Source organism: Flavobacterium paronense, from assembly GCF_030409795.1.
GTDB lineage: Bacteria > Bacteroidota > Bacteroidia > Flavobacteriales > Flavobacteriaceae > Flavobacterium > Flavobacterium paronense.
Genome location: NZ_JAUFQN010000019.1, coordinates 2,191,513 through 3,114,258 on the forward strand (window position 1 = coordinate 2,191,513; position 922,746 = coordinate 3,114,258).

The window sequence follows — 922,746 nt, forward strand, 5'->3', positions numbered from 1 at the left end:
GTTAAAAAAAGTGCTGATAACACCAAACAAATTACGGATGAACTTATCAAATTCAGCAATAAAATGAATGATAAAAATGGGCTTTTAGCCAAGATAATGACCGATAAGAATTTTGCTGTCAGAATAGACAATACCATAGCCAATCTTCAAATCAGCGCCTCAGAAATTGCCCAATTCGCTCCTACATTAAACAACAAAAACGGAGCTATGTCTAAAATATTTACTGATAAAGAATGGACCAAAAGCATAGAAAACAGCCTTAATAACTTGCAAAACAGCTCCAATGACATTGCTGCTTTTACCTCCAAATTAAACGACAAAAACAATATACTCTCTCAAATACTCACTAACGACACTATAGCTCAAGCCTTTGAAAAAACCCTTCGCAATCTGGAAAGCAGTTCATCAGATTTGGTAAAATTCACTTCAAAAATAAATAGCGATGATAATGTCTTATCCAAACTTATCAACAATCCTAAACTAGCAAAATCTGTCGACTCTACCCTAACGAATCTTGAAAAAAGAGTCAAAGATTTCAAAGAACTTGAGGAAGCCGCTAAAAATAATTTTTTATTGAAAGGCTATTTTAAGAAGAAAAAGAAATGAAATGAAAATAAACTAAAGCCATTAAAATTATGAACGGAACGAAAAAAGTTGGTGTTTGGATGGATTATGCTTCAGCACATATAATGGAATTTTCGGAAACCCCTTTTGAAGTAAAAACCATCAAATCAAAATTCTCTTCCAACGAAAAAGCAAATGGATTAGCCAAAGGCGAAAATCACTTACATTCTAAGGAAAGACAATTCAAAGCAGATTACTTCAAAGAAATAGCAAAGTTTTTACTAGCTTATAATAAAGTTATTCTCTTTGGTCCTACGAATGCCAAAACAGAGCTTTTTAATCTGTTAAGCGAAGACAATAGTTTCTTTAATACCAGAATTCATCTGGAAGAAACAAGTAAAATGACATTGAATCAAAGAAAAAAATTTGTTCATGACCATTTCGTGAACCCTCTATATAAATAATTTGATTTTAAATTAATATAAACCAATTCTAATAATATAACCCAATAACTAATTATGAATACTTCAAACCCAATAGGCATATTTATGGATTACTCCATTGCGCATATCATGGAGCTTTCAGAAATACCAAACGAGATCCAAACCATAGAATCTAAATTTGCTTCAAAATTAATAGAAGAAAAAAATAAAGGTGAGAAACACCTGTGCAAATTGGCAAAAGAATGCAATGCCAAATATTTCAAAAAAATCGGTGAAACCATTTTACTTTATAGCACAGTGCTGCTTTTTGGGCCTACTGATGCTAAAGCTGACCTTTACAATATGCTGAGTGAAGATCCTCGTTTTTTTAGAATTAAAGCTTATTTGAAAGAAACAGGTATTATGACCCTAAACCAAAGAAACAAATTTATGAATGACTTTTTTGCCATTCCGGTATATGAATCGGCTGAGTTACCATGAATCTTCAGAAAGATATCTGGGAAAAGAAAGGGTAAATACCGTTCCTTTACCTTCTTTACTGGTAAAACTTATAGAGCCTTCCAATAGAGCAATATAATTCTTAACGATGGTTAGCCCCAAACCAGTACCCTGAATATTTTTGGCATTACTGGCGCGATAGAACTCGGTAAATAATTTTTTCTGGTCTTTAAACGGAATACCTATTCCGTGATCCAGAATACTTATGGTTACTAAAGTATCGATTACCTGAGATTCAATTTGAATTTCCTTTCCGTGTTCAGAATATTTACTGGCATTTGATAAGAGGTTTAGCAGTACGTTTTTAAGTATTTTTGAGGATTGGTTAATATAGGATTCTCCGGTATGTGAATAGTGAATACTTTGCTCATTAATTTTGACTAAAGCATCTACTTCACTTATGGTTTCAGATATGAAATCGGGTAAACTAAATTGATTCACTTCAAAATCGACAAAACCTTTTCGTAGTTTTTCCAGTGTAAAAAAATCATTCAATATAGCATTTAGATGATTAACCGAACCGGTAATCCTGTCAATGTGTTTTGTAATAAGTTCTTGCTGCCCTTTCTCTGCATAATTTTTCATTAATGAAATACTAGAAAGAATTGTGCTTAAAGGAGTCCGAAATTCATGAGAAGCCATACCTACAAAATTAGATTTCGCCTCATTCAGTTCTTTTTCTCTTTTTAATGATTCTGAAAGTTCCAACGTCCGCTCTGCTACTTTGGCTTCCAATTCTTCTTGAAAGGCTATTTGTGAAGTTATGTCTAATAGGATTGTTTGAGAAATCGTTTTTTCTTCATTGAGTTTGACAAAAACACTGCACCAAAATAAACTACCGTCTTTTCTTTTCATATGCTGGATGTTTCTCAACTCTCCATGCTCCATGATGATAATCATATTCTTTTCCCGTTCATTTGGATGTAAATAATGATCCTTTGGGTCAAAGTTTTTTATTAAATCTTCTTTGGATTCATAGCCAAACAATTTTACACCTGGAGTATTCACTTCAGTTATTTTAGAGGTAGCGACATCCATAGTGAAGATAGGTACCAAAGCATTGGAAAAGATAGCTCTGTAGCGTTCTTCACTTTTTTTAAGAGCTTCAATACTTTGTTTTCGTTCTGTAATATCCGAACGAATAGCCAAGTATTTATAAGGTTTTCCTTTTTCATTAAGGAAAGGAAAAATCGTAGTATCTACCCAATATATGGTTCCGTCTTTAGCCTTGTTTTTGATTTCTCCTTTCCATATTTTTCCATTACTTATAGTCTTCCATAGTTGCTTGAAAAAATCTTTAGAATGGAAACCCGAATTAATAATATGGTGGTTCTGTCCAATTAATTCTTCTTCACTATATTTTGAAATTTTACAGAAATTATCGTTGGCATATTGTATTATTCCTTTTTCATCAGTTATAGCCACAATATCGGCAGCATCCATAGCTGTTTTATAATCAAAAACGTCTTTAGTTAAGGCTTTGAAATCTATTTTCTCTTGAGAGTTCATCTTCTTTGGACAAATTACTATTAAAAGTAGTTCAAATTATTTTATCTTGACTTTAAAATAGATAGTTTATTTTTCTTTTTTGCGGTTCATACCACTCGTGTTTATGGTAAATCATTCGCCACTTGTATAGATAACTGTGCTGATTTATTATATAAATCCTTTAGCAAAATATAAACTATAGTACTAATTATTGCTGCAAAAAAAATACCACATTGAAATGAGATAGTTATCATAATATATATTAGTAAGCAAATAAAATACTAAAATGGCCAAACCCCATGCTACCATTCTTTTAAAAGGAGATATGAAAGAAGGAATAATAGTTACAACTGCATATAAATAGCCTCCAACCCAATTAAAAAATATCAGGGTAATTTTGCAGACATGAAATATGATAACCGTCTATTTTCAGCTTTTACTTCAAAATTCATGAAAAAACCAAGTCATGCATAAAGAAACTACCAACCCAAGCCCTATAAAATAGAGAGTAGTAGTCTTGCAAAAAGATTATTTTAAGCTATTGTATTGACAAAGATACCCAGACGGGCCAAACAATTTGAGCAATAATAATAAAAACTGAAGCGGCAATTTTTTTGAGCTTTATAATGCTTTCATTTGGCAGGACAATCCACAATATGCCTTCTGCAAATTGCTGAACAGCAAACAATAATGGGATAGCCGCAAAAAGATATTGCGAAGGCTGGTGTACTTTTTTTATTGAAGCATATCCTATAGCGGAAAGACTGTTCCAGCAGTAAAACTCGCAGTTACTGAAAAACACATAAGCAGTATGTTTAAGTAAATTACTATTCAAGAATATTTACACTATTCCGTGCAGAAAGTAATAGACATATATTTTCTTTTTAGAGTATAACGTAAATAAAAAAGACGGGAGCAATACTCCCCGCCTTTTTTATTAAACAGCGTAGTCGTATTTGTAATCAATAACCAAATTGTTATCTACGAACAACACTCCTGGTGTTTTCCATGCTATTTTTTCGGCTTCCTCTTTTTGATTGAGTGATGTAACGGTTCCATTTAATATAACTTTATTATTATTGACTGAAACCCTAATATCATCAGCATTGATAGACCAATGACGTCGCAAAGCATTTTCGATAACCTTTTTCTCAAGCTCGCTTTTATGCAACGATTTAATCTGAATGTGATTGAATACCCCTTTGACTCCTGGTACATTTTCAATAGCATGTTTAGCGGCTTCTTTCTGATAATTCCATGTTACGTCCCCATTAAGTGTTACCCAGGCATCATCTACCTCAATTTTAATTTTTTCATCTGGAACATTCCAGTTGTTTCGCAAAGCTTTTAACACCTCTGCTGCAATTTCATCGTCAGTTTTGGTTTCGGTGAATGAGTATTTAACATCAATCTTTTCAACTAGTGCTTTCACTCCCGCAACTTCCTTAGCAGCTGTTTCAGCAGCTATCTTTTTACTGTAATTATCTACTGTTCCTGTTAAGGTTACAATTCCGTCATGCACTATAACACCAATTTCGGCGGCATGAAGTTGTGGTTCCCATTTAAGGGCATCCATTACATCTTTTTGTAGTTGTTCATTACTTTTCATTGTAAAAAAATTTAATTGTTATTTTAAAAAACTATCAGAATACTGAAAGCTCTGATACAAAATCTTAACAAATTTAAGCTAGGTCATCACAAGTAATACTGATAGAAATCATTCAAAAAAATGATTTTAAACAAGTTCGTTTTTTAGTTAACTCTTACCAATCATATTATACTAACTTAGAGTTCTAATTTATATTTACATATTAACATTTGTTAAATAGGAATAAATAATAAATGATTGTTTTTTATTGATTTACATTGATTTTTTCTGTAAATTCGATATGGCATCTTAATCAGAATAATAATCTTGCCTCGCCCCTTATAGTTATAACTAATCTACAGTATTTAATTCTTTATTATATGAAAAAAGTACTTGTTATTGAGGACAATTTTGAAATGCGGGATAATATTACTGAAATCCTTCAATTGTCAGATTATGAAGTTTTTACTGCCGTTAACGGAAAGCTAGGTGTAGAAATGGCACTAAAGCTCCTGCCTGACGTAATTTTATGTGATATCATGATGGATGAACTGGATGGCTATGGGGTTCTCTTCACATTAAACAAGCATCCTGAAACCAGTATCATTCCTTTTATTTTTATTACAGCCAAAACACAAAAACAGGATTTACGTAAAGGTATGGAAATGGGTGCCGATGATTATCTTACCAAGCCATTTGATGCCATTGAACTCTTAAATGCTATTGAGACACTTCTAAAGAAAAGAACACTTCAAAAAGACTTCTACAGCAAATCCATACAACAAATGCAACAGTTGTCCACTGATGTAAAAGGGCTTACTGAGTTAAATAAAATCATTGAAGAGAGAAAACATAGAATAGTAAGAAAAAAACAAGCGTTGTATTATGAAGGCGATAAAGTAACCGGCATTTATTTAATCCTCAAAGGAAAAATTAAAACTACTAAAATTGCTGATGACGGACGGGAACTTACTACTGCTATCTATGATGCGGATCAATTCTTGGGCACCAACGTCTTGTTTTCAAGTGATAGTTATATTGATAATGCCATTGCCATGGAAGAATGTTCTCTTAGTTTTTTTCCGATACAAGAAGTTGAAAAATTAATTAGTCAATATCCTGATGTGGCCAGTAAATTTATTAAAATACTTTCCAATGAGGTGTGTGATAAGGAGGAACAATTGATTAAGATAGCATACTCTTCTGTTCGTAAAAAAATAGCGGATTCTTTATTGAATTATCATAAACAACATTGCCATAATGGTGAAAAAATCAATCTCACCCGTTACGAAATAGCCAATTTATCTGGTACTGCTCCGGAAACCGTTAGTCGTACGCTAACTGACTTTGAAAACGAAGGACTCATTGATAAAAGTCGTAATGAATTAATATTACTCAATCCACAGAAACTCAGTAACCTAAGAAATTAAGTCCTATATTCCATTAATTTTATCTGTTTAGTAATGATGCAAATCAAGATATAGTGTGATTGCCGTCATTCCTTATACTAGTATAGTATCCTAAATTTGTTCTAATAAATTATTGTTTAATTATAAATCAAATTATCATGACACTAGTAGCAACAAAAAAAAGAAACGGAAGATTGTTTCCTAAACTTATGGATGATTTCTTCAACAATGATCGATTTTTAATGGATATAAATGGTACTTTTCCAGATATGAGTTTCCAGAACGTATTGCCTGAAGCCAATATCGTCGAAAACAAAAAAGAGTATCAAATTGAGTTAGCAGCACCTGGTCTCGACAAAAAAGATTTCAATATCGAAATGAAAAACGGTATGCTAACCATCAGCGCCGAAAAAGAAGCCGAAACCAAAAGTGAGGACAAAAACTATCTCACAAGAGAGTTTTCATATAGTTCGCTTTACCGTTCATTTGTTTTGCCTGACAATTTAGTTGCCGACAAAATCGACGCTAAGTATGAGAATGGAGTGTTGAAATTGAAACTTCCAAAAAGTGAAGTCAGCATTAAGGAACCTGTTAAACATATTAAAGTGACTTAATCTAAGGTTTACTAATTAAAAATCCCCGCTTTTGCGAGGATTTTTTTTAATAACATAATAATAATTAGTGATATTACAAACTTTTTGATTCATTTTTAAAATTTTCAAACTGCCCTCATTCTGTTATTTAATAGTGTTTCAAAATATAATCTCGGTAATTTGTATATGGCATTGCTATAATAGCAAACACATTCGACATCATAATTTAGGTAACTATTTTTACAAAATGTAAAACGTATTGTTAAGCATTTGATGGGGCTATAGAAAATCAATAGTAAAAAAGAGTTTTTCATTTTCAAAGGAGTTATGGTTACTAACAAAACTAATCCAATTAAAACGTTGAAAATGTGATACATATCAAGCGGAACTTTGATTAGCATCAGTTATATTGCTAATACAAATAACGATATTTGCTATACTATAGATTGGTATTATCAGACTATTCACAAATTACCCAAGGATTATTATTAATTCTAAAAAATTACCACAATGAAACCTATTACTAAGAACAGCTCATTTATCTTGATTCTTTTTTTATTAATGCTTACCTGTGCTAAAGAAACAGAAGAAACCAATACAAACATAAATGAGAAAATTTTTAAAAATGAAAAAGTAGATGCCAAAACAGCAATGGCAGACTGGCTTAAATTTAATTCTACCGCAGATAATTTATTAGCTATAACAACAACCAATTTAAAATCATTGCAAGCAAAAAGCGAAAAAGCCTTAGATAAAATGGAAAAAGAGGCTTTAACTGATAGCTATAAACAGACTAAAAATCAGTTTATCGAATTAAAGAACCGTCTAGAAAAAGAAAATATTGTCTTTAAAAAAGATCTAACTACATACAACAAGCAAACAGAAATAAAATATCATACTTTCAAAAACCTATTCTTGCATGACATTCTAGAATTAAACAACAATCTGGAAGATATCTTGGATGAAATCAATAGTAATTAATTTTTTCATTTTCAAGTAAAATAAATTGAATCTAAACACAGCTATTTTTTCTTGTGATATGAAATAAATGACAACTCCTTGCAAAACAATAATTCTTATACTTTGCAACTTCGCAAGATTTTTATTTTAAACAAAATATACTTTATTTTACTTCAGTCATCTCAAATGAAACCTAATTAACCTCAATCAAAAATTACTCTACTACGATTTTTTTGAATACTGTTTTGCTGTTAGCCGTTATTTTTGCTAAATAAATCCCTGGTGCTAAGTTTAGATTTATGCTTGTTTCACCTGAAAAATTTTGCTCATAAACTTTTTGTCCAAGAGTAGAAAACATTTCGACTTTTGCATCAGTTGTAATTCCAAAAATGGTTACATTCCCTTTAGTTGGATTTGGATACAGTACAACTCTGGCAGCATCAAAAGTAGTATTTGACAAAGGTGCAAACCATGTCTGTCCAAAGTTGGCTCCAAAAACATAATCTGCTAAATCCGGATAATCAATAAACGGATTTCTATTTACTTGCCAAGTATAAATGTAGTTGTTTCTATTCATTTCGAAATCGTCTTTTGGGTCAGCATGATTCCATTGTAACAACAATGCTAAATCTCCAAGTTGTCCCACAGTAGAATTTGCCGGATTTCCATTGACAACACTTAAACCATTATATCTACAAGCCATATAAAACAGTGCTCGAGCTACATCACCATGCCAACTTCCTTGTGTTCCTGTTGGCCCAAGATATTCGCCATAATCTTTGTTATTTCTGATACTATTTTCCGGACCGTCTTCGGCTCTTATATGATGTGCATCACCATGACCTGCCATAATATCATTGGCATTGGTTGGCAACCAAACATTTATTCCGTCAGGTATTGATGATGTTCCATCACTGTAACCGCCACGAGATTGTGGATAAATATGCTCTCTATTCCACTTTCCTGTGTTGATTCCGGTTTCTTGAATATCTAATTTAGAGCGTGGTTGTTCTACATACATCAACCAAACCTGATTACTATTCAAAGGATTTTGATCGGCTTTCTTTAAAATAGTTTCAACATCACCATAATTATGAGCATGAACCACACTTGGATTAGCAATAATGTCCTGAATAGCTTGCTTTAAAGTTGCGCCTGATTTTCCTTCCAAAGAGTCATAATACCCAATTGGAATTGTTGGTGTTACTATTCCATAAGTTGGATTTAATGGTGTTCCCCATGGTGAAACAACAAAATCATTATCAATAACCCTTATCTCTATGAAATCATTTATGCGACAGTAAACAGAAGGGAGTGTTCCAAATTTAATTATTGCCGTTTCATCTCCTTCATCTAAAACATCATCTACAAAGTTAATTGTTGCCGTATAACTTGATGTTCCTGCGACCATGGCTACTGAAGTACTTCCGGTGTAATCTGCATTGTTGATAGTTCCGGTATTGATCGAAAAAGTGAAATTTAAAGCTGATGTTATAGGTGTTTGCGTAGTGAAAATTATGTTCATAGAACTTCCCTCTGTAACTTGTCCTGCAACGGCGGTTGAAGTTGAAATTGTAATTCCATTAAAAACAAAACCACTTCCATCGTTATTTGCGCCCGGAGTTGGTGCTTTGGTTTCATATGTTCCATCGTTTTTTCTTTGAATGGATTGAGTAGTTTGTGCTCCATTCGCATTTTCATCAATTTGCGAAATTACGCCCAGTGCAGTCATCAAAGCTGTCGCATCAACATCGCTTGTATCATATACTAAAGCATCTATCAAATTGGTTGTTGTTGCAATCGTATTATTTGGAAAATCTGTTGCATTTCCTAAATAAATAGCAACTCCATCAGGTCCATTCTGAAAAGTACTATCTGTTAAAAGTTTGGTTGGAACTGGAGAAACTAGTTGGTTTCCAAGCACTATAATTCCATTGACATCTGTAGTCAATCCATCTAAATCAATAACATAATAACTCTTAGTGGCTAAAGTCCCTGTTCCGTTAAAAAATACAAGTACGTAACCATTTAGCGATAAATTGGCTACTGTAGATTTTAATTCGATAAACTGTTTATCGTTTGTACTTGGCGTATCCGAATCTAATTCGTTTATAACAATTTGTGCATTACTTACCGAAAAAGCAAGAAATGCCAATAGCAACATTATTTTTTTAAACATTATTCTTAAATTGTGGTACACAAATATATTTATAAGAAAAAGTTAAATCATAATTCCACTACTGAATTAACTATAAAAAAGTATTAATATCCATTTAATAAGGAAAAAACTTTAAAAAAAAACATTTATAATCTAATTGCAAAATACTAAACCATTCTTTTTTGATACAATTACACTATTTTTACACCATCAATCTTTAGCAATGTTAGAAATTTTAGGATATATCGGAGCTTTATTTATTGGTATAGTATTAGGAATTACTGGTGGCGGCGGTTCGATACTAACGGTTCCTATATTGGTTTACCTTCTACATTATAATCCAATAACTGCCACTGCATATTCCTTATTTATTGTTGGAACTACTTCTGGTTTTGGAACGATACAAAATTTAAAAAAAGGGCTTGTTGTACCAAAAACGGGTTTGCAATTTGCCATTCCCTCGGTGATTGGGGTTTATATAACTCGGAAATTTATTGTCCCAAAAATACCAGAAACTATATTATACTTTGGTTCCGTCCAATTATCAAAAGCTACTTTTTTAATGTTGATTTTTGCCATTATCATGTTTATGGCTGCCTATTCAATGTTAAAAAACAAAAGAGAAGATGTCGCTGTGAATGCTAAGTCTAAATCATTGGCTGTAGTTATTTTACAACTATTCTTAGTAGGTATTTTAATTGGATTGATTGGTGCCGGTGGTGGTTTTTTAATTATTCCTGCCTTATTGAAATTTGCCAAATTACCAATGAAAAAAGCCATCGGGACTTCATTACTGATTATTACTATTAATTCACTATTAGGATTTATTGGTGATGTCCAAAACATGGAGATTGATTGGGCTTTTCTAATTTCATTTACTACTTTTTCTGTAGTTGGAATTTTTATTGGCCTTTATATTCAACATTATATCAATGAAAAGCATTTGAAAAAAATATTTGGTTTTTTTGTTTTGATAATGTCATTCTTTATTCTTTATAAAGAACTTTTATCATAAAGTATTCTAAATTCGTTGCTTATTTTTGTTACTATACATTAATTTTGCCACTCAATCTGCTACGGCGGAAAACAGTACGTTGTAAAACCTTTTTTATGAAAATCGAACAAATATATACCGGATGCATTGCTCAAGCAGCTTACTATCTTGAAAGCAATGGTGAAGCCGCTATTTTTGATCCATTGCGTGAAGTTCAGCCTTACTTGGATAGAGCCAATAAAGATAATGCGAAGATTAAATACATTTTTGAAACTCATTTTCATGCTGATTTTGTCTCCGGACATTTAGATTTGGCACAAAAAAGTGGTGGAGAAATTGTGTATGGTCCAACAGCAAATCCGGAATTTAAAGCTATAATTGCTAAAGATAACCAAGAGTTTAAAGTTGGTCATTACACTGTCAAAGCGATTTATACTCCGGGACACACTATAGAGAGTACTTGCTATCTTCTTATTGATGAAAATGGAAAACAACACGGAATTATTACCGGAGACACTTTATTTATAGGAGATGTTGGCCGCCCAGATTTGGCTCAGGCTTTAGTAGAAGATTTGACTCAAGAGAAATTGGCTGGTTATCTTTTTGATTCACTTCGAAATAAAATCATGCCGCTTTCTGATGATTTGATTGTATATCCTAGTCATGGTGCCGGAAGTGCTTGTGGTAAAAACATGAGTAAAGAAACTACAGATACTTTAGGCAATCAAAAACGAACCAATTATGCTTTGAGAGCTGATATGACTAAAGAAGAATTTACCAAAGAATTATTAGAGGATTTAGGCACACCACCAGCCTATTTTCCTCAAAACGTGATGCTAAATATCAAAGGATACGAGAGTTTAGACAGTGTAATTGAAAAGAGTAATATTGGCCTTTCGCCAAGAGAATTTGAAGCAGTTGCCAATCAAGGTGATGTTGTGGTTTTGGATGTCAGACACGAAGATGACTTTGTAAAAGCGCATATTCCTAATTCAATTTTTATTGGAATTCAAGGAAATTTTGCTCCTTGGGTTGGTTCAATGATACGTGATGTCAACCAAAAACTTTTGCTGATTGTTCCTGAAGGAAAAGAGGAAGAAACTATCACCAGATTATCTCGCGTTGGTTTTGATCATGTTTTAGGCTATTTGAAAGATGGCATAGAAGCATGGAAAAAAGCGGGTTTCGAAACAGATAGCCTACGTTCTATTTCACCTAATGAATTTGCTAGAGAATTAAATTCGAACAGCATAATTGTTGACGCCAGAAAACCAAGCGAATACCAAGCCGAACATGTTGAAAGCGCTTTAAATATTCCTTTAGATACCATTAATGAAAACTTTCAAATGGTTCCAAAAGGTGACAATTTTTATATACATTGTGCCGGCGGTTACCGTTCAGTTATTATGGCATCCATTTTAAAATCGAGAGGAATTCATAACCTTATTAATGTTGAAAAAGGAATGAACGGAATTAAACAAACAAATGTTAGCTGTACAAAATTTATATGCCCATCGACAAAAAAATAAATCAAAAAAAAGTTTAAATATGTAATTATTCAATAAGCAAATTAAATACATTTGCATTCTTTAAAAATTTAAAATAAAAAAATGAAAAAAATACTTCTTTTAGTAGCTGTTGCTGTAGTTCTGTTTTCATGCAAGAACTTAGCTGAAGGTGAATATGAAATTACAGGAACTGTAAAAGGAATGAAGACTGGTTTAGTTTACCTGGAAAAACAAAGTCCAATGGGCATGGGACCACAAGCTATCGATACTGTAAAAATTGTTGATGGAAAGTTTGAGATCAAAGGAAAAACGACAGAACCGGAAATTAGCTTTATTCAAATTGATAAAGTAAACGGCAAAGTTCCTTTTATCCTTGAAGGTGGTGAAATTGAAATTACAGTTGATAAAGACAGTATATTCAAATCTAAAACAGCAGGTACTTACAGTAATGACGAGTTTGCTACATTCAATGATGAATCTACTAAAATTCAAAAGAAACTGCAAAAAACCGTTATGGCTTTTCAAATGAAAAACATGACTTTAATGAATGAAGCACAGAAAAACAATGATACTGTGACAATGAACCGATTAAGAAAAGAGTATGATGTAATTCAAAAAGACATTACTGATTACACTTTTGGTTATCCAAAAACACATCCTAAATCATTTATCAGTGTTTTAATCATCCAAATGATGTCAAACAATCCGAAATACACAAAAGATATTGAAGGACTTTACAACGCATTGGATCCAACATTGCAAAAAACAAAACCAGGGAAATCAATTAAACAAAACATTGATAGTTTAAAAAAAAAGCCAGCCTTAAAGTAGTTAGCGTTGGTCAGTTAGCTCCTAATTTTAAAGCGCCAACTCCAAATGGAAAAATGGTTTCTTTAAAAGAAAGTTTAGGGAAAGTTACTTTGATTGATTTTTGGGCTTCTTGGTGCCCTCCTTGCAGACAAGAAAATCCTACTGTTGTTGCTCTTTACAATGAATTTCATAGTAAAGGATTAAATATAATTAGTGTTTCTCTCGATGAAAATAAAGGAAGTTGGACAAAGGCAATTGAACAGGATAAATTAAGCTGGGCACAAATTTCCAATCTAAAAGAAATGAAAGATCCTATTGCAGTGCAATATGGAGTTACTCAAATACCGACAACCTTTTTGTTGGATGCTACAGGAAAAATTGTTGCTGTAGACACAAGAGGTGATGATTTGAAATCAAGAATCAAACAACTTTTAAGCTTAAAATAATAAAGAATAGAAAAAGTATCCTTAAGGAGATTTTTTATTTCACTTATAACCAAAACATTAAGAAAAGGGTTGCGAATTAGTCATTTTTTTATTTGTGAAGCTGAAAAGTGTTTTTATATTTGCAATCGCAATATGCAAATGGGGAGATACTCAAGCGGCCAACGAGGGCAGACTGTAAATCTGCTGTGTGAACTTCGCAGGTTCGAATCCTGCTCTCCCCACGAATAAATGGATTTAAAAAAGAAAACGCCAAGCTTGCTTGAGCGTTTTTTATTTGATTTCATTTTCAGAGCGTAGCTCTGAAGGATGATTCGAAGCAAAATCCTGCTCTCCCCAAAATGTTTTTTAAAAAAAAACAAGCAATAGTAAAGGTATTTTGTTTTAAAATGACACTATGCTTAAGTTAACGAAGTAATCCTGTCAATTCAATCTAAAAAAACTCCTCAGTTTCCTGAGGAGTTTTTCCAATTTTATAATCATGCGAACTTATTATTCTAATGCAAAAGTCACGCTTACATTCGTATTTATTTCAATTTCACCAACCGCTAATGTTTCTCTTGGTGCGGCGCCATCTGCAGCCATTGCCATCACATTTCCTTTATACATAGGTTGCGGATAATAGCTTTGGGAGTTATCGGTAATCAACAATGCTTTACCTATTTTTTGTCCAAGAACTGAAACATAATCCTGTGCTTTTTGTTTGGCATCTACCATTGCTTTTTTTCTGGCATCTCTTTCATAATCTTCCATTTTAGATGATTTAAATTCTACACCTTGAATGTTATTCACACCTGCATCATTCAATCCCATCATGATCTCATCATACTTTGTCAAATCTTTTAGGGTAATACTCAACGTTTGATTGGCTTGAAAATTATATTTCTTTTTTTCGTAATCATAACTTTTATTCAAGCTCACATTGTTTGTTTTGTAATCTGTTACCGGAACACCACTTTTCTTTAAAAACTTAATCACTTTATCAACCACTTCATCATTCAAAGATTTTACTTCTTTGGCATCTTTCCCTGAATTTTGAAAGCCAACCGTAACTATAGCTTGGTCTGGAACTATTTTAACTTTTCCTTCTCCTGTAACTGTAATTTGAGGTATAGAATTTTTTTGCTCTTGTGCTTGTAATGTTACAGCAAAAATCGTTGCTATAATTAAAAATGTTTTTTTCATGATATTTGTTTTTATTTGATTGTTGTTTCGGCTTTTCAAAAGTTGTGCCAATTATAATTTCCCCATTTTTGCCATCACAAAAAGAATGATAATGGGTACTGCTAAAAGAATAACCATAAAAGTGCTTTCTTGGAGCAATGCTGGCTCTTTTAACAACGTAATAGCATAACCTCCAATAGCACCGCCAAAATGCGCAGTGTGTCCAATATTGTCTCTTCTTGATTTCATTCCGTAGATCGAATATAGCAAATAACCAATTCCGAAAATATAAGCCGGCATTGGTATAATTCCGAATATTCCAATAGTCATATCAGGATATAATAAAATCGCAGAATATATAATTCCGGTTACAGCTCCAGAAGCACCTACAGCACGATAACTATATTCATTACCATGAAAAACCATAGTGAGTAAACTGCCAAAAATCAGACTTCCTGCATAGATTAAAAGAAAAGTCAGATTCCCTAAAGTCTGAGTAATTACTGGGGCAAAAGAATATAAAGCTATCATATTAAATGCTAAATGAACTATATCAGCATGAAGAAAAGCGGAGGAAATCATTCTTATTTGCTCACCTGCACGAATACTTCCGACATGAAATTGATACTTTCTAAAAAAAGATTCGTCGTTGAATCCTTTGATACTAAATAAAACATTGGCTCCAATTATTGCCAATACAAAAATGTTGTCCATCATTTGAAATATTTCAGTAAAAATAATAATACTTATTTAGCAATTGTTAAATAGAACACGTTAAAATAACATTAAACTTTATATTTGCATAAAATATATAGTTCATGCAGTTGATTCTTTTTCTTATTGTCTACCCAATGATTTGGATTATTTCGATACTCCCTTTTAGGTTACTGTATATATTTTCAGATGGTGTTTGTTTTTTGGTTTATAACATTATTGGCTACCGCAAAAAAGTAGTTCGTGATAATATAGCTATGGCATTACCCCATTTGTCAGAAAAAGAACGATTAGATATTGAGAAAAAATTCTATCATCACTTGTGTGATATGTTTCTGGAAATGATTAAAACAATGACGATTTCTCAAAAAGAAATGGAAAAACGATATGTTTTTACCAACTTAGATTTGTATCTAGACATGGAAAAAAAAGGTAAAAGTATCGCTTTGCTTTGTGCTCATTATGCTTCTTATGAATGGGCCATTTCTATGAATTATCATATTACGTTTGAAGGTTATGGTATTTATAAAAAAATCAATAATAACTATTTTGACAAATTAGTAAAAGACATTCGTTCTAGGTTCAAAGCCACTCTGCTTAGTACGAGAGAAACTATCCCAACTATTGAAAGAAATGCAAAAACAAACCATATGGGAGTTTATGGTTTTGCCAGCGATCAATCGCCGATAGTTTCAAAAGCTAATCATTGGACAGAATTCATGGGAATAAAAGTTCCTGTTCATACTGGTGCTGAAATGTTAGCCAAACGATTTGACATGAATGTTATTTTTATGAAAAATAAAAAGATAAAACGTGGGTACTATGAGGCTACTTTTGAACTTATGGTTGACAATCCAAAAGAAGTGCCTGACTTTCAGATTTCGGACGAGTTTTTGAGAAGAGTTGAGAAACAAATCTACGAAGCACCTGAATTTTATTTATGGACGCACAAACGTTGGAAACACAGAAAGAAGTAAGTGTTCAGTGGTCTCTAGATAGCTATCGGGATTCGTGTTAAGTTTTAAAGCTTAAACCAACCTTTTACCATTTTTTGCTCCTCTTTCAATGCTTTTTCATGTACAAATTCATTTGTTTTAAAATTGTATTCGTAATCGTTAGCCCATTCTTTATGGCTTTTAGCCAATGCCTTAACACTCTCACAAACCATTTTAATTTCATCTGAAGTAGTTGTTGGATGAATAGACATTCTAATCCATCCTGGTTTTTTAATTAAATCTCCTGAAGTAATTTGGCAAACTAAATCATGTGAAGTTTCTTGGTCAACGTGTAATAGATAGTGTCCATAAGTTCCGGCACAACTGCAACCACCACGTGTTTGAATTCCAAATTTATCGTTCAATAATTTTACACCCAAATTAAAATGCAAGTCATCAATATAAAAGGAAATAACTCCTAACCTTTGCTGATGCTGATTGGCTAAAATATGAATATTGTCAATGTTATTTAATTCTAAAAAAACATAATCAACGATTTCATGTTCTCTATCCAAAATTTTTTTTACGCCCATTTGCTCTTTCAACTGAATTGCCAACGCTGTTTTTATTACTTGCAGAAAACCCGGAGTTCCGCCATCTTCTCTATCTTCTATATTATCGATATATTTATGTTCACCCCAAGGATTCGTCCAACTTACAGTTCCACCACCTGGACAATCAGGAACACTATTTTTATATAAATTTTTATTAAAAACCAAAACTCCAGAAGTTCCTGGACCACCTAAAAACTTATGTGGCGAGAAGAAAATAGCATCTAAATAACTTTCACTATCAGGATGCATATCAATGTCGACATAAGGTCCGGAACAGGCAAAATCCACAAAACAAACACCGTTATGCTGATGCATTATTTTTGCTACTTCATGATACGGAGTTCTAATGCCAGTAACATTTGAACATGAAGTGATTGAAGCAATTTTATAACTTCTATCACTATATTTTTTGAGTAGATTTTTGAATTCTTCTAGACAAAATAAACCATCTTCATTAGCTGGAATAACGACAACATCTGCACGTGTTTCCAACCATGAAGTTTGATTAGAATGGTGTTCCATGTGGGAAATAAAAACTATAGGTTTCAATTCGTTTGGAACGTTAGTAAACTCTCTAAGATTTTCAGGAATCTTAAGACCAAGAATACGCTGAAACTTATTGACAACACCTGTCATTCCCGTACCAGTATTAATCAGAACATCATCATCATTGGCATTTACATGTCGTTTAATAATGCGTTTAGCTTCACGATAAGCCATAGTCATAACGGTTCCTGAAACAGTAGTTTCAGTATGTGTGTTGGCCACAAAAGGACCAAAATCATTCATCAGTTTTTCTTCTATTGGTCGGTATAATCTTCCACTAGCAGTCCAATCTGTGTAGACTATTTTCTTCTTCCCATAAGGCGTTTCAAACTCTTGGTCAATACCAATAATGTTTTGACGAAATTGATAAAAATAATGTTCTAATTGGGTTTCGGTTGCTGAGGTAATCATAAGGTAACAATTTGATTTCAAAGATACACTATTTTTAATTTTAGCTAAAAACAAATACCTTTCATTGTGAAATTCACAAATTATCATAACGATTTAAACCTTAACTTTGTTAGAAGGTCTTACTCCAAAATTTTTACTTATGAAGAAACATATTGTGCTGCTTTTAGTTATTCTAGGAATAACTTCAGCTTTCGGTCAAGAAGACAATCGCCCAGAAAATACTGGAGATAATTTTAGTTTAGAAGGTGCTTTAGAACTTTTCAAAAACGCTAATTCATTAGAAGAATTTGAAAAAGCACTTAATCAGGAAAACAATCAGGTCAACAACCTTGACTTAGACGGTGATGGTCAAACTGACTATGTAAATGTGGAAGATATAAAAGAAAATGATTCTCACATGATCGTTATGAGCACCTATCTTAATGAAACCGAAAAACAAGATATTGCATTAATTGCAATTGAAAAAACCAACGAGGGGAATGCCGTTTTACAGATTGAAGGAGATGAAGACTTATTTCCGAAAAACACTATAGTAGAACCTTCTTCTGAAGAAAAAGGCGCTGTTCAAAAATTGAAAGCTGATTCTAATGTTGCGGTTGTTGATAATTCAGCACCAACTGTTAATGTCTGGGTTTGGCCAAGTGTCCGTTATTTATATGCACCTTCATATGTGGTTTGGGTTTCTCCTTATCGTTGGAGAGCTTATCCAAGATGGTGGCGTCCATGGCGACCAATAGCGCATTCTGTTTTTTATGGTTATAGACTTCGTTATCATCCACACTACCATTATGTTTCTGTTAGACGTGTTACTGCAGTTCGTAACGTTTATTATCCTAGAAGACATTCCTCAACATTAGTAGTGCACAACAGAAGAGGTACAACCGTAATTCACAAAAACAGAAGAGGCGGCGTAAAAGCTGTGAAAGTAAGAAACACAAGAGTTAAAGCAGGAAGAAGACGATAAAATCACACTATGAATAAGAACACACTTTGGTCACTTCGATTAGGGTTTTCTGGAAAACAGAGTAAAGCTATTATGGAAATGGGTTTGTCAAATTTTCTGGAAAAATCTTTTTCCTCTTCCTTTGACAAAATGGTTCCTTCATTCCTTGACAATAGCCCAAAATCGCTAAAAGAATTGCGAGCAAAACGTCAAGAAATAAAGAGTTCAAATTCGGCGAATGTCAAAGAATTACTGAAAGCAGAAATTAAAGTTTCGCAAGAAATGAAAGCTTGGTGGCTACAAAAAATGATTGCTGAAAATTTTCCTTTACGAGAAAAAATGACTTGCTTTTGGCATAATCATTTTGTGTGCACGTTTCAAAAAGTAAAAGTCAATCATTGGATTTTTCAGCACAATCAAATCCTTCGCGAAAATGCTTTTGGAAACTTCAAAACCCTAACAAAAAAGGTTATTCAATCTAATGCAATGGTCCGTTATTTAGATAATGTTGATAACAGAAGAGATGATATCAATGAAAATTTAAGTAGGGAATTGCTCGAACTTTTTACACTTGGCATTGGAAATTATACAGAAGATGATATTAAAAATGGCGCTAAAGGTTTGGCCGGACTAAACCTCGGAGAAGACCACGCAGTATACAGACCATTTCTGGAAAACGATGACACCATTACTTATTTTGGTAAAACCGGAAAGTTCAAAGCAGACGAAATGATTGATATCATTTTCGAGCAAAAAGCGGTTCCGTATTTGATTACTCGAAAAATTCTAAAATGGTTTGTTTATGATAATCCGAAAGAAGAATTGGTTACTTATTATGGTGATTATTTCAGAAAAGTTGATTTTGAAATCAAGCCATTGTTAACCAAAATCTTTACAGAAGAATTTTCAAAAGACAACACCGGAAGCAAAATAAAAGATCCGTTGGTTTATATTTTACAACTGATGAATGAGTTGAATGTAGAACAATTAAATCCAAAATTATTGGCTTTTTATTTGAAACAACAAGGCATGGATTTATTTAATCAGCCCAATGTTAAAGGTTGGAATGGCGGAAAAGAATGGCTGAGTTCACAAGTATATTTACAGCGAAACAACGTAGCCGACTTATTATGCAACGGAAGAAATATTAGCCGAAGAGCTCAATTTACTGACAATGACATGATAAATGAAAACATCGACCAATTGATAAAAGTGTCACTAAATTGGAATAAAACCGGAAATAATAAAACTATTATAACCGAGCTGCAAGACCGATTACTGTTTCAAGCCGATGAAAGTTTACAGAAAGATTGGGAAACGATTTTAAAATATGATTTCAATCCAAAAGCAAAAGGCTCCGATAATGCTGTGATGCGTTTGTTTAACAACATGATAAAAACACCTGAATTTCAAATAATATAATCATGAACAGAAGAAACTTTCTCACGCTTACAGGAACATTCACAGGCGGAACCTTACTTCTGCCGAATTTTCTTCATGCTTTTGGTTCGCAATCCAATTTGATTGTTGGTGAACAATGTTTGGTCTTTATTCAGTTGAATGGCGGCAATGACGGTTTGAATACGTTTATTCCTTATGAAGACCCTTTATATTATGAATATCGCACTAAAATTGCATTGGATAAAAACAATATTATCGGCAGAAACAAAGGCATGGCATTTCATCCCGCGCTGAAAGATTTTGCAACCATGCAACAAAACGGCGATTTGACCATCATTCAGAATGTGGGTTATCCTGAACCGAATCGTTCGCATTTTAGAAGCCAGGAAATATGGCAAACGGCTTCGGCTTCTAATGAATATTTAAGTAGTGGTTGGCTTGGGCGTTATTTGGATTTGCAATGCAACGGACACGAACCAACAGCCGGAATAAACTTTGACAGTATTAATAATTTATCGCTCAAAAGCAATGAACCGAATTCGATAACGGTAAAAGATCCAAATCGCTTTAAGATGCGAACTGAGAATGACGATGTGGCAAAACTTTCAGATAATCCTCAATTGGATTTTGTGCGTAAAATTGCCAATTCGGTTTCTGAAGGCTCGGATGAAATTCAAAAAGCATTAGCAAAATCAACTTCGGAAAATACTTATCCAAAAACAGGTTTGGGCAAAAATTTAGAGTGGATTGCCCGATTAATTAAAGGAAATCTGAACTCAAAAGTATATTATACTTCTCAAAACGGTTATGACACTCACGATAATCAAGTTACTATTCAGCAACGCAATTTAACCGAATTGAATGATGCCATTTATAGTTTTTATTCCGAGTTGAAAAAAGCACAACTGCTTCAAAATGTTACTTTAATAGTGTTTTCAGAATTCGGAAGACGTGTAAAAGACAACGGCAACGGAACTGACCACGGAACGGCCGCTCCAATTTTTATTATTGGCGGAAACAACAAAGGAAAAATCATGGGCAACAATCCAAATCTGGCTGATTTAGACAATGGCGATTTGAAATATGAAGTCGATTTTAGAAGTGTTTATGCTACATTGTTGCAAAACAAAATGAATTTTGATTCTACTAAAATTGGGATTACCAATAAAACTTTGAATGGTTTGTTTTGATTTAACTCCATACTATTTATCATTCCGTCTTGCCTTTTTGGATGAGAAAAGAATCTGTTTTATCTAAAATCATTTTACACCTGATTAGGTTTCAAAAACCTGTCAGGTGTTTTTATGACACCTATATTATTATCTTTACAAAAAATATAATCAAATGCAACATATTATTGACCGCTTTGTAAGTTACGTAACTATCGATACCGAGTCAGATCCAAATTCTGACACAACCCCAAGTACCAAAAAACAGTTTGACCTGGCCAATAAACTGGTAGAAGAACTAAAAACCATCGGTCTGAAAGAAGTCACTATTGATAAACACGGTTATATCATGGCAACCTTGCCGTCAAATGTTGACCATCAAGTTCCAACAATTGGTTTCATTTCTCACTTTGACACAACTCCGGATTTTACGGGAAAAGATGTAAAACCACAAATAGTTTCTAACTATGATGGTGGCGATATTGTTTTAAACGCAGCACAAAACATCGTTTTATCTCCTAATTATTTTAAAGATTTATTGCTATACAAAGGACAAACGTTAATTACAACCAATGGTTTGACACTTCTTGGTGCCGATGACAAAGCCGGTATCACCGAGATTATAACTGCTATGGAATATTTGATAAATAATCCTCAAATTAAACACGGAAAAATTCGAGTAGGCTTTACACCCGATGAAGAAATTGGTCGCGGTGCCGATTTTTTTGATGTAAAAAAGTTTGGTGCAGATTGGGCTTATACTATGGACGGTAGTCAGATTGGCGAATTAGAATATGAAAACTTTAATGCTGCCGGTGTCAAAATCATCTTCAAAGGGAAAAGCGTTCATCCAGGTTATGCTAAAGGAAAAATGATAAACTCTATGCTTATTGCAAATGATTTTATCAATGAATTGCCTAAAGGAGAAACACCTCAAGAAACTAAAGGTTACGAGGGTTTCTTCCATGTAACCGGAATTTCGGGAAGTATCGAAGAAAGCAAACTGGATTTAATCATTCGTGACCACGATTTGAAAAAATTCAAAAAACGTAAAGAACTAGTTCACAAAATCACCAAAAAATTCAATAAAAAATTCGCAAAACAGTTTGGTGAAGATATTGTAATTACGACTATTAAAGATCAATATTACAATATGAAAGAAAAAGTTGAACCGGTTATGTTTATTGTTGATTTGGCTGAAAAAGCTATGAAATCATTAAACATAAAACCATTAATAAAACCTATTCGAGGCGGAACTGACGGTTGCCGTTTATCTTACATGGGGTTACCATGTCCAAATATTTTTGCCGGTGGACATAACTTTCATGGAAAATATGAATATGTGCCGGTAGAAAGCATGCAAAAAGCAATTGATGTCATCATCAAAATTGTAGAACTTACTGCTACTACTGATTTTTCTGTAAAAAAAGAGAAAAAAGGGAAGAAGAAAAAGTAGTAATCACCAACTAGTGATTAGTCATGTCAGAAAAAAAAACTTGGGATAAAATTAATCAATGGGGCGAAGAACTTGCTTTGTTGCGCGGAATTATTCAAAAAACCGAGTTGGTTGAAACCAATAAATGGGGCGGCGAAGTTTATACCCTTAATAACAAAAACGTATTGGGTATAGCTGGTTTCAAGAACTATTTTACTCTTTGGTTTTGGAATGGTGTTTTTCTAAAAGACGAAGCTAAGGTGTTGGTAAATGCAAATGAAGGTGTGACAAAAGGTTTGCGACAATGGCGCTTTACTTTGGCGAAAGATGTTAATGAGAAACTGGTTATACATTATATCAAAGAAGCAATCATCAACGAAAAAGCAGGACTTTCGATTAAACCCGAAAAGAAAGAAGCAATGCAATGCGACTTCTTTAAAAATGAATTGAAAAAAGACCGTAAACTGAATGAAGCCTTTGAGCAATTTAGCTCTTATAAACAAAAAGAATTTTGGGAATTTATTGCAACCGCCAAACAAGAAAAAACTAAAATCACACGATTTGAAAAAATAAAACCTATGCTTTTGGATGGTAAAGGTTTGAATGATAAATACAGAAAACAATAACCTCAGTTTATGAAAAATAGTTTTTTTAATGTGCGTAAGAACAAGCTGAAAACTATTTTTTTATCGCTATCAATCTGCTATTTGATTTTTTGTCAATCGTGCATGAAGATGCGAATGACAAGTAAGGAGACCAAAACCTTTTTTGCTGCTACCAAAACAAACTACATTGATTCATCTAAGGAGATAGATGGCTTCACTATTCATTATATAGAAACAGGAAATAAAAATGCCAGTATACTCTTCTTTGTGCATGGCTCACCAGGAAGTTGGGATGCTTATAAAGATTATCTAAAAGACAGTTTGCTACTAAATAAATTTAGAATGATTTCCATAGACCGAATTGGATTTGGTTACAGTAATTTTGGCCAAGCCGAAAACTTAAAAACTCAGACTCATATCATTGAAAAATTCACAAAACAAATTGCCAATGGGAAACCTATTTATTTAATCGGACATTCTTTAGGTGGACCAACAATTGTACAAATGGCAGCCGAAAAACCTAACGATTATGAAACTTTAGTTATTCTGGCTGGCTCAGTCGATCCTAAAGCTGAAACGCCCGAAAATTGGCGTGCTGTAATTAAAATAAAACCCATTCGATATATAATTCCAGGTGCGCTTCGCCCTTCCAATGATGAGTTATGGTGGCTGAAAAGTGACTTGTATGATTTGAAGCCAAAATTGCAGAATATCACTTCGAAAGTAATCATCATGCATGGTACTAAGGACCCTTTGGTTCCTTACAGTAACGTAACATATATGAGAAAGGAATTTGTAAATGCTAAATCACTTGAAATCATCCCCATAAAAGATGCCGATCATTTTATTCCTTGGGAACATTTTAAAGAAATACGAGATGTGCTTTATAAATTGGAATAAAAAACGAAACCGCAAATTAGCAAATTAAAATCACAGCATCTGTAATAAATAATTTGCGAATTTGCGGTAAATATTTTAGAAGCTAAACTTAAGCTTTCTTATTCAACGCTGCTGTTAATTCTAACGAAATAGCAGAACGCTCAATTTTAAGTTTTCCTGACATGGTTTCAATCACGGCTGTAGTTTCTGTTAGCTCAGCTATTTTTCCATGAAAACCACTTTTAGTAATGATTTTATCGCCTACTTTTAAAGCTGCTTCGAATTCTTTTTCTTGTTTGATTTTCTTTTGTTGTGGCCTGATCATAAAGAAATAGATAACCACAAACATTAGTAAAAACGGCAAAAACTGACTTATTTGTCCCATAATAATAAATTTAATTTTGAATTAATCCTCTTCCTGTTTTTTGAATTTTATTTTCGTTTTGAAATTCTTTGACCAAATTGTCTAATATTCCATTAATAAAGATGCTGCTTTTTGGAGTTGAATATTCTTTGGCTAATTCCAAATATTCGTTGATTGTCACTTTTACCGGAATTGACGGGAATTTTAAAAACTCACAGATAGCCATTTTCAAAATGATGGTATCTATTTCCGCAATCCTTTCAGCATCCCAATTTGGAGTCTTGTCGATGTATTCTTTGGCCAGTTCAATTTCATTTAGCACTGTTTTTCTAAAAAGCAAGCTCACAAATTCCTGATCTTCCTGGTCTTTGTATAACTTGGTTACTCTAAATTCGGCTGATTCTGAAATTTGCTTTAACTGTTTCTGAATTTGGGTATTCACTAAAGGAATATCATCAACCCATGTTAGCTTGTTGTCTTCCAAATATTCGTATAATTTTTCATTTGGCGCAATTAACTCAGTAAACATATCGACCACAAACTCTTTATCTTCTTCAAAAGAACTTTTTTTGGTACTCATGTATTTCTGATACAATTCACTTTGTTTGATTTCGTTAAGTAAAATCAAAATATAATCATCGTTCATCGACCAATTGTTAATCTTTCTTTTTTCTAAAGCAATACTTAATGAGCTGTTGTCTTCTAATAATTGAAGAACCGCATTGTTAACAAATTTTTTATTGGGATTTTTTTCTTCGGGTGTTGCTAAATGTTTTTTGCTCGAAGCTTCAAGAAAGACAACTTCTTTTTTTCTGATTTCAATCAGTGAAGACATCATGATTAGATACAAATCCTGAATACTATCGATACTGTGAAGTAAAAACTTCTCTTCTTTTTCAATATCATCAGAACTTTTTTGATGCAATGCATAAATGGATTGCATTACTTTAACTCGGATATGTCTTCTATTTAACACCTGTAAGAACTTTTAAAAATTAACAAAGCGAAAGAAAATCTTTCGCTCTGCAAAAATAGTAATTATTTTATTTTGAAACGGCTTTATTTAGAAGCGTTTTCTTTTTTTCTTTCATCAATTCTGTTTTGAGCTATTTGCATAGCTGCTTGTTGTGTGGTCAAATTATTGTTGTCCGCAAAACTAAATATCTCAAGTGTAGTGTTATAAATGTTTTCCGTTTTTCTGATTGCTTCCCCGTCACTATATTTATATAATTCGCCATAAACATTTATGATTCCACCTGCATTAATCAAGAAATCAGGTGCATAAGCAATACCTCTTTCTCTTAAAATTGGTCCATGAATAGCCTCAACCGCTAATTGATTATTAGCTGCACCTGCAATTACTTTAGCTCTAATTTTATAAATAGTATCGTCATTGATTGTGGCACCTAAAGCACAAGGCGAATAAATATCAACATCTGCGCTGTAAATATCTGCTCCTGTGAAAATTTTAGCTCCATATTTCGCAACCATATTTTCCATTTTGTCCTGGTAAATATCCGTTACAAAAACAAGAGCTCCTTCTTTAGTCAAATGACTAATTAAAGTCTCTCCAACATGACCGTTTCCTTGAACCAGAACTTTCTTTCCGGCTAAACTATCAGAACCAAACTGATATTTTGTCGCCGCTTTCATTCCCATGTAAACACCATAAGCAGTTACTGGAGAAGGATTACCCGAACCTCCTTTTTCAATAGAGATTCCGGTAACATATTTAGTTACTTCATGAATCCTGTTCATATCTTCGGTGGTAGTTCCAACATCTTCTGCTGTAATGTACTTTCCACTAAGAGAATTTACAAATTGACCAAAACGTGTAATCATTTCCGGAGTTTTATCTGCTTTAGCATCACCAATAATTACGGCTTTCCCTCCACCCAGATTTAAACCTGTTATGGCAGATTTATAGGTCATTCCGCGTGAAAGACGCAAAACATCATTCAAAGCTTCCCATTCGTTCTCATAATTCCACATTCTTGTTCCACCCAATGCTGGTCCCAAAACTGAATTATGAATTCCAATAATTGCTTTTAATCCTGTATCTTTGTCATTACAAAAAACAATTTGTTCATGATTATCAAAAGATAGTTGACCAAAAACGGGATTCATTTTTTTAAGTTCTGTTGGTGTAGTGATTTCTGATGTCATTTGTATTAATTTAAATTTAGAATTTTCTAGAAAATCAAGACAAAATTATAATTTTATTCAATAAAATTCATTTAAATCAAAATAAATTGATAATTTATTAATATAATCCGTTTATTTAAAGAATATAACAATTTGATTGTTTTTAGTTTTTTAACAAAAAAAAGTTTTTAAAATCCGAATTTGCCAATTTTCAATGAAAGAACTTCAGTATTTAAACAAATATTTTGTCAAATATAAATTCCATTTTTTATTGGGAATTATCATTACTATTGTTGCACAAATTTTTTCTCTCTTCACACCAAAACTCATTAGCAAATCATTTAAAGCTATTGAAGAATTCCATAAAAATAATATAAGTTCTGAAGTGATTAAAACCGAATTAATTCATAATATCTTATGGATTGTGGGTACAACATTAATTGCCGGAGTTTTAACTTTCTTGATGAGACAAACCTTAATAGTTATGTCGCGTCACGTCGAATTTGATTTGAAAAATGAAGTCTTTAAACATTATGAAGTTTTAGATCAGAATTTTTATAAACGCAATCGTACAGGTGATTTAATGAATCGTATCAGCGAAGACGTAGCCAAAGTCCGTATGTATGTTGGGCCAGCCGTAATGTATACCATCAACACCTTTATTCGATTTACAGTTGTTATAATATATATGTATAACGTCTCTCCATTATTGACTTTTTATACTATTTTCCCGTTGCCAATTCTTTCCTTTATTATTTTCAGATTGAGTAAGGAAATCAATAAACGCAGCACTATATTCCAACAATATTTATCTAAAGTTTCCAGTTTTACTCAAGAAATATTTTCAGGAATACGTGTGTTAAAAGCCTATTCTCTTGAAAAACAATACCAAAATAATTTAGAAGATTTAGCAAAAGAAAGCAAAACAAAAAGCATGAGTTTAGCAATTGTGCAATCGCTTTTTGGTCCGTTAATGATTGCGCTTATTGGTGTTAGTAATCTGATAGTAATTTATTTTGGTGGAATGATGTACATCAACGGAACAATTAAAAGTATTGGAACCATTGCCGAATTCATTCTCTATGTCAATATGTTGACATGGCCTGTAGCTTCTATTGGTTGGGTTTCGTCTTTGGTTCAAGAAGCGGAAGCTTCACAGAAAAGAATTAATGAATTCCTGAAAATTGAACCTGAAATTAAAAACAAAACCACTGAGAAATCTAACATTCAAGGCGAGATTGCATTTAACAATGTAACTTTCACCTACGAGGATACCGAAATAACTGCTTTACAAAACATATCATTTAAAGTTAAAAAAGGAGAAACTTTAGCGATTTTGGGTAAGACCGGTTCAGGAAAATCAAGTATTTTATCATTGATTACCCGAATGTATGATATCAAAGAAGGTACAATAACTATCGACGGCAAAAAGATTGACCAAGTTAATTTATATGATTTGAGAGACAGTATTGGTATTGTACCTCAAGATGCATTTCTATTTTCGGACTCCATTAAAAACAACATAAAATTTGGTAAAGAAAACGCTACTGATGATGAGGTTATAAATGCAGCAAAAAAAGCAGTTGTCCATGACAATATAGTAAATTTCAAAAAGCAATACGAAACCATTTTGGGCGAAAGAGGTATCACACTGTCCGGTGGTCAAAAGCAACGTGTTTCTATTGCGCGAGCAATTATCAAAAATCCTGAAATATTGTTGTTTGACGATTGTCTTTCGGCTGTTGATACTGAAACAGAAGAGCAAATTTTGAATAATCTTCTTGAAATCTCAAAAGACAAAACTACTATTATTGTGAGTCACCGTGTTTCTTCAGCAAAAAATGCAGACAAAATTATTATCATCGACGAAGGTCAAATTATTCAAGAAGGCACTCATAATCAATTAGTAAACCAAGAGGGTTATTATGCCGAATTGTATGCGAAACAACTTTCAGAAAAAGAATTAAACTAAATGTTGTTTCGTAACAAAAAATTTACCATTTTTGAACTGTATTGAAACACTACTAATTGACCGAAAGTATATGAGAGAAAATGATATGTTAGAAAAAGATGAGATTTTTTCTAAAGTTTTAAGAGCCGGAAGAAGAACATATTTCTTCGATGTGAGAGCTACAAAAGCCGATGATTACTACATTACCATTACAGAAAGTAAAAAATTTACAGAAGAAGATGGTTCTTTTCACTTCAAAAAACACAAAATTTATTTATACAAAGAAGACTTCGCAGCTTTCTCAGAAATTTTAGAAGAAATGACCGCTTATGTTTTAAACCACAAAGGCGAAGAAGTGATATCTGAAAGACATCAAAGAGATTTTAAAAGAGAATACCAACAAGAAACTGTTGAAGAGAAACCTGCTTCAGAAAAAAGTTTCACAGATATTGATTTTGACGATATTTAAGTTTAAGTAATTAGGCATTAACCATATTTAAAAGTCCGAAGCTATATAGTTTTGGACTTTTTTTTATCCTATCCTCAACCCATTTTCTACTTTTAAATCAGAAGAAAGTAATACAATATCTTTCTCCAAACCAACAGAACCAAGAACTAAACATTCACTCATAAAAGTACCTATTTGTTTCTTCGGAAAATTAACAACAGCTACAATTTGTTTGCCAATTAATGCTTCTTTACTATACCGTTTTGTAATTTGGGCTGATGATTTTTTAATTCCAATTGCGGAACCAAAATCAATCTTCAATTGGTATGCCGGATTTCTAGCTTGAGGAAATTCATTAACTTCTATGATGGTTCCTATACGCATAGTTACTTTTTCGAAATCTTCCCAAGAAAGTAAATGTTCCATAAAAATTTCGTTTGTATAGTTTTTATATAGTTATAAATGTAGTAAAAACATTTTATTTTATTAATTTTAAAGAATTAATATACATTCAAAAAAAATACATTTTCTAAATGAAAATAGCCCTTTTCACTAATGAATTTCCGCCGAATATTTATGGTGGCGCCGGTGTTCATATCGATTTTTTAAGTAAGGAATTAGCTAAATTAGGTGACGTTGAAGTACGCTGCTTTGGCAATCAAAACGAGCATACATCAACTATGAACGTTTTGGGAATTCAATCTTCTTTGACTAAAATGGAAGATGCAACAAATCCGCATATTAAAATGTTTCAGAATTTGAGTAAAAATGTTGAGATGTCACAGCATACGATACAAGCTGACGTTATTCATTGTCATACTTGGTACACACACTTGGCCGGAATATTCTCGCGCGAATTGCTTCAAGTTCCTTTAATTCTCACCACACATAGTTTAGAAACACATCGTCCTTGGAAAGTAGAACAATTAGGGAATGGCTATTTTCTCTCGCGTTGGATAGAACATAAAGCGTATAATACTGCCGATGGCGTTATTGCTGTTAGTGAACAAATGAAAACGGATGTAGTAGAAGCCTACGGAATCAAACCTGAAAAAGTAACCGTTATTCACAACGGCATTGATCCAGAATTTTACAAACCTACTTTTGACAACCAATTATTAGAAGAATACGGCATTAATCCAAACATTCCTTTTGTACTTTTTGTTGGGCGAATTACGCGTCAAAAAGGAATCTCACAATTAATTTCGGCGGCAAAGTATTTTTCGAAAAATTGTCAAATTGTATTGTGTGCCGGTGCACCAGACACTCCAGAAATAGCAAAAGAAACCGAAGAACTTATTGCCGATTTAAAATCGCAACGTGATGGTGTTATTTTAATTTCAGAAATGTTGCCACGCGAAAAAGTCAAAGTATTATATAGCCATGCTCGAGTTTTTGCTTGCCCTTCGCTTTATGAACCTTTTGGAATTATTAATTTGGAAGCGTTATCGTGCGAAACTCCAGTTGTAGGAAGTGCTGTTGGTGGTATTCCTGAAATAATTCAAGAAGGAAAAACAGGTTACTTAATTCCACTTGAAAGTATTTCTCGAACCGATTTTAATCCGAAAAATCCAGAAGCATTTCAAAAGAACTTTGCAGAAAAAATCAATCAATTAATAGCCGATGAAAATTTAGCCAAAACAATGGGAAAGGCAGGAAGAGAAAGAGTTTTAGAAATATTCAGTTGGGAATCTATTGCCAAAAAAACATTTAACTATTACCAAGAAGTCATAACCCGATTCGAAAAAGAAAAAGCATAAAATAACAAAGAGGATCAGATTGTTTTGCTTAATAGCTAGCAACTCCTCGCAATGACATAAAAAATGATAAACAAAAGCACATTAGCCATTATTTTGGGTGGCGGACAAGGCTCAAGATTAGCACCGTTAACTGAGAGCCGTTCTAAACCAGCTGTTCCAATAGCTGGAAAATATCGTTTGGTTGATATACCAATTTCAAATTGTATTAATTCAGACATTAAAAGAATGTTTGTTTTGACGCAATTTAATTCGGCTTCACTAAATCAGCATATCAAAAACACCTATCATTTTAGCCATTTTAGCACGGCTTTTGTTGATATTTTGGCGGCAGAACAAACTCCGGATAACCCAACATGGTTTCAAGGAACAGCGGACGCAGTTAGACAATGCATGCAGCATTTTATGAACCATGATTTTGATTATGCTTTGATTTTATCCGGTGATCAATTGTATCAAATGGATTTTAACGAAATGATTAAAGCACATGAAAAAAGTGGTGCTTCAATTTCAATAGCGACCTTACCTGTAGATGATAAAGATGCCCCTGATTTTGGAATTTTAAAAACCGATTCAGAGAATTTTATAACCTCATTTATCGAAAAACCGAGTGCCGAATTGTTGCCTAATTGGACTTCTGATGTAAGTGAAGAATCGAAAGCTGAAGGTAAACTTTACTTAGCCTCTATGGGGATTTATATCTTCAATCGTGATTTGTTGGTGGAATTAATGAAAAATCCAGACACTAAAGATTTTGGAAAAGAAATTATTCCACAAGCCATTGGAAAACATAAAATACTGAGCTATCAATATGAAGGATATTGGACAGATATTGGTAATATAGATTCATTTTTTGAAGCTAATTTAGGTTTAACAGATGATATTCCAAAATTCAATCTTTTTGATAATTCAAGTAAAATCTACACACGTGCAAGGGTTTTACCACCATCAAAAATCACAGGTGCATCAACAGTAGATAAATCAGTTGTTGCTGAAGGTTGTATAATCAACGGGACAACAATAGAACATTCTGTAATTGGAATTAGAAGCAGAATTGATTTTGGCACTACTGTTATAAATTCTTATTTAATGGGTAATGATTACTATCAAAATTTAGAAGAAATCAGAAATAATAATTTGCATAATATTGCTAACATCGGAATTGGTGAACGTTGCTTTATCAATAACACCATTGTTGATAAAAATTGTAGAATTGGAAACGATGTCCGACTCAATGGCGGTAAACATTTAGAGGATATAAATACAGATTTATATACAATTAAGGATGGCATTATAGTAGTTAAGAAAGGTGCAGTTTTACCAGACGGATTTACTGTTTAAATAAAAATCCCGACCTGTATTTTCAGGTCGGGATTTTTTTTAGTTCATGGTTACATAGTTGTAAATTTTTTGTCCAGCTAAATCATCTAAATGTGCTTTCTTTTGCATACTTGCTACTATTGGTTTCCATTCTTCGGATGAAAATTCTTTGGTATCATAAAGCTTATGACATTTTGCACAATTGTTTTCGTAAAGCGATTTACCTTCTGCTAATTCAGCAGACATTACTGTCTGTGCTGGTTTAGCAGAAACAGTTGTTTCCGGTTTTTTAACTTCTGTGGTTGGCACACTCGATTTAGAAGCACACGAATAAATGATTACGGATAAAACGGCGAGAGCAAGTACTTTATATTTCATGTTTTTATTTTAATTGTATTTAGTAAATATAAAAAAAATCCCAATAGATTTTCATTGGGATTTTAATTTTAACTAAAATATTAAATAAAACTGCTCACTAATTACTGAGCAATAAACTCTTATTTCACATCCATTAATTCAACATCAAAAATTAGAGTTGCATCTGGTGGAATTACACCTCCTGCTCCGCTTGAACCATATCCTAAATAAGGTGGAATAACAAAACGCGCTTTGTCTCCTACTTTCAAAAGAGCTATTCCTTCGTCCCAACCTTCAATAACTTGACCTTGACCTAATCTGAATTCAATTGGTTTTTTTCTTGGATAAGAAGAATCAAATACTTTTCCACTTTCTAAAGAACCTTCATAATGAACTGAAACCGTTTTACCACTTTCAGCTTGTTTTCCTGAACCTTTTTGAATCATTTTATAACGTAGACCGCTTTCCGTTTTATCGAAACCTGCTGCTAATTTTTCCATAGATTCTTCCGCTTGCTTTTTTGCTTCTTCAATTCTTTTGGCACGAGAACCTTCAAATGTTCTGAATGCTTCGATTGCATTCCATTTTTTAGCTTCGTCTCCTACTCTAACTATTTCTATATTGTCAATCAAATCGCCTTGAGCTATAGCATCAACAACATCTTGTCCTTCTACAACGTTACCAAAAACTGTATGTTTTCCGTCTAACCAATTGGTTGGAACATGAGTGATAAAAAACTGTGAACCATTACTTCCAGGACCTGAATTTGCCATTGATAAAACACCTGGTTTATCATGTTTTAAAGTTGGATGAAACTCATCATCAAAATTATAACCTGGACCACCAGTCCCAACTCCTTGTGGACAACCACCTTGAACCATAAAATCAGGAATTACTCGGTGAAATTTTAATCCATCGTAATATGGTTTTCCCATTGGTTTTGCTGAATTTTCTAATTGTCCTTCAGCTAATCCAACAAAATTACCAACTGTTCCTGGAGTTAAATCGTGTGTTAGCTTTACTAAAATCGAACCTTTTGAAGTATTGAATTTAGCGTATATTCCATTTTCCATTGTGTGAATTTTTATTTTGTGGGGCAAAGATAATACTTAAAATTGTAATTTTGGTTACCAATAAAAACTGAAAACATGAGTTCTATTTACAACAAAGCTGATAACGATTTAATCATTGCTAGAATCCATAAACTAACTCCAGAAACAAAAGCACTATGGGGAAAAATGACTGTTGACCAAATGTTACAACATTGTACCATAACAAGTGATGTGGCTTTTGGTAAAAAAGATATAAAGATTAATTTTCTATTGAAACTATTGGGGCGAATGCTTAAGAAAAAGGTCTTTTATGGTGGTGATATGGGCAAAAACTCACCAACTGCCAAAGAGTTTATTGTAACAAATCATATTGAATTTGAAAAAGCAAAATCCGATTTTATTGCCAACTTTAGTCGATTTGCATCAGAGGGAAAATCTTCAATTATATTAATGAATCATCCTTTTTGGGGAAAAATGACCTATGACGATTGGGATGCATTAATGTGGAAACACACCAATCATCATTTAGAGCAGTTTGGGGTTTAACTTTGTATCTTTGCACAATGCGTATAGATATCATAACTATTTTACCCGAATTAATGAAAAGTCCTTTCGAAGCTTCGATAATGAAACGCGCTATTGAAAAGGGATTAGTGGAAGTTCATTTTCACAATTTACGAGATTACACCAATAACAAACAAAAAAGTGTTGACGATTATCAATTTGGTGGTGGAGCTGGAATGGTAATGATGGTTCAGCCAATAGATGATTGTATAACGCATTTAAAAAGCGAAAGAAGCTACGACGAAATTATTTATATGTCGCCTGATGGTGAAACCTTAAACCAGAAAATGGCCAATACTGCTTCGATGTATGAAAACATAATTATTCTTTGCGGACATTACAAAGGTGTTGACCAACGGGTGCGCGATCATTTTATTACCAAAGAAATTTCGATTGGTGATTATGTACTTTCTGGTGGTGAAATTGGTGCTATCGTATTTTGCGATGCCATTATACGTTTGATTCCAGGTGTTTTATCAGATGAAACCTCAGCACTGACTGATAGTTTTCAAGATAATTTATTATCCGGACCAATTTATACACGACCAGCAGACTACAAAGGTTGGAAAGTTCCGGAAGTTTTAACCAGCGGACATTTTGCTAAAATTGACAAATGGCGTGAGGACATGGCGTTTGAACATACCAAAAATCGTCGTCCAGATTTGCTGGACAATGAATAATGGATAATTAACAATTGATAATGAGCCATTTGCATCATAAAAAAATTATCAATTATTAATTGTTAATTATCAATTCTTTCCTATCTTTGCCCCCACATTTGACCAACCTCTGGCGAAAACCGTGAATGTTGCTCAGATTTAAAACCATAATAAGTATAAAAATGGCAAATTTAGTAGATTTCGTTAATAACGAATTATCAACCAAAAAAGATTTCCCTACTTTCGGTGCTGGTGATACAATCACAGTTTACTACGAAATTAAAGAGGGTGAAAAAACAAGAACTCAGTTTTTCAAAGGAGTTGTAATCCAAAGAAAAGGTGCAGGAATAACTGAAACTTTTACAATCCGTAAAATGTCTGGTGCCGTTGGTGTAGAGCGTATCTTCCCAGTTAACATGCCAGCTTTACAAAAAGTAGAAGTGAACCAAAGAGGTAAAGTTAGAAGAGCTCGTATCTACTACTTTAGAGAACTTACTGGTAAAAAAGCAAAAATCAAAGAAAGAAGAAGATAATTCGAATCTTTCTATTCATAAAAAAAGTCCCGATTGTACCGGGACTTTTTTTATTCTGTCATTTTAAATCTAATATTTTATCAAATCAATATTTTTTCAAAGGTAAAATGACAATTTGATAATTCAATCGATTTCGCAATAGTTGTCAACCGAATTTCTATCATATTAATTATATTTGCTATCGCGAAAATTTTTAAACAACACCCGAGGCGCTGCCGAATTGTATGGAGCGTAGCGGAGTAAAACCTCAACAAAATGGCAAAAATTAAAGTAGCCAATCCAGTAGTAGAATTGGATGGCGATGAAATGACACGAATTATTTGGAACTTTATAAAAGAACAATTAATTCTGCCTTACCTAGACTTAGATATTAAATATTACGACTTAGGTATAGAGCATAGAGACGCTACTAAAGACCAAGTCACTATCGACTCAGCAGAAGCCATCAAAAAATATAACGTAGGTATCAAATGTGCTACCATTACTCCAGATGAAGAAAGAGTAAAAGAATTCAATCTTTCTGAAATGTGGAAATCTCCTAACGGAACTATCCGTAATATCGTTGGCGGAACTGTTTTTCGTGAACCAATTATCATGAAAAATGTTCCTCGTTATGTTCAAGGTTGGACAAAACCTATCGTTATTGGTCGTCATGCTTTTGGCGATCAATACAAAGCAACCGATAAAGTTATTAAAGGAAAAGGAACGTTAACCATGTCATTTACGAATGAAGCCGGAGAAACTACAACTTGGAATGTTTACGACTTTAAAGGTGACGGTGTGGCAATGTCTATGTATAATACAGATGAAAGCATCTACGGATTTGCACATTCGTCTTTTCAAATGGCGTTGACCAAAAAATGGCCATTATACCTTTCAACTAAAAATACCATCTTAAAAGCGTATGACGGAAGGTTTAAAGATATCTTCGAAGAAGTTTTCCAACAACATTACAAATCACAATTTGATGCCATTGGAATCACATACGAACACAGATTAATTGACGACATGGTTGCTTCTTGCATGAAATGGAACGGCGGATTTGTTTGGGCCTGTAAAAACTATGATGGCGATGTTCAATCGGATACAGTAGCACAAGGATTTGGTTCATTAGGATTAATGACCTCTGTTTTGGTTACTCCAGATGGAAAAACGGTTGAAGCAGAAGCGGCACATGGAACCGTAACGCGTCACTTCAGAGAACACCAAAAAGGACGCGCAACTTCTACTAATCCAATTGCATCAATCTTTGCTTGGACAAGAGGATTAGAGCACAGAGGAAAATTAGACAACAATCAAGAATTAATTGATTTTTGCTTAAAACTAGAACAAGTTTGTATAGAAACAGTTGAAAGCGGGAAAATGACAAAAGACTTAGCCATGTTGGTGAAACCTGAGGGGCTAACGGCTGCTGATTATTTAACTACAGAAGGTTTCTTGGCAGCTATTAAAGAAAACCTAGATGTGAAATTGGGATAAAATACAATCTTAAAACATATTTAAAAGCGGTCTTGTTTGAATAATAAGGCCGCTTTTTTATTTCTTTACTTCAAGTTCAATACCATTGATTCTAAAAATTTTTACAACTGCTTTATAGCCTGTATTTAAACCCCATTGTTGGGCAGTGATTAACTTTTCATTCCCATCAAAAAAGGTAAAGGCACCTGTGTTTGGAAAAAACTCACCAGTGTTTAAGGCCTCTATTTGTATTGTATTTAATCCTAATTTTAAATTAAAAGTATATTTATTAAAACCTGATTCTAATTCATATAATGGAATAACTTTTTCCCCATTTAAATAAATAGCAATCAAGTCACCATCTACGTTACCATAATCTCTACAACCAATATATATAGTTTCGGTATAAACTTTAAATTCTCCGAAAAAGAAATCGCTGTTTTCAACTACACTAGCATAGCCTTCTGTTTTCAGCATTTTATTAGCTTTTTCAGTATAGCCTTTAGCCGGACTAGCAAATTGTTCTTTTTCGAATATACTTTTCTCTTCTTCTGGCTTTTTCTTTAGTAATGAAAAACTTTCTCCTAGTTTGTCTTTTTTATCAAAAATACTTGGATAGGTTATCGCTTTTGAAGATGTGGGAGAAACACTTCCTTTAGGGTTTGAAATTGGGGCAATATTCAATGTTTTCTTAGGCAACTCAAATTGAGAGAAACCCTTGAAGGAGATAAGAATTAAAAATAAAAAAGCGAAAATTGCTTTCATCAAATAATTTATTTAAGCCGTAAAAGTATTCAAATTCTTTTCAAAAGTTGTTCTGAATTAACCATTGATTAACATAATCATTTGTAACAATACCTACCTTTGTCCGCCAAACGGGGAATCAAAATAAAATCATCAATTATATGCAAAAAAAAATCATATTTATGTTACTAATTTTAGTAACTACTATCTCATTTTCCCAAGAAAAATTTACTCTTAGCGGAACTATTGCAGACATAAGAACCAACGAGACCCTAATTGGAGTTAACCTATTCATCCCAGAAATAAAAGCAGGAGTTATTACCAATGAATACGGTTTTTATTCTATTACGATTCCAAAAGGAACCTATAAAATCCAAATCAGTTATTTAGGTTATGAAACTATCGAAGAAACTATTTCATTAGATAAAGACATCAAGAAGAATTTTAATCTAAATGAAACCGGACAAGCTTTAGAAGAAGTAGTTATCAATACCGAAAAAACCGCGACTAACATTCGCAAACCTGAAATGAGCGTTAACAAACTCTCTATCGGAACTATAAAAAAGATTCCTGTTGTTTTGGGCGAAGTTGATATTTTAAAAGCACTTTTAACTTTACCAGGTGTCACTAATGCCGGTGAAGGTCAATCGGGATTCAATGTTCGTGGTGGAGGTGCTGATCAGAATTTAATTTTATTAGACGAAGCTACCATATTTAACTCATCTCACGTTTTTGGATTCTTTTCAGTTTTCAATCCAGATGCTATTAAGGATTTAAAATTATATAAAGGCGGAATTCCTGCCCGATTTGGAGGAAGGGTTTCGTCAGTTTTAGACATTTACCAAAAAGATGGCAATAGTAATAAATTCAGCATGAACGGCGGTATCGGATTAATTTCGAGCCGACTGCTTGCAGAAGGACCAATAGTAAAAGACAAAGGTTCATTTCTATTTGCCGGAAGAGCTTCCTACGCACATTTATTTTTAAAGTTAACCGACAATAAAAACTCGGCCTATTTTTATGATTTAAATACCAAAATTAATTATAAACTGAATCCTAACAACAATTTATTCCTTTCCGGATATTTTGGTCGTGACGTTTTTAGTTTAAACAATAGTTTTATAAATACTTATGGTAATTCGACCTTAAACCTGCGTTGGAATCACCTGTTTTCGGATAAATTATTTACGAATCTTTCGGCGATTTACAGTGATTACTATTATGGTTTGGATTTGAATTTATTAGGGTTTTTATGGAATTCTGGTATCAAAAACTACAATATCAAGTATGATTTCAAGCATTATGTTACCGATAAGGTAAAATTAAATTACGGTGTTAACAGCAGTTATTATGATTTTAATCCCGGAACCATAGAACCATCAGGCTCTGATTCAGGAATAAATTACAAACAACTTGAAAAGAAATATGCTTTTGAGCCTTCTATTTATATCGATGCTGAACAAAAAGTAACCAAAGACTTTTCTCTTTCTTATGGTCTGCGCTACAGTTTGTTTTATCGATTGGGAAGCTCTACAGTAAATCTTTATCAAAATAATCAAGCGGTAATCTTTAATTCTGATTTACAGATTTATGAAAAAGGAACACCAACCGGAACAAAATTTTATGGTAGCAATAAAGTGATTGAAAGCTTCAACAATCTCGAACCTCGCTTTGCAGCTTCTTATCAGTTAAACGAAAACGAATCGATAAAAGCCAGTTACAATAGAATATCGCAATACCTTCAATTAATTTCTAACACAGCATCTCCAACACCTTTGGATGTTTGGACTCCGAGTGACAACTACATAAAACCGCAGATTTTAGACCAAGTGGCTTTGGGTTACTTTAGAAACTTTAAAGAAGATAAGTATTCGTTAGAAGTAGAAACCTTCTATAAAAAAATCAAAAACCGTATCGACTACATTGATGGTGCCGACTTAATTGCAAACGAAGCCATTGAACAAGTAATCTTAAATGGCGAAATGAGAGCTTATGGTTTAGAAGTTTTATTCCGAAAAAATACCGGAAAGTTAAACGGTTGGATATCCTATACCCTATCGAAATCTCAGCAAAGAACACCTGGAAGAAATGCTTCAGAAACAGGAATAAACAACGGAAACTGGTACCGTTCTGCCTATGATAAATTACATAACTTATCGATCACAAGTTCTTATAATTTTAATCCAAAATGGGTTTTTGGAGCTAATTTTGTCTTGCAGTCAGGGCAACCCGTAACCTATCCAAATGGTCAATACGAATATGAAGGCATCACTGTTCCGACTTATGGATTGCGAAATGAAAATAGTCTCCCGGTTTATCATCACTTAGATATTTCAGCTACTTATACTCCGAAACCCAACAAGAAAAAAGGATGGCAAAGCGAATGGGTTTTTAGTATTTACAATCTATACGGACGTAAAAATGCAGCATCAATTTCTTTCAGACAAAATGTAGACAGTGGTGCAAATGAAGCAATTCGCTTGTCCATATTCGGAATTGTTCCAGGTGTTAGTTATAACTTTAAATTTTAATCTTATGAAACTCTATAAAATCACATTATTTTTCCTATTCACTATTTTTATAACAAGTTGTGAAGATGTTGTTCAAGTTGATTTAGATACTGCAGCACCAAAGCTTGTCGTTAATGGTTCAATTCAATGGCAAAAAGGGACTTTGGGTAATGAACAACAAATCAAATTATCGACCACAACAGGTTTTTACAGCACCACTATTCCAACAGTTTCAGGAGCATTGCTATTTGTAACCAATAGTGATAATATTACTTTCAATTTTTCTGAAGAAATTCCTAACTCCGGAATCTACCTTTGTCATAATTTTGTGCCCGAAATTGACAAAACGTATGTCCTGACAATTATTCTAAATGGAGAAACTTATACTGCAACCGAAAGTCTAAAAAGCGTCTCGCCTATTACTAATATTACTCAAAACAACGAAGGAGGTTTTAATGGAAGTGATATAGAAATCAAAACCTTTTACAATGATCCTGCTGTTGTGAATAATTACTATTTGTTTAAATATAAAGCTAATGTGAATGCTATTCCAAGTTATGATGTTAGCGATGATGAGTTTTATCAAGGCAATGAATTTTTTGGCTATTATACCGATGAAAATATTAAAAGCGGCGATAACTTAGACATCACTATTTATGGAGTTTCCAAACGCTATTTCGATTACATGAGCAAACTTATTTTAATTTCAGGAGGTAGTAATGGTCCTTTTTCTACACCACCGGCAACAGTTCGTGGAAACATCATCAATCAAACAAATCCAAACAACTATGCTTTAGGGTATTTTAATATTTCGGAAACTGATTTTAGGAATTATGTTGTACAATAAAAAGTCAGAGCTACAAGGTTAGAAGTACGAAGTTTTTTTAATTACTTTTACAATTCGTACTTCCAACTTCTAATTTTATCCTTATAATGTCATCACACCATATTGTTCGCGACGACCAAGAACCTGCATTAATTATTGCCAATGGTGAAGCATGTAGTCAAGAACTATTAGGCCAATTATTAGAATGGTCACCATTAGTTATTGTTTTAGATTCGGCTATCGAACGTGTATTAGAATTGGGAATCAAAGTCGATGTTTTATTAGGTGATTTTGACCGTGGATTTGATGCCGATTATTATAAAGAAAAACAATATCCAATAGAAATAGTGTACAAACCAAATCAAGACAAAACTGACTTGGAAAAAGCCTTTGATTACTTAATCCAAAAAGGACACAAAGCTGCCAATGTAATCTGGGCAACCGGACGACGTGCTGATCATACGATTACTAATTTAACGAATATTGTTGCCTATCGAAATCTATTGAAAATCGTTATTCTTGACGACCATTCGAAAGTGTATTTGCTTCCAAATACTTTTGAGAAATGGTATACTGCCAACACATTTCTTTCTTTAATTCCAATTGGAAAAGTTAGCGGAATCTCTACTCATAATCTTTTCTATTCTTTAAGTAATGAAGACTTAACTATTGGTTACCGAACCGGAAGTAGCAATCATGTTTCTGAAGATGGTATCGTTTCAATAACCCATAAAGAGGGTGATTTATTATTAATGGAATGTTGGGATTAAACTGAAATGAAAAAAAATCAAAATACCACAGAAAAAACAAGTTTGCATCCCAGAAATCCTCATCGGTTTCGGTATAATTTTGATACCTTAATAAAAGCTTGTCCTGAATTAAAAAACTTTGTTTCTGTTAATGAACATCAAACAGAATCTATTGATTTCAGTAATCCCGAAGCTGTAAAAATTCTTAATAAAGCCATACTGATATTGAATTACGATATTCAGAATTGGGATATTCCTGCTGGTTATCTTTGTCCGCCAATTCCGGGAAGAGCCGATTACATTCATTACATCGCCGATTTGTTGGCAACGACCAACAACGGAATTATACCTGAAGGCGAAAAAATAGTTGGTTTAGACATAGGCATTGGTGCCAATTGCATTTATCCAATAATTGGAAACTCGGTTTATGGCTGGAGTTTTGTTGGGACAGATATCGATGAAAAAGCACTTCAGAATTGCAAAAAAATCATAACTAATAATCCAAAATTGATTGACGCAATTAGTTTGCAGTCACAAATAGAACCTAGATTTATCTTCAAAAATATTATTCTACCCGAAGATAAATTTGCTTTTACCATTTGTAATCCACCGTTTCATGCTTCTGCAGAAGAAGCTGCGAAAAGTGCGTTACGCAAAGTAAACACTTTAGAAAATAAAAAATCAGAAAAGCCAATTTTAAACTTTGGCGGTCAAAGCGCCGAGTTATGGTGTAAAGGTGGCGAATTAGGTTTCATTACCCAAATGATATACGAAAGTGTAAAATATCCTATGCAATGTTTGTGGTTTACGACATTGGTATCCAAAAAAGAGAATCTGAAAAATATTTACAATCTACTGAACAAAGTCGGTGCGGCAGAAATCAAAACTATAGATATGGCTCAAGGTCAAAAGATAAGCCGTATTGTCGCGTGGACTTTCCAATCTCCAAAACAACAACAAGATTTTATTAATTCCCTAAACTCATGAGCAACCCAAAAATAGAAATTCTAACTACCGAACTGCTTTCGAATAATTGGTATACCTTAAGAAAAATAACCTATAACTATCAAAAAAAAGATGGCAATTGGGAAACCCAATCTCGAGAAGCTTATGATAGAGGAAATGGAGCTACTATTTTACTTTATAATAAGAATTCTAAAACCGTAATCCTAACGCGTCAATTCCGTATGCCGACTTATTTAAACGGGAATGAAACTGGAATGTTAATTGAAGCCTGCGCCGGATTATTGGACAAAGACAATGCTGAAGAATGTATTCGAAGAGAAACAGAAGAAGAAACAGGTTATAAAATTTCAGCAGTTCAAAAACTTTTTGAAGTATATATGTCTCCAGGTTCAGTAACTGAAATTGTACATTTTTTCGCCGCTGAATATACCAAAGACATGAAAGTCAATGATGGTGGTGGTGTTGCAGATGAACAAGAAAACATCGAAGTTTTAGAATTTGATTTTGATATTGCTTATAACATGATTGCATCCGGAGAAATCAAAGATGCTAAGACAATAATGCTGTTGCAATATGCTAAAATTCATAGTTTGATTTAGAATCTTCCTATCTTTACAATTCTGAATATTTGCTATGAAATTCCAAGTCGTATCCGATTATAAACCTACCGGCGATCAACCGCAAGCAATTGAGAAACTTACTGCTGGAATTCTCAACGGTGATAAATACCAAACGCTACTTGGTGTAACTGGTTCTGGCAAAACATTTACCGTTGCCAATGTGGTACAACAAGTCGATAAACCAACTTTGGTTTTAGCACACAATAAAACCTTGGCAGCGCAATTGTATTCTGAATTTAAGCAGTTTTTTCCAAATAATTCGGTGCAATATTTTGTATCCTATTACGATTATTATCAGCCCGAAGCTTTTATACCAGTTACAGGTACTTACATTGAAAAAGATCTTTCTATTAACGAAGAATTAGAAAAACTACGTTTGAGCACCACTTCTGCCCTGCTTTCAGGACGTCGTGATATCATTGTGGTTTCTTCGGTTTCGTGTTTGTATGGAATTGGAAATCCGGTGGAATTTCAGAAAAATGTAGTTTCAATTGCAAAAAATGAAATGATTTCTCGAACCAAATTATTACACCGTTTGGTTCAGAGTTTATATTCTAGAACAGAAGCTGAGTTTTTACCAGGAACTTTCCGAATCAAAGGCGATACCGTTGATATTTTTCCGAGTTATGCCGATGAACCATATCGGGTGCATTTTTTTGGTGATGAAATTGAAGAAATAGAAGCTTTTGATGCAAAAAGTACCAAAGTAATAGAACGTTATGAAAAGTTAAATATATATCCAGCGAATATGTTTGTCACTTCGCCAGATGTGTTGCAAGCAGCGATTTGGGATATCCAGCAAGACTTAGTAAAACAAGTCGATTATTTCAAAGAAATTGGCAAACATCTTGAAGCAAAACGCTTGGAAGAACGCACCAATTTTGATTTAGAAATGATACGCGAATTAGGCTATTGCTCCGGAATTGAAAATTATTCACGCTATTTAGACCGACGTCTTCCCGGCACCAGACCTTTCTGTTTACTTGATTATTTTCCAGATGATTATTTAATGGTTGTAGATGAAAGTCACGTTACGATTTCACAGGTTCATGCCATGTATGGTGGCGATAGAAGTCGGAAAGAGAATTTAGTTGAATATGGTTTTAGATTACCAGCTGCAATGGACAATCGGCCTTTAAAATTTGAGGAATTTGAAAGCATGCAAAACCAAGTTATTTATGTATCGGCAACACCTGCCGATTATGAATTGCAAAAATCAGAAGGGATTTATGTAGAGCAAGTTATCCGTCCAACCGGATTATTGGATCCAATTATAGAAGTGCGTCCGAGTTTGAATCAGATAGATGATTTGATTGAAGAAATTCAGCTAAGATGTGAAGCCGATGAAAGAGTTTTAGTGACAACTTTAACCAAAAGAATGGCGGAAGAATTAACCAAATATTTGACAAAAGTTTCCATTCGTTGTCGTTACATTCATTCCGATGTGGATACTTTGGAACGTGTTGAAATCATGCAGGATTTGCGAAAAGGTTTGTTTGATGTTTTGATTGGTGTAAACTTATTGCGGGAAGGATTAGATTTACCGGAAGTCTCTTTAGTCGCAATTTTAGATGCCGATAAAGAAGGTTTCTTACGAAGTCATCGTTCATTAACTCAAACCGTTGGTCGTGCTGCGCGAAACGTAAACGGAAAAGCAATTATGTATGCTGACAAAATCACTAACAGTATGCAAAAAACTATAGACGACACCAATTACCGTCGCGAAAAACAAATAGCTTACAATACGTTACACGGATTGGAACCAATGGCGCTGAACAAAAGTCTGGGTAGTGCTTTGGGCAGTAACTCAGTTTCTACTCAATATTTTGAAGATAAAATCGCGAAAGCTGCCGAACCGGAAAGTTTATATTTATCCAAACCAGAAATAGAAAAGAAAATCCGAGACGCCAGAAAAGCCATGGAAAAAGCGGCTAAAGATCTCGACTTTATGCAGGCGGCGAAGTTTAGAGATGAGATTAAGAGTTTACAAGATAGGATTTAATAGTTTAGAATGAATTACGATTTCAGAAAAGCAACTACATCAGACATCCCTAAAATATGGAAAATCATTCAGCAAGCCATTGCACGCAGAAAGAATGATGGAAGTCAGCAATGGCAGGATGGTTACCCAAACGAAGATGTAATCCGGACAGATATCACAAAAGGCATTGGTTATGTCTTAACTGATAATGAAACTATTACGAGTTACGCTGCCATACTTTTTAACGATGAACCTGCTTATGAACAGCTGAAAGGAACTTGGCTGACCAACGGAGATTTTGCCGTAGTACATAGAGTTGCCATTTCAGACAATTATACAGGAAAAGGTTTGGCTCAGAAAATTTTCCTTTTTACAGAAGATTTAGTAATTAAAAAAAATATCTTTAGCATCAAAGTTGACACTAATTTTGACAACATTCCGATGCTGAAAATTTTAGAAAAGTTAGGCTATACCTATTGTGGAGAAGTGAATTTTAGAGGAAGTGACAGAAAAGCTTTTGAGAAAAAATTGCCCGTTTTCTAATTCAACTGTTCCTGAAAAACTTTTAATCCATATTTCAGGTAGGCTTTTTTTAGTTACAAATGTTAAATAGTCAAAACTATTTAATTCTTAGGACTTCATGAAAAAAATTACTATTCTCCTACTACTATTTATATCAAGTATCAAATCCTATTCGCAAAGTATTTTTGAAGAAAATTTCGAAACAACAACAGATTTATTAGCTTCTGGATGGGTAATTTATAATGATGACCATACTTTAAACAATGGATACGATTCAATTTTTACAAATGCATGGGAAATTGTTGAATGGGCTGAAGAAACCCCAAATAAAGCTGCATCAACATCCTCCGCATTTATTGAAGCCGGGCCAGCAGATAGATGGTTAGTAAGTCCGGCAATAGCAATTCCAAGTAATGCTACCAATACTTTGCTAACATTTAAAGCACGTTGTTTTGATATTTTTCCGCGTCAAGATGGTTTTAAACTAAAAATCGCTACAACAAACAATTTAAAAAACAGTTTTACCACCAACCTATTAAGTGTTCCAAATACTCCAAATACTTTATTAATAAATACAGCAAAAACCTCTGTTAATTTATCTACTTATGCTGGACAAACAATTTATTTGGCTTGGGTAGATGATTTTGAAAATGGAAATATTTTAGCTATTGATGATATAGATATATCTGCAAATTCACTATCAGTAATAGGTATAAATGCAAATAAGTTCTCAATTTATCCTAATCCAAGTAATGGGACTTTTAAAATTGATACTATAAATCAAATAAGCAAAATTGAAATTTTTGATGTTTTGGGAAAATTGGTCTACACCGGAGACTATTCAACAAATGTAATTAATGCCACTACCTCTATTTCAAAAGGAATTTATATTTTGAAAGCTACATTTGAAAATAATACTTCCGATAATCAAAAAATTATAATTGAATAAATCAGTTTAACTGCTCCTGAAAAACTTCAAGCAAAAACTCTGGGGAAATCATTTTGTTTGGCGAACATTTCATAGCTTTCAAAACACGCTTAATAGCATGTGGATTTAAACCCATATTGATACCGATTTCGTGAATTTTAATTTGTTCGCGTTCGTGTAAAATACCGTCACAATGCATCAGTAAAGCCAAGCGATAAAATTGTTGGATGCGTTCGAATTCTGACTTTATAACAACCGGATATTCTTCCTGATGAAACAAGTTCTTAAAATCTCCTTTATCTACCTGAAGTTGTTCTGCAATCATAGTCAAGAAAAGATATTCTCTTTCATGCAATCTTCCGTCAATGACAGAAAACGCAATCATTTCAGATAAAAGTGCCAATCTTTCGTTGTAATCGTTCATGCCTTTTTATAAATTTTTAGCTAAAATATAATTTTTATATATATAAAATCATTTATTTTTTATAATTGATACTATCCAATTTTTATATAATTTTATCGCTATAATTTTATTTATCATGAAAACTTTAAAAACATTACTTTTTACTTTGCTTATCTTGTCTTCTGGTGTATTTGCACAAAACTATAATCAACACAGCTATGGCGTTAATCAAGATTTAGGTAGAAGTTCTGAACCATCAAAACCTTCTCAACAAGAAATCGATGAAAATAGATCAAAACAACTTGATAAATTTATGGAACAGTTAAAAAAGGAGTTGTCACTCGACGAACTTCAAACTATTGCTATTAAAAATGAGGTTACTAGTAATAGAAAAAATGTTGAAATTCTGATGAAAAAGGAAAGTTCTGATGAAGAAAAATCAAAAGAAATAAAAGCAATGATGGATCGTACTGAAGTTATTATAAACTCTTATTTGAATAAAGATCAAAAAGAAAAATATAAAATCTTAGCCGAGAAAATGAAGTCTGGCAAAAAAAGTAAAAAAGGTAAAAAAGAAGAGGTAAAAGAAGACCAATCAATTGAAGAGAAACCATAAATCATTGTCATTTTGAAACACTTTTTTTGGTTACTCCTTTTAACTGTTTTTACTAGAACTATTGCTCAACAAAGCACGGCAAGTCCTCGGGTTTCTACCTTCACAATTGATGCTCCACAACTCAAAACCTCTAAAAATATTTGGGTCTATTTGCCAAAAAACTACAGCATTTCCACCAAAAAATATCCTGTAATTTACATGCATGACGCTCAAAATTTGTTTGATGCAAGTACTGCTCCTTATGGCGAATGGAATATTGATGAAACATTAGACAGTATTAATGCTCAGGTTATTGTCGTCGGGATTGAACATGGCGGAGACAAACGTATTGATGAACTAACACCCTATAAAAATCCAAAATATGGTGGTGGTAAAGCGGATGATTATTTAAATTTTATTGTAAAAACACTGAAACCAAAAGTTGATGCTACTTATCGGACCAAAACCAATGCAAGAAACACAGCCATTTTTGGCAGTTCACTTGGCGGATTAGTTTCGTTTTATGCTGCAATAAAATATCCTGAGGTATTCGGGAAAGTGGGTTGCTTCTCACCGTCATTTTGGTATGGCAGAAATGAAATGAACGATTTGTTGGCACAAACCAAAGAGTTTCATGCTAAAGTTTATTTCCTATGTGGAGATAACGAAGGCGATGGCGATGTTATAAGTGATCTGAAAAACATAGAACATTGGGTAAATACCAAGCGTTGCGAATGCAAAAAATTAAACAAAGAAGTGATTGTCAAAGGAGGACAGCACAACGAAAAATTGTGGCGCGAAAGTTTTAAAAAGGCGTACCTTTGGTTGTTCTAAGTACGATATACGAAGTTTAAAGTACAAAGTGAAAAATCTAAAAATAAAAAAATGAATAACAACGATATATTTAAAAAACTGCGTGTAGCCTTGCAACTGCGTGATGACCAAATTGTAGAAATTTTAGAATTGGTAGATTTCAGAATGTCAAAAGGCGAAATAGGAAATATTTTCCGAAACCAAGATCATGCAGATTTTATGGAATGCGGGGATCAAGTATTACGTAATTTTTTAAACGGATTGGTTATTCATCTTCGGGGCACCAAAGAGAATCCGAAAAATGCTATGGATGTTATTAGACAGAATCAGGAAGTTGTAAAGAAAAACATTTCTGAAAAAGCTAAAACTGAATTCAAACCAAACACCGAGTTCAAACCTAAACCAAAAACAGATTTTAAAAAAAAACCTTTCAATCCAAAAGACAAAAAACCAGCAACAAAAATTCAAGTGGTTGAAAAAGTGCAGTATAAAAACGGAAAAAACAAGAAATAGTTTTTTTCATTAGGGTAAAGTATATATTTACTTGTTCTTAAACCATTAACCAAACCAAAACCAAATGAATATATTTAGTAAAATTGTAATTGCAAGTTTCGCAATTATAACCTTTTCTTGTGATAATGAAAATAGTGCCGATACTTCTAACAAAGCTACTTCAACTGCTGCCATTACCACAGCTACTCCAAAGAAATTTTTATTTGATGCTACTAAAGCAGAAACAGCAGGAAATGCAGACTGGGTTTTAGATGCCGATTCATCACCGCAACGTTTTCCTACTCCAGCACAAGCAAATGTTACTGCTACGACTACCGAAAGTTTTTGGCGTGGCGGATTGTCATCCTGGGGAATTGCTTTAGCCAAATTAGGACATACAGTAGAAACATTACCATCGGGAACCACTATTACTTATGGTGGAACTAATGCTCAAGATTTAAAAAACTACGATGTTTTTGTTGTAGATGAACCTAATACAAGATTTACGGCTGCAGAGAAAACAGCAATTTTAACCTTTGTAAAAAACGGTGGCGGGTTATTTATGATTTCAGACCACACGGTTTCCGACAGAAATAATGACGGTTGGGATTCTCCTGCAATTTGGAATGACCTGATGTCAACTAACACTGTTCAAACGAATCCTTTTGGAATTACCATTACGTTGAATAATTTTTCAGAAACTACTTCAAATAGATTAAGCGCAACAACTAATCCGATTTTGAATGGTTCACAAGGAACAGTAACCCAACTGAAATATTCTGCCGGAGCTTCCATGTCAATAAATACTACGGCAAATACTACGGTACAAGGATTAATTTGGAGAGGAAGTTCTTCTCAAGGAACTACTAATATCATGTGTGCTACAGCAACTTTCGGAACAGGAAGAGTTGTTGTAATTGGTGATAGTTCACCCGCCGATGACGGAACCGGAGCAACAGGAGATACACTTTATCCGGGTTGGACAGAATTGGCTTCGCACTCACGCTTGCACATGAATGCTTCACTTTGGTTGGCTAAATTGTAAAACTTAATTATATAAATAAAGGCCCTGAGTTTTCACTTGGGGTTTTTTGTGTCATTTTTTTTAAATGAAAATTTTGACACAAATCTTTTATAAAAAAATCCTGAGGGTTCACTCAGGATTTTTTTATTCAATTCGTTGTCTTTTCTGTTCTCTTGCCAATAAGGTATTTTTCAAAAGCATGGCTATTGTCATCGGACCAACGCCGCCTGGAACTGGGGTAATATAAGATGCTTTTTTCGAAACCGCATCAAAATCTACGTCGCCCGTAATTCTGTAACCTCTTGAGTCATTTTCGTCAGCAACACGCGTAATACCAACATCAATTACTACTGCTCCGTCTTTAACCATTTCGGCTTTTAGATAATTAGGAACGCCGAGTGCTGTGATTATAATATCAGCTTGGGTTGTTATTTGGGCAATATTTTTAGTGTAACTGTGCGTAAGTGTTACGGTTGAATTTCCCGGAAAACCTTTTCTTCCCATCAGGATGCTCATTGGGCGTCCAACAATGTGACTTCTTCCGATTACTACAGTATGTTTTCCTTTGGTTTCAACATTGTATCGCTCTAATAATTCCAAAATTCCAAAAGGTGTTGCCGGAATAAAAGTGGTCATATCTAACGCCATTTTTCCAAAATTTTCGGGATGAAAACCGTCTACGTCCTTACTTGGATCAATTGCCATCAATATTTTTTGGGTGTCAATTTGTTCTGGTAAGGGTAGCTGGACAATGAATCCGTCAATGTCATCATTTGCATTAAGTTCTTCAATTTTTTTGAGCAACTCGGTTTCTGATGTGGTACTTGGCATTTTGACTAAAGTCGATTCAAATCCGACTAATTCACATGCTTTTACTTTACTTCCAACGTAAGTTAAACTTGCTCCATCATTACCAACAATTAATGCTGCGAGATGAGGGACTTTCTCCTTATTGGCTTTCATTTTGTTAACCTCAGCTGTGATTTCGGCTTTAATATCACTGGATATTTTTTTTCCATCTAATAATTCCATTTTTTGTAGTGTTGTTATTATTTATAAAAAAAACGCGATAAATCGCGTCTCTACTTATTTCATTCCACCCATCATCTTCATCAAATTCTTTCCGCCTCCACCTTGCATCATTTTCATCATTTTGCTCATTTGGTCGAATTGCTTCATCAGTTGGTTTACTTCTTCTATTTTTCTACCGGAACCTTTGGCTATTCTGGTTTTTCTTTTCATATCAATAAGCGAAGGTTTGCTTCTTTCTTTTGGCGTCATCGAGTGAATAATCGCTTCAATATGTTTGAAAGCGTCGTCTTCAATTTCAACATCTTTAAGTGCTTTTCCGGCACCCGGAATCATTCCGACTAAGTCTTTCATATTACCCATTTTTTTGACTTGCTGGATTTGTGCTAAGAAATCATCGAAACCAAATTCATTTTTGGCGATTTTCTTTTGTATTTTTCTGGCTTCTTCTTCGTCATATTGCTCTTGAGCTCTTTCTACCAAAGAAACAACGTCACCCATACCAAGAATCCTTTCAGCCATACGAGATGGATAGAACACATCTATAGCTTCCATTTTTTCTCCAGTACCAATAAACTTGATTGGCTTATCAACAACCGATTTAATTGAAATGGCAGCACCACCACGCGTATCACCGTCCAATTTGGTTAAAATAACGCCGTCAAAATTTAATCTGTCATTGAATGCTTTCGCCGTATTCACAGCATCTTGACCAGTCATCGCATCAACAACAAATAAGGTTTCCTGTGGTTTGATGGCAGCATGAACATTCGCGATTTCGTTCATCATTTGTTCATCAATAGCCAAACGACCGGCAGTATCTACAATTACTACATTGAATCCATTCGCTTTTGCGTAAGCTATGGCTTTCAATGAAATATCAACTGGGTTTTTATTTTCGGGTTCCGAATAAACTTCAACACCAACTTGGTCTCCAACAATATGCAACTGATTAATTGCCGCAGGGCGATAAATATCGCAAGCTACTAAAAGCGGTTTTTTATTCTTTTTAGTTTTAAGATAATTGGCTAGTTTTCCGGAGAAAGTTGTTTTACCCGAACCTTGTAGACCTGACATTAAAATCACCGTTGGATTTCCGGAAAGGTTAATACCAGTAGCATCGCCACCCATTAATTCAGTTAATTCGTCTTTTACAATTTTAACCAAAAGTTGTCCAGGTTGCAATGTTGTTAGTACATTTTCACCAATTGCTTTTTCCTTAACTTTTGTGGTAAAATCTTTGGCAATTTTAAAATTAACATCGGCATCAAGCAACGCACGACGGACTTCTTTCAAAGTTTCGGCTACATTGACTTCGGTAATTTTTCCGTGTCCTTTTAGAATATGAAATGCTTTATCTAGTTTATCACTTAAATTATTGAACATATGCTGTATTTGCTATAATGAAGTGCAAATTTAAGGATTTGATTTAGAAGTTTTGTAGTAAACTAATAAAAAAACTTGCAAAAATCGTTGCTAAATAATTATCATGATTTAATTAAAATTTATTAGTTTTCAATAGTTATGACAAGCTTTATTTCATTATTTTTATGTCAAGAATTCAGATGCTAACTATGAATAAAATATTTACTTTTTTTCTGCTTATGATTTGTACAATAAGCAGTTACAGCCAATCTTTAAAAAAACAATATCAGGAACAAGCTTCCCAACATTTCTATAAAGAGGAATTTAAGCAAAGTTTAGATTGTTATACTAAAATTATCCAATTATATCCAAATGATTCTAGTGCTTACAACTTGAGAGGACAGCTTTATGAGTTGCTTCATGATTATAAAAATGCAATTTTAGACTACAGTAAGGAAATAGCAATTGACACTACATTTGCCGATAGTTATTTTTTCAGGGCTATGGTTAAAGAAAAAATAAAGGATCATAAAGGCGCTATTTTAGACTACACAAAAACCATTAAATATGAACCTAACAATTCCGATGCGTACTATTTCCGTGGATTGAATAAAGTGGCTTTGAAAAACTATGTTGGCGTTATGGATGATTATGCAAATGCTATAAAAATAAGGCCTGATCACGCTGAAGTATATGCAGACAGAGCTTTGCTAAAAATAAAGTTAAAAAAATATAAAGAAGCGATGAACGATTTTGACAAAGCTATTGAGTTGAGTGACACTAATGCTGAATTCTATTTAAGAAGAGGAAAATTAAAACTAAAAATTGGTCAACAGCAAAGTGCCTGTGAGGATTTTAAAAAATGTTGTAAAATAGATTCCAATTTCAAATCAAAATTGCCAAATATAAATTGTAATTAAATGAAAAAAATACTGCTATTAAGTGCGTTACTGGTTCCTTTTTTAGGATATAACCAAAGTGAACCTATTAAAATTGAAGGAAGTGCACAGGGAACTACCTATCACATCACCTATTTTGACAAAAAGAATAGGGATTTACAACCCGAGATTGAGCAATTATTGCACGATTTTGACAAATCGGTTTCTACTTATATTACCAATTCTATTATTTCCAGAATAAACTCCAATCAAAAAAATGTCAAAGTTGACAAATACTTTAAAACTTGTTTCAAAAAAGCGAAAGAAGTATGGAAAAACACCAATGGTGCATTTGACCCAACGGTTTATCCATTAGTAAATGCTTGGGGATTTGGACCAGGAAAAAAACAAAAAATTGAAAAAGAAAAAATTGACAGCATCCTTAAGTTTGTAGGTTTTGATTTGATTGAATTAAAAGGAAACACAATTGTTAAAAAAGACCCTCGTGTAGCTCTTGATTTTAATGCCTTTGCTCAAGGATATTCTGTGGATGTTGTTTCTGGATTTTTAAATGCAAAAGGAATTCACAATTACATCGTTGAAATTGGAGGCGAAGTATATGCCAACGGTAAAAAACCAAATGGCGACAATTGGAGTATTGGAATTGAAAAACCTATTGATAATAAAACCGAATTAAATCCTTTAAAAGCAATTGTGAAATTAGAAAATTTAGCTGTCGCTACTTCGGGAAATTACAGAAGATTTATTATTGAAGAAGGCGTTAAATACGCCCATCATATAGACCCAAAGACAGGTTATCCTACTAAAAATAATTTACTAAGTGCCTCAGTGTTTTCCAAACAATGCATTGCTTCAGATGCTAATGCAACAGGCATTTTAGTAATGGGATTAGAAAAGGCTAAAACTTTTTTAGAGCATCATACTGAACTTGAAGCTTATCTAATTTATTCTGATGAAAAAGGAAATTATCAAATTTATGAAACACCCGGAATAAAATTAATACTCTCAGAAGTAACTGATAACGAATAAAAAAAGCATCCATAAATGAATGCTTTTTTAAAATTTAATCTCAAAAAAATTATTTATCTAAAAGAACTTTATATGTTGACGTTCCTTTATCATTTGTTAAATTAAAAATATAAATTCCATTAGCAAAAGAAGAAAGGTCTATCTTTTTTGAAGTGTCTGACAAAGAAAAATCTACATCTTCACTGTAAACAACTTCTCCTAAAATATTTACAACCTTAATAGTATTAACTTGATTTTTGTAATCAATATTAAAAATACCTTTTGATGGATTTGGATAAACTACAAAATCTGGTGTAGTATTAAAATCTTCAACACCTAATGTTGCTGCCCAACTTAAAGCAATTGCAGTAAAATTAGTATCTGCTGTTGGTGTTTGTGAATCAGTATTTACACCTTTAGTAAAAGGAAAATATCTTGTTACAGTAGCACTACCATGTCCCCAAGTTTCCTGAACAGCTACTCTATAAGACCCATCAGCGACAACGGTACCAGCTACGTTTGTACCATTCCAAGTATAGGTATGAGTTAAAAAAGCATTGGCTAAAGAATTTGGAGTTCCAGTTGCGCCTCTACCCATTGTTGCTCCAGTAGCTGCATCTACAACACTACTTCCTGATTTTGAAACCCATGTTGGTAAATGGTCAGAAGTGTTACTTCCCCAATAACGAGCTTTGGTTTTTACAAAAGTTGAAGTCCCAGCAGTAGTTCCGCATGGAGTGCAACTTTCTATCCAAATGGCAACTGCATATCTACCATCTGTTTCATAATTTCCAGATGTATGCTTTGGACAAGTTAATGTAAATGTTAAATTACCTGGTGTATTTTGTGCAGACATATTAAGCGATAAGCCGAACATAAGGTAAATTCCAAGAATGCTAAGAATAATTTTTTTCATGATTCAAATGTTTTTAGTTATTAAATGAAAAATCATTTAATCTGTTTTTATTATTTATTTATTTTCTAATGTTAGTTTTATACTAATTTTGGAAGTTTCGGCCAAAGTCTTTTTAGCTAAAGCAGGAACGTCAATTTTATAGTCTGAAAGTTTAACTGAAAAGCTACCGGAAATTGAAACTTTATCACCCTCAGTGTTAACAGCCATTTTGGATTTAACTTTATTGGTTACACCGTGCATTGTCAAATCTCCTTCCACTTCATAATTACCAGATTTAGCATCATAGTTGATTACTTTTCCTTTGAAACTGGCTTTTGGAAGTTTATCACTTTCCATGTAGTTTTCATTGAAATGTTCTTCCATCAAGGGCGATTTGAATTTAAAAGATTTGACCATGGCCTGAACAACAACTTCTCCTGTAGCTTTATCAAAAATACTGGACACTGTTTTGTTTGTTCCAATAACTTCATCCATGGCTCCAGGTACTGTGGCATCGAACTTAATTTCTCCAGAACGAGTAATCATTTTTTGTGAAAATGTTGCACTTCCTATCAAAAGCGCTACTACTACAATTGCAATTTTTTTCATAATTATTTTATTTATTATTGTTCGATTAGCCCTTGAGCAATCCATGCGTTAAACATATCTATTTGAACTTGCGGTAATCTACCTGATTGTGGCATTAATCCACATGATGCACCATCTAATCTGCATGCAATATTATCGGCATTATCTACCACTTGTTGATAGGTTTCTAACGGTGAATCTGGTCGTGTACCATTAACACTATGACAAGATGTACATTGAGCTGTCATTATCTGTTTTATTTTACCTTCATACGTTGGATTGGCAACAAAACCTGATATTTCCGAATAAGTATTCGATTCACATGAAACAATTAATGTTCCAATGGCTACTAAAAAAAGAATTTTTACTGTTTTCATAATATTAAAAAGCTCTATACATGTTAAACCCAAAATAAATACTTCCTCCTGCATCCCATCTTCCGGTAGTGTTGGTAAAATAAGCAACATCATTCATTGGCTGAGAGCTAGAGAAAACTAACTGAAATACGTGACCACCAGTTTCTATATCAAAACCAGCTGTTAAAGGATTGTGATAATATTCATGCTCTACTGGAGTTAATCTAGCCGCATATTCTAAGTTAAAACTAATCCGTTTTGAAATTTTGCATCTTCCTCCAACACCAATTGCCATTTGGTCTTTTCTGTCAGTATCTGGCTGAATATCATATAAGTTTTTATGAATAAAAACCGGATTAACTTCAAGTGAAATGGCATCAGAGAATTTTCTTGAAATAAGCAACTGACTAGTAAAAGCAAATCGGTTTGATTCTTTAAAGTCAGGGTATAAATTTGGATCAAATTTAGAAGAATTAATATCCATAGTATTATAACCAACTATAGTGAATGGGAATCCATTTTCCATTTGGTTAGCTAATCTATATTTTATAGACAATTCAAATGTTTTTTGATAGGTATGTCTGGATAATCCTAAAGACAACCAATCGGTTGCTCCATAAATTCCGCCAATTTTTGTCAATGCATTATCTAAACCAAAGAAATTATTAATTCCTTCTTTTAAATCACCAAAGCGGTGAGCTACTAAAAAGTACCATTCATTTTTGGCTGCTAATTTTGTTGACTGCATATTACAAACCTGCAGTCCTTTGAATGCAGACGAAGCAGCTTGTTTTGTTTTTGGAACAGAATCAAGTTCTTTCATTAAATCATCTTGCGCATTTGCTGCATTAAAAGCAAATAGCAAAAAAGCTGATAGTATTAATTTGTTTAACTTCATTTTTTATTAATTAAGGTGGTTAGATACTTTAAAATAGTCACTAATTAGCGCATAAATTGCATTGGTCAAGTTTCACTTCACCCAAAAGGTCATCATAACCGATAACTCTTCCTTTTACAGTCACTTTCTGACCATTTTTAAATGAATTATTAGCTTTAGTTAGATTACAATTAACAGAATTATCAATTATAACTTCTTTATCATTAACTGAAGTAACAATTCCAGAGACTGCTACTGGTTTTTCAAGATATTTTTTGTTTGAAGCAGTTGCATTAGAAGTAAATTCAGCCACTATTTGACTAGACGGAACTTTGTATGCGATATCTTCTGATGCAATATCTCTTTTACCTCCATTATTGATGTAATAACGTACTGAGAAAAATGAAGCAAGTAATACTATGATTACTATTCCTGAGATGGTAAACACTTTCTTTAACATAATTTTTAGATTTGGAATTACTATTTTTTTTATCAAACTAAAATCTGAAAATAAATATTAGATTTTGATTTATAGTAATGAAACAAATTGAAGTAACAAAACCCTACTCAATTATTGAAAAAATTATTGAATTGTTTAAAAAAATTGTAATAAAAAAATCAGCACAATAGCTGATTTATAATTTTAGTATCAAGAAGATTCTTAAGTTAAACAAACTCGAAAATGAAAAATTTAAAGACGAAGAAAATAATTAAAAGTATAATACCCCAAATCAAAAACTGATTCAAAACATAACTCATTCTAGTTTTAGTTTGAGTTGATATATCTTCTGAATTATTTTTAATTTCTTCTTGTTGATTTAAAAATTTTTTGTGAAATATTTTCATTTTAGTTTTTAGTGAAATTCAAATAATGATTATCGCTTCCACCACCACTTTCGTGTTTTAATCTTATTCTTGTTGCAGTTAACTCAAGTAATTTCCATCCTTCATGTAGTTCTTCTAATGCTGTGCCGTTAAAATTTAGGTCTAATCGCTGAGTATTCCCATCGTTGTGAATATCCCAACTACCATTGATTGTTGCGCTATTCTTTACAGCTATTGATGTACCATTTGTATTGAAAGTAAAATTGTAGCCATTGTAATAATACGTTTCATCATTATCACCATAAAAATAAGAAATATTCCAAGTTCCAGAAGTTAAGACTTCCGATAAAACAAGTGGACTTGGTCCAGAAGTATTACACTCATCAACCGCAGTATTTATTGCAGTTTCAAGTTGCGTGTTATTATTGACAATAACATTACCACCGACCGTTTTTGTTAAGGTTACAGGAAATACAATCCCAACAATTTCTCCAGTTGCTAAGTTTTCTACAAAACTGTAAAGCGCATTATCATTATGAATAACAACTGAACTTGCGACTTGATTATTTGAATTGTAGATGTTAATTGAAATTGGATAATCAAAATCGATACAATTAATGTCGTGATAAGGACTGTCATCACCATATCCATCCAAAATATCATCAAATTGTTCTTCACTTGTTACACTATATTCGCTGTAATTTGGATATATAATGGTTATAGGATAGCCAAAGTGAACTTTATCATCATCTGAACTGCTTTGGTTTTTGATATTCTGAACTGCTTGAAAATCAGTTTCGGAGGACACATAAACATATTGTCCGTCAATTGTTATGTGCGCAGGTAACTTAATGCTACAATTACTCGTTCCGTCTAAAACATTATCTGCAGTAGTTTCATATTGTGAAACTCTAGCTATGAGTGAGGATATTGGTGACGTTTTAGTAAAACTATTTTCTGAGTTGATTTTAATTGTTTCTGTTTCGTCTTGACACGAAAAGAACATCAACGCAAATAAAGAATACAATAATAAGTAGCTTTTTTTCATTTTATTTTGTGTCTTCTGACTTTATTTAAACAAAGTTGCAATAAAAAACCCTACTTACGAAAAAAAAATTAATTTTAAACTCTCGAATAATTCAAATAAATAAATGGAAGAAACCGATTCTAATGGCATTTGTGAAGAATTAATTTTTTCAAAATTTTTTAAAGCTAATGTTAAATCATTACGAAATTACTTGTATTTCAAATTTGGAAACGAGGAAAAAGCCAATGATGCAACTCAAGATGCTTTTATTAAGTTATGGGAAAATTGTAAAAAAGTTCCATTGAAAAAAGCCAAGTCCTACTTATATACTATTGCAAATAATACTTCTTTAAATGAAATAGCACATCAAAAAGTAGTTTTGAAATATGTACAAAACAATGCTGGCAACGATAAAACTAATTTGAATCCAGAATATTTGTTGGAAGAAGACCAATTTAAACAAAAACTGGAAAAAGCAATTGAAAAATTAACTGAAGGGCAAAGGACTGCTTTTCTTTTACATCGAATTGAAGGAAAAAAATACCACGAAATTGCAATAATGCTAGATATCAGCGTTAAAGCCGTCGAAAAAAGAATTCATGGTGCATTAGTTTCTTTAAGAATTGATATAGAAGAGTTCAAGTAGGGTTTTTTAAAATTAAAATGTTCTTAATCAAATGAAAGCAATAGAAGAAAAATACGAATTAGCAAAATGGCTTGCTGGAGAAATGACTGAAAAGGAATTACAAACTTTTCAAAACACTGCAGAATATGCCACTTACGTTAAAATTGCGGAGTATTCAAGTCAATTGAAAGCGCCTGATTTTGACACAGATTTGTTGTATCAAAGTACCATCAAGCATAAAAAATCGGCACCAAAAGTTATTCCGTTTTATCAATCTAAATGGATGCGAGTTGCTGCTATTTTTGTTGTATTGCTTGGTTTGACCTTGTTTTTCAGAACCACGATTACTTCAACAGAAATTGCAGAAAACGGTAAAAAAACTAGCTTTTCTTTACCTGATAATTCTCAAATTGTACTAAATAGCGGTTCCGAAATTGAATATAAACAATGGAATTGGGATAACAATCGTAAGCTAAATTTACAAGGAGAAGCCTATTTTAAAGTAGCGCACGGTAAAAAATTTCAAGTTAATACAAACCTTGGAACTGTAACGGTTCTTGGAACACAATTCAATGTTAAAGCCCGAAAAAATCGCTTTGATGTTACTTGTTATGAAGGAAGAGTTAAAGTAAACTACAACAATAAAGAAGTCATTATAACTAAAGGAACTTCTGTGACTTTTGATAATGAATACTTCGACAGAAAAAATATTACTGCACAAAAACCAGAGTGGACAGTCAATGAAATCGTTTTCAAAAAAGAAAAACTTCAAAGTATCGTTGATGAATTACAAAGACAGTACAGTTGTGAAATTACCTTAAATTGCAAAGAAAATACACAGCTTTTCAGCGGAACATTGCCAACTGATGATATTAATACAGCTTTAGGTGTTGTGTGCTCAATATTTCATTTAAAAATTTCTAAATTTGAAAGCAAGAAAATTATTCTAGTGGATTTTTAATGCTCGTCAAAAAAAAACTATTTTCATTATTGTTTTTATTTCTTTTTTTGTTGGCTCATGCGCAACAAGAAAAGGAACTTTATCCATTAAAAGTAATTTTGGATGAAATTAGTCTTACCCATAATATTAAATTTAACTACATAGACGAAGAATTAATCGTTTATCAAATTGCTCCTCCAAAATCAGACTTGTCGCTTTCGGCTAAGATTACTTACATCGAATCCAAAACAGGATTAAAAATCAAAAAAATAAGTGCCAATTATTATTCTGTATACAATAATCAAAAGTTAGACAAACCGCTTTGTGGTTATTTATTTGATAATGAATTGGGACTTCCTGTTGAAAATGCCACAATTAAAGTACTAAACAATAATGTAGTTGTTTTTTCAGATGAAAAAGGTTATTTTGAATTACAGCTAGTTTCTCCAAACGGGATTGAAATATCTCATTTAAACTTTGAAAAAAGAATAATTACACCAAATGAATTGTATGTTTCAGGTTGCCCAAAAATAAAACTCGTTCCAATAATTCAAAAACTAGAAGAAGTTGTCACCCAACGTTATTTAACTACCGGAATTTATAAAAAAAATGATGGGACACTCGAAATAAAACCTCGGAAATTTGGAATCTTACCAGGATTAATTGAACCCGATGTGCTGATGACTTTGCAACAAATTCCGGGGATTAATTCAGTAAGTGAAACGGCCTCCAATATCAATGTTCGTGGCGGAACTCATGATCAAAATCTTTTCCTTTGGAATGGCATCAGGATGTTTCAAACGGGACATTTTTTTGGTCTAATATCAGCTTTCAATCCTTCATTAGCACAAACTATTTCGGTTACAAAAAATGGGAGTTCGGCTTTTTACGATGAAGGTGTTTCTAGTGTAATTGCTATTTCTTCACATTCCAAATCGATTGAAAAAACAAACTCAAGCATCAGCAGCAACTTGATTAGTGCCGAATTTTATACCAAAATTAAAACTTCTGACAAAGCTAATTTCACACTATCTGGAAGACGTTCTTTAACTGACTTTTTTAGTTCGCCAACCTACAGAAACTACAGAAATAAAGTTTTTCAAAATACGGTTGTAACCAATCTAAACAACAATCAAACTATTGATGTTAAGACAAAAGAGAAATTTTATTTCTATGATTTAACCGCACAATACCAACAAAAAATTGGACAAAAAAATGAGCTTTCTATTGATGCTATCGTTATTAAAAACTCGCTGTTTCTTAATCAATATACAATTGACGCAAGCAAAAACAGTGATTTAGGTCAGGAAAATTTAGGCGGTACAATTAATTGGAAAACGAATTGGAATACAAATAATACCTCACAATTATATTTCTATAGTTCAAAATATTCGCTTGTTTCTCAAAATGAATCCATTCAAACCAACCAAATTTTGAAACAGGAAAACAAAGTGTTGGATTTGGGTTTTCAGTTAAAAAATTCACATCAAATTTCTAAAACATTACAGTTCAATAATGGTTATCAGTTTGATGAAATTGGCGTAACCAATTTTGACGAAATCAATTCGCCTTTCTTCTCCAGAAATAGTATTAAGGTTTTGAGAACGCATTCGGTTATTGCAGAAGGTGTTTTTGAAACAGAAAGCAAAAATACTTTTTTAAAAGTTGGACTTAGAGGAAATTATTTTGACACGTTTAAACTATTCTTAATTGAACCTAGAATTCAGTTTAATCAATCTTTAAGCGAAACTGTTCGTTTAGAAATTCAAGGCGAACAAAAAAGTCAAACACTTTCACAAGTAATCGATTTACAACAAGATTTTTTAGGAATCGAAAAACGCAGATGGACATTGGCAAATGAAACTACAAATCCAATTCAAAAAAGCAATCAAGTTTCGGTTGGATTTAGCTATAAAAAGAATAATTGGCTTATTACTTTAGACAATTTTTACAAAAAAGTAACCGGAATTACAACGAGTAGTCAATTCTTTCAAAACCAATTTGAATTTGTAAAAACGACTGGTGATTATCATATTTTTGGTTCAGAGTTTTTAGTACAAAAGAATTTTGGAAAATTTTATTCTTGGTTAAGTTATAGTTACAACGACAATAAATACTTCTTCAAATCACTTCAGCCCAATGAATTTATTAATAATTTTGAATTAAAACACAGTATTTCTTGGGCAGGAATTTATGAATGGAAAACAATAAAATTCGCTTTGGGTTTTAAATGGCATACAGGAAAACCAATTACTACACCAACATTGACTGTGATTGATGCTTCAAATCCGGAAATAATTTATAATTCACCCAACAACGATAAACTCAATGATTTCTTTCAGTTGAATTTTTCAGCTTCAAAAAATTGGAAAATTAATAACAAAATTTCATTAGAGACCAATGCTTCTATACTAAATCTTTTGAATAAAAAGAACGATGTAAATCGTTTTTACAGAATAAATTCGACCAACAATAACGTGGAAAGTGTTGATACATATGCGCTTGAATTGACACCAAACATAAATATAAAATTGAGTTTCTAAAAACTACATTCTTTCCGGAACTTCGATTCCGAGTAGTTTGAAAGCCGATTTTATGGTATCAGCTACTTTTTGTGAAAGCTGTACTCTGAAAATTTTCTTCTTCTTATTTTCTTCCCCCAAAATAGAAACTGATTGATAGAACGAATTGTATTCTTTGACCAACTCATAAGTATAATTAGCAACCAAAGCTGGCGAATGATTATTGGCTGCGTTTTGAATTACTTCAGGATAGAGCTCTATTTGTTTTAATAGCTCTTTTTCTTTTGGATGCAATTCTGTTGGGCTATTTGCAATATTCAAATCGAAATCTGCTTTTCGCAAAATTGATTGAATTCGAGCATAAGTATATTGAATAAACGGTCCTGTATTTCCGGCAAAATCAACTGATTCCTCAGGATTGAAAAGGATTTGCTTTTTAGGATCCACTTTTAGAATGTAATATTTTAAAGCACCAAGACCAATCATCTTGAATAACTTGGCTTTTTCTTCAACAGTGTAATCATCTAATTTCCCTAAATCAGTAGCGATTTTTCCGGCTGTTGTAGTCATTTCTTCCATCAAATCATCGGCATCAACTACAGTTCCTTCACGAGATTTCATTTTACCAGAAGGCAATTCTACCATTCCGTATGATAAATGAAACAAACTTTTCGCCCAATCAAAACCTAACTTTTTTAAAATTAGAAACAACACTTTAAAATGATAATCCTGTTCGTTTCCAACAGTATAAACCATTCCACCAACATCTGGAAAATCTTTCACACGCTGAATTGCTGTTCCAATGTCTTGCGTCATATAAACCGCTGTTCCGTCTGAACGCAACACAATTTTTCGGTCTAAACCATCAGGAGTTAAATCAATCCAAACTGAACCGTCAGTGTCTTTTTCGAAAATGCCTTTTTCCAATCCTAATTGCACCACTTCTTTTCCTAACAAATAGGTATTACTTTCATAATAATAAGAATCGAAATCAACACCAAGATTTTTATAGGTTTGAGTAAAACCGTCGTAAACCCATTGATTCATTTTTTTCCAAAGTTGAATGACTTCAGGTTTTCCAGCTTCCCAATCGAGCAGCATTTGTTGCGCTTCAATGATAATCGGTGCTTGCTTTTTTGCTTCTTCTTCTGATTTTCCTTGAGCTATTAATTCTGCAATTTGTGTTTTATATTCCTGGTCAAATTTCACATAGAAATATCCAACCAATTTATCTCCTTTTAAACAAGAACTTTCAGGTGTTTGACCATTTCCAAATTTTTGCCAAGCCAACATCGATTTACAAATATGAATTCCACGGTCGTTTATGATTTGGGTTTTATAGACTTTTTTGCCAGAAGCTTTGATGATTTCGGCAACGGAATATCCTAAAAGATTGTTTCGAACATGACCAAGATGCAAAGGCTTGTTTGTGTTTGGAGAAGAATATTCGACCATAATAGCCTTTTCATTTGTAGGAACTTCAGCAAAACCAAAGTTTGCATTATCTTTTATTTCGTTGAAAAAATTGAAATAATAATCATCCGAAACTACGATGTTTAAAAATCCAGAAACCACATTAAAGCGGATAACTTCTCCCACATTTTCGACTAAATAGTTTCCAATTTTAGTTCCGATTTCAGTTGGATTGCCTTTGATAATTTTCAATAATGGAAAAATTACCATAGTGATATCGCCTTCAAATTCCTTACGTGTAATTTGAAATTCAACTCTATCAATTGAAACATCAAATAGTTGTTGTACTGCCTTTTGTATCGGTAAAGTAAGAATTTGTGAAAGCTTCATAGTAATTTCTTTTTAAGTTGGCAAAGATAAACATTACGATATAATATTAATCGCAAGTATAATTTATAAAAAAGTTGTGTAAATTTTGTTAAAATTTTAATTTTTGTAAGTTTATTATTTATTTATTTATAATTATTATGCATTTTATCGATTTTATTTGCTTTTAAACGATTATATTTACAATATTTGGTCTGTCAAAATCCCCAGATTATGAAAAAATTATTACTCTTAACCTCAATTATGTTGACCACGTTTGGTTTTTCACAACCACTATCAGTGAGTACAACAAGCTACACAGTACCTCAATTGGTAAACAATGTGTTAATTAATTCACCATGTGTCAATGCTAATAACATAACATGGAGTACAGGAACAAACTTTGGTTCTTCAAACGGAATTGGGTTTTTCCAAAATACAAATCCAAATTTTCCGATGCAAAGTGGCGTTGTATTAAGTACAGGAAATGTTCTTAATGCTTCAGGACCAAACACATCATTACTAAATGATGGATCAACAGCTTGGACTGGTGATACTAGTTTAGAGGCAACGTTGGCAGCTGCAGGAATTACAATGGTATCTAAGAATGCTTCTGTTTTAGAATTTGACTTTACGCCAATTTCTCCAAACTTCAGTTTTGATTTTATCTTTGCTTCTGAAGAATACGGAAATTTTCAATGTTTATATTCTGATGCCTTTGCCTTTTTGTTGACTAATATGACAACCGGTGTAACTACAAATTTAGCTGTTCTTCCTAATACATCTACACCCATATCGGTTGTAACTATTAGGGATTTTCAGTATAATTCATCCTGTCCATCTGTAAACGCACAATATTTTGGGAGTTTTAATGGTGGTTCTGGAGCAGCTAATTCTGCTACTAATTTTAATGGGCAGACCAAAGTTTTAACCGCAGCTTCTTCATTAACTCCAGGTGTTCCATATCATATTAAATTAGTAATTGCTGACAGATCAGATCCGCAGTCAGATTCTGCTATTTTCTTGTCTTCAGATAGTTTTAATATTGGGCAAGACGTGCTGGGATTAGACCTAACTACTTCTAGTGGCAATGCATTGTGTTATGGTACAAATCACACAATTGATACTGGATTGAGCAGTTCCAATCACACATTTGTTTGGAAAAAAAATGGTGTTGTTTTACCAAGTGAAACTGGCTCTACTTTAAATGTTAATCAAGCTGGTACTTATGAAGTTACTTATACAAATATTTTCAGTACATGCTTACCGGTAACCGATACAGTTACTATTGAGTATTATCCACAAATAACATCTCCAAATCCAAATAACATTTACAAATGTGATTCTGGTTCACTTACTCGTGATTTTAATTTAGATTTAAACACTTCTGTGGTTAAAAATGGATTGGATCCATTAACCGTTGTTTCTTATCATATATCTCAAAATGATGCTGATAATAATATTAACCCACTCCCATTAATTTATAATAGCCCAAGTGGGCAAACTATTTATGTTAGGATACAATTACCTAATAGCCCTTGTTATATTGTAAAATCATTTCAATTATTATTTGCTCCTGCTCCAATTGCAAATCAAGCTCCAAACTTAATTTATTGTGAAAGAACTAATGGAAGTAATAATGCAGGCTTTAATTTAAATCAACAAACTTCAATAATCTTAAACGGTCAATCATCAACAATAAATGTAGTAACATATTATTCATCATTAAATAATGCTAACAATAATATAAATCCTATTAACAACCCAAGTCCATATATAAATTTAAATCCTATATATTATGTGTCTAGTAATACAACAATATATGCAAGAGTTGAAAATATTAGCGATTCATCCTGTTTTAGTATTACTAGCTTTAATTTAATTGTAAATCCTTTACCAGTTGTTGACACTTTAGAAAATGTAATTGTATGCGCAAGCTATACTTTACAACCTTTAACTAACGGAAATTATTTTACAGCTATAAATGGTGGTGGAACGCCATTACATGCTGGCGATGTAATTACAGCCACACAAACTATTTATATATTTAACCAACCAGGTGGGCCTAACACATGTGGAGCCAATAGTTCTTTCAAAATTACCATTGTAGATGAAAACAATTTAACGCCATCAGATGTAACAAGTTGCGGAAGCTATAGTTTACCTGCGTTAGCATACGGAAAATATTATACTGCTCCAGGAGCTGGTGGAACAGAAATTCTTCCAGGAACCATAATATCTGCCTCACAAATTATTTATTATTATTTTACAACAACAATTCCACCTATCTGTACAGTAAACTCTAGTTTCAATGTTACAATTATTCCTAATATTGAAGTTGGGAATAGACCTGATGTCTTTGAATGTAGTTCTTACACATTACCTGCTCTTACTGCAGGGAACTATTTTACTGGAGTTGGTGGAACAGGGACTCAGTTAGTCGCTGGAACTTCAATAACAGTTAGCCAAACTATTTATGTTTATGCAGTAACAAGCGGAACGACACCTTGCTCTGATGAAGATTCTTTTGATGTTGTTATTGGCATGCCTCAACCTGCAGATATTTCACAATGTAATGGATATACTTTACCTCCGCTTCCTATTGGGAACTATTATAGCGGACCAAATGGCACAGGGGTTCTATTTCCTTATGGAAGTTGGATAAATAATAATATAACTATCTATATATACGCTCAATCTGCTAGTGGCGGTAGTAACTGTACTGATAATATGCACTTTACTTTAACTTTTGCTCAGCCAGAAATTGATGTATTGCCAGATGTTTCAGTTTGTGAAACTTATACACTACCTGCATTAACAAATGGTGAATATTTTACTAATGTTGAAGGAACAGGAACACAACTATATCCTGGTGATGTTATTCTTTCTACTCAAACTATTTATATTTTTAAAAGATTAAATTCAATTTGCTATAATCAAAATACCTTTACAGTTACCATTAATAAACTTCCTGCTATTGATTCGCGTTCTGATATTGATATTTGCGACCAATATGTTTTGACACCTTTAACTGTTGGTGAATATTATACAGGTCCGAATGCAACAGGAACATTACTTGCACCAAACACGGTTATAACTTCATCCCAACTGATTTATATTTATGCCGAATCAAATACAACTCCGGCTTGTAGTATTCAGAATACTTTTCAAATAAATATTTTTTCAACTACAGCGGATTCATTGCCAAATGTAACTGCTTGTGATAGTTATACTTTACCTAATTTAACTGCTAATAATCACTATTTCACAGCTTCTGGCGGATCAACGGGTAGCGGAACTGAAATTTTACCTGGGACTGTAATTAATGCAAGTCAGACAATATATATATTTAAAGAATCTTTAATAAGAACCTCTTTTTCTTGTATGGATGAAACTTCATTTACAATAACTATTAATAATACACCCGTAATTGCACCTATAGCTAATGTGTTTTCATGTAACGCCTATACTTTACCTGTTCTGACAGTTGGTAATTATTATACTGGCCCAAATGCATCTGGAAATTTATTAAATGCTGGAGATATAGTAACAAATAATCAAACAATATATGTGTTTGCGCATACTGCTACCTCACCTGATTGTTCAAGTGAAAGGAGTTTTACAGTTACAGTATTTAATGTAGATAATTTACCAAATGTTACTATTTGTGAAAACTTTACTTTACCAACATTATCAGTAGGAAGGTTTTACACTGGTCCAAATGGAACCGGAACAATCTTAGCTTCAGGTTCAGTTATTAATACATCTATGACCGTTTATATTTATGCTGTTTCGCCATTTATTCCGAGATGTAGTGATGAAAGTTCTTTTACAGTAACTATCATTAATGTACCTGTTGCCAATTCAATTCCTATGACTATAAGAACTACTTGTGATTTAGATGGAACTAATGACGGAATAGTTAATTTTAATTTATCAACTTTATCATCTGCAATTCTTGGAAGTCAAACGGGTGGTGAATTTAATGTCACTTATTACGAAAGTTTAGCAAACGCGACAACGGCTTCAAACCCAATAACTTCTTCTACCCAAACAGTTGTTTATGTCCGAGTTAGTAATACATTGGCTCCTAACTGTTATGATGTAAAACCAATAACTATTGTAGTTAATAAATTACCAGAACCTACACCTATTGATGGAATAATATGTATTGATAGTGAAACTGGAACACTTCTCAATGCCTATACTATGTATAGCGGCTTGCAATCATCAACCCATCATTTTGTTTGGACTAATGAAGCCGGAGATACTGTAGGAACAGCAACCAACTATCAAGCAATTACGCCAGGTGTGTTTACTTTAGTTGCCACAAGTAATGCAACGGGTTGTGCTTCAGCACCTGTAAATGTTACGGTAAGTCCATCTGAACCTGCTATTGTAGCTTATGAAGTGAGTGAAGATTTTGCAGATAACCAATCTATTACGGTGACTGCAACAGGTCAAGGAAATAATTTCGAATACCAATTAGACAATGGCCCATTCCAAGACAGTAATGTTTTTGAACATGTTCCTTCAGGAATTCATACTATAACTGTTCGCGACAAATATGGTTGTGGAAGTACTACTATTCAAGCTTTAGTTGTAAATTACCCTAAATACTTTACACCAAACGGAGACGGTTATAACGACTCTTGGAATATCAAAGATTTATCAAGTCAACCAAGTGCTAATATTGTAATCTATGATCGTTTTGGAAAAGTCCTTACCAAAATTAAACCAAGTAACAGCGGTTGGGACGGAACCTATAATGGCCATTTAATGCCTTCCGACGATTATTGGTTTAGTGTTTCTTATACCGATGAAAATCAAGTTAATCAAGAATTTAGAGCCCATTTCGCTATGAAGCGATAACCTACATAATTACTATGTTGCAAAAACTCCTGATAATCTCAGGAGTTTTTTATGTTAAAGTTTGTAACAAGTAGCAGCTTTTAAAGTCTACTTGTACAATAAATAAACAATCATCAATACATCATGAAGCTTAACATCTTTTTAATCACCTTATTAACTACCTTTTCTTTTTTACAAGCTCAAAATTCTACTCAAACGCCATTCGTATTGGGTAGCATCTCAGGAAAAGTAATCGATAAGAATTCAAAACAACCCATACCATATGTTAATGTTAGCGTTAAACTGGAAGGGAAGCTTATCACAGGCGGAATTACTCAAGAGAATGGAAGTTTCACAATAAAAAACTTGGAACTAAAAGAGTATACCGTTGAATTTCAATTTATGGGTTACAAAAAACAAATAGTCGCTGCAGATTTGTCTACCAATAAGAATGTCAATCTAAATACCATTTCACTCGAAGAAGATGCAATTCAATTAGAAGGTGTTGAAATTGTAAAAGAAAAATCGACCTACGAACAAAAAATTGACAGAAAAATTATAAACGTTGGTAAAGATTTAATCTCTGCCGGAGCAACAGCCGGAGAGATTTTAAACAACATTCCTTCTGTTAGTGTTGATGCACAAACAAATGCCATCAGTTTAAGAGGGAATGAAAATGTTAGGGTTTTGATTGATGGAAAACCTACAAACATTGATCCAGCACAATTACTAAAACAAATTCCATCAGCATCCATTAAACAAATAGAATTAATTACAAATCCTTCGGCTAAGTACAACCCGGAAGGAATGAGTGGAATTATTAATATTGTTTTACACAAAAATGCAAATAAAGGATTTAATGCGAGTATCAATAACGGAGTAACATTTGCTAAAACGCCAAAAGTAAATTCGTCATTTGATATGAATTACAAGGTTGGAAAATTTAATTTTTATGGCAATTACGGATTCAATCACGGTTTGCAAAAAAATCGTGGATTTGTAAATAGTCATCAACCCAATGCTGATAAAACTGTAGATTTTAATTTCGGAAATAAAAACACTTCTCATTTATATAAAATAGGTGTCGATTATTATTTGAATGACTTTAATACTTTATCTGTTTATACCAATCAAAACCTATTTTTATCAAGCGGAAACAGCACAACAACCGTAGATTATCAATCGATTGCCCTTTCAGATATTATTCAAACGAATAAAAGTCATAACAAAAATCCGTCCGGAACTTATAATTTAGATTTCAAACATAAGTTCAAAAAACAAGGAGAAAATATTGAATTAGAAGCCAATTACAACCAAAACAAAGGAACTGAAAATGCAAGATTTGAGACCTTCACAAATACCAGTGATCTTGTTAATTTGAATGATATTAACAACATCAATAACAATACTAAAATCAATTTAGATTACACCAATCCTTTACCCAAAGATGCTAAATTAGAAACTGGTTTAGAAACCCGAATTGAAGATGCCAACAATAATTTCGATAAAAATCAAAGCTTTAATTCTGATTTCAATTACAAAAGAACAATTCATTCTGCCTATGTAACTTATGGTAAACAATGGACAAAATGGGGTTACCAAGTTGGTGCCCGTTTTGAAAATTATACAGCTGATGCCAAGTTTGATGCAGTTGACACGGAAGATACCAACGGAAACGGAAACACTATAGAAATTATTGCTGGCAATTTTAATGACAAAATAAATACCGTTTATCCAAGTGGATATTTGTCTTATAAATTTTCAGATAAAAATACTTTTAATTTTAACTACTCACGAAGAGTTGACAGACCAAGTATCGGGCAAGTAAATCCAATTAGAGAATGGAGTACACCAACCGTAACTTCCGTTGGAAATCCGTATCTGAAACCACAGTTCACAAATTCATTTGAATTGAATTATACTCGAAAAACCAAAATTGGTTCTATTTCAAGTGTGATTTTTTACCGAATAATTAATGACGAAATCACACGTTTGGTAGAAGTTGACCCAAATGACAGTAACAGAAACATATTGTCGTTTGCTAATTTCAAGGATAACAATTCCTATGGCGCTGAAGTTTCGGCAAATTTAGATTTCACCAAATGGTGGAGCGCCAATATTGGTACCGATATTTATTTCAAAAAAATAAGGGGAACTGTTACTTCTCAATTCGTTGAAAAAGATATTTCAATCTTCAACGGAAGAATTAACAATACATTTAAAGCGACTAAAAACCTGCGTTTTCAACTTTTCGAATTGTATCGCGGACCAGAACAAGGATTACAGTTTTTGAGAAAAAGCATGTACAAAACAGATTTAGGAGCCAGTTATAATATATTAAAAGGAAAAGGAACAATCAGCGCAAGAGCAAGTGATATTTTTAACACTATGAATTTCAGCTTTGACGGAACATTGCCTTACAAACAAGAAGGTGCATTTTACTGGGAAAGCAGAAGTGTTTATTTAGGATTTAATTATCGTTTTGGTGGCGGTAAAAATGCTGCGCTACAAAGAAAACAACGCGATAAAAATGAAACCCAAGGAAGCGGCGGAATGATGTAAAAAATATTGAATTTGATTTAATTGTAATGAAAAAGCCATTCGCTGCAGTGAATGGCTTTTTCTATTTTTAAGTTTAGGAGCACAGCAATTTTCCTTATCTAAGGAAAAATCCTCCCGCTATCCGCGCTACATGGTAGCTCGCTCCTATCGGGGCTAAAGACAACCTACCATTTTATAATAGCACTTGCCCAAGTAAATCCGCTACCGAAAGCGGCTAAAACAACGGTGTCTCCTTTTTTTATTTTTCCCTGTTCCCATGCTTCGGTTAACGCAATCGGAATAGAAGCAGCCGTTGTGTTTCCGTATTTTTGAATGTTATTAAAAACCTGATCATCTTTCAAACCAAATTTCTTCTGAATAAACTGTGAAATCCTCAAATTCGCCTGATGTGGAATCAACATATCAATATCAGAAACCAGCAAATTGTTAGCTTGTAATCCTTCATTAATAACTTCACTAAATCGTACTACTGCATGTTTGAAAACAAATTGTCCATTCATATATGGAAAATAACTCTCATCGTCCGGATTCTTATCTGCCAAAATATCAGTAACCCATCTTCCTCCCATACCCGGAGCTAAAACAGCTAACTCTTTCGCATGTTCTCCCTCTGAATGCAAATGTGTTGAAAGAATAGCACTGTCATCATCGCTTCTGCTCAACATTGCTGCTCCTGCCCCATCTCCAAAAATTACCGAAACTCCACGACCACGATCAGTCATATCTAATCCTAAAGATTGGACCTCAGAAGCAACAACCAAAATATTCTTATACATTCCGGTTTTAATGAATTGGTCAGCTACAGACAAAGCATATACAAACCCCGAACATTGATTACGAATATCTAAAGCTCCTACAGTATTCAAACCCAATTCCTTTTGCAAAGCAACACCTGGTCCAGGGAAATAATAATCAGGAGAAATAGTAGCAAAAACTATAAAATCTATAGCATCATATGAAATTCCGGAACGTTCAATAGCTATTTTTGATGCTTTTACACCCATTGTAGTAGTGGTATCTTGACCTCTAACAATGTGTCTTCTTTCCTGAATCCCTGTTCTTTCCTGAATCCATTCATCATTGGTATCCATTATTTTAGACAAATCGTCATTAGTGACAACATTATCGGGAACGTAAAATCCTAAGCCTGATATTTTCGAATGAAACATAAATTTTATTTAATTATTAAAAAACGATATGCTAAATTAAACATTTTTAAAAAGTAACAATTTTATTTTGGTATTTAATGAAATGTAACAACTGCTTCGTAAATTCGACTTATTGAAATCAAACTTATATTTATGAAAAAATATTTCTTTTTATTACTGCTTTTGGGGTTAAGTGTGACAATTGCTTCAGCCCAAGAAAACCTTACCTATCAAAAACCATCTGCTACAATTTTAGCTTTGGCAGATTATGAAAGAGCGCCGAGTGTTAGTATGGATTCTAAAAAAGAGTACATGCTTTTCTCCTATCGAAGCACGTATAAAACGCTTGATGATTTAAATCAGGAAGAAATGCGTCTTGGAGGATTGCGTATCAATCCAATTACAAATATTGCCAGTGCAGTAAATTATGTTTCAAACTTAAAAATTAGAAAAGTAACTGACAAAGCAGAAACCCAAATTAGTGGTTTGCCTGAAAGTGCTAGAATCGCTAACATCACTTGGTCGCCAAACGAAAAGAAAATTGCCTTTACCAATACCATTGCAACCGGAATTGAATTATGGGTTATTGATATAATTTCAGCTTCCGCCAAAAAAATTACAGCAGCCAATTTGAATGCCAATCTGGGAAATCCTTTGAACTGGATGAAAGACAACGAAACCTTATTGGTAAAAATGATCCCTAAAAATCGCCCAATAATAATTGACAGCAAAAAAGATTTGCCAAAAGGCCCAACAGTTTCCTCAAGCGATGGCTCTAAATCACAAAACAGAACCTATCCTGATTTGTTAAAAAACAAAACCGATGAAACTAATTTTGAAACTTTAATGACTTCAGAATTATACAAAGTTTCTCTTTCCGGAAAAATAGATTTATTTAAAGCTGTTGATTTATATGCAGGAGAAAGTTTTTCGCCTGATGGAAATTATTTAATGATTACTAGGATACAAAAACCATTTTCTTATATAGTTCCTTACAGTCGTTTTCCACTAAAAACTGTGGTATATGACAGCAGCGGAAAAGAAATTAAAACCGTAAATGATGTTCCGCTAAATGAAGTAATTCCAAAAGGATTTTCATCAGTAAGAAAAGGAAAAAGAAGCATGAGTTGGAGAGCTGACAAACCTGCAACATTGGCTTATGTTGTAGCACTTGACGAAGGTGACCAAGCCAAAAAAGCGGATTTCAGAGATGAACTTTTCTCTTGGGATGCACCATTTTCTAACGAACCAAAATCTTTATTAAAAACACAACAACGTTTTGATGGCGTTATTTGGGGTAATGAAAACACTGCAATGGTATCAGATGAATGGTATGACACCCGAAATACAAAGACTTATTTAATCAATCCATCTAATCCAACTCAGGCTCCAAAAATTATTTCAGACAGAAATTCTCAAGACATTTATGCTGATCCTGGGAATTTTGAAACGAAAAGGAATGAATACAACCGCTATGTTTTGGCTATCGAAAACAACAATGCTTATTTAATTGGTGACGGATTTACCAAAGAAGGTCAGTTTCCTTTTATTGATGAATTTAATTTGAACACATTAAAATCAAAACGCCTTTACACCTCAGCTTTCAAAGACAAAAAAGAAGATTTGTTATCGATTGAAGATTTCAAAAAAGGTGATGTTTTGGTTCAAATTCAATCTAAAAATGAGTTTCCAAACTATTATTTCAGAAACCTGAAATCGAAAAAATTAACGCAACTTACCAATTTCAAAAATCCGTTTGAAAGTATCCGAAATGTTTATAAAGAAGTAATCAAATACAAACGTAAAGATGGTGTAGATTTATCGGGAACACTTTATTTACCCGATGGTTACGACCGAACTAAGAAAACAGAAAAATTACCTTTGTTAATCTGGGCTTACCCAGAAGAATTCAAGGATAAAAACTCAGCAGGGCAAAACAAACAGAATCCAAATGAGTTTACATTTCCCTATTATGGTTCATTTGTGTATTGGGTAACCAAAGGGTATGCTGTACTTGATGATGCTTCGTTTCCAATTATTGGTGAAGGAACTACAGAACCAAATGACACCTTTATGACGCAATTAGTTGATGATGCTGAAGCTGCAATTGATGCTGTAGATAAATTAGGGTACATCAACAGAAAAAAATGCGCTATTGGCGGACATTCTTATGGTGCTTTTATGACCGCAAATTTGTTGACACATTCTAATTTATTTGCTTGTGGAATTGCAAGAAGTGGCGCATATAATAGAACTTTGACTCCATTTGGATTCCAAAGTGAACAAAGAAATTATTGGGATATTCCAGCTATTTATAATGAAATGTCACCTTTTATGAATGCTGATAAAATGAAAACCCCTTTACTCCTGGTTCATGGCGATGCGGATAATAATCCTGGGACATTTACGTTACAATCCGAGCGCTATTTCCAAGCTTTGAAGAATTTGGGTGCGCCAGTTCGATTGGTTTTATTACCAAAAGAAGCACATAGTTACGTAGCTAAAGAAAATATTCTTCACTTGCTTTGGGAACAAGACCAATTCTTGGAGAAATATTTGAAAAACTAAAGTTCGAAAATAGAGAAAGACAAGCCCTGAACTTAAAATTTCAGGGCTTCTTTTTTAAATAGCTTTGGCTTCCAACGACCAGTTCATTTTCACTTTCAAAAAATATAGTTTTATTACTATGACTGGCTTCAATCAGATAATGATTTCCTAAAAAATAAGATTTTACAACCTCAACTTTTAGCTTAGATTTTTCTACAATAATCAATTGATTTGGATAAATAAGTTCCGTTTTTCCATTGATTATAATTTCGTTTACATCGCCAAAAAGTGAAGCAATGTATTTGGTTTTTGGATTGTCGTAAATTGCTTTTGGATTACCTCTTTCTATGAGCTGTCCATCTTTTAAAACCAATACTTCATCTGCAAAAGAAAGCACATCTGAACTATCATGTGTGGCGAAAATAGTGGTGATTTTTTTTTCGTTTAGATAACTAAAGAGTTTTCTACGCAAGCTGTTTTTTCTGAAATTATCAATATGACTAAATGGTTCATCCAACAATAAAACTTCGGGTTCAAGAGCTAAAACTCTTGCTAATGCAACACGCTGCATTTGTCCGCCACTTAAATTTTTTACTTTTATATTGGCATATTCTTTCATTTCAACAATTTCCAAAAGTTCAGCAATGCGCTCTTTTTTTTGTTCCGGATAAATATTTGAAAGATATTTCCCGATATTTTCTGAAACGGTTATAAATGGCATCAAATCAAAATCTTGTGCCAAATATTTCATAAAATCCATTCCCGGAATCAGATTGTATTTTGGTCCAAATACTTCTTTAGTATTCCAAAATAATTGTCCCTCATCTAAGTCATATAAGCCATAAATAAGTTTGAGTAAAGTACTTTTACCACAACCACTTTCACCAATAACTGCCAAATTATTTCCTTTTTCTAATTCAAAAGAAATTGTGTTAATTGTTATTTTTTCTTGATAAGAAAATGAAATGTTTTTGACTTTTAGCATATTGTTGCATGATTTACAAAATTGAGCAATCTAAAATGAAATAAAAAATATAATTGGGAACACTTTTTAAAATCTTACCGTCATTTTCATACACTTTATAGATTTTAAACTTTTTTTTATACATTTTCTGAAATTAGATTTACTTTTGTATACCCATTATCTTTTAATATACAACGATTTATGAAATTGAAAATCTACATTTACTTATCCTTTCTTTTAGCTATAAATTCTATTTATGCGCAAGTTGGTATTGGAACAGCTTCTCCTGCGTCATCTTCAGCTTTAGATATTACCTCAACCAATACAGGCTTGCTAATACCAAGAGTAGCTCTATTAAGCACGAGTGATGTGGCAACAATTACTTCTCCAGCGACTTCATTATTAGTTTACAATTCAGGTTTTGCACCTAATGGCTATTATTACTGGAATGGTTCTTTATGGGTTCAATTAGCTACTGGTAACAACACAGATTGGTCACTATCCGGAAATTCAGGAACCAACCCAACCACAAACTTCTTTGGAACTACAGATGATAAAGACATTGTTTTTAAAAGAAATAATGCAAGAGCAGGTTATATTGGCGATGCGGTTTATGATTTATTTTCATTTAATTCAAATAACGGAAACACCTCATTTGGTGCTAATACAATGTTAAACCCTACTGTTAATGTCGGAACTCAAACTGGAGTAAGAAATACCGGTTTTGGTGTGAATGTAATGCCTGGATTATCAACTGGAGTTAGGAATGTTGGAATTGGTGAATTCGCTTTATTTTCAAATACAACAGGAACAGAAAATACTGCTACAGGCTCTGGCGCATTATTCTCTAACATTATAGGAAAATTAAATGTTGCCATTGGAAGAAATGCATTAACCTCTTCAGACGCCGATAATAATACGGCAGTTGGCGCAGCAGCTATGAGACTAAACACTTCGGGCACAAACAATACGGCATTAGGATTTGAAGCGCTAAGAAATAATGTTTCGGGGACTGGAAATGTTGGAATTGGCTATCAGGCAGGTAGATTAGAAACAGGTAGTAATAAATTATATATTGCAAATACAAATGCTGATGCTTCAAATGCTTTAATTTATGGTGAGTTTGACAATAAAATTCTAAGAGTTAATGGAAAAGTTGGCGTTAATGCAGCACCAACATCAACATTGGATATAGCTGCGGTTAATGCAACGGGAGCTACTACAAACGTAGATGGTATATTAATTCCAAGAGTAGATAGACAAAGAGCACAAGGCATGTTAGGTACACCAACAGGAACTTTAGTTTATGTAAATAGTATTGCTACCGGTACTGCTGCAGGAACTGCAGTTAATATAACATCCATAGGTTTCTATTTTTATGACGGTAGCGTTTGGCAAAAATTAGTAACTGGAACATTAACAAATGATTGGTCTATACTTGGTAATACCAACATTGTTGATGGAACCAATTTTATAGGAACGGGCGCCGCTACTAATGTTGATATAGCCTTTAAAAGAAATAATGCTGCTGCAGGTAAAATAGGAGCCACAAGTACATCATTTGGTGTTGGCGCATTGACTTCTGGGGCTGCAACTAATAGTACCGCTTTTGGTAATAACGCCTTATCAGTTAGCACTGGTAGTAATAATGTTGCTATTGGTCAAAATGCATTACAAAATTGTAATACAACTGCACAATGGAATACTGCAGTTGGAACAGATGCTTTAAAAGGAATAAATAGTAATGCTGCACAAGATAATGTAGCCATAGGTTATGGAACTATGAGCTTGGGAGTAGGTAATATCAGCCAATGTACTGCAGTTGGATCAAGAGCCTTACTAAGTAGCACTGGTGCAAATAGTACTGCAGTTGGGTTTTATGCTCTTGGTGGAGCTGCAGGCACACAAACTGGTGCAGATAACACCGCTGTTGGAGTAAGTTCATTAAGACAAAACACAAGTGGCGCATCAAATACTGCAGTTGGTACTAGTTCGCTTCAATTTAATGGAGGTTCAAGTAATAACGTAGGAATTGGTCATTCTGCTTTGCGGTCTGGTGGTGGAAATTCCGTAGCAGTCGGTGTTAATGCTCTAATTTCAAATACAGGCGCTAATAATACAGCTATCGGCTTTTCAGCTGGAAGTGGTATCACCACAGGAATTGGCAATGTATTTATAGGTAACTCAGCCGGTTCAACAGAAACTTTGGCATCTAGTGATAAATTATATATTACTAATTCCGCCACGACACCTATCACTTCGTTAATATATGGAGAATTTACACCTGCAGCGCGAATATTGCGAACTAACAGCACTTTTCAAATTGGCAACCCTGCAGGAACTGGTTATGTTTTTCCAAAAGACAGAGCATTATCTAACAATCAAGTGATGAAAACAGATTTAGCTGGTAACCTGACATGGGTTGATTTATCAACTTTAGAAACCGATCCTCAAGTTACTTCAACAGTAACAAGTAGCATTCCTAAATGGAACGGTACAACACTAGTTGATGGCGTTTTAGTTGATAATGGAACTAATGTTGGAGTTGGTATGACTCCGGTTGCAGGAAATAAACTAGATGTGAGTGGTAAAACTAGAACAACGAGTTTAGAAACAGCTAATTTACAAATGACTGCCGGCGCAACTGCTAATTACGTTTTACAAAGTGATGCTATAGGAAATGCTACTTGGGTTAATCCAACAACATTAACCATTTCAGAAATAGACCCACAAGTTTCATCAGCAACTTCAAGTGTTATACCAAAATGGAACGGAACTACTCTAGTTGATGGTGTAATGGTTGATAACGGAACAAATGTGGGCGTTGGAGTAACACCTTCTGCTGGAAATAAATTAGAAGTTAATGGTAAAACTAAAACTACTGATTTGCAAATGACAACCGGCGCAAATGCTAATTACGTTTTACAAAGTGATGCTACAGGAAATGCTTCTTGGGTTGATCCAACTACACTAACTATTACAGAAACTGACCCACAAGTTTCATCAGCAACTTCAAGTGTGGTACCAAAATGGAACGGAACTACTTTAGTTGATGGCGTAATGGTTGACGACGGAACTAATGTTGGTGTAGGCGCAACTCCTTCTGCTGGAAATAAATTGGAAGTTAATGGTAAAACCAAAACTACTGATTTCCAAATGACAACGGGCGCAACTGCTAATTACGTTTTACAAAGTGATGCAACAGGTAATGCTTCTTGGGCATTACCAAACAATACACTTTCTGTAGTTAGAACAAATTTAAGTGCAGGGCAATCTCTTGGGACAGGTGGTTGGCAAAAAATAAATTTTGATACCGTAGTTTTCGATTTGAACACAGAATTTAATACAGGAACAAATCGGTTTGTAGCAACCAAAGCGGGATATTATGAAGTAAATGCTGGCTATCACACCAACAATCAAGGGAACACACAATTCTACTCGATAGGTGTATATAAAAATGGCGCTTTATACCAACAAACTACAGGCAATCATTATAATGTAGGGTATGTTTCCAGAAATGTAAATTGTATTGTTTATTTAGATGCTTTAGAATACATAGAAATCTTTGCTGAAAACTTTCAATCGGGAGTTACTATTGATTCTTATCCAGGAAAAACTTTTTTTGAAGTAAAACAAATTCGATAAAAACAAGAGCGAAACTCATAAATAAAGAATCGCTCTTATCAAACTTACCAATAAAAACACCTAACTAATAATATATTTTTCGTAAGACTTTGTATCAATGCGGGCTTTCAAATCATGGAGTAAATTGTAAAGTCCAAAAAATGTTCTGTTGATATATAAAAAGTGTTTTGAACCTCTATTACCATTCATTTTTCTGAGTTGCGTATCTTTTGAAAACTCCTCTCCCATTTGTGCAATTTTTCCAAAGAAATCTTCATCAGAAAAATCAAAATAATCATCATGAAATGGTTTCGTGAATAAACTTAATAAATCATAAAATATTTTGGTGAAATATTCCAATTCTACTTTAGAATCATCAGCTCGTAAAATTTCTAACTCGTATAACTTATCATTAAATAAATCTGGATTGCCTATGATTTCAGGTTTCGCCAATTCAAAATAAGGAATATAAAATTCCTCAGGTACCTGTTTTATACAACCAAAATCAATGGCAACTAAATTATCGTTACTATCTATCAAAAAATTTCCGGGATGTGGATCAGCATGTACTTGTTTTAAATAATGCATTTGATACATATAAAAATCCCACAATGCTTGGCCTATTTTATCTCCTTTACTTCTGTCTACATTATGAGCTGTGAACTCAGACAAATGTTCCCCATCAATCCACTCCATCGTTAATATTTTCTCAGATGAGAACTCAGGATAATATTTTGGAAAACGTAAATTAGCTATCTGCTTACACCAATCAGAAACTTCTAAACTTTGTTTTAGTTCTAAAACATAATCTGTTTCCTCTAACAATTTGTTCTCAACTTCTATAAAATATTTTTCAGAATCTTTACCTTTTAAATTAAACATTCTTGTAGCAAATGGTTTGACCAAAGCCAAATCAGAACTTATACTATCCGCCACTCCGGGATATTGGATTTTCACAGCAAGCTTTTTCCCATCTTTGGTTGCTTTGTGTACCTGACCGATACTCGCAGCATTCATAGCATTCGGAGTGAAGGAATCGTATATGTCTTCAGGATATTTACCTAAATATTTTTTAAAAGTTTTTCTAACTAAAGGAGCAGATAAAGGCGGCACTGAAAATTGTGATAACGAAAATTTGTCTACATAAGCTTGCGGCATAATGCTTTTGTCCATGCTCAACATTTGTGCAACCTTTAAGGCACTACCTTTTAAGTTTTTTAATCCGTCATAAATATCTTCGGCGTTATTCTCGTTCAATTTATCACGGTTCAACGATGGATTAACCATTTTCTCACCATAATAGGCAACATAGTTTCCTCCTACTTTAATACCTGTTTTCACTAATTGACTGGCACGTTCTATTTTTCCTGTTGGAATTTTATCTAAAGTTTTCATCAATTATTGTATTTTTTCTTTCCAAAGAAATTTTCCCAAATCAAACAAACTTTCTAAAGGTTTAGTGTCTAATAAATCGACAACAGTGTTAACTGATTTCTCTATTAAAATATCAGTCTTCTCAAAGCCTATAGATGTATCATCCATCCAAAACTTTAACAAAAACAAAAACTGTAACCAAGCGCCTTCTGAAAAAACCGGTTCTGTTACTTTAGTAATTTTTTCATTTTTATTTGATGAATCGGAATGAATTATCGATGTTATAAATTCTTTAAAATGAGTTCTAAAACCTTTCAGGCTTTTCAAATTCTTCAATCCTTCTTTGTTTTCTTTCAATGTGAACAAAACATAACTTCTATTCAAAGTCAATATTTCAAACAACGTAAAATATAACGTTAGCAACTTATTTTTATCAGAATACTTATCAAAAGCTTCTTCCTTTTCAATTGAAGCTACTGCATTTTCAAAAAACTTTATCCAGATGCATTGTTTAAGTGAATCAAAAGAACCGAAAAAAGAATAAAAATCACTTTCCTGAATACTATGCTTCTTGCAAAAGGAATAAACATTTTTTGGCTCTTCATTATGTTCTAATACATCATTCATAAATAATGATATAATTTGAATATCATCTATTAACTCCTTCTTTGTCTTTACTTGTTTTGCTGTAGCCATGATATTGATTTTAAATGTACTTGACAAAGATACGTTTTGTTTAACAATTTAGAATAATAACTAAACAAAAAGTTTTGTTAAATTATAAGGGATAAAAAAAGCTGCCTTTTTTAAAGCAGCTTTTTTGTATTTAAGAATAAGGAAAAAATTATTTCCCTGCTTCTTTTTGAGCGTCTTGTACCATTTTCTCGTTCGCTGTAATCGCAAACTCAACACGACGGTTTTGACTTCTTCCTTCAGGAGAATCATTAGTTGCTACTGGATCAGCAATACCTAAACCTGTAGTAACAAATCTAGATGCTGACAAACCTTTTCCAGCTAAATATGATTTAACAGAAGCTGCTCTTTGATCAGATAATTTTAAATTATATTCTGCCGAACCTGTACTATCTGTATAACCATAAATTTGAATATTAGTATCCGGATATTGATTAAACACTGGAATTAATTTATCCAAATTATTCTTTGCAGTTGGTGTCAAAGTTGATTTATTAGTATCAAAACGAACCGAATTTTCACCTAGAACCAATTTAATCCCTTCTCCTACTCTTTCTACTTGGGCACCAGGCAAAGCAGTTTGAATTTCTCGGGCTTGTTTGTCCATTTTATTTCCAATCACACCTCCAGCTACACCTCCAATAACTCCTCCTAAAACAGCACCAAGAGCACCATTTCCGCCTTTACCTATATTATTCCCTAAAATTCCACCTAAAACTGCTCCACCAACAGCACCAATCGCTGCTCCACGTTGCGTTTTATTTGTATTCTTTACTGCCTCACAACTTGTGAAAATAGTTGATAACAATAGTAAAATCGCTACTAAAATTGTACTTGTATTTTTCATATTTTTAATTTAATCGTTCAAATTGGTATACTACATCCGTTAATTTTCCAGCTACATTAATCTTGTCAATAAGCTGAAAAGAATTTTCGGTTTGATTAGCAACTCCTAAAACATAACCTGATTTAATAGTTTTTGCTTTTGACTCATCTAATATTTTCAAAACAAACTGACCTTCTTTGTTAATAAACCAAGTAATTGGTGTACTGTAAGCTGTACATTTTGGACTTGTCAAAGCCAAATTACCTTTGTTGTTATTAGAAATAAATTTCCATGTGCTCCCAATAAAACATTTTGAGTCAGCCAAATCAAAAGATGTTACCTTGATTACATCCGAACCAGGATAATTAACTGAAACTATTTGCCAATTCCCTTTGATTGCAACTTGAGATTTTGAATCTAACTTTGTGCTTGTAGCCGAATTTGATTTACAAGATAAAATCAAAACTGATAGTAAACTTATTAAAATAATTTTTTTCATTCTTATTGTAATTTATAATTAATAGTGCAAATATACGCCGATTTTTAATTTGGAATTTACATAATACTGTAGAATTGTTTCAAAATTAAAGTAGACTTATAGTGCGTCAATTTGTCATAACAAATATAATTGGTACTAGTTTTGAGTAGCAGGATTAAAATTGTTTAACCAAAAAATAACAAAACATGACAACAGGAAAAATTAATGTATCCGTAGAAAACATCTTTCCGTTAATCAAGAAGTTTTTATACAATGACCACGAAATTTTCTTGCGTGAATTGGTCTCAAATGCAACTGATGCAACATTGAAATTAAAACATTTAACCAGTATTGGTGAAGCCAAAGTCGAATATGGCAATCCGATTATCGAAGTTAAAATTGACAAAGAAGGCAAAAAACTACACCTAATCGATCAAGGTTTGGGAATGACTGCCGAAGAAGTGGAAAAATACATCAACCAAATTGCTTTCTCCGGAGCAGAAGAGTTTCTAGAAAAATATAAAGACTCTGCTAAAGATTCAGGAATCATCGGTCACTTTGGACTCGGATTTTACTCAGCCTTTATGGTAGCTTCTAAAGTGGAAATTATCACCAAATCTTACAAAGACGAACCAGCTGCTCATTGGACATGTGACGGAAGTCCAGAATTTACTTTAGTTGCATCTGACAAAACCGAAAGAGGAACCGAAATCATACTACACATTGCAGAAGATTCTTTAGAATTTTTAGAAGAATTCAAAATACGTGAATTGTTGACTAAGTATAACAAGTTCATGCCGATTCCAATTAAATTCGGAACCAGAAAAGAAAAAATCGAACAGAAAAAAGGAGAATCGGTTGCCGAAGAAGACAAAGACACTATTTTCACTGAAGTGGAAGTTGATAACATCATCAACAATCCAAATCCGGCATGGACCAAACAACCAGTTGACTTAACTGATGAAGATTATAAAGACTTTTACCGCGAATTGTATCCTATGCAGTTTGAAGATCCGTTATTCAACATTCATTTAAATGTAGATTATCCTTTTAACCTGACAGGAATTTTATATTTCCCAAAAATGTCTGCCGATTTGCAATTGCAAAAAGACAAAATCCAAATGTATCAAAACCAAGTCTTCGTTACTGATAACGTTGAAGGAATTGTACCTGAATTTTTAGGTATGCTAAAAGGTGTGATTGACTCGCCAGATATTCCTTTGAACGTTTCTCGTTCTGGATTGCAAGCAGATAGTAATGTGAAAAAAATATCGAATTACATCACAAGAAAAGTAGCTGATAAATTGAAATCATTATTCACTGAAAACCGTGAAGATTTCGAGCAAAAATGGAACGATATCAAAATTGTATTGGAATACGGAATGCTTTCTGAGCCAAAATTCTATGAAAAATCAGGAGATTTTATTTTGTATCCAAGTGTTGATGATAAATATTACACTTTGGCAGAACTGAAAGAGGCCATTACTGAAAACCAAACTGACAAAAACGGAAAATTGGTAGTTTTATATGCTTCCAATAAAGATGCACAACACGGTTATATCGAAATCGCTAAAGAAAAAGGATATAAAGTATTGTTGTTAGATTCTCCAATCGTTTCGCATTTAATCCAAAAACTAGAAAGCGATAATGAAAACCTGACTTTTGTTCGTGTAGATTCTGACCATATTGACAAACTAATTCAAAAAGAAGACACTCAGATTTCTAAATTATCAGAAGATGAGTCGAAACAATTGAAAACGGTTTTAGAAGAAATTGTACCAAAAGCAAATTACTCGGTTCAATTAGAACCAATGGACAGCACAGCAGCACCATTCATCATAACGCAACCTGAATTCATGCGAAGAATGAAAGAAATGAGTCAATCCGGAGGCGGCGGAATGTTCGGAATGGGTAATTTCCCTGAAATGTATAATTTGGTTGTAAATACCAATTCAGATTTGGCAACAACCATCTTAAATACTTCTGACAAATCAGCTCAGGAAAGTTTGGTAAAACAAGCTTTGGATTTGGCAAAAATATCTCAAGGATTATTAAAAGGCGAAGAGTTGACAGCTTTTGTAAAGAGAAGTTTTGAACTCATAAAGTAATTAGGCAGTAGCCAAAAGTCACTAGTTAAAAAAACCTGTAAGTTCAAACTTGCAGGTTTTTTTATATTTTAGCAAAAAAATGAAAATGAAAAAAACCCTCCTTCCAATCCTATTTTTATTTATGGTAAACCAATCCTATTCGCAAAGGATTGCCTATATTGTGACAACCCAAAATGACACTATTTCAAACTTAACATTGAAAAATAGCTTCGTTTTTAAGAATAGTCTATTGATGAATCTTCAGGAAAAACTCATTGTTGAAAATCAAGAAGGAGTACAAAAAACGTATTTACCAAGTGACTTAAAATCATTCATGCTCTATTACGATGGTGAAAAAATTCAATATGAAAGTATAGACAACAAGGTATTTGGAATATTGATGTATACTGACAAAATAAAATTGGTAAAAATAAATACACGCAACTACTTTATTTACGCTTTCACAAGGCCAAATAATGGCAAAACATCTTATATGGAAGGAAAAGGCTTGAGCAGACGAATCACTTTAAATGTAATCACAAGGGAAATGGGAGATTGTCCTTCAACAATTAAAAAAGTGGAAGACGATATTCTAAAAGTACATTATGAAGAAGGTGTAATAGAACTTGTTAAGGATTATGAAGCCAATTGCCTGAAATAAATCATAAAAAAATGCGACAACAAACAATATAAACCCCGAACTTCGTGCTTCAAACTTCGTAAATCGTATTTCATTATGACACTCCACATCGAAACCCCAGCCCTACTCTTCTCAGCAACATCATTGATATTGTTAGCTTATACCAATCGTTTTTTAACTATTGCACAAATCGTTAGAAGCTTAAAGAAACATTATGATGAGAATCATACCAAAAGTATTTTACTCCAAATTAAAAACCTCAACTTACGTTTATCTCTAATTAGATACATGCAACTTTTTGGGGTGCTTTGCCTATTCCTATCCGTTTTCGCTATGTTTTGCTTGTTTCTCGAAGAACAAATAATTGGCATATATCTTTTTGGCGCCAGCTTACTAACTTTACTAATTTCATTGGGAATTTCCTTTTGGGAAATCAGTATTTCGGTAACGGCTTTGCGTTTACACTTGAGTGATTTGATGGAAGAGAAAAAAAAATAATACTAAAATAAAAAATCCCAAACACTCGCTTGGGATTTTTTATTTACTTACTCAAATACATCTTACGTCTAGAATACAATTCATAAAACTGATCATCCTTCAAATCATCAATAAACAAAATACTTTCACCTGTGGATTTCATTTCTGGTCCGAGAGCTTTGTTAACATCTTTGAATTTACTAAAAGAAAAAATAGGTTGTTTAATGGCAAAACCTTTCAGTTGTGGATTGAATTTAAAATCGGTTACCTTATTTACACCAAGCATCACTTTTGTAGCATAATTTACATACGGTTCACCATAGGCCTTGGCAATAAAAGGCACGGTTCTAGAAGCTCTCGGATTGGCTTCAATTATATAAACGATGTCGTCTTTTATGGCAAACTGAATGTTAATCAACCCTACAGTTCGCAATGCTAAAGCAATTTTTTTGGTATGATCTTTAATTTGTTGCATCACAAATTCACCCAAATTAAACGGTGGTAAAGTCGCATTAGAATCCCCTGAATGGATTCCGCAAGGCTCTATATGTTCCATGATTCCGATGATGTAGACATTTTCACCATCACAAATGGCATCCGCTTCAGCTTCAATTGCTCCGTCTAAATAATGGTCCAACAGCAATTTATTTCCCGGAATATTTTTCAGCAAATCGATAACATGTTCTTCCAATTCTTGTTTGTTGATAACAATCTTCATCCCTTGTCCACCCAAAACATAAGAAGGACGAACCAATAATGGAAAATCCAACACATCTGCTAAAGCACTTGCTTGGTCAGCATTTTCAGCAATTCCAAATTGAGGAAACGGAATCTTTAACTCGGTCAACAATTCTGAGAATCTACCTCTGTCTTCTGCTAAATCCAAAGCATCAAATGAAGTTCCAAGAATTTTTATATCGTATTTTGATAATTTCTCCGCCAATTTCAAAGCTGTTTGTCCACCAAGTTGCACGATAACACCTTCAGGTTTTTCATGACGGATTATATCATAAATATGTTCCCAAAATACGGGCTCAAAATATAACTTGTCAGCCGTATCAAAATCGGTTGAAACTGTTTCTGGATTACAGTTAATCATGATGGTTTCGTAACCGCATTCTTTTGCTGCCAAAACACCGTGAACACAAGAATAATCAAACTCAATTCCCTGACCAATTCTGTTTGGTCCTGAACCCAAAACGACTACTTTCTTTTTATCAGTTACAATACTTTCGTTATGAACGTAACGTTGTCCATTTGCCGTTTCAATTTCAGCTTCGAATGTCGAATAATAATAAGGCGTTAGTGCTTTAAATTCGGCCGCACAAGTATCAACCAATTTGTAAACACGCTTGATATTCTTCTCGTCACGCAGTTTATAAACTTGGCTTTCCAAACATTTAAGCATGTGCGCAATTTGTCTGTCTCCGTAGCCTTTTTGCTTCGCTTCCAATAATAATTCTTTTGGAAGATTAGTGATATTGTATTTTGAAATTTCTTTTTCTATCGTATATAATTCTTCGTATTGTTTCAAAAACCACATGTCAATCTTTGTAATTTCGTGGATTCTGCTCAATGGAATTCCCATTGCAATGGCATCATAAATCACAAACACTCTGTCCCAACTTGCAAAAGTTAACTTCTCGATGATTTGCTCGTAGTTCTTATACCCTTTCCCGTCTGCTCCTAATCCGTTACGTTTAATTTCTAGTGATTGTGTGGCTTTGTGCAATGCTTCTTGGAATGAACGTCCGATTCCCATAACTTCACCAACCGATTTCATTTGCAATCCCAACGTTCTGTCAGCACCTTCAAATTTGTCGAAGTTCCAACGTGGAATTTTTACAATTACGTAATCTAAAGTCGGTTCGAATAAGGCCGAAGTTGATTTGGTGATTTGATTTGGTAACTCATCTAAATGATATCCTAAAGCTAATTTTGAAGCTACTTTTGCAATCGGATAACCCGTTGCCTTTGATGCTAATGCCGATGAACGCGAAACTCTAGGATTGATTTCTATCGCAACTATATCTTCTTTCTCGTCTGGTGAAACGGCGAACTGCACATTACAACCACCAGCAAAATTCCCTATTGAACGCATCATCAAAATAGCGTAATCCCGCATTCTTTGAAAAGTGGTATCCGATAGCGTCATTGCTGGTGCAACCGTGATTGAATCTCCTGTATGGATTCCCATTGGATCCATATTTTCGATGGAACAGATAATGACTACGTTGTCGTTTTTATCGCGAAGTAATTCTAATTCGTATTCTTTCCAACCTATTAATGCTTTGTCAATCAAGACTTCGTGTATAGGTGACATTTCTAAACCGTAAGTTAGTTTTTCGTCAAATTCTTCTTTGGTGTGCACAAAAGCAGCTCCGGTTCCACCAAGCGTAAACGAAGGTCGAATTACTAGTGGAAAGCCGAATTCTTGTGCAATTTCTTTTCCTTTTAAGAATGAGGTTGCTGTTTTGGCTGGTGCTGTTGGTACGCCTATTCTTGCTAATAGTTGTTTGAATTTTTCCCTGTCTTCGGTAACGTTAATAGCATTAACATCAACGCCGATTAATCTAACATTAAAATCTTCCCAGATTCCTTTTTCGTCCGCTTCTAAACAAAGGTTTAAGGCTGTTTGTCCTCCCATAGTTGGCAAAACAGCATCAATTTGTGGATGCTCTTTTAGGATTTGGATGATTGATTTTGTGGTTAATGGTAATAAGTAAACATGATCCGCCATACTTGGATCCGTCATAATTGTTGCCGGATTGGAATTGATTAGGATAACTTCAATTCCTTCTTCGCGGATGGAGCGTGCCGATTGGGAACCGGCATAATCAAATTCGCATGCCTGCCCGATTACGATTGGACCTGAACCTATGATTAAAACCGATTTGATTGAATTGTCTTTTGGCATTGTCTGTTGTTGTGTAGTTAGTTGTTGTGTTATTTCAAAATTCATCATTCCTTGTTCATCTGTTCATCTGTTCAACATTATTTTTTTGAAGTTTGAACTTCGATTAAAGAATGTTGAATTTTGAACTTTTGGCACTAGCCCCGATAGCAGTGGAAATCCTTTTTATTTTTCTTTAAAAATAAAAAGATTGGAACGGATAGCGGGAAATAGCTCCTAAAAATTATCAATATTTATGAACATGATATAAAAAAAGCCGCTACTAATAAAAGTAACGGCTTGATATTGATTAATTACTAATCATTATTTTTTGTGTCTTGGTTCACAAGAAACAGTCAATTTATGTCTTCCTTTAGCTCTACGACGCGCTAGAACTTTTCTTCCGTTCGCAGATTCCATTCTGTCCATAAATCCGTGTTTATTTCTTCTCTTTCTTTTCGATGGTTGAAACGTTCTTTTGCTCATTGCTTTGTATCTTTAAAATCGTGTATTATTCTCTTTTGTATTGGCCCTTCCAAAACCGAGTGCAAATATACAAACCTTTTTTTTTCTGGCAAGTAGTTTTATAAAAATATTTTCAATTCATTTTATTACCTTTGCGGCACAAAAATTATAACTTATGTTTCACAGATTTATTAAATTAATTATAGCTGCCTTATTAGTGGCAACAGCTGTTTGGCAGTTTACAGAAGGAAATGTTGGTAACGGAATATTTTTAATTCTGTTAACGGCTATTCCGATTTTTCTATACTACAAAAACGAATTTATCCTTTTGGCCTTTTTAAAATTGAGAAAACAAGATTTTCCTGGAGCCAAAGTTTGGTTGGATAAAATCAAAAATCCGGAAACGGCTTTGGTTAGAAAGCAACAAGGGTATTATAATTATCTTCATGGCTTGATGATGTCGCAAACGAATTTACACCAATCGGAGAAGTTCTTTAAGAAAGCGATTGAATTGGGTTTGAGTATGGATATGGATTTGGCTGTAGCGAAATTAAATCTAGCTGGAATTGCGATGTCAAGAAGACGTAAATTGGAAGCTACCTCTTTATTAAATGAAGCTAAAAAGTTGGATAAACAAAATATGCTGGCTGATCAGATTAAGATGATGAAAGAGCAAATGAAGAAGATTTAAGATAGACTTATTAGACTGGCTAGACTTTTAGAAATAAAAAACGTCCTGAAATTCTCAGGACGTTTTTTTATGATTTAGCCAATCAGTTGAGCGTATAAATCTTCTTTTTCATTTAGATAGCGGTATTCAAATCCATGCTCTTTCATTCTTTCTTTGATAGCGTCAATATCTTCTTTATTTTTGAGTTCTAAGCCAACTAATGCGGGTGCGATTTCTCTATTATTTTTTTTGGTAAACTGGAAAAAAGTAATGTCGTCTTCTTTGTTTAATATTTTATTTACAAACTCCTTCAAAGCTCCGGGACGCTGCGGAAATTGAATCATAAAATAATGCTTCAATCCTTCGTATAAAAGGGAACGTTCTTTTATTTCTTCTGTCCTTTCGATATCATTATTGCTTCCACTGACAATGCAAACCACATTTTTTCCTTTTATTTCTTCTTTATAAAAATCTAATGCTGCTATAGAAAGTGCTCCGGCTGGTTCAACTACCATAGCTTCTTCGTTATATAATCGCAAAATGGTAGTGCACACTTTTCCTTCAGGAACCAAGACAATGTCATCAAGATTTTGTTTGCAAATTTCAAAATTTAATTGTCCAACCTGCTTTACTGCAGCGCCATCAACAAATTTATCGATAGTTTCTAAATAAGTGTTTTCACCGTTTGCAATAGAAGTTTTCATGGCAGGTGCGCCTAATGGTTCAACTCCAATAATTTTAGTTTTTGGACTTAACTCAGCAAAAACAGTTGAAAGTCCGGCAGATAATCCGCCACCGCCTATTGGAACAAAAACATAATCAATAGGTTCCTTTGCTGCTTCTAAAATTTCTAAACCTACAGTTCCTTGTCCGGCAATAACTTTTATATCATCAAAAGGGTGAATAAAAACTTTATGGTTTTCGTTAGCATTTTTTATTCCTTTAGCATAAGCATCATCAAAAGTATTTCCCGTTAAGACGATTTCTACAAATGATTTCCCGAACAATTGCACTTGTTTAATTTTTTGCTTTGGAGTAGTTTTTGGCATGTAAATAATGCCGTTTATTCGAAGTAAATTACAAGAATAAGCAACGCCTTGAGCATGATTTCCGGCACTAGCACAAACTATTCCTTGTGCTTTTTCAGCATCCGAAAGCGAACTCATTTTGTTATAAGCACCCCGAATTTTATAAGAACGAACGACTTGCAAATCTTCTCTTTTTAAAAGAATTTTAGCATCAAATTCATCTGATAAATTTAGGTTTTCAGTCAATGGGGTAACTTGAACTACGCCATTCAACTGCTTTTTTGCTTGTACTATTTCTTGAAACAAATTCATTTTACACTCATCAATTAAGATTTCTTACTCCACAATTTTTTTCATTGCTGTCATTGCACTACGAAGTTCAGCTCCACAAATTTCAATGGAATGATTTCGGATTGCCGCATTTGTTTTAACTAGTTCAAAATTATCAACACCTGCATTTACTGCGTTATTGAAATTTTTCCCAATTAAATTTGTATCTACATTTTTCATGAAATCTGCTAAAAGTGGTTTGCAAGCATGATCAAACAAGTAGCAACCATATTCAGCCGTATCAGAAATTACACGATTCATTTCGAAGAGTTTTTTTCTGGCAATTGTATTGGCGATGAGTGGCGTTTCATGTAATGATTCATAATAAGCAGATTCATCTTTAATTCCGGCAGAAGTCATCGTTTCATAGGCCAATTCAACTCCAGATTTCACAAACGCAACCATTAAAGTGGCGTTGTCAAAATACTCTTGTTCTGAGATTTCCATAGTTCCGGCGGCAGTTTTTTCAAAATCAGTTTGTCCTGTTGCTTCGCGCCAAGTCAATAAATTTTTATCGCCATTGGCCCAATCTTCCATCATAGTTTTTGAAAATTCACCTGATAAAATATCGTCCATATGTTTTTTAAACAAAGGCGTCATAATTGTTTTCAATTCTTCTGCTAATTTAAAAGCTTCGATTTTTGCGGGATTAGAAAGGCGGTCCATCATGTTTGTAATTCCACCTATTTTCAATGCTTCAGTAATTACTTCCCAACCGTATTGTACCAATTTAGAAGCATAGGAAGCATCGATTCCTTTTTCAATCATTTTGTTAAAACTAAGAATCGATCCTGTTTGTAACAAGCCACAAAGAATGGTTTGTTCGCCCATCAAATCCGATTTTACTTCAGCTACAAACGATGAAAGTAATACACCTGCTTTGTGTCCGCCAGTTCCAACGCAATACGCTTTTGCAATTTCTAAACCATCACCATTTGGATCGTTATCCGAATGTACTGCTATTAAAGTTGGCACACCAAAACCACGTAAATATTCCGCTCGAACTTCTGAAGCTGGCGATTTTGGTGCAATCATAACTACTGTTATATCTTTACGTATTTGCATGCCTTCTTCCACAATATTAAATCCATGAGAATACGACAAACAGGCACCATTCTTCATCAAAGGCACAATTTTATTTATTGCTGGCGTATGTTGCTTGTCTGGTGCTAAATTGGAAACCAAATCAGCAGTTGGGATAATTTCTTCAAAAGTTCCTACTTCAAATCCGTTTTCAGTAGCATTAACATAGGAAGCGCGTTTGTTATCAATGGCTTCTTGACGCAAGGCATAAGCGACTTTAAGTCCACTATCGCGTAGGTTTTGACCTTGAGCTAAACCTTGAGCGCCACAACCAATGATTACTATTTTTTTACCTTTAAGCTTTGAAACTCCGTTTAAAAACTCATCGCTTTGCATAAAATCACATTTTCCTAATTCCTGAACTTTTAAACGATGAGGAAGTGAGTTGAAATAATTTGACATTGTATTTTTATTTTAGTGTTTTTAATATTATTTATTTTTTGAAATGATCATTTTTATTGAAACTACATTTCGAAAATCATACTCTTATGATTTAAAAATTCGTTATTGATTTGTTTTTTCGTTGGATCATTTTTTTCCATATCCAATACTTTTTTGTGAACCCCTTCACTTGATTTAATAATGGCAATTCGAGAACTTTTTACAAATTCTATTAAATTATATTTTGATAATTCCGTCAATAAATTATTAACTTCTTCATCTTGACCTGTAGTCTCAAAAACGGTATAGTCATCTCTAATAACCACTGCTCGTGCGCCAAATTCTCTGAGCAATCGTTCTACTTTTACGTCTTTCATTATAACCGATGTGGGTACTTTGTAGAGTGCTATTTGTTGCCAGATAATTTCATCATTGGTGTTGTAAAAAACCTTAAAAACTTCCACATTTTTTTCTAATTGACGTGCAATATTTTTTACTACCGTTTCGGTTTCCTTTATAACAATAGTAAAGCGGTAGATATTTTCAATTTCACTTGGTGAAGAATTAAAGCTGTTTAAACTTATTTTTCGTCTCGAAAAAATGATGGCTATTTTATTGAGTAGTCCAACTTGATTTTCGGTATAAACGGTTAATGTATATTCTTGTGTCATTTTTGTAGCTTTAGATTTCTTCTTTGCTTAATACTATTTCTGCAACGCCTTTTCCTTGCGGAACCATAGGAAAAACATTGTCTTCATGAACTACGGCTACTTCCAAAAGATACGAACTTGGGTTGTCTAACATTTGTTTCAACCCTTCTCTTAGTTCTTCTCGTTTAGATATTTGCTTTCCATCAATACCATAAGCATTACCCACTTGAACAAAATTTGGACTTTGTATGTCAGTAAATGAATAGCGTTTTTCATGGAAAAGTTCTTGCCATTGTCTAACCATTCCTAGAAAACTATTGTTTAAAATCAAGATTTTAACATTGGGTTTAAACTGCATTATTGTTCCTAATTCTTGAAGATTCATTTGTGCTCCACCGTCACCCATGATGGCAACAACTTGTCGTTCTGGCGCACCTAATTTTGCTCCAATAGCTGCAGGAAGTGCATATCCCATTGTTCCCAATCCGCCACTAGTAATATTACTTCTAGTTTTATTTTGTTTAGAATAACGACAGGCTACCATTTGGTGCTGCCCTACATCGGTTACAATTACAGCATCTCCATTGGTTAGTTCATTTAGTACATTTATAACTTCTCCCATGGTTAAACCACCTTCAGTAGGATTAAGTTCTTTTTCAATTAGTGTTGACGTTTCCTTTTCTTTTTTGATTTCAAATTCTTTAAACCATTCTGGGCGTGGTTTATTTTCAATTAGAGTAGTTAGCAAAGGCAAGGTTTCTTTACAATCGCCCCAAATAGATACTGTTGTTTGTACATTTTTATCAATTTCGGCTGGATCAATATCTAAATGAATGACTTTTGCTTGTTTGGCATATTTATCCAATCTTCCCGTTACACGATCGTCAAATCGCATTCCGACAGCAATTAAAACATCACATTCGTTTGTTAAAAAATTTGGTCCATAATTACCGTGCATTCCTAACATTCCGACACCTAACGGGTGATCTGTTGGAATAGCGCTCATTCCCATGATTGTCCAAGCTGCCGGTAAATTTCCTTTTTCAATAAAATTTTGGAATTCTTTTTCTGCATTACCTAAAATGACACCTTGACCAAATATTACAAATGGTTTCTTAGCTTCGTTAATTAATTTGGCAGCTTCTTTAATATATTCAGGTCTAACAATTGGATTTGGTCTGTAACTCCTAACATGTATGCATGGTCTGTAGCCAATATATTCAAACAATTGAAGCTGAGCGTTTTTAGTAATGTCAATTAAAACCGGTCCTGGACGACCACTTTTTGCAATATAAAATGCTTTAGCTAAAATCTCGGGGATTTCAGTTGCATCAGTAATTTGATAATTCCATTTGGTAATTGGAGTAGTAATATTAATAATATCCGTTTCTTGAAAGGCATCGGTTCCCAATAAATGTGCAAAAACTTGTCCAGTTATACAAACAAGAGGAGTAGAATCTATTAACGCATCTGCTAAACCTGTAACCAAGTTTGTTGCGCCTGGTCCGCTAGTAGCAAAAACAACTCCTGTTTTTCCGCTGACTCTTGCATACCCTTGAGCGGCATGAATGGCTCCTTGTTCGTGTCGCACCAAAATATGATTTAGTTTGCTTTTAAAATCAAACAGCGCATCATAAATTGGCATAATGGCGCCACCAGGATAACCAAAAACGGTATCTACTTTTTCAGATAGCAAAGCATCAATTACTGCTAAGCTTCCCGTTGTAGAAATAGGTTTTTTTTCGGTTTTATTGATGGAATCGAGTTCTAATGTTTTCATAATTTTATTTTTTAATCTTCATCCGTAACACAACCTTCAGAAGCGTCTTTTACTAATTTTACATACTTATACAATACTCCTGTAGTAACTTTTAAAGGAGGAAGTATTAATTTTTTTCGTCTTTCATCTAGTTCTGAATCTGTCACTTTAAGATGTATTGTATTATTTACTGCGTCAATTTCTATAGTATCTTCATCATTTACTAATGCAATTGTACCACCATCAAAAGCTTCTGGTGCTATATGTCCAACAACAAAACCATGTGTGCCTCCACTAAATCTTCCATCGGTAATTAAGGCAACACTTTTTCCTAATCCGGCACCAATTAAGGCAGAAGTTGGTTTAAGCATTTCCGGCATTCCGGGACCACCTTTTGGCCCAACATATCGAATAACAACAACGTCACCGGCTTTAATTTTTTTGTCTTCAATACCTTGAATTAATTCTTTTTCGCCATCAAAGACTCTGGCTGGACCAGTAAATTTTTCACCTTCTTTTCCTGTAATTTTTGCTACGGAACCTTTGATTGCTAAATTTCCATATAAGATTTGAAGATGACCCGTTTCTTTAATTGGACTTTCAATAGGACGAATTATATTCTGATCTTCAAAATCGATTTCAACTACATTTTCTAGATTTTCAGCCAATGTTTTTCCAGTAACCGTGATGCAGTTTCCGTGAAGCATTCCTTTGCTCAATAAATATTTTAAGACCATTGGAACTCCGCCTTTTTCGTGAAGGTTTTGCATTAAATAATTTCCTCCAGGTTTAAAATCAGCTATTAATGGTGTTGTATTACTTATTCTTTGAAAATCGTCTTGTGTAATTTTTACACCCACACTTTTTGCCATGGCTATAATATGCAGTACTGCATTTGTACTTCCACCTAGTGCTATTAAAGTTGTAATTGCATTTTCAAAGGCTTCGAAAGTCATAATATCTTTCGGGCAAATATTTTTTTCTAATAATAGTTTTATAAATTGAGCTGCTTGTTTACACTCTTCAATTTTCTCATGACTTACAGCGGGATTTGAACTCGAATAAGGCAAACTCATTCCGAGAGCTTCTATTGCGATTGCCATAGTATTTGCAGTGTACATTCCACCACAAGCACCAGCACCAGGGCAAGAATTTTTAATAATCCCTTTAAATTCTTCTTCGGATATTTTTCCAGCAATTTTTTCACCCAAAGCCTCGAAAGCCGATACTATATTCAAGTCTTTTCCTTGATATTTTCCTGGAGCAATTGTTCCTCCATAAACCATTATCGAAGGACGATTTAACCTTCCCATTGCTATTATAGAACCTGGCATGTTTTTGTCACAACCAGGTATGGCAATTACACCATCATAATAATGACCCGCAACGACACTTTCAATACTATCTGCTATGATTTCTCGACTTACAAGAGAATAGCGCATTCCATCTGTTCCGTTTGTAATACCATCACTAATACCAATTGTGTTAAAAATTAATCCTACCATATTAGAGGCATTAACTTCAACTTTTATATAAGATGCTAAATGGTTTAAGTGCATGTTACACGTATTTCCGTCATAACCCATTGAAGCAATTCCAATAAAAGGTTGGGCTAACTGTTCGTCATTCAAACCAATACCGTACAACATAGCTTGAGCTGCAGGTTGAGTTGGATCTTGAGTTACGGTTTTACTGTGTTTGTTTAATTCCATTATTTAGATTATTTCTTGTAATTCTTTTTGCTTTGAATTCTGTAAATTTATAATTGAAAAGTATTTTTATAATATCATTATTTAATTTTTTACAGTATCAGATTAATTTTTTATTGAGTTAATTAATTGATATTATGCATTTTAAATTTATTTTTTTACGATGTCAATTACTTAATTATTAGCTTGTGTTTTCTTATTTATTTAAAAATGAAAGTCATAAACAAAAAAATACCTCCCAAATAATTTAGAAGGTATTTACTTTTTTTGCTAATAAGAAAGTCTCCTATCCAAATTTTGAAAAATAGTACTAGAGACAATGTTAAATAATATCATATCTGTAATTAATAGCCCGAAAGTGGTATTTCAATCTCGTATTTTTTTCTGGTAGAATTAATTAATTTTTTGTCTCGCAACCAAGGATTATGAATCTTTAAAATTTTATAATTGATACCTTGTGTTTTGGCAAAATCAGCTAAATCATTAATAGTACTGTCTACTTCTATTTTTTTAGAAGGGATTTGAGCATACAAATCACCTGAAAAAATACTAAATCCATATTGTGCCGGATTTTTCATAATTTCTTTTAATGCCAAAATTCTAAAGACATAACGAGAAGTTTCTTCAGTCAAAGCCAAATCGTAGTAATTGGCAACTTTTTGTTCTTCTATTTTTTTCCCAACTCCACTCATTCCACCATTATACGATGCTGCAGCTAATGTCCATGAACCAAATTTTTCTTTTGCTGACAATAAATATTTACAAGCCGCTTCAGTTGATTTTTCTAAATCATAACGTTCATCAACAATATCATTAACTTCCATTCCCTTTTCTTTAGCAGTATCTGGCATAAATTGCCAAACACCTTTTGCCCCTGAACCCGAAACAGCATTTGTTAAACCACTTTCGATTACGGCTAAATATTTGAAATCATCAGGCACACCATATTTAGCTAAAATCGGTTCAATGATTGGAAAAACTCTGTTAGCACGTTTAATAATCAAAGCGGTTGTTGCATCTAAATTGGCATTGATAAGTAACTCTCGGTCTAATCGTTCTTTTACATCATTAATCTGCAATGGTGCAGTTTCGCCTGCAAAATCAACAGTTGTTGGAAAATACATTGCTGTTCCTTCATGTAGCAATTTTTCTTTGCTATCTCCGGAAACTCCAAAAACTAGTATTCCAGAAACTAAAATTACTACGAATGTAGATAGTAGGGCTCTATTCGTTTTCATAATCATTCATTTTATAATGTAAAGCTAAAAAAAATAAGTAGTAATCACTCCTTTTCTAATATAATTTTAGGCAAATTTTCGTTTAGCCATCTGTATTTTGTTAAGATCATGATATGAGTTCCACCCTTAACTTGGATACATTTTTTTATTTGTTTTATTGGAAAAACTTCATCAGCATCGCCATGAATATGAATAATTTCATTGTCTATTTCTGTTCGATTCCAATTGATTATTTGCTCAATTGCCCAATCTAAATACACTTTATCACGAATGGAAAGAAATTTTTCATAGAGCTTTATTTTTTGCTTTAAAATAGATGAACCGAAAGTAAATTTGGCTAAAAGCTCAATGTTTTCAAACAGTTTCGTCGGAATTAGTTTGTAAGCTTTAGTAGTTTTAGCAATTTTCATGCTTCTTGATAATTCTGCATTTGATTTTACACTTGAAATAATAATTACCTTTTTTGGATTTACAAATGACTTCATTTCCTGAACTAAAATTCCGCCAAAGGAAACACCAATTAAAATAACATTTTCATGTTTTACATTTCTTGCTATTCGCATAGCGTAAGCTTTTAATGACTCATTTTTATTGGGTAAAACCCATTCTAATAAATGCTTTTCAAAAGTTTCAGCAGGTAATTGAATTCGTTCAAAAATACTTGAACTTGCTGCCATTCCTGGCATAAAATAAACATGAACTTTTGCCATTATTTAACTTAAAACTGGTTAATTATTAGTAACTTTGCATAAAAATAATCCTTTTTATTTACTTGATTTATGGAAGCGACAGTAATTTTAGAAAAAATTGAAATTAAGGACAACACCTTTGCACGTCAATTTGAGACTTTGGTTGATGGAAAATTAATTTCTGTAGAATATTCATTTCAAGAGAAGAAGATTTTCTTAACGAGAATAAATGTTTTTGATGGTTTTGACAATGATGAATTCATTAATGATTTACTTAAGAACATTATGGAAATTGCTTATGAAAGAAAACTTAAAGTTGTTCCGATTTTACCAAAAATTGCGCTTTTCTTTAGAAAAAATGTGTGTTACAGAGATTTACTTCCACCTGGAATTAAAATATAATGAAAAAAAAAAACGTCCCGAATTTGGGACGTTTTTTTTATGCTTCAACATTCAAAAATTCTAATCTGACACTTCCGTCTTCATCTATTTTCGACAAATTGATTTCGTGTAATGTATTAACCAATTCCGGATTCCAAGGTGTTTTTACTTTTATGTAATTTTCGGTAAAACCGTGAATATATCCTTCCTTATTTTCACCTTCAAAAAGTACTTTTCTATTGGTTCCAATTTGACTTTCATAAAATGCACGACGCTTTTTTACTGACAATCCTCTGAGCATTTTACTTCTTTTGTTTCTCACATTCATTGGAACAACTTCAGGCATTTCGGCTGCTTCGGTATTGTCTCTTTCAGAATATGTGAAAACGTGTAAATAAGAAATATCCATTTCGTTTAAGAAATTATAAGTTTCCAGAAAATTTTCATCCGTTTCACCCGGAAAACCAACAATTACATCAACCCCAATACAGGCATACGGCATTACTTCACGAATTTTATTTACTCTTTCCGTATATACTTCGCGTAAATAACGGCGTTTCATTTTCTTCAAAATTTCATTGCTACCTGATTGTAATGGAATATGAAAGTGAGGTACAAAGGTTCTGCTATTTGAAACAAATTCGATAGTTTCATTTTTTAACAGATTTGGTTCAATAGATGAAATTCGGAGTCTTTCAATGCCTTTAACTTTATCTAGAGCCTGAACTAAATCAAGAAAAGTATGTTCGTGTTTTTTGTTTCCGAATTCGCCTTTACCGTAATCTCCAATATTTACACCTGTCAAAACGATTTCTTTTATTCCTTGTTTCGAAATATCTGAAGCATTTTTTAGCACATTTTCCAAAGCATCACTTCGAGAAATTCCTCTTGCTAGTGGAATTGTGCAATAAGTACATTTGTAATCGCAACCGTCCTGAACTTTCAAAAATGCTCGCGTTCTGTCTCCAATGGAATAACTACCAACGTAGAAATCGGCTTCCTCAATTTCGCACGAGTGCACTTCGCCCATATCATTTTTGGACAAATCATTTATATAATCGGTGATTTTGAATTTTTCAGTAGCACCCAAAACCAAATCAACACCATCGACGGCAGCCAATTCTTCTGGTTTCAATTGAGCATAACAACCTACCGCTGCAACGAAGGCTTTATCGTTGCGCCTCATTGCTTTTTTTACAATTTGTTTGAATTGTTTATCGGCATTTTCTGTAACCGAACAGGTATTGATAACATAAATATCAGCGAGTTCTTCAAAATCGACACGGTCAAAACCTTCTTCACTAAAATTTCTCGCGATGGTAGAAGTTTCGGAGAAATTCAATTTGCATCCTAAAGTGTAGAATGCTACTTTCTTTTTTTGTATCATAAAATTACTCAATTAATGAAATCGTTGTCAAAAATTGAATGGACAAATTTAGGCAAAATTTTAAACTAAAAATAGCCACTGATTCACTAATTAAAAAAAAATATGTGAATCAGTGGCTATAGATTATAATCTATTCTTTTCTGTATTTTTTAGTGATTTCGAAAACGTGCTCTAATATTTTAGCATCCTCATCTGAAAACGCCACTTGCCGACGTGCCATTACTATTTTGGCGGTTTGAAATGCTTTAGAAGTTAGATAAGTAGTAAAACCCGAAGCTCCGCCCCAAGAAAAACTTGGTACAAAATTTCGTGGAAACCCAGAACCAAAAATATTAGCAGAAACCCCAACTACAGTTCCAGTGTTGAACATTGTATTAATACCACACTTACTGTGATCACCCATCATTAACCCACAAAATTGCAATCCTGTTTTGGCAAAACCATCTGTTTCATAACTCCACAAACGCACTTCTTCATAATTATTTTTAAGATTCGAATTGTTAGTATCTGCACCTAAATTACACCATTCGCCTAAAACAGAGTTTCCTAAAAATCCATCATGTCCTTTATTGGAATAGCCCATCAAAACTGAATTGCTTACTTCTCCGCCAATCACAGAATGAGGTCCAACTGTTGTCGCGCCATAAACTTTAGAAGCCAATTTCACTCTACCCGATTCGCATAAAGCAAAAGGTCCTCGAATTACTGAACCTTCCATGATTTCGGCATTTTTTCCTATATAAACTGGCCCTGTCGAAGCATTTAAAGTTACAAATTCGAGCTTTGCTCCTTCTTCGATAAATATATTTTCGGATGAAATTACATTCACACTTTTTGGAATTGGTTGTGAATGTCTACCTTCTGTAATTAGTTCAAAATCTTCGCGTAAGGCTGCATCGTTTTTAGCAAAAATATCCCAAGTATGTTGGACTGTTAGACATTCTTCGCTAAATTCGATTATTTCATAACTATCAAAATCGACTTCTTCCTGTGTATCATTTGTATAAAAAGCAATGACTTCATCACCTTGAAAAATGGCTTGATTTTTCTCTAAACTTTTTACCATTTCAGCAAGAATATCATTTGGCAGGAAAGAAGCATTAATCATAACGTTATCTTCCATTTCAACCATTGGAAACTTTTCGGAAAGATATTCTTCGGTCAAAGTTGTCGTTGTGTAGCCTAAATATTTTTCCCATTTTTCACGAATTGTCAAAATTCCGATGCGAATATCAGCAACTGGTCTTGTGAATGTAAATGGTAAAAGAGCATTTCGAACTGTTCCGTCAAAAAGTATGTAGTTCATTTTGGTTCCAGGTTATTAGGTTTTGAGCTCAAAGTTACAAAAGTTTATGGCATAAAAAAACCACTCTCTTTTGGAGAATGGTCTTAATAAAATTGAAGCACTAATACTATTATTTAGTATGTTTAGCGTATTTAGTTTTAAATTTATCAATACGTCCAGCAGTATCAATAAGTTTAGATTTACCTGTGTAAAAAGGATGAGAAGTTCTAGAAATTTCCATTTTGAAAACTGGATATTCAACACCTTCGTGTGTTATTGTTTCTTTTGTTTCTACTGTTGATTTAGTTATAAAAACATCTTCGTTTGACATGTCTTTAAAAGCAACTAATCTGTAATTTTCCGGGTGAATTCCTTGTTTCATGATAAATCTTTTTATTGTTATGAAGTAGTTTTGTTTTGAAGCTTTCTTTATGAAAGGTATAAACTGGCTACAACTTTTATTTTTCTTTTTTAATTAGAGTGTGCAAAAATACAACTATTTTTTAAAAATCAAACCAATATGTAACTTTTTTTAATTGTTTTGTACTTACGAAAAAGTAATTACGGAATTACTATATTTGTTAATTAATTGATAGCTGAATATTATGAATGAAATTATTAAGAAGAACGCCTTAACCTTTGGTTTTATTATTGGTCTATTTTCAGTATTAACAACCACCTTAATTTATATTATTGATTTAGAACTTTTTACAAAGTGGTGGATTGGAATCATAACTATATCCTTTTCTATTGCCATTGGATGTTATTTGGTCATAAAGACCAAGAAAGAAATGGGAACTATAAGTTTTAAGGAAACATTTTCTGTTTATTTTATTGCTGCATCAATTGGATATTTAATTTCTAATCTTTTTAATTATTTACTATTCAATTTTATTGATCCCGAAGCAAAAGAAAAAATTAAGGAAATTGTTATAAAGTATACTGTTGACATATTAGAAAAAGTGGGAAGCCCAAAATCAGCTATAAATGAAACTATTCAAAAAATGAATGAAACAGATAGTTATTCCATTGGAAATCTGCTTTTTGGATATGCTTTTTCTTTAGTTATTATTGCTATTTTCGGATTAATATTAGCTGCTATTTTCAAATCAAAACCTTCTCAAGGATTATAAATGAATTTATCCATAATAATTCCACTTCTTAACGAACAGGAATCTTTACCCGAGTTACACCAATGGATTGTTAAAGTAATGACAACCCACAATTATAGCTATGAAGTAATTTTTATAGATGATGGAAGCACGGATGAGTCGTGGGAAATTATTGAACAACTTTCAAAGGAAAATCAAAACGTAAAAGGAATTCGTTTTCTTACGAATTTTGGCAAATCGCAAGCGTTACATGCCGGTTTTGCCAAAGCCAAAGGCGATGTGATAATTACCATGGATGCAGATTTACAAGATAGTCCTGAGGAAATTCCAGATTTATATAACATGGTTGTAAACCAAAACTATGATTTGGTCTCGGGTTGGAAAAAGAAACGTTATGATTCGGTTGTTGGTAAAAATTTACCTTCTAAATTGTTTAATTGGGCTGCCCGAAAAACGTCTGGTGTTCAGTTGAATGATTTCAACTGTGGGTTAAAAGCGTATAAAAATATCGTTGTCAAAAACATAGAAGTTTCTGGTGAAATGCATCGTTATATTCCTGTTTTAGCTAAGAATGCTGGGTTCGGAAACATTGGCGAAAAAGTAGTGATCCATCAAGCTCGAAAATATGGCGAATCAAAATTTGGGATGAGCCGATTTATAAATGGTTTCCTGGATTTAATTACCATTTGGTTTTTATCCAAATATGGGAAACGCCCAATGCATCTTTTTGGCGCTGGTGGCGTGGTAATGTTTTTAATTGGATTTGTATCCACAGGCTTAATAATAACTTTAAAATTGGTTAAACTATATTCAGGTTTTCGAACTGTTTTAGTCACTGAAAATCCACTTTTTTATATTGCTTTAACAGCTATGATTATAGGTTCTCAACTATTTTTAGCAGGATTTTTGGGCGAGATAATTTTGAGAACAAAGAACAACGAAGAACGCTATAAAATTTCTAAAGAAGTGAATTTGTAATTTGACTTTAGAATCGAATAAAAATAAGATCATGCAAATAGAACAACATATATTAGACAAAGTAAACGAATGGCTTTCGCCAACATTTGATCAAAAAACGCAAGACGAAATCAAAAAAATGATGACTTCTTCTCCAAAAAACTTAGAAGAAAGTTTTTATAAAAATTTGGAGTTCGGAACTGGCGGAATGCGCGGAATAATGGGCGTTGGAACCAATCGTATCAACAAATATACGCTCGGAAAAAACACTCAGGGTTTATCTGATTATTTGAAAAAATCATTCCCAGGCGAAAAATTAAAAGTCGCTATAGCTTATGATTGCCGACATAATAGCGATACTTTGGCTAAAGTAGTTGCAGATGTTTTTTCGGCAAACGGAATTCAGGTCTATTTGTTTTCAGAAATGCGACCAACTCCAGAATTATCCTTTGCTGTTAGATATTTAAATTGTCATGCCGGAATTGTTTTAACAGCTTCTCACAATCCGCCTGAATATAACGGATACAAAGTATATTGGCAAGATGGCGGACAATTAGTTCCTCCAAACGATGCCGAAATTGTTCAAGTAATTGAAGACTTAAAATACAGCGAAATCAAATTTGATGCAAACGAAAATTTAATCGAATATATTGATGTTGCCGTTGATGAAGCTTTCGCCAAATCGACAGTTGAAAATGCAAGTTTCAACACATCGGCGGAAGCCAGAAAAAATTTAAAAATTGCTTATACATCATTACACGGAACTTCTATTAAAATGGTTCCTAAAGTGTTAGAAAAAGCAGGTTACACCGACATCAATATTGTTCCTGAACAAGCTGAACCTAATGGTGATTTTCCAACTGTCGTTTCTCCAAATCCAGAAGAACCTGAAGCATTGACCATGGCTTTGGCTTTGGCAGATAAAATAAATGCAGATATAGTTTTTGGAACGGATCCTGACAGCGACCGTCTTGGTGTGGCCGTCAGAAATAATAGAGGAGAAATGCAGTTATTAAATGGAAACCAAACGATGGTTGTCATGACACATTATCTTTTGGAACAATGGAAAAAAGCAGGAAAGATTGATGGTAAACAATTCATCGGTTCAACAATTGTTTCCACACCAATGATGTTGGAATTGGCTACTGCTTATGGTGTAGAATGCAAAGTTGGATTAACGGGATTCAAATGGATTGCCAAATTTATCAGAGATTTTCCAGAACTGAAATTTATTGGAGGTGGAGAAGAAAGCTTCGGATTTATGGTTGGTGACGCTGTTCGCGATAAAGATGCAGTGGGCGCGATTTTATTAATGTGTGAAATTGCGGCTCAGGCTAAAGAAAAAGGAAGTTCGGTTTATAAAGAATTAGAACAAATGTATGTTGACTTTGGTTTTTATAAAGAACATTTGATTTCGATTACCAAAAAAGGAATTGAAGGCGCAAATGAAATAAAGCAAATGATGGTTGACATGCGCGAGAAACCAGTTTCTGAAATTAATGGGCAACGTATAGTTATGGTGGAAGATTATCAAAACTCATCAGCAAGAAATCTATTGAGCAACGAAACAGAAACCTTGAACGTTCCAAAATCGGATGTATTGATTTATTATTTAGAAGACGGTTCAAAAATATGTGCGCGTCCAAGTGGAACGGAACCAAAAATTAAATTCTATTTTAGTGTAAATACTACCATCGAAAACGTTGATGAAATTCCGGCTGCTGAAGTATTTCTAAATACTAAAATCAAAAACATCATTTCAGAAATGCAATTGAACTAATGGATAGTAATCTAAAAAAATTAATTCCTTTTGCCCTAAAATACAAGAACAATGTAATTTTAAACATAATCTTTAATATATTTTATGCCTTTTTTTCAACATTGGGAATGATTTCTATAATTCCAACTTTGAAAGTTCTTTTTAAGGAAACGGAACAAGTAACAGTTCATCCAACATATAAAGGCATTGGCTATTTGGGTAAATATGGAGAAGAATTATTGAATTATTATATCACGAAATTATCAACAGAAAGAGGCGAAGAATATGCACTTATACTTGTAGTTTCCATTGTAATTGTGATTTTTTTACTGAAAAATATCTTTAATTATTTGGCCTCTTTTCATGTAACAAGATTAAGAACCGGCGTTTTAAAAGACTTACGAGAAAAGTTATATCAAAAAATTATTCATCTTCCTGTTTCCTATTATTCTGATGCACGAAAAGGGGACGTAATGTCGAGAATGCTTGGTGATATAAATGAAGTTCAAAACTCCTTTTTTCAGGTATTGGAATTAGTAGTTCGTGAACCTTTGACTATTATTTTTTCAATTGTTGCAATGTTGGCTATTAGTACAAAATTGACACTTTTTGTGTTTATTTTCATTCCGATTTCCGGATTAATCATTTCCAGAATTGGAAAAAATCTGAAAGCAAAATCAAAAAAAGCGCAACAGGAAACGGGCTATTTTATTTCGATTTTAGATGAAACTTTGGGCGGAATGAAAGTCGTAAAAAGCTATAATGCCGAGAATCTTTTCATTTCAAAATTCAACACTTCGGTTAAAAAATTACAACAGCTGTCCAATAGTATCGGAAACAAAAGCAATTTGGCTTCGCCGATGAGTGAATTTCTAGGAATACTAACTATTGCTGTACTTTTATATTATGGGGGATATATGGTTATAGTTGATAAATCATTGGCAAGTACTGCTTTTCTTGGTTATATAGCTCTGGCTTATACTATATTAACTCCAGCTAAAAACATTTCAAAAGCATCATATCAGGTAAAAACTGGTTTAGCTGCAGCCGAACGTGTCTTCACTTTGATGGAAGAAGAAAACGCAATTACCTCAAAAGAAAATGCCATTCATAAGGATACTTTTGAAACCGGAATTTCTATAAAAAACATCAACTTTAGATATCACGAGGACAATGTATTAAAGGATTTTTCACTTGAAGTTCCAAAAGGAAAAACTATTGCCTTGGTTGGACAATCGGGAAGCGGAAAAAGTACAATTGCTAATTTACTGACTCGTTTTTATGATGTTAATGAAGGTAAAATTACCATTGACAATGTTGATATTAAAGACATGGATTTGCAATCGTTGCGTGGTTTAATGGGATTGGTAACACAAGATTCTATTTTGTTTAACGATACCATAAAAGCAAATATTTCATTAGGAAAACTTGATGCTACAGATGATGAAGTAATCGCTGCTTTGAAGATTGCTAACGCTTATGAATTTGTTAAAGACTTACCGGAAGGTATATATACCAACATTGGCGACAGCGGAAACAAACTTTCGGGCGGACAAAAACAACGCTTGTCAATTGCACGTGCTGTATTGAAAAATCCACCAATAATGATTCTGGATGAAGCCACTTCGGCACTGGATACTGAAAGTGAAAGATTGGTCCAAATTGCTTTAGAAAACATGATGCAAAACCGAACTTCTATTGTAATTGCTCATCGCCTTTCTACCATTCAAAAAGCCGATATGATTGTGGTTATGCAAAAAGGAAAAATTGTAGAGCAGGGAAATCACGAAGAACTTTTAGCCAAAAACGGAACCTATTCTAAGTTGGTTTCGATGCAGTCATTTGATTAATATTAAGACTGAATTTATGAAAAGAGAATATTTTGGAATGTTGTTTATCATAATTTTTACCTGTTTAATTTTCATTACTGAATACTTTATTGGAGAAAAAGTATACGATTATCTCAGTAAATTTATAATTGTTTGGATTATGCTAGCGTTTCAGGTTGGGCAATATTCTATGCGTTTCCCAAAAGCATTTTAAATTAAGTAGGCTTATTTATTGTAATACAAATTACAAACTCTTTAATATAAATTGGAAATAAAATTCATAAAACCAAAGTCTAAAATCCTTCAAAAACATATTGAAGGCTATTATTTCCTTACGCAAAAAAGAAATGAACCTGAAGTTGAATACCTTACTTTTCCTAACAATTACAGCATCATTTCGGTTTATGAAAAAACAAAATGTGAATTCTCTGAAAACAAGGCGGTACTTTCAGAAAACGCAAGTAGTCCTTTTTGTTCCGATTTAATTTGTCATTACAAAAAACCAATACATCTTTCGTATAGTGGTTCTATTAATGAACTAACTTTTTATTTCAAACCATTAGGACTAAATGCTTTCTTAGACAATAATTTATGCATTTACACTTCTTCATTTTTTTCAAAATTTATTCCTTTTGATGATTATCAAACTGTAATGCAAACTATTTTGACAGAAGAAAACTTTCAGATTAAAATTGATTTGATTGAAAACTATTGGCTATCTAAACTTAAGGGATTTACTCATCCCTTTCTAAATGAAATAATCGTTGATTTATCAGATATTAACAACGATTATTCCATCAATGAATTAGCAAAAAAGCACAATATTTCTCGTCAAAATCTGGGAAAACATTTTGAAACGCATTTATGCAAATCACCATCAGATTTTAAAAAAATTCAGCGTTTCAGAGAAGCTTTAAAATTAAAAACTTCAAAAAAAAGTGCTACAAATCTAACTACACTTAGTTATGATATGCTCTTTTATGACCAGTCACATTTGATAAAAGATTTTAAATCGCTCACAGGATTATCACCAAAAAAATTCTTCGAAAATCTTACTTCTCATGATGATGGTAAAATAAACTGGTTATTCTTACAGTAAGATTCCATTTTTACAATTTTTATAAGTAATGCCTAATTACTTTTATACTCTGATTAAATCATTTTTACATTGATACTAGTCACAATAGTATCGATACTAAACTTGCGGATAAACGGTATAATAATATGGAAAATAGGAAAATGTCAAACTTTGTTTTTGGAATTATAGCAATCATATTAGGATGTTCATTGTTTAAGAAATTCGACTTTATAAATCTAACATTTGAGCAGCCAGCATTAGCTGTTGTTTATATTGTGGTCTTTATATTTTCAATTTACTTTTTAATAAAAAACTCAAAAAACAAATCTGAAAAATAAAATTGATGCTATGAATATTATTGAATTGAAAAAACTTCAAGTTATTTCTATTGATATTAAATTGAAAGAATATTATTCTCAATTTGAAGAGCTTTTAAAGGAATTGGAAAAGAAAAACTTACCTCAAAATACGCTTGCCTTAATCAATAATAACATTGAACTGATAAATTCTTCTGAACTAACTGGAATTCAATTACGAAAACTTATAAAACAACAACAAACAGCGATATTAAAATATGTGGAAAAGACACATAAAATTGTTCCCAAAAGCTACTATCAAACTCTCTGGTTGTTGCTTGGCATAACTGCTTTTGGTCTTCCAATCGGAACAATTATTGGTTTAAGCCTACACAACATGGGTTTACTGGGATTAGGATTGCCAATTGGAATGGGTATTGGGATATTAATTGGTTTTAAAATGGATAAAAAAGCATTAAACGAAGGAAGACAATTAAATCTAACACTAAAACAATGAATTTTTAAAAAGAATAATAAAACAAAACACTAAAAAGGGATATTTAATAAAAGTGAGATTGTCATCAATCAAAACACGGACAAAAGATTTTGCTTTTTGAGTTAGTTACAAAACCGCAAATTTCAATTTAAAATCCCTTTTATATTATTAAATTTCAATGAAAAAAATTTTTTTTTACTTCTTACGACCTCATTTTCAATCGCACAAACTCAAAATCAAAAAGTGAAAGTTATCCTTCTAGGAACCTTTCATTATGGAGCAACATCTGATAAGAACTCGATAAAATTTGACGATTTATTTTCTGAAAAACGTCAAAATGAATTGGATTCATTAGCCAAAAGATTAAAAAAAATTGGTGTAGATAAATTTTTTGTAGAAGACCAAACCAGTAATCAAAAAGAGATCGAAAGTCAGCTAAAACTATACAAGTCAAAGAAAATAACAGACGAAAAAATCCTGAAAGATGAAATAGTTCAAATTGCCTACAGAACAGCTTCTATAAATAACGCAAAAATAGTTGCTGTAGATTTCAAACAAGAATTGCCATACGATAAGATTAATGAATATGAAAAAATACACGACAAAGAAGTAAATCCGTATTCTTTTTTTGATGCCGAAAATCCTTTTACTGCAAAAAGAAAGAAGCTAGTAGATACGCCTTTAATGGAGTACTATATTCAAATGAATAATTCTTATACTCGCCAAGCATTATTATATGATTATCTGCATTACGCATTAGCCTATGGTACAACTGAAGATTATACAGGCGAAAATTTTACGGCATCCTACTACGATAGAAATCTAAAGATATTTACCAATATTCTTCGCAATATTGATTTGAAGACTGATAAAACTATAGTAGTTCTTTTTGGAGCAAGTCACACCTCTTTTTTAAGGCAGTTTTTTGAGAATCATCCGTATTTTGAAATTGTAGAATTAGAAACAATCTTTAACTAAAATATGCAATACCAACTTTGTCAAAACTGCGAAACTAAAACTGAAGGTAACTTTTGTTCTAATTGTGGGCAAAAAACCAACACCATTAGATTAAACTGGCACTATTTAAAAGATGAAATCAATTATACTTTTTTACATGTAAATAAAGGATTGATTTATACCGCAAAGCAGTTATTGGTTAGGCCCGGACACACCGTAAGAGAATTTATTGACGGGAAACGCATAAAGCATTACAAACCGGTTTTACTGTTGTTTGTAATTGCCGGAATAAATGGAATCTTGATGCATTACATTCCGATTGAAGAGTTTATAAACAATAAGTCGTCAAATGGTGTAATAGCTGGAAAACAAGTACAAATAACAAAATTGGTATTTGATTGGCTATCTAAACATTATTCACTTTATGAAATTATTGTATTGCCAATATATGCTTTTTGCTCATGGCTAGCCTTTAAGAAATATGGTTACAACTATATAGAAAATATAATAATCAATAGTTTTGCAGCAAGCCAACGTCTTATAATCGGAATTATTTTTTTTCCAATTGAATTAGCATTGATTAAAACACCTTATTTTAAAGCGTTCAATGTATTTTCAACGTTTGTCTCTATTGGATTTACCGTTTGGATGATTTTACAACTATATCAATCTAAAAGCAAAATAAGCGTCATCAAAAGGATGTTTTACTTTTTGTTTATAATTTCGATAGTTTTCATTTTTTTAATGATAGCCTTAGGAATAGTCTATGCGTATTGTGCTCATTTAGGATATGTAGATAAAAGTCTAATAACTAAATAGGATTGTATCTGGTTACCTTCCAATCCTTATCCAACAAATTTACAAAGTGATACTGAAGACTGTCTTTCGCATCAAATTCTCCGTTTTTATTCGTATCTTCAATCGTTCTGAAATAAAGAAGGTTTTTTGATTCAATGATTTTCCAATCAACCAATTCTTGAAAATCAGCAGAAAGTTTGGTGAATTTTTGACCTGAAATCGTACTTATATACAACGATTTTATATCGTTTGAATCTAACTTTCCATCTTTGTTCGTATCCATATCAGCCAAAGAATAGACCAATAATTGCTGTTTGCTTTTATCGGCAAACGTTTTTAAATAAGTAGCTGTTTCAATTAAAATTTGCTTATCCGTCAAAGCATAAATCGTATCCTTACCTATTTCCTGAAACTTTAAATTTTTCAAATAGCCTGTAATTTGGTATTCTCCATAATTAGAAACTGTAAAACTTTCCTCTGAATCTGATGAAGATTTGATTCCTTTTCCGTTGCCGGATATAACACCAATTGGGTGAATTAAAACGTTGGTTCCTTCCATATTTATTGGCAAATCGGCAACTTCAATCTGATTGGTATCAACTACAGCTTGCGTTTTAACTTTTGAAGTTGTTTCATATGTAACTTTGGGTTTCTCTACTTCTTCCTTTTTACAACTTGAAAAAAGTCCAACAAAAAACAGGGCTATATATAGAAAGTAAATTTTCATTTTTATAAAATTGGATTCTCAAAATTAGTGAATTATTTCTACAACTTCGCTGTCAGTTTCACATTGAAAACCCGTGTTGTCATATAGTTTGGAATTCCGTATTGATTTTTGGTATATACGTCGCGAACCCAAGTATTAGTTATAGCATTTTGATTGTTGAATAAATTGTAGATTTCAAATCCAATCGATAAATCTTTGAATTTCTTTAGCCAATGTCCGTCTGGCCGTTCGTTGTTTCTTTCGGTCAAAACATACGAAAAACCAACATCCGCACGACGATAATCACGCAAACGACTTTGGTATTGATACGAATCGGCATAAGAAGGCGAACCACCAGGCAAGCCTGTATTATAAACCAGATTCAAATACAATTTCATATTTGGAATATTGGGCATGTAATCCTGGAATAGAATTCCAACTTTCAAACGCTGATCAGTTGGTCGGGCAATGTAACCTTTGTCGCTTATATTTTCTTCGGTTTTCATATAGCCAAAACTCAACCAAGATTCTGTTCCTGGAACAAATTCGCCATTCAATCGCATATCAAAACCATAAGCATACGCCACAGCATCATTATTAGCGCGATATCGAATTCTAACATTTTCCAATGTATACGTATTGACATCGGTCATGGTTTTATAGTACGCTTCGGTAACCAATTTGAAAGGGCGATTATTCATTTTAAAATTATAATCATTACTCAACACAAAATGAATTGATTGCTGTGCTTTTACATTAGGCCTAACCGTTCCTAAGGAATCTCTCAACTCACGATAAAATGGAGGCTGATGATAATAACCAATAGACAATCTGAACAACATATCTTTTCCCCAATCTGGTTTTAATGCTAATTGTGCTCTTGGACTGACAACAGTTTGCTGTTTAGCCCCAGTAATTCCATCACCAGAAACTAACCAACTATGAAAACGGGCACCAGCTGTAACCCAGAATTGACTTTCTCCGATTTTAGTTTTGGTATTCCATTGCGCAAACCCTGAAAATCTATCGATATCAACAAAATTAGTAGCTCTAACATTTTGATATGGAACTAAAGGTCCAATATAAGGGTGATAAGGTTGGTCATTCGGAAGATGAAATTGTGGTGGATTTATTTGGAAACCAGCAGAATCAATAACTTCCCACTCTACTATTCTATCACGTATGTTTTCACGAGTATATTTAAAACCCCAATCTATTTGCTGCTTTTTGTCATTGAATTGGTGTGTCCCTTTGATTTCAGCATTAACGATTAAAGCATCTAAATCATTTCGGGCGTGATTTAATTGCGTTCCGATACCACGATTGAAAGTAACTTCACCCAATGTTTCCGAACCAATATTAGTATCTACTTCACCCAAATAATAAGCTGCTAAAATATCAAAATACTCTTGCTCTTGGGTGTGATAAATGGAACCTATCAATCTGAATGTGTTATTATCATTAACAACAAAATTCGTTTTTAAAGCACCAAAAAGTGTTTGATATTTATCCTTTTCCTGTCCTTCATAAAAAACCTGCAAAGCAATTGGTTCATCAATAGTTCCAAAGTTAGTTTGACGTGTTAAAGGCTGGTAATTGTATTTATTTTGAGAAATATTACCTAAGAAACTGAACTGCCATTTTTTATTTGGATTGAAATTCACATTGGTCTGTACATCGGCATAAGTTGGTCTGAAATTGGTTTGTGTTTCCTGACTGTTTACCAAGAGAGAATTATCTCGATAACGAACTCCGGTAATAGCTGACCATTTTTTATTTTTTGAAACACCTTCGCCTGTTATACTTCCACCTAAAAAACTGGCTTCTGCGGTAATTCCGTATTTAGTTGGCTTTCTATAAGTAATATCTAAAACAGATGATAATTTATCTCCAAACTTTGCTTGAAATCCACCAGCTGAAAAGTCCACATTTTGAACCATATCTGTATTAGTGAAACTCAATCCTTCCTGTTGCCCAGAACGAATTAAAAAAGGTCTATAGACTTCAATTTCATTTACATAAACCAAGTTCTCATCATAATTCCCACCACGAACCGAATATTGAGTACTCAATTCACTGTTAGAATTTACGCCGGCAAAAGTTTTTAAAACGCTTTCAATTCCGGCATTAGCACTCGGGTTTCTTCGAATGGTTTCTGGTTCAATAGATGTAATTCCCTGAACTCTTCTTCGGCTACTTGTAACAACAACTTCTGTCAGACTTTCTGCCTTATCATTCATCACTACATTATACTCGAAATTTTCTCCTGATTTTAATTGAATAGGAAAAGTAATACTCTTGAGTGAAGTGTGTGTAAATACCAAAATGATTTTCAGATTAGCGGGAACGGTTAATGTATAAAAACCATTTTCATCAGTTGTGGCTGACTTAGTTTGGTAACTTATATTAACACCTTCGACAGGTTTGTTGCTTTCGTCAAGAACAATTCCGGCAACTTTAGCGGTCTGATTTTGTGAAAAGGCTATTATACTTATGGTAAAAAATAGGAGCGTAAAAAGGAATCTATTTGTTTTCAAATTATAATATTAAGGTTTTTGACTTCTAAAAAATTGTGTTTCAAAGATAGTAGAATTTCCAACATTATCAGTAATGACTACTTTTAAATCGTTTTCTCCTTCGGCGACAATACCATCCGAAAACCGATGAATAAGCTTTTTGGTCTTGGGTTCATATTCAAGCAAAATCCATTTCCCATTCAAATAACCATAATAACTTTTTATTCCTGATAATTCATCTGAAATTGTGAATTTCAATTCATTTAAGTTGCTAATCCACTTTCCACCGATGTGTTTGTCTAGTTTTATTTTTGGTGGTTTACCATCTTTTATGAGCTTGTATTCGCCCAAATATTTCGTGTAGATAGTAAACGAATTTTTATAACGTTTAGTATTGTAGTAGCTTATTTTTTTTTCGTTTACCAAGCCAATAAACATTTTTTCTCTGTCTTTTTGAGGTGTAATGCTATCTTCAAAAGTGATTGAAAAGTTTGAAAATGCCGGAACAATATCTTCGTGAAGTTTTAGGGTTCCTTTTTTTACCTCAAAATTCATATAAAAATCATCGTAAAAGGTATTCGTCGGAAAATTTACAGTGACATTTTCGAGTGAAAAAATATTTTCCTTTTTTGCTTTTACATAGTATTTAGAGGTTATTGGCACTTCTTCAACTTTAGCAGGCAAAGCTGAATATTGAATTGGGATAAAAATTTTAGCAATATTTTCACTAAAATCGGCCACTTCAATACGATACGACTGAGTTATATTACTCGAAACGGAAATGACTCCATTGTTTGAACCCGGTTTTATAATGCTTAACGGATATGAATTTTTTACAAATAATTTTTGAACACGCTGCCCTAGTTTTTTATATCGTGCATAATCAATAAGAAGATTAACAAATCGAGTTTCATCAAAAGAAAACGTATCAAATTGAAATCCGAAATCACTTTTCCCATTGAGAAAAGTTTGCACTCTGAAAATTCCATTAGAATTCCAGGAAACATCATCATAATCGAACGCTGTTATTCCGAAACCTATTTTTCCTGTTGCCGAAATCTTTTCCGCTAGATAGCTACCATCATTCTGCAAAGATAAATTAACGGAAATAGGTCTTTTTGATTCATTTACAATGCTGTTTACATCTAACGGATAAACCCATAAACTATTAATTGCAGGGCGTTTCGAATCGGTAATAAGCGTGTCATATCCAAAATACATTGGGTTAATAATTTTTTCGGATTGTGTATCCCGAATTTCAAAATGCAAATGTGGTCCGTCAGAACCACCTGTATTTCCGGAAACAGCAATAATATCTCCTTTTTTTACTACCAATTCATTTGGATTTAATGGAACATCTATCTCATACGATTTAGCTTTGTATTGAGCAGTTTTAATGTACTTTTCAATTTTTCCAAAACCCGATTGTAAGTGCCCATATACAGTAGTATAACCATTTGGATGAGTTATATAAACAGCTTTTCCATAACCAACTTCACAAACATTTATTCTGGAAATATAGCCATCTGCGGCAGCGTAAACGTTTAAACCTTCTTTTTGTTGGGTTTTAAAATCAAAGCCAGAATGTATGTGATTGGGACGTAGTTCCCCAAAATTCCCTGAAAGCTGTAATGGTATATCAAGTGGCGAACGAAAATAATCCTTTGGATATTGGGTTTGTCCAATTGCAAAAATTGAAAATAAAAAAACAAAACAAAAATTTCTCATAAAAGGTTGTTTCTGCTAAAGTAATTAAAAGTACGTAAAAATTTACAACTATACTGTTTTTTATAACTCCTTAAAAAACAAATTATTATAATTTCGTCTCATAATCGTGATAAATAATTGACAAAAATATTGTGCAAACAAAATAGAATCCTAACTTTGTGAAGTAAGTAATGAATAAAATATTTCATGAGTGATATTGCAGAAATAATTAATTCTGTTGAGAATAGAATAGAAAAACTTTTTGCTAAAGTAAATAGTTTAGAACAAGGTTCTGTATCAATAAAAAAGGAATTAGATATAGCTGCGGCAGTGATTCAAAAGCAATCGGAACAGATTGCCTCTTTGAAATCGGAATGCGAATCTCTCAAAATGGCTAATTCATTATTAGGCGGTGAAGAAAATAAACGAGATACAAAGCTTAAAATAAATTCATTAATCCGAGAGATAGATTACTGTATAGCGCAGTTATCAGACTAAAATATGGATGAAAAGCTTAAAATAAAATTATCAATTGCAGATAGAGTTTATCCGTTAACGGTTGACTTGTCTCAGGAAGAAGGGCTACGAAGTGCTTCCAAAAAAATTGATGCTATGATTAAGCAATTCGAAGAAAACTATGCTGTTCGCGACAAACAAGATGTATTAGCCATGTGTGCCTTACAATTTGCTTCTCAGGTAGAACAAAAGCAAGTCGAAAGTTCCATTGACAGTAAAGATCTTGAACGATTGAAAAAAATTAATGATTTATTATTCGACTATCTCGAAAAAAAATAACGTTCTTATCACATAGGATTACAATACCGCCTACATTAGATTTTAATTGGTAAACTCAACACTAACAAATTAGAATGAGCAAATCGTCGTTACTAAAGCACGCCACTATATCGTGGATCCTTGACCAACGAGTTAGCTCAAAACTTGTCTTCTCGAGTTTATGCATTCACCTAATGTAGGCTTTTTTATATATAAACACAAACAAAAAAATGGGAACTATACTAATTATAATTGCGCTAATTGCGGGAATTGCCGGAGGTTTTGGAGTTGCAAAATTCCTTGAAAAAAGTAATATCTCCAATATGGTTAAAAATGCCAAAAAAGAAGCAGCATCAATTTTAAAAGATGCTAATCTTGAAGGCGAGAATATCAAAAAAGACAAGTTATTACAAGCAAAAGAAAAGTTTTTAGAATTAAAATCAGAGCATGAACAAGAGATTTTAAATAAAGACAAAAGAATTGCTGAAGTAGAAAAAAGAACGCGAGATAAAGAGTCGCAGGTTTCAAGTGAATTAGCAAAAGCTAAAAAAGTAAACGACGATTACGAGGCAAAAACAACAGAATACAATTCAAAAATCGAACTGTTAGACAAGAAGCAACAAGAGCTTGAAAAGCTTCATAAAAGTCAAGTGCAGCAGCTTGAAGTTATCTCCGGTCTTTCTGCCGAAGATGCAAGAGAGCAATTGGTAGAAAGTTTGAAAGCGGAAGCCAAAACTAAAGCTATGTCGCATATTCAAGACACTATTGAAGAAGCTAAATTAACGGCGCAACAAGAAGCAAAAAAAGTCATTATCAACACTATTCAACGAGTAGGAACGGAAGAAGCCGTTGAGAATTGTGTTTCTGTTTTCAATATTGAATCGGATGATGTTAAAGGAAGAATCATTGGACGTGAAGGAAGAAATATTCGTGCACTTGAGGCGGCTACAGGAGTTGAAATCATTGTGGATGACACACCAGAAGCAATCATTCTTTCTTGTTTTGATCCTGTAAGAAGAGAGATTGCTCGTTTATCATTACACAAATTAGTGACTGACGGTAGAATTCACCCAGCAAGAATTGAAGAAGTTGTTGCTAAAACAACTAAACAAATTGATGATGAAATCATTGAAGTTGGGAAGCGTACAGTTATAGATTTAGGAATTCACGGCTTACATCCTGAACTGATTAAGGTAGTAGGTAGAATGAAATACCGTTCGTCTTACGGACAAAATTTATTACAACACTCACGTGAAGTTTCTAAGCTTTGCGGAATTATGGCTGCCGAATTAGGCTTGAATGTAAAATTAGCAAAACGTGCCGGTTTACTTCACGATATCGGAAAAGTGCCTGATGCTGAAAGTGATTTACCACACGCATTATTAGGAATGCAATGGGCAGAGAAATTTGGTGAAAAAGAAGAAGTATGCAACGCAATTGGAGCGCATCACGATGAGATTGAAATGAAATATTTAATCTCTCCTATTATTCAAGTTTGTGATGCTATTTCAGGAGCAAGACCAGGTGCAAGACGTCAAGTTTTGGATTCTTATATCCAAAGATTAAAAGATTTAGAAAATATCGCCTTTGGATTTAACGGTGTTAAAAATGCTTATGCTATTCAAGCCGGGCGTGAACTTCGTGTAATTGTTGAAAGTGAAAAAGTAAGCGATGAAAATGCAGCTAGCCTTTCTTTTGAAATTTCACAAAAAATTCAAACAGAAATGACTTATCCAGGTCAGGTTAAAATTACCGTAATTCGTGAAACCAGAGCAGTAAATATTGCGAAATAGAAATTATAATTAATAAAAAAAGGCGGACTCTTTACATAACGAGACCGCCTTTTTTATATAGCAAAAATTGAATTTAAGCATTCAATTGTCATAGGCTTTAGATAATAATTTTTTATATCATCTTCAAACTCTTTTGCTTTATTTCTATCGACGACATTATCGGAAGAGCTAATAATATAAATACTGATTTCTTCTTTTAAGAATTTTTTTAATAATTTAAATTCCTCCAAAAATTGCCAACCATCCAAAACTGGCATATTAATATCTAACAAAATTAAGTCAGGTGGAGATTCACCATTATCCAATTTACTTTTAATTCCTTCGATAGCCTCAAGTCCATTCTCAAAGAAAGATGGCGAGACATTGATATTATTATTGAGAAGCAGTTTTTTTATGATGAAGTGAAATATTTTATCATCATCAACTACAAATACGTTATTAAACTTCATTTAAAACAGATTTGGGTTTATTGTTTTACTTTTTGACGAAAACAAAAGTAGAAAATTTATATCCAAACTACATTTTTCTAGGGTGAAATTTATTGATAATTTGTGTTAAATGTTTTCTGTCCAAATGCACGTAAATTTCAGTAGTAGTAATTGATTCATGCCCAAGCATCAATTGAATAGAACGCAAATCAGCTCCATTTTCAAGTAAGTGGGTTGCAAATGAATGTCTTAATGTGTGTGGACTAATTGTTTTCGATAAATTAATTTTAACGGCTAATTGTTTTATGATTGTAAAAACCATTGCTCGAGTTAACTGTTTCCCTCTTCTGTTTAAAAACAATGTGTCTTCATACCCTTTAACAATATTTAAATGAATTCTTATATTGTTCTTATAAAAGGCAATAAATTTTTGTGTAGCCTTAGCTATCGGAACAAATCGCTGTTTATTGCCTTTTCCTGTAATTTTGATAAAACCTTCGTCAAAAAACAAATCCGAGATTTTAAGAGAAATAATTTCAGAAACCCGAAGTCCACAGCCATATAAAGTTTCCAACATGGCTCTATTTCGTTCGCCTTCGGGTTTAGACAAGTCAATAGCTGCTATCAAATTATCTATATCTTCTAACGAAAGCGTATCCGGAAGTTTTCTGCCAATTCTTGGCGCTTCAATTAATTCCATTGGATTATCTGAGCGATAATCTTCAAAAATAAGGTAGGAAAAAAAACTTTTTAAACCCGAAATAATTCTGGCTTGAGAACGGGCATTCACTTCTTTGGAAACGGAATAGATAAACTGTTGAATTGTTTCTTCGCTTATTTTTTCGGGTGAAACCGAAATAGCATTTTCAAGTAAAAAAGCACATAATCGTTCTAAATCAAAAGTATAATTGGCCAAGGTATTTTTTGACAAACCCCGTTCAATTTTGAGGTAGGATTGAAAACTTTTGATATAACTGTTCCAGTTCATAGGACAAAGAAACGAAAAGTGTGGTTATAAAAAAACCACTCGTAAAATTGAGTGGTTTATTTTATAAAAGACAACTATTATAATTTAAAAACACAACCTAGGTCAAATGAACCGTAAGCATTTTTTACATTTATACTAGAATCTTTTGCTATTTTAGATAAACCAGACATTCCTTGATAATCAATTAAAATGCTGATTTGTTTTGAAACTTCAATTTTGTATCCAATTCCGTAATTAAGTCCTAATTGTGTTGTATTAAAAAGTTCTTTAACATCTGTACCATTATCAGTTGCCGAAGTTAAAAACCCAATACTCGGTCCAAAGTTTAAATTCCATTTTCTAGTACTCCCAAAATGCCAATTTGCATTTACTGGAAAGGTAATATATTTTAATTTTTCTGTACCTACTGATATTTCAGTTCCCATAGTTTGAAACAACAATCCTGATCTAAGACTCCAACGGTTATTAAAAAAATAATCTCCAGCTACTCCGAAACTCAAATCAGTTATAGGCGAATTTCCAGAACCAACTTGATTGCCAACATAATTTGAAGATGAATAACCAATTTGTGGAATCAATTCAGTGGTTCCTTTTTCTCTAAGCTGAGCATTTGCAATTGTTGCAGTTAAAACCACAGCTATGGTAAAAATAATTTTTTTCATGTTTTTTTCTTATGAGTTAACGGCAAATATATTTTAAATTAGTTTGAAAACAAATCTTACAAGCTGATTTATACAAATAAAAAAACCGCGCCAATGGCACGGTTTTCATTAAATATTTTTTCAAATATTAGAAATGTAAAGCAAATCCAATGTTGAATTGTAAAGCATTTTCGTAAAAATCACTGTTTAAGCTATAGTTGTAACGTAAACCTGGCTCGATAGAAACATTTTCTCCTAAGAACCAAGCATAACCAGCTTGAAGACCAACGTAAGATGGGTTTTCATCTAAACCTTTAACACTAACTCCGTTATAAGATAACTCAACAGGAATCATACCTTTTACATAATATTTAGCTCCTACTTTGTAAGCGATAGTTGTAGTATCAGCTCCGTCATCTCCATAACCTAAACCAGCTTTGATAGCTAAGTTATCCATTACAAAATAACCTGCCTCAGCTCCAATATTGTAAGATGTGTTACCATCTTCAGAAGTTAATGCGAAAGCAGTAGATCCAACTCCTCTTCCAAAACCTGTGTTAGCCTCAATTAACCATTTCCCTTCAGAAGTTTGGTTACCACCTTCTTTTTTGTCTTTGTCTTGTGCATTAGCAAACGTCAAAGCGAATACTGCAGCTACTGTTAAAATAATTTTTTTCATGTTTGTTTAATTTTAAAATTAATATGAACAAATTTATAAGTAATACTTTTCTATCAACATATTGAGGTATTTCAGTTATTAACAATGTTATCAACAAAAAAGAGGCTTAATCTATTATTTTTCAGCTATTTAAACCTATTTTAGGCTGTTAACAACGATATTTCATTTTTGAACTTTTCGATATTTTCATCAATACCGTGCTTTTTTCCTATTAATAATTGCTTTTTTTAAGTAAAACTAACGACTCTTTTATATTGATTATTCCTATTTTTACAGAAATATATGTTCCGATGAAAATAATCATAATTAATGGTCCAAATTTAAACTTGTTAGGAAAGCGTGAACCTGATGTATATGGAAGTACGACTTTCGAAACTTTTTATAACGAGTTGAAAACGAAATACCCAAATATTGCACTTTCATATTTTCAAAGTAATATAGAAGGCGAACTGATTGATAAAATCCAAGAAGTCGGATTTTCGTATGACGGTATCATTCTCAATGCAGCTGCCTATACACATACTTCAATTGGAATTGGTGATGCCGTAAAAGCCATTGCAACTCCCGTCATTGAAGTTCATATTTCCAATACTTTTTCCAGAGAAACTTTTCGGCACCAGTCTTTTATTTCTCCAAATACCAAAGGAATTATAATTGGTTTTGGTTTAAAAAGCTATGAATTAGCGCTTCAGTCTTTTCTATAAAAATATCTACCTAATTATATGCTACTTAAAAAATCATTATCGCTTTTATGCCTTTTGCTGACTATTAATGCTGTCGCTCAAATAAAAGGAACCGTTACCGACGACAAAGGAAATCCATTACCTTTTGTAAACATCTTTGAAGAGAATACCTATAACGGAACAACTTCAAACGACAAAGGAAAGTTTGCCTTAAATGTAAAAACCGAAAACCCAACAGTAATTTTTCAGTATTTAGGATATAAAACCGTAAAAAAAACAATTGCTAAAAATCAGTTTGCCGAAATGCTGACTATCACTTTAGTAGAAGAAAATATAACATTGCAGGAAGTAGTCATAAACCCAAAAGACAATCCGGCAAATGAGATTATTCGGAATGCGATTAAAAACAAAAAAGAGAACTCCGAAAAGACAGCTCGTTTTAAATCTGATTTTTATTCCCGTGGCATCATTAGATTGAAAGATGCTCCAAAAACCATCATGGGGCAAAAGTTTGATTTCTTTGATGAAATCCTTGACTCTACCCGAAGTGGCATAATCTATTTATCGGAAACTGTTTCTAAAATCACTTTTCAAAAACCGGATAAAATGAAAGAAGTTATTGTGGCTTCTAAAGTAAGCGGAAAAGACAATGGCTTTAGCTTCAACAACGCTGCCTCTGTGAATTTTGATTTTTATGAAAACTATCTTCCTTTTGAAGTAAATGTCGTCTCACCAATAGCCGATAATGCTTTCAATTACTATAAATACAAATTTGAAGGTTCTTTTTTTACCGAAAATCGCCAGCAGATTAATAAGATAAAAGTAATTCCACGCCGCGAAACCGAACCGGTGATGGAAGGATACATTTATATTGTAGATGACTCTTATGCTGTTTATGCCACCGATTTATCTATTAAAGGTAATCAAATGCAATCGCCGGCTATTGACAAATTAACTTTGAAACAGAGTTATAGCTATAATTCAATTAATAAAATTTGGGTGAAAAACACGCAAACACTAGACTTTATTGCCGGATTGTTAAGCATCAAACTCAATGGACGGTTTACCTATGTGTATTCTAATTTTGAATTTGAAAAGCAATTCGAAAAGAAAACCTTCACCAATGAAATTCTGTCATTTCAGGAGAATGCTAATAAGAAGGAAGACTCATTTTGGAATACCATTCGTCCGGTTCCTTTGACAGAAGAAGAATCAACTGATTACATTAAGAAAGATGTTCTGCAAACAAAAAAGAAATCAAAAGTCTATTTAGATTCGATTGATGCCAAACACAACAAATTTAAAGTGATGAATGTTTTGAGTGGTTACAGCTATAAAAATTCGTTTAAAAAATGGTCGATTGATTATGATGGACCGTTGACATCACTATCCTTCAATACTGTTCAAGGCTACCGAATCAATGCCGGCTTATCCTATACAAAACGAGATGATGATAAAAGAACGTTTACCCGAGTTAGTTCAAAATTTGACTATGGTTTTTCAGAAGAAAAAATAAGAGCTACGGCTAACTATACCCATAAATTCAACAATACAGACAATAGTTTATTGACTTTAAATGGCGGAAGTTCTGTCAATCAGTTTAACAGTAATAATCCAATTTCAAATATTGTCAATACTGTTAGCACCTTGTTTTTCAAAAACAATTTTATGAAATTGTATGAGAAAAATTTTGTTTCGGGATTTTTCGGAAGAGAGCTTCTTAATGGTATTTATCTGAATGTAAGTGCCGAATATGCCGAAAGAAAACCTTTGTACAATACGACAGATTTCAGCATTATAAAAAGTGATGATTTGTATACTTCCAACAATCCGCTTTCGCCAACAGATGAAACTTCAGCGGCAATCAGCAAACACAATTTGGTTAAAACCAATATTGCAATGCGCTTTAATTTTGGTCAAAAATACATAAGCCGTCCTGATGGTAAATACAACATTCCGAATGATGATTATCCCTCATTATCTATAGGTTATGAAAAGACATTTGCTGCCACTGATAAAAATTACGAATATGATTTTGTGGCTGCGAAAGTAAATTATGATGTTACTTTAGGTAATAAAGGAACGTTACAAATGGCATTCAAAGCTGGCAAATTCTTTAATGCCGAGAACATTTCTTTCGTAGATTACAGACATTTTAATGGTAACCAAACTCATATAGGGCAATCCGACAGTTATACTAATGTGTTTAATTTATTACCATATTATGCTGCCAGCACTAATGATAGCTACAGTGAAACTCATTTTGAACACAACGACAAAGGCTATTTTATGAATAAGATTCCGTTGTTGAAACACTTGCAATCTCAATTGGTTTTAGGATTTCATAATTTGGCTGTTCCTAACAGAAAACCTTATCAGGAATTTTCAGTTGGTTTAGATAATTTAGGATTTGGAAAATACCGTTTATTCCGAGTAGATTATGTTCGTTCCTACCAAAGTGGCTATCAAGGCGATGGTGTTATCTTTGGTCTGAAGTTTTTGAATGTATTAGAGTAAATTACAATATACTTTATTCTTACCGATGGCGCGGATTTTTAATCCGTGCCTAAAAAACCAACTTTCCAGCATTTTCAAGCTCTCCCAGCCCTCAAACGAGCTTCCGTGTCTCTCAAATGATTTTCCGTGTCATTCAAATATGCTTCCGTATCCCTATTTTAAACTTCCGTATCAAGAATAAAGTCTTCCGTAGCTATTGTATAAGTTTCCGTCTTAAGAATACTATTTTCCTTGTCTCAACTAATTGCTTCCGTGTTTGTAAAAAAGACTTCCTCAACTAAAAAGACTTATTTACAGTATCTTTGAGATGAAGTTTTTTGAATCTGTTTCAGAAACCAGAAATTAAAAAATACTAATGTTTACACATCAGGGTAAATCCAGAACATTAACACACAATTTGAGGATTGCTTCCTTACTTTCGTTTGTGGCCGGAATTGTAAATGTTGCCGGATTTTTGGCTGTTGCTAAACTAACTACTAATGTCACCGGACATTTTGCTTTTTTTGTGGACGAAATATTCAAGTTGCATTTCTGGAATGGATTTGTTTACTTCTTATACATCTTTTTCTTTTTTCTCGGATCATTCGTTTCGAGCTATCTGGTTGAGTTAATAGCACAAAAAACCGAAAGAAACATTTATGTTCTTCCAACTTCAATTGAAATCTTGATACTGTTTTCTATTGGAATCTTTGGCGGAAAATTAATACTCAATAACCCTAATATTATTGCCTGCAGCTTATTGTTTGCAATGGGTTTGCAGAATTCACTGGTAACCAAAATTTCAAATGCAACTGTAAGAACTACTCATTTAACCGGGCTTTTTACCGATTTAGGAATAGAATTATCGCAATTGTTTTTCTTTAAAAAACCCGAGATGAAAAAGAAATTGTATTCCTCTATTAAATTGCGATTAACAATCATATGTTTCTTCTTTATCGGCGGAATAATAGGTGGAATACTTTACGTGAAAATTAAACTTGTGGTGCTTCTAATTGCAGCAATAGCATTGGTATTCGGATTAATCTATGACAATATTAAACTAAAAATACTACTGTTAAACCGAAAATACAATCATTAAAAAAACACGTCATAACCAAAACGAATCAGCGTTCCGATTACTACAATTAAAAAGAAAATTCTAATAAATCCGTTTCCTTTTTTGATGGCGAGCTTGGCACCAATCCAACCACCCAAAGCGTTGCAAATAGCCATAGGAATAGCTATTGCCCAAATAATTTTCCCTTTGATAATAAACAGACATATAGAACCAAAATTGGTAGCAAGATTGACCATTTTGGCATTCGCCGAGGCATGAAGAAAATCAAAACCCAAAACAGTTACAAAAGCTAAAACCAAAAAACTTCCGGTTCCCGGACCAATAAATCCATCATAAAATCCAAGGACAATACTCATGGAAATAGCTAACAAGAATTGGCGTTTAACGGTATGCTCTTTCGCCTGGTGAATTCCGAAGTCTTTTTTAGTAAACGTGTAAATGGCAATTAAAGTCAACACAACCAAAAGCAATGGTTTCATAAAATCATTATGCACTTTGGTCAGTAAATTGGAACCCAAAAAAGCAGAAGCAAAAGCAACAACTGCCATGATAGAAAGCAGTTTCCAATTCATGTCCACTTTTTTCAAATACTGATTCGCCGCAAAACTAGTTCCGCTAAAAGCCGGAATTTTTAACGAACCAATTATAGAGGAAACGGCAAGATTCGGCAGTAAAATTAGAGCAACCGGAGTTTGTATCAATCCGCCACCGCCCACAATAGCATCTACAAATCCGGCAAAGAAAGACGCAATACAAAGAAGGATGATAATATAAGTTTCCATATTTTCAAACAAAAAGAGGTACAAATCTGCACCTCTATTTTTTATACTTTATTTTCTATACTCTTAAACTCTTACAATATTAGCACCAAGTGCACGAAGCCTTTCGTCAATGCGTTCGTACCCTCTGTCAATTTGTTCAATATTTTGAATAGTCGATGTTCCTTTGGCAGAAAGTGCAGCAATCAATAATGAAATTCCCGCACGAATATCAGGCGAACTCATTACCGTTGCTTTCAATTGTGATTTGAAATCATGTCCCATAACTACAGCTCTGTGCGGATCACACAACATGATTTTGGCACCCATATCAATCAATTTGTCTACAAAGAACAAACGGCTTTCAAACATTTTTTGGTGTATTAACACATCTCCGTTTGCTTGCGTTGCTACAACTAAAATGATACTCAACAAATCGGGCGTAAATCCTGGCCATGGTGCATCTGCAATGGTTAATATCGAACCGTCAATATCGGTTTTTACTGTGTAGCCTTTAGTATGAGCTGGAATATAAATATCGTCGCCTTTTCGTTCTAATGTAATCCCCAATTTTCTGAACACACTTGGAATTACCCCAAGATTTTCCCAAGAAACATTTTTGATTGTGATTTCACTTCTGGTCATAGCGGCAAGACCAATCCATGAACCAATTTCAATCATATCCGGTAAGATTCTGTGCTCACAACCACCTAATTTTTCAACACCTTCAATAGTTAATAAGTTAGAACCTACTCCAGTGATTTTGGCGCCCATTGAGTTCAACATTTTACACAGCTGTTGCAAATAAGGTTCGCAAGCTGCATTGTAAACTGTAGTAATCCCTTCTGCTAAAACTGCAGCCATAACTATGTTTGCCGTTCCTGTTACTGACGCTTCATCAAGTAACATATGTGCTCCTTTTAATCTTCCTTTAACTTCAACACCATAGAAATGATCTTCTCTTTCATAACGGAATTTAGCACCCAAATTAATAAATCCTTCAAAGTGAGTATCTAAACGACGACGACCAATTTTATCGCCACCCGGTTTTGGAATATATCCTCTGCCATAACGTGCTAAGAGCGGCCCGACAATCATGATAGAACCTCTTAAACTTCCGCCTTCTTTTTTGAAAGCTTCCGTTTCAAGATACCCTACATTTATATCATCTGATTGAAAGGTTATAGAACCTGGACCATTTTTTTGGATTTTTACACCTAGATTTCCAAGAAGTGTTATCAATTTATTGACATCAATAATGTCAGGAATGTTGTTGATTGTTACTTTTTCAGGAGTTAAAAGTACGGCACATAAGATTTGTAACGCTTCATTTTTGGCTCCTTGAGGTGTTACATCACCTTTTAGTTGAATGCCACCTTCAATTTTAAAAGTTCCCATATTTTTTATTGTCGGTTGTCGGTTGTTAGTTGTCGTTTACTGTATAAAACAAACAACTGTTAACAGACAACTATTTTTGATTATTATTATTTTTCTTTATAAACGGCTTCTTGATATTCTTATTAATCTTAATTTTCGGATTTGAGATTGGCATGTTTTTGTTAGAAACTTTTTTATTGGTACGCATCAAGTCCGTTGTAGTTAACAACTCTTCTGTGCTTTGCAACAAATTTAATTTTCCGGCAGATAATTCATAAAGATGTTCAAAAATCACAGCATCCGTAACCGTGTCTTTATTCCAACTCAAATAAGATTTTTTCATGTGGTTGGCAATGACTTTTACCAAAGCACTTTTCATTTCACCTTCTTCCCAACTGTTGGCAACATCAATCATATACTTGATGTTATTACCATAAAAACGATATTTCGGATTTTTTTGTGGATAGGCTAATCTTTCAGGTTTTAGATGAATTACATCTCGTGTTGGAATTGGATAAGGAGAATCAACATCCAATTTAAAATCGGACATGATAAAAATCTGATCCCATAATTTGTGCTGAAAATCGAGGACATCACGCAAATGAGGATTTAAGCTTCCCATTACCTGAATGATATATTTAGCCGCTTTATTTCGCTCTTCCTTGTTTTCGATTGCCGTTGCCTGATCAATCAATTTTTGCAAATGACGGCCATATTCTGGAATAATCAAATGGGAACGCTCTGCATTATACTCTAAATGATGAACGACTTCGTTAGCGTTTTCTTTTATATATTTTTCAATCATTATAATGATATTATGCCTTCTATGTTAGATAATTCAATATACTTTTCGACCACATGACTAGGGCTTTCCATCAACACGTTTATTGAAATACTTGTATATTTTGCATTTTTGGATTGTTTGGTATGAATTACTGCGCCTATATTATCAAAAGCATTTTCTACTTCTTCAATTTTTTTGGGGCTTGTTGGTACAATAAATTTATATAAGTATTCACTAGGCCATGCTGAAGTATTGCTCAGTTCTTCTCGTAATCTGATGTAAAACTCTTCTGTCTTCTTATCCATTTTTAAACAAAATAATAGCAAATATACAGTATTGATTTTAGAATTTAGAATTGGATTCTACGATTTCAAAAAAATAATTTTTAATCCTAAAAATAAATATCAATTCGCTTTACATATTCTAATTAGTTTCAATAAATTTGCGCTTCATTTCAAAAAACTTGAAAAAAGAACTCATAGTAATAACTGGTGGTCCAGGAACAGGAAAAACCACAATAATCGATGCATTTATCGAACAAGGCTATGCGTGTTTCCCAGAAATTTCTAGACAAATAACGCTTGAAGCAAAAAAGCAAGGCATAGAACAACTTTTCCTGGAAAGACCTTTGCTTTTCAGCGAGTTACTTTTAGAAGGAAGAAAAAAACAGCACCAACAAGCCATACAAGACCAAGCTGAAATCGTATTTTTAGATCGAGGCATTCCAGATATTTTGGCTTACATGCATTACATTGGCGATAGTTATCCTGCTTTTTTTGATCAAGCCAGCAAAGAACATTCCTACTCGAAAGTTTTTGTCCTTCCACCATGGGAAGAAATATACGAAAGTGATGAAGCCCGTTATGAAAACTTTGAACAAGCCAAACTTATTTTTGATCATTTGATTGAAACTTATGAAAGCTATGGTTATAATCTGATTGAAGTTCCAAGAGGAACAGTAGAAGAAAGAATGCAATTTATACTAAACCAAATTGCTTAATACACTTTTACTGTAGCAGCAACATAATCTTATTTTATATCTTTATCCAATTAATTGTCACCCTAAGCGGAGTCTAAGGGCATAACTCATAATTCATAACTTGAAGGCTTTAGAAATTCTACAACAATACTGGAAACATAATGCCTTCCGCGAGCCACAGGAAGAGATTATAACTTCTGTTTTAGAAGGAAAAGATACTTTTGCACTCATGCCAACTGGCGGTGGAAAATCGATTTGTTTTCAAGTTCCGGCGATGATGCAAGAAGGAATTTGCTTGGTTATTTCTCCATTAATTGCCTTGATGCGCGACCAAGTTGAAAACCTGCAAAAGAAAGGAATCAAAGCGATTGCTTTAACCGGTGGAATTTATCACGATGAGATTATTGATTTATTGGACAATTGCCAATTTGGAAATTACAAGTTTCTATATCTTTCACCCGAACGATTGCAAAACGATTGGATTTTAGAACGCATCAAAAATCTACCTGTAAACCTTATTGCCATTGATGAAGCACATTGTGTATCGCAATGGGGACATGATTTTCGTCCGGCTTATTTAAAGATTGTACAACTTAAAGAATATTTTCCGAAAGTGCCTTTTTTGGCATTGACCGCCTCTGCAACATTGAGAGTAAAAGAAGACATCATAACCCAATTAAAACTCACTTCACCTCAAGTTTTTTCAAAATCATTTTACAGAGCGAACATAGCTTATATGGTTTTTGAAACCGAAGACAAGCTTCATCTGTTGCAACAAATTTTACACAAGAATCCGCAACCATCCATTATATATGTTACCAACAGAAAAAGTTGTTTGGAAACAGTGCATCAATTAGAAAGCCACGGTTTTAAAGCAACCTATTATCATGGCGGATTATCTTCTAAAGAGAAAGAAAAACACATGAAGCTTTGGATGGAAGAAAAAGTACAGGTTATTGTTGCTACCAACGCATTTGGAATGGGAATTGACAAAGCCAATGTGAAAACGATTATCCATTTGCATTTACCTCAAAATCTAGAAAATTATTATCAAGAAGCCGGTCGAGCCGGAAGAAATGGCGAGAAAGCATTTGCTATACTACTTAATAATCCGTCGGATATTTTGCATGCAGAAATGCAGTTTATAAGTGTGCTTCCTGATAAAGCATTTCTGAATTTGGTTTTTTTAAAATTATGCAGCTTTTTTCAAATTGCCTATGGCGAAGGCATTGACGAACAATTTAGTTTTAATCTCAATCAGTTTTGTGCCAAATATAATTTTCCGATACTGAAAACCTATAATGCTCTACAGTTTTTGGACAGGCAAGGAGTTATTACTTTATCTCAAGAATTCTCTGAAAAAGTTAGCATTCAGTTTACCATTCCGTCTAAAGAAGTAATTCGGTATATGAGTTTGAATCCGGCAGATGAAGAAATTGTATTAACCATTCTTAGAACCTATCCCGGAATTTACGATATGCAAACAGCTTTTAATCCAACTTTGATTGCCAAAAAATCAAATAGTACTGAAAAAGAGGTGCTTTCGCTTTTGCAAAAATTAAACGAAAAGCAAGTCATTGATTTGATTGCCAAAAACAATGATGCTACGATTACTTTTAATGAAGTTCGGGAAGATGAACGAACCATCAATAGAGTTTCAAAACATTTGGAGGCGCAAAACAAATTAAAAACGGAACAACTGCAAGCGGTTTTGTATTATAGTAAAGAAACTAAAACCTGCAAACAGAAATTGCTAATGCAGTATTTTGGCGAAACCATAAAAGACGACTGCGGGGTTTGCTCCTATTGCATTTCCAAAAACAAGAAGAAGCAAAATCCGGAAACTATTTCTGAAAAAATTATTGCCTTACTGAAAATGCAGGACTTCAACTCAAGAGATATTCAAAAGTTGACTAAACTTCCGAAAGACGATGTTATCTTTGCGATTCAAAATCTTTTGGAAAATGGTACAATAAGTATCAAATCAAATAACTTATATTCCTTAAAATAGAAATGGAAAAGTTGCGCATTGTTTTTATGGGAACTCCTGAATTTGCTGTCGGCATTCTGGATAAAATAGTCAAAAACAATTATAACGTTGTTGGTGTCATTACTGCTGCTGATAAGCCTGCCGGTCGTGGCCAAAAGATTAAATATTCGGCGGCAAAAGAATATGCATTAGAGCACAATCTTAAATTATTGCAACCTAGCAATCTAAAAGACGAAACTTTTTTATCCGAATTAAAATCGCTTAATGCCAATCTGCAAGTTGTAGTAGCCTTTAGAATGTTGCCCGAAGTAGTTTGGAGAATGCCAGAATTGGGAACCTTTAATCTTCATGCATCGTTGTTACCAAACTATCGTGGAGCTGCGCCAATCAATTGGGCTATTATTAATGGAGAAATAAAAACCGGTGTTACCACATTTTTCATAGATGATAAGATTGATACAGGTGCAATGATTTTAAACAAGGAAATCGGAATCAGTCCGAATGAAAATGCGGGAGAACTTCACGATAGACTTATGGTTCTAGGAAGCGAAGCCGTTGTTGAAACTTTGGCTTTGATTGAAAAAGGAAATGTTCAGACTACAATTCAACAAGATACTTCCGAAATAAGAACAGCTCATAAACTCAACAAAGAAAACTGCAAAATAGATTGGGCAAAATCTGCATTTGAAATTTATAATTTGATTCGGGGATTATCTCCTTATCCCACGGCGTGGTGCTTATTTAAAGATAATGAACAAGAATGGAATGTAAAAATATATGAAGCTAAGATTCATTTTGAAAATCACTCTTATACTATAGGTAGCATTATTACGACTAAAAAAGAAATTAAGATTGCTGTAAAAGATGGTTACATTCAAATTTTGAGCATTCAATTTCCAGGGAAGAAAAAAATGGCGGCAAATGAACTACTAAATGGCATTACATTTTCAGACAAAGCACAAGCAGAATAAGGTCTCAAGCTCTTTTTTGAATAAAAAAAACGGCGAAAAGCCTCGGCTTATCAACAAATAAACCAAGTTATTAACAAATATTTGAAAAAAACACGAAAACTCTTGTGCAGTAAGGAATTCCTATTAAATTTGTTATCATTAACAAAATGTTTAACCAACAATTAATAACTAACATTATGAACAAATCAGAATTAATCGATGCGATTGCAGCTGACGCAGGAGTAACAAAAGCAGCAGCAAAATTAGCTTTAGAATCATTTTTAGGTAACGTAAGCGGTACTTTGAAAAAAGGTGGAAGAGTATCTTTAGTAGGATTCGGATCTTGGTCAGTATCTAAAAGAGCTGCAAGAGACGGAAGAAATCCTCAAACAGGAAAAACTATCAAAATTGCTGCTAAGAATGTTGTTAAATTCAAAGCAGGAGCAGATTTAGACGGAGCAGTAAACTAATAATTTAGTTCTTCTGATATACAAAGACCATTCGCAAAACGAATGGTCTTTTTGTTTTTAGCATAGAAAAATTTGGAAAATCATTTTTTTTTAAGCAACTTTATTAAAAATTAATTCAAAATGATTGCGGAAAAATTAGAAAAAGGACATTTGTTAATAGCCGAACCATCTATTATTGGTGACATGTCCTTTAATAGATCTGTAATTTTATTGGCTGACCATACTTCAGAAGGTTCAGTTGGATTCATTTTGAATAAACCCCTTAAATACTCTATCAAAGATTTACTTCCAGAGGTTAATTCCAATTTCAAAATCTATAATGGAGGCCCAGTAGAACAAGACAATTTATATTTTATTCATAACGTTCCCGATTTGATTCCGAATAGTATTGAAATATCTAAAGGAATATTTTGGGGTGGCGATTTTGATTTTACCAAAGAATTAATAAATACAGGTGTTATTAAGAAAAAAAATATCCGTTTCTTTTTGGGATACACTGGTTGGGATTCTGAGCAATTAGAAAATGAGATGCAAGCCAACTCCTGGATTTTGATAAAAAATAATTATGAAAACAAAATTCTTGGGAAAGCATCTGTTAACTTTTGGAAAGAGAAAATTTTAGAGCTTGGAGGAGATTATTTAATTTGGTCTAATGCTCCAGAAAATCCTACTTTGAATTAAGCTTCTATTGTATTATTCAATTTCTCTAACAACTGATTAGCTAAGCGAATTTCAAATTCTTTTTTACGATATTTTGTTATTGGCTGTATTCCAATGATAACATTGGTAATAAATAACTCATCTGCTTTCTGCAAATCAAAAGGAGAAATAGCTGCTTCAATAACTTCGATTGAATCAATTTGTTTTGCTAAAGTTATAATTTGTTTTCTCATTATTCCATTCAAACAACCTTCAGAAATTGGTGGTGTTATCAATTTGCTTCCCATCAACATAAACAGATTTCCATTTGCTGCTTCTATAACATTTTTGGTTTCGTTAATAAGTAAAGAGGAATCAAGTTGATTTTCTTTGGCAAAAATACTTGCTGTTACATTTGTAATCTTATTTGTCGTCTTAAGCGTTGACAGTAATTGTTTTGGAACAATAAAGTCTTTATACAAATCCACTTCAAATTGACTTTTAGGGGTTTTATACTTTATGCTATCCAGCTTATTTGCCTGAATGACATAGGAAATTGAATTATCTGTTGGCAAGTAAAATCCGCCTTCGTTTCTAAAAACAGTAAACCTTATTCTTGCAGAATCTTCGATAGCTAATACTTCGACTAGCTTCAAGATTTGCTCTTCAAGATATTCGATGGTAAAAGACATCGGAATTTCCATTCTCACAATTCTCATGGAAGCCATTAAACGAAAATAATGATCTTCAAAAAAAAGTATTTTATTGTTTACAATTTTTAAAGTTTCAAAAACACCATCGCCGTATAAGAATGATCTGTTAGAAACTGTTAACTGTAAATCAGAATCTTGAATTACCCCATTAAAATTTACCATAAAAAAATCCCGTTTAAAACGGGACAAATATAACTTTTAAAAATTTGATTTTATATAGAACCTATTACGTGTTTTAAATCAGAGATTTGATTTTCCCATAATAATTTTGATTCATCTAATTCATCTTCAACAGCAAAATCAACAACCATTAGAGAGACATCTTTAGTAATTTCGTCTTCCAAAATTCTTAATTCAAAATAGTATTCCGTATCCTTCTTATCTTCATCAACCCATTTAAATTTAACTTTCTCTCCAGTTTTTTTTGAAGCAAGACGAGCATTTTCATCAATACTATCCCAAGTAAAAGTAAAAAACTCTCCTCTTGAATTAACATTGTCAGCAAACCATTCTTGCAATCCAGAAGGTGTAGATATATATTGATACAGTAATTGGGGAGATGAATTTAATGGGAACTCAAGTTCGTAGCGTATTTTATGCTCCATGGTTTAGAATATTTTTTGGAAATATATATAATAAAATCAAAAAAAAGGACATTTTTAAAAATAATTTTTTTTGTCACTATATATTTGTAAGCTATGATATAAGTTTTATATTTGCACCCGCATTAAGAATATTAACCACTACACTAGGCGAGGTAGCTCAGTCGGTTAGAGCGCAGGATTCATAACCCTGAGGTCGGGAGTTCAAATCTCCCTCTCGCTACAAAATTGAAAAGGTTTGGAAAATTTCCAAGCCTTTTTTTATACTTCACATTCAACCATTTTTTTCCTTTTTTTAAAGAACTAACTATCAACTTACAAAATGAATTGTTTTTGATTGTAAAAATCAAAATTGTAAGTTTTTTATTTATTATAAAACATAAAAAGTGTATTTCATCGATTTTTTTATGCTTTTTATCGATTATTTTAAATAAATATCTAGTTTTGAAATGTCAAATAAAACAGAATGGAGTATTAAGCTTCATTTAATTAATAAATCATAATACCCCGAGTTATGAAAAATTTATTACTTAAAAAAGTAGAAAAGAATTGCATAATATTAATTACCTTACTAATTGGTAGTTTTGGATATGCTCAAATTGCACAAAGAGGAACTGCTACAACAGCAACTTCTTCAAACACCACTCTTACAATTAATAAGCCAACTGGTCTTGCAGTTAATGACCTAATGATTGTTAATCTAGCCCAAGGGAACAACAATACTAATGCTCCAACGGCTACAGGATGGACACTTATTGATGGTAGAAGTCTTGCTGGCGGTACAAAACGTTACGCTGCTGTTTTATACAAAATAGCTAATGCAACCGACGTTTCAGCATCTAATTTTGTATTTACAATGGGTAGTGCAACAGATAGTGCAGCTGGTGCTATTATAGCATTTTCCGGTGTAGATTCTTCAACACCATTTGATGTTAGTTCAGGGACTATTTCAGTTCAAGGAAGCCAAACCGGTGTAGTTGGAACTACTAAAACTACTGTTACCGCAAACGCTGCTGTAATTATGTTGGGGCAAACAGCAGGGAGTTTCCCTACTTGGTCAGCATGGACAACAACATCACCTGGAGCGCTTACTGAGTTATTTGATGTTCAGCATAATGCTAACACACAAACATCTGTTGGTGGAGCATGGGCAATAAAAGCATCAACTGGTGCAACTAGTGCAGGTGGAGCAACCCTTTCTTCTGCAGAACGAAATGGTGGTATCTTATTAGTTCTTAGACCTTGTATAAATACAATTACATTAAGTTCAGCAGTTGGAACTGATGCTCAAACCAAATGTATTAACTCAGCTATAACAGATATTACCTATACTACTACTGGAGCAACTGGAGCAAGTATATCAGGCCTTCCAACAGGAGTTACTGGTGCATGGGCATCAAACGTTTATACAATTAACGGAACTCCATCTGTGGCAGGAACATATAATTATACAATTACCTTAACAGGTGGGTGTGGACCAACTGTAACTAAAACAGGATCTATAACAGTTACTGCTCTGCCAACTGCTACTATTTCTTATGCTGGTAGTCCTTACTGTACTTCTTTAGCATCTGCTCAAAGTGTAACACAAACTGGTACGGGTGGCGGGACTTATTCTGCAAGTCCTGCTGGGTTAACTTTAAATGCTGCATCAGGTGCTGTGACGCCAAGTACTAGCTCGGCAGGAACTTATACTGTAACCTATACTTTATCTACTGGTGGTTGTACTATTACTCCAACGGCATCGGTTACCATTACTGCTCTACCTGTTGCAACTATTTCTTATGCAGGTAACCCTTTCTGTAAATCATTAGGAACTGCTCAAAGTGTAACACAAACAGGTACTGCTGGTGGAACGTATTCTGCTAGTCCTGCTGGGTTAACTTTAAATGCTTCAACTGGCGCTGTTACGCCAAGTACTAGCACGTCCGGAACTTTTACTGTAACCTATACTATTGCTGCGGCTAGTGGTTGTGGGATAGTTACAACAACTACTTCAGTTACAATTACTACTATACCAACAGCTGCCATTTCTTATGCAGGTAGTCCTTACTGTACTTCTTTAGCATCTACTCAAAGTGTAACACAAACTGGTACAGGTGGCGGGACTTATTCTGCTAGCCCTGCTGGGTTAACTTTAAATGCTGCATCAGGTGCTGTGACGCCAAGTACTAGCACGGCCGGAACATATACTGTAACCTATACTTTATCTACTGGTGGTTGTACTATTACTCCAACGGCATCGGTTACCATTACTGCTCTACCTGTTGCAACTATTTCTTATGCAGGTAACCCTTTCTGTAAATCATTAGGAACTGCACAAAGTGTAACTCAAACAGGTACTACTGGTGGAACGTATTCTGCTAGTCCTGCTGGGTTAACTTTAAATGCTTCAACTGGAGCTGTTACACCTAGTACTAGCACGGCCGGAACTTTTACTGTAACCTATACTATTGCTGCGGCTAGTGGTTGCGGGATAGTTACAACAACTACTTCAGTTACAATTACTACTATACCAACAGCTGCCATTTCTTATGCAGGTAGTCCTTACTGTACTTCTTTAGCATCTGCTCAAAGTGTAACACAAACTGGTACAGGTGGCGGGACTTATTCTGCTAGCCCTGCTGGGTTAACTTTAAATGCTGCATCAGGTGCTGTGACGCCAAGTACTAGCACGGCCGGAACATATACTGTAACCTATACTTTATCTACTGGTGGTTGTACTATTACTCCAACGGCATCGGTTACCATTACTGCTCTACCTACTGCAACTATTTCTTATGCAGGTAGTCCTTTCTGTAAATCATTAGGAACTGCTCAAAGTGTAACACAAACTGGGACTGCAGGTGGAACTTATTCTGCTAGTCCTGCTGGGTTAACTTTAAATGCTGCTAACGGAGATGTGACTCCAAGTACTAGCACGGCCGGAACTTATACTGTAACTTATACTATTGCTGCAGCTAGTGGTTGTGGGATTGTTACAACTACGGCGTCAGTTACAATTACTACTATACCAACGGCTGCCATTTCTTATGCTGGTAGTCCATACTGTAAATCTTTAGCATCTGCTCAAAGTGTAACACAAACTGGTACAGGTGGCGGGACTTATTCTGCTAGTCCTGCTGGGTTAACTTTAAATGCTGCATCAGGTGCTGTCACTCCAAGTACTAGCACGGCCGGAACTTATACTGTAACCTATACTTTATCTACTGGTGGTTGTACTATTACTCCAACGGCATCGGTTACCATTACTGCTCTACCTGTTGCAACTATTTCTTATGCAGGTAGCCCTTTCTGTAAATCGTTAGGAACTGCACAAAGTGTAACACAAACAGGTACTGCTGGTGGAACTTATTCTGCAAGCCCTGCTGGGTTAACTTTAAATGCTTCAACTGGCGCTGTTACACCTAGTACTAGCACGGCCGGAACTTTTACTGTAACCTATACTATTGCTGCGGCTAGTGGTTGTGGAATCGTTACAACTACGGCGTCAGTTACAATTACTACTATACCAACGGCTGCCATTTCTTATGCAGGTAGTCCTTACTGTACTTCTTTAGCATCTGCTCAAAGTGTAACACAAACTGGTACAGGTGGCGGGACTTATTCTGCTAGCCCTGCTGGGTTAACTTTAAATGCTGCATCAGGTGCTGTGACGCCAAGTACTAGCACGGCCGGAACTTATACTGTAACCTATACTTTATCTACTGGTGGTTGTACTATTACTCCAACGGCATCGGTTACCATTACTGCTCTACCTGTTGCAACTATTTCTTATGCAGGTAACCCTTTCTGTAAATCATTAGGAACTGCACAAAGTGTAACTCAAACAGGTACTACTGGTGGAACGTATTCTGCTAGTCCTGCTGGGTTAACTTTAAATGCTTCAACTGGAGCTGTTACACCTAGTACTAGCACGGCTGGAACATATACTGTAACTTACACTATTGCTGCGGCTAGTGGTTGCGGGATAGTTACAACAACTACTTCAGTTACAATTACTACTATACCAACAGCTGCCATTTCTTATGCAGGTAGTCCTTACTGTACTTCTTTAGCATCTGCTCAAAGTGTAACACAAACTGGTACAGGTGGCGGGACTTATTCTGCTAGCCCTGCTGGGTTAACTTTAAATGCTGCATCAGGTGCTGTGACGCCAAGTACTAGCACGGCCGGAACTTATACTGTAACCTATACTTTATCTACTGGTGGTTGTACTATTACTCCAACGGCATCGGTTACCATTACTGCTCTACCTACTGCAACTATTTCTTATGCAGGTAGTCCTTTCTGTAAATCATTAGGAACTGCTCAAAGTGTAACACAAACTGGGACTGCAGGTGGAACTTATTCTGCTAGTCCTGCTGGGTTAACTTTAAATGCTGCTAACGGAGATGTAACTCCAAGTACTAGCACGGCCGGAACTTATACTGTAACTTATACTATTGCTGCAGCTAGTGGTTGTGGAATCGTTACAACAACAGCATCAGTTACAATTACTACTATACCAACGGCTGCCATTTCTTATGCTGGTAGTCCATACTGTAAATCTTTAGCATCTGCTCAAAGTGTAACACAAACTGGTACAGGTGGCGGGACTTATTCTGCTAGTCCTTCTGGGTTAACTTTAAATGCTGCATCAGGTGCTGTCACTCCAAGTACTAGCACGGCCGGAACATATACTGTAACCTATACTTTATCTACTGGTGGTTGTACTATTACTCCAACGGCATCGGTTACCATTACTGCTCTACCTGTTGCAACTATTTCTTATGCAGGTAGCCCTTTCTGTAAATCGTTAGGAACTGCTCAAAGTGTAACACAAACAGGTACTGCTGGTGGAACTTATTCTGCAAGCCCTGCTGGGTTAACTTTAAATGCTGCTAACGGAGATGTGACTCCAAGTACTAGCACGGCCGGAACTTATACTGTAACTTATACTATTGCTGCGGCTAGTGGTTGTGGGATTGTTACAACTACGGCGCCAGTTACAATTACTACTATACCAACGGCTGCCATTTCTTATGCTGGTAGTCCTTACTGTAAATCTTTAGCATCTGCTCAAAGTGTAACTCGAACTGGTACTGCTGGTGGAACTTATTCTGCAAGCCCTGCTGGGTTAACTTTAAATGCTGGAACTGGTGCTGTGACTCCAAGTACTAGTACGGCCGGAACTTACACAGTAACCTATACCCTATCTACGGGTGGTTGTACTATCACACCAACGGCATCGGTAACTATTACTGCTATACCTGTTGCAACTATCTCTTATACTGGTAGTCCTTTCTGTAAATCATTAGGAACTGCTCAAAGTGTAACACAAACTGGTACTACTGGTGGAACTTATTCTGCTAGTCCTGCTGGGTTAACTTTAAATGCTGCTAACGGAGATGTAACTCCAAGTACTAGCACGGCCGGAACTTATACTGTAACCTATACTATTGCTGCAGCTAGTGGTTGTGGAATCGTTACAACAACAGCATCAGTTACAATTACTACCATACCAACAGCTGCCATTTCTTATGCTGGTAATCCTTTCTGTAAATCAATAGCTACTGCACAAAGTGTAACACAAACTGGTACTGCTGGTGGGACTTACTCTGCAAGCCCTGCTGGATTAACAATAAATGCTGCATCAGGTGCTGTCACTCCAAGTACTAGTACGGCTGGAAGCTATACAGTAACCTATACCTTATCTACTGGTGGTTGTACTATTACACCAACAACATCGGTTACTATTAATCCAATATTAACAGCTGGTGTAACTATTGCAGCTTCTCCATCTGGAACTATATGTGCTGGAACAAGTGTAACTTTCACTGCTACTCCAACTAACGGAGGGACAACTCCAACTTATCAATGGAAAATTAATGGTACAAATGTTCTCGGAGAGATTGCATCTACTTTTACAACATCCACATTATCAAATACTAATGTAGTTACAGTCGTAATGACATCAAATGCAACACCTTGTTTGGCAGGTTCTCCTGTTACATCAAGTGGTATTACAATGGCTGTTGATACAATGCCATCAATAACAAGCACAACTCCTGCATCAAGAACCGGAACCGGAACTTTAACTTTAGGTGCCACTGCTTCTATTGGTACAATATCTTGGTATGCAAATATAACTGGTGGTCCTTCATTGGGCTCTGGGACAAGTTTTACAACTCCAAGTATTTCAACAACTACAATCTATTATGTTGAAGCTGTTAATGGAGCTTGTACCTCAACTCCAAGAACTCCTGTAACTGCTACTATTAATTATGCTGAAATAGACATTCAAGGAAATGCAACTTCAATTGTAGATGGTGATACAACACCTACAACTACTGACTGGACAGATTTTGGAACATCAGCTACAACCCGAACTTTTACGATTTATAATACTGGTGCTTCTGCTTTAAATATTGGTACCGCTACTATATCTGGTTTGAATGCGAGTGAATTTACAATTACATCAGCTCCAAGCAGTGTAGTTGGTATTGGTTCTAGCACAACATTTACTATTACTTTCGATCCAACCGCCGTTGGACTTAGAACGGCTACAATATCAATTGTAAATAATGACACTAACGAAAATCCATACGATTTTGCAATTCAAGGAACTGGAGTTGAACAAGAAATAGATATTCAAGGAAATGCTGTTTCAATTGTAAACGGGGATACAACACCAACAACTACAGATTGGACAGATTTTAGTACAGTTGCAGGAACAAGAACATTTACTATTCGAAATACTGGAAATATAGTTTTAAACATTGGCGCAATAACTGTTTCAGGTTTAAATGCTTCAGATTTTACAGTTACCTCGCTACCTAGTGCAACTGTTGCTGCATTTGGAACAACTACTTTTACAGTTTCATTTTCTCCAAGTGTAATCAATAACAGAACCGCTACTATTAGTATCGCAAACGACGATGCTACTGAAAATCCGTATGCTTTTTCAATACAAGGATTTGGTATTATACCTGAAATTGATATCCAAGGAAATGCAACTTCAATTGTTGACGGAGACATAACTCCAACAACAACAGACTGGACAGACTTTAGTTCTGTTGCTTCAACCAGAACTTTTACTATTTACAACAATGGAAATTTTACATTAAATATTGGAGCAATAACTATTGGTGGTCCAAACGCCTCAGAATTTACAGTTACTACTCTTCCAAGTGCAACAGTTGCAGCATTAGCAAGTACCACTTTTGTAGTTACTTTTTCACCGACTGCTTTAGGTACAAGATCGGCTACAATAAGTATTATAAATAATGACAGTAATGAAGATCCTTATAATTTTTCAATTCAAGGAACTGGTGTTGTTCAGGAAATAGATTTACAAGGTCTTAGTATATCAATTGTTGATGGAGATACAGTACCTTCTGTTTCAGATGGAACAGATTTTGGTCCTGCAGATATTAATCTTGCAACTGTAACCCGTACTTTCTCGATTTTGAATACTGGTTCACTTCCATTGACAATTTCTAACCCAACTATATCTGGACTTAATGCGGCAGACTTTAGTATATCAACAAATCCAGGAGCACTTTCAATTGCTGCAGGCTCAAGTACTACTTTTGTAGTAACATTTAATCCAAGTGGAGTATTTACAAGAGTTGCAACAATTAACATTGTTAATAATGACAGTAGCGAAAACCCTTATGATTTTGCTATTCAAGGTACAGGTTTACTTGATAATGATGGTGATGGAATTGAAAACAATACCGATCAAGATGATGATAATGATGGAATTATAGATATAGTAGAATGTGGAACTTGTATAAGTGACCCATTCGTAAACGGAAGTTTTGAAGCTCCCGTAATTGGGGCTTCAACATACAGCATCGAACCAGCTGCAAATGTTACCGGATGGAATAATAGTGCAGAAAATTTCATTGAAATTTGGAGTACCGGATTTAATGGCGTACCGTCTGCAGCAGGTAATCAATTTGCAGAATTAAATGCAAACGTTGCCGGAAATCTATACCAAACATTTTGTCTAAATGGTGCTGGAGGAACAATAAATTGGGCTATCAAGCACAGAGGAAGATCTGGTACTGACGTTGCAGAAGTTAGATTTGGAGCAACTTTGGCAACAATTGCAACAGTTGCAACCATGACAGATGGAAATACTTCTTGGGGATCTTATTCGGGTACATACAGTATTCCGGTAGGTCAAACGAGTATCGTATTAGCCTTTACTGCAGTTTCATCTACAGGAGGTTTATCTTATGGTAACTTTATAGATGACGTACAAATTATAATCAACCAAAACTGTATTGACTCAGATGCTGATGGTGTTGCTGACTTACTTGACGTAGATGATGAAAACGATGGTATTCCAGATATTGAAGAAGCCGGATTTAAAGCTTATAGTAGTAATAAATCTGTAATGGATAGAAGCAGCGCTGCTACTTGGGTTGATGCTAACTCAAATGGTCTTAATGACTACATAGAAACTATGATAACTGCCGGAACTTATTCAACACCAGATACAGACGGTGATGGTGTGAAAGATTATTTAGATTTAGATAGTGATAACGATACAGCTTTTGACGTTGATGAAGCCGGTATATTAAATGGTGACGGAGATATAAATGGTGACGGTAAAGGTGATGGCCTGGATTCAGATGGTGACGGTTTATTAAACCTTTATGATAACTCTACTGTTTTTGGAACAACAACAAGAGCTTATGCTCAAGATACCGATACTAATGGTACTCCAGATTATAAAGATTTAGACTCTAACGATGATGGAGTTAATGATATCAAAGCTGGTTTATATGGCAGCTATGATGCTAATAATGATGGTAGAATAGATACTCCGGGAGATGCAGATCTTGACGGAATTACAGATGCTTTTGATACAAATGACGCTGTAAAAGGTTCTCCAAGAGATTTAGACAGAAAACTGTTTTTAGATTTTGATGGAAGAAACGATTATGCTGAAAACACTGCAATCTTAGGTGGATTATCAAATGCTACTTTGATGGCTTGGATAGATTTAAACAGTGCTTTTAGTACTACAGGTGTTGTAGTTGGTCAAGATAAATTCCAAATTAGAGTTTCTAGTGCAAAAACATTGCAAGTAATTGTCAACAGTACAACTTTAACTTTTGCTACACCTATGACAACTTCTAGATGGTATCATGTAGCGGCAACTTATGGTGGTGGAAATTTAAACTTGTATTTAAACGGAAAATTAGTAGCTACACAAGCTGTATCAGGAAGTATTTCAGCCGATGCTACAAAATTAACACTAGGTAAAAATCCAGCGTCAAGCACTAACTATTTTAAAGGTAAAATTGATGAAGTAAGAGTATTTAATACTACCTTAACTAATACACAAGTTGAACGCATGGTATATCAAGAAATACAAAATACAGCTTCACAAGTAAGAGGTGCTATAGTTCCTAGGGATATTGGCTCATTACCTTTTGCAAACGTATTAAGATATTACAGAATGGATACCTACAAAGATGATATTGTAGATGATTTAACAACTGCATCAATCGATACTGGCACAGGTATGAAATTATATAACCATAAAGTTATAAATGTACAACAAGCTCCAATGCCTTTTGTTACGGCAACAACAGGAACATTTTCAACAGCTGTTAATGATGCGTCAAATGACATCAGAGGTTTAGATGTTTATGATTACGATTATTCAATAATCCAAGTAAAACATAATATTACTGAAACTACAAACAGCGTAGATTTAGCAATGTTTGTTGACCCAGGAGTAACTGTTAATATGACAAATAATACCAAACTTCAAAATGACTGGTATTTAAAATTAGATGGTAAAATTGATTTAGTTGGAAAATCTCAATTAGTTCAAACTGCAAATAGTGAATTAGATGTTACAAGCGCTGGTTCATTAGAAAGAGATCAACAAGGACAAGCAATAAAATATAACTATAACTACTGGTCATCTCCTGTTAGTACAATAAACAGTACTACTATTAATCATGGATTTACAGTTGCTGGTGTTATGAAAGATGGAACCGATCCAAACAATATTCAAAACCTTCAATGGACAACAGGAACTAATGGTTCGCCAACAACTCCTATTACATTGAGTAGCTATTGGATATTTAAATTCCAAAACTCATCTAACAGTTACGCTAACTGGTCATCTGTTGGACAAAATGGAGCACTATTACCGGGTCAAGGATTCACTATGAAAGGATGTGGTTCAGCTGCTGCTGATCAAAATTACACCTTCGTTGGTAAACCAAATAATGGTACTATTACTTCAACAGTTGGTGCAAATAATTTGAACCTATGTGGTAATCCTTATCCTTCTGCAATTGATGCCAATCAATTTATAGATGACAATGCAGCAAGCATAAAAGGAACATTATATATCTGGGAGCACTATAATACAAATTCAAGTCACGCAACCGCACAGTATCAAGGTGGTTATGCAACTTACACAAAAACTGGTGGAACTGCACCTGTTGCTCCAGCTGGTGTAAGCGGAATAGGTTCAAGTAGTAAAACTCCAAAAAGATTTATCCCAGTTGGACAAGGATTTTTTGTAACAGGATCAGCTACTGGCGGAAGTATAACATTTAACAATGGTCAAAGACTATTTATAAAAGAAGACGATGCAACTTCGTACTCTATGTTTAAACAAAATAATGGTCCGATATCAGTTATTAATCCAGCATTTAATAATTCTTCCGATACTTTTGTTGACGAACAATTTATGAAACTAAGAGTGGGTTATAATTCAGCTGATAATTATCACAGACAAATATTATTAGGATTTATGAATGAACATGCAACATCAGGATTTGACAATGGTTATGATGGATTAAGCATTGAAACTCCTACTAATGATATGTATTTCATAAATGGAACTGATAAATTAAACATCAATGGTGATGGTGCTTTTAATGTAAACAACATATACCCATTAGGTGTTAAAAATGCTGTGGCCGGTAATGTTAGTTTTGTTGTAGATGGAAAAGAAAATTTTAGTGATTCTCAAGAAATATACATCTATGACAATGTAACTTCACTCTACCATAGTGTTAAAGATCAAAACTTCCAAATCAATTTACCAGTTGGAACTTATGATTCAAGATTCTCATTGCGATTTACTAATGGTTCTTCGCTCGGAACAGTTGATCAGGAAGTAAATCATGGAATTAGCGTAATACATTCGCAAGCTAACAACATGATAAATATTAAAAACGAGTTACAAGAAGTAAATGTGAAGTCAGTTTCATTGTTCAACTTATTAGGCCAAGAGGTTCAAGTTTGGAAAATTTATAACCAAAACCAAGCGGATATACAATTACGCATTACAGATTTAAGCACGGGAACTTACATCGTAAAAGTAACTACTGATAATGGTGACATATCTAAAAAAATAATACTAAAATAATATCTTGTTCTGCTCTTTATTTGACACTAATTTGCTTTTTTATACAAGAAAAAAAATCCCTGCTTCGGCGGGGATTTTTTTTTCTTATTCAACTCAGAAGATTAATGTAATATTAAGAAAGTTTCTCTATGAGAATTTCAAGATTTACTAGAAGCTGTTCTCCTGTCTGAATATCTTTTAAAGTAAAGTTCGAACCATCAATTTCTTTGACCACAAAAGGAATTCCTCTACGTTCAGCATGTTTAAACTGCTTGTCAATTTTAGCTGCATCAGGATAAATATCGGCTTTAATATTTTTATTTCGAAGTGTCGTAATGGCTTTCATCGCTTCAAAAGTTTGGTTTTCACCAAAATTTAAAAAAAGTACTTTTGTAGCATTAGTAACCGTCTCCGGAAATAAATTTAGCTCTTCAAGAACCAAATAAATTCTATCCAAACCAAACGAAATTCCAACGCCGCTCATATCCTTTAAACCAAAAATTCCGGTCAAATCATCATAACGTCCACCACCACCTATTGAACCCATGGCAACTTCTTTTGGAGCAGTAACCTCAAAAATAGCTCCCGTATAATAATTCAACCCTCGAGCTAAAGTCACATCTAAATCTAAAATAGCTTTTTGCAAACCGAGTTTAGTAACGTTGTTACAAATAAAACGCAACTCTTCGACACCCTTTTTCCCTTCATCAGAAGATGAAAGTAATTGTGTTAGCTTTTCTAATTTTTCCTGAATTGTTCCGGTAAAGTTGAACAATGGTTGTACTTTTATCAAAGCCGCTTCCGAAATTCCTTTTTCAAGCATTTCTTTTTTTACGCCGTCCTCTCCTATTTTATCGAGCTTATCCAAAGCAACTGTAAAATCAATTAATTTATCCGAAGCACCAATAACCTCCGCAATTCCCGATAATATCTTTCTGTTATTAATTTTAATAGTAACACCATTCAAACCTAATTCAGCAAAAACCGAATCGTACAATTGCACCAACTCTACTTCTTGCCACAATGATTTGGAACCAACAACATCAGCATCACATTGATAAAACTCTCTGAATCTACCTTTTTGTGGACGATCAGCACGCCAAACCGGTTGGATTTGATAGCGCTTAAACGGAAATTCAATCTCGCTTTGGTGTTGTACCACATAACGTGCAAACGGAACGGTTAAATCGTAACGCAATGCTTTTTCGGAGATTTTTGGTGTAATCGCTTTTTCCTGTTTGTATTCTAAAAAATGTAAAGGGACATCTTTTAAATATTCTCCTGAATTCAATATCTTAAAAATCAAACGGTCGCCTTCTTCTCCATATTTTCCCATTAAAGTATCTGAGTTTTCAAATGAAGGCGTTTCAATTGGTTGATAACCAAATTTCTCGAAATGATGTCTCATTATCGAAATAATATAATTACGCTTTGAAACCTCTGCTGGTGAAAAATCTCTGGTTCCTTTTGGAATACTTGGTTTTGATGCCATTGTTTAATTAAGGATTTAGGAATAAGGATTTAGGTATTGATTATTGGGAAAATCCTAAATCGAAAATCCCAAATCCTAAATCATTTTGCAAATATCTTATTTTTTAAAACTATTTAAGCAACTAAGTAAATATTCTTGTAACAAATCATTTAAATTAGTGTCAAATTTGCGTTATGATAGGACTCAAACTCTTTAGAGAAAACATAAAAATTGCATTAAGTTCAATTAGAACGCAATTACTTCGTACCATTTTGACCATTGTTATTATTGCTATTGGAATTACAGCTTTAGTTGGAATTCTGACTGTAGTTGCTGCTTTCGAAAACAATCTGAACACCGCTTTTGCCACAATGGGTTCCAATACCTTCAATATAAATCAATACAAAACACAATTAAGAGGAAGTGGCGGAATTAATAAAATTGAAAAAATAAATCCCATTATTACGTATCCCGAGGCTAAAGCGTTTAAAGAAAAATATAGTTTCCCGTTAACGCAAACCTCGCTTTCTTTTATTGCAACTTCAACGGCGGAAGTTAAATTTGAAAATCAAAAAACGGATCCCGAAATTTCAGTTTTAGGTGTTGACGAGTATTTTTTAACCAACTCAGGGTTGGAACTTACACAAGGTAGAAATTTTAATTCTTTCGACATTTCAAACAATGTTTATTCGTGTGTAGTCGGTTCTGATTTTGCCTCTAAAGGATTGCTGAAAGATGTAAATCCTATTGGAAAAATACTATCCATTCGCGGTGCCAAATTTAAAGTTATTGGCGTTCTAAAAGAAAAAGGTTCCACTTTTGGCAACAGCCGAGACTTGAGGGTTATGATTCCTATTCAAGTAGCTCGCTCTTTATTTTCGGCACCCAATATCAATTATTCGTTGAGTACAATGATTCAAAGAACAGAATTACTCGATGACGCGATTGACAATGCGATTGTCACTATGCGAAAGATTAAAAAGTTAAATCCTGTAGAAGAAGATAATTTTGGCATTTCCAGAAGTGATGATTTAGTAAACAAGATAGCAAGTATTACAGGTTTCTTAGGTGTTTCTGCTTGGCTAATTGGGATAATTACTATCCTGGGTTCATCTATTGCCTTGATGAATATTATGATTGTTTCGGTAACCGAAAGAACACGTGAAATTGGAGTTAGAAAAGCGCTTGGCGCCAAAAAAGGTGATATAGCTTTTCAGTTTTTTGTTGAGACAATAACCATAGGGCAAATTGGTGGCTTCTTTGGTATTATAGTAGGGATTTTAGTTGGTTATGGTATTTCATCACTTCTTAAGTTGGCGTTTGTAATTCCTTGGAGTGCCATTATTGCTGCATTTATAACCAGTTTTATTGTTGGTTTAGTTTCCGGATTGTACCCAGCGATAAAAGCTTCTCAACTTGACCCAATTGAGGCATTGCGTTATGAATAATAGCGTTCTGAAATTAAAGATTACAGGAAATTATTCTGTCATTTCCGTAAATGTCTTTTTTCAATTCAACATTTTTGAAGCCCAAATCTACGAGTAATTGAACCGTTTCTTTTCCTAAATATTGATTGATTTCAAAATATAATTTCCCATTCGAATTTAAATTTTTCTTTGCTAATTCAGCAATTTTTCGATAAAAAAGCAAGGCATCTTCATCTGCAACAAACAAAGCTAAATGAGGTTCATATTCTAAAACATTAGGCTTAATTTCAGCTTTCTCCAAATTCCGAACATACGGCGGATTGGAAACTATTATATCAAATAGTTGCTTAAAATCAGCTGTTTCCAAAATATTTTTAACAACAAAATTCACTTTGACTCCATTTAATTCTGCATTCCTTTTGGCTATATCTAAAGCATTCTCCGAAATATCAATCGCAGTAACTTCAGCAGTAGAAAGGTTCTTAGCCAATGAAATAGCAATACAACCGCTTCCTGTACCAATATCAAGGATTTTAAGGTTTTTCGGCAAAGCAGTTATTTGGTTATTTGAAATAATAAATTCAACCAACTCTTCGGTTTCAGGTCTCGGGATTAGCGTGTTTTCATTAACTAAAAATAGTGAGCCAAAAAACTCTGTTTCTCCTAGAATATATTGAATAGGTTTTTGCTTTTTTAAATCCGAAACGACACTTTTCCATTGTTTTAAATGATTGCCATCCATAACCATTTGTGGGTCTAGGGCCAAATCTATCCGTTTCAAACCATGCAATTTCTCCAATACAATATAGAAAAAACTATCTATTTCTTGTTCGTCGTACAAAGAGGAAAGCTCTTGAAGAAAAGTAGCTTTATAATTTTTGAGTAGCATTATCTATTATTCATTATCAGTTGTCAATTGTTTAATCATCCAAACCGGACAAGTAGTGTGACCCGTATTCCCCATTGGTGCACAAAGATATTCAAAACCAGCTTTTTTGTATAAATGTTGTGCTGTCAGCATTTCGGGTAAGGTTTCGAGGTAACATTTCTCATAACCTAGCTCGGCAGCATTTTTTAAACATTTTTGTATCATTTGAAAACCAATTCCTTTGCCTCTGGCTTCTTGCAGGAAATACATTTTTTGCAATTCACAGATATTTTCTGTAGAATTTTCCAATTGCGAAATTCCTGCGCCACCAATGATTTTGCCTTCGCTTTCGACTACAAAATAAGTTGCCCTTGGTTTATTATAAGCTTCAAACATAAAATCCAATTGGGCATCAGCAAACGCAGTTCCTGTTTTTGGGAAATTATCTGCAATAAAAACTTCCCGAATAACCGCTGCTATTTGCTGGTTATCTTCCTTTTTAATTTCTCTTATTACGATGCTATCCATTCTAAAAGTAATGTCTTATTTTTGTGAGGTGAATATACATCAAAAATATATAAACCGCTGTATCCAATTAGCCAAAAATGGCTTAGGAACTTCCTATCCAAATCCGTTAGTTGGTAGTGTAATTGTTTACAATAATGAGATAATTGGCGAGGGTTGGCACCGAAAATCAGGCGAACCTCATGCCGAAGTCAATGCGATAAATTCTGTTAAAGACAAATCAGTATTAGAAAAGGCTACCATTTATGTATCGCTTGAACCGTGCAGTCATTTCGGGAAAACACCGCCTTGTTGTGATTTAATTATCAAACATAAAATTCCAAATGTTGTAGTTGGAACTATCGACCCAAACAGTAAAGTAGCTGGAGCTGGAATTCAACGATTAATCGAAAACGGAGCAAAAGTAATCGTTGGAATTTTAGAAAAAGAATGCAATGAGTTGAACAAACGTTTTTTCACTTTTCATCAAAAAAAGCGCCCTTACATTATATTGAAATGGGCAGAAAGTCAGGACGGATTTATAGCACCATTGACCAAAGACAAAAAAGAACCTGTTTGGATTTCCAATGAATTTTCGAGACAATTGGTTCACAAATGGCGAAGCGAAGAACAGGCAATTTTGGTGGGAACTAATACGGTTTTAGACGACAATCCCAAATTAGATGTTCGGGATTCGTTTGGTGAAAATCCAATACGGATTGTTTTAGACAAAAATGGAAGAATTAGTAAAAATCATTATGTAAAAGATGAACAAATTAAGACTATCATAATAACTGAGCAAGAAAATTTAACATCTAGTGAAAATTGTATTTATGAAAATGCTATCTTTGATATCCAGCTAACCAAAAAAATTGCCGATATTTTATATAAATATGGCATTCAATCTATACTAATTGAAGGCGGAAGACAAACCCTTCAAACTTTTATAGACGATAATCTTTGGGATGAAGCTAGAGTTTTTGTGGGCAACGTTCATTTAAAAAACGGTATCAAATCACCAATTTTAAATGAAAATTTCCAAACAAAAAGTAGTAAAGACGACCAACTTAAACTTTTTTTCAACCATGATTAACGCTATAATTTTCGATTTTGGAGATGTTTTTATTAATCTAAACAAAGAAACATCAATTGAAGAGTTTAAAAAATTAGGCTTGGACGGGCCAAATGAAGATTTGATAGCGCACAATGACTTATTTGAAAAAGGAAAAATAACCGAATTGGAATTTATAAATTCTTTTTCAAAATACATTCCAGAGGCTAGTATTGAAGAACTCGTAAAAGCATGGAACTCCATAATAGGCGACTTCCCTCTTGAAAGATTGGAGTTTTTACAAATGCTTTCGTCAAAGTATCGCTTGTTCTTGTTAACTAATACTGATTCTATTCACATTAGTCGTTTTGAACATAAAGTAGGCATGTCTTTTTACAGCGATTTTTATCGTTGCTTTGAAAAAGTATACTACTCCTATGAGATGGGAATGCGAAAACCAGACGCTGAAATTTTCAACACCATATTGCGTAAACATGATTTATCGCCTAAACGAACTTTGTTTGTTGATGATAAAAAAGACAATACTGATGCCGCCGAGTCACTAGGATTACATGTATGGAATTTAAAAGTTGGTGAAGAAGATGTCGTCGATTTGTTTGACCAAAAGCACTTACCTCTGTAGTTTTGGAAATAAAAGATACTTTTAAAACCATTGCTTCACCTTTGACAGAAATTCTTTTTAAAGAAAAAAACAGCAAGTTTTTTGGCTATGCCTTTCCGGTAACCAACGAAGAAGAAATCAAATCACATTTAAACAACTTACGCAAACAGCATTTTGGTGCCGGTCATTTTTGTTATGCATTTCAACTCGGAACCGATACGGTCTATTTTCGCGCTAATGATGATGGAGAACCAAGTAATTCAGCAGGAATGCCAATATATGGACAAATCCAATCTTTTGGTGTAACCAATGTTTTAGTGGTGGTTGTTCGTTTCTTTGGTGGTATAAAATTGGGTGTTGGCGGATTAATCTCGGCTTATAAAACTGCTGCTCAAATGGCGCTAGAAGAAACTGTAATCATTGAAAAAACAATAAATGTCCATTTCGAAGTTTCTTTTGATTACAAAAACATGAACAAAGTCATGCGTGTCATTAAAGAGAAAAACTTAGAAATCATTTCCCAACAAATGGAAGAAAATTGCCTAATAAAAATTTCAACCCGAAAAAAAAATGCCGAAATGGTATTCGACATTTTTACTAATTTATTTGAAGTTAAAATACAAAAAAAATAAAATCTTTAGTCTTTTAAAACGTCTAGAATATAATCTGGCGGCGCAATAGGTTTTCCTGAATTTATAGCCACAAAAACCAATAAAAAATAGGCAGTTGTTAACAACTCATTGTTTTCATTACGGATTTCGCAATCAAATTCTATCTTCACAGAACTGTGGCTTTTAAATTTAGTAATGACTGTAAGTAAGTCATCATAACGAGCTGGTTTTTTGTAATTTATAGTCATAGAAACAATTGGTAATGCAATTCCGAATTCTTCTAGTGCTTTATATGAAAACCCTTTATTTCTAAGCCATTCCGCTCGTCCCATTTCAAAATAAGGCACGTAATTTCCATGATAAACCACACTCATTTGATCGGTTTCTGAGTAACGCACTCTAACTTGAATTTCATGTTCTTTCATCTTGTTTTTATACTTTTTATCTAAATATTAATTTATCATTACAACATTTTTTTTAAAAAATCAATGCCAATTTAATTTTTTTTAACGAATTTTATTCACATATTTGTTACCCCGAAATACATTAAAACATTCGTTGTTTTTTTAGAGTTAAAACCTAATAAATAAATACTATAATTTTAAACCAAATATGAGCAAAACTGCGCAATCGGTGTGGGAAAACTGTCTACTGTTTATAAAAGACAATATTCAAGAGCAAGCTTTTAAAACTTGGTTTGAACCGATTAAATCAGTCGAACTAACTGATAATGCTCTATACATACAAGTTCCCAGCAAATTTTTTTACGAATGGCTTGAAGAACATTATGTGAAATTATTAAAAGTTGCATTAACTAAAGAACTTGGCAAAAATGCAAAGTTACTCTATAAAATCAAAATGGAGAACACTTATGGCAATAAACAACCGTTTACAGAACAATTGCCAAGTGCACACCGCAGTCCAATAAAATCGCAAGATGTTGATGCTCCATTTAAAAACCTAAATCCAGAATTAAAAAATCCTTTTGTAATTCCGGGAATTAGAAATTTAAAAATTGAGTCGCAACTTAATCCAAATTATAGTTTTGACAATTTCCTTGAAGGTGATTCTAACAGATTAGCTCGTTCAGCTGGTATGGCTGTTGCCAATAAACCTGGCGGAACTTCATTCAATCCCTTATTAATTTTTGGCGGTGTTGGATTAGGAAAAACACATTTAGCGCACGCTATTGGCGTTGAAATTAAAGATAAATACCCAGAAAAAACCGTATTATATATTTCGGCTGAAGTATTTACACAACAATATATTGACTCCGTTAAGAAAAATAACAGAAACGATTTTATTCATTTCTATCAATTAATTGATGTGTTGATAATTGATGATGTTCAATTCCTTTCCGGAAAAACAGGAACACAAGATGTATTCTTCCATATTTTCAATTACTTACACCAAAACGGCAAACAAGTAATTCTTACTTCGGACAAAGCACCTGTTGATATGCAAGATATCGAACAACGTTTGTTGTCTCGTTTCAAATGGGGTTTATCTGCTGAATTACACCAACCGGATTACGAAACCAGAATTTCTATCTTAAAAAATATTTTATATCGTGATGGTGTTGAAATGCCTGATGAAATTATAGAATATGTAGCTCGAAACATCAAGTCAAATGTACGTGAGTTGGAAGGTGCTATTATTTCGTTGATTGCTCAATCTTCTTTCAACAAAAAAGAAGTTACTTTAGATTTGGCTAAAAATGTAGTTGAGAAATTTGTCAAAAATGTAAAACGAGAAATTTCTATTGAATATATTCAAAAAGTTGTTTCTGATTATTTCCAATTAGATTTGGATACTTTACAATCTAAAACCAGAAAGCGTCACGTTGTTCAAGCCCGACAATTAGCCATGTTCTTTGCTAAGAAATTTACTAAATCTTCTTTGGCAAATATTGGTTCACAAATTGGAGATAGAGATCACGCTACCGTTCTTCATGCATGCAAAACGGTTGACAACTTAGTTTCAACTGACAAACAGTTCAAAAAATTTGTAGAAGATATTCATAAAAAATTATCGCTATAATTCCTTTTTGAGTAAGTTTGCGCTTTAGAATCATACAATATGCCCGTTAAAATTTTAATGGTTTGTTTAGGAAATATTTGCCGATCACCATTGGCAGAAGGGCTTCTTGCTGCAAAACTTCCCAAAGATAAATTCATCGTTGACTCCGCCGGCACAGGAAATTACCATATTGGCAAACAACCTGACCAACGCTCGATTATGACGGCTCAAAAAAATGGCTTAGATATTACCAATCAAAAAGCAAGACAATTTACACCAAGAGATTTTGAAGATTTTGATTATATCTATGTAATGGATAATTCCAATTACGATGATGTTATTAACCTAGCAAAAAATGATGACCATAGACAGAAAGTGCAGCTAATTTTGGATAATTTATTTCCTGGTGACAATGTAGATGTCCCCGATCCTTATTACGGATTGCAAAATGGTTTTGATTTGATTTACGAAATGCTAGAGGAAACCTGTGCCATTCTATCTAAAAAATTGATAGAAAAACACAAATGAGACCTATCACACTCAAAGGAAAATTATATTTAATCCCAACGACATTGGGAGAAATGAATCCACATGATGTTTTACCGCAAACCGTAAAAAGAGCCATAGATTTTATTGACGACTACATTGTTGAAAATGAAAAAACAGCTCGAAAATTCATAAAATCTATTCATCCTGAGAAGGTTCAAAACAGTTTAAGAATTTCTTCTCTCAACAAACGAACTGAAGTTTCGGAATACAATGCTATGATTGCTCCATGTCTTAATGGTCTTAACGTAGGATTAATGAGTGAAGCAGGTTGTCCCGGAGTTGCTGATCCTGGTGCTGTAATTGTAAAAATTGCTCACGAAAAAGGAATTCAGGTTGTGCCTTTAGTTGGCCCATCTTCCATCCTATTGGCGATGATGGGTTCAGGAATGAATGGTCAGAGTTTTGCCTTCAATGGCTATCTTCCTATTGATAAAGGAGATAAAAAAACAGCTTTAAAAAACTTTGAAAATCTATCAAGCACAAAAAATCAGTCTCAGATTTTTATTGAAACGCCGTATAGAAATAATAAATTGTTAGAAGATTTGTTGCAGATATTACAACCGAATACACATCTTTGCATTGCAACCGACATTACATTACCAACAGAATTCATCAAAACGTTTCGCGTGGCAGATTGGAAAAAAATAAAGGTCGATTTGCACAACAGGCCTACCATTTTTATTATTCATAAGTTCTAATTGCTAGTTTTTTCCATCATATATTTCATATATTTTTTTCTAAACAAATTATTTTGTTTCAGATTTGTAACAATTTTTTTGTAACAATATAGTTTGTTACAGATTTTTTGTTACAAGTTTTTTTTGCAAAAAAAAGCCCATCATAACTGACGAGCTTATGTAATTCTCTAGGGTTGTTTATTTAACTTGAGCGTTTTTGATTGCTCTAATTCCACTGGTTTCAAATCCGCCAAAATCTTTCATATACGTTTTAACTGAAGTTCCGTAATCGTCTTTACATTTTTTCTCTCCATTAGAATTCAAAAATCGTTTTACTGATCCTGAACCTCCTAAATGAGCTGCTGCTAAAATCCCTGATTCGGTTATTTTAACACCGTCGACTATTTTACCTTCGTAATAATTTATATAGTCCTTCAACTCATACTTGTTCTTAGATAGTAAGGCTATGAATGCTTTTTCTTGAAGTCTAGGATTATTCATAAATCCTGTGCTGTCATTTATACCAATAGATTTTAAAGTTTCTATTCCAAATTGATATTTCCCCATATAACCTAAAGAATTAATTTTACCATATTTGCCTTGCGACTCTTTATGGGCGACTGCTTCTTTAAAGCCAATAAAATATTTCCCCGTAAAAGGAATTTTCAATTTAAAATAATCAATGCTGTTTTGAGAAGGAAAAACATAAGACTGTTCTTCATTTTCATCAGCAAACAATATGGTACTGATTTGGGAGTTGTAAGGTTTGAAACCTGAGCTTATGAAAGCTACAGTTAGTAGGATTGTTGTGTAAAAAATTCCTTTTTTTATCATTTAAGGTTATTTCCAAGCGCTGTCACCATCTTGATATTTCCGTGTGCAAATATACAACTAAATATTATAAATTGAATATCAAGTAGTTAAAAATACAAGATGTGGAATTTGGTTCCGCCTGAGCCCTTGATTTCAAACGTTGGAGCTGGAATTTTAATCGAATTGAAAATTGTTAAAACTGTCTTAACAAAATGTGATTTGGTTTCAATTTTTGTCAAATCAACGTCAAGCGAGAGGTAAAACTGACGGTATCTTTTACTTTCCGGAAGAAAAACAGTATTTACCAACTCATCATTACCAGTAATCATTCCTTCTGCTCCATAACCAAAGGCAATATTTAACCATTTTGGAATTTTTGAAGATTTATCAAATGAATAAATATTAGCTGACAACCAATACGTTTGTCCGTTATAATCTTTCAAAATTTGCTCTTGAATGGAACTTCCCAAAACATTTGGTCTTGCAGCTGCGTATGGCGTTGTATGGAAGGAAAATTTAGGGACAATTCGCTGTTCTTTCCAAAGCAATTCCTGCGAAACATATAAAGCCGTTCCTGAAATATTAGCTGCAATATCTCCTAAAGAAGCGCCCCAATTTGCAGAATAACCATCAAAAACCTCAACTGTTGTAAGAAACGCTAAGCCTAAAGTTGAGCCGTAAATCAATTGGTTTTTACGATTTGCGCCCGACCATTTCAATGCATTAGCACCAAAACTACCTAAATGATAGGACGAAAAAACATGCCCTACTTTATCCATTTGAAGCCACTCAGCATTGTCATTAATAAAATGAAAATTAGAATGAGGATAATCGGCATACCAAATTTGATTCAAGCCAATCAATGTTGCTGAACCAATAGCAGCTTCAGAGATAACTAATGTATTGAGTCGCTTTTTGTTTAAAGTATCCGAAGGTTTAAGAAATTTTTCAATGGAATTTTGAGCTACAGCAACTTGGCAACACCAAAACAGAAGCCCTAAAACTATTATTTTAGATACTTTCAAAATTATCTATTTGTCCCTTGTTTGTTCAGCCAATCTGCATATTTCTTTGCATTCACTTGATGTTGTTCGTAAGTAGACGCAAAAACATGATAACCAAATTTTTCAACGCTGGCGCAAAAATAAATATAATCGTGTTTTTCCGCATTCAACACTGCATCTATTGCGTCAACATCCGGCATGGCAATTGGTCCCGGAGGCAAACCAATATTTTTATAAGTGTTATATGGAGAATTGATAAACAAATCGTTATATAAAACACGTTTGATAACTTGGTTAAAATCATTGTCACGCAATTTCAAAGCATAAATCACAGTTGGATCCGCCTGTAAAGGCATACCTTGATTTAATCTATTGAGATAAACGCCGGCAATTGTTGGACGCTCGCTTTTCTTCACAGATTCTTTATGCACAATTGAAGCTACAGTTATCACTTGAACCGGAGTTAAATTTAAAGCAGTAGCTTTTGCTATTCGCTCCTTTGTCCAGAACCGATTGTATTCATCTAACATTTTACTTCTAAATTTTTCTGCCGAAATATTCCAATAGACTTCATAGGTATTTGGCAAAAACATGGCAAAAACATTGTCTTTGGTAAAGCCATTTTTTTGAAGAAAAATAGTATCTCGAAAAGTGGCCAGGAGTTTTGTAATATCCGGTTCGATTTGAGAGCTCAAACGTTCACAAAGATTTTCCAATCGCTCCTGATTGTTGAAAGCCAATTTTACAGGAACATTTCTTCGCATAGCACCAACCAATTGGAAAGCACTCATCCCTTTCTTTAGCAAAAATCGCCCGGCATTTATATTATCCGGATAGGAACGACGTTTGGCAATAAACTCAAAATCGCTCATATTTTTTACCAGTGGTGAAAGTAATTTTTCAACGTCCTGATAAGTTGAACCTGTTGGAACCTCAACATATAATTCTTCTTTGTCAAAATTTGTATCCGAAGAGAAAAACTTAATGTAAACAATCGCTACAAAAACAAGGAATACAATTCCTAAAACTTTGATAATTTTATTTCTATTCAAAACCATTTATTTTTTAATTAATTGAAAAACAGCTTCGTCATGAAAAGCATTATTAGTAAAATTCCAGTCCTTCTTAACACCTGTTTTTTCAAATCCAAATGTAGTAAAAAGTGATTCACTTGCTTTATTTTCTGTTCCGATATTTGCATACAATTGGTGTAATTGCAATTGTTCAAAAGCGTAATTAATCACCAACCCCAATGCTTCTTTTCCGAAACCATTATTTCTATCGACTTCATTTTGGATGATTATTCCAATTCCGGCTCGACGGTTTTTAGCATCAAAATCAAATAAATCAATTAATCCAACAGCTTCCGAATTTCCTTTTTTACAAATAACCAATCGCAATTGCTTGGCTTCATATATATCCTGATGTGCGTTTTCTAAATATTGTCGAATAAGGAATTTGCTGTATGGAGTAATCGTGTTGCTAACTTCCCAAATATTTTCATCGTTTTCTATAGCATAAACAAACCCTAAATCTTCAGGTTCGAGTGCTCGTAGATGAATATTTTTTCCTTTTAATGTTACCATTCTATTTCCCCTTCAAAAACAAAAGTTGCCGGGCCTTTCAGAAAAACGTTGGTGTAAATACCTCCAACTTTTTCAAATGAAACTTCCAATTTTCCTCCTTCCACATTTAAATAAATATGGCTCAAACTGGTTTCTCCAATTGCGTGCATGGCAATAGCTGCAGCAGTAGCACCTGTACCACAAGAGAAAGTTTCATCTTCCACGCCGCGCTCATACGTTCGTAACCTAAAATGATTGTCCAAGAGTTGCTGAACAAAATTCACATTACTTCCTGCTTTCCCATATAAATCGGAATATCGAATTTTGGCACCAATTCCTTTTACATCATAATTATTCAAATCATCAACCATCATCACGTGATGCGGTGAACCGGTATTCAGAAAAACATAATCGGATTCGATTTTTACTTCATCAACATCTTTCATTCCTAAAGAGATAATTCCGTCTTCAAAAACAAATGCCTTATGCAAACCATCTGTTGCTAAAAAAGTAGCTTGGTCACTAATAAGATTTAGTCTTTTGGCGAAAGCCACAATACATCTACCACCATTGCCACACATCGAACTTTGATTCCCATCAGAATTGTAATAAACCATTTTGAAATCAGTCTCATTGTCATTTTCTAATAAAATAAGACCATCTGCGCCAATTCCGAAACGTCGGTCGCACAGTTTTTCGATGCGTTTGACATCCGTTTTTGGAAAATTGTTTTGACGATTATCAATAAAGATAAAGTCATTTCCAGTTCCTTCGTATTTGTAAAAAGTGAATTTCATCGAGAGAATTATAGTCACAAATATAGCAATTATTAAGATTAACTTAAAAATTGTTAAACGAGCGTTAAACTGATATTTTGAACAAGAGAAATTTCTAATTTTACGTTCAAATAATTTAAAATGTTAATGATTATGAAACGATTATCAAGCTTATTTTTGGTTTCTTTATTGAGTGGTGCAACCACACTTGGCGCTTACAAATTATTTATTGAAGGGAAAAGCAATCGTGATTCGATTGTAACTACAGCGCCAAACAATTATGGCAGAACTGTTGGTTTATCAGCCGAAGGTGTCGATTTTACTGCAGCTGCTGAGAATACTGTTCACACTGTTGTTCACGTTAAAAATGTATCGGTAAGAACCGTTTATAATCCGATGATGCAATGGTTTTATGGAACTAATGGCGGACAACAACAAGAACAAGTTGGAACAGGTTCGGGCGTTATTATTTCTGAAGATGGTTATATTGTGACCAATAATCACGTGATAAAAGATGCAACAGAACTTGAAGTTACATTAAACAACAACAAATCATACAAGGCAAAACTTATTGGAACCGATTCAAAAATGGATATTGCTTTGTTAAAAATCAATGCAGACGAAAAATTACCATATTCTACTTTTGCCGATTCAGATCAAGTGAAAGTTGGCGAATGGGTTTTAGCAGTAGGAAATCCATATAATTTGACATCAACAGTTACAGCCGGAATTGTTTCAGCGAAAGCCAGAAATTTAGAAGACAAAGGAATTCAATCTTTTATACAAACAGATGCTGCTGTAAATCCAGGGAACTCAGGTGGCGCATTGGTTAATACTCGCGGAGAATTAATTGGTATAAATACGATGATTTCCTCTCCAACAGGAAGCTATGCTGGTTATTCATTCGCTATTCCATCAAACATTACCCGAAAAATCATTGAAGACATCATGGAGTTTGGTAATGTTCAACGTGGAATTCTTGGTGTTGAAGGCGGCGAATTGAACAGTAAAGCTTCCAAAGAATTAGGTATTAATGACACAGAAGGTTTCTATATTAATAAAGTAACTAAAAATTCTGGTGCTGAAAAAGCAGGATTGCAAAAAGGCGATATCATCAAAAAATTAGACAGTCAAAATATTGATACTTATGCTGAACTTTCTGGTTACATAAGTACCAAAAGACCAAATGACAAAGTGCAGGTAACATTCATCCGCGAAGGAGAAACTAAAACTGTTCCGGTTACTTTAATCAAAAACGATATCGTTACTACCGAATTTAAAGGATTAGAATTAGAGAATATTGAAGTTGCTGATAAAAAGAAATTCAGAATAGATTATGGTGTTCGCATTAAAGAAATTAATAATGACAATCTGAAACCTTATTATGATCAATTAAAAGGCGGCATTATTCTTTCGGTAGATAATGTAAAAGCAACCGATGTTGAAACCATTTCTAAAGTTTTAAATAAAAAAGATGAAAATCAAAATGTAAGCATTCAAATGCTTAACAAAATTGGGCAAGTAATTCAAGTAATTTTATAAGGTTAAAAGGTTAATATTCAGTAAAACCAGTTCAAATTTTGGACTGGTTTTTTTGTTTTATAAAAAAGTTACGAAATCGTTTTCGTGAAAGATTTCTATTTTATACTTTTGCGCCAAAATTATTTTTTGCACACAACTAAATACTTATTTATTTTATGGACAGTAACAAATTTTATGAGAAGGAGTTATCATTTCAGGCAGACAGACGAAAGGCTGCGGTTGAATTAATCAAGATTATCAGCGATTTGTGGTATGATAAATCAATCGAGTTGGTACTTTTCAGAAACCAACTGATTGACAGAAATGTTAGCGACATCATCAACTTTCACGAATATGCCGGTGAGTTTGTTCAAAAACCAATCAATATTTTTGATTCGGTAGAAATTGCACGCTCAATTCAAAACTTAGATTTACCGCCATCTCGTATTGATATTGGAAAATTAACTTACGAATACCATCTCGAAGATAATAAATACCATGACAGTCGCGCTTTCGTTATTGACAAATTAAGAAATGCAAAAGATTTTCATGATTTAAAACCAAAAGATGTTGTCTTGTATGGTTTTGGTAGAATTGGTCGTTTGTTGGCCCGTGAAATGATGAGTAAAATGGGTAAAGGACAGCAACTTCGTCTTCGTGCCATTGTGACTCGTGACAGAAATGATGCTACTTCTTTAGAAAAAAGAGCCTCATTGTTGCGTTATGATTCAGTTCATGGAGATTTTCAAGGTTCAGTACAAGCTGATGCCGATAACAATGCATTAATCATCAACGGAACGACAGTTCATGTTATAACGGCTAATTCTCCTGAAGAAATTGATTATACAAAATACGGAATCGATGATGCTTTGTTAATTGATAATACGGGTGCCTTTACAACTGAAGAGCAATTGAAACGTCATTTAACTTCAAAAGGAATTGAAAAAGTATTATTAACTGCGCCAGGAAAAGGTGTTCCAAATATTGTTTACGGAGTAAATCACAACGATTATAATCCTGATGATGTTGCCATTTTTTCTGCAGCATCTTGTACAACCAATGCTATTACGCCTGTTTTAAAAGTGGTTGAAGATACACTTGGCGTTGTAAAAGGTCACATTGAAACCATTCACGCATATACCAATGACCAAAACTTGGTGGACAATATGCACAAAAAATACCGTCGTGGTCGTGCTGCTGCTTTGAATATGGTAATTACCGAAACTGGTGCTGGAACTGCTGTTGCCAAAGCATTACCAAGTTTAGCCGGAAAATTAACTTCGAATGCTATTCGTGTTCCTGTGCCAAATGGCTCTTTGGTGGTTATGAATTTGGAAGTTAGCAGAGAAACTTCTATTGAAGAAGTAAATTCTATTATGAAAAAATATGCTCTTGAAGGGGAACTTGTAGAACAAATAAGATATTCGCTGAACAACGAATTAGTTTCTTCAGATATTGTTGGAACTGCTCAGCCCTCTATTTATGATAGCAATGCAACAATCGTTTCGGGTGACGGAAAAAATATTGTGTTATATGTTTGGTATGATAATGAATATGGATACAGTCATCAGGTAATTCGTTTGGCAAAATATATTGCAAAAGTTAGACGTTATACTTATTATTAACAGAATAAGATTATTAATTCATTAGGGTAAAATCCGTTTGATCTGTTTAAAGTCAAACGGATTTTTGATGTTATCAACATTTTTTTGTTAATAAATGCGTTTTATATTAAATTAATTATTACTTTTCGCCTCTAATTTGACCCCGCCAAATCTATTATTTATGAAAAAAATCTTTTTTAGTTTACTGGTTATGAGTTGTTTTGCTTTCAATGATGGAGATACAAAAATGCAAACATACAGTTATGGTCACAACGGAATGGAGTTTGTAGCCCGTGAAGGCAAGGGAATGATTATCGTTAGCACATACAATTCTAAAATGACTATTCGTCAGGATATTGCTTATAAAATTTATCAATTATATGCAAATGATAGATTAACATCTGGGCCAAAAACAACCATCTGTGGTGATGAAGCTGATGTAACCGGAAAGTGCATTATCAGAAAAAAAGATAATCTTATCTCTCTAGACTTTTATTATGAATTGGTTGAATGGAAATCAGGACTAAAAGAAATGTATAAAAAGAAAACTAAATAAAAAAAATGCTCAACAAATGTTGAGCATTTTTTTTATAAATTAATCCAATCAATTAAGCTTTCCCAGCAGCAATCAAGTTCAAAGCAGATCCAGCTACATACCAACCTATTTGGCTAGCATTGTAGGTGTGATTTGCCAAAATAACATCTCTTGAACCATCAGCATGAACAAACTCTAAGGATAACGGTTTACCTGGAGCAAATTCTGTTAAGTCTAAGAAATTGATTGTATCGTTCTCCTGAATTTTATCATAATCAGCTTCGTTAGCAAAAGTTAATGCTAACATTCCTTGTTTTTTCAAGTTGGTTTCGTGAATACGGGCAAATGATTTTACCAAAACAGCTTTAACACCTAAAAATCTTGGTTCCATGGCAGCATGCTCTCTTGAAGAACCTTCACCATAATTTTGGTCGCCAACAACTATTGAAGGAACACCAGCAGCTTTGTATGCTCTTGCCACACTAGGAACCGGACCATATTCTCCTGTTAATTGGTTTTTAACTTTGTTAGCTTCTTGATTATAAGCATTCACTGCGCCAATCAACATATTATTGGAAATATTGTCTAAATGTCCACGAAAACGCAACCATGGTCCAGCCATTGAGATGTGATCTGTCGTACATTTTCCAAAAGCTTTGATTAACAATTTGGCTCCAGTAATGTTTTTTCCATCCCAAGCATCAAATGGCGCTAACAGCTGTAATCTATCTGAAGTTTCACTCACCAAAATTTGAACATTAGAACCATCGGCTGCCGGAGCTTGAAAACCTGCATCCACTACATCAAATCCTCTTTTTGGCAACTCATCACCGTATGGTGGATTCAGTTTTACCTCTTCCCCTTTATCGTTTAATAAAGTATCCGTAATTGGATTAAAACTTAAATCACCAGCAATAGCTAAAGCAGCAACCATTTCTGGTGAAGTTACAAAAGCATGTGTATTTGGATTTCCATCGGCACGTTTAGAGAAATTTCTATTGAACGAATGTACGATGGTATTTTTTTCTTGTTTATCAGCACCAGCTCTGTCCCATTGTCCAATACATGGGCCACAGGCATTAGTAAAAACTTTAGTCCCCATTTTTTCGAAAGTGGCAATGATTCCATCTCTTTCGATAGTGTACCTGATTTGCTCTGAACCCGGATTGATTCCAAATTCTGCCTTTGGTGTAATTCCATGAGCAACCGCTTGTTCCACAATTGAAGCAGCGCGAGCCATATCTTCATATGATGAATTTGTACACGAACCAATTAATCCCCATTCAATTTTTAATGGCCAACCGTTAGCAGCAGCTTCCGCTTTCATTTTGGAAACTGGAGTTCCTCTGTCTGGTGTAAATGGCCCGTTGATATGTGGTTCTAATTCTGATAAATTGATTTCAATAACTTGGTCAAAATACTGCTCCGGATTGGCATAAACCTCATCATCTCCTGTTAAATATTTTGCCACTTTATCGGCAGCATCAACGATATCTTGTCGGTCGGTCGCAGCTAAATATCGTCTCATTGAATCGTCGTAGCCAAAAGTAGAAGTTGTTGCTCCAATCTCGGCACCCATATTACAGATGGTTCCTTTTCCGGTGCAAGACATATTTATAGCGCCTTCTCCAAAATATTCTACAATAGCTCCAGTTCCTCCTTTTACAGTAAGAATATCAGCCACTTTCAGAATTACATCTTTAGGCGCTGTCCAACCGTTAAGTTTTCCAGTCAATTTTACTCCTATTAATTTTGGAAATTTTAATTCCCATGACATACCAGACATAACGTCTACAGCATCTGCTCCACCAACACCAATAGCTAACATTCCTAATCCACCGGCATTTACTGTGTGTGAATCGGTGCCAATCATCATTCCGCCAGGAAACGCGTAATTTTCTAAAACGATTTGGTGAATAATTCCAGAGCCCGGTTTCCAAAAACCAATTCCGTATTTATTAGATACTGAAGAAAGAAAATCGAATACCTCTTTTGATTGTGAATTGGCAACGGCTAAATCGGTTGTAGCACCAACTTTGGCCTGGATTAAGTGGTCACAATGAACCGTAGTTGGAACAGCAACTGTCTTTTTTCCGGCATGCATAAATTGCAATAATGCCATTTGAGCAGTTGCATCCTGACAAGCTACTCTATCGGGAGCAAAATCAACATAATCCTTTCCACGAGTAAAAGCTTGTGTTGGATTTCCTTCCCATAAATGTGAATATAAAATCTTTTCTGAAAGTGTCAATGGTCGTCCAACTATTTGCCGAGCTTTATCAACTCTTTCAGCCATAGTAGCATACACTTTTTTAATCATTTCAATATCAAAAGCCATAGTATTTTGGGTTTATTTGTTTGCTGTGCAAATTTACGAAAACGTTGTACTTTTATAAAAGTTTTTAATAAAATATATTGGTTTGATTCGCTATTTTACGAAATGATAGTTTTTGGTATTGCTTTTTTACAAATAGTTTAAATAAAGCTTTATAAAATGACTATTCTTAATTTTTATCCCTCAAATCCATTATGGGTTTTTCATAAAAACTATAGAAAATATAACTAACTATCACTGTAGTTGTCAAATACAATGCAGTAATAAAATGAAGATGCAATAGAGTAGTATTCTTTTTGTCAAAAAACAACATAAATAACTGCAACAAAACGCTGTAATGAAGCAGATAAATAGAGTAAGATATTTTGCTAATAAAGACAACCGGGAGTTTTATGAATGCTGTTGTTATTTCTAACTGAGAAAAGAAAGGAACAAAAAAAGCTACAGAAAGTGATGTTAAAGGTAGATAAACAACATTCCACACAAATGGATGATTTCCTGGTAAAATTTGTAAAAAACCCATTCCAAAATACATGAAAAGCATAAAAAAACTTCCAACCATTGCTAATATAAATTTAAATTTTATAAAAAAATTGGCATAATTAATACTAATCCATGCGGTTAGAACACCAGTTAAAATTGCATCCAGTCTATAAATCATAACTGCTTTCAGAGAAACATTCCACTCGTCTATTGTTGTAGTTTGATGATTTGATTGATAAACAATTTTAAAAAAAATAAATACTGCAATTAGAAACAAGGTAATTATCAAAAAGAATCTATTCTTGTTTTTTGGTTTGAAAAAAAATGAAAATAACAAAAGTGAAAATGGTAAAAGAAAATAAGCCCATTCTTCAACAGACAAGCTCCATGATTCTGGAAAAAAAGTGGACATTTTGGAAAAACCGTTATGTAGAAATATAAAATACAAACCCAAATTTGGCATTGAATAACTTAAACTCATCGTAATTACAATATTGATGAGTAACACCAAATAGTAATTGGGTAATGTCCTAAACCACCTTCTTTTAAGAAATCCAAAAACACTTGAGATCGTAAAATCATCTTTCATGTAAATTTTATAAAGAATCCTCCCAATCAAAAAACCACTCAACACAAAGAAAAATTCAACGCCTAAAAATCCAAAAAGGGCAAATAACTGTCGAATTAATCCATCCTCCGGAACATAAATCCAAAGAATGTGCGAACACAAAACCATACAAATTGCCATGGCACGCATTAAATCTAATCCAAAAACTCTTTGTGCTTTATCTGCCATTCAGCTTAAACGTTTTAGTTCTGTACTCATTGATTGGTTTTTCAAAATAAGTATATAAAAGATAACTCGAGCTAACAGTAATTAGCAAATACAAGATAGTAAATAAATTTAACTGCCAAATACTAAAATTAGTCGTGTCGATTAAATATTTCAGAAGGAAAAGAATACAACTGTAATGCAGTAAATAAACCGAATACGATATTCTACATACAAATGAAATTAGATTTCCAATAGCTTCTGAAGGTCTCTCCAAATGCAATAAAAATGGGAAAAACATACATATTGCCAATGAAACTAATGGCAAACATAAAATATTCCAAAACCAGGAGGCATTTGTCAATCTAAATTTAAAGACAACTACGCAAAGTAAAAGCATCAGGAATAACAAAATCCCAACACTTAAAAACAATGTTCTTTTTGACAATACAAATTCTTTGTAATTCTGATAAAAACAACCAAATAACACGCCAATCAAAACCGAATCAATCCTGTAAATTACTACTGAGCGAACGTTAAAACTCCAAAGTCTTAAATCTAAATTAGTAGAAAATATATCGTAATTTATTTTTAGAAAAAAGAGTAAAATCATGAATCCAACTGTTACACTTAGAAACACAATTTTTTTGGAAGCTTTGATAAATAAATTTGAAAAAATAAGCAATAAAAAAACAAGAAAAATATAGCCTATTTCTTTAACAGGCAAACTCCACGATTCTGGAAAAAAAGATGAAACCGGAGAAGCAAAATTTTGAAGTAGCAGAAAATATTTCCAAATTCCGGAAATTGAAAACCCAAATGATATAAAAATAACAGTATTGATTAAAATGACCAGATAATACGTTGGTAAAAGCCGTAACAATCTTCTGTAAACAAAAATTGATGCCTCTTTCAAAGTATAGCTCCCGCTTAAAAACTGCTTATAAAGTATTCCACCAATCAAAAAACCACTTAATACGATGAATAATTCAATACCTAAAAAACCACTTATGTCTTGCAATTTACCCAGAATTCCATTTGAATTGTATATCCACGAAGTATGAGAAAACAGAATCATGCTTACAGCGAGTACTCTCAGCAAATCCAATCCAAAAAACCTTTTTGCATTTAATTGTTTTGTATTATTCATAAAAATGTAAATTTGACATCGATGAGAAAACCAAAGATATATAAAATTTTAGGAGTAATAATTTTACTAACTATTCTTGGTGGCGGAATTTGGTATTGGCAATTACCTAACCGTCACAAAGCGATTGTGAAGTCGTATTTGTTTGAAAAATTAGGTATCGTAAATCCAAATTGGAAAGTCGAAAACAAATCAGAAACCTATAAAATGATTTCGCCTGAATTTTATATCGATGGGATTTATAAGTCGATGGAAGGCCCAAAAGCGTCTAATTATGTGCAACTTTCTCAAGATTCGACTTTGCTTTGGCTAACTGGCTTTCATGTAAAAGCAATTGACAATAAATCATTACAAGCCATTTCAAAGGATTTTATTTGTCATACCAATATTGATTTTAATGACGTTAAATACTATAGTTCATTGCATTTAGAAAAGCGAATTGGCAAGCATTATCCGCGATTGACATCGCTTTCTCATGGTATGGAAAATTTCAGTTTTCCTGCTGGTTATGGTGTTCCGATGAATGGAAATGAGTTTCTGTATGTTACGACACAATCTTTAAATCACAATCTTCCTGATGCTAACTTTTGGATGCGCCATGAAGTGGACATTAACTATTCACGAGAGAAAAACATGAAACCATTGATGAGCCGAACTGCTTTTATCATGCTTCCGTTTGACAAATCTGACCCTTATAAATCACCTTTAGATCCAGGCACTAATCAATGCATCCCGGTTGAAACCAAAAACCATACTTATGATGATGGACATGGTAATAAATTTTCAGGGCATTGGGTAATTCCTATTGGAAAAAACACTTACAGAAGTGAGGTAAACAGTCAATTGGAAATTCAGGATAGTTTGCGTTTGCATGCTGCGGCTATTCATGTTCATCCGTTTGCTACTCAAATATCATTATTTGACAAAACAACAAACAAAGCTATTTTTAACAGCAAAATTGTAAATCACAAAGGAAAAATTGGCTTAACCAGCATTGACCCTTTTTCTTCTGTAGAAGGTATTTGGCTGTACAAGAATCATAAGTATGAAATTGTACTCGATGTTGACAACACCAGTAAAGTAAGCCAAGACATGATGGGAAGTATGTTTTTGTTCTTTTACGATAAGGAATTGGATGATTTACTAAAATGAATTAAAGTAATTTGTCTATAATCATCTCTTCTGTAATTCCTTCAGCATCTGCTTTGTAATTTTTGATAATTCTGTGACGAAGAATTCCGGTGGCTACAGCTTTTACGTCTTCAATATCTGGTGAAAATTTTCCGTTGAAAGCAGCGTTGGCTTTAGCAGCCAAAATTAAATTCTGTGAGGCTCTTGGACCTGCTCCCCAATCTAAATAATTTTTAATATAATCATTAGACAACGGATTGTTTGGGCGTGTTTTGCTTACCAAAGTGACCGCATATTCTATCACATTATCTGTCACTGGAATTCTTCGAATTAACTGTTGAAAATCTATAATTTCCTGTGCTTGAAACAATGGATTAATTACTGGTTTTGCATCAGATGTCGTGCTTTTTACTACATCAACTTCTTCAGAAAACGAAGGATAATCCAGCTTTATTGCAAACATAAAACGGTCTAATTGCGCTTCCGGTAAAGGATACGTTCCTTCTTGCTCAATTGGGTTTTGCGTTGCTAAAACAAAATAAGGTAAATCTAATTTATAATTCTGCCCTGCAATAGTTACCGAACGTTCCTGCATAGCTTCTAACAAAGCAGCTTGGGTTTTTGGTGGTGTTCTGTTAATCTCGTCGGCCAAAATAATATTGGCAAAAATTGGTCCTTTAATAAACTTAAAATGACGGCTTTCATCCAAAATTTCACTTCCCAAAATATCCGAAGGCATTAAATCAGGAGTAAACTGTATTCTTTTAAAATCTAATCCTAAGGCTTGCGAAATCGTATTCACCATCAAGGTTTTAGCCAAACCCGGAACACCAACTAAAAGTGCGTGTCCACCCGAAAATATGCTGAGTAAAATTTGATCAATCACATCGTCTTGACCTACAATTATCTTAGCAATCTCTTTTTTAAGTTCAATTCTTTTCTGAACTAAATTTTGAATGGCGGCAACGTCTGACATCTTTATTTAGAATTTAATGATTAAGGAATAAGGATTTCAATAAGCTAACTTTATATATTATTTTTTTAACCAATTGTTAGTGAAAGTACAATCTTTATACTCACCGTTAATTTTTATGTAAGTTTCTTTAATTTTTTCATCCGTCCATTTTGCAATGGCTTTGATTTGTTTTTCCTTTAGTGCCAAATCTTTAATTTTTACATAATCTCGGGCATAATCCGCAGTATGCTGATCAATTCTATCCGTTACTGTTATGATTTTGTATTTTTTACCACTTCTTGGATCATCATCTAAAATTGGAGCTGTGATTGCTTTGTCTTTTAAATTAGAAACTTCGCTGTACAAACTTGGATCCATTTTTGTTAATTCAAAGTGCGTATCTTGTGTTTTTGGGTTAATCAAAACACCACCATTGGCGCGAGTTTCTTTTTCATCTGACATTGTTCTTGCAGCTTCGGCAAAAGTAATTTCTCCATCTTGGATTTTCTTTTTTATTAAAAGAATTTTTTCTTTGGCATCTTTTAGTGATTGGTCAGATACTTTTGGCATCATAAGTATATGTCGTAATTCAACTTCTTGACCTTTGATTTTTTCGACCATAATAATGTGATAGCCATATTCTGTCTCAAACGGTTCCGAGATTTCGCCTTCACCTAATGAAAAAGCTACATCTTTAAATTCTTTTACGAATTGGGTTTTTCTATTGATTTTATAGAAACCACCACTAGAGGCTGAACCTCTATCATCAGAATAAATTACGGCTCTTGTCTTGAAACTTGCGCCAGCCAAAACTTCTGCTTTAAGTTCTTTTAATCTGGTGATTACTCTTTGCTTTTCTTCTTCAGATATTTTTGGAGCCACTACAATTTGTGCAACTTCCATTTCGGCTCCAAAAACAGGTAAATCACTTGCTGGAATAGCTTTAAAGAAATTACGTGTTTCTTCCGGAGTAATTTCGACACCATCAATTATTTTTCTCTGCATTTCGGCACCTAATTTATTGGTCTTAATAATATCAAATAATTCGGTTCTGAATTCGTCTTCGCTACTTTTCTTGAAATATTGAATAACTTTATCCATTGAGCCCAATTGCTCAACCATATAATTTACCTGCTCATTTAGTTTTTCTTTGATTTCTTCCTCTTTAACAATGATACTATCTTGAACCGCCTGATGTGCATACAATTTGTCTTCCAATAATTTACCCAACATCTGACAACGTGTAATATCTTTTATAGAATTTCCTTGGCTTGATAATTCCAAATAAGATTTATCAATATCCGAATCAAGTATAATATAATCACCAACTGTTGCAATAACACCATCAATTTTTTGCTTTTTGAAAGAAGTCACTACAGTCTTCGTTTTGACCGAGTCTTTAATAATTTCTTGTGCATTGGCAAAACAAACCGTGCTAAGAATTGCAATAATTGCTATAGCAAGTTTGTTATTTGTATATTTCATAATCATTGTTTTTAATGGCGTCATTAGTAATGTCTTTTTCAAATTTTTTAATCAATTCCAATTTTCTTTTGTTCAGCAGAACTTCCTTTAAAATTGGTTTACTATACTCAAATGGACTGATTTGATTTTTATCAATCACATTGGTTATTTTTACAAGATAAACATCATTTTTATCCGTTTTTTCTATTCTCTTTCCTGAAACTATAAATTCATCTCTGTTGTCTGGTGTGATAAAAGGCAGTTTAGAATATACCTGACTCATATCTACCCAAACACTATCATTCATGGCAAAACTCTTGCATTGTAAAGCATAGGTTTCCCAAAACTTTTTATCCTTTTTGGAATAATCAAAGAACTTGCTTTTTATGGTCCCAAACCGCGGATTGTTTTTTGAAAGATTGATATAACGCAATCTTACTAATGTTCCGTTGGTTTTGAAATTCTCTTTATTTTCTTCGTAATATTTTTTTAATTCTTCCTGATTTACAACGGTATCAACTGTTCTTTTTACTACTTCTTCAATGTAAGCTCTGGTGTATAAATCAATTTTATACTGTTTAATTAATGTGTTATATTCTTTTTTTTTAGCATCACTAAGATTTATCTCAGCTGCTTCAATGAGTAACTTTTGACTTGCCCAACGATCAATAAAATCTCGGACTAAAAGCAAACTGTCTTCTTTTGAAGTTCCAACCGGAACTAAAGTTGCGATATCACTTTTGAATAAATAATTTTTTCCTACTCTGGCAATTGATTGAGATTTTTGTTGCGGTTTGAAATAATTACAGGAACAAACCAATAAAAAAACCAATAAAAAACTATTTCTAATCATGTATTATTTAAGCTCTTTTTTTACACTTTCAAAAACATCCGAATTAATTTTTACTGTAAATTCTTGTTTCAAATCATCAACCCATCGTTGCTCTAAATATTGCTGATAATCATTAACTATTTTCCCTTTACATTCATCAAGCGTTTTTACAGCTTCGGGTAATATTTTATCAACTTTAGTAACAAAATAATATTCGCCCTCTTTGAAGACATCTGATACACCAAGATTGAATTTCATTGTTTTTGGCAAGGCATCATTTCCTTCTTCAAAAACACCACTATTAGTCATCACATTGATTACATTATTGACATTTAATTTGTCTTTAATAGCTTCTGGTTTTTCATTTTTCTTCAACAATGTCTGTGCTTTTTTAATCATATCTTGATTGGTAGATGAAGTTATTGTCACATCAACTCTTTTCTTCCACATATGTTCCATTTTATGTTCATCATAAAACTTTTTTAAGCCAAGAGTATCTGTTTTGGCACGATCCCAAATTTCCTTTTCCATCAAGTCAAAAAGCAATAATCCGTCACGATATTCATCCATCACATTTGCAAATTCAGGAAATTCTGTTTCTAAATTTTCATCGTAATAGGCAGTCAACTGTTCGTCCAAAAATTTATCATACAAAGTGTCAACTAATTTTGACAATGGCTTTACTTTTATACCTGCTTTTTGTTGTTTATCTATAAAATCCAAAAATGCTTTTCCATCTATTTTCTTAGCATTAATGGTTAATAAAGTGGCTGTGTACTCTTTGGCATTTTCCGGAAGCGACCACTTTGACTCATAGAAATCGTTGGTTACCAATTTTGATATCAGACCATACTGTTTAGCATCTCTTTTATAAGTGTATTTTTTTCTGAGTTTTTCGTTTAATGAAGCTGTAATTTTTTTAGATCTATCATCTTTTCCGATTTTAGTCTCTAATTCACTTTTCATTTCGTCTATAGATTTTACCGGATGTTTTTCTATCAATTTAACAATGTGCCAACCGAAATCAGATTGAAATGGTTTTGAAATATCTCCAGCTTTTTCAAGTGAAAATGCCGTATTTTCAAACTCTTCAGAACTTAATTGTCCGGACCCAAATCTGTTAAGAACTCCACCTTTAGAGGAGGAGGATTTGTCTTCAGAAAATTGCTTAGCTAAATCCTCAAACTTTTCTCCTTGCTGTACTTTTTTATAAATTTCGTTGATGGTCTTTTCAGCATTCTTTTCGGTTTCTTCAGCTTTTGGATTTAAAATCATAATATGAGCCACCGTAATTTCTCCACGATTGGCTCTTATATCATTGATTTTTAAAATATGATATCCAAAACGAGTTCTGATTATTTTGGAGACTTTCCCCTTTTGAGTAGTATATGCCGCATTTTCAAATGGGTAAACCATTCTGAAAGCGGTGAAATAACCTAAATCACCTTTGTTTTCTTTGGCTGATGGATCTTCAGAAAATTGAACCGCTAAGTTTTCAAAATCTTCTCCGGCTAAAGCTTTTTTGCTAATATCTTCTATTTTTTTATAAGCTTTTAGTGTGTCTTCCGGCGAAGCATTTTCCTCAACTAAAATAAGTATGTGAGAAGCTCTAATTTCCTTTTGAAGTCGATTATATCCTTCGGCTACAAGTTCTTCGGTGATTTTTGTATCGTTAAAATAGTTTTTGGCTAATTGGGTTCTGTATGATTTTAACTCATTTTGATATTGTGGACCATTTTGCAAACCAAGTTTGTTTGCTTTGTTTACTTTTAATTTATAGCCAACAAAAAGCTGTAAATATTGGTTCAAATCTTTTTGAGAATCATCTTTGACCAAATCTAAATTTTTCTTATAAATCCTTGAGAATTCATCCGTATAATAAGGTTTGTTGTTAATGGTAAACAAAACTTCTTTTGTATTACTTTGTGCATTACTTGCAAATGATAGTAAAAAAAACAACCCGAAAAAAAACTGCTTAAAATTCATTCTATTATAAATTTCGTTTAAATTATGTAATTATTTATGCAACAAAATCACTTTGGGAAAGTAGCGTAACAAGCAACAAAAATAACAATTCAAACACATTATACAACTATCATGACTACTATTAACAAAATTTTATTAACACGAAAAAACTATTGAAAGATTTGAAATGGTATGCATGCAGAAATAATCGGTAAATAATAGTATTTTTGCAACCAATTTATCAAAAATCATGAGTTTTTTAAAAGAGATACATCGTCGCAGAACCTTTGGAATTATTTCGCATCCCGATGCCGGAAAAACTACACTAACAGAAAAACTACTATTGTTTGGTGGTGCTATTCAAGAAGCTGGTGCAGTAAAAAACAATAAAATCAAAAAAGGAGCAACTTCCGATTTTATGGAAATTGAGCGCCAAAGGGGAATCTCGGTATCAACATCTGTTTTGGCATTTAATTATCAAGGAAAAAAAATAAACATTCTTGACACACCCGGACACAAGGATTTTGCCGAAGATACCTTTAGAACATTAACGGCTGTCGATAGCGTAATTGTAGTAATTGACGTTGCCAAAGGGGTTGAAGAACAAACCGAAAAATTAGTTGCCGTTTGTAGAATGCGTCACATTCCGATTATCGTTTTTATTAATAAATTGGACAGAGAAGGAAAAGATGCTTTTGATTTAATGGATGAAGTAGAGCAAAAATTGGGTTTAAGTGTTACACCTTTGAGTTTTCCAATCGGAATGGGGTATGATTTTCAGGGTATTTATAATATTTGGGAACAAAACATTAACCTTTTTAGTGGTGATAGTCGTAAAAACATTGAAGACACTATCGCCTTTTCAGATATAGAAAGCCCAGAATTAGAAAAAATTATTGGCGAAAAACCAGCAAACAAACTAAGAGAAGAGTTAGAATTAATTTCAGAAGTGTACCCACCTTTTGATCGAGAGCAATACCTAGCCGGAAACTTACAACCTGTATTTTTTGGTTCGGCCTTGAATAACTTTGGCGTTAGAGAATTGCTAGATTGTTTTGTTGACATAGCACCACCTCCAAAACCAAAAGAGTCGGAAACTCGTTTGGTAAAACCGGAAGAACAAAAAATGGCAGGTTTTGTATTCAAAATACATGCTAATATGGACCCAAAACACCGAGATAGATTGGCTTTCGTAAAAATAGTTTCAGGAACTTTTGAACGAAACAAACCTTACATGCACGTGAGGCTGAACAAGAATTTAAAATTCTCTAGTCCTAATGCGTTTTTTGCAGAGAAAAAAGAAATTGTCGACATCTCTTATCCCGGAGATATTGTAGGTTTACATGATACCGGTAATTTTAAAATTGGTGATACATTGACCGAAGGCGAAGTAATGAGTTTCAAGGGAATTCCGAGTTTTTCACCAGAGCATTTTAGATACATTAATAATGCTGACCCGTTAAAAGCAAAACAGTTAGATAAAGGAATTGATCAATTAATGGACGAAGGTGTTGCCCAATTATTTACTTTAGAAATGAACGGCCGTAAAATTATCGGAACCGTTGGTGCACTACAATATGAAGTAATACAATACCGTTTAGAACATGAATATGGTGCTAAATGCAGTTATGAAAATTTCCCTGTTCACAAAGCGTGTTGGGTAAAACCTAACGATCCAAAAAGTGAAGAATTTAAAGAATTCAAAAGGATTAAACAAAAATTCTTAGCTCACGATAAATACGGTCAATTAGTTTTTCTAGCCGATTCCGAATTTACTATACAAATGACACAAAGTAAATTCCCTAATGTAAAATTATTTTTTACTTCCGAATTTGAATAAAAAACATAAAATGGCAATAAAATTTTTAAAGTTTAAAAATGATTGCTATCTTTACCGCCTGAATACTTTATTGTTATGAAAAAACTTTTGAAATTTTATATACTCGCCGTTGTTTTATTTTCAGATTTTGTTGCTTTTGCTCAGCCAGGTGACGAAGATACTGGCGGTGGCCTTGAAGGAGGCGACCCTCAGCCAGCTCCAATCAACAGTAAAATGATTTTATTAGCAATTGCCGGAGTATTTTTTGTAATTTATACTTTCAGAAAAAACAGAAGAACAGTATAATAAATACTATTAAAAAATAAGTTATTTTACTTTCACAATAAAAAAAATCCATCTCAATAAAGAGATGGATTTTTTTATTATTATTATTTTATTAGATTATCTAACCACTTTCTTAGTAACAGTAATGCCATCAACAGAAGTAATCTGAACTAACAATACTTCATTAGCTAAACCTGAACCTATTGTAGTTTGATTCGCATTGATACCTTTTTTCTCTTCTAACAATCGCCCTCTAATATCAAATACTTTAACAGAAGACATTACACTAGTTCCTGATTTAACAACAAACTCGTTATTTTGATTATAAATAATCACATTGTTAGCACTAAACGTCGGAGTACCAACTCCTAATTGTGATTGATAAATAATTTCAAAACGGTTATTGAAAGTTCCGGCATTGGATGTAAATGTATACGCACCCGTATGCAAATCATGTTCGGTAGATGTCAAATTATCTTTTAAATAAATAGGCTGACCAACATCGGTAAACAAGCCATCTGTATGATCAATAGCTATAGTATAATTTCCAGAAGTAACTGCTTTATATGACAATGGAACGATATCACTTGAATCAAAAACAGGTCTTCCTTGAATTGAATATTCATTTGCTCCTATCAAACTAGTTAAATAGAACTCTTTATTAATATTCTCTCCATCAATACCTCTATCATAGCCTACTGTTCCTTCAGCACTATAACCTACAGCCATCTGACTGTAAACTCCGGTAGTATCTGTTAAATTTAACCAATACAAACCATTACCTACTGTATTTACAGATGTTGAATTTTTAAAGAACTGATCAGAATTTAAACTTCTTCTCATACTGTTGGTAAAGCTAATAGTAGAACCACTAGTTACTTTTACAATAAATCCTTGTCCAACATTAAGTACCCAATTGGCTTCTTGTCCTCCTCCTGTTGGGAAGAAACCTGTACCCGTATCGCCTCCTGCTGAACCATTAGCTACATAAGCTGTTTTAGTAAGTGTAGCATAAGAGGTTGACGTAGCTGTGGTATTCGTCTTTCTCCAGAAATATAACGGACCGGTAATATTAGTATTCCCATCTATAAAATTGTGCACGTTAAGTCTTGACGGATAAGGATTACCAACAGCATTATAACCATTTGCCGAAGTCGAAACAGTTGGAGAAATAGTTCCATTATTAGCAACTCCTGTGAAAACACCAGGGTAGACTGTCGGTGAAGTTGGATGATTGTATGGGACTCTAATCAAATAACTTTTACCATTAGTAAATGTAACACCCGCACTATCTGTTCCATCTACCCCATTTGGAGAGGTTAATGGCGAAGGATACTGTAAACCAGTTAAACTAAATCCAACTGAAGAATTATAGTTGTCAGCCGCTGTATCATAATAATAAAAACGATTAGGTAGCGTAAACTTAGAGAACGCATACAATCCTTGTCCTGTTACTGGTGAAGACCATAAAGTATAATCCAAGCGTTTCAATAACGAACTGTTTCGTTTAACTATAATGTTACCTGAATTTGTAAAGTTAGTGCCATTTTGAATTAAATTGGAGTTGTTATTAAGTGTGAAACTACCTGATGACACTGTCAAAGCTCCATTTAATGTCACATCAAATCCTGACGTAACTGACACTACTGCACTATTGTTTACAGTAAGTGAACAGGCAGTTAAATCAGCTCCTATTGTAGCATTCCCAGTAAATATAGCATCCTTTGTACCTGTTGGTGTGCCATTACTCCATGTAACTCCGTCACTAGTTGAAGTTGATGCTAAGGTAACCACAGCCGAACCGCTGTTTCCTGTTCCAAAACAACCATTCGCACTTTGTACGGAAACTAAAGTATAGGTTGTACTCGTTGTTGGTGATACCGAAATATTTGTACCAGAAACATAACTATTCACTGTAAAATTGTTTGTCCCATCTGTATAAATAACTGAATAAGGAGATGTTCCTCCTGTTATTGCTGCCTGCAAATTAGTAGTACTTCCTAAACATATAGATGTTGTTCCTGAAATTACTGCAGCTGTCGATGCTGGATTAACCGTCAAAGTAACCTGATTCCCATTGGTAGTTCCACAACCATTTGTAGCTATATATCTAATTTTCTTTCCATTATCTGCAAAAGCAACTGTGTAGGGAACCGTTAAAGTGGCAAAAACACCACCGCCAACTGTAGTCTCTAACTGCCAGCCTTGTGAACTTACCGTTGAACCATTGGCCGTAACCGTTGGTGCAGTCGGGTTTAAAGAACCCCCTGAACATAAAGCGGCTGGAGCTGAAATTGAGGCTATCGTTGGTGCATCGTTTATAGTCAAAGTAACTTGATTTCCATTAGTAGTTCCACAACCATTAGTAGCCGTATATCTAATTTTCTTCCCATTATCTGCAAAAGCAACGGTGTAAGGAACCGTTAAAGTAGCAAAAACACCACCACCAACTGTAGTCTCTAACTGCCAGCCTTGTGAACTTACCGTCGAACCATTAGCCGTAACCGTTGGTGCAGTCGGATTTAAAGACCCACCTGAACATAAGGCTGATGGGGCTGAAATAGCGGCAATAGTTGGAACGTTATTAACTGTCAAAGTAACCTGATTGCCATTGGTAGTGCCACAACCATTAGTGGCTATATATCTAATTTTCTTTCCATTATCTGCAAAAGCAACTGTATAAGGAACCGTTAATGTGGCAAAAACACCACCGCCAACTGTAGTCTCTAACTGCCATCCTTGTGAACTTACCGTCGAACCATTAGCCGTAACCGTTGGTGCAGTCGGATTTAAAGACCCACCTGAACATAACGCCGATGGGGTTGTAATAGAAGCTATCGTTGGAACGTTATTCACAGTCAAAGTAACTTGATTCCCATTAGTAGTGCCACAACCATTAGTAGCTGTATATCTAATTTTCTTTCCATTATCTGCAAAAGCAACGGTGTAAGGAACCGTTAACGTGGCAAAAACACCACCACCAACTGTAGTCTCCAACTGCCATCCTTGTGAACTTACCGTCGAACCATTAGCCGTAACCGTTGGTGCTGTAGGATTTAAGGAACCCCCTGAACATAAAGCCGATGGGGCTGTAATAGCAGCTATCGTTGGAACATCGTTTACAGTCAAAGTAACCTGATTTCCATTAGTAGTACCACAACCATTAGTAGCCGTATATCTAATTTTCTTTCCATTATCTGCAAAAGCAACGGTATAAGGAACCGTTAAGGTGGCAAAAACACCACCGCCAACTGTAGTCTCCAACTGCCAGCCTTGTGAACTTACTGTTGAACCATTAGCAGTTACCGTTGGTGCGGTCGGGTTTAAGGAACCTCCTGAACATAAGGCTGATGGAGTTGTAATAACCGCTATAGTTGGAACGTCAATTATCGTAACTGATACTGTAGCATTAACTGCACTACAACCACCCGCTGCAGTAAGCTGATAACTTACAGTATAGGTTCCCACCGTACTTGCCGATGGATTTATTGCTCCCGTTGTTGTATTAATTGAAAGACCTGCCGTTGATGAAAATGTATTAGAACAAGTTGCTCTTGCATCTGTTCCTGTTATTGTAACTGTGGCAGAACTTAGTGATTTACAAAATGGACCACCCGCATAGGCAATTGTTGCACTAGGACACGTCCAGCTTACGATTACCTGACCACCTGCTCCATTACCTGGTGCACGATTTGTACCAGTTATTCTACCGCCGCCGCCGCCGCCGCCGCCAGGAAAAGTTCCATCAATACCAGCGGCACTACTTGTAGCACCATCACCACCATCACCACCATTAAACGGAGCTGTAGCTCCTGTACCTTGAGTAGTCGTTGCATTTGTAAAATTACCCGCTACTAAAGAGCCTGCTGATGACCCGCCACCACCACCAAAACTACCATTTGTACCTGCAGCTCCTGTACCTCCATTAAATTTTATAGTTCCTGTGCTAGCACTTGCAAGACCACCAGCACCTCGTGTAGTATTATTATCATTGGCAACACTTAATCCCCCTTTAGCTATAACGGCAGAACCAAACGAAGAGTCACCTCCAGCAGCAGTAGAAGTACTTCCTGCACCAACAGTTACGGTATATGGTGAGCTAAAAGTTGTTAAAACACTTGAAGAATAGGCACCTCCACCTCCACCAGCACAAACAATATTCCCACCAGTCCTAGCACCACCTCTTCCTCCACCTCCCCAAGCTTCAACAGTTAAACTGGTAACATAACAAGGGACCGTAAAAGACCCAGAGGTCGAAAACGCGACTCCTCCTTTTGTTGCTTGAGTGCCTGATAAAGCGGTGCTTAAACATTCTCTCAATGCATAAACTTTCCAATAATAAAGCGTTCCAGGGCTAAACCCACTTACATCAGCTGCTGTAGTATTAGCAGGAAGTTGACCCAAGTAAGTAAAATTTACATTATCCGTTGAATAATAAATTACATAACCAATTTCGCCAGTTGCATTATCAGTCCAATTTAAAGTCATTGACGATGATGCAATATTTGTAAAACTTAAACCGGAAGGCGCTGATAATGCCAATGGCGTAAATGTATAAATTTGACCAGTTGCTGGTTTGGCAGAAATGGTAGTTGTTTCTGAAGTTGTACTTGATGTTGGACTTGATCCTGCACCATTCAATGAAACATAATTTCCAGAACCGGTACTTACAGCTGATAAACCAATTGATGCACCAGCGCCCGATAGAGTTGCAGTTTCAGATCTATAAACAAATTGAATTCTACCTGTATCTTCATATAATTTTACTTGAAATGACATAACAGGAGAAGTTCCTCCTGTACGTACCCAATTTAACCATTGAAAAGTAAAAATTCTTGAACCTGCCGTTCCTGAAGTTAAATAGGAAGCCACAGCTCCTGTACCTCGGCCATCCATATCATCCCAAAAAGGAGCAATTACAGGTCTAGTAACCGTAGTACCAGTAGCTAAATTGTTAGTAAAACTAGAACTTGATGCTGTATCTAAAGTAATATAACCGTCCGAGCCTGCTTGCAATTGAGTATATTTTGTACCCATATAGAAAAAATCAAATCCAATAGGAAGTGCGGAAGATATAACATCATCAGCCAATAAAGACGAAACAGCTGTAGCCCCAGAAAGAGGTGTAAAAGTACCACTGCTTGCCGAATAATTAGTTCCTGAGTAATTTGCGATACTTTGAGCAGATAAAAAATTAAAGCAAAAAAATAAGCTTACTAAAGTAATTGTAACTGTTAATTTTTTCGAATGGTGTAATAGTGTTTTCATATGCTATAATTTAATTATTGACTAGATACTATCTTGAATCCTACAAATAACTTAATTTATTTTTAATTAAAAAAATATTTTATCGACAAAATACACTTTAAATCGATAAAATACATATTTAATAATTTTTTGTAAGTTTTTTGATGAATTATGAAGTTTGTTAACTTAATGTAAGACAAAATTACTGTAAGTATAAATTAAAATAATATATACTCGACAAAATTAGTATTATACTCGTTTAACGGTATAAATCAAGCATTTAAGTAATACAGTAGTTGTCAACAATAACGATTTAGCAACAAAAATCCCCACTATCACTAGCAGGGAAATATTTATTTTTCACTCTTTTTCTTTTTTATCTACTCCTTATTTTGTATACTTTTTATCTATATCCACGCAACATTATTCCCTCTTCCAAAAAAAATTCCCCACTATCTCTAGCAGGGAATTCTATATTCTTAATTATCAATTGTTAATTATCAATTGTCAACTACCTAACCACTTTCTTAGTAACAGTCACCCCATCAACAGAAGTAATCTGAACTAACAATACTTCGTTAGCCAAACCACCACCAATAGTAGTCTGAGTAGCATTGATACCTTTTTTCTCTTCTATCAATCTACCTCTGATATCAAATACTTTGATACTAGCCATATCAATGGTTCCGGATTTAACAACAAACACATTGTTTTGGTTATAAATAACAACTTGGTTAGCAGCAAAAGTTGGATTCCCAACCCCTAATGGTAAAGCATATACTATTTCAAAACGGTTAGTAAATGTTCCAGCGGCTGTATCAAATGCGTAAGCACCAGTGTTTAAATCGTGATACGTGTCAGTCAAAATATCTCTTACATAAATAGGCTGACTAACATCAGTAAACAAGCCATCAGTATGGTCAATAGCTATACTATAATTTCCGGCAGTCACAGCTTTATAGGACAACGGAACTACATCACTTGAATCAAAATCAGGTCTTCCTTGAATAGAGTACTCATCAGCGTCAATCAAACTAGTCAAATAAAACTCTTTATTGATATTCTTTCCGTCAATTCCTCTGTCAAATCCTACTGTTCCTTCAGCACTATAACCTACAGCCATCTGACTGTAAACTCCGCTGTTGTCAATTAAATTCAACCAATACAAACCATTACTTACTGTATTCACAGCAGTAGAGTTCTTAAAGAACTGATCTGCATTCAAACTTCTTCTCATAGTGTTGCTAAAACTAATACTAGTACCACCTGTTGCTTTTACAATAAACCCTTGTCCAACGTTGATAACCCAATTGTCTGAAGCTCCCGCTGGCGAAGTAGGGAAGAATCCTGTACCGGTATCCCCACCTATAGCTCCATTAGCTGTATAGGCTGTTTTGGTAAGCGTAGCATAAGAAGTTGACATAGCTGTGGTATTCGTTTTTCTCCAGAAATATAAGGTTCCATCGATATTAGTATTACCATCAATAAAATCTTTCACATTAAGTCTTGATGGATATGGATTACCCACAGCGTTATAACCATTCAAGGTAGTGGTAACTGTAGCCGAAATAGTCCCATTATTAGCTACTCCGGTAAACACACCATTGTAAACAAATGGAGTAGTTGGGTGATTGTAAGGAACTCTGATTAAATAAGCTTTCCCATTAGCAAATGAAACATTGTTATCATCTATTCCATTTACTCCTAAAGGAGATACCAATGGCGAAGGATATTCAAAATTGGCTGGATTAAAACTAAACCCAACTAATGCATTACTATAAAAATCATTAGCCTCATCATAAACATAAAAACGATTTGACATAGTATACTTAGAAAAAGCATACAAGCCTTGTCCTGTTACTGGAGATGACCATAAGGTATAATCCAAACGTTTCAATAACGAACTGTTACGTTTTACTATTGTTGAACCCGAACCTGTATTAGCCACATTATTAGTTTGCAATAAATTACCATTGTTCTCTATAGTTAACGTTCCGTTGTTTACAATAGTATCGGTAACATTCAAATTAAATCCTGAAGCAACTGTTACCGAATCACTAGCATCAATCTTAAGTGAATTTGCAGTAGCATCCGCAACAGCAACGGTAACGATATTTTTTACAGTAACATCTGCAGTTGTAGGAGGTACAGCGTTTAATATCCACGTTGCAGCAGTATTCCAATCCCCATTAGCAACAGTATAATAAGCATCCGGACCAGCATTAGCCAAAGTAATATTGTTTTGCCCTGCTATTAATGAACCAGTTGTTCCTGTAGTTACAGTATTAGCAGTAGCGTCATTAGAAGCAGTAGCATAAACAGAACTGTATCCTGTCGTTTCATCTGTTCCTGTACCATAATAAGTAAGCAATACAGGAGACTCAGTGTTACCATTAAGTTCTCCATCACAATAAGATGAAGTTAAGGTCACATTCCCTGTAGCAGCACTTGTAGGTGTTATACTGTAAACGCGTTTAATAGTAGCGGTACCACCTGTTGTTGTAACCGATTTTTGAACAAATCGTTTGATGTTAGTACTTCCCAACGCAGTGGCTGTAGTAATAGCAACTCCTAAATAATTAGTACCCGAAACAAACGTACGTGTAGTCTGTACATATCCATTACCTTGTGTAGGCGAACCAGTATTAGTAAATTGTCTTGAACAAGTTTCACCAGTTACGGTAACTGTTGCTCCTAACGTTATATTATTACTTCCACTCAAATCTAAATCACCATTAGTGAAAGTAAGATTTCCATTTAGTGTTGGACTACCTATTAAACTAAATCCTGCAGCATTGTTTAAGGTAAGAATACCTAAAGTGGCTCCTGAAATTGTTTTACTGGCACCACTCATAGTAAGTATACCGGCACCTGATGAAGTATGCGTACCTGTACCTGTTATATTACCTGATAATGCAATAGTATTAGTACCACTAGCCAACGTTCCTGATGTTAAACCAAGATCTCCATTAACTGTAATACTTGCACCTTGAGTAGTAGTATTAGTGTTACTATTAGTCAAGTTGTTCATAGTGGTATTTGGAAAGTTTGCGGCTATAGCAGCAGTTCCATAAAACTCATAGTTAGCACCTGCATTAAAAGTACGAGTAGCAATTGAATTAGATACTGAACCCACTGTTGTAGATACAACACCATTTGGATTAGCTGTTTTTAATGTAGCGCCAGCTGCTAAGATAAATGTACCATTAGTTGCTCCACCATCAACAGCGAATGTACTAGAATCTAAAGTACCATTTACAGTAACAGTACTAACCGGAGCACTAGCAGTACTTATTGTTAAATTAGATAATAATTGAAGTGTTGATGCTGGTGTACTAGTTATTGTATAGTTTATATAATCTGAAGCAGCACCTGCATATTTAAATGTTTGTGTACCTGCTTTGTTAAATACAAAACCTGTTGCTGCACTGCCGGATGCCGTACCCATTGTGCCGACACCAGACTTATCAAAATTACCACCAATAGTAATAGTATTTCCTCCAACAGTTCCTGTACCAAAATCAACTACTCCGTTTGCTCCTGTAGAAGCTACAGTTACACCGGTTGAAGTAAAGTCACCTGTTACATTCATCACAGCTACACCAGAGGCAGAGGATGTTGATTCCAAATTTATCTTTCCAGCCAAGGATATCGCAACATTTCCAGTCACATTAACTGTTGCACCGGTTGCTGTAGAGCTGGTAATTAATCTAAATGCACCACCAGAAAGATTTAATGAACCACCAATTGACAGCGTTGGATTTGCTGAAGCATTGGAAACATTAATATTACCTGCAGACTGATTTAAATTACCACTAAGTGTAGTTGAACCTGCTAATGTAAAAGTACCGGCACCTGATATAGTAAGATTATTATAATTATTAGTAGCTGCCGGTGGTAAAGTCGGAATGGTAAATCCTGTAGCATTGCTATAGTCTACGGTACTTCCTGTTACAGTATAAACTCCCGAACCAGGTGTAAATGTAGTACCCACTATTTGAATAGACCCTGAAGAAGCCAACGTTCTCGGCCCATTACCCGTATTAGTAATATTATTATAAACAAAAGCCGGAATGGTTTGAGACGATGCACTAGAAAAATTAACTGTATTTCCAGTTGAAGCAACTGAAAGAGTTCCCGTAGCTGTTTTAGTATAAGATCCTGAAACATCAATAATACCACTAGCTAATGTAATGGTAGCTGTTCCTCGAGCACCTGAAATAGTTAAGTTGTTATAATTAACTGCGCCAATGGTTTGAGATCCTGCACCATTAAAATCAACAGTGCTTCCCGAAGTAGCTGTGTAAGCTCCTGCACCCGGTGTAAATGTTCCTGCTATACTAGTAGTTCCTGCAGTCCAAACACGCGCCCCACCAGTACCAGTTATATTTCCATAAGCAAATGCCGGTATAGTTTGAGAAGAAGCAGACAAAATAGCAAATGTACTCGTGGCATTCCATGAACCAGAACCAGATGTATAAGTAACCGTACCCGAAGTTGTAAGTGAACCTGCAGCACCAACAGTAAAGAAACTTCCTGTACCGTTAAAAGTAATATCATTAACAGTTACTGCAGTAGTTAAACTCAAGTTAGCAGCAGCTCCTGTAGAACCATTGGTTAAGGTTACCGTGTCAGTTGAACCCGGAACTCCAGAAGGACTCCAGTTCGCCGCAGTTCCCCATACACCGTCGGTAAATCCAACCCAAGTATAAGCAACTGGCGGAGTAGCTCTACCCGTCCATTCTACAGTCCCTAATGGTCCAGTAGTTTCAGAAACTCCCGTGGCATTGGAAACCAAACTTCCTGTAGTATAGGTTCCTGAAGAAACCGTCCATGAAGTACCATTCCAATAAGCCGGGGTAATCAGCGATGCGGTACCAACCTCATCTTCTCCTATTGTAGTACTAGCAACAGCTGGATTAATATAATAATTGTAAGTACCTCCAGCACCATTTTCTGAGAATGTCCAATAACGACTTAAATAATTCGTTGGTGTACCACCTGTAGTAAGGTTGCTACTGGCAGCATCTATTACTTTTGCCCCTACAATACGTATGGCAGAGTTGGCAGTAAATTGCAATGATACTGGTGAATACTGTATAGTTCCGGTAATATCTCCTATTGGAAACACATAAGTACCTGTTGTTGCAGGAATACCTCTTTTATATAAACCTGTTCCGTTGGTAACTATCATTTTTGTAGTTCCCGGAGTAGTAATAGTTTGCGTACCACCATTAGCCAATGTCAAATCATTGTTTCCTAATAATACTCTACCCGCTGTAATAGTTAAGGTACCTGTTACTGTTCCCGAACCACTCAAAGTTACCTCTGGGGTTGTAGCAAACGTATTATTAAAAATAACGTTAACCGGTCCACTCGTTGAAGGAAACTCAGCTCCTGTCGTTTGTGCTCCCACTGCAGTGGTATAGGATAGTGTTGTCGTTGTACCATAAGTAACCGTTCCCGAAGTAACAGCTGTACCGCTTGAAGCAGCAGTAAAAGTAGTCCCATTATTCATAGGTAAAGTTCCTGTAACCACAATACCTGATGGGTTAGAAACTCTAATGTTAATAACGCCAGTTACAGAACCTCCAGGAGAAACCGCTTGACTTGTTGTGCCATTAAACTCAATTAAATTAGCAGTCCCTGTTCCCGGATTATTTAAAGATATCGCAGTAAAGGAACCAGCCACTTTTAAAGTTCCTGCTCCAGTTCCTGTTCCCATAGAAAGGGTACCCGCTGTTTGGGTAAAATTCCCAGCAACACTGACAACTTGTGTAGAACCCGACGTTAAAGATAAAACCGAAGTAGCTGATGAATTAAGATTTAAGTTTCCTGTAATTGTTGTCGTATTAGCACCCGCTGCATTACCAAAGTTAATAATCGAAGCATCTGAGGCGGTAACATTTCCACCAATACTAATCGTACCAGCTCCATTAGCAAAATTAAGAGTAGCAGTATTGCTTACATTGACGTTTCCGGTTACAGTAAAGCTAGCCGCTCCATTAATAAAATCAACAACAGCAGCATTACCAATATTAACATTTCCATTAACGGTTAAAGTTCCTGTAGTAAGTAAACGTAATCTTCCTGCACCTGTACCCGTAGCCTGAACGTTTAAATTCCCTTTGATAGTTGTTGTGTTTGTTGTAAAAAAACTAAGTGTAGCAGTTATAGATGATGAATTATAGGTGAAATTACCAAAACTTTGAGCAAGGTTTGAAAAACCAGATGCTCCTGACCCTGCTAAAACAAGTGTAGAAGCGGTATCCCAAGTAGCTAAAGGAATAGTAGCCATTCCATTGGTAATGTTCAAGGTCGAACTAGCATTCATCAACAAGCTTGTTGAAGAACTAGTTACGGTAACATTGCTTGTTGATGACAAGTTAATAGTTCCGGTCACCGTAGCTATGGTATTAGTCAAATCCAAAGTAGGAGTTCCCGCTGTAGAAGAAAAAGTTAAGGTACCGGCTATACTGGTAGTAGTGCTACCCGTATAAGTTATTCCTGCTGAAGCACCACCGCTTAAATTTAAAGTAGACCCTGAAGGGATATCCAAATCAGTTCCTGTTCCACCTGCAATAGTTAAGGTTGCAGTAGTAGTTGGCTGTAAATTAAGATTGACACTATTAGTCAACAATAATTTTGAAATAGTTTCAGATGCAAAACCAGTTACAGTTGGCGTAGGCGTACTAGTACCATCAAAAATCAAAATATCATTAGCTGCTGGTGTATTTCTGTCCGGCGTCCAGTTACTTGCTGTTGACCATACACTATCTGTAGATCCATCCCAAGTGTAAGTGGTTGACCCTTTTACCCTTCCAGTAAAGTCCGCTGTACCGCCTAATGGGGCCGAAACATTAGTAACACCACTAGTAATAGTAAGCACATTTGCTGCCGCTGAACTAGCCAATTGTGACCATGGTGTAGCACCTGTCCACAAATTCATTTTCATATTGGTTTGTGTACCTACAATATCAGCTGGTAAATAGGTAGCTGTCGCAGTATACGTATAAGTACCCGCAGCACTGTTGCTTAATTGCCAGTATCTTGAGATATAATCGGTTTGTACATCTACATCATCAATAGAAGGATGAGCAGCATCTACCGGACGAACTCCAATAGTTCTGGCCAATGAATTCGCTGTAAAAGACAATGAGTAAGGAGAGTATTCTGTAGTCCCTGTATTTTCTCCAACATGATAAATAAAGGCTAAGGCACTAGCAGGAAAATCCTTTTTCATCTGCCCTGTTCCTTGTATTAATACATATCCATTAGTACGGGCTACTGTTGCAGCAACTCCAAAATTGAAACTATTATTATTTCCTATATCAATGATACCATTTGTGAAGGTTGCAGCACCAGTTAGAGTAACATCACCAATACTAAAGGTAACAGCAGAACCTGCGGTAGAGTTATTAAAAGTTAAATTGGTAAACTTAGCTGTAGGTGCTGATGTTAAATTTTGAAATGTTCCAGCTCCTGAAACGGTTTGAGCCGCTGTATTGGTTACTGGTGCACCTCCCGCAACATCATTTAAAGCAAATTGAATAGTTTGAGTACTAGTTAAAGTACCTGCATTTGCTATATTACCAGATATGGTAAAAGGAGTTGTTGTCAATGCAACAGTGTTTCTGAATTCACAACTTGCATTAATAGTTAATGTCCCATTAATATTTGTTCCATTTCCTGCTGTATATGCTGTCGAAACCCATCTATTAGCGGTAGCTCCAGAGTTAACGGTTACATTTCGAAGTGGTATTCTGTAAGTACTAACAAAAGTATCTATGACAAATCCATCTAAATTACCCCCAGTGGTACTGCTTCCATTTCCAAATTCAAATGTATGAGTACCTGAGAATTGAAAACTTGATGGTGCTACAGTACCATAACTGATATGAACTGCTTTCGTAGTTCCAGCTGTTAAACTTGAATGAGGAGGGTCAACAATTCTGATGGTACCTGCAGTACAATTTACACCTGATCCAGTTGAGCTTAAAACACTAAAAAGGTTTACACCCGATCCTGTACTAGTTCCTGCTGTACCTGAATTGCCATCAATCACCAATGTTCCTCCACTCTGCGTAAATGTTGAACCCGTTGTTTGTGCATAATTTCCATTCAAATTAATGGTACCAGAGGATAAAGTAAATGCACCTCCCGCAACTGATAATGCTTGATTACCTCCACCTGAAGCTCCAATATTAATGGTTCCTCCTGCATTGCTTAAGGTACCTCCGTTTACATTTAATGCTGTAGCAGCTGCTGTAACGGTTGTTGCTATATTTAAAGTGTTTGTATTATTAGTTAAAGTTCCTGCAGTAACCGTCACCGATGTTATAGCAGTTCTATTATCATTTATTTGTACATCTGTACCGGCTGCATTTATCTGCACTTTATCTGGCACACCAACACCACTGGCACCACTAGCCCATGTTTTATCAGTACTACCTATTCCATAAGCGGCACCTGTTCTAAAAGATAGTGTAGAACCTGTAGCATAAGTTGGCGAGTTGGTATCAACATACCCTCCGGTATTAATAGTTAAGAAAGCACCTGTTTGTATCGTAGTAGACCCACAATTAAAGCCACCCGACTGCACTTGAACTTGTCCTCCTGCAGTAGAGGAAGTAATACTCAATGAACCACTACTTGCCGAAGTAACCGTTTTTAGCGTTCCTGATGTCCCTTTTAATAATAAAACACCACTGGCAGAGGTAAAATCAATTACTCTTACACCACCCGATGTTTGAATATTTCCACCACTTCCATCAAGCGTAAGGGTAAAAGCACCTATTTTTAAAGGTCCTGCATTTAATAATTGTAATACATCACCAGCGGTAGCATAAATAGAGGCATTGGTTCCTATAGTAACACCGCCTGTTCCAGATGTATTGTTAAGAAAATAGGCAAAACAGTTGGTAGCTCCTGGAGTGTTTAATCCAGATCCCGTAATAGTTTGTGTAGTAGCTGTAGTTCCAAAAAAGTTAATAGCTCTTCCATTATGGGTCAAAGTACCATTCTGGGTAAAGTCTCCACCCATACTTAAGTTTCCTGCTGTAATATGAAGCGTAATACCAGAACCTGAGGTAACGTTAAATGCCCCCGACATACCACGATCACCATTAGGCATCGTAATAAAAGTATTATTATTAATAGTAACATTGTTAGGAATACCTGACCCTGCTGTAGCAGAAGAACCTGTCCATTCGTTACCAACACCATAAGGCGAACCAGAGGTATTAGCAGCAGCATAAATTAAGGTAGAAGCCGCCCCGTAGGTAGGTGTTGTTGAAAAGTATCCTAAGGCATTAATCTGACAGGTACCTGTAAAAGTAAGCGCACTACTTCCTGTCACTTGAGCAGTGGTTTGAAATGTACCTGCAACAGTTCGTGCTACAGATAAATTAATACCTCCCGTGTTTTGTACAGTAACATTAAAAGGCCCACTCGCTGGCCAATAAGTATGGCTACCATCTATGGCACCATAAAGACCAGAGGTGTTGAATATAAGAGTACTCGCACCTCCATAAGTCCAAGTACCTGCACCACCACCAAAGCCACTATTGTTTATTTGAAAAGTTCCATTGATAACTGTAGTACCGGTATTGGTATAGCTGGCACCAACAGCCAAGATACCACCAGTGGCTACAGTAACTGTACTTCCGCTTGGATTTGTATACACCGCACCTAACGTTAAAGTGAAACCAGTATTTACAGTAATTGTTTTTGGCTGATTAGTTGGTGTAGATGCCGCACTTACATTGGTATTTACTATAACGGTAGAGCCTGCCGTAGGAACTCCATTACCTCCTGTACTTACAGACCAAGTAGCAGCAGTATTCCAATCACCATTGGCTACTATAGAAGTGTAAGTGGGAGCAGATGGTGTAGCATTGGCTGTCAATCCAGTAGAAAAACTACAACCACTAGCACTATTTACAGACCATAATTTATAGAAATATTGTGTCCCATTGGTTAAAGCGGTATGAGTGTAAAAATTAGAACCTGCAGCTCCATTATACAAAACGGTTCCTCCTCCTGCTATACTATTCCCAAAAGCATAATTGGTTCCTTGAACAGGTGTTCCAAATGTATTTGTGGTATTCCAGGCCAAAACAACATTATTACTTGCAGCATTAGCAGTTGAACTCAATACATTTTGAGTGTTTCCTGCAGCTGCACTAAATGAACCTGGATCGGCTGGTGTGGCTGTGAAAGTTAAATTAGTCACACCACAAGTTGCTGTTGTTGCATCTGTCCAATAATGAAATACACGAACTGTCAAAGTAGAACCCGTAGCAACTGCTATTGATGTCGTTAAAGCACTAGTTGCGGTAGAACCAGCAGTCACTGTTAAACCCGTAGCTAATTGTACACTACTGGTTACAAAAGCATTTAAGGAGTAAAACCAAGCAACTCTATCATTAATTGTTGCTCCTGTCCCTCCATAATATGCGGTTAGACTTTCATTGTTAAAAGTTATGGTACTTCCTGTAGTATTGGTAAAACTAAACTGTTGATAATTAGTACGCGACAAAGCAGTAGTTGTAGTAGGCGCTGTAGAAGATACGGGAAAACTTGCTCCCGAGTATCCACTTGTTGCATTAGGAGTAGCACTTACACTTGTAACAGCGGCTCCCGAAGTTGGTGCAGTTGCTGATGTAACTCCACACACCGTAGGTGTGAAGCTGGTGGTACAAACCCATTTTGCGTTTTGTGCATTACCAACTCCAGTAGTTAGCAAAACAAACAAAAACGCTAAACTAGATACAAAACGGGTAAAAGAAAGGCTACTGAATGTAACTGTAGATTGTGTAAAAAATTTCATAAATGGAGGGTATTAAATATTCTGTTTTATTTTATGGTTGGGTCAATATGATTTTATAATCAAGCCATTACAAAACGACCTGAAGTGCTGATTTTAAAATATTAGGTTAATGCGAAAACGATTAAGGGGCTGCTAAACTACAATAAAATCCGTTTAAATTACAATTTCAAACGATAAAATCTTCTCAAACGTTTTCGCTGTACTATTTATCCCTAATTCTTTGTAAAACAGTTACGAAATTAGCTACCCTACCCAAGAAACCTATATTTTTTAGATTATTAAATGGTTAAGGTATTCAGCACAAATTAGCCCAAATTAATTTGTGAAAATTTTTTTAATTTGCGGCTAAAACAAACACATTTACACTCCAACAAAACAATCACTTTTACATAAATCTTCGCGAAAACCTTTGCGAACTTTACGAGAAAAAAACCAATCTCTAAAAATAACTCTTCCCGAACTTCGTAAAAACCTTTGCGAACTTTGCGTGAAAACCTTCGCGAACTTTGCGAGAAAAAAAACCAATCTCTAAAAATAACTCTTCCCAAACTTCGTGAAAACCTTTGCGAACTTTGAGTGAAAACCTTTGCGAACTTTGCGAGAAAAAAAACCAATCTCTACAAATAACTCTTCCCAAACTTTACGAAAACCTTCGCGAACTTTGCGAGAAAAAAAACCAAAATGGCAAAAGTAATAATACTTTAATCAATTAAAATTTTAAGCCCTAAACACCTATAGATTGGCTTAAAAAACTGACCGCATCAACATTAAATTGTTGAGATTAACATTATAAATACCAATGGCAACTTTGAAACTGCGGCTTGACATTTTCTCGACGTGGCTTCGACAACTTCTCGACGTGGCTTCGACATCTTCTCGACGCGGCTTCGACAACTTCTCCACCGTAAGGGTATAAAAAATATGCTTTTAATATGTCCCTATGTGGTTAAAAAATAAAATTAATGGAAACTTAGCGCCTTTGCGTCTTTGCGAGAAATATAAAAACCTCTCCATAACTGAAGAGGTCTCTTTATAAATGCAAATTGTAATCTAACTACGCCTGTCCCGCCGGACCAAAATTCAAAGGAATCTGTGGCTGTTCCACATCCTTAATTTCACCATTAGTTTGTTCAAATCTATGAATGTTCTCACCCAATGCCTTAAGAAATCTTTTAGCATGTTGTGGCGTTAAAACGATTCTTGATTTTACTTTTGCCTTTGGCACACCAGGCATAATTGTTACAAAATCAATAACAAACTCCGAAGCAGAATGATTAATGATAGCCAAATTGGAATAAATTCCCTCAGCCGTTTTCTCATCCAATTCTATGTTTATTTGTCCTTGTTGTTGGTTATTATCGCTCATTTGGTATTAGATTGTTAGATTATTAGATTGTTAGATTTTTAGAATCTGATATTTAAAAGTAAAAAGCCACTAATTTAGAATGTAAAATAGTGGCTTTTATTTAACTATTAACCTTCCGATTAATAAATGTACTCTTCTTTACTAGCCATAATCTCGTTATAGTCTTCTTTAGAACCTACAATAGTATGATCGTAATCTCTCATACCTGTACCGGCAGGAATTCTATGTCCAACGATTACATTTTCTTTAAGACCTTCAAGCGTATCAACTTTACCAGCAACTGCTGCTTCGTTTAATACTTTGGTAGTCTCTTGGAACGATGCCGCAGAGATGAATGATTTAGTTTGTAACGAAGCTCTTGTAATACCTTGTAAAACCGGAGTAGCAGTAGCCGTAATTACATCACGAGCCACAACCTGATTTTTATCATTACGTTTCAATAACGAATTTTCATCACGCAATTCACGTGGCGAAATAATCTGTCCTGGTTTCAACACTTCAGAATCACCGGCATCTTCTACCACTTTCATTCCGTACAATTTATCATTTTCTACCAAGAAATCAGCAGTATGAATTAATTGCTCTTCAAGGAATAAAGTATCTCCCGGATCTTCCACTCTTACTTTACGCATCATCTGACGGATAACCACTTCAAAGTGTTTGTCATTGATTTTTACCCCTTGCAAACGGTATACTTCCTGAATTTCATTAACCAAATACTGTTGAACAGCAGAAGGTCCTTGAATTCTTAAAATATCTTCCGGTGTAATAGCACCATCAGATAAAGGCACACCCGCTTTTACGAAGTCATTCTCTTGAACCAAGATTTGACTAGATAATTTCACTAAGTATTTCTTGATTTCACCAAATTTAGATTCGATGATAATCTCACGGTTACCTCTTTTGATTTTTCCAAAAGAAACAACACCATCAATCTCAGAAACTACTGCAGGGTTCGAAGGATTACGAGCTTCTAACAACTCGGTAATTCTTGGTAAACCTCCGGTAATATCACCCGCTTTTGAAGAACGACGAGGAATTTTCACAAGGATTTTACCTGCTTTAATTTTCTCTCCATCTTCTACCATAAGGTGCGCTCCAACTGGTAAGTTATAAGAACGAATTAATTCTCCGTCTTTACCATAAACCAATAAGGTTGGGATTAATTTTTTATTTCTTCCTTCCGAAATTACTTTTTCTTGGAAACCAGTTTGCTCATCAATCTCCACTTGGAACGATTGTCCTTGTTCTAAATCTTCGTAAGCAATCTTTCCAGTAAATTCAGAAACGATTACACCATTATAAGGATCCCATTTACAGATAGCAGCGCCTTTTGCAACAACATCACCATCTTTCACACTGATAACAGAACCATAAGGAATGTTATGAGTACTCAATAAAATACCTGTTTTAGTATCTACTAATTTCAATTCTGTTGAACGAGAAACTACAATATCAACTTTGTTTCCATCAGCATCTTCTCCAACAACAGTTTTTAAATCTTCAATCTCTAGTTTTCCACCAAATCTTGCTACAATAGTAGATTCTTCTGAAACTCCACCCGCAACTCCACCAACGTGGAAGGTACGTAGTGTCAACTGTGTACCTGGCTCTCCAATAGACTGTGCGGCAATTACACCAACAGCTTCTCCTCTTTGAGTCATTTTTCCAGTTGCTAAGTTTCTACCGTAACATTTAGCACAAATACCTTTTTTAGCTTCACAAGTCAAAGGCGAACGAACATCCACTCTTTCGATAGGAGATTCTTCGATAGCTTTCATGATAGCTTCGGTAATTTGCTCACCAGAATGTACTAATATTTCATTATCCAACGGATTGATTACATCTTGCAAAGCAACACGTCCAAGGATTCTTTCTCCTAAAGTTTCAACGATTTCTTCGTTTTTCTTCAAGGCAGAAACATCAATTCCTCTTAATGTACCACAATCTACAGAGTTTACGATTACGTCTTGAGAAACGTCATGTAATCTACGGGTCAAGTAACCAGCATCAGCCGTTTTCAAAGCGGTATCCGCTAATCCTTTACGAGCACCGTGAGTAGAGATAAAGTATTCTAAGATAGAAAGACCTTCCTTAAAGTTAGAAAGAATTGGATTCTCAATAATTTCACCACCACCAGCAGTTGATTTTTTAGGCTTAGCCATCAAACCACGCATACCCGTTAACTGACGAATTTGTTCTTTAGAACCCCTTGCTCCAGAGTCAAGCATCATATACACCGAGTTGAAACCTTGTTGGTCTTCTCTAATGTTTTTCATGGCTAATTCTGTCAATTGAGCATTAGCAGAAGTCCAGATATCAATAACCTGATTGTAACGTTCGTTGTTAGTGATAAGTCCCATGTTATAATTCACAGAAATACCTTCAACTTGAACACGAGCATCAGCAATCAATTGTGTTTTTTGTTCCGGAATTCTAATATCACCTAATGAGAATGACAATCCACCTTTGAAGGCGAATTTGTATCCCATGTCTTTCATTTCATCAAGGAAAGCTGCCGTTGTAGGAACATCAGTCACTGCAAGGATTTTTCCGATAATGTCACGCAAAGATTTTTTAGTCAATACTTCATTGATATATCCTGCCGCAGCCGGTACTACTTCATTAAATAATACTCTACCTGCAGTAGTTTGGATGATTTTGTATACTAATTCTCCTGCTTCATTAAAATCTTTTGCTCTGATTTTTACACGAGCATTCAATTCAACTCTTCCTTCGTTCAAAGCGATATTACACTCTTCAGCAGAATAGAAAGTTAAACCTTCACCTAAGATTTTGTGTTCTGGAACTGATAATCTTTCTTTGGTCATATAATAAAGACCCAATACCATGTCCTGAGATGGAACCGTAATCGGTGCACCATTCGCAGGGTTTAAGATATTATGAGAAGCCAACATCAATAATTGACACTCAAGGATAGCTTCTGGTCCAAGTGGTAAGTGAACCGCCATCTGGTCACCATCAAAATCCGCGTTGAAAGCCGTACATACTAATGGGTGCAATTGGATTGCTTTTCCTTCAATAAGTTTTGGCTGGAACGCTTGGATTCCTAGTCTGTGCAAAGTAGGAGCACGGTTAAGCATTACAGGATGTCCTTTGATTACATTCTCAAGAATATCCCAAACTACTGGCTCTTTCTTATCAATTATTTTCTTAGCCGATTTAACAGTTTTAACGATTCCTCTTTCGATTAACTTACGAATAACGAATGGTTTGTATAGTTCAGCAGCCATATCTTTTGGCAAACCACATTCGAACAATTTCATTTCTGGCCCAACAACAATTACCGAACGAGCAGAATAATCCACACGTTTTCCTAATAAGTTTTGACGGAAACGACCTTGTTTTCCTTTTAATGAATCTGATAAAGATTTTAATGGTCTGTTTGATTCTGTTTTTACTGCAGAAGCTTTACGTGTGTTATCAAATAATGAATCTACTGATTCCTGCAACATACGTTTTTCGTTTCTTAAGATAACTTCCGGAGCTTTAATCTCCATCAATCTTTTCAAACGATTGTTACGGATGATAACTCTTCTGTATAAATCATTCAAATCGGAAGTCGCGAAACGACCACCATCAAGTGGCACCAACGGACGCAATTCTGGTGGAATAACCGGAACTACTTTCATAATCATCCATTCAGGACGATTTTCTCTGTTGTTATTTGAATCACGGAATGACTCAACTACCTGCAATCTTTTTAAGGCTTCTGTTTTTCTTTGTTTTGATGTTTCATTATTAGCAGCGTGACGCAATTCGTATGACAAAGCATTCAAATCGGTTCTGGCTAATAAATCCATAATACATTCAGCTCCCATTTTGGCAACGAATTTATTTGGATCGAAATCATCTAAATATTGATTGTCTTGTGGCAATGCGTCTAGAATGTTTAAGTATTCTTCTTCTGTTAAGAAGTCTAATCTTTGTAACGATTCACCTTCAGCATTCACCGCAATACCAGCCTGAATTACCACATATCTTTCGTAGTAAATAATCATATCTAATTTCTTAGATGGCAAGCCTAGAATGTATCCAATTTTGTTTGGCAAAGAACGGAAGTACCAGATATGAGCTATTGGCACAACCAAATTGATGTGTCCTACTCTATCACGACGTACTTTTTTCTCTGTAACTTCAACACCACAACGGTCACAAACGATTCCTTTGTAACGGATTCTTTTGTATTTTCCACAAGCACATTCAAAATCTTTTACCGGACCGAAAATTCGTTCGCAGAAAAGACCATCACGTTCTGGTTTGTGAGTTCTGTAATTGATTGTTTCTGGTTTCAGAACCTCACCTCTTGACTCAGCCAAGATAGATTCTGGAGACGCTAAACCAATTGAAATTCTGTCAAATCTCTTGATTGTATTTTTAGGATCTCTATTATTATTTCTATTATTCATCATAGTTTAAAACTTGAATTGATAATTGATAGTTGATAATTAACAATTGACAAGCATTATGCATTATCAATTGTTAATTGTTAATTGTTTTATTCTTCTAATCTGATGTCTAATCCAAGACCTTTCAATTCATGCATTAATACATTGAATGATTCTGGCAATCCTGGTTCTGGCATAGATTCTCCCTTAACGATTGCTTCGTAAGTTTTAGCTCTACCAATAACGTCATCCGATTTAACAGTCAAAATTTCTCTAAGCGTGCTTGATGCTCCATAAGCTTCAAGTGCCCAAACCTCCATTTCTCCAAAACGCTGACCTCCAAATTGAGCTTTACCTCCAAGTGGTTGTTGTGTAATAAGAGAGTATGGTCCGATAGAACGTGCGTGCATCTTATCATCAACCATGTGTCCAAGTTTCAACATATAGATAACTCCAACAGTTGCTGCTTGGTGGAAACGTTCTCCAGTTCCGCCATCATACAAATAAGTATGACCAAAACGTGGAATTCCTGCTTCATCAGTTAATTCATTTATTTGATCTAAAGTTGCTCCGTCAAAAATTGGTGTAGCATACTTTCTACCCAAGTTCATTCCGGCCCAACCTAAAACAGTTTCATAAATCTGCCCGATGTTCATACGAGAAGGTACACCAAGTGGATTCAATACAATATCAACCGGAGTTCCGTCTTCAAGGAATGGCATATCTTCATGACGAACGATACGAGCAACAATACCTTTGTTTCCGTGACGTCCTGCCATTTTATCACCCACTTTCAATTTACGTTTCTTAGCGATGTAAACTTTAGCCAGTTTCAAAATACCAGCAGGTAATTCATCTCCAACAGTGATAGTAAATTTCTCTCTTCTTAAAGCACCTTGTAAATCGTTTAACTTGATTTTATAGTTGTGAATTAAGTCATTTACTAAATTGTTAGACTCATCATCTGCAACCCATTGTCCTTTGGTTAAGTGAGCGAAATCTTCAACAGCGTGTAACATTTTAAGAGTGTATTTTTTACCTTTTGGTAAAACTTCTTCTCCTAAATCATTCATTACACCTTGAGATGTTTTTCCGTTAACTATAGTGAAAAGTTTCTCTACTAATTTGTCTTTTAAATCAACGAATTTTGTTTCGAAGTCCATTTCCAAAGACGTCAAATCGTCTTTATCTTTGGTACGTTTCTTTTTATCTTTTACTGCTCTTGCGAATAATTTTTTATCTAAAACTACACCGTGTAATGATGGAGAAGCTTTTAACGAAGCATCTTTTACATCACCGGCTTTATCTCCAAAGATAGCTCTTAACAGTTTTTCTTCTGGAGTTGGATCTGATTCTCCTTTTGGTGTAATTTTTCCGATTAGAATGTCGCCAGGTTTTACTTCGGCACCAATTCTAATCATTCCGTTTTCATCCAAATCTTTTGTTGCTTCTTCAGAAACGTTAGGAATATCATTAGTCAACTCTTCGTTACCTAATTTAGTATCTCTAACTTCTAATGAATAATCATCAACATGGATAGAAGTGAAAATATCATCACGAACTACTTTTTCAGAAATCACAATCGCATCCTCGAAGTTATACCCTTTCCAAGGCATAAAGGCAACTTTAAGGTTTCTACCTAAAGCTAACTCTCCGTTTTGCGTGGCATATCCTTCACAAAGTACTTGTCCAAGTTTAACTCTGTCCCCTTTTCTAACGATAGGTTTCAAGTTGATAGACGTACTTTGATTCGTTTTTCTGAATTTGATTAAGTTATATGACTTCTCATCTGGGTCAAAACTTACCATTCTTTCCGCTTCCGTTCTGTCATATTTGATAGTAATCATATTAGCATCAACATATTCAACAGTTCCATCACCTTCAGCATTAATCAATACTCTTGAATCAGAAGCTACTTGTCTTTCAAGACCAGTTCCAACAATCGGTGCTTCAGGACGTAACAATGGTACCGCCTGACGCATCATGTTTGATCCCATCAACGCTCTATTCGCATCATCATGTTCCAAGAAAGGAATCAATGAAGCTGAAATAGAAGCAATCTGATTAGGAGCAACGTCAGTATAATGAACTTGTCCTGGATCAACTACAGGGAAATCGCCTTCTTCACGAGCAATAACTTTATCAGCCGTAATTTTTCCTTTTCCGTCCATTTCAATGTTTGCCTGAGCAATCATTTTTCCTTCTTCTTCTTCAGCGCTTAAGTATATAGGTTCAGAAGTTAAATCGACAACACCATTAGTTACTTTACGGTAAGGCGTTTCGATGAATCCCATTCCGTTCACTTTAGCGTAAACACCAAGTGAAGAAATCAATCCAATATTTGGTCCCTCAGGAGTTTCAATTGGGCAAAGTCTTCCGTAGTGTGTATAGTGAACGTCACGTACTTCAAATCCTGCTCTTTCTCTTGAAAGTCCACCTGGTCCTAATGCTGATAATCTTCTTTTGTGCGTAATCTCAGCTAGTGGATTCGTTTGATCCATGAATTGAGACAACTGGTTTGTACCAAAGAAAGAGTTGATTACCGATGATAATGTTTTAGCATTAATCAAATCGATTGGTGTAAACACCTCGTTATCTCTAACGTTCATTCTCTCACGGATGGTTCTTGCCATACGCGCTAAACCAACACCGAATTGTTGTGACAATTGTTCACCAACTGTTCTAACACGACGGTTTGATAAGTGATCAATATCATCAATATCTGCTTTCGCATTGATTAATTCAATCAAGTATTTTACAATGGTGATGATATCTTCTTTGGTAAGCACTTGCTTTTCCATTGGGATATCTAAACCAAGTTTTTTGTTCATTCTGTAACGACCAACTTCACCTAAGTTATAACGTTGGTCTGAGAAGAACAATTTATCTATAATACCACGAGCCGTTTCTTCATCAGGCGGTTCTGCATTACGCAATTGTCTGTAGATATGCTCAACGGCTTCTTTTTCAGAATTTGTTGGATCTTTTTGTAACGTATTATGGATGATGGCATAATCACCTTGATTAGCATCTTCTTTATGTAACAAAATAGATTTAACGTTAGAATCGATGATTTCTTCCACATTATCTTTGTCGATAATGGTATCTCTATCAAGGATAATTTCGTTACGTTCGATAGAAACTACTTCTCCTGAATCTTCATCCACGAAATCTTCGTGCCAAGTATTTAATACTCTCGCCGCTAATTTTCTACCGATATATTTTTTAAGTCCTGTTTTAGAGACTTTAATTTCCTCAGCAAGGTCGAAAATTTCAAGGATGTCCTTATCTCTTTCGAAACCAATAGCACGGAATAAAGTCGTTACAGGTAATTTTTTCTTTCTATCAATGTAAGCATACATTACGCTATTGATGTCAGTAGCAAATTCAATCCAAGATCCTTTAAAAGGAATTACTCTGGCAGAATATAACTTTGTACCATTAGCGTGGAAACTTTGACCAAAGAAAACTCCAGGTGAACGGTGTAATTGCGAAACAACCACACGCTCAGCACCATTGATTACGAAAGTACCGCTTGGAGTCATGTAAGGAATAGTTCCTAAATAAACATCCTGTACGATAGTTTCAAAATCCTCGTGTTCTGGGTCAGTACAATAAAGTTTTAGACGTGCTTTTAAAGGCACGCTATATGTTAGACCTCTTTCAATACACTCTTGAATAGTGTAACGTGGTGGGTCAACAAAATAATCTAGAAATTCTAATACAAATTGGTTTCTTGTATCAGTGATTGGAAAGTTTTCCATGAAGGTGTTGTATAACCCTTCGTTGCCTCTCTCGTCTGATTTCGTTTCCAATTGGAAGAAATCTTGAAAAGATTTTACCTGAACATCTAGAAAATCCGGATATTGAGGGATGTTTTTAGTAGAGGCAAAATTCAATCTTTCAGTCTGATTTGTTATCATCAATGAGCAAAATTTTGATTAAAAAAAAGTAATTTTTTGTGTAGAAACACTAAGTAATCCATACTTTCTTTTTATAACCGATACATCTTTAAAAATGAACCAAGTTCGCTCATTTTTTTTCTTCGTTATCGATCAAAAAATTTTCGTATTAATCATAAAACTGGATATAATTTTATTATACGAAAAATGGTTTAGGCCCTTGGACGCTTTTGTCCAAGGCCTAAACCTAGTTCTAAAACCGGTGTTGAATTATTTTAATTCAACAACAGCTCCAGCTTCTTCTAAAGATTTTTTCAAACCTTCAGCTTCTGCTTTAGTGATTCCTTCTTTGATGTTAGATGGTGCACCGTCAACAAGATCTTTAGCTTCTTTCAAACCTAAACCTGTTAATTCTTTAACTGCTTTTACAACAGCTAATTTAGAAGCACCAGCTTCTTTAAGTACTACTGTGAATTCTGATTGCTCTTCAGCAGCAGCTTCTCCACCACCACCAGCAGCAACTACTACAGCTGCAGCAGCTGGTTCGATACCATACTCATCTTTTAATATTGTAGCTAAATCGTTAACTTCTTTTACAGTTAAGTTAACTAATTGTTCTGCGAATTGTTTCAAATCTGCCATTTTTTCTATCGTTTAAAATGTTCTTTAATTATTATTTTTTTAGTCTGCTCTAATTATTCTGCTGCTTCGCCTTTTTGCTCTGCATTGTTTAACAATGCTGCAATCACACGTTTAGCAGGCGATTGAAGTAATCCGATGATTTCTCCAATAACTTCTTCTTTAGATTTCAATGAAGCCAAGCTATCGATAAGGTTATCACCGATGTAAATTTCACCGTTGATGTAAGCTCCCTTGAAAGCTGGTTTATCAGATTTTTTTCTGAAATCTTTGATGATTTTTGCTGGTGCATTAGCGATATCTGCAATAAAAATTGAAGAATTCCCTTTTAACACACTGGCTAAATCACCATAATTATTAGTTGAAGCTTCCATTGCTTTTTCAAGCAATGTGTTTTTAACTACTTCCAATTTGATACCTGCTTTATAGCAAGTTCTTCTCAAGTTAGAGGTTGTTTCAGCATTCAATCCTGAAGTATCAGCAATGTAAAGTATATTAGCATTAGCCAACTTTGCAGTTAAATCTTCTATCGCGATTGATTTTTCTTCTCTTGTCATAATAAAATTTGTTTAACTAAATTATACCGCTTTAGGATCTAAAGCAATAGCAGGACTCATAGTACTAGACAAGTGAATTGACTTGATGTAAGTACCTTTAGCTGCAGTTGGTTTTAATTTAAGTAATGTTTGAATAATTTCGTGTGCGTTATCAACAAGTTTATCAGATTCAAAAGAGATTCTTCCAATTCCTGCGTGAACGATACCAGTTTTGTCAACTTTAAAGTCGATTTTACCTGCTTTAATTTCAGTTACAGCTTTACCAATTTCCATGGTTACTGTTCCTGTTTTAGGATTTGGCATTAAACCTCTTGGCCCTAATACACGACCTAATGGACCTAATTTACCCATAATAGCTGGCATAGTAACAATTACGTCAACATCTGTCCAACCATCTTTAATTTTTTGAAGGTAATCATCCAATCCTACATAGTCAGCACCAGCAGCTTTCGCTTCTGCTTCTTTATCTGGAGTTACTAAAGCTAATACTTTGGTATCTTTTCCAGTTCCATGAGGAAGTGTAACAACACCTCTTACCATTTGATTTGCTTTTCTTGGATCAACTCCTAGTCGAACAGCAATATCTACTGATTCATCAAATTTTGCAGAAGCAACAACTTTCAATAAAGACGAAGCGTCTTTTAAAGAATATAGTTTGTTTTTCTCAATTTTTGAAGCAGCTTCTTTTTGTTTTTTTGTCAATTTTGCCATTTCTTACCTTATTTTAGAGGAGAATCTCCAGTTACAGTTATACCCATAGATCTAGCTGTTCCAGCAATCATGCTCATTGCAGATTCGATTGTGAAAGCATTTAAATCGACCATCTTGTCTTCAGCGATTCCTTTAATTTGATCCCAAGTTACGTTAGCAACTTTTTTTCTGTTAGGCTCGCCTGAACCAGATTTCAATTTAGCAGCATCCATTAATTGAATTGCAGCAGGTGGAGTTTTTACAACAAAATCGAACGATTTGTCTTTATACACGGTAATTTGTACCGGTAACACTTTGCCAGGTTGATCTTGTGTTCTAGCATTAAATTGCTTACAGAACTCCATGATATTAACACCAGCAGCTCCCAGAGCAGGTCCAACCGGTGGCGACGGGTTCGCAGCACCTCCCTTAACTTGTAGTTTAACTACTTTACTAATCTCTTTAGCCATTGTTTTTAAAAAATTTGCAGCGGTCTGTGGAAGCAGACGTTTGCCGTTTATAATAGTGTAACAAATTATACTTTTTCAACTTGCATAAAGCTCAATTCTAATGGTGTTTTTCTTCCGAAGATTTTCACCATTACTTCCAGCTTACGCTTTTCTTCATTGATTTTTTCAATAGTTCCGTTAAATCCATTGAAAGGTCCATCAATAACCTTAATTGTTTCATCAATTTTGAAAGGTATTGCCTGAGTATCTGTATTAACAGCTAATTCATCAACTTTACCTAACATTCTGTTCACTTCAGACAGTCGCAATGGCACAGGCTCACCGCCTTTTACTTCACCTAAAAAACCAATTACACTAGTAATCGATTTAATAATATGAGGTATTTCACCAATAAGATTAGCTTCAATCATTACATAACCAGGAAAATAAACTTTATCCTTTGCTATTTTTTTACCATCTCTTACTTGAACTACTTTTTCGGTAGGTACAAGAACTTGAGATACGTAATCCGACATTCCTAATCTATTGATTTCTGTTTCGATATAAGCTTTGACTTTATTTTCTTGTCCGCTTACCGCTCGAACCACATACCATTTTTTTACATTATTATCTGCCATTTCAGAGAAATTAAGATTTTATCAAATTAAAAATCCCAGCAATTGCTTTTGCGCACATTTCATCAACACCCCATGTTGCTAAAGCAAAAACTACTGAAAAAACAGCCACTATAATAGTTAGACGTTGCACTTCAGACCATTCTGGCCAAGTAACATTTGATTTTAATTCTTCAAATGCTTCTGATATATAATTAACAACTTTTGTCATTGTATTTTTATTTTTGCACGGGCGGAGGGATTCGAACCCCCATCAACGGTTTTGGAGACCGCTATTCTACCCTTGAACTACGCCCGTTGATTATTATTAAAATCCAGTGTCGTTTAAAAAAAACGACACTGGATTTATATTTATTTTATAATTACGAAACTATTTCAGTTACCTGACCAGCACCAACTGTTCTACCACCTTCACGGATAGCGAAACGTAAACCTACGTTCATTGCAATTGGACTTAATAAAGCAACATTAATAGTTAAGTTATCACCTGGCATTACCATCTCTACTCCTGTTGGTAAAGTAATAACTCCTGTTACGTCAGTTGTACGTACGTAGAACTGTGGACGGTAGTTATTGTGGAATGGTGTGTGACGACCACCTTCTTCTTTTTTCAAGATATAAACCTCAGCTTTGAAAGTAGCGTGCGGTTTCACTGAACCTGGCTTAATAATAACCATACCTCTTTTGATATCCGCTTTATCAATACCTCTTAACAATAAACCTACGTTATCTCCAGCTTCACCTCTATCAAGGATTTTACGGAACATCTCAACTCCTGTAATAGTAGAAGTTAATTTTTCAGCTCCCATACCAATGATTTCAACTGGATCTCCTGTGTTAGCAATTCCTGTTTCGATACGACCTGTAGCAACAGTTCCACGACCAGTAATTGTAAATGAATCTTCAACTGGCATCAAGAATGGTTTTGAAATATCACGAACTGGTTCTTCAATCCATGCATCAACAGCAGCCATTAATTCAATAATTTTTGGTACCCAAGCTGGATCGTTATTCAATCCACCTAAAGCAGAACCTTGAATAACTGGACTGTTATCTCCATCATATTCGTAGAAAGACAATAAGTCTCTGATTTCCATTTCAACTAATTCTAAAAGCTCAGCATCATCAACCATATCCACTTTGTTCATGAATACTACCATTCTAGGAATACCAACCTGGCGACCTAAAAGGATGTGCTCACGTGTTTGTGGCATTGGTCCATCAGTTGCAGCTACAACAAGGATAGCACCGTCCATTTGAGCAGCACCAGTAACCATGTTTTTTACGTAATCCGCGTGACCTGGACAGTCAACGTGTGCGTAGTGACGATTAGCAGTTTCGTACTCAACGTGTGAAGTGTTGATAGTAATACCTCTTTCTTTTTCTTCAGGAGCATTATCAATTTGATCAAATGATTTTGCTTGACAGTAACCTGCATCAGACAACACTTTAGTAATTGCTGCAGTTAATGTAGTTTTTCCGTGATCCACGTGACCAATTGTACCAATATTAAGGTGTGGTTTGGAACGATTAAAATTTTCTTTTGCCATTTTAATTAATTTTAAACTTAGTTATATATTTATTAGTGTTCAATTTTCAATTTAATTTTTGAGCCAACTACGGGAATTGAACCCGTGACCTCTTCCTTACCAAGGAAGCACTCTACCCCTGAGCTAAGTCGGCTTGTGCCTAGTCCAGAAGTTAGATATTAGAATTCAGAAAAAAAACCAAATTCCTATTTCTAAATTCCATTTTTGGATTACCGCCTTTCGATGATAATCCAATTGGATTACCGCCATTCTGGCGATGATCAAATTCCTACTTATCTGAACCTTTTAACTATCAACTTCCGTTTAACAATCTAGTCTCGATAAATTGAAACCTTTTGGATTACCGCCATTCTGGCGATGATCCTGTATCGTTGTCCCAACGATACTAAAAGTTTTTAAATTTGATTTTCTCGAAAGCGAGCTTTCGGAAAATGCTTTTTAAAAACTTTGTGGGGAGAGCAGGATTCGAACCTGCGAAGTTCACACAGCAGATTTACAGTCTGCCCTCGTTGGCCGCTTGAGTATCTCCCCTAACCATATTTCAATAAAAAAAAGAGCCGGCGGAGGGACTCGAACCCACGACCTGCTGATTACAAATCAGCTGCTCTAGCCAACTGAGCTACGCTGGCAATATCAATAAAAAAAGCCCGCTATTTCTAACGGACTGCAAATGTATATCTTTTTGTCTTTCAATCAAAACATTTTTAAAAAAAAATTATTTTAAATATGTGTTCTAATTTTTTCTTTTCTTTTAATCAATAATCGCTCTAAAGATTCTGCCGAAACCTCTATTGCTTCCTCAAAAGTTTTGCATTGTTTTTTTACCATAAAATCATCTCCTGGGACGTGAATTTTAACCTCAACTACTTTATTTTCTTTATCACTTGTTTTTTCAACCTTTAAAAAAACGTCAGCGGAGACAACTTTATCATAAAATTTTTCAAGTTTGCTCATTCTTTCTTGGATAAAATCCACCAGCTTTCTGTCAACAGTAAAGTTAACTGCATTAACACTTACCTTCATAATTAAATCTTTTATTAATTAAACATTTTAGAATTATTTTTTATTTCTAGGATGCGCACTATTGTAGACTTTTTGAAGCTCTGCTAAACTATTATGCGTGTATACTTGTGTCGATGCTAAACTAGAATGTCCTAATAATTCCTTTACTGAATTTATGTCTGCCCCATTGTTTAGTAGATGAGTCGCAAATGTATGCCTTAATATATGTGGACTTTTTTTCACCTTCTCTGAGACATTACTAAAGTAATAATTTATTAGCCGATAAACAAACGAATCGTTTAATTTAACGCCATTCAACAGCAGAAAAAAACAATCAACATCTTTAACGTCTTGTATACTTGCTCTTTCGGATAAATATTTTTTTATCTGTTCTTCAATTATTGTTAAAATTGGAATGATTCTTTCTTTGTTTCTTTTGCCAATTACCTTGATGGTATTATTTGTCAAATCTACATTCTGAATTTTTAAATTAATTAGCTCTGTTCTTCGGATTCCGGTAGTGTAAAATAGGTCGATAATTAATTTATCTCGTACGCCTTCAAATCCTTCTTTATAAGTTATCTGATTCAAAACCATATCTAATTCTTTTTCTGAAAACGGAATCTGAATTTTCTTTGGCGCCTTTAATGCTTTGTGTTTTAATAACGGACTTGAATCAATCTGTTTGATCTTGAGCAGAAATTTATAAAACGATTTTAAAGAGGATACTTTTCGGTTAATAGAAGTATTTGAAATGCCATCATCAGAAAGCGAAACTATCCAGGAACGTATTTGATTGTAATTTACGCAAAGCAAATCATTATCTTCAAATTCATTGGATAAAAAAGATTCAAAAAAACCTATATCATTTATATAGGCCGTAACGGTATGCTTAGAGTAATTCTTCTCTAACAAAAGATAATCATGAAATTTATTTTTAAAATTTTCCATAAAAAAACCGTTAGCATCAAAGTTATGAAACTTTGAGTACTAACGGTTAGTATATTTTTAGAAAATCAGATACTAACTTTCTAATCCGTCTTTCATGTTCTGAATGTAAGCAGCTTTTTGAACTTGTGCTCTTCTAACAACTGAAGGTTTAATGAAAGCCTGACGTGAACGCAACTGACGAACAGTTCCTGTTTTATCAAATTTTCTTTTATAGCGCTTTAATGCTCTATCGATATTTTCTCCGTCTTTAATTGGTATAATTAACATAATATAGACACCTCCTCTCGTTAAGGGTGCAAAAGTAATAATTAATTGATAATTAACAATGGATAATTGATAATTTTTTCGCCAGCATAGATTTCACTATTAATTATCCATTATCAATTGTTAACTATTTTACTGCTGGCTGATAGTTTTGTTTGTCAATAATCATTTTAGACAAAATCTCTCTAAGAATTTCTGAAGTTCCACCACCTATTGGTCCTAAACGACTGTCTCTAAATAAACGAGCTAAAGGATATTCTTCCATATAACCATAACCTCCTAGCATTTGCAAACAACTATAAATGGTTTCGTCTGCTACTTTTGTCGATTTTAATTTAGCCATAGTAGCTTCTTTGACTACATATTCTCCTTTATTTAATCGGGCAACAGCAGCATAATTAAATATTTTACAATGTTCTACTTCTGTGGCATGATCTACCATTGTGTGTCTTAACGCTTGAAATTTATTTATTGTCTTACCAAAAGCTTCGCGATGTGACATATAATCTATTGTGTAATCGATGGCATATTCTGCTCTTGCATGCGCATTGATTGCCATGATTAATCGCTCTAAGGCGAAATGTTGCATAATATAAGGAAAGCCTTTACCTTCCTCTCCCATTAAGTTTTCTTCGGGAATTTCAACATTATCAAATGCAATTTCAGCAGTATCAGAAGCTCTCCAACCCAATTTATCGAGTTTTGTAGCCGAAACTCCTTTTAGATTTGTATCCATCAAAAACATACTGATTCCTTTATTTCCACGATCTGGACTTGTTTTAGCGGCTACTACATAATAATCTGCATAAACACCATTTGTAATAAACGTTTTAGAACCGTTTATGATATATTTAGTTCCTTTTTTTATAGCCGTTGTTCGCATTCCCGCTACATCACTTCCTCCAAAAGGTTCCGTAAGGCATAATGCTCCAATTTTATCTCCGGCTATACTTGCTGTTAAATATTCTTGTTTTATTCTTTCATCACCTTCGGTATTTAAATGCGTCATTGCAAGATAAGTATGTGCCCAAATGGCTGCAGCAAAACCAGAGGATTTTATTTTTTGAAGTTCTTCTAATAGAACAACTGTATAAAACAAATCCAAATTCAATCCACCATAAGCCTCAGGATATGCTATGCCGAAAAAGCCCATATCACCGAATTTTTTCCAGATGAAGCGTTCAATTGCCCCTGTTTTTTCCCATTTCTCTATGTGAGGAACAACTTCTTTCTGCAAAAAATCTTGTAAACTCTTTCTAAATAATTCGTGTTCTTCAGTAAAGTATAATGAATTCATATAAATAAGCCGTTTTTGTCTTCTTTTTTAGAATTCCAAATATAAGGCAATTATTTTGATTTTTTCGGCTGGAAAACCTTTAATTTTTGACAAATTCTCAATGTTGATATCGCCATTCATCGTCCTGAATATAACGATATCTTTCGCTAATTGATATCTGAAAAAAGGAAATTGCGACAACTCTTTGACCGATGCATTATTGATGTTAATCTTTTTACAATTTGAAATAGATTTCACGACAAAAGAACTTTTCAATTTTTCAATAACTTCGGGCGACAGACCCCAAATATCATTCATCTGATCCATAGAAACAAAAGCACCATACTTTTCTTTCTGTTCCAAAATTCTATCCGAAATTTTATCACCAATACCATAAACTTTCATCAAATCTTCTTTAGTTGCTTGGTTGATATCGAGAACGGAAATCTTTTCCGGTTTTGAGAAATCCTTCTTGGTAAATGCTTGAAAGTTGCTCTTTTTGTTTTTTACCCAATCCGGAAATTTAAAGTAAGGAGAAATTACTCTTAGTAAAGAATCAGAAACTTTTGTCACAGCTTGAAATTCGGATGCAGAATTCACAAATTTATTTTGCTTTCTATACGCCAGTAAGCGATCTATTTCTTCCACCGACATTCCGAGTTTGTAGCCTTTAAAGTCAGTAATAAAATTTGGATTGAAAGGATAAATCGCAGGTTTATAATTTTTGTTTCCGAGCTTTAAACTATCAACCGTGCTTTGAAGCGCTAACCAATTAGATTGTTTAGCGTCAACTTTATTTACAACATTAAAATCATAGAAAAAATAAATCCCCTGAACCAGAATGATAATAACAAAAAACAATAGAATTCCGATTCGTTGACTTTTCGAATACGTTAAAAAAGATTTTACTATGGACTCAATAGTTCCCATAGGTTATAAATCAAAAACAGAAGTTCGTTTCCCTCGAATTAAATCTTTCAACCTAATCCAAAAAGCTAAAGTCAGATAGACACCAAACCACAAACCAGCAGTTACAAATGTGATGTAGATAAAAAACAAACGCACATTGGAAGCCCGCATTCCAAGCTTATCGGCTAAACGGGAAGACACGTGAAATCCGTGTTTTTCAAAAAAATATTTTAATCGGATAACTAGTGACATTGTATTTGTTTAAAATATCAAAATTACGCTTTTAATAACTCAATCCCAACAGCACATTGTAAACATTTGCTTCGATTACAGTACTCATTTTTGAGTTGCAACAACGATTGGCTTTCAAAAGCATTCTTAGCTTTAATTCCAAAATTGGAAAATTTTTCAATGATAATATTATTTTCGGCTGCAATTTCCCGAAGCAAATCTAATAAAGATTCTGATGCTTCTTTACCTAGACTTTTAGCATTGGCAAACTGAATTGGAACAATTGTATTAATGATTAACAAATCGATGAATGACTTTGAGAACTGTTTTTTCTTCTTTGGACTTTCTTTATCAAACTGATAATGCGTTTGCCAATAATCGGTTATAGTAATTTCAAAAAGCTGACGCAATTCCTTTACTGTTCTCGCAACAATCACTTTTGAAAATAAATTTTGTTGCTTATGATATAGCATTGCCAATTGGGCCAGTCTTATCGTCGGGAAATTATCAGGTCTATGTTTAAAAAACTGAACTGGATCAATAGTGCCTTTTTTTAATTGGTGTTTTTGGGAAATATACTCAAATCTGTTTTTCAAATCTTTAGTGTAGTTATCCTGAACATCAAGCGGAAATAGATCTGTTGTTCCGAAAAGTAAGCTCTCTAAATTGGCTACGTCGGCACTTTCTTTTCTGATAATTGAAAACGGAATTAATTTAGCCATTTTCATAAAAGTCTCTCCATTAGTATTCAAACCAAAGTTCTTTGCGAGCATACAAAACAAAACAGCTTCCCAATTATTTTCCGTTTCTTTCAGCAATTGTTCTATCGGATTGTATTTTCGTTCCAATCTTTCAACAAACAATCGCTCTTGCCAATTAGCCAAAACAAAACTATCGATAGTTGCCATTTGGCTTTCACAATAAATCCAAGATTTTGGTGATGCTAATGCCTGATAATTTTCTAAATCCTTTTTCGCTATATATTTTTTAAGTTCCAAAACCTGGATTTCAGTATTGTCTTTTCTAAAAACCGGTGTATCATGTTCCCAAACAACATGAAGAATAACATTGTCATAATTGGCATCTTTCTCGTGATGATGTAAATACCAATCGGAAGATTTGATATGAATTTCAATATTGCCTGCCCATTTTTGATTTCCTATACTTATTTGGGCATTAAAAAAATCCGGACCAGCTTGTTGCAAATAATTTCCACAATGGAGTATTGTGAGCAATTCTCCCGAAACAGTTGTAAGGTTAGAAAAGTCAAACTTCTTATATTGCCATATATAATGAAGAAAATCTTCTTTCACGGTTTTTAATTTTCATCTAAAGTAAGAAAATTACTTTTATATTAAAAATATTTGTAATGAAAAAAATACTTTTTAATACATTTTGATAAAAAAAAGAGCCAAGAACATATTACTGCTTCTTGACTCTTAACTATTGATTATTGCTTTATTTAATAGAACTAATAATATCGTGCTTGGTAATAATGTGGTGTTTCCCATTACCCAAATCTACTAAAACCGCCTGATTGTCTTTGTTAATTAATTTGGAAATTTCTTCAATTGGCGCATTGGCACTAACAATTGGATAAGGTTTTCCCATTATTTCTCTAATAGGTTTATCGGCAATGTTTCTGTCTTCTACATAACTTCTGAACAAATCGGTTTCGTCTAAGCTTCCCACAAAACCAGTAGTGTCAATTACAGGAATTTGAGAAATATTATATTTTTTCAAACGTTCTATTGCATGCGAAACAAGCTCTTCAGTTCTGACCACTACCAATGGTTTGTCTTTGTGGTCTTTGATAACATCTTCGGCTTTGGTGATTTCTTCATCCAAAAACCCTCTTTCGCGCATCCAATCATCGTTGAACATTTTTCCAACATAACGGCTTCCTGAATCGTGGAATAAAACCACAACAACATCGTCTTTAGTGAAATGTTCTTTCAATTGGTGTAGGCCTTTCACACAAGAACCAGCTGAATTCCCTACAAAAATTCCTTCTTCTAAAGCAATTCTTCTGGTGTAAACTGCAGCATCTTTATCGGTTACTTTTGTAAAACCATCAATCAATGAAAAGTCAACGTTTTTTGGAAGGATATCTTCTCCAATTCCTTCGGTGATATAGGAATAGATTTCGTTCTCGTCAAAAATTCCGGTTTCGTGGTATTTTTTAAATACAGAACCATAGGTATCAATTCCCCAAATTTTAATATTCGGATTTTTCTCTTTCAGGTATTTTCCAATTCCTGAAATGGTTCCACCTGTTCCTACCCCAACAACAAAATGAGTAACTTTTCCATCAGTTTGTTCCCAAATCTCAGGACCCGTTTGTTCATAATGCGCAATCGCATTGGATGGGTTATCATATTGATTTACGTACCAGGAATTTGGAATTTCAGTACCTAATCTTTTGGAAACGGAATAGTAGGAACGCGGATCAGTTGGCTCCACATCAGTAGGACAGACAATAACTTTAGCACCAACAGCTCGCAGTATATCCATTTTTTCTTTGGATTGCTTGTCGGTAATTACGAAAATACATTTGTATCCTTTTACAATGGCGGCAAGTGCTAACCCCATACCAGTATTTCCGGATGTTCCTTCGATGATGGTTCCGCCTGGTTTTAATCTACCGTCGGCTTCGGCATCTTCAACCATTTTTAGTGCCATTCGGTCTTTGGTAGAATTGCCTGGATTGAAGGTTTCTACTTTGGCTAAAACCAAAGCATCAATTCCTGCTACAACTTTGTTTAATTTTACTAAAGGTGTGTTACCTATAGTTCCTAATATGTTTTCTGCGTATGTCATTTCTTTGAGTTACTGAGCCTTTTTTATTTATAGCTACAAAGATATTGATAAAAAGAAGGTTTGCAAGTTTGGAGAACGTTAATTCGAAAACGTTTGCGTGCGTGATGGAAACGGCATCCTTTTGTCTCGTTCTTAAAACGAGACAAAAGATATAGTGGACAGCGCGTTTTCACGCCCAAGAAAAAACTATTGGAAGAATGTCCAAACCAAACCAAATCGAATCATGAAATCGCGATACGGATAATTGGGTGCTGTATAGAAATTATTGCCGGTCATTTTGGAGTTAAAATGTTCTGCTTTTAGGAAAATTCTAGTTTGGCGAATTCTTGCATTGATAAAGAAATCTACCATTGGAAAATCGCCCACCTTTTTTTCGTTTTGCACAAATGCTTCTGCGGTAACCGGATTGTAATCGTTTATATAATATTTTGTGAAATAATTAAATATAAAACCCGTTTGAAGATATAAGGCTTTTTTGAAATAATAATTAGTGAAATAAAGTGAATTTCTAGTGACTATTTGTGGCACATTAAGAATGTCCTCTTTTTGATCTACTTGCTGATACAAAACGGTATTGTCTAAAGCTAATTTCCACCATTTGAACTCACGACTCACTTTTACCGATAAATAATTTATGGCTTTGTCGTATTGTTTTGGGGAGATAATTTGCTGTTGCGGATTAGTAACATCATTACTAAAATACAAATAATCTTTGATAGAACTTATTTGCAACGAAGCAGTAAGCCATTGCGTTTTTGCGGTGGCTTCGATGTTGTTTATTTTTTCATTTTTAAAATCATTGTTCCAATTATAATCAACATAACTGCTTTGGTATAAATTGTAAATATGATCTGGAATTTTATTTACCATTTGGTATTGAAAAATAAACTCGTTTTTGTCGTTGAGTTTGTAGTTTAGCCTTGCATCTAAGTTAGACATTGGCTGATTTGAAATCGAATTGGAATAGGTAAACGTTCCGTTCCATTTGCTTTTTTGGTAATCGTATTGTCCGCCAACGGTATTGATTTTATCATTTAACGAACTCGAAATTATTCCAGAATCTAATATCAATATTTTGTTGTAATAATAATTATAGCGGAAGTCTTCTGCAAAAAACTGGAATTTTCCAAGTAGTGAATTTTCATAAATAGCACCTACTTTATTATACATTCGGTTAAAACGCGTATGATCGTTTATATTACTGGTAACGTACGAATCCCCGAATCGATTAATATTCGTATTCCCAACAGTTGATGGCACCGTAACTTGGTTGTATTCAAAAAATTTATTTTCGTAATTGAACTGGTGGGTTAGATATAAATTGTTGTCGCCTTTTGTACTGTTTATTCTGAAATTGTGATCAAAAAAAGTACGTTTCCCTTTCATAAAAGTTTTGGCATCTTTGAGATATACCTCAAGTCTGGCACGGTTTGAAAATGCGCCATCGCCGCTTTCAAAATCTTCGATGGTTGTAATTCCACCGTTCTCTCCGTTCAGAAAATCTTGTCCTGTGAAATGAAAATTTAGATAGTATCTTTTATTTAGTGTATTATAGCTAGATGTAAATCTGAAATTTCCTGTGCTCGAAAGTTGATTGACATATTTCCCCAAAGAACGCAGTCCTTTAAAAGCAACAGACATATTAAAACGTTCTGAAGTATTAACCGTTATAAAAGCATCAATAGATTGCCCTTGTTCCATAGTAGTTTTGAAATACAACTCTGTTATAGGTGTTGCAACCGAATAATATTTGATATCGTTAACGCCTATATAATTAAACTGTTTTCCAGAGAAGCCAATTTCGGGAAATGAGGTGAATTTTTTTAAACCGAAATCAAGAACTGTATACGTTTGTCCTTCATTAGCAAAGGGAAGCAATCCAAATATGTCTTTTCGCAAATAGTTGTATTCGTATTCTTTTTTGATGGTTAAAGAAGTGTCTACATAAGTTGTATCTCTTTGCAAAGTGATAATTCTATATTGGTTGTAAGCGGCTTTGGGGGCTTTCTTTTCTACATCTTTAGTGGTATCATCTTCTTTTGAGTTCTCAATTTGTGAGAAACCAATAGAAAAATTCAATAAAAAAAGGGCAATTAATACGTATTTCATCTTAAACTATTTCGAAGCAAAAATACATAAAACAATTTGGAATAAAATCATAAAAAAACCATCACAAATAATTGAGATGGTTTTACTATAATTCATTGAAAAAGTTACTCTTTAATAAATTTTTTGGTAACCGAATTATTATCTGATTTAAATGTTACAAAATAAACACCCGAGGAAAGACTTGAAACGTCAATACTGTTATTTATAGCATTTACTGATTTGTAAATTTGTTTGCCGGAGATGTCGTTAATTGTGATATCAGAAACTGTAGTATTATTTTTTACAATAAAATTCAAAACAGAAGCTGCAGGATTAGGATAAATAAAAATACTAGTATCAAAATCATAGTCTCTGGTGTTTAAACTTAATTGATTAGTTGCATTAGCAATCAATGAGAAAACTTGAGAACCACCAGTCAGTGTTCCTTTATGAGTAACCTGAATGGTATAAATTCCTGGTTGCGCATCAACAATCTCTACTTTTTCAACATTATCAACATCATTTTCTTCTGTGTTTATTGCTGGTGAAGTTGGGTCTTCAACATATAACTTCCAAGGATAATAAATGGTACCGTCTTTTAAAATCTTTAAATCAAGATTATTTTTAAGTCTTGCAGCTCTATTATCAATATCATTTGCATTATTTGAAGTTCCTTGCGGATCAGTCCAGCAAATTGTTGCTGATAATTTTTGAGTAGATGCAATTGAAATTTGTTTTGTAAAAGTCTGACCAACATTTAAGGTGTTTTCTTCTAAAACTGTTGAAACATTTCTATTTGTAATAATATTTGCAGCTAATTCAGCATTTGCTAATCCCCAGCCAAATTCATAATCCGGACCTGGATATAAACCTGCTTCTTTAGCTGAATGGCATATCAATCCACGAACAGTTGAAGCTCTCATGTAAGTTGATGGATTAAGATTGTTATAGTGCTTTTGAAGCAATAATATCATTCCTGTTATGGCTGGAGTTGCCATTGAAGTTCCTTGATAAGTATCATAAGAAGCATTGCCACTACTAACGCAAGAGCTTACGCCAACACCTTTTGCTGAAATATCGGGTTTAATTCTACCATCATCTGTTGGTCCATAATTACTAAATGAACTCATAACAACACTGCTTTCACTTGTATAATTCGAAACTTCATTAACAGCTGCAACCACCAGACTATTTTTAGAAGTAGCAAATCCAGTTAGTAAATCATAACCTCCTTTATTACCCACTTGAGCAATTGTAAAATCATCTCTGTCATTTCCTGCAGCAACACATATTTGATAATAAGGATTAGCATAGGCTGCATTATCTATTTGTATAGATGAAGCATCGTATTGTCCAAACTTGGCATCTGACAAACTTGACGCAATATAGCCATAAGAGTGATTAGAAGCTAAATAACCTGCAGCACCAAAAGCCAGAAACTCAGAATAATCAGAAGTCCAATCGTAGGTTTTTGCTTGTGCTCCATACGCAATTCCTTTTCTAAGTGGGCTAAAACCTGAAGCCATAATAGTTCCGGTAACATGAGTACTGTGCGAACTTAGGGTTGCTGCTGCATCGCTCAAGGTTACCTTACCACCCACAAACTCTTGATGTGTATCTCTTACTTTTCCGCCATCCCAAACACCAGCTGTCATACCAGTACCAGTTACACTTAATCCAAGACTTCCTCCGGGATACATTTTATTTGTCCCTAAAGTTACTGAAGAACCTTGGTTATAAATGGTATAAAAAATTGGAGTCCCATCATCCTCAATTCTTTGTAATGACATTTTTTCACTATCAACAAAAGGATGTTGTTTTTTATAATCATCAATTCTTTTTTGCTGTACTATAGAAAATTCTTCATTACTTTTCTTAAGTCTAGCAATCTCAGTTTGATTATTGGAAGCGGCAATTTTTTGTCTTTCTGCAATAGTTTGGCTGAAAACAAAAAAAGGAAAAAATAAAAGTGCAAATAGTGTTTTCATAAATTGTATTTGTTACAAAAAAACCTTTTTCTATAAAGAAAAAGGTTTTTTTTAATAGTACTTAAAATATTTTAATTGTATCCAGGATTCTGTTGTGCAGCAATACCAGGATTACCATTAATCTCATCCAATGGAATTGGCAAAGTAAATCTATAATCATTATTAGGAATAGACAACGGAGAACCAGTAATTTGATCATCTGTTGGGTCTCTATCAAGTGTTTGATTTGCTAGGGTACCTAATCTTTTCATGTCAATATATCTAAAACCTTCAAAACATAACTCTAATCTTCTTTCTGCTAAAATACCAGCCCAAGCAGCTGTTGCGTCAGCATATACAGGTAAAGGTTGAGCTCCTAAAAAGTTTCTAGCGTCTTTGATTTGTTTAATAACTGAAGCGACAGAGTTAGTAGCTCCATTAATGTTTCCTTCACTTGCATAACATTCAGCAAGGATGAAATACATTTCAGAAAGTCTAAATACTTTTATGTCATTTCTAGTAACAAATCCTGTTTTTCCTGGATACTTATCAATTACGATTACATCTGTTGCGATATAATTTGGATCAGTAGCATAGTTAACATTGTATATAGATGTTGGATCAACATTAGCATATCTTCTTACATCACCAGAAGTTGCACCAAGTTTGTTGAACAAAGCTCTACCAACTTCAAATAACGGAGAACCAGCAAGGTTAGAACTATTGGTAGTAAATTGTGTTGCAACGTTTTCCCATGTTGTTCCAGCTGCAGGTCTGTCAAGCGACCATATAATTTCGCCTTGAGCTAAATCAGCCCACATTCTTCTGTATGGATTTGTTGTTGTCGCCCCATAAAAAGAGTTATTCCAAGCTGTTGTTGCTGATGGAATTGCAAAAGGATTAGTTGGTGCACCAGCAGGCACAGGGTTAGCAAGCGTAAGAGAAACGCCAGCAGTTGCAATTGCATCCTGAGCATATTGTTTTGCTAATGTATAATTACCTCTGTATAAATACATTCTTGCTCTTAAAGCAGTAATCATAGGTTTAGAAACAAACTTGTAAGGCGTTGTAGCCGATGGCACAACATTAGCAAAAGCATAATTTAAATCGTCTTCAATTTGAGCAAATACTAAACCATTAGCAACTCTAGGAAGTTTATCACTTGCTGCAGGCACATTTGTAAATAACATCACTCCAAGTGCATTGTCATCTTTTAAATCTGTAGAGAAGTAAGTTAATAACTCAAAATAGCTAAACGCTCTTAATGCTCTGGCTTGAGCCAAAATAGAATTATAAGTAGCTAATTGAGTTGGGTCAGTTGGAACCGGTACTTGATCATTAGCCATTCTTAAAAGTCTGTTACATCTGTTAATAGTTTGATAATTATCAAACCAAATGTCACTTACAACCTGTTCTCCTGTTAAAAGGAAAAATCGGTGAAGATTTAAGTCTTGCCCACCATTACCTCTACCAACACTGCATTCGTCAGTAAACTTACCTGTAAACCCAATCTGATTAGATGTCGAAACCCCAGCATAAGTACCATTTAGGTAGCTTTGTAATCCGGAAATATCTGTTATTGCCGATTCATTTAGTTCTCCATCCTGAACAATATTATAGGCATCTTCACAGGAAGAAAACAAAAACATCGTAAAAAAACTAGAGATAAAAATTAATTTTATTCTTTTCATGATATATATTTTTTTTTAAAATTCAACATTAACACCAAACGATACCGTTCTAGGCGTAGGGAAAGATCCAACATTAGAATTTGAACCAAAATCAGGATCAAAACCTCTCCATTTAGTCCAAGTGTAAAGATTCTCAGCTTGAACAAAAAGTTTCAAAGAAGTTAAAAACGACTTCTCTAATGTTTTTTTATCGAAATTATAACCAAAACTAAGATTTTTCAATCTTACATAAGAAGCATCTTTCAACCATTTGTCTGAAAAATCAGTACCTAAATCAAAATTTGATGCATTAACAGAAGGAACATTTGTATTAGTGTTTGTTGGTGTCCATGCATTTAAGATATCAGTAGACATATTATTATCTGCTGCAAATGAAGGTGAATTTAACCATAATTGTGCATAGTCAAATCTCCATTGATCTAATGAATAAGCAAATTGTGTATCAACAAAAAATCCTTTATAATCCATACTGAATCCAAATCCTCCTTGGTAAATTGGAAGATTGCTTTTTCCGGTTTTTCTTCTGTCAACATCATCTGGAGTTTCAGTTAAACTACCATCAGCAGCAACAAATAATAATTCACCGTTTGCAGGATTAACCCCAGCATAAGGAACTAACCAATACTCATTTACCATACTACCGTTTTCGTCAATTGTGTTACCAACAGAATCTGGTGTACTAACAATATCGGTATATTTGTTTTGATTGTAGGCTCCATTTGCAAAAAGCTCAAGATTAAAATCTTTACCTCTAAAAACTTTTAATCTTAGCGCTAACTCAATACCTTTATTTTCTAATGAACCATTATTTCCTGACAACCCTGTTCCAGCACCTGCGGCAGCTGATAAGTTTATACTTGTAAATAATTTATCGGTAACTCTGTTGTAAACATCTACATTACCTGTTAATCTATCTTTCCACAAACCAAAATCCAATCCAAGATTTGTCATTGTTTGCTCTTCCCATTGTAAAGTGTTATTACCGAATTGAGACAGAACATAAGCGCCTGTGTTTCCGTAACCAGTTCCAGTTGCAATTAAATCTCTTACTAAGTTAGAAGCGGTATATAACGGGTTTCCACCAAAAGCAGGAACACCAAGATTTTGATTACCCTGAATACCATAAGAGGCTCTTAATTTTAACATATTGAAAATTGAATTCTTCATGAAATTCTCTCTGTCAATATTCCATCTTGAACCAACAGACCAGAACGTACCCCATTTGTTATCGCCAACAAAACGGTAACTAGCATCTCTTCTTACTGTTGCGTCAAGTCCGTACTTACCATCATAATCATAAGTAGCTGAAACGAAATTAGAATAAGTTCCTGCTTTATTTTTAGCAGCACTGTTAGTTGGTCTAAGAGCTGCAAAGTTTGCTCCAACGTTAGTCCATCCTGTTCCTGCTCCAAAAGCATACGTTAACAAATCAAGACCATTTTGTTGAGATGTGTTAAAAGTTCTGTATGCCTTGATATATTCCATGTAAACACCTGCATCAACGCTATGTTTCCCAAAAGTTCTTGCATATTTTAAACTGTTAACAACGTTAAATCCAAAATCTCTATCCGAAGTTCTTGATTCAAAACCTCCAAAAGGCAATGAACTATTTTCTCTAACGGCAATTGCTAAATAAGACCATGGTGCTCTTGCAAAAGTTCTGTCAGAATGAGTGTAATCAACACCAAATCTTGTAGCCGCTGTAAAATCTCTTGATAATTTGTAACTAGCATTAGCATTAGCTAAAACTTTAATTTCATTAAATTGGTTAGGTTGGTTACCATCCTGTAAAAGATCTTGTAAAACAAGCGTTGTATTACCACCATCAAAATCAGTTCCAACAATATCATAAAGACCTTGACCGGTTCCAGGATAGAAATCAGAACCATAATAAGGAACACCTGTTAACGAACCTAACAAAGGATTTTGAACAACATTATTATTAATAGCTCCATTAGTCTCTTGACCTAATTGATATCTTTTAGATAAAGCTAATGTTAAATTTGTACCATAGTTAAATTTATCATTATTGCTTTTTCCAGACAAATTTGTTCTGTAAGTAAATCTTTGGAAGTCTGTGGTATTAACGATACCACTTTGCTGAGTATAACTTAAAGAGGTGTAATTATTTAAATTTTTACCTCCAGAGGTTAAACTAAGGTTATGCGTTTGGGTTTGAGAAGTAGTAAAAAACACATCTCTCCAATCAGTATTAGGAGCTCTTAAGATTTGCTCATCCGTTAGAGGATCACCATCTGTAGCGCCTAAATATTGATTAAGCAGCACATTATTCCCCGCTCCTGCACTTATTGAATTATCTCTTTGGAATCTCAACAATTGTTGAGAACTCATAAGATTGTATTTGTCTTTTGTAAGTTCAGAAATACCATAAGTACTTGTGTACGAAATTTTAAGACCTGATTCGTATTTACCATTTTTTGTTTTAATGATTACAACACCATTAGCAGATCTACTACCATAGATAGAGGTAGAAGCAGCATCTCTTAATACCGTTGCAGACTCAATATCTTCTGGGTTGATATTTCTAAAAACAACAGAATTTGTTGGAACTCCATCTATAACATACAATGGTTCTGTAGAACTATTCACTGATCCCTGACCTCTAATAAGCAAATCAAATTTTGCTGAACCTGGAGAACCAGAAGACGTAATTACATTCAAACCAGCAACATTACCGGAAAGTGACTGTAATACCGTAATATTTGGTCTGTTTTTAATACTCTCTGCACTTACCGTTGTAGTTGCTGCAGTTGATTTTGCTTTGGTAGCTGTCTTGTCATATCCTAATATAACAACCTCTTCCAATTTAACACTTTGCTCTTTTAGAGACACATTGTAATTATTAGCTGTTCCAACAGTAATAGTTGAATTATTGTAACCAGTGAATGATATTACTAAAACTTCACCTGCTTTTGCTTTAATGGCATATTTACCATCAAAATCTGTTTGTGCGCTACGTGTTGTTCCTTTAACAACAACATTAGCACCTGGTAATGGTCCAGACTTATCTGAAACAACACCCGTTACAGTTTTCTCTTGTGCAAACGAAAACTGCATTGATAACGCCAATAATAGCGTAAAAATCCATTTGAACTTCGATCTCATATTAATTTTATTTGAGTTAGTTATTTTGCAAACTTCTTAATTATTTCTTAATTAACCAAACATTAACAGTAAATAATCAATTTGTAAACGTTAAAGTTCTATGACTTTTTTTCAACAATAATGCTGATTCAATAAACTTCGATTAGTTGCGTCATTTTAGTATTTTTGTTTAAAAAAATAAAATGTTGCTAACAAATTTTTCTGATTTCATTTTTGAATGTGGTACAGATGAGGCGGGAAGAGGATGTCTTGCAGGTCCTGTTACTGCAGCTGCTGTTATTTTGCCGGATAACTTTGTGTCTAGTTTATTGAATGATTCAAAACAACTTTCAGAAAAGACCAGAGATAAGTTAAAACCAATCATTGAAGAGGTTTCAATATCGTTTTCCGTTACCCATCTCGACCCAAAAATTATTGATGAAATTAATATTCTGAATGCTTCCATAAAAGCAATGCAAGAATGTATAACAAAGTTAAATCCTATACCTAATTATATTATTGTTGATGGAAATCGTTTTAAACCGATTAATGGCATCCCTTATTCCACTATTATAAAAGGGGACTCAAAGTATATGAGTATTGCGGCGGCTTCTGTTTTAGCAAAAACATACAGAGATGACTATATGAATCAAATTCACGAAGAATTCCCAATGTATAATTGGAAACAAAACAAAGGCTATCCAACACTAGAGCATAGAGAAGCCATCAGAAAATATGGCACAACCAAATACCACCGAATGAGTTTTCGATTACTGCCTGAACAGTTGAAATTTGATTTATAGAATTCTCAGCTAAAGTTACCCTCGAAAAGTATAGAAAAATGTTTTATTATTTTTGCTTTAACTTCTGCTTCATTGACGGTTTGCCCAAGTTCTACATGCATTGAAGTAACCGCTTTTCCTTTAATGCCACACGGAATAATATTGTCAAAATAACCTAAATTGGCATTTACATTCAAGGCAAAACCATGCATCGTTACCCAACGAGAAGCCCGAACTCCCATAGCACAAATTTTTCGGGCAAAGGGTGTTCCAACGTCAAGCCAAACGCCGGTTTCTCCTTCGCTTCTTGTTCCGGTTATAGTGTATTCTGCTAAAGTTGCTATGATGACTTCTTCCAGAAAGCGCAAATATTTATGAATGTCGGTAAAGAAATTTTCTAAATCTACTATTGGATATCCAACAATTTGTCCAGGTCCGTGATAAGTAATATCGCCACCACGATTGATTTTATAAAATGTCGCACCCTTTGCCTCCAATTGTTTTTCAGATAAAAGCAAATTACTCATATCGCCACTTTTGCCTAAAGTATACACATGCGGATGTTCAACAAACAGAAAATAATTAGGCGTTTCCAGATTGGTTTCGGCTCTCCTGTTTTGAATTTTTATATCAACAATCTGCTTGAATAATTCCTCTTGATAGTCCCAGGTTTCCTTATAATCCTTATTTCCTAAATCCTGTAGTTGAATTTCCTTATTCATTTCTTTGGTATGAGATAGCAAAATTACAATAAAAAAGTAACTCCCTGCTATATACTATGAAACCTGACAGGTTTAGCCCCAAGGAAATAAAAAATCACAATTTCCATAAGGTATCACTAAGTGTTATCGTATTGTGTAAAAAAATGCCTCTTTGAAACTTTGACACTTATCCCTATCTTTGCACGCTTAAATACAATACTATGCAACTTTCAGAACAAGAAATTATCAGGAGAGATAAATTAAAATCGCTTCGCGAACTAGGAATTAACCCCTATCCTGCCGATTTATTCCCTGTTAATAATACTTCAAAACAGGTTAAGGAAAATTTCGAAGAGGGTAAAAAGGTTATTGTTGCTGGTCGTTTAATGAGTGTTCGCGATCAAGGAAAAGCATGTTTTGCCGAATTACAAGATAGTGAAGGACGAATTCAGTTGTATTTGAATCGGGATATGTTATGTCTTGGCGAGGACAAGACGATGTATAACAATGTTTTTAAAAAATTGACTGATTTAGGTGATTTTATTGGAATTGAAGGTGAATTGTTTACTACAAAAGTCGGTGCACAATGCATTAGAGTTGATAATTTTACTTTTTTAAGTAAAACATTGCGCCCATTGCCATTGCCAAAAACAGATGAAGAAGGAAAAGTGCATGATGCTTTTAACGATGCTGAATTGCGTTATAGAATGCGTTATGTAGATTTAGTTGTAAACCCACATGTAAAAGAAGTTTTTGTTAAAAGAAACAAATTGTTTACTGCCATGAGAAACTTTTTCAACGCTGCCGGTTATATGGAAGTAGAAACTCCGGTTTTACAATCTATTCCAGGCGGAGCTGCCGCTCGTCCGTTTATAACACATCACAATAGTTTAGACATTCCGTTATATATGCGAATTGCAAACGAATTATATCTAAAAAGATTAATCGTTGGCGGTTTTGATGGCGTCTATGAGTTTTCTAAAAACTTTAGAAACGAAGGAATGGACAGAACGCACAATCCGGAATTTACCGCAATGGAAATTTATGTAGCCTACAAAGACTACAATTGGATGATGGAAATGACCGAAAATCTTTTGGAATATTGTGCCAATGAAGTGAATGGAACAACCGAGACTATTTTTGGCGAACACAAAGTAAACTTCAAAGCGCCTTATCCAAGAGTTACTATGACTGATGCTATCAAACAATTTACCGGTTTTGACATTTCAGGTAAAACGGAAGCCGAGCTATTTGAAGCGGCTAAATCGATGCATATTGAAGTGGATGAAACCATGGGGAAAGGGAAACTAATTGATGAGATTTTCGGAGCAAAATGCGAAGGCAACTTTATTCAGCCAACGTTCATTACCGATTATCCAAAAGAAATGTCCCCTTTATGTAAAGAACACAGAGATAACCCGGAATTGACAGAACGTTTTGAATTGATGGTTTGCGGAAAAGAAATTGCCAATGCGTATTCAGAACTTAATGACCCTATTGACCAAAGACAACGTTTTGAAGCACAAATGGCTTTAGCAGAAAAAGGTGATGATGAAGCAAACGGAATTATAGATGAAGACTTTTTACGTGCATTAGAATACGGGATGCCTCCAACATCGGGTTTAGGTATTGGGATGGATCGATTAATTATGTTCTTAACCAATAACCCTTCTATTCAAGAGGTTTTATTCTTTCCGCAAATGCGTCCGGAGAAAAAACAGTTGGAACTAACCGAAGATGAAAAAGTAATTATTGGATTATTAAAAACGGAAAATAATCAACCATTGTCTCAACTAAAAGATAAATCAGGGTTGAGCGGAAAAAAATGGGATGCTGCTATAAAAGGTTTGGCAAAACACGGTTTAACCAAAGTAGCTGTTGAAGGAGAAAACAAAACGGTAGTTTTAAACTAAAATAAAAAGAACTTAATTAACTTTTTTTGTATAATATTATGTTAAAGATTAAACCTTTTAAAATCATCATCGTCCTAAAGGCACAAAAATTTAAAACCCTATAAAATGAAAAAAGTATTTGCATTAGCATTATTAGTTGTTGGATTAACAACATTTGCACAAGAAAAAGGTGAAAGAAAAGCCATAAGAGAAAATTTATCTACGGAACAAAAAGTTGATTTCCAGGTAAAAAAAATGACCAAAGACTTGAACTTAAATGAAAAACAAGTCAAAGAAGTTCGCGTTTTAGTTGCTAAAGAAGTAGAAAAAAGAGAAGCAAAAAGAGCTGAAATGAAAGAGATAAAAGCTGCAAAAAAAACTGAGATGAAAGCTCAAATGGAAACAGAACAAGCTGCCGTAAGTTCAGAAATGAAAAAAATATTGACTCCAGATCAGTTTGCCAAATGGGAAAAAATTCGGGAAGAAAGAAGAGAAAAAATGAAAGAAAAGATGGCAGAAAGAAGAGAGAAAAGACAACCACAGGAACTTCCTGAAAGTAAATAAAAATAAATTTTGTGTTTAAGTCAAAATAAATTAGTTTTGGAATTATTAATTCAACTAAAAATTTCACAATGAAAAAAATAATTGCTGCTTTAACACTATTGTTAGCATTTTCAATAAATGCAAATGCACAAGATAAAAATGCTCCCTCATCAGCTCACGTAAAAGCAAAAAAAGAAGCTGCTGAAATCACAGAATTTTTAGGACTAGATAAAATTCAGAATGAAAATTTTGCAAGACTCTTTGAACAAAAAATTACAATTCTTGAAGACGTTAACACTTCTGCAGAAAGAAAAGCTGAGTTGTCGAGAGTTATTGAAGCAAAAATAAGAGCTAGTTTGGATGGAAGTCAAATGGAAAAATTAGAAAAAAATACTACTTTGTTTGAGAAATTAATCCACTAGTATTTTATATAGTAAAAAAAAGTCCTCTTGTTTTAGAATAAGAGGACTTTTTATTTATCTATAAACTTTTAGAAACTTTATCGATTGCTTTTATGGTAAAATCTAAATCTTCATAAGTTAGGGCATCAGTTATAAACCAAGTTTCATAGGCTGAAGGCGCAATATAAACTCCTTCTTTTAATAACCCATGGAAAAACTTTTTAAAGGTTTCATTATCTCCGTTTTTGGCTGTATGAAAATCAATAACAGGATTTGCATCAAAATGAACCGAAATCATAGAGCCTACTCTATTGATTGTAAAGACAATATTATTTGCTAATAATACTTTCTCAATTCCTTTATGCAAATAGGTTGTTTTCTCCTCCAATCTTTTAAAAATAGTTGCATCTTCATTCAATGTTTTAAGCATAGCAAATCCCGCAGCCATTGCTAACGGATTTCCCGAAAGTGTTCCTGCTTGATATACCGGTCCGAGTGGCGATAAGTAGTTCATTATCTCCTCTCGTGCTGCAAATGCGCCTACTGGTAATCCTCCACCTATAACTTTTCCGTAACAGACAATATCGGCTCTTACATTAAATAACTCCTGTACGCCTCCTTTGGCTAAACGAAATCCAGTCATTACTTCATCAAAAATAAGCAAGGTGTTATTTGCATCACAAAGTTCCCTTAGCGATTGTAAAAAACCAACTGTCGGAGGTACACAACCCATATTTCCCGCAACGGGTTCAACAATGATGGCAGCAATTTCATTTTGGTTGGCTTCAAAAAGCGCCTTTACATTATCTAAATCATTAAAACTTGCCAATAAAGTATCTTTTGCCGTACCTTGAGTAACTCCGGGAGAATTTGGTGTTCCAAAAGTACTTGCGCCACTTCCGGCTTGAATTAAAAAAGAATCCGAATGCCCATGATAGCAACCGGCAAACTTTATAATTTTGTCTCTTTTAGTAAAACCTCTTGCCAATCGGATAGCGCTCATACAAGCTTCTGTACCTGAATTAACAAACCGAATTTTATCAATATTTGGCACCATTGAAACTGCTAATTCTGCAATTTTGGTTTCCAATTCGGTAGGCATTCCAAAAGATGTTCCTTTTTTTGCTTTTTCAATTATGGCTTCAACAACAGGTGGAAAAGCATGACCTAAAATCATTGGTCCCCATGAATTTATATAATCAATATAGCGATTGTCATCTTCGTCATATAAATAAGCACCTTTAGCACTTTTGGCAAAAATTGGAGTTCCACCAACACCTTTGAACGCTCTAACTGGTGAATTTACTCCACCAGGAATTACTTTTTCGGCTTCAGCAAATAACTGACTGCTTCTTTGATAAATCATCTTTAAATTGTGAATTTTAATTTTGAAAATTACTTGACAATAATACTTTGCCCAAGAGATAAAGTATTGTCAACTAAATTGTTTTTCTTTTTCAATTCTTCGATTGAAATATTAAATTTTTTGGAAATAGAGTACAATGAGTCGCCTTTTATAATCGTATATTTTTGAGGATTCTCAGTGTAAGTAATTGACTTACTTATAGCTACTGGCACAAATTCTTTCCCTAAAACTTCTGCATCAAATCTATTCAATTGGTATTTTTCAATTAATCCGATTAGTTTATCAGGATACTTTGCATCAGTTGCATAACCCGCCGCTTTTAATCCGTAAGCCCAACTTTTATAATCATCTTTTCCAAATTCAAAAAGCTCTGCATATCTTGGTCTGCTAGTTAAAAAATAAGAATGGTCTCTGAAAGATTGGCTTGGATCATCATATTTCCTGAAACATTCATTTTCTTCATCATCAGTATAGCGTATACTTGGTCCTGTCCATTCTTTATGACATTTAATTCCAAAATGATTGTTTGCCTGAACACTCAGTGGTCCAGTTCCTGCTCCCGATTCTAATAGCGCTTGTCCTAAAGTTATACTAGCTGGAATTCCTGTTCTAGTCATATTTTCTTTGGCTACATTTTTATAATTTTCGATGTAGGCTAAAACCATTGCTGTAGTAACTTTTACTCTGGTCGTTGCTTCTAATACTTCTGTAGCATTGGCGTATTTCCCAACAGTTGGTGAATCTTTCTGTGTAATGGCAACCGGATTTTTTACAGTTGCAGGTCTGTATATAGGTTTTCTAACTCTTTGAACGATTAGGCTTTCTGATTTTCTTGGGTCAGGTTTTGTCGTTCGAACCACAGCATGATTGGCATTACACGACACCATAAAAATCATAAGCAAAACTAAAATGGTTTTATTAATCATAGATTTTAATTTCTAATTGTTTTTTTTGTTTTAATACTTTATTCATTCCAATTATTCCTTGCAAACCTCCAGTATGAATTACTAGTATTTTTGAATTTTCAGGAAAATAATTTTTGGTAATCAAATCCATAACACCAAACATCATTTTACCTGTATAAATTGGGTCTAACAAAACTTTATGTTCTTGATAAAATTCGTTAATAAACTGAATCAATTCTTCTGAAACTTTGGCATATCCTCCAAAATGATACTCCGTAATCAATTCCCAATTTAACTTGTTAGCAAATTTACAAATATCTTCTCTTAAAAAATCACCTTTTAACGCGGGGAAACCTAAAACTTGTTGACTATTTTTTGAACAATTTATAATTCCTGAAATAGTGCCGCCTGTTCCAACAGCACAGCAGATATAATCAAAATTTTCATCGGTTTTTGTTAGGATTTCTTCACATCCTTTTATGGCTAAATCATTTGTTCCTCCTTCGGGAATTAAATAAAAGTCTCCGAATTTTTCGGTTAATTGTTGAATGAATTTGGGATTGTTTTTTTCTCTGTAAATTTTCCGGTTCACGAATTCAAAAACCATTCCAAAATCTTGTGCTTTCTGCAAGGTTGGATTGTCTGCAATTTTGTCGTGCAGCTCCTCACCTCTTATAATTCCGATAGTTTTAAATCCTTGTTCATTTCCTGCAGCGGCAACGGCTAAGATGTGATTGGAAAAGGCGCCACCAAACGTTAGTAAGGCTTCTTTATTTTCTTTTTTGGCTTGTACCAAATTGTATTTGAGTTTTCTGAATTTATTACCCGAAATATAAAGATGAATCAAGTCTTCTCGTTTTATGTAAAGCGAGATATTCGTGTTTTCTAAATTGATTTTTTGATTACTAGTTTCCAAAAAAGATATTTCCCCAAAAGTAGTTTATGCAAATCATTTCACATAAAAAAAAGCGATTATAAATCGCTTTTTTTACTATTTTTAGTTTGAAGAAACTATTATTTTATGCGTTTTGGATTGTCCGTCAATCGACTGAATTTTGACTAAGTAAACACCATCACTAAACGAAGCAGTTGAATATTGATAACTGCTGTTGGTTCCTACCTTTTCTTTATTGAATAGTAATTTACCTGTAATATCAAATAAAGTTACTGTATTTATATCTATTAAATTTGGATTTAAAACCGTCAATAAGTCATTGGCATTATTCTGCACCACCATCACAGTAGAAACTGTATTGCCTGAAACTGATAAAGCATCGTTTTTAAACGTAATTTGAAAACGGCTATTATAAGTTCCTGTTGGAAGTGAGAATTCATACTCACTGTTTTTAATGTCATGGTATAGTCCGGTTTCTGAATCAAATAAATAAACCGCATTGGCCTGATCAAAGTTTCTGATATCGACTACTGTGATTTTAAAAACGGCATTGGTGGCACATTTAAACGACACCGGAATTCTTTTATTTTCATCAAACTGAATTACTGAAATAACGTACTCTTTGTCATTTAATAAAAAGTTCATATCCAATGACGAATCATCCGGATTTTTAGCATCCTTTGCATGATCTACACCATCGGTAGCGGCACTATCAAAAGCCAAAACCACTTGCTTAATAGCTTCGTTATTTAACATCGTATTGAATCTGATTTGAGGCACTTCATCAGTGGACACAGTGGTGTAGTCAAAACCTGAAACTGATTGTATTGGTGGTAAAAAGTTACCCGAGTTGGTGTGTGATGTTTGCCCGTTTTTCTCAAAAACAGAATTAATCGCATTTTCTTTTTGAAAAACTCTGTAGGCATTTTTCATAGTCACCGTTGTCCCCAAAGCATTTCCTTCAATCATAAAACCCTGTCCTATTGGAGCAAACGTTCTGGCGTAACTATTCATGGGAGACGATGATGTTAAAGGCAATAGCACTCCTGTGATGTCATAAGAATAAAATGTTGCTGGAACATAAATTCCGCTTCCACCTCGCAGCACAGGTGAAAAAGTTCCATAACCTCCTCTGTACGAAAGCAATAAATGGGAATTGACAGATTTGTCCTGTTCCCAAAAGTAAGCAATCCCTGTACAATTGGCGGCGTCTATTAAAAAAGCGGATAAATCGATTGCTGATGGATATGGATTTCCTGTTAAAGTCCAGTTGCCATTCGCTACTGTAATGTCTATATCCCCATCATTAGGCTTTCCTCTAAAATCATAACGTTGTTTACTTCCCGGGTTATTTAGGGCTGCTTCTCCAACATCTGTTGCATCAGTACCTGTTGTACCTTTCATTGTAAAACCCTGACCGGCTGCAATGTTGGAAGTGCTGAAGGAATGCGTCCATCCGGCATAACCAGGTTGCGCTAAAAATCTAAATATCCAAAAGTCAGCGATTGATAAAAAGCCCGCACTGGAAAAACCATTGTAGCTTCCACTGTTTATTGCTGCTGTGCTTGCTGTATTTGTTGTTGGCACATTAAGCATGGTAATTCCGAAGTTTTCATTTCCGACACCGGCAGAAGCATTTCCTGTTGGAGAACACCAATAGTTGTATGCAAAATTATTTGTTGTTCCTTCCTGAAAGACAGAAAGTTTACCAACTCCTTTATTTAAACCATTTAAAACGGTACTCCCTTGTAATAACTGTCCTTCATTTCTTAAATAGAAATTACTCGTAGCGTCTTTAATGTTTACTTCGTTAGTTACGAAAACTAAACTGCCCTTATTGTAGACAAAACTAGTCCCAGTAATATTCAGCTGTGCTAGAGCTAAGTTTACAGAGAATAAAAAACAAAAGAAATATAAAGTTGTTTTCATAACTAAATTAACATTCAAATATATGAAAATTTGATTTAACTAACTTATTTACAAGTATAAAATCAAAGACACAACCTTAAGCGACTAAAGTTCTTAATTTCTAAATTAAAAAAGTGATTATTTAGAATCTATTATAATTTTTTGAACTTTACTTTTTCCGTCAACCGTTTGGAGTTTGACTAAGTAAACACCAGTGCTGTATGAAGCTGTAGAGAATTCATAGCTAGCTTTAGCTTGCAACTTATCATTATTTAGCAATAGTTTTCCAGCGATATCGTAAATGGTTACCTTATTTATATCCATCAAATTTGGATTTAAAACGGTCAATAATTGACTAGTATTGTTTTGAACAACCATAATACTTTCTTTAATTAAACTCGGAATTCCTAATGTCGAATCTTTGAAAGTCATTTGGAAACGATTGTTGTATATACCCGTTGGAACAGTTACCTCATAATCGCCATCTTTTAAGTTGTGGTAGCTACCGTCTAAATCGTCATAAATATAAATCGGTTGCGCCTCATCAAAATTCATAAGTTGAGCCAAACTAAATTTAAAGCTTGTATTGTCCGTAGCATCAACACCCAGCGGTACACGTTTGTTTTCATCAAAACTAATACCTTCAATAACGTATCTTTCATTGTTTAAAAAGAAATAAGCATCTCTTGTCATTATGTCCGGGCTCAAACCATCAATACCTCTATCTACGTCATCAGTTGCTGTTGGAAAAAATGTCAAAGCTATTTGTCGTGTGCCGCTATTGTTTACAATGATGTTTAGTCTGATGTGTGAAATAGTATTTATACCAACATCTTGATTATGATTGCTTGAACTACCCCATTGTTTTTCAAAATCAGAATATGTTCCTGATTCTTTATAATACTCTCTGTGTGCATTTTTTATAGTTACCGATGTTGGTGAACCTGTAGCTTTTCCTTTTACCAAAAACCCCTGACCAATTGGCGCATACCTTCTTTCTAAAGTAAGCGGAGAAGTTACAGGTGGAGTAGCCAATGGATTTCCAGAATTATCATACTTTACAAAAAATGGTGGCGTATAAACTCCAAAATCTCCTGGCGCACCAGTTCCTGGAGCAAAAGTACCATAACCGCCTTGATAAGCCAGTAACAAATGTGAATTCACTGTTTTATCCTGTTCCCAATAATAAGCTGTTGCCACAATATCTGTATTCCCTGAATCTAATAAAAACTTACTTACATCAAGTGCCGATGGATAAGGATTTCCTGTTAACGTAAATTTATCTAAACCTACACCAACTGTAATATTTCCATCATTTGGTCTTCCTCTAAAATCATAACGCTGTGCACTACCTGGATTGTTAACTATTACGGCTCCTAGTGTAGTTTTTTCTCCTACATCAGTGCCATCAGAACCACTGGTTCCCTTCATAGTAAAACCTTCTCCCGCCTTTATAGTTGTATTACTGTAGGCATGCACCCATCCGGAATAGGAAGTATCTGTCGTATATTTAAATATCCAAAAAGGCGCTATAGCTAATGCTCCTGCACTTGAAAAACCATTGTAACTTGTAGAAGCAGTAGATGAATTGCTTGCTATGTTTGTTGTTGGCACTTTCAACATCGTTATTCCAAATTCCTGATTAGGAATAGTTGCTGATTGAATACCTACTGGAGAACACCAATAATTATATGAAAAATTATTTACCGTTCCTTCCTGATAAACGGAAAGTTCACCCAAGCCAGTATTAGTAGATAAACCAGTAGTTCCTTGTACAAATTGCCCCTCATTTCTTAAATAAAATTTACTGTTTACACCATTAAGGTCTATATTTCCAGTAGAATATACAACTGATCCCTTGTTGTAAACAAGTGTATTATCCTTAACGAAAATTTGTGCAATTGATGGCGTAAAATTTAAAAGTAAGCAAAGTAACAAGAAGACTATCTTTTTCATATACAGAGGATTTAACTGCGAATTTAAATATTTTTTATAAACAGAATAATAAAAAATAAAATAAAATTTCATTCCTGCGCTTTATCGTCATTAAGTGTATTTCATCTGAAAATTTAAATTTCTGCCATCCAATAATTTACTTTCGCCGTTAAAATTTTTAATTAATTGTTGTTTTTCTTACCAATTGCAATCTTTGACGCCTTAAAAATATACTCACCTATTTTTTAACTACTTTTTTACTATTTATTTACATTTTCTAATTGTTGAATAATTTCATTTTATAAAAAAATATACATTTTACTTCTATTTATTATATCTTTTAAATATTCACAAGTTGGGGTTCTAACAAAAAACTCTTTCTCCACTTTAGACATAGTAGGCACAAATGCTAATGGAATATTTACAATAGTTGATGGTCTTTTAATTCCCAAAGCTGATAGTCAAAGAGCAGAAGCCATAACTGGCATTCCAGATGCTACTATGATGTATATAAACTGCAACAGGTACTGGTAATTTAAAAGGAGAACTTACTGTTACTATTCTTAAAAACTAAATAACTACTTAAAACATATCAAGTTCAAAAACTTCAAAAGACCTTAACTATAAAACAGTTAAGGTCTTTTTGTTAATAAAAAATTGTTTTTAGGTTAAAACTATAGTGCTTTAAAATTGTATCTTTATTTCCAAAAACAAGGTATGAAAAAGATTTATTTGCTACTTCTTATCCTATCCACTTGTGGGTATGCGCAAGTAGGTATTGGGACAGCGGCACCAACAGCAACCCTCGATATCGTGGCTACCAATCCAACAGGAGCTTCCACCACGGTAGATGGCATTGTAATTCCGAGAGTAGACCGTCAAAGAGCTCAAAATATGACAGGCACTACTACATCTACCATGATTTTTGTAAATAGTATCTTAACAGGAACTGCTGCCGGTACTGCAGTAAATATTACTTCAATTGGTTTTTACTATTATGATGGTACGGTTTGGCAAAAAATAGCCACAGGCGCTAGTACCGACTGGGCACTTAGCGGAAATGCTTCCACCACACCGGGAACTAATTTTATTGGTACTACTGATGCGACCGACCTTAGAATCAAAACAGGAGGAACGGATCGATGGAATATCTCGGACACTAACAGCGGTCAATTACAATCGTATTCTTTGGGTAGCAATACCGCTCCTGCTTATTCTTTTCAGGGCGATACAAATACAGGGATTTTTAGCTCTGCAGCCGAAAATTTAGGCTTTGTTACCAATGGTACTGAAAAACTTAGAATTCCTGATGCTAATCAGGTTCATGCTATGAGTTTGGGTACAGCGGCGTTGCCATTTTATTCTTTTAGCAGTGACCCAAACACAGGAATATTCAGCTCTGCTGCCGATGCTTTAGACTTTACAACCAATGGCACAGCACGACTTAGAATTCCGAGTGCGAATCAAATTCACGCGTTGAGTTTAGGTACAGCTGCCTTGCCTTTTTATTCTTTTAGTGCACAGTCAACAACAGGAATGTTTGGTACTGCCACAGATGTATTAGGCTTCTCGACTGCTGGAACAGAAAAAGCTAGAATAGAATCTGATGGGGATGTTGGTATTGGAGTAACTCCGGATGTATCTGCAAAGCTTGATGTTTCTGATGCCAATAAAGGTTTTTTACCTCCAAGAGTAGCATTGACCTCAACCACATTGGCAGTACCAATTACGACTCCGGCTACGGGTCTTTTAGTATACAACACTGCAATTGCAGGAGTAGTACCCAACAATGTTGTTCCGGGATATTATTACAATAGCGGTACCACTGTTGCACCCGTTTGGAAAAGATTTTCTGCTGGAAATGGAGACAGTTGGCAAACATCGGGAAATTCAGGAACCATTGCAGGAACTAATTTTATTGGTACAAATGATGCTGTCGACCTCCGAATTAAAACAGGAGGAACGGACCGATGGACCATATCGGATACCAATAGCGGTCAATTACAATCGTTTGCTTTAGGAAGCTCTACGGCTCCAGTATATTCTTTTCAGGGCGATACAAATACAGGGCTGTTTAGTTCCGGTACCGATGCTTTAGACTTTACCACCAATGGAACAGCACGTTTTAGAATTCCGAGTGCGAACCAAATTCATGCCTTGAGTTTGGGTACAGCAGCCTTGCCTTTTTATTCTTTTAGCGGACAGTCAACAACGGGAATGTTTGGAGCTGCTACTGATGTATTAGGATTCTCAACAGCGGGAACAGAAAAAGCCAGAATAGAATCAGATGGTGATGTGGGTATTGGAACAACTCCGGATGCATCCGCAAAGCTTGATGTTTCAGCTACCGACAAAGGATTATTAGCTCCAAGAGTAGCACTAACCTCAACGATAGTAGCGGGTCCAATTACTACTCCCGCTACTGGACTTTTAGTATATAACACTAACACTGCGGGAACAGCACCCAACAATGTTGTTCCGGGATATTATTATAACAGCGGCACCACTATTGCACCCGTTTGGAAAAGATTTTCAGCCGGAAATGGAGACAGTTGGCAAACAATAGGAAATTCAGGAACAGTAGCCGGAACTAATTATATCGGAACGAACGACGTGCAGGATTTTGTAGTTAAAACAAGTGCCGTTGTGAATACGCCTCTTGAGCGCATGCGTATTACTACAGCGGGTAATGTTGGGATTAATGCTCCTACTCCAACCACTACTGCTTTAGTAACTATAAATCCCAACACTAATGCTATACGAAGCGGGATTGATATGACTTTAACCAATGCCACTGCTGCTGCTACCGGTTTGAATATTACATCAGGAAACGCATTAGTAAATGGAATATCCGTGAGCAACTCCTCTAACTCGTCGTCTAATAGTGTATTTGGTATTGGCTCGGTTTTGTCAGCAGGTACTATTGTTTCAGGTTATAATGGCTATAGAATAGATGCTCTTGGTATTCCTGCGAATATTAAAAGTTATGGTCTTTATGGGGTTAATGGGGTTCCAGGAACTTATGCAACCAATGCCAACACTTGGGCAGGTTTTCTGCAGGGAAGAACAGTTATATCTTCTGAAAGTTCTCCTACATCTCCAATTGGCACAGATTTAGAAGTACGAAATACAACCACAGGAGCTGGAGCACCAGCAACAGTTGCATTACGTCAAACCACTGCTCTGGCAACCTCCGGAAATGTTTTAGGAAACCTCAATTTTGGTGATAATTATGTAACCACTCCACAAGCACAAATACTAGTACAGCGCGATGCTGCGGCAAGTTCAGTTACTGATATGCCAACGGCTATGACATTTTCAACAACACCAGATGCTAGTGCTACACTTACAGAAAGAATGAGAATTGATAATGCCGGAAAAGTTGGCGTTGGGACAACTGCTCCTACTACGTTAGCAGATGTTAATGGCGCCTTATCCTTAAGAGAAGGAGCCGCTTTGACATTCAGTAATGGAGCAAACAGCAATATTATCTTAGGAACAACACCCTATTCACTATACAGAATCACCGGACCTACAGGTGTATTTTCATTAACAGGATTAGTGCCTGTTGGAACAGCTGATGGTCAAATAGTTACTTTAATAAATACAACTGCGTTTGATTTTACTATTGTTAATAATGCCACCTCAACTGCCGCCAATAGAATTTTTTGTCCCGGAGCTACAGACTTAGTTCTTTCAGGTATTAGCTCCACTGTTACATTAATGTATAATAAGAGCTCATCAAGATGGATTGTAATAGCCAATACAGATACTCCTTATGGAAGAAATATAAAATCAGTAATTGGAACAACTAATACTTCGACTAACTCCGCTACTTTTGCAGACATGGCCAATATGAGTATTACATTTACCCCAAAACACAATGTCGTATATTTGAATTTTAGCGCTGCTGGTGACATGGGACTACTTGCTGAGGGCAGCTACGTGGATTTCAGAATTGTAAATGTGACGGCAGGAACTAACTTAGGTGGCACTACCTCATTAGCAACTGATTTTGATGATTTAAGTGGTGTAGCAACTTCCTGGAACGCCCAGTTTGTAATGTTTCCCATAACAGTAACTGCCGGAACGCCAACTACTATAAAAATTCAATGGTTGCGAGACGGAAATGCATTGGATACAGCCTACAATGATGTAGTTGGTTCTCCAAATTACTCACATAGAAATCTAACTATTTTTGATTAACACATTAATACTTTAAAAACCTCCAAAAAGACCTTTGCTTTAAATAGTCAAGGTCCTTTTCGTTTGCATAAGCCTCTCGTTCAAAAGATATATTTCTATAGGCAACATTCTTGTCTTTACAAATAATCCATCTAACCAAAAATTCTAATCCGTACCAAATAAAAAAAGGCAAAACCAGCAGCTCTAGTTGCTGACGAATATGAATTTTTTCATGATTAATCATAACCGCGTTTTGCTTCAAATCACTTTCGGAAACAATAATAAAAGGAAACAAAGTGAGTCCTCTGAAACCTTTTGGAATTAAATATCTTGAAACGATTACAAACATTTTAGTATTATGCTTTAAATTTGCAGGTATGAACGAGCAAAATAATGAAAATAAAGTAATCGAAGGTGAAGATTTTTATTTTACACCTGAAGGTTATAAATGTTTCACCGAAAAATACCACTTAAACCGTGGCTATTGCTGCAAAAGTGGCTGTCGTCATTGCCCGTATGGTTTTGATAAAAAAACAGGAACAATCAAAAAGACATCATAGACTTTTAGATAGTTAGACCTTTTAGAAAAAAACAAGAAGTCTATTTATCTAACAATCTAAGCAGTCTAAAAATCTAACAATCTAAGAAGTCTAAAAATGACATTTCAAGAACAAATACAACAAGGAATTCCATCTATTCTCCCAAATCCAAAACCATACGAAGCAGAAATAAACCACGCGCCAAAGCGAAAAGAAATCCTTTCGGAGGAAGAAAAAAAACTGGCGTTGAAAAATGCATTGCGCTATTTTGAGCCACAGCATCACGCTACGCTGCTTCCTGAATTTAAAGAAGAATTAGAAAAATACGGGCGTATTTATATGTATCGTTTCCGCCCCGATTATAAAATGTATGCCCGCCCTATTTCAGAATATCCTGGGAAATGCGAGCAGGCAAAAGCCATTATGCTGATGATTCAGAACAATCTGGATTATGCTGTGGCGCAACATCCGCATGAGTTAATTACCTACGGTGGCAATGGTGCCGTTTTTCAAAACTGGGCACAATACCTGCTAACGATGCAGTATTTGGCTGAAATGACCGAAGAGCAAACCTTAACCATGTATTCGGGTCATCCGATGGGATTGTATCCATCACACAAAGACGCACCTAGAGTTGTGGTTACAAACGGAATGGTGATTCCCAATTATTCCAAACCGGACGATTGGGAAAAAATGAATACCTTAGGTGTTTCGCAATACGGACAAATGACGGCAGGCAGTTATATGTATATTGGTCCACAAGGAATCGTTCACGGAACAACCATAACCGTTCTTAACGGATTCAGAAAGATTAAGAAAGTACCTAAAGGCGGTCTGTTTGTGACTTCCGGTTTAGGCGGAATGAGTGGCGCGCAACCAAAGGCAGGAAGCATCGCGGGTTGTGTTACGGTTTGTGCCGAAGTCAATCCGAAGATAACACACATTCGCCATTCACAAGGTTGGATTAATGAAGTTATAGAAAACATAAACGATTTAGTACCCAGAGTCAAAAAAGCGCTTTACAATCAGGAAGTAGTTTCGATTGCCTACCTCGGAAATATAGTGGATGTTTGGGAACGTTTTGACCAGGAAAACCTGCATATCGATTTGGGTTCCGATCAAACATCATTACACAATCCTTGGGCAGGAGGTTATTATCCGGTTGGATATACTTTCGAAGAATCAAACGAAATGATGGCTAACAATCCGGCTAAGTTTAAAGAAGAAGTCCAAAAAACATTACGCCGTCACGCCAAAGCAATCAACAAACACACTGAAAAAGGAACCTATTTCTTTGATTATGGCAATGCCTTTTTATTAGAAGCGTCTCGTGCAGGCGCAGATGTTTTTGCCGAAAACCATATCGATTTCAAATACAATAGTTATGTACAGGATATAATGGGGCCTATGTGTTTTGATTATGGATTTGGCCCGTTCCGTTGGGTTTGCGCTTCGGGTAATCCGGACGATTTAGCCAAAACAGATGCTATAGCCTGCAGTGTTTTAGAAGAAATGATGAAAAATTCGCCTTCCGAAATCAAGCAGCAAATGGCCGATAACATCCAATGGATAAAAGGGGCACGGGAAAACAAATTAGTGGTAGGCTCACAAGCCCGAATCTTATATGCCGACGCGGAAGGAAGAATTAAAATTGCCGAAGCGTTCAACCAGGCAATTGCACTTGGCGATATCGGGTATGTGATTTTGGGTCGCGATCATCATGACGTTTCGGGCACCGATTCCCCTTACCGTGAAACTTCTAACATTTATGACGGATCCCGTTTTACTGCCGATATGGCAATACAAAATGTAATTGGCGACAGTTTCCGTGGCGCTACTTGGGTTTCTATTCACAATGGCGGCGGTGTTGGTTGGGGCGAAGTAATTAACGGTGGATTCGGCATGGTTCTGGATGGTTCAGCTGATGCATCAAGACGTTTAGCATCCATGCTTTTTTGGGATGTAAATAATGGAATTTCGAGAAGGAACTGGGCTAGAAATGAAGGTGCTATTTTTGCAATAAAAAGAGCGATGGAAACGCAACCTTTATTAAAAGTTACCATCCCCAATATAGTTGAAGAAGGATTATTGGATTTTTAGAATTATCATCAATCTAATAATCCAAAAATCAAACAATCTAATAATCTAAATTATGAAAACACTAAAATTTATCCTTGTCCTCTTACTGTTTGTTTTAGCATCATGTAGTTCCGTTACTGTTAATTCTGACTACGACAAAAAAGTAGATTTTGCTCCGTACAAAACTTATGCTTTCCACAAAGCGGGAATAGACAAAGCGGAAATTTCTGATTTAGACAAGAAAAGAATTCTTCACTCTATCGATGAAGTGATGTCTTCTAAAGGATTAACAAAAAATGATAGTCCTGATTTATTGATTGCTTTTTTCACTAAAGAAAGAGAACAAGTTAATGTAAACCAATTTAATGCGGGTTGGGGCTATGGTTGGGGTTTTGGTTGGAATCCTTATTTATGGGGCGGAAATACTACAGTTACACGATATCCGGAAGGCACTTTATATATTGACATTATCGATGCTAAGAAAAAAGAACTGATTTGGCAAGGTGAAGGTGAAGGCGCTTTGACAAAAGACACCAATAAAAAAGACGAAGTGATAAAAGAGTTTGTTACTAAAATTTTGGAGCAATATCCCCCGAAGAAGAAGTAGAAAGTTGTCAGATTTAAAAATAAAACCGCAATAGTGATGTTGCGTTTTTTTTAGCCCAGATAGTAACGGCATCCTTTTTATCTCGTTCTTAAAACGAGATAAAAAGATATAGTGGATAGCTGGAAACTGCTCCTAAAAAATCATAACGTTTTAGCTGATTTATAACAATTCTTTACACTAAGATTTGTAAATTTACCAACATAACAATTTTAGATTTTATGGAAGCACCTTATGAAAGCAACGCTTTGATTGACCGATTACCCAAACATTTAAAGCAATTTATCAAGCCACAGGATTACACGGATTACACTCCGATTAATCAGGCGGTTTGGCGTTATGTGATGCGTAAAAATGTCGATTATCTTTCAAAAGTAGCGCATAGTTCTTATTTAGAAGGCTTAAAAAAAACAGGTTTGGAAATTGATAGTATTCCGAATATGTATGGTATGAACCGCATTCTAAAAGAAATTGGTTGGGCGGCAGTTGCTGTTGATGGTTTTATTCCACCTAATGCTTTTATGGAGTTTCAGGCTTATAATGTGCTTGTAATTGCTTCCGATATTCGGCAGTTAGAACATATAGAATATACGCCGGCTCCGGATATTATTCATGAAGGCGCGGGCCATGCTCCTATTATTGCCAATCCGGAATATGCTGAATATTTGCGTCGTTTTGGTGAAATTGGTTGCAAAGCGATTTCATCATCACGTGATTATGAAATGTATGAAGCTATTCGTTTGCTTTCGATTTTAAAAGAAGCAGAAGGAACGCCACAAGCCGAAATTGATGCTGCCGAAGCGCAAGTAGATTTTCTGCAAAACAATATGGGTGAGTTGTCTGAAATGGCCCGTATTCGGAATTTACATTGGTGGACGGTAGAATACGGTTTGATTGGCACTGTTGAAAACCCTAAAATATATGGCGCGGGCTTATTGTCTTCTATTGGCGAAAGTGCGTGGTGCATGACTGACGAAGTAAAAAAAATACCTTATGATATTTCGGCTGCAGACCAAAGTTTTGATATTACAAAACCTCAACCGCAACTTTATGTAACGCCAGATTTTGCTCACCTGAGTTTGGTTTTAGAAGAGTTTGCCAATACAATGGCTTTGCGAACTGGCGGTTTATCGAGTTTGAAAAAGTTAATAAAATCAAATGCGTTAGGAACCATTGAATTGAGTACGGGAATCCAAATTTCGGGAGTTTTTACCAATGTAATTGAAGAAGAAGGAAAACCTGTTTATATCCAAACAACAGGAAAAACGGCTTTATCCTATCGTGAAAAAGAATTAGTGGGTCACGGAACGCAATATCATGCGGAAGGTTTTGGTTCGCCCATTGGGAAACTGAAAGGAATCAATTTAGCTATTGAAGATATGAGTCCGAGAGATTTACGCGCTTATGATATTTACGAGGCGGAATCGGTAACGCTTGAGTTTGAAGGCAACATTACAGTAACGGGAGAAATCATTACGGGTTCTCGAAACTTACAGGGTGAAATTATTATTATCAGTTTTAGAAACTGTACGGTTACGCATAATGACACTATTTTATTCCAACCCGATTGGGGAATTTACGATATGGCTGTTGGTAAAAAAGTGATTTCCGCATTTTCTGGTCCGGCCGATGTGAATAGTTTTGATATGATTCATCATGTGCCATCAAGCCACACTATAAAAGCAAAAAAATCTACTGAACGTGAAGAGTTAGAAAGTTTATACAAATCGGTTAGAACCATTCGAGAAGGAAATCTAAACAACGAATCGATATCCAATATTTTTACTAAGTTAAAATCAAATCATCCAAACGATTGGTTATTATCTATTGAAATAGTTGAGATTTTAAAAGATAAAAATGAACCAAAATTGTTAGAAGAAGTACTGACTCATTTAGAACTGTTAAAACAAAACCGTCCTGAAATTGCGCACTTGATTACCGGCGGAATGGGATTGATCTTTAAATCAGAACTTGTTTAGTCAATTAGGAATTAGAAATTATTAAGTATGAGTTGTCCTAAAAAAGGTTAACTGGATTATTTTTATTTTCTACAGCAACTACATTTCACATAGGTTGATTGCCCATAAGATGACCGGGTTTCATCATGGCTTATTCCCGTTCCGTTAACAGGTGTAACCGAATAGGTTTTTTCGCCCATATACATTCCTTTAACTTCTGTTAGTCCTGTACCGTGACAGCATTGACATTTAGCAGTTCTTTCGGCTTGGGCAGCTGAATTCTGGCTTTCTATTTCATTGTTTTCTCTATTAATAGCTGCAACTTTTGCATTATATTGTTGATAACTAATGTCTGAAGCTAATTTATCACTTTTTGCCAATGCTAAATAATTGAGTTGATTGTCGTGATCGTCTATAAATTTTATTTGAAATGTTTCCCAATCTATAACGTATAGCGAACTATAATAACCAAATTTATACACATCTGGAACTAAACTTTCTGGAAGCTTTGAGTTTAATTTTATACACGATTTTGTAAAATCTTCATTCCAAACTAAATCAATGTATTTCCCATTTACAGTTACTATTTTTTCGCAAAGATTGCTTATTTTGTTAATGAAATAATAAGTAGTTTTCGTGTCTTTATCCAGTCTATGCAAGTCTTTAAATATGATCTGATTTTCATTGGCAATTTCAAACTCTACATTGCCTGCGGGCGCTGTTAGTATATTCAAATCATCTATAATTTTCTTTACCGTTTCGTCAGAATAGTTAGGTTTAAATTCATTTGCTTTCGGATTATTACGCATTTTCTCTAAAAAAAACTTTCCCGCTTCTGTTTCTTCAAAATTTTGTATCGATCCGCTAAAGATTCTTTTTTGACTGCTGGTTGAAAAAGCAGTAATTTGATCGTTGTTAAAATCGTAACTACTTGGTCTAATTGCTTGTCGTATTATACAAAATAAATTGTCTTTACCATTGCTGAATAATAAATCAATATCTGATGTTCGAAAACTCATATTAGAAAAATCGGTTGGATTTGTAATAGGAATGTTGATGTTTTGTACAACTACACCTTTGTTTTTGAGTATGTATTGTTGTATTTTGGCATCATGCTCATTAACATATTGCTCATTAGTTGATGTCAATTCACCTTTCTCTTTGGCATCAAACATTTCACGTGTAATTTTTTGGTTTTCAGAGTTAAAATACTCAAATTTCTCTATTTTCCCTTCTGTATTAAATGCTCCTTCAACAAACATTCCTTTCTTATAGTATCCACTTTTTAAAGAATAAATTCCTTCACCATTTTTTTTATACCATCTATCCATTTCGCCAATATATTGGCTTCCATTTAAATAAATCATTTTCCCATATCCATTCGGATTATTATAAATACTTTTTCCTTCCCAAATATTACCATCCGCACATATTATTTTGGCCTGCCCTTCTTGTCCACCGTCTTTAAATTCAGCAGTAACTTTTGTCCCATCTGCATAAATTTCTGTTCCAATTCCTTCGAATTTTCCTTTTTTAAATTTCCCTTCATAAAATGTTCCATTTTCATAAACAAATTTTCCAAAGCCATTTTTACAATTTCCAGATACACAACTGCCTTTTAGGTTACCTTCTTGTGAAAATAAAATAGTACTAAAAATTAGAGCAGATAACAATAGTAGTTTTTTCATTGCTTTATTTATTCTACAAATTAAATCAAATTATTATTTTTAGCTTTTTGAATCGCTTCTAGCTTATTATGAACTTGCAGTTTTGTGTAGATATTCTCTATATGTTTCCGAACAGTTCCTGATGAAAGAAACAAATTATCGGCAATTACATTATAGTTCAACCCTTTACTGAGTTGCTCTAGCACTTCGATTTCTCTATTAGTAAGTTTAATATCTTCTTGGATATTGCTTTCAAAGTCATGTGGATTTCTGAGTAATTTTAATGTTTTTAACGCTATAGAAGGATTCATAGCAGCGCCTCCGTTTAAAGTTTCAATAATTCCTTGATGCAATTCTTTTGGATTAACTTCTTTTAGCAAATAGCCATCAGCTCCGGCTTTTATAGCGTTGAAAATATTCTCATCGTTATCAAAAACAGTGAGCATGATTATTTTAAGCTGTGGGTATTTAGATTTGACCAATTTTGTTGCTTCAATCCCATTGCATTCCGGCATTTCGATATCCATCAAAATCAAATCGATGTTTTTATTTTTTTCTAGTTTTGAAAGCAAATCATTTCCGTTGTTTGCTGTGAACTTTAACACTAAATCATCAAAAAAAGAAAGCTTTTCTGCAACGGCTTTTTGCAAAAAAATATTATCGTCAACTATTACTAATCTTGTAGACATCGCTCAGAATTTTATTTGTTTTGACTTTCAATCATTTAACAAATTTGGTGATTTTTTTTTGGTAAAAAAAGTCCTTTCCAAACTTGTTGATTTAGCTTGAATAAACCACAGAATGAAAAGGACAACAATAAAAACAACCTAAGTCATTTTATTTCAATACCACTTGATGTTACAAATGTGACGGAATAAAATCAAAAAAGAAATACGACAAATGCCGTATTTAATTCATTGATGATTATTCAAAAAAAAACCATCCGTCGAAACGAATGGTCCTTAAAAAATTAAAAACTACTTACTTTTTGATTACTTTGACAGTCTTAGTCATGTCATCGACAGAAACTTTTATTAAATAAGTTCCTGATGCATAACGAGCCATGTCAATTTGAACTTCATTAGTTCTACTTTCTACTGAAAATACCTGTTGTCCAATTATATTGAAAACTTCTACTCCAGAGATTGGCTCTGAATACGAAACAGTTAAAATATCAATTGTTGGATTAGGATAAACTTTCAAATTATTTATTTCAAATTCATCATTTCCTAAACAGCCACCTAAAGTCATCGTAACGGCTGTTCTACTTGTACTTTCACAACCAGAAATGGTTTGAGAAGCATAATATGTAGTTCCGGAAACTAAAGCTGTACCATTTGGCACAACGCTTCCACCACTTGCTGCCGTGTACCAAATAATGCTCGGTCCTGAAGGAATAACAGTAATCAGTCCTACCGTTTCTCCGTTACAGAATGTCTGATTTGCATTGGCAATTGGAGGCGAAGTACTTGATATGGAAGCTGTAACTGCAAGTCTATTGCTAGAACAAGTTCCGTTTGAAGCTTCAACATAATAAATTGTAGTTGCGCTTATGCTTGGAGTTGTAAAGCTATTTCCAGTTCCTAATAAAGTCCCACCTGTTGCTGCGTTATACCAATTTAGAGTTCCCGAATCTGCAACAGCATTTAATGTTACTGTTCCTGGTCCACAACGATTTCCACCTGTAGTAGAAAGAATACTTGGTATTGCTCCTGTTACGGTATAAACTACTGGGACACGATTTGAAGTACATGTTCCGTTTGTTGTTTGCACATAGTAGGTACTCGTAGAAGGAAGGTTACAGATAGTCAAGTTTGCACCGGTAAAATAAACTGCTCCACCAGAAGCAACCGTAAACCATTGAATAGTTCCTGAACTTGCTGTTGAAGCTAATGTTGCACAACCTGGCGTACAAGCACTAGCCGGTGTAGTTGTCGTAATGCTTGGCGAAGTATTTACTGTTGCCACAACTGGTACTCTTGACGAAATACAAGTTCCATTAACCGATTCGGCATAATAGGTTGTAGTTGTCAAAATATTCGGTGTTGAAAAACTAGTTCCTGTTCCCAAAGCTGAACCTCCAGAGGCATTTGCATACCAACTAATTGTTCCTGCATTAGCTGAAGCACTTATAGTTACCGAACCTGCATCGCAACGACCATTTGGTATTGGAGTTACAGTTGGTGTAGTGTTTACGGTTGCTGTTACAGCAGTTCTTACCGAAGTACAGCTTGCGGTTGAAGCTTCAACATAATAAGTCGTTGAAGTACTAATACTTGGTGTTAAATAACTAGTTCCTGTTCCTAAGCTTGTTCCACCTGATGAATTTGCATACCAATCTAGTGTTCCAGAACTTGCTGTTGCACCTAATGTTACAGCTCCTGCGTCACATCTACTTGCCGGAGTTGTTGTTAGCACCGTTGGCAAAGTATTTACCGTTGCAGTAACAGGTGTTCTAGGTGATGTACAACTTCCCGAAGTAGCTTCAACATAATATGTTGTTGTTGTACTAATACTTGGAGTAGCAAAACTATTGGTTGTTGCTAAAGCAATTCCTCCAGTTGGATTGGCATACCAAATTGTATTTCCTGCACTTGATGTTGCATTTAGTGTTACACTTCCTGAACCACAACGGGAGTTTGGAGTAGTAGCAGTAATGCTTGGAGTTGTATTTACAGTTGCAATAACAGCCGTTCTCGAAGATGAGCAGGTTGCATTTACCGTTTCTACATAATATGTTGTAGTAATTGAAATGCTTGGCGTTGTGAAACTAGTTCCGGTTCCAAGGGCAGCTCCACCTATTGAATTTGCATACCAACTTAAAGTTCCAGCACTTGCAGTAGCTCCTAATGTTACCGTTCCTGTATCGCAACGACTTGCCGGAGTTGTTGTTTGAACGGTTGGATAAGCCGTTACCGTGATATATCCCGTCTGTGTTATTGTATCTGTTCCGTTGTAATTTGCAGCTACTAATGTTACTGCATAACTTCCTGGTGTATTGTATGTAATTACTGGATTTTGAACTATGGAACTGTTTGGCGTTCCACCTGTAAATGTCCATGTCCAAGCCGATGGAATATTGGTAGACGTATCCGTAAATGTAACCGATTGGCCTACACAAATACTGGTTGAACTAGCTGTGAAGCTGGCCACTGGCGGTTGAGTTGGGCAAATTGGCGCTGTTTTATCTATAGTGAAACCATCGCCATCGCCACCAAAATAAGCATAAAACTGAGGTGGAAATCCACATACACTTTGTTCAAATGTTTCCACATTGGCGCCATCATTATTTCCTCCAAAATAAGCAAAGAATGAAGGTGGAATGCCACAGGCTGTTATGCTGGCTTCTTCTGTTGCTGCACCATCAGCTGTTCCGCCCATGTAGGCAAACTGGAATGCTGCTGTTCCGCATGCTGTATTACTTAATTCAAAGACACTTGAACCATCATTAACTCCCCCAAAATAAGCATAAAAATGCGGTGGAATAGAACAACTGGTTAAACTTAACTCATCTTTGGATGCTCCGTTGGAATTTCCACCGTTGTATTGCCCTAATGCGTTAAATTGTGTCAAAAGAAATGTTAAGCAAACAACTAAATATATTTTTGTTGTTTTCATCTAATTTGATTTTTAAATTATTATAATTCATTGTATGGCAAGCAAAAAATACTTGCAAATCAAATTGGATTACTATCTTACACCACGACCACCGTTAGTATAGCTTCTTGCTCCACTTGCTGTTCCTGCAAAAGATCTATCAGATATTCTTACATAAGGAGCGGTGCTTACATATTCTCCTCCTCTTGCTCCAGTTCCTAATCCAGTTGTTACATCTGGCCAAGTGGCTTGATTAGCATTTCCGATTGGTGTTAAAGTTCCGTCACCAAGATTACCAGTAAAAGCAACACCAGTTGCATTAGCTACTGAAATTGTTCTTTCCCAAAGATTTCCACCCATTTCCATTGCACCATAATACGCTGCACCAGCAGAAGATCTTCCTGAAGAAGCTGTTGCAAAAACACCTACTTTTAATGGTCCATATAATGTGCTAGAAGTTCCTATTGCAACTGCACATCTACCATTTACAACTGTAGTTTCGGTTTCTGTTGGTTGTAATGCATTTTCAATTGTTGAGCTATAAAACGCATTAATATTGGTATCACCCCAAGGATATTCACCAGCCACTCTAGGTAGTGTACCACGACATACTTTTTCAAATTCTAATTCGGTCATTGGTCTTAAAGCAGCCCAATCTAAATAGGCAGCTAAGTCACCCCAACTTAAATTTGACATGGCTACACTTTGACCATCATTTACATTATTAACAACACCAGCTGTAGCATCACAACCAAATACAGCTGGAATTGCAGCATTATTACCTGGTGTTTCAATCACGATTCCGTTTCTGTAAGCATAACTACCGTAAACTACATACGTACCTGCTACACTTGTTGGATCAGAAGTAATACGTGATTGTTGTTGAGCAAAGGTTAATGAATTTAAAAATTCTACATATTGCAATTGAGAAATTTCATATTTCATACAGTAAAAAGAATTATACCCAACAGGAAAAGTTGCAGGAATTGATGGACCGCCGCCGCCAATAGTTGCAGCACTAATTCCGCCTGATTGAGAAGCTGCATTAACTGAAATACTATTGAATGTTGAGGCACTTACACCATCACCTAAATCATAAGCTGCTTGTGGTACATTTACCATTTCAATACCAAAAACTTTATAGTTGTATGTTCCGGCAGGTATTGTCATTTTTAAAGTAATTGAAGTAGCTCCTATGTTACCACCGCCTAAAGCACTTCTACGAATGAATACTCCACGACCGTCAGTTACTGTATCAACTTGCAATGGCGAACCTGCAGTGTGATCTCCTGAAACCGTGCTTAATCCAGCGTGTGCCCATAGTCGCGTGTTACAATCTTGATATTTTATGAATACCCAAACAGCATCCCAATTGGCTGGTGCCACATTGGCATTCCAGCTATTTTCCCAACTGATATTAAAAGTAATATTTGAACCTGATACTGAAGTTCCTGTAATTTCAACATTATTTGCATTACTGTTTAATGCAAATAATAAAAATAGTGTCGAAGCAATTTTAGTAAAATAATTTTTTGATTTCATTGTATTGATTTTTAAAAGTTATAAGGCAAATCTAGGCTACAACAAAACACAAAAAAATACGCATAAAAGCGTATTTTTTAAATTCAATGAGTAGTATTTTTAACTTTTAGGGAGCTTAATTTGAACTGTCGTTCCGGTTTTTAGAGTTGAATTTATTTCAATTTCTCCGTTAATATCATGAATTCTTTTTTTCATATTATTAATACCGTTACCCAATTCTATTTTATCAGTTTCAAAACCTTTCCCGTTATCAACTATTGTTATGACTAAAGAATCACTTACTGATTTGATATCAATTTTAATGCTAGTAGCTTTAGCATATTTAATACTATTGTTTATGGCTTCTTGAATTGTTCTATAAATATTCATTCCCTCTATTGATGTGAATTTTATATCTTTTAAACTATCTTCTATTTGAAACAAAAATTGTATTTCTGCTTTTGCTTCTTTTGCTTTTTCAACAAAATTATGAATACGGGTTTGTAAATCTTCTAGTGTTATATCACTATTATTCATTGCCCAAATGGTGTCTCTAAGTTCAATAATTGTTGACTTGGCAAAATTGCTAATGTTGGAAAGTTTATCATCTAACTTTGAATTTTGAATTTCAAAAGCGTATTTAATATTATCAACAGATGAAATGATAAACGTTAGCTGCGAACCAATATTATCATGCAAATCTCTTGAAATTTGCAAGCGTTGTTCCTGTAATTTATTTTGGGTTTCTATTTTAGAAATTGCCGATTTAAGTTCAAATTCTTGTTCCTGTTGCTTGTTTTTAAGTTTTTGTTGGCGGTAAACCAAGAATACAATGATTATTAATGTAAATGAAATTAACGCTAAAATTAGAAACTGCGTTTCCTTTCTTTTTAATTTCAGTTCCCGAATGACTATTTCTGCCTTAGATTTTAAAAGAAGTTTTTCTTTTTTTTCAGTTTGGTATTTCGTTTCTAATTCAGCTGTTTGTTTAACCGTATTGTTGACAAGCATTTGTTCATTTAAAACAGCCAATTTATTAACGTAATAATTTACGCTATCCGGCTGATTTAGATAAGAAGAAACAATTATTAAGGAATTATAATTTACTTGCAGTTTATCATTTAGACTTCCCTTTTCGTATGCTTTTTTTGTAGACAACAACAAGGTTTTTGCATTGCTGTATTTTTTATTTGTTATGCATTCTTTTGCCAAATTAAAATCAAAATTGGCTTTGTCTAAAGTAGAGTTTAACTGCTCTCTTGCATTTTTTGATTTCTGATAAAAGGCCTGTGCATCCTTAGATTTTTTTTGTTCCGTTTTAATAGTAGCAATATTGTTATATCCTGAAGAAATTCCTTTGTTGTTGCCAACAGCTGTGCATGCTTTGACACTTTTATTGTAGTAATTCAAAGCGTTCAGCGTGTCATTCATCTGAAGATAAACATTCCCTAAATTCAGACAGGAAACACATAACTCTTCGGTAAAATTATTTTTTTCTTGGTATTTAACAACGTCGCTGATGTATTTTAAAGCTTTACGGTAATCTTTTAATTTGAGTAAAATTAATCCAATATTACCCTTAGTGATACTAGCATTTTTTTCGTCTTTTGTACTTTCAAAATAATGTAATGCTTCTAAAAAAGAGGCCATTGCCGGTTTAAATTGTTCTGTCTTTTCATAAATGTTGGCCAAATTATTATTGATTTTTGCCAATCCTTTTAAATCATTTCTTAGCTTTCTGATTTTATATGCCGTTAGATAATTTGCTTTCGAGTTTTGAAAATCACCTTTAATAAAATAAACGGCACCAACATCACTAAATATTTGAGCCATTAAAGTGGAATCGCCCAATTTCTTAGATTCCTGTATCGCTTTGCCGCCATAATACAAAGCAGAATCGGTAGCGATTTTTGAAAAATACCAAGTTAAATCAGAATAAATTGTTGCTGTTCGCTTTGCGTCAGGATTGCTTTGAAGTTCCTTTTTTAAGTTGTCAATTTGTATTTGAGCATTTTGCGTAAAGCCAACATTAAAACCCAACATACAGCATAGCAATAATAGCACTATTCGTTTCATGATTTATTTTGGTAGTGTTATATTAATTTCAGTTCCAATACCAACATTGGAATCTATGTGTATCTTTCCACCTATTTCTTCGATTCTTTTTTTCATGTTAGCAATTCCGTTTCCTAAATCAACGTGTTGACTGTCGAATCCTTTTCCGTTATCTTGAATTGTAATTGAAATATCGTTTTCAAATGGGATGATATCAATATCTATTTGATTTGAATCAGCATACTTCATACTATTATTTATTGCTTCCTGAATGGTTCTGTAAATATTCATGCCTTCAATAGAGGTGAACTTTATACTCGTTAAACTTTTGTCTATGTTGAAAGTAAATACGATTTCCTCTTTGGCTTCTTTGGCTTTATCAATAAAATTGTGGATTCTTGTCTGCAAATCTTCCAGCGTAATTTCACTGTTATTCATTGCCCAAATGGTGTCTCGAAGCTCTACAATTGTTGATTTAGCAAAATTGCTAATGCTGGAAAGCTTACTGTCTAATTTTGAATTTTGAATTTCAAAAGCGTACTTAATATTGTCAACTGATGAAATTATAAACGTTAATTGCGAACCAATATTGTCATGCAAATCTCTTGAAATTTGTAATCGTTGTTCTTGTAATTTATTTTGAGTTTCTATTTTGGAAATAGCAGATTTAAGCTCAAACTCCTGCTCTTGCTGCTGATTTTTGAGTTTTTGTTGACGGTAAATCAAGAAACCTGTGATGCACAAAAATACAGCTAGTAGTAATAATCCAATTATCAAACTATTACGCTGTTTTGCTTCGGCATCTTTTTTTAGCAGTTTTGTTTTATTCTCTGCCAGAAGCTTTTCCTTTTTAGCAGTTTGATATTTTACCTCGGCATCCATAAAAAACTTATGCTTTTCTTTTCCTAAAATACTATCGTTGTAGATAACAAATTGCGTGTGATTTTCATATGCTTTTTTGTAGTTTCCATTTTTAGAATAGGCATTTGAAAGATCGAGATAGGTTTTTGAAATATCATCCATTCGGCTATCTTCTTTTGCCTCTTTGAGCAAATCTTCATAAAGTAAAATAGCTTTGTTACTTTCATTTGTCTTGAGATAACAAAAAGCTAAGTTTGATTTTAAAGAAAAAAATTCTTGTTTATTTCTATTATACTTTTTCCCAATAACTAGAGCTTCTTGTAGAATATTTTTTGCGGCTTCATATTTTTTTAAGGAAACATTTAAACTGCCTTTTGATTTTAACAAGTCGAATCTTTGTGGATATAATGATAACGAATCAATTAATTTTTCTTCTTTATCTAAATACATTTCTGATTCTTTATATGCTTTTCTGTCCTGCAATAAATCGGCTAGTAAAATATAGGAAGTAGATAAATTTTCGACATTTGCTTTGTCGTTGAGAGCGCACTTTAATGCTTTTCTCACACTTTGCTCAGACTTTTTATAGTCATCAATTTTCCGATATAAAATAGCAATGTTATTGAACATAGCTGTTTTTATATAAAGGTATTGAGTGGTGTCAATGCTTTTTGTAGCTTCCAATAAATTTATAATGGCAAAATCATATTTTCCTTTAATTTGGTATATATCAGACATATTACTTTTGGAAATGACAACGCCTATTTTATCATCAATCTTCGCAAACAATTTACCTGCAATTTGAAAATATTTTAACGCTTGGTCTAAATCTTCCTTGTAATAACATGTTTCTGCAATTTCGCTGTAAGCACAAGCTTCTTGCAATTTAATGTTGTTATCAATAGCGTATTTCCTAGCAATATAAAATCTTTTAAAAGCACCGTCGTAATCTCGAACGGAAGTTTTTTGGGCAATTAATTTTACCAAAAAAATGGCTTTTTTATTTTTATCGTGTTTCTTTTCGGCAAGTTGTATTCCTCTTTCTAGGAACCATTTTGCTTTTTCGGGATTAGAAATGTGATTATTGTCATAATATTTAAGAATACTATCAATACTTTGTGCTGAAGAAAGTCCGGTAAAAAGATATAGTATAAGGAGAAGTTTCTTCATAAAAATGGCTTAGAATCTTATAAAAATAATTAAAATATTCTTAATTGTCATTTTCTTGGATATAATTCCTCAACCAATTTAAAGTTTAAATCATAGATGTCTTTATTAAGTGTAGCATTAATTTGAAGTAATTTATGTTTTAACTCTTCTGACAATTCCAATTGATTGTTTTGAGATTTTTGCTCATTACTTATTTGAACGATAAAATCTTCTAAAATTTTAATCCTAGAATGAAATTTTTGACGGTCAAGTTGAATTTTAATAATTAAATAAATAATTAATACTAAAAACAAAATAGTAATTAGAGCTAAAATAGTTGTCATTGGCCACTGTTAAATGTATTCGTTTTGAGTGATATTTTGATACTGTAAATTTGCTGTAAAAGCACTATTGTTACAATACGGCATTCATCGTATTTTATAAAATACAAATGAAATTAATTCTAAAAAAACCATCAAGAAGATTATCTTGATGGTTTCTTGGTTTTAAATAAGTTTAAAACTTACCTTCTTTTTTTAACTAATTTATTTAAAATTAATTACCCGCAGTAATATTAATATTAAATGAACCGTTAGTAATTGATCTAGTAGTAACCGTTTCTGGATTACCCACAGTTAGACTAAATGTTCCTTGTACATTAGAAGCTGTTTTACTAGTTATGGTGATTGAACCCGAATTTCCACCACCATCATAAGGCGCACCCCAACTTTGTGATACTGTAGGGTTGTTTATGTTAATCTCTGAATAAGCACATGATGCAAATAAAGTAGCATTACTTTCTTCAAATTGATATGTTGTACCTGCCGTAATTTCTGTAGCAAGTATTGTTAAAATTATTGATTTTCCGCTTGCGTCAACTCCAGAAATAGAGAAGTTATGATACGAACCGTTGAATGCGTCTACAGCCATTGTTCCTTGTGTTATTGAAGTAAAGTTAGTGCCTCCAATTTTTGCTTTCAATGTTCCAAGTGCAGCCGTTCCTCCTCCGCTATTACTATCGCTGCTACATGATGATAAAGTTGTTATTAAGGCTACTACTAATGCAAAACTAAAATGTTTAATTGTGTTCATGGTTTTCATGCTTTCTTTGTTTTAAAGTTATAGTACAAATTTGAGCTTTAAACCACCATGAATCAATACGACATTTATCGTATTTAGTTACTTAATTTTGTTTTGTTAATTTATTTTTAGGAATAGCAATTGACTTTAAAACATTAATACCATCAACAGAAGTAATGAAATAGAGGGTTTCATTTTTTTCATCATAATAAGGTAAGCCGTCAAATTCACTGGAATTAATCTTACTTCCAAGATTTATTGGTTCAGACCAGTTTTTCCATGTGTCATCCAATCGATAGGAAACATAGATATCAAAATTCCCATAACCACTGAATCCATTACTGCTAAATAGTAATGTCTTTTGATCAGAAAGAAGTTGCGCCATATCTTCATCTGCACCTGAATTGATTATTTTACCCATATTTTGTAAAAAACCATAGGTTCCATCTTCTTTTTGTTGCGCAAAATATAAATCAATTCCGCCTTGTGTAAAATCAGTTTCTAAACACATTATTAGGACTTTCCCATCAGCTGTCATTGTAGCATCTGATGTATCTTCATAATTATTGTAAGCGGTAACTTTTATCGGGCCAACCGCTTCATAAGTAGCATTCTTAGTTGAAAAAATCTCATAACCAGTTTCATTGGTACCTTTGTCATATTTGTTTCCTCCTTTTAATAGAAAATCAGCACTGGCATAGTCAATATAGTTATACGTTGCACCAGTATTTAAAACTGTTTCTATGGTTTTATTCCCCCAGCTACCATCTGCATTTTTTGAAAAAGAATAAATCAAGTCTTTGTCTTCATCAACTGCGGTGATATACATTTTCTTACCATCACTGGTTAGTGTAGGGTTTGTTGGCGTTATTCCATCTAAAGCAACTGTAGTTGAAGGTTGCAATTTATCAAAAGCTTCGTTTGTATTTATTTTGGCATCAAGGGGCGTTTCTGAATCTGAAATTCCAATAGCGTCAATTTGCTTTTGTCCCGGTAGCAGTGCAAAATTGAATTCAACCCTAACAGCAACAACGCCAGAAACTGCACTTTCTATAATTGCATGTTCTATACCCGGATTAAGAACATCAGGTGCTTCCTGTACTTTTCTTCTTTTCCGCTTAAAGTAATAAGCATGATCGGCCGGAATAGTAGCTTTAAAAGTTGGTGTTTTATAATTTGTTTTTCGGGACCAAACTGTTTCATATTTTCCGGAACCTGTATCAACTCCAATTTTCACGACACAACCTGCATTTAGGTTTTCGAAAACGGCAACTTGCTTAACGGTTTGTGGTTTCTCAAAACTCACTTCAACCCATTCATACCCATCAAGAGCTTTTTTAGGTGTCCAGGCATTTGGGCTATTTCCGGCTTGCGGAAAAGCATCTGGTTTTCCCAGAATTCTTTTTATTCCAAATTGTTTTCCTCCTAAATCGGAAGAATATTTTATCAATTTATTGGCCCATTGCACTTGCTGAGCATCTGCAGAGAAAAGAAAAAAGAAAAAAGAAAAAAGAGTGACTATCGTTTTCATAATACTAAGAATTAAAAAAGGACTGTAATTTTCAAGTTACAGTCCTTTTGTACTAACTAAAAATTCTAATTATTTACTTTTATTTTTTCTACTTTTTTGCCTTTGAAAGCAAAGATGTATTCTCCGTCAGAAGTAATATCGATTCCTGAACCATATTTTGGGCTTCCGCCTTTTCCTTTAGATTGAACCGAACCTTTTGTGTCGCCATTGGTCATGTCAATTCCGTATATGATATTTTTACTATTTCGTTGATCTCTCAAGAAATAATTATCACCAATATGATAGAAATAATCTACGCCTTTAATTTTATCAGATGCATAAGCACGTGAACCATCTTTCTTATTATAAGCGGCTAATCCTTTTTCAGAAAGCACTACCACTCTGTCTCCAAAATCAATAACGTCTGTTGCTTTTCCAACTTTGGCATCATTGTGTTTTACATCGAACAATTGATTACCTGAAGCTATATCATATCCATAAAATTCATCTCCATCACCAACAAAAACAGTTTTGTCGTTATCAATAATTAAATCGGTAATTCTTTTATCAAATTTTTCAGATCGCCAAGCTGTTGTTCCGGTTTTGTCATCCAATGCCAGCACACTGTTCTTTTGTGCTTTGTAATCCCAATAAATATAAGGAACCCATTGTTTTACAGTTCCGCCACCAAATCCACCTAAAGCCATTCCTGCTGATAATCCACTAGACGTTTCTTCTAATCTGTATTCTTGCACTTGCACTTTTCCTCCTACTTGCACCATTACTTTATCACCCGTTTTATAGATGTTTGGCATACAAAAAGCACCTGTTATTTTTTCGGAAGCCCAAAGCAATTTTCCTGAGGCTAAATCATGTTTTTCAACATATTTTGTTCTGTCTCTTGTACCAAGCATTACCAAGTAAACAGCATCATTTGTAAACAAAGGATCAGCAAGTGTTCGGTAATATTTTTTTCGTGCTGAATTACTGAACATTCCGCCGCCACCGCCGCCCATATCATTTTCATAAAGCGCTTCCCAAAGTTTTTGTCCTGTGTTATAATCATACACATTCAATCCGTCTAGGTACATAAATATTTTATCTCCTTTAATCCATAAATCAATAATAGCTCTGCGGGTTACCAATTCTTTTTCAATAGTTCCTCTAAAAGTGGCATCCCAAACTACATCACCGTTAACCGCATTTATTCTAACCAATTGATTTTTAAATCCAGAAAATAATGCCCCAAGAGCTGTTGGTTTGAAATTCACCATAATGATTTCGTTTCTTTTGGCATCATAAATATATTTTCCCACACCGCCTTTAAAACGATTGGTTTCCCAAACTTTTTCTCCTGTATTGGCTTTAACCAAAATCACTGAGTTTCTCTGTGAAATTAAAAATGAATCTAACTCATAGATATATTTAACCGTTTCTAACTCTCCCTGATCAGAACCTTCCTCTGTTTTTGTTCCGCCTTTTGGAATAAGATCTTGATATAATTCTGAATTCCATAATTCTTTTCCGGTTGCTAAATCTAATACCGCTACTCTGTCTGTTCCTAAACTTCTTTTATCAAACAGAAATAAGTATCCCCCATTTTCTTTCCAAATGGTATATTGGTATTCCGAATTATTGGTTTTATTGGTGGTTAATCTTTTATAATCACCACTCCAGATAACTTTTCCTTCTGAATTTAAAACTGAAGCTGAATTATCATCTGTTCCAATAATGTATTGACCATCACCATCACATAAAGCTAATCTTGATGCTTTGTTATCAAATTCCGATTCCCAAACCGTGGCAAAACTTCCCGATTTTTTTCCGGCTGATGATTTGCCCTTAACTTTGTCTAATAATTTCCCAAATTGGGCTGATGCTGGTATTGTGCACGTCAAGCTGAGTGCTAACAATACAAATGTTGCTTTTTTCATTGTTTCTATTGTTTTTATTGTTAGGTTTTAAAATGTTACGGTATACCGAATTTTATACCGTTGTTGCTTTTGAAGTTTAAATTGGAATTTGTGTTGCAAAATGTAATCCGACATGAAATTGATAAAGTCAATATTTTTTATTTCACTATCTACTTTAAAAAAGGAAGAAACTTTTCCATTTTGAACTACGCCAATATCTATAACCATAGTTCCCTTGACATCAGCATATTTTTTATTTTTCTTCTTCAGGAAATCTGAAGATTGAAAAATTTCGTCAATCTCTTTAGTTACTGTTGCCGAAACCTCTTCTTCATCAGTCAAGACAGGCCTTTGAGTAAAGACGTTTTGAGCAGAGAGCGTATTAGTACACAACATAAAAAATGCGAATACTAAAATAGTTTTACAAATTTTCATTTATTTGGTTGTTAGTTACATAACAAATTTACAATTAAATAAAAATTTAACATATACGACAAATGACGTATTTTTTAAAATCTTATATAAGGAAACTGATATTGGAGTTTATCTATTTTTTCTTTGACAGACAGTAAAAAAAGCTGATGCTCCTTAGAATCAGGATTGAAAGGACGATGTAACAATGCCTTTTGAATGCTGCAAATTTCACCCATTAAAGCATGATTTTCTTCTTCAATATAGTTTTCGAAAAAACAAATCCAAATGTAATCAATCGCTGTTTGGCTTGGATGTAACATGTCTTCGGCATAAAAACGATAATCGCGAAGTTCGTCCATCATTAGTTCATAGCTGGGAAAATAATTGATAATTGATAATTGATAATTGATAATTTCATGCATTGCAGTTATCAAATGCGCCTTGCTTCTTTGGTTTTCTACAAAACCATCTTTGACGTGGCGAACAGGAGAAATTGTGAAGATGAAAGCACAATTTGGATTGATTTTTTTGATTAAATCCATTGTGTTTTGAATTGATTTTTCAATTACTTCAACTGATAAAATCTCTTTGTCAAATTGACTTTGTGGTACTTTATGACAATTGGCTACAATTTTTTGAGAAGATTTATTTCGATAAACCCATGATGTTCCGTAAGTGATTATGACGTGTGTAGATTGGGTTATTAGATTGTTAGATTGTTGGATTATCAGATTCAGATTAGTTAAAAATGTTTCTTTATCCGGATGACTTAACTCGGAATGCACTTCATAACAATGCCACAAATCGTTGTGAAAAAAAACATCGTCTTCGGTAAATTTTTGATTATTGATAACTCTCGATACCAAGTTTTCAATAGAAACTGGATTAAAAATTATCCCAAACGGATTAACCTCATTTTGGAATTTAAAATAGCTAAACTTCTCGGCCATATTCTCTGCAAAACAGGATCCCAATGCTATAATTTTAGAATCATAGCTTATAGGATTGTTTGATTTCTCGATTGGAATTTTAGTAGTGAAGTCCATTTTAAAATTTTAAACTTCAAAAATACGAAATGATTTTTTAAGGCCAACTTCTCTATCAAATTATAAAGTAATACAATCCAAAGACAAGCTTAGTACCTATTTATTTTCTACTTTTGACATTCAAAATTTTATACTTCATGAAACTATTATATGCTTATCTCAAAAAACATAAAATGCTGTTGTTTTTTGCGCTTTTAATGGCTGCCATAAACATTTGTTTTAGCTTATCCGATTCGGTAATTACTGGTAAATTGATGCAGGATTGCGGTGTTGGCATCGCCAAGTATAAAGGCAATGAAATTGGTTTTATCAAATCGGTTTCGTTTTGGCTTGGATTGTCATTAGGCGCAGCGATGATTTCCAGAATTACAAAAAACTTTCAGGATTATTTTACGAATATTGTGATACAGCGAACCGGAGCTGAGATGTATACAGACGGAATTAAAAAATCATTGGATCTGCCTTATGAAGAGTTTGAGGACCAGCGCAGTGGTGAGACATTAAGCAAATTAACTAAGGTAAGAATTGATTCTGAAAAGTTAATTACGCTTTCAATTTCATTGATATTTCAGACCGTTATCGGATTTATTTTTGTGATTGTTTATGTGTCCAGAATAGATTATAGAATCTCAATTATCTTTTTGATTACGGCGCCAATTATTGCGCTTATTAGTTCTTATTTGGGTAAAAAAATAAAAATTGTTTCCCGAAAAATCGTCACACAAACCAATTCTTTAGCAGGTTCGACTACAGAAAGCTTAAGAAATATTGAGCTGGTAAAGAGTTTAGGTTTAACCTATCAAGAGGAAAAACGTCTGAATTTAAACACTTTGAAAATCCTGCAACTTGAACTTCAAAAAATTCGTTTTATCAGAAGTTTGAGTTTTATACAAGGAACTACGGTTCATTTTTTACGGACTTGTGTGGTGTTTACGTTATATTATTTTCTGTTTGGAGAAAAAATAATTGTTGGTGATTTGTTGACGATGGTATTTTTTACCTTCTTTATTTTTGGACCGTTACAAGAATTAGGTTCGTTTATTATTGCACTAAACGAAACTAAAGTCTCTATGGAAAACTTCAAAGAATTATTAAATGCTCCGAAAGAATATCGTCCGAAAAATGCTAAGCAAATTGGCGCTGTTGAATCGCTTCATTTCTCGAATGTTAGTTTCAAACACAAATCAGCAAAATATCCTGCGGTTGAAGATATAAATTTCGATATTAAACAAGGAGAGACTGTCGCATTTGTTGGTCCGTCCGGTGCCGGAAAAACGACATTGGTAAAACTTTTGGTTGGATTATATCCTCCGGCAAAAGGTCATGTAAAATACAATTCGATTGACTCATCTGAAATAGATTTATTGGATTTAAGAAAACAACTCGGTTTTGTAACACAAGACGCCCAATTATTTTCGGGAACAATTAGAGAAAATTTATTGTTTGTAAAACCATCTGCATCCGATAAAGAACTGCTTGAAGTATTGCATAAAGCCAGCTGCGACAAATTATTAGAACGCGCCGAGGATGGATTGAATTCAACCATTGGTGAAGGCGGAATTAAAGTTTCCGGTGGCGAAAAACAACGATTATCAATTGCTCGTGCGATTTTGAGGAATCCAAATTTATTGATATTTGACGAAGCTACCTCAGCTTTAGATTCGATTACTGAGGAAGAAATCAATGCAACAATCAGAAATATTTCGGACAAAAACAGAATCACAGTTTTAATTGCTCATCGATTATCAACCGTAATGCATGCTGATAAGATATTTGTACTCGAGCAAGGAAAAATTATCGAGCAAGGAAAACACGAAGCTTTACTGGAAGAAAAAGGGTTGTATTATGCGATGTGGCGTCAGCAAATTGGCGAGAGAAAGAAAGTTGAATAAAAAAATCCCCAAATCATTAATTGAATTTGGGGAAATAGTGTTCATTAATTGCATTTTGTATTAACGGAATTTTATTTTCTGACCAACATTCAAGCCGTTATTTTTGGCTAACATTCCACACATGTGAAATAACATACGGGCTCCAACATTGCCATCCCAATCGGTTTCGCCGGGCGCCACCTCTACTAAATCAAAACCAATTATTTCTTTACCACTTGCTGCTAATTTGTTGAACAAATAAGTGGCTTGCTCAAATGAAAAGCCTCCGGGAACTGGCGTACCTGTATTGGGTGCATACCATTGATACATGCCATCAATATCAAAACTGACACACACTTTTTGGGGCAAACTGGCAAGTATAGCATCACATTGTTCCGCCCATGTTTTCCCTTCAAAGGTTTCCGCTTTCATATCGGCATCAGTGTTTACTAAAACTCTTTCTTTAGCTTGTTGCACAACTTCAACTTCTTGTTCACAGAAATCGCGAATGCCAACCTGAACTATTTTTGAAATCTGAGGAATCTGCAAGGCATTATACATTATTGAAGCATGTGAAAACGTAAAACCTTCATAGGCAATTCGCATATCCATATGGGCATCTAAATGCAAGATTCCAAAGTTATCATGGACAGATGACAAAGCTTCATAATATCCCAATGGCGTAGAATGGTCGCCTCCAAGAAGGGCGACTTTCTTTCCTTGTTTCATCCAAAAAAGCACTTTCTCTTTTACTTCAGTATGTAAATCACGACAAGCTTTGTTGATGGTTTCCAAGTCTGAAAGCAAACTTGGATGCTTGTTCAAATCTTCACCCTTTTCAAGTGCTTGAATTATAGGTTGGGCCAATGATTTGTAACTATTTGAATTAATTTTCCAATGTTCTGGCGCTTCATCGTAAAACATTCCGAGTTTCCATAGTTCCGGAAAGTCCTGATGGTTTAAATCTACCTGAAATGATGCGTTCAAAACGGCGTCTGGTCCATCAGAAGCTCCAGCTCCATAACTTACCGTTACTTCCCATGGCACCGGAATAATAATGATTTCTGATTGTTCAGCTGAAAATGGTAATCCAAAAATAGTGGCATCCGCTAAACCGGGTTGACTTGGATCGAAAGTAGCTATGATTTGTTGCTTAGTCATGGTCTTAAAAATTGAAGTAGCAAAGTTATCCCGAAAGTTCGGGATTGCAAAGTAATTTTGACTTGGATATAAAAAAGCCATCTTGTTTTTTAGAACGAGATGGCTTTTTTACTGCTTTGATTTTATTTATTCTTTTATGAACTTATAAGTTACTTTGGCGTTGTTGAAATAAACGTTATAAATGCCTTTTGCTAAAGATGTAATATCTATACTTTCTTCATTTGAAATTACTGCTTTTGTCAAAACTGTTTGCCCTAACATATTGAAGACAGTAACACTTTCATTGCTATCAAAATTACCTTTTACGTTTAAGGTAGTTGCAGCCGGATTTGGATATAACACAAAGTTATTTTTAACTGATTCCTTAATCCCTAAAGATGATGTTATTGTAAGTTGGAATGTTCTTGTCACTGTAGTTCCACTTGTTGCGACCATGGTAATTGTATAAGTTCCAGGTACTAAAACTGTACCTATCACAGGACTTTGTGTTAAGGTTGCATCGCAATTATCAGTTATCGGATTAGCTAATGCAGCATAGCTTGGTAAAGTATACGTATTGGATGCATCAGCAACAACTGTTTGATTAGCAATGGCGGCCATTGTTAATGTTAAAGCTGGCATGACATATCCTCTGTCTGTGAATTTTTGAGTAAATACCTGAATATCTGCACAAGGGTAATTCATATTAATGGCAGCCTGTCTTACTGCCCTTGCGGCATTTTGCTGATCTGTAGAACTATTAGTTAATGCTAAACCTTGTAAAAATGCTTTGTCGGTTTTTGTTCTACCAATCTCATCCCATATTTGCATCAAAGCTGTTACCCATATTTGTCCGTCAGTGTGGGCTGCACCACCTTGTAAACCTACTAAATCACCAGGATATACTCCAAAATAATCTGTTGACCTTCCAGCCCAACAAGTGTTATGACCATCCCAACTGAACATATACTGCGAGGCTGCGTCTGAAGCAGTCCATTGGTTTAAACTTCTACTGTATGATTGCGCCCAATAGTCACTATTCCCTTCCCCTAAATACTGCGAAACGTTTCCATTAGTCATCCATTTATGAACTCCGTGACCAAACTCGTGCCAAATAACATCGGCATCTTCGGCATCATCAACACAACCTTCGCCAAAAGCTATTTGATCTGTAGTTGAAAGAAAATGTGAATTATCAGCACCACTTAATCCTGAAGGATCATATCTAAGAACACCACCATTTAATGATGGTCTGCATGCAATACCCAATGTCTCATTTATATAGCGTAAACTTTTATCTAAATGATAAAAAACATTTACTGCTTCAAAAGCGTTATTAGATCTTGTGAAATTGAAAGCACTTGTTGCTTGTGTAAACAAGCTAGTTGTTGGTGTTTCAAAATCAGTAATTTCAACATAAGAACTTTTTAACTTATAAACTCCAGCTGTTAAATCAATTTCAGGCAAAGTCACTGAAGTTCTTGCTGCAGTCAATTGTGCAGTATCAGCATCATTCCCATCAACATAACCAGTAGTACCATAAGCTACATGAGCATAGGACAATGGATCAGACATATACACCATAGCTGTTCCCGATACAAAAGCTAAAGGAGCCATTGGTAGCATTGGATTTGTTTTTTTAATAGTGTTATTTGTGTTCCCTTTTTTATGATGGTAAAGAGCCACATCTTTTGTACTTAAAATACTTCCAGTCTGAGCATCAACTAAAACTTCCCAGCTTCCATTACCGCTTTGTGGATTGGTAACCACTTTGTAAACTAATTTAGTTTGGTCGTTAACTTTAGTAACAACTAAATTATTTTCGGCAACAGTATATTCACCGGTAATGTTCAAGCTTTTTCTAGAAGCATCCAAAGCAGCTTCTTTAGAAAGATTTGGAGTTGTAGCAACATTTTCTATAGTGCTGTCATAAGAATCTGATGTGAAAACCAATTCATTACTCGGGTTAAAATTAACCACAATTTCTGAGTGATAAACTGGAACATTATTCATCATTTGTTGAAAGCGAAGTGTTTCTCCCGCCAAACCTTTTGTCACAAAAGATAATTTAAAAGTGTCTGATGATTTAATTTTAAAGTCTTTAGCATGTGATTGTATCCATTGTCTTGCGGCAACTTCGTTTTGAGAAACTTGAGCATAACCAGCAAATGAGATTACTGAAAATGCTAAAGTTGCGAAATGTAATTTTAGTTTCATTCTTTTATTAGTTAATTTAGTGGTATTGGTTAATAATGATTTGCAAATCAACGAATTGTTTTTAAGAAATCAAATTATTTTAAAGATAAAATTCCCTGTTTTAGGATTTGTCCGAATTCATACATATCTTCATAGGAACAGTAAAAAGGCACAGGCGCGAATCGGATTACATTAGGTTCTCGCCAATCCGTTATAACGCCGTTTTTCATCAAATAATCAAATAAACTTCTGCCTTGTCCGTGCAGAAAAACAGAAAGTTGACAGGCACGTTCTTGTTGATTTGCCGGAGTTATAATTTCGAATTCAGTTCCTTCAATATCTTTATCTATTTCATGCAGTATGAATTCTAAATAGCTAGTGATTTGATTTCTTTTTCTGATTAATTTTTCCATTCCAACTTCGGCAAACAGTTCTACAGAAGCTAAATAGGGTGCCAAAGACAAGATAGGCAAATTACTTATTTGCCAACCATCAGCACCTACAATTGGGTCGAAAGTAGGTTCCATCAAAAAACGTCTTTCTTTGTTTTGAGCCCACCAACCACCAAAACGCGGCAAGTCTTTATTAGCATGATGCTTTTCGTGAATAAAACAACCCGAAGCATTTCCCGGTCCGGAATTCATATATTTATAAGAACACCATGCCGCAAAATCGATATTCCAATCGTGTAATTCTAATTTTATATTTCCGGCTGCATGAGCCAAGTCAAAACCTACCATTGCTCCTGCTTTATGACCTGCTTCGGTGATGGTTTTCATGTCGAAAACTTGTCCGGTATAATAATTTACGCCTCCAAATAATACCAAAGCTAATTCATCACCAACTTCATTTATTTTAGCAATTATATCTTCTAAACGAATGTTGTGTTCGCCGTCTCTTCTTTTAATTTCTACAATAGCATCTTCCGTTTTATAACCGTGAAAATTAACTTGGCTTTGGAACATATATTGGTCGGAGGGAAACGCTTTTTCTTCACAGATGATTTTGTAACGCGTTTTTGTTGGACGATAAAATGACACCATTAACAAATGCAAATTTACCGTCAAGGTATTCATGACTGTAACTTCGGAAGGTTTTGCTCCTACTAATGTGCTTAACGGATTGGCAAATCGCTCGTGATAATCCCACCATGGTTTTTCGGCATAGAAATGTCCTTCAACTGCCAAATCAGCCCAATCTTTCATCACCTCATCAACGTATTGTTTGGTTCTTTTTGGCTGCAATCCCAATGAATTTCCTGTAAAATATATTACGTTTTTACCATTGTGTTGTGGAAATAGAAATTCGTTGCGATACTGTTTTAATTCGTCTTGGGTGTCGAGTTGTTGAGCAAATTCGCGTGTATTTTGGAAAGTCATTGGTGTAGTTTGTTTGTCGCGTAAAAGTATTGAAAAAAAAATTATTTCACAGAGATGCACAGAGAAAGAAAGAGATTCACGGAGTTTTAAATCCGAGTCTTTTTGTGCTGACGATTGTATCTAGCCCTGATGGGAGCAACTACCGTGTAGTGCGGACAGCAGGAATAGAGTTTAAAGAATTCCCGAAAGTTTGGCTAAAAAAAATCCCGCCATTGCTGACAGGATTGATTTTATTGAGAATCAGAAACAAGTTCAGATTAAATAATCAACATTGCATCTCCATAAGAATAGAAACGGTATTTTTCTTTGATTGCTTCTTCATATGCTTTTTTCATTAAATCATGACCACAGAATGCAGAAATCATCATCAGTAAAGTTGATTTTGGTGTGTGGAAGTTTGTTACCATACAATCAGCAATACTGAAATCATGTGGTGGAAAAATAAATTTATTGGTCCAGCCAGTAAATGGATTTAAGGTTCTTTGCGATGAAACGGAACTTTCAATAGCACGCATAGAAGTGGTACCGATGCAGCAAATTTTACTCTTTCTAATCTTTGCACTGTTGACAATATCACAAGCTTCTTGAGTAATAATCAACTCTTCTGAGTCCATTTTGTGTTTTGATAAATCTTCTACTTCCACTGGATTGAATGTCCCTAAACCAACGTGTAGTGTTACTTCGGCAAAGTTGACTCCTTTGATTTCTAATTTCTTTAAAAGATGTTTAGAAAAGTGTAAACCAGCAGTTGGAGCGGCTACTGCTCCTTCTTCTTTGGCATAAATCGTTTGGTAACGCTCGGCATCTTCTTCGGTTACTTCACGGTTGATGTATTTTGGAATTGGCGTTTCTCCAAGTTCGGTTAATTTTCTTCTGAATTCGTCATACGAACCATCATATAAAAAACGTAAGGTTCTTCCACGAGAAGTAGTGTTGTCGATTACCTCAGCAACTAGTGAATCATCGTCGCCAAAATAAAGTTTGTTTCCAATTCTGATTTTACGTGCCGGATCAACTAAAACATCCCAAAGGCGTTGCTCTGCATTTAATTCTCTTAATAAGAAAACCTCAATACGTGCTCCTGTTTTTTCTTTGTTTCCATACATACGAGCTGGAAAAACTTTGGTATTGTTCAAAATCATTACATCGCCATCATCAAAATAATCGATAATGTCCTTAAATGTTTTGTGTTCTATAGTTTTTGTTTTTCTGTTGACAACCATTAATCTGGATTCGTCTCTGTTTTCTGCTGGATATTCAGCTAATAATTCGGCTGGAAGATTGAACTGGAAATGAGATAATTTCATCTGTAAAAGTTATGGGTTATAAGTTATGAGTTATGAGTTCTGCTCATAATTTCAAACGCCTGCAAATATACTATCGTGAGATAGCGAATGTCAAGTGTTTTGGTGTTTATTTTTGTAAAAGGTTCTGAAGTACTGAGTTGCTTAGGTTCTGAGGCCTTACTAAAGTTCAGAAATGTTAAAACCAATACATTTTAAATCTTCCCAAAAGGTTGGATACGATTTTGAAACCACTTCAGCTTCTTCAATTATGATATTGGTATTAAGTGCTAGAGGCGCAAAAGCCATTGCCATTCGGTGGTCTTGGTAGGTTTCGATTCTTATGTTTGCATTTATTTTAGAGGAAGCCTCAAGTGTGAGACTTTCATCAGAAATAGTAACTGACGCTCCGAGTTTTTCCAATTCGGTTTTCAAAGCTAATAATCTATCTGTTTCTTTTATTTTTAGTGTATGTAAACCTGTTAAATGGCAACCTAATCCTAATCCGAAGCAAGTTACCGCTATGGTTTGAGCGATGTCGGGAGAGGAATTTAATTGACAATTGATAGTTGATAATTGATAATTATTGCCTTTTCTTAGTTGAATTTTATTGTTTTCATAAGTCGTTTCTACTCCAAAATCTTTATAGATATCAGCTAAAACCGAATCGCCTTGTAAGCTGTCTTTTTTATAACTCGACAATGTAATTTGGGTTCCGATTTCGGAAAGTGCTACTATGGAATAAAAATAAGATGCTGAAGACCAATCGCTTTCTACCGAAAGGGTTTGTGGTTTTGGTTTTTGGGGTTGTGGTTTAACTATAATTTTATTATTTTCAAAGGAAGTTTCTACTCCAATTTCATTTAGCATCGCCAATGTCATTTTAATGTAGGGAACAGAAGTGATTTCTCCTTGTAAGGTAAGTTCCAAACCATTTTCGAGTTTCGGTGCTATAAGTAAAAGTGCCGAAATATATTGACTGCTGACATTTGCCGGAAGGGAAACTTTATTCTGAGTTACTTTTTTCCCTTTGATTTTAATAGGAGGAAAACCTTCGTTTTCTTCATAATTAATTTCAGCTCCGAGTTGTCGCAAAGCATCTACTAAAATTTTAATTGGGCGTTCTTTCATTCGGGATGAACCAGTAAGCACAACTTCCCTATTTTCTTGGATGGCAAAAAAAGCTGTTAAGAAACGCATGGCTGTACCGGCATGATGAATATCTATAACCGAATCATTGCTTAATAATGCTTTTGTCATCACCTCTGAATCATCTGAATTGGATGTGTTTTCTAAAATCAGATTTGGATATAAGGACTGAAGCAACAACAATCTGTTAGTTTCTGATTTACTTCCAGTTATTTTGATGGAAGATTGTTGGTTACACGTTGCTAATTTTAAAAGTAAATTCATTTTTGTTTTTTCACAGAGAAGCACAAAGAAATACAAAGATAAATAGAGAAAATCTTACTACTTAATACTCCTATCTTAATACTACTTTAGTTTATCGTTATTGTGATGACGGTCGTGGTCACGATTCGTTTTTAAATCCATTTTTTTATCAAAAGCGGCTTGTAAATCGATTCCGGTTTGGTTCGCCAAGCACAAAACTACAAAAACCACATCAGCTAATTCTTCGCCAAGGTCTTTGTTTTTATCACTTTCTTTTTCAGATTGTTCTCCGTAACGGCGTGCAATAATTCTGGCAACTTCACCCACTTCTTCAGTGAGTTGTGCCATATTTGTTAGCTCATTGAAGTAGCGAACGCCGTGATTTTTAATCCAGTTGTCTACTTCTAATTGGGAGTTTTTTAGGTTCATATTATTCCTTATTTTTTGTGTCAATTATTATAGTAACCGGACCATCATTTAGTAGTGCTACTTTCATATCGGCACCAAATTGTCCTGTTTGTACTTTCTTGCTTAATTCGGTTTCCATTTGCTGTATAAAAGATTCGTATAACGGAATGGCTATATCAGCTTTTGAAGCTTTTAAATAAGAGGGACGGTTCCCTTTTTTGGTGGAAGCGTGCAGGGTAAACTGACTAACGATAATCATGTCGCCATCAACATCTTTAAGCGATAAATTCATCACGTCATTTTCATCTCCAAAAATTCTAAGATTAGCAATTTTAACGGTTAGCCAATTGATGTCTTCTTGATAGTCTTCATCTTCAAATCCAACTAAAACCAATACTCCTTTTTGGATATTAGCAACTTTAACGCCTTCGATAGTTACGGAAGCTTCTGAAACACGCTGAATTACTGCTTTCATATTACTGAACACTAATTACTGAATACTATTTCCTTGTTTCATCACTAGCAATTCGATCATCATTAAAAACATCTTGACGGTAATGTTCATCATCACCTTCCAAAATTTTGAGGTAGCTATTGTAACGTGACCAGGCTATTTTATTTTCTTCCAAAGCTTTTTTAACTGCGCAATTCGGTTCTTCTTTATGCAAGCAATTATTGAATTTGCATTGGTCTTTTAGTTTGAAAAACTCTGGAAAATAACCGCTAATTTCTGCTGGTTCTAAATCAACAATTCCGAAACCTTTTATTCCAGGCGTATCAATAATTTTGGCATCAAATGACAAGTCATACATTTCGGCAAAAGTCGTTGTGTGTTGTCCTTGCTTACTTTGTTCAGAAATGTTTTTGGTTTTCAGATTTAAATTGGGTTCCAATGCATTGACCAACGTTGATTTTCCAACTCCCGAATGTCCTGAAAACATGGATACTTTCCCAATCATCATTTCTTTTAATTCTTCTAACCCTTTGTTTCCTTTGGCTGAAACCTTTAAAAATTTATAGCCAATTTGAGAATAGATGTATTGCAAATACAATTGCTCATCCTGCATGGCTTCATCAAACGTATCAATTTTGTTAAAAATCAAAACGGCTTCAATGCCATAAGCTTCAGCGGTTACCAAAAACCTATCTATAAAACTAGTCGTTGTTGGCGGATTATTGATGGTAATCAAAAGAAAAACGACGTCAATATTGGAAGCAATGATATGCGTTTGCTTGGATAAATTCACCGATTTTCTGACAATATAATTTTTTCTGTCGTGAATGTTATGAATAGCACCCGTAACTGCATCTGAATTTTCATCCAACTCAAAATCTACCACATCGCCAACGGCAATTGGATTGGTGCTTTTAATGCCTTTCATTCGGAACTTTCCTTTGATACGGCATTCAAAAACTTGGTTGTCATCTGTTTTCACAGTGTACCAACTTCCGGTAGATTTATAAACTAGTCCCGTCATTTATTTATTTTAAATGATGAATTTTAAATTTTGAATGACAAAATTACGGCTTTTGTTCAACCGTTTGTAATAATTTAAAATTCAAAATTCAAAATTTATAATTAACCATTAATGATTTTCTCCTGATGGTTTATACTTTCTTGGTGAATGGCTTTAAATATTCTTAAAATAAATTCTTCACTTAGTCCTTTATCTTCTCCATCTAGGATCATTTTTCCTAAGATTTCATTCCAGCGTTTGTTTTGTAAAACGGCTACATTTTTTTCTTTTTTCAATGTACCTATTTGTTGCGCTACTTTCATTCTGTTACCAAGCAGTTCTAATAATTTGCTATCAGCGATATCAATATTGGCTCTTAGTTTTATCATTTTGGTGTTGAAATCATCATCTTCTGTAGATGTTTTTTTGACTTTCAAATCTTCGAAGATTTGTTTTAAAACGGTCGGTGTTACTTGTTGTGCTGCATCACTCCATGCATTATCCGGGTCGATATGCGTTTCAATAATTAATCCGTCATAATTTAAATCCAAGGCTTGTTGCGATACTTCCTGAATCATATCTCTTTGACCTGTAATATGCGATGGATCACAAATCAAAGGTAAATCAGGGAAACGGCTTTGCAATTCGATTGCAATTTGCCATTCTGGAATGTTTCTGTATTTTGTTTTTTCGTAAGTCGAAAATCCTCTGTGAATTACACCTAACTTTTTAATTCCTGCATTGTATAAACGCTCTACACCACCAATCCACAAAGCCAAATCTGGATTTACCGGATTTTTTACCAAAACGATTTTATCTGTTCCGGCCAAAGCATCGGCAATTTCCTGAACCGCAAACGGATTTACTGTGGTTCTGGCTCCAATCCAAAGCACATCAATATCGTGTTCTAAAGCTAATTTTACGTGCGCTGCATTGGCGACTTCGGTTGCCATTAACAACCCTGTTTCGGCTTTCGCTTTTTGCAACCATTTTAATCCGATAGCACCAACGCCTTCAAATCCGCCCGGACGCGTTCTTGGTTTCCAAATACCGGCACGAAAAATACTAACGTCTGAATTTTTTAATTCGTGTGCAATTTTTAAAACTTGATCTTCCGTTTCAGCACTACATGGTCCGGCGATTACTAGTGGGTGAGATAAATTAAAATCTTCTAACCATTTTTTGTTTTCTGTTGTAATATTCATAGCTTCTATTATTTTCCGTTTAATATTTCTTTTATTCTGTTTGTATTTTCCATCTCGTTGAAAATTTGCTCGTAATTTTCATTTTCTAATAAATCTTTGAATTGCGATAAATTGGCAATATATTCTTCCAAAGATTTTACGACTTGCTTTTTATTTTGTTTAAAAATTGGCGTCCACATGGCTGGTGAACTTTTGGCTAATCTTACTGTACTTTCAAATCCGCTGCCTGCCATGTCAAAAATATCTTTTTCGTCTTTCTCTTTTTCAATGACAGTTTTTCCTAGCATAAACGAACTGATGTGCGACAAATGAGAAACATAAGCAATATGTTTGTCATGTGATTTTGGTTCCATGTAACGGATTCTCATTCCCAAATCTCTGAACAGTTTCAGTCCTTTTTCCTGTAATTTAAATGTAGTTTTTTCTACTTCGCAAATGATGTTGGTTTTGTCCACAAATAAATTTCGAATAGCTGCGGTCGGTCCTGAAAATTCTGTTCCTGCAATAGGATGCGTTGCTAAAAAGTTTCTTCTTTTCGGATGATTTACCACCGCTTCGCAAATAGGACTTTTAGTCGAACCAACTTCAAAAACTAAAGTATCATCTGAAACCAAATCCAAAACTTTTGGCAAAAGTCCTAAAGCAATATCTACGGGAACAGCCAGAATTACAAAATCAGCATCGATAACCTCATTTAAATCCGATTTTTGATGGATGATTCCAAGTTCAATGGCTTGTTGCAGATTATTGTCATTGGTATCAACACCAATAATAACAGCATCTTTATCCAATGCCTGAATATCCAATGCCATTGAACCTCCGATTAAACCAATTCCTATTACGTATACTTTCATGTTTATTCTTTTAAAATCGTTCTATTGCCTGTTGGATTTTTTCTTCGGTAACGCAAAGCGAAAATCGTATATAACCCTCGCCGTTGCTGCCAAAAATAGTTCCAGGCGTGATGAAAATATGCTTCTCAATTAATACTTTGTCGATAAATTCTTCAGACATAATTCCAGATGGAAGCTTTGCCCAAACAAATAATCCGACGCTATTTTTATCGAAAACACAATTCAGTTTTTCAGCCAGTTTAAAAATTAGGTTTCTTCTTTTTGTATAAATTTCATTCTGTTTTTCAAACCAATCGTTTTTCAGTTTTAAAGCTTCGATAGCGCCTTTTTGAATGCCATAAAACATACCGCTGTCCATGTTGCTTTTTACTTTTAAAACAGCGTCGATTAGTGTTGGATTTCCTAAAACCATTCCAACACGCCAACCTGCCATATTATAGGTTTTGGACAATGAATTCAATTCTAATGCAATATCTTTAGAGCCTTCTACTTGCAATATTGACAACGGATTTCCATTCAGAACAAAACTGTATGGATTGTCGTTTACTATCAAAATATTATGCTTTTTTCCAAATGCTATTAGTTTTTCAAACAACTCCAAAGTGCCATTTGCGCCTGTTGGCATGTGTGGATACGAAACCCACATCAGTTTTACTTTTGATAAATCCGATTTTTCTAAAACTTCAAAATCAGGTTGCCAATTGGTTGCTGCAGATAAATCATAATTTACCGCTTTTGCCTGAACTAATTCGGTTACCGAAGCATAAGTTGGATAACCCGGATTTGGAATTAAAACTTCATCGCCTTCATTTAAAAATGCTAACGAAATATGCATAATTCCTTCTTTGGAACCCATTAACGGAAGAATTTCAGTGTTGAAATCCAAGTCTACATTAAAGTGATTTTTATAGAAATCAGCCATCCCTTTTCGCAATTCTGGCAAACCTTGATAACTTTGGTATTCATGTGCTTTGTCATCAAACATAGCTTTTTGCATGGCTTCGATAACCGTTATATCCGGAGCCAAATCAGGACTTCCAATTCCCATATTGATGACTGGTTTCCCTTCAGAAATAAGTTGGCGTACTTCTCTCAATTTTCGGGAGAAATAGTATTCTTGAACGCTTTGTAATCTTTTTGCTGTTTGTATCATGTTACTTAAATGTCAATTTCAATGGCAATGGCAAATTTCAATATTTAGTTGTTTTCTATTGCTATTGACTTTTGATATTGTTATTGTATTCCTCTTTTATATTCTCCTAACACTTTGAAATGTGTAGTCATTAATTCTAAAATCTTTTTGGCTTTTTCAAAATGTTTGTATTTTTCAAAAATAACATCCACAAAAAAAGAATATTGAAATGGCGTTTCAATAATTGGCATCGATTGGATTTTGGTCAAATTGAGTTTGCTGTTATTCATGACATTTAATATCGTTGCTAAACTTCCCGGCGTATCATCCAATTCAAATTTGATTGATGCTTTGTTTATTTCTTCCTTCGGTAATTCTTTATTTTGCGTTTTTACAATTACAAATCGGGTTTTATTGCTTTGAATCGTGTGAATTCCCGCAGAAAGAATTTCTAAATCGTACATTTTTGCAGCAATTGGTGATGCTATAGCGGCAACTCCTGCTATTTTTTGGTCATGAATTCTGCGGGCACTTTCGGCTGTATCGCCACTTTCAACTAATTTAATATTTGGATATTGAAGAAAGAAATCAGCACATTGAAGCAATGCCATCGGATGCGAATGCACTTCGGTAATATCTTCTATTTTTTGTCCTTTTAGCGCCATCAAATTCATGTGAATATCTAAATAATGTTCACCAATAATGTGCAAATTATTACGGTCAATCAAAGCGTAATTTGGAATTATCGAACCCGCAATCGAGTTTTCTAAGGCCATAATTCCTTTTTGTGATTTGTTTTCCATCAAGCTTTTTACCAAAGAAGTAAAAGACATGCATTCATCCAAATCATATTCGTGGTCAAAATATTCTTGAGCCACTTGATGATGAAACGATCCTTTGATTCCCTGAATTGCAATTTTTGTTTCCATAGTGCAAAAAAAAATCCCGATTTTCATCGGGATTTATATTTATGTTTTACTAATTTATTTTTTTATGTAACACAATACTAATCCCGTTTTCTGTCCGAAGAAGAAATAAAAGAAATAGTTATAAAAAGTTGTGTTACGTAACATATTTGTATTTTGTATTTGGCTAATGTAAAAAATAAAAGTGTCGGTTTTACAAGACTTTGCAAAAAAAATTACGATAACGTAATAGTAAATAAGCTTTTTATCTAATTTTTGGAACTCTCGTTGGTGTGTCTTCTCCTTTTATAATACTTTCTGAGCTGATGGCAATTGCTTTAATGATTTCGGTCATATTATCTAAATCTAAAGTCGAAACTTCATCGGTTAGTTGATGATAATTTTCCTCAGAATCCATTTTTGAAGTGGAGATAGTATGAGCCGGAACGCCATAAGCTGCTAAAGTAGCATTGTCTGAACGGTAAAAAAGATTTTCTTCTAAATATGGATCTTCGTAAAAGTTGAAATTGCTTCCTTTCAAATTCTTTTGAAGTATTGAGCCAAAATTAGACTTTTCAAAACCTGTAATGTAGGCGGAATTTTTACCCCATTTGCTTTCGGTTCCTATCATTTCTATGTTGAACATCGCCACTACGTCATCAGGATTGATACTTTTGGAAAAATAAGAAGACCCAAACCCGCCAACTTCTTCACCCGTAAAGGCAACAAAAATGATAGTGCGTTCATTGGTGTTTAATTCTTTAAAATATTTTGCCAGCGCAATTACTGCTGTTGTTCCCGAAGCATCGTCATTAGCTCCATTATATACTTTATCTGTCCCGTCTTCTTTTTTTCCTAAATGATCATAATGCGCCGAAAAAACCACATACTCCTTTGGTTTCGATTTACCGGGAAGTATCCCAATCACATTATTTGCCCTTTCATTTCTGGTAGTAAATTCTTGTCTGTAATTTTTTAAATCATTGTAGTAAGACAATCCTATTTTGGTAAACTCTTTTTCAATGAATACTGAAGCGGAATCAACACCAGCTGTAAAAATTTCTCTTCCTTCCATTTTATCAGAAGCCAATTCTGTTTCAATTCTTACGATTTCTTCTTTTTGGATGATTGGTTTTAGTTGCGCTTGCGTGATAAATCCAAATAATAAAAACAGCAGCGAAAATTTTTTCATGATTAATAATGTTTAAGCGTAAATATATAAATTAAATAAAAACTACAATCGTAATCCTAAAAAGTAATAAATCAATATTTTTTCTGTTTACATTTGCTCTAAATAGTTCAATTATGTCAATAGAAGTTCAAAATGTTTCCAAAAGTTATGGTTCTCAAAAAGCGTTAGACAACGTTTCTTTTTCTATCAAAAAGGGAGAAATTGTTGGTTTCCTCGGGCCAAATGGTGCCGGAAAATCTACTTTAATGAAAATTTTGACCACGTTTATCAATGCTGATGAAGGCACTGCAACTGTAAATGGAAATGATGTAACTGCTAATCAAAAAGCCGTACAACTTTCTGTTGGCTATTTGCCAGAGCACAATCCGTTGTATTTGGATTTGTACGTTCGTGAATATTTGGCATTTAATGCAAATGTTTATAAAGTGTCAAAATCTCGTATTGAAGAAGTGATTCAGTTAACGGGTTTAACTTCGGAAAGCCATAAAAAAATCGGCCAATTATCTAAAGGGTTTCGGCAACGTGTTGGCTTGGCAACGGCTTTGCTACACAATCCGGATGTTTTAATTTTGGATGAACCAACAACTGGATTGGATCCAAATCAATTAGTTGAAATTAGAAACGTAATTAAAAACGTAGGCAAAGACAAAACCGTTTTTCTTTCGACACACATCATGCAGGAAGTGGAAGCCATTTGCGACCGCGTAATTATTATTGACAACGGTAAAATAGTAACCGATAAAAAACTGGACAAATTAGTCTCAGAAGAAAAAGAACAAATCATCGAAGTCGAATTTGATAAAACTATTGATGAAGCCTTATTAGCAAGCTTACCAAACATCAAAAACTACAAAAATACAAGTGAAAATCTTTGGACATTAACATTCTCTACAGCAGAAGACATGCGTCCAAAAGTGTTTGATTTTGCTCAAGATAACGGTCTGAAAACATTGCAGATTAGTTTGAAAAGCAAGAATTTAGAACAGATTTTTAGGGAGAAAACTAAGAAATAGTACTTAGTTCCTTTTAAGGATAAACGACTCTTCCCTGATATAATTCTTCTACTTCAACAATTGGCGGCACATTCTTGAGAACAACATTTCCAGTGCTTACCATTTTTCCTGTAATACTTTGAATAGGTTTTACAACCATATCATTGAAACCACGATGGAAAACTTTAATTGTTTGTGCCGTTAAATTTTCAGCCTGAATTCTTCCGTTTCCATCATATAAATTAAACAATGCTTCATTGGTTTGTCCCGAAAGATAAAATCTGGAAACATTGTTGTTTTCAACCACAGTTTGATAATTGCTTACTTGCATATGAAAATCATTAGTTCCTGCACCTGGACCTAAATCCATAGAAATCATTCGCAAAATATTATGAGTCAGTACTCCATCTGAATCGATATCTTGCTCTGTTGTTGAAATAATGTCTAACGATTCTAGATGAGGTGTGGTAATATAAAATTTAATCTGCCCATAAGCACGTGTCCAATTGCAAGAAGAATTATCTTTTAAATGCAACTCATCGCTTCCTCTAAATTCGACCGAAATGTTATTTACTAAATTATCGCCCGTTATAACCTCAACTTTGTATTCGGTTCCTTCTTTTACGACTAATCCAACGCCTTTATATACATAAATTCTATTAAATGCATTAGTTACATCATAAGTTTTGGTAACAGAATTGCCTGTTGTTTCAATGCAATCACTTGGTTTTTCACAAGACACGAGCGTAAGCGAACTGGCAACGCAAATAAAAAGCACAAAAACCGTCAAAACAGAAATAATTTTCTTCATCTTTTTACTTTTTAAATTCGAATACCAATTACAAACTCCATCGCTTCTGCCAAAAACATATGCGTTTTAATAGACAAGCCCGTGAATACTTTTTTACTGATGTAATATTTCATCCCCAAACGGTCATAAACTGGAATGTCAAACTTATAAGGTTGGTAAACATAATACCCAATCTGCGCTTCGAGTGAAATTCTGTTGATAAACAATTCGTGCCCGACAAATACCCCAACGCGTTTGTAATCGGTATTGGGATCTAAATTTTGTTCAGGATAAGCCACCGATTGGTATTTAATAAAGTCTTTATAAAAATTGGAAAAGAAAACTTCTGTACCTAGTTGTAGAGCACTTTTTCTATTCAATCGTTTATCTGCATAAAACCCAACATGAAAAAAAGTATGTTGTCCACTACCAATAATTGGACTTTCATTTATTCCGCTTCTTATAACAAAATTATAATGAATAGGTTCTTTAAATTTCAAATCAATTTTAGTTGTATCAATGGTTCGTTTGAAGTTTTTATCCAAATTATAATTCACACCAATATTTAAATTATAGGTATTAACACCGCTATTAGGCGCTTTAATTCTGCCATTTGAGAAGTGTGTGAAAATTATTCCGGCTTGAATACCAAATCGGTCAATGATATTTTCTTTTTTGTAAGCGAAAACAAAATCAGTATTCGCCATTAATGTTGATCCAAAAGCACTATTCTTACTGTTGGTTACTTTGTCCTGAGGATTGGTAGTCATGGCAATACCTTGGGCAATTTTGAACATCAATTTTTTTCGAAGAAAATAAAAATTGTAAAATGTTCCGACAGCATAATTGTTTCCTAAAATAGGGTTTTTAAAATCCTGGTATAAAAAATACATTCCATAGTCAGGATTGCCATACAGGCGTTCCCATTCTTTTTCTCCATGAGTTTGGCGCGAAAAACAAACCATAACACCTTCGGGATGACCAGTAATCAGGTGGTCTAAATCATCCGTATGAGGCAAAATATTTCCTCTTAAATAAGTAACATCAATGGCATTGGTTTCTTTGTTTCCCTGAGAAAAAACAAATGTGGTGCACAATAAAAGTAAATAGTAAAATTTCCTCATCCTAAAATTTTAATTCGCACAAATATAACAGAATATCTTTAGGAGTGAATGGTTCGGGCATTTTTTGGTTTCCTTATTCCTGCTATACGTTGCAATATCTTTGTCAAAGTTTAAAACTTTGACAAAGATGATTTCCACTGCTATCAGGGCTAGTTGGGATTTGTCTTTTGTGAAATCAGCATTAAAAAATAGCAGAAGCTATCGCCTTAATATTCTCCGCTTTACCCATCGAATAGTAATGCAAAACCGGAATTCCGGCAGCAACCAATTCCTTACTTTGTTGTGTACACCATTCAATTCCAACTTGTTTTACAGCATCATTATCTTTAGCTTTAACAACCGCCATTATCAAATCATCAGGCAATTCTAAACTAAATCTATGTGGAATTAAATTTAATTGTTTCTTAGTCGCAATTGGTTTTAAACCCGGAATGATTGGAACTGTAATACCTGCAGCACGGCATTTGGCAACATAATCAAAGAATTTCTGATTGTCAAAAAACATTTGGGTAATGATATAATCAGCTCCGTTTTTGATTTTTTGTTTCAAAAAATGAATGTCACTATCCAAACTTGGTGCTTCCATGTGTTTTTCAGGATAACCCGCCACACCTATGCAAAAATTAGTCTGAGCCGAATTCTTCAAATCTTCATCCAAATAAATTCCATTATTCAGATTACTGACCTGCAAAACCAAATCGGTAGCATATTCATTTCCATCTTTTTCTGGATGAAAATACGTTTCCGTTTTTAAAGCATCGCCACGAAGTGCCACTACATTATCAATTCCAAGGAAATCCAAATCAATCAATAAGTTCTCTGTATCTTCTTTGTTAAAACCGCCACACAAAATATGCGGAATGGCATCCACATTATATTTATTTTGAATTCCGGCACAAATACCAACAGTTCCCGGACGTTTTTTTACAATTTTCTTTTGCAAAAGTCCACTTGGCAATTCCTTGAATTCATATTCCTCACGATGGTAGGTTACATCAATAAATGGCGGATTAAATTCCATCAACGGATCAATACTATCATAAATAGATTGGATATTCTGGCCTTTCAAAGGCGGTAAAATCTCGAAAGAAAACAATGGTTTTCCGTTAGCGTTTTCTATATGTTGGGTTACTTTCATAATCTGTTGTCTGTTATCTGTTGTTGGTTATCTGTTTCCAATTTTAACTGAAAACTGACAACCGACAACTGTTCTTAATCTGCTATATTTGGACTAAGCCATTTTGTGGCTTTTTCTGTTGAAATTCCTCTTCTTTTGGCGTAATCTATTACTTGATCTTCTTTTATTTTTCCGAGTCCAAAATACTTGCTTTCAGGATTTCCAAAATAATAACCTGAAACGGATGATGCTGGCCACATCGCCATACTTTCTGTTAGCTTCACTCCTATTTCTTGTTCTACATTTAATAGTTTCCAAATCGTTGGTTTTTCCAAATGGTCCGGACAAGCAGGATATCCTGGTGCCGGACGAATTCCTTTGTATTCTTCATCAATTAAATCCTGATTGCTCAAACTTTCTTCTGAAGCATATCCCCAAATTTCTTTACGGACTTTTAAATGCAAATATTCTGCGAAAGCTTCGGCTAATCTGTCGCCAAGTGCTTTCACCAAAATCGAATTATAGTCGTCTAATTGTTTTTCGAATTCAGCTGCTTTTTCATCAACCCCAAATCCTGTCGTAACACAAAAACAGCCTATGTAATCTTGCTTTCCGTTGTCTTTTGGCGTTACAAAATCAGCTAACGCGATGTTTGGAGCACCAGCCGTTTTTTGGGATTGTTGGCGAAGCGTTAAGAAAGTTATCGGTTGTTGGTTATCGGTTATAAGTTCTATATCATCATCGTTAACAGTATTCGCTGGAAAAATTCCCAAAATTCCTTTGGCGGTTAACCATTTTTCGGAAACAATTTGTTTTAGCATTTCCTGCGCATCTGCAAATAAGGATGTCGCTTGTTCGCCCACAACGTCATCGGTTAAAATCGCTGGATATTTTCCATATAATTCCCACGAACTGAAAAACGGTGTCCAGTCAATAAAATCAACTAATTCCGAAAGTGCTACTTCAATAGTTTTTGTCCCGATGAAATTTGGCTTTATAGGTTGGAAATTATCCCAATCTAACTTCAATTTGTTTTTACGGGCATCTTCAATTGACAAGTAATTTTTGTCCCGACTTCTATTTAAATAGCCTTCGCGTAATTTGTCATATTCAGCCCGAACGGTTTTTGCATATTCTATTTTCGTTTCAGCCTGAAGCAAATTACTCGCTACTGTTACGGCACGTGATGCATCGTTTACATGGACAACGGTTTCCTTATATTCTGGTGCAATTTTCACAGCAGTATGCGCACGAGATGTCGTTGCACCACCAATCATAATTGGGATTTTGATATTGAGTTTATCCATTTCTTTGGCGAGATATACCATTTCGTCAAGCGATGGTGTAATCAATCCGCTTAGTCCAATAATATCTACGTTGTATTCAACTGCAGCTGCTATAATTTTTTCGGGCGGAACCATGACTCCCAAATCGATGATTTCGAAATTATTGCAACCTAAAACTACAGCTACAATATTTTTCCCAATATCGTGTACATCACCTTTTACCGTTGCCATTAACACTTTCCCCGCACTTGATGATTTTCCGTCTTTTTGAGCTTCTATATAAGGTAACAAATAAGCTACTGCCTTCTTCATTACACGGGCTGATTTTACCACTTGGGGCAAGAACATTTTTCCGCTTCCGAATAAATCGCCGACAACGTTCATTCCCGCCATCAGGTTAATTTCAATAACATCAATCGCTTTTTCAGAATTAGCTCTGGCTTCTTCAACATCTATTTCAATAAACTCGTCGATTCCTTTTACTAATGAATGGGTTAATCTTTCCTGAACCGAACCGCTTCTCCATTCCTGAATTGCTTTTTCATTAGCTTTGAAATCACCTTTAAAACTTTCGGCTAAGTCTAATAATCTTTCGGTAGCATCTTCTCTTCTGTTTAGCAAAACATCTTCTACATGTTCCAATAAAATTGGATCGATTTCATCATAAATTTCAAGCATTTCTGGATTTACGATTCCCATCGTCATGCCATTTTTAATAGCGTGATATAAAAATGCTGAGTGCATTGCTTCACGCACTTTGTCATTGCCACGGAACGAAAAGGAAACGTTACTAACACCGCCTGAAACTCCGGCATACGGAAGATTTTCCCGAATCCATTTAGTGGCTCTAAAGAAATCTAAGGCGTTTAGTTTGTGTTCTTCCATTCCGGTTGCCACTGGGAAAATATTCGGGTCGAAAATGATATCTTCTGCAGGGAAATGCACTTCATTAACCAGAATATCATAGCTTCTTTTACAGATTTCAATTCTACGTTCGTAATTATCGGCTTGACCATTTTCGTCGAAAGCCATTACTATTACTGCTGCTCCGTATCTTTTTATAAGTTTAGCATGATGAATGAAGGCCTCTTTTCCTTCTTTTAGGGAAATTGAATTCACGACACCTTTTCCCTGAATTACTTTTAATCCCGCTTCAATAATTTCCCATTTGGAGCTGTCAACCATTACTGGAACTCGAGCAATATCGGGTTCAGCTGCTATCAGATTTAGGAATTTGGTCATGGCATAAACGCCATCTAACATTCCTTCATCCATATTGACATCTATGATTTGGGCACCGCCTTCAACTTGTTCTCTAGCGACAGAAAGTGCTTCTTCGTATTTTTCTTCTTTGATTAAACGCAAAAATTTACGCGAACCTGTTACGTTAGTTCGTTCTCCGACGTTTATGAAATTGGATTCGGGAGTTACGATTAAAGGTTCAAGACCTGATAATTTTAAATATTTTGTTTCTGCCATTTTTGTTTTTACCACGAATTAACAAATTATCACAAATTTAATTCGTGGAAATTTGTGCAATTTGTGGTTGCTTTTATTATGCGTTTTCTAAAATAGTTCTTGGTTTAAATTCTTTGGCTACTTCTGCAATAGCCTTTATATGCTCTGGAGTTGTGCCACAGCAACCACCAATGATATTGATTAAATTATCTTGTAAATATTCCTTAATTAATGCTTGCATTTCTTCAGGAGTTTGGTCGTATTGCCCGAAAGCATTTGGCAAACCTGCATTTGGATGTGCGGAAATATTTAATTGTGTATTCATTGCCAATCTTTTCAAATACGGTTTTAATTGATCTGCACCTAAAGCGCAATTGAATCCGATGCTTAATAAATCAATATGCGCAATTGAAATCAGGAAAGCTTCAACTGTTTGCCCTGAAAGTGTTCTTCCTGACGCATCGGTAATTGTTCCTGAAACCATTACTGGAATATCGAGATTGCGTTCTTCTTTTACTTCTTCGATGGCGAATAGTGCTGCTTTTGCATTTAGTGTGTCGAAAATTGTTTCTACTAAAAGTACGTCACAACCTCCGTCAATTAAGGCTTCCACTTGTTGTTTGTAGGCGATTCTTAAATCATCAAAAGTCACGGCACGAAAACCTGGATCGTTTACATCTGGAGACATTGAAGCTGTTCGGTTTGTTGGCCCGATGGAACCCGCTACAAAACGTGGTCTGTCTGTAAATTCGTCAGCAACTTCTCGGGCAATTTTTGCGGATTCGTAGTTTAATTCATAAACCAAATCTTCTAAATGGTAATCGGCCATTCCGATAGTAGTTCCTGAAAACGTATTCGTTTCTACGATATCAGCTCCGGCTTGAAAATACAAACGATGCACTTGTTTTACAGCTTCTGGCTGAGTTATAGAAAGCAAATCGTTGTTTCCCTTTAGCGGATGAGGGAAATCCTTGAAACGTTCTCCACGGAAATCTTCTTCGGAGAAGTTGTTGCGTTGCAACATAGTTCCCATTGCCCCGTCGAGCACCAGAATTCTTTCTTTTATGACTTGTTGTATTTTTGACATATTTTGCATTTCTCGCAAAGGCACAAAGGCGCTAAGCTTAATTTATACTATGATTTATTAATTAGCCCCGATTGGCAGTGCTATCGTGTAGCACAGAAAGCGGGAATATGGATTGCAAAAATGCGCAAGCCATTAGCTCGTAAAAAAATATAGTATGTTATCTGAAAGAGAGAAGAATTCTCGGGTTATCTTTATCTGAAAATTTCAGATTAGAATGTAGCACCTTCTTTTGGCAAAGGGTTGCTAAGCTTTCAACGGGTCTATTCCCTCCAGCTTTCGTGATAACGAACAATAAGTTTATGAACTTTGCAAAGTAATGACATAGATTTTAGAATTACAACAAAATTTATAAATAAGTTTTTAAAAAACAACTACATCGTTATCATAAAAAAGGAGCTTAAAAATAAGCTCCTTTTAAAAATATAATTAATTAAAATTTAGTTCTTTATAATTTTTGAAGTTCCAACTCCTAATCCTGTTTTTACTTTAACAAAATAAACTCCAGCATTTAAATCAGCAATGTTTATTTGAACAGCATCTATAGTAGAAACCTTAATCTCCTTTACAATTCTTCCATTAATATCTATCACTGAAACATTTTCAATTGTTGCATTATTTTTTGAAGTCACACTAAAAATATCTTTAACCGGATTTGGTTGTAATGAGAAATTGTTAGCAAAGAAATCTCTTATCCCAAGTGCTGGTCGGTCTACAGAAAAATCATCAATACCTATATAATTTGAATTTACACCTGATGGTCCTCCTTGTTGCACATGATAACGCAGTGCAATTCTGCTATCAGTTGGTCCAGTTAATCCTGTAATAGTGTAACTATATTGCGTCCATTCAGCAGGGTAATCGGTTGTGTTCAAAGCTGAATTTACTGACAATGCTAAAGTAGTGAAACTGCCAACATTGTTAGGGGCATTGGGCATAACTTCTGTTGCGTCTGTGCTAATTCTTAGCTCTAATCTATCAGGAAATGTTGCTGGATTAATAGTAGTACGGGTGTAAAAGGAAATTATATCACCATTTTGTAATCCAGTTAAAATAGGGGTAAACAACCAAGTGCTTATTCTGCCTGAACCAGTAATGCTATTGAAATTAGCTCCAATATATGACGTTGTAGCTCCGCTGTTAGCTACAAAAACAGTTTCTGTTCCTTGAAACCAAGTAGTGGCTCCAACGTTATTAGCTAAATTTGAAAAAATCCAACCACTTGGTTCTAGTGTGGTAATGTCATCAAAATTTTGAGTGATTAAATTTTGAGCATTCGAAACAATTGTGGTAAAAAATGCGATTAAGAGTAAAGTTTTTTTCATAAGTTGTTATTTTAAATTTGGACGAAGTTAATTTTATTTTAAAATTTATCTACAACTTTTCTTTCATCTGCAAAAATACTCGACCAAGGGTTGATATGAGTATGTTTTAGATAAAAATCTGTACCCTAAATAATAAAAATCAACAACAAACTACTACTTTAGTTTTAGTGTCATAAGGTTACTTAAAGATATTAAAGTGATAACCAAACAGCTTCTTTAATTTTTATTGTTTCGGCAACTTTTAAAATATCGGTCAAAACGCCTCGCGCCGTAACTTGTTTTCCGGCTCCGGCACCTTGAATTACAATTGGAAGTTCGCCATAGGATTTGGTGTAAATTTCAATCAGGTTATCAGCCCCTTTTAATTGACCAAGCGCGGAGCTTTTAGGAACGGAAATCAATTTGACTTCCAATTGTTTTGATTTTATGTCAAATTCTCCAACATAGCGCAGCACATGATTATCGGCTTGTGTGATTTTCGCAATGTGAAAAGGCTTGTCAAAAAGCTGTTTGTTTACCGAATATTCGGCTTTAGAGTTATCTTCATTCAAATTTGGGAGCAAAAGGGATGAAATAGTGATATCTGAAAATTCGACTTGTTGTTCTATCTCACGTGCCAAAATCAATAATTTTCTGGCGACATCATTTCCTGATAAATCTTCACGAGAATCGGGCTCTGTGAGACCCGTTTTTTCCGCTTCGGCCAAAATTTTTGAAAACGGAAGCTCTTCTGATGAAAATCTGTTAAAGATATAGCTTACTGAACCTGAGAATACACCACGAATTTTAGTAATCTCTTCGCCCGAAAAATGCAACTCTTTTATGGTTTGAACAACTGGTAATCCGGCTCCAACATTGGTTTCGTATAAAAATGACTTATCGAATTTTTTAAGATTTCTTCTTAACTCTTTGTAGAAATCAGTGTGTAGCGTGTTCGCTTTTTTATTGGCGGATACAATATCAAACCCATTTTGAATGAGTGGAATGTAATTTTTGACAATGTCTGAACTTGCAGTAGCATCAACTGCAATAAGGTTTTCGAGTTGTTGTTCCTGAACGTATTCGATGATGTCTTCAATTCGGAACGGAATTGCTGATTGAGCAAAGTTAGCTTCCCATTGATTTTTGATTCCGCCTTTTTCGAAAAATGCCAAAGTGGAATTAGTAATTATTGGAAATCGCAACTCAATATTTCTTTTTTCGAGAAAGAATTTTTGGCTTTCAATAACCTGATTTATCAATGTACTACCGACATTGCCGATACCAAAAAGAACTATGTTGATTCTAAGCGCTGACATAACTTTGTTGTTTTTGTTTGTTAAAAATAGGGGCTAAAATTTGGGCTAACTGGGCAAATTCTATTAAAAAAGCATCGTGACCATGAATGGATTTTATCTCGTGATAGTATACATTTTCTTTAGTAGAATTCAATAAATTATGGGTTTCCCGATTTTCATCCGGGATGAAAAAATAATCGGTGTCAACCGCCACGACGTGAATACTGGTTTTAATTTCTTTTAGAATGCTCAAAAAATCTTTTCTGCCTCGAGTAATGTCATTTGTTTTTAATAAATGATTCATCAACTTATAAGCTGATAATCTAAAGCGGTTTTTGAGTTTTAAACCATGATTTGTCAACCAATTTTCAATTTGAAAAACGGATAGGTTTCCTTTTTTACTTCTTTGAAATCTTTGATTGATAGATTGGGGTGTTCTATACAAAAGCATGGCGTGTAACCTTGCATCCGCAATTGGGTCATTAGAATTATTTAGAATTTGATCTTGAATTAAAACATTCGCAATTACCCAATCCGTAGCTTTCCAATCGGAAGCAATCGGAATTAAATTCTCGACTTTTTCTGGAAAAAGAACAGTCATCTCCCAAGCTAAAGCGCCACCAAGACTTCCTCCAATAACAGAAAAAACAGCGTCAATTTTTAAAGAAAATAAGCCTTCCCAAAAAATTCTGGCCATATCCCGAATGGTAAAATCCTGATAATTTGAAATTAAATTATACAAGTTGTCATCGTATCCATTTCCGGGTATGTTGAATGCAATCACGGTAAAATAAGTAGTGTCGATAATTTTATTTTCACCAATTAAATCGTTCCACCAGCCGTTTTCTCCTGTAATATTTGAGTTTCCTGTCAAAGCATGATTTACGACAACTACTGGCGCACTTCCGATGGCTTGTCCAAATTGCTGGAAGAACAATGGAATGTATGGTTTCTGCTTTCCGTTTTCTAAATCGAAATTAAAAATATCTATTTTCTCTAAGTTTTTCATTTTTATTTTTTTTGTGTTTTAAAGAGACCGCCTTCAACCACAAAACTGAAGACAGTCTCAACAAACAAACCTAAACTAGTTTTTCAACAGGAAGACTTACCAAAACGGCTTTTAAATCGGCTTTTAAATCTTCGATGTCTTCTAAGCCAACCGATAGGCGAATTAAGTCTTTAGTTACTCCTGTTGTTTCTTGTTCAGCATCTGATAGTTGCTGATGTGTGGTACTTGCCGGATGAATGATTAAGGATTTGGTATCACCAATATTGGCCAATAATGAGAATAATTTGGTTCCGTCAGCTACTTTTTTAGCGGCTTCAAATCCACCTTTTAGCCCGAAAGTGACAATACCGCTTTTCCCGTTCGGAAGGTATTTATCGGCAAGTTCCTTATACTTTGAAGTTGCCAATCCTGGATAATTTACCCAAGCCACTTGTTCTTGTGATTGCAACCATTGGGCTAAAGCCAAAGCGTTTTCGCTGTGTTTTTTAATTCGGATTTCTAAAGTTTCCAATCCTTGAATGGTTTGAAAAGCGTTAAACGGACTTAGTGCTGCTCCAAAATCGCGTAAGCCTTCGATTCTTACTTTGGCAATGAATGAAGCGGCGCCAAGAGCTTCGTAGTATTTTAATCCATGATAACCTGCTGATGGTTCCGTGAATTCGGGGAATTTTCCGTTGCTCCAGTCAAAATTTCCAGCATCGATGATTGCGCCACCAAGCGAAGTTCCGTTTCCGGTGATGTATTTGGTTAAAGAGTGAATTACAATGTCAGCACCATATTGAATTGGGTTCAGCAAAAAGGGTGTGGCTACCGTATTGTCAACAATAAAAGGCACTTTGAAGGCTTTCGCTTCGGTAGAAATAGCTTTTAAATCAAGTACATCTAGTTTTGGATTTCCAAGACTTTCTACAAAGAATGCTCTAGTATTTTCTTGTGCCGCTTTAGTAAAGTTTTCTGGGTTGGATGGGTCAACAAAAGTTGTTGTGATGCCTAATCTTGGTAAAGTAACTTTAAGCAAATTGTATGTTCCGCCATATAAACTATTGGAAGCGACGATGTGGTCACCGGCTTTTAACAAAACTAAAAGAGTGGTTGCAATAGCCGATGTTCCTGAAGCGGTTACGACTGCTCCGATTCCTCCTTCTAATGTGGCTAAACGTTGCTCCAAAATGTCATTTGTTGGATTGTTTAGGCGAGTGTAAATAAATCCTGCTTCAGCTAAGCCAAATAAATTAGCGGCATGGTCAGAATTATTAAATACATACGAAGTGGTTTGATAAATTGGAACGGCTCTAGTTCCTGCGTTTTTAGTAACGTCGTGTCCTGCGTGCAATGCGTTTGTTGCGAATTTTTGTGTGCTCATGATTTTTAAATTTTAGTTTTTAAATATTAAATTTTAGTTTTTTTTGAAAAAGGCCCTTCGACTGCGCTCAGGGTGACAAACTTGGATAAATAAAAAAGTCCCTTTGGATGGCTTACCAAAGGGACTTTTAGGGTGTAGATAAACTACGACTAAGTGTTCAACTTTTGGTAACAGGGTGTGCACATACGACAACACATCATGTGCATCATCATAAAGTTCATCATCATATTTTTTACTGTTACGTTCATTGTTTATTTTTTAATTTGTTTTATTTTGATTTTGCTTTAAATAAAAAACCTCTGCGGTTTGCAGAGGTTTAATTGGATATATTTTAAAATTTAAAATTATGCAATAGTTATCTCTGCGGATTCTTCCACATCACACGACACATATTGCACATCATTAAATTCATTTTGTTATTTTTCTGGAACAAACATCTGAACTATTTTTGAATTGACAAAATTAAATTTAAAATTTAACATTTGAAGTTGGATTATATATATTTAAATACTACGTATTTAGAATTTTTAAAAAATCATAAATAAAATAAAAAAAGCAAAATAGTTTTTTGTATTCTAAATAGTCTTTATACATTTGCACTCGAAAATGAGAGGAAAAATTTGAACTGATTGCAACCTCGTTAAAAAATGCTAAAGCAGCATTCCTTCTTTAGCCTTCATAACAATCTCTTTTTTTCGTTAAAATTAATATTAAACTAAAATATAGTTATGGCTTATTTATTTACATCGGAGTCAGTGAGTGAAGGACATCCGGACAAAGTTGCAGATCAAATTTCTGATGCGCTAATTGATAATTTTTTAGCATTTGACCCGGAATCAAAAGTGGCTTGTGAAACATTGGTTACTACTGGTCAAGTAATTCTTGCTGGCGAAGTAAAATCAAATACTTATCTTGATGTACAATCTATTGCACGTGAAGTTATCCGTAAGATTGGATATACTAAAAGTGAGTATATGTTTGAAGCAGATTCTTGTGGTGTTTTATCTGCTATTCATGAGCAATCTGCTGATATCAATCAAGGTGTAGACAGAGCAAGCAAAGAAGAGCAAGGTGCTGGTGACCAAGGAATGATGTTTGGTTATGCCACAAACGAAACTGAAAATTATATGCCATTAGCGTTAGATATTTCTCATGCTTTGTTAATTGAATTAGCTAATCTAAGAAGAGAAGATACCGAAATTAAGTACTTACGCCCGGATGCTAAATCGCAAGTTACTTTAGAGTATTCTGATGACAACAAACCACAAAGAATTGATGCTATCGTAATTTCTACGCAGCATGATGACTTTGCTCCGGAAGCTGAAATGTTGGCGAAAATCAAAAGCGATTTAGTGTCGATTTTGATTCCGAGAATTAAAGCGAAATACCCACAATATGCTCATTTCTTTAATGATAATATTACCTACCACATCAACCCAACCGGGAAATTTGTTATCGGTGGACCACACGGAGATACTGGTTTGACAGGAAGAAAAATTATCGTTGACACTTATGGTGGAAAAGGAGCTCACGGTGGTGGTGCTTTCTCTGGAAAAGACCCAAGTAAAGTGGACCGTTCTGCGGCCTATGCAACCCGTCATATTGCAAAAAACTTAGTGGCTGCCGGATTGTGTGACGAAGTTTTAGTTCAGGTTTCTTATGCGATTGGTGTGGCTAAACCAACTTCTATCAACGTTGTGACTTACGGAACTTCTAAAGTGAATTTGACCGACGGAGAAATCAGTAAAGTAGTGGAGAACGTTTTTGATATGCGTCCATACTTTATTGAGCAACGTTTGAAATTGAGAAACCCAATTTATAGTGAAACCGCTGCTTATGGTCATATGGGAAGAACTCCTGAAACGGTTACTAAAACTTTCCAATTGCCAAATGGCGCGCCAAAAACAGTAACTGTTGATTTATTTACCTGGGAGAAATTAGACTATGTAGATAAAGTAAAAGCTGCTTTTGGATTGTAAAATCTGAAACTCTTAAATATAAAAATCCCGTCTGGTTCTATACAAGACGGGATTTTTTTAGCCTTGATGGTAGCGGCATCCTTTTTATCTCGTTATTAAACGAGATAAAAAGATATAGCGAACAGCGGGAACAGCTACAAATTATACTTTAAACTCAAAATTACATAACGCGGTTGGACTCTGTATTGCGAGGTTCTGACAATGTTTTGATTAAAACTGTCATCATTAAGCGACGTCGTGTTTAACAAATTGGTTCCTGATAGTTTGTATTCCCATTTGCTGTCTTTGGTTTTTTGATAAATCAAACTGGCTGACAGAAAATCATACTCGTTTTCGGTTGTTCTATCGTTGTTGTAATAATGGTAAAACTCATATTCTGAAACGAATGAAAAACTCTTAAGGAAAAAATAATCCAGTTTTACAGAAGGCTTGTCGGTGTAAAACGTATTGCCCTGATATTCATTAATCAAATAATTGTAACCGATTTCAATGTTTGGCAATTTTTTAAAATTAGTAGAAAATTCTATAGCATAATTTTGGGTAAAACTTTCATTACTAATGGCTATATCTGTATTCGTTAGTGGATTAAACTGTAGGTTGTTAAATTTGGACCAATTGATGTTAGCACTTAAGGACGCTTTGTAAAACCGCGCAAAAGACCTGCCATAATTTCCCATTGCAGAGAAAGCTTCGTCTGCAAAATTAGAATTGATTGGTGATGAAGCTTGATTTACCCCATCAAAACGGAATCGCGATTTAACTGCATCAATCGTTCTTGAATAAGTTGCATAGGCAAATATATTTTCGAAATTAAACATATTGTATTTAAAATACCGCAACGAATGGGTTTGACTGGTTGAATTTTCTAACAATCTGTTTCCTTTAGACAACGTATTGTAGCTGTTGAGCACGTATCCTTCGGCTAGTTTATTAATGTCTGTAAAATTATTGGTGAAACTAAAATTATAGGTTAATGTTTCTGCTTTTTTTATTTGGTATAAAACGAATAAATCAGGCAAAAGTCGGGTGAAGTTTAATTTATAATCGGTTCCCAACTGCTGGTTATCCATCGAATAATTATGAGCACTTATTCCCGGTGTAAAAGTGAATTTTCCTGACAACATTTTGTAATGCGCTCCAAGGAAAGCATCATTAAAGCGATAATTCACATCGTTGTAATTGGCTTCGTTGGCTAAGTATGTACTATTTCCGTTATCTAAAATTTGATACATACTTGAATTGAAAGTCTGATTCGAATACGTATTTCCAAAGGTTATATTGATATTGCTTTTTGGTGTCAACATGTAATAATAATCCAATTTGGCATCCAATTTATTCGTTTTTACAAACCGATTTTGGTTCAAATCTGTTCTGATTTGTGCGGTGTCATAACCCAGAATATTACTTGTAGGCGATGTAAATGGATCACTCGCTAAATTGGCATTATAAAATGGATCTTCATCCTGATACAAATGTTGCATTTCAAGAGCGAAAACATTTTTTTCGGAAGCCGTATAATAAAAACTCAAATTCTGATTGACTGAAGTTGGTGCTTGGTTTTTGGCCGTATTGATATTCTCTGAATTTGAATTGGTGTTAATAACAGTTTCTCTCAGCAACGAATTTACTTCCTCTTGTTTGGATAATTTTCCGAGAATATCGTAATCAAACTGAAAGTTAGCATTGGGCTTATAGCTAGAACTTAGTTTAAATAATCCTAAACTATTCTTTTGATGCGCTACTTCCTGCCGATTTTCGGTTGACGCAATATCGGAAGAATTGGGCTGCAGGAAATTAGTTTTGGCTTTGGTTTCCAAATCAGTAATAGAAGAAGATAGAATTCCAAAACCACTCAATGTCCATGATTTTGTTGGATTATAGGAGAAATTTGTCGCGCCAAATTTGGTGTCAATTTCTTTAGCTCTGTTATTTCGTAGCAATGAAATTCCCAAATCATTGGAGGACACATTAAAACTGGAACCACCTTTGCCCATCATGTTTCTGAAACCACCGGTAAATTTGAAATAATCCTGAATGGTTAGTGGCAGTTCACCTATATTATTAAAGTTACTAATAACATTGATGCTGTATTTTGGACTGTAATAAAACAGCTTTGGATTGATTATGTATCGATCGGCTTTACCTTTATCATCAATGCCGCCTCCGGCAGTCATATCGCCAAACCAAAAGTTTTTCTTCCCATTTTTCAGTTTAATGTTCATGGCCACATTATCCTGATTATTTTCAACCCCTTTTAGTATCGAATTTTCATTGTAGTTTCGCAACACCTGCACTTTATCAATCGCGTCAGCGGGAATATTTTTCACGCCAAGTTTGGTATCGCCATCAAAAAAATCTTTGCCTTCCACCATTAGTTTGGTAACTTTTTTACCTTCTACTTCTACTTCACCATCGGCATTTACTTCAACTCCGGGTAACTTTTTCAATACATCTTCGAGTTTTCTTTCTGTACCTGTTTTGAAGGAATCGGCGTTGTATGAAATGGTATCACCATGGATGGAAACCGGCATTTCGCGAACGATTTCTACCTCATCAAGTTGCGTTCCTTCCTCAAGCGTGATAACTTTATTGATGTTTTCCGTAGTTGTGGCAACAGTTATATCTACCGACTGATAGCCTATATAACTAATTTTAATTGCATAAGTTGAATTAGCTTTTAAATTTAGTTGAAACTTTCCTTTATCATTAGTTATACTGTAAGCATCGACAGCTTTTGTAGCCTGATTTACCGCCATCACATTGGCCATTTCTAAAGGCACTGCTTTAGCGTCAGCGATAACTCCGTCGAACTTTATATTTTGCGAAAAGGAAATGGATGTTATAAAAAGTATAAGTATGAAATAAAGATTCCTCATCAAAGTTGTTTTTAGAAGTTTAAAAGTATAAAAGTAAGGGTTGAAATGATTTTATTTAAGAAATTTTTAGATATTATCTGTGAACTTCTATCCTAATTCCGTCTTTTCCATCACCACGTTGGCTATTCATGAGCTCCATTTGCTTCTGTACAAGACTTTCATATTCAGATTTCGTCACTTTCTTTCCAGTTTTTGGCACTTTAATAATCAGTTTGTCTTTTGGATTCAAAATTAGTTTTGAGCATAAAACCACTGTCTTATCAAAACTAGCTTCCAAAATTAATCCGGGTAATCCCCAATATTCTCCCGGACCATTACTTATTGGTATTTCCGGAGTATACCAAACCGAGATTAGTTGTTCTTTAGGCTCATCCATCATTAAAAACTGTGTTTTACTATCGGTCTGTTTGTTTTTAAAGTTGGCGTATTCCTCTTTTTCTTTTTCAGAAACAGGAATCGTATAAGTTGCTTTATAACAGGTGTATTCGCCAATCTTCTTCGACTCGCCTTCAATTTTCCATTGGTAGGTTGAAAGCGAATCGGTGATTAAAAATTCTTTTCCGAAAAATTCTTCTTCGGTAATCGAGACTTTATCCTTTATGTTTTTATAGATTTTGCCATCATTCGAATTCTCCATTTTTATCATCATTCCACCAGCTGATGGCTCCGGAGCGTCTAATTTTTGTTCTTCTTCATAAACTGATTCTGATTTATTAAAAGTGAGGATATATTCTTTTTCAAATTCTTTTTTCATGCTCTCCATAAATTTCTGTTTCATTTCTTCTGTCATGCTTGAACTTTCTATTTTTAAAGAACCATCCATATTGGTTTTGGATTTATAAAAAGCCTGACCTTGAAAATTTTGTGCTTTAGAAACACTTACGGCTAATAGCAATACAGCTAACGTTACTTTGGTTATAATCTTAATCATGATGTTATAATTTTAAATTGATGTTACAAATGAAAAAATAAATAAACTCATTTTGGGTTAACTAAAGTTAACGTTTGTTAACGGTGTTTTTTTGATTTCTTTTGTTAGTACTTTTGATTTATGAAAAGAAAAAATAATGCTTATTTAATTCTCTTTATCACATTGACTATTGTTGCCACAATAGGGCTACAAGTATATTGGAATATCAAAAACTATAAAGAAAATAAGGCGCGATTAATTAATGAAGTGCAAATAGCCTTAGACAACAGCATTGAATATTACTATGTAGAAGATGTTAAAAATGATTTTGTGGCTTATGTGAACAATAATAAATCGATCAAATCTGATGATTTTTTTAAATCACTTGAAAAAGATTCCATCTTCAAAAAGCAGTTTAACAAAACAAAGAAGAAATGTATCCAAAAGGACAGTATCAAAACCTCAACTATCATTCAGTACAAAGTAAGTTCTACTGATAAAAAAAGCTCATTTAATCAAAAAGCGAGTCTAGATTCCATCCGGAAACAAATAGCCCTTTTTAACAAAACAGATACCCTACACACCAAAAGCAAAATTCACATTGCAACTCCAAAAGTGTCTCTTTCTAAAATAAATCCCGAAAAAATAACATCGCTAACTGTTTTCACCGGAAAAAAAGCTGTCGACAGTATTTCTAAAATCAAGGATTTGGCTAATAGAATCATCATTTCGATGGTGAGAGATTCTATCGATTTTAAAAAGCTAAATGCCCATTTAAAAAAGGAATTGACTCGAAAAAACATCAACATCCTGTATGCTTTTAATCAATATAAATCGGATTCCTTATTTGATACATTTGGGTTACAGAAAAAAGCCGAATTGCCTTTGAAAACCATTTCAAAATCTACTTACCTTCCTTCCGGACAGAAATTGGAATTAGCTTTTTCAAACCCTATGTTGACTATAGTAAAAAGAAGCATGACAGAGATACTATTATCCCTTTTGTTGTCGTTATCCATAATCAGTTGTTTGTTGTACTTACTTCGAACCATTAATAGACAGAAAAAAATTGACGAAATAAAAAATGATTTAATCAGTAATATTACACACGAATTTAAAACACCAATCACAACTATTAGTACTGCTATAGAAGGAATTAAAAGCTTTAACGCTGAAAACGATGTGGAAAAAACGAACCGTTATTTAGCTATATCCGGAAATCAATTGAAAAAACTGGAAGTTATGGTGGAACGATTACTCGAGACCGCATCGCTTGAGACGGATCAGTTAATGCTTAAAAAGGAAAAAACCGATTTGCTTCCAATACTGACTAGCTGTATCGAAAAGCAACAAATCAATGTTCCTGAAAAGACCATCTTATTTGAATCTGATTACCCTGAGGTTTTTGTTGCTATTGATTCTTTTCATATCGAAAATGCCATATCCAATTTAATTGACAATGCTGTAAAATATGGCGGGAATCATATTAAAGTGAGATTAACATCTGATAAAAAAAGCATAAGTATTTTAATTGAAGACAACGGAATTGGAATTGACAAAAGTTTGCGTGAAAAGATTTTTGAAAAATTTTATCGTATCCCGAAAGGCAATATTCACGATGTAAAAGGTTTTGGAATTGGATTATATTACTCGAAAAAAATAATTGAAAAACACGGCGGTTCGATTGAATTACTATCCAATGCTGCACCAACAATATTTAAAATAACACTTCCTAATGAATACTAAGATAAAAGTTCTTTTGGCAGAAGACGAACTGGCTTTAGCACAAATCATAAAGGAAAGTCTGGAGACCCGAAACTTTGATGTATTGCATTGCAAAAATGGTCAGGAAGCTTTTGATGTATACATCAAAGAAAATCCGGATATTTTGGTTCTTGATGTGATGATGCCTATTAAAGATGGTTTTTCGGTAGCTAAAGATGTTCGAAAAGTAAACAAAAGTGTACCCATCCTTTTTCTAACGGCTAAATCACAAACCCAAGATGTTGTTGAAGGATTTTCGGTTGGCGGAAACGATTATCTTAAAAAACCCTTCAGTATGGAAGAACTAATTGTTAGAATTCATTCCCTTTTAGGAAGAATTATTTCTAAAAACATTGACGAAGCAGTTAGCGTTGGAATGTATTTATTCCATCCCATAAAGCAAACACTCGTTTTTGATGACAAAACTGAAAACCTAACACACCGGGAAGCTGCATTGCTTCATTTACTACTAGAAAATAAAAATGAAATCATTGAACGCGCGGTAATTCTGAAAAAAATATGGGGCGATACCGACTTCTTTTCCGGAAGAAGTATGGATGTTTTCATTACCAAATTACGAAAAAAATTAAGCCTTGATGCTGCTGTTCAAATTATAAACATCAGAAGTCAAGGCTATAAACTTATTTGTTAGATAAAATCAATGTCCCATTCTAATTGGCATTCTGTTTCCGTCTCCCCTTTGTCCATCATACATTTCACGCATTTCCTGCATTTTCTTCACAACAGTTTCATCATATTCTTTTTGGGAGATTACTTTTCCTTTCGTTGACGCTTTTATTTCGGCTTTATCTTTGGAGTTCAATACAATTTTCGAACACAGTATAACCGTTTTTCCATCGTTTACTTCAAGAATTAAACCCGGTAAACCCCAATAACTTTCCGGTCCCTGATTCACTGGAATTTCAGGAGTATACCATGCGGTTATGGTGATTTCTTTAGGTAAATCGAAGTCGTCCATAAAGTTGGTTTTCTTCTCTTTATTGTCTTTTTTTTCCTCTCCTTCTTTTGCTTCTTCTTGTTTTTTAGGTCTGAAATTTCTAAAATCCGATTGGCTAACTGGTCGAACTGCAGTAGCTTTAAAACAATTATAACCGCCAATCATTTTGGTTTCTGATTCCATTTTCCAACTTAATTTTGGCAATGAATCTTTTACTAAAAATTCTTTACCCATAAACTCTTTGTCAACGGTATAACTTTTGTCTTTTACATTTTTATAGTAGGTTCCGCCACCACCCATCATAGAGCTCATCATTCGCATTCCGCCTTGTTGTCCTTGTCCCGGAGCGTCAAGTTTTTCCTCCTCTTTGTAGATGGAAGCCGATTTGTCAAAATTAAGAATGAATGTTTTCTCGAACATTTTCTTCATTCGCTCTTCAATCATTTTCTGCATTTCAGGCGTAATTTCTTTATTGCCTTCAAAACGGGATTTGAAATCGGAAGTACTGGTTTTAGATTCATAAACCGCCATTCCCTGAAAATCTTTTTGAGCATTTGAGGTAATATAGGCTAAAAAGAATAATGTAGTTACTATAAACTTTCTCATTTTTTTATTTTTAAAGAACAAATATGCTAAATGATATTCATTTCTGTTACAAATGTTTTGTTAAAATATCTTTTTTGAACACGTTGAAATTAATTTGCTTTGCTGTAAATTAGCACTATTATGAAAAAGACAATTTATTTCCTTTTACTATTGAGCTTTACGTTTGGTTTTTGTCAAAATCAAAAGCTAAAAACTACCGCAATGGAGACAAAAGAACTGGAAGACAAGATCTACATTGGTTTTGATGGACTCGGCAATAACTATTACATCAAGGATAATGTATTCACTAAGCAAAACGAGAATCAAAAATGGGAGTATAAAAATGTGCCTCTAGGAAAAATAACGGCTGTTGATTATGTCAATCCACTTAAAATAGTAGTTTTCTACGAAGATTTTAATACTATCATTACCCTGGATAATCAGCTTAACGAGATTCAGAAGCTCAATCTTTTTGATATTGATAATAGCATTTTTGCTTCAAAAATTGGCATGGCTTCACAAAATCAATTTTGGATTTACAATGCGTTGACCCAACAAATTATGCTGTTTGATTATTTGAAAAACACCTTCAAAAACATTGGAAATCCCATACAGGAAAGTATAAAATATACCCAATCTGATTTCAATAATTTTTATTGGATAGATGAAATCAACAATTGGTATGCTATTGATATTTTTGGTAAAGTAACGCTGTTGGCCAATATTCCGCCTTTTGAAAAAATACAAATCATTGATAATGAAAAACTCCTGTTTTCCAGTGAAAACATTCTCTACTGTCTGAACAACAAAATAAAAACGATTTACGAAATAGAAATTGTTGAGAAATCGTTTCAAAATTATTATTACAAAGACCAAATTTTGGCTATTTTTACCAACCAGGAAATTAAGAATTATAAAATAAAATTACCATAATGCACATAGCAGTAGCAGGAAACATCGGAGCAGGAAAGACAACGTTAACTCGATTTTTAGCCAAACAATTTAAATGGGAACCTCATTTTGAAGACGTTGTTGACAATCCATATTTAGATGATTTTTATCACCAAATGGAACGCTGGAGTTTCAACTTACAGATTTACTTCTTAAATTCCCGTTTTCGTCAAGTGCTTCAAATTCGTGAAAGCGGCAAAAACATTATTCAGGACCGAACGATTTATGAAGATGCTCATATATTTGCACCCAATTTACACGCGATGGGTTTGATGACCAATCGTGATTTTGAAAATTATTCTGACCTTTTTCAACTGATGGAAGGATTGGTAGGTGCCCCGGATTTGTTGATTTATTTAAGAAGTTCTATTCCTAATTTGGTGTCCCAAATCCACAAACGTGGACGTGATTATGAAAACACGATTTCGATTGACTATCTAAGTCGCCTAAATGAGCGTTATGAAGCCTGGATTCACACGTATGATAAAGGAAAATTACTAATCATTGATGTTGATAATATTGATTTTGTGAATAATCCTGAAGATTTAGGAGATATTATCAATAGAATAAACGCTGAGATAAACGGTTTGTTTTAAATACTACTACTTAAAATATAAGCCCTGTTTCGTTCATAACGAGACAGGGTTTTTTGTTTGTTAATCGTTAATAACCTCAAAAACAACGATAAATTTAGTTAGTAATTAAAATTAATAGCTATTTTTAACGCGATGGTTTTAATCATAAGTACTAATTTTAAACATTTAAAGTCAATATAATCACCCCAAAAAATACCAAATGAAGAAAATTTACTCTATTAAGAATTGCGTTTTAGTATCGTTTTTACTACTGCTTACAATAAACGTTTCACTCCTTGCACAATCAAAAACCGGAAAAGGTGCACAAAATACTAATTTTTCCAAAAGGGTTACATCTAAAAATATAGCTAGAAACAGTAATTCAACACGAAGTGTATTAGCCACCGACGTAATAACAGCTTGTAATAGTTATACTTGGCCTGTAAATGGCTTAACATACAACATTAGTGGTATCTACACCGATGGAGGAGGAATCACTCAACTTTTTAATGATCAAACGGCATGGGATACTTCTGCTGCTACTTATGGAGCGACCGTTGCTTTCAATAGTTTGTCCGGGATTCCAGCTGCTACTACTATTACCCTAACTATAGGGTCAACAAGCGTAACTTTGTCTGCACCAAGCGGCATGTATTCCAGCGGCACTTTTGTAGGGGTAAACAATCCGGGCGAAACCATAACGATGACTTTTAGTCCATCCATATATGGTGTTGCAGGGAATTATTTTCTTACTAATATTGCTGACAATGTTGTCAATGGGAACGTTAAAGCGACCTATTCCGATGGCGCAATCGACGATAGAACTGTAACTACTGATACGGAAACTTTTGGCTATTTTTCGACGACTCCTTTAACTAGTGTCGTTTTAACAACTACGGATACTAACCGATATATTTCCTTAAAAAATATAAGTATTGCCACTAATCCTGCTTCTGCCAATACCTTAGACTTAACCATAAATCAAGCCGTTACACCAGCATTTACGGCTATTGATCCTATTTGCGACGGAGATACATTGGCTCCATTACCAACAACATCAAATAATGGTATTATAGGAGTATGGACACCAGCTTTGGATAATACCACTACAACAACGTACACTTTTACTCCGGATACCGGACAATGTGCCACTGTACTAACAAAAACAATAACCGTTAATCCGATTGTATCTAGTTCAACAAACGTGACTGCATGTAATAGCTATACTTGGCCTGTTACCGGAACAACTTATACAACAAGTGGTAGTTATTCGACTTATGTGACTATTCCAGACAGTCAGGTAATTGATGATTTGGCTTTATGGAATGAACATGCTGCGTCCTATAATGCAACAGTAATTTCAAATACTTTAAGTGGTATAAATGCAACTAACCCAACAAATATAACATACGGGCCAGTTACTGTGAGTATGTCAGCTCCAGGAGGGATGTACTCTAGTGGTGATTTTTTAGGAACTGGAAATGCAAACAATCCGTTAACCATTACTTTTAATCCACCTGTTTATGGTGTTTCCGGAAATTATTTTACAAGCGATTTTACTGATGCTGTTATCTCAGGAAATATTACAGTTAACTATTCAAATGGAACGGTACAAAGTAGAACAGTGACAACAGATACTGATAGTTTTGGCTATTTTGATTCTAATTACATCAGTAGCATCGTCATCAGTTCTACAACTACTGTCCCTAACCATTATGTATCCATAAAAAATTTAAGCATTGCTGCCAATCCGAGTACTTGCAGTACCGAAACCTTAAATTTAACTATTAACACTTTGCCTCCTCCTGGAAATACTTTGGCAACTGCGATTGATGTAACAGCAACAAATTATACAACTACAGGAAATAATTTAGCTATAAATTGCTATACAGATACCGTTGGAGATACCTCTCCTGATGTTTGGTACAAAGTGGCTTTAAGTCCATGTGCGTTAACTTTAAGCACAAATACTTGTACTAACTCCGATTTTGATACTATCCTAAGAATATTTAAAGAAGATGGAACTACAGAAATTGGATTCAGTGATGATGATTGTGGTTCTACTTTTCAATCATCAATAAGTGACGTAGATGTTTCCGCAGAAGATATTGTTTATGTTTTAGTTGAAGGCTATGTAGGCTTGAATCGTGATCAGGGAAACTATGGTTTGGAGATATTACAAACATTAGCAACTCAAGTAACTCCAACCTTTACAGCAGTAGCGGATATTTGTAATGGTGATACTTTATTAGCACTACCGACAACATCGAACAATGGAATTCCTGGTACTTGGTCACCAGCTTTAGATAATACTGATACAACAACCTATTTTTTTACACCAGATGCTAGTCAATGTGCAACAACGACTTCATTGACTATTGTTGTAAATCCTTTGACAACTAACGGAAGTGTTACTACTTCCATTTGTGATGGCGATTCCTATACTTGGCCAGCAAACGGAGTAACATATACTACGGCACAATCAGGCGTTACTGTAGTTAACGGATGTAATACCGCTACTTTGAACTTGTCGATTACGCCTTTAACAACTATCGGAAGTGTTACTACTTCCATTTGTGATGGGGATTCCTATACTTGGCCAGCAAACGGAGTTACATATACTACGGCACAATCAGGCGTTACTGTAGTTAACGGATGTAATACCGCTACTTTGAACTTGTCGATTACGCCTTTAACAACTATCGGAAGTGTTACTACTTCCATTTGTGATGGGGATTCATACACTTGGCCTGCAAACGGAGTAACATATACTACGGCACAATCAGGTGTTACTGTAATTACCGGTTGTAATACAGCTACTTTGAATTTATCGATTACGCCTTTAACAACTAACGGAAGCGTTACTACTGCTATTTGTGATGGTGATTCCTATACTTGGCCAGCAAACGGAGTTACATATACTACGGCGCAAACTGTTACGGTAGTTACCGGTTGTAATACCGCTACTTTGAATTTGTCAATTACACCTTTAACAACTAACGGAAGTGTTACTACTTCTATTTGTGATGGAGATTCATACACTTGGCCAGCAAACGGAGTTACATATACTACGGCGCAAACTGTTACGGTAGTTACCGGTTGTAATACAGCTACTTTGAATTTGTCAATTACACCTTTAACAACTAACGGAAGTGTTACTACTTCTATTTGTGATGGTGATTCCTATACTTGGCCAGCAAACGGACTTACTTATACTACGGCGCAAACTGTTACTGTAGTTACCGGTTGTAATACAGCTACTTTGAACTTGTCGATTACGCCTTTAACAACTAACGGAAGCGTTACTACTGCTATTTGTGATGGCGATTCCTATACGTGGCCTGCAAACGGAGTTACTTATATTACTGCACAATCGGGTGTTACTGTAATTACGGGTTGTAATACCGCTACTTTGAATTTGTCAATTACACCTTTAACAACTAACGGAAGCGTTACTACTGCTATTTGTGATGGCGATTCATACACTTGGCCAGCAAACGGAATTACTTACACCACAGCCCAAACAGGAGTTACAGTTGTTACCGGTTGTAATACCGCTACTTTGAATTTGTCGATTACGCCTTTAACAACTAACGGAAGCGTTACTACTGCTATTTGTGATGGCGATTCATACACTTGGCCTGCAAACGGAGTAACATATACTACGGCACAATCAGGTGTTACTGTAGTTACCGGTTGTAATACCGCTACTTTGAATTTGTCAATTACACCTTTAACAACCAACGGAAGCGTAACTACTGCTATTTGTGATGGTGATTCCTATACTTGGCCAGCAAACGGAATTACCTACACCACAGCACAATCGGGTGTTACTGTAGCTACCGGTTGTAATACAGCTACTTTGAATTTGTCAATTACACCTTTAACAACCAACGGAAGCGTAACTACTGCTATTTGTGATGGCGATTCCTATACGTGGCCTGCAAACGGAGTTACATACACCACAGCACAATCCAGTGTTACTGTAGTTACCGGTTGTAATACCGCTACTTTGAATTTGTCAATTACACCTTTAACAACTAACGGAAGTGTTACTACTTCTATTTGTGATGGTGATTCCTATACTTGGCCAGCAAACGGAGTTACATACACCACAGCACAATCCAGTGTTACTGTAGTTACCGGTTGTAATACCGCTACTTTGAATTTGTCAATTACACCTTTAACAACTAACGGAAGTGTTACTACTTCTATTTGTGATGGTGATTCCTATACTTGGCCAGCAAACGGACTTACTTATACTACGGCGCAAACTGTTACTGTAGTTACCGGTTGTAATACAGCTACTTTGAATTTGTCAATTACACCTTTAACAACTAACGGAAGTATAACTACTGCTATTTGTGATGGCGATTCATATACTTGGCCAGCAAACGGAATTACATACACCACAGCACAATCGGGTGTTACTGTAGTTACGGGTTGTAATACCGCTACTTTGAATTTAACTGTAAATTCTGCTAATACGCCAACAGGAAATGCTTTGCAATTTTTTGACGTAGCCGATTTAAATGATGCTACAATAGCTAATCTTGTCGTAAATCCTACTACTGTAATTTGGTATGGCTCTTTGGCCGATGCACAAGCAGGAACAAACGAATTACCTTCCTCTACAGTACTAGTAACTGGAGCAACATACTATGCCGTTAATGTTGTTGGGGCTTGTTCAAGTGAACCATTTGCTGTTACAGTAACTGTTACATTAGGTAATGATGAATTTGATAGTTTGCATTTTAATTACTATCCAAATCCAACTTCATCTGTAGTTAACATTTCGTACTCGAAAAACATAACTCAGGTAACTTTGATTAATTTATTAGGTCAGACTTTAATGACTGAAAAAACAAATGCAACAGAAGTACAGATTGATTTGTCAAGATTAGCTGAAGCAACTTATTTTATAAAAGTAGCAGCTGATGGTAAAGAAAAAATTATTAAGGTAATTAAACAAAAATAATTCTGAAATCAGAATAGGTAAAAAAAGGTTGTCAGGAATGGCAGCCTTTTTTTGTTTGGTAATAGTCGAAAGTCGAGTTTTCAATGAGTAGTTTTAAACGGCAGTTCATAACATTGAGACGCTAACTCTCATCATTAGAATTGCAGCTCATAAAACTGAAGCGGTAACACTTCGTCTGACTATTTGTACTAATTTCATAATAATACTAGTTGTTAAAAGTTACTATTCTTTTATTCCTTTGCATTCCATAAAAAATCACTTGAAGTGACGAACCGACAACGGAAAACCAACAACAGAAAAAGAATCTCAATGCGTCAACATTTTGTCGACGTGGCTTGGACATTTTGTCGACGTGGCTTCGACATCTTGTCGAGGCGGCTTGAACAACTTGTCGACAAGGCTTCGACAACTTCTCCACCGTAAGGGTATAAAAAAAGCCCCGCTATAGCAGGGCTTTTTTTATATTGAAATTAAAACTATTATTTCAAAGCTTCCACTTTAGCTTTTACTTCAGCTTCAGTTCCTTCAAAAGTTTCAGAGGTTGATGTACCACCAACAGTAGTAGTAACGGTTGCTTTAGCTTTACCATTAGTATTAGTGATGACCACTTTTACATTTTTAGCAGCAGTAGCTGGAGCAGTTGCTCCTTTTTTTGCACAACAATCATCTTTTTTCTCGCTCATATCTACACAAGATGTTTTCTTAACGAAGTTACCGTTGGCATCATAATGAGAAAGACAAGCTTCTTTTTGTTCTGCATTACATCCTAAAGAATCACACATTTTAGCACACTCCTCTTTAGTCATATTAGCGCATTTGCTCATATCACATTTACCAATCATGTCACCTTCGCATTTCATTTCAACTGTGCATTTCATTTCCTTAGTTCCACCTTCGTTACCTGCACCTAAGATTGGAGCAATAACTAAACCAATCAAACAAGTTAATTTGATTAAGATGTTCATTGATGGACCAGAAGTGTCTTTAAATGGATCTCCAACAGTATCTCCGGTTACGGCAGCTTTGTGAGCATCAGAACCTTTATATGTCATTTCACCATTAATCATAACTCCAGCTTCGAAAGATTTTTTAGCATTATCCCAAGCACCACCAGCATTGTTTTGGAACACAGCCCAAAGCACTCCAGATACTGTAACTCCGGCCATATAACCACCTAACATTTCAGCGATTAATTGGTTGTTATCTCCGTAAACTAATTTACCTAATAATACGATAGCAATTGGGAAACCAATAGTCAAAATACCTGGCAACATCATTTCGCGTAAAGCTGCTTTTGTTGAAATCTCAACACATTTACCATATTCCGGTTTTCCAGTTCCTTCCATGATTCCTGGAATTTCTTTGAACTGACGACGTACTTCGTACACCATGTCCATAGCCGCTTTTCCAACAGAGTTCATTGCTAAGGCAGAGAACACTACTGGTATCATTCCACCAACAAATAACATAGCCAATACTGGCGCTTTGAAAATGTTGATACCATCAATTCCTGTAAACGTTACATAAGCAGCAAATAAGGCTAGCGATGTTAAAGCAGCAGAAGCGATTGCAAATCCTTTTCCTGTTGCAGCTGTTGTGTTACCAACTGAATCTAAGATATCTGTACGTGTACGAACTTCTTTTGGTAATTCGCTCATTTCAGCAATTCCACCAGCGTTATCAGAGATTGGTCCGAAAGCATCGATTGCCAACTGCATAGCCGTTGTAGCCATCATAGCAGAAGCAGCAAGAGCTACTCCGTAGAAACCAGCTAAAGCATATGTTGACCAGATTGCTCCGGCAAACAATAATACGGTTGGGAAAGTAGAAATCATTCCGGTAGCTAAACCAGCGATTACGTTAGTTCCTGCTCCAGTAGATGATTTTTGTACAATTTTCAAAACCGGGCTTGTACCTAATCCTGTATAATATTCCGTCACAGATGAAATAGCGCCACCCACAAATAATCCGATTAAAGTAGCGTAGAAAACACGCATTGAAGAGATGTCTCTTAACCCTTCACCGAAGAATGACATTTTCATTTCAGCAGGCAACATCCATTTAACTAGGAAGAAACAAGCTACAGCCGTTAAGGCAATAGAAACCCAGTTTCCTATGTTTAATGCTTTTTGAACTTGTGCTTCTTTAGCATCGTCGCTAGTAATTTTTACTAACATAGTTCCAACGATAGAGAATAAAATTCCGAAACCGGCGATTGACATTGGCAATAAGATTGGACCAATTCCACCGAAAGCATCTGCAATATCACCGCCCATATCTTTGATAACATAGTTACCTAAAACCATAGCTGCTAAAACGGTTGCCACATACGAACCAAATAAGTCAGCTCCCATTCCGGCAACGTCACCTACGTTATCTCCAACGTTATCTGCAATGGTAGCAGGGTTTCTTGGATCATCTTCCGGGATTCCTGCTTCAACTTTACCTACTAAGTCAGCACCAACATCAGCAGCTTTGGTATAAATACCACCACCAACACGGGCAAACAATGCAATAGATTCAGCTCCAAGAGAGAAACCAGCCAATGTTTCCAATACCACGGTCATGTCTTCTGTAGAAGTCCAAACACCGCCCATGAATTTTTGAAATAATATAATAAAGAACCCTGTCAAACCTAAAACAGCTAAACCGGCAACTCCTAATCCCATTACCGTTCCACCACCAAAAGAAACTTTTAGCGCTTGTGGTAAACTGGTACGAGCTGCTTGTGTAGTTCTTACGTTAGTTTTTGTTGCGATTTTCATTCCCATATTTCCGGCTAAAGCCGAAAAGAAAGCTCCGAAAATAAAGGCAACTACAATTAACAAATGCGTTTTAACGCCATCAATTTGAGTAATACCGGCTAAAATAACACTTGCAATAACCACGAAAATGGCTAATAATCTGTATTCTGCTTTAAGGAAAGCTAATGCACCTTCATAGATGTAATCTGAAATTTCTTTCATCTTTCCGTCGCCAGCGTCTTGTTTTAAAACCCAGCTTCTTTTGATTGCCATAAAAGCCAATCCAATTAATGCCATAACTATTGGCACATAAATCATGTATGATTCCATAAATATAATTTTTGTTATAAATTTTATCGGTGGCAAAAGTAACAAAACTTTAACAAATAAAAACAATATAATTTATGAATGTTAGTTCAATTGATATACATGTATTTAAAGTAAATTATTGCTTACTAAAACAAAAAAACTATTTTTGGACCTATTTATCATTTAAATGGAAATCAAAAAACTGTCTATTATCATTCCGTGCTTCAATGAAGGTCCAACTATTTATAAAATATTGGATAAAATAAAAGCAGTTTCCCTTCTGAACACTATTGAAAAAGAAATCATCATTGTGAATGATTGCAGTACGGATAATTCAAGTGAAAGTGTGTATAATTACATTGAGAATAATGCTGACCTGAATATCGTTTTTATTCAACATAATAAAAACAAAGGAAAAGGAGCAGCACTTCATACTGGAATAAAAGTTTCTACTGGAGACGTTATTGTGATTCAGGATGCCGATTTAGAATATGACCCACAGGAATACAACATTCTTTTAAAACCAATGATTGACGGTGTTGCGGATGTTGTATACGGAAGTCGTTTTATGGGTGGAAATCCACATCGTATACTTTTCTTTTGGCACAGCATCGGAAATAAATTTTTAACCTTTTTGAGTAATATGTTTTCCAATTTGAACCTTACTGATATGGAAACGTGTTATAAAATGTTTCGTTCCGATGTATTAAAACCGATAAAACTTAAGGAAAAACGTTTCGGTTTTGAACCTGAAGTCACTCAAAAGGTAGCCCGAATTTCAAAAATCAGAATTTATGAAGTTGGGATTAGTTACTATGGCAGAACTTTTGAAGAAGGTAAAAAAATTAACTGGAAAGATGGTTTTCATGCCATTTACTGCATTTTGAGATACGGACTTTTCAAGTAATATTAAACAAAAGGCTTTCTATTTCTCTTCTCTAAATAATGATGCCACAACATAAAAGTGGCCATAGTTCTGTGAGGCTTCCAATTTTCTGAAAGCGCTATCATTTCTTCTTTGGTATGCACATCAAACAATTCTTTTATGGTATTGACAACAGCAATATCGCCTAACGGAATAATATCGGGCGATTGCAAAGCGAATATCAGGTACACATCAATAGTCCAATGTCCGATGCCTTTGATTTGGATAAGCTCATTTCTAACTTCATCAGCTGTTTTTGAGGGAAAGCTTTCTAAATCTAATTCGGCAGAAACTGCATTCGACAAAGTTTTTAAGTAAAGGATTTTTTGTCGGCTCACACCGCAACTTTTCAAATCTTCGTCAGCACAGGCAATTATAGTTTCAGGAGTAACTTCACCTAATAGATTTTCTATTTTTAAAAAGCAGGCTTTCGCCGAATCAATAGAAACCTGTTGCTCTAAGATTAATTTGCAAAGCGTGACAAATCCTGATGGCCTTGACGGAATAAAAAAAGTACTGTATTGCTGCTGTAAATTTTTAAAAATCGGTTCTTTTTTAACCAAAAATGAAATGGCTTCCTGCATTTTAGAAGTAAAATCCGAACGACCCTTTAATAGTAAAATTGTTGGTTCCCGGCAAATCTCTGTAGTTTCCTCTCCAGGCACAATCCAAGCGGAATACTTTAAAAATATTTCCGATTCCGGCACTGTATTCCCAATACGGTTTTTCAGGAGACTGATAAAGTAAACCAGAAGCATTTATGGCTCTGTTTTCATCCGAAATTGTTCCGTAAACGCTTTTTATTCCGATAATCTCTCTAAGATTTAACTTTCTTAAATAGGGAATTCTGGCAAATATTTTTCCGTTAAAATTATGTTCCCATTGAAAAGTAGCATACGTATCGGCCACAAATTCATAGAAATTTAGATTGCTAAACGTATTGTCAATTATGAAATATGTTTGATTTCCGGGCACAACACTCATTAATCCAAGTGGAATTTGGCCATAGGTTTTTCCTAATTCCATAGTAAAATTAGAACGACCAATAGCACCAATAATAATAGGTTGCTTGTAATAAAGTTGTATTTTATGATAATCAAAATCGCTGTTGATAAACCCTTTAAAACCTTGACTATAATTCACAAAAAAGCGGCTATAAGGCGAATCGATATCACGTCTTTCTACGCCATATCCAATTGTTTTTTTCTTTGGTGTAAATTCAACCTGTACATTTAGCTCGGATTGTGTTACATTGCTTTTGGTAGTTGTTAAAGTAGCATCCGTGAAATAATCTAACTTAAAAGTATCTGATGCCGATTCTAATGTTCGGTATGAAAATCCGAGTTGAAACGTTAAGTTTTTCACGGGTTCAATTTCGGCTGCAAGTGTACTTAAATTGATGTTGGTAAGTTTCCCATTTGACCCAGAAGTAAAAAGTGCAGATGACGCAAAGCTTCTGCCTAAAACGTCATTAGTTGTTGTCAAACTAGCGCCAATTTGTTCCACATCCCGCCTGTTTCCGCCTGAAATTATGATTCGGTTTTTCTTATCAATCATCCATTTACCAGAAGCGCCATATTTAAATTTGTTGTCTTTGAAACCATAGGCCGTGTATCCTTGTAATCGCCATAAATCATTTGGCCCAAAATAAGTTCTACCACCTGCTCTCAAACGCAATCCTTCCACTTCATTGTTTCCGATGGTTGAAAAAATTGGACCATAATCAAAATGCCCAAATTGTATATAACCGCTTCCTAAAATAGAAACCAAATTATAGATTTGTTTGAAACGCTTCACTGTTTTCAACGTGTCAATCATTTTATAGATTTTTTTCTCGTCTTTATTCAGATTTTCAAACCGGTTTTCTTCCCAATAATCATCGGATTTATTATAAACGGTGTTGTCTATAAAATTAACTTCGTCTTTATAAAATTTGTCCGGTTTCTTATCATCAAATTTGAAGCTTTTGTAAAGTGTGGTTCTTTTTCCGTAAACCCCTTTTGACTCTTCTTTTTTTCTAAGGGCAAAGTCAGACATCATATAATCTCGAGTTGGCAAGAAAACGGAATCGTTCAACACTTCAAATTCCTGCTCTAAATAAATGTCTTTGACCCAGTTGATATTGGCGCTTTTGGTAATAGCCATATTTATTTTTTTGATGGCAAAAGTGGTGTCATTTACCCAAAAATCACCTTTAAAAGTTAGTTCATTTTTACGTCTTGGATAAAATACAATGTTGTAACATACTTTATTATCAATAACGGCTGTGTCTGACAAAACATAATTATAAACATCTATTCCGGTTCGCGATAACGGACTTGTGAAACTCTTATCAAAAAAGTATAAGTAGTTGTCATAGATATCAAAATCGTTGTATAAATCTTTGATGAAAGTATTCACACCATCGCCATTTCCTAATCCGGAATTTTTGTTTGCTTTTAGAATTTCCTTGACTTTTTTGGCCTGATTATCACCATAAACATCAGACAACGATTCGTTGATGAATATGGGTAAATAGGTTTTTCCGGTAACTCTGGACGTATCAATATTTTTGAAAACGAACTCCATGCCTTTGAAAATTTTACTTTTCATAAAAGCACTATCTATGGTGTTCATATCAAATTCTACTTTTTCGTATTTTTCGTATTGGTATTGCTTGAACATTTTAAGTCCATTCTTTCTTCTTCGTTCCCATATTTTTCTGAGAATGTCTAAGGCAGGATTATTTTTTTTGGATGTTTTTCCGGCATAAATTTTAACTTCCTTCAAACTGTTTCCTTCTTTTAAAACTATTTTGAAATCGTAGCTAACCTGCTTTGTCAATTTAACTTCCTGTGTGGGAAATCCAACAAACGAAACCAATAATGCAGTATAATTTTCGGGAGATTCAATGTAAAACCTTCCGTCTTCATTAGAAACCACTCCGGTATTAGAACCTTTAAAAACAAGATTAGCAAAAGGAATTGGCTGATTGGTATTATCAACTACAACACCGCTCACTTTGGTTTGAGCTATAGCAACATTGGCAAAAGCCAAAAAAACAATAAATTGAATAAATAATTTTTTCATGGCAAAAAAAAACTTCATCAAAATCATTCTGATGAAGTTTCAAATATAGGTGTTTTGATAATTGGATTACTGGATTTTTTGATTAATTTCTTCTAACAATCTAAAAATCTAACTGTCTAACAATCTATTTATAAGTTACTTTTTTGACAGCTTTAACTACATCTGCTGCATTAGGCAACCATTCTTTTAAAAGCGTTGGCGAATATGGCGCAGGTGTATCAGCAGTAGTGATTCTTTGAATTGGCGCATCTAAATAATCAAAAGCGCGTTCCTGAACCATATACGTAATTTCAGAAGCCACACTGGCAAATGGCCAAGCTTCTTCTAAAACTACTAATCTGTTTGTTTTTTTAACCGAAGTGATTATCGCATCATAATCCATTGGGCGCACGGTTCTTAAATCGATGATTTCGCAAGAGATTCCTTCTTTAGCTAATTCATCTGCGGCGATGAAAGCTTCTTTGATGATTTTCCCAAAAGAAACAATCGTTACATCGGTACCTTCTCTTTTTATATCTGCAACGCCAAGCGGAATGGTATATTCTCCTTCCGGCACTTCACCTTTGTCACCATACATTTGCTCTGATTCCATGAAAATAACCGGATCGTTATCACGAATGGCAGCTTTCAATAACCCTTTAGCATCATAAACTGTTGATGGCACCACCACTTTTAAACCTGGTGTATTGGCAAACCAATTTTCAAACGCTTGTGAGTGTGTTGCTCCTAATTGTCCGGCGGAAGCTGTTGGTCCACGAAAAACCATCGGCATCGGAAACTGTCCGGCTGACATTTGACGCATTTTGGCAGCGTTGTTTATAATCTGGTCAATACCAACCAATGCAAAATTGAAAGTCATATATTCTACAATCGGGCGACAACCGTTCATGGTTGAACCCACTGCAATTCCGGCAAAACCAAGCTCGGCGATTGGAGTATCGATTACTCTTTTTGGTCCAAACTCATCAAGCATTCCTTTTGAAGCTTTGTAAGCACCATTATACTCAGCTACTTCTTCACCCATTAAATATATCGTTTCATCGCGACGCATCTCTTCACTCATTGCTTCACAAATCGCTTCTCTAAATTGTATCGTTCTCATATATGAATTTCTTATTGTCAATTTTGGATAGCAAAAGTAAAAATTAAAAATGACAAAAGTATTTTTTTAGAATAATTTGTAGTTTGTTATTAACGCAAACGATGTAAACTCCTCCTGAGTTTCTTTGTGATGGTATAAAACTTACTCATTTGATGACGATGTTGGATAAAGGAAAAGCTTTTCTATTATTTAGAAGCTTCATTTATTAAATACAACCTATCTGCATCTTCTTTGGTGCACAAAACACCTCCCGGATTCATAGTGGTCGCACTACCGGAGGCCAGACCATATTTGATGGCTTCCTGAATGGATTTCCCTTTTGAAAGTTTTAAAACTATTCCGGCAACCATACTGTCTCCGGCTCCAACGGTGCTTATTTTTTTTACTTTAGGTGCCGGAAAATGCTCGGCAAAATCTTTGGTTACAACTAATGCGCCATCTGCCCCTAAGGAAACAACCACAATCTCACATTTTTTGGATTGGACCAGTTCAATAGCTTTTTCTTTGGCAAGAGCCAAATCCATTTTTTCTATACCAAAGAGCAATCCCATTTCTTTAACATTGGGTTTGATAAGATAAACACCTTCATTCAAAGCTAATTTTAAAGGCTCTCCCGAAGTGTCGAGAATGAATTTAGCCCCCATTTTTTTAGCAATTTTAGCTAATTGCACAAAATAATCATTGGGAACTCCAAGCGGAAGGCTTCCACTGGCAACTAAATAATCAACCTCTTTTAATTTACTAATCGTTTTTAAAAAAGAGTTTGATTCAACAACGGCAACCTCCGGTCCTTTAACATCAAGTAAGTATTGATTTGAATTAGATTCATCAAAAACAATTATACATTCTCTGGTTTCCTTTTTGATTTTGAATGCCTGGAAAGCTATTTTTTTTGATTTAATCAGTTCAATAAAAAAATTGCCAAAATTACCGCCTGCAAAAAAGAAAGCTTCCGATTTTCCTCCTAAGCGCTGTAAAGCTCTTGAAATATTAATACCGCCACCGCCAGGTTCAAATGTCACCGCATTACATTTTATTTTTTGATCTGCAATTAAGTTTGGAACGGAAATGCTTTTATCAATTGATGGGTTTAAAGTTATGGTTATGATTTTTGACATCTTTTAAATTATTTGATGGTTTAAAGTTACTTATTTTCGATTGAATCTCTCGTTGTTTCGTTTCAATTTATAGATTTTTTAAAAGTAAACATTAAAAGGATAAATGATACTTAATTCATTTCAGGCAGAACCAATTTTAATTGTAAAATAGTTTTTTTCCGGTATTGGAATTCTACAAATGTTAAATTTTCTGTCCATTTCAAACAATAACAACGAAATCGATGTAATACTGAAAAAATATTATGCGCGCATAGTACATTATTCGAAATATTGTTCTAATTTTGTGCTTCAAATTTTCAACAAAAATCAAAAATTATGAAAATATTAGTTTGCATCAGTCATGTTCCTGATACTACTTCAAAAATTAATTTTGTTAATGGTGATACCGAATTTGACACCAATGGTGTTCAATATGTAATCAATCCAAACGATGAATTTGGATTAACAAGAGCCATTTGGTTTCAAGAGCAACAAGCAGCAAATGTTACTGTTGTTAACGTTGGTGGTGCTGATTCCGAAGCCACTTTGAGAAAAGCTTTAGCCATTGGTGCTAACGAAGCAATTAGAGTAAATGCAGCTCCAACTGATGGTTTTTATGTAGCTAAACAATTAGCCGAAGTAGCAAAATCAGGCGGTTATGATTTAATCATTTGTGGTAAAGAATCATTGGATTACAATGGCGGAATGGTTCCGGGAATGTTAGCTTCATTATTGGATTATAACTTTGTAAATTCATGTACAGAACTTGCTATCGAAGGAACATCAGCAAAAGCTGCCAGAGAAATTGATGGCGGTAAAGAAACTATTTCAGCTTCATTACCATTAGTTATTGGCGGACAAAAAGGTTTAGTAGAAGAAAAAGATTTACGTATTCCAAACATGAGAGGAATTATGACTGCAAGAACAAAAGTGTTAACCGTTCTTGAGCCAGTTGCCGCTAACATCAATACCAAAGCGGTAAAATTTGAAAAACCAGCTCCAAAGTCAGCCGTGAAATTATTCGCTGCCGATGATTTAGACGGTTTGATTAATGCATTACACAACGAAGCAAAAGTTATTTAATAATTAGGATTTAGGAATTGGGAATTAGGATTTAAAATCCTTACTCCTTACTCTAAAAATCCTTAATCTAAAAATCCTTAATCCTAAATAATTATGTCATTATTAATATACGCTGAATCGGCAGACGGAAAATTTAAAAAAGTAGCTTTTGAATTAGCTTCTTATGCTAAAAAAGTAGCCAATTCTCTAGGAACAACTGTTACAGCAGTAACCGTAAACGCTGGAAATGTTTCCGAATTATCAAAATATGGAGTTGACAAAGTATTGAAAGTGTCCAATGATAAATTGAACAACTTTAATGCAAAAGCTTACGCTGATATTGTTAAACAAGCAGCTAAAAAAGAAAGTGCCAAAGTAATTTTGTTGTCATCTACAACCGATAGTTTGTATATGGCGCCATCAGTTGCTGTAGGTTTAGAAGCTGGATTTGCTTCGAACGTAGTTGGATTGCCATTGAGCACATCACCATTTCAGATAAAAAGAAATGCTTTTTCTAACAAAGCCTTCAACATCACAGAAATAGCAACTGATGTAAAAGTGTTGAGCTTAGCCAAAAATTCTTATGGTGTTTTTGAAAACGCTGCTTCAGCAACTGAAGAAGATTTTTCACCAAGTTTAAATGATGCCGATTTTAATGTAAAAGTAGAATCAGTAGAAAAAAGTTCAGGAAAAGTTTCCATCGCCGATGCGGATGTTGTAGTTTCCGGAGGTCGTGGATTAAAAGGTCCTGAAAATTGGGGAATATTAGAAGATTTAGCTTCAGTACTTGGTGCTGCAACAGCTTGTTCAAAACCAGTTTCTGACTTAGGCTGGAGACCTCATAGCGAACACGTTGGGCAAACTGGAAAACCAGTAGCGTCCAATTTATATGTTGCCGTTGGAATTTCGGGTGCCATTCAACACATAGCCGGAATTAATTCTTCTAAAGTAAAAGTAGTTATCAATACAGATGCTGACGCTCCATTTTTTAAAGTTGCCGATTATGGTATCGTTGGCGATGCTTTGGAAATTCTTCCAAGACTAACACAAAAACTAGAAGTCTTTAAAGCGCAAAACACATAATTCACCATTTTATTAATTCTAATAAGAGCGGTCAGAAAATTAACTTTTTTGACGGCTCTTTTTTTATACTTTCGTTTTTAGAAGCAAAAAGTTTTTGTTACTTTGCAGTCCTAAGTTTCGGAATATTTAACTAACAATGAATATAAGTCTTGACAAATAACAATCAGGTCTTTATACTTACAAATAATGAGTTTAGTAAAACTAACTATAAAAGGAATTTCCTATAGCCAAACGCAAAACGGTGCGTATGCCTTGATTTTAAATGAAGTAGATGGCGAACGAAAATTGCCTATAGTTATTGGTGCATTCGAAGCACAATCTATTGCTATTGCTCTCGAAAAAGAAATAAAACCACCGCGTCCTTTGACTCATGATTTGTTCAAGAGTTTTGCTGACCGATTTGATATTGTGGTAAAACAAGTAATCATCCACAAATTAGTTGATGGTGTTTTCTATTCGAGTATTATTTGCGAAAGAGATAAAATCGAAGAAATTATTGATGCTCGAACTTCAGATGCTATTGCTTTAGCATTGCGCTTTAGCGCTCCAATTTTTACTTATAAAAACATTTTGGACAAAGCCGGAATTTACCTAAACAACCCAGCCGAATTAGAAAATCAGAATCCTGAGGAAGACGGTGTACTGTCTAATCCGGAAACTTTTGGATTAGACAGCGAAGGCAATGCTTCAACAGATGTATACAAAAGCATGAGTCTTTCTGAATTACATGAAGGGTTAGAAAAAGCCGTTCAAAACGAAGATTACGAAAAGGCAGCCAAGATTAGAGATGAGATTTCGAAGAGAGAAAGCTAGAATTATTTTAAATTTTGAATTATAAATTTTAAATGATTAATAATATAGAATTCAAAATCTATAATTTATAATAACACTATGAAGCAGTATCACGATTTAGTGCGACACGTTTTAGAAAACGGTAGCCAAAAAGGAGACAGAACCGGAACCGGAACCAAAAGTGTTTTTGGATACCAGATGCGTTTTGATCTGAGTGAAGGTTTCCCAATGGTAACGACAAAAAAACTGCATTTGAAATCGATTATCTATGAATTGCTCTGGTTTTTAAAAGGCGATACTAACATTAGCTATCTACGGGAAAATGGTGTTAAGATTTGGGATGATTGGGCAGATGAAAAGGGTGATTTAGGTCCGGTTTACGGCCATCAATGGCGTAACTGGAACAGCGAAGAAATTGACCAAGTCACTGAACTAATTGAAACTTTAAAGAAAAATCCAAACAGCCGACGTATGCTGGTTTCTGCCTGGAATCCTTCTGTATTACCTGATACTTCAAAATCTTTTTCTGAAAATGTAGCCAAAGGAAAAGCCGCTTTGCCTCCATGTCATGCGTTCTTTCAGTTTTATGTTGCCGACGGAAAATTGTCTTGTCAATTGTACCAACGAAGTGCTGATATTTTTCTTGGTGTTCCTTTTAACATTGCGTCTTATGCATTGTTTACGATGATGATTGCACAAGTTTGCGACTTGCAGGTTGGTGAATTCATACACACTTTTGGTGATGCACATATTTATAACAACCATTTTGAGCAACTAGAATTACAATTATCGCGCGAGCCAAAAGCATTACCCAAAATGATTTTAAATCCAGAAGTAAAAAACATCTTCGACTTTACTTTTGACGATTTCACATTAGAAGGTTACGAACCTCATCCGCATATTAAAGGAGTTGTGGCGGTTTAAAACTCATCTATGAAAGTCAAATTTATTTTACTTTTTTTTATCTTATCTTCTAATTTACTATTAGCTCAAAAACCTGCCAGTAGGATGTTTTATTTGGATTCATTATGGAATGAAACTGAAGAAGTAAATTTCAAATACTACAGAATCATAAAAGATTATTATGCAGACCAACCTTTACATGAGGTTTTAGATTATTATGAAAATGATACTTTACAGATGAGAGGCTCCACTTCATCTGTTGACAGAATAATTAAAGAAGGCTTATTTGTATTTTACTATAAAAATGGAAAGAGAAAAACGGTTGCAAACTACCAAGAAAACAAATTGACCGGCAAAGAATTCGAATGGTACGAAAACGGGAATAAAAAATCTGTTGGTGAGTACATCTTATCCAGCGATAAGTTTGAGCCCTCCATTTTAGTATTAAATCAATATTGGGATAAAGAAGGTCAACAAAAAGTCATTGATGGGAATGGAGATTATGAAGAATCCGATGATTCATTTTTTGCAGCAGGAAAAGTAAGCAACGGCCTAAAAACAGGCGAATGGAAAGGCGAAGACAAAAAAAGTAAACTGCAGTTTATTGAAAATTATAATAACGGTATTTTGGTTTCTGGGATTAGTACAGACTCCATAAATGTTCCGCATCATTACGAAAAGATTTATACAAAGCCTAGACCCAGAAAAGGAATTGAACATTTCTATAAATATATTGGAAAGAACTTTAATTTTACCAAACAAACTGAAGGCAGATACGGAAAAGTTGTATTGCTATTTTATATAGAAAAAGATGGTAAAGCATCCGATTTTAAAGTCTTAAGAACTGCAGATCCTGATTTAGATGAAGAAGCAATCAGGCTCATATCCAATTATCCAGAATGGGAAAGCGGAACCTATAGAGGTATCAAGTCACGGTTTTCATTTACAATACCAATATCCATTCAATCGCCACAATAAAAAAATCCGCTTCGAAACCGAAACGGATTTTTAACCAATAAACCTAAACCAAAGTTTATAGTGCTAACACACTATTTTCTGCACCAGCAAATTCGTTATAAGCATAACTATCTGCTTCTGGATCGTTTACATATGAACCATCAACTAAATATTTGAATTCAAAAGAATTGTCTTTTGGTAAATCAAAAGTAGCTTTGAAAGTTCCTGTTTTTAATTTTGATAATTCACCTTCTGCAGGATTCCAATTATTGAAATCACCAACTACTGAAGCTGTATTTGCCTCTTTTGCTTCGATTGAAAAGGTAACTTTAACAACCGGTTTTGTTTTTATAACTTGTTTTTTAATAGCCATAACTAATTCATTTATAGATTACTGAGACAAAGTAAAGACATTTTTTTTTATGTTTTACACGCCAAATCATTTTTAGGATATTGCTAAAATCTAAGCTAATTTTAAAGAAGATGTATAATTATAAGCGAATATAATTTTGCATCTGTGATTAAGAAAACGTTTTCTTACTGCAATATCATAAAATGAGATTTCTTCATTTTAAAAATATAATCTACCTTTAAGGCACAAATTTCATCTTATGGAAGCAGAACAACACGAATTATATGAATATGCAAGAGATAGAATCAAGCAAAAAAAAGGCTTGTTTTATCATTTTGTTGTTATTTGCCTAGGTAGTTTTTTTTTATTTATTGCCAATAAATGGCTAGGATTATATCCTGAAAAAACCTGGTGGACATGGGCCGTTACAGTTTGGGTTTTCCTCTTTATTCTCCATGTTATCAAGGTTTTTGTGATTAATAACTTTATGAATAAGCATTGGGAAAGAGAACAAATTGATAAGTTAATGCTAAGACAAGCCAACAAAATAGAAAAACTAAAAAACGATTTGGAGAATTCAAAACCATCAGCCGAATGATTACACTTATTGCTGCTGTTGCCGAAAACAATGCGCTTGGTAAAAACAACCAACTGCTATGGCATTTGCCAGATGATTTCAAACGATTTAAAAATAGAACTTCCGGGAATTATATTATAATGGGGAGAAAAACTTTTGAAAGTTTCCCGAAGCCTTTGCCCAACAGAACGCATGTTATTATTACGCGTCAAAAAAAGTACACTTCTGAAAACTGCATCGTCGTTGATTCGTTGGGAAAAGCAATTGCTATTTGTCCAAAAGATGAAGAACTATTCATTATTGGCGGTGGTGAAATTTACAACCAATCCATCGAAATTGCTGACAAACTGGACATCACCAGAGTGCATAACGCTTTTGATGCCGATACGTTTTTCCCTGAAATTGATTTGAATAAATGGGAATTAACAGCAACAGAATTTCATACAAAAGACGAAAAACACCAATTTGACTTTAGCTTTCAAACGTACATAAGAAAGTAAATTTAGAGAACTCTTCAAATTAAAATATTGGCTTATATTTGCCAAAAAATAAAGCATGTCAAAGATTATCACGCCCTATAAAGATTCGTCTTTGGGCAAAAAAGAGCAGGTTGCTCAAATGTTCGACAACATTTCTGGAAACTATGATGGCTTAAACAGAGTTATATCGCTTGGTATTGATATGAAATGGCGAAAAAAAGTAGTCGCTTTAGTGGCTGAAAAAAATCCGGAAACTATTCTTGATATTGCTACTGGCACAGGAGATTTGGTCATTATGATGTCAAATACTTCTGCCAAAAAGATTATCGGCCTTGATATTTCAGCCGGAATGCTTGAAGTTGGGAAGCAAAAAATTGAAGCAAAAAAATTATCTGATAAAATAGAAATGGTTTTGGGCGATAGCGAAAGCATGCCTTATCCTGATAATTATTTTGATGCAATTACCGTATCTTTTGGCATCAGAAATTTTGAAACTTTGGAAAAAGGCTTAGCCGAAATTTACAGGGTTTTAAAACCAAACGGTATTTTTGTGATACTAGAAACTTCGGTTCCGACTAAATTTCCATTTAAACAAGGCTATTCATTTTACACTAAATTTATTTTACCTATTATTGGAAAAATTTTCTCGAAAGACAATAATGCTTATGGTTATTTATCTGAATCGGCGGCAAATTTCCCTTTCGGAGAAACTTTAAACAATATATTACGTAAAATTTCGTTTATAGAATGTAAAGCTATGCCACAAACGTTTGGTGTTGCTACAATATACACAGCAACCAAAAAATGAAATTGACTTTTTAGTAATGATATGAAAAAAATAGTAGTTCTATTTCTTCTACTTTCTACATATGCCCATGCTCAATTGGGTAAAAGTATGTTTACAAAAGATCCTATAATTAATTTGGAGAATTTTGACAAACAACGTATTTATTGGGGTTACTTTTTGGGTTTTAGTAGTTTTGATTTTAAAACCGATTTTAAAACAAATCCATTACCCGGCAAACTTATTGATGTTAAAGGTCATTCTGGATTTAATGTTGGATTGGTTGGCGTGCTTCGCCTACACGAATATGTAGAGTTGCGATTTGAACCCGGTTTATATTATGCCAGCAGAACGCTCACCTATTCACAATTTACCAATGATAGAGACGGTGTCAGAGAAGTAAAAGCGACATACATTGATTTTCCTTTGATGTTAAAATTCTCTTCATTGAGAACCGGAAATGTTAGACCTTATCTTCTTGGCGGATTATCTTCAACGCTAAATCTTTCGAGCAATTCTAAATCTAAAGATGATAATTTAGAGCAAAGATTTAGAGTAAAACCATGGACACAAAACTACACTTTGGGCTTTGGTGTTGATTTGTATTTTGAATATTTCAAATTCTCGCCTTCTATTCGTGGCGTCTTTGGATTGAAAGATGAATTAATTCGCGATACCGATCCAAATAGTCCGTGGACAGGAAATATCCAATCGATGAAAACACGTGCGTTGTTAATCAATTTTACTTTCCATTAAGATTCTCTTCTAAACTCACTCAGGAAAATCGCGGTTGCGGTTGCTACATTTAAACTTTCCGTTTTTTGCATGTCACCAAATCTTGGAATAGCAATTCTGTTTTTTATGCATTTTTCTAAACTTGCCGAAATTCCGTTGGCTTCGTTTCCGAGAATTAAAATGGCTTCTTTAGGTAAGACTTCTTTATAAAGGTTTTTGCCATCCATAAAAGTGCCAAAAACAGGAAGTGAACTTTCTAAAACATACGCATTTAAATCAACATAATTTATCTTAACTCTAGTAATGGAACCCATTGTTGCCTGAATTACTTTTGGATTATAAACATCAACAGTTTCGTGAGAACATAACAATTGCTTCACACCAAACCAATCGCAAAGCCTGATTATTGTGCCTAAATTTCCAGGATCGCGAATATCATCCAAAGCGACAATTAATCCTTTCGTATCTGTTTTGGTCGCTTGCGGGATTTTAAAAATCGCCAAACAGGAACTTGCCGAACTCAAAGCGGTAATTCGCTTCATATCCGCTTCTTTTATTGCTGTTTTTTGAGAAATAGGTACTTCTTCAAAAATAGCTTCAGTTTCGAATAAATGTTCGAGCACAAAATTTGATGCTAACAATTCTTGAATTACCTTTACACCTTCGGCAATAAACAATTGATTCTCGATTCTATATTTTTTATGTTGAAGACTTGTAATTAATTTTATTTGGTTTTTACTAACCATAAAATAATGTATTTTTGAATTAAATATTTCGCAACACTTGAAAAATAGTATCACAAAAATATCATTATTTATTCTAATTGGGCTAATTATCTTTGGTTGCAACACCACAAAAAGAGTTCCTGAAGGTAAAAGTCTTCTAACCAAAAACAACATTTTTGTCGACGGTAAAAAAAACAACGTTGAAGATGTTTTCAATCAGTTGTACCAAAAACAAAATAGTTCTATTCTTGGCTATCGTCTGCGATTGAATATTTACAATTTAGCTAAACAAAAAACCGACTCGATTTATAGAGCCAAGTTTGCCAAAAATCCCAAAAAATATAATCGAAAAGCTAAATGGCTTTCCAAAAAACAAGTCAAAAGATTAGGCGAATCTTTTTGGTATGCCGGCATTCATAATTTCTTGAGAAAAACAGGCGAAGCGCCAGTAATTTTAGATACTATAAGCACTAAAAAATCATTGAGACGATTAAAATCTTATTTTTTTACTCGTGGTTATTTTGATGCAACTACTAATTACAAAATTGACAGTATAGGTCCAAAAAAAGTAAAACTACGATATGACATAGTAAAAGGAAATCCATATATAATTGACAGTATCAATAGTAACATCTTGAGTTTACCTTTAGATTCTATTTATCAATTGCGAAAAAGAAATTCATTTATAAAATCGGGCAAACGTCTTGAATATTCAAATTTTGATTCTGAAAAAGCGAGAATTACAGAAGATTTTAGAAACAATGGAGCCTTTCGATTTCAACAAAACTATGTAAGCTATGTCGTTGATACTTTAACCCAAAAGCATCTTGCTAATGTTGATTTAATTATTGAAAAAGAATCTATTAGAGTCGAAGATAGTTTGTACAGCGTTCCTTTTGAATTATATAAAATAAGTAAAGTTAACATCTACACTGACCATAGTCCTTCCAATCAAAATCTTCCAATAAAAGACAGTACTGTTTATAAAGACTTCACTTTATATAGTGTCAACAAATTAAAATACCGCCCAAAAGCAATTACAGATGGAATTTTTGTGACCAAAGGCAATTATTTTTCAGATAGTAAAACAACATTGACATCTAAATATTTGAGTAATCTTAAAGTTTTCAATTATCCTTTGATTCAATATATAGAGGATAAAAAACAAAAAAATGGATTGATTGCGAATATTTATTTAACACCAAGAAAAAAATATACGTTTGGGTATTCTAACGATTTTATCCATTCTAACATTCAGGATTTCGGAATATCCGGAAATACATTTTTGAGTATTCGAAACGTATTTAATGGTGCCGAAACATTTGAAATAGGTGCTAGAGGAAGTATTGGAGCTTCAAAAGATTTTGCCAATCCGAATAATAACTTTTTCAACATTTCGGAAATTGGGGCCGATGCCAAATTAAATTTTCCAAGATTATTTTTGCCTTTTAAAACAGACAAAATTATTCCAAAAACCATGATTCCTTATACTACAATTAGTGTGGGTTATTCTAAGCAAACCAACATCGGATTAGACAAACAAAATTTTACCAGTTCGCTCGTTTACAATTGGACACCGAAGAAAAACACAACCTTCCGTTTTGATTTGATAAATATTCAGTTTGTAAAAAATATAAATCCAGGCAATTATTTTAATGTTTATAAATCTTCCTTTAATGCATTAAATGCTTTAGCAGATATTTATAATCTAAATTCGAGCTATATAAATCCACTCACTGGAAAACTGGATATTGACTCTGGCACTAATGCTTTTTTAAATGATGTTTTAGGAACAAATCCTGTTGTTTTTCCAACCACAGCCGATTTAAAAACAATAAGAAGTATAGACGAACAAAAAACAAGATTGACCGAAGACAATTTGATTGTTGCATCAACTATTGCCTTTTCAAAAACTTCACAAAAAGATTTAACAGACAACACTTTTTATGCTATCAAAGCAAAGGTTGAATCAGCCGGAAACTTAATGTCTCTAATAGCCGGAGCTTCTAAACAAACCCAAGACGGTTCTAAAACAGCTTTTGGTGTAGCCTTTTCACAATATATTAAAACCGAGTTTGAGTATATTAAACACTGGGATTTACGACGCAAAAAAGTATTAGCAGCCAAAGCATTTTGTGGTGTAGCGATTCCTTATGGCAACTCGAAAAGTGTTCCTTTTTCCCGCAGTTATTTTGCTGGTGGAACTAACGATATTCGAGCTTGGCAATCCTATAGTTTAGGGCCGGGGAAAACGGTTTCGGTTAATGATTTTAACGAGGCCAATTTAAAACTGCTTTTTAGCACAGAATTTCGTTTTAATATTTTCAAACAGTTGAATAGTGCTCTTTTTATTGATGCTGGTAATATATGGAATGTCAGTGATATTGCTGTAAATCCAGATGCTGTTTTTTCGGGCTTGAAATCTCTGGAGAATATTGCTGTTGGTTCCGGATTTGGCTTTAGATATGACTTTAGTTTCTTTGTAATCCGACTTGATTTAGGATTCAAAACCTACAATCCAGCTAACATGGAAAACGAAAAATGGTTTAAAGAAATGCGATTTAACAAATCGGTTATAAATATTGGAATTAATTATCCTTTCTAAAAATAGAAATTATTATTTTTGTAAACTTAACTTTAAAACAACACATACAATGGCTCATAATATTAAACCAGGAGTAGCAACTGGAGATGAAGTTCAAGCAATTTTTGCTTATGCTAAAGAAAAAGGATTTGCACTTCCTGCAGTAAACGTAATTGGTTCAAGCACTATAAATGGCGTTATAGAAACTGCAGCTAAATTAAACGCTCCGGTTATTATTCAGTTTTCAAATGGTGGCGCACAATTTAATGCTGGAAAAGGACTTTCAAATGCTGGTGAAAAATCGGCCATTGCTGGTGGTATTGCAGGTGCAAAACACATTCATACTTTGGCTGAAGCTTATGGCGCAACTGTAATTCTTCATACTGACCATTGTGCTAAAAAACTACTACCTTGGATTGATGGTTTATTAGATGCTTCTGAAAAACATTTCGCTGAAACTGGAAAACCATTATTTTCTTCACACATGATTGATTTATCAGAAGAACCAATTCATGAGAACATTGAAATTTGTAAAACCTATTTGGCTAGAATGAGCAAAATGGGAATGACATTAGAAATCGAATTAGGAATTACAGGTGGTGAAGAAGATGGTGTTGACAATTCAGATGTGGATAGCTCAAAATTATACACACAACCTTCTGAAGTATCCTATGCTTATGAAGAGCTTTTAAAAGTGAGCCCAAGATTTACTATCGCAGCCTCTTTCGGAAACGTTCATGGCGTTTACAAACCAGGAAATGTAAAATTAACTCCAAAAATCTTGAAAAATTCTCAAGATTATGTTCAAAATAAATTCAACACAGGTCACAATCCTGTTGACTTTGTGTTTCATGGTGGTTCAGGTTCAACGCTTGAAGAAATCAGAGAAGCTATTGGATATGGTGTTGTCAAAATGAATATCGACACTGATTTACAGTTTGCCTACACTGAAGGTATCCGTGATTATATGGTGAATAATATTGAGTATTTAAGAACTCAAATTGGAAGTCCCGACGGAGCAGATTCTCCAAACAAAAAACACTATGATCCAAGAAAATGGATACGTGAAGGTGAAATGACTTTCAACAAAAGATTAGAGGAAGCATTTGCTGATTTGAACAACGTAAATACATTATAATTAACAATTGATAATTGACAATGAATAATTATTCATTGTCAATTATCCATTATCCATTAAAATTATGGCTTGGTTTAAAAGAACAGAAAAAGGTATCACCACCGCAACCGAAGACAAAAAAGACGTTCCAAAAGGACTTTGGTATAAATCGCCAACAGGAAAGATTATTGACCAAGACGAATTAGCCAGAAATCTTTGGGTAAGTCCAGAAGATGATTTTCATGTTAGAATTGGTAGTAAAGAATACTTTGAAATTTTATTTGACAACAATGAATTCAAAGAGTTAGATGCTAAAATGACTTCAAAAGACACTTTAGGTTTTGTGGATACTAAAAAATATTCTGAACGTTTGAAAGATGCTATCGAAAAAACAGGCTTGAAAGATGCTGTTCGTACTGGTGTTGGAAAATCAAAAGGCAAAGATTTAGTAGTTTGTTGTATGGATTTCGCTTTTATTGGTGGTTCAATGGGCGCCGTTGTGGGTGAAAAAATCGCCCGTGGTATTGATCATTCTATCAAACATAAAATCCCATTTGTGATGATTTCAAAATCGGGTGGCGCTCGTATGATGGAAGCTGCTTATTCGTTGATGCAGTTGGCAAAGACTTCTGCAAAATTGGCACAGTTGGCTGAAGCTAAAATTCCGTATATTTCTTTATGTACTGACCCAACAACTGGTGGAACTACAGCTTCTTATGCGATGCTTGGAGATGTTAATATTTCTGAACCTGGTGCTTTGATTGGTTTTGCTGGTCCAAGAGTTGTTCGAGATACTACAGGAAAAGATTTGCCAGAAGGTTTTCAAACCGCAGAGTTTGTATTAGAACATGGCTTCCTTGATTTTATCACGCCTAGAAAAGAACTAAAAGATAAGATTAATTTATATCTCGATTTGATTTTGAATCAGGAGATTAGATAATAAATATAACACCATAAATATTTAGAAACACAAAGCTTTTTACTTTGTGTTTTTTTATGATTACTTTTTAAAACCCGCTTCTAATCGCTTCAACAGGGTCTAATCGTGAAGCAGAAATAGCAGGTAAAATACCTGATAACAAACCTACTATCATAGACAAACCAAAACCTATAAGAACATTCGAGAAACTTAAAACAAATTCGAATTCCAATACATTTGTGAGTAGTATTGTCAAAAACCAGACTATCAGCAAACCTATAATTCCGCCAAATACACAAAGAATAATGGCTTCAAACAAAAACTGAAAAAGTATAAATTTGTTTTTGGCACCTAATGATTTTTGAATTCCGATTAAATTGGTTCTTTCTTTCACTGAAACAAACATAATATTGGCAATTCCAAAACCTCCAACTAAAAACGAAAAGAGACTGATGATAATTCCACCAATACGAACTTGGCTTATAACTCCGTCTAACAAATCAGTAAAACCGGAAAGCACACTGACAAAAAAGTTGTCTATATCACCTTGCTTTACCCCTCTGAAAGTGCGTAATTTTTGAGTGATTTCACCTTTTAATTCGTCAATATCAATACTTTCTTGAGGCTTTATTATAATCATGGCAGATACTTTCGGGTTGTTATCACCATAAATTCTTCTTAGAAAATTAGAAGGTAAAAAAGCCGAGACATCATCGCCTCCTCCGAAACCCATCGTGGAATCACCTTTCTTTTTAGTAATACCAATCACCTTAAACTGTTGTCCATATATACGAATTGATTTCCCAATCGGGTCAAGCTCTCCAAAAAGCGATTGTGCAATATCATGTCCAATAACCACCACTTGCTTTCCTGAATTGGATTCTGATTCATTAAAAAAACGCCCAGAGGAAAACTCCATTCGTTGAATATCTGTAAACTCAAAAGTTACCGGAACCATATTTACATTATCAACCGTATTTGCTTCAAATTTTAGGGTTTGGTTTAAAGTCATATACTGAAAACAGACATCTTCAACGTTGTTCAACGATGATTTTAAATATTGGTATTCTTCATAACTGACTTTTGGGAATTGGTCCCTCTTCCATCTTGGAATATCACTTGGTCCAAAGGACCTGTTGGTCAAATAAATGGTGTTTTTATCTAAAGTGCTCAAATCAGCCTTGATTTTCCTATCTAAAGAATCAACAGCAGCCAGCACCGCAATGATAGAAAATATACCAATAGTCACACCCAATAAAGACAGCATGGTTCTCAACTTGTTGTTTCGAAGCGCATTCATGGCAAAAGCAAAACTTTCTTTGAGGAGTCTTAAGTAAAGTAACATTTGGTTGATTTATAATGTTGTAAATTTCAATAAAAAATAATGAAAATCGCCTCTATTTTTTAGATTGCTTAATAGGTAGTAAAAAATAAAATATTGTTACACTACATGCTTGAATTTTGCATTCAAAAAAACTACTTTTGTGCCTTAAACACAACTACACAATGAACACTACAAAAACAATTAAATCGGCACTGATTTCAGTCTATTCAAAAGACGGATTAGAACCGATAGTTCGCAAACTACACGAACAAAACGTAACAATTTATTCTACTGGAGGAACAGAAGAATTCATTAACAATTTAGGAATTCCAGTAGTTCCGGTTGAAGAAGTTACTTCCTATCCTTCTATCCTTGGCGGAAGAGTTAAAACCTTACATCCAAAAATTTTTGGAGGTATTTTAAACCGTCAGGACAATGAAACAGATGTGGCTCAAATGGCAGCTTTTGAAATCCCACAGATTGATTTAGTGATTGTCGATTTATATCCTTTTGAAAAAACAGTTGCTTCGGGCGCTAGCGAAAATGACATTATTGAAAAAATTGATATTGGTGGAATTTCATTAATTCGTGCTGCTGCGAAGAACTTCAAAGACACCGTTATTGTAGCTTCCGTAAATGAATATTCGATTTTACTGGATTACATTTCAACTCAAAATGGCTACACTACTTTGGAACAGAGAAAAATTTTGGCAACCAAAGCTTTTCATATTTCTTCTCATTATGACACGGCAATCTTCAATTATTTCAACACGGACGAAACTGTTTTCAAAGCAAGTATTGATAACGGACAGATTTTAAGATATGGTGAAAACCCGCATCAGAAAGGCTTTTTCTTTGGTGATTTTGACAAAATGTTCAGCAAACTTCACGGAAAAGAATTGTCATATAATAATTTATTAGATGTAGATGCTGCTGTGAATTTGATTTTGGAATTCAAAAATAATGAACCAACTTTTGCCATTTTAAAACACAACAACGCTTGCGGATTGGCAACAAGAAACAATATGAAAGACGCTTATCTGACCGCTTTAGCATGTGACCCTACTTCTGCATTTGGTGGAGTTTTGATTGCTAATGGAAAAATAGATATGGCAACAGCCAAAGAAATAAATTCGCTTTTTTGTGAAGTTGTCATCGCTCCTAGTTATGATGACGAAGCAATTAGTATTTTATCCGAAAAGAAAAACCGGATTATTTTGATTCAACACGATGTAGTATTACCAAATCGTCAAGTGAGAACTTGTTTAAACGGCTTATTGGTTCAGGACAGAAATAACATTACTGACTCAAAAGAAGATTTAAAAGTGGTTACATATTCTGCTCCAAGCGAGCAAGAAATAAATGATTTATTATTTGCTTCAAAAGTTTGCAAAAATACCAAATCAAATACGATTGTATTTGCAAAAAACAGTACATTAGTGGCATCTGGAACAGGTCAAACTTCGAGAGTTGATGCATTGAAACAAGCGATTGAAAAAGCGACAACTTTTGGATTTGATTTGAAGGGAGCAGTAATGGCAAGCGATGCTTTTTTCCCTTTCCCAGATTGTGTTGAAATTGCTCATAACGCTGGAATTACTGCTGTTATTCAACCAGGCGGTTCAATAAAAGATGAGTTGAGTATTAATTTTTGCAACGAAAATAAAGTTGCTATGGTATTTACCGGAACACGTCATTTTAAACATTAATTTGTTTAACTTTGTGCGTTAAAATTTTATAAACATTAACCCTACTAAAATCTATGGGATTTTTTGATTTCATGACCGAGGATATTGCAATAGACCTTGGTACCGCAAACACTCTGATAATACACAACGACAAAGTTGTAATTGATAGTCCCTCAATTGTTGCTAGGGACCGAATATCGGGAAAAATTATTGCTGTTGGAAAAGAAGCCAACATGATGCAAGGTAAAACACATGAAAACATAAAAACCATACGTCCCTTAAAAGATGGGGTTATCGCTGATTTTGATGCGTCTGAAAAAATGATTAGCATGTTCATCAAAAGCATACCGGCGTTAAAGAAAAAAATGTTTACTCCAGCACTTAGAATGGTGGTTTGTATTCCATCTGGAATTACAGAGGTAGAAATGCGTGCTGTAAAAGAAAGTTGCGAACGCGTAAACGGAAAAGAAGTGTATCTTATTCATGAACCAATGGCTGCAGCAATTGGTATTGGTATCGATATTATGCAACCAAAAGGAAACATGATTGTAGATATTGGTGGTGGAACTACAGAAATTGCAGTTATCGCTTTGGGCGGAATTGTTTGCGACAAATCAGTTAAGATTGCGGGTGACGTTTTCACGAATGATATTGTGTATTACATGAGAACGCAACACAATTTATTTGTAGGAGAAAGCACTGCTGAGAAAATCAAAATTACAATTGGTGCGGCTACTGATGATTTAGAAACACCTCCAGATGATATGTCCGTTCAAGGAAGAGATTTATTGACTGGTAAACCTAAACAAGTTGAAGTATCGTATAGAGAAATTTCTAAAGCATTGGATAAATCAATCCAACGTATTGAAGATGCTATCATGGAGACTTTATCACAAACACCACCAGAATTAGCAGCTGATATTTACAACACAGGGATTTATCTTGCAGGTGGAGGTTCAATGTTGAGAGGGTTAGATAAACGTATTTCTCAAAAAACAGATTTGCCAGTTTACATTGCAGAAGATCCATTAAGAGCTGTTGTTCGCGGAACCGGAATGGCACTTAAAAATATTCCAAAATTCAGAAGCATACTTATAAAATAGTGCTTGTAGTGAAAATACCGAACACTGACACGAGCGAAGCGAACTGACGAAGTAATACTGAAACCGAATACTAAAAAACGATGCAGCAAATATTTAATTTTGTACTAAAAAACAGTAATCGCTTACTGTTTTTGCTGCTTTTGGTATTATCGTTTGTGTTGACAATTCAGTCGCATTCCTATCATAAGAGTAAAATCATAAGTTCTGCTAATTTCTTTACCGGCGGGATTTACGAAAAGATAAATAATATTGATGAGTATTTTGGTCTAAGAGCTCAAAATGAAGAATTGGCGCAGGAAAATGCACGTTTAAAATCAATTCTCTTCAACCAAAAAGACACTACTAAATTACCTGAAATTGACACCACTAAAGGCATTAATAAAACGGTTATCACTGTTGCCAAAGTAATTCATAACTCGTACAGTATTCAGGAAAACTTTATTACAATTAACAAAGGTTCTATGTCAGGAATAAAACCAAATATGGGTGTAATCAATAGCGCCGGAATTGTGGGCATTGTAGACAATACTTCTAAGAATTACGCAACTATAATTAGCTTATTGAACGTCAATATCAAGATTAACGCAAAAATAAAAAAGTCAAATCATTTTGGTACTTTAAGCTGGAATGGTAAAAACACTGGCTTTGCTCAGTTAACTGATGTTCCCCGATTGGCAGGAGTTCGTAAAGGTGACACCATAGTTACTGGGTCTGAATCAAGAGTTTTCCCTGAAAATATTGGTATTGGAACTATTGATCATGTATATATCGACAATGAAACCAATTACTATACATTGGATATCAAATTGTTTAATGATATGACTAATTTAGGTCATGTTTATGTCATCAAAAACAAAGATGCCGATGAGATTATCAATTTAGAAAATCAAAGCAAAAAAGATGAATAGTGCCTTATTAGGAAATATTGCCCGATTTGTCTTGTTGCTTGCTGCACAAATTTTGATATTCAATAGAATTGATCTTTTTGGGTTTATCAATCCGTTTCCTTATGTGCTTTTTATTATTCTTTATCCTGTAAACGGAAACAAAAGTGGTTTATTAGTAGCTAGTTTTTTCTTAGGATTACTTATGGATATGTTCTGGAATTCTGGTGGTGTTCACGCCGCAGCTTGTCTTGTACTTGCGTATTACAGACCCGCAATTTTTAAATTCTCCTTTGGGTTGAGTTATGAATACCAAACCGTTAAACTAAATGATGTATTAACACCTGAGCGATTTTCATTTATACTAATTGCGGTTGTAATTCATCACTTTGTTCTATTTGTCTTAGAAGTTTTTAAAGTTAGCTTCCTATGGGATATTTTAGTTCGAACGCTATTGAGCACCATTTTTACAATTATTACTTGTATTATTATTATCTATATTATTAAGCCAAGTAAGCGATGAGAAAGGTATTATTGCCAACAATTATTTTCATTTGTACTATCCTACTTGTATTGCGGCTATTTTACCTACAGGTAATTGATGATTCGCTCAAACTTGCATCAGATAACAACGCGATAAAAATAGCTTATGATTATCCAGAGCGTGGTTACATTTATGATAGAAATGGTAAACTTTTGGTTGCCAATCAACCTTCTTATGACATCATGGTAATCCCAAAGGATGTCAAAGATTTAGACACTACCGAATTCTGTTCTTTACTTAAAATTACCAAAGAAGATTTTCTTAAAAAAATTGCCAAAGCTAAAATTTATAGCCCGAGACTTCCTTCGGTATTTTTATCCCAATTGAACAAAAAAGAATACGCCGCTTTTCAAGAAATTCAAAGAAAGTTTGTTGGCTTTTATATTCAAAAACGTGCTTTAAGAGATTACCAAGTAGCTTTTGGCGCTAATGTTTTTGGATTTATCACCCAAGTAAATGACAAAATTATTGCAAAAAACAACTATTACAATAGTGGCGATTTGATTGGCAGACAAGGTGTAGAAGAGAGTTATGAAGATTTTCTACGTGGTGTAAAAGGCGTAAAATATATTCAAAAAGATAAGTATAACCGAGAAATTGGTTCTTATAAAGAAGGAAAATTTGATACTATAGCTGTTCAGGGCAGCGATATTAATTTAAGTATAGACGCCGAACTTCAAAAATATGGAGAGGAATTAATGATTAACAAACGAGGCGGAATAGTAGCTATTGAACCAAAAACTGGTGAAATTTTAGCGTTGGTAACTGCCCCATCATATGACCCAGCAATTCTAGTGGGAAGACAACGATCTAAAAACTATACAACTTTATATAAAGACTCCATTGCAAAACCATTATATGACAGAGGTTTATTAGCTGAATATACTCCTGGGTCTCCATTCAAAATTCTAACCGGATTAGTTGCCTTGCAAGAAGGTGCTATTGATGAGAACACCACTTTCTTTTGTCATCACGGATTTAGTTATGCCCCGGGTCGTTTTATGAAATGCCACTGTCATGGAGGTGCTATGCAATTTCACAGAGGCATTTACGAATCTTGCAACACATTTTTTTCGAGCTCGTATATGAGAACTATTGATAAGTATAATAATCCCCCAAAAGGTGTTGATGTGTGGAGCAATCACCTGAAAAGTTTTGGTTTAGGACAGTTTATGGGCTATGATTTACCAACAGGAAAAAGAGGCAACTTACCGACTTCAAAAACCTACAAAAAAATGTATCCAGGTTGGGGTTGGTCAAGCAAAACAATTGTTTCTAATGCAATTGGTCAAGGAGAGGTTTTGATGACACCAATTCAGTTAGCCAATATGATTGCTACTGTTGCCAATCGTGGTTATTATTATACGCCTCACATCATCAAAAAAATCAAAGGCAGTAAAATTGATAAAAAATTCACTACAAAACATGTAACTACAATTGACAGAAAATATTTCGAACCTATGATTAGCGGTTTATTTGATGTTTATAATTTGGGTACGGCACACGGTTTAAATGTTGAAGGAATTGATATTTGTGGAAAAACGGGAACCGCTGAAAATTTTGCAAAGATTAATGGTAAAAGGGTAAAGCTTCAGGATCACTCTATTTTTGTGGCATTTGCACCTAAAGATAATCCCAAAATTGCTATTGCTGTTTTTGTTGAAAACGGATATTGGGGTGCGCGCTGGGCTGGACCAATTACCAGTTTAATGATTGAAAAATATATCAAAAGAAAAATTACCCGAACCGATTTAGAAAAACGAATGTTGGAAGGAAGTCTTGAAGGCGAGTATAATAAATATTATGCAAAACCAATTGTAGATAGTTTAATTAAATCTAAAATTGATGGCCCCATAAAACCAATCGTAATAAAACCCGAAGTTAAAATTGCAAAGCCCGAAGTTAAAACCAACGAAGCTCCGGAAAATTAATTTCTAAAAAATGAAAAATCAAAGTGTAACCAATAATCTAGACTGGATGAGTATAGCCATCTTCGCCATATTAGTAATTATGGGTTGGCTTAATATTTATTCCTCATCCTTATCTTCGATAGAACAAGAAACCTCGATCTTTGATTTTACCCAAATTTATGGTAAACAGTTTATGTTTATCCTACTTACTATTCCATTAATATTTGTAGTATTGTCTGTTGACGGCAAGTTTTACGAAAAATTTTCTAGTGTAATATATGTCATCGGATTACTTTCTTTAGCAGGTTTATATGTATTTGGAAAAACAATAAAAGGTCAAGCTAACTGGTATTCTTTTGGCTCCTTTGGTATACAACCGTCCGAATTTGTAAAAGCCGCAACTGCTCTGGCTTTAGCTAAATATCTGAGTGATGTTCAAGTAAATTTAAAAGATTTAAATCGGCAGATTCAAGCCTTAGGAATACTCTTCCTACCTATATTATTAATTGTTCCTCATGATCCGGGGAGTGCCATAATTTTTTGTGTGTTTATTTTGGTTTTATATAGAGAAGGTTTGCCTTCTTGGTACGTTTGGACAGGGTTTATCGCCTTAATTTTATTTGTATTAGCTTTGATAATAAAACCATTACTATTAACTGGAATAGCTTTAGTTGTAATACTTTTTATCTATTATAGAAGTAGAATTATAAACAGAAATTGGATATTAAGCGCCTTAATATTTATAATGATTGGCGGCTTTGTTTTTTCAGTAGACTATGTCTTTGTAAATGTTTTTAAACAACATCATAGGGACAGGTTTAATATTCTTTTAGGTAAAGAAGTCGATATGAAAGGCATTGGTTATAACACTAATCAATCAGAAATCGCCATTGGTTCTGGTGGTTGGTTTGGTAAAGGCTATCTAGAAGGCACTCAAACAAAAGGTGGTTTTGTGCCAGAACAACACACTGATTATATTTTCACAACGGTTGGTGAAGAATGGGGATTTATTGGTTGTCTTTTTGTAATTGCCCTCTTCCTTTGTTTAATCATGCGAATTATTTATTTAGCAGAAAGGCAAAAAACAAAGTTTAGCCGAGTCTATGGCTATTGTGTTGCAGGTGTATTGTTTATTCACTTTTTTGTAAATATAGCCATGGTGGCAGGTATATTCCCAACCATTGGAGTTCCCCTCCCATTCTTTTCTTATGGTGGTTCCGGACTTTGGGGTTTTACTATTTTACTTTTTATATTTCTAAAAATGGATGCCAACAAAGTGAATGAGTGGTAATTTGCATTACAATTTTTATATAAAAAAAGCGTCCAGATTAAATCTGGACGCTTTTTTTATGGATTATTTATAATTATGATTTCACCAATTTATCTTTTTTAACTTTAGTTGTCAATCCTTTATTATTCTCTGATTGTAAATCATTTAGAATATGAATGGCTTCTTCGATGTAAATATCTTTAGACAAACTTTCATGCCATCTGTCGCGTTTTTCTTTTAAAACTGAGTCTTTATTCATTTCATCGACCTCATAAGGAAGTGACTTAAATTGGAATGCATTTTTATAGTCAACAATTGGTTTGTACTTTTTGTTTTTCTCATCCAATGCTTTTTGTTCTGCTTTGAATTTATCAATGTTTAGACTATAGTTGTTTTCTTTATTACGTTCGTCAAGCCATTTTGCATTGTCATCAATTAAGTTCAATTGAGCGTTGTTGCTCATTCTTTCTTTACTTTTCGCAATAGCTAAATCAAAGTTATTTTGTTTGTCCCAAACTTTATAATCAGCTGCATCAATTTTATCCCATGGCATCGCATTGTCAATATCTTTTTCACCCATTTTTAGATATGCATATCTATCCGGAATAGCAACATCACTTTTCACTCCTTCTAACTGAGTAGAGCCACCATTAATTCTGTAGAATTTTTGAGTAGTAGTTTTCAAGGCACCCAAATCGCCATAAGTACTTCCGCGAACAAACTGATTTAAATCGATTACGTTTTGTACAGTTCCTTTTCCGTAAGACTGCTTGCTTCCAATGATTACACCACGTTTGTAGTCTTGAATTGCTGCTGCTAAAATCTCGGAAGCCGAAGCTGAAAATTCATTTATCATAACTACAAGTGGTCCATCCCATTGCACTTTTGCATCTCTGTCAAACAAGACTTCTTTTTTTCCTGCCGCCGATTTAATCTGAACAATTGGTCCTTGATCTATAAATAATCCCGCAATATCAACAACCGTTTTCAAAGAACCTCCTCCATTATCTCTAACATCCATTACAATTCCTTGGACTCCCTCTTTTTTTAATCGCTCTACTTCTATCGCAACATCTTTTCCTGCATCACGACTATTTTGGTCTTCAAAATCGATGTAGAATTTAGGTAAATAAATGATTCCGTATTTAAAACCATCTTTCTCTACTACACTTGATTTTACATAGGTTTCTTCAATTTCAACTTGATCACGAATAATAGTAATTACTTTTATAGAACCATCTGTTTTCTTAACTGTTAAACGAACTTCTGTTCCTTTTGGTCCTTTTATCTTTTTAACAACATCATCTAATCTCATTCCAACAACATCAACTGGCTCAGCGTCTGCTTGAGCAACTTTTAAAACAATATCACCCGATTCTAGTTGCTTTCCTCTCCAAGCTGGACCACCAGAAATTAATTCTGTTATTTCAGTAAAATCATTTTTCTTTTGCAAACGAGCACCAATTCCTTCTAATTTTCCACTCATACTCACATCAAATTTCTCTTTTTCGCTTGCGCCAAAATAAGAAGTATGTGGGTCAAAACGAGAAGCAATAGCATTTACATAAATAGAAAACCAATCCTCTCTGTCTAAATCTTTAATAAAATTAAAATTGTCATTTAAAGAGTTAAGCGTACTTTCTCTAGTTTCTTTTTCAAGTTGCTCATAGGTTTTTGGAGCTTGATTTTTCTTTTTTTCAACGTCTGCAATAAATTTTTTTTCTGATTCTTCTGTGAGGTTTTCGCCTTGACTTTCTCTAAAAATTTTTAGCTTTTCTTCTAAAGTTTTGTTTTTGTCTTTAGCTAGATCCTCTTCTAATTTTTGTTTTTCAACCAAGGAAGACAAAGTAGAAAGTTTTACCTGCAAACGCCATCTTTCTTTTAGTTCTTGTGCATTTTTACAAAATGGCAATTTCTCATAATCAGTATTAATGGATTCCATTTTTTTGTAATCAAATGGTTTATCTAAAGCCAATTTATAATAGCTTTTACATTCTTCCATTCTTTTCATTAGTCGAGTGTAAGTCAAATCAAAAAAAGTTAAATCTTTACTATTGATTTCGTCGTCAATTTGAGTTTCATATTTGGCAAATTCATCAATATCAGATTGCAAAAAGAAACGTTTTGACGGATCTAATGCATTTAAAAAATCTTTATAAACACCTTTTGAAAAAGTGTCGTCTATTTTAGCTGGATTGTAATGCCCTTTTTCGATAACAAACGTTAATAATTCTATTAACATTTTGTCTTTCTCGGGATCGGAAGATTTCTCTTGTGGTATAAAACTTCTAATTGCTTTTTCTATTGGTACAAAACTTAAAAATGCCAAAGACAAAGCACCAATTACCATAAGTATTTTGTAGTTCCTTTTCATAAATTGAATTATTTTATTCATTAATTATTGGTCTAAAGTAAACAAAAAACAATATCATGTATTTCTTGTCTAGATAATTTTTTGTTAAAATCGATAAAGTGTGTGACACGTAATATTCAACATTTTTCAAAGTTATAAAAATGTGACTGTTTAAAACCTTAAAAATAGTTAATTTTGCCAACAAATCCGACACACAAAAACTGTGCTAATTACTTAATTTAAAAAAAATGATTTCCAAGCCAACCATTTTAATTACCAATGATGACGGTATCAATGCACCAGGAATTCGTGCTTTAATTTCAGTTATGGCAGAAATTGGCGAAGTAATCGTTGTCGCGCCAGATAGTCCGCAAAGCGCCATGGGACACGCCATTACCATTAACAGTACATTATATTTGAATAAAATTTCTGCCGAAAATGCAGCTATTACAGAATATAGTTGTTCAGGAACACCTGTTGATTGTGTAAAATTGGCAGTAAACGAAATCTTGAAAAAGAAACCAGATTTATGCGTGTCAGGCGTCAATCATGGTTCAAATTCTTCGATAAATGTTATTTATTCAGGAACTATGAGTGCTGCTGTTGAAGCCGGTATTGAAGGAATTCCTGCTATTGGTTTCTCTTTATTGGATTATGATTGGAATGCCGATTTTGAACAAATAAAACCTTTCATCAAAAAAATTGCTTTAGAAGTTTTAGCAAAAAAACTAGCGGAAGGAACCGTTTTGAATGTCAATTTTCCCAAACTTAAAACAAACGAAATTAAAGGAATTAAAATTTGCCGTCAAGCGAAAGCCATTTGGATGGAAAAATTTGACAAACGACAAACACCTTATGGTAAAAATTATTATTGGTTAACAGGCGAATTTGTAAACCAAGACAAAGGCGAAGATACTGATGAATGGGCATTAGCAAACGGGTATATTTCTATAGTTCCAGTGCAGTTTGACTTAACTGCTCATCATGCAATTGCTCAATTAAATACTTGGAATTTATAAGACTATGAAATACTATATCATTGCCGGAGAAGCTTCGGGCGATTTGCACGGTTCCAATTTAATGAAAGCGCTTTATAAAGAAGACGCTTCAGCAGATATCAGATTTTGGGGTGGCGATTTGATGCAAAATGTTGGTGGAACTCTAGTAAAACATTACCGTGAACTATCGTTTATGGGTTTTGCAGAAGTAGCGATGAACCTGAAAACCATTCTCAACAACATTAAAATTTGTAAAGCCGACATTGAAAAATTCAATCCCGATGTGATTATTTTTATTGATTATCCGGGTTTTAATATGCGTATTGCCAAATGGGCAAAACTTAGAGGCATCAAAACTCATTATTATATTGCTCCTCAAATATGGGCATGGAAAGAAAATCGTATCAAAGCTGTAAAAAGAGACTTTGACAAACTGTTTGTCATCCTTCCTTTTGAAAAAGATTTTTTTGAAATGAAGCATCATTTCCCAGTTGAGTTTGTTGGACATCCGCTAATTGATGCTATTCACAATCGAGTAAAAACGGATGAAGTTTTATTTCGGAAAGTTCATAATTTGGACGAAAGACCAATTATCGCAATTCTTCCAGGAAGTCGAAAGCAAGAAATCTCGAAAATGTTAAGTGTTATGTTGAGCATAGTAACTGATTTTCCGGATTATCAATTTGTAATTGCTGGTGCACCAAGTCAGGAATATCATTTTTACGAACAATTTTTGACTACTAAAAACGTGAAATTTATCTCGAATAAAACCTATGATTTGTTGAGTATTGCGACTGCTGCATTGGTTACATCAGGAACAGCTACTTTAGAAACTGCTTTATTTAAAGTACCCGAAGTCGTTTGCTATAAAGGAAGCTGGGCTTCGTATCAAATTGCAAAAAGGATTATTACTTTAAAGTATATTTCACTAGTGAATTTGATTATGGATGAAGAAGTGGTTACGGAACTTATTCAGGATAAATTCAACTCTAAAAATGTAAAGACAGCCCTTTCTAAATTATTGGATGAAAAACACAGAAAAGCGTTGTTGAAAAAATATGACGACTTAGAATCTAAACTTGGAGGTATTGGTGCCAGCGAAAAAACTGCTAAATTAATCCTAAATGATTTAAAGTGATTTTTTTTTCGACTTCAAATTTTTATCTTCGCAAAAATTATTTTTATTGAAACATTCACTATTTATACTATCAATTCTTATGCTGTTTACGGCTTGTAAACCTACATCAAATATCATAACTTCAAAAGATGTTGCTGTAAAAAAAGGAATTTATACCGAACCCGTTTTAGCAAAAAATAGTACTGTCAAAAAGAAAAATGTCAAACGAGATTTGGCAGCTAAAAAAGTACTTCCAACTTTAAATCAAAAACAAAATTTAAAAATAAATGACAAAAACGAATCAGATATTGTTATTTCAAAAGAAGATTCGAATTATTTGATAGAACAATTAATTAATAGCGCTTCTGATAATTTAGGTGTAAATTATCGTGCAGGCGGAACAACTCCAGCTGGTTTTGATTGTTCTGGTTTGATGTATTCCACTTTCAAAAAATTTGACATTACACTTCCCCGTTCTTCTCATGAAATGGCAGAAGTAGGAATGCAAATTGACCCGGAAAAAGCCAAAAGAGGCGACCTGATTTTCTTTATCAATCGAGGGCAAAAAAGGATAAATCATGTGGGAATGATAGTTGAAGTTAATGGTGATGAAATTAAATTTATCCATTCTTCTACCCAAGGTGGTGTTATGATTTCGTCTTTAAAAGAATCATACTACGAAAGAACTTTTAAACAAATCAACAGAGTTTTAGAATAATTTTCTTGCAGGAATTAAATTTTTATGTAATTTTATTATGTGAAAATCTTACAATTCCCTTTAGCGAGAATTTTTATCGGATTTCTATTTGGAATACTTTTGTGTCGGATAGTAAGTCCAAATTCGGTATTTGTGTTTTGTAGTTTAGCAATAAGTATACTTATTTTATTTATTTCTTCCTTATACAGTCAAAAAAATAGTTTAATCAAAATCCTTTTCGGAAGTATTGTTTTTCTAGTAGCTTTTCTTATCGGAATTTCAACTAGATTAATCCATAAAGAAAACTTAAATCCGTATCATTATACCAATCAGATTACCGATTATGAAAAGGTTCATAATCTAGATTTGCTATTGGTTGAAAAACTAAAAAGTACTACAAAAAACAATCGGTATATAAGTTTAGTCAAACAACTTGATGGTGGAAGGAGTTTTGGAAAAGTTATTTTAAACATTACTAAAAAAGATAAAATTAAGTTTCTGAAAATTGGGACTCATTTAAAGGTAATCGGAATTGTATTTAAAAATAAAAATCCATTAAATCCGAACTTGTTTGATTATGGCAAGTATCTTGAAAATCAAGAAATATACGCTCAAGTTTATTCAAAACCAAATCAAATCAAAATTAGAAATTACGAGTCGAGTTTGTGGTCAGGTTTTTCAAATTTTAGAGAAACTATTATTTCTAATTTAGAACATTCTGCTATTTCAAAAGAAGAATTAAATGTGCTAAACGCTCTGATTCTTGGGCAACAACAAGACATTTCTCACGAAGTTTTAAAAGATTATCAGTATGCAGGAGCTGTTCATGTTTTATCAGTTTCAGGATTGCACGTTGGCTTTATTTTGCTGTTTATTACTTTTTTACTAAAACCAATTGGCAACTCGAGAAAAGGTTCTCTGTTGAAATTAATTATCATTGTTTTGTCGCTTTGGTCGTTTGCCATTTTAGCTGGTTTATCGCCTTCAATTGTGCGTTCCGTAACCATGTTTTCTTTTCTTGCGATTGGAATTCATTTAAGAAGAACGGTTAACATTTACCATACTCTGCTGGTTTCAATGTTGTTGATTTTACTTTTTAAACCCTCATTTTTGTTTGATGTCGGGTTTCAATTGAGCTATCTGGCTTTGTTTTTTATCCTTTGGCTACAGCCTGTTTTGTCTGGTATTTGGCAACCAAACAATAAAATCATTAAGTATTTCTGGGACATTATCACTGTCTCTTTCGCCGCTCAAATAGGCGCAATGCCATTAAGTATTTATTATTTTCATCAATTTCCGGGATTGTTTTTTGTGACCAACTTACTCATTCTTCCTCTGCTCGGAATAATTATGGCCGTTGGGGTTCTCGTTGTATTAATTGCCACATTTCATACTGTTCCTGAATTTATTGCAAAATCAATTGAGTTTCTTATTACTTTCCTGAATCTTCTAATTCATTGGGTAGCATCTTTTGATGCTTTTGTTTTAAAAAATATTTCGTTTACTTCAGTAATGTTATGGAGTTCCTATTTGGTAATTATCTTAATCGTTATTTGGATTAAAAGACCAACTTTCAAACGCCTTTCATTAATGTTTATTTGCATTCTGTTTCTGCAAGTTACTTTTATTATTCAAAAGAAGAGCACTCAAAATAACGAAGAGTTAATCATTTTTAACTGCAAGAAGAACACTATCATAACCGAAAGAATTGGCAATAACGTGACGGTTTACAGCAACGATAGTATTCAAAAAAAACTTACTTCTAATATGATTATTCAATCCTATTTAATTGGAAATTTTTGTAAAGCTACAGCAAAAAAACCGTTGCAAAATTTACTATATTTTAACCATCAGAAAATATTAATCATTGATAGTTTATGTGTGTATAGAAAAGAAATTCATCCTGATATTTTAGTAATTATTCAATCTCCTAAACTGAATATACAACGGTTACTTAAAACATACAAGCCCAAACAAATTGTTGTTGATGGCTCAAACTACAAAAGTTACGTTAGGCTTTGGGAAGCAACTTGTATCAAAGAAAAAATCCCTTTTCACTATACTAATGAAAAGGGATTTTATAAGATTTAATCTAATTGAAATTAGGATTTCTTGTTTGCCAAGATTTGATCTGCAGCAGCTAACCAGGCATTTGGCCCACCAGCAAGATAACCTGTGCTTCCTATTTTTTCAAGATTAATTTTTCCGTCTTTTTTACTTGCCTTCACAAACCAAACTGTTGGATAACCTTGAACTGCAAAAGTTTGTTGCAATTCAGCATTTTGCTTTTGAATTTCAGGCTGTTGTGGAGTTCTTCTTGGAAAATCAAGTTCAACAAGTACCACATTATCTTTTGCCCATTTAGTAAATTCCGGAGTTTGAAATACTTCTTTTTGCAAACGCATACACCATCCGCACCAATCGCTTCCTGTGAAAAACAAAAACAAAGGTTTTTTTGATTTTTTTGAAATCTCCATGGCTTTGTTCATATCAGTTTGCCATGTTAACTCTTGCGCTTGTATGGTTAACGAACCCAAGATTAGAAATAAAGTAATTGCTATTTTTTTCATCGTTTTAAATTTTTTTTTCAAATATAACAAAAAGAATGCCAAATAAACTTCACCTATCTGACACCATGCATTAATTTTTTTATAATAGGTGCCATTAGTATTGAAAAAAGTGCCATTGCTGCAGAAATTATTGTCAAAAACCAAAAGAAATAGCTCAATCCGTGTTCGTCAGCGATCTTGTCTATGTTTTCTCCAAAAATTCCGGCTGCTTTCATTCCGATGGCCACTGCCAAATACCATACACCAAACATAAAGGCAATCATTCTCGCAGGCACTAATTTGCTAACATAAGATAAGCCAACTGGCGAAATACATAATTCGCCCATGGTATGAAAAAGATAAACTAAAATTAGCCAAATCATACTTACTGATGCAGTTTTAGCTCCTGGTTCGATTCCGCTTGCGCCAATTGCAACGCATGCCATTCCCAATCCTAAAAAAAGCATCCCTATTCCGTATTTTACATTGGCAATTGGATTGTATTTACTTTCCCACCATTTTGAAAATAAAGGCGCTAATAAGATTAGAAACAGAGAATTTAAAGTCGAAAACCAAGTAGCTGGAACTTCAGTAATTGTATTTAGAACTTTCTTAATTTTTAATAAATCAAGTGTGCTGTCTGAAAGTGATATAACTCCGGCGCTGTAATAATCTTTTAGTAGCATCCAAATAGCGATGCTCCAGATAATAACAAAACTTAAGCTTAGAATGATATTAGCGACAGCATAATTTTTGAATGTTTGCCTGAACATCTTCAACATTAACCATGTAATAATGAATAATGGTAAAATCGTAATTAAAGAATTAATAATTAAAAATATTGTACTCCAACCTCCTTCCAAAACTCTATTGGTATAATCTTTAGCGAATATGGTCAAACTATTTGGTGATTGCTCAAATATGGCCCAAAAGAATATAGCCAGAAACGCGAAAAAAGTAACCGCCATTAATTTTTCACGAGTAATTTTTGAGTACTGGGTAAGTCGATAAATTAATAAAATAATAAATAGGATTAAAGCTGTCAAAATTGCTATTGCATTTCCGTTGCTACCTAAAATTGCAAAGACATCAATTTTCCCTTCAGAAATTTTTGAAACAGGAGCGTTTATTATCCAAAGCAATCCTAAAATAACGGAAATCCCAATAAGAATAAGCTGCCAAGCTGTAAATGGATTTCTTTTATCATTATCCGAAGCTTCAAGTTTTGCTTTACTTTCTTTGTTGGGTTTTAATCCAATATCTCCGAAAATACTTTGAGACAACCAAAATTGAATCATTCCAAAAAACATAAATATTCCAGCCAAACCGAAACCATAACCCCAACCTACTTTTTCTCCAAGATAACCACACAATAATATTCCGAAAAAAGCTCCGGCATTAACACCCATGTAAAACAATGTGTAAGCACCGTCTTTTTTCTCAGGTCTATCTTTATACATTTCAGAGATTATAGAAACCATATTGGGTTTAAAAAATCCATTTCCAAAAACTAATAATACCAATCCTAAATAAATAGAAAAATGCGTTTCAACCGCCATAGCAGCGTGACCTAATGTCATTAAAAAAGCACCGAGCATTACTGCCCATCTGAAACCAATAACTTTATCGGCAAAATAACCTCCAAGCATCGTTGATAAATAAACGAGGCCAACATAAGACCCAAATAAAGCTGAAGCGTTTTCTCTGGTCCATGCCCAACCACCATCAGTTAAAGTTGATGTTAAAAAAAGTATCAATAAAGAACGCATTCCGTAGAATGAAAACCGTTCCCACATTTCTGTAAAAAACAAAACAAATAAACCTGCAGGATGTCCTAAGACGTTACTTTTAAAAAACTGATCTGTTGAATTTTTACTCATATAAATTGATTTATTTTACACCTTGCATTAGTTTTTTTACCAAAGGAGAAATCAGTAAAAGAACTAATCCTGCTACCAATGCGTAAATCGCTAATTGTTTGTATCCATCAGCATATACTGTAAGTTTATCCAGATTGGTTGCATGTTCTGATGCTTCGGCGATGTTTGCTCCTAATAAACCTGCAAAATACTGACCATAGGCACTAGCCAAAAACCACATTCCCATAATGACTGCCTGCGTTTTTTGTGGCGATAATTTTGTCATGGCGCTCATTCCTATTGGCGATAAACATAATTCACCGAAAGTGATGATGAACCAGCCAAAAGTGAATAATCCTAATGAAGTTCTTCCATTTAAATCCGCAAAAAACTTAGTGTAATAAAATACCCAAAAACCAGCGGCAAGAAATAAGAATGCCAGTCCAAATTTAATAACGGTATTAGGCTCTATCTTTCTTTTAGCCATCCACAACCAAACCAATCCAACTAAAGCAGCAAAACCTATCACAAAGAATGAATTAGCGGAATTGTTAACACCATTCGGACTTAACTGTATTCCAAGAATTTCGTTATTCAAATTATTTGCAGCAAATAAACTTAGTGAGCCACCGCTCTGTTCAAAAAAAGCCCAGAAGAAAATAGAGAAAATTATAAATACTAATGCAGCTAATAATTTTTTATTTTCTTTTGAAGAGAAATTCCTCATTTCATAAAACAAATACAGTATTGATGCCGGGCCAATTATCATCATAAAATAATCGGTATAAACCGTATTGGCAACCATTACAATAATCACCGGAATAATTAAAAGCGATCCCAAATAAGTAACTATTTCTAGTTGTTTTCTTTTAGAATCAACTATATTTTTAAGAGGCGATAATCCAATTGTGCCAAGGCTTTTTTGTGTTTGCGTAAAGGTCAAAAGACTAACTATCATTACAACGGCTGCAAATCCGAATCCAACATTCCAACGAAGATTTTCAGGTACCAATGATTGCCATAAAGAACCTTCAGCCACTGCAATACAAATATAGCCACCGATAAGGGCACCTAGATTTACACCCATATAAAAGAAAGAAAAACCAGCATCCCTTCTTGGATCATCTTCTTTGTACAATTGTCCAACCATTGATGAAATATTGGGCTTAAAAAAACCAGTTCCCACGATGGTAAATCCTATCCCAATAAAAAAGAAATTCTTTGGGTCGATAGCCAGAATTATACTTCCAATAATCATTAGTATTCCGCCCCAAAAAAGTGATTTTCTCAAGCCTAAAATTTTATCAGCAAATAATCCTCCAATGAAGGTAAAAGCGTAAACCCAAGCTTGAGTAGCACCGTATTGAAGATTAGCTGTTTTTTCGTCCATTACCAAAACGTTAACCATAAAAACGGCTAACATGCCACGCATGCCATAAAAACAAAAGCGTTCCCACATTTCGCTGAAAAATAAATACCATAGTTGCTTTGGATATTTTCCTTTAAAATTTTGAATTTGCTCTAAAGTCAGATTTTGTTCCATAAAGTGTATAAATTAAAAAACCTCCAAGAAATATTGGAGGTTTGAAAGATATAAAAATATTTTCTATTATGAGATTATCTCACACCATGCATCATCTTTTTTAATACTGGTGTTAATGCAAAAAGAATTATAGCTGCAAGTCCGGTTAAAACAACGAATACCATAAAGAATTCGAATAAATTATGAATTTCAAAACCAGCAAAAACGGGATTATGATCAGTGATTTGATTGTCTGCCAGTAATTTTAATTGCTCTGCTGTAGGAGTAATTTTTTTGTCAAGAACACCTTGTAAATCAATCCCTAATTCTTTGGCTTTGTTAAATTTGTCTCCCGTTGCCGGTAAGATAGAACCTAAAGTTCCGGCTAAAGCATAACCGGAAGCATTGGATAAAAAGAATACACCATATAATAAAGATGAAAATCTTTTTGGAGATAACTTTCCAACCAATGATAATCCGATTGGTGACAAACATAACTCTGCTGCGGTTTGAATCAAATATAAAAGGATTAACCATTTGATAGCTAAAAGTCCATTATTACCTAAATCTTTTACATTGTGTGCAATAATAAAATAACTCAGTGCAATTAATGCTAAACCAACAGCTTGTTTTACTGGTGATATTGGCTCTCTGTCTTTGCTTCTCAAATAATCCCAAAGCATACTAAACGGAACTGCAAAAGCAACAACAAATAATCCATTGAAAATTTGCACCATTGATGGAGGCATATTATAACCAAAGAAGTTTCTGTCGCACTGATTGTCTGCAATAAACGTTAATGATGAACCTGCTTGCTCAAAGGCAGCCCAAAAGAATATGATAAAGAAGGCTACAATATATATAACAAAAATTCTATCACGCTCTACTTTTGTTAAGGAAGAATCCGAAACAATTAACCCTGCCAACGTAATTCCACTTGAGTAGATTACAGTATATATCCAGTTTTGATCTACTACATAATGGAAAATAGCTCCTAAAACAAAAAACGAAACAACAGCACCAATCAATGCTTTTTGAGAGAAAACAGCTTTTTGAGATTCGCCTTCTTCATAGTCATCACTTACATTATGCTTTGGCAAACCACCTAATGGTCTTCCTTCCGGAGTAATTACATATTTGTTTTTTAGGAAATAGAAAACTGCTGTTCCAACTAACATTGCCGTTGATGCAGCTAAGAATCCCCATTTGAAAGCATGAATATCTCTGATGCCATCTGCTGTTTTTACGTCTCCAACAATTGGACAAATTAATTGTCCCAAAAAAGCACCAAGGTTTATTCCCATATAAAAAATAGTGAACGCTGTATCCAATTTGCTTTTCTCTTGTTTTGGATACAAACTTCCCACCATTGATGAAATATTTGGTTTAAAAAAACCATTTCCAAAAATGATTATTCCCAATGCTATCCACATTAAAGTATTGGCCAAACTAATGTTTGAACCAAAAATACTAGCGCTGAAAAACAGCAATAATTGTCCTAGTGCCATCATCAAACCACCTAACAGAATACAATTTCTATTACCGAAAAAACGGTCGGAAATGAATCCGCCTAACATTGGTGTTAAGTAACAAAGTCCTAGAAAACCTCCGTAGATTAAAGAAGCATCTTCTTCTTTCATCATTAGAGAATTTACAAGGAACAACGTTAAGATAGCTCGCATTCCGTAGAAGTTGAACCTTTCCCACATTTCTGTTCCAAATAATACCCAAAGTCCTTTTGGATGTCCAGTTTTTACAGCTGTTTTACTCATATTTTATTTTTTAGTTTGGTTTTGTTTAGTTTAATTTTATTTATAAAAACTGTCAATTTTAGTGAAAAAATTACAATTAACAGTACTTTTTTGTGTTAAATGCAATTTTGAAAAATTCCTTATTGGGGAAGAAGATTGGAAATTAGATTTTTACAAACAAAAAACCCATCAACTTTTCAGTGATGGGTTTTGAAGTGGTACCTCCAGGAATCGAACCAGGGACACATGGATTTTCAGTCCATTGCTCTACCAACTGAGCTAAGGTACCTTTTTAATGCGGGTGCAAATATAGGATGATTTTTAATTTATCCAAAACAAATACTAAAAAAAAACTATTCGTAACTTTGGACACCAAAAATAGTGTTATGCTTTTAACCATTGATGTTGGAAATACTCGAATCAAAGCGGCTGTCTTTGAACAAAATAGGCTTATTGAAATTTTTGTTTTTAGCAATGAAGAACTAATACAGAAGACAAATTATATTCTGAATCAGTATCAAAAAGTCAAAAATTTAGTTGTTGCATCAGTAGGAAATGTAGAAAAAGATTTGTTTTTATCTTTAAAAGACAAGGTTGAAATTCATTTTATAACTCACGAAAGTAGATTCCCTTTTACCAATTTATATAGCACTCCTACTACACTTGGTATTGACAGAATGGTTTTGGCTTCTGGAGCTGTTATTCAATTTCCAAATCAAAATAGATTAGTTATTGATTTAGGAACTTGTATAACCTATGATTTTATAGATGAAAAAGATAATTATTTGGGTGGCGCTATTTCTCCCGGAATTCGTTTGCGTTATGAATCATTGCATCAACAAACAGCTAAATTACCTTTGTTAACAAAAAACCATCCAGATAATTTTATTGGAAATTCTACACAAGAAGCTATCCATTCTGGTGTAATCAACGGAGTTGCTCTTGAAATTGACGGCTTTATTAAACTATACAAATCGCAATACGCTAAATTTATCATAATTTTAACCGGAGGCGATGCAGAATTTTTGGCTATACGATTAAAAAATACCATATTTGCCAATTCAAATTTTCTTTTAGAAAGTCTGAACCAAACATTTCAATACAATCAAAATGATTAAAAAAATTATAGTAAGCATCTGTTTACTTTTTTCACTGGCAATTTTTGCTCAAGAAGGAACCTCATCCCCTTATTCTTTTTACGGAATTGGCGATATAAAATTTAAAGGGACTATAGAAAATCGTTCTATGGGAAGCCTTTCGGTTTTTCCGGATAGTATACACCTAAATATTCAAAACCCCGCTCAATTTGCAAGTTTAAAATTGACGAGTTTTGCTCTTGGAGGCACCTATGCTAACACAAAATCTAAAACAGAAACGCAAGAAGCTAAAGCAAGACGAACTTCATTAGATTACATGGCTATTGGAATTCCAGTTGGAAAATTAGGCATTGGTTTTGGACTTATTCCTTATTCTTCTGTGGGATATAAAATTGGAAAAACTACCTATATTACCAATACCAACAATGACACTATACGAAGTATTTATTCAAAATATAACGGTATTGGAGGTGTAAATAAAGTCTTCTTAGGTTTTGGATACCGTCTTACCAAAAATATAAATATTGGAGCAGACCTTCAATATAATTTTGGAACTATTGAAACTAAAGATTTACAATATCAAACTGATTTACAATATGGTTCCAGAGAGAATAACGTTTCTGATTTACGGGGCGTTAATTTTGATTTAGGCATAACCTACCAAACAAAAGTAAACGCAAAACAATCTTTCTTTGGTAGTTTAACCTACACGCCAGAAGCCACTTTGACAGTTGGAAATACAAGGAATGTTGAAATTGTTCAACTTTTAAGTACCAGTGCAGTTACCGTTATTGAAAGACAAAATGTACCTGTAGCAGATACCAAAATAAAACTACCTTCGAAACTTAGTTTTGGTGCTGGTTTTGGCGAAGTGAAAAAATGGTTAGTTGGAGGCGAAGTGACTCTTTTAAACAACAGTGTGATGTCTAATCGTTTTAACGATATACAAGGTGCTACCTTTGAAAATGCTGTTCGCTATAGTTTAGGTGGATTTTTCATTCCAAATTATAATTCTTACGCCAAGTACTATAAGAGAATTGTTTATCGTGGTGGATTGCGTTATGAAAATACCGGATTAGTCCTTCAAAATAAATCTATTAATGATTTTGCTGCTAACATTGGTTTTGGAATGCCATTAAGCGGTACATTTACTAACATTAATATTGGACTTGAAATTGGTAAAAGAGGCACAAAATATTATAACTTAGTAGAAGAAAATTACATTAACTTGAGCATTGGTTTATCTTTAAGCGATAAGTGGTTTGTAAAACGTAAATTCGACTAAAACTAAAAATTTATGAAGGCAATTATTTTCATATTTGGCATTTTGTTTATTACAAATAGCAATGCTCAAAAGTTTGATTGCGCTTCAAAAATAATAGAATACCAAGAACTCTTTAAAGCAAAGAAAATTACAGAATCTTTCGATGCTTGGAGTGATGTTAGAAAAAATTGCCCAAAAGAAAACGAAGCTATTTATACGAATGGACTTCAAATTCTGCAATACAAAATTGACAATGCAGCTTCGCCCGAAGAAAAAGAAAAACTGGTTCGCGATGTCCTGAAATTGTATGACCAATACAACAAAAACTTTCCTTTAAACACACCAGATTTCGAAGTAAATAAAGCAATGGTATTGATTGCTAATAAAATTGACTCCAAAGACGAAATCTTCAATCTATTAGATAGCGGGTTTGCCAAAGCTTCACAAAATATCATCGATGCCAACGCTATCTTTACGTATTTTAGTATGTATTGTGAAAAATTTAATAGCGGCGACAAGAAAATAACGGCCAATGCTGTTTTAGAAAAATACTCATTAGTTAATTCCTTACTTAATCAATTACAAACATCAAAACCCGAAAACAGAGATTATAAAACGGCACAAAACGCCATTGATAACTTGATAAAAGATTTGGCAACCTGTGAAAATCTAGACGCTTTTTACTCAAAAAATTATCCCGACAATCAAGAAAATACCGATTGGATTACTTCTGCTTTAATGAGCCTTTCAGGAAAATGCAGTAACAAACCAATTTTTATGACCTTGGCTGAAAAACTATATGCACTTAAAGTTACAGCACAATCTGCAAACTTCTTGGCGTTGGGAAATCTTAAACAAAGAAAATTTACTGAAGCAATTAAGTTTTATAATGAATCGGCGGAATTACAAACAAATTCTTTAGAAAAAGCCAAAATATATTACACCCTTGCTACTGGTTTATTGGCAAACGATTTACCAAAATCAAAAGAATACCTAAACAAAGCTTTAACTTCCGATTCAAAAATGGGGAAAGCCTATTTATTCTTGGCACAACTTTACAGCAATAGCGCTAACGACTGTGGCAAAACTGATTTTGAAAAAAAAGCAGTTTATTATTTGGCAATTCAAACGGCACAAAAAGCTGGAATTGCTGAACCAAGATTAAAACCAACCGCAGATAAAATGGCAAAAGATTTCGAGGCGAAATCGGTAACAACAGCCGAAATTTCTAAAGCAAAAATGAATGGGATATCGCTAACCATTGGTTGTTGGATTAATGAAACCATTACTTTTCCAGCAAAATAATGACGTATTTAATTAGAAATAGCGCCTCATTTATTCTATCAATCCTTTTTTGTTTTATTGTAATTGGATGTGAAAGTAACTTTCGTGATGTTCAAAAAATGGGTTTTGCCGAATTTTCACCAAGTGGTGATGCTGATGATATTAATTTAAAATACACCGATTCGGGGAGAATAACAGCCAATTTGATAAGTCCAAAAATGTTAGATTATGCCACAGTAGAATTCCCGTTTACCGAATTCCCAAAAGGCATTCATTTGACGTTATTTGATAAAAACGGAAAGCAAACCTATATTGATGCCAAGTATGCGGTATCTCATAAAGACACCAATCTTATAGATTTACAGGACAATGTGAAAATCTCCAATCAAAATGGCGAATTGCTTGAAACAGAGCAATTATATTACGACCAAAAAAACGAATGGTTTTTTACCGAAAAAAAGTTTAAATTTACTTCACCAAAAGGAGTTTCTTATGGCGAAGGAATTGATTTTAGCAAAGATTTCAAAAAAGTTAACTCACAAAAAATATCTGGAGAAGTCCAGTCAGAATAACCACTATGAACTATTTAAGATTTACACAATACGCGTATTTAATTGCAGGTTTTATATTTGCCTTTGACGCCTATCAGAAATTTGAAGCCGGCGAAACAAACAAAGCCTATATCAGTATCGCATTCACCGCTGTTGGTATTTTCATGTTTTTCTTCAGAAGAAGGTTTGCCAAAAAGTTTGACGACCACAACAAAAAACTTTAATTAATGGAAATCGGAATAATCATTCTATGCTTGATACTTTCCGCTTTTTTCTCTGGAATGGAAATCGCTTTTGTTTCCTCAAACAAAATTTATCTTGAAATTGAAAAAAAACAAGATGATTTTATTTCCAAAATCTTAACCAAACTTACCCAAAAACCATCCAAGTTTATTGCCACCATGCTCGTGGGAAACAATGTTTCTATGGTTGTTTACGGGTTTTTTATGGGTGGTTTACTGATGCGTTGGTTTGAAACCATGGGATTACATTTAACCGATTTTTCCAATTTATTGTTGCAAACAACCATTTCAACACTTATTGTTTTAATGACTTCTGAGTTTTTACCAAAAGTGTTTTTTCAAATCTACGCTAATAGTTTTATCAAATTCTTTGCGCTGCCAGCCTATTTTTTCTACAAACTCTTTTATTACATTTCCTCATTTTTGATTTGGGTTTCCGATTATGTCTTGCGAAAATTTTTCAAAACCGAAGGTGATCAAATCAATTTGTCTTTTAGTAAAGTAGAATTGGGAAATTATATTTCAGAACAAATGAATGCCGTTCAAGATCATGAAACTGTTGATTCAGAAATTCAGATTTTTCAAAATGCTTTAGAGTTTTCTGGTGTTAAAGCTAGAGAAATCATGACGCCAAGGACTGAACTTGTAGCAGTTGATTTATACAGTTCTATAGTTGATTTGAGGGACCTTTTTATCGAAACAGGTTATTCAAAAATATTAGTTTACATCAATACGCTTGACGATATTGTGGGTTATGTTCATTCGTTTGAACTTTTTAAAAAACCAAGAAGCGTAAAATCAATTATGATTGCGGTAGAATTCGTTCCCGAAACCATTTTGATAAAAGACGCTATGAATTTGTTGACCAAAAAACGAAAAAGTGTTGCCGTAATTTTAGACGAATATGGCGGAACTTCAGGCATTGTAACCATTGAAGATATCGTCGAAGAATTGTTTGGAGAAATTGAAGACGAACACGATTCTGATGAAGAATTGACGGAAAACAAAGTCGATGATTCAACTTATGTTTTTTCAACGCGTTTGGATGTTGAATATTTAAATGAAACCTACAAATTCAATATTCCCGAAAGCGATTCTTATGAAACTTTAGGCGGATTTATTGTTGACTTTTCTAAAGAAATTCCGCTAAAAGGAACACAAATAACCATTGGTAATTTTCAATTTATCATTGAAGAAGCGACGAATAAGAAAATCGAATTGGTAAAAATGACGGTATTAGATTAATTTCTGAAAAAAAATCAAAAATTAGATGAAATTATAACTGTGTGAGTATTATTATTTCACATATAATTGTATTTTCGCAAACTGAATTAAAAATTAACAAAAATAGAAATGGCAGTTTTATCAAAAATTAGAAAACGTTCTGGCTTACTTTTATTAGCGATAGGTTTTGCTTTATTGTCTTTTGTTGTACAAGATTTGTTTACAAAAGGTTTTAAAAGTTTGTCAAAAGACGTAGGAAGCGTAAATGGAAAAGATATTTCTTTCGATGAGTTTAGAATAAAAGTAGCAAATACTGAAAAGAATGCTCAAGGGCAAAACATGACTTCGATGCAAGCTTCAAACCAAGTTTGGAACCAAGAAGTTCAAGTGGCGCTGCTTAACGCTGAGTTCGAAAAATTAGGAATCCGTGTTGGCGAAAAACACATTGTTGAAGCGTTCAAAGCGGATCCAAATATTGGTTCAAACCAAATGTTCTTAAACGCCGCTGGAAAATTTGACTTAAATAAGTTTAAGGATTATTTCAAACAAGTTCCAAACGGAATGGAAATGTTGAAAGATCAAGAAAAAAATGCTGAGTTAAGAGCAAAGTATGATATCTACAATTCGATGATAAAAGGTGGAATGTATACTACTCAAACTGAAGGAAAATTCAAATACGAAGCAGAAGCTAACAAAGTGAGTTTTGATTATGTAATGGTTCCTTTTTCTACGATAAAAGATAGCGATGTAAAAGTAACTGATGATGAAATCATTGCTTACATGAAAACGAAAGAGAAGAAATTCAAATCGGAAGAATCTCGTGAGTTGGATTATGTGTTGATAGCTGAGAAACCATCAGCACAAGACGAAGCTGAAATTAAGAAAAATGTTGATGCCTTATTATTGCCAAGTGTTCGTTATAATAAAGAAACAGGTAAAAATGACACCATTCAAGGCTTTAGAACAGTAACTGATAATGCTGACTTTGTAAACGCAAATTCTGATGTTCCGTTTGATTCAACTTATATTTCAAAACAAGATTTACCCGCTGAAAGCGCTGAGCAATTATTTAATTTACCAGTAGGTCAAGTTTACGGCCCATACATGAAAGGTAATTACTATTGTATTTCAAAAGGATTAGGCAGAAAATCGGGGGCAAAAGTAAAAGCAAGTCACATCCTAATCAGTTGGGAAGGAACAAAAGTTCCTAACAAAAAAGAAAAAAGAACCAAAGAACAAGCTAAAGCTAAAGCAGAAGGTTTATTAGCACAAGCCCAAGCAAATCCTGGAATGTTCATGATGTTAGCCATGTCAAATTCTGATGATTCCTCTGCTCAACAAGGTGGCGATTTAGGTTATTTTGCGCCTGGACAAATGGTAAAACCGTTCAATGATTTTGTTTTCAATAATCCTATCGGAAAAATTGGTTTGGTTGAAACAGAATTTGGTTACCACATTATCCAAGTAACTGACAAGCAAGATGCGGTTAAACTAGCAACTATTGCTCAAAAAATTCAACCTTCTGAAGCTACGAATGATAAAATCTATACACAGGCAACCAAATTTGAAATGGATGCAGCCAATAAAGATTTTGCAGCTTTGGTAAAAGAAGCCAAATTAACTGCAAGTCCAGCAACCAGAGTAAAAGCTATCGATGAGAATTTTGGCACATTAAGCAATCAAAGACAAATTGTAAAATGGGCTTTTGATGGTGACACTAAAATTGGTAGCGTAAAACGATTTGAAATCGTAAATGTTGGTCATGTTATTGCTAAATTGAAAAGCATTGCGGCAAAAGGATTAATGTCAGTTGAAGAAGCAAGACCTCAAGTGGAGAACATCTTGAAAAACAAAAAGAAAACAGCTAAAATAGAAGCTAAAATGAAAGGCGCTTCAATAGCAGCAATAGCAGCAGCAAATAAAGTTACTGTTATGAACGCAGTTGATTTAACTATTGAAAATCCTTCTATCCCTAATGCAGGTTATGAACCAAAAGTAGTAGGTTTAGCATTTTCATCTAAAGCTGGTCAAGTTTCAAAACCTATTGAAGGAAATTCAGGAGTGTATGTAATCGCTACGAAAGCCGTTACCAAAGCACCAGCAATAACCAAATATGACGATTACATTGCTAAAGTAAAACAACAAGCTGTTGGAAATTCAGGAAGATTTATGCAAGCGTTGAAAGACGATGCTGATATTGAAGACAACAGAGCTGATTTTTATTAATTAGCAATCTGAATGAAATATAAAACCCGTCTCAATACTAACGAGACGGGTTTTTTTATAATATCATTTCACTATAAGGAATCACTACATCAAACCCTTTTTCTTTGAAATACTCAGCTGGGTTTTCTTTGGAGATACTCATCACAAAATCGCCACCCCAAGCGCCTAGACTTTTTATCACGCCATCAAAATCAGGGAACAATGCTTCTTTAACGGTTGGTAATTCTAAAATAGCACTCAATTCAATTTCGTGATTTTGTAAGGCGATGCCAAATTCTTTTAAAGTTGTCGCTTCGATTACCTCTTTTGTAATTGAATTAATTACTTTCAATGCATTTTGAATATTTCCTTGTTTGCCATAATAAGATGCAATCGCCGCTTTACTGTTTTGCTTTTTATTGAGATAAATAAAAAAGATTTTAGCTGTAAAATCAGGTTTGAAATTTACTATTTCAACCACTGGTTTTTCATTGACCAACTGATATACAATTGGACTGTTAGTTTGAGCGCAGGCAATATCGTAACCGCTACCTCCAAAACTTCTTTTTAATAGCTCAAAAGCGTCGATTTGTAGCCATTGGGCAATGTTGTTGATTAAAGTAGAAGAAGTGCCTAAACCCCAAAATTTTGGAAACGTCAATTCGGTTCTAATAGTATATCCTTTTGACTTTGTAATTAAATCAGGATTCATTCTAAAAGCCTCGTGTAAAATCTCGATTAAAGTGTTCTTACTGTTTTTAGCCTCATCAAAACGCTCTTTTCTAATGATGGATACAAACGGAATAGTATCCTCAAACCAAATGCTTCCATCGCTGTCAAAACTTTTCCAATGAATAATTTGTCCTTCAGCTTCTTCAATGATTAGATTTTGACCGAACTTGGTAGGCAAGGCAAACGCTTTGGCACCATCGAGCACCAAATATTCTCCTGTGATGAGTAATTTCCCGTTACTGTAAAAGGTTTGTTTCAAAATTACTTTCTTAATTTCTCAATAAATTCTACAACTGATGCATGCGAAATTGAAGTGTTTTCAAAATGACTTTTAATTATTTTTCGTTCTTCGGCTGTAGTTTGAAACTGATTTAGAATATTATTGATGTGCATTTTCATGTGTCCTTCCTGAATTCCGGTTGTAGTTAATGACCGTAAGGCTGCAAAATTTTGTGCCAAACCTGCAACGGCAACAACTTGCATTAATTCGGGTGCCGACGGTTTTCCCAGAATTTCCAAAGCCATTTTTACTAAGGGATGCAATGAAGTCAAACCACCAACAGTTCCTAAGGCTAATGGAATTTCCATCCAAAAAGTAAATACGCCATTTTCAATTTTGGCATGAGATAAACTCGAGTATTGACCATTTCGCGAAGCATAAGCATGAACGCCAGCTTCGACAGCGCGGAAATCATTCCCTGTTGCCAAAACTACAGCATCAACGCCATTCATAATTCCTTTGTTATGAGTAACTGCGCGGAAAAGTTCAATCTCGGCGATGCGAACGGCCTGCACTAATTTTTCGGCAAACTCTTGTGGGTTTTCAATTTTCTTTTCGGCCAATTCTTCGACTTTACAGGAAACTTCGGCACGAACAATACAATTCGGAACGTAATTCGAAAGTATGCTCATTACAACCGTAATGTCTTTTTCCGAATTATTAAAACCTGCATAATTTTCAGCTTCTTCTTTTAACGTTTTGGCCAATTGTTCCAAACACGAATTGATGAAATTCGCGCCCATGCTGTCTTTGGTTTCAAAAGTCGCATGCAACTGAAAGTAATTTTCTAATTCGGTCGTTTTATTTCGGAGTTCCAAAGATGTGATTCCGCCGCCACGCTTCTGCATGTTTTTGGTAATACTTTCTGTGGAAGCTATTAGATTGGTTTTTATTGTATCGAAAAACGAAGTAAGTTTTGCTGTGTCGCCTTTGAACAGAAAATGCACCTGCCCTATTTTTTCGGTGTTTAAAACAGTAGCTTTAAATCCGCCGCGCGTGCTCCAATACTTTGCTGATTTGGCTGCTGCCGCTACAACCGAACTTTCTTCAATAACCATTGGCACCGAATAATATTTCCCGTTAATTAAGAAATTAGGCGCAATTCCCATTGGTAAATAAAAATTGGAAATGGTGTTTTCAATAAACTCATCGTGCAATTGTTGGAGTTTGGGATCACTGTTCCAATATTGTTTTATTGTAGCAACAGCATCGGCCGGATTGGCAAAATATTCATTGGCAATCCAATTGATTTTTTCTTCTTTGGTTAGTTTTGAGAATCCTGCAATTGCGTTGTTCATGGTTTAGGGTTTGTGGTTTGTGGTTGGGTATTTGCATCAGGAATCTGCCCTTCATCATATTCCGTTTCTTTCAAATCTTCAGATTGTCTTCCCAGACTAACCTTTGGATTGTCTTTAGTTCCGGTAATTTTCATCGGAATACCAATAATACCTAATGGCGGCAATCCCAATCGCATTTTGATGTTTAAATTTCCGTCAAAACTGGTTTGTCCTTCAATTCTTGGACGAAATCCTGCCACTTTGAATTTAAACCGTTCGATGTTTATGATGTTATTTTTGATTTTAGTTTTGATATCTACTTGAGATAAATCAGGATTTTTGATAGCTTCTTTTCCTGTTTTTCTGCTTACTGCACCAAACATTTTAAAGCCTTTCATTTTTACCTTTTTTACAGAAAGTGTTCCGCCACCAACAAGCGATGGGAAAACAGGCTGCATATTACCGTCTAATTTTCCAGCCACTTGGTAATCTAACGAAATAATTCCTTCAGCGTTTTCGGCTGCAGAAGCCATCTCGCGGAATAGTTTTACTTCTTTGTAAGCCCGTTTTACATCGAAATCTTTGGCCAAAATTTTGAAATCAAAAGACGCTTTGTTTGGCGATTCACTTCCGTAAACAATATCCATTTTGACATTGCTTCCAACGATATCAAAGCTACTGTTTTTCAGCATCAGTTTACCGTTATTGATGAGCATGTTTCCGTTTAGTTTCTCTAAAGTTAAATCCTGAAAATTTAATTTATCCGCGACAGCGTGAAACTGCAAATCGAAATTACTTGGAATAACGATTACTCCAGTTTCTGCCGGCGCTAAAGGTTTTGTATTCTCTTTAAGAATATCCGGAACGGCAGTTTGATTTGTTGAAGCCGACATAAATTCGTCACAATTTATATAACTCGATTGTAATGCGAAATTCCCTTTCAGAATTGCTTTATCTGTCAATACAAAGTCGATTATATTTTGCAGATATCCGTTCATTTTAAAATCGGACTGCCCATAATTGGCAACGAAATCATTGAAATTCATTTTATCCTGATTGAAAACAAATGTTCCTTCTTTGATGATGAATGGTTTTGGCAAATATTCAGAAGTGGTTTTAATGTTGCGTAGTTTCAACGTTCCGCTGTTGTGTAGGTTTTTATAATTGCCTTTCATCGCGTCGTTTTGCGAACCTTTGAAAGTAACATCCGCATTTACATAACCTTCTAAATCCAAACCTTTTCGGGAGAAGACTTTATAGATTTTTCCTAAATCCAATTCGCCTTTAGCTTTAATATCGTAGTTGATATTGTCGAAATTCTTCAATCTGGCATTTACAAAAATTGGCTTTCCTTCAAATTCAAATGAGGCTGGCGTAATGTTTATTTTTAAATCTTTGGTAGAACCTTCTGTATCTAAAATAGTCGCCAAAAGATTGATGTTCTTTATCGGATTTGGATAATAAATCGTTTTTATATAGCCGTTTTTCAAGGCTATTTTGCCATTGGTTACCGGAATTTTATTGTGCTTTTTATCGTAAACTCCGTTAGATTTGATGTCCATATTTAGAATGCCTCGCAAATCCATATTTTGCAAACCAAAGGCTTTATTCATTTTGCCTAGATTGATTTTAGATTGAATTCGAGCTGCAATTTGTGGCTTTGCTATTCCAACCGTTTTGACAATGGCTTTGAAATAATCTTTATCAACATTGAAGAAAACAGAATCAATATTTACCCTCAACTTTTCGGTGTCGAGCGATGGTAATTTGGTGTCAAAGTTTAAAAAGATATTGGAAGCCGGAAATGGCGCGTCGTTATAATTAATATAGCCGTCACGAATTTTCATATTGAAAGCCAAATCGGGTTTTTGATTTTTGGAAGCGATGTATTTGCCTTTAAGCGTCAATAGTAAATCGGTACTCCCTTTAACTTTTGATTTGTCAAGCCAGGTAACATAATGTGGTGGTAAGGCAGTGAAAAAATCGTTTAGTTTACTGTCTTGTGATTTGATATTGAAATCCATATCATAACCATTGCTCAAGAAATCGAATTTGCCTTTAAATTCTACAGGCAACTTATTTATTTTTAAATTGTTTTGCTCAAAGATAAATGCCAACGAATTGGTGTTGATTTTAGTAATCAAATCGGCATTTACTTTTTTGTTTTTTAAATACTGTTCGCCATTGTAACTGAAATCAAAATCCTCGATATCGGCTTCCGTATATAAATCGAAAATGGCTTTGTCTAAATCGCCGTTCCCAACGTAATTAAAACCATTGGCATCGATAAGCATCTTTGTGGATTTATCATCATAAATGATATGACTGTTTTCGATAGCAATTTTTTCGAGTCTCAGGGAAGAACCTGAGCTGTCTTTTTTAGTTGAAGTATCTTCTGACTTATAGACATTATAATTGGCTTCACCTTTTTTATTGACTTTTACATTAATCAATGCATTGGAAACGAAAATCTTATCAATATTGACTTTTTTATCAAATAATAACGTCCTGATATTGATTCCAAAAGACACTTCGTTGGCAGCCAATAAAGTTTCTTTTTTATAAGGAGCTGAACCTTTAAGAGAGAAATCAGTAAGTGTTAATGTTAGTGATGGAAAGTGATTGAAGAAAGAAAGGTTAGCTTCTTTAAAATTTAATTCGCCATTTAGTTTATCATTTGCAAACGATTTAACTTCTTGCGCAATCTTCCCGGGGAAAAGTATCGGAATTAAAAACAATAGAAATAGAATAATAACAACTGTAATTCCAGTGATTTTTAGAATTCTAACAAAAATTGATTTTGAAGGTTTTTTCATTAGGCAAAAATAATACTCATAAGCCATACAAAAAAACTTATAGTACAATTTTATGAAAAACAAAAAAGCCACATTTTACAACGTGGCTTTTAAACAAATTAAGCTTTACTAACTCTAACCTTATTGTTTAATTAATTTTAATGATTTTACACTATTATTGTTGTCAATAGCTTTGACTAAATAAACACCATTGCTCAAATCGTTTACATCAAATTGATATTCTTCTGAAGGAATAGTATTAAAAGATTTAACCATTTGACCGGTAATAGAATATATTTCAACTTTAGAAACTTGTCCGTTTATAGTAAATGATTGTGATGTTGGGTTTGGAAACAGATACAAATTACTTGCAAAATCAAATTGGCTTGAACCTAAAGTCACCTGTTTATTACCATAAACTCTGTAGCCTCCTGACTCAATAGCAATGTTCATATTTTGGTCGGTAACATTGATAGATGTATTGTCCATTAGATTATACCACGTCCCTGTAAAAGGAAACCCTGCACCTGTATTAAGCGTATTATCTGAGAAATTGGTTCTCACAAAAACATAGCTCAATGCTGCAGTTTGAGAAGTACTGGTCCAAACATCTAATCTTGGACTTCCCGTTGCGCTTAAATTCCAAGCAAATGAACCATTTTCAAAAACGTCTTCATTTTTCTTTAATTCAATCATTTTTGCCCAACTGTTGTAAATGTTTAATCTGTTAGCATCACCTAACCAATTGTTTGTCCATTGAAGCTGTGGTTTTGTGTCTAATTTACAATCTGGTGCGGTATAAGAAACATTCCCGTTATTACATGTCCATAAAGAAGCTGTATTTCCTAAATCTGCAAAATGCCAAATCATTTTTGGCCCAGGAACTAAAAGATGGACGGCACCCAATGCTGGAAATCTTTGTAAAATTTTAGTTAAGTTACCTTGTGTTTGACCAGCTTCATTAAAAGCTTTGTATCCTACCCTTTCTTCATCATGACTTTCTGCATAACCTACAAATCTGTTAGTTGTAGCATCTGCTACGCCTGAAAGATCTGCATAATTCCCTTTTAATAAATTAGCATAAGGATCGGTCATTTTTCTCCATAGCATAATTCCTTTAGTATCTCCAGAGCGCAAATAATTAGCCCATTCTGTTTCTTCCGTAGCTGAACCGCCTGTTCCTAGATGTTCAAAAATCACTAAAAAATTAGGGTCAAAACTCCATTGTATATCTGCATATTGTTTTAATTTTAAAACTCTATCGGCTAGATAGGAATTGGTACAAGTTTCATCTCCACTTGTACAACTGTTGGTAAATCCTTTTGTTAAATCCCAACGGAAACCGTCAATTTTATAATCTTGAATCCATGTTTTAATTGTTGCGGTAACATACGGGGTTATTACATCTCCACCTGGTCCAGAAGTTCTAAAATGATTGATATCACTTCCAACTCCGTAGGCATGAGTTGCTGTTTGATTAATATACGGATTTTCAGTAGAGGTTCTAAAACCTGTTCCATTAGCCCAACCATCGTTATCTGTATCTAACATCCACATTCTTTCGAGCGGTGAACGACCAAAAACGTGGTTTAAAGCTATATCAAGAATAACAGCAATACCGTTTTGGTGACATAAATCGATAAATTCTTTCAACTTAGCTGGTGGACCATATCTTTTATCGGCTGCCAAATGAAAAACCGAATTATAACCCCAACTTTCATTGCCTTCAAACTCCATTACTGGCATCAATTGGATTGCATTTATTTTTAGATTCTTGAAATAATCTATTCTATTAATCAAATCTTGATACGTTTTGTTAGCATCAAAATCACGAACTAAGACCTCATAAATTGTTAAGTCTTTTTTCTTTGGCTTAACAAAATTAGTTGTGGCAGCACTCCATGTATAATTCCACCATGCTGTTGGTCCGGTTTGTAAAACAGTTACTTCTCTTTGTTGTCCCGGAGCAATATCATTATAAACCGGTAAACCAGGATAGACTCCTAAAGTTATAATTTCAGGATCGTCAAAAGGAGACAAAACAAGTTTTGAATAAGGATCTGCTGTTTTAACAATTGCCGGTGAACCTGTTGGTACATTAACAACATCACAAACCCAATATTGATATGCATACATTTGACCTGGCGTTAAACCTGTTAATTCTAACCAGTATTTTGTAGAACCGGATGCCGTATCTTTTTTCATTGCGTATGCCGCACCTGGTTGCCAGTTGTTAAAACTACCCGCAACGTAAATAAAGCTTTTTGTAGGCGCATTTAATACTAATGTTGCTTTAGTGGGGTCTGTTGGATTGTAATTAATACCATCTGTTAAACCTGTTGGAATAGCAGCGGAAGTGGTTCCGGGATTTATAATAACAGAAAATTTTGGGTTGAAGGTTGTTACTCCTTGTGTAATTCTTAATTCGTAGTTTTTATTTACAGTAACGCCAGTGTCCGTATAAGAATAAGAAGCTGTAGTTGCTGTGTTGATACTAACCCCATTTGCAAAAAGAGTATAAGACGCAGCACCATTTGTATTTGTTGCTGTTACTGTTACGCTGGAATTACTTGCTATTATAGTACTACTATTCAGCAATGGAGTAGATAAAGTATATTGAAAAGCTCCAACAGGTATAAAAATATCAGGTGAAGTTTGTAAAGTAGCATCTGCTGACCTTAAAACTAAACAAATTTCTGTTATTGAATTACTGGCAGAAACCCCAAAATAAGTATATAAATCGGGAGAAATTGACAGTGTGTAATTTGAAGTAGTTCCAACTTGCGTCATTTGCGGTTGCAACGGACTATTAAAAACACTACTACCTTTGATGTTTTGAAATCTTACACCGTTGACCGTAACACCAATATATGCATATATGATTCCCGTGTAAGCAGCAAGACCAGTCCCTGTCTTATTGAATGTAATTGTTGCCGCTTGATCGGCAAGAACTGTAGTGGGAGACGTTGTTACTTGCCCGAATGACAAATGAGTTAACATCATCAAAATTAGCAATGCTAAATAATTCTTTTTCATATCAATTTTCTATTTATAGAAAAGGCTATCAAATAAAAAATGATAGCCTTTCTTTTCACTTTAATTATTATTATTGTGGCAATATAATATAACTGCCATCTAAATCATTAAACCAAACATCATAACTTCCAGTTGCTCCGTTAAATGGGAAATTATTTCCTCCAGCTGCTAATACAGAAGTTCCATACAGCTGTTGTGAACCATTGTATCTCCATACACTTGACCAAGCATCATTAGCTCTGATTAAAAACTCGGCTCCAGAAGTAAAGTTTACACCTAATGAATACCATAAATGTGGATTATTAGCATCTTGTGTAAAATTAACTTCATCAGCATCTCCCCATCCGCCAACTGCAGCTCCAATAATTCCCATTGTTGAATAGGTAGTTGCTACTGAGCCAGTGTAAGGTGTTACTGTAAAACTTCCGCCTTGACCAACAGTTGTGAAACTGTAAGTATAATATCCCGCAGTAGCAACATTAAATGTATTAGGATCACTTCCTCCACCTGGGTTTACTGCTAATGTACTTCCGTCATTTGTTCCCCATTGTGGCTGCCATTGTCCTTTTACTTCTAATAATTTGAATGCTCCAGCGTTAAAATAACCTGTATAAACATAATTATTTGGAACGTTTTGGTTTCTAAAAACTGGAGTGTTATTATTATTATTACTCCATCCTGGTGAAGTTGCACTTCCTACAAGAAATAAATTTGGAAAAGATACATTATAAGGCGTTACAGAAATTGTTCTTGTTAAAGTAGTTCTTGTTAAAACATCGCCACTTTCGTTTGTGTTTTTTGCTTTAATTCGTAAATCAACATTTCCAGCAACTCCTGGAGTTAGACCTATACCTAATGCAACTGCATTTAAAGTAGCATGAGTTACTGCTAAAGTAGTTAAATTGGTACCACTCCCCAAAGAAACTGGCGAGGCAAAATTTGAACCTCCTAAAGCTGCTTCCACTGTGTAATCTACATCGATATTTAAATCTGAAGTTAACACAACATCCGTCCAATTAACTGTCATTGCAGTATCTCCGGAGTTACTAATAGATAGTACAAAAGAAGTTCCACTCGCCGGACCGTTAATAACCGGAGGATTGGTTGGGTATGTTGTAACAAAATACAGTACTGAATTACTTAAAACACTACCAGAATTTATTCTTAAAAATATTGAAATATCTCTAAAATTTTCAACACCTGCCTCACGAATTGCTACATTTAAATCTTGTACAGAAATAGTAAATTCTTTATTACTTGTGCTGCCAAGTGTGGTAACATTGGTAAAATCTCCATCCAATGACATTTCAACAGTGTAACTTGAACTACCCGTTAAATCATCTTTCCAAACCACTGTTAATGCCGGATTTTGAGGAAGTCCAAAATTTAAATAGACCGTATTAATCTCAGGTTCGGTTAATTTAAATTCTGCATCAGGCGAAGTAACTTTTAAATTATCATCTGAACCACAGGAATTTAAGACAAACATCAATGATAGTAATAATATACTACTGATTTTTTTTATGTGTATTTTCATTATACTTTTTTTTAAAGGTTATAAATTTAATGGTATCAAAATGTAATGACCTGTTAAATCATTAAACCAAACATCATAATCATCTTCAACAATTACTGGAATGTTTGAACCATTCAATGTTGCCGTTCCTGAAAAAGAAGTTGAACCTCCCCAAACTGAACTTGTATTTGTTACAAATTTCAAATCACCAGGAGTCAAATGCAAAGTATTTGTATGCCAAATATGATTATCAAATGTTGATTGAGTCATTGCAGTAGTAGCGCTTGCACTTCCTTGAATGGTCATAGAGCTATAATTTACTGCACCTGTGGTTGACAATGGTACAAATGTAAAAGCATTGGTACTATAATTAATCGTAAAAGTATAATACCCCGCTGCTGCTATTGCAGAATTATTGTTAGGAAAAGTTCCAGGATCAGAACCTCCACCTGGGTTAACATTAATTCCTGTCCCACTATTAGTTCCCCACTGTGGCTGCCAAAGTCCTTTTACTTCTAAAACTTTAAATTCTCCAGTAGAAAAATAACCCGCATATCTATATAAATTTGGGTTTGAACCATCTCTAAATAAAGGAGGATTATTGTTATTATTATTCCATCCTGGCTCTGTTGCATTACCTACTAAATAAAAATCTTTAAATGGGTAATTAAAATAAGGATACACATTAAAAGTTATAGTATTTGATGCCACTGGCAAACTACCCGTAGTTCCAATTGTAGTTACCACTCTTGCATAGGCAGCATTCCATTGGAAAGGAGGTAAACCAGCGCTACCAACAGCAGAATTTAATTGGTTAATTGATAGTGTTGCACTATTAGTATTAACGGTTGTAACCGAAACAGGAGTTGTAAATGCTGCATCTTTACTTACTTGAACATTATAAAACACCGCCGTTTGTTGCCCATAATTAGCTGAACTCCAATTTAATGTAATAGCAGGATTATTTGGGTTTACTTGATCAAGTTCTATGTCTGTTATTTCTAAATTTGATAATACAACTGGTGTAGTATCCGCAACTTTAAAATTGGCATTATCATCAGTACATGAACTGATTACCAAAAGAGCACAGAACATTTGTATTAAAATTGATATTTTTTTCATAATTTTTCTATTTTAAATTAATATCCTGTGTTTTGAGTTAAATTAGGATTGGCTGCTAAAGACTGTGCAGGAAGTGGGAAAAGTTTAAGGTTATTAGAAATTGCTATTCCGTTTGCTCCATTTCCTTTCCAAGCCCAGTTATATGTTCCTCCAGTATATTTACCAAATCTAATTAGATCTTGTCTTCTGTGTCCTTCCCAATGTAATTCTCTCGATCTTTCATCAATGATAAAATCTAAAGTAACATCTGAAGCAGTAACATTTGCAAAATTTCCATCATTAGCTCTTTCTCTTAACGAATTGATATAGGTTAATGATTGTGAATTTGCATTCGCAGTATTACTACCATTAGTTGCTCCATCTCTTCTCATTTGCGCTTCAGCGTACATTAAATAAACATCACCAAGTCTGAACAATGGGAAATCTGTGTTAACAAATGTTGAGTTTTGTCCAGGTATACCACCTGAACTGATGTTTGAAAACTTAGCTAAAATATACCCTTGGTCTTTATTAGCAATGTCACTTATTTCTAAAGTTCTATCACCACCACCTGATAATGTTTTTCTAGCATCAAAATCATAGGCTGAACCATCAAATTTTTGAACAAATTGCTTTCTTAATCGTAAAGCACCACCCCAACCACCTGAACCAACTCCAAGAGATGCTCCATTTGCTTCTAGTGACCCAACTTCTCCATTAATCATTACGGTAGTTGCTCCATAACTTTGAGTTACTTGGCCATCTGATTGAAGTGAGAAAATCATTTCTTCAGATGTGTTGTTATCTGCTTTAAAATTATCAAGATAGTTAGGTCTCAAAGCGTATCCACCAGCAATTATTTGAGAACATTGGTCCATACAATCTGCATATCTGTTAGTACCGATATAAACTTCTGCATTCAGATACATTTTTGCTAATACCATTCTGGCAAATGCTTGGTCTAACCTACCATTTTCATTAGTTCTGGCTGGTTTTAAATTAGGCAAAACAGCATTTAATTCACTTTCGATAAAAGCAAATAATTGTGGTCTGTCATATTGTGGCCCAGCAGTATTTAAAGGAGCTGCCTCTGTAATAAAAGGTGCCTTTCCATACAAATCCATAAGATTATAATAAGCAAAAGCTCTTAAAGTTCTAGCCTCATTACGGAAGTCTTCAATATCAGCTAACAATGTGGCATCAGTAACGCCTCTACCACTTAATTTTTCTGGGGTAGTTTGACGCAAAAATTCATTAGCAAAAGCTACTTCACCCATGGTTCTACTAAACATCCCCAAAATGATAGGATTACTTGCATTCCAAATATTACGTTGCAACTCTTTTGTTCCCGGGTCATTTTCATAACTCCAGATAACCTCGTCAGTTGTCAAGTTTTGCAGATACCATAAACATCTACTAAATTGACTTGTACCGGCATCAATTCCTTCTAAGAAAGAAGAACCGGCATCACCGTAACCCGTTAATGATAAATTACCATATACTCCGGCTAAACCTTGTCTGTAAGCATCAGGTTGAGCAAAAAAGGCTTCAGATAAAAATACATCATCATCTTTAGGCACTACATCTAGGTCTCCTGTACACGAATTAAGCACGAGGAACAGACCTACTAAATAAAATGCATTAATTTTTAATTTTTTCATAGTTTTTTTTTTAGAATTTAACATTAGCACCAAATTGTATAGTGCGTTGTCTTGGGTAAATGGTATTATCTCTACCATCATTATTTATCTCTGGGTCTAAACCTGAATATTCAGTGATAGTGAAAACATTTTGAATACCGGTATACAATCTTAAAGAAGCTTTACCTTCTAACCATTTAGGAAAAGTATACCCTAAAGTAATGTTATCCATTTTTAAGTAAGAACCATTTTCAATGTATATGTCTGATAATACAACATCAGCTGTTGTATTAAAATTAGTGTCTAAAACAGAAGTAGGAACATTTTCTAAAACATTATTTAATAATGAATTATACTGAGCTCTTCCTGCGTTTACAGCATTATAAATATGGCTACCCAAGCTTGCTCTCATGTTAAATGAGAAGTCAAGATTTTTATAATTCATAGTTGATGCAAAGCCAAAACTTACTTTTGGATCTGGATTTTTATACAAATATCTATCATCACCATTGATAATACCATCGCCATTTAAATCAGCATAGGCACCTTCAATTGGTGTCCCGGCAGTATCATATAACTGTTTGTACACATAAAAAGAATTTGGAGCAAATCCTTCTTTATGAATTTGAGCCGTTCCACCTGTTCCTGCACCAGTATCTCCTAATAAGATATCCGCACCAAAGGCCAACTTATCAATTCTTCTTTTGAAAGCAGTTGCATTTAAATTAATATTCCAGTTAAAATTCTCTGTTTTTACTGCTTCCCAGTTAGCGGCTGCTTCTAGACCTTTAGTAGAAAAACTTCCGATATTTTGGTATCCTCTATTAGAGAAATTACCTCCGTCCGGCACTGCAACTTTAGCAATTAAATCATCAGATATTTTGTAAAAAGCATCAAAAGATAAATTAAGTCTGTCAAATAAACCAACATCTAAACCGGCATTGTAAGTAGTCGTTTGTTCCCATTTCAAATTTGGATTGTAAGGTTTAGAAACACCTATTGGGAACGATACGGTTCCAAAGGTATATTGACTCGTTCCACTACCTGTTGCATACTGCTGGATATAGTAGTTTCTTGCTTCTACATCGTCAATTTCTTGTTGACCTGTTATACCATAACCTAAACGTAGTTTAAAATCGGTAACTGATTTTGAATTTTTAAACATCGCTTCTTTTAATTTCCATGCAAAAGCTGCCGATGGGAAATTACCCCAACGATTGTCTACCGGAAATCTTGAAGAACCATCTCTTCTATAAGTTAAGGTTAACAAATAAGTGTCGTCATAAGAAAATTTAGCTCTTCCTATATAACCTATCAAGACGTTATCAGTATCAGTAGTTGTTTCAGGAAAGTTTGATGCCAAGGTTGGATTTAAAATATTCCCTGTTGCAAAAGATTCACTTTGACGAATTTGATAGGAATAACCTACCTGAGCCTCTAAATTTAATTTTCCAAAAGTTTTGTTGTACACTAAATAGGAATCAAATAATTTATTTCTTCTGGTACTGTCTTCATACTCATTTTTTCCATAAGGAATATTGTTATTACTTGGTGCAGAAGCAGCATCAGTACCCATTTTTTTTGTTCTCTCTCCATTAGCCTCATCAAATCCTAAACTAACAACAGCTCTAAGTGCCGGAAAAAAATGAAATTTATAATCCACTTCAAAATTTCCAAAAAATCTATTATTAATCCCTCTGTCTTGTGTTTGGTTTAATTGAGCTACAGGATTTCTGGTTCCTATTTTTAATGAACCATCCGGATTGTAATACTCGGTATATCCACCATAAGGGGAAGTTGCATCGTAAACTGGTAGCGTTGGGTTAAATCTTAACGCTGAACCTTCAACTCCATCTGCAAATCTATTTCTCTCATTAGAATAAGTAGCATTCAATCTTATTTTAAGATGGTCATCAAAGAAATTAGGATTTAATGTAGTAGAAATAGTATTTCTTGTAAAAGAGTTGGTTAATCTTAACCCTTCCTGATATGTATTCCCTATAGATAAACGTGCCGGAATCGCATTGAATAAATTCCCTTTGATAGATAGGTTGTTATCAACGAAATCAGTTCTTCTGTATATTTCTTCTTGCCAGTCAGTATTAGCTGTTCCTAATTGGTCAACATTACTTGGTCTAACAGTAGTTATCAAATCTCTATATTCAGCCGCACTAAACACGTCAATTTTATCAATTAATTTACCTGAACCATACTGAAAATTATAATCTACAGATAATTTTTTACCCCCTTTTTTGGTAGTAATTATGATAACACCATTAGAGGCTCTTGATCCATAAATTGCGGAAGCAGAAGCATCTTTTAAAACGGTAAAACTTTCGATGTCATTTGGATTTAAAGACGCTAAAAAAGAGGTTGAACCAGTTCCGGTTTTAGAATCAATTGGTAAACCATCAATCACAATTAATGGGTCATTTGATGCAAATAAAGAGGAACCTCCTCTAATTCTGATTTGAGTTCCAGAACCAGGTGCTCCACCACCAGCATTAATTGTTAAACCTGCCACTCTACCGTTAAGTAAATTTTCTGCAGTAACATTTGTTCCTTTGTTAAATTCTTTTGAAGAGAGTGTGCTCACAGATCCTGTAACATCTTTCTTCTTAACTGTACCATACCCTACTTGAACAACAACTTCTTGCAATTGATTTGCACTTTCATCTAGGCTAATTGATACAGATTTCTGTCCGGTAAATTTCAAAGTTTCATTGCCATAACCAATAAATGAAAAGACTACTACGTCTCCCTCTTTTAGTCCGGCTAACTTAAATTTTCCATCAAAATCTGTTGAAGTACCATTGCTGGCACCTTGAACGGTTACATTTACTCCTGGTAGGGGTTGATTTGATTTTTTATCAACTACAATACCACTTAAACTGGTCTGAGCAAAAATGCTAAGAGGCAGTAAAAGAAATAAAAATAACAACTTTTTGTAAATTGTTTTCATACATTTTGTTTAGGTTAAAAAATAATTTTGTGCTTATACTTTGACTTCGAATGTTAAATTTATGCAAAATTTTACACTTTAATAATAAACCGTTTTAAAATGTGTTCCGAAAACGTTTGCGTGTTGAAAACTTTTTGGTTTTTATAAATAATTAACACTAAAATTTACGGAATAAAAAATATCCTCTACCTTTATTCAGAAATTACTATTTATCAAATTCTTATCATGAAAAGAAAAGTAACGCTTAAACAAATTGCTAAAGAACTGGATGTCTCTATATCTACAGTCTCAAAATCTTTGAAAAACAGTCTGGAAATAAGCGAAGACACGAGACAAAAAGTACAAGCTTTTGCTAAATTATACAATTACAAACCAAACAATATTGCTCTGAGTTTAAAGAATAGAAAAACAAAGACAATTTGTATTATTATTCCTGAAATTATTCACCATTTTTTTGCAACGGTAATTAGCGGTGTTGAAAATGTTGCTAATGAATATGGGTATAACGTATTGGTTTGTTTGTCCGATGAATCATTTGATAAAGAAGTTATTAATATGGAAACATTGGCAAACGGTAGCATCGATGGTTTTATTATGTCACTTTCAAAAGAAACACAACAGAAAAAGGATTTTCACCATATAGTAGAAGTTATAAATCAAGGAATGCCTGTAGTCATGTTTGATAGAGTTACCAATGATATTCTATGCGACAAGGTAATTATTGACGATGGTTTAGCTGCCTTTAATGCTACACAATTTCTTATCAATAAAGGATTTAAAAAAATAGCACTAATAACAACTATCGACTATGTCAGCGTAGGGAAATTAAGAACCGATGGCTATATCAAAGCCTTAAAAAACAATGATATAAAAATTGATGAAAACCTAATCCTTAAAATTGAAGATACCGACAACTTTGAATCGGCTATCGAAAATTTATTACTTAATAATGAGATTGAAGCCATTTTTGCTGTTAATGAAATATTTGCCGTGACCGCCATTAAATTAGCCAGAAAGAATAATATTGCTGTCCCTGAAGAACTCTCAATTATTGGTTTCACAGACGGAATTATTTCTAAATATTCAACTCCAAGTATATCAACCGTTAGTCAAAACGGAATCAAAATGGGCGGAAAAGCAGCCAAGATGCTTATTGAAAGACTAGAATTAGAAGACGAAGAAGACGAACAATACAGCACCGAAGTCATCGAAACCGAATTAGTGGAACGAGAATCGACTAAATAATCTAAATTTTTACCGCATATTAAAAAAGAGCCTTTGAAGTAATTCAACAGGCTCTTTTTTGATATTTATTCATAGTGTGTGCGATGTGTGTGCGATGTGTGTCCGATGTGTGTGCAATGTTTTTGCCTTTTTTATCGGACACACACCGCACACATTACGCTAAAACACCGCACACATTTGGAAGTAAACCCAGATGGGTTAAAACACTTCCCGCAGATAAATACGTCCGGAATCCTAACAAAATGGGTGAAATCACCAGTAACCGATTATTTAACTTATTAACAAAATAACGTTTGCGTAAATAACTTTGCTAAATTTTTTACTCAAAATTAACTCAACTTAAATTCTTTATTATCTTTACGACAATTATCAAAGCTTATACTTTACTTCGAAAATAAAATAAGTTTTGATAAGCATATCGCTTATCGTTTATTAATCAATTAATTACGATAATGGAAAAGCGTAAATTAGGTTTCTGGGAAATATGGAATATGAGTTTCGGTTTCTTAGGAATACAGATGGGTTTTGCCCTTCAAAATGCTAATGCTAGCAGAATTCTTCAAACTTTTGGTGCTGATGTACATGAATTATCCTGGTTTTGGATAATCGCTCCGCTAATGGGATTAATCGTTCAGCCCATAATAGGTCATTACAGTGACAATACCTGGGGAAGATTCGGCAGAAGAAAACCTTTCTTTTTAACCGGTGCTTTATTGGCGTCTGTAGGTTTAATTTTGATGCCACAAGCTGACATTTTTATCGCATTTATGCCCGCTCTTTGGGTTGGCGCCGGAATGTTGATGGTAATGGACGCTTCTTTCAACATTGCCATGGAGCCTTTCAGAGCATTAGTAGGAGACAATTTACGTTCAGATCAAAGAACATTAGGTTTTAGTATTCAAACGGCACTTATCGGTTTCGGAGCTGTTATAGGTTCTTGGTTACCCTATGTTTTAACTAATTGGTTTGGAGTTTCTAATAGTGCTGAAGCCGGAAAAATTCCTCATCATTTAGTAGTTTCTTTTATTATAGGCGCTGTCGTTTTAGTAGCTTCAATAATGGTAACTCTGTTTTCTACCAAAGAATATTCTCCAGAAGAATTAGCTAAATTCGAAGATGAGCAGGCACATTTAAAAGCAATTGCTGATGACGGCGAAGTAAAAGAATCAAGCTTGATGGATATTTTTGAAGATTTCAGAAAAATGCCAACAACCATGAGACAATTAAGCTGGGTGCAATTCTTTTCCTGGTTTGCACTTTTCGGAATGTGGGTTTTTACAACTCCAGCTATCGCACAACACATTTACGGATTATCTGTAGAAGACCATACCAGCCCTGCATTTCAGGAAGCTGGAGATTGGGTTGGTGTAATTTTTGGGGTTTATAACTTAGTTTCAGCCATAGTAGCACTCTTCCTTTTACCAATTTTAGCTAAAAAATTCGGAAGAAAAACAACGCATTCCATCTCATTGATTGCAGGTGGTTTAGGGTTACTTTCTATGTATTTTATGCCAAACAAAGAAATGCTGATTATTTCCATGATTGGAGTTGGTGTCGCATGGGCTAGTATTTTATCTATGCCTTATGCAATACTCGCCGGTTCAATTTCTCCTAAGAAAATGGGAGTTTATATGGGGATTTTCAATTTCTTTATCGTAATACCACAAATCATCAACGCATTAATAGGTGGTCCGTTAGTGAAATATTTATACAACGACCATGCTATTTATGCCATCATTACTAGTGGCGTAAGTTTTCTTATAGCCGCAATTTTAGTAGTAAAAGTGCAAGATGTTGACGACGTAATACAAAAATAAATGACAAAAAAAGCATTCATCTTCGATCTTGATGGCGTTATTGTTGACACAGCAAAATACCATTTTTTAGCGTGGCAAAAAATAGCAAGCGATTTAGGAATCGAATTTACACCGGAACACAACGAAGAATTGAAAGGTGTTAGCCGTGTTCGTTCTTTGGAAATCATTCTGAAACTTGGAAATATTGAAGCTTCAGAAGAGAATAAAAACAAATGGTTAAAACAAAAAAATGAAGATTACCTCTCTTATATTGAGCATATGGATGAATCCGAAATTCTTCCCGGCGTTCTCAATATTTTGGAATTTATTAAAGAAAAAAAACAATTGATTGCCCTAGGTTCGGCTAGCAAAAATGCCCGACCAATTTTAGAAAAAGTAAAAATTTTACATCTGTTTGATGCCATTGTTGATGGAAATGATGTCACCAATGCCAAACCAGATCCAGAAGTTTTTGTAAGAGCTGCCAAATTATTGAATGCAACTAACGAAAATTCTATGGTTTTTGAAGATTCTGTTGCCGGAATTCAAGCCGCTAACATTGCCAATATGACTAGTATTGGTATTGGCGATGAGCGAATTTTACACGAAGCTAAATACAATTTTAAAGATTTTACTTTTATGGATACTTCTTTTATAGAAGCCTTTATAAATCAAAATTGAATGATAAAAGGAAATTAAAATGAATCAAGATTATATCAAACCAGACAACTGGTCAATCATAGAAGAAGGATTTGATTTAGAACAAGTTAAATCCTCAGAAAGTTTATTCAGCATTGGAAACGGCGCCATGGGTCAACGTGCCAATTTTGAAGAATACTATTCCGGAAAAACTTTTCAGGGAAGTTATATCGCCGGAATTTACTATCCGGACAAAACCAAAGTGGGTTGGTGGAAAAATGGTTATCCAGAATATTTTGCCAAAGTGCTAAATGCCCCAAATTGGATTGGAATCAACATCGAAATTAATGGCGAAAACTTAGATTTAGCCACTTGTAAAGCAGTAAAAAACTTCCGCCGTGAACTCAATATGAAAGAGGGAATCTACAACCGTTCTTTTGAAGCTACTTTACAAAATGGAACTGAAATTTCAGTAAACGTTCGTCGTTTTCTATCGATAGATTTAGATGAAGTTGGTGTAATAAATTATGAAATTACGCCACTAAAAGCGGATGCCAAAATAACTTTCAAACCCTATGTTGATGCTGGAGTTCATAATGAAGATGCCAACTGGGAAGAAAAATTTTGGGAACCATTAGACGTGAAAAATTCAGCAAACGAAGCTTTTGTCACGGCAAGAACTTTCAAAACGCATTTTACAGCTACAACTTTTATGCAAAATAGCATACTGTTAAATGGACAAAATCAAAATATTTCTCCATCAAATGTAGAAGCTTCAAATGAGAAAGTTCAGTTTACTTATGAGGTTAAGGTTGCAAAAGATCAAACGGCTTCTATACAAAAATTAGGTGGTTATACCGTTTCCATGAACCACGAAAATACTCAAGTTGCTGCCCAAAATGTTATTGCAAAAGCATTATCATTGGGCTACGACCAATTATTGAATAATCAAATCAATGCTTGGGCAAAAATCTGGGAAATGAGCGATATCACTATTGATGGTGACGTGAAAGCCCAACAAGGAATTCGTTTCAATATATTCCATCTTAATCAAACCTATCTAGGGAAAGATTCGCGATTGAATATTGGTCCGAAAGGATTTACGGGAGAAAAATATGGTGGCTCTACGTATTGGGATACTGAAGCGTATTGCATTCCGTTTTACATGGCTACCAAAGACCAACAAGTGGCCCGGAATCTTTTAGCCTATCGTTATAATCAATTAGATAAAGCCATCGAAAATGCGGAGAAATTAGGTTTCAAAAACGGAGCTGCTTTGTACCCGATGGTAACAATGAACGGTGAAGAATGCCACAACGAATGGGAAATCACCTTTGAAGAAATACACAGAAATGGTGCCATTGCATTTGCTATTTTTAATTATTACAGATTTACAGGCGATTATAGTTACATTCCAGAAAAAGGATTGGAAGTCTTAATCGGAATTGCCCGTTTCTGGCATCAAAGAGCTACGTTCTCAACTTATCGAAATCAGTATGTGATTCTTGGCGTTACGGGTCCAAATGAATATGAAAATAACGTTAACAATAATTTCTACACTAATTATTTAGCCAAATGGTGTATTGACTATGCCATTGAACAAATCAATAAGGTAGAAAAAGAATATAGTGCTGATTTTGATAGAATCACTAGTAAAGTAAAATTAGAAGCAACTGAAATCCAACATTGGAGAAAAGTGGCCGACCACATGTACTTCCCTTATTCGGAAACACATGATGTGTATTTACAACAAGATGGTTTTTTAGATAAAGAATTGGTTAAAGTGCACGATTTAGACAAGTCACAACGTCCGATAAATCAAAAATGGTCCTGGGACAGAATCTTGCGTTCACCTTATATCAAACAAGCGGATACTTTACAAGGATTTTATTTCTTTGAAGATCATTTCAGCAAAGAGCAATTAGAAAAACATTTCGATTTCTACGAACCATTTACTGTTCATGAAAGTTCCCTTTCGCCTTGTGTTCACTCAATACAAGCGTCAACATTAGGAAGAATGGAACAAGCCTATACTTTCTATTTAAGAACTTCGCGTTTGGATTTGGATGATTATAATAAAGAAGTCGAAGAAGGTTTGCACATCACATCAATGGCTGGAACGTGGATGAGTATTGTGGAAGGTTTTGGCGGAATGCGTGTGAAAAATGACACCTTACATTTCGAACCTAGAATTCCAAAAGACTGGAATGACTATTCGTTTAAGATTAATTTCAGAAATCAAATTTTAAAAGTTTCAGTACATCAGAAGGAAACTAAATTTAGTCTGGAAGGTGAAAAGGCGATTTCAGTTTTCGTAAATGGAAAAGAAATTTTGGTAGAGCCTAATAGTTTGGTGACTGTTTAATTTTCTCGCAAAGACACAAAGTCGCAAAGAAAAGTCTTTGCGACTTTGTTTTTTAAACATAGCATTTAGCAATAAAAATAAGAGATTTATGTTTTTGCTACTTTGCGAGAAACCATTTTTAATGACTATAAAATATAAATATGACTGAAAACGAACTTTCAAAAATCATAGTTGACTTAAGTTATAAAATACATACAAGACTCGGCCCTGGTTTATTAGAAAGTGTTTACGAAGCCATATTGTATCACGAATTAACAAAAAAAGGATTAAAAGTGGAAAGACAAAAGCCAATTCCTGTAATTTGGGATGACGTCTATTTAGATATCGGATTTCGTTCTGATTTAATAATTGAAAATAAAGTTATTTTAGAAATTAAATCCGTTGAAAAACTTTCAAACGCTCATTTAAAACAACTATTAACATATATAAAAATAACGGGATTAAAATTGGGGTTATTAATCAACTTCAATGAAGCTCTAATTAAAGACGGAATAAAACGAGTAGCATATGGACTATAAAAAAAAATTGCGCCTTAGCGCCTTCGCGAGAATTTTAACATTTTCAATAACATTACTTTTCACAGCTTTGTCTTTCGCACAAATTAATCGTGTAGAACCGCCATTTTGGTATGCCGGGATGAACTTATCCAGCGTTCAAATTATGTTTTACGGAAAAAACATTGGGCAATATGAAGTTGCGGTCTCTAATAATGTTGTTATTGAAAACATCAAAAAGACAGAAAATCCCAATTATGTTTTTGTAACCATTGACACTAAGAATATTGCGCCAACAGAACTTACTTTTTCTTTTAAAAGTAAAAACAAAGTTGTCTTTACCAAGAACTATTCGATTAAGGCACGAAGAGAAAATTCAAAATTCAGAAAAAGCTACGATAGTTCCGATATGATTTATTTGATAATGTCTGACCGATTTGCCAATGGAAATCCAAATAACGATAGTTCACCTGAAACTATTGAAAAAGTGAATCGTAATTTACCTGGCGGTAGACATGGCGGCGATATAGAAGGTATAATTAATCATTTAGATTATATCAAAAAACTAGGTGCGACTGCTGTCTGGTGCACACCTCTTTGTGAAGACAATGATCCTAACTATTCTTATCATACTTATGGTCAATCTGACGTTTATAAAATTGATCCGCGATATGGAACAAATGAAGATTATCTTCGATTAAGTCAAGAATTACATGAAAGAGGTATGAAAAATATCATGGATTATGTTACCAATCACTGGGGCTCACAACATTGGATGATAAAAGATTTACCAACACACGATTGGATAAATCAATTTGATGTATATACAGAAACATCTCATAAAAGAACCACAGTTCATGACATACATGCCTCAAATAGTGATTACAAAACTTGTTTTGACGGATGGTTTGTAAAAACAATGCCCGATTTAAATCAAAAAAATCCTTTGGTTTTAAACTACCTGATACAAAATGCCATTTGGTGGATTGAATATGCCAATTTAGATGGATTTCGAGTAGACACCTACAACTATGCTGACCCAAATGCAATAGCAAAATGGACAAAATCTATTACAGATGAATATCCTTATTTCAATATAGTTGGTGAAATTTCAATGAGAGATCAAGCCCAGCTTTCCTACTGGCAAAAAGATAGTAAAATTGGAGCAATTCAAAGTTTCAATTCTTATTTACCAACTGTAATGGATTTTATTTTATCGGATGAATTATTATCCATTTTTAATGAAGAAGACAAAACTTGGGAAAAAGGGATGATGAAAGTCTACGATAATTTTGCCAATGATTTTCTGTATCCAAATCCAAACAACATTTTAGTATTTGCCGAAAACCATGATACCAACCGTTTTAACGAAATCTATAAAAACGATTTCAAAAAATACCAAATGGCTATGACTTTGTTAGCAACAGTTCGTGGTATCCCCCAATTGTATTATGGTTCAGAAATTGGCATGGCTGGGGATAGAAACAAAGGTGGAGATCCTGATATTAGAAGAGATTTCCCAGGAGGTTGGAATGAAGATAGCAACAATGCTTTTACAAAAGAAGGCAGAACTGAAACACAAAACCAATATTTTGATTTCACTTCAAAACTATTCACATGGAGAAAAACAAATGATGCTGTCCATTTTGGAAAAATGAAACATTTTATTCCAGAGAATAATGTCTATGTTTATTTTCGTTATACCGATGATAAATCTGTAATGGTTATCATAAATAACAATTCGAAGTCACAAACTATAAAAACTAATCGCTTTGCTGAAAGCATTCAAAATTATCAAACTGGGAATGATATACTTTCCGGAAAAACAATTGATTTAAAAAATGATATTGTTATTGAAGGGAAATCTGTTTTGGTATTGGAACTAAAATAAAAAAGTCTCGCAAAGTCTCAGAGACGCAAATATAAAACGCTATAAATAAAATTGCTTTGCGCCTTTGCGCCTTTGCTAGATGAATTAAACAAAATGAGAAAGCTATTACTCCTATTATTACTTACCACAATTTCATTTGCTCAAAATGCAACTAGAAAATACATTTCCCATTCCTGGAAAAATAACATCTTGGAAATCAAAACCACGGATGGCGCCTATTTGATAAAACCGTATTCTGATAAGATTGTCGAAACCTCATTCATCCCAAACGGAGAAACTTTTAATCCAAATTCACAAGCTGTGGTGAAAACTCCAGAAAAAGGCTGGGCCAGTTTTGCCAAAACTGAAAATTCTTTGAAACTGTTGACAAAAGGAATTACAGTTGTGATTAATAAATCTCCATTCAAAATTACCTATTCAAATCTGGGAAAAGTTTTGTTATCCGAAAAATCAGGTTACACCAAAGTAAACGACTCCACACAAACCTTGTCTTTCAATTTGGACAATTCTGAGGCTCTTTATGGCGGTGGCGCCCGAGCTTTAGGCATGAACCGACGCGGCAATCGTTTGCAATTGTACAACAGAGCACATTATGGTTACGAAACCAAAGCCGAGTTAATGAATTTCTGTATTCCGTTGGTTTTGTCGTCTAAATTATATGCCGTTCATTTTGATAATTCAGCTATTGGTTATTTGGATTTGGATAGCAAAAAAGACAATACGCTGACTTACGAAACTATATCCGGAAGAAAGACTTATCAGGTAATTGTGGGTGACACTTGGACCGAATTAGTTTCCAATTATACCGATTTAACAGGGAAACAACCGCTATTACCACGTTGGGCTTTGGGCAATTTCTCTAGTCGTTTTGGCTATCATTCACAGGAAGAAGTCGAAAATACGATTCGGAAATTTGAAGACAATAAAATTCCGGTTGATGCTATTATACTAGATTTATATTGGTTCGGAAAAGGAATAAAAGGAACAATGGGTAATCTCGATTGGGACAAAGACAATTTTTCAAATCCTGATAAAATGATTGCTGATTTAAATGCTAAAGGTGTAAAAACCGTATTGATTACGGAACCTTTCATCTTAACAACCTCATCCAAATGGCAGGAAGCAGTTGACAAAAAAGTATTGGTATATGATAAAACAGGAAAACCAGCAACCTGGGATTTTTATTTTGGAAACACAAGCGTCGTCGACATTTTCAAACCAGAAGGAAAAGACTGGTTTTGGAACGTTTACAAAAGATTAATCAATCAAGGCGTTGGTGGAATGTGGGGCGATTTGGGCGAACCAGAAGTATTTCCATCAAAAGTAATAACAGCTGGCGGAAAAGCTGATGAAGTGCATAATATTTACGGACACAATTGGGCAAAATTAATTGCTGATGGGTATAAAAAAGATTTCCCTTCTCAACGTCCATTTATTTTAATGCGTGCAGGATATTCTGGTTCACAGCGTTTTGGAATGGTGCCTTGGAGCGGTGATGTAAGCAGAAGTTGGGGCGGATTGCAAAGTCAGATGGAAATTGCATTACAAATGGGAATGCAGGGTTTAGGCTATATGCACTCTGACCTTGGCGGATTTGCAGGTGATTATTTTGATAACGAACTGTATTTACGTTGGTTGCAGTATGGTGTTTTCAATCCGATATTCCGTCCGCATGCGCAGGAAGATGTGGCTTCAGAAGTAGCCAGAAAAGACGTTGCTACAATGGCAAAAGCTAAAAAGCAAGTGGAATTGCGTTACCAATTAATGCCTTATAATTATACTTTATCTTTTGATAACAATCAAAAAGGAACTCCGTTAATGCGTCCGTTGTTTTTTGAAGAACCAAATAATATAGCATTGACAACTATGACCGGAACCTATTTTTGGGGAAATGACTTTTTGATAAATCCAATTACAAAACCTGGAATAACATCTACAGAAGTTTATTTTCCAAAAAGCAACAATTGGTTTGATTTTTACACCAGTGAAAAACATGCTGCCGGAACAACAGAAAACATAAAAGTTACCGATGATTATATTCCAACGTTTGTTCGTGGCGGAAGTTTTATTCCGATGATTGAAACCATTCAGAATACATCGCAATATTCATTAGCCAATTTGAATCTGCATTATTATTTTGATGAAAGTGTTAAAAATTCTTCGGGCAAATTATATAATGATAATGGAGCTACATCCAATGCTTTTGAAAAAGGACAATACGAAATATTAAATTTCACCAGTACAACTGACGGGAAGATCTTAACAATAAAATTAATATCAACTAACGGAAAAAATTACAATCCGACCAATAAAGATGTTTCTGTTTTGATTCATAACATTAAAAATAAAGCCAAACGCATCTTTGTAAACGGACAAGAACAGATTTATAAAACCTTTCACGAACCTTTGCAAGTAAATGTTACTATGACAAAAGGCACAACTCAAGAAGTTAAAATAGAGTACTAAAATGAAAAAAATAATCCTACTGTTAGCCTTCGTGATTAGCGGAATTGCTTTCGCCCAAAAAAAGAACCCTGTAACTCCAAAAACACCTTTTGTTTGGGAAAGTGCCAATGTGTATTTCATTGTTACCGATAGATTTAACAATGGCGATAAAACCAACGACCACACCTTCAATAGAAACAAACCAACCGGAAAACTGCGCGGTTTTGAAGGTGGCGATATTCGGGGTATCATTCAAAAATTAGACGAAGGTTATTTTACCAATCTTGGAATCAATGTAATTTGGATGACACCCATTGTAGAGCAAATTCACGACGGTGTTGACGAAGGAACGGGCTTCACTTATGCCTTTCATGGTTATTGGACAAGAGATTGGAGTTCGATTGATCCTAGTGTCGGAACCCGAAAAGATTTAGCCGAATTGGTTCAGAAAGCACACGCGAAAGGCATCCGAATTATGCTTGATGCTGTAATAAATCACACCGGACCAGTGACTCCTGAAGATTCAGTTTATCCAAATGATTGGGTTCGTACTTCCCCAAAATGCACTTACAAGTCTTATGATACTTATATTAATTGCACCTTGGTAGATAACCTTCCAGATGTGAAAACAGAGAGCAATGAGAATGTAGAACTACCTTTATTTTTAGCTAACAAATGGAAAAAAGAAGGCCGTTATGATAAAGAAGTAGCTTCATTGGATGCTTTTTTCAAGAAAACAGGTTATCCGAGAGCACCAAAATATTACATCATGAAATGGCTTTCGGATTATATAACTGATTTCGGAATAGACGGTTACCGGGTTGATACCGCAAAACATACAACGGAAGATGTGTGGGCCGATTTTAAAAAAGTTTGTGACATGGCTTTCGCCGAATACAAGAAAAGCAATCCGAAAAAAGTCTTAGATAACAATTCGTTTTTCACCGTTGGCGAAGTTTATGGGTATAACATTGGTGGAAAAAAATTCTATGATTTTGGCGATAAGAAAGTGAATTATTTTGAAAATGGTTTTACCGGTTTAATCAATTTTGATTTTAGAAATGAAGCCAAATTGAATTACGAGGACTTGTTTTCTAAGTATTCTAATATCTTGCAAAACGATTTAAAAGGAAATACCGTGATGAATTATGTTTCGTCTCATGACGATGGATATCCGTTTGATAAAAAACGAGAGAAAACTTTTGAAAGCGGTACCAAATTATTATTGGCTCCGGGAATTTCCCAAGTATATTATGGCGATGAAAGTGCGCGATTGCTCGATATTGAAGGCGCTCAAGGCGATGCTACTTTGCGTTCGTTTATGAATTGGGACGACATTGCTAACAACGCTTCTACCAAAGAGGTTTTATCGCATTGGCAGAAATTAGGTAAGTTCAGAAAAAGACATCCTGCGGTTGGTGCCGGAATTCATAATCAAATTTCAGCTTCACCATATGTCTTCAGTAGAAAATTTACCAAAGGGAAATATTGCGATAAGGTTGTCGTTGGATTGGATTTAGAAAAAGGGCAAAAGACAATTTCGGTTGGAACCCTTTTCGCTAACGGAACTAAAGTTAGAGATGCTTATTCGGGAAAAACGGCAACTGTGGTAAAAGGAAAAGTAAAGCTCAATACTGATTTCGGACTTGTGCTATTAGAAAAACTATAAGATGCACAAAATTGGTCATCGCGGAGCAAAAGGATATGTTGCCGAAAATACTTTAGATTCTTTTCAAAAAGCAATTGAACTTGGCGTTGACGGAATTGAACTGGATGTTCATTTAAGTTTGGATGAAAAAGTGATGGTGATTCACGATGATACAATCGACAGAACAACTTTGGGCAAAGGTTTTGTAAAAGACATTTCTTCTTCTGAATTGGAAACATTTGGAATTCCAACTTTGGAAGCTGTTTTCGAATTGGTCAACCGAAATTGTTTCATCAATGTAGAACTCAAAACTTATGAAACCGCTGATAAAGTTGTTGAAATTATCGAAAAGTATGTTGCTGAAAAACATTGGAAATACGAACATTTCATCGTTTCCAGTTTCGATTGGAATGCCTTGCAGCAAGTCGTTTTTTTGAATGATAAAATTAGAATTGGCATTTTGACAGAATCCGATTTGGATTTAGCATTGGCTTTCGCCAAATTTATAAAAGCATATTCTGTTCATCCGTATTATCAATTGTTAACGGAAGAAAACGTGAATCAAATGCAATCTAAAAATTTTAAAGTCTATCCGTGGACCATCAATGAACAAGAAGCTATTATCTTTGTCAAATCGTTAAACGTTGACGGTATCATTTCAGATTTTCCGGATAGATTATGAACTCAAACTTCGATATTATAATTGTTGGTGGCGGCGCAGCTGGTTTTTTCACGGCAATTAATATCGTAGAAAAGAATCCGAAACTAAAAGTAGCCATCCTCGAAAGAGGCAAAACCGTTCTGGAAAAAGTCAGAATTTCAGGTGGCGGAAGATGTAATGTTACCCATGCCTGTTTTGTTCCGAATGATTTAGTGAAGTTTTATCCGCGGGGCGAAAAAGAATTACGTGGCCCGTTTCATCAGTTTTGTTCGGGCGATACGATTGAATGGTTTGAAAAACATGGTGTAGAACTAAAGATTGAAGAAGACGGACGAATGTTTCCAACTTCAGATAGTTCGCAGACTATTATTGATTGCTTTCTATTGGCTACACAAAAACTAGGGATTCAAATATTGACCGGTCAAAGTGTACAATCTATTTTCAAAGCAACTGATTATTGGAAAGTAGAAACCAATCATGAAACTTTTGCTTGTCAAAAACTGATAATGACTACCGGTAGTAATCCGAAAATTTGGGATATGCTCACTGAACTTGGCCATACAATTGTCGCACCGGTTCCTTCCTTATTTACCTTTAACATAAAAGATAACCGTATCAAAGATTTGATGGGGCTTTCAGCTTTTGCCAAAGTGAAAGTGAAAAATAGTAAACTCGAAGCTTCCGGACCATTACTAATAACCCATTGGGGAATGTCTGGCCCCGGAATTTTAAGATTATCTGCTTGGGGCGCAAGGGAATTATTTGATAAAAATTACCAATTCACACTTCAGGTAAATTGGCTCAATGAAGTTGCTTTTGAAGAAGCGATAGATACTTTAAAAGAATTAAAGCAAGAACACGCTAAGAAAGCTGTATCCAAAAAATCTCCTTTCGAATTTCCGAATCGTTTATGGGAAAGTTTGGTTTTAGCATCGGGAATTGAGAGTGAAACAAAATGGGCTGACTTATCTAAAAAGCAATTGACTGATTTAACCAACCAACTCACTAATGGTGAATTTCAGGTAAATGGTAAAAGCACTTTTAAGGAAGAATTTGTAACGGCGGGCGGCATTGATTTAAAGGAAATCAACTTCAAAACCATGGAAAGCAAACTGCATGAAAATCTATTCTTTGCTGGCGAAATCGTAAATATTGATGCTATTACTGGTGGATTTAACTTTCAAAATGCCTGGACATCTGGATATATTTTGGCAGAAACCATCACATAATTATCTATTCAACCACCAAATACTTCCGTTTAAAATAGTGGCAAAACTTACCCACGCCAAATAAGGAAGTAATAATAGTCCGGCTGTTTTATCAATCTTTTTGAACACATTATACGTTTCAAAAATCAGTAACCAAAGTAAGATGATTTCGGTTAAGGCTAAAAGCGGATTGTGCAAACCAAAGAAAAGGAATGACCATAGTGCATTCAAACCAAGTTGTATAGCAAAAAAACCAAGTGCTTTTTTAATAGTTTGTTCATCAGAACCACTAGTCCAAACCAAACCGGCGGCAATTCCCATCATGATATATAACACTGTCCAAACAGGTCCAAATATCCAGTTTGGTGGATTAAAAATTGGTTTAACCAAAGTCGGATACCATGTTGTAATACTTTCTCTTGTTTCCATTCCTGAAAAATAACCAACTGTTATACATATCACAACGACCAAAACTATTTTTAAAATCTTTTGCATAGCCAATAATTTATTTGATTTCAAATATACTAAACGAAAATCAGTTGTTTTTATATTTGATATTAAGTGGAGGACTGCCAGTGGCAGTCAGGTAAAGATACTACTAAAACTCTATGAATTTTGACAGATTGAAGTTTTAAATCAAAAAATTAATAGACTATCTTTGCTTAAATTTCAAATCTATGTTCTCCGAAAAGGATTTTATTTCAAAACCATTTTCAACTACAATCGAAAACGGAAGTTTTCAATGGAGTGCACCAAGTAATATTGCATTAGTAAAATATTGGGGCAAAAAAGAAAATCAGATTCCGGCAAATCCGTCTATTAGCTTTACTCTTAATCATTGCAAAACGATTACCAAATTGGCTTTCACCAAAAAGCAATCAGATGGAAACTTTTCATTTGATTTACTTTTTGAAGGCAAACCCAAAGAAGACTTCAAACCCAAAATTCAAAAATTCTTGGAACGAATTGAAATCTATTGCCCTTATCTTACAGCCTATAATTTTACGATTGATACCGAAAATACATTTCCACATAGTTCAGGCATTGCCTCTTCCGCATCCGGAATGGCTGCATTATCTATGAACATTATGAGTTTGGAGAAAGCATTGAATCCAAATATGACTGAGGATTACTTTTATCAAAAAGCCTCTTTCTTAGCGCGATTAGGTTCGGGAAGCGCTTGCAGAAGCGTAAAAGGAAGTGTTGTCGTTTGGGGGAAACATGCTGAAATTGAAGATAGTTCCGATTTGTTTGGCGTAGAATTTTCCTCTAATATTCACACTAATTTCAAAAACTACCAAGATACTATTTTGTTAGTTGACAAAGGTGAAAAGCAAGTTTCCTCAACGGTTGGCCATGATTTGATGCACAATCATCCATTTGCTGAACAACGTTTTGCACAAGCGCATCAGAATTTATCAATTATAAAAACAGTTTTAGAAACCGGTAATCTGGATGAATTTATCAAAATTGTCGAAAGTGAAGCACTGACTTTGCATGCCATGATGATGACATCCTTGCCCTATTTTATTTTGATGAAGCCCAACACATTGGAAATCATCAATCGTATTTGGAGCTATAGAAGCAAAACCAAAATCCCTGTTTGTTTTACTTTAGATGCAGGAGCAAACGTACATGTTTTGTATCCCGAAAACGTTAGAGAGGCTGTTTTGCAATTTATTAAGGACGAATTAGTTGGCTTTTGTCAAAATGGTAACTATATTTGTGACACTATTGGAACAGGAGCAATAAAAATTCTATGAAAGGACCACTTTTTTACTCAAAGATTCTTCTCTTCGGAGAATACGGAATTATTAAGGATTCTAAAGGTTTATCAATCCCCTACAATTTTTACAATGGCGCACTTAAAGTGGATGAAAATCCATCGCAGGAAGCTATTAAATCGAATGCAAGTTTGAGAAAATTTGTAACTTATTTAGAGCAGTTGCAAAAAGACCAGCCTGAATTAGTAACTTTTAACACCGAAGCTTTAAATAAAGATGTTGAACGCGGAATGTATTTCGATTCCAGTATCCCACAAGGTTATGGTGTTGGCAGCAGTGGCGCATTAGTTGCTGCGATTTATGACAAATATGCCAATACAAAAATCACCGTTTTAGAAAACCTGACAAGAGAAAAATTGTTGCAACTAAAGACTGTTTTTTCTCAAATGGAATCGTTTTTCCATGGAAAAAGTTCTGGTCTTGATCCATTGAATAGTTATTTGAGCATTCCAATTCTTATCAACTCTAAAGATAATATTGAAGCTACTGGAATTCCATCACAAAGCACCACTGGAAAAGGTGCTGTGTTTTTATTAGACTCCGGAATTGTGGGCGAAACGGCTCCAATGGTAACCATTTTCATGGAAAACCTAAAAGACCAAGGTTTTCGCAAAATGTTGAAATCTCAGTTTATTAAATATACTGACGCTTGTGTCGAGAATTTCCTTGGCGGTGATGTCAAATCCTTATTTGCCAATACGAAACAACTTTCTAAAATCGTTTTGAACAACTTCAAACCAATGATTCCGGAAGCGTTTCATGGAATTTGGCAACACGGCATTGACTCCAATGATTACTACTTGAAACTTTGTGGTTCTGGTGGCGGTGGTTATATTTTAGGTTTTACACAGGACTTAGAAAAAGCAAAAAAATCTCTGAAAGACTATAAATTGGAAGTGGTTTACCAGTTTTAATTGCTTCTGAAATGCTAAGCAGAAAAACCAAGCACTTAGTACTGAAATTCATTAGCATGTTTTCTGTAATTCGGGGTTATAATATTCCAATAATTGCTTTAGCACAATACCTTTCAGCCATATTTATTTTGGCTCCCGTAAACAAGCGTGCGCTAAACATTCTACTCGATTTCAATTTATTTATTATAGTGATTGCTTCTGGTCTGACCATTGCCTCAGGTTACATCATTAATAATTTTTACGACAGTAAGAAAGATTTAATCAACAGACCCAACAAATCACAACTTGACCGATTGGTTAGTCAACAAACAAAGTTGCAGTTTTATTTTACCGTTAATTTCATTGTTTTTTTATTGGCTTTTTTTGTGTCTTTTAGAGCGGTTTTGTTCTTCTCAACTTATATTTTTCTGATTTGGTTTTACTCACATAAACTCAAAAAAATAGTAATCATTGGAAATCTGACAGCTGCTTTTCTTGCGGTATTACCCTTCTTTGCCATTTTATTATATTATAAAAATTTATATCCACAAATATTTGCTCACGCCACTTTTCTATTCCTTTTACTATTAATTAGAGAAATGATAAAAGATTTAGAAAATATTAAAGGGGATATTGCCAATGGTTATCAAACGATTCCGGTACTTTTTGGAGAAATGTTTTCCAAAAGAATAATTACACTACTAACCATTTCAAGTATTGTCCCTGTCTATTTCTTGGTTGAAATATTTGAAGTAGGTTATATGGATATTTACTTTTATGTGAGTTTAATTGTTTTGATATTCTTTCTGCAAAGACTATGGAAATCCGATTCAAAACCAGACTATCTAAAACTTCATAACATTCTAAAGTTCCTTGTGGTTTCTGGTGTTTTCTGCATTGTTTTAATCAATCCGGAAGTGCTGGTTCACGGAAGAAGATTGTTGCGGTTTTAGCGTTACCCTAGCCCAGATAGGAACGGCATCCTTTTGCTTTTTTCTATAAAAAGCAAAAGATATAGTGGATAGCTGGAAATAGCTCCTAAAAAAGCATCTGAAATACGTATCTTTGCAGAAATTACAGAATTATGAATAAGAAGGAAGGCAATAATAAAGGAAGTGGCTCAAGACCAAATAGTTCTCGACCAAGTTCGAATAAGCCAAAACCTGCCATGGCCAAGCGTGCTCAAGGTCCGAAAAAAGCAAAACCTACTAGAACTGGTGCAACAAAAATTGAAGTTGCAGCTACAGACAAAGTAGCGAAAAAACCAAATCAAGTAGCGAAAAGACCAAAAGTAGCTGATGAAATTCGGTTAAATAAATACATCGCTAATTCTGGAGCGTGTTCTCGTCGTGATGCTGATATCTATATACAATCAGGGAATGTTAAAGTGAATGGAATTCCGGTTACTGAAATGGGTTATATGGTAAAACCTGGTGATGTAGTAAACTTTGATGGCGCCACTTTAACTCCGGAAAAAAAAGAATATATCTTGCTAAACAAACCTAAAAACTTCACTACAGCATTGGATGAAGGTCAGGAATACCGTAATGTTTTAGAGTTGGTAAAAGGTTCTACCGCTGCAAAAATTGGTGCTATTGGCCGAATGGATAAAAACACAACTGGTCTTTTGTTATTTACAAACGATACTGATATGATTCGGAAATTTACGTTGCCTAATCAAAAATCGACAAAAATTTACCAAGTTTCATTAGACAAAAATCTGAAGTTTGAAGACTTAGAGAAAATCAGTAAAGGACTTACGCTTGACGGACACAAAGTATTCGTTCAGGAAGTAAGCTATATTGAAAATGAACCAAAAAGCGAAATCGGTTTACAGTTAAAATCTCCGAATGTGAAAGTGGTTCGTAATATTTTTGAACATTTAGGTTATGATGTTTTAAGAATCGACAGAGTTGCTTTTGCCGGTTTAACCAAAAAGAATTTACCTCGTGGTAACTGGCGTTTCCTGACCGAACAGGAAATTATCAATTTAAAAAACTCATAAAATAAATATATTCAGCACAACAAAAAGTCCTCTTTTTTAAAAACAAGAGGCTTTTTTATTTATCAAAACTATGTCAGCAGAGAAAAACTTATCGATTGCAATGCTTTGGTTTGAAGCGTTTAATGCGCATAACCTTGAAAAACTATTATCGTTATATGATGACGAAGCGCAGCATTATAGTCCAAAATTAAAAATCCATCATCCCGAAACCAACGGTTTGGTTACAGGTAAAGAGGCTTTGAGATCATGGTGGAAAGATTCATTTGACCGTTTGCCAAGTTTGCATTATAAGGTAACTTCCTTAACATCAAATGCCGACAGGGTTTTTATGGAATACATTCGAACTGTTGAAAACGAAGACAATATACTCGTTGCCGAAGTTCTTGAAATAAAGGAAACTCGGATTATTGCATCGCGTGTATATCACGGCTGATTTTTTATTATTTTAGTAACAAATTCATAAAATACAAACTAATAGTTTTACGAACTAAACCATTAAACATGAAAAACTTAAAAAGACTATCAATAATTATCATAGTGGCATTATTGGTAGTAAACTGCAAATCTGAAAAGAAAGAACAAAATTTTAAAGCTATTACCGATGCTTACTTCGACGGTAAAAACGAATTAGATCCGCTGGGCGCGACTCAAAATGGACAAAACGAATACAACGATAAACTTGTCTTTGAAATGACTGATTCCTATCGTAAAAAACAAGCCGCTTTTTTTGATAAATTCGAAAATGAGTTGACAACTGTTGACACCACTGCTTTATCTGCCGAAGAGAAGAATAGCTATGACATCATCAAATGGGAAGTTTCTATTGGTAAGGATTTATTAAAGTACGACACCAATTTAATGCCTATTCACCAATTTTGGGGATCAAACATAACCATGGGACAGTTTGCCAGTGGCTCAAGTGCACAACCGTTTAAAACGGAGAAAGATTATAAAAACTTCTTGAAGAGAATGGATTTATTTTCAGTTTGGATGGATTCTGCAATGGTATATATGAAAAAAGGAATCGATAAAGGTATAGTTTTGCCAAAAGCTTTAACCGTTAAAGTTATACCTCAGTTTGAGAGTATGATAACACCAAATGTAGAAGACAACTTGTTCTATTCGGCAGTAAAATCGTTTCCAAAAGAGATTACACCTGAGCAACAAGACGCTTTGAAAAAAGAATATACTGCTACAATCAAAGAAAAATTAGAGCCACAATTCAAAAAAATAACAGCCTTTTTGAAAAACGAATACCTTCCTGCTTCAAGATCTACGAGTGGTATAGGCAGTTTGCCAAATGGAAAAGAGTTGTACAAAGTTTATGTAAAACAATGGACAACTACTACAAAAACTCCGGAAGAAATTCATGCACTTGGTTTAAAAGAAGTAGCAAGAATAAAAGCCGAAATGGAAAAAGTTAAAGAGCAAGTTGGTTTCAAAGGAACGATAAATGAATTTTTTGAACATGTTAAAACAAAACCAGAATTGATGTCGTTCAAAACACCGGAAGAGGTTATAGCCAACTTTGAAAGAATACATCAAACCATCAAACCTAATGTAGATAAGTTGTTTTCATTGCAACCGAAATGTCCTTTCCAAATCAAGAGAACTGAAGCTTTTAGAGAAAAAACAGCAAGTGCCGAATACAATCAAGGAACAGCTGATGGTTCAAGACCAGGTACTTTTTATGTCCCTATTCCTGATGTGAAAACTTATAATTGCTATGGTGATGAAGATTTGTTTTTACATGAAGCAATCCCGGGACATCACTTTCAAATCTCTTTGCAACAAGAAAATCAACAATTGCCAGATTTTAGAAAATACAATTGGTTTGGCGCTTATGGCGAAGGTTGGGCTTTATATACCGAAAGTTTAGGAAAAGAATTGGGTTTATACACTGATCCGTATCAATATTTTGGAATGTTAGGTAACGAAATGCACAGAGCGGTAAGACTTGTTGTTGACACCGGAATGCATAATTTAGGTTGGACACGCGAACAGGCCATTAAATATTCATTAGATAATGAAGCCGAAAGTGTAGAAGGAATAACTGCAGAAATTGAGCGTTACATGGCTATTCCGGGACAAGCATTATCTTATAAAATGGGACAAATGAAAATTCTAGAATTGCGTAAAAAAGCACAAGACAAGATGAAAGACAAATTTGACATTAAAGTTTTCCATCAAAAAGTACTAGAATCAGGTGTGTTACCTTTAGCTCTTCTGGAAAAGAAAATAAATAACTGGATAGAAACTGGTAAATAATTTAATTAAAACGTCCCGGTAAATCGGGACGTTTTTTTAGTTTTTAACATTGAGTTCAAGACCTTTATAATTTATTGGATTTCCTGAGACATCATAAAATTCATACTTATATTTGAGTACGCCTTCAATTTCTTCAATGTTTATTTTCATCTGATAAAATCCTTGATTCCATTCAACAACAACATTATAAGTATAATCTCCAACACCAAAGCTACCCGGTAAATTACTGGTGTAAATTAACTTTTTCGATTTAAGATTAAGCGTTTGCAATTCGATATTTTCATACGTTCCAATCTCATCACCATCAACAGATTGTCCCATGTAATCATATTTCCCGTTAGATTTGCTTTTTTTACTTCTCTCTTTTGGATCGTTATAGATATCTTTTATGGAAAAGATTACGTCTTTCAGCGAGTTTTTGCCGGCATTCAACAAATAAAATCGCAACTGATGATGATACATTAATTTGTGAACTCGCTTTCCATTTCCACTAGTGGTATTCCCTTCATTCAAATCATTATCAACTATTTCTATAATTGGCAAATTTTGCCCAAAAGGTTGATTAAATGAATTAGATTCCAGCGTTTTAGTTTTCTGTTCTGCTGCTTCTACAACTTTATCTTTCTCAACAATTTCAGCATGCAGCACTTCAATTTGTTTAATAGCCTCGTCTAATTCTTTCTGTTTTTGTGCAGCAATAGATGTACTTGTGTTCTTATAAAGTAAGTATACGGAAAACGCTAGTAAAATAAAACCGATAAATGCTACAACCGCGGTTATCATAAGCTTTCTGCCTTTCATTAGGATTATAAATTTAAATCAAATGATTTTTATGTTGTAAAAATAAATCAATTTACAAACATTAAAACACTCCAAAACAATAAAGTGTAAACATATTATTAACCAATTAGTAAAACAAAAAAGCCTCAACATTTGTTGAAGCTTCTGTGCGGGTAATAGGACTCGAACCTACACGCCTTGCGGCACCAGATCCTAAGTCTGGCATGTCTACCAATTTCACCATACCCGCTAAAATTGTGAGTGCAAATATAAATATAATTATGGATTATAAATTATGAATTATGAATTTTTTTAAAAGTCTTTTTTAGTAAATTTGAATCAATTAATTACTAACAACTACAATGGACAATATAAAAAATTACGTTAAGCAAAACAAAGAACGTTTTATCAATGAATTAATCGAATTATTAAAAATTCCTTCTGTAAGTGCCGATAGTGCTTATGCTCACGATGTAATTGCTACTGCCGATGCGGTAAAAGTTTCGCTTGAAAAAGCAGGTTGCCAACATGTAGAAATTTGCGAAACTCCAGGATATCCAATCGTTTTTGGTGAACATATAATCGACAAAAACCTACCAACCGTTTTGGTTTACGGACATTATGATGTGCAGCCACCAGACCCAATGGAACTATGGACTTCACCACCTTTTGAACCCGTAATTAAAGTTACAGAAATCCATCCCGAAGGCGCTATTTTTGCCCGCGGTTCTTGTGATGATAAAGGGCAAATGTATATGCATGTGAAAGCATTTGAATATATGATTGCCAACAATTGTCTTCCATGCAATGTAAAATTCATGATTGAAGGTGAAGAAGAAGTTGGGTCAAAAAGCTTAAGCTGGTTTGTAGAAAGAAATCAGGAAAAATTAAGCTGTGACGTGATTTTAATTTCGGATACCGGAATGATTTCTAACCAACAACCAAGCATTACAACCGGTTTACGTGGTTTGAGTTATGTTGAAGTTGAAGTTACCGGACCAAATCGCGATTTACATTCCGGATTATATGGCGGAGCTGTAGCTAATCCTATAAATGTATTGACCAAAATGATTGCTTCACTTCATGACGAAAACAATCACATTACAATTCCGGGATTTTATGATAAAGTAGAAGAACTGACTGCAGCCGAAAGAGCCGAAATGGCAAAAGCACCGTTCAGTTTAGAGAATTATAAAAAGGCATTAGATATAGAAGATGTTTACGGAGAAACAGGTTATGTAACCAACGAAAGAAACTCCATTCGACCAACGTTAGACGTTAACGGAATTTGGGGCGGATACACTGGCGAAGGAGCAAAAACCGTAATTGCAAGCAAAGCGTATGCAAAAATCTCAATGCGTTTGGTGCCAAATCAGGATTGGGAAGAAGTAACCGAATTGTTTTCTAAACATTTTACAAGCATAGCACCAAAATCGGTGAAAGTAAAAGTTACGCCACATCATGGTGGACAAGGTTATGTAACACCTATTGATAGCATCGGATACAAAGCAGCTAACAAAGCGTATACTGAAACATTTGGAGTTCCTGCAATTCCTGTTCGTTCGGGTGGAAGTATTCCGATTGTAGCGTTGTTTGAAAAAGAATTGAAATCAAAAACCATCTTAATGGGATTTGGATTAGACTCAGATGCAATCCACTCGCCAAACGAACATTTTGGAATATTTAATTATTTGAAAGGTATTGAAACGATTCCGTTGTTTTATAAATATTTTGTGGAGTTGAGTAACTAAATTATCCTGAACAAACTGCATTATTTAGTACTGTTTCAATTGATGCGTATGAATTGATTGATTCATGCGTATGATTTGATTGATTCATACGTATCAATTGAATGATTCATACGGACAAATCTTTTCAATGTTGCTTATGAACTATTTTGTTTGTAAATTATGTTATTTGCTGTATGCTAAAAAAAGTAAAACCCGCTCTAAACAAGCGGTTTTTTTATTAAATATCAGCACCTTACAATAAACTTCAACTTTTGGCGTTATATTTGTATAATCATCATCAATCAAAATTAATCATCATGTTAAAACGTTTTTTCCTCCTATGTTCAGGTGCCGATAGTGACATCGTGAACTCCTGCTCCAACGGCGAGCAAAACAAATATGCCGGTATTGGTGCTACCGTTTTCTTTACAGCAGTTATGGCATTTATTGCCGGTAGTTATGCACTCTACACTGTTTTTGACAATCCCTATTTAGCCATTGGTTTTGGTTTAGTCTGGGGATTTCTAATTTTCAATCTTGACCGGTTTATTGTTTCTACCATAAAGAAAAGAGATAATTTTCTGGATGAATTCATTCAGGCTTCACCGCGAATTGTATTGGCGATTATTATTGCTATTGTGATTTCAAAACCTTTAGAAATCAAAATTTTCGAAAAGGAAATCAGCACTGTTATATTAAAACAGAAAAACGAAATGGCGATTGCCAATAAAAATCAGGTTGCCAATTATTTTAAGACTGATGTCGATAAAAACAAGGCCGAAATGGATAGTTTAAAATCGGGCATTACCAAAAAAGAAAAAGAAGTTGCCAATTTGTATCAATCTTATATTACAGAAGCAGAAGGTTCAGCAGGAACGAAGAAAATGGGGAAAGGCCCAATCTATAAAGAGAAACGTTCTGCTTTTGATTTGGCTTCAAAACAGTTGGATTCCTTGAAAATAAACAACACTAAAATCATTGTCGATAAGGAAGCCAGAGCGAAAACACTGCAAACCGATTTAGATAAAAAAGTCACCGAAACGCAACCTATAATTGATGGCTTTGATGGTTTAATGGCACGAATCAATGCTTTAGGAAAATTGCCTTCGATTCCTTCGCTGTTCATTATGCTGTTATTTTTTGCTATTGAAACATCGCCAATCATTGCTAAATTATTATCGCCAAAAGGAGAATACGATTTCAAGCAGGAAGATTTAGAAATGGGAATCAAAAATGTGATTTCGCAAAACCGTTATCAAAGCGAATTGCAAAAGAAAACCGATGCTGAAATTTATGATAAAGTCTACGCCGATATTCGCGATGACAAGGAATTATACAACTACAAAAAGAAAGGCGCCACCGAATTACTAAAACTTCAGGCTGATGGTTTTGTAGAAAAGCAGAAGAAATCTATGTAAATTTAACCGCAAATTACGCAAAGTTTTTTTGCAAGGTTCGCAAAGTTTTAAAAAATAAAGCCCAATATGTATAAAGTATTGGGCTTTTCCTTGCGGTCTTAGCGGATATCATTGCGCGCTTTGCGGTTAAAAAAAACTTATACAATTTCCTAAAAAATCAATTTTCAAGAATTTCGTTTTGAAGTTTTTTAGTCAAACTTTTAAATACCAAATCATAGGATTGATTGATAAGTTCACACATCATTTTATCGGAAACATCACTGTTAAAATCAACGGTTATCCAATGTATTTTACTCATGTGATAACCTGGATTTATGGCTTCGTATTGTGCGCTAAGTTCAGCATTATTTTCTGGTTCGCCTTTTAGGTTCAAAGCCGGTGTTCCTTTTTCCCATTCTTTTAATGACGTCAGGCAAAACATTTTTCCTCCCACTTTAAATACCAATGTATCTTCATCAAACGGGAAGTGTTCCGTTACTGCTTTTTTAGATAAGCAGAATTCGTAAAGTTGTTGGATGTTCATACTCTTATTTTATTACTTTCTCCATCATTTTCTCGGGATGGGCCAATGGTTTGAATCCAAATTTCTCATATAAAAAATGGGCGTCTGAAGTTGCTAATCGCCAGATTTTAACTTGATTTAATTGTGGTTCTGTCATCATCGCATCAATCAAAATGGAAGAATAGCCTTTTCCGCGATGTTTTTCATCAATAAACACATCCATTAAATACGCAAAAACCACATAATCAGTAACTACTCTGGCAAAACCAACTTGCTCATCATTCAAATAAATTCCGAAGCAAAACGAAGCATCAATTGTTGTTTGGACCTCATCAATTGTTCGTCCGGCTGCCCAATAAATATCCTTCAAAAAGTTTTGAATGAATGGAACATCGAGTTTGCTTTTATCTGTGGAAACGGCAATCATATTTTATACAAAATCGGTTTACTTGGTGATGCATCATTTTCAAAAGAAGCTATTTGTAAATTCAAAATATAACGTCCATCTAAAATGCTATCATCTACAAAAATCATTTCGGTAATCGTGCAATCCAATCGTGCATCTGCATTGAGTTTATTGACATCTTTCACATTCCAAAAGGCTTTGTGTGCCAATAACCTTCCTTCGTCTTCTTCCCTATCTACACTTGGTAAATCAATCAGCAAATGTTTGATACCGCTTTTGCGAATAAAAGTAGCTGCTTCTTCTAGTAAATAAGGTGGATTAGTTTTGGAATAGTTTTTATGTTTTTTACTTTCTAAATTGGGTAATGTTCTGATGACAATAGCTTCGGGAGTTTTATCATTTAATGCTCCTTCGATTTGTTTCTTGGTAATTGCTAAATCACTCCCAATAGTTTCCGGTTCAATTGAAATCAATTCGGCTGTAAAGAAAAACTGTTTCAGACATTGATTGATACTGTAGAATTCGCGTGTAATGTGTCCGAGACATTCGGTGTGCGTCCCGTGTCCGTGTGGATTGAAGAAAATGTTGTTAAAATTAGTAGAACTTCCTTCCGAAACTTTTCCAATCCAATCACCAAAACGAACGGGTTCAATAACTGGTTTTTCAATATACCAAGCAATCGGATTTGCATCTGTATTGGTCAACGGAATAGATATATCAATAGGTTTTGATAAGTCGATTTCGAAGGTGTTGTTGATTAGTGCTTTCATTACTCCAAATTTAGCAAAAACAAATCACTTGCAATTCCGTCGCTCAAAAACTTACCACTTTTGGTGGTTCTCAAAATATTGTCATCAATAAAAAGCAAATGATCTTCGATATATTTAGCAGCTTGTTGGTTAAGATAATCCAAATAGTTTTTGCCAAATTCACGCTCAATTCTGTCTAAAGATATGCCCCAAATGGTTCGCAAACCCGTCATTACATATTCGTTATAACGGTCAGTTTTGGTTAAGGTTTCGGTTTCTGAAGGCAATTGGTTTTCAGCTATTGATTTGAGATAAAGTGAGTTATTAGAAACATTCCAACTTCGGAAAATTCCATTATAACTATGCGCTGACGGACCAATGCCGATGTATTTTTTACCTAGCCAATAACTCGAATTGTTTTTGGAGAAATAATTCTCTTTACCGAAATTGGATAGTTCGTAATGAATGAATCCGTTTTCTTCGAGCTTGTCAACCAATAAATGAAAATGATCCTGAGCCACTTCATCATCAGGCTGCGAAATGATTCCTTTTTGGATAAAAGTATGCAAAGCTGTTTTGGGCTCGACTGTTAACGCGTAACTCGAAATATGCGGCATCTTAAAGGATAACGCGGTTTCTATATTCTTAAGCCATTTCTCATTGCTCATCCCGGGAACTCCGTATATCAAATCGATGGAAATATTATCAAAATATTGCGTTGCTGTTTCAAGACATTTTTTGGCTTCCTCCGAATTGTGTGCTCGGTTCATCAGCTTCAAATCATCTTCAAAAAAAGATTGAATTCCAATGCTTATGCGGTTAATGCGGTTATGCGATAATTCGGTTATTCGGGTTTCCGTTAAATCATCCGGATTGGCTTCAACGGTAATTTCAGGATTTTCAATGACTTTATAATTTTGATAAACAGAGTCAATCAACATTCGGATATCTGCAATCTCCAATATTGAAGGCGTTCCACCACCAAAGTAAATCGTTTCGATAACTTCATCTTTAAACTCGTCTTTACGCAATGTTATTTCATTGGCTAGAGCCAAAACCATTTCGTCTTTTTTCTTCAAGGAAGTCGAAAAATGAAAGTCGCAATAATGACAGGCTTGTTTGCAGAAAGGAATATGGATGTAGATGCCCGACATTATTTTTTTACGCGTTCCTCATTCTGTTTTACAAAAGCATCCCAACCGCTATAACTTTTTGCACCAGTTACTTTTCCGGAATTGAAAAAGTGACAAACTGCCGCAGCTAAACCATCCGTAGAATCTAGGTTTTTGGGTAATTCTTTTAAACCTAAAAGCTGTTGCAGCATTTTGGCAACTTGTTCTTTACTGGCGTTTCCGTTTCCGGTAATGGCCATTTTTATTTTCTTGGGCTCGTATTCGGTAATGGGAATTTGGCGAGACAAACCCGCTGCCATTGCCACACCTTGCGCTCTTCCGAGTTTAAGCATTGATTGCACATTCTTTCCAAAGAACGGTGCTTCAATTGCAATTTCGTCAGGATGATGCGTTTCTATAAGTTCGATAGTGCGTTCGAAAATAACTTTTAGTTTGGTGTAATGATCATCATATTTGCTCAAAATCAATTCGTTCAACTGAATGAATTCCATCTTTTTGTTTACGACTTTTATCAACCCAAAGCCCATAATGGTAGTTCCGGGGTCAATTCCTAATATGATGCGTTCGTTTGCCAACTTTAATTTTCGTTATTTTGCAACAATGATTACAATTCCACACAAAGCTAAGCAATTCATCGTTTTTCTAATCAAACTTTTGGTTGTAACTGCTGCTTTTTATTTTATCTACGACCAATTAGCCCATAACGACAAACTCGACTGGAAGAAATTCACAAGCTTGGTTAAAGAAAAAGCAAGCATTTGGGGAGTTCTGTTTTTACTTGCCTTCAGTTTTGCCAATCGTTTTCTTGAAATTCTGAAATGGCAGAATCTGGTTTCTTTTTTAAAACCCATTTCTCTTGGCGAATCGACTAAGCAAGTTCTCGGAGCATTAACTGCTGGGATATTTACGCCAAATGGTCTCGGAGAATATGCTGGAAAAGCATTGTATTTTGAGCAAAAGAAAACTAAGAAAATCATTTTTCTAAATCTAATCTGTAACGGAATTCAGATGATTTTAACGGTTATTTTTGGAACTATTGGACTTTTATTTCTCGGTTATTGGAAATGGGCACTGGGAATAACCGCTTTATCTTGCCTCTTGCTTCTTGCTTCTTTTCTCTCCAAGAGCATTAAGATTAAAGGCTATTCCATAGAAAAACTCATTGACAAAATCAATGAAATCCCAAAACGAATTCATCAAAAGAACAACCTTCTCGCACTTTGCCGTTACTTGGTTTTTTCGCACCAATACTATTTTTTATTTCTCGCTTTTGATGTAGATTTACCTTATCTAACGATGATGGCAACCATTGCAACCGTTTATTTTTTGGCTTCGTCCTTACCTAGTTTTCAGTTTTTAGATTTTGCTGTTAAAGGAAGCGTGGCCGTTTTTTTCTTGGGGAAATTGGGTATAAACGAATGGATAGTTATTTTTATTTCGACCTTGATGTGGTTTTTAAATGTGGTTCTACCTGTCGTTATCGGAAGTTATTATGTACTTAAATTCAAACCAAAATGGGAATAGTTTCAATTGTTTTTCTAGTTATTTTATTGGTGTATGTCTTTTTAATCATCCAATTGATTTTTGGATTTAATAAAGTAAAATCTTTTGAAGTAACCGATTTGAATCCGAAAACTGCTTTTACAATTGTTGTTCCTTTTCGGAATGAAGCCAAAAATTTACCTAAGCTTTTAGAATCGATTTCTAATTTGAATTATCCTCCTAAATTGATTGAAATTATTCTTGTTGATGATTTTTCGACAGACAATTCGGAACGCGTTTGCATTCAGTGGCGAATGAAACACGAGCATTTAGACACGACACTTCTGGAAAACCTTATTCTTTCCGGTTCCCCAAAAAAAGACGCTATCGGAAGAGCGATGCCTATTGCAAAACACGATTGGGTTATTACTACTGACGCTGATTGTGTTGTGAATAAAAATTGGTTACTAACCTTAGGCAATTATATCCAAACAAACAATCCAGAACTGATTGTTGGCGCTGTAATGTATAAAGCCAAAAACAACTGGTTTCATCATTTTCAGCAGTTGGATTTGATGAGTTTGCAAGGCGTAACTATTGGAAGTTTTGGCATTGGAAAACCCTTTATGTGCAACGGAGCTAACTTTGCTTACACAAAGAAATTTTTTGCTGAAATTGGTGGCTTTGGAGGCATCAGTGATACTGCCAGTGGCGATGATGTATTCTTGCTACAAAAAGCGGTCAATGCAAATCTGGAGAAAGTTCATTATTTAAAAAACCGTGACTCAATAGTAAAGACAAAACCGGAAAACGATTTGTTCAAGCTCTTTATGCAACGTGTTCGTTGGGCAGGAAAATCTACAGGTTATAAAAGCAGTTATGGGAAGTTTTTGGCGGTTATTGTTTTGCTGATGAACCTTAGTTTGGTTGTTGGTTGTTGGTTGTTGGTTGTTGGTAAAATTGACTGGAGAGTAATTCTTTGTGTATTTACTGTGAAATATTTGGTTGATTATATTATGCTTTACAAATCGAATGCCTATCTCAGAAACGGAAAGTTTTTTGTGCCGATAGCTAGTAGCATTATTTATCCTTTTTTCTCTAGTTTGGTTGGAATTTATTCGTTGTTTGGAAGCTTTACCTGGAAAGGAAGAAAATTTTCCAACTAGCCCGGATTGAAACGGCATCCTTTTTCTTTTTTTAAGAAAAAGATATAGTGGAAAGCCGGAAACAGCTCCTAATTATTTTACTCTGATTTAATAATCACTGGAAGAACAAATTGTGTTTTTACCGGAATGCCTCTTTTAATTGCGGGATTAACTTTTGGGAAATCAACTAACCGAACATGAAGAATGCTATCGATTTTAATAGTGTCGTAGGCTACTGAATCTTTTGGAAATTGCGGCTCGAATTCCATAGTTGAATTTGGAAGAACCGTCACTTTTACTTCAATCGTATCCAGTTTTGGAAACATCATTGAAAGTGTGTCAACATCTAATTTTTGTTGAATAGTGTTGGTTAAAAATTCGAAAAAACATTGTTTGCGTTGGTTTGCATCTGTGAGTTTTTCACAATCGGTCACTGATGGATATTCATCCACTTCATTCCAATTGATTTCCTTGATTTGTTTGTCTAACAACTCTTTTTCATTCGGCACTTTGTTTTCAAAGTATTGGCACGATTGAAGCAGTATCAGCGCAACTATTGGCAAAAGTTTTTTCAAGATTTTACTTTTTGGAATTTAAATAATCAGCATAACTTTTATCAAACCATTCTTGTTTGGTTCGCATTGCTTCTTCTTTTTGATCTTTATATAATAGTCCGAGCTTTTCTGAATATATGGCAATTTTGATGGTATAGGTATAAAATTCTTCTTGTGTTAGTTGCAACGATGCGTCTTTTTGTTTTTTAAAGAAATCGAAAAATAAAGCGTCAAAATCGTTCTTGTCGTAAGAACGAACTTCTTTTTTATACTTTGTATAGAGTGTTTCTTTTAGTTGAGCATCTGGATCGTTAGTGCCATTTTGCTTTGTCTGTTCGCTTATGTTAGAGTCCTGTGCAAAAACATTGTTTGTTGCAACAAAAAAAAAGAAAGCAAAAACGGTTGTTTGTATTATTCTGTTCATAATAGTTCAAAAGTAATAAAAAAAATGAAAGTATCTAAAAGCAAAAAAGCCATCCACAATAAAGTGGAAAGCTTTTCATTGGTCTAACTACTAAACCGCGCTACGAGTTACAAAGTCGTAGCAAACAACACAACTAATTTTGAATGACTCACATAATTTTGTGAATGCATTTCATTTACTTTTTTGGGCAAAAAAGCACTTTGTTTCCAAAGTGCTCTTCCCAATTTCGCGGTCTGGACGGGACTCGAACCCGCGACCCCATGCGTGACAGGCATGTATTCTAACCAACTGAACTACCAAACCTCTGCGTTATTGCGGTTGCAAATATACAATCGTTTTTCAAATCTGCAACTATTTTTTTGAAAAATAAACGAGTAAAAAACAATTCTATCCAAACAGTTGCTTTTCAACTAAATAAGTAGTTAAAATCTTCTCAAAATTTTCTTCTACAGCGACAGGAACGTACTTAATTTTGTTTTGAGCACAAGTCATGGCTAATGTTTTGAAGTAATTATTAACCTTTTCTTCGTAGGCATCTTTGACAGTATCGGCAAAAACATTTATGGTTTCTCCCGTTTCTAAATCGATGAACTTTCGAGGTGTATTATCAAAATTGAAATTAATTTCTGTTTTTTTATCAATAACATGAAAAACGACCACTTTGTGTTTGTTGTGTTTTAAATGTTGCAAAGCGTTGAAAAGTGCGTCATTTTTACCTATTTGAAACATATCAGTAAACAAAACAATCATAGAACGGCGATGGATTTTTTCGGCAATTTGATGCAAAAATGTAACTGTATCTGTGCTTTTTGAAACTTTAGGTTTTTCTAAAAGTTCCTCCAGTTTATTCAAAATCATTCGGTGATGACGATCGCTTCCTTTTTCTGGAGCATAATATTCATAAGTGTCCGAATAAATGCTTAAGCCAACAGCATCACGTTGTTTTTTTAATAAATTCATCAAAACTGCCGAAGCTAAAACCGAAAAACCAATTTTATTATGATAAAAAGGTTCGTCATTTTTTAGCTTTGGATAATACATCGAAGAAGAATTGTCGATAATTAAATGACAACGAAGATTGGTTTCTTCTTCATATTTTTTGGTATATAACCTATCAGTTTTGGCAAATAATTTCCAGTCGATATGTTTAGTGCTTTCACCAGAATTGTAGACTTTATGCTCTGCAAATTCGGCAGAAAAACCATGAAACGGACTTTTGTGCATTCCCGAAATAAAGCCTTCGACAACTTGATTGGCAAGCAATTCAAGATGCTTAAAACCGGAAACAAGTTCTTTTTGTTCTTCAATCTTCATAAGTCAAATATAAAGGGAAATTTCTAAACTAAATCATAAAAAAAGGCTCAACTTTCGCTGAACCTTTTAAAATTATTTTAGACTATTGATTACAAAAGTGCATCAATAGCATCAGTATACGTTTTCTTTGGAGCAACACCAACCTGACGACCAACTACTTCTCCGTTTTGGAAAACCAAAACCGTTGGAATGTTACGAACACCGTATTTCGCAGCAAACTCTTGATTAGCATCTACATCAACTTTACCTACTGTTGCTTTTCCTTCATATTCTGTTGCGATTTCGTCTATAACAGGTCCAACCATTCTGCATGGTCCACACCAAGCTGCCCAAAAATCAACCACTACAGGTTTACTTGATTTTAATACTACTTCATCAAAAGTAGCATCTGTTATTGCTAAAGCCATATTTTATTTTATTTTAAAATTAGAGTATATATTGAAGGCAAAATTAGACATTTAATTTCAGTTTAATGAGTAAAAAAATCAGTTTTGGCTATAAAATCATTGTCAGAACTGATACTTAATTCAGGCTGAATTTGACACCCATTTTTTCCAACTCGACTAACAATTCATTTGAGATTTTAATTTTCAATTTTCTACTTGGTAATGAAACTTTGGTCAAAACTTGAATTTCTTCTTCAACAACGGGAATTTCCATCTCGATTTCTTCGAGGTTTTCTGTCTCAAAATTTTCTTCCTCTACAGCTAAAATTTTAGTAACTATTTCGGGAATTATTTTAGTTTTATCAAATTCAACAATTTCAAAAGTTACCGTATTATCACCCTTGTTTGATTGAAAAATAGCATTTAATTGTTCAATAGCATTTTTATGCAACTCATTAATATCCAATTGAATACTTAGCTTTTTGGCAAACTGAGGCAACACATCCTGCAATTGTTTTACATCTACGAATTGTATTCTTGGGTCAGATTTTTTTCCGGTTTCTCGGTTTACCCAACCGTCTTTTACAGTTACTTTAAAATATATAAATTGGTTGTTAACCAAAAAATGTCGGTACTTTAGATACTCTTCGTCAAATATTCTGAACTCATGACTTTCGTCATAACCTTCTAAAGTGAACATTGCCCAATCTTTTCCATTTTTGGCAGTTCTATATTGAACATTAGTCACAATACCGGCAAATGTTAGTGATTTGCCAATGTAATTACCAAGGTTCTTTAAATTTTCCAGTTTGCTGTTACAAAAATATCTCATTTCAAAACGGTAATCGTCTAATGGATGACCCGAAATATAAATTCCGACTACTTCTTTTTCTTTGGCTAATTTTTCCATAGTGCTCCATTCTTCACAGGGCGGTACAATTGGCTCGGCAATTTGAACATCACTGCTTTCGCCGAACAAACTTACCTGTGATGAATTTTCATTCTCCTGAAATTTAGAACCATAGCGAATTGCTTTTTCCAAAAACGTAATTCCTTCTCCTTCGATGTGGAAATATTGTGCGCGATGGGTGTTTTGAAAACAATCAAATCCGCCGGCTAGTGCCAGACTTTCAAATGCTTTTTTATTCGCAGCACGCAAATCTATTTTTTTGGCTAAATCAAATATCGATTTATAATTTTCGCCCTTTCTATTTTGTACGATTGTATCGACTGCATTGGCTCCAACACCTTTAACAGCGCCCATTCCAAAACGAACAGCATAGTTATCGTTTACCGTAAATTTATAAAACGACTCGTTGACATCTGGACCAAGAACTTCTAATCCCATTCGCTTACATTCTTCCATAAAGAAAGAAATTTGTTTGATATCACTCATGTTATTGGATAAAACTGCCGCCATATATTCAGCAGGATAATTAGCTTTTAAATAGGCTGTTTGATAGGCAATCCAGGCATAACACGTTGAGTGGGATTTATTGAAAGCATATTCAGCAAAAGCTTCCCAGTCTTTCCAGATTTTTTCTAATTTATCGGCGGAATGGCCTTTAGCTTCAGCTTGCGAAATGAATTTTGGTTTCATTTTATCCAAAACATCTTTCTGCTTTTTTCCCATTGCTTTACGCAAAACGTCGGCATCACCTTTTGAGAAATCGGCTAATTTTTGCGACAAAAGCATTACCTGCTCCTGATAAACAGTAATTCCGTAGGTTTCTTTTAGCAATTCTTCACAAGCTTCAATATCGTATGTGATTTCTTCTTCACCATTTTTACGTTTGATAAAACTAGGAATGTAGGCAATTGGTCCTGGACGATACAAGGCATTCATGGCAATCAAATCGCCAAAAACGGTGGGCTTTAATTCCTTCATGTATTTCTGCATTCCGGCGCTTTCATACTGGAAAATCCCAACTGTCTCTCCGCGTTGAAAAAGCTCATACGTCTTAAGGTCATCAATTGGAAATTCATCCGGATTTAAATCTTTTCCTGTTCTGTATTTTACCAGTTTTACAGTATCTTTTATTAATGTTAGGGTTTTTAATCCCAAGAAATCCATCTTTAATAATCCGGCGCTTTCTACGACTGAGTTATCAAATTGGGTAACATACAAATCCGAATCTTTTGCTGTTGCAACTGGGACAAAATTGGTAATGTCGCTCGGCGTAATGATTACACCACAAGCGTGAATACCAGTGTTTCTTAGGTTTCCTTCTAAAAATTTTGCCTGATTTATAGTGTCAGAACACAAATTTCCTACTTTAGAAAGTGAAATTAATTCCCTCACTCTGTCAAATTCTTCTGGGCGCAAAGCTTTTTTTATTGTGGCTTCATCTTCAGATAAAAGTCGGGCTAAATTCCATTTAGATGGCATTAATCCCGGAATTAATTTAGCTACTTTATCGGCTTCAAAAAGGGGTAAATCCATAACCCTTGCGGTGTCACGAATACTCGATTTGGTTGCCATTGTCCCGTAAGTAATAATTTGTGCTACTTGTTTGGAACCGTATTTCTGGATTACATAATCCATTACTTTGCTTCTCCCTTCATCATCAAAATCAATATCGATATCGGGAAGCGAAACCCTATCCGGATTAAGGAAACGCTCAAAAAGTAAATTATAAAGTAATGGGTCTATATTGGTAATTCCGAGGCAGTAGGCCACTACAGAACCTGCAGCAGATCCACGACCTGGTCCAACGGAAACATCCATTCTTCTTGCTTCGGCGATGAAATCCTGAACGATTAGGAAATAACCCGGATAACCTGAATTTTGAATCGTTAACAACTCAAAATCGATACGTTCTTTTATTTCGGGAGTGATTTCGGCATAACGCTTTTCGGCACCTTGATAGGTTAAATGGTGAAGAAATTTATTCTCGCCACGTTTACCTCCATCTATTTCATCTTCTGGAACTAAAAATTCGGTTGGAATATCAAATTTTGGTAATAAAACTTCACGCGACAAATCGTAGATTTCAATTTTATTGACGATTTCTTCTGTGTTAGTAATAGCTTCTGGTAAGTCATGAAATAGTTTTTTCATTTCTTCAGCCGACTTGAAATAATACTCCTGATTATTCATTCCATAGCGATAACCACGTCCACGACCAATTGGCGTAGATTGTTTTTCACCGTCTCTAACACACAATAAAATATCGTGAGCATTGGCATCTTCTTTATTGATGTAGAAAACGTTATTGGTAGCAACCGTTTTTACATGATGTTTTTTTGCTAATGAAATCAATGAAGCATTTACCCTATTTTCATCTTCCTGATTGTGGCGCATTAATTCGAGATAGAAATCATCACCGAACTCTTGTTTCCACCAAATTAAGGCTTCTTCCGCTTGGTTTTCACCAATATTTAAAACTTTACTTGGAATTTCTCCATATAAATTTCCGGATAGTACTATGAGATCTTCTTTGTATTCCTGAATTGCTTTTCTATCAATTCTTGGCACATAATAAAATCCTTCTGTGTAAGCGATAGAAGATAATTTGGCCAGATTGTGATAGCCTTTTTTTGTTTTTGCTAAGAAGACAATTTGATAACCATTGTCTTTTCGTGACTTATCTTTTAAATCATCACAAACGTAAAACTCACACCCTACAATAGGTTTAACAATAGTTTCTGTTGGAGTTTCTCCGTTTTCTTCTGCTGCTTTATTTTTGCCTTGAGCTGATTTATTATAGTATAAAATATCACGAACAAAATGAAAGGCACCCATCAAATTGGCATGATCCGTCATAGCAACGGCCGGCATTTTATTGGCAACGGCCGCTTTCACCAAATCGGCAACGCTTATGGTGGATTGTAATACTGAAAATTGTGTGTGATTGTGCAAATGAACAAAATCGACTTCGGTTAAATTGTGATGAATTTGCTTATTTGAATCATCCGGAATAACAACTTCTTCTTTCTTTTGAAATTGTTTCCGAATTTCTTCAGAGGCTTGTTTTAGGTTAATATGTTTTAACCCTATAAGTTGGATTTCCTTAGGATTATTTTTGCTGAATCTTTCAAAATAATCGGCTGGAATATCTAATTCTTCTTTGGTAAAAACCTGTCTGTTGATTAATTCAAAGAAACACCGTGTTGTAGCTTCAACGTCAGCAGTCGCATTATGTGCTTCAGAAAATGGTACTCCAAAAAGGTATTTGTGCAGCTCGGTTAGTGTTGGCAATTTGAACTTTCCGCCACGACCACCAGGCAATTTTAAAAGTGAGGCTGTGACTTCGGTACATGTGTCCAAAACCTGCATTGAACTCATCGGAGACTGCATTCCAATTCGGTGAAATTCGCAGCCCATGATGTTGACATCAAAGCCAACATTTTGTCCGACAATAAATTTTGATTTTGATAAAGCGATGTTAAATTTTTCTAAAACTTCACTTAATTTTATTCCTTGTGCTTCCGCTAATTCGGTCGAAATTCCGTGAATTCTTTCTGCATCAAAAGGAATATTGAATCCTTCTGGTTTTACTAAATAATCCTGATGCTCAATAAGATTTCCCAACTCATCGTGCAATTGCCAGGCAATCTGAATACATCTTGGCCAATTGTCAGTATCGGTAATAGGTGCTGACCAATTTCTTGGCAAACCAGTTGTTTCAGTATCGAAAATTAAATACATATTGCCATTGGGATTTTAAAAAAAGTAAGATTTCAAAAATACATTTTAACCGCTAAGAAATCAATTTTAGTTATCAACAAAAACAAAAAAACCACCTCTGTTGAGATGGTTTTAAATTATTATGCAGAATGTGTAGACTAGTATCTTCCTCTGTCTCCACCACCGCTATTTCTATCGTTGTAGCTTCCACCACCGCGAGAATTTCCACCACCATTATAACCACCACCACCTGAACGGTTGTTGTTAAAAGTTCTTCTTTCTCCTTCTGGTTTTGGCTCTGATTTGTTAACCACAATAGTACGACCGTCAACAGTAGCACCATTTAATTCTTGAATAGCTTTTTCAGCTTCTGTGTCATTTTCCATTTCCACAAAACCAAATCCTTTACTTCTTCCAGTAAATTTATCGGTAATAATTTTTACGGAACTAACCGCACCATAAGCCTCAAAAGACTCTCTTAAATCTGCTTCGTCAATACTGAACGGAAGACTCCCAACAAAAATATTCATATTATTTATTTAAAATTCGAATACAAATGTAGTTTAAATAAAATGTAAACTGCTATTAATTTGGACTTTATTATTACATTAACAAAAAAAAACCATCCTAAGATGGTTTTAGTTAATTACTATTTTAAATTAAATTGATGGGTAAATCGGAATTTTGTAAAATTCTCCATATTGAAAATTCAAGATTGGTCCACCAAAAGGACTCCCATTTGAATTGGCAGCATTAAATTTAAATTTCCCTGAAACTGTAAAATTGACATTGTCATATTCCGTGATTTTTATTTCTCCATTACTGTTTTGAACATTTGTAACTCTAAATTTACAATTAACATTTCCTCCCGCAACTGTAATTAAATCTCCAGCTAAATAAGCATTCCCTCTTGATGAAATGGTTAAACTTGTAACAACTCCAGAGGCATTTGCTACAATATTTACTGTTAGTCCACTTCCTGCTCCTCCAGTGGTTGCAAGAGAAGTTCCGCTACTATAACCTGTTCCTCCATTAACCAAACTTATGCTTGAAGCCGGACCCGGAACAGCAATGGTAGCATATTCCAATGCTGTATCATTAAAATTTGAAGAATAAGTTGCGGTATTATTAATGTTTGTAGTACCTAGAACATAAGTGCCTACGTTAGCACTACTAGTATTTAAAGTAATTGTCTCATATTCTGTTAATGCTTCAATGCTTAACTTTCCTGTTGATGATACATAGGCTCTTGCATCATTGGCTCTCCAAAAAACATCATCTTTTAATCCTTGAAAACCAGGATTATTAAATTTCACATCTTCTTGACAAGAAGAAAAAACCGCAGCAATTATAAATAGGGGCAAAAATCTTTTCATTTTTCAAAGTATTTATCCACAAAAATAACTTTTTAATATAAAAATGCTAACTAAATTTTAAAAAAATAATGTTAAAGTGAGAGGTCGCAGTTACTTACTATTTAAAAAGATGCTGTTTGATTAGTTTCTTTTCAAAAAAAAGTTATCTTTGCACCCTTAAAAATAACGAGGTCGAGTACCTCAAATTAATCAAAAAGATTATGTCAGTAAAAATTAGATTACAAAGACACGGTAAAAAGCAAAAACCTTTTTACTGGATTGTAGCAGCCGATGCTAGATCAAAAAGAGATGGTAGATACCTTGAAAAATTAGGGACTTACAATCCAAACACCAATCCTGCAACTATTGATTTAAACCTTGACCAAGCGGTTCAATGGTTACACAATGGAGCACAACCAACTGATACTGCTAGAGCTATCCTTTCTTACAAAGGTGCTTTGATGAAACATCACCTTGATGGTGGAGTTCGCAAAGGAGCTTTAACGCAAGAGCAAGCTGATGCAAAATTGGCTAAATGGTTGGAAGAAAAAGCTGGAAAAGTTGACACTAAAAAAGAAGGTTTATCAAAAGCTCAGGAAGCTGCTAAAGCAAAAGCTTTAAAAGCTGAAAAAGTTGCTAATGATAAACGTGCTGCTGCCGCTGTTGAAGCTGCAAAAGTAGTAGAAGAAGAAGTTGCTGAAGAAACTGCTGTTGAAGCTGTTGCTGATGAAGCTCCAGAAGCTGTAACTGAAGTTGCCGTTGAGGAAACTCCAGAAGTTGTAGCTGAAGAAGCTCCTGCTGCTGAAGAAACTGTTGCTGAAGTTACTGTAGAAGAGACTCCAGAAGTTGTTGCTGAAGTTGCAACTGAAGAAGCTCCTGCTGCTGAAGAAGCTAGCGAAGAAACTGAAGCTTAATACTTCAAGCAATTATGCGTAAAGAAGATTGTTTCTATTTAGGTAAAATTGCTAAAAAATTTAGTTTCAAAGGGGAAGTTCTACTCTATTTAGATACAGACGAACCCGAATTATATGAAAATATGGAATCAGTATTTGTTGAGTTCAACAAAAATCTGGTTCCATTTTTTATTGAAAACAGTTCACTGCACAAAAATGATTTTCTTCGTGTACAATTTGAAGATGTTGACTCTGAAGAAGAAGCCGATAGTATTCTTAATTGTGATGTTTATCTTCCGCTTTCTATCTTACCTAAACTTTCAGGCAACAAATTTTACTTTCATGAAGTCATTGGATTTGAAATTGAAGACAAACGTTTAGGTGTTTTTGGAAAAATTGTTTCTATAAATGATACCACTGCCCAACCCTTATTTGAGGTTTTAAATGGCAATGTCGAACTACTTATTCCTATGATTGACCATTTTTTAGTCGAAATAGACCGCAAGAACAAAAAAGTCGTCATGGATTTACCTGAAGGTTTAATCGAAATGTATCTTTAGATTATTATACAAGATGCGCTTCTTTAATGATAAAAATGCCTGCGGCTTTTAGAAAGAATCTAAGTTGCATAACAATCTAAAAATCTAAGTTGTCTAAATTCCAGTTCAAACAATTCACCGTTAATCAAGATCGTTGTGCCATGAAAATCGGTACCGATGGAGTTTTGCTTGGCGCTTGGTGCCCAATTGACAATCATCCTTTTTCTGTTTTGGACATTGGTGCCGGGACTGGTATTTTATCTTTAATGTTGGCACAGAGAAGCAATGCCGAACAAATTGACGCCATCGAAATTGATGAAAACGCTTTCGAACAAACTGTAGAAAATTTTGAAAGTTCACTTTGGAGCGACAGATTATTTTGTTTTCATGCCGGTTTAGACGAGTTTATAGATGAACCCGAAGACGAGTACGATATTATCATTTCCAATCCTCCTTTTTATACTGAAGATTATAAAACCGAAAACGAACAAAGAGATTTAGCAAGATTTGCAGACGCTTTGCCTTTTGAAGATTTGATTGAAGCTGCTCATTTATTGCTTTCAGAAAACGGAATTTTTGCCGTAATTATCCCTTTTAAAGAAGAAGAAAAATTCATTGCTTTAGCCAACCATTTTGAATTATATCCTTTTAAAATCAGCCGTGTAAAAGGAACACCAACCGCAGAAATTAAAAGAAGTTTATTAGCTTTCTCAAGAGTTTCAAAAGAAACTTCAATTGACGAATTGATTATTGAAACTACACGTCATCAATACACTGAAGACTACATAACATTGACGAAGAATTTTTATCTAAAGATGTAAGTTTACTTACTGCATTGAAACTTTAACAAACTCTTCAGATTTAACAGCGGGGATTTGATTAACTTTAGTTACTGAAGTAAAACAAATTCAAATACCCATGGCAAAAATTATTTCTATCTTATTTTTATTGCTCTCTTGTAACTGTTTTTCGCAAAATCAAAAACTCATTCATGGAAAGGTATCCTATCAGGATAGTTATCAAATAAATGTCGATGTTATCAATTTTGATACTAAAAAAATCACCCAAACCAATTCTTTGGGCGAATTTGATATAGAGGCCAAAATCAATGATGTCATTGTTTTTATGTCTGAAAACTTTGCCGATCAGAAATATACCCTAACAGCCGAAGACTTTGAAAAAAGCTACTTTCTCATCAAATTAATTGAGAAACCGATTCCGCTTGAAGAAGTTGAGATACGACAAATAAAAGCCATAAAAATGGAAGCTACTTCCTATAATGGCATAAAGATGGCACAACTGGAAAAACAACAATCAAACCCCGTAAATAAAGACATTTATACCGGAGAAATACCATTAGGAATGGATTTAATCCAGATTGGAAAAATGATAGGAAAATTATTTAAACACAAAAGTGTACAAATAGCAGATAAAGAAGGTCCATTATCGTTTAAAGAGTACGCTAAAGCTAATTTTGAAGAAACCTTTTTTTCTAAAACACTAGAATTAAAAAATGAAGAAATTCCAAGGTTTCTCGATTATTGCCAATCAGATCCGCAATCAAAAACTGTAATTGAAAAAGATGAATTGACTATTTTGGAATTTCTACTTACCAAAAAAGCCGAATTTAAAAAAATAAAATAGTAGTTGCTTCAATCTAGCAAAAGCTTCTAAAAATTATAACAATTGTTCATGGGAATTTTGGTTAAGATTCTTTAGCTTTGCAAACGTTTTCGTAAAAGATATAAAAGATGAAACCAGATTTATTTCAAGCTCCAGATTATTACAATTTAGATGATTTATTAACGGAAGAACACAAATTAGTTCGTGATTCGGCTCGTGCGTGGGTCAAACGCGAAGTTTCTCCTATTATAGAAGATTATGCTCAACGTGCTGAATTTCCGAAACAAATCATTAAAGGATTGGGTGAAATTGGAGGCTTTGGTCCTTACATTCCCGAAGAATATGGCGGTGCTGGTTTAGACCAAATCTCGTATGGCTTAATTATGCAAGAAATTGAAAGAGGTGACTCGGGTGTGCGTTCAACTTCGTCTGTACAATCTTCTTTGGTGATGTATCCTATTTGGAAATTTGGAACCGAAGAACAGCGTCAAAAATACTTGCCAAAATTAGCTACCGGAGAATTTATGGGCTGTTTTGGTTTGACCGAACCGGATCATGGTTCAAATCCGAGTGGCATGACCACCAACTTCAAAGACATGGGCGACCATTATTTGTTGAATGGTGCCAAAATGTGGATTTCAAACTCACCATTTGCAGATATTGCTGTGGTTTGGGCAAAAAATGAAGAAGGAAGAATTCACGGTTTGATTGTTGAGCGTGGCATGGAAGGATTTACAACTCCTGAAACGCATAATAAATGGTCACTTCGTGCTTCGGCAACAGGAGAATTGATTTTTGATAATGTAAAAGTGCCAAAAGAAAATCTAATGCCCGGAAAATCCGGATTAGGTGCACCAATGCAATGTTTGGATTCGGCTCGTTATGGAATTGCTTGGGGCGCAATCGGTGCTGCAATGGACTGTTACGATACCGCTTTGCGTTATGCTAAAGAAAGAATTCAGTTTGGCAAACCAATTGCTTCATTTCAATTGCAACAAAAGAAATTAGCGGAAATGATTACGGAAATTACCAAAGCACAATTATTAACTTGGCGTTTAGGTGTTTTAAGAAATGAAGGGAAAGCGACTACAGCGCAAATATCAATGGCAAAAAGAAACAACGTTGACATGGCGATTCATATCGCTCGTGAGGCACGTCAAATGTTAGGTGGAATGGGAATTACCGGGGAATATTCAATCATGCGTCACAGTATGAATTTAGAATCGGTAATTACTTATGAAGGAACACATGATATTCACTTGTTGATTACAGGTGCTGATATTACAGGAATTCCAGCGTTTAAATAAGATTAAACAATAGATAAAATTGATATAAAATGCTTCTCATTTACGGGAAGCATTTTTACTTTTATACGATTTTAAATGATTTCGGTTGTTGTAAACGTATATATTTTAAAAATTTGCTATGAACATTTCTATAATCAACGAAAAAATTCAATCACAAAAAGACATTTTGCTTCAACATCCGCTTTACGAGAAAGTGAAAACTATGGATGATTTGCATCACTTTTTGGAAAATCATGTGTATGCCGTTTGGGATTTTATGTCTTTATTAAAGGCATTGCAAAGCAAATTAACATGCACAACTACACCATGGATTGCTACTCAAAATCCGGAAACACGTTATCTAATTAACGAAATCGTTCTAGCAGAAGAAAGTGACTTAACTCTAGACGGAAAAAGATTAAGCCATTTTGAAATGTACGTTGAAGCCATGCAAAGTTGTGGCGCAAAAACTGACGAGTTATATACTTTTCTACAAAATGTAGTTGAAACTAAAAACGTTTTTATTTCTATAAAAAAAAGTAATTTACATCCTAAAATAAAAGCATTTTTAGATTTTAGTTTCCGTGTTATTGAAGAAGGTAAAGCGCATAAAATTGCTGCAGCATTCACTTTTGGCAGAGAAGATTTGATTCCGAATATGTTTACCGAAATTTTAAAAAACTTTCAAAATAACTTCCCTAAAACTGACTTATCAAAACTGATTTATTACTTCGAAAGACATATCGAATTAGATGCAGATGAACACGGACCAATGGCAATGGAAATGATTACGGAACTTTGTAAAGACGATGTTCAAAAATGGAACGATGTTGAAGAAATTTCAATTTTAGCACTCGAAAAAAGAATTGGTCTTTGGAATGCCATTGAAGAAAAAATTGAAGCAAATTTAGAATTAGCTTAATTCATGAAAATCATTTACAAAATAGTATTTCTTGCCATTATTGGGCTATCGTTTTCAAGTTGCAGTACTGATAGCGCTGTTGTATTAGCTCCAAAAAATTATAAATATTTGGCTCTTGGCGATAGTTATACCATTGGTCAAAGCGTTTGTGAAACCTGTCGTTTTCCAGTTCAACTGAAAGACAGCATTGGGAAATATTTAAATACAAATGATACTTTTCAGGTTCAAATTATTGCAACAACAGGTTGGACAACGACCAATTTAAAATCTGCAATTGCAACTGAAAATCCAACTAATGATTATGATTTAGTAACGTTGTTAATTGGCGTAAACAATCAATATCAAAATAAACCTTTTAGTTTATATGAACAAGAATTTCCGGAGTTGGTTACGACAGCAATTCAAAAAGCAAAAGGCGACAAAAATAATGTAATTGTAGTTTCAATTCCTGATTATGCGTATACTCCTTTTGGGAATGGAAACACTACAATTTCTACACAGATTGATAATTATAATACATTTGCAGAAAACTATTGCATTGCAAACAATATAACTTTCATAAACATTACTGACATTACTAGATTAGGATTAGCCCAAACTAATTTGGTCGCTAGCGATGGTTTACATCCATCAACTATAGCTTATACAAAGTTCGTAGAACGTATTTTGCCAAAAGCGCTGTTAAAAATTAACAATTAAGACCTAAAGAATTGAATTTTAACCTTTACAATAGTGTCCTTTTTGCTGGAATCCTTCAAGGATTTATTTTTGCATTTATTGTATTAGTAAATAAAAAATATAAAAACAAAACCAATTTATTTTTAGTTGGTTTGTTAGCTTGTTTTTCATTAAATAACTTGCAATACTACATTCTTGACACTAAAATAATTTCAGACCTCCCATTTTATAATTACATTTATACGCCTTGGTGCCTTATTATTCCTGTTTTTACTTTTTTATACATCTGTAAATCGTTACATCCTGAAAAAAAAATCAGCGCTAAACAAAAATTACTTTTCATTCCTTTCATAATAGGCTTTTTAACAAGTTTTTCCTATAAAATTTTAATCGCAATTGATTACAAAAATGATGCGTTATACAATGTGTTTAGTTACTTCCCAACGCTAATTGAACTTTTTGCCATTGCATTAAATCTATTTATTTATGTATATCTTTTTATAAAAATTAGACGTTTCGAAAAAGAAAACCGTGAATTTAAATTCGATAAAATTCAGATTAAATTAAATTGGTTAAAAAAAATCCTAGTTTACTTGTTTGTTTTAACGTTCATTTGGATGTATTTAATGTATTTAGTCATAATTAATACTAAAATTTCATTTTATCCCTTGTGGATTGGAATATCATTAGTTACGTATTGGTTAGGTTATATAGGAATTTATAAGTTTGGCATTCTCGAAGAGCGAAAAAATTTAAAAAAATATTCTAAAGAAACCAAAGCGACTTATTCTATTGTTGAAAAACAAAAAAACAATCATATAATTATATTAGAAAATTTAATTATTGACCAAAAACGTTTTTTAGATAGTGATTTAACACTTGATAAAATTGCCGAAGAACTTAATTTAAGTAAAAGTTATTTATCACGTGTGATTAATGCCGAATTAGGTATTGGATTTATTGATTATGTCAACTCTCTTCGAGTAGAAGAGGCCAAAAATTACTTATTAAACCCTGAGTTTTCGAATTATACATTAGTATCTATTGGAATTGAAGCAGGATTCAATTCAAAGTCGGCTTTTTATTCTTCTTTCAAAAAAATTACAGGACAAACTCCAACCGAGTTTAAAAAAGACACAACAAATTTGTCCTAATTATTGTCATTTATCATTTTTTGATACAGTCAAAAATAGCACATAACTACTTTTGATTAACCCAACTACGCATTTACTGTTTTCAAATTTCCTGCTTTTGTTATAAAATTGATTTTTAACAAAACCTTTATTTAGTATGAAAACATTATCAAAAACAATCGTATTTATTGCTTTATTCTCTTTATTCTCGTGCAGTAAAGACGATGACAATTCAACAGATGTCAAAAACCTTTTTATAGGAAATTGGTCAGGACAACAGCAAATTGTTGGCGCTTCTAATCCTTATGCCTTCGATTTGATTATATATTCTGACAACACGCTTAAGAATATTGATTTAGCCTTTAGCAGTCAAGAATTTCCTGGAAGTTACACCTACACCAATGATTCGTTAAAAATCAATTACAATAACGGCACTAAGTGGAAATTAAAATTTTCAAACAATTATACTAGTTGTTCAGGCAGCGTTTTGGGTGCTCAAGGTGCTACTGGCACAGTTACTATGTCTAAAAATTAAATATCTCAAAAATGAAAAAATTATCTATTTTATTTGTTGCATTAATCATTTCATCTTGCAGCAGCAGTGATTCTTCAGAAAATCCATCAACAACTCAAACTGACATCGCTTCAGTTGATTCGAAAGTTACCGCATTTATGAATTTGTATAATATTCCCGGAGCTTCATTAGCCATAAGCAAAAATGGAAAATTGGTCTATGTGAAAGGATATGGAAAATCTAATGTTGAAACTAACGAAAACGTAACTGTAAACTCTAGATTTCGTTTGGCAAGTCTTTCAAAAACCTATACTGGCATTGCTATTATGAAGCTAATACAAGATGGGCAATTCACTTTAGAGAGTCCCGTTTTTGGGACAGGAGGCATTTTGGGGAATGACTACGGAACATCCCCGTATAATTCAAATTTATTAAACATTAAGGTGAAACATCTATTGCAGCATACTTCTGGCTCATGGGGTTCAGCAACTGGTGGTGATGTTATAGATCAAAACCCGAGTTATACTTATCAACAGTTATTTGATTGGATTTTAAACACACGCCCTAATCCAAATGTTCCAGGCAATACCTACGATTATACCAATGTTGGCTATAATTTACTAGGGAGAATTATTGAAAAGAAATCAGGCAAGACTTATATCAACTATATTAAAGAAGATATTTTAGCTCCAATTGGAGTTACAATGACAGACATTGCCGGAAAAACCGAAGCCGAACGAAAAGCGAATGAAGTTAAATATTACGGTCAAGGTAATGACGCTTCTTTTGTATACACTATAGCTTTTCCAAGAAGAGACGCTGACGGCGGGTTAATGAGTACTGCAACCGATGTGCTAAAATTGATTACAGCTGCCGATGGTTTTACAACCCGACCAGATATTCTTAATCAAGCCAGCATAACAGCATTTACTACACCTTCATCAGCATATTCGGGTTATGCTAACGGAATTGGTATTTGGAGTGCTGAAAACGTATGGTTTAACTACGGCAGTTTGCCTGGAACACGAACCGCTTTTATGCGCCACAATAACGGAATGTGTGTGGCGTTATTATTAAATTCAAGAGCCGATCCATCAGCAAATGAAAATCCTTTTGTGTATGCTATGCAGGATTTAGTCTTAGATTTTGTAAAAAACTCAAGCTACAATTGGCAAAACATAGATCAGTTTTAAATCAAAAATCTATAAAATGTAACATAAATATTATTATTCATTTTTATTATAATTATTTGGCTAAGGTCTGCTTTAACAGAACTTCTACCGTGTTACACTCTGCAACCAAATCGAGGGTAAAATCAATTTATGAGGTAAACTAAATTAGGTTTTGTTAGTTTAAAAACTTGATGAAATCGTTTGATTTTGTCAAGTTTTTTTTATTGCTCCGGAGCAATTTCTATTTCCAATCCGTCTATGGCTTGAGTTATTGGAATTTGACAGCCGAGTCTACTGTTCTCTTTTACATGATAAGCTTCACTAAGCATCGCTTCTTCATCGGGATTTCTTTCTAATGAAATGACATCGTTCAAAACATAGCACTGACAAGAAGCGCACATGGCCATGCCACCACAAATTCCAATAGTTCCTTCTTCAGCAAGTTCATACATCCGAATAAGTTCCATGATGTTTAAGTTCATGTCGGTAGGTGCTTGCACTTCGTGGGTAATACCTTTACGGTCGATGATTTTTATAGTGATGTCTTGTGGCATTTAGTCTATTGATTTTACTACTGCTTTTTCTGCTTCTTTCCGAGTGCCATCAAAACCATCAACTCCGGAAACGGTGGTGTATTTAAGTACATATTTCTTTCCCGGATTGATTCTTTGATAGACACTTTGACACATTAAAGTTGCTTCATGAAAACCACACAAAATTAGTTTTAGTTTGCCTGGATAAATATTCACATCTCCAATAGCATAAATACCTGGTATATTGGTTTGATAATCTAAAGCGTTATTAACTTTGATAGCATTTTTTTCAATTTCTAATCCCCAATTAGCAATCGCGCCGAGTTTTGGTGTAAGTCCAAAAAGCGGAATGAAATAATCGCATTCAATAGTTTCTTGATTGCCATCTTTATCGATGGTAATTGCATTCAATTTATCTTCACCATGAAGCGCAATAACTTCGGCGGGTGTAATTAAATTTACTAAGCCTAGTTTTTTGTATTCTTGTAGTTTTTCAACCGAATCTAACGCGCCTCTAAATTCATTTCTTCTGTGAATTAAAGTAACTTTTGAAGCAACATCTGCAAGGAAAATGCTCCAATCTAAAGCTGAATCACCTCCTCCGGCAATGACTATTTTTTTATCTCTAAAAAGTTCCGGGTCTTTTACAAAATACTCTACTCCTTTTTCTTCATAGAAACTAATCCTGTCTATTTCGGGTTTTCTAGGTTCAAATGTTCCTAAACCTCCGGCAATAGCAACGGCCTTGGCGTGGTGTTTTGTTCCTTTATTTGTAGTAACAATAAATGTTCCGTCGTCTAACTTATCTATAGTTTCCGCAGTTTCGGCCAAGGTGAATCCTGGTTGGAATTGTTTGATTTGTTCCATTAAATTGGAAACTAAATCGCCCGCTAAAACTTCTGGGTAACCCGGAATATCATAGATGGGTTTCTTAGGATATAATTCGGAAAGCTGACCGCCTATTTGTGGCAGCGCATCAATAAGGTGGCATTTTAGTTTTAATAATCCTGCTTCAAAAACAGCAAAAAGTCCGGTTGGTCCGGCACCGATTATTAGTATATCAGTTTCAATCATTTTTTTAAGTTTACTTCGTCCGTTCGCCTTTGGCTCGGGTCAGAGTTGCAAAGTTGCAAAGTTGCAAAGTCTTAACTCATGATTTTTATCATAAAAACTAGGCGATATTTACAACCGTTTCTATTTGTGGCGCATATTTCTTAATCGTAGTTTCTACACCAGCTTTCATCGTACTAATACTCAAACTGCAGGAAGTACAAGCACCTTGTAGACGAACTTTGACATGTTTATCGTCCTCTACGGAAACCAAACTGATGTCTCCACCATCTGAATTTAGAAACGGTCTTATCTCGTCAAGTGCTTTTTCGATATTTAATATCAATTCTTCGTTGGTCATGATTATTTACCTTTAACAGCTGAACATCCAGCCATGGTTGTTATTTTGATTGCTTCGGTTGGTGGCAAACTTTCATTTCTATTTACGGTTTCCTGTACCACATTTCGTGTAATTTCCTCAAAGACTTTTTCGATTACCGATGCTGTTTGCAAGGCAGCAGGTCGACCGTAATCTCCGGCTTCGCGAATGCTTTGCACTAATGGAACTTCACCTAAAAATGGTACTTGTAAATCTTCTGCAAGGCTTTTAGCACCTTCTTTTCCGAAGATGTAATATTTGTTGTTTGGCAATTCTTCAGGAGTGAAGTAGGCCATGTTTTCGATAATTCCTAAAACCGGAACGTTGATGCTATCTGATAAAAACATTGAAACTCCTTTTTTGGCATCAGCTAAAGCTACGGCTTGTGGCGTACTCACGACAACTGCGCCCGTAATTGGAAGCGATTGCATGATTGACAAATGAATATCGCCTGTTCCTGGTGGTAAATCGATTAGCATGAAATCTAATTGTCCCCAATCGGCGTCGAAAATCATTTGGTTTAATGCTTTTGAAGCCATTGGTCCACGCCAGATAACTGCCTGACTTGGCGCTGTGAAGAATCCGATAGAAAGAATTTTTATCTCGTAACTTTCAACCGGTTTCATTTTAGATTTACCATCAACTTCAACCGAGATTGGTTTTTCGTTTTCGACATCAAACATGATTGGCATACTTGGCCCGTAGATATCGGCATCGAGAATTCCAACTTTGAAACCCATTTTAGCTAAAGTCACTGCTAAATTTGCAGTTACCGTTGATTTTCCAACGCCACCTTTTCCTGATGCTACAGCAATAATATTACTGATTCCTGGAATTGCTTTTCCTTTGATTTCGTTTGGATTTGCTTGTGCTTCGACTTTGATATTCACTTTCACCACAGCATCGGGAGAAAACTTTTCGTGGATTAGTTTTTTGATATCATCTTCTGCACGTTTTTTTATGTGCATAGCTGGTGTTGCAATTAGTAAATCTACGGTTACTTCGTTGCCAAAAATCAGTACGTTTTTAACTGCACCACTTTCAACCATATTTTTTCCTTCTCCTGCAATGGTAATTGTTTCCAATGCTGAAAGGATTTCTTTTCTATCTAATTTCATTTTGTTGACTAACTATTAACTATTTACAATCTTTTATTAAGACTGAATACAGATTGCAAAGATAATAGGATTTACAGAGAAATAACCGATAACAGATTGAAAATATTGATAGCCATATAAAGTAGTTAGTTCCTATTCAAAAGCCTTTCATACTGATGTAAAATTGAAGCAATGCTGACTGATAAATAAATTGATAAGGAAGAATTTTTTAAAAGATGTACATGTTTCATTAAAAAGATGTACATGTTTCATTAAAAAGATGTACATCTTTTTATAAATTCGTCAGTATAAAATAAAAAAGAGATAGTGTTGATTTGAAAAAGTTATAACGAATAATTTACGGCTTACTAACTTCAGGCTGCCAAAAGTGTTTGTCAAAATCGACAATTTGGTTATCGATAACAATGATTCCTTCGTTTTCTAATAATTGCTGCATTAAGTTCGTGCCATCAAAATGGTGTTTACCCGTAAGCAATCCTTTTCTGTTGACGACTCTGTGTGCTGGAACATCTTCCATATTGTGGCAGGCATTCATTGCCCAGCCTACCATTCGGGCGGAACGCGCTGTACCTAATGCTTTAGCAATAGCTCCATAAGACGTGACTTTCCCTTCAGGAATTTTTCTTGCGATGGCATAAACTCTTTCAAAAAAATTAGCTTCCATTATTTGTAGAGTAATTTGAATAAAGTTAAAACAGCCATAAAAGTGGTTACCGAACCAATAATAGTATTGATGTTTCGCATTAGGAATTCGGTTTTCTTTTCAATTTTTTTAAAGGCTACGATGTAGATGTAAAAAACCGTAAACGAACCGCAGACAACGCCAACGACAAAAGAAGAAACAGGAATTTTATCAAAACTAAAATAGCCCGAAGCCGCCAAACTCATACTTGCAAAAACATAGAATGGAATAGGTAATAAATTGAGAGTTGATAACAATATTCCTAAGAAGAAACGATTCGATTTCCCTTTGACTTTGCTGTCGGTTTTGATTTTTTTGGGCTTTTTGGCAATCCAGAAGAAATAGATGCTTAGTAACGAAAAAACAAAAATACCAATTTCCTGAAGTGTGGAAACAATTTCCTGATGATTGCTTATAAATCGGGCAAATAAAACGGCAATAAACGTTTGAAAAAATATGATTACCGAAGCGCCAACTGCAAAACTAATGGCTACATTTTTACCTTCTTGCGTACTAATTTTCGCTGCTGTCATATTGATTAAACCCGGAAGAATAACCGCCAAAAAAGCAATACAAAAACCTAAAACAAGTGGTAAAAAAAACAGCATTTATTTGATTTTGAAACGAATATACGTAATTGCCTTGTTGATTTCCAAATATTGATTTTCGTAAAAAGTCTGAATAGCCGTTACCACTTCGGGGGCGCCTTCATTTTTATATACATTATGGTTGGCGTATAAGACTTCGTGACCTTCGCCATGCAACAATCCTAAGGTGTAACCATGCATGAATTCGCTATCGGTTTTGAGATTTACAATGCCGTTTGGTTTCAGGATTTTTTTGTACAACTGCAAGAATTCTGAGTTGGTCATTCTATGCTTTGTCCGTTTGTATTTGATTTGAGGATCGGGAAAAGTGATCCAGATTTCGTCTACTTCATTTTCAGCAAAAATAAAATTGATTAACTCAATCTGCGTCCGAACAAAAGCCACATTGAACATTCCGGCATCAACAGCTGTTTTTGCACCGCGCCAAAATCGGGCACCTTTTATGTCTATTCCGACGAAATTTTTATCCGGATAACGTTCGGCTAAACCAACTGAATATTCCCCTTTGCCACAACCTAATTCGATAATAATTGGATTGTCATTTTTAAAAAAGTCTAAATTCCATTTGCCTTTTAACGGAAATTCTTCCCCTACAACTTCTTCTCTTGTTGGTTGGAAAACGTTTTCAAAAGTTTCGTTTTCCTTAAACCGCTTTAATTTATTCTTACTTCCCACAAATTTAATTTTTTGGTAAAATTAAGGAAATATAAACTATTCAAAATCTTTTTTACTTTGCAATGTTAAAACCGTAATTTCACTACTTGGAAAATTCAAAAAAAAATATTCTTGTTGCGCCTTTAAATTGGGGATTGGGTCACGCTACACGGTGTATTCCTATTATTCGTGAATTAGAAAAAAATGGTTTTATACCTGTTTTGGCTTCCGATGGTGTGGCTTTACAGCTGCTTCAAAAGGAATTCCCGCACTTACAATCGTTGGAATTGCCTTCGTATGAAATTGAATATGCAAAAAACGGTTCAGATTTTAAATGGAAACTGATTAAGAACAGCCCGAAAATGATTGAAGCTATTTTCGCAGAAAAGAGAATCGTCAAAAAATGGATTGCAGAATTCAGTTTACAAGGTATTATTTCGGATAATCGTTTGGGCATTTACAGCAAAAAGATTCCAAGTGTTTTCATTACGCATCAACTCAATGTTTTATCGGGAAAAACTACTTGGATTTCAAGCAAATTACACCAACATTTTATCAAAAAATTTACGGAATGTTGGATTCCGGATATACAGGAAAATCCGAACTTAACCGGAAAACTTGGTCATTTGAAAAATAGTTCTCCAAATCTAAAATATATTGGTCCGTTAAGCCGATTAGAAAAAAAAGACTTGCCGATTAAATATGATTTGATGGTTATACTTTCTGGGCCAGAACCGCAGCGGACTTTTTTGGAGAAAAAACTCATATCTGAAGTTAGGCGATTTTCGGGACAAGTAATTTTCATTAAAGGACTAATTGAATCAGAACAAAAAATAGTACAACAGGAAAATGTAATCTATTATAATTTCATGACTTCTTCAGAAATTGAAACTGCTTTTAACGAAAGTGAAATAGTGCTGTGCCGTTCAGGATATACAACAGTTATGGATTTGGCAAAACTGCAAAAGAAAGCTTTTTTTATACCAACGCCGGGACAATTTGAGCAAGAATATTTGGCAAAAAGATTAAAACGAAATGGCTTTGTCCCTTATGCTAAACAAGATGATTTTAAGATTGAAAACTTACTACAAGTTCAATTATACCAAGGATTGCCACAACTTAAAAAAGAAATTTCTTGGAAACAATTATTGATGCTTTTCGAGCGTGAATGAGAACTCAGAACCTTTGCCAAATTCGCTGTCCACATAAATTTTTTCGCCGTGTGCTTCGATAATATGTTTTACAATTGAGAGGCCAAGACCCGAACCGCCTTCGCTTCTTGCACCACTTTTATCAACTCTGAAGAAGCGTTCAAAAAGTCTGGGTATATTTTGTTTTTCAATTCCTTCTCCGTTATCTCTAATTCTGACAATCATTTTATCATCAACTAAATCTTCGATTGTGACTTCGGTTGTGCCATTTTCTTTGCCGTATTTTATAGAATTCATAATGAGATTTGAAAGCACTTGCTGTATTTTTTCCTTATCGGCAAAAACATTTACAGCTCTGTTGTATTTTCTATCAAACATCAATATAATATTCTTCTTATCGGCAGTCATTTCAAGTAAATCGAAAGTACTTTGCACCAAATCGACAATATCAAATTTGGATAATTCGAGGTTTACATCGCCCATTTCAAGTTTAGAAATCATGTCTAAATCTTCTACAATATAGACTAATCTTTCTACTCCTTTTTCGGCTCTTTCTAGGTATTTTTTGCGCACTTTTTTGTCATCAATTGCACCATCAATCAAGGTAGACAAGTAACCTTGGACTGTAAACAACGGGGTTTTGAGTTCATGAGAAATATTGCCAAGAAATTCTCTTCTATATTCTTCACGCACTTTTAAGGTTTCGATTTCGAGTTTTTTATCGGTGGCGAATTTTTTAACCTGCTTGGTCAAGGTTTCCATATCAGTTGTAATAGGTTGACTTCGGAAGGATGTTGATTCTAAAAGCGAAACATCATCGTAGATTTTTTTAACTCTTCGATAAATAAATCTTTCAACACGATATTGAATAACAAAAAAAGAAAAAGTAGCAATCGAAATTGCAAAGACGAGTATGATTGGCAAAGAAAATTCATGAAAAAACCATAATAAAATCGAAAGAAAACCAGTAGAAAAAGAGGTGATATAAGACGTTGAAATTAAGGCAAACGTATAGGTTTTCTTGAAATTTATTTTCATTTACACTTCTAATTTATAGCCAACTCCTTTGATGGTTTTGAATAGTTCTTCACCAATTTTTTCGCGAAGTTTTCTAATGTGAACATCGATAGTTCTTCCGCCAACAATGACTTCATTGCCCCAAACTTTATCCAGAATTTCTTCGCGCTTGAATACTTTTCCTGGTTTGGAAGCCAAAAGATAGAACAATTCAAATTCTTTTCGGGGAAGTACAATTTCTTTTCCTTCTTTGATGATTTTATATTCTTCTCTGTTGATTTCGATGCCACCAACATTGAGTGTTTCTGAAGCGTGTTCGTCACTTTTTAAACGACGAAGTAAGGCTTTGACTTTGCTTACTAATAATTTTGGTTTGATTGGTTTAGTAATATAATCATCTGCACCGGCGTCAAACCCGGCAACTTGAGAATAATCTTCGCTTCTTGCTGTTAAAAAAGTAATGATAACATTGCTTAATTCAGGTAGCTTTCGAATGTTTTCGCAGGCTTCCATTCCGTCCATTTCGGGCATCATCACATCCATAATGATGAGTTGTGGTAATTCCTTTTTGGCTTTGGTTATGGCCTCTTTCCCGTTGGTTGCAGTTACAATTTGATATCCTTCCTGAGAAAGATTATATCCTACAATTTCTAGGATATCTTGCTCGTCATCTACTAATAAAATCTTAATGTCTTTTTTTTTCATAATGGACACAATTGTTTTGTGGATGTAAATGTAAAGATAATACAAAATGAATTGATAAACGAAACCTGACTTAACCGTAATTTAATCTGTTAACAATTTGGTAATGGTTAACGAACAAAATGGTAATACTGGAGTAACATGACCTTTACATTGCGGTAGTTTCTTTGCACCAAAATTAAATAAGACAAAATGAAACTTAGATTAATTATTACTTTTTTACTAATCACAGTATTGGGATTTGCTCAAAACAAAGGAACAATTACAGGAATTTTAACGGATAAAGAGTTAAATAATGAAACCTTGCCTTTTGCCAATGTTGCAATAAAAGGAACAAGCATCACTGTAACAACAGATGAAGCTGGTAAATACACCATTAGTTTAGAACCCGGAACTTACATCCTGCAATTCAGTTTTTTAGGTTATGAAACGGCTGAAGAAAAAGTGGAAGTAAAGGCTGGTGAATCCGTCATAATCAATAAAGCGTTAGGTTCGGGAAGCTATCAGTTAAAAGATGTTGTTATTCAAAATACAACTAGTAGAGAAAAAGAAACCGCTTTGTTGTTGGAACAGAAAAAAGCAGTTGAAATCAAACAAAGTATTGGTGCTCAGGAATTGTCAAGAAAAGGAGTAAGTGACGTCGAAGAAGGTTTAACAAAGATTACCGGTATTACCAAAGTTGGCTCAAGAGGTTTATTTGTTCGGGGATTAGAAGATCGCTACAATAATTTATTGATAAATGATTTAGCAGCGCCGACGAACAATCCGTTTAAAAAAATTATCCCTTTGGATTTATTCCCAACAGATATTGTAAGTGTAATAGATGTATACAAAACCTTCAATCCTAATATTTATGGTGATTTTGCCGGTGGAACTTTTAATATTGCAACTTCCAAAGGAACTAAAAGCATAACCAAAATAAGCATCGGGACAAGTTATACGGCTAATAATAATCTGAATGATTTTATAATTTCTAAAGATGCTGATGGAAGCAAAGGTTTCTTTGGTTTAACAGGAAACGATAGAGCTTTGCCGGGATTATTGGGAGGTAAGCCAGCCAGTTACACTTTTACACCTGATCAATCTTTGCAATCTTTCAAAAGTGGTTTTGATGTTACTAAGACTAAAGCGCCATTGAATATGAGTTTTGGGGTTTTGCATTCGGAGAAATTTAAATTACAAAAAGACCGAAGTTTTTCCTATTTGTTCTCGATGAATTTTGATAACGAGTACACTTTCCGTCAAGGAAAAGAAAGTAGTTATTTACCATCTGGGTCGTATAATAATGATTTTATTACATCTAGATATAATTATAAAACATCAACGTCCTCATTACTTGGATTAAATTATTCTACGGATAGGTTAAAATTAGCATGGAATAATTTTTATTTAAGAACTACTGAAAATTTGATACAAGATCAATATGGTGTCCGTGATTTTTTGAGTGGTACTAACAAAGTATTAATCAGAACAAACCAATTAGATCAATCGGATTATTTTAATTCACAATTGTTAGGGGAATATGCTTTGACAAAAGATAAGAATCAAAACATTAAGGCTGGAGGATCTTTTGCTAAAACATCCTATCAGCAACCAGATAGAAAGTTTTTTTCTGGAACTTTGGATGGAGACAATATTATTACATCTATTTCTGGAAACAATTTTATCAAACAATATTTAGATATTAAAAGTGATATATATTTGTCAGGAATGTTAGAATACAGCCTGAAATTTGGTGGTGCTGACAAGAAAAATAAATTGGCTGTTGGTTACAACGGAAGTGCTTCCTTGATGCAGTCATCTTACCGTTTTATAATCCCAACTATTCCTGTAACTGGTGCATTTCTTCCTAATAGTTTTAGTGTTCCTGTTAATGCTTTAGATTCCCAATTAAATCAGTATTTAGGTGACAATGCATTTGCTTTCAGAGAAAGTTCCAATTCAACTTACAAAGCAAAACTAATGGAATTAGCAAATTGTGGTTATGCCAATGTGTTATTCAAATTTGCTGAAAAATGGGAAGTAAATGGTGGTTTAAGAGCTGAAAATACACAAAGAGAAACCAAATACAGACAGCAAGGTTCTTTTGATCAGCCATTTACAAAAATCAACAAAGAAAAATTATACATTTTACCTTCCGTGAATGTAAAATATGAAGTTACCGAAAAAGCAAATGTTCGTTTTGCAGCAAGTCAAACGTATACAAGACCAGTTGTTATGGAAGCTTATCCAATTGAATACATCAATGCTGATGGAACTTCAACAAAAGGAAACCCGTTTCTAGTTAACAGTGACAACCTTAACGTTGATCTGAAATATGAATTATTTCCAACAGCAAAAGAAATGCTTGCCATAGGGATTTTTGGAAAATCAATTAAAAATCCAATTGAAAGAACATTTATTTCAAATGCTGCAACAAGTACTATCACAACTTATATGAATTCTGACAATGCCAAACTTTACGGTGCAGAATTGGAGTTTTTATTTGACTTTGCCCGAATTAATAAAAGCTTGTCAGATTTCTCTTTTGGCTTCAATACTTCACTAATGCAAACCAAAGTAGAAGTTCCAAAAACAACTGTTAATGCAGATGGAAGTGAAACACAATCTATAGAAACTCATAGATCAAGACAATTACAAGGTGCATCAAATTGGTTAGTCAATTCAGATTTGAAATATCAGTTTAATTTCAATGAAAAATGGAGTAATACTCTTTCTTTAGTTTATTCAGTGTTTGGAAAAAGGATTTATGCTGTAGGAACAGTAGGTTTGGATCACGTATATGAATTACCGGTTAATCAATTAGATTTGGTTTGGAACAGTAAATTATCAGATCATTTTGATTTGAAGTTCTCAGCAGATAACCTTCTTAATCCTGAAATAAGATTACAACAAGGTAACAAAGGAACTGTTCAACTACAAGAAACAGGTCCTGATGCAGATATCCTTGCCAATTATAAAAAAGGTGTTGGTTTTTCTTTAAATTTAACTTACACATTTTAAAATTAGCCTATTCAAATATTCAAAAGCCGTCTATTACTGACGGCTTTTGTGTTATCATAACATCACGTTCTTAACAATAAATTTACTTTTTAGTAGGCGAAGCGTAACGCTATTATAATATTTAGATAACCTCGTTTTTGCAATTCAAATTTACTTTTGTAACAGAAAATTAAACAACAAAACTCATGAAAAAAATCATTTTAAGTTTAGCTATTTTAGCTTCATTAACTACAACTTTCACTGCATGTACAAGTAGTGATGACAATTCAAGTGCACAACCAGTTACAGGAGAAATTACAGGTCCAATAGCTGCTGATAAAGTTTATCCTTTAGGAACTTACACCTTAAAAGGTATTGTAAAAATCAACGCTGGTGTAACAGTTACTTTTGATGCAGGATCTACAATTACTTGTGACAAAATAACCGGAGACAATGCGTTAGTAGTTTTGAATGGTGGAAAACTTATCGTTAACGGAACTTCAGCTTTACCAGTTGTATTTACTGAAAAATCTGGAATTCCTGGATCTTGGGGAGGAATTATAATATACGGTGATGCTCCAATTAAAGCTATTGGTGGTGTAACAACATCAACTTCTGAAGATGGAAACGCTTTACCATATGGTGGTACAAATGCAGCTCACAACGGTGGTTCTTTAAACTATGTAAGAGTTGAGTACGCTGGCGCAAAATTAGCTGACGGAACAAAAGAAAATAATGGATTTACTTTCTATTCTTGTGGTTCTGGAACAACATTAGATCACTTGGTATCTTATAAAGGTGCGGATGATGGTTACGAATTTTTTGGTGGAACAGTAAGCATGACAAATGCCATTTCTTACGGAAATTATGATGATGCTTTCGACTGGCAAGATGGATGGCAAGGTCAAAACAATTCAAATTGGTATGCTTTACAAGTTACTAAAGGAAACTATGGTATGGAAATAGAATGTTCTAATAACAATAATGCCTTTTGGCCAAAAGTTACTAATATTACTTTGAAAAGAGCTACTGGATGTACTCCTGAAGTTGCAGGTGATATTCAAATTGATGCAATACAATTCAAGAAAGAAGCAAATGGTGACTACAGTAATATTGTTATTGATGGTTATGGTCCATATACTGAAGGAGCAACAACATATCAAGGTGCTGCAATTAAGATTCAAGATGTTAATACAAACACAAATCAAGTAAACGGTTCAAAAATTAAGCTTACAAATGTTAAAATTACAAATACGGCACTTGAAATTTTAGGAGCAAATGTTGGAACTCCTCCAACGCCTATTTCAGTAATTTTCCCTAGTGGTCAATACAGCACAAGCACAACTGCTACTGGAGCTTCTTTAACCACAGGTGCATGGTCAACTGTTGGCGGAGTTAACCTTATACAATAAAAAATAGTCTTTATAAATGTTAAAACATCCTGAAAAACTCAGGATGTTTTTTTTTGGTACGCTATTTGAAATAAAAAATTTATATATTTGTAACAACCAAATTGAAGTCATGGCTAAAAATTACTTTATAATAACCGTATTCCTTATGTTTTCTGTCTTATGCTTTGCACAAGAAGGAAAACAGACAAGTGATGGTTTGGGATTCTACCCAAATCCTGTGAGTAATGGTAAAATATACATTACTTCAAAAACTTCTCTAGATAAAGAAATTTCAATATTTGATGTGCTAGGAAAAAAAGTTTTACAAACTACCATTTCTTCACGCGAATTAAACATTGCAAATATTCCTCCTGGAGTTTACATTATTAAAATTACGGAAGGCGATACAACTGCCACTAGAAAACTAATTGTCAGATAGTTTAACTTTCTGAAAATTAATCTTTAATTAATCATTTTTTTACATTCTTTTTTTTCTACAATACAATTTTGTTGTTATATTTGTAGGCTAATTAAATTTAAAAAAATGAAAAAAATTTACTCTTTATTATTTTTGGTAGTAGCTTCTGTATCATTTGCACAGACTATTTACACTGAAAACTTTGGAACACCAACAGGAACAACATTAATTCCGGCATACATTACTGGAACTGCACCCGCAACTTTCCAAAACTCAACTCCAATTGTTTATTCTGGAACTGGAGATGTAAGAATCACAGGTATATCTAGTGGATACAGTGGCGCTTCTGGTGGTGGAAATGTATTTTTAACAAATACAGCGGGAAAATATTTTCAAATAGATGGTATCAATACTTCTGCTTTTCCTGCAACTAATTTAAGATTGTCTTTTGGATTAAATGCTACTGCAACGGTTCAGCCTATAGTTGAATTTAGTACAGATGGTACAATTTGGACACCAATAACCTATACTAATGTTGCTGGATGGCAATTAATCACTACTGCTAGTGCTGCAATTCCATCAACTACTACATTGTCTTTACGTTTTACACAACCTGCTGTTGCAGCTCAGTTGAGAATTGATGATGTAAAAGTTTTTAATTTTAATCCTGCATGTACCTTAACTTTAGGAAATCCAACAACTTTGTGTGATGCAGTTACCTTTGGAACTGACACTTACACTGTCACAATCCCTTATACAGGTGGGACTGCTGGTGCTTATACTTTCACACCATCATCAGGAACTGTTGGAGGAGACAATCCAGCTACAGTAGCGGCAGGAAACATTACTGTTAGCGGAATTACTGAAGCAACAAATTTTACTTTAAATATAACAAAAGGCGGTTGTTCATACGATGCTAATCCTGTAACTGGTATAGATTGCAAACCTGTTAATGCATTGCCTTATGAAGAAAAATTCCCATATACCGTTGGAACAGCTTTAGGAGCAAATCAAACTTGGTCAAATTCTAATGCTGGAGATAATATCCTTGCAGTTGCAGGAAACTTAAGTTATACAGGTATTACTTCAACAGGAAATTCAGTTTCTTTCTCTGGAATTGGTGCTGAGTGTCATACTCCAGTAACTGCTACAACTGCAACAGAAGGTGGTTTTTATGCAAGATTTTTGATGAATATTACTGATTATGCAAACGTAACTACTGATGGAACTCAAACTTATTTTGTAGCATTAACTGATGGTGTAGCTTCTACTTTTAAAGCTAGATTATTTCTTAAAAAATCGGGAACTCAATACCAACTTGGGTTAACTTCTGGAACTACAACAACAAATTACGCAGCAACCCTATTTAATGTTGGAGATGTAGTTTGTGTGGTTTTAGGATACGATTTTGCTGGAAATACTTTGAAAGCTTGGTTAAATCCAACTCTTGCTACTTTAACAGATGCAACACCAGCGGATTTAACAGACACGCCAACAGCGGCAATTACTACATTAGGAGGATTTTTATTAAGACAAGATAGTGCTACTGCAACTCCAACAATTACAGTTGATGAGTTAAAAATTACAACAACAGTTGCTGGTTTGTTAGGTGTTAGTCAAAATAACATCGCTGGTTTAAAAATATATCCTAACCCGGTTTCTAACGGAACTTTATTCATCGAAACCGCGGCTAATGCTGAAAAAACAGTAACTGTTTTTGATGTTTTAGGAAAACAAGTTTTAAACACTACAACTTCTAACAATGCAATAAATGTAGCTAGTTTACATACTGGTGTTTACATCGTAAACATAACTGAAGAAGGAAAAACAGCTTCAAGAAAATTGGTTATTAGATAATTATTTTTTCAATATATTAAAAAGGCTCTAACGAAAGTTAGGGCTTTTTTATTTTCATTACTTTTGCCAAAAATTACTCTTTGATAAACCCACAAGACATATTCGCCATTTCCTCTCAAAAGCAATTTGAAAAAATAGCGTTAAAAATTTTTCGTTTTCAATATGAAAACAACTCAGTTTATAAAGAGTTTTGTGATTTTCTTAAAGTGGATAAACAATCCGTAAAATCATTACAGCAAATACCGTTTCTACCAATTCAGTTATTTAAAAGCCACGATGTAGTTTCGAATTCAAATGTCGTTCAGGAAACATTTACAAGCAGCGGTACAACGGGAATGATCACAAGCAAACATTTGGTTACAGATGTTTCGCTATACGAACAAAGTTATCGAAACGCATTTTCAGAATTTTATGGCAACATTGAAAATTATGTTGTTTTAGCTTTGCTTCCATCCTATTTAGAGCGTAATGGTTCTTCTTTAATTTATATGGTGAAAGATTTGATTCAGCTTTCAAACAATGAGCATAGCGGCTTTTATTTGCACAATTATAATGAGTTAATTACTAAACTTATTGAATTAGATAACTCGGGGCAAAATGTGATTCTGATTGGTGTAACCTACGCTTTACTGGACTTAGTGGAGAAACAAAAGTTCCAACTAAAAAACACCATCATCATGGAAACCGGCGGCATGAAAGGGAAACGTAAAGAAATGATCCGCGAAGAATTACATGAAATTCTTTGCAATGGTTTTGGCGTTTCAAGCATTCATTCTGAATACGGAATGACTGAACTTTTGTCCCAAGCTTACTCATTGGGCAACGGAATCTTCGAATGTCCATCCTGGATGCAGATTCTAACCCGCGACACCGAAGATGCTCTGACTTATGTCGATTACGGAAAAACTGGTGGAATAAACGTTGTTGATTTGGCCAATATTAATTCATGCTCCTTTATAGCCACACAGGATTTGGGCAAAAAATATTCCAACAACTCTTTCGAAGTATTGGGACGTTTTGACAATTCTGATATTCGCGGTTGTAATTTGATGGTGATATAATAAAGCTTTCTTTTCTTCGTTATACTTTAAATCTGAGCCATGAAACATCTTTTATTTTTACTGATTTCATTTACTGCCTTTGCTCAAAATAAGGCTATAAAAATAGAAATAGATTCGGTAACATCATTCGATTCAATTCCAACAGAAAGGATTTACACCATCAAATATCACATTGAAAACCTAACAGACAAACCGATTTCATTTATTGCCAACACTCAAAACCTAATCCCCATAAATACTGGCTCACAGAGGCATAACGGCTATTATAAATTATTTGAAGAACAAAAGCCAATTGACATGAATACTATTTTTACCAATAAACTTTTTAAAAGTAAAAAAGAGTATAAATTTTATGATGACAAAACTGCAGAAGAAGTTGAAAAAATAGCAATGGAAGAATTTGTAAAAAATCATTGGGATGAAACTAATAAGGATTTGATGAAAAGCATCATCATGATGCAACCTAAAGAGACTAAAAACTTCACAGTAAAACTTTATTGGAACAAGGAAAGATATAGAAAAGAAGATGAATTTGAATTTTACATTGAGGAAAAAGCAACTCACTATATTGAATTTGCTGTGAATTTACTGCTCGAAGAATTTAAAGAAAAGCTAACAGAGGAAGAATACTCCGCAATTATAAATGACAAAACTTTTATCAAAGGCTGGTATACTTCAAACAAAGTTCCAATCGATTTTAGCGAATAAAAAAAGGAACCAAAACGGCTCCTTCTTATTATTTGATTCTGATTACAAAATAATTTTTCTTTCCTCGCTGCAATAACACAAACTGGTTGTTAATCAAATCTTTGGTTGCCAGCTGAAACTCTTCCGTAACTTTTTCCTTGTTTACCGAAATAGAATTCTCTGTCAAAGCACGTCTGGCTTCACCATTCGATTTTAAAAATCCTGATTTTTCATTTAAAACATCCACAATGCTAATTCCTGCTTCAATATCATTTCTTGAAATTTCTGCTTGTGGAACGCCATCAAAAACCTCTAAAAAAGTAGCTTCATCTAAAGTTTTCAGATCATCAGCCGTAGCATTGCCAAACAAAATATTAGAAGCCTGAATCGCTTTTTCCAATTCCGCTTTCCCGTGAACTAATATCGTAACTTCTTCGGCCAATCTTCTTTGTAAAACTCGCAAATGCGCCGCTTCCTTATGCTCAGCAATCAAAGCATCAATAATATCTTTAGCTAAAAACGTAAAAATCTTAATATACTTTTCAGAATCTTCATCCGAAGTATTCAGCCAAAACTGATAAAATTTATAAACCGAAGTCTTATCAGCATCCAACCAAATGTTTCCGCCTTCTGATTTTCCAAATTTCGAACCATCCGCTTTTGTAATTAGTGGAGTAGTCAAAGCAAAAGCCTTAGCTTCGGTATTCGGATTCATTCTTCGAACCAATTCGGTTCCGGTTGTAATATTTCCCCATTGGTCAGAACCACCCATCTGCAGCACACAATTGTAATGTTTATGCAAATGGTAAAAATCATAACCCTGAATCAATTGGTAGGTGAATTCCGTAAAACTCATTCCTTCACCATCGCCTGTCAAACGCTTCTTAACCGAATCTTTCGCCATCATATAATTTACGGTGATTCTTTTTCCAACTTCCCGCGCAAAATCGATAAACGAAAACGACTTCATCCAATCATAATTATTCACCATAATTGGAGCATTGGTTGCGGCCGAATTAAAATCCAAAAATCTAGATAAAACACTTTTAATTCCGGCAACATTCTTCGCCAATTGCTCTTCGTTAAGCAAATTACGCTCATCCGATTTTCCCGAAGGATCGCCAATCATTCCAGTCGCACCACCAACCAAAGCAATCGGTTTGTGTCCAAAGTTTTTCAAATGCAAAAGCAAGATTATCTGCACCATACTTCCAATATGCAACGAATCCGCGGTAGGATCAAAACCAATATAAGCGGTCGTGGCTTCCTTAAGCAGTTGCTCTTCGGTTCCTGGCATGCTGTCGTGGTAAAGTCCACGCCATTTTAATTCTTCTACAAGATTTTTCATCTCACTGAGTTAATAGTTGATATAGGTGTTCGATGCAGTCGCCTTAAAGGCTCGTGTCATTCTAAAATAATTTGCGCAAATATAAGCAGAATTGGGAATTTTAGAAGCGAATGGCTCTGGATTTATCAGCAATCCCTATTCCTGCTTTCCACGCTACAAGGTAGCCGCTCCAATCAGGGCTAGAAGAAAGACTTTTGACATACTTTTTATCAAATCTAATTATCTAAAAATCTAACAATCTAATTATCTTTACCAAATGATAGTAGTAACTGGAGGAACAGGTTTAGTCGGAGCACATTTGCTTCTTCATTTAGTTGAAAATGAAGAATCCATTCGAGCAATCTATAGAGAACCAAAATCAATTGAAAAAACGAAATCGCTGTTCCAACTTTATCACAAAGAAACTTTATTTTCAAGGATTGATTGGATTCAGGCAGATATTATTGACGTTACTTCGCTGGCAATTGCATTCAAAAATGTCGATTATGTTTACCATTGCGCTGGTTTAATTTCCTATGATCCAAATGATGAAGATTTACTCCGAAAAGTAAATATCGAAGGCACAGCGAACGTCGTCAATTTTTGCATCGATTACAAAATAAAAAAACTTTGCCATGTTAGTTCTATTGCCGCTTTAGGAAGTTCAGGGCCAAACCAAAATGATATTACTGAAGAAACCGAATGGAATCCAGAAATTCAACATAGCGATTATGCCATCTCAAAATATGGTGCCGAAATGGAAATTTGGCGCGGACAGCAAGAAGGCTTGAATGTAATAATTGTAAATCCGGGAGTGATTTTTGGCCCAGGTTTTTGGAATCAAGGAAGCGGCTTATTTTTTAGCGCAATTAAAAAAGGATTCCCATTTTACACCAACGGCTCTACTGCATTTGTTGGCGTTACCGATGTGTTAAAAATCATGATTCAATTAATGAAAAGCGATATCGTTGGCGAACGATTTACAATTGTTGCTGAAAACCTAACTTTCAAAAATGTCATCTTTTCAATTGCTGAAAACCTAAAGGTAAAAAAACCTAAATTTGAAGCAAAACCTTGGATGACTGCTTTAGGTTGGCGAATAGATTTGTTTTTTTCGACCATCTTCAAAACCAAAAGAAAACTGTCAAAATACAGTGCAAATTCGCTGCATTCTCATGATTTTATTTCGAATGAAAAAATAAAAAATGCTCTGAATTATGAATTCCAAAGCATTAATGATGTTATTAAAGAAGTAGTTTCTTTACAGAAGTAACTATTGTACCTGAGGTGTATCCGAGTTTATAGTGCTATTTGGATTTGGCGGAACAACTTGACCATTTTTCTTTAGCTGATTATCAATTTTTAACGTTTCGGCATTCAGTTTTTCTTTAACTTTTTCAAACATTTTTTTATATTCTTCAATATCAGAAGCATAATATTTATTGCTGTTTGCAAATTGAGTGCTGTCTATTTTATATTTTTTATAAATATAGTCGTTCCCCGTTTTTGCTGTTATGCCACCATTGATGTTTTGTGATTTGATGGCTTCCAATAAGGATATGTCATATAAAATAGCAACCATTTTGTCTTTTTCAATAAGGTTTTTGGGCTTATCAACTGAATTACTATTACAACTGAAAAACAAAAAAATAAAACCTAAAAGTATACTTCTCTTCATATTAAAATTTTTATCTGTAAAAAAGCAAACGCTTCCCTAAAGGAATATCTTTTACTTTAAAATTTTGATAAACCAATTCCCCATTTACAAAAGTATGGGTAATTCTTGATTTAAAATTATAGCCTTCAAATGGTGACCATCCGCATTTAGCTAATATATTTTCTTTCTTCACATTCCATGGCAAACTTGGATTTACAATTGCCAAATCGGCATAAAATCCTTCTTTGATAAAGCCTCGTTTTTCAATTTTAAAAATCTTTGCCGGATTGTGACACATCTTTTCTACAATCTTTTCTACAGAAATCTTTCCTTGATGATTAGCTTCAAACATAGCAACTACTGCATGTTGCACTAATGGCCCACCAGATGGCGCTTTTAAATACGTTTGCTTTTTTTCTTCCAATGTATGAGGCGCATGATCTGTCGCAATTACGTCAATTCTATCATCTAATAAGGCTTCCCACAAAGCTGTTCTGTCTTCAGCGGTTTTTATTGCAGGATTCCATTTGATGAGATTGCCTTTAGTTTTATAGTCTTCATCCGAAAACCAAAGATGATGAATACAAACTTCGGCAGTGATTTGCTTTTCTTCTAATGGAATTTTATTGGTAAATAGTTCCATTTCTTTAGCTGTCGAAAGATGAAAAACATGCAATCTTGCACCCGTTTTTTTGGCTAAGGCAATCGCTTTTGAAGAAGAAAGATAACAGGCTTCAGCACTTCTGATTAAAGGATGACATTCAACTGGAATATCTTCCCCAAATTGAAGTTTATATCTTTCTAGGTTTGCTTTAATGGTTCCTTCATCTTCACAATGCACCGCAATTAACAATTTTGTACTGGAAAATATTTTTTCTAAAGCTTCATCATTATCAACCAACATGTTTCCCGTTGACGAACCAAGAAACAGCTTTAAACCTGCAACATTTTTGGGATTAGTTTTTAGAATTTCTTCTAAATTATCGTTGGTTCCACCCATCATAAACGAATAATTAGCATAAGAAGTTTTGGAAGCAATTTGGTATTTTTCTTCTAAAATCTCTTGAGTAATAGCATTGGGTACAGTGTTGGGTTGTTCAATAAAAGAAGTAATTCCACCAGCAACAGCGGCGCGACTTTCAGAGGCAATATCGCCTTTGTGCGTCAAGCCTGGTTCGCGAAAATGTACCTGATCATCAATAGCTCCGGGAATAAGGTAACTTCCTTCGGCATCAATGATTTTACAGCTGGATGATTTTGGGCTGATGCTTTCGGCAATCTCAACAATAAATTCGTTTTCAATCAAAACATCGCCTTCAAAAATGGTTCCTTCGTTTACAATTTTAGCATTTTTAATTAAAACTGTGTTCATTTTATAATTGATTTAAAAACTTCTTAAGCCTTAAGGAAATAACTCCAAAAATTGCTTCCTTAATTATAGAACCGCTCATTTTGGATTGTCCTTTGGTTCTGTCTGTAAATATCACCGGTATTTCTTGTATGTTGAAATTTTTGGCGAAAGCCCTGTATTTCATTTCGATTTGAAAAGCGTAACCAATAAATTTTATTTTATCTAAATTTATTTTTTCCAAAACTTCTCGATGGTAACAAATAAATCCGGCTGTGGCATCCATGATTTTCATTCCGGTAATCATTCGCACATAAACCGAAGCAAAATAAGATAGTAACACTCTGCTCAAAGGCCAATTCACAACATTTACACCAGTTACATAACGTGAGCCAATTGCTAAATCAGCACCGTTAAAATGACAAGCAGCATACAATTTTTCTAAATCATTTGGATTATGTGAAAAATCGGCATCCATTTCAAAAACATATTCATACTGATTTTGGAGTGCCCATTTAAAACCGTGAACATAAGCTGTTCCTAAACCTGATTTTTTCTTTCTGACAGACAAAAACAATTTGTCTTGAAATTCATTTTGCAATTCGATTACTTTTTCTGCTGTTTTATCTGGTGAATTATCATCAACAATAAGAACATGAAAGGATTTGTGCAACGAAAACACAGCTCGAATAATACTTTCGATGTTTTCAATTTCATTATAGGTTGGGATAATTACAATACCGTCGCTCATAGTAAGTGCCGTCAAACTTGATTGCAAAAATAAACTTTTTATTAGAGCTTAATCTTAATAATTATATAATAATTTTAAGAAATAAAAAATTAGTAATTTTGGCGTGATTATGATAGAAACTGTTTTACAACCTAGAATTTTGGAACCTAAAGATTGGGCAACGTGTCTGTTTGTTTTTTCTTTTGTTTTAATCGCAATAACGAAAACTGCTTTTGAAACAAGGTTTAGTGAATTCCTAAGAATTTTAGTTTCTGATAAATACATCAAAGTTTACAAAGACACTTCTCATCTTATGAGTGGTTTTACGATTTTATTATTTATTGTTCAAATAATTTCGTTTTCTTTTTTTATTCAAATTCTGTTAAATTATTTTGGCTATGTTGCTAAAACAGATTGGATAATTTTTATTCGAATTTTTACCTTTTTTGGAATATTTGTGCTTTCAAAATTTTTGATTGAAAAGATTGTGGCAACTATTTTTAACATTGAAGAATTTGCAGAACAATTCAATTTACAAAAAGTTAGTTACCGAACTTTTATCGGATTGATTTTACTGCCGATAAACATTTACTTATTTTATAATAATACTCCATCAAATGTTGTTGTTTATTGCGTTATTGGTGTGATTTTAATAATTAATTTGCTTTCTTATTTAGTTTCGTTGAAGATTTATCAAAACTTACTCATTGGCAAGTTGTTTTATTTTATTTTGTATCTTTGCGCACTTGAAATAGCGCCCTACTATTTTATATATTATATGATTACAAAAAAATTAGCACATTAGAATGTCAAATTTGAAAGTGAAAACAATTTTGGTGTCACAGCCAGAGCCAAAAGTAGAGAATTCTCCTTATTTTGAATTACAACAAAAACATAAGGTAAAAATTGATTTCCGCCCATTTATACATGTAGAAGGTGTAAGTGCAAAGGATATCAGAGCTCAAAAAATTGACCTAAATAATTTTACGGCAATCATTTTAAATAGCAGAAACTCCGTTGACCATTTTTTTAGAGTAGCTGAAGAAATGCGATATAAAGTTCCTGAAGATTTAAAGTATTTTTGTCAATCTGAAGCTATTGCATTTTACTTACAGAAGTATGTGGTTTACAGAAAACGTAAAATATATGTTGGTCAAAAAGACTTTGTTGATTTATCTCCATTAATCAAAAAATACAAAGACGAAAAATTTCTATTGCCTGCATCTGATCAATTAAATTATGATGTACCTCAAACATTGAATGGTTTAAAAGTAGATTGGACACAAGCGACTTTTTATAAAACGGTAATGAGTGATTTGTCTGATTTGGCAGATGTTTATTACGATGTTTTAGCATTTTTTAGTCCAACCGGAATTAAATCTTTATTCAAAAACTTTCCGGATTTTAAACAAAACGATACCCGTATAGCCGTTTTTGGAAGTACTACTCAAAAAGAAGCTTTAGAACATGGATTACGTATTGATATTTTAGCACCAACACCAGAAACGCCATCAATGACAATGGCATTGGAAAGATATATTGCCGACGCCAACAAAGGAAAATAAACATTTTTTACCATATATAAAAAAAGCCATTCTCAACTAAGATAATGGCTTTTCCCTTTGGTTTAGGTTTGTTAATTATAATTGTGGTCCTGCTTTGACTAAACTTTGTCCTTCGGTATTATCTGTATATTGCTCAAAATTCTTGATGAAAAGTGATGCTAAATTATTGGCTTTTGAATTCCAATCTGAAGCATTATCATAAGTATCTCTTGGATCTAAAATCGATGAATTTACATCATGCAAAGACGTTGGGACTTGTAAATTGAATATCGGAACCATTTTAGTTTCAGCATTTTCAATTGATCCATCTAAGATAGCATCAATAATGGCACGCGTATCTTTTATTGAAATACGCTTTCCTGTTCCGTTCCAACCTGTGTTAACCATATAAGCTTTGGCGTTGTTCTGCTCCATTTTCTTTACTAATTCTTCTCCATATTTTGTCGGATGCAATGTTAAAAAAGCTTTTCCGAAACAAGCCGAGAATGTTGGTGTTGGCTCATTAATTCCGCGTTCTGTTCCTGCTAATTTTGCTGTAAATCCGGAAAGGAAATAATACTTGGTTTGTTCAGGCGTTAGTTTAGAAACTGGTGGCATTACTCCAAAAGCATCGGCTGTCAAGAAAATTACTTTATTTGCGTGACCTGCTTTTGAAACTGGTTTTACAATATTGTGAATATGATAAATTGGATAAGAAACTCTGGTGTTTTGAGTTACCGAAGTATCTTTGAAGTTGATTATTCCATCAGCATCAACCGTAACGTTTTCTAATAACGCATCTCTTTTGATGGCGCCATAAATATCCGGTTCGTTAGCTTCGCTCAAATCTATAGTTTTCGCATAACAACCGCCTTCAAAATTAAAAACGCCTTCGTTATCCCAACCGTGTTCATCATCACCTATTAATTCTCGTTTTGGATCGGTAGACAATGTTGTTTTTCCTGTGCCAGAAAGGCCAAAGAAAACAGCAACATCACCATTTTCCCCTTTATTTGCTGAACAATGCATAGAAGCAATTCCTTGCAATGGCAAATAATAATTCATCATGGCAAACATTCCTTTTTTCATTTCGCCACCATACCAAGTACCGCCAATAATTTGGATTTTTTCCGTTAAATTAAAAGCAACATAAACTTCAGAATTTAAACCATAATCAGCAAAATGTTTGAAAGAAGTTTTAGAACCATTCATTACAATAAAATCTGGCTCACCAAAATTATCTAATTCTGCTTCTGTTGGACGAATGAACATATTGGTCACAAAATGGGCTTGCCAGGCTACCTCCATGATAAAACGAACTTTTAATCGGGTATTTTCATTGGCACCACAAAAGGCATCTACAACATATAATTTCTTTCCTGAGAGTTGATTTGTAGTATTGCTTTTTAATGCTTCCCATGTATTTTGGTTTATGGGTTTATTGTCGTTAACTGCTTTTTCAGAATTCCACCAAATGGTATTTTCGGTAATGCTGTCTTTAACAATATATTTATCTTTTGGCGAACGGCCGGTAAAAATACCCGTCATAACATTTACAGCTCCGAGTTCTGTCAATTGGCCTTTTTCATATCCTTCTAAATTTGGATCTAATTCGTCATTATATAATTTTTCGAAGGAAGGATTGTGTATAATTTCGTAAACATTTTTGATTCCGTATTTTTCTAACGAAATCGATTTCGTAATTTGGACGTAGTTCTCCATAGAAAGTAGTTTGTATTGTATTATCAATTAGGGGACAAAGGTAAAAATTAAATTTTAGAAACGATTTTTTTTCTCGAAATATTATGTTTTTTTCTTCCAGATATTCCAAAATAAAAGGCTCCAGCCCAGTAATAATAATACCCCACCTATTGGAGTAACAATTCCAATAAATTTAAAATCAACTCCTAGTATTGGTTTTGTGGTAAGCAAATAAATAGACCCCGAGAAGAAAAATACTCCAAAAACCACCAATTGAAACACTGTTTTTTTTACCTTTTCATTCAGATAAGTATTCATACCTAAAAACAATAAAAACAATGCATGATACATCTGATATTTTACTCCCGTTTCAAAAGCACTAAGTTGTTCAACAGACAATTGTTTTTTCAAAGCATGAGCACCAAAAGCTCCTAAAATTATTGCAATGATTCCCATCAAAGCAGCAACGCTTGTAATTTTTCTTTCCATATTAAAAGTCTATACTAAAACACAAATTTATTCGTTATCTGAATACTATTAAAGAAATTTCACGTTTCTTTTGGTATGTGAACCATTTTAAAAATTTATTTTTGCAACATCAATTTACGATCATGAAGAAATTATTTTTTATCCTTTGTTGCTTTTTTGCATTTACAACAGCTAAAAGTCAAACCATTAAAGCTGGTGAAAAACTGGTTTTTGCGGGTTCTTACAACATGAGTGGTTTGATGACGCAATTGGCACAAGTTACCATGTCGACTGAAAATGTTACCACTTCTAAAAATACTTATTTACATTTGAGTTGTGAATTATCAACCTATAGCAAATGGGATTCCTTTTTTAAAATCAGAGATTTATATGAATCTTATGTAAATCCGACGACTTTAAAACCTAGTTTGTATAAACGAAGCATAGACGAAGGCGGTTGGACGAAAAAAGAAAAATACGTTTTCAAAGGAAATGTTGTCAACAGCACTTCAAAGAAAAAAAACACTCCCGAAACCCAAAACACCTTTACCATAGGCGGTTCAACACAAGATGTAATTTCGCTTTTGTACAAAGTAAGAACTATGGATTTGAGCAAATTCAAAATAGGACAAACGCAATCGTTGATGATTGTTTTTGATGAAAAACAAATTCCGGTTACCCTAAAATATATGGGGAAAGAAACGGTTTCTGCCGGAAATTTAGGTAGCAAAGAATGCTACAAACTATCAATTGGAGCCAAAACAGACGCCTTAAAAGGAAAAGACAAAAACCTAATTTGGCTTACTGCCGACAGCAAAAAAGTCCCAACTTTGCTCAAGTTTAGTATACCCGTTGGAACCGGACAATTAACTTTAACCTCAGCAACTGGCATTTAATCATGAGAAAACTACTTGTTGTCTTAGCAATTATTTTTACGATACTGTCAATCATCTTTTCGGCTTTACCACTCGATACTATAGCTTTTTTACCTATTGGATTAGGTTTACTTTTTTGTTTGCTATTGCTTAAAAAATCAGAGCCAAATCAAAAAAAACTTCCTAATTTTTTACTTTTTTTATGTGCACTTTCCTCCGTATTTGTTTTAGGAAAAACACTTCTGATTAAAGATGAAATAGTGAAAGATGTCAAATTTGAAAAAGAAAAAATAGAAACAAAGAAAGAAGCCAAAAAAGAACTTGAAGATTTAGAAAAGGATTTGGAATAAAAAATAACAGCATGAGAAACATTTTAATCATTGGTGCCGGACGTTCAGCATCTTCCCTAATAAAATATCTTTTAAGAAAGTCTACTCAGGAAAACTTAAATGTGACCATTGGTGATTTATCAATAGAATTAGCCCGAAGAAAAACATATAATCACCCAAACGCAAACCCTATTGCTTTAGACATCAATGATGTTGACCAACGCCAAACCGAAATTCAAAAAGCGGATATCGTTATTTCAATGTTGCCAGCGCACATGCATATTGAAGTCGCCAAAGACTGTGTCACTTTCAAAAAAAATATGGTCACAGCTTCTTATATTTCAGATGAAATGCAGAGTTTAGATGAAGCTGTAAAAGCGAATAACTTAGTCTTTATGAATGAAGTGGGACTCGATCCCGGCGTTGACCACATGAGTGCTATGAAAGTGATTCATGAAATTGAAGCCAAAGGCGGTAAAATGATTTTATTCGAATCGTTTTGCGGCGGTTTAGTGGCTCCCGAATCAGATGATAATCTTTGGAATTACAAATTTACTTGGGCACCACGAAATGTAGTTTTAGCAGGACAAGGTGGTGCCGCCAAATTCATTCAGGAAGGCAAATACAAATACATACCGTATCACAAATTGTTCCGCAGAACCGAATTCTTTCATGTCGAAGGTTTCGGAAAATTTGAAGGCTATGCCAATCGCGATTCCTTAAAATACAGAAGCATTTATGGTCTTGATGATATCTTGACATTATATCGAGGAACAATCCGTAGAGTTGGTTTTTCCAAAGCCTGGAATATGTTTGTCCAACTTGGCATGACTGATGATTCTTATGCAATGGAAAATTCAGAAACAATGAGTTACCGTGATTTCATCAATTCCTTTCTGCCATTTCACGCCTCAGACTCGGTCGAATTAAAAACCCGAATGGCTTTGGGCATTGAACAAGATGATATCATGTGGGACAAATTAATGGAACTCGATATCTTTAATGCAAAGAAGATTGTTGGACTCAGAAACGCTACTCCGGCACAAATTTTAGAGCGTATTTTAAACGACAGCTGGACATTACAACCCGAAGACAAAGACATGATTGTGATGTACCACAAATTTGGCTACGAAATTAATGGCGAACGAAAACAAATAGACTCCAAAATGGTCTGCATCGGCGATGACCAAATCTATACCGCTATGGCAAAAACAGTTGGCTTACCGGTTGCAATAGCCACTTTACAAATTTTAAATGGCAACATCAAAACACCTGGCGTGCAATTGCCAATTAGAAAAGAAGTATACCAACCTATTCTAAAAGAACTGGCAGCCCATGGTGTAGTTTTCAATGAAACCGAGATGCCTTATGTAGGTTATAATCCTGATAAGTTGGTCGGGAATTAGAGCGTCCGAAGCGAATGGTTTGGGCATTTTTGGTTTCCATTTTCCCGCTTTCCGCTTCAATATCTTTGTCAAAGTTTAAAACTTTGACAAAGATGATTTTCACTACAATCGGGGCTATTGAGGAATGGTCTTTTGCTAAATCAGTTGTCTATTAAACATTTTGATTATAACTTAAAACAAAATCTCTATTTTTGCTTTAAATTCATTACTTATGAAGATAAATCAACTACAAATAGAAATTGACGGTATCGACAAAGAAATCCTCCGAAACCTTATGGAAGATGCCCGAAAACCAATATTGCAAATTGCCAATAAAATAGGAATTTCAGGCGCTGCTATTCACCAACGTTTGCGAAAACTAGAAGATGCCGGCGTGATTGCCAGCTCTAAACTAATTGTTGACAATAAAGTGTTGGGCTATAAAACCATGGCGTTTATTGGGATTTATCTCGACAAAGCATCAAGTAATGCCGAAGCGGTAAAAGAGCTTAAAAAAATACCAGAAGTTTTAGAATGTCACTATACAACGGGAAACTGGAGTATCTTAATCAAAATGATTTGCCGTGATAACGAACATTTGATGCAGTTGTTAAACAAAAAAATCCAACCTATTGATGGTGTTTCCAGAACAGAAACGTTTATTTCTTTAGAACAACAAATCGAAAGACAAATTCAGTTGTAACTAAACTTTTATATGGCTCCAGTTTTCGCCACGCTTGATTCGATATATCTGCATTTCACTAATTCCAAATTGTTTTGCCAACATTTTAATACGTGTACTCTGATTAGGGTTACTCAATATCTTTTTTAAATGAATGACTTTTGTTGTAGTCAGTTTTCTCCCGTCAGCTTTTATATTATGCTCTACTAATTTTCGCATAGAGTCAATTACATGAGGGCTTTTCTTATGGTGATCTAGCTTTTCTTGATAAGTCACCCATTTTAAGTTTTTTACCAAATCATTGTCCCGCACATAATCTAAATGCACTACATATTGCTGCTCATCTGATGTTTTTGGAATAAACAATTCGGCTACGAGTTTGTAAATAAATAAAGTTTTACGGACTTTTTTACCATTCACAGTTCTTTCATAACGGAAAGTTTTGAAGCCATCTGACACAGAACCTTTCAATAAATTTGCGTCGCTAAAATTTTCTGTAAAACTGATGAGACGGCCATGATTGGAAACGGCGTATCTAAATTTCAACGGAAAATCTGTTTCGATTTCACGAAACTCTTCGTTTGCATAAATTCTAATCATTTTTGTGGTATTTGATTATCAAACTTACGAAAAAAAAATTCTTTAAGATTCATCCCTTTTGAATAAACTCAAGAATAACAAGGCTTGAGAGAAATGGATTATAAAACCGTTCAGCGAAATACATAAAAGAAAAAAACCGTCTCGTTCCAAAAAACAAGACGGTTTTGTAATTTAATCTCTTCTTCCAAAAACCTGTAATGCCCAATACAACAGTGAAGCTAAAGCTCCGATAGCGGCAACTACATAAGTTCTGGCAGCCCATTTTAAAGCATCTTCGGCACCTGCATATTCTTGTTGGCTCAGCATGTTTTTATTCTTTAACCAAGCCAATGCTCGGTTGCTGGCATCATATTCGACTGGCAAGGTTATGAAACTAAAGGCCGTTGCAACAGCCATCAATATCAAACCAATAACAGCTACATAAAAACCGAATCCTAAATGCGCTCCTGCACCCAGAATTAATCCACCAAAAATAAGCCATTGTGAAAGTGTTGAGGAAACGTTTACTATCGGTACTAATTGTGATCGAAGTTGCAACATATTATATGCTGTAGCGTGTTGCACCGCATGACCACATTCGTGAGCGGCCACCGCAGCAGCCGAGGCATTGCGTTCGCTGTATACCGTTTCGCTAAGGTTCACCGTTTTATCAGCGGGATTGTAATGATCTGTTAATTGTCCGGGCGTTGAAATAACTTTAACATCATAAATACCGTGGTCGTGTAGCATTTGTGTGGCGATTTCGGCACCACTCATGCCGTTGCGTAAATGAACGTGTGCGTATTGTTCGAATTTACTTTTTAATTTTGAACTTACAGCAAAACTGACTAAGGCAATCAAGCCGATTAAAACATAATATCCTATCATGATTTTATAAAATTAGTTTTTATACTTTTAACAAATTGTAAGCCAATGTCTTTATAATGACATCTTGGCATTTATCTGCAAATCGTTATAAAAGCAACCAATTCTGCTGCTTCATAATACGTAAAGTTGACGCTTACTATTTCGTAGCCTGCATTTGCTTTTTCGTTCAGAAAGTGTTCCACCTTATCGGTTAGCTTTTCTTTCATGCTGCTGAAACCAGCTTTTTCTACAATGGTGTGGATTTCGTGTTTTTTCATGATTTTGTTTTTCTTCTTATACGGGAAAATAAAAAAAGGTTACACCTTTTTTTAAAATCTGCCTGTCCGCAAATGTCCGATTGATAGCTTTTTTTAGATACTTTGTTCGATCTTTGTTCGATCTTTGTTCGGTAACGCTTCGGTAAAATGGCACTTTTACCGAAGAAAGCCCGAACAAATACAAAAGAAAACCCCAAACTCTATTGGAATTTGGGGTTTTAGTTTTGGAATTTATTCTATTATTTACCCAACCAGGTTAATAACTTTCCCCGGAACGATGATTACTTTATTCGGTGTTCTTCCGTCTAATTGCTTGATGGTTCTTTCGTCAGACAAAATAATTTCCTGAATTTGCGGAACGGTTAAATCTAAAGGCAATTTAATAGTAAAACGCATTTTTCCGTTAAACGAAACCGGATATTCTTTTTCCGATTCTACTAGATATTTCTCTTCACAGATTGGAAAAGCAACTGTTGAAATTGAACCATTATGACCCAATTGACTCCAAAGTTCTTCTGCAATATGCGGTGCATAAGGCGAAATTACGATTGCCAATGGTTCCAATATTTTTCGGTGGTTGCATTTTAGTGTTGCCAATTCGTTTACACAAATCATAAACTGTGAAACGGAAGTGTTAAACGAGAAGTTCTCGATGTCTTCAGTAACTTTTTTGATGGTTTTGTGTAGCGATTTGTACATATCGGCTGTTGGTTCTTCATCAGAAATATTTAAACCGGTGTTGTCATCAAAATACAAACGCCATAGTTTTTTTAAGAAGCCTGAAACTCCGGTAATTCCGGCAGTATTCCATGGTTTTGCTTGTTCTAATGGGCCAAGGAACATTTCGTATAGACGTAATGTATCCGCACCATAATCGTTACAAATGTCATCAGGGTTGACTACGTTGTATTTGGATTTGGACATTTTTTCGACTTCACGTCCGACTATGTATTTTCCGTTTTCTAAAATGAATTCGGCGTTTGCATAATCTGAATATAGAGGATGTTTCTTGAAAGCTTCAATGTCTAATTCGTTAGTGATGTCGTTTATAACTGCTAAGTCAACATGAAGTGGAACAATATTAATATCTCCAACCAAACTTAAACCAATTGCATCAGGATAAAATTCTTTTAAAGATTTTAAATAAAATTCTTCAACATTTTTCAACTCTTCATCATCTCCTTTAACTATTAAATCAAATTTTGTCTTTGTGATAAAAAAATAAGGAATGGGAGAGTTTTTAACATCTTTTCCTCCTCCTAAAGTTAAACCCCAAGAAATGCGATAAACAAACGCACTCATCCCCAAAATCATTCCCTGATTAATCAACTTCTTGAACGGTTCTTCCGTTGGAGCGAAGCCTTTGTCTTTTAGGAATTTATTCCAAAAACGCGAGTATAATAAATGACCAGTTGCGTGCTCGCTTCCGCCTATGTATAAGTCTACGCTTTCCCAATAGTTCAAGGCTTCTTTGCTGGCAATTTCGTTTTCATTGTGAGCATCCATATAACGCATCCAATACCAAGAACTTCCTGCCCAGCCTGGCATGGTGTTTAATTCGAGAGGGTATACTCCATTATCCTGCCCTTCGACTGCGCTCAGGGTGACAAGTTTATTGGAGACTATTTTGCTGTTAATAGCATCCCAAGCCCAATCCGTAGCATTTCCTAATGGTGGTTGTCCGTCTTCGGTTGGTAAATATTTTTCTACTTCAGGCAAAACGATTGGCAAATGTTTTTGGTCAATCATCTGCGGCATTCCATTTACATAATACACTGGGAACGGTTCGCCCCAATATCTTTGTCGGGAGAAAACCGCGTCGCGCAAACGATAATTGGTTTTGCCTTTTCCGTGGTTAATTTTTTCTAGTTCTTCGATGATTTTTTTGGTTGCGGCTTTGTAGCCCAATCCGTTTAGGAAATCAGAGTTTATCAATTCAAAACCATCTTTAGAAGTAAAGGCTTCATGTGAAATATCCTGATTGAAAATATTTTTAATTTCAGGCATTCCGTTTTGACCTTTGAAGAAATTCGCAAACGCATAATCTCTTTCATCTCCGCACGGAACCGCCATTACAGCACCAGTTCCGTAACCAGCCAAAACATAATCGCCTATCCAAACCGGAATTGATTCTTTTGTAAATGGGTGTTCAGCATAAGCACCTGTGAATACTCCTGAAATAGTTTTTACATCCGCCATTCTTTCTCGTTCCGAACGTTTTGCTGTAGCTTCTACATAAGCATCAACGACAGCTTTTTGTTCCGGAGTTGTGATTACAGAAACTAATTCGTGTTCCGGTGCAAGGGTCATAAATGTAACTCCGAAAATCGTATCAGGTCTTGTAGTGAAAACAGAAATTTTCGCTCTTGAATGTTCAACTTTAAAATCGACTGAAGCTCCGACTGATTTTCCAATCCAGTTGCGTTGCGATTCTTTTATGCTTTCGCTCCAATCTATGGTTTCTAAACCCTGCAATAATCTTTCGGCGTAAGCAGAAATTCGCATCGACCATTGCGTCATTTTTTTACGAATAACGGGATGACCACCACGTTCTGAAACTCCGTTTACGATTTCGTCATTTGCCAAAACAGTTCCTAATGCCGGACACCAGTTTACTTCGGTTTCTGCCAAATAAGTTAATCTGTATTGCAAAAGCCTTCTTTGTTTTTCTTCTGCTGAAAAGGCATTCCATTCAGATGGGAAAAAGATTTCCACATTATCGTCACATACGGCATGAACCGTTGCGTTGCCACTTTTTTCAAAAATGTCAATCAGAGTTGCTATATCTTCGGCTTTATCTGATTCTTTATTATACCAGGAATTGAATAATTGAATGAAAATCCACTGTGTATGTTTGTAATAATCGGCATTCGATGTTCGCACTTCTCGGCTCCAATCGAAAGAAAATCCAATTTTGTCTAATTGTTCACGGTAACGAGCAATATTTTCACGTGTTGTTTTTTCCGGATGTTGCCCGGTTTGAATTGCGTATTGTTCTGCCGGAAGTCCAAAAGAATCATAACCTTGCGGATGCAAAACATTAAATCCTTTGTGACGTTTGAAACGCGCCACAATATCGGAAGCAATATAACCTAGCGGATGTCCAACGTGAAGTCCGGCACCAGAAGGATACGGAAACATGTCGAGTACATAATATTTTGGCTTATCAGAATTATTGCTGGCAGCAAAAGTTTGGTTTTTGGCCCAATACTGTTGCCATTTGGCTTCGATTTTTTCGTGGAAATATTTCATTCTTGATTTTTATTGTTGCTACACCTGACAGGTTTTAAAAACCTGTCAGGTGTATTTCATACGTTTACTTTTCTAGCCCCGATTGCAGTGGAAATAACCTTTGTCAAAGTTTTGAACTTTAACAAAGGTATTGTAACGGAAAGCGGGAAAATGGTTTACTGAAACTGCCCAAACCATTCGCTGCTAAAAATTTTTAAGCGACAAATTTACGTTTATTATAATAAAGTTAAAAGTTTGTACGTTATAAAGAAGAAAAACAATTTTCTTTATTATTTTTACCACATCAAAATACAATTTATGTCGTCATCATTTGAAAAGTTTCAGAAACGCAGAGTTATAACTTCCTATTTTTCGGTCGTGTTGAGTATCTTTTTAGTGTTGTTTTTATTAGGGATTTTGGGACTTTTTGTCATCAATTCCAAAAGATTATCCGATAATTTTAAAGAAGAAATTGTGATGACAGTCTTCTTTAAAACCGAAGCAACTGATTCAACTATAACCGCTTTTACCAGTGAATTGAAAACGGCAGCATTTGCCAAATCTTTTGAATATGTTTCGAAAGAAGCAGCGGCTAAAAAACACATGAAAGTAATTGGTGAGGATTTCATGCAGTTTTTGGGCGTAAATCCGCTTCAGAATTCTTTTGATATTCACTTAAAGGCAGATTATGTTACCAATCAAGGCTTAGCAAAAGTTGAAAGTCGTTTGCGCAAAAATGATATGATTGCCGATGTTGTTTACGATAAGCAATTGGTGACTTTGGTTAACGATAACATCAAAAATATCAGCATGTGGATTTTGATAATCAGTTGTGCTTTTGCCTTTGTTTCGGTATTGTTAATTAACAGTTCGTTGCGTTTATCCATTTTTGCCAATCGATTTATTATTAAAACCATGCAAATGGTAGGTGCAACCAAATCATTTATTAGAAAACCATTTATTCAACGTAGCGTTTATTTAGGATTGATTGGTTCGGCATTAGCAATTGTTGCTCTAATTGGCGTACTGATTTATATCCAAACTACTTTCCCTAATCTTGGTATTATGGAAGATAAATTAGCTATTGCTATAGTACTTGTTAGTGTTCTCGTTTTAGGTGTTGTAATTACCTGGATAAGCACTTACTTTGCAACACAACGCTTTTTGAATTTGAGAACGGACGATTTATATTAAAAAAAGAATAGATAATAGACATTATGAAAAACAACGAGCAAAAACCTGATTTTCTTTTTGATACGGTTAACTATAAATTCCTGTTGATTGGGATTGGAGTTATTGTTTTAGGATTTATTTTGATGAGTGGCGGCGGAAGCGATAACCCAAAGGTTTTCAGCGAAGACGTCTTCAGCTGGAGAAGAATTCGTTTAGCACCAACCGTAGTTTTGATTGGTTTCGGAATTACGATTTATTCTATTTTTAAAAAGAGCAAATAGCTTCATAGCTTTTTGGATGGTTGGATTATTAGACTCTTCTTACCACTTTTCTTAAATCAAACAATCTAATTAATGGATTACATTCAAGCCGTTATACTAGCTATCATTGAAGGAATAACCGAATTTCTTCCCATTTCTTCAACAGGTCATATGATTATTGCTTCGTCATTTTTTGGCATTGCACATGATGATTTTACCAAATTATTTACCGTTGTAATTCAACTTGGCGCGATACTTTCGGTAGTCGTTTTATACTTCAAACGCTTTTTTCAGACGCTTGATTTTTACTTTAAACTTTTGGTTGCTTTTATTCCAGCCGTAGTTTTTGGATTGCTTTTCAGCAAAAAGATTGATGCTTTATTGGAGAATCCTATAACGGTTGCCGTTTCGTTAGTAATTGGTGGAATCGTTTTACTAAAAGTAGATGATTGGTTTACACAAAAAGAGGAGACTCAAGAAACTGAAAAAATAAGTTATGCAACAGCTTTAAAAATTGGTTTGTTCCAATGCTTGGCTATGATTCCGGGAGTTTCAAGAAGCGGCGCGAGTATTATTGGCGGAATGGCACAAAAATTATCTCGGAAAACTGCTGCTGAATTTTCGTTTTTCCTAGCAGTGCCTACCATGCTTGGTGCTACTGTTAAGAAATGTTACGATTACTACAAAGATGGTTTTGTATTAAACCACGACCAGATTAACTTTTTAATTATTGGAAATATTGTTGCCTTTATAGTAGCGATGTTGGCAATAAAATCTTTTATCGGATATTTATCTAAACACGGATTCAAAATGTTTGGTTATTACCGAATTGTGGCTGGTTTGGCTATTTTAATTATCCATTTCTGGATTATGAAATTAACGACAATCTGATGACTGCCGAAGACTTTTTAGAAGGTCAAATCCTTTTGATTGACAAGCCGCTAAAGTGGTCTTCTTTTCAGGCGGTGAACAAATTGAAGTATATTTTAAAACGCAAATACGATCTTCCTAAAAAATTCAAAATTGGTCACGCCGGCACTTTAGATCCTTTGGCAACAGGTTTACTGATTGTTTGCACCGGAAAATTCACCAAACGAATTACCGAAATCCAAGGGCAAGCGAAAGAATACACCGGAACAATTACTGTTGGTGCTACAACGCCATCATATGATTTAGAAACGGAAGTTGACGCTACTTTTCCAACAGAACATATTACAGCTGAATTAATTCAGGAAACAGTAAAACAATTTATTGGTGAAATTGACCAAAAACCACCTGTTTTCTCCGCCATAAAAAAAGACGGGAAACGTTTGTATGAACATGCGCGTGCCGGAGAAGAAGTCGAAATTTGTTCAAGAAAAACTACCATTCATGAATTTGAAATTACTAAATTTGAATTGCCTAAAATAGAATTCAGAGTGGTTTGCAGCAAAGGAACTTATATTCGTTCGCTGGCTTTTGACTTTGGAAAAGCACTAAATTCTGGGGCACATTTATCGGTTTTACGCCGAACAAAAATTGGAGATTATTCAGTTCAAAACGGTATTTTACCGGATGAATTCGAGAAATAATAGTAACCGATTATGAGAGTTTATGTCTTAATATCCATCTTATTTTTTTGCTGCCTTGGTTATTCACAAGAAACACCAAAACAAACAGATGTAAAAACCCCAAGACATACGTTTGCAAAATTAGATTTTTCGTTTCCAATAAGAGTCAATCAGTATTATGGAGAAATTGATCCTTACACTGGTGAAAAAGAACCCTTTTTTTTACCTGACGGAATTAGCACCCGTTTTGGTTATGGTTTGAAGCCGATTGACTGGATTGCTATTGGTGCAAACATAGGAATTGATTGGAAAGGAAGTAAATGCTTAGTCGTAGCGCCTATATTTGGAACACTCAAAATCTGTCCAATAGGCGGAATGGATTTACGCTATTTTGTAGAAGCCGGTTATGGAAGAGCTTTGGCTCTCGGGAAAAATGACTTAGCTGGTTATTTCAAAAAAATAAGCATCGGAATAGAAGATAAAGATAGCGGTGGATTTGGTCTATATTTAGAGCTTTGCCAATATGGTTTCAGTAAAATCACAGATGAGAAAATAGGTAGTTTCTGCGTTGGTTTGACCTATCAATTTAAATAATTATTCCAAAGAATTCAGCAACGAAGTAACTTCGTTTTGAGTTGATACTCCTTTGTCGTGCAAATACCAAAGCTGTAAATCGGCTTTTGCTTTTTCATCAATCATTCCATGTTGCTTTCTATAATCCGAAATAAATTGATTGGCTCCGATTGGTCTTGGTCCGAAATCACCTAAAACCTCTAAACTGTTTTTATCCAAAATAATCAACTTAGGAATTGACTTTGTTCCATTGGTTAAAAACAAATTCATCAATTCCTCATTTTCATCACGGAAAACAATCCTCAGATCAACTTTATCTGAAAGCTGTGCCATTTTATAAATGACTGGGAGAATTTGCGCCGCATCGCCACACCAACCCTCAGAAATGACTAGCCAAATATATTCCTTTTGTAAACGCTTCATAAGTTGAAGCGTCTCTATGGCAATAGTAATCGTTTTGTCTAAACGATTCATCCTTGTTTCGTTGAGTTCGCTATAATGTGTCAATGCTTCGGATTGCTCAATACCCGTTGACTTGCCTTCATTTAATAAAACTTTGATGTTATTTCTATAATCGGTATAACTATAACTCTGTGAAAGACTTTTTTCTATAATGGATTTCATAACTTCCTTTTGATGCCACGAAGTTACAAAACCAATAGGTTAAATAACATGACAATAGTTGGTTAACATTCTTTTTGCCAAATACCATAAAAAAAGAGAATATGTTTATATTTGCATCACTTTTGATATTAAGAGGAGAATGTCCAGTGGACATTTGGCTTTATAGTCTCGGTCAAATTTTAAATTAAAAAAAACAAACACGACGAATGAAATACAAAAGAATTCTTCTAAAACTAAGTGGCGAAGCTTTGATGGGCGACAGACAATACGGAATTGACCCAAAACGTCTTGCTGAATATGCTGATGAAATTAAAGAAATTCATGACAAAGGAGTAGAAATCGCCATTGTAATTGGAGGCGGAAATATCTTTAGGGGAATTTCAGGCGCCAGTAACGGAATGGATAGAGTCCAAGGCGATTATATGGGAATGCTTGCAACCGTTATTAACGGAATGGCTTTACAAGGCGCATTGGAAGATAAAGGAATGTTGACGCGTTTACAAACCGCTTTAAAAATCGAAGCGATTGCCGAGCCATATATCAAAAGAAGAGCGGTTCGTCATTTGGAAAAAGGTAGAATTGTTATTTTTGGCGCCGGAACAGGAAACCCTTATTTTACAACTGATACTGCTGCTGTGCTTCGCGGTGTTGAAGTGCATGCCGATGTGATTTTGAAAGGAACACGTGTTGACGGAATTTATGATGCCGATCCTGAAAAAAATGCAAATGCTGTAAAATTTGAAAGCATTACTTTTGACGACGTTATCAAAAAAGGATTGAATGTGATGGATTCTACCGCATTTACGTTAAGCCAAGAAAACGCCTTGCCAATTGTGGTTTTTGATATGAATAAAAAAGGAAATTTATTAAAAATTTGCAACGGTGAAAATGTTGGAACCGTTGTTAAAATATAAATAGATTGTTAGATTATTGGATTTTTAGATTACTAGAAATCTAAAAATCCAATAATCCAATAATCTAGAAATCTAGACAAGAAATGGAAGAAATTGAATTTATTTTAGACAGTACAAAAGAATCCATGAATGGTTCTATTGCACATTTAGAAAAAGAATTTTTAAATATTCGTGCCGGAAAAGCATCACCACAAATGTTGGGAAGTGTTTTTGTAGACTATTATGGTTCTCAAACACCCCTATCTCAAGTTTCTAACGTTAATGTTCCTGATGCCCGAACTATTACCATTCAGCCTTATGAAAAAAGCATGTTACATCCGATTGAAAAAGCAATTATGATTGCCAATCTTGGTTTCAATCCGATGAATAATGGTGAAAACATCATCATTAATGTTCCTGCTTTAACCGAAGAAAGAAGACGCGACTTAGTAAAACAAGCAAAAGCAGAAGCAGAAGATGCTAAAATCGGAATCAGAAATGCTCGAAAAGATGCCAATACCGATATCAAAAAATTAGAGAAGGAAGGAACTTCAGAAGACGTTTGTAAATCTGCTGAAGATGATATTCAAAAACTAACAGATGGTTTTATCCGAAAAGTAGAGGAACATTTGGCCACCAAAGAAGCCGAAATCATGAAAGTATAACTTTGTTAATTCAATATTAAATCCGTCCTGATACATCGAGACGGATTTTTTTATTCCTATTTTTGTCAAATCATTGCTGCAACTACTTTCAAATGAAGCGACTATTTCAACTGTTTTTATTCTTCACACTGTCGCTGCAAGCACAATTTCAAGTCAATGGAATTATAAAAGATTCCGAAACCAAAAAAGCACTTCCGTTTGCCACTATAAAAACCGAAAGCGGCTTTTCTACTATTGCCGATGTTGATGGAAAGTTTAATTTCCTTTTAATATCACAACCCGAAACTTTGACGGTTTCTTATATTGGCTATGAATCAAAAACCATTTCACTATTCGAAATAAAAACCTTTTTTACGCTCTATCTTTCACCAAAAATTGATGCGCTGAAAGAAGTTTCTATTTCAAATGTAAATCCGGCCAACGCGATTATCACCAAAGTAATTCGGGAAAAACAGAACAACAATCCACAAAAAAAACTGAACAGTTTTCAATTCAAATCATATAACAAATTACTTGTTACCGCCAATCCTGACTCGATTTTTGGTAAAATTGATACTGTTTTTGTGAACGCTGTTTCTAAAGATAAAATTGCTAAAATAGATTCGTCAGATTATAAGTTTAAAAAAATTATTGACAAGCAACATTTGTTTCTGACCGAAAAAGTATCGCAATTTCAGTTTGAAAAACCAATACTGAAAGAAACTATTTTGGGGACAAAAATGGCGGGTTTTAAAGAACCTATTTACGAACTTTTGGGATTCAATCTACAATCATTTTCTATTTACGATGCTAAATATGAACTCTTTGAAACCAAATATAAAAGTCCCATTTCTGATGCCGCACTTGAAGAATATCGGTATAAAATTCTAGACACCACTTCTATCGATAATCGAACCGTGATTGTACTTTATTTTAAAAACAAAATTAGCAATAAAGGTTTGGAAGGATTGCTCTATGTTGACAATGAAAACCATGCTGTTGCTAAAGCGGTGATGCGCATTCGGGGTGTTTTAGACATTACCGGAATTCATGAATTTAGCTATTTGCCCCAAGAAAAAGTCTGGTTTCCCATTCGGAAAAACTTTAAAATCGTTAAAGGGAAAAGTAAGGAACCTACGAAAATTTTGGGCGGTCGAATTGAGTTTGCTGCCGAAGATGATGACACCAATTCGAAAAAAACAGCTTCTGATTTCACCTATCTTTCTTCGGAAATGCATGCTTTTGATTTAGTTGTAAATAACAAGTTGAAAATCAGAAAATCTTCTGTTACTATCGAAATTAAAGACAATGCCCACAAAAGAGACGATGCGTTTTGGAGCCAAAACAGAACCGATAGTTTAGACTCGCGAAGCGAAAGAACGTATGTAGTTTTAGACAGTATCATAACCAAAGGAAATATTGAGAAGAAAATCAAATTCGGGAGAAAAGTTATCAATGGTTACGTGCCTTTCGGTCCATTTGATTTTGATTTGCGCTATCTTTTGAGTTATAATAATTTTGAAGGATTTCGTTTTGGAATTGGCGGTATTACCAATGACACTTTTTCTAAAAAACTCCGTGTTGAAGGCTATATAGCCTATGGTTTGAAAGATGAAACCATCAAGTACAATTTAGGAACGGCTGTCCGGATTGGTAATTTTTCTAACACTTGGATCGGAGGGTCGTATACAGATGATGTTCGGGAGATTGCGAGTACCAATTTTGCAACGGATAAAAGGGTTTTCAAAATTTATGACCCGCGACCTATCAACATCAGCACATTTTATAATCACAAAACGTGGCGTGGTTACATTGAAACTAAAATTATTCCAAAAACAGAAACCATTTGGCAACTTTCGTATAGCCAAATAAGTCCGTTGTTCAATTATACTTTCGCTTACGATAGCCATTTGTATCGGGAATTTACGATGTCAACCGCTATGTTTTCTATACAATGGAATCCTTTTAGTGATTATATGCAAACGCCAAATGGTAAAATTGAATACGAAAAACGTTTCCCTAAATTCACTTTTCAGTTTACTAAATCGCTGCCTAATTTCTTTGCTAATGATTTCGATTTTGGAAAAATTGATGCCCGAATTGAGTATGAAAAGAAATATTTAAACGGACAAAAATCAGCTTTTTTACTTCAAGCAGGTTATGCTTTTGGAGCGCTTCCCTTGACGCATTTGTATAATACTTCACCGAATAATTTGACCAAAGACAAGCTATTACAAAGAATAACCATAGCTGGAAAAAACAGTTTTGAAACCATGTATTTCAACGAATTCTTTTCTAGTGAATTTGTGATGCTTCAATTTAAACACGGATTTAAAAGAGTCGAGTTGTTCAAAAAAGTAAAGCCTTCATTGGTTTTAGTATCCAGAATGGCTTGGGGAAATTTGGAGCATCCGGAGCGGCACATTGGCATTCAATACAAAACTTTAGACCAAGGTTTCTTCGAATCCGGAATCGAATTGAATCAGATTTATAAAGGATTTGGTTTAACCGGATTTTATAGATATGGCCCAAATCAATTGCCCAGGTTTGAAGATAATCTAGCAGTTAAGCTGAGTTTTGTTTTTGATTTTGGGTTTTGATTTTTTAGTCATACACAAATTATAAAACATATATTTACCACAAAAAATTGATGAATAAAGGACAAATTTCTAGTATCTTAAGAAAACTTCGATTGATTTATTTGGCAGACTGGGCACATTTTTATGTTGAGCGCTATAAAAATCAGAAGAAAAACTCAGTCTTTAAAAAAAATAACCCCGACGTAAAATTACCGCCAGATTATCTTATATACGAATCATTTCAGATTGACTATACAAAATATTATACGGAGAGTATCAATACTGCTAAATGGGTTGCCGATTATTTTAGCAAATATCTAGATTTAAAAGACAAAAAGATACTTGATTGGGGTTGTGGTCCTGGCAGGGTAATTCGTCATTTGCCTAATGTTGTTGGCAAAGAATGCAAATATTTTGGGACAGACTATAACAAACAATCCATTGACTGGTGTTCAAAAAATCTTCCTGGAATTAGTTTTAATTGTAACACTTTGGAAGCAAAACTTCCTTATCCTGACGATTCATTTGATGCAATATATGGAATTTCAATTTTTACACATCTTTCAGAACAATTGCATTATGATTGGTATACTGAATTGCATCGAATATTGAAACCAGACGGAATACTATTCCTGACTACTCAAGGTGATAATTTCAAGGTAAAACTAATTCCTTCAGAAGTTGCAAGATATGATGCTAATGAATTAATTATTCGGGACAAAGTGAAAGAAGGACATCGCATGTTTTCAGCATTTCATCCAACTGAATTCATGAAAAATCTATTCCATGATGCTGAAATTTTAGAGCATTATGCTGAGCCAATTCCGGAAACGGGCAATTGGATTCCACAAGATGTTTGGATTATAAGAAAGAGATAATTAAGGCTTAATAATCAAAACCGAAGGAATATCTGTAAGCCATGAAACCTCGTCGTCTATTAGTTTTTTCCAAGTTTCTAGACTAAAAATAATTAAATCCTGCTTAAGCAATACAGGTTTATTAAGTTGATTCGGATGAAAAACTTCAATATTATTTGGATGATTTTGTTCTAAAACCGCCAAAGCATTTTCAACAATAAAATTGTTTTTACTATGATCATTGTTATCCAAAATAGTAATATGAGAATTGTTATTGTAAATCAATTTTTGGGCATAATCAATTAGAAAAACATCGCCAACGCTATAAATCCCAACGAAAACTTTATCGATTTGTTGTAAATCTTTATCAATCAATACACCAAGTGGTGTTTTGGTTTTGGAAATTATCAACCGTGTTCTGTCGTCAAAAGGCGAGTTTTCGAACAATCCTTCTTTCCCTTTGAACTTATCTAATAATCTATCCGGATTAATGATACGTGTGGTAAATCCAAGTACTTTACCTAAAATTGTACCTTCAAAAATTGATTTCCCTAAACCAACTAAAAGCAAATCATATTTCCCTACGTGAGCAATGTCGGCAATATCGGTTTCAATATCGTTGGTTGCTTTAAAAATAGTGGTAATAGGTTGGTCTAATTTTTTAGATTCTTTTACAATGGGTTCAAACGTTTCCTTTTCATATTCTTCTAAATTATACGCGTGCATTTCGTCACTTGCCGTTAAATGCATAGCAGTAACATTAGCTGAATCGGTTTGTTTTTTGGTAAGACTGTTTGCCAAACGCAGTAGTGATTTCCCTTTTTGATTGTTACCAAAAGAAATCAGAATATTAAAATCGGAGTTCCTTTTAACCTCTGAAGGAATAATAGCATCTTTGGTTTTAAAAATAAAATTGATTATGTCTAAAGCTGGACCAGTCATAAATGTTGTGACCAATGCCATGATTACCATCATAGTGAACACTTTTGGCGAAAGCACCCCAAGTTCGTAACCAATGTTTAGCACCACTAATTCCATCAAACCTCGAGTATTCATCAAAGCGCCGATGGTCAAACTGTCGCGCCAATTTTGTCCAACAAATTTTGCTGCCAAAGCACTTCCAAAGAATTTTCCAACAACTGCTACCGCAATAATACATCCTGTTACTTTCCATAAATAGACATCATTGATCAATCCTATTTCGGTTCTTAATCCAGTAAAAACAAAAAACAGTGGTAAAAACAATATAACGGAAACATCTTCTACTTTTTCAATAAAGACCGTTCTAAATTTTGATATATCAGGCATAATGGCGCCCATCAAAAAAGCGCCAAACAAGGCGTGAATACCTATTATTTCGCTCACATACGAAGAAATAATTAAGGTCAAAAGAAAAATGGCCACCACCGATTTTTTGATATTATCTTTTTTGGCATACAAATCTCCAATTCGTTTTAAAAATGGTTTCACAATAAATAACATCATTAAAACATAGACAAGAGCTAATCCGATAACATATAAGGAACTTACAAAACTTCCTGCTTTTGCAATGGCAATAACTGCTGCTAATAAACACCAAGCTGTAATATCATCGGCTGCGGCACAAGTGATAACAATCGTTCCCAATCTTGTTTTATGAATACCTCGTTCCTGAACAATTCGGGCCAAAACAGGAAATGCTGTAATGCTCATAGCAATTCCCATAAACAAACTAAACGACAAAAATTCAACGCCAACAGGAGCAAATTGATGGTAAATATAATACGACAATCCAATACCAAGAGCAAACGGAATTACAATACTCGCATGACTAATTACAACCGCTTCGTTGGCTTTGTTTTTTAAGACTTTTAAATCTAACTCCATTCCGATTACAAACATGAAGAGTATCAAACCAACTTGACTCAACAACTGAAGATTTCCTAATGAGTCAACCGGGAAAAGTGATTCTTTTAAATCCGGAAAATAAAGTCCAAAAAGGGATGGTCCAAGTACAATTCCAGCTATAATTTCACCTATAACGGATGGTTGCCCAATCTTTCTAAAAATCCAGCCAAAAATTCGGGCAACTAAAACAATAGTGATAATTTGGAAAAGCAATAAGGGCAACGGATGTTGTAAATTATGATACAACGAAGATAAAAACTGCGTCCACTGACTATCGGCAGAAGATGGAGAGACAATTTTTCTTCCTACTTCAAGCAGTTTGCCTTGTTCGACAATTCGATACATCAAATAGGTAAAACCACCTGTAATAAAAATATAAAATAAAGAATTTTTTAAATTTCTCATCCAAAAACTATTACTGCTTATGCTTACAAAGATGCTAAAAAGCAATGTATTTTTTCATTTTTTTTGGGGCTATTAACAATTATTTAATCAGACGCCGTTTTTCTGACATAAATTAAGCAAATCTTTTATAAAATCAATCCCTTTTTTAGTGGTTTTAATTACCTTTGCAACCGTTTTTACATTAAAATGAAGAAGAAAATAAACGCAGGTTTTTGGGAATTTATCGCTGGAATTATTCTAAGAAATAGAATAGCTATTAGCATTGGAATTGTTCTGTTGACTATCTTCTTAGCTTTGCAATGGAAAAATGTTGGTATGACTTATAATGAAGCCAACTTATTACCCAAAAATCACAAAGCCAATAAAGATTATACTCAGTTTCTAAATGTTTTTGGTGAAGAAGGAAATCTAGTTGTAATAGGAATTAAAGACAATAAGTTTTTCACGCCAAAAGCATACAAAGCTTGGGACGAATTGATGACTAATTTAAAATCTCATAAAGAGGTTGAATTGGTTGTTTCGCTAAATGATTTAAAGAAATTACAAAAAAACGATACGCTCGAAAAGTTTGAACTAGTTCCATTAGTTAACCAAAAAAGAACAACTGATCCAAAGTATTTAGCCGAAATTAAAAGACAGCTTTTTAACGATTTGCCTTTTTATGAAGGTCTGCTTTTTAATAAAAAATCAGGAAGTATTCGCTCTGCGATTTATATCAACAAAAAAGTTGTTAACTCGCCTATCCGAAAAGAATTCATTCTGAATGTTTTGGTTCCTGAAGTAACTAAATTTGAAAAAACAACCGGAATTGACTTGAAAGTTTCGGGCATGCCTTATATCAGAACCATCAACACCGACAATATGAAAGGTGAAATTGGACTGTTTATTGGCGCTGCTTTGTTTATCACTTCGTTAATTTTCTTTTTGTTTTTCCGTTCACATCGTGCCACATTTATTTCGATTTGCATCTTGATTGTTGGCGTAATGTGGTCGTTTGGAACGCTTGGTTTGTTTCATTACAAAATCACGATTTTAACAGCAATTATTCCGCCCTTGATTATAGTTATCGGAATCACGAATTGTATTTTCCTTATCAATAAATACCAACAGGAAATCAAAACGCACCGCAATCAGGCTAAAGCTTTGCAACGTGTGATTTCCAAAATCGGAGTTTCAACATTGATGACCAATCTGACGACAGCAATTGGTTTTGCAACCTTTATGATTACCGGAAATGATTTGCTGTATGAATTTGGATTGGTAACTTCTATAAACGTAATTACGGTTTATCTTTTGACGCTAATGGTGGTGCCGATAGTGTATAGTTTTATGCCATTGCCAAAAGAAAAACACTTAAATCACTTAAGCAAAAACTATCTTTCTTCTATTTTAAATTGGGTTGAAAGACATGTTAGATACAAACGAAATCTGATATACAGCATCTACGGATTGTTGCTTGTTTTTAGTGTTATTGGTGTTTCCCAAATGAAGGTTTCCGGAAGTTTGATTGGCGAAATGCCCAAAAGCGCTTCCTTTTTTAAAGACATTTTATTTTTCGAAAAAGAATTCAACGGTGTAATGCCTTTGGAAATCATGATTGATACCAAACGTAAAAAAGGCGTAATGAAAGCGTCAACTTTGCGAAAAATGGACGAATTGCAAAACACGATTGATAGCATTCCGGAACTTTCGAAACCGGTTTCTATTGTTAATTTAGTGAAATATTCGAAGCAGGCTTTCTATAACGGCAATCCGGAATATTATGATTTACCAACGTCGCAGGAACAAGCTTTCATCCTTTCGTATGCCAAAAATGCCACCAAAGGTTCGAAAGATAATTTAATGAAAAGTTATGTGGATAAAACGGGCCGATATGCCCGAATCACAACTTTCATGAAAGACATCGGCACTGAAGAAATGGCCAAAATTGAAAAGAAACTACATGCCAAAATTGATAAAATTTTCCCAAGTGACAGCTACGAAGTTACCCTAACTGGTAAGGCTTTGGTTTTTCAAAAAGGAACAACTTACTTGATAGGAAACCTTGTTGAATCGTTAATCTTTGCCATTTTGTTAATTGCCTTATTGATGACATACATGTTCCGTTCGTGGAAAATGATTTTTGCTTCGGTCGTAACCAATATTCTGCCGCTTTGCATCACATCAGGCTTAATGGGCTATTTCGGAATTCCGTTGAAACCATCAACTATTTTAGTTTTTAGTATTGCTTTCGGAATTTCGGTTGACAATGCGATACAATTTATGGCTAAATACCGTCACGATTTAATTCAGAACGGTGGGAAAATTGAAAAAGCAGTTATTAGTGCCTTGCACGAAACTGGTGTTAGCACTTTCTATACTTCAGTGGTTTTGATATTTGGTTTTGCTGTCTTTACTTTGTCAAGTTTTGGAGGAACAATAGCTCTTGGTGGATTAATTTCAGTTACCTTAACCTTTGCTATGTTTGCTAATTTGGTAGTGCTTCCTGCTTTGGTTTTAACTACTGAAAAATGGGGTGGTAAAAAGAAACTGACCAAAAAAGAGCTTACAGAAGAACAGCCAAGCATCAACATTTATCGCGATAATACTGACGATATTGATGAAATTACAATAGAAAATAAATAATTTATATTTGCGTTAGATTTTAAGATTCATACAAATCCTAATTTCTAATTCTAAAATCCTAATTTTAAAATGAAACATACCAAAGTTAAAAACTTACTAAACAGTGAAACAACGATTTCAGAGGTAAATGCAAAAGGTTGGGTAAGAACTTTTAGAAACAATCAATTTATCGCGTTGAACGATGGTTCGACAATTAATAATATTCAGTGCGTTGTCGATTTTGAAAACACGCCAGAAGAAACCTTAAAAAGAATTACAACTGGAGCTGCAATTTCAGTAACAGGAGCTTTGGTAGAAAGCAAAGGTGCCGGTCAGAAATATGAAATTCAGGTCGCAAAACTTGAAATTCTTGGCGATTCTGATGCAGAGAAATTCCCAATGCAACCAAAGAAACATTCATTGGAATTCCTTAGAGAAAATGCACATTTAAGAGTTAGAACTAATGCTTTTGGAGCGATAATGAGAGTGCGTTCTGTTTTGGCTTTTGCAGTGCATCAGTATTTTCAGGAAAAAGGTTTTGTATATGTGAATACGCCAGTAATAACAGGTGCAGATGCAGAAGGTGCCGGCGAAATGTTTCAAGTGACTTCATTACCATTGGATAATCTTCCAAAAAACGAAGAAGGAAACATCGATTACAAAAAAGATTTTTTCGGAAAACATACTAATCTTACGGTTTCCGGACAATTAGAAGGTGAAACTTTTGCAATGGCTTTAGGTCAGATTTATACTTTTGGACCAACATTTAGAGCTGAAAACTCAAATACTTCTCGTCACTTGGCCGAATTCTGGATGATTGAACCGGAAGTTGCTTTCAATGATTTGAATGACAATATGGATTTGGCTGAAGATTTTATCCAATATGCAATTAAATATACGATGGATAAATGTCAAGACGATTTGAAGTTTTTAGAAAGTCGTTTAGCTGAAGAAGATAAATCAAAACCACAGGCAGAAAGAAGCGAAATGAGTTTGTTAGAGAAATTAAACTTCGTTTTAGAAAACAACTTCAAACGCGTTTCCTATACTGAAGCTATTGATATTTTAAGAGATTCTACTCCAAATAAAAAGAAAAAATTCAGTTACATTATCAACGAATGGGGCGCCGATTTACAAAGTGAACACGAACGTTATTTAGTTGAAAAACATTTTAAATGTCCGGTGATTTTGTTTGATTATCCAGCCAATATCAAAGCATTTTACATGCGTTTGAATGAAGACGGAAAAACGGTTCGCGCCATGGATATTCTTTTCCCTGGAATCGGGGAAATCGTTGGCGGTTCACAAAGAGAAGAACGTTACGAGGTTTTAGTTGAAAAAATGAAAGCACTCGGCATTGACGAAGAAGAACTTTGGTGGTATTTAGACACCCGAAGATTCGGTTCGGCTGTGCATTCAGGTTTCGGATTAGGATTTGAAAGATTAGTATTATTTGTAACCGGAATGACAAACATCCGCGACGTTATTCCGTTTCCAAGAACACCGCAAAACGCAGAATTTTAATAACTGTTGTCTGTTCTCCGTTATCTGTTAAAATAATATCAGACAACTGACAACTGACAACCGACAACCGACAAAAATGTTAAAGCAGTTCTTAAATCTAAAATTATCACAAAAACTATCGCCTCAGCAAATTCAGTTGATGAAGTTGATACAATTGCCTACGCAGGCTTTTGAGCAACGGTTGAAAGAGGAAATGGTAGAAAATCCGGCATTGGAAAGTGGTAAAGAAGAGGAAGAATTGTATGAGAAAGATGAGTTTGACAACAATGACGAATATGATGATTACGAAGGCAGTGAAAACATCGAAACCGACGAAATCAATATTGACGAATATTTAAGCAATGACGAAACTCCAGAATATAAGCTACAAGCCAATAATTATAGCGACGATGATGATGACCGACAAATGCCATTGGCAGCCCCAACAAGCTTTCACCAGGATTTAATCAATCAGTTAAATACTTTTATCTTAACAGATGAACAACGAGATATTGCTGAGTTTTTGGTTGGAAGCATTGACGACGACGGGTATTTACGAAGAAGTGTTCAGGATATAGTTGACGATATGGCGTTTACACAAGGCATTTATACCGATGAAAAAACGGTTGAAAAAATGTTGCAAATCATTCACGATTTAGATCCTGCCGGAGTTGGCGCAAGAAACTTGCATGAATGTTTAATGTTGCAACTTAGGCATAAAACGCCATCAGAATATGTTGATTTAGCCATCAATATTATTGAAAACGAATTTGATGCTTTTACCAAAAAACACTACGAAAAATTGATGGCAACCTTTGAAGTTTCTAAAGAACAACTCAAAAAAGCTATTGAAGAAATTGAAAAATTAAACCCAAAACCCGGTGGTTCTTTTGACAGTAGTAATCGCACGGTAGAACAAATTGTTCCCGATTTTGCCATTCGAATTGTTGATGGTGAACTGGAACTTACTTTGAACGGCAGAAATGCACCAACCTTACACATTTCCAAAGATTATCAGGAAATGCTGCAAACTTACAAAGTGTCTAAAGACAAGTCGCATTCGCAAAAAGATGCTGTACAGTTTATTAAACAAAAATTGGATTCTGCCAAATGGTTTATCGATGCCATTCGTCAACGTCAAGAAACACTTTTTGTGACAATGAATGCCATTATGCATTTTCAGCAGGAATATTTCCTTGATGGGGAAGAAACTAAATTAAAACCCATGATTTTGAAAGACATCGCGGATATGGTTGGTCTTGATATTTCTACGGTTTCCCGTGTTGCCAATAGTAAATATGTCGATACACCTTATGGTACCAAATTGATAAAAGAATATTTTTCAGAATCAATGAAAAACGATCAGGGCGAAGATGTTTCAACGCTTGAAATTAAAAAAATTCTCAAAAACATTATCGAGGAAGAAGACAAACACAAACCTCTTCCTGACGATCAACTAGCTGAAATTCTAAAAGAGAAAGGGTATCCAATTGCCAGAAGAACCATTGCAAAATACAGAGACTTACTTGATATTCCTGTGGCAAGAATGAGGAAAAAGATATAAAAAAAACAAACTTTGAAAAAAATCCTTCCTTTTTTTTCGTACATCTTCCATCCTATTTTTATTCCGTTTTTAGGAACTCTTTTTTATGTTTTGCTCGAAGCTAGGTATTTTACTTTGCCACAATATTTGATACTATTTTTGCAAATAATTATCATTACTTTCCTGTTGCCAATTGCATTTTTTTTTCTGTTAAAAACCTTTGGGAAAATAGAAAATGTAATGCTATCGGATATTTCGCAGCGAAAAATTCCTTTGTTATTACAACTAATGTTGTTTACTATTTTGACAGAAAAAAGTATAACAATTGACAGATTTCCGAGCTTGTATTTCTTTTTTGTTGGAGGAATACTAAGCACAAGTTTTGCGTTTCTGTTGTTGTATGCCAAATTCAAAGCTAGTATTCACATGATTGGCATTAGTTCGTTAACCGTTTTTATAATTGGACTGAGTATTCATAATCAAATCAATACAGTTAACATGGTTACTTTTTTTGTAGTTATGAACGGTCTTGTTGCTTCTTCACGTTTAGTTATGAAAGCACATTCAAATAAAGAATTGTTAGTTGGTTTTTTGTGTGGGATACTTCCGCAGAGTGCTTTACTTTACTTTTGGCTATAGAATGTAGAACATCAAACCAAAATTAATTGTATTCATATTAATCGATTGATTGTCAATTTTTGCTGAAGATTTAAATAGCGGATTTAACCCATAATAGGCAGAGAAATTCCATGTATTCCATCCAAAAGCCAGATAAATACCATATTGAAATTGGTTCAAGTCTTTATTATTAGATAGCTTAACTGTTCCGTTTGACGAAACCGATTTATATTCATCATAAAAAAGATAACTTAATTTTACTCCTGAATAAACACGCCAAAATATATGACTCTCTGGTGTTGAGTTTCGCCATCTGAATTCAATAGGCAAATCTATATAATGAAAAGACTGTTTATTTTTAGAAAATGTAATTTCTGAATCCAATACTTCATAAGTATTTACGCCGTTAGCATTTGAAATTCCTAGATTTTGATTATAAATAGCCAAAGAATATCCCAAACCTGCAGCAATAGAAACAGTTCGGTTTTTATTAATAGGCATATCTCTTAAAAACCCAAAAGCTATTCCTGGTGATAGTTTGTTTTGTTGAATTCCTTCAATACGCTTTTGAAGTGAATTGTAAGTGATATTTAAATAAAATTGGTCTTCTCGATATAACGAATCTACAGCATCAAAATTTATTTCATCTTTAACCTCATTCTTAATGGCATTTTCCTGGGCAAAAATGCTAAGTGTAGTAAAAAATGTTATGATGAAAAGACTGATTCGCATACAACTATTTTAAGGAAGAAAAAGCAGAGAGGAAGGGATTCGAACCCTCGTTATGTTACCATAAACACGCTTTCCAAGCGTGCGCCTTCAGCCACTCGGCCACCTCTCTAATTGTATTGCAAATAACAGCAAAAATTTTGACTAAAAAAAGCGTGGACGATAATAGTTATCGCATTTCTCCTCGTAGTGATGTTTCAAAAATAGTTTTGAAAACAGCTGGAGCTACATTTTGTCCCAACAAATACATCAGTTTTGTAATGGCTGCTTCTGTAGTGATATCTTTTCCAGAAATGACACCTATTTTTTTTAGTTGTGAACTGGTTTCGTATTGTCCCATGTTGACACTTCCTCCTGAACATTGTGTAACATTGATGATATATAAACCTTTTTTAATAGCATTTTTTAAGGTTTGAATAAACCATTCTTCTGTTGGCGCATTTCCCGAACCATAGGTTTCAAGGATAATTCCTTTTAAATTTGGAATGGCAACTATTGCTGACAAAACAGATTCATTAATACCTGGAAACATTTTTACAATCACCACATTGTCGTCCATTTTTTTGTGGACCAATAATTTTTTACCGGATTGTTTTGGAAAAGCCAAATTAGCATTAACATTCAGATGAACGCCAGATTCGGCCAACTGCTGATAATTAGGCGATGCAAAAGCATTAAAATGTTCGGCGTTTATTTTAGTAGTTCTGTTTCCTCGGTATAATTTGTATTCGAAATAGAGACAAACTTCATGTATTACTGATTTCCCTTTTTGTTGCAACGAAGCAATTTGTATTGCAGTAATCAGGTTTTCTTTAGCATCTGTTCTTAAATCTCCTATGGGTAATTGTGAACCGGTAAACACAACCGGTTTATTCAAATTCTCCAACATAAAACTCAATGCTGATGCTGAATACGACATCGTATCTGAGCCATGAAGCACAACAAATCCGTCAAAATTGAAGTAGTTGCCTTCAATAATTTCTGCAATTTCAATCCACTTTTCCGGATTTATATTTGATGAATCGATAGGTTTTTTAAAGGAAATAGTTTCAATATTGCAATCTAAATGTTTGAGTTCTGGAATCTTTTCCAATAATTTTTTAAAATTGAATGCTTTCAAAACACCCGTTTCAAAATCTTTTATCATACCAATGGTTCCACCAGTATAAATTAAAAGTATATTGGGTTTAGTTTGCATTCAAATATTTTGATTTATTTACCACTGGGTTGGCGTACATGGCTAAGAAGCTTTCAACCATTTGCGGATTTGTTTCGTCAATTTTCATTTCTAGTCTTCTCTCAAACAATGATTTTTCGTTTTCTGTATAGAAATTGTTATAGGTATTGGTTTTGTTCAATAAATCATATGCAATATAATTCGTTGGCCACAATTTATAGTTTTGCAAAATAGAATCGTCAATGGCTTGAGCCAAAGCTTGAACTTGTTTGTTTGTATTGTCAAATTCTTGTGCAATAAAATCTAATTCTTTGTTCAAAACATCTCCAACATGAATATGAATCCGTTTCTTTTGACCAATGATTCCACTCAATAACGTAACAAAATCTTCATTTTTATCTTTGATGTAAATTTCATCATTGGCTTCAGCAATTAGCTGCGGCATTTTCAGAGCATCTGTTGGATCATATTCATACGAAATGGAGACTGGAACAATTTTAATTTTCTTAAAATAATCCATTAAGTTCCCTTCGTCTGAACCCATTGCCAGCATTTTCAGAACACCAGAATGTGTTGCGTCATTACCATCTTTAGTTCTCCCTTCTCGTTGTGCAATCCAAACCGAACGATTTTCACGCAACAATAGTTGTCCAATATATTCTGCCATTAATTTGGAACTTTGCAACAATTCTCTTGGTGATAAACCGCGTTGTACCAAAAAATTTCTATTCAGTTTTGCAAGCGTATTCATGAAATCTCTCTTCACCAAATTATCTCCAATTGCTGAAGCTGTCATTACTAATCCGTGTTCAAATAAACATGCATTTAATAAAGAAGTGTCTAAAATAATATCTCTATGGTTGGAAATAAAAAGATAAGAAGTATTTTTTTCTAGTTTTTCAAATCCCGAAGTTGATAAGCCATCCGAACTTTTTTCTAACACTTTCTTCAGCGCTTTGTATATAAAATTGCATTGAAAATCGCGAATAGAATGGGTTCTTTTCAACTGTTCTTTCCAAATTTCATCATCAAGTTCAGGGAAAGTAAAATTCATTATTGCCTTCATCATTGGATGATTTACTGAGGCACAAATAGCTTCATTTACTTCGGTATCATAAAACGGACGAATTGCATCAAATCTTTGCATCTTGGCTTACAATTTTACAGGAACAAAAGAACAAAAAAAAAGTCAATTTTTGTTATATTTTGGTTTAAATCCCAAAAATGGATTTAGAATTTTCGGTTGTAATTCGGGCAATTTCTTCTATTGGTAATTGATAAATCTCTGATAATTTTTCGGCAACCAATTTGATATAACTGCTTTCGTTTCGTTTGCCCCGAAATGGAACTGGGGCTAAATAAGGCGAATCTGTTTCGAGAACAATATGTTTCAAATCGATTTCATGTAAAAACTGGTCAATCTTTCCGTTTTTAAAAGTGGCAACTCCGCCTATTCCGAGTTTCATATTCAAATCTATTGCTCTTTTGGCTTGACCGAAATCGCCTGTAAAGCAATGAAAAATACCAAACAAATCGGCGGCGCGTTCGCTATCCAAAACTTCAAAAACTTCATCAAATGCATCACGACAATGAATGTTTATAGCTAATTTATATTTTTTGGCTAATTGAATTTGGTGTTGAAACGCATGTTGTTGTTGTTTCAAGAAAGTTTTATCCCAAAACAAATCGATTCCAATTTCGCCTACAGCGTAGAACTTTCTTTTTGTTAATTCGGTTTCAACATGGGCCAATTCTTCTAGGTAATTTTCCTTTACATACGTTGGATGCAAACCCATCATCAGAAAAATATTTTGAGGGAATTGTGCTTCTAAATTATACATTTTTTGAGTATAACCAGAATCAATCGATGGAACGAAAAAACGGGAAACTCCAGCATCAATGGCGTGCTGAATCATTTCGGATCTGTCGTTTTCAAATTCTTCGGAATAAAGATGTGTATGCGTATCGGTTAAAATCATTAGGTAAGAAGTAGCTAAGTTTCTGAGTGGCTAATGTACTAAGTTTAGCTTGATTTTTTAGCGTGTTAGATTTTTAGATTACATTTGAAATTCATTTTATTATATGAAACAGCTACAGGACTTACTCAAAAAAGAAAAGTACAAGAAAATAAATTTCAAAGTTTCAGAAACCCAGCATTTGTTGGTTAAGGCTACTATTAATGGAGTTTCGGGAAATTTTATTTTAGATACTGGTGCTTCCAATAGTTGCGTTGGGTTTGAAGGCATTGATAAATTTGGATTAAAAGCTGGAAAGTCAAAAACCAAAGCTTCTGGAGCCGGAGCCACAGGAATGTTTACACAATTGGCCAAAAATAATTTGCTACAAATTGGTCGTTGGAAAACTTTGGATTTTCATTTAGTTATTTTTGATTTGTCACATGTAAATGAAGCATTGCAACAACACAAGGCCAAACCAGTCCATGGTATAATAGGTGCCGATATCTTGCTGGAAGGTAAAGCGATTATTGATTATTATAATCATTGTTTGTATTTGAAATAGTATGTTTTCTTAAGGAGTAAATAGCAATAACAGTACTCAATAACATCAAAAATCCTCCTAAAATAAAAGGTGCACCAGCCAATTGAAATGGTGCTTCTTTGTGTGTAAAAAAGTAAAATGTATTGGTCATCATTGGTGGGCCAATAATTGCAGAAGCACTCATTAAACTAGCCATTGTTCCTTGAATTTCACCTTGCTCATTCGACGGAACTTTTGAAGAAATTGTTGCCTGCAATGCCGGACCAGCAATGCCGCCTAAGCAATACGGAATTAAAAACACAAACATCATCCAACTTTGGCTAGCAAAAGCAAAGAGCAACATTCCGATGGTGTAAAGCGCTAAACCAATGTAAATGCTTTTTTCGTTACCTAATTTTGGACTTGTCCAACGAATTAATCCGCCTTGAACAACTCCGACTAAAAGTCCAACTACACCAAGCGAAATTCCGACCATTTTTTCATCCCATTTGAATCGATACATTGTGAAAAAACTCCAATTGCTATGAACAGCGTGCGAACCAACATATAAAAGAAAAACGGCTAACATTAGGCCAATTAACGAAGGATGTTTTTTTAAATTTAAGAAGGCAGTAATAGGATTGGCGCGTTTCCATTCAAATGCCCTTCTGTTTTCTTTAGCTAATGATTCGGGTAAAATAAAATAGCCATATAGAAAATTCAACATGCACAAAATTGCGGCAGCATAAAACGGAACTCTCGAACCAAATTGCCCTAACAATCCTCCAATTACTGGTCCAATAATAAAGCCTAAACCAAAAGCAGCTCCAATCATTCCGAAGTTTTTGGCTCTATTTTCTGGTGTACTTACATCGGCAATATAGGCAGATGCTGTTGTTATACTCGCGCCTGTTAAACCCGCAATAATTCTTCCCACAAAAAGCCAGATAATCGTTGGTGAAAATGCTAGTAAAAGATAATCTAAGGCGAAAGCAAAAAGCGATATCAAGATAATTGGTCTTCTCCCAAATTTATCGCTCAAATTACCTATTAACGGTGCGCAAATGAATTGCGTAATGGCATAAGCAAAAGTCAGCCAACCACCATATTTTGCGGCTTCACTTATATCGCCATGAATGAGTTCTTTTATTAATTTTGGTATAACTGGAATAATAATTCCCCAGCCTGTAATATCGATAAGCATTGTAATAAAAATAAATCCTATCGCTGCTTGTTTTTGGTTTTTCTTCATGTCTTAGAATGAAATGCTAAAATAACGAAAATCCCGCTTAGAAAACTAAGCGGGATTTTTTTTGTTACAGTAACGATGTTTTGAACTGCATTAAAAATTTAAATTTTCAGTCTATTTTTTAATGAATTTTGAAGTTGATTCTGTTCCATCACTCATTTTCATTTTGGTTATGTAAATACCTGATTGAAGTCCAATTGTTTGTAATGTTGTTGTGTTACTTTTAACACTCTTTTTTATGACTTCTTGCCCTAATAAATTATAAATCGATACTTCTTGAATTTGATTATTAGCTTCAATTGTCATTTGATTTGCTACAGGATTTGGATATGTTTTTACATTTAAAATATTGAAAGAAGGAGTTGACAATCCATCTGAAAAAGCGACATCGTCAAAATAGTAGGTTGAATTTGGGCCACCGTCACCTTGCGTTCCAAAGTCGAAGAAAAATACAATTTTGTTGTCATTATTATTTACAGGAGGAAATAAGGTTGGTGAGTTATAATCAAATAGTAATTCTTCCCAAACATTTGCGTTTGTAATTGTTGCTTCTGTTTCAAAAGCACCATTATCAAAATCTACTGGACTTCCTTCAAATTTCAACATAAGTTTTTTCCCTGCTACTGGAGACCAAACTTTTACCTTAACTATTTTAGTTGTTGATGAGAAATCGATTGGGCCATCCATTTGAATTACAGCACCACCATATACTTCGCCAGGGCTTTTTATCATTTTGGCAACTTTAGCACTTGTGTTTATACCGGAAATATCTGGATTTGGAATTATTGTCACATCGCCTCCGGCAAAACCAATAAATGGATAGGAAACAGTTGTAGATTCAAAATCCATAGGCAAAACAGGTAATTGTAAAATAGGACCTGTACCGGCAGATTGGGTTACGTCATCAAATAAATAAGTTGAATTTGGGCCACCGTCTCCTTGCGTACCAATGTCAAAAATAAAAACTATCTGATTATTTAAATTATTGACAGCATCCGAAGAAAAATCAAAAGTTAATTCTTCCCAAACATTTGCGGTGGTTATGGGTGCAGATAATTTTTCGAAAAAAAATCCTGGCCCTTCAAATTTCAATAATAATTTTTTCCCCGCTACTGGAGATAATACTTTAACTTTAAACACTCTATCCGTTGTTAAATCAATTGGTGCCGCCATAGTTATTTTACTTCCTGCCCAAACTGCTCCCGGACTTTTAACCAGTTGCATAACAGTTGCACTCGTGTTTATTCCTGAAATTTGTGGGTTTGGAATCTTTGTGGCAACACCGCCATCAAAATCAGTAAATGGATAAAGTGTTGTTGCCGATTCAAAATCCAAAGGAAGCGTTTGTGAGAAGCCTAATTGAAAAATGACTAAAGAAAATAAAATGGTAATTTTTTTCATGTTTTGTAATTGAATTTTATCTTTCCAAATTTAATTATTATGCTTTTGAATCATTAAAAAAATAGTATATAAAAACTATACAATAAATAGATGTCAAAGGCTTATTTAAAAAAACATCAAGCAAATGGTGGTTTTAAAAACTTCTTAATCCATTCTATATTCTTTCTCAACTTAGTTTTTAAAAAAAATTGTATACTAAATGTTGATGTAATTATACTCTGTAGCAAAACTCAAAAAGTCTCATTTACGGGATAAAAAAAATCCTTTCAGTACATAAACTAAAAGGATTCTATATCTATAAAATTAAAATTAATTACAATTCCAATGCTCTCTTAACATTGTTATCCATTAATAACTCTTCTGGTTTTTCTAGTGCTTCTTTCACGGCTACTAAAAATCCGACTGATTCGCGACCGTCAATTATTCGGTGGTCATAAGAAAGTGCCACGAACATTACTGGTGCAATTACAATTTGCCCGTTTTTCACTATGGCTCTTTCAACAACATTGTGCATTCCGAGAATTCCTGATTGCGGTGGATTAATAATTGGAGTAGATAACATACTTCCAAAAACACCTCCGTTTGAAATAGTAAACGTTCCTCCTGTCATTTCATCAACCGTAATTTGTCCGTCACGAGCACGAATTGCTAATCGTTTGATTTCGGCTTCCACACCCCTGAATGATAATGTTTCTGCGCTTCTCATTACAGGCACCATCAATCCTTTTGGTCCGGAAACTGCCACTGAAATATCGCAGAAATTGTATGAGATTTTTTCTTGACCATCAATCATTGAATTTACATCTGGATACAGTTGTAATGCTCTAGTAACTGCTTTAGTAAAGAAAGACATGAAGCCTAATCCTAATCCGTGTTTGGCTTTAAATTCTTCTTTGTATTGTTCACGCAAAGCATAAATGGCTGTCATATCAACTTCATTGAACGTAGTTAACATAGCTGTTTCATTTTTTGCGGCTACTAATCTTTCAGCTACCTTACGACGCAACATGGATAATTTTGTTCTTTCCGAACCACGGTTTCCTCCGGTTGGTGTTCCCATGGATGGCACTGCATTTACTGCGTCATCTTTGGTAATTCTTCCGTCTCTGCCGGTTCCAACTATATCAGACGGCTGAATGCTTTTCTCGTCTAATATTTTTTTGGCTGCTGGAGATGGAGCTTGAGCTGCATATGTTTTGGCTACAACTGGAGCCGCTTTAGTTTCTTCTTTTTTTGGTGTTGCTGCAACCACTGAAGCATCTTTAACTTCTGCCGCCACCGTAGCATTTCCGCTTGGTTTGGCCGCATCAGTATCTATTAAACAAACTACAGCACCAACGGCAACCGCATCGCCTTCTGCTGCTTTAAGTGTAATTATTCCGCTTGCTTCTGCTGGTAATTCAAGTGTGGCTTTATCAGAATCAACCTCAGCTATAGCTTGGTCTTTTTCTACATAATCGCCGTCTTTTACTAACCAAGTAGCAATTTCAACTTCTTTTATCGATTCGCCCGGTGATGGGACTTTCATTTCTAAAATCATCTTTATAATTTTATAGTGTTGTTTATATTTTTTAGCCCTGATTGCAGCAAGTATCCTTTTTTGTTAGAAAATTGCCTCTCGACTGCGCTCGAGGTGACAAAAAAGATACTGCGGAAAGCGGGAAATAGCTCCTGAAATAAACTAAGAATAAATCCTAATTATCTAAATAAATTTTTATCAAATACCATTCTGATGGCATCTGCGTGACGTCTTCTGTCTCGTGTGTGACTTCCGGCTGCTGGAGCAGAGTAGGCTTTCAGCGAAGCCAACCTCCATGGAACTAAATCGAAATTCATTAACATATAACTGTATGCTCCCATATTCTTAGGCTCTTCCTGTGCCCAAACAAAATCGTCAGCGTTTGAATAACTTGCAATAATAACTTTCATCTGCTCAACAGGCAACGGAAACAATTGTTCGAGACGAACCAAAGCTACATCATTTCTGCCTAAATTTTCTCTTTCTGCTAAGATATCGTAATAGAATTTTCCGGTACAGAAAACTACTGTTTTTACTTTTTTCTTATCAACCGATTTGTCGTCAATCGTTTCCTGAAAACTTCCTTTGTACAATTCCTCACGAGTGGAAACACACAATGGATGACGCAACAAGCTTTTTGGTGTAAACACCACTAAAGGTTTACGGTATTTGGTTTTCATTTGGCGACGCAGCAAGTGAAAGAAATTCGCAGGCGTTGTACAATCGGCCACAAACATATTGTGACGTGCACAAAGTTGCAGGTAACGTTCCATTCTGGCAGAAGAATGTTCAGCTCCTTGTCCTTCATATCCATGAGGTAATAAAAGAACGATTCCGTTTTGGTTGTTCCATTTGTCTTCGCCACACGAAATGTATTGGTCAATCATGATTTGGGCACCATTAGAGAAATCTCCAAACTGTGCTTCCCAAATCGTCAATGCATTTGGATTTGTTAAAGCATATCCGTAATCAAATCCTAAAACGCCATATTCTGAAAGGAGTGAATTGAAAATATTGAACTTCCCTTTTTTGTCTTTTACTGAGTTTAACAGCACTACTTCTTCTTCACTATCTTCCACTTTTACTACAGCGTGGCGATGCGAAAATGTGCCTCTTTCTACATCTTGTCCAGATACACGAATATCATAACCTTCAGTTAATAATGAGCCGTACGCTAATGTTTCAGCAGTTCCCCAATCTATGACATCATTATCATACATTGTTTTTCTATCGGTGACAATTTTTGAAATTTTGCTGATGAATTTTTTATCCGATGGCAAAGTAGCAACCGAAACGATAATCTCGTCTAATTTCTTTTTATCAAAAGTGGTGTCAACATTTTTTAGCATTTCTTCGTTAGAAACCTGAACATAGCCTTTCCATTCATCTTGTAAAAACGGCTTGATAATGGTCAAATCTTTTTTACGCGAAGCTTGTAGATTTTCATCAAGATTCTCTTTGTATTCGTTTTCTATTTTAGTTAGATAGGCCGCGTCAACAATTCCGGCCGAGATTAATTTCTCGGCATAAATATCTCTTGGATTTCTATGCTTAGCAATCAGTTTGTATAAAACCGGTTGAGTAAAACGAGGTTCATCGCCTTCATTGTGACCATATTTTCTGTAACCTAACAAATCGATAAACACATCGCGCCCAAATTGCATTCTGAAATCCAAAGCAAATAGCATAGCATGGACAACTGCTTCGGCATCATCAGAATTTACGTGAAGCACAGGTGATAAAGTGACTTTAGCGACATCTGTACAATAAGTTGACGAACGGGCATCTAAATAATTTGTTGTAAATCCAACTTGGTTGTTGATTACAATATGAATTGTTCCTCCGGTTTTGTAGCCATCAAGCTGCGCCATTTGCACAATTTCGTATACAATTCCTTGTCCGGCTACAGCGGCATCACCATGAACAGCAATAGGTAGAACTTTTGAGAAATCATCTGGAAAATACTTATCTTGTTTGGCACGAGTAATTCCTTCAATAACGGCACCAACCGTTTCTAAGTGTGATGGATTTGGCGCTAAATTGATATTGATTTTTTTTCCGGTTTTAGTGATTTTTTCTGAGGTTAAACCCAAATGGTATTTAACGTCACCATCGAAATATTCTTTATCATAATCTTTTCCGTCAAATTCTGAAAAAATATCTTGTGTTGGTTTGTGAAAAATATTGGCAAGGATATTTAATCTTCCTCTGTGTGCCATTCCCATGACGAACTGCTCAACGCCTTTCTCGGCTGCTGCTTCAATCAAAGCATCCAGAGCCGGAATAATACTTTCTCCACCTTCGAGAGAAAATCTTTTTTGCCCTACATATTTGGTGTGCAAAAAGTTCTCAAAAGAAACCGCTTCGTTTAATTTACTTAAAATATGTTTCTTTTGGTCAATATCAAAATTGGGTTGATTGTCGTTGATGTTTATTCTGTCTTGAATCCATTGAATAATCATTGGATTTCTCATGTACATGTATTCGATACCAATATGTTGGCAGTACACGTTCTTCAAATGATTCAGGATTTCTTGTAACGTTGATGGCTTTTGCCCTAAAATTTTAGCAGCATCAAAAACCGTATTTAAATCGGCTGATGTCAAACCGAAATTTTCTATATCTAATGTTGGCGAAGAAGTTCTTCTGGTACGAACCGGATTAGTTTCTGTAAAAAGATGACCGCGGGTTCTATAACCGTCAATCAATTTAAGCACATTAAACTCCTTCTGAAGTTTGTCTGAAACTTGTCCGTTTTGAGGAACATTGGCAGCATAATTGGCCAATTCTGCTACGGCATTTTCTTCATTAAAAGACGTCATTCCAAAGTCGAAACCTTGAAAAAAAGCTCTCCAACTTGGCTCAACGCTGTCTGGATTTTGAAGGTATTGTTCGTATAAATCGGCGAAAAATTCGGTATGTGCTGCGTTTAAAAAGGAAAACCTATCCATAGTTGTACGAGTAAATAATCTTTGTAATTAGAAAATCAATTGCAAAAGTATGATATTTGTAATTATCTATCAATGTTTTTAATACATTTATATCGCTAATTACATATATATACATCTATGAAAAAGAATACATTCCCAACGATAGCTAAGATTATATTTTTGATTGTTTTATTTGCAACTCCTATTTGCATTTTGGCACAAGAAAAACCATTACCAAAAGCTAAAACCGGACAGTTTTGGGAGCATGTTCAATTTGGTGGTGGCTTTGGATTAGCTCTCGGAAATGAGTACACCGATATTACTATAGCGCCAACTGCTATATACAATTTTAACGATCATTTTGCTTTTGGAACCGGATTGCAATACAGCAATTTGAAACAAAAAAACTATTATTCTTCCAATGTTTATGGAGGAAATTTGATTGGGTTATACAGTCCAATTGAAGAAATTCAGTTTTCAGTGGAGTTAGAAGAAGTAAATGTTAATAACAAATACACGGATTTAGGCGGTAATTATAAGCGCAGTTTTTGGAATACTGGTTTATTTGTTGGTGGTGGTTATCAGGAAGGTGGCATTACTATTGGTGCGCGACTTAATTTGCTTTTTGACAAAAATAAAGACATTTATGGAAGTGCTTTTATGCCGTTTGTTAGAGTGTTTTTTTAATACTTAGCCCGAAACCAAACTTTCATCCATTCCCTTTTCAAAACCAGGAAGGCAATCTGTTCTGAAAGTTCTACCAAATCGGAACCATCTAATTGTTTGACGTTATCTTCAGGAACATCAATGATATAAAGTAGATTGAGTAATTCGGCGTATTTGTACTGAATCAGCCGGTATATTTTTTCGTGTAATTGCACCTTAAGTTCGCTAGGCGTTGTGCTTTGAGGAAAATCTATAGCTTCGTTTGCAAAATTAAAATCCTTATTGATTTGTTCAATTAGTTTGGAATATAGGTTTTCTTTCTCGGCTTCCGAAAGTAAAATATCTGTTGAAGTTGGAGAAATAAAATTCATTATTGAATGTTCATTTTTAATTTTTTGTTTTCCAAAATTGAAATTATTTTAACTAATAATACATCACCGCCTGCGTAAAAAAAGACAGCACCCATTGGTGGATTTACTGTAGAAATGATTTTAAATGTTTTAGAATTCCATGTCCAACATTGAAAATAAGTGCCTACTAGTTCTATAAAGATAACGCAAAGCGCAATAAAACAATACAGATTTTGCCAACACTTTCTTTTCAAAAGTAAAAAGAATAGTGCTCCAAAAAGCAATGAAAACATATCATTTAATAAGAATCCGACAGCAGCGAATAATAGGATGAAAAATCCAATAAAGAAAATCCGAATTTGTTTTTCATTTTTGACAGCCCAATTTGTATCCGCAAAAATATACCCTGAGGCATATACAATAGCATGCCCAAAAGGAACATACAATGGGATAAACGCTGTACGATAATGGTAAAAGCCTAAAATTTTACAAAAAATTATCTCTCCAATATAAGAAAGTGGCACCATTATAATCATCAGTTTTCTTAAGGTGAGATTAGCGGTAAAAAACAAAAGCCCAAAATAAAGTATCGCTAAAACATTTGTTATTCCTCTAGCATCAAAATACTGATTTGTAAAAAAAACTGAATCTATTCCCAATGCTACAATTGTAAAAACCGTAAAGAAAAAAGCTAATAAAAGTTGGGCTTTAGGTTGGTGGTTTTGTTTGCTAAAAAAATTCATATTGGACATTAGATGCGATTATCTAAACGTTTCTACTCATTAAGTTTTCCCCAAAAGCTTTTAGAATTGCTTTTTTATCGACGCTGATGTTCATCTTTTCTAGCGTTTCAAAAGCCCTAAAAGTATAGTCTTGAATAGCTTTTTGCGTAGCTTCTGAAGCGCCTGTTTGATTGAAAATTTCTTTAACAGATTTGATTTTTTCTGAATTATCGCTTGGTTGAATTGAAAACAAATGCAGTAATTGTTCTCTTTCATTGTCAGAAGCAAATTCGATAGCTTTCAAATATAAATAGGTCTTTTTATTTTCAATTATATCGCCACCAACTTGTTTTCCGAAAGTTTCAGGATCTCCAAAAGCATCTAAATAATCATCTTGTAACTGAAAAGCTATCCCTAAATTTAATCCGAAATCATATATTGAATTCGCATTTTCTGTAGTAGTTTCAGCAACAATAGCTCCCATTTTCATGGCGGCACCAACTAAAACGGCTGTTTTATATTCAATCATTTTCAAATATTCTGGAATTGAAACATCATCGCGAGATTCAAAATCAACATCATATTGTTGTCCTTCGCAAACTTCGAGTGCCGTTTTACTGAATAATTTGGCTAATTCTCTAAATATCTTTGGTTCGTATTCTTCAAAATATTGGTATGCCAAAATAAGCATTGCATCACCCGAAAGTATTCCGGTATTAATATCCCATTTTTCATGAACGGTTTCTTTTCCTCTTCTTAAAGGAGCATCATCCATAATATCATCATGGATTAAGGAAAAATTATGAAAAACCTCAACAGCAGTAGCCGCTGCCAATGCATTTTTACAATCAACATCAAATACTTCAGCGGCCATTAATGTCAAAACTGGTCGCAATTTTTTTCCGCCAAGCGAAAGAATATAAACAATAGGATCGTATAAGTTTTTGGGCTCTTTTCTTACTGTTAACGATTTAAAATGTGCCGCTACTATGTCTTGATAATATGAAATGCCTTGCATGCGTTTATTTTTTGGCTAAAGTAATTTAAATATTGTTTTGGTCAAAGGTTATTAAAATGTTAAAAAAAAGTAAAAACTTTGGAAACTATTTTTGTGTTAAAAGTTTCCGCCTTACATTTGCACCTCAATTACAACAAAAAATGGAAACAAAAATTGTAAAGAAAGCAACAGACATGTATTTGACACTGGGATTTAAGAGTGTTACTATGGATGATATTGCAAATGAAATGGGGATTTCTAAAAAAACCATTTACCAGCATTTTGAAAATAAAAACGATTTAGTTGAAGCTGTTACCATGAATTTGTTTGATACAATTTCTTGCGGTATCGATGAAATCATGAAGCTTGATAAAAATCCAATAGAAGAACTTTTTGTTATTAAAGATTTTGTTTTAAAAAACTTAAAGAACGAAAGCACTTCTCCCATTTATCAATTACAAAAATATTATCCACAAATACATAAAACCTTAATGTCTCGTCAATTTGAAAAAATGGGGGATTGTGTAGTAGACAATTTAAAAAAAGGTATCGAACAAAACTTATTTAGAGATGATATAAACGTTGAATTGATTGCTCGTTTTTATTTTGCCGGGATGACCAGTATTAAAGATGCCGAGCTTTTTAACCCAATTCAATTTAACACCAAAGATGTACAAGAAACTTATTTAGAATACCATTTGCGTGGTATTTGTACAGCAAAAGGAGTTGGAATTTTAGAACAATTAACATAAAATAATAATCAATAATCATCGATATGAAAAACAAAATAGTATTAACTCTTGTCCTAGTTTCAGGTCTTTTGCAAGCGCAGGACAAGGCTCAAACTTTTTCTTTTAGTTTACAACAAGCCATAGACTATGCACTACAATATAACTATTCAGCTATCAATGCCAATAGAGATGTGGCTTCTGCTAAACAAAAGAAATGGGAGACTACTGCCGCTGGTTTACCACAAATTAGTGGTAATGCTGCTTATCTGAATAATTTCGATTTTACCCTTCAAGGGATTTCCGGGAATGCTTTCAATCCTGCTGCAAGTCCTAACGATATCAGTTTGGTCGCTTTTGGAACAAAACAATCTATGAATTCAAGTTTAACACTAAGCCAATTGTTATTTGATGGTTCTTATATAGTTGCACTTCAAGCTTCAAAAACCTATTTGAAGTACTATGAAAATTACAAAATAAAAACCAACACCGATGTAAAAGAAATGGTAATCAATGCTTATGGTAATGTATTGTTGGCCGAAGAAAGTGTAGCCATTTTGGAAAAAAACAAAACCACTTTGTCTAAAACTTTATTTGACACAAAAGAAACTTATAAAAACGGCTTGATTGAGGAAGAAAATGTGGAACAACTTCAAATTACCTTGGCCTCAATTGAAAGTAATCTCAATAACACAAAAAGATTATCGGATGTAGCTTATAAAATGTTGAAGTTTACTTTAGGTATTGATATTAATTCAGAATTGACCTTGACAGATAAACTTGACAATTTAACTGTTTCAAATCTTGATATGGCTTTAAGCCAAAAAGGTTTCGATGTAAATACTAACATTAATTATCAAATCGCATCTAATTTTCAGGAACAAAGATCATTAGAATTAAAATTACAAAGAAGTAAAGCATTGCCTAGTTTGGCTGCTGCTGTTAACTTTGGTTACAACTCATTTTCTAATGATTTTTCTTTTGCAGACGGCAAACAAAAATGGAATAAATTTTCAAATCTAGGTGTGAATTTAAGTGTCCCTATTTTTAGCAGCTTTGGAAGACAAGCAAAAACACAACAAGCTAAAATCGCTTTCGAACAAGCAAAAACACAACTCAGTCAAACCGAGCAACAATTAAAATTGGAATATGAAAAAGCGAAAAGCGAATATGACTTTAGTATCGAAGAATATGCTACTTCCAAAAGCAATTTAAGCTTAGCTGAACGTATTGAGAAAAAACAACAAATCAAGTTCAGCGAAGGTTTGTCGTCTAGTTTTGATTTCAGCGAAGCGCAAAGACAATTATATACAGCGCAACAAAACTACTTACAATCCATGGTAAATATCATTACTAAAAAAGCAGCTTTAGAAAAATTAATAAATAAAAACTAACAATTCACAGATGAAAAAAATACTATACCTATCCGCAGTATCAATCGTATTACTTTCTTGCTCAAATTCAGCGAAAAAGGAAAATATTGACGATTTAATCAGCTCTAAAAACGTAAAAGCGTTAAACGAAAAGAAAGCAGCACTTCAAGCTGAAATTACTAAAATAGAAAATGCTTTAGCCATTTTAGATGTAAAAAAAGAAGAGGCTTTGGTAACTGTTCAAGCGGTTAAAGACACTGTATTCAGTCACTACTTAGACATTCAAGGAAGTGTTGACACGAAAGAAAATATCTTAATACAACCTGAGTTTAGCGGAACTTTAACTTCATTGACAGTTAAAGCAGGAGACCATGTCTCAAAAGGACAAATTTTAGGAAGAGTTGATGATGGCGGAATAAGTCAACAATTGGCCAATGCAGAAAATCAATATACATTAGCCAAAACAACCTTCGAAAGACAAAAAAATCTTTGGGACAAAAAAATCGGTTCTGAAATTCAATACTTACAGGCTCAAACACAAATGATTTCAGCTCAAAAAGGAGTAGCTCAAATCAAAGCACAATTATCTAAAACTGTTATTCGTGCCCCTTTTTCAGGTAGTATCGATGAAGTTTTTGTAGAAAAAGGTCAAGTTGTTGCGCCTAGCCCTCAAGGTTTAATGCGTATTGTAAATCTTAGCAATATGTATGTATCAACTTCAGTTCCTGAGACTTACATAGGAAAGTTAAAAGTTGGCGATTTAGTCGATGTATATTTAACTTCTTTAGTGAAAACATATAAAGGGAAAGTACGTCAGGTAGGTAATTTTATTAATCCAAACAACAGAAGTTTTGGCATTGAAGTAGCACTTCCAAATCCGGATAATTTGCTTCGCCCTAATCAGGTAGCCAAATTGAAAATTGTTGATTATACAAATAAAAATGCATTAGTCGTTCCAACAAATGTAGTTCAGGAAGATGGACAAGGGAATAAATTTATTTATATCGTAGAAGGAAGTAATGGCAAAACAGGCATGGCTAAAAAAGCAATTGTTACCGTTGGCAAATCTTCTGATAATGTAACCGAAGTCTTGAATGGTCTTTCTGCTAAAGATATCATCGTTACCGAAGGTGTAAATGCGATTTCAGAAGGAATGAAGCTTAATTTCTAAAACCGTTGTAAGTTCTAAGCTATTAGTTCAAGGTATTTTTAATCTTTAACTTATAACTCATAACTTATAACTCATAACTAAAAAAAATGAGTCACAAAAATAAAGAATTCAGCATATCTAGCTGGGCTGTTGAAAATCGAGTAACAGTTTATATCATCACATTGCTAATCGTTGTTATGGGATTAACAGCCTATATCACAATGCCTAGAGAAGATTTCCCGGAAATCATCGAAAACAAAGTATACATTTCTTCAGTATTCCCAGGAAATTCTGCCGAAGATGTTGAAAAATTAATTGTCAAACCTCTCGAAAAAGAAATCAAAAACATCAGTGGTGTTGAAAAGGTAACAGCCAGTTCTTTTCAAGATTATGGAATGATTATCGTAGAATTTTCAGACAAAATAGGAATCGAGGAAGCCAAAACCAAAATCAAAGACAAAGTTGATCTTGTAAAAGCGGATACCGATTGGCCCAACTTAGATAATGGTAGCAAAGTAGAACCAAATGTTTTTGAACTAAATATTTCTGAGGAAGTTCCTATTCTGAATATTAATTTAAAAGGTAATTATACAACCCAACAATTAAAAGATTACGGTAAGAAACTTCAAGACGATATCGAAGAAATTCCGGAGGTTAAAAAAGTCGACATCCTCGGAGTTGATGATAAAGAAGTAGAAATTGCTGTTGACATATTCAAAATGACTGCTGCACAAGTATCATTTGATGATATTCAAAATGCTGTAAAATATGAAAACATGACGCTTTCCGGCGGAAATTTAATATCCCAAGGTTCCAGAAACAACATTAGAATTGTTGGTGAAATTAAAGATCCCGCGGAACTAGAAAACGTGATTGTCAAACACAATGGTGGGAGCGTTTACTTAAAAGACATTGCAAAAGTATCTTTTAAAGAAAAAGAAAAAACTACTTACGCTCGTGAAAAAGGAAAAGAAGTAGTCATGCTAAACGTAAAAAAACGTTCGGGTCAAAACATGATTTCTGCTATTGAGCAAGTCAAAGAAAAAATCAAAGGGGCTCAAGAAAGTTATTTGCCAAAAGACTTAAAATTAGAATTGACTGGTGATCAATCCTCTCGAGTAGAACATCAAGTAAACGAGTTATCTAACCATATCATTTTCGGAATTGTACTGGTAATGATTGTACTGATGTTCACCATGGGATTACGTAACTCCTTATTTGTTGGAGCTGCTATTCCTTTATCTATGCTAATGGCTTTTACTATTCTTTCTGCCTTCGGATTAACCCTAAATACGATGGTGCTTTTCGGTTTGGTAATGGGATTGGGTTTACTCGTTGATGACGGTATCGTTGTGGTCGACAATGTATTTGCCAATATGAAAAAAGGAATGCCAAGAATTCAAGCGTCTAAAGTTGGTATTGGCGAAATCGCTTGGCCTGTAATTTCCTCAACGGCTACAACCTTGATGGCGTTCTTGCCTTTTGCTTTATGGCCAGGAACTATGGGTAAATTCATGATTTATTTCCCAATGACACTTTCGGTTACTCTTGGTGCTTCATTATTTGTTGCCATGATTATTAACGCTGCAATGACAGGAGGTTCTATGGATATTGAAGACCGAAATGTAACTGCCAAATCAGCCAAAACATACAGCATCATTTTCGGAATTGTCGGAATCATTTTTGTCTTAATCGGAAATATAAATCATTCTACTTTTGCTAAAGCTATTGGGCATTTAGCTATAATTTCATTGGGCTTAATGTGGTTGTACAAATGGAAACTATACCAATGGACACAGGATTTTCAACACAGTTTCTTCCCTAGATTAGAAGAAAAATACAAACGTTTTTTAGCAGTAATTCTAACAGGGAGAAATGCCTGGTTATCGTTAGTTGGAATCATTGGGATGTTAATTTTATCAATGGTGTTATTGGGGGTTTTTCCAAGAAAAGTTTTGTTCTTCCCTGAAAATATCCCAAGACAAGTAATTACCTATATCGAATATCCACAAGGAACTGATATCGAAAAAACCAATAAGGCTACGCTTTTTGTTGAAAAACAGGTAATCGATATTATGAAAAAATACATCGACCCTAAAACCAACGAAAATTACTTAGCCGAAAGTATCGTGTCGCAAGTTGGTGTTGGTGCAGGGAATCCTAATATAGATGCTGGCTCTGCTTCTGAAACACCTTTTAAAGGAAAAGTTACCGTAAACTTCTCAGAATTCAAATTTAGAAGAGGCATCAATACTTCTGACGTATTGGATGAAATTCGTGCCCGAGTAAAAGGAATCGCAGGTGCAAAAGTAACGGTTGAAAAAGATGCTAATGGACCGCCTGCTGGTTATCCAATCAGTGTACAATTGACTGGTTCTGTTGGAATTGATTATGATGTCATGCTTAAAGAAGCCGATAAAATGATTGCCTTCATAAACAGTAAAAATATTTCAGGTATCGAACGATTGAATGTTGATGTAAATAAAGAAAGTCCGGAATTGGAAGTAAAAGTAGATCGTGTCAATGCGGGAAGTCTTGGGGTGTCGACAGGTCAATTGGGTTTCAATTTACGCCGTTCTGTTTATGGTCAGGAAATCTCTACTTATAAAGAGGGTGATGACGATTATAACATTGTTGTTCGTATGCAAGAAGACCAACGCAAAAATGAAAACATTCTTTTCAATCAATCGTTGACGTTCCGAAATCAAGCTAACGGTCAAATGATGCAGGTGCCTATTTCGGCTGTTTCGCAAACTGAGAAAACTAACACTTACAACCAAATCAAAAGAAAGAACTACAAACGAATACTAACTATTTATTCGAATGTGTTAACAGGTTATAACGGTGATGCCATTACCAAACAAATTGGAACCGAGTTAAACAACTACCAATTACCAAAAGGTATTTCGTATTCGTTCTCAGGTGTTCAAGAAGAGCAAGGGAAAAATCAAAGTTTCTTAATGTTTGCTTTGTTCTTAGCTATGGCTGGAATTACCATAATCATTGTATTGCAGTTTAACTCGGTTTCTAAAACTATCGTGATTTTATTCACCGTATTACTGAGTTTCAGTGGTGTATTCTATGGTTATGTTATTGCCAACATGGATTTTGTAATTCTGATGACTATGATGGGAATTATTTCCTTGGCGGGAATTGTAGTGAAAAACGGAATTGTATTGATGGATTTCTTTGTGTTGCTTTTGGATAAAAAAGTAGCTGATAAAGGTGTTGAATCGCACAACGATTTATCATTGGAAGAAATTAAAGTTGTGATTATTGAAAGTGGAAAATCGCGTTTACGACCTGTTTTATTGACAGCATTAACAGCGGTTCTTGGATTGATTCCGTTGGCAATCGGATTAAACTTTGACTTCTTCGGATTGATAACCGATTTGAATCCGCACATATATATGGGTGGTGATAATGTTATTTTCTGGTCGCCATTGGCTTGGACGATCATCTTCGGATTGACTTATGCCACAGTGCTTACTTTAGTGATGGTTCCTGTTATGTTCTACTTAGTAAAGAGAACTAAGTATTGGATTAGAGATAGAAAAGCATTGTAGAAATTAGAAATGCTTTAATAAAAAAAGGGAACTCAATTGAGTTCCCTTTTTTATTATAACTAATTAACTTTTTTAATTCTTAGCTAATGCGTCTTGTTTCCATGATTTAACATTGGCTACTCTGCTTTTAGAATAATCTACTTCGCTTAATGATTTATCGTTCCAGAAAAACCATTTCCCTGTTTTTTCCCCGTCAGTATATTCACCTATTGATTTTTTACTTCCATTACTATTGTAAGCAACCCAACTTCCTTCTAATTTGCCATCTTTAAAATGACCTTGTTGCTGAATTTGTCCGTTATCATAATAGTAAGTAGCTTTAACTAAGTTACCTTCTTGTTCTAAAATTGGTTTCTTTGCTTGTGCAAAAGTCAATGCTGAGATTGCTAAAGCACCTAAAATCATAATCTTTTTCATAGTTGTAGGTTTTAAATATTCATAATTACCTAACAAATGTATAGATTATTTTACATTAAAAAAACTTTTACTTAACAATTTGGTAACATTGAGTGAAAATTTAACATTGGAAAATAAAAAAGCCTCGAAAATTCGAGGCTTTAAGAATCAGCAATTTAACTATTTTATTGAAGCAAACTATTTAATTGTTCTTTTAATTCAGGATTTGAAGGTCTTGCTGCATCTGCATCAATAACTTTTCCGGTTGGGTCGATTAAAATAAAACGCGGGATTGTATTCACATTGAATGCTTTGATAAAATCCATATTGGCTCTGTCAGCATACAACTGTATTCCGCTAAGCTCTTTATCTTTTACAAAGGTTTTCCATTTTTCATGGTCTTTTTCGGCATCAGTCGAAATGCTTACAAAAGCAATATTTTTTTCGTGTAAACTTTTTTCTAACTCTTTCAAGAATGGAATTTCAGCACGACATGGTCCGCACCAAATTGCCCAAATATCTATATAAACATATTTCCCTTTCAAACTTTCCAATGATGTCTTTCCGCCAACGGCATTTTCATAATCAAAATTGGGAGCAACCACATTATTTAATTTCTTTTTTGCTTGTGACATGGTATAATATTGCTGTAATTCGGCCATTTTTGCCTCATTATTTTTCTTTTGTAATGCAACAAAATTGGCATCAAATTTTGCTTTTTCTAACCGATTCAAATCAGAAACCTTCATTTCATTGGTTTGTTTGATAAAATCTTCTTCATTAGATTTTAGTAACGCTTCAAAATTAATTTTGCTATCTAAAAGAGTGCTTTGTGCCAAAAAGTTGTTTTCAATTGCTCCATTTCCCGAAAAGGTAATAGATTCATCAAAGTTAGCAGCATCCATTTTTAAATCTAAATCATATCCTGGTTTTAAATAAAGGTCTGCATATTCAACGCCATCAAACATTTGATACATGCCTTCTTTGGTCTCAAACGTATCATTAAAAGCACCTTCATTGTTTAATTTGATTTCTTTAATAATAGTGTTGTTGTCTTTGATAAATACCGAAGCACCATTCTTGTTTTCGATTTTTCCATGGAATAAAACTTTCTGTTGCGAGAAGCTAATAGTAGTAAAAACTAGCGTGAACACAAGCGAAAATACATTTTTCATAATAGATAAATATTAAATTAATAACTCAAAAATACTTTTTTATTTTATCCAAATCAGAATTTTAACACAATTTTTCTTTGCTAATTTGGATTGAAGAATTCCTCGTTAATTTGATTTTTGTTTTACTTTTGCAAAAAAATTATTCCAATGTACAGAAGTCATAATAACGGCGAACTTAACGCTACATATATTAATAAAGAAGTAACGCTTGCCGGTTGGGTTCAAAAATCGCGAGACAAAGGGTTCATGATTTGGGTAGATTTGCGCGATCGTTACGGAATTACACAATTAATTTTTGACGAACAACGTACCGATAAAGCTGTTTTTGAAAAAGCAAAATCTTTGGGAAGAGAATTTGTAATTCAGGTAAAAGGAACCGTTATCGAACGTGAGTCAAAAAATGCTACTATGGCAACTGGCGACATTGAAATTTTAGTTTCTGAACTAAACATTTTAAACGCAGCTATAACTCCACCATTTACGATTGAAGATGAAACCGATGGTGGCGAAGACATCCGAATGAAATACCGCTACTTGGATATCCGTAGAAATCCGGTTAAAAACTCGTTGCTTTTCAGACACAAAGTGGCTATGGGAGTCCGTAAATATTTATCTGATTTAGATTTTTGCGAAGTTGAAACACCTTATTTAATCAAGTCAACTCCTGAAGGCGCAAGAGATTTTGTTGTGCCAAGCAGAATGAATCAAGGTCAGTTTTACGCTTTACCACAATCGCCACAAACCTTCAAACAATTGTTGATGGTTGGTGGAATGGATAAGTATTTCCAAATAGTGAAATGTTTCCGTGACGAAGATTTACGCGCCGACAGACAACCTGAATTTACACAAATTGATTGTGAAATGGCATTTGTAGAACAAGAAGATATATTAAATGTTTTTGAAGGATTAACACGTCATTTACTAAAAGAATTGAAAGGTATTGAAGTCGCACAATTCCCAAGAATAACATATGATTACGCCATGAAAACTTACGGAAATGACAAACCGGACATTCGTTTTGATATGAAATTTGGCGAGTTAAATTCGGTTGCCCAACATAAAGATTTTTCGGTTTTCAATTCGGCTGAATTAGTCGTTGGAATTGCTGCTGCAAATTGTGCATCATTCACAAGAAAAGAAATAGATGCTTTGATTGATTGGGTAAAACGTCCACAAGTTGGCGCTTCCGGAATGGTATATGTAAAATGCGAAGAAGACGGAACATTCAAATCATCAGTAGATAAATTTTATGACCAAGAAGATTTAAAAAAATGGTCAGAAGCTACAAACGCCAAATCCGGTGATATGATTTTTGTGCTTTCTGGTCCGGCTGATAAAACTAGAACACAACTATCTGCACTTCGTATGGAATTGGCAACACGTTTAGGACTAAGAAATCCTGAAGTTTTTGCGCCATTATGGGTTGTGGATTTTCCGTTATTAGAATGGGATGAAGAAAGTGGTCGTTATCATGCCATGCATCACCCTTTTACGTCTCCAAAACCAGAAGACATGAAACTGATAGAAAGCGAACCTGGAAAAGTTCGTGCCAATGCTTATGATATGGTTTTAAACGGAAATGAAATTGGTGGTGGTTCTATCAGAATTCATGACAAAGACTTGCAAAGCCGAATGTTTTCGCTTTTAGGTTTCTCACCGGAACAAGCGGAAGATCAATTTGGTTTTTTAATGAATGCCTTTCAATTTGGTGCGCCACCACACGGCGGATTAGCTTTTGGTTTAGACCGATTAGTAGCTATTTTAGGTGGACAAGAAACGATTCGTGACTTTATTGCTTTCCCAAAAAACAATTCCGGAAGAGATGTTATGATTGATGCTCCATCTGCAATTGATGCCACTCAGTTAAAAGAATTATATATTAAATTAGATTTGTAGTAATTTATATCAAATTCACATAATATTAAGAAGCAACTGTTCAAATAGTTAAAAACAGTTGCTTTTTTTATGTCAAAATTTAAAATCTCTCAAGTATTTCTCTATCAATATTTTAAAGAGCGAATAGAATTTTAACAAATTTTTAATTATTTAACACTGAAATGCTTGTTATGTCGCAATAAAATTTATCTTTGACCATTATTAATTATTTTTACAATACAAAATGCGCACAGGAACAGTAAAATTTTTCAACGAGTCTAAAGGTTATGGTTTTATCACAGATGATGAAACTGGAAAAGACATTTTCGTACATGCTACTGGAGTTAAATCTGAAAATTTAGCAGAAGGAGACAAAGTATCTTACGAAGAAGAAGAAGGTAGAAAAGGTAAAGTAGCAGCTCAAGTAGTAGCTATCGAAGACTAATATATATTATTTTTTGATTACCTAGATTTAAATGACGTCCCGAATATTCGGGACGTTTTTTTATGATATATACCTAGTTATTTATAATCAATTTAAATAGCCTTTTTTAAGAAGTATATAACAAACGTTTATCTTTTGATTTTTGCGAATTAAATAATGCGATGTATATTTGTGCCTATTAAATTATTTCTAATTATACCCATTATGCAATCTAATCAATTAGATTATTTACCAATCCTTATGCAAGCTGGTTTGGCTGTAGGATTTGTGGTTTTAACCATAATTGGTTCTGGCTATTTAGGACCAAAAAGACACTCTAAAAACAAAGACAAAAACTTTGAATGCGGAATAGAATCTGTTGGAAATGCCAGAATTCCTTTCTCTGTAAAATATTTCCTTGTGGCCATTTTATTTGTATTGTTTGATGTCGAAGTGATTTTCTTATATCCTTGGGCAATAAATTTCAGAGCATTGGGTGTAGAAGGAATGATAAAAATGGTGATTTTCATGATGTTGCTTTTAGTCGGATTCTTTTATATTTTGAAGAAGAAAGCACTCGAATGGGAATAATCAATTACAAATTATAAATTACGAATTATAAATGAGTGATTCTAAAACAAATATGGTTGCTCCTCCAGAAGGAGTTGTTGGCGAAGGATTTTTCGCTACAAAACTAAACGATGTTGTTGGATTAGCGAGAGCCAATTCGCTTTGGCCATTACCTTTTGCTACTTCATGTTGCGGAATTGAATTTATGGCAACCATGGCGTCACACTATGACTTAGCACGATTTGGTTCTGAAAGAGTCAGTTTTTCTCCACGTCAAGCGGACATGCTAATGGTAATGGGAACGATTTCTAAAAAAATGGCGCCTATTTTACGTCAGGTTTACGAACAAATGTCAGAACCTCGTTGGGTAATTGCCGTTGGAGCCTGTGCTTCATCTGGTGGCGTTTTTGACACCTATTCCGTGTTGCAAGGCATTGATAAAGTTATTCCTGTTGATGTATATGTTCCGGGTTGTCCACCTCGCCCTGAACAAATTGTTGATGGTGTTATGGCGTTACAAGAGTTGGTAAGAACCGAATCTGTACGCCGCAGAAGTTCACCTGAATATAAAGAATTATTAGCTTCCTATAACCTATAAAAATGGCTTTAGAAACTACAACTATACAAGAAAAATTAACTCAAAAATTCGGTGACAAAGTACTGGATTTTGGTATGAGTAAAGATATTTTTTCATTCGAAGTACATCCTTACGCACTGCATGAAGTAATTCGCATGCTTAAAGAAGACAAAGATTTAAACTTCCATTTTCTAACCGATTTATGTGGCATTCACTATCCTGACAATGATGACAATCATCAATTTGCCGTAGTATATCATTTGCACAATTGGGTTGAAAATACCAGAATTCGAGTAAAAACCTATTTGACAACAACTCCAGAAGTAACTTCAATCATAGATTTATTTTTGTGTGCGAATTGGATGGAAAGAGAAACATGGGATTTTTACGGAATCAACTTCATGGGTCATCCACAATTAAAAAGAATTTTGAACATGGACGAAATGATTTCTCATCCAATGCGAAAAGAATTCCCAATGGAAGACAGCGGAAGAACAGATAAGGACGATAGATTTTTTGGAAGAACATAGGTTAATGGATAATTAACAATGAACAATTGATAATTATAAAAAATAAAAAACAACAGAAATTAATAGTTAATTGAAAATTATCAATTATCAATTATCAATTTTTAATTACAGATGTCAGAACTATTATTACCACCAGAGCATCGATATGCTAAAATTGTAGAACTCACTCGCAACGAAGACGGGAGTGAACTTTCTATTTTAAATTTGGGGCCTACGCATCCGGCAACTCATGGAATTTTCCAAAATATCTTATTGATGGATGGCGAAAGAATTCTAGAAGCTGAACCAACTATTGGCTACATTCACAGAGCCTTTGAAAAGATTGCCGAAAACCGTCCTTTTTATCAAGTAAACGTTTTGACCGACAGAATGAACTATTGTTCTTCGCCAATCAATAACATGGCTTGGTGGATGACAGTTGAAAAATTGTTAGATATTGAAGTGCCAAAGAGAGCACAATATTTAAGAGTTATAGTAATGGAATTAGCCCGAATTACAGACCATTTAATTTGTAATTCAATTCTGGGTGTGGATACTGGTGCTTACACTGGATTTTTATATGTATTTCAATTCAGAGAAAAAATCTATGAAATCTACGAAGAAATTTGTGGTGCTCGATTGACAACAAATATGGGAAGAATTGGCGGTTTCGAAAGAGAATGGTCGCCAAAAGCTTTTGAGTTACTAAACACTTTCTTAGAAGAGTTTCCAGAATGCTGGAAAGAATTCGAAAATCTTTTTGAAAGAAACAGAATTTTTATTGACAGAACGGTAAATGTAGGTCCGATTACTGCTGAAAAAGCAATGGCTTACGGATTCACAGGTCCAAATCTTCGTGCTGCCGGAATTGATTATGATGTTCGTGTAGCCCAACCTTATTCTTCTTATGAAGATTTTGAATTTATAGTTCCGGTTGGAAAATCAGGTGATACTTACGATCGTTTTTGTGTTCGTAATGCCGAAGTTTGGGAAAGTTTAAGCATCATTCGTCAAGCTTTAGCCAAATTGCCAGAAGGTCCAATCCATGCTGACGTTCCCGATTATTATTTGCCTCCAAAAGAAGACGTTTACAACAATATGGAAAGCTTAATCTATCACTTCAAAATTGTGATGGGTGAAGTTCCGGTTCCGGTTGCAGAAATCTATCACGCTGTGGAAGGTGGAAACGGAGAATTAGGATTTTATTTAGTTACTGACGGAAGTAGAACACCTTACAGATTACACTTCAGAAGACCTTGCTTCATCTATTATCAGGCTTATCCTGAAATGATAAAAGGAGCTATGCTGTCAGATGCTATCGTAATATTGTCAAGTTTAAATGTAATTGCCGGCGAATTAGACGCATAAGAATTATGGAAAGATCACATATCAAACAAGAAATAAATATCACTGATGCTTTGATGACTCGCATCAATGAGTTAATCAGTCATTATCCTGCCGATAAAAGAAAATCAGCTTTATTGCCAGTTTTGCACGAAGTTCAAGATGCACACGACAATTGGTTAAGCATTGAATTGCAAAATAAAGTAGCCGAGATAATAGAAATACAGCCTATTGAAGTATATGAAGTGGTGACATTTTACACGATGTACAACCAAAGACCCATCGGAAAATACATGTTCGAATTCTGTCAAACTTCACCTTGCTGTCAAAACGGAGTAGAAGATTTGATGGATTATACTTGTTCTAAATTAGGTGTGAACGTTGGAGAGCCAACAGCAGACGGACTTTTTGAAGTTCGTGGGGTTGAATGCCTTGGAGCCTGCGGTTATGCTCCAATGATGCAGTTGGGTGATTTCTATCAGGAACATTTAACAGAACAAAAGATTGACCAGTTAATCTCCGATTGTAAGGACGGAAAAATCACTTTACACGATAAATAATATCATGGGAAGAAAAATATTATTAGACAAAATCAACGTTCCGGGAATTAAAACCTATGAAGTATATCGCAAAGAAGGCGGTTATGCATCCGTAGAAAAAGCCCTGAAAAAAATGACTCCTGATGAAGTGGTGGAAGAAGTAAAAACTTCCGGACTTCGTGGTCGTGGCGGTGCTGGATTTCCTGCCGGAATGAAATGGAGTTTTATCGATAAAAAATCAGGAAAACCAAGACATTTAGTTTGTAATGCTGATGAGTCAGAACCGGGCACTTTCAAGGACCGATATCTGATGGAATACATTCCACATCTTTTGATAGAAGGAATGATAACATCAAGCTACGCCTTAGGGGCTAACCTATCCTATATCTACATCCGTGGAGAATATATGTGGGTTTACAAAATTTTGGAAAGAGCCATCGCCGAAGCAAAAGCTGCCGGTTGGTTGGGTAAAAATATATTAGGTTCGGGTTACGATTTAGAATTATACGTTCAAATTGGAGCCGGAGCTTATATCTGTGGAGAAGAAACCGCATTGATTGAAAGCTTAGAAGGAAAACGTGGAAATCCAAGAATTAAACCACCATTTCCAGCTGTTTCGGGACTTTGGGCTAATCCAACTGTAGTAAACAATGTTGAAACCATTGCTGCTGTGCCTTGGATTGTCAATAATTCAGGTGCTGATTATGCCGGAATCGGAATTGGTCGTTCTACCGGAACTAAATTAATCTCTGCTTCAGGAAATATCAAAAATCAAGGTGTTTTCGAAATCGACTTAGGTTTATCAGTATACGAATTCATGAATTCGGATGAATATTGTGGCGGAATGCAAACCGACAGACCCTTGAAAGCATTGGTTCCAGGAGGAAGTTCTGTTCCAATTTTACCAGCCAATTTAATCTACAAAACCGCTGCAGGTGAAGACCGATTAATGTCTTACGAAAGTTTGTCAGATGGCGGATTTGCAACTGGTTCCATGTTAGGTTCAGGTGGATTTATCGTTTACGATGACAGAGCTTGTATCGTTCGTAACACTTGGAATTTCTCAAGATTTTACCACCACGAAAGTTGTGGTCAATGTACTCCTTGCCGTGAAGGAACAGGTTGGTTAGAAAAAGTTTTGTGGAGAATTGAAAATGGACACGGTCGCGAAGAAGATATTGAATTGTTATGGAGCATTCAGGCAAAAATAGAAGGAAACACAATTTGTCCTTTAGGTGATGCTGCTGCTTGGCCTGTGGCTGCTGCAATTCGTCATTTTAAAGATGAGTTTGAATACCATATTCGTTTCCCCGAAAAAATAAAAAATAGAGATCACTTTGTGGCTGAACCTTTTGAAAAAGTAAAGCATTTGGTAGCAAAGCAAACTGTATAAAATGAGATTACTTACGTTCTTACTATTATTGCCATTATTTGTTCATTCTCAAAAGTTTGATGGATATGTTGTAAACAATGCAAACGATACCATACATTGTAAGTTTTTTATCGGAACCCATTCGGTTGACGAAAAAATACCTTACCCATCCACTGTCTGTAAAAAAGTTAAAATACTAACTGACAATGGCGAAAAAATGACTTTCAAACCTGCACAAATAAAGTCTTTTTTTATAAAAGGAACTAAGGATTGTGATTTGAAATTTGTGAGCTTAAAGGAAGATGACGATCAGTTTTATCAAGAGTTGATTATCGGTAAATTGTCTTTGTACAAAATATATTTTACATCGTACGGTAATGAATTTTCGAATGGAGTTATAATGAAAGAAGGCAAACTTTATAAAATTGCTGGTTTTGGCACAAGAAAAAAATTTGGTTGGCTAATAGAGGATTATCCCGAATTATACGATAAATGGATAAATTCTGAAGAGTATAAATTAAATCAGTTCCAAGAGCTTGTTGGTTTATATAACGAACATTTTAAAAATTAAAAAGAGATCTTTCTAAAAATATAAACATGAAAGTAACCATAGACGGTCAAGAAATAGAAGTAGCTCCAGGAACAACTATCCTGCAAGCGGCTCGTATGATTGGTGGAGAATCTGTTCCGCCAGCCATGTGCTATTATTCTAAACTTAAAGGAACAGGCGGTAAATGCCGTTGTTGTTTAGTAGATGTAACCAAAGGAAGTGAAGCCGACCCAAGACCAATGCCAAAATTAATGGCATCCTGTGTAACGGGTTGTCAGGACGGAATGGAAATAGCCAGCAAATCTTCAGACAGAGTAAAAGAAGCCAGAAATGCGGTAACCGAATTTCTTCTAATAAATCACCCGCTAGATTGTCCGGTTTGTGACCAGGCTGGCGAATGTGATTTGCAGAATTTAAGCTTCGAACACGGAAAATTACAACAACGTTTTATTGAAGAAAAAAGAACGTTTGAACCTGAAAATATTGGTCCTCATATTCAATTACACATGAACCGTTGCATCGTTTGCCAACGTTGTGTAGAAGTAGCTGACCAATTAACTGACGGAAGAGTTCACGGGGTTTTAAATCGTGGTGATCATTCTCAAATTTCAACTTGTGTATCAGCAGCGATTGACAATGAATTCTCCGGAAATATGATTGATGTTTGTCCGGTTGGAGCCTTAACGGATAAGACTTTCCGATTCAAATCTAGAGTTTGGTTTAACAAACCATTCAATGCTCACAGAGAGTGTACAACACCAGGTTGTTGCGGAAAAACTACCGTTTGGATGTTTGGAAACGAAATTCAAAGAGTAACGGCAAGAAAAGATGAGTTTCACGAAGTAGAAGATTTCATTTGTAACACTTGTCGTTTTGATAAAAAAGACTTGGCTGATTGGGTAATTGAAGGCCCAAGAAAATTCGAAAAAGACTCTGTTATCAATCAAAATAATTACACTAGAAAATTAGAAAAAGTTGAAATAGCTACCGAAAAAGGAATTCTTTTAGGTAGAGATATTGACCGTAAAAAAATAAGTATGGCTGAGATTGATTACAACGAAAAAATAGACGGTAACTTAATAGATTCAAAGAAAAATGGATAGTGGATTTATTATAGAAAAAAGTATTCTAATTGTAGTCGTTTTTGCTATTACAATGGTTATGGCAATGTATTCTACTTGGGCTGAACGTAAAGTGGCCGCTTTTTTACAAGATAGAGTTGGTCCAAATCGTGCTGGTTGGGGCGGCTTATTACAACCTTTGGCTGATGGTATGAAATTATTTGCCAAAGAAGAATTTGAACCTGATACTAAAAACAGATTTTTGTTTTTTGTTGGTCCCGCTATTGCAATGAGCACAGCTTTGATGACAAGTGCCGTTATTCCGTGGGGCGATAAATTAGAAATTTTTGGAAGAACTGTTTACCTTCAAGCTACCGATATTGATGGATCATTACTGTATATTTTTGCCATAGTTTCTATTGGTGTATACGGAATCATGATTGGTGGTTGGGCCTCTAACAACAAATTCTCCTTAATGGGAGCCGTTCGTGCTGCCTCTCAAATGGTGTCTTATGAGGTTGCGATGGGATTATCTGTTATTGCTTTAATCATGATGACAGGAACCTTGAGTTTAAAAGAAATTTCGATGCAACAAGCAGGTTGGCATTGGAATGTTATTTATCAACCTGTTGGTTTTTTAATCTTCTTGATTTGCGCTTTCGCAGAAACAAACCGTACCCCTTTTGATTTAGCGGAATGTGAATCAGAGTTAATTGGTGGTTATCATACCGAATATTCATCCATGAAAATGGGATTCTATTTGTTTGCGGAATATGCTAATATGTTTATTTCATCAACCATTATAGCTGTTCTTTATTTTGGCGGTTACAATTATCCGGGAATGCAATGGATGGTTGATAACGTTGGGGTAAACACCGCTAATATTTTAGGAATTGGCGTTTTATTTATTAAAATTTGCGCGTTCATTTTCTTCTACATGTGGGTTCGTTGGACGATACCACGTTTTAGATACGATCAATTGATGAATTTAGGCTGGAAGATATTAATTCCACTTTCGATTATCAATATAGTAATAACAGGAATTTGCATTCTAGCTTTTAAATAAGAAAAGAAATTATGTCAGCATCAATACAAAGTATATCCCTTTCGGGTAGAAAAAAACAAGTTTCCAATAAGGAAATGACTTTTTGGGAAAGGTTATATCTAATAGCTATCGTCAAAGGATTGCTTATTACCATTAAACACTTTTTTAGAAAAAAGGCAACCATTCATTACCCTGAACAAGTACGTGAATTCAGCCCTGTTTATCGTGGTCAACATATGTTGAAACGAGATGAATTAGGTCGTGAAAACTGCACCGCTTGTGGGCTGTGTGCCTTATCTTGTCCAGCGGAAGCCATTACTATGAAAGCGGAAGAACGCAAACCAGGTGAAGAAATGTTATACCGCGAAGAAAAGTATGCGTCGATTTACGAAATCAACATGTTGCGTTGTATTTTCTGCGGACTTTGTGAAGAAGCTTGTCCTAAAGATGCTATTTATTTGACCACTTCCAAAAAATTAGTTCCTTCTAGTTATGAAAGAGAAGATTTCATTTTCGGTAAAGATAAATTGGTAATGCCTTTAGATATGGCAATGAAAAATGCTCAACTTAAAAACGCTAACTAATGTCGCCTATAACTATTATATTCTACTTTTTATCAGCCATTACATTGGCCTCAGCGTTTTTGACAATTTATAGCAAAAACCCTATTCACAGCGCTATTTATTTAGTGATTTGCTTTTTCTCAATTGCAGGTCATTATTTATTATTCAATGCGCAATTTTTAGCCATTGTACATATTATTGTGTACTCTGGAGCCATCATGGTATTGTTCTTATTTACGATCATGTTAATGAATTTGAATAAGGAAGACGAAGTGCATAAACCCCGAATTACAAGACTTGGAGCTATAGTAGTTTTTATTTTAATGAGCGTTGTTTTAGTAACTGTTTTCATCAATTCTAAAACCATTATGGGTGATTATGATACTTCTGGTGAAGATTTTCAATCCATAAAAACACTAGGTAAAATTTTATTAAATGAATATATGGTACCCTTTGAGTTTGCCTCTATCTTATTGTTAGTTGCCATGATTGGAGTGGTTTTATTGTCTAAAAAAGAAAAAACAGAGAAGAAATAATGAATAATATTTTAAATCAAATTGGTATAGAAAACTACATTTTCCTTTCGGTGCTATTATTTTGTATCGGCGTTTTTGGCGTACTGTACAGACGTAATGCGATTATTGTATTCATGTCAATCGAGATTATGCTGAATGCTGTCAACTTATTGTTTGTGGCTTTTTCAACCTATCATCAAGATGCCGAAGGACAAATATTTGTATTCTTCTCAATGGCTGTTGCTGCAGCAGAAGTTGCTGTTGGATTAGCGATTTTAGTTTCGGTATTTCGAAATATTGGCTCCATTGATATCGCTAATTTAAAGAACTTAAAAGGATAATCTGAAATGGAAACAAATTTAGCTTTACTATTACTTTTATCACCATTTGTTGGATTTCTATTTAATGTTTTCTTCGGAAAAAAAGTAAGCAAAGGAATTTCTGGTGCTATCGGAACCTTAACCGTTTTGGTTTCTTTCCTAATGAGCATTTGTTTTTTTGCACAATTAAATCAAGACGGGAAACCATTCGAAATAACATTATTTGACTGGATTTCTGTTCATAATTTTAAATTAAGTTTCGGACTTTTATTAGACCAATTGTCGTTGCTTTGGTTGTTGTTCGTTACCGGAATTGGTTCACTTATTCATTTGTATTCCATAAGCTATATGCACGACGATGAGAATATACATAAGTTCTTCGCTTATTTGAACTTGTTTGTGTTCTTCATGATAACATTGGTAATCGGAAGTAACTTGTTGGTAATGTTTATCGGTTGGGAAGGCGTTGGATTGTGTTCTTATTTGCTAATCGGATTCTGGTATAAAAACCAATCCTACAACGATGCTGCCAAGAAAGCTTTTATCATGAACCGTATTGGGGATTTAGGTTTCCTTATCGGGATATTTATCTTAGGAAGCTTGTTTTCAACATTGAATTTTGTTGAAATGAAACAGGCTCTAACTACCGGAAATGCAGATACTGCTTTATTAACTGTTGCTGCTCTATGTTTATTTATAGGCGCTTGTGGAAAATCAGCACAATTACCACTTTATACCTGGTTACCTGACGCGATGGCCGGACCAACGCCAGTTTCTGCGTTGATTCACGCTGCAACGATGGTAACAGCGGGTATCTTTATGGTTACCCGAATGAACTTCTTATTCGATTTAACTCCGTTTGTTCAAAACATCATTGCTATTGTTGGTGCCTCAACCGCTTTAGTTGCTGCTTCGATTGGATTACTTCAAAACGACATCAAAAAAGTATTGGCCTATTCTACGGTTTCTCAATTGGGATTAATGTTCCTGGCTTTAGGATTGGGAGCTTATAATGTTGCTGTATTTCATGTAATCACACATGCATTCTTCAAAGCGTGTTTGTTCTTAGGTTCAGGTTCGGTAATTCACGGATTGCACGGCGAACAAGACATGAGAAAAATGGGTGGTTTGCGCAAAGCGATGCCTATCACGTTCTGGACCATGATGATTTCAACTTTAGCGATTGCAGGTATATTTCCATTTGCAGGTTTCTGGTCAAAAGATGAAATCCTGATGGTAGCCTTTGAACATAATAAAGTATTATGGGTTGTGGCTTCTATAGCATCTATCATGACAGCATTCTATATGTTTAGATTGATGTATTTGACCTTCTTCAAAGACTTCAGAGGAACAGAAGAACAAAAACATCATTTGCATGAAAGTCCAAGTCTGATTACTATTCCTTTAATCATTTTAGCTATTTTGGCTTTTGTTGGCGGAGCGATAAATTTACCGGGAAGCAATTGGTTAAACCATTTCCTGGAACCAATTTTAGCCACAAAACACGAAGAACATGCTTTGGGAACACACGAGTATATGTTGATGGGAATTGCCTTAGCCGGAGCTGTTTTTGGAATTCTTTGGGCGTATGCTAAATACATCAAACAAGCATTTGTTCCAAAAGAAGATGCCGAAATTGTTGGGGTAAGCAATATCATTTACAACAAATATTATGTAGACGAATTTTACACCTTCCTAATTGTAAGACCTTTGAATAGTTTGTCTAATTTCTTTAGAACAACTTTAGAACCTGCTTTAGGAAAGGTAGTATTTAGTTTCGGAACTGTTGCCAATGGCATTGGAACTCAAGGTAAAAAATTACAAACAGGCAGTATTGGTTTGTACTTATTTGCCTTTGTAATTGGTGTAGGCGCCATCATAACTTATTTATTTATAGCAAAATAATTTTTACATAATGGATGTAACTACTATATTAATTTTACTGCTTTCTGGTGCCATCATCACCTATTTTTCCGGAGATAAATTAGCTTCAAAAGTAGCGCTGATTTTCAGTTTGGGAGCTCTGGCTGTTACTTTATATTTACTGACACTATATACTGACGGAGCAAACATCAGTTTTATATCAAATTGGATTGATATCCCAAAAGTAAGCTTGGCTTTCAAAGCGGATGGCCTTTCTTTGGCAATGGTTTTATTAACTGCTGCTTTAACACCGCTAATTATATTTTCATCTTTCGGAAATACTTTTACCAATGCTAAAAGTTTCTACGCATTAGTATTGTTCATGGCTTTTGCTATGACAGGAACGTTCTTAGCAGCTGATGGTTTGTTGTACTATATTTTCTGGGAATTATCTTTGATCCCTATTTATTTCATTGCATTAATTTGGGGTAATGGCGATGCAGAAGAACGCAAAAAAGCAGTAGTCAAATTTTTTATTTACACGCTTGCCGGTTCGCTTTTCATGTTGATTGGTTTTGCTTATTTATATACAAAAGCGAATAGTTTCCTTTTAGAAGATTTATACAAATTAGATTTGTCTTCAACAGAACAATGCTATATTTTCTTTGCTTTCTTCTTAGCGTATGCTATCAAAATTCCAATTATTCCTTTCCATACTTGGCAGGCAAAAGTATATCAAAAAGCCCCAACCGTTGGAACAATGCTTCTTTCTGGAATCATGCTAAAAATGGGATTATACAGCATCATTCGTTGGCAATTACCTATTGCGCCACAAGCAGCTAAAACCTATATGCCAGTATTGATAGGTTTGAGTATTGCCGGAGTGATTTATGGTTCGATTGTAGCGTTACGCCAAAAAGATTTAAAAAAATTATTAGCCTATTCTTCACTAGCACACGTTGGCTTAATTGCCGCTGGTTGTTATACTTTAACCCTTGACGGATTAAGTGGTGCCGTTTCACAGATGATTGCTCACGGTTTTGTTATCGTTGGATTATTCTTTGCTACCGAAATCATCTACAGAAGATACGAAACTAGAACTATCGCTGAAATGGGCGGAATCAGAGCACAAACTCCAAGATTTTCTTCAATGTTTATGCTTTTGGTATTAGCCTCTGTAGCTTTACCGGGAACATTTAACTTTGTTGGAGAGTTCACCGTTTTATATAGTTTAAGCCAAATCAATATTTGGTTTGTTATTTTAGGCGGAACCACCATTATATTGGGCGGTTACTATATGTTGAAAATGTTCCAAAACACCATGCTCGGAGAAACCAACACCAAAGTTTTTACAGATGTAACTACCAATGAAGCGATAACATTAGTTGCTATCATAGGCTTTTTATTATTCTTCGGATTGTATCCAAAACCGATAGTGGATTTGGTGACGCCAAGTTTAAATCAAATTTTAGAAACCATAAACAGATAAAAGTCCAGAAATGAATACATTAATTGCCATATCAGGTTTAGGTGTTTTTTGCCTTATCGCTGAAATCTTTAATTTAAGAAAGCTATTGGTTCCAGTGGCTGTTCTTGGACTGTTAGCTATTCTTGGACTTACCATAGCTGAGTTTAATACACCTGCCTCTTTTTACAACAATATGATTGTGGTAAATAAGTTTTCGGTTGCCTTCTCAAGTTTATTTATCATTTTGACCATTTTCTTAGTGGCATTAAGTGGCGACTTTTATAAAGACCATCCAACTAAGATTTCTGATTTTATAGCCATAAAGATTTTCCTTTTATCGGGAGCTGTAGCTATGGTTTCATTTGGAAATTTAGCCATGTTCTTCCTAGGTATTGAAGTACTTTCTATCTCGCTTTACATTTTAGCAGCAAGTCGAAGACTAGACATAAAAAGTAATGAAGCCGGAATGAAATACTTCCTAATGGGTTCCTTTGCCTCTGGATTTATTCTATTCGGAATCTGTTTAGTGTATGGAGCCACGGGTTATTTTGACATGGCAGAAATCTATGATTTATCGCAAGGCGCTGGTCTACCGGTTTGGTTTCCAATTGGTATAACACTAATCGTTATTGGAATGTTGTTCAAAATTGCTGCTGCTCCATTCCATTTTTGGGCTCCCGATGTTTATGAAGGATCACCATCAATGACAACGGCTACCATGAGTACTTTGGCAAAAGTAGTAGCTATGGCAACGCTTTATAAGTTACTAAGCGGATTGTCTGGCTTGTCTCCAAAAGCTGAGATGCTGATTGTGATTATTTCTATCCTTTCAATGACTGTCGGAAATATTATGGCATTGCGTCAAACCAATGTGAAACGTATGTTGGCATTTTCGGGTATTTCTCACGCGGGATTTATGCTTATGGCATTGCTTAGCATGTCGACTGCGGCTTCAACCTTATTGTATTATACTTCAGCATACGCTTTGGCTGGTATTGCTTCTTTTGCCGTAATTATTTATGTTACTAAAGACAAAGACAATGAGGATATTTTCAACTTTAATGGCTTAGCAAAAACAAATCCGTTATTGGCGGCCATACTAACAGCGTCACTTTTATCAATGGCCGGAATTCCTATTTTCTCAGGATTCTTTGCTAAATTCATGTTATTCACTCAAACCATAAAAGCGGGTTATTTAGTAGTGGTGATTGCGGCAGTTATCAACTCAATCATTAGTGTAGGCTATTACTTCAAATTGATTTTAGCGATGTACACCAAAGAAGCTTCTGAAGATAAAAGAGCCGTTCCTTTTGTATATTACGCTGTAGCGGTTGTTGCTATTTTACTAAATATTATCATTGGGATTTATCCATCCTTAGTAACCAATTTACTAAACTAAAAACTGCATTTTTAAAAAATACTAAAATCCATCAAGAGTCATTTTGATGGATTTTTTAGTTATCAACAGCGGCAAAAAATAGTCGGCTATTGCGTAAATTTACCTCATGTATGCTTTAGTCGATTGCAATAATTTTTACGCTTCCTGCGAACGTGTTTTTCAGCCCCAGCTGAACGGAAAACCCATTGTTATTTTGTCTAATAACGATGGTTGCATTATTTCACGTAGTGACGAAGCCAAAGCATTAGGCATTCCGATGGGCGCACCCGAATTCAAAGTGCGTCAGGAATTAAAAGAAAAAAACATTCATGTCTTTTCGTCTAATTATCCTTTGTATGGCGATTTGAGTAATCGGGTGATGAAAATCCTGGAAGGTTTTACACCACACACCGAACCGTACAGCATAGACGAAGCGTTTATGAATTTTGATGGAATGCAAATTCCTGATTATCACGATTACGGTCTGCAGATGAAACGTCGCATTATGAAATGGTTGAGCATTCCGGTTTCTGTTGGTTTTGCCGAAACCAAAGCCTTATCCAAAGTCGCCAATAAAATTGCCAGAAAATTTCCAGACAGAACTAAAGGTGTCTATGTTATTGATTCCGAAGAGAAGCGAATTAAAGCCTTGAAATGGACCAAAATTGAAGATGTTTGGGGCATTGGTTTCCGACTGACTAAGAAAATGAAAATCAAGAATATTAACACGGCTTATGATTTTACGTTACCACATAACGAAGCCTTTATCAAAAAAGAAATGGGCGTTGTGGGATTGCGATTAAAATATGAACTGGAAGGGAAATCAGTATTAGAATTAGATTTGCCAAAAGATAAAAAAACCATCGCCATTACCCGAAGTTTTGCCGGAAACATTACCACGCTTGACGAAATGAAAGAACGCGTTTCGACTTTTGCTACGGTCTGTGCCGAAAAGCTCCGCAAACAAAAATCCTGTTGCCATGGCGTAATGGTCTATTTGCGCAAAGACAAGTATAAAACTGACAGGCAACGCTATAATTTCTATAAAATAGAATGCTTGCCCTTTGCCAGTAACTCTTCTATTACCATTAGTAATGTGGCCGTAAAGATGTTAAAGACTATGTTTGAAGAAGGCGAAATTTATAAAAAGGCAGGCGTAATCGTAACCGAAATCATTCCCGAAAACCAGAAACAATTCCATTTGTTTGAAGAAGAAAATCCAAAGCATCTGAAACTGATGAAAGTTATGGACGATCATTATAAGAAAACGGGCGAACGCAAAATACGATTGGGCAATCAAGATTTACAACGCACCTGGAAAATGAAACAAGAGCATTTGTCTAAAAGATACACGACCAATTTTAACGAAATACTGGAAATAAGATGCTTGTAAAAACTCCGTCACTTCGAGTGTTTTTGGCTCGACAGCCTTGAGGAGATAAAATTAATTACTTAGCCAAAAACGTATCGAGAAGCCAGAAAGCAAAACGGTTCTCGATACATCCGCCGCAGCGAACACTCGAACTGACGAAACTATGATAAAACAAAAAAACCTTACTTTCTTTATTCCCGATTTGGAAAACGCACAACAACTACCCTACTACGCTAGCGGTATCAAGGCGGGGTTCCCTTCGCCGGCAGCCGATTTTGATGAAACCAAAATTAGTTTAGACAACACCTTAGTCAAAAATCGGGAAGCTACTTTTTATGCTAAAGCCGTTGGTACTTCAATGATTGGCGCAGGCATTGATGATGGCGATATTATGGTTATTGATCGGAGTCTGCAACCTACAGCTAATAAAATTGCTGTTTGTTATATTGATAATGAGTTTACCGTAAAGCGCATCAAAATAGAGAAAGATTATGTCTATCTAATGCCCGAAAACAATGACTTTCAACCTATAAAAGTCACCGAAGATAACGAGTTAATCATTTGGGGAATTGTTACCTATGTAATTAAAGCAGTTTAGAAAAAATAATTTTTTGTTAAAAAGTACACTTTTTGTGTACCTTTTAGCATGCTGCATTCCGTAATTTTATAAAAAAACACTCAATCCCGTTAGGGATTTAATATTGGTATGGCAAATACATACACCCAAATTCACATTCAATTCGTTTTAGTGGTGAAATACCGCAAAGGCTTACTACATTCCTCATTCAAAGACGAATTATACCAATATATAACCGGAATAATTAAATACCACAATCATAAAGTATTAGCCATAAACGGAGTTGCTGACCATATTCATATACTTATCGGTATGCGACCAACCCAATCTATATCCGATTTATTACAAGATGTCAAAAGAAGTTCTTCAAAGTGGATAAATGAAAAGAAGTTTTTAAAAGTAAAATTTGAATGGCAAGAAGGGTATGGAGCATTTTCTTATTCCAAATCTGATCTAAACAATGTAATTAAGTATATTAGAAATCAGGAGCAACATCATGCGGTAAAAACGTTTCGAGAGGAATATTTAGAGTTTCTAAAACTATTTGAGGTTGATTATGATGAAAGATATATTTTTAAGGAACCTATCTGATTTATATCATCCCTAACGGGATTTTCCGTGTCAAGGAGAGGCTATGTTACCGATATAAAATCCCTAACGGGATTATTTAAATATATATACCTCTGATTTCAATCCCTTTAGGGATGATATATCGGTAAAAAACATCACATAGGCAATCAATCCCGTAGGGATGATATATAGGTAAAAAACATCACATAGGCAATCAATCCCGTAGGGATGATATATAGGTAAAAAAGAGGCCCGAGGGCCTCTTTCAAAACACAAACAAGACCTTTTCATTTAATTCCAGCCGCCGCCTAATGCCCTGTAAACATTAGTCACTGCATTGAATTGTTCCTTCTTCGCTTCAATCAATTCTAACTTTGATTCTAAGGCATCGCGTTGCGTCATCAGCACTTCGAAATAATCTACTCGAGATGCTTTGAACAAATCATTTGAAGCGTCGATGGCGGTGGTTAGCGACTGCACTTCTTTATTCTTAAGGTCATAGAATTGTTCTAGATTTTTAATGTTAGACAATTCATTAGAAACTTCTATATAACCATTCAAAACGGTTTTTTGGTAATTGTATAAAGCTTTCAATTGTTCCGCTTTTGCCTTATTAAACTCGGCTTTAATTGCATTTCTGTTAATTAAAGGAGCTGTTAAATCACCAACCAAATTATAGATTAACGATTCAGGAGACGTAAAAAGATAAGATGGTTTAAACGCATTAAAACCTATACCTCCGGCAATAGTAAACGAAGGATAAAATTCTGCTTTAGCTGCTTTTACATCACACTTGGTCGCAAATAATTCCAATTCAGCTTGTTTAATATCAGGGCGATTGGCTAATAGTTGTGACGGAATACCCGCTTGAATTTGCTGTGGCAGCTGCGAAATCAAAACCGTTTTGTCCCTAGAAATAGGTTGTGGATAGCGACCCAATAAGAAATTGATTTTATTCTCCGTTTCTTTAATTTGTTGCTGAATTTGAAACTCTCTGCTTTGAGAATTGAATACTTCAGCTTCAAATTTTTTCACCCCCAACTCATTCGCTCGGGCGGCTTCTTTCTGCGCTTTTACAATTTCTAATGCATTTTTCTGCAAGGTAATGGTCTGTTGTATAATGTCTAATTGATTGTCATACGACAGCAACTCATAATAAGAGTTTGCAATCTCGGCAACCAAGTTGGTTACCACAAAGTTTTTACCTTCAATGGTAGCCAAATACCTTGTAAAAGCAGCTTTTTTTGCATTGTGTAACTTTTTCCAAATATCTACTTCCCAAACGGCGTGTAAACCAAGTCCGTAATCTTGAAGTACTTCAGGAACTTCTTTTCCTGGAGTAATATCCGTTGAAGCATCTCCAGCCCCTGCGCTTGTATAACGACCTACTTTGTCAACTCCGGCGCCAACGCCAGCAGTAACCATTGGCAACAACAATCCTTTCTTGACTCTGACATCATTGCGGGCAATTTCAATTTCCTGCAACGTCATTTCCAGTTCTTGATTGTTTTTTAGCGCACTATCAATCAAACTAACCAAGTTAGCATCTTTAAAATAAGTACGCCATTTCGTGGTTGAAGTATTGGTAGTATCGGTACTTTTGTCAAAAGACGCTGGGACAGCCGCTTTGTTTTCATTCAAAGTCGAAATAGCTGGGGAACAACTTGCCACCACTAGGCAAATGCCTAACGCAACACTATATCTATAAGTTATTATTTTATTCAGCATGATGATTATCAAATTCTTCGGTTAATGGATTTTCTTTTTGATTTTTTATATAGGTGAATTTTTCCGCTATTTTACCGAAAATATAATACAGTCCCGGTATCAAAAACACCCCTAATATAGTTCCTAGCAGCATGCCACCTACTGCTGCTGTTCCAATAGTTCTATTGCCAATTTTACCTGGTCCTGTTGCAAATACCAAGGGAAGCAAACCAGCTATAAAAGCAAATGAAGTCATTAAAATAGGACGAAATCTGGTTCTTGCTCCTTCAACGGCAGCTTCCAAAACGGATTTTCCAGCGGCATGTCGCTGTATGGCAAATTCTACAATCAGAACGGCATTTTTACCCAGTAAACCAATAAGCATTACCATGGCTACCTGAGCATAGATATTGTTTTCTAAGCCCGTAAATTTTAAGAAAAGAAAAGCACCAAAAATACCTGCCGACAAGGATAGAATTACTGAAAAAGGTAAAATAAAACTCTCGTATTGCGCGGCTAAAACTAAATAAACGAAAGCCAAACAGATAAGGAAAATCCAAATGGCTTGATTTCCTTGTGCTACCTCATCTGCCGAAATACCCGCCCAGTCAATATCATATCCTCTAGGTAGTTTTGCTGCGGCAACTTCTTGAATGACTTCAATAGCTTTACCACTACTAAATCCGGGAGCTGCAGAACCACTAATTTCAGTAGAAGTATACATATTGTGTCGGGTGATTTCAGACAAACCGTATACCTTCTCTAATTTCATAAAGGCTGAAAAAGGCACCATTTCATCTCGACTGTTTTTCACATATAGCTTTAAAATATCCTCGGGCATTGCTCTATATTCCGGAGCTGCCTGTACGATTACTTTATAGTTAAAACCATACTTAATAAAACTGATTTCGTAATTACTTCCCACTAACGTAGACAATGTATTCATAGCATTTTCAATAGACACTCCTTTTTGTTGTGCCAAATCATTATCTACTTTCAACAGATATTGTGGAAAACTAGCGCTATAGAAACTGAATACATTGGATAATTCTTTGCGTTTGTTTAGTTCTTTTACAAATTCATTGTTTACGGATTCCATTTTTTTATAATCTCCAGAACCTGTTTTATCCAATAAACGAAGTTCGAATCCTCCCGCTGCTCCATAACCTGGTACAGCAGGTGGTTGGAAAAATTCGATATTGGCTCCAGGAATATCTTTAGATTTTTCTTCTAATTCGGTCATAATCTCTTGAACCGATTGCTTTCTGTCTTTCCAATCCTTAAGGTTTATCAAACAGGTTCCTGAATTAGACCCAGTACCTTCCGTCAAAATTTCATACCCTGCTAAGGAGGAAACTGATTGTACTCCGTCAACAGTTTCTGCTATTTTTTGCAATTTCAATGAAATATCATTTGTTCTTTCTAATGAAGAACCCGGAGGTGTTTGAATAATAGCATAAAACATCCCTTGATCTTCATTAGGAATAAACCCTGAAGGAACAGTGCTACTAATTAACCAGGTTCCGGCACAAAATCCGAAAAGGGCGACAATAGTGATTACTCTTCTATCAACAATTTTAGCCAATACATTTTGGTATTTACCTTGTGCCAAATTAAACTTGTTGTTAAAACCGTCTACCACTCTATTTATAGGGGTTTTCTTTTTCGGTTTTCCATGATTATTTTGCAACATCATGGCGCATAGCGCTGGTGTTAATGTTAAGGCCACGATACCTGAAAGAACAATTGCTGTTGCCATGGTAATAGAGAACTGACGATAGAAAATCCCAACCGGACCCGACATAAACGTTACGGGTACAAATACGGCAACCATCAAGAATGTAATGGCGATTATGGCTCCTGCTATCTCGTGCATGGCTTGTTTGGTTGCTTTTAAAGGAGAGATATTATCTTCTTCCATCTTCGTATGCACGGCTTCAATGACGACTATGGCATTATCGACGACGATTCCGATGGCCAAAACCAAAGCAAAAAGCGTAATTAAATTAAGTGAAATATCGAAGTATTGCATGAACACAAAAGTTCCAATCAATGACACGGGTATGGCAAGCGCAGAGATTACGGTTGAGCGCCAATCGCCCAAGAAAAGAAACACAACCAATCCTACCAATAGAAAGGCCTCAATCAGCGTGTGAATTACTTTTTCGATAGAGGCGTCTAAGAATTTAGACACGTCATACGAAATTTCATAATGCATTCCTTTTGGGAATTTTTTCTCAATAGTGGCTAATTTTGTTTTTATATCGGCAATAACTTGATTCGCATTACTACCAAAAGATTGTTTTAGTACGATTGCTGCCGAAGGTTTTCCATTTAAATTAGAATAAATATCATACATCGAACTACCAAACTCGATGTTGGCCACATCTTTTAATCTTAAAATTTCCCCATTTGGATTTGATTTCAATATAATATTAGCATATTGTTCCTTGGTCGTAAAACGTCCGGAATATTTTAATACATATTCAAAAGATTGCGAGCGTTTTCCCGAACTTTCCCCTGTTTTACCCGGTGAAGCTTCTAAACTTTGACTCGACAAGGCTTCCATTACCTCATCGGCAGAAATTTTATACGCCAACATACGATCGGGTTTCAACCAAATTCGCATGGCATATTCCCGTGTCCCCAAAATATCTCCCGATCCAACGCCATTTACTCTTTTCAATTCTGATAACACATTGATATCGGCATAATTGTATAAAAACTTCATGTCGGTATTTTTATCGTCACTGTAAAGGTTGACATACATCAACATACTAGGCACTTCACGGGTAATTTTTATCCCTTCTCTTACTACAATTGGAGGTAGTTTATTTACAACGGAAGCTACACGATTTTGAACATTAATGGCCGCTTGGTTAGGATCGGTTCCTAAGTTAAACGCAATTTGAATACTTGCTTCACCGTCATTTCCGGCATCTGAAGTCATGTATTTCATTCCGGGAACGCCATTTAAAGCTCTTTCTAAAGGAATAACAACCGATTTGATCATCAATTCCCCGTTGGCTCCGGGATAATCTGCTGTAACATTCACTATGGCAGGTGATATACTAGGGAATTGTGTAATTGGCAAACCCATAACGGCCAATACCCCTAAAAAGACAATTATTAGCGATATTACTATCGACATAACAGGTCTTTGAATAAATTTATTAAACATTTGTCTCTATTTTTTTATGATTATACCAAATAGGAATTTGATAGTGTCAGCTCAGTATACTTTTGTTTTTTTTTTAACAAACTACCCAAGACTGACTACATGTGTTTACTCTGCTTTTAATTTCAAATGAGCCATAACTTCTTTAGGCGCTATGAATTCGTATTGTATTTTATCATTGTCTTTCACCTTCTGAATACCTTCTAAAATTATTTTATCGTTTTCGGTAACGCCGCTTTCAATCATATACAAATCTGGAATTTCTCCTTTAATTGTAATTTCTTTTGAGCTTACCACGTTGTTTTTATTTACCACAAAAACATATTTTTTATCTTGGATTTCATAGGTCGCTTTTTGTGGAATTATGATCACATTATGAAGTGGAACCTCCATCACTATTTTTCCGGTTTCTCCATGTTTCAATAATTTACCCGTATTAGGGAATCGCGCTCTGAAGGCAATATTTCCTGTTTCGTTATCAAATTCACTTTCTATAACTTCCACATTTCCTTTGTCTTTATAGGTATCGCCATTAGCCAAAAGCAAACCAACTTTGTTATCGGCTCTGTTTTTTACATTGGTTTCATAATCCAAATACTCAGGTTCTGTTACATTAAAATAGGCAAACATCTGACTGTTATCCGATAGCGTAGTAAGCAACTCTCCTTCATCTATTAGACTTCCTAATTTTTTCGGAATTCTATCGATAGTGCCATCAAAAGGGGCTCTTATTTCGGTAAATGATAAATGTAATTTTGCTAGAGACACTTCTGCTCTTGCTTGTTGCAATTTTGCAAGGGCTACTGCTTGTTCATTTTTTGAAACTATATTTTTGTCGGCTAATGATTTAGCATTCTGAAATTCTATTTCAGCTGCTTTTTCTTCGGCTTGTGCTCCCAATAATTCAGCTTCATACACCTTTGGCATAATTCGGAACAACACCTGACCTGCTTTTACAAACTGACCTTCATCGACATAAATGTTTTGCAAAAACCCTTTTTCTTGCGCACGAAGTTCAATGTTTCGGAATGATTTTATTTGAGCCACATATTGTTTTACAAATGCGGTGTCTATTTTTATTGGATTGGTAACGGTATATTTAACCGTCTCTTCTTTTTCAGTTTCTTTTTTGGCGCAACTTGCTAAATTCAATACGGCACCAATGCTTATCAGCATTATGAGCTTTTTCATAATTTTTAATATAAAAGTTTAATAATTGAGGAGGACTGTTTTAGAACAAAACAATCAGATAAAACGATAAAAAAAATAAAATCAGATAAGTAATACCCTTAACGAAATATAGGTAAAACGAGGAAGACGCGAAAAGTTATGACGCGTGTAATTATTGGCCCAAAAAGGTTTTGCAATTAGGGAAACACTTTGATTATCTGAGATAAATGATATAATAGAACAAGAGTGTTTTTCCTTTAATGAAACAGAATTATTTTCGGTGTCATATTCCTCATCATCATCAAAGTCAGTTAGTAAATCTGCTTTATGCGAAGAAGAACCTCTTTTTGATATACCATTAGTAAGGTTGTTCCCTTTTTTAATTTTATGAATAGCAACTTTTACTTTAGCATCTTGAGAAAATGCTACTGCATGTACCAAGCTGTTAGAGAATAACAAGCTTAGGAAAATGATATGTAAAATTGCTTTTTTCATATATGTCAACAAAAGTAACTTTCAAAGTAAATAAAAGCGTTCTTTTTTAACGACTATTTAACAATTTTACGACCGAATTAAGCAAATCTTTAGGAAAGGAAGAAACAATATCGATTTCGTAGTTTGCACATTAATTGGATTGAGATGCCCTATAAAATCCTTTCATAAACATTTTTTTTCTGATTTCTCCCAATCCTCAAAACAATAACTCCTGAACCAACTAAACATTACTACAACAAAATTTAAGGATTTAGTAAAATCACAGCCAATGTGTTTAAAAAAAATCACATAATGATTACATAACACGCAAAAATTGTGAATTGTATAGTTTCTATAACAGAAAAGATTCTGTTTTAAAAAAAAACGTTGTATTTTTATAGATTATAACTTTTTTTTAAAACACCATGAAAAAACAATTAATCACTTCTTTTAGAAAAACATACTTGATTTTGTTTTTATTCGGCCTAAGCAGTACTGCTTTAAATGCCCAAATCCTGACTAATGGTAATTTTGAATCTGGCGGAAGTGGTAATGGTTTTTTGACAAGCGATTATACTTTGATTAATCCCCTCACCGGAACCAGTAATCCGGGTTTTTATGCCCGAACTACCAATCCGGCATTAATGAACTCCACCTTTAATGCTGGCGGAGACCATACCACAGGAACTGGTAATATGTTGGTTTTTGACGGAGCAACAGCTCCAAATAGATTCATTTGGACAGCAGGAAGTACGGGTGGAACAGTTCCAGGATTTACTATAGGACAATCTTATGTTCTTAGTTATTGGGTTAAATCGGTTTCTAATCAGGTTACCGGTGATGCTACCCGAGCCAATATCAGTGCTTTTTTTGTAAATGCTACTAATATAAATCCAGCAGCATTAGACCATTTGGCACCACTACCTGCAGAAGGATGGCAACAGGTCAGTTATTCATTTGTTCCTACTGCCACTAATGTATTAATTCGTTTAAAAACTATAAGTGTTGCGGCATCAGGAAATGATTTTGCCATAGATGATGTTTCAGTAGTACCGGGAGCACTTCCTTTTACCGGGTCGTATGTTAAAACAAACCCTACTTGTCCCAGCACCACAGATGGTTCTATAACAGTGACGCTGGCTGGTGGTTTTTTACCTTATGGAAGCTATAATTTAACCGGTACGGTTACGCAAACTAACACCAATGGTATCTTTTCTAATTTACCAGCCGGAACCTATACCATTACGGCTACCGATTCAAATAATCAAGTATATACCCAGTCTAACATTGTATTAACAGCTCCAAATGATTTGGTCATTAGCGGTCCTGTTACCATTTGTGCCGGACAATCGACGCAATTGTCGGTCAGCGGTGGACTAAATACCTACACTTGGACGGCAAGTCCGGCGGATGCTTCTTTAGTCAGTCCGAATTCGGCAACGCCAACCGTGAGTCCAACCGTTACTACAACCTATACCGCTACTTCGGGTGCGCCTTCTAACCCGGCAAATCTAGTAGAGAATGGCGATTTTTCTTCGGGAATTAGCGGGTTCACTACCGAATATACCCAAGTAGATAACCCCAACCCATTTGGTGTACAAACTTCTTATAATATCGTTACCAACCCAGCAGCCTGGTTTACTCCGTTTTCTTCTTGTGGCGATCACACTACGGGTACAGGGTATATGATGGCCTTTGATGGCGCTATCGATGTTACGGGTAATGTTAAAGCATGGTGTACTGCAAGTCCGATTACAGTGCAGCCAAACAAGAGCTATACCTTTTCCTATTACGTAGCTTCTATTTCATCGGGCTCTCCTGCCAAATTAGAAGTAACCATTAATGGAGTTTCCTTAGGCGCTCCCGTTACCGCACCTTTTACCACTTGTACTTGGACTTTACAATCCTTTACCTGGAATTCGGGTGCTAATACCACAGCGAATATTTGTATTTATGACCGTGAGTTTTCATCAGGCGGAAATGACTTTGCTATAGATGATATTTCGTTAAAGGAAACCGTAACCTGTATTTATACTAAAACGGTTACCGTTACGGTGACGCCAGCAACGGTGCCTACTTTTACTGCTGTAGCGGCTATTTGTTCTGGAGCTGCTTTGACTGCTTTGCCAACCACTTCCAATAATGGTATTACCGGAACTTGGGCTCCGGCATTAAACAACACCGCAACAACAACCTATACCTTTACACCATCGTCGGGAACATGTACCACCACGGCTACGCTTCAAATTGTGGTTAACCAACCCGTGACGCCAACCTTTACTGCTGTGGCTGCTATTTGTACGGGGACAACTTTGAATGCTTTACCAACCACTTCCAATAACGGAATTGCAGGAAGCTGGTCTCCGGCATTAAACAATGCGGCAACCACTGCCTACACCTTTACGCCTACTGCAGGTCAATGTGCCGTAAACGGCGCCCTAACGATACAGGTAACTCCAACAACAACACCAACGTTTACCGCAGTTGCGCCTATCTGTACAGGGGATGCTTTATTGGGTTTACCAACCACATCCAATAATAGTATCAACGGATTATGGTCGCCTGCCCTTAACAATACAGCGACAACTACCTATACCTTCACACCCGATACGGGACAATGTGCTGCGACGACTACACTTTCAATACAAGTGAACGCCTTGCCACAGTTTACAATTTCAGGAGGTTGTAGCGGATTGTATACCCTGAGTGCGATACAAACCGAACCATCAGGCTCCACCTATGCCTGGTATAGTCCGTCTGAAGCGCAAATTGGTACCGATGCTACAGTTGTTATAACAACGCCCGGCATTTATTCGCTAGTGGTAACGCAAAATGGTTGTAGCGATTCCCAAAATTTAGAAGTATTAAATACCTTATGTGGAATTCAAAAAGGAATCTCTGTAAATAATGACGGTCTCAATGATGACTTTGACCTGGCCGCTTATAACGTTACGAATCTGACCATCTTTAACCGCTACGGAATGAAAGTCTACACTAAAAGCAATTACAATAATGAATGGCACGGGCAGTCTGATAAAGGCGATGAACTACCGGACGGCACCTATTATTATGTCATTAACTTTCAGGATACCGCAACAAAAACGGGCTGGATTTATATCAACCGAGCACAATAAAACTAATTAACCAATCTAACTAACCGGTTTAAACCCGAAAAGAGCAACGTACTGTTGCTCTTTTTTGTTGTTTATAAACGTAAGTTTTTGCTAATGGATTGAATCCTAATGGTAGTTTTATCACTTTAAAACAGCACTAACTTCAACCGGATGAAATTCCTTTCCGTTCAACCCTACCATACCAGCTAGCGCATTATCCCTATAATAAAACAAAGCGGAAGCGACCACTATAAGCTGTCCTTCAGGCAAAACAACTGTTGTCCATTGTTGGGCCGGAACAACGCTGGCTTTTAAAGGAAATGCCAATCGGAAGAGTTCTGCTTTGGGTTCGATAGGATTTTCGGGATCAATTTCAGTAGGAAGGGCGGTTACCAGAAATACCAATTCGGCATGCGTAGCCTTTTCTTTTTGGGCGATATAATCCAGTACGCTAAACTCAGGTAAAGCAATAGTGAGCTGACAGGAACCCGAAAGGGAAAGTGTCGGCGACAGTTTACAGTAATGGACAAAAGGACTCGCAAGATTACAATCGATATTTTGGAGCAAATCCAAATTACCCTCCATCAGCGTCCTACTTCCTATAGGTTTCGAATTCCCATCTTGAGTGGCCGTATTAATTTTGGTCGTAAACCGGCGATAGAAATTAGCATCACCACGGTTTTGTAAAATAGGAAATAGCGCTTCCCGAATGGCTTTTGCCAAGCGACTCCCTCTACCAAAATCGGAAGCACTTTTTTTAGTGGCTACCGTTTGTTTCATTTTCTTTTTACCCGGTTTACCTTGCAAATACTCTTTTCCATTATAGGCGCGGAAGCTTACCGGGCCTATGCTTCCTATTATTTGCCCTTTTTTATTTATTCTAGCCATACCATTTTAATTTAATAAACACCTTAATTAACTTGATAAAGTAGCATAAACAATTTTTGTGCCAAATTGGTTCGTAACCACTTAATAGGCAATGCATAGCAAAACCATAGTGACTCCATAAAAAGTAGTGTTTTTATGGACTAGCTATGGACTAGCTATGGAGTAGGTATGGACTTGATAGGAAGGAAAGGAGGAAAAAAACTTAGCAAATAGATGAAAAAGTAAGGGAGTTACTTTTTTATATTTTTTGCAAATTGGATAATAAATCTCAAACGATAAAAACGGTTTGGATATGCGGATTTTATTTTGTTAAAAAGTAAACAAAACGCTTACTTTCGTATAGTGTATATTTCTTATTTTAGCAGAAACCAAAGAATATTCCCAAGCAAAACTTACTCAATAAAGTAAAATGGATTTAAATTTCAAAAAAGAACTTGCAAACGGATATTCTAGTAATTCACAAATTGCAAGAGTTTTAAGTGAAAGTTGGGTAAAGCTAAATTCTTATTGTCCTAGTTGTGGTGAGAAACCATTGAATGATTTTGAGAATAATAGACCTGTTGCTGATTTCTACTGCAAAAAATGTTCTGAAGAATTTGAGTTAAAAAGCAAAAACGGAAAGTTCAGTACTACTATTACAGATGGTGCTTATGATACAATGATACAGAGAATAACCTCAGATACTAATCCGAATTTTTTCTTTTTAACTTATAGTAAAGAGCTGGTGGTAGATAATTTTCTGATAATTCCAAAACAATTTTTTACACCTGATATTATTATTAAAAGAAAGCCTTTGTCTGAAACGGCAAGAAGGGCTGGTTGGACAGGTTGCAATATTGACCTATCTAAAGTATCGGAACTAGGTAAGATATTTTTAGTTGAAAAGACTAAAATAATAAATCCTGAAATTGTTCAAACTGCCTTTAATAAAACAACATTTTTAAGAAATAAAAGTTTAGACTCTAAAGGTTGGATTTTAGATATTCTTAATTGTATTGAAAAGATACCCAATAGAGACTTTACTTTGAAAGATATTTATAATTTTGAAAAAGATTTAAAAGTAAAATACCCAAACAATAACTTTATTAAAGATAAAATTAGACAGCAATTGCAACTTTTAAGAGATAGAGAGATTATTGAATTTAATGGTAGAGGAACTTATAAGAAAATAGACTAATGAAAAAATATATATTCATAACCCCAGAAGGCACTACCTCTTCTCCTAATGGAGAGGAAATAGAAAACCTGCAAGTAATTGGAATTGTTGAAGATGTTGCAAACGAAAATGAAGGGTTAAAAAAGTTATTGTTAGAAAATGAATGGATAATTGATGCGGAATTTAACGTTGCGGAATTCATTTGTTATGAAATTGTATAATCCCTTTAGGGATTTTATTTGGGTAGAAAATAATAATATAAATTTCAAAATCCCGTAGGGATGACATTCGGGTAGAATATTTAGCGTTTTTAAAATTATTTGAGATTGATTACGATGAACGTTACCTATTTAAAGAGCCAATCTAATTTATATCATCCCTAAAGGGATTTTTCCGAACAAATAAATTCTTCTCTACCCAAATAAAATCCCTAACGGGATTATTTTAAGGTTAAAAATCGTCCTTCAATACCCGAATTTTTTAAAGCCAAAGCGTTCTCGTTGCCATAAGCTATAAATACACTTGGAGCACCAGGAGTTCCACCTTGAACACCTGAACATGAAAAAATTTAATTCTTCCTTTAACAAAAAGTATAGCATCTGCATCATTCCAAATATGTTGAAAGAAACATTTGGTTTCTGTTCTGGCAAAAATTAAAGCAATTCCATTACCATGAAACTTTAATTTTTCTAACCACAATTCCATTCCTTTTCCGTAAGGAGGATTCAAATACACTCTTCCAAACCATTCTTTAACTAAACCATTATCCAAAGTTGTAAAATTAATTTTAGCATGAAGAAAAGGAGCATTAATTGGACTACAAGGGTCTAAATCGAAATCGCCTAAGCTTTTAACCAATTCAGGAGGAGTTAACCATTCTACAGTTGTATTTTGTGAACGTTCAAAAGAGGTGTCCATGTCGATTATTTTATTTTCCAAAGAAATTGATTTAACAAATACTATCCAATACACAATAAGTGTGATTCTGTTAAATTTTAATCTATTTAGCAATAACTTTAATTGCAATGGGCAACCACCGCTACCGCACGAATCCTTTCGTGTGGTATTCCAACAGGCACAACAAAACCTCCCCAAAATTTTACAAGCGCAACCCAAAGTTATGCAATACACTAGGCGGAGTACGACTATATCTTTGCCTCAGTAATAATCATTAAATCATTTATCATGAAAACAACAGCAAAATGCCAATGTGCACCTGTAAAGAAAAACACAGCATGTAACAATCCAAACTGTACTTGTACCGACTGTAACTGTGGAGACAATTGTACATGTAAAAGTTGTAAGTAATCACCAACTGTTAGTCAATTTAAGCCGCCCTTATTTAAGTGGCGGCTTATTTATTGCTGTCAAATACCTAACTTTACCTTATGGATGCTACAATACTATTAGTCAAAAACATGGTTTGCCAACGCTGCGTCATGGCGGTTGAGGCTATTTTAGCGGCAGGGTCAATAGCGTTTCAAAAGGTCACTTTCGGTGAAATTCATTTATCGGGTGCGCTATCCGCTGAACAAAAAGCCTACTTAAAGGAAAGCCTGGACAAAGTGGGCTTTGAAATGATTGACAGCCAAACAGGCGGGATTGTAGAAAAAATTAAGCAACTGGTAATCAAGAGAGCCCGCAATGAAGTCCCCGATGCAGAAAGAAAAATAAAGCTTTCGCTATACCTGTCTGATAAAGTGCATCATGAGTATACCTATCTGAGCAGTTTATTTTCGGCGGTCGAAGGAAGAACCATAGAAAACTACTTTATTGAACAACGTATCGAAAAAGCAAAAGAACTACTGATATACGATCAGCTTACCTTAGCAGAAATCGCCTTTGAACTGGAATACAGCAGTGCGGCGCATTTGTCTAACCAGTTTAAAAAAATAACGGGTTTAACGCCTACTTACTTCAAAGCCATAGGAAGCCTGAAAAGAAAAGCTTTGGATAAGATATAAAAACTAACCGTCAGCTGCTGCTGTGAAATTAAAAAAGCCCGATAAAAAGTATTGGGCTTTTTAGTTTCCCCTTAATGAAGACAGTTACAAATTTAACGATGTGATTCCCTTTATAACTTTCAAAAAAAGTAAAGGATATAGCTTCGTGTAATTTTGCAGAAGGTGTTACTTATCATGCAGCCCAATTCCAAATCCAAACATGGCAGCTACCAGAGCAAGATGAATGATTAGCACTGCTTTTTGCCAAAAAGGCCTGTCATTCCATTTTTGTTCCTGATCAAAGGGGTCAAATGCCAGTCCAATTCCCAATGAAGCAACTGATTGCATATACTCTTTAGAGAAAAATGCCTGATACAATCCTAAAAGTAGAAACCCGATGTAAAGAAACTTGTTAAAAGATGTTTTCATTTTGATACCATTTAATTTAATTCAAAATTACTGGCAGCAAATGTTGCAAAATTGTATTTTTAGGACACTATAAAATTTCCCATATAATATATTCACCATCAATAGTATTGGCAACTTTAAAGAACTCTTTTGGGTTATGGTGGGTGAGTTTTTTAAATTCCTTAATGAAGTAAGATTGGTCAAAATAACCACTTTCATAGGTGATTTCGGTTAAGGTTTTTATTTCTTTTTCGCCCAATTTTGCATCTATTGAGTTTCTAAATCTACAAATTCTTCTATATTCAATTGGCGAACATCCCATATGTTTATTAAAGTGCCGTTGAAATGTTTTAGTGTTATATCCCAGTTTTAGAGCAATCTCAGAAATAGCTGTTTCCTTAGTAGGATTGTTTACTAAATTAAGTGACATGTCTAATTTTGAAAGTTCATCAGTATCTACATATTGGGAAATTAAAAATGTTTCCAACTTACTTATATCCAAATCCTCTGAGAATATGTTGTCCCCAAATGAACTCCAAGTGCTGCTTTTTAATTCCTGAGAAAAATCAGAGGCAATGGTTTGATAATTTTCCCGAAAGAACCTGCTTATTCCCAAGGGTTTAAATATTATAGCGATTTCTTGTAGTTGACCTGTGTAATCAACCAAAACAGGACAAGTATATTTTCCGAGTATTTCAATTGATACCCGGGAATTTGTACTCTCTACAATCTCAACCTGATATTTTTGTCTTTGTATAAAGGCGCCTTTGAAAAAGGAAAGACCTGTATTATAATGAGGAAATGCTAAATACCTAAGTTTCGAGGAAGATTCTCCTGAATAAAAGTAAAAACACTCTATATGTTTTTTGAGAATAAGCGAAGTGGGAATTATAGTTTTTAGCACTTTTTTAAAATAGACCTTAAAGTTACTAAAAAACTGAAAACCGCAATGACGTTAACTCATTGACTATAAACAAAAAGACCTCCCCAGCTACCGCACGAAATCGAAGATTCGACGAAGTCAATCCTTTCGTGTGGTATTCTATAGTATAGAAATTAAAAAAGCCCGATACTTTCGTATCGGGCTTTTATTTCTACAAGTAAATTATAATTACTCCTTAATCACTTTCATCGTTTTCATCAAACCATCAGCGTATACTTTTACGAAATAGGTTCCAGATGGTAAGGCTGAAACATCAATGTTTCCTTCGGTTGCATTTATAGCTTTTGTGATTATCTCTTGACTTAATAAATTATAGATAGCTATAGATGTAATTTCATTATCAAACGAAATTGTTAAGATATCTTTTATCGGGTTTGGATACACTTTTAATTTATCTGCAATTTCAAAACCATTTACAGCTAACCCAACAGAAGTTGGGCAAGAAATGGCAACGGGTGTGTTTTGAACTGTAACAGAGGAGTTGTTACCTAAAATATAATTAGAATTACTACCCCAAGCCCATAGTGTTCCATCGGATTTTATAGCATGACAAGTATTTCTACCAGCACTAATTTGTCCTGTTGCAAAAAATGTTGTACCGCCGGTTCGGGTAGGCACATTACGATTTGTGGCGGTCAAATCTCCAACTTGTCTAAAAACATTTTCTCCCCATGACCATACCGATCCATCAACTTGAATTGCTGTTGCATGAAACCCACCTGCATCAAAACTTGTCCAAGTGGTTACTGTACCTATTTGCGTTGGAACACGAACTGCTCCAAAATTTCCAACTCCTACTTGACCTTCATTATTTCTGCCCCAACCCCAAAGTGTTCCGTTACTTTTTTGTGCTAAACTTAACGGACCGCCAGCCGACACTTTTACCCAATCAGTATCTGTGCCAATTTGTATTGGTACAAGTGAACTAACATTTGTGCCATTTCCTAAATTACCATATCCATTATCTCCCCAAGCCCAAAGTGTGCCATCAGATCTTACAGCAAGCATGTGCCAAACACCAGCATCAGCACTGATGTATGTTGCTGTTCCACCAACACGAGTGTGGTTGTTATTTCTAATCGTTGTGCCATCGCCTAATTCTCCATGATCATTGTTCCCCCAAACCCAAAGTTCGCCATTTGTTTTCAAACAACTTGAAAAACTTTCTCCGCATGATGGTTGTGCCCAATCGTTAAGTATTCCTATTTGTAAAGGTGTTGTACGGTATGTACCGCCAGCTGGGCTAACTTGTCCATTAGTATTATAGCCCCAACCCCAAAGCGTGCCATCAGTTTTCGTAGCCAAACAAAATGCTCCATTGGCAGAAATATTATTCCAATTGGTTGCTGTACTAATTTGTTTTGGGATTGTTCTAGTTGTTGTTGAACCATCTCCCACTTGACCGCTGTCGTTTAAACCCCATGCCCAAAGTGAGCCATCTACTTTTTTTGCTAATGTATGATTAAATCCACCAACGACTTTCTCCCAACATTGTCCAAACGATTGAATACTTATTGCTATTAATAAAATTGTAATTATTTTTTTCATGTTTTTAATTTGTTTAATTTTCTGACAGTTACAAACATATAGATTTATAATGACTTCTAACAATTCATCTTACAATAATAGCGTAAATAAAAAAAGAACAACATTTTCATGTTACTCTTTTATGCTCCCCCCCATTATTATCGGGACTGATTAACAGTCAAATGCGTTGTATTCTTTAAATTAAAAAGCCCAAAACTTTCGTATCGGGCTTTTGTCTGAATTTGCATTGCTAAACTACTAATAATAATACCTCAAAATACTGCTGGTATTGGTGCCCGCATAATGTGACACCGGGAAATCATTTGCATTATACGTATAATGTTGCTCTGTTGTAGAAACAGCGCCTCCGTTTTCAGAGTAGTTCCATAGTATTTGGTTGTGACTTTGTTGTTCAAACCCAATCACATTTTTGAAAGGGCTGTTTTTAGTATCATAAACGTAAGTGTTCGTTTTTATAACTGTCCCCGTATCTTCAATACGGCTGCTTATGGAGCCGTTGCTCATGGTGATGCTATTATGGGATACTACCGTATTCTGAGTAGTTAAATCGCCACTATAAACAATGGTGGAATAATTCCCATCAGGAGTATAGGTGTAGACTTCCCTTGTACCGGTTCCGTTGCTATAATTCAATTTCACAGTTGACTCCAGGCGGTTATCAGTATTGAAGTTGTACACATTGCTTCCCGTTAACGTATTGTCAATATCAAAATACTCTATTTTTGTGATTACATCTCCTGTATAGGTATATACGCCTCTTCGGATATAGTTGGTAGTAGAAAGCACCGCTTCAACTATTTTTTTACCATTGTAGGTATAGTTAGTGGTAAAAACTCCAGCCGGGTCGGTGTCAACTATTTTTTTAACCAGGATTTCATCTGGTGGTGTAGTAGTACTATCACCCGAAGAACATGATTGCAATACAACAAAGAGCAGCGATAGTAAGGCTAGTTTTTTCATTAGGCGGGTTTGGAATGTTTAGGCAAAAATAACAAAATAGTAATGCAAACCACATGTATGAATAGATGGGGACAGGTGCTTTTAATGTGAAATTAAAAAAGCCCGATACTTTCGTATCGATAAGTTGCATAACGAACTAAAGTTCGTGTACCTGACTGCCACTGGCAGTCCTCCTCTTACTATCACACAAGCAAAGCGACTGCCGAAGGAAATCTCTCATGGGCTCTTCTCGCCCCTGAATAACACGCATAAAAAAAGAGCAACATTTACATGTTACTCTTTTATGCTCCCTCTCTTGGGCTCGAACCAAGGACCCTCTGATTAACAGTCAGATGCTCTAACCAACTGAGCTAAGAAGGAAGGTGTGTTACCTTTTAAAGCGGTTGCAAATATAATGCGATTTTTATTTTCTACAAATAATTTTAAAGAAAATTTTAAAAAATGTTATTTGTGAAAAATCGCCTTATAAATATCATTCCCATTGGCAAACAGCAATAACGAAATAAGTAATACAAAGCCAACCATTTGGGCATTTTCTAAGAACTTATCGCTAGGTTTTTTGCCGCTGATTATTTCGTATAATAAAAACATCACATGCCCACCATCTAAAGCCGGAATAGGTAACAAATTCATTACCCCAAGCATAATAGACAACAAAGCTGTAATGCTCCAAAATGCTTCCCAGCTCCAAGTATGCGGAAATATATTAAAGATAGCTGCAAAACCACCTACGCCTTTGTAGGCTCCGGTGCTAGGAGAGAAAATAGCTTTTAGTTGTTTGCCATAACTGGCCAATTGTGCAAAACCTTTGTGAATTCCAACCGGAATAGATTCAAAGAAACCAAATTCGGCTTTGCTTATTTTGTATAATCCCAATTTCTCTATATCGTCATACGGAATTTTTGAAGCATACATAACTCCCAATTTGGCGCTATCACTAACTTTTATATTGACTGCAACTTCCTTATTATCTCTCTGGATAAGTACCGGAACGGTTTTCCCTTTTAAAGTATCTAAGGCAGCTATAAATTCATCTGCAAACTTTACCGGTTTTCCGTTAAGGCTGGTAATAATATCTTTGGGTTTAAGTATGCCTTTATTTTGAGAATCCTCCTGAACTTCTCTAACAATAAAAGGAACTCGAAGTTCTAACAACGATTCTCTTTTCCCCTGCATCAATTGGTCGATAAAGTTTACCGGGAAATGTACTTTTACTTCCTGACCATCACGGAGCACGACTATTTCTTTAGAAAAAAGGGCCTTTTCATTAGCTTCATAAAAACGCTCTACTTTTTCACCATCAATAGATACTAATTTATCGCCTGTCTTTAATCCGGCTTTCTGCACCACGGGATTGGCAATCCAAATACCATCTTTTACTTCGTTATTAGCAATATATTGTTCGCCATAAAAAAAGGTCATCCCAATATAAATGATAAACGCCAAAATGAAGTTCACCGTAACACCACCAAGCATGATGATTAAACGTTGCCAAGCTGGTTTAGAACGGAATTCCCATGGTTGTGGTGGTAAAGCCATTTGCTCTTTGTCCATGCTTTCGTCTATCATTCCTGATATTTTTACATAGCCTCCAAGAGGTAACCAACCTATTCCGTATTCGGTTTCGCCGATTTTCTTTTTTAATAATGAATATTTGATATCAAAAAACAAGTAGAACTTTTCTACTCGTGTTTTAAATAATTTGGCCGGAATAAAATGCCCTAATTCGTGAAGTATAATTAGTATTGATAAACTCAGTAAAAATTGAGATAATTTGATTGCAATTTCCATTTCTTATGTATCGATTTCTTTTAAACGCACAAAAGTAAGGTTTCCGCCTTACTCTTGCACATAATAGTTTGTTTTAGGTTACTTTTTTATGAATTTTTTATGATAAGTCCCTTCTGTAGTCTGAATATCGAGATAATGAACACCCGTTGACAGGCTGGTCACAGAAAAATCTATGGCTGCGTTTTCCATAACTTTCTGACCCAGATTATTATAGACAATTACTTTTTCTATTATAGAAGTTGAGGGCATTTGAATGTGTAGCTCATCCGAAGTTGGAATAGGATAAACTGAAACCGTGCTTTCTAAATCAAAATTTTGGTTGCCTAAAGTAACCGTCGAATTAGCCGCAATAAGATGACGCTCTGGGTCAAATTCAACATTTGCTATTGGAAAAGGAACGTTGGTAATAATTTCTTCTCCGTCAAAAGTATTGTTCAATACGATATCCGCTTGTTGTCCAAGTGCGCCATAAATTCTAACCGGAACCGGCATTTCAAAATAAGAAACGGAAGGATCAGATTGGGTTTGGTTAATGACAAATCGGGCTTGTCCTGCGCCCCAGTTCTGAGCTGTGATGGTATACGTTGGATACCCTTGATTGTAAATCCAATCAGTAAAGAACTCCGTTAAATCCTGCCCGTAAACGGCTTCTAATTGTGTTTGAAGGTCGGATGTTACAGCATATTTATAAGCTAAATTGGGGTTCGCTAAATAATTCTTTAACCCTTGAAAGAAAAGCGCATCTCCCAATTTAAAACGCAACATTTCCAAAACCATCGCACCTTTATTATAACTTAATCTACCACTGAAAATTCGGTTTACATTAGTAGCTTCTGTGTCGGATAGGTACACTTTCCCTGTTGGACTTGAGGTGATATAGTCTATCATACCCTGTTTTTCAGCTACAAAAGAATCTATTCCGTCAAAGTTTTCAATGACTAACGTCGCCAGATAGGTTGCGAATCCTTCGTTTAACCAAATATCTTTCCAGGTACCACAGGTCACTTTGTCTCCAAACCATTGGTGCGCCATTTCATGAGCGATAAGTTGTCTGTCAAAATTAACCATAAAGGAAACTGTGGTATGTTCCATTCCGCCTCCCCAACCAAATTGTGCGTGACCATATTTTTCATTATGAAAAGGATATACTTCAAACAAACTTTCATACAAGGCTAAAATATTTGGAGTCTCATCCAATTGAGGCTCAATCGCTGCGGCGTCTTCAGGGTAAATGTAATTTATGATTGGATACGTATTCGGCGCTGTTCCGGCAGTTTGATTGTATACCGTATAGTTGGTAACTGCAATTGCAATTAGATACGCTGGAATTGGATAACCATGATGAAAATGTGTCGTTTTATTAGCGCCGGAAATAACTGGTGTTGTAGTCTCCACTCCATTTGAAACCGCAATATATTGCGACGGAGCTGTGATATAAACATCAATACTATCTACTTTATCGTTCAAATCTTGCTTACAAGGCCACCAATCCCTGGCGCCAAACGGCTCTGAAAGCGTCCAGATAATTGGGCTGCCATTGTGTGTAGTTTGCACAAAAGAATCAAAACCATTGCTAGGTGGCACACCCGAATAATTGATTTCAAGTGTAGCAGAAGTTCCAGCCAGCTGTGTAGCAGGCAACGTAATAATCAGTTGATTGTTGGCGTCTTCCACAAAAGTGAGATTCGTAGTGCCTTTTTTTACTGAACTTACCGTTAACGGATTGGCAAAATCAAAGGTGATGGTATTCATATCCGACAAGGCAGTGTAGGTAGTAAACACTTTTCCTGTAATAAATTTAGCCGATGGATTAACCGTAAATTCCAGTCGGTGATAGGTAATGTTATAATTAGCTGTATTCGGGTTAACTTCAATATTCAAAAGTTGTGACGCCGATTTCATTTCAGCTTCAGCAATAGAATTCGTTTTGTTTAAATTATTTTGGGCAAAAACAAAAGAAATGGTAAAACATAGAAGCAATAAGTAGGTCTTTTTCATAGGAATAGCAATAATTTTTGCGAATATAATAATTATTGGATTATGCTCATGCCAAAAAATATATAATTTACATGCCTATTACTCTGATTTTTATTTAATTATAAAAAGGTAAGTTTTTAAGTATGCGAAAGGTTTTATCAAACATTTCATTAAATTTGCGACCATAAAAGAAAATGTCATGTTACAGATAAGTTACATCAGAGATAATAAAGAAAAAGTGATTACGGCACTGGCCAAAAGAAACATGGATGTGAAGACACTCGTGGAAGAAGTAATCCAGTTAGATGAAAACAGAAGAAGCACACAAGTCGCTTTAGATAACACCTTGGCTGAAGCCAATAAATTAGCATCAGCTATCGGCGATTTGATGAAAAGTGGCGAAAGAGCAAAAGCTGATATTTTAAAACTAAAAACCGTCCAGCTAAAAGAAACCAGCAAAGAACTTACTGAAAAATCAGACACTTTGGCGAACGACCTTTTGCAAAAAATGTATCAGTTGCCCAATCTTCCGGCGGATATTGTTCCGGTTGGAAAAACACCCGAGGACAACCTTAACGTTTTTCAAGAAGGTGCTATTCCTGTTTTGCATGAAGGCGCATTGCCTCACTGGGAATTAGTAAAAAAATATGACATCATCGATTTTGAATTGGGTGTTAAAATAACAGGTGCAGGTTTCCCGGTTTATAAAGGAAAAGGAGCCAAATTACAGCGTGCCCTAATTTCTTATTTCCTCGATAAAAATACCGAAGCAGGTTATCAGGAATTTCAAGTGCCACATTTGGTAAACGAAGCATCAGCATACGGAACCGGACAATTGCCAGACAAAGAAGGACAAATGTACCATGATGCCACCGACGATTTATATTTAATTCCAACTGCCGAAGTTCCGGTAACTAATATTTTCCGTGATGTGATTTTGCAAGAAAGCGAATTGCCGATTTTGTGTACAGGTTACACACCGTGTTTCCGTCGTGAAGCGGGTTCTTATGGCGCACACGTTCGCGGTTTGAATCGTTTGCATCAATTTGATAAAGTAGAAATAGTTCGCATAGAACATCCTGATAAATCGTATGAAGCACTTGACGGCATGGTAGAACATGTGAAAACGTTGTTGCAGGAATTGAAATTACCTTATAGAATTCTGCGTCTTTGTGGTGGCGATATGGGCTTTGCTTCGGCTTTGACTTACGATTTTGAAGTGTTTTCTACAGCACAAGATAAATGGTTGGAGATTAGTTCTGTTTCTAATTTTGAAACCTTCCAGGCGAATCGTTTGAAATTGCGTTTCAAAGGAAAAGAAGGCAAAACACAGTTGGCACATACGTTAAACGGAAGTTCCTTAGCCTTGCCAAGAGTTTTAGCCGGAATTTTAGAAAACTATCAAACACCTGAAGGAATTGTAATCCCGGAAGTATTGCGCAAGTATACGGGGTTTGACATCATCAACTAAAAGTTAACCTGCCTGCCGGTAGGCAGGTCTTTATTTAACATATCGTTTGTACTAATTGAACACAAAAATGTTACTTTAGTACATTGTTCGTTTTTATTAAAAATTCATGAAAAAATTTCTCTCCACAATTGCATTATTCCTATGCTTTTTGGCGCAAGCGCAAAATGAGCAATTGGCGAATAATTATTTTGACCGTGGAGAATTTGAAAAAGCATTGGTCAGTTATGAAGAGTTATTAAAATCACAAGAAGGGAATTATAATTATTTTCAAAGAGTCATCGAATGTTACCAGCAATTACAACAGTTTGACAAAGCCGAAAAAGCATTAGAAGACCGAATCGACAAATACAGACAAAACAATCTTTTGGTTGAATTGGGTTTTAATTATCAGTTGCAAAAAAACCAAGAAAAAGCCAAAAAATATTACGATCAGGCGATTGACAAAATCAAGAAAAACGCTAATGAAGTTTACGGAATCGCCTATCTTTTTGAAAGAAAAGCACTTGTAGATTATGCCCTTTTAGCTTACAAAACAGCTTTAGAAAAAGAACCTAAAATGAGTTTTAATTTTCAAATGGCTGTACTATACGGGCAACAAGGCAATACTGATTTGATGATTGATACTTTTCTGGAAGAATCGTTTCAAAACCCACAAAATCTTCCTTTAATTCAAAATCAGCTATCCCGTTTTATGACAGAAGAAGTAGATGCCAATTTTAACGATGCGTTAAAAAAAGCACTGTTACTTAGAGCTCAAAAGACACAAGATGTGTTTTGGAATGATTTCTTAAGCTGGCTTTTTATCCAACAAAAAGAATATGGTAAAGCGTTCATTCAACAAAAAGCAATTTACAAGCGAAATCCTGATTCTTTTGCCAATATTGTGAATTTAGGTCAAATGGCTATTGAAGATAATGACCAAGATTCGGCAACCGAAATTTTGACATTTGTACTCGACAACACTAAAGATTTAGAATTGTTAATTCAGTCGCATTCCTATCTGATAGAAATGAAAATTGACCATGCAACAGAGAAAGATTATCCGGCCATAACAGCAGAACTTGATCAGTTGATTAAAGAATTTGGTGTAAGTCCATTCACACTTCCTCTTTTAAAATTGCAGGCAGACTTCAATGCCTTTCATTTAAATAATCCTGAAAAAGCCAAAGCCATTTTGAAAAACGCTATGGAAATGCCAATTAACAGCTACCAATTGGTTGAAGTAAAAATGGAACTGGCAGATATTCTTTTATTCGAAGAAAAATTCAATCAGGCGCTAATCTATTATTCCCAAATTGATGAAGACATGAATGGCGATGTGATTGGTCAGGAAGCCAGTCTTAAAACCGCAAAAACCAGTTATTTTAAAACCGATTTTGCATGGGCATCACATCAATTAAAAGTGTTGAAATCGGCTTCCTCTCAACTAATCGCTAACGATGCATTGGATTTGTTTTTACTGATAAGCGATAACACCGTGGAAGATTCTTTACAAGTGGCTTTAAAGAAATTTGCTCGTGCTGATTTTCTTTTATATCAAAACAAAAAGAAGGAAGCATTAGCAGGATTCCAATTAATTTTAAAAGAACACAAAGGCGAAGATATTGAACCGGTAACACTATTGCGTATCGGGAAAATCTATGAAAAAATGGGTGATTTCTCTAATGCTTTGGCTAATTATGATGCCATTATTACCAAACATAAAGACTGCATTTATATTGATGAAGCCCTTTATTTTTCGGCCGAAATTTATAATAACCAATTAAAAGATACTGAAAAAGCCAAGCTGCTTTATGAAGAAATGCTCACCAAACACGAGGACAGCATTTATTATGTAGATTCGAGGAATAAATATCGAAAACTAAGAGGTGATACAAATCTATAGTCGTCAATCACAGTTTAAAATTCCTAAATCCTTAATCCTAATTCCTAAATTAAAATGATTTTATACAACGTAACTATCAACATCCACGAAAGTGTCCACGACCAATGGATGCAATGGATGCAGGAAAAACATATTAACGACATGCTGGCTACGGGGAAATTCTCCTCTGCCCGAATGGTTAAGGTTTTAGTTGAAGAAGATATGGGCGGAACTACCTATTCGGTTCAATTCACAACCGATTCCAAACAAACTTTGCAACGCTATTATGATGAAGACGCACCAAAGCTTAGAGCAGAAAGTGCTTCGTTGTTTGGTGACAAAATGCTGGCTTTTAGAACTGAATTGGAGTTGATTAGCGAACACTAGTCCTTTTGTCATTCCCGCGCAGGCGGGAATCCATTAAGAAACAATATAGAATGCAGCAATTTCGTCAATACTTCATTTATATTTTAGCCAGCAAGAAAAATGGAGTACTTTATATTGGAGTAACAAACAGTATAGAAAGAAGAGTTGAAGAACATAAAAACAAACTAGATCCAAACTGTTTTACAGCAAAATATAATGTAAACTTATTGGTTTATTTTGAAACATTCCAATATATTGACGACGCCATTAAAAGAGAAAAGCAACTCAAAAAATGGAATCGTCAATGGAAAATAAATTTGATTGAAGAAGAAAATAAAGATTGGAAAGACCTGTCTGGAGATTGGAATAATTAAAATGGATTCCCGCCTGCGCGGGAATGACAAAAGAGTATGAACGATGTAAGAGCCAAAAAACACCTCGGACAACACTTCCTAACGGATGAATCAATTGCCAAAAATATAGCCGACACTTTAAATTTTAAAGGCTATGACATTACTTTGGAAATTGGTCCAGGAATGGGCGTTTTGACAAAATACCTGTTGGAAAAACCAACCGAAACCTATGTTATTGAAATTGACACCGAATCGGTAGCGTATCTGAATGAACATTATCCAAAATTACACGGCAAAATCATTTCGAAAGATGTTTTAAAATACAACCTCAACGAAGTTTTTGAAGGCAAACCTTTTGCTATCATTGGTAATTTTCCTTATAATATTTCATCGCAAATTGTGTTTAAATGTTTGGAATTACGGCATCAGGTTCCGGAATTTTCAGGTATGTTTCAAAAAGAAGTAGCCGAGCGGATTTGTGAAAAAAAAGGAACTAAAGCCTACGGAATTCTATCGGTTTTAGTGCAGGCTTTTTATGAAGCGGAGTATTTATTTACGGTAAGTCCGGATGTTTTTAATCCACCTCCAAAAGTAAATTCAGGTGTTTTACGCTTACGCAGAAAAGAAAATTTCACGTTGCCTTGTAATGAAAAGTTATTCTTTTCAGTGGTAAAAACTGGATTTCAACAACGCCGCAAGACGTTAAGAAATAGTTTAAAATCATTCAACCTTTCGGATAATTTAAAAGAAGATACTATCTTTGACCTCAGACCAGAGCAACTCACAGTTGAGCAATTCATTGAACTCACTCAAAAAATAGAAGCCAATGCAGTTTAAAATCAGCAAAGAACTCTTAGAGCAAATCGAGCAACTCATTCATCAAAAAAACGACAAGGAATTGGAAGTTTTGTTGAATGATATGCACCATGCCGATATTGCTGAGATTTTTGATGAACTAAACATTGAAGAAGCTACTTATATTTTCAAAATTCTTGACAGTGAAATTACAGCTGAAATTCTTTTAGAATTAGAAGATGATGTCCGTGAAAAAATTCTTCATGGTCTTTCTGCTAAAGAAATCGCAGAAGAGTTAGATGAATTAGATACCGATGACGCTGCTGATATTATTGCCGAACTATCGCAAAGCAAAAAAGAAGAAGTAATCTCTGAGCTCGAAGACGTTGAACACGCCAAAGACATTGTTGATTTGTTGCGCTACGACGAAGATACTGCCGGAGGTTTGATGGGAAAAGAGATGGTGAAAGTGAATGAAAACTGGAATGTGCTAACCTGTGTCAAAGAAATGCGAATTCAGGCAGAACACGTAACCCGAGTGCATTCGATTTATGTTGTTGATGATGAAAACAGATTGAAAGGAAGATTATCTCTTAAAGATTTATTGACGACCTCGACTAAAACGCCTATAAGCGATGTCTACATCAAAAAAGTAGATTACGTAAAAGTGGACACCCCAAATACTGATGTCGCCCGTATCATGCAGAAATATGACTTGGAAGCAATTCCGGTAGTAGATGAAATGGGACGATTGGTAGGAAGAGTTACTATTGATGATATCGTTGACGTAATTAAGGAAGAAGCCGATAAGGATTACCAAATGGCTGCAGGTATCACGCAAGACGTAGAGGCAGGTGATAGTGTTTTCGAATTAATTAAAGCTCGTTTACCTTGGCTTTTAATTGGAATGGCGATTGAAATTGTTGCTTCTTTTGTGCTAAAAGGAAACGAGGTTGCCTTTCAAAAATATACAACGCTGATTATTTTTGTACCATTGCTTTCTGCCACTGCTGGAAATATAGGTGTACAAGCATCCGCAATTGTGGTCCAAGGTTTGGCCAATGGCTCGTTAAAGGAATTTAGCAAAAATTATTTCAAAAAAGAACTTATTGTTGCCATGATATCCGGGACGATTATATCGCTTTTCATACTGTTATTTCATTCGATAATGTATCAACAATATCAAGTAGGTATAGCCATTTCAACTTCTATAATTGTGGTAATTCTATTCGCTGCAACCCTAGGAACTTTAGTGCCATTATTCCTGCACAGAAATAAAATCGATCCGGCTATTGCAACCGGACCGTTTATTACTACCACAAATGACGTTTTTGGAATTATCATTTATTTTGCCATTGCCAGATTGATACTTGGTTTTTAATTTAGGAGCACAAGCCCCATTTTCTTTACAACAATCTTCCCGCTATCCGCGCTACAGGGTAGCTTGCTCCTATCGGGGTTAATTAGGGCTTTTGTTTATCTTTAAACTTATAAAAACAAAAAGCCCTTCTTTTCAGAAGAGCTTTTGTACCCGGAGCGGGACTTGAACCCGCACGGTTGCCCACAGGTGTTTGAGACCAGCGCGTCTACCAATTCCGCCATCCGGGCGTTTACCTTAGATGGTTTACAGTTTAATTTTTAGAAAAAATTAATTAAAGTTATCGCCATCCGGGCTTTCCTTTGAATCGTTCAGTTTAATATAAGAATAATTAAAAAAACTATCTTCAGGCTTGAGAGACAAAACCAACAACAGTTGGCTTATCGCGTAAAACGAACAACAAAAAGTGTTGCTTGCTTTTAAACACGGTGCAAATGTAAAAAATAAAATATCAATTTCTAAAAAAATACTCTAAAATATCCTTTCAGAGTTGGATTTAATTCCTAAATTTGCACCTCGGTAAAACGAACAACAACTAACTAACTACATTCGAGGCACTTCCGCAAGGAGCGCAACGGATAAAAACAACAAATTACAATGTCGCATTTAGAACCAGAAGCAAAGATATTTGCGTGTTCGCAAAGCGTCTACTTAGCTGAACAAATAGCCGAAAACTATGGTGTTCCGCTGGGTAAAGTTACGTTCTCAAAATTTAGTGATGGTGAATTCCAGCCTTCTTTTGAAGAATCAATAAGAGGATTGCGCGTTTTTATTGTCTGCTCTACATTTCCGAGTGCCGACAATTTAATGGAACTTTTGTTAATGATTGATGCGGCTAAAAGAGCATCAGCCCGACACATAACTCCCGTAATTCCTTATTTTGGTTATGCAAGACAAGACAGAAAAGACAAACCAAGAGTTCCGATTGGAGCAAAACTGATAGCAAAACTATTGGAAACTGCCGGAGCAACGAGAATCATGACGATGGATTTACATGCCGATCAGATTCAGGGTTTCTTTGAAATGCCAGTCGATCATTTGTTTGCCTCGACTATCTTTTTGCCTTATGTTAAAAGTCTGCAGTTAGACAATTTAACAATTGCTTCGCCTGATATGGGTGGTTCAAAAAGAGCGTATGCCTATTCTAAGTTTTTAGAATCGGATGTGGTAATTTGTTACAAACAAAGAAAAGCAGCCAACATAATTGACACAATGGAATTGATTGGTGAGGTGAAAGGCAGAAATGTAATTCTAGTTGACGACATGGTTGATACTGGAGGAACATTGGCCAAGGCAGCTGATTTAATGATTGAAAAAGGAGCATTAAGTGTGAGAGCCATTTGTACTCATGCGATACTTTCGGGTGATGCTTATGAGAAATTAGAAAAATCTCAATTATTGGAGTTGATAGTTACCGATTCAATTCCGTTAAAAAGAGAATCGAACAAAATAAAAGTGGTGAGTTGTGCGCCTCTTTTTGCAGAAGTAATGAACATGGTGCAACACAACAATTCCATCAGTGGGAAGTTTTTGATGTAATTTAGAAGCAAGAAGCAAGAGGAAAGAAACAAGATAGACTTCAATGAAAATTTAAATTTGAAGTTTTGCAGAAGATTGCGTTAGGGATTGCAGCAAGTGCCGTGCACTGCGGAAAGCCCGACCCGAAGGGAACGCCCAAATTAGTATTTTTTATTAACTATATATTTTTACAATGAAATCGATTACAATTAAAGGATCACAAAGAGAAAGCGTGGGCAAGGTAGCAACCAAAGCGGTACGTAATGCTGGAATGGTTCCTTGCGTTATTTACGGAGGAAGTCAACCAATTCATTTTGCAGCAGAAGAAAAAGCATTCAAAAGCTTGGTTTACACTCCAAACGCACACACCGTTGTGATAGATTTAGATGGAAAAACTACCAATGCCGTTTTGCAAGACATTCAGTTTCACCCAGTTTCAGACAGAATCAATCACATTGATTTTTTCCAATTGAGTGATGACAAAGAAATTATTATGGAAGTACCTGTAAAAGTAACTGGAACTTCTCCAGGTGTACTTTTAGGAGGTGTTTTGAACTTGAATCAACGTAGATTAAAAGTGAAAGCTTTGCCAAAAAATCTACCTGATTTTGTTGAAGCTAACATTTCTGAAATGCAGATGGGTAACAAATTGTATGTTACAAAATTAGAAGCGAAAAACTTCAAATTAATGCATCCAGACAATACTGTTGTAGCACAAGTTAAGATTTCTCGTGCTGCTATGAAAGCGGCTCAGGAAGCTGCAAAAGCAGAAAAAGGTGGAGCAAAAAAGAAAAAATAAGTAATTTATTTTTCCGATATCAAAAAGCATCAGTTTGTACTGGTGCTTTTTTTATGAATTCAAATTAGTTTACTTTTGCTAAATGAATTGGTTTAAAAAGTTATTCAAAACAAATGCAATCTCTGAAAACTCAGAAGAAATGAGTAAAAAATACCTTATCGTCGGTCTTGGGAATATTGGCGCCGAATATGTAAATACGCGTCATAATATTGGTTTCAAAATAGTAGATTATGTGGCTTCAAAACAAGGCGTCTCTTTTGAAACAGCAAAATTGGGAGCTGTAACTGAATTCAATATAAAAGGCAGAAAAATTATTCTTTTAAAGCCCAATACCTACATGAATTTAAGTGGCAAAGCTGTCCAATATTGGATGCAAAAAGAAAACATAGCTAAAGAAAATGTTTTAGTGATTACCGATGATTTGAATTTGGCTTTCGGAACCATTCGCATAAAAGCAAAAGGGACAGATGGCGGACATAATGGATTGAAAAACATCCAGCTCATTTTAAACACTTCTGACTATCCGCGTTTTCGTTTTGGAATTAGTGATGAGTTCAAAAAAGGACAACAGGTAGATTACGTTCTTGGTGAATGGAATGCAATTGAAAAAGAAAAACTTCCGGAAAGATTTGAAGTGGCAAAACAAATAGTAGAATCCTTTGCTTTGGCAGGATTAAATGAAACTATGAACAGTTTTAATGGTAAATAAAAAAGTCCCGAATAATTCGGGACTTTTTTATTTTAATAGCATTAAAGATTTATTCAATAACTAATTTTTTAGTCACGATTCCTTTATCACTTTTAATATTTACAAAATAAACACCACTAGTTGCGTTATCTAAATTAATAACCTGATTCAAATTAGCTGATTGATCATAGTTGTTTTCATAAATTGTTTTTCCTGTTACATCAAATACTTCAACAGAATAACCAATCATTATATCTTTAAACTGAATAGTAAAACTACCTTTACTTGGATTTGGAAAAATGCTAAAATCGTTTTGTAAAAATGATTCATTTCCTAAAACATCCGTTTTAAACTGACTTGCAATTGTGTTATACCACGCTTGCATTCTAGCAGCCTGTCCTGCAGTAAACATATACATACAAGCATCGTTTACATAATCCATGTAATTCATGGTTAAAGCATATTCCGTTGGCTGACATCCTGCAACATCTCCTGCAACTGGACAATCATAATTTTCAATTGACAATGAAGGTGTATCACAAACTCTATCACCAGATGTTGCGCAATTAGCTCCATCACAACTTTCAAAAGTGTGGTCCAAATTAAAAAAGTGCCCTAATTCATGTGTTAAAGTTCTTCCCAAATCATATGGAGAACCAGGCACATAACCTGTACAACCATTTCCTGAACCAAAAGCAGATTTTGCAATTACTACTGTCATTCCCGCAGAAGGCGAACCTCCAAGAGGAGAATAACCTAATATTCCATTTCCGGCATTTCTACATACTAAATTTAAATAACCTGCCCATGTAGCATCATTGTCATTATTTCCTAAGAAATCTGTTCCGAAGGTTACTGCTAAGTCACCATTAACCAAACCAGTTCCAGCTGGATGATTTTGTGTAGCTAACACAAATTCTACTTGTAAACTTCCGGTGTTGGTACCAGGGTAAAATGAAGCATCATTAACAAAATTAGAAATGTCAGCATTTGTCCCATTATAATCTGCGTTTAAAATATTGATTTGTGATTGTGCTAATGTTCTGAAACAAACTTTTTGAGTAGATGTAGTTGCTACAGATGGAAAGTGAACCGCCACAGGAATTCTTATTATGTTGTTAACGCTATTACCATTTTTATTAGAGACCACTTTTTGTAATTCAACATCAAACTTACTTTGCTGTTCAAGATAAGCTTGTCTTTGAGCAGGATTACTCATTATTTGTGCCATTTTTTCTTGCATTCCACAAGTTCTATGTTGTGCAAAACTCACTTGAAAAACAAGTAATACGAAAAGTAATTTTAATTTCATTTTTGGTGGTATTAAATTTTAAAGTCGTCAAAATTAAACAAATGTTTTACATAAAATAATTTTTAACACAAATTTGAAGTGAATATTGATTCTTTGTCAGTTTAACTATAATTATTTGCTTTTTAGATAAGTATAGCGCTACAACTATAAAAAAAGAGGTGATAAACACCTCTTTTTAAACTATTTTATAATTAGTGGTTTATTCAACCACAATTTTTTTGGTTTGTTTTATTTCTCCATCAGTAACAGTCAATAAATAAACTCCGGCTTGTGCATTGTTTAATTGAATGTTTTGATTGAATGTAGCACTGTTTTCAAAATTGTTTCCCAAAATTACTCTTCCTCTCATGTCGTGAACTAATACTTTCACACCATTACCATTTGAAGAATTATTTGTAAATTGAATATTGAAATTACCATTATTTGGGTTTGGATAAACCGCAAAATCTGTAAAACCAAATGTTGGAGTTTCTAATCTATATGCGTCCGTACAAACTTGAATAGACCAAGAGTTTATTCTTCCTGTATCACCGGTATAATAATCTGAGACTGACAAGGTCCATAAACCGTTAGAGTTGTCACCATTAAAAGGATACAAAGGCGATGAAGGAGAAAATGACCCTGCCATATTGGCCACACATGTGAAATCAGGAGAACCATCATTTAAAGTAACATTAAAATTATTATTACCAGCACATGCTCTTTCCCAAACAGCTACTTTTTTTCCTGATGGATTAGTTATAGTAATTAATAAATCATTTGGGTAAGTATGTGTTACGTTTAGCCCGATGTTTACATCAGAAATTATTCCGCTTACAGGCACATTTATTGTGTTTGACGCCACTGTTCCTGGTGTTTCTGCTCCAGCTCCATCTGGTATAACTAATGCAGTTGAATTTGTATAAGTATTACATGTTGTATCTATAGCATAACCAAGAGCAATATTTTTTGATACAGCATAAAATACATTTCCTATAGCTTCAATTAATATTCTACACGTTGGAGCTGCCACACTTGGAAGCATTATAGTTTCTGAACCATCATTAGCAGTACTTGCCGCCAAGACTGTTGGGAAAGTAGCTCCACCATCCGTAGATAATAAAATATTTACATTGGCAGTGTTGATTCCGCTTCCGGTAGTTCCGGCAACATTCCATGTAATTGTTTGTGTCGTTCCTGGAGTCCATAAAGTATTTGCTGTACTTGGATTTGTTATTGCAAAAGCACCACCCGCATCTACAACAGTTACTGTAGTTGCTGCGCTGTTAGTTTGACCTCCACCTAGAACATTGTCTCTAACTGTGAAAGCAAAAGCTAATGATCTAGCAACAGAAGAAACGGTTTCCCATTTAGTGACTAGATATCCAGCTAAAACATCAGAAAACTGCGGAAAATATCTAACTGATGAAGCGCTTGGAGGACGTGATCTGAAATTTGGTCCGTCTGTTTTAGTTGATGAAGGAAAAGTAGTCGTTCCTCCAACAGCTGTTGCGTCATTATTTTGTTCCCAGCAATAGGTCAATACTTCACCTATTGTTCCGGTTCCGGTTCCTGAAAGTTTAAATGCAGTACTTACAGGTATTGTATAAGCTGCTCCTGATACAGTTACAACTGGTTTAGGATTAGTAAGCGCTATACTTGTACTAACCGGACAAGTTTTAGTACCTAAATTTGTTTGTATTTGAAGGATACTTTTATAGTGATAATAATCGTCTGAATGCATTTGCATATCGGTTCCGCCTCCACCAATACCTGCATAAGCCATGATTGTCGATCCTGAACCTGGCTCAACATTTACAGTATTATTTTCAGTAGTGTGAGTAAATGTGTGATTTCCTCCCATTTGGTGACCCATTTCATGGGCAACATAATCAATATCAAAAGTATCTCCTTCAGGAATATCATTTGCAGGTGATGTGATTCCGCTCCCTTTTGAACCGTTTACACAAACACAGCCTACACAACCTGCATTTCCACCTCCACCTGACGCACCAAATAAATGTCCAATATCATAATTAGCTTCTGTTATAACGCTTGTCAAATTTGCTTGCAATTCTGCGTTCCAGTTAGCCATATTTGCTGCATCAGAATAAGGGTCAGAAGCTGCATCCGTATAAATTACTAAATCATCATTAGCAATAATTAATAATTTTACAGCTAAATCTTTTTCATATACACCATTACATCTTGTCATTGTAGCATTCATTGCTGCCAAAGCTCCTGCAACAGTTCCACCGTGGTATACAGCATACTCACCTGTACAGGATAAAGCAAGTTTCATTGTTTTATAGGATTGTGTATTTGAAAGAGTTGAATTTACTAATTTATTTGAAAGACTTTGATTAATCATAATATCTTCAGTACTACAAGTAAAAGGTAATTTACCCTTAGTTCTAGTTGCTGAATCAAAAATTACATAAACAGAACTATCTTTAGTATAGGGTTCAATAAATTCGGTTCCTATATCAGCTCTAAAAACCATAGTTTGAATTCCTCTTGGAGAAAGACTAAAGTTTAAAACTGCTGAAGGATCTGTTATTCCTTTTCCAACATACGCTCTGATTTCTGGGTATTTAGCTTGTAATGCTGGTTCAAAATTAGAAGATTCCCAAACTTGGAATTTTTCCAAATCTCCATTCACATTTGGTAATTGAATCACAATTCCGGCATTTCCAGATGCCTTTTGTTGAACATTAGCAAGTGACTGCTTAAATTGAGCGGCATTGAATTCTAATAATTTTTGGTTAACAGAATAAGAAGTTTGTCTTATTTTTTCTGACGTAACCGCTTTGTTGTTATCGAGAAGTTTCCAAGAACTATCCCTTTGTGAAAAAGAAAAAGTAACAGAAAAAAGGAAGACAACTAAAAGTAAAATTTTTTTCATGATTTAGATTGTTAATTTAATAGAGAGTAAAGATAGTTATCTTTCAAATATTTGCAAATTGGAGCTCTGTTTTTTAAATTATTTACTGTAAACTTTAACATACGCCTATTAATTCACGTTTTTTTGATGAAAATTATTATATTAAATTTCTAAAACATATTTTTGCATATTACTTATACAATTCCTTGAAAATATTCAATTCCATAAAATCATTCCATGCCGATAAGCCAACAATTGTTACTATTGGTACTTTTGATGGAGTTCATCTTGGTCATCGAAAAATTCTGGAACAAATTACCAAAAGTGCCCATGATTTGAATTGTGAAAGCTTGGTGCTTACTTTTTTCCCGCATCCTCGAATGGTGCTTCAGGAAGATACCGAAATGAAGCAACTCAATACCTTAGATGAAAAAATAGAATTACTAGATGGTCTAGGAATTGACAATCTTGTTGTGCATCCATTTGACAAAGAATTTTCAAGGTTAACTGCCGAAGAATTTGTCAAAGAAGTTTTAGTAGCTATTTTCAAAATCAAAAAAATCATCATCGGGCATGACCACCGCTTTGGGAGAAACAGAACCGCGAACATTGATGATTTAATCAATTTTGGCCAAAACTATGGTTTTGAAGTTGAACAAATTTCAGCAGAAGAAATCAATGAGGTTTCTATTAGTTCAACCAAAATAAGAAATGCATATTTAGAAGGTAATATTGAATTGGCAGCAACTTATTTGGGATACAATTACCCATTAACCGGAGTAGTTTCTAAAGGCAAACAACTTGGCAGAACTATTGGTTTTCCGACAGCGAACATAAAAATAACTGAAAACTATAAACTCATTCCGCTTAATGGCGTTTATATTGTCAAAAGCACCTTTGGCAAAAAAGTCGTTTTCGGTATGATGAATATTGGAACACGGCCTACTTTTGATGGCTTTAATCAAACTATAGAAATCCATTTTTTTGATTTTAATCAGGATTTGTACAATCAAAAAATTACAGTTTGCTTGCTAAAAAGAATTCGTTCTGAGCAAAAATTCGAATCAGTTGAAGCACTCAAAAATCAATTATTGGCAGATAAAAAAACCAGTCAAGATTATATTCTGTCGCTGACATAATTCTTATTTATTTTATTTTATACTAAAGGATTTTCATCTTTTTTGTTAAATAATTACCTTATAAAAGATATTTCCTTAAATTTGATTGTTTACTTTTATTATTCACTCAAATCAATTTAAGATGAAAATAGCAAGAGAACTTTCAAACGGAATCCTAATTTTTGCCGGAATTGCGATTTACTTTTTAGTAATAGAATTTTTTGGTTTATCTCACATCCTTTATTTAAGAATGTTCAATGCCTTAATTGTATTTTATGGTGTAAACCGAACATTAAAATCAAATTTCAAAGAAGAAAAATTGGGCTATGTCACTAATTTGCTTTCCGCGGGAATAACAGCTATTACAGGTGTTTTACTAAGTGTTGTTGGTTTACTTTGTTATATTTATTTAAGAGGTGGAGATAGTTATATTGACACACTTTCTGAAGATTTTTTATTTGGCGGAAAACCTTCAGCAAATCAATACTGCATTGGTGTTTTATTTGAAGGATTGGCTTCTGCTGTGATTGTTGTTTTTATCACTATGCAACTCTGGAGAAACAAAACATCTTCAGAAGATTCATAAATTCCTTATTATCGTTTCACAAAATTGTAACTTACATACAATTTAACTACTTTTGGTGCACTATAAAATTGCACCTATGAGCATCACAAAACACAATTGGACTAAGGAAGAAATTATTGCTATTTATAACAAACCGATGATGGATTTGCTGTATGAAGCAGCAACGATTCATAGAGAACAGCATGACCCAAATGTTGTTCAAGTTTCCACTTTACTATCAATAAAAACAGGCGGTTGTCCAGAAGACTGCGGATATTGTCCACAAGCTGCCAGGTATCATACCGATATTGAGGGTAATGATTTAATGTCGGTAAGTCAGGTAAAAGCTCAAGCTTTACGAGCCAAATCAAATGGTTCTTCAAGAGTTTGTATGGGTGCAGCATGGCGTAATGTAAAAGACGGTGAAGAATTTGACCAAGTATTAGAAATGGTAAGAACCATCAATAAACTGGATATGGAAGTATGCTGTACGTTAGGAATGATTACCGAAAATCAGGCGCAGCGTCTTGCCGAAGCTGGTTTATATGCTTACAATCACAACCTAGACACTTCCGAAGATTATTATAAAGAAGTCATTTCAACCCGAGGTTTTGAAGACCGATTAGAAACCATCGAAAACGTTCGTAAAACTAATGTAACGGTTTGTAGCGGTGGAATAATTGGAATGGGAGAAAGTATTGAAGACAGAGCCGGAATGCTAGTGGCACTTTCAACTTTAAATCCACAACCGGAATCAGTGCCAATAAATGCCTTGGTAGCTGTAGAAGGAACCCCAATGGAAAATGAAAAACCTGTTGAAATTTGGGAAATGATTCGAATGGTAGCTACTACCCGAATTGTAATGCCTGAAACTCAAGTGCGTCTTTCTGCAGGAAGAACCGAAATGTCTCGTGAAGGACAAGCCATGTGTTTCTTTGCCGGAGCTAATTCTATTTTTGCCGGAGATAAATTATTAACTACGCCAAACCCAGATGTAAATGAAGACATGAAAATGTTTGAAACCTTAGGTTTGGTAGCTCAAAAACCTTTTATCAAAATAATGCAGCCTACCACTGTAGAAGCAGCAGATTCTAAATATCAAGCAATGGGAGAAAAACCAAAATGGTCTCGTCCTGGGCATTCAATTGAAAGGAATATAGAAGCCTCTACAAAAGGGAAATAAGATTTCACAACTTATTAAATTATTTGGCTAATTTTTTAGTAACTACTTCTCCATTTACCAATTTAATTTTTGCAATTATTATGCGAGGAAAATTTGATGAAACAATAGAAAATTGATTAGAATTTACACTCTCTTTTTGACACAATTCCCGTCCTAATATATCAAAAAGTTTCAGTGAAGAAATTAACTGTGAATTAGATTCTAAAATTAATTCATTGTTTAAATTGTAAACAAAAATCTCATTTGATTTATCATCATTTATTTTTTCATCATCATGAGAATGTCTTCTATAACGCAATCTAAATCGGCTGTCAAAAGTTCCTGAATCTGATGTAAAGGTATAAGGGGCTAAACGCAAATCATATATGCCACCAGTTAATAAATCCTCTAAATAAATATTCTTATTGGCATTTTGAAAAAATCCATCCAGAGCTCCAATTGCTATTGAATAAGTGCCTGTAGTTCTGATTTTTACTCCTAAAGGAACAATATCTGAAGAATTAAAAGGTAAAGGTCTTCCTTGAATACTCGCAGATTCATTATTTATTAATGAATAAATACTCATACCATTACCTGCTTTAAAATAAACATCATAAAGCCTGTCTTTTGCAATTGTTGCTCCCTCTACATAACCAAGTAACAACCTACTTGAATCATTAGCCTGATCGATTAAATCAAGCCATATCCTTCCGTTTTCAGGTGGATTACGTCGATTTAAAGCAGAAGAATTTTTATAAAAATAACTGTTGTCATAATAGGTGTTTGGTGTGCCAACAGTTTCCCTTAACGAATTATTAAAGGTAACTTTTTGAGTAGAATCAGCAGGTCCGTCATTCATTATTACAAAAAAACCCTGGCCTGAAGCAATGTATCCATTAAAGGCACTTGGACCGCTACTAGTTCCTGTAGCATTATAGGTAATATAATCTCCGGGATTGTAATTGTATACATAATTACCATAAAAAGGGTCTAAAATTGCTGAACTAGGTAATGTTCCGTGCGTCCATAAACGAATATTTCCATCAATACTTGTATTTAGAGTCAAAAATTTAATAGCATTAATAGAACAAGGATAAGGATTGCCAAGTAAATTCCAATTGTCATCTTTGATAGTTCTCATAACCCCATTTGGTCCAACTGTCCCTGCATTTGTGTCATCCCCTCTAAATATGGAAGGTTGACAAACACCATTAAATGGATTTCCGGTAAATGTTGCTGTATAATTTGCTGCGCTGGTATTTGAAAAACCATTTGGTGCTCTTACTATATAACCTTTACATTCAGCCATTGTCTCAGCAGTATTTTGCCAGTTCCCTTCACCTCCATTTGCATTTATCAGAGTAGTAACCCATTTAAAAATTAAAGAACTCGGGCTTCCAGGAGATACGCTGGTAACAGGAAAACCTAATACAGGTGAAGACCAATATACATAATCTAACAACTTAACACTTGCTGTTCTTTCAACGTTTATACTGCCTGTATTAATTCCGGAATCATCTATTTGAACCAAAGAACCATTATTTTTAACAATTACATTCCCTGTTGGTGTCACAGTCAAGTTATATTGAATTGCAACATATTGATTAGCAAAAATAGTCAGTACTTTTCCAGCATTAACTAGTACACTACATGCTTCAAAACTACCATTGGGAGTAGTATTATAATTCCCATCAATTATCGCTAATTTAGAAAGTGTTGGCGTACCATTTGACCAAGTTGTACCATTCCAAGTTGTTGATGTAGCGGCTGAATAGGAATAATTTCCTATATCAGAATAATCATTAGTCGTAACACAAGCGGACGAACCTGAACCTGTCCAATCAATAACTGTCCAATCCGAGGTGTTAAAAGTTGTAGTAGGCATAGTTGCTGTGGTTTTTCGTCTAAAATCTGCTCCTGATGTCCCTATTCCTAGAGAAGAAGACCAATTACTATCGCTATATGCACCCCATATATCAATCATTGTACTTCCTTTGAATAATGCTATTTGATCATCCGCATTTGTGCCAAAATTGATTCCATTCGCATTTGTTTGAAGGTTAGCTAAAGAACCGTCTCCACCCATAACGCCACAAGTAAATCCACTCTCCGATGTACTTACAACATAAGTCTGACCATTAGCCAACGTTCCTGAAAATGCAGGTATTAAACTAACTCCCGTAGTTGAATAGGGAGAAGTAGCACCATCTTGATAAAACTGTAAACTATAATCAGCTAGATTTACAGTAGCACCTGTAGCATTATAAATTTCGATGTAACTTAGTCCTCCATAATTTGAATCCGTAACCTCACTTATAAACAAATCGGTAACATAACCACAAATTGGTACAGTGGGAAGTACTGTAAAAGTTGAAGTAACACTACATGGTTGCGTATCTGAAATAACTAAATTACCCGTTGTAGCTCCAATTGGTACAGTAACAACTAATTGAGTAGCTGAACTTGAAACTGTTGTAGCGTTAACTCCGTTAAAAATGGCTGATGCTCCTAACAAACTTCCTGCTGAAGCTGTAATAGTTACTTGACTTCCAATTATACCTGCTGCAGGTGATATTGATGTTATAGATGGTGGAGTACAGGTAGGGGCGGTTGTAGTAGTTGTTCCGTTTAGTTGAACATTAATAACATTAGACCCTACATCAAAACCTCCAGTTCCACCTGTCCCTGTTGCACCAATTCCATATACTCTAAACGTAGTTGCGGTTGTAATATTTAATAATCCCGAAATAGAAATAGTATATGCTGTTGGCCCACTTAAAGAAGCTGCTACCGCAACACTTCCTAAATTTGTTGTGAAACCATCAACTGAAGACCTAAGAACAATGGTTGAAGGACCGGTACCTGAACTATCCCACCCAAAGACTAATGACGTTGGTGTAAAATCAGATAGGGAATTTGGTGTTACTATAAATTGGATATAGTCGTTTCCAGCAATAGCTTCGGCGATAGTATTCCCTGCTGCTGTATTGCCGGTATCAAACCAATTATTACCTCCTATCCTATTTGCATTTCCTATACTACCAATACCAGCTCCTAATGTTAAATTAGATGTAGAAATGTTTGCATTATTAAAGACACTGGGCTCTATAGTTTCTAGTCCTGTGTTTCCAAAAGTATTCCATTGAAGTAATTGAGCATTTGAAAAATTAACAATCAAAAGCGCAACAACAAGTATTTTTATTTTCATTATAAAAAATGAATTATGTTATCTAATAAATTATCATAGTAACCGTATAATCTTTCTGTAGAAAATAAGAAAAAAAACGGTAAATTGGGAGTATGAAATTACATTTATATTCCTAATATACACTATAGTTAGGTTAAGAATTTATTAATAAACGGGGTGTTTTAATCATAAATTTCTCAACAACGCACATTAATACGTTTTTATTTACGTTTTTTAGGTTGAATGACTTATTACTTTCTTATTTCCTATGAGTTTAATCCTAAAAAATATAATAGGCAATCTATTCTATATGAAATTTATAATTTAGTTAACCATATTTGATTCCTTAAAATGAAAGAAAAACACATGTCAATAAAAAAAGGTCTCGTTAGAATTAACGAGACCTTTTTTTCTATATAATAAAGAATTAAAGAATAATTTTTCTTGAAATCGTTACGCCATTTTCCAACTTAATTTTCACAATTAATGTTTGTTGGCTCATCGTAATAGTAGACGTTACAAAATTAGTTTTGTTAATTGCTTTTGCGAAGAACAATTGTCTGCCTAATACATCGTATACTGTTACTTCTTGTATGTTTTCAACATGAGATTTGATAGTCATTTCACCATGGTTAGTAGCTACTACAACACTACTGTCTACTGTTCCAAAATCAGGATTATCCAAAGCTGAACCATCAGTATAGCGCAATACAAATCTATTTTCAAATTGTCCTGCGTTAGAAGTAAAAGTATAGGGGTGTGTTTTTATACTTTGAATTACATTTAACAGTTTATCTTCTATATAAATGTTTTGACTTCCATGAAACATCCCATCTAATGCCCCAATACCAATCATGTATGTCCCACTCGAGGGAATGGCAACTCCTAAACGAACAGTATCATTTTCGTTAAAAGGCAAACCTCTACCTTGAATAATAAACCCTTGTGGATTTTCTGTATTTAGATAAGAAACAATTTTTAAAGAATTGCCTAGTCCTGTAATGGCATCATACATTCTGTCTTTATCATTGGTTGCATTTTCAGCATAACCAATTAAAATGCGATTTGAATCTCCTTGTGCCGATATTATGTCCAACCAAATACGATGTTTTTCTTCTTCATTTATAGTTTCTTGAGCGGGAGATGTTGTTTTAAAAAACTGTGAATTATTATAAGGCGCATAAGTAGAAGCCGTATACCGCATACTGTTATTGAAATTAACAGCACTGGTTGTGGTCGAACCATCGCTCATTAATACAAAAAAACCTTGTCCTGAAGCAATTTTCCCATTGAATGAAATTGGCCCACTAGAAACTCCTAAACTGTTGTACAAGACATAATTTACGGTTGACGAATAATTAAGTATAAAATCACTATAGTAAGGATCAACAGTAGAAACAGGCCCTTGTTGATGTGTCCACAAGTACACAAACCCTTCTATATCTGGGTTATTTGATGCTGATAAAAAAGTTAATGCATTAATTGCTGATGGATAGGGATTACTCACTAAGTTCCAGTTATCGTCCCAACGAGTTACTGTAATAGGATTAGGGTTGGACGGAACGGTGTAATTTAATCCTGTGGTTATGCCGTCGCCATAATAACTTCCTCTTGAAATAGGCGTAGTAAAAGCACCATTATTAGGTCGTCCTCTGAATGTGAATGGCAACGTTATGGCAGTTGCAGAACCATTAAAGGTTCTAGCAATATAACCTCTCCCTGCCGTCATGTTAGTGGTTGAAGGTGCATTCCAATTACCTTGTGTACCATTCGAATTAGAAAATAATGGATTCCATTCGTATCTAAAGCCATTTGGTAAATTGCTTACTGCAAAAGATTTTGTTGGCGCACCCCAATATACATAGTCTACATTGGTAGCGGTATAATTTCGAATAAGTTGAAAATCAGTTCCACTATTAGCATCGGCATCATCTATTTGAATCAACTGACCATTATTTTTAATTTGAAAATCAGGAACATCTGTGGTTACCACTGTTGCAATTTTTACTCCTTTTCTAACGGTTATTACTTCATCTGTATTCACCAATAAAATACTTCCACTTACATTTAAATCTTCATTTACAAATGTTTGTGTAGCATTTTGCAACGATTTTGTTCCAGTTCCAGAAATAGTAAGATTAGTATAATAGGAAGAATTAAATAATGTAACCGTTTGATTTGCTCCTGCATACTCTACAGTTGATCCAGTTTCAAGAGTAATGGTTGGGGAATTTGTATTATCTATAGCTGTTACAGCGCTTCCATTAAATCCAGCCGTATTGGAATGTTTAAATATACCTGTTGCCTTAACTTTAAATGTTCCACCAGCCTGAATTTTTACAGGACTTGTGAGTGTATTTGTCCCAACATTATTTCCTACAACATCTATATTGTAATAATTGGGAGCCAGTCTAATTTGTTGTAAAGTTAAAATTGGTACTAAAATTGAACCACTGGTGAAAGTAACTTTGGTACCTGTTCCTAAAGCATAAGTTCCAGAAGCATCTGGTTTAACTCCTGCTCCTGCTGTTCTGTATTCTGAAGTTCCAGTCATGGTTAAATTGGTTCCTGCACCACCCATTCCTTTATCTTCCACATCTAAAATTGCAGTATTTGCAACAGTAATTGTGCCCGTTATAGAACTGATTGCCGACGAAATAGTTTTCACGCCACTTGTAGAAAATTTTAGGTTTTTGTAGCTTCGAGTTCCTCTTAAGTATTGATCAAAAGCACTTGCGCCATCAGCACCATTTAACTCTATTGTTGAATTATCTGCCAAGTTATACACGTTTGACAATCCCACTACTCTAGGAATTAAATCAGTAGAAGAGGAAGACAAACCAGGTATTTGATAAAGCGTTCCATCTTCCATGGTTAATCCTCCATCGCTTCCGGTTAGTAATGCAGTTGTCGACTCAATAAACTGCCCTTTTTTGATATTTAATAGTCCGGGAGAAGTAATACTAGTTGCGCTACTTAAGGTTAATTTTTTTGTATTATCTATTAATTCACAAATAATTGTTTTTGCCGTACCGCCTGTAGTAAAAACATCTCCAGTTACTTGATTGTCTACTCCAACAAACCAAAAAACACCTGTTTGATTATAGGTTTTATTACTAGATGAATATTGAACATTCCCTGTTGTTGCCGAAAGTTGTTGTAAACCGTCAAGTGAGGTAACGATTAACGTTGTTCCCGTTTGTGAAGCAAAAGTATTTGTTCCCGCTGCACTTACTGTAGTTTTCTTAATTACTAAAGGAGTAGTTCCGTTAGTTGCCCATCCAAAATGCAATGTACCACCAGTTTCCACTGTAAAAGGAGCTGTGTATGAACCAACACTATTGGTAGTAAGGTCTTGCGTAGCAAATTTTCTAACACTTGTTCCTTTAATTGTCATCGGAATAGCAACAGCAACGGGTGCAATATCAATTAATTTTGGCGAAACCAATGTTCCTCCATCAAAGTTGACAGTCATTCTGGCGGGCGTTCCACTGCCTCCATCATTGGTAAACGAGGTTACAGTGGATGCAATTTTAACATCACCCTTAAAAGTAACATTGCCACTTAATGTTGTAGGTGTTCCGGCACCTATATAATGTATTTTTAAATCATCATTACTACCACATTCAAAATTTCCGTTGACCGTAAACTGATGATTAAATGCGTCTGTCGTAAAACTAGAACCAAAACTGAATGGCCCATCATAAATAGTCATATTACCATTGACTACAAATCCGTTAGTTCCCGTTCTATTTGTTGCTCCGTGAATATAATTAGAACTAGCATTCGAAATATCAAAATCATTTTCACATAGATTAATAATACCTATACCGCCTCCAATAATTGACCAAGAAAACCCAGGATTAATATCAACAACTAAGTTCCCAAATTTATACCCATTGGCATTACTAGATATTGCCGTTGAAGTGTTAATCAAAGATCCTGAACCTGCACCCGTAAAACCCCAATCATTGATGGTAACGGTTGATCCTCCTTCAAACAATTCAACACCATCCCACATAGGATGAACATTGTTTACTGAATTTTGATTTAATATCATGTCACCACCAGCTCTAACAATTAAATTTCCAGTAGAATTTAGTTTAATGTCTCCCGAAATATCTAATGTCCCACCTGATAAAACTTCTGCTTTTTTACCAGCTGCTATAAAAGTGAATGTTGGTGAAGCAATATTGGCATCAATATATAAATAACCTCCGGATTGAATGATAAAATCACAATTGTAATTTTTTGATGTCGTTCCACCACCACCAACGTATTTATCAATCAAAACTCTATTTACAGTGTTAGCTGTGTTTTGTGGGGCTTTATTATCATAAGCACCACCTGTTAGCCATGTACTTCCATCATAGTATTCCCAATCTCCATTAAATGAAAGATTAGTTGCGTATTTTGGTCTCATATCACCAGCAGCAAAAGTAAATGCAGAAATAACAAAACTGTTACTCGTTGCTAGCGTTAAACTACCGCTTGTAGCTTCTAGTGTATAAGTTCCCGAAGAAGTATGCACAATTCCCGAAAAAGTAGAAACACCAGAAGTAGGAGATACAGTTATTGGCTCTCCTGTCATCGCTCCTGTTGAAGTGATAACAATGGAAGTAGTATAATCTAAATCAATATTTCCGAAGATATCTGATGCTTTTACCGTTGGCGCAGTTGCCATCGCAGCATTTTGAGCCGTGTTAACCGGTTGCGTTACAAACGCTAATCTATCTGCAGTAACTTCAATTCTGTTTCTATCGCTTGTGGTACTCGATACTACACTTGTAAAAGCGGCAAAGGTTGAAGAAGTATTGCTTCCTGCAGCAGCTACATTGGCATTAGCAATGGTAACCTGAATTTGTTGGTTATCGGTAACAGCATTTAAAAAAGTTACTCTCAACGTTAAACCAGTTGAGCCGCCAGTTGAAGCTGTAACATCAGCACCCGATAATCCAGCGAAAGCTATTGTTCCAGCACCGGTATTTATAGTTGGTACATTATTGACCATCGCATTGCCGTTGAAAAGTGCCGCTGTTCTAATGTTAGCAATATTGGTTACGTTAAAAGTAATCCCTGATAAAATGGTTGGCAATCCATCAAGATCAGCTGCTCCGCCTCCATCTCTAATATCAAACTTAAACAAATCGATACTGCCGTTTGCACCGCTTGTAGTATTACTAATGGTTGCTGATTGATACGTAGCATAAGCGATATTTGAATTATAAACATACCCTGCATTGGCTATAATATCTGATAAATTGCTTGGCGTTGCTGTTGCTGTAAAATTAATAATGTAGGTAGGTTCACTTGTATCATTTGTTCCATTAATAGTTACACTCCCAATCCTAGTTCCTGTTGTGGTGGGTGTAAAGCGAACCGTAAAAGTAGTGGTGCCAGCAGCAGCAACTGGCGAGGATGCCAAAGGTGCAATAAGGGTATAATCCGTTCCACTGATTGATAACGGGGTAGTAAACGTTAAATTGGCAGAACCTGTATTTTCTATTGTGAAAACCAAATCGGTAAACGCACCTATTGCAGTGGTTGCAAATGTTTGTGAACCGTTATGAGCAATTGAAGTTACACCTTGTTTTACATTGATTTCGGGTGCGGGCGATAGTGTTAAAACTCCCGCGGAAGTTGCTGACCAAGCTGAACTTCCTCCGGCATTCACCACTTTTATCCTAAAATAATAGGTTGTTGCGCTTGCTAATCCCGAAATGGTTTGACTAATCGAAGCTGATGAAATTCCAGTTATTGTTGATACAACCGAACTAAAATCGGAATTGTCATCTACCTCAATAGTATATGTATATGTAGCACTTCCGCCAGTTGGCGCAGTCCAGTTGGCAACAAAAGAAGAGGCTGTTTCACCATTCCCAACACCTATAGTTGGCGCATTGTGAATAGTGGTAAACGTTGGGAAACTAGAGGTATGTGAATAACCCGTTTGTGGTGAAGCGCAATCATTTATGGCATACGCTCTATAATAATAAAGGGTATTGGCGGTTAAAACCGAACCTGTAGATTGATTAAATGTTGCTACACCAAATGTTCCTGTTGTATTTACTGTTGTTGGTGTGGTTAAAGCAGCATTAGTTGCATATTGAAAACCACGAGTGGTAATGTTTGTTCCACCACCAACGGCAGTAATATCACCGTTTAAAGTGACACTTGTTGTAGCGATTGCAGAAGCAGAGGTTGTTGCCGAAAGTGTGGGCGCTGCGCAGGAAACAGCAAACGTTGCTGTTAAACTCAAATTATCAATCCCCATTCCTTGTCCGTTAGTTGCACCACCTACACCTGTTAATGTCCAACATAAATAATAAAACCCATTTGGCGCAATAGTCAATCCTGTAAGATTCAAAGTTTTAGAAATAGTAGTTGGTGGGTTTACAACTCCATTAGCTGCATCAGCTGCATAAGCTTGATCTCCACTCGCATTAGAAGTATTTACTGCTGTGCCAGTAGCCCCATGAGTAAAAGTCCAGTTGAAAGCTCTAGTTCCTGTTCTATATTTTTCATAATCAAAAGCTACTGCTAAGTCTGTAATATTTGTTGCTCCCGTATTTTTAATTTGAATAATTATATTTCTTGGACTTGTTAAAGATGAACCGGTTAAAAAACCTAATGACCTATCAGTTGCTGAAGCTGTAACTCCATTTGCCCAATTTATTATTCCGGCACCTGAAGTTCCTGTAACTGCTCCTGTACCCGAAGTTCCATAAGCCAATACAGTAGCTGTTGTACCTGTAGTATAATTAGTGGAATTATTATTTACTACAAAACCAGTTGGTAAGGTTGCAGTGGCCGAACTTCCAAGGGCATCAAAGTTTTGTGTAACTGGTGTAGCACTTGGAATATTTACCTGCCCATAGGAACTGACCGAATTCAATACTAAAACAAAAAAAGCAACAAGTAATAATCTAAATTTCATAAATGAATATTATATAATTTCATAGTTATCCTCTTGATTGTGAGACACAAAAAAAGGTCAAGACTTAAGAAGTAGAAATAGGGACAACAAAATTACATCTAAATCACTAAAATACAAGTAGTTTGAATTAAGAAATTATCAATAAAAAGCTATGTTTATGAACATTTACTGCTAATTTCTTGTAAATTGATGATTTTGTTTACATATTTAAAAAAATAACGGTATAAATCGCTTTATTTTCTGTGCGTTTAATCTTAAAAAGTCCGGAACAAAAGAATTCATGCTAATTACCTAACTTTGTTTTTGAAATTTGTATCCAAACAATGAACGAAGCACTAACACTAAAAGAAGCCCAACTCAAACTGGAATATTATTGTTCCTATCAGGAACGATGCCACCAGGAAGTCGTGCAAAAGGCAGGTGATTTGGGCATGAAATCCGATGAGACAGATGCTATTGTGGTTCATTTAATTCAACATAATTTTCTAAATGAGGAACGCTTCGCCCGAAGTTTTGCACGAGGAAAACACCGTATCAAACTTTGGGGTAAAAACCGAATAGTCAACGAACTAAAACAGCGACAAATTTCGGCGCGCAATATCAAATGCGCTTTAACCGAGATTGATGATGATGAATACCACGATACATTTGATAAACTAGCTGAAAAACATTGGGAAACCATCAGAGAAAATAATGTTCAAAGAAAAAAGAAAAAGTTCTGCGATTTCTTGCTTCGTAAAGGATGGGAAAGTAATTTGGTTTATGCGAAGTTAAAGGAATTAGAAAACGCTATTTAGAAACCAAAATACTAACTGCATTGCCTCCAAATCCAACAGCATTAATCAATACGTTTCGAATGGCTTTGCGCGGATTATGTTCTGTAACAAATGGAACTCCTATGAACTGTTGGTGCTGCATCATCAAAAGTGCCATTTCAAGATTGAGGATCCCTGAGGCACCAAAGGTGTGACCCACTTTCCATTTGTTGGTAGTTAACATTGGGAGCTTATTGCCGAAGACTTTTTGTATGGCTTTGTATTCAGATTTGTCCCCTTTTATCGTTCCGGGAGCATGCATCACTATAACATCAACTTCATCTAGTGTCACATTTTGCAATGCCATTTTCATTGATTTCTGAAAACATTCTGCTTCATCAGTGATGGAAATGCTATGTTGCAAATCGTCAGTAGCATAGCCAAATCCGGTAACGTACCCTAAGGCATTTTTTTGTTCTCCTATTTCCAGACAAGCCATTGCAGCACCTTCACCCAACACCATCGAATTATTGGTTTTATGTAAATCAAAAGCTCGACAAGGAAACTCCGAATTGGTTTTGGCATAAATTTTCAAAGCCTGCATTTGAGCAATCGTAAAAGCCGTCAAAGGTGCTTCGCTTCCACCGACTAAAAAGGTATCCGCCATACCTGCCTGCAGCCAAGCAATTCCGTTTAACAAGGCATGCAAAGCAGTTGAGCATGTAATAGAATGAGATAATTCAGGCCCATTTGATTTCAAATCATGAGCCACCCAAGTAGAAATGTTTCCCAAAGTTGTTGTTGGTGAAGCTAAAGTTGGTGTTTTTCCTGTTTCTAAAAATTCCTGATGATACTTTTCAAAAAGTTGGGTAGCACCACGTGAAGAACCTATATTAACTCCAAAAACGGAATCTTTCCAACCCGCTTTTTTAACCGCTTCTCTTGATGCCAAAATTGCATAAAGCACCGAATTATCAAGCGGTTTATATTTTGATTCTGAGTTTCTTAATGCCTCAACTTCTATAGCAAGCCTATCTGATATTGGGACAACCAAATAATTAGAACTCCCTATTTGCTTTTCAACAATTAGTGATTTTGGATTCAGATATTCCTTCCAAACTTCAGCCGTAGTTTTTCCTAAAGGAGAAAACGAAGCAATTGAAGTTATAGCAATAGGTCTTTTCAAAATTTTATTTATTTAACCGCAAAGGTCGCAAAGTTTTGCGCAAAGATCGCTAAGAATTAAATTATTTCTAGGGCTTTTTCGATAGTGGTATATACTTTTTCTAATTGAGAATCCGTAATAATATAGGGCGGTAAAATGTAAACTATGTTTCCCACAGGTCGCAGAATTATACCATTTTCAATAAAGAAATTATAGAGTTTATTACGCATAGTGCCATAGTAACTTTCCTGAGTTTCAGTCTTAATTTCTAAAGCGAAGATAACTCCGAGAACACGAGTAGTTTTTACTTTGGGATGTGATTTTATTTTGATTTCAAAAGCCAAATGCGATTTGTTTATTCTAGTGATATTATTTTGCATTGGTTCAGTTTGCAACAAATTGATGCTAGCCAAAGCTGCTGCACAACCTGTTGGGTTTGCGGTAAAAGTATGTCCGTGAAATAAGGCTTTATTCGTGTCATCATCATAAAATCCATCAAAGATTTCCTGAGTAAAACTCGTTATCGCCATCGGAATTGTTCCTCCCGTTAACGCTTTTGACAAACACATCATATCGGGTTTGTTGATTAAATAATCAGTTGCAAAAGTTTTTCCGGTTTTCCCAAAACCCGTCATTACTTCATCGGCAATGGTAAACACATTATTTTGGTTACAAATAGCAATCATTTTATCCAAAACAGTTGAATCATACATTACCATTCCGGCTGCTCCCTGCACTAAAGGTTCGAAAATAAAAGCTGCATATTCATTGGTCACAACCAACTCTTTCAACGCTTGTAGACTTTGCTCTTCATAGCCTTTTGTAGGCACCGGAATTCGGATTACTTCGAGCAAAGAACCTTTGAATGCTTCCGTAAAAAAAGTAATGCCACTACTCGCCATGGCTCCAAAAGTATCCCCATGAAAGGCATCTTCAAAAGCTATGATTTTTGTTTTTTTGAATCCTTTATTATAATTGTATTGGAGTGCACATTTCAACGCCACTTCTACGGCAGTGGAACCGTTATCAGAATAGAATAGTTTCCTTTGATTACTTGGTAAAATAGACATGAGCTTTTCAGCCAATAAGACAGCTTTGTCGTGAGTAAAACCACCAAACAAAACATGCTCCAAAGTCGTCAACTGTTTATAAATAGCATCAGCAATAACTTTGTTGGAGTGTCCGTAAGGATTTACCCACCAAGAGGCTATCGCATCAACATATTCTTTGCCATTTTCATCCCAAAGCAAAGCGCCTTGTCCTTTTACTATTGCCGGAAAGCTAGCAGCGGTTTTGTGCTGCGTGTAGGGATGCCAGTTGTATAATTTGTCTCTTTCGGAAAGGTTCATTTTTTTTTTTAGATAATAGATGATAGAGGAAAAGATGATAGATGTTTATAGATAAAATGTCTATTATCTATCCGTCTATTATCTCTCATCTTTATAAACTTAATAGATTGCTCCTAAATTTATCAGCATAATAACTAATTACATTAGCATTAAAATAAGGTTCGTTGTCAATACGCCCAATGAATTTCACGCCTGTTTTTTTTAGGATAATTTCTTCTGTGGCTCTATTTTCGTCACCTGAAAAAATGAGCCCGGCAACGCTGATCTTTCTGCTTTTCAATGCTTCAATACTTAACAAAGTGTGGTTGATGCTTCCCAGATAATGACGCGAAACTACTATCACCTTATAATCTTTTTGGATTAAATCAACTATACAATCGTTGTCGTTTAACGGAACGAGAATGCCACCTGCGCCTTCAATTACTAAATGATTGTCGGTTTTTGGTTCAATTATTTTTTTTAAATCGATTGTAATTCCATCTAACGAAGCAGCCAGATGAGGACTTGCCGGCGTATTCAATGCATAAGCATTCGGATGGAATTGGGATTTGGAATTTGGGATTTGTGATTTGACTTTATGAGTATCACTAAAGTCTAAATCTCCAGCTTGAATAGGTTTCCAATAATCAGCTTCCAAAGCTTCAACTACAATAGCTGAAGCAACAGTTTTGCCAACATCGGTACCGATTCCTGTGATGAAAATCTTCATTAATCAAATTCGAATTTACAGTTTTGACATTTGTATTTGTACTTTGAAAAGAATTGAGCGAAGGCGCCTAAAATGGCAACTTGAAAAAAAGATTTTACACCATCTATCGAAGTCTCCATTTCAACTTGTTCGGCTCCACATTCTGGGCATTTTAAAGGTTGGTTATCGTCATCCACAGCATAAAGGCTTACATCACCAAGGATTTCATTAGCTTTATCAAAATCTTCTGTTTTGACAAACATTTTAACGCCTCCAACAGCATTGCTGTATAACGGATTAGAATCGACGATATTGTTATCTCTCAAATAAACTTCAATACCTTGACTTTCTAATTTACCTTGGTAAATGATAGCTTCGCTTGAGTATTGAAATCGGCGGAGTAATGTAAATTTTTCTTCTTCCATAATTTAAAAAACAAAGGTAGCTAACAATTCTAACACATTTTTAATTTCAGATTCCGAATTATAACTGTGCAAACAAAAACGCAAACGCTCTTGTCCTTCGGGAACAGTTGGCGAAAGAATTGGCCTAACATCAAACCCTTTTTGCTGAATTTGTGCAGCGATATTTTTTACTTTCTCATTGCTTGGAATAATAGCACATTGAATCGCAGATTTGCTATAGACAAACATTGGTTTTAAACCCAAACGCATTTTTTCCTGATTGAAGAAAATGATGTTGGACTTTAATTGTTCAAGAGCTTCTCTTTCCTTTGTCAAATGTTTGTATGATTGCAAAATAGTAGCAACACTGTGTGGAGAAAGTCCGGTGGTGTAAACAAAACTTCGGGCAAAGTTGACTAAATAACTTTTTAATTCCTGGCTTCCTAAAACGGCGGATCCATGACAACCCAATCCTTTTCCAAAAGTCATTATTCTTGCAAATATTTTGTCTTGTAATCCTAAACTTTGGACTAATCCTTCTCCGCTTTCGCCAATAACTCCGAGTGCATGCGCTTCGTCAACGACTAAATATGCACTATGCTTTACGGAAAGATTTGTAAGTTCTTCTAAATTTGGACAATCACCATCCATAGAAAAAACGCTTTCGGTTGTGATGTAAATAGTTGACGATTGGAATTTTGAAAGCAGTTTTTCTAAATCTTCAAAATCATTATGTAGAAATTTATAGGCTTTTGCGTTGCTCATTTGGATTCCGTCGCGGATGGATGCATGACATAATTCGTCATACAAAATGATATCATTTCTTTGTGGCACTGAGCTGAAAAAACCAACATTGGCGTCGTAACCCGAATTGAAAATTAATGCGGCTTCGCCCTTATGAAATTTGGCAATATAGTCTTCGGCTTCTTTGTATAAAGTGTGATTTCCGGAAAGCAAACGTGACCCTGTAGCTCCATTTACTTTTATATTTTTATCTAAAAGGAATTGGTGTGTTTCGTTAAAGATAGTTTCATTTTTGGCAAAGCCGATATAATCATTGGAAGCAAAATCGATTAAATCATTGGCAACAGGCAGTTGGCGTAAAGCATTGTTGGCTTTGCGTTGTTCTAGTTTTTGTTGTAATGATTTTGGGAAGCTTTCCATATTTACTTCGTCAATTCACCTTGCTTATGCAAGGCTCGTGTCAAATATAGTAAATAGCCCAGATTGCAACGGCATCCTTTTTATTGTTTTGTGAAAAACAATAAAAAGATATAGTGGAAAGCTGGAAATACCTGCCTGCCGGCAGGCAGGGCTCCTAATAAAAAAGCCCAACATTACGTCGGGCTTTCTTCTTTTATTTTACTGCGTACAATTCGCTACGCTCGGGTTGAATTGTATTAGTCAGCTAATACAATTACTTTGTTGTCTTTCATTTCAATAGTTCCTGAATTGATTTCCAAAAGGTAGTTTTGATCGTTTACTTTGGTAAACTTATCTTCTACTTCTTTTTTGATATCAAAACTCGCTGCCTCAATTTTTACAACACCGTGTTTTAAAATAGAAACTATTGGTGCGTGGTTATTCAAAATTTGAAACGAACCACTAACTCCTGGTAAAGAAACCGAAGTAACTTCGCCTTTGAATAATGTAGCTTCTGGTGATACTATTTCTAAAATCATTTTTTTAATTGATAATTGATAATTGATAATTGATAATTTTCATTGTCAATTGTTAATTATCCATTGTTAATTGATTACGCTTCCGCTAACATTTTTTGTCCTGCTTCAATTGCTTCTTCGATTGTTCCTTTTAGGTTAAATGCAGCTTCCGGCAAGTGATCTAATTCCCCATCAATAATCATGTTGAATCCTTTGATGGTTTCTTTGATGTCAACCAATACTCCAGGAATACCTGTAAATTGTTCCGCTACGTGGAAAGGTTGAGACAAGAAACGTTGCACTCTACGGGCTCTTGATACCGATAATTTATCTTCTTCAGATAACTCTTCCATACCAAGAATCGCGATGATATCTTGAAGTTGTTTGTATTTTTGAAGTATCTCTTTTACTCTTTGAGCACAGTTGTAGTGATCGTCACCTAAGATTTGAGCTGTAAGAATTCTTGAAGTTGAATCTAGTGGATCCACTGCAGGATAAATACCAAGCTCCGCAATTTTACGAGACAATACTGTTGTAGCATCTAAGTGGGCAAATGTTGTTGCAGGTGCCGGATCCGTAAGGTCATCCGCAGGAACGTAAACCGCTTGTACAGATGTAATAGAACCTTTGTTTGTAGATGTAATTCTTTCTTGCATAGCACCCATTTCTGTTGCCAATGTTGGTTGGTACCCTACCGCAGATGGCATACGCCCTAAAAGAGCCGAAACCTCAGAACCTGCTTGTGTAAAACGGAAGATATTGTCAACGAAGAAAAGTACGTCTTTACCTTGGTCTGAACCAGCTCCATCACGGAAATACTCTGCGATAGACAATCCTGAAAGGGCAACACGTGCTCTAGCTCCAGGTGGCTCATTCATTTGTCCGAAAACGAAAGTAGCTTTAGACTCTCTCATTCCTGGTTTATCTACTTTAGATAAATCCCATCCACCATTTTCCATAGAGTGCATGAAATCTTCTCCATATTTTATAATTCCAGATTCCAACATCTCACGAAGTAAATCGTTTCCTTCACGTGTTCTTTCACCAACTCCAGCGAATACAGAAAGTCCACCGTGACCTTTAGCGATATTGTTAATCAATTCTTGAATCAATACTGTTTTACCAACTCCGGCACCACCGAACAATCCAATTTTACCTCCTTTTGAGTAAGGTTCAATCAAATCGATTACTTTAATTCCGGTGAACAATACCTCAGTAGAAGTTGATAAATCTTCAAATTTTGGTGCTTGACGGTGGATAGAAACACCATTTGCTCCGTCTTTTGGTAAGTTTCCTAAACCATCAATAGCATCTCCAATAACGTTAAACAAACGTCCGTAAACATCTGATCCGATTGGCATTTGAATTGGAGCACCTGTAGCATTTACAGCTGTTCCTCTGCTCAAACCATCGGTTGAGTCCATAGAGATAGTACGAACTGTGTTTTCACCAATATGTGATTGCACTTCAAGTACTAATATTGAACCGTTTTTGTTAATGATTTCTAATGAATCATAAATTTTTGGTAACTCAACATCTTTAGTATCAAATACTACGTCTACTACTGGACCAATGATTTGCGAAACTTTTCCTATTGCTTTTGACATTGTTTATGTATTTATTAAATAGCTATTTAGGTTTATTAAAACACCTCTTTTTATCAGAGTGCAAAGATAATTTTTATAAACCAAATAATCAATAATTATTTTATAAAAAAAGTCTGTTTTTTTATTGATGGTGTAAAACAAAAAACCACCCTATATAAATAGGATGGTTTTAAGAAATATTTTTTAAATATCTTAGAGAGAGCCTGGATACAATATTTGATATTGTCCTAAATTAACTCCTTTGAAGTTAGAACCAAATTCGGCATTAATGGCTTCTAAAAACTTATTAGCAATTAAAGCATATCCTTTTGGACTTGGATGAACACCATCTAAGGAGAATGAATTTCCAGTAACATAAGTTGATGTCATTGTGTATCCGCTTTGAACTAAACCGCCACTATTTACTTGTGCCAAAATAGCATTGGCGTCAACAAAAGCAATTTTATTATCCGGATCATTAGTAACTGCTATTGCAGCTATTGTTGCATTAAATGAGTTGGTTGCTGCTACAATTTTTGAATTTTCATCAGCTGTTAGTACTGCTCCATCTTGTAAAGGATAAGTAACTCCTACATTATTAAAAGGAGCTGGTATACCTGTTTGTGAAGTTCCAATTATTCCTCTTGTTGTTAATAGAATGTAATCTCTATCTCCTGTATTGCGAGCATGACGTGCTTGTCCATAAAGTGAACCCATCAAACCTGCTTGAGGTGCAGGAACACTATTGGCTATCAAAGCCGCTGTTATTTGAGGCCCTAAATTGGTTAAGGATTCATCTTTTATTAATAGTGGATTTGAACTTCCCGCTGCCAATGTAACTAATCTGTCTCCTTGACCATATGCAGTTAAAATAGCATCCAAAGGCCCAATTATACCGCCATTTAACTGCGCTGCAGTAGTTGCATCAAGTGGAATTGGATTAGTTGGTACAGTAGTAAAAAATGGTACCGAACTAACATAAGGAATGTTTGCAACAACCCCTTTTGCTCCGCCAGCTGTTAATTGAGTAACTAAAGTTGAATATACACTTGCAAAAACTGATGGGTCTGTAATATCATTGCTTCCATAAGTTGCAGGATTTAAATTCCCTAGTTGATCAACTCCTACACCACCAGATGTTGCATAAGAAAGCACATCATTGTTTCCAATCCATAAAGAAAAGAAAGTTGGATTTTGTGTTACAGCATCTTCTAAAATTGTTGCGTTTGGAGCTGATGCAAAACGAACAAAATAAGGGTTCGCTTGACCTGACGCTACACCAGCAATATTTCCGTAACCGGATGCTAATAAATGAAAACTTTTTGCTCCCGGAACTCCCATGTTGTTGAAAGGACCCGTTAAAATATTACTTATTTCAGTAGTTATTGTACCTGTAACTGGAGTAGGATTATTTCCTGGTGCCAAATAAAGTCTTGGCCCTTGAACTTGGAACCCTCCTAAAAGTAAACCTCCAACATTATCATTCATATATGGAATTTTGAATTCCCCACCACCTACTAAAGCAAATTGTTGTGAAAGTATATTTGGATACGAATTGGCTTGTCCAGCGGCAAATAAAGCCCCATCGCTATATCCTGCACACAATGAATTACCTAGCGCAACATATTTAGAAAAATCTGCTGAACCAGCTGTTAAAGGTAAACCATCAGTTGAATTTGGGTCAATAACCGTTTCATCATCACTGCTACATGCTACAAAGGTTAACGAAACCAATAATAGCCATTTGAAATTTTTTATCATAACTTTTAAATTATATATTGTTATTGATTATTTATGGATTAATTGTGATTGAAGCAAACCATTGTTGTCCAATAGCACCTGCTCCGATTACTTGAATATAGTCTTTCCCGAATAAATTATTAGCCCCAACTTTTAAAACTGATTTTAATTTTGGAATAGCATAATTGATTTGAGCATCAAAAACTACGTTTTCAGGAACCATACCATCAGCAAAAGAAGATTGCCATAAATATTCTGTATTCCATCTTACATTTGTATTAAATCCGAAGTTCTTAAATAATTTTTGGTTTCCTAAAGAAGCTTTTACTCTATGTTTAGGTGTGTTAAAACTTGGGATAAAACTTGGATCTTTAGCTTGGTCAAAAGTATATTCTGCATAATTATAATTCGCACTCAGTTCAAAATCTTTATAGATTTTATTTGACAATCCGATACCGAATCCTAATGAGGTTACTTCCGATTTTGAGTTGTCATAAACTTGATATACTCTTCTGTCTCCGTTTGATATAGCCGCAACCGGAGCATACGTTGCTAAATCTGTCGGGTCAAATGTATTTACATCACCATAATAAGGTGTGATAACTCTGGATTGATTTAAAAAATCATTATAGATGTTGTAATATCCACTAATATCAACGGTTAAATTTTTGATAACTGAACGATAACCGATATCAAACGCTTGTACTCTTTCTGGTTTTACTAAATTAATCTTGGCTACTTCCAGAAGTGCTGCTGCTGTTGGAAGTGCTTGCCCCGATGCAACTGCTGCAGAAAATGCTTGTACTGATGTTAATGTAAATGAATTACCATAGGCTTCAACACCTGATAAAGTAGCTGTAGGATTACCTCCATTTATTACTTGTCCAGCTGTACTAACAGGAAGTGTTTCAACATATCTTGATAAGTTATCTGGAGCAGAACCAATTAAAGCGAATGGCCCTAAATTCAAACCAATGTATTGATCTTGTGTAGTTGGATTTCTGAATCCCGTTTGATAGGATGCTCTGAAATTATGCTGCTTATTGGCTCCTGCTGAATACACAAAAGAAACTCTTGGTGAATAAGAACCATCAAAATTTTGTGATTTATCATAGCGGATGGAACCCGTAAATTTTAGTCGTTCTTCTTTCATAAATTTCTTTTGCACTTGACCATAAACTCCGTATTCATCGTATCTTAATGGACCATCATAATCTGTAAAAATAGTTCCTGAAGAATTCATTTCATATTGTCTGTAAGAACCTCCTAATTGAATTTCAGCCACTTTTATTATGTCTCTGAAATTATAGTTAACATCAGCATGGTATAATTTTGATTTGTCTTGAAATTTAGAACCCGTTACTAAATCTGGGTCAGCAGTTACTGTTGCTAAAGCATTGTTGAAATCTGTAGAACCTGGTAAAAATCTTCCTGTATCTGCGGTAGATCTCGCTATACCATGTGCTTGTTCTGGAGTTGCTCCGGCTAAAGTAGATTGAATGTAAGCACCAGCATATTGACCAAACCAAGTAGCATCTGATTTCCATGCGCGGTTTACATTCCATGCAGCGAAACGCATATCATAAGAATCTCCGGCATTTTCATCTGTCATATAACCTCTCACAAAATAGTTTTTCCCTTTAAACTCAAGTCTGGTTTGATTGATAAAGAAATTTTTCAAGGCGTATCTATTTGCTCCTTGATAAATTGTGTTTCCTAAACCTAACTTATGTTGAAAGATAATTTCATTTTCATCTGCCCAAGGTTTGAAATGGAATGAGAAATCAGCTTTTAAACTTTTGATGTTGTTATCATTTAAATCTTGTTCTCTGTAACCTGTTCTGGCAACATTGTAATTTGGTAATAAGTTAACAGCTGATTGCGGAATTAATCCTAAATTGGCTAAAGAAAGTCCAACACTCTTTATGTTGGTAGAAACTTCATCTCCGTAACTATTCAAACCATCATAATTTGGGTTTACTACTGAACCAGAATTATTAACTGCTACGTCTCTGGGATCAGCAGCTATCCATTCAGAAGCTTTCATGAAGGTAAAATTGGCTTTTGCTGCAAAATGTTTAGAAAAAGCGTGTGCTGCTCTAATCCCAAAATCCCAGTAATCATTTGTTCCCGCAACTTCTTGAGTAGTTTGACCATATTTGAAATAGAAACTCAACCCTTGGTTAGTGAAAGGACTTTTACTATTCATGAACATAATTCCGTTGAAAGCATTTGCACCATATAATGCAGATGAAGCTCCAGGAAGAAGCTCTACACTAGCAACATCTAACTCAGAAACTCCAATTAAATTCCCTAAAGGGAAGTTCAATGCCGGAGAAGAGTTGTCCATCCCATCGACTAATTGCATAAAACGAGTGTTAGCAATGGTTGCAAAACCTCTGGTATTGATTGATTTAAAAGAAAAACTACTTGTGTTAAAATGAACTTCTTTTAAATTTTCAAGACCATCATAGAATGTTGCTGCAGTTGTGTTTTTGATTTCTTTTTGGCTCATTCTTTCGATTGTCACCGGAGATTGCAAAACTTTTTCAGGTGTTCTCGATGCAGAAACAACAATTTCATCTAGTTTATTTTCTTCATCTGTTAATGCAACACTAACATTTTGATTGTTAGATGTAACGTTAACCTTTTTTACCCCAAAGCCAACACTAGAAATTTCAATGTTAAATGGTGGTTTTTTTGTAGTTGTTAAATTAAAATTTCCGTCACTATCTGTCAATGTTCCGGCATCATCACCAGTTACTTTAACATTAGCTCCCGAAACTGGTTGGTTCTTACTGTCTTTTACCGAACCCGATATTGAAGTTTGCGCAAAGGATATGCCGCAAAAAAACAATGAAACGATAAATAAATAAATCTTCATTTGGTTTTGATTTTGTTGGTTTATGACGCCAAAGTACAAATATTTCTTTTACATTATCAAAAAATATTGGGTATTTTTATTAATAATTTATTTTAATGATTTCTTGTTGACAATATGGCATTTGGGCATTTTTTAAGTTTTTATTAACGATTTGGCATTATTGCTAAAAAAAAAATTATGCGCACATACAAAATGAAACTTTTAATAAATTAATCATAAAATTTTGAACAAAAAAAAGCGAGACATAGTCTCGCTTTTTAGCTATTTTATGTTGATAACTATTCTACAGTAACTGATTTCGCCAAATTTCTTGGTTGGTCTACATTACAGCCCCTTAATACCGCGATATGATAAGACAATAATTGCAAAGGAATTGTTGTTATTAATGGTGATAAAGCATCCGAAGTTTCTGGAATTTCGATAACGTGATCAGCTAACCCTTTAACTTGAGTATCGCCTTTAGTTACAACAGCGATAATCTTTCCGCTTCTGGATTTAATTTCCTGGATATTACTAACCACTTTATCATAATGCCCTTGTTTTGGTGCTATTACTATTACTGGCATTTGCTCATCAATTAAGGCAATTGGTCCGTGTTTCATTTCGGCAGCAGGATAACCTTCGGCGTGTATATATGAGATCTCTTTGAGTTTCAATGCGCCTTCTAATGCAACAGGGAAATTATAACCTCTTCCTAAATACAAACAGTTTGTTGCATTTTTAAATTTGGTTGCTATTTCTTTAGCTTTCTCATTAGTTGAAGCTAATGCTTCGGCAACTTTTTCAGGAATAACTTCAAGTTCTTGTAAATAGCGGTGGAAATCAGAATTTGACAAAGTCCCTTTAGCTTTTGCCAAACGCAAGGCTATCATAGTCAATACGGTAATTTGTGTGGTAAAAGCTTTGGTTGAAGCTACTCCAATTTCCGGCCCAGCATGTGTATAAGCGCCAGCATTAGTTTCTCTTGAAATGGATGAACCAACAACGTTACAAACTCCGAATACAAAAGCACCTTTTTCTTTGGCCAACTTAATAGCCGCTAAAGTATCGGCTGTTTCACCAGATTGCGATATGGCAATTACCACATCATTTTTATTAATTATCGGATTTCTATATCTAAATTCTGAAGCATATTCAACCTCAACCGGTATTCTGGCAAACTCTTCAATTACATACTCTGCAACTAATCCGGCATGCCATGAAGTACCACAAGCTACAATCATTATTCTATCTGCATGAAGAAACTTTTCTATATTATCTTCTAAGCCTGCCATTTGAATAATCCCTTGATTAGCTAACAATCTTCCTCTATAAGTATCCTTAATTGCATTAGGTTGCTCATAGATTTCTTTTAGCATGAAATGGTCATAACCGCCTTTTTCTATTTGCTCCAAATTCATTTGAAGTTCTTGAATATAAGGATCAACTAAAGAATCATCTTTAATTTTTCTGATTTTCAATGGTTTGTGAAGTCTAACGATAGCCATTTCTTCATCTTCTAAATAGATAGCGTTTGAAGTATATTCAATAAAGGGAGATGCGTCAGAAGCGATAAAAAATTCCTCTTCTCCAACTCCAATTGCTATTGGACTTCCTAACCTTGCAACGATAATTTCATCTGGGTTTTCTTTGTCAAAAACACAAATAGCATAAGCTCCAACAACTTGGTTTAGAGCAATTTGAACTGCTTTTCCAAGCTTTATGTTTTCTTTCTTTTTTACGTCTTCAATTAGATTTACCAAAACTTCAGTATCTGTATCTGATTTAAAAGTATATCCTCTTTTAAGTAACTCTTTTTTTAACGGTTCATAATTTTCTATGATTCCGTTATGAATAATTACAATATTCCCCGAATTTGAAACATGAGGATGAGAATTAATATCATTAGGAACTCCATGAGTTGCCCAGCGAGTATGTCCCATTCCAATAGTTGCTTTAGAGGATGCAATATCCTTCGACTTGTCTTCAAGGTCAGAAACTTTACCTTTAGTTTTAGCAATTTTAAGGTCTTTACCATCACATAGCATGATTCCGGCACTGTCGTAACCTCTATATTCTAATCTTTTTAATCCTTTAATTACTATTGGATAAGCTTCTCTAAATCCGATATAACCAACAATTCCACACATAACAGTAAATATTAATTAGGTTTTGTATAATAAATTTTTAGCTTCAATTTTTTATCATCAGGAACAACAGGACTTGTTCCGTAAAGTATTGTTCCTAATGGACTCAAAACCGACATAGTTGGCGCACCGGTTAAATTGCTATTAGGTGTTCGAAGTTTAGAAAGCCCCACATTATTGATGTTTTCTGTAACTGATAAACCAAGTCGAACGTTTGTGGAATCATTTTTAATTAAATTCCTAACATAATTTGTTATTCTAACCCTGAATTTTTTTGCTCTGTTCCCTCTTCCATCACTTACATTTTCAGTCTGAACAATTCCGTCGTGTACAATTTTACCCAATTTAGGTTGAATTCCGTTAGTTGTAAAGTCAAAAGTGTAATCTACTAAAACCTTTTTATTTGTCAAATCATATAAAAAAACACGATTGGGTTCTACTGGTTGAGCTTCGGTAGTAGCTGGGAAAAAGTTTGACATGGCAGATTTGTCAACTTTAAACGTTAGATTGGCTTCATTAATCATCCATCTGTTTTTTATGGAGTGATAGATTTGAGCCGGATTATCATCAATTAATGGAAATTTAAGATCATCCAATTCATCAGGAACTCCATTTGGAACTGCGTTTTTATAGTATATGAAATAATGATTAGTTGTTGGCTTTCCTGATGCATCAAGAGGAACTATAACATTATTTTCATCAACGGCTATTCCGTCACTATTTTTTTTAATATCATATCTAAACAAATCTGTCGAACCAAATAAATCTATTATTGCCATAGAACCTTCGCCACCTTTTAAATAAAGTCTTGATGCTTCTTGTGGACTATTGGCAGCATTTAAATAATCTATGTTTTCATTAGAATTTTGTAACAAACTGATGGTGTTTCCGGTAAAATTTAATGGAAATGATTTACTTACTCTTTCTTTTTTGTATTCGTTTTCTGTTGTGTTTACATTGTCTGGCGTAATTTTATCTTCCTTGTAATAAATTGTAATTTTTCCTGCTTTGAAATTTAGCATTGCCATATTTCCTGGATTGCCGTTTTCTGCTTTAAAATAAATCCCTCTGAAGTAATTTTTAAATAGCGTATTACTTTCTAATTGACCACTTGGAGCGTTTAAAATTTTATCATAAAAAACATCCGTTCTCAAATGCAATCGCATTGAAGGCACAGATCTTGGGGCAGGATCAATCAGAGTAACACCGTCTGATTTATAGGTCTTTAATGCATGCTCTCTATTATCAAAATAAAATTGATCGTTTTCACGACTATCAGCATCATTATTCAACAAAACCGGAACTTTATTATTATCAATTAAATTATTTTGATCAGTATAAAACAATTGTTGTTCGGCCAAAGATTGATTGGGATCCAAATCTCTCAAATAATAATTAGATTGGTACAGACTTAATTTAAACTTTGAGTTGGCACTTCGAACCGCTTCACCATAAATAGAATCTAACAAATATTCATTTGTTCCATCAGAATTTGCCGTTTTTAATGTCTTAAAATAGGGTACGTCTACAATCACACTATCAATAGTAGGAAGGTCAACATAAAGGTCAGTATCTGTGTTATTAAAAACAGGACTTGTAGATGAAAGTTCTAACTGTGTAACAAAGTTTGCCTGTGTAGTTCCAAAAGCAGGATTAGAATAAAACCCAAGTGGATTAATAGGTAAGTTATTAGAGGCTATAGGGCCTAGCTTTTGATTGTATGCATTAACCGTTAGCGTGCTGTCCACATCAAACCCGAAGTGATCTTCACCCACAATATCGGTTCCTAGTTCATTAAAATCTTTATCGCAAGAAGCGAAAATTATGGTAATAATTCCAAATAGTAAAATTGGACGTAAAAATGATTTTTTGTGCATAAAAATTATCTATTTTTTTAAGAAAGCATCTCTTTATAAAAGTTTGTATATGCTTCGGTAAATTTGTCTTTCGAGGCGAAAGGTAAAAAAGGTTTTCCTGATGATTCTATAAATTTTGTTAAACTTGCCGACACATTTTCTGACGCAATAATAATACCATCTGAATGCTTAATCGATGCTTTGATAAGGTTTTCATAATTAGGCACCTCTAATTCCTGAATGGCATCATGCGGAATGTTGTCAAACTTGATTTTATTTATCATTTCAGAATCTAAAGTACCATCAAACGACTGACTGTAAACAGATGTCACAATTTTTGTTTCCGAAAACAGCGCTTCGTCTTTGTAATAATGCTTCATGTAAATAGGCAATAAACTCGACATCCAACCATGAACATGAATAATATCCGGAACCCAATTTAATTTCTTAACCGTCTCAACAACTCCTTTTGCAAAGAAAATAGCTCTTTCATCATTATCGGGATAAAGCACTCCATCTTCATCACTGAAAGAGGCTTTCCTTTTAAAATATTCATCGTTATCAATAAAGTAAACTTGAATTCTTTCTTTTGGTATCGAAGCTACTTTTATAATCAAAGGCATATCCAAATCGTTTACCACTAAATTCATCCCCGACAAACGAATAACTTCATGTAATTGATGTCTTCTTTCATTAATATTACCATATCTTGGCATAAAAATTCTAATCTGTCCGCCTTGATCATTTATCATTTTGGGAACATCATAAGACATTAAAGAAACCTCATTCTCAGCCAAATACGGCACCACTTCAGATGATACATACAATATCCTCTTATCTTCCATAATCTATTCTACTTTATTATTGGCAATAAAAAACAGGCAAAAGTACAAAAATTTATGCAGTTATTTATGAAAATGGTAAGTTTGCAACTCATTTACTAAAGCCAATGCTCCTTTTTACTACTCAAAACGAATTAGTTTCTTATCTCAATTCTGTTTCAAAAAAAGAAACCTCAATTGGTTTTGTACCAACAATGGGCGCATTGCATCAAGGACATCTTTCACTTTTAGAACAAGCGCTTCAAAATAATGATTTGGTGGTAATAAGTATTTTTGTCAATCCAACACAATTTGACAATGCTACTGATTTAGCAAAATATCCAAAAACATTAGATCAGGATATTGAGAAAATCAAAGCTATTTCTGATAACATCATTGTATTTGCTCCAAGTGTTGATGACATTTATAATGGCAAAACAGTCTCTACAGCTTTCGACTTTGGCGGATTAGAAAATCAAATGGAAGGCAAGTTTCGAGTTGGTCATTTTAATGGCGTAGGAACTATAGTAAAACGTCTTTTTGAAATTGTAAAACCAACCAATGCGTACTTTGGCGAAAAAGATTTTCAGCAATTGCAAATTGTAAAAAAAATGGTTGAAAAAGCCAAAATGTCCGTCAATATAATTGGATGTCCAATTTATAGAGAACCCAATGGTTTGGCAATGAGTTCGCGCAACGAAAGATTATCCGAAGTGGAACGAAAAGAAGCGGCAATTATATATAAAACCATTTCACAAGCTAAGGATTTATTTAAAACAAAATCAGCCGCAACAGTTTCACAGTTTGTGTCAAATACGTTCAAAAAACATCCTAAGTTTGAATTAGAATATTTTCAAATTGCAGACGAAGCTACCTTATTGCCATGTATCAGAAAAAGCAACGCCAAAAAATATCGCGCTTTCATCGCCGTTTTTGTTAACAATATCAGATTGATTGACACGATTTCATTAAATTAAATTACTTTAGCGCCATGCAAATTGAAGTTGTAAAATCTAAGATTCATAGGGTAAAAGTTACTGGTGCCGATTTAAATTATATTGGCAGTATCACTATTGACGAAACCTTGATGGAAGCGGCAAATTTGATTGAAGGCGAAAAGGTTTCCATAGTAAACGTCAACAATGGTGAGCGTTTCGATACCTATGTTATCAAAGGCACAAAAAATTCAGGCGATATTACATTAAATGGACCAGCGGCCAGAAAAGTTCATAAAGGCGATATTATCATTATTATGTCCTATGCTTTAATGGATTTTGAAGAAGCCAAAAACTTCAAACCTTGGTTGGTTTTTCCAAACGAAACTACTAATTCACTGACCTAAAATCTCTTGAAAAAACAAATCGGTAAATGGTTGACGGTTCTAATTCCTCTTTTGATAGGAATAGGAATTATATACTATCAATTTACCACATTGACTTCTGAGGAAATCGGGAAAATTAAGATCAGTTTTGAAAAGGCAAATTATTATTACATCTTATTATCGCTCGTTATTGCTTTAGTTGGCTACTGGTCAAGAGCGTATCGATGGAAATTTGCGCTGAATCATTTAGGGTATCAAACCAAATTCTCCACTAATTTTTTAACCGTTTGTGTTTCCTATTTGGTCAATCTAACTGTTCCTCGATCAGGAGAAATTACTCGTGCTGCCTTATTAAAAAAATACGAAGACGTCCCGTTTGACAAAGCATTTGGAACCATCGTTGCCGAAAGAATTGTCGATTTACTCATCTTTTTTCTCTTTGTTTTTATTGGATTTGTTTCCCAATTTGACAAAATTTATCAATTCCTTTTAAGTGAAAATGTATCGCTAGAATCCTTGATTATTACTGGAATTGTTGGGCTAGTTTTATTCTTGGTTTTTATACTAATTTGGATTTATGCCGAGTGGGAAATAATCTTAAAACTAAAGAAAAAATTATCCGGATTGGTTGAAGGTATAACAACAGTTTACAAAATGAAAGACAAATGGAAGTATATATTTCATTCGTTTTTTATTTGGTTTTCTTATTTAGCTATGTTTTATATAGCCATATTTGCCTTACCAGAAACTTCAGAAATTAGTTTTGATGTTGTAATTATGGGCTTCATTTTTGGCAGCTTGGCCGTTGGTTTTTCTAATGGTGGATTAGGCGCTTATCCTTTTTCTATCGCCTTAATCTTTTCGCTTTACGGAATTACAAAAGATGTTGGAACTGCCTTTGGGTGGCTAGTTTGGACATCACAAACCGTTTTGGCAATTCTCCTCGGATTGATTTCCTATGTTTTGCTTCCTGTTTTAAATAGAACTAAATAATTTACTATCTTGCTAATCGTTTTAGCATAATTATTTTATTCAACCAAAACCTAAATTCATGAAAAACCTATTGCTGTTTTTAATAGTCATTTGTTCTAATGCTGTTTTTTCTCAAAAAATAACGGATACTATATCGTCTAAAAAACTTAATGAAGATCGAGAAATTATTATTGGTTTACCACCATCCTATCAAAAACATCCAAATCAAAAATATCCGGTTTTAGTCTTGTTAGATGGCGATTTTCTTTTTGATGCTTTTCAAGGTGCTTTAAGTTATGGTAACTATTGGGACGATTTGCCGGAGGTGATTATAGTTGGAATTACTCAAAACAAAAACAACGAACGTGAAACCGATTGTGCCATTGATGAAACTACTAGCTTACCAACCGAAAAAGGCGAAAGTTTTTTCGAGTTTATGGGTATGGAGTTGTTGCCCTATATTGAAAAAAAATACAGAACTGCTCCCTTTAAAATGATTGCTGGATTAGATACTACAGCCGCTTTTTTAAATTGTTATCTCTACAAAGACAATCCTGTTTTTGATGCCTATATTTCTATGAGCCCTGAGCTTCCTGCAGGAATGGAAGAACAAATTCCGGAACGATTAGCTGCAATCAAAAAACCTATTTTTTACTATCATTCTTCTGCAGAGGGCGATGTGAAAAAAATGAGAAATCGAATTATTGCCTTAGACGAGGTGGCAAAAAAAATAAGTATTCCAACGCTTAATTATAGGTTTGACGATTTCAAAGGAGCGTCACATTATTCACTGGTTCTGAATTCGATTCCAAGTGCTTTGTATCAAATTTTTTCTGTTTACCAGCCAATTTCAACTACAGAATTTAACGAAAAAATAGCAGTGTTACCCTCAGGATATGTTGATTATTTGGCAAAAAAATATGATGTAATCGAAAAGTCTTTTGCGCTAAAATTAGCCATTCGTTTAAATGATTTCAAAGCAATAGAAGCTGCTATACTAAAAAACAAAGCGTACAATGAGTTTGAACCATTAGCACAATTAGCCAAGAAAAATTATCCAAAATCAATGCTTGCTGATTACCAATTGGGTCAGATGTATGAAAAAACAGGAGAGAATGCAAAAGCAATTAAAGCTTATTTGACAGCTTTTCAACGGGAAGAAATCGGAGATTTAACTAAAGATATGATGGTTGAAAGAGCCGATGCATTAAAAAAATTGTTGCCTAAAAAAGGTAAGAAAGGAAAAGAAGAACCTGTTGTAGAAGAAACGCCTCCAACGGATGCAGTTCCAACCGATACTCCTCCAACAGAGGCAACTCCAACCGACACACCTCCAACAGAAGAGAAAAAAAAGGAATAATGTCTAAAATAAAAACTACTTTTTTTTGTCAAAATTGCGGCGCTCAATATGCTAAATGGCAAGGCCAATGCAATTCATGTAAAGAATGGAATACCATTGCAGAAGAGATAATTCAAAAAGAAGAAAAAACAAGTTGGAAACCATCGAGTACAGATACTAAACGGGTTTCCAAACCACTGCGAATAAAAGAAATTGATTCGACTCAAGAAGTGCGAATGGACAGTACTGATGGCGAATTAAATCGCGTCCTTGGTGGCGGTATTGTTCCGGGTTCCTTAATCCTTTTGGGCGGAGAACCTGGCATCGGAAAAAGTACGTTGCTGTTGCAGATTTCTTTAAAATTACCTTATAAAACCTTATATGTTTCGGGAGAAGAAAGTCAGAAACAAATTAAAATGCGCGCAGAACGTATCAATCCAAACAGTGAGAATTGCTACATTTTGACCGAAACCAAAACCCAAAATATCTTTCGGCATATTGTAGAAACCGAACCCGATATTGTCATTATCGATTCAATACAAACGCTTCACACCGACTATATTGATTCAACACCCGGAAGCATTTCTCAGATTAGGGAAACTACAGCTGAGCTTATAAAGTTTGCTAAAGAAACCAATATTCCTGTAATTCTGATTGGTCATATTACCAAAGACGGAAACATTGCAGGGCCAAAAATTTTGGAACACATGGTAGATACTGTTCTTCAATTTGAAGGCGACAGAAATCATGTTTACCGAATACTCCGTTCGCTCAAAAATCGTTTTGGCTCTACAGCGGAATTGGGGATTTATGAAATGCAAGGTTCTGGCTTGCGCGAAGTTTCTAATCCTTCCGAAATTTTAATTTCCCATCGGGAAGAAGAACTATCTGGCACGGCAATCGCCTCAACGCTGGAAGGTATGCGACCGCTGATGATTGAAATTCAAGCATTGGTTTCGACCGCAGTTTATGGAACACCGCAACGAAGTACCACAGGTTATAATGCCAAACGATTAAATATGATTTTGGCCGTATTAGAAAAACGTGCTGGCTTCCGTCTAGGGACAAAAGACGTTTTCCTTAATGTTACTGGCGGAATTTCTGTAGATGATCCGGCAATTGATTTGGCTGTTGTTGCCGCAATTTTGTCTTCCAATGAAGATATCGCTATCGGAAAAGAATATTGCTTTGCCGGTGAAGTTGGACTTTCAGGCGAAATTCGTCCGGTAAACCGCGTTGAGCAACGGATTCAGGAAGGAGAAAAATTAGGCTTTTCAACCATTTTTGTATCCAAATACAATAAGATTTCCAGCAAATTTCCGGGAATAAAAGTTGTTTTGGTTTCCAAGATTGAAGAAGTGGTTGAGCAATTGTTTGGGTAAGGAAATAACACTATGAAAAATGAAAAACAAAAAGCATTTCTCTTCCTAAAAATCTTTGGCGGATTGTTGCTGCTAGGTTTGCTGTTGCTTTTTGCTTTTCGGAATACAATTTTAGACAAAGTCATTCATCGCATTGATGCCAAACTCGAACGGGACTATCAATGCACCTTAACGATACAAAAAGCCGAATTTCATGGTTTGACGAACATAGAATTTCAGAACATTTCTTTGGTGCCAAAAAAAGCCGACACATTGGTACAAATCAGTAAACTGAAAACTAATGTTAGTTTCTGGAAACTTATTATTGGTGATATTCAATTGGGAAAACTAGAAATTAATAAAGGGTTTATTCAATTAGTGAAGACCAAAAACGGTAGCAATTTTGATGCTTTTCTACATTCAAAAAAAGAGAAGGATGAAAATGCGGAAGTCAATTATGCTAAGCTTTTAAATCGTATTTCATCCAAGTTAATGGATTTAATTCCAACTGACATGCAGGTAAACGGTTTTGCATTTAAAATAAATGACAAAGGAAACAAAGTGATTTTTGATTTCAATCAATTGGTTTTAAACGATAAAAAACTCACCACCATTATTCAGGTTACTGCTGATAATTTTTCACAGCAGTGGAGTATTAATGGTTTTGCCGACCCAAGAGACAGAAAAGCAGATCTGACTTTTGCCAATGCTGAAAATGACACGATTAAAATTCCGTATTTGGATAAAAAATTCAACTTAAAAACGGGTTTCAAATCCATTCACTTCAACATGGAAAACTTAGCTATAGAGAGTGGAAAATTACACATTGACGGTTATTCTTCTATTGAAAATTTATTTGTCAATCATGCCAAAATTGCCAGTAAAGACGTCGTTATAAAAAATGCCCGCTTTGATTATCATTGGATAGTTGGCGAACGTTTTATTGCTTTGGATAGCACTTCTACGCTGCAATTAAACAACATCAAATGCCAACCTTATTTATCGTATACCAACGAAAAAGATAAAGTTTACAGGCTTCTATTGAAGATTCCTAAAATGAAAGCACAGGATTTTATAACCTCCTTACCTACCGGATTATTTCGTCATTTTGAAGGCATGCAAGCACAAGGGAATTTTAGCTATGGGTTGAATTTTGAATTCAATAACCACAAGCCTAACGATGTGGTTTTTGAAAGCAAACTCAAACCTGAAGGACTGAAAATTAACAAATATGGCGAAGCCGATTTAAACAAAATCAATGGCGAATTTGTCTATCGTGCTATTGATAAAGGTATTTTACAAAGACCTATTTTGGTTGGTGCTTCTAATCCAAATTTTACATCTTTGTCATCAATCTCACCTTATTTGCAAAAGTGTGTTTTGACCAGTGAAGACCCTTCCTTTATGACACATCGCGGATTCATAAATGAAGCCTTCAAACAATCGATTGCCAAGAATATCCGCACCAAAAAATTCTCTCGTGGCGCCAGTACCATTAGTATGCAATTGGTAAAAAATGTATTTCTAACTCGGGAAAAAACATTGTCTCGAAAATTAGAAGAAATTCTATTGGTTTATATTTTAGAAAACAACAGAATTAGTTCAAAAGAACGTATGCTCGAAGTTTATTTTAACATCATCGAATGGGGACCAAATGTATACGGAATTGGAGAAGCATCGCAGTTTTATTTCCAAAAAAGACCTTCCGATTTGAATGTAAATGAATGCCTGTTTTTGGCAACTATTATTCCGAGTCCAAAAAAATTCATGTACCGTTTTGATGCTACTAACCAATTGAAACCTTCTGTCAAACAGCAAGAGACTTTCTTAACCAAACTGATGTTTCGGCGCGCTATTTTGACGACTAATGACACCATTGATAATTTTCCATTGTCCATTTCGGGCCCAGCAAAATTGTTTTTAAAACAAAAAACAACTGTCATTGATTCCGAAGATACTCCAGTAGAAGAATTTGAATTTTAGATAAAACTATCGACTACAATTCAAAACACAGAAGCTACTTCAGTATAAAGTGAATACTTTTTCTTATATTTTTACGTTGTTATAGATAGTAATTATAATTTTATATCATGAAAAAACTTATTTTATGTCTGTCCCTTTTGGTCTCAACCACTATTTTGGCACAGAAACCAATTTTCACCACTGCGAAAGTCAAAGCAGCAACAGTTTATTTCAATGCAGCCGAACTATCGCAAACCACTGCTGTAAATATTCCTGCCGGAACCAGCGAAATTGTGATAAAAAATGTTGCCGATTATTTGAATGAAAGTACTGTTCAGATTGGCGCACCCAATTCGGTTACGGTATTATCAGTGCAGTTCACACAAAATTATATTTCAGAATACGAAATTGACGAAGCCAATCCGGTGATTAAAAAAGTACGTGACAGCATTACCTGGACACAAAAAGAAATCAAAAAAGTACAAATTGAAACCTATTCTAATAAACAAACCATTGCGCTTTTAGATGCCAATCAAAATGTTGGTGGCGCCAATACCGGCTTGAATGTAACCGAATTAATGAAGTTAGTCGATTTCTACAAAACCAAAAGAACCGAACTTGACAATACCATTGTTACTATGGAAGAGAAGGAAAGAAAACTCAATCTGAAACTCAAAAACCTAAACGACAAACTCGAAATAAATACCCAAAAAGAAGAGAAAAACTCCAAAGGCAAACTGATTATTCAAGTGATGAATGATATCGCAGGATTGGTCAATTTGGACATTAATTATATTACCGATAACGCTTCGTGGACACCTTTTTACGATTTGCGTGCTGAGAATATTACAGCACCAATAAATATGATGTACAAAGCACAAGTAGTTCAAAGTACAGGAATAGACTGGAAAAAAGTGAATTTAACATTGTCATCCGGAAACCCTAATCAGAATAATCAAATGCCGCTATTGAGTTCTTGGTTTTTGAGGTATCAAGATAATATATTGTATGATAAAATTTCAGTGAATGGCTATCTTGGTGTTCAAAATAAATTACAAGGAAGAGCTGCTGGAATTAAGGTAAAAAAAGAATTAGCAAATAGCTATACATATGTTGATACCATTTCTTCTGATAATGAAATTGCTTCTGTATCAAATTACACCAACATTCAAGAAAACCAGCTCAATGTTTCCTTTGACATAGACATTCCGTATGATATTTTATCCAATGGAAAACCTCACAGTGTAGCCTTAAAAGAAATCAAATTGCCAGCTACTTATAAATATTATGCCGCACCACGAGTAGAAAAAGAAGCGTTTCTTTTGGCGGAAATCAATGATTATTCGAAGTATAATTTATTGTCCGGTGAAGCTAATATCATCTTTGAAGGATTGTATGTTGGCAAAACGATGATTAATCCAAATCAAACATCAGACACTTTGAATTTGAGCATGGGACGTGATAAAAAAATCTCCATCAAGCGTGAAAAAGTAGTAGACAAATCGGGAACACGTTTTTTATCGTCTAAAAAAGAACAAACATTTACTTACGATATCACTATCAGAAATAACAAAAAAGAAGCTGCCGATGTTACACTAAAAGACCAGTATCCATTAAGCACGGATAAAGAAGTTGAAATTGAATTATTGGAAAGCAATGGCGCCAAAGAAAACAAAGAAACCGGTATTCTGACTTGGAATTTAAAATTGGCCTCTAATGAAACTAAGAAAATCAGAATCAGTTATAAAGTCAAATATCCCAAAGATAAAATCATAGATAATCTATAAAATCAACAACGCAATCCTAACCGATTGCGTTTTTTATGACAATTTGATTGTAACCTTTTTATTTCTAACTTTACGAAAAATAAGTTTTATGAAAAAACTATTACTTCTATTCATTCTCCTTTCTACTCTTTTTTCAAACGCTCAAACTATTGCTTTGCAAAGTTTTGCAACAGGTTTTTCTAATGCGGTTGGAATAGTTCATCCTCCAAATGACAGCCGCCTTTTTGTATTACAACGATTTGGTTTAATAAGAATACTAAATTCAAACGGGACAATAACTGCAACTCCATTTCTTGACGTTTCAACTCTGGTAAGTACAAGTCCGGGAAATGAAAGAGGCTTGTTGGGCTTAGCATTCCACCCAAATTATGCCACTAATGGAATATTTTTTATTAATTATACCGATACATTGGGAGATACCGTTATTGCTAAATATACTGTTTCTGCAAATCCAGATGTAGCCAATACTACAGCAACAATTTTAATGACAATTGACCAACCTTTTTCTAATCACAATGGTGGCTGTATAAATTTTGGCCCTGACGGATATTTATATATTGGTATGGGAGATGGTGGAAGCTCTGGAGACCCTAATGGTTATGCTCAAAACTTAACCGTTGATGCTGCAAATCCGAGTAGAATAAATTTGGGAAAAATGCTTCGTATAGATGTGGACACCACAGTTGGCGCTCTAAATTATGGCTTTCCTCCAACCAATCCGTTTATAAATGAACCGGGTAAAGAAGCAATATGGGCTTACGGTTTGCGTAACCCTTGGAAATTTTCATTCAATCGATTAAATGGTGATTTATGGATTGGCGATGTTGGACAAGGTGCTGTTGAAGAGGTAGATAAAATAACCGCTCCTTTACCGACAGGTTTAAATTTTGGTTGGCGATGTTATGAAGGAAATTCAACTTATAATACTTCTGGTTGTGCTCCGATGTCAAGTATGGTTTTTCCGGTGGCTCAATATGATCATTCCACTGGATGTGCTATAACTGGTGGCTATTTATATACTGGAAGTATGTATCCTAATTTTGCTAATAACTATTTTTATACCGATTATTGCGATAACAAAATTAGAACTTTAAATGCGGCAAATGTAGTGTCAACTACCGCTTCTTTCACTGGGAATTTTACAGCTTTTGGTGAAGATGCAAACGGAGAATTATATGTCGCGGGTATTACAAATGGCATAATCTATAAAATCATAGATTCTTCGCTTGGTTTAAATGACTTTAATAAAAATGGACTAAGCTTTTATCCAAATCCGGCGAAAACCGAAATTTTTATTAAAAATAGTGCTGAAACAGTTCTTTCCAAAGCGAAAATTTTTGACTTAACCGGGAAATTGGTGCTAACTAAAACTATTGAAAATAATGATAGTAATCCTTCGGTAAATATCACTGCTTTATCTAGCGGATTTTATATGATTGCTGTTGAAGATGTATCCGGAAATCAGTATCAGTCTAAATTGGTTGTAGAATAAAACAAAGAGGCTTGATGCAAAACACCTCAACGCTACCCATGCTAATGTTTACTTTTGGATTATTATTTTTGGTTATTTCTTTTGTGGAATATTTTTTTCCGTCAAAAAGCAGAAATCAAAAAGGATATAGAACAAAAAAAGCATTGTATTCTCAGGAAACCTGGGATTTTGCTCAAAAATATTATGCCAAAATGCTTTTTCGCTGTTCCTTACTTTTGATTGTTTTGTCTTTTATAGCAACATTTATGACTTTCTCGGATACCCTTGCAATAGTGACATTCTTTATAACAATACTGCTTTTAAGTTTTTTTATTTATTATAAAACAGAAAATGCCTTGAAGAAAAAGTTTGATTTTTAAGGTGCCGGATTCGGAATCAATTCCTGAATTTTATTGATTTCATTTATAACTTCTTGCGACAAAACGGTTTCAAAAGCCACAATGTTTTCCTGAAGCTGCTCCATGGTTGTTGCACCAATTATAGTTGACGTCACAAAATCTTGTTGGTTTACAAAAGCCAGTGCCATTTGAGTTAAAGTTAATCTGTTGGCTTCAGCTAATTCCTGATACATTTTTGTAGCTCGGTGACAGTTTTCGTTAGAATAACGTGAAAACTGAGGAAACAATCCTAAACGTGATGTTGGTAAAACTCCGTTCAAATGTTTGCCAGTCAAAAAGCTGAATCCCAAAGGAGAATAAGCCAGTAAACCAACATTTTCGCGCATACCGATTTCAGAAAGTCCCACTTCATACAAACGATTCAGTAACGAATAGGGATTTTGAATGGTTACAATTCTTGGCAAATTATGTTTCTCGCTTTCGCTGATAAATTTCATTACACCATATGGATTTTCATTGGAAACGCCAATGTGTTTTAGCTTTCCTTCTTTGATTAAACCATCATAAACGCTCAGCACTTCAAAGAAATTTTCCTGCCAATTCGTGTCAATTTTTGAAATGCCACGTTGCCCGAACATATTCATGATGCGCTCCGGCCAATGCATTTGATACAAATCGATATAATCGGTCTGCAGGTTTTTTAAACTCAAATCAACTGCTTCGTGTATGCTTTTCTTTGAAAAATCTAACGGATTTCTGATGTATTCCATCTTTCTGTTTGGTCCGGCAATTTTAGTAGCAATGACTAAGTCTTCTCTTTTTCCTGATTTTTTTAACCACGTTCCAATATACTTTTCGGTAAGTCCAAGTGTGGCTTCGCGGGCAGCTATTGGATACATTTCGGCGGTATCGATAAAAGTAACGCCATTATCTGTAGCATAATCCAATTGGGAATGGGCATCGCTTTCTGAGTTTTGTTCTCCGAAAGTCATGGTGCCAAGGCAAATTTTGCTAACTTTTATATCAGTATTGGGTAAGGTAGTATAATTCATTTTTGGAATTTGAAGTCGATTTTTGTGGCACAAAAGTAAAATATTGTAATCGTTTAAATGGTTTGATTAACACATTTTTTGGAAACGTTTACGAATAAAAAATTCCTAATACGGTAAACAAAAAATCCTGCATTAGAATCATTTTAATCCTAATGCGAAATCAAAACAATCTTAATGTGAAATCATCTTGTCGACAACGCGTAATTTTTTTGTTTACCGTATTGGCGGAGAAGAAAATCCTGCATTACTATTTTTTTGTTTACCATATTAGAAAACAAAAAAATCATGCATTGAAAAACAAACTCTCTACCGTATTAGACATAAAAAAAGGTCCAAAGCCTAAACCCTGAACCTTTTCAATTGACTTTTGCCTATTTACTAAAACTCATTCAGCATCTTAGAAATCTCGTCTAATTTTGGAGTCAGGATAATTTCAATTCTTCGATTCTTCGCTTTACCTTCATTGGTATCATTACTCAATAACGGAGCAAATTCGCCACGGCCTGCAGCAGTTAAGTTTTGCTTTCTGATTCCGCCATTTTCACATAAAATATTTACAATCGCTGTGGCTCTTTTAGTAGATAAATCCCAGTTGTTTTCTATACCACCACCAATATTTCCCAGAATTTTATCGTTGTCGGTATGCCCTTCAATCAAAACGGTAATGTCCGGATTTTGAGCCAGAACTTTTCCAACTTCAACTACAGCGCTTCTACCTTCTGAACCCACAGCCCAGCTTCCGGTTTGGAACAGCAATTTGTTTTCCATCGACACATATACTTTTCCGTTTTTTTGGTAAACAGTCAATCCTTTTCCTTCAAAGGCATTCAATGCTTTTGACAAGGTATCTTTCAGCTTTTTCATAGCGGCATCTTTCGCTGCTATCATGCTTTCTAACTCGTTTAATCGTTTAGTGTTTGATGCTAATTCGCTGCTTAGTTTATTCAATCGGTCTTGCTCAGCCGCCAATGTTTTTTCTTTAGCGTCAAGTTGGGCCAACAAATCACGATTCTTTGCCATATTGGTTTCTAAGGCATCGTTGCTGTTTTTCTCTAAGGCGGCATACGAATCTTGTAAAGCTTTCAAGTTGTTGCTTGTTGCTGTGCAATCCGCTTGTAGTTTGTCCCTGTCAGCTTTTAGTTGATCACGTTCTGCTGTCAAGGCTTTATTCACCGAATCAAATTCGGCATTAGCTTTATGAAGTTCATCGTTTTCATCCGATAAGAATCGGTTTTCCTTTTTTAAATCGGTGTATTTGTTTTCCAAATCGTTGTAGATTTTTTTGGAAACACATGATGTCATCAAATTTAATAAGGCAAGGCTTAAAATTATTTTTCTAATCATTCTCATCTGTATTCTATTTTCTATGTTCTTTTCTCTTGCTTCTTTTCTCTTAATCAATCTCCACTAAAATCGGACAATGGTCAGAATGCTTAGCTTCAGGCAAAATTACAGCTCTGCTCATTCGGTCTTTTAAATTTTCGCTTACTAAATTATAATCGATACGCCAACCTTTATTATTACCTCTGGCACCAGCGCGATAACTCCACCAACTGTAATTGTGCGGTTCTTTATTAAAATGACGGAAGCTATCAATAAAACCGCTTTTCATAAATTTATCCAACCAGGCACGTTCTTCAGGTAGAAATCCGGACACGGTTTTATTGCGAATTGGGTCATGAATGTCGATTGCTTCATGGCAAATATTATAATCGCCACAAATGATAAGATTTGGAATTTGCTTTTTTAACGCATCAATATAATGCTGAAAATCATCCATGTATTTGAACTTGTGGTCGAGTCGGTCTAAATTCGTTCCCGATGGCAAATACAAACTCATCACTGAAATAGTGTCAAAATCAGCTCTGATGTTTCTTCCTTCAAAATCCATGTGCGTCACTTCGGTTCCATGAACGACTTTGTTGGGTTTTATTTTGGATAAAATGGCCACACCACTATAGCCTTTTTTTTGTGCCGAAAAATAATATTGATACGGATAACCTGCTGCTGTTATGTCTTCGGTTGGAATTTGGTCTTCGTTAGCTTTTATTTCCTGAAGACAAATCACATCAGGATTGGCTTGTTGTAACCAATCTAAAAATCCTTTGGCTATGGCTGCCCGAATGCCATTAACGTTATAAGAAATAATTCTCATCAAATGTTGTTAAGAGTTTGTTCAAATGTAAATAAAAACATAAACATTTGAAACTCAAAATCAATAATAAAAATTTAATATGCCTTTGGTGATTTCCGTATTTTGTTTACCCTATTTCAGTAGAATTGTTATCTTTGTTTCTCGCTCAAAAAACAAATTATACATGGGTTTAGTTACTGCTAAGGAAGTTGCCAAAGCGATAAAAGCTGATAAATACGGGGTTTTCGGGACTTTTTGTGGCTGGTTATTAATGAAAGCTTTAAAAATTTCGACCCTAAACAAAATGTACGACCGAAATAAACATTTAAGCGAAATCGAATTCCTAAATGCTATTTTGGATGAGTTGCAAATCAAATTTGAAATTCCGGAAGAAGACTTTAAGCGTTTGCCAAAAGACGGAGCTTACATCACTATTTCCAATCATCCTTTGGGTGGCATTGATGGTATTTTGTTATTAAAACTGATGCTTGAAAAAGAACCAGATTTTAAGATTATTGCCAATTTTCTTTTGCATCGTATTGAGCCGATGAAACCCTATATCATGCCCGTAAATCCTTTTGAAAACCACAAAGATGCTAAATCGAGCGTGATTGGAATTAAGGAAACGCTACGTCATTTGAGCGATGGAAAACCACTAGGAATGTTTCCTGCCGGAGAAGTGTCTACATATAAAGACGGACAATTGGTGGTTGATAAAGAATGGGAAGAAGGTGCCATAAAAGTAATTCGAAAAGCACAAGTACCAGTAGTTCCGATTTATTTTCACGCGAAAAACAGTCGTTTTTTCTATTTGTTATCCAAAATAAATCCAACGCTCAGAACTGCAAAATTGCCTTCAGAATTATTGACACAAAAAGGTCGAGTAATTAAAGTTCGTATTGGGAAACCGATTTCGGTAAACGAGCAAAACGAGCACAAAAGTATTGAGGAATACTCAGAATTTTTGAGGAAAAAGACCTATATGTTGGCCAATTCTTTTAACAAAGAAAATAATATTTTTGACCCGCAAAATCTGAATTTGAACCTGAATTTAAAATCTCCAAAAAATCCAAAACAGATTGTAAAACCGGCAAATCACGATAAAATTTTAGAGGAAATTGAAGCCCTAAAAGGTGGCGATTATCGTTTATTGCAAAGTAAAAACTATTTGGTTTTTCTTGTCCCGGCTGATGTAATCCCAAATATTCTTCACGAAATTGGACGACTACGCGAAATCACTTTTAGAGCGGTTGGAGAAGGAACTAATGAATCTATTGACTTAGATAAATTTGATACTTATTACCACCACATGTTCTTATGGGATGAAGAATCACAACAAATCGCTGGTGCATACCGAATGGGCTTGGGTTCTGAAATCTTTCCTAAATATGGAATCGAAGGTTTTTATCTGCAGGATTTATTCCGATTTGAACCCGAGTTATATGATATGATGTCAAAATCTATCGAAATGGGAAGAGCGTTTATCGTCAATGAATACCAACAAAAACCAATGCCGTTGTTCTTGCTTTGGAAAGGAATTGTGCATACTACGTTGCGTTATCCTGAACATAAATTCTTAATTGGTGGCGTTAGTATCAGTAATCAATTTACCGAATTCTCGAAGTCATTGATGATTGAATTTATGAAGTCGCATTATTACGACCCTTACGTGGCGCAATACATTCATCCGAAAAAAGAATTCAAGGTAAAACTTAAAGATGCCGACAAGGATTTTGTATTCAACGAAACCGAATCTGATTTGAATAAGTTTGATAAAATTATTGATGAAGTAGAACCTGGAACATTGCGTTTACCTGTTTTAATAAAGAAATACATTAAACAAAATGCTAGAGTTGTGGCTTTTAATGTTGACCCGTTATTCAATAATGCAGTTGACGGCTTAATGTATATCCGAATTGCCGACTTACCAGAAAGCACAGTAAAACCAGTAATGGAAGAATTTCAGGCGGAACTCGAACGAAAAGAAAAGAATTATAAATAAAAAAGGCATCCACATAACGGATGCCTTTTTTGTTATTCTTTACTAACTTGTTCTTGAAAGGCTTTCCAGTCTTTTTCAGAAAGTGTGGCTTTGCTTTTTAGCGTTTTCCCTTTTATGTATTCCAAAATATATTTGGCACGAGCTTCAGAATCCGGATGATCTGAAATCCATTCCATGTTTTTATCCGATTTGTTGTCTTGCGCCATTTGAAACATAAAATCAGCCATCGGTTTAGGATCAATATTAGCCTTTAGCATATAATCAACACTAGTGATATCAGCCTCTTTTTCAAGCTTTCTGTCATAAGCAGAAGAACTTAAAGTTTTCAATATTTCTCGAGCCAATTGTCCGCCTTTTGAACCACCGGTTGCTGTTAACAACACCGAATATCCAATTTCTTTTGACAACTTTTTCATCACATGGTTTTTTTCGATATGCGCTATTTCATGTCCTAAAACCCCTTGTAATGCTTCTTGCCTTTTACAATCTTCAATCAATCCAGAATAAACCACGAGATGATTATTAGGTAAAGCAAAAGCATTGATTTCGTCTTTTTTAACAATATAAATTTTTAACGAATCACGGTGAATATCATTGGCATCACATAATGGTTTAAGTAACTTATCTAATGATTTTACAATAGTGTCGTTGGTAATTATTTCTTCAGAATCTTGTATTTCATTCCAAATCATATCCCCCAATTTCTGTTCAACTTTCTCCGTTCTTTCTTGTACTTTAAAAAATTTCATGAAATCCAATTGGGAAAAACCAAACCATATCAGGAAAAATCCAGATACAATAATTAGTCCTTGAAAAATAGTTTTCTTTATCATAATTTATGGTTTACAAATTAAGTTAGTAATATTCCCGAAGAACAAAAACTGAACATGTTTCCCTTTACGTGTTTGAATAGCGGCAAAAATAGTGGAGAAAATTTCCAATAAATTAAATAGGATAACTGTAAATATGTAAGCAAAGTATTGGTTGCTTACTTTTTCATCTGTAAAAATAATGGAAATGGTCCACCAAAAACTAGCACTGTTAATTCCTAATAATGCTAATTGTGAAAATAAAGACTGCATACAATGCCAGCGTACAAAATAAGTTCCTTTTCTATTGGCTAAATAGAAAAAGAAAGTAGCAAATAAATTTATAATAGGTAATGGCATTCCGGCGATAAGTGCTACCAAAGACATCAAATAACTGTTCGATGCTTTCTCGCGTTCGTGTTCGCCTGGTTTATAAGCAAATGTGGTTTCTTGTATCATAAATGTTTGTATATATTCCAAATCCAGTTGAGAAGTACTAATAGTATTAAAATCGAGGCAAGCCATGGTTTTCTTATGGTAGCTTCTGTTTTTTTATACCAAAAATAAAAAGTTTCTTTTTTTAAAACAATATCTGTCATTACCCAAAGCGGGAAGAAAAACATCATTATAGCAACTAAAATCCCGAACGGATTTAGCACCACAGATTGAATGATTCTTCCTTGAAAAAGCAATGTCAAAGCTCTCGTTGTACCACAAGAAGGACATGGAAAACCTGTCACATTTTTAATGATACACACGTGAACTATTCTACTTTGTGAAGTGTAAACGTTGTAAAAAAAATAAATAAATCCAGCTGAACAAGCTATAAGCAACAAGGAATATAACTTATTTCTTGTCATTTATTAATAAAATGTGTTTTGGAACGTTTCCATGTTTTTTTCACGAGTTGCTCCCATGATTAAGAACCAGTCAATGATTGTCCAGATTCCTAAACCACCACATGTTAAAAGCTTTCCTATTCCCATTCCTGTATCGCCAATCATAAAACGGTCTATTCCTAAACCACCTCCTAATAAAGAAACTATGATGCTTGTCGTTGGATCTTTGAATTGCATAACTTGAACTAATCCCCATTTTGAATCATCGAGAGATATTAATTTTTCTCTAACAGCATTTAAATGATGGCCTTCAAAATATTTTGCATTGGTCATCATAAACATGTCAACTTTTTGTGCGTCCATAATACGTTTGGTTTTAATTGGTTTTGTGTTAATTTATTCGTCTAAAATATAAAAAAATATAAGAAAGCGCTATCAATTGGTTTCCAAAGTTCAATTTTATTTCCTTAAATGGCTATTGCTAATATAATTTCTTGATTTTATCAACAATAACCTGTGCCAGTTTTTGATGACTTTCAAATGTCCAACCCGCGATGTGTGGGGTTAATAAAACGTTTTCCGCTTGTAATAAATAGTCAAAAGCTTTAGGTTTTTCGGTGTCGATAAAAAGATTTTCGAACGACAACTTTTCATATTCCAAAACGTCTAATCCGGCTCCTAAAATTTTCCCTGATTCTAAAGCCAAAACTAAATCATCCGTCACTACATTTTTACCTCGAGAAGTATTGATAAACCAAAAAGGTTTGGCAAAAGCATTGATGAAATTAGTATTAATCATTTTATCTGTTAGCGTTGTCCATGGAATATGTAAACTTAGAACGTCAGCTTTTTGTTGAAGTTCCGGTAAGGAAACCTGTTTGGCATTTGCATCTCCAACAGCTGGAAGGATATCATAACACAAAACTTCTACATCAAATCCGCGTAGTTTTTTAGCAAATGATTTTCCCATATTACCATAACCAATCAGCCCGATGGTTTTGCCTTCGAGTTCATAGCCGCGATTTCCTTCGCGAATCCATTTTCCTTCTCGAACCAATTTATCGGCCCGATTTAATTTATTCATTAATGACAAAAGCATTCCTAATGCATGTTCGCCAACTGCATTTCTATTGCCTTCGGGAGCTGCAATAAGATGAATGTTTTTAGATTCAGCATAATCACAATCGATGCTTTCTAAACCAGCACCAACGCGAGCAATGAATTTAAGATTCGTGGCTTTATCGATAAATGCTTTATCAATTTTAAATCGGCTGCGGATAACGATTCCTTGATAGTTCTGGATTTTTGCTTCAATTTCTGTTTTAGAAGAAGTGAAATCGGCTTCGTTTTGAAAACCTACTTGTTCCAATTGTTCCCACAATAATGGATGATTGCTGTCGATGTGAAGTATTTTGACGTCTTTGATGGACATAGTTTTGTGTTGAAAAAGTAAAGATAGTATTTATTGAAAGAGAATAAAAAAAGCCATCAAATTTCTCCGATGGCTGGCTCTTGTTTTGTATGGCTTGGACTATTTTATTTTTTCAATACCTCGATTACAGTTCCTAATAAGACATTAGCTCCAATGGCTAAATCTTCATAAGAAGAATATTCCAACGGATTATGACTGATACCGTCTTTGCAACGCACGAAAATCATACCGTAATCGCAGACGTAAGACAAGGCCATAGCGTCATGAAATGGTCCACTCATTAATTCAATTTCATCCAAATGCAATTTTTGACATTCGGCATGAATGATTTCTTTTATCCAATCGGCACAATAACGCGGGTCGCTTTTGGTGTCTTCTGAAATAGAATAAGTTAAACTGTGTTTTTTGGTTATAGATTCAATCTTATCTCTAAGTTGTTTTTCGTAACGATTTCTTCTTTCCAAATCGATGTCGCGTAAGTCTACAGTCATGGTAACTTCTTCGGCTATGATGTTTCTTGATGCTGGAAAAACATTCAAAGTTCCAACCGTTCCAACCGTTGGATTTCCTGGAACCTGAGTGGCGATTTCATTCAAGGCAACAATGATTTCAGCGGCTCCAACCATAGCGTCTTTCCGAATTGGCATTGGAACCGAACCTGCATGACCTGCCATTCCTTTTAGTTTGACTGTCCACCACAATGGTCCCGAAATTCCGGAAACTACGCCGATTGGTTTGTGCGCCAAATCCAAGACAGGACCTTGTTCTATGTGCAATTCTAAAAAACAAAAAATGCTTCCAGGTTTATATTCTGATTCCTTGAATTTGCTAATATCGCAACCGAAATCTTTTAAAGCTTGTTCACGTGTAATTCCGTCTTGGTCTTTTCGTTGCAATTCGCCTTCTTCGAGTTTGCCTAAGATTCCGCGTGAACCAAAAAGTCCTTTGTTAAAGCGCCAGCCTTCTTCATCAGCAAAGGAAATGACTTCGATTGGTCTTTCCGGGACAACTCCGTTTTCGTGCAAAGTTCTAACAACTTCAATGGCGCATAAAACTCCGGCAACACCATCAAACCGCCCGCCGTAAGGTTGAGAATCGAGATGTGAACCCATCATTAAAACGGGTAATTCAGGGTTTTTGCCTTCGAGTCTTCCGATAAGATTCCCGAAATTATCTATACGAACAGCCATTCCGGCTTCTTTAATCCAAGAACTAGCAATTTCGAAACCTTGTTTTTCTAACGCTGTATGCGCTGGACGACAGGTTCCGGTTTCGCCTATTTTGCCTATTTCAGACATGGCTTCAAAATAACTTTGAAGACGTGATGGGTTTATTTTCATCTAATAATTTTTTAAACCATTAAGAAATTAAGATAATTAAGTAGTGTTTGCGTGAGGGATTGCAGCAAGTATCCTTTTTTGTTTAGATTCCTCCTCCGTCGGAATGACAAATGCTATAACAAAAAAGATACTGCGGAAAGCCCGACCCGCCTTTTCGGCGTGGGCACGCCCAAAAATTAATGGTCATTCAACGGACGCCCTTCTCTTTGCCAGTCTTTCCAGTTCACATATTCTGGTGCGACTCTGTGTTCTTCCATCGTGATGCAGGCGTCAACCGGGCAAACTAGTTTACACAAATTACAGCCTACACATTCTTCTTCTTTTACGGTGTAATTGTTATACGGATTACCTCTTTCAACATTAATCGATTGGTGTGAAGTGTCTTCGCAAGCGATATAACAAAGTCCGCAATGGATGCATTTGTCTTGGTCGATTTTGGCGATGTGATGATAGTTGATGTCTAAATCTTCCCAATGGGTTATTTTTTCTACTGATTTCCCGATGAAGTCGGTGGTTTTTTCGAAGCCTTTTTCGTCCATCCAGTTGTTTAGACCATCGCACATATCTTCGACGATTCGGAAACCGTGATTCATGGCTGCGGTACAAACTTGTACTGAAGTTGCTCCTAAAAGCATGAATTCGACAGCATCTTTCCAGGTACTAACGCCTCCAATTCCTGAAACAGGAACTCGCGAAGCAATTGGGTCTTGAGCGACAGTTGTCAGCATTTTTAAGGCGATTGGTTTTACGGCCGGACCGCAATAACCGCCAAAAACGCTTTTCCCTGCTACGTATGGATTTGGCACTAAAGTATCCAAATCAATTCCGGTTACACTTTGAATCGTGTTGATTAAACTCAACGCATTGGTTCCGCCTTCAACAGCTGCTCTTGCGGTTGGAACTACCGAATGTACATTTGGCGTAAGCTTAGTAATTACTGGGATTGTAGCTTTTTCCATTACCCATTCGACTACCATTTTGGCAATTTCCGGGTCTTGTCCAACGGCTGCTCCCATACCTCTTTCGGTCATTCCGTGAGGACAGCCAAAGTTCAATTCGAATCCCATTGCTCCGGCATCTTCGGCTTTCATGATTAAATCGTGCCAAGATTTTCGGTCGTTATCTGCCATAAGCGAAACAATCATTGCTCTATCCGGGAACATTTTTACGACTTCGTAAATTTCTTTTAAATTGATTTCTAAAGGTCGGTCGCTGATCAATTCGATATTATTGAAGCCCATCATTCGTTTTCCGCCATAATTGACAGAAGAATAACGCGAAGAAACGTTTTTGACTTGTGAGCCTAATGTTTTCCATACGACTCCGCCCCAACCTGCTTCAAAAGCACGGACAACATTGATTAATTTATCTGTTGGTGGCGCGCTGGCCAACCAAAAAGGATTGGGAGATTTTATACCTAAAAAATCTGTTGATATATCTGCCATAATTTTAATTATTAAAAGTTGGTTTTAATTCGGATTCGATGATATAATCCGGACTGATAATGGTTTTTAGAATTGCTGCTGCTCCATCTTTCCCGGCCTGAACAGCATCTACTACTTCTCTTCCACCGTTCACACAATCGCCTCCGGCAAAAACGTTGCTTAAATTTGTTTTTGATTTACCCTCAACCGCAACTTTTCCGTTGTTATTGTCAAGGTTTTCCTCGCTAACCATGCTAGCAAATGGCATTTGCCCAGCAGCTTTGATGACCATATCTACATCGAGTGTAAAGGTTTTTCCTGTAGCAATTGGGCTTCTTCTACCACTAGCATCGGGTGCGCCCAATTCCATAATGTCGCAAACCAATTGGGAAACGTTATCCCCATTACCGATGATTTCTTTTGGAGCGGCAAGCCAAATGATATTGCATCCATCAAGTTTCGCGATGTTTAATTCTTTTTCGGTACAAGGCATTTCTTCCTGAGTTCGTCGGTAGACTAAATGCACTTCTGAAGCGCCTAATCTTTTGGCTTGTGTTGCAGCATCGATGGCTGTCATTCCCATTCCGATTACCGCTACTTTGTCCCCAACAGCTATTGTTGAAAGATCGTTATCTCTTAAATCATAAATGAATTTAATCGCATCGGTTACTCCAAATAAATCTTCACCGGGAATATCTAACTGACGTGCCATTCCAACACCAAACGCCAAATAAACTGCGTCGTAATTTTGTTGCAATTTTTCAATGGTAATATCTTTTCCAAGCTCATGATTGTACTTGATTGAAATTCCTCCGATTGAAGTAATGTAATTTACCTCATCTTCACAGAACTCGGGTGTTACTTTATAGGCAGCAATTCCATATGTCATTAGTCCGCCGCCTTTGGCTTCTTTTTCGTAAATCGTTACATCAATACCTTCGCGGCTCAACGTATGTGCGCAACTTAATCCGGCCGGACCGGCACCAATAATAGCGACACGCTTCCCTTTGGATGGTTTACGTTCGAATAACTGCCATTGGTTTTTCATAGCCTTTTCTGTAGAATAGCGTTGTAAACGTGCTATATTAATTGGTTCTTCGTGCATCAAATTATAAACACAAGCTCCTTCGCATAATTTTTCTACCGGACACACTTTACTGCATCCTGCGCCCATAATATTGGAAGCAAAGATGGTATGTGCAGAACCTTTAAGGTTTTCTGTGGCAATTTGTTTAATGAATTTTGGTACATTGATAGATGTTGGACACGACTTCATACAAGGCGGATCGTAACAAAACAAGCAACGATTTGCTTCTACCAAAGCTGCATCTGAAGTTTCAAATGGCGGATGAATATCGGCAAAGTTTTCCTGATATTCGGCTGTGGTTAATCGGTTATTTTTAATACTCATATTTTGGTTGGTTTTGGTCTTATTTTAAATTTTGAATTATAAATTTTAAATTATTGATGTTCTATGGAGCAGTAATTTCGCCATAGGTCTCAGGTCTTCTGTCTCTGTAGAATTGCCATTTGCCTCTGATTTGTTCTATTAAATCCAAATCGAATTCGGCAACTAAAAGTTCATCTTTATCTTCGGAAGCGCAAGCGAAAATTTCACCAAGCGGATTTACGAAATAAGACGTTCCGTAAAAAAATCCAAGGTTCCATGGTTTTTCAATTCCGACACGGTTGATGCAACCCATAAAATAGCCATTAGCGACTGCATGTGCAGGTTGTTCGAGTTTCCATAAATTTTGAGATTGTCCTACAGTTGTGGCTGACGGATTGTAAACGATTTCAGCTCCGTTCAATCCAAGGCATCTTGCACCGTCCGGAAAATGTCTGTCATAGCAGATATAAACTCCAACTTTGGCGTATTTGGTTTGGAAAACAGGATAGCCTAAATTTCCGGGTTTGAAGAAGAATTTCTCCCAAAAACCACCTGTTTGTGGAATGTGATTTTTACGGTATTTACCTAGATAACTTCCGTCAGCATCGATTACTGCAGCGGTATTATATAAAACGCCTGCTTGGTCTTTTTCATATACCGGAACGATGATAACCATGTCGTATTTTTTAGCATAAACCTGCATTCTTTCTGTGGTTGGACCTGGAACACTTTCTGCGGAAGCATACCATGCACTGTCTTGTCCCGGACAGAAATAGGGCGTATTGAAAATTTCCTGAAAACATAATATCTGAACGCCTTGTCTTCCTGCTTCTTCAATATAGGGAATGTGCTTTTGAACCATCGCTTCCATGATTTCGGGAATGGTTCCTTCGCCTTCTGTTTTGGCTAAACTCAATTGGATTAGACCTGATTTTACTATTCTTGCCATTTATTTTATTTTTAAACCATTAAGAAATTAAGGCTCATTAAGATTTTTAAAATTGCTTTTTGACATTGATATTGTCATTGACATTTATATTTTTCCGTCTACTTTATTTCGTTTTACAAATTGGCCGTAGCCTTTTTGCACTTTACATTCGTTATTGTCAATTACTACTTTACCGCGAAGTAAAACCGTTTTTACTTTTCCGGTAAGTTCCCATCCTTCGTAACCGCTGTAATCTACATTCATGTGATGGGTTTTTGCTGAAAGTGTATGCTTTTCATTGGCATCAAACAATACAATATCGGCATCGCTTCCAATAGCAATCGTCCCTTTTTTCGGGAACATTCCAAAGATTTTTGCGGCATTTGTAGATGCTACCTCGACGTATTTATTCAATGTGATTCTTCCTTTGTTTACTCCTTCACTGAAGAGTAATTCCATACGGTTTTCAATTGCAGGATGTCCATTTGGAATTTTTGAGAAATCATCCTTGCCCATCAGTTTTTGTTCCCACATAAACGGACAGTGGTCGGTGGCCACTACGTTTACCAATCCTTGATTTAATCCGGCCCAAAGTGTTTCCTGATCTTTCTTTTCACGCAATGGCGGACTCATTACCCATTTGGCTCCTTCGAAATTTTGCTCATACAGACTCGCATCCAAAATCAGATATTGAATACAGGTTTCTACAAATACATGTTGGTTTCTTCGGGTAGCAAAACGCACTGCGTTTAATGCGCCTTCACAGGTTAAATGAACAATATAGCCAGGGCAACCGGTATAGTCGGCCATATCGGCAAAACGACTGCTGGCTTCAGCTTCGGTAACTTCGGGTTGTGATAGGTAATGATATAGTGGTGCTAACTTGCCTTCCGATTTATGTTTGGCAATTAAAAAATCAATCATATCACCATTGGTGGCATGGACATTAATTAAGCCTCCGTGTTTTTTCACTTCCTGCATTAATCCAATCATTTGACGGTCGTCAATCATCAGAGCACCTTTATAGGCCATAAAAGTTTTGAAGGAAGTAATGCCTTCAACTTCTATAAAATGCTGGATTTCCTTTTTGGTTTCGTCATTAAAATCGGTTACAGCCATATGGAAACTATAATCTCCCACGGCATTATTATCGCTTCTTCCTTTCCATTCCTGTAGGGCGGATTGCAGACTTTTACCTTGTGTTTGCAGGATAAAATCAATAACCGTTGTTGTTCCGCCGTAAAGTGCAGCTCGCGTTCCTGTTTCGTAATTATCGCTGGAATAAGTTCCCATAAAAGGCATATCTAAATGCACATGAGGGTCAATTCCGCCGGGCATAACTAACTTTCCTGAAGCATCAATAACTTCATCAGCTTGAACATTTAAGTTTTTACCGATAGCCGAAATCGTTTCGCCTTCGATAAAAATATCCGCTACATAATCATCTGTAGCGGTTATAATTCTTCCGTTTTTTATTAAAATACTCATCTTTTAAAAATTAATTAAAATTCAAACCATTAAGAAATTAAGGTTCATTAAGAAAGATACAAATCTTAATTTTCTTAATACCTTAATGGTAAAAAATTAGGTTTTCAATGTTTCTTTTTCATTGTAATCCAATAAACAAAACCGCTTAAGGCAAAGCCAACAAACCAAGCATAACTGTATAATCCGATTATCCAATTTGGAAATAGGTCTGCCGGAAATACTTTTATCGTGGTAAAAAAACCGGGGACATTTGGTGCGATTCCAATTAACAATGCAATAATGGCATTGAAATTAAATCCTTTTGAGAACCCATAAATTCCTTTGGCACTGTATAAGTCTTTAACAACCAACGTTTGTTTTCTGATAAAATAATAATCGACTATCATGATTCCTCCTACTGGTCCAAGCAAACTTGAATAACCAACGAGCCAAGTAAAAATATAACCTGTTGGGTCGGCAATTAGTTTCCATGGAAATATTAGGATGCCGATAACTCCTGTGATATAACCGCCTTTTCTGAAATCTATTTTAGATGGAGCCAGATGGGCAAAGTCATTCGCGGGACTTACAATATTTGCTGCAATGTTAGTCGCCAGTGTTGAAATCGCCACCGCAGTCATCGCAATGCTTACCAATAATTTACTATCAAATTTTCCGGCTAAAACAACCGGATCCCAAATCATAGTTCCGAAAACAATTGTAGTTGCAGAAGTTACCACAACTCCAATAAAAGCAAACAAAGTCATTGAAGTTGGCAAGCCATAAATCTGTCCTTTTATTTGTGCACTTTGTGAGGTCGCATATCTTGTAAAATCGGGAATATTAAGCGAAAGTGTTGCCCAAAATCCAACCATTCCGGTCAATGCAGGGAAAAAGAAATGGAAGAAATCACTAGTGTTTTTGAATTTCGATGGTGTGGCTAATATTGGTCCCAAACCATGAGCTGCGCTCAATGCCCAGAATAATAATGCCAATGCTGCAACCGGTAAAAAAATCGCTTTGAAAGCCAATAGTTTTCGGATGCTTTCCACACCTAAATACACTACATACATATTCAACAACCAAAACAGAATGAAACAAATTGCCGGTCCGGTTTGTAATCCGAAGGAATCCGGGAAAATTTGTGGTAACGTTTCCAAAGATGGAATCCATAAACGCGCCATTTGAAAGATGGCAAATCCGCCAATCCAGGTTTGAATTCCGAACCAACCACAAGCTACGATTGCTCTGAGCATCGCCGGAATATTGGCACCCACAGTCCCGAAACTTGCTCTTGCAAAAACTGGAAACGGGATTCCGTATTTGGCTCCGGCATGACCGTTTAGAATCATTGGAATTAAAACAACTGTGTTTCCTAAAAATATGGTTAGTATTGCCTGCCACCAATTCATTCCGCCTTCTATCAATGAACTCGAAAGCATGTACGTTGGAATACAAAGGCTCATGCTTATCCAAAGTGCTGCATAATTCCAAGTTGTCCAAGTTCGTTTTTCAGCCGAAATTGGGGCCAAGTCTTCGCTATACAAAGAAGAATTTGAATTCATTGGTTTTTGGTTATTTGTAAAACAGTTGATATATTTAAACCATTAAGGCATTAAGAATAGTAAGCACTATTTGACTTAATGAATCTTAATTTCTTAATGTTTAATTTTTACACTAAAGCTTCGTCAGCAATTTTTAAAGCTTCGCTGATTATGGCTAATCCTTCGTCTATTTGATCTTTGGTTACACACAATGGCGGAGCGATAAAAATATAACCCCAACGCACGAAAGTGTATAATCCTAATTCGCGAACTTTTGCCGCAATCTGATTCGTTACTTTTAAATCATCTCCGGCAGCATTATAAGGTGCAATTAATTCACCTGTTGCTTTGTTTTTTAAAATGTCTAAACAACCTAAAAGTCCAGTATTTCTGAATGCTCCCATGCTTGGATGTTGACTTCTCATTTCTTCAATTCTTGATTCGAGATAAGCACTCATTTCACGAGTGTTTTCAATCAGTTTATCACTTTCGTAGATGTTGATTACTGCTAAAGCTGCAGCTAATGAAACTGGATGACCATTATAGGTTAACCCAATCATCATTGGCGTATTTTCATATTTCTCGGCAATTTTATCTGAAACCATCAGACATCCTAAAGGTAAATAAGAAGACGTTAATCCTTTTGCCATGCAAATCATATCAGGAACTATGTCGTGATTTTCGAAACCGAACCATTTTCCGGTGCGGCCAAAACCGCTCATTACCTCATCGGCTACGAATAAGATTCCGTATTTTTCGCAAAGCGCTTTTACGCCTTTTAAATAGCCTTTTGGATAATGTAGGCAACCTGAAGAACCGCTTTCGCCTTCAAAAATGAAAGCCGCAATATTAGTTTTGCCTTCGAGATGGATTACTCTTTCGACATATTCTAAACTTAAACTCAACTTTGTAGCATTGTCTAAATCTTTCATTCCGAAGAAATAGTATGGATCATCTAAATGGACTGCATTTGGCATTTGTTGGGAATCGTTTGCTAGTTTTCTTGGGTCGCCACCAACGGTCATTCCGCCGATAGAACCTCCGTGAAATGCTCTGTATCTTCCGATAATTTTGTGTCTTCCTGTGTACAATCTTGCCAACTTAATAGCATTATCAATAGAGGAAGTTCCGCACAACGTGTAGAATGCTTTATTTAAATCGCCCGGACAGATTTCGGCTAATTTTTTAGATAACTTAGCTCTGACTTCTGTCGTGCAGGATGGCGTTACAAAACTAACTTTTTGCATTTGTTCAACTACAGCATCCGTCACTCGTTGATCACCGTGACCAATATTTACTGACATTAAGCCCGAAGAAAAATCGATTATTCTGTTGCCATCGTAATCGTATAAATAAACGCCTTCTGCTCTTTCTATTGCAATTGGATTCACAGCCGCTTGAGCTGACCATGAAAACAAACTGTATTTTTTGCTGTCGTTGATGATTTCTTCTTTCGTCATCTCTTGTTCTTTTGTAATCATTTTTTATTTTTTTATCGTGAATCACTTTCATTTCAACTATAAGCCCTTCGACTGCGCTCAGGGAGACAATTTACGTTTATTAACTCATCCAATTTACGCCTGCTTCTGCGTTCCATTTTATGGTGCTTTTTTTCAATTTGGTCCAAAACTCAATTGAGCTTTTTCCGGTTATATCTCCAACTCCGAATTTACTTTCGTTCCAACCTCCAAAACTGAATGGTTCTCTTGGAACCGGAACTCCAACATTTACACCAATCATTCCGGCGCTGGCTTTGTCGATAATATAACGTGCCATTCCTCCGTTTTGGGTAAATACACTTGCTGCATTTCCGTATGGGTTTTTGTTTTCGATAGCTAAAGCTTCATCAACGGTTTTGGTTCTGATTATAGAAATTACTGGTCCGAAGATTTCTTCTGTGGCCACACTCATTTCGGGTGTTACAAAGTCGATTACGGTTGGCCCAACATAAGTTCCTTTTTCTTTTCCGGCAACTTTGGTATTTCTTCCATCAACTAATATTTTGGCACCATCTTTTTCAGCCTGACTGATATAACTTTCGATTCTGTCTTGTGATTCTTTATTGATAACCGCTCCCAAATTTACACCCGGAATTATTTTACGGGCTTCGTCACAAATTTTGGCTACAATGGTATCCACATTTCCAACACCAATCATAGCTGAAGCTGCCATACAACGTTGACCAGCACAGCCTGACATAGAAGCTGCTACATTCTGTGCTGTCATTTCCGGAATAGCATCTGGTAAAACCATTAAGTGATTTTTGGCTCCGCCAAGAGACAAGCATCTTTTGTAATTAGATGTAGCTCGTTGGTAAACAATCTTCGCTACTTTGGTAGAACCAACGAAAGATACTGCTTCAATTTTTGGATGGTCGCAGATGGCATTTACAATATCCACATCGCCATGAACCACGTTAAAAACACCATCAGGCAAACCGGCTTCTTTTAATATCTCGGCTAATCTTCCGCAGCTCAAAGGCACTTTTTCAGAAGGTTTTATAATCATACAGTTCCCTAAAGCAATAGCATTCGGAATCGTCCAGTTTGGAACCATTGATGGGAAATTGAAAGGAACAATTGAAGCCACAACGCCAAGTGGAACGTGTTCTGTTCTGCATTCTACTCCTTTGCTTACTTCTAATAATTCACCTGTGATTAGTTGTGGTAATGATGTGGCAAACTCGGTAAGCTCGATACATTTTTCTATTTCGGCTACCGATTCTCCGTATGTTTTTCCGTTTTCTTCGCTACACAATTCTGCTAGCTCTTTTAGGTTTTTTTCCAATAATGTTTTGTATCTGAAAAAGACCTGAACTCTTTCTTTTATTGGTGTTTTGCTCCAGGCAGGAAATGCAGCTTGAGCCGCTTTTACAGCATCGTCTAAATCTTTGGCATTCGACATTGGAACGGTTGATAGATGATTTCCGTCTAAAGGTGAAATTACATCCATTGTTTTTGTGGTAGAAGTATCTACAAATTGGCCTCCGATGTAATTCTGAATTGCTGAATATTTCATTGAAATTCGTATAGTTATTAGTTAAATTAAAAAAATTAGGACAGCTAATTTGATTAATTATTTACGATAAAAAAAATAATCTTTCATTTATTTTGTTAAAAAAGGCAGTTTGTTTTCATTTTTAATAATTTGACTGACTATAAATTCATAATTTGCTTGTTAAATAGTTGATGATTGTTCATTTTTAAATTTTGATTCAAACAAAAAACCCGAGAATTTCTTCTCGGGTTTTCCTATTTATCGGTAAAGATTTTATTCTAATAACCTGCGCCGGCGCCTGCAATAACTTCAATTGGATGCCAAGTTGTTTTGGTTTCCTGGAAGTCAAAAATCAGATAAGGCGATTCGTGTTTGTCACCAAAATAATCGCCGTCTTCGCGAAGCACAACTCGCTTTAAATTTTCGATAGCTAAATCTTGTATTTTCGCAATCATTTCTGAAGCTGCACCACAATACAAAATAGCATTCACGTCTTTATGAGCAGCAAATTGCGTTAATAATTCAGTTTGATTTCCCGTAAGGATATTAACCACACCGCCGGGAACATCTGAAGTTGCCAGCACTTCAGCAAACGTAACGGTGCAAAGTGCTAATTGTTCAGAAGCTAATACTACGCAGGTATTTCCACCAGCGATGATACTTGCAATTTGTGTTACCAATCCAAGTAAACTACTTTGTTGAGGCGCAAAAACTGCTACAACTCCAGTTGGTTCTGGCACAGAAAAGTTAAAGAAACTTCCCGAAACCGGATTCACACTGCTGAATAATTGCGTGTATTTATCACACCATCCTGCATAATAAATTAAGCGGTCGATACTCAAATCAACTTCCTGTTGCGCTTTGGCTTTACTGATTCCCTGTAATTCTAATTCTTCTACAAACTGCGCTTTTCTGCCTTCGAGCACTTCTGCAATTCGGTACAAAATCTGATTGCGGTTATAGGCCGTTTTGTGAGCCCATCCGCCTTGAGCATTTCGAGCTGCGACTACCGCATTTCTGAAATCTTTTACAGAAGATAAACACATGTTAGCTACCGTTTTTTTGTTCACGATAAGCGGATAATAACGTCCTGATTCGGTTCTTGGAAAACTTCCGCCGATATATATTTTATAGGTTTTCAAAACTTCTATTCTTGACATGATGTTAGTTTTTATTCAAATTTTAAATAAGGTTCCAATCCGTGTAATCCGCCTTCTCTACCGAAACCGCTTTCTTTATAACCACCAAATGGCGAGGCCGGATCAAACTTGTTAAAGGTATTCGCCCAAACCACTCCAGCACGCAATTGTGAGGTCATGTTGAAGATTTTTGAACCTTTATCTGTCCAAACTCCCGCTGATAATCCGTAAGGTGTGTTGTTGGCTTTTTCGATAACTTCATCCACCGTTCTGAACGTTTGAATGGCTAAAACTGGCCCGAATATTTCTTCTTGTGAGATTCTGTTAGACTGGCTTACTTTCGTAAATATCGTTGGTCTGCACCAAAATCCTTTTGATGGTATATCACAAGTGGGTTGGTACATTTCGGCACCTTCATTTTTACCGATTTCGATATATTTATTGATGGTTTCTAATTGCTTTTTAGAATTGATAGCGCCAATATCTGTGTTTTTATCTAATGGATCACCTACGTTTAAGGAGTTCATTCTGTCTTTTAGTTTCTGAACGACTACATCAAATACGGACTCTTGCACATATAGGCGTGAACCTGCACAACAAACATGTCCCTGGTTGAAGAAAATTCCGTTTACAATTCCTTCTACAGCTTGGTCTAATGCCGCATCTTCAAAAATGATGTTGGCTGCTTTTCCACCTAATTCCATTGTAGATTTTTTAGAAGTTCCGGCAATAGCCTTCATGATAATTTTACCTACGGCTGTTGAGCCTGTAAAGGCAATTTTATTTACGTCGGGATGATTTACAATGTGAGAACCTGTAAGTCCGGCACCCGAAACGATATTCACAACTCCGGCAGGCAAACCTGCTTCCTGAATCACTTCAGCTAGTAAATATAAAGTTAACGGAGTCGTTTCAGAAGATTTAATAACGACCGTATTTCCTGCTGCTAAAGCCGGAGCAATTTTCCATGCAGCCATCAGTAATGGAAAATTCCATGGAATGATTTGTCCTGCAACGCCTAATGCTTTTGGTTTTCTGTTTGGGAAAGCATATTCCAATTTATCTGCCCATCCGGCATAATAAAAGAAATGTGCTGCTGCCAAAGGAACATCAACATCACGCGATTCACGGATGGCTTTTCCACCGTTTAAGGTTTCAACCACTGCAAATTCTCTGGCTCTTTCTTGTATGATTCTGGCAATTCGGTAAATGTATTTTCCTCGTTCTTTTCCTGATAATTTTGACCAAACGGTATCGTATGCTTTTCGGGCAGCTTTTACTGCTGAATCAATATCGGCTTCATTGGCTTCGGCAACTTTGGCTAAAACTTTTTCGTTTGCCGGATTTATAGTGTCAAAATACTTTCCTGATTTAGGAGCGACAAATTTGCCATTGATGAACAAATCATATTTCTCTTTTAATTTAAAATGCGTTGTGCTTTCTGGCGCTGGTGCTAAATTCCAGTCAGAGCTAAAATCTATTGTATGTGTTTTTTTCATGCTGACTAAACTTTAGAAATATAATCATGTGATTGATAAATACCAGATTTTTGTTTGGCGATTTGCAACAAAACATCGTTGGCCAAACTACTGGCTCCGAAACGGAAATACTCATTGGTTAACCATTTTCCGCCAAGGGTTTCTTTTACCATTAATAAATAATGAAGTGCTAATTTGGATGTTGAAATTCCGCCCGCAGGTTTCATTCCAATCATAATTCCTGTTTTATAATAGTAATCACGAATTGCTTCAAGCATTACTAAAGTTACTGGTAAAGTTGCTGCGGGTTTTATTTTTCCAGTAGAAGTTTTTATAAAATCTGCTCCGGCATACATCGCGATATCACTTGCCTGACGCACTTTGTCAAGGGTTCCTATTTCGCCTGTTTCCAATATAACTTTCAAACGTACATTTTTACCACAAGCTTCTTTTATCATGGCAATTTCATCGAAAACAAAATTGTATTCACCGCTGTGGAATTTCCCACGGCTTATTACCATATCTACTTCATCTGCACCGCCATCGACAGCAATTTTCGTATCTAACAATTTGATTTCGGCACTTGATTGTCCGCTAGGAAAAGCAGTTGCTACGGAAGCTACTTTTACACCAGTTCCTTTGAGTTCATTAACTGCAAGTTTGACAAAATTTGGATACACACAAACTGCTGCTGTAGTTGGCAAGCCTGGAATTTCATCGTGCAAATGATGCGCTTTAAAGCAGAGTTGTTTTACTTTTTCATCGGTATCAGCACCTTCAAGAGTAGTTAAATCAATCATGTTCAAAGCCATAAGTAAGCCTTGCATTTTTGATTCTTTCTTAATACTTCGGGCAGTAATTCGGGCAATTCTATCCTCAATCCCAACTTGATCTATTCGCGGGGAATTTGAAAAATCTATCTGTTTCATTTAATAAATTTAATTAAAAATCGATGCTGAATATTGGTTTCAAATCAACACGAACAAACAAAGATATAAATATCTTAACGACAAAATCTCATTATTGATAATTTATTCCTTTTTTGTGTAACAAATTATTGAACCGTGAAGTCTAACATTTCTTCAACTTATATCCACTATTTATAATTCATTATCTTTAGCGGATTAATCAAATTAAACCAATCAATGAAAAACTTAAAAATGACACTTCTTGCGGCAGTTGTTCTAGTAGCATCTTGCGCTAAGAAAGAAGAATCAACTTCAGGTATCAACAAAAAAAATATGGATACCAAAGTAAATCCCGGCGATAATTTTGCCGAATATGTAAATGGAACTTGGTACAAAAATACCAAAATTCCTTCTGACAAAGCATCTTATGGCGCTTTTGATTTGCTATATGACCAATCTTTAGTAGACGTAAAAGCTATAATTGAAAATGCTGCCAAAGGCAATAATGCCGAAGGCAGTGACGAACAAAAAATAGGTGATTACTATGCTTCCTTCATGAATAGAAAGGACAGAGATGCGAAAGGCATAACACCTATTCAGCCTGATTTGAAAGCTATTGATGCTATTGCAAATTATACTGATTTGGCCAGCTATTTTGGTAAAGCTAATAGGACTGGCGTAACTAATCCTTTTAATATATCCGTTAGCCAAGATTCTAAAAACCCAAATGAGTATGCTTTAACCACATGGCAAGCAGGGATAGGGCTACCTGAAAGGGAATATTATACTTCAACCGATGCAAAAATGGCTGACATTCGTAAAAAATATTTAGCTCATGTTGAGAAGGTGCTTCAGTTATGTAGTATTGAAAATCCGGCTGAAAATGCTGCTAAAATTATGGCACTTGAAACCACAATTGCTTCAAGTCATATGAAAAAAGAAGACACTCGCGATGTTGTAAAACTTTACAATAAATACAATGTAACAGATTTAAAAACTTTGACACCCGATTTTGATTGGGCAACAATGCTTAAATCTGCCGGTATGGATAAAGAGAAAACAATTATAATATCACAAGTTGATTATACAAAAAGCTTAAATAATATTATCAAAAACACCCCTCTTGACACTTGGAAAATATATCTTAAATGGGGATTAATAAACAGAAACTCTAATAGACTGAACACCACATTAGACAATCAAGGTTTTGAATTTTATGCTAAAACATTATATGGAGTAGAAAAGCAACAGGAAGATTGGAAACGAGGTGTGTCAGCTGTAAATGGTGCAATGGGAGAAATGGTAGGAAAAGTGTATGTTAAAAAACACTTCTCTCCAGAAGCCAAAGAACGTATGGTAACTATGGTTAAAAACCTATTAAAAGCTTACGCTGAAAGCATCAAAAAATTGGATTGGATGAGTGCTGATACCAAAAAACAAGCGCTGGCTAAAGTTGATAAATTCATGATAAAAATTGGATATCCTGACACATGGAGAGACTACTCTTCGTTAAAAATTGCTAAAAACGATTTGTATGGTAATGCCGTAAGAGCCAACGAATTTGAATACCAAAGAAACTTAAATAAATTAGGAAAACCTGTTGACAGAACCGAATGGGGTATGACGCCACAAACAGTAAATGCTTATTATAATCCTTCGCTTAACGAAATTGTATTTCCAGCAGCCATTTTACAACCCCCTTTCTTTGACCTAAATGCTGACGATGCGGTAAATTATGGTGGTATTGGAGCCGTAATTGGTCACGAAATCGGTCATGGTTTTGATGACCAAGGAGCCGCTTTTGATGGTGATGGTGTAATGAAAAACTGGTGGACGGATGCCGATTTAAAAGCATTCAAGTCAAAAACTGCTGCCTTAGAAACACAATATAATGGTTTTAAAGCATTCCCTGATTTGAATGTGAATGGAGCATTTACTTTGGGAGAAAACATTGGAGACCTTGGCGGATTGAGTATTGCTATTAAAGCCTACAAAGCTTCTTTGAATGGTAAAGAAGCGCCGGTTATGGATGGTTTTACAGGCATGCAACGTGTATTCTTAGGTTGGGCACAAGTTTGGGGAGAAAAAACACGTGAGGAAGCTTTGAGAGGTCAAATTGCAAGCGACCCACATTCACCAGCAAAGTTCAGAATTAATGGTGTCGTTAGAAACGTACCTGAATTTTATGAAGCTTTCAAAATCAAACCAACCGATTCATTATACCTTGCTCCAGAAAAGCGAGTTAAAATTTGGTAATATTTTAAAAATAAAAGTAAAGCCCGGTCTCGTTCAAAAACCAGATCGGGCTTTTTATTTAAAGTGAATTTCTGATTATTAAATCTGAAGGGTTTTCTATTTGCTCTTTCGTAGAATTTAGCACCATTGAAGCCAGTGTTTTCCCCATTACTTTGAAGTCGGTTGAAATTGTTGTTATCCCATTTTCCACTACTTTTTTTAATGGCGTGTCATTATAAGATATAATTCCGAAATCATTCCCAATAATTAAACCTTGTCTTTTTGCTTGTTCTATCACATTTACCAAATGTCGGTCTGTTGGAATAATGAAAACATCGCCTTTGTGAATTGTGTTTTCTTCGAAACCAGTTATAATTTCATTTTCAAAAAAAGCGTCATTACAAAACTTGGTAAATCCGTCAACCATTCCCTTTGGTTCTTTATTCCCAGGGAAAATTAACACCATTTTTTTGTATTTTGATAAGAGCGATTTACCTTTCTGCAAAGCGGCATAAATATCTTTTGAAAAACTTTGATGAACCGATGGGAAATCATTTAAATCATTATTGGTTTGATCCAAAATGTAAACATCTTGCTTGGGTAGCGTTTTAATTACAGAAGCTGCGCCAGGCAAATTAGTGGGCATTATAATATACTTTGAATAATTACCATTGCTTTCCGAGACAAGTTTTTTGAACATTTCAATATTAAAATGATGAAAGAAAATATCAATTTGAGCCACGTTATTCATGGCTTCCATAAAAGAATTATAGATATCTTCTTTAAAGGAATTCAATTCATCAAATAACAAAAAAATCCTTTGCTCAAAGCTAAACTCAACGCTTTTGATATAATAGCCTTTGCCTAAAATGGCGAAAACAATTCCTCTTTTTTTCAATTCATCATAAGCCAATAAAACGGTATCTCTTGAAATCGAAAACTCCAAACTAACTTTATTTACCGAAGGCAATTTGTCGCCTTTCTTTAGTCTGTTTTCAGCAATGGCAACTTCTATCGACCAAACTATTTGCTTGTACTTAGGCGTTCCCGACTGATTTTCAATATTTATTAGTTTCATACTATCAATAACTGGTGGGAAGATACAAAAAACTGGTAGGTACTGGTATGGTTAAATGTTATTATTTTATATTTTTATTGCCAGATTCATAAAATCCTAATGATAAAAAATAATTTTTCTCAAATTACTTCTTCGATAAATGCGAAATTATTTGGTTTCACACCAGATGGAAAAGAAGTTTCTTGCTATATAATGACCAACAAAAAAGGGACTCAAGTGGGCATCATAAATTACGGCGCAACGATTACATCATTAAAAATACCGATAGCTGATGGCGAAAAAATTGATGTTGTTTTGGGTTTCGACAATTTAGAAAACTATATCAATTCTTATCATTTACCAAGTCCTCCTTATTTTGGAACCACAATTGGAAGATTTGCAGGACGAATAAACGAGGCTGAATTTGAATTGAATAATGAACGTAATTTTCTAAATAAAAATCATGGTGTACACAGTTTGCATGGAGGAATTTTAGGGTTTGGGAGAAAAATTTGGAGAGTTATTGCAACTTCAACAGAAGAAAATCCATCCATTACTTTACAATACATAAGCCAAAATAACGAAGAAAATTTTCCTGGGGAATTGACCGTTCAAGTGACTTATACTTTGACAGAGGAAAACGAACTTAAAGTAGCTTATACTGCCACAACATCTGAAGATACACTTGTCAATTTAACCCAGCATAGTTATTTCAATTTAGACGGACATTCGAATGCTATTTCAAGTCAAAAACTTATAATTAATTCAAAAAAAATACTGGAAACCAATGATGAACTTATTCCAACAGGGAATTTTGTTTCTTTAAAGAATCATTCTTTTGATTTTGCTGAAGTCAAACCGACTCCAACTTCGATTGACAACACTTTTGTATTAGAAGATGAAAATGCGGTGACACTTATTAGTGAAAAAAACAATCTAAAAATGTCGGTTATTACCAATCAGCCTGCGGTTCATATATATGTTGGAGGAAACTGCTTTGATAAAATCAAAGGGAAAGAAAACGCAAATTATAATCCGAAAAGCGGTATTTGTTTCGAAACACAAAACTTCCCAGACGCACCAAATCATGCTCATTTCCCCAATTCAATTTTGAAAAAAGGAGAACAATATAATCATCAGACAACATTCAAATTTGAAAGCATTTAATATGAAGAAGCTCCCTTTATTTCTAATAGCAATTAGCCTTTTTTCCTGTTCTTCCGATGGTGGTACAGAACCCGTAATTGAAGATAATTTCATTCGCGCTGCCGACATGTCATATCTTCCTCTAATCGAAAGTGAAGGAACGATTTACAAACATAACAACACTGCCGAAAACGCTATTTCAACATTGAAAAATGCAGGTTGCAATGCCATTAGAATTCGACTTTGGCAAAATCCTTCCGATGGGCACTCCGGATTAACCGAAGTCAAAACTTTGGCACAAAGAGTGAGAGCCGCTGGTTTAAAAGTTTGGCTGACCGTTCATTATTCTGATACTTGGGCTGACCCGGGAAGTCAAACAAAACCGATAGCTTGGCAAAGTTTATCTTTTACAGATTTAAAAACAGCTGTAACTATTTATACAACCCAAATTATGACCGAAATCAATCCGGATATTATCCAAATTGGGAATGAAGTTAATGATGGAATGCTTTGGCCGGAAGGAAAATTATCAACTAATGAATCACAATATCTTGAGCTTGTTACTGCTGCAACATCAGCTGTAAGAAATAAATCAACGACCACAAAAATTATGTTGCACTATGCCGGAATTTCAGGAAGCGATTGGTTTTTTAACAAAGTAGCCAATGTTGATTATGATTACATCGGCTTGTCATATTATCCAATTTGGCACGGTACAAGTTTAGTAACTTTACAAAATACGATGAACACTTTAGGACAGCTTTACAATAAAAAAGTGATTGTTGCCGAAACAGCTTATCCATTTACTTTTGGATACAACGACTACACAAATAACATAATTGGTCTTTCAAGTCAGATAATCCCAACGTATTCAGCCACAAATGACGGGCAAAAACAATATTTATTGGCTATAAAAAATTTGGTAAAACAAAGTTCTAACGGTCTTGGATTTTGCTATTGGGGTTCAGAATGGGTTGCTTTTCGCGGACCAACTTCTACAAACGGTTCTCCATGGGAAAACCAAGCCCTTTGGGATTTTACCAATAATTCACTTCCGGCAATGGATGCTTTTAATGCTAATTAATTATGAAAAAAGTACTTCTGTTTTTATTTATTTCGAGTTTAAGTTTCGGGCAAAATAGAGACTTTGTGTTTGCCAAAGGTGCCGATGTGGGTTGGTTACCACAAATGGAAGCCACGGGTTACAAATTTTATGATGCTGATGGTAAAGAAAAAGATTGCCTGCAATTGCTAAAAGACCGCGGTATGAATTCTATTCGCTTGCGTGTTTGGGTAAATCCGAATGAGGATAAAGCAAGCGGACATTGTACTAAAGAAGAAACTGTAACTATGGCTTTGCGGGCAAAAAAAATGGGTATGCGTGTGATGATAGATTTTCATTATTCAGATTCCTGGGCCGATCCGGCAAAGCAATTCAAACCAAAAGCTTGGGAAAAACATTCGTTTCCTGAATTATTAAATGATGTTTACAATCATACTTTTGATGTAATCAATGCGCTAAAAATTGCTGGTGTAACTCCTGAATGGGTACAAATTGGAAACGAAATTCCGGGTGGAATGTTATGGCCAGATGGTAGCACCGACAATTGGAAACAACTCGGGCAATTATTAAACAAAGGCTACGATGCTGTGAAAGCTGTCAATAAAAACATCAAAGTGATTGTGCATGTAGATGAAGGAAACAACAACGCCAAATTCAGAACTTTTTTTGATAATGCCACAGCTCAAAAAGTGCGTTATGACGTAATTGGTTTATCCTATTATCCGTTTTGGATTAAGAAAGATTACACCGAAGTCATTGCTGACTTAGAATTCAATTTAAACGATATGGTAAAACGTTATGGCAAAGAAGTCATGATAGTTGAAATTGGTGGAGAAGACGATAAAGTTGAAAACACTTACCAACTATTGGCTACAGCCATTAAAGCTGTGAAAAATGTTCCTAATAATAAAGGAATTGGTGTATTATATTGGGAACCGCAAGGTGCCAGAAGCTGGAGTCATTATAACTTAAGCGCCTGGCAAGCTGATGGAAAACCTTCACCGGCATTGGATGCTTTTAAAGAATAAAAATTACAAAATGTATAAAAAATCACTTCTTATAGGATTGCTGTTTTTATGTTTTGCTTTTGCAGATGCACAGAAAAAAATCAACTTTGACGAAGGCTGGAAATTCCATTTTGGAAATTCAGCCAATCCTGAAAAAGATTTTGATTACGGGAATAAGTTATTATTCCACAAATCAAATGTATTTGAAACAACGATTGTTAGTCCAAAATTTGTTGATTCCACCTGGACAAAGGTTGATGTCCCTCACGATTGGGTTGTAGCACTTCCTTTTATAAAATCAGCAACACATGAAATGGATAGTCATGGCTACAAACCTGTTGGCGGATTGTATCCTGAAACTAGCATTGGTTGGTACCGAAAGCATTTTTCAATAGATAAAAAAGACGAAGGGAAACGTTTCGAAATTCAGTTTGATGGCGTTTATAGAAATGCTGCAGTTTGGGTAAATGGTTTTTATGTTGGCACCAATTTCAGTGGTTATGTTGGCAAATCATATGACATCACCGATTACATGAATTTTGAAAGCGAAAATGTAATCGTTGTTAGGGTTGATGCAACGCAAAGCGAAGGTTGGTTTTATGAAGGCGCCGGAATTTATCGTCACGTTTGGTTAAACATTCTCAATAATGTTCATATTCCCGAAGATGGTGTCTTTGTTCATTCAACAGTCAACGGAAAAAATGCTCCCGTAACCATTGAAACCGAAGTCGAAAATAAAAATTTATCTGCTGCAAAAGGAACAATTTACTCCTACCTAACTGATAGAACTGGAAAACAAATTGCCAAAACTTCGGAACAAAATTTTACACTTTCAATCAACGAAAAAACTACTGTCAAGCAAAAAATTGCTTTAAATAATGCTATTTTATGGTCGTTAGAAAATCCGTATTTGTACAAAGTTGTTTCTGTTATAAAGCAAAACAATCAGATTGTCGATAAAAAGAAAGTCAATTTCGGAATCAAAACGGTGCGATTTGATGCCAATGAAGGTTTCTTTTTAAACGGAAAACATATCAAAATTCAAGGCACAAACAACCATCAAGATCACGCCGGTCTTGGAAGTGCATTGCCCAATTTTATGCAATATTACCGCATAAAATTATTAAAAGAAATGGGTTCTAATGCCTACAGAACGAGTCATAATGCTCCAACTCCGGAACTTTTAGAAGCTTGTGACAGTTTGGGGATGTTGGTTTTAGATGAACAACGTTTACTAAACAGCAGTTCAGAATATACCAATCAATTTCAACGACTACTTCGTCGCGACCGAAATCATCCTTCCGTATTTTTATGGTCAATTGGCAACGAAGAACAAAACATTCAAGGGAATGAATACGGCAAACGAATTGCACAATCGTTATTGGCTATTCAAAAAGAATTAGATCCTTCGCGAACCAGTACCTATGCTGCCGATATGGGAAATGATTATAAAGGTGTAAACGAAGTGATTCCAATTCGCGGATTCAATTACCGTCAATTTGCTGTCGCCGATTATCATCGCGATCATCCAAATCAACCATTGCTTGGAACCGAAATGGGAAGCACGGTAACTACAAGAGGTATTTATGAGAAAGACAGCATTCGGGCTTACGTTCCCGACCAAGATATAACCGCTCCATGGTGGGCAAGTAAAGCGGAAGATTGGTGGAAATTAGCCGCCGAAAACAAATATTGGTTAGGCGGTTTTGTGTGGACAGGTTTTGATTATCGTGGTGAACCAACGCCTTATAAATGGCCAAATATCAATTCGCATTTCGGAATTTTAGATGTTTGCGGTTTCCCAAAAAACATTTATTACTACTATAAAAGTTGGTGGACAAACGAAGATATTCTTCACATTTCACCACATTGGAACTGGCCGGACAAAATTGGAAAACCTATCGATGTTTGGGTAAATACCAATGCCGATGATGTGGAATTGTTTCTAAATGGAAAAAGTCTAGGTAAAAAAGTAATGCCTCGAAACTCTCATCTGCAATGGCAAGTCGATTATCAACCTGGAACTTTGGAAGCCGTCGCGTATAAAAAAGGTAAAAAACTAACCGCTAAAGTAGCAACCACAGGACAAGCTGTAAAAGTTGTGCTCACGCCAGACCGAACAAGTATCTCGGCTGACGGAAAAGACGGAACAGTAATCAATGTTTCTTTCGTTGACGCAAACGGTAGAGAAGTTCCCAATGTGAACAACATGATAAACTTTACTATTTCCGGCAATGCCAAAATCATTGGTGTGGGCAATGGTGACCCAAGTTCACATGAAGCAGACAAATGTGCGGATGGTCTATGGCAAAGAAGCGCTTTTAACGGAAAATGCCAAGTGATTATTCAAGCAGGGAAAACATCGGGGAATATAAAATTAGAGGCAAAAGCTAACGGATTAATTTCTGATACAACTACAATAATTACTGTGAAATAATGAAGAAAAAATTAATTCTACATACTTCGGAGCATTTCGAAAAGTTGTTTCATACGCAACCGCAATATATTTTTCTTTCTCCTGGTAGAATCAATATCATTGGCGAGCATGTAGATTACAATGACGGTTTTGTAATGCCAGCAGCTATAAACAAATACATTTGTTTTGCGATTTCAAAAAATGAAAACAGCGAGTGCGCTCTTATTGCCAAAGACTTAAACGAAGCCTACAAATTTGACTTAAAAGACGAACTGAAACCAGTCGACAAAATGTGGGTGAATTATATTTTGGGGGTGCTGAGTCAGTTAAAAGATACTTATGGATTGCCACAAGGTTTCAATATTGTTTTCAGCAGTACAATTCCAATGGGCGCTGGGCTTTCATCATCTGCTGCCTTAGAATGTGGAATCGGCTATGCTATGAATACTTTGTTTGATTTAGGCTTAACCAAAGAAAAAATCGCACTCGTCGGACAAAAATCGGAACATACTTTTGTGGGTGTGAATTGTGGAATTATGGACCAGTTTGCTTCTGTCTTTGGAAAAAAGAACAGCGTTATCAAACTAGATTGCAATACATTGGAATATGAATATTACAAAGCCAATTTTAAAAATTATTCGTTACTTTTATTGGACAGTAATGTAAAACACACGCATTTGACTTCGGGTTATAATGTTCGCAGGCAAGAGGTCGAACAAGGTTTAGAGATTATTAAGCGACATTTCCCTGAAGTAAAAACATTCCGTGATTGTAGTGAAAAATTGGTTTTAGAACTGAAAGAAAATTTAGGAGATATAATTTACAAACGCTGTCATTTTGTAGTAAAAGAAATTCAACGTGTTCGTGATGCTGCAATCGCTTTATCCCAATCAGATTTTAAAAAACTAGGACAATTAATGTCGGAAACCCACGAAGGTTTATCCAAAGAATACGAAGTGAGTTGTGATGAAATTGACTTTTTAGTCGATGCCGTACAACAGGATAAAACCGTTTTAGGTTCCCGAATGATGGGCGGCGGTTTTGGCGGATGCTCTATCAATTTAGTTGAAAAAGGAACAGAAGAAGCACTTATTAAAAACATTTCTGAGCGCTACACAACTGCTTTTGGTATCGAATTAAAAGCGTACAAAGTAAAAATTTCTAAAGGCACAACTCAACATAAAAAATAACATTCTTTAAACCATTAAGAGATTAAGTTTGCTTTGCCAGTTCGCAATGCTCGTGTCATTAAGACTTAATTGCCTCAATCTCTTAATGGTTTAAAAATTTGAAATTAATTTTTTAACAATGCAACAATTCAATAATAACGAACATCCGCACCGCCGCTACAATCCTTTGCTTGACGAATGGATATTGGTTTCACCGCATCGCAATAAACGTCCGTGGCAAGGGCAAAATGAAAAAGTACACGAAGACAATCGCCCGGAACACGACGAAACTTGCTACTTATGTGCCGGAAATACTCGTGCCAATGGCGTAAAAAATCCTGATTATACCGATTGTTATGTGTTCGAAAATGACTTTTCAGCTTTACTAAAAGAAGAAGTAAATTATGAAAATAAAAACAATGCATTATTTCAATTAAAACCAGAAAGAGGCATCAACAAAGTCGTATGTTTTTCTCCAAAACACAATCTCACTTTACCAGAAATGGAAGTTTTCGATATTGAAAAAGTAGTGCAAACCTGGGCCGAACAATACATCGAATTGGGAAGTCATGATTATATCAATTACGTTCAGATTTTTGAAAACAAAGGCAGCGTAATGGGTTGTAGTAATCCGCATCCACACGGACAAATTTGGGCACAGTCCTCTTTGCCGACTCAAGTCGAAAAAACACAAAAAAGTCTTCGTGCTTATTTCGAAAAAAACAACACGAGCTTATTAAAAGACTATTTAGAAGCCGAATTAAAAAAGGAAGAACGCATTGTTTTAGAAAATAATCATTTTGCTGTTGTTGTTCCGTTTTGGGCAACTTGGCCTTATGAAACGATGATTATTAGTAAAAGACATTTTGGTAATATCATCGCCATGAACCATGAAGAAACCAAAGCTTTTGCGCAAGTTATTAAAGGAATCACGGTAAAATATGATAACCTTTTTGAAACTTCTTTTCCTTATTCAGCCGGAATTCATCAAGCACCAACTGACAGAGTTTCGCATCCAGAATGGCATTTTCATATGCATTTTTATCCGCCATTATTGCGAAGCGCTACTGTGAAGAAATTTATGGTTGGCTATGAAATGCTGGGCGAAGCACAACGCGATATTTCTCCCGAGCAAAGTGCCAAGATTTTAAGAGACTTACCAAACCAACATTATAAAACTAAAACCAACTAATATGCAAACCTTAGCCACCCAAGATTATATTGTTTTCTTCCTGTATTTCGTCATTATTGTAGGATATGGCTTTTGGATTTACAACCGAAAAAAGAAAGCGCAAACGAACAGTAACGATTATTTCCTAGCCGAAGGTTCGCTGACTTGGTGGGCCATTGGCGCTTCATTAATTGCAAGTAATATTAGTGCTGAGCAGTTTATCGGGATGAGCGGCAGCGGTTTCAAAATGGGATTGGCTATTGCCACTTATGAATGGATGGCAGCAGCAACGCTTATAATTGTTGCCGTTTTCTTCATGCCTGTTTATCTGAAGAATAAAATCTTTACGATGCCACAATATCTAAATAAGCGTTATAACAGCAATGTGGCGATGATAATGGCGGTGTTTTGGTTGTTGCTTTATGTATTGGTAAATCTGACTTCAATTTTGTATTTGGGTGCTTTGGCAATTAGTAGTATTTCCGGTTTGAATATTACTTTTTGTATGATGTTCTTGGCCTTTTTTGCTGTAATGATTACACTTGGCGGAATGAAAGTTATTGGTTATACCGATGTGATTCAGGTTTTCTTTTTGATTTTAGGCGGATTGGTAACTACGTATTTGGCTTTGAATTTGGTGGCAACCGAATTTGGATCAACTGGAGTTATCAATGGATTTAACCTAATGACGACGCATGCCAATGACCATTTTCATATGATTTTTGAGAAATCGAATCCAAATTATATGGACTTACCGGGACTTTCTGTGTTGATCGGTGGTATGTTGATTATCAATTTGAATTATTGGGGTTGTAACCAATACATCACGCAAAGAGCTTTAGGAGCGGATTTAAAAACAGCGCGTGGCGGAATTCTATTCGCAGCTTTCTTAAAGTTATTGATGCCGGTAATTGTAGTTTTACCCGGAATCGCAGCGTTTGTTTTATATCAAAACGGACATTTTCAAACGGAGATGCTGCAGAACGGAACCGTCAATCCCGATAGAGCCTATCCGATTTTATTAAATTTATTACCTGTTGGATTAAAAGGTTTGTCATTTGCAGCTTTGACTGCGGCGATAGTAGCGTCTTTGGCAGGGAAAGCGAATAGTATAGCTACCATTTTCACTTTAGACATTTATAAAACCAAACTTAATGTCGAAGCAGATGAAAAGAAATTGGTTAAAATTGGGAAAACAACTATTATAACAGCCATGATAATTGCAGTAATAGTTGCGCCGTTTTTAGGTATTGACAAAAAAGGTGGCTTTCAATATATTCAGGAATATACCGGATTTGTGAGTCCGGGGGTTTTTGCGATGTTTATTTTAGGTTTCTTCTGGGAAAAAACAACTTCCAATGCTGCTTTATTTGCAACGATTGGTGGATTCTTATTTTCAATTATTTTCAAATTCATGCCGGCCTTTATAGATTTATCATTCCTAAACCCGATGGGATTTGCCGTGCCAAATGCAGATGGGATTTATGAAATTCCGTTTATTGACCGTATGGGATTTGTATTCCTAATTTGCGTGATTGGTATGTATTTCATCAGTATTTATGAAAACAAAAATGGTGTTCAGCCAAATGGATTAGAAGTAGATAAAACGATGTTCAAGATGTCGCCTAGTTTCACGGTGGGGATGCTAATTATTACAGCCGTTTTAGCCGCATTGTATACTGTTTTCTGGTAGGATAAAAAGATTATTTTGAAATACATCACAACAATTGAAAAAAGACCTTCGTTCCAGAAGGTCTTCCAACAAAATTAAACAAACTAAACAAGCCTACTTTAATTCATAACTTCAGTAGTAATGAAGTTATGCTTCATCTTTAGTTGTTTTTACTAAACTAATTCCTGAGATAAAAAAAACCACCCCTAAAATTCCGAAAATAATCAACGATTTTATATCACGTTCACTACCTGATGTAGCCGAAAAAACAACCGCAGTATAAATCAATCCGCTAATACCCAAAAGGGTTAAAATGGCACCAAATATTCTTTTTAAATTCATAATTTTTAATTTTTAAATCATGTGGAAACAGAATTACAAAGATGATAATACAAGTATCAACTATATTACACATTTGTGAAAAAAAGTTGCAGAATTCATAGCGTTGTAAAACAATTTACTTGTAAAAAAACAAACGATATTCTTATTTATTTTCCTATGTTTGAAATAGCAAACAATGTCTACATAAAAATGAAGTTAAAAATCTCTATTTTAAAGTTTATAGTACTTGTAATAATTCCGATAAAAAGTTATAGTCAAATCGCCATTACAAACATTAATGAAATTGCTAAAATAAAAGCAGGGACTACTTTTTTTGCTATGAAAGATCCAACATCTCCAAAAGCATTAGCCTATGTTGATGCCATCAAAAAAAACTGGACACTTTCAAAAGTGGAATGCATAAAGTATACTGATGTAGAAAAGAACATTGCAATTAACAATAGCTTTGTTACCATTGGTGCCAATATGACCAGTTCCAACAGCACAATGGAGAATACCGATACTAAAATTTACCTTGAACTATGGACAACTAACGGAAATTTTACTTACGACCCAAAAAAGAGAAAACACTTCAATCAAGCCGATAAAATATCACTCGCGACTATAGAACTTTTTGCTGATTTTACGGCACAAAACTACCCAAGCAGTCTTTATAAAATGGATTATGATGCTAATGGTCATCTAGAAAACTGGAGCGCGGGCATCCTTGGTAATTATATCCAACAACTGATGGTATTACTCAATAAAGCTGAACCACGCGAAACTAAAACAACATTTTTCAACAAGGAAGACATCAAAAAACTAACATCAGAAACACTATATGTTCCCGATTATGTAATGATTAAGTTTTCGAAAAATGCAGATGATGAAAGCAAAATATTTGAAACCAAAGAAATCTTTGAAGGTTACAATCTGAAATACAAGCTTCTTCCTTTGTTGGAACTTAACGATAAAATCCTAAATAATCCGACACCAATCTACTACTTGCTATTCATCAAAAACGTTAATGAAAAGTTCATAACTGTCACCAATTCTAAAACCGGAGAAATTGTCTACTCTGAGTATTCGAGTTCGCCATCCAACTTTAAACCGAGCGACATGAAAGACATACAGAAAGCTATCCAGAAAAAATAAAACAACTATTCTTCAACTAACATTGCCGCCAATCGTTCATCTCTTTGGTAAATGTCTTTATAAAAATTGATGTTGCCATCATCATCAACCCAAGCAGTAAAATATCCAATATAAACGGGGATTTTATTTTTAAGTGTGTACCAAGATTCTTTCCTCTTATTCATAGCCTCATCTATTTTCTCTGGCGTCCAATTAGGATCTCCTTCCAAAATTAAATTGGCTAATTCTTTAGGTTTTTCTACTCGGATACAACCGTGACTAAAGGCCCTTTTCTCTTCATTAAACAACCACTTTGATGGAGTGTCGTGCAAATAAATATTATTATTGTTAGGAAATAGAAACTTTACCAAACCTAAAGAATTGTCATCACCCGGTCTCTGTCTTACATTCCCCTTATGCCATTCCATATTATGTTTCGACAAATACCTTTTGTTTTTTTTAATTGCAGGAAGTATTTCTTTTATTAAGATGCTCTTAGGTACATTCCAATAAGGGCTGAACACAATGTAACTCATCATGCCGCTAAAGATTACCGTCTTATTTAAAGCCGTTCCAACCACTACATTAGACTCCAATGCAACCTTACCTTCTTTAAAATAGGTTAACTTATAGGAAGGAATATTAACTACAATAAATTCTTTGGCTTTGCTAATATCTGTAGAAATCCATCGGCAACGTTCCATATTCACAATAATGCTTTTGATTCGATTGCTAATTGGCACATTCATTTCGTTTATATGCTTTGGCAAAATAGTTTTATCTAAAGTAAACCCATTTCGTTTCTTGTATTTCAAAACCGCTTGTTGGAGTGCATTGCCATAAACTCTCTTACCAGAATCAACATCAATGTCTCCTGTTAAAAACAATCTAGTTCTGATTTTAGCCACAACATCAGAACTGTCGCCCGGTTTTATTGCCACAAAATCGGAAGGAACAGCAATCGAATCCCAACCGCCTTTTTGTTCAATATCACGATATCTTTTTAGTACTGTTTTGAGCTTGTAGTATTGCTCAATATGCTGTTCCTTTTTGTCAATAAATTTTGGATTAACCAACAAAGAATCTAAATAGGTTACATAGGATTGCTTTTCTCGAGGTAAATACCATTCAAGCTCATTGGATTTTGTGTCGTCAATTCCCTGTAACACCTTATTTGTATAATAGAAATAATAGTTAGATAAAAACAGCTCTACTTCAATATCCGGTTTTGCAGAAGTTTTTTGAAACAAGGGATCAAGTGTTTCTTTATAAGGCACTTTGCTAATTACTCCGTCTTCAAAAAGATTATTTATTTTATTAAAAATGACCTCTGCTGTTTCTTTTCTGCCTTCCTTATCATACCAAATAAAATCATAGTTGCTTTTTTGGTATAACGAAATCACTTGTTTTTTATACAAAATCAATTTAGGATATTTAGCATAAAAAGTTTCCACTAATGTACTATCAAAAGACAATGAAAAGGTTTCCCTCTTCTTTTTGACAGCAGCAATTTCTTTACTATCCTTGTTAACACAATTCCAACTGGTCAGAGAAATACTCACCACAAAAAGTATCAGTAAAAGTCCGTAAACCCAAGTGTTTTTCATTAACCCTTTATTTAATTCATAAAAATACAAAAAACTAATCGCATACTATAACATTCATAAATACTATATTTACTTTACAGTTTCGAAATGCAATGATAAACTAAACTAACAAAGCAATCCTTATGAAAAAAATACTTCTTTTTATACTATTCCCATTTTTGGTTACCAATGTTTATGCACAAGATACCCTCAAGGCACAAATCAACATAACACTTGACTCATGGCATAAAGCTGCTGCTGAAGCTAATTATAAAAACTACTTCGATGCCTTTGAAGATGATGCGGTCTTTATTGGAACTGATGCAACAGAGAATTGGAATAAATCGGCTTTTCAGGCGTATGCCAAACCTTATTTTGACAAAGGAAAAGCATGGAGTTTTACCGCTTTGGAGAGACATATCTACTTTAGTGCAGACAAAAAAACAGCTTGGTTTGACGAATTACTTGATACTCAAATGAAAATCTGTAGAGGTTCCGGAGTGCTTGTCTTTATTAAAAATCAATGGAAAATAAAACAGTATGTCTTATCAATGACAATTCCAAATGACAACTCAGATGAAGTTATAAAAACAAAAGCACCTATAGAAGATGCTTTGATCACTGTTTTGAAAGGCAGAAAATAATTTATTATAAATGTTCTAACATCTCTTTAGTCATAGAAGCTAAATCAAATTTGTGTTTCCAATTCCAATCTTTTCTTGCCATACTATCATCTATAGATGCTGGCCAACTATCTGCAATCTTTTGACGGAAATCAGGTTTGTATGAAATGGTAAATTCTGGAATATGTTTTTTAATTTCGGCGGCAATTTCAGCTGGTGTAAAACTTATCCCAGACAAATTATAGGAAGATCGTATTTTAATTAATTCACTTGGTGCTTGCATAATTTCAATCGTTGCTCGAATCGCGTCATCCATATACATCATTGGCAAAGCGGTTTGTTCAGAAAGGAAGCATTCATACTTACCTTCTTTCAATGCTTTGTGATAAATATCAACCGCGTAATCAGTGGTTCCGCCACCGGGTTCGGTCGACCAGCTAATAAGCCCAGGATAACGAATACTTCGTACATCAACGCCATAAATATGATGGTAATATTCACACCATCTTTCCCCTGTTTGCTTACTAATTCCGTAAACAGTCGTGGGTTCCATTATGGTATATTGTGGTGTGTTGTCTTTTGGTGTTGTTGGTCCAAAAACGGCAATACTCGATGGCCAGAATATTTTTTTAATCTTTTTTGCTTTCGCCAGATTCAAAACGTGAAACAACGAATTCATATTCAAATCCCAAGCAAAGGCAGGGTTTTTTTCTGCCGTTGCCGAAAGCAAAGCTGCCATTAAATAAACATCTGTAATTTGATATTGCTCAATTAAATGCTCAATTTGGTTGTAATCTAAAGCATTGACAACCTCAAAAATACCTTTGTTAACAATATCGTTATTGAGTTTTCTAATATCCGAAGCAATAACATTATCGTTGCCATAAAGGCTTCTTAGCTTATGCGTAAGCTCGGTTCCTATTTGTCCGCATGCGCCAATGATTAGAATTTTTGTACTCATGTAGTGTTGCCTTTTAATATCACAAATATACCGTTTTTAAGAAACCTAACTTCTGTAAAAAGACAGCTTTCTTTTTAATAAAATTATAATCCCTTTAACTACTTCATACTAAAGTTTCCTTTTACCTTTGTACCTTTGTGACTTTAACGCCTATTCATGAAATTATTTTTTTCAACTTTGTTATTGGTATTCCTTTGTTCTTGCCAAGAAGATCCAAAAGCTCGTGCCTTAGAACAAGAAAAAGAGACACAAAAAAGAGAAGTTATATTTACCAATATCAACAAAGGTTGGAATTTTAACTCACAACCTACGAATGAAACTTCCAAAGAATTAACAACTTATTGGTCGGAGTGGCGCGTATTTCTTAACGAGTTAGGGCAAAAACCTAAAAGTAGTATTGGCGCTTTTCAGCAAAAAGCCAAAACACTTTCTAAAAGAGCACTGGAGTTGAATATTAATATCCCTTTTCAATATAATTTACCTGAAGTAAAAAGTAGAATTGCCGTTGTCACAACAAAAATCAATGCTATAAATCTATACATTCATTTAAATCAAATTCCCGATAAAAAAATAGTGCAATTAGTGCAGGAAGTCAATACCGAAGTAGCTTCATTACAAGCACAATTCAACGAAATCAAGGCAAAAAGCGAAATCAAAATCGAAGATGGCGAAGGCGATATGATACGAATGTTAGATACAACGAGAGCTATTCCGACCAATCCTGTTCCAAAAATCATAAAATAAGTTTTGAGTTTAGCTTCATTATACAACAGTTATCTTCATTCGACAAAAGTCAAACAAATAACGGATACACTTGAAAATCCTTTAACCAAAATACAGTTAAACGGACTTTTAGGTTCTTCGTTCTCGTTCGTATTTCAGGCTATTTTCAAACAAAGCGACAAACCTTTTCTCTTAATTTTTAACGAAAAAGAAGAAGCTGCCTATTATTTAAACGATTTAGAACAGATGGTTGGTGCCAATGACGTGCTGTTTTATCCAAGTTCGTATCGTCGTCCCTATCAAATTGAAGAGACCGATAATGCTAATGTTTTATTGCGTTCTGAAGTTTTAAACCGAATTAATTCGCGCAAAAAACCAGCTGTAATTGTTACGTATCCCGAAGCGCTTTTTGAAAAAGTAGTTACCCGAAAAGAACTCGAAAAAAATACCTTAAAAATTGCTGTTGGCGAAACCGTTACCATTGATTTTATCAACGAAGTTTTGTTTGAATACGATTTCAAGCGTGTTGATTTTATTACCGAACCCGGTGAATTTTCGGTTCGTGGTGGAATTCTGGATGTGTTTTCTTTTTCGAATGACAATCCGTATCGAATAGAGTTTTTTGGAAATGAAGTGGAAAGCATACGAACCTTTGATGTAGGAACGCAGCTTTCATTAGAAAAACAAACCAAGATTACCATTATTCCCAATCTGGAGAATAAATTCGTTCAGGAAAATCGCGAAAGTTTCTTAGATTATATAAGTGACAAAACGGTTTTATGTATCGAAAACACGGAGTTTCTGACTTCGCAATTAGACAAACTTTTCGGCAAAGCCATTGAAACTTTTGATAAACTTTCAAAAGATGTCAAACACGCTGCTCCAGAACATTTGTTTCTAAATCAGGAAACATTTTTGCGCAAAGCTTTGGATTTTTCCATCATCGAATTATATACTAAACCGTTATTCAAAATCGCAAAATCTTTTGAATTTCACATACAACCTCAACCTTCTTTCAACAAGCAATTTGATTTGTTATTGAATAATTTGAGCGACAATCATTTTAATGGTTATACTAACTATTTGTTTTGTTCAAATGAAGGACAAGCCAATCGTTTTCATGATATTTTTGAAAGTATCGATGAAGAAAATCATGAGAATGTCCGCAAGCAATATCATACTATTGTTTCGTCTTTGTATCAAGGTTTCATTGATGAAGAAAATCAAATTACCTGCTACACCGACCATCAGATTTTTGAGCGCTATCATAAATTCAATATCAAGAATGGTTATTCTAAAAAGCAGACGCTTACACTAAAAGAACTGAATTCGTTGTCGGTTGGCGATTATGTAACACACATCGATCACGGAATTGGAAGGTTTGGTGGATTGCAAAAAATACAAGTCGAAGGCAAAACGCAGGAAGCAATAAAGTTGGCTTACGCCGATAACGACATCGTGTATGTGAGCATTCATTCGCTCCACAAAATTTCGAAATATACCGGAAAAGACGGAACGCCGCCAAAGATTTACAAACTGGGATCAAATGCCTGGAAAACTTTAAAGCAAAAGACCAAAGCGCGTGTCAAACACATTGCGTTTAACCTGATTCAGCTTTATGCGAAACGCCGTTTAGAAAAAGGTTTTGCCTGCGCACCCGATAGCTATCTGCAAAAAGAATTGGAAAGTTCCTTTATTTACGAAGATACACCCGACCAAATTACAGCCACGCAAGACGTCAAAGCCGATATGGAAAAAGACCGCCCGATGGACCGATTGGTTTGTGGTGATGTAGGTTTCGGGAAAACGGAAGTCGCTATTCGTGCCGCTTTTAAAGCGGTTGATAACAGCAAACAAGTTGCGATTTTAGTTCCAACCACAATTTTGGCGTACCAACATTACCGGACATTTACAGAAAGATTAAAAGACATGCCGGTCAATATTGGCTATTTAAATCGTTTCAGAACAGCCAAACAAAAAGCAAAAACCATAGAAGATTTAGCTTCGGGAAAATTAGATATTCTGATTGGAACGCATCAATTAGTTAGCAAAAATGTAGTCTTCAAAGATTTAGGTTTATTGATTGTGGATGAGGAACAAAAGTTTGGTGTAAACGTAAAAGACAAACTAAAAACCATTGCGGCCAATGTTGACACACTGACTTTAACTGCAACGCCAATTCCGAGAACCTTACAGTTTTCATTAATGGCAGCACGTGATTTATCCGTAATTACTACGGCTCCGCCAAACAGATATCCAATTGAATCAAAGGTTGTTGGTTTTAGCGAAGAATTAATTCGCGATGCGATTTCATATGAAATTCAACGTAACGGACAGGTTTTCTTCATCAATAACCGAATCGAAAACATCAAGGAAATTGCCGGAATGATTCAGCGATTGGTTCCCGATGCCAGAGTCGGAATTGGTCACGGACAAATGGAAGGCAACAAGCTTGAGGAATTAATGCTCGGTTTTATGAATGGCGAATTCGATGTTTTGGTTGCCACAACTATTATCGAAAGTGGCTTAGATGTGCCCAATGCGAACACGATTTTCATCAACAACGCCAATAATTTTGGACTGTCTGATTTGCATCAAATGCGTGGTCGTGTGGGTCGAAGCAATAAGAAAGCATTCTGTTATTTTATTTGTCCACCGTATTCGGTGATGACTGACGATGCCCGGAAACGTATTCAGGCTTTGGAGCAATTCAGTGAATTAGGAAGCGGTTTCAACATTGCAATGAAAGATTTGGAAATTCGTGGCGCCGGAGATTTATTGGGTGGGGAACAAAGCGGTTTCATCAATGAAATAGGGTTTGAAACCTATCAAAAAATCATGAACGAAGCCATTGAAGAGTTGAAAGAAAACGAATTCAAGGAACTTTACGAATCAGAAAATGATGTTGACACCAAAGAATATGTAAAAGAATTACAAATTGATACTGATTTCGAATTGTTGTTTCCCGATGAATATATCAACAACATTACGGAGCGTTTGAATTTATACAACGAACTCGGAAACATCAAAGACGAAGCTGGTTTATTGGCTTACGAAACAAAACTAATTGACCGATTTGGAGCATTGCCAAAAGAGGCAAAAGCACTTTTGAACAGCATCCGAATAAAATGGATTGCAACCCAGATGGGAATTGAAAAAATCATCATGAAGCAAGGCAAATTGATTGGTTATTTTGTGGGTGACCAACAATCGGCTTATTATAATTCGAAACAATTTCGACATATGTTACAGTTTGTACAACAACATGGCAACATCTGTAAAATGAAAGAGAAAGAAACCAAAAACGGTCTGCGATTACTCATCACTTTTGAAAATGTAAAAACCATAAACAGAGCTTTAGAGTTTATGGAATTGATGAAAAAATAAGCTGTTTACTTAAAAATGGTAAAAAGCATCTTCAATATGCTCAATTTTATAAGTTTTGTCTTCTTTGTAAATTGCCATTATATCAAAGCGAACCTCAACATCTAGATCATTAGAAATTACATATTCATTTACGGCTTTGACTAAGAGTTGGATTTTCTTTGGTTTTACAAAATCTTGAGGTAAACCAAATTCAATACTCGACCTTGTTTTAACTTCTACGATGGCCAAAATATTTTCTTTTTGTGCAATGATATCAACTTCGGCTTTTTGAAATGTCCAATTGGTTTCCAGAATATCATAGCCGTTTTGCTGTAGAAATTCTACCGCCAATTCTTCACCTAATTTGCCAAGTTCGTTATGCTCTGCCATTTTTAAGATTGTTAGATTTTAAGATTGTTAGACTTCTTAGATAGCTTTATCCAATAATCTAATTTTCTATGAAGTCTAAGAAGTCTATTCGAAGATTACTTTACTTTGTTCGGCATTGACTTCAATTGAAACTTGTCTTCCAAAAATCAACGCGCGATTGTCTCTGATATGTCCCGCTGGAAAATTATAAATAATTGGAATATTCAAACCTTTAACGGTATCTTCAATTATTTCAAGCGCATTTCTTCCCCACGGAATATCGTTGTCTTTCATTTCCGTCATGGCGCCAACGATTATTCCTTTTAAACTTTGCAGACATCCATTTCGTTTTAAGTTCATCATCATCCGGTCAACATGATATAAATATTCATCTAAATCTTCTAGGAACAATATTTTATCCGAACAATCAACAGCCGATTCAGTACCTAACAAACTATATAAAATAGAAAGATTTCCTCCTACCAATTCACCATTTGCTTTTCCATTATGGTTCAAGGCATCGCAATCTAAAGTGTATTGTAATGTATCTCCAAACAAGGCGGCACATAAAGAATTCTTTGCTTCGTCTGTTGCTCTCGGAATGGCTACCGGCATCGTTGCGTGTAACGATTCTATTCCCATGCGGTTCAAATGGCTGTGCAAAACGGTCACATCGCTAAAACCAATAATCCATTTTGGGCTTTGTTTGAATTTGGTAAAATCCAATTTATCAATTATTTTCACTGTGCCATAACCGCCGCGAACACACCAAATTGCTTTGATGTTTGGGTTGTCCATTTGCTCCTGAAAATCGGCTGCACGTTGGTCATCCGTCCCTGCCAATTGGTAATAATCTAAGCCAATGGTGTTCCCGATTTTTACCTTCAATCCCCAACCTTCGAGCAAATCAATAGTTGGTTTTAAATTGTCATCAATGTTTTTTCTTGCTGTAGAAACGATGGCAACAGTGTCGCCTTTTTGCAAATAAGGAGGTGTAATCATTTTCTTTTGGGAATAAATGAGTGAAAAGCAAAATATAAAACTAAGCGTAAAAAGAATTTTTGAATTCATTCTTCAAAAATAGAATTAATATTTTTTATGCCAATCAAAACCGTATGAAATTACAAGTCAATTTTTCTTTCAAATGCTACTTTATGAAGTTGTCCTTGTTATTATTGTTTTCTTCTTAATTTGTTCGGTATTTGTTCGCAAAGGGGTACCACAACCCCGAACAAAACCCGAACAAAACTCGAACCAAAATCATTGCAATTTTGGTCTAAATTAAGCAAATTAGCAATCCTTAAGATGCTTTCTAAACTATCTGGATGCAAACGTTATGTTTTCGCTCTAAAAAACTTATTTTTGCACTTCATTCTGTTCCGAGGTTTCGGGAGATTCAGAATCTTTTTTATTTATACTTATGTCAGAGAATCCAAAAAGATATACCATCACAGCCGCGTTGCCTTACACCAATGGCCCCATTCATATTGGGCATTTGGCGGGCGTTTATGTGCCATCCGATATTTATGCCCGTTACTTAAGATTGCAGGGGAAAGATGTAGCCTTCATCTGCGGAAGCGATGAACATGGTGTTGCCATTTCGATGAAAGCCAAAAAAGAAGGCATCTCGCCTCAACAAGTTATTGATAAATACGACGGCATCATTCGGCAATCGTTTATAGATTTTGGAATTTCATTTGATAATTATTCGAGAACATCGTCTAAAATTCATCACGATACAGCGCAAGAGTTTTTCAGAAAACTATATGATAATAATGACTTCATCGAACAAGAGACACAACAATTATTTGATGTTAAAGCCAATCAGTTTTTAGCTGATCGCTTTGTTATAGGTACATGTCCAAAATGTGATAACCCTGAAGCATATGGCGATCAATGCGAACGGTGTGGTTCAACTTGGAACGCTACTGATTTGATTAATCCAAAATCAACCATTACTGGTGATACACCAATTTTGAAATCAACAAAACATTGGTTTTTACCTTTGGACAGATACCAAGATTTTTTACAAAAATGGATTTTAGTTGACCATGCCAAAGACTGGAAAGTAAATGTATTGGGTCAGGTAAAATCTTGGCTGGATGACGGATTAAAACCTCGTGCAGTAACCCGTGATTTAGATTGGGGAATTGACGTTCCGGTTGAAGGTGCTGAAGGCAAAAAATTATACGTATGGTTTGATGCGCCGATTGGCTATATTTCATCAACTAAAGAATGGGCAGAAAGAGAAGGAAAAAACTGGGAAGATTACTGGAAAAAAGAAGATACTAAACTGGTTCATTTCATCGGGAAAGACAATATTGTATTTCACTGCATTATTTTTCCGGCGATGTTAAAAGCAGAAGGAACTTATATTTTACCTGATAATGTTCCAGCAAATGAGTTTTTGAATTTGGAAGGAAATAAATTGTCGACATCCAAAAATTGGGCTGTTTGGTTGCACGAATATTTACAAGATTTTCCGGATAAGCAAGATGTTTTGCGCTATGCTCTGACTGCAAATGCACCGGAAACAAAAGATAACGACTTTACCTGGAAAGATTTTCAGGCAAGAAACAATAACGAACTGGCTGCTGTTTTCGGGAATTTTATTAATCGTGTTGTGGTTTTAACCAATAAATATTACAACGGAATACTTCCAGCTCCAAATGAATTTACTGAAGTAGATGAACAAACTTTGGCTGAATTAAAAGCCTATCCGGCTGTAATTTCTTCTTCTATTGAAAGATACAGATTCAGGGAAGCACAAGGCGAATTGATGAATGTGGCTCGTTTAGGGAATAAATATTTAGCTGATGAAGAGCCTTGGAAAATGGTAAAAACCAATCCGGAACGAGTGCAAACACAAATGTATGTAGCGCTTCAGATTGCAGCAACTTTACAGGTTTTATGCGAACCGTTTTTGCCGTTTACGTCTAGCAAGCTGAAAACGATTTTAAATTGCAACAATCTAAGTTGGAATTCGGTTTCAGAAACATCCGATTTACTTCCTGCCGGTCATCAAATTGGAGAAGCGCAAATTTTATTCGCGCAAATTGAAGACTCCGAAATCCAGAAACAAATAAACAAATTAGAAGCTACCAAAACATCAAACGCGATGGAAAATAAAGTAATCGAACCACAAAAACCAACAACAACATTTGAAGATTTTGCCAAATTGGATTTGCGTGTTGGAACCATTGTTGAAGCCGAAAAGATGCCAAAAGCCAACAAACTTTTAGTATTGAAGGTCGATACTGGTTTGGATGTGAGAACTATAGTTTCGGGAATTGCTGAGCATTTTTCACCAGAAGAAGTAATTGGAAAACGGGTTACCGTTCTAATCAATTTAGCACCAAGAGCTTTGCGCGGAGTTGAAAGCGAAGGGATGATTTTAATGACCAACAACGCCGAAGGAAAATTGGTTTTTGTAAACCCGGATGCTGATGGTGTTGATAATGGAGCGTTGATAAGTTAGAAAAGTTATGCCTAAAAAACTAACCCTTCTTACAGTCATTTCTTGGTTATTGGCGTTAGTCATTTGGCAACTTATTTTCAATACTCATCCTGTAGTTTCAGAAATACTTTGGGAAATACACACTATTTTCACCAGTGTAATTTTATTTTATTTGGTGTTAAATGCATTTGTAAAAGAAGCTACTCTCGATTTTATTAAAATCTGTTTTCGAATTATTTTTAAAGTTTGGCTGATTATTTTTATAGCCTTCTCGATGCACAATTCATTCAACCAAAAAGGATTTGTATTGACCTCAACATTTATTTTTGGTTACTTGGAAGGTTTAATAGATGTTAATGCTTGGTTGAGAAGTAGAAACTTCACAGCTGACTCCAAAATAGGAACTTTCTGCAAAACAAAATCTGATAAAATTGCTTGGAGCATAATTTCTATTTCGACAGTTCATTTGTTATGTGCTTTTATTGCGTTGATTTTCTTTAGTATTGATTAAAAAATAAATAAGTTATGAATCTAAAAGTAATTGCCTTCGACGCTGATGATACTTTGTTTATCAATGAACCCTATTTTCAGGAAACTGAGCAAAAATTCTGTGCTCTGATGAGTGATTATTTATCCAAACAAAGCTTGTCACAAGAACTTTTTAAAACAGAAGTAGACAATCTGAATTTGTACGGTTATGGCATAAAAGGCTATACACTTTCAATGATTGAAGCAGCTATGAAAATTTCTAACAATACTTTATCGGTAGAAGCTATTGAGAAAATAATTGTATTTGGAAAAGAGTTATTACAAAGACCTATCGAACTTTTGGATGGTGTAGAAGAAACGCTAAAAGCACTTCAGGGAAAATACAAATTGATTGTGGCAACCAAAGGTGATTTGAAAGACCAACAAAGAAAACTACACGACTCTGGACTTGGCCCTTATTTTCATCATATTGAAGTGATGGCCGATAAACAGGAAGTGAATTATGAGAAACTTTTAAAGCGATTGGAGATTGAACCAAATGAGTTTTTTATGATTGGAAATTCATTAAAATCGGATGTTTTACCGGTTTTATCAATTGGTGGTTATGCTGTTCACATTCCGTTTCATACTACATGGGAACATGAAAAAATTAGTCATAAAGTAAATCATCCTAATTTTAGAACGCTAGAAAAGATATCGGATGTTTTAGAAATTTTGCTCTGATTCTTAATTAATATACGTCCAGTTTAAGCCATCACTAATGACTATTACAGTACGTAAAACCCCTTCATACATATAAATCTCAGTACTCCCAGTAGTAGAGTTTTTTGGAAACAACAAGCTACTTCCAACTGTAGTAAGTTTTGCGGTAACGGTGTTATTAATATTTCTTATAACATATATCCTTCCGGGAAAAGTCACTGGATTGGGTAATTTAAACTCTTGATTTGTTACTTGTGGATTAACTGAAATATAAACGCCATCACTAATTAGAGTTGGAGAACCGCTGCCTACTAATGTTATGGTTTTTACTGACAAGTTACCGTTAATATCTAGGGTACTTAAAGGTGATGTGGTGTTGATTCCAACTTGCGAAAAACCAAAATTAACAGTGCAAACGACTGCAATTAAAATAATTGAAAATTTTAATTTGTTCATGGTTTTGGTTTGTTTTGACTTTTATGACATTTTAAATGTAATTAAATTGTTGAATAAACATTACTTCATTAATATTACATTGCCACCGAAAACGTTTGCGTGTTCACAACTTTATGTTTTTTACGTTAAAATATTACGATTATCATAAATAAAAAGCGGCAAGTTTTTAACTTTTGCCGCTTTTGTTAAATATTATTTTGACTTATAAAGCATTCAAAACTGACATAATATCATCTCCATATTTTTCTACTCTTGCCTTGCCGAAACCATAAACATGCTCTAAATCATCTAAAGTTTGAGGGTTGCTCTTGACAATTGCAATTAAATGAGAATTATGACAAATTCTGAAAGCTGACCAATCTAACTTTTCAGCTAAATCATTTCTCCAACTTTTTAATGCTTTATATGCTTTTAACTCATCAGGCAATAAATCTGTTTCAGAAAATTTACTTTCAGATGTTTCTCTTTTAATAGTTTTTGGTTCGAAAAAAACTACTGCAGACCAAAAGTCTAAAGTTCCGGTTGTAACAAAATTTGTAGATGTTAGTTTTACCTCAACCGTATCTAAAAACTCATTCATTTTTATCTGATCATTTTGACAATGTTCTTTGTTCAATCTGATGTTAAAAATTTTGATATTCATCGTTTCAGGTTTTCCCTATTACTATTTCCCCAATAAAAGAATATCATTGGCAACCACTTCAGTGATGTAGCGTTTATTACCATCTTTATCGTCATAACTTCTGTGGGTTAGTTTCCCTTCTATGGCGATTTCTTTGCCTTTGGTCACATACTTTTCGATGATGTCAGCTACTTTTCCCCAGGCAGATACTCTATGCCATTGGGTATCTTCTACTTTTTCACCTTTGTCATTAGTGTAATGCTCATTTGTAGCGATAGTGATGTTGGCTACTTTTTTCCCTCCGTCAAACGTTTTAATTTCTGGATCTTGTCCTACGTTTCCGATTAATTGTACTTTGTTTTTCATTGCATTCATGGCGTTTAAAATTTAAATGTTATTGTTATTTTTTTGTTTTTCAATTATCGGTTATAAGTTTTCAGTTTCTCATTTCCGACGAGGCAAAGTTGTAGCGACTTTCAAAAAATATTCGGTTACTAAACATTTACTTTCGGTTGTAATTGTTTGTAAACGTTTGTAAACGGAAATATTTTATTATATTTGATTGAGAAAAGGCTGACAAATACAAAAGGCAAGCCCTATTTAGCCCTGATTGTAGTGGCACGAAGTAAAACGAAAAGCAGGAACACGGAAACCAAAAATGCCCGAGCCATTCGCTCCTAAAAATAATAACAATAACCAGGAATGAGGTTATTTCATTCCTAGTAATCACTAATAGTATGAGCAAAGTTTGTTTAGAATGTGGCGAAAAAATTGTAGGTCGCGAGGACAAAAAGTTCTGCAGCGATGGTTGTCGAAATGCCTTCAACAATAAAATAAACAAAGACAGCACAAATTATATGCGGAACATCAACAACAAGTTACGCAAAAATTACCGAATTTTGTCAAACCTCAATCTGGAAGGGAAATCAAAAACCACCAAATCCAAGCTGCTTAGCAAAGGTTTTGACTTTGATTTTTTTACCAACATACTAAATACTGGAACTGGTAATACGTATTATTTTGTGTACGACCAGGGTTATCGCTTTTTGGATAACGATTTTTATATGTTAGTAAAAAAAGAACATTAATTTTAACTTAATGAGAAAAAACAATACCCCTATTTATTCCCTACTATTACTCATAACAATTTTATTTGGTGTCTTTTTCTTTATGATGCCGCAAAGTTATGACGAGAGTGAAGCTCCACTTACGGAGTTTTCTACTAAAAGAGCATTGGCAACCGTAAAAGAAATTTCGAGTAAACCTCATTTTGTTGGTTCTAAAAACCACGAAGTTGTAGCTGATTATCTTCAAAAAGAAGTACAAGATTTAGGTTTACAAACATCAATTCAGGAAGGTTTTACCATGACTGAAAAAGGAACTTTGGTCAAATCGAAAAACATTGTGACTATAATAAAAGGTTCTAAAAACACCAAATCGTTACTATTACTTTCTCACTATGATTCCGCTCCGCATTCATTCTCCAAAGGCGCTAGCGATGATGCTTCGGGCGTTGCCACAATTTTGGAAAGTATTCGGGCTTTTTTACATAATAAAACACCACATAAAAACGACATTATTATTCTGTTTACCGATGCAGAAGAATTGGGTTTAAATGGAGCTGCGCTTTTTGTAACACAACATAAATTAGCTAAAGAAGTTGGTTTGGTGTTGAATTTTGAAGCTCGGGGAAGCTCTGGGCCAAGTTATATGTTGATGGAAACCAATGATGGCAATGCCAAAATGGTTGATGCTTTCAAAGCCGGAAACGTATGTTATCCTGTGTCGAATTCATTGATGTATAGCATTTATAAAATGTTGCCCAACGACACCGATTTGACCGTTTTTAGGGAACAAGGAAAAATTCAAGGTTTCAATTTTGCCTTTATCGACAGCCATTTTAACTATCATACCGCTCAGGACAAATATGAAAATCTTGAACCGAAAACGTTAGCGCACCAAGGAAGTTACTTGTTCCCCTTGCTGAATTATTTTTCGAATGCCGATTTGACCGATTTTAATTCAACCAATAATAAAGTCTATTTCAATGTTCCTTTTAGTTTTTTGAGTTATCCTTTTGGATGGATTTTTCCAATGTTAATTGTAGCTTTTGGATTGTTATTCTTATTTGTTTTTGTCGGTTTGGGTAAACGTGCGTTGCGTTTGGATGAAATCATCAAAGGTTTTGTTCCGCTTTTAGGATCACTTGTTACGGCAGGATTAGTGACTTATGTGGGATGGAAATTACTACTAAATTTTTATCCGCAATACAACGACATTCTTCACGGATTTACCTATAATGGTCACGATTATATTTATGCTTTTGTGAGTTTGACATTAGCAATTTGCTTTTTGTTTTATCATAATGACGGCAAACGAAATCCGGAAATGAGCCAGCTGGTAGCACCATTATTTGTTTGGCTGCTTATCAATCTCGGCATTGCCTTTAAATTACAAGGTGCAGGATTTCTAATTATTCCTGTTATTGCCACTTCGTTAATGTTAGGTTTTTATGTGCTTACACAAAAATCAAGTTGGATATTGAATTGTCTTTTGGCTATTCCGACACTGATTCTTTTAGTGCCGTTTATTTATATGTTTCCAATTGGTTTGGGATTGAAAATCTTGTTTGGAAGTACTATTCTAACCGTTTTGACTTTTACTTTATTATTACCCATTTGGGGTTCTTATGTCAAAAAAGGAATTTGGGCTATCTTTTTTATTTTGGTTTCGATTGGATTCTTTATCAAAGCGCATCAAAGTTCGGTTTACACGACTGAAAAAGCAAAACCAAATAGTTTGGTCTATATTTTAGATGCCGATTCAAACAAAGCGAATTGGGCAACTTATGACATTAACCTTGACGAATGGACAAAAAACTACTTAGGTAAAAATCCGAAAACTGCAACCATTTTAAATTCGGATAAATTGTATAGCAAATATGGTTCGCAATTTACTTTTATGGCAGATGCGGCTCTAGCAAAAATTCCGAAACCAACAATAGAATTTCTTCGCGATACAATCAAAGGAAATCAACATTTGTATAAAATAAAAATTACGTCAAACCGAGCCGTAAACCGTTACGATATATTTATAAATAAAACTATCCAAATCAACAATTTAAAAGCCAATGGAGTAAAATCTATAGACTTTAAAAGTAATATAGCTTCTAAAACTTCTGGCAAATTAGTAACGTATTATGTTGTTGATAATCTTCCTTTAGTATTGGAATTCTCAACTTCAAACACACAAAAACTGGACTTAGACTTAATGGAAAGTTCTTTTGATTTACTGGCAAATCGGTTGCTAAAAATGACTCCAAGAAAACCCGGAATGATTCCAACACCTTTTGTTTTAAACGATGCTGTGATTATCAAACAGAAGATAAAACCTTCGCCAAAAGTTGTTGAAGAAAAACCAGCTTTCAGAAGATATCAAACTACTAAAAGAGATAGTTTGACGGTTGCAATTGATAGTTTAAAACGATGAAGCAAATCTCTGTTTTAGGTTGCGGTTGGTTAGGATTGCTTTTGGCAAAATCATTGTTGAAAAACGGGTTTCCCATAAAAGGTTCAACGACTTCTTTAGAAAAAATTTCTGTGTTGGAAGGTAATGGAATTCAAGCTTTTCAAATTGAATTATCAGAAGATGAAATCAAAGGAGAAATCGATTTTTTTCTTTCAAATTCAGAAATACTGATTATTGATATTCCACCAAAACTGCGTAGCGTTTCAAGCGAAAACTTTGTCAAAAAGATTCAGAATCTTATTCCGTTTATCGAAAAAGCAAAGATTGAAAAAGTTATTTTTATAAGTTCAACTTCTGTATATTCTGATAACAATTCTGTTGTTACCGAAGCAACAAAACCAAATCCAGAAACGGAAAGCGGCAAGCAATTATTGGCTAGTGAAAATCTATTACAAAGTAATCCAAATTTCAAGACTACTGTAATTCGTTTTGGCGGATTAATTGGCGAAGACCGACATCCCATACATTTTTTGGCCGGAAGAAAAAATATCGAAAATCCGGAAGCTCCAATAAATCTAATTCATCAATCGGATTGCATAGGAATCATTCAAACAATAATCGAACAAAATTGTTTTGGCGAAACTTTCAATGCGGTCACACCACTACATCCTTCAAGAAAAAAATATTACACTCAAAAAGCTTTAGAATTCAATTTGCCATTACCTGAATTTGTAAACGCTAAAATTTCGATTGGAAAGACAATTCTATCCGATAAGGTCGAAAATGTTTTGAAATATAAATTTGGCACTCTTTAAAATTTATCTTTGAGATACTTAAAACTAAAAATCATGCATTTGAAACAGTTCTTTTTATTATTATTATCTACATCAACAATTGCTTTTGGTCAACAAAAAAAAGATGTAATTGTACCAAATGAAAATCTAATCACTGAAAATATTCCAGAAATCTCAAAAGAATTAGCTAATAAGGTAAAGAAATATACCGAAACTCGTGGTGCTTCTTTTGTCGCAATCAATCCTTTAAAAGAAGAAATTATAATTGCAACGCGATTTGGAACTACTCCGCAATTTCATTTAGTTTCAAAACCTTTAGGCGCCAGAAAGCAAATCACTTTTTTTGACGAGCCCATGAGTAATGGCTATTATGAACCAACAAAAGGCGAGAGTTTAATTTATTCTAAGGATGTTGGCGGAAATGAATTTGGTCAGCTTTACAGTATGAATCTACAAACATTGCAATCCACTTTACTAACTGATGGTGGAAGATCTCAAAATGGAAATCTGATTTGGAAAAAAGATGGTTCTGGTTTTTTCTTCGCTTCAACTAAAAGAAACGGTGGTGATCGTGATATTTATTATATGAATCCAAATGATCCAAAAAGCACAAAACTGATTTTACAAGTTAAAGGCGGTGGATGGGGAATTGGAGATATTTCATCTGACGAGAAAAAGCTATTAATTGAAGAAGGAATATCGGCTAACGAATCCCATCTTTGGATGTTGGACATTGAAACTTCTCAATTAACTGAAGTTACTAATAGAACAGACAAAAGCATAGTTCAGTCAAAGGCTAAATTTTCGTCAAACCCAAATGAAATATGGTTTGTTACCGATAGAGACAATGAGTTTCAACGATTAGCAACTATGGATTTACTGACCAAAAAAATCACTTATCATACAACTGATATTCCATGGGACGTTACACAATATGTTATGACAGAAGACAAATCCAAATTAGTATTTGTAACCAATGAAGGCGGTTTAAACAAACTGTATTTGATGGATTCCGCAACCAAACAATTTAGCGAAGTAAAAAGCATTCCGATTGGATTAATTAGTAGTCTTGGATTTTCAAAAAATGGAAACTCTTTGTTTTTCACACAATCAACTGCAGATTCTGCTTCTGATGTATATCAGCTTATTTTACCTTCAAACGAAATTGTTCGTTGGACAGAGAGTGAATTGGGCGAAATGAAAAAAGAAGACATGTCAAAACCTAATTATATCGAGTGGAAAAGTTTTGACAAATTAAATATTTCAGGATTTTATTACCCAGCTTCTTCAAAATTTACTGGAAAACGACCTGTTTTAATTATGATTCATGGCGGCCCGGAAAGCCAATCAAACGCCTCTTTTTTAGGAGCAAATAATTATTATACTAATGAAATGGGCATCGCCATTATATTCCCAAATGTTAGAGGTTCATCTGGTTTTGGAAAAACTTATATTGCAAAAGACAATGGGTTTTTAAGAGAAGATTCGGTAAAAGATATTGGCGCTCTTTTGGACTGGATTGGCTTACAACCCGAATTAGATAAAGACAGAGTTATGATTATGGGTGGAAGTTATGGTGGCTATATGACTTTGGCTACAGCATTCCATTTTGCTGACAGAATTAGATGTTCTGTTGATATTGTAGGGATTTCAAATTTCAATACTTTTTTAAAAAACACAGAAGAATACCGCAGAGATTTGAGAAGAGTAGAATATGGAGATGAGAGAGATCCAAAGATGTATGCTTTTCTCGATAAAATTGCCCCTTTGAACAATACTGATAAAATTAAAAAACCGATGTTTATTGTACAAGGAACAAACGATCCGAGAGTGCCACTAACAGAAGCGCTTCAAATGCGTGATAAGTTAAGAGCACAAGGAAATACGGTTTGGTATCTCGAAGCAAAAGATGAAGGACACGGATTTAAGAAAAAACCAAATGTAGATTTTCAGCGTTTGGCTGTTATTCGATTTATGGAAAACTATTTGCTAAACTAATTTGATGAATACAAATGACATCATCGGAACAATAGGTGTTGGAATAATCCTTCTGGCCTATTTTTTAAATATCTTTTCTTGGATAAAAAAAGACGGCGTTTTATTTTACATGATGAATATAATTGGAGCGAGTATTGCGTGCTTTACTTCTTATTTAATCCATTATTTCCCATTTGTAATTCTCGAGGGGACATGGGCGTTAGTCAGCGTTATTGGACTACTTAAAAACATAAAAAAACCTCAAGTAGTATCTTGAGGCTTTTTATTTATAATTTGAATTTCATTACCAAATTTTTACTCGTTTGTTTGGCTCAACATACATTCCATCACCTTCTTTTATATTAAACGCATTATAGAAAGTATCTAAATTTAACAAAGGTATGTATGCTCTGTACATTCCCGGTGAATGCGGATCAGTTTTCACTTGATTCTTCAAAGCTTCATCACGCATTTTACTTCTCCAGATAGTTGCCCAGGAAATAAATAAACGTTGCTCTGGTGTATATCCATCAATCAATCCCGGATTACCATTTTCTTTTAAGTACAACTGAAGACCATCATAAGCAGCATTAATTCCACCTAAATCTCCAATGTTTTCACCTAAAGTAAATTTACCGTCAACATGAGTTCCAGGCAAAGGTTCTAAAGCCGAATATTGATCTGCTAATGCTGTCCCTAATGCAGTGAATTGCGTTAAATCATTTTCTGTCCACCAATCTACAAGATTTCCTTCAGCATTATATCTTGAACCTTCATCGTCAAAACCATGTGAAATTTCGTGACCAATAACGGCTCCGATTCCGCCATAATTTACGGCTTCATCCGCTTGATAATTGTAAAACGGAGGTTGCAAAATCGCTGCCGGGAAAACAATCTCGTTATACGATGGATTGTAGTAAGCATTAACCGTTTGTGGTGACATTCCCCATTCTGTTTTATCAACTGGTTTTCCTTGTTTTTCTAAATCTTTTTTCCAATTCCATTCCGCTACATTTCTTCCGTTTTCAAAAAAACTTCCGCCATCATCCGGACTTTTTACTGTTAAAGCGGAATAGTCTTTCCATTGGTCAGGATAACCTATTTTGATAGTTAAACTGTTTAATTTTTGGATGGCTTTTGTTTTTGTTTCTGCAGACATCCAGGTTAAATTGTTGATTCTATTTTCATAGGCACGAATTACGTTTTTAATCATTCGAGCAGCCTTCCCTTTTGCTTCTGCCGGGAACTTTTGTTCAACATACAATTTTCCTAAAGCTTCTCCAACGGTTCCGTTAACTACTTGAAGCGCTTTTTCATGACGTGGTCTTTGTTTCAAAGCACCAGTTAATGTTTTTCCGTAAAATTCCCAGTTGGCTGTTTCAATATCAGTTGATAATGTTGATGCAGAACCTCTTAACAACATCCAACGCATGTATTCTTTCCAATCTTGTACTTTATTATCTGTAAAAATGTTTTGCAATGCAGCCATATAACGAGGCTGACTTACGATAATAGTATCTAATTTTTTAAATCCAACTTCAGCTAAATAAGTATTCCAATCTATAGCCGGAACCGTTTTTTGTAAATCAGTAATTGCTGTTGGATTGTATTGTTTTCTGGCATCTCTTCTTTCAACTCTGTCTAATCTTGGGCTTGACATTGCCGTTTCTAATGCTAATATTTTAGCTGCATTTGCTTTCGCTTGTTCTGGATTTTCCCCTAAAAACTGCAACATTCTTGCTACGTGAAGAACATATTTTTCTCTTTTTTCTTTAGAATCTTTATCTTCTGAAACATAATAATCTCTGTCAGGCAACCCTAATCCTCCTGGTCCAAGACTAACCACATTTCTGTTACTGTTTTTGTCATCTGCTCCTATTCCAACACCAAAGAAACCAACACCACCACCTTTTGCTTCTTCTTGCATCATCAATTTTTGCAAATCGGAAATATTTTTAATCGCATCAATTTTTGCTAAATATGGACGAATAGGATCAATTCCGTGTTTGTTTCTTGTCACAGTATCCATAGCAGCTTTATACATATTGATGGCTTTACCTTGATCGGTATTTGAACCATATTTTGGATTTTTAGCAGCTTCTTTTAAGATTACCAATGCGTCTTTATCTGTGTTTTGACGCAATTCATCAAAACTTCCCCAACGCGTTTTATCGGCTGGAATTTCAGTGTTCTTTAACCATGTTCCGTTTACAAACTTAAAAAAGTCGTTTTTTGGACTTATCGTTTTGTCCATCAAAGACAAATTAATTCCGGGTGTTTTTTGCTGTGCATTGATTTGAAAAGCACTTGTAAATACAGCTGCTGTCAACAATGTCTTTGAAAGAATAGTGAACTTCATAAATAACTTGGTTTATTTTTTATTGGTACAAATTTATTCTTTCTAATGAAAGAAACTTTTTTTTAACAAAAAATAAGTCTTAATTGTTTTGGATATGTTACAAAGAATGAGTTGCTTTTGTATTTTTGCAAAAAAAATAATGCTCGATATCATAAAGAAATACAGGATTTTTATTGGAACGTTTGCGGTTTTTTCTGTCATAACCATTTCGTTGTTTTACAATGTTTTGAAACCAGATAAAACACTTCCAATGTATAATCCGGCTGATGTTAATCCGGAATTAGTGGATTCAACTGTTCAATATATTGCCAGAGAACATAAAATTGGCAACTTCTCATTTATAAATCAAAACGGGAAAGTCATTACTCAAAAAGATTACGAGGGTAAAATTTATGTAGCCGATTTTTTCTTCACGACCTGTCAATCTATCTGCCCGATTATGACTACCAATATGGTTGATGTTCAAAAAGCAATTTTAAATAATCCAAAAGTGATGCTGCTCTCGCACACCGTAACTCCCGAAATTGACAGTGTTCCTGTTTTGAAAAAATATGCACTCGAAAAAGGCGTTATTGACACCAAATGGAACTTGGTTACCGGCGATAAAAAAGACATCTACAGCATGGCCCGAAAATCCTATCTGGCAGTAAAATTGGGCAAACCAAATGAATTGTATGATATGGTTCACACCGAAAATTTTGTTTTGGTTGATGCTCAAAAAAGAGTTCGCGGATTTTATGATGGTACTAAAAAAGAAGAAATTATTCGTCTGATTGACGATATCAATTGGCTTTGTGAAAATGATAAAAAGTAGTTAAACTGATATTTATCATTTAATATTCTCCTTTTATGCTTACTTTTACAATCTTAATTCAATCTAAATAAGCATTGAGAACCACAGTCGATTTATTAAAAATTGGAGACATCGCCACAATCACTTATGTTGATTTGGACAAGATTCCGCTAAAGTTACTGGAAATGGGTTGTTTCCCAAACAATACTTTAGAGATTATCCAAATTGCTCCGCTCGGAGATCCAATTTATTTGAATGTAAATAATGGCTCTCATTTGGCTATCCGTAAAGAAACTGCTCATGAAATTGAAGTTGAAATCCAGGAGAAATAAGTAAAATGAGCATCCAAAACATCAATGTTGCCTTAATTGGAAATCCAAATACCGGAAAAACTTCGGTGTTCAACCAATTGACAGGATTAAAGCAACAGGTTGGAAATTATCCCGGAATAACAGTTGAAAAAAAATTGGGTTTTTGTAAATTAACCAATACAATCAAAGCTAATATTCTTGATTTACCGGGAACGTATAGCCTAAATGCAAGTTCAATTGATGAGAATGTTGTCATCGAATTGCTACTCAATAAAAACGACAAACTCTTTCCTGATGTTGCCGTTGTTATTACCGATGTTGAAAATTTAAAACGGAACCTTTTACTTTTTACGCAAATAAAAGATTTAGAAATTCCAACCATTCTTGTCATTAATATGGCAGATAGAATGAAACCAAAGGGAATTTCGCTCAATATTTCTCATCTTGAAGAGCAATTAAAAACCAAAGTTGTTTTGGTTAGCACTCGAAAAGGATATGGAATTGATGAACTGAAAAATCAAATCGTCGATTATAAATCATTGTCAACAGAACCTTGTTTGAATGCGTCAAGTATTGATGAAGAGTATTTCGATAAACTCCGGAAAGCATTCCCAAATCAGTTGTTATACAAACTTTGGTTAGTAATTACACAAGATGTGAATTTTTTAAATTTAGAACGAAACGAAATCCGAAACTCATTCACAAAGTCGCACTCCGATTTAAAACGTTTGCAGCAAAAAGAAACCATAAAACGATACCAATTCATCAATGATACTTTGAAAGTTGGACAAACAATCGACACCACTAACGCCACAGATTTACGCTCCAAATTAGACAAAGTATTAACGCATAAAATTTTTGGTTACGCTATTTTCTTTGGCATTTTACTTTTGATTTTTCAATCTATTTTTGATTGGTCGAGTTATCCTATGGATTTTATCGACACCACTTTTGCTGATTTGGCGAATTTTGCTAAAAAGCACCTTCCGTCGGGAGAATTTACTAATTTAATTAGTGAAGGAATCATTCCCGGTATTGGTGGAATTGTAATTTTTATTCCACAAATTGCGTTTCTATTTATGTTTATTTCGGTGCTTGAAGAAAGTGGTTATATGAGTAGGGTTGTCTTTTTAATGGATAAAATCATGCGCCGTTACGGACTTTCCGGCAAAAGTGTAGTCCCTTTAATTTCGGGAACAGCTTGTGCGATTCCGGCAATAATGAGTGCCAGAAATATTGAAAACTGGAAAGAAAGGTTAATTACAATTTTGGTTACACCTTTTATAACTTGCTCTGCGCGATTACCGGTTTATGCTATACTGATTTCTTTAATAATTCCAAACAAACGTTTATTTGGACTTTTTAGTTTGCAAGGTGGCACTTTGATGATATTATATCTTTTAGGTTTTGGCATGGCAATTTTTTCTGCTTTTATTTTAAACAAAATTTTAAAGGTGACTACCAAGTCCTATTTTGTAGTTGAAATGCCTAATTACAAATTGCCTCTTTTTAAAAATGTGGCGATAAACGTAATCGAAAAAACAAAATCTTTTGTTTTCGGAGCGGGGAAAATCATTCTAGCCATTTCAATAATCCTATGGTTTTTGGGGTCGCATGGTCCGGAAAAAGATTTTAAAAATGCAGAAAAAACTGTTATTGAAAATGCAAAATCTGAAGGAAAAACTCTCGGAAAGAATCAGCTTGAAAATGAAGTTAGCACGTATAAATTAGAGAACTCTTATATTGGGAAAATCGGTAAATCTATTGAACCTGTCATAAGACCTTTGGGTTACGATTGGAAAATTGGGATTGCAGTAGTGACCTCATTTGCAGCTCGTGAAGTTTTTGTCGGAACATTAGCAACTATTTACAGTGTTGGGAATAATAATGATGACAGCACTATAAAAAATAAAATGCAAGCCGATGTTCATGCTGACGGAACCAAAATATTCAACTTTGCCACTGGTGTTTCTTTATTGCTTTTTTATGCTTTTGCCATGCAATGTGCCAGTACGCTTGCAATAACCAAAAAGGAAACCAATTCCTGGAAATGGCCACTAATCCAATTGTCTTTTATGAGTGGATTTGCTTATATAACGGCGCTAATTGCTTATCAACTTTTAAAATAATGGACACACAACAAATCTTAGTTTATCTTGCTGTAGCTGTCGCGCTGGTTTTTTTAATTCGAAGGTTTTTTGGAAAAAATAAATCAAAGAAAAACTGTGGTGATGATGATTGTGGTTGTCACTAAATAATTTTTACATAAAGATTATTAGCTATTATATTTGAAACAGTAACTGCTTTTTCTTCCACTTGTATTCTCAACGACAAATCAAATTCTTCTTTCGCTAAAACAACAATTTTAGAACCTAATGTAATTTGATTTTTATCTAAGTATTTCAAAAATTGTGTCGACGAATCTTTTACTCCAATACAAATTGCGGATTGCTTTTCATCTAATTCTGCTAATACTAATTTTTCAACTTTATTGATTTTACCATGCGCATCCGGAATTGGGTCACCATGAGGATCTTCGGTTGGATTGCCCAAAAAATCGTCTAAACTATTAATTAATTTCTCCGATTTTATATGTTCCAATTGTTCGGCAATATCATGAACTTCGTCCCAGGAAAACTTTAATTTATCTACCAAAAAAACTTCCCATAAACGGTGTTTTCTAACTATCATTTTGGCTGAAAGTTTTCCTTTTTCTGTCAGTAAAACACCTTGGTATTTTTTGTAAATAATCAACTCTTTTTCGGCCAATTTTTTCAGCATATCAGTTACTGAAGACGCTTTGGTTTCCATTTTTTCAGCAATTGCGTTTGTACTTACCTCAACGCCGGAAGCAACTGTAATATGATAAATTGTTTTTAAATAATTCTCTTCTGAAAAAGTCATAATTAATTTTTTACAATAAATAAAGGAATTGATATTTTGTGTCTCAACTTATCTACAGTTGTTCCAAAAATGATATCTTTAAATCCGGTATGACCATGTGTTCCCATTACTAAAATATCAAAATTGCCTTCTTTAACAATTCTTGGAATTGCGTTATTTGGTTTTCCAAATCCAAGTTTGACATCAACTTTAAAACCATTATTTGTCAAAAGTTCTTGATATTCAAATAATAATTTTTCGTCAATTGTAGTTTCGTGATCATCAATATTCCCACCGTATAGCATTGCACCAACAGTTTCAACAACATGAATTAAAGTATAATTCGCTTCTTTTCCCCCCAATTCAAAAGCACTGTTTATGGCAATTTTGTCAGCATCCGAAAAATCAACCGAAATGGCAATATTCTTCTTATTATAGGTTTCCACTTTGAAAAAATTCAATTCAAAATTATGAGGTAAATGTGCATTTATTTGATGCTTGGCATTAATTATAAAAGGTTTGAAAATAATATAAAAAAGTAAAAGCAAAAAACCAAAAGCTAACGGAACTACAGTAAACCATAAAACAATAGGATTTTCTGAAGTTTCTAACCAACCTTGAATTTCGTTATAAACTAATTTTGCGTTCAACGATACAATTATGACAGCAATAATCCATGAAGCTATTTGTGTAGTTTTACTAATATGAAATCCTTTCATTTTTGTTTTATCACTCACAAAATGGATCAAAGGAATAATAGCAAATCCCAATTGCAAACTCAAAATCACCTGACTTAAAATCAGCATTTTCCCAGTTATGCTTTCGCCATAAATTGAGATGACAATAACCGCCGGAACTATTGCAATCAATCGCGTAATAATTCGCCTTACCCAAGGTTGAATTCTCAAATTAAGATAGCCTTCCATAACAATCTGACCAGCTAATGTTCCAGTAATTGTCGAGCTTTGTCCGGCTGCAATCAAGGCAACTGCGAATAATATCGGTGCCCATTTTGTTCCCAATAAAGGTTCTAAAAACTTATGTGCATCTTGAATTTCAGCAACAGTAAACATTCCGTTTTGGTAAAATACAGCTGCACCCAAAATTAAAATCGCAGCATTTACAAAAAAAGCCAAGTTCAAAGCAATGGTAGAATCTATAAAATTATATTTCAATGCTTGCTTAATTCCTTTATTGCTCCGGTCAAATTTCCGCGTTTGAACCAAAGAGGAATGCAGGTATAAATTATGTGGCATAACAGTAGCACCAATGATACCTATGGCAATATATAAAGCATTTTCATTGGGTAACGACGGAATTAATCCTGTGAAAACTTTACTTATTTCCGGTTGGGCAAAAATCATTTCAATGATAAAGGAAACACCAATAATCATTACTAATGCAATGATAAAAGCTTCCATTTTTCGTATCCCTTTATTAATTAAAAAGAGTAATAAAAAAGTATCCAAAACGGTAATCATCACACCTTGAATCAAGGAAATATCAAAGAGTAAATTTAGACCGATTGCCATTCCGAGAACTTCGGCTAAATCACAAGCAGCAATAGCGATTTCAGCTAAAAAATAAAGAATATAATTTATAAAAGGCGAATAAGTTTCGCGTGATGCCTGAGCTAAATCTCGTTGGGTAACGATTCCTAAACGTGCGCTTAAACTCTGCAACAGTAACGCCATAATGTTACTCATCAATAAAACCCAAAGCAAGGCATAGCCAAATTGACTTCCGCCGGCAATATCAGTTGCCCAATTTCCCGGATCCATATAACCTACACTGATTAAATAGGCTGGCCCAAGAAATGCTAATATTTTTCTAAACCCGGTTTTTTTACCTTCTGTGGCAACCGACTGATTAACTTCTTCTAATGACTTGCTCATAAAATTGTATTTACACAAAGCTAATTATTTTTTTAGATAAAGCTAAAAATAATTGTTTTTTAGTTTTTAGTTATCTTTGACACATGAAGCATTACCATTACATTTTTACAGGTTCAGGATTATCGGCTTTGATGACCGTTTACGAGATGGCGTTTTCTGAAAAGTTTGATGACAAATCCATTTTGCTGATTGATGAAAATTTAAAAAAATCTAATGATAGAACCTGGTGTTTTTGGGATGAAAATCAATTGTTTGAAAGTATCGTTTCTGAAAAATGGAATACAGCACTTTTTGCTGATAATAATATTCAAAGAGAATTAACTCTAAAACCTTACCAATACAAAATGGTAAAAGGTTTAGATTTTTACAAAATGGTTTTCGATACAATTTCCATTCATTCAAACATACATTTTGTGAATCAAAATGTTATCGATTTTCAAGAATTAGGGAATCATTGTGTAGTGAAAACCGATACGGAAAGTTTCAGCTGCAACAAAGTTTTTAATTCAATTCTTAATCAAGAAACAGTAAAAAACCAAACCAAATATCCGCTTTTGCACCAGCATTTTATTGGATGGTTTATCAAAAGTAACCAAGCTGTTTTTAATCCGGATTGCGCCACGTTTATGGATTTTTCTGTTGAGCAGAAAGGCAATACCCGATTTATGTATTTGCTACCTTCTTCAGAAACCGAAGCTTTAATTGAATATACTTTATTCTCTAAAGATTTATTGTCAAAAGAGGAATATGAAACCGAAATCCAAAATTACATCCAAAAAATCGGAATCACAGAATACGAAATAGTCGAAAAAGAACAAGGAAACATTCCGATGACTTCCTATAAATTCTGGAAACACAATTCAAAAAACATTATCAATATCGGTTCTGCCGGTGGCTGGACAAAAGCAAGTACAGGTTATACTTTTAAAAATACTATCAAAAAATCAAAAGCTTTGGTACAATTTTTATTGTCTGAAACCGACTTTAGAAAATTCCATAAAAATGATAAATTCTGGTTTTACGATTTGTTGTTTTTAGATGTTTTAAATCGAAGAAATGACAAAGGTTCCAAAGTCTTTTCGGCACTTTTTAAAAGTGGAAAACCAACTTTAATCTTCAAATTTCTTGATGAAGAAACGTCATTTTGGGAAGATTTACAGGTTATTTGGAAATGCCCAAAAGGACTTTTTGTGAGAGCACTAATCAATAGATTGTTTAAATAAATCTGCTTATACAAATGTTAAACTTTGTAAAAAGTAACATTGTAATCAAAACTTATGTCTAAGTTTGTCCTAAGAAAATAAAACAATGAACACAATTATTTCACAATTACATCACCATCATTCTTGCAAACAGGCGAGTTAGTGATGTATTGTATATACTTATAATTAAAAACCGTCTGAGTGTACTTAGACGGTTTTTTGTTTTTCAGCCCATCGCAGTACATTCAGATTTTATCTAAAATAAAAAATGAATACTTTAAAAATTGCGGTTCAAAAAAGTGGCCGATTGAGTGAAAAATCACTCCAACTTCTGGAAGAATGTGGCATCAAAATTTCTAATGGCGAACGAAAACTCAAAGCCATAGCACAAAATTTCCCTATTGAAATTTTATTCCTGCGCGATGATGATATTCCACAATATGTAGAACAAGGTGTTGCAGATATAGGAATTCTAGGCGAAAACGAAGTCTGGGAAAAAGACAAAGAAGTTACAATTATTCAGCAATTGGGTTTTGCCGGTTGCCGCATGTCGTTGGCGATACCAAAAGATGAAATCTATACTGATTTAAATTACTTTCAAGGAAGGCGAATCGCCACCAGCTATCCTAAAATTCTAATCGATTTTTTTGCCAAAAACAACATCACCGTTTTCATAGAAGAAATTAGTGGTAGCGTAGAAATTGCTACAAGTATTGGCTTGGCAGATGCTGTTTTTGATATTGTGAGCACCGGAAGTACTCTTTTAATGAACGGATTAAAAGAAGTAGCAACAGTTACTAAAAGTGAAGCCGTTTTAATTTCAAACCCAAATCTGACTCAAGAAAATCAAGCTATTCTAAATAAATTATTGTTTAGAATGCAATCCGTACGAGAAGGAAAACAATACAAATACATCTTACTAAATGCTCCGAATTCAGCTATTGAAAACATCTGTTCCTTGTTGCCCGGAATGAAATCACCTACTGTTTTACCCTTAGTAAATAAAGATTGGAGCAGTTTGCATTCGGTTATCAATGAAGACGATTATTGGGAAATAATAGAGCAACTCAAAAATCTTGGAGCCGAAGGAATTTTAATTATTCCGATAGAAAAAATGATTCGATAAAAAATAGAAATTATGAAAACGTATATAAATCCAAAACCGGAACAATGGAATGAATTAGCAAAACGGAAAACCGTTGCAACTGATGATTTAAACGAAACTGTGAGAACTATTTTTAATGATATTAAAAAAAATGGAAGCAAAGCAGTAGAAAAATACACTCATTATTTTGATGGTGTAACCATTGCAAATATCGAAGTAAAACCATCAGAAATTGAAAATGCTGCTGCAGTAATTCCATCCGATTTAAAAGAAGCAATCCAAATCGCCACAGAAAACATCACAAAATTCCACATTGCCCAAAAAGAAATCCCAACAAAAATAGAAACCACATCAGGTGTTTATTGTTGGAGAGAAAGTCGCGCCATCGATACTATTGGGATTTATATACCTGGCGGAACTGCTCCATTGTTTTCATCGGTTTTGATGTTGGCTATACCCGCTAAAATTGCTGGCTGTAAGAATATTATTTTGTGTTCGCCACCAGATAAAAACGGCAACATTAATCCCGCTATTTTATATGCTGCACAACTTACTGGCGTAACTAAAATTTATAAAGTTGGTGGTATTCAAGCCATTGCCGCAATGACATTGGGAACTGATGAAATACCAATTGTGTCTAAATTATTTGGACCAGGAAATCAATATGTAACCGCTGCCAAACAATATGCACAACAATTAGGTTTAGCCAACGATTTACCAGCCGGACCAAGTGAATTATTAGTCATTGCTGATAGTAGTTGTGATCCTGAATTTGTGGCTTCCGATTTACTTTCGCAAGCTGAGCACGGCGATGATAGTCAGGTTATTTTAGTTTCCAATTCTGAAGAAATTATAACGAAAGTTAAATTGGCAATCGAAAATCAGAAGACAATTTTACCACGACAAAAAACCGTTGAAAAAGCATTAGAAAATAGTCGGGCTTTGGTTTTTGAAGATATTCAAACTGCTATTGCATTCTCTAATTTTTATGCGCCAGAACATTTGATTTTAGCGGTTGAAGATGCTGAAAACAAAATTGATTTAATTCAAAATGCTGGTTCTGTTTTTATTGGAAATTATAGTTGTGAAAGTGCAGGAGATTATGCTAGTGGAACCAATCATACCTTGCCAACAAACGGTTATGCAAAGAATTATAGCGGCGTATCGTTAGACAGTTTTGTAAAGAAAATTACGTTTCAAAAATTAACCTCAAAAGGTATTCAAAACCTTGGACCAACAATAGAATTAATGGCTGCTGCGGAACAATTAGACGCTCACAAAAACGCTGTTTCTATCCGATTAAAAAAATTACAAAATGGATAATATCAACAATTTAATTAGAAAAAATATTCTTTCGCTCACGCCCTATTCAAGTGCACGAGATGAATACAAAAGCAATCAAGGTATCTTTTTAGACGCTAATGAAAATCCGTTTGGGAATTTAAATCGCTATCCCGATCCTTATCAATGGCGTTTGAAACAAATTTTAAGCAGTCAAAATAAAGTAGCAATCGAAAATATCTTAATTGGCAATGGAAGTGATGAAATTATCGATTTGGTTCAACGTGTTTTTTGTGAACCGAATGAAGATAAAATTATCATTTGTCCACCAACGTATGGCGTGTATGAAGTCTATGCGAACATCAATAATCTGGAAATAATTTCAATCCCATTAACCGAAAACTTTCAACTGAATTCAGAAACTATTTTAGCACAAAATGCCAAAATTTTATACTTGTGTTCACCAAATAATCCAACGGGGAATTCATTAGAAAATTTGGAGTACATTATTAAAAATTTCAATGGAATAATATTTTTAGATGAAGCTTATATAGACTTTAGCGAACAACCTTCTTTGGTTACGAAAATCAAACAATATCCAAATTTGATTGTGTCTCAAACGTTCAGTAAAGCAAGAGGTTTGGCCGCTGTTCGAGTCGGAATTGCTTATGCCAATGAAACAATTATTACGGTAATAAATAAGGTAAAACCGCCTTACAATGTGAGTCAATTGAACCAAGAAGCCGCTGTTCAATCGCTTGCTGATGAAGCGAATTTTAAATCGAATATACAATTGATAAAATCAGAACGTGAATTGCTTAAACAATCTCTTTTGGCTTTGGATTTTGTGATAAAAATTTATCCTTCAGAAGCCAATTTTTTATTGGTCGAAATGGAAAATGCAACCGCCATTTACAACAGTTTAATCGAACAACAAATAATCACACGCAACCGAAGTTCGGTAGTTGAAAACACTATTCGAATTACTATTGGCACCCCAAAAGAGAATCAACAATTAGTGCGCGCACTTCAATTACTTACATCATGAAAAAAGTATTATTTATAGATAGAGATGGCACCCTAATCATCGAACCTCCTATCGATTTTCAAGTGGATAGTTTAGAAAAATTGGAGTTTTATCCGCAGATTTTTCAGTATTTATCTCGAATCGCCAAAGAACTCGATTATGAGTTGGTTATGGTGACCAATCAAGACGGAATGGGAACCGATTCGTTTCCGGAAAACACGTTTTGGCCAGCACAAAATAAGATGCTGAAAGCCTTTAAGAATGAAGGAATCTTATTTTCCGATATTATCATTGACACTTCGTTTCCGGAACAAAATTTACCAACCCGAAAACCCGGAACGGCATTGCTACAACAATACATCAAAGGCAATTATGACTTAAAAAACTCGTTTGTAATTGGTGATCGTATTACTGATATTCAACTTGCAGAAAACTTAGGAAGTCAGGCGATTTTTATTTCGGCTACAGCCAATGAAAGAGCGATTGTATCAACAACATCATGGGAAATAATTTATAAATTTTTAAAAGAACAACCTCGTGTAGCTCAATTGATTCGCAAGACAAAAGAAACTGAAATTTCAGTTGAAATAAATTTAGATGGCAATGGAAAAAGCAACATTCAAACTGGTTTAGGATTTTTTGATCACATGCTCGACCAAATTGCAAAACACGGAAATATCGATTTGAACATAACTGTAAAAGGAGATTTGTATGTTGACGAACACCATACCATTGAAGATGTTGGTATTGCTTTAGGTGATGTTTTCTCGCAAGCTTTGGGTTCTAAAAAAGGGATTACGCGTTATGGCTTTTTATTGCCGATGGACGATTGTCTGTCGCAAATAGCAATAGATTTTGGTGGTCGTTCATGGTTGGTTTGGGATGCTAAATTTAATAGAGAAAAAATTGGCGAAATGCCGACTGAGATGTTTTCTCATTTTTTTAAATCATTTTGCGATGGTGCCAAATGTAATTTGAATATCAAATCAGAAGGCGAAAACGAACACCACAAAATAGAATCTATTTTTAAGGCATTTGCGAAAGCTATAAAAATGGCAATTCAAAAAGACGGGACAAACGGCATTCCAAGCACAAAAGGAATTCTATGATAGCAATTGTAAAATACAACGCTGGTAACATTACTTCAGTGAAAAATGCCGTTGAACGGTTAGGTTATTCGTGCATCGTTACCGATGATGAAACGATTTTAAAAAAAGCTGAAAAAGTGATTTTTCCTGGTGTGGGCGAAGCAAGTTCGGCGATGCGGTATTTAAAAGAAAAAGGTTTGGACAAAGTAATAAAAAACCTAACACAACCCGTTTTGGGCATTTGCCTCGGACAACAATTATTATGTCAATTTTCGGAAGAAGGCAACACAAAATGTTTAGGCATTTTTGAAGCAACAGTAAAGAAATTTGAACCAAAATCAAAAGTGCCGCATATGGGTTGGAATACAATTTCTAATACAAAATCAGAATTATTCAACGGTATTTCAACTGACGAAGATTTTTATTTTGTACACAGTTATTATGCCGAAATTAGTAATGAAACGACAGCCATTTGCGATTACATCGTTCCGTTTAGTGCTTCGATGCAAAAGGATAATTTTTACGCTACACAATTTCATCCCGAAAAATCATCACAGGTTGGCGAAGAATTATTACTGAACTTTTTAAAACTATAAACATATAAAAAGTTTTAAACCATTAAGGTATTAAGATAATTAAGTCTTAATGAAACTTAATACCTTAATGGTTTAAAAAATCAATAGAAAATATTATTATGAGAATCATTCCAGCCATAGACATCATCAACGGAAAATGCGTCCGATTGACTAAAGGTGATTACAACACCCAGAAAATCTACAACGAAAACCCTTTGGAAGTTGCCAAATATTTTGAAGACAACGGCATCCAATATTTACATTTAGTCGACTTAGATGGAGCAAAATCACACCAAATTATCAATCATAAAGTATTGTATCAAATTGCAACCAAAACGAATTTGAAAATCGATTTTGGCGGCGGATTAAAGCAAAGAAAAGATCTTGAAATTGCATTTGAAAATGGCGCAAATCAAATTACCGGCGGAAGTATTGCCGCAAATAATCCAGTAGAATTTTTACAATGGTTGAATGAATTTGGAAGCGAAAAAATCATTTTAGGAGCTGATTGTCTAAATCGGAAAATTGCCACTCAAGGCTGGTTGGAAACATCGGAACTTGATGTGATTGAATATATTTCTGACTATGTGTCTAAAGGAATTTCAACAGTAATTTGCACCGACATTTCTAAAGACGGAATGCTTCAAGGAACATCTAATGAATTGTATTCAGCTATTTTAATTAAGGCCAAAGTAAATCTAATTGCAAGCGGTGGCGTTACAACTTTATCCGATTTAAAATTGCTAAAAACGATGGGTTGTGAAGGCGCCATCATTGGAAAAGCTTTGTATGAAGGCACTATAAAAATTGAAAAGCTTAGAGATTTATGTTAAAGAAAAGAATCATTCCGTGTTTGGATATTAAAGACGGTCGCGTAGTTAAAGGAGTTCAATTTTTGGAACTGAAAGACGCTGGAAATCCTGTTGAATTAGCTTCATTTTATTCTAAAAACGGAGCAGATGAATTGGTGTTTTTAGATATCAGCGCCACTTTAGAAAAACGAAAAACTTTAGCCAAAATGGTAACGCAATTGTCCAAAGAAATCAATATTCCGTTTACCGTTGGCGGAGGCATTCAATCAGTTGATGATGCGAGATTATTATTGCAATCCGGAGCAGATAAAGTGAGTATTAATTCGGCTGCCGTTTTGAATCCGGAGCTGATTACTGAAATTTCGGAGGCTTTTGGAAGTCAGAGTTTAGTAGTCGCCATTGACATAAAAAAACAAGAAAACGATTGGTATGTTTTTGTCAAAGGCGGAACCGAATCCACTGGAATTTTAGCCATTGATTGGGCACAAAAAGTTGAACAACTTGGTGCCGGAGAACTATTAGTAACTTCCATGAACAACGATGGTTCCAAAAACGGATTTGCATTAGAAATTACCAATGCTATTTGTAAAGCCGTTTCCATTCCGGTAATTGCTTCAGGTGGTGCAGGAAAAGTTGACCATTTTGTTGAATTATTTACCAAAACCAAAGTCAGTGCTGGTTTAGCAGCAAGTATTTTTCACTTTAATGAAGTGCCAATTTCTAAGTTAAAAAACATTTTAAAAACCCAAAATATTCCCATTAGATGAATTTAGATTTCTCAAAAAACAACGGATTAATTCCTGTTATCATTCAAGACAACCAAACGCAGCAAGTTTTGATGTTAGGCTATATGAATGAAGAAGCGTTGCAAAAAACACAAGAAGAAAATACCGTAACTTTTTTTAGTCGAAGCAAAAACAGATTGTGGACCAAAGGGGAAACTTCGGGTAATTTTCTAAATGTAGTTTCCATAAAAGAAGATTGCGATAACGATGCATTATTGATTCAAGTCATCCCAAACGGACCAACGTGCCACAACGGAACGACTTCTTGCTTTGCAAATGAGCCTCAAATTTCATTTCTTAATGAATTGGAAAATGTGATTGAAGAACGCATTTCAAACCCAAGTTCAGAGTCGTATGTCGCATCTCTTTTTAAGAAAGGAATCAATAAAATGGCACAAAAAGTGGGAGAAGAAGCAGTTGAATTAGTTATTGAAGCTAAAGATGATAATCAAGATTTGTTTTTAAATGAAGCGGCCGATTTGTTATTTCACTATTTAGTGTTGTTAAAAGCTAAAGGTTTTGGATTGGAAAATGTAGAAACCATTTTAAAAGACAGAATGAAAAATAGATAATATTAGCTTTAAGGCTATTTAAGAATAACAAATCTTTATCATTTCTTTAAAATTTAAAAATAGAATTCTCATTATCTTTGCGGTAGATTAAATCAAGTAATCCTAATTCCTTAATCCTAAATTAAAAATTATGTATCCAGAAGAAATGGTATTACCAATGCGTGCCGAATTAACTGCCGCTGGTTTTCAAGATTTATATAATGCAGAGGCTGTAGAAAATGCTATTAAAGCAGAAGGAACAACACTTGTAGTTGTAAATTCGGTTTGTGGTTGTGCGGCAAGAAACGCACGTCCGGGAGCAAAAATGAGTTTAGATGGCACAAAAAAACCCGACCATTTAGTAACTGTTTTTGCCGGTGTTGATAAAGAAGCGGTTGATGCTGCCCGCCAGCACATGTTCCCTTTTCCACCATCATCACCAAGTATGGCATTATTCAAAAATGGCGAATTGGTTCACATGTTAGAACGTCATCACATTGAAGGTCGTCCTGCTGAAATGATTGCTGAAAACCTGAAAGACGCTTACGCAGAATTCTGTTAAACTTGCCACAAAGACACTAGGTCGTAAGGAATTATTTAGCCACAGATTCACAGATTTTTATTATTAATCTGTGAATCTGTGGCTAATTTTTTTATAGTTGTAATTTTAGAATAAAATTCTAAATTTGTACCGAATTCTTCCATTTAGAGTTCAGAAATATTTCTCACTTAAACGTTTATAGCATGCAACTGTATAACACCTTAAGCGCAGAAGAAAGAGCCGAACTTATTGATCAAGCCGGCAAACAACGACTTACTTTGTCTTTCTATGCGTATGCCAAAATTGAAGATCCAAAACAATTTCGCGACAATTTATTTATCGAATGGAACAAGCTCGATGCTCTTGGCAGAACTTATGTAGCCAAAGAAGGAATCAATGCCCAAATGTCGGTTCCGGCAGAAAACATTGAAGCTTTTCGCGAAACATTAGAAGTGTATGACTTCATGAAAAACATCCGTTTAAATGTAGCTGTCGAACAAGACGATCATTCCTTTTTGAAACTGACCGTAAAAGTCCGTGACAAAATTGTAGCCGACGGATTAAACGACGAAACTTTTGACGTTACCAATATTGGGGTGCACTTAAAAGCAAAGGAATTCAATCAGATTTTAGAAGACCCAAATACCATTGTTGTCGATTTTAGAAATCATTATGAAAGCGAAATTGGCCATTTCAAAGGCGCTATAACTCCGGATGTGGAGACTTTCAGAGAAAGTTTACCAATCATCAACGAGCAACTTCAAAATCACAAAGAAGATAAAAATCTGGTGATGTATTGCACTGGTGGGATTCGTTGCGAAAAAGCTTCGGCTTATTTCAAACATCAAGGTTTTAAAAATGTATTTCAGTTAGAAGGCGGCATTATCAATTATGCCAAGCAAATTAAAGAAGAAGGTATAGAAAGTAAATTCATTGGAAAGAATTTCGTTTTTGACCATCGCCTTGGCGAAAGAATTACTGACGATATAGTTTCGCAATGCCATCAATGCGGAAAACCTTGCGACAATCACACCAATTGTGAAAACGAAGGCTGTCATTTATTGTTCATACAATGTGATGAATGTAAAGCTGCGATGGAGAACTGTTGTTCTGTCGAATGTCAAGAAATCATTCACATGTCATTGGTTGATCAAGTGAAATTGCGTCGTGGGGTAAAAAACGGAAACATGATTTTCAGAAAAGGGAAATCAGATAAATTACTTTTCAAACATTCGGGTGAACTTTCGGATACATCTTTGGCTATTGCCGAAAAACCAAAAGACATCAGACAGAAAATAAAAATCAAAAAAGTCTTAATCGGAAAAGCAGAACATTATTATGTAAAAGCAGCTGTCGGACTTTTCATTATCGAAAATCAGGAGGTAACTATTGGTGATAAAATCTTAATTTCAGGGTCAACAACCGGAAACGAAGAAATGGTTATCGAAAAAATGTTCGTCAACGGAAGTGAAAATACTATAGCAAAAATTGGCGATAAAGTCACAATGAGTTTGCCATTCCGAATTCGTTTATCGGATAAATTGTTTAAGATTATCTCCTAAACTTATTCATTTTTAAAATACAAAATCCTAAATTTTGGCTGAAAAAAGCAATCAGAATTTGGGATTTTTTTATTGTAATTTATTTTTTTAAAATACTATCTTTACCAATTAATCGTTTTATGAATTATAAGTTGCTTTTTGCAACACTACATATATAATTATGGCTTGTCAAAGTTGTTCAACATCTGATGGTGGCGCACCTAAAGGATGCAAAAATAATGGGACTTGCGGCACCGATAGCTGCAACAAATTAACGGTTTTTGATTGGTTAGCCAATATGAGTTTACCAAACGGGGAAACTGCTTTCGACTGTGTTGAAGTTCGCTTCAAAAACGGTAGAAAAGAATTTTTTCGCAATACCGAAAAACTCACACTTAGCATTGGCGATGTTGTTGCGACTGAAGCTTCTCCAGGACATGATGTGGGTATTGTAACTTTAACCGGAGAATTGGTGAAAATTCAAATGAAGAAAAAGGGCGTGAATCATTCCGGTCCGGATATTGCCAAAATATATCGAAAAGCATCACAAAGAGATATTGATATTTGGAGCGATTCTCGAGATAAAGAAGAACCAATGAAAGTGAAAGCGCGTGAATTAGCAATCACTCACAAATTGGAAATGAAAATTTCGGATATCGAATTTCAAGGAGATGGATCCAAAGTTACTTTTTATTATACCGCAAACGACAGAGTTGATTTTCGACTTTTAATAAAAGATTATTCCCGAGTATTCAGCACCAGAATTGAAATGAAACAAGTTGGTCTGCGTCAAGAAGCGTCTCGTCTTGGCGGCATTGGTTCATGTGGTAGAGAACTATGTTGTTCAACTTGGTTGACGGATTTCCGTAGCGTAAATACTTCGGCTGCGCGTTACCAACAACTGTCTTTAAATCCGCAAAAATTAGCAGGACAATGCGGTAAATTAAAATGTTGTTTGAACTACGAATTAGATACTTACTTAGATGCTTTAAAAGGTTTTCCTGATTTTGAAACCAAATTAAAAACAGAAAAAGGCGATGCCATTTGCCAAAAACAAGATATTTTTAAAGGCTTAATGTGGTTCGCTTATACAGATAATTTTGCGAATTGGCACGTTTTAAACATTGAGCAAGTCAAGGAAATAATAGCCGAAAACAAACAAAACAAAAAAGTAAGTTCTCTTGAAGATTTTGCTATTGAAACGGTTGCTGAACCTGAAAAGGATTTTAACAATGCAATGGGACAAGAAAGTCTAACCCGATTTGACCAACCCAAAAAGAGCAAAAATAAAAACCGAAACAAAAATAAAAGCAAGGTTTCCAATCAACCCGATGCGAGACCAAACGGAGTCAAGATAAATCCAAACCAAAACCAGAAAAAAGAGCAAGGTCAAGGACAAAAACAAACTCAGAAACCAGCAGACAAAAAACCTATAATTATAAAAAAGAATGAAAATAAAGAATAGCATCCTTTTTATTTTAATCCTGCTTTTGGTTATTTCTTGTGATAAAAAAAGAGTTTTCGATGAATATAAATCGGTTGGTAAAACTTGGCATAAAGATAGCATCGTGACTTTTGAATTGCCAAAATTAGACTCCAAAAAATTCTTTAATTTGTATGTAAATGTTAGAGATAACGACGATTATCCATTCAATAATTTATTCCTGATTGTTTCCTTAGAGCAACCAAACCATAAGGTTAAAGTAGATACTTTGGAATACCAAATGACAAATCCCGATGGCACACTTCTAGGAGATGGCTTTTCGGATATTAAAGAAAGTAAACTTTTTTATAAAGGGAAAACAAACTTTACTCAAAAAGGAATTTATAAAATTCACATACAACAAGCAACAAGACAAACCGGAAAAATTGAAGGTGTAACAACACTTCCAGGAATAACTGATGTTGGTTTTAGAATAGAATCTACAGAATAAAATTATGGCACAAAAAAATAATACTACAGTTAAAGACATTAAGTACTACCAAAAGAAATTTTGGAAGTTGTTCTTTTATGGACTTGGAGTAACGGCTTTGTTTTTCACCCTAGCATCCTGGGGATTTTTTGGAAGTATGCCTTCGTTTGAAGATTTAGAGAATCCAGAATCAAATTTAGCCACCGAAGTTATTTCTTCTGATGGAATAACGATTGGGAAATTTTACAACGAAAACAGAACACCAATAAAATATGAGGATTTACCACAAAGTTTGGTCAAAGCTTTAGTCGCTACAGAAGATGAGCGTTTTTATGAACATTCCGGAATTGATGCCCGAAGAACTTTTGGTGCTGCTTTAAAATTAGGTTCCAATGGTGGAGCCAGTACATTAACCCAACAGTTAGCCAAATTATTATTCCATGGTGAAGGTTCAACTTTTAAACTTTTTCGTGTTATCCAAAAAGTAAAAGAATGGATTATTGCAGTTAAATTAGAACGTCAATATACCAAAAACGAAATTATCGCAATGTATCTTAACAAAGCCGATTTTGTAAATACAGCTGTTGGAATCCGTTCTGCTTCCAAAGTATATTTTGGCAAAGAACCTCGCGATTTGACTGTTGACGAAGCAGCAATGTTTGTTGGAATGCTTAAAAACCCTTCATTGTATAATCCTTTACGTCGCATAGAAAAAGTGCGTTTGAGAAGAAATACGGTTCTAGGTCAAATGGTTAGAAATGGTATTTTGGATAAAGCAACCAAAGACAAATTGGCTGCTCAACCTATTGTGTTACACTTTCATCCAGAAAGTCATAAAGAAGGAACTGCAACTTATTTTAGAGAATTCCTTCGCGAATACATGAAAAACTGGGCGAAAGAAAATAAAAAATCAGACGGAAGTGATTGGGATATTTATAGCGATGGTTTAAAAATTTATACTACAATAGATTCAAAGATTCAAGAACATGCCGAAGAAGCCGTTGCGGCACACATGAAAAATTTACAAAAGGAATTCTTTGCGGAACAAAAAGACAATAAAAATGCCCCGTTTTTAAAAATCACACCCGAAGAAACACAAAGAATCATGGACAAAGCCATGAAGTCATCTGACCGATGGAGAATCATGAAAGAAGATGACAAATCAGACGAAGAAATTACGGCTTCATTCCAAGTACCAACCAAAATGAAAATATTCTCCTGGAATGGTGAAATCGATACAATTATGAAGCCTATTGACTCGATTCGCTATTACAAACATTTTCTTCAAACTGGTGTAATGTCAATGGAACCAAAAACGGGTCATATCAAGGCTTGGGTTGGTGGAATTGATTATAAATATTTTCAATACGACCACGTTGGACAAGGCGCCCGTCAAGTGGGCTCGACTTTCAAACCTTTTGTTTACGCCACAGCAATCGAGCAATTAGGCATGTCGCCCTGCGATTCTATTATCGATTCACCGTTTACAATTCCGGTTGGAAGACATCACGTTACCGAAGCCTGGACGCCAAAAAACTCCGATAATAAATACCGCGGAATGGTAACTTTGAAAAAAGCATTGGCTAATTCTATCAATACCGTTTCCGCAAAATTGATGGATAAAGTTGGTCCCGAAGCTGTAGTTGCCTTAACCAAAAAATTAGGAGTGAAATCAGATATTCCTGTGCAACCTTCTATCGCACTTGGTGCCGTAGAAATTACTGTTGAAGACATGGTGGCAGCTTACAGCACTTTTGCCAACCAAGGTGTTTATATCAAACCACAATTCATCAGCAGAATTGAAGATAAAAATGGTGTAGTGCTATACGAACCAGTTCCGGAAACACATGATGTCTTGAATAAAGACATCGCTTATGCGGTCATCAAACTTTTAGAAGGTGTAACCGAAGAAGGTTCCGGAGTACGTCTTAGAACGCAAGGTGGCGGAAGTGGCGACAATCGTTGGACAGGTTACCCATACATGTTTACGAATCCAATTGCAGGGAAAACAGGAACTTCTCAAAATCAATCGGATGGTTGGTTTATCGGAATGGTGCCTAATTTGGTTACCGGAGTTTGGGTGGGTTGCGAAGACCGTTCTGCTCGTTTCAAAGGAATTACATATGGTCAAGGTGCAACGGCTGCTTTACCAATTTGGGGATATATGATGAAAAAATGCTATGAAGATAAAGATTTGCTGATTTCAAAAGATCCATTTGAAAGACCGGATAATCTTTCGATAAAAGTAGATTGCTGGACGCCAAGAAAAGTAGAAGTTGACTCGACTGCACTTCCTCCGGAAGAAGAACAAAACACAGATGAATTTGGATTGTAAAATTTAGGAGCTGTTTCCTGCTGTCCGCTATATCTTTTCCTCGTTAAAGAAACGAGAAAAAGGATGCCGCTACCATCAGGGCTAAAAAAACAGAATAATAGACAACTATGATTAACAAAAAAGTAAACTCCGTACAAGAAGCATTACAAGGCATCGAAGACAATATGACTATAATGCTTGGTGGCTTTGGCCTTTGCGGTATTCCAGAAAATAGTATTGCTGAATTAGTAAAAAAAGAAATCACAGGATTAACCTGCATATCAAATAATGCCGGTGTTGATGATTTTGGTCTTGGTCTACTTTTACAAAAAAGACAAATCAAAAAAATGATTTCTTCCTATGTTGGAGAAAATGCCGAATTTGAACGTCAAATGCTTTCCGGAGAACTTGATGTTGAGTTAACACCACAAGGAACTTTAGCCGAAAAATGTCGCGCTGCTCAAGCTGGAATTCCAGCTTTTTTCACTCCAGCAGGTTACGGAACTGAAGTGGCAGAAGGAAAAGAAACACGAGAATTCAACGGGAAAATGCACGTAATGGAATTGGCCTACAAAGCTGATTTCTCCATAGTAAAAGCATGGAAAGGCGACGAAGCGGGAAACCTTATTTTTAAAGGAACAGCCCGAAACTTCAACGCTTGTATGGCCGGTGCAGCAAAAACTACCATTGCTGAGGTAGAAGAATTATTACCTGTAGGTTCACTCGACCCGAATCAAATACACATTCCAGGTATATTAGTTCAACGCATATTCCAAGGCGAAAAATTTGAAAAAAGAATCGAGCAACGCACAACCAGAAAAAGATAATTTGAAAATTAGCTAATTTGAAAATTTGAAGATGAGGAACGACAAAGACAATTTAATTGTAAAAATGAGTTTTGAATTTGCTTTGAAGATAATTTCTTTTTCTGAAGAAATTCGTCAAACAAACCGTTTTGAAATGGCGTCTCAAATTTTCAGAAGTGGTACATCAATTGGAGCGAATATAAGAGAAGCTCAAAATGCAGAGAGCAGAGCCGACTTCATACATAAATTTAAAATTGCCGTCAAAGAAGCTGATGAAGTTCAATATTGGTTAACATTATGCAAAGAATCTGAATTTTATCCAAATCCTAGTCAAGAATTACATCAAGAAATACAATCTATAAATTTGATTATATCCAAAATTATCTCTTCAAGCAAGAAGCCCTAATTTTCAAATTTTCAAATCATCAAATCATCAAATTATGTTAGATAAAAACGACATCGCAAAACGAATAGCCAAAGAAGTTAAAGACCGCTATTATGTTAACTTAGGAATTGGAATCCCAACCTTGGTGGCTAACTATGTTCGTAATGATATTTCAGTAGAATTTCAAAGTGAAAATGGCGTTCTCGGAATGGGCCCATTTCCGTTTGAAGGTGAAGAAGATGCCGATATCATCAATGCCGGAAAACAAACCATAACGACTTTGCCGGGAGCCAGTTTCTTTGATTCGGCGTTTAGTTTTGGAATGATTCGCAGCCAAAAAGTAGATTTGACGATTCTTGGTGCGATGGAAGTTGCCGAAAATGGTGATATTGCCAACTGGAAAATCCCAGGGAAAATGGTAAAAGGAATGGGAGGCGCCATGGATTTAGTAGCTTCTGCCGAAAATATAATCGTTGCCATGATGCACGTGAATAAAGCCGGCGAAAGCAAAATTCTAAAAAAATGTACGCTGCCATTAACCGGAGTTGGTTGCGTTAAAAAAGTCGTTACTGAATTGGCAGTTTTAGAAATTACTCCAAAAGGTTTCAAACTTTTAGAGCGCGCGCCTGGCGTTTCTGTAGAACATATTATAGCGTCGACTGAAGCCGATTTAATTATTGAAGGAGAAATTCCGGAGATGATTATTGATTAAGATACTCCAATAAAACTTCTGAAGCATTTCCAAAAGTGTTCGCTTTTTCAGTGATACTGACCGCTCGTTTTTTATTCAGTTTATACGTTAAATCAAACTCAGTGGTGAATAATATCGCCGACAAAAAAGGATTATTGATATACGTAACCAACTTGTCACGAGCTGCGTCGATAGTATGAATTTCGATTACTTCTTCCTGCTGGAATTTGTATTTAAGTTCTAGTTTCAAAATACCTTCATCTACAATCGGGCGAACGTAAATGTTCATCAAATCAGTATTTCCAATAGTTTTAGCCATGGTCAATTTGGCAAAAGTTCCATCAGCCAAACTCGCTTTGACATGGTTATAAAAATGGGTAAAGGTTTCGGTAAACGACATTGAAATTTCTGTTTTATATTTTAAAAAAACCAACTTGCCACAAAAATAGCAGTAATTACACAAACCAAATCAACTAAAAGCATCGTGCCAAGTGTGTATCGTGTATTCTTAACATTGATACTTCCAAAGTAAACCGCGATGACATAAAAAGTAGTTTCGGCACTGCATTGGAAAATACAACTCAATCTTCCGGTAAAAGAATCTGGTCCAAAGGTTCGCATAGAATCAATCATAAAACCGCGTGAACCGCCAGAACTAAAAGGTCTTAACATCGCAACCGGCAATGAATCTGTAATTTGTTTGCTTACACCAATATTGGAAAATACAAAGGATATTCCGTTACTGATTATTTCAAACAAACCACTATTTCTAAAGAAGGAAATCGCCACCAACATTCCCATTACATATGGGAAAATGGTAACTCCGGTTTTTAAACCATTGTTGGCGCCAGTAACAAAAGCATCAAAAATAGTCGTGTCTTTTTCTACAAATTTTTTCTCATGAATGAATGAAAAAACCAATGTAAAACCAATGATTGCGACCAGCATCAAGCCTGAAAGATTAGAAGTAAAAGCATTTTTACCAATCAAATCCAATCTGTTAACATAAAATAATAATCCCACAATTGCCGCAATAATTACCATCAGTGCAACCACTAAAGAAGCGCTTTTAAAGTTGATTTTTTGTCGAATTCCGACAATTAAAAATGCCGCAATCGTTCCAATAAATGAGGTGATAATACAGGGCAACATCACATCAGCAGGATTACTAGCATTTTCAGCAGCACGATAACCTATGATAGAAGTTGGAATCAATGTTAATCCCGCTGCGTGCAAACACATAAACATAATTTGTGCGTCGCTTGCCTTATCTTTCTCGGGATTGAGCTCTTGTAAACTCTGCATGGCTTTTAATCCAAATGGTGTTGCAGCTGAATCTAATCCTAGAAAGTTAGCAGCAAAATTTAAAGTCATATAAGAAATGGATTCATGATTTTTTGGAATAGACGGGAAGATTTTTGAGAAAACTGGACTAAGTTTTTTAGCTAATTTTTCAGATGCTCCAGAGTCGATTAGCAACTGCATTAGTCCACAGAAAAAAGCCAAATACGCAATCAGCGGTAGAATTAAATCGAGTAAGCTGTTTTTGCAGGTTGGCAACAATCCGTCCGATTTTTGAACACCCGAATAAATTTTAACAGTCTTAGCTTTATAAACATAAGTAGTATCGGCATTGAGCGTATCTCTATTGATAATCATGGTCTGTTCAGGTGCTTTTTTGAGGCTGTCCATGATAAATTTTGGCATTTGTTCAAGGTATTTTTCGGAAATTAAAATAGGGTCATCTTTTTTTCCATTCAATACATTATCAATAGTGTAGCTACTTCCAATACTCAAACTAAATAGTACAAAAGCTATGGACGAAACAAAAATAGCCAACCAAAATCTACTCAAAACCATAAGTTGTTTTTTTGTAAATATAGCATTTAATCATTTTTGAATTAAAAAATTAAAGCCGATTTTTATTTACAGCATTTATGAAGTGCTAAACAAATGTTAGATTTTGATGAATATTTGTTAATAAAATACGGATATTAGTATAGTGTTGTTATATTTGCTGGATTTTTACTAATACAACTACCATCTCAATAAAATTATGAAAAAGAACTTCTTTATATTCCTAGCATTTATTTTTGTTTCGAATACTATTATTGCACAATCACAGGCTGATGTCAAAAAAATTATTGCCAACTATGATATGGCAAAGCTTAAAAACACCGAAGATTTTTATAGAAAAAAACAAGAAGCTGATAAACGAAAAGCAATTGCAGTTGCGCTACAAAAAAACTGGCCGCTTATAATCAAAAATACAGATGGGAATTTTTCTGAATTAATGAGACTTTCTCCCGAAGGATTGCCTATTTATTATTCGACACAAAATGTAAATGCGGCAAAATCTACCAGAGCAAATCATTTAAACACTGGAGGTAGTCTTGGTTTAAATTTAAATGGACAAGGAATGGTTGTTAGAGAATGGGACGGTGGAAATGTTAGAACAACTCACACTGCTTTTGGTGGGAGAGTTACTGTAATTGACGACCCAACAAATGCAACAACAGTTATGCATTCGACTCACGTTTGTGGGACTATGGTTGCTAGTGCAACGCCGGCTACAGTAAAAGGAATGGCATATCAAGCCAATGCCCGAACATTCAACTGGGATTTAGATGATTCAGAAGCGATCTCGGAAGCACAACTTGGAATGCTTATCTCCAATCACTCTTATGGTGTTCCTATCACAAGTAACGGAACAACTTTACCATCTTGGCTTATCGGATCTTATTCTTCCGATGCTTATATTTGGGATGAACTTGCTTATAATGCTCCTTATTATCTGGCAGTAATGTCGGCTGGAAATGATGGAACAAATAATGATAATTTAGAACCTCTTTTGTTTGGGTATGATAAACTAGTAAGTAATAAAACAGCTAAAAACAATTTAGTTGTAGCCAGTTGTGCTGATGTAACTGTAGCAGCTGATGGGACAGTAAATCCTGCAAACGTATCTATCAGTTCTTTTAGTAGTCAAGGACCAACAGATGACTTTAGGGTAAAACCAGACATCACTGGAAATGGAGAAAACTTGACCTCAACAAGCAATACTAGTAATACTGCAACAGCGGCAATATCCGGAACTTCTATGGCTTCACCAAATGTTGCAGGGACTTTAGTTTTAGTTCAACAACATTACAAAAATTTTACAAATAACTTTATGCGTGCTGCAACACTAAAAGGTTTAGCATGTCATACGGCTGATGATGCAGGAGATGTTGGACCAGACCCTAATTTTGGATGGGGTTTATTAAACGCAAAAAAAGCAGTGGAAACTATAAACGCTAATGGATTAACTTCATGGATTTCGGAAGAGAATCTTAATACCGGACGTGCTTTTACCATGACGGTGAATTCAAATGGGACGGCTCCTTTAATTGCTTCAATTACATGGACAGATCTTCCTGGAGCAATAAACAATGGAACATTGCCTGCAAATGATACAACACCAGCATTAGTAAATGATCTTGATATTAGAATTACAAAAAATACTACGACCTATTTTCCTTGGAGAATGAATCCTGACCCAAGCTCACCGGCAATTAGAACAGGAGACAATTCTGTAGACAATGTAGAGCAAGTAAAAATTGACGCTCCAACTGCAGGACAATATACAATAACCGTTAGTTCAAAAGGAACTTTAGTAACAGGAAGTCAAAAATATTCTCTTATAATTACGGGTATAAATTCCTCATTTGCTATTAATTCAACTTCTGATAATTTAAGCGTTTGTGCTAATCAAAATGCAGTATATACTTTTAATTATAGCCAAACAGGTTCGGGAGCAACAACTTTCTCTGCTGTTGATTTGCCAACTGGAGCAACAGCTTCGTTTTCACCAACATCGTTAAGTGCTGCTGGAACAGTTACAATGACAATTTCTGGATTATCAAATGTTATTCCTAATGAATATTTTGTTGGAATAAGAGGAACCAATGCAACCGAGACAGAAACTAGATATAAGTCTTTACGTATTTATAATGCTGCTTTTCAATCAATTGCTCTTCAAAACCCTACAAACGGACAATCAGGATTATCTACAACTACTGATTTAACATGGAACAGTCAAGCCAATGCACAAAGCTATTCTGTTCAAGTTTCTTTATCTCCAAACTTTACAAGTTTTGTAATAAATGATGTTGTAACAATTAATGAATACAATCTTTCTGGATTAAGTCAAGCAACAAGATATTATTGGAGAGTAATTCCCTCTAATAACTGCGGAGATGGATTAGCAGCCAATGCAACTGTTTATTCATTTGCAACTGGCACATTATCTTGCGACCAAACTTTTACAGCAACAGATTATTCTAACAATGTTATTGGTACTACTCCAAACTCCGAAGCATATGTTCCTTTGACCATTACTGGCGGATATACTATAGGTGATATTAATGTAAATATGGATATTACTCATACTTGGATTGGTGATATAACAGTAACTCTTGAAGGTCCTGCTTCTATTGGAACGCCAATTATTACCCTATTGGATATTCCTTGTGGTGCTAATCAAAACATAAATTGTACTATGGATGATGATGGAGGCGTTTCTGCTTGTAGTGGAACTCCAGCAATTACAGGAAATATTGCTCCCGTTGATGCTTTAAGTTCTCTAAATACTTTACCTGCTGACGGCGAATGGATTTTAAGAGTTCTTGATCATAATAATGAAGATGGTGGAACTATCAATAACTTTAGTATCAACTTGTGTAGAGTTGAAAATGTATTAAGTGTAGTGACTAACCCTTTTTTAAACAGTAGCGTTTATCCTAATCCAACAAAAGGCATTGTAAATGTTGCAATTCCGGCCTTAACAGATAAAGCAACTATAAAATTATATGATATCCAAGGAAGACAAATTCTTTCGAAAGAAACAAGTGAAGTTTACACTTCTTTCGGAATTGAAAATCTTCAAGACGGATTGTATTTAGTTAACATCGAAAATGAACAAGGTTCGATTACTAAAAAGATAATTTTGAGAAGAAACTAATCGTAACCTTTTCTAACAAAAAGTCCTCGCATTTAAAGTGTGAGGACTTTTTTTATACATGAATAATTTCGTCATCTATCAATAAATCTTCCCGTCGTAGTCGGAGAAATATTTGTGCTACAGCAATCACATCTTTTTCGCAATAGATTACAATTCTATCGATGTCTTTTTCAACATAAAAAACATGGGCGACCTGACTGCCATCAATATCTCCTTTAGGAGATGGAATTCCGAGAATTTTTGTTAGTAATTTTAACGAGGTGAAATGTTTGTAATCGCCAAATTTCCATAATTCCAATGTGTCCAAATGTGGAATTTCCCATGGTTTTTTTCCAAATAAATTCAATTTGGTTGGAATAGCAATTTGGTTGATAATCATTCGACGTGCAATAAACGGAATGTCAAATTCTTTGGCATTGTGTCCACATAAAACATGTTGCGCTTGGTTAAAATGAGTATCTAACAAATTAGAAAAATCTTTTAAAATCTTTTTCTCATCGCCAAAAAAAGAGGTTACTCTAAAATTTCTGATGTCTCCTTTGTTGACGAAATAGCCTACGGAAATACAAACAATTATTCCAAACTCAGCCCAAATTCCAGCGCGGTCATAAAAGTCTTCTGGAGTAAATTCATCACGTCTTTGATATTGGGTTTTTTGCTCCCAAAGTTCTTTCATGTCTTTATCCAATTCATTAAAATTTTCCGTTTCGGGAACGGTTTCAATATCGAAAAAAAGGATGCTATTGAGATTTATCTTTTCTATCATATTACTAAATTTAGGAATTTACGGACTTAAAATTAAGTATTGTAATTGAAATATGAAAGAAAAAGTTTAAAAAAGTGATTGCTGTGCTGATGGATTTTCGTGTTCCAACAACCATTTTTTACGCCACAAGCCGCCGGCATAACCGGTTAGTGAGCCGTCAGTTCCGATAACGCGATGACAAGGAACTACAATCCAAAGCGGATTTCTTCCATTGGCAGACGCAACAGCTCGAATGGCTTTTACATCACCTAGTTTTTTGGATAAATCAAGATAAGATATGGTTTTGCCGAAAGGAATATTGAGTAATTCATGCCATACTTTTTGCTGAAAATCGGTTCCTTGTGGATTGAGTTTGAAATCAAAATGATGTCGTTGTCCTTTAAAATATTCCTGCAGTTGGCTAACACATTCTTTAAGATTCTTTGGGATTTTGACAGTAATTACTCCTTCGCTTAAAATAGATATTACAGCAATACCATTTTCATCTCCAACAATTTTTGTGATTCCGAGTGGTGATTCTATAAAGGCTGTTTCCATTTGATAAAGTTATCAAATATTATTTTGAAAAGCTATAAATATAACCTTCCAAAGCCTTCAATTGGTCGTCGTTCATACTTTTAGTAATAGCGAAATTGGTTTTCATAATGTCGTATTGACTTGGATCAACGATTGGGTCGCTTTCTTCTTTTAGAAATGCAACAATGCTTCCTTTTTGGGTTTTGTAGATTTTAGCAATATCCTGTAAGCTTGGTCCAATTATTTTTTGATCCGGTTTGTGACAAGCAATGCAATTGCCTTCGCCTTCAAAAAGTTCTTGTCCAGAAACTGTTACCGCTGTTTCATGAACGGAATTTTCTTTTTTCTCTTGCTTGTTTTGGCACGAAACTAAAAGTAGTATCGTTATAATTAAGAATAGTTTTTTCATGGTTTACAAAAATTCAATACGTTTTTCTAATAGCCCCGATTGCAGTGGTATCTTTTACACCTGTCAGGTTTTTGAAAACCTGACAGGTGTAAAAATATAACGGAAAGCGGGAACATGGAACACTAATAAAGCCCAAACCTTACGCTCCTAAAAATTTACCTAAAATTCGCGAATTTGCGGTCTATTTATTTGTTTAATAATATAGCTGCTTCCTTTGCAAAATAAGTCGAAATCAAACTCGCGCCAGCACGCTTGATGCACATCAATTGTTCCATCATAATCTTGTCGTGATCGAGCCAACCTCTTTCTGAAGCTGCTTTAATCATAGCATATTCGCCCGAAACATGAAAGACAGTTACCGGAACATTAACGGCATTTTTGACTTCGCGAACGATATCCAAATAAGCAATTCCGGGTTTTACCATTACCATGTCGGCACCTTCTTCAACATCCATAAGTGCTTCTTTGATGGCTTCGATGCGGTTGGCATAATCCATTTGATAGGTCTTTTTGTCTTTTGGAATTTCGGCATTATCAACTGGTGCGCTATCTAAAGCATCTCGAAACGGACCATAAAATGCCGAAGCATACTTAGCAGAATAACTCATAATACCAACATTTGAAAATCCGGCAGCATCTAATCCTTGACGCAGTCTTAAAACTCTTCCGTCCATCATGTCACTTGGTGCTACAAAATCGGCTCCGGCTTGAGCGTGAGAAACTGCCATTTTAACGAGAGCTTCGTTAGTTGCATCGTTGGCGATATCTCCGTTTTCAATGAGGCCATCGTGACCATAAATTGAGTATGGATCTAAAGCCACATCAGGCATAACAATCATTTCCGGGCAAGCTGCTTTGATAGCTTTAATGGCTTGCTGCATTAATCCGTTTGGATTCCATGCTTCTTTTCCGGTATTGTCTTTTAGGCTTTCATCAACTTTTACATAAATGTTTATGGCTCGGATTCCGAGAGCAAATATTTCTTTTACTTCTTTTACAGTTAAGTCAATTGAACGACGGTAAATTCCAACCATTGATGGAATTTCGGATTGATAGTTTTCGCCTTCTGTAATGAACATTGGGAACATAAAATCACTTGGACTTAAAGTTGTTTCGCGAACTAAAGAACGAATACTTTCGTTTGCTCTTAGTCTTCTGCCTCTTTGTAGTGGGAACATAATTTTTAGTTTTTCTCGCAAAGGCACAGAGGCGCAAAGCGAATGTTTGTTTACCTTTTTTAAATCCAGTTTATTGGATTTTCTAATACTTTAATTAATTTTTCTTCCTCGCTTCCGACTTCTGGATGATGGTCGTATACCCATTGCACATGCGGTGGTAAACTCATCAAGATGGATTCGATTCTTCCATTGGTTTTTAAACCAAATAAAGTTCCTTTGTCGTGCACCAAATTGAATTCGACATAGCGACCACGACGGATTTCCTGCCAGTTTTTTTGTGCTTCAGTATACTCTAAATCTTTTCTTTTTTCAACAATTGGGACGTAAGCTTCTAGGAAACTATTGCCAACTTCCGAAACAAAGTTAAACCAATTTTCCATTGTCATTTCTGCTGACTCTTTACAATAATCAAAGAACAAACCGCCTATTCCGCGCGCTTCTTTTCGGTGTGCGTTCCAGAAATAAGTGTCGCATTGTTTTTTGTATTTTGGATAAAATTCTGGATTGTGTTTGTCGCAAGCGCTCTTACAGGTTTGATGAAAATGTTTTGCGTCTTCTTCAAACAGATAATATGGCGTTAAATCCTGTCCACCACCAAACCACGAATTTATTATATTTCCAGCAGCATCGTACATTTCAAAATATCTCCAATTGGCATGAACGGTTGGCACCATAGGGCTTTTTGGATGAATGACCAAGCTCAATCCGCAGGCAAAAAAATCGGCTTCTCCAACGTTGAACATCTTCTGCATGGCTTCTGGTAATTTACCGTGAACAGCCGAAATGTTTACACCTCCTTTTTCAAAAACATTTCCATTTTCAATCACACGCGTTCTTCCGCCACCTCCTTCTGGTCGTTCCCAAATGTCTTCACGGAATTTAGCAACGCCATCAACCGCTTCTATACCGGAAGTGATTTGGTCTTGGAGTTGGAGTATGTATTGATAGAATTTATTTTTCATTATAATACTCTGATTTCAATAATCCAAAATAAACTATGTCTTCTAAAACTCCTTCTTGGTTTTTGAATTCCTCACGTAAAATTCCTTCTTCCTGAAAACCATGTTTTAGAGCGATTCTTTGGCTTCCATAATTGATTTTTGAAGTGCAGATATACACTTTATTCATCCCTAATTTGGTAAAACAAAATGTTATTATTTGATAAACTGCATTTGAAATAATTCCTTCCCCTTCAAAATCAGCATCAATAAAATAGGCTAATTCACATTTGAGAATATCATTGTTGACGTTTTTAATACAAACATATCCAATCAAAATATTGGTTTCTGTATTCCTTATGTAGAAATAATAACCTTCATTATTTACTTCCTTTTTAACATTCAACGCAATAAAATTGGTTGTTTTATCTATATCCGAACAACTGGAAACAGTAACCGGAAATGTTTTCTCTATGTGGTTCTTATTCTTAATGATAAGTTTAAAAAACTCTTCAGGAAGAATATTTTGAATTGATTCTATTTTCCAGTTTTCGAATTTCATTACGATTTATATTCTTTCACAGCTTCCACAAAAGCTTTGGCATGATCAACCGGAATATTTGGTAAAATTCCGTGACCAAGGTTTACTATGTAATTGTCTTTTCCGAATTCATTAATCATTTCATGCACCATTTTTTTGATGGTTGGAATTGGGGAAAGTAATCGACTTGGGTCAAAATTTCCTTGCAATGTGATTTTACCGCCAGATAAATATCGGGCGTTTCTTGGAGAACAAGTCCAGTCAACTCCTAGCGCTGATGCCTTACTCTTTGCCATATCGTTCAAAGCAAACCAACATCCTTTTCCGAATACAATTACTTTAGTGTCTTCTGCTAAAGCATCAACGATTTGGTTGATGTATTTCCATGAGAATTCCTGATAGTCAACTGGTGATAACATACCGCCCCAAGAATCAAAAATCTGAATAGCATTACAGCCTGCTTTTACTTTTTCTTTTAAATATAGAATTGTAGTGTCTGTAATTTTTTGCAATAATGTATGCGCCGCAACTGGATTTGAAAAACAAAATCCTTTGGCGGTATCAAAACTTTTAGAACCCTTCCCTTCAACAGCATAACAGAAAATCGTCCATGGTGAACCTGCAAAACCAATTAATGGAACCTCATCATTCAACATTTCTTTGGTTAATTTTATGGCGTCGAAAACGTAACCTAAAGTTTCGTGAACATCGGGAACAAAGGTTTTATTTACATCTTCCATTGAGCGAATCGGATTTGGAATAATTGGGCCCAAATTGTCTTTTAGTTCAACGTGAATTCCCATTGCGCGTGGCACAACTAGAATATCCGAAAACAAAATTGCAGCATCTGGTTTTACAATTCGGATGGGCTGAACTGTAATTTCGGCTGCTAATTCCGGAGTTTCGCAACGAGTAAAGAAATCATATTTGTCGCGCAAAGCTCTGAACTCTGGTAAATATCTTCCGGCTTGACGCATCATCCAAACTGGTGGACGTTCAACGGTTTCGTTATTTAGGGCTCTTAAAAAAAGGTCGTTTTTAATCATTTTATTGTCTATAATATTCGATACTTTTCATTGTGGTATTTTCAATATTGGGTTGATTCGCAATAATTATATTTGGTGTTACATATTTTAAAGCTTCGGCTGTTGTGTTGCCAATGCAAAAGCAAATTTCATCTTCAATTTTATTCTCCTGTAAATAACTTTCTACTGCTGACGGACTGAAAAACAAAATACCATTAGGCACAAAATCAATTTTATATGATGTCAAAAGCGTTTCGTAAACCTCAAATTCATTTAATTTAATTTTAGCTAACTGTAAAGCTTCTGGCAAAACATCTCTTCGAATAGTTCCGCAGAAAAAAGTGAAACTATTTTTTGAATATTGGTTACAAATAATAGAAGCTAATTCAGCAGCATAATCTGAATATTCGATAACTTGAAAATCATTTTGTTTTAATATTGCCTTTGTTTTTTCGCCTACACAAAAACATTTTTTGGTTTTAATTTCGGCTATTTTATTATTTCGAAGAACGCTTTCGACTGCATTTTGACTGGTAAAAATCAAATAGTCGTTCATTGAATCAATTTCAAATATTTTTCTTTGAATGCTGATAAAATCTTCTTCAAATATTGTAAAATTCGCGCTTAACATTAACTGCTTTTGTTTTTCTGAAAGCTTCTTTGTTGAGACTATGCGAATTTGATTTTGCATTACTTTTTCAATTCGTTTTTGATTTTAGCCATCAAATCTGATCCACCATTTTCTATAATTTCGTTAGCTGAATTGAATCCTAACTTTTTCCACTCAGATATATCAACTTTTTTATCAATTTCCAGTTTTTGTTTTCCGTCTATTGATAACAAAACACCTTTAAAATCTATTGTGTCTTCTTCTTCGTTATATTTAGCCAACGCTCCTATTGGTGCTGTACAGCCGCCTTCGAGTGTTCTCAAAAACTGACGTTCAATATAAGTGCAAATTTCGGTTTCAATATCGTTTAGTTGGGAAACTGCATCAATAGTAAACGCATCATTTTCCATGGCAACAATAACCATAGCACCTTGTGCCGGTGCCGGAATCATCCAATCTAAATTGATAAAACTGTCCGGTTTTATATTAATTCGTTCCAACCCTGCTGCGGCAAAAACAGCTCCATTCCAATCGTTATTTTTTAGTTTTTGCATTCTGGTATTTACGTTACCACGTAGATCAACTACAGTATGATTTGGATATTTATTCCACCATTGCGATTGACGCCGTAAACTTCCGGTTGCAATCGTTGCTTCAGAATTAAGAAAATCGAGATTGCCTTTGTGTACAAGTATATCCAAGACATTGGCACGTTCTAATACTGCTGCCTGCACGATTCCTTTTGGCAAAGCCGTTGGAACATCTTTCATTGAATGCACCGCAATGTCGACTTGCCCATTTATCATGGCAATATCTAAAGTTTTTGTAAAAATTCCAGTGATTCCGAGTTCGTAAAGTGGTTTATCTAGAATGATATCACCATCCGATTTCACCGCTATGATTTCAGTTGCATAACCTAAATCTTGTAGTTGCTTTTGAACGGTATTTGCTTGCCAAAGTGCCAGTTCACTATCACGAGTTCCTATTCTGATTTTTTTGGTCATTTTATTTAGAAGAAGTTTCTATCTGAAATATTTTCTCAATCCATTCGATACTCTCATCCACCATAGTATTATCGTCTTTTAAATGACTGGCAAAATGATTGGTTATTTTTTGTATGATTCTAGTACTAATTAGTTCGGCTTGTTCTTCGTCAAAATTGGAGAACTTTTTTCTTTGTACATTCAATTCTGACTCTTTAATTGAATTGAGTTTTTCTTTTAAGGCGTGAATTGTTGGGGCAAATTTTCTTTGTTTGGTCCAAGCCAAAAATTCCTCCATAATTTCTTCTATGATAACTTCAGCAGCTGGAATATGTTTTTTGCGATTTTCTAATGTCTCATCTGTCATTTGTGATAAATGATCCATATGCACTAAAGTAACACCTTCAACAGTAGTAACATTTTCGTTTACATTTTTTGGTATAGACAAATCTAAAATCAACAATGGCTTTTTTAGATTCAAAATAGCTTTGTCTACTGTTGGGTTTTGTGCACCAGTTGCTACAACTAATACATCAGCTTTTTGAATTTCCAATTGCAAATCAGCATAGTCTTTAACCACTACATCTAGCTTTCTCGCCAATCGTTCTGCAGTATCTTTAGTACGATTAATTAAAGTTATCTGCTCGTGTTTAGTATGTTTAACTAAATTCTCGCACGTATTTCTGCCGATTTTCCCTGTGCCGAAAAGTAAAATGTTTTTATTAGCAATATCGTCAACATTACTAAAAATATACCGAACGGAAGCAAAAGAAACGGATGTAGCGCCTGATGAAATTTCGGTTTCATTTTTAATTCTTTTACTCGTTTGAATAACCGCATTGACCAATCGTTCTAAAAAAGCATTCACCAAATTCATCGATTTACTTTCTACAAAAGCTGATTTAATTTGACTTATAATTTCAAAATCCCCGAGAATTTGACTATCTAAACCAGTTCCAACTCGAAACATGTACCGAACTGCTTCTTGGTTTTTATAGATGTGGGCCACTTTTTGAAAATCTTCTACAGTACCTTGACTATTATCACAGAGTAATTTGATTAATTGAAATGGATGTTGAGCAAAACCATAAATTTCGGTACGGTTACAGGTAGAGGTTACTAGTAAAGATTCAATGCCTTCTTGTTGAGCCTGAATTAAAACATTCTTCTTAGCGCTTTCGTCTAAGCTGAATTTTCCTCTAATGTCGGCATCGGCTTTCTTATAACTTAAGCCAACAACATAAAAAGTACTATGTTTCGAAATGTTTCCGTTTTCCATATTTTGCTCTTTACCTAAAAGAGGAACAAAGTTATCGTTATGTGTTTTACAAAAACAACGCTAAAAGAACTTTTTGTGTCGCTGTGAGTTATTTTTGTACTCAATTGTATTTTTATCGTTATTTCTTTTAATTTTGTACTGAAATCAAGTAATTATTTGGTTCTTATGTAGATTTATTCTAAATAAATATTTGCAATACTTACTTGTCCTTTTTCAAAAAATATCGCTATGGGTTCTAAAGAAATAATAACAATCGAGAATGATTTTACCCTAATTCGTTTTCAGAATGATACGGATGAAATTTCTACATTTCAAAGTCCTGTTAATATAGGATTAATTCAATTTCATTTCGGATTAAAAGGAAGTGCCAAGTTCATTTTTAACAATGGTAATTATACATTAGATTTAAATGAAGAGAAATGTTTGTTGTTTTATAATCCAGAAAAAGAATTGCCACTCAATATTGAAATTGCGCCAAAATCCTGGTTAATAACCATACTGGTTTCTATCAAAAAGTTTCATGGCTTGTTTACAACTAATGCAGAACACATTCCGTTTTTGAGTCAGGAAAACAAAGACAAGAAATACTATAACGAAAGTGACGTGAGTCCATCGATGGCCATTGTATTAAACCAAATGTTTCATTACAACCTAAATCCTTCGATAAAAAATCTATACTATAAAGGCAAAGGATATGAATTGCTAAGTTTGTTTTTTAACCGAAACGAAGATCCAAATGCTGAGCAATGTCCGTTCTTGATAGACGAAGAAAACGTATTGAAAATTAAAAAAGCTAAAGAGATTATTATTGCCAATATGGCTGAACCACCGAGCTTGGAATCGCTAGCCAATCAAGTTGGGCTAACCTTGAAAAAATTAAAAATGGGGTTCAAACAAATTTATGGCGATACCGTTTACGGTTTTCTTTTTGATTACAAAATGGAGTATGCTCGACAACTTTTAGATTCTGGTTCCTATAATGTTAACGAAGTTGGATTAAAAATCGGATATAGTACCGGAAGTCATTTTATAGCAGCATTCAAGAAAAAATTTGCCACTACACCAAAGAAGTATTTAATGTCAATGAGTCAAAACAATTAAAAAAAGTTATTACTTTATAAAAAAAGCCAAAATGAAAGGAGTATTATTAGTAAATCTGGGATCTCCAGAAAGTCCAACAGCAAAAGATGTAAAGCCTTATTTAGATGAATTTTTAATGGATAAATACGTTATTGACGTGCCATTTTTATTACGTGCTTTATTAGTTCGAGGAATCATTTTACAAACGCGACCTAAAAAATCAGCTGAAGCGTATGCTAGAATTTGGACCAGTGAAGGTTCGCCTTTGATTGTGATTTCAAAAAGAATGCATAAGAAGGTTCAAAGCTTAGTTGATATTCCAGTTGCTTTAGCAATGCGTTATGGAACGATTACTATCATGAAAGGATTGCAGGAATTACATGATAAAGGGGTGAATGAAGTCATGCTTTTACCATTGTATCCACAACACGCAATGGCATCTACAACTACAATTGTGGTTTTGGCAGAAGAATTGAGAGCAAAACACTTTCCTGAAATGAAATTCACGAATGTTCCAGCATTTTACAACAAGCCCGACTACATTCAAGCATTAGCCAATTCTATTAAAAAGCATTTAGACACCTTTGAATATGATCATTTGTTGTTTTCGTATCATGGCATTCCAAAACGGCATATTCGTAAAACGGATATTACAAAATCACATTGTAAAATAGATGGTTCGTGTTGCAACACTGAATCACCAGCGCATGAATTTTGCTATCGCCATCAGTGTTATGAAACCACTAAACAAGTAGTGAAATTGTTGGGAATTCCAGAAGGAAAATACAGCCAAACTTTTCAATCTCGTTTAGCGGGCGACAAATGGTTAACACCATACACCGATGTCGAAATCAACAAAATGCCCGAGAAAGGCATTAAAAAACTAGCTGTTGTAACGCCAGCTTTCGTTGCTGACTGTCTTGAAACTTTGGAAGAAATTGCCATGGAAGCAAACGAACAGTTTTTACATCACGGTGGTGAGGAATTTATGGCAATTCCATGCATGAACGATGGCGATGCGTGGTGTAAAACCGTTGCGAATTGGATTAAGGACTTTCAAAAAGAATAGCAAAAAGAAAAAAGACATTTTAAATGGATCTCTACAACTACATAAAATCATTACATCTTATTTTTGTAATCACTTGGTTTGCGGGTTTATTTTACATTGTTCGCTTATTTGTATATCAAATAGAAGCCAACGACAAGCCATCTCCAGAAAAAGAAATTCTGCTAAAACAATACAAAATCATGACGTATCGGTTATGGTACATCATTACTTGGCCAAGTGCCATTTTAGCTACGTTGTTTGCGATTTGGTTATTGATTTTAATGCCTGCTTGGTTACAGATGCCTTGGATGCATGTTAAGTTGGGGTTTGTAGTTTTGCTTATTGCTTACCAAATAAAATGTCATTTAATCTACCAAAAATTACAAAACGACACCTTCAATTATTCTTCCAACTTCATGCGATTATGGAATGAAGGTGCAACGATTATTCTTTTTGCCGTAGTTTTTTTAGTAATTTTAAAAAATGCTTTCAACTGGATTTATGGTGTAATCGGAATTGTTCTGTTTTCGATTTTGATAATGTTAGGTTTCCGATTCTATAAAAAAATTAGAGAAAGAAACAAAAGCTGAACACTTCTTTCTGAACACTGAACACTATGTTAAACGGCTTCAAAATGTCAATGCTTTCACTTCGAATTAGGATTTTCCTATCGATGATTATATTGATATTAATTGCCTCTGTTTTAATGGCTTCTATATCGATTATTCAGTTTAAAAACGAAGCCAAAGATTACCATCAAAAACGGTTGGACCAAAAAGAATTCGCCATAAAAGAACATATCAATTATGTACTTTCCAACACCACTTATCCGCTTACAGAGCGAAATCTTCCTTTGATTTTTAAAGATAAAATCCATGAATTAGCAGACATTCATAACCTTGAAATCAATATTTATGGCTTGAACGGAAAACTACTAAAATCTTCTAAAGCATCTTTTTCTGTTGACAAAGTAGCACCGCCTATTCCGAATTATGTGCTAAAACTTGTTCAGTCATCTGTCGAAAAAAGATACGTCGATATAAAAAGTGTTAACGGACTCAAAAACCGTTCATCTTATAGTCAGATTAAAGATGACAAATTCAAACCGTTAGGAATTTTAAACATTCCTTATGTTGAGGATGATAGTTTTTATCAAACAGAATTGCAGCAATTTTTATTGCGTTTAAGCCAGGTTTATTCTTTTATGCTGATTATAGCTTTTGCTTTGGCGTATTTTCTGGCGAGTTATATTACCAAATCGTTGAAAACCATTTCTGATAAAATCTATGAAACTAGCTTGAATCAAAAGAACGAAAAAATTGTTATTGAAGCCAATAGTCGTGAAATCAATTCGCTGATAAACGCCTATAATCAAATGGTGGATAAATTAGAAGACAGCGCCACTATGCTTGCCCAAAGCGAACGTGAACAAGCTTGGCGCGAAATGGCAAAACAAGTAGCGCACGAAATCAAAAATCCCTTGACGCCAATGCGGTTAACAGTGCAAAGTTTCCAGCGAAAATTTGATGCCAATGATCCCGAATTAAAACAAAAACTCAACGATTATTCCAAAACATTAATCCAACAAATTGATACGATGAGCGCTGTGGCTTCGGCTTTTTCAAACTTTGCTTCAATGCCAGCTCAACAAAATGAAACGCTTAATGTGGTTCAGGTTGTGGAATTGGCTTTAGATATTTTTAATGAAGATTTTATTGTCTTCAAAAGCAATAAAGAATATGTAATTTCTAAATTAGACCGAACGCAATTGATTAGGATTATTACGAATTTGGTTAAAAATGCCATTCAATCCATTCCGGATGAACAAGAAGAAAAGAAAGTTTTAGTTTCGGTTAACGAAGTAGAAAACGATGTTATAATCACTGTTGAAGACAACGGAATTGGTATTGAATCAGACAATATTGAACATGTTTTCGAACCCAAATTTACCACAAAAACTAGCGGAATGGGATTAGGCCTGGGAATTATCAAAAACATTATAGAAAATTACAAAGGAACTATTACTTTTGAAACGGAACTCGGAAAAGGAACAACTTTTTTTGTTTCCTTGCCTATTGTCAAATAAAAATTTAGCCACAGATTCACAGATTTCAAAAAGACAGTTAAAATAATTTGAATTTAAATTCTTTCATGACTATTAAAAGTCAAATAAATAAGCTGTGAATCTGTGGCTAAATATTATAGAACTAATAAACTACAAACTATGAACTTCGAAAACATACTCGTTGCTATTGATAATGGCATTGGACAAATCACCATCAATCGCCCGACAAAATTAAATGCGCTTAATGTGGCAACAATCCAAGAATTGCACAACGCTTTTGAAAACCTGGAAAACGATAATGATGTTAGAGTTATTATAATTACCGGCGGAGGCGATAAAGCTTTTGTAGCGGGTGCAGATATTTCAGAATTTGCTAATTTTTCGATTGAAGAAGGCGCACAAATGGCTGTTCAAGGACATGAATTGCTTTTTGATTTTATCGAAAATTTAAAAAAGCCAACTATTGCAGCCATCAATGGATTTGCACTAGGCGGTGGTTTAGAATTAGCGATGGCGTGTCACTTCAGAATTGCTTCTGATAATGCCAAAATGGGTTTACCTGAGGTCTCACTTGGTATAATTCCGGGTTATGGCGGAACGCAACGTTTGCCACAATTAATTGGAAAAGGTCGAGCAATGGAAATGATAATGACTGCCGGAATGATTTCTGCTGAAGAGGCGCATCGTGCTGGTTTGGTCAATCATATTGTACCACAAGCCGAGCTTTTAGATTTTACAAAAGGCATCGCAAACCGAATTATGAGAAACTCTCCTTTTGCCATTGGCAGAGCCATAAAATGCATCAATGCCAACTTCAAAGATGGAATAAATGGTTATGAAACCGAAATCAGAAACTTTGGAAAATGCTTTAACACAGAGGACTTTAAAGAAGGAACAACAGCATTTTTAGAGAAAAGAAAAGCGGAATTTAAAAGGAACTAATCTTTATGAAAAAGAACATTTTTTGTCTATTCCTTTATTTTCTGAGCTCGTTTATTTATTCACAGAATATTCCTTTTTCCATCACAAAAAGTGGTTTATTTCAGGATGACTATAAGGAAACAGCAATTGTCTTGGCAGAGAAAATAGACGATAATGGTTTCCTATTGGTTCGTTCTTATAAAAAAGGCGGTATTTCTCCAGGGGAAGGTTTTTATATTGAGCAATATGATACCAATTTAAAACTAACCAAAGAATTTGAATACGAAATGAAACACCCAAATTATCAGAAGTATAATTTGGTTTTGAGTCTCTTCACGATAGAGAAAACTATTCATATCATTGAGATTTATTACGATTTAAATTTAAAATGCTTCGTCTGTCTTGACAATAAAGTCTTAAATAACAATGCCATTGAAAAAACCGAGCTTTTCAGAATGTCAAAAGAAGAAATGAAAGGGACTTTCAATCTTCAGAAAAAGTTTTATGCTAGAGTTGATGAAATTTGGATAAATGACAATTCAGGAACTATAAATGCAGAAGACAGCAATATAAAAAGAGGAACTTTTTTAGATGTTTTTCTTAAGGGAGATTTAGCAAAAGACGGTGGTGACGCTTCCGATATAACTGTTGTTGTAAATGATACTAAAACTGCTTTTGCTATTGCCATGGATTTAAATCAAAAAAGCTCTGATGGGTTAAGGATTTACGTTTTTAACAGCAAACTTGAAAAAATAATCGATAACACTTTTACGAAAGAAATTAAGGATCGAAATTACATTTTTCAAAACATTCAAGTTTCGAATAGTGGAGATGCTGTTTACCTACTGGCTAAATCTTATGATAAGGATTTACGAAAGAAAAAAGAAGGAGGAAAATACTTTTTTGAACTCACCAAGATCGATGCTAAAAATCAATTGACCCAAATAATTGATCCTGAACAGAACTTTGTTGGTTCATTAAAAACCTTTTTTCACAATGATGAGTTAGTCTGTTTAGGATTTTATTCTGAATTAACAGATTACCGATATAAAGGCATATGCTTTTTTAAATTTGACCCTAATTCTTTAGAACTTAAAAAATCAAAATACAACTTATTTACCGAACAATTTTTCTTTGACAAATATGGTAAGAATACCGAAATAGCCGTAAAGTTCTTGACCTTTAGGAAAGTGTTTTTTAATAACAATAATGAAATAATCCTGAATGCCGAAGAGTACGACAAAACTACACGGGCTGGGGCTGGGGCTGGAATTAATGGCGCAATGGGCCCAATAAGTTCATCTACAAGTTATAGTTTTGACGACATTGTTATTGCAAAACTAAATTATGATGGTAGTATGCTATGGGCGCGAAACATTAACAAAAAACAATCGACTACGGACGATGATACTTCATATCTTTCCTATACCTCAACTGTAAGAAATGATAAAACTTACTTTTTTATCAATACCAAGGACAAAATCAAAAAGTTAAAGAACGACCGAATCGAATTTGGTCAAATCAGAAAAAACAAATCCAATCTCAACGTTATCGTAGTGAATGCTGTTGGTGATTTTGACTATCAGGAAATATTGGATGACGAACAAAACGAAGTCCCTTTTATGGTTTCAAAAGGAGCTATAATTGACAATACTATTTATTTTTTGGGGAGAAAAGGAAAAGACAAACAACTTTTAAAAGTTACACTTTAAATACAACTACCAACTAATACTGTATACTGCTTCCTACTTCTCACCTTCCCATTCAGCATAAAATTGCGAAAGAAAATTTTCCATGTAATGATGTCTTGCTTCAGCTATTTTTTTGCCAGTTGGCGTATTCATTTTGTCTTTTAACAAAAGAAGTTTTTCGTAAAAATGATTCAATGTTGGTGATTCAGAATTTTTGTATTCTTCTTTGCTCATATTGAGATTTGGCTCAATGGACGGATTGTATAACGCTCTGTTTTTAAAACCTCCATAATTGAAACATCTTGCAATTCCGATAGCGCCAATAGCATCTAATCTATCAGCGTCCTGAACAATTTCAAGTTCTTTTGAGTTAAATTTCATTTCGAAATTGCCGCCTTTAAATGAAATGTTTTCAATAATATTGATTACGTGAACGATTATTTCTTCAGAAACATTTTCGTTTTCTAAAAAAGAGCGAGCGATTCTCGGCCCAACACTTTCGTCTCCGTCATGGAATTTACTGTCAGCAATATCGTGAAGTAGCGCCCCAAGTTTTACAACAGTTACATCACAATCTTCTTCTTGGGCAATTAAAAGGGAATTTTTGTAAACGCGTTCAATGTGAAACCAATCGTGCCCGCCTTCAGCATTTTCTAATTTCTCTTTAACAAAAAGAATCGTTTTATCTATTATTGACATGATTACTTAATTTAAAAAATCCTCTCTTTTCAGAAAGGATTTATATAGGTGTTCTATTCTTTTTTCCAATTATCGTATCAAAGCTGGTTCAACCCATTTGAAAAGTGTTGACTCAGCCGGAATCACTAATCTTTCAGAAACTTTTGCCATTCTAGCCGGCAATTTCATCAGATAATCTCTTGCTTTTTCTGCTTCGTCTGTCAAACCGGAAAGTTTATCGATTTCCCATTTCTCAATTAGTTTCTGCATAATATCAACGTAATCAGCAGCGGTATAAACGCCAATTCGTTGCGCAGAATCTGAAAAATTCAAAAAGGCAGAACTTATTTTTTCGCCTGATTCTCTTAAGAATTGAGCAGGCATAACAATTTTTTGTTTCATCATATAGTTGAAGGCCAATAGCATTTCGCTTGGATCAACCTTAAAAATTTGAGTTACAAATTCGCTGTAAGCATGATGATGACGCATTTCGTCGCCAGCAATCATTTTACATATTTTAGCTAATTTCTTGTCGCCATATTGTTTAGCAATTTGGGAAACTCGATTATGAGAAACATAAGTGGCCAATTCCTGGAAACTTGTATAAACAAAGTTCTTATATGGGTCACGACCAGTTCCGATATCAAATCCATCTGTAATTAAATACTGTGTTGTGATTTCAACTTCGCGCATGTTAACACGTCCTGACAAGTACAAGTATTTATTTAACAAATCTCCGTGACGGTTTTCTTCTCCAGTCCATTGACGCACCCATTTACTCCAAGGATTATTTTCAACCTGACCAACGCCATCAACATCCATAAGCCATGCTTCATAAGTTGGCAAAGCTTCTTCCGTAATAGTATCACCAACAAGCGTTACCCAAAAATCATATGGTAAATCTTTGGCAATTTCTCTTAATTCTTTTACTTCTTCAAAGAAATTTTCGTCCTCTGAATTAGGTAAAAAATCTGATGGCTGCCAAATTTTCTCGATAGGAATCAAGAACTCATCCATGAAACCTTCTACTTTATTTTCCAGAAATTGCATCACTTCCAGACGGATATTTTGTATTGACATTTTTTAAATTTTAATAGATTGGGTCACTGCTTTTTCTGTTTTCTCCATTAGTTCTTCAAAAGGGAAATCTTTTACAGCAATAGCTTCGTGAATTATAAATTGCAAATGATTTCCTAAACCCATTGGAAAGGCACCAAATTTAACCATTTTCCATGAATTATTGATAGTAATTGGCACAACATATGCAGAAGACGCATATTTACATAGGATTTTTAAACCACTTTGAGCAAATTCTTTTGGTTTTCCGTCTTTACTTCTAGTTCCTTCTGGGAAAATCACTGCAGAGCGATGGTATTTTTCGATGTATTCGCCCATTCCTTTAATGACCGGAATAGCCTGTTTTGGGTCTTTCCTGTCAATCAATACAGAACCGCCATGACGAAGGTTGTAGGAAACACTTGGAATCCCTTTTCCCAATTCTTTTTTGCTGACAAACTTGGCGTGAAAACGTCGCAAATACCAAATTATTCCAACTATATCATAGAGACTTTGATGATTAGAAACAAAGATTATTGGGACACCTTTTGGTATAGTATCTCTATTTTCAAAAGTATACCTCGTTCCTAAAATGTTAGTGCATTTAATCAAAAAGAAGTTCAAATAATCAACGCTTTTTTTGTGTGCCTGATAACCAAAGACATTAAGACACACCCACTGAATAGGATGAAAAATTACCAAACACAATCCAAAACAAAGATAATATACTACTGAAATTGGATACGAAATAAGCTTTTCCATATTTTAAAAATAGAAGACAAAAATACGAAAAATCAAGAGTAAGAAATATAAAAAAGAGTAAAAAACACTTTTTAAAATTAAAAGAAAATATACACTTTTAGTGTACCTTTTTAAAATCAAATGCTACTACCTTTAACAAGATCAAATCAATATTAATTGAGTTAAATTAATTTGTTCAAAACTCCTCTGATTTGTATCTTATAACATCAAAAAAAGCATTATTTTTATGCCACAAAATTTAGAAAAAATGAGTTCAGAAAAAGAAGCCAAATTAAAAGCATTACAATTAACACTAGATAAATTAGACAAAGCTTACGGAAAGGGAACCGTAATGAAAATGGGCGACAAAGCGGTGGAAGAAGTGGAAACAATCCCTTCCGGTTCGCTTGGTTTAGATTTAGCTTTGGGTGTAAATGGGTATCCAAGAGGAAGAGTTATTGAAATATATGGCCCAGAATCTTCGGGGAAAACTACGCTAACATTACATGCCATTGCCGAAGCACAAAAAGCAGGTGGAATTGCTGCCTTTATAGATGCGGAACATGCTTTCGATAGAAATTATGCCGAAAAATTAGGCGTAGATATTGAGAATTTAATTATCTCTCAACCTGACAATGGAGAACAAGCATTGGAAATTGCTGAGAACTTAATTCGTTCAGGCGCTATTGATATTGTGGTTATTGACTCGGTTGCAGCGTTAACACCAAAAAGTGAAATTGAAGGCGAAATGGGTGATTCAAAAATGGGCTTACACGCTCGTTTGATGTCACAAGCTTTAAGAAAATTAACAGGGACGATTAGCAAAACAAATTGTACCGTGTTTTTCATCAATCAATTAAGAGAAAAAATTGGTGTTATGTTTGGAAACCCAGAAACAACAACGGGTGGAAATGCTTTGAAATTCTATGCCTCTGTTCGTTTAGATATCCGTCGTTCCTCTCAAATTAAAGACGGTGAAAATGTCGTTGGTAACAGAACTAAAGTTAAAGTGGTGAAAAATAAAGTTGCACCACCTTTTAAAACGGCAGAATTCGATATCATGTATGGCGAAGGTGTTTCGAAAACCGGAGAAATTCTTGATTTAGCGGTTGAATTTGAAATCATCAAAAAAGCAGGTTCTTGGTTTAGCTACGGCGACACAAAACTTGGTCAAGGAAGAGATGGTGTGAAAGTCTTGATAAAAGACAATCCGGAATTAGCCGATGAACTAGAACAAAAAATTAAAGAGTATATTAAAGAAAGAAATGCTTAATAAACTTAAATATCCCGTTAAAATTTAACGGGATATTTTTTTTACCTTAACGCAACCCTTTTTATTAAAAAGTATCCTAAGACAAAATCTATTATAATTATGAAATCAAAGATTATTACATCTGTTAGCCTTTTAGGCTCGGGTCACGAATACCAAAAAAATATTATATCATTGAGTAAAAAAATAGTTTCCCTTTTTGCTCTGCTTTTTATTTTAAATTCCTGTTCTCCCGGTGATGATACCAATTATTCATTTGAATTAATGCCGATACAGAGTGTTGAAATCCCGACTGAATTTACCTTAGGGCAAACCTATCCAATAACTGTTCATTATACTGTGCCAACAAGCTGCTATCACTTCAATACATTGTATTATGATAAAGATTTAAACGTAAGAACTATTGCAGTTGAAAATGCAGTTGAGCAAAAAAATAATTGTCAAGATTTGAGTGCTGCTGATGGAGCAAGTAGTTATACTTTCAACTTTTATGTAACAAGTAATGGTTCGTATATTTTTAAATTTTATCAGGGAAAAGACAATCAAGGAAATAGTGTTTTTTTAGAATATGAAGTGCCTGTGACGAATTAGATAACAAGCAATTTTTGAAAATTGGATTTAAATCAACTCATAAATGATTGCAAAAACAAGGATAGAAAAGCACAAGAACAGTTATACAAATTGTATTCGCCAAAACTGTTTGCAGCTTGCTTAAAATATTCACGCAATTATACTGAGGCACAAGACAATTTACAAGATGGATTTATATTAATTTTTAATAAAATCGAACAGTATGCCTTTAAAGGTTCTTTTGATGGCTGGCTAAAAAGAGTTATGATCAACAATGTTTTACAGCAATATAGAACGCATACCTTTTTAAGTTTAGTAAATGAAGATGTTCAGGATGATTACGAAATTGAAATCGATGACGAGAATATATCATTAGATTATTTGTTGAAGATTATTCAGGAATTGCCTGATAGATATAGATTGGTATTCAATCTTTATGTAAATGATGATTATTCGCATGCTGAAATTGCCGAAATGCTTTCCATCAATATCGGAACATCTAAATCGAATTTATCTCGTGCGCGAATGATTTTAAAAGATAAAATAGAACAGTATAAAAACCAAGAAAACAAAACATTTCCTTCAGCAAAATGAATGAAAGAAAAAATATAGATCGGCTTTTTCAAGAAAAATTCAAAGACTTCGAGGTTATGCCTCCCGAGGTAACTTGGGGAAAAATTGAAGCTAAACTTGATCAAAAAAAGAAAAGAAGAATAATTCCATTTTGGTGGAAATTATCAGGTGTCGCTGCGGTTTTTTTACTTGGATTCTTAATTTCGAAAGCTATTTATAGCCCAGAAATCAAAACTGAAAATCCGGTTGTAAATGAATCTAATTCTAATAAAACAAAACAAATAAATAAGCTTAATTCAGCTAAAGAAATGCTGAAAAAGAACAATTCAACTTCTGATGCTGATGTTGTTGTTACCAATTCAGGTGAAATTAAAACCAATGCTGCTTCAGAAGAAAATAAAGATAAAAAAACAGTCTATTCTACAGAATCAAGCGTTGCCGAAAGGAATCCGTCGAATCATCGTTCATTGAAAAACAAATCGAATTCTGAAAAAAACAAGCCTTCAATTTCTGAATCTGTTTTTGAAAAATCTCAAAACCAAGTAGCTCAAAAGACAAACAGTAATCAGTCGAAAATTGAAAAAGACCCGAATTTCGTTCTGAAACTAAACGAACAAACGAGTCAAGATAAACTAACAACTATTAACCAAAAAAATAAAATAGCAATTGAAAATAAAAACAGCAATCTTGATGGTTTGAAAGGAAATGTTGATTCAAAAATTGCAACAAAAGAAATTGATATGAAAGTAAACGACACAGCTTCCAAGAAAAGTGTCGCTAATAATGAATTGGAAGAATTGCTTAATGAAAAAGAAAGCAAGTTAAAGCAGGAATCTAAAAGAAATAGGTGGCAACTAACCTCAAATGTTGCGCCTATTTTTTTGGGTTCTATTTCAAATGGCTCGCCAATTGATTCAACGCTTACTGAAAATTCTAAATCCTACAACACAAATGTCGGTTTCGGACTTGGTGTTAGTTATGTTGTAAATAAAAAGCTATCGGTTAGAACCGGTTTGAACAAAGTCAATATTAGTTACAATACTAATAATATTGGGTTCTTTACTGGAATTCAGGCCAAGATGTTGGCTAATGTATCGCCAACGGCTTCGAGTAGAATGATACACGTACAATCAATTAAAAATAGTGCGCAAAACACACCATCCGAAAGTGGATTATTACCTTTTGAAAATACATTTGCGCGTGAAAACACTGGCTATCTGAAACAAGAAGTTGGTTACTTAGAAATGCCTGTAGAAATGACATATTCGCTTTTTGATAAAAAATTTGGTTTAAAGATTATTGGTGGTTTCAGTACACTTTTTCTTCAGGACAATAGTATTAGAATTGTTTCAGCAGACAGAGATGTACTGCTTGGGAAAGCAAATAATTTAAGCGATGTTCATTTCAGTACCAATTTTGGATTGGGAATAAAATATGGTTTTATGAAGTCTTTTGAATTCAATTTAGAACCAACCGTAAAATATCAATTAAACACATTTAGCGCAAACGCTGGTAATTTCAAACCTTATCTCTTTGGAATATACAGCGGAATTAGCTACAAGTTTTAGTCAGGTTTGTTTTAAAAATTAGTTAGAAGGTGTTATTGCTTTCGAGTAATAACGGAAAAGAGTCTCTGAATTTGAGACTCTTTTTTTATGGATTAAACTCTTGAAGTTGTTTTAAAATAACCTGCCTTACTTCAGTTTTAATTGTCTTTTTATAATCAGCAGCTTGATTTTTGGTATCAAAAAAATGATGGATTTTTACACGCATCAAACCCGGACTTCCGCTAAAAAAAGTATAAGAAAAGCGTTTTTTATTATCTGCAAAAGTAATAGGAACAATTGGAATATGGTGGTCAATTGCCAATCGGAAAGCACCGTCTTTAAATTCATCCAATACTATTGATTCGTCAAAAGGAACGCCGCCTTCGGGGAAAATACAAATGCTAAATCCTTGGTTGATTTTTTTCTGTGCTCTTTCAAAAACTTCCATCCTGCTTTTTGAACTGCTTCGGTCAACTAAAATACAGGTTCTTTTGTAGAAAAATCCAAAAAGTGGAATTTTGGCTAACTCCGTTTTACCCACAAAAACAAAAGGGTTTTTAACTACTGAAAGCATTAACATAATATCGGTCATCGAAGTGTGGTTAGCTACAAACATATAACTTTTGCCAACTATGATTCCCTCTTCTGTTTCAATTTTAACTCTGAAACCCATTCCGAATAATATCGTTTTGGCCCAAATTCTAGCCATCACAAAAAAATAAGGATACCATTTTTCTTTAAGAATTGAAATAAAAAGAAACGGGAACATGACAATTATGGGAATCGCCATTAAAATATAGAACCAAACGCGATAAAGTGTCCAAAAAACAATTTTCAATGCTCTCATGTTGTCAAATGTAATAAATCGCAATTGAATTTTGAAAAAAAGATTATCCACTAAACGCATTGTTACAATTAAAAATGCTATTCCTTAAATCTTTGAGAGAATGCCCATATTATTTAGATTTTGAAATGTGAAATCATTAAAAACAGTAACGTAAAAAAAGACAATTGTCAAAAAACAATTGTCAAATAAAGAAAAGCATAAAAATTGCCAAATAGTTAATAAAACAACAATTATGCAGATAATAAAATTATATTTTAGCTTATAGTTATTGTTTTTTTATAGAAAAAAGCTGAAAGTTTAAATTTTTAATAATACAAAAGATAATGAAATTGATGCCTGAATTAAACGGTAATGGTTGGGATGAAATGTTTTCTACTAACGGAGTTCGAGATTCTTATCGGCAAGTGTTAGATATATTACAAAACTTAACTCCTGAAAGCCTTAATGCCAAACAAAAACAGGCTTCTGATTCGTTTATGAATCAAGGAATTACTTTTACCGTTTATAGTGATGACAACGAAGGCATAGAGCGAATTTTCCCTTTTGATATTATTCCAAGGATTATTACACAAAAGGATTGGTTAGAAGTAGAAACAGGAATTAAACAACGGTTATTAGCGTTGAATTTATTCTTGGAAGACATTTATAATGATCAAAACATTGTAAAAGACGGTATAATTTCAGCTTCATTGATTGCCTCATGTCCTCACTATATTCAAGAAGTACACGGTATAAAACTACCGCACAATATTCACGTTCATATTGCCGGAATAGATTTGATTCGAGGTGCAAAAGGAGAATTTTATGTTCTTGAAGACAACTTAAGATGTCCGAGCGGTGTTAGTTATATGCTTGAAAACCGCGAAATAACAAAGCGCATATTCCCTAAAATGCTTGCTTCAAATTATGTAAGTATGGTAAGCAATTATCCTATGATACTTCATAATATATTAGTTTCGTTATCGCCAAGAAATGTCTCAAATCCAAATGTGGTACTACTAACCCCAGGAATATATAATTCTGCTTATTACGAGCATACTTTTTTGGCAAGACAGATGGGAATTCCATTGGTTGAAGGTAGAGATTTAATAGTGAACAACAATAAAGTCTATATGAAAACCACCTCGGGACTATACCAAGTTGATGTAATTTATAGACGATTAGATGACGAATATCTGGATCCATTAGTTTTTAAGCCAGACAGTACATTAGGTGTTCCCGGGCTTATAAGTGCATACAAACATGGAAATGTAGCTTTAGTAAATGCGGTTGGAAATGGTGTTGCAGATGATAAAGCAGTATATGCATATGTGCCAAATATGATAAAATATTATCTAAATCAAGAACCCATTCTTAAAAATGTTCCCACTTACCAAATGGAAAACAAAGAGGAAAGAGAACTCGTATTTGCTGATATGGGGAATATGGTCATCAAAGAAACCAATCAAAGCGGCGGTTACGGTATGATAATGGGAAATAAAGCCACTGAAGAAGAACTTGAAAAAGGAAAAATTGCTATCCTAGCCAATCCCAGAAATTTTATTGCACAACCTATAATTCAACTCAGCACCGTTCCCTGTCTAATAGATGGCCAATTGAAACTGCGCCATGTAGACCTGAGACCTTATGCTTTATGCGGTCCTAATGGAGTTGAAATTGTGCCTGGTGGACTAACTCGTGTCGCATTAACTGAAGGTTCATTAGTCGTAAACTCTTCTCAAGGTGGAGGAAGCAAGGACACCTGGATTATAAAATAATTTTAATTTAATTTTTAAATCAATTCAAATGAAAACAATTATGACAATTGGAGCTACAGAAAGTATATTCTGGCTCAACAAAAACACAGAATCAACAGAAGAAAAATCGATTCAAGTTGAATCTAAAGTTTCAATTATAGACTCAATTATAGAAACTATAGTAGAACCTATTATCTACAAATGTTAAAAATAGAGAAGGAATAAAACTAATTATATCGATTTAAATGAAAGCAAATATGCTCAGTCGGGTGGCAGAAGGAATGTTTTGGCTTGACCGATATATGGAAAGAACTGACGGAATGTTGCTGACTTTAAACACGTTTTACATCCTGTCTTTTGATAAAGAAATGAATGATTCTCTTGGATACAAGCCTTTATTGGACTACTATACAGATTTGTCTCCTGAAAAAATTAATGCGGTGCAATACGATGCGAATTTTGTGCTGAAATACATCATTTGTGACAATCAAAATCATAACTCTGTTAAAAATTTAGTAATTAAAGCACGAGAAAATGCAAGAGGTTCTCAAGACAAAATAACCAAAGAACTATGGGAACATATTAATTCTTTATATCATTTTATGAATTCTCCCGATTTACCCAAACAGTTGGAATCATCTGATGCATTAAAAATTGTTACCAAATTAAATAAAGATTTTCTACTTTATAATGGTATTCTTCAAGTTACGATGCCTAGAGGATTAGGTTGGTGTTTTTCCGGAATTGGCAAACATATTGAAAGATGCTTACAAACAATATCATTGACTCAGGCTTACTTTTCAACTATCTCTTATAATCTCGACGGAAACGAAGATTTACTCTATTGGAGAAGATTATTATTGTCTCTTTCGGGTTATGAAATGTATTTGAAAAGTTATAGCAATATTCCGCACAATCGTAAAGTAGTGCAACAAGTTATTTTTAATAGGGATTTTGCTCATTCCGTGATTTACACTTTAGATTTGATAGACACTTCTTTAAATTATTTATTTAAAGACAACACCTTGAGTGAAGCGCGAACATTAAATAACCAATTTGGAAGATTAAAAAGCTATGTTGAATACACGGATTATCATAATCTTAGCAATCACCAGTTAGAAGAGGTTTTGAATAACACCAAAACACAATTAAATCAATTTTCGTTCGATTTTTCAAAATTATTTTTCTCTTACACATAATAAAAATGGCAGTTTTCAAAATAGTTCACATTACAAAATACCAATACAACTGGCCAATAAAAGAAAGTATCAACGAAATTCGTTTGTTTCCTCATAATTTTGACAATCAAAAGGTTTTGGAATATCATCTTATGATAACTAATAACCCTGAAGTAATACTCTCTGAAGACTATTATGGAAATCGGGTTGGGAATTTTAATTCATTTGAAGCACATTCAGAAATGACCATCGAATCCAGAATGCTGGTGAAAGTAAATCATTCCTTAAAAATTCCAGAAATAGATTATACTAAGGTTGAAGATTTAGTTCCTCTTTATGAAAAAAGCATCATATTATTAAGACTTAGCTATCCGGAAATCATCACAAAACAAAACGAAATTCTTTCCATTTTAGATAAAATTGGTTGTACTGATAAGCCCATAATAGAAATTGCCCGTCAATGTAACGAATACATTTTCAATAATTTTGAATACACCAAAGGAATCACAAATATTGAAACCACTGTAGATGAAATTCTGGAAATGAAGAAAGGCGTTTGCCAGGATTTTGCTCATCTTTTATTGCAACTTGTGCGAACTGCCGGTATTCCTGCAAGATATGTGAGTGGTTATATTTGTCCGAATAAAAGTGGTTTTAGAGGAGAAGGCGCAACGCATGCCTGGGTAGAAATTTACACTCCAAACCAAGGTTGGCTCGGACTAGATCCTACCAATAATATCTGGACAATGGACAATCATATAAAACTTTCGGTAGGGCGAAATTTTTATGACTGTACTCCGGTAAAAGGAATTTTTAAAGGAATTGCCAAACAAACTCTTTCCGTTTGCGTTTCAATAGGTTATGAAGACGGCCACCAATTTGAAGAGATAAATGACGTGCAGCTACAAGAAGTTACCGTAGAATTTCAAGAACAATTAGACAGCATCGAATTACTTCATCAGCAACAGCAACAATAAATTGAATTATCAAAAACATTTCATTTTGTAGCGCTTAGCCCATACTGCATAAAAACTTTGCAAACTTTGCTAAAATCTCTATAAACTTTGCGAACTTTGCCGGCAAGCAAAAAACACCATGTCAAAAATACTAACCGGAATTCAAAGCACAGGCACGCCACACTTAGGAAACTTATTGGGCGCCATTCTACCCGCGATTGAACTGTCACAAAATCCAAGCAACGAATCGTTTCTTTTTATCGCCGATTTGCATTCGATTACCCAAATAAAAAACGGAGCCGAACTTCGTCAAAATACGTATAGCACCGCTTCGGTTTGGTTGGCTTGTGGATTAGATGTCAATAAAGTGATTTTTTACCGTCAAAGCGATGTGGCTCAAACGGCCGAATTGTCCTGGTATTTAAGTTGTTTTTTTCCTTTTCAACGTCTGACATTAGCACATTCTTTTAAAGACAAAGCAGATAGATTGGAAGATGTTAATGCTGGTTTGTTTTCTTATCCAATGCTGATGGCCGCTGATATTTTATTGTATGACGCCAATTTTGTTCCGGTTGGAAAAGACCAATTGCAACATATTGAAATTACGCGTGATGTGGCTTCCCGTTTTAATCATCAAATGGGGGAAACCTTTGTAATTCCGGAAGCAAAAGTTCAGGAAGGAACGATGTATGTTCCCGGAACTGATGGCCAAAAAATGAGTAAATCCCGTGGTAACATTATCAATATTTTTCTTGATGATAAAGCATTGCGCAAACAAATCATGAGCATTGAAACGGATAGCACGCCATTGGAAGAACCAAAAGATCCTGACACTTGCAAAATTTTTGGTCTTTATAAATTATTGGCAAATGGGGAACAAATTGCTCAAATGAAAACAAAATATACCAATGTCAACAGAGATTTTGGTTACGGTCACGCCAAACAAGAGTTGTATGAATTAATCATCACCAACTTCAAAACCGAAAGAGAAAAATACAATTACTACATGAACAATTGGCCAGAAGTTGACGCTTTATTAAAACAAGGTGCTGCAAAAGCAGGAGCAATTGCTGATGTTGTTTTGAAAAAAGTCAGAGTGAAATTGGGGTTTGAATAAGCCTAAACCGCTTCAAACAATTTCCCCGGCAAAGGTCGAATTAGCCCTTTAAGTTCCATGTTTAATAGTAAAGACGAAATTCTAAAAATCGGGAAATCACATTCCAAAGCAATGATGTCTAGCAATTGTTTTCCGTTTTGTTGAAGGTAATCGTAGACTTTTTGTTCGTCAGTATCTAAAGAAACAAATAGCTGTTTTTGAACTGGTTTTGCCGCTTTGCTTTCTAATTCCCAATTCAAAATATAAATCAAGTCAGCTGCTGAAGTCATCAAATTGGCACGTTGTGTTTTAATCAAATTATTGCAGCCCTGACTCAATCTATCCGAAGTTCGTCCTGGCACAGCAAAGACATCCCGATTGTAATCGTTTGCTATTATTGCTGTTATTAACGAACCTCCTTTTTCGGCACTTTCAATAACTACGGTTGCTTCGCTCATTCCGGCTACTATCCTATTTCGGCGAACAAAATTTTCTTTTTCAGGATTTGAACTGCTCCAAAATTCGGTGAGAAACCCACCGTTTTCTTCCATTTTAGCGATATACTTTTTATGTGTTTTGGGATAAATCTGATTCAGACCGTGAGCTAAAACGCCAATAGTTTGCAGGTTATTTTCCATCGCTGCTTGATGCGCAACTATATCAACACCATAAGCAAATCCACTTACAATTATTGGATTAAAAATGGCTAAATCCTCTAGTAGCTTTTTACAAAAACTAGTTCCATAAGAAGTGATTTCTCGTGTGCCAACTATGCTAATTATTTTTCTGTTTTCAAGGTTTAAATTCCCTGTAGCAAAAAGCAAAACGGGTCCATCAATACAATGTTTTAGTTTATTTGGATAATCATCGTTTTGATAATACAAAACAGTTGCTCTCTCTTTCTCAATAAATCGTATTTCTTGTTCGGCTTTCTTAAAAACAGTTGTATCCTTTAGGTTCTTAATCAAAACATCGCCAATTCCATCAATAGATTTTAACTGATTTAATTTAGCGTTGAATACATTTTCGGCTGAACCGCAATGATTTATAAGTTTTTTGGCAACAATATCTCCGACACCTTCAACCTTTACTAGTGCCAAAATGTTAAAAAGTTCTGTTGAATTCACGTGCTTATTTTACTACAAAAATAAATATTTTTTCTTGGGATTGTTAATAAATTTTGTGAATAATTTTTTGATAGTTCTATTGTTTATCTAAATTTGTCAATATGAAGATTGAACAATACATTTCCCAATTATTATATCGTTATCAATGTGTTACCGTACCAGGATTTGGTGCGTTTCTGACTGAATTGCAGTCGGCACAAGTAGACGAAAACTCCCATTCGTTTTATCCGCCTAAAAAAATGGTTTCTTTCAATCCGTTTATTAAAAACAATGATGGATTATTGGCAAATCATTTGGCTGAAGCTGAAAAGATATCTTATGAAATTGCGGTTTCTATTATTCAAAATGAAGTTTCTCATTGGAAGACAAAAATTCAGGAATTCGGAAGTTTCTCAGTAAAAAACGTTGGTGATTTTTCATTGAATTCAGAGAAAAATATAGTTTTTGTTCCCGTAGATCAAATCAATTATCTTACCGCTTCTTTTGGATTGAGTTCCTTTATTTCCCCTTCTGTAAAACGCGAAGTTTATAAAGAAGATATACAACAACTGGAAGAAAAAGCACCCATCATTTTCACACCGGATAGAAGAAGAAATTATTCCGTATTAAAATATGCTGCTATATTCTTATTATCAGCTGGAGTTGCAGGAACCGTTGGCTACAAATACTACGAAAACAAAATCGCACAAGAAACACTTATCGTAGAAACCAATGTTCAGAAAAAGATAAACCAAAAAATCCAGGAAGCTACTTTTTATATTTCAAATCCATTACCCGCTGTTACACTATCCGTTCCCTCAGAAAACACACCATATTGTGTAGTGGCAGGTGCCTTTAGAATAGAAAGCAACGCAGAAGAACAATATCAAAGGCTACTAAAATTAGGCTTTAAAAAAGCCAAAAGACTAGCGCCAAACAAACACGGATTATTTCCTGTGCTTTATGGTAGTTATTCGACTTACTCTGAAGCACATCAAGCTATGAAAGATATTCAAAAATTAGACAACAAAGACGCTTGGCTTTTGATTGAAGCATTATAAAATTATCCTGAGAAATCAGGATTTTTTGTTTTCTGTAAGTACCTTTGCAAAAAAAATCATGAGCCCAAAACATCCTTCTGAGTCATTAACCACATTAACCGATTTAGTTTTACCAAGCGAAACCAATCCTTTAAATAATCTTTTTGGAGGCGAATTATTAGCCCGAATGGACAGAGCTGCCAGTATTGCGGCAAGAAGACATTCACGAAGAATAACCGTTACTGCATCAGTAAATCATGTTGCTTTTAATCGTGCTATTCCTTTAGGAAGTGTTGTAACCGTTGAGGCTAAAGTTTCTCGTGCCTTTACTACCTCAATGGAGATTTATATTGATGTTTGGTTAGAAGATCGTGAATCAGGCATACGAACCAAAGCTAATGAAGCTATTTATACTTTTGTGGCGGTTGATGAAACGGGTAATCCGGTTCCGGTTCCGCAAATTGACCCTCAAACTGAGTTGGAAAAAACAAGGTTTGATGCCGCTTTACGCAGAAAACAATTGAGTTTAGTTTTAGCCGGTAAAATGAACCCGCACGACGCAACCGAATTAAAAGCGTTGTTTATTTAAAATAAAGTGCCGGTCTCTTAACTTCCAGAAAGCCATGAAGTTGGATTAAAATAAGCCGAGTTTTGTGATACTAAGAACTTCAGTATCGTTCGCCCATCGGCATCTGTTCTAATTTTACCCAAGGATTGTTTTGCCGAAACCTTATCGCCAACTTGTACATTAACAGTACTTAAATTTTGATAAATGGTAAAAAAGTCTCCATGCTTAATTAAAACCGCTTTTTTAAGTGGTGTTATTTGCTGCACTTGCGCAACTTCTCCGGCGAACACTGCTCTGGCATTAGATCCGCTTTCCGTCGAAATTTCGATACCACTATTATGAACCACCAATGCTCTAAATATTGGATGCGGTTGATCTCCATATCCTAATGAAATAGCACCTTTTTCAACAGGCCAAGGTAATCTGCCTTTGTTGGCTTTAAAATTATCGGATACAATTTTCCCTTCGGGTGTTAATATAATTTTTGTTGAAGATTCAATGGCTTTCTTCTCAGCCGCTGTAGTTTTTGGGTTCGATTTTACGTTGGCTGCTGCTGTTTTTCTGTTAGCTGCTGCAATAGCTTCGCGTATTAATTTCTGAATTTGTGAATCTATTTTTCTGGTTTCCTGTTGCTTTTTCTTAATCTCAGCCGCAATCTTTCCTTTTTCTTTTTGGATTTGGATGGCAATTTTTTCCTGTTCTTGTTTCTCTTTTACTAATTCTTTCTTTTCGTTTTCGTTTTCAGTAATTAGCTTTTCTTTTGCTGTTTTTTGAACAACAATTTTGTTGGTATATCCAACCAATTGTTTTGTTTTCCCTTCAATTTCCTGTCCTTGCATTTTTCTGTAGCTGGCATATTGTTTCATATACTGCGCTCTTTTATAGGCTTGCAAAAAGTTTTCTGACGACAATAAAAACATAGCACGGCTTTCTTCAGATCTGCTTTTATACGACTTTAAAATCATTGCAGCATAATCTTTTCTTAGTTGCTCTAAATCTCGATTAAGTTGATTGATTTTTATTTGATTTACATAAATATCATTCCCTAACAACTTAGTTTGTTTCTCGGTAGTTTTTATCAACTTTTCCTTTAATCCAATCTTTTCTTTTTGAAGCTGCAACTGAGTAACAACCGATTTCTCTTTGCTTTTAACCGATTGCAATAATTGTTCTTTTTCCTGAATTTCTAACTGAATTTTAGCTTTGCGTTCTTCGAGTTGTTCTTGCGTTGGTGGTTGGCTCCACATTTGAATCGTGAAACAGAAGAATAGTAAAGAGAGAAATAATTTTGGCATCGTTATTTTATTTTGGCTAATCTTTTATAAAAATTCTATCGTATCCATCAGGAACACTGTAAGGAAATGTTAAATCTTCATTAAACGTTATCGAATTATAATCTATTATAATGGTTGTTTTCCCTTTCTTCTGAAACGCATTTATCGTCAAACCGCCTGGGAAAATTCCCGAAGCAAAATCCTGAAAATTAGGATAATTCACTTCAAAACTTCTTTCTTTTTCCGGTTGGCTAATTTCTTGTTTTTTTAATAAAAAATGCTCTGCTTCAAAGAAAAAAGATTTTTCGGTTTTGTCTTCAACAGCATTCAATTTATAGAATTTATCGGTTTCCGTAAACGAATAATTCCCTTTTTTCAAATCGTCAATCGGTTGCCCAATTAGCATGTTTTGTATTTTATTGAAATCTAAATCGGTTCCCAACCATTGGCTTAATACTCCATAATTTCCTTCGAAGTAGGTTCCGTTTATCTTTTCATAATACTTCACTTCACTCGGAGTTATCAAAGCTTTTGCCATTGTAATACCTAATACACGAATACTGACTAAAATCTTTTCATCTTTCTTGATTTTGATTTCTGCCGAAACACTTTGCGAATCGTCTTCGTGTTTATATTTAGCGCTTGATCTAATATATAACGTTGAAAAATCATTTTTATTATTGTAATGATTTTGGATTATTTTGTCAGAAGTTAAAACATACTCATCCTTTACGACCGTTGAAGGCGTTTTGGTATCAACTAAAACCGCTTTAGATTTGCAGGAACTTAAAAAAATAATCGCCAGAATAAACAATCCTTTTTTCATTATTTTTTTTGTTTTTTTATGAGTTGATCTGCTTTGGCAAAATATTTTTCTTTCTTGTTTATATCTCCTAAACCACTATATGCTTCGCCCAACTGAATATTAAAATTGATTTCCAATGGCTCATCATCAACAACAAAATCTAATCCCGATTCTAAAAATGTAGTTGCTTTTTTAAAATTTTTCATTTGATTATTGGCAAGTCCGACATAATAATAAAACTGCGGTTGCGTTGGAAAAAGCTGGGTCAAGTCATCTGCTTTTTTGGCTAAATCCTCAAATTGCTGATTTTCTGTGTACCCTTGTAGCAGCAGTAGTTGCGTTTCTACATCATCTTCTTTGCTTTTTAAATGCATTCCAAAGTACTTAATGGCTTTTCCCCATTCAGCTTTAGCGTAATAAAATTTTCCGATTTCTTTGGCTACATCAATAGTTTTATCATTGTCAAAATAAGAAATTGCTTTGTCTAAATCGGGTTCGTATTTTGGATTGTTTTTAGTAAAAATTAGAAACTCATTGAGCATTCTGTGTTTAATTTTAGAATCAATTTTTTTACTTGGAAACACAAGATTCATCGCTTTTACTGCATTATCGCCGTCATTATTATTGATATTAAATTTAAACAAACTTACTTGTGCCCAATCGGAAGTTGGAATTTCTTTTTCTAATTTCTGAGCAATTTCTAATGCTTTTTCTTCTTGATTGCTTTGTGAATACATATAAATCAAAGCAATATAATTGGATTCTTCTTTTGGAAATTTCTTAAGTTGCTCTAACAAATTAAACTTTTCAGCCGATTGGTATTTGGTGTCTTTTAGAATATCTGCTTTATACAATTCGCGTTTTTCGGTTTTCCCAAACTTTGAATTTAATTCATTAATGAGTTCCAATGCTTTGTCAAATTGTTGCGTATTCATATAAAGTGAAGTCAAATCTTCTTTATACTCTTCCTTGAAAGTTACCAGTTTTTCAACTATCGGAATCGCTTTGTTGTAATCTTTGGTTTCATAGCAAACATCATACATTCCAACCCAAGCCCAACGGTTTTTCGGATCCATTTTGGCCGCTTTCTCAAAGTTGTCGTAGGCATCTTGATACTTTTTTTGAGCTAAATAATTTTTGCCTAACTCAAAATAAACTACTGGATTATCGGGTTCAATAACTTTTCCTTTTTCCAAAGCCTCGATAGCTTTATCGTAGTTTTCCATGCTTTTTTGCTGGATAGCTTCATAGAATAAATCTTCAAATCCATCGTCTATAGTCACAACATCATTGTCTGGTTCTTTTTGAGCCAAAACAACATTGGGAATACAAAAGATTCCAAAAAATAATAGACAATAAATTTTTAAGTTTTTCATTTTTTATTCTAAAACCGAGTAATCTCCAATGCTAATGCTGGTAAAATCGCCATCAAAGCTAGCGTGATTTCCTATCATCGCATTATCCAAATGTGCGTTTTTAATATGAGAATGATTTTGAATCAAACTGTTTTTAATTTCAGCATTTTGAACGTGACAGCCATCGCCTAGAGAAACGTTTGGACCAACGATCGCGTTAATTAAAACAACATCTTTTCCAATATAGCAAGGTGGAATGATACTCGAATTTTCCAATTTTACATCATAATCTACCAAATGTTCACCGTCATTGTGCAAAAATCCGAGCATTCGTGAATTAGTCTCTACTGTCACATCTTTGTTGCCACAATCCATCCATTCATCAACTTTCCCCGGAACAAATTTCATTCCTTTGGCCATCATTTGTTTTATACCATCATTAATTTGGTATTCACCACCGTGAATGATATTGTTATCCAAAACCGACTGCAGTTCCTCTCTTAAAACGGAAATTTCCTTGAAATAGTATATTCCGATAACGGCTAAATCAGAAACAAATTCTTTTGGTTTTTCTACCAATTCTACAATTTCGCCTGCATCATTTAAATTGATTACTCCAAATGCTTCCGGTTGATCAACCTGTTTTACCCAAATCACGCTATCGGCCGTTTTATCTAAATCGAAATCGGCGCGTATTAACGTATCGGCATAAGCAATTACGGCTGGACCGCTTAAAGAATCTTTAGCGCACATAATCGCGTGACCGGTTCCGAGAGCTTCATTTTGATAATAAATGGTTCCTTTTGCTCCTAATTTTTGGGCAATCGCAATCAAATCTTCTTCTACTTTTTTACCAAAACTTTCGTGAATGATGAAAGCCACTTCATCTATTTTCTGATTTAAAACTCCGGCAATATCTTCTACCAATCGATGCACGATTGGCTTCCCAGCAACTGGAATTAATGGTTTTGGAATGGTTAATGTGTGTGGGCGAAGGCGTGAACCACGACCTGCCATTGGTACTATTATTTTCATGTTATATCTATTTAAACTTCAAAATTCTTTATTCAAAATTGAATATTCAACCTTTTTTGAATTTAGAATATCCAACTTGGAATTTTGAACTTCGAAGTATTATATTGCTTACTTTTTACTTCTTGATGTTTCTAAACTTTTTACAAAAATCGATATTAATTCATCATTTTCTTTAATTGCTACTATCAAATCTTGTTCATCCTTCAAATACAATTTCCCTCTATGAATAATTTTTAAACACGAATAAGTTTCTCTTAATTCCTTTAGAACGACTGACATTTTATGAATAAAATCATTTCTTGACTCTGCACTTTGAGCTTCGCTGTAATTTAATGATGGTGATGTGCCTGATCTTACAATTTGTCCTGACAAATGATTTCCGGCTTTTGTTACTTTTATATTGTCTGTAATATTTATTATTGTTACTGCAAAATCAATTAATCGTTCGTGTAAATCAAATATTTTCATGGCTTGTATTTGTATATTAAACTTCAAAATTCTTTATTCAAAATTGAATATTCAACCTTTTTTGAATTTCGAATATTCAACTTGGAATGTTCAATTTTGAAATAAATCCACTTTAATTAACTTCAAAATTCTTTATTCAACATTGAATATTCAACCTTTTTGAATTTCGAATATTCAACTTGGAATGTTCAATTTTGAAATAAATCCACTTTAATTAACTTCAAAATTCTTTATTCAAAATTGAATATTCAACCTTTTTTGAATTTCGAATATTCAACTTGGAATGTTCAATTTTGAAATAAACACACTCTACTTCACTCCTATACTTCAAAATTCTTTGTTCAAAATTGAATATTCAACCTTTTTGAATTTCGAATATTCAACTTGGAATGTTCAATTTTGAAATAAATCCACTTTAATTAACTTCAAAATTCTTTATTCAACATTGAATATTCAACCTTTTGAATTTCGAATGTTCAACTTGAAATGTTCAATTTTGAAATAAACCTACTTTACATCACTCCCGTACTTCAAAATTCTTTGTTCAAAATTGAATATTCAACCTTTTTGAATTTCGAATGTTCAACTTGGAATGTTCAATTTTGAAATAAATCTACTCTAGTTCACTACAGTACTTCAAAATTCTTTATTCAACATTGAATATTCAACATTTTTTGAATTTCGAATATTCAACTTGGAATGTTCAATTTTGAAATAAATCCACTTTAATTAACTTCAAAATTCTTTATTCAAAATTGGATATTCAACATTTTTTGAATTTCGAATGTTCAATTTTGAAATAAATCCACTTTAATTAACTTCAAAATTCTTTATTCAAAATTGGATATTCAACATTTTTTGTATTTCGAATATTCAACTTGGAATGTTCAATTTTGAAATAAAACGCTCCTAATTATTTAACTCCTGTGCTGCCAAAACCGCCTTCGCCGCGTGATGTTTCAGATAATACTTCAACTGAAATCCATTCCGCTCGTTCGTGTTTGGCAATGATTAGTTGCGCTATTCTTTCGCCGTTTTCTACGACAAAATTTTCATTGGATAAATTTACTAAAATCACACCAATTTCTCCGCGATAATCGGCATCAACTGTTCCGGGTGAATTGAGAACAGTTATTCCTTTTTTGGCTGACAAGCCACTTCTTGGGCGAACTTGTGCTTCGTAACCTATTGGCAATTCAATAAAAAGGCCCGTTTTTACAATCGCTCTTTCTAGAGGTTTTAGTTCTATAGGTTCTGTCAAATTTGCTCTTAAATCCATTCCAGCTGAAGCAATGGTTTCATAATTTGGCAAATCGTGTTGTGATTTATTGATAATCTGGATCTTCATCAGGATTTTGTGTGTTTGGAATTATATCTTTTACAGTTGGTGGTGCTGATTTTCTTCGGATAATCGCATTCAGCATAGTTTTTTCGTTGTAATATATGAAATACAGAAAAACCAGCAAAAGGGCAACACCAACAAAATAATTTTCACGGAAGTAATAAAAGGAAATTATAGAAAACACTATCGACAATCCTAAATAACCTCCTATTTTTTTCATGTCATAGGGAATTGGGTAATATCGGTTTCCCAATACATATGAGATAACCATCATGCTGCCATAAGCTGCTATAGTTGCAATTGCCGATCCCATATAGCCATCTGAGCCATGCTCCTGGAAGATAGGAATCAGTAGAAAATTCAGCACTAGGGTAATCACAGCACCAACTATTGAAATATAAGCCCCGATGTACGTCTTGTCTATCAATTTGTACCAAACAGAAAGATTGGTGTAAATCCCTAAGAAAAAATTGGCGAGGATAATCAGTGGAACGACTTTCATCGCAACCCAAAACTGTTGATCTCTAATCATGAGTTGTTTGAATAAATCGGCAAAAACAATTACTGACAACAGAATAAAAGAGCCAAAAATCACAAAATATTTAGTCACAGTCGCATAGGTTTCGCTTGCTTTATCATTAGATGAATGGCTAAAAAAGAAAGGTTCTATACCTAAAGTATATGCCGTTCTGTATAAAACCATAAACAAACCAAGTTTGTAGCATGCGGCATAAACGCCTACTTGCTCTTTGGCAATGTTTGCAGGAAGAAGTTTTTCTAAAAGGATTTTGTCGAATTGATCATTAATAGCAAAGGCAATTCCGGCGACTAAAATGGGTAATCCGTAGCGCATCATTTTTTTCCAGAGCTGCCAATCGAATTGCCATTTGATATTGAAATAATTGGGCAATAAAACTAAAAAAGTCAGGAAACTGGCGATGATGTTCGAAATAAAAATATAACCAACCTGAAAATGCTCAAAGTACAAGGAACCAAGGAATGAATCCGGCGAATCTTTAGCGATTTTGGGTAAATAAATAAGGAAGAAAAGATTAAACAGCAAATTAACGACTACATTTCCAATTCGGATAACGGAATATCGAATTGGCATTCCTTTAGCACGCAGCTTTGAAAATGGAATTACAACAAGCGCATCGAGCACGATAATCCAAATCGTATACGTGATGTATTGCACATCAAACCCAATAAGTGCTGCGAGCTTGTTTCGGAATAACAGCGAACCGGCAAGAAATAGTAAAGACGTAACCAGTATCGAAAGCGTTGAAGTCTCAATGACACTTTCCTTGTTTGCTTCTTTATTGTAAAACCTGAAAAAAGAGGTTTCCATTCCATAGGCCAATACTACATTAAAAAAAATCATATAAGCAAAAATGACGTTTACCGAACCGTATTCTGCTTTTGGAAGATAGTGCGTATAAATTGGCACCAGCAAAAAACTGAACATTCTTGGCAAAACTGTCGCCAGTCCATAAATAGCTGTTTGTTTAAAAAGATTTTTATATAAACTCAAGGTCTTAAATATTGCTTTCGAATTGAAACAAAAGTAACCAATTCTTTGGTTTATGTTAAGCCGTTTTCATCTAAAATTTTAACGAAGTGAAAACCTTTGGGACCAAATCCTTGATTGTAGTAAAAACGATGCGCCAGAAAATTAGAAGTATAGGCATCAAGAACAATATTGGTGCAGCCTAATGTTTTGGCTTTAAGTTCGACAAAGTCACAAATCATCTTGCCAATTCCTTTTGAGCGATGGTCAGGATGCACAATAAAGTTGTCAATTTCTAATGCTTTCCCGCACCAAAGTTTGGTTTGGAACCAAAGTCCGGTAACGCCAATGCATTCGTTGTTTTCAAAAACTGCCACCTGAGAATAATGATTCGGAATCATAACTTCGAGAAAGGATTTGTACTTCTCCGGAGTCATTTTGGTGTACATTAAATGCATCAAGTCAAATTGTGGCAACATTTCCTCTAATGAAGTAAGTTCTTTGATTTCCATATCTAATTTCATAACGAAGAAACGAATTTATAAATGGTTAAAAAAAGATAGAAAAAAATCATAAACAGAAAAAAATTCTTGCCCAATTTGAGTTTGTGGTTGTCATATTTTTCAAATGCAAGTCGTACTTTGTCATCTGTTTCTAACGGTTTTTTTAAAGCTTTTTTGTGAAGGTAATCCATTGCTTTATAAAAAACGCCAAACATCAACAACATAATAATTAAGTCAATATAAGTTCCTTCCATTTAATTACGCTTTTTCAACTTTAAATGTAATAAAAAAAGAGTCAACATTTCTTCTGACTACCATAGGAAAATCTAATCAAAAAAAATTAAGCAGCTTCGACAAACCTTCGAGGCTGCGTCGACAATCTCTCGAGGCTGCGTCGACAATCTCTCGAGGTTGCGTCGACAAACCTTCGAAGCTGACTGATTTTTTTCTAAGTTTTATCAAATAAAAAAAGAGCCAACGTTTGTTGGCCCTTTTTAAAATATTGTGAATTTGTAATTATCCTTTTAAACGCTTCGCTTGTTTGAAATTTGAAAAAACTATCGTTTTTTTTATCCTTTCAAAGCTTCCGCTCCACCAACAATCTCTAAAATCTCGTTAGTAATTGCTGCTTGACGAGCTTTGTTATAAGTTAATTTCAATTGGTTTCTCAATTCGGTGGCGTTATCCGTTGCTTTGTGCATTGCTGTCATACGCGCTCCGTGTTCAGAAGCAAATGAATCTCGGATGGATTTATACAATTGAGTTTTCAATGATTTCGGAATCAATGTCAATACAATTTCTTCTTTTGATGGCTCAAAAATATAATCCCCTGTTGAAGCTGGTTTATCTGATGCAATTGGTGCTAAAGGCAAAAATTGTTCGGTTTGAACGATTTGTGTTGCCGCATTTTTAAACTGATTGTAAACAATTTCAATTTTGTCATACTCACCAGAAGTAAATTTTTCAATTAGCGCTTCAGCAACTGTTGATACATTCTCAAAAGTCAAATTATCAAAAATTGCATTGTGATGCGCATGTACCGTATGCGTTTTTGCTAAAACATCGTTTCCTTTTTTACCTATTGGGAAAATATCAACTTGTTTTCCGGCATACCCTTCCGCTACTACTTTAACTTGCTTAATAACGTTGGTATTAAAAGCGCCACACAAACCTCTGTTAGACGTTATGGCTACAATTAAAACTTTGTTTATTTCGCGTTGTGATGTGAACTCTCCGCCAGCATCTCCATCTAAAGTGGAACTTACATTTTGTAAAAGCTCGGTTAATTTTTCGGCATAAGGTCGCATCGCTGTAATAGCATCTTGAGCTTTTTTCAGCTTTGCAGCAGAAACCATTTTCATCGCCGATGTAATTTGCATCGTAGATGAAACTGAACTAATCCGATTACGTATTTCCTTTAAGTTTGCCATATTGAATTTGAAAATTAGTTAATTTGAAAATTTGAAAATGGCTTACATCTTCAAATTCTCAAATCTTCAAATAATTTAATTAGTATTTCGCTGAAAGTTCTTTAGCTACTTTTTCTAAAACATCTGTAATATTGTCATCCAATTTACCTGCTTTTAAAGCGTCTAAAGTATCTCTGTGCTTGTTATTTAAAAAGCTGATGAACTCTCTTTCGAATTCTTTAATCTTGTTAACCGGAACACTTCTTAACAAGTTTTTAGAACCGGCGTAGATAATAGCTACTTGGTCTTCTACTGTATAAGGATCGTTAACGGCTTGTTTCAAGATTTCAACGTTTCTTCTTCCTTTTTCGATTACGTTTAAAGTAACTGCATCTAAATCAGAACCAAATTTTGCAAACGCTTCCAATTCACGGAATTGCGCTTGGTCTAATTTCAACGTACCGGCTACTTTTTTCATCGATTTAATCTGAGCGTTACCTCCAACACGAGATACCGAAATACCTACGTTAATCGCCGGACGAACTCCTGAGTTAAACAAATCTCCATCCAAGAAAATCTGTCCGTCAGTAATCGAAATTACGTTAGTTGGGATATACGCAGAAACGTCACCTGCTTGTGTTTCGATAATTGGTAAAGCGGTTAATGAACCACCACCTTTAACGATACCTTTTAAAGTATCCGGCAAATCATTCATGTCTTTTGCGATATCATCATCCGCAATTACTTTACAAGCTCTTTCTAACAAACGAGAGTGCAAGTAAAATACGTCTCCAGGATAAGCCTCACGACCCGGTGGTCTTCTTAACAAAAGAGACACCTCACGGTAAGCCACCGCTTGTTTTGATAAATCATCATAGATAATCAAAGCAGGACGACCTGAATCTCTGAAATATTCTCCGATTGCAGCTCCGGCCATTGGCGCATAAACCTGCATTGGTGCTGGGTCAGAAGCGTTAGCAGCTACAATTGTAGTATAAGCCATTGCTCCTTTTTCTTCTAATGTTTTAGCAATTCCGGCAACCGTAGATGCTTTTTGTCCAATTGCTACATATATACAATATACTGGTTTTCCAGCATCGTAAAATTCTTTTTGGTTCAAGATGGTATCGATACAAACGGTAGTTTTACCTGTTTGACGGTCACCAATTACAAGCTCTCTTTGACCTCTTCCAACCGGAATCATCGCATCAATAGATTTGATTCCTGTTTGCAACGGTTCTGTTACCGGTTGACGGAAGATAACTCCAGGCGCTTTTCTTTCTAATGGCATTTCGTATAATTCTCCACCGATTGGTCCTTTACCATCAATTGGTTCGCCTAGTGTATTTACTACACGACCTACGATTTTTTCACCAACTTTAAGAGAAGCGATACGTTGTGTTCTTTTTACGGTAGACCCTTCTTTAATTCCGGTAGATGGTCCCAAAAGTACAACTCCAACATTGTCTTCTTCTAAGTTCAAAACGATAGCTTCCAATCCGTTGTCGAATTGTACTAACTCACCGTATTGAGCGTTTGATAACCCGTAAACACGAGCAATACCATCACCTACCTGAAGAACAGTTCCTACTTCTTCTAATGTTGCACCTGATTCAAAACCAGATAATTGTTTCTTTAATATTGCTGTGATTTCAGCTGGATTGATTTCTGCCATTTTGATATATCTTTAATGGTAATCTAATTATTAAACTCTCTTTTTAATTCTTGTAATCTGTTTGAAACAGAAGCATTGTATTGTTTGTCGCCTATTCTCAAAATAAATCCACCAATAATTGATGCATCGACTGTGTTTTGAATAGTTATTTTTTTAGTTGAAATAGTCGCTGCTTTTTCCAAAATCTTAGCTTCTAAATCAGCTGTGATAGGAAAAGCAGTAGTTACTTTTGCCACCTCAACACCGTTCATTTCGTCAAATTGAGCGTTGTATTGTGTAGCAATAGCTTCTAATATTTCAAATCTTTTGTTTTCTTGTAGCAATCTGAAAAGCGATTTGGTATCAGCTTGAACCGACCCAAAAACTTCAGACAAAGCTTTCATCTTCACTTCTGAAGTAATGATTGGGCTCGCCAAAAAATCTTTTAAATCAGCACTAGAGTCAACCGCAGTAATGATAGATTTCATATCCTCATTTACCTGACTGGCTTTTCCGCTTGAAACCGCTGTTTCTATAATTGCTTTCGCGTATCTAATCGCAGCTCTTGACATATTAGTTTAATTTAACGTCGCCCAACATTTTCTCAACCAATTTAGTTTGAGAAGCTTTGTCGGCTAATTCACTTCTTAATACTTTTTCCGCAATTTCGATAGACAAAGAAGAAACTTGATTTTTCAATTCTGCCATCGCTGCATTTTTCTCGCTATTGATGGCTGCTTTTGCCTGTTCAATCATTTTACCGGCTTGAACTTGTGCTTCGTCTTTAGCTTCTGAAACAATTTTATCTTTAATTTCTCTTGCTTCTTTTAGAATAACGTCTCTTTGAACTCTAGCTTCAGCTAATAGTTTTTCGTTATCCGATTGCAGGTTTTGCATGTCTCTTTTTGCAATTTCTGCAGAAAGTAATGCATTTTTAATTCCTTCTTCTCTTTCATTAACAGCATCAAGAATTGGTTTCCAAGCGAATTTTTTCAACAAGAAAATCAATAACAAGAAAATTAATGATTGCCAAAAGAACAATCCAAACGAGAAATCATTTATTAACTTTTCCATAATTTAATAAGTAATTATATAGGTAAAAATTTTAATTCAATTTTTTAAAGATAAACCAAAGCTACAACCAACCGTTGCAGCTTATGGTTTAGTTTTTTTTGGATTAAGATACTGCGAATAACGCTGCGAATCCAATTCCTTCAATAAGTGCTGCTGCAATAAGCATCACTGTTTGAATTTTTGCTGTAGCTTCTGGTTGACGAGCAATAGCATCTAATGCAGAACCACCGATTCTACCGATACCAATTCCTACTCCAATAACTACTAATCCTGCTCCAATAAGGTGAAGATTTCCTTCCATAATGTATATATATTTAATTAAACATTCAAATTTTAGGCATTAGGCAAAAGCCATAAGCCATTAATGATGTGCTTCTTCGTGGTGGTGTTCTTCAACAGCCGAACCAAAATATAAAGCGGTTAACATAGTAAAGATATAAGCTTGTAAAAGCGTTACCAATATTTCAATTAATGAGATAATGAAGGATAGTCCGAATGTTAACGGGCTTCCTATCCAGCTTTTGAAAACGAACATCATCCCGATTAAACTCATTATTACAAGGTGGCCTGCAAACATATTCGCGTACAAACGTATCATTAATGAGAAAGGCTTGATGATGGCTCCAATAAGTTCAATGGGTGCCAAAATAAATTTCATTGGAACTGGAACACCAGGCATCCAGAAAATGTGCATCCAATAATCTTTCTTTGCTGTGAATGTTGTGATGATAAAGGTTACAATAGCCAATCCAAAAGTTACTGAGATATTACCTGTAACGTTGATTCCGAATGGCATCATCCCTACAACATTTAAAAACCAAATGAAGAAGAACACCGTCAATAAGTGACTCATGTATTTTTTATAGTGTTTTTCACCAATGTTTGGAATTGCAATTTCGTCGCGAACAAACAATACAATTGGTTCGAAAAAACGTCCAGCTCCAGCAGCAACGCCGCCGTTTTTAGAATATGATTTACCTAAGCTTCTGAATAATAAGAACATCAAAAGTGCAATAATCAACATTGATAAAACTCCTTTAGTAATAGAGAAGTCTAATGGTTTAGCATTTGTTGGATGTCCTTCATGCTCAGTTAAAGCGCCGGTTGCATCCGTTTTGTAGATTTTTTCGTGGTGTAAAACATAATAGTTTCCGCCATCTTCAGCTACTTTTCCTTCGTCAAATTTGGATGATGAAAAAACGTGAAGTCCACCATCCCAAAGGATTATTGGTAAAGGGAAGCCATATTCTTTTCCGGTTTCTTTGTCGCCTAAAAGCGTAAAACTGTGTGCGTCTAAAACGTGATGGTTTTTTACTTCGTCAATTTGCTCTTTAATTTCAGCTTTAGGATCTTGATTTTCTTTGGCAACAGCTTCTGTATTTTCCGAGGCTGGTTCAGTAGGGTTTGCTAACACTACAGAAGGTAAAAAAGCGATTAAAGCTACTATACTATAAAGGAATGATTTTTTTGAAAACACCATAACTATGATTTTGTCTAAATTTTATTTCTGAAATTTGGTGCAAAAGTACACTTTTAATTAATATTAAAAAGTATAAGTTTTATTTTTTTTGACAGAATTGTTGATTACAAAACAATTTATTGCTTATTGTTTAAAATCCTGATGGTTAGATAGGTTTCTATTGCCAAAAAGTAAATAAATATGAAAAAGAAATTCATCTTTTCAGTAGGCGTTTTTGCAAGATGTATATGGATAATTGGTCTTAAAAGTGCGTAAGCAATTACCATCTTTAAAGTAGTAAATGCCAAAAAAGCATAGCCAACATAATTTAAAGCAACCTCTTTAACTTTGGCTAACGCAAATACGATTGCCATTGAGAGAATCGCAAACAAAACATAAAGCAACGGTGTTGAATAAATGAAGTTGTCTTCAAATGCTGTCGGAATAATGAAATGGGTAATTACTTTATGGATGATAAGTCCAATTAGTGCCGCAATAAAAATTGTAATAAAGGAACTGTATTTTTTTAAATTCATTCTTCTTCCGATTTGTTGATTTCTTTTAACTGTCGGGCAATGTTATAAAATGCTAGTGCAACACCAACCATCGTTAAAATTTTTACGTATAAATTGTATTTGTTTAGGAATTTGTGGTCGAGCCATTGCCCTAATTGAGAGAACAAGAAAACAATAATTCCCATTTGAATGGGAATATTAATTAGTGCCAACCATTTATTACGCTGTTTTTTCTTCTGGGGACTTTCCATCGGTAATCATGCTTTTTACATGAGGTTTCATTATACATGACGCGCTGAATTCGGCTCCGGGTTCAACCGAAAGTTTTCCGCATATTACTTCACCCAAAATGTGGGCTTTGGATTTTATATTAAGGATTTCCTGCACTTGAATTTTACCTTCAAACTTCCCTTCTATATCGGCATTTTTACAGATGATATCACCTTTCACACTTCCGGCGGGACCAATAACAATTTTCCCTTTAGATTGAAAGTTTCCATCCAAATGACCATCCAGACGAAAATCTGCAGGCGAATTTATATTCCCTTGAATGGTTGTTCCTTCAACGATTCGGTTTGTTTTACCTAATAAATCCGTATATGATTTTGGGCTTTTTTCAAACATGATTGCTATCCTTTTTTGTCTACTTTTCCTCCTCCGCCTGGTGATGGTGGTGGTCCAAACTCTTGGTCTTCACTTTTTTGATTTCCTGCTTTTTGATTATTCCCTTTACTAATATTATTATTTGGGTTATCCTGAGGATTATCTTGTGGGTTGTTATTTACAACCGGTTTAGGTTTTACTGGATCTGGAGCGCGTTCTAATGTTCCGTCCCAGTTTGGTTGTGCTGCTGTTTCCGGAAGATTTCCTGCTAAAAACTCGTCTAAATTCTTTTTAATTTGAACTATAGTGTAGTTTTCTGCTGAAATAATTATCGGCGTTTCTTGCACTTTATAGTCTTTATAGTCTTTTAAAATTACGGTAATGCCATTCGCTAAATCCTCGGAGTTAATGCCATGCAATACCACAAAATTATCGGTCATTGTATAAATATCTAAAGAAACCGAGAGTTTGTTTAAACTTCTGTCGGCAATGAATTTTTTTAATTTTTCACGAAGCGCTTTTGTTCCAGCATTTTCAAAATCTTTAGTTTGGTATAGGATTTTCCAATTTTTAGAAGGTGCTTTTGACAACTTTAATGCTTCCAATTTTGGCAAATCAACAGCCAGTAATTTCTCAGCTCTTTTACCCTCTTCACTATTTGGATAATTTAAAGCTACATAATTTAAGGCTGTACTAAATTCAGCAAGTCCGCTAAGTTTCCCCATTATGTTCGCTTTTAACAACTCTAATTTTGGAACGATTTCATCTCCGGTAAATCGATTAATAGCGGCTTCGGTGGCTGTTAAAACTGTTTTGAGTTCTCCGTTTTGGTATTGTTTGTAAATGTTGGTATAAACTACATTGGGTGAATCGCTTGACTCTGAAATGTCACCTGATGGATTCAGTAAAATTTGAGCGTAACGGGAATTAGGATAATCGGCAATGATGCTTTGTTTCATTGCAACAGCTTTCGATTTATCTAAAATTTCATAAAGTTTATACAAATGGTACTTGGATGGCAACACTAATCGTTCTTCCGGATTGTCATTTAATAACTTCTCAAATTTGTTTACGGCTAATTGATATTCTTTAAATTTCTCTTTGTAAATAATGCCAAGCTGATAGTTAGCAAAGTTTCTTTCTTTGCTCAAACTGTCTATAACGGTTTGTGATGACGGAATTTGTTTTATATAGAAATCCGGTGTAAAACGCTCATCTACAGCAGCAACATCTTTGTCATCTTTGTTCTCTTCGTTATTTTTGCCGTCTGCATCTTTTCCTTTCACGTTGTTTTTTTCCGAAAGTGATGAAACGCGCCAATTGTCCTGCAAGGTTCTATTGCCCCAATTTTTGGCAAACTCTACTTTACCAAAAGCAACCGTCGTTGGGTTATAAAAATAGAAAGCCCCTTCACCTCCTGAGGCTATAGTATTTGGAGCTTTAGGAGTTGACGCCTTTGATTTTTTTGCCTCTGCAGCATCGTCTGAATCGATTTTACCATCGTTTCTCTCTTGATTTTCTTTAAGTTGCGCTGCTTTTTCTGCCGCCTTTTTTTGTGCTTCTTCTGCTTTTTTAAGTTTTACAATGTAGGCTTCAAAGTAAGCTGTTCTTTCTGCACTTGGCATTTTATACAACGAAATGATACTATCATTGGTTTGTGAGATGGCTTCATATTTTATAACATCTTCCAGATTTTCCCTTTTCTTTTTTATCAGATTAAATTCTCTGGTCCTTGGTTTTAACTGAACTAAGGTGCTGTCATAATAATTACCGGCTTTGACGAATTTGGAATCTATGAAATACAAATCGGCCAGGTTTCTGTAATTGGAAGCAATAAGATAATAGTCTTGCGTTTTCTTTCTCAAAGAAAGATTGTATTCTTTTTTGGCTCGTTCTCTCTTATTCGTTTTTTCATAAAACAATCCCAGTTGATGGTGTAAGACATCCAAAAAGGGTCTGTTTTCTCTGTCTTTCAATAGGTCATTGTATTTTTTTAGAAAAGCTACCGTATCGCCTTTCTCATAATCAAATTGTGCTGCTTGTCTCGCATGAGCATGAATTACGTAGGCTTTAGCTGCTTTTCTCTTCATGTCAATCACCGTTTGGTAACTTGCATAAGCGCTGTCTTTATAGCCAAGCTGTTCGTATATCTGACCTAAAATATAATTGTATCTTGATATTTCTTCTTTCGATTTAGTGCTTTCTTTAGCGATTTTAAGTTTGGCAACAGCACTGTCTTTCTGTTCTAAATTTAAAAAAGCCTGAGCCAAAGTAGCATTGGCATCGGCAAAAATCTGATCTTTAAATTTAATCTCCTTCAGCAGTTTTCGGAGATTATTTACAGCTAAAGCATCGTTATCCAGACGCATATTAGTTTTTTCTCTCCAAATTTTTACTTCGTATATTTTATTGCTATTTGGAGATTTGTTTAGCACATAGTTGAATGCATCCAAAGCGGGTACAAAGCGCTGATCATAATATCTTGCTTTTCCAAGCATCATATAAGCTTCGTCCATTTGTGGGTTTTTCTCCGAACCATTAATGTTCATCGAATGCTTTTGAATTGCTTTGGTTGCTTTGGTTTCAGCTTTCTCAAAATTGGCATTTTTAGGTTTGCCCTGATTAAGATTGTCTTCTGAAACCTGCATTCTTTCTACAGGAAGAATTTCCCAAAAATTATCTACATTTTGAAGTTTTACTTCTGCAACTCCTTTGTCTAAGCCAATTCCTCCGTTATATAAAATGTTGTCTTTCGTACTAAGTGCATGTGAATTTCTGGATAGCCACGTGTTTCTCTTGGTAGAACAAGCGATCAAAAAAAACAATAATCCCGAGAAGAAAAAATATTTAATTGTAGTGGTTTTCAAAGCAAAACGTTTAGTGTTATAACGCAAAAAAGTCATAAATAGTATAACTAACGGGTAAAAATACGTTTCTTTTTGATATAGCAAAAAATTAGCGGTAAGTTTTTACCATTATTGATAAATACATTTAAGCAAAGGCCTACAAGATGATACTAATCAAGTTAGCAACGATTGTTTTGATATGAATTGACTTTTAACGCTTTTAAGACAATTCTTGAAATTTTTTCCTGAATTCTATTGGGTTAGAAATTTTAGGAAATACTTCTCTTGAACCTCCGGTACCTACAATTGTAATGGTGCCATAACCCAGTATTCTGCCCAATATTCCCTGATCTACATTAACACTTTCAATTTTTGAAAGATTCATTTCAAATGTTTTTCTGCTAATGAGTCCTGTCTTTATAATTACACGTCGATTAGTAATGGCGAACTCATCAGAATATTTGTCAATAAGTGGTGCAATAAATAACGTTAAAAGGGCTCTTAGATTGCAAAAAATTATCCAATGATAGGTGGTTTCTAATTCTACGTGTTCGTCTTTAATTAAATTATTGTTAATGTAAGTTCCCATTATTTTAGCTTGTTTTTTTCTGAAATTAGTATGCTTATTTTAAACCGCAAAAAACGCTTCCAATTCCTTTAAGGTTTCCGGCGATGTTTGGATGTCTTTCACCACTTCGCCCAAATGCAGTGCTACAATTCGGTTACAAACCTCAACAGTATGAACCAAATCGTGAGAAGAAACCAAAACAGTAACGTTAGGATTTTCGGCTAATTCTTTGATGATAATTTTTAATCGGTTCACGGTTGTTGGATCTAAATTAGCAAAAGGTTCGTCTAAGATAATCACTTCCGGATTTCCAATTAAAGTGGCGATGATGCCTACTTTCTTCATATTCCCTTTAGACAAATCTCTTAAATACTTTTTGCTGTTCAGGATTTCCCCATTAAAGAATTCTTCATGCTTTGTCAAAAGTAGGTCAACATCGGCTTTGTTTTGTCCACGCAAATCGCCAATGAAATAAAAGTATTCTTCGGCAGTTAAATAACCAATCAAAAAGCTTTCATCGATAAAGGCTGCTGTGAAAGGTTTCCACGCTTCGCTTTTGTCTACTTGTACTTCGTTGTTGATTATGTGTCCGGAACTTGGCTGAATTAAATCCAATAACAAACTAAAAAAAGTGGTTTTCCCAGCACCGTTATTTCCGACTAATCCAAAGCTTTGTCCTTTAGGAATTTCAAGACCTGGCATGTTTAAAACCATTGTCCCTAAATTATATCGTTTGGTTAAATTATTTACTTGTATCATGTGTTTTGGTATGTGTTTTAGTTTTAGTTTTTCTGTTTGTAAGCTGCTATGGTTTCGTATTTTTCTGTTTTATATATCTTTTCTATTTGTGCAAAAACTTTGTTCCTGAAAGCGAAGCCCAGAACTCCGGCTAAGGCTACAAAAAGAAGCCCAACATTAGCAGAAAAAAGATAAAAGCCAAGCGCATATAACAGCATTGGCACGAGCAATTTTGGTATTGAAATTAGCATTGTTTTTACATTAAAAGCTTGTTTATCGCCGAAAGCCTTATTAGCCATAGTCAAATCGATTGGGGTTTTAACAAATGCACCGCCAAGCATTACCAAATGAGAATTGACACCAATATTATAAAGCGCTCCAACCACAATCAACAAATAGATGTGCAGTCCAAAATACAAATAAAAAGAAGCGAGCACGGTTGAAATCAAAGTGCCAATAACCATTAGCCACCATTTTGAACTGATGTATTCCCGGTATTGAATATTTTGACTCATCATCAGTTGATAATAAGCACTATCCCAACTTGGGACAAATTGTCCGAATGTGAATAAAAATCCCCCCGAAACAAATATCCCGGCAAATACATGCATCGCCGGATTATTGTAGGCCTCAATTGAATTTGTAAAAAATAATAAGCCGTAAAAAATGAAAAGAAAACTCATGATAACCGTAGTTCGGGAACGTTTGTTTCGTTTCAAAAGTTTGATATCGTTTTTGAGAAAAGTGCCCAGTGTTCCAAATTGGTTTAACCAAGTGAAGTCTTCTGTTTTGGCTTCATCGCTTTTTTTGGCTAAACCGGTATCCAGATTTAAGTTCTTTTTGAAATAGTCAAAAGAAAAGTAATAGGTTACAATGGCTAAAAGTATCGGAATCAGAAACAAATAATAAGTGCTGTACATTCCCTGAAAAAAAGGTTGCGTATACTTGGTTACATCAAAAAGCTGATAGTATTGAGCCAATCCCAAACTCGCAACTACAGCTAAAAGGGAATAAAAAACGCTATCCTTATTATTGAGCAAAACATTGATAAAATTATTAGCAAAAATCAATGCCATCATTCCCAAATGCCATAAAATTGCCTGATATCCGTAACCGTGAGTTAACAAAACAATCGTGAACGGAATAAAGAAAAAAGCATGTAAAATATTGAAAAACGAAATGCTCGTTTTCCCTAAAGAAAAATGGACAATGGTATCTCTTTTTATGGGTAAATTCAACAACGGTTTGATATTGGTAACCGGCATCTTTTGAAAAAAATACCGAATCACTAAATCTACAACCAAATAATAAATCAGGTATTTATTGACTGTTGCCAAAGGTTCCAGATGCAAATCTTCCTTTAGTAAAAAGAAAACCGCAACACCTGCGCCAATAAAAATAAGCATGAAATAGGCGGCTACAAAACCCATTACTATTTTCAATGCTAAATTAGTGGCAAAAGAAGCCGAACGAAAAAAAGCTTTCCATTCGAGGTAAATGAAGTGTTTAAACATAGTGATTGTTTTTGGTTTTTGGAATTAGTTCCTAAATGTAGAAAAAAGTTACAGTATTGCAAAAGTCTTTTTTGGGAAGCAGGTTTGTGAGGGTTTTACCATGCTTATCATAAGGTTATATTCGTAGTGCGTGCGATGTGTGTCCGATGTGTGTGCGATGTGTGTGCGATGTTTTACTATTTTTATCGGATACACATCGGACACACATCGCATTCAAATCGGATACACTACGAATATAACTATAACAAACAAGGCCTGTGCAATTATCCATATTTACCTCTCAATAGGAGCAACATTCTTTTTCACATTACTAAAAGACAATTTTTGATTTTAAACTATCTTTGCAAAAAATCAATTTCATGTCAGCCTTTTATAAATTACAAATCAAAGAAGTAAAGCACGAAACTGCTAATGCCATTTCTGTTGCTTTTAACATTCCGGCCGAATTAAAATCGGCTTATCAATTTACTGCCGGTCAATATGTAAACCTAAAGTTAACTTTAGACGGACAAGAAATACGCCGAGCGTATTCGGTTTGTTCTTCGCCTACTAGTGGCGAATTGCGAATTACTATTAAATCTGTTAAGAACGGGCATTTTTCTAAATTTGCGAATGAGAATTTAAAAGTGGGTGATTTACTCGAAGTGGGTCAACCGGAAGGGAAATTCACCTTTGAGCCTAGTAGCGAAAAACTAAAAAACTACGCTGGATTTGTTGCCGGAAGCGGAATTACACCTGTAATGTCTATCTTAAAATCGGTTTTAGAAAGCGAGCCAAAAAGTACTTTTGTTTTGGTTTACGGAAATAAGACGCCTGAAGAAACCATTTTTCATTCCGAATTACACGAGCTGCAATTGAAATATGTTGGTCGCCTTTTTGTGCAGTATGTTTTCAGTCAGACGAAAGTTGAGGGCGAACTTTTTGGCCGAATTGACAAGTCGACTGTGAATTTTGTTTTGAATAATAAGCACAAAGAAAAAACCTTTGATAAATTTTATTTATGTGGTCCGGAAGAAATGATTAATCAGGTTTCAACTGTTTTAAAGGAAAACAATGTTGCTGAAAAAAACATCAAATTTGAATTGTTTTCTACATCAACAGCTAATGAAAACCAGGCTGCCGAAAGTCATACCGGTCATACCAAAATTACCGTGATGGTTGACGATGAAGAGACTACTTTCGAAATGTCGCAAAAGCAAACGGTTCTCGAAGCGGCTTTAAAACAAGGCATTGACGCTCCCTATTCTTGTCAGGGTGGTATTTGTAGTTCTTGCTTGGCGCGAATTACTAATGGTACTGCCGAAATGAAAAAGAATTCGATTTTGACGGATAGCGAAATTGCTGAAGGATTAATTTTAACGTGTCAGGCGCATCCAACCTCTGCGGAACTTTATGTGGATTATGATGATGTTTAGTTAGAAGAAAGAAAAAAGAAAAAAGACAAAACTTCCTTAATTGGGAGTTTTTCTATTTTATGGAAGATTGTATTTTTTCAACAACCGTTTTGGGAGCAATACTTCGCATCGCTTCTTCATAACCTGAAACTTTTTTATTTCCATAAACCGAAGTTGGTAGCATTGGAAACTTTTCTCTATCAGAAACTAAACAATTTTCAAACGGTTGATTGAATGGTGCAAATCCGGCAAAAGGATGTGTGGCGCCCCAAAGTGTGATTACTTTTATTCCCAACATCGCAGCAATATGTGCGTTTCCGGAATCCATGGAAAGCATTGTGTCAAGATTGGAAATCAACTCTAATTCTTGTTTAAGATTTAGTTTCCCGGCAACATTTATTACGTTCTCTTTTCCGTTGGCAAACAAATTAAGAATCTCAATTTCTTTATTTCCGCCACCAAAAAGGAAGATTTTAGTATTTGTATCAGATGCTAATTCTTCTACAACTTGTTGCATCAAATCCTGCGGATACACTTTGCTTTCGTATTGCGCAAATGGAGCTATTCCAATCCATTTTTGATTTGCTTTTTCGCTTGTAATTGCTACAATTTCTTTAGACAAAACAGTCTTTTGAGGAAACTTAGGATTCGATAAATCAATAGTAAACCCTAACTTTTTGAACGTTTCAACATGCCTTTCAACCATGGTTTTGACTGGCTTGAAGATTTTATTTTCAGCTCTTGTTAAGGCTTTTTTAGCTGCTCTTCCTTTATCTGTGAAAGCTATTTTTTTTCCGCTTAAGGCAAACAATGTTCTGATAATTTGTGACCGTAACACATTGTGTAAATCAGCAACAGCATCAATGTTTAATTGCTTTAAATCGGAGTATAATTTCAATAAGCCTAGGAAACCTTTATGTCTTCCTTTGACATCAACAGCAAAGAAACTCACATTCGGAATTCCGTCAAAAAAAGGTTTGAAAAAAGGTCGGGAAACTACTGTGATTTTTACTTCTGAATTCTGTTCCACCAAAGCTCTAATTACAGGAACTGTCATTGCAACATCGCCCATGGCAGATAATCGGATGACAGCTATATGTTGGATTGGGTTTGACAATTATGCTAAATTTTAAAAACCATTAAGGTATTAAGGTTCATTAAGTTCTTCTTAATTTTCTTAATACCTTAATGGTTTAAATTTTTATATTATTTCTTGTTTTGATACAAAACCGGATTCAAATCGTCGTCGTTGTACATTTTCATTTGCTTGTATACTTTCATGAATTTGTCACCGTTTTCAATATCTGTAATTAAATCATCAATGGCTGTTGACAAATCGGTTCTTTGTTCTAACAGTACATTTAATTTAGCTTGGCATTTATCACGGTGTTCTTGTGAAGCTTCAGCACGAGTTGCTTCTTCTGTCATGTGGTAAATTTTTAAAGCTAGAATCGATAATCTGTCAATCGTCCAGGCTGGACTTTCGGAATTTATTTTTGCATTGTCTTTTACTTTGACATTGCTGTATTTTTGAAGAAAGTAGCTGTCTATATATTCTACCATATCCGTGCGCTCTTGATTGGAAGCATCTATTCTTCTTTTTAAAACCAAAGCGGCAACCGGGTCAATATTTGGGTCCCGTATTATATCTTCAAAATGCCATTGCACCGTATCAATCCAGTTTTTGAAATACAACAAATGTTCTATTTTTTCTTTTGGATATGGGTTATTTACGGGTTGATCTACGTTGTCATAAACGTGATAATCCCTAATACTTTGTTCAAATATAGAATAGGCAAATTTTGAAAACATACTTTTAAATTTTATTTTATTTGATACAATTTGACCAAAAGGTTTCGTGTACAAAGATAGTTTTTTATACTTTTACCTAAACATACAAATTCCCACATTCATGCATCTTCACAATATTTCTGAAAACAATAGTATCCTCAATCATTTTTTGGCACAAATTCGTGATGTTAACATCCAAAAAGACAGCATGCGTTTCCGAAAAAACATTGAGCGCATTGGTGAAATCATGGCGTATGAATTGAGTAAAACGCTGGAATATAAAAACATTGATGTACAAACTCCGTTAGGCATTAAACACACCACAACTATTGCTGATAATGTAGTTTTATGTTCAATTCTTCGTGCCGGATTAGCATTGCATATGGGTTTTATGAATATCTTCGACAATGCTGAAAACGGTTTTGTTTCGGCTTATCGTCATCATTATGACAACGATGATAAATTTGATATTTTAGTTGAATACCAAGCTGCTCCATCTTTCGAAAATAAGAATCTGATTTTAATTGACCCGATGTTAGCTACAGGACAATCGATTGTGGCGGTTTTACACAAATTGCATTTGGAACAAAAACCAAAAGAAATTCATATTGCAGTTGTAATTGCTGCACCGGAAGGAATTGCTTATCTTCAAAAAAATCTTCCTGATAATTTTCATCTTTGGATTGCGGCGATAGATGAAAAACTTAACGAGAAAAACTACATTGTTCCTGGTCTTGGCGATGCAGGCGATTTGGCTTACGGAAGCAAATTATAGCTGGAAGAAGTAACTGAAACAACAGCCCAACATAAGTAATAGCAACACGATTTCCTGATATATTTTGCTTTGTGAATATTCAATATTTGTTGTGCACATTACTGATAATGGCATAAATGTGAAGATTAACATATCACTGTTTTTATCTGGTGAAATCAAAAAAATCGTTACTCCTATTAAAAATCCAAATATCATTTTCTTGTAAGAAGCTTGTAAAATCAGTGGCTTATTTGTTAAAGAAATAACCAACGATAAAAGAAAATACAATCCAATAACTACAAAAAACGAGAGTGCTATATTTTGATAATTATTGGTAAAATAATCTAATTGAAAATTAGTTTGCGTTTGATTTATAATATGATCAATCCAAGTTTTGTCAAAGGCCAAGGCCAAAAATAAAAAGATAACTATTGTTGCAAAAAATGCCACAAATGGTAAAAGCCAATTTCTATAATCTCTTGAAACATGGAATATTATAGAGACATATACTAGGATAATGAAAAGAATACACCAAAAATGAAACAGGCTGGCAATGAAAATCCAAATCGAAGCATCGAAAATCTTTTCTTTTGGCGCTTTTAACGTTTGTAGAGAAATTAATCTTCGAATAGCCAGAAGTAGAAAAAAATTGGCAAACAATAAATTAAAATTATTAAAAATAGATGGGAAAATGAGTAGAAATAGCAAGAAAAATAAAATCGTATAACTGCTGTTTTTCGTTAGGTTGTTCTTTTTTACAGTAAAATTTACCAAGAAAAAGGAAGCCAATAATAACAAAATTAGCATTGCTGTTTTCGAGAATCCAACTGAATCAATCGTAGCTAACAAATCACTTGACTGATACAAAAAAAAGAAAAGCAGCAACAAAACTATCACCAGTGCATTATTAAGTAGTGTAGATTTTTTAAAAACGCTTGTTATCATGAGGATATTTTATACATTTGTGCTGTAAATATAACATTTTATAAAATGAGAGCATTTTTTGAAGGCATTCAATCTTTATTTGTAGACTTTTTATTCAAACCACTTGATTTTTTACGCTCTTTAGAGTTAAGCAGTTGGTGGTTGGCTAACATTGTTAGTTGGACATTGATGATTGTTTGTGGATATTATATCGTATACTGGTGCAAAGAATTGTCAAAACATAAAGCCAACAACGAAGAAAACCAAGATACAACGGCTCATTCTTTTTTAAAGTAAATCAAAGCCGATATCTTTTCTAAAATACATCTTATCAAAGTGTAGCTTGTCTATATTTTGGTAAGATTTTTTTATGGCTTCTTGGAAATCATTTCCAAAAGAGGTAACTGCCAAAACTCTTCCGCCATTAGTTACTACTTTCCCGTTTTCAAGTTTTGTTCCTGCGTGGAAAACGATAGAACCTTCAACTTTGTCTAGGCCTGAAATTTCGTAACCTTTTACGTAATCTTCCGGATAACCGCCAGAAACCATCATTACTGTTGTGGCGCTTCTTTCATCAATGGCTAACGAAACTTCATCTAATTTCCCATCGGCTACAGCCTGAAATAATTCGACTAAATCGGATTTAATTCTTGGAACTACCACTTCAGTTTCGGGATCTCCCATTCTGACATTATATTCAATTACTATTGGTTCACCTTTAACAATGATTAATCCAATAAAAACAAAACCTTTATATTCAATTTCGTCTTTTTGCAAACCTTCAACGGTTGGTTTTACAATTCGGGTTTCTATCTTTTCTAACAAAAGGGCATCTGCAAATGGAACGGGGGAAATAGCTCCCATGCCGCCGGTATTTAAACCTGTGTCTCCTTCTCCAATTCGTTTATAATCTTTGGCAGTTGGTAAGATTTTATAATTTTTTCCGTCTGTTAATACGAAACAACTCAATTCAATTCCATCCAAAAACTCTTCGATAACTACTTTATCACTAGCAGTTCCGAATTTGGCATGAACCAACATATTTTGTAATTCTGTTTTTGCTTCTTCTAAATCGTGAATAATTAAAACGCCTTTGCCTGCCGCTAATCCGTCAGCTTTTAAAACATAGGGAGGTTGTAATGTTTCTAAAAATTCGCACCCTTTTTTGACAGTAGCTGCTGTAAAACTATTATATGCTGCTGTTGGTATGGAGTGTTTAACCAGAAATTCTTTGGCAAATTCTTTACTTCCTTCTAATTGAGCACCAACTTTTGATGGTCCAATAACCGGAATGTGATTTAGCGCTGAATCATTTTTAAAAAAATCATAAATCCCTGATACCAAAGGATCTTCCGGGCCAACCACAACCATTTCAACCTTTTCTTGAATTGCAAATGTTTTTATGGTATTAAAATCGGTTGGGTTGATAGAAATATTTGTTGCTATTGCTGCAGTGCCAGCATTTCCTGGAGCAACAAAAAGTGTTGAGCATTTTGAACTTTGTACCATTTTAAACGCCAAAGCATGTTCTCTACCGCCAGAGCCAAGTAATAAGATGACCATTTTTATTTTATTTTGATTGCAAAAATAACCTTTTATCTAATAAAGATTTATTAAAAAATTAAGTGGTTGAAATAAAAATGCTATTTTTGTTTCCAATTATTTAAAATTAAAAACAATGAAAAAATTATTACTTACTTTTTCTTTAATTGCCTTAAACTCAACTATAAACGCTCAGTGGACATCTCAAGGTACCGGTTTTGCAGCTGCAAGCAGAGGTTTGAACCAGATTAGTATTGTTGATGCTACTACAGTGTGGGCTCTTGCTTATGATGGTGCTCCAATTGATGCATCTCATCCAACTACTCTTAACATTCAAGAATTTACAAGAACAACAGATGGTGGTACTTCATGGGCTACAGGAACCATAGATGTAGGAAATACGGTTTGGGAACTAAATAATATATCTCCTGTTAGCGCAACTACAGCTTGGGTTTCGGCAATAAACAATATCACTGGAGATCCAGAAAATGGTGTTGGGTATATTTATAAAACTACTGATGGTGGCTCTACTTGGAATCAACAATTAGCTAGTGGTTTTCAAACAGCAGGTTCTTCTTTTTTAAATGGAGTTTACTTTTTTAATGCTAACGTTGGTATTGCTTATGGTGATCCAATTGGTTCAGGATTAGGAGAATTTGAAATTTACAGAACTACTGATGGTGGTGCTAACTGGACTCAACTAACCGCTGCTGCCTTACCAAACCCATTAAATGGTGAGTATGGCTACAACAGTACTCCAACTGCTGTTGGAAATACCTTGTGGTTCCCAACAAATAAAGGTCGTTTGTACAGAACAAATGATGCTGGGGTAACTTGGACTGTAGCTCAAGCACCTTTGACTGATTTTGGCGCGGCTTTACCAGCAAATAGTGGAAATGTTCATTTTAGTGATATAAACAATGGTTATTTATTAAAAACCTCTGGTACCGTTGCTACACCTGTTTACACCTATTATACAACTACAAACGGAGGAACTACATGGACCCCAACATCCGGTTCGCCATTTACAGGTACGCGTCAGATTCTTAATTATATTCCTGGAACTACTACAATCGTTGCGACTTCTCAAGCGGCACCGGTTGGAACATCTGTTAGTGCAAACAACGGAGTAACTTGGACTGACCTTGAGCCAGCCGGAACAGAACAAAGAGGAACATCTGCTTTTTTAAACGCAACTACTGGTTGGTGTGCAGGTTTCAGTGATGGAGATCCTTTAGGCTCAGCAGGGATTTTTAAATTATCAGGTACATTAGGTGTTGATAATTCAGGAACTGTTGCTAAGTTTAAAGTTTATCCTAACCCAGCTACTTCAGTAGTAACAATTTCTACTCCAGATGTTGATACTGCAAATTTATCCGTAACTGATTTATCTGGTAAAGTTGTTATGACTAAATCATTAAATGGGATTGAGAATACTATAGATATTTCTACCCTTTCTACTGGCGCTTATTTCTTCGAATTAAGCTCTAACAATAAAAAAGAAGTGGTTAAAATTCTTAAAAATTAATTCCAAATAAAATAGTATTTTTAAGGGCTAACAAATGTTAGCCCTTTTTTTATGGTAATGTTTAATCTTTTCAATCTATCGCTTCGGTTAAATGGTTTTCCTATGAAGGAAGCGCAACAGGAATTGGATAAAATTCTAGCTGTTTCTCAAGTAGATTATGAAAACTATGTAAATCAAAAGAAAAAGGAAATTGTTGATTATCATTTAAAAAACAACAAATCATATCAGGAATTTGTTGGATTGAAATCCTTTGAAAATTGGAATGAACTTCCAATAATGACTAAGAGACAATTTCAAAAGCCTCTATCAGAAAGACTTTCAGAAGGATTTACCTCATCAACTGTTTATGTAAACAAAACCTCTGGTTCAAGCGGTGATCCCTTCATTTTTGCTAAAGATAAATTTTGTCATGCCTTGACTTGGTCAAATATTATTTATCGGTTTGGATGGTTTGGACTTGATTTTAATTCGTCTTCACAAGCTCGGTTTTATGGAATCCCATTTGATTTTATTGGCAACAAAAAAGAACGTATAAAAGACTTTTTGAGTCATCGGTATCGATTTACTATTTTTGATTTATCTGATAAAGTTTTAGAAAAATTTTTAATCAAATTTCAAAAGAAAAAATTCGATTATATTAATGGATATACAAGTTCGATAGTTTTATTTGCTAAATTTTTACAAAAGAAAAATATTGTCTTAACTACAATATGCCCAACACTGAAATGCTGTATAGTAACTTCTGAAATGCTTTTTGAGGATGATAAACTTTTGCTCGAAAAACAATTTGGAATTCCAATTATCAATGAATATGGAGCATCTGAATTAGATTTAATTGCGTTTCAGAATACAAATGGCGAATGGCAAGTGAATTCTGAAACCTTGTTTGTAGAAATTTTAGATGAAGATAATACTGTTTTGCCTAACGGAAAAGAGGGACGAATTGTGATTACATCTTTATACAATAAAGCACATCCTTTTATCCGATATGATATTGGTGATGTTGGAATTTTAGATGAAAAAAGCACCACAAAAAAACCAATCCTAAAGAAACTAATTGGTAGAACCAATGATATTGCGTTTTTACCTAGTGGGAAAAAATCTCCGGGACTAACATTTTATTACGTTACCAAAAGCATAATAGAAGATGACGGAAATGTTAAAGAATTTGTCATAAAACAAACCAAAATCAATACTTTTGACATCGACTATGTAAGTGAAATAGAATTGACGTCAATTCAAATTCAAAACATTGAAAAAGCCATCGCTACCTATTTAGAAAGTGGTTTGACTTTTTCATTCACACGTAAAGAAAAATTAGAACGCAGTAAAAGCGGAAAATTAAAACAGTTTGTTTCTTTAGTAAAATAAATCATGAGAATTACAATTGTAGCCGGAGCAAGACCAAATTTCATCAAAATAGCACCCATTATTAAAGCGATTGAGAAAAAGCAAAATGAAGGAGCAGGTATTTCTTATCGTCTGGTTCATACGGGTCAGCATTATGATAAAAATCTTAGCGATACTTTTTTTGAAGAATTAAACATTCCGCATCCAAATGCAAATCTGGAAGTAAAAAGCGGTTCTCAATCAGTTCAAACAGCCGCCATAATGATTGCATTTGAACAAGAACTGTTGCAAAATCCGTGCGAGTTAGTTTTGGTTGTAGGCGATGTAAACTCAACTATGGCTTGTGCCATTGTTGCCAAAAAATTAAATATAAAAGTCACTCACGTTGAAGCCGGAATTCGTTCAGGCGATATGACGATGCCCGAAGAAATCAACAGAATAGTTACAGACAGCATTACAGATTATTACTTTACAACCTCAACTTGGGCTGGTCAAAATCTATTAAAATATGGTGCCGAACCTTCAACTATTCACTTTGTTGGTAACGTAATGATTGATACTTTACATCAAAATTTAGATAGAATTTCAGCGCCAGTTTTTTGGAAGGAATTTGGTTTAGAAAATGGAAACTATATTATCTTAACCTTACATCGCCCGGCAAACGTTGACGAAGAAAAATCACTTATAAATCTATTGGAAGGGATTGATAGCATGGTAGGCAATAAAAAAATTATTTTCCCAATTCATCCAAGAACCAAAGCAATTTTGGGTGAAACCAATCTACAACTAAAAAATATTCTCTTTGTTGAACCTCAAGGGTATCTAAATTTCATGTATTTAATTAAAAACAGTTTTGCTGTGATTACAGACTCTGGTGGAATTTCAGAAGAAACTACAGTTTTAGGCATTCCTTGTTTTACAATGCGTAACAATACCGAAAGACCAGAAACACAAACCATTGGGACAAACACTTTAGTGGGAACATCAATTGAAAATTTAGAAAAATTCTTTAGTGCATTTTTGCAAAACGGACCAAGAAAAGCGGGAATTCCTGAACTTTGGGATGGAAAAGCATCGGAAAGAATAATCGATATTTTGCTTTCTAAAAAATAGTGGAAGATATTCTTATCATATCCAATTATTATCCGCCTGAAAAAGGTGCGGCTGCCAATCGAATTGAACAATTGGCTCTGAAACTCTATAAAAATAACTTTAACGTTTCTGTTATTTGTCCATTAGGGAATTATCCAAAAGGGGAATTGTTTTCTGAATACAAAGGCAAATTTTCAGTAACTGAAAATAGAGATAACATTACCGTGAAACGGCTTTGGATTTATCCAAGTGTTAGTAAAAATTTATTGGTTCGTATTCTTTCTGTTTTATCTTTTTCAACAACCTTATTTTTCTATTTGTTATTTAAAAAAACACCAAAGAAAGTAATCGTTCAATCGCCGCCATTATTGCTTTCGTTTATTGCTGTTTTTGTGCTTTCGTTGAAAAACAAAAAAATAATTCTCAACATTTCCGATTTATGGCCATTAGCCGCCATTGAATTAAAGGTGCTGAAAAAAGATTCGCTTTCGCATAAATTTTCTTTATTTCTTGAACGATTCATTTATAAAAAAGCAACTTTAATTTTGGGTCAATCAGACGAAATAATTACGCATGTTCATACTGTTTCCCCATTAAAAAAATGCTTTTTATACCGTAATTTTCCAGATCACAACATTCCGGAAATAGAATTGAAAACTAAAGAGAATGAGCCCATCAAACTATTTTATGCCGGCCTTTTAGGAATTGCGCAAGGCGTTCTTGAACTCTGTGAAAATATCGAATTAAAAGGACTAAATATCGAATTACACCTCTTTGGTGATGGCGCCGAAAAAACACAAATAGAGGCTTTAATTTCGGCTAAATCTTCGTCTTCTTTGTTTTTCCACGGAATGCTGGATAGAAAAGAATTACATGAAAAATTAAAATCGTTTGATATCGCCATTGTTCCTTTGAAAACCAGAATTTATGGTTCGGTTCCTTCCAAGATTTTTGAATACGGCTCGCTTGGTTTCCCGATACTTTATTTTGGTGGTGGTGAAGGAGAAACGATTGTAAATGATAACCATTTGGGTTGGGTTGCCTCGGTTGAAAATTATCAGGATTTGAATGAAAAGCTTAAAGAAATTTCTAGCCTGAGTAAATCGGAATTAGACGTAATGAAAAAACAAGTTTTTAAACAGTCTCAAAAAATATTTGATTTAGATAATCAAATGAAAATCCTAATTGAAAAAGGCGTTTTCTAATAAGCCTTATCTTCTCCTTTGAATATATTGAAAACGGTTTGAAAAATGATTTTAATATCCATGATTAATGACCAGTTTTCTATATAAAAGACATCTAGTTTTATCCTGTTAACCATATCTTCTTCGGTTTCAATTTCACCTCTAAAACCTTTCACCTGAGCTAAACCTGTAATGCCTGGTTTTACATAATGACGAACCATGTATTTCTTTATTTTACTGGCATAGGCTTTATTTTGTGACCACAAGTGAGGTCTTGGACCAACAACGGACATGTCACCAAGAATAACGTTAAAGAATTGTGGTAATTCATCCATGCTTGTTTTTCGCATAAACCTTCCCATTTTGGTAACTCTTGGGTCGTTTTTTGATGCTTCCTTTTCAGTAAATCCATTGACTTGCATGGATCGGAATTTATAACAATGGAATTCCTCTTCATCCATTCCGGGTCTTCCTTGTTTGAAAAAAACAGGACCTTTCGATTCTAATTTTATTAATAACGCAAGCAAAGGAATTAGCCAAGAAAGCAGAAAAATAATAACGAATAAAGAAAACAATATATCAAATGCTCTTTTTATTCCTTTAATAAATGGATTGTGAAGCTGCGTTTTTTGTAAAGAAAGAACCGGAAATAATTCGTAATAATCTATTTTTAAATTTTTCGAATAGATTTCTTTTGTATCCGGAATGAATTTTATTGTTTTATTATTCTCATCAGCAAATTCAACTAATTCTTTCAGTTTTTCATTAGAAATTTCGTTTAAAGAACAATAGATTTCGTCCACTTTATTATCTATTACGAACAAATTCAAGTCCTCTATTCTTCCTTTTACTTCTGGATTTTGCTTTTTATCTGAGAAGTATCCTAAGAATCTGTAGCCATAATCTTTTCTTGTATCAAATACTTCTTTTAAGCGGATGGCTTCTGGTGTATAACCAATAATAACGGCGTTTCTAAAATTACTTCCTGTAACTATTCTATACTTTTTTAAATAGAAAAACAATAAATATTTAAAAGTTACAATAATGCAAAAACTAATTATCATAAAGATTGCAATGGCTTTTCCGCTAAAAGTCACCGATTTTGCAAAAGGGAAAAAAGCAATTACTACCAATAGAAAAACACTGTACTGTTTCACTAATTTAGTAATAATTTCTACAGGAGTTGTAAATCGATAGACTTCATAATATTTTACAAGTATTGCAATAACAATCCAGGTGAATGATTGATAAAGAAAATAATGAAACCCGTTAAGATTTAAATCTCTAAAGAAATATAAACTTAACGTCGTTATCACCATTAGATCGAAAAGAATATTTATCGGTCTAATATATTTTGAGTATCTTCCTGTTTGTTGTGCAACCATATCAAATACTAGTGAATATATCCTTTAAAGTCTTTGTGTTCTTCTTTTAAAAGCTCTTCTGAAGAAAGTGATTTAAAATAATCATAAGTCAATTTCATTCCTTCTTCTCTTGATACTTTGGCTTCCCATCCCAGAATGTTTTTTGCACGAGTTGTATCGGGCTGACGTTGCATTGGATCATTAATTGGCAACGGATGATAGACTACTTTTTGAGTTGTTCCTGTTAATTTAATGATTTCATCTGCAAAGTCTTTAATCGTAATTTCGTTTGGATTTCCAATGTTTACAGGTTGTGAATAATCAGAATGAAGTAATCTAAAAATGCCTTCTACCTGATCCGTCACATAACAAAACGAACGGGTTTGACTTCCATCTCCAAAAATTGTTAAATCTTCACCTCGTAATGCTTGTCCAATGAACGCAGGAATAACACGACCATCATTCAGTCGCATTCTTGGTCCATATGTATTGAATATTCTAACTATTCTGGTTTCAACACCGTGAAAAGTGTGATAGGCCATAGTAATTGATTCCTGAAACCGTTTTGCTTCATCATAAACACCTCTTGGTCCAATGGTATTTACGTTTCCGTAATAATCTTCTGTTTGTGGATGCACTAAAGGATCTCCATAAATTTCTGAAGTAGATGCAATAAGAATTCGGGCTTTTTTGACTCTGGCCAAACCTAAAAGATTGTGTGTTCCTAAAGAGCCCACTTTTAAAGTTTGAATAGGAATTTTAAGATAATCTATTGGACTTGCAGGCGATGCAAAATGAAGAATATAATCTAGATTGCCAGGCACATGCACAAACTTGGTTACATCATGATGATAAAACTCGAAATTTTTAAGTTTGAATAAATGCTCAATATTTTTTAAATCTCCCGTAATTAAGTTATCCATTCCAATAACAAAATACCCTTCAGCTATAAAACGATCACAAAGATGCGACCCTAAAAACCCAGCAGCACCAGTAATTAATATTCTTTTCATATAATTTTTATTCTGCTTTGGAACTATTTTGAGTACTAATTCCTGTATTAAAAAGACAATACATCATCATAAAAAACACAACTCCCCTTTGTCTCCATAAAAATGATTCGGTCAAAAATAAACTTATCATTAGAAATGCGAAAGCAAAATGAACAAAATCTTTCAATTTAATCGCATTTTTAATGTTAACAATCAATAATATTAACAATAGGATAAACCCAAAAACACCTAATTCAGCAAAATTTTGAACGTATTGATTGTGAAAGTTTTTCGATTGATAACCGCTGTCCGAATCATTTTCATTCCCCATATAAAGATTGTAATGAACGGCTTTTTCTTTAATTTTTGGATAAGATGCGTTTAATCCGAAGCCTTTTAAAAAGACATTATTTTCATTCATTAACTCTGTAAAAATTCTGAATTGATAAACCCGAAATGCTGTTCCGTTAAAGTAATCATTTGGTGTAAAAGTAGGATTTGACCATGCTTCCTTTAAACTTACATAATGCACACCTGACGGAATCCCTTCAATTACATTAGTGCTTAAACTTTTATCTGTATTGTTTTGAAATTCAACTTTAAACCTATCTTTTATTCTTCCTGTCGAAAAGATTATTACTAACAATAATCCAAAAACAATTAGGTTTCTCAATCTTAATTTATGTGCCGTTTTCGAAAAAAAGAAAATGTTTAGTAGCGAAAGTAATAAAACAACAAGTATGATATTTTTGGAAGATAGTAGTAATATAAAAGCAAAAAGCAAAACAGAAAACAAATTATCCATTTTTGATTTTACTTCTTTTGTGAAAAAATAAAAGAAAGCAACTGCCACAAAAACAGACATGTGTATGGCATTCAGTAGTTTTGGAACTAATCCGTAATCGTTATCATTTTCGCCATGATAAAAGAACATTCTTGGGTCTCCAAACATACAATAGCGAATAATTGCTCGAACCAAATAGTATAAAACAAACGCTACGATAGCATAACTATAGTATTCAATGATTTTTCTTTTTTGTTCTGAAGTATTTGTTTTAAAAATCAGAAAGCCAAGTGGAATTATAAGTAATGGGATTTCTTTTGATAAGGCAGAAATTGTCTCCTCCGAATCTATCGACCAGAAATAAGAAATCACCATTAAAACATAGAGCAGAATTGGAAAAAGCAACTCTTTTTGAAGTTTAAAATTTTCCTTTTTTAAAGTAATAAAAGCAACCAACAAAAATATCCCTAAAGAAATATTGTTAATAGCAAAAGACAATGGTATTGTGATAAGGACTAAAAGTATTGAAATAAAAGAGCTGTTACTTTTATTTTCTTTTATCAGATTTTGAATAACACGCTTCGAAAAGTTGTAAATATTCACCATTTATTTTTTCCCAATTAAATTCGTTCACAATCGAATCAAAATTGTTTTGAACCAATCGCAAGTTATCATTTTTTTTGATTGAATTCAGAATATTTTTTACTTCGTTAGAATCCGAAAAATAATAGCCGTTTTCCTTTAAAATCCCTTTATTAAAATCATTGTTATGCGCAATTACTAAAGCTCTTGATGCCATTGCTTCAAGTAGCGATGGATTTGTTCCGCCGACCGAATGTCCATGGAAATATAAGTTAGAAAAATAACGAAGATTATTCAAATGTTCGAGGTTATATATTCCGCCAATGAAGCGAATATTCGAATGGTCTTTGAATTTGTTTTTTAAGTATTCCCCATATTTTGTCATGTGCTTTCCGATGACCAAAATTGGTGTTTTATCTTCATTCTTCGCAACGCCTTCAAGAACCATGTCTAAATTATTTTCTGGTTCGAAACGTGCCATTATCATATTATAGTTTTCCTTTTCTACGTCATATTCCTTTAGAATTTGATCATTAGGAGACGAAAAAGGGTATGCTCCATAAGCAATATAAGTAGATTCTTTTTTGTATTTGCCTTTCAAAAATTTTTGAATTCCTAATGAATCCGAAACCAAAAAGTCACTGCTATTGGCGGCTAATCTTTCGGCAAATTTTAAAAACTGCTGAACTGGTTTAGAATATTTTGTTCTCTTCCATTCTAATCCATCCATGTTAGTGATAATGATTGATTTTTTAGGCAACAAAAAATGCCAAACCGAATTACTAGTATACCCTAATTGCAAAATGATATCAAAATCTCTCTTTCGGGAATCTATGATGCAATTGTAGTCATAAATAAACTGTCCAAATGTCCCAAATTTATATTCGGGATCATACTGATGGATAATGTTTACACCGTGAAAAGTGGTTTCCTGAAAAGGATGGTCATGAGAATTGTAACAGTAAACTTCGTGTCCTTTTTCAACAAGATACACCGAAAAGAATTCAGCAAACTGCTCAAATCCTCCGTAATAATTGGGTACACCACGGGTTCCTAATATGGCTATTTTCATGAAATTTTATTACGGTTTGGATTTTTTCTGTTTCATTGCAAACATAACAAAATGATTTGAATTTTTGTGCGTTTAAGAAATAGCTTTTTTGAATTGTTCCGCCGCGAATTGCCAGGTGAATTTGGCTTTCATTTGATTTCGTTTTTGATCCATTTGAGTGTCATTCAAACCAATTTTTATTTTGTTTTTTAAATCTTCTAAATCTAACGGATTAAAAAGACAATCACCAAAAAACTCGAAATCAGCCATGGCAGTTGTGTTCGAACAAATCGTTGGGATATTTGCTGCCAAAGACTCTAATGGCGGAATCCCAAATCCTTCGGCAATTGATGGATAAATGGATAAATCGGCACCACGAACCAATACTAACAAATCTTGAGAATTAACTTTGCTGAAAGAAAAAATGGTAGCTTTTATTTCATCTGGAAGAGAGGTGTAATAGTCATTATAGACTTTATTTTCAATCGCTTTATTGCCTACAAAAACTAACGAATGTGTTTTATAATATTCATTTTCAACAAATGCTTTTAACAGTCGGTCATGATTTTTTCTTGGTTCCCAGCGACTAACATATAAAAAGTAATTTGTTGCTTTAAATTTATCCCTTACTTGTTTTTGGACTTCCTCTTTATTGTATGTTTCAAAATAAACTGAATCTATTGCATTAGGCGTAATTGTCACCTTTTCTATACCGAAATGCTTTTGAATTTGTTTTTTTGAATATTCGGAAACCGACAATACAACATCTGACCGTTTTGCGCTGGTTTTAAAAAGAAACTTGTTCTTTATTCGATAAATCAAAGGGAAATATTCAGGGAAATCTAAAAACAACACATCATGAATGGTGACAATGTATTTACAGGATTTTATTGGCGGAACGACGTATTGAAAATGAGCAAAATCAATGTTGTTTTTTTTTATAATTCCCGGAATGTCAAAAAGTAATCTATAGAATTTGTTTTTGGATTTGTAACTAACATAGGTAAGATTATCATGAGTTCCAAAAATAGTTTTGAGAAACGCTATATTAGATGCGCCAAAATAGAACAGCTTTGTTTTATCTTTTAAAAGCTCTGTATAAAGCCCTTTAAGATAAGTTGTAGTTCCTTGAAAATTTCCATCAAAGACATGACAGTCAACAAATATGTTTTTGGTTTTCATTCGGCTTTATTACTTTCATTTAATAGGTTTTCGTTATCTGACTTCATATAAAATTCTCTTAGGCAAAAAAGGAATCCGATTAAAATTGATTTGTTGTCTGATAAATTATAAACGCCCATAAATACCCAGTTAGAAAATATCAGAAAAACACCTGTTCCAACAAAAAGTAAGTTAATCTGATTAACTATTGGAAAATTCGATTTTGTTTTTTTGAAAAGCAGGTAAATTGAAATAAAATATACGAACAATCCTAGTAAACCTGTTTTTAAAAAAATCGTCATAAAGCCATTGTGAAGTATAGATATATAGCGCAAATTCATGTCTCCTAACCATACTTCTTGCTTTAAATCGACTTGTGCCCCTAATCCTTGACCAAAAAAAGTTGAAAAAAGTCCTTCTCTACTAACTTGTCTCACGGTCATAATGTTCTCATAAGAGCGGTAGTTATCATTAAAATCTTTCCAGTCATCACGGTTTATTTTAGTTTTAAATGGTTCAATAGGTGCAATCTTTATTTTATAGAGCAAGGCTTCAATTCCTTCTCCATTTCTTTTGGGATTCATATTATATATTACAGTATATCCAATACCCGTCAAAATCAACACCGAAACCACTACGGTTATTGATCTTTTATTAACTTCAAAATATCCTTTTAATGCCAAAAACAAAATTATGAACTGTATAAAATTTGTTCTTGCCAAATACATGAATGCTGAAAAACCAATAACAATGGCATAAAGTATTGCTTTTTGTCTTGATAAATTTAACTGAAATTTTTCGTGAAATAGAACAACTATTAAAGCATATACTTCAAAATCACTGAAATAACCGCCATAAAATCTAATATCATTTACCGTAGTTGCTTTATAAAAAATAACAGCATTAAAAATTAAAAATAGATGAATAATCGCAATGAAAAAACCAATGAAAACAATTGTTTTAAAGGCTAATAATGGGAACTTTTTGCATAATTGATATCCTATTAACAAACCTATAAATGGCTTTATCAGATAGGTGATGTCTCTAATTACAAAATAAAGCTGATGGTTTTTAAAAAAAAAGACTGCTATCGCTAATGCAATTATTAAAACAAAACATAATAGCTGTTTTATGATCCCAATTGTATATACTTTCTGAATAGTAAAAAAAGCTGTAAGTGACCAAATAGCAAAAGTTAATTCGTAATTATTCAAATAGGGAACATAAATACAAATCGCAAAAAGTAATTGATAAATAACTGATTTTTTTATAATTGTTGCCATTTATACTATAGTTTTTAAAACTTTTGCCGGCACACCGCCGATAACAACATTGTCTGGAAAAATGCCATTCACAACTGCTCCTGCTGCTACAACAGAGTTATTTCCAACCACACAACCGTCAAGAAAAGTAACTTTAGCTCCAACCCAAATATTATTTCCAAGTTTAATTCCTTTTGAGGTAACTCCTTGTTCTCTTATTAGTTTTGAAACGTCTGAAAAATTATGATTTTCTGAATGAAAAGAAATATAAGAACCCATAATAACATCGCTCCCGATTTCAATTCCGCCAGCTGCGCCAAAATGGGTATAATCACCAATAGCTGAATTGTTTCCCATTTTTAAACCAATTCCATATTTTGAAAAATGACTGGTTGAGTTCAAATTTGAAAACGCTCCAATCTTCACACAATCGCCTAAAATAATTTTTTCTGATGAGAAGCCATCGATAATTGTATGTTTATCTATGGTAACGCTTTTGCCAAAAATAATGTTTTGAGAATTTAAAATTCTAGAATTCTGACCGACAAATACTTTTTTTCCGGTTTTTAAAAAACCTCTAACAAGCATAATGGCTCTTTTGGTTAATGTCTGATAAAAAAGTTTGCTTGGAATTCTGGGGTCGATTTGATAATTTTTCCCTGACTTTACTAATAATTTTTGAAATATAACTTTTACCATTAGAGGAAACTTTATCAGTACAAGTCTCAAAAATACAATTGTTTTTTTAACTTAAACGATTAAATAATTTATTTTTAATGTGATAAAAAAAGATGGAAATTATAAGGATTTCTGAAATTATCAATGAAGATAAAACGCCCATAACTTTAAAAACAGGTGTCAGTATAACAATTAACACCAACGTTATAACGGTCACTATCATTGTTGTTCTTATATATTTTGTTTGTTTATTCCATCCCAAAATTAATTGTTTAAGAGGCTGTGAGACACTTTGAAGAATTGGAATAAATAATGCGATTTTCAATAAATCACTAATATATGCAACGTCTTTTGGATTAAAGTAATCAACAACAACAAAGGAATAAACAACGATAAGTGTCATTAAGAACAATATGAAAAGGAAATTTAATCCGTTTACTTTTTTCCAAAAATTCAGTCCTTCTATTCTGCTTTTATCTAATAAATAGCAAACTCGTGGAAATACAAAGTTGAAAAATAAAATGATATACGTTCTGAAAATTACTATTATCTGATCTATGATTTTATATTGGCCTGCCATAATATTATTCCCAAATATGCTAATCAAAACTATTGGAGAATACATTTGGAGCGAAACAAAAATTTGAGAAGAAAACATAGAAAAATTAGTCTTTAGATAGGTCTTGACTTCTATTCTTTTTGTCTTTTTAAAAGAAAAAGCATGGCGATTCAACAAATAGAGAAAAACAAAACAGTTTGCTATTATCATTCCAATTCCCCAAAACAAATTGTTATAAATATAATCGGCAGGTTTTTGAATAAATATAAATATGCCAATAACATAAATAACCTTTGATATAATATTTAAAACCGTAATCCATTTAAAGTTCTCAAGTCCTTGTAAAAACCAGGTCGGATTTATAAACTGACCAATAAGTATGGGCAGACTTAAAAAAAACAATTGCTTCTCATTGGCAAAAAACGGAACGGTATAAAAAAGTATAGTAGCCAATAATAAAACCAATAACAGCAATACTAGTTTAGCGGTATAAATTGTAATAAATATTTTTTCAAGTTTCTCTTTGCTTTCTCTGTTTACCGATACTTCTTGAACGCCCAAAATATCGGAACCATAATCTATAAAAACCATTAAAAAAAAGGCAATGGCTAATCCAACCCCTATTTTTCCGTAACCTTCTTCACTACAAATTGAAACAATGTAAGGAACTACAAGAATTGGGGTGACCAAATTAAAAGCTTGTCCAACACCATACGTAATAAAGTTGTTGAGTTGCTTTTGCTTTTTAATATATTCAATACTTGATTTAATCATAGAATGGCGTATAAAACGGAAAAGCTACAAACAAAGTAAAACGAACTTCATTTGCAGCTTTTTCTATTTTATTTTTTATTATTGCTGACCTAGTTTAAGTAATGCTGGCCCTAAAATAGTTTCCTGTGGATATATTGACGGATGTTCTGCTTTTCCGTTTTTTACAACTGGAACAACAGCTCCTGTTGTTGGGTCAAATTTACAATGATTTTCATCGGCTCTAAAGAACAGTCCTAATTGTTGTCCTACAATATCAAGCTTTTTACCGTTGTAATCAAAATGTATACTTTTCAAATAAATGGTATCTTTTTCGGTCTGTTTTAATCCTAAATCTAAACGTATTTGAGTTGGATAAACGTCTTTCGGAAAATAAAAATCAACTTGTTGCTCCTCTTGTTTTCCTGGAACTGGCATCCAAACAACACTTTCTCCAAAGTTTATTGTACCGTCTTCAGTGTAAAGCAAACAAAAGTCGTCCGTAGTTTTAGATATTGCATTTAATGTTACTTTGAAACCATATTTTTCTTGTGGTTGAGCAGTTTCAGATTCCACATTTTCATCCTTGATTTTGCAGCCTATCAAAATTACGCTTGAAATAAACAAATAAACTATCTTTTTCATATCATTTTTAAATTAAAACTATGCCGCAAAATAACGGTTTATTATAATAACTAACAAATAAATTTCTACTTTTACAATCTTAAAAAAATAACAATCAATTTATGACAACTGAAACCCAAAATAAACAATTCTTACTATATATCTTTTCTATACTTGTAGTATTTGTTGCATATGGTTTTGCTCTCACCAATTTCACACTTACTGTTGATAGTGAAAGCCCTATTTATCCTCATTCTTCTTTAGAACTAGGACGATGGGGAACAAATCTTGTGAGGTACCATTTGATGAACGGTTTGTATCCGTTTTTTACCTTGTTATTTGGGCTTGTTTTTTTGGCAATTACCGCAGTTGAAGTAACTAAAATACTCAACATAAAAGGAGTTTTTAGTTTTCTTTTTTGTTTGTTATTTTTAAGTTTCCCACAACACGCATATCAGTTAGTGTTTACAATGCAAGCCGATGCAATTCCACTGGGCTATTTTTTGGGAACTGTTGGGGTTACGTTTTATTTAAAAGAAAGTAAAACTAAAATCTGGAAAATTATCAATTTGGTTTTGACGGTTATATTTATTGTTTGTGCAGTTGCTACCTACCAACTCTTAGTTTTTATCCCTGTAATATTATATGTGATTTACTTTTTTACTCAAATTGACAAGCCGGAAGCCAATATAAAACAAGAATTTAAAAAAGCATTTATTTTCGCTGGATTGTTGTTAATTAGTGTAATCATTTATTTATTAAGCGTAAAATTATTTATTAAAACCGCAAACAGTTCTTATCTTGAAGGATATGCAACTGGAAATTTAGGCAATCCGTTTGTAGCATTTTATAATCTTTTAGTAGATAATATATATGGAAAATTTTATTATGGTGAAAAACCTTTTGTAGTAACAACGATTTGCGTTTTGTTAAGTATTATATACTTTATAAAAGATAAAACCAATGCTTTGCTGAAAATTTTAATCTTTTTAACATTGCTAATTATTCCTTTTTCAATGTCATTTTTTATTAGAAATGGTTATCACCCTCCACGTTTATATGTTGGTTCTACATTAACTTTCGCTTTTATTATTGTATTTGTATTACAAAAAATTCCAAAACAATTTTACAATCAAATACTTTTTACAGGTGTTTTGCTATATTTATGGAATGTTTTTTTTGTTACAAATTTGTTTTATACTCAAAACCAAATATTTAAACACGACCTTGAAATTGCAAAAGACATCAACCAAAAAATTAATCAATTTGAGGATTTTAACCCTGATACTGATTATGTTTATTTTTATGGCAGTTTACCTGAAAGTAATCACGTTAAATTAGCTTTGCCCAATTCGGAAGTTTTTGCAGGATCCCTTTTTCGTTGGGGCGAAGGCGATAACTGGCGAATGATTAACTTTTTTAGATTTGAAGATATTGCTTACTATCGTTTTATGGATGACGAGACCTCGTTTAATAAAGTAAAAGATAAATTTTCAACAATGCCTATTTATCCCGAGAAAGGATCTATTCAAAAAATTGAAAATGTAGTTGTTGTAAAACTTTCACAAAAAAAAGGATTTCCAAGATATGATTGGGAAAAATAATATGAATATTCCAACTATAGGGATAGTTACGCCATGTTACAATGAAGAATTAGTGTTAAATGAAACTTCATTTCAATTGAATTCTATTCTATCCGATTTGGTAGAAAAAAATTATATCTCTGAAAAAAGTTTTGCTGCTTTTATAGACGATGGCAGTAAAGATAAAACCTGGAATAAGATTGAAGAAAATGCAAAACAGTTAAGCCACATTAAAGGATTGAAATTAGCCGGAAATGTTGGGCATCAAAAAGCGTTATTGGCAGGGTTATTAACCTATAAGGATGAAGCTGACGCACTAATTTCGATTGATGCGGATTTGCAAGACGACGTGAGCGTAATAAAAGATATGATACTTAAATTCATATCAGGAACAGATGTCGTTTATGGTGTCCGCAAAGAAAGAACCTCTGATACTTTTTTCAAACGGAATACTGCGCTTCTTTTCTACAACCTCATGAAAAAAATGAAGGTAAATATTATACACAATCATGCCGATTACAGATTATGCAGCAGCAGAGTATTAAATGCTTTGGCTGAGTTTAAAGAGGTTAATCTGTTTTTAAGAGGTATTATTCCTTCTATTGGTTTTAGCAAAGATATTGTTTATTATGACCGTTTAGATCGATTTGCCGGCGAATCAAAGTATCCCTTCAGAAAAATGGCTGCTTTTGCCTGGAATGGCGTTACTTCGTTTAGTAATTATCCTCTTAAGCTGGTTACCATTATTGGCTTTGTTATCTTTTTCATTTGTATAATTATGACAGGGTATGCACTTTTTGCTTTATATACTGGAAATGTATTGCCTGGATGGCTTTCTACCGTTCTGCCAATGTATTTTTTAGGTGGCGTACAATTATTCTGTTTTGGAATTATTGGAGAATATATTGGAAAAATTTACTCCGAAGTCAAACAAAGACCACGCTATTTTATTGATAAACGAATAGGTTAAAAAAATGAAGGAAGATTTTGAAAAAAAATACCATGATGTAGAAACGGAACATTGGTGGTTTAAATCGAGAAGGAAATACTTGTTAGATTTACTAAAAGATGCACCAAAAGACAGTAAAGTTCTTGACATTGGATGTTCTTCTGGTATTTTTTTAAAAGATTTAGAAGCGTTGGGATTTAATGCTGAAAATCTATTTGGAGTTGATATTAGCGATAAAGCCATTGCGAATTGTATAGCTAACGGTTTAGATAATGCTTTTGTAATGGATGCTCAAAATATTACCTTGAATGAGAAATTTGATATTGTTATAGCCTCCGATTGTTTAGAGCATTTAGAAGATGATAAAAAAGCGCTTAAAAATTGGAATGATTTATTGAAAATTGGCGGCAAAATGTATGTTTTTGTTCCAGCTTTTCAATCGCTATGGAGTTACCACGATGTTGTTAATATGCACTTCAGACGGTATACAAAATCGGAATTGAAATCGAAATTACTAGCCGAAAATCTTGAAATACTAAAATCAAGTTATTGGAATTTCTTTCTGTTTTTACCTGTTTATATATTTCGAACCATAACTTCTGGTTTACAAAAAAATAAAACAGGAGAATCAGATATTGCCATTGGAAATAGCTTTGTAAACAGTGCTTTGCTACAGTTAATAATCTTCGAAAATAAATTACTTAAAATATTTAATTTGCCTTTTGGTGTGAGTACGTTTTGTATTGCAAAAAAGGTTAAATAGTTTTTAAACTGTCTTCCCAACTCTTAATTTCTAGCCCAAATGTATTCTTGATTTTTGTTTTATCCAAAACACTGAATTTTGGCCTTTTGGCTGGTGTTGGGAAACTTGAAGTTGGAATTGGTTTTAGATCTATATTCTTATTGTTGATTTCGAAAATCTTTTTAGCAAAATCATACCAACTGCATTGCCCTTCGTTGCTGAAGTTGTAAATGCCGAAGTTATCGGTTGTTGGTTGTCGGTTGTCGGTTAAAGCAATTTGAACTAAAGCTGCTGCTAAATCAACTGCATTGGTTGGTGTTCCTATTTGGTCATTTACTACAGAAATAGAATCCCTTTCGGAAGCCAATCGCAACATGGTTTTCATAAAATTATTTGCGAATTGCGAATAAACCCAAGATGTTCTGATGATGTAATAGTTTTCAAAAGTAGCCTGAATGCCTTTTTCTCCGTCTAATTTAGTTTGTCCGTATACGCCTGTTGGATTTGGGATGTCGTCTTCTGAATATGGCTTTGAAGCATTGCCGTCAAAAACAAAATCGGTAGAAACATGAAGTAAAACTGTTGCATATTGTTTGCAAACGGCAGCTAAATTTTGGGCGCCAATAACATTGATTAAATATGCCTTTTCTGGTTCGCTTTCGGCTTTATCAACGGCTGTGTATGCTGCGGCATTGATACAATAATTGGGTTTTATTTTTGAGAAAACTGTCTGGCAATTTTCTAAATTAGAAATATCTAAATCGGCTGACGAACAAAAAATAAAATGAATATCAGGATAATTTGGCGCAATAAATTGCAAACTTTGTCCTAATTGTCCATTGGCTCCGCTGACTAAAACTACCATGCTTTTTTGGCATTTTCTATATTGGGTTGCACTTTATCTTTTTCAGAAATAATCAAATTTCCTGTTGGAAAACCCCAATCTATATTGATGGATTTATCATTATAGCTAATTCCTCCTTCTGATTCTTTGTTATAAAAATTGTCGCATTTATAGAAGAAAGTTGCGGTATCACTCAATACTAAAAACCCATGAGCAAATCCTCTTGGAACAAAAAATTGCCTCTTATTTTCACCTGATAAAACTACAGCTTCATATTGTCCAAATGTTGGCGAATTTGGTCTGATATCAACGGCGACGTCTAAAACTTCTCCTTGTAAAACACGGACTAATTTTGCCTGAGCATGTTCGCCGGTTTGGTAGTGTAAACCTCTTAAAACTCCTTTGGATGAATAGGATTGGTTATCTTGTACGAAATGAACTTGCTGGTTAACTCCTTTTTGAAAAGTATTTTCATTAAAACTTTCCATAAAATAACCCCGTTCATCAAGAATAATTTTTGGCTCAACGATATAACAGCCTTCCAATTTGGTTGCAATAAAATTCATGTTTTAAATCAGACTAAGTAAGTGTGTGCCATATCCGCTTTTTAAAAGTGGTTGCGCTAATTTTTCTAACTGTTTGGCATCGATGAAACCCATTCTGTAAGCAGCTTCTTCAATGGCGCCAATTTTTAATCCTTGACGTTCTTCAATTACTTGAACAAATTGTCCGGCTTGCATTAAGGACTGAAATGTTCCTGTATCAAGCCAAGCTGTTCCTCTATCAAGAATACTTACTTTTAGTTTTCCTCTTGTTAAATATTCTTTATTTACATCTGTAATTTCGAGTTCTCCGCGATGACTAGGTTTGATATTCGCGGCTATTTCTACAACATTATTATCATAAAAATAAATTCCGGGAACAGCAAAATTTGATTTGGGATGTTCCGGTTTTTCTTCAATTGAAAGTACTTTTCCGTCTTTGTCAAAATCGACAACACCATAACGCTCCGGGTCTAGAACATGGTAGGCATAAATAATTCCGCCATCCGGATTATTATTGGCTAACAATAATTCGGATAACCCTGTTCCGTAAAAAATATTGTCTCCAAGAACTAAGGCAACCTTATCGTTCCCAATGAATTCTTTTCCAATAATAAATGCTTCTGCCAAACCATTTGGATTTTCCTGAACTGCATATTCAAATCGGCAACCCAAACTTTTTCCATCACCTAATAATTGTCTGAACAATGGTAAATCGTGAGGAGTTGATATAATTAAAATCTCATTAATCCCAGACCACATCAAAGTTGACAATGGGTAATAAATCATGGGCTTGTCATAAATTGGCATCAACTGTTTACTTACAGCTAAAGTCAATGGATGCAACCTTGTTCCTGAACCACCGGCTAAAATAATTCCTTTCATAATTAACTTTTCAATTTTGCCATTTGATGTTTGTAATACGATTTAAAATACCCAATCAAAATAAATATAAAAATAAACAATAACGGTAATACTAGTTTCATTTTCCCATTAACGGCTTTTGTATTTTTAATATTTAATGTTATGCTATTATCTTTTATAATTTTATCCAAATTAATCATTTCGATTCTGTGCGCACCTTGTTCATTAACTAAAGCGTCTTTTGTTTTAATAACTTCATTCAACTGAGAATTTTCGTTATAATATACCAATTTATCGCTTTTTTGAGAACCATTTGTTGTGCTTGAAAAAGCATTTAAAAGGCCATTGATTTGAGAAATAATTGAATCATTCTCCACCATTTTTACTTTCACATTGTTTACATATTCTTTCTGAATTTTTTTGAAATAATCAGAATTATTAAGAAAGTTTAAAAGAGGTTCTACCGTTTTTTCGCTTGAAGTCTCTTTGTCTGTAGTAAATGAAATCAAATGAAATGGGTAGTTTTTACTGGTCAGGTTTTCGTTAACTATTTTTTTAATATCTCCATCTTCTGCCAATAATTTTACAAACTCGAAATTTTTATCACTGTTGTTAATGAATTTATAAACATCTGTAATTGGCGTGATTGCTATTTTCTTAAGTTTTTTTGGTTCTTTTATCCCAACAACTTCTTTAAGAAACACTGTGTCGTTGTCATTAATTTTTGAGCTTATCAAATCAATTTTGGCATATAAATAATCAACTGCTCCAAAGTTTGGATTTACGATGATTTCGTTATCGTATACTTTAGTTGTTTTATCAAGATATAATCCTATACCAACTCCAAGTAAAAACAATATTCCAACCCAAATAATATTTCTTTTAAAAAATAAAAAGCCTCTAAAAATTGAAGAAGAAATGTTTTCGAAAAAACTGCCTATCTTTTTGGAAATTTGCGACAAATCAATTTCTTGATTATCCGTGTTTTGAGGTGTTGTACTCATAAAAATTATTTTACGTTAAAAATTTGTTCTAATATTTTAATGGTAATCAGATAAGTGGGCTTTACTCCTGTTGTTCCCAATCCGCCAGAAGCCAATGTGCTTCCTGTTTCTAAAGGATTATCAGAAGCATAATAAGCGTATCTAACTTTTACCTTTTCTGGAATGCTTTTTCTGATTTTTGATGCCGATTGAATCGCCTTTTGATAATAAGCGCCTTCCATTTCAAGTCCAATAACTTCCCATGTTGACTCGTGAAAAAATTTCAATAAATCTTTGTTTTGAAGTGATGTTCCTAAAACAGTAACCATTGGTCCTGAACAAACAGGAATTCCGTCTTCTTCAAACATTTCGGCTTTTAATTCATTTTCAAACGGATAATTATCTGCCGTTCCTTCATTTATATGTGCAGATGGAATCATGATGTCGCCTTTTCCGCCTTCCAAAATTCCTGCTTTCCCCATTATTGAAACCGATTCGACATCGAGAAAAGTTCTGTTTTTACCTTCTTTGTATGGTTTCAACAATTCGTCAATAGTTTCAAATGCTTGCTCACCAAAAGCGTAATCCATCACGATTAGAACTGGACTTTCTTTACCCACTTTTGCTTTTGGGAAACTCGATTTTGCCCAATCAATTTTAGCTGTATCAAATATTTGAACGTCAATATTAGTTCCTGAAGCGTCGTCTGGAAGTGAAATCATACCTTGCTTTAACGCAACATCTTCTACTTTATTACGAAGATCATTTGCTCCAGATTTGCTCAATTCTTCATAAATAAAGAAATCCGATTTGTCTTTGAATTTGGTTTTTAGAACAGTCGTTGCAAAAATCGAATTCATCACACTGTGCATATTGGCACTGATAATGTGAATTGGTCGTTCCAAAAGATTATTAGCTTTTAGTGCCTCTTTGATGTTATTTGCCCAAATTTCTCCGTGAATATGATGCCCTAATCTTTCTCTTAAAATCGGACTGAAAGTAATGGTTCTTTTGTTGTTATTAATAACCTCATCTATTGCCAATTTTCCCAACCAGTAGATAACGTGTAAAAATCTGTCTGGTTTTTCTTTGGTTGCAAAAGCATCATAAATATCTATCACTTCTGAAAAGCTTCTGCCTAAAACATTAGCCGCATGTGAAATGGCAATTTCCTTTTCTTTAAGCGTCATTTTTTTATTTTGCAAAACAGCTTCTTCCAGTTTTTCCCAATCACGGGTTAGCTCAACTTCAATTTCGTCTAGTAAAACTCTGTCTTTTATTTTATGTGATTCGATAAAAATAAAAGTCAAATGCGTTAGAATGTCATAAATATCAGAACGTCCACGTGTGATTTCCACATTCATTTGTTCGTCATCAATTCGATAACAATTTCTTCTTCTTTTTGGCGGGACAATAGCTTGAAAATGGGATTTTGAATAGCCTTCGTCAGAAGTTAAATTGATAAAACGACATTCTTCGATGCCTACCGGAAGTCTTTCAATTACATAAAGTAAACCGCTAAGTTCTACTTTTTCTTCCGCAATGCTTCCGTAAATTTCTGGTCGTAAAGAAAGCAACGCCTCTCTTAAAGTTTCTCCTGAAACACCCATTGGTTTGTAGAAACCTCTGTTAAATAAATGCCTCATGGTAATGTACAATCGTTCGATAGCTGCCGACGATTCTTGCGCTCTTGAGCGCGAAATGTTTTTAATTTCTTTCATTTTTTATTTTCTAACCCGCAAATATAGCCATTTTGTAGTTTAGTTGGTTAAAATTAGGTTTATTGCTGGTTCGTATACCGTCATTTTATTCGATGGATTGGCAACATCTTGTTTAGTTTGCTTATTCCATTTTCCTCCCGAGAAAGTATAAATAAACTCTCTTTCTACAAAATTATAAAGCACAAATGGGAAGTATGTTTTTTGTAGGGTCGTTTTTCCTGTGTTGGAATCCATGACTTCTTTTTCCAATTTATTCCTTTCTATAATTAGCTTTTCAAAACCAACAAAGATTCCTTTTTTAGGCATTTTTAAATTGAAGTCCGTTACATCAAAAAAGGTTTTCTTCACACCTTTTTTTACCGATACTAAAAAATCTTTATTCAGCAATTCATCACCCGGAGAACCGTCAGTTTTTACTTCATAGAAATGAATTTTAAAGCTTACACTTTCTAATTGACTGTCGGTAAAGAAATTTACTTTTTGGATGTATCTGGTTCTTTTATATTTGGGCAGATAAGGGAAAAATTTAGCGTCAATTCTAGGTCCGTTTTCAAATGCCTGATAGGTTTCATTTTTAACCTTTCCGATTTCAATTTCTCTGGTTTCGAATCGTTTGGCAATAACTACTTCTTTCAATTCAAATGCATTAATTTTCAATATTACTTTTTCTGCCTCTGAAGCTTTAACCGTTTTTATTTCGTAACCTAAGGCTGAAAAAATCAAGTTTTTATTTGGCAAACAGTTAATACTAAACTCCCCATTTTCTTCAGAAGTGGTGCTGTTGTTTTCTTTTTCAACCCAAATATTAACGTAGGAAATAGGTTTGTTAAATTCATCAACAACGGTTCCTTTGATTTGAGCTGAAGTAACAGAAACTATCAACAACAGCAACCACAACACACTTTTTTCTTTCATCTTTTCTCTATTCTGTTTTTAGCTCGTTTGCTATTTTTCTATCGTTACTCAATCTCGGGATTTTATTTTGCCCGCCCAGTTTTCCTATTGATTTCATATAGTCTTGAAAGCCATTTTTTGAAACTTTTGAAATAACTACTGTTTTCAAAACTTTTCCAACAATCAAATCATCATAATATGTGTTTTGTTTTCGCATTTCATTGTCAATCTTCAAGGCGAAATCTTCTAGGTTTTCGGGTTCGTTTTCAAACTCTATAAACCATTCGTGATAAGGTAATCCCGTAGTTGGAGCAATTTGAGGCGCAACGGTAAATTCGTTAATCCGAATATTGTAATTTTCCATGGCTTCTTTCAAAGCACATTCGACTTCTTTACCAATAACGTGTTCGCCAAAAGCGGAAATATAATGTTTGATTCGGCCCGAAACTATCACGCGATAGGGTTTTAAACTAGTAAACTGAACGGTATCGCCAATATTATAAGCCCAAAGTCCAGCATTGGTGGAAATTATCAACACATAGTTGACATTTAATTCGACTTCGCCAATGGTAAAACGTCTTGGATTTTCGGTGAAAAATGAATCTGATTTTACAAATTCATAGAAAATTCCCGAATTCAAAAGGAGCAACATTCCTTTGTCTTTCTGCGAATCCTGATAGGCAAAAAACCCTTCCGAAGCCGGAAACAATTCAATCGAATCTACTTTTCTTCCAATTAGATTTTCAAATTTGGCGCGATAAGGTTCATAGTTTACACCACCGTATATAAATAAATTGAAGTTTTTAAAAATTTCGCCAACTGGCTTATTCCCTTTTTGCTCCAACTTCTCAAAATACATTTGCACCCAAGATGGAATTCCGGAAATCACGGTCATGTTTTCGTTAAACGTTTCTTCAACAATAGCATCCACTTTGGTTTCCCAATCTTCAATGCAATTGGTTTCCCAGCTTGGCATTCGGTTTTTCTGTAAATATTTCGGAACAAAATGTGCTACAATTCCTGAAAGTCTTCCTAGTTTAATTCCGTTTTTTTCTTCCAGAATTGGACTTCCCTGAAGGAAAATCATTTTACCATTAACAAAAGCTGTTTTTCCCGTTTCGTGAATATATCCGAGAATAGCATTTCGTGCAGCTTCAATATGGAACGGCATTGATTCCTTAGTCAAGGGAATGTATTTTGCGCCCGAAGTCGTTCCTGAAGTTTTAGCAAAATAAATCGGTTTTCCTTTCCACAGTATGTCTTCTTCGCCTTTTACAACTCTATCAACATAAGGTCGTAACTCTTCGTAATCTCTGATGGGAACTTGCTTGGCGAAATCTTCAAAAGATTTGATTTTAGAAAAATGATGGTCTTTTCCAAACTGAGTAACATCTGCGGAAGCGATAAGATTTTGAAAAACGTTTTGCTGTGTTTCAATAGGATTTTGAACCCATTTTTGAGTTTTATTATGGATGACTTTAGCAAATATTTTGGCGGCGAATGATTTTACAGACATACTTATTCGAATTCAATAAAAATACTTGGATCGATTGGATAACCATCTTTCCACAATTCAAAATGCAAATGCACGCCGGTAGATTCTTGTCCGGTTGAACCGGCTAAAGCTATAATTTCACCTGTTCTGACCACATCGCCTTGCGAAACTGTTACTGAAGAAGCGTGTTTATATACCGAAATAAATCCGTTGTTGTGTCTTATGATTACAACATTTCCAGTATTTGGGGTCCAATCTGCAAAAATTACTCTTCCGCTTAAAATTGATTTTATTGGAGTGTTTTTAGCTAAAGCGACATCAACCGCATAATGTTTTTCTTTAGGATTGAATTTTTCGGTTATCATTCCTTTCACCGGCGGAAACAAAACGGTGCTAACTTTTGGTTTTGCCTTTTCGAAGAGATTGTATTTATCTTCTCTGTCAACTTCTTCCCTAAACTTTAAATCGGATTTTGTTGGTTTCAAATCTTCTTCAGAAACAGGCTCAGAAACAGAAGCTAAAATGGAGTCTTTATTGAATTTTGCGTATTCTAAATCACCTGTCAAAACTTTTTTAATTGATTCGATGTAAGCTTCATTTTTTTTCAAAGCATTAGTTAATGAATCTGATTTCAGCGCCAACTCGGTAGCGTCTTTCTTTAGTTGTGTAGAGGCATAGCCCGGAATATATTCGCGTAGTGGTGTAAAAGCAATGATATAAGTAGTGACAAAAATGATTAACAACGCACCAACTGTGGCTACCACAAATACATTCATCAAAGTCAATCGAAGGGAAAAAATTTCTTCAAAAGTGTCTTCGTTCAAAATAACCAAGCGGTTTTTTGTGAATAGTTTTTTCTTGATTATTTTTCGTTTGAGCCGTTTTTCGGACATGATTGTTTTAATGATTTACAAATATAGAAAATTAGTTGGCTTTGTCTTTTTACTGTAAACGATGTTTAACGTATATTTATTATGGTGAAATTCAAAAGAATGTTATTTTCTTTTTACCTTTGACAAAGTTTTTAATAATAAAATCTGCGAAAGCAAAAAATTATATATCATGGGAAGAATGGGACCAACAGAATGGATTCTAATTATTGTTGTTATTTTATTATTTTTTGGAGGTAAAAAAATTCCGGAATTAATGAAAGGATTAGGCTCAGGAATAAATGAATTCAAAAAAGCATCAAAAGGAGAAGACGATGCAAATCCTGCATCTAAAAAGGAAGAAGAAGAGAAAAAATAATTTTCTTTACTAAAATACAAAACCCAAATCCCAGTTATGGCGTTTGGGTTTTTTTATACAAACTCTTTTATATTACTTTAAATATCATGAAAAGAACTTTCCTTACCATTGCCTTTTTTTTCTGTTTTTCAAACTTATTTAGCCAAGAAATTATTGGTTCCTGGGCAGGTGAATTGTCAGTTTCAGGAACGAAGCTTCCTTTGGTCTTTAACATCAAACAAAATGGTGTTGAATTGATAACTACTATGGACAGCCCGATGCAGGGCGCAAAGGATTTACCAACAGACAACACTTCATTTGTAGACAACAAACTGAGTATTGATGCGAAAAAATTTGGAATCAGTTATAAAGGAAAATTTGAAAACGAAACAATAAACGGAACATTTTCTCAAGGCGGCGCGTCAATGCCACTAATTCTCTCTCGAAAAAAAGAAGGAGAATCAGCTTTAAAAAGACCGCAAACTCCTCAGCCTCCATTCAACTATAAAATTGAGGAAGTAACGTTTACAAATCCGATTGATAAAAACACACTAGCCGGAACTTTAACGACACCCGCTGACAAAAAAACTTTTCCTATCGTGGTTTTAATTTCAGGTTCTGGGCAACAAAACAGGGATTCCGAAATTTTTGGACATAAATCATTTTGGGTAATTGCTGATGATTTTGCCAAAAAAGGGATTGGTGTTTTGCGTGTTGATGATCGAGGAACTGGAGGATCTAATGGGATAAGCAGAGATGTGACTACTCAAAATTTTGCAGGAGATACTAATGCTGCAGTCGAGTTTTTAGCACAAAAAGGATTCACCAATATTGGGTTGATTGGACATAGCGAAGGTGGAATTATAGCGCCAATGGTGGCTTCTCAAAATCCAAAAGTAAAATTTATTATTGCTATGGCTGGTCCAGGAGTTCCAACAGATGAATTGCTATTATTACAAACAAATGCCATTGGAAAGGCTTCAGGTGCATCAGAAGAAGAATTAAAATCAGATGCCGAAACCAATCGAAAACTATATGCTTTAGTTAAAAATTATAGTAGAACAAATTTAAAAGAGGAAGTCAAAAAAATGATTGTTGAAAGTATGCAACAATTGTCGAAAGGACAACTACCGGATGCTGCAGCAATAGAGCAAACAGCTGAAAAGGAAAGTACACAAGCGGTTATTCCTTGGTTTGTTTATTTTATAAAAATCAATCCGGATGCTTATTGGAGTAAACTAAAAATTCCCGTGTTGGCAATTAATGGCACCAAAGATTTGCAGGTAATTTCTAAAGAGAACCTTGCCGGTATTAAGGCTTCATTGGAAAAAGCGAAAAACAAAAAATTTGAAATAGTAGAATTTCCAAATCTAAATCATCTTTTTCAAGAGGCAAAAACAGGAACCATTGAAGAATATGGTCAGCTTGAACAAACCATTGCTCCACAGGTTTTAGACAAAATGAGTTCTTGGATTTTGAATAGATAAAACACTAAAAAAGCCCAAATACAATTAAGATTTTGGGCTTTTAATTTATAATATCATCGTCAACTGAATTCGTTTACGCTCTTCGTCAACCTCAACTACTTTTACTTGCACATGTTGGTGTAATTTCACCACTTCATTCACATCGGAAACAAAACCAGCTTTGAGTTGCGAGATGTGAACCAGACCGCTTTCCTTAATTCCGATATCTACAAAGCAACCAAAAGCGGTAATATTATTGACAATTCCGGGTAAAATCATTCCGGAACGAACGTTTTTTATAGTGGTAACTGTTGGATCAAACTCAAAAACTTTGGCTGCTTTTCTTGGATCGAGTCCTGGTTTTTCTAATTCTTTCACAATATCTTTTAATCCTAGAATTCCTATTTCCGGTGTGATATAATTTTCTAATTTTATTTGGGATATCTTTTCTTTGTTGGCAATCAAATCATTGGTTTTTAAACCTAAATCTTTAGCCATTTTTTCTACAATCGGATATGCTTCAGGATGCACTGCTGAATTGTCCAACGGATTTTTACCGTTATGAATTCGAATAAAAGCTGCAGCTTGTTGGTATGCTTTGTCGCCTAAACGCGGCACTTTTTTAAGTTGTTTTCTGTCTTCAAACGGACCATTTTCGGAACGAAAGGCAACTATATTTTCGGCCATTTTTTCACCAATTCCGGAAACATAACCTAACAGCGATTTGCTAGCCGTATTAATATTTATTCCAACTGAATTCACGCAACGAACCACAACGGTATCCAATTCTTCTTTGAGTTTAATTTGATCAACGTCATGTTGGTATTGTCCAACGCCAATAGATTTTGGGTCGATTTTTACTAATTCAGCCAACGGATCAGCCAATCTTCTTCCAATAGAAACCGAGCCTCGAACCGTTACATCATATTTTGAAAATTCCTCGCGGGCAATTTTGGATGCTGAATAAACCGAAGCACCAGCTTCAGAAACTATAAAAACCTGAACGGGTTTATCAAAAGCGATTTTCTTGATGAAGAATTCGGTTTCGCGACTTGCCGTTCCGTTTCCGATAGAAATTGCCTCAATATTGTAAGCATTCACCATCGAGCGAATTTTTTTCATCGCCATCGCGCTTTCATTTTGTGGCTGATGCGGATATATAGTTTCGTTGTATAATAAATCACCTTTTTCATCTAAACAAACGATTTTGCAGCCGCTTCTAAATCCCGGGTCAATCGCTAAAATTCTTTTTTCACCTAATGGCGGTGCTAACAAAAGCTGACTCAAATTCCCAGCAAAAACATCAATCGCTTTGCTGTCGGCTTTAGCTTTGGCATCTTGTAATGTTTCGTTTGATATGGCTGGTTCCAGCAATCGTTTATAACTGTCATTAATTGCTAATCTTATATGTTCGGTCGTATCATTTTTGGCCTTTATAATTTCGTTTTCGATAAAATCAATAGCTTCCTCTTTTTCGATATCAACATTTAGTTTTACGAAACCTTCCGCCTCGGCGCGTAACATTGCCAACAATCTATGAGATGGTATTTTTGAAATCGGTTCGGCCCAATCGAAATATTGCTTGAATTTCTGTGCATCTTCTTCGTTTTCTTTTTTCTTTACAACTTTAGTTTCTACAATCGCTTTTCGTTGAAATAATCGGCGGAGATTTTTTCGTATGTAACTATTTTCGTTAATCCATTCGGCAATAATATCTCTTGCGCCTTGCAACGCTTCGTCTTCATTTTTGACTTTGTCGTTGAGATATTGAGTGGAAATAAAATCGACATCTTCATTTCTTTGACTGAAAATAATTTTGGCTAAAGGTTCCAAACCATTTTCTCGAGCGATATCGGCACGGGTTTTTTTCTTCTTTTTATAAGGTAAATACAAATCTTCTATTTCCTGTAAGTCAAAACTTTCCTTTATTTTTTTGGCCAATTCAGGAGAAAGTTGCCCTTGTTCTTCAATGGTTTTTAGAATCGATTCTTTTCTTTTTACAATTTCATCGTATTGTTTGGAAAGTTTGGCAATTTGTTCAATTACGACTTCGTCTAAATTTCCGGTTTGGTCTTTTCGGTAACGCGAAATAAATGGAATGGTGCAATCTTCGGAAAGTAATTTTAAAGTGGCCTCAATGCTTTTTGGCGCAGCCGTAACTTGGCTTTGAATATATTGTATGCTGGTCATGAATTTAATTTTGAATTTTTTTAAACGCTCGTCCAAGATTATCTATTACATCAGTGATTAACATGCTTTCCGGACTTTGTGTTTCTAAAGTAATATCGGCTGCTAGGCCATGAATATAAACGCCAAGTAAAGCGGCATTCAATGGTTCGTAACCTTGTGCTAAAAAAGCTGTTATTATTCCTGTCAAAGCATCGCCCGAACCGCCTTTGGCCAAGCCTGAATTTCCGGTAGTGTTTTCGAAACTTTTTTCTCCATCAGTAATAAAAGATTTATGTCCTTTCAGGATAATAATCAAGTGCAATTCTTTGGCTTTTGTAGAAGCTGTTATTCTTCTTTCTGACTCAGAATCATGCTTCCCAAAAAGTCTGTCAAACTCTTTAACGTGTGGTGTAAGAATGGATTTTTGAGGCAGGTTTAAAAGTTCATGCTGGTTTTTGGCCAAAATATTTAAAGCATCAGCATCAAAAACGGTTGGGATTTTCACATTTGTTATCAATAATCTCAGGAGATTTGTTGCTGATTTATTAGTTCCTATGCCTGGTCCAATGGCAAATGAATTAAAAGAAGTCCAATTCTTTTTCTCTCCCCTAAATTCAGTCATTGCTTCCGGAACAGAGGAGAATAGGGCTATTCTTTCTTTTTTTGGAATATTTAATGTAACCAGACCTGCGCCTGATCTTAAACAAGCTTTAGCACAAATAATAGCGGCTCCGATTTTAGATTTACTTCCGGCAATAATCAATGCATGTCCGTGATTTCCTTTATGAGAATTAGGTGCTCTTTTTTGAAATATTTTTTGGATGCTATTGATGTCAAGTTTTGTCATAGTATTAGTCCTGAACAATAAAATCTTTTGGATCTTCTTTTTTAAATTCGGGTTGAATATTGATGTGATTTATGTGGAATTTTTCAAATAAAAGTATTTCCACATTATGTAATAAAACGTTGAATTCGCTCAATTTTATATCATCGGAACAATCAAGATGTGCTTCGAGGTGTAATTCTTCGTCATTCAAATGCCACACATGGATATGGTGTAATTTATTAACTCCTTTGATTTTATGAACTTCACGAACAATTTCTTTAATGTCAATGTAATCAGGTGTAAAAAGCATTAGCATTTTGGTAGCAGATTTTATCAAATCATAACTAACGTAGATTAAATAAAAGGCAATTAACAATGTCATCAAACTATCCACCCAAAACCAACCATAAAATTTCATCAACAAACCACCGACTAAAACCGCAACCGAAGCCATCATGTCGGTCAATAAATGGAGGTAAGCTGATTTCATATTAAGATTGTGTTCTGAATCTTTTTTAAGCAACAAGACCGAACCCCCGTTTACAATAATTCCTAAAATTGCGAGCCAAATAACCAAACCTGACTTAATTGGTTCCGGATGGAATAATCTTGCGGAAGCTTCATAAATTAAAAATAAAGCGACAACAATTAGTGTTATAGCATTTATAAAAGCGGCTATTAGTTCGGCTCGTTTATATCCAAACGTATTGTTTATCGAAGCTTTTCTTCTGGATAATTTGTGTGCTACTAAACTAAAAACCAATGAAAGTACATCAGAAAAATTGTGAAGTGCATCCGAAATTAAAGCCAAACTTCCTGAAATAATTCCGCCAACAACTTGCGCAATCGTAATCAGTAAATTTAGCAGAATGGAAAAGATTAGATTTTTTCCTCTTACTTCATGTTTGTGAATATGAACGTGGTTGTGGTTATCTCCCATTTTATTGACAAGCTATTTTATTCACTCGGTTAGCGTGTCTTCCGCCTTCGAAATTGGTGTTTAAAAAAGTGTCAACCATTTCTACCGCTTGTTGTATAGAAGTAAATCGAGCCGGAATACTGATAATATTAGCGTCGTTATGTTGACGTGCCAAAGCTGCAATTTCTTTAGTCCAACACAATGCGGAACGAATGCCTTGGTGTTTATTCACAGTCATATTGATTCCGTTTCCGGAACCACAAATTACGATACCAAAATCGGCATTTCCTGTTTCAACATCAAGTGCAACAGGATGACCAAAATCCGGATAATCCACACTGTCAAAAGTATCGGTTCCATGATTGATTATTACGTGTCCCTTTTGTTTTAAAAAGGCAACAATAGCATTCTTGTAATCCGGACCAGCGTGATCGTTTCCAATAGATATTTTCATAGTGTTGCGAGTATAATTAGTATCGCAAATTTACGGAAAGTATTGATTGCAATTTTAGTTTATTGTAAGTCTTTGATTTTTAATTGACAAGGATTTTACTGTTTTAATAAATTTTCACAACTAATTAGAAATAAATACATTAAGCGTAATTTAAATGTTAAAATTGTGGATTGTTAATAGCATTTCTCAATTCGTTGATAATCAGTTAACCTTAAATTAACATAGATTGTTAACAACTTTGGATAGAATTTTAGAAGTTTTTTTAGGTTGTATGATTTAAAATTGTAATCAAAAAGTAGGTTGAAAAAAACAAATTTAGTTTGAATAATTTTTAGAAAAGTTATCAATATAAAAACATTCTTTTTCAACTAAAATTAAACTATAAGTTATCTACAAAAAAATACTTATTGGAGTTGTGAACAACTGTTAATTAAATCTAAAAAATACTTAAAAATGAACGTTTTAAATTCTAAAAACTATGTTGATAAATTGATATAAAAAAATATAACTACAAAATCTAATTTTAAAAAGTAAAGTTATTGTACAAATGAACACGCTATAATAACCATCATAAATTTAAATTTTTAAATCTTTTCTTTTTATTGTTTTTAATAGCTGTTGATAACATTTCTTTTTTTAGGTTTTAAATTAATTTGAAAAATAGGTAATGTTAGATTTATATTAAAACTGACAACTTATAACTCATAACTTATAACTATTTTGTAATTTTCAACATTAATTAGAAATTGAAAAATGAGTAAGAAACCAAAAAAGTTCGGAAAAAATGAAAAAACTTTCTCCGAAAAGATATTTAAGATATTATCAAAAAACGCGAACAAACCTTTTAATTACAAACAAATTGCTGCTATTTTAGAATTAGATGATACTAAAAGTAGAAACGAAATTATAAAAGATTTAAAAATCCTGGCAGCACAAAAATTAATCATTGAATCCGAACCCGGAAAGTATTTAGTTAAAGCTTCCAGTCAACAATATTACGAAGGCGTTGTTGATATGACGTCCAGAAAAACAGGATATTTTGTTTGTGACGAATTAGAAAATGATGTCTTTATTCCGTTTATAAATCTGAATCACGCTTTAGATGGCGATAAAGTCAAAGCTTATGTGTATGACCGAAGAAGCTCCAGAAAACCAGAAGCTGAAGTAATCGAAATTATTGAAAGACACAAAACAGAATTCGTTGGAGTTGTTGATATTCAAAAGAATTTCGGATTTGTAACTACGGCTAATGCCAAAATGTACACCGATATTTTTATCCCAAAAAATAAATTAGCCGAAGCCGAACATGGAGATGTGGTTTTAGTAAAATTGGAAGATTGGCCTGCAAAAGCAGATTCACCTTTTGGTTCTGTACTTAAAGTTCTTGGAAAACCAGGTGAACATAACACAGAAATTCATGCCATTTTAGCTGAATATGGTTTGCCGTATGATTTTCCAATTGAAGTTGAAGCTTATGCAAATAAATTAGATACTTCTATAACTCAAAATGAAATTGATAAACGTCGCGATATGCGAAAAGTATTGACGTTTACTATTGATCCAAAAGATGCAAAGGATTTTGATGATGCCTTATCCTTCCAAGTTTTAGATAATGGAAATTATGAAATTGGTGTTCACATTGCCGATGTTTCGCATTATTTACAAGAAGGAACTATTTTAGATGATGAAGCATACAGAAGAGCCACTTCGGTTTATTTAGTAGACAGAGTTGTACCTATGTTGCCTGAAGTGCTTTCAAATTATGCTTGTTCTCTTCGTCCACACGAAGAAAAATATACGTTCTCAGCAATTTTTCAGTTGAATGCGAAAGCAGAAGTTTTAGATTCTTGGTTTGGAAGAACCATTATTTATTCTGACCAACGTTTTTCTTATGAAGAAGCTCAAAGTATAATTGAAACCAAATCAGATATAATTCCGGCTGAGATTTCGTTAACTGGAAAAGAATATAAAGTTCCGGCCGCAATTGTAGCTGCAACATTAAAACAAGACGAATTGGCTAAAATTTTACGTCGAAAAAGAATGGCTGATGGAGCGATATCCTTTGATAAAGTAGAAGTAAAATTCAATTTAGATGAAAATGCAGAACCGGTTGGCGTCTTCTTTAAAATATCAAAAGATGCTAATCATTTGATAGAAGAATTTATGTTGTTAGCCAACAGAAAAGTAGCCGAATTTATAGGAAAACAAAAGAAAACTTTTATTTACCGAATTCACGATGAACCGAATGAAGACAAATTAATCAATCTTCAAACAGTGATTTCTAAGTTTGGTTATGCGATAAACATGAAATCCAAACAAGATATTTCTAAATCATTGAATAAATTACTGAACGATGTAAACGGTAAAAAAGAGCAAAATTTAGTAGATACTTTGACGATTAGAAGTATGAGCAAAGCCAAATATTCGACCGAAAATATTGGTCATTATGGTTTAGCTTTTGATTTTTATAGTCATTTTACTTCGCCAATTCGACGTTATCCTGATGTGATGGCACACCGATTATTGCAATTTTATTTAGATGGAGGAAAATCAGTTGATGCAGATACTTATGAAGAAAAGTGCGCCCATTCCAGCGATATGGAAGGTTTTGCAGCACAAGCCGAAAGAGATTCTGTGAAATACATGCAGGTAAAATACATGCAGGATCACAAAGACCAAGAGTTTCTTGGTGTTATATCTGGTGTTACCGAATGGGGAATTTATGTAGAAATCATCGAAAACAAATGCGAAGGAATGGTTCGTATTCGAGAAATCAAAGAAGATTATTATACGTTTGACGACAAGCAATATGCTTTGGTAGGTCAAGCTACACAAAGTATTTTGCAACTTGGTGATGAAGTTTTTGTAAAAGTAAAAAATGCTGATTTAGTCAAGAAACAATTAGATTTTAATTTTATCAGAAGAAATGATAGTTAGTGTTCATTAAATAGTATTTAATATGAAAAAATTAGTTTTTAGTTTATTAGTATTCAGTTCAATTGTTTTTGCTCAAGAAACCAAAAATGTGGGCGACTTTACTAAAGTAACTTCCTTTGATCGCATAGATGTTTTTCTTGTTCCAAGTGATGAAAACTCAGTTCAACTAGAAGGAAAAGGAGCTGACGAAGTGGAATTAGTTAATAAAAATGGGGAATTAAAAATAAGAATGCCATTGACAAAACTTTTGGATGGTGACAATATATCGGTTACGGTTAATTTTAAAAAAATAACTGCAGTCGAAGCTAATGAAGGTTCCAGAATCGCTTGTGGTGATAAAATTAGTTCGGTTGTATTTGATGTTATTGCTAAAGAAGGTTCTGAAGTAAAATTGATTTTAGACGTTGAAAAATTGAATGTCAGAACAGCAAATGGCTCAAAAGTTTCATTAGAAGGAAACGCTGATATTCAGGATGTATTAGTCAATTCGGGTGGAATTTATGAAGCAGAAAAATTAGAGTCACAAATAACTACTGTTTCTTGTAATGCCGGTGGTGAAGCTGCTATTTTTGCTACAAATATTGTAGATGCTAAAGTTAGAGCAGGTGGAGACATCACTATTTATGGGAAACCAAAACAGATTAACAAAAAGATTATTGCTGGCGGAACGATAGAGCAAGCCAAGTAGAATTTTTAATTTTAAAATTTAAATTCTAAATTGCAGTGTCAAAAAAATAACAATGATTTTACTTAAAGATATTTTATCCGCCATTCCACTCGGCTTTTTTCTAAGCTTTATGATTGGACCGGTATTCTTTGTATTACTTGAAACAAGCGTTGTCAAAGGATTTAGAGCAGCTATAGTTTTTGATTTAGGAGTTGTATTGGCCGATATATTTTTTATTACAATCGCTTTTTTTAGTAGTTATCGGCTAATTCAAAGCATAAAAGACGATCCGGCACTATTTATTTTTGGTGGATTAGTTATGCTAACCTACGGTATTATTTCTTTTGTCAATAACAGAAAAGAAGGAAGGAAAATTAATATAGACGAAATAGATCCAAAAGAATTAGCCAAAACTAATTACCTTTCTTTGTTCATCAAAGGTTTTTTTCTCAATTTTATCAATATAGGCGTTCTCGGATTTTGGTTAGCAATCTTAATAACCATTGGTCCTCAATTAGAGTTGAAGACTTCTAGAATGTTGACCTTTTTCTCTACATTAATCGTTACTTACTTCGTTACCGATATTTTTAAAATACTTTTAGCCAAACAATTACGAAGTCAACTTAATCCGAAAAACATTCTCTTAATTAAAAAGTTTATCAGCATTGTTTTGATTGTTTCTGGTGTGTTTCTGCTTAGTCAAGGTTGGTTTCCTAAAGAACAAAAAATCGTTAACAAAGCTTTTGAAAAGCTGGAGCATACGGAGTAAATAGAGCTACTATCTCTAGTAAAATTTTAAGGAATCTTCAAGAATCAAACATGATTTTCAATTAATTTCTTCTAAAAATTTATCAATAAAAAAACCCTCAAGTTTCCTTGAAGGTTTCTGAGGCATCATCCGGATTCGAACACTACCTTTAATTAATTTTTTCTAAAAATTATCAATAAAAAAACCTCCAAATTTACTTGAAGGTTTAAGAGGCATCGTCCGGATTCGAACAATATCTTTAATTAATTTTTCCTAAAAATTTATCAATAAAAAACCCCAAAGTTTCCTTGAAGGTTTAAGAGGCATCTTCTGGATTCGAACACTACCTTTAATTAATTTTTTCTAAAAATTATCAATAAAAAAACCTCCAAGTTTCCTTGAAGGTTTAAGAGGCATCGTCCGGATTCGAACCGGAGTAGACGGTTTTGCAGACCGGTGCCTAGCCGCTCGGCCACGATGCCATTGTGGCGGCAAATATATAAAACAATTGATAATTAACAATTGATAATTGATAATTTTTAGAATTCGGTATTCTTTTAACTTCGGTATTCTTCCATTTCAATAGTAACCGCTTCCACATCACCACCAATTGGAGGATTGAGTTTTGAAACCGCTAAAAGAATTCTGGATATTTCAGGGATTTCACTAAAAATTCTAACGATTATTCTATGACCAACGTGCTCTAATAATTTGGAACGAATAGCCATTTCTTCGACAATAATTTTGTTTAAAAGCACATAATCTACCGTATCTTTCAGCTCATCTGTTAAGGATGATTTTCTTAAATCAGTTTTTATTTCCAAATCCACACGATAATCTGAACCAATTTTAGCCTCTTCTTCAAGACAGCCATGAAAAGAAAAAGTTCTTATATTTTGAAGTTTAATTGTTCCCATTTTATTAGTTTTCAGTCGCAGTTTTCAGTCGCAGTAAATAGTTTTATGATAAAACTGTAAACTGTAAACCGAAAACTGTAAACTTTTTTATCTTTGCTAAAATTACAAAAATAATGTCAACAGAAGAGAAGTCGCTTAATTTCATTGAACAAATTATCGAAGCCGATTTAAAAAATGGTTTGTCCAAAGACAAATTACGTTTTCGTTTTCCGCCTGAGCCTAACGGTTATTTGCATGTTGGTCATGCCAGTGCGATTTGTTTAAACTTTGGTTTAGGAATTGATTATCAGGCGCCGGTAAACCTGCGTTTTGATGATACTAATCCAGCGAAAGAAGAGCAAGAATATGTAGATGCTATCAAAAGAGATATTGAATGGCTTGGCTTTAAATGGAGTAATGAATGTTATGCTTCTGATTATTTCCAACAATTATACGATTGGGCAATTGAGTTTATAAAAGCTGGAAAAGCCTATGTTGACAGCCAATCTTCGGAAGAAATGGCAATCCAAAAAGGAACGCCTACAACTCCGGGAACCGATTCTCCTTATAGAAACCGTTCGGTTGAAGAAAATCTAGATTTGTTAACCCGAATGAAAAACGGAGAATTCCCAAACGGAACGCATATTCTTCGTGCCAAAATAAGTATGGGCGCTAACAATATGTTGATGCGTGACCCAATTATGTACCGAATTCTGCATGCCCATCATCACCGAACCGGAAACGATTGGTGTATTTATCCAATGTACGACTGGGCGCATGGCGAAAGCGATTATTTAGAGCAGATTTCTCACTCGTTTTGTACGCTTGAATTTTTACCTCACAGAGAATTATACGATTGGTTTTTAGATCAGGTTTATGATGCCACTAAAGTGCGTCCAAAGCAAAGAGAATTTGCCCGTAGAAATCTTTCACATACTGTTGTTTCTAAAAGAAAACTTTTGCAATTAGTGGAAGAAAAACACGTAACATCATGGGATGATCCTAGGATGAGTACTATTTCAGGAATGCGTCGTCGCGGTTATCCACCAATGGCAATTCGGAATTTTGCCAATACTATTGGGATTGCAAAAAGAACTAATTTAATTGATGTTTCACTTTTGGAATTTTGTGTTCGCGAAGAATTAAACAAAACAACGCCAAGAGTTATGGCTGTTTTGAATCCAGTGAAGTTGATTATTACCAATTATCCGGAAGGAAGAGAAGAAATATTAGATGCCGAAAACAGTCAGGAAGATGAAAGCTTAGGTTTCAGAAAAGTGCCTTTTTCAAAGGAATTATATATTGAAAGAGAAGATTTTCAGGAAGAAGCCAACAAGAAATTTTTCCGTTTGACGCTTGGAACTGAAGTTCGTTTGAAAAATGCTTATATCATTAAAGGCGAAAGCGTTGTGAAAGATACCACAGGAAATATTACGGAAATACATTGCACTTATGATGAAGATTCCCGAAGTGGAAGCGGAACAGAAGCATCTCAACGAAAAGTAAAAGGAACAATTCACTGGGTTTCTACCAACCATGCGATTGAAGCAGAAGTTCGAATTTATGATCGTTTGTTTACACATGAAAATCCGGATGGCGATAAAGAGGTTGATTTCAAAGAATACATCAATCCAAATTCTCTTGAAGTAATTACAGGATATTTAGAACCAAGTTTGGCAACTGCAAAAAGTGGAGAGCGATTCCAATTTCAGCGTTTAGGATATTATTGTGTAGATAAAGATTCTTCTTCCGAAAAACTTGTTTTTAATAAAACGGTTGGCTTAAGAGATACTTGGGCAAAAGTGGAAAGCAAAGAATAATTTTTAAATAGAATTTATAAATGAAAAGCTCACTTATTAGTGGGCTTTCTTATTATTTATAAAACTTATAATAATTTCAAAAAAAATAACTTTTAGCAATCAAAAACGGCTTTCGTAAATTGATTTTATGCCATCTTTTCTATTTTTACCACACCCACTGTCATTCGCTTGGAGAACTTTGATTATTCCGCTTTAAAATGGGTTTTGTTGGTTTTCTGTATTTTTAGTTTGAAGTATTGTGTAATTTTCGTAACTTTAATAAAATTAAATTTTTAAAATTATGTCAACTAAAAACGGAAATGGTATTTTGGCTCTTTTAGCCGGTACCGCAATTGGAGTTGGTTTAGGAATTTTATTTGCTCCGGATAAAGGTTCAAAAACCAGAGAAAAAATTAAAGGAGGTTTTGATGATTTAAAAAATGACTCCTTATCAAAATGGAATACTCTTGAAAATGAAACAATGAAGAAATTTTCAAAAACTAAAGATGAATTAAAAGAAACGGTAGAAGATCTGCTTTCTCATTCGAGTCACGAAGCTGAAGATGCAATCTCTTTTTTGGAAGAGAAATTAGCTGAGCTTAAAAAACAAACCGCCAAACTACAGAAATAATGGCATTAGAAGAATTAAAAGAAAATGTTGAAGACATTCAGGAAAATGCTAAAGCCTATGTAGAAAGTAGCCTTGCTTACTACAAACTTTGGGGTTTCCGAGTGGCTATGAAGTCCACGACTTTGGCGCTCAAATTTTTCTTGATTGCTTTTTGTCTCTTTGTTGTTTTATTTTTTGGATCAGTTGCAGGAGCTTTAGCTTTGGGCAATTCATTAGGCAATTATCCACTTGGTTTTTTGATTGTTGCCGGAATTTATTTGGTGTTGGCTTTGCTTTTATTTTTAGTAAAAGATAAAATAGTAGAAGGACCAATTTTGGAAAAATTCTCGGAAATATTTTTTAACGAATAAATTATGGAAACCAAAAAATATTCATCTTACGCTCAGATAGAAAACGATTTAGAAATTCTAAAAATTGAAAGGGAAATTCATTACCAAAAAATACGGTTAAGTGTTGACAAAACGAAAGAATCTTTAGTGCCTTCAAAAGCAATTTCTTTACTTGGTAGTGTTTATGAAAATGCATTTTCCGGTCTATCCGGATCAATAATAAAAACATTGATTCCTATAGCAATCAATTGGTATAAAAACAGAAAAAGAGGCGATTAAGCCTCTTTTTTATTAAATCTAAATACTTTTATTTTGCTGGTTCTTCCGGATTTGAAGTGTCAGATGGATTATAATCTAATGAAGTATGATTTCCAGTTTTCTTAACTTTTCTTGGTTGTCTCTTCATTTCTTCACCAATAATGTTGGATGCGGTGAAACTAGTAACCATACTGTTTAACATATCACTCGCAGCTTGAGGAGAATTTGGTAATAAAATCAAATTAGAATTTGTATCTGCACCAATTGCCTGAAGCGTGTCGTAGTGTTGTGTAATTACAATCAAAGCCGATGCTTCTTGTGAATTGATTCCAACTTCGTTTAAAACAGCAACACTTTCTACCAATCCTTTTGCAATTTCTCTACGTTGATCAGCAATACCTTGACCTTGTAATTTTTTGCTTTCGGCTTCCGCTTTAGCTTTAGCAACGATTCTGATTCGTTGTGCGTCTGATTCGAACATCGCAGCTGTTTTTTCTCTTTCGGCAGCATTGATTCTATTCATCGCATTTTTCACTTGAATATCCGGATCAATATCGGTAACCAAAGTATTGATGATGTCATAACCATAGGTTGTCATGGCTTCATTTAATTCGCGTTTTACAGCAACAGCAATATCATCTTTTCTAACAAAAACGTCATCCAAAATTAACTTTGGTACTTCGGCACGAACTACGTCAAAAACATAAGCCGTAATTTGATCATGAGGATATTCCAGTTTGTAAAAAGCTTCGTATACATGTTCCGGAATTACCTTAAACTGTACAGAAACTTTCATTTTGATAAACACATTGTCTTTGGTTTGTGTTTCGATGATAACGTCTAATTGTTGAATTCTTAAATTCACACGACCGGCAATACGGTCAATGATTGGAAGTTTAAGTTGTAACCCGGAATTTCGGATGTTCAGAAACTTTCCAAATCGTTCGATAACTACAGCCGTTTGTTGTTTTACCGTGAAAAAAGAAGAGAATAAAATGACAACACCAAGAAATAAAATAATAATTAGAAATGGCATAATTTTAAATATTTAAGTTAGTAAAGTTGTTGTACGAAAAAAATGTATGTTTGTTACAAATTAAAAGTTATGAATTCATGATTAAAAAAATTTTATTCTTTGTGTTGTTTTCAACAACTATTGGATTTGCACAGTATGGTTACAGAGATTCCAATATGATTGCGCTAACTTTAGGGCTAAATCAGTTTAGTTTAAATACTTCAGATATTCAATCCACACCAGGAACGGGTTGGAACGTTGGTCTTGCCATGAGAGGAAATTTCTACGACGATTGGGATGCTATATGGGGTCTTCAGTTTAGTGAATACAACTTTAAAGTAGCCACTTTAAACGCAACATTACGCGATAGAGAAACCAATTTTAAACTGCCTTGTGCCAACATAACGTTTCAGTTAAGTTATAAATTTATTGAAAATCATTTGAGTGTTGAGTTTGGCCCGATGGTTCAGATTAACGGGAAGCTTGCTGTGGAAAAAACAGATGAAAATTACGTAATTAAAGGAGACGAAGAATACACCGCGAAAGATTTAACCAATATTAGTAATGTTAGTTTTTATCCTCTTATTGGCATTACTGCTGGTGTGCGAAACGTTAGATTAAATGTTTCGTATCAATACGGAATAAATAATATGCTCGGAAAACTCGACGGAGGTTTTAGCGGACATGCTTCCGTACTTAGTGGAAATGTGGTTTTCTTATTTTAAGAAAAAATCCCGAAAAATCCATCAAATATAAAATATTTGATGGATTTTATCTTAAAACACAAAAGCACTAAACTATGAAACACCTCCTTTTAAGAAGAACTTTTTTGGGCATAATACTTATTTTACTATCAACAAACGCATTTTCGCAAAAATCCTTTATTACAACCATTGATAATGAAAAGATAATTGTTGATGATAACTTTTTTGACATTCAGGTTGGTAATGAAAAGATAGTATATAAAACTCCAAATAATGATAATAAGGAATCGATAAAATTCAAGAATATCAATTCAGGCATTTTAGGCGAATATAATATGAAGCGAATGAAAATTGCAGATGAAAAAGATGAACAGCTTTGTTTTACACTTGCCCAATCAAAAGGCAAAAAGTTAGTAGGTTACAATAAAACAACAGCTATTACCAAATTCATCTATTATATATTGGATGCTAATAATATGGTGATTGAAAAAATTGAGACCTATCCATACCCAGAGGAGAAGTATGTTAAAACAAGGAAAGACGCAGAAGATAAAATAAGAAAACACTTTTCGGATTGTAAAGATGTAATGGATAGGCTTGCGGGTGATAATTTTAAAAGACAGGAAAATGTAAAGTATTCAAAACTAATGGGGAAAATGTTAGATCAGATGGATGCAGCTAAAGCTGGCATAGTATCGTTTTTTGAAAAACCTACATTTAGTAATTGTGATGCATCTCAACAAGAGAGTCCTTCTGCCCAACTTAGTGGTGAAGTTGCTATTTCTGAACAAAAATATTACTACGAAAAAATTAGTACTACAGCAACAGCGATGGGCATGGGTAGCGGAAGCAGAACGACAGATTTTAGCTTTAAAGGAACTATAACTATTAAGGATAATTCATTTACTTTCTTTACCAAAAATGTTGAAACAAAATATAAAATTATAAGCTATCAGGACGGTATTATGAAATGTGATGATAATGTTAATATACACACAGTTACCATAGCAAGTGAAACAGGCAAAAAAGGAAGCTTTGCTTACGACACTAAAATCACCTTGGTGGCAGATAAAAAAATGGGTGGTTCAACAACCTATTATTGGTGTAAACAACAGTAGTCTTGAAATAAAAAGCCCCGAATCAATCGGGGCTTTTCTTTTATAAACAAGTTGGCAACTATATACTTGTGTAACCCATTAACGAACTATTTTAAAATTCTTGTCACAAACTTTCTTGTCACAATTTTTTTTGTGACACTTTTTTTTGTGACACTTTTAGCGCAAACGATGTCAACATTTTGTAGCAAACTTTATTTTAGCAGTATTATTTTGCTACACATTTTATTGCTACACATTTTCCGCAAACTATTTCAAGTTCTTTTCTTAATGGATTGGTTTTGGTTTAAGTTGAAAACAACTCAAACTCAAATACAGAAATTTTAATCCCGATTTTGTTGGAATAGGTTTTAGAATTATGAAATCGAGAATGGTTTCGCTTAACTAACTAGTAAGCATTACTCAATAACTAGTAAACAAAATGAATTTGGGTTTATAAGGTACTGATAGCAGTTTGCAATCGCTTAATGGTTTCTTCTTTTCCAATCAACTCAACAATATCAAAAAGATGTGGGCCTTTTAAGGCGCCAACCAAACTCAAACGGAATGGTTGCATTACTTTCCCCATGCCAATTTCGTTTTGTGTCATCCAATCTTTGACATCTGTTTCAATTGTGGCTGAAGTGAAATCAGAAATATTTTCTAATACAGAAATTAATTCCTGCATCGTTCTTGGTGTGTCTTCTTTCCAGTTTTTAGCTGCTTTTTCATCGTAAGACGTTGGCGCTTCAAAAAAGAAATTACTTAATTCCCAAAATTCGGAAACGAAGTTAGCACGTTCTTTAATCAACGAAACGATTCTTATTAATTTTACGTCTGTCACACTGAGCGCAGTCGAAGTGCTTCTATTTAATAAATCTTTCTTGAATAATTCAGCCAAACTTTCATCGCTTTGCTTTTGCAAATACTGATGATTGAACCATTTGTTTTTATCGGGATCAAATTTGGCTCCGGCTTTATGAACTCGGTTTAAATCGAACTTTTCAACTAATTCTTCCAATGAGAATAACTCTTGGTCTGTACCGTCATTCCATCCTAATAAAGCCAAGAAATTAATCACTGCTTCTGGGAAAAAGCCGTTTTCTCTGTAACCGGAAGAAACGCCTTCTTCACTTTTCCATTCTAAAGGGAAAACAGGAAACCCTAATTTATCGCCGTCACGCTTAGATAATTTTCCGTTTCCGATAGGTTTTAAAATCAATGGCAAATGAGCAAATTCGGGCGCTTCCCAACCAAAGGCTTTGTATAATAAACTATGCAATGGCATCGATGGCAACCATTCTTCACCACGAATTACATGTGAAGTTTCCATTAAATGGTCATCCACAATATTCGCTAAATGATAGGTTGGCATTCCGTCAGATTTAAATAAAACTTTATCGTCTAACAAATTAGTTTCAAAACTAATATCACCTCTAATGATATCATGCAGATGCAAAGTCTGATCAACAGGCGTTTTAAAACGAACCACATAAGCTTCTCCTGATGCAATTCTTTTTTCAGTTTCTGCTGCCGAAATAACTAAAGAAGTATCTAGTTTTTCACGGTTATGCCAATTGTATATAAATGTCTTTCCTTGCTCTTCGTGTTGTTTTCTATGAAAATCTAATGCTTCAGAAGTATCAAAAGCATAGTAAGCCCAACCTGAATTTATCAATTGGTCAGCGTATTGTTTGTACAAATCCTTTCTTTCCGATTGGCGGTAAGGTCCAAATTTTTCGTTCTTTCCAACAGTTTCGCTTGGTGCAATTCCCAACCAATCTAAAGCTTCAAAAATATACTGTTCTGCTCCTGGAACGAATCGATTTTGGTCGGTATCTTCTATTCTCAAATAGAAAACACCGTTATGTTTTTTGGCAAATAAGTAATTAAATAAGGCAGTTCTAACACCTCCAATATGCAATGGTCCGGTTGGACTTGGCGCAAAACGAACTCTAACAGCTTTTGACATTTCTTGTAAATTTTCGACAAAGATAATCAGAAGTCGGAATTAGAAGTCAGAAGTCAGAAGTTTTTAGGATTTCATTTCTAACGGAATTCTTTTATTCATAACAGCAAACCAAAGTGGAGGAACCAAAGATAAAACCATACTGGTAGGATAGCCAAAAGGCATTTGTGGTGAAGTATCGTGATATTCTAAAATTTGATATTTCTTCTGAGATTTATAATGATGATCACTATGTCTGGTTAATTCATACAACATAATTCTTCCTAAAATATGATTGGAATTCCAGGAATGTTTTTCACTTACACGTTCGTATCTGCCAGAAGGCAAAAGGTTTCTTTTTAAACCGTAATGCTCAATATAATTTATAGTTTCCAGTAAAAGAAAACCAACAATACCAGCTAATAATGCAACAACAAAACCAATACTTCCATAGAAATAAGAAATAAATAACAGATAACTTAGTTGAAGTATCGTAAACCAAAACATATCATTCTTCAATGAAAAGAAAGAACGGTTTTCTATTTGATTGAGTTTGTTTTGAATTTGCCACGCTTTTCGATACGTTCCGCAAACAGTTTGAATCCAGAAAGCATAAAGACTCTGATTGTATTTTGCCGTTGACGGATCTTCGGGTGTTGAGACATGTAAATGATGTCCGTGATTGTGTTCGATAAAAAAATGAGTGTAATGAGATGGAATTAAAAGTAGTTTTCCTAAAATTCGTTCTCCTACTTTTTCACGATGACCCAATTCGTGCGCAACATTTATTCCATTTGAACCCAAAACGACGCCTAAGCTTAAAACGGTTCCTATGATTTCAGGAATTGATAAAGTTGTAGTTGTAACTTTTTGTAATACAAAAAACAAGAAGCCATAAACAATGAAAACATTTAGATATAAAAGGATGTCAAAAAAGCGATTTTTTAGTTTGCTTTCAATTTCAGCATCCGTATAATTTTTTTCATTTTTTGGCAGTAGTATTTCTAATAATGGGAGGATTCCGAACGTAAAAACTACTCCGGCATAACTCCAGAAACCTCCAAAATAAACACCTAAAAAAGCAATTAACGGAATACAATACGCCAATAAATATTTCATAATCAATAAGATTTTGATATAAAATTAGCAAAGATTTTATAGAATTCAATTCTTTTTTCTTTGGCAATTTTTTAACGCTTGGGTATTCGCCAAAAATTGTACATTTATCGGTTATAAAAAGAAATTATAAAAATTGGATAATTCAAAGATCATATATAAAAAGTTAGAGGGCTTTATTACTAAGTATTACACCAATGAATTGTTGAAAGGAATTATTTTCTTTATTGGAATTGGTTTGTTGTATTTCATTTTTACCCTGTTCGTTGAATACTTTCTTTGGCTCAAGCCGGCAGCGAGAACGGTCTTGTTTTACACCTTTGTTTTTGTAGAGCTTTATCTGTTTTTTAGATTTATTTGTTTTCCTTTATTCAAATTATCCAAACTTCAAAAAGGGATAGATTTCGAGGAAGCTTCAATTATTATTGGAAATCATTTTAGTGAAATAGAAGATAAGCTGACTAACTTTTTACAGCTTTCTTATGATAGTAACAAATCGGAATTGCTGGCAGCATCGATTGATCAAAAAGCAAATACTTTACAACCCATTCCTTTTGGCAACGCTATAAACTTTGGAAATAATAAGAAATATTTGCCTTTGGCGATCATTCCAATATTGTTTTTTGCCTTCTTTTATCTTTCTGGAAACAGTAATTTGATTTCTCAAAGTTTGAATCGTGTGGTAAATTTTAAGCAACAGTTTTTACCTCCGGCACCATTTGAATTTGAGCTTTTGAATAATAATCTGCAAACCGAACAGAACAAGGACTTCTTATTAAAAGTTAAAACCATTGGTAAAGTTGTTCCCGAAAATGCTATGATTTTTATCGGTGATGAGAGTTATTTTATGGAAAGTAATAAAGCCGGAGAATTTGAGTTTGTCATTCCAAAACCTTCCGAAGATATAGAATTTCACATTGAAGCCAATGATGTTTCGTCACATGATTATGAACTGAAAGTGGTAACTGTACCATCAATTGCCAATTTTGAAATGGTATTGAATTTCCCTAATTATCTAAATAAAAAATCGGAAGTTATTAAAGGGACTGGTAACGCCATAATTCCCGAAGGCACGAAAGTTACCTGGAGAATAAATACTTTAGCTACACAAAAAGTAGATTGGATTAACGACAATGCGCGTTATACTTTTGCTAAGACAGATAATATATTCTCTTTGTCAAAAAACATTCTTCAAAATGTCGATTATCAAATTTTAACATCCAATAATAAAGTTCAGAACTACGAAAAACTGAATTATCAGATTTCAGTAATCAAAGATCAGTTTCCATCCATCACTGTAAATAATGCTCCTGACAGTTTAAAGGTTAATAAAAATTTTGTTTTAGGTCAGGTTTCAGATGATTACGGGCTTTCTAAGCTTCAAATTGTCTATTATCCAAAAGACACTCCAAACATTGCTAAAAAAGCTGCTATCGCTGTTAAGAAAGATATTTACGATCAGTTCGTGTTTTCGTTTCCAAGCAATCTTCCAGTTGACGAAGGTGTTTCGTATGAATACTATTTCGAGATTTTTGATAACGATGCTTTTCATAATTACAAAAGCACAAAATCATCTGTTTTTAGTAATCGAATTGCAACCGAAACTGAAAAGCAGGATGAAATGATGCAACAGCAAAATGATAATATTAACTCATTAGCTAAGTCCTTAAAAGCTCAGGATAAGCAATTATCTGAAATGGACAAGTTGCAAAAAATGGGTAAAGAGAAAGATAATTTAGAATATAAGGACCAGCAAAAAGTAAATGATTTTATCCAAAAACAAAAGCAACAGGATGAAATGATGAAAGAGTTTTCAGAGAAGATGAAAGACAATCTGGATAAATTCAAAACCGAGAAAAAGGATGAAAAGAAAGAGTTGCTTGAAGACAGATTGGAAAAAACGAAAGAAGAACTGGAAAAGAATAAAAAACTTTTAGACGAACTTCAAAAACTGAATGACAAAATCAGCAAAGAAGAGTTGTTCGAAAAGATGGAGAAATTTCAACAAGAAAGTAAAAACCAAACCAAAAGTCTAGAACAATTAGTCGAGCTTACCAAGCGTTATTATGTTGAGAAAAAGGCACAACAAATTGCAGAAAAGTTAGATAAACTTGCCGAGAAACAAGATAAGTTGGCTGATAAAACAGAGGAGAATAATGCAGATAAGCAAGATGAAATCAATAAAGAATTTGACAAGCTCAAAGAAGAATTAAAAGATTTACAGAAAGATAACAAGGAGTTAAAAGCTCCGATGGACATTCCCAAAACAGATGACAAGGAGAAAAGTATCGACGAAGATTTAAAAGAGGCTAAAGACCAATTACAGAAAGAACAAAAGACTAAAGCCAAGCCAAAACAAAAAAGCGCTTCAAAAAAAATGAAGCAAATGAGTCAGAAAATGGCCGAACAAATGGCCTCTGGCGACATGGAACAAGTGGAGGAAGATGTTGCTATGTTACGACAGATTTTAGACAATCTTTTGGCTTATTCATTTTCTCAGGAAGAGGTGATGAAGCAGTTTAAGAATTTAAAACGAGGAGCACCATCATTCAATAAAAATTTAAAAATACAGCAAGATTTAAAGCAGCAATTTAAACATGTAGATGATAGTTTGTTTGCAATGTCTTTGCGAAATCCAAAAATTGCTGAGGACATTACTAAAGAAATCGGCAACGTTCAATACAACGTTGATAAAGCCATAGAAACCCTAGCCGAAGCTAATGTTCCAAAAGGAAATTCGCACCAACAATATGCTGTTTCATCTTCAAATAAACTTGCAGATATGTTGAGTGATATTTTAAACGGTATGCAAATGCAGATGTCAGGGGCAGGTCAAGGAAAACCAAAACCTGGGCAAGGACAAGGTCAGGGAATGCAGTTGCCGGACATTATAAAAAAGCAAGAAGGCTTAGGTGAAAAGATGAAAAAAGGAATGAAGAAAGGTGACAAGCCCGGAGAAGGCCAGGAAGGTGATAAAGAGGGACAAGGTCAAGAAGGACAAAAACCAGGAGAAGGGAAGCAAGGCGGAAAAGGAGGGAGCGGAAAAGGAAGTGATGGAAAGGGTGAAAATGGTCAAGGGCAAGGAAAAGGAAATGAAAAAGGGGGTGAAAAAGGTCAAGAGGGCGAGGGCGATGCTAAAGAAATAATGGAAATCTTTAAAGAACAGCAACAGTTACGCGAAGCTTTGGAAAAAGAATTGAAAAAGCAAGGCGTGGGAGGAAATGGTCAAAACGCATTGGATCAAATGAAACAAATAGAGAAACAATTATTGAATAAAGGTTTTAATAATGAAACCCTCCAAAAGATTTTAAATGTCAAATATGAATTGTTGAAATTAGAAAAAGCAGTGCAACAACAAGGTGAAGATAAGAAGCGACAATCAGAAACGAATAAGAAAGAATTTAACAATCAGGCAACTGCCTTGCCAACACGTCTACAAGAATATTTGAATAGTATTGAAATTTTAAATAGACAAAGCTTACCTTTGCGCTCCAATTTTAACCAAAAGGTTCAAGAATATTTCAAAACCAATGATTAGTTTTAATTACGAGATAGATTTCAAATTAGAAAACGAAGAACTTTATTCTGGCTGGATTTCCAAAGTCATTAGCTCTGAAATGAAGAAAGAAGGAGAGATAAACTATATCTTCTGCGACGATGACTATTTAGTTGAAATTAACCAGCAGTATTTGGACCACGACACGTTAACAGACATTATCAGTTTCGATTATTCTATAGGAAATGAACTACACGGTGATGTCTTCATTTCTATTGAAAGGGTACGTGAAAACGCTGTTCATTTCAATGTTGATTTTGATGATGAATTGAAAAGAGTTTTGATTCACGGAGTTTTACATTATTGTGGATATAAAGACAAGAGTGAAGATGACGAAAAACTTATGCGTCAAAAGGAAGAGGAAAAAATGAAGATGTTCCACGTGAAACACAACTAAAATGTTTTTAGAAAAATACGATGTAATAGTGGTAGGTGCCGGTCACGCCGGATGTGAAGCAGCAGCAGCAGCAGCCAATTTAGGTTGCAGTACGTTGCTGGTTACTATGAGCCTACAAAATATTGCACAAATGTCGTGTAATCCAGCGATGGGCGGAATTGCTAAAGGTCAAATCGTCCGAGAAATAGATGCACTTGGCGGCTATTCCGGAATTATTTCAGATAATACAGCAGTCCAGTTCAAGATGCTGAATAAATCAAAGGGTCCAGCGATGTGGTCGCCAAGAGTTCAGTCAGACCGTATGCGTTTTGCTGAAGAGTGGCGATTGCGATTAGAACAAACTCCAAATGTCGATTTCTATCAAGAAATGGTCAAAGGACTTTTAATAAAGAACAATAAGATAGAGGGAATAGTAACATCCCTTGGAATTGAAATCAAAGCAAAAACAGTTGTGTTAACTAATGGGACTTTCCTCAACGGTTTAATTCACATTGGAGACAAACAATTTGGTGGAGGAAGAGCCGGTGAAAGTGCTGCTTTCGGAATTACAGATGACTTAGTCAAAGTTGGTTTCGAAGCAGGAAGAATGAAAACAGGAACACCACCTAGGGTTGATGGCCGTTCTTTGGATTATTCAAAAATGAGAGAAGAACCAGGTGATGATGTGCCAGATAAATTCTCTTATTCCGATGAAACAAAACCATTAGATAAACAGCTGTTATGTCATATGACCTACACTTCAAATGAAGTACATAATATTTTACGTGAAGGTTTTGATCGCTCCCCAATGTTTAACGGAAGAATAAAAAGTATTGGTCCAAGATATTGCCCATCTATTGAAGATAAAATCAATCGTTTTGCCGACAAAGAAAGACACCAGTTATTTGTAGAGCCAGAAGGATGGAACACAGTTGAGGTATACGTTAACGGTTTTTCAACTTCATTACCAGAAGATATTCAATTTAAAGCGTTGCGTTCTGTTGAAGGATTTGAGAAAGTTAAGTTTTTCCGTCCAGGTTACGCTATAGAATACGATTATTTCCCACCAACGCAGTTAAAGCATACGCTTGAAACTAAATTAGTGGAAGGTTTGTATTTTGCCGGACAAATTAACGGAACCACAGGTTACGAAGAAGCCGCATCTCAAGGAATGATGGCAGGAATTAACGCAGCCTTAAAAGTAAAAGAGCAAGAACCAATGATTTTGCGTCGTGATGAAGCATATATAGGCGTTCTTATTGATGATTTAATTACTAAAGGAACTGAGGAGCCTTACAGAATGTTTACTTCTCGTGCTGAATATAGAACTCTCCTGCGTCAGGATAATGCAGATTTTAGATTAACACCTAAGTCATATGAAATTGGTTTAGCGTCTGAAAAAAGATTACGTAGAATGGAATACAAGTTTAATGAAAGTGAAAAAATGGTAAATTTTTTCAAAGACACAAGTGTTACTCCAGAAGAAGCTAATCCTATATTGGAAGCAAAAGAAAGCTCAGCAATGATTCAGTCTGATAAAATGTTTAAAGTGTTTTCAAGGCCACAAATTGAATTGGATGATTTCCTTAAATTTAATAAAGTAAAAAATTATGTTACCGAAAATGATTTGGATAAAGAGATAATTGAACAGGCAGAAATTCAAGTTAAATATTCAGGTTATATCGAAAAGGAAAGAAACAATGCAGAAAAACTAATCCGATTAGAAGACATTAAAATTCCAGAAAATTTTGATTATAACAAAATCAAATCAATGTCGATTGAAGCCAAACAAAAATTAAGCAAAATCCGTCCTGTAACTATCTCACAAGCATCAAGAATAAGCGGGGTATCTCCAGCGGACATTTCAGTTTTATTAATTTACATGGGCCGATAATTTTGCGTTCCACGTGAAACCAAGTCTGCCAATCCCTATCAATACAGCCTTTTTATGAGTTTTCAAAACAATATTTTTTTTCAAAAAGTAAGAGACTATTCCGTTTCAAAAGAAATTTTCGAATTGCATCATAATCCAGAGTATGATTTGTTAATCACCTTTCCAAAACCATCTTTGGAGAAATTGCCAAGCTATTACGAAAGCGAAGATTATATTTCTCATACAGATGGGAAGCGTTCTTTTTTTGAAAGAATGTACCATTTGATTAAAAATATTGCGCTTAAAAACAAAGTAAAATTAATCAATGCGCAATCTGAAAAAGGTAAACTTTTAGACATTGGAGCAGGAACTGGAGATTTTTTGGTAGTAGCAAAAAAAGATGGCTGGCAAACAACAGGTGTCGAACCAAGCGCAAAAGCAAAAGCAATTGCTTTAAACAAAGGAGTAAATTTTGCAGCTAATCTTTCTGATTTAGAAGATCATTCTTTCGATGTAATAACGATGTGGCACGTTTTAGAACATGTTCCAAATCTTGAAGAATATATTTTAGAATTAAAAAGATTAGTAAAACCAACAGGCACAATTTTGATAGCGGTTCCAAATTTTAAATCATTTGATGCAAATTATTATGGTAGATTTTGGGCAGCTTATGATGTACCTAGACATATTTGGCATTTCTCCAAAACAGCAATTGATAAATTGTTCGCAGAAAACGGAATGAAATTAATTGAAGTTCTTCCAATGAAATTTGACAGTTTTTATGTGAGCTTATTATCTGAAAAATATAAAACTGGAAAAATGAATTTCATTAGAGCTTTTTTCGTAGGATTGAAATCAAATCATAATGCCAAACAAACAAAAGAGTATTCTTCACATATTTATGTGTTAAAAAATCAGTAAAAATCATTTTAAAGCTTTTGTTTGGAACTAACAGAGGGAGGTTATAAATTAAGCCGTTCCAACAGAGAAATGCTTTTAAACAGCTTTATTTGAAGCCAAAATCAATAGCCATATATTATTAATACCGTTTTTACAATAACAAAAATTTATATTCTAAAAACACTGAAATTCAACTTTAGTTATTTGAATTTTATTTTTATACTTTTGAAACCGAAATTAAATTTATCAAATCATGATTAAAAAAACAGTTATCTTTTTTGCATTAACAATGACTATTATTTCTTGCAATAAAACAACAACAGAAACTAAAGAATTTAAGACAGCTTATGTTGATACTTCAAAATTAATGGATGAATCAACTGAGGCAAAAGATATCGGAGCTAAATACAAAGATAAATCTAAAGTAATGGGCAATCAGTTAGAAGCTGAAGTGGCTCGATTTAAATCTGAAGCAGCAAGCTTTAAGCAAAATGCGCAAACAAATGGACAAGCTTGGGCTCAACAAAAAGGAGCTGAATTGACCCAAAGAGAACAACAATTAAACTATGCGCAACAAGCAATGCTACAACAGTTGCAACAAGAGAGCGGTGCCGAAATAGATTCTTTGGTTGTTAACTACAGAAAGATGCTTAAAGAATATGGTAAAGAAAAAGGATACGACTACATTTACGGATCAGGAGATGCATCACCATCAATATTATATGCAAAAGACAGCTATGATATTACAAAAGATATAATCAAAATGGTTAATGATAAATATAAATCGGCAGGAAAAAAAGAAGAAGCGCCAAAAGAAGTAAAAAAATAGCACAATCATTTTTGTAAGATAAAAAAGCCTCAATTTGTAGGCTTTTTTTTGTTGTATGTTGAAATACAATATGTTATATTTGTTTTCTAAATTACACGCCATGGAATCACTATCAGCCGAAGCAAACTATGTTTTGCAGTTCATCAATCAAACCAATCGGTCCATTTTCCTTACTGGAAAAGCGGGAACAGGAAAAACGACACTTCTTAAAGAAATCATCAAATCAACACACAAAAACTGTGTTGTTGTGGCTCCAACCGGAATAGCAGCATTAAACGCTGGCGGTGTTACAATTCACTCTATGTTCCAGTTGCCTTTCGGCGGATTTATACCGGATAATTCTTCACCTCAATTTTTAGAAAATTCTAAATTTGAAACTAAAGCAACATTGCGCAGACATTTCAAAATGAGCGGATTGAAGAAAACCGTTATTCAAAATATGGAACTGCTAATTATTGATGAAGTCAGTATGTTACGCTCCGATTTGATGGACGCTATCGACTTTATGTTACAATCTGTACGAAGAAAAAATCTTCCTTTTGGTGGCGTACAAGTGCTTTTTATTGGCGATTTATTGCAATTGCCACCTATAATTCGAGAGGAAGAATGGCGGACATTGAGGTCCTATTACAAAGGAAAATTCTTTTTTCATTCACATGTAATACAACAAAATCCACCTTTGTATATTGAGCTGTCTAAGATTTTCCGCCAAACAGATGAGCAGTTCATTTCGGTTTTGAATAATTTAAGAAACAATCTGATTACACAAAGTGATATTGGAATTCTAAATCAATTTGTACAACCAAATTTTGATTTGAAAGCCAACAAAGGTTATATCACTTTAACAACACACAACGTCAAAGCCGATGCTATAAATTCTCAATCATTAAAAGATTTAAAAGGAATAACGAAAGTTTATGAAACTTTAATTGTAGGCGATTTTCCGGAAAAAATATATCCATTAGAAGAAAAATTAGAACTAAAAGTCGGAGCACAAGTGATGTTTATTAAAAATGATTTGTCTTTTGATAAAAATTATTTCAATGGTAAAATGGGAAGTATCAAATCGCTATCTGATGAAGAAATTATGGTTCACTTTCCCGACGAAAATAAAACCATCGAAGTCGAACGTTATGAATGGCAAAACATCCGTTACTATGTAGATGAAAACACCAAAGAAATCACCGAGGAAGTTCTTGGTACATTTACGCATTACCCAATAAAATTAGCTTGGGCAATTACAGTTCACAAAAGTCAAGGATTAACTTTTGATAAAGCAGCACTCGATGTTTCGCAAGTTTTTCTTCCCGGACAAGCCTATGTAGCTCTTTCCCGATTACGCTCCTTAAATGGCTTAGTTTTGCTTTCTCCGTTGCAAATGAATGGTATTTCAAGCGACCAAGATGTAATGCATTATGCCGAAAATAAAGCAACAGAAGCGCTTTTAGAAAATGCACTGAAGCTAGAAACCAAAAATTTTATTCTTAACTATTTGAAATCCAGTTTCGATTGGACAGATTTAGCCCAGGAATGGCGCAATCATCAGTTCAGTTATAACGAAAACTCAGAATTATCAGCTAAATCAAAACATGCTTTATGGGCAAAAAAACAAACAGAATTAATTGAAAACCTTTTGGAGCCATCCCGAAAATTCATAGCGCAATTGAATACTCTTTTCAAGGAAGACGAAGTCGATTTTAATTATGTTTTCGATAGAATTCAAGCTGCTCATTCTTACTTTTTTAAACCTTTGGATAATCTTGTTTATGAAATCTTATGGAAACTAGAAGAAGTAATTCGGATTAAAAAAGTCAAAGCATTTTATGATGAATTAGTGGTTTTGGAAACACTGCAAGTCAAAGCGGTTTTGCAATTAATGAAAGCCAAATTATTAATTGAAACTGTTGTGAAAGGCGAAACAATTTCTAAAGAAAAATTATCTTCAGAAGCAATTAAATTTTATAAAATCAGAAAACTGGAAATTATTCGGGAAGAATTTAAAAATCTAAACGTAACTCTAATTGAAGATGAAGTCGATTTAGAACGGTATACCAAAAAGAAAAAAACAGAAAAAGTTCAAAAAAAATCAACAGTTCAGGAAACCTATGAATTGTGGCTCGAAAAGAATTCTATCAAGGAAATTGCCGCAATGCGAAAGCTAACAACCCAAACGATAGGTACTCATATTTCCAAACTAATAGAAACAGAAACCATCTCAATTTCAGATGTTTTACCGGAAGAAAAAATTCAGGAATTAGCCTTAGCTTTCAAAGGTTATAAAGAAGAAACGCTAAACGGTTTGAAAGAACAATACGGAGATAAATTCACATGGGATGAATTAAAAATGTTCAAAGCAAGCCTATAAAATCCCTCTAGGAATTACATATCGGTAACTCAAAATCAACAACAAAATCCCGCTAGGGATGATATATCAGTAACCGGCACCACTAACTCAACCAAAAAACTGCCAAAACCGCCGGAACAAAATAAATAGCTATCGTTCGTGCTCCATCATAATCTTTAGCCAAACGCTGACCTAAAAGCAATAAAATCAAAGTAATACATGAAAAAACAGCGCCATAAAAACCAAATGTTCTTCCGCCATTAATCAATAATTCGACACAGCCAACTAATGTTAAGACACCAGTTATGAGTTCAAGAAGTAAAATAACTCCTAACGCAAGTGGAACATTATTTTTTAGTAATGAAGTGTTGGCAAAATGTCCTTTAAGCCAATCAATATTTCCCTGCCAACCAAAAATTTTATCATAGGCAGATTGTACAAAAGTTACCGCAAGAAAAAGCAAAACAAGTATCGAAGCTGTGTTAGTCATGTTGGTTAATTTTTATGGATTAATCGAGTTAGTTTTATAGACAAATCAGTTAATATAATTTTGGCATTTCCGTTGCGTTCAATATGATAAATCGCATCCGAAAGTTCACTAAAAATGGCATTAATATTATTTCCATTTACAAATGGAGCAAATTTTTCGATAGTAAAGTTTTCCACTTTTGGCTCTACATAAACTAAACTTTTGGTTTCATAATTGTGCAACAAAGCCTGACGGAACATCACAATACAATAATTCAAAAACTGCTTTTGCCCTTCACGACCCAAACCTGCAATTTCTTCGCTCCATGAAATTAAATCCTGGATAGCTGAAGCATTCTTTTTGGCACTAAAGGCAGCACGAACCCAGGCCACAAACCACTTTTCAAAAGGGAAATCTTCAGTATCATTTTTTACAATATGAAGTGCTTTATTATAATTTCCTTGTGCCTGATGCGCCACTTTAGACGCCGAAGCATCATCTAAAAAATAATTGACTTTTAATGCTTTTGAAATTTCGGCTTCAGGCAAAGCACCAAAATGTAACACTTGACATCGTGACCTAATCGTTTGAATAATATCTTCTTCATTTTCAGAAATCAGCAAAAACAATGTTTTTTCAGGCGGTTCTTCCAACAATTTTAATAATTTATTAGAGGCAGCAATATTCATTTTGTCTGCCATCCAAACAATCATAATTTTATATCCGCCTTCATATGACTTTAACGCCAAAGCCTTCAGAATATCCGAGGCATCTTCTACCCGAATTTCACCTTGCTTGTTCTGAACACCTAAATGTTTGTACCAATCAAATAAACTACCATAAGGATTTTTCGAAACAAACTCTCGCCAATCCAAAATAAAGTCAGCACTTTTTGGTTTAGTTTTTATATCTTCATTAGTCACATTTGGATAGACAAAATGCAAATCAGGATGTGATAACGATTGAAATTTTAGATTACAACTTTCATTTCCACCGCTATTTTCTCGCCCTTGATTATTGCATAAAACAAATTGAGCATAAGCAATAGCCATGGCCAAAGTACCACAACCTTCTGGGCCAACAAACAACTGAGCGTGCGGAATTCTTCCCGACAGCGCACTTTTTACGAGATGATTTTTTATGTAATCCTGACCAAGAATATCTGAAAACTGCATAAAGCAAATATAGAAGAAATATTTTGCTATTAGTAAATCATCCTGTGATATTCAAACCTAATACAGTAATAAAAAAGTAGGGAACAAATTGCTATTTATTTGAAAACAAAGATTTTATCCCTTAAAATTTCCTTAAAAAACATCGATAAAAGCACAAAAAACATCGGTGAAACTAAATTTTGTTATATTTGCAAGTATTCTAACCTATTAATTTACTAAATGAAAACGCTTCAAGATTTTAATTTCAACGCCAAAAAAGCCATAATTAGAGTTGATTTCAACGTGCCTCTAGACGAGAATTTCAACGTTACTGATGCCAACCGAATTGAAGCCGCAAAGCCAACTATAGATAAGATTCTGGCCGATGGTGGAAGCGTAATATTGATGTCACATTTAGGAAGACCAAAAGCAAAAGAAGACAACTATTCGTTACGACATATTGTAGCAAAAGTTTCAGAAGTTTTAGGACTAAATGTTCAATTTGCTTCTGATTGTAGAGGAGAAATAGCGACAAATGCCGCTAAAAATTTGAAACCAGGTGAGGTTTTATTGTTAGAAAACCTTCGTTTTTATGCTGAAGAAGAAGCTGGAGATGAAAATTTCGCAAAGGAATTAGCTTCATTAGGTGATATTTATGTGAATGATGCTTTCGGAACAGCACACAGAGCACACGCTTCGACAACAATAATTGCTAAATTTTTTCCAAGTCATAAATGTTTTGGATTGCTTTTGGCCAAAGAAATAGAAAGTTTAAATCGTGTTTTAAATAATTCGGTGAAACCCGTAACAGCCGTTCTTGGAGGTTCAAAAGTATCTTCAAAAATTACAGTTATCGAAAATATTTTAGATAAAGTGGATCATATGATCATTGGTGGCGGAATGACATTCACTTTTATAAAAGCCTTAGGCGGCAAAATAGGCGATTCTATTTGTGAAGATGATAAACAAGAATTGGCTTTAGAGATTTTACATTTAGCCAAACAAAAAAACGTTCACATACACATTCCAGTTGATGTTGTTGCGGCAGATTCATTTTCAAATGATGCCAACACACAAATAGTTGATGTTCGAGAAATTCCTGATGGATGGCAAGGTTTAGACGCTGGACCAAAATCATTGGCTAATTTCAGAGAAGTAATTATGAAGTCAAAAACAATTCTTTGGAATGGACCTCTAGGTGTTTTTGAAATGGAAAATTTTGCCAACGGAACAATTGAACTAGGAAATTATATTGCCGAATCAACAGCAAACGGAGCCTTTTCACTTGTAGGCGGCGGAGATTCAGTTGCAGCAGTAAAACAATTCGGATTGGAAGACAAAATGAGTTACGTATCAACAGGCGGTGGAGCCATGTTAGAAATGCTGGAAGGAAGAGTATTACCGGGAATTGCTGCCATTTTAAGTTAAAGTTTTAAAACAGCACAATAAATAATAATAATAGACGTTATTAATTAAGAATTAATAACCTACAGATTTGAAATATACCACTTTATAAAATAAAGTTATGACTATAAAAAAAGTAACCTCATTAGCATTATTGATAGCATCTTCAGCAATTTTTGCCCAAGATACTATCGTTGCTACATCAGTAAAAAAAGAACCTCTAACTAGGCGAGAAGTTTTAGATTCAATCAAAGCTACTTTTGTTCACGATCAAGTTGCATCATGCATCGATAGTTTGTGGATGAAAGAAATGGTAAGTCTGGATTTATACGATGACTTAACAACCGATATCAAAAACATTAATGTTGATGAAAAAGTTGATTATGAATTACCAACAGAACTTTTGAAAGAAAGATTGAAGAAAATGGATGAGAAATCTCCTTTCAATATCGAATACAATGTTGGTTTAGAAAATGTCATCAAATCATTTTTAAAGAACAGAAAAAGAGCCTTCGAAAGATTAATGGGTCTTTCCCAATTTTACTTCCCACAGTTTGAAGAATCATTATCGGCACAAAATATTCCTCTAGAAATAAAATATTTAGCGGTTGTAGAATCAGCTTTAAATCCAAGAGCAGTCTCAAGAGTTGGTGCAACTGGTTTGTGGCAGTTTATGTATCAAACCGGAAAACAATATGATTTAAATATCAATTCTTATGTTGATGACAGAAGCGATCCTATAAAAGCTAGTAATGCTGCAACTCAATACATGAAAAACATGTATGCTATTTTTGGTGATTGGGATTTGGTTCTTGCCTCATACAATTCTGGACCAGGAAACGTTGCAAAAGCAATCAGACGTTCAGGCGGACAACAAAACTATTGGAACATTCGAAAATATTTGCCAAAAGAAACGCAAGGATATTTACCTGCTTTCTTAGCTACGATGTATATTTTCGAATATCACAAAGAACACGGAATAAAGCCAGACAGAGCGGTTGCCAACCATTTTGCTACAGATACTGTAATGATTAAAAACGCAATGACATTCAAGCAAATTTCAGATTTGTTAGATGTTCCTGTTGCTGAATTACAGTTTTTAAATCCATCCTACAAAAGAGAAGAAGTTCCATATATCACTGGCGAAAATCATTATTTGAGATTACCAGTTAATAAAGTTGCTGTTTTTACTTCCAATGAAGATAAGATTTATGCTTTTGTTAAATATGAATCAAACAAAAGAGAAAGACCTTATGAAAGTATGGTTGCTTCTAGAAATTCTAACGACTCAGATAATGACGGAACAATTTCAAGAGTTAAATTTCATAAAGTTAGACGAGGCGATAGTTTAAGCGAGATTTCGGACAGATACGGAATCACAATGTCAGAACTTAAAAAGTGGAATCATTTGAGAGGTAATAAAGCACCAATGGGAAGAAGATTAAAAATTTATACCCAAGAAGCAGTGGCCTCGCACGATAAAAAAATCACCAAACCAGATACAATTTCTGTAAAAGAAACTACAGCTTTAGCATCGAACACGGCTAAAATATTTAAAGAAGAAAAAGTGGTTTCGTATAAAGATGTAGTGAAAATGCACAAAGTAAAAAGAGGTGATAATCTTGGTGAAATCTCAGATAAATATGGAGTTACTGTAGCCGAAGTTAAAAAATGGAATCACTTAAAAGGAAGTAATATTGTTCCTGGTAAAAGTTTGAAAATCATCAAAAACGAAAGAGTTGTAACTACGGTTAGAAAAGAAGTAAAAGCAGACAAAAACACTATTGAAACTGCAGTTGCTTCAAACGATAATGATAAACCAAGTGACTTTTATGAAGTTCAAAGAGGCGATAACTTATTCAGTATTGCCAAAAAATTCAATGTTAGTTTAGAAGATTTAAAAAAATGGAATAATCTAGACGACTTAAATGTTGAGCAAGGTTCAAAATTAGCATTAGTTAATAATGATTCAGAACCAGTAAAAGAAACAGCATACAAAACCGAAGTTAAAATTACTGAACACATTGTTGACAGAGGTGAAAGTTTAGGAAGCATTGCACGAAAATTTGATGTTTCAATAGCTGACATTAAAGACTGGAACAAGATGGATGACAACAATGTTCAACTTGGCGCAAAATTAATTGTTGGTAAAAGATATATAGTTTCTTCTGAAAACAAAAACGTAACATCGAAAAAGGAAAATATAGCGGTTAACGACAGAGATGAAGTAAAATTATACTATGTTAAAAAAGGCGATTCATTATTTAGCATTGCCAAAAAATATCCGGGCGTTTCGATTTCCGATTTAAAAAAATGGAACGGAATTAAAAATGAAAGTTTAAAAGCTGGTATGAAATTAAAAATTAACGGTTAAATCCGAAAATCTTCTATAAATTTGGGTTTTATTTCAGTTATGAATAAAACCCTTTTTTTATGGCTTTTTGTGTCGTGTATTGCGAGCTCTTGCTCATTTAAAAAAGACAGATTGCCAGACGAATCTTCTGCTGCAGCCATAAATACGATAGCCGTAATTATTGACGACCAACTTTGGAACGGCGAAGTTGGCGACAGCATCCGGAATAAGTTTGCTTCACCCGTATTAGGTTTGCCACAAGAAGAACCCTTATTCACAATCAATCAATATCCTGTAAAACTTTTCGAAGGTTTTTCAACCGATAGCCGAAATATTCTTATCATCAAAAAAGACAATGAAAATAAATATGAATTCAAAAAAAATGAATTTGCCACACCACAAAATGCTTTTCATATTTCAGGAAAAACATCTTTCGAAATATTAGAAATTTTAGAAAAAAACGTCCCTGAGATTATAAAAAAAATGCGAGAAATCGAAATTACTCACAATCAAAAAATCATCAAAGACTCCTTACTCGATACTAAAAAAATTCAAAAAAAATTTAGCATTGATTTATTGATTCCTTCAAAATACGAATACGTTATGAGAAGGAAAAATTTCATTTGGCTCAAAAGTGAAATCGTCAGCGGCAACAAAAGTCTAATAATTTACCAGATTCCGTGGAAAAGCATTCACCCCAACAATGCTGTAAACGGTGTTGTACAGGTTAGAGATTCTATAGGGAAACTCTATATTCATGGCTCCGCATACAAAACACAAATGGTTACGGAAGAAGCTTATTCACCTTATTTTTCAAAAACAGCACTAGCAGGAAATAAAGCCTATGAAACCAAAGGAACGTGGCAAATGAAAAACGATTTCATGTCTGGACCGTTTATTAATTACACCATTTTTGATAAAGCCAACAGGCGTATACTTGTTTTAGAAGGATTTTGTTATGCGCCATCAAAAGAAAAGCGCGATTTGATGTTTGAATTAGAGTCCATTATTAAATCGATACAAATTAAAAAATAGCAGCATGAACTTAGAATGGAAAATAAGACGATTTGAGGCGCTAACTATAGTTGAGTTATACAATTTGCTTCAATTGCGAAGTGAAGTCTTTGTAGTTGAGCAAAATTGCGTCTATCAAGATATTGATTACAAAGATCAAAAAGCATTACACCTAATTGGCGAAGATGATGGACAAATAGTTGCTTATGCCCGATTGTTTAAACCAAAAGATTATTTTGAGGAAGCTTCTATTGGACGAGTTGTTGTTAAGCCAACTTATCGAGATAAAAAACTCGGACACATCTTAATGAGAGAAGCGATTTATTTCATGAAGCATCAGTTAGGCGAAACCAAAATTACGATTTCGGCCCAGTTATATTTGAAGAAATTCTACGAAAGTCATGAGTTTATTCAGACTAGTGAAATGTATTTAGAAGATGATATTCCACACATCGAAATGAGAAGAGCGTAAACAATCCCTTTTTTAGGGAAACCCAAAAAACAAAAAAAATGTAAGAAAAGTTTTTTTTTTTGTAAATTTATTTTCTTACTTTTGAATTAATAAAGATTCTATAAGTTCATAAAATAAAATACCACAATAGTTTTTTATGAACGCTCAGTTTGCTTTTTTAAAAGCAAATTGATTATAAACCAAAAAAAGGATTGGCTTAGTAGTTATAAAACCTCTGTGAAATCATAGTGAGGTTGCGTGTATATTAATTTTAAAAAGAAAAAAATAATGAATTAAAGTATCAAACCAAAAAAAGAGAAAGCCACTACGGTATGTAGTAGCTCTCACAGCCAAAAAAACAATTTCTCACAAAAGTTTAATTTAACATTTCAAAAATATGAAAAAACAACATTTTATTACTCATTTAATTGCATAAACATTATGAAAACCGTAAAATCAATTTGTATCGCACTTTTTTTATTTACTATTTCTTCAAACGCTCAAATCAATAAAGGAAATTGGATGGTTGGGGGATATGCAAACTTTAGCAACACTTCTTATGAGTCTAAAAACCCTGATGGGAGTACTAATAAAGGCAAAGCTAGTGGTATAAACGTCTCTCCTACAATTGGGTATTTTCTAGCAAATAATTTTGCTTGTGGATTGTCTGGAAATTTTGTTTTATCAATACCAGAACAAGGGAATAATGTAACCAGTTATGGTCTAGGCCCTTTTTTTAGGTACTATTTTTTAAAACCAGAGAAAACTATAAATATTTTATCTCAAGTGGGTTATTATTATGGTACTAGTTCTAATGATTCAAAATATAACAACTATAATTTTAAAGTTGGACCAGTTATTTATTTTAATAATAGTGTTGGTTTAGAATTAACTATAGATTATAGTGTTTCTAAAAGTTCAAATCAATTTAGTCAAAATACTTTTAATTCGTTAAATATTGGTTTTGGTTTTCAAATACATTTAGAAAAATAACCATTAAAAATACAAATAAAATGAAAAATATAATAAAATTAACAATATTACTTGCATTGTTTGTGAGTAAAAGTTACGCACAAGTAACAACAACAATAGATCAAGTTTTTGTAAATAATCAAACGACAGTAACTAGTTGTAATACTATTAATTTTGGAACTACTCAAAACAACAGCCTTATTTTTTATTACACCTTAACCAAAAGTGGTGCAATAGGTGATGGAACTATAACAATATATTTAAAGTATTCCTCTTCGTCGAATCCAACCCTAAAAACACAACTGAATATTCCTAGCTCATTTTGGTCGCCAACCCAATACCAATCAACGATACCTTGTAACATAGGTGAAAATGAAGTTCAAGTATCGGGTAGTTCAATATATCTTGAATTCTCTAGTGGAGGATCAAATTACAAAACTATTTGTGAATATCCCATTATTAAAACACCAACACCTACTTTTACACTTTCTCCAACATCAATTAATGTAGGTTGTGGTTCTACTTCTCCTGTTACTTTTTCAGTTACTAACGTTTACAGTTCTCCGGGAACGCTAACCTATAATTGGAGTGTAGGAAGTGGTTGGTCTGGCTCATATAATTCTAGTATGAGTTCAATAACACTCACACCAACTTCTTATCCGCCAGGAAGTATTTCCGTGACTCCAGTTTTAAATAGTATTTCACAGCCTACAAAGACTTGTAATGTTAGTTTATCACTTTTTACACAAACAGCAGCTATAATTTCGGGAGCAAATTCTATTTGCACACCAGCTACATCTGGGGTTTATAGTATCTCTAATCAAGGTACCAATACAGTGACTTGGTCATCATCAAATACGGCCATAGCTACAGTGAGTGCAACAACCGGAACAAGTATTACCGTAAACAAAGTGACTAATGGTACTTTTAATCTTATAGCAAGAATAACAAATGCTTGCAATCAGTATCTTGATGTAATCAAAAGCATTCGAATTGGTAGTGGTCCAAGTTTTAATGTTACCAAAGTGGCTAATACTGGAGGTTATGATTTAGCTATTGTAAATGTTCCGTCTACAGAAAATCAAGGAATAACTTCAGCTACATGGGTCAAAACATCAGGAAATGGAACTATTACGGGTTATGGTTTGACTGGTGAAGCTCATGGTTCTCCAACATCTGCATGGACAGTTACAGCCAACATCACAGCAACAAACGATTGTGGTTCTACAACCATTTCAAAAACATATAGCTCTGCTGGGGATGGGACACATAAAATGAGTATTGTACCAACTAAATACAACATTTATATATTAGATGATGTAACCGATTCAGAAACCAAAAGCAGCACCAACGATATTCAAATAAAAACAGCGGCATTATTTGATTTAAATGGATTGAAAATTCAAGAATTTAAATCAAATTATTTTGATGTATCAACTATAAAAAAAGGGGTATACATCTTAAAAGTAGAAACTAATGATGAACTTATCACTTCAAAAATTGTGGTTAAATAAAAATTTGGATTATTAATTAGTTAAAGCAGTTTTGGTTTTCCTAAAGCTGCTTTTTATTATAAGTTACAATGTTAAGAAGACATAGAAAATCATGTTTTTGTGATAACCAATTCTACTCTTCTATCATAATCGGCACCTTTACCAAGCGGCACGGTATTTCCATAACCCTTGAAAGTCATGCGGTCTTTGGCTATTTTTTTAAATAGTAAATATTTATAAACCGATTCGGCCCTATTTACAGACAATTGACGTTTTCTCGTGTCTAAATCAATGGCTTCTTTTTGATACGGCGGCGTGCAGCAAACATGGCCCTGAATTTCAAATTGAAGGTTTTTATATTTAATTAACAAGCGAGAAATTTTATCCAATTCTGTTTTCGATTTAAAAGGTAATTTGCTGCTTCCTCTTTCAAATAAAATGTTATCCAAATAGATGTGATCACCAATAATGTGGTGTTTTTGAACCGTATTGTAAAAACCGGGAATTTCAATTTTCGGTAATGGTTTCAAGTGAACCACAACATCGACACGACGATTTTTCGAGCGTTTTTCAGGAAGGTTTTCTACGATATCATCTTCAATCAAAATTCGTCCTTTACCTTCAATAGTTACAATGATTTTACTTTTAATTCCGTTTTCAATGAATTTGTCCTGAATGGCATTCGCCCGTTTTGTAGAAAGCTTAAAGTTATAGGCATCTTTTCCAACATCGTCTGTATAACCAAAAATTTGAATGTCTTCAATTCGAGTTGAATCTGTTTTTTTTATGAAATCAATGGCTTCATTTACTTCTTTTTCATTCAATGTAAATTTATCAAATTCAAAATAAACAGAATGAACAACTTCTTCTTGCGCATGAAGAATACCAAAAACCAAAAACGGTAAAAGCTTTAGAAATTTCATATTAAATCTTCAAAATCGAATTATATTGTGACTTGTCGTTTAACACTTCAACACTTTTCTTAATCTCAAAATTATTTTTGATATAATATTGATATAATCCTTCTTTGTATTGGTATCTTTTAATGATTTCATCCAGAATTAAATTCTTAATTTCTTTCTGATTCTTGTCAATTAAAGTTTCTTCACTTTTTTCTAATGCAGTCAACAATTGTTGGTATTCTGACGCAATAGCTGTATCAACATTTTCTTTCTTGGCTTTTTCTAAAGTGTTTTTCAAGGCGATTTCAGTTTCTGTGTCAAAAGCTATTTTTTCTCTTTTCAGAAAAGCTTTAAAATCAGCAATATCAGCATCAGTAATCGTTGGAATTTTATCGCCAAGTGTTGGATTTTTGTAATAGTAGTTAGTAACATAATTAAAAATTCCATCATTTTTCTGCAATGATTCCGCAATAGCACTTGTTTTTGTGTTTTCTAAAACTACGTCGGGTAAAATTCCGCCGCCATCATAAACCGTTCTTCCTTTTTTGGTTTTGAAAGCGTTATAATTTTTCTCTTCAACTCGTATAGCTTTTCCGTTTTTATCTTTATGGGCATAATTAAGTGCTTGAATACATCTTCCGGACGGCGTATAATATTTTGAAATGGTAACTTTTACCTGAGTTCCATAAGTCATATCAAAAGGTCTTTGCACTAATCCTTTTCCGAAACTTCTACTTCCAACAATAACAGCTCTGTCCAAATCCTGCAAAGCACCGGAAACAATTTCAGAGGCCGAAGCACTTTTTCCGTCTACAATAACAACTAACGGAATTTCGGTATCAACCGGATCGCGATTCGTTTTGTTTGTGTTGTTGTATTTAGAATTTTTAGATTTTGTAGTTACTATAGTTTCGCCTTTTGGCACAAAAAGATTACAGATATTTACGGCTTCATTCAACAATCCACCTGGATTTCCGCGTAAATCTAAAATGATTTGTTTGGCACCGTCGTCTTTCAGTTTTTCCAACGCTTCTTTAGTTTCAGATGAAGCTTTGGCATTGAATTGTGATAAGACGATATAACCGGTTTTGTCGTCAACCATTCCGTAAAAAGGAACCGCTTTTACAGCCACTTCATCCAGAATTAATTGCGTGCTCATTGGTTTTCCTTGGCGCAAGTATTTGATGTCAATTTTAGTCCCTTTGGCACCTTTCACCAATTGAGAAGCATCGTCTTTAAAATCGGCTAAAAGAACATCTCCAATTTGGGTAATTTCATCGCCAGCTTTTAATCCGGCTTTGTCGGCTGGAAAACCTTTGTAGGGTTCTTTAACGATAAGTTTGTCTTCTTTACGGGTAATCATAGCGCCAATTCCGGTATATTCTCCGGTATTGTTTATTTTGAATTTGATTACATCTTGTTCGTTGAAAAAATTGGTATACGGATCTAAATCAGCCAGCATACTTTTAATGGCTTTATCCATTAATTCAGCCGGATTGGTTTCGTCAACGTAGTTTTGATTGACGGTTTTGTATAGCGTGGTGAAGATTTCAATCTGTTTGGAAATTTCAAAGAAATCGTCTTTAAAACTAACTCCAACAAAGAGAAACACACCCAAAATTGCTGGAATAAAATATCTTTTTTTAATTTTCGATAACATGGTTTCCTATTTTAATCTAATTAGGTTTAATTCCTTGAAGTAGTACTTCTGTTTTTTTTTGCCACAGATTCACAGATTAAAAAAAGATTTTCGAAAATCTGTGAATCTATGGCAATCATTTTATTATTAACTCTGGGAAATCCTTGAGCTAGTTTATCAAGTGAACGAATATAGTAAATAACTTCAAAATGAATTAGTTTTCCTTTTTTTCTTCTTGATTGATTTTGATGAACTTTTCAAAAAGCTGAATTGTCTTTTGGTTTATTTCCTGATAAGATAATTTTTCTTTGGTTTGATAAAAAAACATAAAGCAATATTTTGCCTCTACATTTTCCGCCAAAATTTGTTTATTCAACCGATACGATTCTCTTAAAACACGCTTAAAATAATTTCGATCAACAGCATTTTTAAAATATTTTTTGGATACCGAAACGCCCATTTTTATGGGGATATCTTCTTCAAAATCATGTTTTACATAAACCAAACGCAACGGATATTTACTCACTGATTTACCTTTGGAAAATAGTAAATCAATAATTTTTTTGCTTTTAAGTTTTTCGGTTTTTGGATAGGAGAAATCCATTGCTACTTTGCGTAGATATTGTAAACAAATTTCACTTCGTTGTAAGTAACGTATAACTGCACTCTATTATTTTCTTTTTTCTTGGTAATGACTAAAATATTGCACTTCGAAAATTTATTATCTACACATTCAAACGGAACAATGTTTACTTCATCATTATCGGTAATTTCACCATAAGCTTTGATTTTGAATGACTGAACTTCAGAAGAATTAATTGTAATTAAATCTTTCTTAGCATCAAGCGTAATCAAAACTCTAGCATCAACAAAATCAGACCATTCGTTCCAATTTCCGTCATCTTTTTTATCAGTAAAACTCACGCTACTAGTTTGAAAACGAATAGGCTGTGCAGAAGTTTTTTGCGTTCCGAAGTTTAAAACAATTAAAAAGAAAAAGACATTTAGGTATTTCATAGTGAAAAATATTTGCTGTAAATCTACAAATTCTATTCTAAAAAAAGACAACCTTATTGGCGCTTTCAATTTACTTCACTTCGTAAAAATTATTCTCTCTTTTCACATCCGCCATTAAACCACTTGAGTCAATAGTTATTTTTTTGATGAAAGTTTTTGCTTTTGGAATTTCAAAGAAATAATTTGGGTTAGCCCAAGGCCAGTCTGACAGAATGGTTCGTTTAACTTCAGGAGTTGGGTTTTCTTTTTCAAAACTCATCATTCGCAACGGAATATAAAAACTTTCTTTTGTACCGTCGGTATATTCTACCATAATATCTATTGGCATTGGCGTTCTGCCAATTCTTTCTAAAGAAACGCCTGTTCTTTGTACACCGTCAGTGGCGCCTTCTACATTTTTAATTCCGTAATCAATAGTGTTCAAAGTTTGTGTCCAATCCGTTAAATACCAATCGAGGTTTGCACCCGAAACACGTTCCGCGGTTCTTTTAATATCATTTGGTGTTGGATGTTTGAACTTGAAATCCTGAAAATATTTTTTTAAAGTTTTCATCAAATTTTCTTTTCCAATTAAATATTCTAATTGAGTCAAGAAAATTTCCCCTTTGCTGTAAGCAGAAATGCTATATGACCTGTTCTCATCATAACGGTCACCATGTGTGGTCTGGGGCAACTCTTTTCCAGAAGTTACTAAAAAACAATAGGCTTTATAAGCAGCTTCAAAAGGGTTTTTATTCTTCTTTTCGGTCATTTCGTTGAGTGCCAAATCTTCAATATAGGATGTAAATCCTTCATCCATCCAGGAATGTTTACTTTCATTAGAAGCCAAAACATGCTGAAACCAAGAATGTCCCAACTCGTGAGTCGCAACGCCAAAAAGTCCTTCCATCGAGCCTTCTCCAAGTATCAAAGTACACATTGCATATTCCATACCGCCATCGCCACCTTGAATAAATGAATACTGCTTGTATGGATAATTACCAACGGTTTTATTGTAAAAATCCATTACTCTAATCATTCTTGGCTCTAGCTTCTTCCAATTGTCAATGATTTTCGGATTGTTTTTGTATAAAAAATGAAGGTCAACATCGTTTGGTCCTTTCACTACATCATGAAGATAATTTTTGTCTGCAGCCCAAGTAAAGTCATGTAAATTAGGTGCGATAAAATGCCAAGTTAGCGTTTTTGATTTTGAATCTTTTTTGACAACTTTTCCTTGGTCTTCATAGCCAAAACCAATTTCGTTTTTGTTTTCCAAATAGCCGGTTCCGCCAAGAATATAATTTTTATCGATCGTAATTTTTACATCAAAATCACCCCAAACACCGTGAAATTCTCGGGCAATATATGGGTCGGCATGCCAACCTTCAAAATCAAATTCGGCTATCTTTGGATACCATTGTGCCATGGAAAGTTCAACACCTTCGGAATTGTTTCTACCCGAACGTCGAATCTGAACTGGAACTTGTCCGTCAAAATCTAAAGTGAATGTTGTTGATTTTCCCGGAAGAAGCGGTTGCGCTAATGTAACTTCGAGAATAGTGCTAACCTCTTTTGCAATGGTAGAAACACCATCTTGCTTGAAATTCGAAATTTTTAAATAACCGATTTCGTTTGGTTGTAGTTTAGCAATTCGACTTTCTTTAATTTCTTTACCATCAGCCGATTTAATTTTGTTCATAAACCTGGCATCTGGATCGACAATGGTTTGAGCACGCATGTCCATTTCACTTCCTGGTTGAAACGCGTTATTGTACAAATGATAATATACACGACGTAAGGTGTCCGAAGAATTATTGGTATAAACCAGTTTTTGTTTCCCTTTGTATTGATAGGTTTTCACATCCATCGATACTTCCATAGTGTAAGCTGCTTTTTGTTGCCAATAGCCTTTAGACTGAGCAAAAACAGACGTAAAACTTAGTAAAATAAAACCTAATAAAAGTTTAGTATTCATTGGAATAAAATAAAAAAAGGAAGGTTTTACGCTTCCTTTTAGGTTATAATTTTGGCGAGTTCTTCAGAGAGTTTGACATTTCTTCAGCCATTTTTAATGCATTGTAAGCATTTACTATTTTACCGGAAACCGAAGTATCTGCGAAAGGGATTTTAATTCGTTTTTCATCAACCAAGACTTCAAGATTCAAAGATGTTCCCGATTGCATTAAAATTTGTTTTACCTGAGCAGCTTTCAAATTTGGATAATACTCACGTATTAAAGTGGCAACTCCAGCAGCATTTGGCGAAGCCATAGATGTCCCTTGTAAGTATTTGTATTTATTATCAGGTATGGTTGCATAGATTTTAACTCCAGGAGCATAAACATCAACATTTCTTTTCCCATAGTTTGAGAATTTGGCAATTACCTTTTCACCATATTCATAATTCAGAGCGCCAACAGTCAAAACATTATCTGAAATTTCCGCACCATTTACTACATCTGTTGGAAAATTCGGTTCAGTGTCAATATCTTTTGCATCATTTCCTGCTGCATGAACGATTAGCACATCTTTGCTTGCTGCATATTTTATCGCATCGTAAACCCATTGTGCATGTGGCGAAAAGTCTTTTCCAAAACTTCCATTAATTACTTTGGCACCATTATCAACAGCATAACGAATAGCTAAAGCAATATCTTTGTCATATTCATCTCCATTTGGCACTGCGCGAACAGGCATGATTTCTACATTATCTGCAACGCCATCACCACCAATTCCGTTATCTCTTCCTTGTGCAATTATACCCGCAACGTGCGTTCCGTGAAGCGAATCTTTACGGTTTTTAGAATAGACCACATTATTGCCATATTTTTTGTTGTTTATGTCTTCAGGATTGTCGCCTACTAATTTTCTTGGGTTAAAATCTTTGTTAAGATTATAATCTATTTGGTCATACACATAATCTTTATAAGATTGTAAATCATCGTGAAAAGAATCGCCTTTTTGATTTGCATAAGAAAGCATGATTCTTTTTGCATCGTAAAGTTCAAATTTTACCGAAGGCATATCTTTTAGTTCCGAAACGGTGTAATTATCTTTTTTTAGAGCTTCGCGAATTGCTTTATCCGCTTTAAGCAAAACATCAACATTTTCTTTTAAATCATTCGCATCCGCAAGTTTTGCTGTATAATCAGCCAAAGCATTTTTATAGACTTGAGAACCATCATCTGCTTTTTTCAAAACACGTGTCATTTCAAGGTTTTCATTATTTGAATCACCTAAAAAATTCCAACCATGAACATCATCAATGAATCCGTTTTTATCGTCGTCTTTTTTGTTATTTGGAATTTCTTTTTTATTGGTCCAAATAACAGCTTTTAAATCTTCCTGATTAATATCAACCCCAGAATCTACAACGGCGACAATTACTTTAGTACTTTTTTTGTTTTTCAATAATTCTGTGTAAGTTTTATCCACACTCATTCCCGGAATAGAATCTTTTTCTAAATCAAGATGACTCCAACGTTTTAATTGTTGCTCTGTTAAAGGTGATTTTTTAGTAAATGGTTGGGAAGTTTCTTGTGCAAATAGTGTCAATGAAAACATTGAAATAAGCAATAATTGTAAACCTTTCATAGTTTATTTATTTTGAGATTTATGAGTTGGTGTAAAAATAAAATGTTTTGTTACAGCATCAGAAATGATTAACACTATGTTAAGATATCTTCACAACGGAAAATTTCTTTTAGGCGAATACCTTTTTCGGTATTTTCAACAGTGATAATTTGGTTATGAGCATCATGTTCTAGCCATAGGTAGTAATTATTTTCAACCGCGGAATGCAAAAACTTCGCTTTTTCAGGCATTGTTAAAAGCGGTCGTGTGTCATAACCCATAACATAAGGTAAAGGTAAATGTCCGGCAGTTGGAATCAAATCAGCACAAAAAACGATGGTTTTATCTTGGTATTGAATGTGTGGCAACATCATTTTTTCGGTGTGGCCGTTAACATAAAAAATGCCAAAACCCAGTGCTGTTGAAATACCAAAATCGCCTTCAGGTCTTTTGATAAAATTCAAATGACCGCTTTCCAGCATCGGCAAAATATTTTCCGAAAGGAAAGAGGCTTTTTCTCGAGCATTTGGTTTTGTTGCCCATTCCCAATGGTCTTCATTAGTCCAATAGTTAGCATTTTTGAAAGCAACTTCATAACCTGTTCTGTCTTTGTTCCAATTCACACTTCCGCCACAATGGTCAAAATGTAAATGCGTCATAAAAACATCGGTCACATCATCGCGATGGAAACCATATTTAGCTAAAGAACCATCAAGAGAATGTGTTCCCCAAAGCGAATAATAACCAAAAAATTTTTCCGATTGTTTGTTTCCCATTCCGGTATCAATCAAAATCAATCGGTTGCCATCTTCAATTAACATACATCTTGCAGCAATATCGATAAGATTATTTTCATCAGCTGGATTGGTTTTATTCCAAATGCTCTTGGGTACAACGCCAAACATTGCACCACCATCGAGTTTAAAATTTCCAGCCTCTATTGGATAAATTTTCATTTTTTAATGTTTTTACAAATTTATAGAATTAAAAATCAATTTTCTCTATTCATTCATTCGTTATAAAAATGTTACAGTTACTTGAAAAAAAGGATATTTATAGTAACTTTGCGCATTATTTAGACAAAATTAAAATAAGCCATGAAATGAGTATTAGTAAATATTCAATTGAATTGAATGTTTATATGCGAATTACATTTCACCTACTTAAAAACAAATAATAACAAGGTTATGATTAAAGTTTCTAATGATGCTAGTAAAAAAATCGTTTCGATGATGCAGGAAGACGGTTTTGATGCTGCCAAAGATTACGTTCGAGTAGGCGTAAAAAGTGGTGGCTGCTCAGGTTTGTCGTATGAATTAAAATTCGATAAAGAACTGGGCGAAAATGACAAAGTTTTTGAAGATAATAATGTAAAAATAGCTGTAGAGAAAAAATCGTTTTTGTATTTAGCAGGAACCATTTTAGAATTCTCAGGTGGATTAAACGGAAAAGGATTTGTATTCAACAATCCGAATGCATCTAGAACTTGCGGATGCGGAGAATCGTTTTCTCTATAAAACTAAACAAACAAAATGGCAAAATATACCGAAGACGATCTAAAAGTTGAACTCGAAAGTAAAGAATACGAGTACGGGTTTTATACTGACATTGAGTCGGAAACGTTTCCAATTGGATTAAACGAAGACATCGTCCGTGCTATTTCTTTGAAAAAAGAAGAACCACAATGGATGACCGATTGGCGTATCGAAGCTTTCCGTGCCTGGCAGGAAATGATTGAGCCAAATTGGGCCAATGTTCATTATGAAAAGCCAGACTTTCAGGCAATTTCTTATTATTCGGCACCTAAAAAAGTTGATCCAAATAAAACATTAGATGATGTTGATCCGGAGCTTTTAGAAATGTATAAAAAACTTGGAATTTCATTAGACGAACAGAAAAAGATGAATAATATCGCTATGGATATTGTGGTTGATTCAGTTTCTGTGGCTACGACTTTCAAAAAAACACTCAACGAAAAGGGAATTATTTTCTGTTCGATATCAGAAGCCATTAAAGAATATCCTGAATTAGTTAGAAAACATTTAGGAACCGTTGTCCCTCAAAAAGATAATTTTTATGCTGCTTTAAATTCGGCTGTTTTTTCAGACGGTTCATTCTGTTATATTCCAAAAGGTGTTCGCTGCCCAATGGAACTTTCGACCTATTTCCGTATCAATCAGGCAGGAACGGGACAATTTGAAAGAACGCTTTTAATTGCTGACGAAGGCAGTTATGTTTCGTATCTAGAAGGTTGTACAGCGCCAAGCCGTGATGAAAACCAATTGCACGCTGCGGTTGTAGAATTAATTGCTTTGGATGGTGCCGAAATCAAATATTCTACCGTTCAAAACTGGTATCCCGGAAACAAAGAAGGCAAAGGCGGCGTTTTCAATTTCGTAACCAAAAGAGGTTTGTGTGAGAAAAACGCAAAAATTTCATGGACACAAGTAGAGACCGGTTCGGCAATTACATGGAAATATCCTTCGGTTATTTTGAAAGGCGATAATTCAATAGGTGAATTTTATTCAATTGCAGTTACCAATAATTTTCAACAGGCAGATACAGGAACGAAGATGATTCATTTGGGTAAAAATTCCAAATCCACTATTATTTCTAAAGGAATTTCAGCAGGAAAATCAAACAATAGTTATCGAGGGTTGGTTCAAATTGGAGCCAGAGCTGATAATGCCCGTAACTTTTCACAATGCGACTCGTTGCTGATGGGAAATAATTGTGGTGCACATACTTTTCCGTATATCGAAAGTAAAAATTCATCTGCTATAATCGAACATGAAGCAACAACATCCAAAATCGGTGAAGACCAGGTTTTTTATTGTAATCAGCGAGGCATTCCAACCGAAAAAGCCATTGCCTTAATCGTAAACGGTTTCAGCAAAGATGTATTGAATAAGTTGCCAATGGAATTTGCTGTCGAAGCACAAAAATTACTCGAAATCTCACTAGAAGGTTCCGTAGGATAATCATAAATCAGAACAAAATACATTCAAAAAATGTTAAGCATAAAAAATTTACACGCTTCGGTTGAAGACAAAGAAATATTAAGAGGAATAAATCTTCAGGTAAATGCTGGAGAAGTTCACGCAATCATGGGACCAAACGGTGCCGGAAAAAGCACATTAGCTTCCATCATTGCCGGAAATGAAAAGTATGAGGTTTCAGAGGGCGAAATCCTTTTGGAAGGCGAAGATATTTCAGAACTAGCTCCGGAAGAAAGAGCACACAAAGGCGTTTTTCTTTCATTCCAATATCCTGTTGAAATTCCGGGTGTTTCGGTAACGAACTTCATGAAAACAGCTATCAACGAAAGTCGAAAAGCCAATGGAAAAGAAGAAATGCCGGCGAATGAAATGTTGAAATTAATACGTGAGAAATCAGAATTATTAGAAATCGATAGAAAGTTTTTGTCTCGTTCGTTAAACGAAGGTTTTTCAGGTGGAGAAAAGAAACGTAATGAGATTTTTCAAATGGCAATGCTGGAGCCAAAACTAGCAATCCTTGACGAAACTGATTCTGGTTTGGATATTGATGCCTTAAGAATTGTTGCCAACGGAGTAAATAAACTAAAAAGCAAAGACAATGCTGTGGTTGTAATCACTCATTACCAGCGTTTGTTGGATTATATCGTTCCGGATTTCGTTCACGTTCTTATGGATGGGAAAATCGTAAAATCAGGCGGAAAAGAACTGGCTTACGAATTAGAAGAAAAAGGATATGACTGGATTAAAGCGGAATTAGAAGTTTAAAAAAGTTTTCTGTTTTCAGTTCTCTGTTAAAAACACTAACCGACAACTGACAACTGACAACCGACAACAAAAAACATGGAATTTAAAGATAAATTAATCTCGTCTTTTATGGCGTTCGAAGAGAGCATCGATGTGAACAATGCGTTGCATGATGTTCGGACTTTGGCTATAAAAAACTTTGAAAATAAAGGCTTCCCAACCAAAAAAGAGGAAGCTTGGAAATACACTTCGCTGAACGCTATTCTAAAAAATGACTATTCTGTGTTTCCTAAACATGAAAATGCGATAGAATTTAAAGAGGTTAAGAAATTTTTTCTGCACGAAATAGACACTCATAAAGTCATTTTTGTTGATGGTAAATTCTCTTCCTTTTTATCGGCAACTACTCACGATGGTTTAGATGTTTGCTTGATGTCATCGGCATTGAACAAGCCAAAATACAAAATGGTAATTGATGAATATTTCAACAAAATTGCCAGTAAAGATGAAAGCCTGACTACACTAAATACAGCTTTCGCAAATGAAGGAGCATACATTAACATCCCGAAAAGTAAGGTTGTAGAAAAACCTATTGAAATTATTTATTTCTCGACTGGAGTTGAAAATGCTTTGATGGTTCAGCCAAGAAATCTGGTAATTGTTGGAGAAAATGCACACGTTCAAATCATAGAAAGACATCAATCGTTGAATGAAAATCCGGTACTAACTAATTCGGTTACTGAAATTTTTGCACAAAAACGAGCTATTGTAGATTACTACAAAGTTCAAAACGATTTACAATCGGCAAGCTTAATAGACAACACTTATATTTCTCAAAAACAAGAAAGCCGAGTTTCAGTTCATACCTTTTCTTTTGGTGGAAACATCACAAGAAACAATCTGAATTTTTACCATTTTGGCGAAAGAATTGATTCGACTTTAAAAGGAATTACCATCATTGGCGATAAGCAACATGTTGATCATTACACTTTGGTAAATCATGCAACACCAAACTGCGAAAGTCACCAGAACTACAAAACGATTTTAGCCGACAGTTCAACCGGAGTTTTCAACGGAAAGATTTTTGTAGAAAAAGAAGCGCAAAAGACAGATGCTTTTCAGCAAAACAATAATATTTTATTAGGCGATAAAGCTACAATTAACGCCAAACCACAGTTGGAAATTTTTGCCGATGACGTAAAATGTTCCCACGGATGCACCATCGGGCAATTAGACGAAAACGCAATGTTTTACATGCAGCAACGTGGAATTCCGAAAAAAGAAGCGAAAGCCTTATTGATGTATGCGTTCAGTAACGAAGTCATCGAAAGCATCAAAATACCGGAACTCAAAAAGCGAATTACCAAAATCATAGCTACAAAATTGGGTGTGAATTTAGGATTTGATTTATAAAAAAAGGCTGTCAATTGACAGCCTTTTTACTTTTTTTATTGAATATTAATGAAGTGTATAGCTTGTTAAATACCTTGTTTTGGTTATATTATCTGTGCTTATTGTAGTACTATCATATATTAATCCAATATCTTTTGCAAACCAATTTTCACCAGAAATAGTTACAGTTTGTGAATTTACAGTTTCAGTAAGAGTCATTTGCATTTTTATAACATTATTATACGTTATACCGCCTAATGTGACACTTACATCTCTTGCCGTAATATTTCCTACATAACTAATATTTGCAGAAGTACTTCCTGAACTAGAGCCTGTATAAGTTACTTTTGGTTTAGCTGAACCTGTCCAGGTTTCACCAACCTGAAGATCATCCTGGAATATCTTAATTTCAAATCCAGCAATCGTAATTGTAAGTGAACCTTGCGTTTCTGTGTAAGGTGCCGATTTCTGATAATAAGATGCACCTCTTTTATTCATCCAGGCTTGAACGTTTGTTTCACTGCTTGTATCTGTGAATTCATAATAAGTATTTCCACCAAAAGCAGTAGTTCCTATTAGGTTCATTTCGGTTGCATCGGTGCCATTGGTATACTGCCACTTGTTGTTTACCGCCATCGGAAAGTAATCTCCAGTTGTTGTCCCGTTTGATTCAGCCGCATCATCACTGCTACAGGATGATAAACAAAATGCAGATAGAACCAGTAAGATTAGGATTTTAAAAGTATTCTTTTTCATAAGTAAGATTTTTTGTAATTGTAGCCAAATATATAAAAACTTCTCAACGTAAGGATTCACTTTATATCAATGTTAAATATTTAAGTATATTTGATTACAATCATATAGCAATATGGGAAAAGAAATTAATGAATTTACAGAAACGTTACTGACCAGGGAATTACTTACTGATGCTCAAATGAAATCTATAAAGCAATATGATGCTTTGGGTATCTTTTCGCTTCATAATGAGCTTCGTTTTTTGCTTTATTTGGGAGTTTTATTATTTACATCGGGAATTGGCACTCTTGTTTATAAGAACATTGACAGTATAGGCCATGTAGCTGTTTTGTGTTTGCTATTGTTGTTAATTGGCATTGGATTTTATTTTAGTTTTAAAAAAGCAAAAGGATTTTCTAAAGATGAGGTCTTGTTCGATAATCCCGTTTATGATTATATAGTGTTGTTGTGTACGATTTTGAGCTGTGTTTTTATTGGCTATTTACAATATCAATATCAGGTTTTTGGCTATGGATTGTCTAGTTTAGTGTGCAGTTTAGTTGGATTCTTCTGTGCCTATTATTTCGATAATAAAAGTGCACTTTCAATAGGAATAACGGGTTTGGCCACTTTTATCGGAATAAGCATCACGCCCAAAGCGTTACTTGAAAATGAGATTTACAACAATCCATCGCTTATATATTATGGCATCGCATTAGGTGGTTTTTTGCTTCTTTGGGCTGAATATTCAGAGAGAATTTCTTTAAAAAAGCACTTTCACTTGCTATTTCTGACTTTTGCATTGCATTTGATAGGCATTTGCTCAATAGCAGCATTGTTCGAAACGTATTGGTATATTTTTGTCTTCTTACTTGCTGCAACACTTTATTATTTTTATAAAATAAGTTATGTGATTGGCTCTATTTTTCTGTTTGTTTTTACCGTACTATATGGCTATATCGGATTTAATATAATTCTTTTCAAACTGATAGATTTTATAGATTTTTCAGATTTTTGGCAGTTACTTACTATTCTAACGCCAGTTTATTTCATAGGATCAATATTCGGTTTTATAAGGTTGATTAAGCACTTTAATAATGAGAAATCATGATTGTTTTTAATAAAGAATTACTGGACAACACTTTTTTATTTGCCGAAGCCAAAAAATTAAATAGCCAAGGTTTTGTTTCGAAAGAACAATTGAGCGAAATAAAAAAACAGTTACTAGTCTTGACAAGTAATGAAAATTTGTTGATTCGGATTGGGTTTTTTATTTTAGGTAGTTTCTTATTTTCTTCCTTAACAGCTGTAATAGCATTAGTTACAATCAGTTTGACAGCTTCTCATTTGGGTATCATATTGTTTATTTATACTTTATTAGGAATAGGAGCCAGTGAGTTTTTAGCAAAAGAACAACGTCAGTTTGGTTATGGTTTGGATGATGCTTTTATTTTGGGTTTCCAAGGGTTTTTTTGCGCCACATTTGGTGTTGCTTTTGAAAGTCCATTAGCCGCTTTTATCGCTTTAGCTTTTATCGGATTAGTTGCTTGTATTCGTTATGTACATACTTTATCAATTCTACTAAGTTTGATAGGAATAACAGGCGCAGTTTGTTATGCTGTTTTAGAATTAAAGATCTTAGCCTCTTCGTTTTTGCCATTTATTCTTTTACTTTTGGCGACAAGCCTTTATTTTATTTATGCTAAGATTAGTAAAATGACTAGGTTCAAATATTATACTAATCCCATTATGTTACTACAAGGGTTTAGTTTGTTATTGGGATATTTATCGATGAATTATTTAGTGGTTCGTGAGCTATCTGAATCTTTATTAGGATTAACTATTACTAAAGGTGAAGATATTCCACTTGCTTTTTTGTTTTATGGATTTACTTTTTTAGTGCCCGTTTTTTATATTGTTTATTCGCTTTATACAAAAGACAGATTGATGCTAATTATCGGATTTCTAACGTTTGGTTTTTCTGTCTACACCATTCGTTTTTATTATCAAATTTTGCCGATTGAAGTGGCGCTTCTAATAGGCGGCACTTTACTTTTTGTAACGACTTATCTTGCAATCAGAAAGTTAAAAGATAAAGGAACAGGATTGACTTTTAAACCAGCAAAAGGCACAAAAACAGATTTTATGACAAATCTTGAAGGAATAGTTGTGGCCACTCAAGTTGATTTAAAACTAATGGAGTCTCAAAGCAAAATGCCTTTTGGTGGTGGTGGATTTAGCGGTGGTGGTGCAGGAGAAAAATTTTAATTATTTCTTCAAACTCGATACAACATCTCTCAAAAACCTATTAAAATCAAATTCTGGTTCTTCAGTTAAACCCATTCGGACAATTACTAAATCCAGCGAAGGAAAAATAGCTACCATTTGCCCTTGGAAGCCACTACAATAAAACATATCACGAGGAACATTTGGGAAGTAACCACCAGCATTAAGCCAAAATTGAGCACCATACCTTCCGTTTGAAGTATTGGTTGGTGTGGCTACGTATTTCGCCCAATTTTCTTCAAATAGCTGTTCGCCATTCCAATTTCCTTTATGCAAATAAAGCAAACCAAATTTTGCCCAATCTCTAGTTGTTGCCCAACCATAAGACGAACCGACAAAGTTTCCAGCCATATCGGTTTCAACCAAAGCCGAGTTCATTCCGATTTTATCTAATAAGCTGCTATACCAAAAATCTAAATATTCCTGATGTGTTTTGAATTGTTTTCGCAAGATTCCGGACAACAAATTTGTAGTTCCTGATGAGTAATTCCAATGCGAATTTGGTTTGAATTTAGCCGATTTTTCTATTTGAGAATTAGTCATATCTTCAGCTTGAAAGAGCATTCTGGTCACATCCGAAATTTTGCCGTAATCTTCTTCCCATTCCAAACCTGAGTTCATATGCAATAAATCATTGATAGTGATTTTGGAGCGTTCATCATTTTTCCATTCACTAATCGGAGCTGGTTTTATGATGTCAATTTTACCTTGTTTTTGCAGTATTCCAAAATAAGTAGCAGTCAAACTTTTGGTCATTGACCACCCTAAAATTTTAGAAGTTGCTCTAAAGCCAGGCGCATATTTTTCGGCAATTAAATGGTCTTTATAAAGCACAACTACAGAGCGCGTGCGTTTGTTTTTTTCGCCTTCTTTGTCAAAAGCATCTTCAACCGCTTTTTGTAATTTGTAGTAATCAATGTTGGCAAAAACAGAATCTTGCGGATTATTGTTGCCATAAGGATAAGGCAAATTGTTTTTTAATTCGGTTCTTTTCGGAACTTCGTATGGCTTTGTAACATCAAAATCATCATCAATTAAAGTAGCGCCCAAACCTTCACGATAAATCGCTTTGCGTTCTTTTAATCCGTGAACCGATGCCGTTACAAATTTCTTGGTATCACTAATTTCATTTGTGGCCCAATCTACTTTCGGAATGTCGTTATCACCTTGCTGAATAGTTTCCAAACTTCGCCCATCAATAAAGTGTCCGGAAGCCACACTTTTAGCTGAAAATCCTGAAATTAAATCGAGTTGGGGATAAATAGCAATGCGTAAATATACAAGAACAATTAGCAATAAAACAGCAAGAACTTTGAGAGTTTTTTTCATCATCAATTTGGATTATACGTAGATAAGTAAAAGTAAAAAAATATAGTGTTCAAAAGCGCTTAATTAGCTACTTTTGTATTTAGAATTTTTCTAAATAAAGAAATGTTAGATATAAATAAAATCAGAGTCGATTTCCCGATACTTTCTCAACAAATAAACGGCAAACCGCTGGTCTATTTTGATAATGGTGCGACTTCTCAAAAACCACAAGTTGTGATTGATGCGATAGTTGATTATTATTCGAGTTACAACGCCAATATTCACCGTGGCGTTCATACGCTTAGCCAACTAGCAACAGATGCTTATGAGCAAGCCCGAAATAAAATACAAACACATTTTAATGCCAAACACAATTATGAAATCATCTTTACTTCGGGTACCACCGAAAGTATAAATTTGGTTGCCAATGGTTTTGCATCCTTGTTAAAAAAGGATGACGAAATTATTGTTTCTGCATTAGAACATCACAGTAATATTGTGCCTTGGCAGATGTTGTGCGAACATACTGGCGCAAAGCTATTAGTCATTCCGATGAATTATGATGGCGAATTGTTGATGGATGAATACGAAAAATTACTTTCCGATAAAACCAAATTAGTAGTTTGCAACCATATTTCAAATGGTTTGGGAACTATCAATCCAATTGAGTTTATAATAGAAAAAGCGCACCAAATCGGAGCCGCAGTTTTGATTGATGGTGCACAAGCTTGTCCGCATTTAAAACCTGATGTACAAGCATTGAATGTAGATTTTTATGTAACTTCAGCTCACAAAATGTGTGGTCCAACAGGCGTTGGAATGTTATACGGAAAAGAAGAATGGCTCAGAAAACTGCCACCTTACAAAGGCGGAGGTGAAATGATTGCCACTGTGACTTTTGAAAAAACAACCTATGCCGATTTGCCTCATAAATTTGAAGCAGGAACGCCAAATATTTGTGGTGGAATTGCCTTTGGAACCGCAATTGATTATATGAATGAAGTTGGTTTTGACAACATTGCTTCTTATGAAAAAGAATTGTTGGAATATGGAACAAAAAGAGTATTAGAAATAGAAGGCGTTGAGATTTATGGTCCAAAAGATTTGAATAAAAAAGCATCTGTAATTTCGTTTAACCTCAAAGGAATTCACCCTTATGATGTTGGCACGATTATAGATAAATTGGGAATCGCAGTCCGAACCGGACATCATTGTGCTCAACCAATTATGGATTTTTATAAAATTCCGGGAACAATAAGAGCAAGTTTCGCTTTTTATAATACCAAAGAAGAAATAGATTTGATGATTGATGCATTGAAAAAAGCACAAATGATGTTATCTTAAAAACATAAAAATATGAAAGCAATTACCATGATTTTACTGACTGTCTTCCTTGCTAAAGGTTGCAGCAACGAAGCCCAAAACGACATTTCCAATACAACACTACAATACACAGCAACAACACGAGGATTTTTCCAAAAAATTGTTGTTATTAATCAAAAAGCGACCATTTCAAGAGATAGAAATAGCGAAAAATTTCCTGAAGAAATAGCCATTTCAGATAAAGATTGGAAAGAAATAATTAGTTATTTTGAAAAAATAGATTTGGGAAAAGTGCCAACATTAAAAGACCCAACTCAGAAAAGATTTTATGATGGTGCCGCAATCGCCAATCTTAAAATACGTTATCAAGATAAAAATTATGAAACAACTGATTTTGATCACGGATTTCCACCTGCAGAAATTGAAAAATTAGTCAACAAAATAGTTTCATTTGGCAAAGCAAAAGAATGACAATAAAAGAAATACAAGAGGAAATCGTTGACGAGTTTTCAATGTTTGACGATTGGATGCAACGCTACGAATACATCATCGATTTAGGGAAATCACTTCCTCTGATTGATGAACAATACAAGACCGAAGATAACATTATCAAAGGCTGTCAGTCGAAAGTTTGGGTTCATGGAGAGCAAAATGGAGACAAAATAGTTTTCACTGCCGATAGTGATGCTATTCTGACTAAAGGAATTATAGCGATTTTAATACGAGCTTTTTCCAATCAAAAAGCAGCAGATATTTTGGAAGCCAACACTGATTTTATTGATGAAATAGGGCTAAAAGAACACTTATCGCCAACGCGTGCCAACGGTTTGGTTTCGATGATAAAAAAAATAAAAATGTATGCATTGGCATTCAATGCAAAAAATTAAAAGATATGGAAGAATTTAAAGACGATATCAATTTAGGAGAAAACGTGGTGAAAACCCTGAAAGGTATTTACGACCCAGAAATTCCTGTTGATATTTATGAATTAGGATTAATCTACGATGTAATGATTAATGAAGAAAATGAAGTAAAAGTACTGATGACATTGACTTCCCCAAATTGCCCAGTAGCCGAAACATTACCTCTTGAAGTAGAAGAAAAAATTAAAAAAATAGAGACTGTTAAATCATGTGAAGTAGAAATCACTTTTGATCCGCCTTGGAGCAAAGATTTAATGAGCGAAGAAGCTAAATTGGAATTAGGAATGCTTTAATATTAGTATTCAATTGGAAGATTTTCAGCTTAACTGAATACTAAAACTGAACACTAATAAAATGGACAAAATCATCAACAAAGTTGCCAACTCCATACTTGAAGTATTCGATTTGGAAGATTATTATCCAATCGGAATTCGAACTCAAATTGATATTTCGCAATGGCTTTTTGAAGATTTTTTATTGAAAGAAAAAGACTTTCGAGAAGCGTTAAAAAATCACGACTGGAAACAATATGAAAATCAGTATATAGCTATTAATTGTTCAACGAATGCTATTATACCTGCTTGGGCGAGTATTTTAGTTACTGTTTATCTTACTCCTTTTGCCAAAAAAGTGGTTATGGGCAATTTGTCCGATTTAGAAACTTCACTTTACCAGGAAGTCCTCCCAACATTAGATTATTCAAAATACCAAGATAAGCCAGTTATTTTAAAAGGTTGTTCTAAAAAACCTGTTCCCGAAAGTGCTTATATCATGGCAATCCAAAAATTACAACCATTCGCCAAGAGCATCATGTATGGAGAAGCTTGTTCAGCTGTTCCGTTGTTCAAAAAAGGGAAATAGTATAGATTTTTACAAGATTTGGATTAGCCAAATGGATTTGTATCTTTGCGCCTTAAAATTTTAAAATTAAAAAAATGAAAAAAATTTTACTAGGAAGTACATTGATTTTTTTTATGAATACTGCCTTTTCTCAAGTTAGCGAAAAAGAATTATTAAAGAAAACAGAAGAAGCTATAGCTAAAATAAAGGATGAAAAACCTGCAGGCTGGGAGAAAAAAGGGATGTTTACTTTCTTACTTAATCAAGCCAATTTTAACAACTGGTTAGCTGGTGGACAAAGTAGTATTTCTGGAAATGCCGGAGTGAAATACGATTTCAATTATAAAAGCAATTCCTGGACATGGGATAACAAACTATTTGCTAACTACGGATTAACTAAACTTCAAGGACAGCCGCTTCAAAAAACGGATGATAGAGTAGAATTTAATTCGCTTCTTGGAAAGAAAGCTTCAGGAGAATGGTATTATTCTGCTTTTTTTAACTTTAAAACCCAATTTGATTCAGGATTCGATCCTGCGGATAACACGATTAAAATATCGCATTTCTTTTCGCCTGCTTACTTCCAATTTGGACCTGGTATGCTTTGGAAAAAAAGTGATAATTTGAAGATAAATGTGGCTCCGGCAACTTCAAAATTAATTATAGTTCACAAGCATTTTACAGAATTTGGACCAGCTTTTGGAGTGAAACAAGGCGAAAGTTCGCGCTATGAATTTGGTGCTGCTGTTAATGGATATTATAAATTCAATTTGATGGAAAATGTAACTGCGGAGAATATCCTAAATTTATACACTAACTATTTAGAAGATGGTCAAAATGTAGACATTGATTATACGTTGAATATTGTAATGAAAGTCAATAAATATTTGTCAACTAACTTTTCTTTTCAAACAATTTACGACGACAACGCTTTTGCCGGATTCCAAACAAGAGAAGTTATTGGAGTTGGAGTGAATTACGGTTTCTAAGTAAACATAAAGTAAATAAAATAGCCTATTCATTGATTTGAATAGGCTATTTTATTTACTAATACTAACTTTTAGACTTATTCTAACAGCATTATTATTTTTTAAAGCGAATACTGTTCTTAGATTTCATAACAATTTCTTTAGAAGATCTAGAACAAGCACTAAAAGTGGTTGAGGTGTTTGTTTCTTTTTTTGCATAAGCAATTTTTGATCTGCACTCATCAGGGCCACCACTGTCGTTTGGCAGTCTTGGGTGAGAAATAGCTTTTGCACTAAATAATATGAGCAAAAATAAGAACAGTTTGAAAGCATCTTTTGGGGTAATTGTTTTCATAGGGTAAGAATATTTAATTATACAAGATAAACGTATTTAAATAAAATCAAAAAACCGTCAAAACACTTATAATAATCGACTAAATACATAAAAAATTAAAATAAATATAATTTTTCTTATAAAATAATTTAACCGTATTTCAGAAAAATTCACAAAAAAAGCCAGAGAAACTAAATTACTCTGGCTTGTATTATAAAATTGATTTACTACCTAAATGCCTGTTCAATATCGGCTAATAAATCGTCGATATCTTCAACACCAGTACTTAACCGAACTAAATCATCAGTAATTCCAACTTCTTTTCGCTTGTCTTCCGGAATCGAAGCATGTGTCATCAAAGCCGGATGATTCGCCAAACTCTCAACGCCACCAAGCGATTCTGCCAAAGTGAAGACTTTCAGTTTTTCAAGGAAAGCAACGGCATCTTCTTTTTTACCTGATTTAAAGGTGAACGAAACCATTCCGCCAAAACCACTCATTTGTTTTTTGGCAACATTATGAAAAGGATGACTCGGCAATCCAGGATAATAAACCGTTTCCACTTCGGGATGGTTGCTTAAAAAAGCGGCTACTTTTTCACCATTTTCACAATGACGTTGTACTCGTAAATGTAATGTTTTGATTCCGCGTAAAACTAAGAAGCTATCCATCGGTCCTAATGTTGCGCCAGTTGCGAATTGTTTGAAATGTAACTCATCGCCCAACGCTTTGTCTTTTATAATTAAAGCTCCGGCAATAACATCTGAATGACCTCCAAGATATTTGGTAGCCGAATGCATGACTACATCGGCACCTAAATCCAAAGGTTTTTGTAAATAAGGTGTAGCAAAAGTATTGTCAACAGCAAAAAGAATATTTTTTTCTTTGGTAATTTTAGCAATTTCCTGAATGTCGGCTAATTTCATCAACGGATTGGTTGGCGTTTCTACCCAAACTAACTTCGTGTTTTCATTGATTAGCGAATGAAATTTGGCAATATCATTCATATCCACAAAGTGGAATTTAAGACCGCTGTCTTTGTAAATACGAGTAAACATTCTATAAGTTCCACCATATAAATCGTCCATTGCAATGATCTCGTCACCAGCTTTGAACAATCGCAACAAACAATCTGTTGCCGCTAATCCTGAAGAAAAGGCTAATCCGCGAGTGCCATTTTCTATCGAAGCCAAAGCATCTTCCAAAGCCTGACGTGTTGGATTTGCAGCTCTTGAATATTCGTAATCTCCAACAGGTTTTCCCGGCGAAGTCTGTGCGTATGTTGAGGTTTGAAATACGGGCGGCATTACGGCTCCGGTAACTTTTTCATGATGTTGGCCACCATGTATAACTTTAGTATTGAATTTCATTTGGTAAATATTTGTTCTAAATTTTTGGCAAAGATATTTTAATTTTTTGGATGCTGGAGTGAGTTTAACGTTATATAAACTTTCTAATATTCATCATAAAACCCATGTGCAAAGCCTCGTGATAATTATTAAAATTCATGGCTTCTATGGTCGTTGCCAAATGAAATCCGGTTCCGGTTGTATATTCATTATAGGCGACAAATTTGCCGTTGGTATAATCTTCTTTTGTCTTTTCGATAAGTGAAAAAAGAAGTTCTTTTAATTCATCAATTTCAGCTTGTGTTGTTGTTCCTGTTGGTTTGGAACCATTTTTATAGGTATTTGTCATTTCATCCGAAACATAAGTAGGCAATCCCGAAAGACGATAAACCAAACCTTGTTGCGCCACGATAATATGACCTAAATTCCAAGCTAAATTATTACTAAAACCTTCCGGGATTTTATTCAATTGTTCCAACGAATAGCTATCTATAAGTTTAAGATAAAGCCTTCTGTTGGTTTCCCATATTTTAAATATTGCGTCCATATTTTCAAATTTTTATCAAAAATACAGATTATAAGTTTCAAATGATTTTCCTTTGTAAAAAGAAATTTCATGACGAATAAAATTTACTATTTAGCCTCTTGCGATACGTGCAGAAAAATCATTAAGTCATTGCCAAATCCTGATAAATTGGAATTTCACGACATTCGACAAAACCCAATTACAGAGAAAGAACTAGAGGAAATGCATTCACTTTCCGGAAGCTATGAAGCGTTATTTAGCAAAAAAGCACAGCTTTATAAAGCAATGGATTTGAAAAATAAAGCGTTGACCGAAGCTGATTTCAAAAAGTATATTTTAGAACATTATACTTTTTTAAGTCGCCCTGTTTTTATCATCGATGACAAAATATATATTGGTAACGGGCAGAAAAATATCATTGAAGTTATAAAAGCATTATCATAATGTCAAAAAGAACTTGGGCACTGATTGCCGCAATGATGGTGTCCCTGATTTATGGTGTTTCGTTTACTATTGCTAAAGACGTGATGCCAATGTACGTCAAACCATACGGGTTTATTATATTGCGCGTTTTTGGCACAACTATTTTGTTTTGGTTCATTTCCTTTTTTGGTCCAAAAGAAAAAATTCAACTTCAGGATTTGCCTCGAATAGTTGCCGCTGCTTTTTTTGGCGTGGCTTTGAACATGCTGACTTTCTTTAAAGGGTTAAGTTTTACCACACCTATTTCGGCAGCAGTGATTATGGTTACAGCTCCAATAATTGTGATGATTCTTTCTGCTATTATTATCAATGAAAAAATAAAAATTCGAAAAATTTTTGGAATTTTCCTTGGACTTCTTGGCACCGTTTTTTTAATTCTATATGGAAAATCTATAGGCAACGCAACTAATGCTTCGTTGGGGAATTTTTTGGTTTTTATCAACGCAGTTTCCTATGCTTTTTATTTGATTGTTGTTAAAAAACTAATGGATAAATACAACGCCTTTACTTTTGTAAAATGGATTTATACTATTGGCTTTTTGATGGTTTTGCCTTTTGGATGGAACGAATATCAGGAAATACCATGGGTGACAATTCCGACTCACATTCTATGGGAGATTGGATTTGTAGTGCTCTTCACGACTTTTTTTACGTATTTATTTAATCTAATTTCCATGCGGGAATTAAAGCCAACAACGGTCGCTGTTTTTATTTATTTGCAACCACTTTTTGCCACTGTTTTTGCCATCAGCTTAGGAAAAGATGAACTGACATTGGTTAAAATGGTGTCGGCTGTTTTGATATTTTCTGGAGTTTATTTGGTAACTCAAAAAAAAGCAATTAGTAAATAGGAATCAGTTGGCAGAATAGCGATTTTGAACGGAATACTAATCACTGAACACTGAACACTTTTTCATATATTTGAAGTCTATTAAAATACACTAATGATACAATCAATGACCGGTTTTGGAAAAGCAACATTGCAATTACCAACCAAAAAAATTACTGTCGAAATAAAATCACTAAACTCTAAAGGTTTAGATTTAAATACCAGAATGCCATCAGTTTTCAGAGAAATGGAATTGGGTTTGCGCAATCAGCTTTCGACGCGATTGGAGCGTGGAAAAATAGATTTTTCATTGTACATCGAAGCAACAGGCGAAGAGACTTCATCAAAAATTAATGTGCCAATTATCATAGGTTACATCAATCAAATGAAAGCAGTCATTCCCAATGCGGATGAAACTGAGTTGATGAAAATGGCAGTCAGAATGCCCGATGCACTAAAAACAGAGCGTGATGAAATTGATGAAACCGAGTGGAAGAAAATCCAAACGGTGATTGATGAAGCAATAGAAAATATTGCCCAATTCAGAAAAGATGAAGGCATCTCATTGGAAAAAGAATTTTTGCATCGTATTGCCAATATCATGACCTTAATGAATAATGCTGTAGCGTATGATGCAGAAAGAGTTGAAACCGTAAAAACCAGATTGCGCACCGCTTTAGATGAATTAAAGGAAAACGTAGATGAAAATCGTTTTGAACAAGAACTAATTTTTTACTTAGAGAAATACGACATCACGGAAGAGAAAGTACGTTTGGAAAACCACTTAAACTATTTCATCGAAACCATTGCAGGAACAGAAGCCAACGGAAGAAAATTGGGTTTCATCACACAGGAAATGGGGAGAGAAATAAACACCATGGGCTCCAAATCCAATCATACCGAAATGCAAAAACTGGTCGTTATGATGAAAGACGAATTGGAGAAAATTAAGGAACAGGTATTAAACGTATTATAATTTTTAGCCACAGATTCAAAGATTATGAGGGTTTTTTAATCCGTGAATCTGTGGCTAAAAGTTAAAAAAACACTAACACTAGGGTAGCGACTGACGCAGTAAATAAATTCAGCTTAAATGAACAAAGGAAAATTATTAGTGTTCTCAGCGCCATCAGGTTCAGGGAAAACAACTATAGTAAGACATTTATTAGCACAACCTGAACTGAATCTCGAGTTCTCTATTTCGGCGGCAACACGAGAACTTCGTGGCGAAGAAGTGAATGGTAAAGATTATTACTTTATGTCGATTGCCGACTTCAAAAAACACATCAAAGCGGATGATTTTATCGAATGGGAAGAAGTGTATCGCGATAATTTTTACGGGACATTGAAAAGTGAAGTTGAGCGTATTTGGGCCAAAGGCAAAAACGTGATTTTTGATATTGATGTTTCCGGCGGATTGCGAATCAAGCATAAATTTCCGGAAGAAACGTTAGCTGTTTTTGTAAAACCACCAAGTGTCGACGAACTTAAACGCCGATTAAAAGAACGTTCCACAGAAAGCGAAGACAAAATAAATATGCGTATCGCAAAAGCTCATGTTGAACTGGCGACTGCACCACAGTTTGACATGATTATCAAGAATTATGATTTGGATGTTGCTAAAGCAGAAGCATACAAATTGGTAAAAGAGTTTATAAAATAATGAAAATCGGACTCTATTTCGGCACCTTTAACCCAATCCACATTGGGCATATGATTATTGCAAATCACATGGCAGAATATTCCGATTTAGATCAGATTTGGATGGTCGTTACGCCACACAATCCGCACAAACAAAAGACTACTTTGCTCGATGATTACCAGCGTTTGCACATGGTGACTTTGGCGACAGAGGATTTCACTAAAATCAAACCTTCGGATATTGAATTCAAATTACCACAGCCTAGTTATACCGTAAATACGCTGGCGCATTTGGAAGAAAAATATCCAAAGCATCGGTTTGCCTTAATCATGGGCGAGGACAATCTGAATTCGCTTCATAAATGGAAAAACTACGAGGTAATTCTTGAAAATCATCATATTTATGTATATCCAAGATTAAACTCTGGCGAGATTGATGAGCAGTTTATAAATCATGCAAAAATTCATCGTATTGGTGCACCGGTAATTGAGCTTTCATCAACTTTTATCCGAGAAAGCATCAAAAATAAAAAGAATGTTGCGCCTATGTTACCTCAAAAAGTTTGGGAGTATATTGATAGTAGTGCATTTTATAAGAAGTAGTTTTTTTTCTAAAAATATCATTTTAAAATGAGTATTTTTGATTGATATAAATGTTTATCTTCATGAATAAATCTCCAAAATTTGCAGTAATTGGTGGCGGAAGTTGGGCTACAGCCATTGCAAAAATGTTATGTGTTAATCTTGACGAAATTGCCTGGTACATGCGAAATCAATCGGCAATTGACCATATAAAAACCCAAAAACACAATCCAAATTATTTAAGTTCCGTTGAATTTGACACCAAAAAACTTAGATTAACTTCGGATATAAATGAAGCCGTGGCTTATGCTGATTATATCATTTTTGCTATTCCTTCAGCGTTTTTAAATGCCGAATTGGAAAAGTTAACTGTGAGTTTGAAGGACAAAGTTATTTTTTCAGCCATCAAAGGAATTGTACCTGAAACATTCCTGATAGTTGGAGAACATTTCAATAAAAAATATGATATTCCTTTTGAAAATATTGGAGTGATTACCGGCCCGTGTCACGCTGAAGAAGTGGCGCTGGAACGTCTTTCTTATTTGACTATTGCTTGTGGCGATTCGGATAAAGCTAAAGTTGTGGCTAATATTCTTTCCAGTAATTATATTAAAACAAAAATTTCAGACGATATCATCGGAACAGAATATGCTGCGATGCTGAAAAATATTTATGCTATTGCCGCCGGAATTGCACATGGATTAGGCTATGGTGATAACTTTCAGTCGGTGATAATGAGTAATTCAATTCGCGAGATGAAAAAATTCATCAAAAAAGTGCATAAGATGAAACGAAATATCAATGATTCTGCTTATTTGGGGGATTTATTGGTAACTGGTTATTCAGTCTTTTCCCGTAACAGGATGTTCGGAAACATGATTGGAAAAGGCTACACTGTTAAATCAGCTATGATGGAAATGTCAATGGTTGCCGAAGGGTATTATGCCGTTAAAAGTGCTTATAAACTAAATCAGGAATACAAAGCCCAAACGCCAATTATTGATGCGGTTTATCAGATTTTGTATGAAGGAAAAGAAGCGAAAGCCGTGTTTAAAAAACTAACAGAGAAGTTGGATTAACTTACCTCACAATTACTCCATCTACAAACAAAATAGGCACTTCTTCTACATAATCCGGAGTTATACTCTGTGCACTAAAGGTGAATTTTTTATCGTAAAGTGTGTTGCCAATAAAATACGTAACCATAAACTCGTTATTCAGTTTCAATACACTTTGTTCAATCATTTCGATTTTCACAACGGATACAGCAGGAACTTGAACGAATGCGTGACGTAAGAGCGACGTTTTCTTCATTTCGCCATCAAGAGTGCCAAAAGCTTTAGAAACGACCATTACGCTGTCTAAATCGAAGTCAGAATCGTTAACCAAATAAACATTCCAAATTTTATCCATAAAGTCATCGCTCCATTCCTGTACGGCGGCGAAGAATACGTTTTCTACTTCTGGGATGTTGATGTCTGATTTCAAACTTAAACGATTAAAATTTTTAGGAGCTATTTCCCGCTTTACGTTGCAATCTTTTGCTCCGTTGCACTCCACAAAAGGATTTCCACTGCAATCGGGGCTAGGCTTTTGTTTATATACTCGATTTGAATTGCTCTAGGAAGCGTACATCATTTTCATAGAACATTCTAATATCGCCAATTTGGTATAACAACATGGCAATACGCTCAATTCCCATTCCAAAGGCAAATCCGTTGTATTCATCCGGATTGATACCACAGTTTTTCAGAACATTTGGGTCAACCATTCCGCAACCCATAATTTCTAACCAGCCTGTTCCTTTGGTGATACGATAATCAGTTTCGGTTTTTAAACCCCAATAAATGTCAACCTCAGCACTTGGCTCAGTAAACGGAAAATAACTTGGTCTCAAACGGATTTTTGATTTACCAAACATTTCTTTAGTGAAATATAAAAGCGTCTGCTTTAAATCGGCAAACGAAACATCTTTGTCAATATACAAACCTTCCACCTGATGGAAAATACAATGGGAACGCGAAGAAACTGCTTCATTTCTGAAAACTCTTCCCGGTGAAATAGTACGGATTGGCGGTTTGTTGTTTTCCATATAACGAACCTGAACAGATGAAGTATGCGTTCTCAGCAACACATCCGGATTAGTTTGAATGAAAAAAGTATCTTGCATATCTCTAGCCGGATGATATTCCGGTAAGTTCAGCGCCGTAAAATTGTGCCAGTCGTCTTCAATTTCCGGACCTTCAGAAACATTGAATCCAATAGTTGAGAAAATATCAATGATTTGATTTTTTACTAAGGATATAGGATGACGGGAACCAATTACAATAGGTTCAGCAGGACGAGATAAATCGCCATAGAAACCTTTTACTTCTTCTTTGCTTTCCAGTTCTTCCTGTATGGTTTTTACTTTTTCTTCAGCTACGGTTTTCAATGTATTGATAACTTGCCCGAAGTCTTTTTTCTGGTCGTTTGGAATGTTTTTGAACTCAGTAAAAAGTTCTTTCAGCAAACCTTTACTGCCCAAATATTTGATACGAAAATGCTCTAAAGCTTCTTTGTTTTTGGTGTTGAAAGCTTTAGCTTCTTCAATATGTTCTTTAATCTTGTCTATCATCGGTCATTTTGTAAAGATGCAAATTTAGGTTTTAACCGCAAAGTTCGCAAGGTTTTTATGGGATTTCTCGCAAAGGAGCAAAGAGCGCAAAGTGCTACTACATAAATAGACTATTACTCAATAACCTCCTTTTCCAGAAAGTAATTCACAATCGCTTCTTTCATTAAAACCGATTGTTCTCCGGCTTTTAATGATGGCAATTCCTCTTTGATTTTATAATGTGGCCAACCATCTTTATCTACAAAATCAAATTCGTAGAAACCATAAGGTTCTAACAAACGGCAGATGGCAATGTGCATTAGATTTACCTTTTCATCTTTTTTGAAAGGCTGCTTGAATTGCCCTAATTCCTGCACTCCGATTAAGTATATGATGGCGTCTAAATCCAGAATATCTCCTTCAGCAAACTGATTGGAAAGGATTTGAACGACATTGTCCCAGCGGTTTTTTAATTGTTCGTCTCTTGACATTTTTGGATTTAGGAATTATGATTTAGGAATAAGGATTTAAACCTAAATAAAATTAGTCTGCAAAGATAATCATACTGAACACTAATCCCGATAGCTATCGGGAGAAAACTGAACACTAATTCTTAATTTCCTTAATCGTGCTTTCTTCAATCCAGCCTGTTGTTTCGTCGGTGAGTTCGACTTTTTTCCAGTTGGCGATGCTTTCCAGAATGTAAACTTTGGTTCCTTCGTGTAGCACAAAAGCATCAGTTGCAGCACTTTTTGGTTCGCTTTTTACGGATGCTGTTTCGGCAAAAACGATAGCCGGTCTTTCGTTATCCATGCGGCCTTTTTCATAAAAACCGGATGCAGCACTTAGGCCAATTCCGATGAGCCACAGAAACATTCCAAAAAAGAAAATGCGCTTCAAAACAGTTGAATGCGAAAAGTAATACCCCACAAAAAAAAGCAAAAATAAGAAGGCAAAAGCCACTGCAATCCATGCCCAAGTGTCATAATAATACTTTGAGGTTAAATCAGCCAGCAGTTTGTTGAAACCTACTTTTGGAATAACTTTGATATCGTCAATAGCCATTTTTCGGGCAAATTCTAAGTTGGTTTTTATCTCAGTATCGTTCGGGCTAAGCAATAAGGCTTTTTCAAAATTGAAAATCGCCGGTGCTACTTTATGCGATTTGTAATAGCAATTCCCTAAATTGAAATACAATTCCGCCGATTGTTTCCCGGAATTTACAACGCTTTCATAGCTAGAAATCGCAGCAATCCAATTTTCTTTTTCGTAGAATTTGTTTCCTTGGTCAAAACCAGTTTGTGCCAATGAAATCTGAAAAATTAAAAGGAATATGTAGAATATATTTTTCATTATCAATTATCAATTATTCATTGTCAATTATTTTAATTGCTTTTCAAGTTCAGAAATAATCACCACCGCTTTGTCGTAATCATTTTGGATTGCCGATTCAGAAGAAAAAGCATAACGTGCCAATTCACAGTTTTCAGTTAACTGAATAAACTCTGAAACCGTTTCCGCATTTGCTTTTCGCGAAAGCAAAAGTTCTGTTATCTTGTCTTTGCTCATTTCCGAAGTTTCGATGTGCAGTTTCGCTTTCAGGAAATTGTGCATGGCTTTTTCAAGCGCAATGTAAAAAGGTTCTTTGTTGCCCAAATGTTTTTTGGCATCACCCAAATATTTTTTAGCCAAAGCATTCGATTTTTTGATTTTGTTACCCACAACATCATTGTCCATTTCTTCTTTTTTCCTTCTTCCGATAATTAAAAACGGAATCGCTAAAAACGGAAGTAACACCAAAGAATAAAACAATCCTGAACCAAGGAAATCATCCTTTTCCATAGGTTGTAAAGTTGTTTTTTGTTTGATGTAAGCAAACGACTTGGCCGCTTCTAATTTGGTTTTGGCCACATCATTCGGATTAGCTTTTTCTGAACTTGCTACACTTGGTCCATCCAAAACATTGATTGTTATGGGTTGGGAAGTAATGGTTTTATAGCTATTTGAACCCAAATCAAAGTAGGAGAAACGCATAGGTTTTATTTGGTAATTGCCTTTGTATTGTGGAATTATCGTGTATTTATCCGAAATTCTTCCAGTCATTCCTGTTAAAGGTGTTGACACATTTTCGTCGTGAACCGGATCATACATTTCTAAAGCAGCAGGCAAAACAGGTTTTGGCAATGTAAACAATTTCATGTTTCCGGTTCCGACAACACTTACATCTAAATCTAAAGATTCTCCGTTTTTTAATATGGTTTTGGATGGTTTTACTTGAAAATCCATACGACCAACAGCGCCGGAAAAATCTTCAGGTTTTCCTTTTTCAGGAAGTGCTTTTACGTTGATGACTTTGCTTCCGGCAGAAACTCGTTTACTGTCTTCGGTCATCATGGCTTGCCCCCAAAAATTTCTTTTATTTGTCGGCACCTGACAATCTATATCTAAAGAAAGTGGCTCAATTTCAAGCTTCCCGGATTTTTGTGGATATAAAACGGTTTTTCTTAAAATCACATAACGATATCGCTCGCCTTTAAAGATTCCGTCTTGTGCAACCAATTGTTTGATGTCGATATTTTGACTCCAAAAATCATTGTATTTTGGTTTGTTTAATTCGCGCCAATTTGTGATTCCGATGTTGTAACTGAAATACAATTTGTAAACCACGGTAATCGGTTCGTTCAGATATGGATTGGTTTTTGAAATATCTGCAACCAAATACAAGTTATCGTCTGCGCTTATGGCTGGAGCTTCATTTGGATCTTTTGGAATTTCAACCGCATTGGTCACATTGATTTTAACGGGTGATGTTTTATAAATCTGACCATTGATTTCAACCGATGCTTGTCTTAGTGTTAATGAGCCTTTCTGTGTAGGCAGTAAAATATAGATATACGATTTATTAAACGAACTTTTTCCGTTTATCCAGGATTGACTTACCGATTGACTTGGTCCGCCAACGACTTTAAATCCGCACGCTTCAAAATTTGGCGGTACAAAATTATCACCATCAGCATTCATTGTAAAATCAACACGAAGTCGTTCGTTTAATCCCAAAGAATTCTTGCTCACTTTTGCTTCAAATTGGACCTGAGCAAAAAATGATGAACTTATTAGTAAAACCGTTAAAATTATTATCCTTTTCATTTTCAAATTGACTAATTTTAAAATTAACTACCAATCTTTTTCTGCTTTTTTAGGATTGGCCTGTACTTTTTGTTTGTTTACTTTATCCTGAATTTTTTTCTCTTCATTGTTTACAGCATCTAATAAATTCTCTAAACGTTGTTTCGAAATTCCGCCAGGTTGAGGTTTTGGTTGTCCTTGATTTTGATCTTTATTGTCTTTGTTATCTTTATTTTTATCTCCGTCTTTTTTATCTTTGTCTTTGTCTTTTCCGTCTTTCTTGTCGTCTTTTTTATCTTTGTCTTTGTCCTTGTTTTTATCGTCTTTTTTGTCCTTGTCTTTTTTGTCCTTGTCCTTTTTATCGTCTTTTTTTGGCGGATTATCTTTTAGCATATTTTTAGCCAAAGCATAGTTGTAACGTGTTTCCTCATCTGCCGGATTGTTCCGTAACGCATTTTTATAGGCTTCTACCGCTCCACCATAATCCTTATCTTTCATCAGTGTATTACCGATATTGTGAAACACCTGATGTTTTTCGGCTCTGGTTTTAGCGTTTTTCAAAGCTTTTGCGTAATGATATTTGGCTTCGCTTGATTGATTTTGTCTGTAAACCGCGTTTCCTAAATTGTAGGATGCAATCGATTTTTTCGGGTTTTTAGATTCCGAAATCCTGTATTCGGCTTCAGCATCATCATATTTTTTTTCGGCAAAAGAATCGTTTCCTTTTGGCAAATCTTTATCCTTTTCCTTCTCTTGGGCTTTCGCCAAAAAGGAAATCAGAATTAAACTATATAAAAGTAACTTTTTCATTTATTCTTTTTCATTAAATAAATTCATCTTTTTCACCCATTTTGTCTTTTTCTCCAAAAGGAAAACATCCAAAAACAATAAGAAAAACCCAAATCCTAAAAACCATTGAAACTGTGATTTGAAATCGGCCATTTGTGTGCTTTCAAATTCTGTTTTTTGAATATTGTCTAAAGCATTTTTTACATAATCCAAAACATCTTTAGTTGAGTTGCCATCAACATAACCGCCACCGGCACTTTTTGCAATTGCTTTCAATACTTCAGCGTTTCTTTTAGTAATTACCACTTCGCCATTTTGGTCGCGCTGAAAACTTTCAACAACGCCATTTCTTTTCAACGGAATGGTTCCTCCTTTTTCAGTTCCAACACCGATTGTCATTATTTTCAGCCCCACTTTTTTAGCTTCTTCAGCCGCATCGGCAGCCGCATCGGAATGATCTTCACCATCGGTAATGATGATTAAAAGTTTGTTGGTTTTATCTTTTTTATCGATGTAAGTTGTTGCTAAATTAATTGCCTGATCAATTGATGTTCCTTGTGCCGAAATCATTCCGGGATTCATCGTCTGTAAAAACATTTTCCCAACGCTATAATCCGAAGTAATTGGCAAAACCGGGAAAGCACTACCGGAATAGGCTATAATTCCAATTCGGTCGCTGCCTAGATTATTGATAATCTGTGAGACCAATTGCTTGCTTTTTTCCAAACGACTAGGCGCTACGTCTTCGGCCAACATACTTTTGGAAACGTCAATCGCAAAAATGATATCAATTCCTTCGCGTTTTACGGTTTCTAATTTGGTTCCGATTTTTGGGTTAACCAATCCGATTATTAAACAAGTTAATGCTAGTAGAATTACAGCTAATTTCAAAGCAGATTTGAAAACTGATTTTTCGGGGCTTAATTTTTTGATTAAATCCAAATCACCAAACTCGCGCTGCTTTTTTCTTTTCCAGAATTGAATGTACAGGAAAAGTAATGCCATTACAGGAATGACAATCAAGAAATATAAATACCATTTTTCTTCTAACTCGTACATAATTCTTTATATAAAACTTCTATAAATCGTATTTCGTAAACCAAATTCTAGTAAAACTAAAATCCCAGCAATCCAAACAAATAATCTGTATTTCTCATCATAATCATAGAATTTCAGCTCTTGAATTTCTGTTGTTTCCAATTTGTTGATTTCTTTATAAATCGATTCCAATTTACTATTGCTGCTGGCTCTAAAATATTTCCCACCAGTATTTCTAGCGATTGTCTGCAATAAATTCACATCAATTTCAACAGGCATCATTCGGAATAAAAAGCCACCATTTGGCGCATAAGCATATGGAAACATCGCGTTTCCATTAGTTCCGATTCCAATCGTGTAAACTTTGATTCCATATTCTTTTGCAATTTGCGAAGCCGTTTCGGGCTCAATAAAACCAGCGTTGTTCACACCATCAGTCAAAAGGATAATCACTTTGCTTTTGGCTTTACTGTCTTTTAAACGATTGACAGCAGTAGTTAATCCCATTCCGATTCCCGTTCCGTCCTGCAAAACATTGTCGTATTTAATACTTTGAATGGCTTCCTGAATAATTGCTTTGTCGCTCGTTACGGGCGTTTTTGTATAGGCTTCTGAAGCATACACTACAATTCCGATTCGGTCATTTGGTCGTCCTTCCACGAAGTTTTCGGCTACTTTTTTCAAAGCTTCCATTCGGTTTGGCTTTAAATCTTTGGCCAGCATACTTCCCGAAACGTCGATTGCCATTACAATATCAATCCCTTTAGTCGATTTTGTCTGGCTGCTGATATCTACTTTTCTTGGTCGCGCCATGGCAATAATCAACGAACTCAATGCCAATAATCGCAATACAAATAAGAATGGTTTTAGTTTGGCTAACAACGATTTTTGTGCTTTGAAACCTTTTACCGAACTTATTTTCAAAGTTGCACCTTGCTGTTTTCTTTTCCAGATTTGCCACAAAACAGCTGCCGGAAGTACTAAAAACAACCAGAAAAATTCAGGATTTAAAAAGCTTACCTCTTTCATTCTTGTGCTGTTTGTAATTCGACCGAGTTCAACATTCTTTCGGCAATTTGTTGTCCGTATTTATCATCTTCACGATGCATTACCATAATAGTCTGCAGTCCGCCGTTTTGACTGAAAAGCAATACTTCATAATACATTTTGGTTGACTTGCCTTTTACTTTATCTAAAACAGTCATTGTACCATAAGCTTTCTTACCTGTAATTCCTTTTTGTGTATCAAAATCTTCTGTCTTCACGATGATGTTTTGCGCACCTTGTGCTTCCATAACTTTCAGATACCCTTCGGCTGTCTTATCTAAATCTATTTGTGTTTCTTGTTTGTAAGTTACTGTCGAAACCGAGATATAGAAATCTTCCAACAAGCTTCCGTAACCGAAAGTCTGCATTTCCTTAATCAACGCCATAGCATCTTTTGGAAGTGTTTTTGTGGCGTCAATTCGCTTTAACACTTTTGGTGTTTCGACTCTTACGCCGGGATTTCCGTATTCACTATAAACCCATTGCCCTTCGACTAAATCTTTGGTTGGATGACCAAGGAAATTGTCTTTTACATAGTCAAATCCTTTGAAATAAATTAGGCCCAAAACAAAAAGAAGCAGCATTCCCAATAGGATTCCGATGGTCGAAATAATTCTAACGCGTTTTTGTTTTTTTAATTTTTGCAAACGCGCCAATTCTTTTTGTTGTTCGTTCCATAACGCCAGTTCATCATCATTTTCTACAACTTCCGGAATTGATTTATGAATGATTACGATAGAGCTTGAAATACGTTTTTTATCTTCCTCAATTTCAAAATCAAGCGGTTTTACCTTGGCAAATTTTACTAAATCAGCTTGCATTAAAACTTTTTCCAGATTTTCTACCGTTTCGTTTGAGAGTTTTAATTTCTTTTGTTTGGATGCTTTTCGCAAACCTTCAATGAGTTCCGAAGTTGTGCTTTCCATCGCTGGAATATTGATTTCTTCTTCGATATAATTACGCGCAATGTCTGTCAGTTCCGAATAATAATGTTTGATTTCACCTTTTTGCCATAGCTCTTTGGTTTCTAATTGTTGTAACAGAGTCGTTGCTTTTTCGATAGGCGATTTGAAAACAATCACTTCAGCTTTTGGTTGATTTTGTCTTTTCTTAATGAATTGATAAATGAAATAGCCAGCAATTCCAATAGCTAACAAGATCAAAAGGTAAATCCACCAAGTTCCTAACGGACTTTCAGCTTGCGCGATGTCTTTGATATCGAACATTTTTTGCTTTAATGTGTCGACTTTTACATCATTAACTTCTACTTTGATGCTGTCTGAAAAAACAGGTTTTCCATTGATTAAAACAGGAATTCTTGGAATAATATATTTTCCGCTGTCGAATTGTGTTAAGCCATATTTTTTAATTAATTCATATCGAGCACCGTTTTTAACCGTGTCAATTTTATAGGATTGAATAACTTCCAAAGCACCAAAATTCTTAGCTTCAGGGAATTTTACTTTGGATAAGGTATCAACATCGGTTTTTAAAGTCAATTTGAATTCGGCTCCGATTTTGTTTTTGGTAACATCCACAGAAGTTGTCACCTTTTGGGCAAAAAGCGAAGTCGATAACAGAAAGAATGCTATATATAATTTGAATTTCATTGTTTTATCTGGATTTAAAATAACCCAATAATTTTGTCACGTAACTTTCGTCAACTCTTGTATTCACAGTTCCTGAACCACATTTTGAAAAGATATCTTTAAAGTAACTCACTTTATCCTGATATTGTTTTTCATAGCTCAAGCGTGCTTTTTTTGAACCTGTATTTACTACTAAAATTTCTCCTGTTTCGGCATCTTCCATTTCTACCATTCCGATGTTTGGCATTTTTTCCTCGCGGATGTCATACACACGAACACCGGTAATGTCATGTTTTTTTCCGGCAATTTTCAAGGTTTTCTCGTAATCATCATCAACCATAAAATCAGAAATCACAAAGACAATCGCTTTCTTTTTTTGTGTTGATGAAAGAAATTTCAATGCTTGAGATAAATCGGTTTTTTTGCTTTTTGGCTGGAATTCAATTAACTCACGGATGATTCTCAATACGTGTGACTTTCCTTTTTTCGGCGGAATATATAATTCGATTTGGTCAGTGAATAAAATCAAGCCAATCTTATCATTATTCTGCGTTGCTGAAAATGCCATAGTTGCAGCAATTTCGGTTACGATTTCACTTTTTAGCTGATTTTTGGTGCCAAAACTTTCAGAACCCGAGATATCTACCATCAGCATCATCGTCAATTCACGTTCTTCTTCAAAAACTTTTACGTAAGGTTCGTTGTAGCGTGCGGTTACGTTCCAATCAATGGCACGAATGTCGTCACCAAACTGGTATTGGCGCACTTCCGAAAACGTCATACCACGGCCTTTAAATGACGTGTGGTATTCACCCGAGAAGATATGATCACTCAGTCTTCGGGTTTTGATTTCGATTTTACGAACTTTTTTGAGTAAGTCTTTAGTTTCCATTTCGCAAACAGTTTATAGTTTCTACTAAGGAACTTCTATTTCGTTTACGATTTTGTTGATGATGTCAACAGAAGTAATGTTTTCGGCTTCCGCTTCGTAGGTAACTCCAATTCTGTGACGCAATACATCGTGAACCACGGCGCGAACGTCTTCTGGAATTACGTAACCACGGCGTTTGATAAAGGCATAACATTTGGCTGCAACAGCTAAATTGATACTTCCACGAGGAGAAGCGCCAAATCCGATAAGTGGTTTTAAACTTTCGAGTTTGTATTTTTCAGGATTACGAGTGGCAAAAACAATATCTAAAATATATTTTTCTATTTTTTCATCCATATAAACCTCTCGAACTGCTTCTTGTGCTTTTAGAATTTGGGCAACTGTAACGACAGGGTTTACTTTTTCATAAGAACCTTTTAGATTTTGACGGATAACCATTCGTTCTTCATCCATTTTTGGATAATCGATAACGGTTTTGAGCATAAAACGATCGACTTGTGCTTCTGGTAACGGATAAGTTCCTTCCTGTTCAATTGGATTTTGAGTAGCCAAAACTAAAAACGGTCTGTCTAATTTGAAAGTTGTATCTCCGATTGTAACTTGTTTTTCCTGCATCGCTTCAAGCAAAGCCGATTGTACTTTTGCTGGCGCACGGTTAATCTCATCTGCAAGAACGAAGTTGGCGAAAATTGGTCCTTTTTTTATAGAGAATTCGTTGGCTTTAATGTTATAAATCATCGTTCCAACAACATCAGCAGGCAATAAATCGGGTGTGAACTGAATACGGCTGAAACTACCGTGAACGGCTTGTGATAATGTATTTATGGCTAATGTTTTTGCTAGACCGGGAACGCCTTCTAACAGAATATGTCCTTGACCTAAAAGTCCAATTAACAATCGTTCTACCATGTGTTTCTGACCCACGATGACTTTGTTCATTTCCATTGTCAGTAAGTCGATAAAAGCACTTTCTCTTTCAATTTTTTCATTAATTGCTCTAATATCTAAAGCAGTACCATTTTCTTCCATAGTTACTCTATTTATTCTAATATGTGACGGTTATAATTTTAACATTTCAAAAGTGAAAATTTAATCTCTTACGAGATGTTAACAATGCGTTAAAACTTTACAAAACATCCCGATTTTAAGGATGATTTATGATTTTCTTTTTATAATTTTAAGACCTAATCTGTTTTCGGAAATTTTTAGTAGTAAAATAATTAAATTTCTAAAATACAAATTCATATATCTTCATCATTTAAAATAATTAAAATGAAAACAAAATTATCACCCATCGTTGCCGGAACCATGAACTGGGGAATTTGGGACAAAAAATTAGCTACTTCAGAAATGGAGCATCTAATTCATATTTGTATTGAAAATCAAATTACAAGCTTTGATCATGCCGATATTTATGGAGGTTATACGACTGAAGCTGATTTTGGAAAGGCTTTTGCCCAAAGTAAAATAGACCGAAATAAACTTCAATTGATTTCAAAATGTGGAATACAACTTGACCGAGGCAGAAATAATGCTATTAAACATTACGATTACTCAAAAGATTATATTATTTGGTCGGTTGAAAATTCATTAAAAAATCTACAAACCGATTATTTGGATGTTTTGTTATTGCATCGCCCAAGTCCGTTAATGGTTGCTGATGAAATTGCTGAAGCCGTTGAAAAATTAAAAAACGAAGGTAAAATTATTGATTTTGGTGTTTCTAATTTTACGGCTTCTCAAACCGAATTGATTCGTCAAAAAACAGAAATCAATTACAATCAGATTCAATTCTCAGCAACACATCATGAAGCGATGCTTGATGGAAGTTTAGATTATATGCAATTGCATGACATTCATCCGATGTCTTGGAATCCGCTTGGAACCGTTTTTAGAGAAGATATTGAACAAACCAGAAGGTTAAAAAAACTATTGGTGCAATTGGTTGATAAATATCATTTGGGCTCGGACACCATTTTGTTAGCTTGGGTTTTAAAACATCCAGCTAATGTCATTCCGGTTGCCGGAACAGTTAACATTGCTCGAATTCAGGCCTTGATGAAAGCCGTTGAAATGGATTTATCCCAATTGGATTGGTTTGCTATTTGGACGGAAAGTATGGGGAATAAGGTTCCGTAAAAGATTGTAATTTAGCCCAATGATTAACAAGCGTCTTTTGATTAAAAATCTTTTAGCTCACAATGATGAGTGTAGTTTTTATGATAAAAAACGCCAGTTGAATTTGCATACTAAAGAAGGAAAAGCCAAGTTTTTGAAACACATTTGTGCGTTATCAAATTCTAATCCTTCCAATAATTCCTATATTGTTGTTGGCGTTGAAGATCAAGACAATCAAATTACGGGCGATGATTTTTTTGATGACAGTAGGATTCAAAATTTGGTCAATGCTTATCTTGAAAATCCGCCCAAAATTCAATATGAAAACGTTCCATTTCCTAATTTACCTAAAGACAGAGTTGTTGGATTGGTAACTATTAAACCCAAACATAAAACTTCTTTTTTTAAGAAAAACATTCATACTATTTTGGCGAATACCGTTTTTGTTCGAGTAGGAAGCAATTCGATGCCAACGGAAAATAAAATCCCTTATTCAAAACTTAATATTGAAACAGTAATCAGTATTGAAAACAGTTCGAGAAACAGCATTGCATATACATTGGACGGTGTAATTGATTTCATGAATAATCGCCACAAAGACATGACGTCAAAGTATAATGTTTTCAAAGAATTGTTTGTAATTTGCTGGGCTGGAGTTCCTAAAAGAATTAGAGACACAACCTATTTTTCTCGTGTAGATATTGAACTGATAAATGAACAAGTAAAACTTTTTTATTCAGCTCTTGATGTTGTTTCTATTAGTTATGATGAGAAAAGTTTTACTATTATCGAGCACGTAGCACTTGGGCTGAATGACAAAACGAGTTATTATCCATTGGAGCAACTGACCATCCATTTTTTTGATAATGGCTATTATAAAATGGAAACCAAATTGCTTTTCGAACCACCGGCTTATAACAAAAAAATGCTGCATCATATTTACAATGCCACTATTGCAGTGATTAATAAATTAGAAAAAGGATTGCAACTTAGTGAGCGGGAAGAAAAGGATTTGGAAAATATATCTTCTACTTTAATGATTTGCTATCTCAATGGGTTTGATGAGGCAAAACAAAAACTGATAGCCGCAAAACTTTTTTTGAAGGCTCAAAAAAATCCAATGGTCTATTTGAGTTTTAAAGAAGCCTTACGAATATTAAGAAAAATGAAATACGATAAAAACAATGCGTAGAAAATTAGTTGTTGGTGACATTCATGGAGGTTTAAGAGCGTTGCATCAAGTATTAGACAGAGCAAAAGTCACTAAAGATGACATGCTTATTTTTCTTGGAGATTATGTTGATGGCTGGAGCGAATCGCCACAGGTTTTAGATTATTTGATAGAATTGAATAAAAAAAACAAATGCATTTTCATTCGAGGCAATCATGATGAGTTGCTTTTGCAATGGCTCTCTGTTAGCAAAGACAATCTTGAATGGTACAAACATGGTGGAGAAGCCACTGTCCTAGCCTATACTACTGTTTCAGCAGCAAAAAAACAAATCCATGTAGATTTTTTAAAATCGCTACAAGATTATTATTTAGACGAACAAAACAGATTGTTTATTCATGCAGGTTTTACCAATATGAATGGCATTCATTACGAATTTTTCCCAAAAATGTTTTACTGGGACAGAACACTTTGGGAAACCGCTTTGTCACTTGATGAATCCATTGCTAAGCATAGTCTTCATTATCCGAAACGATTAACATTGTATGACGAAATATATATTGGTCACACACCGGTAACCAAAATAAACGAAACAGTTCCAATACAAAAGGCTTGTGTGTGGAATATTGATACTGGCGCAGCTTTCAAAGGGCCATTAACCTTATTGGATATTGACACAAAGGAATTTTGGCAAAGCGAACCTTTAAATGATTTGTATTTTAATGAGAAAGGAAGGAATTAGATTTTTGGAATTTCTATATTTGCAGCAAAATTAAAAACACATGAAAAAAATAATCACAGTAGCGGCAATCGTTATGGTAAGTTTGGCAAATGCACAAGCCTATAAAGGAAAAGGAGATATTAAAGCACAAGTGGGATTGAACGTACAAGATCACGGAACAGGAATTAATGTTTCGGCAGATTTCGGAATTGGCGAAAACATGTCTTATGGGTTTGTAGCGTCTTATTTGCTTTCGGTTACTGAAGTTGCGGGTGTTAAACCTGATTTTGGAGACAGAGCTGATGCAAAAGTTCGTTTCAATGCTAACTTGGGAAATGTTTTCAAATTGGATAAAGCAATGGATATTTATCCTGGTTTAAATTTAGGGACAAGAAATTTCGGAGCCCATTTAGGTTTCAGGTATTTCTTTACAAATGGTTTTGGAATTTATACTGAAGCCGGAGTTCCATTAGCAAGATACGATTCAAATGTTCAAGGATTTGACGAGTATAATAATCAATTCGTGTTTCAAATTGGAGCATCATTTAATTTATAAAACCAACAACATGAGTGTTATCGACCAAAAATTAAACGAAAGAAGCGGTTCCAAATGTGAATTGTGTGGTTCAACCGAAGACTTGAGAATTCATTTAACCAAAGAAGAAGCCATATCTTTAGACAATTCGGTATTGGTTTGCTCAATCTGCAAAAACCAGATAGAAAACACTACACCAACCGATCCAAATCATTGGAGATGTCTTAGTGACAGTATGTGGAATGAGAACAAGCCTGTGCAAGTTGTTGCATGGCGAATGTTAAACAGATTACGTGCAGAAGGCTGGCCTCAAGATTTGCTGGATATGATGTATCTTGATGAAGAAACATTAGTTTGGGCAGGTGCTACTGGAGAAGGAGAAGATGAAGATGGCAAAATTGTGCACAAAGACGGAAACGGAAACATCCTGAAAGAAGGAGATTCTGTTGTTTTAATTAAAGATTTAGATGTGAAAGGAGCTAACTTTACCGCAAAACGAGGCGCTGCTGTTCACAACATCAAATTGGTTTGGGACAATGCCGATCAAATTGAAGGAAGAGTCGAAGGACAGCATATTGTTATTTTAACGCAGTATGTAAAGAAAACAAAATAGAGATAAAAGATCGTTGCACTGCAAGAAGAAAGAGAAAAGAAAAGCGTCCTGAATTTGGACGCTTTTTTATTTTATCGTTTCAGGAATTTTATTCTTTTTTCTTGCAGCGAAGCGGTCTTGAGTCTTTTTTCTAGAGATCAAATTTAATTCCTTGTGCCAATGGCAAACTAGTAGTATAATTGATTGTATTCGTTTGTCTTCTCATATATACTTTCCAAGCATCAGAACCAGATTCTCTCCCTCCACCAGTTTCTTTTTCACCACCAAAGGCACCACCAATTTCAGCACCAGAAGTTCCGATGTTTACGTTGGCAATTCCACAATCAGAACCTGCAACGGATAAAAAGGCTTCCGCTTCACGAAGATTATTCGTCATAATCGCTGATGATAAACCTTGAGCAACGCCATTTTGAACATCGATAGCATTAGTAACATCGCCAGAATATTTTAATAAGTATAAAACCGGAGCAAATGTTTCGTGCTGCACAATTTCAAAAGAGTTTTTAGCTTCTGCGATTGCTGGTTTTACATAGCATCCGCTTTCGTAACCTGTTCCGGTAAGAACGCCGCCTTCAACTAAGATTTTTCCACCTTCTTCAACAACTTTTGATAATGCTTTGTTATACATTTCAACAGCGTGCGTATCGATAAGCGGTCCAACGTGATTGTTTTGGTCTAATGGATTTCCGATTCGCAATTGACCGTATGCGCCAACGATTGCATCTTTTACTTTATCATAAATACTTTCGTGAATGATTAATCTACGCGTAGAAGTACAACGTTGACCGGCTGTTCCTACTGCTCCAAATACAGCTCCGATTACTGTCATTTTAATGTCAGCATCTGGAGTTACGATGATGGCGTTGTTTCCGCCTAATTCTAATAAAGATTTTCCTAAACGAGCGGCACAAGCTTGGGCAACAATTTTGCCCATTCTTGTTGAACCAGTTGCAGAAACTAGTGGAATTCTTTTATCGTGAGTCATTAATTCACCCACTTTATAGTCGCCGTTTATTAAACAAGAGATACCTTCGGGAAGGTTGTTTTCTTTTAAAACTTCGGCGATAATATTTTGACATGCGATTCCACATAAAGGCGTTTTTTCAGAGGGTTTCCAAACGCAAACATCACCACAAATCCAGGCTAAAGCGGTGTTCCAAGCCCAAACGGCAACTGGGAAGTTAAAAGCCGAAATGATTCCAACAACTCCCATTGGATGATATTGCTCGTACATTCGATGTCCCGGACGTTCTGAGTGCATTGTTAATCCGTGTAATTGACGTGACAAACCAACAGCAAAATCGCAGATATCAATCATTTCCTGCACTTCTCCGTAACCTTCCTGCAATGATTTTCCCATTTCATAGGAAACCAATTTACCTAAAGCTTCTTTGTTTTCACGTAATTTTTCTCCAAATTGGCGTACGATTTCACCGCGTTGTGGTGCCGGCATTAGTTTGAAAGTTTTGAAAGCTTCGGTTGCGGATTGCATTACTTTTTCGTAATCGGCAGCAGATGATGCTTTTACTTTTCCGATTAATTGTCCGTCTACTGGTGAATATGATTCGAAAACCTCACCGTTAGAAAACCAGTTGTTTCCTGTTGAAGTTCCTTCGTTTATAGCTTTTACTCCAAGAGTTTCCAGCGCTTCGGTCATGCCGAATTGTTGAGCAATTGTTGACATTGTATTATTTTAAATTTGATTGTTTGTAAAATTTAAGCAAAAGTAAATCTTTATTTTGAATTTTAGCCCAGATGGGAACGGCATCCTTTTTATGATTTAAAAAATCATAAAAAGATATAGTGGACAGCTGGAAATAGCTCCTGAAATATATTCATAATAAAAGCAATACTTATTTTGCTGTAAATCGAGAGTCAGTTTCCATTACGGTTCCGCATTTATCGCAGGTCCTAAGTTCTTTTGAATTATAGAAATGTTCAAAGTGTCCTAAAAAATCTTTTTCAATATCGGTTAATGGGAAATAGACTTCATAGAGTTTGTGATTGCAGTTATCGCAGAACCAAAGTAGTCCATCTTTGGCATTTGTACCGGCTCGTTTTAATTCGATTACCAAACCAATCGAACCGTCGCTTCTGTTGGGAGAATGTGGCGTTTTTGCTGGATGTAAATACATATCACCAGCTGAAAGTTTCATCGCTTTTTTTTCGCCATTATCCTGAACATAAACCGTGATTTCGCCTTCGAGTTGATAGAATAATTCTTCGGTTTCATTGTAATGATAATCTTTTCGGGCATTTGGACCTGCCACAATCATTACGATATAGTCTTCGGAATCTACATAAATGTTTTTATTGCCAACTGGGGGTTTTAATAAATGACGGTTTTCGTCAATCCATTGGTTGAGGTTGAATGGTTTTGGTATGGACATGGTAGTAATTTTCAGTAAAGTTATAAAATAAAAAAGTCCCGATACGTTCGGGACTTTAAAATATTATTTCACTTCTTTAATCAGATAAATGTAGGCGGGGAAGTGGTCGCTATATCCAACCTCAGAGGAGCCATGTCTTAACGGATAGCCCTTGTACTGACCGACGGTCGTTATCATAAAAGGTTTGTTGTAAATTCCGGCTTTCCAATAACGGAAAGAAGAAGTGTCTTTTTGGATTAAGGTTTCAGAAACCATGATTTGGTCAAAAATATCTCCGGCATCACGATAGAACAGTGTAGCATTACCTTTGTAGAACATTTCTTCAAAAGGGTTGTACACGCCAAATTGTTTTACATCTTCTTTTTTGCGCATGGCACCAACACCTTCTTTTACACTTTTGTTGTAAGTTCCGTCATTTAAATCGCCCATGTTTATAATTTTGGCATTTGGGTTGATTTTATATATAGAATCCATTATTTTTCGGTCTAATCTACCAGCTGCCTCACGGAAAGGAGAACTTTTCTTTTCACCACCAGAGCGTGATGGCCAGTGATTTACCATTATGTTTATTTCTTCACCATCAAGTAAGCCGGTTACTAATAAAATATCTCTAGTAAAAACTCGGTCCAAATTCTTATCAACTTCTGATTTATCATCAGCAGCATCGTCTTTTTCATTCTTTTCTTTGACGTTTGCTTTTAATTGGTTTTTGTAAATCAATAAAGGGATGTTTTTATAACTAGTTGGTTTAAAATGTCTCTTTTGATACAACAATGCCACATCAATTCCTCTTTTATCAGGCGAATCAAAATGAACAATTCCGTAATCTTTATTAATAAGTGCCGGTTCTTTGATTAAATCTTCTAGAACGCCTCTGTTTTCAATTTCAGCACCACCAATGAATGTTGGAGAGTTATTTGGGTTTTCTGTTGTTCCTATTTCTGAAAGCACATGAGCTAAGTTGTGCAATTTTTTGTGATATTTTTCAGATGTCCAGTTTTGAACTCCGTTTGGCAGCCATTCTTCATCATTGTTTGCTTCATTAATTGTATCGAACAAATTTTCAAAATTGTAGAAGGCAACGGTATGCACTATATACTTTTTTGATTGACCATTTGCTCCAATGATTGCGAATAAAACAAAGAAAAGAGCTATAAACTTTTTAATTCTCATAAAACATATATTAATTAATTGTCAAGTTTTTTACAAACTTCGAGCCAAAAGTAGATAATATTATTAAAAGATGTACATTTGTCGGCTTTAAGTTTTCATTAAGACTTAATGTTAGAAAAAATTAAACCAATTTTATTTATGAAAAAACTTGTCATTAGTGCTTTATTTTTATTACAGGTTGTTTTTGTCTTCGCACAGACAACAGCCGGAATTAAAGGAAAAGTTGTAGATTCAAAAAACCAAAAGCCGTTACAAAATGTTGTAGCATCTATTCAAAACACTAGTCTAACTGTATTAACAGATGCTAACGGTGTATTTACATTTTTAGATGCTCCAAAAGGAAGTCAATTGCTTCAAATTAAAAGTACTGGATTTAAAGATCAGTTGCTATCAGTTGATGTAGAATCTGGCAAAGTGTTAGATTTAGGAGTTGTGGTTTTGGAAGAAGATATCACATCGGAACAACAATTAAGTTTAATTACCATTACCGAAAATGATTTGGGTGATGATAACAGTGGTTCAGAAAGTACTGCTGGATTGTTACAAGCATCAAGAGATGCGTTTCAACAAGCAGCTGCTTTTAACTGGGGTCAAGCTCGTTTTAGAGTTAGAGGTTTAGATAATGAATATGGTACTACCATGATTAATGGAGTAACCATGAATAAAATTTATGACGGAAGACCACAATGGTCAAACTGGGGAGGATTAAATGATGCTACAAGAAATCAGGAATTTACAACGGGTTCTGGACCTTCTGACTATACTTTTGGAGGAATTCTTGGCACACAAGAAATCAATACAAGAGCTTCTATATACAGAAAAGGATCAAGAATTTCATTTTCAGGGACTAACACAAACTACAGTTGGAGAACTATGGCAACTCATGCTTCGGGAATGAGTACAAAAGGTTGGGCATTTGTAGTGTCTGCTTCCGGGCGATGGGCAAAGGAAGGTTACTTCGAAGGAACTGATTATGATGCAAAAGCATTGTTTGCTAGCGTTGAAAAGAAATTCAATGATCACCATTCCTTAAACTTTACTTCTATTTACTCTGAGAACAGCCGTGGTAAAAGTTCACCAAATACGGATGAAATTACAAGCTTAGCCGGTGTTAAATACAATTCATATTGGGGATGGCAAGATGGTAAAAAAAGAAATTCAAGAGATAAAGAAGTTAATGAGCCAATCTTAATGTTAACGCATTATTGGAAAGTTACTGATAAAACTAATTTAACTACATCGGTAACACACCAATTTGGAAAAATTGGAAACAGTCGTTTAGCATATCAAGGTGTTAACAATCCAGACCCTACTTATTACAGAAATTTACCAAGTTATTATACTTCGGCATATAACCCAGATGATTATACCGATTTTCTAGGAGATGATCCTGCAAATGTGGCAGCTGGTATTAGTGCAGCTTCAAGTTTTCTAGCAAACAGACAAATAGATTGGACTAATATGTATAATACCAATTTAAGTTCATCAGACGGGCATAGTGCTTACATTTTATATGAAGATAGAACAGATGATAAAGTGTGGACTGCTAATTCAGTTATAAATTCACAATTGGCTGATAATATCAATATGAATGCCGGGGTGACTTTTAGAAATTTAAAATCACACAACTTTGCTAATGTATTAGATTTATTAGGTGGCCAATATTTTGATGATAAAAATTATTTTACTAATACTGCCGATCAACAACAGTCTGACTTAAACAATCCAAACAGAACAGTCGGAGTGGGAGATACTTTCTCATACAATTATAACCTATTAGCTAACACTATTGATGCTTTTACTCAATTTAAGTTTACTTATAAAAAGGTTGATTTTTATTTAGCACAGTCGTTTACAAGAACGCAATATCAAAGAGAAGGATTATACAAAAACGGTATTTATCCAACAAATTCATTTGGAAAAAGCAATACCTACCTTTTTGAAAATTTTGGTTTTAAAGGTGGCCTAACGTATAAAATTTCGGGAAGACAATTCTTTAATTTTAACGCAGCCTACATGACCAAAGCACCATCTTTAAGAAATGTTTTCCCAAATGCACGTATAAATGATAATATTTCTGTTGGACTTCAATCAGAAAACGTTACAAGCGGTGATGTGAGTTACATCATAAAGGCACCTAAATTCAAATCAAGATTAACAGCTTATTATACTAATATTAAAAAAGGAACCGAAACTTCATTTTTTTATGGAGAAGGTGTTTTCTTAGATGATGGTGGAGATGGTGGAGATGCATTTGTTGCAGAAACACTTTCAAACGTTGAAAAACAGAATATTGGTTTAGAGTTAGGAATGGAGTATCAAATCACATCAACTATTAAATTATCTCTTTCAGGAGCTTACGGAGAAAACACATATAACAATAATCCAAATGTATCTTTGAATAATGATAATTTAGCAACACCAGACAATACTAATCCAGTTGCAGATTTTGGACAAGCAAAATTAAAAGGTTACAGATTAGGAGGAGGACCACAAACTGCAGCTTCATTTGGAATTGAATATAGAGATCCAAAATTCTGGTGGATTGGCGCCAATGCAAACTATATTGCTGATAACTATTTAAATGTATCCTCTTTGTTAAGAACAGCTAATTTCTTCAGAAATCCAAATGATTTAGAAGGCTTGTCTTTTCCTGAAATTACTCCGGAGAGAGCAAAAGAATTATTGAAACAAGAAAAATTTGACGATTTTTATTTAGTAAACTTAACTGGTGGTAAATCATGGAAAGTTGGAAAACAAACTTTTGGTTTCTTTGCCAGCATTAATAACGTTTTTGATGTGACCTATAAAACAGGTGGATTCGAACAGTCTAGAAAAGCTAATTACAGAGAAGTTAATCAAGACGTCTCAAGCGGAACTCCTGCTTTTGGACCAAAATATTTCTACGGTTATGGTAGAACTTATTTCTTAAATTTATATATTAATTTTTAATTAAATAGTTATGAAAAATTATAAAAAAATTGTTCTTGTATTCTTGGCTTTATTGCCATTTACAGGATGTTCACCAGAAAACGATATAAAAATAGCAGATTTTACAAAGTATGCATTTTATGAAGAGTTTCTTGGAAACACTACAGACGGTTCTGTTCTAAACATTACTGGATGGACAAATTATGCTCAAGTAGGAACCGTTAAATGGAATGAAGGGTTGTATAGTGGAACTAAATATGCAGAATTCACCTCTTACCAATCAGGCCAAGCATCTAACATCGCCTGGTTAGTTTCTCCGGCAATTAATATGGACACTATGAATAATGAAACATTAGCGTTTGATGTCGCTCAAGCTTACGTTTCATCTTCTTCAAACTCAATTGAGTTATTGGTTTCAACAGATTACGATGGTACAAATGTAATGACTGCAAGTTGGCAAACATTATCATTCAAAACACCACCATTAAATTATGATACTAATTTTACTTTTTTTAGTTCAGGATTAGTTGATTTATCTAGTTACACTGGAAATATATATATAGCTTTCAAATGTAAAGGTTCGGGAACAAATACGTCACTAGATGGAACATACGAATTGGATAACGTTAGAATTTTCGACAAAAAATAAATCATAAAATAATATGAAAAAAATAATTTTAAAATCAGGTTTACTATTATCATTGACAATCGGGCTTCTATCTAGTTGCGCTTCAGATGATCATTACTCAACACCAGAGAATACTTTGGTTACCTATGAATTGACAAGTACTAGAACTGTGGCTTCAGTTAGCACTGTTGCTACAGCTACACCGGTCCAATTTACTACAGACGATATAATCGAAGCGTATGTAACATCAAGTGATGAAAAGGGAACTTTTTACAAATCGATATCATTTCAAACTATTCCAACTGACGGTTCAAATCCGATAGGATTTAGTGTGCCTTTGAACGTTACAACATTATATGGCAAAGGATTCATACCAGGAAGAAAAGTTTTCATTAAATTGAATGGATTATACTCTGCAATTGTTTATGGTTCAATGCAAATAGGTTCTTTATACCAAGGGACTATAGGAAGAATTTCAGAGTTTGAATGGCAAGATCATTTATTTCCTTCAGCAACAGTTGTTCCTGAAAGTGAAATGATAAGAACTTTGAGTTTATCAGTAGCATATACAGATGCTAATCAAAACACACTTGTTGAATTAGACGGAGTACAATTTTCTGATACTTCTCTTAACAGAACATACTATGATGTAGATTCAGGTGGTGGTGCTACAAATCACACTTTAGTTTCTACAACAGGTACTTCTGGTAAAATAATTCGTTTCAGTAGTTTTTGTCCTTTTACTTTTAATCAAGTACCAAAAGGAAGTGGAAAAATCAGAGGTGTTTTAACTAAATACGATACCGATTTTCAATTCATAGTTAGATACGAAAGTGACATTAAATTAACTCTAGATCGTTTTGACACTTCTCCGCCAATTGTTGGAAGTGCATTAGCTTATTTGGGTTCATTTACCGAAAATTTTGAATCATATAGCTCAACATCACCAAATAATAAAATATTCCCTAAATATATTAATGATGCCGTTGTGGGAACAAGATATTGGCAAACCACTTTATTTGGAGGTAATAGATATTTACAAATGACTTCTTTTACTTCTTCAACTTCAACAACCTTAGTTAATGAAAATAACCGTTCAGTATTCTTAATACCTGTCGATTTGACTGCTGCAAATACTTTCTCGTTTCAAACTAAAGAAGGTTTTTCTAATGGTACTGTTTTAAAAGTGTATTACATTTTAGCCTCAGATTATACTCCAGGAGGAATAATAAATAATTCTAAATTGGTTGATATTACATCAAGTTTCACCTATTCACCAGGTTCAAGTTCAGGTTATCCAACAAACTTTACTCCTAGTGGAAACTATAATATCCCAGGAACAGTTACCGGAAATGGATATTTTGTATTCGAATATATTGGAAGCGGTTTAACTGGTCTTACCTCTACCATGCAAATAGATAATGTTGTAGTTAATTAGTAATTACATTTTTATAAAAAAGCGGCCTGAATTTTCAGGCCGCTTTTTTGTTTTATAGTATCCTTGATAATGTAGATTTACTTTGTCAGTTTACTTCGTTCTTCTATAATCTTGCTCTCTAAGTAGCTTCGAATAAAATAAGTTGTTAAATCGCTTTTAATTATATTAATGTTTTAATACTCCACGCAACCCAAACAGTAGTATAATGCCAAATACTATTATGGCTACGCTTGCAACATAACCGCGATTTGAGCTCCATGTGCCCGCTAAAGATTTAGCTGACTTTCTTTGTGTAATGGCTTTGAAATATAATGAACCCACTATAATTAATGCTAGACCGATAAATTTTTCCATATACATATTCACTTTATTCAAAATAATTATTTCCTTGCTAACAAGAGCCTTAAAATAAATTCCCTCAAGCTAATATAAGGCTATTTAAAAGACTTTTTTAGCTGGGCTAAGAAAACCACTTATAAAGCAAAAACCGTCTCGTTATCATAACGAGACGGTTTTTATATCAACAATAAGAAGTTGTTAAATTACTTTACAATCAAGAACTCTGAACGTCTGTTTAAAGCATATTGAGCTTCTGTACATGGTTTACAAATTTCTTTAGGTTCTAATTCTCCCATTCCTTTTCCGGAAATTCTACTGGCATCAATTCCTTTAGAAATTATGTATTGAACGGTTGATTTTGCTCTTCTGTCTGATAACGTTAAATTATAGTTATCGCTTCCTCTACTATCAGTGTGAGATTTTGCCATAATAACCATTTTGTCATTATTTTTCATCACCTGAATCAATTTGTCTAACTCAAAAGCACCTTCCTGAGTGATATTGGCTTTGTCAAATTCAAAGTAAATAGGTTTTAATATAATTTCTGTTTCGGTTACAATAACATCTATCGGTTGTAATGCTGCATCCACTTTTGCTTTTGGTCCTTTGCTTTTAGTTATAGCAAAAGTATTTCCTTCATAACCATCTTTTGAAGCCTGAACTACATATGCTCTGTCGCATTCAACTCTGTAGCTTACTTCACCTTTTGAATTTGACATTTCCGTGGCGATAACATTTTTCTTGTCATCAAGTATAGAAACGCTTGCATTAGACAAAATTTCGCCTGTTTTAGCGTTTGTAACAACAATTAATGCATCAACACCACAGATTGGATTAACAATAAAGATATCGTCGTTTCCGTTTCTGTTACTAGATAAGAAACCGATTTTTTTATTTTCGTTAAAGGTAAAAGCAAAGTCATCTTTTTCAGTATTTACTGGTTTACCTAAATTAACAGCCTCACCAGTAGTTAAGTCAATTTGATAAACATCCAATCCACCCAAACCTTGTTTTCCGCTTGAAGCAAAAAACAATGTTTTATTGTCATCTGCAATAAAAGGAAAACTTTCATTGCCTTCGGTATTAACTTTATTGCCTAGGTTTTGTGGCTCACCACATGTTCCGTCTGCATTAACTGCCACTTTCCAGATGTCAGTTGTTCCGGTACCCAAACTTCCGGGTCTGTTAGAGGAGAAATATAAGGTTTTACCATCTCTGCTCAAACTTGGGTTGCTGGTTGAAAACTCTTTGCTGTTAAAAGGCAACGATTCAATACTTCCCCAAGAATCACCACTTTTAGTTGCTTTGTAAATACTGTTTCTTCCTAATTTTAGATTGTTTTTCTTGTCTTTTTCGAAAGTCTTTTCTCTGAAACTATCACTTGAAAAATAAACTGTGTTTCCATCAGCGCTCATTGTCAATGGTCCATCATGATATTGTGAGTTTAATGAACTTACAGTTGTTGCATTGGTTACGGTGCCATCAGTATTGTAATCTGCTCTGTATACATCTAAAAAAGGTTCATCAGTCCAACCATAACTTTTTCTCGCACCATTACGTGCACTTGTAAAGTAAAGCGTATTGTCATAAAGAACAGCTCCAAAATCAGATTTATCACTACTGATGTCAGAAGATTTAACATCAAATAACTTAGCTTTGTCTAATAATCTTGGAATGTAATTAGGATTTTCATTAAATGCTTTAGCACGTAAATCACTTGGAGCAGCTGCAGCAAATTTTTTCATTTGCTTATTAGCATCCTCATATTTTCCTTCCGCTTTCAACATTTGAGCATAACGATAATACGTTTCAGCATCTTGTTGTGTCTCGGTTGCTTTGGCATACCATTTAATAGCTTCTGATGTATTGAACATGTTGTAATAAGTATCTGCTAATTGCTTATTTACATAGCCGTCAGCTTTTCCGTTTTCAACAAGTTTTAAATATTCTTTTGCTGCGTCAATGTACTCATATCGAGCGTAAAGTTTATCAGCTATTTTGGTGTTTTTATTTTGCGCCGAGATTGTAAAGCTAATGGCTACAAAACTTAATGTTATATATAGATTTTTCATTTTTAGGATTGCTTTATTAGGTTAGAAATATCTAGGCGATTGTGATACTTTTTTCGCGAAGTTTAAATCAAATAACAACATTACCTCGTGTGAAGCAGGTGTCACTACATTTAAATCTGAAATAATGTGATCATACGCATATCCTATTCTTAAGCTTGGGGTTATGGCAAAATTTACCATTGCTCCAAAAGAGTCTTCCAATCTATAAGTTGCTCCTAATTCTAATTTATCATACATCATGAAGTTAGCTGAGACATCAAAAGATGTTGGCGCATTAACGGATGATTTAATCATCGCAAATGGTTTGAATTTTAAATTAGGGTTGATGTCAAATACATAACCTCCGGTTAAGAAATAATGAATTACATCCGTTCCATATTGTCTGCCATCGAAATCTAAATACTTCGATTTTAACATATTTGGTACCGAAAAGGCAACATAATATTTATTTGTGTAATAGAATACCCCCGAACCAATATTTAAGAAGGTATTATTCGGATTTCCGGAACCAAAAACATCATCTCCTAAATCAGGCAATGTTGGATAAATAGTGTTAAAATCAATTTTGTGCATGGTAGCTCCCGCTTTTAAACCAAAAGCTAATCTGTGTTCACCACCTAAATTAAGTGTATAAGAGAAATCGGCGTAAAAGTTATTCTCCTCAACTGGCCCAATTTTATCTGAGATTACAGAAAGTCCCAAACCAACATTTCTTCCAACAGGACTATGGATAAAAAATGTACCAGTGGTCGGAGCATCTTCAATTTCAACCCATTGTTTTCTGTAGAGAAATCCTCCAGACAAACTCTCTTTTGAACCAGCATAAGCTGGATTCATCACACTCATGTTGTACATATACTGTGTGTAATGCGGGTCTTGCTGTGCTCTTAACTCGTTAATCGCTAAAGCCAATATCGCAATGAAATATACTTTCTTCATTTTGTTTTGTTTTATTTTGAATGCAAATTATATAGTAAGTTATTGTGCTCTATTGATGTAAATCCATCCTGTTTTGGTTTCACCATTATTTCGGTCAATAATGAAATAATAGGTTCCATCTGGAAGTTCGTCTCCATCATCTGATTTTCCTCCCCACTCATTAACATAGTTATTACGCGAATAAACTTTCATTCCCAGTCGGTTAAATATAGTTAATTTTTTAACATCATAACCCGTTAAATCAAAAGTGTCATTTAAACCATCATTGTTGACAGAAATACCTTTTTGTATAACACAGAAAACGGATTCAACATTAAAAGGAAGCGACTCGGTTGAACAGCCATCAACAGTTATGGTTACAGTATATGTTCCAATTTCTGTTACTGTTATACTTTGGGTATTTCCAACTATACCACCGTTAGAATTGTGCCAAACAAAAGCAGCGGTTTCGGGATTAAATGAACCGTTTACAGCTGTAGCAGTTAATATATAATTCACACTTTGACATCCACCAGTAAGTTCTATTGTTACCGGAGGAACTATAGTGATTTGAGTAGTTCCCGGAGTTGCAACTTCACAATTATTAACATTAGGATTCGCCGTATAAGTTACTGTATATGTTCCTGGTGTACTAGTTAAATCAATAGCTCCAGTTGTTGAATTTATTGTCAAACCAGTTGTTGAACTAAAGGTTCCGCCAGTTGCAAATCCAGCACTAAGATTAGGTAATTCGGAACCATTATTTGCACATAAAGGAGCATCATAGTTAAAACCTGTTACCAAAGTAATTACTGGTTTTATTTCTAATGAAAATGCAGGTGATGTTATTGCACTGACTCTACAAGTATTTGAATCAGCAGCAACAGTAACCACGATATCATAAACACCAGGAGTTGAATTTGCCAGATCAATTACACCAGAGGTTGCGTTAATAACTAAACCTGATGGAGTAGCCGAGAATGTTGCAAAACTACTAAAACCAGAGCTTAGACTTGGAGACAAAGTTGCCTGTGCATTTTTACAAATAGGCGTTGTATAACTAAACCCAATAATCGGTGTTATTGTTGGTTTAATTTCAATTGGCGCTGAACTTTGCCCGCCCGCAAGACATATTGCTGGTTGATTTGCTACAGTGTAATTAACAGTATGCGTTCCTGGTGTTGAATTCGCTAAATCGATTTCTCCAGTAGATGTGCTTATAAATACCAAACCAGTAGTAGTTACATCCTCTGAATAAATTCCTCCAGTTGTAAATCCTGAAGCCGGAATTGGAGTAGGGTTTGGAGTTGCATTTTGACAAACAGGAGTTGTGTAACTAAATCCAGTGACTGCAATAATAGGATTAATAGCATTAATAGTCACGGTAATAGGTGCTGATAAACAACCAGTAGTTAAATCTTTAACTACAAGTATATGATCACCAGCTGCTAGGTTACTGAATGTAGTACCCGATTGAAAAGCGCCACTATCAACACTATATTGATAATTGGAAACAACTAAAGAATAACTTCCAACATTAGTATAATCTTCAGGATCAATTGCAGTCCAATCAGCAGGATTCCATGTTGTGCTTGGTAAGGTTGCAGAATTTAATCGTCTGTAGGTATAACCTGGTTGGTTTAATGGTGAAAATGCCACACCATCTGTTCTTCCCCATAAATCTATTACGACATCAGCAGCGCTAGTTAATCTAATATTGTCATCAATATTTACACCGCCGCAACCCGCAAATACCAAATCAGGAATAACTCCTCCTGCATTTGTTGCACTTCCTACAGAAATGATTTTTACCGTATTATTAGGCATAGTACCCGACAATGTTAAATCACAAGAAGTTGTTGAATTACCATTGTTGTATATTTTTAACTTATAATTACTCAAATTTACAGTAGCTCCAGTTCCATTGTAAATTTCTACATAGGTTAATGAACCTGCATTTGCATCAGTAACTTCAGAGATAAATAAATCTGCTGGTAATGGTCCACTAGCATCTAATGCAGTAAAACTAATTGTCCCAGTTGACGGAGTACACAAAGATGGTGTGGTTGCAATATCCGTTGGAGTTGGAACTGTATTAATAGTTACAGTAAATGATTTTTCATTAATACACCCAGTAGCCCCAACTGCATATATATAAATCGTTTGACTGTTTGTAATAGGAGTTGCTATATCTAATGGTCCTATTCCTCCAGTTTGAGAGAAATAGTTACCGACAGCCAAACTTGGTAAAGTATAAGTATAACATGCCGCAACTGGTGCAGGTTGAACGATATTTGGCAATGCTATTATTTCAACTTGAGTAGAAGGATTTCCAGTTGTACATATTGAACCCGGCAAACCATAAACTACAGTATAAACTCCGGCCGAACTTAAACTTGGATTTATTTCACCTGTTGTTGGATTAATACTCAACCCAACATTAGGAATAGCAGAATAACTTCCTCCGGACGTACCTGTTTGAGTTACAGTTTGAAGACTGGTAATACTTTTACAATAAGACGGATTATTATAACTAATTGTTGCTGTAGTAGGTTCTGAAATATTTATAGTATATGATTTCACAAATTGAATACAACTCGCGGTTGCAGCAACGGTATTTGTAACTACATAGTTTCCTGGAGTACTTGCTTGAAGGTCTATTTCACCAGTGGCAGTATTTACAAAAACTAAACCTGGAGTGGATGAAAAAGTACCCGCTAATGAGCCTAAAGTTATAGTTGGTATTGGGTTAGGATTACCCGCTGCTCTACAATAGGAAGCAGGGCTATAACTAAAGTAAGCATCTGGACAACAATTTGTTGTTCCATGTCCAGAAGCCGTACTATTTGTTTGTGTTAAATTGATAAATCCAGGATTATCTGAAAAATTAGTAATTAATACAATATAAAATTGTCCCGCAATTGCATTAGCAATATTCAAATTTTCAGTTGCTGCTCCTGAGTAACTGCATCCTGTAGTTAGAGATATCGGAACGCCAATTCCAGGCGCTTGTCCACCGCTTATAGCGGCACAACCAGCAGCTTGACTTGTAAATGGACCCCATGCAGCATAATCTACATCTAAATCTGGTGTGCCACCAGCTGTAGAAGATTGTGTCAATAAATAATTAATAGGTCCCGTAGTAGCTACTTGAATCGTAAAGTACGCAGGATTTGGTGAAGTAAATAAACAACCTATAGTTCCCAAACTAGTCACGCCTGTTGTATTAGCATAATTTGTTAAGCTACATACTGTTGAGCCAGTTGGGCAAGTAGATGGTGTTGAAATACACAGATCAAATGTAGCTGTTTGAACGGCGGTAGAATTGGAATAAACTCTAATAAAATAGGTTTGACCAACAACTAAGTTATTTGCAACACTCGAAAGACTATTTGCAGTACTACAATATAACTGTGTCAACGTTCCACATTGACCAGTATAAACGGCGTGATTTAAGTCGGTTGTAGAACCAGTAACATTTTGTAATGAAATATTTAAATAAGTATTTGTTGCTACAAACTGAAACCAAACATCATCATTTGCATTACCAATACAAGGCGCAGTTGTTCCGGGTGTTGATGCTGTTGCACCAGTTATAGTACCTGGTGTAATTTGTTGACAAGCCGCTGATGAATTCACAGGGGCAAAAATTGCACCTGAACAATCATCATTAATTATTAACGTTAAAAAATCTTTACCAGAAGACCATGCACTTGAATCTGTAGAAGAACAAACCGCTCTTACATAAAAAGTATATTGAGTCCCCGGGTTTAAACCAGTTATTAAACTTGGATTAGCTGATACAATAACACCCGTAGCAGTTGGTAAAGGAATTGGTGATCCAAATGGGACATACAAAACCTCCCATTGTGTTGCAGGTGTTGTATTAGTGTCAGTCCAGCCTAATAATGCTGAAGTTGATGTGATGTTTGTAGCAGTTAAATCGATAGGCTTCAAACAAGTTGGTGCAGGCGCACATGTGACATTAGCAACCCATCCTGAACCGGTAAATGAACCATCACTTCTAAATCTAAAAGTTAAGCATCCAGTAGAACTTGAAGAAGTAAATGGACCAGGAATTGTTGTTCCCCAAAAAGCACCAGGGGTTGTTAAAGGGCCAAAACCTGTACCATTTGTACTCGATATTTGAGGAGCAGTTATTGAATTTCCATCAAAAACATACATACCGTCAAATGAATCTTCTGTATCAAAAGAAGTGAAAGTTACTGTTACTAATTGTCCAGGAATTGTAGGGCAAATTGTTACCGTTGAATCTTCATCATCAAGATAATCTGCTGTTAAACCTCCAGAGTCAACATAGATACCACCACAAACAGGTGGTGGCGCTGCTGTTGTAAATGGAACTGGTCCAGTCCAAAGACTGAAAGTACCATTACCGCAATCGGCTCTAACATAATATTCGTAAGATGTCAAAGGTGTCAAACCGGTTAAAGGGAAGTTTGTATTGCTGGTGGATGTAACTCCTGATCCTGAAGGAACGCCAGTGCCAGCTGGTTGAACAGCAACTTGCCACGAAGTTGATGCACTGGGGTTATCCCAAGATGCTAATGCAGAATCACTAGTAATTGATGCTACCGTTGCATTTGTAGGTTGTCCACAGTTAATTTGGTTGATAACTAAAGTATAAGCTGTAGTTTGTGGTGCAGCCCATGTAGAAATTACAAAATAATAGGTTGAACCAGCTGTGACAGGTAAATCGAATGATCTAATGCCTGTGCCAGAGTTTGCAACTCCTGCTAAACAGTTTACACCAATATTAGCACAACTACTGTATGCAAAAATACCTGAGTAAGTAGCTGTTGGTGTCATTGCTACATTGATAGTGCCAGTAAAAGTTGAAGTAAATGAATACACAACATCATTACCGTTCAAATAATTATTGGTTGAACCACAGCCTGACGCACCTGGACTTCCCTCTATTGGAGCATTATCTGCATAGTTGGATGTATTATCTGAAGTTGTGTAAGGTAGCGTAGTTACTACTATTGGAGCAGCACATGTAAATCCGGGTACTGCTGTAGTGAATGTTTGAGGGCCTGCCCATTCACTTAATCCAGAAATACCACCACAATCAGATCTAACATAAAAATTATAACAAGTTCCAGTAGTAAGTCCTGTAAATATATATGAATTAGTTGTAACTGGTGTCCAGCCTGTTGTTGAATTTGTTGGAGCAGGATCAGTACATGGTAAGGCTAACACTTGCCATGAAGTAGCAGTTCCTGTGCCTGTCCATCCAAAAGAAACAGAGGTAGGTGATAAACCCGCTGTTGTTAAAACAACTGGTTTAGGGCATGCTGGTGCTGGCGTACAAGTAATGTTGCTTGTCCAACCTGCAGCAGTTGTTGTGCCATTTGATGTAAACACAAAAGTCAAACATCCTAAAGCATTTGATGCTGTGAATGATGGAGGTAAAGTTGTACCTGATAAGTTTGCTAATAAAGTGCCAGATGTACTATTACCATCATAAATTTTTAAGAAGTCGGTATTGGCTTGCGTATTAAATGAAGTAAATGTTACTGTTACAACATCTCCTACAGTAACAGGGCATATAGTTGTTGTTTGGTTGGCATTATTAGGATAATTAGCAGCTAATCCGCCAGTATCAACAAAATTACCACCACAAACAGGCGGTGCAAGTAGCGTAGTTATTGTTGTTGGAACTGACCATGCACTACTATCAGTTAAACTACAAACCGCTCTTACATATATATCATAACATGTTGCAGAAGTTAATCCGGTTAGTGTGAATGGATTTGAACCTGCAGGAACAAAACCTGTTGAAACTGCAGTTGGAGCAGGCGAACCACAAGGTAAAGCTAAAACTTCCCATGCTGTTGCAACACTAGTATCCGGATTTTGAGGCTGAGACCAGTTTAATATAACAGAGTTTATAGTAATTGTGCCTGATGCTAAAGCGGTTGGCTTTCTACAGGTGGGCGGAGCATTACAAGTTATATTACTTACCCAACCAGCAGCTCTTGTTGAGCCATTTGATGTAAACACAAATGTCAAACACCCCAAAGCATTAGAAGCTGTAAAAGATGGAGGTAAAGTTGTCCCAGATAAAGTAGCTAATAACGGAGCAGCTGCGCTATTCCCATCATATACTTTTAAAAGGTCAACACCATTTTCAGTATTAAATGATGTAAAAGTCACAGTAACAAGATCACCAGGATTTGTTGGGCAAATTGTAGTTGTAACGTTTGCATTATTGGGATAATTCCCAGTAATACCACCAGAGTCAACAAAATTACCACCACATACTGGCGGCCCGACAAGTGTTGTAAAGTTGGCCGAAGCTACAGACCAAGGACTCGTAAAACCTGTTGTACATCTAGCTCTTACATAAAACTTGTAAGCAGTATTTGGAAGTAATCCAGTTACTACATAAGGAAAAGTAGTGGTTGTGTTTGTTGGAATTCCTGTTGGTGTCCCAGAAGCTAGAACAACTTCTATTTCCCAAGAGGCAGCTCCGGTTCCATTAGGATTTGTCCAGTTTAATGTTGCTCCGTTTGCAGTAATTGCAGAAACAGTTAATCCAGTTGGTACCAGACATGGAGTGTCTATACTGACATCATCAATTAACCATCTGTCGCCATCGATACTTGTACTTGGTTGTGTATATACTTTTACAAAAGCAACATAAACGAATTGACCACCGAAGGAAGTGCCTAAATCAACTGTTTTTTCTGTATAGATGTTAAAATTAGAAGTTGGTGTAATTAACTCATCCTCTGTCCATTGTTGTGCCAAAGAATAAGCTAATGGATCAGTTTGTGATGCAAGAGCAGGTGCCACTTTTATTTGATAAATAGTTCCTTGATTCCCACTAGTAAACATTCTTGTGTAAAAATGTAACACGCCGTTGGCTGGAATTTGTACAAGTGGAGTTGCTAAATAATCCTCGGATGTATTTCCTTGACCAATATTTTCCCCTCGGTTAACATAAGCAGCATTAGTTCCCTGATAAACAATAGGTGGTGTAGCAACAGTATTATTAATTCCCCAACGAACATTTGGTCCAACGGCATTGTCAAATACAGCCCAATTTCCGGTTCCTAATGTCCAGTTAGTTGACGGAGACGCATCGGGACCAGTTGTATTTTCAAAACCTTCTAGAGATAGCTGGGAATAACTACTTATAGAAATGAATAAAAACAGTAGTAATAAAGTAAATTTTTTCATAAAATGAAAAGTTTGAATTGTTTGTTATTTTTTTAAAAAATTTTGAAGTCCAAATTTAGTAAAATTTATGAATTGTTTACTAAATGTTTACTAAATGTGTTTTTTTAATATTATATTATAAAGATTTGTATCTATTATCCTCGAAACTAATGTGGTTTTTTAATTTTGAAATAACTAATTTTACCACACAATAAAATCAAATGTTAGAAAAAGAAAATATAAATTTTGAAAGAACAGTAATTGTTGGAATAATTACACAAAATCAAAACGAAGAAAAATTAACAGAGTATTTAGACGAATTAGAGTTTTTAACGTTTACTGCTGGAGGTGAAGTAATTAAACGATTTTCACAAAAATTGGAACGACCAAATCCTAAAACATTTTTAGGGACAGGTAAAATGGATGAAATTAGCTTATATATCAAAGAAATGAGCATTTCTACGGTTATATTTGATGATGAATTATCTCCGTCTCAACAAAAAAACATTTCTAAAATATTGGATTGTAAGGTTTTGGACCGAACCAATTTAATCTTAGATATTTTTGCCCAAAGAGCAGAAACTTCTTATGCCAGAACTCAGGTTGAATTAGCCCAATGTCAGTATTTATTACCTAGACTTTCTGGAATGTGGACACATTTAGAGCGTCAAAAAGGAGGAATTGGTCTGCGTGGTCCAGGTGAAACAGAAATCGAAACCGACAGAAGGATTGTTCGGGATAGAATAGCTTTATTGAAAGAAAAGATAAAGACAATCGATAAGCAAATGTCGGTTCAAAGAGGAAACCGTGGCGCTATGGTCCGTGTTGCCTTGGTTGGATATACTAATGTTGGGAAATCGACTTTAATGAATGTAATTAGCAAAAGTGAAGTTTTTGTTGAAAATAAATTATTTGCAACATTAGATACCACAGTTCGTAAAGTGGTTATTAAGAACCTGCCTTTTTTGCTTTCAGATACGGTTGGGTTTATTAGAAAATTACCAACTCAATTGGTAGACTCTTTCAAAAGCACTCTTGATGAAGTTCGCGAAGCTGATTTGTTATTGCATGTTGTTGATATTTCACATCCTGATTTTGAAGAACACATAACTTCTGTTAATCAAATCTTGTTGGATATAAAGAGCAATGATAAACCTACGATTATGGTTTTCAATAAAATCGATGCCTATAAAAATGAAGTAATCGATGAAGATGATTTAATTACCGAAAAAACATCCAAACATTATACGCTAGACGAATGGAAAGCAACTTGGATGAGTAATGTTGGAGAAAAAAACACCTTATTCATATCGGCAACAAACAAAGAAAATTTTGAGGAGTTTAGAGAAAAAATATACGAATCGGTTAGACAAATCCATATTACAAGATTTCCGTATAACAAATTCTTATATCCGGACTATAAAGACGCTGTAGAAAAAGAGTAGTTTTTATTTCTATTGTAGATAATAAATGTAACCAAAATTAAACCAAACATTCCAATCGTTTGCTCTATTCTCAGTATAAATAGTCTCATCAGGATTCAAACCATCAACCCAATTTGAAAAGTAATATTGTAATCTAAAGTCAACCATCAAATCTGATAATTCGGTCAACTTATATCTACAACCAACACTCGAAACGATAGACCAAACGGTTCCGCCTTGATTTGTAGTAGCATTGTAATATTTTATGGGTGTTGAAATAGGTGTGTCTAAAGGGCCAAGTAGAGACCAAGCTTTTGGGTCATAAAAACTAAACTGTCCTCCCAAACTAATAAACGGAGCGAATGAACCCAAAGTAGCTGTAAACTCTCTAATACTCAATGGGAAAAATTCTAATTGCATGCCAACATTGGTTACAGCCGTACTTCCTCTCATTGCTCTTAATTGATTTGCAACTAAACTAGTTCTGCTTGGATCAACCCATTTCCCAAAATGTTGCAATTCTGTTTTATTATAAGACAACTCACTTCTTAATTTGAAGTGGTCATTAAAATAAGTCTCCGGTGTATAACAATTACATTCAGCTCTATAAGAAAAATTCAAATAATGAATAATTCCGATTCCGTAACCAGTATTACCAATATTTGTTGAAAAGTCATGGCGTTCACCATAATCAGATTGAAAAGCAACTGGACCTATGATTGCCCCAATTTCATGAGAAAATCCAAATTGTGCATTTATACTATTTGACAAGCCAAATAACAACAGTAAGGTTATGATAAAATTTTTGGGCATTTGCATACTAATTAGTTCAAATCTCGACAAATATATAAAAACATCAATCAGTTATAAAATAAAATAAAAAATACTTGATTTATATACGAATAAATTAATGAAAGTATTTGAATATCGAGAATTATTGTACTCTTCATAACAATTTTTTAAAAGAAACATAAAAATTCTAAGAATTTAGAAAAAATTATGACCACCGTTTTTAATTAAATGTATATTTGTCCGATTTTACGAAATCGATTTCTTAAAAATATTAATAGTATAATTTATGTCACAAAGTATCAACTTATTTATGGAATTGGTTGCAAAAAGAAATGGTCACGAACCAGAATTTATGCAAGCAGTTATGGAAGTTGCTGAAACAGTAATTCCGTTTATTGAACAAAATAAAAAATACCAAAACAAAATGCTTTTGGAAAGAATGGTAGAACCTGAACGCGTAATCATGTTCCGTGTTTGTTGGATTGATGATGCTGGAAATACACAAGTAAATCGTGGTTACAGAATACAAATGAATTCTGCTATTGGACCTTATAAAGGCGGAATTCGTTTCCATCCTTCTGTAAACCTTAGTATTTTAAAATTCTTAGCTTTCGAACAAACGTTCAAAAACAGCTTAACTACATTACCAATGGGTGGTGGAAAAGGAGGTTCTGATTTTGACCCAAAAGGAAAATCAGATATCGAAATCATGAAATTCTGTCAAGCATTCATGACCGAATTAGCTAAACATATTGGTGCTGATACTGACGTTCCTGCCGGAGATATTGGTGTTGGAGGAAGAGAAGTTGGCTATATGTTTGGTCAATATAAAAGATTAAGAAACGAATTTACCGGAGTTTTAACTGGTAAAGGAATTACTTTCGGAGGTTCTTTAATTCGCCCTGAAGCTACAGGTTACGGCGATGTTTACTTCGCTCAAAACATGTTAGCTACTAAAGGACAAAGTTTTTCTGGAAAAACAGTTGTTGTTTCTGGTTCTGGAAACGTAGCACAATACGCTATCGAAAAAGCAACAGAACTTGGCGGAAAAGTAGTTACAGCATCAGATTCTTCAGGATATATATATGACGCCGATGGAATCACACCTGAAAAATTAGGATATATTATGGAAATTAAAAACGTAAACTATGGAAGAATTTCTGATTACGTGGCTAAATATCCATCTGCAAAATTTGTAGCAGGAAAACGTCCATGGGAAGTTAAATGTGATATTGCGTTACCATGTGCTACACAAAATGAACTAAATGGAGAAGAAGCTAAAGCACTTATTGCAAACGGATGTATCTGTGTTGCCGAAGGTGCCAACATGCCTTCAACTCCGGAAGCAGTTACCGAATTCTTGAAAGCAAAAATTCTTTTCGCTCCAGGCAAAGCATCAAATGCTGGTGGTGTTGCCACTTCAGGTCTTGAAATGTCTCAAAACTCTTTACGTTTAAGTTGGACATCTGAAGAAGTTGACCAACGATTGAAAAACATCATGGCAAACATCCACGAAGCTTGCGTAAAATATGGTACTGATTCAACAGGATATACAGATTATGTTAAAGGAGCAAATATTGCCGGTTTCGTAAAAGTTGCTGATGCCATGCTTGCACAAGGAATAGTATAATTAAAATAAACCAACCAACAAACCCTAAAAATGCCATCAGAAATGATGGCATTTTTTGATTCAAATACAACAATTAGATAATTTTTACGTTTACACTATATTTGTATGCTAATTCTTTTCAGATGAAAAAGTGCTTTTTCGGGGTTTTATTTCTTTTTTTTCAAATATGCTTATCTCAACCATTCCAAAATTGGAAAGGATATTTTTCCTATAATCAAATTAAAGATATTTCGGAATCAAGCAATAAAATTTATGCTGCAGCCGAAAATGCATTGTTTACCAAAAATATAGCTTCCAACGATGTCAATACCATAAATACAATTGATGGTCTTTCGGGACAAACCATTTCGGCTATCTATCATAGCGACACTTTCAACAAAACAATTGTAGGTTATGAAGACGGATTGATGATTGTCATTAATGATGCTGACGGAAGCATGTTAAATGTTGTGGACATCATTAATAAAAACATTCCGGCTAACATTAAAAGACTAAATCATTTTATGGAATACGATGGCATCCTATATATATCCTGTGATTTTGGAATTGTACAATACAAATTGGCAACTTTAGAGTTTGGAGATACTTATTTTATCGGTCCGGCCGGACAAGAAATAAAAGTCTATCAAACCACTATTTTTAACGGAGACATATATGCAGTTACACAATATTACGGAATTAGAAAAGCGGCTATAATAAATCCAAATCTAATTGATTATACACAATGGCAAGTTTTTGATAGCGGTTATTGGAACGGAATAGTGACATTTAATAATCAACTGATAGGAATGAATACTAACCAGAAACTCTATAAACACAATGGTATCTATTTTCAAGAATTTGGCACAATAGGACAACCCGGACTTGATATTCGAGCCACTTCAAATTATATTGTTGTAACTAGTTCAAATCATGTTTTTATTTATAACTCATCATTTACTCAAATAATACATATTCAAAACACACAAATAACTTCAATTCCGGTAACTTTTACTTGTGCTACCGTTGCCAATGAAACGATTTATATTGGAACAAATGAAAACGGAATCGTTTCCTCACCGATTAATTCACCAACTAATTTCGAATTCATCATGCCGAATGGACCCATACGGAATAATATATTTTCGTTAAATAGTTCATCCTCAAACTTATGGGCAGTATATGGAGGATATGACATAACGTACAATCCATATACTTATTTGCCAAGCGGTATAGGCTCATTTGGTATAAGTAGATACAATGAAGCTAATGGTTGGTTAAATATTCCTTATTCAGCTGTATTTGATGCAAATGCTTTAGTTCGCATAGCCATAAATCCAAATGATGAAACACAACTTTACATCGCCTCTTACTTTAGTGGTTTGTTAAAATTAGAAAATGAAAACCCAACAACTTTATTAAACCAAAGCAATAGTGGGTTAGAGGGAGCAACAGGTGATTGTAGAATAAACAGTACAGCATTTGATAAATCAGGAAATTTATGGATGACCAATAGTAGAATTAAAAATGGATTGAAAGTCCTAAAAGCAACAGGAGAATGGCAATCATTTAATATGGAATCCATCTTAACGGATTATGCAAGTAATGATTTTTGTAAAATAGCTATAGATAAAAGCGGTACAAAATGGATTGCCTCTTATAAAAATGGTGTTGTTGCTTTTAACGAAAATACCAATATCTTTAAAAAAATATCAGAAGGAGTTGACTTAGGAAACCTTCCTTCTATTGACGTCCGTGCTATTGCTGTTGATAACCGAAATCAGGTTTGGATAGGAACAAATCGAGGTTTGCGCGTATTGTCAAGTACCGGAAGCTACAATAGTGACGAACAAATGAAGGCTAATGCGATTATTATCTCAGAAAATGGTGTAGGCGCACAATTGATGGGCGAGTCTTTTATAACCGATATTGCCGTGAATGGCTCCAATCAAAAATGGATTTCCACTGCTGATTCTGGTGTTTTTCTATTTTCTTATAACGGACAGGAAACGATCTATCATTTCACAAAAGATAATTCACCCTTACCAAGTAATGTGGTAAATGACATCGACATCAATTCAGTTACTGGCGAAATCTTCTTTGCAACTGATAAAGGAATGGTTTCATTTCAAGGAACCTCTACAAGACCGGCCGATAATTTAGATGCTGTTTATGTATATCCAAATCCAGTTCGCCCCGAATTTGTAGGAACAGTAAAAATCGCCGGATTAATTTCGAAAGCAAATATCAAAATCACCGACATCGAAGGCAATTTAGTCTACGAAACCAAATCCGAAGGCGGAACGGTAGAATGGGATACCAAAGCTTTTGGGAAATACAATGTAGCATCTGGTGTGTATATGATTTTTATCGCTGCTGAAGATGCTTCCGAAACTGCTGTCAAAAAAGTGATGATAATACGATAAAAGTTATAGGTTCTATGTTGAATTAAACTTACAACTTACAACTCACAACCTAAAACCACATGTTAGTTAAAACCAAAGCTATCGTCATTTCTACACTAAAATATCAGGAAAAAAGCTTGATTGTAAAATGCCTTACGCAATCTGATGGTTTAAAAAGTTACTTTGTGCCAAATGCTTTTGCAGCTAAAAAATCCAATCAAAAGATTGCCTATTTTCAGCCGCTTTCCATACTAGAAATAGAAGCCAATCACAAGAATAAAGGAACACTTGAACATTTCAAAGAAATAAAACTCGCACACGCATTTCAAACTATATCCACCGATATTGTCAAAAGCACTATTGTGATTTTTCTCTCCGAAATCATTCATCACAGCATTCACGAAGAAGAAAAAAACGAAAACCTCTTCAACTTTTTGGAATCGGCCTTGCTTTGGCTCGATGCGCATCACGAAATGGCGAATTTCCATCTGATTTTGATGTTGGAAATGTCCAAGTTTTTTGGCTTTTACCCGGATACTTCCGAAAGTGTTTTTAAATTTTTCGATTGTAAAGAAGGCAACTTTTCGAATTTTCAGGGAATCAATTGTCTATCCGAACATGAAACTTTTCTATTCAAAAAACTAATAGATTTAAAATTTGATAGTGACCAGAAAGTCTTTGCAGGTATCGAACGACAAATTCTGTTAAAAATTCTCCTCGAATATTACACCATTCACCTGGATGGCTTCAAAAAACCAAAATCACTAGAGGTTTTAAAAGAGGTTTTTGCTTAAAACAACCCGATTAACAAAATAATCATGTCTCTAAATTTAGAAGTCATAAAACTTCACTTTTCTTTTAGGCTAGTCCATACCGAGTCCATAGCTAGTCCATAGCTAGTCCATAGTTTTATATGTTTTTATGGACTTGGTATGGATTGGGTATTCATTTGCATTGCATTTGCATAGGAATACTATGCCGGAAACCATAGACCGACCCTCTAAAAATCAATAAATATAACTTATGGATAACCAGTTACGGGTTGAGCAAACACAAAAACTTATCACTCATAACACATAACTCACAACTATTTATTACTTTCGCAGACTTGATTAAAGAAAACGACAAAAATGAGTACTAAGTTTACTGAATATAAAGGACTTGATTTGCCAAAAGTGGCTTCAGAGGTTCTTAATTTTTGGAAAGAAAACAACATCTTTGAACAAAGCGTAACGTCTCGAGAAGGCGCTACTCCTTATGTGTTTTTTGAAGGGCCGCCATCAGCCAATGGTTTACCCGGAATTCATCACGTAATGGCGCGTGCCATCAAAGATATTTTCTGTCGTTATAAAACTCAAAAAGGGTTCCAAGTAAAGCGTAAAGCAGGCTGGGATACGCACGGTTTGCCTGTAGAATTAGGTACCGAAAAAGAATTAGGCATCACCAAAGAAGATATCGGGAAAACCATTTCTATAGAAGAATACAACGAAGCGTGTAAACGAACAGTTATGCGTTATACGGATGTTTGGAATGACCTAACCGAAAAAATGGGCTATTGGGTTGATATGGAAGATCCATATGTGACCTACAAATCCAAATACATGGAATCGGTTTGGTGGTTGTTGAAACAGATATACGAGAAAGATTTACTATACAAAGGATATACAATCCAACCCTATTCTCCAAAAGCCGGAACGGGATTATCTTCTCACGAAGTAAACCAACCAGGAAGTTACAGAGATGTTACAGACACAACTGTTGTAGCACAATTCAAGACTTTAGCAAAATCGTTGCCGAGCTTTTTACAAGGTTTTGGTGAAGTTCACATTTTGGCATGGACGACCACGCCTTGGACGTTGCCAAGTAATACAGCGTTAACCGTTGGGCCAAAAATCGATTATGTTTTGGTGGAGACTTTTAATCAATATACTTTCCTTCCTGTTAAAGTTATTTTGGCTAAAAATTTAGTTGGAAAACAATTCGGGAAAGGATTTTTCGCAAGTGAAGAAACATCTGATTTTGAGAATTTCAAGGCTGGTGATAAAAATATTCCATTCAAATTTTTAACTGAATTTAAAGGGGCAGCCTTAGTCGGAATTCGTTACGAGCAATTAATGCCGTTAACGTTACCATATCAAAATCCACAAGACGCGTTTAGAGTAATTTCAGGTGATTTCGTTACAACGGAAGATGGAACTGGAATTGTGCACACTGCGCCAACATTTGGTGCTGATGATGCTAAAGTTGCCAAAGAAGCCAAACCGGAAGTGCCTCCAATGTTGGTTTTGGATGCTAATGGAAATCCAGAGCCGCTAGTAGATTTACAAGGAAAGTTTATTCAAGGTTTAGGCGACTTATCTGGGAAGTATGTAAAGAACGAATATTACGATGCCGGAACTGCACCAGAACGTTCAGCCGATGTAGAAATCGCTATCCAATTAAAAGAAGAAAACAAAGCGTTCAAAGTAGAGAAATACGTTCACAGTTATCCGCATAGTTGGAGAACCGATGAACCCTTATTATATTATCCGTTAGATTCCTGGTTTATCAAAGTAACTGATGTCAAAGACCGAATGTTCGACCTAAACGAAACCATCAACTGGAAGCCAAAAGCAACAGGTGAAGGCCGTTTCGGAAATTGGTTGAAAAACGCCAACGACTGGAATTTATCGCGTTCAAGATATTGGGGAATACCATTGCCAATCTGGAGAACCGAAGACGGAACTGAAGAAGTATTGATTGGTTCAGTAGAAGAACTATACAATGCCATCGAAAAAGCAATCCAATCCGGAGTAGAAACCGTAAATCCGTTCAAAGGTTTTGAAATCGGAAATATGACCGAAGCCAATTATGACTTAGTTGATTTGCATAAAAATGTTGTTGACGCTATTACGTTAGTTTCACCATCAGGAAAACCAATGAAACGCGAAGCTGATTTGATTGATGTTTGGTTCGATTCAGGTGCAATGCCTTATGCTCAATGGCATTATCCATTTGAAAATAAAGATAAGATTGACGAGAATAAAGATTTTCCGGCTGATTTCATAGCGGAAGGTGTTGACCAAACTCGTGGATGGTTCTATACTTTGCACGCTATCGGAACGTTGGTTTTTGATAAAATTGCCTATAAAAATGTAGTTTCCAATGGTTTAGTTCTTGACAAAAACGGACAAAAAATGTCCAAACGTTTAGGAAACGCAGTTGATCCATTTACGACATTAACTGAATACGGTCCAGATGCCACACGTTGGTATATGATTTCAAATGCGAATCCGTGGGACAATTTGAAATTTGATATAGAAGGTGTTGCAGAAGTTCGTCGTAAATTCTTCGGAACATTATATAATACGTATTCGTTCTTTAGTTTATATGCGAATATTGACGGATTTAAATATAATGAAGCAGAAATTCCATTAAACGAAAGACCTGAAATTGACCGTTGGATTTTATCTGAATTGCATACCTTGATAAAAGTGGTTGATGATGCTTACGCCGATTACGAACCAACAAAAGCAGCTCGTGCCATTTCTGATTTCGTTCAGGAGAATTTGAGCAACTGGTACGTTCGTTTGTGCCGAAGAAGATTCTGGAAAGGCGAATACGAAAAAGATAAAATTGCGGCTTACCAAACCTTATACACTTGTTTGATAACGGTAGCAAAACTATCGGCACCAATCGCTCCGTTCTTTATGGACAAACTTTACAGAGACTTAACACAAGCAACACACACAGAGGAATTTGAGTCAGTACATTTGGCGAAATTTCCAGTTTCGGTTGAAAACTTTGTTGATAAATCGCTTGAAAGCAAAATGATGAAAGCACAAACCGTTTCGTCGCTTGTTTTATCCCTTCGAAAAAAGGAAATGATAAAGGTGCGTCAACCGTTGCAAAAGGTTATGATTCCTGTACTTGACGAGAATCAGCGTGCTGAAATTGAGGCAGTTTCTGACCTAATAAAAGCCGAAGTTAATGTTAAAGAAATCGAACTTTTAGACGATGCATCAGGCGTTTTAGTGAAGCAAATTAAACCTAATTTCAAGACACTTGGACCCCGTTTTGGTAAAGACATGGGATTGATTGCCAAAGAGATACAAAGTTTTACAGCAGAACAAATTAATGAATTAGATGCTAAAGGCGAGTTAACGCTTGTTATTTCTGGAAATAAGCTACTTTTAACATCCAACGACGTTGAAATTTCATCACAAGATATTCCGGGTTGGCTGGTAGCAAATGCAAACGGAATTACAGTTGCGTTAGATATTACATTAACTGAAGAATTAGTAAAAGAAGGAATAGCAAGAGAATTGGTAAACCGAATTCAAAACCTTAGAAAAGATAGTGGCTTCGAAGTAACGGATAAAATTAAGGTTCAATTACAAGATAATGATGCACTAGAAAAAGCGGTCAACGCCAATCAAGATTATATCAAATCGGAAACATTAACGGAAAAATTAGTTTTTGTAGCTGATTTAGAAAAAGGAACTGAAATAGAATTCGACAACATAAAAACAAAAATATTAATCTCAAAATAGAATAAAGATGACTGAAGAAAAAATGAGATACTCAGATGCAGATTTAGCAGAGTTCAAAGAAATTATAATAAATAAAATGGAGAAGGCAAAAATTGACTTAGAGTTGATAAAGAGCGCCTATATGAATGACCTAAACAATGGAACTGATGATACATCGCCAACGTTTAAAGCATTTGAAGAAGGTAGTGAAACCATGTCAAAAGAAGCCAACTCGCAGTTAGCTATTCGTCAGGAAAAGTTTCTTCGCGATTTAAAAAATGCACTTTTCCGTGTAGAAAATAAAACATATGGTGTTTGTAAAGTAACCGGAAAGCTAATCTCTAAAGAAAGATTACGCGTTGTTCCTCATGCAACGATGAGTATTGAAGCAAAAAATTTGCAACGATAACACCTTTACTATTACCAAGGTAACGCTCCAAAACGGGGCGTTATTTTTTAGAAAAATAATGCTATTTTTGCGCCATCAAAATCCATAAAATGTCTTTAAGAAATTCCATTTTAATTATTGCTATTGTTTTATTGGTTGACCAATTTGTCAAAATTTATATTAAAACCAACTTTGTTTATGGCGAAGCAGGCCAGATTGACGTTGCCAGTTGGTTTAAAATATTGTTAATTGAAAACGAAGGAATGGCTTGGGGAGCAAAAATTCCGGGAGCTTACGGGAAGTTAATTTTAACTATTTTCAGAATTTTAGCTGTATTCGGAATTGGCTATTGGTTATATGATGCCAGCACAAAACACAGTTCTAATTATTTAATGGTGGCAATTGCCCTCATTTTTGCAGGAGCTGTTGGTAACATCATCGACTCGGTTTTTTACGGTGTTTATTTTGACCACAGTTATAATCAAGTAGCCACATTATTTTCTAAGAATCCTTATGGGACTTGGTTTCACGGAAGAGTGGTTGATATGTTATATTTCCCAATCTGTGAAGGAAATTTTCCAAAATGGTTGCCTGTTTACGGAGGACAACCATTTAAATTTTTCAATGCTATTTTTAACATTGCCGACATGGCGATTTCAACAGGTGTTGGAATTCTGATAGTGTTTAACAAAAAAGCATTTGCTAAAAAAACATCTATAGGAACGAATAGTTAGTTGTTGGTGTAACACAATAGTCTAACCGAATATCGGTTGGTGAAACATCTTCAATAACCTCTTCAGGTTCGAAGAAAGAGAGTCCAATTTTGATAACGTCTTCTCGGCATTTTGATAAAAAGGCATCATAAAATCCTTTGCCATATCCTACTCTATTTCCCAGTTTATCATACGCTAAAAGCGGTATAAAAACCACATCAATTTTAGTGTTCGGAACTTCAATTCCATCAACCGGTTCGTAGATATTATAGTCGTTTTTTTGGAATTTTGTATTGTCAGTCAATAAATAGTTGGTCATTTCCAGCGTTTCAAAATTGCTTTTGGCGACTACAATTTCCTTGTCTTTTCCTGCTAATATTTGGAGAATGAATTCGGTTTCTACTTCCTTTAACTCTTCGATAGTTAGAAATAAATGAAAATAAGTTTTCTCCCAAATATCCAATTGCAAAATTCTATTAGCAATCGCTAAACTCTTGTCTTCAATTTCTTCTTGGGTTAATTGTTGACGAAGTGTTTTATACTTGTTTCTTAATTCTTTTTTAAACATAAATCTGTTTCTTCAATTCCTTTATAAAAGTAGTTAAATGTTCTACTTCTACATGATCCATCAACACAATTTTATACCATTGGTTTTCTTTATCGTGTTGTTGTGGGACTAAATTATATTTTTCAGCCAAAGCTTCAGGAACATATCTAGATTTAATGGTCACAATATTCATAAACGGTTCTCTAAAATATTCAATGTTAAGTTTGTCTAATTCCTTGCATAAAAAAGACGTCCTCATTTGTAAAATGCTTACTTTTTCAAACCAACCATTTGGGCCATATGTAAACAATATCATCCAAACCGAAACCGCATTGGTGCCACTTCTACTTCCACACAAAGTTAAATCCATTCCTTCGACATATGCTGCTTCTGGAGTTAACACATTTTCAATATATCCTTTTCGGCAAATAAAAACTCCTGTTCCATAAGGTGCTTGTAACATTTTGTGCGCATCAATAGTAACAGAACTGATTTTCGGGTTAGTAAAATTAATAGTCGATTCAGCATTATTAAACGGATAGACAAATCCACCATAAGCGCCATCAATATGAAGTTTATAAATCAATTGGTGTTTTTCTAATACTTTTATAAAATCTTCTGGATTGTCAACGGAACCAAACATAGTTGTGCCTAAATTGGAAATTACAATGAAGTATTTTTTCCCTGATAGTTTTGCCGTTTCCACTATTGAATCAAGCGCAATTTTGTCTATAGTTCGGGTATTAAAATCAACGGGAACTTTGAGCCAATCAATCTGCAATAAATTTGCTGCCTTTGGAATAGAATAATGAGTATCAACCGAAGCTAAAATGGCGATTTCACATAACAATGCATCAAAGTTATTAATGAAATAATTTCGAAACATCCATATAGCCTGAATATTGGCTTCTGTTCCGCCAGGCGAAATATAACCATCAAACAAATCGGGTTCTGCTTTAAAAACATCAACTGCTAAAACGTTTAATACTTCTAGTTCAATTTGATGTGTGCCCCGAAACGATTTTTCTGAAGTGCCATAGGTGTGACATCCAATATTGTTTGGATTAGCAACATAGGTTTGCAATATAGGCGCATCTTTTAAAAATGGTACATCTTCACTAAATACTTTACTATCAAGTTTTGAGGCAGGATAGCCTAATGAAATGTCTTTTGAAAAATTCACATTTTCATGTAAAGCAATTTCAATTCTTTTTTTTCGTTCTTCTTGAGTAAGTCTTTCCCAGTATTTCATACCTAAATTTTCACCAAAACTAATCCTTTGACAAAATAAAAAACATGATAAATGTTAGTCCAATGCCTGCTTGCATTTGTAGTGATTTAAATTAACTTTGTTTTTATGGAAAACCCTTCTATCGAACTTCAAATACAAACGCTGCCAGACAATCCTGGAGTGTATCAGTATTATGATAAAGAAGGCAAAATTTTGTATGTTGGCAAAGCTAAAAATCTCAAAAAAAGAGTTGCTTCCTATTTCAACAAACTCCATGACAATGCCAAAACAAATGTATTGGTCAAGAAGATTGTTACCATTAAACACATCGTAGTTTCATCTGAGCAAGACGCACTTTTGTTGGAAAACAATCTGATAAAAAAGCTCCAGCCACGCTATAATGTATTGCTTCGTGATGACAAAACCTATCCTTGGATTTGCATCAAAAAGGAACCCTTTTCCCGAATATTTCCAACGAGAAGAATGATTAAAGACGGCTCGGAATATTTTGGTCCGTACACCAATTTCAAAACCGTAAATACTATTTTAGATTTAATTAAAGAACTGTATCCGCTGCGAACTTGCCACTATGATTTGAGCGAAAACAATATCAAATCACACAAATACAAAGTCTGCTTGGAATATCATATCGGAAATTGTAAAGGGCCGTGTGAAGGTTTTGAAACGTTAGAAAATTATCAAAAACAAGTCGATGCGATTCGTCAAATTCTGAAAGGAAACTTTAAAGACAGCATGCGCGATTTTAAAAAGATGATGCAGGATTTGGCTTCCGAAATGAAATATGAAGCAGCACAAAAAATCAAAGAGAAGATAGATGTGTTGGAAAATTACCAATCACGTTCCACAATTTTAAATCCAAAAATTTCGAATATTGATGTGTTTTCGATTGTTTCCGATGAAGCGATGGCGTATATCAACTTTTTGCAGATAGCGCACGGAGCAATTATCAGATCATTTACTTTGGAACTCAAGAAGAAACTGGACGAAACCGATGAAGAATTATTAGAACTTGCAGTTGTTGAACTTCGCGAACGTTTTAATCTGACATCCAAAGAAATTATTCTGCCTTTTGATTTAGATTTTGGTTCTTCAATAAAAGTTACTGTACCGCAATTAGGCGATAAAAAACAAATTTTAGATCTTTCCGAAAGAAACGCAAAATACCAACGATTAGAACAACTGAAACAAATCCAGATTGTTGACCCAGAACGCCACACCAATAGAATTATGGCGCAAATGCAAAAAGATTTACGCCTTTCGGTAGAACCAAGACATATTGAGTGTTTTGACAACTCAAACATTCAGGGAACGAATCCTGTTTCGGCTTGTGTGGTTTTTAAAGATGGAAAGCCAAGCAAAAAGGACTATCGCCATTTTAATATCAAAACCGTTGAAGGGCCAAATGATTTTGCCTCGATGGAAGAAGTAGTTTATAGAAGATATAAACGGCTTTTGGATGAAAATCAATCATTACCCCAATTAATTATAATTGATGGCGGAAAGGGGCAATTGTCATCCGCATTGAAAAGCATAGATGATTTAGGTTTACGTGGAAAAATAGCTATTATCGGAATTGCCAAACGATTGGAAGAATTGTTTTATCCAGGCGATTCGGTTCCGTTATATTTGGATAAAAAATCGGAAACACTGAAAATTATTCAGCAGTTGCGCAACGAAGCACACCGTTTTGGCATTACACATCATCGCGATAAGCGAAGTAAATCGGCATTAAATTCGACTATAGAACTGATTCCTGGAATTGGCGAAAAGACCATGCTAACGCTATTAAAACATTTTAAAAGTGTTAAAAGATTGAAATTAGCCACAGAAAAAGAAATTTCTGATGTTGTTGGAGTATCAAAAGCCAAAAAAATTTCCGAATTTTACAACATAAGTAATCCCTAAACCGTTTTATGAAAAAAACGATACTTGTTTTTATCGGTATTCTTTTCCTTCAAACTGTTGTTGCCCAAGACACTATTAAAAAATCAAGACCAAGAGTCGGTTTAGTATTAAGTGGTGGTGGCGCCAAAGGGTTTGCTCATATTGGTGTGCTCAAAGTATTGGAACAAGCCGGTGTGAAAATAGATTTTATTGGCGGTACAAGTATGGGAGCCGTTGTTGGCGGGCTGTATGCATCGGGTTATAATGCTACTCAAATAGATTCAATTTTTTATAATACCGATTTTGATCAGTTGCTTCAAGATTATATTCCGCGTTCATCTAAAAGTTTTTATGAAAAGCGTAACGACGAAATGTATGCCATAACGCTTCCTTTCAACAAATTTAAAATCGGGATTCCGATAGCGCTTTCAAAAGGAATGTATAATTATAATTTGTTGTCAAAACTTACTCATAAAGTAAGATACATCAATGATTTCAGCAAACTCCCCATTCCGTTTTTATGTGTTGCTACCGATATAGAAAAAGGCGAACCAGTAATTTTGCGAAACGGATATTTGGCACAAGCTATGTTGGCCAGTTCGGCTTTTCCATCTTTGTTTTCGCCTGTTGAAATAGACGGAAAACTTTTGATTGATGGGGGCGTTGTTAATAATTATCCGGTAGATGAAATTCGGAAAATGGGAGCTGATATTATTATTGGGGTTGATGTTCAGGACGATTTAAAAGACAGAAATTCTTTGAAAGATGCTACCCGAATTTTGGTTCAAATCACGAATCTCGACATGATAAAAGTGATGAAGGACAAAATAAAACTAACCGATATTTATATCAAACCAGACGTTTCAAATTATGGCGTAATTTCTTTTGAAAAAGGACAAGAAATCATTAAAAAAGGTGAAGAAGCAGCACATGGAGTTTATGAGCAACTTAAAAAACTTGCCGATAATGACAAAATATATAAACTAAACGAAGTAAAAGTCAAAAAGGATTTTTTACAAATTAGAAATGTTTCTTTAACCAAATTAGATAATTACACCAGAGCTTACGTATTAGGAAAACTGAATTTTAAAAACGGAAGCAAAATAACCTATGAAGATTTAAAAACAGGTATCAACAACATTAATGCAACCCAAAATTTTAGCAGAATTAGTTATACACTTCAAGGAAATCAAAATGAAGATGACCTAAAATTAAGTTTGACAGAGAATCCGACAAAAACTTTTTTGAAGTTTGGACTTCATTATGATGGCTTGTATAAAAGTGCTATTTTAACTAACATAACTCAGAAAAAATCATTATTTAAAAATGATGTAGCGTCGCTTGATATTGGACTTGGAGATAATATTCGATATAATTTTGATTATTATATTGACAATGGTTTTTATTGGAGTTTTGGGTTTAAATCGCGTTATAATACCTTTAATAAAAATGTAACAACGGATTTTAAAAATGGAGAATTGTTGACTCAATTAGGTTTAAATAGCATAAATATTGACTTTTCAGATATTACAAATCAAGCCTATATGCAAACTGTTTTCATCCAAAAATTTTTAATTGGAGCCGGAATAGAACACAAATATTTAAAAATTGAATCAGAGAATCTAGGACAAATCAATCCGACATTTGAAAAAAGTAGTTATGCAAGTATTTTTGGCTACATGAAATATGACTCTTTTGACAATAAACTGTTTCCAAAAAATGGATGGTTGTTTTGTGGAGACATTCAATCGTATTTGTTTTCGTCTGATTATACTAAAGAATTCCATCGCTATTCCATTGCCAAAGGAGAAATAGGAATAGTTAAATCATTTTATAACAAAGTGACACTTAAAATTCAATCGGATGCTGGATTTTCTATAGGTAAAGAGAGTGTTCACTTTTTTGATTTTGTTCTTGGAGGATACGGTTTTAATACCATAAATAATTTCAAACATTTTTATGGGTATGATTTTTTGAGCATTTCAGCTGATAGTTACATTAAATCATGCTTTACCTTGGATTATGAGATTTATAAAAAAAACCACTTAAATATTGCTGCAAATTATGCTAATGTTGAAGATGATTTATTTAGCAATGGGAATTGGTTATCCAAACCCCAATACACAGGATACGCAATAGGGTATGCATTAGAATCGGTTGTTGGGCCAATAGAAATTAAATATTCTTGGTCACCAGAACTGCACAGAGGATTTACTTATTTTAGTGTTGGCTTTTGGTTTTAAAAAACCAGGAAACATTTTTATATATTTTACACATAAAAAACTATATTTGAAACTATTAAAAATTTAATTAAAAACATACAATATGTCAATTTGGAAAAGAAAACCAATGGCGCTGTTACTTGCCGAAGCGTCAGAATCTGAAAAAGGATTAAAAAGAACATTGACTGCTTGGTCACTTGTTGCCTTGGGAATTGGAGCTATTATTGGAGCTGGATTATTTGTTAGAACAGCAACAGCTGCGGCTCAAAACGCTGGGCCATCTGTTACAATTGGATTTATAGTGGCAGCTGTTGGTTGTGCTTTAGCAGGTTTATGTTACGCCGAATTATCTTCCTCTATTCCAATTTCAGGAAGCGCCTATACTTATACGTATGCCACTATGGGAGAATTATTGGCATGGATTATTGGTTGGGATTTAATTTTAGAATACGCCGTTGGAGCAGCAACCGTAGGAATTGCTTGGAGTGAATATCTCAATAATCTTCTGGTCAACGTGCTCCATGTGAGCCCAATTTCATATGAATGGTGCCATTCACCGTTTCAAACTTCGACAGATGGTGTTAGCGGAATAATGAACATACCAGCATTTTTTATTGTGGCAGTAATTAGTCTATTATTGATAAAAGGAACACAGGAATCTGCTTTTGTAAACGGAATTATAGTCGTTGCTAAAGTAGCTATTGTAATAATGATTATAATTTTTGGATGGCATTTTATTAAGCCAGAAAATCACACGCCTTATATCCCAGCAGCTTCTATCTTTAAGGATGAACATGGGGTTGGTCATAACTTTGGTGGAATTATGGGGATACTCGGTGCCGCCGGAACAGTTTTCTTCGCTTTCATCGGATTTGATGCCGTGAGTACGGCCGCACAGGAAACGATAAACCCAAAACGTAATATGCCTATTGGAATTTTAGGTTCGTTAGCGGTTTGTACTGTTTTGTATATTCTTTTTGCACATGTATTAACGGGTCTTGAATCTGTTGAGTTTTTTAGAAATGGTGGAAAAGAAGCATCAGTTGCAAATGCTATTACATCAGCAATGCCAGGTTATGGTTGGCTGGCTCAATTTGTAACGGTAGCAATCTTGGCAGGTTTTTCTTCAGTAATATTAGTAATGTTATTGGGTCAATCAAGAGTGTTTTACTCAATGGGTAAAGATGGTTTGTTGCCAAGAGCATTTAGCGATGTACACCCAAAATTCAAAACACCATACAAAGCAAATTTAGTAATATTAGTTATTGTTGGCCTTTTCGCAGCCTTTATCCCTGGAGATATTGTTGGAGACATGACTAGTATCGGAACCTTGTTTGCCTTTATTTTAGTTTGTATTTCGGTAATTGTGTTAAGAAAAACAGAGCCAGATATGAAACGCGAATTCAAAACACCTTTTGTTCCTTTGGTTCCAATTCTAGGTATAGTTGTTTGCCTTGCCATGATTTACGGATTAGGTTGGACAAACTGGTTAAGACTTTTTGCTTGGTTAGCAATTGGATTGGTGATTTATTTTGTTTATAGTAAGAAAAACAGCCGCCTTAATAATCAAGATAAAGAATAAATCAGAACAAATTACTTAAAAGGCATTGAAAGGTTGAATTATCAATTTTTCAATGCCTTTTCTCTTTTATAAAAAATCGATAATTATAATTTTTAGCAGTTATATTTTTCCGATATTTGTGTATATGAAAACTACTTGGGAAAACTTGTTAGCACATTTAAAATTTCTGATTAAAAGGAATCCGGAATGATTATATGGTTTATTAAATCGTAAATCTAAAATCATAAATCTAAAATTTAAGTTATGCCATTATATCATAAACTTGGTGATTTTCCACAAAAAAGACACATACAGTTTGAAAAACCAAACGGCGGTTTGTATTATGAACAGCTTTTTGGAACAGAAGGATTTCACGGACATGCTTCCCTTTTATACCATGTTCACAGACCGACGCAAGTCAAGGAAATTACTAAATCATATTCAGTAGAACCAAAAATTGCCATCGGTAAAAACATAAAATCATTATTGCTGAAAGGCTTTGAATTAAAACCCGAAGATGATTTTCTAGACAGTCGAAAAGACATGTTGGTCAATCGCGATTGTATCATTGGATTGGCAGCACCAAAAAAATCATTGACTACTTATTTCTATAAAAATGCCGATGCCGATGAAATGATTTTCATTCACAAAGGGAAAGGAAAACTTCGTACCATGATGGGAAATATCCAATTTGAATATGGAGATTATCTTATTATTCCACGCGGCATGATTTACCAAATAGAATTTGAAAGTTCCGATAACCGTTTGTTTTATGTCGAGTCTTACGCGCCGTTTTATACACCAAAGCGCTATAAAAATGCGTCTGGTCAACACCTAGAGCACTCGCCTTTTTGCGAACGCGATTTCAAATTGCCAACCGAGCTTGAAACACACGATGAAAAAGGAGATTTTTTAATCAAAATCAAAAAAGAAGGGATGATGCACGAGGTTGTTTATGCGACACATCCTTTTGACGTTATTGGTTGGGACGGTTATAATTTTCCATACGGATTTAGCATTCATAATTTTGAACCAATAACAGGTCGTGTTCATCAACCGCCACCCGTTCACCAAACTTTTGAAACAGCAACTTTTGTAGTTTGTTCCTTCGTTCCTAGGTTGTATGACTATCATCCAAAAGCAATTCCGGCACCGTACAATCACAGTAATATCGATAGCGATGAGGTTTTGTATTATGTTGATGGCGATTTCATGTCAAGAAATAATATTGAACAAGGGCATATTACGTTGCATCCAAAAGGAATTCCACACGGACCAGCACCTGGCGCTATGGAAAGAAGCATCGGGCAAACCGTAACACAAGAATTAGCCGTTATGGTTGACACGTTCCGCCCATTAATGGTAACAGAAGAAGCTATGGGATTAGACGACGGACAATACTATAAATCCTGGGTAGAATAATTAGGAGCTGTTTCCCGCTATCCGTTACAATCTTTTTTAAATTGCCACGGGTTTAAACCCGTGGCAATTTAAAAAAGGATTTCCACTGCTATCGGGGCTAAAAAATAAAAATAAACTTCACGACTTGCTAACTATTCGTGCATTCGTGGTAAAGAAATACAATATGAGTAAAGAAATAAAATCCGTTGAATACGGACTAGAAAAAATATTCGAAGGTGCACAGGATTTCCTTCCGCTTTTAGGAACTGATTACGTAGAATTTTACGTCGGAAATGCCAAACAAGCAGCACACTTTTATAAAACAGCATTCGGATTTCAATCGCACGCCTATGCCGGATTAGAAACCGGAATGAAAGACAGAGCTTCTTATGTTTTGAAACAAGACAAAATCCGGTTGGTTTTAACAACGGCTTTAAACAGCAATTCCCCAATAGGTGAACATGTTAAAAAGCACGGAGACGGAGTAAAAGTAGTAGCACTTTGGGTTGAAGATGCCCGTTCGGCTTTTGAAGAAACTACAAAACGTGGCGCCAAAGTATACATGGAACCAACCGTTGAAACTGACGAACACGGTGAAGTAGTTCGAGCCGGAATTTACACTTACGGAGAAACCGTTCACATGTTTGTAGAACGCAAAAATTACAAAGGAGCCTTTTTACCAGGCTACAAAGAATGGAAATCAGATTATAATCCAGCACCAGTTGGCTTGAAATATGTAGACCACATGGTTGGAAATGTAGGGTGGAATGAAATGAACATTTGGGTAAAATGGTATGAAGATGTTATGGGATTTGTAAACTTCCTTTCGTTTGACGATAAGCAAATCACTACCGAATATTCTGCATTGATGAGTAAAGTAATGAGCAACGGTAACGGAAGAATTAAATTTCCAATAAACGAACCAGCCGAAGGGAAAAAACGCTCCCAAATTGAAGAGTATTTAGATTTTTACGAAGGTTCGGGCGTTCAACACATCGCGGTAGCAACCGATGATATCATCAAAACAATTGCTGATATGCGCTCAAGAGGCATTGAATTTTTAAGCACTCCACCACAAGCGTATTATGACGCCATTCCAGAACGCTTGAAAGACCATATGCACAAGTTCAAAGAAGACATCAATGAACTTCAAAAATTAGGCATTATGATTGACGCTGATGACGAAGGTTATTTGCTTCAAATATTTACCAAACCTATCGAAGACAGACCAACCTTGTTCTTCGAAATCATTCAAAGAATGGGAGCCAGAGGTTTTGGTGCAGGTAATTTCAAAGCTTTATTTGAATCTATCGAAAGAGAACAAATGTTGCGAGGAACTTTGTAAAAAACGAAATTCCTTGAATTTAATTTAAAAAAAAACCAACAAAACAGCCATTCTTTATTAATTAATTGTTAAAGTTAATAAATTACTTGCAATTACGCAACAGTTTGAATTACATTTGCACCATCAAAAAAACAAGGAGTGGTTTCCTTATATTTTTGGATAAATTTTCATAATTTATAGTTTTTTGGTTGGTTAATAGCATAAAAACTCAGTCATTAATTTGACTGGGTTTTTTTGTTTTAATACATTTGGAACAGAAATTGTAACGGCAGTTTTAAAAATAAATTAAAACATGAAAAAAGTCCTATTCCTATTGTTGCTTTTTATTACAGTCAGTTTCGATTCTCAAAAACCTGATGCCTATGATTCAGGCGAGTGGTTCAAGTTTAGAATACATTATGGTTTTATCAATGCAGGTTATGCTACGCTCGAAATTAAGGAAGCGGTCAAAGACAATAAAAAAATATACCATGCCATCGGAAAAGGATATACTGTCGGGATGTCACGTTTTTTCTTTAAAGTAGATGATAACTATGAAAGTTATTTTGATAAAATCACAAACAAACCTTACCAATTTGTTCGAAAAATAGACGAAGGTGGTTATACCAAGAATCAAGAAGGTTTTTTTAATCAAAACGATAATAAAGTTTTGGTAAAAGATTATAAAAACAAAACCGAGAAATCAACTTCAGTTACTGAAAATGTTCAAGATATTATTTCAACATTTTATTTTTTGAGAAATCATCCAAATATCGATAAACTAAAAGTAGGAGAATCTATTGTAGTCGATATGTTTTTTGATGATGAGGTATTTAAGTTTAAGTTAAAATTCATAGGAAGGGAAAAATTAAAAACTAAATTTGGAACCGCTCCAACTATGATTTTTAGACCAATAGTTCAATCAGGAAGGGTTTTTAAAGAGGAAGAAAGTTTAACCGTCTGGATTTCTGACGATGAAAATAAAATTCCATTACGAATAAAAGCTAGTTTGGCTGTAGGTTCTATAAAAGCAGATTTAGAGAGTTTTAAAGGATTGAAAAATCCATTTATGGTTAAATTAGAAAATTAATGAATACTAAAACAAATTCAGAAATACTATTAGAGGCATTAGAACAAAAATTTGATGCAATAGACCAAAAAACAGAGACCCATCTCGAAGGGTTGCTTTGGTCAAAACCAATAACCTATTGGGATTATATTCAAACCGATGCTTTACTGAATTTGCAAATACAAAGAACTGTTCTTCCTGATGAAATGGTTTTTATTATGTACCACCAAGTCAATGAATTGTTGTTCAAAATGATACTTTGGGAAATAAATCAACTGTGTCATACCGAAAAACCTGAAACCACTTTTTTCACTGAAAAACTGCGAAGAATAAGTCGGTATTTTGATATGCTTACCACTTCATTTGATATTATGGGTGACGGAATGGAAGTTGAACAATACATGAAATTCAGAAACACATTGACTCCCGCTAGTGGATTTCAAAGTGCGCAATACCGATTTATAGAATTCTCATCAACCGATTTAATTAACCTAATTGATTACCGATTTAGAGCCAACATTGATAGAGAAACTCCCTATTCTCATGCGTTTGAACATTTGTATTGGCAAGCCGCCGGTAAAGATTATCATACCGGAGAAAAATCATTTTTGATTTTAGAATTCGAAAGAAAATATCGTGAAGAATTCCTTCGTTATATGGAAGAATACAATACGATTAATATTTGGCAAAAATTCAAGCAGTTGCCGGAAGCTGATAAAAAAAATAGTGAACTTGTAAAAGCAATGCGTCACTACGATCATACTGTAAATATTACTTGGGTAATGGGACATTTAAATGCCGCTAAAAAATATATTGATAGTGGAAAAGGTTCCGGAGAAGCCACAGGAGGAAGCGATTGGAAAAAATACATGCATCCAAAATACCAAAGAAGAATATTTTTTCCAGAATTGTGGAGCGATGAAGAATTAAAAAACTGGGGCGAAGGGGTATAGGTAATCATGATGTCAAAAATCTTTCAAAAATTAATCTTAGTTTTTCTTCTGTCAACATTCATAATTTCATGTAATAAAGCAAAAGAAGAAGAAATTAGTATTCCAAAAGCCAAACCACATTTGGTCGAATTTGGATTTAATTTGCATGATTTTAATGTACAGAATGATACCATAAAATCAGGTGACACTTTTGGCAGTTTGTTAGAAAAACAAAACCTTAACGGAAGACAAGTTTATGATATTGTAGCAAAAGTAAAAGACACTTTTGATGTTAGAAGTATCCGAAAAGGTAAACCCTACACGATCCTTCGAAGCAAAGATCGAACTAACAAAATCCAGCTTTTTATTTATCAACCAGACAGATTAAATTTTTATATAGTTGATTTTAGAGATTCAATACTAGTTCATAAAAAAACAAGACCTCTAACGTTTAAATCTCGAACAATTGCTGGAGCCTTAAATGGTTCACTCTCTGAAACGCTTCAAAATTTAAAAGTTGACCCTGCACTAGCACCAAGAATTGCTAAAATTTACGCCTGGTCGATTGACTTTTTTAAATTAAAAAAAGGAGATAAGTTTGCTTTAAAGTTTACAGAAAGATATATCAACGACACTGTTTACGATGGTGTTGATAGTTTAAAAGCAGCATTTTTTGAATACAAAGGAAAGAAAGTCTACGCTTTTCCCTTTTCACCCGATGGTAATACCAGTAAACAACAATTTTTTGATGAAGAAGGAAAAACATTGAAAAACTTTTTCTTAAAAGCACCCTTAAAATTCGTAAATATTACATCTCATTTTACTAAAAACAGATTTCATCCGGTTCAATTAATATGGAAAGCGCATAAAGGAACAGATTATGCCGCACCAACAGGAACACCAATCATGACAACCGCTGCAGGTGTTGTTGAGCAAGCCGGATTTACAACAGGTAATGGAAATTTCGTTAAAGTAAAACACGACAAAACTTTTTCTACTCAGTACTTACACATGTCAAAAATATTAGTTCGTCGTGGTCAAAGAGTAACACAAGGACAAATAATAGGTAAAGTAGGAAGCACAGGATTAGCCACAGGACCTCACGTTTGTTATCGTTTTTGGAAAAATGGTGTGCAAGTAGATGCTTTGAAATTAAAATTGCCAACTTCAACCCCAATGGATTCAAAATATAGACAAAAATTCATGCAATACATGAATCCATTAAAAAGAGAATTAGATAGTGTTTCTGTTGCTTCAAAAAATTAATTTTCTCAACTACAACGTTGGAGTAAAATATTACTAAATTTTATACCAATCATATTTGTAAATTTGTCTTTCAAAATTTAAAAAATGGCTTTACCAAATATAAATCCAACCAGCACAGAAGCATGGAAAAAACTCAATCAACATTACGCTGAAATAAAAAACAGTTCCATGAAGGAAATGTTTGCCAACGATAAATCAAGAGCAGACAAATTTCACATTCAATGGAATGATTTCTTAGTGGATTATTCCAAAAACATTATCAATCAGGAAACGCTAACATTACTCCAAGATTTAGTAAAAGAAGTAAACTTAAAATCAGCAATCGAAAGCTATTTTTCGGGTGAAAACATTAATCAAACTGAAGATAGAGCTGTACTTCATAGCGCTTTACGTGCGCCACAAAATGCAACAGTTTTAGTTGATGGACATAACGTATTACCCGAAATTTATGAAGTAAAGAATAAAATAAAAGGGTTTAGTAACGAAGTTATTTCAGGAGCCAAAAAAGGATTTACAGGAAAAGCTTTCACCGATATTGTTAATATTGGAATTGGAGGTTCAGATTTAGGTCCGGCTATGGTTGTGGAAGCTTTGCAATTCTATAAAAACCATTTGAATCTGCATTTTGTTTCCAATGTTGATGGAGATCATGTAAATGAAATCATTAAAAAGTTAAATCCCGAAACGACCCTTTTTGTAATCGTTTCTAAAACATTCACTACGCAAGAAACGTTAACCAATTCAGAAACCATCAGAACCTGGTTTTTGAAATCAGCAAAACAAGAAGATGTTGCCAAACATTTCGTCGCTGTTTCGACAAATATTCAAAAAGTTACTGATTTTGGTATCAATCCAAATAATATTTTCCCAATGTGGGATTGGGTTGGCGGACGATTTTCGCTTTGGAGTGCCGTGGGCTTATCTATAAGTTTGGCTGTCGGCTTTGACAATTTCGATGATTTATTGAAAGGCGCCAATGAAATGGATGAACATTTCAAAACGGCTGATTTCGATGAAAACATTCCAGTTGTTTTAGCATTACTAAGCATTTGGTACAACAACTTTTTCGGAGCCGAAAGCGAAGCATTAATTCCATATACACAATATTTACAAAAGCTTGCGCCTTATTTGCAACAAGGTATAATGGAAAGCAATGGAAAAAGTGTCGGGCGTGATGGAAAACCAGTAAATTACCAAACAGGAACTATCATTTGGGGTGAACCTGGAACCAATTCACAACATGCGTTCTTTCAATTAATACACCAAGGAACAAAATTAATTCCAACTGATTTTATAGGATTCGTAAAACCACTTTACGGAAACCAAGATCATCACGAGAAGCTGATGTCTAACTTTTTTGCACAAACCGAAGCCTTGTTAAACGGTAAAACCGAAGTACAAGTTAAAGCCGAATTCGATAAACAAAACATATCCGAAGGAAAAGCAGCATTCCTGATTCCATTCAAGGTTTTTACAGGCAATAAACCAACGAATACTTTTTTAATTGAAAAACTCACACCAAAAACTTTGGGTTCTTTAATCGCGTTATATGAACATAAAATATTTGTTCAGGGAATTATCTGGAATATTTTCAGTTACGACCAATGGGGTGTTGAATTAGGGAAACAATTGGCCAGTTCTATTTTGGATGAAATTCATGATTCAAAAGTGAAACCACATGATTCATCAACCGAGTTTTTACTCAATTACTTTCTGAAAAACAAATAATTATCAAAAACGGTCTCGTTATTTATAACGAGACCGTTTTTTTATGCCTTTTTCGTTATATTTGTTACTCTAAAAAATAAAACGATGTACACTTTTGTTCAAAAATTCCATTCAGGTTGGGCTTATTTAGCTTTGTTATTATTAGTTTTTGCAGTGGTAAATTCACTTATTGGAAAATCTTCAAAAAAAGAATTTACTGCTAAAGACAGAAAAATTGCGCTGTTTGGACTTATTGCTACGCACGTACAATTAGTTGTTGGTTTGATTTTATATTTTGTTTCTCCGCTTGGTTCCAAAGCATTTGGTTTAATGAAAGATGCTGATTTGCGATTAACTTCATTAGAACACCCACTTACTAATATTATTGCAATTGTTTTAATAACAGTTGGTTGGTCAAAACATAAAAAAGCAGCCACTAACACAGCAAAATTTAATTGTATTTTCATATTCTATGGTTTAGGATTGTTGCTAATTTTAAGCCGAATTCCATGGAAATTGTGGTTTTAAAAAGTAAAAACTAAAAGTCCTGAATAGGACTTTTTTTATCAAGGTATGCTTTTTGTTAATCCAGCCCTAAAATAAAAATACCATTTATGAATAATAAAATATTTATACTGTTTTGTGTACTGCTTACTTCATTATTTACAAGTATTTCAGCCCAAAATAAGCATCATAAAAAAGTTAAAATCAAACCCAAAACAGCCAAAACTGTTGAGAATAAAGAGTTAGAAAAAGTGGTTCCTGTTGTTAAAGTTGACACCACTAAAAATAAAACAGTCTTAGAAATTGATTCTTTAGACATTTTTCTTGCCAATGCGAAGCTAAAGTTTCTTAAGAAAAATGCTCACGCCTCTTATTATGCTAGTAAATTCAACGGAAGACGAACTGCCAGCGGGAAAAAATTTGATAATACTGCCTATACGGCAGCACATAAAAAGTTGCCTTTTGGAACCAAACTTAAAGTAACAAATGAGGCCAATGGAAAATTTGTAATCGTTGAGGTTACAGACCGTGGACCATTTTCAAAAGTGCGTGAAATCGATTTAAGTAAAAGAGCCTTTATGGAAATAGCTTCTAACAAAAATTCAGGTGTCGTAATCGTAATGATAGAGGAAATAATCGAGACAAAATAATCACCAGGATTTAAACGGTTTACCACTCAAATAAGCGTTATAAAAACGTCTGTCGTTAGTTACTTCTTTGCCAATCCAAATTGGTTTTTCAAAGCTTTCGTTTTCATCTTTAAGCTCAATTTCTGCCATTAGTAATCCTTCATTTTCTCCTCCAAAAATATCAACTTCATAAATGTGATTGCCCACTTTTACTTCATAGCGAATCTTCTCAATAATTCCGCTTTCACAAATAGCTAATAATTTTTCAGCATCGGACAACGGAATTTCAGTTTCCCATTCTAAGCGTGTTGTGCCTGTTGCATTTCCTTTTCCTTTTATGGTCAAAAATCCTTTGTCTTCTTTAATTCTGATGCGAACTGTTCGCTCTGGATTAGAGTTTAGATATCCTTGAACAATCCTTTTTTTGGAGAAAGCTTTAGCTATAAAATCATTCGAAAGCACTAAAAATTTACGTTCTATTTCTATCATTTTTCAGGAGCTATTTCCCGCTTTCCACTCTATCTTTTTTGGTTTAAAAAAACCAAAAAAGGATGCCGTTTCAATCGGGGCTAATTACCCAAATGCGAAGCATTCACCGAACACTAATAACAAATATACACTTGGTGAGGTAAATATATTATAAATTTGTGACATGGCTGAACCAATTTCACAGCGAAAAATTATTCATATCGACATGGATGCGTTCTATGCCTCTGTAGAGCAATTGGATAATCCCGAGTTGAAGGGAAAGCCATTAGCCGTTGGCGGAAGCGAAACAAGAGGTGTAGTTTCAACGGCAAGTTATGAGGCCAGAAAGTTTGGAGTGAGAAGTGCCATGAGCGGTGTTCAGGCGAAAAGAAATTGTCCCGATTTGATTTTTGTTAGACCCCGATTTGAACGTTATAAAGAAATTTCAAAAAAGATTAGAGCTATTTTCCACGACTATACCGATTTGGTTGAACCGCTGTCTTTAGACGAAGCTTATCTTGACGTCACCCAAAATAAAAAAGGAAATCCAAGTGCCTCACTAATTGCACAAGAAATCAGAAAGCGAATATTTGAAGAGTTAGGATTAACTGCATCTGCCGGAATTTCAGTGAATAAATTTGTAGCAAAAGTTGCCAGTGATTATAACAAACCCAACGGCCAAAAAACTGTAAATCCGGAAGAAGTGGAGTCCTTTTTGGAAAACATGGACATAAAAAAATTCTATGGAGTTGGTAAGGTTACTGCGGTTAGGATGTATCATTTAGGCATTTTTACTGGAAAGGATTTAAAATCAAAATCGGCAGAATTTTTAGAAGAACACTTTAACAAAAGTGGTTTGTATTATTATAATATCGTCAGAGGAATTCATAACAGCCAGGTAAAACCTAACCGAATTACAAAATCAGTCGCCGCCGAACATACATTTAATGAAAACCTAACTTCAGAAATCTTTATGATAGAACGATTAGAGCGCATTGCTTCGGAATTGGAAAACCGATTAAAGAAATATAACATATCGGGGAAAACGGTAACGCTAAAAATTAAATACAGCGATTTTACGACACAAACACGAAGCAAAACATTGCCTTACTTTATTTCTGATAAAGGATTGATTCTAGAGACGGCAAAAGAGCTGCTGTTTCAGGAAAGGATGAAAGAGTCGGTTCGGTTACTTGGAATTTCTTTAAATAACTTAAATACAGAAATCAAAAAAACAGTTGTAGTACAATTGCGATTTGAGTTTTAGGAATAAAAAAAACCAGTCTTGTAGTAAAACAAAACTGGTTTATATTTATTTGAGAATGATTATTTTCTACTAAGCTTTGATAATAATCGCAAGAATTCGATATACAACCAAACCAATGTAATCATTAATCCCATAGCGCTGTACCATTCCATATATTTTGGCATTTTTTGTTGTGCGCCTTTTTCAATTTGGTCAAAGTCGAGAAATAAATTTAATGCTGCAATAACAATCACAAAAGCACTAATTCCGATGCTAATCATTGAGTTTCCGTAATGCACAGGTTGAAAACTTGTAAACATTGACAATAACCATGAAAACAAATAATAGGTTGCAATAGCAAGTGTTGAAGCCAAAACTACAGCTCTAAATTTTTCGGTAACTTTTACAATTTCATATTTATATAATCCGAAACAAACCATAAACGTTACGAAAGTACAACTAACAGCCTGAATAACAATTCCGGGATAAGCCACCTCAAAAATAGATGAAATTCCACCAATAAAAAGCCCTTCAAAAATAGCATAACCAGGAGCTAAATATCCTGAAGATTGCGGTCTGAATGTTGCAATAAGTACCAAAACAAATCCCACAATAGCGCCACCAATCGCAAAAACAATTGGATTTGTCATTGACCAAGTTACCGCGGCACTTGCAATCAATAAAATCAACATTAGGAAACTTTTATTAATAGTTCCCGAAACGGTCATCGTTTGATTGTAATCAATAATAACAGCATCATGCGTAACATCGCTGTTTTCTTTAAACGATTTTGTTTTAAAAAACGGATTGTTTGAATTCATAATAGTAGTGTTAAAAAGTAAATTTAATTATTCTATTTCAGATACTCTCAAGGTATTTACCATTCCTTTATCAGCAACAGGCATCGCTGCAAGATTGATAAGCATATCGCCTTTTTTCACATAACCATTGGTTTTAGCAATATCATTTACATCATCAACGGTATCATCAGTGCTTACAAATTTATCATAAAAGAAAGCATTAACTCCCCAAAGCAGACTCAATTGTGTCAAAATTCTTTTGTTAGAAGTATAGACTAAAATATGAGCAGAAGGGCGCCAAGCCGAGATTTGAAAGGCAGTGTATCCACTATTTGTTAGTGTTGAAATGGCTTTTGCTTTAATCTCATTGGCCATAATCGCAGCGTGATAACAAATCGATTTTGTTATAAAACGTTTTGTTCTAACGTGAGGCGGATTTTGTGGCACAAGTATTAAAGGTGAATCTTCAACAGCTTCAATAATTTGTGTCATTTTTTCAATTACTTCTACAGGATAATTTCCAACAGAAGTTTCTCCAGATAACATTACGGCATCAGCACCATCCATTACAGAGTTGGCTACGTCATTTACTTCGGCACGAGTTGGTGTTAAACTGGTTATCATCGTTTCCATCATCTGTGTTGCCACAATTACTGGAATACGAGCTGTTTTTGCTCTGTGAATTAATTTCTTTTGAATTAACGGAACTTCATGCGCCGGAATTTCAACTCCCAAATCACCACGAGCCACCATTAATCCATCACAGAAAGCAACAATTTTATCAATGTTTTCTACCGCTTCTGGCTTTTCGATTTTGGCAATAATTGGAATTTTATACTCAGAATGTTTGGAAATCAAATCTTGCAGTTCTTCTAAATCGGCCGGAGTTCTAACAAACGAAAGGGCAATCCAATCTACTTTTTGTTCGATAGCAAAAATGGCATCTTTGATATCTTTTTTTGTCAAAGCCGGAAGAGATACTTTTGTATTCGGAAGGTTTACCCCTTTTTTAGATTTTAAAGGGCCACCTTGAATTACTTTACAAACTACTTCCGTTGTTCCGTTAGTTTCCAATGCTTCAAACATTAGTTTTCCATCGTCTAACAGAATCTTTTCACCCGGATTTACGTCTCTTGGAAATTCTTTATAGTTCATGTAAACACGTTCTTTTGTACCAGGAATATCTTCGGCAGTTTGGAAAGTGATAATATCTCCAGGGTTTACAACAACGTCTTCTTTCATAACACCAACACGAAGTTTAGGACCTTGTAGATCGCCTAAAATTGCGGTAGTGTAACCAAATTCATCGTTCAAACTTCTTATGATATCGATTCTTTCTTTTACATCAGCATAATCGGCATGAGAAAAATTAACACGAAAAACATTCACTCCGGCATCAATCATTTTTTTGATTACTTCCTTAGAACTACATGCCGGGCCAAGTGTGGCTACAATTTTGGTTTTTTTTCTGGTTGGCATTATATTTAAAAAATTAAATTATTTTTTGACTTTATTTTTTCTACTTCTACAGCGTAAACAGTGCTTACTCTGTCTATTTTTTTTATACAACTTGCAATTTTTAGTACATCAATATTGACTTCTCCATTTTCGATTTTTAAAAAATAATCTACTTTTTTAAACTCGGGAATCAAATAAATTTTTGTCGAAAATTTGTTGTTGCTTTCGGCAAACAATCCTTGATTGCTATTTTGTGATGGAACAAAGACATCATTTTGATTTTGAACTAAATTCCATGCAATATCTTTTGAATCTTCATAAACAAATCTTGTAAACTGAGTTTCACCTTCTTTGTTGCTGATTTGAATATTGCAATTATTTTTTTTAAGAGTAATTGGCAATTTTTGATTAATATAATAAGCCAAGCGATAATCTTCTAATGAAGTATGAATGGCAATTAATTGATAATCTATTTCGTCAAACTCTTCAAGATGCAATTTGTGAACAGCCATAAATTTGCAAAATAAGTTGTAAATATAGTTTATCTGTTACAGATTTTCGCAAACAACGTTTTAGCTTAACGTTATTTTATGAACGAAAACGTTGTAGTTTTTTAGGAATCTGCATTATTTTTTGTTAATTTTTTCTTGAAATACAAAATATGCGCGTTGTGCCGCTTTCTCTTCTGCCTTCTTTTTAGACGTCGCTCTAGCTTTAGCTATCACTTTATCATCGATACTAAGTTTAACACCAAAATATTTTTGACCATCGTTGCCGTTGTCATCAAAAACATCAAAATAAAATGATTTCTTTTCCTTTTGGCACCATTCAATAAGTAAGCTCTTGTAACTAATAACCTTTCCTTCTAATTTGGCAATATCAACATAAGGAACTATGACGCTTTTTTGAATAAACTTTTCACAAAAACCATAGCCTTTATCAAGAAAAATGGCGCCAACTAATGCTTCAAAAATATTACCATGTATGTTTTCCCCAAAGTGTTGTGTGGGAACCTTACTTTCTACAAATCGGATTAAATCTAAATCTCTTCCTAACTCGTTTAGATGTTCTCGACTCACAATTTTTGAGCGCATTTTAGTTAAATAACCTTCGTCGCCAGCTGGAGCTTCATTATAAAGATAGGCTGCAATTACTGAACTTAACATAGCATCTCCTAAAAATTCTAAACGCTCATAATTCATCGGATTCCCTTTTAAATCCATTTGATTTGTGGAGCGATGAGTAAATGCTTTTTGGTAGTAAATTATAGATTGAGGCTTGAAACCTATTACATTTTGAATTTCGTTAAAAAAAATCCCGTCCTCAGTTGAACGGGATTTTTGAAATATATTTTTTAGAATTTTCATCTAAAATTAGTCTTGTAATTTTTTGAATAAAACACAGGCATTGTGACCTCCAAATCCAAAAGTATTACTCATGGCCACATTGATTTCTCTTTTCTGAGCTTTATTCAAAGTTAAGTTTAAACTTGGGTCAATATTTTCATCTACAACAGTATGGTTAATTGTCGGAGGAACAATTCCATATTTCATAGCCAAAATAGAAGCAATAGCTTCAATAGCTCCTGCCGCACCAAGTAAATGGCCAGTCATTGATTTGGTTGAATTGATATTGATATTTTTAGCGTGATCTCCAAAAACAGCACTAATCGCCTTTAATTCGGCCACATCTCCAAGTGGTGTTGAAGTTCCGTGAGTGTTAATGTGGTCAATTTGTTCTGGTTTCATTCCGGCATCGCGAAGCGTATTATTCATAACCGCAATAACGCCAATTCCTTCCGGATGTGGAGCTGTTAAATGATAAGCATCTGACGACATTCCGCCACCGCCAACTTCACAATATATTTTAGCACCACGTGCTTTAGCATGTTCGTATTCTTCTAAAACTAATGCTCCAGCACCTTCACCAAGAACAAATCCGTCACGGGTAGCATCAAAAGGTCTTGAAGCTGTTTCAGGACTATCATTTCTGGTAGACAAGGCTTGCATCGAATTAAATCCACCCATTCCGGCAATAGTAACTGCCGCTTCTGAACCACCGGAAATAATGACATCACACATTCCTAAACGAATGTAATTGAAAGCGTCAATCATGGCATTGGCAGAGGAAGCACAAGCAGAAACAGTTGTGTAATTTGGACCCATAAAACCATTTCTCATTGAAATATGTGCAGGGGCAATATCGGCAATCATTTTAGGTATAAAGAAAGGATTAAAACGGGGTGTTCCATCGCCTTGAGCATAGCTGATTACTTCGTCTTGAAAAGTTTCTAATCCGCCAATTCCGGCGCCCCAAATTACACCAACTCTTTGTTTGTCAACATTAGTATCTGTAATTCCGGCATCTGCAATAGCTTCCTGACTTGCAGCCACAGCATATTGAGCAAACTTATCCATTCTTCTTGCCTCTTTGCGATCCATATATTCTTCAATGTTGAAGTTTTTGACCTCGCAAGCAAATTTTGTCTTATGCTTTTCGGTATCGTAATAGGTAATTGGAGCTGCACCACTAACACCATTAATTAAAGCGTTCCAATACTCGGAAATGTTATTTCCAATTGGGGTTATTGCTCCTAAACCAGTTACTACAACTCGTTTTAATGTCATAATTTATTTTTTACAATTGTATTTAAACAAATAATACCCATGTTTTCTTCAAATATAATCATTAAAGAGACAAGGGTATTTCAATATTTTGAGATTGAATATCAATCAGTTTACTTTTTTAGTAAAAATAATAAAAATCCGTGAAACTAATTATAGTCTCACGGATTAGTAATTATTATTTTTTTGCTTCTTCGATGTAAGAAATAGCTTGACCTACAGTAGCAATGTTTTCAGCTTGGTCGTCTGGAATTTGAATGTCAAATTCTTTTTCGAACTCCATAATCAACTCAACAGTGTCTAATGAATCAGCTCCTAAATCATTTGTGAAGCTTGCTTCTGTTACAACTTCGTTTTCATCAACGCCTAATTTGTCTACAATAATCGCTTTAACTCTTGATGCAATGTCTGACATAATTTCTAATTTTAAATTTAAATTTGTTGGCAAAAATAAAAAACTTTATTTTAAAACAACCTTTTTGTTAGTAAATGTGACCACGAAAATAAAAAATTTATTTCAGAATCTTGTAAACTCATGGTTTTAATTCAAGTATTTATGCTTTTTTTGTGCTGTAATTTTATTTTGAATGAAATCGCCATAGCCAATTAAACAATTATAATGACGGCGATTCCATATTCCTTTGAAAAACAATGTTATCTTCCATATGAAAAAGATTTTGCTTTTTGCTTCAGGCACTGGTTCCAATGTGGAAAATATAATTCAATACTTCAAAAATCATCATGACATTATTGTAGTCGGCGTCTTCACTAATAACCCTAATGCCAAAGTTTTAGATAAAGCAAAAACCCATAATGTTCCAACACTTATCTTTACCAAAGAAGAACTTAATGAAGGTTTTGTTTTGAATAAAATAAACGAACTCCAACCCGATTTGATTGTTTTGGCAGGATTTTTATGGAAAATGCCTGAAGAAATTGTTACTGCTTATCCGAATAAAATCATCAATATCCATCCGGCTTTATTACCAAAATATGGCGGGAAAGGCATGTATGGCATGAAAGTGCATCAAACGGTTTTGGATAATAAAGAAAAAGAAACCGGAATTACCATTCACTATGTCAACGAACATTATGATGAAGGCGAATTTATCTTTCAGCAAAAAGTAAGCATCGAAAATTGCGCTTCCGCAGATGAAATCGCATTCAAAATCCACGAATTAGAACACAACCATTTTCCAAAAATAATTGAGAGATTGTTAGAAGGTTAGATTATTAGACTTCTTAGAAGAACTTCTATCTTTACAAAATCTAACTATCTAAAATCTAAGCAGTCTAAAATGTCTCATCAAGTTCACATCTACACTGACGGTGCTGCCAAAGGAAATCCCGGAAACGGTGGTTATGGAGTTGTAATGGAATTAGTAGGTTCAACTTATAAAAAAGAATTTTACGAAGGATTTCGACACACAACCAATAACCGAATGGAATTGCTGGCGGTAATCGTTGGTTTGGAAAAAATAACAAAACCTAATATGAAAGTTTTAGTTATTTCCGATTCAAAGTATGTTGTAGATGCAGTAGAAAAGAAATGGGTTTTTGGATGGGAGAAAAAGGGTTTCAAAGACAAAAAGAATCCAGACTTATGGATGCGCTTTCTGAAAATTTACCGCCAGCATCAAGTAGATTTCAAATGGATTAAAGGCCATAACAATCATCCACAAAACGAACGCTGTGATGAATTAGCCGTCTATGCATCGGGTTTGCCCAACCTATCTGTGGATGCTTTTTATGAAAAAGAAGAGCAAAAACTGCTGTAATCACAGTCTTCCATTTCTGTGACAACCCCTAGACTTTCCCCGATACTCTTATTAATTGCTTTGCCTTTCTTCGGTTTGACTATATAAAAACACTATACTACCTTTATAATGATTCTATAAAAAACAACATTTTTTATAGAGTTTTTATAGACTCGTTATAGACTCATTATAGATTCACTACGAATAAATTATCTCCAAAACTTTTAAACCTATAAACTTTTAAACTTCTAAACTAAAGTTTATCTTTGCGCCTTTAATTTGAAACACAGATAATGAATAAACTTTTAATAGTAGGAACGGTTGCTTTTGACGCTATCGAAACACCTTTTGGTAAAACAGACAAAATTTTAGGCGGAGCAGGAACATTTATTGGTTTATCGGCTTCGCATTTTAACTTGCAATCGGCTATTGTTTCGGTTGTTGGCGATGATTTTCCACAGGAATATTTAGATTTATTAACGTCAAGAAATATTGATATTTCAGGGCTTGAAGTGGTAAAAGATGGAAAAACGTTTTTTTGGAGCGGCCGTTATCACAACGATATGAACTCAAGAGATACCTTGGCTACCGAATTAAATGTGTTGGCTGATTTCAACCCAATTGTTCCTGAAAATTTTAAAGATGCCGATGTTGTGATGTTAGGAAACTTACATCCAATTGTACAAACGGGTGTTTTGAATCAATTAACTCAAAAACCAAAACTAGTAGTATTAGATACAATGAATTTTTGGATGGATTGTGCTTTACCTGAATTATTAGACGTAATCAAACGTGTCGACGTAATAACTATTAATGATGAAGAAGCACGTCAATTGTCTGGAGAATATTCTTTGGTAAAAGCCGCTAAAAAAATCCACACTATGGGACCAAAATATGTGGTTATTAAAAAAGGAGAACATGGCGCGTTGATTTTCCATGACCACGAAATTTTCTTTGCACCTGCATTGCCTTTAGCAGATGTGTTTGATCCAACTGGTGCCGGAGATACTTTCGCCGGTGGATTTGCCGGATTCATTGCACAACAAGGTGATATTTCATTTGAAACGATGAAAACCGCTATTATACAAGGTTCCAACTTAGCTTCGTTTTGCGTTGAAAAATTTGGAACCGAAAGAATGTTGACTTTGACAAAACAAGAAGTTAACCAGCGACTAAAACAATTCAAAGCGTTAACACAATTTGAAATAGAATTATCATAAATTTATGCCTCGAATTTTCGGGGCATTTTTGTTTAAAAGAAAAGTAGCCACTAATTCACAGATTGCAAATAAAATTTATTAAAATCAGTGAATCAGTGGCAATAAAAAAGCAACACAACTAAATAAATACAACGATGAGTGACGCCATAAAACACGAATGTGGAATTGCACTTTTACGATTAAAAAAGCCACTGGAATTTTATAAAGAAAAATACGGATCGGCTTTCTATGGCATTCAAAAAATGTATTTGCTGATGGAAAAGCAACACAACCGTGGACAAGACGGTGCCGGATTTGCCTCAATTAAATTAGATGTTGAACCTGGCGAAAGATACATAAGTAGAGTTCGTTCTAATAAAGCACAAGCAATTCAAGATGTTTTTGCTCAAATCAACGAGCGTATTAGTGAAGAATTGATTTCGCATCCGGAATATCAAGATAATGTTGCGTTGCAGAAAGAAAACATACCCTATATCGGAGAATTATTTTTGGGACATGTTCGTTACGGAACTTTTGGTAAAAATAGTATTGAAAGCGTTCATCCGTTTTTGCGTCAAAATAATTGGATGCACCGTAATTTGATTCTGGCCGGAAACTTTAACATGACCAATGTTACCGAACTTTTTAATAGCTTGGTAGAATTAGGTCAACATCCCAAAGAAATGACAGACACCGTTACGGTTATGGAAAAAATAGGTCATTTTCTTGATGATGCAGTGACCGATTTGTATTTGGAATGCAAAAATAACGGTTTGTCAAAAAGAGAAGCTTCACCTGTTATTGCTGAGAAATTAGACATTACTACTATTTTAAAACGAGCCTCTAAAGGTTGGGATGGCGGTTATGCGATGGCAGGGCTTTTAGGTCATGGAGACGCATTTGTTTTTCGAGATCCTGCCGGAATTCGTCCGGCTTATTTTTACCAGGATGATGAAATTGCAGTTGTTGCTTCTGAAAGGCCTGTAATTCAAACGGTTTTCAATGTCCCTTTTGAAAAAGTACAAGAATTGCAACCTGGTCATGCTTTAATTATTAAGAAAAACGGACGTATTACCGAAGAAGAAATAATAACACCAACCATAAAGAAAGCGTGTTCTTTTGAGCGCATTTATTTTTCCCGCGGAAGCGATGCCGAAATTTATCAGGAACGAAAAGAATTAGGAAAATTAATTCTTCCGGCAGTTTTGGAAGCGATTGATAACGACACAGACAATTCTGTTTTCTCCTATATACCAAATACAGCTGAAACTTCTTTCTATGGAATGGTGGAAGCCGCGAATGATTTTCTGAATCAAAGAAAAAATCAATTTATTCTTGATAACAGAAAGACATTAACAAAAGAAAAGCTGGAAGAAATCCTTTCTGTAAAAATCAGAACGGAGAAAATTGCCATAAAAGACGCCAAACTCAGAACATTCATAACAGAGGACAGTAGTCGTGATGATTTGGTTGCACACGTATATGATGTTACTTACGGAGTAATAAAACCAACAGACAATTTGGTTATTATAGATGACAGTATCGTTCGGGGAACAACCTTAAAGATGTCAATTATCAAAATGATGGACAGATTGCATCCAAAACGTATTGTGGTTGTTTCCTCTGCACCACAAATAAGGTTTCCGGATTGTTATGGAATTGATATGGCAAAATTAGAAGGCTTAGTAGCTTTTCAAGCCACTTTAGTTTTGTTGAAAGAACGCAATTTATACCACATAGTAGATGAAGTTTATGCTAAATGCATAGAACAAGCCCTTTATAAAGACAACGATGTCATAAATTTTGTAACCGAAATATATAAACCTTTCACAGACCAAGAAATATCAGATAAAATAGCTGAGTTATTAACTTCCGAAGTTATTAATGCAGAAGTAAAAATTATTTTTCAAACCGTGGATAACTTGCACATAGCTTGCCCAAAAAATTTAGGAGATTGGTACTTTACCGGAGACTATCCAACTCCGGGAGGCAACCGAGTTGCTAATAAAGCATTTATGAATTTTTATGAGGGAAAAAATGCTCGTGCTTATTAAAAATTTAACATTTTTTGTCTTTTAACGACTTTTGATGTAGTTCATCTAAATTATTTGTTTTAAGAATTACATTCACTTTATATTTGGAGAACCATAGCATTAGTAGGTTAAGTTTATGGTAGATTTGGGGCAAAAAGGGTGAAAAGAAATTTTCACCTTTTTTATTTTATAATTGTCTGAAAATCATTAAAAAAAGTGCATTTAACCTCTCATTTGCCTATCATTCCAATATATTTCGATAAAAAGTGCATTTTTTAACTAGTAGTTATTAGATTTGTCTTACCATAGTATTTAGTAGGTTAAGTAAGTTATGGTAGATTTGGGGCAAACAGGTGGAAGAGATTCCGCCTGTTTATTTTTTAGGCTTATCCCAAAATAAAAAAACCGACTGCTTTCACAATCGGTTTAGTATTCCCATAAAAGAATTTTATTATTTTTCTATAGCATATAATCTTGCTACTTCTGTCCAATTGATAACATTAAAGAATGCTTCAATATAATCGGGACGGCGATTTTGATAATTCAAATAATAAGCATGTTCCCAAACATCCATACCAAGAATAGGAAAACCAGAACAACCAACTTCCGGCATTAAAGGATTATCTTGATTAGGTGTTGAGCAAACGTCAACTTTTCCACCTTTGTGAACACAAAGCCATGCCCAACCTGATCCAAAACGAGTAGCGCCTGCTTTAGAAAACTGTGCTTTAAATTCGTCAAACGAACCAAAGGCAGCATCAATAGCATCTGCTAATTCTCCTGAAGGTTTTCCACCACCAGTTGGCGACATTACTCTCCAAAATAAATTGTGATTATAAAATCCGCCACCATTATTTCTAACGGCTGCATTTTTCATATCAAGATTAATCAAAATATTTTCTATTGTTTTTCCTTCTAAATCGGTACCTGTAACAGCAGCATTTAGATTAGTAGTGTAGGCATTATGATGTTTTGTATGGTGAATTTCCATAGTTCTTGCATCAATATGTGGTTCTAATGCATCGTATGCATAAGGTAATTGTGGTAATTCAAAAGCCATGATATTTTTATTTAAGTTATTTTTATAAATGTATTCCAAAATTATACATTTAACTTTACAAAATGAAACACATTTTTTTATATAATTATAATTTAAAATTATAGCAGAGCTAAAATGAAATTTGACCTTCAACCAACACGGCTGCAAAACGAAAGGATTCGTTTAATCCCTTTACAAGGAATTGATTTTGAGGAATTGTATGGCGTAGCTTCGGATCCTTTAGTTTGGGAGCAACATCCAAACCCGAACCGATATAAATTGGAAGATTTCACCAATTATTTTAAAGGCGCAATAGAATCAAAAGGTGCTTTTTTAATTTTGGATGTAGTTACAAATGAAACAGTAGGCTGTAGTCGGTATTATGATTATAATGAAGCTGATAATTCTGTTTTGATTGGCTACACTTTTATAGGAAGAAAATTTTGGGGCAATGGTTATAACAAGGCTTTAAAAAAGCTAATGCTTGATTATGCTTTTCAGTTTGTAGATAAAGTCTATTTTCATATTGGAGCATTTAATTATCGTTCGCAAAAAGCCATCGATAAAATTGGCGCTGTTAAAGTAGACGAATATGAAGTCGAATATTATGGAGAAGTAAGCAAGTTAAATTTTGTTTATCTAATTACTAATAACTAATGCAAAAACCAGCTTTCTCCATATACGATGCATCTGCGGGTTCAGGTAAAACCTATACTCTGGTAAAGGAATATCTGAAAATCATTCTGCTATCCAAAAAACCGGATGCTTATCGAAATATTCTAGCCATAACGTTTACCAATAAAGCGGTGCACGAAATGAAAAGCCGTGTCTTGGAAAGTCTTTCTCAATTCAGCAATGAAAATCCTTCCGAAAAAGCAGTAGGATTAATTCAGGATATTCAAGTAGAAACCGGATTGTCTGTGGCAACCATTACTGAAAAAGCCAAAAGCATTATCAAAAATCTGATTCATAATTACGCCGCTTTTGACATTTCAACGATTGATAAATTCACCCATAAAGTTATACGTGCCTTTGCGCATGATTTAGGTTTGCCAATCACTTTTGAAGTTTCATTAGACACCGAAGCTTTATTGACCGAAGCTGTTGATGCTATCATTGCCGAAGCTGGGAATGATGCCGAATTGACAAAATTATTAGTCGATTTCACTATGGAAAAGACTGATGATGACAAATCCTGGGATATTTCACGGGAAATTTTGGAAACGGGCAGGTTGATTTTAAACGAAAATAACCGAGAGGAAATCACGCATTTTGATAAAAAGAAAATTGAAGATTTTGTTGTTATCAAAAATAAGCTGACAGAACTCACTAAAGAATTGGAAACCGATTGTTCTGATTTGGCAAACGAAGCTTTATTGCTAATTGAAAATAACGGAATTGACACTAATTCTTTCCCTTATGGCACTTTCCCGAAGCATTTGAATTTCTTCAAAGAAAAAGATGCCAGAGCAAACAACCACCGATTTAAAGAATTTGATGATATTAAAATAAAAAAGGATGCTAAGGATAAAACCATCATCGAAAGCATAATTCCAAAACTGTTAGAAATTTTAGATTCTATTTATATCAAAACCGAAAAGCAACTGTTTTATCAGGCATTTCTAAAAAACATCACACCGCTTTCCTTATTAAATACTTTGAGTAATAAACTAACCGACATCCAAAAAGAACAGGGAATTTTATCCATAACAGAATTCAACAAACTAATTCATGACCAAATTCAGAATCAGCCAGCGCCATTTATTTATGAGCGTTTAGGAGAAAAATACAAACATTTTTTTATTGATGAATTTCAGGATACTTCAGAAATGCAATGGCAAAACTTAATTCCACTGATTGACAATTCACTTTCGAGTGAAGATTTATTAGGGGAAAGAGGCAGTTTGTTAATTGTTGGTGATCCAAAACAATCCATTTACCGATGGCGTGGTGGAAAAGCGGAGCAGTTTATTGAATTGAGTAAAGAAGAAAATGCTTTTTTGCATCATACGAAAGAAGTAAAATCGTTAGCAACTAATTATAGAAGTTATTCCGAAGTTATTGATTTTAACAATAATTTCTTTGGTTTTATAGCCAATGAATTTACGCATGAAGATTATAAAGATTTATATAAAAATCATAGCCATCAACTATTAAATGCTAAAAATGGCGGCTATGTGAATATTTTGTTTGTCCCCAAATCAGAGAAAGCAGAATTTGGAGAAGAAGAAAATCCTGCTAAAGAGGCATTGTATTTATTAGCAACATTAAACACAATCCAAAAAGTAAAAGCAAACGGATTTAGCTATAAAGACATTGCTGTAGTAACTCGAAAAAAAGATAACGGAATTGCTATTGCCAATTATTTAACCCAACAAGGTATTCCGATTTTATCCTCTGAGAGTTTGTTGATTGGTTCTTCTTCGGAGGTGCAATGTATTGTTGCGGTTTTATATTATTTGAAAAACAATAGTGACCGCGAATCTAAAGCTAATTTCCTGTATTACATTGCATCCAATGGTCAACAAAAAATGCCTGTTCATGATTTTATTGCGCTTGGAATGGAACAAAATTTGGAAGTCGATTTCGAACAATGGTTAACTAGTTTTGATATACATTTTTCGTTTAAAAACACCAGAAAAAAATCATTATACGAAGCAGTAGAAAGTATTATTTCTAAAATCATCCCAATTGAAAAACGAAATGCTTACGTTCAATATTTTTTGGATATTATACTTGAACAAGATTTAAAAAAGCAAGCCGGAATTTCAGATTTTCTATTGTATTGGGATGCTAATTCAGGAAAGTTGAGTATTCCATCGCCCGAAGGAAAAGAGGCGGTGCGTATCATGACCATTCATACTTCTAAAGGGTTAGAATTTCCGGTGGTTATTTTTCCGTTTGCGGAAGAAGATTACAGCAAAGGGCCAAGGGAGAAAATTTGGCTTAACGCCGATGAGGAACAAGTTGGATTACCCAAAGTTTTGGTTGATAAAAACAATAATGTTTCCAGTTACGGTGAAGAATCGGCACTCATTTATAATCAGAAAAAACAAGAAGAATTGCTGGATGACATTAATGTCTTGTATGTAGCAATGACACGTGCTGAAGAACAATTACATGTTATTTCAGGGATGCAATCTAAAAATAAAGAAGGCAGTTATCCGAATAATATGGCGACTTTTTTTATCAAATTTTTGGACGAAAGAAACCAGTTTAACGAAAGTAAATTAGAGTACGAATTTGGCAAAGCCGAAAAATTATCAACAACCATAGCAACTAAAGACGAAACGGAAACGATTCCACAACTTTCGGCAACCTTGAATCCAAAAAACATCAAAATTGCACAACGTGAAAGTTTAATGTGGAATACAAAACAGCAAAAAGCGATTGAATACGGCAATATACTACACGAAATTCTCTCATTCATCAAAACAAAAGACGATATAGATTTGGCATTGACCAAAGCCATCGAAAACGGATTGATTGTATCTTCTCAAAAAGAGGTCGTTGAGCGAACCATTTCTGAAATTGTAAACCATCGGGATTTGCAATTGTTTTTTTCGAACGAGTATAAAATTCTTAATGAGAAAACCATTATTCAGAAAGAAGGAAACATTGTTAAACCGGACAGAATGGTTTTTGTTAAACAAAACGAAATTTACTTATTAGATTACAAAACAGGTTCACATCAAACCAAATATCAATTACAACTGGAAAACTATCAAAACGCCATTGAGAAAATGGGTTTTAAAGTCACTAAAAAAGCACTGGTTTATATTGGTGAGACTTTGGAAGTGGTAAATTTGTAACAACAAAACTAAACTACAATAACAATCATGTACGGAAAACTTCAACAACACCTACAAAACGAACTCAATACCATTGAACAGAATGGGATTTTTAAAAAAGAGCGCATCATCACCTCGCCTCAAGGAGCAGAAATTACAGTGAATGGCGAAACCGTTTTAAACTTTTGTGCCAATAATTATTTGGGATTGTCTTCGCATCCTGAAGTAATTCAAGCGGCCAAAGACACCCTGGATTCGCATGGTTTCGGAATGTCATCAGTGCGATTCATTTGCGGAACACAGGATATCCACAAAACCTTAGAAAAAAAGATAGCCGATTTTTACGGCACAGAAGATACTATATTATACGCTGCAGCTTTTGATGCCAATGGCGGCGTTTTCGAACCTTTGCTAGGTGAAGAAGATTGTATTATTTCAGATAGTTTGAACCACGCTTCTATTATTGATGGCGTTCGTTTGTGCAAAGCGGCGCGTTATCGTTATGAAAATTCCAATATGGAAGATTTGGAAAACCAATTAAAGAAAGCGGTTGAAGCCGCACATCGTTTTAAACTTATCGTGACGGATGGTGTTTTCTCTATGGATGGACTGGTAGCGCCATTAGATAAAATTTGCGACTTAGCGGATAAATATGATGCTCTTGTTATGGTTGACGAATGCCATGCGGCTGGTTTTATTGGTGCCACCGGTAAAGGAACGCTAGAAGCCAAAGGAGTTATGGGAAGAGTAGATATCATCACAGGAACTTTAGGAAAAGCATTGGGTGGCGCGATGGGCGGTTATACTACAGCCAAAAAAGAAGTGATTGAAATTCTGCGTCAACGTTCGCGTCCTTATTTGTTTTCAAATTCATTGGCGCCAGCTATAGTTGGCGCATCTATTAAAGTCTTTGAAATATTAGAGAGAGATACCACACTTCGAGATAAATTGGAATGGAATACCAATTACTTTAAAGAAGGTTTGCGCAAAGCAGGTATTGATTTCATTGATGGCGATTCGGCAATAGTTCCGGTAATGTTATACGATGCGAAGATGTCACAAATAATGGCAGATGAATTACTAAAAAAAGGAATTTATGTAATTGGTTTCTTTTATCCTGTTGTTCCAAAGGACAAAGCCAGAATAAGAGTGCAACTTTCGGCGGCTCATACAAAAGAACATTTGGATAAGGCAATTCAAGCATTTGATGAGGTAAAAAAACTGCTAAATATTCAATAGAAAACGTTTTAGTTGCATAATTAGTGCTGATTCTTTACATAATTCACATATTTTAACATTTTGATTTTGATATTAGAATATTACGTATTACTTTTGCCTCATTATAATTATTATAATCTAATCAAACTAAGTATGAAACATCTTAACAAATTATTCGTTGCTTTGGTAATGTTAGCTGGATTCAGCTCACAAGCTCAAGACAGCAACAACCCTTGGGCGATTTCGTTTGGGGCTAATGCAGTAGATACTAGAGTAAGTGCTGCTTCTAAATTGGAAGACCAATTTTCTCAGTTCTTTAATGCTAAAGATAATTGGAATATTCTTCCTTCAGTATCTTATGTAAACGTATCTAAATACGTAGGGAGTAACTTCTCTTTTGGAGTTACAGGATCTGTTAACAGATTAACTAAGTATGTATTACCAAGAGTTGGTGAAGGACCATATACAGTAGTTAATCCAGGAGATAAAAATTACTATGCAGCAGATGCAGTAATTAACTACAGCTTAATGAGTTTAATTAAATCTAAAACTATTGATCCTTCTATCCATATTGGTGGAGGTTATACTTGGATTGGTGATGAATTACACGCAGGTACTTTAAACGGAGGTTTAGGATTAACGTATTGGTTCACAGAAATGGTAGGTTTATCTTATCGTGCAACTTACAAACAATCTTTCGAAGATATTCGTGAAGACATGCCATCTCACATGCAACATTTTGCAGGTCTTACTTTCAAATTTGGAGGAAAAGATACAGATGGTGATGGAATCTATGACAAAGACGATGCTTGTCCAGAAGTTGCTGGTTTAAAACAATTCAACGGATGTCCTGATACTGATGCTGATGGAATTACTGATGCAAGCGATGCTTGTCCAGATGTTGCTGGTCCTGCTGAATTCAACGGTTGTCCTGATACTGACGGAGACGGAATTGCTGACAAAGATGATGCTTGTCCAGAAGTGGCTGGTTTAAAATCTTTGGGTGGTTGTCCAGATGCTGACGGTGATGGTATTACTGACAAATCAGACAAATGTCCAGATGTTAAAGGTCCAAAAGAAAACGGTGGTTGTCCTTGGCCAGATAAAGATGGAGATAAAGTTTTAGACAAAGATGATAAATGTCCAGATGTAGCTGGTACTGTTGCTAACAACGGATGTCCAGAAGTTACTGAAGAAGCTATCAAAAGATTAAATGACTATGCTAAAACCATCTTATTTGATACAGGTAAAGCATCATTTAAACAACAAACTTACCCAGTTTTACAAGCTATTACTGCTATCTTGAAAGAGTATCCAAACTCAAACTTCTCAATTGAAGGTCACACAGATAGCGATGGTACTGATGCTTCTAATCAAAAACTTTCAGAAGATAGAGCAGCGGCTGTTAAAAACTACATAGTTGAAAACGGTATTGCAAGTTCAAGATTAGTTTCAGCTGGTTTTGGTGAGTCTAAACCAATTGATTCTAATAAAACTAAAGCTGGTAAAGCTAACAACAGAAGAGTTGAAGTGAAATTAGTAAAATAATTTCTTCAAAAATATTTTCAAGAAAACGCCCCGAATATCGGGGCGTTTTTTTATTTTTATAAAATGTCAAAACCAACTTTTCTTCACCAACTTTCTCAAGAAATTTTAAAAATCTATTCTGATAACTTATCAGAGTTGACCATTGTTTTGCCAAATAAAAGAGCTAAAGTCTTTTTGCTAGATGAATTAAAAAAATTAGTCTCTAATACAGTTTTTGCGCCCGAGATAATTAGTATTGAAGATTTCATTCAAGATATTGCCGGAATTCGTTCTGTTGACAGCGTTGAATTGTTGTTTACGTTTTTTGAAGTTTACCTTTCTCTTACAGATAAAGACAAACAAGATTCTTTTGAAAACTTTGCTAATTGGGCAAAAACGTTACTTCAGGATTTTAATGAAATTGACAGATATCTTTTAGATCCAAATAAGATTTTAAAATATCTTGAAGACATAAAAGAGATAGAGCATTGGTCAGTTGATGTTGATAAAAGAACAGATTTGATTGAAAAGCATTTGCTTTTTTGGAAAAAACTCCCAGAATATTATCATTCATTATATCAACAGTTATTAAATAAAGGCATTGGATATCAAGGTTTAATTTATCGGGAAGCAGTAGAAAATCTAAATCATTTCTCTGAAAACAATAACGATAAGCAATTTGTTTTTGCAGGTTTTAATGCACTCAATCAAGCTGAAGAAAAGATTATTCAGCACCTTTTAGCACTTGATGTGGCCAAAATCTATTGGGATATTGACGAAACCTTACTTCACGATTCGTTTCACGATGCCGGACATTTTCAACGAAAGTTTAAGTCGGAATGGATTTATTATAAAACACACCCATATGAATGGATTTCAAATGATTTTAAAACCGAAAAGAACATTCATGTCATAGCAACTTCAAAATCTATTGGACAAGCTAAAATAGCAGGAAGTATTATAGAAAAGCAAGCTGATATAGGAAGTCTTCAGCAAGTTGCATTAGTGCTCGGAGAAGAAAGTTTGCTATTGCCAATGTTGTATTCATTGCCGTCAAATGTTGATGCTTTGAATATTACTATGGGGTTTTCAAGCAAAAATAATCCTGCACAAATATTGATTGCCAAATTATTCAAACTGCACACCAATGCCTTGACCAGAAATCCATCAAGTTATGTGATGTATTACAAAGATGTTCTCGATATTTTAACCCATCCGCTTGTCGAACCTTATGTAAATGCTAACGAATTGGTTTCGATAATTAATAAAAACAACTATTCGTTTATTACCCATAAAAAACTCGAAGAGCTTTATGCCAAAGACAATACCTTGTTTTCGTTATTGTTCCAAAAATGGGATATTGGTTCAATTCCCGTTTTAGAAAACATTGCTCAAATTTTGCTTAAAATCAAAAACAATCTGAATCATGAAAACGAAGAAGAAAAGATAACAAATGCTTTTGTGTATTCGATTTTTAAAGTCATCAACAAGATGATTTCGTATTTTTTGGAGCATCAATCCATAAACGACATTAGGACGTTACAAGCCATTTACAAGCAAGTTATTGATGTGGCTGAAGTTTCTTTTGAAGGTGAACCTTTGAGTGGTTTGCAGGTTATGGGTGTTTTAGAAAGTCGTGTGTTAGATTTTGAAACCGTAATTATTACCTCGGTAAACGAAGGTAAATTTCCGGCAGGAAAAACCAGCAATTCTTTCATTCCTTATGATGTGAAACTGCAATATGGACTCCCAACTTTCAAAGAAAAAGACGCTATTTATACTTATCATTTTTATCATTTATTGCAAAGGGCCAAAAACATATATTTGATTTATAATTCTGACAGTCAAGGTTTTGATGCTGGAGAAAAAAGTCGATTCATAACACAATTAGAAATAGAAAAGCAACCTAATCACAACCTGACATTTCAATATTACAATCCGGATGTACCTACTATTGCGCATCAACCGATTGTTGTTCCAAAAACAGAAAGTGTGATGTCACGCTTACGCGAAATTGCCACAAATGGGTTTTCGCCTTCGTCTTTAACTACATATATCCGCAATCCGATTCAGTTTTACTTTCAACGGGTTTTACGAATTTCTGAAACCGATGAGGTCGAAGAAAACATTGCGGTTAATACTTTAGGAACCATTATTCACGGCACTTTAGAAGAATTGTATAAACCAACCATCGGACGACTTTTAACTAATGATGACATCAAAATTTGTATTTCTAAAATTGACAATGAAGTTTTAAATCAATTTAAAAAAGTATATAAAGAAGGCGAAATCAAAAAAGGGAGAAACTTGCTGGCATTTGAAGTAGCCAAACGTAATGTGCTAAACTTTTTAAAAACAGAACTGGAAGCAATAGAAAATGGTGATGAAATTCAAATCATCTCTTTAGAAACTTCATATGAAAGAGAATTAATCGATACGCGTTTACCTTTTTCGGTGCTGATAAAAGGAAATGTAGACCGAATTGAATTGCGCAACGGAAAGGTTAGAATTGTTGATTATAAAACAGGGAAGGTCGACAAAAACAATGTTATTTTAAAAGACTGGAATGGTTTAACCGAAGACATCAAAAACGACAAAATTATTCAGGTGTTGGCTTATGCTTTTATGTATGAAGAACTGACTAAAGGGCTAGAAATGGAAGCCGGAATACTATCTTTTAAAAACTTAAAATCAGGATTTTTACCATTTCAGTTTAAACCTGAAAAAGAAGCTGTTACAATAATCTCTGAAGAAATAATGAAAAACTATCTCGAACAAATTGTGGTTTTACTACAGGAAATTTTGAATATGGAAATTCCTTTTGAGGAGAAAATTATTTAATCTTCTTCAAAAAATCAGCCAATACTTTTTTTAATTCCGTTTCGTTTTCTATATGCGACATATGTCCGTCGGGGAAAGTGGTCAATTCTACTTTAGTGTCTTCAATCTGATTAATAGTATCGTCGTAATTCAAAACGCTATCTTTTTTACCTAAAACCAATTGGATTGGATAAGGTGCAAAATGTAAAAGGACTTCTCTGTCCTTGCGAATCTTCATGCCTTCGAGTGCTGCAACGATTCCTTGTAAAGGCGTTTTTAAAGCTTCGAGTTTTACGTTTTCTATTTCATTTTCGAGTTTCTCACGATTGTCTTCACTAAACAAATTGGCAATAGAAAGGCGCACAAAGTTGGTGTAGTTTTGTTTCACTGCTTTAATGGCTCGACTTCGATTAATTTTTCGTTCATCGCTATCTGCTCTCGAAGTTGAATTCAAAAGGAAAATTCCTTTAACGTTATCCGGATATAATTCGGCGAAAGCCAAGGCAACATAACCTCCCATTGAATGACCAATGAGCGCTGCTTTTCTGATTTTCAATTCGTGCAAAACGGCATGAATCATATCAGCTTGATCTTCCATAGAATGCATATAACCCAAGCATTCGGTTTCGCCGTGACCTAATAAATCGATGGTGATAATTCTGAATTTCTGACTCAATTCAGGAATAAAGGCATTCCACATGGTTTTATTCTCGAGAAAACCATGCAAAAAAACAACTGCGGTTCCTTTGCCTTCGTCGGTAAAAGAGATTTTGGTGTTTTTGTAGATGATGGCTTTCATAGATGCAAAAATAGATTTTAACATTAAGAAGTTAAGGTTTTTCATTAAGAAATAGTAAGATTAATGAAATTCTTAATCTTCTTTAACTTCTTAATGTTAAAACAAAACGACCCACTTCCGTGAGCCGTCTATTATTTATCATCTATATTCTTTTCTCTTTCTTCTAACTAAGAATTCATTATTGATTCAATTTCATCAACCTCAATCGGAATGTTTCTCATTAAGTTGAACGGTTCTCCTTTTTCCTGAATCACAACATCATCTTCAATTCGGATTCCAAAACCTTCTGCCGGAATATAGATTCCTGGTTCAACGGTGAACACCATATTCGCTTTCATAGGTTCGTGCAACAAGCCATAATCGTGAGTGTCTAAGCCCATGTGATGTGATGTGCCGTGCATGAAATATTTTTTATATGCTGGCCAATCCGGGTTTTCATTTTGCACATCAGCTTTGTCAATTAATCCCAAACCAAGAAGCTCAAAAGTCATTACTTTACCAACTTCTAGATGATATTGCTTCCACATATTCCCAACAGTCAGCATTTTAGTTGCTTCATTTTTTACACGTAAAACCGCATTGTAAACTTCTTTTTGTCTGCCGGTAAATCTTCCAGAAACAGGAACCATTCTCGTCATATCACTTGAGTAATTAGCATATTCGGCACCAACATCAAGCAAGACCAAATCACCGGCTTTACATTGCTGGTTGTTTTCAATATAATGTAACACGTTAGCATTGTTTCCCGAAGCAATGATTGGTGTATAGGCAAAACCTTTAGAACGATTTCTTAGGAACTCGTGAGCAAACTCGGCTTCGATTTCATATTCGGTTACGTTTGGTTTTACAAATTGTAATACTCTGCGATAGCCTTTTTCGGTAATGTCACAGGCTGTTTGAATCAAGTCAATTTCTTCGCTTTCTTTGATAGAGCGTATGCGTTGCAAAATAGGATTCGATTTTTCTACTTTGTGTGCCGGATAGTTTTCTTTCCACCATTTTACAAAACGTGCTTCACGTGTTTCGGTTTCAATCGAGGCGCGGTAATGCTCGTTGGTGTTGATATACATCGTTTCGGCGTAAGCCATAACCTCTTTTAACGTTTTGTGAAAATCCTGTAACCAAATCACTGACTTGATTCCGGAAACTTCAAAAGCCCGATCTTTAGTTAGTTTTTCACCTTCCCAAATTGCAATATGTTCGTTGGTTTCTTTTAGAAATAAAATCTCTTTTAAATGCTCATAAGGCGCATCCGGAAACAATAACAAAATGCTTTCTTCTTGGTCAGCACCAGATAAATAAAATATATCGCGATGTTGTGCAAACGGTAAAGTTGTATCAGCACTTACAGGGTAATTATCATTGGAATTAAAAATAGCAACACTGTTAGGTTTCATTTGTGCTGTGAATTTTGCTCTGTTTTTAATAAATAAGTTTCGGTCTATTTGATGGTATTTCATAGTTAGATTATTAGACTTCTTAGATAGATAGTTTTTTAAATAAATAAAGTTTATCAAAATTAAACAAAGTATGAAAGCAATGAGTCGCCAAATAGCGTTATTTTATTTTCGATGCAATAAAAAGATATTTTTTCCGTTAATTAAAATAGAAATCGATTAAATTCATGACATAAGAAAATCAACCAAATTGAATAAAATGAAAAAATCACACATAGTGTTATTGCTAATAATTACGATGGCCACATTGTATTCTTGTAGCAGCGAATCAAACAGCGAACCGATGTTGATCATCAAATTCCAATTTGACCCTAATCAAGTAAGACTAAATAATTTAGGACAGCCGTCAACCGTTGCTGCGGATAATGCGGCACAATCACCTGTTTTTAATTTGATTTCTTCACATTATGTAGAAATGGCACCAAATGCAAATACCCAACTAGGAAACGGAACTATCTTATATCATGCACCTGAAACGACACTTGGCGGAAGCAATGCAATAGATTTTAGTAAATCAAAGATTGTTTCTCAAGGGGAAACATTTCTAAAAATTCCTTTAAGCCAAGTTGCTGCAGGCAGTTATGAATGGATGCGTGTTTCATTGTCGTATCAAAATTATCAAATCAATGTTCACGCAGCCAACGGGAATGATTATGAAGGAACTTTAGCGAGTTTTGTTGGGTTCAATACCTACATAACTTCTTTTGATGTAGACAACACTATTTTTCCAGTGAACGGAAACAGAGCCCAAGGTTATTGGGCATTTGCGCTGAATGATTATCCCTATTCAACTTCGGGACAAGCATCAGCTAATGCAACAACAGTTCCAAATCCTATTGCTGCAACATCTCCTATTCCCGCAGGTTCCTGTGTTGTTACAGGAAAATTTGCAAGTAATTTAGTTATTGATGGCGCCGAAACAAGTGATGTGATCATAACGCTGTCTTTGTCAATCAACAAAAGTTTTGAATGGCATGAAGTAAATGCCGATGGGAAATATGAGCCTACTGCTGGCGAGAATGTTGTTGACATGGGATTGCGTGGATTGATTCCGACTTATGTTAAGTAGTTTTGTTTAACTTTTTTAGCCCAAAACCATTACCTAAACCGTTGTAAATGAACAACTGTTAAACTCACTTTAAATTGATTATAAATTACAGCGAAAAGGTTGTAGTTATTGGCAAATAGCTGTATTTTTGTGTAGTTTTTTAAAAAATTCTACACAATTATGGCAAATTCTTCCGTTTTGGGGTCGTCCATTGCTAAAAAAGTCGCTATGGCACTTTCCGGACTTTTCTTAATTTCATTTTTAGCGCTACACTTTTCTATCAATTTAACATCGGTATTTAGCGAAAAGGTGTTTAATGCCTGTTCTGATTTCATGGGATACAATCCTTTAATACAATATGCAATGCAACCTATTTTAGCTTTTGGTGTTGTATTTCACTTTGTGATGGGATTTGTTCTGGAGATTAAAAATAATGCTGCAAGACCAATCAGTTATGCTAAAAATAATGGATCAGCAAATTCTTCATGGGCATCACGAAACATGATTATTTCAGGTTCTTTGGTTTTAGCTTTCCTTGGATTGCATTTTTATGATTTCTGGTTTCCGGAAATGGATTATAAATACATCCAGGCGCTCCCGCAGGATTCCACAAGATATTATACAGAATTGGTTCACAAATTCGAAAGTCCGGTTCGTACAGGATTGTACTGTTTGGCTTTTGTGCTTTTGTTTTTACACTTATGGCACGGTTTCAATTCTTCAATGCAATCGGTTGGATTTAACAACAAATTCTCGAGAGCACTTCATAAATTAGGATATGCATTTGCAATAATAGTCCCATTCGGATTCATTTTTATTGCATTGTTTCATCATTTTAATCAATAATTTCAAGTAAATGAAACTAGATTCAAAAATACCTGAAGGTCCAATTTCGGACAAATGGACTGATTATAAAGATCATTTAAAATTAGTTGCACCTAATAATCGACCAAAAATTGACATTATCGTTGTTGGGACAGGTTTGGCTGGAGCATCTGCTGCAGCATCCTTAGGAGAAATGGGTTATAATGTGAAAGCCTTTTGTTTTCAGGATTCACCAAGAAGAGCTCACTCAATCGCGGCTCAAGGCGGAATCAACGCAGCAAAAAACTACCAAAATGACGGTGACAGTACTTACAGATTATTTTACGATACAATAAAAGGTGGCGATTACAGAGCGCGTGAGGCTAACGTTCATCGTTTGGCTGAAGTGTCATCTAATATTATTGACCAATGTGTAGCGCAAGGTGTTCCTTTTGCTCGTGATTATGGTGGTATGTTAGACAACCGTTCGTTTGGCGGAACCCAATTACAGCGTACTTTTTATGCTGCAGGACAAACAGGACAGCAATTATTACTCGGAGCTTATTCGGCTTTATCAAGACAAATTGGTTTAGGTCGTGTAAAAATGTTTAACCGTCACGAAATGTTGGATTTAGTGAAAGTAGACGGAAAAGCACGTGGAATTATAGCTCGTAATTTAGTTACTGGTGAATTAGAAAGACATTCGGCACACGCCGTTGTTATAGCTTCCGGCGGATACGGAAATGTTTATTTTCTTTCTACAAATGCTATGGGAAGTAATGTTACAGCAGGTTGGAAGGTTCACAAAAGAGGCGCATTATTTGCTAATCCTTGTTTTGTTCAGATTCACCCAACATGTATTCCGGTTCATGGAACCAATCAGGCAAAATTGACCTTAATGTCTGAATCTTTGCGTAACTCAGGAAGAATTTGGGTGCCAAAGAAAAAAGAAGATGCAGCAGCAATTCGTGCAGGGAAATTAAAACCTACACAATTAAGTGAAGAAGATAGAGATTATTTTTTAGAAAGAAAATATCCTGCTTTTGGAAATCTTGTTCCTCGCGATGTGGCTTCAAGAGCAGCAAAAGAATTATGTGATCAAGGTTTTGGAATTGAAGCAAATGACACGAATGAGGGCGTTTATTTAGATTTCTCTACTGAAATTCAGAGTAAAGGAAGACAAACGGCTTATGCTCAAGGAAATCACAATCCAACAGTTGAAGAAGCTACTAAGTTAGGAAAACAATGGTTAGAAGAAAAGTATGGTAACCTTTTCGCTATGTATGAAAAAATAACTGATGAAAATCCATACGAAACTCCGATGAAGATTTATCCAGCTGTTCATTATACTATGGGTGGTGTTTGGGTTGATTATAATTTGCAATCAACAATACCAGGTTGTTTTGTAGCAGGAGAAGCCAATTTCTCAGACCACGGAGCAAACAGATTAGGAGCATCTGCATTAATGCAAGGTTTGGCAGATGGTTATTTCGTACTACCTTATACCGTTTCAAATTATTTAGCAGATGAAATCAGAACCGGAAAAATCTCTACGGATTTACCGGAATTTGCTGAAGCAGAAAATAGTGTGAAAGAGACCATAAATAAATTCCTAAACAACAACGGTTCTAAATCGGTTGACCATTTTCATAAAAGATTGGGATTGATTATGTGGAACAAAGTTGGAATGGGAAGAAACGAAAAAGGCTTAACAGAAGCTATTGCTGAAATCGCAGCTTTAAAAGAAGAATTTTATAAAGATGTATACGTACCGGGAAGTGCAGACGAATTAAATCAAGAGTTGGAAAAAGCACTTCGTGTAGCTGACTTTATCGATTTAGGCCAGTTAATGGCCATGGATGCTTTACAACGTAAAGAATCTTGTGGTGGTCACTTCCGTGAAGAGTATCAGGATTCAGAAGGGGAAACACTTCGTGATGATGAAAACTTCTCATTCGTTGGAGCATGGGAATACATGGGCTACGATATTAGCAAAGAAATCCTAAACAAAGAAGAATTGAAATACGAGTTTATTAAAATTGCAGCTAGAAATTACAAATAATATACATTATGTCTTCAGCAAAAAATATCAATATAAACCTTAAAATTTGGCGTCAAAAAGATGCTAAATCCAAAGGTAGCATGGAAACTTATAAATTAGATAATGTTTCGACTGCAAGTTCATTTTTGGAAATGTTAGACCAATTGAACGAGCAATTAATCAACGATAAAAAAGCACCTGTTGCTTTCGATCATGATTGTCGTGAGGGAATCTGTGGAATGTGTTCGTTATACATCAACGGAAGAGCACACGGACCAGAAACCGGAACCACAACATGTCAATTGCACATGCGTAAATTTAAAGACGGAGATACTATTTTTATAGAGCCATGGAGAAGCAAAGCATTCCCGGTAGTAAAAGATTTAGTAGTTGATCGCAGTGCTTTCGACAGAATTCAACAAGCTGGAGGTTTCGTTTCAGTAAATACTTCAGGAAGAACCATTGATGCTAATGCTACTCCAATTCCAAAACACGATGCAGATAAAGCTTTTGAAGCAGCAGCTTGCATCGGTTGCGGTGCTTGTGTTGCAACATGTAAAAACGGTTCAGCAATGTTGTTCGTTGGAGCTAAAGTATCTCAATATGCTTTATTACCACAAGGAAAAGTTGAAGCAACAGCACGTGTGTTAAACATGGTTCGTCAAATGGATGAAGAAGGATTTGGAAACTGTACCAACACCGGCGCTTGTGAAGTAGAATGTCCAAAAGGTATTTCCTTAGAAAACATTGCTCGAATGAACAGAGAATATTTGTCAGCAAGTTTGAAATAGACTTTAGCTTATAAACGTAAAAAACGCATTCATTATTTGGATGCGTTTTTTTATGGTGTAAATTCAAATGAAGTATATTTACAATTACAAAATATAGATTTCAATTCGCATGAAAAAAATCTTCTTTTCATTGATGGTACTTTTAATTTTTGAGGCCAGCATTTCTGCACAAAAATTAAGGCTAATGACTTACAATATCCGTTTAGATTTAGCTTCTGATGGTGAAAACGCTTGGACTAACCGAAAAGAATTTTGGGCTTCACAATTGACTTTTTATGAACCCGATATTTTTGGTATTCAAGAAGCGTTACCCAATCAAGTTCTTGATATTGCCACTTTATTACCAAAGTATAATTACGTTGGAATTGCTCGAGATGGCATTGGAAAAGGAGAATCATCAAACATTTTTTTTAAAAAAGATAGATTCAAAGTTGAACAGGAAAACACATTTTGGCTTTCGGAAACGCCAGATAAGATTTCAAAAGGTTGGGACGCCATGCTTAACAGAGTTTGTACTTATGCTTTATTAAAAGACGAAAAATCAAAGCAAACATTCTGGGTTTTCAATACGCATTTAGACCATAAAGGAGAATCGGCTCGAACTAATTCAATTCTTTTAATTCTATCCAAAATAAAGGAACTTAACACTAAAAACTATCCGGTTTTTTTTATGGGTGATTTTAATTCGGAACCCAAAGAAGAACGAATTATCAATCTAAAAAAAGAAATGAACGATAGCCGTGAGATTTCAGAAGAAAGACCTTTTGGACCAACGGGAACATTTAACGGGTTTAAGCACAATGAAGCGGTTACTGCTCTTATAGATTATATCTTTTTATCAAAAGGCAATCCGTTTAAAGTTATAAAATATGCCGTGCTGAGTGATGCTAAAGATTTAAAATATCCATCAGATCATTTACCAGTTTATGTTGAATTAAAATATAATTAGGCTTTTTTATTTGACAAAATGAAACTAAAACTTTCAAGCTTACTTTTACTCTCCACGCTTTCTTTCTTTGGACAAAACTACCATCAATATGTTAATCCGATGATTGGGACAGGTGGACACGGACATACGTATCCAGGAGCAACAGTTCCGTTTGGAATGGTTCAGCTATCGCCAGATACCAGAATTGATGGAAGTTGGGATGGATGTTCTGGCTATCATTATTCAGATACTGTTATTTATGGTTTTTCACACACGCATTTAAACGGAACTGGAGTTTCCGATTATGGTGACATTATGTTAATGCCGACGATGGGAAAACCAACATTGGAAGCAATGGAATATAGTTCTAAATTTTTCCATTCAACAGAAAAAGCAACAGCCGGATTTTATGCTGTAAAACTAGATAAGTATAATATAGATGTAAAACTGACCGCTTCAACCCGAGTTGGATTTCACGAATATACCTTCAACAATAGCGGTCAAGCTAATATTATTTTGGATTTAAACCACAGAGATAAATTAATTGAAGGCGAAATTCATATCATCAATAGTAAAACGATAGAGGTAAAACGAATAAGCGAAAGTTGGGCAAAAAATCAGTATGTCTATGCTCGTATTGAGTTCAGTGTTCCTCTAAAACTTACCAAGATTAGGAGTAATGGCGATTATATGCATTCGCTATCTGATGAATATTCAGGCGGTACAGAATCAGCTGTGTGTCTTTCAAAACAAGTCAAAAAAGGAGAAAAAATTTTTGTGAAAGTTTCTTTGTCTCCAACAAGTTATGAAGGCGCCAAATTAAATAGGTCTGAAATTAAAGATTGGAATTTTGAAAAAGTCAAATATGAAGCCGAACAGCTTTGGGATAAACAACTCTCTAAAATTGAAATTACAGAAAGTGATAAAAATAAACAAACCATTTTCTACACCGCTTTATACCACACAATGGTACAACCAAATATTGCTCAGGATATCGATGGGAAATACCGCGGCAGAGACAACCAAATTCATCAAGCGGTAGGATTTGATTACTATTCGGTTTTCTCCCTTTGGGACACTTTCAGAGCTGCGCATCCTTTATATACGTTAATTGAAAAAAAACGCACAGCAGATTTTATAAATACATTCCTAAAACAATACGAGCAAGGAGGAAGATTACCCGTTTGGGAATTGGCTTCCAATGAAACTGATTGTATGATTGGCTATCATTCGGTTTCAGTCATAGCTGATGCGATGGTAAAAGGAATTACGGGATTTGATTATAAAAAAGCCTTTGAAGCAGCAAAACATTCGGCTATGCTGAATCATTTAGGTTTGGAGGCTTATAAAAAACAAGGTTTTATTTCAATGGATGACGAACACGAAAGCGTTTCCAAAACGTTAGAATATGCTTATGATGATTGGTGTATTGCGCAAATGGCTTTGATTCTAAGCAAACAAGAAGATTACGAGTATTTTATGAAGCGTTCTCAAAGCTGGAAAAATGTCTTCGATTGGAAAACAGGTTTTATGCGACCTAAAAAGAATGGCGGTTGGGACAACCCTTTTGACCCAAAGGAAATTAATAATAATTTTACCGAAGGCAACAGTTGGCAGTACTCGTTTTTTGTGCCTCAAGACATTCCGGGAATGATTGAAGCTTATGGCGGAAAGGCAAAGTTCGAATCCAAACTCGACGAAATGTTCAACAGCGAAAGCAAAACTACTGGACGAGAACAGGTAGATGTTACTGGATTAATCGGACAATATGCTCATGGCAATGAGCCAAGTCATCACATGGCGTATTTGTACAATTATGTTGGTAAACCCGAAAAAACAGCAGCCAAAGTACATTTCATTTTAGATAATTTTTACAGAAATGCGCCCGATGGTTTGATTGGAAACGAAGACTGCGGGCAAATGAGCGCATGGTATGTCTTGAGTTCGATAGGATTGTATCAAGTAACTCCAGCCGGAGATTATTGGAATATTGTTAAGCCATATTTTGAAAAAGTGAATATTAATAATCAAATAGATGTTTCAACATCAAGCACCCTTTTTCTAAATCCATTATTAAATGTTTTTGATAAATTTATTCCTATCAGAAGTTTTAATGGAAGAAATTATATAACACCAGAAGAGAAAGCATTAGATATATTAAAAAGAAATACAAAATTTATTCCTATTGTACCAGTTCCGATAATTCAGGAAGAAAGTAAATCGTTTAAGGATAAAATGACTGTTGAAATCGTGTCACAAAATCCCAAAGACACAATCTATTTTATAATCAGTGATAAGGACGATTATCTTGCAAAAAAAGTATTCGTTCCATATTCAAAACCATTTGAAATTCAAGAAACTTCAACCATATCGACTTATATAAAAAACAACGACAGTCAAAGCAATACTGTTTCAGCAACTTTCTTCAAGAAACCTAACGACTACACCATTAACATTAAATCAAAATATAATCCGCAATATCATGCTGGTGGACCGGAAGGATTGATAGACGGAATTTTTGGAACAGAAAACTGGCGAAAAGGTGATTGGCAAGGTTATCAGGAACAAGATTTTGAAGCAGTAATAGATTTACAGACAGAAACTGCAATTCATTCAATTGGAGCAAGATTTTTACAAGATTCACGCTCATGGATTTTACTGCCAATCAAAGTCGAATATTATGCTTCGAATGACAATGTAAATTTCACTCTGGTAGAAAGTCAGGGACATTACATAAGTCCGAAATATGAAGTAAACAACATAAAAGATTTTACTTATTCATCTAAAACAGAATTAAAAGCAAAATATATAAAAGTAAAAGCATATAACTTTGGAAAATTACCCGAATGGCATCAAGGATTTGGTGGCGATGCTTTTATATTCATAGATGAAATAACGATTAAATAACTTATCCCATATCTCTTATCTCTAATCCCTTTAAAAATGAAAATAGCACTTATACAAACAGCACTTTCTTGGGAGAATCCAATGGAAAACAGAAGTCATTTGGCCCAAAAAATCACTGGCTTTATGGAAGAAGTTGATTTGATTGTGCTACCTGAAATGTTTTCTTCCGGATTTACAATGAATCCAAAAGCGGTTGCTGAAACTATGCAAAGTGAAACGGTTTCTTGGCTGCAACATCTGGCGAAAGCTAAAAACTGCGCAATAACCGGAAGTTTAGTTATTGAAGAAAATGGAAATTATTACAATCGTTTGGTGTTTGTTTTACCAACTGGAGCCGTTCAAACCTATGATAAAAAACATTTGTTTTCTTTAGCTGGAGAAGATAAATGGTATACAGCCGGAAAAAAGAAGTTAATTATAGAATATAAAGGTTATAAATTTTGCCCGTTGGTTTGCTACGACTTACGGTTCCCTGTTTTTTCCAGAAACACTGAAAATTACGATGTTCTTATTTATGTTGCCAATTGGCCCAAACCTCGGATAAATGCATGGGATATTTTACTAAAAGCTCGTGCTGTAGAAAATATGTGCTACTCTATTGGAGTAAATAGAATAGGAACTGACAATAACCATCACGAGTATGTTGGACATTCGCAAGTAGTTGATTATTTGGGGAACTATTTATTGGAACCACAAGAAGCAGATGCTATTTTTATTGTC

At 34.6% G+C, this 922,746-nt stretch carries 771 protein-coding genes, 13 tRNA genes, 1 other RNA gene and 1 riboswitch (2 of these 786 cut by a window edge); of the genes, 396 read left to right on the forward strand and 389 right to left on the reverse strand.

Going from position 1 to position 922,746, the window contains the following annotated elements:
• The 3 genes in view from QWY90_RS10865 to QWY90_RS10875 are tightly spaced (at most 54 nt apart) and all read left to right on the forward strand, a layout consistent with a single transcriptional unit that may run on beyond the window.
• Nucleotides 1-606 carry the 3' portion of an MlaD family protein gene (locus QWY90_RS10865; RefSeq protein WP_290285950.1) on the forward strand. The gene continues 432 nt to the left of window position 1, outside the view, so only the last 606 of its 1,038 coding nucleotides appear in the window; the start codon falls outside the window, past its left edge; its stop codon occupies nucleotides 604-606.
• 29 nt (nucleotides 607-635) lie between these two features.
• Nucleotides 636-1,028, forward strand: a complete 393-nt coding sequence (locus tag QWY90_RS10870) for a hypothetical protein (protein WP_290285951.1) — start codon at nucleotides 636-638, stop codon at nucleotides 1,026-1,028.
• Between the two features lie 54 nt (nucleotides 1,029-1,082).
• Complete coding sequence (locus tag QWY90_RS10875) at nucleotides 1,083-1,487, forward strand: hypothetical protein (protein WP_290285952.1); 405 nt, start codon at nucleotides 1,083-1,085, stop codon at nucleotides 1,485-1,487.
• On the opposite strand, the gene QWY90_RS10880 is transcribed toward QWY90_RS10875, so the two are convergent.
• From QWY90_RS10880 to QWY90_RS10890, 3 genes are all read right to left on the reverse strand, one after another.
• On the reverse strand, nucleotides 1,479-3,014 hold the full coding sequence (locus QWY90_RS10880; protein WP_290285953.1) for a sensor histidine kinase: 1,536 nt from the start codon (nucleotides 3,012-3,014) through the stop codon (nucleotides 1,479-1,481). The two genes, QWY90_RS10875 and QWY90_RS10880, sit on opposite strands and share 9 nt — an antisense overlap.
• Nucleotides 3,015-3,531: 517 nt before the next feature.
• Nucleotides 3,532-3,828, reverse strand: a complete 297-nt coding sequence (locus QWY90_RS10885; RefSeq protein ID WP_290285954.1) for a hypothetical protein — start codon at nucleotides 3,826-3,828, stop codon at nucleotides 3,532-3,534.
• A gap of 102 nt (nucleotides 3,829-3,930) precedes the next feature.
• Nucleotides 3,931-4,602 carry a BON domain-containing protein gene (locus QWY90_RS10890; RefSeq protein ID WP_290285956.1) on the reverse strand — a complete coding sequence of 224 codons (672 nt, stop codon included), beginning with the start codon at nucleotides 4,600-4,602 and terminating at the stop codon, nucleotides 3,931-3,933.
• Between the two features lie 359 nt (nucleotides 4,603-4,961).
• Between QWY90_RS10890 and QWY90_RS10895 the strand changes: the two genes are divergently transcribed.
• From QWY90_RS10895 to QWY90_RS10905, 3 genes are all read left to right on the forward strand, one after another.
• Nucleotides 4,962-6,011 (forward strand): response regulator, encoded by a 1,050-nt coding sequence (locus QWY90_RS10895; RefSeq protein ID WP_290285957.1) that lies wholly within the window; start codon nucleotides 4,962-4,964, stop codon nucleotides 6,009-6,011.
• Between the two features lie 137 nt (nucleotides 6,012-6,148).
• Nucleotides 6,149-6,604, forward strand: a complete 456-nt coding sequence (locus QWY90_RS10900; protein ID WP_290285958.1) for an Hsp20/alpha crystallin family protein — start codon at nucleotides 6,149-6,151, stop codon at nucleotides 6,602-6,604.
• 489 nt (nucleotides 6,605-7,093) lie between these two features.
• Entirely contained in the window at nucleotides 7,094-7,564 is a 471-nt protein-coding gene (locus tag QWY90_RS10905) for a hypothetical protein (protein ID WP_290285959.1), read from the forward strand.
• A 193-nt stretch (nucleotides 7,565-7,757) separates the two neighbouring features.
• On the opposite strand, the gene QWY90_RS10910 is transcribed toward QWY90_RS10905, so the two are convergent.
• Nucleotides 7,758-9,722 (reverse strand): endonuclease, encoded by a 1,965-nt coding sequence (locus tag QWY90_RS10910; protein WP_290285960.1) that lies wholly within the window; start codon nucleotides 9,720-9,722, stop codon nucleotides 7,758-7,760.
• A 202-nt stretch (nucleotides 9,723-9,924) separates the two neighbouring features.
• Here QWY90_RS10910 and QWY90_RS10915 point away from each other — a divergent pair, with 202 nt between their 5' ends.
• The 5 genes from QWY90_RS10915 (at nucleotide 9,925) to QWY90_RS10935 (ending at nucleotide 13,680) form a co-directional block, all read left to right on the forward strand.
• The gene (locus QWY90_RS10915) at nucleotides 9,925-10,716 is read left to right on the forward strand and encodes a sulfite exporter TauE/SafE family protein (protein WP_290285961.1); all 792 of its coding nucleotides are present in this window, start codon (nucleotides 9,925-9,927) and stop codon (nucleotides 10,714-10,716) included.
• Between the two features lie 95 nt (nucleotides 10,717-10,811).
• Complete coding sequence (locus QWY90_RS10920) at nucleotides 10,812-12,224, forward strand: MBL fold metallo-hydrolase (protein ID WP_290285962.1); 1,413 nt, start codon at nucleotides 10,812-10,814, stop codon at nucleotides 12,222-12,224.
• An 81-nt stretch (nucleotides 12,225-12,305) separates the two neighbouring features.
• A complete protein-coding gene (locus QWY90_RS10925) occupies nucleotides 12,306-13,034 on the forward strand; it encodes a DUF4369 domain-containing protein (RefSeq protein ID WP_290285964.1) in 729 nt (242 codons plus the stop codon).
• A gap of 53 nt (nucleotides 13,035-13,087) precedes the next feature.
• Entirely contained in the window at nucleotides 13,088-13,459 is a 372-nt protein-coding gene (locus tag QWY90_RS10930; RefSeq protein ID WP_379691529.1) for a TlpA family protein disulfide reductase, read from the forward strand.
• A 140-nt stretch (nucleotides 13,460-13,599) separates the two neighbouring features.
• Nucleotides 13,600-13,680 (forward strand) — tRNA-Tyr (locus QWY90_RS10935).
• A 268-nt stretch (nucleotides 13,681-13,948) separates the two neighbouring features.
• Here the strand turns inward: QWY90_RS10935 and QWY90_RS10940 are convergent.
• Together QWY90_RS10940 and QWY90_RS10945 are read right to left on the reverse strand one after the other, a co-directional pair.
• The gene (locus tag QWY90_RS10940; protein ID WP_290285965.1) at nucleotides 13,949-14,641 is read right to left on the reverse strand and encodes an SIMPL domain-containing protein; all 693 of its coding nucleotides are present in this window, start codon (nucleotides 14,639-14,641) and stop codon (nucleotides 13,949-13,951) included.
• A 51-nt stretch (nucleotides 14,642-14,692) separates the two neighbouring features.
• Nucleotides 14,693-15,337 (reverse strand): rhomboid family intramembrane serine protease, encoded by a 645-nt coding sequence (locus QWY90_RS10945; RefSeq protein WP_290285966.1) that lies wholly within the window; start codon nucleotides 15,335-15,337, stop codon nucleotides 14,693-14,695.
• A 101-nt stretch (nucleotides 15,338-15,438) separates the two neighbouring features.
• On the opposite strand from QWY90_RS10945, the gene QWY90_RS10950 reads away from it, so the two are divergent.
• Nucleotides 15,439-16,311 (forward strand): lysophospholipid acyltransferase family protein, encoded by an 873-nt coding sequence (locus tag QWY90_RS10950; protein ID WP_290285967.1) that lies wholly within the window; start codon nucleotides 15,439-15,441, stop codon nucleotides 16,309-16,311.
• A 44-nt stretch (nucleotides 16,312-16,355) separates the two neighbouring features.
• Here QWY90_RS10950 and QWY90_RS10955 read toward each other — a convergent pair whose 3' ends face one another.
• Complete coding sequence (locus tag QWY90_RS10955; RefSeq protein ID WP_290285968.1) at nucleotides 16,356-17,840, reverse strand: aminotransferase class V-fold PLP-dependent enzyme; 1,485 nt, start codon at nucleotides 17,838-17,840, stop codon at nucleotides 16,356-16,358.
• 139 nt (nucleotides 17,841-17,979) lie between these two features.
• On the opposite strand from QWY90_RS10955, the gene QWY90_RS10960 reads away from it, so the two are divergent.
• The 6 genes from QWY90_RS10960 to QWY90_RS10985 all read left to right on the forward strand — a co-directional run bounded on the left by QWY90_RS10960 (nucleotide 17,980) and on the right by QWY90_RS10985 (nucleotide 24,293).
• Entirely contained in the window at nucleotides 17,980-18,804 is an 825-nt protein-coding gene (locus tag QWY90_RS10960; RefSeq protein ID WP_290285969.1) for a hypothetical protein, read from the forward strand.
• Between the two features lie 9 nt (nucleotides 18,805-18,813).
• Entirely contained in the window at nucleotides 18,814-20,205 is a 1,392-nt protein-coding gene (locus tag QWY90_RS10965) for a DUF1800 domain-containing protein (protein WP_290285970.1), read from the forward strand.
• A gap of 2 nt (nucleotides 20,206-20,207) precedes the next feature.
• Entirely contained in the window at nucleotides 20,208-21,374 is a 1,167-nt protein-coding gene (locus QWY90_RS10970) for a DUF1501 domain-containing protein (protein ID WP_290285971.1), read from the forward strand.
• A 154-nt stretch (nucleotides 21,375-21,528) separates the two neighbouring features.
• On the forward strand, nucleotides 21,529-22,809 hold the full coding sequence (gene pepT, locus QWY90_RS10975) for a peptidase T (protein WP_290285972.1): 1,281 nt from the start codon (nucleotides 21,529-21,531) through the stop codon (nucleotides 22,807-22,809).
• A gap of 23 nt (nucleotides 22,810-22,832) precedes the next feature.
• Nucleotides 22,833-23,414 carry a YdeI/OmpD-associated family protein gene (locus QWY90_RS10980; protein ID WP_290285973.1) on the forward strand — a complete coding sequence of 194 codons (582 nt, stop codon included), beginning with the start codon at nucleotides 22,833-22,835 and terminating at the stop codon, nucleotides 23,412-23,414.
• A 114-nt stretch (nucleotides 23,415-23,528) separates the two neighbouring features.
• Nucleotides 23,529-24,293, forward strand: a complete 765-nt coding sequence (locus tag QWY90_RS10985) for an alpha/beta fold hydrolase (protein ID WP_290285974.1) — start codon at nucleotides 23,529-23,531, stop codon at nucleotides 24,291-24,293.
• 88 nt (nucleotides 24,294-24,381) lie between these two features.
• Here the strand turns inward: QWY90_RS10985 and yajC are convergent, their stop codons facing one another.
• The 3 genes from yajC to QWY90_RS11000 all read right to left on the reverse strand — a co-directional run bounded on the left by yajC (nucleotide 24,382) and on the right by QWY90_RS11000 (nucleotide 26,802).
• Entirely contained in the window at nucleotides 24,382-24,657 is a 276-nt protein-coding gene (gene yajC / locus QWY90_RS10990; RefSeq protein WP_290285975.1) for a preprotein translocase subunit YajC, read from the reverse strand.
• Nucleotides 24,658-24,667: 10 nt separating this feature from the next.
• Nucleotides 24,668-25,579, reverse strand: a complete 912-nt coding sequence (gene nusB / locus QWY90_RS10995; protein WP_290286968.1) for a transcription antitermination factor NusB — start codon at nucleotides 25,577-25,579, stop codon at nucleotides 24,668-24,670.
• Between the two features lie 116 nt (nucleotides 25,580-25,695).
• Nucleotides 25,696-26,802, reverse strand: coding sequence for a Glu/Leu/Phe/Val family dehydrogenase (locus QWY90_RS11000; protein ID WP_290285976.1), 1,107 nt, complete (start codon nucleotides 26,800-26,802; stop codon nucleotides 25,696-25,698).
• A 193-nt stretch (nucleotides 26,803-26,995) separates the two neighbouring features.
• Here QWY90_RS11000 and QWY90_RS11005 point away from each other — a divergent pair, with 193 nt between their 5' ends.
• Entirely contained in the window at nucleotides 26,996-28,753 is a 1,758-nt protein-coding gene (locus QWY90_RS11005; RefSeq protein WP_290285977.1) for an ABC transporter ATP-binding protein, read from the forward strand.
• A gap of 70 nt (nucleotides 28,754-28,823) precedes the next feature.
• On the forward strand, nucleotides 28,824-29,201 hold the full coding sequence (locus QWY90_RS11010) for a PUR family DNA/RNA-binding protein (RefSeq protein ID WP_290286969.1): 378 nt from the start codon (nucleotides 28,824-28,826) through the stop codon (nucleotides 29,199-29,201).
• Between the two features lie 63 nt (nucleotides 29,202-29,264).
• Here QWY90_RS11010 and QWY90_RS11015 read toward each other — a convergent pair whose 3' ends face one another.
• The gene (locus QWY90_RS11015; RefSeq protein WP_290285979.1) at nucleotides 29,265-29,606 is read right to left on the reverse strand and encodes a tRNA-binding protein; all 342 of its coding nucleotides are present in this window, start codon (nucleotides 29,604-29,606) and stop codon (nucleotides 29,265-29,267) included.
• Between the two features lie 107 nt (nucleotides 29,607-29,713).
• Here QWY90_RS11015 and glgA point away from each other — a divergent pair, with 107 nt between their 5' ends.
• Nucleotides 29,714-30,940 carry a glycogen synthase gene (gene glgA, locus QWY90_RS11020; protein WP_290285980.1) on the forward strand — a complete coding sequence of 409 codons (1,227 nt, stop codon included), beginning with the start codon at nucleotides 29,714-29,716 and terminating at the stop codon, nucleotides 30,938-30,940.
• A 63-nt stretch (nucleotides 30,941-31,003) separates the two neighbouring features.
• On the forward strand, nucleotides 31,004-32,278 hold the full coding sequence (locus tag QWY90_RS11025) for a glucose-1-phosphate adenylyltransferase (protein ID WP_290285981.1): 1,275 nt from the start codon (nucleotides 31,004-31,006) through the stop codon (nucleotides 32,276-32,278).
• A gap of 39 nt (nucleotides 32,279-32,317) precedes the next feature.
• On the opposite strand, the gene QWY90_RS11030 is transcribed toward QWY90_RS11025, so the two are convergent.
• Complete coding sequence (locus QWY90_RS11030; RefSeq protein WP_290285982.1) at nucleotides 32,318-32,635, reverse strand: c-type cytochrome; 318 nt, start codon at nucleotides 32,633-32,635, stop codon at nucleotides 32,318-32,320.
• Between the two features lie 119 nt (nucleotides 32,636-32,754).
• A complete protein-coding gene (locus QWY90_RS11035) occupies nucleotides 32,755-33,687 on the reverse strand; it encodes a peptidylprolyl isomerase (protein ID WP_290285984.1) in 933 nt (310 codons plus the stop codon).
• A gap of 75 nt (nucleotides 33,688-33,762) precedes the next feature.
• On the opposite strand from QWY90_RS11035, the gene QWY90_RS11040 reads away from it, so the two are divergent.
• From QWY90_RS11040 to QWY90_RS11055, 4 genes are all read left to right on the forward strand, one after another.
• Nucleotides 33,763-34,212 carry a DUF1569 domain-containing protein gene (locus QWY90_RS11040; RefSeq protein ID WP_290285985.1) on the forward strand — a complete coding sequence of 150 codons (450 nt, stop codon included), beginning with the start codon at nucleotides 33,763-33,765 and terminating at the stop codon, nucleotides 34,210-34,212.
• Between the two features lie 17 nt (nucleotides 34,213-34,229).
• Nucleotides 34,230-34,910, forward strand: coding sequence for a tRNA (guanosine(37)-N1)-methyltransferase TrmD (trmD, locus tag QWY90_RS11045; RefSeq protein WP_290285986.1), 681 nt, complete (start codon nucleotides 34,230-34,232; stop codon nucleotides 34,908-34,910).
• 161 nt (nucleotides 34,911-35,071) lie between these two features.
• Nucleotides 35,072-35,422: a 50S ribosomal protein L19 gene (rplS, locus tag QWY90_RS11050; protein WP_290285987.1), complete on the forward strand. Its 351-nt coding sequence runs from the start codon at nucleotides 35,072-35,074 to the stop codon at nucleotides 35,420-35,422.
• 255 nt (nucleotides 35,423-35,677) lie between these two features.
• Nucleotides 35,678-36,901: an NADP-dependent isocitrate dehydrogenase gene (locus QWY90_RS11055; protein WP_290285988.1), complete on the forward strand. Its 1,224-nt coding sequence runs from the start codon at nucleotides 35,678-35,680 to the stop codon at nucleotides 36,899-36,901.
• A gap of 57 nt (nucleotides 36,902-36,958) precedes the next feature.
• On the opposite strand, the gene QWY90_RS11060 is transcribed toward QWY90_RS11055, so the two are convergent.
• Nucleotides 36,959-37,645: a hypothetical protein gene (locus QWY90_RS11060; protein WP_290285989.1), complete on the reverse strand. Its 687-nt coding sequence runs from the start codon at nucleotides 37,643-37,645 to the stop codon at nucleotides 36,959-36,961.
• A gap of 161 nt (nucleotides 37,646-37,806) precedes the next feature.
• Here QWY90_RS11060 and QWY90_RS11065 point away from each other — a divergent pair, with 161 nt between their 5' ends.
• The 8 genes from QWY90_RS11065 to QWY90_RS11100 all read left to right on the forward strand — a co-directional run bounded on the left by QWY90_RS11065 (nucleotide 37,807) and on the right by QWY90_RS11100 (nucleotide 46,747).
• Nucleotides 37,807-40,155 carry a TonB-dependent receptor gene (locus tag QWY90_RS11065; protein ID WP_290285992.1) on the forward strand — a complete coding sequence of 783 codons (2,349 nt, stop codon included), beginning with the start codon at nucleotides 37,807-37,809 and terminating at the stop codon, nucleotides 40,153-40,155.
• 4 nt (nucleotides 40,156-40,159) lie between these two features.
• Nucleotides 40,160-40,981: a DUF4249 family protein gene (locus tag QWY90_RS11070; RefSeq protein ID WP_290285993.1), complete on the forward strand. Its 822-nt coding sequence runs from the start codon at nucleotides 40,160-40,162 to the stop codon at nucleotides 40,979-40,981.
• Nucleotides 40,982-41,067: 86 nt separating this feature from the next.
• Nucleotides 41,068-41,730: a thiamine diphosphokinase gene (locus QWY90_RS11075; protein WP_290285994.1), complete on the forward strand. Its 663-nt coding sequence runs from the start codon at nucleotides 41,068-41,070 to the stop codon at nucleotides 41,728-41,730.
• Between the two features lie 6 nt (nucleotides 41,731-41,736).
• The gene (rlmF, locus tag QWY90_RS11080; RefSeq protein WP_290285995.1) at nucleotides 41,737-42,696 is read left to right on the forward strand and encodes a 23S rRNA (adenine(1618)-N(6))-methyltransferase RlmF; all 960 of its coding nucleotides are present in this window, start codon (nucleotides 41,737-41,739) and stop codon (nucleotides 42,694-42,696) included.
• Nucleotides 42,693-43,274, forward strand: a complete 582-nt coding sequence (gene nudK / locus QWY90_RS11085) for a GDP-mannose pyrophosphatase NudK (RefSeq protein WP_290285996.1) — start codon at nucleotides 42,693-42,695, stop codon at nucleotides 43,272-43,274. The genes rlmF and nudK overlap by 4 nt, the downstream gene beginning before the upstream one ends.
• 34 nt (nucleotides 43,275-43,308) lie before the next feature.
• A complete protein-coding gene (gene uvrB / locus QWY90_RS11090) occupies nucleotides 43,309-45,297 on the forward strand; it encodes an excinuclease ABC subunit UvrB (protein ID WP_290285997.1) in 1,989 nt (662 codons plus the stop codon).
• Between the two features lie 9 nt (nucleotides 45,298-45,306).
• Nucleotides 45,307-45,819 (forward strand): GNAT family N-acetyltransferase, encoded by a 513-nt coding sequence (locus tag QWY90_RS11095; RefSeq protein ID WP_290285998.1) that lies wholly within the window; start codon nucleotides 45,307-45,309, stop codon nucleotides 45,817-45,819.
• A gap of 97 nt (nucleotides 45,820-45,916) precedes the next feature.
• Nucleotides 45,917-46,747 (forward strand): T9SS-dependent choice-of-anchor J family protein, encoded by an 831-nt coding sequence (locus tag QWY90_RS11100; RefSeq protein WP_290285999.1) that lies wholly within the window; start codon nucleotides 45,917-45,919, stop codon nucleotides 46,745-46,747.
• 1 nt (nucleotide 46,748) lies between these two features.
• On the opposite strand, the gene QWY90_RS11105 is transcribed toward QWY90_RS11100, so the two are convergent.
• Nucleotides 46,749-47,150, reverse strand: coding sequence for a tellurite resistance TerB family protein (locus tag QWY90_RS11105; protein WP_290286000.1), 402 nt, complete (start codon nucleotides 47,148-47,150; stop codon nucleotides 46,749-46,751).
• 115 nt (nucleotides 47,151-47,265) lie between these two features.
• On the opposite strand from QWY90_RS11105, the gene QWY90_RS11110 reads away from it, so the two are divergent.
• The 4 genes from QWY90_RS11110 to QWY90_RS11125 all read left to right on the forward strand — a co-directional run bounded on the left by QWY90_RS11110 (nucleotide 47,266) and on the right by QWY90_RS11125 (nucleotide 50,074).
• Nucleotides 47,266-47,745: a hypothetical protein gene (locus tag QWY90_RS11110; protein WP_290286001.1), complete on the forward strand. Its 480-nt coding sequence runs from the start codon at nucleotides 47,266-47,268 to the stop codon at nucleotides 47,743-47,745.
• 12 nt (nucleotides 47,746-47,757) lie between these two features.
• Nucleotides 47,758-48,558, forward strand: coding sequence for an alpha/beta hydrolase (locus tag QWY90_RS11115; RefSeq protein ID WP_336622161.1), 801 nt, complete (start codon nucleotides 47,758-47,760; stop codon nucleotides 48,556-48,558).
• A gap of 51 nt (nucleotides 48,559-48,609) precedes the next feature.
• Nucleotides 48,610-49,050: a DUF1456 family protein gene (locus tag QWY90_RS11120; RefSeq protein ID WP_290286002.1), complete on the forward strand. Its 441-nt coding sequence runs from the start codon at nucleotides 48,610-48,612 to the stop codon at nucleotides 49,048-49,050.
• Nucleotides 49,051-49,114: 64 nt separating this feature from the next.
• The gene (locus tag QWY90_RS11125) at nucleotides 49,115-50,074 is read left to right on the forward strand and encodes a hypothetical protein (RefSeq protein ID WP_290286003.1); all 960 of its coding nucleotides are present in this window, start codon (nucleotides 49,115-49,117) and stop codon (nucleotides 50,072-50,074) included.
• Nucleotides 50,075-50,197: 123 nt separating this feature from the next.
• Here the strand turns inward: QWY90_RS11125 and QWY90_RS11130 are convergent, their stop codons facing one another.
• Both QWY90_RS11130 and ffh read right to left on the reverse strand, forming a co-directional pair.
• Complete coding sequence (locus tag QWY90_RS11130; protein WP_290286004.1) at nucleotides 50,198-51,085, reverse strand: bifunctional 5,10-methylenetetrahydrofolate dehydrogenase/5,10-methenyltetrahydrofolate cyclohydrolase; 888 nt, start codon at nucleotides 51,083-51,085, stop codon at nucleotides 50,198-50,200.
• A gap of 54 nt (nucleotides 51,086-51,139) precedes the next feature.
• Nucleotides 51,140-52,468: a signal recognition particle protein gene (ffh, locus tag QWY90_RS11135; RefSeq protein WP_290286005.1), complete on the reverse strand. Its 1,329-nt coding sequence runs from the start codon at nucleotides 52,466-52,468 to the stop codon at nucleotides 51,140-51,142.
• A 188-nt stretch (nucleotides 52,469-52,656) separates the two neighbouring features.
• Between ffh and QWY90_RS11140 the strand changes: the two genes are divergently transcribed.
• Both QWY90_RS11140 and QWY90_RS11145 read left to right on the forward strand, forming a co-directional pair.
• A complete protein-coding gene (locus QWY90_RS11140) occupies nucleotides 52,657-53,367 on the forward strand; it encodes a tetratricopeptide repeat protein (RefSeq protein WP_290286006.1) in 711 nt (236 codons plus the stop codon).
• Nucleotides 53,368-54,375, forward strand: coding sequence for an FAD:protein FMN transferase (locus QWY90_RS11145; protein WP_290286007.1), 1,008 nt, complete (start codon nucleotides 53,368-53,370; stop codon nucleotides 54,373-54,375).
• 49 nt (nucleotides 54,376-54,424) lie between these two features.
• Here the strand turns inward: QWY90_RS11145 and QWY90_RS11150 are convergent, their stop codons facing one another.
• The 6 genes from QWY90_RS11150 to QWY90_RS11175 form a co-directional block, all read right to left on the reverse strand.
• Nucleotides 54,425-55,270, reverse strand: a complete 846-nt coding sequence (locus QWY90_RS11150) for a T9SS type A sorting domain-containing protein (RefSeq protein ID WP_290286008.1) — start codon at nucleotides 55,268-55,270, stop codon at nucleotides 54,425-54,427.
• Between the two features lie 54 nt (nucleotides 55,271-55,324).
• Nucleotides 55,325-55,858 carry a YceI family protein gene (locus QWY90_RS11155; RefSeq protein ID WP_290286009.1) on the reverse strand — a complete coding sequence of 178 codons (534 nt, stop codon included), beginning with the start codon at nucleotides 55,856-55,858 and terminating at the stop codon, nucleotides 55,325-55,327.
• Nucleotides 55,859-55,872: 14 nt separating this feature from the next.
• Entirely contained in the window at nucleotides 55,873-56,214 is a 342-nt protein-coding gene (locus QWY90_RS11160) for a hypothetical protein (protein ID WP_290286010.1), read from the reverse strand.
• Nucleotides 56,215-56,218: 4 nt separating this feature from the next.
• Nucleotides 56,219-57,091: a DUF5777 family beta-barrel protein gene (locus QWY90_RS11165; protein ID WP_290286011.1), complete on the reverse strand. Its 873-nt coding sequence runs from the start codon at nucleotides 57,089-57,091 to the stop codon at nucleotides 56,219-56,221.
• A 40-nt stretch (nucleotides 57,092-57,131) separates the two neighbouring features.
• Nucleotides 57,132-57,530, reverse strand: a complete 399-nt coding sequence (locus QWY90_RS11170) for an OB-fold protein (protein ID WP_290286012.1) — start codon at nucleotides 57,528-57,530, stop codon at nucleotides 57,132-57,134.
• Between the two features lie 387 nt (nucleotides 57,531-57,917).
• Entirely contained in the window at nucleotides 57,918-58,943 is a 1,026-nt protein-coding gene (locus QWY90_RS11175; protein ID WP_290286013.1) for a hypothetical protein, read from the reverse strand.
• Between the two features lie 103 nt (nucleotides 58,944-59,046).
• Here QWY90_RS11175 and QWY90_RS11180 point away from each other — a divergent pair, with 103 nt between their 5' ends.
• From QWY90_RS11180 to QWY90_RS11190, 3 genes are read left to right on the forward strand one after another with little or no spacing between them, the layout of a single operon-like run.
• A complete protein-coding gene (locus QWY90_RS11180; RefSeq protein ID WP_290286014.1) occupies nucleotides 59,047-59,568 on the forward strand; it encodes an RNA polymerase sigma factor in 522 nt (173 codons plus the stop codon).
• 31 nt (nucleotides 59,569-59,599) lie between these two features.
• Nucleotides 59,600-60,508: a FecR family protein gene (locus QWY90_RS11185; RefSeq protein ID WP_290286015.1), complete on the forward strand. Its 909-nt coding sequence runs from the start codon at nucleotides 59,600-59,602 to the stop codon at nucleotides 60,506-60,508.
• Nucleotides 60,509-60,537: 29 nt separating this feature from the next.
• Nucleotides 60,538-63,030 (forward strand): TonB-dependent receptor, encoded by a 2,493-nt coding sequence (locus QWY90_RS11190; protein ID WP_290286016.1) that lies wholly within the window; start codon nucleotides 60,538-60,540, stop codon nucleotides 63,028-63,030.
• A gap of 3 nt (nucleotides 63,031-63,033) precedes the next feature.
• Here the strand turns inward: QWY90_RS11190 and argS are convergent, their stop codons facing one another.
• A complete protein-coding gene (gene argS / locus QWY90_RS11195) occupies nucleotides 63,034-64,812 on the reverse strand; it encodes an arginine--tRNA ligase (protein ID WP_290286017.1) in 1,779 nt (592 codons plus the stop codon).
• 210 nt (nucleotides 64,813-65,022) lie between these two features.
• Between argS and QWY90_RS11200 the strand changes: the two genes are divergently transcribed.
• Both QWY90_RS11200 and QWY90_RS11205 read left to right on the forward strand, forming a co-directional pair.
• Nucleotides 65,023-69,660 (forward strand): T9SS type B sorting domain-containing protein, encoded by a 4,638-nt coding sequence (locus tag QWY90_RS11200; RefSeq protein WP_290286018.1) that lies wholly within the window; start codon nucleotides 65,023-65,025, stop codon nucleotides 69,658-69,660.
• A 123-nt stretch (nucleotides 69,661-69,783) separates the two neighbouring features.
• A complete protein-coding gene (locus tag QWY90_RS11205; RefSeq protein ID WP_290286019.1) occupies nucleotides 69,784-72,201 on the forward strand; it encodes a TonB-dependent receptor in 2,418 nt (805 codons plus the stop codon).
• 164 nt (nucleotides 72,202-72,365) lie between these two features.
• Here QWY90_RS11205 and QWY90_RS11210 read toward each other — a convergent pair whose 3' ends face one another.
• The gene (locus tag QWY90_RS11210) at nucleotides 72,366-73,370 is read right to left on the reverse strand and encodes a 3-oxoacyl-ACP synthase III family protein (protein ID WP_290286020.1); all 1,005 of its coding nucleotides are present in this window, start codon (nucleotides 73,368-73,370) and stop codon (nucleotides 72,366-72,368) included.
• 132 nt (nucleotides 73,371-73,502) lie between these two features.
• Between QWY90_RS11210 and QWY90_RS11215 the strand changes: the two genes are divergently transcribed.
• Entirely contained in the window at nucleotides 73,503-75,917 is a 2,415-nt protein-coding gene (locus QWY90_RS11215; protein WP_290286021.1) for a S9 family peptidase, read from the forward strand.
• A 40-nt stretch (nucleotides 75,918-75,957) separates the two neighbouring features.
• Here QWY90_RS11215 and QWY90_RS11220 read toward each other — a convergent pair whose 3' ends face one another.
• Nucleotides 75,958-76,881 (reverse strand): ABC transporter ATP-binding protein, encoded by a 924-nt coding sequence (locus tag QWY90_RS11220; protein ID WP_290286022.1) that lies wholly within the window; start codon nucleotides 76,879-76,881, stop codon nucleotides 75,958-75,960.
• 180 nt (nucleotides 76,882-77,061) lie between these two features.
• Here QWY90_RS11220 and QWY90_RS11225 point away from each other — a divergent pair, with 180 nt between their 5' ends.
• Nucleotides 77,062-80,505, forward strand: a complete 3,444-nt coding sequence (locus QWY90_RS11225) for a beta strand repeat-containing protein (RefSeq protein ID WP_290286023.1) — start codon at nucleotides 77,062-77,064, stop codon at nucleotides 80,503-80,505.
• A gap of 60 nt (nucleotides 80,506-80,565) precedes the next feature.
• Here the strand turns inward: QWY90_RS11225 and QWY90_RS11230 are convergent, their stop codons facing one another.
• The 4 genes from QWY90_RS11230 to QWY90_RS11245 form a co-directional block, all read right to left on the reverse strand.
• Entirely contained in the window at nucleotides 80,566-81,879 is a 1,314-nt protein-coding gene (locus QWY90_RS11230; protein WP_290286024.1) for an ABC1 kinase family protein, read from the reverse strand.
• Nucleotides 81,880-81,882: 3 nt separating this feature from the next.
• Nucleotides 81,883-82,554 carry a TetR family transcriptional regulator C-terminal domain-containing protein gene (locus QWY90_RS11235; RefSeq protein WP_290286025.1) on the reverse strand — a complete coding sequence of 224 codons (672 nt, stop codon included), beginning with the start codon at nucleotides 82,552-82,554 and terminating at the stop codon, nucleotides 81,883-81,885.
• 148 nt (nucleotides 82,555-82,702) lie between these two features.
• Nucleotides 82,703-83,398 (reverse strand): YiaD family glycine zipper/OmpA-like lipoprotein, encoded by a 696-nt coding sequence (locus tag QWY90_RS11240; protein ID WP_290286026.1) that lies wholly within the window; start codon nucleotides 83,396-83,398, stop codon nucleotides 82,703-82,705.
• A 4-nt stretch (nucleotides 83,399-83,402) separates the two neighbouring features.
• Nucleotides 83,403-83,876, reverse strand: a complete 474-nt coding sequence (locus QWY90_RS11245; protein WP_290286027.1) for a lipocalin family protein — start codon at nucleotides 83,874-83,876, stop codon at nucleotides 83,403-83,405.
• 185 nt (nucleotides 83,877-84,061) lie between these two features.
• On the opposite strand from QWY90_RS11245, the gene htpG reads away from it, so the two are divergent.
• The 3 genes from htpG to QWY90_RS11260 all read left to right on the forward strand — a co-directional run bounded on the left by htpG (nucleotide 84,062) and on the right by QWY90_RS11260 (nucleotide 87,080).
• Nucleotides 84,062-85,963: a molecular chaperone HtpG gene (gene htpG, locus QWY90_RS11250; protein WP_290286028.1), complete on the forward strand. Its 1,902-nt coding sequence runs from the start codon at nucleotides 84,062-84,064 to the stop codon at nucleotides 85,961-85,963.
• Between the two features lie 85 nt (nucleotides 85,964-86,048).
• Nucleotides 86,049-86,603, forward strand: coding sequence for a hypothetical protein (locus QWY90_RS11255; protein WP_290286029.1), 555 nt, complete (start codon nucleotides 86,049-86,051; stop codon nucleotides 86,601-86,603).
• Nucleotides 86,604-86,678: 75 nt separating this feature from the next.
• Nucleotides 86,679-87,080 carry a DUF2721 domain-containing protein gene (locus tag QWY90_RS11260; RefSeq protein ID WP_290286030.1) on the forward strand — a complete coding sequence of 134 codons (402 nt, stop codon included), beginning with the start codon at nucleotides 86,679-86,681 and terminating at the stop codon, nucleotides 87,078-87,080.
• 43 nt (nucleotides 87,081-87,123) lie between these two features.
• Here the strand turns inward: QWY90_RS11260 and carB are convergent, their stop codons facing one another.
• Nucleotides 87,124-89,976: a carbamoyl-phosphate synthase large subunit gene (gene carB / locus QWY90_RS11265; protein WP_290286971.1), complete on the reverse strand. Its 2,853-nt coding sequence runs from the start codon at nucleotides 89,974-89,976 to the stop codon at nucleotides 87,124-87,126.
• Between the two features lie 300 nt (nucleotides 89,977-90,276).
• The gene (gene rpmH, locus QWY90_RS11270) at nucleotides 90,277-90,438 is read right to left on the reverse strand and encodes a 50S ribosomal protein L34 (RefSeq protein WP_022828464.1); all 162 of its coding nucleotides are present in this window, start codon (nucleotides 90,436-90,438) and stop codon (nucleotides 90,277-90,279) included.
• A 154-nt stretch (nucleotides 90,439-90,592) separates the two neighbouring features.
• Between rpmH and QWY90_RS11275 the strand changes: the two genes are divergently transcribed.
• The gene (locus tag QWY90_RS11275; protein ID WP_290286031.1) at nucleotides 90,593-91,108 is read left to right on the forward strand and encodes a DUF2892 domain-containing protein; all 516 of its coding nucleotides are present in this window, start codon (nucleotides 90,593-90,595) and stop codon (nucleotides 91,106-91,108) included.
• 74 nt (nucleotides 91,109-91,182) lie between these two features.
• Here QWY90_RS11275 and ilvA read toward each other — a convergent pair whose 3' ends face one another.
• From ilvA to QWY90_RS11310, 7 genes are all read right to left on the reverse strand, one after another.
• Nucleotides 91,183-92,427 (reverse strand): threonine ammonia-lyase IlvA, encoded by a 1,245-nt coding sequence (ilvA, locus tag QWY90_RS11280; RefSeq protein WP_290286032.1) that lies wholly within the window; start codon nucleotides 92,425-92,427, stop codon nucleotides 91,183-91,185.
• 24 nt (nucleotides 92,428-92,451) lie between these two features.
• Nucleotides 92,452-93,930 carry a ketol-acid reductoisomerase gene (gene ilvC, locus QWY90_RS11285; RefSeq protein WP_290286033.1) on the reverse strand — a complete coding sequence of 493 codons (1,479 nt, stop codon included), beginning with the start codon at nucleotides 93,928-93,930 and terminating at the stop codon, nucleotides 92,452-92,454.
• 62 nt (nucleotides 93,931-93,992) lie between these two features.
• Nucleotides 93,993-94,580: an acetolactate synthase small subunit gene (ilvN, locus tag QWY90_RS11290; RefSeq protein WP_290286034.1), complete on the reverse strand. Its 588-nt coding sequence runs from the start codon at nucleotides 94,578-94,580 to the stop codon at nucleotides 93,993-93,995.
• A 10-nt stretch (nucleotides 94,581-94,590) separates the two neighbouring features.
• Nucleotides 94,591-96,339 (reverse strand): biosynthetic-type acetolactate synthase large subunit, encoded by a 1,749-nt coding sequence (gene ilvB / locus QWY90_RS11295; protein ID WP_290286035.1) that lies wholly within the window; start codon nucleotides 96,337-96,339, stop codon nucleotides 94,591-94,593.
• An 11-nt stretch (nucleotides 96,340-96,350) separates the two neighbouring features.
• Entirely contained in the window at nucleotides 96,351-98,030 is a 1,680-nt protein-coding gene (gene ilvD, locus QWY90_RS11300) for a dihydroxy-acid dehydratase (protein ID WP_290286036.1), read from the reverse strand.
• 341 nt (nucleotides 98,031-98,371) lie between these two features.
• Nucleotides 98,372-99,265 carry a lytic transglycosylase domain-containing protein gene (locus QWY90_RS11305; protein WP_290286037.1) on the reverse strand — a complete coding sequence of 298 codons (894 nt, stop codon included), beginning with the start codon at nucleotides 99,263-99,265 and terminating at the stop codon, nucleotides 98,372-98,374.
• Nucleotides 99,266-99,309: 44 nt separating this feature from the next.
• A complete protein-coding gene (locus QWY90_RS11310) occupies nucleotides 99,310-99,975 on the reverse strand; it encodes an alpha/beta hydrolase (RefSeq protein WP_290286038.1) in 666 nt (221 codons plus the stop codon).
• Between the two features lie 69 nt (nucleotides 99,976-100,044).
• On the opposite strand from QWY90_RS11310, the gene QWY90_RS11315 reads away from it, so the two are divergent.
• Entirely contained in the window at nucleotides 100,045-100,356 is a 312-nt protein-coding gene (locus QWY90_RS11315) for a GNAT family N-acetyltransferase (protein ID WP_290286039.1), read from the forward strand.
• Between the two features lie 37 nt (nucleotides 100,357-100,393).
• On the opposite strand, the gene mtaB is transcribed toward QWY90_RS11315, so the two are convergent.
• From mtaB to QWY90_RS11330, 3 genes are all read right to left on the reverse strand, one after another.
• Complete coding sequence (mtaB, locus tag QWY90_RS11320; protein WP_290286040.1) at nucleotides 100,394-101,722, reverse strand: tRNA (N(6)-L-threonylcarbamoyladenosine(37)-C(2))-methylthiotransferase MtaB; 1,329 nt, start codon at nucleotides 101,720-101,722, stop codon at nucleotides 100,394-100,396.
• 130 nt (nucleotides 101,723-101,852) lie between these two features.
• On the reverse strand, nucleotides 101,853-103,028 hold the full coding sequence (locus tag QWY90_RS11325) for a GlmU family protein (protein ID WP_290286041.1): 1,176 nt from the start codon (nucleotides 103,026-103,028) through the stop codon (nucleotides 101,853-101,855).
• Nucleotides 103,029-103,137: 109 nt separating this feature from the next.
• The gene (locus tag QWY90_RS11330) at nucleotides 103,138-103,389 is read right to left on the reverse strand and encodes a type B 50S ribosomal protein L31 (protein ID WP_290286042.1); all 252 of its coding nucleotides are present in this window, start codon (nucleotides 103,387-103,389) and stop codon (nucleotides 103,138-103,140) included.
• A gap of 223 nt (nucleotides 103,390-103,612) precedes the next feature.
• Between QWY90_RS11330 and QWY90_RS11335 the strand changes: the two genes are divergently transcribed.
• From QWY90_RS11335 to QWY90_RS11370, 8 genes are all read left to right on the forward strand, one after another.
• Nucleotides 103,613-104,140, forward strand: coding sequence for a DUF4199 domain-containing protein (locus QWY90_RS11335; protein ID WP_336622162.1), 528 nt, complete (start codon nucleotides 103,613-103,615; stop codon nucleotides 104,138-104,140).
• On the forward strand, nucleotides 104,141-105,097 hold the full coding sequence (locus tag QWY90_RS11340; protein WP_290286043.1) for a glycosyltransferase family 2 protein: 957 nt from the start codon (nucleotides 104,141-104,143) through the stop codon (nucleotides 105,095-105,097).
• Between the two features lie 31 nt (nucleotides 105,098-105,128).
• Nucleotides 105,129-106,856 carry a phospho-sugar mutase gene (locus QWY90_RS11345; protein WP_290286044.1) on the forward strand — a complete coding sequence of 576 codons (1,728 nt, stop codon included), beginning with the start codon at nucleotides 105,129-105,131 and terminating at the stop codon, nucleotides 106,854-106,856.
• Nucleotides 106,856-108,685 carry an ABC transporter ATP-binding protein gene (locus QWY90_RS11350; protein WP_290286045.1) on the forward strand — a complete coding sequence of 610 codons (1,830 nt, stop codon included), beginning with the start codon at nucleotides 106,856-106,858 and terminating at the stop codon, nucleotides 108,683-108,685. Before QWY90_RS11345 ends, QWY90_RS11350 begins: the two co-directional genes overlap by 1 nt.
• 244 nt (nucleotides 108,686-108,929) lie before the next feature.
• Nucleotides 108,930-109,763 (forward strand): helix-turn-helix domain-containing protein, encoded by an 834-nt coding sequence (locus QWY90_RS11355; protein WP_290286046.1) that lies wholly within the window; start codon nucleotides 108,930-108,932, stop codon nucleotides 109,761-109,763.
• A 327-nt stretch (nucleotides 109,764-110,090) separates the two neighbouring features.
• Nucleotides 110,091-110,555, forward strand: coding sequence for a hypothetical protein (locus QWY90_RS11360; protein WP_290286047.1), 465 nt, complete (start codon nucleotides 110,091-110,093; stop codon nucleotides 110,553-110,555).
• Between the two features lie 222 nt (nucleotides 110,556-110,777).
• The gene (locus tag QWY90_RS11365) at nucleotides 110,778-111,512 is read left to right on the forward strand and encodes a DUF5694 domain-containing protein (protein WP_290286048.1); all 735 of its coding nucleotides are present in this window, start codon (nucleotides 110,778-110,780) and stop codon (nucleotides 111,510-111,512) included.
• Nucleotides 111,513-111,515: 3 nt separating this feature from the next.
• Nucleotides 111,516-112,310, forward strand: coding sequence for a DUF3667 domain-containing protein (locus QWY90_RS11370; RefSeq protein ID WP_290286049.1), 795 nt, complete (start codon nucleotides 111,516-111,518; stop codon nucleotides 112,308-112,310).
• On the opposite strand, the gene QWY90_RS11375 is transcribed toward QWY90_RS11370, so the two are convergent.
• The 3 genes from QWY90_RS11375 to QWY90_RS11385 are packed head-to-tail and all read right to left on the reverse strand — an operon-like array spanning nucleotide 112,303 to nucleotide 117,239.
• Nucleotides 112,303-113,016 carry a hypothetical protein gene (locus tag QWY90_RS11375; RefSeq protein ID WP_290286050.1) on the reverse strand — a complete coding sequence of 238 codons (714 nt, stop codon included), beginning with the start codon at nucleotides 113,014-113,016 and terminating at the stop codon, nucleotides 112,303-112,305. The genes QWY90_RS11370 and QWY90_RS11375 overlap by 8 nt on opposite strands.
• A 38-nt stretch (nucleotides 113,017-113,054) precedes the next feature.
• Nucleotides 113,055-115,532: a TonB-dependent receptor gene (locus tag QWY90_RS11380; protein ID WP_290286051.1), complete on the reverse strand. Its 2,478-nt coding sequence runs from the start codon at nucleotides 115,530-115,532 to the stop codon at nucleotides 113,055-113,057.
• 9 nt (nucleotides 115,533-115,541) lie between these two features.
• Nucleotides 115,542-117,239, reverse strand: a complete 1,698-nt coding sequence (locus QWY90_RS11385; RefSeq protein ID WP_290286052.1) for a M23 family metallopeptidase — start codon at nucleotides 117,237-117,239, stop codon at nucleotides 115,542-115,544.
• Between the two features lie 186 nt (nucleotides 117,240-117,425).
• Here QWY90_RS11385 and QWY90_RS11390 point away from each other — a divergent pair, with 186 nt between their 5' ends.
• From QWY90_RS11390 to rny, 4 genes are all read left to right on the forward strand, one after another.
• Complete coding sequence (locus QWY90_RS11390) at nucleotides 117,426-117,716, forward strand: coiled-coil domain-containing protein (protein ID WP_290286053.1); 291 nt, start codon at nucleotides 117,426-117,428, stop codon at nucleotides 117,714-117,716.
• Nucleotides 117,717-117,719: 3 nt separating this feature from the next.
• On the forward strand, nucleotides 117,720-118,013 hold the full coding sequence (locus tag QWY90_RS11395; protein ID WP_290286054.1) for a cell division protein ZapA: 294 nt from the start codon (nucleotides 117,720-117,722) through the stop codon (nucleotides 118,011-118,013).
• Between the two features lie 53 nt (nucleotides 118,014-118,066).
• Nucleotides 118,067-118,173, forward strand: a non-coding RNA gene (gene ssrS, locus QWY90_RS11400) — 6S RNA.
• A gap of 49 nt (nucleotides 118,174-118,222) precedes the next feature.
• Entirely contained in the window at nucleotides 118,223-119,785 is a 1,563-nt protein-coding gene (rny, locus tag QWY90_RS11405; protein WP_290286055.1) for a ribonuclease Y, read from the forward strand.
• 53 nt (nucleotides 119,786-119,838) lie between these two features.
• On the opposite strand, the gene QWY90_RS11410 is transcribed toward rny, so the two are convergent.
• The 4 genes from QWY90_RS11410 to QWY90_RS11425 form a co-directional block, all read right to left on the reverse strand.
• Complete coding sequence (locus tag QWY90_RS11410; protein WP_290286056.1) at nucleotides 119,839-120,234, reverse strand: response regulator; 396 nt, start codon at nucleotides 120,232-120,234, stop codon at nucleotides 119,839-119,841.
• A 67-nt stretch (nucleotides 120,235-120,301) separates the two neighbouring features.
• On the reverse strand, nucleotides 120,302-121,201 hold the full coding sequence (gene xerD, locus QWY90_RS11415; protein WP_290286057.1) for a site-specific tyrosine recombinase XerD: 900 nt from the start codon (nucleotides 121,199-121,201) through the stop codon (nucleotides 120,302-120,304).
• Nucleotides 121,202-121,278: 77 nt separating this feature from the next.
• Nucleotides 121,279-121,863, reverse strand: a complete 585-nt coding sequence (locus QWY90_RS11420; RefSeq protein WP_290286058.1) for an outer membrane beta-barrel protein — start codon at nucleotides 121,861-121,863, stop codon at nucleotides 121,279-121,281.
• A gap of 127 nt (nucleotides 121,864-121,990) precedes the next feature.
• Nucleotides 121,991-122,521 carry a hypothetical protein gene (locus tag QWY90_RS11425; protein ID WP_290286059.1) on the reverse strand — a complete coding sequence of 177 codons (531 nt, stop codon included), beginning with the start codon at nucleotides 122,519-122,521 and terminating at the stop codon, nucleotides 121,991-121,993.
• A 290-nt stretch (nucleotides 122,522-122,811) separates the two neighbouring features.
• Here QWY90_RS11425 and aroQ point away from each other — a divergent pair, with 290 nt between their 5' ends.
• The 3 genes from aroQ (at nucleotide 122,812) to QWY90_RS11440 (ending at nucleotide 126,799) form a co-directional block, all read left to right on the forward strand.
• On the forward strand, nucleotides 122,812-123,225 hold the full coding sequence (aroQ, locus tag QWY90_RS11430; protein ID WP_290286060.1) for a type II 3-dehydroquinate dehydratase: 414 nt from the start codon (nucleotides 122,812-122,814) through the stop codon (nucleotides 123,223-123,225).
• An 18-nt stretch (nucleotides 123,226-123,243) separates the two neighbouring features.
• Nucleotides 123,244-125,721, forward strand: a complete 2,478-nt coding sequence (locus tag QWY90_RS11435; protein WP_290286061.1) for a DUF5686 and carboxypeptidase regulatory-like domain-containing protein — start codon at nucleotides 123,244-123,246, stop codon at nucleotides 125,719-125,721.
• Between the two features lie 355 nt (nucleotides 125,722-126,076).
• Nucleotides 126,077-126,799: a YoaK family protein gene (locus QWY90_RS11440; protein ID WP_290286062.1), complete on the forward strand. Its 723-nt coding sequence runs from the start codon at nucleotides 126,077-126,079 to the stop codon at nucleotides 126,797-126,799.
• On the opposite strand, the gene QWY90_RS11445 is transcribed toward QWY90_RS11440, so the two are convergent.
• From QWY90_RS11445 to QWY90_RS11460, 4 genes are all read right to left on the reverse strand, one after another.
• Nucleotides 126,796-127,560: a sulfite exporter TauE/SafE family protein gene (locus QWY90_RS11445; protein ID WP_290286063.1), complete on the reverse strand. Its 765-nt coding sequence runs from the start codon at nucleotides 127,558-127,560 to the stop codon at nucleotides 126,796-126,798. The two genes, QWY90_RS11440 and QWY90_RS11445, sit on opposite strands and share 4 nt — an antisense overlap.
• Nucleotides 127,561-127,623: 63 nt before the next feature.
• Nucleotides 127,624-128,934, reverse strand: coding sequence for a UDP-N-acetylglucosamine 1-carboxyvinyltransferase (murA, locus tag QWY90_RS11450; RefSeq protein ID WP_290286064.1), 1,311 nt, complete (start codon nucleotides 128,932-128,934; stop codon nucleotides 127,624-127,626).
• A 70-nt stretch (nucleotides 128,935-129,004) separates the two neighbouring features.
• Nucleotides 129,005-129,718, reverse strand: coding sequence for a DUF4290 domain-containing protein (locus tag QWY90_RS11455; protein ID WP_290286065.1), 714 nt, complete (start codon nucleotides 129,716-129,718; stop codon nucleotides 129,005-129,007).
• A complete protein-coding gene (locus QWY90_RS11460) occupies nucleotides 129,718-130,002 on the reverse strand; it encodes a DUF493 family protein (RefSeq protein WP_290286066.1) in 285 nt (94 codons plus the stop codon). The genes QWY90_RS11455 and QWY90_RS11460 overlap by 1 nt, the downstream gene beginning before the upstream one ends.
• Nucleotides 130,003-130,160: 158 nt before the next feature.
• Here QWY90_RS11460 and QWY90_RS11465 point away from each other — a divergent pair, with 158 nt between their 5' ends.
• From QWY90_RS11465 to QWY90_RS11485, 5 genes are all read left to right on the forward strand, one after another.
• The gene (locus QWY90_RS11465) at nucleotides 130,161-130,697 is read left to right on the forward strand and encodes an AAA family ATPase (RefSeq protein ID WP_290286067.1); all 537 of its coding nucleotides are present in this window, start codon (nucleotides 130,161-130,163) and stop codon (nucleotides 130,695-130,697) included.
• A gap of 100 nt (nucleotides 130,698-130,797) precedes the next feature.
• Nucleotides 130,798-132,687: a RecQ family ATP-dependent DNA helicase gene (locus tag QWY90_RS11470; protein WP_290286068.1), complete on the forward strand. Its 1,890-nt coding sequence runs from the start codon at nucleotides 130,798-130,800 to the stop codon at nucleotides 132,685-132,687.
• Between the two features lie 2 nt (nucleotides 132,688-132,689).
• The gene (fmt, locus tag QWY90_RS11475) at nucleotides 132,690-133,637 is read left to right on the forward strand and encodes a methionyl-tRNA formyltransferase (RefSeq protein ID WP_290286069.1); all 948 of its coding nucleotides are present in this window, start codon (nucleotides 132,690-132,692) and stop codon (nucleotides 133,635-133,637) included.
• A 146-nt stretch (nucleotides 133,638-133,783) separates the two neighbouring features.
• The gene (locus QWY90_RS11480; protein ID WP_290283893.1) at nucleotides 133,784-134,086 is read left to right on the forward strand and encodes an HU family DNA-binding protein; all 303 of its coding nucleotides are present in this window, start codon (nucleotides 133,784-133,786) and stop codon (nucleotides 134,084-134,086) included.
• A gap of 120 nt (nucleotides 134,087-134,206) precedes the next feature.
• Nucleotides 134,207-134,767 carry a YqgE/AlgH family protein gene (locus tag QWY90_RS11485; protein ID WP_290283894.1) on the forward strand — a complete coding sequence of 187 codons (561 nt, stop codon included), beginning with the start codon at nucleotides 134,207-134,209 and terminating at the stop codon, nucleotides 134,765-134,767.
• Here QWY90_RS11485 and QWY90_RS11490 read toward each other — a convergent pair.
• Both QWY90_RS11490 and QWY90_RS11495 read right to left on the reverse strand, forming a co-directional pair.
• Nucleotides 134,764-135,600: an aminotransferase class IV gene (locus QWY90_RS11490; protein WP_290283895.1), complete on the reverse strand. Its 837-nt coding sequence runs from the start codon at nucleotides 135,598-135,600 to the stop codon at nucleotides 134,764-134,766. The genes QWY90_RS11485 and QWY90_RS11490 overlap by 4 nt on opposite strands.
• A 50-nt stretch (nucleotides 135,601-135,650) precedes the next feature.
• Nucleotides 135,651-136,043: an START-like domain-containing protein gene (locus QWY90_RS11495; protein ID WP_290283896.1), complete on the reverse strand. Its 393-nt coding sequence runs from the start codon at nucleotides 136,041-136,043 to the stop codon at nucleotides 135,651-135,653.
• A 146-nt stretch (nucleotides 136,044-136,189) separates the two neighbouring features.
• On the opposite strand from QWY90_RS11495, the gene QWY90_RS11500 reads away from it, so the two are divergent.
• Nucleotides 136,190-136,263 (forward strand) — tRNA-Met (locus QWY90_RS11500).
• Nucleotides 136,264-136,554: 291 nt separating this feature from the next.
• The gene (locus tag QWY90_RS11505; protein WP_290286070.1) at nucleotides 136,555-147,438 is read left to right on the forward strand and encodes a T9SS type A sorting domain-containing protein; all 10,884 of its coding nucleotides are present in this window, start codon (nucleotides 136,555-136,557) and stop codon (nucleotides 147,436-147,438) included.
• A gap of 112 nt (nucleotides 147,439-147,550) precedes the next feature.
• On the opposite strand, the gene hisS is transcribed toward QWY90_RS11505, so the two are convergent.
• Nucleotides 147,551-148,909 (reverse strand): histidine--tRNA ligase, encoded by a 1,359-nt coding sequence (gene hisS / locus QWY90_RS11510; RefSeq protein WP_290286071.1) that lies wholly within the window; start codon nucleotides 148,907-148,909, stop codon nucleotides 147,551-147,553.
• 173 nt (nucleotides 148,910-149,082) lie between these two features.
• Here hisS and QWY90_RS11515 point away from each other — a divergent pair, with 173 nt between their 5' ends.
• Complete coding sequence (locus QWY90_RS11515; RefSeq protein ID WP_290286072.1) at nucleotides 149,083-150,336, forward strand: ABC transporter permease; 1,254 nt, start codon at nucleotides 149,083-149,085, stop codon at nucleotides 150,334-150,336.
• A gap of 13 nt (nucleotides 150,337-150,349) precedes the next feature.
• Here the strand turns inward: QWY90_RS11515 and prmC are convergent, their stop codons facing one another.
• Together prmC and QWY90_RS11525 are read right to left on the reverse strand one after the other, a co-directional pair.
• Nucleotides 150,350-151,204: a peptide chain release factor N(5)-glutamine methyltransferase gene (gene prmC / locus QWY90_RS11520; RefSeq protein WP_290286073.1), complete on the reverse strand. Its 855-nt coding sequence runs from the start codon at nucleotides 151,202-151,204 to the stop codon at nucleotides 150,350-150,352.
• Nucleotides 151,205-151,210: 6 nt separating this feature from the next.
• The gene (locus tag QWY90_RS11525) at nucleotides 151,211-151,711 is read right to left on the reverse strand and encodes a GNAT family N-acetyltransferase (RefSeq protein ID WP_290286074.1); all 501 of its coding nucleotides are present in this window, start codon (nucleotides 151,709-151,711) and stop codon (nucleotides 151,211-151,213) included.
• A gap of 28 nt (nucleotides 151,712-151,739) precedes the next feature.
• On the opposite strand from QWY90_RS11525, the gene ribD reads away from it, so the two are divergent.
• The 3 genes from ribD to QWY90_RS11540 are packed head-to-tail and all read left to right on the forward strand — an operon-like array spanning nucleotide 151,740 to nucleotide 153,992.
• Nucleotides 151,740-152,780, forward strand: coding sequence for a bifunctional diaminohydroxyphosphoribosylaminopyrimidine deaminase/5-amino-6-(5-phosphoribosylamino)uracil reductase RibD (gene ribD, locus QWY90_RS11530; protein WP_290286973.1), 1,041 nt, complete (start codon nucleotides 151,740-151,742; stop codon nucleotides 152,778-152,780).
• On the forward strand, nucleotides 152,773-153,381 hold the full coding sequence (locus QWY90_RS11535) for an HAD family hydrolase (protein ID WP_290286075.1): 609 nt from the start codon (nucleotides 152,773-152,775) through the stop codon (nucleotides 153,379-153,381). Before ribD ends, QWY90_RS11535 begins: the two co-directional genes overlap by 8 nt.
• 2 nt (nucleotides 153,382-153,383) lie before the next feature.
• Nucleotides 153,384-153,992 (forward strand): IMPACT family protein, encoded by a 609-nt coding sequence (locus QWY90_RS11540; RefSeq protein ID WP_290286076.1) that lies wholly within the window; start codon nucleotides 153,384-153,386, stop codon nucleotides 153,990-153,992.
• A 5-nt stretch (nucleotides 153,993-153,997) separates the two neighbouring features.
• Here the strand turns inward: QWY90_RS11540 and QWY90_RS11545 are convergent, their stop codons facing one another.
• Nucleotides 153,998-154,396 carry an acyl-CoA thioesterase gene (locus QWY90_RS11545; protein ID WP_290286077.1) on the reverse strand — a complete coding sequence of 133 codons (399 nt, stop codon included), beginning with the start codon at nucleotides 154,394-154,396 and terminating at the stop codon, nucleotides 153,998-154,000.
• 187 nt (nucleotides 154,397-154,583) lie between these two features.
• On the opposite strand from QWY90_RS11545, the gene dnaA reads away from it, so the two are divergent.
• Genes dnaA through QWY90_RS11560 form a run of 3 tightly spaced genes read left to right on the forward strand, consistent with a single transcriptional unit; the run spans nucleotide 154,584 to nucleotide 157,237 of the window.
• Nucleotides 154,584-156,011 (forward strand): chromosomal replication initiator protein DnaA, encoded by a 1,428-nt coding sequence (gene dnaA / locus QWY90_RS11550; protein WP_136150566.1) that lies wholly within the window; start codon nucleotides 154,584-154,586, stop codon nucleotides 156,009-156,011.
• 39 nt (nucleotides 156,012-156,050) lie between these two features.
• On the forward strand, nucleotides 156,051-156,518 hold the full coding sequence (locus QWY90_RS11555; protein WP_290286078.1) for a low molecular weight protein-tyrosine-phosphatase: 468 nt from the start codon (nucleotides 156,051-156,053) through the stop codon (nucleotides 156,516-156,518).
• Nucleotides 156,515-157,237: an SAM-dependent methyltransferase gene (locus QWY90_RS11560; protein WP_290286079.1), complete on the forward strand. Its 723-nt coding sequence runs from the start codon at nucleotides 156,515-156,517 to the stop codon at nucleotides 157,235-157,237. Before QWY90_RS11555 ends, QWY90_RS11560 begins: the two co-directional genes overlap by 4 nt.
• Nucleotides 157,238-157,414: 177 nt before the next feature.
• Here the strand turns inward: QWY90_RS11560 and QWY90_RS11565 are convergent, their stop codons facing one another.
• The 5 genes from QWY90_RS11565 to dapF form a co-directional block, all read right to left on the reverse strand.
• Nucleotides 157,415-158,050, reverse strand: a complete 636-nt coding sequence (locus QWY90_RS11565) for a peptidoglycan-binding protein LysM (RefSeq protein WP_290286080.1) — start codon at nucleotides 158,048-158,050, stop codon at nucleotides 157,415-157,417.
• Nucleotides 158,051-158,136: 86 nt separating this feature from the next.
• Nucleotides 158,137-159,054, reverse strand: coding sequence for a DUF2279 domain-containing protein (locus QWY90_RS11570; RefSeq protein WP_290286081.1), 918 nt, complete (start codon nucleotides 159,052-159,054; stop codon nucleotides 158,137-158,139).
• Nucleotides 159,055-159,056: 2 nt separating this feature from the next.
• Nucleotides 159,057-160,085 (reverse strand): endolytic transglycosylase MltG, encoded by a 1,029-nt coding sequence (gene mltG / locus QWY90_RS11575; RefSeq protein WP_290286082.1) that lies wholly within the window; start codon nucleotides 160,083-160,085, stop codon nucleotides 159,057-159,059.
• Between the two features lie 6 nt (nucleotides 160,086-160,091).
• The gene (locus QWY90_RS11580; protein ID WP_290286084.1) at nucleotides 160,092-160,619 is read right to left on the reverse strand and encodes a GNAT family N-acetyltransferase; all 528 of its coding nucleotides are present in this window, start codon (nucleotides 160,617-160,619) and stop codon (nucleotides 160,092-160,094) included.
• Nucleotides 160,613-161,395, reverse strand: a complete 783-nt coding sequence (gene dapF, locus QWY90_RS11585) for a diaminopimelate epimerase (protein ID WP_290286085.1) — start codon at nucleotides 161,393-161,395, stop codon at nucleotides 160,613-160,615. Before dapF ends, QWY90_RS11580 begins: the two co-directional genes overlap by 7 nt.
• 132 nt (nucleotides 161,396-161,527) lie before the next feature.
• Here dapF and QWY90_RS11590 point away from each other — a divergent pair, with 132 nt between their 5' ends.
• From QWY90_RS11590 to QWY90_RS11600, 3 genes are all read left to right on the forward strand, one after another.
• Entirely contained in the window at nucleotides 161,528-162,916 is a 1,389-nt protein-coding gene (locus QWY90_RS11590) for a trypsin-like peptidase domain-containing protein (RefSeq protein ID WP_290286086.1), read from the forward strand.
• Nucleotides 162,917-163,071: 155 nt separating this feature from the next.
• Nucleotides 163,072-164,520, forward strand: coding sequence for a glyceraldehyde-3-phosphate dehydrogenase (locus tag QWY90_RS11595; protein WP_290286087.1), 1,449 nt, complete (start codon nucleotides 163,072-163,074; stop codon nucleotides 164,518-164,520).
• A 160-nt stretch (nucleotides 164,521-164,680) separates the two neighbouring features.
• Nucleotides 164,681-165,055: a hypothetical protein gene (locus QWY90_RS11600; protein ID WP_290286089.1), complete on the forward strand. Its 375-nt coding sequence runs from the start codon at nucleotides 164,681-164,683 to the stop codon at nucleotides 165,053-165,055.
• A gap of 52 nt (nucleotides 165,056-165,107) precedes the next feature.
• Here the strand turns inward: QWY90_RS11600 and QWY90_RS11605 are convergent, their stop codons facing one another.
• The 3 genes from QWY90_RS11605 to QWY90_RS11615 form a co-directional block, all read right to left on the reverse strand.
• A complete protein-coding gene (locus QWY90_RS11605) occupies nucleotides 165,108-167,372 on the reverse strand; it encodes an aconitate hydratase (protein ID WP_290286090.1) in 2,265 nt (754 codons plus the stop codon).
• Nucleotides 167,373-167,538: 166 nt separating this feature from the next.
• Nucleotides 167,539-168,648 carry an acyltransferase family protein gene (locus tag QWY90_RS11610; RefSeq protein ID WP_290286091.1) on the reverse strand — a complete coding sequence of 370 codons (1,110 nt, stop codon included), beginning with the start codon at nucleotides 168,646-168,648 and terminating at the stop codon, nucleotides 167,539-167,541.
• Nucleotides 168,638-169,774: an acyltransferase family protein gene (locus QWY90_RS11615; RefSeq protein WP_290286092.1), complete on the reverse strand. Its 1,137-nt coding sequence runs from the start codon at nucleotides 169,772-169,774 to the stop codon at nucleotides 168,638-168,640. Before QWY90_RS11615 ends, QWY90_RS11610 begins: the two co-directional genes overlap by 11 nt.
• Nucleotides 169,775-169,795: 21 nt before the next feature.
• On the opposite strand from QWY90_RS11615, the gene QWY90_RS11620 reads away from it, so the two are divergent.
• Nucleotides 169,796-170,923, forward strand: coding sequence for a hypothetical protein (locus QWY90_RS11620; protein ID WP_290286093.1), 1,128 nt, complete (start codon nucleotides 169,796-169,798; stop codon nucleotides 170,921-170,923).
• Nucleotide 170,924: 1 nt separating this feature from the next.
• Here the strand turns inward: QWY90_RS11620 and QWY90_RS11625 are convergent, their stop codons facing one another.
• The 4 genes from QWY90_RS11625 to QWY90_RS11640 are packed head-to-tail and all read right to left on the reverse strand — an operon-like array spanning nucleotide 170,925 to nucleotide 176,139.
• On the reverse strand, nucleotides 170,925-171,878 hold the full coding sequence (locus tag QWY90_RS11625; protein WP_290286094.1) for an AAA family ATPase: 954 nt from the start codon (nucleotides 171,876-171,878) through the stop codon (nucleotides 170,925-170,927).
• A 57-nt stretch (nucleotides 171,879-171,935) separates the two neighbouring features.
• Nucleotides 171,936-173,342: a peptidylprolyl isomerase gene (locus QWY90_RS11630; RefSeq protein WP_290286096.1), complete on the reverse strand. Its 1,407-nt coding sequence runs from the start codon at nucleotides 173,340-173,342 to the stop codon at nucleotides 171,936-171,938.
• Nucleotides 173,326-174,174 (reverse strand): hypothetical protein, encoded by an 849-nt coding sequence (locus QWY90_RS11635; RefSeq protein WP_290286098.1) that lies wholly within the window; start codon nucleotides 174,172-174,174, stop codon nucleotides 173,326-173,328. The genes QWY90_RS11630 and QWY90_RS11635 overlap by 17 nt, the downstream gene beginning before the upstream one ends.
• Before the next feature lie 3 nt (nucleotides 174,175-174,177).
• Nucleotides 174,178-176,139, reverse strand: coding sequence for a peptidylprolyl isomerase (locus tag QWY90_RS11640; protein ID WP_290286099.1), 1,962 nt, complete (start codon nucleotides 176,137-176,139; stop codon nucleotides 174,178-174,180).
• Nucleotides 176,140-176,368: 229 nt separating this feature from the next.
• Here QWY90_RS11640 and QWY90_RS11645 point away from each other — a divergent pair, with 229 nt between their 5' ends.
• Nucleotides 176,369-177,958, forward strand: coding sequence for a peptide chain release factor 3 (locus tag QWY90_RS11645; protein WP_290286100.1), 1,590 nt, complete (start codon nucleotides 176,369-176,371; stop codon nucleotides 177,956-177,958).
• A gap of 75 nt (nucleotides 177,959-178,033) precedes the next feature.
• On the forward strand, nucleotides 178,034-178,243 hold the full coding sequence (locus QWY90_RS11650; protein ID WP_290286101.1) for a hypothetical protein: 210 nt from the start codon (nucleotides 178,034-178,036) through the stop codon (nucleotides 178,241-178,243).
• 96 nt (nucleotides 178,244-178,339) lie between these two features.
• Here the strand turns inward: QWY90_RS11650 and QWY90_RS11655 are convergent, their stop codons facing one another.
• The 28 genes from QWY90_RS11655 to QWY90_RS11790 all read right to left on the reverse strand — a co-directional run bounded on the left by QWY90_RS11655 (nucleotide 178,340) and on the right by QWY90_RS11790 (nucleotide 224,822).
• On the reverse strand, nucleotides 178,340-183,490 hold the full coding sequence (locus QWY90_RS11655) for a beta strand repeat-containing protein (RefSeq protein ID WP_290286103.1): 5,151 nt from the start codon (nucleotides 183,488-183,490) through the stop codon (nucleotides 178,340-178,342).
• A 490-nt stretch (nucleotides 183,491-183,980) separates the two neighbouring features.
• A complete protein-coding gene (locus tag QWY90_RS11660; protein ID WP_290286105.1) occupies nucleotides 183,981-194,300 on the reverse strand; it encodes a RemA C-terminal-like gliding motility protein in 10,320 nt (3,439 codons plus the stop codon).
• 1,054 nt (nucleotides 194,301-195,354) lie between these two features.
• Nucleotides 195,355-195,666 (reverse strand): DUF3467 domain-containing protein, encoded by a 312-nt coding sequence (locus tag QWY90_RS11665; protein ID WP_290286106.1) that lies wholly within the window; start codon nucleotides 195,664-195,666, stop codon nucleotides 195,355-195,357.
• Nucleotides 195,667-195,785: 119 nt separating this feature from the next.
• Nucleotides 195,786-200,099 (reverse strand): DNA-directed RNA polymerase subunit beta', encoded by a 4,314-nt coding sequence (gene rpoC / locus QWY90_RS11670; protein WP_290286107.1) that lies wholly within the window; start codon nucleotides 200,097-200,099, stop codon nucleotides 195,786-195,788.
• An 86-nt stretch (nucleotides 200,100-200,185) separates the two neighbouring features.
• Nucleotides 200,186-203,998, reverse strand: coding sequence for a DNA-directed RNA polymerase subunit beta (gene rpoB / locus QWY90_RS11675; protein WP_290286108.1), 3,813 nt, complete (start codon nucleotides 203,996-203,998; stop codon nucleotides 200,186-200,188).
• A gap of 249 nt (nucleotides 203,999-204,247) precedes the next feature.
• A complete protein-coding gene (gene rplL, locus QWY90_RS11680; RefSeq protein ID WP_290286110.1) occupies nucleotides 204,248-204,619 on the reverse strand; it encodes a 50S ribosomal protein L7/L12 in 372 nt (123 codons plus the stop codon).
• Between the two features lie 53 nt (nucleotides 204,620-204,672).
• On the reverse strand, nucleotides 204,673-205,173 hold the full coding sequence (gene rplJ / locus QWY90_RS11685) for a 50S ribosomal protein L10 (protein WP_290286111.1): 501 nt from the start codon (nucleotides 205,171-205,173) through the stop codon (nucleotides 204,673-204,675).
• Between the two features lie 21 nt (nucleotides 205,174-205,194).
• The gene (gene rplA, locus QWY90_RS11690; protein ID WP_290286112.1) at nucleotides 205,195-205,884 is read right to left on the reverse strand and encodes a 50S ribosomal protein L1; all 690 of its coding nucleotides are present in this window, start codon (nucleotides 205,882-205,884) and stop codon (nucleotides 205,195-205,197) included.
• Nucleotides 205,885-205,892: 8 nt separating this feature from the next.
• Nucleotides 205,893-206,333, reverse strand: coding sequence for a 50S ribosomal protein L11 (gene rplK, locus QWY90_RS11695; protein ID WP_290286114.1), 441 nt, complete (start codon nucleotides 206,331-206,333; stop codon nucleotides 205,893-205,895).
• 65 nt (nucleotides 206,334-206,398) lie between these two features.
• Entirely contained in the window at nucleotides 206,399-206,950 is a 552-nt protein-coding gene (nusG, locus tag QWY90_RS11700; protein ID WP_290286115.1) for a transcription termination/antitermination protein NusG, read from the reverse strand.
• Between the two features lie 10 nt (nucleotides 206,951-206,960).
• Complete coding sequence (gene secE / locus QWY90_RS11705) at nucleotides 206,961-207,158, reverse strand: preprotein translocase subunit SecE (protein ID WP_290286117.1); 198 nt, start codon at nucleotides 207,156-207,158, stop codon at nucleotides 206,961-206,963.
• 16 nt (nucleotides 207,159-207,174) lie between these two features.
• Nucleotides 207,175-207,245, reverse strand: a tRNA-Trp gene (locus QWY90_RS11710).
• 64 nt (nucleotides 207,246-207,309) lie between these two features.
• Nucleotides 207,310-208,497, reverse strand: a complete 1,188-nt coding sequence (gene tuf / locus QWY90_RS11715; protein ID WP_290286119.1) for an elongation factor Tu — start codon at nucleotides 208,495-208,497, stop codon at nucleotides 207,310-207,312.
• 61 nt (nucleotides 208,498-208,558) lie between these two features.
• A tRNA-Thr gene (locus QWY90_RS11720) sits at nucleotides 208,559-208,630 on the reverse strand.
• A 317-nt stretch (nucleotides 208,631-208,947) separates the two neighbouring features.
• Nucleotides 208,948-209,028: transfer RNA gene (locus QWY90_RS11725), tRNA-Tyr, on the reverse strand.
• A 24-nt stretch (nucleotides 209,029-209,052) separates the two neighbouring features.
• Nucleotides 209,053-209,126: transfer RNA gene (locus tag QWY90_RS11730), tRNA-Thr, on the reverse strand.
• 91 nt (nucleotides 209,127-209,217) lie between these two features.
• Nucleotides 209,218-209,520, reverse strand: coding sequence for a ribosome hibernation-promoting factor, HPF/YfiA family (gene hpf, locus QWY90_RS11735; protein WP_290286120.1), 303 nt, complete (start codon nucleotides 209,518-209,520; stop codon nucleotides 209,218-209,220).
• A gap of 33 nt (nucleotides 209,521-209,553) precedes the next feature.
• Nucleotides 209,554-210,450, reverse strand: a complete 897-nt coding sequence (locus tag QWY90_RS11740; RefSeq protein WP_290286121.1) for a tyrosine-type recombinase/integrase — start codon at nucleotides 210,448-210,450, stop codon at nucleotides 209,554-209,556.
• A gap of 72 nt (nucleotides 210,451-210,522) precedes the next feature.
• Nucleotides 210,523-210,717 (reverse strand): 30S ribosomal protein S21, encoded by a 195-nt coding sequence (rpsU, locus tag QWY90_RS11745; RefSeq protein WP_136150610.1) that lies wholly within the window; start codon nucleotides 210,715-210,717, stop codon nucleotides 210,523-210,525.
• A gap of 124 nt (nucleotides 210,718-210,841) precedes the next feature.
• Entirely contained in the window at nucleotides 210,842-212,011 is a 1,170-nt protein-coding gene (locus tag QWY90_RS11750) for an acyl-CoA dehydrogenase family protein (RefSeq protein WP_290286122.1), read from the reverse strand.
• Nucleotides 212,012-212,038: 27 nt separating this feature from the next.
• The gene (locus QWY90_RS11755) at nucleotides 212,039-212,920 is read right to left on the reverse strand and encodes a ComEA family DNA-binding protein (protein ID WP_290286123.1); all 882 of its coding nucleotides are present in this window, start codon (nucleotides 212,918-212,920) and stop codon (nucleotides 212,039-212,041) included.
• Nucleotides 212,921-212,923: 3 nt separating this feature from the next.
• Nucleotides 212,924-213,151, reverse strand: coding sequence for a PspC domain-containing protein (locus QWY90_RS11760; RefSeq protein WP_290286124.1), 228 nt, complete (start codon nucleotides 213,149-213,151; stop codon nucleotides 212,924-212,926).
• A 23-nt stretch (nucleotides 213,152-213,174) separates the two neighbouring features.
• On the reverse strand, nucleotides 213,175-214,443 hold the full coding sequence (locus QWY90_RS11765; RefSeq protein ID WP_290286125.1) for a DUF2851 family protein: 1,269 nt from the start codon (nucleotides 214,441-214,443) through the stop codon (nucleotides 213,175-213,177).
• Nucleotides 214,444-214,588: 145 nt separating this feature from the next.
• Complete coding sequence (locus QWY90_RS11770; protein WP_290286126.1) at nucleotides 214,589-215,950, reverse strand: pyridoxal-phosphate dependent enzyme; 1,362 nt, start codon at nucleotides 215,948-215,950, stop codon at nucleotides 214,589-214,591.
• Between the two features lie 186 nt (nucleotides 215,951-216,136).
• On the reverse strand, nucleotides 216,137-218,059 hold the full coding sequence (locus QWY90_RS11775; protein ID WP_290286127.1) for a putative porin: 1,923 nt from the start codon (nucleotides 218,057-218,059) through the stop codon (nucleotides 216,137-216,139).
• Between the two features lie 104 nt (nucleotides 218,060-218,163).
• Nucleotides 218,164-220,026 carry a S8 family serine peptidase gene (locus QWY90_RS11780; protein ID WP_290286128.1) on the reverse strand — a complete coding sequence of 621 codons (1,863 nt, stop codon included), beginning with the start codon at nucleotides 220,024-220,026 and terminating at the stop codon, nucleotides 218,164-218,166.
• Nucleotides 220,027-220,097: 71 nt separating this feature from the next.
• Entirely contained in the window at nucleotides 220,098-221,696 is a 1,599-nt protein-coding gene (locus QWY90_RS11785; RefSeq protein WP_290286129.1) for a RagB/SusD family nutrient uptake outer membrane protein, read from the reverse strand.
• A 15-nt stretch (nucleotides 221,697-221,711) separates the two neighbouring features.
• Nucleotides 221,712-224,822, reverse strand: a complete 3,111-nt coding sequence (locus tag QWY90_RS11790; RefSeq protein WP_290286131.1) for a SusC/RagA family TonB-linked outer membrane protein — start codon at nucleotides 224,820-224,822, stop codon at nucleotides 221,712-221,714.
• A 182-nt stretch (nucleotides 224,823-225,004) separates the two neighbouring features.
• On the opposite strand from QWY90_RS11790, the gene rnhB reads away from it, so the two are divergent.
• A complete protein-coding gene (gene rnhB / locus QWY90_RS11795) occupies nucleotides 225,005-225,604 on the forward strand; it encodes a ribonuclease HII (RefSeq protein WP_290286132.1) in 600 nt (199 codons plus the stop codon).
• Nucleotides 225,605-225,609: 5 nt separating this feature from the next.
• On the opposite strand, the gene lipB is transcribed toward rnhB, so the two are convergent.
• The gene (lipB, locus tag QWY90_RS11800) at nucleotides 225,610-226,305 is read right to left on the reverse strand and encodes a lipoyl(octanoyl) transferase LipB (RefSeq protein ID WP_290286133.1); all 696 of its coding nucleotides are present in this window, start codon (nucleotides 226,303-226,305) and stop codon (nucleotides 225,610-225,612) included.
• A gap of 200 nt (nucleotides 226,306-226,505) precedes the next feature.
• Here lipB and lysS point away from each other — a divergent pair, with 200 nt between their 5' ends.
• The 3 genes from lysS (at nucleotide 226,506) to QWY90_RS11815 (ending at nucleotide 229,141) form a co-directional block, all read left to right on the forward strand.
• Nucleotides 226,506-228,197, forward strand: a complete 1,692-nt coding sequence (gene lysS, locus QWY90_RS11805; RefSeq protein WP_290286134.1) for a lysine--tRNA ligase — start codon at nucleotides 226,506-226,508, stop codon at nucleotides 228,195-228,197.
• 105 nt (nucleotides 228,198-228,302) lie between these two features.
• Nucleotides 228,303-228,740, forward strand: a complete 438-nt coding sequence (locus QWY90_RS11810; protein ID WP_290286135.1) for a DUF4890 domain-containing protein — start codon at nucleotides 228,303-228,305, stop codon at nucleotides 228,738-228,740.
• Nucleotides 228,741-228,808: 68 nt separating this feature from the next.
• Nucleotides 228,809-229,141 carry a hypothetical protein gene (locus tag QWY90_RS11815; protein WP_290286136.1) on the forward strand — a complete coding sequence of 111 codons (333 nt, stop codon included), beginning with the start codon at nucleotides 228,809-228,811 and terminating at the stop codon, nucleotides 229,139-229,141.
• 58 nt (nucleotides 229,142-229,199) lie between these two features.
• On the opposite strand, the gene hemL is transcribed toward QWY90_RS11815, so the two are convergent.
• The 5 genes from hemL to QWY90_RS11840 all read right to left on the reverse strand — a co-directional run bounded on the left by hemL (nucleotide 229,200) and on the right by QWY90_RS11840 (nucleotide 236,150).
• Nucleotides 229,200-230,486: a glutamate-1-semialdehyde 2,1-aminomutase gene (gene hemL, locus QWY90_RS11820; RefSeq protein ID WP_290286137.1), complete on the reverse strand. Its 1,287-nt coding sequence runs from the start codon at nucleotides 230,484-230,486 to the stop codon at nucleotides 229,200-229,202.
• Nucleotides 230,487-230,515: 29 nt separating this feature from the next.
• The gene (locus QWY90_RS11825) at nucleotides 230,516-231,412 is read right to left on the reverse strand and encodes a glucosaminidase domain-containing protein (RefSeq protein ID WP_290286138.1); all 897 of its coding nucleotides are present in this window, start codon (nucleotides 231,410-231,412) and stop codon (nucleotides 230,516-230,518) included.
• Complete coding sequence (locus QWY90_RS11830) at nucleotides 231,405-232,307, reverse strand: 1-aminocyclopropane-1-carboxylate deaminase/D-cysteine desulfhydrase (RefSeq protein WP_290286139.1); 903 nt, start codon at nucleotides 232,305-232,307, stop codon at nucleotides 231,405-231,407. Before QWY90_RS11830 ends, QWY90_RS11825 begins: the two co-directional genes overlap by 8 nt.
• Before the next feature lie 81 nt (nucleotides 232,308-232,388).
• Nucleotides 232,389-234,215: a DUF8693 domain-containing protein gene (locus tag QWY90_RS11835; RefSeq protein ID WP_290286140.1), complete on the reverse strand. Its 1,827-nt coding sequence runs from the start codon at nucleotides 234,213-234,215 to the stop codon at nucleotides 232,389-232,391.
• A 117-nt stretch (nucleotides 234,216-234,332) separates the two neighbouring features.
• On the reverse strand, nucleotides 234,333-236,150 hold the full coding sequence (locus QWY90_RS11840) for a T9SS type A sorting domain-containing protein (protein ID WP_290286141.1): 1,818 nt from the start codon (nucleotides 236,148-236,150) through the stop codon (nucleotides 234,333-234,335).
• 696 nt (nucleotides 236,151-236,846) lie between these two features.
• Here QWY90_RS11840 and QWY90_RS11845 point away from each other — a divergent pair.
• Entirely contained in the window at nucleotides 236,847-240,335 is a 3,489-nt protein-coding gene (locus QWY90_RS11845) for a beta strand repeat-containing protein (protein WP_290286143.1), read from the forward strand.
• Between the two features lie 4 nt (nucleotides 240,336-240,339).
• Here QWY90_RS11845 and QWY90_RS11850 read toward each other — a convergent pair whose 3' ends face one another.
• Nucleotides 240,340-240,663 (reverse strand): hypothetical protein, encoded by a 324-nt coding sequence (locus QWY90_RS11850; RefSeq protein ID WP_290286144.1) that lies wholly within the window; start codon nucleotides 240,661-240,663, stop codon nucleotides 240,340-240,342.
• A 28-nt stretch (nucleotides 240,664-240,691) separates the two neighbouring features.
• Here QWY90_RS11850 and QWY90_RS11855 point away from each other — a divergent pair, with 28 nt between their 5' ends.
• The 4 genes from QWY90_RS11855 (at nucleotide 240,692) to QWY90_RS11870 (ending at nucleotide 245,515) form a co-directional block, all read left to right on the forward strand.
• Nucleotides 240,692-240,874, forward strand: a complete 183-nt coding sequence (locus QWY90_RS11855; RefSeq protein ID WP_290286145.1) for a C1orf53 family protein — start codon at nucleotides 240,692-240,694, stop codon at nucleotides 240,872-240,874.
• Nucleotides 240,875-240,970: 96 nt separating this feature from the next.
• The gene (hutU, locus tag QWY90_RS11860; protein ID WP_290286147.1) at nucleotides 240,971-242,953 is read left to right on the forward strand and encodes a urocanate hydratase; all 1,983 of its coding nucleotides are present in this window, start codon (nucleotides 240,971-240,973) and stop codon (nucleotides 242,951-242,953) included.
• A gap of 52 nt (nucleotides 242,954-243,005) precedes the next feature.
• Nucleotides 243,006-243,539 carry a DUF4136 domain-containing protein gene (locus QWY90_RS11865; protein WP_290286148.1) on the forward strand — a complete coding sequence of 178 codons (534 nt, stop codon included), beginning with the start codon at nucleotides 243,006-243,008 and terminating at the stop codon, nucleotides 243,537-243,539.
• Nucleotides 243,540-243,757: 218 nt separating this feature from the next.
• Entirely contained in the window at nucleotides 243,758-245,515 is a 1,758-nt protein-coding gene (locus tag QWY90_RS11870; RefSeq protein ID WP_290286149.1) for an aromatic amino acid hydroxylase, read from the forward strand.
• A gap of 62 nt (nucleotides 245,516-245,577) precedes the next feature.
• Here the strand turns inward: QWY90_RS11870 and QWY90_RS11875 are convergent, their stop codons facing one another.
• The 12 genes from QWY90_RS11875 to QWY90_RS11930 all read right to left on the reverse strand — a co-directional run bounded on the left by QWY90_RS11875 (nucleotide 245,578) and on the right by QWY90_RS11930 (nucleotide 262,307).
• Nucleotides 245,578-247,182 (reverse strand): MORN repeat-containing protein, encoded by a 1,605-nt coding sequence (locus QWY90_RS11875; protein ID WP_290286150.1) that lies wholly within the window; start codon nucleotides 247,180-247,182, stop codon nucleotides 245,578-245,580.
• Between the two features lie 20 nt (nucleotides 247,183-247,202).
• Nucleotides 247,203-247,850 carry a response regulator gene (locus tag QWY90_RS11880; protein WP_290286151.1) on the reverse strand — a complete coding sequence of 216 codons (648 nt, stop codon included), beginning with the start codon at nucleotides 247,848-247,850 and terminating at the stop codon, nucleotides 247,203-247,205.
• A 292-nt stretch (nucleotides 247,851-248,142) separates the two neighbouring features.
• On the reverse strand, nucleotides 248,143-250,779 hold the full coding sequence (locus QWY90_RS11885; RefSeq protein WP_290286153.1) for an Ig-like domain-containing protein: 2,637 nt from the start codon (nucleotides 250,777-250,779) through the stop codon (nucleotides 248,143-248,145).
• A 72-nt stretch (nucleotides 250,780-250,851) separates the two neighbouring features.
• Nucleotides 250,852-252,300: an SUMF1/EgtB/PvdO family nonheme iron enzyme gene (locus QWY90_RS11890; protein WP_290286154.1), complete on the reverse strand. Its 1,449-nt coding sequence runs from the start codon at nucleotides 252,298-252,300 to the stop codon at nucleotides 250,852-250,854.
• A 99-nt stretch (nucleotides 252,301-252,399) separates the two neighbouring features.
• A complete protein-coding gene (locus QWY90_RS11895) occupies nucleotides 252,400-254,355 on the reverse strand; it encodes a tetratricopeptide repeat-containing sensor histidine kinase (RefSeq protein ID WP_290286155.1) in 1,956 nt (651 codons plus the stop codon).
• Between the two features lie 3 nt (nucleotides 254,356-254,358).
• The gene (locus QWY90_RS11900) at nucleotides 254,359-256,365 is read right to left on the reverse strand and encodes a tetratricopeptide repeat-containing sensor histidine kinase (protein WP_290286157.1); all 2,007 of its coding nucleotides are present in this window, start codon (nucleotides 256,363-256,365) and stop codon (nucleotides 254,359-254,361) included.
• Nucleotides 256,366-256,412: 47 nt separating this feature from the next.
• Nucleotides 256,413-256,688 (reverse strand): hypothetical protein, encoded by a 276-nt coding sequence (locus QWY90_RS11905; RefSeq protein ID WP_290286158.1) that lies wholly within the window; start codon nucleotides 256,686-256,688, stop codon nucleotides 256,413-256,415.
• A gap of 211 nt (nucleotides 256,689-256,899) precedes the next feature.
• Nucleotides 256,900-257,445 carry a hypothetical protein gene (locus tag QWY90_RS11910; RefSeq protein WP_290286159.1) on the reverse strand — a complete coding sequence of 182 codons (546 nt, stop codon included), beginning with the start codon at nucleotides 257,443-257,445 and terminating at the stop codon, nucleotides 256,900-256,902.
• Nucleotides 257,446-257,527: 82 nt separating this feature from the next.
• Entirely contained in the window at nucleotides 257,528-258,955 is a 1,428-nt protein-coding gene (locus QWY90_RS11915; RefSeq protein ID WP_290286160.1) for a hypothetical protein, read from the reverse strand.
• Nucleotides 258,956-259,020: 65 nt separating this feature from the next.
• Nucleotides 259,021-260,868, reverse strand: a complete 1,848-nt coding sequence (locus QWY90_RS11920; protein WP_290286161.1) for an outer membrane protein assembly factor BamB family protein — start codon at nucleotides 260,866-260,868, stop codon at nucleotides 259,021-259,023.
• Nucleotides 260,869-260,895: 27 nt separating this feature from the next.
• Nucleotides 260,896-261,282, reverse strand: coding sequence for a hypothetical protein (locus tag QWY90_RS11925; protein WP_290286162.1), 387 nt, complete (start codon nucleotides 261,280-261,282; stop codon nucleotides 260,896-260,898).
• Nucleotides 261,283-261,356: 74 nt separating this feature from the next.
• Nucleotides 261,357-262,307 carry a GSCFA domain-containing protein gene (locus QWY90_RS11930; protein WP_290286163.1) on the reverse strand — a complete coding sequence of 317 codons (951 nt, stop codon included), beginning with the start codon at nucleotides 262,305-262,307 and terminating at the stop codon, nucleotides 261,357-261,359.
• 137 nt (nucleotides 262,308-262,444) lie between these two features.
• Here QWY90_RS11930 and QWY90_RS11935 point away from each other — a divergent pair, with 137 nt between their 5' ends.
• Nucleotides 262,445-264,199 carry an ABC transporter ATP-binding protein gene (locus tag QWY90_RS11935; RefSeq protein WP_290286164.1) on the forward strand — a complete coding sequence of 585 codons (1,755 nt, stop codon included), beginning with the start codon at nucleotides 262,445-262,447 and terminating at the stop codon, nucleotides 264,197-264,199.
• A 60-nt stretch (nucleotides 264,200-264,259) separates the two neighbouring features.
• Here the strand turns inward: QWY90_RS11935 and QWY90_RS11940 are convergent, their stop codons facing one another.
• The 13 genes from QWY90_RS11940 to QWY90_RS12000 all read right to left on the reverse strand — a co-directional run bounded on the left by QWY90_RS11940 (nucleotide 264,260) and on the right by QWY90_RS12000 (nucleotide 278,721).
• Nucleotides 264,260-265,339, reverse strand: coding sequence for an agmatinase family protein (locus QWY90_RS11940; protein WP_290286166.1), 1,080 nt, complete (start codon nucleotides 265,337-265,339; stop codon nucleotides 264,260-264,262).
• Between the two features lie 126 nt (nucleotides 265,340-265,465).
• Nucleotides 265,466-267,535 (reverse strand): T9SS type A sorting domain-containing protein, encoded by a 2,070-nt coding sequence (locus QWY90_RS11945; protein ID WP_290286167.1) that lies wholly within the window; start codon nucleotides 267,533-267,535, stop codon nucleotides 265,466-265,468.
• A 74-nt stretch (nucleotides 267,536-267,609) separates the two neighbouring features.
• Nucleotides 267,610-268,893 (reverse strand): kynureninase, encoded by a 1,284-nt coding sequence (gene kynU, locus QWY90_RS11950; RefSeq protein WP_290286168.1) that lies wholly within the window; start codon nucleotides 268,891-268,893, stop codon nucleotides 267,610-267,612.
• A gap of 257 nt (nucleotides 268,894-269,150) precedes the next feature.
• A complete protein-coding gene (queA, locus tag QWY90_RS11955; RefSeq protein WP_290286169.1) occupies nucleotides 269,151-270,200 on the reverse strand; it encodes a tRNA preQ1(34) S-adenosylmethionine ribosyltransferase-isomerase QueA in 1,050 nt (349 codons plus the stop codon).
• Between the two features lie 159 nt (nucleotides 270,201-270,359).
• On the reverse strand, nucleotides 270,360-271,589 hold the full coding sequence (gene aroA, locus QWY90_RS11960; RefSeq protein WP_290286171.1) for a 3-phosphoshikimate 1-carboxyvinyltransferase: 1,230 nt from the start codon (nucleotides 271,587-271,589) through the stop codon (nucleotides 270,360-270,362).
• An 81-nt stretch (nucleotides 271,590-271,670) separates the two neighbouring features.
• The gene (locus QWY90_RS11965; RefSeq protein ID WP_290286172.1) at nucleotides 271,671-271,997 is read right to left on the reverse strand and encodes a nucleotide pyrophosphohydrolase; all 327 of its coding nucleotides are present in this window, start codon (nucleotides 271,995-271,997) and stop codon (nucleotides 271,671-271,673) included.
• Between the two features lies 1 nt (nucleotide 271,998).
• A complete protein-coding gene (gene dtd / locus QWY90_RS11970) occupies nucleotides 271,999-272,451 on the reverse strand; it encodes a D-aminoacyl-tRNA deacylase (protein ID WP_290286173.1) in 453 nt (150 codons plus the stop codon).
• A gap of 25 nt (nucleotides 272,452-272,476) precedes the next feature.
• Nucleotides 272,477-273,454, reverse strand: coding sequence for a ribosome small subunit-dependent GTPase A (rsgA, locus tag QWY90_RS11975; RefSeq protein ID WP_290286175.1), 978 nt, complete (start codon nucleotides 273,452-273,454; stop codon nucleotides 272,477-272,479).
• 101 nt (nucleotides 273,455-273,555) lie between these two features.
• Nucleotides 273,556-274,638: a bifunctional 3-deoxy-7-phosphoheptulonate synthase/chorismate mutase type II gene (locus tag QWY90_RS11980; protein WP_290286176.1), complete on the reverse strand. Its 1,083-nt coding sequence runs from the start codon at nucleotides 274,636-274,638 to the stop codon at nucleotides 273,556-273,558.
• Between the two features lie 8 nt (nucleotides 274,639-274,646).
• Nucleotides 274,647-275,492, reverse strand: coding sequence for a prephenate dehydrogenase (locus tag QWY90_RS11985; protein WP_290286177.1), 846 nt, complete (start codon nucleotides 275,490-275,492; stop codon nucleotides 274,647-274,649).
• 10 nt (nucleotides 275,493-275,502) lie between these two features.
• On the reverse strand, nucleotides 275,503-276,645 hold the full coding sequence (locus QWY90_RS11990; protein WP_290286178.1) for a pyridoxal phosphate-dependent aminotransferase: 1,143 nt from the start codon (nucleotides 276,643-276,645) through the stop codon (nucleotides 275,503-275,505).
• Nucleotides 276,646-276,725: 80 nt separating this feature from the next.
• Nucleotides 276,726-277,553, reverse strand: a complete 828-nt coding sequence (locus QWY90_RS11995; protein WP_290286179.1) for a prephenate dehydratase — start codon at nucleotides 277,551-277,553, stop codon at nucleotides 276,726-276,728.
• 241 nt (nucleotides 277,554-277,794) lie between these two features.
• Nucleotides 277,795-278,721, reverse strand: coding sequence for a M20/M25/M40 family metallo-hydrolase (locus QWY90_RS12000; protein ID WP_290286180.1), 927 nt, complete (start codon nucleotides 278,719-278,721; stop codon nucleotides 277,795-277,797).
• 113 nt (nucleotides 278,722-278,834) lie between these two features.
• On the opposite strand from QWY90_RS12000, the gene gldA reads away from it, so the two are divergent.
• Entirely contained in the window at nucleotides 278,835-279,734 is a 900-nt protein-coding gene (gldA, locus tag QWY90_RS12005) for a gliding motility-associated ABC transporter ATP-binding subunit GldA (RefSeq protein WP_290286181.1), read from the forward strand.
• 13 nt (nucleotides 279,735-279,747) lie between these two features.
• On the opposite strand, the gene QWY90_RS12010 is transcribed toward gldA, so the two are convergent.
• The 9 genes from QWY90_RS12010 to QWY90_RS12050 all read right to left on the reverse strand — a co-directional run bounded on the left by QWY90_RS12010 (nucleotide 279,748) and on the right by QWY90_RS12050 (nucleotide 291,546).
• Nucleotides 279,748-280,455 carry a GIN domain-containing protein gene (locus tag QWY90_RS12010; protein ID WP_379691781.1) on the reverse strand — a complete coding sequence of 236 codons (708 nt, stop codon included), beginning with the start codon at nucleotides 280,453-280,455 and terminating at the stop codon, nucleotides 279,748-279,750.
• Nucleotides 280,456-280,535: 80 nt separating this feature from the next.
• A complete protein-coding gene (locus QWY90_RS12015; RefSeq protein ID WP_290286184.1) occupies nucleotides 280,536-281,627 on the reverse strand; it encodes an acyloxyacyl hydrolase in 1,092 nt (363 codons plus the stop codon).
• 181 nt (nucleotides 281,628-281,808) lie between these two features.
• Complete coding sequence (gene metF, locus QWY90_RS12020) at nucleotides 281,809-282,765, reverse strand: methylenetetrahydrofolate reductase [NAD(P)H] (protein ID WP_290286185.1); 957 nt, start codon at nucleotides 282,763-282,765, stop codon at nucleotides 281,809-281,811.
• Between the two features lie 74 nt (nucleotides 282,766-282,839).
• Nucleotides 282,840-285,509, reverse strand: coding sequence for a methionine synthase (gene metH, locus QWY90_RS12025; protein WP_290286186.1), 2,670 nt, complete (start codon nucleotides 285,507-285,509; stop codon nucleotides 282,840-282,842).
• 76 nt (nucleotides 285,510-285,585) lie between these two features.
• Nucleotides 285,586-286,575 carry a homocysteine S-methyltransferase family protein gene (locus tag QWY90_RS12030; protein ID WP_290286187.1) on the reverse strand — a complete coding sequence of 330 codons (990 nt, stop codon included), beginning with the start codon at nucleotides 286,573-286,575 and terminating at the stop codon, nucleotides 285,586-285,588.
• 182 nt (nucleotides 286,576-286,757) lie between these two features.
• Nucleotides 286,758-286,863, reverse strand: a riboswitch (SAM riboswitch).
• Between the two features lie 149 nt (nucleotides 286,864-287,012).
• The gene (locus QWY90_RS12035) at nucleotides 287,013-287,897 is read right to left on the reverse strand and encodes a T9SS-dependent choice-of-anchor J family protein (protein ID WP_290286188.1); all 885 of its coding nucleotides are present in this window, start codon (nucleotides 287,895-287,897) and stop codon (nucleotides 287,013-287,015) included.
• Between the two features lie 191 nt (nucleotides 287,898-288,088).
• Nucleotides 288,089-289,195 (reverse strand): homoserine dehydrogenase family protein, encoded by a 1,107-nt coding sequence (locus tag QWY90_RS12040; protein WP_290286189.1) that lies wholly within the window; start codon nucleotides 289,193-289,195, stop codon nucleotides 288,089-288,091.
• Complete coding sequence (locus QWY90_RS12045) at nucleotides 289,182-290,183, reverse strand: alpha/beta fold hydrolase (RefSeq protein ID WP_290286190.1); 1,002 nt, start codon at nucleotides 290,181-290,183, stop codon at nucleotides 289,182-289,184. The genes QWY90_RS12040 and QWY90_RS12045 overlap by 14 nt, the downstream gene beginning before the upstream one ends.
• Before the next feature lie 70 nt (nucleotides 290,184-290,253).
• Entirely contained in the window at nucleotides 290,254-291,546 is a 1,293-nt protein-coding gene (locus tag QWY90_RS12050) for an O-acetylhomoserine aminocarboxypropyltransferase/cysteine synthase family protein (protein ID WP_290286191.1), read from the reverse strand.
• Between the two features lie 728 nt (nucleotides 291,547-292,274).
• Between QWY90_RS12050 and metK the strand changes: the two genes are divergently transcribed.
• Nucleotides 292,275-293,525 (forward strand): methionine adenosyltransferase, encoded by a 1,251-nt coding sequence (gene metK / locus QWY90_RS12055; RefSeq protein ID WP_290286192.1) that lies wholly within the window; start codon nucleotides 292,275-292,277, stop codon nucleotides 293,523-293,525.
• A 134-nt stretch (nucleotides 293,526-293,659) separates the two neighbouring features.
• On the opposite strand, the gene QWY90_RS12060 is transcribed toward metK, so the two are convergent.
• Together QWY90_RS12060 and QWY90_RS12065 are read right to left on the reverse strand one after the other, a co-directional pair.
• Complete coding sequence (locus tag QWY90_RS12060; protein WP_290286193.1) at nucleotides 293,660-296,401, reverse strand: carboxypeptidase-like regulatory domain-containing protein; 2,742 nt, start codon at nucleotides 296,399-296,401, stop codon at nucleotides 293,660-293,662.
• Nucleotides 296,402-296,474: 73 nt separating this feature from the next.
• Entirely contained in the window at nucleotides 296,475-297,332 is an 858-nt protein-coding gene (locus tag QWY90_RS12065) for a GLPGLI family protein (RefSeq protein WP_290286194.1), read from the reverse strand.
• A 120-nt stretch (nucleotides 297,333-297,452) separates the two neighbouring features.
• Here QWY90_RS12065 and QWY90_RS12070 point away from each other — a divergent pair, with 120 nt between their 5' ends.
• Complete coding sequence (locus tag QWY90_RS12070; protein WP_290286195.1) at nucleotides 297,453-299,057, forward strand: sensor histidine kinase; 1,605 nt, start codon at nucleotides 297,453-297,455, stop codon at nucleotides 299,055-299,057.
• Complete coding sequence (locus tag QWY90_RS12075; RefSeq protein ID WP_290286196.1) at nucleotides 299,047-299,727, forward strand: response regulator transcription factor; 681 nt, start codon at nucleotides 299,047-299,049, stop codon at nucleotides 299,725-299,727. Before QWY90_RS12070 ends, QWY90_RS12075 begins: the two co-directional genes overlap by 11 nt.
• A 6-nt stretch (nucleotides 299,728-299,733) precedes the next feature.
• Here QWY90_RS12075 and QWY90_RS12080 read toward each other — a convergent pair whose 3' ends face one another.
• On the reverse strand, nucleotides 299,734-300,639 hold the full coding sequence (locus tag QWY90_RS12080) for a GLPGLI family protein (protein WP_290286197.1): 906 nt from the start codon (nucleotides 300,637-300,639) through the stop codon (nucleotides 299,734-299,736).
• A gap of 201 nt (nucleotides 300,640-300,840) precedes the next feature.
• Between QWY90_RS12080 and QWY90_RS12085 the strand changes: the two genes are divergently transcribed.
• The 3 genes from QWY90_RS12085 (at nucleotide 300,841) to QWY90_RS12095 (ending at nucleotide 307,122) form a co-directional block, all read left to right on the forward strand.
• A complete protein-coding gene (locus tag QWY90_RS12085) occupies nucleotides 300,841-301,551 on the forward strand; it encodes a hypothetical protein (RefSeq protein ID WP_290286198.1) in 711 nt (236 codons plus the stop codon).
• Nucleotides 301,551-302,165 (forward strand): deoxynucleoside kinase, encoded by a 615-nt coding sequence (locus QWY90_RS12090; protein WP_290286199.1) that lies wholly within the window; start codon nucleotides 301,551-301,553, stop codon nucleotides 302,163-302,165. Before QWY90_RS12085 ends, QWY90_RS12090 begins: the two co-directional genes overlap by 1 nt.
• 199 nt (nucleotides 302,166-302,364) lie before the next feature.
• Nucleotides 302,365-307,122, forward strand: a complete 4,758-nt coding sequence (locus QWY90_RS12095; protein ID WP_290286200.1) for a beta strand repeat-containing protein — start codon at nucleotides 302,365-302,367, stop codon at nucleotides 307,120-307,122.
• A gap of 479 nt (nucleotides 307,123-307,601) precedes the next feature.
• Here QWY90_RS12095 and QWY90_RS12100 read toward each other — a convergent pair whose 3' ends face one another.
• A complete protein-coding gene (locus QWY90_RS12100) occupies nucleotides 307,602-310,196 on the reverse strand; it encodes a sodium-translocating pyrophosphatase (RefSeq protein ID WP_290286202.1) in 2,595 nt (864 codons plus the stop codon).
• A 166-nt stretch (nucleotides 310,197-310,362) separates the two neighbouring features.
• Here QWY90_RS12100 and QWY90_RS12105 point away from each other — a divergent pair, with 166 nt between their 5' ends.
• Nucleotides 310,363-311,082 carry a glycosyltransferase family 2 protein gene (locus QWY90_RS12105; RefSeq protein ID WP_290286203.1) on the forward strand — a complete coding sequence of 240 codons (720 nt, stop codon included), beginning with the start codon at nucleotides 310,363-310,365 and terminating at the stop codon, nucleotides 311,080-311,082.
• Nucleotides 311,083-311,084: 2 nt separating this feature from the next.
• Here the strand turns inward: QWY90_RS12105 and QWY90_RS12110 are convergent, their stop codons facing one another.
• From QWY90_RS12110 to QWY90_RS12125, 4 genes are all read right to left on the reverse strand, one after another.
• Nucleotides 311,085-311,684: a DNA-3-methyladenine glycosylase family protein gene (locus QWY90_RS12110; protein ID WP_290286204.1), complete on the reverse strand. Its 600-nt coding sequence runs from the start codon at nucleotides 311,682-311,684 to the stop codon at nucleotides 311,085-311,087.
• A 1-nt stretch (nucleotide 311,685) separates the two neighbouring features.
• Nucleotides 311,686-314,169, reverse strand: coding sequence for a DUF5686 and carboxypeptidase-like regulatory domain-containing protein (locus QWY90_RS12115; RefSeq protein WP_290286205.1), 2,484 nt, complete (start codon nucleotides 314,167-314,169; stop codon nucleotides 311,686-311,688).
• Between the two features lie 124 nt (nucleotides 314,170-314,293).
• A complete protein-coding gene (locus tag QWY90_RS12120; protein ID WP_290286206.1) occupies nucleotides 314,294-315,271 on the reverse strand; it encodes a pyruvate dehydrogenase complex E1 component subunit beta in 978 nt (325 codons plus the stop codon).
• Nucleotides 315,272-315,456: 185 nt separating this feature from the next.
• A complete protein-coding gene (locus QWY90_RS12125) occupies nucleotides 315,457-316,389 on the reverse strand; it encodes a 1-phosphofructokinase family hexose kinase (RefSeq protein WP_290286208.1) in 933 nt (310 codons plus the stop codon).
• A 315-nt stretch (nucleotides 316,390-316,704) separates the two neighbouring features.
• Here QWY90_RS12125 and QWY90_RS12130 point away from each other — a divergent pair, with 315 nt between their 5' ends.
• From QWY90_RS12130 to QWY90_RS12150, 5 genes are all read left to right on the forward strand, one after another.
• Nucleotides 316,705-317,451: an electron transfer flavoprotein subunit beta/FixA family protein gene (locus QWY90_RS12130; protein WP_290286209.1), complete on the forward strand. Its 747-nt coding sequence runs from the start codon at nucleotides 316,705-316,707 to the stop codon at nucleotides 317,449-317,451.
• Between the two features lie 93 nt (nucleotides 317,452-317,544).
• Nucleotides 317,545-318,513 carry an electron transfer flavoprotein subunit alpha/FixB family protein gene (locus QWY90_RS12135; protein WP_290286210.1) on the forward strand — a complete coding sequence of 323 codons (969 nt, stop codon included), beginning with the start codon at nucleotides 317,545-317,547 and terminating at the stop codon, nucleotides 318,511-318,513.
• 186 nt (nucleotides 318,514-318,699) lie between these two features.
• Nucleotides 318,700-319,326, forward strand: a complete 627-nt coding sequence (locus QWY90_RS12140; protein ID WP_290286211.1) for a bifunctional nuclease family protein — start codon at nucleotides 318,700-318,702, stop codon at nucleotides 319,324-319,326.
• Between the two features lie 78 nt (nucleotides 319,327-319,404).
• Entirely contained in the window at nucleotides 319,405-320,229 is an 825-nt protein-coding gene (locus tag QWY90_RS12145) for a thymidylate synthase (protein WP_290286212.1), read from the forward strand.
• A 9-nt stretch (nucleotides 320,230-320,238) separates the two neighbouring features.
• Entirely contained in the window at nucleotides 320,239-321,186 is a 948-nt protein-coding gene (locus QWY90_RS12150) for an energy transducer TonB (protein WP_290286214.1), read from the forward strand.
• A gap of 55 nt (nucleotides 321,187-321,241) precedes the next feature.
• Here the strand turns inward: QWY90_RS12150 and QWY90_RS12155 are convergent, their stop codons facing one another.
• Nucleotides 321,242-321,538: an isoamylase early set domain-containing protein gene (locus QWY90_RS12155; protein ID WP_290286216.1), complete on the reverse strand. Its 297-nt coding sequence runs from the start codon at nucleotides 321,536-321,538 to the stop codon at nucleotides 321,242-321,244.
• Nucleotides 321,539-321,776: 238 nt separating this feature from the next.
• On the opposite strand from QWY90_RS12155, the gene QWY90_RS12160 reads away from it, so the two are divergent.
• Genes QWY90_RS12160 through porT form a run of 4 tightly spaced genes read left to right on the forward strand, consistent with a single transcriptional unit; the run spans nucleotide 321,777 to nucleotide 324,113 of the window.
• The gene (locus QWY90_RS12160; RefSeq protein ID WP_290286217.1) at nucleotides 321,777-322,115 is read left to right on the forward strand and encodes a 2TM domain-containing protein; all 339 of its coding nucleotides are present in this window, start codon (nucleotides 321,777-321,779) and stop codon (nucleotides 322,113-322,115) included.
• Nucleotides 322,112-322,594 (forward strand): dihydrofolate reductase, encoded by a 483-nt coding sequence (locus tag QWY90_RS12165; RefSeq protein WP_290286218.1) that lies wholly within the window; start codon nucleotides 322,112-322,114, stop codon nucleotides 322,592-322,594. Before QWY90_RS12160 ends, QWY90_RS12165 begins: the two co-directional genes overlap by 4 nt.
• Nucleotides 322,595-322,649: 55 nt before the next feature.
• Nucleotides 322,650-323,381 (forward strand): bifunctional demethylmenaquinone methyltransferase/2-methoxy-6-polyprenyl-1,4-benzoquinol methylase UbiE, encoded by a 732-nt coding sequence (gene ubiE / locus QWY90_RS12170; protein ID WP_290286220.1) that lies wholly within the window; start codon nucleotides 322,650-322,652, stop codon nucleotides 323,379-323,381.
• A 21-nt stretch (nucleotides 323,382-323,402) separates the two neighbouring features.
• Nucleotides 323,403-324,113, forward strand: a complete 711-nt coding sequence (gene porT / locus QWY90_RS12175; protein WP_290286221.1) for a type IX secretion/gliding motility protein PorT/SprT — start codon at nucleotides 323,403-323,405, stop codon at nucleotides 324,111-324,113.
• On the opposite strand, the gene QWY90_RS12180 is transcribed toward porT, so the two are convergent.
• Entirely contained in the window at nucleotides 324,110-324,838 is a 729-nt protein-coding gene (locus tag QWY90_RS12180; protein WP_290286222.1) for an RNA methyltransferase, read from the reverse strand. The genes porT and QWY90_RS12180 overlap by 4 nt on opposite strands.
• A 37-nt stretch (nucleotides 324,839-324,875) precedes the next feature.
• On the opposite strand from QWY90_RS12180, the gene tamL reads away from it, so the two are divergent.
• The 3 genes from tamL to accD all read left to right on the forward strand — a co-directional run bounded on the left by tamL (nucleotide 324,876) and on the right by accD (nucleotide 329,458).
• Nucleotides 324,876-327,422: a translocation and assembly module lipoprotein TamL gene (gene tamL, locus QWY90_RS12185; RefSeq protein ID WP_290286224.1), complete on the forward strand. Its 2,547-nt coding sequence runs from the start codon at nucleotides 324,876-324,878 to the stop codon at nucleotides 327,420-327,422.
• A gap of 49 nt (nucleotides 327,423-327,471) precedes the next feature.
• Nucleotides 327,472-328,539 (forward strand): class II fructose-bisphosphate aldolase, encoded by a 1,068-nt coding sequence (gene fbaA / locus QWY90_RS12190; protein ID WP_290286225.1) that lies wholly within the window; start codon nucleotides 327,472-327,474, stop codon nucleotides 328,537-328,539.
• A 64-nt stretch (nucleotides 328,540-328,603) separates the two neighbouring features.
• Nucleotides 328,604-329,458, forward strand: coding sequence for an acetyl-CoA carboxylase, carboxyltransferase subunit beta (accD, locus tag QWY90_RS12195; RefSeq protein WP_290286226.1), 855 nt, complete (start codon nucleotides 328,604-328,606; stop codon nucleotides 329,456-329,458).
• 67 nt (nucleotides 329,459-329,525) lie between these two features.
• Here accD and QWY90_RS12200 read toward each other — a convergent pair whose 3' ends face one another.
• The gene (locus tag QWY90_RS12200; RefSeq protein ID WP_290286227.1) at nucleotides 329,526-330,782 is read right to left on the reverse strand and encodes an ABC transporter permease; all 1,257 of its coding nucleotides are present in this window, start codon (nucleotides 330,780-330,782) and stop codon (nucleotides 329,526-329,528) included.
• 161 nt (nucleotides 330,783-330,943) lie between these two features.
• On the opposite strand from QWY90_RS12200, the gene purH reads away from it, so the two are divergent.
• The 6 genes from purH to rodA all read left to right on the forward strand — a co-directional run bounded on the left by purH (nucleotide 330,944) and on the right by rodA (nucleotide 338,181).
• Nucleotides 330,944-332,470 (forward strand): bifunctional phosphoribosylaminoimidazolecarboxamide formyltransferase/IMP cyclohydrolase, encoded by a 1,527-nt coding sequence (gene purH / locus QWY90_RS12205; protein WP_290286228.1) that lies wholly within the window; start codon nucleotides 330,944-330,946, stop codon nucleotides 332,468-332,470.
• A gap of 53 nt (nucleotides 332,471-332,523) precedes the next feature.
• Nucleotides 332,524-333,552 (forward strand): rod shape-determining protein, encoded by a 1,029-nt coding sequence (locus QWY90_RS12210; RefSeq protein WP_236397682.1) that lies wholly within the window; start codon nucleotides 332,524-332,526, stop codon nucleotides 333,550-333,552.
• A gap of 80 nt (nucleotides 333,553-333,632) precedes the next feature.
• The gene (gene mreC, locus QWY90_RS12215) at nucleotides 333,633-334,460 is read left to right on the forward strand and encodes a rod shape-determining protein MreC (RefSeq protein WP_290286231.1); all 828 of its coding nucleotides are present in this window, start codon (nucleotides 333,633-333,635) and stop codon (nucleotides 334,458-334,460) included.
• Nucleotides 334,453-334,959, forward strand: coding sequence for a rod shape-determining protein MreD (locus tag QWY90_RS12220; RefSeq protein WP_290286233.1), 507 nt, complete (start codon nucleotides 334,453-334,455; stop codon nucleotides 334,957-334,959). The genes mreC and QWY90_RS12220 overlap by 8 nt, the downstream gene beginning before the upstream one ends.
• Nucleotides 334,956-336,911, forward strand: coding sequence for a penicillin-binding protein 2 (gene mrdA, locus QWY90_RS12225; protein WP_290286234.1), 1,956 nt, complete (start codon nucleotides 334,956-334,958; stop codon nucleotides 336,909-336,911). Before QWY90_RS12220 ends, mrdA begins: the two co-directional genes overlap by 4 nt.
• Before the next feature lie 10 nt (nucleotides 336,912-336,921).
• Complete coding sequence (gene rodA / locus QWY90_RS12230; protein ID WP_290286235.1) at nucleotides 336,922-338,181, forward strand: rod shape-determining protein RodA; 1,260 nt, start codon at nucleotides 336,922-336,924, stop codon at nucleotides 338,179-338,181.
• Between the two features lie 73 nt (nucleotides 338,182-338,254).
• Here rodA and QWY90_RS12235 read toward each other — a convergent pair whose 3' ends face one another.
• Nucleotides 338,255-340,555: a carboxy terminal-processing peptidase gene (locus QWY90_RS12235; protein ID WP_290286236.1), complete on the reverse strand. Its 2,301-nt coding sequence runs from the start codon at nucleotides 340,553-340,555 to the stop codon at nucleotides 338,255-338,257.
• Nucleotides 340,556-340,761: 206 nt separating this feature from the next.
• On the opposite strand from QWY90_RS12235, the gene surE reads away from it, so the two are divergent.
• The 4 genes from surE to QWY90_RS12255 are packed head-to-tail and all read left to right on the forward strand — an operon-like array spanning nucleotide 340,762 to nucleotide 345,416.
• Nucleotides 340,762-341,532: a 5'/3'-nucleotidase SurE gene (gene surE / locus QWY90_RS12240; protein ID WP_290286237.1), complete on the forward strand. Its 771-nt coding sequence runs from the start codon at nucleotides 340,762-340,764 to the stop codon at nucleotides 341,530-341,532.
• Nucleotides 341,533-341,536: 4 nt separating this feature from the next.
• The gene (lpxB, locus tag QWY90_RS12245; protein ID WP_290286238.1) at nucleotides 341,537-342,649 is read left to right on the forward strand and encodes a lipid-A-disaccharide synthase; all 1,113 of its coding nucleotides are present in this window, start codon (nucleotides 341,537-341,539) and stop codon (nucleotides 342,647-342,649) included.
• Between the two features lie 46 nt (nucleotides 342,650-342,695).
• Nucleotides 342,696-343,346 carry a C40 family peptidase gene (locus QWY90_RS12250; protein WP_290286239.1) on the forward strand — a complete coding sequence of 217 codons (651 nt, stop codon included), beginning with the start codon at nucleotides 342,696-342,698 and terminating at the stop codon, nucleotides 343,344-343,346.
• Nucleotides 343,347-343,385: 39 nt separating this feature from the next.
• The gene (locus QWY90_RS12255; RefSeq protein WP_290286240.1) at nucleotides 343,386-345,416 is read left to right on the forward strand and encodes a ComEC/Rec2 family competence protein; all 2,031 of its coding nucleotides are present in this window, start codon (nucleotides 343,386-343,388) and stop codon (nucleotides 345,414-345,416) included.
• Nucleotides 345,417-345,427: 11 nt separating this feature from the next.
• Here the strand turns inward: QWY90_RS12255 and QWY90_RS12260 are convergent, their stop codons facing one another.
• From QWY90_RS12260 to QWY90_RS12280, 5 genes are all read right to left on the reverse strand, one after another.
• Nucleotides 345,428-345,895: a thioredoxin family protein gene (locus tag QWY90_RS12260; RefSeq protein WP_290286241.1), complete on the reverse strand. Its 468-nt coding sequence runs from the start codon at nucleotides 345,893-345,895 to the stop codon at nucleotides 345,428-345,430.
• A gap of 53 nt (nucleotides 345,896-345,948) precedes the next feature.
• Nucleotides 345,949-347,754, reverse strand: a complete 1,806-nt coding sequence (locus QWY90_RS12265; protein ID WP_290286242.1) for a peptide MFS transporter — start codon at nucleotides 347,752-347,754, stop codon at nucleotides 345,949-345,951.
• 10 nt (nucleotides 347,755-347,764) lie between these two features.
• Complete coding sequence (locus tag QWY90_RS12270) at nucleotides 347,765-349,276, reverse strand: peptide MFS transporter (protein ID WP_290286243.1); 1,512 nt, start codon at nucleotides 349,274-349,276, stop codon at nucleotides 347,765-347,767.
• Between the two features lie 74 nt (nucleotides 349,277-349,350).
• Entirely contained in the window at nucleotides 349,351-351,027 is a 1,677-nt protein-coding gene (locus QWY90_RS12275; RefSeq protein WP_290286244.1) for a peptide MFS transporter, read from the reverse strand.
• A gap of 195 nt (nucleotides 351,028-351,222) precedes the next feature.
• Nucleotides 351,223-351,295 (reverse strand) — tRNA-Phe (locus QWY90_RS12280).
• 97 nt (nucleotides 351,296-351,392) lie between these two features.
• On the opposite strand from QWY90_RS12280, the gene QWY90_RS12285 reads away from it, so the two are divergent.
• The 7 genes from QWY90_RS12285 (at nucleotide 351,393) to QWY90_RS12315 (ending at nucleotide 358,894) form a co-directional block, all read left to right on the forward strand.
• Nucleotides 351,393-352,124, forward strand: coding sequence for a type III pantothenate kinase (locus QWY90_RS12285; RefSeq protein WP_290286245.1), 732 nt, complete (start codon nucleotides 351,393-351,395; stop codon nucleotides 352,122-352,124).
• Nucleotides 352,117-353,388, forward strand: a complete 1,272-nt coding sequence (gene bamG / locus QWY90_RS12290) for a BamG family beta-barrel-assembly machinery protein (protein WP_290286246.1) — start codon at nucleotides 352,117-352,119, stop codon at nucleotides 353,386-353,388. The genes QWY90_RS12285 and bamG overlap by 8 nt, the downstream gene beginning before the upstream one ends.
• 12 nt (nucleotides 353,389-353,400) lie before the next feature.
• Entirely contained in the window at nucleotides 353,401-354,672 is a 1,272-nt protein-coding gene (locus tag QWY90_RS12295) for a tetratricopeptide repeat protein (RefSeq protein WP_290286248.1), read from the forward strand.
• Complete coding sequence (gene lptC / locus QWY90_RS12300; RefSeq protein ID WP_290286249.1) at nucleotides 354,672-355,223, forward strand: LPS export ABC transporter periplasmic protein LptC; 552 nt, start codon at nucleotides 354,672-354,674, stop codon at nucleotides 355,221-355,223. Before QWY90_RS12295 ends, lptC begins: the two co-directional genes overlap by 1 nt.
• Nucleotides 355,224-355,228: 5 nt before the next feature.
• A complete protein-coding gene (locus QWY90_RS12305; RefSeq protein WP_290286250.1) occupies nucleotides 355,229-355,426 on the forward strand; it encodes a hypothetical protein in 198 nt (65 codons plus the stop codon).
• 3 nt (nucleotides 355,427-355,429) lie between these two features.
• Nucleotides 355,430-356,689 carry a hemolysin family protein gene (locus QWY90_RS12310; RefSeq protein ID WP_290286252.1) on the forward strand — a complete coding sequence of 420 codons (1,260 nt, stop codon included), beginning with the start codon at nucleotides 355,430-355,432 and terminating at the stop codon, nucleotides 356,687-356,689.
• Between the two features lie 108 nt (nucleotides 356,690-356,797).
• Nucleotides 356,798-358,894: a peptidylprolyl isomerase gene (locus QWY90_RS12315; protein WP_290286253.1), complete on the forward strand. Its 2,097-nt coding sequence runs from the start codon at nucleotides 356,798-356,800 to the stop codon at nucleotides 358,892-358,894.
• A 55-nt stretch (nucleotides 358,895-358,949) separates the two neighbouring features.
• Here QWY90_RS12315 and QWY90_RS12320 read toward each other — a convergent pair whose 3' ends face one another.
• From QWY90_RS12320 to QWY90_RS12355, 8 genes are all read right to left on the reverse strand, one after another.
• The gene (locus tag QWY90_RS12320) at nucleotides 358,950-359,864 is read right to left on the reverse strand and encodes a GYDIA family GHMP kinase (protein ID WP_290286254.1); all 915 of its coding nucleotides are present in this window, start codon (nucleotides 359,862-359,864) and stop codon (nucleotides 358,950-358,952) included.
• Between the two features lie 2 nt (nucleotides 359,865-359,866).
• The gene (locus QWY90_RS12325; protein WP_290286255.1) at nucleotides 359,867-361,183 is read right to left on the reverse strand and encodes a hydroxymethylglutaryl-CoA reductase, degradative; all 1,317 of its coding nucleotides are present in this window, start codon (nucleotides 361,181-361,183) and stop codon (nucleotides 359,867-359,869) included.
• Nucleotides 361,180-363,978, reverse strand: coding sequence for an AsmA family protein (locus QWY90_RS12330; RefSeq protein WP_290286257.1), 2,799 nt, complete (start codon nucleotides 363,976-363,978; stop codon nucleotides 361,180-361,182). The genes QWY90_RS12325 and QWY90_RS12330 overlap by 4 nt, the downstream gene beginning before the upstream one ends.
• Nucleotides 363,979-364,098: 120 nt before the next feature.
• Nucleotides 364,099-366,993 (reverse strand): T9SS type A sorting domain-containing protein, encoded by a 2,895-nt coding sequence (locus QWY90_RS12335; protein ID WP_290286259.1) that lies wholly within the window; start codon nucleotides 366,991-366,993, stop codon nucleotides 364,099-364,101.
• A 70-nt stretch (nucleotides 366,994-367,063) separates the two neighbouring features.
• Nucleotides 367,064-368,530 carry a SusE domain-containing protein gene (locus tag QWY90_RS12340; protein WP_290286261.1) on the reverse strand — a complete coding sequence of 489 codons (1,467 nt, stop codon included), beginning with the start codon at nucleotides 368,528-368,530 and terminating at the stop codon, nucleotides 367,064-367,066.
• Nucleotides 368,531-368,548: 18 nt separating this feature from the next.
• Nucleotides 368,549-369,631, reverse strand: coding sequence for a SusE domain-containing protein (locus QWY90_RS12345; RefSeq protein WP_290286262.1), 1,083 nt, complete (start codon nucleotides 369,629-369,631; stop codon nucleotides 368,549-368,551).
• Nucleotides 369,632-369,648: 17 nt separating this feature from the next.
• Nucleotides 369,649-371,271: a RagB/SusD family nutrient uptake outer membrane protein gene (locus QWY90_RS12350; protein ID WP_290286263.1), complete on the reverse strand. Its 1,623-nt coding sequence runs from the start codon at nucleotides 371,269-371,271 to the stop codon at nucleotides 369,649-369,651.
• A gap of 10 nt (nucleotides 371,272-371,281) precedes the next feature.
• Entirely contained in the window at nucleotides 371,282-374,212 is a 2,931-nt protein-coding gene (locus tag QWY90_RS12355; protein ID WP_290286264.1) for a SusC/RagA family TonB-linked outer membrane protein, read from the reverse strand.
• 225 nt (nucleotides 374,213-374,437) lie between these two features.
• On the opposite strand from QWY90_RS12355, the gene QWY90_RS12360 reads away from it, so the two are divergent.
• From QWY90_RS12360 to QWY90_RS12405, 10 genes are all read left to right on the forward strand, one after another.
• Complete coding sequence (locus QWY90_RS12360) at nucleotides 374,438-375,457, forward strand: LacI family DNA-binding transcriptional regulator (RefSeq protein ID WP_379691673.1); 1,020 nt, start codon at nucleotides 374,438-374,440, stop codon at nucleotides 375,455-375,457.
• Nucleotides 375,458-375,909: 452 nt separating this feature from the next.
• Nucleotides 375,910-377,274, forward strand: a complete 1,365-nt coding sequence (locus QWY90_RS12365; protein WP_290286265.1) for an MFS transporter — start codon at nucleotides 375,910-375,912, stop codon at nucleotides 377,272-377,274.
• The gene (pgmB, locus tag QWY90_RS12370) at nucleotides 377,275-377,934 is read left to right on the forward strand and encodes a beta-phosphoglucomutase (protein ID WP_290286266.1); all 660 of its coding nucleotides are present in this window, start codon (nucleotides 377,275-377,277) and stop codon (nucleotides 377,932-377,934) included. It abuts the gene before it with no gap.
• Nucleotides 377,935-377,953: 19 nt separating this feature from the next.
• Nucleotides 377,954-380,257, forward strand: a complete 2,304-nt coding sequence (locus QWY90_RS12375) for a glycoside hydrolase family 65 protein (protein WP_290286267.1) — start codon at nucleotides 377,954-377,956, stop codon at nucleotides 380,255-380,257.
• Between the two features lie 140 nt (nucleotides 380,258-380,397).
• A complete protein-coding gene (locus QWY90_RS12380; protein ID WP_290286268.1) occupies nucleotides 380,398-380,775 on the forward strand; it encodes a GxxExxY protein in 378 nt (125 codons plus the stop codon).
• On the forward strand, nucleotides 380,765-382,642 hold the full coding sequence (locus QWY90_RS12385) for a glycoside hydrolase family 13 protein (RefSeq protein WP_290286269.1): 1,878 nt from the start codon (nucleotides 380,765-380,767) through the stop codon (nucleotides 382,640-382,642). The genes QWY90_RS12380 and QWY90_RS12385 overlap by 11 nt, the downstream gene beginning before the upstream one ends.
• A 93-nt stretch (nucleotides 382,643-382,735) precedes the next feature.
• Nucleotides 382,736-385,108, forward strand: a complete 2,373-nt coding sequence (locus QWY90_RS12390) for a glycoside hydrolase family 31 protein (protein WP_290286270.1) — start codon at nucleotides 382,736-382,738, stop codon at nucleotides 385,106-385,108.
• Nucleotide 385,109: 1 nt separating this feature from the next.
• Nucleotides 385,110-386,756 carry an alpha-amylase family glycosyl hydrolase gene (locus QWY90_RS12395; protein WP_290286271.1) on the forward strand — a complete coding sequence of 549 codons (1,647 nt, stop codon included), beginning with the start codon at nucleotides 385,110-385,112 and terminating at the stop codon, nucleotides 386,754-386,756.
• A 1-nt stretch (nucleotide 386,757) separates the two neighbouring features.
• On the forward strand, nucleotides 386,758-387,417 hold the full coding sequence (locus tag QWY90_RS12400; RefSeq protein WP_290286272.1) for a glycerophosphodiester phosphodiesterase: 660 nt from the start codon (nucleotides 386,758-386,760) through the stop codon (nucleotides 387,415-387,417).
• Entirely contained in the window at nucleotides 387,414-388,625 is a 1,212-nt protein-coding gene (locus QWY90_RS12405) for a BaiN/RdsA family NAD(P)/FAD-dependent oxidoreductase (protein WP_290286273.1), read from the forward strand. The genes QWY90_RS12400 and QWY90_RS12405 overlap by 4 nt, the downstream gene beginning before the upstream one ends.
• On the opposite strand, the gene QWY90_RS12410 is transcribed toward QWY90_RS12405, so the two are convergent.
• Entirely contained in the window at nucleotides 388,626-389,099 is a 474-nt protein-coding gene (locus QWY90_RS12410; RefSeq protein WP_290286274.1) for a TspO/MBR family protein, read from the reverse strand.
• A gap of 182 nt (nucleotides 389,100-389,281) precedes the next feature.
• On the opposite strand from QWY90_RS12410, the gene QWY90_RS12415 reads away from it, so the two are divergent.
• The 6 genes from QWY90_RS12415 to QWY90_RS12440 all read left to right on the forward strand — a co-directional run bounded on the left by QWY90_RS12415 (nucleotide 389,282) and on the right by QWY90_RS12440 (nucleotide 395,554).
• Entirely contained in the window at nucleotides 389,282-390,367 is a 1,086-nt protein-coding gene (locus QWY90_RS12415) for a diphosphomevalonate decarboxylase (protein ID WP_290286275.1), read from the forward strand.
• Complete coding sequence (locus tag QWY90_RS12420; protein WP_290286276.1) at nucleotides 390,364-391,302, forward strand: mevalonate kinase family protein; 939 nt, start codon at nucleotides 390,364-390,366, stop codon at nucleotides 391,300-391,302. The genes QWY90_RS12415 and QWY90_RS12420 overlap by 4 nt, the downstream gene beginning before the upstream one ends.
• Nucleotides 391,303-391,313: 11 nt before the next feature.
• Nucleotides 391,314-392,234, forward strand: coding sequence for a geranylgeranylglycerol-phosphate geranylgeranyltransferase (locus tag QWY90_RS12425; RefSeq protein ID WP_290286277.1), 921 nt, complete (start codon nucleotides 391,314-391,316; stop codon nucleotides 392,232-392,234).
• A gap of 131 nt (nucleotides 392,235-392,365) precedes the next feature.
• A complete protein-coding gene (locus QWY90_RS12430; RefSeq protein ID WP_290286278.1) occupies nucleotides 392,366-393,286 on the forward strand; it encodes a pseudouridine synthase in 921 nt (306 codons plus the stop codon).
• Nucleotides 393,287-393,356: 70 nt separating this feature from the next.
• Complete coding sequence (locus QWY90_RS12435; protein ID WP_290286279.1) at nucleotides 393,357-393,719, forward strand: nuclear transport factor 2 family protein; 363 nt, start codon at nucleotides 393,357-393,359, stop codon at nucleotides 393,717-393,719.
• 68 nt (nucleotides 393,720-393,787) lie between these two features.
• Nucleotides 393,788-395,554 carry a DUF885 domain-containing protein gene (locus QWY90_RS12440; protein WP_290286280.1) on the forward strand — a complete coding sequence of 589 codons (1,767 nt, stop codon included), beginning with the start codon at nucleotides 393,788-393,790 and terminating at the stop codon, nucleotides 395,552-395,554.
• Nucleotides 395,555-395,590: 36 nt separating this feature from the next.
• On the opposite strand, the gene QWY90_RS12445 is transcribed toward QWY90_RS12440, so the two are convergent.
• Together QWY90_RS12445 and QWY90_RS12450 are read right to left on the reverse strand one after the other, a co-directional pair.
• Nucleotides 395,591-396,355: a hypothetical protein gene (locus QWY90_RS12445; RefSeq protein ID WP_290286281.1), complete on the reverse strand. Its 765-nt coding sequence runs from the start codon at nucleotides 396,353-396,355 to the stop codon at nucleotides 395,591-395,593.
• A gap of 147 nt (nucleotides 396,356-396,502) precedes the next feature.
• Nucleotides 396,503-396,584: transfer RNA gene (locus tag QWY90_RS12450), tRNA-Leu, on the reverse strand.
• A 112-nt stretch (nucleotides 396,585-396,696) separates the two neighbouring features.
• On the opposite strand from QWY90_RS12450, the gene QWY90_RS12455 reads away from it, so the two are divergent.
• Both QWY90_RS12455 and QWY90_RS12460 read left to right on the forward strand, forming a co-directional pair.
• Complete coding sequence (locus tag QWY90_RS12455; protein ID WP_290286282.1) at nucleotides 396,697-398,085, forward strand: dipeptidase; 1,389 nt, start codon at nucleotides 396,697-396,699, stop codon at nucleotides 398,083-398,085.
• Between the two features lie 296 nt (nucleotides 398,086-398,381).
• Nucleotides 398,382-399,482, forward strand: coding sequence for a DUF4407 domain-containing protein (locus QWY90_RS12460; RefSeq protein ID WP_290286283.1), 1,101 nt, complete (start codon nucleotides 398,382-398,384; stop codon nucleotides 399,480-399,482).
• Between the two features lie 157 nt (nucleotides 399,483-399,639).
• Here QWY90_RS12460 and QWY90_RS12465 read toward each other — a convergent pair whose 3' ends face one another.
• The 5 genes from QWY90_RS12465 to ruvC are packed head-to-tail and all read right to left on the reverse strand — an operon-like array spanning nucleotide 399,640 to nucleotide 402,847.
• On the reverse strand, nucleotides 399,640-400,005 hold the full coding sequence (locus QWY90_RS12465) for an MmcQ/YjbR family DNA-binding protein (protein ID WP_290286284.1): 366 nt from the start codon (nucleotides 400,003-400,005) through the stop codon (nucleotides 399,640-399,642).
• A 4-nt stretch (nucleotides 400,006-400,009) separates the two neighbouring features.
• Nucleotides 400,010-400,411: a GNAT family N-acetyltransferase gene (locus QWY90_RS12470; RefSeq protein WP_290286285.1), complete on the reverse strand. Its 402-nt coding sequence runs from the start codon at nucleotides 400,409-400,411 to the stop codon at nucleotides 400,010-400,012.
• Entirely contained in the window at nucleotides 400,408-401,160 is a 753-nt protein-coding gene (locus QWY90_RS12475) for a cyclase family protein (protein ID WP_290286286.1), read from the reverse strand. Before QWY90_RS12475 ends, QWY90_RS12470 begins: the two co-directional genes overlap by 4 nt.
• Nucleotides 401,160-402,293: a radical SAM family heme chaperone HemW gene (gene hemW / locus QWY90_RS12480; RefSeq protein WP_290286287.1), complete on the reverse strand. Its 1,134-nt coding sequence runs from the start codon at nucleotides 402,291-402,293 to the stop codon at nucleotides 401,160-401,162. Before hemW ends, QWY90_RS12475 begins: the two co-directional genes overlap by 1 nt.
• Nucleotides 402,293-402,847, reverse strand: coding sequence for a crossover junction endodeoxyribonuclease RuvC (ruvC, locus tag QWY90_RS12485; protein WP_290286288.1), 555 nt, complete (start codon nucleotides 402,845-402,847; stop codon nucleotides 402,293-402,295). Before ruvC ends, hemW begins: the two co-directional genes overlap by 1 nt.
• A 25-nt stretch (nucleotides 402,848-402,872) precedes the next feature.
• Between ruvC and QWY90_RS12490 the strand changes: the two genes are divergently transcribed.
• Both QWY90_RS12490 and QWY90_RS12495 read left to right on the forward strand, forming a co-directional pair.
• The gene (locus QWY90_RS12490) at nucleotides 402,873-403,796 is read left to right on the forward strand and encodes a hypothetical protein (protein ID WP_290286289.1); all 924 of its coding nucleotides are present in this window, start codon (nucleotides 402,873-402,875) and stop codon (nucleotides 403,794-403,796) included.
• Nucleotides 403,787-404,920: a glycosyltransferase family 2 protein gene (locus QWY90_RS12495; protein ID WP_290286290.1), complete on the forward strand. Its 1,134-nt coding sequence runs from the start codon at nucleotides 403,787-403,789 to the stop codon at nucleotides 404,918-404,920. The genes QWY90_RS12490 and QWY90_RS12495 overlap by 10 nt, the downstream gene beginning before the upstream one ends.
• Before the next feature lie 77 nt (nucleotides 404,921-404,997).
• Here the strand turns inward: QWY90_RS12495 and QWY90_RS12500 are convergent, their stop codons facing one another.
• The 8 genes from QWY90_RS12500 to QWY90_RS12535 form a co-directional block, all read right to left on the reverse strand.
• Nucleotides 404,998-405,474 carry a hypothetical protein gene (locus QWY90_RS12500; RefSeq protein WP_290286291.1) on the reverse strand — a complete coding sequence of 159 codons (477 nt, stop codon included), beginning with the start codon at nucleotides 405,472-405,474 and terminating at the stop codon, nucleotides 404,998-405,000.
• Between the two features lie 4 nt (nucleotides 405,475-405,478).
• Nucleotides 405,479-405,877: a hypothetical protein gene (locus tag QWY90_RS12505; protein ID WP_290286292.1), complete on the reverse strand. Its 399-nt coding sequence runs from the start codon at nucleotides 405,875-405,877 to the stop codon at nucleotides 405,479-405,481.
• Nucleotides 405,878-406,106: 229 nt separating this feature from the next.
• A tRNA-Asp gene (locus QWY90_RS12510) sits at nucleotides 406,107-406,180 on the reverse strand.
• Between the two features lie 84 nt (nucleotides 406,181-406,264).
• On the reverse strand, nucleotides 406,265-407,191 hold the full coding sequence (locus QWY90_RS12515) for a DUF58 domain-containing protein (protein WP_290286293.1): 927 nt from the start codon (nucleotides 407,189-407,191) through the stop codon (nucleotides 406,265-406,267).
• A gap of 89 nt (nucleotides 407,192-407,280) precedes the next feature.
• The gene (gene trxA / locus QWY90_RS12520; RefSeq protein ID WP_290286294.1) at nucleotides 407,281-407,598 is read right to left on the reverse strand and encodes a thioredoxin; all 318 of its coding nucleotides are present in this window, start codon (nucleotides 407,596-407,598) and stop codon (nucleotides 407,281-407,283) included.
• Between the two features lie 115 nt (nucleotides 407,599-407,713).
• Nucleotides 407,714-412,228 carry a DNA polymerase III subunit alpha gene (dnaE, locus tag QWY90_RS12525; RefSeq protein ID WP_290286295.1) on the reverse strand — a complete coding sequence of 1,505 codons (4,515 nt, stop codon included), beginning with the start codon at nucleotides 412,226-412,228 and terminating at the stop codon, nucleotides 407,714-407,716.
• Between the two features lie 137 nt (nucleotides 412,229-412,365).
• The gene (rbp, locus tag QWY90_RS12530; protein ID WP_290286296.1) at nucleotides 412,366-412,737 is read right to left on the reverse strand and encodes an RNA-binding regulator; all 372 of its coding nucleotides are present in this window, start codon (nucleotides 412,735-412,737) and stop codon (nucleotides 412,366-412,368) included.
• A gap of 129 nt (nucleotides 412,738-412,866) precedes the next feature.
• A complete protein-coding gene (locus tag QWY90_RS12535; protein ID WP_290286297.1) occupies nucleotides 412,867-413,583 on the reverse strand; it encodes a DUF6252 domain-containing protein in 717 nt (238 codons plus the stop codon).
• A gap of 200 nt (nucleotides 413,584-413,783) precedes the next feature.
• On the opposite strand from QWY90_RS12535, the gene QWY90_RS12540 reads away from it, so the two are divergent.
• The 10 genes from QWY90_RS12540 (at nucleotide 413,784) to QWY90_RS12585 (ending at nucleotide 422,343) form a co-directional block, all read left to right on the forward strand.
• The gene (locus QWY90_RS12540; RefSeq protein ID WP_290286298.1) at nucleotides 413,784-414,476 is read left to right on the forward strand and encodes a 30S ribosomal protein S16; all 693 of its coding nucleotides are present in this window, start codon (nucleotides 413,784-413,786) and stop codon (nucleotides 414,474-414,476) included.
• 14 nt (nucleotides 414,477-414,490) lie between these two features.
• The gene (gene rimM, locus QWY90_RS12545) at nucleotides 414,491-415,015 is read left to right on the forward strand and encodes a ribosome maturation factor RimM (RefSeq protein ID WP_290286300.1); all 525 of its coding nucleotides are present in this window, start codon (nucleotides 414,491-414,493) and stop codon (nucleotides 415,013-415,015) included.
• A 140-nt stretch (nucleotides 415,016-415,155) separates the two neighbouring features.
• Entirely contained in the window at nucleotides 415,156-415,815 is a 660-nt protein-coding gene (locus tag QWY90_RS12550) for a tRNA1(Val) (adenine(37)-N6)-methyltransferase (protein WP_290286301.1), read from the forward strand.
• Nucleotides 415,816-415,912: 97 nt separating this feature from the next.
• Nucleotides 415,913-416,638 carry a BamP family beta-assembly machinery protein gene (locus QWY90_RS12555; protein WP_290286302.1) on the forward strand — a complete coding sequence of 242 codons (726 nt, stop codon included), beginning with the start codon at nucleotides 415,913-415,915 and terminating at the stop codon, nucleotides 416,636-416,638.
• A 107-nt stretch (nucleotides 416,639-416,745) separates the two neighbouring features.
• Entirely contained in the window at nucleotides 416,746-417,924 is a 1,179-nt protein-coding gene (locus tag QWY90_RS12560) for an acyl-CoA dehydrogenase family protein (protein WP_290286303.1), read from the forward strand.
• 118 nt (nucleotides 417,925-418,042) lie between these two features.
• Nucleotides 418,043-418,825: a DUF3050 domain-containing protein gene (locus tag QWY90_RS12565; protein ID WP_290286305.1), complete on the forward strand. Its 783-nt coding sequence runs from the start codon at nucleotides 418,043-418,045 to the stop codon at nucleotides 418,823-418,825.
• 3 nt (nucleotides 418,826-418,828) lie between these two features.
• On the forward strand, nucleotides 418,829-419,524 hold the full coding sequence (locus QWY90_RS12570) for an SGNH/GDSL hydrolase family protein (protein ID WP_290286306.1): 696 nt from the start codon (nucleotides 418,829-418,831) through the stop codon (nucleotides 419,522-419,524).
• A gap of 11 nt (nucleotides 419,525-419,535) precedes the next feature.
• Complete coding sequence (locus QWY90_RS12575) at nucleotides 419,536-420,657, forward strand: helix-turn-helix domain-containing protein (RefSeq protein WP_290286307.1); 1,122 nt, start codon at nucleotides 419,536-419,538, stop codon at nucleotides 420,655-420,657.
• A gap of 136 nt (nucleotides 420,658-420,793) precedes the next feature.
• Complete coding sequence (locus QWY90_RS12580; protein ID WP_290286309.1) at nucleotides 420,794-421,171, forward strand: hypothetical protein; 378 nt, start codon at nucleotides 420,794-420,796, stop codon at nucleotides 421,169-421,171.
• A gap of 11 nt (nucleotides 421,172-421,182) precedes the next feature.
• Entirely contained in the window at nucleotides 421,183-422,343 is a 1,161-nt protein-coding gene (locus QWY90_RS12585; RefSeq protein ID WP_290286310.1) for a serine hydrolase domain-containing protein, read from the forward strand.
• A gap of 200 nt (nucleotides 422,344-422,543) precedes the next feature.
• Here QWY90_RS12585 and QWY90_RS12590 read toward each other — a convergent pair whose 3' ends face one another.
• From QWY90_RS12590 to trmB, 7 genes are all read right to left on the reverse strand, one after another.
• On the reverse strand, nucleotides 422,544-422,876 hold the full coding sequence (locus QWY90_RS12590) for a 2Fe-2S iron-sulfur cluster-binding family protein (protein ID WP_290286311.1): 333 nt from the start codon (nucleotides 422,874-422,876) through the stop codon (nucleotides 422,544-422,546).
• Nucleotides 422,877-423,929, reverse strand: a complete 1,053-nt coding sequence (locus QWY90_RS12595; protein WP_290286312.1) for an NAD(P)/FAD-dependent oxidoreductase — start codon at nucleotides 423,927-423,929, stop codon at nucleotides 422,877-422,879. It abuts the gene before it with no gap.
• Nucleotides 423,930-424,026: 97 nt separating this feature from the next.
• A complete protein-coding gene (locus QWY90_RS12600) occupies nucleotides 424,027-424,266 on the reverse strand; it encodes a NifU family protein (RefSeq protein WP_290286313.1) in 240 nt (79 codons plus the stop codon).
• Between the two features lie 2 nt (nucleotides 424,267-424,268).
• The gene (locus QWY90_RS12605; RefSeq protein ID WP_290286314.1) at nucleotides 424,269-425,402 is read right to left on the reverse strand and encodes an Mrp/NBP35 family ATP-binding protein; all 1,134 of its coding nucleotides are present in this window, start codon (nucleotides 425,400-425,402) and stop codon (nucleotides 424,269-424,271) included.
• 337 nt (nucleotides 425,403-425,739) lie between these two features.
• Nucleotides 425,740-426,069: an MGMT family protein gene (locus QWY90_RS12610; RefSeq protein WP_290286975.1), complete on the reverse strand. Its 330-nt coding sequence runs from the start codon at nucleotides 426,067-426,069 to the stop codon at nucleotides 425,740-425,742.
• Nucleotides 426,066-426,692, reverse strand: a complete 627-nt coding sequence (locus QWY90_RS12615; protein ID WP_290286315.1) for a LysE family transporter — start codon at nucleotides 426,690-426,692, stop codon at nucleotides 426,066-426,068. The genes QWY90_RS12610 and QWY90_RS12615 overlap by 4 nt, the downstream gene beginning before the upstream one ends.
• A complete protein-coding gene (trmB, locus tag QWY90_RS12620) occupies nucleotides 426,693-427,367 on the reverse strand; it encodes a tRNA (guanosine(46)-N7)-methyltransferase TrmB (protein ID WP_290286316.1) in 675 nt (224 codons plus the stop codon).
• 86 nt (nucleotides 427,368-427,453) lie between these two features.
• On the opposite strand from trmB, the gene QWY90_RS12625 reads away from it, so the two are divergent.
• A complete protein-coding gene (locus QWY90_RS12625) occupies nucleotides 427,454-428,518 on the forward strand; it encodes a glycosyltransferase (protein WP_290286317.1) in 1,065 nt (354 codons plus the stop codon).
• On the opposite strand, the gene QWY90_RS12630 is transcribed toward QWY90_RS12625, so the two are convergent.
• On the reverse strand, nucleotides 428,492-429,535 hold the full coding sequence (locus tag QWY90_RS12630) for a sensor histidine kinase (protein WP_290286318.1): 1,044 nt from the start codon (nucleotides 429,533-429,535) through the stop codon (nucleotides 428,492-428,494). The genes QWY90_RS12625 and QWY90_RS12630 overlap by 27 nt on opposite strands.
• Nucleotides 429,536-430,219: a response regulator transcription factor gene (locus QWY90_RS12635; RefSeq protein ID WP_290286319.1), complete on the reverse strand. Its 684-nt coding sequence runs from the start codon at nucleotides 430,217-430,219 to the stop codon at nucleotides 429,536-429,538.
• Between the two features lie 189 nt (nucleotides 430,220-430,408).
• On the opposite strand from QWY90_RS12635, the gene QWY90_RS12640 reads away from it, so the two are divergent.
• The 6 genes from QWY90_RS12640 to QWY90_RS12665 all read left to right on the forward strand — a co-directional run bounded on the left by QWY90_RS12640 (nucleotide 430,409) and on the right by QWY90_RS12665 (nucleotide 438,633).
• Nucleotides 430,409-433,219 (forward strand): TonB-dependent receptor, encoded by a 2,811-nt coding sequence (locus QWY90_RS12640; RefSeq protein WP_290286320.1) that lies wholly within the window; start codon nucleotides 430,409-430,411, stop codon nucleotides 433,217-433,219.
• A 185-nt stretch (nucleotides 433,220-433,404) separates the two neighbouring features.
• Entirely contained in the window at nucleotides 433,405-434,610 is a 1,206-nt protein-coding gene (locus QWY90_RS12645) for a beta-helix domain-containing protein (protein WP_290286321.1), read from the forward strand.
• 109 nt (nucleotides 434,611-434,719) lie between these two features.
• Nucleotides 434,720-435,028, forward strand: coding sequence for a T9SS type A sorting domain-containing protein (locus tag QWY90_RS12650; RefSeq protein WP_290286322.1), 309 nt, complete (start codon nucleotides 434,720-434,722; stop codon nucleotides 435,026-435,028).
• A 105-nt stretch (nucleotides 435,029-435,133) separates the two neighbouring features.
• On the forward strand, nucleotides 435,134-436,864 hold the full coding sequence (locus QWY90_RS12655; RefSeq protein WP_290286323.1) for a T9SS type A sorting domain-containing protein: 1,731 nt from the start codon (nucleotides 435,134-435,136) through the stop codon (nucleotides 436,862-436,864).
• A gap of 80 nt (nucleotides 436,865-436,944) precedes the next feature.
• Nucleotides 436,945-437,925 carry a LuxE/PaaK family acyltransferase gene (locus tag QWY90_RS12660; protein ID WP_290286324.1) on the forward strand — a complete coding sequence of 327 codons (981 nt, stop codon included), beginning with the start codon at nucleotides 436,945-436,947 and terminating at the stop codon, nucleotides 437,923-437,925.
• 39 nt (nucleotides 437,926-437,964) lie between these two features.
• Complete coding sequence (locus QWY90_RS12665) at nucleotides 437,965-438,633, forward strand: hypothetical protein (RefSeq protein WP_290286325.1); 669 nt, start codon at nucleotides 437,965-437,967, stop codon at nucleotides 438,631-438,633.
• A gap of 28 nt (nucleotides 438,634-438,661) precedes the next feature.
• Here the strand turns inward: QWY90_RS12665 and tyrS are convergent, their stop codons facing one another.
• Nucleotides 438,662-439,960, reverse strand: a complete 1,299-nt coding sequence (gene tyrS, locus QWY90_RS12670; RefSeq protein WP_290286326.1) for a tyrosine--tRNA ligase — start codon at nucleotides 439,958-439,960, stop codon at nucleotides 438,662-438,664.
• Between the two features lie 256 nt (nucleotides 439,961-440,216).
• Here tyrS and QWY90_RS12675 point away from each other — a divergent pair, with 256 nt between their 5' ends.
• Nucleotides 440,217-441,212: an NAD-dependent epimerase/dehydratase family protein gene (locus QWY90_RS12675; protein WP_290286327.1), complete on the forward strand. Its 996-nt coding sequence runs from the start codon at nucleotides 440,217-440,219 to the stop codon at nucleotides 441,210-441,212.
• Here the strand turns inward: QWY90_RS12675 and QWY90_RS12680 are convergent, their stop codons facing one another.
• Genes QWY90_RS12680 through QWY90_RS12690 form a run of 3 tightly spaced genes read right to left on the reverse strand, consistent with a single transcriptional unit; the run spans nucleotide 441,213 to nucleotide 443,695 of the window.
• A complete protein-coding gene (locus tag QWY90_RS12680) occupies nucleotides 441,213-441,617 on the reverse strand; it encodes a DUF4296 domain-containing protein (protein ID WP_290286328.1) in 405 nt (134 codons plus the stop codon).
• Nucleotides 441,618-441,627: 10 nt separating this feature from the next.
• Nucleotides 441,628-442,968 carry a dihydroorotase gene (locus tag QWY90_RS12685; protein WP_290286329.1) on the reverse strand — a complete coding sequence of 447 codons (1,341 nt, stop codon included), beginning with the start codon at nucleotides 442,966-442,968 and terminating at the stop codon, nucleotides 441,628-441,630.
• Between the two features lies 1 nt (nucleotide 442,969).
• Entirely contained in the window at nucleotides 442,970-443,695 is a 726-nt protein-coding gene (locus tag QWY90_RS12690; RefSeq protein WP_290286976.1) for a polyprenol monophosphomannose synthase, read from the reverse strand.
• Nucleotides 443,696-443,804: 109 nt separating this feature from the next.
• Between QWY90_RS12690 and QWY90_RS12695 the strand changes: the two genes are divergently transcribed.
• Both QWY90_RS12695 and QWY90_RS12700 read left to right on the forward strand, forming a co-directional pair.
• Complete coding sequence (locus QWY90_RS12695; protein ID WP_290286330.1) at nucleotides 443,805-444,479, forward strand: DUF4271 domain-containing protein; 675 nt, start codon at nucleotides 443,805-443,807, stop codon at nucleotides 444,477-444,479.
• Nucleotides 444,480-444,489: 10 nt separating this feature from the next.
• Complete coding sequence (locus tag QWY90_RS12700; protein ID WP_290286977.1) at nucleotides 444,490-445,239, forward strand: uroporphyrinogen-III synthase; 750 nt, start codon at nucleotides 444,490-444,492, stop codon at nucleotides 445,237-445,239.
• A 75-nt stretch (nucleotides 445,240-445,314) separates the two neighbouring features.
• On the opposite strand, the gene pckA is transcribed toward QWY90_RS12700, so the two are convergent.
• Together pckA and QWY90_RS12710 are read right to left on the reverse strand one after the other, a co-directional pair.
• The gene (pckA, locus tag QWY90_RS12705) at nucleotides 445,315-446,940 is read right to left on the reverse strand and encodes a phosphoenolpyruvate carboxykinase (ATP) (RefSeq protein WP_290286331.1); all 1,626 of its coding nucleotides are present in this window, start codon (nucleotides 446,938-446,940) and stop codon (nucleotides 445,315-445,317) included.
• Nucleotides 446,941-447,021: 81 nt separating this feature from the next.
• Nucleotides 447,022-447,408, reverse strand: coding sequence for a DUF423 domain-containing protein (locus QWY90_RS12710; RefSeq protein ID WP_290286332.1), 387 nt, complete (start codon nucleotides 447,406-447,408; stop codon nucleotides 447,022-447,024).
• Between the two features lie 122 nt (nucleotides 447,409-447,530).
• Between QWY90_RS12710 and QWY90_RS12715 the strand changes: the two genes are divergently transcribed.
• The 4 genes from QWY90_RS12715 to QWY90_RS12730 all read left to right on the forward strand — a co-directional run bounded on the left by QWY90_RS12715 (nucleotide 447,531) and on the right by QWY90_RS12730 (nucleotide 450,679).
• Nucleotides 447,531-448,283, forward strand: a complete 753-nt coding sequence (locus tag QWY90_RS12715) for a DUF3108 domain-containing protein (protein ID WP_290286333.1) — start codon at nucleotides 447,531-447,533, stop codon at nucleotides 448,281-448,283.
• 2 nt (nucleotides 448,284-448,285) lie between these two features.
• On the forward strand, nucleotides 448,286-448,612 hold the full coding sequence (locus tag QWY90_RS12720; protein WP_290286335.1) for a hypothetical protein: 327 nt from the start codon (nucleotides 448,286-448,288) through the stop codon (nucleotides 448,610-448,612).
• A gap of 11 nt (nucleotides 448,613-448,623) precedes the next feature.
• On the forward strand, nucleotides 448,624-449,997 hold the full coding sequence (locus QWY90_RS12725) for a saccharopine dehydrogenase family protein (RefSeq protein ID WP_290286336.1): 1,374 nt from the start codon (nucleotides 448,624-448,626) through the stop codon (nucleotides 449,995-449,997).
• 211 nt (nucleotides 449,998-450,208) lie between these two features.
• A complete protein-coding gene (locus QWY90_RS12730) occupies nucleotides 450,209-450,679 on the forward strand; it encodes an Lrp/AsnC family transcriptional regulator (protein ID WP_290286337.1) in 471 nt (156 codons plus the stop codon).
• Here QWY90_RS12730 and QWY90_RS12735 read toward each other — a convergent pair whose 3' ends face one another.
• From QWY90_RS12735 to QWY90_RS12750, 4 genes are all read right to left on the reverse strand, one after another.
• Nucleotides 450,680-451,258, reverse strand: a complete 579-nt coding sequence (locus QWY90_RS12735; RefSeq protein ID WP_290286338.1) for a hypothetical protein — start codon at nucleotides 451,256-451,258, stop codon at nucleotides 450,680-450,682.
• A gap of 171 nt (nucleotides 451,259-451,429) precedes the next feature.
• Nucleotides 451,430-452,125 (reverse strand): zinc metallopeptidase, encoded by a 696-nt coding sequence (locus QWY90_RS12740; RefSeq protein WP_290286340.1) that lies wholly within the window; start codon nucleotides 452,123-452,125, stop codon nucleotides 451,430-451,432.
• A gap of 71 nt (nucleotides 452,126-452,196) precedes the next feature.
• Nucleotides 452,197-452,382, reverse strand: a complete 186-nt coding sequence (locus QWY90_RS12745; protein WP_290286341.1) for a hypothetical protein — start codon at nucleotides 452,380-452,382, stop codon at nucleotides 452,197-452,199.
• Between the two features lie 243 nt (nucleotides 452,383-452,625).
• Nucleotides 452,626-455,634, reverse strand: coding sequence for a leucine--tRNA ligase (locus tag QWY90_RS12750; RefSeq protein WP_290286342.1), 3,009 nt, complete (start codon nucleotides 455,632-455,634; stop codon nucleotides 452,626-452,628).
• Nucleotides 455,635-455,931: 297 nt separating this feature from the next.
• Between QWY90_RS12750 and QWY90_RS12755 the strand changes: the two genes are divergently transcribed.
• The 5 genes from QWY90_RS12755 (at nucleotide 455,932) to QWY90_RS12775 (ending at nucleotide 459,190) form a co-directional block, all read left to right on the forward strand.
• The gene (locus QWY90_RS12755; protein ID WP_290286344.1) at nucleotides 455,932-456,807 is read left to right on the forward strand and encodes a cell division protein FtsX; all 876 of its coding nucleotides are present in this window, start codon (nucleotides 455,932-455,934) and stop codon (nucleotides 456,805-456,807) included.
• A 23-nt stretch (nucleotides 456,808-456,830) separates the two neighbouring features.
• Nucleotides 456,831-457,067: a DUF3098 domain-containing protein gene (locus tag QWY90_RS12760; protein WP_290286345.1), complete on the forward strand. Its 237-nt coding sequence runs from the start codon at nucleotides 456,831-456,833 to the stop codon at nucleotides 457,065-457,067.
• Nucleotides 457,068-457,139: 72 nt separating this feature from the next.
• Nucleotides 457,140-457,937, forward strand: a complete 798-nt coding sequence (locus QWY90_RS12765; RefSeq protein WP_290286347.1) for an undecaprenyl-diphosphate phosphatase — start codon at nucleotides 457,140-457,142, stop codon at nucleotides 457,935-457,937.
• The gene (gene truB, locus QWY90_RS12770; protein WP_290286349.1) at nucleotides 457,937-458,617 is read left to right on the forward strand and encodes a tRNA pseudouridine(55) synthase TruB; all 681 of its coding nucleotides are present in this window, start codon (nucleotides 457,937-457,939) and stop codon (nucleotides 458,615-458,617) included. The genes QWY90_RS12765 and truB overlap by 1 nt, the downstream gene beginning before the upstream one ends.
• A 12-nt stretch (nucleotides 458,618-458,629) precedes the next feature.
• Entirely contained in the window at nucleotides 458,630-459,190 is a 561-nt protein-coding gene (locus QWY90_RS12775; RefSeq protein WP_290286350.1) for a hypothetical protein, read from the forward strand.
• On the opposite strand, the gene QWY90_RS12780 is transcribed toward QWY90_RS12775, so the two are convergent.
• Complete coding sequence (locus tag QWY90_RS12780) at nucleotides 459,191-459,793, reverse strand: thioredoxin family protein (RefSeq protein WP_290286351.1); 603 nt, start codon at nucleotides 459,791-459,793, stop codon at nucleotides 459,191-459,193.
• Between the two features lie 206 nt (nucleotides 459,794-459,999).
• Between QWY90_RS12780 and pyrH the strand changes: the two genes are divergently transcribed.
• The 4 genes from pyrH to QWY90_RS12800 all read left to right on the forward strand — a co-directional run bounded on the left by pyrH (nucleotide 460,000) and on the right by QWY90_RS12800 (nucleotide 464,787).
• Nucleotides 460,000-460,707 (forward strand): UMP kinase, encoded by a 708-nt coding sequence (gene pyrH, locus QWY90_RS12785; RefSeq protein WP_290286352.1) that lies wholly within the window; start codon nucleotides 460,000-460,002, stop codon nucleotides 460,705-460,707.
• An 83-nt stretch (nucleotides 460,708-460,790) separates the two neighbouring features.
• Nucleotides 460,791-461,351, forward strand: a complete 561-nt coding sequence (gene frr / locus QWY90_RS12790) for a ribosome recycling factor (protein WP_290286354.1) — start codon at nucleotides 460,791-460,793, stop codon at nucleotides 461,349-461,351.
• 92 nt (nucleotides 461,352-461,443) lie between these two features.
• A complete protein-coding gene (locus QWY90_RS12795) occupies nucleotides 461,444-463,930 on the forward strand; it encodes a DUF5686 family protein (protein ID WP_290286355.1) in 2,487 nt (828 codons plus the stop codon).
• Between the two features lie 50 nt (nucleotides 463,931-463,980).
• Nucleotides 463,981-464,787, forward strand: coding sequence for a class I SAM-dependent methyltransferase (locus tag QWY90_RS12800; RefSeq protein ID WP_290286357.1), 807 nt, complete (start codon nucleotides 463,981-463,983; stop codon nucleotides 464,785-464,787).
• Here the strand turns inward: QWY90_RS12800 and QWY90_RS12805 are convergent, their stop codons facing one another.
• The gene (locus tag QWY90_RS12805) at nucleotides 464,788-467,058 is read right to left on the reverse strand and encodes a cation:proton antiporter (RefSeq protein WP_290286358.1); all 2,271 of its coding nucleotides are present in this window, start codon (nucleotides 467,056-467,058) and stop codon (nucleotides 464,788-464,790) included.
• A gap of 186 nt (nucleotides 467,059-467,244) precedes the next feature.
• Here QWY90_RS12805 and QWY90_RS12810 point away from each other — a divergent pair, with 186 nt between their 5' ends.
• The 4 genes from QWY90_RS12810 to QWY90_RS12825 all read left to right on the forward strand — a co-directional run bounded on the left by QWY90_RS12810 (nucleotide 467,245) and on the right by QWY90_RS12825 (nucleotide 473,347).
• The gene (locus tag QWY90_RS12810; RefSeq protein WP_290286359.1) at nucleotides 467,245-469,683 is read left to right on the forward strand and encodes an efflux RND transporter permease subunit; all 2,439 of its coding nucleotides are present in this window, start codon (nucleotides 467,245-467,247) and stop codon (nucleotides 469,681-469,683) included.
• A 69-nt stretch (nucleotides 469,684-469,752) separates the two neighbouring features.
• Entirely contained in the window at nucleotides 469,753-471,186 is a 1,434-nt protein-coding gene (asnS, locus tag QWY90_RS12815; RefSeq protein ID WP_290286360.1) for an asparagine--tRNA ligase, read from the forward strand.
• A 76-nt stretch (nucleotides 471,187-471,262) separates the two neighbouring features.
• Nucleotides 471,263-472,729 (forward strand): RNA polymerase factor sigma-54, encoded by a 1,467-nt coding sequence (gene rpoN, locus QWY90_RS12820; RefSeq protein ID WP_290286361.1) that lies wholly within the window; start codon nucleotides 471,263-471,265, stop codon nucleotides 472,727-472,729.
• A 12-nt stretch (nucleotides 472,730-472,741) separates the two neighbouring features.
• Nucleotides 472,742-473,347, forward strand: coding sequence for a hypothetical protein (locus QWY90_RS12825; protein WP_290286362.1), 606 nt, complete (start codon nucleotides 472,742-472,744; stop codon nucleotides 473,345-473,347).
• Here the strand turns inward: QWY90_RS12825 and QWY90_RS12830 are convergent.
• From QWY90_RS12830 to QWY90_RS12850, 5 genes are all read right to left on the reverse strand, one after another.
• Complete coding sequence (locus QWY90_RS12830) at nucleotides 473,342-474,058, reverse strand: porin family protein (RefSeq protein WP_290286363.1); 717 nt, start codon at nucleotides 474,056-474,058, stop codon at nucleotides 473,342-473,344. The genes QWY90_RS12825 and QWY90_RS12830 overlap by 6 nt on opposite strands.
• A 24-nt stretch (nucleotides 474,059-474,082) precedes the next feature.
• A tRNA-Ser gene (locus QWY90_RS12835) sits at nucleotides 474,083-474,167 on the reverse strand.
• Nucleotides 474,168-474,224: 57 nt separating this feature from the next.
• Nucleotides 474,225-475,253: an asparaginase gene (locus QWY90_RS12840; RefSeq protein ID WP_290286364.1), complete on the reverse strand. Its 1,029-nt coding sequence runs from the start codon at nucleotides 475,251-475,253 to the stop codon at nucleotides 474,225-474,227.
• Nucleotides 475,243-476,379 carry a 1-acyl-sn-glycerol-3-phosphate acyltransferase gene (locus QWY90_RS12845; RefSeq protein ID WP_290286365.1) on the reverse strand — a complete coding sequence of 379 codons (1,137 nt, stop codon included), beginning with the start codon at nucleotides 476,377-476,379 and terminating at the stop codon, nucleotides 475,243-475,245. Before QWY90_RS12845 ends, QWY90_RS12840 begins: the two co-directional genes overlap by 11 nt.
• Nucleotides 476,380-476,443: 64 nt before the next feature.
• Nucleotides 476,444-477,211, reverse strand: a complete 768-nt coding sequence (locus QWY90_RS12850; RefSeq protein WP_290286366.1) for a TatD family hydrolase — start codon at nucleotides 477,209-477,211, stop codon at nucleotides 476,444-476,446.
• Nucleotides 477,212-477,314: 103 nt separating this feature from the next.
• Here QWY90_RS12850 and QWY90_RS12855 point away from each other — a divergent pair, with 103 nt between their 5' ends.
• Nucleotides 477,315-477,752, forward strand: a complete 438-nt coding sequence (locus tag QWY90_RS12855) for a retropepsin-like aspartic protease (RefSeq protein WP_290286367.1) — start codon at nucleotides 477,315-477,317, stop codon at nucleotides 477,750-477,752.
• Here the strand turns inward: QWY90_RS12855 and QWY90_RS12860 are convergent.
• From QWY90_RS12860 to QWY90_RS12875, 4 genes are all read right to left on the reverse strand, one after another.
• On the reverse strand, nucleotides 477,715-478,962 hold the full coding sequence (locus QWY90_RS12860; RefSeq protein WP_290286368.1) for a TCR/Tet family MFS transporter: 1,248 nt from the start codon (nucleotides 478,960-478,962) through the stop codon (nucleotides 477,715-477,717). The two genes, QWY90_RS12855 and QWY90_RS12860, sit on opposite strands and share 38 nt — an antisense overlap.
• Before the next feature lie 111 nt (nucleotides 478,963-479,073).
• Nucleotides 479,074-480,360, reverse strand: coding sequence for a T9SS type A sorting domain-containing protein (locus QWY90_RS12865; protein WP_290286369.1), 1,287 nt, complete (start codon nucleotides 480,358-480,360; stop codon nucleotides 479,074-479,076).
• A 313-nt stretch (nucleotides 480,361-480,673) separates the two neighbouring features.
• Nucleotides 480,674-481,900, reverse strand: coding sequence for a 2-oxoglutarate dehydrogenase complex dihydrolipoyllysine-residue succinyltransferase (odhB, locus tag QWY90_RS12870; protein ID WP_290286370.1), 1,227 nt, complete (start codon nucleotides 481,898-481,900; stop codon nucleotides 480,674-480,676).
• A 158-nt stretch (nucleotides 481,901-482,058) separates the two neighbouring features.
• Entirely contained in the window at nucleotides 482,059-484,830 is a 2,772-nt protein-coding gene (locus QWY90_RS12875) for a 2-oxoglutarate dehydrogenase E1 component (RefSeq protein WP_290286371.1), read from the reverse strand.
• Nucleotides 484,831-484,947: 117 nt separating this feature from the next.
• Between QWY90_RS12875 and QWY90_RS12880 the strand changes: the two genes are divergently transcribed.
• Nucleotides 484,948-485,496, forward strand: a complete 549-nt coding sequence (locus QWY90_RS12880) for a hypothetical protein (protein WP_290286372.1) — start codon at nucleotides 484,948-484,950, stop codon at nucleotides 485,494-485,496.
• On the opposite strand, the gene QWY90_RS12885 is transcribed toward QWY90_RS12880, so the two are convergent.
• The 3 genes from QWY90_RS12885 to QWY90_RS12895 are packed head-to-tail and all read right to left on the reverse strand — an operon-like array spanning nucleotide 485,493 to nucleotide 487,565.
• The gene (locus QWY90_RS12885) at nucleotides 485,493-485,846 is read right to left on the reverse strand and encodes a hypothetical protein (protein WP_290286373.1); all 354 of its coding nucleotides are present in this window, start codon (nucleotides 485,844-485,846) and stop codon (nucleotides 485,493-485,495) included. The two genes, QWY90_RS12880 and QWY90_RS12885, sit on opposite strands and share 4 nt — an antisense overlap.
• On the reverse strand, nucleotides 485,846-486,568 hold the full coding sequence (locus QWY90_RS12890) for a hypothetical protein (protein ID WP_290286374.1): 723 nt from the start codon (nucleotides 486,566-486,568) through the stop codon (nucleotides 485,846-485,848). Before QWY90_RS12890 ends, QWY90_RS12885 begins: the two co-directional genes overlap by 1 nt.
• 22 nt (nucleotides 486,569-486,590) lie before the next feature.
• Nucleotides 486,591-487,565 (reverse strand): polyprenyl synthetase family protein, encoded by a 975-nt coding sequence (locus QWY90_RS12895; protein ID WP_290286375.1) that lies wholly within the window; start codon nucleotides 487,563-487,565, stop codon nucleotides 486,591-486,593.
• A gap of 140 nt (nucleotides 487,566-487,705) precedes the next feature.
• Between QWY90_RS12895 and QWY90_RS12900 the strand changes: the two genes are divergently transcribed.
• The 4 genes from QWY90_RS12900 to QWY90_RS12915 all read left to right on the forward strand — a co-directional run bounded on the left by QWY90_RS12900 (nucleotide 487,706) and on the right by QWY90_RS12915 (nucleotide 494,361).
• Complete coding sequence (locus QWY90_RS12900; protein WP_290286376.1) at nucleotides 487,706-488,296, forward strand: TetR/AcrR family transcriptional regulator; 591 nt, start codon at nucleotides 487,706-487,708, stop codon at nucleotides 488,294-488,296.
• A gap of 23 nt (nucleotides 488,297-488,319) precedes the next feature.
• Complete coding sequence (locus tag QWY90_RS12905; RefSeq protein WP_290286378.1) at nucleotides 488,320-489,666, forward strand: TolC family protein; 1,347 nt, start codon at nucleotides 488,320-488,322, stop codon at nucleotides 489,664-489,666.
• 10 nt (nucleotides 489,667-489,676) lie between these two features.
• A complete protein-coding gene (locus tag QWY90_RS12910; protein WP_290286379.1) occupies nucleotides 489,677-490,816 on the forward strand; it encodes an efflux RND transporter periplasmic adaptor subunit in 1,140 nt (379 codons plus the stop codon).
• Nucleotides 490,817-490,902: 86 nt separating this feature from the next.
• On the forward strand, nucleotides 490,903-494,361 hold the full coding sequence (locus tag QWY90_RS12915) for an efflux RND transporter permease subunit (RefSeq protein ID WP_290286380.1): 3,459 nt from the start codon (nucleotides 490,903-490,905) through the stop codon (nucleotides 494,359-494,361).
• Between the two features lie 72 nt (nucleotides 494,362-494,433).
• Here QWY90_RS12915 and QWY90_RS12920 read toward each other — a convergent pair whose 3' ends face one another.
• Nucleotides 494,434-494,778, reverse strand: coding sequence for a toxin-antitoxin system YwqK family antitoxin (locus QWY90_RS12920; RefSeq protein ID WP_290286381.1), 345 nt, complete (start codon nucleotides 494,776-494,778; stop codon nucleotides 494,434-494,436).
• A gap of 164 nt (nucleotides 494,779-494,942) precedes the next feature.
• On the reverse strand, nucleotides 494,943-495,932 hold the full coding sequence (locus QWY90_RS12925) for a TlpA family protein disulfide reductase (protein ID WP_290286382.1): 990 nt from the start codon (nucleotides 495,930-495,932) through the stop codon (nucleotides 494,943-494,945).
• 147 nt (nucleotides 495,933-496,079) lie between these two features.
• Between QWY90_RS12925 and aspS the strand changes: the two genes are divergently transcribed.
• From aspS to tnpA, 20 genes are all read left to right on the forward strand, one after another.
• Nucleotides 496,080-497,828: an aspartate--tRNA ligase gene (gene aspS / locus QWY90_RS12930; protein WP_290286383.1), complete on the forward strand. Its 1,749-nt coding sequence runs from the start codon at nucleotides 496,080-496,082 to the stop codon at nucleotides 497,826-497,828.
• A 223-nt stretch (nucleotides 497,829-498,051) separates the two neighbouring features.
• Nucleotides 498,052-498,252: a cold-shock protein gene (locus tag QWY90_RS12935; RefSeq protein ID WP_290286384.1), complete on the forward strand. Its 201-nt coding sequence runs from the start codon at nucleotides 498,052-498,054 to the stop codon at nucleotides 498,250-498,252.
• A gap of 204 nt (nucleotides 498,253-498,456) precedes the next feature.
• Nucleotides 498,457-498,822: an NADH-quinone oxidoreductase subunit A gene (locus QWY90_RS12940; RefSeq protein WP_290286385.1), complete on the forward strand. Its 366-nt coding sequence runs from the start codon at nucleotides 498,457-498,459 to the stop codon at nucleotides 498,820-498,822.
• A 31-nt stretch (nucleotides 498,823-498,853) separates the two neighbouring features.
• Nucleotides 498,854-499,399, forward strand: coding sequence for an NADH-quinone oxidoreductase subunit B (locus tag QWY90_RS12945; protein WP_290286386.1), 546 nt, complete (start codon nucleotides 498,854-498,856; stop codon nucleotides 499,397-499,399).
• 2 nt (nucleotides 499,400-499,401) lie between these two features.
• The gene (locus QWY90_RS12950) at nucleotides 499,402-499,908 is read left to right on the forward strand and encodes an NADH-quinone oxidoreductase subunit C (protein ID WP_290286387.1); all 507 of its coding nucleotides are present in this window, start codon (nucleotides 499,402-499,404) and stop codon (nucleotides 499,906-499,908) included.
• A gap of 111 nt (nucleotides 499,909-500,019) precedes the next feature.
• Nucleotides 500,020-501,255: an NADH-quinone oxidoreductase subunit D gene (locus tag QWY90_RS12955; RefSeq protein ID WP_290286388.1), complete on the forward strand. Its 1,236-nt coding sequence runs from the start codon at nucleotides 500,020-500,022 to the stop codon at nucleotides 501,253-501,255.
• A 5-nt stretch (nucleotides 501,256-501,260) separates the two neighbouring features.
• Complete coding sequence (locus QWY90_RS12960) at nucleotides 501,261-501,791, forward strand: complex I 24 kDa subunit family protein (RefSeq protein ID WP_290286389.1); 531 nt, start codon at nucleotides 501,261-501,263, stop codon at nucleotides 501,789-501,791.
• A gap of 4 nt (nucleotides 501,792-501,795) precedes the next feature.
• A complete protein-coding gene (nuoF, locus tag QWY90_RS12965) occupies nucleotides 501,796-503,163 on the forward strand; it encodes an NADH-quinone oxidoreductase subunit NuoF (protein ID WP_290286390.1) in 1,368 nt (455 codons plus the stop codon).
• A 1-nt stretch (nucleotide 503,164) separates the two neighbouring features.
• Nucleotides 503,165-503,713: a hypothetical protein gene (locus QWY90_RS12970; RefSeq protein ID WP_290286391.1), complete on the forward strand. Its 549-nt coding sequence runs from the start codon at nucleotides 503,165-503,167 to the stop codon at nucleotides 503,711-503,713.
• Nucleotides 503,714-503,739: 26 nt separating this feature from the next.
• Nucleotides 503,740-504,795, forward strand: coding sequence for an NADH-quinone oxidoreductase subunit G (locus tag QWY90_RS12975; protein WP_290286392.1), 1,056 nt, complete (start codon nucleotides 503,740-503,742; stop codon nucleotides 504,793-504,795).
• The gene (nuoH, locus tag QWY90_RS12980; RefSeq protein ID WP_290286393.1) at nucleotides 504,788-505,819 is read left to right on the forward strand and encodes an NADH-quinone oxidoreductase subunit NuoH; all 1,032 of its coding nucleotides are present in this window, start codon (nucleotides 504,788-504,790) and stop codon (nucleotides 505,817-505,819) included. Before QWY90_RS12975 ends, nuoH begins: the two co-directional genes overlap by 8 nt.
• Nucleotides 505,820-505,830: 11 nt before the next feature.
• The gene (locus QWY90_RS12985; protein WP_290286394.1) at nucleotides 505,831-506,382 is read left to right on the forward strand and encodes a NuoI/complex I 23 kDa subunit family protein; all 552 of its coding nucleotides are present in this window, start codon (nucleotides 505,831-505,833) and stop codon (nucleotides 506,380-506,382) included.
• Complete coding sequence (locus QWY90_RS12990) at nucleotides 506,382-506,897, forward strand: NADH-quinone oxidoreductase subunit J family protein (RefSeq protein WP_290286395.1); 516 nt, start codon at nucleotides 506,382-506,384, stop codon at nucleotides 506,895-506,897. Before QWY90_RS12985 ends, QWY90_RS12990 begins: the two co-directional genes overlap by 1 nt.
• A complete protein-coding gene (gene nuoK / locus QWY90_RS12995; protein ID WP_290286396.1) occupies nucleotides 506,897-507,217 on the forward strand; it encodes an NADH-quinone oxidoreductase subunit NuoK in 321 nt (106 codons plus the stop codon). Before QWY90_RS12990 ends, nuoK begins: the two co-directional genes overlap by 1 nt.
• Before the next feature lie 6 nt (nucleotides 507,218-507,223).
• Nucleotides 507,224-509,101, forward strand: a complete 1,878-nt coding sequence (gene nuoL / locus QWY90_RS13000) for an NADH-quinone oxidoreductase subunit L (protein ID WP_290286397.1) — start codon at nucleotides 507,224-507,226, stop codon at nucleotides 509,099-509,101.
• A 10-nt stretch (nucleotides 509,102-509,111) separates the two neighbouring features.
• Nucleotides 509,112-510,548: a complex I subunit 4 family protein gene (locus QWY90_RS13005; RefSeq protein WP_290286399.1), complete on the forward strand. Its 1,437-nt coding sequence runs from the start codon at nucleotides 509,112-509,114 to the stop codon at nucleotides 510,546-510,548.
• Between the two features lie 10 nt (nucleotides 510,549-510,558).
• Nucleotides 510,559-511,926 (forward strand): NADH-quinone oxidoreductase subunit N, encoded by a 1,368-nt coding sequence (locus QWY90_RS13010; RefSeq protein WP_290286401.1) that lies wholly within the window; start codon nucleotides 510,559-510,561, stop codon nucleotides 511,924-511,926.
• A 106-nt stretch (nucleotides 511,927-512,032) separates the two neighbouring features.
• On the forward strand, nucleotides 512,033-513,298 hold the full coding sequence (locus QWY90_RS13015; RefSeq protein WP_290286402.1) for a Y-family DNA polymerase: 1,266 nt from the start codon (nucleotides 512,033-512,035) through the stop codon (nucleotides 513,296-513,298).
• A 142-nt stretch (nucleotides 513,299-513,440) separates the two neighbouring features.
• Complete coding sequence (locus tag QWY90_RS13020; RefSeq protein WP_290286403.1) at nucleotides 513,441-513,875, forward strand: LexA family protein; 435 nt, start codon at nucleotides 513,441-513,443, stop codon at nucleotides 513,873-513,875.
• 108 nt (nucleotides 513,876-513,983) lie between these two features.
• Nucleotides 513,984-514,445 carry an IS200/IS605 family transposase gene (gene tnpA, locus QWY90_RS13025; protein ID WP_290286404.1) on the forward strand — a complete coding sequence of 154 codons (462 nt, stop codon included), beginning with the start codon at nucleotides 513,984-513,986 and terminating at the stop codon, nucleotides 514,443-514,445.
• A 270-nt stretch (nucleotides 514,446-514,715) separates the two neighbouring features.
• Here the strand turns inward: tnpA and QWY90_RS13030 are convergent, their stop codons facing one another.
• The 4 genes from QWY90_RS13030 to QWY90_RS13045 form a co-directional block, all read right to left on the reverse strand.
• Nucleotides 514,716-516,152, reverse strand: a complete 1,437-nt coding sequence (locus QWY90_RS13030) for a TolC family protein (protein WP_290286405.1) — start codon at nucleotides 516,150-516,152, stop codon at nucleotides 514,716-514,718.
• Nucleotides 516,142-519,312, reverse strand: a complete 3,171-nt coding sequence (locus tag QWY90_RS13035; protein WP_290286406.1) for an efflux RND transporter permease subunit — start codon at nucleotides 519,310-519,312, stop codon at nucleotides 516,142-516,144. Before QWY90_RS13035 ends, QWY90_RS13030 begins: the two co-directional genes overlap by 11 nt.
• A gap of 105 nt (nucleotides 519,313-519,417) precedes the next feature.
• The gene (locus QWY90_RS13040) at nucleotides 519,418-520,500 is read right to left on the reverse strand and encodes an efflux RND transporter periplasmic adaptor subunit (protein WP_290286407.1); all 1,083 of its coding nucleotides are present in this window, start codon (nucleotides 520,498-520,500) and stop codon (nucleotides 519,418-519,420) included.
• An 81-nt stretch (nucleotides 520,501-520,581) separates the two neighbouring features.
• The gene (locus QWY90_RS13045; protein ID WP_290286408.1) at nucleotides 520,582-520,974 is read right to left on the reverse strand and encodes a hypothetical protein; all 393 of its coding nucleotides are present in this window, start codon (nucleotides 520,972-520,974) and stop codon (nucleotides 520,582-520,584) included.
• A 404-nt stretch (nucleotides 520,975-521,378) separates the two neighbouring features.
• On the opposite strand from QWY90_RS13045, the gene QWY90_RS13050 reads away from it, so the two are divergent.
• Complete coding sequence (locus QWY90_RS13050; protein ID WP_290286409.1) at nucleotides 521,379-524,087, forward strand: T9SS type B sorting domain-containing protein; 2,709 nt, start codon at nucleotides 521,379-521,381, stop codon at nucleotides 524,085-524,087.
• A 120-nt stretch (nucleotides 524,088-524,207) separates the two neighbouring features.
• On the opposite strand, the gene QWY90_RS13055 is transcribed toward QWY90_RS13050, so the two are convergent.
• The gene (locus QWY90_RS13055) at nucleotides 524,208-524,954 is read right to left on the reverse strand and encodes a hypothetical protein (protein WP_290286410.1); all 747 of its coding nucleotides are present in this window, start codon (nucleotides 524,952-524,954) and stop codon (nucleotides 524,208-524,210) included.
• A gap of 409 nt (nucleotides 524,955-525,363) precedes the next feature.
• Here QWY90_RS13055 and QWY90_RS13060 point away from each other — a divergent pair, with 409 nt between their 5' ends.
• Both QWY90_RS13060 and QWY90_RS13065 read left to right on the forward strand, forming a co-directional pair.
• Nucleotides 525,364-526,131: a DpnI domain-containing protein gene (locus QWY90_RS13060; protein WP_290286411.1), complete on the forward strand. Its 768-nt coding sequence runs from the start codon at nucleotides 525,364-525,366 to the stop codon at nucleotides 526,129-526,131.
• Complete coding sequence (locus tag QWY90_RS13065) at nucleotides 526,131-526,331, forward strand: hypothetical protein (RefSeq protein WP_290286412.1); 201 nt, start codon at nucleotides 526,131-526,133, stop codon at nucleotides 526,329-526,331. Before QWY90_RS13060 ends, QWY90_RS13065 begins: the two co-directional genes overlap by 1 nt.
• 289 nt (nucleotides 526,332-526,620) lie before the next feature.
• Here QWY90_RS13065 and QWY90_RS13070 read toward each other — a convergent pair whose 3' ends face one another.
• A complete protein-coding gene (locus QWY90_RS13070; protein ID WP_290286413.1) occupies nucleotides 526,621-527,049 on the reverse strand; it encodes a DNA N-6-adenine-methyltransferase in 429 nt (142 codons plus the stop codon).
• Nucleotides 527,050-527,498: 449 nt separating this feature from the next.
• Between QWY90_RS13070 and QWY90_RS13075 the strand changes: the two genes are divergently transcribed.
• Nucleotides 527,499-528,074, forward strand: a complete 576-nt coding sequence (locus tag QWY90_RS13075; protein ID WP_290286414.1) for a helix-turn-helix domain-containing protein — start codon at nucleotides 527,499-527,501, stop codon at nucleotides 528,072-528,074.
• Between the two features lie 165 nt (nucleotides 528,075-528,239).
• Here QWY90_RS13075 and QWY90_RS13080 read toward each other — a convergent pair whose 3' ends face one another.
• The 7 genes from QWY90_RS13080 to QWY90_RS13110 form a co-directional block, all read right to left on the reverse strand.
• A complete protein-coding gene (locus QWY90_RS13080) occupies nucleotides 528,240-528,482 on the reverse strand; it encodes a hypothetical protein (RefSeq protein ID WP_290286415.1) in 243 nt (80 codons plus the stop codon).
• 67 nt (nucleotides 528,483-528,549) lie between these two features.
• Entirely contained in the window at nucleotides 528,550-529,365 is an 816-nt protein-coding gene (locus tag QWY90_RS13085; protein ID WP_290286417.1) for a helix-turn-helix domain-containing protein, read from the reverse strand.
• 207 nt (nucleotides 529,366-529,572) lie between these two features.
• Complete coding sequence (locus tag QWY90_RS13090) at nucleotides 529,573-530,952, reverse strand: T9SS type A sorting domain-containing protein (RefSeq protein ID WP_290286418.1); 1,380 nt, start codon at nucleotides 530,950-530,952, stop codon at nucleotides 529,573-529,575.
• Nucleotides 530,953-531,189: 237 nt separating this feature from the next.
• The gene (locus QWY90_RS13095; RefSeq protein WP_290286419.1) at nucleotides 531,190-531,912 is read right to left on the reverse strand and encodes a hypothetical protein; all 723 of its coding nucleotides are present in this window, start codon (nucleotides 531,910-531,912) and stop codon (nucleotides 531,190-531,192) included.
• A gap of 286 nt (nucleotides 531,913-532,198) precedes the next feature.
• Nucleotides 532,199-532,272: transfer RNA gene (locus tag QWY90_RS13100), tRNA-Asn, on the reverse strand.
• 84 nt (nucleotides 532,273-532,356) lie between these two features.
• Nucleotides 532,357-533,703: an RIP metalloprotease RseP gene (gene rseP, locus QWY90_RS13105; protein WP_290286420.1), complete on the reverse strand. Its 1,347-nt coding sequence runs from the start codon at nucleotides 533,701-533,703 to the stop codon at nucleotides 532,357-532,359.
• A gap of 78 nt (nucleotides 533,704-533,781) precedes the next feature.
• Entirely contained in the window at nucleotides 533,782-535,701 is a 1,920-nt protein-coding gene (locus QWY90_RS13110) for a M1 family metallopeptidase (RefSeq protein ID WP_290286422.1), read from the reverse strand.
• 178 nt (nucleotides 535,702-535,879) lie between these two features.
• Here QWY90_RS13110 and serS point away from each other — a divergent pair, with 178 nt between their 5' ends.
• The 6 genes from serS to mgtE all read left to right on the forward strand — a co-directional run bounded on the left by serS (nucleotide 535,880) and on the right by mgtE (nucleotide 541,910).
• Nucleotides 535,880-537,151, forward strand: coding sequence for a serine--tRNA ligase (gene serS, locus QWY90_RS13115; protein ID WP_290286423.1), 1,272 nt, complete (start codon nucleotides 535,880-535,882; stop codon nucleotides 537,149-537,151).
• A gap of 106 nt (nucleotides 537,152-537,257) precedes the next feature.
• A complete protein-coding gene (locus tag QWY90_RS13120) occupies nucleotides 537,258-539,036 on the forward strand; it encodes a tetratricopeptide repeat protein (RefSeq protein WP_290286424.1) in 1,779 nt (592 codons plus the stop codon).
• A 54-nt stretch (nucleotides 539,037-539,090) separates the two neighbouring features.
• Nucleotides 539,091-539,402 carry a DUF4286 family protein gene (locus QWY90_RS13125; RefSeq protein ID WP_290286425.1) on the forward strand — a complete coding sequence of 104 codons (312 nt, stop codon included), beginning with the start codon at nucleotides 539,091-539,093 and terminating at the stop codon, nucleotides 539,400-539,402.
• Nucleotides 539,403-539,452: 50 nt separating this feature from the next.
• Nucleotides 539,453-539,755: a GIY-YIG nuclease family protein gene (locus tag QWY90_RS13130; RefSeq protein WP_290286426.1), complete on the forward strand. Its 303-nt coding sequence runs from the start codon at nucleotides 539,453-539,455 to the stop codon at nucleotides 539,753-539,755.
• A 36-nt stretch (nucleotides 539,756-539,791) separates the two neighbouring features.
• On the forward strand, nucleotides 539,792-540,571 hold the full coding sequence (gene rsmA, locus QWY90_RS13135; RefSeq protein WP_290286427.1) for a 16S rRNA (adenine(1518)-N(6)/adenine(1519)-N(6))-dimethyltransferase RsmA: 780 nt from the start codon (nucleotides 539,792-539,794) through the stop codon (nucleotides 540,569-540,571).
• Nucleotides 540,561-541,910 (forward strand): magnesium transporter, encoded by a 1,350-nt coding sequence (gene mgtE, locus QWY90_RS13140; RefSeq protein WP_290286429.1) that lies wholly within the window; start codon nucleotides 540,561-540,563, stop codon nucleotides 541,908-541,910. Before rsmA ends, mgtE begins: the two co-directional genes overlap by 11 nt.
• Nucleotides 541,911-542,057: 147 nt before the next feature.
• On the opposite strand, the gene QWY90_RS13145 is transcribed toward mgtE, so the two are convergent.
• A tRNA-Leu gene (locus QWY90_RS13145) sits at nucleotides 542,058-542,137 on the reverse strand.
• A gap of 367 nt (nucleotides 542,138-542,504) precedes the next feature.
• Here QWY90_RS13145 and QWY90_RS13150 point away from each other — a divergent pair.
• The 3 genes from QWY90_RS13150 (at nucleotide 542,505) to pth (ending at nucleotide 544,933) form a co-directional block, all read left to right on the forward strand.
• Nucleotides 542,505-543,446 (forward strand): ribose-phosphate pyrophosphokinase, encoded by a 942-nt coding sequence (locus QWY90_RS13150; RefSeq protein ID WP_290286430.1) that lies wholly within the window; start codon nucleotides 542,505-542,507, stop codon nucleotides 543,444-543,446.
• A gap of 172 nt (nucleotides 543,447-543,618) precedes the next feature.
• Complete coding sequence (locus QWY90_RS13155) at nucleotides 543,619-544,224, forward strand: 50S ribosomal protein L25/general stress protein Ctc (protein ID WP_290286431.1); 606 nt, start codon at nucleotides 543,619-543,621, stop codon at nucleotides 544,222-544,224.
• Nucleotides 544,225-544,306: 82 nt separating this feature from the next.
• Complete coding sequence (pth, locus tag QWY90_RS13160) at nucleotides 544,307-544,933, forward strand: aminoacyl-tRNA hydrolase (RefSeq protein ID WP_290286432.1); 627 nt, start codon at nucleotides 544,307-544,309, stop codon at nucleotides 544,931-544,933.
• Between the two features lie 49 nt (nucleotides 544,934-544,982).
• Here pth and QWY90_RS13165 read toward each other — a convergent pair whose 3' ends face one another.
• Both QWY90_RS13165 and QWY90_RS13170 read right to left on the reverse strand, forming a co-directional pair.
• The gene (locus QWY90_RS13165; protein ID WP_290286433.1) at nucleotides 544,983-546,224 is read right to left on the reverse strand and encodes a zinc-dependent metalloprotease; all 1,242 of its coding nucleotides are present in this window, start codon (nucleotides 546,222-546,224) and stop codon (nucleotides 544,983-544,985) included.
• A 199-nt stretch (nucleotides 546,225-546,423) separates the two neighbouring features.
• On the reverse strand, nucleotides 546,424-549,108 hold the full coding sequence (locus QWY90_RS13170; protein ID WP_290286434.1) for a zinc-dependent metalloprotease: 2,685 nt from the start codon (nucleotides 549,106-549,108) through the stop codon (nucleotides 546,424-546,426).
• 185 nt (nucleotides 549,109-549,293) lie between these two features.
• Here QWY90_RS13170 and QWY90_RS13175 point away from each other — a divergent pair, with 185 nt between their 5' ends.
• The 3 genes from QWY90_RS13175 to bioB all read left to right on the forward strand — a co-directional run bounded on the left by QWY90_RS13175 (nucleotide 549,294) and on the right by bioB (nucleotide 551,953).
• Entirely contained in the window at nucleotides 549,294-550,226 is a 933-nt protein-coding gene (locus QWY90_RS13175) for a bifunctional riboflavin kinase/FAD synthetase (RefSeq protein WP_290286435.1), read from the forward strand.
• 121 nt (nucleotides 550,227-550,347) lie between these two features.
• Nucleotides 550,348-550,791, forward strand: a complete 444-nt coding sequence (locus QWY90_RS13180; RefSeq protein WP_290286437.1) for a hypothetical protein — start codon at nucleotides 550,348-550,350, stop codon at nucleotides 550,789-550,791.
• Nucleotides 550,792-550,867: 76 nt separating this feature from the next.
• Nucleotides 550,868-551,953: a biotin synthase BioB gene (gene bioB / locus QWY90_RS13185; RefSeq protein WP_290286439.1), complete on the forward strand. Its 1,086-nt coding sequence runs from the start codon at nucleotides 550,868-550,870 to the stop codon at nucleotides 551,951-551,953.
• A gap of 19 nt (nucleotides 551,954-551,972) precedes the next feature.
• Here bioB and QWY90_RS13190 read toward each other — a convergent pair whose 3' ends face one another.
• Together QWY90_RS13190 and QWY90_RS13195 are read right to left on the reverse strand one after the other, a co-directional pair.
• Nucleotides 551,973-555,140, reverse strand: a complete 3,168-nt coding sequence (locus QWY90_RS13190; RefSeq protein ID WP_290286440.1) for a RemA C-terminal-like gliding motility protein — start codon at nucleotides 555,138-555,140, stop codon at nucleotides 551,973-551,975.
• Between the two features lie 406 nt (nucleotides 555,141-555,546).
• Complete coding sequence (locus QWY90_RS13195) at nucleotides 555,547-562,056, reverse strand: RemA C-terminal-like gliding motility protein (protein WP_290286441.1); 6,510 nt, start codon at nucleotides 562,054-562,056, stop codon at nucleotides 555,547-555,549.
• Nucleotides 562,057-562,379: 323 nt separating this feature from the next.
• Here QWY90_RS13195 and QWY90_RS13200 point away from each other — a divergent pair, with 323 nt between their 5' ends.
• Nucleotides 562,380-562,853: a regulatory protein RecX gene (locus QWY90_RS13200; RefSeq protein ID WP_290286442.1), complete on the forward strand. Its 474-nt coding sequence runs from the start codon at nucleotides 562,380-562,382 to the stop codon at nucleotides 562,851-562,853.
• Here the strand turns inward: QWY90_RS13200 and QWY90_RS13205 are convergent.
• The 12 genes from QWY90_RS13205 to QWY90_RS13260 form a co-directional block, all read right to left on the reverse strand.
• A complete protein-coding gene (locus QWY90_RS13205; protein WP_290286443.1) occupies nucleotides 562,846-563,997 on the reverse strand; it encodes a beta-ketoacyl synthase N-terminal-like domain-containing protein in 1,152 nt (383 codons plus the stop codon). The genes QWY90_RS13200 and QWY90_RS13205 overlap by 8 nt on opposite strands.
• A 56-nt stretch (nucleotides 563,998-564,053) precedes the next feature.
• Nucleotides 564,054-565,325: an adenosylmethionine--8-amino-7-oxononanoate transaminase gene (gene bioA, locus QWY90_RS13210; protein WP_290286444.1), complete on the reverse strand. Its 1,272-nt coding sequence runs from the start codon at nucleotides 565,323-565,325 to the stop codon at nucleotides 564,054-564,056.
• Nucleotides 565,326-565,416: 91 nt separating this feature from the next.
• Complete coding sequence (bioD, locus tag QWY90_RS13215) at nucleotides 565,417-566,034, reverse strand: dethiobiotin synthase (RefSeq protein WP_290286445.1); 618 nt, start codon at nucleotides 566,032-566,034, stop codon at nucleotides 565,417-565,419.
• On the reverse strand, nucleotides 566,034-566,438 hold the full coding sequence (locus QWY90_RS13220; RefSeq protein ID WP_290286446.1) for a putative signal transducing protein: 405 nt from the start codon (nucleotides 566,436-566,438) through the stop codon (nucleotides 566,034-566,036). Before QWY90_RS13220 ends, bioD begins: the two co-directional genes overlap by 1 nt.
• Nucleotides 566,439-566,441: 3 nt before the next feature.
• Nucleotides 566,442-567,581, reverse strand: coding sequence for an aminotransferase class I/II-fold pyridoxal phosphate-dependent enzyme (locus QWY90_RS13225; protein ID WP_290286447.1), 1,140 nt, complete (start codon nucleotides 567,579-567,581; stop codon nucleotides 566,442-566,444).
• 236 nt (nucleotides 567,582-567,817) lie between these two features.
• Complete coding sequence (locus QWY90_RS13230; RefSeq protein WP_290286448.1) at nucleotides 567,818-568,099, reverse strand: F0F1 ATP synthase subunit delta/epsilon; 282 nt, start codon at nucleotides 568,097-568,099, stop codon at nucleotides 567,818-567,820.
• Nucleotides 568,100-568,173: 74 nt separating this feature from the next.
• Nucleotides 568,174-569,685 (reverse strand): F0F1 ATP synthase subunit beta, encoded by a 1,512-nt coding sequence (atpD, locus tag QWY90_RS13235; RefSeq protein WP_290286449.1) that lies wholly within the window; start codon nucleotides 569,683-569,685, stop codon nucleotides 568,174-568,176.
• Between the two features lie 192 nt (nucleotides 569,686-569,877).
• Nucleotides 569,878-571,425, reverse strand: a complete 1,548-nt coding sequence (locus tag QWY90_RS13240; protein WP_290286450.1) for an SGNH/GDSL hydrolase family protein — start codon at nucleotides 571,423-571,425, stop codon at nucleotides 569,878-569,880.
• Between the two features lie 31 nt (nucleotides 571,426-571,456).
• The gene (locus QWY90_RS13245) at nucleotides 571,457-574,288 is read right to left on the reverse strand and encodes a TonB-dependent receptor (protein WP_290286451.1); all 2,832 of its coding nucleotides are present in this window, start codon (nucleotides 574,286-574,288) and stop codon (nucleotides 571,457-571,459) included.
• A gap of 278 nt (nucleotides 574,289-574,566) precedes the next feature.
• A complete protein-coding gene (gene glmS / locus QWY90_RS13250; protein ID WP_290286452.1) occupies nucleotides 574,567-576,417 on the reverse strand; it encodes a glutamine--fructose-6-phosphate transaminase (isomerizing) in 1,851 nt (616 codons plus the stop codon).
• A gap of 11 nt (nucleotides 576,418-576,428) precedes the next feature.
• Nucleotides 576,429-578,291, reverse strand: coding sequence for a BamH family beta-barrel-assembly machinery protein (gene bamH, locus QWY90_RS13255; RefSeq protein ID WP_290286454.1), 1,863 nt, complete (start codon nucleotides 578,289-578,291; stop codon nucleotides 576,429-576,431).
• Nucleotides 578,292-578,308: 17 nt separating this feature from the next.
• The gene (locus tag QWY90_RS13260) at nucleotides 578,309-579,115 is read right to left on the reverse strand and encodes a glycogen/starch synthase (RefSeq protein WP_290286455.1); all 807 of its coding nucleotides are present in this window, start codon (nucleotides 579,113-579,115) and stop codon (nucleotides 578,309-578,311) included.
• 104 nt (nucleotides 579,116-579,219) lie between these two features.
• On the opposite strand from QWY90_RS13260, the gene panC reads away from it, so the two are divergent.
• The 9 genes from panC (at nucleotide 579,220) to QWY90_RS13305 (ending at nucleotide 589,684) form a co-directional block, all read left to right on the forward strand.
• Nucleotides 579,220-580,068, forward strand: coding sequence for a pantoate--beta-alanine ligase (panC, locus tag QWY90_RS13265; protein ID WP_290286456.1), 849 nt, complete (start codon nucleotides 579,220-579,222; stop codon nucleotides 580,066-580,068).
• 14 nt (nucleotides 580,069-580,082) lie between these two features.
• Nucleotides 580,083-580,433, forward strand: a complete 351-nt coding sequence (gene panD / locus QWY90_RS13270; RefSeq protein ID WP_290286457.1) for an aspartate 1-decarboxylase — start codon at nucleotides 580,083-580,085, stop codon at nucleotides 580,431-580,433.
• 6 nt (nucleotides 580,434-580,439) lie between these two features.
• Nucleotides 580,440-581,405 (forward strand): lysylphosphatidylglycerol synthase transmembrane domain-containing protein, encoded by a 966-nt coding sequence (locus QWY90_RS13275; protein ID WP_290286458.1) that lies wholly within the window; start codon nucleotides 580,440-580,442, stop codon nucleotides 581,403-581,405.
• 58 nt (nucleotides 581,406-581,463) lie between these two features.
• Nucleotides 581,464-582,744: an alpha/beta hydrolase-fold protein gene (locus QWY90_RS13280; RefSeq protein ID WP_290286459.1), complete on the forward strand. Its 1,281-nt coding sequence runs from the start codon at nucleotides 581,464-581,466 to the stop codon at nucleotides 582,742-582,744.
• A complete protein-coding gene (gene radA, locus QWY90_RS13285) occupies nucleotides 582,744-584,105 on the forward strand; it encodes a DNA repair protein RadA (protein ID WP_290286460.1) in 1,362 nt (453 codons plus the stop codon). The genes QWY90_RS13280 and radA overlap by 1 nt, the downstream gene beginning before the upstream one ends.
• Nucleotides 584,106-584,117: 12 nt before the next feature.
• Nucleotides 584,118-586,067: a transglycosylase domain-containing protein gene (locus QWY90_RS13290; protein ID WP_290286461.1), complete on the forward strand. Its 1,950-nt coding sequence runs from the start codon at nucleotides 584,118-584,120 to the stop codon at nucleotides 586,065-586,067.
• Between the two features lie 107 nt (nucleotides 586,068-586,174).
• Nucleotides 586,175-587,833: a DUF4139 domain-containing protein gene (locus QWY90_RS13295; RefSeq protein WP_290286462.1), complete on the forward strand. Its 1,659-nt coding sequence runs from the start codon at nucleotides 586,175-586,177 to the stop codon at nucleotides 587,831-587,833.
• Nucleotides 587,834-587,921: 88 nt separating this feature from the next.
• Nucleotides 587,922-589,325, forward strand: a complete 1,404-nt coding sequence (locus tag QWY90_RS13300) for a PQQ-dependent sugar dehydrogenase (protein ID WP_290286464.1) — start codon at nucleotides 587,922-587,924, stop codon at nucleotides 589,323-589,325.
• Nucleotides 589,326-589,339: 14 nt separating this feature from the next.
• Nucleotides 589,340-589,684 carry an SdpI family protein gene (locus tag QWY90_RS13305; RefSeq protein ID WP_290286465.1) on the forward strand — a complete coding sequence of 115 codons (345 nt, stop codon included), beginning with the start codon at nucleotides 589,340-589,342 and terminating at the stop codon, nucleotides 589,682-589,684.
• Here QWY90_RS13305 and QWY90_RS13310 read toward each other — a convergent pair.
• The 3 genes from QWY90_RS13310 to QWY90_RS13320 all read right to left on the reverse strand — a co-directional run bounded on the left by QWY90_RS13310 (nucleotide 589,681) and on the right by QWY90_RS13320 (nucleotide 592,870).
• On the reverse strand, nucleotides 589,681-590,715 hold the full coding sequence (locus QWY90_RS13310) for an aldo/keto reductase (RefSeq protein ID WP_290286466.1): 1,035 nt from the start codon (nucleotides 590,713-590,715) through the stop codon (nucleotides 589,681-589,683). The genes QWY90_RS13305 and QWY90_RS13310 overlap by 4 nt on opposite strands.
• A gap of 378 nt (nucleotides 590,716-591,093) precedes the next feature.
• Entirely contained in the window at nucleotides 591,094-592,059 is a 966-nt protein-coding gene (locus QWY90_RS13315) for an OmpA family protein (RefSeq protein ID WP_290286467.1), read from the reverse strand.
• A gap of 49 nt (nucleotides 592,060-592,108) precedes the next feature.
• On the reverse strand, nucleotides 592,109-592,870 hold the full coding sequence (locus tag QWY90_RS13320) for an exodeoxyribonuclease III (RefSeq protein WP_290286468.1): 762 nt from the start codon (nucleotides 592,868-592,870) through the stop codon (nucleotides 592,109-592,111).
• 163 nt (nucleotides 592,871-593,033) lie between these two features.
• Between QWY90_RS13320 and QWY90_RS13325 the strand changes: the two genes are divergently transcribed.
• The gene (locus QWY90_RS13325; RefSeq protein WP_290286469.1) at nucleotides 593,034-594,851 is read left to right on the forward strand and encodes a GNAT family N-acyltransferase; all 1,818 of its coding nucleotides are present in this window, start codon (nucleotides 593,034-593,036) and stop codon (nucleotides 594,849-594,851) included.
• Between the two features lie 32 nt (nucleotides 594,852-594,883).
• Here the strand turns inward: QWY90_RS13325 and QWY90_RS13330 are convergent, their stop codons facing one another.
• From QWY90_RS13330 to deoC, 16 genes are all read right to left on the reverse strand, one after another.
• Nucleotides 594,884-595,600, reverse strand: a complete 717-nt coding sequence (locus QWY90_RS13330; protein WP_290286470.1) for a M48 family metallopeptidase — start codon at nucleotides 595,598-595,600, stop codon at nucleotides 594,884-594,886.
• A gap of 87 nt (nucleotides 595,601-595,687) precedes the next feature.
• Complete coding sequence (locus QWY90_RS13335; protein WP_290286471.1) at nucleotides 595,688-596,119, reverse strand: magnetosome magnetite crystal formation protein family; 432 nt, start codon at nucleotides 596,117-596,119, stop codon at nucleotides 595,688-595,690.
• Entirely contained in the window at nucleotides 596,116-596,520 is a 405-nt protein-coding gene (locus QWY90_RS13340; RefSeq protein WP_290286472.1) for a DUF2752 domain-containing protein, read from the reverse strand. Before QWY90_RS13340 ends, QWY90_RS13335 begins: the two co-directional genes overlap by 4 nt.
• 3 nt (nucleotides 596,521-596,523) lie before the next feature.
• Nucleotides 596,524-596,862 (reverse strand): TM2 domain-containing protein, encoded by a 339-nt coding sequence (locus QWY90_RS13345; RefSeq protein ID WP_290286473.1) that lies wholly within the window; start codon nucleotides 596,860-596,862, stop codon nucleotides 596,524-596,526.
• A gap of 118 nt (nucleotides 596,863-596,980) precedes the next feature.
• Entirely contained in the window at nucleotides 596,981-597,931 is a 951-nt protein-coding gene (locus tag QWY90_RS13350; RefSeq protein ID WP_290286475.1) for a 2-hydroxyacid dehydrogenase, read from the reverse strand.
• 104 nt (nucleotides 597,932-598,035) lie between these two features.
• Nucleotides 598,036-599,271 carry a M20 family metallo-hydrolase gene (locus tag QWY90_RS13355; protein ID WP_290286476.1) on the reverse strand — a complete coding sequence of 412 codons (1,236 nt, stop codon included), beginning with the start codon at nucleotides 599,269-599,271 and terminating at the stop codon, nucleotides 598,036-598,038.
• A gap of 176 nt (nucleotides 599,272-599,447) precedes the next feature.
• On the reverse strand, nucleotides 599,448-600,716 hold the full coding sequence (gene preA / locus QWY90_RS13360; RefSeq protein ID WP_290286477.1) for an NAD-dependent dihydropyrimidine dehydrogenase subunit PreA: 1,269 nt from the start codon (nucleotides 600,714-600,716) through the stop codon (nucleotides 599,448-599,450).
• A gap of 4 nt (nucleotides 600,717-600,720) precedes the next feature.
• A complete protein-coding gene (locus QWY90_RS13365) occupies nucleotides 600,721-602,106 on the reverse strand; it encodes an NAD(P)-dependent oxidoreductase (protein WP_290286478.1) in 1,386 nt (461 codons plus the stop codon).
• A gap of 61 nt (nucleotides 602,107-602,167) precedes the next feature.
• On the reverse strand, nucleotides 602,168-603,034 hold the full coding sequence (locus QWY90_RS13370; RefSeq protein WP_290286479.1) for a nitrilase-related carbon-nitrogen hydrolase: 867 nt from the start codon (nucleotides 603,032-603,034) through the stop codon (nucleotides 602,168-602,170).
• Nucleotides 603,035-603,118: 84 nt separating this feature from the next.
• On the reverse strand, nucleotides 603,119-604,501 hold the full coding sequence (gene hydA, locus QWY90_RS13375) for a dihydropyrimidinase (RefSeq protein WP_290286480.1): 1,383 nt from the start codon (nucleotides 604,499-604,501) through the stop codon (nucleotides 603,119-603,121).
• 104 nt (nucleotides 604,502-604,605) lie between these two features.
• Complete coding sequence (locus QWY90_RS13380; RefSeq protein WP_290286481.1) at nucleotides 604,606-606,045, reverse strand: NCS1 family nucleobase:cation symporter-1; 1,440 nt, start codon at nucleotides 606,043-606,045, stop codon at nucleotides 604,606-604,608.
• Nucleotides 606,046-606,152: 107 nt separating this feature from the next.
• On the reverse strand, nucleotides 606,153-607,505 hold the full coding sequence (locus QWY90_RS13385; RefSeq protein WP_290286482.1) for an aminotransferase class III-fold pyridoxal phosphate-dependent enzyme: 1,353 nt from the start codon (nucleotides 607,503-607,505) through the stop codon (nucleotides 606,153-606,155).
• Between the two features lie 79 nt (nucleotides 607,506-607,584).
• Nucleotides 607,585-609,042 (reverse strand): CoA-acylating methylmalonate-semialdehyde dehydrogenase, encoded by a 1,458-nt coding sequence (locus QWY90_RS13390; RefSeq protein WP_290286483.1) that lies wholly within the window; start codon nucleotides 609,040-609,042, stop codon nucleotides 607,585-607,587.
• A gap of 257 nt (nucleotides 609,043-609,299) precedes the next feature.
• A complete protein-coding gene (locus tag QWY90_RS13395) occupies nucleotides 609,300-610,181 on the reverse strand; it encodes an aldehyde dehydrogenase family protein (RefSeq protein ID WP_290286484.1) in 882 nt (293 codons plus the stop codon).
• An 11-nt stretch (nucleotides 610,182-610,192) separates the two neighbouring features.
• Nucleotides 610,193-611,659, reverse strand: a complete 1,467-nt coding sequence (locus tag QWY90_RS13400; protein WP_290286485.1) for an aldehyde dehydrogenase family protein — start codon at nucleotides 611,657-611,659, stop codon at nucleotides 610,193-610,195.
• A gap of 5 nt (nucleotides 611,660-611,664) precedes the next feature.
• Nucleotides 611,665-612,567: a deoxyribose-phosphate aldolase gene (gene deoC, locus QWY90_RS13405; RefSeq protein ID WP_290286486.1), complete on the reverse strand. Its 903-nt coding sequence runs from the start codon at nucleotides 612,565-612,567 to the stop codon at nucleotides 611,665-611,667.
• 216 nt (nucleotides 612,568-612,783) lie between these two features.
• Here deoC and QWY90_RS13410 point away from each other — a divergent pair, with 216 nt between their 5' ends.
• On the forward strand, nucleotides 612,784-614,802 hold the full coding sequence (locus QWY90_RS13410; RefSeq protein WP_290286487.1) for a M13 family metallopeptidase: 2,019 nt from the start codon (nucleotides 612,784-612,786) through the stop codon (nucleotides 614,800-614,802).
• A 58-nt stretch (nucleotides 614,803-614,860) separates the two neighbouring features.
• On the opposite strand, the gene QWY90_RS13415 is transcribed toward QWY90_RS13410, so the two are convergent.
• Nucleotides 614,861-615,859 (reverse strand): GntR family transcriptional regulator, encoded by a 999-nt coding sequence (locus tag QWY90_RS13415; protein ID WP_290286488.1) that lies wholly within the window; start codon nucleotides 615,857-615,859, stop codon nucleotides 614,861-614,863.
• Between the two features lie 99 nt (nucleotides 615,860-615,958).
• Between QWY90_RS13415 and QWY90_RS13420 the strand changes: the two genes are divergently transcribed.
• The 7 genes from QWY90_RS13420 (at nucleotide 615,959) to QWY90_RS13450 (ending at nucleotide 625,503) form a co-directional block, all read left to right on the forward strand.
• Nucleotides 615,959-617,005 (forward strand): aldose epimerase family protein, encoded by a 1,047-nt coding sequence (locus tag QWY90_RS13420; protein WP_290286489.1) that lies wholly within the window; start codon nucleotides 615,959-615,961, stop codon nucleotides 617,003-617,005.
• Nucleotide 617,006: 1 nt separating this feature from the next.
• Nucleotides 617,007-618,068 carry a glycoside hydrolase family 53 protein gene (locus tag QWY90_RS13425; RefSeq protein ID WP_290286490.1) on the forward strand — a complete coding sequence of 354 codons (1,062 nt, stop codon included), beginning with the start codon at nucleotides 617,007-617,009 and terminating at the stop codon, nucleotides 618,066-618,068.
• A 2-nt stretch (nucleotides 618,069-618,070) separates the two neighbouring features.
• Entirely contained in the window at nucleotides 618,071-619,075 is a 1,005-nt protein-coding gene (locus QWY90_RS13430) for a glycoside hydrolase family 53 protein (RefSeq protein WP_290286491.1), read from the forward strand.
• Nucleotides 619,076-619,085: 10 nt separating this feature from the next.
• Nucleotides 619,086-621,491 carry a beta-galactosidase GalA gene (galA, locus tag QWY90_RS13435; protein WP_290286492.1) on the forward strand — a complete coding sequence of 802 codons (2,406 nt, stop codon included), beginning with the start codon at nucleotides 619,086-619,088 and terminating at the stop codon, nucleotides 621,489-621,491.
• Nucleotides 621,491-622,660 carry a galactokinase gene (galK, locus tag QWY90_RS13440; RefSeq protein ID WP_290286493.1) on the forward strand — a complete coding sequence of 390 codons (1,170 nt, stop codon included), beginning with the start codon at nucleotides 621,491-621,493 and terminating at the stop codon, nucleotides 622,658-622,660. The genes galA and galK overlap by 1 nt, the downstream gene beginning before the upstream one ends.
• 118 nt (nucleotides 622,661-622,778) lie before the next feature.
• A complete protein-coding gene (locus tag QWY90_RS13445; RefSeq protein WP_290286494.1) occupies nucleotides 622,779-623,831 on the forward strand; it encodes a UDP-glucose--hexose-1-phosphate uridylyltransferase in 1,053 nt (350 codons plus the stop codon).
• Nucleotide 623,832: 1 nt separating this feature from the next.
• Nucleotides 623,833-625,503, forward strand: coding sequence for a sodium/sugar symporter (locus QWY90_RS13450; protein ID WP_290286495.1), 1,671 nt, complete (start codon nucleotides 623,833-623,835; stop codon nucleotides 625,501-625,503).
• Between the two features lie 126 nt (nucleotides 625,504-625,629).
• Here the strand turns inward: QWY90_RS13450 and QWY90_RS13455 are convergent, their stop codons facing one another.
• Nucleotides 625,630-625,824 (reverse strand): hypothetical protein, encoded by a 195-nt coding sequence (locus QWY90_RS13455; protein WP_290286496.1) that lies wholly within the window; start codon nucleotides 625,822-625,824, stop codon nucleotides 625,630-625,632.
• A gap of 189 nt (nucleotides 625,825-626,013) precedes the next feature.
• On the opposite strand from QWY90_RS13455, the gene QWY90_RS13460 reads away from it, so the two are divergent.
• Nucleotides 626,014-626,958 carry a hypothetical protein gene (locus tag QWY90_RS13460; RefSeq protein WP_290286497.1) on the forward strand — a complete coding sequence of 315 codons (945 nt, stop codon included), beginning with the start codon at nucleotides 626,014-626,016 and terminating at the stop codon, nucleotides 626,956-626,958.
• Between the two features lie 5 nt (nucleotides 626,959-626,963).
• Here QWY90_RS13460 and QWY90_RS13465 read toward each other — a convergent pair whose 3' ends face one another.
• A complete protein-coding gene (locus tag QWY90_RS13465; protein ID WP_290286498.1) occupies nucleotides 626,964-628,544 on the reverse strand; it encodes a L,D-transpeptidase family protein in 1,581 nt (526 codons plus the stop codon).
• A 122-nt stretch (nucleotides 628,545-628,666) separates the two neighbouring features.
• Between QWY90_RS13465 and QWY90_RS13470 the strand changes: the two genes are divergently transcribed.
• Nucleotides 628,667-629,167: a nuclear transport factor 2 family protein gene (locus QWY90_RS13470; protein ID WP_290286499.1), complete on the forward strand. Its 501-nt coding sequence runs from the start codon at nucleotides 628,667-628,669 to the stop codon at nucleotides 629,165-629,167.
• Nucleotides 629,168-629,171: 4 nt separating this feature from the next.
• Here the strand turns inward: QWY90_RS13470 and QWY90_RS13475 are convergent, their stop codons facing one another.
• Entirely contained in the window at nucleotides 629,172-630,107 is a 936-nt protein-coding gene (locus QWY90_RS13475; protein ID WP_290286500.1) for an L-threonine 3-dehydrogenase, read from the reverse strand.
• A gap of 156 nt (nucleotides 630,108-630,263) precedes the next feature.
• Here QWY90_RS13475 and QWY90_RS13480 point away from each other — a divergent pair, with 156 nt between their 5' ends.
• Entirely contained in the window at nucleotides 630,264-630,851 is a 588-nt protein-coding gene (locus QWY90_RS13480) for a hypothetical protein (RefSeq protein WP_290286501.1), read from the forward strand.
• A gap of 3 nt (nucleotides 630,852-630,854) precedes the next feature.
• Nucleotides 630,855-634,217, forward strand: a complete 3,363-nt coding sequence (gene mfd, locus QWY90_RS13485) for a transcription-repair coupling factor (protein WP_290286503.1) — start codon at nucleotides 630,855-630,857, stop codon at nucleotides 634,215-634,217.
• 9 nt (nucleotides 634,218-634,226) lie between these two features.
• On the opposite strand, the gene QWY90_RS13490 is transcribed toward mfd, so the two are convergent.
• Together QWY90_RS13490 and QWY90_RS13495 are read right to left on the reverse strand one after the other, a co-directional pair.
• Nucleotides 634,227-634,586, reverse strand: a complete 360-nt coding sequence (locus tag QWY90_RS13490) for a YraN family protein (protein WP_290286504.1) — start codon at nucleotides 634,584-634,586, stop codon at nucleotides 634,227-634,229.
• Between the two features lie 84 nt (nucleotides 634,587-634,670).
• A complete protein-coding gene (locus tag QWY90_RS13495) occupies nucleotides 634,671-635,567 on the reverse strand; it encodes a S66 peptidase family protein (protein ID WP_290286505.1) in 897 nt (298 codons plus the stop codon).
• A 418-nt stretch (nucleotides 635,568-635,985) separates the two neighbouring features.
• On the opposite strand from QWY90_RS13495, the gene metG reads away from it, so the two are divergent.
• Genes metG through QWY90_RS13510 form a run of 3 tightly spaced genes read left to right on the forward strand, consistent with a single transcriptional unit; the run spans nucleotide 635,986 to nucleotide 639,234 of the window.
• On the forward strand, nucleotides 635,986-638,043 hold the full coding sequence (gene metG, locus QWY90_RS13500) for a methionine--tRNA ligase (RefSeq protein ID WP_290286506.1): 2,058 nt from the start codon (nucleotides 635,986-635,988) through the stop codon (nucleotides 638,041-638,043).
• Nucleotides 638,044-638,050: 7 nt separating this feature from the next.
• On the forward strand, nucleotides 638,051-638,533 hold the full coding sequence (locus QWY90_RS13505; RefSeq protein ID WP_290286508.1) for a hypothetical protein: 483 nt from the start codon (nucleotides 638,051-638,053) through the stop codon (nucleotides 638,531-638,533).
• A 14-nt stretch (nucleotides 638,534-638,547) separates the two neighbouring features.
• Nucleotides 638,548-639,234, forward strand: coding sequence for an HAD family hydrolase (locus tag QWY90_RS13510; RefSeq protein ID WP_290286509.1), 687 nt, complete (start codon nucleotides 638,548-638,550; stop codon nucleotides 639,232-639,234).
• Nucleotides 639,235-639,237: 3 nt separating this feature from the next.
• Here QWY90_RS13510 and QWY90_RS13515 read toward each other — a convergent pair whose 3' ends face one another.
• From QWY90_RS13515 to QWY90_RS13525, 3 genes are all read right to left on the reverse strand, one after another.
• On the reverse strand, nucleotides 639,238-639,669 hold the full coding sequence (locus tag QWY90_RS13515; protein WP_290286511.1) for a hypothetical protein: 432 nt from the start codon (nucleotides 639,667-639,669) through the stop codon (nucleotides 639,238-639,240).
• 202 nt (nucleotides 639,670-639,871) lie between these two features.
• Nucleotides 639,872-640,312 carry an HRDC domain-containing protein gene (locus QWY90_RS13520; protein ID WP_290286512.1) on the reverse strand — a complete coding sequence of 147 codons (441 nt, stop codon included), beginning with the start codon at nucleotides 640,310-640,312 and terminating at the stop codon, nucleotides 639,872-639,874.
• Nucleotides 640,313-640,333: 21 nt separating this feature from the next.
• A complete protein-coding gene (locus QWY90_RS13525) occupies nucleotides 640,334-640,666 on the reverse strand; it encodes a single-stranded DNA-binding protein (protein WP_290286513.1) in 333 nt (110 codons plus the stop codon).
• Nucleotides 640,667-641,028: 362 nt separating this feature from the next.
• Between QWY90_RS13525 and QWY90_RS13530 the strand changes: the two genes are divergently transcribed.
• The 5 genes from QWY90_RS13530 to QWY90_RS13550 are packed head-to-tail and all read left to right on the forward strand — an operon-like array spanning nucleotide 641,029 to nucleotide 646,807.
• Nucleotides 641,029-641,379 carry a hypothetical protein gene (locus tag QWY90_RS13530; protein WP_290286514.1) on the forward strand — a complete coding sequence of 117 codons (351 nt, stop codon included), beginning with the start codon at nucleotides 641,029-641,031 and terminating at the stop codon, nucleotides 641,377-641,379.
• A 10-nt stretch (nucleotides 641,380-641,389) separates the two neighbouring features.
• A complete protein-coding gene (locus QWY90_RS13535) occupies nucleotides 641,390-643,780 on the forward strand; it encodes a M20/M25/M40 family metallo-hydrolase (RefSeq protein ID WP_290286515.1) in 2,391 nt (796 codons plus the stop codon).
• Nucleotides 643,777-644,574 carry a Rossmann-fold NAD(P)-binding domain-containing protein gene (locus QWY90_RS13540; protein WP_290286516.1) on the forward strand — a complete coding sequence of 266 codons (798 nt, stop codon included), beginning with the start codon at nucleotides 643,777-643,779 and terminating at the stop codon, nucleotides 644,572-644,574. The genes QWY90_RS13535 and QWY90_RS13540 overlap by 4 nt, the downstream gene beginning before the upstream one ends.
• 33 nt (nucleotides 644,575-644,607) lie before the next feature.
• Nucleotides 644,608-646,551, forward strand: coding sequence for a S9 family peptidase (locus tag QWY90_RS13545; RefSeq protein WP_290286517.1), 1,944 nt, complete (start codon nucleotides 644,608-644,610; stop codon nucleotides 646,549-646,551).
• A gap of 4 nt (nucleotides 646,552-646,555) precedes the next feature.
• Nucleotides 646,556-646,807 carry a CBU_0592 family membrane protein gene (locus QWY90_RS13550; RefSeq protein WP_290286518.1) on the forward strand — a complete coding sequence of 84 codons (252 nt, stop codon included), beginning with the start codon at nucleotides 646,556-646,558 and terminating at the stop codon, nucleotides 646,805-646,807.
• 27 nt (nucleotides 646,808-646,834) lie between these two features.
• Here QWY90_RS13550 and QWY90_RS13555 read toward each other — a convergent pair whose 3' ends face one another.
• Nucleotides 646,835-648,889 carry a M13 family metallopeptidase gene (locus QWY90_RS13555; RefSeq protein WP_290286519.1) on the reverse strand — a complete coding sequence of 685 codons (2,055 nt, stop codon included), beginning with the start codon at nucleotides 648,887-648,889 and terminating at the stop codon, nucleotides 646,835-646,837.
• 139 nt (nucleotides 648,890-649,028) lie between these two features.
• Here QWY90_RS13555 and QWY90_RS13560 point away from each other — a divergent pair, with 139 nt between their 5' ends.
• The 4 genes from QWY90_RS13560 to QWY90_RS17680 all read left to right on the forward strand — a co-directional run bounded on the left by QWY90_RS13560 (nucleotide 649,029) and on the right by QWY90_RS17680 (nucleotide 652,247).
• Nucleotides 649,029-649,703 (forward strand): SCO family protein, encoded by a 675-nt coding sequence (locus QWY90_RS13560; RefSeq protein ID WP_290286521.1) that lies wholly within the window; start codon nucleotides 649,029-649,031, stop codon nucleotides 649,701-649,703.
• Nucleotides 649,704-649,777: 74 nt separating this feature from the next.
• Nucleotides 649,778-650,014 carry a FeoA family protein gene (locus QWY90_RS13565; protein WP_290286523.1) on the forward strand — a complete coding sequence of 79 codons (237 nt, stop codon included), beginning with the start codon at nucleotides 649,778-649,780 and terminating at the stop codon, nucleotides 650,012-650,014.
• Between the two features lie 5 nt (nucleotides 650,015-650,019).
• The gene (feoB, locus tag QWY90_RS13570) at nucleotides 650,020-652,122 is read left to right on the forward strand and encodes a ferrous iron transport protein B (RefSeq protein ID WP_290286525.1); all 2,103 of its coding nucleotides are present in this window, start codon (nucleotides 650,020-650,022) and stop codon (nucleotides 652,120-652,122) included.
• On the forward strand, nucleotides 652,122-652,247 hold the full coding sequence (locus QWY90_RS17680) for a FeoB-associated Cys-rich membrane protein (RefSeq protein ID WP_290286526.1): 126 nt from the start codon (nucleotides 652,122-652,124) through the stop codon (nucleotides 652,245-652,247). The genes feoB and QWY90_RS17680 overlap by 1 nt, the downstream gene beginning before the upstream one ends.
• Here the strand turns inward: QWY90_RS17680 and QWY90_RS13580 are convergent.
• Both QWY90_RS13580 and QWY90_RS13585 read right to left on the reverse strand, forming a co-directional pair.
• Nucleotides 652,244-652,897 (reverse strand): metal-dependent transcriptional regulator, encoded by a 654-nt coding sequence (locus tag QWY90_RS13580; RefSeq protein WP_290286527.1) that lies wholly within the window; start codon nucleotides 652,895-652,897, stop codon nucleotides 652,244-652,246. The two genes, QWY90_RS17680 and QWY90_RS13580, sit on opposite strands and share 4 nt — an antisense overlap.
• Nucleotides 652,898-652,899: 2 nt before the next feature.
• Nucleotides 652,900-654,771: an Nramp family divalent metal transporter gene (locus QWY90_RS13585; RefSeq protein ID WP_290286529.1), complete on the reverse strand. Its 1,872-nt coding sequence runs from the start codon at nucleotides 654,769-654,771 to the stop codon at nucleotides 652,900-652,902.
• An 83-nt stretch (nucleotides 654,772-654,854) separates the two neighbouring features.
• Between QWY90_RS13585 and QWY90_RS13590 the strand changes: the two genes are divergently transcribed.
• The 17 genes from QWY90_RS13590 to QWY90_RS13670 all read left to right on the forward strand — a co-directional run bounded on the left by QWY90_RS13590 (nucleotide 654,855) and on the right by QWY90_RS13670 (nucleotide 671,409).
• The gene (locus tag QWY90_RS13590; RefSeq protein WP_290286531.1) at nucleotides 654,855-655,994 is read left to right on the forward strand and encodes a lycopene cyclase family protein; all 1,140 of its coding nucleotides are present in this window, start codon (nucleotides 654,855-654,857) and stop codon (nucleotides 655,992-655,994) included.
• A gap of 247 nt (nucleotides 655,995-656,241) precedes the next feature.
• Entirely contained in the window at nucleotides 656,242-657,099 is an 858-nt protein-coding gene (gene hisG, locus QWY90_RS13595) for an ATP phosphoribosyltransferase (protein WP_290286533.1), read from the forward strand.
• A 12-nt stretch (nucleotides 657,100-657,111) separates the two neighbouring features.
• Nucleotides 657,112-658,401 (forward strand): histidinol dehydrogenase, encoded by a 1,290-nt coding sequence (gene hisD / locus QWY90_RS13600; RefSeq protein WP_290286534.1) that lies wholly within the window; start codon nucleotides 657,112-657,114, stop codon nucleotides 658,399-658,401.
• Complete coding sequence (gene hisC, locus QWY90_RS13605; protein WP_290286535.1) at nucleotides 658,394-659,407, forward strand: histidinol-phosphate transaminase; 1,014 nt, start codon at nucleotides 658,394-658,396, stop codon at nucleotides 659,405-659,407. The genes hisD and hisC overlap by 8 nt, the downstream gene beginning before the upstream one ends.
• Nucleotides 659,404-660,495, forward strand: a complete 1,092-nt coding sequence (gene hisB, locus QWY90_RS13610; protein ID WP_290286536.1) for a bifunctional histidinol-phosphatase/imidazoleglycerol-phosphate dehydratase HisB — start codon at nucleotides 659,404-659,406, stop codon at nucleotides 660,493-660,495. Before hisC ends, hisB begins: the two co-directional genes overlap by 4 nt.
• Nucleotides 660,492-661,070, forward strand: coding sequence for an imidazole glycerol phosphate synthase subunit HisH (hisH, locus tag QWY90_RS13615; protein ID WP_290286538.1), 579 nt, complete (start codon nucleotides 660,492-660,494; stop codon nucleotides 661,068-661,070). The genes hisB and hisH overlap by 4 nt, the downstream gene beginning before the upstream one ends.
• A gap of 98 nt (nucleotides 661,071-661,168) precedes the next feature.
• Nucleotides 661,169-661,882: a 1-(5-phosphoribosyl)-5-[(5-phosphoribosylamino)methylideneamino]imidazole-4-carboxamide isomerase gene (gene hisA / locus QWY90_RS13620; RefSeq protein WP_290286539.1), complete on the forward strand. Its 714-nt coding sequence runs from the start codon at nucleotides 661,169-661,171 to the stop codon at nucleotides 661,880-661,882.
• Nucleotides 661,876-662,628, forward strand: a complete 753-nt coding sequence (hisF, locus tag QWY90_RS13625) for an imidazole glycerol phosphate synthase subunit HisF (protein ID WP_290286540.1) — start codon at nucleotides 661,876-661,878, stop codon at nucleotides 662,626-662,628. Before hisA ends, hisF begins: the two co-directional genes overlap by 7 nt.
• Nucleotides 662,625-663,218 carry a bifunctional phosphoribosyl-AMP cyclohydrolase/phosphoribosyl-ATP diphosphatase HisIE gene (gene hisIE / locus QWY90_RS13630; RefSeq protein WP_290286542.1) on the forward strand — a complete coding sequence of 198 codons (594 nt, stop codon included), beginning with the start codon at nucleotides 662,625-662,627 and terminating at the stop codon, nucleotides 663,216-663,218. The genes hisF and hisIE overlap by 4 nt, the downstream gene beginning before the upstream one ends.
• Nucleotides 663,219-663,348: 130 nt before the next feature.
• Nucleotides 663,349-663,759 carry a BrxA/BrxB family bacilliredoxin gene (locus QWY90_RS13635; RefSeq protein ID WP_290286544.1) on the forward strand — a complete coding sequence of 137 codons (411 nt, stop codon included), beginning with the start codon at nucleotides 663,349-663,351 and terminating at the stop codon, nucleotides 663,757-663,759.
• A 182-nt stretch (nucleotides 663,760-663,941) separates the two neighbouring features.
• The gene (gene trhO, locus QWY90_RS13640; protein ID WP_290286547.1) at nucleotides 663,942-665,300 is read left to right on the forward strand and encodes an oxygen-dependent tRNA uridine(34) hydroxylase TrhO; all 1,359 of its coding nucleotides are present in this window, start codon (nucleotides 663,942-663,944) and stop codon (nucleotides 665,298-665,300) included.
• A 160-nt stretch (nucleotides 665,301-665,460) separates the two neighbouring features.
• Nucleotides 665,461-666,744, forward strand: coding sequence for a PSP1 domain-containing protein (locus QWY90_RS13645; RefSeq protein WP_290286548.1), 1,284 nt, complete (start codon nucleotides 665,461-665,463; stop codon nucleotides 666,742-666,744).
• On the forward strand, nucleotides 666,728-667,213 hold the full coding sequence (locus QWY90_RS13650; RefSeq protein ID WP_290286549.1) for a gliding motility lipoprotein GldH: 486 nt from the start codon (nucleotides 666,728-666,730) through the stop codon (nucleotides 667,211-667,213). The genes QWY90_RS13645 and QWY90_RS13650 overlap by 17 nt, the downstream gene beginning before the upstream one ends.
• A gap of 4 nt (nucleotides 667,214-667,217) precedes the next feature.
• Complete coding sequence (locus QWY90_RS13655) at nucleotides 667,218-669,527, forward strand: penicillin-binding protein 1A (RefSeq protein ID WP_290286550.1); 2,310 nt, start codon at nucleotides 667,218-667,220, stop codon at nucleotides 669,525-669,527.
• Nucleotides 669,528-669,634: 107 nt separating this feature from the next.
• The gene (locus QWY90_RS13660) at nucleotides 669,635-670,333 is read left to right on the forward strand and encodes a CoA transferase subunit A (RefSeq protein WP_290286551.1); all 699 of its coding nucleotides are present in this window, start codon (nucleotides 669,635-669,637) and stop codon (nucleotides 670,331-670,333) included.
• A gap of 31 nt (nucleotides 670,334-670,364) precedes the next feature.
• Complete coding sequence (locus QWY90_RS13665; RefSeq protein WP_290286552.1) at nucleotides 670,365-670,718, forward strand: four helix bundle protein; 354 nt, start codon at nucleotides 670,365-670,367, stop codon at nucleotides 670,716-670,718.
• A gap of 34 nt (nucleotides 670,719-670,752) precedes the next feature.
• On the forward strand, nucleotides 670,753-671,409 hold the full coding sequence (locus QWY90_RS13670) for a 3-oxoacid CoA-transferase subunit B (RefSeq protein WP_290286553.1): 657 nt from the start codon (nucleotides 670,753-670,755) through the stop codon (nucleotides 671,407-671,409).
• Here the strand turns inward: QWY90_RS13670 and QWY90_RS13675 are convergent.
• On the reverse strand, nucleotides 671,399-671,788 hold the full coding sequence (locus tag QWY90_RS13675) for a hypothetical protein (protein ID WP_290286554.1): 390 nt from the start codon (nucleotides 671,786-671,788) through the stop codon (nucleotides 671,399-671,401). The two genes, QWY90_RS13670 and QWY90_RS13675, sit on opposite strands and share 11 nt — an antisense overlap.
• 20 nt (nucleotides 671,789-671,808) lie before the next feature.
• Nucleotides 671,809-673,248, reverse strand: coding sequence for a nucleoside recognition domain-containing protein (locus QWY90_RS13680; RefSeq protein ID WP_290286556.1), 1,440 nt, complete (start codon nucleotides 673,246-673,248; stop codon nucleotides 671,809-671,811).
• 196 nt (nucleotides 673,249-673,444) lie between these two features.
• On the opposite strand from QWY90_RS13680, the gene QWY90_RS13685 reads away from it, so the two are divergent.
• Nucleotides 673,445-676,390: a S8 family serine peptidase gene (locus QWY90_RS13685; protein ID WP_290286558.1), complete on the forward strand. Its 2,946-nt coding sequence runs from the start codon at nucleotides 673,445-673,447 to the stop codon at nucleotides 676,388-676,390.
• A 52-nt stretch (nucleotides 676,391-676,442) separates the two neighbouring features.
• Here QWY90_RS13685 and QWY90_RS13690 read toward each other — a convergent pair whose 3' ends face one another.
• From QWY90_RS13690 to hemA, 10 genes are all read right to left on the reverse strand, one after another.
• A complete protein-coding gene (locus QWY90_RS13690; RefSeq protein ID WP_290286559.1) occupies nucleotides 676,443-677,156 on the reverse strand; it encodes a 3'-5' exonuclease in 714 nt (237 codons plus the stop codon).
• A gap of 66 nt (nucleotides 677,157-677,222) precedes the next feature.
• Nucleotides 677,223-677,693 carry a methylated-DNA--[protein]-cysteine S-methyltransferase gene (locus QWY90_RS13695; protein WP_290286560.1) on the reverse strand — a complete coding sequence of 157 codons (471 nt, stop codon included), beginning with the start codon at nucleotides 677,691-677,693 and terminating at the stop codon, nucleotides 677,223-677,225.
• A 19-nt stretch (nucleotides 677,694-677,712) separates the two neighbouring features.
• Nucleotides 677,713-678,081 (reverse strand): c-type cytochrome, encoded by a 369-nt coding sequence (locus QWY90_RS13700; protein WP_290286561.1) that lies wholly within the window; start codon nucleotides 678,079-678,081, stop codon nucleotides 677,713-677,715.
• Nucleotides 678,082-678,266: 185 nt separating this feature from the next.
• Nucleotides 678,267-679,259 (reverse strand): porphobilinogen synthase, encoded by a 993-nt coding sequence (gene hemB, locus QWY90_RS13705; RefSeq protein ID WP_290286562.1) that lies wholly within the window; start codon nucleotides 679,257-679,259, stop codon nucleotides 678,267-678,269.
• Nucleotides 679,260-679,318: 59 nt separating this feature from the next.
• Nucleotides 679,319-680,221 (reverse strand): oxygen-dependent coproporphyrinogen oxidase, encoded by a 903-nt coding sequence (gene hemF / locus QWY90_RS13710; protein ID WP_290286564.1) that lies wholly within the window; start codon nucleotides 680,219-680,221, stop codon nucleotides 679,319-679,321.
• Complete coding sequence (locus QWY90_RS13715; protein WP_290286565.1) at nucleotides 680,211-680,759, reverse strand: GNAT family N-acetyltransferase; 549 nt, start codon at nucleotides 680,757-680,759, stop codon at nucleotides 680,211-680,213. Before QWY90_RS13715 ends, hemF begins: the two co-directional genes overlap by 11 nt.
• Entirely contained in the window at nucleotides 680,759-681,784 is a 1,026-nt protein-coding gene (gene hemE / locus QWY90_RS13720; protein ID WP_290286566.1) for a uroporphyrinogen decarboxylase, read from the reverse strand. Before hemE ends, QWY90_RS13715 begins: the two co-directional genes overlap by 1 nt.
• A gap of 1 nt (nucleotide 681,785) precedes the next feature.
• Nucleotides 681,786-682,394 carry a uroporphyrinogen-III synthase gene (locus QWY90_RS13725; RefSeq protein ID WP_290286568.1) on the reverse strand — a complete coding sequence of 203 codons (609 nt, stop codon included), beginning with the start codon at nucleotides 682,392-682,394 and terminating at the stop codon, nucleotides 681,786-681,788.
• 59 nt (nucleotides 682,395-682,453) lie between these two features.
• On the reverse strand, nucleotides 682,454-683,377 hold the full coding sequence (hemC, locus tag QWY90_RS13730) for a hydroxymethylbilane synthase (RefSeq protein ID WP_290286571.1): 924 nt from the start codon (nucleotides 683,375-683,377) through the stop codon (nucleotides 682,454-682,456).
• 1 nt (nucleotide 683,378) lies between these two features.
• Nucleotides 683,379-684,635, reverse strand: a complete 1,257-nt coding sequence (gene hemA, locus QWY90_RS13735) for a glutamyl-tRNA reductase (protein WP_290286572.1) — start codon at nucleotides 684,633-684,635, stop codon at nucleotides 683,379-683,381.
• Nucleotides 684,636-684,863: 228 nt separating this feature from the next.
• On the opposite strand from hemA, the gene QWY90_RS13740 reads away from it, so the two are divergent.
• The 6 genes from QWY90_RS13740 (at nucleotide 684,864) to QWY90_RS13765 (ending at nucleotide 691,461) form a co-directional block, all read left to right on the forward strand.
• Nucleotides 684,864-685,736 carry a helix-turn-helix transcriptional regulator gene (locus QWY90_RS13740; protein WP_290286574.1) on the forward strand — a complete coding sequence of 291 codons (873 nt, stop codon included), beginning with the start codon at nucleotides 684,864-684,866 and terminating at the stop codon, nucleotides 685,734-685,736.
• Nucleotides 685,737-685,767: 31 nt separating this feature from the next.
• A complete protein-coding gene (gene hemH / locus QWY90_RS13745) occupies nucleotides 685,768-686,784 on the forward strand; it encodes a ferrochelatase (RefSeq protein WP_290286575.1) in 1,017 nt (338 codons plus the stop codon).
• A gap of 23 nt (nucleotides 686,785-686,807) precedes the next feature.
• Entirely contained in the window at nucleotides 686,808-687,353 is a 546-nt protein-coding gene (locus QWY90_RS13750) for a CopD family protein (protein WP_290286576.1), read from the forward strand.
• A gap of 26 nt (nucleotides 687,354-687,379) precedes the next feature.
• A complete protein-coding gene (locus QWY90_RS13755; RefSeq protein WP_290286577.1) occupies nucleotides 687,380-688,849 on the forward strand; it encodes a sensor histidine kinase in 1,470 nt (489 codons plus the stop codon).
• Nucleotides 688,850-688,987: 138 nt separating this feature from the next.
• Nucleotides 688,988-689,770, forward strand: a complete 783-nt coding sequence (locus QWY90_RS13760) for an enoyl-CoA hydratase/isomerase family protein (protein WP_290286578.1) — start codon at nucleotides 688,988-688,990, stop codon at nucleotides 689,768-689,770.
• Nucleotides 689,771-689,775: 5 nt separating this feature from the next.
• The gene (locus QWY90_RS13765; protein WP_290286579.1) at nucleotides 689,776-691,461 is read left to right on the forward strand and encodes a hypothetical protein; all 1,686 of its coding nucleotides are present in this window, start codon (nucleotides 689,776-689,778) and stop codon (nucleotides 691,459-691,461) included.
• 33 nt (nucleotides 691,462-691,494) lie between these two features.
• On the opposite strand, the gene QWY90_RS13770 is transcribed toward QWY90_RS13765, so the two are convergent.
• From QWY90_RS13770 to QWY90_RS13780, 3 genes are all read right to left on the reverse strand, one after another.
• Entirely contained in the window at nucleotides 691,495-692,139 is a 645-nt protein-coding gene (locus tag QWY90_RS13770; RefSeq protein WP_290286580.1) for an HD domain-containing protein, read from the reverse strand.
• Between the two features lie 69 nt (nucleotides 692,140-692,208).
• Entirely contained in the window at nucleotides 692,209-693,198 is a 990-nt protein-coding gene (locus QWY90_RS13775) for an acyl-ACP desaturase (RefSeq protein ID WP_290286582.1), read from the reverse strand.
• A 3-nt stretch (nucleotides 693,199-693,201) separates the two neighbouring features.
• Nucleotides 693,202-693,936, reverse strand: a complete 735-nt coding sequence (locus tag QWY90_RS13780; RefSeq protein ID WP_290286583.1) for a lysophospholipid acyltransferase family protein — start codon at nucleotides 693,934-693,936, stop codon at nucleotides 693,202-693,204.
• A gap of 247 nt (nucleotides 693,937-694,183) precedes the next feature.
• Between QWY90_RS13780 and recA the strand changes: the two genes are divergently transcribed.
• The 4 genes from recA to QWY90_RS13800 all read left to right on the forward strand — a co-directional run bounded on the left by recA (nucleotide 694,184) and on the right by QWY90_RS13800 (nucleotide 697,896).
• Nucleotides 694,184-695,188 (forward strand): recombinase RecA, encoded by a 1,005-nt coding sequence (gene recA, locus QWY90_RS13785; RefSeq protein WP_290286585.1) that lies wholly within the window; start codon nucleotides 694,184-694,186, stop codon nucleotides 695,186-695,188.
• 99 nt (nucleotides 695,189-695,287) lie between these two features.
• Nucleotides 695,288-695,776, forward strand: a complete 489-nt coding sequence (locus QWY90_RS13790) for a hypothetical protein (RefSeq protein ID WP_290286586.1) — start codon at nucleotides 695,288-695,290, stop codon at nucleotides 695,774-695,776.
• Nucleotides 695,777-695,797: 21 nt separating this feature from the next.
• The gene (locus QWY90_RS13795) at nucleotides 695,798-696,349 is read left to right on the forward strand and encodes an RNA polymerase sigma factor (protein WP_290286588.1); all 552 of its coding nucleotides are present in this window, start codon (nucleotides 695,798-695,800) and stop codon (nucleotides 696,347-696,349) included.
• Entirely contained in the window at nucleotides 696,346-697,896 is a 1,551-nt protein-coding gene (locus QWY90_RS13800) for an outer membrane beta-barrel protein (RefSeq protein ID WP_290286590.1), read from the forward strand. Before QWY90_RS13795 ends, QWY90_RS13800 begins: the two co-directional genes overlap by 4 nt.
• 85 nt (nucleotides 697,897-697,981) lie before the next feature.
• Here QWY90_RS13800 and QWY90_RS13805 read toward each other — a convergent pair whose 3' ends face one another.
• Nucleotides 697,982-698,722 carry a lysophospholipid acyltransferase family protein gene (locus tag QWY90_RS13805; RefSeq protein ID WP_290286592.1) on the reverse strand — a complete coding sequence of 247 codons (741 nt, stop codon included), beginning with the start codon at nucleotides 698,720-698,722 and terminating at the stop codon, nucleotides 697,982-697,984.
• Between the two features lie 320 nt (nucleotides 698,723-699,042).
• Between QWY90_RS13805 and QWY90_RS13810 the strand changes: the two genes are divergently transcribed.
• The 4 genes from QWY90_RS13810 (at nucleotide 699,043) to trpS (ending at nucleotide 703,709) form a co-directional block, all read left to right on the forward strand.
• Nucleotides 699,043-700,479 carry a circularly permuted type 2 ATP-grasp protein gene (locus tag QWY90_RS13810; RefSeq protein WP_290286978.1) on the forward strand — a complete coding sequence of 479 codons (1,437 nt, stop codon included), beginning with the start codon at nucleotides 699,043-699,045 and terminating at the stop codon, nucleotides 700,477-700,479.
• Nucleotides 700,480-700,703: 224 nt separating this feature from the next.
• Nucleotides 700,704-701,657 (forward strand): alpha-E domain-containing protein, encoded by a 954-nt coding sequence (locus QWY90_RS13815; protein WP_290286593.1) that lies wholly within the window; start codon nucleotides 700,704-700,706, stop codon nucleotides 701,655-701,657.
• A 5-nt stretch (nucleotides 701,658-701,662) separates the two neighbouring features.
• On the forward strand, nucleotides 701,663-702,613 hold the full coding sequence (locus tag QWY90_RS13820) for a transglutaminase family protein (RefSeq protein ID WP_290286594.1): 951 nt from the start codon (nucleotides 701,663-701,665) through the stop codon (nucleotides 702,611-702,613).
• 118 nt (nucleotides 702,614-702,731) lie between these two features.
• Nucleotides 702,732-703,709: a tryptophan--tRNA ligase gene (gene trpS / locus QWY90_RS13825; protein ID WP_290286595.1), complete on the forward strand. Its 978-nt coding sequence runs from the start codon at nucleotides 702,732-702,734 to the stop codon at nucleotides 703,707-703,709.
• 2 nt (nucleotides 703,710-703,711) lie between these two features.
• Here trpS and dprA read toward each other — a convergent pair whose 3' ends face one another.
• Nucleotides 703,712-704,815, reverse strand: coding sequence for a DNA-processing protein DprA (gene dprA / locus QWY90_RS13830; RefSeq protein WP_290286596.1), 1,104 nt, complete (start codon nucleotides 704,813-704,815; stop codon nucleotides 703,712-703,714).
• Between the two features lie 101 nt (nucleotides 704,816-704,916).
• Here dprA and QWY90_RS13835 point away from each other — a divergent pair, with 101 nt between their 5' ends.
• Nucleotides 704,917-705,855: an HU domain-containing protein gene (locus QWY90_RS13835; RefSeq protein WP_290286597.1), complete on the forward strand. Its 939-nt coding sequence runs from the start codon at nucleotides 704,917-704,919 to the stop codon at nucleotides 705,853-705,855.
• Nucleotides 705,856-705,913: 58 nt separating this feature from the next.
• Entirely contained in the window at nucleotides 705,914-706,423 is a 510-nt protein-coding gene (locus QWY90_RS13840) for an acyl-CoA thioesterase (protein ID WP_290286598.1), read from the forward strand.
• A 17-nt stretch (nucleotides 706,424-706,440) separates the two neighbouring features.
• Here the strand turns inward: QWY90_RS13840 and QWY90_RS13845 are convergent, their stop codons facing one another.
• The 21 genes from QWY90_RS13845 to QWY90_RS13945 form a co-directional block, all read right to left on the reverse strand.
• Nucleotides 706,441-707,697 carry a murein hydrolase activator EnvC family protein gene (locus tag QWY90_RS13845; RefSeq protein ID WP_290286599.1) on the reverse strand — a complete coding sequence of 419 codons (1,257 nt, stop codon included), beginning with the start codon at nucleotides 707,695-707,697 and terminating at the stop codon, nucleotides 706,441-706,443.
• A 16-nt stretch (nucleotides 707,698-707,713) separates the two neighbouring features.
• A complete protein-coding gene (gene lolB1 / locus QWY90_RS13850; protein ID WP_290286600.1) occupies nucleotides 707,714-708,502 on the reverse strand; it encodes a lipoprotein insertase outer membrane protein LolB1 in 789 nt (262 codons plus the stop codon).
• A complete protein-coding gene (locus tag QWY90_RS13855; RefSeq protein WP_290286601.1) occupies nucleotides 708,502-709,857 on the reverse strand; it encodes a tetratricopeptide repeat protein in 1,356 nt (451 codons plus the stop codon). Before QWY90_RS13855 ends, lolB1 begins: the two co-directional genes overlap by 1 nt.
• A gap of 3 nt (nucleotides 709,858-709,860) precedes the next feature.
• On the reverse strand, nucleotides 709,861-710,871 hold the full coding sequence (locus tag QWY90_RS13860) for a sugar phosphate nucleotidyltransferase (protein WP_290286603.1): 1,011 nt from the start codon (nucleotides 710,869-710,871) through the stop codon (nucleotides 709,861-709,863).
• Nucleotides 710,872-710,979: 108 nt separating this feature from the next.
• Entirely contained in the window at nucleotides 710,980-711,339 is a 360-nt protein-coding gene (locus QWY90_RS13865) for a four helix bundle protein (protein ID WP_290286605.1), read from the reverse strand.
• A 913-nt stretch (nucleotides 711,340-712,252) separates the two neighbouring features.
• Nucleotides 712,253-712,687, reverse strand: coding sequence for a dUTP diphosphatase (dut, locus tag QWY90_RS13870; protein ID WP_290286607.1), 435 nt, complete (start codon nucleotides 712,685-712,687; stop codon nucleotides 712,253-712,255).
• Complete coding sequence (locus QWY90_RS13875) at nucleotides 712,665-714,212, reverse strand: lipopolysaccharide biosynthesis protein (protein ID WP_290286609.1); 1,548 nt, start codon at nucleotides 714,210-714,212, stop codon at nucleotides 712,665-712,667. Before QWY90_RS13875 ends, dut begins: the two co-directional genes overlap by 23 nt.
• Nucleotides 714,213-714,262: 50 nt before the next feature.
• The gene (locus QWY90_RS13880; RefSeq protein ID WP_290286610.1) at nucleotides 714,263-714,712 is read right to left on the reverse strand and encodes a GNAT family N-acetyltransferase; all 450 of its coding nucleotides are present in this window, start codon (nucleotides 714,710-714,712) and stop codon (nucleotides 714,263-714,265) included.
• 548 nt (nucleotides 714,713-715,260) lie between these two features.
• Nucleotides 715,261-716,121: an ATP synthase F1 subunit gamma gene (gene atpG / locus QWY90_RS13885; RefSeq protein WP_290286611.1), complete on the reverse strand. Its 861-nt coding sequence runs from the start codon at nucleotides 716,119-716,121 to the stop codon at nucleotides 715,261-715,263.
• A gap of 79 nt (nucleotides 716,122-716,200) precedes the next feature.
• The gene (gene atpA, locus QWY90_RS13890; protein WP_290286612.1) at nucleotides 716,201-717,775 is read right to left on the reverse strand and encodes a F0F1 ATP synthase subunit alpha; all 1,575 of its coding nucleotides are present in this window, start codon (nucleotides 717,773-717,775) and stop codon (nucleotides 716,201-716,203) included.
• A gap of 23 nt (nucleotides 717,776-717,798) precedes the next feature.
• Nucleotides 717,799-718,326, reverse strand: a complete 528-nt coding sequence (atpH, locus tag QWY90_RS13895) for an ATP synthase F1 subunit delta (RefSeq protein ID WP_290286613.1) — start codon at nucleotides 718,324-718,326, stop codon at nucleotides 717,799-717,801.
• A gap of 1 nt (nucleotide 718,327) precedes the next feature.
• Complete coding sequence (locus tag QWY90_RS13900; protein ID WP_290286614.1) at nucleotides 718,328-718,828, reverse strand: F0F1 ATP synthase subunit B; 501 nt, start codon at nucleotides 718,826-718,828, stop codon at nucleotides 718,328-718,330.
• Between the two features lie 103 nt (nucleotides 718,829-718,931).
• The gene (atpE, locus tag QWY90_RS13905) at nucleotides 718,932-719,129 is read right to left on the reverse strand and encodes an ATP synthase F0 subunit C (protein ID WP_264520066.1); all 198 of its coding nucleotides are present in this window, start codon (nucleotides 719,127-719,129) and stop codon (nucleotides 718,932-718,934) included.
• A 60-nt stretch (nucleotides 719,130-719,189) separates the two neighbouring features.
• On the reverse strand, nucleotides 719,190-720,308 hold the full coding sequence (atpB, locus tag QWY90_RS13910) for a F0F1 ATP synthase subunit A (RefSeq protein ID WP_290286619.1): 1,119 nt from the start codon (nucleotides 720,306-720,308) through the stop codon (nucleotides 719,190-719,192).
• A gap of 116 nt (nucleotides 720,309-720,424) precedes the next feature.
• Nucleotides 720,425-720,823: a hypothetical protein gene (locus tag QWY90_RS13915; RefSeq protein ID WP_290286621.1), complete on the reverse strand. Its 399-nt coding sequence runs from the start codon at nucleotides 720,821-720,823 to the stop codon at nucleotides 720,425-720,427.
• Nucleotides 720,820-721,014, reverse strand: a complete 195-nt coding sequence (locus QWY90_RS13920; RefSeq protein ID WP_336622164.1) for an AtpZ/AtpI family protein — start codon at nucleotides 721,012-721,014, stop codon at nucleotides 720,820-720,822. The genes QWY90_RS13915 and QWY90_RS13920 overlap by 4 nt, the downstream gene beginning before the upstream one ends.
• Before the next feature lie 7 nt (nucleotides 721,015-721,021).
• Nucleotides 721,022-721,426 (reverse strand): bactofilin family protein, encoded by a 405-nt coding sequence (locus tag QWY90_RS13925; protein ID WP_290286623.1) that lies wholly within the window; start codon nucleotides 721,424-721,426, stop codon nucleotides 721,022-721,024.
• A gap of 5 nt (nucleotides 721,427-721,431) precedes the next feature.
• Nucleotides 721,432-724,272: a type IX secretion system periplasmic lipoprotein PorW/SprE gene (porW, locus tag QWY90_RS13930; protein ID WP_290286624.1), complete on the reverse strand. Its 2,841-nt coding sequence runs from the start codon at nucleotides 724,270-724,272 to the stop codon at nucleotides 721,432-721,434.
• 199 nt (nucleotides 724,273-724,471) lie between these two features.
• Complete coding sequence (locus tag QWY90_RS13935) at nucleotides 724,472-724,840, reverse strand: PH domain-containing protein (protein WP_290286625.1); 369 nt, start codon at nucleotides 724,838-724,840, stop codon at nucleotides 724,472-724,474.
• A gap of 39 nt (nucleotides 724,841-724,879) precedes the next feature.
• A complete protein-coding gene (locus QWY90_RS13940; protein WP_290286627.1) occupies nucleotides 724,880-725,578 on the reverse strand; it encodes an ABC transporter ATP-binding protein in 699 nt (232 codons plus the stop codon).
• A 23-nt stretch (nucleotides 725,579-725,601) separates the two neighbouring features.
• Nucleotides 725,602-727,071 (reverse strand): DUF5687 family protein, encoded by a 1,470-nt coding sequence (locus tag QWY90_RS13945; protein WP_290286629.1) that lies wholly within the window; start codon nucleotides 727,069-727,071, stop codon nucleotides 725,602-725,604.
• A 359-nt stretch (nucleotides 727,072-727,430) separates the two neighbouring features.
• Here QWY90_RS13945 and QWY90_RS13950 point away from each other — a divergent pair, with 359 nt between their 5' ends.
• Nucleotides 727,431-728,486 carry a ferredoxin--NADP reductase gene (locus QWY90_RS13950; protein ID WP_290286630.1) on the forward strand — a complete coding sequence of 352 codons (1,056 nt, stop codon included), beginning with the start codon at nucleotides 727,431-727,433 and terminating at the stop codon, nucleotides 728,484-728,486.
• A 52-nt stretch (nucleotides 728,487-728,538) separates the two neighbouring features.
• Here QWY90_RS13950 and QWY90_RS13955 read toward each other — a convergent pair whose 3' ends face one another.
• Entirely contained in the window at nucleotides 728,539-729,537 is a 999-nt protein-coding gene (locus QWY90_RS13955) for a glycosyltransferase family 9 protein (protein WP_290286979.1), read from the reverse strand.
• A gap of 134 nt (nucleotides 729,538-729,671) precedes the next feature.
• Entirely contained in the window at nucleotides 729,672-730,277 is a 606-nt protein-coding gene (locus tag QWY90_RS13960) for a DUF4254 domain-containing protein (protein WP_290286631.1), read from the reverse strand.
• Between the two features lie 100 nt (nucleotides 730,278-730,377).
• On the opposite strand from QWY90_RS13960, the gene upp reads away from it, so the two are divergent.
• Nucleotides 730,378-731,031, forward strand: coding sequence for a uracil phosphoribosyltransferase (upp, locus tag QWY90_RS13965; RefSeq protein ID WP_290286632.1), 654 nt, complete (start codon nucleotides 730,378-730,380; stop codon nucleotides 731,029-731,031).
• Here the strand turns inward: upp and QWY90_RS13970 are convergent.
• A complete protein-coding gene (locus tag QWY90_RS13970; protein ID WP_290286633.1) occupies nucleotides 731,026-731,955 on the reverse strand; it encodes a DUF6427 family protein in 930 nt (309 codons plus the stop codon). The genes upp and QWY90_RS13970 overlap by 6 nt on opposite strands.
• A 45-nt stretch (nucleotides 731,956-732,000) precedes the next feature.
• Between QWY90_RS13970 and QWY90_RS13975 the strand changes: the two genes are divergently transcribed.
• Entirely contained in the window at nucleotides 732,001-732,231 is a 231-nt protein-coding gene (locus QWY90_RS13975) for a DUF6341 family protein (protein ID WP_290286635.1), read from the forward strand.
• Here QWY90_RS13975 and purD read toward each other — a convergent pair.
• Nucleotides 732,223-733,497: a phosphoribosylamine--glycine ligase gene (gene purD / locus QWY90_RS13980; RefSeq protein WP_290286636.1), complete on the reverse strand. Its 1,275-nt coding sequence runs from the start codon at nucleotides 733,495-733,497 to the stop codon at nucleotides 732,223-732,225. The two genes, QWY90_RS13975 and purD, sit on opposite strands and share 9 nt — an antisense overlap.
• Before the next feature lie 115 nt (nucleotides 733,498-733,612).
• On the opposite strand from purD, the gene QWY90_RS13985 reads away from it, so the two are divergent.
• Genes QWY90_RS13985 through QWY90_RS14000 form a run of 4 tightly spaced genes read left to right on the forward strand, consistent with a single transcriptional unit; the run spans nucleotide 733,613 to nucleotide 738,651 of the window.
• The gene (locus tag QWY90_RS13985) at nucleotides 733,613-735,004 is read left to right on the forward strand and encodes a T9SS type A sorting domain-containing protein (protein WP_290286638.1); all 1,392 of its coding nucleotides are present in this window, start codon (nucleotides 733,613-733,615) and stop codon (nucleotides 735,002-735,004) included.
• Between the two features lie 57 nt (nucleotides 735,005-735,061).
• On the forward strand, nucleotides 735,062-736,375 hold the full coding sequence (locus QWY90_RS13990) for a phenylacetate--CoA ligase family protein (RefSeq protein ID WP_290286640.1): 1,314 nt from the start codon (nucleotides 735,062-735,064) through the stop codon (nucleotides 736,373-736,375).
• Between the two features lie 3 nt (nucleotides 736,376-736,378).
• Entirely contained in the window at nucleotides 736,379-737,467 is a 1,089-nt protein-coding gene (gene wecB / locus QWY90_RS13995) for a non-hydrolyzing UDP-N-acetylglucosamine 2-epimerase (protein ID WP_290286641.1), read from the forward strand.
• Nucleotides 737,467-738,651 (forward strand): glycosyltransferase family 4 protein, encoded by a 1,185-nt coding sequence (locus tag QWY90_RS14000; protein WP_290286644.1) that lies wholly within the window; start codon nucleotides 737,467-737,469, stop codon nucleotides 738,649-738,651. Before wecB ends, QWY90_RS14000 begins: the two co-directional genes overlap by 1 nt.
• Here the strand turns inward: QWY90_RS14000 and QWY90_RS14005 are convergent.
• The 9 genes from QWY90_RS14005 to QWY90_RS14045 all read right to left on the reverse strand — a co-directional run bounded on the left by QWY90_RS14005 (nucleotide 738,648) and on the right by QWY90_RS14045 (nucleotide 748,458).
• The gene (locus tag QWY90_RS14005; protein WP_290286645.1) at nucleotides 738,648-740,015 is read right to left on the reverse strand and encodes an undecaprenyl-phosphate glucose phosphotransferase; all 1,368 of its coding nucleotides are present in this window, start codon (nucleotides 740,013-740,015) and stop codon (nucleotides 738,648-738,650) included. The two genes, QWY90_RS14000 and QWY90_RS14005, sit on opposite strands and share 4 nt — an antisense overlap.
• An 8-nt stretch (nucleotides 740,016-740,023) precedes the next feature.
• A complete protein-coding gene (locus tag QWY90_RS14010) occupies nucleotides 740,024-741,007 on the reverse strand; it encodes a UDP-glucuronic acid decarboxylase family protein (protein ID WP_290286646.1) in 984 nt (327 codons plus the stop codon).
• Between the two features lie 7 nt (nucleotides 741,008-741,014).
• Complete coding sequence (locus QWY90_RS14015) at nucleotides 741,015-742,376, reverse strand: O-antigen ligase family protein (protein WP_290286647.1); 1,362 nt, start codon at nucleotides 742,374-742,376, stop codon at nucleotides 741,015-741,017.
• Nucleotides 742,318-743,424, reverse strand: coding sequence for a DUF1972 domain-containing protein (locus tag QWY90_RS14020; protein ID WP_290286648.1), 1,107 nt, complete (start codon nucleotides 743,422-743,424; stop codon nucleotides 742,318-742,320). Before QWY90_RS14020 ends, QWY90_RS14015 begins: the two co-directional genes overlap by 59 nt.
• A gap of 72 nt (nucleotides 743,425-743,496) precedes the next feature.
• The gene (locus tag QWY90_RS14025) at nucleotides 743,497-744,585 is read right to left on the reverse strand and encodes a glycosyltransferase family 4 protein (protein ID WP_290286649.1); all 1,089 of its coding nucleotides are present in this window, start codon (nucleotides 744,583-744,585) and stop codon (nucleotides 743,497-743,499) included.
• Nucleotides 744,582-745,778: a hypothetical protein gene (locus QWY90_RS14030; RefSeq protein ID WP_290286650.1), complete on the reverse strand. Its 1,197-nt coding sequence runs from the start codon at nucleotides 745,776-745,778 to the stop codon at nucleotides 744,582-744,584. Before QWY90_RS14030 ends, QWY90_RS14025 begins: the two co-directional genes overlap by 4 nt.
• A 69-nt stretch (nucleotides 745,779-745,847) precedes the next feature.
• Complete coding sequence (locus QWY90_RS14035; RefSeq protein ID WP_290286651.1) at nucleotides 745,848-746,525, reverse strand: acyltransferase; 678 nt, start codon at nucleotides 746,523-746,525, stop codon at nucleotides 745,848-745,850.
• Between the two features lie 46 nt (nucleotides 746,526-746,571).
• On the reverse strand, nucleotides 746,572-747,837 hold the full coding sequence (locus QWY90_RS14040) for an oligosaccharide flippase family protein (protein WP_290286652.1): 1,266 nt from the start codon (nucleotides 747,835-747,837) through the stop codon (nucleotides 746,572-746,574).
• A 78-nt stretch (nucleotides 747,838-747,915) separates the two neighbouring features.
• A complete protein-coding gene (locus QWY90_RS14045; protein WP_290286653.1) occupies nucleotides 747,916-748,458 on the reverse strand; it encodes a hypothetical protein in 543 nt (180 codons plus the stop codon).
• Between the two features lie 101 nt (nucleotides 748,459-748,559).
• Here QWY90_RS14045 and QWY90_RS14050 point away from each other — a divergent pair, with 101 nt between their 5' ends.
• From QWY90_RS14050 to QWY90_RS14060, 3 genes are read left to right on the forward strand one after another with little or no spacing between them, the layout of a single operon-like run.
• On the forward strand, nucleotides 748,560-750,041 hold the full coding sequence (locus QWY90_RS14050) for a glucosyltransferase domain-containing protein (protein ID WP_290286654.1): 1,482 nt from the start codon (nucleotides 748,560-748,562) through the stop codon (nucleotides 750,039-750,041).
• Nucleotides 750,025-750,990 (forward strand): glycosyltransferase family 2 protein, encoded by a 966-nt coding sequence (locus tag QWY90_RS14055; protein ID WP_290286655.1) that lies wholly within the window; start codon nucleotides 750,025-750,027, stop codon nucleotides 750,988-750,990. The genes QWY90_RS14050 and QWY90_RS14055 overlap by 17 nt, the downstream gene beginning before the upstream one ends.
• Nucleotides 750,991-750,994: 4 nt before the next feature.
• Nucleotides 750,995-751,732, forward strand: coding sequence for a class I SAM-dependent methyltransferase (locus tag QWY90_RS14060; protein WP_290286656.1), 738 nt, complete (start codon nucleotides 750,995-750,997; stop codon nucleotides 751,730-751,732).
• On the opposite strand, the gene rfbD is transcribed toward QWY90_RS14060, so the two are convergent.
• From rfbD to QWY90_RS14100, 8 genes are read right to left on the reverse strand one after another with little or no spacing between them, the layout of a single operon-like run.
• The gene (gene rfbD, locus QWY90_RS14065; RefSeq protein WP_290286659.1) at nucleotides 751,725-752,576 is read right to left on the reverse strand and encodes a dTDP-4-dehydrorhamnose reductase; all 852 of its coding nucleotides are present in this window, start codon (nucleotides 752,574-752,576) and stop codon (nucleotides 751,725-751,727) included. The two genes, QWY90_RS14060 and rfbD, sit on opposite strands and share 8 nt — an antisense overlap.
• On the reverse strand, nucleotides 752,570-753,121 hold the full coding sequence (gene rfbC / locus QWY90_RS14070; RefSeq protein WP_290286661.1) for a dTDP-4-dehydrorhamnose 3,5-epimerase: 552 nt from the start codon (nucleotides 753,119-753,121) through the stop codon (nucleotides 752,570-752,572). The genes rfbD and rfbC overlap by 7 nt, the downstream gene beginning before the upstream one ends.
• Nucleotides 753,122-753,124: 3 nt before the next feature.
• On the reverse strand, nucleotides 753,125-753,982 hold the full coding sequence (gene rfbA, locus QWY90_RS14075; RefSeq protein WP_290286662.1) for a glucose-1-phosphate thymidylyltransferase RfbA: 858 nt from the start codon (nucleotides 753,980-753,982) through the stop codon (nucleotides 753,125-753,127).
• 2 nt (nucleotides 753,983-753,984) lie between these two features.
• The gene (locus tag QWY90_RS14080) at nucleotides 753,985-754,965 is read right to left on the reverse strand and encodes a hypothetical protein (RefSeq protein WP_290286663.1); all 981 of its coding nucleotides are present in this window, start codon (nucleotides 754,963-754,965) and stop codon (nucleotides 753,985-753,987) included.
• A 5-nt stretch (nucleotides 754,966-754,970) separates the two neighbouring features.
• Nucleotides 754,971-756,665, reverse strand: a complete 1,695-nt coding sequence (locus QWY90_RS14085) for a DUF6909 family protein (RefSeq protein WP_290286664.1) — start codon at nucleotides 756,663-756,665, stop codon at nucleotides 754,971-754,973.
• A 39-nt stretch (nucleotides 756,666-756,704) separates the two neighbouring features.
• Entirely contained in the window at nucleotides 756,705-757,580 is an 876-nt protein-coding gene (locus QWY90_RS14090; protein ID WP_290286665.1) for a carboxypeptidase-like regulatory domain-containing protein, read from the reverse strand.
• Between the two features lie 7 nt (nucleotides 757,581-757,587).
• On the reverse strand, nucleotides 757,588-759,075 hold the full coding sequence (locus QWY90_RS14095; protein ID WP_290286667.1) for a GH3 family acyl-acid amido synthetase: 1,488 nt from the start codon (nucleotides 759,073-759,075) through the stop codon (nucleotides 757,588-757,590).
• Nucleotides 759,076-759,077: 2 nt separating this feature from the next.
• Complete coding sequence (locus QWY90_RS14100; protein ID WP_290286669.1) at nucleotides 759,078-759,947, reverse strand: M23 family metallopeptidase; 870 nt, start codon at nucleotides 759,945-759,947, stop codon at nucleotides 759,078-759,080.
• A gap of 169 nt (nucleotides 759,948-760,116) precedes the next feature.
• On the opposite strand from QWY90_RS14100, the gene QWY90_RS14105 reads away from it, so the two are divergent.
• The gene (locus QWY90_RS14105; protein WP_290286671.1) at nucleotides 760,117-760,302 is read left to right on the forward strand and encodes a Sec-independent protein translocase subunit TatA/TatB; all 186 of its coding nucleotides are present in this window, start codon (nucleotides 760,117-760,119) and stop codon (nucleotides 760,300-760,302) included.
• 86 nt (nucleotides 760,303-760,388) lie between these two features.
• Nucleotides 760,389-761,768: an alpha/beta hydrolase family protein gene (locus tag QWY90_RS14110; protein WP_290286673.1), complete on the forward strand. Its 1,380-nt coding sequence runs from the start codon at nucleotides 760,389-760,391 to the stop codon at nucleotides 761,766-761,768.
• A gap of 45 nt (nucleotides 761,769-761,813) precedes the next feature.
• Here the strand turns inward: QWY90_RS14110 and QWY90_RS14115 are convergent, their stop codons facing one another.
• The 4 genes from QWY90_RS14115 to rpiB are packed head-to-tail and all read right to left on the reverse strand — an operon-like array spanning nucleotide 761,814 to nucleotide 766,115.
• Complete coding sequence (locus QWY90_RS14115; RefSeq protein ID WP_290286675.1) at nucleotides 761,814-763,937, reverse strand: Tex family protein; 2,124 nt, start codon at nucleotides 763,935-763,937, stop codon at nucleotides 761,814-761,816.
• A 4-nt stretch (nucleotides 763,938-763,941) separates the two neighbouring features.
• Complete coding sequence (locus tag QWY90_RS14120; protein ID WP_290286676.1) at nucleotides 763,942-764,763, reverse strand: NAD(P)H-hydrate dehydratase; 822 nt, start codon at nucleotides 764,761-764,763, stop codon at nucleotides 763,942-763,944.
• Between the two features lie 4 nt (nucleotides 764,764-764,767).
• Nucleotides 764,768-765,682, reverse strand: coding sequence for a cation diffusion facilitator family transporter (locus QWY90_RS14125; protein ID WP_290286678.1), 915 nt, complete (start codon nucleotides 765,680-765,682; stop codon nucleotides 764,768-764,770).
• A 1-nt stretch (nucleotide 765,683) separates the two neighbouring features.
• On the reverse strand, nucleotides 765,684-766,115 hold the full coding sequence (gene rpiB, locus QWY90_RS14130) for a ribose 5-phosphate isomerase B (protein ID WP_290286680.1): 432 nt from the start codon (nucleotides 766,113-766,115) through the stop codon (nucleotides 765,684-765,686).
• A gap of 753 nt (nucleotides 766,116-766,868) precedes the next feature.
• On the opposite strand from rpiB, the gene rnr reads away from it, so the two are divergent.
• From rnr to QWY90_RS14145, 3 genes are read left to right on the forward strand one after another with little or no spacing between them, the layout of a single operon-like run.
• Nucleotides 766,869-769,052, forward strand: a complete 2,184-nt coding sequence (gene rnr / locus QWY90_RS14135; protein WP_290286681.1) for a ribonuclease R — start codon at nucleotides 766,869-766,871, stop codon at nucleotides 769,050-769,052.
• A gap of 22 nt (nucleotides 769,053-769,074) precedes the next feature.
• Nucleotides 769,075-769,740: a head GIN domain-containing protein gene (locus QWY90_RS14140; protein ID WP_290286682.1), complete on the forward strand. Its 666-nt coding sequence runs from the start codon at nucleotides 769,075-769,077 to the stop codon at nucleotides 769,738-769,740.
• Between the two features lie 52 nt (nucleotides 769,741-769,792).
• A complete protein-coding gene (locus QWY90_RS14145) occupies nucleotides 769,793-770,488 on the forward strand; it encodes a LysE family translocator (RefSeq protein WP_290286684.1) in 696 nt (231 codons plus the stop codon).
• 390 nt (nucleotides 770,489-770,878) lie between these two features.
• Here QWY90_RS14145 and QWY90_RS14150 read toward each other — a convergent pair.
• Both QWY90_RS14150 and folB read right to left on the reverse strand, forming a co-directional pair.
• A tRNA-Cys gene (locus QWY90_RS14150) sits at nucleotides 770,879-770,949 on the reverse strand.
• Between the two features lie 75 nt (nucleotides 770,950-771,024).
• The gene (gene folB / locus QWY90_RS14155) at nucleotides 771,025-771,384 is read right to left on the reverse strand and encodes a dihydroneopterin aldolase (RefSeq protein WP_290286685.1); all 360 of its coding nucleotides are present in this window, start codon (nucleotides 771,382-771,384) and stop codon (nucleotides 771,025-771,027) included.
• Nucleotides 771,385-771,497: 113 nt separating this feature from the next.
• On the opposite strand from folB, the gene QWY90_RS14160 reads away from it, so the two are divergent.
• The 4 genes from QWY90_RS14160 to QWY90_RS14175 all read left to right on the forward strand — a co-directional run bounded on the left by QWY90_RS14160 (nucleotide 771,498) and on the right by QWY90_RS14175 (nucleotide 774,401).
• Entirely contained in the window at nucleotides 771,498-773,183 is a 1,686-nt protein-coding gene (locus QWY90_RS14160; protein WP_290286686.1) for a glutamine--tRNA ligase/YqeY domain fusion protein, read from the forward strand.
• Between the two features lie 280 nt (nucleotides 773,184-773,463).
• On the forward strand, nucleotides 773,464-773,793 hold the full coding sequence (locus QWY90_RS14165; RefSeq protein ID WP_290286687.1) for a YtxH domain-containing protein: 330 nt from the start codon (nucleotides 773,464-773,466) through the stop codon (nucleotides 773,791-773,793).
• Nucleotides 773,793-774,143, forward strand: a complete 351-nt coding sequence (locus QWY90_RS14170) for a competence protein (RefSeq protein ID WP_290286690.1) — start codon at nucleotides 773,793-773,795, stop codon at nucleotides 774,141-774,143. The genes QWY90_RS14165 and QWY90_RS14170 overlap by 1 nt, the downstream gene beginning before the upstream one ends.
• Nucleotides 774,144-774,146: 3 nt before the next feature.
• Nucleotides 774,147-774,401, forward strand: coding sequence for a DUF6327 family protein (locus QWY90_RS14175; protein WP_290286692.1), 255 nt, complete (start codon nucleotides 774,147-774,149; stop codon nucleotides 774,399-774,401).
• 28 nt (nucleotides 774,402-774,429) lie between these two features.
• Here QWY90_RS14175 and QWY90_RS14180 read toward each other — a convergent pair whose 3' ends face one another.
• Nucleotides 774,430-775,416 (reverse strand): SPFH domain-containing protein, encoded by a 987-nt coding sequence (locus QWY90_RS14180; RefSeq protein WP_290286693.1) that lies wholly within the window; start codon nucleotides 775,414-775,416, stop codon nucleotides 774,430-774,432.
• A 77-nt stretch (nucleotides 775,417-775,493) separates the two neighbouring features.
• On the opposite strand from QWY90_RS14180, the gene QWY90_RS14185 reads away from it, so the two are divergent.
• Both QWY90_RS14185 and QWY90_RS14190 read left to right on the forward strand, forming a co-directional pair.
• Nucleotides 775,494-776,120 (forward strand): outer membrane beta-barrel protein, encoded by a 627-nt coding sequence (locus QWY90_RS14185; protein ID WP_290286695.1) that lies wholly within the window; start codon nucleotides 775,494-775,496, stop codon nucleotides 776,118-776,120.
• Nucleotides 776,121-776,194: 74 nt separating this feature from the next.
• Nucleotides 776,195-777,217, forward strand: a complete 1,023-nt coding sequence (locus tag QWY90_RS14190) for a hypothetical protein (RefSeq protein ID WP_290286697.1) — start codon at nucleotides 776,195-776,197, stop codon at nucleotides 777,215-777,217.
• A 430-nt stretch (nucleotides 777,218-777,647) separates the two neighbouring features.
• Here QWY90_RS14190 and gltX read toward each other — a convergent pair whose 3' ends face one another.
• Nucleotides 777,648-779,165, reverse strand: coding sequence for a glutamate--tRNA ligase (gene gltX, locus QWY90_RS14195; RefSeq protein WP_290286699.1), 1,518 nt, complete (start codon nucleotides 779,163-779,165; stop codon nucleotides 777,648-777,650).
• 63 nt (nucleotides 779,166-779,228) lie between these two features.
• Complete coding sequence (locus QWY90_RS14200) at nucleotides 779,229-780,260, reverse strand: alkane 1-monooxygenase (protein WP_290286700.1); 1,032 nt, start codon at nucleotides 780,258-780,260, stop codon at nucleotides 779,229-779,231.
• A 133-nt stretch (nucleotides 780,261-780,393) separates the two neighbouring features.
• Between QWY90_RS14200 and QWY90_RS14205 the strand changes: the two genes are divergently transcribed.
• From QWY90_RS14205 to QWY90_RS14230, 6 genes are all read left to right on the forward strand, one after another.
• Nucleotides 780,394-783,795 carry a DUF4175 family protein gene (locus tag QWY90_RS14205; RefSeq protein WP_290286701.1) on the forward strand — a complete coding sequence of 1,134 codons (3,402 nt, stop codon included), beginning with the start codon at nucleotides 780,394-780,396 and terminating at the stop codon, nucleotides 783,793-783,795.
• Complete coding sequence (ybeY, locus tag QWY90_RS14210; protein WP_290286702.1) at nucleotides 783,788-784,210, forward strand: rRNA maturation RNase YbeY; 423 nt, start codon at nucleotides 783,788-783,790, stop codon at nucleotides 784,208-784,210. The genes QWY90_RS14205 and ybeY overlap by 8 nt, the downstream gene beginning before the upstream one ends.
• Before the next feature lies 1 nt (nucleotide 784,211).
• Nucleotides 784,212-786,083: a tRNA uridine-5-carboxymethylaminomethyl(34) synthesis enzyme MnmG gene (mnmG, locus tag QWY90_RS14215; RefSeq protein WP_290286704.1), complete on the forward strand. Its 1,872-nt coding sequence runs from the start codon at nucleotides 784,212-784,214 to the stop codon at nucleotides 786,081-786,083.
• Between the two features lie 54 nt (nucleotides 786,084-786,137).
• Nucleotides 786,138-786,983, forward strand: a complete 846-nt coding sequence (locus QWY90_RS14220; protein ID WP_290286705.1) for a class I SAM-dependent methyltransferase — start codon at nucleotides 786,138-786,140, stop codon at nucleotides 786,981-786,983.
• A 232-nt stretch (nucleotides 786,984-787,215) separates the two neighbouring features.
• Nucleotides 787,216-787,791 carry an OmpH/Skp family outer membrane protein gene (locus tag QWY90_RS14225; RefSeq protein ID WP_379691736.1) on the forward strand — a complete coding sequence of 192 codons (576 nt, stop codon included), beginning with the start codon at nucleotides 787,216-787,218 and terminating at the stop codon, nucleotides 787,789-787,791.
• 100 nt (nucleotides 787,792-787,891) lie between these two features.
• On the forward strand, nucleotides 787,892-790,156 hold the full coding sequence (locus tag QWY90_RS14230; protein ID WP_290286707.1) for a helix-turn-helix domain-containing protein: 2,265 nt from the start codon (nucleotides 787,892-787,894) through the stop codon (nucleotides 790,154-790,156).
• Between the two features lie 82 nt (nucleotides 790,157-790,238).
• Here QWY90_RS14230 and QWY90_RS14235 read toward each other — a convergent pair whose 3' ends face one another.
• Both QWY90_RS14235 and QWY90_RS14240 read right to left on the reverse strand, forming a co-directional pair.
• Nucleotides 790,239-790,625 (reverse strand): DoxX family protein, encoded by a 387-nt coding sequence (locus tag QWY90_RS14235; RefSeq protein ID WP_290286709.1) that lies wholly within the window; start codon nucleotides 790,623-790,625, stop codon nucleotides 790,239-790,241.
• A gap of 5 nt (nucleotides 790,626-790,630) precedes the next feature.
• A complete protein-coding gene (locus QWY90_RS14240) occupies nucleotides 790,631-791,779 on the reverse strand; it encodes a DNA polymerase III subunit (protein ID WP_290286711.1) in 1,149 nt (382 codons plus the stop codon).
• Nucleotides 791,780-791,998: 219 nt separating this feature from the next.
• Between QWY90_RS14240 and QWY90_RS14245 the strand changes: the two genes are divergently transcribed.
• From QWY90_RS14245 to QWY90_RS14270, 6 genes are all read left to right on the forward strand, one after another.
• Entirely contained in the window at nucleotides 791,999-793,186 is a 1,188-nt protein-coding gene (locus QWY90_RS14245; RefSeq protein WP_290286713.1) for a phosphoglycerate kinase, read from the forward strand.
• Nucleotides 793,187-793,283: 97 nt separating this feature from the next.
• Complete coding sequence (locus QWY90_RS14250; protein ID WP_290286714.1) at nucleotides 793,284-795,536, forward strand: LysM peptidoglycan-binding domain-containing protein; 2,253 nt, start codon at nucleotides 793,284-793,286, stop codon at nucleotides 795,534-795,536.
• 111 nt (nucleotides 795,537-795,647) lie between these two features.
• Entirely contained in the window at nucleotides 795,648-796,550 is a 903-nt protein-coding gene (locus tag QWY90_RS14255) for a DUF4837 family protein (protein ID WP_336622165.1), read from the forward strand.
• Between the two features lie 4 nt (nucleotides 796,551-796,554).
• Nucleotides 796,555-797,001 carry a GNAT family N-acetyltransferase gene (locus QWY90_RS14260; RefSeq protein WP_290286716.1) on the forward strand — a complete coding sequence of 149 codons (447 nt, stop codon included), beginning with the start codon at nucleotides 796,555-796,557 and terminating at the stop codon, nucleotides 796,999-797,001.
• A 420-nt stretch (nucleotides 797,002-797,421) separates the two neighbouring features.
• Nucleotides 797,422-797,973: a hypothetical protein gene (locus QWY90_RS14265; RefSeq protein ID WP_290286717.1), complete on the forward strand. Its 552-nt coding sequence runs from the start codon at nucleotides 797,422-797,424 to the stop codon at nucleotides 797,971-797,973.
• 20 nt (nucleotides 797,974-797,993) lie between these two features.
• Nucleotides 797,994-799,466, forward strand: a complete 1,473-nt coding sequence (locus QWY90_RS14270; RefSeq protein ID WP_290286718.1) for a T9SS type A sorting domain-containing protein — start codon at nucleotides 797,994-797,996, stop codon at nucleotides 799,464-799,466.
• Nucleotides 799,467-799,555: 89 nt separating this feature from the next.
• Here the strand turns inward: QWY90_RS14270 and QWY90_RS14275 are convergent, their stop codons facing one another.
• The 7 genes from QWY90_RS14275 to QWY90_RS14305 all read right to left on the reverse strand — a co-directional run bounded on the left by QWY90_RS14275 (nucleotide 799,556) and on the right by QWY90_RS14305 (nucleotide 807,513).
• Nucleotides 799,556-800,368, reverse strand: coding sequence for an OmpA family protein (locus tag QWY90_RS14275; RefSeq protein ID WP_290286720.1), 813 nt, complete (start codon nucleotides 800,366-800,368; stop codon nucleotides 799,556-799,558).
• A 1-nt stretch (nucleotide 800,369) separates the two neighbouring features.
• Nucleotides 800,370-802,007 carry a S41 family peptidase gene (locus QWY90_RS14280; RefSeq protein WP_290286721.1) on the reverse strand — a complete coding sequence of 546 codons (1,638 nt, stop codon included), beginning with the start codon at nucleotides 802,005-802,007 and terminating at the stop codon, nucleotides 800,370-800,372.
• Nucleotides 802,008-802,200: 193 nt separating this feature from the next.
• Nucleotides 802,201-802,590, reverse strand: a complete 390-nt coding sequence (gene rnpA, locus QWY90_RS14285; RefSeq protein ID WP_290286722.1) for a ribonuclease P protein component — start codon at nucleotides 802,588-802,590, stop codon at nucleotides 802,201-802,203.
• A 2-nt stretch (nucleotides 802,591-802,592) separates the two neighbouring features.
• The gene (locus QWY90_RS14290; RefSeq protein WP_290286723.1) at nucleotides 802,593-803,003 is read right to left on the reverse strand and encodes a hypothetical protein; all 411 of its coding nucleotides are present in this window, start codon (nucleotides 803,001-803,003) and stop codon (nucleotides 802,593-802,595) included.
• Between the two features lie 70 nt (nucleotides 803,004-803,073).
• A complete protein-coding gene (locus QWY90_RS14295) occupies nucleotides 803,074-804,960 on the reverse strand; it encodes a M1 family metallopeptidase (protein ID WP_290286724.1) in 1,887 nt (628 codons plus the stop codon).
• Between the two features lie 43 nt (nucleotides 804,961-805,003).
• On the reverse strand, nucleotides 805,004-806,578 hold the full coding sequence (locus QWY90_RS14300; protein WP_290286726.1) for a S8 family peptidase: 1,575 nt from the start codon (nucleotides 806,576-806,578) through the stop codon (nucleotides 805,004-805,006).
• Nucleotides 806,579-806,652: 74 nt separating this feature from the next.
• Nucleotides 806,653-807,513, reverse strand: coding sequence for an MBL fold metallo-hydrolase (locus tag QWY90_RS14305; RefSeq protein ID WP_290286727.1), 861 nt, complete (start codon nucleotides 807,511-807,513; stop codon nucleotides 806,653-806,655).
• A gap of 231 nt (nucleotides 807,514-807,744) precedes the next feature.
• On the opposite strand from QWY90_RS14305, the gene QWY90_RS14310 reads away from it, so the two are divergent.
• The 4 genes from QWY90_RS14310 to sufD all read left to right on the forward strand — a co-directional run bounded on the left by QWY90_RS14310 (nucleotide 807,745) and on the right by sufD (nucleotide 811,713).
• The gene (locus QWY90_RS14310) at nucleotides 807,745-808,074 is read left to right on the forward strand and encodes a HesB/IscA family protein (protein WP_290286729.1); all 330 of its coding nucleotides are present in this window, start codon (nucleotides 807,745-807,747) and stop codon (nucleotides 808,072-808,074) included.
• 15 nt (nucleotides 808,075-808,089) lie between these two features.
• Nucleotides 808,090-809,538, forward strand: a complete 1,449-nt coding sequence (sufB, locus tag QWY90_RS14315; protein WP_290286730.1) for a Fe-S cluster assembly protein SufB — start codon at nucleotides 808,090-808,092, stop codon at nucleotides 809,536-809,538.
• A 30-nt stretch (nucleotides 809,539-809,568) separates the two neighbouring features.
• Nucleotides 809,569-810,321 (forward strand): Fe-S cluster assembly ATPase SufC, encoded by a 753-nt coding sequence (sufC, locus tag QWY90_RS14320; RefSeq protein ID WP_290286731.1) that lies wholly within the window; start codon nucleotides 809,569-809,571, stop codon nucleotides 810,319-810,321.
• Nucleotides 810,322-810,396: 75 nt separating this feature from the next.
• Entirely contained in the window at nucleotides 810,397-811,713 is a 1,317-nt protein-coding gene (gene sufD / locus QWY90_RS14325; RefSeq protein ID WP_290286732.1) for a Fe-S cluster assembly protein SufD, read from the forward strand.
• A gap of 45 nt (nucleotides 811,714-811,758) precedes the next feature.
• Here sufD and QWY90_RS14330 read toward each other — a convergent pair whose 3' ends face one another.
• Entirely contained in the window at nucleotides 811,759-812,448 is a 690-nt protein-coding gene (locus QWY90_RS14330) for a hypothetical protein (RefSeq protein ID WP_290286733.1), read from the reverse strand.
• 112 nt (nucleotides 812,449-812,560) lie between these two features.
• Here QWY90_RS14330 and QWY90_RS14335 point away from each other — a divergent pair, with 112 nt between their 5' ends.
• Nucleotides 812,561-813,538: a DUF2157 domain-containing protein gene (locus QWY90_RS14335; RefSeq protein WP_290286734.1), complete on the forward strand. Its 978-nt coding sequence runs from the start codon at nucleotides 812,561-812,563 to the stop codon at nucleotides 813,536-813,538.
• On the forward strand, nucleotides 813,535-814,695 hold the full coding sequence (locus QWY90_RS14340; protein ID WP_290286736.1) for a hypothetical protein: 1,161 nt from the start codon (nucleotides 813,535-813,537) through the stop codon (nucleotides 814,693-814,695). Before QWY90_RS14335 ends, QWY90_RS14340 begins: the two co-directional genes overlap by 4 nt.
• Here the strand turns inward: QWY90_RS14340 and QWY90_RS14345 are convergent, their stop codons facing one another.
• A complete protein-coding gene (locus QWY90_RS14345) occupies nucleotides 814,696-816,042 on the reverse strand; it encodes a serine hydrolase domain-containing protein (protein WP_290286981.1) in 1,347 nt (448 codons plus the stop codon).
• Nucleotides 816,043-816,144: 102 nt separating this feature from the next.
• Between QWY90_RS14345 and QWY90_RS14350 the strand changes: the two genes are divergently transcribed.
• From QWY90_RS14350 to QWY90_RS14375, 6 genes are all read left to right on the forward strand, one after another.
• A complete protein-coding gene (locus tag QWY90_RS14350; RefSeq protein WP_290286737.1) occupies nucleotides 816,145-817,365 on the forward strand; it encodes an aminotransferase class V-fold PLP-dependent enzyme in 1,221 nt (406 codons plus the stop codon).
• Nucleotides 817,366-817,377: 12 nt separating this feature from the next.
• The gene (locus tag QWY90_RS14355) at nucleotides 817,378-817,815 is read left to right on the forward strand and encodes a hypothetical protein (protein ID WP_290286738.1); all 438 of its coding nucleotides are present in this window, start codon (nucleotides 817,378-817,380) and stop codon (nucleotides 817,813-817,815) included.
• Nucleotides 817,812-818,231, forward strand: coding sequence for a SufE family protein (locus QWY90_RS14360; RefSeq protein WP_290286740.1), 420 nt, complete (start codon nucleotides 817,812-817,814; stop codon nucleotides 818,229-818,231). The genes QWY90_RS14355 and QWY90_RS14360 overlap by 4 nt, the downstream gene beginning before the upstream one ends.
• Before the next feature lie 5 nt (nucleotides 818,232-818,236).
• Nucleotides 818,237-818,560, forward strand: a complete 324-nt coding sequence (locus QWY90_RS14365) for an SUF system Fe-S cluster assembly protein (protein WP_290286742.1) — start codon at nucleotides 818,237-818,239, stop codon at nucleotides 818,558-818,560.
• 61 nt (nucleotides 818,561-818,621) lie between these two features.
• Nucleotides 818,622-819,128 carry a DUF2480 family protein gene (locus QWY90_RS14370; RefSeq protein WP_290286743.1) on the forward strand — a complete coding sequence of 169 codons (507 nt, stop codon included), beginning with the start codon at nucleotides 818,622-818,624 and terminating at the stop codon, nucleotides 819,126-819,128.
• A 74-nt stretch (nucleotides 819,129-819,202) separates the two neighbouring features.
• Nucleotides 819,203-820,096, forward strand: a complete 894-nt coding sequence (locus tag QWY90_RS14375; RefSeq protein WP_290286744.1) for a DUF3078 domain-containing protein — start codon at nucleotides 819,203-819,205, stop codon at nucleotides 820,094-820,096.
• A gap of 94 nt (nucleotides 820,097-820,190) precedes the next feature.
• On the opposite strand, the gene QWY90_RS14380 is transcribed toward QWY90_RS14375, so the two are convergent.
• From QWY90_RS14380 to QWY90_RS14390, 3 genes are all read right to left on the reverse strand, one after another.
• Nucleotides 820,191-820,430, reverse strand: a complete 240-nt coding sequence (locus tag QWY90_RS14380) for a hypothetical protein (protein ID WP_290286746.1) — start codon at nucleotides 820,428-820,430, stop codon at nucleotides 820,191-820,193.
• Nucleotides 820,431-820,636: 206 nt separating this feature from the next.
• A complete protein-coding gene (locus tag QWY90_RS14385) occupies nucleotides 820,637-821,788 on the reverse strand; it encodes a cystathionine gamma-synthase (protein WP_290286982.1) in 1,152 nt (383 codons plus the stop codon).
• Between the two features lie 61 nt (nucleotides 821,789-821,849).
• Complete coding sequence (locus tag QWY90_RS14390; RefSeq protein WP_290286747.1) at nucleotides 821,850-822,305, reverse strand: DinB family protein; 456 nt, start codon at nucleotides 822,303-822,305, stop codon at nucleotides 821,850-821,852.
• Nucleotides 822,306-822,374: 69 nt separating this feature from the next.
• On the opposite strand from QWY90_RS14390, the gene QWY90_RS14395 reads away from it, so the two are divergent.
• The 6 genes from QWY90_RS14395 (at nucleotide 822,375) to QWY90_RS14420 (ending at nucleotide 826,898) form a co-directional block, all read left to right on the forward strand.
• Entirely contained in the window at nucleotides 822,375-822,728 is a 354-nt protein-coding gene (locus QWY90_RS14395) for an arsenate reductase family protein (protein WP_290286748.1), read from the forward strand.
• A complete protein-coding gene (locus QWY90_RS14400; RefSeq protein ID WP_290286750.1) occupies nucleotides 822,728-823,618 on the forward strand; it encodes a DMT family transporter in 891 nt (296 codons plus the stop codon). Before QWY90_RS14395 ends, QWY90_RS14400 begins: the two co-directional genes overlap by 1 nt.
• Nucleotides 823,619-823,711: 93 nt before the next feature.
• Nucleotides 823,712-824,572 carry a YicC/YloC family endoribonuclease gene (locus QWY90_RS14405; RefSeq protein ID WP_290286751.1) on the forward strand — a complete coding sequence of 287 codons (861 nt, stop codon included), beginning with the start codon at nucleotides 823,712-823,714 and terminating at the stop codon, nucleotides 824,570-824,572.
• A 117-nt stretch (nucleotides 824,573-824,689) separates the two neighbouring features.
• Entirely contained in the window at nucleotides 824,690-825,259 is a 570-nt protein-coding gene (gene gmk / locus QWY90_RS14410) for a guanylate kinase (RefSeq protein ID WP_290286752.1), read from the forward strand.
• Nucleotides 825,259-825,840 carry a nicotinate (nicotinamide) nucleotide adenylyltransferase gene (gene nadD, locus QWY90_RS14415; protein ID WP_290286754.1) on the forward strand — a complete coding sequence of 194 codons (582 nt, stop codon included), beginning with the start codon at nucleotides 825,259-825,261 and terminating at the stop codon, nucleotides 825,838-825,840. Before gmk ends, nadD begins: the two co-directional genes overlap by 1 nt.
• Nucleotides 825,841-825,902: 62 nt before the next feature.
• Entirely contained in the window at nucleotides 825,903-826,898 is a 996-nt protein-coding gene (locus QWY90_RS14420) for an NAD(P)H-dependent glycerol-3-phosphate dehydrogenase (RefSeq protein WP_290286755.1), read from the forward strand.
• A 1-nt stretch (nucleotide 826,899) separates the two neighbouring features.
• On the opposite strand, the gene QWY90_RS14425 is transcribed toward QWY90_RS14420, so the two are convergent.
• From QWY90_RS14425 to QWY90_RS14475, 11 genes are all read right to left on the reverse strand, one after another.
• Nucleotides 826,900-827,307: a hypothetical protein gene (locus QWY90_RS14425; protein ID WP_290286756.1), complete on the reverse strand. Its 408-nt coding sequence runs from the start codon at nucleotides 827,305-827,307 to the stop codon at nucleotides 826,900-826,902.
• Between the two features lie 109 nt (nucleotides 827,308-827,416).
• Nucleotides 827,417-828,436, reverse strand: coding sequence for a phenylalanine--tRNA ligase subunit alpha (locus QWY90_RS14430; protein WP_290286757.1), 1,020 nt, complete (start codon nucleotides 828,434-828,436; stop codon nucleotides 827,417-827,419).
• A gap of 113 nt (nucleotides 828,437-828,549) precedes the next feature.
• Nucleotides 828,550-828,906 (reverse strand): hypothetical protein, encoded by a 357-nt coding sequence (locus tag QWY90_RS14435; RefSeq protein WP_290286758.1) that lies wholly within the window; start codon nucleotides 828,904-828,906, stop codon nucleotides 828,550-828,552.
• Nucleotides 828,907-829,021: 115 nt separating this feature from the next.
• Nucleotides 829,022-829,768 carry a tetratricopeptide repeat protein gene (locus QWY90_RS14440; protein WP_290286759.1) on the reverse strand — a complete coding sequence of 249 codons (747 nt, stop codon included), beginning with the start codon at nucleotides 829,766-829,768 and terminating at the stop codon, nucleotides 829,022-829,024.
• Nucleotides 829,769-829,795: 27 nt separating this feature from the next.
• Nucleotides 829,796-831,562 (reverse strand): BatD family protein, encoded by a 1,767-nt coding sequence (locus QWY90_RS14445; RefSeq protein WP_290286760.1) that lies wholly within the window; start codon nucleotides 831,560-831,562, stop codon nucleotides 829,796-829,798.
• 27 nt (nucleotides 831,563-831,589) lie between these two features.
• Nucleotides 831,590-832,351, reverse strand: coding sequence for a tetratricopeptide repeat protein (locus QWY90_RS14450; protein WP_290286761.1), 762 nt, complete (start codon nucleotides 832,349-832,351; stop codon nucleotides 831,590-831,592).
• Complete coding sequence (locus QWY90_RS14455; RefSeq protein WP_290286762.1) at nucleotides 832,352-833,389, reverse strand: vWA domain-containing protein; 1,038 nt, start codon at nucleotides 833,387-833,389, stop codon at nucleotides 832,352-832,354.
• Nucleotides 833,390-833,395: 6 nt separating this feature from the next.
• Nucleotides 833,396-834,397, reverse strand: coding sequence for a vWA domain-containing protein (locus tag QWY90_RS14460; RefSeq protein ID WP_290286763.1), 1,002 nt, complete (start codon nucleotides 834,395-834,397; stop codon nucleotides 833,396-833,398).
• Entirely contained in the window at nucleotides 834,394-836,025 is a 1,632-nt protein-coding gene (locus QWY90_RS14465; RefSeq protein ID WP_290286764.1) for a hypothetical protein, read from the reverse strand. The genes QWY90_RS14460 and QWY90_RS14465 overlap by 4 nt, the downstream gene beginning before the upstream one ends.
• Before the next feature lie 4 nt (nucleotides 836,026-836,029).
• The gene (locus QWY90_RS14470; RefSeq protein ID WP_290286765.1) at nucleotides 836,030-836,896 is read right to left on the reverse strand and encodes a DUF58 domain-containing protein; all 867 of its coding nucleotides are present in this window, start codon (nucleotides 836,894-836,896) and stop codon (nucleotides 836,030-836,032) included.
• Nucleotides 836,897-836,920: 24 nt separating this feature from the next.
• A complete protein-coding gene (locus QWY90_RS14475; protein WP_290286766.1) occupies nucleotides 836,921-837,925 on the reverse strand; it encodes an AAA family ATPase in 1,005 nt (334 codons plus the stop codon).
• Nucleotides 837,926-838,168: 243 nt separating this feature from the next.
• Between QWY90_RS14475 and QWY90_RS14480 the strand changes: the two genes are divergently transcribed.
• The 5 genes from QWY90_RS14480 to QWY90_RS14500 are packed head-to-tail and all read left to right on the forward strand — an operon-like array spanning nucleotide 838,169 to nucleotide 842,054.
• On the forward strand, nucleotides 838,169-839,035 hold the full coding sequence (locus QWY90_RS14480) for an aldo/keto reductase (RefSeq protein ID WP_290286767.1): 867 nt from the start codon (nucleotides 838,169-838,171) through the stop codon (nucleotides 839,033-839,035).
• Nucleotides 839,036-839,054: 19 nt separating this feature from the next.
• Nucleotides 839,055-840,206 (forward strand): ATP-binding protein, encoded by a 1,152-nt coding sequence (locus tag QWY90_RS14485; RefSeq protein ID WP_290286768.1) that lies wholly within the window; start codon nucleotides 839,055-839,057, stop codon nucleotides 840,204-840,206.
• Nucleotides 840,199-840,927, forward strand: coding sequence for a metallophosphoesterase (locus tag QWY90_RS14490; protein ID WP_290286769.1), 729 nt, complete (start codon nucleotides 840,199-840,201; stop codon nucleotides 840,925-840,927). Before QWY90_RS14485 ends, QWY90_RS14490 begins: the two co-directional genes overlap by 8 nt.
• 40 nt (nucleotides 840,928-840,967) lie before the next feature.
• Nucleotides 840,968-841,462 carry a DUF6646 family protein gene (locus tag QWY90_RS14495; RefSeq protein ID WP_290286771.1) on the forward strand — a complete coding sequence of 165 codons (495 nt, stop codon included), beginning with the start codon at nucleotides 840,968-840,970 and terminating at the stop codon, nucleotides 841,460-841,462.
• Between the two features lie 10 nt (nucleotides 841,463-841,472).
• Nucleotides 841,473-842,054, forward strand: a complete 582-nt coding sequence (locus tag QWY90_RS14500; RefSeq protein ID WP_290286773.1) for a PhnA domain-containing protein — start codon at nucleotides 841,473-841,475, stop codon at nucleotides 842,052-842,054.
• Between the two features lie 130 nt (nucleotides 842,055-842,184).
• Here the strand turns inward: QWY90_RS14500 and amaB are convergent, their stop codons facing one another.
• From amaB to QWY90_RS14515, 3 genes are all read right to left on the reverse strand, one after another.
• Nucleotides 842,185-843,738, reverse strand: coding sequence for an L-piperidine-6-carboxylate dehydrogenase (amaB, locus tag QWY90_RS14505; protein ID WP_290286775.1), 1,554 nt, complete (start codon nucleotides 843,736-843,738; stop codon nucleotides 842,185-842,187).
• Between the two features lie 169 nt (nucleotides 843,739-843,907).
• The gene (locus QWY90_RS14510; RefSeq protein ID WP_290286777.1) at nucleotides 843,908-844,444 is read right to left on the reverse strand and encodes a 3-hydroxyanthranilate 3,4-dioxygenase; all 537 of its coding nucleotides are present in this window, start codon (nucleotides 844,442-844,444) and stop codon (nucleotides 843,908-843,910) included.
• Between the two features lie 63 nt (nucleotides 844,445-844,507).
• Nucleotides 844,508-845,617, reverse strand: coding sequence for an endonuclease/exonuclease/phosphatase family protein (locus QWY90_RS14515; RefSeq protein WP_290286778.1), 1,110 nt, complete (start codon nucleotides 845,615-845,617; stop codon nucleotides 844,508-844,510).
• 138 nt (nucleotides 845,618-845,755) lie between these two features.
• Between QWY90_RS14515 and QWY90_RS14520 the strand changes: the two genes are divergently transcribed.
• From QWY90_RS14520 to QWY90_RS14530, 3 genes are read left to right on the forward strand one after another with little or no spacing between them, the layout of a single operon-like run.
• Nucleotides 845,756-848,569 carry a TonB-dependent receptor gene (locus QWY90_RS14520; protein WP_290286780.1) on the forward strand — a complete coding sequence of 938 codons (2,814 nt, stop codon included), beginning with the start codon at nucleotides 845,756-845,758 and terminating at the stop codon, nucleotides 848,567-848,569.
• 10 nt (nucleotides 848,570-848,579) lie between these two features.
• Nucleotides 848,580-849,197, forward strand: coding sequence for a choice-of-anchor J domain-containing protein (locus QWY90_RS14525; RefSeq protein ID WP_290286781.1), 618 nt, complete (start codon nucleotides 848,580-848,582; stop codon nucleotides 849,195-849,197).
• A gap of 13 nt (nucleotides 849,198-849,210) precedes the next feature.
• On the forward strand, nucleotides 849,211-850,614 hold the full coding sequence (locus QWY90_RS14530) for a DUF5689 domain-containing protein (RefSeq protein ID WP_290286782.1): 1,404 nt from the start codon (nucleotides 849,211-849,213) through the stop codon (nucleotides 850,612-850,614).
• 542 nt (nucleotides 850,615-851,156) lie between these two features.
• On the opposite strand, the gene QWY90_RS14535 is transcribed toward QWY90_RS14530, so the two are convergent.
• Genes QWY90_RS14535 through QWY90_RS14545 form a run of 3 tightly spaced genes read right to left on the reverse strand, consistent with a single transcriptional unit; the run spans nucleotide 851,157 to nucleotide 861,152 of the window.
• Entirely contained in the window at nucleotides 851,157-853,025 is a 1,869-nt protein-coding gene (locus QWY90_RS14535) for an OmpA family protein (RefSeq protein WP_290286783.1), read from the reverse strand.
• 21 nt (nucleotides 853,026-853,046) lie between these two features.
• A complete protein-coding gene (locus QWY90_RS14540) occupies nucleotides 853,047-853,964 on the reverse strand; it encodes a PorP/SprF family type IX secretion system membrane protein (protein ID WP_290286784.1) in 918 nt (305 codons plus the stop codon).
• Between the two features lie 39 nt (nucleotides 853,965-854,003).
• Complete coding sequence (locus QWY90_RS14545; RefSeq protein ID WP_290286785.1) at nucleotides 854,004-861,152, reverse strand: fibronectin type III domain-containing protein; 7,149 nt, start codon at nucleotides 861,150-861,152, stop codon at nucleotides 854,004-854,006.
• Nucleotides 861,153-861,352: 200 nt separating this feature from the next.
• Here QWY90_RS14545 and hflX point away from each other — a divergent pair, with 200 nt between their 5' ends.
• Complete coding sequence (gene hflX, locus QWY90_RS14550; protein WP_290286786.1) at nucleotides 861,353-862,576, forward strand: GTPase HflX; 1,224 nt, start codon at nucleotides 861,353-861,355, stop codon at nucleotides 862,574-862,576.
• A gap of 9 nt (nucleotides 862,577-862,585) precedes the next feature.
• On the opposite strand, the gene QWY90_RS14555 is transcribed toward hflX, so the two are convergent.
• A complete protein-coding gene (locus QWY90_RS14555; RefSeq protein ID WP_290286788.1) occupies nucleotides 862,586-863,368 on the reverse strand; it encodes a THC0290_0291 family protein in 783 nt (260 codons plus the stop codon).
• 265 nt (nucleotides 863,369-863,633) lie between these two features.
• On the opposite strand from QWY90_RS14555, the gene gdhA reads away from it, so the two are divergent.
• From gdhA to QWY90_RS14585, 6 genes are all read left to right on the forward strand, one after another.
• Complete coding sequence (gdhA, locus tag QWY90_RS14560) at nucleotides 863,634-864,977, forward strand: NADP-specific glutamate dehydrogenase (RefSeq protein ID WP_290286789.1); 1,344 nt, start codon at nucleotides 863,634-863,636, stop codon at nucleotides 864,975-864,977.
• A gap of 122 nt (nucleotides 864,978-865,099) precedes the next feature.
• Nucleotides 865,100-867,382 (forward strand): type IX secretion system anionic LPS delivery protein PorZ, encoded by a 2,283-nt coding sequence (porZ, locus tag QWY90_RS14565; protein WP_290286790.1) that lies wholly within the window; start codon nucleotides 865,100-865,102, stop codon nucleotides 867,380-867,382.
• Nucleotides 867,383-867,441: 59 nt separating this feature from the next.
• Nucleotides 867,442-868,155 (forward strand): DNA repair protein RecO, encoded by a 714-nt coding sequence (gene recO, locus QWY90_RS14570; protein ID WP_290286791.1) that lies wholly within the window; start codon nucleotides 867,442-867,444, stop codon nucleotides 868,153-868,155.
• Between the two features lie 336 nt (nucleotides 868,156-868,491).
• Nucleotides 868,492-871,893: an isoleucine--tRNA ligase gene (gene ileS, locus QWY90_RS14575; RefSeq protein ID WP_290286792.1), complete on the forward strand. Its 3,402-nt coding sequence runs from the start codon at nucleotides 868,492-868,494 to the stop codon at nucleotides 871,891-871,893.
• Between the two features lie 7 nt (nucleotides 871,894-871,900).
• Complete coding sequence (locus tag QWY90_RS14580; RefSeq protein WP_290286793.1) at nucleotides 871,901-872,281, forward strand: TraR/DksA family transcriptional regulator; 381 nt, start codon at nucleotides 871,901-871,903, stop codon at nucleotides 872,279-872,281.
• A gap of 89 nt (nucleotides 872,282-872,370) precedes the next feature.
• Nucleotides 872,371-872,994 (forward strand): lipoprotein signal peptidase, encoded by a 624-nt coding sequence (locus tag QWY90_RS14585; RefSeq protein ID WP_290286795.1) that lies wholly within the window; start codon nucleotides 872,371-872,373, stop codon nucleotides 872,992-872,994.
• Here QWY90_RS14585 and QWY90_RS14590 read toward each other — a convergent pair.
• Both QWY90_RS14590 and QWY90_RS14595 read right to left on the reverse strand, forming a co-directional pair.
• Nucleotides 872,975-873,541, reverse strand: a complete 567-nt coding sequence (locus tag QWY90_RS14590) for a 5-formyltetrahydrofolate cyclo-ligase (protein WP_290286797.1) — start codon at nucleotides 873,539-873,541, stop codon at nucleotides 872,975-872,977. The genes QWY90_RS14585 and QWY90_RS14590 overlap by 20 nt on opposite strands.
• Nucleotides 873,534-874,772, reverse strand: coding sequence for a pyridoxal-dependent decarboxylase (locus tag QWY90_RS14595; RefSeq protein WP_290286799.1), 1,239 nt, complete (start codon nucleotides 874,770-874,772; stop codon nucleotides 873,534-873,536). The genes QWY90_RS14590 and QWY90_RS14595 overlap by 8 nt, the downstream gene beginning before the upstream one ends.
• 105 nt (nucleotides 874,773-874,877) lie before the next feature.
• Between QWY90_RS14595 and uvrC the strand changes: the two genes are divergently transcribed.
• The 11 genes from uvrC to QWY90_RS14650 all read left to right on the forward strand — a co-directional run bounded on the left by uvrC (nucleotide 874,878) and on the right by QWY90_RS14650 (nucleotide 889,292).
• Nucleotides 874,878-876,677, forward strand: a complete 1,800-nt coding sequence (gene uvrC / locus QWY90_RS14600; protein ID WP_290286801.1) for an excinuclease ABC subunit UvrC — start codon at nucleotides 874,878-874,880, stop codon at nucleotides 876,675-876,677.
• A gap of 8 nt (nucleotides 876,678-876,685) precedes the next feature.
• A complete protein-coding gene (locus tag QWY90_RS14605; RefSeq protein WP_290286802.1) occupies nucleotides 876,686-878,899 on the forward strand; it encodes a patatin-like phospholipase family protein in 2,214 nt (737 codons plus the stop codon).
• 82 nt (nucleotides 878,900-878,981) lie between these two features.
• Nucleotides 878,982-880,460 (forward strand): amino acid permease, encoded by a 1,479-nt coding sequence (locus QWY90_RS14610; RefSeq protein ID WP_290286803.1) that lies wholly within the window; start codon nucleotides 878,982-878,984, stop codon nucleotides 880,458-880,460.
• Between the two features lie 243 nt (nucleotides 880,461-880,703).
• Complete coding sequence (locus tag QWY90_RS14615; protein WP_290286804.1) at nucleotides 880,704-881,861, forward strand: homogentisate 1,2-dioxygenase; 1,158 nt, start codon at nucleotides 880,704-880,706, stop codon at nucleotides 881,859-881,861.
• 163 nt (nucleotides 881,862-882,024) lie between these two features.
• A complete protein-coding gene (gene hppD / locus QWY90_RS14620) occupies nucleotides 882,025-883,185 on the forward strand; it encodes a 4-hydroxyphenylpyruvate dioxygenase (protein ID WP_290286805.1) in 1,161 nt (386 codons plus the stop codon).
• A gap of 292 nt (nucleotides 883,186-883,477) precedes the next feature.
• Entirely contained in the window at nucleotides 883,478-884,254 is a 777-nt protein-coding gene (locus QWY90_RS14625) for a DUF3108 domain-containing protein (RefSeq protein WP_290286806.1), read from the forward strand.
• Nucleotides 884,254-885,186, forward strand: a complete 933-nt coding sequence (locus QWY90_RS14630; RefSeq protein WP_290286807.1) for a tryptophan 2,3-dioxygenase family protein — start codon at nucleotides 884,254-884,256, stop codon at nucleotides 885,184-885,186. The genes QWY90_RS14625 and QWY90_RS14630 overlap by 1 nt, the downstream gene beginning before the upstream one ends.
• A 6-nt stretch (nucleotides 885,187-885,192) precedes the next feature.
• On the forward strand, nucleotides 885,193-886,431 hold the full coding sequence (locus QWY90_RS14635) for a M23 family metallopeptidase (RefSeq protein WP_290286808.1): 1,239 nt from the start codon (nucleotides 885,193-885,195) through the stop codon (nucleotides 886,429-886,431).
• Nucleotides 886,432-886,515: 84 nt separating this feature from the next.
• Nucleotides 886,516-888,159, forward strand: coding sequence for a glucose-6-phosphate isomerase (pgi, locus tag QWY90_RS14640; RefSeq protein ID WP_290286809.1), 1,644 nt, complete (start codon nucleotides 886,516-886,518; stop codon nucleotides 888,157-888,159).
• 84 nt (nucleotides 888,160-888,243) lie between these two features.
• Entirely contained in the window at nucleotides 888,244-888,666 is a 423-nt protein-coding gene (locus QWY90_RS14645; protein WP_290286810.1) for a hypothetical protein, read from the forward strand.
• A gap of 86 nt (nucleotides 888,667-888,752) precedes the next feature.
• On the forward strand, nucleotides 888,753-889,292 hold the full coding sequence (locus QWY90_RS14650) for a septal ring lytic transglycosylase RlpA family protein (RefSeq protein ID WP_379691749.1): 540 nt from the start codon (nucleotides 888,753-888,755) through the stop codon (nucleotides 889,290-889,292).
• On the opposite strand, the gene QWY90_RS14655 is transcribed toward QWY90_RS14650, so the two are convergent.
• Nucleotides 889,293-889,760: a CYTH domain-containing protein gene (locus tag QWY90_RS14655; protein ID WP_290286811.1), complete on the reverse strand. Its 468-nt coding sequence runs from the start codon at nucleotides 889,758-889,760 to the stop codon at nucleotides 889,293-889,295. It lies immediately after the preceding gene.
• Between the two features lie 163 nt (nucleotides 889,761-889,923).
• On the opposite strand from QWY90_RS14655, the gene dinB reads away from it, so the two are divergent.
• Entirely contained in the window at nucleotides 889,924-891,006 is a 1,083-nt protein-coding gene (dinB, locus tag QWY90_RS14660; RefSeq protein ID WP_290286813.1) for a DNA polymerase IV, read from the forward strand.
• 59 nt (nucleotides 891,007-891,065) lie between these two features.
• Here dinB and QWY90_RS14665 read toward each other — a convergent pair whose 3' ends face one another.
• The 6 genes from QWY90_RS14665 to QWY90_RS14690 form a co-directional block, all read right to left on the reverse strand.
• On the reverse strand, nucleotides 891,066-891,806 hold the full coding sequence (locus tag QWY90_RS14665; protein WP_290286814.1) for a Bax inhibitor-1/YccA family protein: 741 nt from the start codon (nucleotides 891,804-891,806) through the stop codon (nucleotides 891,066-891,068).
• Between the two features lie 27 nt (nucleotides 891,807-891,833).
• Nucleotides 891,834-893,264 (reverse strand): pyruvate kinase, encoded by a 1,431-nt coding sequence (pyk, locus tag QWY90_RS14670; RefSeq protein WP_290286815.1) that lies wholly within the window; start codon nucleotides 893,262-893,264, stop codon nucleotides 891,834-891,836.
• A gap of 5 nt (nucleotides 893,265-893,269) precedes the next feature.
• Entirely contained in the window at nucleotides 893,270-893,755 is a 486-nt protein-coding gene (locus tag QWY90_RS14675) for an IPExxxVDY family protein (protein ID WP_290286816.1), read from the reverse strand.
• A gap of 114 nt (nucleotides 893,756-893,869) precedes the next feature.
• Entirely contained in the window at nucleotides 893,870-894,610 is a 741-nt protein-coding gene (rnc, locus tag QWY90_RS14680; protein WP_290286817.1) for a ribonuclease III, read from the reverse strand.
• Between the two features lie 6 nt (nucleotides 894,611-894,616).
• On the reverse strand, nucleotides 894,617-895,870 hold the full coding sequence (gene fabF / locus QWY90_RS14685) for a beta-ketoacyl-ACP synthase II (protein ID WP_290286818.1): 1,254 nt from the start codon (nucleotides 895,868-895,870) through the stop codon (nucleotides 894,617-894,619).
• Nucleotides 895,871-896,045: 175 nt separating this feature from the next.
• Complete coding sequence (locus tag QWY90_RS14690) at nucleotides 896,046-896,282, reverse strand: acyl carrier protein (protein WP_007137004.1); 237 nt, start codon at nucleotides 896,280-896,282, stop codon at nucleotides 896,046-896,048.
• Nucleotides 896,283-896,532: 250 nt separating this feature from the next.
• Between QWY90_RS14690 and purN the strand changes: the two genes are divergently transcribed.
• The 4 genes from purN to QWY90_RS14710 all read left to right on the forward strand — a co-directional run bounded on the left by purN (nucleotide 896,533) and on the right by QWY90_RS14710 (nucleotide 900,877).
• On the forward strand, nucleotides 896,533-897,096 hold the full coding sequence (gene purN / locus QWY90_RS14695; protein WP_290286819.1) for a phosphoribosylglycinamide formyltransferase: 564 nt from the start codon (nucleotides 896,533-896,535) through the stop codon (nucleotides 897,094-897,096).
• 69 nt (nucleotides 897,097-897,165) lie between these two features.
• Complete coding sequence (gene rnhA / locus QWY90_RS14700) at nucleotides 897,166-897,645, forward strand: ribonuclease HI (protein ID WP_290286820.1); 480 nt, start codon at nucleotides 897,166-897,168, stop codon at nucleotides 897,643-897,645.
• Nucleotides 897,646-897,917: 272 nt separating this feature from the next.
• Nucleotides 897,918-898,844 carry a PfkB family carbohydrate kinase gene (locus QWY90_RS14705; protein ID WP_290286821.1) on the forward strand — a complete coding sequence of 309 codons (927 nt, stop codon included), beginning with the start codon at nucleotides 897,918-897,920 and terminating at the stop codon, nucleotides 898,842-898,844.
• Between the two features lie 134 nt (nucleotides 898,845-898,978).
• Nucleotides 898,979-900,877, forward strand: coding sequence for an amidophosphoribosyltransferase (locus QWY90_RS14710; protein ID WP_290286822.1), 1,899 nt, complete (start codon nucleotides 898,979-898,981; stop codon nucleotides 900,875-900,877).
• A 430-nt stretch (nucleotides 900,878-901,307) separates the two neighbouring features.
• On the opposite strand, the gene QWY90_RS14715 is transcribed toward QWY90_RS14710, so the two are convergent.
• On the reverse strand, nucleotides 901,308-901,916 hold the full coding sequence (locus QWY90_RS14715; protein ID WP_290286823.1) for a superoxide dismutase: 609 nt from the start codon (nucleotides 901,914-901,916) through the stop codon (nucleotides 901,308-901,310).
• Between the two features lie 114 nt (nucleotides 901,917-902,030).
• Here QWY90_RS14715 and QWY90_RS14720 point away from each other — a divergent pair, with 114 nt between their 5' ends.
• The 5 genes from QWY90_RS14720 to QWY90_RS14740 all read left to right on the forward strand — a co-directional run bounded on the left by QWY90_RS14720 (nucleotide 902,031) and on the right by QWY90_RS14740 (nucleotide 911,272).
• Nucleotides 902,031-902,552 carry a GNAT family N-acetyltransferase gene (locus QWY90_RS14720; RefSeq protein ID WP_290286824.1) on the forward strand — a complete coding sequence of 174 codons (522 nt, stop codon included), beginning with the start codon at nucleotides 902,031-902,033 and terminating at the stop codon, nucleotides 902,550-902,552.
• Nucleotides 902,552-905,707, forward strand: a complete 3,156-nt coding sequence (locus tag QWY90_RS14725) for a UvrD-helicase domain-containing protein (RefSeq protein WP_290286825.1) — start codon at nucleotides 902,552-902,554, stop codon at nucleotides 905,705-905,707. Before QWY90_RS14720 ends, QWY90_RS14725 begins: the two co-directional genes overlap by 1 nt.
• A gap of 27 nt (nucleotides 905,708-905,734) precedes the next feature.
• Entirely contained in the window at nucleotides 905,735-906,925 is a 1,191-nt protein-coding gene (gene kbl, locus QWY90_RS14730) for a glycine C-acetyltransferase (RefSeq protein ID WP_290286826.1), read from the forward strand.
• A 132-nt stretch (nucleotides 906,926-907,057) separates the two neighbouring features.
• Nucleotides 907,058-908,452 carry an OmpA family protein gene (locus QWY90_RS14735; RefSeq protein WP_290286827.1) on the forward strand — a complete coding sequence of 465 codons (1,395 nt, stop codon included), beginning with the start codon at nucleotides 907,058-907,060 and terminating at the stop codon, nucleotides 908,450-908,452.
• Nucleotides 908,453-908,515: 63 nt separating this feature from the next.
• On the forward strand, nucleotides 908,516-911,272 hold the full coding sequence (locus QWY90_RS14740; RefSeq protein ID WP_290286828.1) for a PD-(D/E)XK nuclease family protein: 2,757 nt from the start codon (nucleotides 908,516-908,518) through the stop codon (nucleotides 911,270-911,272).
• On the opposite strand, the gene QWY90_RS14745 is transcribed toward QWY90_RS14740, so the two are convergent.
• Both QWY90_RS14745 and QWY90_RS14750 read right to left on the reverse strand, forming a co-directional pair.
• Nucleotides 911,265-912,050: an alpha/beta fold hydrolase gene (locus QWY90_RS14745; RefSeq protein ID WP_290286830.1), complete on the reverse strand. Its 786-nt coding sequence runs from the start codon at nucleotides 912,048-912,050 to the stop codon at nucleotides 911,265-911,267. The genes QWY90_RS14740 and QWY90_RS14745 overlap by 8 nt on opposite strands.
• Before the next feature lie 167 nt (nucleotides 912,051-912,217).
• Entirely contained in the window at nucleotides 912,218-913,510 is a 1,293-nt protein-coding gene (locus QWY90_RS14750; protein WP_290286832.1) for an aminopeptidase P family protein, read from the reverse strand.
• A gap of 196 nt (nucleotides 913,511-913,706) precedes the next feature.
• Here QWY90_RS14750 and QWY90_RS14755 point away from each other — a divergent pair, with 196 nt between their 5' ends.
• The 7 genes from QWY90_RS14755 to QWY90_RS14785 all read left to right on the forward strand — a co-directional run.
• On the forward strand, nucleotides 913,707-914,576 hold the full coding sequence (locus QWY90_RS14755) for a hypothetical protein (RefSeq protein WP_290286834.1): 870 nt from the start codon (nucleotides 913,707-913,709) through the stop codon (nucleotides 914,574-914,576).
• A gap of 159 nt (nucleotides 914,577-914,735) precedes the next feature.
• Complete coding sequence (locus tag QWY90_RS14760; protein ID WP_290286836.1) at nucleotides 914,736-915,401, forward strand: succinate dehydrogenase cytochrome b subunit; 666 nt, start codon at nucleotides 914,736-914,738, stop codon at nucleotides 915,399-915,401.
• Between the two features lie 10 nt (nucleotides 915,402-915,411).
• Nucleotides 915,412-917,421: a fumarate reductase/succinate dehydrogenase flavoprotein subunit gene (locus tag QWY90_RS14765; RefSeq protein ID WP_290286837.1), complete on the forward strand. Its 2,010-nt coding sequence runs from the start codon at nucleotides 915,412-915,414 to the stop codon at nucleotides 917,419-917,421.
• An 8-nt stretch (nucleotides 917,422-917,429) separates the two neighbouring features.
• On the forward strand, nucleotides 917,430-918,191 hold the full coding sequence (locus QWY90_RS14770; RefSeq protein ID WP_290286838.1) for a succinate dehydrogenase/fumarate reductase iron-sulfur subunit: 762 nt from the start codon (nucleotides 917,430-917,432) through the stop codon (nucleotides 918,189-918,191).
• A 109-nt stretch (nucleotides 918,192-918,300) separates the two neighbouring features.
• The gene (locus QWY90_RS14775) at nucleotides 918,301-919,140 is read left to right on the forward strand and encodes an endonuclease/exonuclease/phosphatase family protein (protein WP_290286839.1); all 840 of its coding nucleotides are present in this window, start codon (nucleotides 918,301-918,303) and stop codon (nucleotides 919,138-919,140) included.
• Nucleotides 919,141-919,158: 18 nt separating this feature from the next.
• Entirely contained in the window at nucleotides 919,159-922,026 is a 2,868-nt protein-coding gene (locus QWY90_RS14780; RefSeq protein ID WP_290286840.1) for a GH92 family glycosyl hydrolase, read from the forward strand.
• A gap of 36 nt (nucleotides 922,027-922,062) precedes the next feature.
• On the forward strand, nucleotides 922,063-922,746 hold the 5' portion of the coding sequence (locus tag QWY90_RS14785) for an amidohydrolase (protein ID WP_290286841.1). Its footprint extends 81 nt past the window's final position; the window shows 684 of its 765 coding nt (coding positions 1-684); it begins with the start codon at nucleotides 922,063-922,065; its stop codon lies beyond the right edge, outside the window.

Excerpts from the sequence above, each read along its gene's own strand:
- frr (WP_290286354.1), top strand. The coding sequence starts at position 460,791 with ATGGAAGAAATTGAATTTATTTTAGACAGTACAAAAGAATCCATGAAT.
- nuoL (WP_290286397.1), top strand. The coding sequence starts at position 507,224 with ATGGAAACAAATTTAGCTTTACTATTACTTTTATCACCATTTGTTGGA.
- ilvA (WP_290286032.1), bottom strand. The coding sequence starts at position 92,427 with ATGAATTTGTTTCAAGAAATAGTACAAGCAAAAAAGCAGTTGAATGGC.
- QWY90_RS10940 (WP_290285965.1), bottom strand. The coding sequence starts at position 14,641 with ATGAAAAAAACATTTTTAATTATAGCAACGATTTTTGCTGTAACATTA.
- dut (WP_290286607.1), bottom strand. The coding sequence starts at position 712,687 with ATGAAGATCCAGATTATCAATAAATCACAACACGATTTGCCAAATTAT.
- QWY90_RS14520 (WP_290286780.1), top strand. The coding sequence starts at position 845,756 with ATGAAAAAACTTGTCATTAGTGCTTTATTTTTATTACAGGTTGTTTTT.
- QWY90_RS14245 (WP_290286713.1), top strand. The coding sequence starts at position 791,999 with ATGAAAACGCTTCAAGATTTTAATTTCAACGCCAAAAAAGCCATAATT.
- QWY90_RS11945 (WP_290286167.1), bottom strand. The coding sequence starts at position 267,535 with ATGAAACTAAAATTACATTTCGCAACTTTAGCATTTTCAGTAATCTCA.
- nuoF (WP_290286390.1), top strand. The coding sequence starts at position 501,796 with ATGGGAAGAAAAATATTATTAGACAAAATCAACGTTCCGGGAATTAAA.
- QWY90_RS11595 (WP_290286087.1), top strand. The coding sequence starts at position 163,072 with ATGGACAGTAACAAATTTTATGAGAAGGAGTTATCATTTCAGGCAGAC.
- hisG (WP_290286533.1), top strand. The coding sequence starts at position 656,242 with ATGAATACTTTAAAAATTGCGGTTCAAAAAAGTGGCCGATTGAGTGAA.
- QWY90_RS14185 (WP_290286695.1), top strand. The coding sequence starts at position 775,494 with ATGATTAAAAAAATTTTATTCTTTGTGTTGTTTTCAACAACTATTGGA.
- xerD (WP_290286057.1), bottom strand. The coding sequence starts at position 121,201 with ATGAACTGGAACAGTTATATCAAAAGTTTTCAATCCTACCTCAAAATT.
- QWY90_RS12945 (WP_290286386.1), top strand. The coding sequence starts at position 498,854 with ATGAGTGATTCTAAAACAAATATGGTTGCTCCTCCAGAAGGAGTTGTT.
- QWY90_RS12540 (WP_290286298.1), top strand. The coding sequence starts at position 413,784 with ATGTCAGTAAAAATTAGATTACAAAGACACGGTAAAAAGCAAAAACCT.
- QWY90_RS13960 (WP_290286631.1), bottom strand. The coding sequence starts at position 730,277 with ATGTTTTCAAAATTTGCCTATTCTATATTTGAACAAAGTATTAGGGAT.
- QWY90_RS10960 (WP_290285969.1), top strand. The coding sequence starts at position 17,980 with ATGAAGAAACATATTGTGCTGCTTTTAGTTATTCTAGGAATAACTTCA.
- recO (WP_290286791.1), top strand. The coding sequence starts at position 867,442 with ATGTTAGTTAAAACCAAAGCTATCGTCATTTCTACACTAAAATATCAG.
- QWY90_RS14345 (WP_290286981.1), bottom strand. The coding sequence starts at position 816,042 with ATGAAAAAAACTCTCAAAGTTCTTGCTGTTTTATTGCTAATTGTTCTT.
- QWY90_RS10880 (WP_290285953.1), bottom strand. The coding sequence starts at position 3,014 with ATGAACTCTCAAGAGAAAATAGATTTCAAAGCCTTAACTAAAGACGTT.
- QWY90_RS14230 (WP_290286707.1), top strand. The coding sequence starts at position 787,892 with ATGGAATCACTATCAGCCGAAGCAAACTATGTTTTGCAGTTCATCAAT.
- QWY90_RS12935 (WP_290286384.1), top strand. The coding sequence starts at position 498,052 with ATGCGCACAGGAACAGTAAAATTTTTCAACGAGTCTAAAGGTTATGGT.
- QWY90_RS14290 (WP_290286723.1), bottom strand. The coding sequence starts at position 803,003 with ATGAAATACCTAAATGTCTTTTTCTTTTTAATTGTTTTAAACTTCGGA.
- QWY90_RS12490 (WP_290286289.1), top strand. The coding sequence starts at position 402,873 with ATGATTACAATTCCACACAAAGCTAAGCAATTCATCGTTTTTCTAATC.
- rnpA (WP_290286722.1), bottom strand. The coding sequence starts at position 802,590 with ATGGATTTCTCCTATCCAAAAACCGAAAAACTTAAAAGCAAAAAAATT.
- QWY90_RS11360 (WP_290286047.1), top strand. The coding sequence starts at position 110,091 with ATGAATATTATTGAATTGAAAAAACTTCAAGTTATTTCTATTGATATT.
- QWY90_RS11630 (WP_290286096.1), bottom strand. The coding sequence starts at position 173,342 with ATGAAATATACAAATAACAAACTTGCTATAGCAATTATTGCAATTCTT.
- QWY90_RS11245 (WP_290286027.1), bottom strand. The coding sequence starts at position 83,876 with ATGAAAAAAATTATTTTAATAAGTTTACTATCAGTTTTGATTTTATCT.
- QWY90_RS11230 (WP_290286024.1), bottom strand. The coding sequence starts at position 81,879 with ATGAAAACTTTAGATAAAATTCCAACAGGAAAAATAGAACGTGCCAGT.
- porT (WP_290286221.1), top strand. The coding sequence starts at position 323,403 with ATGAAAAAAATAGTAGTTCTATTTCTTCTACTTTCTACATATGCCCAT.
- QWY90_RS11990 (WP_290286178.1), bottom strand. The coding sequence starts at position 276,645 with ATGATACAAACAGCAAAAAGATTACAAAGCGTTCAAGAATACTATTTC.
- QWY90_RS12735 (WP_290286338.1), bottom strand. The coding sequence starts at position 451,258 with ATGATTAGAATTTATGCAAACGAAGAGTTTCGTGAAATCGAAACAGAT.
- trpS (WP_290286595.1), top strand. The coding sequence starts at position 702,732 with ATGTCAAAAATACTAACCGGAATTCAAAGCACAGGCACGCCACACTTA.
- QWY90_RS11810 (WP_290286135.1), top strand. The coding sequence starts at position 228,303 with ATGAAAAAAGTATTTGCATTAGCATTATTAGTTGTTGGATTAACAACA.
- QWY90_RS11560 (WP_290286079.1), top strand. The coding sequence starts at position 156,515 with ATGAGACCTATCACACTCAAAGGAAAATTATATTTAATCCCAACGACA.
- QWY90_RS14665 (WP_290286814.1), bottom strand. The coding sequence starts at position 891,806 with ATGAATTCAAACAATCCGTTTTTTAAAACAAAATCGTTTAAAGAAAAC.
- QWY90_RS14045 (WP_290286653.1), bottom strand. The coding sequence starts at position 748,458 with ATGAAAAAGATAGTTTATTTGTTTATTTCAAGCGTAATTTTGATAGGC.
- QWY90_RS13580 (WP_290286527.1), bottom strand. The coding sequence starts at position 652,897 with ATGACTTTTTCAGAAGAGAATTATTTAAAAACAATTTATCATATTACA.
- QWY90_RS14455 (WP_290286762.1), bottom strand. The coding sequence starts at position 833,389 with ATGTACGAGTTAGAAGAAAAATGGTATTTATATTTCTTGATTGTCATT.
- QWY90_RS12120 (WP_290286206.1), bottom strand. The coding sequence starts at position 315,271 with ATGAGAACGATACAATTTAGAGAAGCGATTTGTGAAGCAATGAGTGAA.
- mtaB (WP_290286040.1), bottom strand. The coding sequence starts at position 101,722 with ATGATACAAAAAAAGAAAGTAGCATTCTACACTTTAGGATGCAAATTG.
- QWY90_RS13120 (WP_290286424.1), top strand. The coding sequence starts at position 537,258 with ATGAAAAAATTTCTCTCCACAATTGCATTATTCCTATGCTTTTTGGCG.
- QWY90_RS13470 (WP_290286499.1), top strand. The coding sequence starts at position 628,667 with ATGAAAAAAATACTTCTTTTTATACTATTCCCATTTTTGGTTACCAAT.
- QWY90_RS12690 (WP_290286976.1), bottom strand. The coding sequence starts at position 443,695 with ATGAGCGACGGTATTGTAATTATCCCAACCTATAATGAAATTGAAAAC.
- QWY90_RS14305 (WP_290286727.1), bottom strand. The coding sequence starts at position 807,513 with ATGAAAATTTATCCAATAGAGGCTGGAAATTTTAAACTCGATGGTGGT.
- QWY90_RS13195 (WP_290286441.1), bottom strand. The coding sequence starts at position 562,056 with ATGAAATTTAGATTATTACTTGTTGCTTTTTTTGTTTTAGTATTGAAT.
- QWY90_RS13760 (WP_290286578.1), top strand. The coding sequence starts at position 688,988 with ATGAACTTCGAAAACATACTCGTTGCTATTGATAATGGCATTGGACAA.
- QWY90_RS10925 (WP_290285964.1), top strand. The coding sequence starts at position 12,306 with ATGAAAAAAATACTTCTTTTAGTAGCTGTTGCTGTAGTTCTGTTTTCA.
- QWY90_RS14715 (WP_290286823.1), bottom strand. The coding sequence starts at position 901,916 with ATGGCTTTTGAATTACCACAATTACCTTATGCATACGATGCATTAGAA.
- QWY90_RS12210 (WP_236397682.1), top strand. The coding sequence starts at position 332,524 with ATGGGATTTTTTGATTTCATGACCGAGGATATTGCAATAGACCTTGGT.
- QWY90_RS13555 (WP_290286519.1), bottom strand. The coding sequence starts at position 648,889 with ATGAAGTTCACTATTCTTTCAAAGACATTGTTGACAGCAGCTGTATTT.
- QWY90_RS13775 (WP_290286582.1), bottom strand. The coding sequence starts at position 693,198 with ATGTCAATACAAAATATCCGTCTGGAAGTGATGCAATTTCTGGAAAAT.
- QWY90_RS12345 (WP_290286262.1), bottom strand. The coding sequence starts at position 369,631 with ATGAAAAAAATATCAATTTTAATACAAATGTTCTGTGCTCTTTTGGTA.
- QWY90_RS13675 (WP_290286554.1), bottom strand. The coding sequence starts at position 671,788 with ATGTCGTTTACCGAAACCTTTACCCATTTTTATAACCATGTCAAAGCG.
- QWY90_RS13125 (WP_290286425.1), top strand. The coding sequence starts at position 539,091 with ATGATTTTATACAACGTAACTATCAACATCCACGAAAGTGTCCACGAC.
- QWY90_RS14265 (WP_290286717.1), top strand. The coding sequence starts at position 797,422 with ATGAAAACCGTAAAATCAATTTGTATCGCACTTTTTTTATTTACTATT.
- QWY90_RS14635 (WP_290286808.1), top strand. The coding sequence starts at position 885,193 with ATGATGTCAAAAATCTTTCAAAAATTAATCTTAGTTTTTCTTCTGTCA.
- QWY90_RS13700 (WP_290286561.1), bottom strand. The coding sequence starts at position 678,081 with ATGAAAAAACTATTCTTAATTATAACGATACTACTTTTAGTTTCGTGC.
- QWY90_RS12115 (WP_290286205.1), bottom strand. The coding sequence starts at position 314,169 with ATGAAAAAATTATTTATTCAATTTATTGTTTTTTTGGCTTTTGCCAAT.
- QWY90_RS11225 (WP_290286023.1), top strand. The coding sequence starts at position 77,062 with ATGAAATTGAAAATCTACATTTACTTATCCTTTCTTTTAGCTATAAAT.
- QWY90_RS12600 (WP_290286313.1), bottom strand. The coding sequence starts at position 424,266 with ATGACCAACGAAGAATTGATATTAAATATCGAAAAAGCACTTGACGAG.
- QWY90_RS13090 (WP_290286418.1), bottom strand. The coding sequence starts at position 530,952 with ATGAAAAAAATAATTACAATTTTATTAATAGCAATAAGTATTCAATCG.
- QWY90_RS13515 (WP_290286511.1), bottom strand. The coding sequence starts at position 639,669 with ATGAACAAATTAAAATTTTCAATTATTTTAATTGCAGTCGTTTGCACT.
- QWY90_RS11125 (WP_290286003.1), top strand. The coding sequence starts at position 49,115 with ATGAATATATTTAGTAAAATTGTAATTGCAAGTTTCGCAATTATAACC.
- QWY90_RS13020 (WP_290286403.1), top strand. The coding sequence starts at position 513,441 with ATGATAAAACAAAAAAACCTTACTTTCTTTATTCCCGATTTGGAAAAC.
- rpoC (WP_290286107.1), bottom strand. The coding sequence starts at position 200,099 with ATGATGAATAATAGAAATAATAATAGAGATCCTAAAAATACAATCAAG.
- QWY90_RS13430 (WP_290286491.1), top strand. The coding sequence starts at position 618,071 with ATGAAAAAAGTACTTCTGTTTTTATTTATTTCGAGTTTAAGTTTCGGG.
- QWY90_RS12710 (WP_290286332.1), bottom strand. The coding sequence starts at position 447,408 with ATGGAAAGAAAAATTACAAGCGTTGCTGCTTTGATGGGAATCATTGCA.
- metF (WP_290286185.1), bottom strand. The coding sequence starts at position 282,765 with ATGAAAGTAACCCAACATATAGAAAACGCTAACGGAAAACCATTGTTT.
- QWY90_RS14115 (WP_290286675.1), bottom strand. The coding sequence starts at position 763,937 with ATGACCAGCATACAATATATTCAAAGCCAAGTTACGGCTGCGCCAAAA.
- QWY90_RS13925 (WP_290286623.1), bottom strand. The coding sequence starts at position 721,426 with ATGTTTGAAAAAAGCCCAAAATCATATACGGATTTATTAGGTAAAACA.
- QWY90_RS12455 (WP_290286282.1), top strand. The coding sequence starts at position 396,697 with ATGGACAATATAAAAAATTACGTTAAGCAAAACAAAGAACGTTTTATC.
- QWY90_RS14625 (WP_290286806.1), top strand. The coding sequence starts at position 883,478 with ATGAAAAAAGTCCTATTCCTATTGTTGCTTTTTATTACAGTCAGTTTC.
- hutU (WP_290286147.1), top strand. The coding sequence starts at position 240,971 with ATGACATTTCAAGAACAAATACAACAAGGAATTCCATCTATTCTCCCA.
- QWY90_RS11040 (WP_290285985.1), top strand. The coding sequence starts at position 33,763 with ATGAGTTCTATTTACAACAAAGCTGATAACGATTTAATCATTGCTAGA.
- QWY90_RS14500 (WP_290286773.1), top strand. The coding sequence starts at position 841,473 with ATGAGTGTTATCGACCAAAAATTAAACGAAAGAAGCGGTTCCAAATGT.
- QWY90_RS13545 (WP_290286517.1), top strand. The coding sequence starts at position 644,608 with ATGCATTTGAAACAGTTCTTTTTATTATTATTATCTACATCAACAATT.
- panD (WP_290286457.1), top strand. The coding sequence starts at position 580,083 with ATGCAAATTGAAGTTGTAAAATCTAAGATTCATAGGGTAAAAGTTACT.
- QWY90_RS11315 (WP_290286039.1), top strand. The coding sequence starts at position 100,045 with ATGGAAGCGACAGTAATTTTAGAAAAAATTGAAATTAAGGACAACACC.
- QWY90_RS12435 (WP_290286279.1), top strand. The coding sequence starts at position 393,357 with ATGTCAGCAGAGAAAAACTTATCGATTGCAATGCTTTGGTTTGAAGCG.
- QWY90_RS13005 (WP_290286399.1), top strand. The coding sequence starts at position 509,112 with ATGGATGTAACTACTATATTAATTTTACTGCTTTCTGGTGCCATCATC.
- wecB (WP_290286641.1), top strand. The coding sequence starts at position 736,379 with ATGAGAATTACAATTGTAGCCGGAGCAAGACCAAATTTCATCAAAATA.
- QWY90_RS11525 (WP_290286074.1), bottom strand. The coding sequence starts at position 151,711 with ATGGATAGCATCGTAATAAGAGAAATTAAAAAGGAAGATAACCAGCAA.
- QWY90_RS12605 (WP_290286314.1), bottom strand. The coding sequence starts at position 425,402 with ATGAAATTAGATAGAAAAGAAATCCTTTCAGCATTGGAAACAATTACC.
- rfbA (WP_290286662.1), bottom strand. The coding sequence starts at position 753,982 with ATGAAAGGAATTATTTTAGCCGGTGGTTCAGGAACAAGGTTGCATCCA.
- QWY90_RS13645 (WP_290286548.1), top strand. The coding sequence starts at position 665,461 with ATGGCTTGTCAAAGTTGTTCAACATCTGATGGTGGCGCACCTAAAGGA.
- rnc (WP_290286817.1), bottom strand. The coding sequence starts at position 894,610 with ATGAAAATTCTAAAAAATATATTTCAAAAATCCCGTTCAACTGAGGAC.
- QWY90_RS12180 (WP_290286222.1), bottom strand. The coding sequence starts at position 324,838 with ATGGTTAGTAAAAACCAAATAAAATTAATTACAAGTCTTCAACATAAA.
- QWY90_RS12125 (WP_290286208.1), bottom strand. The coding sequence starts at position 316,389 with ATGTCAAAAATCATAACCATAACTTTAAACCCATCAATTGATAAAAGC.
- QWY90_RS11010 (WP_290286969.1), top strand. The coding sequence starts at position 28,824 with ATGAGAGAAAATGATATGTTAGAAAAAGATGAGATTTTTTCTAAAGTT.
- QWY90_RS14395 (WP_290286748.1), top strand. The coding sequence starts at position 822,375 with ATGACGAATAAAATTTACTATTTAGCCTCTTGCGATACGTGCAGAAAA.
- hisA (WP_290286539.1), top strand. The coding sequence starts at position 661,169 with ATGAGAATCATTCCAGCCATAGACATCATCAACGGAAAATGCGTCCGA.
- QWY90_RS12840 (WP_290286364.1), bottom strand. The coding sequence starts at position 475,253 with ATGCAAACTAAACCCAATATACTTTTAATTTATACTGGTGGAACCATT.
- QWY90_RS14530 (WP_290286782.1), top strand. The coding sequence starts at position 849,211 with ATGAAAAAAATAATTTTAAAATCAGGTTTACTATTATCATTGACAATC.
- QWY90_RS14450 (WP_290286761.1), bottom strand. The coding sequence starts at position 832,351 with ATGAAAAAGTTACTTTTATATAGTTTAATTCTGATTTCCTTTTTGGCG.
- QWY90_RS12655 (WP_290286323.1), top strand. The coding sequence starts at position 435,134 with ATGAAAAAAATTTACTCTTTATTATTTTTGGTAGTAGCTTCTGTATCA.
- QWY90_RS10875 (WP_290285952.1), top strand. The coding sequence starts at position 1,083 with ATGAATACTTCAAACCCAATAGGCATATTTATGGATTACTCCATTGCG.
- QWY90_RS12000 (WP_290286180.1), bottom strand. The coding sequence starts at position 278,721 with ATGAAAAAATTTTCGCTGCTGTTTTTATTATTTGGATTTATCACGCAA.
- QWY90_RS12560 (WP_290286303.1), top strand. The coding sequence starts at position 416,746 with ATGAAACCAGATTTATTTCAAGCTCCAGATTATTACAATTTAGATGAT.
- QWY90_RS12990 (WP_290286395.1), top strand. The coding sequence starts at position 506,382 with ATGTCGCCTATAACTATTATATTCTACTTTTTATCAGCCATTACATTG.
- galA (WP_290286492.1), top strand. The coding sequence starts at position 619,086 with ATGTATAAAAAATCACTTCTTATAGGATTGCTGTTTTTATGTTTTGCT.
- mnmG (WP_290286704.1), top strand. The coding sequence starts at position 784,212 with ATGTTTTTAGAAAAATACGATGTAATAGTGGTAGGTGCCGGTCACGCC.
- QWY90_RS14510 (WP_290286777.1), bottom strand. The coding sequence starts at position 844,444 with ATGTCCATACCAAAACCATTCAACCTCAACCAATGGATTGACGAAAAC.
- rplK (WP_290286114.1), bottom strand. The coding sequence starts at position 206,333 with ATGGCTAAAGAGATTAGTAAAGTAGTTAAACTACAAGTTAAGGGAGGT.
- QWY90_RS13345 (WP_290286473.1), bottom strand. The coding sequence starts at position 596,862 with ATGGACGCACAAAAAGTTGACATGTTTATGATGACCAATGCAAAATAT.
- QWY90_RS13365 (WP_290286478.1), bottom strand. The coding sequence starts at position 602,106 with ATGAGTATTAAAAATAACCGATTAACCACAGCCGAATATCAGGAAAAC.
- QWY90_RS10950 (WP_290285967.1), top strand. The coding sequence starts at position 15,439 with ATGCAGTTGATTCTTTTTCTTATTGTCTACCCAATGATTTGGATTATT.
- QWY90_RS11330 (WP_290286042.1), bottom strand. The coding sequence starts at position 103,389 with ATGAAACAAGGAATTCACCCGGAAAATTACAGATTAGTTGCTTTTAAA.
- QWY90_RS12865 (WP_290286369.1), bottom strand. The coding sequence starts at position 480,360 with ATGAAAAAAATTACCATTTTATTTTCTTTAGTCATTTTTCAATTAGGC.
- rfbC (WP_290286661.1), bottom strand. The coding sequence starts at position 753,121 with ATGAATTTTATTGCAACCAAATTGGAAGGCTGTTATATCGTTGAGCCA.
- QWY90_RS13075 (WP_290286414.1), top strand. The coding sequence starts at position 527,499 with ATGGATGCTACAATACTATTAGTCAAAAACATGGTTTGCCAACGCTGC.
- bioA (WP_290286444.1), bottom strand. The coding sequence starts at position 565,325 with ATGAACCTTTCCGAAAGAGACAAATTATACAACTGGCATCCCTACACG.
- QWY90_RS12590 (WP_290286311.1), bottom strand. The coding sequence starts at position 422,876 with ATGCCACAAGACATCACTATAAAAATCATCGACCGTAAAGGTATTACC.
- QWY90_RS12685 (WP_290286329.1), bottom strand. The coding sequence starts at position 442,968 with ATGAACACAGTTTTAATTAAAAATGCTAAAATTGTAAACGAAGGAACC.
- rplJ (WP_290286111.1), bottom strand. The coding sequence starts at position 205,173 with ATGACAAGAGAAGAAAAATCAATCGCGATAGAAGATTTAACTGCAAAG.
- QWY90_RS11065 (WP_290285992.1), top strand. The coding sequence starts at position 37,807 with ATGTTACTAATTTTAGTAACTACTATCTCATTTTCCCAAGAAAAATTT.
- QWY90_RS13590 (WP_290286531.1), top strand. The coding sequence starts at position 654,855 with ATGAAGCATTACCATTACATTTTTACAGGTTCAGGATTATCGGCTTTG.
- QWY90_RS11025 (WP_290285981.1), top strand. The coding sequence starts at position 31,004 with ATGATAAACAAAAGCACATTAGCCATTATTTTGGGTGGCGGACAAGGC.
- QWY90_RS13400 (WP_290286485.1), bottom strand. The coding sequence starts at position 611,659 with ATGAAAAAAACACATACAATAGATTTTAGCTCTGACTGGAATTTAGCA.
- QWY90_RS12105 (WP_290286203.1), top strand. The coding sequence starts at position 310,363 with ATGGAAATCAAAAAACTGTCTATTATCATTCCGTGCTTCAATGAAGGT.
- QWY90_RS11120 (WP_290286002.1), top strand. The coding sequence starts at position 48,610 with ATGAATAACAACGATATATTTAAAAAACTGCGTGTAGCCTTGCAACTG.
- QWY90_RS11155 (WP_290286009.1), bottom strand. The coding sequence starts at position 55,858 with ATGAAAAAAATTGCAATTGTAGTAGTAGCGCTTTTGATAGGAAGTGCA.
- QWY90_RS13525 (WP_290286513.1), bottom strand. The coding sequence starts at position 640,666 with ATGAATGCAATGAAAAACAAAGTACAATTAATCGGAAACGTAGGACAA.
- QWY90_RS12860 (WP_290286368.1), bottom strand. The coding sequence starts at position 478,962 with ATGAAGAAAAACCAAAAACAAGCAGCGATAGGATTTATTTTTATTACA.
- QWY90_RS14445 (WP_290286760.1), bottom strand. The coding sequence starts at position 831,562 with ATGAAAAGGATAATAATTTTAACGGTTTTACTAATAAGTTCATCATTT.
- trhO (WP_290286547.1), top strand. The coding sequence starts at position 663,942 with ATGCAACTGTATAACACCTTAAGCGCAGAAGAAAGAGCCGAACTTATT.
- QWY90_RS14020 (WP_290286648.1), bottom strand. The coding sequence starts at position 743,424 with ATGAAAATAGCCATATTAGGAACCCGTGGTGTACCCAATTATTACGGA.
- QWY90_RS12400 (WP_290286272.1), top strand. The coding sequence starts at position 386,758 with ATGCACAAAATTGGTCATCGCGGAGCAAAAGGATATGTTGCCGAAAAT.
- QWY90_RS13665 (WP_290286552.1), top strand. The coding sequence starts at position 670,365 with ATGAGGAACGACAAAGACAATTTAATTGTAAAAATGAGTTTTGAATTT.
- QWY90_RS14515 (WP_290286778.1), bottom strand. The coding sequence starts at position 845,617 with ATGAGAATTAAAAAGTTTATAGCTCTTTTCTTTGTTTTATTCGCAATC.
- QWY90_RS13220 (WP_290286446.1), bottom strand. The coding sequence starts at position 566,438 with ATGGAAGAAGAAAAATTTACATTACTCCGCCGATTTCAATACTCAAGC.
- QWY90_RS12470 (WP_290286285.1), bottom strand. The coding sequence starts at position 400,411 with ATGATTGCCGTTTCCACAGATAAAAGCAAACTCGATGTTCCATTCATT.
- QWY90_RS12390 (WP_290286270.1), top strand. The coding sequence starts at position 382,736 with ATGAGAAAGCTATTACTCCTATTATTACTTACCACAATTTCATTTGCT.
- QWY90_RS14655 (WP_290286811.1), bottom strand. The coding sequence starts at position 889,760 with ATGATAGAAATAGAACGTAAATTTTTAGTGCTTTCGAATGATTTTATA.
- QWY90_RS11910 (WP_290286159.1), bottom strand. The coding sequence starts at position 257,445 with ATGAAAACCATGAACACAATTAAACATTTTAGTTTTGCATTAGTAGTA.
- QWY90_RS12615 (WP_290286315.1), bottom strand. The coding sequence starts at position 426,692 with ATGCTGTTTTTTTTACCACTTGTTTTAGGTTTTTGTATTGCTTTTTTG.
- QWY90_RS13715 (WP_290286565.1), bottom strand. The coding sequence starts at position 680,759 with ATGAAATTCGAAAACTGGAAAATAGAATCAATTCAAAATATTCTTCCT.
- QWY90_RS13780 (WP_290286583.1), bottom strand. The coding sequence starts at position 693,936 with ATGGAAAAGCTTATTTCGTATCCAATTTCAGTAGTATATTATCTTTGT.
- QWY90_RS11370 (WP_290286049.1), top strand. The coding sequence starts at position 111,516 with ATGCAATACCAACTTTGTCAAAACTGCGAAACTAAAACTGAAGGTAAC.
- QWY90_RS12085 (WP_290286198.1), top strand. The coding sequence starts at position 300,841 with ATGGAGACAAAAGAACTGGAAGACAAGATCTACATTGGTTTTGATGGA.
- QWY90_RS13820 (WP_290286594.1), top strand. The coding sequence starts at position 701,663 with ATGGCAGTTTTCAAAATAGTTCACATTACAAAATACCAATACAACTGG.
- QWY90_RS13040 (WP_290286407.1), bottom strand. The coding sequence starts at position 520,500 with ATGAAAAAGCTCATAATGCTGATAAGCATTGGTGCCGTATTGAATTTA.
- queA (WP_290286169.1), bottom strand. The coding sequence starts at position 270,200 with ATGAAATTATCTCATTTCCAGTTCAATCTTCCAGCCGAATTATTAGCT.
- glgA (WP_290285980.1), top strand. The coding sequence starts at position 29,714 with ATGAAAATAGCCCTTTTCACTAATGAATTTCCGCCGAATATTTATGGT.
- QWY90_RS12145 (WP_290286212.1), top strand. The coding sequence starts at position 319,405 with ATGAAGCAGTATCACGATTTAGTGCGACACGTTTTAGAAAACGGTAGC.
- QWY90_RS11925 (WP_290286162.1), bottom strand. The coding sequence starts at position 261,282 with ATGAAAATTTGTAAAACTATTTTAGTATTCGCATTTTTTATGTTGTGT.
- QWY90_RS14040 (WP_290286652.1), bottom strand. The coding sequence starts at position 747,837 with ATGATTAAATCAAGTATTGAATATATTAAAAAGCAAAAGCAACTCAAC.
- gmk (WP_290286752.1), top strand. The coding sequence starts at position 824,690 with ATGAACAAAGGAAAATTATTAGTGTTCTCAGCGCCATCAGGTTCAGGG.
- QWY90_RS14775 (WP_290286839.1), top strand. The coding sequence starts at position 918,301 with ATGAAAAAAATCTTCTTTTCATTGATGGTACTTTTAATTTTTGAGGCC.
- QWY90_RS11460 (WP_290286066.1), bottom strand. The coding sequence starts at position 130,002 with ATGGATAAGAAGACAGAAGAGTTTTACATCAGATTACGAGAAGAACTG.
- QWY90_RS14235 (WP_290286709.1), bottom strand. The coding sequence starts at position 790,625 with ATGACTAACACAGCTTCGATACTTGTTTTGCTTTTTCTTGCGGTAACT.
- QWY90_RS12275 (WP_290286244.1), bottom strand. The coding sequence starts at position 351,027 with ATGAGTAAAACAGCTGTAAAAACTGGACATCCAAAAGGACTTTGGGTA.
- QWY90_RS13080 (WP_290286415.1), bottom strand. The coding sequence starts at position 528,482 with ATGAAAACATCTTTTAACAAGTTTCTTTACATCGGGTTTCTACTTTTA.
- porZ (WP_290286790.1), top strand. The coding sequence starts at position 865,100 with ATGAAAAAGTGCTTTTTCGGGGTTTTATTTCTTTTTTTTCAAATATGC.
- QWY90_RS12425 (WP_290286277.1), top strand. The coding sequence starts at position 391,314 with ATGCTAAGCAGAAAAACCAAGCACTTAGTACTGAAATTCATTAGCATG.
- QWY90_RS13505 (WP_290286508.1), top strand. The coding sequence starts at position 638,051 with ATGCCTAAAAAACTAACCCTTCTTACAGTCATTTCTTGGTTATTGGCG.
- pyrH (WP_290286352.1), top strand. The coding sequence starts at position 460,000 with ATGAAATACAAAAGAATTCTTCTAAAACTAAGTGGCGAAGCTTTGATG.
- QWY90_RS12445 (WP_290286281.1), bottom strand. The coding sequence starts at position 396,355 with ATGAAAGGCAGAAAGCTTATGATAACCGCGGTTGTAGCATTTATCGGT.
- QWY90_RS14755 (WP_290286834.1), top strand. The coding sequence starts at position 913,707 with ATGAAAAAATCACACATAGTGTTATTGCTAATAATTACGATGGCCACA.
- QWY90_RS12350 (WP_290286263.1), bottom strand. The coding sequence starts at position 371,271 with ATGAAAAAATTAAAAATTAATGCATTTTATTTAGTAGGTCTGTTCCTC.
- hemA (WP_290286572.1), bottom strand. The coding sequence starts at position 684,635 with ATGGAAAACGGAAACATTTCGAAACATAGTACTTTTTATGTTGTTGGC.
- QWY90_RS13670 (WP_290286553.1), top strand. The coding sequence starts at position 670,753 with ATGTTAGATAAAAACGACATCGCAAAACGAATAGCCAAAGAAGTTAAA.
- sufB (WP_290286730.1), top strand. The coding sequence starts at position 808,090 with ATGGCAAAATATACCGAAGACGATCTAAAAGTTGAACTCGAAAGTAAA.
- QWY90_RS14275 (WP_290286720.1), bottom strand. The coding sequence starts at position 800,368 with ATGAAATTTCTAAAGCTTTTACCGTTTTTGGTTTTTGGTATTCTTCAT.
- QWY90_RS13355 (WP_290286476.1), bottom strand. The coding sequence starts at position 599,271 with ATGAAAATAAACCCATCACGTCTTCAAAGTTATTTTGAAGCCATGTCT.
- QWY90_RS12415 (WP_290286275.1), top strand. The coding sequence starts at position 389,282 with ATGTTCTCCGAAAAGGATTTTATTTCAAAACCATTTTCAACTACAATC.
- QWY90_RS13855 (WP_290286601.1), bottom strand. The coding sequence starts at position 709,857 with ATGAAAAACTTAAAAATTTATTGTCTATTATTTTTTGGAATCTTTTGT.
- truB (WP_290286349.1), top strand. The coding sequence starts at position 457,937 with ATGACTGCCGAAGACTTTTTAGAAGGTCAAATCCTTTTGATTGACAAG.
- QWY90_RS13340 (WP_290286472.1), bottom strand. The coding sequence starts at position 596,520 with ATGACAAGAAATAAGTTATATTCCTTGTTGCTTATAGCTTGTTCAGCT.
- QWY90_RS12855 (WP_290286367.1), top strand. The coding sequence starts at position 477,315 with ATGAAACAGCTACAGGACTTACTCAAAAAAGAAAAGTACAAGAAAATA.
- mrdA (WP_290286234.1), top strand. The coding sequence starts at position 334,956 with ATGAGAAAGGTATTATTGCCAACAATTATTTTCATTTGTACTATCCTA.
- hisS (WP_290286071.1), bottom strand. The coding sequence starts at position 148,909 with ATGGCATCAAAACCAAGTATTCCAAAAGGAACCAGAGATTTTTCACCA.
- QWY90_RS12310 (WP_290286252.1), top strand. The coding sequence starts at position 355,430 with ATGGAAATCGGAATAATCATTCTATGCTTGATACTTTCCGCTTTTTTC.
- QWY90_RS12135 (WP_290286210.1), top strand. The coding sequence starts at position 317,545 with ATGTCATTATTAATATACGCTGAATCGGCAGACGGAAAATTTAAAAAA.
- QWY90_RS12265 (WP_290286242.1), bottom strand. The coding sequence starts at position 347,754 with ATGAGTAAAAATTCAACAGATCAGTTTTTTAAAAGTAACGTCTTAGGA.
- QWY90_RS12295 (WP_290286248.1), top strand. The coding sequence starts at position 353,401 with ATGAAGGCAATTATTTTCATATTTGGCATTTTGTTTATTACAAATAGC.
- QWY90_RS11305 (WP_290286037.1), bottom strand. The coding sequence starts at position 99,265 with ATGAAAACGAATAGAGCCCTACTATCTACATTCGTAGTAATTTTAGTT.
- QWY90_RS14340 (WP_290286736.1), top strand. The coding sequence starts at position 813,535 with ATGATTGTTTTTAATAAAGAATTACTGGACAACACTTTTTTATTTGCC.
- QWY90_RS12715 (WP_290286333.1), top strand. The coding sequence starts at position 447,531 with ATGAAGAAATTATTTTTTATCCTTTGTTGCTTTTTTGCATTTACAACA.
- QWY90_RS14080 (WP_290286663.1), bottom strand. The coding sequence starts at position 754,965 with ATGAGTACAACACCTCAAAACACGGATAATCAAGAAATTGATTTGTCG.
- QWY90_RS14765 (WP_290286837.1), top strand. The coding sequence starts at position 915,412 with ATGAAACTAGATTCAAAAATACCTGAAGGTCCAATTTCGGACAAATGG.
- QWY90_RS14400 (WP_290286750.1), top strand. The coding sequence starts at position 822,728 with ATGTCAAAAAGAACTTGGGCACTGATTGCCGCAATGATGGTGTCCCTG.
- QWY90_RS13860 (WP_290286603.1), bottom strand. The coding sequence starts at position 710,871 with ATGAAAATAATAGTACCAATGGCAGGTCGTGGTTCACGCCTTCGCCCA.
- QWY90_RS12635 (WP_290286319.1), bottom strand. The coding sequence starts at position 430,219 with ATGAAAAAAAAAGACATTAAGATTTTATTAGTAGATGACGAGCAAGAT.
- aroA (WP_290286171.1), bottom strand. The coding sequence starts at position 271,589 with ATGAATTTACTTTTAAAATTAGCAACGTGTAACCAACAATCTTCCATC.
- QWY90_RS11410 (WP_290286056.1), bottom strand. The coding sequence starts at position 120,234 with ATGAAGTTTAATAACGTATTTGTAGTTGATGATGATAAAATATTTCAC.
- QWY90_RS11580 (WP_290286084.1), bottom strand. The coding sequence starts at position 160,619 with ATGGTAACATTAAAAGGAAAAAATATTCATCTACGAGCACTCGAACCT.
- QWY90_RS12950 (WP_290286387.1), top strand. The coding sequence starts at position 499,402 with ATGGCTTTAGAAACTACAACTATACAAGAAAAATTAACTCAAAAATTC.
- QWY90_RS10870 (WP_290285951.1), top strand. The coding sequence starts at position 636 with ATGAACGGAACGAAAAAAGTTGGTGTTTGGATGGATTATGCTTCAGCA.
- QWY90_RS11905 (WP_290286158.1), bottom strand. The coding sequence starts at position 256,688 with ATGACAACTATTTTAGCTCTAATTACTATTTTGTTTTTAGTATTAATT.
- QWY90_RS14440 (WP_290286759.1), bottom strand. The coding sequence starts at position 829,768 with ATGAAAAATATATTCTACATATTCCTTTTAATTTTTCAGATTTCATTG.
- lolB1 (WP_290286600.1), bottom strand. The coding sequence starts at position 708,502 with ATGAAAAAAGGATTGTTTATTCTGGCGATTATTTTTTTAAGTTCCTGC.
- QWY90_RS14335 (WP_290286734.1), top strand. The coding sequence starts at position 812,561 with ATGGGAAAAGAAATTAATGAATTTACAGAAACGTTACTGACCAGGGAA.
- QWY90_RS12675 (WP_290286327.1), top strand. The coding sequence starts at position 440,217 with ATGATAGTAGTAACTGGAGGAACAGGTTTAGTCGGAGCACATTTGCTT.
- QWY90_RS12095 (WP_290286200.1), top strand. The coding sequence starts at position 302,365 with ATGAAGAAAATTTACTCTATTAAGAATTGCGTTTTAGTATCGTTTTTA.
- QWY90_RS14390 (WP_290286747.1), bottom strand. The coding sequence starts at position 822,305 with ATGGACGCAATATTTAAAATATGGGAAACCAACAGAAGGCTTTATCTT.
- QWY90_RS12140 (WP_290286211.1), top strand. The coding sequence starts at position 318,700 with ATGAGTTTAGTAAAACTAACTATAAAAGGAATTTCCTATAGCCAAACG.
- QWY90_RS14750 (WP_290286832.1), bottom strand. The coding sequence starts at position 913,510 with ATGAAATACCATCAAATAGACCGAAACTTATTTATTAAAAACAGAGCA.
- QWY90_RS13060 (WP_290286411.1), top strand. The coding sequence starts at position 525,364 with ATGGATTTAAATTTCAAAAAAGAACTTGCAAACGGATATTCTAGTAAT.
- QWY90_RS13805 (WP_290286592.1), bottom strand. The coding sequence starts at position 698,722 with ATGAGAGCATTGAAAATTGTTTTTTGGACACTTTATCGCGTTTGGTTC.
- QWY90_RS11940 (WP_290286166.1), bottom strand. The coding sequence starts at position 265,339 with ATGACTAAGCAACAAATCATAGCTACTTTCGATCCAAGTCAACCCGGT.
- feoB (WP_290286525.1), top strand. The coding sequence starts at position 650,020 with ATGAGCATCCAAAACATCAATGTTGCCTTAATTGGAAATCCAAATACC.
- QWY90_RS11850 (WP_290286144.1), bottom strand. The coding sequence starts at position 240,663 with ATGTTTGTAATCGTTTCAAGATATTTAATTCCAAAAGGTTTCAGAGGA.
- QWY90_RS12630 (WP_290286318.1), bottom strand. The coding sequence starts at position 429,535 with ATGAAAATAAATTTCAAGAAAACCTATACGTTTGCCTTAATTTCAACG.
- QWY90_RS14015 (WP_290286647.1), bottom strand. The coding sequence starts at position 742,376 with ATGGTGAATATTTACAACTTTTCGAAGCGTGTTATTCAAAATCTGATA.
- QWY90_RS14105 (WP_290286671.1), top strand. The coding sequence starts at position 760,117 with ATGGGAAGAATGGGACCAACAGAATGGATTCTAATTATTGTTGTTATT.
- QWY90_RS11865 (WP_290286148.1), top strand. The coding sequence starts at position 243,006 with ATGAAAACACTAAAATTTATCCTTGTCCTCTTACTGTTTGTTTTAGCA.
- QWY90_RS14270 (WP_290286718.1), top strand. The coding sequence starts at position 797,994 with ATGAAAAATATAATAAAATTAACAATATTACTTGCATTGTTTGTGAGT.
- bamG (WP_290286246.1), top strand. The coding sequence starts at position 352,117 with ATGATTAAAAAAATTATAGTAAGCATCTGTTTACTTTTTTCACTGGCA.
- QWY90_RS12410 (WP_290286274.1), bottom strand. The coding sequence starts at position 389,099 with ATGCAAAAGATTTTAAAAATAGTTTTGGTCGTTGTGATATGTATAACA.
- pyk (WP_290286815.1), bottom strand. The coding sequence starts at position 893,264 with ATGCCAACCAGAAAAAAAACCAAAATTGTAGCCACACTTGGCCCGGCA.
- QWY90_RS11615 (WP_290286092.1), bottom strand. The coding sequence starts at position 169,774 with ATGAATAATACAAAACAATTAAATGCAAAAAGGTTTTTTGGATTGGAT.
- QWY90_RS13655 (WP_290286550.1), top strand. The coding sequence starts at position 667,218 with ATGGCACAAAAAAATAATACTACAGTTAAAGACATTAAGTACTACCAA.
- secE (WP_290286117.1), bottom strand. The coding sequence starts at position 207,158 with ATGACAAAAGTTGTTAATTATATATCAGAAGCATTTGAAGAATTAAAA.
- QWY90_RS11110 (WP_290286001.1), top strand. The coding sequence starts at position 47,266 with ATGAAAACTTTAAAAACATTACTTTTTACTTTGCTTATCTTGTCTTCT.
- QWY90_RS14140 (WP_290286682.1), top strand. The coding sequence starts at position 769,075 with ATGAAAAAATTAGTTTTTAGTTTATTAGTATTCAGTTCAATTGTTTTT.
- QWY90_RS13725 (WP_290286568.1), bottom strand. The coding sequence starts at position 682,394 with ATGTTAAGCGCGAATTTTACAATATTTGAAGAAGATTTTATCAGCATT.
- QWY90_RS11420 (WP_290286058.1), bottom strand. The coding sequence starts at position 121,863 with ATGAAAAAAATTATTTTTACCATAGCTGTGGTTTTAACTGCAACAATT.
- QWY90_RS14595 (WP_290286799.1), bottom strand. The coding sequence starts at position 874,772 with ATGAAATACTGGGAAAGACTTACTCAAGAAGAACGAAAAAAAAGAATT.
- QWY90_RS11425 (WP_290286059.1), bottom strand. The coding sequence starts at position 122,521 with ATGAAAAAAATTATTTTAACAGTAGCTGCAGTATTCGCTTTGACGTTT.
- QWY90_RS12385 (WP_290286269.1), top strand. The coding sequence starts at position 380,765 with ATGGACTATAAAAAAAAATTGCGCCTTAGCGCCTTCGCGAGAATTTTA.
- QWY90_RS13680 (WP_290286556.1), bottom strand. The coding sequence starts at position 673,248 with ATGGTTTTGAGTAGATTTTGGTTGGCTATTTTTGTTTCGTCCATAGCT.
- QWY90_RS11150 (WP_290286008.1), bottom strand. The coding sequence starts at position 55,270 with ATGAAAAAAATTATTCTTAGCATTCTTGGAATTTACCTTATGTTCGGC.
- QWY90_RS14220 (WP_290286705.1), top strand. The coding sequence starts at position 786,138 with ATGAGTTTTCAAAACAATATTTTTTTTCAAAAAGTAAGAGACTATTCC.
- QWY90_RS12335 (WP_290286259.1), bottom strand. The coding sequence starts at position 366,993 with ATGAAAAAGAATTATTTAGCATTGCTAATTTTGATGATGTTAACTCAT.
- QWY90_RS11385 (WP_290286052.1), bottom strand. The coding sequence starts at position 117,239 with ATGAGAAATTTTTGTTTTGTTTTTTTATTTTCAATTTTTGCAATTGGA.
- QWY90_RS13180 (WP_290286437.1), top strand. The coding sequence starts at position 550,348 with ATGAAAATAGCAAGAGAACTTTCAAACGGAATCCTAATTTTTGCCGGA.
- preA (WP_290286477.1), bottom strand. The coding sequence starts at position 600,716 with ATGGCAGATATATCAACAGATTTTTTAGGTATAAAATCTCCCAATCCT.
- QWY90_RS14295 (WP_290286724.1), bottom strand. The coding sequence starts at position 804,960 with ATGAATACTAAACTTTTATTAGGTTTTATTTTACTAAGTTTTACGTCT.
- QWY90_RS13690 (WP_290286559.1), bottom strand. The coding sequence starts at position 677,156 with ATGATAGAAAAGATAAATCTCAATAGCATCCTTTTTTTCGATATTGAA.
- QWY90_RS13800 (WP_290286590.1), top strand. The coding sequence starts at position 696,346 with ATGAATGAAAGAAAAAATATAGATCGGCTTTTTCAAGAAAAATTCAAA.
- QWY90_RS13445 (WP_290286494.1), top strand. The coding sequence starts at position 622,779 with ATGCAACAATTCAATAATAACGAACATCCGCACCGCCGCTACAATCCT.
- QWY90_RS13840 (WP_290286598.1), top strand. The coding sequence starts at position 705,914 with ATGAGCCCAAAACATCCTTCTGAGTCATTAACCACATTAACCGATTTA.
- QWY90_RS11740 (WP_290286121.1), bottom strand. The coding sequence starts at position 210,450 with ATGGAAAATTTTAAAAATAAATTTCATGATTATCTTTTGTTAGAGAAG.
- QWY90_RS11030 (WP_290285982.1), bottom strand. The coding sequence starts at position 32,635 with ATGAAATATAAAGTACTTGCTCTCGCCGTTTTATCCGTAATCATTTAT.
- QWY90_RS13335 (WP_290286471.1), bottom strand. The coding sequence starts at position 596,119 with ATGATACAAGAAACCACATTTGCTTATAAACCAGGCGAACACGAACGC.
- QWY90_RS13190 (WP_290286440.1), bottom strand. The coding sequence starts at position 555,140 with ATGAAAATAAAAATACTTGTTGTTGCGCTTTTGATTGTTAATTTTTCA.
- gdhA (WP_290286789.1), top strand. The coding sequence starts at position 863,634 with ATGTCACAAAGTATCAACTTATTTATGGAATTGGTTGCAAAAAGAAAT.
- QWY90_RS14540 (WP_290286784.1), bottom strand. The coding sequence starts at position 853,964 with ATGAAGAAAGTATATTTCATTGCGATATTGGCTTTAGCGATTAACGAG.
- QWY90_RS13350 (WP_290286475.1), bottom strand. The coding sequence starts at position 597,931 with ATGTCCATCAAAGACGTCAAAATACTTCACATCGACAGCAATCATCCA.
- trxA (WP_290286294.1), bottom strand. The coding sequence starts at position 407,598 with ATGGCTTTAGCAATAACAGATGCTACTTTTGATGAAGTAGTATTAAAA.
- QWY90_RS14300 (WP_290286726.1), bottom strand. The coding sequence starts at position 806,578 with ATGAAAGGTTTACAATTATTGCTTATTTCAATGTTTTCATTGACACTA.
- fmt (WP_290286069.1), top strand. The coding sequence starts at position 132,690 with ATGGAAAAGTTGCGCATTGTTTTTATGGGAACTCCTGAATTTGCTGTC.
- sufD (WP_290286732.1), top strand. The coding sequence starts at position 810,397 with ATGGAATTTAAAGATAAATTAATCTCGTCTTTTATGGCGTTCGAAGAG.
- QWY90_RS13945 (WP_290286629.1), bottom strand. The coding sequence starts at position 727,071 with ATGTTTAAACACTTCATTTACCTCGAATGGAAAGCTTTTTTTCGTTCG.
- QWY90_RS13460 (WP_290286497.1), top strand. The coding sequence starts at position 626,014 with ATGAAGTTAAAAATCTCTATTTTAAAGTTTATAGTACTTGTAATAATT.
- QWY90_RS10985 (WP_290285974.1), top strand. The coding sequence starts at position 23,529 with ATGACAAGTAAGGAGACCAAAACCTTTTTTGCTGCTACCAAAACAAAC.
- QWY90_RS14580 (WP_290286793.1), top strand. The coding sequence starts at position 871,901 with ATGACTGAAGAAAAAATGAGATACTCAGATGCAGATTTAGCAGAGTTC.
- QWY90_RS12765 (WP_290286347.1), top strand. The coding sequence starts at position 457,140 with ATGGATTACATTCAAGCCGTTATACTAGCTATCATTGAAGGAATAACC.
- QWY90_RS14330 (WP_290286733.1), bottom strand. The coding sequence starts at position 812,448 with ATGAAAAAGAATACTTTTAAAATCCTAATCTTACTGGTTCTATCTGCA.
- QWY90_RS13015 (WP_290286402.1), top strand. The coding sequence starts at position 512,033 with ATGTATGCTTTAGTCGATTGCAATAATTTTTACGCTTCCTGCGAACGT.
- QWY90_RS11390 (WP_290286053.1), top strand. The coding sequence starts at position 117,426 with ATGAGTGATATTGCAGAAATAATTAATTCTGTTGAGAATAGAATAGAA.
- QWY90_RS13495 (WP_290286505.1), bottom strand. The coding sequence starts at position 635,567 with ATGATTACACCTCCTTATTTGCAAAAAGGCGACACTGTTGCCATCGTT.
- pgmB (WP_290286266.1), top strand. The coding sequence starts at position 377,275 with ATGACAAAAAAAGCATTCATCTTCGATCTTGATGGCGTTATTGTTGAC.
- QWY90_RS12090 (WP_290286199.1), top strand. The coding sequence starts at position 301,551 with ATGCACATAGCAGTAGCAGGAAACATCGGAGCAGGAAAGACAACGTTA.
- prmC (WP_290286073.1), bottom strand. The coding sequence starts at position 151,204 with ATGCTACTCAAAAATTATAAAGCTACTTTTCTTCAAGAGCTTTCCTCT.
- QWY90_RS13410 (WP_290286487.1), top strand. The coding sequence starts at position 612,784 with ATGAAAAACTTAAAAATGACACTTCTTGCGGCAGTTGTTCTAGTAGCA.
- QWY90_RS11600 (WP_290286089.1), top strand. The coding sequence starts at position 164,681 with ATGAAAAAAATCTTTTTTAGTTTACTGGTTATGAGTTGTTTTGCTTTC.
- QWY90_RS12270 (WP_290286243.1), bottom strand. The coding sequence starts at position 349,276 with ATGGAACAAAATCTGACTTTAGAGCAAATTCAAAATTTTAAAGGAAAA.
- QWY90_RS12060 (WP_290286193.1), bottom strand. The coding sequence starts at position 296,401 with ATGAGGAATCTTTATTTCATACTTATACTTTTTATAACATCCATTTCC.
- QWY90_RS12440 (WP_290286280.1), top strand. The coding sequence starts at position 393,788 with ATGAAAAACTTAAAAAGACTATCAATAATTATCATAGTGGCATTATTG.
- ileS (WP_290286792.1), top strand. The coding sequence starts at position 868,492 with ATGAGTACTAAGTTTACTGAATATAAAGGACTTGATTTGCCAAAAGTG.
- QWY90_RS12665 (WP_290286325.1), top strand. The coding sequence starts at position 437,965 with ATGAAACATCTTTTATTTTTACTGATTTCATTTACTGCCTTTGCTCAA.
- asnS (WP_290286360.1), top strand. The coding sequence starts at position 469,753 with ATGAAACATACCAAAGTTAAAAACTTACTAAACAGTGAAACAACGATT.
- tnpA (WP_290286404.1), top strand. The coding sequence starts at position 513,984 with ATGGCAAATACATACACCCAAATTCACATTCAATTCGTTTTAGTGGTG.
- QWY90_RS14585 (WP_290286795.1), top strand. The coding sequence starts at position 872,371 with ATGTCTTTAAGAAATTCCATTTTAATTATTGCTATTGTTTTATTGGTT.
- rimM (WP_290286300.1), top strand. The coding sequence starts at position 414,491 with ATGCGTAAAGAAGATTGTTTCTATTTAGGTAAAATTGCTAAAAAATTT.
- dinB (WP_290286813.1), top strand. The coding sequence starts at position 889,924 with ATGGCTGAACCAATTTCACAGCGAAAAATTATTCATATCGACATGGAT.
- QWY90_RS11495 (WP_290283896.1), bottom strand. The coding sequence starts at position 136,043 with ATGGAGCATAAAATACGCTACGAACTTGAGTTCCCATTAAATTCATCT.
- QWY90_RS13540 (WP_290286516.1), top strand. The coding sequence starts at position 643,777 with ATGAAGCAAATCTCTGTTTTAGGTTGCGGTTGGTTAGGATTGCTTTTG.
- QWY90_RS13095 (WP_290286419.1), bottom strand. The coding sequence starts at position 531,912 with ATGAAAAAACTAGCCTTACTATCGCTGCTCTTTGTTGTATTGCAATCA.
- QWY90_RS12405 (WP_290286273.1), top strand. The coding sequence starts at position 387,414 with ATGAACTCAAACTTCGATATTATAATTGTTGGTGGCGGCGCAGCTGGT.
- QWY90_RS12970 (WP_290286391.1), top strand. The coding sequence starts at position 503,165 with ATGAGATTACTTACGTTCTTACTATTATTGCCATTATTTGTTCATTCT.
- QWY90_RS13530 (WP_290286514.1), top strand. The coding sequence starts at position 641,029 with ATGAGCAAAGTTTGTTTAGAATGTGGCGAAAAAATTGTAGGTCGCGAG.
- QWY90_RS12040 (WP_290286189.1), bottom strand. The coding sequence starts at position 289,195 with ATGTCAGCGCTTAGAATCAACATAGTTCTTTTTGGTATCGGCAATGTC.
- QWY90_RS13900 (WP_290286614.1), bottom strand. The coding sequence starts at position 718,828 with ATGGAAAAGTTAATAAATGATTTCTCGTTTGGATTGTTCTTTTGGCAA.
- QWY90_RS11855 (WP_290286145.1), top strand. The coding sequence starts at position 240,692 with ATGAACGAGCAAAATAATGAAAATAAAGTAATCGAAGGTGAAGATTTT.
- QWY90_RS11140 (WP_290286006.1), top strand. The coding sequence starts at position 52,657 with ATGAATAAAATATTTACTTTTTTTCTGCTTATGATTTGTACAATAAGC.
- QWY90_RS14240 (WP_290286711.1), bottom strand. The coding sequence starts at position 791,779 with ATGCAGTTTTCAGATATTCTTGGTCAGGATTACATAAAAAATCATCTC.
- QWY90_RS11785 (WP_290286129.1), bottom strand. The coding sequence starts at position 221,696 with ATGAAAAGAATAAAATTAATTTTTATCTCTAGTTTTTTTACGATGTTT.
- QWY90_RS12360 (WP_379691673.1), top strand. The coding sequence starts at position 374,438 with ATGAAAAGAAAAGTAACGCTTAAACAAATTGCTAAAGAACTGGATGTC.
- QWY90_RS12745 (WP_290286341.1), bottom strand. The coding sequence starts at position 452,382 with ATGAAAAAACACGAAATCCACACCATTGTAGAAAAAGCTGGTTTCAGC.
- QWY90_RS12050 (WP_290286191.1), bottom strand. The coding sequence starts at position 291,546 with ATGAGCACACAAAAATTCGCAACAAACGCATTGCACGCAGGACACGAC.
- QWY90_RS11395 (WP_290286054.1), top strand. The coding sequence starts at position 117,720 with ATGGATGAAAAGCTTAAAATAAAATTATCAATTGCAGATAGAGTTTAT.
- QWY90_RS13865 (WP_290286605.1), bottom strand. The coding sequence starts at position 711,339 with ATGAAAATATTTGATTTACACGAACGATTAATTGATTTTGCAGTAACA.
- QWY90_RS11645 (WP_290286100.1), top strand. The coding sequence starts at position 176,369 with ATGAGTTTTTTAAAAGAGATACATCGTCGCAGAACCTTTGGAATTATT.
- fbaA (WP_290286225.1), top strand. The coding sequence starts at position 327,472 with ATGGCTCATAATATTAAACCAGGAGTAGCAACTGGAGATGAAGTTCAA.
- rpmH (WP_022828464.1), bottom strand. The coding sequence starts at position 90,438 with ATGAGCAAAAGAACGTTTCAACCATCGAAAAGAAAGAGAAGAAATAAA.
- QWY90_RS14160 (WP_290286686.1), top strand. The coding sequence starts at position 771,498 with ATGTCAACAGAAGAGAAGTCGCTTAATTTCATTGAACAAATTATCGAA.
- QWY90_RS13370 (WP_290286479.1), bottom strand. The coding sequence starts at position 603,034 with ATGGCAAGAATAGTAAAATCAGGTCTAATCCAATTGAGTTTAGCCAAA.
- QWY90_RS13260 (WP_290286455.1), bottom strand. The coding sequence starts at position 579,115 with ATGGAAGATAAGAGGATATTGTATGTATCATCTGAAGTGGTGCCGTAT.
- QWY90_RS14225 (WP_379691736.1), top strand. The coding sequence starts at position 787,216 with ATGATTAAAAAAACAGTTATCTTTTTTGCATTAACAATGACTATTATT.
- mgtE (WP_290286429.1), top strand. The coding sequence starts at position 540,561 with ATGCAGTTTAAAATCAGCAAAGAACTCTTAGAGCAAATCGAGCAACTC.
- rsmA (WP_290286427.1), top strand. The coding sequence starts at position 539,792 with ATGAACGATGTAAGAGCCAAAAAACACCTCGGACAACACTTCCTAACG.
- QWY90_RS12160 (WP_290286217.1), top strand. The coding sequence starts at position 321,777 with ATGGAAGCAGAACAACACGAATTATATGAATATGCAAGAGATAGAATC.
- QWY90_RS13520 (WP_290286512.1), bottom strand. The coding sequence starts at position 640,312 with ATGAATATCAAAATTTTTAACATCAGATTGAACAAAGAACATTGTCAA.
- purH (WP_290286228.1), top strand. The coding sequence starts at position 330,944 with ATGAACACTACAAAAACAATTAAATCGGCACTGATTTCAGTCTATTCA.
- QWY90_RS11055 (WP_290285988.1), top strand. The coding sequence starts at position 35,678 with ATGGCAAAAATTAAAGTAGCCAATCCAGTAGTAGAATTGGATGGCGAT.
- QWY90_RS11235 (WP_290286025.1), bottom strand. The coding sequence starts at position 82,554 with ATGGCTACAGCAAAACAAGTAAAGACAAAGAAGGAGTTAATAGATGAT.
- QWY90_RS14280 (WP_290286721.1), bottom strand. The coding sequence starts at position 802,007 with ATGTTATCGAAAATTAAAAAAAGATATTTTATTCCAGCAATTTTGGGT.
- QWY90_RS12355 (WP_290286264.1), bottom strand. The coding sequence starts at position 374,212 with ATGAAAACAATTTACAAAAAGTTGTTATTTTTATTTCTTTTACTGCCT.
- odhB (WP_290286370.1), bottom strand. The coding sequence starts at position 481,900 with ATGATTTTAGAAATGAAAGTCCCATCACCGGGCGAATCGATAAAAGAA.
- QWY90_RS13415 (WP_290286488.1), bottom strand. The coding sequence starts at position 615,859 with ATGAAACTAATAAATATTGAAAATCAGTCGGGAACGCCTAAGTACAAG.
- accD (WP_290286226.1), top strand. The coding sequence starts at position 328,604 with ATGGCTTGGTTTAAAAGAACAGAAAAAGGTATCACCACCGCAACCGAA.
- QWY90_RS14125 (WP_290286678.1), bottom strand. The coding sequence starts at position 765,682 with ATGGGAGATAACCACAACCACGTTCATATTCACAAACATGAAGTAAGA.
- QWY90_RS14110 (WP_290286673.1), top strand. The coding sequence starts at position 760,389 with ATGAAAAGAACTTTCCTTACCATTGCCTTTTTTTTCTGTTTTTCAAAC.
- hisC (WP_290286535.1), top strand. The coding sequence starts at position 658,394 with ATGGATAATATCAACAATTTAATTAGAAAAAATATTCTTTCGCTCACG.
- hemL (WP_290286137.1), bottom strand. The coding sequence starts at position 230,486 with ATGATTTATCAAAGAAGCAGTCAGTTATTTGCTGAAGCCGAAAAAGTA.
- QWY90_RS12960 (WP_290286389.1), top strand. The coding sequence starts at position 501,261 with ATGGAAAGATCACATATCAAACAAGAAATAAATATCACTGATGCTTTG.
- rodA (WP_290286235.1), top strand. The coding sequence starts at position 336,922 with ATGAAAAATCAAAGTGTAACCAATAATCTAGACTGGATGAGTATAGCC.
- QWY90_RS11240 (WP_290286026.1), bottom strand. The coding sequence starts at position 83,398 with ATGAAAAATACAAGTACAATTTTAGTAGCGATTTTACTATTGTTATCA.
- QWY90_RS13985 (WP_290286638.1), top strand. The coding sequence starts at position 733,613 with ATGAAAAAATTATTACTTACTTTTTCTTTAATTGCCTTAAACTCAACT.
- QWY90_RS14100 (WP_290286669.1), bottom strand. The coding sequence starts at position 759,947 with ATGTCCGAAAAACGGCTCAAACGAAAAATAATCAAGAAAAAACTATTC.
- QWY90_RS11545 (WP_290286077.1), bottom strand. The coding sequence starts at position 154,396 with ATGAAAGAACATGAAATTCAAGTTAGAGTGCGTTACTCAGAAACCGAT.
- QWY90_RS11260 (WP_290286030.1), top strand. The coding sequence starts at position 86,679 with ATGACACTCCACATCGAAACCCCAGCCCTACTCTTCTCAGCAACATCA.
- QWY90_RS11095 (WP_290285998.1), top strand. The coding sequence starts at position 45,307 with ATGAATTACGATTTCAGAAAAGCAACTACATCAGACATCCCTAAAATA.
- nadD (WP_290286754.1), top strand. The coding sequence starts at position 825,259 with ATGAAAATCGGACTCTATTTCGGCACCTTTAACCCAATCCACATTGGG.
- ilvC (WP_290286033.1), bottom strand. The coding sequence starts at position 93,930 with ATGTCAAATTATTTCAACTCACTTCCTCATCGTTTAAAAGTTCAGGAA.
- htpG (WP_290286028.1), top strand. The coding sequence starts at position 84,062 with ATGACAACAGGAAAAATTAATGTATCCGTAGAAAACATCTTTCCGTTA.
- rplL (WP_290286110.1), bottom strand. The coding sequence starts at position 204,619 with ATGGCAGATTTGAAACAATTCGCAGAACAATTAGTTAACTTAACTGTA.
- argS (WP_290286017.1), bottom strand. The coding sequence starts at position 64,812 with ATGAAGCTTTCACAAATTCTTACTTTACCGATACAAAAGGCAGTACAA.
- QWY90_RS11275 (WP_290286031.1), top strand. The coding sequence starts at position 90,593 with ATGTTTCACAGATTTATTAAATTAATTATAGCTGCCTTATTAGTGGCA.
- QWY90_RS12535 (WP_290286297.1), bottom strand. The coding sequence starts at position 413,583 with ATGAAAAGATTTTTGCCCCTATTTATAATTGCTGCGGTTTTTTCTTCT.
- QWY90_RS13420 (WP_290286489.1), top strand. The coding sequence starts at position 615,959 with ATGATAAAAAATAATTTTTCTCAAATTACTTCTTCGATAAATGCGAAA.
- QWY90_RS11440 (WP_290286062.1), top strand. The coding sequence starts at position 126,077 with ATGTTTACACATCAGGGTAAATCCAGAACATTAACACACAATTTGAGG.
- QWY90_RS14165 (WP_290286687.1), top strand. The coding sequence starts at position 773,464 with ATGTCAACTAAAAACGGAAATGGTATTTTGGCTCTTTTAGCCGGTACC.
- QWY90_RS13385 (WP_290286482.1), bottom strand. The coding sequence starts at position 607,505 with ATGATTACAAAAGAACAAGAGATGACGAAAGAAGAAATCATCAACGAC.
- QWY90_RS12235 (WP_290286236.1), bottom strand. The coding sequence starts at position 340,555 with ATGAATAAAATAATTCAATTTATGAAAAGGAACTACAAAATACTTATG.
- metH (WP_290286186.1), bottom strand. The coding sequence starts at position 285,509 with ATGGCAGAAACAAAATATTTAAAATTATCAGGTCTTGAACCTTTAATC.
- QWY90_RS11180 (WP_290286014.1), top strand. The coding sequence starts at position 59,047 with ATGGAAGAAACCGATTCTAATGGCATTTGTGAAGAATTAATTTTTTCA.
- fabF (WP_290286818.1), bottom strand. The coding sequence starts at position 895,870 with ATGACATTAAAACGAGTTGTAGTAACTGGTTTAGGAGCAATAACCCCA.
- panC (WP_290286456.1), top strand. The coding sequence starts at position 579,220 with ATGCTCCTTTTTACTACTCAAAACGAATTAGTTTCTTATCTCAATTCT.
- QWY90_RS12910 (WP_290286379.1), top strand. The coding sequence starts at position 489,677 with ATGAAAAAAATACTATACCTATCCGCAGTATCAATCGTATTACTTTCT.
- QWY90_RS13970 (WP_290286633.1), bottom strand. The coding sequence starts at position 731,955 with ATGATAACAAGCGTTTTTAAAAAATCTACACTACTTAATAATGCACTG.
- QWY90_RS11845 (WP_290286143.1), top strand. The coding sequence starts at position 236,847 with ATGAAAAAGATTTATTTGCTACTTCTTATCCTATCCACTTGTGGGTAT.
- kbl (WP_290286826.1), top strand. The coding sequence starts at position 905,735 with ATGTACGGAAAACTTCAACAACACCTACAAAACGAACTCAATACCATT.
- QWY90_RS12805 (WP_290286358.1), bottom strand. The coding sequence starts at position 467,058 with ATGAGAAATTTAAAAAATTCTTTATTTTATATTTTTATTACAGGTGGT.
- QWY90_RS12895 (WP_290286375.1), bottom strand. The coding sequence starts at position 487,565 with ATGCAAGGCATTTCATATTATCAAGACATAGTAGCGGCACATTTTAAA.
- hppD (WP_290286805.1), top strand. The coding sequence starts at position 882,025 with ATGAGTAAAGAAATAAAATCCGTTGAATACGGACTAGAAAAAATATTC.
- QWY90_RS14250 (WP_290286714.1), top strand. The coding sequence starts at position 793,284 with ATGACTATAAAAAAAGTAACCTCATTAGCATTATTGATAGCATCTTCA.
- deoC (WP_290286486.1), bottom strand. The coding sequence starts at position 612,567 with ATGAAACAGATAGATTTTTCAAATTCCCCGCGAATAGATCAAGTTGGG.
- rny (WP_290286055.1), top strand. The coding sequence starts at position 118,223 with ATGGGAACTATACTAATTATAATTGCGCTAATTGCGGGAATTGCCGGA.
- QWY90_RS11345 (WP_290286044.1), top strand. The coding sequence starts at position 105,129 with ATGCAAATAGAACAACATATATTAGACAAAGTAAACGAATGGCTTTCG.
- QWY90_RS10895 (WP_290285957.1), top strand. The coding sequence starts at position 4,962 with ATGAAAAAAGTACTTGTTATTGAGGACAATTTTGAAATGCGGGATAAT.
- QWY90_RS12420 (WP_290286276.1), top strand. The coding sequence starts at position 390,364 with ATGAAAGGACCACTTTTTTACTCAAAGATTCTTCTCTTCGGAGAATAC.
- QWY90_RS13035 (WP_290286406.1), bottom strand. The coding sequence starts at position 519,312 with ATGTTTAATAAATTTATTCAAAGACCTGTTATGTCGATAGTAATATCG.
- QWY90_RS13975 (WP_290286635.1), top strand. The coding sequence starts at position 732,001 with ATGAGAGCATTTTTTGAAGGCATTCAATCTTTATTTGTAGACTTTTTA.
- hemB (WP_290286562.1), bottom strand. The coding sequence starts at position 679,259 with ATGTTCCCACTACAAAGAGGCAGAAGACTAAGAGCAAACGAAAGTATT.
- QWY90_RS11070 (WP_290285993.1), top strand. The coding sequence starts at position 40,160 with ATGAAACTCTATAAAATCACATTATTTTTCCTATTCACTATTTTTATA.
- QWY90_RS12155 (WP_290286216.1), bottom strand. The coding sequence starts at position 321,538 with ATGGCTATTAAAAAACAAGTTATAAAAACAAAACCGGTTGTTAAAGTT.
- rpoB (WP_290286108.1), bottom strand. The coding sequence starts at position 203,998 with ATGATAACAAATCAGACTGAAAGATTGAATTTTGCCTCTACTAAAAAC.
- QWY90_RS13110 (WP_290286422.1), bottom strand. The coding sequence starts at position 535,701 with ATGAAAAAGACCTACTTATTGCTTCTATGTTTTACCATTTCTTTTGTT.
- QWY90_RS12985 (WP_290286394.1), top strand. The coding sequence starts at position 505,831 with ATGTCAGCATCAATACAAAGTATATCCCTTTCGGGTAGAAAAAAACAA.
- QWY90_RS12035 (WP_290286188.1), bottom strand. The coding sequence starts at position 287,897 with ATGAAAAAAACTTTACTCTTAATCGCATTTTTTACCACAATTGTTTCG.
- QWY90_RS14590 (WP_290286797.1), bottom strand. The coding sequence starts at position 873,541 with ATGTTTAAAAAAGAATTAAGAAACAAGTATAAAACACTTCGTCAACAA.
- QWY90_RS14380 (WP_290286746.1), bottom strand. The coding sequence starts at position 820,430 with ATGAAAACAATTACCCCAAAAGATGCTTTCAAACTGTTCTTATTTTTG.
- QWY90_RS14745 (WP_290286830.1), bottom strand. The coding sequence starts at position 912,050 with ATGAAAGCCATCATCTACAAAAACACCAAAATCTCTTTTACCGACGAA.
- QWY90_RS11075 (WP_290285994.1), top strand. The coding sequence starts at position 41,068 with ATGTCATCACACCATATTGTTCGCGACGACCAAGAACCTGCATTAATT.
- ybeY (WP_290286702.1), top strand. The coding sequence starts at position 783,788 with ATGATTAGTTTTAATTACGAGATAGATTTCAAATTAGAAAACGAAGAA.
- QWY90_RS13425 (WP_290286490.1), top strand. The coding sequence starts at position 617,007 with ATGAAGAAGCTCCCTTTATTTCTAATAGCAATTAGCCTTTTTTCCTGT.
- QWY90_RS11610 (WP_290286091.1), bottom strand. The coding sequence starts at position 168,648 with ATGGCAGATAAAGCACAAAGAGTTTTTGGATTAGATTTAATGCGTGCC.
- QWY90_RS14360 (WP_290286740.1), top strand. The coding sequence starts at position 817,812 with ATGACAATAAAAGAAATACAAGAGGAAATCGTTGACGAGTTTTCAATG.
- QWY90_RS13450 (WP_290286495.1), top strand. The coding sequence starts at position 623,833 with ATGCAAACCTTAGCCACCCAAGATTATATTGTTTTCTTCCTGTATTTC.
- QWY90_RS12220 (WP_290286233.1), top strand. The coding sequence starts at position 334,453 with ATGAATAGTGCCTTATTAGGAAATATTGCCCGATTTGTCTTGTTGCTT.
- QWY90_RS14720 (WP_290286824.1), top strand. The coding sequence starts at position 902,031 with ATGAAATTTGACCTTCAACCAACACGGCTGCAAAACGAAAGGATTCGT.
- QWY90_RS11480 (WP_290283893.1), top strand. The coding sequence starts at position 133,784 with ATGTTTAACCAACAATTAATAACTAACATTATGAACAAATCAGAATTA.
- QWY90_RS14010 (WP_290286646.1), bottom strand. The coding sequence starts at position 741,007 with ATGAAAAGAATATTAATTACTGGTGCTGCTGGGTTTTTAGGGTCGCAT.
- QWY90_RS11635 (WP_290286098.1), bottom strand. The coding sequence starts at position 174,174 with ATGATTAGAAATAGTTTTTTATTGGTTTTTTTATTGGTTTGTTCCTGT.
- QWY90_RS11935 (WP_290286164.1), top strand. The coding sequence starts at position 262,445 with ATGAAACTATTATATGCTTATCTCAAAAAACATAAAATGCTGTTGTTT.
- metG (WP_290286506.1), top strand. The coding sequence starts at position 635,986 with ATGTCAGAGAATCCAAAAAGATATACCATCACAGCCGCGTTGCCTTAC.
- pgi (WP_290286809.1), top strand. The coding sequence starts at position 886,516 with ATGGCTTTACCAAATATAAATCCAACCAGCACAGAAGCATGGAAAAAA.
- QWY90_RS12645 (WP_290286321.1), top strand. The coding sequence starts at position 433,405 with ATGAAAAAAATCATTTTAAGTTTAGCTATTTTAGCTTCATTAACTACA.
- QWY90_RS14365 (WP_290286742.1), top strand. The coding sequence starts at position 818,237 with ATGGAAGAATTTAAAGACGATATCAATTTAGGAGAAAACGTGGTGAAA.
- QWY90_RS12070 (WP_290286195.1), top strand. The coding sequence starts at position 297,453 with ATGAAAAGAAAAAATAATGCTTATTTAATTCTCTTTATCACATTGACT.
- QWY90_RS11650 (WP_290286101.1), top strand. The coding sequence starts at position 178,034 with ATGAAAAAACTTTTGAAATTTTATATACTCGCCGTTGTTTTATTTTCA.
- QWY90_RS11200 (WP_290286018.1), top strand. The coding sequence starts at position 65,023 with ATGAAAAAATTATTACTCTTAACCTCAATTATGTTGACCACGTTTGGT.
- QWY90_RS13465 (WP_290286498.1), bottom strand. The coding sequence starts at position 628,544 with ATGAAAAACACTTGGGTTTACGGACTTTTACTGATACTTTTTGTGGTG.
- recA (WP_290286585.1), top strand. The coding sequence starts at position 694,184 with ATGAGTTCAGAAAAAGAAGCCAAATTAAAAGCATTACAATTAACACTA.
- QWY90_RS13955 (WP_290286979.1), bottom strand. The coding sequence starts at position 729,537 with ATGGGCGATGTTGCAATGACAGTTCCTGTAATTAGAGCTTTGGTGGAA.
- QWY90_RS13695 (WP_290286560.1), bottom strand. The coding sequence starts at position 677,693 with ATGGAAACAGCCTTTATAGAATCACCACTCGGAATCACAAAAATTGTT.
- QWY90_RS12750 (WP_290286342.1), bottom strand. The coding sequence starts at position 455,634 with ATGAAATATTTCCACGAAAAAATCGAAGCCAAATGGCAACAGTATTGG.
- QWY90_RS14180 (WP_290286693.1), bottom strand. The coding sequence starts at position 775,416 with ATGCCATTTCTAATTATTATTTTATTTCTTGGTGTTGTCATTTTATTC.
- upp (WP_290286632.1), top strand. The coding sequence starts at position 730,378 with ATGCATCTTCACAATATTTCTGAAAACAATAGTATCCTCAATCATTTT.
- QWY90_RS11210 (WP_290286020.1), bottom strand. The coding sequence starts at position 73,370 with ATGTTTCATTCGAAAATATCAGGCTTAGGATTTTACGTTCCCGATAAT.
- QWY90_RS11835 (WP_290286140.1), bottom strand. The coding sequence starts at position 234,215 with ATGAAAACAACTTTATATTTCTTTTGTTTTTTATTCTCTGTAAACTTA.
- QWY90_RS12695 (WP_290286330.1), top strand. The coding sequence starts at position 443,805 with ATGATAGAAACTGTTTTACAACCTAGAATTTTGGAACCTAAAGATTGG.
- QWY90_RS11035 (WP_290285984.1), bottom strand. The coding sequence starts at position 33,687 with ATGGAAAATGGAATATACGCTAAATTCAATACTTCAAAAGGTTCGATT.
- QWY90_RS12810 (WP_290286359.1), top strand. The coding sequence starts at position 467,245 with ATGAAGAAGAAAATAAACGCAGGTTTTTGGGAATTTATCGCTGGAATT.
- QWY90_RS12315 (WP_290286253.1), top strand. The coding sequence starts at position 356,798 with ATGGCAGTTTTATCAAAAATTAGAAAACGTTCTGGCTTACTTTTATTA.
- QWY90_RS12720 (WP_290286335.1), top strand. The coding sequence starts at position 448,286 with ATGAGAAAACTACTTGTTGTCTTAGCAATTATTTTTACGATACTGTCA.
- QWY90_RS11980 (WP_290286176.1), bottom strand. The coding sequence starts at position 274,638 with ATGAATATTACAACAGAAAACAAAAAATGGTTAGAAGATTTTAATTTA.
- QWY90_RS14780 (WP_290286840.1), top strand. The coding sequence starts at position 919,159 with ATGAAACTAAAACTTTCAAGCTTACTTTTACTCTCCACGCTTTCTTTC.
- tyrS (WP_290286326.1), bottom strand. The coding sequence starts at position 439,960 with ATGAAAAATCTTGTAGAAGAATTAAAATGGCGTGGACTTTACCACGAC.
- QWY90_RS10945 (WP_290285966.1), bottom strand. The coding sequence starts at position 15,337 with ATGATGGACAACATTTTTGTATTGGCAATAATTGGAGCCAATGTTTTA.
- QWY90_RS12915 (WP_290286380.1), top strand. The coding sequence starts at position 490,903 with ATGAGTCACAAAAATAAAGAATTCAGCATATCTAGCTGGGCTGTTGAA.
- QWY90_RS12730 (WP_290286337.1), top strand. The coding sequence starts at position 450,209 with ATGAAGATAAATCAACTACAAATAGAAATTGACGGTATCGACAAAGAA.
- QWY90_RS11160 (WP_290286010.1), bottom strand. The coding sequence starts at position 56,214 with ATGAAAACAGTAAAAATTCTTTTTTTAGTAGCCATTGGAACATTAATT.
- QWY90_RS13200 (WP_290286442.1), top strand. The coding sequence starts at position 562,380 with ATGAACGAAGCACTAACACTAAAAGAAGCCCAACTCAAACTGGAATAT.
- hisH (WP_290286538.1), top strand. The coding sequence starts at position 660,492 with ATGATAGCAATTGTAAAATACAACGCTGGTAACATTACTTCAGTGAAA.
- QWY90_RS13300 (WP_290286464.1), top strand. The coding sequence starts at position 587,922 with ATGAAAAAACTATTACTTCTATTCATTCTCCTTTCTACTCTTTTTTCA.
- pepT (WP_290285972.1), top strand. The coding sequence starts at position 21,529 with ATGCAACATATTATTGACCGCTTTGTAAGTTACGTAACTATCGATACC.
- QWY90_RS12640 (WP_290286320.1), top strand. The coding sequence starts at position 430,409 with ATGAAACTTAGATTAATTATTACTTTTTTACTAATCACAGTATTGGGA.
- QWY90_RS12395 (WP_290286271.1), top strand. The coding sequence starts at position 385,110 with ATGAAAAAAATAATCCTACTGTTAGCCTTCGTGATTAGCGGAATTGCT.
- QWY90_RS11930 (WP_290286163.1), bottom strand. The coding sequence starts at position 262,307 with ATGGACTTCACTACTAAAATTCCAATCGAGAAATCAAACAATCCTATA.
- hisD (WP_290286534.1), top strand. The coding sequence starts at position 657,112 with ATGAAAACGTATATAAATCCAAAACCGGAACAATGGAATGAATTAGCA.
- QWY90_RS14705 (WP_290286821.1), top strand. The coding sequence starts at position 897,918 with ATGAATAAACTTTTAATAGTAGGAACGGTTGCTTTTGACGCTATCGAA.
- QWY90_RS14480 (WP_290286767.1), top strand. The coding sequence starts at position 838,169 with ATGAAAACAAAATTATCACCCATCGTTGCCGGAACCATGAACTGGGGA.
- QWY90_RS11770 (WP_290286126.1), bottom strand. The coding sequence starts at position 215,950 with ATGACATACGCAGAAAACATATTAGGAACTATAGGTAACACACCTTTA.
- ilvD (WP_290286036.1), bottom strand. The coding sequence starts at position 98,030 with ATGGAATTAAACAAACACAGTAAAACCGTAACTCAAGATCCAACTCAA.
- QWY90_RS14605 (WP_290286802.1), top strand. The coding sequence starts at position 876,686 with ATGAAAAAAACGATACTTGTTTTTATCGGTATTCTTTTCCTTCAAACT.
- QWY90_RS11130 (WP_290286004.1), bottom strand. The coding sequence starts at position 51,085 with ATGGAATTATTAGATGGAAAAAAAATATCCAGTGATATTAAAGCCGAA.
- QWY90_RS14310 (WP_290286729.1), top strand. The coding sequence starts at position 807,745 with ATGATTAAAGTTTCTAATGATGCTAGTAAAAAAATCGTTTCGATGATG.
- QWY90_RS12015 (WP_290286184.1), bottom strand. The coding sequence starts at position 281,627 with ATGAGGAAATTTTACTATTTACTTTTATTGTGCACCACATTTGTTTTT.
- murA (WP_290286064.1), bottom strand. The coding sequence starts at position 128,934 with ATGGGAACTTTTAAAATTGAAGGTGGCATTCAACTAAAAGGTGATGTA.
- QWY90_RS12110 (WP_290286204.1), bottom strand. The coding sequence starts at position 311,684 with ATGCAGGAAGCCATTTCATTTTTGGTTAAAAAAGAACCGATTTTTAAA.
- QWY90_RS11100 (WP_290285999.1), top strand. The coding sequence starts at position 45,917 with ATGAAAAAAATTACTATTCTCCTACTACTATTTATATCAAGTATCAAA.
- QWY90_RS14090 (WP_290286665.1), bottom strand. The coding sequence starts at position 757,580 with ATGAAAGAAAAAAGTGTGTTGTGGTTGCTGTTGTTGATAGTTTCTGTT.
- QWY90_RS14555 (WP_290286788.1), bottom strand. The coding sequence starts at position 863,368 with ATGCCCAAAAATTTTATCATAACCTTACTGTTGTTATTTGGCTTGTCA.
- QWY90_RS12830 (WP_290286363.1), bottom strand. The coding sequence starts at position 474,058 with ATGCGAATCAGTCTTTTCATCATAACATTTTTTACTACACTTAGCATT.
- QWY90_RS12780 (WP_290286351.1), bottom strand. The coding sequence starts at position 459,793 with ATGAAATCCATTATAGAAAAAAGTCTTTCACAGAGTTATAGTTATACC.
- rnr (WP_290286681.1), top strand. The coding sequence starts at position 766,869 with ATGAGTAAGAAACCAAAAAAGTTCGGAAAAAATGAAAAAACTTTCTCC.
- dapF (WP_290286085.1), bottom strand. The coding sequence starts at position 161,395 with ATGAAATTCACTTTTTACAAATACGAAGGAACTGGAAATGACTTTATC.
- QWY90_RS12940 (WP_290286385.1), top strand. The coding sequence starts at position 498,457 with ATGCAATCTAATCAATTAGATTATTTACCAATCCTTATGCAAGCTGGT.
- ilvN (WP_290286034.1), bottom strand. The coding sequence starts at position 94,580 with ATGACACAAGAATATACATTAACCGTTTATACCGAAAATCAAGTTGGA.
- QWY90_RS12740 (WP_290286340.1), bottom strand. The coding sequence starts at position 452,125 with ATGATAGGATATTATGTTTTAATCGGCTTGATTGCCTTAGTCAGTTTT.
- QWY90_RS11660 (WP_290286105.1), bottom strand. The coding sequence starts at position 194,300 with ATGAAATTTTTTACACAATCTACAGTTACATTCAGTAGCCTTTCTTTT.
- QWY90_RS10920 (WP_290285962.1), top strand. The coding sequence starts at position 10,812 with ATGAAAATCGAACAAATATATACCGGATGCATTGCTCAAGCAGCTTAC.
- QWY90_RS14645 (WP_290286810.1), top strand. The coding sequence starts at position 888,244 with ATGTACACTTTTGTTCAAAAATTCCATTCAGGTTGGGCTTATTTAGCT.
- nuoH (WP_290286393.1), top strand. The coding sequence starts at position 504,788 with ATGGATAGTGGATTTATTATAGAAAAAAGTATTCTAATTGTAGTCGTT.
- QWY90_RS12165 (WP_290286218.1), top strand. The coding sequence starts at position 322,112 with ATGATTACACTTATTGCTGCTGTTGCCGAAAACAATGCGCTTGGTAAA.
- QWY90_RS10930 (WP_379691529.1), top strand. The coding sequence starts at position 13,088 with ATGGTTTCTTTAAAAGAAAGTTTAGGGAAAGTTACTTTGATTGATTTT.
- QWY90_RS11185 (WP_290286015.1), top strand. The coding sequence starts at position 59,600 with ATGAAAGCAATAGAAGAAAAATACGAATTAGCAAAATGGCTTGCTGGA.
- QWY90_RS12505 (WP_290286292.1), bottom strand. The coding sequence starts at position 405,877 with ATGAACAGAATAATACAAACAACCGTTTTTGCTTTCTTTTTTTTTGTT.
- QWY90_RS12975 (WP_290286392.1), top strand. The coding sequence starts at position 503,740 with ATGAAAGTAACCATAGACGGTCAAGAAATAGAAGTAGCTCCAGGAACA.
- rsgA (WP_290286175.1), bottom strand. The coding sequence starts at position 273,454 with ATGACGGGACTAGTTTATAAATCTACCGGAAGTTGGTACACTGTGAAA.
- QWY90_RS14690 (WP_007137004.1), bottom strand. The coding sequence starts at position 896,282 with ATGTCAGACATTGCATCAAGAGTTAAAGCGATTATTGTAGACAAATTA.
- uvrB (WP_290285997.1), top strand. The coding sequence starts at position 43,309 with ATGAAATTCCAAGTCGTATCCGATTATAAACCTACCGGCGATCAACCG.
- QWY90_RS14175 (WP_290286692.1), top strand. The coding sequence starts at position 774,147 with ATGGAAACCAAAAAATATTCATCTTACGCTCAGATAGAAAACGATTTA.
- QWY90_RS13320 (WP_290286468.1), bottom strand. The coding sequence starts at position 592,870 with ATGAGAATTATTTCTTATAACGTTAATGGCATTCGGGCAGCCATAGCC.
- atpA (WP_290286612.1), bottom strand. The coding sequence starts at position 717,775 with ATGGCAGAAATCAATCCAGCTGAAATCACAGCAATATTAAAGAAACAA.
- QWY90_RS12580 (WP_290286309.1), top strand. The coding sequence starts at position 420,794 with ATGAAAACATTATCAAAAACAATCGTATTTATTGCTTTATTCTCTTTA.
- QWY90_RS11755 (WP_290286123.1), bottom strand. The coding sequence starts at position 212,920 with ATGGGAACTATTGAGTCCATAGTAAAATCTTTTTTAACGTATTCGAAA.
- QWY90_RS11605 (WP_290286090.1), bottom strand. The coding sequence starts at position 167,372 with ATGGCTTTTGATATTGAAATGATTAAAAAAGTGTATGCTACTATGGCT.
- QWY90_RS13045 (WP_290286408.1), bottom strand. The coding sequence starts at position 520,974 with ATGAAAAAAGCAATTTTACATATCATTTTCCTAAGCTTGTTATTCTCT.
- QWY90_RS13390 (WP_290286483.1), bottom strand. The coding sequence starts at position 609,042 with ATGAAATATTCAGCAATTCAGAATTACATCGGAGGCCAATTTGTAGAT.
- QWY90_RS14545 (WP_290286785.1), bottom strand. The coding sequence starts at position 861,152 with ATGAAAAAATTTACTTTATTACTACTGTTTTTATTCATTTCTATAAGT.
- QWY90_RS14740 (WP_290286828.1), top strand. The coding sequence starts at position 908,516 with ATGTCAAAACCAACTTTTCTTCACCAACTTTCTCAAGAAATTTTAAAA.
- QWY90_RS14430 (WP_290286757.1), bottom strand. The coding sequence starts at position 828,436 with ATGATAGACAAGATTAAAGAACATATTGAAGAAGCTAAAGCTTTCAAC.
- purN (WP_290286819.1), top strand. The coding sequence starts at position 896,533 with ATGAAAAAGATTTTGCTTTTTGCTTCAGGCACTGGTTCCAATGTGGAA.
- QWY90_RS11060 (WP_290285989.1), bottom strand. The coding sequence starts at position 37,645 with ATGAAAGCAATTTTCGCTTTTTTATTTTTAATTCTTATCTCCTTCAAG.
- hemC (WP_290286571.1), bottom strand. The coding sequence starts at position 683,377 with ATGACCAAAAAAATCAGAATAGGAACTCGTGATAGTGAACTGGCACTT.
- QWY90_RS13155 (WP_290286431.1), top strand. The coding sequence starts at position 543,619 with ATGAAATCGATTACAATTAAAGGATCACAAAGAGAAAGCGTGGGCAAG.
- metK (WP_290286192.1), top strand. The coding sequence starts at position 292,275 with ATGGCTTATTTATTTACATCGGAGTCAGTGAGTGAAGGACATCCGGAC.
- QWY90_RS11340 (WP_290286043.1), top strand. The coding sequence starts at position 104,141 with ATGAATTTATCCATAATAATTCCACTTCTTAACGAACAGGAATCTTTA.
- QWY90_RS14405 (WP_290286751.1), top strand. The coding sequence starts at position 823,712 with ATGATACAATCAATGACCGGTTTTGGAAAAGCAACATTGCAATTACCA.
- QWY90_RS13325 (WP_290286469.1), top strand. The coding sequence starts at position 593,034 with ATGGGTTTAGTTACTGCTAAGGAAGTTGCCAAAGCGATAAAAGCTGAT.
- trmD (WP_290285986.1), top strand. The coding sequence starts at position 34,230 with ATGCGTATAGATATCATAACTATTTTACCCGAATTAATGAAAAGTCCT.
- QWY90_RS12080 (WP_290286197.1), bottom strand. The coding sequence starts at position 300,639 with ATGAGAAAGTTTATAGTAACTACATTATTCTTTTTAGCCTATATTACC.
- amaB (WP_290286775.1), bottom strand. The coding sequence starts at position 843,738 with ATGTCAACAATTGCTCAACAATTCGGCATGACCGAAGCGCTGGAAACT.
- QWY90_RS13030 (WP_290286405.1), bottom strand. The coding sequence starts at position 516,152 with ATGCTGAATAAAATAATAACTTATAGATATAGTGTTGCGTTAGGCATT.
- QWY90_RS14535 (WP_290286783.1), bottom strand. The coding sequence starts at position 853,025 with ATGAAAAATCTATATATAACATTAAGTTTTGTAGCCATTAGCTTTACA.
- QWY90_RS11565 (WP_290286080.1), bottom strand. The coding sequence starts at position 158,050 with ATGATAAAAAAAGGAATTTTTTACACAACAATCCTACTAACTGTAGCT.
- QWY90_RS11880 (WP_290286151.1), bottom strand. The coding sequence starts at position 247,850 with ATGTCTACAAGATTAGTAATAGTTGACGATAATATTTTTTTGCAAAAA.
- QWY90_RS14170 (WP_290286690.1), top strand. The coding sequence starts at position 773,793 with ATGGCATTAGAAGAATTAAAAGAAAATGTTGAAGACATTCAGGAAAAT.
- QWY90_RS12100 (WP_290286202.1), bottom strand. The coding sequence starts at position 310,196 with ATGGAATCATACATGATTTATGTGCCAATAGTTATGGCATTAATTGGA.
- QWY90_RS12340 (WP_290286261.1), bottom strand. The coding sequence starts at position 368,530 with ATGAAAATACACATAAAAAAAATCAGTAGTATATTATTACTATCATTG.
- sufC (WP_290286731.1), top strand. The coding sequence starts at position 809,569 with ATGTTAAGCATAAAAAATTTACACGCTTCGGTTGAAGACAAAGAAATA.
- QWY90_RS10905 (WP_290285959.1), top strand. The coding sequence starts at position 7,094 with ATGAAACCTATTACTAAGAACAGCTCATTTATCTTGATTCTTTTTTTA.
- QWY90_RS12760 (WP_290286345.1), top strand. The coding sequence starts at position 456,831 with ATGAAAAACAACGAGCAAAAACCTGATTTTCTTTTTGATACGGTTAAC.
- QWY90_RS12330 (WP_290286257.1), bottom strand. The coding sequence starts at position 363,978 with ATGAAAAAACCTTCAAAATCAATTTTTGTTAGAATTCTAAAAATCACT.
- QWY90_RS13290 (WP_290286461.1), top strand. The coding sequence starts at position 584,118 with ATGAAAAATGAAAAACAAAAAGCATTTCTCTTCCTAAAAATCTTTGGC.
- QWY90_RS14615 (WP_290286804.1), top strand. The coding sequence starts at position 880,704 with ATGCCATTATATCATAAACTTGGTGATTTTCCACAAAAAAGACACATA.
- nusG (WP_290286115.1), bottom strand. The coding sequence starts at position 206,950 with ATGGCAGATAATAATGTAAAAAAATGGTATGTGGTTCGAGCGGTAAGC.
- QWY90_RS12305 (WP_290286250.1), top strand. The coding sequence starts at position 355,229 with ATGAACTATTTAAGATTTACACAATACGCGTATTTAATTGCAGGTTTT.
- QWY90_RS12845 (WP_290286365.1), bottom strand. The coding sequence starts at position 476,379 with ATGCAAAGATTTGATGCAATTCGTCCGTTTTATGATACCGAAGTAAAT.
- uvrC (WP_290286801.1), top strand. The coding sequence starts at position 874,878 with ATGGAAAACCCTTCTATCGAACTTCAAATACAAACGCTGCCAGACAAT.
- QWY90_RS13170 (WP_290286434.1), bottom strand. The coding sequence starts at position 549,108 with ATGAAAAAAATTTTACTTTTAGTTGTCTTCCTTTTTTCTGTTACTTTT.
- QWY90_RS11890 (WP_290286154.1), bottom strand. The coding sequence starts at position 252,300 with ATGAAATCAAAAAATTATTTTACTAAAATTGCTTCGACACTATTTTTA.
- QWY90_RS13050 (WP_290286409.1), top strand. The coding sequence starts at position 521,379 with ATGAAAAAACAATTAATCACTTCTTTTAGAAAAACATACTTGATTTTG.
- lptC (WP_290286249.1), top strand. The coding sequence starts at position 354,672 with ATGACGTATTTAATTAGAAATAGCGCCTCATTTATTCTATCAATCCTT.
- QWY90_RS11435 (WP_290286061.1), top strand. The coding sequence starts at position 123,244 with ATGCTACTTAAAAAATCATTATCGCTTTTATGCCTTTTGCTGACTATT.
- QWY90_RS13315 (WP_290286467.1), bottom strand. The coding sequence starts at position 592,059 with ATGATTAGAAAAATAATTTTAAGCCTTGCCTTATTAAATTTGATGACA.
- QWY90_RS13790 (WP_290286586.1), top strand. The coding sequence starts at position 695,288 with ATGAAATCAAAGATTATTACATCTGTTAGCCTTTTAGGCTCGGGTCAC.
- QWY90_RS14050 (WP_290286654.1), top strand. The coding sequence starts at position 748,560 with ATGACAACTGAAACCCAAAATAAACAATTCTTACTATATATCTTTTCT.
- QWY90_RS11220 (WP_290286022.1), bottom strand. The coding sequence starts at position 76,881 with ATGCTAAAAGTCAAAAACATTTCATTTTCTTATCAAGAAAAAATAACA.
- QWY90_RS12890 (WP_290286374.1), bottom strand. The coding sequence starts at position 486,568 with ATGAATTTTTTTAGCAAACAAAACCACCAACCTAAAGCCCAACTTTTA.
- atpB (WP_290286619.1), bottom strand. The coding sequence starts at position 720,308 with ATGGTGTTTTCAAAAAAATCATTCCTTTATAGTATAGTAGCTTTAATC.
- QWY90_RS11175 (WP_290286013.1), bottom strand. The coding sequence starts at position 58,943 with ATGAAAAAAAGCTACTTATTATTGTATTCTTTATTTGCGTTGATGTTC.
- QWY90_RS11505 (WP_290286070.1), top strand. The coding sequence starts at position 136,555 with ATGAAAAATTTATTACTTAAAAAAGTAGAAAAGAATTGCATAATATTA.
- QWY90_RS11325 (WP_290286041.1), bottom strand. The coding sequence starts at position 103,028 with ATGAACTACATACTTTTTGACGGAACAGTTCGAAATGCTCTTTTACCA.
- yajC (WP_290285975.1), bottom strand. The coding sequence starts at position 24,657 with ATGGGACAAATAAGTCAGTTTTTGCCGTTTTTACTAATGTTTGTGGTT.
- QWY90_RS11965 (WP_290286172.1), bottom strand. The coding sequence starts at position 271,997 with ATGAACCTAAAAAACTCCCAATTAGAAGTAGACAACTGGATTAAAAAT.
- QWY90_RS14460 (WP_290286763.1), bottom strand. The coding sequence starts at position 834,397 with ATGAAAGAGGTAAGCTTTTTAAATCCTGAATTTTTCTGGTTGTTTTTA.
- QWY90_RS14355 (WP_290286738.1), top strand. The coding sequence starts at position 817,378 with ATGAAAGCAATTACCATGATTTTACTGACTGTCTTCCTTGCTAAAGGT.
- serS (WP_290286423.1), top strand. The coding sequence starts at position 535,880 with ATGTTACAGATAAGTTACATCAGAGATAATAAAGAAAAAGTGATTACG.
- atpD (WP_290286449.1), bottom strand. The coding sequence starts at position 569,685 with ATGTCAAAAGCAATAGGAAAAGTTTCGCAAATCATTGGTCCAGTAGTA.
- ffh (WP_290286005.1), bottom strand. The coding sequence starts at position 52,468 with ATGTTCAATAATTTAAGTGATAAACTAGATAAAGCATTTCATATTCTA.
- QWY90_RS11815 (WP_290286136.1), top strand. The coding sequence starts at position 228,809 with ATGAAAAAAATAATTGCTGCTTTAACACTATTGTTAGCATTTTCAATA.
- QWY90_RS12800 (WP_290286357.1), top strand. The coding sequence starts at position 463,981 with ATGAATAAAGGACAAATTTCTAGTATCTTAAGAAAACTTCGATTGATT.
- QWY90_RS14475 (WP_290286766.1), bottom strand. The coding sequence starts at position 837,925 with ATGGAAGAAAATGGTACTGCTTTAGATATTAGAGCAATTAATGAAAAA.
- QWY90_RS12550 (WP_290286301.1), top strand. The coding sequence starts at position 415,156 with ATGAAAATCGGTACCGATGGAGTTTTGCTTGGCGCTTGGTGCCCAATT.
- QWY90_RS13475 (WP_290286500.1), bottom strand. The coding sequence starts at position 630,107 with ATGAGTACAAAAATTCTAATCATTGGCGCATGCGGACAAATAGGAACC.
- QWY90_RS13490 (WP_290286504.1), bottom strand. The coding sequence starts at position 634,586 with ATGGCAGAGCATAACGAACTTGGCAAATTAGGTGAAGAATTGGCGGTA.
- QWY90_RS11790 (WP_290286131.1), bottom strand. The coding sequence starts at position 224,822 with ATGAGATCGAAGTTCAAATGGATTTTTACGCTATTATTGGCGTTATCA.
- QWY90_RS13535 (WP_290286515.1), top strand. The coding sequence starts at position 641,390 with ATGAGAAAAAACAATACCCCTATTTATTCCCTACTATTACTCATAACA.
- QWY90_RS13310 (WP_290286466.1), bottom strand. The coding sequence starts at position 590,715 with ATGAATTATACTACCTTACCCAATACTGATATAAAAGTTAGCAAAATT.
- QWY90_RS13560 (WP_290286521.1), top strand. The coding sequence starts at position 649,029 with ATGCTCGATATCATAAAGAAATACAGGATTTTTATTGGAACGTTTGCG.
- QWY90_RS12285 (WP_290286245.1), top strand. The coding sequence starts at position 351,393 with ATGCTTTTAACCATTGATGTTGGAAATACTCGAATCAAAGCGGCTGTC.
- QWY90_RS13480 (WP_290286501.1), top strand. The coding sequence starts at position 630,264 with ATGAAATTATTTTTTTCAACTTTGTTATTGGTATTCCTTTGTTCTTGC.
- QWY90_RS12380 (WP_290286268.1), top strand. The coding sequence starts at position 380,398 with ATGACTGAAAACGAACTTTCAAAAATCATAGTTGACTTAAGTTATAAA.
- QWY90_RS12325 (WP_290286255.1), bottom strand. The coding sequence starts at position 361,183 with ATGAACAACGCAATTGCAGGATTCTCAAAACTAACCAAAGAAGAAAAA.
- QWY90_RS12465 (WP_290286284.1), bottom strand. The coding sequence starts at position 400,005 with ATGAACATCCAACAACTTTACGAATTCTGCTTATCTAAAAAAGCAGTA.
- QWY90_RS12595 (WP_290286312.1), bottom strand. The coding sequence starts at position 423,929 with ATGATTGAAACTGATATACTAATAATCGGTGCCGGACCAACCGGACTT.
- QWY90_RS11625 (WP_290286094.1), bottom strand. The coding sequence starts at position 171,878 with ATGTCAGACGTTGCCGCCATTCAAAATTTAGTTCAGAAAAGAATTGAA.
- mreC (WP_290286231.1), top strand. The coding sequence starts at position 333,633 with ATGCAGCAAATATTTAATTTTGTACTAAAAAACAGTAATCGCTTACTG.
- rnhA (WP_290286820.1), top strand. The coding sequence starts at position 897,166 with ATGTCTCATCAAGTTCACATCTACACTGACGGTGCTGCCAAAGGAAAT.
- QWY90_RS17680 (WP_290286526.1), top strand. The coding sequence starts at position 652,122 with ATGGACACACAACAAATCTTAGTTTATCTTGCTGTAGCTGTCGCGCTG.
- aroQ (WP_290286060.1), top strand. The coding sequence starts at position 122,812 with ATGAAAATAATCATAATTAATGGTCCAAATTTAAACTTGTTAGGAAAG.
- QWY90_RS12515 (WP_290286293.1), bottom strand. The coding sequence starts at position 407,191 with ATGAAGATTGAAGAACAAAAAGAACTTGTTTCCGGTTTTAAGCATCTT.
- QWY90_RS12775 (WP_290286350.1), top strand. The coding sequence starts at position 458,630 with ATGAGAGTTTATGTCTTAATATCCATCTTATTTTTTTGCTGCCTTGGT.
- QWY90_RS14650 (WP_379691749.1), top strand. The coding sequence starts at position 888,753 with ATGAATAATAAAATATTTATACTGTTTTGTGTACTGCTTACTTCATTA.
- QWY90_RS11490 (WP_290283895.1), bottom strand. The coding sequence starts at position 135,600 with ATGGTAAATTTTAATGGGGTAATTCAAGATTCTGATTTACAGTTAACA.
- QWY90_RS11515 (WP_290286072.1), top strand. The coding sequence starts at position 149,083 with ATGATAGGACTCAAACTCTTTAGAGAAAACATAAAAATTGCATTAAGT.
- nusB (WP_290286968.1), bottom strand. The coding sequence starts at position 25,579 with ATGCAATCCATTTATGCATTGCATCAAAAAAGTTCTGATGATATTGAA.
- QWY90_RS14145 (WP_290286684.1), top strand. The coding sequence starts at position 769,793 with ATGATTTTACTTAAAGATATTTTATCCGCCATTCCACTCGGCTTTTTT.
- QWY90_RS14495 (WP_290286771.1), top strand. The coding sequence starts at position 840,968 with ATGAAAAAAATAATCACAGTAGCGGCAATCGTTATGGTAAGTTTGGCA.
- QWY90_RS13395 (WP_290286484.1), bottom strand. The coding sequence starts at position 610,181 with ATGTCAAGAATAGAAGTTTTGAAAACCTATAAAATATATATCGGCGGA.
- QWY90_RS11620 (WP_290286093.1), top strand. The coding sequence starts at position 169,796 with ATGAGAAAACCAAAGATATATAAAATTTTAGGAGTAATAATTTTACTA.
- QWY90_RS10900 (WP_290285958.1), top strand. The coding sequence starts at position 6,149 with ATGACACTAGTAGCAACAAAAAAAAGAAACGGAAGATTGTTTCCTAAA.
- QWY90_RS11750 (WP_290286122.1), bottom strand. The coding sequence starts at position 212,011 with ATGAATTCATTATACTTTACTGAAGAACACGAATTATTTAGAAAGAGT.
- QWY90_RS12900 (WP_290286376.1), top strand. The coding sequence starts at position 487,706 with ATGGAAACAAAAATTGTAAAGAAAGCAACAGACATGTATTTGACACTG.
- QWY90_RS10955 (WP_290285968.1), bottom strand. The coding sequence starts at position 17,840 with ATGATTACCTCAGCAACCGAAACCCAATTAGAACATTATTTTTATCAA.
- QWY90_RS11780 (WP_290286128.1), bottom strand. The coding sequence starts at position 220,026 with ATGAAAACACTATTTGCACTTTTATTTTTTCCTTTTTTTGTTTTCAGC.
- QWY90_RS13150 (WP_290286430.1), top strand. The coding sequence starts at position 542,505 with ATGTCGCATTTAGAACCAGAAGCAAAGATATTTGCGTGTTCGCAAAGC.
- QWY90_RS13010 (WP_290286401.1), top strand. The coding sequence starts at position 510,559 with ATGAATACATTAATTGCCATATCAGGTTTAGGTGTTTTTTGCCTTATC.
- hemW (WP_290286287.1), bottom strand. The coding sequence starts at position 402,293 with ATGTCGGGCATCTACATCCATATTCCTTTCTGCAAACAAGCCTGTCAT.
- QWY90_RS12430 (WP_290286278.1), top strand. The coding sequence starts at position 392,366 with ATGAATAAGAAGGAAGGCAATAATAAAGGAAGTGGCTCAAGACCAAAT.
- rbp (WP_290286296.1), bottom strand. The coding sequence starts at position 412,737 with ATGAATATTTTTGTTGGGAGTCTTCCGTTCAGTATTGACGAAGCAGAT.
- QWY90_RS11005 (WP_290285977.1), top strand. The coding sequence starts at position 26,996 with ATGAAAGAACTTCAGTATTTAAACAAATATTTTGTCAAATATAAATTC.
- hpf (WP_290286120.1), bottom strand. The coding sequence starts at position 209,520 with ATGAAGGTAAGTGTTAATGCAGTTAACTTTACTGTTGACAGAAAGCTG.
- QWY90_RS13815 (WP_290286593.1), top strand. The coding sequence starts at position 700,704 with ATGAAAGCAAATATGCTCAGTCGGGTGGCAGAAGGAATGTTTTGGCTT.
- QWY90_RS14120 (WP_290286676.1), bottom strand. The coding sequence starts at position 764,763 with ATGACAAAACTTGACATCAATAGCATCCAAAAAATATTTCAAAAAAGA.
- QWY90_RS13835 (WP_290286597.1), top strand. The coding sequence starts at position 704,917 with ATGAAGATTGAACAATACATTTCCCAATTATTATATCGTTATCAATGT.
- QWY90_RS14370 (WP_290286743.1), top strand. The coding sequence starts at position 818,622 with ATGGACAAAATCATCAACAAAGTTGCCAACTCCATACTTGAAGTATTC.
- rlmF (WP_290285995.1), top strand. The coding sequence starts at position 41,737 with ATGAAAAAAAATCAAAATACCACAGAAAAAACAAGTTTGCATCCCAGA.
- QWY90_RS12880 (WP_290286372.1), top strand. The coding sequence starts at position 484,948 with ATGAAAAAGAATACATTCCCAACGATAGCTAAGATTATATTTTTGATT.
- QWY90_RS11665 (WP_290286106.1), bottom strand. The coding sequence starts at position 195,666 with ATGAGCGATAATAACCAACAACAAGGACAAATAAACATAGAATTGGAT.
- hisB (WP_290286536.1), top strand. The coding sequence starts at position 659,404 with ATGAAAAAAGTATTATTTATAGATAGAGATGGCACCCTAATCATCGAA.
- QWY90_RS14735 (WP_290286827.1), top strand. The coding sequence starts at position 907,058 with ATGAAACATCTTAACAAATTATTCGTTGCTTTGGTAATGTTAGCTGGA.
- QWY90_RS13225 (WP_290286447.1), bottom strand. The coding sequence starts at position 567,581 with ATGGAAAGCTTCCCAAAATCATTACAACAAAAACTAGAACAACGCAAA.
- QWY90_RS10965 (WP_290285970.1), top strand. The coding sequence starts at position 18,814 with ATGAATAAGAACACACTTTGGTCACTTCGATTAGGGTTTTCTGGAAAA.
- QWY90_RS12375 (WP_290286267.1), top strand. The coding sequence starts at position 377,954 with ATGAATCAAGATTATATCAAACCAGACAACTGGTCAATCATAGAAGAA.
- QWY90_RS12260 (WP_290286241.1), bottom strand. The coding sequence starts at position 345,895 with ATGAAAAAAATAGCAATTACTTTATTTCTAATCTTGGGTTCGTTAACC.
- hemE (WP_290286566.1), bottom strand. The coding sequence starts at position 681,784 with ATGATTAAAAACGACCTTTTTTTAAGAGCCCTAAATAACGAAACCGTT.
- QWY90_RS11105 (WP_290286000.1), bottom strand. The coding sequence starts at position 47,150 with ATGAACGATTACAACGAAAGATTGGCACTTTTATCTGAAATGATTGCG.
- QWY90_RS13305 (WP_290286465.1), top strand. The coding sequence starts at position 589,340 with ATGCAAAACACCTCAACGCTACCCATGCTAATGTTTACTTTTGGATTA.
- rpsU (WP_136150610.1), bottom strand. The coding sequence starts at position 210,717 with ATGTTAATTATACCAATTAAAGACGGAGAAAATATCGATAGAGCATTA.
- QWY90_RS14200 (WP_290286700.1), bottom strand. The coding sequence starts at position 780,260 with ATGAAATATTTATTGGCGTATTGTATTCCGTTAATTGCTTTTTTAGGT.
- QWY90_RS14260 (WP_290286716.1), top strand. The coding sequence starts at position 796,555 with ATGAACTTAGAATGGAAAATAAGACGATTTGAGGCGCTAACTATAGTT.
- QWY90_RS13295 (WP_290286462.1), top strand. The coding sequence starts at position 586,175 with ATGAAAAAACTTATTTTATGTCTGTCCCTTTTGGTCTCAACCACTATT.
- QWY90_RS14465 (WP_290286764.1), bottom strand. The coding sequence starts at position 836,025 with ATGAAATTCAAATTATATATAGCATTCTTTCTGTTATCGACTTCGCTT.
- QWY90_RS14760 (WP_290286836.1), top strand. The coding sequence starts at position 914,736 with ATGGCAAATTCTTCCGTTTTGGGGTCGTCCATTGCTAAAAAAGTCGCT.
- QWY90_RS10970 (WP_290285971.1), top strand. The coding sequence starts at position 20,208 with ATGAACAGAAGAAACTTTCTCACGCTTACAGGAACATTCACAGGCGGA.
- aspS (WP_290286383.1), top strand. The coding sequence starts at position 496,080 with ATGTACAGAAGTCATAATAACGGCGAACTTAACGCTACATATATTAAT.
- QWY90_RS11445 (WP_290286063.1), bottom strand. The coding sequence starts at position 127,560 with ATGGAAACTTATATTATCATCCTTCTTTGTATTGCGTCTTTCTTTGCC.
- QWY90_RS11205 (WP_290286019.1), top strand. The coding sequence starts at position 69,784 with ATGAAGCTTAACATCTTTTTAATCACCTTATTAACTACCTTTTCTTTT.
- QWY90_RS12555 (WP_290286302.1), top strand. The coding sequence starts at position 415,913 with ATGGCAAAAATTATTTCTATCTTATTTTTATTGCTCTCTTGTAACTGT.
- QWY90_RS14085 (WP_290286664.1), bottom strand. The coding sequence starts at position 756,665 with ATGAAAGAAATTAAAAACATTTCGCGCTCAAGAGCGCAAGAATCGTCG.
- QWY90_RS14350 (WP_290286737.1), top strand. The coding sequence starts at position 816,145 with ATGTTAGATATAAATAAAATCAGAGTCGATTTCCCGATACTTTCTCAA.
- QWY90_RS14610 (WP_290286803.1), top strand. The coding sequence starts at position 878,982 with ATGTCAATTTGGAAAAGAAAACCAATGGCGCTGTTACTTGCCGAAGCG.
- QWY90_RS12200 (WP_290286227.1), bottom strand. The coding sequence starts at position 330,782 with ATGTTACTTTACTTAAGACTCCTCAAAGAAAGTTTTGCTTTTGCCATG.
- hisF (WP_290286540.1), top strand. The coding sequence starts at position 661,876 with ATGTTAAAGAAAAGAATCATTCCGTGTTTGGATATTAAAGACGGTCGC.
- QWY90_RS13330 (WP_290286470.1), bottom strand. The coding sequence starts at position 595,600 with ATGAAATTTTTTAAAGTACAAGAAAGAACGGAGAAAGTTGAACAGAAA.
- atpG (WP_290286611.1), bottom strand. The coding sequence starts at position 716,121 with ATGGCAAACTTAAAGGAAATACGTAATCGGATTAGTTCAGTTTCATCT.
- QWY90_RS14710 (WP_290286822.1), top strand. The coding sequence starts at position 898,979 with ATGAGTGACGCCATAAAACACGAATGTGGAATTGCACTTTTACGATTA.
- QWY90_RS14770 (WP_290286838.1), top strand. The coding sequence starts at position 917,430 with ATGTCTTCAGCAAAAAATATCAATATAAACCTTAAAATTTGGCGTCAA.
- QWY90_RS11335 (WP_336622162.1), top strand. The coding sequence starts at position 103,613 with ATGAATGAAATTATTAAGAAGAACGCCTTAACCTTTGGTTTTATTATT.
- rpoN (WP_290286361.1), top strand. The coding sequence starts at position 471,263 with ATGTTAAAGCAGTTCTTAAATCTAAAATTATCACAAAAACTATCGCCT.
- QWY90_RS11375 (WP_290286050.1), bottom strand. The coding sequence starts at position 113,016 with ATGAAAATTTACTTTCTATATATAGCCCTGTTTTTTGTTGGACTTTTT.
- QWY90_RS13845 (WP_290286599.1), bottom strand. The coding sequence starts at position 707,697 with ATGCCAAAATTATTTCTCTCTTTACTATTCTTCTGTTTCACGATTCAA.
- QWY90_RS13935 (WP_290286625.1), bottom strand. The coding sequence starts at position 724,840 with ATGGGAACTTACATTAACAATAATTTAATTAAAGACGAACACGTAGAA.
- QWY90_RS12130 (WP_290286209.1), top strand. The coding sequence starts at position 316,705 with ATGAAAATATTAGTTTGCATCAGTCATGTTCCTGATACTACTTCAAAA.
- galK (WP_290286493.1), top strand. The coding sequence starts at position 621,491 with ATGAAGAAAAAATTAATTCTACATACTTCGGAGCATTTCGAAAAGTTG.
- QWY90_RS10910 (WP_290285960.1), bottom strand. The coding sequence starts at position 9,722 with ATGTTTAAAAAAATAATGTTGCTATTGGCATTTCTTGCTTTTTCGGTA.
- QWY90_RS11915 (WP_290286160.1), bottom strand. The coding sequence starts at position 258,955 with ATGAAAACGATAGTCACTCTTTTTTCTTTTTTCTTTTTTCTTTTCTCT.
- lipB (WP_290286133.1), bottom strand. The coding sequence starts at position 226,305 with ATGAATAAGGAAATTCAACTACAGGATTTAGGAAATAAGGATTATAAG.
- QWY90_RS13550 (WP_290286518.1), top strand. The coding sequence starts at position 646,556 with ATGAATACAAATGACATCATCGGAACAATAGGTGTTGGAATAATCCTT.
- QWY90_RS11215 (WP_290286021.1), top strand. The coding sequence starts at position 73,503 with ATGAAAAAATATTTCTTTTTATTACTGCTTTTGGGGTTAAGTGTGACA.
- gltX (WP_290286699.1), bottom strand. The coding sequence starts at position 779,165 with ATGTCAAAAGCTGTTAGAGTTCGTTTTGCGCCAAGTCCAACCGGACCA.
- hflX (WP_290286786.1), top strand. The coding sequence starts at position 861,353 with ATGTTAGAAAAAGAAAATATAAATTTTGAAAGAACAGTAATTGTTGGA.
- QWY90_RS11920 (WP_290286161.1), bottom strand. The coding sequence starts at position 260,868 with ATGAAAAAAGCAACATTTGTATTGTTAGCACTCAGCTTGACGTGCACA.
- QWY90_RS11985 (WP_290286177.1), bottom strand. The coding sequence starts at position 275,492 with ATGAAAGTATACGTAATAGGAATTGGTTTAATCGGAGGTTCAATGGCA.
- QWY90_RS11255 (WP_290286029.1), top strand. The coding sequence starts at position 86,049 with ATGAAAAAAACCCTCCTTCCAATCCTATTTTTATTTATGGTAAACCAA.
- QWY90_RS11870 (WP_290286149.1), top strand. The coding sequence starts at position 243,758 with ATGGAAGCACCTTATGAAAGCAACGCTTTGATTGACCGATTACCCAAA.
- QWY90_RS12565 (WP_290286305.1), top strand. The coding sequence starts at position 418,043 with ATGAACATTTCTATAATCAACGAAAAAATTCAATCACAAAAAGACATT.
- QWY90_RS10915 (WP_290285961.1), top strand. The coding sequence starts at position 9,925 with ATGTTAGAAATTTTAGGATATATCGGAGCTTTATTTATTGGTATAGTA.
- purD (WP_290286636.1), bottom strand. The coding sequence starts at position 733,497 with ATGGTCATCTTATTACTTGGCTCTGGCGGTAGAGAACATGCTTTGGCG.
- QWY90_RS11900 (WP_290286157.1), bottom strand. The coding sequence starts at position 256,365 with ATGAAGAAACTTCTCCTTATACTATATCTTTTTACCGGACTTTCTTCA.
- QWY90_RS11455 (WP_290286065.1), bottom strand. The coding sequence starts at position 129,718 with ATGATTGAAAAATATATAAAAGAAAACGCTAACGAAGTCGTTCATCAT.
- nuoK (WP_290286396.1), top strand. The coding sequence starts at position 506,897 with ATGAATAATATTTTAAATCAAATTGGTATAGAAAACTACATTTTCCTT.
- QWY90_RS11165 (WP_290286011.1), bottom strand. The coding sequence starts at position 57,091 with ATGAAGTTAAACAAATTAATACTATCAGCTTTTTTGCTATTTGCTTTT.
- folB (WP_290286685.1), bottom strand. The coding sequence starts at position 771,384 with ATGGGAACAATTAAACTTCAAAATATAAGAACTTTTTCTTTTCATGGC.
- QWY90_RS12920 (WP_290286381.1), bottom strand. The coding sequence starts at position 494,778 with ATGAAAAAGATTATGATTTTAGGTGCTTTAGCAATCTCAGCATTGACT.
- ilvB (WP_290286035.1), bottom strand. The coding sequence starts at position 96,339 with ATGAAAACATTAGAACTCGATTCCATCAATAAAACCGAAAAAAAACCT.
- QWY90_RS12955 (WP_290286388.1), top strand. The coding sequence starts at position 500,020 with ATGTCAGAACTATTATTACCACCAGAGCATCGATATGCTAAAATTGTA.
- QWY90_RS13755 (WP_290286577.1), top strand. The coding sequence starts at position 687,380 with ATGTTAAACGGCTTCAAAATGTCAATGCTTTCACTTCGAATTAGGATT.
- QWY90_RS12885 (WP_290286373.1), bottom strand. The coding sequence starts at position 485,846 with ATGAATTTTATTTCTCCAACTTCAACAGATATTTTACTTTCGGAAGCC.
- QWY90_RS12045 (WP_290286190.1), bottom strand. The coding sequence starts at position 290,183 with ATGAAAAACTTAGAGAAAATAGATATTTTTAATTTCGATTTAGAAAAC.
- rfbD (WP_290286659.1), bottom strand. The coding sequence starts at position 752,576 with ATGGTAGTTTTAGTCAGCGGAGCCAATGGACAATTAGGACAAAGTTTG.
- QWY90_RS13685 (WP_290286558.1), top strand. The coding sequence starts at position 673,445 with ATGAAAAAGAACTTCTTTATATTCCTAGCATTTATTTTTGTTTCGAAT.
- QWY90_RS11885 (WP_290286153.1), bottom strand. The coding sequence starts at position 250,779 with ATGAAAACAACAAAAATATATTTAGTTGTTTGCTTAACATTTCTTTTG.
- QWY90_RS14190 (WP_290286697.1), top strand. The coding sequence starts at position 776,195 with ATGAAACACCTCCTTTTAAGAAGAACTTTTTTGGGCATAATACTTATT.
- surE (WP_290286237.1), top strand. The coding sequence starts at position 340,762 with ATGATTTCCAAGCCAACCATTTTAATTACCAATGATGACGGTATCAAT.
- QWY90_RS13065 (WP_290286412.1), top strand. The coding sequence starts at position 526,131 with ATGAAAAAATATATATTCATAACCCCAGAAGGCACTACCTCTTCTCCT.
- QWY90_RS13990 (WP_290286640.1), top strand. The coding sequence starts at position 735,062 with ATGTTTAATCTTTTCAATCTATCGCTTCGGTTAAATGGTTTTCCTATG.
- ubiE (WP_290286220.1), top strand. The coding sequence starts at position 322,650 with ATGTCAAAGATTATCACGCCCTATAAAGATTCGTCTTTGGGCAAAAAA.
- QWY90_RS14420 (WP_290286755.1), top strand. The coding sequence starts at position 825,903 with ATGAATAAATCTCCAAAATTTGCAGTAATTGGTGGCGGAAGTTGGGCT.
- QWY90_RS14005 (WP_290286645.1), bottom strand. The coding sequence starts at position 740,015 with ATGGTTGCACAACAAACAGGAAGATACTCAAAATATATTAGACCGATA.
- QWY90_RS12725 (WP_290286336.1), top strand. The coding sequence starts at position 448,624 with ATGAGAAACATTTTAATCATTGGTGCCGGACGTTCAGCATCTTCCCTA.
- atpH (WP_290286613.1), bottom strand. The coding sequence starts at position 718,326 with ATGTCAAGAGCTGCGATTAGATACGCGAAAGCAATTATAGAAACAGCG.
- QWY90_RS14435 (WP_290286758.1), bottom strand. The coding sequence starts at position 828,906 with ATGTCAAGAGACGAACAATTAAAAAACCGCTGGGACAATGTCGTTCAA.
- QWY90_RS10890 (WP_290285956.1), bottom strand. The coding sequence starts at position 4,602 with ATGAAAAGTAATGAACAACTACAAAAAGATGTAATGGATGCCCTTAAA.
- QWY90_RS14060 (WP_290286656.1), top strand. The coding sequence starts at position 750,995 with ATGAAGGAAGATTTTGAAAAAAAATACCATGATGTAGAAACGGAACAT.
- dnaA (WP_136150566.1), top strand. The coding sequence starts at position 154,584 with ATGAGCAAAACTGCGCAATCGGTGTGGGAAAACTGTCTACTGTTTATA.
- QWY90_RS11840 (WP_290286141.1), bottom strand. The coding sequence starts at position 236,150 with ATGAAAAAGATAGTCTTCTTGTTACTTTGCTTACTTTTAAATTTTACG.
- QWY90_RS12850 (WP_290286366.1), bottom strand. The coding sequence starts at position 477,211 with ATGATTTTAACCGATACGCATACACATCTTTATTCCGAAGAATTTGAA.
- QWY90_RS13765 (WP_290286579.1), top strand. The coding sequence starts at position 689,776 with ATGAAAAAGAACATTTTTTGTCTATTCCTTTATTTTCTGAGCTCGTTT.
- tuf (WP_290286119.1), bottom strand. The coding sequence starts at position 208,497 with ATGGCAAAAGAAAATTTTAATCGTTCCAAACCACACCTTAATATTGGT.
- QWY90_RS11895 (WP_290286155.1), bottom strand. The coding sequence starts at position 254,355 with ATGAAACGAATAGTGCTATTATTGCTATGCTGTATGTTGGGTTTTAAT.
- QWY90_RS11775 (WP_290286127.1), bottom strand. The coding sequence starts at position 218,059 with ATGAAATACGTATTAATTGCCCTTTTTTTATTGAATTTTTCTATTGGT.
- QWY90_RS14095 (WP_290286667.1), bottom strand. The coding sequence starts at position 759,075 with ATGTCTGTAAAATCATTCGCCGCCAAAATATTTGCTAAAGTCATCCAT.
- QWY90_RS13510 (WP_290286509.1), top strand. The coding sequence starts at position 638,548 with ATGAATCTAAAAGTAATTGCCTTCGACGCTGATGATACTTTGTTTATC.
- QWY90_RS14675 (WP_290286816.1), bottom strand. The coding sequence starts at position 893,755 with ATGGCTGTTCACAAATTGCATCTTGAAGAGTTTGACGAAATAGATTAT.
- hemF (WP_290286564.1), bottom strand. The coding sequence starts at position 680,221 with ATGAAAAATAAATTCTATCAATACATACTCCAACTCCAAGACCAAATC.
- QWY90_RS13635 (WP_290286544.1), top strand. The coding sequence starts at position 663,349 with ATGTATCCAGAAGAAATGGTATTACCAATGCGTGCCGAATTAACTGCC.
- QWY90_RS11655 (WP_290286103.1), bottom strand. The coding sequence starts at position 183,490 with ATGAAAACACTATTACACCATTCGAAAAAATTAACAGTTACAATTACT.
- QWY90_RS13940 (WP_290286627.1), bottom strand. The coding sequence starts at position 725,578 with ATGATACAAGTAAATAATTTAACCAAACGATATAATTTAGGGACAATG.
- QWY90_RS11555 (WP_290286078.1), top strand. The coding sequence starts at position 156,051 with ATGCCCGTTAAAATTTTAATGGTTTGTTTAGGAAATATTTGCCGATCA.
- glmS (WP_290286452.1), bottom strand. The coding sequence starts at position 576,417 with ATGTGTGGAATTGTTGGTTATATCGGATTTAGAGAAGCTTATCCAATA.
- QWY90_RS11825 (WP_290286138.1), bottom strand. The coding sequence starts at position 231,412 with ATGATTAATAAAACCATTTTAGTTTTGCTTATGATTTTTATGGTGTCG.
- QWY90_RS14630 (WP_290286807.1), top strand. The coding sequence starts at position 884,254 with ATGAATACTAAAACAAATTCAGAAATACTATTAGAGGCATTAGAACAA.
- rpiB (WP_290286680.1), bottom strand. The coding sequence starts at position 766,115 with ATGAAAATATCTATTGGAAACGATCACGCTGGTCCGGATTACAAGAAT.
- hemH (WP_290286575.1), top strand. The coding sequence starts at position 685,768 with ATGAAAGGAGTATTATTAGTAAATCTGGGATCTCCAGAAAGTCCAACA.
- QWY90_RS11875 (WP_290286150.1), bottom strand. The coding sequence starts at position 247,182 with ATGAAAAAACTACTATTGTTATCTGCTCTAATTTTTAGTACTATTTTA.
- QWY90_RS13740 (WP_290286574.1), top strand. The coding sequence starts at position 684,864 with ATGGGTTCTAAAGAAATAATAACAATCGAGAATGATTTTACCCTAATT.
- bioB (WP_290286439.1), top strand. The coding sequence starts at position 550,868 with ATGAGCATCACAAAACACAATTGGACTAAGGAAGAAATTATTGCTATT.
- dnaE (WP_290286295.1), bottom strand. The coding sequence starts at position 412,228 with ATGTATTTAATTTTCGATACTGAAACAACTGGTTTGCCAAGAAATTGG.
- QWY90_RS13230 (WP_290286448.1), bottom strand. The coding sequence starts at position 568,099 with ATGATTTTAGAAATAGTATCACCAGAAGCTACATTATTCAAAGGCGAA.
- QWY90_RS11000 (WP_290285976.1), bottom strand. The coding sequence starts at position 26,802 with ATGACATCAGAAATCACTACACCAACAGAACTTAAAAAAATGAATCCC.
- QWY90_RS13240 (WP_290286450.1), bottom strand. The coding sequence starts at position 571,425 with ATGATAAAAAATTTCAAATGGCTATTATTGGTTTCGTTAACCTTTGTA.
- rplA (WP_290286112.1), bottom strand. The coding sequence starts at position 205,884 with ATGGCAAAATTGACAAAAAAACAAAAAGAAGCTGCTTCAAAAATTGAG.
- QWY90_RS12925 (WP_290286382.1), bottom strand. The coding sequence starts at position 495,932 with ATGAAAAATGTATTTTCGCTTGTGTTCACGCTAGTTTTTACTACTATT.
- QWY90_RS11015 (WP_290285979.1), bottom strand. The coding sequence starts at position 29,606 with ATGGAACATTTACTTTCTTGGGAAGATTTCGAAAAAGTAACTATGCGT.
- QWY90_RS11350 (WP_290286045.1), top strand. The coding sequence starts at position 106,856 with ATGGATAGTAATCTAAAAAAATTAATTCCTTTTGCCCTAAAATACAAG.
- rseP (WP_290286420.1), bottom strand. The coding sequence starts at position 533,703 with ATGGAAATTGCAATCAAATTATCTCAATTTTTACTGAGTTTATCAATA.
- QWY90_RS12680 (WP_290286328.1), bottom strand. The coding sequence starts at position 441,617 with ATGAAGAGAAGTATACTTTTAGGTTTTATTTTTTTGTTTTTCAGTTGT.
- QWY90_RS12065 (WP_290286194.1), bottom strand. The coding sequence starts at position 297,332 with ATGATTAAGATTATAACCAAAGTAACGTTAGCTGTATTGCTATTAGCC.
- QWY90_RS11145 (WP_290286007.1), top strand. The coding sequence starts at position 53,368 with ATGAAAAAAATACTGCTATTAAGTGCGTTACTGGTTCCTTTTTTAGGA.
- QWY90_RS12365 (WP_290286265.1), top strand. The coding sequence starts at position 375,910 with ATGGAAAAGCGTAAATTAGGTTTCTGGGAAATATGGAATATGAGTTTC.
- kynU (WP_290286168.1), bottom strand. The coding sequence starts at position 268,893 with ATGACTTTCCAAAATACACGCGAATTTGCTCAACAACTCGACACCCAA.
- QWY90_RS14485 (WP_290286768.1), top strand. The coding sequence starts at position 839,055 with ATGATTAACAAGCGTCTTTTGATTAAAAATCTTTTAGCTCACAATGAT.
- QWY90_RS14490 (WP_290286769.1), top strand. The coding sequence starts at position 840,199 with ATGCGTAGAAAATTAGTTGTTGGTGACATTCATGGAGGTTTAAGAGCG.
- QWY90_RS11995 (WP_290286179.1), bottom strand. The coding sequence starts at position 277,553 with ATGGAAACAAAAATTGCAATTCAGGGAATCAAAGGATCGTTTCATCAT.
- QWY90_RS11170 (WP_290286012.1), bottom strand. The coding sequence starts at position 57,530 with ATGTTAAAGAAAGTGTTTACCATCTCAGGAATAGTAATCATAGTATTA.
- nudK (WP_290285996.1), top strand. The coding sequence starts at position 42,693 with ATGAGCAACCCAAAAATAGAAATTCTAACTACCGAACTGCTTTCGAAT.
- lpxB (WP_290286238.1), top strand. The coding sequence starts at position 341,537 with ATGAAATACTATATCATTGCCGGAGAAGCTTCGGGCGATTTGCACGGT.
- rnhB (WP_290286132.1), top strand. The coding sequence starts at position 225,005 with ATGTTGCTAACAAATTTTTCTGATTTCATTTTTGAATGTGGTACAGAT.
- QWY90_RS11760 (WP_290286124.1), bottom strand. The coding sequence starts at position 213,151 with ATGTCACTAGTTATCCGATTAAAATATTTTTTTGAAAAACACGGATTT.
- pckA (WP_290286331.1), bottom strand. The coding sequence starts at position 446,940 with ATGGAGAACTACGTCCAAATTACGAAATCGATTTCGTTAGAAAAATAC.
- QWY90_RS11535 (WP_290286075.1), top strand. The coding sequence starts at position 152,773 with ATGATTAACGCTATAATTTTCGATTTTGGAGATGTTTTTATTAATCTA.
- QWY90_RS11590 (WP_290286086.1), top strand. The coding sequence starts at position 161,528 with ATGAAACGATTATCAAGCTTATTTTTGGTTTCTTTATTGAGTGGTGCA.
- pth (WP_290286432.1), top strand. The coding sequence starts at position 544,307 with ATGAATTGGTTTAAAAAGTTATTCAAAACAAATGCAATCTCTGAAAAC.
- QWY90_RS12755 (WP_290286344.1), top strand. The coding sequence starts at position 455,932 with ATGTCGTCATCATTTGAAAAGTTTCAGAAACGCAGAGTTATAACTTCC.
- QWY90_RS13455 (WP_290286496.1), bottom strand. The coding sequence starts at position 625,824 with ATGAATTTAAAAAGAATATTTGGTGCCATTTTAACCCTTTTGGGTATT.
- QWY90_RS13280 (WP_290286459.1), top strand. The coding sequence starts at position 581,464 with ATGAAAAACCTATTGCTGTTTTTAATAGTCATTTGTTCTAATGCTGTT.
- QWY90_RS12475 (WP_290286286.1), bottom strand. The coding sequence starts at position 401,160 with ATGAAAGCACTAATCAACAACACCTTCGAAATCGACTTATCAAAACCT.
- QWY90_RS13950 (WP_290286630.1), top strand. The coding sequence starts at position 727,431 with ATGTCAGCCTTTTATAAATTACAAATCAAAGAAGTAAAGCACGAAACT.
- atpE (WP_264520066.1), bottom strand. The coding sequence starts at position 719,129 with ATGGAAGGAAATCTTCACCTTATTGGAGCAGGATTAGTAGTTATTGGA.
- QWY90_RS13165 (WP_290286433.1), bottom strand. The coding sequence starts at position 546,224 with ATGAAATTAAAATTACTTTTCGTATTACTTGTTTTTCAAGTGAGTTTT.
- bioD (WP_290286445.1), bottom strand. The coding sequence starts at position 566,034 with ATGAAGATTTTCATCACAGGAATCGGTACCGATGTTGGCAAAACTGTT.
- QWY90_RS13130 (WP_290286426.1), top strand. The coding sequence starts at position 539,453 with ATGCAGCAATTTCGTCAATACTTCATTTATATTTTAGCCAGCAAGAAA.
- QWY90_RS12075 (WP_290286196.1), top strand. The coding sequence starts at position 299,047 with ATGAATACTAAGATAAAAGTTCTTTTGGCAGAAGACGAACTGGCTTTA.
- QWY90_RS14375 (WP_290286744.1), top strand. The coding sequence starts at position 819,203 with ATGAAAAAAATTTTACTAGGAAGTACATTGATTTTTTTTATGAATACT.
- QWY90_RS12150 (WP_290286214.1), top strand. The coding sequence starts at position 320,239 with ATGAAAGTCAAATTTATTTTACTTTTTTTTATCTTATCTTCTAATTTA.
- QWY90_RS12030 (WP_290286187.1), bottom strand. The coding sequence starts at position 286,575 with ATGTCAAAAATACAACAAGTCATAAAAGAAAGAATTCTGGTGCTCGAC.
- QWY90_RS11485 (WP_290283894.1), top strand. The coding sequence starts at position 134,207 with ATGATTGCGGAAAAATTAGAAAAAGGACATTTGTTAATAGCCGAACCA.
- QWY90_RS13770 (WP_290286580.1), bottom strand. The coding sequence starts at position 692,139 with ATGTCAATAATAGATAAAACGATTCTTTTTGTTAAAGAGAAATTAGAA.
- QWY90_RS12905 (WP_290286378.1), top strand. The coding sequence starts at position 488,320 with ATGAAAAACAAAATAGTATTAACTCTTGTCCTAGTTTCAGGTCTTTTG.
- QWY90_RS10980 (WP_290285973.1), top strand. The coding sequence starts at position 22,833 with ATGTCAGAAAAAAAAACTTGGGATAAAATTAATCAATGGGGCGAAGAA.
- QWY90_RS13055 (WP_290286410.1), bottom strand. The coding sequence starts at position 524,954 with ATGGCTAGAATAAATAAAAAAGGGCAAATAATAGGAAGCATAGGCCCG.
- QWY90_RS12460 (WP_290286283.1), top strand. The coding sequence starts at position 398,382 with ATGTTAAAACGTTTTTTCCTCCTATGTTCAGGTGCCGATAGTGACATC.
- QWY90_RS14470 (WP_290286765.1), bottom strand. The coding sequence starts at position 836,896 with ATGGAAACTAAAGACTTACTCAAAAAAGTTCGTAAAATCGAAATCAAA.
- QWY90_RS11640 (WP_290286099.1), bottom strand. The coding sequence starts at position 176,139 with ATGAATTTTAAGCAGTTTTTTTTCGGGTTGTTTTTTTTACTATCATTT.
- bamH (WP_290286454.1), bottom strand. The coding sequence starts at position 578,291 with ATGCACAAAAAATCATTTTTACGTCCAATTTTACTATTTGGAATTATT.
- QWY90_RS12795 (WP_290286355.1), top strand. The coding sequence starts at position 461,444 with ATGAAGCGACTATTTCAACTGTTTTTATTCTTCACACTGTCGCTGCAA.
- QWY90_RS13650 (WP_290286549.1), top strand. The coding sequence starts at position 666,728 with ATGAAAATAAAGAATAGCATCCTTTTTATTTTAATCCTGCTTTTGGTT.
- QWY90_RS12570 (WP_290286306.1), top strand. The coding sequence starts at position 418,829 with ATGAAAATCATTTACAAAATAGTATTTCTTGCCATTATTGGGCTATCG.
- radA (WP_290286460.1), top strand. The coding sequence starts at position 582,744 with ATGTCTAAAATAAAAACTACTTTTTTTTGTCAAAATTGCGGCGCTCAA.
- QWY90_RS11310 (WP_290286038.1), bottom strand. The coding sequence starts at position 99,975 with ATGGCAAAAGTTCATGTTTATTTTATGCCAGGAATGGCAGCAAGTTCA.
- hisIE (WP_290286542.1), top strand. The coding sequence starts at position 662,625 with ATGAATTTAGATTTCTCAAAAAACAACGGATTAATTCCTGTTATCATT.
- QWY90_RS13245 (WP_290286451.1), bottom strand. The coding sequence starts at position 574,288 with ATGAAGATTTATTTATTTATCGTTTCATTGTTTTTTTGCGGCATATCC.
- carB (WP_290286971.1), bottom strand. The coding sequence starts at position 89,976 with ATGCCAAAAGACAATTCAATCAAATCGGTTTTAATCATAGGTTCAGGT.
- QWY90_RS14035 (WP_290286651.1), bottom strand. The coding sequence starts at position 746,525 with ATGGTAAAAGTTATATTTCAAAAATTATTAGTAAAGTCAGGGAAAAAT.
- QWY90_RS14725 (WP_290286825.1), top strand. The coding sequence starts at position 902,552 with ATGCAAAAACCAGCTTTCTCCATATACGATGCATCTGCGGGTTCAGGT.
- QWY90_RS13750 (WP_290286576.1), top strand. The coding sequence starts at position 686,808 with ATGGATCTCTACAACTACATAAAATCATTACATCTTATTTTTGTAATC.
- QWY90_RS13380 (WP_290286481.1), bottom strand. The coding sequence starts at position 606,045 with ATGAATTCAAATTCTTCTTTGTATAGCGAAGACTTGGCCCCAATTTCG.
- QWY90_RS14055 (WP_290286655.1), top strand. The coding sequence starts at position 750,025 with ATGATTGGGAAAAATAATATGAATATTCCAACTATAGGGATAGTTACG.
- dtd (WP_290286173.1), bottom strand. The coding sequence starts at position 272,451 with ATGAAAGCAGTAATTCAGCGTGTTTCAGAAGCTTCCGTAACTATCGAA.
- QWY90_RS12875 (WP_290286371.1), bottom strand. The coding sequence starts at position 484,830 with ATGGATAGGTTTTCCTTTTTAAACGCAGCACATACCGAATTTTTCGCC.
- gldA (WP_290286181.1), top strand. The coding sequence starts at position 278,835 with ATGTCAATAGAAGTTCAAAATGTTTCCAAAAGTTATGGTTCTCAAAAA.
- rplS (WP_290285987.1), top strand. The coding sequence starts at position 35,072 with ATGGCAAATTTAGTAGATTTCGTTAATAACGAATTATCAACCAAAAAA.
- QWY90_RS13880 (WP_290286610.1), bottom strand. The coding sequence starts at position 714,712 with ATGAAATTAGATATGGAAATCAAAGAACTTACTTCATTAGAGGAAATG.
- QWY90_RS13660 (WP_290286551.1), top strand. The coding sequence starts at position 669,635 with ATGATTAACAAAAAAGTAAACTCCGTACAAGAAGCATTACAAGGCATC.
- QWY90_RS14525 (WP_290286781.1), top strand. The coding sequence starts at position 848,580 with ATGAAAAATTATAAAAAAATTGTTCTTGTATTCTTGGCTTTATTGCCA.
- lysS (WP_290286134.1), top strand. The coding sequence starts at position 226,506 with ATGCAACTTTCAGAACAAGAAATTATCAGGAGAGATAAATTAAAATCG.
- hydA (WP_290286480.1), bottom strand. The coding sequence starts at position 604,501 with ATGAGTATTTTAATAAAAAACGGAAGAATTATAACCGCTACAGATGAT.
- QWY90_RS12650 (WP_290286322.1), top strand. The coding sequence starts at position 434,720 with ATGGCTAAAAATTACTTTATAATAACCGTATTCCTTATGTTTTCTGTC.
- QWY90_RS13585 (WP_290286529.1), bottom strand. The coding sequence starts at position 654,771 with ATGAGCAAGTCATTAGAAGAAGTTAATCAGTCGGTTGCCACAGAAGGT.
- QWY90_RS13915 (WP_290286621.1), bottom strand. The coding sequence starts at position 720,823 with ATGAATTTAAAAAAATACAGTTCCTTTATTACAATTTTTATTGCGGCA.
- QWY90_RS12495 (WP_290286290.1), top strand. The coding sequence starts at position 403,787 with ATGGGAATAGTTTCAATTGTTTTTCTAGTTATTTTATTGGTGTATGTC.
- QWY90_RS12585 (WP_290286310.1), top strand. The coding sequence starts at position 421,183 with ATGAAAAAATTATCTATTTTATTTGTTGCATTAATCATTTCATCTTGC.
- QWY90_RS14025 (WP_290286649.1), bottom strand. The coding sequence starts at position 744,585 with ATGAAAACCAAAAACATATTTGTTGACTGTCATGTCTTTGATGGAAAT.